This is a genomic window from Neisseria sp. CCUG17229, assembly GCF_047839235.1.
Taxonomy (GTDB): Bacteria; Pseudomonadota; Gammaproteobacteria; order Burkholderiales; family Neisseriaceae; genus Neisseria; species Neisseria brasiliensis.
Genome location: NZ_CP181247.1, coordinates 1,318,201 through 2,240,946 on the forward strand (window position 1 = coordinate 1,318,201; position 922,746 = coordinate 2,240,946).

Here is a 922,746-nt window from a genome sequence, read left to right on the forward strand (position 1 = left end):
CGCCGGCTACAATTTGGCCGCGTCCAGCAAACGCAACGGCCGCCGTATTGTATCCGTTGTAGTTGGTACCGAATCCATCGAAGCGCGCGCAGCCGAGAGTAGCAAATTATTAAACTGGGCATTGCAAGCCTTTGATACGCCGAAACTTTACAATGCCAACGAAGCTATTTCGCAAGTCAAAGTGTATAAAGGCGCAGTCGACGCCGTGAACATCGGTTTTGTCGATGAAACCTACATCACCATTCCGCACGACACCGGCAGAAGCCTGAAGCCGATTTTAGAAACTGTTCAGCCCGTATTGGCGCCGATTGAAAAAGGCCAAATCTTGGGTAAACTCAAACTGATGAAAGGCAACGAAGTCGTGGCGGAAAAAGACGTGGTCGCACTCAGCAATGTTGCCGAAGGCAGCTGGTTCAACCGCATATGGGACAGCATTGTTTTGTGGTTTAAAACCACATTCGGCGGCAGCATAGCCGACAAGCCTACTACTGTATCAGCCAAGCCCAAAGCTGCATCGGCTCCGACCAACCAATCTGCAGCAGAACCTGTCCCACAAGCCGCATCAGCCTCAGAACCTGTTGTCGCTTCCGCAGCCAGCGCTGCAATGCCTCAAGCCGCTTCTGCTGCTTCCGTGCCAAGCAATAAACAGGTCAGCACACCGGCTCCTGCCGCCGCATCGTCCGCGAAATAAGTTTTCGATTTCGCTATAAAACAAGGCCGTCCAAACAGATATGAACTGCACCCCAAAAGTTGGACACTTTCCCCCCAACTTAAAAAGGTGCAGTTTTCTTATGTCCAAATATACACTAGACTTCAAATACCGAGCCGTACTCCATTACCATCAAGTGCACAGCCAACAGCGTACCGCAGACCATTTCAACGTCTCACGCACCCACCTGCGCCGTTGGATTGCCGCCTACCGTCAAGGCGGTATAGCCGCACTTCAGCACCCACAGGCTACGCTTATGAAGACTACGCAGACCAAACGCAACAATCCCTTTATCGTCGACAAACCCGACCATGAAAAAACTCAGGCAGAGCTGATTGAAGAGTTACGCTACATGAGGGCGGAGATCGACTACCTAAAGCACATGAAAGCCCTCAACGAAAAGAACGCCACCAAAGTTGCGAAACCGTTCAAACGCTGAGGGCGAAGCACCTGCTGAAATACTTGTTGCACAGTGCCGGCATACCCAAAAGCAGTTTCTACTACCACATCGGTAAATCCGATCCCGATATGGAAGCCAAAGCGGCGGTGAGTGAAGTTTATCACCAACACAAAGGTCGCTACGGCCAACGGCGGATTGGAGCTGTATTATCGTGGAATAAAAAGAAAGTGCAGCGTATTATGGGATTATTGGGTTTGAAAGCCAAAGTGCGCAACAAAAAATCCTATCGTCCGCAAGTTATAGGAGAGACGTCGAAAAACATCCTTAAGCGTGCATTCACTGCTGATAAAGCGGGAGATAAATGGTTGACCGATGTGACCGAGTTTAAATGCACCGACGGCAAACTGTACTTATCGCCGATATTGGATGTATTCAATCGTGAGATTGTGGCTTATGAGCTCAGTAGAAAGCCGGACAGCAAGATGGTCATGCAGATGCTGGATAAGGCATTCGGCCGTCTGAAAGGGCAGACCCCGCTGCTGCATTCTGACCAAGGTGTGCTTTACCGAACTCAGGCTTATCGGGAAAAGCTGGCGGAGAAAGGCATTGTGCAGAGCATGTCGCGCAAAGGGAATTGCTGGGACAATGCACCGATGGAGAGTTTCTTCGGGACATTAAAAGTGGAAAGCTTCTATCAGGAAGGTGTGTTATCGGTGGCAGAGTTGACCAAAGTGATAGATGATTACATACGTTACTACAATTATGAACGTATTAGTTTGAATTTAAAAAAGCTGAGTCCTGTGGCTTACAGGACCCAGCTTGAACAGGCTGTTTGAGAAAGATTTTTAATTTGTCCAAGAATTGGGGGACAGTTCAATATGTTTCAGACGGCCTTTTGTCGTAGATTGAGAAGTAATGTCGGATTCTCGAATCCGACACTTTTGTGCAGAAATTTCAAAAGGATATTTTTCGCGTACCGTTAAGATGGATTGGCGTAATGCAGCGCGTACCGTTTCATCGGTTAAAATAGGTTTGTGTTGATGCGTGACCACCGTGAAAAAATATGTACCACCAGCATGATAAACACGACGGTATTGCATGATGATTCCCCCTTTTATCGTAGGTCGGATTCTCGAATCCAACAATTTTGTGTCTTGAGCAAATATTTCCGCACCTCAAGCAAATGTTGGATACAAGTATCCGACCTACTAGATTATTCCGCTCCAAACAGCAAGCCTTCCTTAATCCCCCGAATCCTATCCCGCAAAACCGCCGCCTCTTCAAACTGCAAATCCCTGGCCGCTTGCTGCATCTGTTTCTCCAGCTTGGCAATTTCTTTAATTGCATCTTCTTCGGTGTGAATCTCGCTGATTTTCACCTTACCTTTATTTTTCAGACGGCCTTTGGCTTTGCTGTCATTTTCGTCACTATACACACCATCGATAATGTCTTTAACTTTTTTATTGATCTGCGTCGGCACGATGCCGTGTTCTTCGTTGAATTTAATCTGTTTTTCACGGCGGCGTTCAGTTTCGTCGATGGCGGCACGCATGGAATCGGTGATTTTGTCAGCATACAGAATCGCCAAGCCGTTAACGTTGCGCGCGGCACGGCCGATGGTTTGAATCAGGCTGCGATGCGAGCGTAGGAAGCCTTCTTTATCGGCATCGAGAATGGCGACCAGCGACACTTCGGGAATATCCAAACCTTCGCGCAGCAGGTTGATGCCGACCAGCACATCAAACAAACCCAAGCGCAAGTCGCGGATGATTTCCACGCGCTCGACGGTGTCGATATCGCTATGCAGGTAGCGCACTTTGATGCCCAGCTCGCTGTAATAATCAGTGAGCTGCTCGGCCATGCGTTTGGTGAGTGTGGTGACTAAGGTGCGCTCGCCTTTTTTGATGCGTTCGTTGATTTCGGATAACAAATCATCGACTTGCGTGCCGACCGGACGGATTTCGATAATCGGATCCACCAAGCCGGTCGGGCGCACCACTTGCTCGACCACTTGCCCTGCGTGTTCTTCTTCGTATTTGGCCGGCGTGGCGGAAACGAAGATGGTTTGTGGCATGATTTTTTCAAACTCGTGGAATTTAAGCGGGCGGTTGTCGCGGGCGGAAGGCAGGCGGAAGCCGTAATCGACCAGATTTTGTTTGCGCGAGGCATCGCCTTTGTACATGCCGCCGATTTGGGTCACGGTCACGTGGCTTTCGTCGATGAACATAATGGCGTTGTCGGGCAAGTAATCCATCAATGTTGGCGGCGGTTCACCTTCTTTTTTGCCGGAAAAGTGACGGCTGTAGTTTTCAATGCCTTTGCAAAAGCCCATTTCATAGAGCATTTCCAAATCGAAACGGGTGCGCTGTTCGATGCGCTGCTGTTCGACGGGGCGTTGTTCATTGGCAAAAAATTCTATGCGGTCGCGCAATTCTTCTTTGATGCCTTCGCAAGCTCGCAACACGGTGTCACGCGGGGTGACGTAATGGCTGCTCGGGAACACGGTGTAGCGCCCCACCCGTTGCAGATTGCCGCCGGTGAGTGGATCGAACAAATCCAGGCGGTCGATTTCATCGTCAAACAAGCTGATGCGCAATGCGCTTTCCGAGCTTTCCGCCGGATATACGTCAATCACATCGCCGCGTACACGGAATGAGCCGCGTTTGAAATCCATTTCGCCGCGCTCATACTGCATTGACACCAGCGTGGAAATGATGTCGCGCTGCTCGAGCGTGTCGCCTTCTTTCACTGATAACACCATTTGTTTATATTCGGTCGGATCACCGATACCGTAAATCGCGGATACGGTGGCAACGATAATCACATCATTGCGTGTCATCAGGTTTTTGGTGGCGCTCAAGCGCATTTGCTCGATGTGTTCGTTAATCGCCGAATCTTTTTCAATAAATAAATCGCGGCTCGGCACATAAGCTTCAGGCTGATAGTAATCATAGTAAGACACGAAATATTCCACTGCATTTTCAGGGAAAAATTCGCGCATTTCGGCATAAAGCTGGGCGGCCAGCGTTTTGTTGTGCGCCATGATGATGGCCGGTCGGCCGCTTTGGGCTATCACGTTGGCCATGGTGTAGGTTTTGCCCGAACCGGTCACACCGAGCAGGGTTTGATAAGCAAGGCCGTCTGAAAGCCCTTCCAGTAAGCCGGCAATTGCTGTCGGCTGGTCGCCTGCGGGCGGAAACGGCTGATGAAGTTTGAAAGGTGAATTGTCGTATTGGATAACTTGCATTTCAGACGGCCTTGGCATAATTTTGAGAACGCATCATTATAGCAAAAAGGCCGTCTGAAGAATGTCATAGCGTACCACCGCGTCACTATGCAAAAGATAAGATTGCCTATTTTTCTGGTACGGAATATTCCATAACCATTCAGCAACGTATTTTTACTAATATTTGGTTGTGTAATTTTCAGGATGAAGAAAATCATAAAATTATATTCGAACAAAATCAAATAGTTGAGTTACAGAAATTTTTATAACCTTAATGTCATAATATATGTACAAAAGACTGAACAAGATAAAATAATTCGATATAATTATATTTTTCAGACGGCCTATTACAATAGCGACTGATACTCCCTGACAGACAGAAAGCAGATATGCAAACTTTACCTTTCCAAGTAGAAATCGCCGAACGCATGCTCGTCGGCACTGAAAACGAAACCATCCCCCCAGAAGCACAATTTATCGAGACGGCCAACGGCTATTGGATTGCATGGCATGAAGGCATCGCTGCCCTCTTGGCACCCGATACACCGCCTGATATTCCGTGCTTCTGGGTAGAAGGCGCCGACAGCTTGGGCGAGCTGGTGGATTTGGTTGAAAACGGCGAATTTGACGAAGTGGAAGAATTTGATGGTGATGATGAGGCCTGGCATGAAGCGGTTGCCGGTTGCGTCGATCATGATCATAACCACGATGCTTGCCAATGTAATTCATCTGACAACCCCAACTCTTGATTCTATCCTTATAAAAAACCACGGCACTTATGATCATAAGCACCGTGGTTTTTTCTTATCCGTTTTTTAATCATTCATTACACCATCATGACATCATTATCCAAGTCATCACGATAAATCGTATTGAGTTCGCGCGGATAAAATTCGGTCAATACATGGCTGACGGCCTGTAAACCGTTTTCCAAACCTTGAATATATTCCTCTTTGCGGAAAGATTCCCGAATCAAATCGCAAATTTCCTGCCATTTTTCTTGCGGCACTTTGCGGCTGACACCACGGTCGGCCACAATTTCCACCACATGATCGGCAAAGGAAACATACACCAGCACACCGCTGTTGTGTTCGGTATCCCATACACCCAACTGGCCGAACCATTGCAGCGCACGGGTATGCGGATCAACATTTGCCAATATTTCACTATTGGCATAACGCGATTCGACCACAAAGCGGATTTGGCCGGCATGTTTTTGCTCTGAAAAACCGATTTCGCGGCTGATGCGTTCTAAATCCGCAGTCGGAAAAAATTTCTCGACACGCCAGCGTGGGTATTTCCAGTGTTGCCATAAACGTTTAAATCTATTTTGTTCCATTACCAGCTCCCTGAAGCGCCACCGCCCCCAAAACCACCGCCTCCGCCGCCGAAGCCGCCTCCTCCGAAGCCTCCGCCGCCGTTTCGCCAGCCTCCGCGTGGGCTACTGCCGCCAAAGCCGCCACCCAGACCACCTCCGCCGCCGGAAATAAAGGCGCTCGAACCCAATAAGAACGTAAACAAGGTTCCGCCGATGGCCGCAATGATGCCTATCCACAATGGCCAGCCGAACATGGCTGTTAAGCCAAACATCACACCGCCAGTAATCAGACTGCCTAAAATACGGCCGAAAATGGATTTCAAGAAACTGCCGGCCACCAACGGCACAAACAGCAACATCATCCATGCATCTTCACCTGCCGGCTCGGCATATTCACTGGTCGCCGCTTCCGGCAAACCTTCTCCGGCAATCAGCCGTTCGATTTGACCGACTGCTTGATAAATCGCAGCATCAGTTTGGCCTTGCTGCAAATACGGTCGCATCACATCATCCAAAATGCGCTTGGCGTACACATCAGGAATCGCACCTTCCAAGCCGCGGCCGACAGCCAAATGCGTTTTGCGTTCATCACGCACCAGCAGCAGCAAGACACCATCGTTGATGTCTTTGCGACCCGGTTGCCATGTTTCCATCACGCGCAAAGCATAATCAAACGGGCTTTCCGGTGAAATCGCCGGCACGGTCAACACCACAATCTGGCTGCCTTTTTCTTTGCTGTATTGCGTCAAATGCGTATTCAGCTCGACACGCGCTTCGGCGCTCATCATCTGCGCACTGTCCATCACCGGTGCCGTGAGCGGCGGAATGGCGGTTAATTCGGCAGCAAACAGCAAAAAACTGCTCAGCAGCATGGCCAGCGCAAGACCTGTTTTATGAATCACAGATTGCATAGCTTTGCCTTTCCGGATTTTAATGGTCATAAACCATTTCATCCATGACTTCAGACAGCCTATTCACCATAAATGAACAGGCCGTCTGAAAAGTTAATGCTTAAAACTGCACGGCAGGCGCATTCGAAATCGCACCTTCATTCTCTACGCTAAAGTTCGCACGCGGCTGCATACCGAAAATTTTTGCGGTAATGTTTTGCGGGAACTGACGCAAAGTGGTGTTATAAGTTTGCACCGCTTTGATGTAGCTGTTGCGCGCGATGGAAATACGGTTTTCCGTGCCTTCCAATTGCGCCTGCAAATCGCGGAAATTTTGGTCGGCTTTCAATTGCGGATAGTTTTCCGACACCACCAATAAGCGCGACAACGCACCACTCAATTCACCCTGCGCTTGTTGGAATTGCTTCAATTTTTCAGGATTGCTGGCATCTTCAGCGCTCAACTGCATGCTGCCCACTTTGCTGCGCGCTTCGGTGACTTTGGTAAACACTTCTTCTTCATGAGTCGCATAACCTTTTACCGTATTCACCAGATTCGGAATCAAATCCGCGCGGCGTTGATATTGGTTCAACACTTCCGACCAAGCCGCATTGGCTGCTTCGTCTTGCGTTTGCATGGTATTGTAACCGCAACCGCTCAAGCTGAACATCGATGTCATCACGGCCAAAACGGCCAACCATTTTTTAAACATTGCTCTCTCCATCACATAATGTGTCAAAAAATTTTCCATCACGCCATCATTTTTGAGGCCGTCTGAAAACTTGTTTTGAGTATAACCTAAAAAATATTTTTTGATTAAAAAAATAAATAAGAAAATAAATTTCCGGATAATCGGTCAGGCAAATTTGCTCTATAATACGACTGATTACAGCCTACTACTTTATTTGTTCCGACAGCGAGGAGAAGCCCATATGCGAATTTTACTGACCGGCTCGAAAGGCCAATTAGCCCATTGTCTGCGCGACCGCCTGCCTGAAAGCTGGGAATTGATTGCCACGGATTCAAGTTCTTTAAACATCACCGATGCCGAAGCTGTGAACAACATGGTGCAAAATTTCCAACCCGATGTCGTGGTCAATGCCGCTGCTTATACTGCTGTCGATAAAGCCGAAACCGATGTCAGCAATGCCTTTGCGGTAAACGCCCAAGCCGTGCATCATTTGGCCGCTGCCGCACAAAAAATCCACGCGCGCTTTATTCATGTTTCCACCGATTACGTATTTGACGGCAATGCCAAAAGCCCGTATCGCACAACCGACTCAACCAACCCGCAAAGCGTTTACGGCAAAAGCAAACTGGCGGGTGAATTGTTGGCTTTAGCCGCACACCCTGAAGCCGTGATTATCCGCACGTCTTGGTTATTCAGCGAATACGGCAACAACTTTGTCAAAACCATGCTACGCTTGGCCGATGAGCGCGACAGTTTGTCTGTCGTCAATGACCAAACCGGCAACCCTACTTATGCCGGTGATTTGGCCGCTGCCATTGTCAGCATCATTGGCGAACCGGAAATGCATCGCGGAATTTATCACTATTGCGGCAACAAATCAGTGAGCTGGTGCGAATTTGCTGATGCCGTATTCCAAGCCGCAGCCAAACATATTGATGGCTTCAAAATGCCTGAGCTTAAAGGCATTCCAAGCAGTGAATACCCTGTTCCCGCGCCGCGCCCAACCTACAGCGTAATGGACAATCATAAAATCGAACGTGATTTCAAAGTAAAAGCCTCCGACTGGCAAAAAGCCTTGAACGACATCATTAGCAAATTAAGCTAAGTAAAATCCATCAACAATCAAGTAAGGCCGTCTGAAACTGATTTAATCGTTTCAGACGGCCTTTTTATTTCACGTCAAAATTTTGTCATCATTGTACGCTATGATACGCACTAACAGAAAAACACAGCAACTTTACATAACTGCTGTATTCAATTCTGTGAAAAGCGCCTATTATGCCAACATAACATCTCACAATAAATATTGCAGGTTTGATAAAAAAACATAATCTGCACAAAGCAACAAAGTGAAAGGAAGTATCTTTATGCAACATCGTCGACGTCAGTCAATTTTCCAGGCCGCCAAACGCGCCTCTTTTAGCAACAAACCGACGACTCCTGCACAAGTGCAAAGTCGTTAATCAAAATCAAGGTGCACCATCATGCTGGGTTGCACCTTTACCATTTCTACCATGCCGTCTGAAATTTCGGACGGCATGGTTATATCAAGATTGCGCTTGAAGATAGGCTTTTAATTTGTCTTCTTCTAAAAACCAATGGCAGATTTCATGCTCCCCATGCAGCAACACTGGCACCAATTCATTGTATTTTTCTTCTAAAATCGGATCTTCATCCACATCAACCACATCCAATTCAAAACCAAATTCCTGCTGGAACGGCTGCAATTGCTCGCGCATTTTGTGGCACAAGCTGCAATACTCGCGGAACATCAACGTTAATTTCATTTATCGTTTCCTTTGTTTTATCATTATTTAATGATGCCACATCAACACCAGTGAAATCGGGATAATCGACAGCAAAGTCGCCATCAGCATCGCGCCCGATGTTTCCTTGGCAAAGCCGTGAATGCCGCCAAAAAGCGCATACAGGCTGGCCATCGGTGTAGTCGCGAACAACACGCCCGCAAACAACATATCCTGATCCGCACCCATCAACCACAAGCAGGCAAACACCACCAGCGGACACAAAGCCAATTTACCGAAAGTCACCCAAGCCATGTCTTTCACATTACCGCGAATGCTCATGCCGTAAAGATTGCCGCCAATCATAAACAAAGCCAGCGGTGATGTAGCCGTGGCCAGCATAGCGGAAAGTTTGTCCATAAAGGCTGGCAATGGCAGCCAACCAAAAGCAAAAATCAAGCCGATGGGCATGGCAATGATAATTGGATTGGTCAGCAAGCCCTTACCAATTCTGGTAAACAATGCCCAATAATTGGTTTGCCCGCCCTTGGCCAAATCCAAAAAAATAAACATCAGCGGCAAAATCAGCAGATTTTCCGTCAGCACGTTCATGGCAAAATACACACCGGCCGCCGGGCCAATCGCCATCAAAAGTAAAGGATAGCCAACAAAACCGGAATTCGACATCCCCACCGCCAAGCCGTTTAACGCAGCCAATTTCGGATCCAAGCCGCGTTTTTTCGTGGCGTACCAGCTGATAAAAAACAGCAAACCCGAAGCCAACGTATAGCCGTAAAAATATTCCGGCTTAAACACATCGGCAATCGGCCGCGTGGCAATGGCGTTAAACACCATCATCGGCATGCCGATTTTAATGACAAACTTGCCCAAGCCGTCGAGCTGTTCACGGCTGAACATCTTTTGCTGCATCGCGCCGTAGCCGATGGCAATCATCAAAAAAACCGGAGCGATAATGGTAAAAATGGCGGACATAATTAATCCAAGTATGCTGAATCAAATGCTTTTAAATAAGCGAATCGCTATTGTAAAACAGAATGCCGATAAAAAGGCCGTCTGAAAAAGATTTCGTGTATCTTTTTTCAGACGGCCTTTTTTTATTTATCCGGCAAGCAGATTAAGCTTTCTTTTTAAACACCGCATTCAAAATGCAACCCAAAATAAAGCCGACTACTGCAGGCACTACCCAGCCCAAACCGATGTCGTACAGCGGCAAAGCGTTGTTAATCGCAGCAGCTGTTTCATCGCTAAAGCCGAATGCGGCTTTATATGCATCCAATACACCCACAATCAAGGTGAAGAAGATGGTACAGATATACACAATACGGCCACCGCCAAACAAGTTATGCAAGAACGCCAGCAAAATAATCACCACGGTCAGCGGGTAAAGCAGCATCAACACCGGAATCGAGAAGCTGATGATACCGGCCAAACCTTTGTTGGCAAAACCCATCGACACCAAAGTGAAAATGGTCACAAATGTTTTGTAAGAAATGCCCGGACACAAGCGGTTGAAGAATTCCGCATTGGCCACAATCAAGCCGATCGCCGTACTCAAACACGCCAAGAATACAATCACGCTCAGCAGAATATTACCACCGTTGCCAAAATAGTATTGCGCGGTTTTCGATAATACTGCCGCACCATTTTCCTGCATGCCCAAACCGGCTACGCTGGTAGCACCCATATAGCCAATCATCAGGTAAACCACTGCCAAACAAGTCGCAGCAACGACACCAGCGATGGTGGTGGTGCGCAACAATTCCGCGCGGTTGTCCACGCCCATGGCGCGTACAGCATCAATCACGATAATGGCGAACACCAATGATGCCAGCGCATCCATGGTACCATAACCTTCCAAGATACCTTTAGCAAACGGACTAATGGCAAAATCACCTTGTGGTGCAGTCAACGCACCCATTGGATTCATTGCAGCATAGCCCATCAAAATGGCAATTGTCACCAACAACACAGGTGTTAAAATTTTACCGATACGGCTCACCAGTTTACCCGGCGAAAGCGACAACCAATAAGCAAGGCCAAAAAAGAACAAACTAAATAATGCCAAGGCCAGCGTTTTGTTTTCTTCGCTGATATAAGGCACCACACCGATTTCAAACGATACAGTTGCCGTACGCGGTGTGGCAAACAAAGGGCCAATCGCCAAATACAGCGCTGAAGCAAACAAAATACCGTATAAAGGGGTCACACGTGAGGCCAATACCTGCACGTCGCGCGAGTTGGAATAACCAATCGCAATCACACCCAATAATGGCAAACCGGCACCGGTCAGCAAAAAGCCGAGCATGGCCGAAAACCAATTTTCACCGGCCTGTTGTCCCAAAAATGCAGGGAAAATCAAATTACCGGCACCAAAAAACAAAGCAAACAGCATCAGGCCAACAGCCCAGAGCGATGCCTTTTGATTTCCTGAAGAATTCATGTGTACCACCTGTTTTTCTTATCTGTACAATCAAATATCATGCGCTATTTTGGTTTGAAACCGCCACAGACATGACCAATTCAAGCTTTACTTTTATTAAGCAAAAACCAACATCAGCCGCTTGAAAACGCCGATGGGTGCGCTATAAAATGTAAAGTAGGTGTCAAGAATAGTCAAATTTTCCAAAATCAGCAACTTATTTTTAATGATTTTCAAATATTTCTCGATTAGTGGTAAACTGAAACTACACCACTTTATGTGGTTTGGATGAATCATTTTCTCTTCTATACAACGAAAAGGCCGTCTGAAAAATTCAGACGGCCTTGATGTATTCTATAAAATTAGGCTTGAATGTTGATACCTGCAGTCACCGTAGTTTGGGCAGATGTACCGGTATTCAGGAATGAAGCAGCCAAATCGCTGCAACACCCACAGCAAGTGGCTACGCCCAATTGGTCTTGCAAATCGCTCATGGTCGCGGCACCTGCGGCAACAGATTCTTTGATGTCGCGGTCAGTAATGGCGTTACAAATGCATACAAACATGTGAGTGCTCCTGATTCCATCTCATAATGAGATTTAGTTTTATTCTTAAACGTAAATATAAATAAAAACTGTTCCTATTGCAATCGGTTGTTTGCACAAAATCGTTGGAATTTTTTTATTAAACTTCCAATCTTGATAAAATTAGTCAAATATTAAATAACCATCTGTTTTCAATACAAAAAGGCCGTCTGAAAACATCGATTGCTTTCAGACGGCCTTCTTTAAATATGATTACGCCAATACACCCAAAATTACGCTACCTGCTTTAAACACCGCTGTGGCGTATTGCCCCGGGTGCAAATCAAGCTGTTCGGTGCTTTGCACGGTAACACCCGCATGAATATGGATATTGCTGCCCAAATCCAAGGTCACAATCGAATTGACCGCACCACGTTCGACATGTGCAATCACACCCTTCAACTGGTTGCGGGCGGAAAGTTTGATGTGGTCTAAATCGGTGGCGATGATGATGTTGGTGGATTTAATCAAGGCAATCACCGTATCTCCCTCTTTCAAACCCAATTCAGCGCAGCTTTCGCTGGTGATGGTGGCGACCACTTCATGATTGCTCGGCAAAGTCAGCACCACTTGGCTGTGAATGCCGCCGGTTTGAATGCTTTTGACAATGCCGGAAAATTGGTTGCGTGCGCTGGTTTTCATGATGTTCTCTTTAGGTTCAGACGGCCTATCCTGATAAAAGGCCGTCTGAAAATTAATTTCTCGGATGATGTTGCTCGACCACGCTTTTTAAACGCTGGTTGGCAACATGGGTGTAAATCTGTGTGGTGCTGATGTCGGCATGCCCCAATAAGGTTTGCACTACACGCAAATCGGCGCCGTGATTGACCAAATGTGTGGCAAAAGCATGGCGTAAACTGTGCGGGCTTAAGGCGGTAATGCCTGCCATCTCGGCATATTCTTTCACAATCATCCACGCCAGTTGGCGCGAAATGCCGACCCGCTTCTGGCTGACAAATAATTCATCGCACATTTTGTCTTTCAGTAACAACGGGCGTGCTTCCTGCAAATAGCGTTCAATCCAATATACGGCCTCACCGCCCAAAGGCACAATGCGCTGCTTGTCGCCCTTACCGATGGTGCGAATCCAGCCTTTATTCAAATCGATGTCGCCCAGTTGCAATTTCACGGCTTCAGTGACACGCAAACCAGTGGCGTACATCACTTCCAGCAAGGCTTTATCACGCAAACCGTGTGGCTTATCGGTATCGGGCGCGTTCAAGAGTCGGTCGATTTGGCTTTCGGTAATCAGCTTCGGCAATTTTTGTGCCTGCTTTGGTGCTTTTAAAAAAGTGGTGGGATTGTCATGGCGCTGCTCGGTTTCTTCTAACCACGCATACAACCTTTTACACGCCGATAATGAACGCGCTTGAGAACTTGGCTTTTCTGCGGCATCGTACACCGCATCCGCCAAATCTTCGTGCGCCGCATTCAGCCAGTCGAGATTTTTATGGCTTAAACGTGCCGCCACTTTTTCTAAATCCCGACGATAGCTTTGCAGGGTATTTTGGCTTAAGCGGTGATTGAGCCAGAGATGCTCTAAAAGATTGTCGATTAAGGTATTCATAAGAATTTAATATTAAGGCCGTCTGAACGTGGTTTTCAGACGGCCTGATATTTTTAAAGCTATTTCTCGCTCACCGTTTCCAACACTTCTTGCGCATGTCCAGCCACTTTGACCTTGCGCCATTCGTGTTCGATTTCGCCAGACTTGTTTAACACAAAGGTGCTGCGCTCGATGCCCAACGATTCTTTGCCGTAAAGCTTTTTCAGCTTGATGACGTCAAACATTTTGCACACGGTTTCGTCTTTGTCGCTCAAAAGCTCAAATTGAAAGCCTTGTTTGGCGCAGAAATTTTGGTGTGCTTTCACACCATCGCGCGAAATGCCGACCACGGTATATCCCAATGCTTTGAATTGATCCAAGCGGGCATTGAAATCCAAGCCTTCGGTGGTACAACCTGGGGTGCTGTCTTTCGGGTAGAAATAGACAATCAAAGGCAAGTGTTCGGCAGAGTGGAAATCTTCACCGCTGCTGGATGGAAGGGTAAATTCGTATGTTGACATAATCAATTCCGTTTCAGACGGCCTATCAGGCTATTTTTCACTTAAATTCAAATAATTGCGACTGCCCTGCAAATCGCTCATCGCACGCAGCAGCAAATCAAAATGCTCGTCGTTGCCGTTAACATCCAACTCATCGGCATTCACAATCAGCAAAGGCGCGTTTTGATAAAGGTGGAAAAAGCGGCTGTATTCTTCGTGAATACGGTTGAGATAGCCGGCCGGAAACAGGTTGACCACACCATCGCCGCGTTTTTGCAGACGTTTGCGGTTGGTATCGGCGGCAGTTTGCAGATAAATCACCAAATCCGGCACAGGATATTGCGGCATGGCGCGGCGTTTTAATTCCCAAAACAGGGTTTGTTCTTTATCGTTCAGCACCACAGGCACGAAAATTTGGTCTTTTTCCAACAAGAAATCGGCCACAATCACGCTGCCTTTTTCTTCTTCGGCGTTAATTACGTCCACACTGTCAGCGCGACGCATCAAGAAAAACAGTTCGGTCGCCAAACCGTGATTATTGGCATTGGCATAAAATTGCGCCAAAAAAGGATTTTGGTCGGCATTTTCGGTCAAATGCAGCGCATTAAAATGGGCAGCCAGGCGGCGACTTAACTCTGATTTGCCGCTACCAATCGCACCCTCAACCGCAATATAACGATAGTTCATGTTGATTCCCTACTCTGTCTTTTTATTGTCAGGCCGTATTTTATCAGACCCTGCACTGCTGAACAGTATCAAAATGCCGTCTGAATGAACTGTCCCCCAATTCTTGGACAAATTAAAAATCTTTCTCAAACAGCCTGTTCAAGCTGGGTCCTGTAAGCCACAGGACTCAGCTTTTTTAAATTCAAACTAATACGTTCATAATTGTAGTAACGTATGTAATCATCTATCACTTTGGTCAACTCTGCCACCGATAACACACCTTCCTGATAGAAGCTTTCCACTTTTAATGTCCCGAAGAAACTCTCCATCGGTGCATTGTCCCAGCAATTCCCTTTGCGCGACATGCTCTGCACAATGCCTTTCTCCGCCAGCTTTTCCCGATAAGCCTGAGTTCGGTAAAGCACACCTTGGTCAGAATGCAGCAGCGGGGTCTGCCCTTTCAGACGGCCGAATGCCTTATCCAGCATCTGCATGACCATCTTGCTGTCCGGCTTTCTACTGAGCTCATAAGCCACAATCTCACGATTGAATACATCCAATATCGGCGATAAGTACAGTTTGCCGTCGGTGCATTTAAACTCGGTCACATCGGTCAACCATTTATCTCCCGCTTTATCAGCAGTGAATGCACGCTTAAGGATGTTTTTCGACGTCTCTCCTATAACTTGCGGACGATAGGATTTTTTGTTGCGCACTTTGGCTTTCAAACCCAATAATCCCATAATACGCTGCACTTTCTTTTTATTCCACGATAATACAGCTCCAATCCGCCGTTGGCCGTAGCGACCTTTGTGTTGGTGATAAACTTCACTCACCGCCGCTTTGGCTTCCATATCGGGATCGGATTTACCGATGTGGTAGTAGAAACTGCTTTTGGGTATGCCGGCACTGTGCAACAAGTATTTCAGCGGGTGCTTCGCCCTCAGCGTTTGAACGGTTTCGCAACTTTGGTGGCGTTCTTTTCGTTGAGGGCTTTCATGTGCTTTAGGTAGTCGATCTCCGCCCTCATGTAGCGTAACTCTTCAATCAGCTCTGCCTGAGTTTTTTCATGGTCGGGTTTGTCGACGATAAAGGGATTGTTGCGTTTGGTCTGCGTAGTCTTCATAAGCGTAGCCTGTGGGTGCTGAAGTGCGGCTATACCGCCTTGACGGTAGGCGGCAATCCAACGGCGCAGGTGGGTGCGTGAGACGTTGAAATGGTCTGCGGTACGCTGTTGGCTGTGCACTTGATGGTAATGGAGTACGGCTCGGTATTTGAAGTCTAGTGTATATTTGGACATAAGAAAACTGCACCTTTTTAAGTTGGGGGGAAGTGTCCAACTTTTGGGGTGCAGTTCAGAAGCTTTTTGAATCTTTCAGACGGCCTATTTTATTCATCCGCTTCACTGAGTAAGCGAATGCCATCATCGCCTAATCGCGCGGCAATATCGGCAGCTTTACCGTGTTGACCCAATTCAAAATCCGGCAGAATTTCGGCCAATGGCTTCATCACAAAACTGCGCTCATTCGCACGCGGATGCGGTAAGCTTAAATGCGGATCATCACTGCTTTGATGATCATAATCGATAATGTCTAAATCCAAGGTGCGCGGTGCATTGCGGAATGTGCGTTCGCGGCCGAAATCGGCTTCGATTTGATTCAACACCGCCAACAAATCCACACCGCTCAAATCAGTCGATACCGCACACACGGCATTCACAAAATCCGGCTGGTCATCATAACCAACGGGCGCGGTGATGTAGAGTGACGACGTGTGTTCAAGCTTAATTTGTGGATGGGCGGCAACCGCTGCCAATGCCGCACGGATTTGCTGGGCAGGATTTTGCAGATTGCTGCCCAGCGCAATAATGGCAGATTTTCGGTTTGACATGGTTCAGACGGCCTTAGAAATAAGGTTTGAATAAAGCCATGTACACAATCGTCGCCACACACGCCATGGCGCACAAATAAGTCACATAGAATTTGCTTGAACGCGGTGCAGAACGCATCATCGCCACGCCAAAACCGATATACACCAACAATAAAACGATTTTTACTGCCAACCAAGGCGCGTTAAACGGGGTGAAATGGGTAAGCTTCATCAGCCACAAGCCGGTAAACAACAACATGGTGTCGTTTAAGTGTGGCAAGGCTTTCAGCATACCGCCCAAAGGTTTTTGCGGATTTTTCCACAATAAGAAAAAACGCAGGTTAAACAATAAAATCGTAATCGCCACAAAAAGCATGTGGCTGTGTTTGACAATTAAATATTGCATGGTAGTGATAGTAGTTGGTTTAAGAATGCCGCTATTTTACCCTAAACATTCATTTCTGACGTAACTTTTGTATCGCCAACACATAAGGCGGATGGTTTTGACGGTTGATAAAATGGTATTTCAACACGGCAAATTCCTGCTGCGGCAAGGATTGTGCCCATGCTTCAATGGCTGCTGCTTCCACACGCCCCGAATCATGGCCGGGGTATAACACTGTCACCACAATGCCGTTGGGATTTAACAGTGATAACGTGCTGTTGAGTGCCGCAAGGCTGCTGTCGGCTGATGTGGTGATATTTTTATCGCCGCCCGGAAGCCAGCCAAAGTTGAACACCGCTGCATCCAAGCCTTGTCGGATATGGCGTTCGATATATTGATGGCTGTCGTGAACCAAATTCACGCGGCTCAGCAGATTTTCCGCCATCAGTCTGGCTTTGGTCTGCTCAATGGCTTGCTGCTGCACGTCAAACGCCCAGACTTTGCCGCGATGGCCTACGGCTTCGGCCAAAAAAACCGTATCGTGACCATTACCGGCCGTGCCGTCTAAGGCCGTGTCGCCATTGCTTAAATGCTGGGTTAATAATTGATGGGTAAAAGGAAGAATATTCTGAATCGACATCACATTCTCTTGGTATGACTTAAAAGGCCGTCTGAAAACAAAAAATACCTTACCGTCACCGGTAAGGTATTAAAAATAATGACCTGCATTATTCTGCTGACTGGGTTTCCACTTGCACCGGCGCAGCTGCTTGTGCTTGAGCAGCCGGTTTGTTTTCGTGCTGCAAACTTACTGCACGAGCCGGAACGATGGTTGAAATAGCATGTTTGTAAACCATCTGGGTCACTGAAGTATTACGCAGCAGAACAACGTATTGGTCGAATGATTCGACTTGGCCTTGCAGCTTAATGCCGTTCACCAAGTAAATCGAAACCGGTACGTGCTCTTTACGCAACGCATTCAAAAAAGGATCTTGTAACATTTGTCCTTTAGCTGTCATATTCTTTACTCCGTTATTATGATTTTAAGGAAAGCCGTGAATAGCTTTATGGGTGATTGTAGCCTTGAATGTCGATTTTTACCAACAATTTTGGGTAAGAATATGCAAACTTTTTAACATGGTTTAGTTATCTATCTTGCTTGATTTACCTGATATTTAGCCCACAATTCATTTAAATAATTACTCTATTTTTGTAACTCTTAACTGATTCTTGTTTAAAAATAGAAATAAGGCACTGCGGCGGCAATCACTGTGTACATTCAGTACATAAGAAATTTGACACACTATATTATTTTAATTTTAAAAGACTATTTTTCTATTTATAGGCGATTCTGTATACTTAACATCGCTCATACATATCAAAACAAACCGGAAAACGCCCTTACTTGTCGTTTTCCGGTTTGGCTTTATTTGCTGTGTTGTTTTTTCACGCTGACTTGGCGTTTCTTTGCTTTACCACCGCTGTTGCGTACTTTTTCATCTTTGCGCTCTTCACGCTTGGCAATACGGTTACTGTAAGCCGCACGGCGCAACGGTTTTTTCTTCGGCTTGTCTTCTTTTTCTTCGTAAGGATTTTCCGAAACATTATATTGAATGCGCAACGGTGTACCCTGAAGATTGAAGGCTTTTCGGAAAGTTTGCGTCAAATAGCGCGTGTAGCTGTCGGAAATCGCGTGTAGCGAATTGCCATGCACCACAATTACCGGCGGATTCATGCCGCCTTGGTGGGCATAACGCATTTTCGGACGGGTCAAGCCTGAACGCGGTGGTTGCTGGCGCTCAATGGCCGTCTGAAGTACACGGGTGATTTTCGGCGTCGGCATTTTAATCATGGCCGCATCATAGGCCGCCTGAATGCTGTCGAACAAACCGTCAATACCGCGTTCTTTCAAAGCGGAAATAAAATGGAATTTGGCAAAATCCAAGAAATACAATTTGCGGTTGATGTCGCGCTTCACTTGTTCGCGGCGCTCGTCGCTGATACCGTCCCATTTATTAACTGCCACGACTAAGGCACGCCCTGCTTCTAAAGCAAAACCGGCAATTGTGGCATCTTGATCGGCGATATCTTGCTGCGCGTCCAACACCAATACCGCCACATTGGCCGCTTCGATCGCCTGCATGGCTTTGATTACTGAGAATTTTTCCACCGCTTCATCTACTTTGCCACGACGGCGCACACCGGCAGTATCGATGATGGTAAATGGTTGGCCTTCACGCTCAAAATCGATGTGGATACTGTCGCGTGTAGTGCCGGCCATATCAAATGCAATCACGCGCTCTTCGCCCAAAATAGCATTCACCAAAGTTGACTTGCCGACATTCGGGCGACCAATCACAGCAAAAACGGGATGCTTGGCGGTTTCTTCCTCTTCTTCCGGCTCTGGGAACTCGGCCAGAATATCTTCCATCAGGTAATACACACCATCGCCATGCGCGCCAGAAATCACATACGGTTCACCCAAGGCCAGCTCGAAGAATTCGGCAGACAATGCTGCCTGATTGCCGCCCTCACCTTTGTTCACGGCCAAATACACCGGACGCGGGCTTTGGCGTAAGCGATCGGCAATGATTTTGTCTTGCGGGGTTAAACCGGTGCGGGCATCGACCAGAAATACCACTGCATCGGCTTCATCCACCGCTTGCAGGGTTTGGCGTGCCATTTCATGCAGGATGCCGCTATCGACCACCGGCTCGAAACCGCCGGTATCAATCACCAAATAAGGCTTGCTGCCGACTTTGCCGTGACCGTAATGGCGGTCGCGCGTTAAGCCGGGCAAGTCGTGTACCAACGCATCTTTAGTGCGCGTTAGTCGGTTGAATAAGGTGGATTTGCCGACATTCGGCCGTCCCACCAATGCAATTGTTGGTTTCATTTTTTCACTTTCCTTTTTCAGACGGCCTATATTTACAGGCCGTCTGAAAACACATAACGGCTTGCCGGACACAACACCCGACAAGCCTGCTGTTTGCTCTTAAATCTGCATAACCGTATTTAATCACTCGGCACCATTATGCAAGATTGGTAAAACCATCTACCTTTCAGACGGCCTTATTTTTGCGAATCCAATTTCATTTGAACCAATTCGCGACCCACCGAATCTTTCGGCAATTTGGCCAATGCCTGCTCATAGCTGGCAGCTGCTTCTTTGGCTTTGTTTTGCGCCACGAAAACATCGCCTTTGGTTTCCAGCAGCAAGGCTTCGTAATCGGCCTCTACTTTGGTATCCAACGCCGCTAAAGCTTCATCGTATTTTTTTTGCTGCAATTTCACCACGGCCAAACGTTGCGCCGCCAAGGCTTGAACCAAAGGCTCTTTTTGGTTTTTCAACACCCAATTCAGATGGCCTGAAGCCACATCGTAACGACCGGCATCAAACTCAGTCGCCGCCACCATCAAGGTTGCTTGTGCCGCCGGAATGGTTTCGGCAAAGTTTTGCTGCAGATTTTGTAAATCGGCATTAATGGCTTTTGAATCACCTTGGTTTTGCGCCTTTTCAACCAATTGTGCCAACACTTCAGCCGCTTCTTGACTTTTTTTCACCAAATGGCTTTGGTACATGGTATAACCCAAGTACCCCAATGCAATCAACATCAGTAAGGCAAACAGCCAGCGTCCGGTGCTTTTCCAAAAGTATTTGAAATTATCTAACTCTTGTTGTTCTTCCAAATGAGCTGCCATTTATGCGTTCTTCCATTGTTGTAAAGTGTTGATTAAATCAGCGGCGGCCACGGTAATTTGGCCTTTTTCGCCCTGCATGTCTTTTAGCGTCACTTTGCCTTCGGCCAATTCGTCTTGCGCCACAATCAGGGCAAAAGGTGCACCACTGCCGTCGGCTTTTTTCATTTGCGCTTTCAGGCTTTGATAACCGGAATGCTGCAACACATTAAACCCTTCGGCACGCAAGGCTTGGGCATATTGCATCACCTGCAAAGCGGCACCTTCGCCTTGATGCATGGCATACACATCAGGCGCGGCATTGGCTTGCAAGGTACCGTATTCGTGCACCAGCAACAACAAGCGCTCAATGCCCATGGCAAAACCAATCGAAGCAGCAGGCTTGCCACCCAATTCTTCAATCAACCCATCATAACGGCCACCACCACACACAGTGGCTTGCGCGCCCAGTTTGTCGGTCGTCCATTCAAACACGGTTTGGTTGTAATAATCCAAGCCGCGCACCAAACGTGGATTCTCGGTGTATTGAATATTCAAACCATCCAGCATGGCTTTGAAGCAGCTGTAATGCGTGCGTGATTCTTCGCCCAGATAGTCCACCAAACGCGGCGCAGCATTACAAATTTCCTGTAATTCCGGATTTTTGGTATCCAATACACGCAGCGGGTTGGTTTTCAGACGGCGTTTGCTGTCTTCATCCAATTGCGCTTCATATTCGGTAAGATACGCCACCAATGCGGCACGATGGGCGGCGCGTTCTTCGCGATTACCCAAGCTGTTAATTTCCAGCGTCAAATAATCACTAATGCCCAATTTTTTCCATAAATCGGCCGACATGGCAATGATTTCGGCATCAATGTCAGGACCTTCAAAACCCAAAGCCTCAATACCCACTTGGTGAAACTGGCGGTAACGGCCTTTTTGCGGGCGTTCGCGGCGGAACATCGGCCCCATATACCATAATTTCTGCGGGCTGTTGTACAAAAGATTATGCTCAACCACCGCGCGCAAGCATGAAGCCGTGCCTTCAGGGCGCAGACTCAGGCTCAATGAATCGTTGGAGTCGGAAAAGGTGTACATTTCCTTGCCGACCACATCAGTTTCTTCACCGATAGAGCGCACAAACAAACCGGTTTGCTCCACAATCGGTGTGCGAATTTGCTGATAGCCGTAAGTGCGCGCCCACTGGCTGACCATGTCTTCAAAAGCCTGCCAAAAAGCAGCGGTGAGTTTGAAATCTTTTTGTTCGACAGGTAAAAGGTCATTCATACCTTTTACGGATTGGATTTTTTGTGCCATTTCAAATCAGGATGCTTAAATCAAATAGTCGGTAATTATAGCTTATTTTTAGCGGATTGTGTTTTCAGACGGCATCTTCCTTACGGTAAGGCCGTCTGAAAATCATTTCAATCCCAAGAAGGCTTCGGGTAAAATACGCAGCATGAATACACGCATCAATCCCCTGCCGCTGCTTGACGGCGTAAAGCCCAGTTATCTGGTGTTGCCGCACGACAAATCGTTTTACGGCTTGCCGCTTTTGCATTTTTTATGCGCCCGTTTTCCATTTGTCAATGAAACCAATTGGCGCAAACGCTTAAACAGCGGATTTGTGGTCGATTCAGACGGCATGGCGTTGAATGCGGATACACTCTTTCAGCCCGGACAAACAATTTATTATTACCGCGAAATCAGCCGTGAAGATGAACTGCGCATTCCCTTTGACGAAAAAATCCTGCATATTGACGAGCATTTGATTGTGGTAGATAAGCCGCATTTCCTGCCGGTGATTCCCAGCGGCCGTTTTTTACGCGAAACCTTGCTGACCCGCTTGCGCCTACACCCTGATTTGCAACATCTAAATGTGGAACACATCACCCCGATTCACCGTCTAGACAAAGACACCGCAGGTGTGATGTTGCTATCGCACAATCCTGCCAGCCGCCGCGATTATCAGACCATGTTCCAAAACAAAACAGTGCGCAAAACCTATGAAGCCGTTGCTCCCACGCGCACGGATTTGATTTACCCTTATTCGGTCCAATCGCGGCTGGTGCGTGGTGACCAATTTTATTTAACGAAAGAAATTGATGGCGAGCCGAATGCCTTTACCACCATCGAATTGATTGAAAATCGCGGCAAAACCAGCCTTTACTGCTTGCAGCCGATTACCGGCAAAAAACACCAACTTCGGGTGCACATGATGAGTTTGGGCATACCGCTGTTAAACGATGCGCTTTATCCTGTTGCGCTGGCGGCTGGTGATGAAGATTATGAAAAGCCGTTAAAACTATTGGCAAAAAGCATTGAGTTTAGCGACCCTATTAGTGGCGATATTCGCAAATTTGAAAGTACTCAAAAGCTGTAAAATGAAAGACCGTCTGAAAAGAAATATTTCAGACGGCCTTTATTTTAATATCAAGAATTAAGCATTTTTAATCGGAATCACACGCGGCTGAACGCGTTTGGCGCCGCCTTCACGATAATTCTCTTTCACATATTCTTCGACAATCAGCAAGAACTCTTGTGCGATGTTGTCGCCTTTTAAGGTGACTTTGCGTTCGCCATCAACATAGACCGGCGCAACAGGCGTTTCGCCCGTACCCGGCAGACTGATGCCGATGTCGGCCAATTTACTCTCACCCGGCCCGTTCACCACGCAACCCATCACGGCCACGTTTAAAGATTCCACACCCGGATAAACCGTGCGCCACACGTTCATTTTTTGACGCAGGTAATTTTGCACATCTTGCGCCAATTCTTGGAATACCGTGCTGGTGGTGCGACCGCAACCCGGACAAGCCGTAACCATTGGCGTAAACGAACGCAAACCCATGGTTTGCAAAATTTCTTGGCCGACAATTACTTCTTGCGTGCGTGAGCTACCCGGTTCCGGCGTCAGGGAAATGCGAATGGTGTCGCCAATGCCTTCTTGCAGCAACACGGCCAGCGCCGCAGTAGATGCTACAATGCCTTTGCTGCCCATACCAGCTTCGGTCAAACCCAAATGCAGCGGATATTGGCAACGGCTACCCAACTCGCGATACACTTGAATCAAATCCTGTACTGCGCTGACCTTGCACGACAAAATGATTTTATCTTCCGGCAAGCCCAAGCTCACCGCTTTTTCAGCCGACTCTAAAGCAGAAACGATCAAGGCTTCTTTCATCACTTCTTCGGGCGGTCGCGGCGTGGCTGAAGCCATGTTGGCATCCATCATGCGCTTAGCCAAACTCTGATCCAAAGAACCCCAGTTCACACCGATGCGCACGGCTTTGTTGTTTTCAGCCGCAGTGCGGATCATGTAGGCAAATTTTTCATCACCCTTCACGCCTTTACCGACATTACCCGGATTGATGCGGTATTTGGCCAAGGCTTTGCCGCACTCGGGATATTCGGCCAACAAGCGTTCGCCGTTAAAATGGAAATCACCGACTAACGGTGTGTTGTAGCCCATATCATCTAAGCGCTGACGGATTTCGGCCACTTTGGAAGCCGCTTCGGGGCTGTTAACGGTAATCCGTACCATTTCCGAACCGGCATCGCTCAATTCTTTCACTTGTAAAGCGGTGCCTTCTGCATCGGCGGTATCGGTGTTGGTCATGGATTGCACCACAACCGGCGCACTGGAGCCAACGGTCACATGATCAATTTGGACTTGATGAGTTTGACGGCGTTTGAGTGTGTTCATGTTTATTTTTTTCCTGCAATAAAGGTGGCAGACTGTTTGCCTGGTGCACGGTAATCAACCGGACGAATGCTGGTGCCGCCATAATTGGCTTCGGCACCGGCTGCGATACCAACCCATACTTCATAAGGTGCACTGCCTTTGAAGCGGCGCTCACTACCGGCCGGAATAATGTTGCTGAATACCATTTTGCCATCTTTATCATGAATAATCAGATTACTGCGGTACTGCACTTTCACCCACAATTCATCGGCAGCCACTTCGATTTTCGGCTCGGAAGCGGCAACATCTGAAGCGGCAGAAGCAGCTGCAATCACTTGTGTGCCTTGCTCGGCCATTTTCGACACTTCGATATTACTTGCTTTTAAGGCCGGAGCCTGCAGACTGTTTTGCACAGCACTACTGTCTTGTGCGTTTTGACGATTGTTTTCCAAGTTAGATTTATTTTGCCAAAGATAAATCCCGCCTATAATTAAAGCTAAAGCAGCTACCCCCAAAATCCATTTTGGAAACCCGCTTTTTTCTATACTTTGATAATTAAAGCCTGGCTCTTTTTCTCGATTAACCGCATACACATGATCGGCTGCTTGCGGCACAACAGTTTTCAGACGGCCTGCAATTTCCTGTTCTTCCATTTTCAATAAACGGGCATAGGAACGCAGAAAACCGGTAGCAAATACCAAACCGGAAAAGCTGGAATAATCGCCTTTTTCCAAGTCTTGAATTTGCTCAATAGATAATTTTAAACGACCTGCAACTTCACTGATGTCCATACCCTGCTTTTCACGCAGTTCGCGCAATTCATTACCCAGTGCTTTTGCTGCTTCGATGTTGTGTACTGGTTTTGGTTGGTTTTGCATGTATTATTGACCTGTCGTTATTGACTGTAATTCTTTAGCGTACGGAAAATTGGCTCTTAATCGGACTTCGTATTCATAAGCTGCCTGAGTATTGCCCTGCGCATTGGCCAAATGCCAGCCCAACAGCAAATCATCCGCCTGCAATACGCTAACCTTGCTTTGGTATTGGCGGAAGTACTCACCGGCATCATCCAAACTACCTGCCAACATTTTGGTACGCGCCAATTCTTTAAATGCCGGTAAAAATCCCGGAGAAGCTGCCAAGGCTCGTTGCAAATAAGCCTCAGCCAGTGCGAATTGTCCCATTTTTGTACTGCAAATGCCTTTGTTCAAATTCGCCACATATGGGTTGGGATAAGTCGGATCTGATAAGGCTTTATCGAAATATGAAATCGATTCTGCCGGGTTGTTCATTTCACTGCAGATAAACCAGCCATAGTTATTGTTAATTTCCGCACTATTCGGTTTTAGTGACAAAGCCTTTAAAAAACTCTCTTGGGCTTTGTCTTTCACTTTCAAATATTGGTAAATCTGCGCGCGTACCAACCAAGCAGCTTCATTTCCGGCATTAGATTTCAGTGCCTCTTCAATTGCCTGTATTGCCTGCCGGTAATCTTGAATATGCATATACTCTAAGGCTAGCTGCGTTTTAATATTAGATACCCGCACTGCTTGCTCATGTAAGCTGGTACCTGATGAGCCAGCACATGCCGCCAATATTAAAATCAAAACCACATATAATAAAGTATTTAACTTCATTGCTTAGCTTTGTTGTTCCACTAAAATTTGCTGCCATTTTTGTTGACGCTTGGTTTTATCTTGTACCTGTCCCGCCAGCTGGCCACAAGCCGCATCAATATCATCGCCACGTGTTTTACGCACCGTCACCACATGGCCTGCCTGCTGCAAAATATCGCGGAACACACGAATATTTTCATTAGTAGAACGGTCGTAACCGGAATTTGGGAAAGGATTAAACGGAATCAGATTGAACTTACATGGCACATCTTTTACTAATTCAATCAACTCACGCGCGTGTTGCGGTTTGTCGTTAATGCCATCCAGCATCACGTATTCAAAAGTAATGAAGTCGCGCGGAGCTTTCACCAGATAACGCTGACATGCCGCCATCAATTCTTTCAGCGGATATTTTTTGTTTAACGGCACAATCTCATCGCGCACCGTATCATTAGAAGCATGCAGCGACACCGCCAAAGCCACCGGCATGGCATCGCGCAAACGATCCATCTGCGGCACCATGCCCGAAGTCGAAACAGTTACACGGCGGCGGCTCAAACCGTAACCATGATCGTCAAGCATAATACTCAAAGCGGTGACCACGTTATCAAAGTTCGCCATCGGCTCGCCCATGCCCATCATCACCACATTGGAAATCACGCGCTCGTTTTTCGGCGTTACCCCCATCGCTTTGTTTGCCCACCACAATTGGCCGATGATTTCGGCAGCGGTCAAATTACGGTTGAAGCCTTGGCGGCCGGTAGAACAAAACGTACATTCCAATGCACAGCCTACTTGCGACGAGATACACAAGGTGCCGCGTTCGGCTTCGGGGATAAACACCGTTTCCACGCCGTTGCCGGTGCCGACATCCAGCAACCATTTGCGTGTGCCGTCAGTAGATTCTTGCGACGTCATCAATTGCGGGATGCCGATGGTAGCTTGTTCGTTTAATTTTTGGCGCAATGATTTGGCCAAATCGGTCATTTCATCAAATTCAGAGGCACCCGATTGGTGAATCCAACGCATCACTTGCTTGGCGCGAAATGGTTTTTCCCCCATTGCGGCGAAGTGTTCGGTCAAGCCTTGTAAATCAAAATTCAGTAGATTGGTTTTCATGTATTCTTAAAGTATGAGAAGCTGTTAAATTAAAATTATATAGAATGGCAAGATACAGCTTTAATTTAAAAGCTTGCTATTTTGTTATTTTCAGACGGCCTATTTCAATAAAAGTAAAAGGCCGTCTGAAAACATATCCGACAAAGTCTTTTAGCCGTCTGTCTATTTTTCCGAATAAGGATTGCATTCGGAAAAATCATTCAGACGGCCTCAAACAAATCGACAGTACGTCAATTAACGAGGGCAGATTTCGCTGTCGTTAAAAAAGTAAGCGATTTCGATGGCAGCGTTTTCCAAGCTGTCAGAACCGTGTACGGCATTGGCATCGATAGATTCAGCAAAGTCAGCACGGATGGTACCAGCAGCTGCTTCTTTAGGATTGGTCGCACCCATCAGCTCGCGGTTTTTTGCTACGGCATTTTCGCCTTCTAACACTTGAATCATTACTGGGCCGCTGGTCATGAATTTAACCAGATCAGCAAAGAAAGGACGCTCTTTGTGTACCGCGTAGAAACCTTCGGCTTCCTCTTGGCTCAGGTGCTTCATTTTTGCGGCAACGATTTTCAAGCCGTTGCTTTCAAAGCGGTCATAAATTTTACCGATAACGTTTTTGCCTACGGCATCCGGTTTTACGATAGAGATGGTGCGTTCAATAGTCATGTCATGTCCTTATATTCATTGCATTTTGCAATAGGTTTTCTCAAAATTCGACGAAGCTTTATTTTACCAAACTTCATTTGCTTTTGGTAAAAAGCAGCTTCGGCCGGTCAAAAAATGATGCTTATTTTTTCTTACCCAGCGTCAGATGCGGCTGCTCTAAATACACTTCAGACTGCATTTCCACCATTCGGCTGGCAGTACGGGTAAATTCCGCGGCAAAATCGCCTTCAACATAAATATCGTTCACATCGACTGCACTGGTGGCGCACAATTTCACACGGAAATCATACAAAACGTCAATCAGCCACGTCAGACGGCGGGCTTCGGCTTTTTCCAGCGGGGTTAAACGCTCTAAGCCGGACACAAACACGATCTCATAATTCTCCGCCAAATACAGATAATCCGCTTGCGAACGAGGGCCAAAGCATAAGGCGCGGAAATCAAACCAAATGGCTTTGTCTGATTTGGCTTTATGTGGAATTTCACGGTCGTGAATGATGCTGATACCCGGATTCAATTCCGATGTATGCGCCATTTCTTTAAACAATTCGGCCAGCTTGTTTTCATTCTCTTCATTACTCGGCACAAAGAAAATTTCAGCCGGCTTCAAGGTGCGCAAACGGTAATCTTCGCCACCATCCACGTTCAATACCGTCAGATTGGATTCAATCAAGGCAATGGTCGGTAAGAAGCTGCTGCGGTTTTGTCCTTGCGGATACAGTTCAGACGGAGCATAGTTGGAAGTTGCCACCAACACCACGCCTTCGTTTAACAAATTTTCCAACAGGCGGCCAAGAATCATGGCGTCGGCAATGTCGCTGACGTGAAATTCATCAAAGCACAAAACACGCGTTTCTTGGGAAATCTCAGAAGCCACGGCTTTCAATGGATTCGCTTCGCTTTTCAAGCCTTTCAGTCGCTGGTGAATTTCTGCCATAAACGCATGGAAGTGAACACGGCGTTTGCGTTTATATGGTAGGCAGCCAAAAAAAGCATCCATTAGAAAGCTTTTACCACGACCTACACCGCCATAAAAATACAGCCCTTTCGGCACTTGCGGCGAACGCAGGCTGCGGCCCAAAAAACGGTTGCGCTTGCGTTTGAACATCATCAGTTCAGTCCACAAACGGTCTAAATGCTCAATGGCAACGGCTTGAGCTTCATCACGAATAAAATTAGGTTGCTGGGCAGCTGCCTGATACCACGTCAGCGGACTGTGGTTTTCAAAACTTGGGGGGACAAACAGATTTTCTCTATCACTCATTACCGAACCTTATTATTTATTAATTCTAACTGAATGGCAGCCATTATAAATGATTTCAGACGGCCTCCAAGCATTTATCGTATGAAACTTCTTTATTGCTTGAATTTATAAGAAAAAACGCCGCATTTCTGCGGCGTTTGTTTACTCAGGTTTTTAGTTGGCGTTCTCTTGCAGAGCCAAGTCCACACGTTCGCGCAATTCTTTACCCGGTTTGAAATGTGGAACATGCTTTTCAGGCACTTCCACACGCTCGCCGGTTTTCGGGTTGCGGCCCACACGGGCTGGACGGTGGTTCAAGTCAAAGCTGCCGAAACCACGGATTTCAATACGTTGGCCACGAGCCAGCGAACGGGTCATGGTATCTACCAAAACTTTCACGCTATACTCAACGTCTTTAGCCATCAATTGATTTCCGTTTTTCTCGGCAAAAACCTCTGCCAAACGAACCATTAATTCAGACTTCGTCATTGTCTGTAACCTTATTCTTCACCAGACAATTTAGCTTTCAGCAAGTCGCCCAAGCTGGTGGTACCGGCATTGGCAGTTGCTGCAGAATTTACTGAGTTCAAAGCATCGCGGTTTTCTTTAGCGTCTTTAGCTTTTACAGACAAGCGGATGCTGCGGTTTTTGCGGTCAACAGTTGCGATAACGGCTTCAACTTCGTCGCCTTCTTTCACAACATTGCGCAAGTCTTCAACGCGCTCGCTAGACCATTCAGCTGCCGGCAAGTAAGCTTCTACTTCGTCAGACAAAGCCACTACAGCGCCTTTAGCGTCAACAGATTTCACAGTACCTTTAACCAAAGCACCTTTGTCGTTTACGCTCACGAAGTTACCGAATGGGTCGCCTTCCAATTGTTTGATGCCCAAAGAGATGCGCTCTTTGTCCACATCGATGGCCAATACAACGGCTTCAACTTCTTCGCCTTTTTTGTATTTGCGAACGGCTTCTTCACCAGACTCAGTCCAAGACAGGTCAGACAAGTGAACCAAACCGTCGATGCCACCAGGCAAGCCTACGAATACACCGAAGTCCGTAATCGATTTAACCGCACCAGACAATTTGTCGCCTTTGTTGTGGTTAGCAGCAAATTCTTCCCATGGGTTAGCTTGACATTGTTTCATGCCCAAAGAAATACGACGACGATCTTCATCGATTTCCAAGATCATCACTTCTACTTCGTCGCCCAATTGAACCACTTTGCTTGGGTGAACGTTTTTGTTGGTCCAGTCCATTTCAGAAACGTGTACCAAACCTTCGATACCTTGTTCGATTTCAACGAATGCACCGTAGTCGGTCAAGTTAGACACTTTACCGAACAGGCGGGTACCTTGTGGGTAACGACGGGTCAGACCGCTCCATGGATCTTCGCCCAATTGTTTCATACCCAGAGAAACGCGTTGCTTGTCTTGGTCGAATTTCAATACTTTGGCTTCAACTTCTTGGCCGACTTCCAACACCTCGCTTGGGTGTTTCACACGGCGCCATGCCAAGTCGGTGATGTGCAGCAAACCGTCGATGCCGCCCAAGTCAACGAATGCACCGTAATCGGTGATGTTTTTAACGATACCTTTAACAACCGCACCTTCTTGCAGGTTTTCCAGCAAGGCTTTGCGCTCTTCACCCAAAGTTGCTTCCAAAACGGCACGACGTGATACCACCACGTTGTTGCGTTTTTTGTCCAATTTGATAACTTTGAATTCAATCTCTTTGCCTTCAAAGTGTGAAGTGTCTTTAACCGGACGAACGTCAACCAAAGAACCCGGCAAGAATGCGCGGATGCTGTTGATCATCACAGTCAAACCACCTTTTACTTTGCCGTTGATCACGCCAGACAAGATGTCGCCGTTTTCCATTGCTTCTTCCAAAGCAATCCAGTCGGCAGCGCGTTTGGCTTTTTCACGAGACAGTTTGGTTTCACCGAAACCGTTTTCAACAGATTCGATGGTTACGGTAACGAAGTCACCAACTTTAACTTCAATTTCGCCTTGAGCGTTTTTGAATTCAGCTACATCAATCAGAGATTCTGATTTCAGACCTGCGTTAACGGTCACAAAGTTTTGGTCGATTGCCACTACTTCAGCGGTAATCACCTCACCTGGGTTCATCTCTTGCAGGGTGAAGCTTTCTTCCAATAACTGAGCAAAATTTTCCATAGACATAAATAACTCTTTTCGGTACACCGCCAAGGGGTGCGGGGTAAGTTAGACATCGCTCACCGCCCTTGGCACGGCAAGCGTCAAAATCAAATCGATTAAAATAAAAATGCTGCGGTAAGAATACTTTTGCAGCTTTGTTATTTTAACCGACTATAATTTTTCAGACGGCCTTTCATGATAAAAAGGCCGTCTAAAATCAAGCAAAAGAATTATACAGCAATTTTCAGACTTTGCTATACCAATCAAGCACTTTTTTTACGCTTTCTTCGATACCCAACTCGGTCGTATCCAAAAGCTGCGCATCCGGCAATTGCTGCAAAGGCGCAACGGCACGGCGGCGGTCGGCTTCGTCACGCGCTTCGATATCCGACAGAATGCGGTCAAATTCCACACCCTCACACGGCAAGCCGATTTGCTTGGCGCGGCGTTCGGCGCGCACTTGCGCGCTGGCAGTCAAAAACACCTTCAATGCCGCTTCAGGGAAAATCACGGAACCGATGTCACGACCATCGGCCACCAAGCCTTTATCGGTTAAGAAATCACGTTGGCGCTGCAACAAAGCGGTACGCACTTGCGGCAATTGCGCCACAGCAGATGCGCCCATACCGATGGCTTCGGTGCGGATTTGCTCGGAAACATCTTCACCATTGAGCAATACTTTTTGGCCGTCAAACTCAGCCGGCAAACGTTCCGCCAATTGGGCTACGCCGGCTTCATCCGTCCACTCGACATTTTCTTTTTGGGCATATAAAGCAGTCAGGCGGTAAAGCGCACCCGAATCCAGATAATCAAAGTCCAAGGCAGCGGCTACGCGTGAAGCAACTGTTCCTTTTCCTGAAGCACTCGGCCCATCAATGGCAATAACTTTTTGTTTTTCCGACATATCTGTTCTCTTTATCGTGTTGGGTTTGAAGGCAGCGCAAAGGCCGTCTGAACAACCATTGCGGCCGTTAGCGACATTATAAACAATCTCGACCGCAAATTCATGGTTTCAGACGGCCTTCGCATGCAAAGACGATACAAAAGCTGCCCGAATCATCGTATAATCGCGCCCGATTGTTTCAAAATCATCACGGAATTTAACATGCAACAACTTAAACTTGCCATTTCCGGCGCACAAATTTTATTTGTCGCGTTCGGTGCGATGGTACTCGTCCCCCTGCTCACCGGCCTGAATCCCGCTCTTGCCTTGCTTGGCGCAGGTATCGGCACACTTTTATTTCAATTGCTCACCAAACGCAAAGTGCCGATTTTCTTAGGCTCTTCGTTTGCCTTCATCGCACCGATTATTTATTCCATCGGCGAATGGGGCTTGCCGTCAACCATGTTCGGCTTATTTGCCGCCGGTTTTATGTATTTCATCTTTGCCGCACTGATTCGCTGGCGCGGCTTGGAAGCGGTACATAAATTATTGCCGCCTGTGGTGATTGGCCCAGTGATTATGGTGATTGGTTTATCCGTCGCCGCTGCGGCCAGCCAAATGGCCATGGGTCAATCCGGCGGTCAGCAAGTGATTGAATACAGCGACTCCTTGATTTTGGCCGGATTCACTTTTGCCGTAACCGTGATCGTATCGGTATTCGGCAGCAAAATGATGAAGCTGATTCCAATTTTAATCGGCGTGGCTTCCGGCTACATCTTGGCGCTCATTATGGGCTTGGTCGATACTTCGCCAATTGCCGCCGCACCTTGGTTTGCCATTCCCCACTTCGAAACGCCTGAAGTTAACTGGCAAGCAGCTTTGTTTATGCTGCCTGTCGCCATTGCCCCCGCCATCGAACACATCGGCGGCATCATGGCCATCGGCAACGTAACCGGCAAAGACTACGCCAAAGACCCAGGCTTAGATAAAACTCTGGCCGGCGACGGCTTGGGCGTGTGTGTGGCTGGTTTAATCGGTGGCCCGCCTGTCACCACTTACGGCGAAGTCACCGGCGCGGTAATGATTACCAAAAACAGCAATCCGAAAATCATGACTTGGGCGGCCATTTTCGCCATTTGCATGGCCTTTTTCGGTAAATTCAACGCGTTCTTAGCATCAATTCCCTTGCCGGTGATGGGCGGCATTATGATTTTGCTGTTCGGCACCATCGCATCACTGGGCTTGAAAACGCTGATTGATGCCAAAGTAGACTTAATGCAGCCGAAAAACTTGGTGATTGTCAGCTCAGTACTCACTACCGGCGTGGGCGGCATGATTATCAAGTTTGGCACTCTCAGCTTCGCCGGTGTCGGCTTGTGCGCGATTTTGGCGATTTTGCTGAACTGGATTTTACCGACAGCGAAAGAACCTGCCGCACCGGTTGAGTAACTTTGTTGGTATCACAAAGGCCGAGACCTTTGCAAAATCCCTATCTTTGGCACATTTCTTCGTTGTGCGCTGCTCGAAAGCTTGCCTATCTTGATGATATGTCTTCACTTTCTGCGCTACTACAACTTTGAACTGTACTCAAATCTAGGGTTTTGCAAAGGTCTCACGCCGTCTAAAAAAATCATTTTCAGACGGCCTTTTTACTTTCATTTCCTATTTACACACCGGCACCGCAGCCGGATAAATCGATACTTGCGTTTGCGTCAATCTAAACAAATCTTCCAGCTGCCGTTGCGCTTGCGTGGTGGCATTCTTCAAAATATCGGCTTTACACGCACTGGTGAGTACCTGTTTACGTGCCTGCTCTTGCACGGTTTTAAACACCGTTTTATCCATCGGCAAAATATTTAGTGAACCGGTTTGAATGTCGTAAACTTCAATATCTTCCAAATCTACGCTGAGTATTTCCACTTCCGGCAAGCTGACGATGACTTTTTCATCGATGATGTTCACATTATCAGCAGTGATTTTATCCAAATCGACACCGGCCAACACTTTGCCGCGCACGATAAACAAACCGCTTTGCGCATCCTGCCACAGCTTGCGCCAGTCGCCTTTTTTCTCAGTGCGGATAATGGTGTCGATATAAAACGCTGTGCTTTCCAAGCGGTTGAGCTGCTTGATTTGCGTCAACACCCCTTCGCGCGACAATACTTCAGCTTGCTCTTGCGCAACACGTTCATGATAAAACCAACCACCTGCTGCCGCAGCCGCAACCAGCAACACCACCAGCAGCCCGCGAAAAAATGTCTTCATCGTATTAACCTTAAAACTTTTAATGAAATCAAATGGCAATATGCTTGCTTTTGATATAATTTCAATCACAAAGGCCGTCTGAAAACCTAATTTTACGTTTCAGATGGCCTTGTTTTCTTATTTAAAATAATTACTATAAAGTAATATAAATACCTCATATTACCAAATTTGCTTTTTGGTAAAGTTGGGACTACAATCAATTACGTTCTCACACACAGGACACACCATGACCATTACCGAATTGCGCCGCCACAATCTGCGACTATGGATTAACCAGCAATGCGGCGGTCAGCAAGCCCGATTGGTTGCGGCAACCGGCATCAATCAGGGCGAACTCTCCGCTTTATTGAAAAACAAATCCTTCGGCGAGAAAAAAGCCCGAAAAATAGAGCGCGATGCCGCCATGCCCGAAATGTGGCTCGACACCGTACACACACCCACTCCCTCCGAATCTCAAGAAAGCAAAGCCATGAATATTGCCACCATTCCAGAAATTTTAGCCGACATCAAAGCCGGTAAAATGGTCATCATCACCGATGCCGAAGACCGTGAAAACGAAGGCGACCTCTTGATGGCCGCGCAATTTGTCACGCCCGAAGCCATCAATTTTATGATTAAACACGCCCGCGGTTTGGTTTGCCTGCCGATGGCCGAAGAAATGGTCGAAAAATTGGGTTTGCCGATGATGACACAGAAAAACGGCGCACAATACGGCACCAACTTTACCGTATCCATCGAAGCGGCCAACGGCATCGCCACCGGTATTTCCGCAGCCGACCGCGCTTTAACCATTCAAACCGCCGTATCGCCGACCGCCAAACCGGAAGACATCGTGCAGCCCGGCCACATTTTCCCATTACGTGCGCAAAAAGGCGGTGTCTTGGCGCGTACCGGTCATACTGAAGCCGGTGTCGATTTGGCGCAGATGTGCGGCCTGATTCCGGCAGCGGTGATTTGTGAAATCATCAACGACGACGGTACCATGGCACGCATGCCCGAATTAATGAAATTTGCCGAAGAACATGGCCTGAAAATCGGCACCATCACCGACTTAATCGAATACCGCAGCCGCACCGAAAGCCTGTTGGAAGAAATGGGCGACTCGCCGGTAAACACACCTTGGGGCGCATTCCAACAACACGTTTATGTCGATAAATTAACCGGCGAAACCCACTTGGCCTTGGTAAAAGGCACACCGACTGCCGAGAACGAAACTTTAGTGCGCGTGCATGAGCCATTCAGCGCTATGGATTTCATCTCGCCGAATCCGCGCCATTCTTGGTCGCTGCCGCAAGCCTTAACCCGCATTCAACAAGCCGAAAGCGGCGTGGTGATTTTAATGCATCGCACAGAAGACGGCGCTTCTCTGCTCGACCGAACCTTACCGAAAGGCGCAAACCAAGCCTTTAAATGGGACAGCAAAAGCTACGGCATCGGCGCGCAAATCTTGGCCAATCTCAACGTCAACAAATTGCGCGTATTGGGCAAACCGTCTGCTTTCACCGGCTTAACCGGCTTTGGCTTGGAAGTGGTCGGCTTTGAAGAAGCAGAAAACCAATAATTAAATTGTTTTAAACCAACAAGCCGTCTGAAACTTACCATTTCAGACGGCCTCAATTTTTTCTTGCACCCTGCGACAAATCTTTTATACTGATGAAGCAACCCGTCGATTTTCAATAACAAAGGAGAGAGTCATGCCGAATATCCAGCATCAAACCGAGTCGCAAAAATTTGTCTTATTGGCCGATGACGAAATTGTCGGCGAATTGGATTACCGCACGTTTGGCAATACGCTCGACATTACCCACACCCGAATCGAGCCGCAACATCGCGGTAAAGGTTTGGCGCGCCATTTGGTGAATGCAGCCATTCAGGAAGCCGATAAAAACGGTTTGAATTTGACCGCAAGCTGTGATTACGCCGAACAGATTCTGGCACGTGAAGGCCGCTTGTCGCATTGATTTCATCTGTTTTATTTTAAAGGCCGTCTGAAAAAATCATCTTTCAGACGGCCTGAGACTTTTTAAAACTCCTTGAAAAATGACAGCACAAAGAACCGCCGTCATTCCCGCGCAGGCGGGAATCCATCTTAAAATTTCAGAAACTTATTTTATTCAATAGTTTGCTATGCTCAAAAATGGATTCCCGCCTACGCGGGAATGACGGTCGTTTTGGTTTTTATTGATGATTCATAAGGTTTCGTAAATGTCTCGGCCTTTAACTATGAATTACTTCTGCCAATACGTTTTCACGTTCACAAATTCATACAAACCGAATTCCGACAACTCACGCCCATAGCCCGACGCTTTTACGCCGCCAAACGGCAAGCGCAAATCGCTGCTGGTGTGGCGGTTGATAAACACCGAACCGGCTTGAATGTGTTCAGCACATTGCCAAGCCTGCTCGGTATTGCCCGAATAAATCGCCGCGCCCAAGCCAAACGGTGAATCATTGGCCAATTCAACCGCATGCGCTTCGTTGTCTGCCCGCAAAATCATCGCCACCGGCCCAAACACTTCTTCATGATACGCACGGCAGGCCGGATTCACCCGATCCAACACCGTAGCCGGATAAAACCAGCCTTTGCCTGCGGGAATTTCGCCGCCTATCAGGCAATCCGCGCCATGTTCGATTGCATCGCGCACTTGCTCATGCACGGTATCGCGCAAATCGGCACGGTGCAACGGCGCAAGCGTGGTGTCGGCATCTTTGGGATGGCCGCTTTTCAATTTGGCGCATTCCGCCAAAAACAAAGGGATAAACTGATCGGCAACCGCTTCGGTCACAATGACGCGCTTGGCCGCATTACACGATTGGCCGGCATCGCGAAAACGCGAATAGCAGGCGTCTTTTGCCGCTTGCACCAAATCGGCATCGGGCATCACGATGAAGGCATTGCTGCCGCCCAGTTCCAACACGGTTTTCTTCAAATGCATACCGGCATGTGCGGCAAGTTGGCGACCGGTGTGGGTCGAGCCGGTAAACGCCATGGCATCGGTAGCTTCAATGGCTTTCAGCGTATCGTCATGGCTTAGCCAAGCCGGCATCATTGGTAAATCTTCACCGATGATGTCAAACAAAGCGGCAGTAACACGCGCCACGCTGGGGGCTGGTTTCACCACGCAGGCATTGCCAGCGCACAAAGCCGGAATGGCAAAACGCAGCACCTGCCACACCGGATAATTCCACGGCATCACCGCCAACACCACACCCAAAGGCTCAAATCGGACTTGGCTCAAACTCGCCTGCGTGGCGATGGTTTTGTGCGCCAGCAATTCTGGCGCCAGCCGCACATAATAGCGGATTAATTCAACCGATTTTTTCAGTTCGGCTTGACACTCATGCAAGCATCGCCCCACTTCTTCACACACCATTTCTGCCAAGCGCTCTTGCTCGTCGGCCAAGCGGTCGGCAAACTTGTTCAGCAAAGCCGTGCGTGCAGTGACATTGAGTGCGGCAAATTGTTGTTGGCGTTGCTGAAGCTGGTGCAGTGCCGTTGAAAATTCATCCCAACTTTGCGCGTCTCGGCGGTAAAGCATTTCGCCATCGGCGACGTTTATGCTGTGAAACAAAGTGTGCTCCTTTGAGTGCGTGTGTTTTTTTATAGGTAAACCGATATTATAACGAAGACCGTCTGAAATTGTTACCGGATAAAATGGCAGCAATATTGTTCAGACGGCCTGATGAATAAAAGCTCAAGGCCGTCTGAAATCTTTCAGACGGCCTTGATTAGCTGGTTAAGTTGGTTTTACTCACCCCAGAATTGGTGTGCAATGCGTTGACCTTGCTGGATTTTTTTCCATTGCTGTGCTTCGGTCAATTCGTTGCCGCCGTCGCAGGAAGCGAAGCCGCATTGGTGTGACAAGTATAATTTGTCTTTTGGCACATATTGCGTGGCTTCTTCCAACAATTTCAGCGTACGTGCTTCATCGTCCAAATCAGCGGTTTTGCTCGACAAGAAACCCAATACCACTTCAGCTTCCGGTTTATCAGCAAAGGCTTTTAGGGCGGTCAGGTTGCCGGCCCGTTCGTCGTCCCATTCCAGATAAAAACGGTCGTAATTTTGTTTTTTCAGGAACAAATCGGCGATGGTTTCATAGCTGCCGTCAGCCATGTTGCGCGAATCGTAGTTGCCGCGGCAATTGTGGGTGTACACTTTCAAGCCCAATTCATGGGCAAAGGCGATGATTTCATTGTTTAAATCGATGAAATCTTGTGCCAGATTTTGTGCTTCGGCGGTAAAGCCTTGGCCGCTGAACGGGCTATGCTCATTATCTGAAGCAAACAATTCCCACAAGCAATCGTCAAACTGAATGATTTTGCCGCCGGCTGCGTGGTATTCACGCAAGAAATCTTTGTATGCTTCGACCAAATCAGCACGCAAGGCTTCTTTGCTCTCATACACTTTGCCGCCGATGTTTTTCGACATGATGCCCAATTCGCCATAAATGTGCGAAGGCGATGGAATGCAGTGTTTCAACACGCTGCCTTCAGGCGATAAGGCTTCTAAGCGTTTGTAATGGTCAATGAACGCGTGGTGTTTACAGCAAACATGGTCGGTAAATTCGATACCAACGTCGCGACGGGTTTCGTATTTCTCATCAGGATTGTTATCGCGGAAAAAGTAGCCATGTTCGGCAATGAAGCGGCGGACACCGGCCAAGCCCCACACGAAATCCAAATGCCACAACGAGCGTGAAAATTCGCCATCGGTGATTTCAGGCAATTGATGCTCGGCTTGCTCTTTCACGATTTTGGCCACGGCTTCGTCTTCGGCTTCTTTATAGCCTTTCAATTCATCGTAAAACGGATATTGGATGTCGTCACGCTTTTCAATTTCACGCTTGAAAACCAACAAATCTTCTGGGCGCAGGAATGAGCCTACGGTTAAAAAGCGTTTTGAAGTCACTTGTTCTGTCATGTTAATTCCTTCTCTGGCGTTGTTTTTTATTGAGATGTCCCACTATACCCAAGCTTCTATACAACAATCAAACGCTTAATTTTCGCGAAAAACATGAATTTCATTCATAAAAAGGCCGTCTGAAATATTTCAGACGGCCTTGAGAACCATTTGTTGATGTACCTTAAGCAGCCAATTGAGGGAAAATAGCCTTCAAACCGGCTACAATGATTTCCACCGATACCGCTGCCAGCAGCATGCCCATAATCCGGTTGAGAATGCTCAAGCCGGTATCGCCCAGCCATTTGCTGACTTTTGCCGATGCCATCAACACGATATAGCAAAACAGGCTAATCAAAAATCCGGCGGCAATAATGCTGACCACGTCCCAATAATTTTGCGCCGCAGAGGCATAAATAATCACAGTAGAAATACCGCCCGGGCCAATCATCATCGGAATGGCAATCGGCACCACGGCAAACGACATCACATTATCTTTAGGTTTCGCCGTAATCGTAATCTCACTGTCTTCGCTGGTGCCCAAATCAGGCTTGGCCGGATTGTCGTCGCCTTTCATCATCGAAATGGCAATCAACAGCACCAAAATACCGCCGCCAACTTGGAACGAACCAACACTAATGCCCAGCAGCTTCAAAATAAAGCCACCACTGACGGCAAAAACTGAAATCACGATAAACACCGACAAAGTCGCCACTTTGGCGATTTTACGTCGCTCACGCGTGCTGTGGTTACGGGTTAAATCGAGATAAATCGACAACGCACTAAATGGATTAATCAACACCATAAAGGCGACAATTAATTTGGTGATTTCAACACCGAGTTCCATGTTTTATCCCTTTTGTGTTTCTGTTTTTGGTCGAGGTAGTTTTTGTTCATTGGCAATGCTCATCAGCAACGCCAAAATCATCATAATGGAAATGGTTGCCGTGCCGCCGTAGCTCACCAGTGGCAATGGCACCCCCACCACCGGCAAAATACCGCTCACCATGCCCATATTCACAAAGGCATAACAGAAAAAGGTCATGGTCAACGCGCCGGCCAATGTGCGGCTGTATAAAGTTTGCGCACGGCCGGCAATGTACAAACCGCGCCCCAAAATCACCAAATACACCAGCAATAATAAGATATTGCCGATTAAACCGAACTCTTCGCCAAACACGGCAAAAATAAAGTCGGTTGTGGCTTCGGGAATATAGTCGAGATGCGTTTGTGTACCATTGAGCCAGCCTTTTCCCCACACGCCGCCCGAGCCGATGGCAATCATCGATTGGATAATGTGATAACCAGCACCCAGCGGATCTTTAGTCGGGTCAAGTAAGGTCAACACGCGCGTTTTTTGGTAATCGTGCATGCCGTAATTCCACACCAAGGGCAATACGGCCACAAAGCCTACAATGGCGGCAAAAATCACTTTCCACGGCAATCCGGCAAAATACACCACAAACAGACCCGAAGCCATAATCAACGTGGCCGTGCCCAAATCAGGCTGTTTCAAAATCAACGCCACCGGCACCGCCATCAAGCCCAACGCGGCCAGATAATGCCACCAGCGCAATCGGCCTTCAAAGCGCTGGAAAAACCACGCTACCATCATCGGCAAACCGATTTTCATGATTTCAGAGGGCTGAATTCTGATACCGAGATCAAGCCAACGGGTTGAGCCGTTGACCGTTACGCCCGCAATTTCAACGCCAATTAACAAGACCACGCCCACCGCATAAATCGGCAGTGCCCATTTGGCAATGGTTTTCGGCGGAACTTGTGCCACGATCCACAATAAAATAAAGCCGATAACCGTATGCAGCGTTTTGTTTTCCAGCTGACCAAATTCTTGCCCATCGGCCGAATAAAGCAAAAACAGGCTCATGATGTACACGGCCAACATCGCAAAAAACAGCCAAGGATCAATCGGCGCCCATACGGTTTGCTTGATTTTTTTCGCCCAACCGACGCTTTGATGTTCAGTCATTATGCGTTTCCTTTGTCGGTTGTGAGGTTACAGAATGTTGATAGGCCGTCTGAAAAATTGAAGGGCGAACAGGCTTGGCTTGTTGCACACCAACGGTTGCCTGTTTGACCCATGCTTCAGATTCAGGCGGAAACTGATTTTGTTTCACGTTCAACATATAAAAATCGGTTAAACTGCGCGCCAGTGGGGCTGCATTCGCACCCCAACCACCGTTTTCCAGCAATACCGCAATGGCGATTTCCGGCTTGTTGACCGGCGCAAACGAAATAAACCATGCGTGGTCACGATGCTGCTCGCGCAAAGCGGCCGCATTATAAGATTTACCCTGCTGGATTTGCACCACTTGTGCGGTACCGGTTTTACCGCCCATGGTATAGGCCAAGCCCGCACCGATGCGATGGCCTGTGCCCCCCGGTTTCAATACTTTCACCATCGCATTTTTGATGTATTCAAAATTATCATGCTTAAATGGAATGGTACGTTCAGGAACCGGATTAATTTTGGTGATTTCCCGATTGTTGTAATTCAAAATTTCTCTAACCAAATGCGGGCGGTAAACCACGCCATCATTGGCCAAAGAGGCCGTGGCGTGCGCCATCTGTAAAGGGGTATAAGCGTTATAACCCTGCCCCACACTCACCGACACCATTTCCCCCGGCATCCATTCACGCGCCGATGGCGATTTGGCTTTGGCAAAACGTTTCGCTTTCCATTCACGGCTCGGCAGAATGCCGCGGTATTCATTCGGTAAATCGATACCAGTTTGCGCACCCAAACCAAACTCAGCCAGATAAGGATGCGTTTTATCAATGCCCAATTCATAGCCGGCACGATAAAAGAAGGTATCTGATGAAACCTGAATTGCTCGGCTCAAATTTGCCGAACCATGACCGCTGCGCACCGCATCACGGAACAAATGTCGGCTACCGGGAATGCTCCATGCACCCGGTGCAGGCAATACTGTCGATTGGGTTAACTTACCGCTTTCCAAAAAAGCCATACCGATAAAAGGTTTAAAGGTCGAACCTGGCGGATAAAGACCTTGCGTCACACGGTTGATTAATGGGCGCTGCCAATCTTCATTCAGCGATTTCCATGTTTCTGTATCAATGCCATCGATAAACAAATTCGGGTCAAAGGAAGGCTTGGACACAAATGCTAAAACATTACCGTTTTGCGGATTAATCGCCACCACCGCACCACGCTTGCCGCCTAAAATACGATCGGCTTCAAGCTGCATGCGGATATCCATGCCTAAGCGTAAAGTTTGTCCCATTTTAGGCGGTACATCTTTCAACACTTTGACGATATTGCCATAGGCATCTTTTTCTACTTCTTGATAGCCCGGCACACCGTGCAGCTGGTGTTCATAATAATTCTCCAAACCGGATTTGCCGATGTGGGTGCTACCGCGATACAGGGCGGTCAAGTCTTCTTCTTTGAGTTTTTCTTGGTCTCGATCGCTGATACGACCAATATAACCGACAAAATGTGAAGTTAACGCGCCATAAGGGTAAGAACGGAAAGTGCGCGAATTGACTTCAACACCTTTAAACTCATGCAAATGCACGGCCAACTTGGCAGCTTCTTCATCCGTCAGCTTTAATTTGAGCGGAATATTTTCGTATTTACGATAAGTTTCGCGGTATTTTTTGAAACGTTTCAAATCCGTTTCGCTGATGTTGACATACTGCCTTAAGGCTTCGATTAAATCATCCATCTTGCCTTCAATTTCACTTGGAATCACTTCCAATGAGAAAACAGGATAATTTTTCGCTAAAGGTACGCCATTGACATCAACAATTTCACCGCGAATGGGCGGTTTGGGAATGATGGTGATGCGGTTGGTAGATGCCCGACCGGTAAAGTCATCATGGCGCACTACTTGCAGATAAACAAAGCGTACCAATAATAGTGCGAAAAAAATTAAAATCAGCACAAAAGCCACCAACAGTCGCAAGATAGAATCTGATTGCGACGCATTGGCGGCTGATGGTTTAGGCATAGATTTCACCGGCTCGGCGGACAAATTTCGTTTCAACATGACTTTATCGACGGGAACGGCTGAAATTGATCAGAACCAGCATTAATTGGCTGAGCAAAGGCCAAAGCAGTGCACCGATAAATGGCGCAATAAAACTTTGCCAAGTAATGATTTGATGGTTTAGGAACAAACGCGCAGCAACCAGCACAGCCTGATTACACAACAAAGCCGCCAGCACCACTAAAATCTGCATCACATGACCATAGAGCATAATTTGGCGATGATAGCTCAACACAAAAAACACCATTATCGTATAAGACAAGGCGTGCAAGCCCAAAGAAGCGGCCGTACCGATATCAACCAAAAGCCCAACCACAAAAGCCACGCCCATACCGACAGCTTGCGGCCGTTGCATGGTCCAATACAGCAAGGTCAAAGCCGTTAATTCCGGCAGCCAGAAAAACACGTCGAAAGGAAACGGCATGAAATCCAGCAGCATTGCCACAATAAAGGTAACCACCACCATACTCAACGGCACGGCGTGGAAAGAATCATCAAATTCATTCATGAAATTAAGGTTCCGTCGGCGCGTAAATATGTTGCGGCAAAACCAGCACAAAGCGGCTGCCTTGCAGCGCGGCAAAAGGCGTAAGTGTGGTGTCGTAATAAGGCGTACCCGAAGCACGCACCACTTGATTGACCGTTGCCACCGGAATACCGGCCGGATACACACTATCCAAACCTGAAGTTAACAAAATATCGTTAGGCTTTAAATCAGAGGCCGTCGGAAAATAACGCAAATCCAATTTACTGCCGCTGCCGTAAAGCAAGCTGCGCTCACCAGTACGCTGCACAACCACCGGCACTATAGTTTTACTGCTGGACAGCAAACTGATTTCCGAGCTTTTCATTTGCACCTGGGTGACCTGACCGATTAAACCTTCGGTATCGATAACCGCGTCACCGTTTTTCACGCCGTCGCTGCTGCCTTTGTTGATAATCAGCTTTTCAGAAAGCGGATCTTTACCATTGGAAATCACTTCGGCACCAATCACATCACTGATGCCACGCTGTTGCAAACCATAAAGCTTTTTCAACTCACTCAATTCGCTTAAGTTGACTTTATCACGCTGCAAACGGATTTTCAGACGGCCGTTTTCTTCCTGCAAAATACGGTTTTGCTCCAGAAGCTCAGCCTGAGACTGCGACAAATTGCCGACATATTGATAGAGTCGCACAGGTTGATTGGCCAACCACTGTATCGGATACAAAATGGTTGCGCCGACCTGACGAATAGATTGAACGGCGGCAAAATGGCTGTCGAGCAGCATCAAAGCGATGCCCAACACCACGTAAACCGCCAACTTAAATAATGGCTTACGGCTATTATTGTCACCGTCAAACCGTAAAGACGATTGTTTCATACCCACCCTTTACGGTTAAGGATTTTCAGCAAAAATGGCATCCCACTTGCCGATATAGTCCAAAGCCTTACCTGCACCATAAGCCACACAATTCAAAGGCTCATCGGCAATACCGACCGGCAACCCGGTGGCATCGGCCAATAAAGTGTCGATGCCTTTGAGTAACGCACCGCCACCGGTCAACATAATGCCGCGATCGGCAATATCGCCCGCCAATTCCGGTGGAGCCTGCTCCAGCGCCAAACGCACTGCACGGACAATTTGATTTAATGGTTCGCTCAATGCTTCTCGAACTTCATCTGTGGTAACCGCAATCGATTTCGGCGTACCTTCTGCCAAATCTCGCCCCTTCACACGCAAAGCACTCATATCATCGTCATCAAATGCCGAGCCGATTTTCTTTTTCAATTCTTCCGCGGTCGCCTCTCCAATCAAGACACCGCGTTTACGGCGCACATAATGAACAATGCTTTCATCAAATGCATCTCCGCCGGCGCGTACCGAATCCGAATAAGCCATGCCCCCAAGTGACAAAATGCCGATTTCAGTCGTACCACCGCCAATATCGACAATCATCGAACCGGAGGTTTCTTCAATCGGCAAACCTGCGCCCAAAGCCGCAGCCATTGGTTCTTCAATCAAATGCACGCTGGATGCACCTGCTGCAAATGCAGAATCACGAATCGCTTTGCGCTCTACCTGAGTCGAGCCACCCGGCACACAAATTACCACGCGCGGTGGTACCACCATGCGGTCGCCGGTCGCCTTTTTAATTAGCAAACCCAACATCCGTTCGGTGATATTAAAATCAGCAATCACACCGTCTTTCATCGGACGGATAATCTCAATATTTCGCGGCGCACGACCCTGCATTTTTTTGGCTTCGGTACCGACCGCCAAAATTTTGGCTTTACTGTTGGCCTGACCGGTTTGCACCGCCACAATCGACGGCTCATCCAAGACAATACCACGGTCACGCACATAAATCAGCGTGTTGGCCGTACCTAAGTCGATGGCAATATCATTTGACAGAAAACGGGATAAAAAACGAAACATGAAAATACCTGAAATATCGGGCAACTGCCCTAAAATATCTTATTTTTAATAATCTTCTCAGAAAAGCAGACATGACCATTCGGAGCGCACATATTCCATTAGCCGATAAGCTATGCCGTTCTAAAAACCCCATGCAAACCCCTGGGGTTTTCGGTTATAATTCTTCATTTCATTGAAGATGAACGCAATGATACCTTATAAAGGTTGGATTTGCTATCAGACAAGGACACTTTATGGCTTTAACCTTAAACGATGTGGAAAAAATTGCCAAGCTTTCCCGCCTACGCTTAACCGACGAAGAACAAACACAGACTCTATCAGAATTAAATGACATTTTCGCCATGGTTGAAAAAATGCAAAACGTGGATACCGATGGTATCGAGCCAATGGCGCATCCGCACGAAGTCGCCCTGCGTCTACGGAAGGATGAAGTTACCGAAAGCGACCACGCAGCCGAATACCAAGCCGTGGCACCTGAAGTGCGCAATCGTTTATACATCGTACCGCAAGTCATCGAAGAATAAATTCATTTTCAGACGGCCTGCATAAATTTCAAACAAAAGGCCGTCTGAAACACAAAATTCGGAAACCATCATGCCTCAATATACCTTAAAACAAGCCAGCGAATTGCTGCAAGCCAAGCAAATTTCTGCCGTCGAACTCGCGCAGGAATACCTTGCCGCCATCGATGCCAAAAATCCGGCCATCAACGGCTACATTACCTTAGATAAAGACTTAACCTTGGCTGAAGCCAAAGCCGCCGATGCCCGTATTGCCGCAGGCAATGCCACCGCGCTGACCGGCGTGCCGATTGCGTATAAAGATATTTTTGTGCAACAAGGCTGGCGTTCTGCCTGCTCGTCAAAAATGCTCGACAGCTTTGTTTCGCCTTACACCGCCACCGTGGTGCAAAACCTGCTCGACGAAGGCATGGTCACTTTAGGCCGCGCCAATATGGACGAATTTGCCATGGGCTCAACTAATGAAACTTCGTTCTACGGCGCCACGCAAAACCCTTGGAATACTGCACACGCTCCGGGTGGCTCATCAGGTGGTTCGGCCGCAGTAGTTGCTGCGCGTTTGGCTCCTGTCGCGCTCGGCTCCGACACCGGCGGCTCAATTCGCCAACCTGCCTCACATTGCGGTATTACCGGCATCAAGCCGACTTACGGCGTGGTCTCCCGTTTCGGCATGGTGGCATATGCCTCAAGCTTCGACCAAGCCGGCCCGATGGCGCAAACCGCAGAAGACTGCGCCTTGCTGCTCAACGCCATGGCCAGCTTTGACGAGCGCGACTCCACCAGCTTGGAACGTGAAAAAGAAGATTACACCCGCGATTTGAACCAGCCGTTAAAAGGCTTGAAAGTCGGCTTACCGAAAGAATATTTCGGCGAAGGCAACAGCACCGATGTTCAGACGGCCTTACAAAACGCCATTGATTTATTGAAAGCCCAAGGCGCGGAAATGGTCGAAGTCAGCCTGCCGCAAACTGAGCTTTCCATTCCGGCTTATTATGTGTTGACCTCCGCCGAAGCCAGCACCAACCTATCACGCTACGACGGCGTACGCTACGGCCATCGTGCCGCTCAATTTGGCGATTTGGAAGAAATGTACAGCAACACCCGCGCCGAAGGTTTCGGCAGCGAAGTGAAACGCCGCATCATGATCGGTACTTACGTATTGAGTCACGGCTACTACGATGCCTACTACCTGAAAGCCCAAAAACTACGCCACTTGGTCGCCAATGATTTTCAGACGGCCTTTGCCCAATGCGACATCATTCTCGCGCCAACTGCCCCGACCGCTGCGCCCAAACTTGGTGCCAACGCCACACCGGTGGAAACCTACTTGAGCGACATCTACACCATCGCTGTAAATCTTGCCGGTTTGCCGGGTTTAACGTTGCCTGCTGGTTTCAGTTCAGACGGTCTGCCGATTGGCGTGCAATTGATTGGCAATTACTTTACCGAAGCGAAGATCTTGGGCGTAGCCAATCAAATGCAGCAGAATAGTGATTGGCATACCAAATCACCGGCATAAAAATTAGGCCGTCTGAAACTGTTTAATCAAGAAAATATTGTTTCAGATGGCCGCCATATTTTGAGTAAATCTTAAGAATCTTATTGTGAAAGACCCCTTATGACTTGGGAAACTGTAATCGGACTGGAAATCCACGTCCAATTAAACACAAAATCGAAAATTTTTAGCGGCGCATCCACTTCTTTCGGTGCAGAGCCGAATGCCCACGCTAGTGTGGTGGAATGTGCGTTGCCGGGTGTATTGCCGGTGATGAACCGTGAAGCCGTGGCCAAAGCGATTAAGCTGGGCTTGGCTTTGGATGCGAAAATCAATCAAAAAAACGTGTTCGACCGCAAAAATTATTTCTATCCTGACCTACCGAAAGGTTATCAAATCAGCCAACTGGATTTGCCAATTGTGGAACACGGCAAATTGGAAATCGTGGTCGGCGATGAAGTGAAAACCATCAACGTCACCCGCGCGCACATGGAAGAAGATGCGGGCAAGTCGGTGCACGAGGGCTTGAACGGTGCCACCGGCATCGACTTAAACCGTGCCGGCACGCCTTTGTTGGAAGTGGTTTCCGAGCCGGAAATGCGCTCGGCTGCCGAAGCCGTGGCCTATGCAAAAGCTTTGCACAGCTTGGTGACTTGGCTGGATATTTGTGATGGCAATATGGCGGAGGGCTCGTTCCGTGTCGATGCCAACGTATCCGTGCGCCCGAAAGGCCAAGCCGAGTTCGGTACGCGCCGTGAAATTAAAAACCTGAATTCATTCCGCTTTTTGGAAGCTGCCATCAATTACGAAGTGGAAGCGCAAATCGAAATCATTGAAGATGGCGGCAAGGTTCAACAAGCGACCATGCTGTTTGACCCGGAAAAAGGCGAAACCCGTGTGATGCGTTTGAAAGAAGATGCCCACGACTACCGCTATTTCCCTGATCCTGATTTGTTGCCAATCATCATTTCAGATGAGCAATTGCAACAAGCCAAAAAAGACATGCCTGAATTGCCGTCTGAAATGGCCGTGCGTTTTGTGGCGGAATACGGCGTAAGCGAATACGATGCCCGTTTGCTGACTGCTTCGCGCAACCAAGCTGCTTATTTTGAATCAGCAGCAAGCGATAAAGCGCAAGGCAAACTGGTGGCCAACTGGATGAACGGTGAACTGGCTGCTACCTTGAACAAGGCAGGCTTGGAATTGGCCGATAGCCCAATCAGCGCAACGCGCTTGGCCAGCTTAGTGGCGAAAATTTCAGACGGCACTTTGAGCAGCAAATTAGCGAAAAAAGCCTTTGAAGCAATGTGGGCGGAGCCAGAAGCAACAATCGAGCAAATCATTGAAAAACACGGTTTGGTACAAATTACCGATACCGGCGCGATTGAAGCGATGGTGGATGAAGTGTTGGCCAACAATGCTAAAGCGATTGAGCAATTCAAATCCGGCAACGAAAAAGCCTTAAATGCCATCGTCGGCCAAGTGATGAAAGCCAGCAAAGGTAAAGCCAATCCGGCGCAAGTTCAGGATCTGATTAAAGCGAAACTGGCTTGAAGCCACCCCTAATCTGACTTTTAGATAAACTTAGGCCGTCTGAAAAACACTTTCAGACGGCCTTAATTATGAAATACACCATGAGCCACACCGTTACCCTTGGTGAAGAAACCCGTTTCCATGTTTCTTCCCATGAAACCGTCTTAAACGCCGCCACACGCCAAAATCTCAATCTACCGCACTCCTGCAAAAACGGCATTTGCGGCCAATGCAAAGCCAATTTAATCAGCGGCGAAATGACCATGAGTGAGCATTCGGCAAAAGCCTTATCGGCTCAAGAAAAAGCGCAAGGAAAAATTTTGCTTTGCTGCACCACGCCTCAAAGCGATCTCACCATTCATATCGATGGCTACGATCCCCACGCGCAAAAGGTCAAAACCTTACCTGCCCGCATTGAACACATCCGCATTCAGCATAATGTCGCCATCTTGCGCTTGGGTCTGCCCAAAACGTCTGCTTTTTCGTTTTCGGCCGGACAATACATTGATCTGCTGCTTCCCGGCAATATTGTCCGCAGCTACTCCATTGCCAATGCACCCGACCAAAACGGCTTTATCGAGCTACATATCCGCCGCCGTAACAATGGCGTGTGCAGCAATATGATTTTCAAACAACCGCCTGCATTAAAAGAAAAAAGCATCGTGCGCATTAAAGGTCCGCTGGGCACATTTGGCCTGCAAACAGAGAGCAACAAACCGATTATCTTCTTAGCCACCGGCACCGGCTTTGCACCGGTACGCAGCATGTTGGCCGAACTTATCCGCCAGCAAAGCAATCGCGCCGTGCATTTATATTGGGGTGCGCGTGAAATACAAGATTTGTATGCCTTAACCGAAGTGCAAGACTATTTAGGCCGTCTGAACCATTCGCGTTTTACGCCGGTATTGAGTGCGCCAACACCGGATTGGCAAGGTGATTGCGGCTATGTACAAGATATTGCCGCACGCGATTATCCAGATTTGAGTGGATACGAAGTCTATGCCTGTGGCGCACCGGCCATGATTGAGCATGCCTTTTCTCTATTCACCACCGAATGCAGTTTGCCTAAAGATGCATTTTATTCGGATGCTTTCACGCAGGCCGTCTGAAACACAGCACCTTATAAAAAATCATAGAAAGTATTTTCATTCAATGAATAAATAACTTTCCAAATAAAATGCCAATATTTTGAACTTACTTCCTACTAAATTTCTTTAATATTTCATTTTATTTGCATTTAAATAGGAAAATTCTTTTTTAAACCGCTTTTATGAGAAAAGAAAGGCGAACTTGATTTGAATCAAAACCGAAAAATAATTTTCATCTATAATTCACTCATTGAATTCAGGCAGAGGCCGAAACGCCGAAGCCACTTGCTTTCATTACCTTTTATCTCTTTCCTCTTGATGTGTGTGTGTTTGGGTGTGGCCATGTTTGCCACCCCTTTTTTTTGGCTTTTATTCTGTGAAAATGTGAAGTAAAATCCGTGATAACAAATACAAAGGACAAACCATGAGCAACAAACTCACACCACCTACCGAATTACCCGATGAAAACGACTTACGCGCCGTGCTTGCTTACAATATGCGGCTGTTTCGCGTCAACAAAGGCTGGTCGCAAGAAGAGCTTGCCCGCCAATGCGGCCTTGATCGGACTTACGTTTCCGCGGTAGAGCGCAAACGTTGGAATATTGCCCTTTCCAATATTGAAAAAATGGCTGCAGCTTTGGGTGTATCCGCCTATCAACTGCTGTTGCCGCCGCAACAATTATTGAATTTGATGTCTCATGCCCCTCAATAGGCCGTCTGAAACAATTTTGCCCAAAGGAAAAACCATGCTTGCCGATATCCAAACCATGCGCGAATGTTTTTTGACGGAGAAACAACAGGCCATCGACGCTTTTTTGCGCAAAAACCAACCCATGACTTTTTTTGCCCAATATGGCACTGTCGTTGATAAACTTTTGCAACAGCTTTGGCAACATTTCATGGCCGACAGCGGCATGAGTCTGCTGGCAACCGGCGGCTATGGCCGCAATGAGCTTTATCCCTATTCCGACATTGATTTGGCGATTGTATCGGCGGAAGACATTTCAGACAGCCATAAAGAAAAAATCACCCAATTTGTGCAGACATTGTGGGACATGAAGCTTATGCCCTCGGTTAAAAGCGGCAGTATGGGCCAATTGTGTGAAAGTATTGAAGACGAAATCACCGGCGACACCGCTTTTTTAGAAGCGCGTTTTTTATGTGGTGACCAAGATTTGGCACAGCGTACCATCACCTGCATGAACAAGCAGCGTGATGTATCCACTTTTATTGAAGCCAAGCTGCTGGAAATGAAGCAGCGCCACACCAAATCACAAGGTTCGGGCGCAGTATTGGAACCCAATATCAAAACCTGCGCCGGCGGCTTGCGTGATATTCATACCATGCTTTGGCTTGCCAAGGCTCAAGGGCTTAACACGCGCCCTTCTTCTCTGATTCGCGAAGGCATTCTGACCCGCTTGGAAGCCTGTATGTTAACGCAGGGCTACAAGCAACTTTCTACCATCCGCATCCATTTGCACTTATGCGCCAAACGCGCAGAAGACCGCCTGATTTTCGACTTGCAAGCACAAGTGGCTGAAAACATGGGCTGGGTCAACGAGAGCTACCGCCAAAAAACCGAACAATTAATGCACAATTTCTACCGTGCGGTAAAAAGCATTAACCAGCTCAACGGCATTTTGATTCCTATGCTGCAAGGCCGCGTTTATTCCGACCCCATGCGGGTGACGTTGCGCATCGATGATGATTATGTGCAGGTCAACAACCAAATTGCCGCCCGCGACAAATCTATTTTTGCCAAACAGCCAACCAACATCTTCAAAATTATCCAAATCTGGCAAAACCACAACGACATCAACGCCATCGAACCGCAAACCTTGCGGGCATGGTGGGCGGCAACGCGTAAAATGAATCGTAAGTTTTACCAAAACCCAACCAACCGCCATTATTTTGTCGGCTTTTTCCGTAATGGCAACGGCTTGACCCATGTTTTACGTTTCTTAAATTTATACGGCGTGCTCGGCCATTATCTGCCGGCATGGGAAAAAATTGTCGGCTTAATGCAGCATGACTTATTCCACGTTTATCCGGTGGACGACCATATCTTAGCCGTGGTGCACAATATGCGACGCTTGGCTTTAGATAACCACAGCCACGAGCATCCTTTTGCCTCGGCACTGATGCAATCTTACGACCGGAAAGACATTCTCTATTTGGCCGCTTTCTTCCATGATATTGCCAAAGGGCGCGGCGGCGACCATTCGATTCAAGGCATTGAAGATGCCAAGCAATTTTCAGACGACCATTTTCTTACCCAAGAAGAAGGTGAATTACTCGCATGGTTGGTCGAGCATCATTTATTGATGTCCACCGTTGCACAAAAAGAAGACATTCAAGATCCTGAAATCATCCGAACGTTTTGCGAGCAAGTACAAACCTATGAACGCTTGTGCGCGCTGTATCTACTCACCGTCGCCGATATCCGCGGTACCAACCCCAAGCTCTGGAACACATGGCGCAGCAGCTTATTAGAAAGCCTGTTCCACGCCAGCAGCCGCTATTTGGCCGGCGACAGCTATTCGACTACCATGCTGTTGAGCCGTCGCCAACAAAAAGCCACCGCATTGCTTACCCGCACCGGCGCACCGGAAAAGCAACAGCAAAAATTGTGGAAAGTATTGGGTTCAACTTATTTTATCCGCCATCAAACACGCGAAGTGTTATGGCACACCGCCAATTTGGTACACGATTTTGAAACACCGTTAATCCGCAGCCGTATTCTGCCGAAAAGCGATTCATTCCAAGTGATGATTTTCATGCCCAACGGCCCACGGCTTTTCCCACGCTTATGCCGCATTTTCAGCCGTCACGGCTTTGACATTTTGGCCGCACGCGTGTTCATCACCGAACACAATTACATTCTCGACACCTTTATTGTGCAAATTCCGTCGCAACACGACCCAGATTATTACCCGAATATCCAAAGCGCATTAGAAGCGGAATTAAACAGCTTTATCCACGGCTATACGGTTTTGGAAAACCAAAACTACGATTACCGCTTAAGCCGCCGCAGCCTGTATATGGCTATTCCGCCACGCGTCACCATCACACAGGAAGAAGATTATCCGGGCTGGTTTACCGTGGAAGTGGTGGCCGTCAACCGCGCTTACTTGTTGGCCGATATGGCCGATGTATTCTTTAACCACAACGTCAGCCTGCGTTACGCCAAAATTACCACCTTGGATGAACGCATCGAAGACAGCTTTACTGTATATTGCGAAGATTTGGATAACCCGAAAAAACAATTCGCACTCAAACAAGCATTGCTAGAACAATTAATCGTTTAACCCATATGAGAGAATGTTTGTTTTATCCCGTATTCCAATAAAATAAAGCCGTCTGAAATCTTTTCAGACGGCTTTATCAACACTTACACTGTCTGCCTAAAGTAAGGGCAGACCACCAAAATGAAGCAGCTTCTTACTGATGCGCAGCAATAATCTGCAACATTTGTGCCAACACTTTCGGATTACCGGCCACCACATCACCGGTTTCCAACCAGCTTTCGTTGCCTTTCATGTCGGTCACGATGCCGCCCGCTTCTTGCACAATCAATGCACCGGCGGCAATGTCCCAAGGTTTCAAGTTAAATTCAAAGAAACCATCCAAACGACCACAAGCCACCGCACACAAATCCAACGCAGCCGCACCTTCGCGACGACCCCCGGCCGTTTTCGACAAGAAATCTTTCAAAATAGCCAAGTATTTGTCCATCATGCTTTGATCAACCACCGGGAAACCTGTACCAATCAAGCAACGGTTTAACTCGATGCGGCTGGAAACGCGGATACGGCGGTCATTCAGCAATGCACCTTTACCGCGCGATGCCATATACAAATCATTGCGCTCCGGTGCGTAAACCAAGGCTTCTTGCAACACACCTTTGTGCAGCAGCGCCATAGAAATCGCATATTGGGGATGGCCATGCAGGAAATTGGTGGTGCCGTCTAAAGGGTCGATAATCCATTCGTATTCGGCATTGTCTTTACCGTGAGAACCGGTTTCTTCGCAGGTAATTTTGTGATGCGGGTAGGCTTCTTTAAGCGCATCCACCAGAATCATTTCTGATTCACGATCAACATTGGAAACAAAATCGTTGAAGGCTTTGCTGTCAATTTTGACAGTATCCAGATTGCCGCTGGCACGGGTCATCATCTGGCCGGCACGACGGGCAGCTTTAAAGGCAGTATTTAAAATCGGGTTCATGGGTTTCTTTCTAAATAAGGTACAATACCGCCTGACGCGCAGCAACCGCACACGCACCAAGCGCAACGTTTTCACGTTTCCAATGTTGTTAAAGAACGTTTCAGATTTTCAGACAGCCTGTTTTCATAAAGGCCGTCTGAAAGAAATGGAAGTATGCTGCATTATAACCGATTAGCTTTGAAACCGAAACAAACATGATTGCCAAACCCACCCTGCCCGACTATTTAAACCACATCCACATCATTCTCACGCGCACCAGCCATCCGTCCAATATCGGTTCGGCCGCGCGTGCCATGAAAACCATGGGTTTGCACAAGCTCACCATTGTCGCGCCCAACCTGATGGCCACGCCCATGACGGAACACCCGCCTGTGTTCGACCCGCACAATCCGCAAAATTTCCAATTACCGGAAGAAAGCTTCACGCTGGCATCGGGTGCGGCCGATGTGTTGGCCAATGCCAAAATCGTTGCTACTTTAGATGAAGCCTTGGCCGACACCACCATCAGTTGCGCGCTTACCAGCCGCCGCCGTGAAATTACGGCACCGCTGCAAACCCCGCGTCAATTGGTGCCTGAGTTATTACAAGCTGCAGCCAACGGCGAACAAGTGGCCTTGGTATTTGGCAATGAAACCTTCGGCCTTTCGATTGAAGAAGTGCAAGCCTGCAACCGCTTGATGACCATCAATGGCAATCCCGATTATTTCTCGCTGAATCTTGCCCAAGCCGTGCAAGTGGTATGCTATGAAATTTTCAGCCAAACCGATGTACCGATGACACATTTGCAACAGGAAGACCACGCCGCCACCCATGAGCAAATCAAAGGCATGGTGTCGCACATGGAATCCTTAATGCACGATGTGGACTTTTTCAAACGCCGCAACAGCGAACGCCTGATGCGCCGCATGCAAAGCCTGTTTGGCCGCGCCAATACGCAAACGGAAGACATCGACATTTTGCGTGGCTTTTTCAACACCTTGAAACAACGTTTAAAAGATTAATTTTTCAGACGGCCTCATTAATAAAAGGCCGTCTGAAAGCAAAATACACTCTTATGAATTACGCTCTTGATGCCTTATGGTGGAAACTCACCAGCCAGCCCGTGCGCGAGTTGGCTACCCTGCTCACCGCCCCGCCCCTGTGGCACAGCGGCGCAGAATTGCCGGTACGCGAATTGCTGGGCGAACATGGTTTCCGCTACCTGCTGTCGCTCGACCAAAATCCGCAGCCGCTTACCGATTATCTGGCGCAATACGCTCCGTTTGGCCGCCGTTTGGGTTTATATGCCGAACATTTATTAGCGTTTTGGTTCAGCCACGCACCGCATGCCGAATTGTTGGCGCAAAACCTGCAAGTGGTTTCAGACGGCCTTACCATCGGCGCGGCGGATTTTATCGTTAAGCTCAACGGCAAAGCTTATCATCTTGAATTAACGTGTAAATATTACGGCAGCGCCAGTGGGAAATTTGATAATTTGCGTGGACTCAACCAGCAAGATCGTTTGGCCGACAAAGCCAACAAATTACCGCAACAACTGATGCTGCTGAAATTTTCAGACGGCCTCAAAACCTTACAGCAACAGCAATTACCCAGCGATTTACAACCGGCTTCCATTGTGCGCGGCATCGGCTTTTTTGCCGAAGGTTTTGCCGATTTCGAAGCACCGATCAATCCTTATGCTTGGCGCGGCGTGTATCTGACCGATTGGAACGCACTCGATCTCAGCCGCACCGACACGCGCTATTACCTGCTCGACCGCATGGCCTACCTTGCCCCCGCCCGCGTGACTGAAGCCGAAACCTTAAGTGCCGAAGCCGTGCGCCAAATCGACAGCGGTTTGGTCGCGGCATTGGAACTGCGCCCCGACGGCTATTGGCACGAAATATTACGCATCATGAAAAGCGTGTAAGCGCCAACCAATCTGTTGCCTAGCTGCTTTTTCAGACGCCCTCATCTTCAGGCCGTCTGAAAATCCCGTATAATCGACCTATTGAATGATTTAAAGTAACCAACCTATGACACCGATTCAACTCGAACACACCGCCGCATTACTGGCTGACATGCTGACTTTCAAGCAACCTGCCGATGCTGTTTTGTCCGCCTACTTCCGCGAACACAAAAAACTCGGCCGCCAAGACCGCCACGAAATCGCCGAAACAGCGTTCGCCGCCTTGCGCCATTATCAAAAAATTGCTGCCGTATTACGCCGCCCACACGCCCAATCGCGCAAAGCCGCACTGGCGGCATTGGTGCTCGGTCGCAGCGTCAACATTGGCAAAATCCAAGATTTACTTGATGAAGAAGAAACCGAATTTCTCAGCCATGTAAAAGCACGCAAAGCCGAATTTTCAGACGGCCTGCATACCGCCGCCGAATTGCCGGAATGGCTGATTGCCCAATTGCAAACCCATTACAGCGATGAAGAAATTCTCGCTTTTGGCCGCAGCATCAACCAAGCTGCGCCGCTGGATTTGCGCGTGAACACCTTGAAAAACAAGCGCGACAAAGTGTTGGCCGCCTTGCAAGCCGAAGAGCCGAGCGCCGAAGCCACGCCATTTTCACCGTGGGGCATCCGTTTGAAAAACAAAATCGCCTTGAACAAACACGAATTGTTTCTTGACGGTTCGGTTGAAGTACAAGACGAAGGCAGCCAATTGCTGGCTTTATTGGTCGGTGCCAAACGCGGCGAAATCGTGGTTGATTTTTGTGCCGGTGCGGGCGGTAAGACCTTGGCCATTGGGGCGCAAATGGCTAACAAAGGCCGCATCTACGCTTTCGACATCGCCGAAAAACGCTTGGCCAACCTCAAGCCGCGCATGACCCGCGCCGGCCTGACCAACATCAACCCCGAGCGCATCAGCAGCGAACACGACAGCCGCATCACTCGCCTCACCGGCAAAGCCGACCGCGTCTTGGTTGATGCACCGTGCTCAGGCTTGGGCACATTGCGCCGCAACCCCGATTTGAAATACCGCCAATCGCCGGAAACCGTGTCCAATTTATTGGAACAGCAACACAGCATTCTCAGCGCCGCGGCCAAACTGGTGAAACCGCAAGGTCGCTTGGTGTATGCCACCTGCAGCATCTTGCCGGAAGAAAACGAGCATCAAGTCGAGCGTTTCTTGGCTGAAAACCCCGAGTTTGAATTGCTCGACAGCAGCGAATTGCTCACCGCTGCCAAAGTGGATTTAAACACCGGCAAATACCTGCGCATGGATTCTGCGGTTCACCATACCGATGGTTTCTTTGCCGCGGTGTTGCAGCGCAAATAACAATAGGCCGTCTGAAAAACAAAGTTTATATTTTCAGACGGCCTTTGCTTGAATTTCATCCTTTACGCCTTATTTACTCTTCACCACAGCAAAAGAGTCATTTTAAATTCCCGCAACTTGCGTATAATGATGACGTTCAAACCGAACCACTCCGATTGTTTTAAAGGAATCACACATGAGCATTCATGATCAAATCAAAGAAGTTGTCACCACCCACCGCGTTGTCTTGTTTATGAAAGGCACCAAACAATTCCCACAATGCGGCTTTTCATCTCGCGCCGTGCAAATTTTGAACGCAGTAAACTGCACCGATTATGTAACGGTTAACGTGTTGGAAAACGACGAAGTGCGCCAAGGCATTAAAGAATACAGCGACTGGCCGACCATTCCGCAACTGTATGTTAACGGTGAATTTGTCGGCGGCTCCGACATCATGATGGAAATGTTTGAAGCCGGTGAATTGGAAGAAGTGTTAAAAGCCTAATTGTTGACAAAGGCCGTCTGAAACCCTGTTCAGACGGCCTTTTGCATGGTTTGCACTGTTTGCGCGATACCCAAAAAAAAGTATAATAAACCCACTTTACCAGACATCGAGTAGAAGCAATGAATGTGACCGTCATCGACCATCCCTTGGTCAAACACAAATTAACCCTGATGCGCGAAGCCGAATGCAGCACCTATAAATTCCGCGCACTCGCCACCGAACTCGCCCGCCTGATGGCCTATGAAGCCAGCCGCGATTTCGCCATGGAAAAATACATCATCGACGGCTGGTGCGGCCGCATTGAAGGCGACCGCATCAAAGGCAAAACCTTAACCGTGGTGCCGATTCTGCGTGCCGGCTTGGGTATGCTTGACGGCGTGTTGGATTTGATTCCTACCGCCAAAATCAGCGTGGTCGGCCTGCAACGCGACGAAGAAACCTTAAAACCGGTTTCCTATTTTGAAAAATTCGTCGACAGCATGGACGAGCGCCCTGCCTTGATTATCGACCCTATGCTCGCCACCGGCGGCTCGATGGTTGCCACCATTGATTTGTTGAAAGCCAAAGGCTGCAAAAACATCAAAGCCTTGGTATTGGTTGCCGCACCCGAAGGCGTGAAAATCGTTAATGACGCGCACCCGGATGTAACCATCTACACCGCCGCGCTCGACAGCCATCTGAATGAAGACGGCTACATCATCCCAGGCTTGGGCGATGCCGGCGATAAGATTTTCGGTACGCGCTGATTCAAATAAACAGGCCATCTGAAAAATATCCGCTTTCAGACGGCCTGTTCCTCCTTTTCCCCACCCATCAAATTAAGGAACATCATGAGCTTTCAAGACAATCTGGCTGCCATGCCTGCAATCGACCACTTAAGCGGCCTAGACGTTCACAATGAGCAAGGCGAAACCATTCACCACATTCCTGCTGCACCGGGCAAGCTCGGTTCATTAAAACTCTATCACGCATTGGCGCAAGAATTCGATAACCAATTAAACGCCGCCGCAGCCGAACGCGGTTTGGCCTTGTTTGCCGAACACGTAGCCGATGCCGAAGCCAATCCGGGCAAACACCCTAACATCGATTTGCTGTTTAAAGTCAAAGCCGAAAATTTGGTTTATCAATTGAAACCGTTACAAGCTTAATTTAACATTAAATGCCGTCTGAAATTGATTTCAGACGGCATTTTGTTACTCTATAACAAAATCGTTTACATTGTTTAAAATATGTTATACCATAACTCACCGTTTTAATTGACCCACCTACTTTTTAGAGAACAGCCATCATGAAAAAATCTATTTTACTGATTACTTCCGCATTGTTCCTGTCCACCTCCGCACACGCCCACCGCGTATGGGTTGAGACCGCCCACACCCACGGCGGCGAATACCTGACCGCAGAATTGGGCTACGGCGAATTTCCAGAATTAGAGCCAATCGCCAAAGACCGCGTCAGCATTTTCAAACCATTGCAACTGGTGACCGAAAAAGGTAAAGAAAACCTGATTCAAAAAGGCCAATTCAACTATCAATACCGCAGTAAAAGCCCGGTTAAAGACGGCAGCTATTTGGTGATTGCCGAATACCAGCCGACTTTCTGGTCGAAAAACGCCGCCGGTTGGAAACGTGTGAATAAAACCGAAATGACTGATGCCACCTACTGCGAAGAAAGCCGCATGTACGGCAAAAACATCGTCAACGTCGGCCATGAAAGCGCAGACACCGCCATCATCACCAAACAAGTCGGCCAAAACTTAGAAATCGTACCGCTCGACAATCCGGCCAACATTCACGTCGGCGACCGCTTCAAAGTACGCGTGTTGTACCGCGGCGAGCCATTGGCCAACCATCCGGTAACCGCAACCTTCGACGGCTTTGACAACAGCGACCGCAGCAAAACCCACAAAGTAGAAGCGCAAGCATTCTATGACGTGACCAACGACAAAGGCGAAGTGGACATCATCCCATTGCGTCAAGGTTTCTGGAAAGTCAACGTTGAGCATAAAACCGATTTCCGCGACCAAAAAATCTGCGAAAAAGAGTCTAACTACACCACACTCACTTTCCAAATTGGTCATACTCACCACTAATTTATATATCTAAAAAATCGCTGAAACACGCGACAATACATTGCAAACGTCAAAGGCCGTCTGAACATTCAGACGGCCTTTTATCATAAACACTCAAGTAAACATTCAAGGCTGATGTGGCGCAAACTGCCATTCCCCCAAAGCCAAATCCAATTCAAAAATATTCAAGCGCCCAATCGCCACCCTCACCAAACGCAAACACGGATAACCGGCCTTCGCCGTCATGCGCCGAACTTGGCGGTTTTTGCCTTCAGTAATCTTAATTTCCAGCCAAAAATCCGGCACCGTTTTACGTACCCGAATCGGCGGCTGACGCGGCCACAGTTTATCCGCTTCTCCTTCATTCAACACACGCACCTTAGCCGGTCGTGTCACAAAATCCCCCAAATCCACGCCACGGCGCAACACATCCAACTTCGCCTCATCCGGCACGCCTTCTACCTGCGCCCAGTAAGTTTTTTCCTGCTTAAACTTCGGATCGGCAATTTTAGCTTGCAAACGCCCATTATTCGTCAACAACAATAAACCTTCACTATCCGTATCCAAGCGCCCAGCCGGATAGAAACCCGGCTGCTCGACATAATCTTTCAGGCACTGGTGTTTCTCATGTAGTGAAAACTGGCAAATCACGCCATAAGGTTTGTTTAAAACAATCAAATCATTCATTCAGACGGCCTCAATATTGATTGCCCTATTTTACCAGCAGCAATCTGTAAAATCATTTTCTACTTCAGTGAATCATCATTCATATTTCACGTAATATTTTGTTCCTAATTAATTCATATATTTATTTCTATCATTCACTTTCACGCTTGACAGAAAATCGCCCAGCCAGTATAGTTCGGACTTCCTTAGGAGTAATGGCTGAGAGGCTGAAGGCACTTCCCTGCTAAGGAAGCATGTGGGGTCAACCTGCATCGAGGGTTCGAATCCCTCTTACTCCGCCAAATAAAACAAAACCCGCTGAATGCTCAGCGGGTTTTGTTTTATTTGGAATTTATGGTTTGAGATTAAATTAACAATACGCTACAATTTCCTTACTTTTAACCTACAAGGGACATTACGATGAAAAAATTAAACGCACTCTTATTATCTTCATGTGTATTGGCGCTGACCGCTTGCGCCAATCAAGGCAGCAATGCACCTAAATCCGAAAATTCTCCTCAAGCCGCCACAAAAGCAGCTTCAGGTGCAACTGCCTGCCGTAGCATTGGCGAAGGTCGTAAAGTCCGTCAAAGCGATAAAAACGATGGCTACATGTGTAAAGCCAGCGTAGCCTTAAATTCTGCTGAAGCCAAAGAAGTTTTGTCACCGAACATTCGTGTTTCATACGGCAGCACCAGTGGCCAAACCAATGTTTCCCGCCAAATCGCCAATGCCGTAGGCAAAACACCTGATGAAACTTGCCAACGCGCATTCCTGAATGCAGTTAAACGTTTCCAAAGCACCGCCACACGCTACAAGAAAAATTCTGTCCGCTTAGTAAGCTACTTCGACAAAAAAACCATCGGCGGCAGCGAATACGAATGCCACATCGGCACTTGGAACAGCCGTGTCGTATTAAAAGGCAGCTTCCACTAAATCACCCTCCCACAGCCGCTGAATCATACTCAGCGGCTTATTTTTTTACCCTCACAATATGACCACACCTAATCTTATCTGCTTACTGGCCGATTCTGAATTAACCAAACATTATTCAGACGACCTGTTAAACGAAACGGATACTCTAAGGCTAGCGCAAAGCCCTACTTTATCGCAACGCCTGGACTGGCAAGTTAGCCGTGCATTAAAGTTTCAGACGGCCTCATCCATACAATCACTTTCCCACAGCCACGGCCATGCCGCTTTATTGACTGCTGACACAGTCATGCCAATTGGCGTTGACATTGAAAAAATCAAACCGCGCGCGTATAAAGTCCTAGCTGAATGTGTTTACTCACAAGAAGAGCAAAGCTATTTAGCCCAAATGGGCTGGCCAATAGAAGAATTTTACCGCTTATGGTGCCTGAAAGAGGCCTTGATTAAAGCAACGGGCTTCAACTTCCCTGCAGACATGGCGCGCGTTGGCTACGCATTTCAACAAGGCAGAATCAGTGGTTTATATGTTGAAGGTCAAAGCAGCTGGCACGGTATCTCTGCATTACTTAAGCGTGAATTTGCGCTTGCCTGCGTATGGCAAGGAGAAGCGCAAACGGAAATACATTGGCAATTTTACGGAGACCTCCTTACTGAAGATTTAGCCAATGAAAAAGCCGTCTGAAATTCAGACGGCTTTTGTATCACTCACCCTGCCAACGCTTAAACACCAGCGAAGTGTTCACGCCGCCAAAGGCAAAATTATTGCTCATCACATAATCGGTTTGAATTTCGCGTCCGTCACCGACAATATAATCCACCTTGCCGCAAGCCGGATCGATGTTTTCAAGATTGACCGTCGGTGCAAACCATCCCTGATTCATCATTTCCACCGCAAACCAAGCCTCCAACGCCCCGCACGCGCCTAAAGTATGGCCGAGATAGCTTTTTTGCGAACTCATCGGCACAAAGCCGAATACTGCTTCAGTAGCCAGCGTTTCGGCCATGTCGCCTTTTACAGTCGCCGTGCCGTGGCCGCTGACATAACCGATTTGCTGCGGCTCAATGTCAGCATCGCGCAATGCCAGTTCCATACATTTTTGCATGGTTGCTTTCTGTGGCTGGGTGATGTGGCTGCCGTCGCTGTTAGCACCGTAGCCGATGATTTCCGCATAAATTTTGGCACCACGGGCTTGGGCGTGTTCTAAAGATTCCAACACAAAAATACCTGCTCCCTCACCGATGACCAAGCCATCCCGCGCGGCATCATAAGGGCGTGGTGTCAATTCAGGTTCGCCGTTGCGGCGGCTGGCTGCGTACAAACTATCGAACACATACACTTGCGAGGCACAAAACTCTTCACCGCCACCGGCCAACATACTATCTATCATGCCGTATTTAATCGCTTCATAAGCATAACCGATGGCCTGACTGCCCGATGAACACGCGCTTGACGTAGGAATAATGCGGCCGGTCAATTCAAAGAAAATCCCAATATTGGCGGCAGTGGTGTGCGGCATCATGCGCACATAAGTGTTGGCATTGAAATTGCGCGAATGGCCGGTGAGCAGCAATTCGCCGATGTCACCAATGTCTTTCGGGCTGCCTGAAGACGAGCCGCACGCCACGCCCATGCGACCGTCTTTAATGCGTTCATCACCCAATAAACCTGCATCCTGCAAAGCCTGTTCGGCTGCATCCACACACAATTGCGACACCCGCCCCATGCTGCGCAACTGTTTGCGCGTCCAATGCGACGGTGGCGCATAATCCTCAATCGGCGCACCCAATTGCGCTTCCAATTCGGGAAAGCGTTCCGACCAATCAATATGCTTGACTGCATTTTTACCGGCTTTAAAGGCCGTCTGAATACTGGCCCAATCACGGCCAAATGCCGTAATGCCGCCAATACCGGTAATCACCACACGATTTGTTTTCAACATAATCCCCCATTCACTGCAATCACTTGCCGCGTAATATAAGCAGCTTTCTCATCCATCAAAAAGCGCACAGCGTGGGCCACTTCTTCCGGCGTACCCATGCGCGCCGCCGGCACAGCCTTTAAGATTTCTTCCACCGGCACATGTTCATCGACAATCTCGGTATCAATCAGCCCCGGCGCCACGCAGTTGACCGTGATTTTGCGCTTGGCCAATTCCACCGCCAAAGCCTTGGCTGCACCGATTAAGCCTGCTTTAGATGCGCTGTAGTTGACCTGACCGCGGTTGCCGGTTATGCCAGACACGGAAGCCATGCACACAATCCGCCCGGGCTTGCGGCGGCGTATCATCGGCATCGTGATAGGATGCAACACATTATAAAAACCATCGAGATTCGTGCGCAAAACCTGATCCCAATCCTCATCGGTAAATGCGGGAAAGGCATTATCGCGTGTCAAACCGGCATTCAATACCACGCCGTAATACGCGCCGTTTTCTTCAATATCGGCGGTGAGAATATTGCGGCAAGCTTCGCGTTCGGACACATCAAATTGCAATACACGCGCAGAACGGCCTAACTCACGGATTTGCGCCGCTACGGCTTCTGCTTCCTCAACACGGCTACGGCAATGTACCACAATATCGAATCCGTCTTGCGCCAAAGCCAAGGCGACTGCTTTGCCGATGCCTCGGTTGGAGCCGGTAATTAAAATGGTTTCACTCATGATTTCTCTGTTTTCAATAGCAATTTAAATCAATTGGTTTCAGACGGCCTCTTTTTCTGCTTTCGGGCTGTACACATTCAACGCAGCTTGCATTAAAAGGCCGTCTGAAGGTAATTGTTGTTTGGCCGATTCAGGCGCATCCGTCCAGCGCAATTCGCAATCAAACACACCCATGCCGCTTGCATCTTGGGTAGAGACCCTTACATCGATTTGCAGTTTGGTGCCGACAGGAATGCTTTGCGCAAAAAGATTCAGTTTGCGCGTACCCAGCAAAAAGCCCAAGCGTACTTTTTCACCGGCATTCAGTGCATGACAGCCGGCCAGCGCCGCAATGCCTTGCGCCATGATTTCCATGCCTGCCGTACACGGCAGCACATCATTAACCAATAAGATATGTTTTTCATCTATCGAAGCCTGAGCTTGTAGGTGATGTTCATCATATTCAGTGATGCAGTCGAGCAACACCATACGACCACTATGCGGCAGTAAAGGCGCGGTTTCGGTAATCGGACAAACAAGCGGAAGATTCATGACGGACGTCTGAAAAATGATGAAACCGATATTATAACGTTAAATAACAAAACGGTGCTAAACACTAGCTTTCATTAAGTTATTTGGATAAAATAATGAGAAATGTAAATTTTTGAAAGTATACATGTCCCATTCTCATTGCCAGTTCAGCTTTAGCATCGCCGCTTGGCAAGCTTCAAGCAATAAAATTGCCACGTCTGAACAATGGCAGCAATGGGCGCAAGACCCTGATTCAATTGTAGGATTATCTGAGCATAAACCGCCATTGACCTTCCTGCCTGCCATGCAACGCCGCCGTTTAAGTCTGGCAGCGCGTTTAGTCTGCGATGCTTCTTGGGAGTTGGCCGAACGCCACCCGCAAAGCCCGCTGGTATTTGCCTCACACGATGGCGAACTCAACCGCAACTTTGAATTGTGGCTGGAATTGATGCGAACGGATACCGTGTCGCCCACCTCATTCGGCTTGTCGGTGCACAACGCCTTGGCCGGACAATGGTCTATGCTGCGGCAAAATATGCACGAAAGCACAGCCTTAGCGGTTGGCGACGACGGCATAGAATCCGCATTGGCCGAAGCTTGCGCACTATTGGCCGATGGTGCCGAATCGGTATTACTGGTGATTGCCGATGATCCTTTATCGCTGGAATATGGTGTCAAAGCCATACGCGCGCCGTTTGCTTACGCACTGGCATTGGTGGTTACCCAAGGCAATGATTACACTTTGAGTATGCATACCGACAAAAGGCCGTCTGAACCATTATCTGCCGAACCATCTTATTGGAGCGGCTTGGAATGGATACGTTTTATGCTTTCAGACGGCATACAAACCGAGCGTCACTATGCACGCCATACTTGGCATTGGCAGAAAAACCATGCAGCGCCTTGACTATTACCGCCGCCTCATCGCCACCTTATTCGGCTTTATCCTGTTCGGCATCGGCGGCGTGGCCACCAAATTACTTTTACTGCCCTATACGCTCAAAAGTACACAGGGCGATTTGCCGCGCCAATTGGCGGCACGGCGTTTAGTGGCTGGGATTTGGCGGTTTTTTGTAGGCTATTTGGTTTGGTCTGGTATATTAAGCGTGAGATTCAACGGTATAGAGAAACTCGGCCGACCGGGGCAATTGGTTTTGGCCAACCACCCTTCTTTATTGGATGTAGTCTTGCTCATCAGCCATGCGCCTGAACTCAACTGCATTGTCAAAAAAGACCTGCAAAACAACCCCTCTATGAGCAGCCAAATCCGTGCCACAGGCTATATCCCGAACGAAGAATCAGAAGCCATGTTGGATACCGTGGCCGAAGTATTCCAGAGCGGCCAAAGCCTGCTGATTTTCCCCGAAGGCACACGTACCGGCTGGGACGGCCAAGTCAAAATGCATCGCGGCGCGGTATCGTTGGGCTTGCGCAGCGCCGAAGTGATTACGCCGGTCTGCATCAAAATGACACCGCCTAATTTCAAAAAAGGCCAGCCGTGGTATCAAATACCGCCGCAAAAAATCCATTATGAGATTACCGTCGGCGACGACATTTATCCGCAAGAGTGGCTCGCCGAGAAACCATTACCGATTGCCGCAAGGCGTTTGAACGAACATCTTCAAGATTATTTCACAAGGAAAACGACATGAGTTTGGAACAACAAATCAAAGAATTGATTATCGACAGCTTGGGCTTGGAAGACATTACCCCTGCCGACATCGGTGATGAAGACGCACTTTTCGGCGACGAAGGCTTAGGCTTGGATTCCGTTGATGCATTGGAATTGGGCTTGGCCGTGCAAAAAACATTCGGCCTGCAATTGGACAGCGAAAAAGACAACCTGCGCGAATACTTCACCAGCGTGAAAACCCTCGCCGATTTTGTGCGCAGCCGCCAAGCCTAAGGAGCGATGACATGACCGAACAAGAAGTACGCGACCTCCTGACCAACGCTTTGGTGACCCTGTTTGAAATCGAGCCGGAACGCATCCAGCCTGAAACCAATCTTTATGAAGATTTGGAAATCGACAGCATCGATGCCATCGATCTCATCGACCACATCAAACGCGAAACCGGCCGCAAATTACAAGCGGAAGACTTCCGCAATGTGCGCACGGTAGAGGATATCGTCCAAGCCGTTTTGCGTTTGCAAGCCGAATAAACCGCTTTCAGACGGCCTGTTATGCAAACCTGCTGACTCGGATACATTAGTTACCAAAGCCGATCAGCGGATTGATTGAATAGGCCCTCTGAAGTCATCGCTATGAAAATCATCGGCACTTCCCTGCTATTTCTCATCAGCCTTGCCTATCCGTTCGTTTGGTATTACGGGCGGGAGCAAGGCGCATTCTATTGGCTTGCCGCCGCCATGTGCGCCTTATGGTTGATACGCGCCGCCATCGCCAAAACCCGCGCCCAACGCCGTATTGCCGTCATTCTGGCTGCTTTTTTTGCCGCCGCCATTCTGTTCAGACGGCCTGATTCCATGTATTGGTATCCTGTTGCTGTCAGCTTGTTGATGTTGGGCATTTTTACAGCCAGCCTACTCTCCGGCCAAAGCGCCATCGAACGCCTTGCCCGACTACAACAACCCGACCTGCCGCCCGAAGGCGTGGCCTATACCCGCTGCGTTACGCAGATTTGGTGCGTATTTTTTATTTTCAACGCCGCTACTGCCGCATTGCTTGCCCTATCAGGAAAACACGACTGGTGGGCGGTTTATACGGGTGTTTTATCTTATGTATTAATGGGTGGTTTACTCGGCGGCGAATGGGTTTACCGTAAGATGGTTTTGAAGATTTAATCTATACTTAATATTACCACCAGCCAAACTATGTATCCGCTCACCCAAATCCTATCCGCCAACCTACCCCAAAACGACCTGATCGCCCTCAATCCGCCGCTAACCCGTGCCAATTTTAATCAGTCGGTTTTTGCTTTGTCAGGCCGTCTGAAAGCGGAAAAGGTACAATCGGCGGCTTTGTGGTTTGAAGATGCGGCAGCGTTTGCCTGTGCGCTGTTGGCGGTGTGGCACAGTGGTGCCCATGCCTTGTTGTTGCCTAATTTGGCCGACGACAATCTGGCATGGGTGGCAACAGCGGATGTGGTGTTAACGGATTCGGATGATCAGCGCCTGTTTTCAGACGGCCTAAAGGTATGGCAAGTTGATTTCGAGCAAATAAGGCCGCCTGAACATCAGCCTGTTTATCCTGCGCATACCGACATTCCCGCTACCGCCCAAGCACATTTGAAGACATCCGGCTCCAGCGGCGAAGCGCAAATCATCATCAAAACTGCTGCGCAGATGGAAGCCGAAGCCTTGGCTTTAGCAGCTGCGGTTCCGTTTGGCAAGGATGGTGCCACCGTTATCGGCAGCGTGTTGCCGCAACATATGTATGGTTTCACCTTCCGCTTTGCGCTGTCGCTGACGATGGGCTGGACCATGGCGCGCCCGCAAGCGGTGTATCCCGAAGACTTGCTGGGCTTCAGTATGCCGTCTGAAAACGTGGTGTGGATTGCCAGCCCGGCCGTATTAAACCGCTTGGGCGAACAGCGCAACTGGGCGGCGGTAAACGGTAAGCTCATCGGCATCGTTTCCGCCGGTGGTGCGCTGCCTGAAAATACGGCGGCCTTGTTGGCGCAAAAAGCCGTGCGCCCTTACGAAATTTACGGTAGCACCGAAACCGGTGTCATCGCCTCACGCCAGCATAATTTGTTGTGGCAAGCCTTTGATAATGTTACCCTAAACCAAGATTCAGACGGCAGCTTGCACGTTGAATCTCCGTGGACGAACGGTGTTTGGCACAGTGCCGATATGATTGAGCAGCAGCCTGACGGCTTTGTTTTACTCGGCCGCAAAGACCGTATCATCAAATTTGAGGACAAACGCGTGTCGCTGACCCAAATCGAACATGAATTATTGCAGCATCCTTGGATTGCCGATGCCCATTGCGGCCAACATCCGCAACACCAGCGCATTGCCGTCTGGGCAGCGCTCAACGCGCAAGGCATTACCGCACTGCGTGAGCAAGGCCGTGCGGCAGTGGCCGATGCGTTGAAAAAACACTTAGCCGCCAGCCAAGACAAAACAGCCCTGCCGCGCTATTGGCGTTTTACCGATGCCCTACCGCGCAACCCTCAAGCCAAAATTGCCGCTTCGGATTTTCAGACGGCCTTTACCACGCCGCAAACCGCGCCTTTATGGCAAACCATGCCGTCTGAAAATGAAGGTGTTCAACGCTATCATGCACGCGTGCCGCTGGATTTGACTTATTTCGGCGGCCATTTTGCCGAATTTCCGCTGGTGCCGGGTGTGATTGAAGTGCAGTGGATACGCGATTTGGCGGCGCAGTTTGCATGGGGTAAGCAAGATTTAATCCGCATCGAAAACTTAAAATATCAACAATTTATCCGCCCTCATGACGAAATCGATGTCGAACTGGCTTACGATGCGGACAAAAACAAGCTCACATTTAAAATCACCCACAACCAAGCCGCCTGTGCTTCAGGGCGTTTGGTGTTTGCAGAAGGCAGCCGCGCATGAAAACGCTTGCGCTGATTCCGCATTACCGCCACCCAACCACCGTCGGCCATGTTGCCGAAACTTTACGCCGAGACGGTTTTGACGTGTTGATAGTCGATGATGGTTCGGGCGATGATTGCAAAGCCGTGTTGCAAAGTTTGGTTTCAGACGGCATCAAGCTTGTTTTCCGCCCCGAAAACGGCGGCAAAGGCGCGGCCATGCGCACAGGTTTTGAATACGCCGCCGAACACGGCTACAGCCATGTTTTGCAAGTGGATGCCGATGGCCAGCATCATTTGCCCGATGCCTTAAACCTGCTCGCCGCTGCCCAAAAACAGCCCGAAGCCGTGGTGTGCGGTTGGCCGCAATACGGCGATGATGCGCCCAAAGCGCGTTTATACGGGCGTAAAATCACCGACTTTTGGAACATGATTCACACTTGGTCAACCGACATCAAAGACGGCATGTGCGGCTTTCGCATTTACCCGCTCGCCGATGCCTTGGCCGTGATGCGCGAAGAAACTGTCGGCCAACGCATGGATTTCGACACCGAAATTCTCATCCGCCTGTATTGGCGCGGCTTACCGACGGTATGGATTAAAACACCGGTGCAATATGCTTCAGACGGCATTTCGCATTTCGATGCCTGGGCGGACAATGTACGCATCAGTAAAATGCACACCCGTTTGTTTTTTGGGATGCTGCAACGCCGTTTGCGCCGCCTACTCGGAAAGGCCGTCTGAATATGGCTGATTCGCAACACTGGGCCAAGCAAAACGAGCGCGGCAACCGCTTTTTCTTAGCAGCCACCACGCTTTTGGTGCGCTGGCTGCCGGCTGCGCTGATGAAGCCGTGTATTTGGTTTGTGGTCGGTTATTTTTACCTGACTTCGCCGCAAGCGCGCCGCAACATCGCCTATTACCAACACCGCCTTCAGACGGCCTATCCTGCAGTAAAATTGAGCCGCGGCTCGGTATTCCGGCAATTTGCCGCTTTCGGTGAGGCCGTATGCGACCGCTTTGCCGTGTGGCAGCGCAAAATCGTTTATGAAGACTTGGTTTTGGAAGACCCCGACGATGTGTACGCACTGATTGGCGACCGCAGCCTGCGCGGCCAGATTTTCGCCTGCTCGCACTTGGGCAATACCGAAGTTTGTCGTGCTTTGGTGTCGCACCACATCGGCTTTAAATTGAATGTGTTGGTACACAGCCGCCACGCGCAAGCGTTTAACGAAGCCTTGGAAAAAGCCGGTGCCGACCGCATCCAGTTGATTCAGGTCAGTGATTTGGATGCCGCTTTGATGCTGGAATTAAGCCAGCGGGTTGAAGCAGGCGAATGGATTGCCATTGCTGCCGACCGCACACCGGTGCGCGGCGAAAAAACCGTCGCCGTCGATTTTCTCGGCGAATCCGCCGATATGCCGCAAGGCGCGTGGCTTTTGGCCGGATTATTGAAAACCCGCGTGCATACTCTGTTTTGCATCAAGCAAAACGGCCGCTATCATCTGAAGCTGCGCCGCTTTATCGACACCGCCGACTGGAAACGCCACAACCGTCAAGCAGCCGTGGCCGATGCGGCGCAAAAATTTGCCGATGTTGTTGCTGAAGAATGCGCGCGCAATCCGCTGCAATGGTTTAATTTCTATCACTTTTGGAACAAAGACACCCGCCGATGAGCAAACACGTTTACTGCCGCCACAGTCATGAAATCGAAGTGCCTTTTTTCGATGTCGACCCCATGCACATCGTTTGGCACGGCAATTATGTGAAATATTTGGAAGTGGCACGTTGCGCTTTTTTGAGCAGCATCGCCTACGATTACAACGAAATGGGACGGCAAGGTTTCAGCTGGCCCATCGTGCAGATGAACTTCAAATACATCAAACCGGCCGTGTTCGGCCAAAAAATCCGCGTGGACTTAGCCGTCGTTGAAATCGACAGCTGCCTGCGCATCGATTATGTGATTAGCGATGCCCAAAGCGGCATCAAACTCACCAAAGCATCGACCACGCAAGCTGCCGTCTCTTTGGAAACCGGCGAGCTGCAATTCCAAACCCCACTAAGCTGGTTGGAAGCCGTGCGCCGCCACCCGAGCTTTGTTGAGGCCGTCTGAAACCGAAAGGCCGTCTGAAATTTCAGACGGCCTGTTGAAAGCATAAAACATGAATATCCGCAAACTCTGTTTATCTCTTGTATTCACCTTAGCCAGCCCTTTGCTGTGGGCATTTTCCGCCGAAGAATTGGCCAAAACGCTGCAAAAACCAAGCAGCATCCAAGGCCAATTCACCCAGCAGCGCCACTTGAAATCCTTAAGCAAACCAATGACCACCGGCGGCCAATTCGTTTTAATTCCCAAGCGCGGCCTGCTTTGGCAAATGCAGAAACCTTTCGCCACCACCTTGCGCGTGCGATCAGACGGCATCATGCAATGGAACGGCAAATCATGGACAGCCGCGCAATCCGGCAGATTATCCGGCCAAACACGCCAAATTCAGCTTTTCTTGGATTTACTCGGCGGCAACACCCAAGGCTTGCAGAAACAATTTGATTTGAAGCTTTCCGGCACCGCGCAAAAATGGACGCTGCAATTGTTGCCGAAAACCACCATAATGAAACAGGTTTTCCATAAAATCGAGCTCAACGGCGATCAATTGGTGCGCAAAATCGAGTTACACGAAAAACAAGGCGACCGCACTGTGATGCAGTTTGACCGCATCCGCACCAACCAGCCTTTGGATACTTTCGCGCAACAATCACTGTAATTATCTTGCATTTTCTTTAATAAAATTAACATACAGTCTATAATGCCGTCTGAAATGCAACCACCGCCACACGCCATGTCCGCTGCCCAAAAAATCCTTGTCGTCCATTATTCGCAAACCGGACAGCTCAGCCGTTTGGTGCAGAATTTTATTGCGCCTTTGCACAATCAGCCCGGCATTGAAGTGGATACTGTCAACATCGCGCCGCGCGAAGCATTTCCGTTTCCGTGGCCGTTTTGGCGTTTTTTCGATACCTTCCCCGAAACCGTGCATCTGAAGCCGCAGCCCATTGATATACCCAATCCGGCGCATGACGATTATGATGTGGTGGTGATTGCCTATACGGTATGGTTTTTATCGCCCGCGCAACCGATTACCGCGTTTTTGCAGCAAGCCCAAACCCGTGCGCTGCTCAACGGCAAACCGGTCATCACGCTGATTGGCTGTCGCAATATGTGGCTGACCGCGCAAGAAAAAATGAAACAACTGCTGGCTGGCAACGGCGCGAAGCTCATCGGCAATATTGTCAAAACCGATGCCTGCGGCACGGCGGCCAGTTTCGTCACCACGCCCGCTTGGCTGCTGACCGGCGAGCGCCAATATTTTAAAAATCTGCCCGCAGCGGGCATCAGCGAAGCCGAATTGGCCGATATGGCACGATTCGGGCAAAAACTGGCTGATAAGCTGCAAAGCGGTTCGGCCTTGGATGAAACCCTGTTCCGCAACATGGGCGCGGTGGCTGTCGATGAAAAATTAATCCTGAGCGAGAAAGCCGGTGCACGCAGCTTTTTTCTTTGGGGCAAGCTGCTGATAGCGGCAGGTAAGATTTCGCCCTTGCTTCGGTGCGTGTTACTGGCGGTGTATATCGTGTTTCTGATTGTGTTGATTCTGACCGTTGTGCCATTAAGCGCGCTGGTAAAAATGCTGTTGCGCCCAGTATTGCGCCCTTGGTTGGTGCAACAAAAGCAGTATTACAGCCAGCCTTCAGGCGAATAAAATTATAGTCGTTTAAAATAAAAATCATACTGCGTTGCCAGCTCCCTTATGTACCACTTGTACACGGCGGTCGCTGTCGCCTTGTCTTATTTCTATTTTCAATGACTATCTTACCTATTTTGTATTCAAGGCCGTCTGAAATTCAGACGGCCTGTAAAAAACCTTAATCCGATATGAATTCAGACACCTTGCAATCTGTTTACCTCAACCGCGTTGCCGCCTTTTTACCCAACGAGCCTGTGTCCAACGCCGACATGGAAAACGTATTGGGCAAAGCGGGCGGCATTCCTTCGCGCGTGAAAAACATGATTTTGCGCTCCAATGCCATTCAGTCGCGCCATTATGCGGTTGATCCGGCCACCGGTTTGCCGACACACAACAGCGCGCAGCTGGCGGCCGAAGCCATTAAAATCCTGCTGCAACAAGGCGTTTTACCCGAAAACATCGGCAGCTTGGCTTGCGCCACGTCCTACCCCGACCAAACCATGCCCGGCCACGCCGTGATGGTACACGGCCTTTTGCCCGAATTGGGCGCGTGCGAAGTATTCAGCGCTTCGGGCGTGTGTGCGGCAGGCATGGCGGCTTTGAAACACGCTTACAACGCCGTGCGCACGGGCGAACAGCAAGGAGCGGTAGCTGCCGCTTCGGAAGCGGCTTCTGCTGTGATGCGCGGCGACATGTTCCAAAGTGAAATCGATGCCAAAAATCTGGCCGATGCGCGCCCTGAAATCAGTTTTGAAAAAGACTTTCTGCGCTGGATGCTGTCGGATGGTGCCGGCGCGGTTTATCTGGCCGACCAACCCAATCCAGACGGCCTGAGCTTCAAAATCCGCTGGATTGAATTGTTGTCATACGCCCACGAAATGCCGCCCTGCATGTATGCCGGTGCCGAATTTTCAGACGGCGTGTTCACGAGCTGGAAAGATTTCAGCGAAGAAGAACGCCGCGACAAAAGTGTGATGGCCGTGAAGCAGGATGTGAAGCTTTTGAATGAAAACATCGTGCGCTATACGGTGGAAAAACCGCTTTCGCACATCGCCGACAAACACAACCTGAAAGCGGAAGAGATTAAATGGTTTCTGCCACACTATTCTTCCGGCTTTTTCCGTGACAAATTATCCGCAGGGCTCGACAACATCGGCTTTTCCATTCCGCAGGAAAAATGGTTCACCAACCTGCCGAATAAAGGCAACACCGGCTCCGCTTCGATTTACATTATCTTGGAAGAATTTATGCGCACGCACGAACTCGACAACGGCGATTTGGTGTTGTGTTATGTGCCGGAAAGCGGGCGTTTTTCCACTTGTTTCATGCTCTTGGAAGCAGTAAAGGCCGCCTGAAATGGATATTGACGACATCCCGCAAGACGACAGCAAATCGTATAACGGCTTGAAAAAAATCGTCTATGGCACACGCGGCGGGCATTATCAGGCCGCCACCAGCACCGGCTGGCAGGATGAATCCTACGCCACCGAAATGGCCGTGGCCGAGCTCGACGCGCAAACCGAAGCGGCAAGATTGGCCGTGTTAGCGGGCAATACCTCGCCTCTGTATTTCCACATGCTGCGCTATCGTCACGACGAAGCCAGCTTGGCGATGGCCGCCGGTGTATGGCAATGGCAGCTGCGCCGTCATTTAAAGCCGCAAGTATTTGCCCGACTTTCCGGCAAAACCCTGCAAAAATATGCCGATGCGCTGCAAATCAGCGTAGCGGCATTGAAAAGCATTGAGGCCGTCTGAAACATCATTCATCGCCCGAAAACGTGTTCAGACGGCCTGTTGAGAATAAACCGCTATGACCGAATTTCCCCATCAGCATACCGCCCATTGCGAAAGCGGCGTGATGTCCACCCTGCTGCAACACCACGGCCACACGCTCAACGAAGCCATGATTTTCGGCTTGTCGGCAGGTTTGACCTTCGTCTATATGCCGCTCATCAAGCTGGGTGGCATGCCGCTGATTTCCTACCGCATCATGCCGCGCAGCATCATCAAAAATACCTGCAAAACCTTAGGTTTAAACCTGACTTTTCAAAAATTCAACGATGACGCCGCCGGACAAGCCGCACTGGATAAGGCACTTGCCGAAGGCAAACTGGCCGGTTTGCAGACTTCCGTTTTTTGGCTGCCGTATTTCCCGCCCTATATGCGTTTTCATTTCAATGCGCACAATCTTTTGGTTTACGGCAAAGAAGGCAACGACTACCTCATCAGCGACCCCGTTTTGGAAACCGTGCAACGTTGCGCCGCGGAAGACTTGCAGCGCGCGCGTTTTGCCAAAGGTGCATTGGCCGCCAAAGGCTTGATGTATACTTTGGAAACCAACCGCAATCCACAAGACGTCAACGCCCTGCTGCCCCAAGCCATACGCCGCGCCATCCGCAAAAACGCCAAGCAAATGTTGGCACCCGTATTCTTTGTCGGCGTCAAAGGCATACGCACCGTGGCCAAAAAAATCGAAACGCTACCCGCCAAGCAATCCACCAAATACCAAAAACTCTTTCTCGGCCACATCGTGCGCATGCAGGAAGAAATCGGCACCGGCGGCGCAGGCTTCCGTTATATTTACGCCTATTTTCTTGAACAAGCCGCCGAAATTTGCGCCGAACCACGCTTTCAGACGGCCTCACAACAGCTTACTGGCATCGGCGACGACTGGCGCCAATTCGCCAGCCTGTGCGTGAAACAATGCAAAAAGCCGTCTGAACACGGCTGCTCGGAAATCGCCGCATTTTTGCGCGACATTGCCGACAAAGAAGAAGCCTTGTGGAAGAGTTTGAAAGCCTTGTAAACCAACCCAATCATTTTTTTCAAACGGCCTTTTCTACCCATCAGGCCGTCTGAAACCCAAACCTGAACATGCCATGATTCAAATCCAATCCCTCACCCACCACTACCCCAAAGCCGCTGCACCTGCGCTGGACAATGTCTCTTTAGACATCCGCCAAGGCACATGCGTCGGTCTGCTCGGCCACAACGGCGCGGGCAAAACCACACTGATGTCGCTGCTGGCGGGTTTGCAGGAAGTGCAACAGGGTGGAATTTTGTTTCACGGCAAACCAATGGCGAAACTGAGCCGCGCCGAACGCCAAAAAATCGGGTTGGTGCCGCAGGATTTTGCCTTTTATCCGCAATTGTCGGTGTGGGACAATTTAGTGTTTTTCGCTTCCTTATACAAAATGCGCGATCAAGGCCGTCTGAACGATTTATTAGTGCAAACCGATTTGACCGCACACAAACACAAAGCCGCCAAGCATTTATCCGGCGGCTTAAAGCGGCGGCTGAATTTCGCTATCGGCCTGATTAATGCGCCGGAATTGGTATTTCTCGATGAAATCACCGTCGGCATCGATCCGCAGTCTCGCCGTTTCATTCTCGACAGCGTGGCTCAATTGACCCACCAAGGCGTTACCGTGGTGTACACCTCGCATTATTTGAGCGAAATCGAACAATTGTGCAGCCAAATCGCTTTGTTGCAACAAGGAATATTGGTGTACAGCGGCGGCTTAAACGAGCTGCTCAACAGCCAAACCGCATCGGTGCGCTTCATTACCGAGCCTGTGTTGCCGTCTGAAGTATTGGCCGCACTCGAAGCCAAACCGGTTGACGCAAACGGCATGATGGAAACTTTTCAGACGGCCTCAAGCGTTTACGCCGCCTTGCAGCAAAGCGGCGCGACAATCCGCTATTTCCAGCAAGGCCACGGCACGCTGGAAACCTTTTATCTCGATTTTTTGCGTAAGGAAGCCGCATGATTCTGGCCTCGCTTATCAAAGAATGGAAACTGCTCAGCCGCGATTTGCACGGCTTGGCGGTGCTGTTTGTCATGCCGATTGCGTTTATGCTGATTATGTCGCTGGCACTTTCGCACGATGCCGACCCACACACCGGCAGCCGCATTGCGCTGGTGGGTGTCGCCGACGATGCGGTCAACACCGCGCTGGCAAAGGCTTTGCAACAAGAAAACATGCTGGTCGAAACCATGCCGTCTGAACAGCTGACCGAAGCACAACAAGGCTTGCACAATCAGCGTTTCCAATTGGTGTTGCACAATCCGAATACCGTGTCCGAACCCTTGGCCGAAAGCAAAACACTGGCTGTTTATGTGCCACCTGATACTGAACCTTCATGGTTGGCCGCGGTAAAAGGCGTGTTGCAGAAGCATTACACCGAGGCGCGCCTGAATGCTTATTTTGACGATAACGAAGGCATCAAAATCAGCAACAAACGACTGCCTAAATCCGTGCGCAACGACATTCAGAAAAAAGTTGACGACAAAAACGCCGAGCAATTCGATGCCGTCAGCACCTTTTTGCAGCAGCCCATGCTGGCTGAACACTACCTCAGCGCGGGCGGCGGTGCCGTGGCCAAACCCAACGCCGTGCAGCACAGCGTACCCGCTTGGCTGATTTTCGGCATGTTTTTCATCATGATACCGCTTTCCAACGTGATGGCTTTGGAACGCCAAACCAACACCATCACCCGACTGCGTTTGGCGCGCGCCTATGCTTCGCTGCTGATTGCCGCCAAGCTGGTGCCTTATTTCATCATCAACCAATTGCAGTTTGCCGGTATGCTGCTGCTCGTCCGTTACCTGTTGCCGGAAATCGGCGTGCCCGCGCTGGTGCTCAACGGTAACTTGTGGCCTTATGCCGCGCTTTCCGCCGCCGTATCGGCTGCCGCGCTGGGCTATGCCTTGTTGGTCAGCGTGTGTGCCAAATCGACCGAACACGCCGTGGTATTGGGTGGCGGCGGCATTATCCTGATGGCGGCTGTCGGTGGGATTATGGTGCCGGCACACGTCATGCCCGAAACCATGCAGCAGCTGACGTGGCTCTCGCCGATGTCGTGGGGCTTGAAAGCTTTTCAAGAATTGCTGCTCAACCGCACCGGCATAGACGGCATCACGCTTTACCTGCAACTTTTGGCCGGATTTTCCGCCATTATGCTATTGGCGGCGATATGGGTTTACCGACGCCAATTACACACACAGGTACGCTTTTAAGGCCGTCTGAACACTTTTTTAATGGTTAAAAATATGTACACTTTTACCCTTGCTCCACAACAGCTCGAAACCGAACTGAAAAAACTTATCCTCGACACCGCCGACAAAGCCGATGAAATCGATTTGGCCGATTTTGCCGACGATGCGGTCTTGTTCGGCGACGACAGCCCGATCGGTTTGGATTCGCTCGACGCATTGCAAACCGCCGTGGCCTTACAGCAATATTTCCAAGTACGCTTACAGGGTGACCGCATGGTGCGCAAACACATGATGACCGTGCGTGATTTGGCCGCCTTTATCCGCAAGGAGCATGGCGCATAATGTATTTAGCGGGCTATACTTTCACTTCGGCAAACCATCCGCAAGCGGCATTCAGACGGCCTGAAATGGTGGATTTCCGCTTTTTGCAGCAAACCGTGCATACACCTTACTTTCGCGCGTTTGCAAGCCAAAGCCTGAGCCGCCAAGAATTAACCGATTTGGCCGAACAGCATTTGCGCCAAGCCGCAGAACAGGCCGGTTGGCCATCTGAAAGCTGGCATGAATATCCGGTGTTTATCGGTTCCGCTTCTTATAATGCCTCGGAATACGAAAATATATTTCACGCTGCCGAAAACCACGCCGGATACAGCCTGCTGCACCTTGCCGACGACTTGACAGCCCGCAGCGGCAATGACGATATTTTCAGCTTTGCCACCGCCTGCACTTCATCGGCCCATGCCCTGATTCAAGCGGCAAACTTTTTAAAAAAAGGAGCGGCAAAACGCGCTTTCGTATTGGGCGTAGAAAGCTTCAACCTGATGACTTTGCTGCATTTTCACAGCTTGGGTTTATTCAGCGACACTTACCGTCCGTTTAACGGCAACGGCCTTATACTCGGCGAAGGCATAGCCGCATTGGCATTTTCCGCAGATGCGCCGTCATCTTCACATCTGCAACTTATCAGCCATGCCGCCAACACCGGCAACGATTTGATTCAAAGCAACAGCCAAGCGCAAGCAAGCGCGATGGAACAGGCACTAAACGCCGCCCATGCCAAGCCACAGGATATTGTCGCCGTGAAAACCCACGGTGTCGGCACCCATGACAGCGATAGCGCCGAAATGTCCGCCCTGTCGCAAATGTTTACCCAGCTGCCGCCGCTGTTGGCATTCAAGCCGCAAATCGGTCACACCCTCGGCGCAGCGGGCGCGCTCGAAACCGCGCTGTTGGCACAATCTTTGCAGCAAGGCCAAGGTGTTGATTATTCAGGTCAAGCCCTTGCTTTTTCAGACGGCCTTTATCTCACCAACTATTTCGGCTTCGGCGGCAGCAACACCAGCATGGTATGGCAATGGACATCTTAAGCAAACACCTCAGTGCCGCCGTATTTTTCGACAGCAGCGGCCTCGACAATAAAACCCTCAAGCAAATGTTGCAAAATGAAAGCGGCATCAACGGCCGCCGCTTGAGTCGCCTGAGCCTGATTGCCACGCTCGGTGCTTTGCGTTTGCGCCAACACACCGCCGTCCGCACCGATTGCGCGGTGTACGTTGCCACTCCTTTTGCTTCGCCTGCGCTGTTTCAAAAAATGGCCGACAACGTGTTAAACCACCATGCTGCCATGCCTTTCGACTTTATGGCCAACCTGCATAATGCCCCTGCCTTTCATGCCGCGCAAGCCTTGGGCAGCAATGGCGCGACGGTAGTTTGTGCCGCCGATCACAATACGCATTCATGGCAAAAAGCATTGCGCTTGGTGAAACACGCCCTGCTTGCCAAACCGCAAATCGCACTTGGTTTTTGCCGTGAGCGCGAACAGGAAAACGACAGCGACGGCTGCGTGTGGCTGCTGTTGGAACGCAATTCAAATAAAATAGACGCCCGTTTGAATCATTTCGATAAAGTAAACAGGCCATCTGAAAACCTGCATTATTGGCAAAGCCTGATTCACTATTTAGCTGATTTAAATCATGATGTTGATTAAACATATTTTTCAGACGACCTATTGCCATCAGGCCGTCTGAAACACGAGAATCCCCATGCTTTTCTACCGCTGTCTTTATACCTTGCTGATTGTGCTGCTGGCAGGCTTTGTGATTTACCACACCGCCGCCCGCCCTTGGCTGCAAACCGACCTCGCCGAATTATTGCCGCAAACGCAACAAGACATCGTGTTGCAAGCAGCGGATAAAGCGGGCGAAGCGCAGCTCAACAGCCAAGTGATTTTACTGGCCGGCAGCGACAATGCTGAACAGGCTTTTCAGACGGCCTCAAGCCTCGCCGATAAATGGCGCGAAAGCGGCTTATTTGCCGCGGTAGACGAAAGCTTATCGCCCGATTTAGCGCAAGTGCGCGCCGATATGCAGCAGCTGGGCTTGGCGGTTTTACCCAAAAAAGAGCGCGATTTATTATCTGACAACCCGCAAGCCTATTTCCAGCAGCGCGCCGAAGATGCCGCCAATCCGTTTGCCACCACGCCTTTATCGTTGGAACAAGACTGGCTGGGCTTCGGGCGATTTGTGGCCGACAAAGCCAATCCGCAAAGCAAATTGCAATGGCAGCCCGACAACGGTATGCTGTTTACCCAAGATTCACAAGGCAAAACATGGGTTTGGCTGCGCGGCCGTCTGCCCAAATCAGGCGGATTTTCACATGAAGCCTTGCTCAAGCTGATGGACGAGAGCCGCCAAACTGCCCAAGCAGATAAGGTGGACATTTTAACCGCAGGGGGCGCGTTGTTCGCCGCAGCCGCCAAAACACAGGCCGAGCGCGAAAGCACTTTGATGAGCAGCTTCGGCATCGTGCTGACTTTTGCGCTGATGGCATGGGTATTCCACAGTAAGCGCACTTTTTCCCTGCTGCTGCCTTTGTCGGCAGGTATGTTGACGGGTTTGGCGGCGAGTTTGGCGGTGTTCGGCCATATGCATGTGCTGACTTTGGTCATCGGCACCAGCTTGGTCGGCATGTTAGTCGATTTTCCGCTGCACTGGCTTGCGCCATCGGTATTCGGGCCGTCTGAAAAACCGCAATGGCAAGCATGGCCGGCGATGAAGCAGATGCTGCCCGGATTTGCCGTCAGCCTGCTGATTACCGTGTCGGGCTATGTGTTGCTCGGGTTCACGTCTTTGCCGGTGTTGCGCCAAACCGCCGTTTTCTCCGCATTTGCCCTGCTTGGAGCATTTGGTGCCACCGCTTTGTGGCTGCCTTATTGGTTCCAAAAGCACGCGCCGCAAACCCAGCCTTTTGCCCATTTATCCACTTGGCTTTACCACACCACAGGCCGTCTGAAAGCGTGGCACAAATCGATTGTGATTGCCACTTTGCTGTTCACGCTTCTTGGCCTATGGCGCAGCGACTGGCGCGACGACATCCGCCAATGGGCAAACATGCCGTCTGAAATGCTGCATGATGCCCAACAAATCGGCCAATTGAGCGGCACCGATTTCAGCGGTCAATATTTGGTGGTCGAAGCCGCCAGCGAAGATGCCCTGTTGCACAAAAATAAGCAAGTCATCAACGCGCTGCAACCACCGATTCAAGCCAAGCAACTGGGCGGCGTGCAATCGCTGGCGCAGTTTATCCAGCCGACCGATGAGCAGCTTGCACTACAAGGCCGTCTGAAACACTTGGCCGACAGCCCGCAAACATGGCAAATCATGACCGACATCGGCATTCCCGAAGCCACATTCCGCCAAGCGCTGCTTGATGCCGCCACCACACCGCCGCTGACGCTTTCAGACGGCCTCAAGCCGCAACTAGCCGAAGCATGGCGCAACCTTTATTTGGGCGAAGTGGCCGACGGGCGTTTTGCTGCCGTGGTTCGTTTGCAAGGCTTGGCCGATGCAGAGGCAGTGCGCGCAGCGGTGGCCAATATTGAAGGCGTGCATTGGGCGGACAAACGCGGTTTTCTCAATCAATCTTTCATCGAAACGCGCAACCATGCTGCATGGCTGAAGCTGTTTTCCTATGCTGTGGCCATGATTTTGCTGTGGAAAATGTTCGGCATCAAACGCGGCGGCAAAATCTTAGCCGTGCCGCTGGCCGCTGCGGTGATGACGGTGGCTTTTCTAGGCTGGGCAGGCATTCCGGTCAGCCTGTTTGCTATGTTCGGCTTGTTGCTGGTATCAGCCATCGGCGTGGATTATTCGGTGTACGCCCTCACCGCCCGCCACAGCGAAACCGCCCGCTTCGGCGGCATGCTGCTCGCAGCGGCGACCACCGGCATTTCGTTTGTGTTATTGGCCTTCAGCAGCACACCGGCCGTGGCCGCTTTCGGCATCACCGTAGCAGTCGGCACTTGGCTCAATCTGGTGTTGGCAAGCCTGTTGCTCAAGCGCCATGCCGTCTGAAAATATTGCTTTCAGACGGCATAGTGCAAGCGTAAAATAGTCATGCTACATTTCATTTATTTTCACTTGGAAAACAATCATGTCCACTCAATTTGATGTCGCCGTTATCGGCGCGGGACCATCCGGCGCGGTTGCCGCCGCTTTGCTGAACAAAAAGGGTTTCAAAGTCTGCGTGTTGGAAAAACAGCATTTCCCGCGCTTTGTCATCGGCGAAAGCCTGTTACCGCACTGCATGGAAATGCTCGAAGAAGCCGGTATGGCCGAAGCGGTGGCGGCTGAGCCGAGCTTTCAGTTTAAAAACGGTGCGGCGTTCACTTGGGGCAGCCGCTACACTTATTTTGATTTCACGGATAAATTTTCAGACGGCCCGGGCACCACGTTTCAAGTCCGCCGCGCTTTGTTCGATAAAATCCTGATTGACGAAGCAGCCAAGCAAGGTGTGGAAGTGCGCTTCGGCCACGGCGTAACGGCGTTTGACAACAGCGGTGAAACGGCGCGTTTAAGCGTAGAAACCGATTCAGGCGAAGCGTATGAGCTGACCGCCCGTTTTGTGTTGGATGCCAGCGGTTACGGCCGCGTGCTGCCGCGCTTGCTTGATTTGGAAACGCCGTCTTCCCTGCCGCCGCGCATGGCGCATTTCACCCACATCGAAGACAACATTACCAGCACCAAATTCGACCGCAACAAAATCCTGATTACCACCCACCCGCAACACCGCGACGTGTGGTTTTGGACAATTCCGTTCGGCGACAACCGCTGTTCCATCGGCGTGGTCGGCACACCGGATAAATTGGCGGGCGACAGCGAAACCGTGTTGAAAAAATGGGTACATGAATGCCCGATGCTGGCCGAAATTCTCGATAAAGCCGTGTGGGAAAACGAATTTCCGTTCCGCTCCATCCAAGGCTACTCTGCCAATGTCAAAGCCTTACACGGCAAGCATTTCGCCCTGCTTGGAAATGCCGCCGAGTTCCTCGATCCGGTATTCTCATCGGGCGTAACCATCGCATTGCATTCGGCCAAACTGGCGGCCGATTTGCTGGGCAAGCAATTATCAGGTGAAAACGTTGATTGGCAGCGCGAATTTGCCCAACCGTTAATGCAAGGCGTGGATACGTTCCGCACCTACGTCAACGGCTGGTATGACCACAGCTTCCAAAACGCGATTTACGCCCCCAATCGCAGCCCCGAAATCAGCCGCATGATTTCGTCTATTTTGGCAGGTTATGCGTGGGATACGGCCAATCCGTTCGTTGAAAAACACGCCCAACGCTTGGAAGCGCTGGCGGCATTGGTCGGTAATATCAAATTGCAATAAACATGCGATAATGTTTTCAGACGGCCTGAAATTAAAGATTCAGGCCGTCTGAAATCGCACAGATATTCAAGAAAACAAGGAAACCCATGCGCCATATCATGATTTTGATTGCCGTTGCCGCCCTGTCGGCCTGTTCAACTGTCGGCACGGTTTTGCCGCAACCGCAAACTTTACCTGCCGTGGCGTCAAGTGGCCAATGGTACAAACTCGAACAAACCGACCGCGACGGCAACATCGTGCAAACCAACATGCTGGCGGTGGAGTCTTTTTCAGACGGCCTGCGTTTCGTGCAAACCGATGCGCTCGGCGCACCGGTTTCCCGCCAAAACCTGACCCGAAAAGGCTGGCAAAACGACGGCTTTATCGCACCCAACGCCCAATCACGCCGCCTGTTTGCCGCACTTTTGCCGTTGATTGCTGCCGATAATCCGAGCGGCATTTATCCGCCAAGCCATGCCATGCCGTCTGAAAACCATGGCTTCTGCATGCAAGAGCAAGGCGCGCTGTTCCGCTTCCGCAATCAGGATTTGTGGTGTACCGCGCAGCAGCAACAAGATTTTGTGATTACTTTCCCCGACCATACGCGCTGGACAGTCAGCCCGATTCAAGAATAGAAAAAATATTATCGTAATGAAAATTCCCGTTTACCTCAGCCGCCCCGGGCTGACCAGCGCCTTGGGCAGCGGTTTGCAAACCCACATCAATGCTTTGCTCACGCTAGCCGAGCACAGCCCGCTGACCTTTTCAGATGAATGGGTCAAAAACAAAAACCACGCTTTCGGCATGGTAAAAGAGCCGCTGCGCCCGTTTTCAGACGGCCTGCCTACGCACCAGCAAAGCCGCAATAATCAGCTGCTGTGGCATGCTTTGGAACAAATCGAACCATTAATCGAAGCCGCCAAAGCGCGTTACGGCAGCGAGCGCATCGCCGTGGTTATCGGCACCTCTACCAGCGGCGTGGACGAAAACATCCCGATGTTTGAACAAGCCGCGCAAGGCGTGGCATGGGAAGAATTAACCTTTACCCAAACCCAGCAATTAATGGCCGCACCGGCGGAATTTGTGGTCGAAGCCTATGGTTTGCACAACCTGCATTACGTCGTTTCCACCGCCTGCACGTCCGGCGCGCGGGCATTAATCAGCGCAGCCAGATTATTACGCGCCGGTTTGTGCGATGCGGTCATTTGCGGCGGTGTGGATACGCTTTCCCCGCTCACGGTCAACGGTTTTGCCGCGCTGGAAGTGCTTTCAGACGGCCTTGCCAATCCGTTTTCAACCAACCGCGACGGCATTAATATCGGTGAAGCCGCCGCCGTATTCGTGATGACGCGCGATGCCGATTTTGACGGCGACATGCAACTTTTAGGCTATGGGGCCAGCAGCGATGCCTATCATATGTCTTCCCCACGCCCCGACGGTTTGGGCGCCATTCAAGCCTTTCAGACGGCATTAAACCATGCCGGTTTATCCGCTGACGACATCGGCTGGATTAACCTCCACGGCACCGGCACGCTGCACAACGACAGCATGGAAAGCATCGCCGTGGCCGAAGTGTTCGGCAGCAACATCCCCTGCACTTCCACCAAACCGCAAACCGGCCATACACTCGGTGCCGCCGGCGCGATTGAAGCCGCATTCGCTTGGGGCATTGCCCATCCGCATTACAATCCTTCAGGCAAACTGCCGCCGCAATGGTGGGATAAAGCCGCCGATGCTCATCTTCCGGCGATTGCACTGACTGATTCTGAAAGCTGTTGGCCGTCTGAAAAACGCATTGCCGCCAGTTCATCATTTGCCTTTGGCGGCAGCAATTGTGTATTGATAATTGGGGCGTAATCATCGGTTAGAATACAAAGGCCGTCTGAAACTTGGTTCAAGCAAAGTTTCAGACGGCCTTTTCCTATACCAAAGAACTAGCTTATTGATAATGATTGCATTCCCCAACTCCTTTAAATTGTGCCATAATAACGCGTGCCATACCGCTTGGCATGGAAAAGAAAAACCTTAACCTACAAGAGAATCTCTATGACTAACAAAGCCACCATTATCTATACCCACACCGATGAAGCACCTGCTTTGGCAACCAAATCATTCCTGCCTATCGTGCGTGCGTTTACCCAATTCGCCGACATCGACGTGGAAACCAAAGATATTTCATTGGCCGGCCGTATTTTGGCCACTTTCCCGGATTTCTTGAAAGAAGAGCAACGCGTGCCGGATGCTTTGGCCGAATTGGGCGAGCTGGTGAAAAAACCTGAAGCCAACGTGATCAAGCTGCCGAACATCAGCGCGTCTGTGCCGCAACTGACTGCTGCGATTAAAGAATTGCAGGCGCAAGGTTTTGCTGTGCCGGATTTCCCGACCGACCCGAAAACCGATGAAGAAAAAGCCATCCGCGAACGCTACGACCGCATTAAAGGCAGCGCGGTAAACCCAGTTTTGCGCGAAGGCAACTCTGACCGCCGCGCGCCTAAAGCCGTGAAAAACTTTGCCAAGAAAAATCCGCACAGCATGGGCGCTTGGTCTAAAGATTCCAAAACCCACGTTGCCACCATGCAAAGTGGCGACTTTTTCCATAACGAACAATCGGTTACCGTACCAGCCGCCACTTCTGTTTCCATTGTCTTCACCGACAAACAAGGCAACAAAAAAGAATTGCGCAAACCAGTTAACCTGAAAGACGGCGAAATCATCGATGCAACCGTGATGAACAAAAAAGCCTTGGTAAGCTTCTTAAATGAGCAAGTGAAAGAAGCCAAAGAGCAAGGTTTGCTGTTCTCATTGCACATGAAAGCGACCATGATGAAAGTGTCTGACCCGATTATCTTCGGTCACGCCGTTAAAGCTTTCTTTGCCCCTGTGTTTGAAAAATTCGGCGACGAATTGGCCGCTGCTGGTGTCAACGTAAACAACGGTTTCGGCAACTTATTGGCCAACTTGGACAAATTGCCGTCTGAAACCAAAGCTGCGGTTGAAGCCGAAATCGCTGCCGTATATGCGGCCAACCCTGATTTGGCAATGGTGGATTCCGACAAAGGCATCACCAACCTGCACGTGCCAAGCGACGTGATTGTTGATGCGTCTATGCCTGCGATGATCCGCAATTCTGGCCAAATGTGGGATAAAGAAGGTAAGCAGCAAGACACCAAAGCCGTAATCCCTGACAGCAGCTATGCCGGCGTATATCAAGCCACCATCGATTTCTGCCGCGAACACGGCGCATTCGACCCGACCACCATGGGCACCGTGCCAAACGTCGGCTTGATGGCGCAAGCAGCCGAAGAATACGGCTCACACGACAAAACTTTTGAAATCGAAGCCGACGGCGTGGTAGAAGTAGTTGATGCTTCAGGCGAAGTATTGATGAAACACGACGTTGAAGCCGGCGACATCTGGCGCATGTGCCAAACCAAAGATGCGCCGGTAAAAGACTGGGTGCAATTGGCGGTAAACCGCTCACGCTTGAGCAACACCCCTGCCGTGTTCTGGTTGGATGAAAAACGCCCACACGACAAGAGCTTGATCAACAAAGTGGAAACCTACCTGAAAGACTTGGATACCAATGGTTTGGACATCCGCATTTTGTCTCCGGTAGAAGCCACCAAATTCAGCTTGGAGCGCATCAAAAAAGGCGAAGACACCATCTCGGTAACCGGCAACGTATTACGCGACTACCTGACCGACTTGTTCCCGATTTTGGAATTGGGCACCAGCGCGAAAATGTTGTCTATCGTGCCATTGATGAACGGCGGCGGCATGTTTGAAACCGGCGCGGGCGGCTCTGCTCCGAAACACGTGCAACAATTCTTGGAAGAAAACCACTTGCGTTGGGATTCTTTGGGCGAATTCTTGGCCTTGGCAGTATCGTTTGAGCATTTGGCACAAAAAACCGGCAACACCAAAGCCCAAGTTTTGGCCGACACCTTAGACGCTGCGACCGAGCAATTACTGTTGAACGGCAAATCGCCAAAACGCAAAGCCGGCGAACTCGACAACCGCGGCAGCCACTTCTACATTGCACTCTACTGGGCACAAGCATTGGCCGCTCAAGACAAAGATGCTGAATTGAAAGCCAAGTTCGCGCCACTGGCCGAAACCCTGACTGCCAACGAAGACAAAATCGTGGCAGAATTGGCTGCCGGTCAAGGAAAAGCTGTGGACATCAAAGGCTACTACAGCCCGAACGAAGAATTGGCTTCTGAAGCCATGCGCCCAAGCGCTACTTTGAACGCTGCTTTGGCTGCACTGTAATGAAAGCAAAGCCGAATCTTGTGTAAATTGATTGGATTTGGCTGCTGACATTCATCAAAGGCCGTCTGAAAGTGAATCATGCTTTCAGACGGCCTTTTTGTATATTGCTTTATCGTTTAGACGGCCTGAGATAGGGATTTTGCAAAGATATCAGCCTGAAAAACCTGATTTACTATCACCCGAAACAATCTATCCGCCTACCCTGATTTAGCCTATAATACGGCTTTAACGATTCCGCGCCGTTTGAATGTTCAGACGGCCTATTTTATTTTCTGCGCCATTGTCATGTTTCTCGATATCAACCGTTACCCTGTTCCCGTTTTCAAAAAAGAAATCCGCCATTTGATTCTACTGGCGGTGCCGATGCTGTTGGCACAAGTGGCGCAGGTCGGCATTGGTTTCGTCGATACCGTGATGGCCGGTGGCGCGGGTAAGGAAGACTTGGCCGCGGTAGCCTTAGGCAGCGGTGCGTTTGCCACGATTTTCATCACCTTTATCGGCATCATGACCGCGCTCAATCCTATCATCGCCCAGCTCAACGGAGCGGCTAAATTCGATGAAGTGGGCGAAACCGGCCGACAAGGTTTGTGGTTCGGATTGGCGCTGGGCGTATTCGGGATGCTGCTGATGTGGGCGGTGATTGTGCCGTTTCGCAATTGGCTGGATTTGGGCGACTACATCGAAGACACGATGGCGCTGTATATGATTTCTACCGGCTTGGCCATGCCTGCGGCGATGATACACCGTGCGCTGCATGCGTATGCTTCCAGCCTCAACCGCCCGCGCGTGATTATGTGGGTGAGCGTGGCGGCGTTTTTCCTGAATGTGCCGCTCAATTATATGTTTGTTTACGGCAAATTCGGTATGCCGGCTTTGGGTGGTGCGGGCTGCGGCTTGGCAACGGCTTTGGTATTTTGGTTCAACGCCATTGCTTTGTGGCTGTATGTGACCAAGCAGGATTATTTCAAGAAATTCAAGCTCACCGACCGCTTCAGCAAGCCGGATTGGGCAGCGTTTAAAAACTTTTGGAAACTGGGCGCGCCGATTGGTCTGTCTTACTTTTTGGAAGCCAGCGCGTTTACCTTTATCGTGTTTTTGGTGGCGCGTTTGGGCGAAGATTATGTGGCGGCGCAGCAAGTGGTCATCAGCCTGACCGGCATTATTTATATGGTGCCGCAAAGCGTCGGCGCTGCGTCAACAGTACGCGTGGGGTTCGCACTCGGCCGCCGCCAATTTGCCCGCGCCCGCTATATTTCCGGCGTATCGTTGATTTTAGGCTGGGCATTGGCTGTTATCACTGCCTTGGCTTTGGTATCATTGCGTTATCCTTTGGCAAGCATGTACACCGACGATGCGATGGTGTTGAACATTGCTGCGGGCGTGTTGCTGCTGGCGGCGGTGTTCCAACTATCAGACTCGACCCAGTGCATTGCTTCTTATGCCCTGCGTGGTTATAAAGTTACCAAAGTGCCGATGTATATCCATGCAATTGCGTTTTGGCTGTGCGGTTTGCTGCCGGGCTACATCTTGGCCTACCGCTTCGACATGGGCTTAAACGGCTTTTGGACGGCCTTAATCGTATCGCTCACCATTGCCGCGATTGCATTGGTTTGGTGCTTGGAATTGTGCAGCAAATCCTTTGTGAAATCCTATACACGATAAGTTTCAGACGGCCTTATCATATGCCGTCTGAAAGTAAGTGATATATTATAATATTATTATTATTTTTCAGACTCAGACGGCCTCATGCTCTGCCGTCTGAAACCTTTCTTCAGGCTTTATCATGAAACTCAGTTATCAAACCGACCTGACCCCTTACAACACCTTCGGCCTCAAAGCCAACGCCCGTGCTTTTGCCGTTTTGGAACAAGCCGAAGATATCCGCGAAATCATCCGCCTGCCCGAATTCAGCCGCGACAATGTCTTGTGGTTGGGTGGCGGCAGCAACATCCTGCTGATGGAAGATTATTCCAGTTTGGTGGTGCACATGGCGAATAAAGGCGTGCGCGAAATCAGCCGTTCAGACGGCCTTGTGTATATCGAAGCACAAGCCGGTGAAATTTGGCATGAATTTGTGTTGCACACGCTGGATTTGGGCTTAAACGGTTTGGAAAACCTAAGTCTGATTCCGGGCACAGTCGGCGCATCGCCGGTGCAAAACATCGGTGCATACGGCTTGGAAGTGAAAGACGTAATCCACAGTGTGCGCTGCTTTGATTTGGACACTGAAACTTTTGTTGAATTGAGCAATGCCGATTGCCAATTTTCTTATCGTGAAAGCTTTTTTAAGCAGGCAGGCAAAGGGCGCTATGTGATTGTGTCGGTGGTGTTTGCCTTAAAAGAACATTTCACGCCTAATTTGAAATATGGTGATTTAGCCGCCGCAGTCGAAGCCATCTGCCAAGGCCGAGAAGCCACGGCGAAAGATGTGTCGAATGCCGTGTGTGCAATCCGCAACAGTAAGCTGCCCGACCCGAACATTCTTGGCAATGTCGGCAGTTTCTTTAAAAATCCGATTGTCAGCGCCGAGCAAGCTGCATTATTATCGAGTAAATACACTAATATACCGCAATACCCGCAATCCGACGGTACCGTTAAGCTGGCTGCAGGCTGGCTGATTGACCAATGCCGTCTGAAAGGCTTTCAAATCGGCGGCGCGGCCGTGCATGATAAACAGGCTTTGGTGTTGGTGAATAAAAACAATGCCCAAGCCCAAGATGTTTACCGGTTGGCGCAGCACATTTGCCGCGAAGTGGACGAAAAATTCCAAGTCTCGCTGCATGCCGAACCCAACTGGCTGCCGGCTTCATACAGTTTGTAGTCTATACCATTAAGGAATAATCACGTGGTACGAGAACCCAAAATCAACACTTACACCCGCATTATCAACGCCAGCCTTGTTTTGTTTAACGAAGAAGGCGAGCGCAACATCAGCACCAACCACATCGCAGCACACTTGGGCATCAGCCCCGGCAACCTGTATTACCATTTCCGCAATAAAGATGAAATCATCATCCAGCTTTTCAAGCGCTACAGCGAAGCCCTGCTGCAATACCTGCAAGAAGCGGAGCTACCAAAAGACGTCGAAGGCGCGATTACCTATATGGCGGGCATTTACACTGTGATGTGGGAATACCGCTTCCTGTTTAGCGATGTGAACACCTTGTTGGCACGCAGCGCCGAATTATTGGGCGAACACAACAACTTCACCCACGCCAAAGTATCGCCATTATTGGTAAAATTATTAAACGAACTCAACGACCACGGCATCATCCGCGCCGACAAAACCGCCATTGACGACTTGGCCGTGAATATGTGGATCATGACCAAATACTGGTTCGACTTCGACGGCTCGCTGCAAGGCCGCACCAAATTGACTGAAGATTCCAAAGCCCGCGGTGTGCAACGCTCATTGAGCCTGTTGCGCCCTTATCTGCTGCCGGATCATATGGTTGAATTTGACCAAAAAATCAGCAATCCGCCGGTTTAATTTTTTACTTTTATTCGGGCCGTCTGAAAAAGAATGGATTTTTCAGACGGCCTCAGCTTTTACTTAGAAAATCAATAATATGAAAAACATCGCTGTTTATTGCGGTTCGAATTTAGGTGAATCGCCTGCTTTTTATCAAGCTGCCCAAGTCATGGGGCAAGCCATTGCCGAACGCGGCAGCCGCTTGGTGTACGGCGGCGGCAAAGTCGGCCTGATGGGTACGGTTGCCGATGCGGTTTTGGCGCACGGTGGCGAAGTCATCGGTGTGATTCCGACCTTTTTGCGTGAAAAAGAAGTGGCTCATCAAGGTTTGACCGAGCTTATCGAAACGCCCGATATGACCGAGCGCAAAACCAAGATGATTACGCTATCTGATGCCTTTATCGCTCTGCCCGGCGGCATCGGCACATACGAAGAATTATTTGAAGTATTATCGTTGTCCCAACTGCGCCAACACGCCAAACCCATCGGCCTCCTGAATATCGAAGGCTTTTTTGACCCATTGATCAGCTTAATGCAGCAAACCGCTGCCCAAGGCTTTATGCCGCAAGCCAACCTGACCTTGCTCTGCGTAGCCGACAATCCGGCCGATTTGCTGGCCAAAATGGCGGCGTATGAATTTGTTGATGCACCTAAATGGGTGCAGCCGAGCTGGCAAAAATAAAAGGCCGTCTGAACATGAACGAAACGCTCCCCGCTTGCGCCATTCTCGGTCTTGGCTATCTCGGTCGCCCGTTGGCACAAAAACTCTATGAAAACGGCTATGAAGTGGCGGCCATCAAACGTCACCTCACTTCCGACGACATCAATCTGCCGATTCAGCTTGATGCTGTTGATTTAAACCAACCCAATGCTTTTCAGACGGCCTTACCACATTGGGCTGACAAACCGACATGGTTCTGCCTGCTGCCGCCATCTTCACTCCACGATTACACTGCCGCGCTGCAACAATGGCTGCAATTGGCCGAATCGCTTGATGTACAACACATTATTTTCACCAGCAGCACCAGCGTTTATGGTGATGAAGCGCGCGAGTGCGATGAAACCAGCCCGCTGAACCCGCAAACCGACAACGCCAAGCAAATTGCCGCCGTGGAAAACCTACTGCTCAACAGCCGCATTCCGCATGTCGATATTTTGCGCTTGGGCGGCCTTTACTCTGCCGAACGCCATCCGGTGACGCGTTTGGTATTGAAACATAATATCGGCGGCGGTAAGCAGCCAGTGAATGTGGTGCATCAAGATTTGGCGGTGGCTGCGCTGTTTCAGACGGCCTTAAATCCCGACGGCAAGCGCATCAAAAACGTGGTCGAACCCAAGCACCCGACCCGCGCCGAATTCTATACCGCCGAAGCTGCCAAGCTCGGTTTGCCCGCGCCCGATTTCAATCCCGATGACCAAAGCAGCGGGAAAATTGTAAATACCGTTTGCGTGCACGGCTTAAGTCTGTAAAATCAAGGTTTGTTTTATTTTCAGACGGCCTCAGAGAAAACCATGTCCGCCCTCCTTCCAGTCATCAACCACCTGATTCAGCAGAATCCCGAGCATCAATATGATTTGGCCGGATTTGCAGGTAAAACCCTGAGCGTTCAGATTGCCGGTTTCCGTATTCACGGCCGCATCAGCGAAAAAGGCTTTTTAGAAGCCGCCGCCGATGCGCCCGATACCGAAATCACTTTCCACAACAGCGCCATTCAAAAAATCTTGCAAGGCGAGCAGCCCGGTGTCGGCGACATTGCCATCGACGGTGATTTGATTCTGGGCATGTCGCTTTTACCGATTTTCGGCGGCCTTCGCTATTATGCTAACGACGATTTAAGCCGCATTTTCGGTGATGCCGCCGCCGGCAGCATTGCCACCCGCGCTGCCGTTATCGGCCATACGGTCAAACAAATTGGCAAAAGCATCGCCGAGCAAATCAGCGAGTTTTCCCGCGAACCAGAATCGCCGGTCATCGACCAAACCACGCTGGCCGCATGGATGGAAGAAGTCGACCAACTGCGCGACGACGTTGCCCGCCTACACGCCCGCCTCGACCGGCTCGAGCGCGATATTTGGCTCTGATTTCAGACGGCCTCTTACCTTTATTCCACCGCCATGAACAGTCCATTCAAAAACATCGGCATTGTTACCCGCCCGAACACACCCGAAATCCAAGCCACCGTGCATACTTTAGTGGAATTTTTGTGCCAATCCGGATTTGCCATTTATGTCGATGAAGAAACCATCGTCGAACACAGCATCCTTGCCGACGATATCCCACTCTGCACCACCTGCTGCAAAGCCGATTTAGGCAAATATTGCGACTTAGTGATTGTGTTGGGCGGCGACGGCACCTTCCTTTCTGCCGCCCGTGAAGTGGCCGGACGCGGCATCCCGATGATTGGTGTCAACCAAGGCCATCTCGGTTTTCTCACCCAAATTCCACGCGAACAAATGGTCGAAGATTTGCGGCCGGTTTTAGAAGGCAAATACCTGCCGGAAGAACGCATTTTGCTGGAAGTCGATTTAATCCGCGATGGTGAAATTCTTCATCGCTCACTGGCCTTAAACGATGCCGTGCTCTCCCGTGGCGCAGCAGGCCAAATGATTGAATTTGAAGTATTTATCAATCAAGAATTTGTTTATACCCAGCGTTCAGACGGCCTGATTGTATCCACCCCCACCGGCTCAACCGCCTATGCCTTAGCTGCCGGTGGCCCAATTTTACAGGCTAGCTTACGCGCCTTTACCTTGGTGCCGATCTGCCCGCAATCGATGACCAACCGCCCGATTGCCGTGGCCGACACCAGCGAAATCGAAATCTTGGTCACCAAAAGCGGCGATGCCCGAGTGCATTTCGACGGGCAATCGTTCCACGACATCCAAAACCTCGACCGCCTGATTATCCGCCGCTACCATAATCCGCTGCGTGTGTTGCACACCACCGATTACCAATATTTCAAAACCCTGCGCCAAAAACTGCATTGGGGAGAACAACTGGTTTAATGATGAAAGGCCGTCTGAAAAGCAGAAATGTTTTTCAGCCGGCCTTAGTTTTTGAGATGAATTACACCATATGCACCGCAATATACAACAAAAAGCGGTCATCGGTATGATCAAGATTCAAGCGGGTCAATTCAGCAATTTTGTGCAAGCGGTACTCTAAAGTATTACGGTGGATAAACAGTGCTTTAGCTGTCTCTGCTGAATGCATGTTGTGATTAAACCAAGCCAGCAAAGTTTTGGTCAACAAGCCGTTTTTATCTGCCTGCTTGAGTTTATTGAGCGTTCGTTCCAATTCACGTCGCTGCCAGCCGTCTTTCAGCTGGTTGAGCAATACCGGCAAAATCAGTTCTTGATAATTGTAAATGCGCTGCTCAGGAAAACGGTTTTTTCCTACCTGCAAAGTCGTATTTGCTGTTTGGTAAGACAAGGCTATGCTGTTGATTTCTCCCTCACAATCGGGGAAATAATTACCCAATGCAATGCGGACATTCAATGACGTCTGTTCGCTCATACGCGAAACCAACAACTTTACTCGCTCCATGTGGGTATGGACATCCCACCGGCCAAGCGAATCTAAAGCAGGTTTGAGAATCACAATTTGCGTTAATGACAAAATGGCCACCAAATTATCACGTTCGGGGTAATGCAACAGATTTTGCAGATTATGCAATTCGTTACTAATAGCTTCAATATTCAGATGGCCGGTGTCCACTTCAATAATACATACTACACGCGGGGTCGCCAAATCTACGCCTAAGCGTTTCGCCCACTCATTCATTGACGGACTGATTTTTTCTGATGAAATCAGATTAAGAATCAACTCCTCTTTCAAACGTGCATCCTGTGCCAGCATCTCAAATAGTTGCGCCTGCTCCAACATCATTTCAGCGGTCATACACACCAAGCGGCCAAATTCGCGCAAATTTTCCGGCTCCCCGGTCAAACCGATAACACCAACAGTCTCCCCATCTAAGCGTAACGGCAAATTAATACCGGGACGGACGCCATGCAGATTCTTGGTAACCTGTTCGTCAATATCAACGATACGGCCTTGAGAGAGCGCCAATAAAGCACCATCGTGTATGCCGCCTATACGTTTTTCATCGCCACTGGCAATGATTCTGCCTTTGATATCCATAATATTGACGTTACAACCGATGATATCCATCGTACGCTCGACAATTTTTTGAGCAAGTTCGGTGTTGAGTGGATAAACAGACATAATGTTTCTCTCTATAAAGAAAAGATGAGATATAGGATAGGCATGATGATTGTGCCACAGCTGATGCTAGGTGAAACTGGATATTTGTATAAAAAAAATGGATTATAACGCACATTTTCCAGACAGTTGCACAAAGACTTACCAAGGCGTTTCCATCCATAATTACGTTACATGTTAAAGAATAAGGAGCTTCAATATGCCTACTGTATCCGCGCTTGGTGCGTTGGTGGCATTGTGTGTCGCCATTTTTCTCATTCTCAAAAAAGTACCGCCTGCTTATGGCATGATAGCCGGGGCTTTGATTGGTGGCTTAATCGGCGGCGCTGATTTGGCAGCTACCGTTAAGCTTATGATTGAAGGCGCACAAGGTATTACTACGGCTGTGATGCGCATTTTGGCTGCGGGTGTCTTAGCCGGTGTGTTGATTGAATCCGGCGCCGCCACCTCCATTGCTGAAACGATTGTCAAAAAACTCGGTGAAAACCGTGCACTCTTGGCCTTAGCCATGGCCACTATGATCTTAACGGCAGTAGGTGTATTTGTTGACGTTGCCGTCATTACGGTATCACCGATTGCATTAGCCTTAGCCAAGCGTGTGGATTTGTCAAAATCTGCTGTGCTACTGGCCATGGTCGGTGGTGGTAAAGCCGGTAATATTATCTCGCCAAACCCTAACGCCATTGCTGCTGCGGACGCTTTTGATTTAACACTGACTTCCGTCATGGCAGCAGGCATTATTCCGGCCATTTTCGGCTTGGTATTCACCTATTTTCTTGCTAAGCGCCTCATCAACAAAGGCTCTCGCGTAAAATCAGAAGAATTGGTGACCGAGAATACATCACAACTTCCTAGCTTTGCTACCGCTATTTCGGCTCCTCTTGTTGCTATCTTATTGTTAGCTTTACGGCCTATTGCCGACATTGCTATCGACCCAATGATTGCCTTACCTGTAGGCGGTTTAGTCGGTGCTTTATTAATGGGCAAAATCCGTAGCGGTAATCAATACGCCGTTAGCGGCTTAGGCAAGATGGCACCGGTAGCCATTATGCTGCTGGGTACAGGTGCGTTGGCCGGTATTATTGCCAATTCAGGTTTGAAAGATGTATTAATTGATGGCTTGACTGCATCTGGCTTACCTTCCTATATCCTTGCACCGATGTCTGGTATGTTGATGTCGCTAGCGACTGCTTCTACCACAGCAGGTACAGTGGTGGCTTCAAATGTATTCGGCAGCACTTTAATTGAACTGGGTGTCGCCGGTATTGCCGGTGCTGCCATGATTCATGCCGGTGCGACTGTGCTTGACCATATGCCCCACGGCTCATTCTTCCATGCGACAGGCGGCAGCGTTTACATGGACATTAAAGAGCGCCTCAAACTGATTCCTTATGAAAGCGCAATCGGTTTACTGATGACCATCATCTCTACCTTGATATTTGGCGTATTTAAATTTTAACCAACTGATTCAGATGGCCTTATGATCAGCAGGCCGTCTGAATCTAAAAAATATTTTCTCACAACCACGCAATTATTTTTTATTCTTTCAGACGAAATCAGGCTACCCACACTGCCTGATACAACCCAAAAAGGACTACCTCATGAAAATCGTTATCGCTCCCGACTCTTTCAAAGAAAGTCTGACCGCATTAGAAGTAGCTGAAGCCATCGAAGCCGGATTGAAAAAAGTTTTGCCAGATGCAGAATATGTCAAAGTACCAATGGCCGATGGTGGAGAGGGCACTGTGCAATCACTGGCCGATGCCACAGAAGGCCGCTTGATTGAGACAGAAGTCACTGCTCCTTTAGGCAATAAAACCACTGCTGCTTTCGGTATTTCCGGCGATGGGGAAACAGCCATTATCGAAATGGCCGCCGCTTCGGGTTTGCATTTGGTGCCGTCTGAAAAACGTAATCCACTGCTGACGACCAGTTACGGAACAGGTGAACTTATCCGTGCCGCATTGAATCAAGGCGTACAAAAAGTGATTCTCGGCATTGGCGGCAGCGCTACCAACGATGCAGGTGCCGGTATGTTACAAGCTTTGGGCGCTAAATTAACAGACGCGGAAGGCAAAGAGATTGGTCATGGCGGCGGCAGTCTTGATCAATTGGATAAAATCGATTTAAGCGGATTAGACAAGCGTTTAGAAAATGTGTCTTTTGAAGTCGCGTGTGACGTGGACAACCCACTGTGCGGCACAAACGGCGCTTCCGCCGTATTTGGTCCGCAAAAAGGTGCTGACTCGGATATGGTGCAGCAATTGGATAAGGCACTCTCCCATTTTGCCGAGATTGTAGAACGTGATGCCGGTGTATCTATCCGTGATCACGCAGGTGCAGGTGCAGCCGGCGGCATGGGCGGCGGCCTGCTTGTATTACCACAGGTGAAACTAAAAGCGGGTGTCGAAATCGTTATCGAAGCGACTCAATTGGCCGAGAAAGTTAAAGACGCCGATTTGGTTATCACCGGCGAAGGACGTATGGATGCCCAAAGCATTCGCGGTAAAACACCGGTAGGCGTTGCTAAAACTGCTAAAAATTTCGACAAAACCGTCATTGCAATCGTAGGCTGCCTGCGTGAAGATTATGAAGTAGTCTATCAAGCAGGTATTGATGCCGTATTCCCGATTATCCGCCATTCAGCTCCACTAGAAGAAATCTTAAAACAAGGTCGTGAAAATCTGGTTTCAACTGCGCAAAATGTCGGCAGACTGTATTTACTGAGTAAATAAATTTCTGTTTTTTTTATGGCACACCTAGGCCGTCTGAAAACATTTCAGACGGCCTCTCATCACATTAATGGAATAAATCCAATGATTTCACAAACACCATCACAATGCCGTAAACCAACGGAATCCCCACCAATGCCCAGCGCCACCACACCGAAAAACCGCCACGCTTAATACTTTCTTGCAGCAGATAAGCATCGGAAATTGCAGTTTCATCATCTGGATTGCTGCTGGAGGCGGCTTTGTGAATATCGGTTTCATGATGCTTTTCATGCACGGCTTTCACGCATAAATTGCACAGCAAACCCACCAACAGCAAACCGGCCATAATATACATGGTCACGCTATACGCCTGAGCTGCCGGAATGCCGCTGTCGATTTGGCTTTGACGGATATAATTGACCAATACCGGACCAATCACCGCAGCCGTTGACCAAGCCAATAAAATCCGGCCGTGAATCGCACCCACTTGGTAAGTGCCGAATAAATCTTTCAAATAAGCCGGAATCGCCGCAAATCCGCCGCCATACATCGACATAATCACGCAAAAGCAAATCACAAATAAGGTTTTGTTGCCGCTGGCACCAATCGACGGCACGGCAACATACAGCAGCGAACCGAGCACGAAGAAAATGGTGTACACATTTTTACGGCCGATTTTATCGGAAATACTCGACCAGAAAAAACGTCCGCCCATATTAAACAAACTCAACAAGCTCACAAAACCTGCCGCTGCCCCCACACTAATCGCCGCCTGCTTACCCACTGAAGCTTCAGAAAACAATTCCTGAATCATCACCGCCGCTTGCCCCAATACGCCGATACCGGCAGTAATATTCAAACACAACACCCAAAACAGCAGCCAAAATTGCGGTGTTTTCATCGCTTGATTGACGTTGACATGATTGCTGCTGACCAGTTTATTGTTCACTTTCGGCGCAACATAACCATCCGGCTTCCAATCCGCCGCCGGCACGCGAATGGTAAACGCGCCAAACATCATCAAGGCAAAATAAATAAAGGCCAACACCACAAACGTCTGCGCCACGCCTACGGAAGTATCGCTGCTGAACAAGCCCATCAACCACACCGACAAAGGCGATGCCACCATCGCGCCGCCGCCGAAACCCATAATCGCCAAGCCCGTGGCCATACCCGGTTTATCGGGGAACCATTTCATCAAAGTTGAAACCGGCCCGATATAGCCCAGCCCCAAGCCAATGCCACCAATCACGCCATTACCTAAATACAGCAAAGCCAAATTGTGGGTGCTGACGCCAACTGCCGACACCAAAAAGCCTAAGCTGAAACAACAAGCCGCCACAAACATCGCTTTTCTCGGGCCGACACGTTCCATCCATGTACCAAACATCGCCGCCGATGCGCCCAATACTGCTAAGGCAATGCTAAAAATCCAGCCGACCGTGGTCAGCTTCCAATCGCCCGCCGTCGATTCGGTGATCCCGATTACTTTCGTCAGCGGCGCATTAAACACAGAATACGCATAAATCTGGCCGATGGCCAAATGCACGGCCAATGCCGCAGGCGGCACCAACCATCGATTGAAACCCGGCTTGGCTATGGTAGCCTCACGGTCTAGAAACTTCATGGCAACCTCAAATGATAATGGATTAACTGATTGATTTTACCCATGAATCAGGTAAAAATTGTCGACAATTATATCAGTTTTCAACCTTTTCTCTATGCCACAAAATAACTATTTTTAACAAAAATCCCCACAAAATTGCCTGATTTGCTTTCAGACGGCCTCAAATAGCATTATCATCTTATTTCCCGCCATCAGGAGCTGATTTATGCAAACCCAAGCTGTTGTCCGCCATATTGTCGATTGGTTGAAAAACTATGCCGAAAGCGCACGCGCCAAAGGCTTTGTTGTCGGCGTATCCGGCGGCATTGATTCTGCCGTTGTTTCCACGCTGGCTGCCGAAACCGGCCTAAATGTGTTGTTGATTGAAATGCCCATTCGCCAAAAAGCCGACCAAGTCAACCGCGCGCGCGAACACATGGAAAACTTGCAGCAACGCTACACCAACGTCACCACCATGAGCGTGGACTTAACCCCGACATTTAACACCTTTGCCGAAACTGTTGAAGTCGATGAAAGCGTGTTTCCAAACAAACAGCTTGCGCTGGCCAACGCTCGCTCCCGCCTGCGCATGGTCACACTTTATTACTACGGCCAACTGCACGGCCTGCTCGTGACCGGTACCGGCAACAAAATCGAAGATTTCGGCGTGGGCTTTTTCACCAAATACGGCGACGGCGGCGTGGACATCAGCCCGATCGCCGATTTGACCAAAACCCAAGTTTACGAATTAGCTAAAGAACTGAATGTCATCCAATCCATTCAACAAGCCGTGCCGACTGACGGTTTGTGGGATACTGAGCGCACCGATGAAGAGCAAATGGGCGCAAGCTATCCCGAGCTTGAATGGGCGATGAGCGTTTACGACACCCATCAACCTGAAGACTTCAACGGCCGTGAGCGCGAAGTTTTGGAAATCTACACCCGCTTACATAAAGCCATGCAGCACAAAATCAAACCAATTCCGGTGTGCAATATTCCGCCTGAATTGTTGAAATAAACCCAAAGGCCGAAATCTTTATAAAACTCCTTTAAAAGCCAGTGCAAAAAACCGACGTCATTCCCGCGCAGGCGGGAATCCATTTTTCAGTATAGCAAACTATTGAATAAAATAGGGTTCTTAAACATTGAGATGGATTCCCGCCTGCGCGGGAATGACGGCCTCTAGGGTTTTTATTGGCGGTTAATGATGCTTTGCAAAGGTCTCAGCCTCATTCAAGAAAACCATCAACCATGCGCCTACACCACGTTGCCTTAATTTGCGCAGATTACGCGCGAAGCAAATATTTCTATACCGAAATCTTAGGCCTAAACATTCTTGCCGAACACTACCGCGCCGAGCGTGATTCTTATAAATTGGATTTAGGGATCGGTTCGCATTATGTGCTGGAGCTTTTCTCTTTCCCCAATCCGCCACCGCGCCCAAGCTACCCCGAAGCCTGCGGCCTGCGCCATTTGGCTTTTGCCGTGGACGATGTCGCTGCCAAACGCGATGAATTAAGCGAAAAAGGCATTGCCTGCGAAGACATCCGCATCGATGAATACACCGGCAAAGCGTTTTTCTTCTGCCAAGATCCCGATGGCTTGCCGATTGAGTTTTATCAGGAATAAACTAGGCCGTCTGAAACTTTATTTTCAGACGGCCTGAGACCTTTGTAAAACCTCAGATTTGAGTGCAGTTCGAAGTTGTAGCAGCACAGAAAGCGCAGACATATCACAAAGATAGGCAAGCTTTCGAGCAGCGCATAACGAAGAAATGTGCCAAAGATGGGGATTTTGCAAAGGTCTCAGCCTGTCACCTTATAAACCAGTACAAAATCAGTTAAAATACGCCCTTTCTGTTACTTTACCTACCGCTACCGTTATGAATATTCTGCAAGTTGAAAACGCTTCTTTTGCCGTCGGCCATGTCGCTTTATTGGATAAAGCCGCTTTCCAGCTCGACAGCGGCGAAAAAATCGGCTTAATCGGTCGCAACGGTGCGGGCAAATCTTCGTTTTTAAAAATCCTTGCCAACGTGCAAAAGCTGGACGATGGTCAAATTATTCTGCAAAACAACCTAAAAATCGTTTATGTGCCACAGGAATCGTTTTTTGATAACGTAGCAACGGTATTCGACATTGTGGCCGAAGGCTTGGGCGAAATGCGCGGGCTGTTGAGCCGTTATCACCAAGTCAGTCATCAGCTGGAAAGCAGCAGCGATGAAAGTTTATTAAAAGAACTCAATGAATTGCAGCTTCAAATCGAAGCACAAGACGGTTGGAAACTCGATGCAGCGGTGAAACAAACCATCAGCGAATTAGGCTTGCCGGAAGACGAAAAAATCGGCAACCTTTCCGGCGGCCAGAAAAAGCGTGTAGCCTTGGCGCAAGCATGGGTGCAAAAGCCTGATGTGTTGCTGCTTGATGAGCCGACCAACCATTTGGACATCGACGCGATTATCTGGTTGGAAAACCTGCTGAAAAACTTTGAAGGCAGCTTAGTGGTGATCACCCACGACCGCCGCTTTTTGGATAATGTCGCCACCCGAATTGTTGAGCTCGACCGTGGCACACTGCGCTCCTATCCGGGCAGCTTTTCCAAATATAGCGAGAAAAAAGAGCAGGAATTGGCCGTTGAAGCCGAACACAACCGCTTGTTCGACAAATTCCACGCACAAGAAGAAGCGTGGATTCGCAAAGGCATTGAAGCCCGCCGTACACGCAACGAAGGCCGCGTTCGCCGTTTGGAAGAATTGCGCCGCCAACGTGCCGAACGCCGCAATGTGCAAGGCCAAGTCAACTTCAAGCTCGACAGCGGTGAAAAAAGCGGCAAAATTATCGCCGAATTGGAACACGCTTCTTTCCAATACGGCGACAAAGTCATCATGGACAAATTCTCCGCCATTATTCAGCGCGGCGACAAAATCGGCTTAATCGGTCCCAACGGTATCGGCAAAACCACGTTTTTGAAACTAATTTTGGGCGAATTGCAACCAACTTACGGTCGCATCCGCATTGGTTCCAAGCAAGAAGTGGCCTATTTCGACCAATTCCGCAGCGCATTGAACGAAAACGACACCATGTTTTACACACTCGGCCAAGGCAATGATTTTGTCGAAATCGGCGGTAAAAAACGCCATGTAATGAGCTATTTGGAAGATTTCCTGTTTCATCCAGCGCGCGCGCAATCGCCGGTTTCTTCACTTTCCGGCGGCGAACGCAACCGCTTGTTGCTGGCAAAATTATTCACTAAGCCCGCCAATATTTTGGTGCTGGACGAACCGACCAACGATTTGGACATCGACACGCAAGAATTGCTGGAAGAGCTGCTGCGCGATTATCAAGGCACGGTGTTTTTGGTCAGCCACGACCGTATGTTCCTCGATAATGTGATTACGCAGAGCATTGTTTTTGAAGGAAATGGCCGCCTGAAAGAATACATCGGCGGCTATGAAGACTATCTCGATGCCAAAAAGCGCGAGCAAACCCTTCAGACGGCCTCAACCCCAAAAGCGGCAGCCGAGACGGTGAAAGAAAAGCCCAAAGCCAACCGCACAGTGAAATTATCCTATAAAGAACAGCGCGAACTCGATGCCCTGCCCGATGAAATCGCTGCATTGGAAGCCGAACAGGCAGAGCTCAACACCCAGCTTTCCGATCCGGAAATTTTCAAAGACTATGAAAAAGCCGGCGCATTGCAAGCGCGTGCGGAAGAAATTGAAATGCTGCTGTTGGACAAATTGGAATTATGGGAACGCTTGGAAGCCAAGCAAAATGGTGTGCAATAAGGTTTCTGCTCTCAACAAAATGCCGTCTGAAAATTTTCAGACGGCATTTTTTGATTTTGAGATTGCTTTGAAAAGCATTCTTAAAACCTGAAACCTTTGCAAAAACTTTTAAAAGCGACATTCACTCACCCGGCGTCATTCCCGCGCAGGCGGGAATCTATTGTTGAGCATAGCAAAATCTTAAATAAAATAGGTTTCTTACATACAGCAATGGATTCCCGCCTGCGCGGGAATGACGACCGTTTTGATTTTTATGATGACTCAGACGTTTGTCAAAGGTCTCTACTTGTGCAAAACCATAAAACAAGGCCTTCTGAAAATATTTAAATCAAATACTTTCAGACGGCCTCGATTGAATCTAGACCTTAGTCCAAATGGCTGCTGCTTGGTGCCAATACGGTGCGGTTGCCGTTGGCTTCTACCGATGACACAATGCCGTCAGCTTCCATTTGTTCTACCAAACGGGCGGCGCGGTTGTAGCCGATACGCAATTGACGCTGCACACCGGAAATGCTGGCTTTACGCGTTTTCACCACATAGGCAACAGCTTCGTCATACATCGGGTCTTGGTCACTGTCGCTGCGGTTGCCCATGCCCGGTAAATCTTCGCTCATACCGCCGCTTAAAATTTCTTCAACGTAATCAGGTTCGCCGAATTGTTTCAGGTATTCCACCACACGGTGCACTTCGTCATCGGAAGCAAATGCACCATGAACGCGCTGCGGATAGCTTGTTCCCGGCGGCAAATACAGCATATCGCCTTGCCCCAACAGATTTTCCGCGCCCATTTGGTCGAGAATGGTTCGGCTGTCGATTTTGCTGGAAACCTGAAATGCGATGCGGGTCGGGATATTGGCTTTAATCAAGCCGGTAATCACATCTACACTCGGGCGCTGGGTTGCCAAAATCAAATGGATGCCGGCGGCACGGGCTTTTTGCGCCAAGCGGGCAATCAATTCTTCGATTTTCTTACCGGCACTCATCATCAGATCGGCAAGCTCGTCTACCACCACCACGATAAACGGCAGTTTTTCCAAATAGTCCGGATTATCCGGCGTCAGCGTAAACGGGTTGACGATTTTCTCGCCGCGCGCTGCGGCTTCGGCGATTTTTTGGTTGAAACCGGCCAAATTCCGCACGCCGGCATGGCTCATCAGGCGGTAGCGTTTTTCCATTTCGTTGACGCACCAATTGAGCGCATTGGCAGCCAGCTTCATGTCAGTCACCACAGGCGCGAGCAGATGCGGAATGCCTTCGTAAATGCTTAATTCCAGCATTTTCGGGTCAATCATAATCATGCGCACATCTTCCGGCGAGGCTTTAAACAGCATCGACAGAATCATTGCATTCACACCCACCGATTTACCCGAACCGGTGGTACCGGCCACCAGCAAATGCGGTGCTTTGGCCAAATCGGTCACTACCGGCTCGCCGGTGATGTCCTGACCCAAAGCCAAAGTCAGCTTGGATTGAGATTCAATAAACACCGGCGAATTGAAAACTTCACTTAAGCGTATCATTTGGCGGCGCGGATTCGGCAATTCCAAGCCCATGCAGGTTTTGCCGGGAATGGTTTCCACCACGCGGATAGAAGCCACGCCCAAAGAGCGCGCCAAATCTTTTTCCAGATTCATCACCGCGCTGCCGCGCACGCCGACATCCGGCTCAATTTCGTAGCGCGTAATCACCGGCCCCGAATAAGAATCCACCACTTTGACTTTGACCTTAAACTCGGCCAATTTGTCTTCAATGATGATGCCGTTTTCAAGCAAGGCTTCTTCGGTTTGCGTGGCAGTCGGATCAAATTGCGGTGGCGACAATAAATCCACGCCCGGCAGATTGATTGCAGACGGCATCACCGATGATGGATGAACCACAGGCACCGGTTGGCCTATGCCATGACCTGCTTGAGTAGAGACAGGTACAGTCTCCTGCTCACTGCTCTCAGGCTGTTGGACTGCTAAAGATGGCTGACCATGATGATGCTCATCTTGTAGCGTTGCCGCTTCATCAAAAGCCGTGATCTGTTCAGGTCGCTCTTCAGACGGCATGAATTGATGTTCAACTGAATACGCCCGCTGTTCAAACGCAGATACTGCCGCTTCATCCAAGGCCGTCTGAACAGCCGCTCTCGGCTTGGTAATGATTGCTTCGGTTTCACTGATTAAAAAGTCTTGCAGCGAACGTTGCGGACGGTTGCTCACGTGCGCATTCACCGACACTTCCGACAAGGTCACAGCTGGCGACTCCTTAAACACAGGCGGCTCGGGAATATCCACCGGTACAGGATCCACTTTCGGCGCAACCGGTGGCTCAACCACCATCGTATCCGCTGCCGGCGGGCGTGCGATAAAGGCTTCATTGCTTTGGAAACGTGATACTTTCGGCTTCGGCTTGGCTGGCTGCACCACCGCACCGCTTTTTTCCATCACCACCGAATCAGGAATCACGCTTTCACGCATACGGGTATCGATGCGGCGAATCGGCTGCATACGGCGGTTGATCGGTGAAGTACCTTGCGACAGATTCGCCAAAATTTCTTCATCTTGAATAATGGCCGGCTGATAATCCCGAACAGGTGCTACAGCAGCAGCCAAGCGGCTGCGGGCAGCTGTTTGGCGCGCCAGGTTGGCGTGGATTTTTTCCACATCAATTTCATCCCAACGGCTGGATGCCTCCTGTCTCGGGAAAGCGGCCCATTCTGCAGTACGCAAAGCATGCTGCGCCGACTCAATACGCGGCTTTTGCACCGGATTAATGTGGATTTCTTCTACTTGTGCCAATACGCGTTCACGCGTGCGGCGCAAAGCAGGGTCATTGAAATCAATCACTTCCAAATTCTGCTGAGGATGCGGTGGCGGAGTGAATGAGGCCGTCTGAACCGGCTGACTATTTGCAGAAACCGGCTTGGCCGTGTTTTTTGCTTCCACCATTTCCTGCATTACCGCTTCACTTAACGAACGTGTGGCTTCTTCCAAGGTAATTTCTTCAAAAACCGCCCCGTGTACTTTACGCGGCCTGTATTCGGGAATATCGTTGTCTTCAAACGGCACAATTACCGGATCAGGGACGGCAGACAAACGCTTAGACGCACGCGCCGGACGGATAAAGTCTTGCGCCTCTTCCGACGGCTGCACAGGTTGATTAACTTTTTGATAGCTGGCTTCTTGAAACGCTCGCTGAAATTCAGCCGCTTCGGCCGCCTGCTCTAATTCCGCTTCATGATAAGACTGCTCGGAAAACACACAAGAATCATCCACATAATCCGATGGTGTCGGTTCGTTTGCGGCCGGTTTCGGCGTATGGCGTTGCGCGGCCAGCAAACGCAGACGGGCAACACTCCGCCCGTAAGCAGCTTTGGCTTGACGGCCGAATTTGCGTGTTGTCTGCGCACCTTTCGGAATCTGGGCATCTTGTGCAAATTCCTCCCAGTCGCCATCATCTCCGTTTTCCATACGGTCAAGCGTCTGCCGCCATTGCCGGTCTTGCTGATAATGAAACCACAACAATCCGCCGATGGCGCACAATAAAATAAAAATCAACACCGTCCACATCATAGAAAACCTTACTATCCGACTAGGCTGCAAAGGCGGTTATTTTATCGTGTTTCCGCCTTAAAAAGAATAAGTAAAGCCACCGATGGCGCAATATTTTAATGATTCAGCGTATAATAAGGCTGTCTGAACAGATTAGATACATATATCCTTATGATTTTTCAAGCCGAATGGTTTTCGTCTGTCGCTTTGATCCTAGCATGGCTGGTTTGGGCTGCCCTGCTCGCCGCATGCACCAAGCCTGCCTTCAAAGCCTTGGCCGCGCATCGCTCCGCGGTAACATTGGCCATTTTGATTCTGACCACCGCATGGCTTTTGAACGCCACACCTGATGACGGCCAGCTTGCCGGCATGAGCTATCACCTCTTGGGAATAAATTTAGTCGCACTTATGATTGGCGCACCGGCGGCTTTTTGGTTGGGCACATTATTACTTTTTCCTTATGTATCGCTGTTTGGTGGTGATTGGCAGGTATATCCAATCAATGCTTTGGCGCTCTTACTGCCGCCACTGGCCATCAATATTTTATTCCGCCGCTTGGTGAATGTGCTGCCGGCCAATCTGTTTATTTTCATTTTCGTCAACGGCTTTATCGGCTCGGCAGCCAGTCTTTTGTTTACCGGCTTGGTGTTGGTCACAATTTTAGATTGGGCTGCGGCTTTTCCGAGCGAAGTATTGTGGTCCACCGCCCTGCCCGTTTTTATTTTGATTGCTTGGGCAGAAGCCTTTTTAAGTGGCATCACCACCGCGATTTTTGTGGCTTTACGGCCGCAATGGCTCAATACTTTCGACGACAACCGTTATTTAAAATCAACTAATCAAATTTGGTAGCTTCAGACGGCCTTAAGGAATAATATGTCTCCCGCTTCTTTTCTGCCGATTGCCATTGGCGCTGCATTTGGCGCCGGTATCCGCTGGCTGTTCGGCCTTTACTTTGCCCATATTGCCACCTCATTTGCTTTTGGCACCTTAGCCGCCAACTGGCTTGGCGCATTGCTTATCGGTATTTGCGCCGAATTGGTGCAGCATCCACAATGGAAGCTGCTGCTGATTACCGGTTTTCTCGGCAGCTTAACGACGTTTTCCAGCTTTTCATTGGAAATGGTTCAGCTTATGCAGGCGCAGCGTTGGGGCGCTGCTTTTGGCGCAGTGGCCTTGCACGTTTTCGGCTCTTTTGCGCTGACGGCTTTGGGCATTTGGCTGGCGCAAATGTTTAAGGCTGTCTGAACGTTCAGACGGCCTATTGCAGCCCTTTAAAATAGAAAGCATGTACGCTATTAATCTATCCCAATATCCAAACACACCACTTCGCCACAAAACGCTTGCGCCGTTTCATTAATATGTGCCGGTTTGTATGCCCCGAAAGCATAAGTCACATCTGCGCAAAAAGCATGTTCATCACATTCTGCCGTATCCCCATTGACTCCCGTAGGCATATCCAAAGCAACCTTCAGGCCATCTGAAGCATTCAATGCCCGGCAAATTGCCGCAATATCAGCGGATAATCTGCCGCTGAAACCTATACCGAATATACCGTCAATCACCACATCATAAGTATTTTTCGTTTTCAGACGACCTAATAAATCTTCTTCATCTAAAAAAGTGATGCCTGACAATCCTTTTAAACGCCGGCGGTTAAGTTCTGATAAATCCGATAATGCATTGCCGCAGACCAAGGCAATATCCACTTGCCAGCCATATTGCTGCAACACGCGTGCCATCACCAGACCATCACCGCCATTATTGCCTTTACCGCAAACAATCAAGGCCTTTTTGCCATCAGCCGCATACCGCAGAATCTCTGCCGCCGCAGCCTGACCGGCATTTTCCATTAATTGCTCAAACGACACGCCCCGATCCACCGCAGCCTGCTCGGCCGCACGCATTTCGCTTGCATGATAAACCTTCATATTTTATTTATCCTTGGGGCTTAGGAAGCAAAATCATCAAAAAACGCAATAAGCTCCTAATATGAAACCAAAAAATAAGTATCAAAAGTTCAGCAAAAGTTCAGCAAAATTTCAGAGCAAAAATTTAGAGAAATAATCCGTTGTTTTGCTCTTGATTTGACCGCTTCCGATACCGCTAAAATGACCGGCGTCAGTGTCCGCAGTATCAATCCTATTTTCCTGAAAATCAGACACAGGATTACTGCCCTATGCGAACAAAGCTCACCACTGTCCGGTGTGGTCGAATTAGATGAATCTTACTTTGGCGCACGACGTATCAGGGGTAAGCGCGGGCGTGGGGCTTCAGGTAAAACCATCGTATTCGGCATACTGAAACGCAATGGCGTGGTCTATACGGAAATCGTTCCCGACGCTTCGAAAGCTTCACTCATCAAGGTTATACGCGGCCACATATCCGCTGACAGCGAAATCAATACTGACGGCTGGAAAGCATATGACGGTCTTGTCGATATGGGCTATGAGAAGCATTACCGTGTCCATCACGGTTCTAATGAGTTTGCCCGTAGGAAGCAGCATATCAATGGTATTGAATCTTTTTGGAGTTATGCTAAGGGGCGTTTGGCCAAATTTCATGGTATTTCCAAAGAGATGTTTTATCTGCATCTCAAAGAAACGGAGTTTAGGTTTAACCATCGGCATGAAGACTTAGGTAAAATATTAATGAAGATGCTTCGAAATAACCCGATTTAATATTTTTGCTTCCTAAGCCCCTATCCTTTTACCCAAAAGAAAAGCCGGATGCGACAGCATCCGGCTGATAAGGGCCTGAAATCTTTTCGGCACCCAATGTTTCAGACGACCGCAATATCTATGCCGTCTGAAACATGAGCAGCTCTATTACCACTGATAACCAACTGCAGCCGTCGCACCGTAATTACCGCGCGAGTTGCCTGAAGCCGTACCTTTCACGATCCAGTTACCACCATCGGAAATGCTCGAAAAGCCGATTGCGTAACCAGTTTCGCCACGGTATACACCGCCACCGATGGCCATCATGCTCTTACCCGGCAAATAGGCTTGCGGCAGACCGGCTGTGGCCATGGCTTGCGCCACACCGGCATTGGCTCTGTTTTCCACGCCGTCGATACGGTTATGGATATTGGCATTTGAAGCTTTCAACTGGCTGACATTGACTGCGTCGGTATCATCCACACCAGGGGCAACGTTAGTGATGCGGTTGCCACCGTTGTTCAGACCGTCTTTAGTCAAGGCCACAGGTTTACCTGCTGCACCGTTGTTGATGGTTACACCATTGTTGTTCACAGTGGTATCGCCTGCTTTTACGGTATCTGCATTCACAGTGTCCGCATTAACGGTGGTCGCTTGCAAGCTGTTCAAGCCTGAAACATCTTTGTTCAACTGGATGGTCAGCGTATCGTTGCCGTCCGCTTTCACATTGATGTTGCCGGCCGCGCTTTCAAACTTAGCAGAAGCCGCTTTGTCGACACCTTCGCCAACCACATTCACTTTGGTATTCAATTTGTGAATATTGGTCACGTCGGTATTGTTGCCGGCAAATTTCAAACCGTCGTTCATGGTGGCAACTTCTTCGTTGTTTACAATCAGACGAGGCTTGGTTTCGCCGTCTTTACCGTCAACCGCAGGCACACCGTCTTTAACCGTCAGCGTAGCGGATTTGCCGTCTTTACCGTTGATACCGATAGAACCGTCTTTACCGTTCAAGGTCACGCCGGTTTTGCCGTCTGCGCCTTTGGCACCGACAGAGCCATCTTTGCCGTTGATTACAACACCAGAACCATCTGCACCGTTTACACCGATAGAACCGTCAACACCGTCTATGCCGTCTGCACCTTTCTCACCGAATGTCACTTGGTCGGCAACATTGACTTTGTAAGGATTATCGGCAGAGCCATCGCCTTCGACAACGGTGTTTTTACCGTCCACCAGTTTGGTTTTGTTTTTGCCGATGGCATCTTTCAACTGGCTGACGTTAACCGCATCGGTATCGTCTTCACCGGCAGCAACATTGGTAATTTTCTTATCACCAGCATTAATCCCATCTTTGGTTACTGATGGACCATCAATGATGGTTAAGCCATCATCAGTGATAACGGTATTACCAATCGTTACAGAACCTTCATCTGTCAAATCAATGTCTTTCGACAATTGAATCTCAAGTGTGTCTGTTCCGTTAGCCTCAACATTGATGTTGCCAGCCGCGCTTTCAAATGATTTAACATCATCTTTAGATACGCCTTCACCTTGTACTTTAACCAAAGTATTCAGTTTGTGGCTGTTTACGGTATCTTCATTGTTACCAGTGAAGTTCAGACCATCGTTCATGGTCGCAACTTCTTCTTTGGTACCATTTGGCTTGGTGTAAACAATACGGGTTTGGCCGTCTTTACCGTCTAATGCAGCTGCAGCTTTTTCAAACTTCATGCTTACTTGACCGTCTTCACCGTCTTTGCCGTCAACACCGTTGAACACGATTGCATCCGGAGTCAGGCTTAGACCGTCTTTACCATCAGTGCCTTTTAGACCGACAGAGCCATCTTTGCCGTTGATTACAACACCAGAACCATCTGCACCGTTTACACCGATAGAACCGTCAACACCGTCTATGCCGTCTGCACCTTTCTCACCGAATGTCACTTGGTCGGCAACATTGACTTTGTAAGGATTATCGGCAGAGCCATCGCCTTCGACAACGGTGTTTTTACCGTCCACCAGTTTGGTTTTGTTTTTGCCGATGGCATCTTTCAACTGGCTGACGTTAACCGCATCGGTATCGTCTTCACCGGCAGCAACATTGGTAATTTTCTTATCACCAGCATTAATCCCATCTTTGGTTACTGATGGACCATCAATGATGGTTAAGCCATCATCAGTGATAACGGTATTACCAATCGTTACAGAACCTTCATCTGTCAAATCAATGTCTTTCGACAATTGAATCTCAAGTGTGTCTGTTCCGTTAGCCTCAACATTGATGTTGCCAGCCGCGCTTTCAAATGATTTAACATCATCTTTAGATACGCCTTCACCTTGTACTTTAACCAAAGTATTCAGTTTGTGGCTGTTTACGGTATCTTCATTGTTACCAGTGAAGTTCAGACCATCGTTCATGGTCGCAACTTCTTCTTTGGTACCATTTGGCTTGGTGTAAACAATACGGGTTTGGCCGTCTTTACCGTCTAATGCAGCTGCAGCTTTTTCAAACTTCATGCTTACTTGACCGTCTTCACCGTCTTTGCCGTCAACACCGTTGAACACGATTGCATCCGGAGTCAGGCTTAGACCGTCTTTACCATCAGTGCCTTTTAGACCGACAGAGCCATCTTTGCCGTTGATTACAACACCAGAACCATCTGCACCGTTTACACCGATAGAACCGTCAACACCGTCTATGCCGTCTGCACCTTTCTCACCGAATGTCACTTGGTCGGCAACATTGACTTTGTAAGGATTATCGGCAGAGCCATCGCCTTCGACAACGGTGTTTTTACCGTCCACCAGTTTGGTTTTGTTTTTGCCGATGGCATCTTTCAACTGGCTGACGTTAACCGCATCGGTATCGTCTTCACCGGCAGCAACATTGGTAATTTTCTTATCACCAGCATTAATCCCATCTTTGGTTACTGATGGACCATCAATGATGGTTAAGCCATCATCAGTGATAACGGTATTACCAATCGTTACAGAACCTTCATCTGTCAAATCAATGTCTTTCGACAATTGAATCTCAAGTGTGTCTGTTCCGTTAGCCTCAACATTGATGTTGCCAGCCGCGCTTTCAAATGATTTAACATCATCTTTAGATACGCCTTCACCTTGTACTTTAACCAAAGTATTCAGTTTGTGGCTGTTTACGGTATCTTCATTGTTACCAGTGAAGTTCAGACCATCGTTCATGGTCGCAACTTCTTCTTTGGTACCATTTGGCTTGGTGTAAACAATACGGGTTTGGCCGTCTTTACCGTCTAATGCAGCTGCAGCTTTTTCAAACTTCATGCTTACTTGACCGTCTTCACCGTCTTTGCCGTCAACACCGTTGAACACGATTGCATCCGGAGTCAGGCTTAGACCGTCTTTACCATCGGCACCTTTTAAGCCGATAGAGCCGTCTTTGCCGTTAATGGCTACACCAGACTTACCGTCTGCGCCATTAACATCCAATTTACCGTCTACACCTGGTTTGCCGTCTTCGCCATTTTCACCTGGCTCAGCTTTCTCACCTAGAACCATTTGGTCTTTGGTCGCTACAGTGATCGTGTTACCCGCTTGGGTAACTTTAACGTTCTTACCGGCATCGATGGTTACGGTTTCACCTGGGTTAATCAACTCTTCAGTTGTACCCTCAGCTTCGCCAGCTGATTTGCTCGTCGTCAAAGTAAAGCCTGAAGCATTGATTGCATCAGCAACGTTTTGAGCGGTAGCTACTTTGTTAAGCGGTGCTTCTGCATCTTTCAATGCATCTTGAGCCGCTTTGACTTTGTCTGCCGCTGCTTGTTTTTCTGCGTCAGTTGCGTTAACAGGTAGCATGTCTTGCTCATTTTGAGCAGTTTCAAGCGCCGCTTTAGCATCTTCAACAGCTTTCTTAGCTTCTGCTGTGTTAGCAACAGGACCAGTTACAGTACCGTTGTCGTTGTTGATGATGTCACCAGCGTCAACATTGTAAGTCACGTTGCTTACTTTGCCGTCAGCGTCAGTTGTTACTTCAGCAGTTGTGCCTTTACCATCAACGAAGTTTACGGTGTCGTAAGGTTTAACGAAGTCTTTGGCTTCGCCGTTACCTTGTAGGTTCCAACCGGCATTCAACACGTCGCCTACAGTTGCTGCGTTGTTGTAGATGTTTTTGTACGTGTCAGCATCTGGACCAGCTTGTTCAGTTGTGAATGGGCCTGGGTACACTGTATCGGTAGGTTTACCGTCAGGACCGGTCACATCACCACCGTTATAAGTTGGTGTTAGATTGCCAGCAATGTTTGCTAGATTCATTGGTGTGGTTGTTGAATTATCACCATTGTTCATTGATGCAATGACATCAGCTGGATCAACTTTATTACCCTCAGCATCAACAAAGCTACCATCTGGCTGCTTGAATAGTTTGTCACCCTCTTGGTTGGTGTAAACTACTGGTAGTTGATCTAGTGTACCTTGAGTTACCAAGTACAATTGGCTGCCGTTGATAGCATCAGTAGAGGTAGATGAGATCTCACCCGCTGCGACGTTTTGGATACGGCGTTCAGTGCCTGAAGCACCCACTGACACAGCACCAACAGCTGTTGAGCCAGCAAAGCCATTATAGTAAACACCGCCAACAGTTGCATCGTTCACTGTGCCAATTGCGCCACCAGTGGTGGTTTCGCCAGCTTCAGTTGAATCTTTTAGCGCGTTGAATAGCGTACCTTTACCATCTGCAACAGAGCCTTCGCCTGCAGTTACTGTACTATCATTACCTAGATACACCGAGTTCTCAACTGTTTGTTCTAACGCAGTTGTGCCATCGGCTGCTGTATTAATACCACTACCTAATACATAAGTATCTTTAGAGGTAATATTGTTATGATTACCTAACGCATAAGAACCTTCGCTACCCTTCGAGATATTGGTTTGACTACCGATTGCACCAGCCTTGTCAGCTGCTACATTAGTAGTACGGCCAATAGCAATGGCTTGTTCACCAGAACTATTAGCACCAAAGCCTATCGCCGTTGAACGCATCCCTGATGCATTGGCGGACATACCTAGAGCAATGGTGTTATCATTTGTAGCCTGAGCTAAATTACCAATCGCAATAGGATTCCACGTATCAGTGCCTTCTTCATTTTTGCCCGCTAAGGAGCTGTTACCAATGGCTACAGCAGTCCAAACCTTACCTTTTTTCTGACCATTAGCATAGTTACCAATAAAGACACTGCGGTCACTATTAGCCTGATGCCCCGCTTGAGAACCGATAATTACAGAACGGTCTGATGAACCGTCGGCACCAGCTAAGTGACCACCAAAGAAGTTATTATCACCGGTAGTTCCGCGACCTGCTATATTACCAACAATGGTATTGCCATCGCCACTTAGTGCATTACCAGCATTATTACCCACCATAATGTTAGAACCAGCACCAAAAGTACGGAAAGCTTTATTTACACCGTCATTCGATTTAACATTTTGGCCGGCGCCGGTACCAATGGCTATATTAGCTTTAGAATTGGTATCTACCACATTATTCAATGCATTCGTACCAATACCGATACCACCATAAGCTGCAGCATTTTTACCAGCTTCTTTACCGATATAAACGCTTGGAGAACGATTACCGTCTACAACAGCAGCTTGAGCAGTTTTAGCTGCATCAGAAATGATGGCGCCCGCATGATAACCCACTGCAACCGAGTAGTCTTTCTTAGAAGCCTCACCTGCTTGAGTACCGATATTTACGTTCTGAATGTTCCAGTTATCGATTGTATTTCGAGCGGTATTTTCACCGATAGAAATATTACGACCACCTTCAGCGACTGCGCCGCTACCGATCGCGATGTTGTTACGTTTACCTACAGTGGTACGGTTATTTGTATCTTGAGGATTGTCCATATCCGCACGGCCTGCGATCGCATTTTCACCGATCGCGATAGAACCAGCGGTTACAGCTGAAACATTTGTACCGACAGCAACAGTATTGGCCTGTACAGCTTTGGCATCATAACCAGCCGCCAGTGCACGGGCACCAGTTGCATGGCCCACACCATCAACATCATCTTTGTTGTGCTCGCCTACCGCAGGTACTGACGTATTTTTCTCATTAACATGGAAATAGTTCTGAACTTTGGCAGCTTCTGGAACAGTTACTGTTAATTGACCTTCGTCATTAATCTTGACGGTTTTACCATCCACATTTACAGACAAATCAATTGTGCTTGTTGTACTGTTAGATGTTGGGGTAATGGTAATACCACCTTTATTAACAGTGGTAGATTCCCCTGTTGAGGTAGTACCGGCAGTTGGATTAGAGGTGAAGTTAACTGTATCGCCCCAGCGTACTTCATCAACATTTTCTCCGTTGGCTTTTAGCTTCCAATGACCCTTCTCAACAACTTGGTAAAGCTGCGAGCCGTTGATGGCGTCAGTAGAAGCAGCTGTAATTGCACCTGCAGCCACATTTTTGATTTGACGCTTTTTGTCTACAGCGCCCACACTTACAGCTGCATAAGAGGTATTACCAGCAAAACCTTCATAATTAACACCGTTAACTATGGCATCATTTACATTAGTTGCCTGCGCATCAGCTGCGTTATTACCCAAAATCACATTATTTGCGGTTTTAGCGGCAGTAATATTATTACCCAGCACCATGACATCATCAGCATTTACGTTGTTCTTAAAGCCGATAACCATTGAGCGATTCGCCGCAACGCCGTCTGTCAAGCCACCAGGGGTAGTGATAATGCCATTATCATCGCGAGTGTTTGCAGTACCACCAACGTTGTTCTGGCCACCAATTGAGATGGCATTATCAGTTGTTGAACCGATGGCGTTGTTGTTACCCAACGAGTAAGAGTTAGTACCTTTAACGATAGATGGGTCACCGATTGCACCAGAGTTTTCACCCTCAACCAAGTTACCAGTACCGATAGAAATAGCGTTAGTTGCCGTAGCTTTAGCACCTTTACCGATAGAGATGGCTTGATGACCGCTTGCCACCGTACCACCAGCACCGATAGCAATACTATGCGTTACAGTATCTGCTTCATCTCTCACACCAGCTTGAGCCTGCTTACCAATCGCAACTGATTCATTGCCATAACCATGTGAGTAGCCACCGATATTCACAGAATCGGTTGATAAGACTTGCTCACCGGCAAACGCACCCACGCCAACATTACCATCACCTTTAGAATGGTGTAGAGCATTCATGCCCAAGGCAACATTATCAGAACCTTCTATATGCCAGCCGGCTTTCCAACCCATACCGACATTCATGTCACCTTTAGAATTATTCAAAGCCAAAGGACCCACACCTGCACTGTGGCCTAATACCGCTGGTGCATATGGGTTCGCATTCGTACCGTCTGCTTTTTTATAAATAGCACCATCTTTACTTACCGCCAAGCTGGTTGCACTTTTACCTGCTTGATCACCAATAAAGACATTATCACTGATTGTGGCACTAACATCTCTACCGGCCTCGTTACCGATAAATACGTTAAGACTGGTACCATACTCACCAGTTGCCTTATTCATTGGCGTAGCATTTAATTCTGCTGGAAGTGTATCTGTACCTGCACCCACACCTGCATTCAGACCAATCACTACGTTTCGAGTACCTTGCATGCCTTTATCTGCTTCATTTTGCGTAGCAACCGTTTTGTCAGAAGCGACAGCCACACCACCTGAATTACGACCAACAAATACGTTATCTTCACCTACCGTACGGGCACCGGCTGCTGAACCAATGCTGACATTATGAATGTTGTAGTTATTCTGAACACCTGCGCCGGCTTCTTGACCCATGACGATGTTACGACCACCAAACGCCTCTGCACCATCACCAATGGCGATGTTGTTTTGTTTACCCACAACATTACGGTACACGTTCTCTTCATCAGAGCGACGTGATTTTTTAGCGATAGTATCGTAGTACGCTTTCAACTCTTCTTCAGAAGCAAATTTCTGACCTGTGGTCGGGTTGGTTAAGGTTGCCCAAATACTGGTATCGTCTGCGTGACCTGCTACAGAATTTTTACCTACGGCAATAGAGCCTGTAGTCAATGATTCTGCTGAATCACCAATTGCTACGGTAGAGGCTGCTTTGGCCAAAGATTCATCACCCACCGCAATCGCAGAATTATCTAATGCTTTTGCTGCTCTACCTAATGCAATTGAGTAATTGCCCTCAGAAATGGTATCTGTACCGAATGACATTGAATAATCGCCAGGAGCATTATTTATTGCAGCAGAATTAATAACATTACCTTTCCCTATCGCATGCACTCCTGTATTAGATCCTAGAGCAATAGCATGACTACCTGTCGCAAATACATTATAACCAACTGATGTTACGCGGTTTCCTAGTGCGACTGTATTTGTACCGACAGCTAATGCAGCAGCATACCCTTGAGTGTCATCTGATTGGGCATGAGAATTGGTACCAAAAGCGGATGTATAAGTACCATTTGCATAAGCATCATTACCAACAGCTGTAGAGTTCATGCCGTATGACTTTGAAATAGTACCAATTGAAGTTGCTCCCCAGCCATCAGCAATAGCTTGATTACCCATAGCCACAGTTGATTCACCCTTAGTTTGGGCTTGGTTACCAATGGCAATAGAACGCCAAGTATCTGTTGTTGCTGAATTACCAATGGCGATAGCGGCTTGTCCTGTTGCAAGTGAATTTTGACCGATAGCTACACCCCCACCGCTATTTGTAACGCCCAAAGCTTCTCCTGCTACTGTTTTTGCTGTATTACCAATGGCAACAGATCCATCCCCTGCTGCATTAGAATTCGCACCAATAGCTGTCGCAGTCCAACCGGAGGACTGAGCTTTGTGCCCCATGGAAATGTTCGATGAGCCTTGTGTTGTTGCTTCATCGCCAATAGCAATACTGCTTGCGCCAGAATAACGCCCTTTTTTACTCTTAGAAGCCATGTCATAAGCTTCCGTGTATTTATTGACAGTCGCTTTATTACCAATAGCCACTGCATTTTTAGCGCCGATATCAGTAATCTTAGCCTCAGCTCCAACGGCTACTGCTGTTGTTGCTTCTGAATTACTGGTCAGATTATTACCACAAATCACAGAATTCGTTGCCGTATCAAAGTAACAGATATTACTTTCCTCAGGCTGCTGATCTCCAGTTACTGCCAGCACAGGATATGCCGTAGCCAGCAGTAACGCAGAGGTTACTGTATTAAAAATAAAAGCTTTTGAAAAAATATTCCCATACACTGCATTTTTCCCCATAGTTGCAGAGGTCGTTTTGCATTTACCCTTGACAAATTCGGCAACTGCGCTGTAAGTGTTTGTGGTTTCATTGTAAATCACGCGATAAATTTTATTCATGTAGTTTCTTTCTGGTTAATGCATGGGCAACAGTTTTGAACAAATAATAAAACTCACGGTAACAATTATTGTCACTTTGTAACAAATTTCGCCCATACCTCAATATCTATTGAAATAGTTTCTTTCTACTAATTTTCACCGATAAGCCATTAAAAAGGTTTACACCGTTGCTGTGCCCAATACGCAAACTGCCACTTTATTACCGATAATACGTGAGCAGGTAAAGCCTGACAGTATTGTTTATACTGATTGTTACAAAAGCTATGATGTACTTGATGCGAGTGAGTTTAGCCACTTTCGCATCAATCACAGCACACATTTTGCTGAACGACAAAATCATATTAACGGAATTGAGAACTTTTGGAATCAGGCAAAACGCCACTTACGGAAGTTTAACGGCATTCCCAAAGAGCATTTTGAACTGTATTTGAAGGAATATGAATGGCGTTTTAACCACAGTGAAATAAAAGTTCAAATTTTCATTTTAAAACAATTAGTAAAGCAGAATTTATTCTAGTTATCTAGTACAGCCCCAAATTTAAATAAAGGTTAAATCTGATCAGCTCAGAAACAGATTTTACATTAATTCATTCAAAATGAAAACCCCTACTGATAGATAAAATCAAGTTAAGATTTGGAAAAAACCTTGATAAAGCCAAACCATAGGACTACATTAACCTTAGATTTCAAGAATAATGAAGCTTGATAGCTTCATCTATTTATTTATTTTAAACAAAGGAAAATCATCATGGCTAAAGCGAAAAAAGAGAAAACTACTGCGGCTGAAAAAGTGAAAACCAACCAAATTGGTTTAGAAAAAAGTGAGGCTGCGCCGATTAATGAGAAGCTGAATGCTTTATTGTCAAGCTATCATGTGTTTTATCAAAATGTGCGCGGCTATCATTGGAACGTTAAAGGCGAGCATTTTTTCTCGCTACATACCAAATTTGAAGAGCTTTATACCGAGCTGCAATTACAGATTGATGAAATCGCCGAGCGCATTTTGACGCTGGCAGGCACGCCGCTGCATGCCTATAGCGACTTTACTCAACACTCTTCCATTAAAGAGAATAAAAACGTATTTGATGGTCGCGAATGCGTTGAAGGTTTGGTTAGTAGTTTACAGGAACTGATTGAAGAGCAACGCTCTGTGATTGAAGCCGCGGACGAGGCTGGTGATGAAGGCACGGCAGATTTGATTACCGGCTATGTGCAGGCGCAAGAGAAATTGATTTGGATGTACAACGCTTTCTTGGGTGTGAAAAAGTAACTAATATATTGTTTTAAATATAGTTTAAAGGCCGTCTGAAACTTTCAGACGGCCTTCTTGATTATTTCAAAGCTTCAAGCAATTTGTCGTGAATGCCACCAAAACCGCCATTACTCATCACCAAAATCTGATCACCGCTTTGCGCCTGTTTCACAATCTCGGCCACAAAAGCCTCAAAATCTTGGCCGACGTGCAATTTATCGCCCAATGGTGCCAAGGCTTCGGCCACATCCCAATCCACGCCGCCGGCATAGCAGAATACTTGGTCGGCTTGGCGCAGACTTTCGGGCAGCGCGGCTTTCATGATGCCAAGTTTCATGGTATTGGAACGTGGTTCCAATACGGCCAAGATACGGGCGCTGCCGACTTTTTGGCGCAAACCGGCCACGGTGGTGCTAATCGCGGTCGGGTGGTGGGCGAAATCGTCGTAAACGGTTATGCCGTTGACTGTGCCTTTGATTTCCATGCGGCGTTTCACGTTTTGAAATTGCCCTAAGGCTTCACAGGCCGTCTGAACATCGACACCGACATGACGTGCGGCAGCAATCACGGCCAGTGCGTTCAGGCGGTTGTGTTCACCCAATAATGCCCATGCGACATGGCCGACGTGTTCGCCTTTGAAAAAGACGTCAAAGCCGCCCTGCCTGTCTGCTTCGCCGATTTGCCAGCCGGCTTGGTTGCCAAAGAGCTCGACCGGTGTCCAGCAGCCTTTGTCTAAGGTTTCGTGGATGCTTTCTTCGCGGCCGTTGGCTACAATCAGGCCGTCTGAAGGTACGGTGCGCACCAAATGGTGAAATTGGGTTTGAATCGCACCCAAGTCGGCAAAAATATCGGCATGGTCAAATTCGAGATTGTTTAAGATGGCGGTGCGCGGTCGGTAATGTACGAATTTGCTGCGTTTATCGAAAAATGCGGTGTCGTACTCGTCGGCTTCAATCACGAAAAATGGTGATGTGCTGTTGGGATCTTGGCGTGGGGTTTTCGGCAAGCGCGCCGACACGCTGAAATTCTGCGGTACGCCGCCAATCAAAAATCCCGGCGCCAAACCTGCATATTCCAACACCCAGGCCAGCATGGAAGCGGTGGTGGTTTTGCCGTGTGTACCGGCTACGCCCAAAACCCAATGATGATGCAATACGTTTTCTGCCAACCATTGCGGGCCGGAAATATACGGTAAGCCGCGGTTTAATATGGCTTCAACCACGTCCATGCCGCGCTTGGCGACATTACCAATCACATACACATCGGCTTGAAACTCATCCAGCTGGGCGGCATCAAAGCCTTCATGTACGGCAATGCCCAAGGCTTCCAGCTGGGTGCTCATCGGCGGATACATTTTGGCATCGCAGCCGCTGACTTGAAAACCTGCTTCTTTGGCAATGGCTGCCACGCCGCCCATAAAGGTGCCGCCGATGCCGATAATGTGGATGTGTTTCATGATAAAGCTGTCTTGTTCAAAACGGGTATTATAGCGGAAATTGCCTTCGAAGGCCGTCTGAAAATGTGGCCAGCGTTTATATGGAGTATAATGCCCGCACATAACCACAACAGAGAGAGTCAATCATGGAATTTATCAAAACCCGCGCCGCCGTTGCCTGGGCCCCCAATGAACCGTTAAAAATCGAAGAATTGGATTTGATGCCGCCACAAAAAGGCGAAGTGTTGGTGCGTATTGTTGCCACCGGCGTGTGCCACACCGATGCTTACACATTGAGCGGACAAGATTCGGAAGGCGTATTCCCTTGTGTGTTGGGACATGAAGGTGCCGGTATTGTCGAAGCTGTCGGCGAAGGAGTCACTGATTTTGCCGTCGGCGATCATGTGATTCCGCTTTACACCGCCGAATGCGGCAAATGCAAATTCTGTACTTCGGGCAAAACCAACCTGTGTTCGTCTGTCCGCGCTACCCAAGGCAAGGGCTTGATGCCCGATGGCACCGTACGCTTTTTCAAAGATGGTCAGCCGATTTATCACTATATGGGTACATCAACCTTCTCGGAATACACCGTTGTAGCCGAAGTGTCTTTAGCCAAAATCCAACCTGAAGCCGATTTGAAAGAAGTGTGCTTGCTGGGCTGTGGTGTCACTACCGGCATGGGCGCGGTGATGAATACGGCCAAAGTCAAACGCGGCGATACCGTGGCGATTTTCGGCTTGGGCGGCATTGGCTTGGCGGCGATTATCGGCGCACGCATGAGTGGCGCCAGCCGCATCATCGGTATCGACACCAATCCGTCTAAATTTGCTTTGGCTGAAAAGCTTGGCGCAACTGATTTTGTCAATCCGAAAGATTTCGACAAGCCGATTCAAGAGGTGATCATCGAAATGACCGACGGTGGTGTGGATTATTCGTTTGAATGTATCGGCAATGTGGAAGTCATGCGTGCGGCTTTGGAATGCTGCCACAAAGGCTGGGGCGAAAGCATCATCATCGGTGTGGCACCGGCCGGTGCGGAAATTTCCACCCGTCCGTTCCAATTGGTTACCGGCCGCGTATGGCGTGGTTCGGCGTTTGGCGGTGTGAAAGGCCGCAGTGAATTACCGGGTATCATCGACCAATATATGCGTGGTGAATTTGCTTTGAGCGACTTTATTACCCATACCATGCCTTTGGAAGACATCAACACCGCTTTTGATTTGATGCACGAGGGCAAATCGATTCGCAGCGTGATTCATTACTGAGCATAAGGTTTCAGGCCGTCTGAAAAATAATATTCAGACGACCTGAGATCTTTTATGGAGCCGTCGCTCAGCGCTTTAGGTCATGAAATGGACAAAAAAAAGCCCGCCAATGCGGGCTTTTTTGTGCGGAATGCTTAGCGTTTTTTACCGGTTACGGTTGCAACAGCCAAGTTTTCATCACGTTTCAGAGAAACGCTTTCCACGCCTTCCGGGAATTTGATGTCTGACAAGTGCAAGATGTCGCCGGCAACAACAGCAGAACAATCCAAATCCAAGAATGCAGGAATGTTAGCAGGCAAAGCGTACACTTCTACTGAAGTGTTCAGCAAAGAAACGCGGCCACCTTGCAATTTAACAGCATGTGAGTTTTCAGCATTAACCACGTGCAATGGTACACGGATGCGGACTTTTTGATCGGCTTTAACAGCTTGGAAATCGATGTGTTGAACTTGTTGACGGAATGGGTGCATCTGGAAATCGCGCACGATAACGTCTTGAGTTTTACCTTCCAAAGTCAATTTGATCAACGCAGTGTGGAAAGATTCTTTTTCCAATGCGTAGTACATGGTTTTGTGGTCTACTGCGATTGCCACGGCATCTTGGCCTTCACCGTACAAGATGGCAGGGATTTGACCTTCGCGACGCAGGCGGCGGCTCGCACCAGTGCCTTGATCTTCGCGAACAGTAGCTTGAATTTCGTATGACATAATAAAAATACTCCAATTAGATTAAAAATATCGTCATCGGCCGCGACCAGCTTAAGACGACTGAGTGTTATGGCAGCAAAATACCACCAAAGGTTGTGGTCACTTCTTCATTGAAAAGATAGGACACGGATTCTTCATTGCTGATACGGCGAACCGTTTCAGCCAGCAAACCGGCAATGGTCACTTGACGGATGCGGTCGCAATTTTTCGCCGCTTCCGACAACGGAATGGTATCGGTTACCACCACCTGATCAATGTCAGATGATAAAATGCGCTCCACAGCAGCGCCAGAGAATACAGGATGCGTTGCATAAGCCAAAACACGTTCGGCACCGCGCTGTTTCAGTGCAGAAGCGGCTTTGCACAAAGTGTTGGCAGTATCAATCATATCGTCAATAATCAAACAAGTACGGCCTTGAACATCACCGATGATGTTCATCACTTCGGCAACGTTGGCTTTAGGACGACGTTTGTCGATAATCGCCAAGTCCACATTCAGCGCTTTAGCTACTGCACGCGCACGCACCACACCACCGATATCAGGGCTGACGACGGTCAGGTTTTCGATGCGTTGCTGGGCAATGTCATTGAGCAAAACCGGCGTGGCATAAATATTGTCCACTGGAATATCAAAGAAGCCTTGGATTTGGTCGGCATGCAAATCAACGGTCAACACGCGGTCGATACCGGCTGAATACAACATATTGGCAACCAACTTGGCCGAAATCGGCACACGAACCGAACGCGGGCGGCGGTCTTGGCGGGCATAGCCGAAATAAGGAATCGCGGCAGTAATACGGCCGGCAGAGGCACGCTTCAAGGCATCTGCCATGGTCAGAATTTCCATCAGGTTGTCATTGGTTGGCGCACAAGTCGGCTGCAGAATGAATACATCGCGGCCGCGTACATTTTCCAATAATTCAATGGCGACTTCACCATCGGAGAATTTGCTTACATTGGCTTCGCCCAATGAAATATCCAAGTGTTTCACAACACGTTGGGCTAAATCGGGATTGGCATTACCGGTAAATACCATCAAACTATCATATGCGGCCATATCATTTTCACCTGATTTTTGATTCAAACATTGCTCAGAAAACATCTTGCTTTCCTCTGCTTGTGTACATTGACGTTAAGCCCGACATTATACGCAAAATAAGACACAAACCCAAGGATTCAGCAGATAAATTCGTCAATTTACAACATAAAAAAGCGTGTAAGAAAACTTACACGCTTTTATTTGGCTGGGGAGGAAGGATTCGAACCTTCGCATGCTGGAATCAAAATCCAGTGTCTTAACCGCTTGACGACTCCCCAATAAAGGGTGTTGGCTGGGGAGGAAGGATTCGAACCTTCGCATGCTGGAATCAAAATCCAGTGTCTTAACCGCTTGACGACTCCCCAACAAAGTGTGGATGGCTGGGGAGGAAGGATTCGAACCTTCGCATGCTGGAATCAAAATCCAGTGTCTTAACCGCTTGACGACTCCCCAACTAGTTCACTTACACATGAAACAAAGGATGAACAGCTAAACCTTCAACACAATATGCTTCATATATTTTAGAAACTTGTTGGTATATATTTTCTGCTTCTTCTTGAAGCTGACATGGAATAAAAATACACGCACCGGAACCGGTCATTAATGCGTCACCATGCTTCGACATCTCAAGATAAGCTTCCCAAACTTCAGGATACTCCTGAAACACCACCGCCTGCATATCATTGCGAAACGGCTGTAATGCTTGGAAAGCAGGCATTATGCTTGGTTTGGAATCGCGTGTCAAGTGCGGATGGGAAAAAATTTTGCCGGTTGCCACATGCACATCAGGCTTCACAATAACATACCATTGTTTTGGCACATCTATTTCGATTAATCTCTCTCCGACACCACGCGCAAATGCGCTGCGACCAAAGATAAAAAACGGTACATCGGCACCCAGCGTAACACCCAAATCAATCAATTCTTGCTCGCTCAAGCCGCATTGCCATAATCGGTTTAACGCCAGCAAAACCGTTGCCGCATCGGAGCTGCCTCCACCTAATCCGCCACCCATTGGAATCTTTTTGTCCAACCAAATATCCACACCACCGGCAGATTGGGTATGCGTTTTTAATGCAGCCGCTGCACGATAGGCCAAATCCTGCTCCTGCGTCACTCCTTCGACAGGCGTGTGCAGCACAATCTGGCCATCGTCGCGCAAAGCCAGATAAACAGTGTCATACAAGCCAATCAGGCAAAAAATGCTTTCCAATTCGTGATAACCGTCTGCTCTGCGGCCGGTAATGCGCAAATCCAAGTTTAACTTAGCCGGCGCTAAAAAAGCTTGCGCATGCTGCGGAATGTTCATACGGCCTCCTTAGCCACGGGCGGCGCATTGTTGTTGCGCAGTCGGTTCCGGCTGGGTATCCATTTCATCAAACACCAGTCGCACGCTCAATTTCGCGCTTTCCAACAACAATACGCGTGCTTGGCCTGCTTGATTGAGTGTTCGGCTGATGGTCCAATCGAATTGCTGCAAACGGCCGTCTGAAAGCAATTGATACGGCGCACCGGCCACGCGCTTACCATTTGCCCAAATATGCAGATATTGCACCGGCAATTCAAAACCTAATAATTGCTGGCTTAATTGCGCTGCGGTTTGGGCATGATAAACCTGCCCTTTGTTGTCCACCGCCAATACGCCCTGCTTATCTTGGCACAATTGGCCGACCGTATTGCCCAATGGGGTATTCACGTTGATGGTTTGCACTTGGTTTTGATACGCCCAATCAAAATTGGCATACGAACCTTTGCCGTCCATTTTTACTGCCAAGCGGCCTTCTGCGGTAAAGTCGCTTGTGTTATCCGCTTGCGGCCAACCGTTTTGCTGCGGCATATTGGGTTGGGCACACGCTGCCAATACCAAGGCTGCCAAAGTAGATACATATAATTTAAACTTCATCATCACTCCGAATTGCTTCAGTCAGGTCGTCTGAAAACGACGATATTTTCAGACGGCCTCGTATTATCTTGCTTTAGGTTTTTCTTTGCGCACAGGTTGCGCATTCGGCACCGCCACGCCAAAGCGTTTCATGGTCGCTTTTAACAAGGCTTGATCGCCCTCTTGTTGCAAACCATCTCGCCAAATTTGTTTGGCTTGCTCTTGTTGACCCAATTGCCACAACACTTCACCCAAGTGCGCCGCTACTTCCGCATCGGGATACTCGCGATAAGCATATTCCAAATACGGCAAGGCTGCTTGCGCATCGCCTTTCAGGTAATAAGCCCAACCCAAGCTGTCGTTAATTGCGGCAGACTCTGGCTCCAAATGGTAGGCCGTCTGAATCAACTGAAACGCTTCATCAAAATATGGTTTGCCATTAGGCATAATCAATAAAGTATAGCCCAAAGCATTCATGCCGCTGGCACTATTGGGATTCAAATCATTATAGCGGCGCAAATCGGCAATGGCTTTTTCATGCTGGCCTAATTTTTCGTAAACCATCGCACGTTGATACAGAATATCCGGCAAACGCTCGGCAGCTTCAGGCTGCTTGGCGACTTTGGCCATCATCTGATTCAATTCTGCTAATGCGGTTTGCGGTTTATCGCTTTGCGCCAAAGCAAACAAATAAACACGCTGCAATTCTGCCGCACCAAAGAATCTGCCTTGCTGCTCAGGCAGCTTTTCTGCACGGCGGGCTTCGGTTAAGGCTGCGGCCATATTGCCTTCTTCTGCCGCAATCGAAGCTTTCAACACCGCTTTATCAAACGCATATTCCGGCGCGCTGATTTTATTCACCCATCTTTTGGCATCGGCATAATTTTTCATATCCGCATAACGCATGGCACCGATAATCGCTGCGTGGCCTTGCTGCTCGCGTGTGCCGGTATTGTAGGCTTTTTCCAAATAATTTTCGGTGACCGAAATATCTTCTTTACGGCTCGCCGACAATAAGGCCGCCTGAACATACAAATCGGCATTCGGATTGGCTGCCAATAATTGTTGCAGACGCGAATAGGCTTTATCCAACTGTCTCGAGGCAATCAGGCTGCTGATTTCCAACTCCTGCCACACCGGTGACAAATCAGCGGTATTGGTTTCTTCAAAAAAGCGGTTGAGCATTTGCGGCTGGCGTTGCGCCACCAAACGCATGGTTAATAAGGTCGGTGGCAAAATTTCCGCATCCAACATAGCCAAGCGCTGCATGGCTTCTACCGCATGGCGTTCGTCACCTTCTTGCGCGCTGAAAATTACATCGGCAATCGCCGCTTCCGGCATATCGGGATATTTTTTCGCCGCTTTATGCACTTCTCTGCCCGCTTTTTCCGCCAAGCCTTGCTGTTGAACCGCTGCTTGCGCCAACAGCAAGAAGATACGCTGCGTTTGCTCTTCAGTGGCATTGTGCAACACATCATCCAAGCCACTTAATTTTTGGTCGGCATTGCCCATCAGTAAATCGCGTACCCAAGCCATGCGTTTTTGCGCCGCCCCCGGCACCGGCTCAATTTCGCGCCATTTCTGATAAATCATCTCAGCTTGTTCAAATGCATTGAGTGACACTGCCATTTCTAAGGCACGCTCGGCCACTTCCGGCGATTTGGTGCGGTTGAGCGACACCATATACGTTACTAAAGCCGTGCCAGCATCGCCTTTTTGCAATGCCATTTCACCGCCCAATAAGGTAAACACGGTATTGGCGCGATCAATCACGCTTACACGACGCTGGCGCTCCAATTCACGCTCTTCGGGCGTGTAGCGGCTTTTTTTCTGAATCAGCTCTTTTACTTCTTTGGCCGCTTTGGGCTGAACCTTGATTTCGTTGGCCGCATAACTTTCAACGGCAAACAACATCATCACCGCTGCAGCCACAGCGCGGACACGGGAAGGGGCAAAAAACATAATCATTCCTTTACATCGCCGACTGTGTTCAGACGGCCTTTAGTTTAGGCATAACTTTATCACAAGCCGTTTGATTTGTAGATTTAAGCAACCGTAAAGCTAATGTATAGTCGTTTAAAATAAAAATAATAGTGTCGCCAGCAATCTTATGTACTGGCTATACACGGCAGTTGGCTGCCGCCTTACCTTATTTATATTTTAAGCGACTATAATATAATCATGTAAACACGTTACGGATACCTCCCATGACCCGACCGCTTTCCGATTTCCTGCTGCGCGCGCACGAGTTTGACAGCTCCACCCAAAATTTGCGCAACCGTTTTCTCAATCCGGCCGAATGCAAAGTGGCGGCGGTTTTATTGGCCGTGGTCAAAAAAGATGAACAATGGCAGATATTGTTTACCCGCCGTTCCGGCTCGCTGCGCCACCACACCGGCCAAATCGCCCTAGCCGGTGGCCGCTACGAGCCGCAAGACCTCAACTTAACCCAAACCGCCTTACGCGAAACACACGAAGAAGTCGGCATTTTGCCGCAAACTTGGCAAACCTTTCCCGCTCTGCCACCGCACTACACGCCATCAGGTTATGAAGTGCATCCCATTCCTGCGCTCTCTACTGGTAATCCGCATATTCAAACCAATCCGGACGAAGTGGCGGAAGTGTTTTATGTGCCGTTTGATTTTGTGATGAATCTGCAGCATTACGAAATGCGGCCGCTGCAACATCAAGGCAAAACCATCGCCATGCCGACGCTGCCTTTCCAACATTACGATATTTGGGGCTTAACCGCGGTGATTCTTTATGGTTTGGCCGAACGCTATCAACAATATTGTAAGGCCATCTGAACGCATATTTTCAGACGGCCTCAGACCTGTATCATCAAAATAACGAATCAAACAAAGAATCCGAACGCTTGGCCGGTTGGGTATTTTGTCCGGCCAAATTATTGGCATAGACCCAACCTTCGACAATATTATTCTGCGCCCATGATCGGCAGCCTTGTCCACGCTCATAATGCTCTGGATAACACACATCGCCTTGAAATTCAGCATATACCCAGTTTTTCGCCGTGCGCGTGTTTGGCTTGATTTGGATTTTTTGATTGGCCGGCAAAACAGAAATTACGCTGCATTCGGTTGATGAGCAAGCACGGATATTGATGTCTTCTTTGCCGATTTTGCCGGGCACATAACCTATGACTTGTTTCGCTTCACTTAACTCAACTGTGTCATCTGCATTACGAAAACCTAACCAAGCAAGCCAAACAATAGCCAAAACCAAGCCGCCACCAATCAAATAATGACGAATCCGCCAATGATGCGAGGCCGTCTGAACATTTATTTTTCCAGACGGCTTATTTTGCCACACCTCACCCGTACGCAAATCTTGTGCCGAAATCAGGTTTTTACCGGCGCATTGTCGGATAACTTGCGCCGCTTCTTCAACCGAACAAGCAAAAAATTCACGACCACCATTGACTCGCTTGTCGCTTAATCGCGCATGCACCTCGCGCTCAACTTGCGGATACTGATGGCAGCGCACCTGATACGCCACCTCAAACGGATAAGCCACGCCCGTACCATACAGCGCCCGCGCCCGCTCTTGTGGCAGGTTTTTGGTAAAGCCGATTTTAATCAAACCGGGCATGCCCTGATTGGTCAATACATACACCCAACCTTGCTTCAAAACTGTGTCCTTCTTATTTCAATGATTTTCATTAAAAGGCCGTCTGAAAAGATACAAACCTTTTCAGACGGCCTCGAAAATATTATTTAATTTAATGTTTTATCATGCTTCGCTTGAATCGTTTTCACCTTCGATTGGCGCAGCAACGTTATCCAGCGCCTCGCCTTCTTCAGCCGCTTCTACTTCCGGCTCTTCCGCCACACGCTCCAAGCTCACCAAGGTTTCGCCTTCGTCCAAATTAATCAGGCGCACACCTGCTGCAGCGCGACCGGTTTCACGGATTTGCTCAACTTTGGTGCGAATCAGTACGCCGCCGCTGGTAATCAGCATCAAATCGTCGCATTCTTCCACCAAAGTGGCCGCGACTAAATCACCGTTGCGCTCGCCGGTGTTGATGGCGATATTGCCTTGGCCGCCTTTATTTTTACGGCTGTAATCAGCAATCGGCGTGCGTTTACCGTAGCCGTTGGCGGTGGCCGTCAACACTTGCAGCGCGCTTTGTTCACATTCAGGTGAGAAAGTAATCAGGCTAACGATTTTACCTTCTGCCGGTAAACGCATACCGCGCAAACCGCCACTGCCACGACCGGAAGGTCGCACGCCGTGTTTGCCGCTAGGCAGGGCGTTTTCGTTATCAGCCTCTACTGCTTCATCATCGAGGCCGTCTGAAACGTCATTTTCATTATCGATGTCAGTATCTTCGCCTTCATCGCCGCCGCTACGTTCCCAATATTCGTTAAAGCGGATGGCTTTACCCAAATTAGAGAACAGCATGATGTCGTCCGCACCGCTGGTTTGCGCCGCGCCGACCAAGTAATCGCCCTCTTTCAAAGCAATGGCTTTAATGCCTTGGCTGCGTACGTTTTTAAACGCCGATAACTGCACTTTTTTCACCATGCCTTGTGCAGTGGCGAAGAATACATATTGGTCTTCAGGGAATTCGCGTACCGCCAAAATCGCGCTGACTTTTTCGCCTTCTTCCAGCTGAATCACGTTGTTAATCGGGCGGCCACGGCTGTTGCGTCCGCCTTCCGGCAGTTTGTACACTTTAATCCAGTGGCATTTGCCGAAATTAGTAAAACACATCAAATAATCATGTGTATTGGCCACAAACAAAGATTCGATGAAGTCTTCTTCTTTAGTGGCTGCCGCCTGCTTGCCACGCCCGCCGCGACGTTGCGCTTGATAATCGGTGGTCGGTTGGGTTTTGATGTAGCCACCGTGAGTGAGTGTCACCACCATTTCGCGCTGTGGAATCAAGTCTTCATCGGCAATATCGCCGCCAAACGGATTGATTTCACTACGACGCTCGTCACCGAAATTAGCGCGGGTATCTTCCAATTCTTCGCGGATGATTTGGGTAATGCGTTCAGGCTTAGCTAAAATATCCAAGAAATCAATGATTTTTGCCATAATTGCTTTATAATCGGCAACAATTTCTTCTTGATCCAAGCCGGTTAGGTTGCGCAAGCTCATGCGCAAAATGGCATCGGCTTGCAATTCGCTCAGATAATAACCTTGGCCTTGCAAGCCCAAGTTTTCCGGCAAACCTTCCGGACGCGCCATGCGCAAATCCAAATCAGTGCGGCCGAGCATCTCTTCCACCAAACTGCTGCGCCATGCACGCGCCAATAATTTTTCTTTGGCTTCCGGCGCGTTGGCTGATTCTTTAATCAACCGAATCATCTCGTCAATATTCGACAACGCCACCGCTTTACCTTCGGCGATATGACCTTCATGGCGCGCTTTTTTCAGGCGACACAAGGTACGGCGGGTCACCACTTCGCGGCGGTGGCGGATAAACTCGCTTAAGATTTGCTTCAGATTCAGCAAACGCGGCTGGCCATCGACCAAAGCCACCATATTGATGCCGAAACTGTCTTGCAGCTGGGTTAATTTATACAGTTGATTTAAAACGACTTCTGAATTTTCGTTGCGTTTTAACTCAATCACCACGCGCATACCGGATTTATCCGATTCGTCGCGCAGATCGGAAATGCCTTCCAAAGTTTTCTCGCGCACCAAATCGCCGATTTTTTCAACCAATTTGGCTTTGTTGACTTGATACGGAATCTCGTCAATCACAATCGCTTCGCGTTCGCCATTTTTACCGATTGGCTCGATGTGCGTTTTGCCGCGCATCACCACGCGGCCGCGGCCGGTTTTATAGCCTTCACGCACGCCGCTCATGCCGTAAATAGTTGCACCGGTAGGAAAATCAGGCGCTTTGATGATGTCAATTAAGGTATCGATGTCGGTTTCAGGCTCGTCCAACAATTGCATACAAGCATTAATCGTATCGGTCAGGTTATGCGGCGGAATATTGGTTGCCATACCCACGGCAATACCTGAAGAACCATTTACCAGCAATGCCGGGAAACGGGTCGGCAACACCAGCGGCTCATGCTCGCTGCCGTCGTAGTTCGGGCCGAAATTCACCGTTTCTTCTTCAATGTCGGCCAGCATTTCATGAGCGATTTTTGCCATACGGATTTCGGTATAACGCATGGCTGCCGCGCCGTCACCATCCACCGAACCAAAATTACCCTGACCATCAACCAGCATATAGCGCATAGAGAAATCCTGCGCCATACGCACAATGGTATCGTAAACCGCGCTGTCGCCGTGTGGGTGGTATTTACCGATCACGTCACCGACAATACGGGCAGATTTCTTGTAAGAAGCATTCCAGTTGTTTTTCAATTCGTGCATGGCATAAAGCACACGGCGGTGAACCGGCTTCAGGCCATCGCGCACATCTGGCAGCGCGCGCCCCACAATCACGCTCATGGCGTAATCGAGGTAGCTTTTGCGCATTTCATCTTCAAGGCTTACCGGGATGGTTTCGAGTGCAAACTTATGGTCGTTGCGGACTGTTGCGTCTGTCATGATTCCTAGCATTTCTTATAGCAATAATTACGCGTGATTTTACCACAAAACTGCATCATCACCTAACCGCAAGCAATCATTTTGACAACAGACTGTCTGAATCCAAAATGCGTTCAAACGGCCTATTTCACTCAAGGCAAAAACAAAGGCATAAATGTAACAAAATAGCCAAACTCAAAAATAAAATTGTACAAATTGTCTAAAATTTTCTTAAAATTTGGCGGATTTTTATTTTTCAGATAAAAATTAGACAAAATCAGTTGCTTTTCTAAGTTAATAAGTCTAATATTCCCCCACATACTATTCACCACTACCCATTCATAAAAGAACACACCATGAGCGCACAAACCCTCTACGACAAACTTTGGAATAGCCACGTCGTCCGCGAAGAAGAAGACGGCACCGTTCTGCTTTATATCGACCGTCATCTGGTACACGAAGTTACCAGCCCGCAAGCTTTTGAAGGCTTGAAAATGGCCGGCCGCAAATTGTGGCGCATCGACAGCGTGGTTTCCACCGCCGACCACAACACCCCGACCGGCGATTGGGACAAAGGCATTCAAGACCCGATTTCTAAGCTGCAAGTCGACACCTTAGACAAAAACATTAAAGAATTTGGCGCATTGGCTTACTTTCCGTTTATGGACAAAGGACAAGGTATTGTGCATGTGATGGGACCTGAACAAGGTGCTACCCTGCCTGGTATGACTGTAGTATGCGGCGACTCGCACACTTCCACCCACGGCGCATTTGGTGCATTGGCACACGGCATCGGTACGTCTGAAGTCGAACACACCATGGCCACCCAGTGCATTACCGCCAAAAAATCCAAATCTATGCTGATTGAAGTATCAGGCCGTCTGAAACCAGGTGTGACCGCCAAAGATGTGGCCTTATACATCATCGGCCAAATCGGTACCGCCGGCGGCACGGGCTATGCCATTGAATTTGACGGAGAAGCGATTCACAGCCTGTCAATGGAAGGCCGCATGACTTTGTGCAACATGGCTATTGAAGCCGGTGCGCGTTCAGGCATGGTGTCGGTTGACCAAACCACCATTGATTACGTTAAAGACAAACCATTCGCACCGAAAGGTGAGGCATGGGATAAAGCCGTTGAATACTGGCGCACATTGGTTTCCGATGAAGGTGCCCAATTCGATAAAGTATTCCGTTTCAAAGCCGAAGACATTGAGCCGCAAGTCACTTGGGGCACTTCACCGGAAATGGTGCTCGACATCAACGGTAAAGTGCCGAATCCGGCCAACGAAACCGACCCGGTCAAACGCAGCGGCATGGAACGCGCTTTGGAATACATGGGCTTGGAAGCCGATACGCCGTTAAACGAAATTCCGGTTGACATCGTATTCATTGGTTCTTGCACCAACAGCCGAATCGAAGACTTACGCGAAGCTGCAGCCGTAGCCAAAGGCCGTAAAAAAGCCGATAACGTTCAACGCGTGTTAATCGTACCGGGTTCAGGCTTAGTAAAAGCACAAGCCGAACAAGAAGGTTTGGACAAAATCTTTATCGATGCCGGCTTTGAATGGCGCGAACCAGGTTGCTCAATGTGTTTGGCAATGAATGCCGACCGTTTAGAGCCGCAACAGCGCTGCGCTTCTACCTCCAACCGCAACTTTGAAGGCCGACAAGGCAACGGCGGCCGTACCCATTTGGTCAGCCCGGCCATGGCTGCTGCAGCTGCGGTGAACGGCCGATTTGTGGATGTGCGCTGCCTGTGAAACTATCTGACAATAGCACGTTGATATTTAAAGATATTTAAATATTTATATATTCACATTAACTATTGCTATTTAGAAAGATGGTGGATATTATAAGAAGTACAGCAAAACAGGCTGTACTTTTCAAACCATAAGGAGCTTCAAATGAAAAAATTTGCATTGATCGCTTTGACCGCCATGACACTTTTGTCTGCTTGTAACACCATTTCAGGAGCAGGCAAAGATGTAAAAGCAGCCGGTAATGCAGTCAGCAATTCCGCTGAATCTGTAAAAAGCTACTAATCATTAGCTCAACTTCTACATAGGGAATTCAATATGAAAAAATTTGCATTGATCGCTTTGACTGCTATGACTTTGCTGTCTGCTTGCAACACCATTTCAGGTGTGGGCAAAGATGTGAAAGCTGCCGGTAACGCTGTGAGCAATACTGCTGAAGAAGTAAAAAGCTACTAATCATCAGCTAAAGTAAATGCCCCGTGAATCGGGGCATTTTAGAATCTTAAATAAACGAAAAAGTACAGACCATGAAAGCATTTACCAAAATTACCGCCCTCGTTGCTCCGCTTGACCGCAGCAACGTCGATACCGATGCCATCATCCCGAAACAATTCTTAAAATCCATCAAACGCAGCGGCTTTGGCCCTAATGCCTTTGACGAATGGCGCTATCTTGACCACGGAGAACCGGGCATGGACAACAGCAAACGCCCGCTTAATCCCGATTTTTCCCTCAACCAGCCCCGCTATCAAGGCGCACAGGTTTTGCTGACCCGTAAAAACTTCGGCTGCGGCTCATCACGCGAACACGCGCCATGGGCATTGGACGACTACGGCTTCCGCGCCGTCATTGCCCCTTCATTTGCCGATATTTTCTTCAACAACTGCTACAAAAACGGCTTATTGCCAATCGTGTTGACTGAAGAGCAAGTCGACCAATTGTTTAAAGAAGTTGAAGCACAAGAAGGCTATTCACTAAATATCGATTTGGAAGCACAAACTGTGACCACGCCAAGCGGCGATGTGTTCACTTTCGACATCACCGAACACCGCAAACACTGCCTACTCAACGGCTTAGACGAAATCGGCTTGACGCTGCAACACGCAGATGAAATCAAAGCCTTTGAAGAAAAACGCAAAGCCGCGCAACCTTGGTTGTATCACTAAAAAATCCAAACAAGTCGGGTAAACACATACAAACTGTGTTTACCCGACCTGCGGATAAATGCGCACATACTATGCCGTCTGAAATTCACCTACTTTCTTTATTCCAATCCATATAGGCCGTCTGAAACAGGTTTGCCTTATGCAGAAAAGTATTTTCCATATCACGAAAATGGATTGCCCTTCAGAAGAGCAAATGATTCGGATGAAGCTGGGCGCTATCGAAGGCATTCATGCGCTTGAGTTTGACATTCCCAACCGCCGCATGACTGCCTATCACCATGGCAGCGCTGATGAAATCTTACAGGCACTTGCGCCGCTGAATTTCGACAGCCGCTTGGAAAGCAGCGAATTAAACACTGCCCCATTGGCTGAAAACACTCAAGACCATAAAGAACGCACCTTATTGTGGCAGGTGTTGGCGATTAACCTGTTCTTTTTTGTGTTTGAATCCGTCAGCGGTTGGTTGGCCGGCTCGATGGGCTTATTGGCCGACAGCTTGGACATGCTGGCCGATAGCTTGGTGTACGGCATGGCTTTGCTTGCCGTTGGCACCACTGCCGCGCGTAAGAAACTAACCGCACGCGCTGCCGGCTATTTGCAACTTGTCTTAGCCATTTTGGGATTCAGCGAAGTGGTTCGCCGCTTCTTCGGCTGGGAAGGCATGCCGGATGTCGGCTTGATGATTGGCGTTTCGCTGCTGGCCTTGGCCGGAAACGCCCTCTGCCTTTACCTATTGCAAAAAAGCAAAAGCCGCGAGGCGCATATGCAGGCCAGTATGATTTTTACGTCTAACGATGTGATTGTGAATCTGGGCGTGATTGCGGCCGGTATCCTGACCTTACTGACACATTCGGCTTATCCCGACCTGATTATCGGCCTGGTTGTGTTTGGCTTAGTGGCACGCGGCGCGGTTAAAATCTTGCAGCTTGCCAAGCAATAATGAAAAGGCCGTCTGAAACCCTTCATTCACGTTCAACACTGATTACGCCATGATTACCGACACCATTGCCAACGCCCAACGCTATGCCGCCCTGCACCCCGACTTTGCCGATGCCATTGCATTGCTGCAAACGCTGGACTTCAGTCAACTGCCAGACGGGCAATACCCCTGCGACAATCCCAATATCCGCCTATTTGTCGGCAACGAAGCCATGCGCACACGCGAAGCCGCCCAGCCGGAAGCCCACATCAAACACATCGACATTCAAGTACCCATCAGCGGCGTGGAAACATATGGCTGGATAGACCGAGGCCGTCTGAAAAATGGTTTGGGCTATCAAGAAGAAAAAGACATTGAATTTTTTGATTGCGCACCCGAAACTTGGCTGGATATCGAGCCGGGCGAATTTGTGCTGTTTTTCCCCAACGACGGTCATGCACCGCTGGTCGGCGATGCCCCTACGATTCGCAAAGCCGTGTTTAAAATCCGTACATTGGAAACCCGCGAATCTTAATCAATAGGCCGTCTGAAACTTACTTCTTATTAAAATCATGAAGACCAAAGAATATCTGTTTGAAGGCTTGGAAAACTTAAATGACGGCTTCGATGCCGAAAGCATTATTTATGTTTCCGAGCAAGATTTCGAAACCGTGCTCAACCGCGCCGAAGCCAAAAACATTGCCATTTTCCGGCTTGATGTATGCCATGACTTACGACAATTTCACCATCGAGTAAATCACGGCAGCACACGATAACCCTTCCCCATTTCTCACTCTTTTATTCATAAAGGAAATCAACAATGACCAAACAAATCGCCATTCTTCGCGGCGACGGTATCGGCCCTGAAATCATCGGCCAAGCCGTGCGCGTATTAGACAAATTAATCGAGCGAGGTCTGGATATCGCTTACGAATACGCGCCTTTGGGCGGCGAAGCCTACGACCAATACGGCCAGCCTTACCCTGAATTCACGCAAAACCTGTGTCGCAAAGCCGATGCGGTATTGCTGGGTTCGGTAGGCGGTCCGCAATACGACAATCTCGACCGTCCGCTGCGTCCGGAACGCGGCTTGTTAGCCATTCGTAAAGACCTGAATTTATTTGCTAATCTACGCCCTGCCATTTTGTATCCTGAATTGGCCAATGCTTCTACTTTAAAGCCTGAAGTGGTGGCCGGCTTGGATATTCTGATTGTGCGCGAACTCACCGGCGACATTTATTTCGGCGAACCTCGCGGCATCCGTACCTTAGAAAACGGCGAGCGTGAAGGTTTCAACACCATGAAATACAGTGAAAGCGAAATCCGCCGCATCGCCCATGTTGCTTTCCAAGCAGCACAAAAGCGCAATAAAAAAGTCTGCTCTGTGGGCAAAGCCAACGTATTGGAAACCACCGAATTATGGCGCGAAATTTTTGAAGAAATCGGCAAAGAATATCCCGATGTGGAATTGAGCCATATGTATGTCGACAACGCCGCCATGCAGTTGGTACGCGCACCAAAACAATTCGACGTGATTGCCACCGGTAATATTTTCGGTGATATTTTAAGTGATGAAGCATCCATGCTCACCGGCTCTATCGGCATGTTGCCTTCAGCTTCTCTGAATGAAAACAACAAAGGTTTGTATGAGCCTTCTCACGGTTCCGCACCAGACATCGCAGGCCAAAACAAAGCCAATCCGCTGGCGACTATTTTGTCGTTGGCGATGTTGGTACGCTACAGCCTGAACGACGAAGCACGCGCGCAGCAAATCGAACAAGCCGTGCAAACCGTGTTGAAACAAGGCTTCCGCACCGGCGATATTTTCGAAGAAGGCACCAAGCTGGTTTCTTGCTCGGAAATGGGCGATGCCGTATTGGCTGCACTGTAAGGCCGTCTGAAAAATGCGTGGTAGCTACCACGCATTTTTTAATGTTTCCGTTTCATATTCTCTACCATCATCAACATTAATCAAATAGAGAATTAACCATCAGGAAACGTTTATTTGCACTAACTATGTTAAGATGTTTTTGTAATATTTGATGTATTCATTCCCATTCGCTCTTACAAAGGATATCGATATGAAGAAAATGATTTTTACCGTATTGGCTGCTGCCGTCACCGCTTCTGCTTCTGCTGCAACTTACAAAGTTGACGAAGCCCACACCAATGCCCGCTTTGCCATCGACCACTTCAACACCAGCACCAACGTCGGCGGTTTCTACGGCTTGAGCGGTACTGTTGATTTCGACAAAGCCAAACGTCAAGGCAAAATCGACATTACGATTCCGGTGAATACTTTGCAAACCGGTTCTGAGCGCTTTACCGGCCATCTGAAATCAGCGGATTTATTCAATGCCGAAAAATTCCCGGAAATGCGCTTTGTTTCGACCAAATTCAACTACGTTGGCAAAAAATTGACTTCTGTTGACGGCAACCTGACCTTGTTGGGCAAAACCCACCCTGTGAAACTGAAAGCCGAAAAATTCAACTGCTACGACAGCCCGATGGCCAAAGCCGAAGTGTGTGGCGGCGACTTCTCAACCACCATCGACCGCACCAAATGGGGCATGAATTATTTGGTTGACAGCGGCATGGCCAAAAAAGTGAAATTGGATATCCAAATCGAAGCCGTGAAACAATAATACTTAAGCAGCTAAAAGGCCGTCTGAAAGGTAAAGTTTCAGACGGCCTTTTACGTTTTCTTGTCTATTTTTCACACAGAAAAAGCCGATAATAGCGCATTCAAAATTTATCCTGAATGCATGCCAATAATATAGGAAACGCACATGAACACTGTAACAAAATTGACCTTAGGCGCACTGATGTTGAGCGCAGTATTTGCCGCCCAAGCCGAAACCCGCGCCGTGATTGAAACCAATATGGGCAAAATCGAATTGTCGCTGGACGAAGCCAAAGCACCAAAAACAGTCGCCAACTTTGTCAGCTATGCCGAAAAAGGCTTTTACAACAATACTATTTTTCACCGCGTGATTGATAATTTTATGATTCAAGGCGGCGGTTTTACTGAAAACATGGCGCAGAAAACCACCGATAAAGCGATTGCCAACGAAGCCAACAACGGCTTGAAAAACACCGTCGGCACCATCGCCATGGCGCGTACCGCCAATCCGAATTCGGCCACCAGCCAATTTTTCATCAATACCGCCAACAATGATTTTCTCAACTTCAAAAGCGCCACGCCACAAGGTTATGGCTATGCGGTTTTCGGCAAAGTCACTTCCGGCATGGACGTGGTAAACAAAATCAGCAAAGTGCAAACCGCTACCCGCGGCTTCCACCAAAATGTGCCGGTGAAACCCGTAGTGATTCAAAAAGTCAGCATCATCAAATAACACAAAAGGCCGTCTGAAATTCAGACGGCCTTTTTCAATTATAAAACATCAATTCGGCAACAAATAAACGCTGACACCATCGCCTTCATTCACCGTTTGCCCTGCCGGCACTTCACACAAAGCATCAGCAGCCGTACAAGTGCTCAACATTGCGCTGCCTTGGTTCGGCAATAGTTTCACCACCGTCTCGCCAGCTTCGCCATTTTCTAACACCACGCGTAAAAACTCGCGGCGCTTGATGGCTTTTTTGGTTTGAAAGGCGGCTTTGGCCGTAACTTTCGGCAAATGCCAATGTTTTGCCTGCTTGCCGGCCAGTTTGTTCAACACCGGCAGCAACAGCATATTAGATGTGGCAAACGTGGCCACAGGATTGCCTGGTAAGATAAAGATTTTGCATTCGCCGATGTATCCCCATGCAAACGGTTTGCCCGGCTTGATGGCCAAAGTGTGCATGGTCAGCGAGCCGATGTGCTCAATCGCCTGCTTCAAATAATCTGCCTCACCCACAGATGCGCCACCGCTGGTAATCACCACATCGAATTGCTCGGCAGCTGCGGCTAAGGCTGCTTCAGTTTGCGCCAAGTCATCGGGCAAAATGCCACCGTCGCTCACCTGCAAGCCTAATTGTTGCAACCAAGCCAGCAATTGATAGCGGTTGGCATCGTAGATTTGGCCGTCTGAAAGCGCTTGGCCAGGTTCGACCAACTCGTTACCGGTAGAAAATACCTGTACTTTCAAAGGCTCATACACAGTCAATTCAGCATAGCCTTGCGAAGCGGCCAAGCCTAAAGCGGCCATGTTTAATACCGTGCCTTGTGCCAATAATTCTTGGCCGACTTCGATTTCTTCGGCTTTCAGGCGCATGTTTTGTCCGGCTTGAATGTCGGCATTGACCAGCAAACGTTCGCCGTCGGTTTCGGTTTGCTCCTGCATCACTACAGCAGTGGTGTTCGGCGGCAATGGTGCACCGGTAAAAATGCGTACCGCTTCACCTTGCGCCAACGGATTTTCTGCCGTTTCACCAGCTTGAATGCGGTCGGTAATGCGAAATTCGCGCAAGCTGCCTTCGTTGTCGCATACTGCGTAGCCATCCATCGCGCTGTTGTCAAACATCGGGCTTGGATATTTGGCGTGCAGACTCTGCGCCAAAACTAGGTTGGCGGTTTGAGCCAAAGGCAGCGTGACCGTTTTCAGACGGCATGGGTGTTGCTCCAGCAAAGCCGCAAGCGCTACTTCAAAATCAATCATCATGCTTCTTTCAAATCTTCAGGCGTGTTGTAATTCACGAAACATTTATCCGAATCAAAATTCACTGCGCGCGCGCGTTGCTGCTGCAGCCAGCCGCGTATCGTGCGCATACCGGCATAAAGATATGGCACGGCGCTTTGCAGAATCTGCGGGCGGATAAACATAATGCTGTATTGCTGGCGTTCGGGTGTTTCCACATAAAACGCATTACATAAAGGCGTGCGCTTGGCCACCGCTAAAAAACGTGCCACCAAATCTTCGGGCAGCTTGGGCATATCGCACGACACAATTAAGAGCCAATCGGCTTTGGCCAGCTGCAAATCATTGGCCGCCGTACACAAAGCCGCCAAAGGGCCCAAATGATGCCATTGGCGCGCATCGGCAAACACATGCGGACTGCGGCGGGCGTATTCTTCCAAATTGCGGTTGGCGCTGATGGCAATGTGATCGACTTGCGGCGCAATCCGCCCGATCACATGATCAATCAAGGGCTTGCCCTGCCATTCGACCAAGCCTTTATCCACTCCGCCCATGCGGCTGCCTTGTCCGCCGGCGAGAATAAGTGCGTACGTTTTCATGGTGTGTTCCATTGCTGCGCGGCCGCTTGGTCGCTCTGTTTGGCTTCTACCCAACGTTCGAGGCCATCTGAAAAGGTTTCTTTTTTCCAAAACGGCGCTTCGGTTTTCAAATAATCCATGATGAATTCGGCGGCGGCAAACGCTGCTTTGCGATGCTCGGAAGCCGCCAACACCAGCACGATTTGCTCATCAGCACGCAGTTCGCCCACACGGTGAATGATGGTACAGGCGGTCAGCGGCCAGCGTTCGGCGGCCGTCTGAACAATACGGGCGATTTCGTTTTCGGTCACTTCGGGAAAATGTTCGAGAAACAGGCTTTGCAAAGGCGTATCGGTATCACGGTCGCGCACCAAGCCGACAAAGCCGACCACCGCGCCAATATTACGGCCTTGCATGAGCAATAAGTCGTATTCTTGCTGCAACTGAAAATCCTGTGTTTGGATGCGGATATCAACCTGCATATCAGCCCCCTGTTACCGGCGGCAGCAAGCCGACTTCAGCACCATCGGGAATATCGGTTTCCCATGTGCTGATTTTTTTATCCACCACCAAACGGAAAATATTGCCGACAGCCAAGGCTTCTGCCCAATCGTCACCGCGCGCGTGCAACAAGGCCAGCAAATCACGGCCATTACCGCCCTGCCATTCGATTTGCTCTTGGGCGGTTTGTAATTTTTGTTTTAAAACACCGAAATATAAAATGGTAATCATGCGAAATTTTCAAGAGTGGTTTTGCAGGCCGTCTGAAAAGCTTTTACCATCAAGCCTGCAAAATGTTCATATAAATTGAATTTTATCATAACTGGATTTTACACGAATCCGCATGAAATTCTAGCCGATAAATACATTTCTTTGCATTATTGTGATTTAGACCAAACAATGCTATTTTTAAGGCATCATTTAATTGCCATCATCATGAACAGATTAGCCCAATTTTCAGACGGCCCCAGCCTTTCGGCGCGGCTCAAATTTCTGACCGTATTGTGGGTCAGCTCAGCCTTGTTTTCAGTCGTATTCACCTTGATTTTATCATGGCGGCTGGAAGGTGCCGGCACAGCCATTAATCATGCCGGCAGTCTGCGCATGCAAACCTATCGCTTGACCCATTTGGTACACGAAAAAGAACCTGCCGAACATGTGCGCCAACAGATTAAAGCGTTTGAACACACTTTGCTGAAGGTCAGCGAAAGCGATGTCATCAAGCCGCTCTTGCCTTCTCGTTCCGGCAATGCCATGAATTCCACCTTGATTCAAACCAGCCTGATGGACGATTGGCAGCACAAAATCCGCCCGTCTTTAGAAGCCAATCAATTGCCTGACAATAAGGATTTATACCGCTTTGCCGGTAATTTGGATTTGTTCGTGCAGGCTTTGGAAAATGCCAACGAAGAAAACACCCAATGGCTGCGCCGCTTTCAGATGGCCTTGATTCTGATGATTTTTGTGGCAGCCGGTTTCATGATCAGCTTGCACTATGCGTGGATTATCCGCCCATTGGAAGCCTTGAGCGCGGGCGTGCGCGCCATCGGGCGCGGTGAATTCGGTACGGAAATCAACACCGACTATATCCGCGAGTTTGCCCAAGTGAATAAGGGCTTCAATCAAATGAGCACCAGCCTGAAGACGCTTTATACCGACTTGGAAGGCCAAGTGGCGCGCCAAACGGAAGACCTTGAGCGGCAAAACCGCGATTTGGCGCTGCTCTACCAAACCACGCGCGATTTGCACCAAATCCACCAACCCAAAACCGCCGCTACCGAATTTTTAGGCCGCACCCTACCCGCTGTGGCCGCGATTGCCGGCAGCGTGCATTTATTTGATGCCGAACACAAACGCTCTGATTTGGTTGCCAGCTTAGGCTTACCGGAAGATTCACAAGCCGAGCCTTATGCCGATTTGGATAGCGGGTTTTCCGACTCAATCGAAAACCTGCCGCTGCATTATCTCAACAGCGAACACAAAGGCCGTCTGATTGCCATCAAGCATCCGCGCTTCGAGCAAATGGCCGTGTTCCCGATTACTTATAAAAAAGAAGAGCTGGGCTTATTCACATTGTATTTTTCAGACGGCCACACCTTAAGCCAAAGCGATCAAGAATTGCTGCAAACCTTAAGCAGCCAATTGGGCGTGTCGATTTCCAACAGCCGCTTTGCCCAAGAGCGCCGCTTGCTGGCGGTTTTACAGGAGCGCAACTTAATCGCCCAAGGCTTGCACGACAGCATTGCGCAAACGCTGACCTTTTTAAATTTACAGGTGCAAATGCTCGAAAGCGCGTACAATGCCGAACAGAAAGAGCAAGTGGATGAAAACATCCGCTTCATCAAAGACGGCGTGCAGGAATGCTACGACGATGTGCGCGAATTGCTGCTGAATTTCCGCACCAAGCTTAGCAACAAAGATTTCCCCGAAGCGGTATCGACGCTACTGGCACGATTCGAGCAGCAAACGCAAATTGAAGTGAACACCACCTGGATTGAAGAAGGCGGCTGGCTCAACCATGACGAGCAGCTGCAAATCATCTTTATTTTGCAGGAAAGCCTGTCGAATATCCGCAAACACGCGCAAGCCGATAAAGTGGATGTGAGCCTGATTAACCGTCAAGATTTCACCCTAAAAATCAGTGACAACGGCATAGGATTCGACACCGACACCATCGACAGCTTATCTGGCGAACACGTTGGACTCGGCATTATGCAAGAACGCGCCCGCCGCATCGATGCTGTGTTGGATGTCGCCTCGCAACCCCACAAAGGAACCACCGTAACCTTAGTGTTACCGCAACATAAGAGAACCGCATCATGAGTATTCAAATTATCTTGATTGACGACCACACCCTGTTTCGCAGCGGCATCAAAGCGCTGCTTTCCCGCCAAAACGATTTTGAAGTCATTGGCGAAGCTTCAGACGGCCTGTCGGGCGTGAAATTGGTTGAGCAGCAAAAGCCCGATATTGTCTTGCTCGACTTGGATATGCCGGTCATGAACGGCCGCGAAGCCTTGGCGCAGATTTTGAGTGCCAATCCCAACCAGACCGTGATTATGCTTACCGTTTCCGAAGACAGCGATGATTTGACCGAATGTATGCGCATCGGCGCGCGCGGTTTCTTGTTGAAAAACATCAACGCCGATTTCCTGCTCGACAGCATCCGCAAAGCAGTTGATGGCGACAATGTATTCTCACCGGAAATGACCTCGCGCTTGGTGCAATCCCTGATTTCCCCAGCCGCACCGCGTACCGATGTAGCGTTGTCTGCTCTCACCCCGCGCGAATTGGAAATCTTGGGCTATCTTGCCGCCGGCCACAGCAATAAAGTCATCGCCCGCCATTTGGATTTGGCCGAATCGACAATTAAAGTGCATGTGCAAAATATTTTACGCAAACTGAATTTAAGCAGCCGCGTACAGGCCGCGGTTTATGCGGTGCAACATAAAGTGCCGCAGCCTGAAGGAATTTAACGTTAATAATAAAGGCCGTCTGAAAGTGAACTGTCCCCCAATTCTTGGACAAATTAAAAATCTTTCTCAAACAGCCTGTTCAAGCTGGGTCCTGTAAGCCACAGGACTCAGCTTTTTTAAATTCAAACTAATACGTTCATAATTGTAGTAACGTATGTAATCATCTATCACTTTGGTCAACTCTGCCACCGATAACACACCTTCCTGATAGAAGCTTTCCACTTTTAATGTCCCGAAGAAACTCTCCATCGGTGCATTGTCCCAGCAATTCCCTTTGCGCGACATGCTCTGCACAATGCCTTTCTCCGCCAGCTTTTCCCGATAAGCCTGAGTTCGGTAAAGCACACCTTGGTCAGAATGCAGCAGCGGGGTCTGCCCTTTCAGACGGCCGAATGCCTTATCCAGCATCTGCATGACCATCTTGCTGTCCGGCTTTCTACTGAGCTCATAAGCCACAATCTCACGATTGAATACATCCAATATCGGCGATAAGTACAGTTTGCCGTCGGTGCATTTAAACTCGGTCACATCGGTCAACCATTTATCTCCCGCTTTATCAGCAGTGAATGCACGCTTAAGGATGTTTTTCGACGTCTCTCCTATAACTTGCGGACGATAGGATTTTTTGTTGCGCACTTTGGCTTTCAAACCCAATAATCCCATAATACGCTGCACTTTCTTTTTATTCCACGATAATACAGCTCCAATCCGCCGTTGGCCGTAGCGACCTTTGTGTTGGTGATAAACTTCACTCACCGCCGCTTTGGCTTCCATATCGGGATCGGATTTACCGATGTGGTAGTAGAAACTGCTTTTGGGTATGCCGGCACTGTGCAACAAGTATTTCAGCAGGTGCTTCGCCCTCAGCGTTTGAACGGTTTCGCAACTTTGGTGGCGTTCTTTTCGTTGAGGGCTTTCATGTGCTTTAGGTAGTCGATCTCCGCCCTCATGTAGCGTAACTCTTCAATCAGCTCTGCCTGAGTTTTTTCATGGTCGGGTTTGTCGACGATAAAGGGATTGTTGCGTTTGGTCTGCGTAGTCTTCATAAGCGTAGCCTGTGGGTGCTGAAGTGCGGCTATACCGCCTTGACGGTAGGCGGCAATCCAACGGCGCAGGTGGGTGCGTGAGACGTTGAAATGGTCTGCGGTACGCTGTTGGCTGTGCACTTGATGGTAATGGAGTACGGCTCGGTATTTGAAGTCTAGTGTATATTTGGACATAAGAAAACTGCACCTTTTTAAGTTGGGGGGAAGTGTCCAACTTTTGGGGTGCAGTTCAAAGATTTAGTATTTCAGACGGCCTTTTATTGATAAGGAAACAAGCAATCAGTAAATAATATTTTTACCGTAGCCTTCCAATATTTCCTTAATTTTCAATACGGTTTCTTTCGGTGGCGGATGCACGCCGGTTAATTTGTATTCATCGCCGCACAACGCCCATTTGTGCGCACCCAATTCGTGATACGGCAACAGCTCAACAGTTTCGATATTATCCATACCGCCGATGAACTCACCCAACAGATTAGCTGAGCGTTCGTCATCGGTGTAGCCCGGCACAATCACATAACGCACGCGTGTAGGCTGTTTGCGTTCGGCCAGATAGCGGGCGAAGTTTAAGGTTTTGGTATTGGGAATGCCGACCAATACTTTATGAATGTCGGGATCAATCTGTTTCAAATCCAGCATCACCAAATTGGTGTGATCCAGCAAACCGTCCAAAATCGAATCGTAGTGCAAAGCATAGCCGTTGGTATCCAAGCAAGTATGGATTTCCTGTTCGCGGCAGGCGGTAAACCAATCGCGCACGAATTCATATTGCAGCAGCGGCTCACCGCCGGTGGCCGTTACCCCGCCGCCGGTTGCGCGCAGGTAATGGCGGTAAGACATCACCTGTTTCATCACCTGTTCAACCGTTAATTCTTGGGCTTTGTCGGTATGCAAATCCCATGTATCGCGGTTGTGGCAATACAGGCATCGCATCAGACAGCCTTGCAGGAACAAAACATAACGCAAGCCGGGGCCGTCGACCGTGCCGCACGATTCGATAGAATGCACAATGCCTTTGCCCTGATAATGGCGATGCCCTGCGGCGCTATCGGCTTTGGCGCGGATACGCGGTTTGATGTCTTTGGCTTGCTGTTCGGGGGTAATGGTGAATGTTTGCATAATCTTGTCCGAATACATGAAGACGTTGGCCGTCTGAAAACATACGCTTCAACGAATAAACACAATGCCGGACTCATCACCCGGCATTGTGTTCACAACCCACACTCAGATTACATGGTTTCCGTGAAGGTACGGGTAATCACGTCTTGCTGTTGCTCGCGAGTTAATGAGTTGAAACGCACGGCATAGCCGGATACGCGGATGGTCAATTGCGGATATTTATCCGGATTTTCCATCGCATCTTGCAAGGTTTCACGGTTCAACACGTTGACGTTCAAGTGTTGGCCTCCTTCCAATTCACCGGCTTCGTGGTGGAAATAACCATCCATCAAACCGGCCAAGTTGCGTTCGCGTGAGCGTTCGTCTTTACCCAAGGCGCCCGGCACAATCGAGAAGGTGTAGGAAATACCGTCTTTGGCAAATTCAAACGGCAGTTTCGCTACTGAAGTCAACGAAGCAACCGCACCGTTCACATCGCGACCATGCATAGGGTTGGCACCCGGGCCGAAAGGCGCACCAGCACGACGGCCGTCCGGCGTGTTACCGGTTTTCTTACCGTAAACCACGTTGGAAGTAATGGTCAACACGGATTGGGTCGGAATCGCATCGCGGTAGGTTTTGTGGGTAGCCACTTTACGCATGAATCGCTCTACCAAATCACAAGCGATTTCGTCGACACGGTCGTCATTGTTACCAAATTGCGGATATTCGCCTTCAATTTCAAAGTCAACCGCGATACCGTTTTCATCGCGAATCGGTTTCACTTTAGCATATTTGATGGCAGACAGCGAGTCGGCTGCCACAGACAAACCAGCAATACCGCAAGCCATGGTGCGGATGATGTCGCGGTCGTGCAAGGCCATCAGTGCGGCTTCGTATGAGTATTTGTCGTGCATGTAGTGGATGATGTTCAAGGCGGTGACATATTGGGTTGCCAACCAATCCATGAATTGATCCATGCGGGCAAATACGGTGTCGAAATCCAATACTTCATCCAAAATCGGTTCGGATTTAGGGCCTACCTGCTCTTTTGATTTTTCGTCCACACCGCCATTGATTGCGTACAGCAAAGTTTTAGCCAAGTTGGCACGCGCACCGAAGAACTGCATTTGTTTACCAATTACCATTGGGCTCACGCAGCAAGCAATGGCGTAGTCGTCGCTGTTGAAATCAGGGCGCATTAAATCATCGTTTTCATATTGAACTGATGAAGTGTCAATCGAAACTTTGGCGCAGAATTCTTTAAAGCCTTGCGGTAATTGTTCAGACCACAAAATAGTGATGTTCGGCTCTGGTGAAGGGCCCATATTGTAAAGGGTATGCAATACGCGGAAGTTGCTCCGGGTCACCAAAGTGCGGCCGTCCAAGCCCATACCACCAATCGATTCGGTTGCCCAAATTGGGTCGCCTGAGAACAATTGATCGTATTCAGGGGTACGCAGGAAGCGCACCATACGCAGTTTCATCACCAAATGGTCAATGAATTCTTGCGCTTGGCTCTCGGTAATCAAGCCTTTTTGCAAATCGCGCTCGATGTAGATATCCAAGAATGAGGATACACGGCCAAACGACATAGCGGCACCGTTTTGCGATTTCACGGCAGCCAAGTAAGCAAAGTAAGTCCACTGAATCGCTTCTTGTGCATTGGTCGCCGGTTTAGAAATATCGTAGCCGTAAGACGCAGCCATTTCTTTCATTTGTGCCAAGGCATTGTATTGGTCGTTGATTTCTTCGCGACGGCGGATCACTTCTTCTAAGTTCACGCCATTTTCCAAATCCGCTTGCAATGAGTTGTATTGATTCAGTTTGTCTTTCATCAAGAAATCAATACCGTACAAAGCCACACGGCGGTAGTCACCAATAATACGGCCACGGCCATAAGCATCCGGCAAACCGGTAATCACGCCTGATTTACGGCAACGGCGGATATCAGGGGTGTACACATCAAACACGCCTTGGTTGTGTGTTTTGCGGTATTTGGTGAAGATTTCTTCAACTTCAGGATTCAAGTCAACGTTGTAAACTTTACACGCATCTTTTACCATTTTCAGGCCGCCAAACGGCATGATGGCGCGTTTCAAAGGCTCATCGGTTTGCAAGCCGACGATGGTTTCCAAATCTTTGTCGATATAACCCGGCGCATGGCTGGTAATACCGGAAACCACTTGCGCATCGATTTTGTAAGGCTCGTGGGTGCGGTTTTCAACTTTGATGCCTTCCATCACTTCTGCCCACAATTTAGTTGTGGCTTCAGTGGCCGGCGCTAAGAAGCTGGCATCGCCTTCGTAAGGTGTGTAGTTTTTCTGAATAAAGTCACGAACATCTACGCTGGTTTCCCAGTCGCCGCCTACAAAGCCTTCCCAACCGAATGGGCGTTCTTGTACATCAGCAGACATATCAAACTCCTGTTTTAAATGAAATAAAAAGCAAAGTGAACCAGATAATTTATATATTAAGAATATCACTTTTCACGTCAAAGCGATAGAAATAAAACTGAAATAAAACTACTTATCTATCTCTACTTGATTTACATCAAATCCCATTATAACTACTTTAAACTACATTAGCATTACTCTGAAATTTTCCCAAAATCGGCGTACAATAAAAAATTCAGCCCTTAAAATCTTGTCGATTTTAAGGGCTGAATTTCAGACGGCCTTGTTATGCAAACGGATGATGCAACACAATGGTCTCTTCTCGATCAGGGCCGGTTGAAACAATCGCTACCGGTGCGCCGCAGATTTCTTCAATGCGCTGCAGATAGGCTTTGGCATTTTCCGGCAAGGCATCGTATTCTTTCACGCCGAAAGTGGATTCTGTCCAACCCGGCATGGTTTCAAAAATCGGTTTGCACAATTCCACTGCATCCGAGCCGCAAGGGAGAATGTCAGTTTTGCTGCCATCAGGCAATTCGTAGCCGACACAAATCTTGATTTCTTCGATACCGTCCATCACGTCCAATTTGGTGATACACATACCGGAAATACCATTTACCTGAATCGAGCGTTTCAAAGCGGCTGCATCAAACCAACCGCAACGGCGTGCACGGCCGGTAACCGAGCCAAACTCATGACCGCGTTCGGCCAAACCTGCGCCTACTTCGCAGAACAATTCTGTTGGGAACGGGCCCGAACCCACGCGTGTGGTATACGCTTTCACGATGCCCAACACATAATCCAACATTTGCGGGCCCACACCGGCACCTGCCGAAGCCGCACCGGCCAAACAGTTAGATGAAGTGACAAACGGATAAGTGCCATAGTCGATATCGAGTAAAGTACCTTGCGCACCTTCAAACAGCAATTTTTCACCGGCTTGTGATTTATCGTTCAACACGCGCGATACATCGGTAATCATCGGCACAATGCGCGGCGCTACTTTTTCAATCACTGCCATCACGTCTTCCGCTTTTACCGGTTCGGCACCATGCAAATGTTGCAACTGCACATTGTAGTAAGCCAAAATCGCTTCTAATTTTTCAGGAATCTTGTCCAGATTCAGCAAATCGCCCACACGAATCGCGCGACGAGCCACTTTGTCTTCATAGGCAGGGCCGATACCGCGGCCGGTGGTGCCGATTTTGCCTTTGCCACGAGACGCTTCACGCGCCTGATCCAAAGCAATATGGTAAGGCAGAATCAAAGGGGCAGTCGGTGCGATTTTTAGACGACCTTCTACGTTTTTCACGCCAGCAGCGTTCAATTCATCGATTTCACCCAATAATGCTTCCGGCGAAACCACCACGCCCGAACCAATAAAGCAATCCAGTTGCTCATGCAAAATACCACTTGGAATCAGGCGCAAAATGGTTTTTTTACCGCCCACCACCAAAGTGTGGCCTGCATTGTGGCCACCTTGGAAACGCACCACGCCGGTGGTTTCTTCCGCCAACCAGTCAACAATCTTACCTTTACCTTCGTCGCCCCATTGTGCGCCGATTACGACAACATTCTTAGCCATAAATCAAATCCTGATCTAAAAATTAATTAATTCCAATGATTTTCCACTCACCGTCGATTTCTTTCAGACGGCCAGCAATATCTTTTGAGCCATTGTGCTCTATGCCGTAATCGACAATCACACACTGTCCTTGTTCACGCAAATCTTCAATCGCCTGTTTAGCTTTTGGCGCATCTGCTTGCGCTACAACCACGACTGATTGACGGTCGATTTTTGGCAAGCGGCCGATAAAGCTGCGCAAATCAAAACTGAATCCGGTCGCCGGACGCGAACGCCCAAAATATTCACCTAATCCGTCATAACGGCCACCGCGCGCGACAGCGTCATGACTTTTCGAACCATACGCAGCATACAGCAAACCGGTGTGGTAATTATCGACGCGCAATTCCGATAAATCGATGTGCACATTTTGCTCAGGGAAGGCATCGCAAATCGCCTGCAATTCATCTAAAGCCTGACCAACCGCAAACAAATCCGGCAGCTTAGCGCGTGCTTCAACCAGTACTTCACGGCCGCCATATAAAGTTGGCAACAAAATAAAGGCTTTTGCCCACATACCGTCGAGTTTCCATACTTTGACTTCATTGGCAACCGCTTGGGCATCTTTATCCTGCATTAAGTCCAACAACTTTGCTGCTTGCTCTTCATTTAACTGCGCAGCCTGCGCCAAAGCTCGGAATACACCGACATGTCCCAAAGACAGTAATAATTCACCCAAATCGGCAATTTTCATGCTCTTAAGCATCAAGTCAACGACTTCAATATCAGCAGCAATATCGGTAAAGCCGTAAAGCTCTGCCCCTACTTGTAAAGGTTCACGCGTTTTCAGAAAACCGTCAGGACGCGCATGCAATACCGAACCGGCATAACACAAACGGTTAATACCGTTATTGGCAGAAAGCAAATGCGCATCGATACGCGCTACTTGCGGGGTAATGTCCGCACGAATCCCCAATTGCCGGCCGCTGATCTGGTCGGCCACGCGGATGGTTTTCAGCGACAAGCCCGCATCGATATGGGTGAGCAGCGAATTGCTGTATTCCATCAGCGGCGGCTGCACCAATTCATAACCGTGCACGCGGAATAAAGCCAACAATTGCTCGCGTGCGCTTTCCAATTGGCGGGCATTTGTCGGCAAAACATCAGCAACATGCTCGGGTAATTGCCAAGATTGCATGATTGTGTACCTTTTGTAAACATAAGTAAGGCTGCTTAAGCTTAAAATCAGACGGCCTATACGGCCTTCCCGTGTATCCTGATTTTAAATTTAAACAGCCCCTGATGATGGCGCAAACCATCGAGTTATTAAAATCAGACTTTAACACAAAAATTACATTTGTGCAGTTGCTTTTCAATCTTGCAAGGCCGTCTGAAATGTTCAGACGGCCTATCCATATTCCTACTATCTATTACGACTTGAAAGAAATCAATGCCACGATTAAAACAAACAATCGCCAAGCCTTGCCACATACTTGACTAAACTACTCAGATATTAGAAAATTGACCCATGATAAAAAAAGCCACACACAGGCACATACCATGAGACTAACCACTAAAGGCCGCTTTGCCGTAACCGCCATGATCGACTTGGCGATGAACGCACAAACTGGTGCCGTCAAGCTCAGCGCCATCAGCGAGCGGCAAAGCATTTCCCTCTCTTATCTCGAACAGCTTTTCAGCAAGTTGCGTCGTGCGCAATTAGTGGAAAGCTTGCGCGGCCCGGGCGGCGGTTATATTCTGGCAGCCCCTGCCTCTGAAATCAATATTGCCCAAATTATCGAAGCGGCTGAAGATAAGCTCGACGCGACCCAATGCAGCAGCAAAGCCAACTGCCACCACGGCGCCCCTTGCCTGACGCACGATTTATGGGAAAATCTCAATACGACCATCAACAATTATTTGAGCAGCGTCACCCTGCAAAGTATTATTGAGAAAAAGCATACTGACAACGACGGCAAAGTCGTCACCTTTACGCACATCCATTAAACTACCCGATATATAAAAAGAAAGAGCAAACCATGTCTGTTAACACCCCTGTATATTTAGACTATGCTGCGACCACACCGGTTGACAAACGCGTTGCCGAAAAAATGATTCCTTATTTAACCGAATTATTCGGCAACCCAGCTTCCAACAGCCACAGCTTTGGCTGGACTGCTGAAGAAGCGGTTGAAGAAGCACGCGCCAACATCGCAGCTTTGATTCACGCCGATCCTAAAGAAATCGTGTTCACCAGCGGCGCCACCGAATCCAACAACTTGGCCATTAAAGGCGCAGCGCACTTCTACAAAAGTAAAGGTAAGCACTTAATCACTGTGAAAACCGAACACAAAGCCGTGCTCGACACCATGCGTGAATTGGAACGCCAAGGCTTTGAAGTGACTTATTTAGATGTACAGGAAAACGGCTTGGTAGATTTGGAAGTGTTGAAAGCCACCATCCGTGAAGACACCATTTTGGTTTCCGTAATGTGGGTAAACAACGAAATCGGCGTGGTGCAAGATATTCCGGCCATCGGCGAAATCTGCCGCGAACGCAAAATCATTTTCCACGTTGATGCCGCCCAAGCCTGCGGTAAAATTCCGGTTGATGTTGAATCAGCTAAAGTGGATTTACTGTCTATGTCCGGCCACAAAGTTTACGGCCCTAAAGGTATTGGTGCTTTGTATGTGCGCCGCAAACCACGCGTACGCTTAGAAGCACAAATGCACGGTGGTGGCCATGAACGCGGCTTCCGCAGCGGCACCTTGGCAACCCACCAAATCGTTGGCATGGGCGAAGCCTTCCGCTTGGCGAAAGAAGAATTAGAACAAGACACCGCCCATTACCTGAAATTGCGCGACGTATTCTTAAAAGGCATCGAAGGCATCGAAGAAGTATACATCAACGGCGATTTGGAACACCGTGTACCAAACAACCTGAATGTCAGCTTCAACTTTGTCGAAGGCGAAAGCCTGATTATGGCGGTGAAAGAATTGGCCGTATCCAGCGGTTCGGCTTGTACTTCTGCTTCATTGGAGCCTTCTTACGTATTGCGCGCACTTGGCCGCAACGACGAATTGGCTCACTCTTCCCTGCGCATTACCTTCGGCCGCATGACCACTGAAGAAGAAGTAGCCTACGCTGCTGAGTTGATTAAATCAAAAATCGACAAACTGCGCGAATTGTCGCCACTTTGGGAAATGCATTTGGACGGTATCGACTTGAATACCATCGAATGGGCCGCACATTAATCGTATTCAACCCAACATGCCGTCTGAAACACGTTATGAGTCAACTTCGCTCACCCCACAGACGGCCTTTTAAGAACAATCATAGCAAAAGATAAGGAACCCACATCATGGCATACAGCGATAAAGTAATCGATCACTACGAAAACCCACGCAACGTCGGCACTTTCGATAAAGGCGACGACACTGTCGGCACCGGCATGGTCGGCGCACCGGCTTGTGGCGACGTCATGCGTCTGCAAATCAAAGTTAACGATGAAGGTATTATTGAAGATGCCAAATTCAAAACCTACGGCTGCGGCTCTGCCATCGCCTCTTCCAGCCTGATTACCGAATGGGTAAAAGGCAAGAGCTTGGACGATGCTTTGGCGATTAAAAACAGCGATATCGCCGAAGAATTGGAATTGCCGCCGGTAAAAGTCCACTGCTCGATTTTGGCCGAAGATGCGGTAAAAGCAGCGGTTGCCGACTACCGTAAGAAAAAAGACGTTTAATCATCGTTCAGACTGGCCTATGCCTAGTTTTAGGCCGTCTGAAACATTCAGTTCAATAAAGGAAAGAATATGATTACGCTGACCGAAAATGCAGCCAAACACATCAATGGCTATTTGGAAAAACGCGGCAAAGGCTTAGGCGTACGCTTAGGCGTGAAGACCAGCGGCTGCTCGGGCATGGCTTATAATCTTGAATTTGTCGATGAAGCCGATGCCATGGATACTGTTTTTGAAGCCTTTGGCGCAAAAGTATTCGTCGATCCGAAAAGTCTGGTTTACTTAGACGGCACACAAGTCGATTACACCAAAGAAGGTTTGCAGGAAGGTTTCAAATTTGAAAACCCAAATGTAAAAGATTCTTGCGGTTGCGGCGAAAGCTTCCATGTTTAAGCAACATCGATAAATCAATCAACAGCAAAAATTAAAGTACCTATTCAACATGACCTAAGCTATACTCACTATATCAATATTATTTTTAAATATTGATATAGTGAGTATAGCGTTATATTTATTGCTTTAACCTTTCAATAGTGATTGCATTTAAAATAGAAACTAAGATAAGGCAGCAGCGATCTCCCTATACTCGGTTCATAACAGTGATGACAATGCTGTATTATTACTTTATTTGAAACGACTGCATAAATGTTAACAGGTATATGGCTGCTTGTAGTAGTAATATTCAGATAGAATCAAATAGTGCTTCATCTGATGAGCTTCCTTAATTTACCGCTCCCACTCAAATTAATAAGCCTTCATATACCGTTTTCTGTCGAATCCGCCTGATTTAAAATAACATAGAACCATTCACACAAAAACGTTTATACTAACGATTAGCATAAACTCGACTGATAATCGTCAAACACGAAAAATTCCACCTTTTACACAGAAAACGGCCACACAATCGGCTGTATAACTTTCATCATGAGCCAATATTTCAACCTATTCCAACTGCCTGCCCAATTCGACCTTGATGAACAAAAGCTTGAACAAACCTATCGCGATTTAGCAGCGCGTTTTCATCCAGACAAATTCGCTGCAGCTTCTACTTTCGAGCAAAAACAGGCCGTGATGATGTCGGCCACCATCAACGAAGCTTACCAAACCTTAAAAAATCCGATCGACCGCGCTTCCTATTTATTAAAAGCACAAAATATTGAAGCTGATGCACCGGAACACACGGCCTTCACACCGGAATTTTTGATGCAGCAAATGGAATGGCGCGAAACCTTAATGGATGCGCAAATGGCACAAGATCAAGCAGCGATTGCCGCTTTAGATAAAGAAATTCACCACGAACAACAATTACTGTTTGCCTCACTCAACAACGCATTCGCCAAAGAAGATTACGACAACGCCGCCCAACTGGTTCGCCACGGCCGTTTTTTAAATAAGCTACGCAACGAAATTGCTGCGGCTTTATAATCTACTGATTGCCAAAATGAGGCCGTCTGAATTTACGGTTTAATGTCTGTTGACATTAAAAACCGATAGCAACATCAAGACAATATCATTTTTACCATGACACATACTCAATTACTCATTCTGACCTTGAGCGGCTTATTGCTGGCCGGCTGCCAAAGTTACCGAGATGACCAAAGCCGCCGCAGCAAAATCGCCCAATTTTTTATTAGTCACCCCGTTGCTGCACAAGCTATTGGCGTTGAAGATAAAAAATCTACCAATATCACCAGCAATGCTGCCCGTCTATCGCAACGCACCGGTTTGGATAACCAAGCCAACGGTGATGGCCGTGGCACACAAGTCAATGCCGTCCGCCATACTTTGTGGCAGGCAGCCATCGCCTCACAATTTGACAGTGACATAGCTGAACGTATCGGTAATGCCTACCTGAACGACACCGATGTACGCGAGGGCAAAACCGATTATTACAGTCGTCTGGCTGCCGACCAAGCTGTCGATCTGCGCAACAACATCATCGGCCGCAATATTGGTAGCGATAAGCCGGCTGCCGATATGAAAACACTGGCGCATGATGTTTTACTCCATTATCACAAAGTCGGTTTGTGGACAGCCAATCAAACCAGATCCAAAGGACGAAAAGTTTGGCGTATCAGTCAAAATAAATTGAGCACAATAGAATATAAAAAAGCTCTTGCCAACTTGGCATCCTTAAATTCAGATGGCATGAATACAAAAGAGCAGCTCGAATATTCTTCTGGCACATTGCGTGACATCAGCAAATCAGTGCAGGCCATCAGCAAGGTTCAAGATTAATCTAAATCTTCACATATTCAGCGGGAGCCTTCAAAGGCTCCCGTAATTTTTTCTGCAACTGTACTTCTGCCGACCGACAAATCGGCGTACACTAATGCCGTATCCGAAATTGGGCTTGTGCATGTTGCCAAACATCACACAAAGCTCAAGCTGTTGCGCCACTGAAGTCCGTCTGAAACCTTATCGATTTTCGGCAACAGCGTTTTCACAGAAAGGTTAAAACATGAATTTCCCATCCCGCTTTGTTTCTGCAACCCGTATGCGCCGTATGCGTAAAGATGATTTTTCCCGCCGCCTGATGCGCGAACATACTTTGACAGCCGATGATTTGATTTATCCGGTTTTCGTATTAGAAGGTGAAGGCGCGGAAGAAAATGTACCTTCTATGCCGGGTGTGAAGCGTCAAAGCTTGGATAAATTATTGTTCACCGCCGAAGAAGCCTTAAATTTGGGCATTCCAATGTTGGCTTTGTTTCCGGTTATCACACAAAACAAAACCGAATTGGCCGAAGAAGCTTACAATCCGGAAGGCTTGGTGCCGACTGTGGTGCGCACCTTGCGTGAAAAATTCCCTGAATTAGGCATCATGACCGATGTCGCGCTCGACCCTTATACCATCCACGGCCAAGACGGTTTAACCAATGCCGATGGTTATGTGATGAACGATGAAACCATCGAAGTATTGGTCAAACAAGCTTTGTGTCATGCCGATGCCGGTGCGCAAGTGGTAGCACCATCCGATATGATGGACGGGCGCATTTTGGCGATTCGTGAAGCCTTGGAAGATGCCGGCCACATCCACACCCGCATTATGGCCTACTCTGCCAAATACGCTTCTGCCTTTTACGGCCCCTTCCGCGATGCCGTGGGCAGCTCGGGCAATTTAGGTAAAGCCGATAAAAAAACCTACCAAATGGATCCGGCCAACACCAACGAAGCTTTGCAAGAAGTTGCTTTAGATTTGCAAGAAGGCGCGGATATGGTAATGGTGAAACCGGGTATGCCTTATCTGGATGTCGTCCGCCGAGTGAAAGAAGAATTCGGCGTGCCCACTTATGCTTACCAAGTATCCGGCGAATATGCCATGTTGCAAGCGGCGATTCAAAATGGTTGGCTGGATGGCGAGAAAGTGATCTTGGAAAGTTTGCTCGCTTTTAAACGTGCCGGTGCCGATGGCATTTTGACTTACTACGCCATTGAGGCCGCGAAAATGCTACGTGGTAAATAAACTGATATTTCTTTCAGGGCCGTCTTGAAAAATTTTAGACGGCCTCAATACATGTACGATGCACTATCTCATCTCAAGGAATCCCCATGAACGTTCTGTTTATCGCCGACCCGATGGCCACTTTCAAAACCTACAAAGACACCACCTACGCCATGATACGCGAAATGGCCAAACGCGGCTGGCAGCTTGCTCATACCTTAAGCAGCGAATTGTCGGTGCAACAAGGTTTGGTCGTAGCACAAGCGACACCGTTTAAATTTTTGGGTGCGAAAGACGATCACGACCATGCTTGGTTTCAAAACGGCGATAAAGTTCAGACGGCCTTAAAAGATTTTGATGCTGTGATTATGCGCACCGACCCGCCGTTTGACATGCAATACCTGTATGCCACTCAATTTTTAACTTTAGCGGCAGAACAAGGGGCGAAAGTATTCAACAGCGGCCAAGCCATGCGCGATTTCAATGAGAAGCTGGCGATTTTAAATTTCAGCCAGTTCACCGCCCTAACCTTGGTGACTACCCGCTCGGCAGACGTACGCGCCTTTTTGCAAGAACACGGCGACATTATTGTCAAACCGCTCGACGGCATGGGCGGCATGGGGATTTTCCGCTTAACCGAGCAAGACCCCAACATCGGCAGCATTTTGGAAACCTTAATGCAACTAGACTCACGCACCATCATGGCGCAACGCTACATTCCTGAAATCGTCGATGGCGACAAGCGCATTCTGATTATCGGCGGCGAAGTCGTGCCTTATGCCTTGGCACGCATTCCACAAAACGGCGAAACACGCGGCAACTTGGCTGCCGGTGGTCGTGGTGTGGCACAAGAATTGAGCGCAAAAGACCGCGAAATCGCCGAAACCCTTGCCCCAGAACTCAAACGCCGCGGCATCTTGCTGGCCGGTTTGGATGTGATTGGCAGCAACCTGACCGAAGTCAACGTGACCAGCCCGACCGGTTTCCAAGAAATCATGAAGCAAAAAGGCTTTGATGTAGCAGCCATGTTTGCCGATGCGGTTGAATCTTGGTCGAAAGCTTAAATAATCATCAAGGCCGTCTGAAAGCATTTTCCCCTTTTCAGACGGCCTATTTATCTTACTTACTAGCCAATAATTCCTATCACCATGAAAAACGACTCTTACGCCGCCGCCAAAAAAGGCAAAACCGGCCTACAGCGCATCATTAATGCGTTCGGCTATTCCAAAGACGGCCTGAAAGCCGCTTACCGCTTTGAAAGCGCGTTCCGGCAATTGGTGTTGCTCAACGCCATTTTGATTATCATCGCCTTTTTGCTCAACTTCGGCCCTACCACACGCATTTTGCTGATTATGGCTTCGTTTATTTCCTTGATTACCGAATTGTTCAACACCGCCATTGAAGCCGCGGTTGACCATACTTCCACCGAAAAACACGAGTTGGCCAAGCGTGCCAAAGATGCCGGCTCGGCCGCCCAGCTATTGGCCTTAACCCTGCTGGCGCTGGTTTGGCTGATGTCGCTGTGGCGTGAATATGGGTTTAACCTGTTTTAACCTGTGTTTTAACCCATATCAAGTCTTCAGACGGCCTTTTCCTGTAACATTATTCTATTACCATCATTCACCAAGGAATGTGACATGAAAAAACTTTTGGCAACCTTAATTATCGCCGGTTTGGCAACTTCTGCTTCAGCCGCAGGCATTCATGTAAAAGATGCGTGGGCGCGCGCCACCGTAGAAGGCATGCACATGAGCGGTGCATTCATGACCATCCACAACGACAATGCCAAACAAGATTTCTTAATCGGCGGCAGCAGCGAAGTGGCCGATCGTGTTGAAGTGCATACCCACATCAACGACAACGGCGTGATGCGTATGCGCGAAGTTAAAGGCGGCGTGCCATTACCGAGCAAAGCCAATACCGAATTGAAACCGGGCAGCTACCACATCATGTTTATGGGTTTGAAACGCGCCTTGAAAGATGGCGAAACCATTCCAGTAACGCTTAAATTCAAAAACGAAAAAGCGCAAACCATTAATGTGCCGGTGAAAACTGCTCCTATGCCTGCCGCACACAAACACAACCACGGCGAAGGCGCACACAAACACTAGTTTGTCATACGCTGATAATGAAAACAGGCCGTCTGAAACCATGGTTTTCAGACGGCCTTTCCATATTATTAAGACTACTAAATATGCTATAATTCCGCTTTAAATTTTCCGTTTCTCCCCCATATCTACCCGCATGAATACTCAACACACCCCACAAAACATCATCGTCGGCCTCTCCGGCGGCGTCGATTCGTCTGTGACTGCTGCTTTGTTGAAAAAACAAGGCCACAACGTCAACGGCGTATTTATGCAAAACTGGGAAGATGACGACAACGACGAATATTGCAGCATCAAGCAAGATTCATTCGATGCCATTGCCGTGGCCGATATTGTCGGCATCGACATCGATATTGTGAATTTTGCCGAACAATACAAAGACAATGTGTTCGCCTATTTTTTAAAAGAATACAGCGCCGGCCGCACGCCGAATCCCGATGTATTGTGTAATGCCGAAATCAAATTCAAGTGCTTCTTGGATTACGCCATCGAACAAGGCGCAGACACCATTGCTACCGGCCACTACGCACGCAAAGAAGTGCGCAACGGCGTGCATTACCTGCTCAAAGGCCTCGACCAAAACAAAGACCAAAGCTATTTCCTGTACCGCTTAAAACCGCTTCAACTCGAGCGCGCCATCTTCCCTTTAGGCGACTTGGAAAAGCCTGAAGTGCGCCGTTTGGCTACTGAATTCGAGCTACCGACCGCTGCAAAAAAAGACAGCACCGGCATCTGCTTTATCGGCGAGCGCCCGTTTCGCGAATTTCTGCAAAAATACCTGCCGACCAACAACGGTAAAATGGTCACCCCAGAAGGCAAAGTAGTCGGCGAACATGTCGGCTTGATGTTTTACACCTTAGGCCAGCGCAAAGGTTTAGGCATCGGCGGCGCGGGCGAGCCGTGGTTTGTTGCTGCTAAAGATTTAGGCAAAAACGAATTAATCGTGGTACAAGGCCACGAGCATCCGCTGCTTTACACCAACAGCCTAATCATGAACGATTTGAGCTTTACCTTGCCCGAGCGCCCGCAACCCGGCCGCTACACCTGCAAAACCCGTTACCGCATGGCCGATGCCGCCTGCGAATTGCGCTATCTCGACGATGACACCATCGAATTAGTGTTTGATGAACCGCAATGGGCGGTCACCCCCGGTCAATCTGCCGTGCTTTACGAGGGCGATGTGTGCTTAGGCGGCGGTATTATTATGTCGACCGATAAACCGGTTATCATCAAATAAACGAAAGTCTCAGGCCGTCTGAACATTTCAGACGGCCTTTCTGTATTCAATCCGCTTAGGCTGTTATAATCTTTTCATCTAAACCATATCAATGGTTTTCCTCCATCTTATTACTACTACAAGAGACTGATTATCCATGGAAAAACCTTGGTTACAAAGTTATGAAACGGGCGTGGCGCATGAAATCGACATCACCCGTTACCAATCCATTATTGATGTATTCCAAAAAAGCGTCGCCAAATTCGGCGACAAACCGGCGTTTCAAAACATGGGCAAATCGCTCAGCTACAACGAAACAGCCAAGCTCGCCACTGATTTTGCCTCTTACCTGCAAAACGTATTAAAGCTGCAACGCGGCGAACGCGTGGCCATCATGATGCCCAATCTGCTGCAATATCCAGTGGCGCTGTTCGGCATTTTACAGGCCGGTTTGGTAGTGGTGAACACCAACCCGCTCTACACCCCGCGCGAACTGGAACACCAGCTCAAAGACAGCGGCGCGACCACCATTATTGTGTTAGAAAATTTTGCCAATACGCTGGAATTAGTGCTGCCACGTACCGACATCAAAAACGTGATTATCGCTTCTGTTGGTGAGATGTTCGGCGTCATTAAAGGCAGCCTGATAAACTTTGTTTTACGCAAAGTGAAAAAAATGGTGCCCGAATACCGCATTGCCAACACGATTACCTTTCAGACGGCCTTAAAACAAGGCGCGGCGCACGCCTTCAATCCGGTTGAACTAAACCGCGACGATACCGCCCTGCTGCAATACACCGGCGGCACCACCGGCGTGGCCAAAGGCGCCATGCTCAGCCATGGCAATATTTGTGCCAACATGATGCAGGCTTCAGAATGGATTAAAAATCTGCTGCGAGAAGGCGAAGAAGTGGTCATCGCTGCGCTGCCGCTTTACCACATTTTTGCGCTCACCGTGAACCTGATGATTTTCTCGAATGCCGGTTCCAAAATCATTTTGATTACCAACCCGCGCGACATGAAAGGCTTTATCGGCGACATGAAAAAAGACCGCATCAGCGTGTTTGTCGGCGTAAACACCTTATTCAACGGTTTGGTAAACCGCCCTGAATTTGCCGAAATCGATTTTTCCAACCTGAAGCTGACTTTAGGCGGCGGCATGGCCACGCAACGAGCCGTGGCGGAAAAATGGAAAAAAATCACCGGCACACCGATTGTCGAGGCCTACGGCCTGACCGAATGCAGCCCGGGCGTATGTTGCAATCCATTGAATATTGAAGCTTACAGCGGCGGCATCGGCTTGCCTGTTTCTTCTACCGAAGTCGAATTGCGCGATGGTCACGGCAAACTGGTGCCGCAAGGCCAACCGGGTGAAATGTGGGTACGCGGCCCGCAAGTGATGCAAGGCTATTGGAACCGCCCAGAAGAAACCGCCAAAGCGATGGATGACAAAGGCTTTATTGAAACTGGTGACATTGCCGTCATGGATGAAAAAGGCTGGTTTAAACTGGTTGACCGCAAAAAAGACTTAATCGTGGTTTCCGGCTTCAACGTTTATCCAAACGAAATCGAAGAAGTGGTTGCCCATCACGATAAGGTTTTGGAAGTGGCCTGTATCGGTGTGCCGAATGAAAAAACCGGCGAAGCCTTAAAAGTGTTTGTGGTAAAAAAAGACGATTCGCTCACCAAAGAAGAATTGATCGAATTTTGCCGCACCGAACTGACTGCTTACAAAGTACCGAAAGACATCGAATTCCGCGACGAATTGCCGAAATCTAATGTCGGCAAAATCCTGCGCCGTGAATTACGTGATGAAGTATTGAAAAAATAAGCAGTTGAATGGGGTTGACTTCATCTCCAGTAGGCCGTCTGAAAAGAATGTGTGTTTTTCAGACGGCACGAGGCCTTTTCAAAATCCCCATCTTTGGCACATTTCTCCGTTATGCGCTGCTCGAAATCTTGCCTATCTTCGTGATATATCTGCGTTTTCTGCGCTGCTATAACTTCGAACTGTACCAAAGATGGGGATTTTGCAAAGGCCTCGGCCTGTTTTATTTTTGCTTTCCCACGTTTGCCAGTACGGCGGCTTCAGGGTAAAATCACGTATTCCAACATGGGTATTTCATCATGACTAAATTTATATTCGTCACCGGCGGCGTTGTATCTTCCTTAGGAAAAGGTATCGCCGCCGCTTCTATTGCGACCATTCTCGAATCGCGCGGCCTCAACGTCACCATGCTCAAACTCGACCCGTATATCAACGTCGATCCGGGTACGATGAGCCCGTTCCAACACGGCGAAGTGTTTGTCACCGACGACGGCGCGGAAACCGACCTTGACTTAGGCCACTACGAGCGTTTCATCAACGCCACGCTCACCCGCCGCAACAGCTTCAGCGCAGGTCAAGTCTATGAAAACGTGATTGCCAAAGAGCGCCGCGGCGACTACTTGGGCGGCACCGTGCAAGTGATTCCGCACATCACCGACGAAATCAAACGCCGCATCCACGAAGGCGCAGCAGGCTACGACGTGGCCATCGTCGAAATCGGCGGCACCGTCGGCGACATCGAATCGCTGCCGTTTCTTGAAGCCATTCGCCAAATGCGCAGCCAGCTCGGCCGCAACAATACCTTGTTCGCCCACTTAAGCTATGTGCCTTACATTGCCGCGGCCGGTGAAATCAAAACCAAACCAACCCAGCATACCGTAAAAGAAATGTTGGGTATCGGCATTCAGCCGGATATTTTGATTTGCCGCATGGATCGCCCTATGCCGGAAGACGAGCGTCGCAAAATCGCCTTGTTCTGTAACGTAGAAGAGCGTGCGATTGTCGGCAGCTACGATGTCGACAGCATCTACGAATGTCCGGAAATGCTGCACAACCAAGGCATCGACACTATCATTACCGAGCAGCTGCAATTAAATGTGCAGCAAGCGGATCTGACCGAATGGAAGAAAATCGTTCACGCCATTAAAAACCCGAAGCACATCGCCAAAATCGGCATGGTCGGCAAATATGTAGATTTGACCGAATCCTACAAATCGCTGATTGAAGCCTTACGCCACGCCGGCATCCATACCGAAACCGACGTGCAAATCACCTACTTCGATAGCGAAGAAATCGAGAAAAACGGCGGCGATGTTTCAGCTTTGAAAGAAATGGATGCCATTTTGGTACCGGGCGGCTTCGGCGTGCGCGGTGTGGAAGGCAAAATCGCGGCGGTACGTTACGCACGAGAAAACAACGTACCTTACTTGGGCATTTGCTTAGGCATGCAAATTGCTTTGATTGAGTATGCGCGTGATGTGGCCGGCTTACCGGATGCCAACTCAACCGAATTCAACCTGAAATGCGCATCGCCTGTGGTTGCTCTGATTGACGAATGGCAAACCGCCGACGGCAGCGTGGAAGTGCGTGATGAAAATGCCGACTTAGGCGGCACCATGCGTTTGGGCGCACAGAATGTCGAACTCAAACCGGGCAGCTTGGCCGCTAAAATCTACGGCAGCGAAGAAATCCGCGAGCGCCACCGCCACCGCTACGAAGTCAACAACAACTTCGTTCCGGCATTGGAAGAAGCCGGTTTGGTTATCGGCGGCGTATCAATGGGTCGCGAGCGCTTGGTGGAAACCATCGAATTGCCAAACCACCCTTGGTTCTTCGCATGTCAATTCCATCCGGAATTTACGTCCAATCCACGCCAAGGTCATCCGTTATTTAACGCTTTTGTGAAAGCTGCGTTAACCAATAAATCAGCCTAAGCCTTGCATATAAAAAAGCACCTGAATATCAGGTGCTTTTTTATTGGTTGCTAAATGCAATTCAATTAAAATTTCACGCGCACGCCAACAGAAGCCTCGTGAGAGTGAACTTTAATATCATCAAATTTACCCCAGTAGTTATAACGATAACCGGCATCTAAGGCAACATTTTGAGCCACATCATAGCTCACACCAGCCAATACACCTGCGCCGGTACGGGTTTTGCGGTAAGAACCTGTTTCTTTATAACCGATGCCTTCTTCAGTCCAATCATCTGAAACGCGGTTGATACCCAAGCGTGCACCCACATAAGGTTTCACCGGTTGGTACATATCAAAATCATAAATCGCCGATACACCTACGCTTTGGAATTTGGCTTTGCCGCTGCCTTCCGGTAAGTCATAGCTATAATTTTTGTAGTGGGTATAATCCACACCAACACGCACATTGTTACCCAAATCGTAACCCACAGTTACGCGTGGGCTAAAGCCGCTTTTAGAATCCGAAGCGTCGTTTTTGATTTTCACTTTAGCCACACCCACATCGCCTTGCACATACACACCCGGTGCAGCCACGACATGAGCTGATATCAACACAGCGGCAACGATTAAAGACATTTTCTTCATCATACTTACTCTCCCAATAAGCCACAGCACTATTGCATATGGCAGAAACATTGTAATCATGTGTAATGGCACTGTAAAGGACATCGTTGCTTTGTGCATAAAAAGAATATAACCAAAAGCACTTATCATACAACCAAGCATTCTTTCCCATTTTCAGACGGCCTAGGTAAAGTAACGACCATATCAAAATGAGCCTAGGAGCCACCATGACCACCACCGACCCACGCGCCAAACTACCCGATGCCCCTTTAGCTGACAACGAACGCTTAAAAGACCAAAGCCAACACTTGCGCGGCACCATTGCCGATGATTTAAAAGATGGCATGACCGGCGGTTTCAACGGCGACAATTTCCAACTCATCCGTTTCCACGGCATGTATGAGCAAGATGACCGCGACATCCGCGCCGAGCGTGCCGATCAAAAACTTGAGCCGCTGAAAAACGTGATGCTGCGCTGCCGTTTGCCGGGCGGCATCATCAAGCCCGAGCAATGGTTGGGTATTGATAAATTTGCCGGTGAAAGCACGCTCTACGGCTCCATCCGCCTGACCAACCGCCAAACCTTCCAATTTCATGGCGTGTTGAAAGACAACATCAAACCGATGCACCAATGGCTCAACGAATTGGGCTTGGATTCCATCGCCACCGCAGGTGACGTGAACCGCAATGTTTTGTGTACCAGCAACCCTGTCGAAAGCGGTTTACACAAAGAAGCCTACGAATGGGCCAAAAAAATCAGCGAGCATTTGCTGCCGAAAACCCGTGCCTATGCCGAAATCTGGCTGGACGGTGAAAAATTGCATTCTACCGAAGACTTAGTCACCGCACCTTTAGCCGATTCCGTGAAAAGTGGCGATGCCACCGAGCCGGTTTTGGGTAAAAACTACCTGCCGCGCAAATTCAAAACCACTGTGGTGATTCCGCCGCACAACGATGTGGACCTGCACGCCAACGACTTGAACTTTGTCGCCATCGAAGAAAACGGCAAACTGGTCGGCTTCAATGTCTTGGTCGGCGGCGGCTTGTCGATGGAACACGGCAACACCAAAACCTACCCCAACACCGCGCGCGAATTCGGCTTTATCGGTTTGGATAAAGTATTGGATTGCGCCGCTGCCGTGGTTTCTGTGCAGCGCGACTGGGGCAACCGCAGCGACCGCAAAAACGCCAAAACCCGCTACACCCTCGAGCGCGTCGGTTTGCAAACCTTTATCGAAGAAGTGGAAAACCGCATGGGCGCGAAATTTGAGCCTTTGCGCCCTTATGAATTCACTTCACGCGGCGACCGCATCGGCTGGGTGCAAGGCGAAGAAGGCAACTGGCACTTGACCCTGTTTATCGAAAACGGTCGTCTGCTCGACTATCCGGGCCGTCCGCTGAAAACTGGTATGCGCGAAATCGCCAAAATCCACACCGGCGACTTCCGTCTCACCGCCAACCAAAACCTGATTGTGGCCGACGTGAGGCCGTCTGAAAAAGATGCCATCGAAAAAATCGCCCGCGAACATGGCTTAATCAGCGACAGCGTCACGCCGCAACGTGAAAACAGCATGGCCTGCGTATCCTTGCCAACCTGCCCGCTGGCGATGGCCGAAGCCGAACGCTTCCTGCCAAGCTTTTCCGACAAAATCGATGAGATTCTTGCCCGTCATGAGTTATCGCAAGAGCACATCGTTTTGCGCGTAACCGGCTGCCCGAACGGCTGCGGCCGCGCCATGTTGGCTGAAATCGGCTTAGTCGGCAAAGCAGTCGGCCGCTACAACCTTTACACTGGCGGCAACCGCGAAGGCACCCGGATTCCGCGCCTGTTTAAAGAAAACATCACCGAGCCGGAAATTTTAGACATCATCAACCAATGGGTCGGCGCATGGGCGCAAGGCCGCGAAGCTAATGAAGGTTTCGGCGACTTTGCCGTACGCAGCGGTATTGTGAAACCGGTAATCGATGCGCCACGCGATTTCTGGGCATAACCCAGAATATAGCAATAAAAAGCCCTTACATTCGCCTAACAAGTGCAATTTCCAATAACAGAAAAGGCCAGTATGCGGTAGTATACTGCCTTTCCTGACAAGAAAGATTGCAATATGGCCTACACACAACTGACCTCACACCAAAGATACTACATTTCCAGACATTACCGCAACCTACCCCTAAACCAAATCGCACAGAACATCGGTTGTCATCCCGCCACCGTCAGTCGGGAAATCAGACGGCATTCCGTCAACGGAACCTACTGTTACCGAAAAACACAACAGCAAAGCGAAGTTAAAAAGAAAAACAAAAAGCCAACCAAACTGACTACTGCCGTCAAACAGACTGTTAACAAACTGATTACCCAAAAATACAGCCCCGAACAAGTCTGCGGCTACCTGCTGAAACATCAACACATCAAACTGCACCACAGCACCCTTTACCGCTATCTCGCCAAAGACCGTCAAAACGGCGGCGACCTGTACACCCATCTGCGTATCGTTTCCAAACCCTACCGCAGAAAATACGGCAGCGGTGCATGGACAAAAGGCAGCGTACCGGACAGAACCGACATTGAACACAGACCTGCCATTGTCGATCAAAAAGAGCGGGTCGGCGATTTCGAGATGGACACCATTGTCGGTAAAGACCAAAAAAGCGGACTGGTGGTTGCTGTTGAAAGAAAAACCAAATTTGTCGTTATCCGCAAAATCAGCAATTTCAAAGCAGAAGATGTAGCCCGGGTAGTGATTCGGGCATTGAAGCCGTTTAAAGATATCATTCAAACGATTACTTTGGATAACGGTAAAGAGTTTTACCGACATAAAACCTTTGTCAAAGCCCTGGGTGCGGAAACTTACTTCTGCCGTCCATACCATTCTTGGGAAAAAGGCTTGGTGGAAAATACCAACGGGCTGATCAGACAATACTTCCCCAAAGGGACGGATTTTAGGAAACTGGGTGCTAAAAAGATTAAAGCGGTTGAGGAGGCCCTTAACCGCCGACCGAGAAAGACATTAGACTATGAGACACCGGGTGATCTGTTTTCAGCAGCCCTTGCCAATGGCATTTGAGCGTTGCACTTGAAATGCGAATGTAAGGCCGTCTGAAGTTCAGACGGCTTTTTATCAGACAGTGCCGTAAAACTTCGCCGTTCACGGCGGAGATATAAGGCACGGACTGCGAAGCAGTGTCCTAAAACCACTAATATTTCAGTCAGGCGTATTTTGTTGCTCAATATACTGCCGAATAATAGAAATCGGCGCACCGCCGCAACTACCAGCAAAATAAGACGGCGACCACAACGCCCCACCCCAAAGTTTCTCACGAATACTGGGGTAATTTTTTTTCCTAATCATACGACTAGACACACCTTTCAAACTGTTCACGAGTTTTGAAATAGATACTTTGGGTGGATAATTTACCAGTAAATGGACATGGTCATTCTCTCCGTCAAATTCCACCAATTGCGCTTCAAAGTCTGTGCAGACACTTTCAAAAATACCGCGCATATCATCTAAAACTTCTTTTGTGAATACCTTTCGGCGATATTTAGCCATAAAGACTAAATGAACGTGCAAGTTAAAAACAACGTGTCTACCGCGTCTTAAGTCAGTTTCTTTTTCCATAGACCAAGTGTAAAATAAACAAAAATTCCATTATCTATGAAATCATGCAAATACTCAAAGCCTTTAAATTTGAACTCATACCCAATGGCGCAGCAATCCGCAAAATGAAACAATTTTGCGGTTGCAGCCGATTTGTTTTCAATCGGGCTTTGGCGTATCAAAATGAACAGTATCAACAAGATAATTCGTTTAAATTCAGTTACACCAAAATCGCAAACTTGCTGCCTGAATGGAAACGAGAATTAGACTGGCTCAAAGACTGCCACAGCCAAGTTTTGCAACAAAGTTTAAAAGACTTGGAAGCCAGTTTCAAAAACTTCTTTGCCAAACGTGCAGAGTTTCCCAAATTCAAACGTAAGGGCGAAAAAGACAGTTTCCGCTTTCCGCAAGGCTGCAAATTAGAACAGCAAAACAGCCGTATCTATTTTCCGAAAATCGGTTGGGTACGCTATCGCAACAGCCGCAATGTTTCAGGCTGCCTGAAAAACGTAACGGTTAGCCAAAAATGTGGTAAATGGTACGTTTCTATTCAAACTGAATGTGAAACTGAAATCCCTATGCCCAAAGGCGGAGAAATTGGCATTGATATGGGTGTTGCTCGTTTTGCAACTTTGTCGGACGGTCAATTTTTTAAACCAATCGCTGCATTCAAAATGCTAAAAGGTAAGTTAGCCAAGTTACAAAAACGTTTCAAAAACAAAACGAAATTCAGTAAAAATTGGCAGAAACTCAAACTCAAAATTTCAAAGCTGCATCACAAAATCGCCAATATTCGTAAAAACCACTTGCATCAAATCACAAGTGAAATCAGCCAAAACCACGCGATTGTATTTGTGGAAGATTTGCAAGTGGCGAATATGTCCAAATCTGCCAAAGGTAGCGCCGAAAAGCATGGCAAAAACGTGAAGCAAAAATCGGGCTTAAATCGGGCAATTTTAGACCAGTCTTGGTTTGAGTTTCGACGACAGTTGGATTACAAACTGTTGTGGAATGGCGGACATCTGATTGCCGTTCCACCACAAAATACCAGCCGTTGTTGCCCTGCTTGTAATCATACGTCCAAAGATAACCGACAAACACAAGCTAACTTTAAGTGTGTGGAATGTGGCTATCAAAACAATGCCGATATTGTCGGCGCAATCAATGTATTGAAACGCGGTCAGGAAATACTGGCAGCGAAATCAGTTTCAGGGCAGGACTTGTCCGTAGCGCGTGTGAAGTGAACAATGCAGTAAGGTTGTCAGCAGCACGAACCCACCGAAGTGAGTGAGCAGAACATCGCTAACCACAGTAGGAATCCCCTGCATTCATGCAGGGGGAGGATGTCAATAATCTTCAATTATTTGTGATATTGGCGTGACAATTCATGCACGGTATCAACCAAGATTTTGGCGTGTTCCGGATTGGCATGTTGATTAATACCATGACCGAGATTAAACACATGGCCGCTGCCTTGGCCGTAATCGCCGAGGATGCGTGCCACTTCAGTGCGGATGCTTTCCGGTGTGCCGAACAAAGCAAACGGATCAAAGTTGCCTTGCAGCGCCACTTTGTCGCCCACACGACGGCGCGCTTCACCAATGTTGCAAGTCCAATCCAAGCCCAGCGCATCGGCGCCGATGGCCGCCATCTTCTCCAGCAATAAGCCGCCGCCTTTGGCAAATACAATCACCGGCACTTGACGGCCTTCGCTTTCGCGTTTCAAACCGGCGACAATCTGCTGCATGTATTGCAGGCTGAATTCTTCAAACGCAGCATCGCTCAACACGCCGCCCCAAGTATCAAAAATCTGCACCGCCTGCGCACCGGCCTCGATTTGCGCATTCAGATAAGCCGTCACTGCTTGAGCATTGGTGGCCAAAATTTTGTGCAGCAAATCAGGGCGCGAATACATCATGGTTTTGATGGTGCGAAATTCCTTGCTGCTGCCGCCTTCAACCATATAGCAAGCCAGCGTGAACGGGCTGCCGGAGAAGCCAATCAACGGAACGCGGCCGTTTAAGGCAGTGCGGATGGAAGTAACCGCGTCAAACACATATTGCAATTTAGCCATATCCGGCACTTCCAATTTGGCGATGTCGGCTTCATGCTGCAACGGGCGCTCAAATTTTGGCCCTTCACCTTCGGCAAAATACAGCCCCAAGCCCATGGCATCCGGCACAGTCAGAATGTCGGAAAACAAAATCGCCGCGTCCAAATCAAAACGCTCCAAAGGCTGAATAGTCACTTCAGTGGCCAGCTCGGTGTTTTTACACAAATCCAAAAAACTGCCTGCCTGTGCGCGCGTGGCTTTGTATTCCGGCAGATAGCGTCCGGCTTGGCGCATCATCCAAATCGGTGTGTATTCAACAGGTTGCTTTAAAAGAGCACGGAGAAAAGTATCGTTTTGCAATGGAATCATGACAGCTTTCTGAATTTAAGGCCGTCTGAACAGGCGGCCGGGATCAATGAAATACGCGTATTGAGTTATCACGCATGATGAACGTATTGTAAACATAAAAAGGCCGTCTGAACAGGTTTCACATGCATGGAAACGTTTCAGACGGCCTTTAAGTGAATGCGCTTAAACTTTGGCCATCAAGGCAACCGGTTCTTCCTCTTCCACCACGCTTTCCAACACCAGCTTACGCTGGGCATCAGCTTTTTGCGATTGGTTGGTTTCGTCGAACACACGTGCCAGCGCCAAATGCGCGCTCAAGCTCGGTTTAATCGCCAAGCTAGCTTCCAAATAGCCTTGCGCCTTGCCCCACAGCTGTTTACCGTAAGCCAATTGACCCAAATACATCAGCAATTGCGCATTATCCGGGCGTGCTTTCAACCAAGAATCGGCCGTGTCGATGGCTTTTTGTTGCTCACGGTCGCTCAAATAGCGCACGCTTTCAACAAAAGGCTCCAGCAATTCGACTTGCTGCGTTTGCGGATAATATTGGTTGACCCATTTCACCGCTTGCTCATACAAGCCCAAACGCTCGTATTTCTGCGCAATTTCGATACACATTTCACCGGCTTTTAAATTATCCGGAATGCGTTTCAAGCAGGCTTTCAAGCCGTTTTGGTCGGAAGCCAATGCCAACAGCCGACGGTATGCCCAAGTTTGGTATTGTTCGGCCTCATAATCGTTAATTGCACCGGCTTTCACCAGTTTTTCCGCTTTATTCAACACTTCCAATGCATTACCGTGGTCAAACGCATAACGCAATTGCAAGCGGACCAAGCGGGTCAGGTTTGGGTTGATTTGTGCGGCGGCATTCAGGTTTTCTTCGGCAGCCGGATAATCGCGGCGGCTTAATGCCGATTCCGCCAGCAGCAGGTAGCGCGACAACTGCTGTTTTTTTGGCAGCAATTCAATGTCTTTCAAATATCGGTCGCGCAAGTCTAAATTATCCATCTGGTCGGCGGCGTGTGCGCCCAACATCAAAGCCAAGGTACGGTTGTCGCCCGCTTCTTTGTTGGTCAATACTTTGGCCGCTTCCAATTCGGCTTTTTCAAAGCGGCCTTCAAAAAACGCCAAACCTGCGCTATTCAAAGCATGCACGGCTTGATTGCCTTTGCGTGCTACGCCGAAGCGTTGCAAGCGGCTCGGCACATTCAACACGCTGGCCAAGAATTTCACCAACAAATACAACACCACAACCACCGCAATCAAGCCCAGAATAAAGGCATGCAGATTGATGCGCAGCATGGTCTGCTCAACTACGACATACACGTTACCGGTGTAAATACCCGAGACAAGTGCCAAGCCCACCGCAGCGGCAAATAAAATCACAATCCAAATGACGCTTTTCATGCCTGTTCCCCTTTCGCTTGTGCCGGTGCTTCTTGAGTGGCTTCAGGTTTGGCAGCAGGTGCGGCCGGTGTTTGCGGCTGCGATGCTTTGTTTTCAGACGGCAACTCAGGCGCTTCAGGCATTGCGGCAACAGGGGCGGATGCTTGCGCTTCAGCAGCTTCGGAAGCGGCTTTCGACTCAGAAGCTTCAGTTTCCGCCGGTACAGCAGCTACTGCGGCTTGCGCACGGCTGCCATCTTGATAAGCACGTACGGCAGCCAAGCTGTTTTTCAGCGCATCACCGCTGGTCATGCGAATATCCAAGGCTTTCAATTCGGCCAATTCTTTCAGCCATGATTGGGTAGCCGGTGATTTATTGTCAAAATACTGTTTCACGGTGGCTTCGACATTGTTCAAATCGCTTTGATACACTTCACCATTGTGTTGCAGCAAGGCAGTGCGGGCATCCAAAAGGCGCAGGCGTAAGTTTTCACGCACGAAATAAATCTGCTCCGGCGACAACAACATCGAATCGTTGCTCTCCAAATTGCGCACTTCTACCAAGCCTTTCAATGCGCCCAGCGATTTTTCCCATGCATTTTCCCACCATGAAAGCTGTGGATTTTCTTGAACCTGCTCTACCGCACCCGGTTTCAGCGTACCATCCACCACTAATGACAAACCAGCCACAGCGGTTTCCAAGCGGTCGATACGCAAAGCGGTACCGGAAACATCAACATAAGGTCGATTTCTTAACTCGGCCAAATCGTTGCTGATGGCTTGTTTAATCGGCAACAATTCAGGCTGGTCGAAACGGCTCAAGCGGCTGTTGACGTGTTCCAACACACCCACCGCACCCGGCACATTACCCGACAGCATCAATTGCTGCGCAGCCAGATTCAGCATGCTTTCTGCTTCGTCCACCAGCCAATTGACACGGCCTTTCACCAATTCCTGATAGGCTTTTTGATTCAATTCGATTTGGTCGCTGTTGGCTTTTTGCGCATTGGCCAAACGCTCGATTTCGGCTTGAATGGCGGTTTGGCGGTTGATGTTGTCTTTCAGCAAAGAAGCATTTTCAGATTCACCCAATGCAGCCTTGTCAATTTTTTGGGTAAAGGCCAACTCTTGATTTCTCAACACATTCTGACCTTGAACAAACAAGAAACCGCTCGCACCCAAGCCCAGTAAAGCCAGCACCAGCGCACCAACAGCCAAACCTTTGCCGGATGATTGCTGAATCACCACCGGCGCAGGAGTTTGGGAAGATGACTCGTTTTTCGGTGTATTTTTATTGTCTGACATAGTGTTTCCTGTATTTCGAGATTCAGCCACCTCTGCGGCGGTCGGCTTCGGTTCGGCCGGTACGCTTTCTGACTCGGCTTTTTCAGACGGCATGGCTTTGCCTTCTGCATTGACCGCAATCACGCGCTCGTCGTTATTTTGATTGATTTCGGGTTGCTTGTCTTCGGTTTGGCTCATATCGGCTCCGTTTGAGACATGGGATAAAGCCGCAGCATCGAGTGCGGCGACCAATTGGATATTTTGCGCGCCGGCCTGCCGTAAAGCATCGGCCACACGCTCATGATGGGTCAAGTATAGCAAGGTTTTGAAGCGTTGCGCCAATGCCGGCGGCACTTGTTCAAATAAGGCTTTTACGCTTTCGGCAGAAGTGATGTATGCCGCTTGCACATTTTCTTCGGGGAAATCTTGCCAATTCAATTCTTTAGGACGTCTGAAATACACTTCGGCCACTGCCACACCAAAGCCTTGTTTGCGCAAATTTTCGATGAGAAAATCGCGTCCGCCATGCCCACGAATCACTAAAATTTTGGCATTTTGCGGCAGGTTTTGCCAAATCGGCAGCCGCAACACGGCTTCGCTGTCGTTGCCGTCGGTCGGGCTGAAAATTTCATGCTGGGTAAAACGGCTTAACGTTCGGCGGCTGGCTTCACCAACGGTAATCTGCACTTTCATGCCGTCTGAAAAATCAACATGCGGCGCGGCAATTTCAATGGCGGTAGGGCTGACCCAAAACACGGCGTCGCATTGTTGGAACACTTCCGCCAAGCCAGCCAAAGCGGTTTCATCGGGTTCGATTTCGATGGGGCTGAACGCAACCGCATCCCAACCCAATTGACGGCATACGGCAATGTCTTGTTGCGCCCGCGCCTCGGGGCGCACGATTAATAAGGTGGACATATTCAGACGGCCTTTCTTAGAATCTGGGGGAATCGTGAGAAAAGAATCAAATCCAACATACCGATTTATTGCCGATTTCGCAAGTGTTGGTGTTCAGACGGCCTGTTTAAAATCAAATAAAAAGGCCGTCTGAAAACTACCAGCCAAACCATTTGGTATTGGTGCTTTGATTTTTCTCAGCATTTTGCTGCTTGCGAAAATCCCACGGCGCTTGCGGATTTTTTGCCCGCCACAAGCCTTTGCGGTCACGCTTGGCCTGCTTTTGCGCGGCGGCGTATTCTGTAAACGCTAGTTTGTTTTGCTGCTTCTTGGCGTAATATTCATAATGCCACGCTGCGCCTTCGCGTACCATCATCAGGTTCAAATCGGTATTGCCTTTAAACACTTGCGCCACTTCGCGCCCGTAGCGGTCCAGCTCGAACACTTTCACTTTGACTTTGGCATTATCCGCCACCGCTTTTAATTGGTCGCGCGAACGGGTGCCGTAGGCTTGGTTCATTTCCGGCGCATCGATATGCGCCATGCGGATTTTGTGTTTGCGACCGTTGGCATCGGTGACGTGGATGGTGTCGCCATCGGAAATGCGCGTGATGCGGCCGGTGTAATTTTTCTGTTGGCTTTGCTTCTGCTTGTCTGCTTGCTCGATGCCGGCCAATTCATACAAATCGGGCAGCACACTTTTCCAATTACTACCCTGTTTGACACGCTCGACAACTTCGCCACCGACTTTCAACCAGTCGATTTTATCGCTGCTATACCCTAAGCCACCGGCCACTGCGGCCACAATGGCCAACCATTTCAACATCTTGTTATTCCATTATCTATCGTAAAGGCCGTCTGAAAATATTGACACTTTTCAGACGGCCTGAGACCTTTGCAAAATCCCCATCTTTGGCACATTTCTTCGTTATGCGCTGCTCGAAAGCTTAGCCTTTTATGATATGTCTTCGCTTTCTGTGCTGCTCTAACTTCGAACTGTACTCAAATCTGGGGTTTTGCAAAGGTCTCAACCTCACGATTCGGGTTTAATCCTGACCCGGATAAATCACTTTGGCACCTCCTGCCGTACCCAATACCAACACATCTGCGGCATTGCGGCCAAAAATACCGTTTTCCACTACGCCGACGATTTGGTTGATTTCGTCTTCACGCGTTACCGGACGGTCGATATTTAAACCATGCACGTCAACGATTTGGTTGCCGTGAAACGTGGTCACGCCAAGACGCAATTCAGGCTGGCCGCCCATGGCCAACAGTTTGCGCGATACCAATGAACGGGCATTCGGAATCACTTCCACCGGCAGCGGGAATTTACCCAAGCGTGAAACGTATTTACTCTCATCGGCAATACAGATAAATTTATCCGCCGCGCTGGCCACGATTTTTTCGTTCAAATGCGCCGCACCGCCGCCTTTAATCATTTGCAGCATGTGGTTCACTTCGTCGGCACCATCAATATACACCGCCAAATGATGCACATCATTGAGCGACAATTCGGGAATGCCGTATTGCGCCAACAATTCGCTGGATTTTTTCGAAGTCGATACCGCGCCTTTGATTTTTTTACCGCTCTTACCCAAAGCTTCGATAAAGAGATTGATGGTCGAGCCGGTGCCGATGCCGATGTATTCGTTTTCCGGCACAAATTCAACCGCTTTTTCCGCTGCAATTCGCTTCAATTCGTCTTGTGTCGCCATGATTGCTCCCTTATAAATGATGGTGGATGAATGTTGAGCCTTTTACAAACTGCTCACTTTAATTTTAACATCGAGACGGCAAACCGTCATGACAGATTATTCGCTGCCGATACGCGCCAACAACACCGCCGCCTGCGCTTCAATCGCTTCCATGCGGCCGAGATAGCCGAGCTTTTCGTTGGTTTTGCCCTTCACGTTGACACAGGCCATATCAATGCCCAAATCTTCGGCAATATTCGCGCGCATGGCATCGATGTGCGGGCGCAGTTTCGGCTGCTGGGCGATGATGGTGCTGTCCACATTCACCACTTGCCACCCCTGCGCCTGCACCACTTTATAGGCTTCACGCAGCAAAAATCGGCTGTCGGCATCTTTGTTTTCTGCCGCTGTGTCGGGAAACAGCTTGCCGATGTCGCCCAACGCTGCTGCCCCCAATACCGCATCAGTAATCGCGTGCAACAAAGCATCGGCATCGGAATGGCCGAGCAAACCTTTTTCAAACGGAATCTTCACACCGCCGAGAATCAAATCACGCCCCTCGACCAGTTGGTGAACGTCATAACCTTGTCCGATACGGATATTCATGTTTTCTTTCCTATTGTGAATTGGTTTCATGTTTCAGGCCAAGACCTTTGCAAAACCCTAGATTTGAGCGCAGTTCAAAGTTGTAGCAGCGCAGACATATCACTTAGATAGGCAAGCTTTCGAGCAGCGCACAACGAAGAAATGTGCCAAAGATAGGGATTTTGCAAAGGTCTCAGGCCGTCTGAAACAAATTGTTCAGACGGCCTCATATTTAATTAGCGAGCAATAAGCGCACAATAAATTCGTCTTGTGGCAAGGTCAGCTTTAAATTGCGTGTATCGCCCAACACCAGCAAAGGCTGCACGCCCAGCATTTCTACCGCCGACGCTTCATCGGTCACGCTGCTTAAATCATCGGCAGACAAAGCGCGGTGTAATAAGGCCGTCTGAAAAAGCTGCGGCGTTTGCGCCTGCCATAATCTGGTGCGCGAAACAGTTGCCGTGATTTGGCTGTCTTCACCCGCGCGCTTCAAAGTATCCGCTACCGGTACGGCCAAAATTCCGCCTTGTTCGGCATTGGCTGCTGCTTCAATCAAGCGGCTCAAGGCTTCGGCAGGCAGACAGCAACGTGCGGCATCGTGCACCAAAATATTGTCGGTTTCTGCTGCCAAACCTTGTTTTAATAAAACTTCCACACCGTTGCGCACGGTTTCGGCACGCGTTTCCCCGCCCACCTTAAAAATGCCGACTTTATCCGAGGCCGTCTGAAAAATATGGTCTTCCGGCGACACGATAACGGCAATAAAATCAATCTGCTCATGCTGCTGAAAAATATCGACGGTGTGCTGCAACACGGTTTTACCGTTGATTTCCACATATTGCTTGGGCTTGCCCGCCCCAAAACGTGCGCCGATACCGGCGGCCGGAATCAAAGCGATATTGCGTTTCATGCCTGCTGCTCCACCGTTGCCGGTTTGCGCCAAACGCATTCATCGCCCAGCGCATCTAAATATTGTTCATGCTCGGCCAATTCGCTTTCATCGGCACACACCACTTTCAAGCGGCCATTGCGTGTGGTTTGCACCAGATTTACCTGCGCTTGCCCCTCGCCGTTTTCTTCGTTTGTGCCGCCCATCAAGTCAAACTGCTGGCGAGTCATGGCCAGATACACATCGGCCAATAATTCGCAGTCGATCAATGCGCCGTGCAACACACGCTTACTGCGGTCAACGGAAAAACGGTTACACAATACATCCAAGCTGTTTTTCTGGCCGGGGAACATTTCACGTGCCATTGCCAAGGTGTCGGTCACTTGGCAGCCGAGCTCGCGCACATTGGGCAAACCGATTTTAGAAAATTCGCGGTTTAAGAACCCTTCGTCAAACGGCGCATTGTGGGCAATGATTTCGGCATCGCGGATAAAATCGGCAATCTGATTTCCTACCGCCGCAAAAACCGGCGCGTTTTTCTCTTCCAACACTTCCAATGTCAAACCATGCACCTTAACCGCATCTTCCGGAATATCGCGTTCGGGATGGATATAAAGATGCAGGTAATTGCCGGTCAATTGGCGGTTGATCATCTCAACACCGGCAAACTCAATCATGCGGTTAGTCGGGTCATCGAGAAAACCGGTGGTTTCGGTGTCGAATATAATCTGGCGTTTGCTCATGTACTGTCCTTTTTTTGTTGCCCGAATCATACTAAATCAATGCATGAAAGTATAGCTTGCAAAAGTTTAGTCGGATGTTCATGCGCCTAAACACCCAGGCCGACTAAACTCTTCTAGACGGCAACTCAAACATACCGCAAAAGCTGATTTTCACCATTTCCCGACTAAATTACTCAAGTTTTGAAAATTTATCTCAAATTAATTTTAATAAAAATCAAAATCTTATCTTATTATTAAATAATAATAACAATTATCATTTGCAAATTAGAGAGAAATCCGTATAATTCAACTCATCGAAACACACAACGCAACACACAGAAAGAAAGGAGAAGCACATGCCGGAAAGTATTTTTAAGCAAGTCTCTCTCGACATTCTGAGACTGCACCAACACACCATCCGCTCGCTTTTGGCCACACAAGGCTGCGGCGATTGTGAAATACACGACGCAGTGTATGTGACTTTAGATGGTCGATATTATGTTGGATTACCGTGTATGCCGTCTGAAAATCCATCTGATACCGGTATTTTGCTGATTGAAGACGAAGTTTCACAAGCGCGGTTAAGTTGGGTTGCCCACACCCGCGAAGTGAAACAGAAAGACAATTTATACCAGCGCGTCAGCAGCGCCCTACAGCGCCGCTTGGAACGCAGCAAAGGTAAGCACACCCAAGCAGCCCCCACCTGCCTATTGGAGCTTACCCCACAACAAGGCCGCCTGACCACAGGCAGCAAAGATTTATCGCTCTCACCGCATGATTTGATGAAAGCACTTTATCCGGCAACACATAAATTAGGAGAATTTGCCCTGTAACAGTTTTGGTAGTGGTTTGTGTTCCTTTTGCGCCCCTTAATTATTTTAAAGGGGCGATTTTTTTGTTGTCCACATCCTGAGACCTTTCAGACGGCCTAAATTACAGTAAAATAGGCCATCTGAACCTTGATTCCATATACTATTATGCAACTTCTCAAATACCTGCAATCACAGGGCCTTGGCAGCCGCAAGCAGTGCCAATGGCTGATCGACAACGATTACGTCGTGATTAACGGCGACATTTGGAACAACGCCAAAAGCACCATTGAGCCTGCCGATGTCAACACGCTCAGTATTGACGGCGATGACGTTGTAGTCGTGCCCATGCCCCACTTCTATATTCTGCTCAACAAACCTGCCGATTACGAAACCTCGCACAAACCGCAGCAATACCCGAGCGTATTCAGCCTGTTTCCCGACCACATGCGCAATATCGATATGCAGGCAGTTGGCCGCTTGGATGCCGACACCACAGGCGTTTTGCTGATTACCAACGACGGCCAGTTCAACCATCGCGTGACCTCACCCAAGCATAAAGTGGCGAAAATTTACCGCGTAACACTCAAACACGCCGCTGATAAAAGCTTGTGTGAAACCTTGAAAAACGGCGTTTTACTGCATAACGGCAACGAAACTGTCCGCGCAGCCGAAGCTTATTTGGAAGATGCCAATACGCTGATCATGACTATTACCGAAGGCAAATACCATCAAGTCAAACGCATGGTGGCTGCTGCCGGCAACCGCGTCGAACACTTGCATCGCGATCAATTCGGCGACTGGGACACACAAAATTTAGCCCCCGGAGAATGGAAGTTTCTCTAAATTCCTATCGCATCCTTTTTACAACAAGAATCATTATGATTTTAAATGAAATAAAATCAGAGAGTTATTTAAATTATCTTGCAATTAACAAAAATTAACACAAATTTTTTCGAACTATTATATAATTTATTCGTCTGAGTAATACTTGCTTCGCAAGGAGTAAGTACGTGAGTAAGACGTTTTCCCCGTAATGTGTTTGGCCATCTATACTTTTCCCCTTGTATAGATGGTCTTTTTTATCCCTAAATTATTTGAAGCAACTCTATTATTAACCTTCTTTCCCCCTTAACTCTCCTTCATTATTCATTTTTGCCCAAAACATAATTTTGTCTGTTTTCTTTAAAATTTAACTGTTTAAGTAAATAGAATTTAATGCATTTTAAATATTCAAATAAAGAACAATGAGATAAAATCATCATTTGAAAACGCATTTATTTCCCACACTTGCATTTCCCCAACCATTTGGTTACGATGGTTTCACACAAGACACAAAGCGTGTACCCCTTAAAACATAACGAAAGGAACTGGTATGAACTGGGATCAAGTAGAAGGTAAGTGGGATCAATTAAAAGGTAAAGCCAAAGTGAAATGGGGCCAATTAACCGATGATGATTGGGCAGTCGTAGAAGGCCAACGCGATCAGTTGGCAGGACGCATTCAAGAGCGTTACGGCTACACCAAAGAACAAGTTGAAAAAGAATTGGACGATTGGGTTAACGACCGCTAATCCGACGTTTATTTTCTAAAGGAACATTAAAAAACCTGCCTATGGCAGGTTTTTCGTTTTTTCATGCTCAATAATATGAAAACTTGTTGCCACAACAACATTGCTATTCAAGTCTATTACAATATTACAATCTAAATCCTTTATCTCGAACCAGTCTTTTCACCTATTTTGTTTTCAGACAGCCTAAATTATTACCATTTTTCACTATAGAAATTATCTTTTCCAGAATTATTCACTATCAGTATTTTTAATATTCAGCTAAATTGCATACTTTATCAGGCGTATAATATCACCCTTTGGTTTTGCTTTATTATAAATATATTAATATGAATTCTTCTCAACCCCGTCAAACCTGGTCAAACCGATTAACCTATATTCTGACTGTTGCCGGCGCGACGGTCGGCTTCGGCGCTACTTGGCGTTTTCCCTATTTAGTCGGTGAAAACGGTGGTGGCGCGTATGTATTTTTATTTTGTATTGCCATGATTGTAATCGGTATTCCGATGATTTTGGTGGAAAACGTGATTGGTCGGCGTAAAGGCGTCAACGCGCTGGATGCCTTTGGTGGCGAACTCAACGGCAAACCGGTACCAAAAATCTGGAAACTTGTCGGCTGGATGGGCTTACTCGGCGCATTCGGCATCATGGCTTATTATATGGTGCTTGGCGGCTGGGTCATCAGCTATATTGTGAACTTAATCGGCGGTGGCTTGGATGTGTCGCAACCGATTCACGGAGAAGTCACCAAAGCGTTTTTTAGCGAGCATATTGAAAATAGCCCATGGTCGATTGCGCTTTACACCCTGCTTTTTGTGTTGGCGAACTATTTTATTTTGGTCAAAGGCGTGATTGGCGGCATTGAAAAAGCAGCCAAATACTTAATGCCACTGCTGTTTTTATTCCTGATTGCGATGGTGGTGCGCAACGTTACCCTACCCGGCGCGATGGAAGGCATCACTTTTTATCTGAAACCCGATTTCAGCAAAATCACGGCGCAATTGTTTGTCTTTGTGCTCGGACAAGTATTTTTCGCCTTGAGTTTAGGCTTTGGCGTGATGATTACCTTATCGAGCTATTTGGATAAAAACGAAAATCTGGTTCAGACGGCCGTCATCACCGCCATTACCAATACCTTGATTGCAGTATTGGCGGGCTTTATGATTTTTCCTTCACTCTTCAGCTTTGGTGTAGCGCCAAATTCCGGCCCGACATTGGTGTTTCAAAGCCTGCCGATCGTGTTTTCCAATATGTGGGCAGGCTCTGTGTTTGCGGTGATTTTCTTCTCGCTGCTGCTGATTGCCGCGCTCACCACTTCTTTAACCATTTACGAAGTGTTGATTACGGCGCTACAGGAAAAAACCAAAATCCGTCGTGCTGCAGCGATTACCATTGTATTGGGCGGTATTTATGTATTGGGCAATATTCCATCGATTTTAGCTTATGGCCCTTGGCGGGATATTTCAATTTTCGGCCGCAATATTTTTGATGCTTTCGATTTTATCAGCGGCAATATCCTATTTATGCTCACGGCTTTGGGCTCGGCATTGTTTGTCGGCTTTATGATGAAAGATGAAGCGAAAGACGAATTGCGTCATCAAGGCAACGACACCACTGTGAATATTTGGTTCAACTATGTCAAATATTTGGTGCCGCTGGTGATTCTGCTGATTTTTATCAGCAACCTGATTTGAGACCAATCATTTAGGCCGTCTGAAACATTTCAGACGGCCTTTGTGTATATCACGACAGCGGTTTATTGTATAATTCGACATTACGCACATTACTTTTAGATGCCGTTTCAGACGGCCTCTGCAACAGAATTCTATGGCCACAAAATCTACGAAAACACCTCCCAAACCCAAAGTCAAAGCCAAAACGGAAGCCGCCAAGCCCGCTGCGCGCCGCTCGGCCAAACCGCAACCTGCTGTCCAGCCCAATAAGCTGTCGGAAAGCCTGAAAGCAGCCAAAGCCTTACAAAAAGACGAAGAAAAAAAAGCCCGCCCTGAGCATGTGGTGAACCTTATTAACGACACCATGTGGCTGTTCGGCTTGGTGGTGACCATTTATCTGGCGATTTCTTTATTGAGCTTCGACATGAGCGATCCGGCGTGGTCGCGCAGCGTGGCCAACACCAGCAAAGTGCAAAACTTCGGCGGCTTGTTCGGCGCGTATGTGTCGGATATCGGCTACTATTTATTCGGCCTGTCGTTTTGGTGGTGGATTATCGCCTCGGGTATGTTTCTCTATAAAAACTTCCGTCCGCTGCAAAAGCAAGAAAACCATAAGCCCTACAATCACGGTGTGGCGGCTTTGGCCTTGTTTTTGCTGCTGGTGTGCAGCCCGATTTTAGAACACTTCGCATTTGATGCCGCATTGAACGACTCGCTGCCTGTGGGTGCCGGCGGTTTAATCGGTGCGTTTGCCGGCTCAGGATTGGGTTGGCTGCTGGGTAAATCCGGCAGCTTGTTGATTATGTTTGTGGTATTGCTGTTGGCGATTTCGCTGCTGGCACAGGTTTCTTGGCTGGAAGTCTTGGCTAAAACCGGCCACAACGCCGAGAAAAACCTACAAAACCTCAAACAAAAAATCGCCGATAAAAAGCAACAAAAAGCCGACGACACCACCGATTTGCGCGACACCAAACCGGCTCGCCGCCTGTTGAAAGAAGCCAAAACCATCACTGCCGAGCCTATGCAGAAGATCGAAGGCAGCAGCAGCAACCGCAAAGCCGTGACCGTATCGGTAGCGCCACCGCCTAAAATTCAAACATCTTTGTTTGACGACCATAAAGAGCCGCAAGCTGTGGGCGAATATCACAAGCCGAGCATGAATTTACTGCGTATCCCCGAAGGCGAACCGGTAGCCGTTAATCCCGATGTGTTGCAGCAAACTGCCGAACGCATTGAATCCAAGCTGGCCGAATTCGGCATTGGTGTGCAAGTAGTGTCAGCTACTGCAGGCCCTGTGATTACCCGCTTTGAAATCGAACCGGCGCAAGGCGTGAAAGGCAGCCAGATTGTCGGTTTGGCCAAAGACTTGGCGCGCTCGATGTCGGTACAAGCCGTGCGCGTGGTGGAAACCATTGCCGGTAAAAACACCATGGGCATTGAATTGCCAAACGAACACCGTCAAGACGTGATGTTGAGCGAAATCTTGTCTTCAGAAGTATTTAACGAAGCGCAATCCAAGCTGACTGTCGCCTTGGGCAAAGACATTTCCGGTAATCCGGTAGTCGGCGATTTGGCCAAAATGCCCCATTTATTGGTGGCCGGTATGACCGGCTCGGGCAAATCCGTCGGCGTCAACGGCATGATTATGTCTATGCTGTATAAAGCCACGCCGGATGAAGTGCGCTTCATCATGATTGACCCGAAAATGCTGGAATTGAGCATTTATGACGGCATTCCACACCTGCTCTGCCCGGTTGTCACCGATATGCGTGAAGCCGGTCAGGCGCTGAATTGGTGTGTGGCCGAAATGGAAAAACGCTACCGCCTGCTTTCTCATGCCGGCGTGCGCAATTTAGACGGCTTCAATAAGAAAGTCGGAGATGCCAAAGCAGCAGGCAAACCGTTGCTGAACCCTTTCAGCTTAAATCCTGATGACCCCGAGCCATTGGAAAAACTACCGCTGATTGTGTTGGTGATTGACGAATTGGCCGATTTGATGATGACTGAACGCAAAGCCGTCGAGCAGCAAATCGCCCGCTTGGCGCAAAAAGCGCGTGCCGCTGGCATTCACATGATTGTTGCCACACAACGCCCGAGTGTCGATGTGGTAACCGGTTTAATCAAAGCCAACATCCCGACGCGCATGGCCTTTACCGTGCAAAGCAAAATCGACAGCCGCACCATTCTCGACCAAATAGGCGCCGACGAATTGCTGAAATACGGCGACTCTTTATTCCTGCAACCGGGCAGCGCCGAGCCCACCCGCGTGCAAGGTGCATTTGTCTCCGATGATGAAGTGCATAAAGTCGTTGCCCATGTCAAAGAACAAGCCCCAACCCGCTACATCGAAGGCTTGCTCAGCGGTGAAGCAGCTTTGGAAACCACAAACATCGTCAACCCAAATGCCGACAGCGACGAATTATTCGACCAAGCCGTTGCGTTTGTGTTAGACAGCAAGAAAACCTCAATTTCTGCTTTGCAACGCCAATTGCGCATCGGCTACAACCGCGCAGCCAATTTGATGGAAGCATTGGAAAACGCAGGTGTAGTCACCCCTGCCGACATCAGCGGCAGCCGTCGAATTTTGGCTCAAAAAGACCAGCTTTGATTTTAAACATAACAAAGGCCGTCTGAAAATTTTAGTTTTCAGACGGCCTTTTTAGATATATACAAGGATAAAAAAATAAATCAGCGTATTAATCTGAATCATGGTTTATTTTGTTACTGCTGATTCAAATCACACCACAGGCCGTCTGAATCGACCAATTTTCAGACGGCCTTATCGCCTATTATTCAAACATTGTGCTATACTAGTCGGCTGAATTTTATCCCTTTTGCAACCAATGGCCGCCTGAGGCTGCCGATTGTTGTTTTGTCCCCTTTGAAGGCAAATCACGCAAACAGGTTTCCATCCATTAATCAACAAGATATTTAAGGGCTTACGATGAGCGTAACTGTAGAAACTTTAGAAAACTTGGAACGCAAAGTAATTGTGTCTCTGCCTTGGGCTGAAATCAACGCAGAAACCGACAAACGTTTGAAACAAACCCAACGCCGCGTAAAAATCGACGGCTTCCGTCCGGGCAAAGCCCCATTGAAAATGGTTGCGCAAATGTACGGCGCAAACACTCAAAATGATGTGATGAACGAATTGGTTCAACGTGCATTCTACGACATCGCGGTAAGCGAAAACCTGAAAGTAGCCGGTTTCCCACGTTTTGAAGGCGTGGAAGAGCAAGATGACCAAGAATCTTTCAAAATCGCTGCGATTTTTGAAGTATTCCCTGAAGTCGTGATTGGCGACTTGTCTGCACAAGAAGTTGAAAAAGTAACGGCTAACGTTGGTGATGCCGAAGTTGACCAAACAGTTGAAATCCTGCGCAAACAACGTACCCGCTACAACCACGTTGAGCGTGAAGCGAAAAATGACGACCGTGTGATCATCGATTTTGAAGGCAAAATCGACGGCGAATTGTTTGAAGGCGGCTCTTCTAAAAACTACGCATTCGTATTGGGCGCAGGTCAAATGTTGCCTGAATTCGAAGCAGGCGTTGTGGGCATGAAAGCCGGCGAAAGCAAAGACGTTGAAGTAAACTTCCCTGAAGAATACCACGGTCAGGAAGTGGCCGGTAAAACTGCCGTGTTCACCATCACTTTGAACAACGTTTCTGAGCCGACCTTGCCGGAAGTGGACGCTGATTTCGCTAAAGCCTTGGGCATTGCAGACGGCGATGTGGCTAAAATGCGTGAAGAAGTGAAGAAAAATGTTGGTCGTGAAGTTGAGCGCCGCATTCAAGACCAAACCAAAGATTCTGTAATGGAAGCTTTATTGAAAGCATCTGAATTGCAAGTGCCTAACGCTTTGGTAAACGAAGAAGCTACCCGCTTGGCCAACGAAATGAAACAAAACTTCGTAAACCAAGGCATGGCTGATGCTGCCAACTTGGATTTGCCAATCGACATGTTCAAAGAACAAGCCGAGCGCCGCGTATCTTTGGGCTTGATTTTGGCTAAAGTGGTTGAAGAAAACAAACTGGAACCAACCGAAGAACAAATCAAAGCCGTTGTGGCCAACTTTGCTGAAAGCTACGAAGATCCACAAGAAGTCATCGACTGGTACTACGGCGACGAAAGTCGCTTGCAAGGCCCGACTTCTTTGGCCGTTGAAAGCAACGTGGTTGACTTCGTATTGGGCAAAGCCAAAGTTACTGAAAAAACCTTGTCATTTGACGAAGTAATGGGCGCACAAGCCTAATCTGCCGTCTGATACATGACATCATGAAAGCACTGAAGCAGCGCGCAAAGCGCGCTTTGGTGCTTTTTGTTTCTTGAGTGCATTATCGTGGTTTACAATAAAAATAAGACAAGGCAACAGCGACTGCTTGTACATCCCACATCTGGACGCTGGTAAAACTGCAATTATTTTTATATTAAACCGCCATACATTGAAATGCCGGCTATTTGGCACCATATATGGAAAAAGATGATTTACTGATTTCCGTATCACTTACTGACAGGAAAAGTCCGCATGACTCCAGACATTCAAAACTATCTCGTTCCCACCGTTATCGAACAAAGCGGCCGTGGCGAACGCGCTTTCGATATTTATTCCCGCTTGCTGAAAGAGCGCATTGTGTTTTTGGTTGGCCCCGTAACCGATGAATCTGCCAACTTAGTGGTGGCACAATTGCTGTTTTTAGAAAGCGAAAATCCAGATAAGGATATTTATTTCTACATCAATTCCCCTGGCGGCTCAGTTACCGCAGGCATGTCAATTTACGACACCATGAATTTCATTAAGCCTAACGTATCAACCCTGTGTTTGGGTCAGGCCGCCAGCATGGGCGCATTCTTACTGTCTGCCGGCGAAAAAGGCAAACGCTTCGCTCTGCCAAACAGCCGTATCATGATTCACCAACCATTGATTCACGGCGGCTTATCCGGCCAAGCATCCGACATCGAGATCCATGCCAAAGAGCTGATTAAGATTAAAGAGAAACTCAACCGCTTGCTGGCGAAACATTGCGACCGCGATTTGGCTGATTTGCAACGCGACACCGACCGCGACAATTACATGTCTGCCGATGAAGCCAAAGAATACGGCTTAATCGACCAAGTATTGGAAAGCCGCGAAGCATTGTTGGCAGAAACCAATTAAAAATTAAATCTGTTAGCTAAAAAGGCTGCCTGAAATCCATTTTCAGACAGCCTTTGCTGATTAATGCATGGCAAACATAAAACATTACTGCTGCTTGCCTTGTATCATTTAAAGCTTATCTAAAATTCAAAATAGGCCGTCTGAAAGTTTTGAACTGTCCCCCAATTCTTGGACAAATTAAAAATCTTTCTCAAACAGCCTGTTCAAGCTGAGTTCTGTAAGCCACAGGACTCAGCTTTTTTAAATTCAAACTAATACGTTCATAATTGTAGTAACGTATGTAATCATCTATCACTTTGGTCAACTCTGCCACCGATAACACACCTTCCTGATAGAAGCTTTCCACTTTTAATGTCCCGAAGAAACTCTCCATCGGTGCATTGTCCCAGCAATTCCCTTTGCGCGACATGCTCTGCACAATGCCTTTCTCCGCCAGCTTTTCCCGATAAGCCTGAGTTCGGTAAAGCACACCTTGGTCAGAATGCAGCAGCGGGGTCTGCCCTTTCAGACGGCCGAATGCCTTATCCAGCATCTGCATGACCATCTTGCTGTCCGGCTTTCTACTGAGCTCATAAGCCACAATCTCACGATTGAATACATCCAATATCGGCGATAAGTACAGTTTGCCGTCGGTGCATTTAAACTCGGTCACATCGGTCAACCATTTATCTCCCGCTTTATCAGCAGTGAATGCACGCTTAAGGATGTTTTTCGACGTCTCTCCTATAACTTGCGGACGATAGGATTTTTTGTTGCGCACTTTGGCTTTCAAACCCAATAATCCCATAATACGCTGCACTTTCTTTTTATTCCACGATAATACAGCTCCAATCCGCCGTTGGCCGTAGCGACCTTTGTGTTGGTGATAAACTTCACTCACCGCCGCTTTGGCTTCCATATCGGGATCGGATTTACCGATGTGGTAGTAGAAACTGCTTTTGGGTATGCCGGCACTGTGCAACAAGTATTTCAGCAGGTGCTTCGCCCTCAGCGTTTGAACGGTTTCGCAACTTTGGTGGCGTTCTTTTCGTTGAGGGCTTTCATGTGCTTTAGGTAGTCGATCTCCGCCCTCATGTAGCGTAACTCTTCAATCAGCTCTGCCTGAGTTTTTTCATGGTCGGGTTTGTCGACGATAAAGGGATTGTTGCGTTTGGTCTGCGTAGTCTTCATAAGCGTAGCCTGTGGGTGCTGAAGTGCGGCTATACCGCCTTGACGGTAGGCGGCAATCCAACGGCGCAGGTGGGTGCGTGAGACGTTGAAATGGTCTGCGGTACGCTGTTGGCTGTGCACTTGATGGTAATGGAGTACGGCTCGGTATTTGAAGTCTAGTGTATATTTGGACATAAGAAAACTGCACCTTTTTAAGTTGGGGGGAAAGTGTCCAACTTTTGGGGTGCAGTTCATTTACTTTCAGACGGCCTATTGTTTCATCACATCTTATTTAGGACGATGCGGCAATTCTTCTTCAGTCAACGGTTTGATGTACCAAATATCGCGACAATAATCGGCAATCGAGCGGTCTGACGAGAAGAAGCCCATGTTGGCAATGTTAATCAAGGCAGAGCGGTTCCAAGCGGCTTTGTCTTTGAAATGCGCATCTGCTTTGGCTTGCGTGTCGATATAGCTGTGGAAGTCGGCCATCAATTGGTAATGGTCACCATAAGGCTGCAATACATCGTTGTAGCGGGTCGGTTCTTCCGGTGAGAAGGTGCCATGACTAATTTGATTGACCACACGGCGCAAGTCATGGTCTTGCTCGATGTAGCTCAATGGGTCGTAGCCATTGCGGCGAATTTCTTCCACTTGTTCAACGGTGTTACCGAAGATGTAGCAGTGTTCCGCACCGACTTTATCCAGAATTTCAACGTTGGCGCCATCCAAAGTACCCATACAAATCGCGCCGTTCAAAGCGAATTTCATGTTACTGGTGCCTGAAGCTTCGGTGCCGGCCAATGAGATTTGCTCATGTAAGTCGGCAGCAGGAATGATGATTTGTGCCAAGCTTACGCTGTAGTTCGGGATGTACACCACTTTAATCAAATCACGGATGCGGCTATCGTTGTTGATGATCTTGGCCACATCGTTAATCAAACGAATGATTTTCTTCGCCATGTAATAAGCAGAAGCGGCTTTACCGGCAAAGATAAACACGCGTGGCTGCCAATCGGCATCCGGGTTTTCCAAGATTTTGTTATAACGGTCAACAATGTGCATCACGTTCAAGGCTTGGCGTTTGTATTCGTGGATACGTTTGATTTGAATATCAAACAAAGCGTCAGAGTTGACTTTGATGCCCAACTCTTTTTCGATATAGCCGGCCAAGCGTACTTTGGCGGCTTTTTTCACTTCGGCAAACTCGGCCTGAACTTGCGCATCATCGGCTTTGTCGTTCAGTTTCACCAAATTATCTAAGTGCAAACGCCAATCTTGTTCACCCAAATGTTTGTCCAAGAATGAAGTCAATGCCGGATTGGCAATATTAATCCAGCGGCGCGGGGTCACACCGTTGGTCACATTGGTGAAGCGTTCCGGGAAGATTTTGGCAAAGTCGGCAAAAATGGTGTTGACCATCAAATCAGAGTGGATTTTGGCCACGCCGTTGACTTTGTGCGAACCAATCACTGCCAACCAGCCCATGCGCACGCGGCGACCATGGGTTTCGTCAATAATCGACACGCGGCTGACAAATTCATCATCAAAATTACCAATCGCACGCAAGGCATTCAGGAAGTAGGCATTGATTTCAAAGATGATGTCCAAGTGGCGTGGCAACAAGCGACCCATCAAATCAACCGACCAAGTTTCCAAGGCTTCGCTCATCAAAGTGTGGTTGGTGTAAGAGAACACTTTGCAGGAAATATTCCATGCTTCAGTCCACGATAAGCCCTCTTCATCGATCAAAATGCGCATCAATTCAGGAATTGCCAATACCGGATGGGTATCGTTCAAGTGAATCGCTACTTCATCGGCCAAGGTGCGGATATTCGGGAAACGGCATTTGTGACGCGCAATGATGTCTTGCACGGAAGCTGAAACCAAGAAATATTCTTGTTTCAAGCGCAATTCACGGCCGCTTTCGGTTGAGTCGTTCGGATACAAAACGCGAGAAATGTTTTCATCGCTGTTTTGCGCGCGCACGGCAGATGCATATTCGCCGCGGTTAAAATCGGCCAAATCAAACAGATTTCCGGCATGCGCCGTCCACAAGCGTAATGGGTTGGCCACGTCGCCGCCGTAGCCCGGAATGATTTCATCATATGCCCAAGCCGAAATTTCTTCGCTCGGATGCCATTCTTTTTTGTTGCCCATGTTCAACACTTGGCCACCGAAGTTAACTGCATATTGTTTGTTCGGACGGGCAAACTGCCATGCCAAATCCTGATCCAGCCATAAATCGGGTTTTTCAACCTGCTGGCCGTCCACGATTTCTTGTTTGAACATACCGTATTGATAGCGGATGCCGTAACCCATGGCCGGAATACGTAAGGTTGCCAATGAATCCAAGAAACACGCAGCCAAACGGCCCAAACCGCCGTTACCCAAGCCCGGATCTTGCTCTTGCTCGCACACATCGGCAAATTCTTTGCCCAATTGTTTGAATGCTTCTTCAAATTCAGCGTACACGCCCTCATTAATCAATGCATTGACAAACGAGCGGCCCAACAAGAATTCCATAGAAAGATAGTAAACCATGCGTTTGCTGTTTTCGATATGGGCGCGGCGGGTTTTGAGGAAATCCTCGGCAATCAAATCGCGTGCAGCCAGCATAGCAGCATTCAGCCATTGCTGTTCGTTGGCATCTTTCGGGTCAACACCCAAAATAAAAATCAGTTTGTAAACAATCGACTTACGGATGGTTTCGGCATCCGGTTTCGGCATAACATAATCGTAGCCTGAGATAGGAAGTTTCTGAGCCATGATAGCCTTTCTTGTTTCGTGTGTTTCAACACACAGTGATGAAATCAGGCCGTCTGAATGGATTCAGACAGCAAAAATAGGAAATGGATTGAATTAAATTCAATACGCAATTCGATGTAAAACTACAAAAACAGTTTAATTTCGGGCAATCAGTGTATCTTTCCGACTGCCAATATATTCAGACGGCCTCAGACAAACCTCACTCAATCTTGAGCCGAACAGAACCGATATGCGTCGATTTTACCTGAGCTTCTATTAAAACACTATTAAAATCTATGCTTTATTCGCTTTGCGTAAAACCCATATCCCCATGTGCGACACTTCGCATTGCTGAGCAGCCGGTTCGTAATTAAATTTCTCAGATGGTACGCAAGAAACTTTCCAACTTCCTTGAGGTAGGTTAAATAACTGCGTACTACGCTTGCCATTCACCAGCAACAACCATTCGTCATCCAGCAAAACCTGCATGGCTTTTACGCTGTGGTCATTCCAGCATTTATCTGTCATTTCAAGGCCGTCTGAATTGAGCCAGGTGACGTGTGTTTTATTCCACCATTCATCTGCATTTAATGATTTGATTTGTTTGCGGATTTCAATCAAATCATGTACATAATCCTGCAACACATGCGTTTCAGACGGCCAATCCAGCCATGTGGTGGCATTGTCTTGGCAGTAGCCGTTGTTGTTGCCCTGCTGGCTGTTGCCGAATTCGTCGCCGGAAAGCAACATCGGTGTGCCTGAAGATAAAAATAATGAGGCCAGCAAAGCTTTGGCGGTATATTCGCGCGATTGCAACACACACGGATCATCGCTCTCGCCTTCTACACCGTGGTTGTAGCTGAAGTTTTCATTGTGGCCGTCGCGGTTTAGCTCACCATTGGGTTCGTTGTGTTTTTCGTTGTAGCTCACCAAATCCTGCAGGGTGAAACCATCGTGTGCGGTAATGAAATTGATGCTGGCCGACGGCAATCGCCCGCTGTGGTCGAACATATCGGCAGAACCCGACAAACGCTCGGCAAATGCGCCGAGATTGCCGTTTTCCCAACTCCAAAATGCACGCATATCATCGCGGAACAAGCCGTTCCATTCGGCAAAAGGCTGTGGGAATTTGCCCACATGGTAGCCGTCTTCACCAATGTCCCACGCTTCGGCAATCATTTTACGACCGGCCAACAGTGGGTCTTGAAACAGCATATTGAAGAAGCGGCCATAAGTTTTAAATGCCGGTTCGCGGCCGAGAATCGTGCCCAAATCAAAACGGAAGCCGTCAACATGAAATTCTTCCACCCAATAGCGCAGGCTGTCCATTACCCAGCGGCTGGTATCGCGGTTCACTACTTTGAGCGTGTTGCCGCAGCCCGACCAGTTTTCATATTCATACTGCGCGTCTTGCCAATACCACAGCGAATTATCCATGCCACGCTGGCATAAGGTCGGCCCTTCGATGTCTTGCTCGGCAGTGTGGTTGTACACCACATCCAAAATCACTTCGATACCGGCGGCATGTAAGGCTTTGACTGCTTGTTTGAATTCGTCGGCGGCTTGATTCGGATTGGCGGCGTAATCAGGTTCGACCGCAAAATGCGAATAAGTGTTGTAGCCCCAATAATTCGATAAACCCATTTTCTGCAAATGGTATTCATCCAAATGCTGATAGATCGGCAACAGCTCAACCGTGGTGATGTCCAATTTTTGCAAATAAGCAATCACGCGCTTATCGGCCAATGCTTGATAAGTACCCGCATTCGCCAAATCAGGAAATTGCTTGGTAAAACCTTTGACATGCGCTTCATAAATCACCGTATCGCCCCAAGCAATATCGGGATGGCGGTCATCGCCCCAATCAAAATCAGAAGGTGGCACCACCACGCTTTTGGGCGCAATGGCCGCATTATCACGGCCGTCTGTATGATGAAACCACGCCATTTCCTTTTCGTTGCGGTATTGCGGCACGCCGTCAATCTGCTTTGAATAAGGGTCAATCAGCAGCTTTTGCGGATTGAAAAAAGCACAATGCGCGCCATAGCCCTGCCCATACACACGAAAACCATAGCGCTGCCCTGCTTTGATATTGGGCACAAAGCCGTAAAACACCGTGCCTGAGCGGCAAGGCAGTTCTAAGCGCGTTTCTTTTTCCCCGTCAAACAAACACAATTCAACCGATTGTGCGTAATACGAAAATACAGCAAAATTTGCCCCGTTTTCCTGCAAAGACACGCCCAAAGGATACGGGCGGCCTGCTTCAATATGCCATGCTTCGGCATTCATATCGCTTACCTTATTTCAACTTATGGATTCAAACTAATGATGTGGCTATTTCTTACATATCAGGCTGAGGCCTTTGCAAAACTCCAGATTTGAGTACAGTTCGAAGTTAGAGCAGCACAGAAAGCGCAGGCATATCACAAAGATAGGCAAGCTTTCGAGCAGCGCATAACGAAGAAATGTGCCAAAGATAGGGAGTTTGCAAAGGTCTCAGGCCGTCTGAACATGCTAACATCAAAACTTCTATACTATATTTAGCCTAAACCGCTGTTTCAGACGGCCTCTGAAACAGCGGTTTTCGATAAACTGCTTATGCTTCGACAGTATCGCTTTCAAGCTCTTCTGCTTCAAGCGCTTCAGGCTTATCGGCGGCTTTATACAAATACACGGTGGCCAATGGCGGAATTTTCACCGACAGCGAATTCAGTTTGCCGTGTGATGCGATTTCTTCACTTGCCACTTCCACACCGGCACTCACGCCACTGCCTTTGTAGGCGGTTTGGTCGGAATTCATGATTTCACGATACACGCCCGCTTGATTCACGCCGAAGCGGTAGGCATCATGCACCACCGGCGTGAAGTTGCTGATGACGATAATGGTGTTGCCTTCGCGGTCGCGGCGTTCAAATACGAATACTGAATTGTTGCCGTCGTCGGTCACCAGCCATTCAAAGCCTTCCGGCCATTGGTCAAGCTGATACAGCGGTGCGTTGGCTTGATAAATGTGGTTCAAATCGCGCACATAATCCTGCATGCCTTTGTGCCAGCCGCCTTCTTCTTCCAGCAAATACCAATCCAAGCCTTCGTTGTAATTCCACTCGCGCCCTTGCGCAAATTCATTGCCCATAAACAGCAGTTTTTTGCCCGGGAAGCCGAACATAAAGCCGTAATACGCACGCAAATTGGCAAACTGCTGCCAGCAATCGCCCGGCATACGGCCCAACAGCGAATATTTGCCATGCACCACTTCATCATGCGACAGCGGCAACACAAAGTTTTCGCTGTATTGATACATCATGGCGAAGGTGATTTTATCGTGATGGTATTTGCGGTTGATCGGGTCTTCCTGCATGTAGCGCAAGGTGTCGTTCATCCAGCCCATGTTCCATTTGTAGCTGAAATTCAAGCCTTCTTGGCGGGTCACATTTGGGAATGAAGTCGAATCTTCGGCGATTTGCGTCGAATTTGGCACTTCTGCTTTCAACATGGTGTTGGTGTCATGCAAAAATGCAATTGCTTCCAAGTTTTCATTGCCGCCATATTGGTTTGGAATCCATTCGCCTTCTTTACGTGAATAATCACGGTTAATCATCGATGCAATCGCATCCACGCGCAAACCGTCGAAACCGAAACGCTCAATCCAATACAGCGCATTGCCTTGCAAGAAGTTTTTCACTTCGTTGCGGCCGAAGTTGTAAATCAGCGTGTTCCAATCCTGATGGTAGCCTTCGCGTGGGTCGGCGTGTTCGTATAAAGCCGTGCCGTCGAATTTGTTCAAGCCATGATCATCCACCGGAAAATGGCCGACTACCCAATCGAGAATCACGCAAATACCCGCATCGTGCGCGGCTTTAATCAAGGCACGTAATTCATCAGGCGAACCGAAACGGCTGGTCGGCGCATACAAACCAGTGGCTTGATAGCCCCACGAGCCGTCAAACGGATATTCCGAAATCGGCAGCAATTCGATGTGGGTAAAGCCCATGTCTTTCACATATGCCACCAATTCGGTTGCCAACTGTTCATAGGTCAGCCAGAAATTGTTTTCCGGATTGCGCTTCCACGAACCCAAATGCACTTCGTAAATGCTGATTGGCGCATCAATGGCGTTGGCGCGGGCGCGGAATTCCGGCTCGGCCACTTTATCCGGCAAACCGCGCACCACAGAAGCCGTGCCCGGACGCAATTCGGCAGCAAACGCATACGGGTCGGTTTTTTGACGCACATTGCCGTGAATATCACGGATTTCAAAGCGGTATAAATCATTGAGCTTGATGCCCGGGATAAACATATCCCAAATGCCGTTATCACGATGGAAACGCATCACATGGCGGCGACCGTCCCACTGGTTAAACTCACCAATCACCGACACGCGCTGCGCATTGGGTGCCCACACGGCGAAGCTCACGCCTTTCACGCCGTCCACTTCGGCAAAGTGCGCACCTAAAGTTTCATACGGCCGCAAATGCTTGCCTTCGGCCAACAGCCATGAATCCATGTCTTGCAACGCCGTGCCGAAACGATACACATCTTCTTCGCGCACCGCTTCGCCATGTTCGCTGTATTTCACACTCAAGGCATAGTCGGGCGCATGTTCCGGCAACACAGCCACGAAGAAACCGCGTTCATCAATTTTTTCAGACGGCATAATCAATTTGCCGTCGTGACGGTTGACGATGTCCACACTAAACGCTCCCGGAAACAGCGTACGCACCACTTCATCGCCTTCTGCCAAACGGTGTCGCCCCAGATAGGCAAACAAATCGTTGTGCGTCGCCAAAAACAGGCTCTCGACCGTGTCGCGTTCGACAGAATCCAGCTCGTGATAAGCCTTGGTGTGGCTGTTTTTCTTCATGCGTACCTCGTCAATCATGGCAAGTTGTCCGCTCATTAAGCGATGGTTAGGGAAATCTTCCAGCGTGACCGGCATTTTGCGCGCCCAATTCGGATAACCTTCGGCCACGCCCGGCACGTTGAGGTTATCGCTCATGCCCAGCAGGTTTTCTAATTGCAGGGCAAGCAGTTTGCACTCAGTTTGCGCGGCATAGCGGTGCACCGAACTCATTAAGCCTTCGGTCATTTCAGACGGCATGTCTGTATCTTCAGGTAAGCAGCGGCTTTGTTTTAATTTGGCAAACAAATCGGCTTTATCGTGTTCGCGCTGTTGTAAGGCCGTCTGAAACGCTTCGTCATCGGCAATCGTGCCCAAGCGATGCATGGTGGCCAAATCTTCACCGGTCCAATACGCGGCCAATGGTGCCACGTCGTGGGTGCTGATGACCGCAATCGCTTGATGCGGATAATCTTGCGGCCATTCAAAACCTTGTGCATTTTTACTGAAATACACCACTTTATAAGAATACACCTGATAGCGGTAAAGCAATTCCCGCGCCTGATCCGGCACCGTACCTAAGTCTTCACCGATAATTACACATTGATGGCGCTGGCTTTCCAAAGCCAAAATGGCAAACATCGCTTCGGCATCGTAATGTACATACGCGCCATGATCGGCGGTTTGGCTGCCCACCACCCACCACAAGCGGCACAAAGCCATCACATGATCAATGCGCAAAACACCATATAAACGCATGTTTTCACGCAATAATTGGGCGAATTTTTCATAGCCGTTGTGTTTGAGTGCATAAGGATTCAGCGGCGGCAGATTCCAGTTTTGGCCAGTCGGCCCCAGCGGATCCGGCGGTGCACCGACCGACATATCCATGCAGTAATCACGGCGATTCAGCCAAGTATCCGAGCTGCCACGCGCCACGCCGACGGCCAAATCGCCGTAAATGCCCAGCTTCACGCCGTGTTTTTGCGCGGCTTGGTTCACTTCGGCCAATTGTTGCGCACACAGCCATTGCAGCCACATATAAAAACGAATTTCGCGCTCGTGGCCTTTGGCAAAATTTTGTACCGCTTCGCTTTGCGGATCTTGATATTCAGACGGCCACGATGTCCAACCAATCTCGCCCGGTTGGTTGTAATATTGGTCTAAGGCTTCAAACAAGCCGAAACCGCGCAAGGCTTCGCCTTTTTCCGCTGCAAACGCAGCAAAGGCTTCGCGTTCGCGTTGCGCTTCTTCGCAGGTTTCTTTTTCAAACGCATTAAACGCCAATTGCAGCGCATCGCGTTTAAACGCCCAAACAGCGGTATAGGTCACGGTATCGGTCAGGCGCAAGGCGGCGATGCGTTGCTGGATATTGGGTTGCGCCAGCCATTTTTTGGCTTTTTCGCCATAGCTGAACGCAGCAACTTTGGCGACATCCAAATAAATCGGATTAAGCCATTCACGCGATGACGGGCTATACGGGCTGGCATAAGCCGGACGGCTGGTAAACAGCGCATGCAATGGATTAATGCCGATAAAATCCAATTGCTCCTCGGCCGCAAAAGCCATCAAATCGGCCAAATCGGTGAAGTCGCCAATGCCCCAATTTCGTTCCGAACGCAAGCTGTAAAGATGCGTGGTCAGCCCGTTCATTCTCAGGCCGTCTGAAAGCGCTTTAGGCTGATAAACCGATTTCGGTGCCACAATTAAGCGCAGTTTCACCACCGCGCCATCGGTTTCGGCGGACAACACATAATAGCCGGCGGCCAATTCAGGCAAAGCTGCCCGCAGGTTACCGTTGTCGTCATAAACATTTAAAACCCAGCTTTCACCGGCTTCGTTTTCCAAACAGTGTTGTGCGGCTGAATGAAATGCGGCAGGCAAGCCTAAAGTTTGTGCTTCCTGCTCGCGTGCCACCAAAGTATCGACAAACAGGCCGTCTGAAACATCGGTTTGCTGTAAAGATTGAAGAATGGCCTGTAAGACTTCGGGCATGGTTTCATGGTAAACGCCGCCGATGTCGTAAAAGCCTAAATCAATGCCGTATTCGCCGGCTTGAGTTTCTAATGAGTTCATCGCGTAAATCTGCCGTTGCGGTTAAGGAGGTGGGGAAACTAATCTTAATATAGATTGTGCCGTATCAAATATGTAATTCGACGTAGGCTGCCGATAAAGCGTATTTTTCTCGGCTTGATTTGATTTAAACCAAGATTTGACAGTCTTTTCAATCAACTGTTTGACTGCACCCATTCAGACCAAAGGCCGTCTGAAGGGTTCGACACACAGGTCAAAACTTTTCAGACGGCCTTTTATCATCCGCTCACAAATTAGTGGTGGTGGCCATGCGGACCATGTACATGGCCGTGTTCGATTTCTTCGACAGAGGCTTCACGGATACCGTCGACAGTTGCTTTAAACAACACTTTCATGCCGGCCAAAGGATGGTTGCCATCGACCACAGCTTTACCGTCAGCCACATCGGTTACACGGTAGATCAACACTTCACCGGTTTCCGGATCATCGGCTTCAAACATCATGCCCACTTCCACTTCAACCGGGAACACACCGACATCTTCAATGCGCACCAATTCCGGATCTTGTTCGCCAAACGCATCATCAGGCGACAATGCTACTTCTACTGTTTCACCGACATTTTTGCCGTGTAATGCTTCCTCAACCAATGGAAAAATACCATCGTAGCCGCCATGCAGATACACGATAGGCTCTTCGGTTTTATCCAATAATTGGTTGTTGGCATCGTACATTTCGTAATGCAGGGATACTACTGAATTTTTAGCAATCGCCATTTTGTCGTCCTTGTTAATTGTTACCACGTTGATACAAGCTGCATTCTAACACAGAGCCGCTGCTTGAAGTGTGCCATTCTGACTGCATGGCCAAAAGCCGGTAAACACCATCTTTTACCACTTGCAAATTAAAACCCGACTTTTCACAAAATTAATATTAATTGTTGCTTTTCTACAACCAATCAGCAAAAAATTCTCAAAACTTAACACTTAGGCAAAATTTTCGCCTGCTTACTGCCGCCTGTCGGTGACAAAGCAATAAACAATTGAATTCAAAAATATTTAACCTGAATTTTACTTAAAAAATGTTACAGAAAAGTACAAACCCAAGAACGATTTTGTAATTTTATCAAATTAAGCAATTCATTCTGCGCCCTCTCTTAATTTTGCGCCGTTGCAATGGCTTATATGGTGGGGCATAATGAGGAAAATTCAGTCATGAATTTCTACTGTAAAGGCCGCTATGCGGCCGTTTTTTAGTTTTTACTTTAAATCGATTTAAAAAAGAAGGTTATAAAATGAAAAATTCATTGTTTGCTGCTGCTTTGTTGTCTTTGACTTTGGCTGCTTGTGGTGGTTCTGAGCCAGCTAAAGATGCTGCTGCTGAAGCTGCTTCTGCTGCCTCTGTTGCTGCTGACGCTGCCGCTTCTGCTGCTACTGAAGCTGCTTCTACCACTACCGAAGCGACTGTTGAAGCCGCTTCTGAAGCAGATGCTGCAGCTACTGAAGCCGCTTCTGCTGCCGACGCTGCTTCTGAAGCTGCTGCTTCTGCTGCCGACGCTGCTGCTTCTGAAGCCGCTGCTTCTGAAGCTTCTGCTGCTAACTAATATTCTGATTCAGAATAAAAAAGCAGGATACTTATAAAAAGTATCCTGCTTTTTGTTTTTTCCGACCAACTATCTGCCTTACAGTCCGTTGGCAGATTTGCGCTATAATCCTGATTTATTACAAAACAAACAATCACCAGGCACAGCATGCATCCCCACCTACCCACCTCGTTTCAATCATTTCTTGATGCTTCAGAAATTATTGAGCCGACGCCCTCACTCATCATCGACCAACGCCGCCGCTTCACTTCCACACCGGATATTATTCTGCAACCGAATTCTGTCGCGAGCGTGCAAAAAATCCTGCGCTTTTGTCATGAAAATCGCATTACCGTCACCCCGCAAGGCGGCAACACTGGCTTATGCGGCGCGGCGGTCGCCCGTCAAGGCGTGCTGCTTAATCTTTCCAAGCTCAACAAACTGCGCGAAATCAATCTGGCGGATAACAGCATGACGGTCGAAGCCGGCATGATTTTGCAACACGCACAAGAAGCCGCAGCCAATGCCGGCCGCTTGTTCCCCTTAAGCTTGGCCAGCGAAGGCTCGTGCCAAATCGGCGGAAACATCGCCTGCAATGCCGGCGGCCTGAACGTATTGCGCTACGGTGCGATGCGCGATTTAGTCTTAGGCTTAGAAATCGTCTTACCCAACGGCGAATTGGTTTCGCACCTGCAACCTCTGCATAAAAACACCACCGGCTACGACTTGCGCCACTTATTTATCGGCAGCGAAGGCACGCTCGGTGTGATTACCGCTGCGACTTTAAAACTTTTTGCCCGCCCGCAAACCACCGCCACCGCATGGGTAGGTTTAACCAGCATCAATGAAGCGGTGAAGCTGCTCACCCAAATCCAAGGCCACTTTGCCGAACGCTTATGCAGCTTCGAGCTCATCAGCCGCTTTGCTTTGGATTTATCATCTGAATTCAGCCAATTAACCAAGCCGACTGATGCCGATTGGCATATTTTGATGGAATTGACCGATTCCGTTCCCGATACTGATTTGGCCGATCAATTGGCCGAATACCTTTATGCCCAAGGCTATGAAAACAGCGTGTTGGCACAATCCGAACAAGAACGCCAAGAATTGTGGACTCTGCGCGAAAACATCTCCGCTTCTCAACGCAACTTAGGCACCAGCATTAAGCATGACATCGCCACCCCAATTGCAAATGTGGCTGATTTTGTATCCGAATGCGCCGCCGCCTTAAAAACGCGTTTTGCCGATATCCAAATCGTCTGCTTTGGTCATTTGGGCGACGGCAGCCTGCATTACAACACCTTCCTGCCCGACATCCTAAGCAACGAAGTGTATGAATACGAAAACATCATCAACACCATCGTTTATGAACATATCCTAAAACACCAAGGCACCATCGCAGCCGAACACGGCATCGGCGAAATCAAAAACCATTGGATTCCGCATGTGCGCGAAGCAACCGAAATCGCCTTAATGCGTGTCATTAAAGCACAATTGGACCCACACAATATTATGAATCCGGGCAAGCTGTTGCCCTAACCTCTATCCAACCATCAAGCCGTCTGAAAAAGCATTTCAGACGGCCTATTTACTAATGCTTAAATTTTAAGCAATTATATTTTCTCATTTAAATTCAGATAATAATCACACTTATCCACATGATTCACACACCATCACACACCTTAATCACGGATATTGGTTAATATACCTCCAGGCAGACATCACCGGGATTATCGATTATCCACAACAATATGCCGTCTAAACCGCACCTAAATGTAAACCCACCACCAAACTGTATTAAAATTACATTTGCTCATTTTTTAAACAACACGTTTTTTTCTATACATTTCAACCCTCAATCATGGTTATCCACAACAGAGTTCACACAAAGCAGGGATAACTATACTTTTGTTAAGTTTATGTTGAGGGCGCCTGAACGCATTTTTTCATTACTTTCCCTTAATCAAATGGTTTTTTCTGCCAATAAAACTTTTGCTGTTTCAGACGACCTTGAAAAACTTCCGCCCCACCACCCAACTCAAACACCAGCGCGCCTGATAAATCCGTGCGCAACAATGTTGCCCCATGCGCCGCGACTTTGTTTTGCACCACCTTGGTCGGATGGCCGTAGCTATTCGCATAGCCGCTTGAAGCTACGGCATATTGCGGCGACACTGCATTCAAAAACGTGCCCGCACTGGCAGTATTACTGCCGTGATGCCCCAAAACCAATACTTGGCTATAGAGTGCATCACCATATTTTTGCACCAAATCCAGTTCTCCCTTCTGTCCCATATCGCCAGTAATCAGCAGCGCCTGCCCGTCGGTCACCACACGTAACACACAGCTTTCATCGTTGTCATCTTTACCCGAATACGCTTCAGACGGCCTGAGAAACTCAAATACCACACCATTCCACACCCATTGCGATTCGTCACAAAACTCGGCTTGCGGATAAAATTCAGGCTGTCCGGCTAGCAGCTTTTGCGGCGGTTGACTACGCTTGACTGCCGTATAGCCGCCGTCGTGATCAATGTCATGATGCGACAGCACCAACTTATCCAGCCGCCGAATGCCCAACCCATTCAAGCTTGGTACAATGCCCGCACCTGTCGCATATGCCGTGCCTGTATCGAACAGCAAACGGTGTTCGCGCGTTTGCATCAATACCGACAAACCCTGCCCCGCATCCCATACCCACACTTTCAGACGGTCTTCCGGCAAAGGTTGCATACGGTAAAACACAAATCCAACCAGCACCAAGCAAGCCCAAGGTTTCAAAGCCGTGCCGCGTGGCAGCAGTAAAACCAACGCCGCCAAAACTGCCAACGCCATCAACGGCCAAGGCGCAGCCGCCACCGCAAATTCAGGCGAATACCCTGCCAGCCACACCAAAAACCGAAGCGTGTATTCCGCCAACACCGCCGCCAACCATTGCAGCGGCGCAAACGGCAGAGCCGAACCGAGTAAAGCCAGCGGCGTCAACACCCAAGAAAACCACGGAATCGCCACCACATTCACCAGCGGGCTTAACAGCGGCAGCGAAGCAAACATATAGCCCAGCAACACCACCGACAACAAAGTCACCGCCCATTGCCCGCGCACAGCCAGCCACCAGCCGCGTTCGTTCAGACGGCCTGCCGACGACCAAATCAGCGCCGCCACCAAACCAAACGACAGCCACAAACCCACGCCCAATGCCGCCAAAGGATCAAACAGCAACACCAGCGCCAAAGCCTGCCACCAGCCCGCCCACGGCGATGAACCGCTGCCGCGCCACCACGCATAAGCAAACGCCGCCAACATCAACACACTGCGCTGCGTCGGCACACCAAAACCCGCCAAACCCGCATACAACAACGCACCCAGCACACCACCCGTCAACACCCACAATCTCGGCCGCTTCGGCACCACAGGCAGCGCCCGCAGCAACAGTTTCACCAAAAAACCGAACCACACCGCCACCATCGTCACATGCAGCCCCGAAATGCTCACCAAATGCGTTAAGCCCAAAGGCCGAAATGCCTGCCACAATTCCGCCCGCAATGCCGATTGTTCGCCAATACCCAATGCCCGCATCAAACCGATGCCGTCTGAAAACTCGTGTCCGTAAAGATTCGCCTGCTGCCAATTGCGGCTGATGCGTTCACGCCACAACGTCAAATTTAGGCCGCCCGACTCCGCCAACAACACCCTACCCTTACCCAACGAACCCATGCCGCCCACGCCATTGGCCAATGCCCAAGCCTCACGATTGAGCCCGCGCAAGTTCACCTCACCCACCACCGGCCGCACCCGCGCCGACACCTGCCAGCGGCTGCCCACCGGCCAATCGCGCAACTGATAATCCGACAACATCAAGCGATATTCGCCGCCATCCTTATCCCAAGCCTTGGCCGCGAACTGCACCCGCCGCTCATCACGGCGCGGCAAATCGTCCACTACCATCGTCAACGCCACATTCTCCACCCGCGCCACCGGCCATTGCCGCGCTAACGCTGATTCCGTACGCCACACCCCATAAGCCATACCCAACAACACACACAACAACACTGCCGCCGGTTTCCAACGCCAAGCTGCCAATAAAATCAACCCAAACACCGCAATCCACGCCCACAACGGCGGCACCACAGGCAACAGGAACGACACCAATACCCCGAATGCCCAGCACGGCAATACATAACGCAACATAAATTATTTCTCTTGTAATCGTTTTTATTATGGTAAATTAGAAATAATGGATGTGCATAGAAAAAAGCCATCTGAAAGAGTTCTTCTTTCAGGCGGCTTTTATGATTGATTAGAATTGCTTAAACTTACTTTCTCATTTCGCAGTGCTACAATCAGTCCCAAGGAACGTAGAACTTAAATCACGTTGTAGCTCCCTTTCTCATTTCGCAGTGCTACAATAGCCAAGCGGAAAGTCTTATTTAATAAGGCTTTCCGCTTGGTTTTTCTCATTTAAAATGCTTTTAAAACAGCAATAATTGATCTGCATTGACCTTTTTTTCTTGTACTTTTAGCTCTCCCAAAAGCAATTTCATGCCGGCAAATTGCTTTTCTGTCACCTCTAAACAGCGTACAGAACCTTCTTCAGGCAAGTTCGCACATAGTCGATTGTGGTGTTTTTGCAACGAATCTCTACCTTTTACAATTCTGCTGTAAACAGATAATTGCAGCATTTGGTAACCATCTTTAAGCAAAAAATGTCGGAATTGATTGGCCACTTTTCGCTTGGCTGCAGTCGTTACCGGCAAATCGAAAAAAACGATAATTCTCATAAATTTCGCCTCACTCATATTGATATGCCTTTAATGTTTGTAGCTCGGGTAATTTCAAAAAATGAGCATTTTTTTGACTTAAAGCTATCTGAAACGATGAAATCATTTTATCAATGGCCGCCAATGTGCTGAAACTTTGCTGCTCAATCATCATTTGATGGTGCAACACACTAATTAGCTGCTGCTTTGTTGTTGTGTCTAATTGTTCTTTCAGACGGACTTTTTCTTTTAATTGAATTACCATTAAATCAGCTAACGGGCGAAGTGGTTCGATAAAATCATCAGCTAAATTAAAAGGATTTAGCTCACTTTTATGAAACAAACCCAATGCAGGCAACCACCCATACAATACTAAGCTGCGTGCAACTGCCGCTCGCAATACAGCATAAGCATAATTTAAATGTGCGTTAATTTGATTGTCTTCTGTACGGGTAAAGCGTTCACCAAACAAAACTTGAAAATACAATGCTGCGGCTTGTACCTCTCTATTACCGTTGTCGCCTGATTTCACTTCAGAAGCCAATATGCGCAAGCGTTTTGCGGCAATATCGTTACCGGTTTCATCTATACAAAAAGCCTGATTCAAAATTTTTTGTTTCACAATTTTTTGCCAAAGCTGTTTTTTAATCGGCTCACCTGCATGTATTTGCAACTTCAAGGTTTTGAGTTGGCGGTGATATTGCGAAAATGGTAACCATTGCCCGCAGGGTAAAAACTGTTCGTCACAGGTCAGCAGAGTTACGCCATTTTCTGCCAAAGCCGATAACAGCGGCGCGGTAATTACTGTTTCACGATTTTCAACCACGATGACGGCAATGTCTTCTAAAGGTACAGTATAGTTTTCTCCCTCCTGCCGGATACTGAGTTGTTTGCGCAGCAAAGATAATTTGCTGCTATTCTGAATAAGTAAGCCCCTCCAAGTCATGATAATCCCCTAAACTATTATTCAAGACGAAAAATCCCTGTTTCAGACTGCCTGAAACAGGGAATGGATAAATTAGCGAACCGGTGGACGTTTTTTCAGACGGCATGGTCTGATTTCTTGACCTAATTCATCAACAGTGTATTTTTCAATAAATGAACTATTTTGCGAACTAATACGGAATTGTTTACCATCTTTAATTTTTGGGTAACCATCAGGACAAACTGACCTATCTGGTAACGTCAAAGTTAATCTGCCATTAGAACTATCACAAGAAATATAATAAGCAAATATTTTTTCTTTTCCATCAATCGGATTTGGAACAGTAATTAAATCCCCTGATTGCAAAGTAAAGCAGAATGTATAACTATCATCGATTTCATAACCTTTGCAATCTATATTCGGTAAAATACCTTCCGCAACCTGCCAAGCATAGACAGGAACAACAAAATACTGCTTTTTGTTTTTCTTATTGGTTTTACTAAATATATCTACCCGCGCAATATCACCATTATCAGCCATGGTATATGCATTTTTTTTATTTAGCAAAACACCACTTTCCTGAGTCTTTTCAATACGGATAGCTTTAACCTGTTGCCCTCCCTTTTTATAAAACGGATTTTCTTTTGGATCAAATGCTTGTTTAGCATTACCACCATACGCCTCCAAACGTTCTTTAAGCTCCTTATAAAGCTCTATTTCTCGCCCATTTTTATAATTAACCATATTCTCCAAATCATTGAATGTAATATCGGTTAACCACTCTCTTTTAACGCTTATTTTTTCATTTTGCAAAACAAATCGTTTAGCAGATCTTAAAGTATCTTTGTGAGCACCGCTCATCTTCCTATTTGGCGCACGAGAAACAAACAGCGGTGTCACATATTCATGCACTGCCTCAGGCCGTGATGACAATTTATCTGCCAGCAAAGCTTTTAAATTTTCTGCCGTATCAGCTATCTCAAATTGAGGATCACCTTCCGGACGGCCAAATACACGAATCATGACTTCTTGGCGGAAGAAATCCCAAGGCTGTGGGAAGCTTAACCGGGTGACTTCACCGGTTGTTTTATCAATCATTTCACCATCAAATGCATTCATTTCACGATAACGCACGTAATTGGTGATTTTCTGCTGCATAGCAACCGTTGAACACGCCACCACAATGGCATCCAAAGCATGATGACGGTCATTATCGGAACGTACTTTATGCAAGCCCCAGAAGCCGCGTAGAAGATTGGTAATTTGGCCATTAGAAGCAAACACGCGGCGCTTGCCTTTACCTTTCAACATCATATTATCGGCCACAAATTGACACAGGAAACGGTTCACATAGCGGGTATCGTTAAGATTGCGCTCTTTGAAGCCTTCTTCATCAATTTTTTGTAACAAAATTCTTTGCTTTTTGCTGTATGGAAAACGGCAGGTTTGTACACGCGCAACGAACTCCCGCCATTCACGGCTATTTTCTTTACCATTAAAATATTCATATGGCGTTTGATTGCCTTTGTTTTGGTTTTCACTGCCCAACACCAGCACTTTATTATTAAAGCTGTCGTCCCATGTTCGTGAAAATGGCAAGGCATGGTCAATCTCAACATAGCCTTTTTCATTCAGACGGCCTAAATCAATTTCTTTGCCTGAATACAAGCATTGCCCATGCTGCTGCTCATACAAGCGCATTTTCAAAATATCTTTGGCTTTAGGCTCGCCGACAAAATGAGGGAAATATTCTTTAAACTTCGCCACCGCTCTTTCTCTATCGCGGCGGTTTTCTTCTTGGCGTTTTTCAATATCTTTGCGGTCTTTATAGGATTTACCGACTTCACGCGCTGTCTCAATATGAATCCGCATCGGCGAACCATATCGGCGCACCACGGCATTAATGATTTTTCGTGCCTGCGACAAAGCGCGCAACACTACCGGATTGCGGATTTGGTCAGCCGGAATCGGGGGCAAATAAATTTCTTCACGCTTTTCTTTTTGTCCATAATGATCGCCGTAAACCAACCGACAAGCCTCATCATAACGCTGCCCCTGTTCCATCAATGGCAGAATCTTACGCAATGCTTTCAGAGAAATTTGAATGAATTTTTCGAAATTCAAATGAAGAAGCAGCGCATTTAATTCTGCCTCCGGCAATAAACCGTTCAGACGGCCTCGAATATCATCATCGGTTTTATATAGTGAAAACGCCGTTCCAATTTCGTCTTGCAATTCAGGGCTATAAGCCAAAGGCGATTTCTTATCTTTCAACCCTTCTTTTTCCAAAGCCCGGCTGATGGCATGATAGGCTTTCATTTCCATCAAGGTGCTATTTTCGGCGTTGTCTTTGCCATAGCGCAGCCCCTTGAAATGAGCGGTTTCATTCAGCTCCAATTCCTTACGCACTTGTGCGTAAGTCAGCTTGGATTTTTGATAAGGTAAGTCAATCAGTTGGCTGCGTTCGCTATCCGTTAATGCCCGCTCAGCACCCTCTTCCAAAATCCGCAGATTATTCAGCTTAGTCAGCCAAACAAAACGTTCGGCGGTGTAAGTATTTTTGGCTGCCTTATATTCAGCAGTTTCAAAAGTACAGTGCCCCAACATTTCCTGCACCGCATTACCGGAAAGCGCAGGACGTTGAACCATCAACAAATCTTCGACTGCTTTTTTAGGCCGTCTGAAACATGAGGATTGCCGTATTCTTTTTGCTTTTCAAACAATAAATCTAACTCAGCCAGCAAATCTTTGCGGTTAAAAGTATGCGAATAATCACCGCGTTGATTGCGGATATGACCGACTTCCTGCTCAAATTTTTTCACCGCCAATTCAGCAGGGGTGCGGAATCTCTCATCTTTCAATGCCTCGTGATTGGCCTTAACCCCTGAAAGCAATGCACCCAACTCTTTATCAGCACTTTGTTCTTCATTTTTTCGCTGCGATAAATAGCCACGGTGTTTAATCATATGCAACAATACTGCCGCCCATTCTTTAGGCATTAGTTTTCGGTCAAGCGCAGCAACACGCAATTGCCAAGGCGTATTCGGCAAATCATTTACCAAACCTTTTTCATCAAAATCTGCTGACGATAAAACACCTTCCCGCTTTAATAACCGGCGGGCACGCAACAAACGATGCGCACGACGACGGATAATGCGTCGCTGGCTACGCGCTTCACGGCGCACTTTATTTAAAGATTCCCCTTTTTTAGCCGTTTCAGCCTTTTCAAATACCCGTACACCCACATCAATTAGGCGCTTTGGCATTTCCTGCTCATCAATCTCAATCACAGCCCAACCAACCGAGGCAATGCCGATATCCAAACCCAAAATATAATTCATCGGTTTCAATTTCGTGGTAATCATCGTTAACCCTTTGTATGGAAATGTTAAATATAAATATATCGCAACTGGGTATTTTTATGCAATTAGATTATTGACAAGGTTATTTTCCCAACGTAGAATTGGCTCCATTGTTGCACTGCGAAATGAGAAACGTTGCTACAATAAGGCCACCGAAAGGTGTGCCGCAACGCTCTGTCCCTTAAGGTCTCGACCTTAAGGGACATCGTTTTTTTGTGCCAAACAGAACAACAAAAATGCCGTCTGAAAGATTTCTTCTTTCAGACGGCATTTATCATTTAGTTAAAATCAACTCAAAATCAAGCCAATTCTTTACGCAGTTTCTCGGTGACGTTCATCATCACTTGCAGTTGCTCGATGGTTTCTTTCCAGCCACGGGTTTTCAAGCCGCAGTCCGGGTTGACCCATAAGCGTTCTACCGGTACGACTTCGATGGCTTTGCGCAGCAGGTGTTCGATTTCGCCTTCGGTCGGCACGCGCGGGCTGTGGATGTCGTATACGCCCGGGCCAATGTCGTTCGGGTATTTGAATTCGCCGAATGCGGTCAGCAATTCCATGTCGGAACGTGAGGTTTCGATGGTAATCACGTCCGCGTCCATGCTGGCGATGGCCGGCAGGATGTCGTTGAATTCCGAGTAACACATATGGGTGTGGATTTGGGTACTGTCTTCGCAACCGGTTGACGACAGGCGGAAGGCTTCGCTTGCCCATGCCAAGTAGGCGTCCCAATCGGCGCGTTTCAACGGCAGACCTTCGCGGATGGCAGGTTCGTCAATTTGAATGATTTTGATGCCGGCTTTTTCCAAATCCAATACTTCGTCATTCAAGGCCAAGGCGATTTGTTTGCACACGGTGCTGCGCGGAATGTCGTTGCGCACGAATGACCATTGCAAAATGGTTACCGGACCGGTCAACATGCCTTTCATTGGGCGTTTGGTCAAGGTTTGGGCGTAGGTTGACCAAGCCACAGTCATCGCGTTCGGGCGGCTAACATCGCCGTAAATCACCGGTGGTTTCACACAGCGTGAGCCGTAGCTTTGCACCCAGCCGTATTGGGTAAAGGCAAAGCCTTCCAGCAATTCGCCGAAATATTCCACCATGTCGTTACGCTCGGCTTCACCGTGTACCAACACATCCAAGTTGAGCTTTTCTTGCTCTTCAATCACCAAGGCGATTTCTTTTTTCATTGCGGCTTCGTAGTCGGCGGCAGACAATTCGCCTTTTTTGAACGCGGCACGCGCTTGGCGGATTTCAGTGGTTTGCGGGAACGAACCGATATTGGTGGTCGGCAGCAACGGCAGGTTCAGCCACGCTTGTTGCGCTTTAATGCGCTCAGCAAACGGTGATTTGCGTTGGTCGGCATCGGCCGGCAAATCGGCCAAACGTTTGGCCACTTCGGCACGGTGGATGTCGGTGCTGTTGGCGCGTGAATCGGCAGCGGCTTGGCTGTCGGCCAATTCGGCGGCAACGGCTTCGCGACCTTGGTTCAATGCGGTTTTCAACACGCGCAATTCTTGGGTTTTCTGCAAGGTGAAGGCCAACCATGAGAACAAGGCAGGTTTGTTGGCTTTCAGCTTTTCTTCTACCGACAAATCGTATGGCGTGTGCAGCAGCGAGCATGAGCTGGAAATCCACAAGCGATCGCCCAATTTGGCTTTCAACGGCTCAAGCGTAGCCAATACGTTGTTTAAATTAGCGCGCCAAATATTGCGGCCATCAATCACACCTGCAGACAACACTTTGTCGTAATCGGCAAATGCGTCCAATTGTTCAGGCGCGCGCACCAAATCAATGTGCAAACCAGCCACAGGCAAGGCTTTCAGACGGCCTGCGTGTGCGGCAACCGAGCCGAAATAAGTGCTCAACAAAATTTTGGCATTTACTTGGCTCAAAGTCGCGTAAACGTCCTGGTAAGCGTCCAACCACGCTTGCGGCAGGTCAACCGCCAATGCAGGCTCGTCGATTTGAATCCATTCGGCACCGGCCGCGGCCAATTCGGTCAGGATTTCAACATAAACCGGCAACAATTTTGGCAACAGGCTCAAGCGGTCGAATTCGGTTGCGCCTTTTTCTTTACCAATCCACAAGTAAGTCAATGGGCCGACGATGGTCGGTTTGGCTTTGTAGCCCAAGGCTTGCGCTTCTTTCAATTGTTGAACATAGTGCGCGGCATTGGCTTTGAATTCGGTATCGGCGTGGAATTCCGGCACCAAATAGTGGTAGTTGGTGTCGAACCATTTGGTCATTTCGATGGCAAACTGGTCTTTATTACCGCGCGCCAATTGGAAATATTGCTCCAAAGTCAGGTTTTGGCTGTCGAAGCCAAAACGCGCCGGAATCGAGCCGGTAGCCACTTGCAAATCCAAAATGTGGTCGTAGAAAGTGAAATCGGCCACAGCCACGAAATCCGCATCGGCTTCGGCTTGGTGTTTCCAGTTTTTCTCACGCAAACCCTTTGCCACGTCCAGCAGCTCTTGTTCGCTCACTTCTTTACGCCAGTATTTTTCTTGCGCAAATTTCAATTCACGGAATGCGCCAACGCGCGGGAAACCTGAAAAATGTAATGTAGCCATGTGCTCTCTCCTGATTAAAAATGTTCGTTATTGATTCAAAAATAAAAGCTTATTCAATATTTAAGCGGCTTGCGGCAATGGGCGCACGCCCAAAGTGTGGCAAATCGCATAAGTTAATTCGCTGCGGTTGAGCGTATAAAAGTGGAAATCTTTCACGCCTTCACGCGACAATACTTTGACCATATCGATGGCAATGCTCGCCGCCACCAAATTACGCGTACCTTGGTCGTCATCCAAACCGTCATACATACGCGCCAGCCAGTTCGGAATCTTCACATTGGTCACTTGTGCCATCTTGCCCAACTGCTTGAAATTGGTTACCGGCAAAATCCCCGGCACGATTTCGGCATCAATGCCAACCGTGACACAGCGGTCGCGGAAGCGCAGATAGCTTTCAACATCAAAGAAAAACTGGGTAATCACATGATTGGCACCGGCATCGATTTTGCGTTTCAAATTAATCAAATCCGCCTGCGCCGATTTGGCTTCGGGGTGCACTTCCGGATAAGCGGCCACGGAAATATCGAAATCGGCTACCGAACGCAACACTTTGACTAAGTCTTCAGCATAAAACGGCTTTTTCGCATAATCTGCCGGCTCATCACCACGCAGCGCCACAATGCGGCGGATACCGCTGTCCCAATAGTCTTGCGCGATTTGCTTCAACTCTTCAGGCGAAGCATCGATGCCGGTCAAATGCGGCGCAGCCTCCAAGCCGGTTTGCTGCTTGATATTTTTCACGATACCGTGTGTGCGGTCGCGCTCGCCCGAATTGGCGCCATAAGTCACCGAAACAAACTTAGGATGCAGGTTTTTCAGGCGATGAATCGAATCCCACAGCATGGTTTCCATTTGCTCGTTTTTCGGTGGGAAAAATTCAAACGATACGTTGATATCGCCTTTTAAATCACACAAACTGTTGTTTAGTGCATTAATTTCTTTTGCGTAACTCATGGCTTTTACCTCTTGTGCAATGGTGCTGTGTTTTCTGTTAACGCTATCTTATTTTTTTCTTTATCATGAGTCAATTTCAAAATTTTCAGATTAATCATGAATTATTTTAATATTAGAATAAACCTGTATTTTAATCAGCTTTTCACAATTCTTATTTAATTCAGATAAATATTAAAAATGCCGTCTGAAAAAGAGTATTTTCTTTTTCAGACGGCATTTTCAAAAGATTCATGCCTAATGCACACAATCGAACGCAGAATGCTTAGCACATATCCAATTAAATATGAATTTCGTTCATCACAAATAAAAAGGCCGTCTGAAAGTATTCGCTTTCAGACGGCCTTAGATTCTTAAAACTCAATTTGAATCAAGAAAACAAGATTCATCATTACCACGCAGGCAGGAATCCATTTGTGAGCAAAGCAACCTATCAAATAAAAGAGTTTTCTTAGAATGCTAAGATGGATTCCCGCCTACGCGGGAATGACGGCGGTTTTGATTTTGATTGGTGGTCATAAAGTTTTACAAAGATCTCGATCGCTTTTCAATCTTTATCCTGCTTCTGCATTTTCAACCAAAACAAATGGCGACAAGAATCGGTAAAGCGCTTACGCTCAGGTGTGATGCGGCCATGCTCCGGATGCTTCAACACCTGATAGCTGATTTCACACGGCAAACAAGCAGCCATATCGGGTTCGATATCGAAATTACCTTCGTCCTGCTCCATGCGGTAGCGCAACACCGCACCATCGACAAAACGGTACATCGTTTCATCCAACACGCCGTCTGAAAGCTGTTCAGACGGCGTGTCTTCTTTGGTAATCACGGCCACGCCGCCCAAACCATGCGCGGCGCGGACATACCCTCCCAGTAATAAATCCATTATTCGGCTTCTTCAATCCAAGCCTGTTGCACGGCTTCAAGAATGCGCTCGCCGCAACGCGCCGGATCGTCGTCAAACTCAGGCAACGCCATAATCAATTCGCGCAAGTGGGTGAAACGGATGGTTTTCGGGTCGATGTCGCCGTGTGTGTCATACAATTCTTCCGCGATGCGTTGGGTATCAGTCCATTTCATGAATGTGTCCTTTCGATGTGTAGCGACTTGGATGTTTATCAAAGCGCTTTTATCCATACAGCATACCAGGTTACCAATAAAAGCATCTTGAGTATATTTCTTTACCCTATACTTTTCAAATTTAAGCCTTATTCCAAGATGTTCACACACGCACAGTTTTTACTTTAACTTCAATCTGCTTGTGCAACGGCTCCAACTTGTTCATTAATGATCTTCGCGTGCATGGTTGATGGTGTATTTCGGAATTTCCACCACCAAATCTTCATCGGCCACCACCGCTTGGCAACTCAAGCGTGAATCAGCTTCCAAGCCCCATGCTTGGTCAAGCAAGTCTTCTTCGATTTCGGTCGGCTCTTCCAAGCTGTCGAAACCTTTGCGGATAATCACGTGGCAAGTGGTGCAGGCGCAGGATTTTTCGCAGGCATGATCCACTTCGATGTCGTAATCCAACAAAACGTCCAATACGGTTTTGCCTTCCGGCGCATTCTCGATAACTGCACCTTCAGGGCACAATGTTGCGTGTGGTAATACGGTAATTTTTGGCATTTTATGTTCTCTTTGATATCAATGGTTTGTGTCAGGCATGTGTAACATGATGCCTTTTTACTTTAAATTGTCCAAGCATTCTTGCAGATAATCCGCATCGTGCTCGGGGTAAATCGGGTAGTCAGCAGGTAATGGCGTTTGCTCGGCATAAGGCGGCTTGGTTTTACTGCAATACAGCGGGTCGAACCACGCTTCATCAGGCCGATTCAGCCGGCCCGGATATTAAGGAATCACAATACCGCCCACTTTGGCCGCCAAAAATTGCAGGTATTTTTCATCTTCGCCGTCCCACAATTCTTCATCGCCCAATTCATAGGCCGTCTGTAAGGCTTCAAGCGCGGCTTTTTCTTCGCCTAATTCAAACTGGCTTTGCCCCAAGCGCAGATAGATAAACGGGTTATCCAGCGCATTAATATAGGCCAAGGCTTCGGTTAAATCTTTAACAGCTTGGCGGTATTTGCCATTTAAAAAATGCGTATCGCCCATCGCGGCCAAAATCCACGTTGCCGCTTCCCATTGCAATTTCGGCTCGGGCAGCAGCTTCCATGCTTCTTTATATTGCTTAACTGCTTCGTTAAACTGGCCTTCATCCGCCAAATCATCGCCTTGATCGCACAATGCGCTGATTTGTTGGTATAAATCTTGATTTAGTGATTCCATATCGACTTTCTTTTTTCAGACGGCCTTGATTGGCAAAGGCCGTCTGAAACTGCTTAAATATTATCTACGCTCTGCCCCATTAGCGCACGCTGGATATTGCGGTTCATGCGCTTGGCGGCAAAACCGTCGGTGCTGTGGCTCAACGCAGTCACGGCGGCACGAATCTCATCGGCGCTGCCATTTTCTACACGGCCTTGCAAAGTGGTGATATCGGCTTCGATTTTGGCCAATTCTTCTGCTTCGAGCAAATCGCTGTCGAGTTCCAGCGCAACTTTGATGGCATCCATCAAGCTTTCGGCTTCCACCGTCGCTTCGGCGCGCGCGCGCGCGGCTTTATCATCGGCGGCATTGCTCATGCCTTCTTTCAGCATTTGCGTGATGGTGTCGTCGTCCAAACCGTAAGACGGTTTCACTTCGATTTGCGCGCTCACTCCGGTGGTTTGCTCTTGTGCCGATACCGACAGCAAACCATCGGCATCCACTTGGAACGTCACCCGAATACGCGCCGCACCGGCCACCATCGGCGGAATGCCGCGCAAAGTGAATTTGGCCAAGCTGCGGCAGTCGGATACCAATTCACGCTCGCCCTGCACCACATGAATGGTCATGGCAGTTTGGCCGTCTTTAAACGTGGTGAACTCTTGCGCGCGCGCCACTGGCAAGGTGCTGTTGCGCGGAATAATTTTTTCCGCCAAGCCGCCGTAGGTTTCCAAACCCAGCGACAAAGGCGTCACATCGAGCAGCAGCCATTCGCCCTCGGTTTTATTACCGGCCAACACATTGGCCTGCACCGCCGCGCCCAGCGCCACTACTTCATCGGGATTCAGGTTATTTAAAGGCGTTTGGCCGAAGAAAGTCGCCACTGCTTGTTGAACGTGCAACATACGGGTCGAGCCGCCCACCATAATCACGCCTTTGATATCGGCCTTGGTCACACCCGCATCTTTTAATGCCTGTTTCACCGGATCGATGGTTTTTTGCACCAAATGCTGCGTCAATTGATGAAACTCTTGGCGTGTGATGGTTACATCAACCTTGTGGCCATCTGAAAGCGTAGCTTGCACAGTCGAGCTGGTTTCAGTGGTCAAAGTTTCTTTGGCTTCGCGGGTCAAGGCCAGCAATAATTGGCTGTCTTGCTCATTGAGTTTCGACAAATCGGCGCGTTCCAAAATATGGCAGAACAAACGATGGTCGAAATCATCGCCGCCCAATGCGGAGTTACCGCCGGTGGCCTTTACTTGGAACAAACCTTTGGTCAATTGCAACACCGACACGTCAAACGTGCCGCCGCCCAAATCGTACACCACAAACGTGCCTTCCGAGCCGTTGTCCAAACCGTAGGCAATCGCTGCCGCGGTTGGCTCGTTGAGCAGACGCAACACATTCAATCCGGCCAAACGCGCCGCATCTTTGGTGGCTTGGCGTTGCGCATCATCAAAATACGCCGGCACGGTAATCACCGCGCCCACCAAATCGCCGCCTAAGCTCTCTTCGGCGCGCGCTTTCAAGGCCTTTAAGATTTCCGCCGACACTTCAATCGGCGTTTTCACTCCCTGTCGCGTGTTTAATTCAATCACGCGTTCGTTGTTGCCGAAGCGGTAAGGCAGGTAATGCGTTTCTTTTGATAAGTCGGCCAAAGTGCGGCCGATTAAACGTTTGGCCGAACTGATGGTATTGAGCGGATCGATTTTTTGCGCTTTCAAGGCATCCGCGCCGACTTCCACGCGGCCGTCTTCGCAATAGCGCACGACAGAAGGAAAAGTTTTGCGACCGCGTTCGTCAGACAAGCAGACTGCGCTGCCGCTGCGCACGGTGGCGACCAAGCTGTTGGTGGTGCCGAGATCGATGCCAACGGCTAAACGGTGTTGATGTGGTGCGGCAGACATGCCGGGTTCGGAAATTTGCAAAAGTGCCATGGTTGGTGTGCCTTTTGGTTTTATGGTGTCATCGGTCGTATTCTAACAGATTTAACGCCGATAGTTGAGTGGTTTAGTCGGGAATAATAGCCAATCTCAATGGGCTGTTTAGCCCTGCAACATATCAAAGGCCGTCTGAAAAACACAATTTTTTCAGACGGCCTTTAGTTCAGCTCCAAATCGCTATACAATCCATCACCATAACCATACCAACTCACAGGACACGCCGTGCAACCCATCGAATACTGCCGCCAAAAAGCCGCCGAAAGCGGTTCCAGCTTTTTATCGGGCTTCAAATTCTTGCCCGAACACCAGCGCGATGCGATGACGGTGTTATACGCCTTTTGCCGCGAACTCGACGACGTGGTCGATGATTGCAGCGACAAAAATATCGCCCAAACCACGCTCAACTGGTGGCGCATCGATTTGGCACGCTCCTTTTCAAACAGCCTGCCTGAACACCCCGTCAACCAAGCCCTACAGCCCGTTGCCCGCAGCTTCAATCTACCGCAAAGCGAATTTGTCGAACTCATCGACGGCATGCAGATGGATTTGGATCAAGCCCGCTACACCACGTTTGACGAACTCAAACTCTATTGCCGCCGCGCCGCCGGTGTGGTCGGCTGCCTGATTGCCCGCATTTTAGGCTTCACTAATCCCCAAACCCTTGATTACGCCGACAAAATGGGCTTGGCGCTGCAATTAACCAACATCATCCGCGATGTCGGCGAAGATGCCCGCAACGGCCGCATTTACCTACCGATGGAAGATCTGCAACGCTTCAACGTGCCCGCCGCCGTGATTATGCAATACCAAGCCACGCCCGAATTCGGCGAGATGATGACCTTCCAAATCCAACGCGCCCGCGACACCTACCGCCAAGCGCTCGCCCTGCTGCCCGATGCCGACAAAAAAAACCAAAAAGTCGGCTTGGTGATGGCCGCAATTTACTATGCTTTATTAAATGAAATCGAACGCGATGGCGCACAGAATGTGTTGAAATACAAAATCGCCATTCCTTCACCGAGAAAGAAACGGATTGCGCTGAAGACTTGGGTGTTTGGGTTTAGGGTTTGAGTTTAGCTTTAAAAGACTTAGGAAAGATTGGATGATGGCTTTTGAATAAACCTTTTTCGACAACATTCAAAATATTAAAGAAAAAGCCGTATCATGAAGGAATGAAAAAATGAATTGTATATTAGAAGAAATCTTGAGTTCTTTCTTTCGCCAATATGATTTTTCACAGAAAAAATATATTAATGCAGTATTCAAAGGGATTTTATTGGGAACAATAATGTTCTTATTATTTTTTGTCGGTACTTTTTTTAAACCAAGCTTAGATTTCAAATTTATAGAGCTAATCGTCATCTTGCTAGAAATCAATCTCATCAGTGTTGCTATCATGTCATTAGCTTATTTGATTGATCGTGTAATCAACAAGCTATAGGGATGAGCTTTAATGCCGTCTGAACCCTCCCTTAACCCCAACCCAAAAAAGAAAAGCCATGTTCCCTAATCAACAATCCAAACCCAAAATTGCTGTTATCGGTGCCGGATGGGCCGGTTTGTCGGCAGCGGTAAAACTCGTTCACCGTGCAGATGTGACGCTGTTTGAAGCGGGCAAGCTGGCGGGCGGGCGGGCGCGTTCGTTTGGCGGTGATAAGGGCGGTTTTTCGTTTTTAGACAATGGCCAGCACATCATGATTGGCGCGTATCACGGCGTGTTGGCTTTGATGAAGCAAATCGGTGTGCGCGAGCAGGATGCGTTTGTGCGGCTGCCGTTGCAATGGTATCTGCATGATGGTTTACGCTTTCAGACGGCCGCATTGCCTGCGCCTTGGCATGTGTTGCTGGGTTTGTTAGGCGGCAAGCAGATTTCGTGGGTGCACAAATTTAAATTGTTAGGCGATATGCATGCGTTGCAAGGCCGTCATCGCCGGAATTTGCCGGATATGCCGATTGCCGCATGGCTGAATGAGCGCGACACGCCGCGCAAATTGATTGCGCAATTTTGGCAGCCGCTGGTGTGGGGGGCGCTCAATACGCCGCTGGATCAGGCGAGTTTGAATATTTTGTGTAACGTGCTTTCAGACGGCGTGTGGGCAAATAAGGCAGGCAGCGATTATCTGTTGCCGAAAACGGATTTGGGCAACATTATCGCCAATCCGGCGCTGGCTTATCTGCGCAATCATGGCGCGACCATCCGCTTGGAAACGCGTGTGCCGACTTTGGAAAACCTGCCCAGCGGTCAAGTGCAGGTTAATGGTGAAGCATTTGATGCAGTGATTTTGGCGGTTGCGCCCTATCATGCTGCGGCCTTGATGCCGTCTGAAACGCCGGATTACATTCAGACGGCCTATCAGAATATAGAATACCGCGCGATTACTACGGTGTATCTGCGTTATGCGCAAGCGGTGAATCTGCCTGCGCCGATGACGGGCTTTGCCGAAGGCACGGCGCAATGGCTGATTGCACGCGGTGCGCTCGGTTTGCCGCCGCAGGAAATTGCCGCCGTGGTGAGCGTGTCCGACCATATTGGCGCAGTGAAGGCGGATGAATGGGCGGCTAAAGTACATGCCGATGTGAAACGCGTTTGCCCTGATGTCGGCGAACCGGTGGCCAGCCGTGTGATTACGGAAAAACGCGCTACTATCGCGTCGAAAGTCAACCGCACCCTTCCCGATTTTGCCTGGCTCAACCACCGCGGCATTTACCCTTGCGGTGATTATCTGCATCCGCGCTATCCGGCCACGCTGGAAGCGGCGGTGCAATCGGGTGTGGCGGCGGCGGATTTGTGTTGGCATGATTGGCAAACGCGGATTCGGCCATAGCGTGCGGCAAACAGGCGAATCAAGCCAGTTGTAAAGGTTAGCAAAGTGCAATACACTGTTAATATTCTTTAAAAGGCCGTCTGAACATTTTTCAGACGGCCTAGCCGAACACCAAGGATTCTTCATGTCAACATTACAAAACAAAACCATCATCGTCACCGGCGCATCACAAGGCTTGGGCGAACAAGTGGCCAAAGCGTATGCCGCCGCCGGCGCGACCGTGATTCTGATTGCACGCCACCAAAAGCGTTTGGAAAAAGTGTACGACGCGATTGTCGAAGCCGGCCATGCCGAGCCTTACGCCATCTGCTTTGACCTATTGACCGCCGAAGACAAAGAATTCGACCAACTGGCTGCCACCGTGGCCGAAGCCACCCAAGGCAAGCTCGACGGCATCGTGCATTGCGCCAGCTATTTTAACGCCCTGTCGCCATTGGATTTCCAAACCGTGCCCGACTGGATTAAACAATTCCGCATCAACACCATCGCCCCGATGGGCTTGACCCGCGCCTTTTCGCCATTATTGAAAGAATCGCCGGATGCTTCGGTGGTGTTCGTCAGCGAAAGCCACGGTGAAACCCCACAAGCCTACTGGGGCGGATTCGGCGCATCCAAAGCTGCGCTCAACTACTTGGGCAAAGTCATCGCCGACGAATGGGAACGCTTCCCCAACCTGCGCGCTAACATCTTGGTGCCGGGCGCGATTAACTCGCCACAACGCATCAAATCCCACCCCGGCGAATCACAAAGCGAACGCAAAACTTATGAAGACGTGTTGCCGCAATTCGTTTGGTGGGCAAGCGAAGAAAGCAAAGGCCGCACGGGCGAGATTGTTTATTTGTAAGATTCGAGTTGAACAAACGCCGTCTGAAAATCATGTTTTCAGACGGCGTTTTTGTGTTTAAGCCCTCTGCAGCAATATAACAAAATCATCTTTCTATCAAACAAACCATTCTTTCCCTTTTTCAGACGGCCTGTTTAAAGTATGCGCTATCGAGCATTCCACAAAAGAGAAACCGCATGTCTATTCAAAACCACCACCTCGATTGGCTTGAAGCCGAATCCATCCACATCATCCGCGAAGTCATCGCCGAGGCGAAGAATCCGGCATTGCTGTTTTCTGGCGGCAAGGATTCTGTTGTGTTGCTGTCGCTGGCGGTTAAGGCGTTTCAAATCGAAGGCCGTCCGCTGAAATTGCCGTTCAAACTGCTGCACGTCGATACCGGCCACAATTATCCCGAAGTGATTCAGTTTCGCGATGAAACTGTAGCGCGTACGGGTGTTCAATTGGTAGTAGGCAGCGTGGAAGAATCCATCCGCAAAGGCACGGTCGTATTGCGCCGTGAAACCGATTCACGCAACGCCGCGCAAGCGATTACTTTGGTGGAAACCATTGAAGAACAAGGCTTTGATGCGCTGATGGGCGGTGCGCGCCGTGATGAAGAAAAAGCGCGTGCGAAAGAGAGGATTTTCTCATTCCGCGACGAATTTGGCCAATGGGATCCGAAGAACCAGCGTCCTGAATTGTGGTCGCTCTACAATACCCGCCTGTTCCAAGGTGAAAACATGCGCGTGTTCCCGATTTCCAACTGGACGGAACTCGACATCTGGCAATACATCGCCCGCGAAAAACTCGCCCTGCCGCCGATTTATTACACCCACAAACGCGAAGTGGTCGAGCGCGACGGTCTGCTGATTCCGGTAACTCCACTCACGCCGAAACGTGACGGCGATGTCTCCGTGATTCGTGACGTACGCTTCCGCACCGTTGGCGACATTTCCTGCACCGCGCCCGTAGCCAGCACTGCCGCCACGCCGGAAGACATCATCGCCGAAACTGCTTCCGCCACCATTTCCGAACGCAGCGCCACCCGCATGGACGACCGCGTTTCTGAAGCCGCGATGGAAGAGCGCAAAAAAGCAGGCTATTTCTAATTTTTCGGTATAACAGGCCGTCTGAAAACCCATTTCTTTCAGACGGCCTCAATCACGATTCCACTTTACCCGTTCAGACGGCCTTTATCGACCACCATGCAAACCATCAAAAACCTAGACCTGAACCTGCTCAAAGCCCTTAACGCCCTGCTCGACGAGCGCAACGTCACCCGCGCCGCCGAGAAGCTTTCTGTGTCGCAACCGGCCATGAGTGGCATGCTCACCCGCTTGCGCGACAGCTTCAACGACCCACTGTTTATCCGCACCCAACACGGCATTTTACCCACCGAACGTGCTTTGGGCTTGGCCATTCCCGTGAAGCAGATTCTTGAGCAGGCACAAGGTTTGTTGGCCAAACCCGAGTTCGTCCCTGCCAGCGCCGAGCTCAAAATCAACATTGCCGCCAGTGATTATGCCATGCGCACCATCATCACGCCTTTTCTGGCCGCGCTACACCACCAAGCGCCCAATATTCAAGTCAACATTACCTTATTCAACCCGCGCAGCATGCAGGAAGATTTAGAACGTGGCACACTTGATTTTGTACTGACCACATCCGAGCAAGCGCCGGATAATCTGCATACGCGTGCTTTGTTTGACGAACATTACGTCTGCGCCGTACGCACCGGCCACCCTGTTTTACAGCACAGCCAGCCCGATTTGGCTACATTTTGTGCCTTGCAACATGTTATCCTTTCATCAGAAAGCAATACCATCAACCACACACCTGCCCGTGCACTAGCCGACATCGGCATCAATCGCCGTGTATCGGTACAAAACGCATTAGCATTGCCCGATATCGTGCGCCATAGCGATTTGTGCGCTCTCACCCCTTACCGCCTGATTGCAGGACAAGCCGACATCAGCCATTTTCTGCCTCCGGTCGAGATTAGCGGATTTACCAATGCACTGGTTTGGCACGAACGCACCCACCGCAACCCGGCACACCAATGGCTGCGTGATTTGGCAGCAGAACATTGCCAATAATATAGTCTGTATTTCCTCAAAGGGAATGCCAGATCTTTATCCCAATAAACCATGGCATTCCCTAAAAAAATTCATATAAATAATTGAAAACGTATGGATCTCAGGTATTGTTAAGAGCCTAAATACTCAATTGCCTCTCACTTTTTCACACAAATGCCAAGCTTCTCTCCCATCCTCCCATTCATTTCACCTATGCACAGCTCTCTCCGCAACACTCAAGACCACACAATATAAATTATTGAATTATATATATTTAACATCCTATTACGTCATAGTAAATTCACATTTTTATGTTACCTTTTGAAAAAACTATAGAATTACTCTAATTTTTAGATTTTTTAGAGTATAATGCCTAAAAATTCAAAAACACACCGACACACACACCGACACACACATCGCAACACTCACTCCAACACCCTACCTGAGGCCATTACATGTCACATTCTTTCGATCCATTGGTTATCCGCGGCAAGTCATTGATTCCCATCGTTCAAGGCGGCATGGGCGTGGGTATTTCAGCGTCTAAATTATCCAGCGCGGTTGCCCGTGAAAACGGCATCGGCACCATCGCCAGCGTGGATTTGCGCCATCTGCACGAAGACTTACTGGCAGAATCCACCGTCAACCCGACCGAAGAAAAATACACCAAGCTCAACCGTATCGCGCTTGACCGTGAAATCCAAAAAGCCAAAAGCGGCGCCGAAGGCAACGGCATGATTGCGGTGAACGTGATGAAAGCCGTAAAAGACCATGCCGCTTATGTGCGTCAAGCCTGCGAATCGGGCGCGGATGCGATTGTGATGGGCGCGGGTTTGCCGTTGGATTTGCCGGAAATGACTGAGGGCTACCACAAAGATGTGGCTTTGTTCCCGATTTTATCGGAATCGCGCGGCATCAATATCGTGTTGAAACGCTGGATGAAAAAAGGCATCTTGCCCGATGCCATCGTGATTGAGCACCCTGCCCACGCGGCCGGACACTTGGGCGCGGCCACCGTAGCCGGTGTCAACGATGAAAAATTCGAGTTTAAACGCGTGATTGAAGAAACCTTGGAAGTGTTTAAAAATCTGGGTTTGGAAAGCGAAAAAATCCCGTTGGTATTGGCCGGCGGCATGGCGAATTTTGAAAAAGTCACCACTGCGCTGAAAACATGGGGCGCCAATGCCGTGCAAATCGGCACCGCGTTTGCCGTCACCCAAGAAGGCGACGCCCACATCAATTTCAAGAAAACCTTAGCTGGTGCCGACACCGAGCAAGTGGTTGAATTTATGTCGGTCGCCGGTTTGCCCGCTCGCGGTGTACGCACCAAATTCCTTGATAATTACATCAAGCGCGAGGCCAAATTGCAATCGGCAGCCAAAGCCGATCCGCGCCGTTGTACCCAAGGCTTGAACTGCCTGACCAACTGCGGTTTGCGCGACGGTTTGGATAAAGCCGGCCAATTCTGTATTGACATCCAGCTTTCCGCCGCTTTCCGTGGCGAAGTCGATAAAGGCTTGTTTTTCCGTGGCAAAGACCCGCTGCCATTTGGTAACGCCATGCGCACGGTGCAAGAAACCATTCACTATCTGCTAAACGGCGCTCTGCCCGTTGCGGCAAAATAAGCTGACAGGCCGTCTGAAACTATATGATTTCAGACGGCCTGAGACCCTTTATTGTCTGCTCAAATTTATTCTATCAAACTTTTCAGACGGCCTTCCATCCATCACAATCTACGCAGATTGTTAACAAAATAAATCAGAAAAATGTTAACATAGCGGTTAAATTTTAGGCTCGGAACCATCATGAATTCATTATTATCCCAACTCAAACCCTACCCGTTTGCCCGTTTACGCGAAGCCATGCAAGGCTTGGAAGCGCCTGAAGGCGTGTCAATCGTGCCACTGCATATTGGCGAGCCGAAACACGCCACGCCCAAAGTCATCACCGATGCGCTCACGGCTTCGTTAAGCGAATTGGAAAAATACCCGCTGACCGCCGGTTTACCGGAATTGCACCAAGCTTGTGCCGATTGGTTGGCGCACCGCTATGACGGTTTAGCAGTTGACCCGGCTACCGAAATCCTGCCGGTATTGGGCAGCCGCGAAGCCTTGTTTTCCTTTATTCAAACCGTTTTAGATCCGGTTGCCGACAGCAAACCTGTGGTCATCAGCCCGAATCCGTTTTACCAAATCTACGAAGGCGGCACCATTCTCGGCGGCGGCGAAATCCATTTTGCCAACTGTCCTGCGCCGTCGTTCAACCCTGATTGGTCGAGCGTTTCAGACGACCTGTGGCAACGCACCAAAATGGTGTTGGTCTGCTCACCGAATAACCCGAGCGGCAGCGTTTTGCAACTCGAAGACTGGCAAGAATTGTTCGCTCTGCAAGACAAATACGGCTTCGTGATTGCTTCCGACGAATGCTATTCTGAAATTTACTTCGACGGCAAAAAGCCCATCGGCGGCTTGCAGGCAGCGGCGCAATTAGGCCGCGGCTTCGATAAATTGGTAATGTTTACCAGCTTGTCTAAGCGCTCCAACGTACCGGGCTTGCGCTCGGGCTTTGTGGCAGGCGATGCCGCTTTGCTGAAAGCATTTTTGCTCTACCGCACCTACCACGGCAGCGCGATGAGCATTCCGGTACAGCGCGCCAGCATTGCCGCGTGGAACGACGAAGCCCACGTCATCGACAACCGCCGTCTGTATCAGGAAAAATTCGACAAAGTGATTCCGATTTTGCGCGAAGTGTTTGAAGTCGATTTCCCTGATGCGTCGTTTTACATTTGGCTGAAAGTGCCGGATGGTGACGATTTGGCCTTTGCCAAACGTTTGTGGACAGAAGCCGCGATTCAAGTTTTACCCGGCCGCTTCTTGGCACGCGACACCGAGCAAGGCAACCCGGGCGAAGGCTATGTGCGCATTGCTTTGGTCGCCGATGTAGAAACCTGCGTTAAAGCGGCAGAAACCATCGTATCGCTGTATCGTTAATTATTGCGTAAACATAGGCCGTCTGAAGCTTTCAGACGGCCTATTTGCTAATACGATTAAGCATTTCAACCGCCCCGATTCTTGCCGTGTTTATCATTTAAAACTAAAATCAATCCATTCATCTTAATCACGATACGAGGCGACCATGTTTTTTGTCTTATCTCCAGCGAAAAATCTCAACGAAAAAGATTCCGCCCCCATTCAAGAATTTACCCAGCCTGATTTACTACAAGAATCAGAAATCCTGATGCGCGAATTGCGCCAACTTGCGCCACAGCAAATCGCCGAGCTGATGCACGTTTCCGACAAAATCGCCCTACTCAACGCCGAGCGCAATGCCGCATGGCACACGCCATTTACGCCTGAAAATGCCAAGCAGGCGGTTTATATGTTTAACGGTGATGTGTACGAAGGCATTGATGCCGAATCGCTCAATCCAGCGCAAATCCAATACCTGCAACAACACGTGCTCTTATTGTCGGGCCTTTACGGCTTACTTCGCCCGCTGGATTTAATGCAGCCCTACCGCTTGGAAATGGGTACAGCATTTGCCAATTCGCGCGGTAAAAATCTTTATGAATTCTGGGGCGACCGCATCACCGACCTCCTGAATGAAACCCTTGCCGCCAACGACAGCGATGTATTGATTAACTTGGCTTCGCAGGAATATTTCAAATCGGTCAACACCAAAAAACTCAAGGCCAAGTTGATTACGCCGGTGTTTAAAGACGAGAAAAACGGCCAATACAAAATCATCAGCTTCTACGCCAAACGTGCGCGCGGTTTGATGGTGCGCTACGCCGCCGAACACGGCATTACCGAGCCGCAAGATTTGCAAAATTTTGATTACGAAGGCTATGAATTCAACGCTGCCGCTTCAAATGATAAAGAATGGGTATTTTTACGCAAAGAACAAACCAAGTAAAAACAAAAAACTAAGCCTGAATGCGTAAATTTTACTTGGCAAACAGGCAAGTTTTCATTACTATATCGTCTTCAAGAAAACGGAAGCGTGGCAGAGCGGTTTAATGCAACGGTCTTGAAAACCGTCGAGGGTTGATAGCCCTCCGTGAGTTCGAATCTCACCGCTTCCGCCATTTTCTTGAATTTATTTTTTTATTAAGGAAGCGTGGCAGAGCGGTTTAATGCAACGGTCTTGAAAACCGTCGAGGGTTGATAGCCCTCCGTGAGTTCGAATCTCACCGCTTCCGCCATTTTTAGAAAAAGCTGCTTATTTTTAAGCAGCTTTTTTGTTTGAATAAGGACAAGCCGTCTGAAAGTTTCTCTTTCAGACGGCCTTTTATCATCAAACTTCCTTATTCTGCCCAGTTTTTCTTCTTAGACGTATGCCCAATGCCCGGATTGAAACTATTGGTCGGATCGAGCTTACGGTAAAACTGTTTTAGTGCAGGTTTGGCTTCGTATAAATGGCCGACATTATGTTCCGCCGGATATTGTGCGCCGCGCTGGTCGAGCAAAGCCAACATTTCATGCTCCAAAGCCATGCAGTCGTTGCCTTTTTTAATCACATAATCCTGATGGAACACGTGACACATAAAGTGGCCGTAATAAAGCTTGTGGATGATTTTGTCGTCGATTTCTTTCGGTAAATGTTCATACCAATCACGGTCGTCACGGCGCAGGGCAATATCGAGCGCGACCAAATCCTCCACTTCGTCATCATGCACGGCACGATAACGGATGGCAGCAGAAGCCACGGCAAAACGGTGCAACATCGCCGCTTGCGCTTCTTCTGCATTACATTCGAAATACGCGCCGCTGTGGTTGGCAAAATAATCTTTCAAAAAGGCACGTGCTTCGTCCACGCCCTCACCGCCCATTTTAACAATCAGATGATGCTCGTATTGGTCGCGGTAGTTGAGCAAAGATTGCGGCAAATGTTGCGGCAACAGCTTGCTCACCCATTGCAGGGCTTTGTCGGAAAAATGCCTCGGCAGGAAAGATAATTTTTTGCTGAAGCGGTCGGCGCGTGCTTTGTAGTCAAATAATTTCGGCAGTTGATGCGTACCAAATTTCTTAATCACGTAAAAAGTGTCTTTGCCGTAGATTTCCGCAATATTGAAGGCATCACGATGAATATATTCGCCTGAAATTGGCAACGATTTGAAATCGGCCAATGCTGCGCGGCGGATGTCGGTGAGTTCGTTAATATCGTTGGTGCCGATATAGAACACGGCGGTTTTCGGTTCTTGCGGGAAAGTATCCAAGCGCACGGCAAATACCATCAATTTGCCCGCACAGCCCGATGCTTCGTAATGGCGCGCCGGATCGGCATTGAAACGCGCAGCGGTCGGCTCGTCCACTTGGCGCACATGGTCGCAATAGGCATGGTCGTGGCCTTTGCCCGCGTTTTGCGTGATGTCTTTACGCTGATAGTGATGGCCTTGCAGATTGGTGAGAATCTCTTCCGGCGCGTCGCCCAAATCAATGCCCAAATGATTAACCAGTTCCAATTGGCCGTCTGAATTAATTTGTGCAAACAAGGCCATTTCGGTATAAGCCGGACCGCGCTGCACCAATGCGCCGCCTGAATTGTTACACACGCCACCCAACACCGATGCGCCGATACACGACGAACCAATTACCGAATGCGGCTCGCGGCCTAAAGGCTTCAGCAAAAGCTCAAGCTGGTTCAGGGTGGAACCAGGCAGACACACCACTTGCTCGTTATTGTTAATCGGCTGAATGATGTTCATGCGCATGGTGTTCACAATCACAATATCGCGGTCGTAATCGTTGCCATCGGGCGTGGAGCCGCCGGTCAAACCGGTATTGGCCGCCTGCGTAATCACAATCACATCAGCATCAACACAGGCCTGCAAAATCTGCCATTGCTCCAACAGCGTACCCGGCCGCACTACTGCCAATGCCCGCCCCTCTCCGAAGCGGTAGCCTTGGCGGTAAGGCTCGGTTTTGGCAGGGTCGGTCAGAATAAATTTATCGCCGACAATCTCAGTCAGACGTTGAATCAGTTGTGAAGCTGTCATCATGGTTCTCCTTTGTAGTCCTCAATATTAATATACGCTTACACAAAAGCATTGTAGTGACACGTCATCATGAAGTAAAGGCCGTCTGAACGTTTCAGACGGCCTTTGAATAAAGGTCTTTTAAATCAGAAAGAAATACGACCAAATCGTGATAATCACCACGCTAAACGCGCTCAACACCAAACCTACCGAGAGCATCTCCCGCTGGCGGATTTTGCCTGAAGCAAAAATCAGCGCGTTCGGCGGTGTACCCACCGGCAACATAAACGCACACGATGCACCAATGCCGATAATTAACACCAGCGCGGTTTCCGGTAAACCCATTTGTTTGGCAATTGAGGCAAACATCGGAATCAGCAAAGCAGATGAAGCCGTGTTACTGGTGAAGTTGGTCAACAGAATAATGAACACGGTCACCGCAATCGTCACCAATAATGGTGACGTACCGCTCAAAACTTGCGCCACTTCATTACCCAGTGCAGCCGAAGCACCGGTTTTCTGCATCAGGCTGCTTAAGGTAATACCGCCGCCAAACAGCAACAACACACCTAAATCCACGTTACGCGCTACTTCACGCCAACCAACCGTGCCTAAAATCACCACCAGGGCAGCTGCCGTTAAGGCAATCACGCTGTCTATGGCCGTAATGCCGGTAGCTTCGGCAATTTTACCGCTCAACATCCAAGCCAATGCCGTGCCAACCACGACCACCACGGTCAAGATGCGGTGTAGATTCCACGGGATGTCTTCTTGTTCAACATCGGCCATGTTGATTTTCTTAAAATCCGGTTTTAACACTAAAAACAGCGCGGCCAGCATAGCAGGCAGCAAAACCAGCACCATCGGCAAACCGTATTTCATCCAGCCTAAAAAATCCAAGCCCAAGTCTTTGGCAGCAATGGCATTGGGCGGTGAACCAACCAACGTACCAATACCGCCAATACCCGCGCTGTAGGCCAAACCCAACAACACAAAAGTAATGATGTTGCGGTCTTTTTCCGGATTCAACTGACTCATCATGCCCAAGGCCAAAGGCAGCATCATGGCGGCTGTCGCAGTATTACTGATCCACATCGACAAAAAAGCCGCCACCGCAAAAATCAGCAGCGAAGCAGTGAGAAAACTGCCGCGTGATAAGGTTATCACCTTTAAAGCCAGCTTGCGGTCAAGCCGTTGAATATGCATAGCGGCAGCTAGGGCAAAACCACCGAAGAAAATATAGATAATCGGGTCGGCAAAATTGGCCAGCGCCGTTTTGGTGTTCATCTCCGGTACATGGAACACTACCGCCAATACAGGAATCAACAGCGCCGTTACAGTGATGTGCACCGCCTCTGTCAGCCACATAATTCCGACAAACAACAAAATCGCCAAACCCTTATTGGCTTCAGCACCGTAAGGCAGAATATAGTAAAGACCAAAACTCAACAGCGCAGCAACCAAGGTAATCATCAACCCGCGCCAACTGGTCGCCGGTGGTTGCGCACTTCTCAGCGAGAGATTCTCAGGCAAATGCTTCTGAGTGTCGTCATGGATAAATTTTCCCAAAAGAAGCGTCCTTTTCTGATTGGAGTGGAAATATTTTTTTCATGCAGTGTAGGCGAGCGAAAACATTTTGACAAGCTCTTAACAATAAATAACTAAATTTGCAAAATTGTATAAATTTTCTATATTTATCATGCATTTATTTTTATAGCATTTTATTTACAATTTAATTAATTGACTCAAATCAAAAACTTATTTATTAATGCATGACATTTTCCTGGATTGCATACAGCAAGCTCCCCTCCTTTTCAGACAGCCAAATAAAAAACACCGCAAGCAAAACTTGCGGTGTTTTTTTAAATAAGGTGGCGAGCCGAACCCCCGGCACTGGCGCATCAGAGTGGGCTGCTGGCTTCCGCCCCTGACCCGGTGTTCCAAATAACCATGCGGGGAGACCCGCCAAAGAAGTCATGATTATAACGCTTTTCGGGTAAATTTCAAGCCTATCCTGCCAAAAGACCGTCTGAACAACAAAACAGTCGAAAAATGCAACTAAAAAGCAGTAAAATTGTCAACAAAACAAATTCCATAAAAAGCGATTTCAGTATAAAATAAATGGTCTTTTTCCATTGAAAAATAATGGTATTTAAACTACATTAACTCGCTTTACCAAACGTCGCCTGAATTTTCAGACGGCCTGAAAAACCAAAAATTGTCAAAATAAAGAGATACGGACCACACCCCATGACCACGACTGCTGCTCCGCAACGCATCCGCGAAATCCCCTACAACTATACCTCTTATACCGATCGTGAAATCGTCATCCGCCTGCTGGGCGAAGAAGCTTGGCATATCCTGCAGGATTTGCGCAGCCAACGCCGCACCGGCCGCTCGGCGCGTATGCTGTTTGAAGTATTGGGCGACATGTGGGTGGTGGTGCGCAATCCTTATTTGGTTGACGACCTGCTCGAACATCCCAAGCGCCGCGAAGCTTTGGTGCGTGAAATGCGCCACCGCCTGACCGAAATCCAAAACCGCCGCGACGACAATCAGCAAGTGGAAACCTTGGTGCAATCTGCCCTGACTGCGGTGCAGGATTTTGATGCCAGCTTCGACATCACCAAGCAAAAACGCAAACAGATTCTCGAGCGCTTGAGCCAAATCACCAAGCCGCACAATATCATGTTTGACGGCTTGGCGCGCGTAACGCATGTAACCGATGCCACCGACTGGCGCGTGGAATATCCGTTTGTGGTGATTAACCCCGATAATGAAGCCGAAGTCGCGCCATTAGTACGCGCGCTGATCGAGCTGGATTTAGTGATTATTCCACGCGGCGGTGGCACCGGTTATACCGGCGGCGCGATTCCGTTGGATGCCAACAGCGCGGTCATCAACACCGAAAAACTCGATTTACATAACGGCGTGCAATTCGTCACCCTGCCCGGTTTGGACGGCACCCATCCGATTATCCATTGCGGCGCAGGTGTGGTAACGCGCCGAGTGGAAGAAACCGCGCACAAAGCCGGTTTGGTGTTCGCTGTTGACCCGACTTCTGCCGATGCTTCTACCGTCGGCGGTAATGCGGCCATGAATGCCGGCGGTAAAAAAGCCGTATTGTGGGGTACTGCGCTCGACAATCTGGCCTACTGGCAAATGGTCAATCCGAAAGGCGAATGGCTGCGCATCGAGCGCGTGCGCCACAATTTCGGCAAAATCCACGATGAAGAAACCGCGATTTTCGATGTGCATACACTCGACACCAGCGGCAACAACATCGTCAAAACCGAACGCTTGGAAATCCCCGGCCACAAATTCCGCAAAGTCGGCTTGGGTAAAGACGTTACCGACAAATTCTTGAGCGGCCTGCCGGGCATCCAAAAAGAAGGCACTGACGGCATCATCACCAGCGTGGCCTTTGTGTTGCACAAAATGCCGAAACACACCCGCACCGTCTGCATGGAATTTTTCGGCACTGTCGCCAATGCCACGCCGTCCATCGTTGAAATCCGCGATTACCTACTCGGCCATGAAAAAGTGCAATTGGCAGGCTTGGAGCATCTCGACTGGCGCTATGTGCGCGCGGTCGGCTATGCTACCAAAGCCGCCGGTAAAGGCCGCCCAAAAATGGTGTTGCTCGCCGATGTGGTTTCCGACGACGAACAAGCCGTACAGGAAGTGGCCGAACACATGGTCGAAATGACGCGCAAACGCGAAGGCGAAGGCTTTATCGCCATCACGCCTGAAGCGCGTAAAACCTTCTGGCTCGACCGCAGCCGCACCGCCGCCATCGCCAAACACACCAACGCCTTCAAAATCAATGAAGACGTGGTAATCCCGCTTGAGCGCTTGGGCGAATATTCAGACGGTATCGAACGCATCAACATCGAATTATCGATTAAAAACAAGCTCACCCTGTGCGCAGCCCTGCTCGATTACCTGCAAGGCCGTCTGCCGGTCGATGCGATGGGCACCGACTTGCCAAGCAAAGAATTATTGGGCGATCGCGCGACCCACGCGCTGAATCATGTTTCCGCGGTTAAAGAGCGCTGGGAATGGCTGCTGGCCAACCTTGATGCGCCGTTGAGCGAATACAAAGCGCGTTACGGCAAAGCGGTATTTGCCGATCCGGAAGCCCGCGATGACGAGAGCTGCTTTATCGCCTTCCGCGATTTCCGTTTACGCGTATCGATTAAATCCGATGTGATGAAACCTTTGAGCGAAATTTTCAGCGGCAAAACCGACGTGAAAATTCTCGAAAATTTGGCCAAAATCCACGGCAGAATCGTGCGCGGCCGCGTGTTTGTCGCCTTGCACATGCACGCAGGCGACGGCAACGTACACACCAATATTCCGGTGAATTCCGACGATGCCGAAATGCTTCAGACGGCCTATCATTCCGTCGACCGCATCATGCAAATCGCCCGTAGCTTAAACGGCGTGATTTCCGGCGAACACGGCATCGGCATCACCAAAATGGAATTTTTGAGCGATGAAGACATGCAGCCGTTTTGGGATTACAAAGCGAAAGTCGACCCCGAAGGCCGCTTCAACCGCCACAAATTGATGAAAGGCGCGGATCTGCGCAACGCCTACACGCCGTCGTTTGAATTACTCGGCGCGGAATCACTGATCATGGAAAAATCGTCTTTGGGCACGATTGCCGAGTCGGTGAAAGACTGCTTGCGCTGCGGCAAATGCAAACCGGTATGCTCAACCCATGTGCCGCGCGCCAACCTGCTTTACAGCCCGCGCAACAAAATTCTCGGTGTTGGTCTGCTGACCGAAGCCTTCCTTTACGAAGAGCAAACCCGTCGCGGTGTGTCGTTGAAGCACTTTGACGAACTGACCAACATCGGCGATCACTGCACTGTGTGCCACCGCTGCGTGAAACCATGTCCGGTCAACATCGACTTCGGCGACGTAACCGTGGCCATCCGCAATTACCTGAACGAAACCGGCCACAGCACTACTGTGCCCGCTGCAGCGATGGGCATGGCGTTTTTGAACGCCACCAACCCCAAAGCCATCAAAGCCCTGCGCGGTGCGATGATTCAAACCGGCTTTCCGGCGCAGAACTTTGCCTACAAATTGGGCAAAATGTTTCCGATTGTGAAAAAAGAAAAAGCCGCACCGGCCGCCACCGTCAACAAGCCGAGCATTAAAGAGCAGGTGATTCACTTCATCAACCGCCCGCTGCCAAAAGGCGTACCGGCCAAAACACCGCGCTCATTATTGGGCATTGAAGACGACAAGAGCATCCCAATCATCCGCAATCCGCAAACTGCCGATGATAGCGAAGCCGTGTTCTACTTCCCGGGCTGCGGCTCCGAGCGTTTGTTCAGCCAAATCGGTTTGGCCACCCAAGCGATGCTGTGGCATGTCGGCGTGCAAACCGTGTTGCCACCGGGCTATATGTGTTGCGGCTATCCGCAAGATGCGGGCGGCGATAAAGCACGCGCTGAGCAGATGAGCACCGATAACCGCGTTTCATTCCACCGCATGGCCAATACACTGAACTACCTCGACATCAAAACCGTGGTCGTCAGCTGCGGCACTTGTTACGACCAGCTGGAAAAATACCGCTTTGAGGAAATTTTCCCCGGCTGCCGCATCATCGACATCCACGAATTCCTGTTGGAAAAAGGCGTGAAACTCGACGGTGTAGAAGGCCAGCAATACCTTTATCACGACCCATGCCACAGCCCGATTAAAACCATGAACGCCCCCCAAATGGCCAGCGAATTGATGGGGCAAAAAGTTGTATTGAGCGACCGTTGCTGCGGCGAATCAGGCATGTTTGCGGTGAAACGCCCCGACATCGCCTCGCAGGTGAAATTCCGCAAACAGGAAGAAATCGAGAAAAACCTCAAAGAGCTGCCGCAAGGCCAGCCGGTGAAAATGCTCACTTCCTGCCCCGCCTGCTTACAAGGTTTGAGCCGCTACCGCGACGACAACGACATGCCGGCCGACTACATTGTCATCGAAATGGCCAAGCACATTTTGGGCGACAACTGGCTGAATGAGTTTGTCGATAAAGCCAACAACGGCGGCGTGGAAAAAGTGTTGCTGTAAAAGTTGAAACCAAAGGCCGTCTGAAAATATTTTTTCAGACGGCCTTTCTATTCTGCATTAAAATAATGGCCTATTTCAAAATTAAATCACTGCCCGCAAACCATGTCTAAAAAAATCCTCATCATTTCCCCAAGCTGGATTGGCGATTGCGTCATGACCCAGCCGCTTTACCGCCGCTTGCACGAACTGCATCCGGGTTGCACCATCGACGTATTCGCTCCGAAGTGGTCGATGGCGGTCTTCGAGCGCATGCCGGAAGTGAATGAGATTCTGGAAAACCCGTTCGGCCACGGCGCATTGGATTTGAAAAAACGCTGGCAAGTCGGGCGTGAACTGGGCAAACGCGGTTACGACCAAGTCATCGTGCTGCCCGGCTCACTCAAATCCGCCATCATCGCCTTGGCTACCGGTATCAAACAGCGCACCGGCTATGTAGGCGAATCGCGCTATATTTTGCTTAACGACATCCGCAAACTCGACAAAACCGCCCTGCCGTTGATGGTCGACCGCTACACCGCGCTTGCCCACCCGAGCCAAGCCGATTTTAACGGTTCTTCCGACCAGCCTTTGTTCCAAATTGATGTCGCGAGCCAACAAGCTGCTTTAGCCAAGCATGGATTGAACACCGACAAACCAATTATCGCCTTTTGCCCCGGCGCAGAATTCGGCCCTGCCAAACGCTGGCCGGCACGCCACTTCGCCGGCTTGGCGCAAAACTATCTGACCAAGGGCTGGCAGGTTTGGTTGTTTGGCTCGCAAAAAGATTTTGACATTGCCGAAGAAATCAACCAGCTTTCAGACGGCCTCTGCACCAATTTATGCGGCAAAACCTCGCTTTCCGAAGCCATTGATTTACTGGCCTGCGCCGAAAACGTGGTCTGCAACGACAGCGGCCTCATGCACCTTGCCGCCGCACTCGACCGCAAACTCGCCGCTGTGTACGGCTCGTCCAGCCCCGACCACACACCGCCGTTGAGCAAAAAAGCCGAAATCGTCACCCTCAATCTCGATTGCTCCCCCTGCTTTAAGCGTGAATGCCCGCTGGGACACACCGATTGCTTGAACAAAATCGAGCCGCAAATGGTCGAACAGGCTTTATTGAAAATTCATGTCGAATAAGCATAATCGCCATAAATAAAAGCCATGCCGTCTGAAAAGTTTCAGACGGCATGGCTTTTTAAATATCATTAATTAAATCATTGATTTAATCTTTCGTAACTTGTCCAAACAATTCCTCATGCTGCCGCAACAATCTTTCCTTATCGTCTTCAAAATCCAAGATTTGCTCAAAGCGCTTTAACACCGCATGCGCGGTATCTGCAGCCGAGGCGGCAATATGCGGATCTTGGCTATTGGCAGCAATACCGGCCAGCACTTTTTGCATGGTCAGGCCGACTTCGGCTGCACCAGCACCGTCGCGGGCAATGGGTAAAAAGGTTTGCGGTACCCATTGGTTGCTGTCGGCAGCAATGATAGACAAGCGGTCATATTGCGTTTCTTCGCACTCAGGATGCGGCTTGGTCAGCAAACGCAATATCATCACCATCACGCTGATGGCGGTGCCGGGGTCGTTGATGCCGGGCGACAATGCGCGTTGGGCAGCTTCACTCAACACATTCAAGCCCCATTGCGGATCTTGTTCATAGGTGCGCTCTTGGTTGATGACGAAGCATCCGGCGAATTTGTCCGCCAAATCTGCATCGCCTTGGCCGGCAGACAAACAGGCCATCACGGTGTTGGACGTTAATAATTTACCCGGTCGAACGATAATCGAGACATACGTTTCATGCTCTTCCGCCAGCTTCTGCAACGATGCCATATCGATATGGGTAAGATAGCCGGGCTGCTTGGCATAAATCGGGCGTACCGGCTGTTGCAAGCTGCCTTTCCACGCCGCGCCCATATCGGGTGCGGTGTAATAATGATCCAGCGCGCTTTCGGTTTTGGCACTGATTTTGTGCAAGGTATTGCCCAAGCTGCCCAGTTGCGACAGGGTAAACACCCAGCGAATCAGCGTCACAATCAAATACACCAGCACCGCAATCGTGCCGACAAACAAAATAAAGCGGCCGTTTTGCCCGTAATATTCCATGCCCAGCGCGGTTTTGGCGATCACGGCATAGATAAATGCGGCGATAAAGCTGGCGATGGCGGTGCGGGTATTGTCATCGGCCATCACCAAATTCATGGCGCGTGGTGTGGCACCATTGGCCGCCGACGAAAACGCCGATACCATAATCGACAACGAAAACGTGCTTACCGAAAGCATACTTGATGCCACAATGCTCAACAGGCCGTCTAAGGTGCTGCGTTCAATATCGGGCAAGATACCCGCTTGCAGCATATCGCCGAAAAAGCGCGCAATAAAGGCAAAAATCACGGCAAAAATCGCCCAATAAGCGGGCACCAGCCAAAGTTGGTTGGCTGGTTTCTTCACAGCAATCAGCCAGCGGTAAAAAGTATTGGTCATGAGTTTTAAAAAAATGCACAAGCAAAACACAATTATAAATCAATCAGGCGGGCAAACCTATTCCCACGCTTTTTTGCTTGAATTCCCTTTCAGACGGCCTTATCATCATTGTCAATCTCGTTCATATACTAAAGGCACACAATCATGCAGGATATTCAACAATACGTCCGCGACACCGCCACCGCAGCCAAACAGGCTTTCTATCTGATGGCAAACGCCACCACCGCGCAGAAAAATGCCGCGCTGTTGCGCATGGCTGAATTGATTGCGCAGCACCAAACCGCCATTCTGGCCGCCAACGCGCAAGACATGGAAAACGCTGCCGCCAAAGGCTTAGATTCCGCCCTGCTCGACCGCTTGAAATTAACAGAAAAAACCGTCGAATCCATGTGCGAAGGCTTACGCCAAGTAGCGGCGCTGCCTGACCCTGTCGGCGAGATGGACGAATTCCGCACCCGCCCAAACGGTTTGCAAATTGGCAAAATGCGCGTGCCGCTGGGTGTGATTGGCATCATTTACGAATCACGCCCAAACGTCACCATCGATGCGGCGGCCTTGTGCCTGAAATCCGGCAATGCCTGCGTGTTGCGTGGCGGCAGTGAAGCCTTTGAAAGCAATATGGCGATTGCCAAACTCATCCGCCAAGCGCTGACCGAAAACGATTTACCGCCGGCTGCCGTGAGCGTGATTGAAAACACCAGCCGCGAAAGCGTCGGCGCCATGCTGCAAAGCCCTGAACTGATTGACGTGATTATCCCGCGCGGCGGCAAATCGCTGGTTGCCCGCGTCGCTGCCGAAGCACGCGTGCCGGTGATTAAACATCTCGACGGCATTTGTCATGTGTACATCGACCAAGCCGCCGATACGCAAAAAGCCATTGGCATCGCCTTCAACGCCAAAACTTCGCGCTACGGCACCTGCAACACCATGGAAACCCTGCTGATTCACGCCGCGCGTGCTGAAGAAATGCTGCCTTTGCTGGCAGAAAAATACGCCGAAAAACAAATCGAGCTGCGCGGTTGCGAACGCACTTTGGCAATTTTGCCCAACATCAACGCCGCCACCGAAGAAGATTGGGACACCGAATACCTCGCCCCTGTTTTAGCGGTGAAAATTGTCGATGACTTGACCCAAGCCATCGCCCACATCAACACCCACGGCAGCCACCACACCGATTCCATCATCACCGAGTCTTACACCGATGCGCAAATCTTCCTGCGCTCAGTGGATAGCGCCAGCGTGATGGTCAACGCGTCCACCCGTTTTGCCGACGGCTTTGAATACGGCTTGGGCGCAGAAATCGGCATTTCCACCGACAAAATCCACGTGCGCGGCCCGGTCGGCTTACACGGCCTGACTTCGCAAAAATGGATTGTGTTGGGCAACGGCCAAGTGCGCATTTAAACCCGATTATCAAGGCCGTCTGAAAGTTTATTTTCTTTTCAGACGGCCTTTTTATACTATCTACAAAGGAGCCATCATGACAACAACACCTTTCACCACCGCCGATTTAATCGACATCGCACCCGATACCCCATCATGCGAAATTCAGTTTAAAAGCTTTGGCAACAAACGGTTCAGCGGCAAAATCCGTACTTTAAAATGCTTCCGCGACAACAGCATCCTGCGCCAAACCTTTAATCAAGCATCCGATGGTGAAGTTTTGGTGGTCGATGGCGGCGGCTCGTTGGCCAGCGCATTGATGGGCGACATGATTGCCGAAGAAGGCCGCAAAAACGGCTGGGCAGGCATTGTCATCTACGGTGCCATCCGCGACAGCGTCGCCATCGATCAAATGGATTTCGGCGTCAAAGCACTCGGCACCAACCCGCGCCGCAGCGCGAAAAACAACCAAGGCGAAACCGACATACCGCTTGAATTTGGCGGCGTCACCTTCATCCCCGGCCACTATCTCTATAGCGATGAAGACGGCATTTTGGTTGCCGAAAAGCCTTTAATTTAATTGAACACCAGCCATCACAAAAGGCCGCCTGAAACCCTACTCAAGTTTCAGACGGCCTGAGACCTTTGCAAAATCCCTATCTTTGGCACATTTCTTCGTTGTGCGCTGCTCGAAAGCTTGCCTATCTAAGTGATATGTCTGCGCTTTCTGCGCTGCTACAACTTTGAACTGTACTCAAATCTAGGGATTTTGCAAAGGTCTCGGCCTTATTATTGATATAACAAAATCATCTTTATTATAAACAAACCATTCTTTCCCATTTTCAGGCGGCCTCGTTAAAGTATCGGCAAACCCAATATGAAGGAACGCACATGACCGCCACCACCGCCCCATTACTCCGTTTCATCACCGCCGGCAGCGTTGACGACGGCAAATCCACCCTGATCGGCCGCCTGCTCTACGACAGCAAAACCCTGCTGACCGACCAAATCGACAAGCTCAACAAAGCCTCTGAAAACGGCGATACACCCGATTTCGCCAGCCTCACCGACGGCTTGGCCGCCGAGCGCGAACAAGGCATCACCATCGACGTGGCCTACCGCTATTTCGCCACACCAAAACGCAAATTCATCATCGCCGACACGCCCGGCCACGAACAATACACCCGCAACATGGTCACCGGTGCATCGACCGCCGATGCCGCCATCGTGTTGGTCGATGCCACCCGCGTTGATTTCAGCGGTGAAGAACCGGTTTTACTGCCTCAAACCAAACGCCACAGCGCCATTTTGAAACTGCTCGGCTGTCCGAACATCATTGTCGCCGTCAACAAACTCGACCTGCTCGATTTTGACGAAAACAAATACCAAGCCATCACCGCCGCCTATCAAAAGCTGGCCCAACAAATCGGCCTCACCGCCGACGTGCATTTCCTGCCCATCAGCGCATTGAAAGGTGACAACATCGTCAACGCCAGCACCCAAACGCCATGGTACCAAGGTTTGCCTTTGCTGCCACTATTGGAAAGCCTGCCCGTTTCCCGCAAAGACGCGCTCGCCCAAGCCGCCCATTTTCCCGTGCAACGCGTAGCACGCCAAGACGGCAGCAGCAGCGACGATTTCCGCGGCTACCAAGGCCGCTTGGAAGCAGGCCGCCTGAATGTCGGTGACAGCATTAAAGTGCTGCCCAACGGCCAAACCGCCAAAATTGCCGAAATCTACAACGCCAAAGGCAAAACCCAATCCGCTGAAGCAGGCGAAGTGCTCACCATCACCTTGGATACCGACATCGACATCTCGCGCGGCAACAGCATTGTCGCCGCCGACAGCCCTGTCGCGCCAAGCCAGCAATTCCAAGCCGCGCTGTGTTGGTTCGACGATATTCCGCTCAACCCACGCCGCAAATACCTGCTGAAACACACCACCCAAACCGCCGCTGTCAAAATCAGCGAAATCGCCTACGTTTGGGACGTAAACACCCTAAGCCAAGTGCAATCCGCCACCGAGCTGAAACTCAACGATATCGGCAGCGTCAGCCTGAAAACCCAACAGCCGCTCAACGCCACTACCTACGAGCAAAACCCGGCCACTGGTGCGTTTATCATCATCGATGAAGCCACCAACCACACCGTCGCCGCCGGTATGATTCGCGGGGGCGATGAAGCGGGTACGTTTGAGATTTAACACCGGTTTCGTTAGAAATAACAATGCCGTCTGAAAGCAAACCTTTCAGACGGCATTTTCTAATTTCTAACCAATCACACCGCCGCTTCGCTGCGCTCACCCGTGCGGATGCGGATGGCTTCTTCCACCGGATAGACAAAAATCTTGCCGTCGCCGATTTTGCCGGAGCGGGCGTTTTCGATGATGGCTTCGATGGCGCGTTCGACATCGTGATCGGCCAACACCAGCTCGATTTTAACTTTCGGCAGGAAATCGACGGCGTATTCTGCGCCGCGGTAAATTTCAGTGTGACCCTTTTGGCGGCCGAATCCTTTCACTTCGGTCACGGTCATGCCGGTGATGCCGATTTCGGTTAAGGCTTCGCGCACGTCGTCGAGTTTGAAAGGCTTAATGATGGCTTCGATTTTTTTCATGGCTGGCTTTCTATTTGTTTTTCAGACGGCATACATTAATCATGAAGGCCGTCTGAACAGAAAAAGATGACTGGAAAATTATCACAATCCGCTTTTTTATTCAATCGCGTTTTGTGGTGTGAATTGTTGACACTTCACGGCAAAATACCCAAGCAAAATAGCCCTATTATGCGTATAATATCGTTTTTCCCAACCGCATTTGAGAGCCGAATCCATGTCTGTTGTTTTGCCCTTGCGCGGCGTTACCGCCCTGTCTGATTTCCGTGTTGAAAAACTGTTTCAAAAAGCAGCTGCTGCCGGCCTGCCTGAAGCAAAGCTGGAAAGCGAATTTTGGTATTTTGTCAGCAGCGAAAATGCTTTAGACGCTGCGACCATTGAAAAACTGCAAGCCTTGCTGGAAGCTGAACGTGTTGCCGAAACACCGAAGCCTGCGAGCGGCTTGCATTTATTTTTGATTACCCCACGCTTGGGAACAATTTCGCCTTGGGCTTCCAAAGCCACCAACATCGCGGAAAACTGCGGTCTTGAGGGCGTCGAGCGCATTGAGCGTGGCATGGCGGTGTGGATTCGCGGCGATTTAACTGCCGAGCAGCAACAACAATGGGCGGCGCTGTTGCACGACCGCATGACTGAAAGCGTGTTGACCGACATTGATGCGGCGGCGCAATTGTTCCACCACATCCAATCGGAAACTTTCTCAACCGTCGATTTGTTAAACGGCGGCAAAGAAGCCTTGGTTAAAGCCAACAGCGAAATGGGCTTAGCCTTGTCACCCGATGAAATCGATTATTTGGTAGAAAACTACCAAGCCTTAGGCCGTAATCCGAGCGATGTCGAGCTGATGATGTTCGCGCAAGCCAACTCGGAACACTGCCGCCACAAAATTTTCAACGCCGATTTTATTTTGAACGGCGAAAAACAGCCGAAATCGCTGTTCCGCATGATTCGCGACACCCACGAAGCCCACCCTGAAGGCACGGTCGTGGCCTATAAAGACAATTCTTCCGTGATTGAAGGCGCAAAAATCGAGCGTTTCTATCCGAATGCCGCCGATAACCACGGCTACCGTTTCCACGAAGAAGACACCCACATCATCATGAAAGTGGAAACCCATAACCACCCGACCGCCATTGCCCCATTTGCAGGTGCGGCCACCGGCGCGGGCGGTGAGATTCGTGACGAAGGTGCAACTGGTAAAGGTTCGCGCCCGAAAGCAGGCTTGACCGGCTTTACCGTGTCCAACCTGAATATCCCCGGCTTAGAACAGCCTTGGGAACAAGCCTACGGCAAGCCCGGCCACATCGCTTCGCCTTTAGACATCATGATTGAAGGCCCAATCGGCGGCGCGGCGTTTAACAACGAATTCGGCCGCCCTAATCTGCTGGGCTATTTCCGCACGTTTGAAGAAAAAGTCGATGGCCAAGTGCGCGGCTATCACAAGCCGATTATGATTGCCGGCGGCTTGGGTAATATTCAGGCTCAGCAAACGCATAAAGACGAAATCCCTGAAGGCGCATTGTTAATCCAACTTGGCGGCCCGGGTATGCTGATTGGTCTCGGAGGCGGCGCGGCTTCGTCTATGGATACCGGCACCAACGACGCTTCTTTAGACTTTAACTCAGTGCAACGCGGCAACCCTGAAATCGAACGCCGCGCGCAAGAAGTCATCGACCGCTGCTGGCAGCTGGGCGACGATAATCCGATTATCTCGATTCACGACGTGGGCGCGGGCGGCTTGTCAAACGCTTTCCCTGAATTGGTTAACGATGCCGGCCGTGGCGCAAAATTCAAGCTGCGTGATGTGCCTTTGGAAGAACATGGCCTGACCCCGCTGCAAATCTGGTGTAACGAATCACAAGAGCGTTATGTGTTGTCAATTTTAGAACAAGATTTAGACACCTTCCGCGCCATTTGCGAACGCGAACGCTGCCCGTTTGCCGTGGTCGGCGTGGCCACCGATGACGGCCATCTGCAAGTGCGTGATGATTTGTACGACAACAATCCGGTCGATTTGCCACTGAATGTTTTACTCGGCAAACCGCCTAAAACTACCCGCAACGACACCACCGTAACGCCGTCTGAAAGCCAGTTTGACTCTTCTGCCATCGACATTACCGAAGCCGCTTACCGCGTGCTGCGCCTGCCGACTGTGGCCGCGAAAAACTTCTTGATTACCATCGGTGACCGCAGCGTGGGCGGCATGACCCACCGCGACCAAATGGTCGGCAAATACCAAACACCGGTAGCCGATTGCGCCGTGACCATGATGGGTTTCAACACCTATCAGGGCGAAGCGATGTCTATGGGCGAAAAACCGACCGTCGCCCTGTTTGACGCGCCTGCTTCCGGCCGCATGTGTGTTGGCGAAGCGATTACCAACATCGGCGCCGTCAACATCGGCGACATGGGCAACATCAAACTTTCCGCCAACTGGATGGCCGCCTGTGGCACCGAAGGCGAAGACGAAAAACTTTACCGCACAGTTGAAGCCACGTCACAAATCTGCCAAGCCTTGGATTTAAGCATTCCGGTGGGCAAAGACAGCTTGTCGATGAAAACCGTATGGCAAGACGAAGCAGAACAAAAATCCGTGGTTTCGCCTTTGAGCCTGATTATTACCGCGTTCGCGCCGGTAAAAGATGTGCGCAAAACCATCACGCCTGAATTGCAAAACATGCCAGACAGCACCTTACTGCTGATTGACTTGGGCAACGGCCAAGCCCGCATGGGCGGCTCGGCTTTGGGTCAGGTGTATAACCAAATGGCAGGCCAAGCGCCGGATATTGAAGCAGGCCGTCTGAAAGCATTTTACAACGCCATTCAGCAATTGGTTGCCGAAGACAAACTGCTGGCCTACCACGACCGCGGCGACGGCGGTTTGTTTGCAACCTTGGCGGAAATGGCGTTTGCCAGCCGCGTGGGTTTGAATGTGGACATCAGCGCATTGACCGCTGCACAAGCAGACCAAAACGCTGCTGCTGCCCGCGCTTTGTTTAATGAAGAATTGGGTGCGGTGATTCAGGTGAGCGCGGCCGATTTGGCTGCTGTGGAAGCCTTGTTTGCCCAAGCCGGTATTGATGTACACAACATCGCCACCTTAGCTGCCGATGAAAAAATCGTTATCCGCAACGCAAACGGCATCTTGCTGGAACAATCCCGTGCTGACCTGCAACGCGCATGGCAAGAAACCAGTCACGCCATTCAAAAACTGCGCGACAATCCGGCTTGCGCCGACAGCGAGTTTGCTTTAATCGGCGACAACCAACGCAGCGCGCTGTTTGCCGATTTGACTTTTGATGTGAACGAAAACATCGCCGCGCCGTTTATCAACAGCGGCGCAAAACCAAAAATCGCCGTACTGCGCGAACAAGGCGTGAATGGCCAAATCGAAATGGCCGCCGCCTTTAATCAAGCCGGTTTTGATGCCTATGACGTACATATGTCCGACCTGATGAGTGGCCGCGTGAATCTCGACACCTTCCAAATGCTGGCGGCGTGTGGCGGCTTCAGCTACGGCGACGTATTGGGCGCGGGCGAAGGCTGGGCGAAATCGATTCTGTTCCACCCTGCTTTGCGCGACCAGTTTGCTGCCTTCTTCGCCAATCCGAACGCGCTCACGCTGGGCGTGTGTAACGGCTGCCAAATGGTCAGCAACTTAGCCGACATCATTCCGGGCACCGCCGCATGGCCGAAATTCAAACGCAACGAAAGCGAACAGTTTGAAGCGCGCCTGACCATGGTCAACGTGACCAAATCGCCTTCGCTGATTTTGAACGAAATGCAAGGCAGCAGCCTGCCGGTGATTGTCAGCCACGGCGAAGGCCGCGCCGACTTTGCGCTCAAAGGCGGTCAAGTGCCGGCAGATTTGGCGATCGCGCTGCAATACGTTGACGGTTTGAACCAAGTCACCCAAACCTATCCGCTCAACCCGAACGGCTCACCGCAAGGCATTGCCGGTGTGACCAACGCCGACGGCCGCGTCACCATCATGATGCCGCATCCGGAACGCGTCTTCCGCGCCGCGCAAATGAGCTGGAAACCTGAAAACTGGACAGAGCAATCCGGCTGGGCGCGTCTGTTTGCCGGTGCGCGTAAAGCATTGGGTTAATCTAACAAGCAAGGTTTGAATATCAAGGCCGTCTGAACAATACTGTTCAGACGGCCTCCGCTTTTTTGCATTCTGCCCCATATAGAGTATGATAAAGCCTGATTTGCTTTCTAGGCCGTCTGAAACATGAAACACGCTTTTATTCTCAGCGATTGCGAGTATCCGGAATGCGACACCAAGCCGTTTGCCTTGCTCACCGCCAATCCGACCAAAATGCACCATTATGTCGCACAAACCGAGCAGCGGCAGCACGCGCATAATTCGTCGGTTGGCACGCAAAACCAAAACGTGTATCGCTTGCCGATCAGCCTGTTTCACAAGCCTTACCGCGGCGAAGTGGATAATGTGAACATCATCACCAATCTGGCCGCCAAAAACCTTTACACGCTCACCTTTGTTGAAGATTCGCCCAACCAATACAATCTCGAAAGCTGGTTCAACCGCCATGAAAGCGGCTATGAAGATTCGTGCCAAATGCTGCGCAGCCTGCCTGCAGGCCGTCTAAAAGCACCCGATGCCATTTGGCGGATTCTGCGCTTAAAGCTGTTGGGTATTTTGCGCAACCCGAATAACCACAAAACCTTGTTTGCCCACCGCCTACACCAAGCCATCCGGCGCCAATTGCCTGATGTGAGCCGCGAATTTGTGCATTTAATCCGCGCGCGCGACCCGAAGCGCATCCGCTCGATTTTGCAGGATTTCGATTTCAATTTTCACGGCTACGTCAATTGGCTGTCGAATCTTTACGGCATGTTAAGCGACGGTGTGTCGCAGCCTTCGCTGTTTGAACAAATGTTCCGCGCGGCGTTTGATGTGCCCGAAGCGGTGAAAATCGAGCTTTACCGCTATCCTGACAACTCAGGCTTGTGTCTGTTTAATGACCGCTCGTTTTGCCTGCAGGAATCGAAAAAAGAAATCAGCGTCGGTGTGAACCTCACCCACGATATGTTCGCCATCGTGCATGTGAAGCTGGAATTGTGGCGCACGCTGAAAAGCGAGTTCCCTCACAAACAAACGCGCAAACAAGGCGAAATCCATATTTACGACCACAACCAAACCCAACGCCTGACCTACAACCGTTTAACCATCAAACAAGCCCGCGCCGCCGTGTACGGCTTAAGCCGCAACCATCGCGATTATGTGCAGGAACAGGCATTATAAAAAAGGAACCACATGAAAATCACCCCAGTCAAAGCATTCAATGACAACTATATTTGGATGATTCAAGAAGGCAATCTGGCCGTTTGCATCGATCCGGGCGATGCCACGCCGGTATTAAAGTTTCTGGTCAACAACCGCCTGATGCTCGCGCAAACATGGATTACCCACCACCATGACGACCACCGCGGCGGCGCAGCGGCGTTGTGGCGCACATTTTTGGAATCACCGGTTTACGGCAACAGCGACATTCCCGAAGCCACCCACCGCGCCGAAGCCGGTTTGCAGATTCCGTTTGGAGACGGCTTGGCCACTGTTTGGGCCACACCAGGCCACACCAGCCATCATTTAAGCTATCTGTTTGAAACTTCAGACGGCCTGCACGTTTTCTGCGGCGATACCTTGTTCAGCGCAGGTTGCGGCCGCGTGTTCACCGGCACGATTGAAGAATTGTTCGACAGCTTTCTACGTTTCAACCAATTGCCGGAAAACACCTTGTTTTACCCCGCACACGAATACACCGCTTCAAATCTGCGCTTTGCCGCCCACATCGAGCCGGACAACGCCGACATTCAGACGGCCTTGCGCGAAGCCGAATCCGCCACCGCCCCAACCTTGCCGGTAACGCTGTTGCACGAGCGCAAAGTCAATCCCTTTTTACGCGTCGGCTTGCCACAAGTTTGGGAACGCGTAGAAAGCTTGAGCGGCAAAAAATTGGATACCGAATTGGAAGTATTTGCCGCCTTGCGCGAATTAAAGAATCAATTTTAAGGCCGTCTGAAAAGCAGTTTATGAGCTTTTTAAATTGCAAAAAGGCCGTCTGAAACATCATGTTTCAGACGGCCTTTTGTATGGGAAAGCCAATATTGCCTGTTATTTCTTCTTATCCTGCTTCAAATCCACCAAGCGCGTGCCGGCCAAGAAATCATATAAAAACTGACGGTCAGGATTCAGCAACGCAAAGCCCCACGGCAGAATCAGCCAAAACAAGGCCGCACCGAATGCGAGCATCGGCGGAATGTTCAGAAAATGGCGCAATCCGGCATAAGCCAGCATGGGGATAAACACCACAAATACGCACGCCCAGATGAAGCGTTGGCGCAGCTGGTGCAGCGGCGGTTGCACGTTTTGCTGATTGGCCAAGCCGATTTTCCAAGTTTGCATCGCCAGCGTTTGGCCTTTTTGCAGCCAGTTCATGCGGAAGTAATACCACCAAAAACCAATCACCAACACACAAGTGACAAAGCTGGATAAATAGGTAGAAATCGGATTGAGAAAAATCGCCAGTATGCCCGACAAAATCGCGGCAATGGCAGTCACGGCGCCGACCAGCAGCATTTCATACATCAAGGCGGCGAGGCGGCGTTTGAGGGAAACAGTAGGAAATCGGGTCATGGGCATAATATGTAATACAAAGGCTGAGAACTTTGCAAAACTTCTTTAAAAGCCACTGCACAAAAAATCGACGTCATTCCCGCGCAGGCGGGAATCCATTTATGGAAACGGAAACCTATTGAATAGAAATAGTTTCTTAAATACCAAGATAGATTCCCGCCTGCGCGGGAATAACGGCTGTTTTGGTGTTAATGATGGTTCATGAAGTTTTGCAAAGTTCTCAGGCCGTCTGAAAGGCAAAAGCGGAATCAGAAATATTATATTTCGCTTCGACCTATTTCAGACGGCCTGTCGGTTAAAAATTAACGGTGCGGGCGTTTTTGGCCTTTGGCTTGTTGTGCCGCCATTTGGTTCATTTCCTGACGGGTCGGGCGTTTCTTAAACATGGCATGCGCTTCGTCAACCGAGCATTTTTGCGACAAACAAATCAGCGTAATCGCATCTTTTTGCGCTTGGCCGCCACGGTGATACATGCGGCGCAAGTTGGCTTCGTTAATGCGGCCTTTTTCAGGGTCGATGTCGAATTTTTTCAGGCGCTCGATAAATTGACGTTGCTGGCGGCGCGAAGTCCACACGAAACCACCGGCAGCGGCAGCCATAATGATGACAGCAATCAAAATGGCCAGCGGCCATGAATCGACAATCAACACCAACAGCAGGCTCAAAACGGCGGTGGCCAGAATCATCAGGCCGGCTAAGCGGATTTTTGCTTTTGTATCCATGAATTGTGTTTCCTTAAAACAGTTTGAGGCCGTCTGAAAAAATTCCGTTGAGCTTTTCAGACGGCCTTGGAATGATTTAACGCTATTTTACAGTATTTTCTTGCTTCAGGGGAAAGATTGGCGGCTTTTTCATGGAAATGGACGAATTGTTTTAAACTGCCAAACTCATCACCAATTGTTTGAATTCCGTCCACGAATCGCCTTCTTCCGCGCCTTTAATCATGCGGTCGATTTTGGCACAGGTTTGCAGCGCGTCCAACAATCGGCTGATGGGAATGCGGTTAGCGGCCATCGGTGCCAGCGTTTGCTTTTCACCCCACAAGCGCAGGCTGTTGCGCAACGATTGGATATTCTGCCCTTGCTTTAACGCAGCGGTCAGCCGAATCAGCGTGCGGATGTCTTCGGCCACCGCCCACAGCAACAACACCGGCTCTTCGCCATCAGCTTCCAAACCATCAAGCAAACGCGCCACACGTTGCGCATCGCCCTTCATCCACGCGCCGGCCAGTTGGAACACATCAAATCGCGCCACATTGGCCACCGCCGCTTCGGCATCGGCCATGTTCAGCAGATGGCCTTTCGGGTGCAACAAGGCCAGCTTGTCGATTTCCTGCTTGGCAGCCAGCAGATTACCTTCCACGCGTTCGGCAAACAAAGCCAGCGCATCGTTTTCAATTTCCAAGCCCCATTTTTGCAGACGGCCTCGAATCCATGCCGGCAAGGCCGCCGCACCCACCGCTTTTGCTTCCAGCATCACACCGTTTGCCGCCAACGCACCAAACCATTTGGCTTGCATTTGCGCTTTTTCCAGCTTGGGCAACATGATGACGGTGACGGTGTCTTCGGGCAATTGTTGGGCAAAATGCTGCAATGCTTCGCCGCCATTTTTGCCCGGTTTGCCGTTGGGAATGTGTAATTCGAGCAATTTCAAATCGGCGAATAAACCCATGCTACCCGCTGATTGCAACCATTCGTTCCAATCGAAATTGGTTTCGGCGGTATGCACTTCGCGGTTGAGATAACCCTGCTGCCGCGCAGCAGCACGCAAGGTGTCAAGCGCCTCAATCCGCAATAAATCTTCTTCGCCGTGAATAACATACAGCGGCTTGAGCGGCATATCGGCACTGAGCTGTTCGATATTCATCGCCGCCATTTACTGCGCCGCTTTCAAAAAGGTCAGGCGGCGCACGATTTGGTCGGCAGCATCGGTGCGCATTTCCGACCAGATGGTTTGTTCTTCTTCGGCTTTACCCAATACTTCGCTGTCGGCGTAATCCATGGTACGGTGTACCACCACGCTCATTGGTTCGCCCACCGGCTCGCCGTTGCGGGTCGCCTGTGCATCCACGCGCAGCATCAGCAGGTATTCGTTGATATCGGCCGCGCGGGTAATGGTGTAAATGTCGCGGCGGGTTTCAATGTGGGTCACATTCACCGCCATTTGTGCCTGATCCATACCGACCGGACGGCCGTCTGAACGGCGCAGAGAATTTTCCAAAGCCTGTTGCAATGCACCGCCGTTAACATACCAGTTTTGATACGGCAGCGGCTGCGAAGTACCGGCCGTGCCTTTCAAATGAAAACCGCAGGAAGCCAGCAGCAATACTGCAGCGGTCAGGATGATTTTTTTCATGTTAGGCTTTCGTTTTCAAGACGAGAATAGCTGGATTATAGCGGATTATCAGGCCGTCTGAAATCTTTGGGTTTCAGACGGCCTAATGAGATAAAAGTAACTTCGGTCAAGCTAATTGAATCAAGGCCGTCTGAAAAGCAATAAACTTTTCAGACGGCCTCGCAATGGTTTCAACTGATTAAAACACTATGCTTCATTATCCAGCCAAATTAAGCTCACCATACGGCCCGTTTGCCCGTCGCGGCGGTAAGAGAAAAAGCTGTCGCGCTCCAATACAGTGCAATGTTCGCCGCCGTAAATCATGCTCACCCCTTCGCGCCGCAACACCATTCGCGCCAAGGCATACATATCGGCGAGATATTTACCACCGCCGATGGATTCAAACGCGCTTTCGGCAGCGGGCATTTGTGCGGTAAACGCATCAAATACGTCCTGCCCCACTTCAAAAGCTTCCGGCCCGATTGCCGGTCCCAAGTAGGCCATGGTTTCTAAAGGCGCTACCTGCATGGCGCGTACGGTATTTTGCAATACACCACCTACCAAACCACGCCAACCAGCATGTGCTGCGGCCACAACCGTACCCGCTTTGTCGCAAAACAAAACCGGCAGGCAATCAGCGGTCATGCTGGCGCAAGCGGCTTGGCCGGTGGTATCAACGCTCGCGTCGGCATCGGTAAGTATTGCCAGCGCATCAGTCGCGTTCACTACAATATCGCTGTGGATTTGGTTAAGATAGGCAACGGGCAAACCAATTTGGTTTTGCACGATTTCGCGGTTGCGCGCCACATGCTCGGGGTTATCGCCGACATGCGCGCCGACATTCAGGCTGTGAAACGGCGCTTCACTCACCCCACCGTTGCGCGTGGTGATTAGGGTTTTCACATTGGCAGGCGCAGGCCAGTCGGCGGTAAGGAAAGTTTTGCTTTGCGCTTTAATGCCCAAGGTTTCGCTTAAGGTTTTCATGCAGTTCCTTTTTTTCAGACGGCCTATTTCATTCATAGGCCGTCTGAAACATTATTCTCGTACATAAACGACTTCAACATCGTAATCGTCTTCGTTCCAATCATCGTCATCGTCGCTGTCGAGCTTGTCTTGCCATTCTTCTTCATGGCTCAACGATGAATCCAAGCCGGCTTCCAAACGCAATACCGAAAGCAGATGGTAAATATCATCCGGCAACGGCGCTTCAAACGACACCGTTTCATTGGTTTTCGGATGAACAAAGCTCAAACGGTAAGCATGCAAGGCTTGGCGCGCGCCCAAAGCCTTCACCGCTTCTTTCACGCCTTCGCTGCACGGATGGCGCGGGTTGCCGTAAACCGGATCCGCCGCCAACGGGTGATTGGCTTCGCGCATGTGCACGCGGATTTGATGGGTGCGGCCGGTTTCCAACGCGCATTCGATATAGCTGTGCGACAAATAGCGTTCCAGCACTTTCACATGGGTCACAGCAGGTTTACCGCCATATTTCACCACCGCCATTTTCAAACGGTTGTGCGGATCACGGCCGATTAAAGTGTCGATTTTGCCGTCAAAAGGCACTACACCGTTGGCTACGGCGCGGTAAATACGTTTCACCGTACGCGCTTGAAGCTGCTGCACCAAAGAAGTTTGTGCGGGTAAGTTTTTCGCCACCACCATCAAACCGCTGGTTTCTTTGTCCAAGCGGTGCACAATCCCTGCCCTCGGCACTTGGCTAAGTTCCGGGCAATGCGCGAGTAAGCCGTTTAACAGCGTGCCTGTCCAGTTGCCCGCAGCGGGATGCACCACCAGTCCGGCAGGTTTGTTGATGACAATCACGGTATCGTCTTCGTAAACAATATCCAAATCCATCGCTTCAGGGGTGAATGCCAGATTTTCTTCGCTCGGACGCACGGTAACTGTGATAAACTCTCCGCCAATCATTTTTGCTTTCGGCTGGGCAGGTTTGTCGTTTACCATAACATCGCCGTATTTAATCCAAGCGGTCAGGCGGCTGCGCGAATAATCGGGCATGAGTTTGGCCAGTGCCGCATCCAAACGCAATCCGGCCATCTCGACAGGTACAGTCAATTTAACACAACTTTCTGCTTCAGGGACTGCCGCAAAGTCTAAATCATCGCTATAATCAGCTTCATTATCAAAGGAAGTATTCTGCATGAAAAAAATTCTTTTATTAGTTTCTTTAAGTTTGGCGCTCAGCGCATGTGCCAATAAAGGCACCATCGATAAAGACGCTCAAATTACTCAGGATTGGAGTGTGGAACAGCTTTATGCTGAAGCACAGGATGAATTGAACAGCAACAATTATACGCGAGCCATCAAGTTATATGAACTGCTGGAATCACGTTTCCCTAATGGCCGCTACGCGCAGCAATCGCAATTGGATACGGCCTACGCATACTATAAAGATGACGAACCGGAAAAAGCCCTGGCCGCCATCGACCGCTTCCAGCGCCATCATCCGCAACATCCGAACATGGATTATGCCTTATATTTAAAAGGCTTGGTATTGTTTAATGAAGATCAGTCTTTCTTAAACAAATTGGCTTCACAAGACTGGTCTGACCGAGACCCTAAAGCCAACCGCGATGCATACCATGCTTTTGCTCAATTGGTAGAACGCTATCCGAACAGTAAATATGCACCAGATGCCACCGCACGCATGACCAAATTGGTTGATGCATTGGGTGGCAATGAAATCGCCGTTGCCCGTTATTACATGAAACGCGGCGCATACGTTGCGGCCATTAACCGCGCACAAAAAATTGTTCAGCAATACCAAAATACACGTTATGTTGAAGAATCTTTAGCCATGATGGAACTGGCCTACAAAAAACTGGAAAAACCGCAACTGGCTCAAGATACCCGCCGTATTTTGCAGCAAAACTTTCCGGAAAGCCCATTCTTAACCCATGAATGGCGCAATGGTGACATGCCTTGGTGGCGTTACTGGAAGTAATATATCAATTTAAGAAATCAGCCTGAAATATTTCAAGCTGATTTTTTTTTGAGGTAATATCCGCAAAACAAAAAGCCGTCTGAACCTGACATGTTTCAGACGGCCTCCACTTTCCAATCATCCAGCAAGCGGCTACTTCTTAACAGCAGGCCGGGCAGCCTTCTTGGCCGGCGCAGTGACAGTAGCCTCATTCTTCAGCTTCGAGAAGATTCCCTCGCCAATGCCTTTGACGTTTTTCAATTCGTCCACCGTTTTAAAGCTGCCGTGCTGTTTGCGGTACTCCGCAATCGCTTTGGCTTTGGCTGGGCCGATGCCCGGCAGGGCGGTCAGTTCGCTTTCGGAGGCCGTATTGATATTGACGGCTGCAGCCGATATCGAGGCGGCCAGAGTAGCCAGTGCGGTAAAGAGGATTTTTTTCAAAGTATTCACGCCGGTTGCTCCTTTTTTGAACGGTTAAAGTGTGCATTATATTTAGCCGCTGCCGGGATGGCAAATCGTGTGGTCGGTTTGGGGTTATTTTAAACGTAAAGAAGCCTCTGACAAGGGTCAGAGGCTTCGAATGGGTGTTTGGCAGTGACCTACTTTCACATGGAAGAACCACACTATCATCGGCGCTGAGTCGTTTCACGGTCCTGTTCGGGATGGGAAGGCGTGGGACCAACTCGCTATGGCCGCCAAACTTAAACTGTACAAATCGGTAAGCCGTTATGCAGTCTCCTGCACTTATTTATTCTTTAATCAACTGTTGGTGATGACTGAATCATCAGTAAGCTTTTATCTTTGAAGTTCTTCAAATGATAGAGTCAAGCCTCACGAGCAATTAGTATCGGTTAGCTTCACACATTACTGCGCTTCCACACCCGACCTATCAACGTCCTGGTCTCGAACGACTCTTTAGGAGGATTAAATCCTCAGGGAAGTCTCATCTTCAGGCGAGTTTCGCGCTTAGATGCTTTCAGCGCTTATCTCTTCCGAACTTAGCTACCCGGCTATGCCACTGGCGTGACAACCGGTACACCAGAGGTTCGTCCACTCCGGTCCTCTCGTACTAGGAGCAGCCCCCGTCAAACTTCCAACGCCCACTGCAGATAGGGACCAAACTGTCTCACGACGTTTTAAACCCAGCTCACGTACCACTTTAAATGGCGAACAGCCATACCCTTGGGACCGACTACAGCCCCAGGATGTGATGAGCCGACATCGAGGTGCCAAACTCCGCCGTCGATATGAACTCTTGGGCGGAATCAGCCTGTTATCCCCGGAGTACCTTTTATCCGTTGAGCGATGGCCCTTCCATTCAGAACCACCGGATCACTATGTCCTGCTTTCGCACCTGCTCGACTTGTCGGTCTCGCAGTTAAGCTACCTTTTGCCATTGCACTATCAGTCCGATTTCCGACCGGACCTAGGTAACCTTCGAACTCCTCCGTTACTCTTTGGGAGGAGACCGCCCCAGTCAAACTGCCTACCATGCACGGTCCCCGACCCGGATTACGGGTCTGGGTTAGAACCTCAAAGTCACCAGGGTGGTATTTCAAGGACGGCTCCACAGAAACTGGCGTCTCTGCTTCTAAGCCTCCCACCTATCCTACACAAGTGACTTCAAAGTCCAATGCAAAGCTACAGTAAAGGTTCACGGGGTCTTTCCGTCTAGCAGCGGGTAGATTGCATCTTCACAACCACTTCAACTTCGCTGAGTCTCAGGAGGAGACAGTGTGGCCATCGTTACGCCATTCGTGCGGGTCGGAACTTACCCGACAAGGAATTTCGCTACCTTAGGACCGTTATAGTTACGGCCGCCGTTTACTGGGGCTTCGATCCGATGCTTGCACATCTTCAATTAACCTTCCAGCACCGGGCAGGCGTCACACCCTATACGTCCACTTTCGTGTTAGCAGAGTGCTGTGTTTTTAATAAACAGTCGCAGCCACCTATTCTCTGCGACCCTCCAATGCTTACAGAGCTAGTCTTTCACATCGAAGGGCATACCTTCTCCCGAAGTTACGGTATCAATTTGCCGAGTTCCTTCTCCTGAGTTCTCTCAAGCGCCTTAGAATTCTCATCCTGCCCACCTGTGTCGGTTTGCGGTACGGTTCTGATTCAACTGAAGCTTAGTGGCTTTTCCTGGAAGCGTGGTATCGGTTACTTCAGCACCTTGGTGCCTCGTCATCACTTCTCGGTGTTAAGAAGACCCGGATTTGCCTAAGTCTTCCACCTACCGGCTTAAACAAACTATTCCAACAGTTTGCTAACCTAACCTTCTCCGTCCCCACATCGCATTGAATCAAAGTACAGGAATATTAACCTGTTTCCCATCGACTACGCATTTCTGCCTCGCCTTAGGGGCCGACTCACCCTACGCCGATGAACGTTGCGTAGGAAACCTTGGGCTTTCGGCGAGCGGGCTTTTCACCCGCTTTATCGCTACTCATGTCAACATTCGCACTTCTGATACCTCCAGCACACTTCTCAATGCACCTTCTTCGGCCTACAGAACGCTCCCCTACCATACGTGTAAACACGTATCCGCAGCTTCGGTTATAGATTTGAGCCCCGTTACATCTTCCGCGCAGGACGACTCGACCAGTGAGCTATTACGCTTTCTTTAAATGATGGCTGCTTCTAAGCCAACATCCTGGCTGTCTGGGCCTTCCCACTTCGTTTACCACTTAATCTATCATTTGGGACCTTAGCTGGCGGTCTGGGTTGTTTCCCTCTTGACAACGGACGTTAGCACCCGCTGTCTGTCTCCCGAGGAGCAACTTGATGGTATTCTTAGTTTGCCATGGGTTGGTAAGTTGCAATAACCCCCTAGCCATAACAGTGCTTTACCCCCATCAGTCTCATTCTCGAGGCACTACCTAAATAGTTTTCGGGGAGAACCAGCTATCTCCGAGTTTGTTTAGCCTTTCACCCCTATCCACAGCTCATCCCCGCATTTTGCAACATGCGTGGGTTCGGACCTCCAGTGCGTGTTACCGCACCTTCATCCTGGCCATGGATAGATCACTCGGTTTCGGGTCTACGCCCAGCAACTAGTCGCCCTATTAAGACTCGGTTTCCCTACGCCTCCCCTATTCGGTTAAGCTCGCTACTGAACGTAAGTCGTTGACCCATTATACAAAAGGTACGCAGTCACGGAACATGTCCGCTCCCACTGTTTGTATGCATCAGGTTTCAGGTTCTATTTCACTCCCCTCCCGGGGTTCTTTTCGCCTTTCCCTCACGGTACTGGTTCACTATCGGTCGATGATGAGTATTTAGCCTTGGAGGATGGTCCCCCCATATTCAGACAGGATTTCACGTGTCCCGCCCTACTTGTCGTACGCTTAGTACCATTGATCAGATTTCGAATACGGGACTATCACCCACTATGGTCAAGCTTCCCAGCTTGTTCTTCTATCTCAACAATTATCACGTACAGGCTCCTCCGCGTTCGCTCGCCACTACTTGCGGAATCTCGGTTGATTTCTTTTCCTCCGGGTACTTAGATGGTTCAGTTCTCCGGGTTCGCTTCTCTAAGCCTATGTATTCAGCTTAGGATACTGCACAAAATGCAGTGGGTTTCCCCATTCGGATATCGCGGGATCAAAGCTTTATTGCCAGCTCCCCCACGCTTTTCGCAGGCTTACACGTCCTTCGTCGCCTATCATCGCCAAGGCATCCACCTGATGCACTTATTCACTTGACTCTATCATTTCAAGAACCTCTTTGACTTAATCCGCACTACCGTTGACAAGTAGTGGAACTAGATGTTTTTACTTTGATAAAGCTTACTGCTTTGTTGTGTCTTAACCCTGCCTTTTGTGTTTCAGGGTTAAGTCGATACAATCATCACCCAAATTCTGTGATTTACTTCTTTACAACAATCAGCCATTTGCAAATAGCTGATTGTCAAAGTAAATCAACATTGTCTTTGTTTGTTGATTTCGGCTTTCCAATTTGTTAAAGATCGATGCTTTTCAATATTGCTATTGACTTCGCAAATCAAAATGAGCTGGCCATTATATCAGCCTTCTTTTTTCTGTCAAGCTTTTATTGGTCAAACAAAAAAATCAGCGCTATGCGCTTTTTTGTTCTTCCTGCCAACTGACTTTGATTTGGGAAGTGCGTGGTGGAGGCAAACGGGATCGAACCGATGACCCCCTGCTTGCAAAGCAGGTGCTCTACCAACTGAGCTATGCCCCCAGTATGAGTTATGGTGGGTCTGGGAGGACTTGAACCTCCGACCCCACGCTTATCAAGCGTGTGCTCTAACCAGCTGAGCTACAAACCCAAGGTCGTTATTTTGAAATCGTTTAAGTTCAGTTTTTAACCGTTCTTTTTTTTGATCTCTCAATATCTTTTGCATCTTCTACAGTTTACCGATAAGTGTGAATGCGAGAAGCCTCTTCTTTTCTCTAGAAAGGAGGTGATCCAGCCGCAGGTTCCCCTACGGCTACCTTGTTACGACTTCACCCCAGTCATGAAGCATACCGTGGTAAACGGGCTCCTTACGGTTACCCTATCTACTTCTGGTATCCCCCACTCCCATGGTGTGACGGGCGGTGTGTACAAGACCCGGGAACGTATTCACCGCAGTATGCTGACCTGCGATTACTAGCGATTCCGACTTCATGCACTCGAGTTGCAGAGTGCAATCCGGACTACGATCGGTTTTGTGAGATTGGCTCCACCTCGCGGCTTGGCTACCCTCTGTACCGACCATTGTATGACGTGTGAAGCCCTGGTCATAAGGGCCATGAGGACTTGACGTCATCCCCACCTTCCTCCGGCTTGTCACCGGCAGTCTCATTAGAGTGCCCAACTGAATGATGGCAACTAATGACAAGGGTTGCGCTCGTTGCGGGACTTAACCCAACATCTCACGACACGAGCTGACGACAGCCATGCAGCACCTGTGTTACGGCTCCCGAAGGCACTCCTCCGTCTCTGGAGGATTCCGTACATGTCAAGACCAGGTAAGGTTCTTCGCGTTGCATCGAATTAATCCACATCATCCACCGCTTGTGCGGGTCCCCGTCAATTCCTTTGAGTTTTAATCTTGCGACCGTACTCCCCAGGCGGTCAATTTCACGCGTTAGCTACGCTACTAAGCAATCAAGTTGCCCAACAGCTAATTGACATCGTTTAGGGCGTGGACTACCAGGGTATCTAATCCTGTTTGCTACCCACGCTTTCGAGCATGAACGTCAGTGTTATCCCAGGGGGCTGCCTTCGCCATCGGTATTCCTCCACATCTCTACGCATTTCACTGCTACACGTGGAATTCTACCCCCCTCTGACACACTCTAGCTAGCCAGTTCAAAACGCAGTTCCCAGGTTGAGCCCGGGGATTTCACATCTTGCTTAACTAACCGTCTGCGCTCGCTTTACGCCCAGTAATTCCGATTAACGCTCGCACCCTACGTATTACCGCGGCTGCTGGCACGTAGTTAGCCGGTGCTTATTCTTCAGGTACCGTCATCACACAGTGATATTAGCACTATGCTTTTCTTCCCTGACAAAAGTACTTTACAACCCGAAGGCCTTCTTCATACACGCGGCATGGCTGGATCAGGCTTGCGCCCATTGTCCAAAATTCCCCACTGCTGCCTCCCGTAGGAGTCTGGGCCGTGTCTCAGTCCCAGTGTGGCGGATCATCCTCTCAGACCCGCTACTGATCGTCGCCTTGGTAGGCCTTTACCCCACCAACTAGCTAATCAGATATCGGCCGCTCAAATAGCGCTAGGCCCGAAGGTCCCCAGCTTTCCTCCTCAGAGAATATGCGGTATTAGCTAATCTTTCGATTAGTTATCCCCCACTACTCGGTACGTTCCGATATATTACTCACCCGTTCGCCACTCGCCACCCAAGAAGCAAGCTTCTCTGTGCTGCCGTCCGACTTGCATGTGTAAAGCATGCCGCCAGCGTTCAATCTGAGCCAGGATCAAACTCTTATGTTTAATCTCTAACTTATTTAACTTCTGGTCTGCTTCAAAGAAACTGACAAAGTATAGATATTTCTACATCTTGTCTGTTTTTGTCGCAGTGTGAGGCTTGTCGCACTCACACTTATCGGTAATCTGTTTGTTAAAGAACAAGAACCGAACTATACATCACTCAAACTACTTGTCAACTCTTTTTTTCAAATTTCATCGAAAAATTAAATCAACCGTGCTATAATTATCAGTTCGTTTCGCTACTGCGTCAGCAGCGAAGAACCGAACTATACCCCTCTCCCCCAAAACCGTCAACTCCCACAAACAAATAATTTCTACAAAATCTTTCAAACCTCTGTTTTACAACAAAATTTAATTTCAACTAATTTGTAAAAAAAAACTACTCCAACCACCCAAACTTATCAGCGTTATATACAAAGACCGTCTGAAATGAAGTTTTTCAGACGGCCTTAACCTATACTTCATGATATAGTGGCAACATTCTCTCTTTTTAATACAGATACAAACTTTATTGATATGAGTAAACATATTCTATTGGGCATCAGCGGCGGTATTGCGGCTTATAAATCTTGCGAATTGGTGCGCCTTTTGAAAAAACAGGGTCATGATGTGACCGTGGCCATGAGCCGTGCTGCGGCAGAATTTATTTCTCCCCTTACTTTTCAGGCTTTAAGTGGTAATCCTGTGTTGACCGATACCCATGATGGCCAATCGGGCGGCAACGGCATGGCGCATATTAATTTAACGCGTGAAGCGGATGTATTTTTAATTGCACCTGCTACGGCCAACACTTTAGCCAAAATCGCCAACGGGATTGCCGATAATTTACTGACCAATTTGGCGGCAGCGTGCAAATGCCCTTTGGCCGTTGCCCCGGCGATGAATGTAGAAATGTGGTTCAACCCTGCCAATCAGCGCAATATCCGCCAACTGATTTCAGACGGCATTACCGTCTTCCAACCCAATAGCGGCGAACAGGCTTGCGGCGAAGTTGGCGTCGGACGTATGCCGGAAGCGGCGGAACTGGCTGATTTATTGCCCGATGTGTGGGCAGCTAAACCCTTAAAAGACAAAAAAATTCTGCTCACTGCGGGCGCAACTTTTGAAGCCATCGACCCCGTACGCGGTATTACCAACATTTCCAGCGGTCAAATGGGCATGGCTTTGGCGCGCGCTTGCCGTGCTGCTGGCGCTGAAGTCAGCTTGGTTTACGGCCAAATTCAGACGGCCATTCCAGCCGGTTTACACACCAGCGAACAGGCAATCAGTGCAGAAGCCATGTATCGAGCGGTTCATCAGCAAATTCAGCAGCAGGATGCCTTTATTTCCGTTGCCGCTGTGGCCGACTATAAAGTCAAAAACAGCAGTGAGCAAAAGTTGAAAAAAGACGGCAGCGGCCAAGCACCGATTATCGAGCTTACCGAAAATCCCGATATTCTCGCTTCGGTCGCCGCCCTACCCAATCCGCCTTTCTGCGTGGGCTTTGCGGCGGAGAGCGAAAATGTGTTGGAATATGGCCGCGCCAAACGTCTGCGTAAAAATATTCCAATGCTGGTCGCCAATCAGGTTTCTATTGCCATGGGTAAACCGACCAACCAAATCACCATTATTGATGCCGAGCAGGAGACATCTTTTCCTGAAACCAGTAAGCAACAGGCTGCGGAAGCGATTGTGAAGCGCTTGGCGGAATTGTTGTAATTCATCATAAAAAATGCCGTCTGAAAACATCATATCGTTTTCAGACGGCATTTTTTTTTAGTTAAGCCAATTCTTCCAGCTTTTGCACCACACGATAATGTACGCCATCAAACACCGTAAAGTGTTTTGCCGCACAGGCGATTTTTTGCTGTTCCAACATCCCTAATTTATCAATATCTACGCCCTCTTGTATGCCTTTACCGGTATTTTTGGTTTCGGCAACAAAATACACTTTTTCTTGATTTTCCAACACCAGCGCCCAATCGGGATTATAGGCACCAATTGGCGTTGGAATCTTAAACCAATGCGGCAATTTGAAATACAAACGCACATTCTCATGACTTTCACAGGCTGCGGCAAATTCTTTTTCCGTAGCCGAATCAAGTGGAATATAGTCGGACACTATCGTTTTTTGCTGTTTACCGCCCTCTTTCCCTACTTCAAACGTAAACGGATTCAAGAAAAACTCAATTCCCTCCTGCTCCAGCTTCTGCCAATCAACCAAGCTTTGCGCGTAGCCGCTTTCTTCCAGTTTGAAATACTCAATGCCTTCTATCATCAAACCGTTTAACGCCAGCAAGATTTTTTCCGCTGCCAAATCAATAAACTGCTGCGGATTATTGCCGATTTCACCGATACGCCCTGATTGCTGCAAGATTTCAAATAAAGTCGCCCGTGTCAGACGGGTTTTCTTTTCCAGTTCATACAACACATCCGGCACCGCCCAATCCATATCGGCCTGTACGTTATGGCTGTTTGTCTGTTCCCCCCAAATACCATCTGTTTGCGACTGATGAATCATTGCTTTCTGTACGCTGATTTGTGGCTTTTGCACCACGGGCATTGCAGCTAAAAGCTTTGAGGCCGTCTGAATCAATGCCGTGCGGTCAAACCGCACCCGATAGCGGGTACGCTGCTGCAACTTTTGCCAGATTTCCGCAAACACCGGATCAAGCGTGAAGCCTTTGCGGTAGGTTTGCCGTCTTTTATCCTCCGCTTTTTTCAGTCCACCATTACTAAATTTAATACCGCATTCATCTTCATATTCCTTCTGCAGATTGGCCGCAAAACTTTCATAACTCTCATTCGGAATGACCGTTAAAATATTCACACCCTCATCGCGCACTCGCTCTCCCTGCTGATTAACCGCCAAACGCAAGCCACGGCCGATTTCCTGCCGTTTTTTAATCGGCGAACGGGTTTCGTTAAGCGTACAAATTTGGAACACATTTGGATTATCCCAACCTTCTTTCAGCGCGGAATGAGAGAAAATAAAACGCAACGGGCTATGGAAAGACAACAATTTCTCTTTGTCTTTCATAATCAGATTGTAAGTATCCTCATCGGCTTTCGTGTTGCCTTTAGTGTCTTTATCTTGCGAAAAATAACCATCGTGCACCCCTTCGGCAGACTCCCCCGTTTCATGCTGATAAATTTCTTCAAACCATTTTGCAAACTTACCGCCATTGCGATAATTTGCCACTTTATCAATAAAAAACAACGATAAAACTTTAATCCCACGCGCTTTCAGACGGCCTTCTTTTTTCAAATGCTCTTTAATTGTTTCGGCGATTTGGTTTTTCATGACCTCATCACGCAGCAAATCATCATTTCCCCCCAAGGTAATGACTGTGCCGTTCGACAGCGACAACATACCGTTTTCCGCATCCAAACCATTAACGATAAAGCCATGTCGGTAGCTTTCATTACCGTTTGATTTATCAAATAAATCATCATCCGCCGATACCGGCACCGTTTTCTTTTTGGTTTCCTTCTTATCCTGATAGTGAATTTCCACCTTTGCCGTCAGCTTTTTCTTTCCAGTGACAAACTCCTTCAGTACTACATACGCACCATTCACATCATTTTTCGCCAACACCGGCATCACTTCAATTTGCTTGACCAGCTTTTGATTGTAAGCTTCAATCGGATTCAGGCTGTAAACCTTATGATACGGCTGCTTATGAGTCGCCGAATAACGCAACGTAAACAAAGGATTCAGCGCATCAACTGCCTGCTTGGCCAACTCCGTTTCCATATTTTGCGGTTCATCAATCAACACAATCGGGCAAGTATCACGAATAAACTTAATCGGCGCTTCACCACTTTCGTTGACCCGATTAATCACATTGTCTTCTTTTTTAAACGCATCGATATTCATCACCAGAATTTCAATGTGCTGATTGCAAGCGAAATTACGCAACACATTCAAACGCGTGCTGTCGTAAACATTCGCATTTACCACTGGTTTATCAAACTCATTGGCAAAATGCTCCGCCGTAGCACGAATGGTCTGCAATACACCCTCACGAATCGCCACGCTCGGCACCACAATCACAAATTTACACCAGCCGTAACGTTTGTTGAGCTCAAACAGCGTGCGCAGGTAAACATAGGTTTTGCCCGTACCCGTTTCCATTTCCACTGAAAAATTCAGCCCATGCTGCCCCAATTCGGTTTCAGGCCGTCTGAAACGCTTTTGCACCTTGGTTAAATTTGCGGCAATTTCTGTATGCGGCAGCATCAAGCGGTTGACCACCACAGGATTCGCACCGACCGCATCCAATTCAAATACATCAGCATGGTTCGGCTCGCCTTGGAACAAATCCACGACCGCTGATACCGCCTCCTGCTGATATGCCAATTTTTCAAATTTCAACTGCATGACTTATCCCGTAGGGTGCAACTTGTTGCACCTTATATCATTTCTATCTCATTAACCGTTACACTGTCTCAAACCACGCACAACGCAACCGTTAATCTAACTGCCAATTTTTAATTTCTGCATTCACTCAGTTCATGGTGCAACAAGTTGCACCCTACTTATTCAGTCTCATAAGGTTTCAAACGCCACACCGGCATCTTCGCATTGCAAAGCTGCATTGGTTTTTAATGCGTCATCGCCGTTGAACACGCGGTCGAGAACGAAGATTTTTTGCGGCGATTGCGCCAAACATTGCAACAGCAAATCATCGCTGAACGTTTCTAAGAACAAAGCCGTCTTGCGTGTACCGGCGATATTATTCAGCCATACTATGCCGTCTGAAAAAATCATCGGGTCAGTGAGTTGAAACCCCAAACGCAAGGCTAGCTCGTAAGCCATATGCTCGGCAGAAGCCTCTTCCGCCACCACGTTTTGGAACATTTCCAGCTGCGCCGTCAATCCTGCTTCGTCCAGCTTGGCTGGATTACGCCATTGTTTGAAATGACTTGCGGAGAGTTTGAACACTTTAAAGCCCGTATCAGGCAGGGTGCGACTTGTCGCACCATTTGTTGCGGCTGCGGCATTAATCGGTGCATCAAGATGCACCCTACGGATTTGCGCGCCCGCACGGCGAATGCGTTCCTTGGCAATTTCAGCGATGTTGGAAAACCCTGCTTTGCGTGCTTCGGATTTTTCATCAGTTTCCTCCGGAAGCTGCACGCAGATATAGCGGCGGTTGCCATTGTCTTCGGCGTTTAATTGCATCACGGCATGGGCGGTGGTTCCGCTGCCGGAGAAGAAGTCTAGGATTAAGGCATTTGAATTGGAGCCTAATTTCAATAAATTATTTATTAACAAAATTGGTTTCGGAAAATCAAAATAACGATTTTCTAATAGTTCCTCTACTTCTAAACTGCCACGTTGATTTGTACCAAATTCAATACCCCAAAAATCATTAGGGATTTGCCCCTTGGAACCATCTAAATATAGTTTTCCATAGGGTTGCTCATCTCCCCCGCTGGTCCAATAAATTCCATTTTCTGCATCTAATCTTTCAAAATCTTCTTTTTTTATCATCCAAGGACCGGTCAAAATATTTCCAGATTTTGTTTTTACATCATAAAAATGTCTTCCCCTTGTTTTATCCAACAATATTTTTCTACGAAATAATCCATTTTCATCTGAATATCTATATTCTTTTAATGCCTTATCTGTTAATGATAATTTTCCTAACTCAAGCTCATAAACATTTTTAGCGTAACAAATTAAATATTCTTTTACTTTGGCTAAATTTCCGATATTTGGTTGATTATCTGTTCTACGCCAAGCAATTTCCGCAACAAAATTCTCCGCCCCAAACACCTCATCACACAACAATTTCAACTGTGCCTGTTCATTATCATCAATCGAGATAAAAATCACACCGTCTTCGCGCAGCAGAGTTTTCGCCAAATGCAGGCGTGGCAGCATCATGTTGAGCCAGTTGCTGTGATAATGGCCGTTGTCTTTGGCATTTTTACGGAACGCGCCTTGAAACACGCCGTCGCGTTTCAGATAGCCCGCTTCGTCTTTGTCGCCGACCCGCTTGGCGTATTCTTCGCGAGTTTCAGAAAATTTATCAGGGTAAATAAAAGAATCGCTGCCGGTGTTGTACGGCGGATCGATGTAAATCATCTTCACGCTGCCGGCATAGGCTTTTTGCAGGATTTTCAAGGCTTCCATATTTTCCGCTTCGATAAACACGTTTTGCGTGTTGTCGAAATCCACGCTTTCGCTTTGACACGGAATCAGGGTATTGAATGTGGGTGATTGCAGCGCACGGTAGGCGGCGGTTTTACCTGCCCAATTGAGTTGGTAGCGTTCGCTTTCGGCGCAAAGGTTGTCTTCGCCGAGAATCAGTTTGAGTTTTTCCCAGTCGATTTGGTTTTCGCAAAATGCTTCAGGAAAAAGGGTTTTGAATTGTTGGAGACGGTCGGATAAAAAGCTGTCGGAATCATGGTTCAGCAGCGTTACCCCCCCCCGAGATTTTTATTAAATTCTTGATTATTCATGATTATTTCCTTTTGTTTTTTTAAAAGGCCGTCTGAAAATCATGCTTACATTTTCAGACGGCCTATACCCATCTTACAAACCCAATTCCCGCAAGAAGCGAATATCGTCTGCCCAGCCGGATTTCACTTTCACCCACACTTTTAAGAATACTTTGGTATCAAATAATTTTTCCATATCCAAACGGGCTTCGGTCGAAATTTTCTTGAGTCGCTCGCCGCCTTTGCCGATGAGGATGGCTTTTTGGCTGTCTTTATCCACCAATACGGCGATGTAAATGCGGTAAAGGCCGCTTTCCTCTTCCTCGAATTGCTCCACTTCCACATTCATGGCGTAAGGCAATTCTTCGCCCAAGTAGCGGAACAGTTTTTCGCGCACGATTTCCATGGCTAAGAAGCGGCTGGATTTATCGGTTACCATGTCTTCGGGATACATGGGTACGCTTTCGGGCAGATAAGGTTTGAGCTGCTCTAACAAATTGGCAATGCGTAAACCGTGTTTTGCGCTGACGACTTCGTGCCCGGCAAATTCAAATTCGGCTTTCACTTCGTTCACAAAGGCTTCCAGCGCGTATTTATCCTTGGCCTTGTCTTTATCGATTTTATTTACCACCAACAACACGGGCGTGTGTTTCGGCAATTGTTTCAGCACCACGCGATCGGCATCGGTAAAGCGCATGGCTTCCACCACAAATACCACCACATCGACACCGCTCAAGGCTTCGGTTACGTTTTGGTTCAGGCGGTCATTTAAGGCGTTGCGGTGATTGACTTGGAAACCGGGGGTATCGACGAACACAAATTGCGCGGTGTCGTCGGTGTAAATGCCGGTTACGCGGTTGCGCGTGGTTTGGGCCTTTTTACTGGTAATGCTGATTTTTTGGCCGATTAAGTGGTTCATCAAAGTGGATTTGCCCACGTTCGGTCGGCCAACAATGGCCACGAAGCCGCAGCGGTAGCCTTCGCTACGCTGGGATTCGTTGTTTAAAAAGGTTTCGATGTCCATGTTTTTCTTTCGTATTTTTGGTTTTCAGACGGCCTATTGATAAAACAGGCCGTCTGAAAAATATATTGATTCATTTTGGCATAGAGGCCGTCTGAAAACTAAACGGCTAGCTTATTGATTTGCCTGTTTCGGCAACCACGCTTGCACGGCTTGGCGCATATTTACGGCTTCGGCGACAATTTCGCTTTCAAGCTCGGCTTCGCTGCTTTCGCGGATGAGGTCTAACTTCATGCGCTCGTTGCGCTTGAGTTGTCGGCGTTCGGCCAAAATCGGCATATCGGCCACCACATCATGCAGCTTGTTCATCGCCGGATAGTTGTCGAAATCCAAACCGGCAGATTCGATTAAGGGTTTCAACCGCAACACGCCTTCGGATAAATTGCACTGCCCTTGCACCATCGCCATGGCAATCAAGTCTATGCTTTGCGCGAGTTTGCGGCGGCGCTCGTCTTGGGCTTGTTCGGCTTGCTGCTTTTGGCGGTACACTTTCAACCACAAATAAGCAGCATACGCGGCCATGGCCACAATCACCAACATGCCGATTATCATCAGAAATTTCATACGGCCTCACCCTTATTTTTTGCGCTTCATCGGGAATTTTTGTTCCAGCCATTTTAAGGCTTCGGCGGCGGCTTCCTGCTCGGCGGTTTTGCGGCTGACGCCTTGCGCTTTGCAGATGAAACCAAGCTCGCCCAAATCGCAGGAAATCACAAATTGGCTGTCGTTGGCTGTGCCGATTTGCTCTTCGATGCGGTATTTCGGCAAGGCCAAGCGGCGGGCTTGCAGGGCTTCTTGCAGCGTGGTTTTGTTGTCTTTGCCTTGATTTTTGAAATCGACGGATTTCACTCGGCTGGCAAACAAATGGCGCACCACCTTCTCCGCCGTGGCAAAATCGGCATCAAAGCTCACCGCGGCGAACATGGCTTCCATGGCATCGGCCAAGATGGAAGGCCGTCTGAAACCGCCGCTTTTGAGTTCGCCCGTGCCTAAATACAAGCCGTCGCCGACATTCATTTCTAAAGCGATTTCGGCCAACACGCCTTCGTTCACCAAGTTGGCACGCAATCGCGACAGCTCGCCTTCGGTCAATTTCGGAAAGGCATCAAACAACATTTTAGCGATGGTGTAATTCAAAATCGCATCGCCGACAAATTCAAAGCGCTCATTGTGTTTTGCGTTGAAACTGCGGTGGGTCAAGGCTTGCTGCAATAATTCGATACGGCTGAACGCATAACCCAAATGCTGCTGGATTCTTTGGTGCGCCTGCTGCTTCAATACATCGGATTTCATCGGTTTCCTTTATGCGCAGCCCGAATGGGTTTCCATACTCCGCGAAAAATATGCAAACACTTTAAGGCTGATTGGTTTTCAGACGGCCTATTGTAACATCAATCCCCACATTTCATGGGCGATAGCAAGTGCGAAAAACAGCCGAATCGTGTAAAATCCCCTCCATATCACTGAGAAGCCAAACCTTATGAATATTTTTGCCCAAGCCCTGCAAACTGCGCTCGACCGCTGCATCGCCACCAAAACCGTGACCGAGCAAGGCCAAGCCGTGGGCTTTTTATACCGCGAAGAACCGGTGTTTGAAAACGACAGCGGCTGGCGTTTCTTCACCGGCGAAGAAAGCGACGAATACACTGACAATCCGGATAATTTCACCGTGTGCAGCATGTCGGACATCACCAAAAACAACCCCGACATCGTCGCCCTGCTCACCCAACCGCAAGGCAGCGCGTGGGAATTGAACGAAGACGGCAAATTTCAAGCTGTTGCCGATTGGCAGCCTAAAGATTAATTGTTCAGACGGCCTCATACATGCCGTCTGAAACCACTTTTAAAGGATTAAACATGAACATCATCGAACCCGTTTTAGACGGCAAACAACTGCGCATCGGCATCGTGCAAGCGCGTTTCACCAACGAGATCGGCGGCGAAATGCTGAAAGTCTGCTGCCGCACGCTGCAAGAACTGGGCGTGCCCGATGACAACATCACCATCGCAACCGTACCCGGCGCTCTGGAAGTGCCGATTGCCTTGATGAACCTCGCTTCATCCGAGCAATTCGATGCCCTGATCGCCATCGGCGTGGTGATTCGCGGCGAAACCTACCATTTTGAATTGGTGTCGAACGAATCCGGCTCCGGCGTGACCCGTGTCGGCTTGGATTACAACATCCCGATTGCCAACGCCATTCTCACCACCGAAAACGACGAACAGGCCGTTGCCCGCATTGAAGAAAAAGCATCTGATGCCGCCAAAGTTGCTGTAGAAATGGCCAACTTGGTGAACCGTTTGCTCGAAAACCAATTCGACGCAGAAGAAGACGAAGAATAATCCGACGCTTTGTTTCAGACGGCCTATCACCGATCAGGCCGTCTGAAACCTTTTATAAGGACATCCCCATGAAAACACCACGCCGCCGCGCCCGCGAGCTTGCGGTACAAGCGCTGTACCAATCCAACATCAACAACACCGCCGCCCCTGAAGTGGCCAAAAACATTCAAGACCTGCCCGACTTTGAAAAAGCAGACCAAGAATTGTTCACCAAATTATTCTTCGGCACCAAAACCAACGCCACCGAATACATGGAACGCATCCGCCCGCTGCTCGACCGCGACGAAAAAGACTTAAGCCCCATCGAACGCGCCGTATTGCTGATGGCCTGCCACGAATTATCTGCCATGCCGGAAACACCGTATCCGGTCATCATCAATGAAGCCATTGAAGTGACCAAAACTTTTGGCGGCACCGACGGCCACAAATTCGTCAACGGCATCCTCGACCGCCTGGCCGTGCAATTGCGTCCGGATGATCCGAAACGCGGTTAATTGTTTTAGCGTATAAAAAATGCCGTCTGAAACTTTTCAGACGGCATTTTTGTTTACATAGCTATCAATATTGCACCGACCAAGCCACGGTTTGACCTGCGCGCATCGGCACCAATACTTCATCACCGTAAGGCACGTTTTCAGGAACAGTTTGCTCCTGTTTGACTAAAGTGATGGTGCGCTTGTTTTCCGGCAAGCCGTAGAAACGTGCGCCGTTTTTAGAGGCGAAAGCTTCGAGTTTATCAAGCGCACCGGCATTTTCAAACACTTCGGCGTAAAGCTCGATGGCGGTCATGGCGCTGAACATACCGGCGCAGCCGCAAGCATTTTCTTTGGCGGATTTGGCATGTGGTGCGGAATCGGTGCCCAAGAAGAATTTATGTGCTTTGTCACCGGTAACGGCGGCAACCAAGGCTTGGCGGTGAGTTTCGCGTTTCAACACCGGCAGGCAGAAATGATGCGGATGCACACCGCCGACCAGTAAATCGTTGCGGTTGAGCAGCAGATGTTGCGGGGTCACGCTGGCCGCTACGTTGTCGCCGGCTTCCAGTACTAAGCGGGCGGCATCGGCAGTGGTGATGTGTTCAAACACCACTTTCAAATTGGGAACCTGCTGCAAAACGGGCTTCATCACGCGCTCGATAAAGGTGGCTTCACGGTCAAAAATATCGATTTCGGCATCGGTGACTTCGCCATGCACCAAGAAACGCATGTCTTGCGCCGCCATTTCCTGCAACACAGGAATCAGTTTGAACAAATCGGTTACGCCGGAATCGGAATTGGTAGTGGCACCGGCCGGATACAGTTTGAAGGCCACAATGCCGGCGGCTTTGGCTTCGCGCACCAACTCAGGCGTGGATTTGTCGGTGAGATATAGCGTCATCAACGGCTCGAAAGTGCCGCCTTCAGGTAAGGCATCGAGAATGCGCTGCTTGTAGGCCAAGGCATCGGCCACGCTGACCACCGGCGGTTTCAGATTAGGCATAATCACGGCGCGCCCCATTTGGCGGGCGGTGAAAGGGGCTACGGCTTTGAGTGCATCGCCGTCGCGCAGGTGCAAATGCATGTCGTCCGGCTGGATAATGGTCAGGGTTTGCATGATGGTTTCCTTTTGCTTGTTCGGTTTCAGACGGCCTTTTATTCAGGCCGTCTGAAAATCAGTTCGTTTGGTTCAATACGGGTTTGGAATGATAAATCTGATGGGTAAAATATAATGCGGCTTGTGCGGGCAACTGCTCCGATGGCGATGTATTAGCCGTCAGCACCCATTCTTCCGGGCTGCCTGATTCGCGCCACGCATAAGAAAGCTGGCGGAAAGGAAACGGCGATTGCGTGGATTTTTCAGAACGCAGTTCATGGTTCAAGCCCTGCGGCGCTTGCTCGACCAATTGCATGAATTGCTGGCGTACCATGTTTTCATCGGCTTTTTCGGTTTTGATGCTGCAGCTTTCCGGCGCAAGGCTGAGATAATAGGCCACTTGGTTTTTCTCAAGTTTCCAAGCGGCGTTCCAGTCGAGTTCCATCATGCCGAACGGCAGTTTTTTGACATCGTCTTTGTTCATGGCTTGCGCATTTTGTGCACCCGCCCACGCGGCCACTTGAGCAGGTTCGCCACGTAACACCACGCAGGATTCGTTAAAAAGCTTTACCGCTTCTTGCGCGCGCTCTTCTTTTTGCTTGGGCGACAATTCTTCGCCGCCGCAAGCAGCCAACATCAATAACGCGACACACCATAAGGTTTTCTGCATTTCAGACGGCCTATTTGTGTTTGAGCACTAAGGTAAACACACCTTCGTTTTCAGTCGATTCCAATAAAACATGGCCAGTTTGGCGGCAGAAGGCTTCAAAATCGCCCGGCGCACCCGGATCGGTGGCCAATACGGTCAATACTTCATCGGCTTGCATTTGTGCCAAGGCTTTTTTGGCACGTAAAATCGGCATCGGGCATTTCAAGCCGGTTACGTCTAAGGTTTGGGTCATGATGGTTTGCGTTTAATCTGGTTAAATATTAGGTTAATTATACCTGACTTGCTTGCACCTGCGCTTTCGAAACCCTAAAATGCAGAATATTTTCATCATGGAGAGCGTTATGCGCCGCATCAGTTTGCTGGTTATGATGGCTTTGGCCGCCCCTTCTGCTTTTGCCTTTCCCAAAAGTGATAAAGACACTTTGGTCAACAGCCGCTACCAAGAAAGCGCACAAGAAAAAGCCGCCCGCGAGTTTAAAGAAGCCGAAGCCGATTTACCTGCCCTGCCGGACACTAAATCAGGCGATTGGTTTGATATTTATGTGAGTGAAACCTATGCCAAGCAGCCGAAAATTCTATTGAGCAGCCTGCAAATCATGCCCTCGCCTGACACCAGCATCCGCTATATTTTGAACACGCAGTCTTCGCAAGGTTACGATAACCTAACTGCCGAAGGTATTTTCTGCGCCCGCTCCAGCTTCAATTATGGCGGCGACAAACGCTCTTCGTATAAAGTATTCGGCTATGGCGATTCGGTGAACAACCGCTGGATTAAACCGCGCAATGCGGATTGGAAGCCGATGGGCGGTGCAATGAGCCGCAACGACGAATTGCGCAGCGTGCTTTATAACGCATTTTGTGTCGATGGTGCGCCGAATACGGTAGAAGGCTTGATTGAGCGCTTGCAACAACGCGCCGGCCGTCATAAAACAAGTTTGATCAATACCAATAAATAAACTAAACAGGCCGTCTGAAAGATTTTCGACTTTCAGACGGCCTTTCACTTTGAATTTTTTCAGACGGCCTCATATCAAGTTTAAAACATTTGAAGGACTGACGCCCATGAACATCAGTGAAATCGCCAAGCGCTCGGGCTTGAGCAGCAAAATGATTCGCGATTATGAAAAAATCGGTTTGATTCCGGCAGCCGGACGCAGCGAATCGGGCTACCGCCAATATCAGGAAAAAGATTTAGACACGCTGATGTTTATCAAACACGCGCGTGATGTCGATTTTTCATTAGCGCAAATCGAGACTTTATTGCAGCTCAAACATAACCCACAACGCACCAGCGCACAAGTGAAGCAATTGGTGGCGGAACACATCGCCACGCTACAAGAAAAAATCAGCCGACTGCAAAGCATGACGGCTACCCTGCAATCTTGGCACGATTGCTGCCAAGGCAATGATGATCCCGAATGTGCGATTATTGAGCAGCTTTCGGAAAATACGGTTAAAACATCTTGTCATGGCTGATTCAGACGGCCTGAAAGTGACTACTTTTTATCAGCCAATAAAAATACAAAAAACCTGCCTAAATAACTCAGGCAGGTTATTTCATGCACAATATTAGAAGCGGTGATGCAAGCCCAAAGATGCGGCTGCTTGTTCTACTTTGCCTTTATCGGTTACGGTTAAGCGTGTTTTATTGCCTACGCGCAGGTAGCCGACTTGGCCGCGTGCAGAAGTGCGTTTGCTGAAGCGGTAATCACCGCCGACAATAACTTGGTCGAATTTATCCACCAATTTTTCGCCGCTATCCACGCCTTTAGCCGGCCAGCCGTGTGCGTAGGTAATGCGCGGACGCCAGTTGCCAAAGTTGTAGCCTGCGGTTACGGCAGCATCAATCACTTTTACAGCTTCTTCCTTGCCTGCATCGGCAGTAATGTTGCTGCCGTTGTAGGTGTTGAAACCATCGGTGAAGTTAGCCAGATAAGTGTTGGCGCTTTCGTTGGCTTTGGCATATTGCGCACCTAAGCCCACGAATACATTATTGGCATCATAGGCAGTTTCCAAACGAACCACTTGACCATCTTGAGTGCCAATCGGTTTTTTACGCAAATTGTAGGCCAGCTTGGCAAAAAATTCAGGATTACTGTAACTCACACCGGCAGTATATTGGTCCTGTCCACGTTTTCCTTCTTTCGATTCTTGGTTATCGCGCGGTGCGTACTGCGCATTGAATTGGAAGCCTGAAAATGAAGGGCTATCGTAACGAACCGATACATTGCGCGAACCGGTGCGGGTAAACACACCCAAGCCTGTTGCGGTATGGCTCCACATCCATGTATCGATGGTATCCATTTCGTTGAGCATATTATTCAAATTACCGGCGCGCAATTTACCGAAGCTGCCTTCCACACCGATAAACGAATCACGGTTGCCCCATTTTTGGCTGTTGCTTTGCCCCAAAATCGAAGCACGTTGCTCCAACTGCCAAATAGCAGTCAAATCATCGCTTAATTTTTCTTTGCCTTTGAAACCGATGCGTGACGTATTGTCGTTAATACGGGTTGAAGTTGCGCTTTTTTCAGTGCCGGCGTCGCCTTTAATTTTGACTTGGCTGGTGCTGACGCTGCTTTTGATTTGGCCGTATAAGGTCACATCGGCATAAACGCCGCATGAAAATGCGGCGCAAGTGAGTGCGAGGATGGTTTTTTGCATGAAAATCTCCCTTTTCAAAAATATGGTTAAACCAGCCCCGCTATCTTAATGAATTTTCACTTTAAAGACAATATTTTTTAAAACGATAGGCGTTTTTATTTATTTTGACTTTGCTTTAAATGGTTTTGCCACGCTTGTAGCGCAAACAAGGCAAATATGGCGCCATAGCGGTAAGGCTTGGGCAAAGGTAAATACGATGTTTTCGACAACAAGCTGGTCGATGATGCGGCAAAGCTGCTGCCAAAATCAGCCAAGCGGTAAAGCATGGCTTCATTTTCAGCCGATTTTTGCGCACGGATTTCTTTGAGTTTGCGTTGTTTCAAATAAGAAGCAGCCACTTTCAAGCGCGCTAATTTGATTTCCAATTCCAGCAGTTCGCGGGTTTCTTTTTGTTGTTGGTTCATGGTGATTCTCCTTGTTATTCTTCGTTGATTTGACCACGCAGGTAGGCAATATCGGCTTGAATGTCTTTTAATGTATTGCCGATGCGATTGTTTTGGCCTTTCCAGCTACCAATAATACGGGCGCAGGCGATGACGATAATCAGCAGGCTCAAGCCGGTGATGCCGAAAAATGTCCAAATGGCTTGCTGATCAGTTAATACGCGGTTTAAACCGAATAGCAAACTAATCAACGCCACCAACAGCAATATGGCTGAAATCACCAACCAAATCACGCTGCGCACGGCATTGCCCGCTTGTGCGGCTAAATCCAGATTCAGCAACTGCAGGCGCAGCATCAATAAATCGATACCTTGGTTGAATAGTAATTTGGTATGCTGGATATTCTCTTTGAGATTCATTTCTCTTCCCTTTCTCAACTTTATTCTGTTTCAAGCGTGTGAAATAGAAAGGCCGTCTGAAACCTTTCAGACGGCCTATTCATTCGCAATTAGCGGCGGTTCAGCAATACACCGACCACCAGACCGGCTAATGCGGCAAAGCCCATTGCGTAATAAGGTTTATCGCGTACGGCTTCATCAGCTTGTTGGGCGTGGTGTTTCACACGTTCTCCGGCTTCGGCTTCAAATTCTGCGAAGCGTTTTTTGCCTTCTTTGAAACGCTCACTTGCTTCAGCTTCAAATTCAGCGTATTTGTCGCGTGCTTGTTCGGCATGGTGACGCAAACGCTCGGCAGCTTCAGCTTCAAACTTGGTCAGGCGGTCTTTAGCAGCATCCAATTTTTCTTGCAATTTTGCTTTGGCCTCTTTGGCTTCTTCAGTCGTTGCTTCCGCACCTGCATTGTACAAATCTTCTACATCATTCATTACTTCACGAATATCTTTCAACAGAGCTTCTTTTCGAGTTTCATAATCATGTTTTTTCATTGTTACGCTCCTTTGCGTGTTCGTTTGATGTGCTTTCAGTATAGTGATGACTACATCCACTTACAAGACAATTTCCATAAAGATAATTTGAATTCTTGTAAAGATTGTTAGATTTTGAATGATTCAAATTTAATGTGAAAAGTTTTTAAAAATGATTTCGCGAACGTAGCTGAAATCGGCTATTCTGTTGTGCGCTTAAAAATGACCATTAAAAAAGGCCGTCTGAAATCCCTATTTTCAGACGGCCTCTCATATTCATCAGCGATTAAAAGGCAGCCACACACGCGCCAAAGCATACATTAATGCGCCGCCTGCACCCAAGATAAAAAACACCACGCCTTTTTTACGCGCATTCGGACACAGCCAATACACCGCCAAACTGAAACTCAAAAACAACACCGCCACGCGCCAGACCAAGGCTTTGTCTTTATAGCGGTTGAGCGTATAGGTTTCGGTCATCATCACATACAGCTGAAAAACTGCGGCCACACACATCAATATAATGCCGGTCGGTAAGAAAATCAGCCCGAGTAATTCTTTATTCATCGCTTAATGCCGTCTGAAAAAATCAATATGCCATTATAGAAGATTTTACCATGCCCTGCTTTATTGGTTTGCCCGAATAAGGCCGTCTGAAAGAGAGTGATTTATTTTAAAAATCGGCGCTGCAAACGGTTTTCCCATTCATCGGTATAGGGCTTAAAATAATGCGGCGAAATACGGTTTAAGCGCATATCCAAATCGTCCCAACATTCATAGTATTGGATTTCCTTACCAGTTTGGCTAGACGTAATCGTCACGCTGGCATCTCCATCATGAAATTGCGCCATTTCATAAATGTATTTGCCCGCTTCAAAACTAAGCGCTTCTGAATTGGATGTGTAAGCAAAATAGGCAGAACCCACTGCGGACTCAGCCATATATTTTCCGGCATGAAACGACAATACATAACCATTTGCTTGGCGCAAACTTTTCAGGCTGATTTTTTCACCGACTTTGGTCTGGCATGCAAATAATGTCAGGTTATGGCTGAGGGCTAAATTTTGATTTGCCCATGCAGGTTGCACCATGCTCATACAAAACAATACACACATGGCTAATTTTATCAGGCTCATTATCTCCTTCCCCATTGTTCATTAAAAAATGCCGTCTGAAACGTTTTCAGACGGCATTTTAAACACTTCAGCAATTAGCCGTGCAAAGCGCGTTTGTCGGCAGCCAATGCTGCTTCATGCAACACTTCCGACAAGGTCGGGTGGGCATGGATGATGCGGGCGATGTCTTCGCTGCTGGCTGAGAATTCCAAGCTGGTCACGCCTTCAGATACCAGTTCGCTCACTACCGGGCCAATCATGTGTACGCCCAAAATGCGGTCGGTTTTGGCGCAAGCCAATACTTTGATGGTGCCTTTGGCTTTGCCCATGGCCAATGCGCGACCATTGGCGCCGAAACCTGAAGTGCCTTTTTTGTATTCAACGCCTTCAGCTTTCAATTGCTCTTCGGTTTTGCCAACCCAAGCAATTTCAGGGTCGGTGTAAATCACGAATGGCACATTATTGAAGTCGATATGTGGTTTTTGACCGGCAATGCGTTCAGCCACGGCCACGCCTTCATCACTGGCTTTGTGTGCCAACATCGGGCCGCGCACCACGTCACCAATTGCCCAAACGTTTGGCAGGTTGGTTTTGCAATCGCCATCTACTTTGATGAAACCACGCTCGTCTTTTTCCAAGCCCACAGCTTCAACATTCAAACCGTTGGTGTTCGGAACGCGGCCGATGGCCACGATCAATTTATCAAAGGTTTCGGTTTTGGCTTCGCCTTTAGCGGTTTCGTATTGAACAGTCACGCCTTTTTCGGCTTTAATTTCGCCGATTTTCACGCCCAATTCAATTTCCAAGCCTTGTTCTTTAGTGAAGAATTTGAACGCTTCTTTGGCAATTTGCTGGTCGGCAGCAGCCAAGAAAGTCGGCGCGGCTTCCAAGATAGTCACTTCCGAACCCACACGCTTCCATACCGAGCCCATTTCCAAACCGATCACACCGGAACCAATCACGCCCAATTTAGCCGGTACTTCAGTCAGGTTCAAAGCGCCTTCGTTGTCCAATACATTCACGTTATCAATGGCAACTTGTGGCAACGGACGTGGCACAGAACCGGTCGCCACAATCACGTGTTTGGCGTCAACAACGGTTTTTTCGCCTTTATTGTCCACTTCGATTTGGTACAAATCGCCATTTTTGCCTTTGAACGAACCCAAGCCGAACAAGCTGTCGACTTTATTCTTTTGGAACAGGAATTTTACGCCGCCGGTCAATTTATTCACGATACCGTCTTTGCGCTCAATCATCTTAGCGGCATCAAATTTAATGTCGCCCACGGTAATGCCATGTTCGGCAAAATCGTGTTGCGCAGCATGAAAATGCTCTGAAGATTGCAACAAGGCTTTTGATGGGATACAGCCTACGTTCAAGCAAGTGCCACCCAAGGCAGGTGCATCACCTGCTTTGTTCACGCCTGCATCGATACAGGCTGTTTTGAAACCCAATTGTGCAGCGCGGATGGCAGCAACATAACCACCAGGGCCCGCACCGATAACTACTACATCATATTGTGACATTTGAAATCCTTTGTCCTTCAAAAAGAATGTGCTGAAAAAGAAGTGATGCCTAGCGTTTGTGGCGGCATGAATAAGGACTGAATTCCTTCACTTCCATGCGTGTGATGTTGTTGTAAACACGAATAGTGGCATTCGGATAGGTTTGGCAAAGCGATTGACGCGCCATTTGAATGCCCGCTTTATTGCTATCGAGCTCAAATTTTTTATTCAGCTGCTTACCTTGTGCATTATAAGCATTCATCGAATATTCCTTGCCGGAAAAAGTAGCACACGCCGATAAAGCCAGCGCAGATAAAATAATCAATGTTTTCTTCATGTTTACGACACCCAACATGCTTTCAGACGGCCTTAAAGGCCGTCTGAATATATTACAGATCTAACAACAGACGAGCCGGATCTTCCAAGGCATCTTTAATGGCTACCAAGGTCAATACCGCTTCGCGGCCGTCAATGATACGGTGGTCGTAAGACAAGGCCAGATACATCATCGGACGAACCACAACTTGGCCGTTTTCAACCACAGCGCGCTCTTTAGTGGCATGCATGCCCAAGATGGCAGATTGTGGCGGGTTGATAATTGGGGTAGACATCATCGAACCGAAAGTACCGCCGTTGGTGATGCTGAAGGTACCGCCAGTCAAATCATCCAAAGAAATTTTACCGTCTTTGGCTTTCACTGCGTAATCTACGATGGCTTTTTCAATGTCAGCAATGCTCATTTGGTCTGCATCACGCAAGATTGGCACCACCAAACCGCGTGGGCTGCCGATGGCGATACCGATGTCGAAGAAGCCGTGGTAAACAATGTCATTACCATCAACAGAAGCATTCACGATTGGGTATTTCTTCAGCGCAGCAACCGCGGCTTTTACGAAGAAAGACATAAAGCCCAATTTAGTGCCGTGTTCTTTCTCGAATTTGTCTTTGTATTTCGCACGCAAGTCCATGATTGGTTTCATGTTGACTTCATTGAACGTAGTCAAGATGGCGTTTTCTTGTTGAGAAGCCAACAGACGTTCTGCCACACGGGCACGCAAGCGGCTCATTGGAACGCGTTGCTCAGGACGGGCACCGGCAGGAACTGGGGCGCTGGCAGCGGCAGCAGGTTTAGCCGCAGCATTTTGCACATCTTCTTTCAAGACACGACCATCACGGCCTGAACCTTGAACTGAATTCACATCTACGCCTTTTTCAGCAGCCAATTTGGCAGCAGCCGGCATAGCAGGCGCACCGGTTTGTGCAGCTGCAGCAGGCGCAGCAGCTTCTGGTTTCGCTTCGGCAGCTTCGGCTTGAGGTGCAGCTTCAGCAGCAGGTTGCGCCGCAGCAGCAGGTTGCGCCGCAGCAGCTTCGGTATCAATACGCGCCAATACTTGATCGGCTTCAACAGTCTCGCCATCGCCAACGATGATTTCAGCCAATACACCGGCTTGTGGAGAAGGCACTTCCAAAACCACTTTATCGGTTTCGATTTCAATCAAAATTTCATCGCGGGCAACTGCTTCGCCCACTTTCTTCTTCCATTCCAACAAGGTACCTTCCGATACGCTTTCAGACAACATTGGCACTTTTACTTCAATAATCATTTTAGTCTCCGGTTTGCCGTTTTTCAGACGGCCTTGTGATGTGTTCTTATTCCTACGGCCTGAATCAGACCGTAGGCGTTTCTCTCTTCAATTAGCCATTCAATGCGTCTTCAACTAATTGCTTCAATTGGGCAACGTGTTTGCTCATGTAACCTACTGCAGGCGATGCACTGCTTGGACGGCCGGCGTAAGACAGTTTTTGGTCTTCGGCAATCACGGCTTCCAAACGATGGCGGATTTGGTAGAACGCGCCTTGGTTCTGCGGCTCTTCTTGTGCCCAAACCACTTGTTTGGCATTCGGATATTTCGCCAATTCTGCTTTCACCTCATTATCCGGGAACGGATACAACTGCTCTACACGGATAATGGCTACATCGTCTTCCAGCTTGCGCTCAGCACGGCCTGAAGCCAAATCATAGTAAACCTGACCGGCACACAGAATCACGCGTTTCACGCTGTCATTGCTGCTGCGTTCGGCTTTATCTTCAATCACCGGACGGAAACGGGAACCTTCAGTGAAATCAGACAGCGGGCTCATGGCATCTTTGAAGCGCAACAGACGTTTCGACATGAAGATCACCAAAGGCTTACGATAAGAGCTCAATACTTGACGTTGCAACAAGTGGAACATTTGCGACGCTTCAGACGGCATCACGATTTGCATATTGTGTTCGGCACACAATTGCAACCAACGCTCTAAACGAGCCGATGAGTGTTCAGGGCCTTGACCATCATAACCATGCGGCAGGATGGTAGTCAAACCACACAAACGACCCCACTTGGTTTCACCTGATGACAAGAATTGGTCGATTACCACTTGCGCACCGTTGGCGAAGTCACCGAATTGGGCTTCCCAAATAGTCAATTTATCCGGTGCCGAGCAAGCAAAACCGTATTCATAGGCCATGACCGCTTCTTCATTCAAGATTGAGTCGATCACCAAGAAGTCAGCCGCGCCTTCGCCCATGTTACGCAATGGCACATAAGCACCATCGTCCCATTTTTCACGTTTTTGATCGTGAATCACTGCATGACGGTGTGAGAAGGTACCACGACCTGAGTCCTCACCGGAAATACGTACGCCCGCGCCTTTGGTAACCAAATTGGCATAGGCGATGGTTTCGGCCATACCCCAGTCAATCGGCTGCTTACCTGAAGCCATGGCTTTACGCGCTTCATTCACACGCTTAGCATTGGCATGCAGAGTATAGTTATCCGGAATATTGGTAAATTTATCGGCCAAGCGTTGGATATCGGCAGCAGGCAGGCTGGTATCCACATCTTCACGCCAGTCTTTGCCTTGGTATTTGCTCCAATCGATGCTGGTGCGTTGGAAATTGCTCAATGTGGTTTGTTCCACATGTTCACCTTTATCCAATGCATCACGATAAGCCTGTACCAAAACATCAGCTTCGGTTTCAGTGATCATATTTTCAGCTACCAATTTTTCAACATACATGGCGCGAACACCTGGATGTTGGGCAACTTTTTTGTACATCATCGGCTGGGTTAATGTTGGGTCATCTCCCTCGTTGTGACCCCATTTGCGGTAACATACCACATCAATGACGATGTCTTTTTTGAAGGTTTTGCGATAATCCAAAGCTGCTTGGATGGCAAAACATACACGTTCCGGATCATCACCGTTAACATGGATCACCGGTGCAGAAACCATTTTCGCCACATCGGTACAATACACGGTAGAACGGACATCGCGGGTATCAGAAGTGGTAAAGCCGATTTGATTATTGATCACGATGTGAACCGTACCGCCAGTGGTGTAACCACGGGTTTGCGATAAGTTGAATGTCGCTTGGTTGACGCCCAAACCGATGAATGCAGAGTCACCGTGAATCAACACCGGCAGCACTTTTTCTTGACCGTTTTTACCCAAACGCTCTTGTTTTGCACGAGCCGAACCTTCTACCACCGGATTTACGATTTCCAAGTGTGACGGGTTAAAGGCCAATGAAACGTGCATAGGGCCGTTTGGTGTAGCAATATCCGAGCTGAAACCCATGTGGTATTTCACGTCACCGCTTGGGTGTTTGATTTCGGCACGGCCTTCAAACTCGGCAAATAAGTCACCGGGTTTTTTACCCAAAGTGTTAACCAACACATTCAGACGGCCACGGTGCGCCATACCGATAATCACTTCTTCTACGCCATCTTTACCGGCATTTTGAATCAGGTAATTCAAGCCGGCAATCACGCTTTCACCACCTTCCACACCAAAGCGTTTTTGACCAACATATTTGGTATGCAGGTAACGCTCCAAAGTTTCCGCGGCAGTCAGCTGCTTCAATAAATATTGTTTTTGCTCTTTGGTATAGCGTGGTGTAGACAGCACGCTTTCAAAGTAATTACGAATCCAACGGCGCTCTTCGGTTTCCGGAATATACATATATTCAATCGCCAAATGACCGCAATAAGTTTGTTTCAAGTTTTGCACAATTTCAGACAAAGCCATTTTTTCTTGGCCGTCGAAATCGCCTTCACCCATACTGAACTTCACTGCCATATCGGCATCAGTCAAGCCATGGAATTTAGGATCCAATGCTTCCAAATATTTTGGCGGCATACGTTTTAACGGATCCAATTGCGCCGCACCAACACCTTGAATGCGGTAAGCAGAAATCATGCGCAACACGCCAACCTGTTTTTTCAACATGGCCTCATCAACACTGCCTGCAATAGCGGCTGTTGATTTCGTCTTAGCCAAATTGGCAAATGATTCACGAATCGGTGCATGGGCAACATCTATATCAGTTGCACCCGGCAGCTTGGTTAAGTCAGTAAAGTATTGCTTCCACTTATCTTCTACTGAGTTTGGGTCAACCAAGAAAGCTTCGTATAACTCCTCAATATAAGGGGCATTTGAACCAAACAGATAAGAGAAATTGAGTTTTTCGTCCATCATGGCGTGTGCTCTTTTCTTTAAGATATAAATAAAGGGTAGAACTCTGTGCTACTTTAACGGAGTTCAGGCCGTCTGAAGATGACACTTTATTCTACCCTATTCCGAACTAACTGCCTGTAGATATTTTGTCTTAAACCACTCAAACTAATCAAACAGACTTCTTAGTCTTTAAAAATATAAATCAACAATCTATTAATAAACTAATTAACGCTCTTCAACCGGTACGAAATCACGGCGGTCTTCGCCCGTGTACAATTGACGCGGACGGCCGATTTTCAGCGCCGGATCGCCGATCATTTCGTGCCAATGAGAAATCCAACCTACACTGCGCGCCAAGGCGAAGATAACGGTAAACATCTCTGTTGGAATACCTAAGGCTGACAATACGATACCTGAGTAGAAATCAACGTTTGGATATAATTTGCGTTCCACAAAGAATGGATCTTTCAGTGCAATTTGCTCCAATTCCATTGCTAATTTGAATTTAGGGCTGTCTTCCAGACCCAATTCTTTCAAGACTTCATAGCAAGTTTCACGCATGATGTTGGCGCGTGGGTCCATGTTGCGGTAAACGCGGTGACCAAAGCCCATCAAGCGGTATTTACGCTGCTTCACACCCTCCATGTAGGCTTCTACGTTAGAAACATCACCGATTTCGTCCAGCATATTCAAAACGGCTTCGTTCGCACCACCGTGCGATGCACCCCACAAGCAGGCAATACCGGCTGCAATACATGCAAACGGATTGGCGCCTGAAGAGCCGGCCAAGCGCACAGTCGAAGTCGAAGCGTTTTGCTCGTGGTCAGCATGCAGAATGAAGATACGGTCTAAGGCTCGCGCCAAAACAGGATTTGGCTTGTATTCTTCACATGGCGTCGCAAACATCATATGCAGGAAGTTTTCTGCATAAGTCAGGTTGTTTTTCGGGTAGTTAAACGGCAAACCGTTTGAATAGCGGTAACACATTGCCGCAATCGTTGGAATTTTAGAGATCAAACGATAAATCGCAATTTCACGATGTTTCGGATCAGCAATATCCAAGCTGTCTTGATAGAACGCAGACAACGCACCTACCACACCTACCATCATCGCCATCGGATGTGCATCACGACGGAAGCCGCGGAAGAACCATGTCAATTGCTCATGCACCATGGTGTGGTGGCTTACGATATCGGTAAATTCTTTTTTCTGTTCCGCATTTGGCAGTTCGCCGTAAATCAACAAATAGCAAACTTCCAAATAATCGGATTTTTCTGCCAATTGCTCAATCGGATAACCGCGGTAGTAAAGCAAACCTTCTTCACCGTCGATATAGGTAATCTTAGACTCACAGCTTGCAGTCGATACAAAACCAGGGTCGAAAGAAAACAAACCGGTGTGTTTGGTTAATGCACGAATATCGATTACATCATGACCTAATGATGCCTCCAATACCGGCAACTCCAATGCCTCTTGGTTTGGGGTGTTGAGTTTTACTGTTTTAGACATTCTCTGCTCCTTTGTAAAATGGGGCTTTTATACGTTTTGCTTTACAGCACGGTCTATATTCAAACAGGCTTAAGCATTTTCACAATACTGGATATGAAGACATTGTGATTATGTTTATTTTATGCCTGTCTGATTCTATCAAGCAACGGAATGAGATGGTTTTTTTCGGTTTGTGTATAACCATTAACCAAGGCTAACAAGTCTTGATCTTGAAATTCAAGAATTTCAACAAATGCAGCCAATTCCTCATCATTTAATTGCTCAAATTCTCTTTCCATAAACCGGCCGAGAACCAAATCAAGTTCTAATAATCCCCGGCGGGTTTGGAAACGGATTTTGCGTTTTGCAATATCGTCAAATACCATCATCATTAAACTGCTCGTTTCAACATGATTTCTTTAATCTTACCGATTGCACGTGTAGGATTCAAGTGTTTCGGGCAAACGTCAACACAGTTCATAATGGTATGACAGCGGAACAAACGATACGGATCATTCAAATCATCCAAGCGCTCGTTGGTGATGGTATCGCGGCTGTCGGCGATGAAACGGTATGCATTCAGCAAGCCAGATGGACCAACGAATTTATCAGGGTTCCACCAGAATGAAGGACAAGCAGTCGAACAGCACGCACACAAGATACACTCATACAAACCATCCAGCTCTTTACGGTCTTCTTGGGTTTGCAAACGCTCCTTATCTGAATCAATCGGCGTATCATTCACCACGTAAGGTTTAATCGAATGATATTGCTTGAAGAATTGGGTCATATCCACGATCAAATCGCGGATAACCGGCAAGCCAGGCAATGGACGGATTTTAATCGGCTGTTTCAGACTACGGATGTCGGTCAGACAGGCCAAACCATTTTTACCATTGATGTTCATGCCGTCTGAACCACAAATGCCTTCACGGCAAGAACGGCGGAACGACAAGGTATCGTCTTGAGCTTTCAGCTTAACCAATGCATCCAATAATTTTACGTCGGTCGGCTCGATTTCCAACTCGTATTTCTGCATATAAGGTTTCGCATCAACATCAGGGTTGTAGCGGTAAACTTCGAAACTTACTTTTTCCATGAGAAGTGTTCCTTTTCTCACGAGCGGCTTGATGAATAATTGTGGAATTTCAAACCGTCGGTGTAGGGTCATTTTTCTGATATTTTTCAGACGGCCTTTAAAAGGCCGTCTGAAACTGGATACATTAATAAACGCGCTTGGCCGGTTCGATATAATCAACGGTCAACGGTTTGGTGTGTACCGGTTTATAGCTCAAGGTATTGCTTAATGAATGATACAGGGTATGTTTCATCCAGTTATCATCATCGCGCTCTGGGTGGTCGTCTGAAGCATGTGCACCACGTGACTCTTTACGCGCTTCAGCAGATACTAAGGTTGCTTTTGCTACTTCAATCAAGTTATCCAATTCCAAAGCTTCAATACGCGCAGTATTCCAAACCTGACTCTTGTCTTTGATTTCAGTACGTTTCACACGCTCGGCAATTTCCAAAATTTCTTTCACGCCTTTGCTCAAGATTTCATCGGTACGGAATACACCGGCATGAAGCTGAACAGAACGCTGTAAATCACGACGCAGTTCATCAACATTCTCGCCATCGGTTTGGTTATTCAAACGATCCAAGCGCTGGGCAGTCAATTGACCGGCATTTTCCGGCAAGGCTTTCCAACCTTCTTGCGCTTTAATGAAATCGATCATGCTGTCACCGGCTGCCTTACCGAATACCACCAAGTCAAGCAGTGAATTAGTACCCAAACGGTTGGCACCATGTACAGATGCACACGCACACTCACCGGCAGCATACAAGCCTTTAACCACTGACTCATATTCCTCGCCTTTAGGCACAATCACTTCGCCATGATAGTTGGTTGGAATACCCCCCATCATATAGTGGGTAGTCGGCACCACCGGAATCGGGTCTTTAATTGGATCGATACCGGCAAACTGGATAGAAATCTCACGAATACCCGGCAGCTTTTCCATAATTTTTTCAGCGCCGATGTGATCGATTTTCAGCAATACATGGTCTTTGTTTTTACCACAGCCGCGACCTTCGTAAATTTCCATCGCCATTGCACGAGAAACCACGTCACGGGAAGCCAAGTCTTTTACGGTTGGCGCATAACGCTCCATGAAACGTTCGCCGTTGGCATTCAACAGAATACCACCTTCACCACGCACACCTTCGGTAATCAATACGCCGGCACCGGCTACACCAGTCGGGTGGAATTGCCAGAATTCCATGTCTTCCAATGGAATGCCTGCACGTGCACAAATGCCCAAACCGTCGCCGGTATTCATGTAGGCATTGGTCGAAGATGCATAAATACGGCCTCCACCACCGGTCGCAAACATCACTGCTTTAGCGTGGAAAATGTACACATCACCGGTTTCCATTTCCATCGCAGTCACACCAACCACATCGCCCTCTTCATCACGAATCAGATCTAATGCTGTCCATTCCACAAAGAATTGGGTATTGGCACGCACGTTTTGCTGATATAAAGTATGCAGCATCGCATGACCGGTACGGTCGGCAACTGCACAAGCACGTTCTACCGCACGTTTACCGTGTTCAGCAGTATGACCACCAAACGGACGTTGGTAAATTTTACCGCTTTCTACACGGTCAAAAGGCATGCCCATGTGCTCCAACTCGATAACTGCTTCAGGTGCCGCACGGCACATAAATTCAATCGCATCTTGGTCGCCCAGCCAGTCAGAACCTTTTACGGTGTCATACATGTGCCAATCCCAACGGTCTTCCTGCACGTTACCCAGGGAAGCAGAGATACCGCCTTGCGCCGCAACAGTATGCGAACGTGTCGGGAATACTTTAGATAATACGGCACAATTCAGACCGGATTTAGACAATTGCAGGGCAGCACGCAGACCTGCACCACCGCCACCAACAATCACGGCATCAAACTTGCGAACAGGAAAACTCATACTTACCCCCAAATAACTTTAACTGAATATACCAAGCAGCCAATCAACCAAACGATGGTAGCTACTTGTAAGAATAAACGCAGACCAAACGGTTTAATATAGTCCATCCACAAATCACGGATACCAACCCATGCGTGCAGGAACAAAGCAATAAAGCTCACTTGAGTAAACAATTTCACCCAAGTTTGGCCAAAAAATGCCTGCCATGCAGCGTATTCTTTTGGCAATGCCAACAAGAACGCAATCAACACAACAGTATAAATCAGCATAATGACAGCAGTTGCACGCTGCATTGCCCAATCTCTCAAACCGTAGTGGGCACCGGTTAATTTACGATCTACCATAACAAGGCTCCAATCACTACAGTCAATACCAAAGCAGCAACAAACACCAGCTTAGCAGTATTACGGGCTGTGTCTAATTCCAAACCTTTATGCGCATCCAACAACAGGAAGCGGATACCGGCCAAACTGTGATGCAGATATGCCCACAGCAAACCAATCAAAGCCAGCTTCACCAGCGGATTGGAAACAAATGCACGATAGGCTTCAAAATCTGATTCTTGACTTAATGTACCTGAGAGCAAGTAAAGCAATACCGGCAAGGCAATAAACAAAACAACACCGCTGATACGGTGCAAAATAGAAACAATCCCCGGTATCGGCAAGCGAATATTAGGGATTTCTAGAAAGACAGGACGTGGTTTGGCGGACATGGTCTGTTCCTCTGAAATTTATTTTCTTCTCAAAATTGGGTAGCGCAAAACTACAATGAATTACACTTGCTATAATTTACATGGTTTAGCGCCATTTGAACAGTCCAATTTGTAAACAATCTAATAAATTTTTACAAAAAAGAGACAAAATAATTTTATCGTATTTCTTTTTAACTACTCCTTTCGCCTGATAATTGATAATATCAACCTAAATTGCCACCCCTTAGATAAACATTCAATTTATTTGAATTTATTCAGTCGGCAGCACCTGCTCAATTTCCACATAATACTGAGCAATGGAAATTATTTTGATATTAATTAAATACGGCAGTTATCTTAATCTTGCTTAAGGATTGTACTTTCTGGCTGCTTATCATAAAACTGCATTGAGTTGACGTATCTTATCATCCAATCTCTTATACTGACCTTGGTATTCCGTTCCAATGTTTTATCAGACAAGAAGAATGGCCAAACACACATACTATATATGACAACAATTAAAGGGCTTTTCTATGAACGACACAAACTCTGCTTCACCTGAAGACTATCTGCCAAAATTCAGACGCAAAAAACTCGATGAACCCGGTTTCTTGCGCAAGCTTGGCCGTTTTGCAGGCAGATTGGGCGCACCGGTAGTTCGTCAGCTTTATGCGCTGTATTTTTTGTGGCAATCCCCTCATACACCCAAACAAGCCAAGATGATTATCTTGGGCGCATTGGTGTATTTCTTCAGCCCGATTGATGCCATTCCCGATTTGTTAGGGCCATTGGGATTCACCGATGATATTGCCGTGATCACATTGGTTTACAGCCAAATGAAAGCTTATTTGACTGAAGACATTCGTGAACAAGCACGCATCGCTACGGATAAGATTTTAGGTAAGAAATAACCAACAAAAAAAGGCCGTCTGAAATTCAGACGGCCTTTTTTTATATCAGATTATTGCAATGGCGACATATTCATCACTTCCATCAAGAAGTTGGTAAATGCCGGATTGCTTGGTTTGCTACGCATGCTCTTCCAGCGTTGCTGCCAACCACGCAAAGCGTTCTGAATATACAACTTAGATTGTTGGGTAGTGATTTCACCACGTTGGCTATCCACAGCAGAACGCAAATACACTTCATACATACTGTCGTCAACAGAATTGCGACCAACCAATTGGATACGATAGCGGTTTAAGTATTGCGCTGCCTGTACTTTAGTCATCTTTCCTTGACTGACTTGATAGCTCAAGCGTGTAGCTTCGTCACGGATTTTGGAAACATCCGACCAATGACTAGAAGCCAAACGGAAACCGGCGGCCGGTTTCTCAGTTCCTTGGGCATTAGTTGAACCTACCGGCACTTCTTTTAAAGTGGGCACGTAGATAGACTGACAGCCGACAAGTGCCGCCAATGTAAATAAGAGGGGGATATATTTTTTCATGTGGGTCATTATAATCAGATTCATCAAATAGTCCAAATGATGGCAGCACGAATACATCATCAAGTTTGCTCAATTACAACATATTTCGAATAGGCCGTCATGATCCGGAAAATGAAAACACACAAAAAAGGCCGTCTGAAACGGCCTTTTTAATCACTGATCTTATGCCAAATCGGCAAACAATGGCGTAGAAAGATAACGCTCACCATAAGAAGGAATCAATACCACAATCAATTTACCTTCGTTTTCGGGGCGTTTAGCCAGTTGCAATGCGCTCCAAACAGCTGCACCGGAAGAAATACCCACCAAGATGCCTTCTTTTTCTGCCATCGCACGGGCAGTTTCAAATGCTGCTTCATTTGGCGCTTTAATGATTTCATCGTAAATAGTGGTATTCAATACGCTCGGTACGAAACCAGCACCAATACCTTGAATCGGGTGTGGACCTTTTTCACCACCGCTCAATACAGGTGAGGCTTCCGGCTCTACTGCAACGATTTTGACATCAGGTTTGTGTTGCTTCAACACTTCGCCCACGCCGGTTACTGTGCCACCGGTACCCACACCAGCTACAAAGATATCCACTTTACCATCGGTATCACGCCAAACTTCTTCAGCAGTGGTTTCACGGTGAATTTGCGGATTGGCTTCATTATCGAATTGACGTGGCATGAAGTAAGTGCTTGGATTTTCGTCAACCAAAGATTGTGCTTTAGCGATTGCACCACCCATACCTTCGGCAGCCGGAGTTAAAATCAATTCGGCACCAAATGCACGCAACAGCATTTTACGCTCTTTACTCATGCTCTCTGGCATAGTGATGGCCAATTTATAGCCGCGAGCAGCACACACCATTGCCAAACCGATACCGGTGTTACCGCTGGTTGCTTCAACAATCACGGTATTTTTGTTGATTTTACCGGCCTTTTCCGCCTGCTCAATCATCGCTTCTGCAATACGGTCTTTTACGCTGCTACCTGGGTTGAAAAATTCCAACTTCACAGCAACGTCGGCTTTCAAACCCTCGGTCAAACGGTTTAATTTCACCAAAGGAGTATTGCCGATTAATTCGGTAATGCTGTTTGCAATTTTCATGTTCTGCTCCTGAATAAAGATAATACAGCCTGCATATTAAGCTGAGGCCATCTGAAAAACCAATATTTAATATTTCTTACTTTATAACTTTTTGTTTAAAAACGCCCTACGATGATGATGGACAAAACCACCGCCACTTGGACGACCAACAACATCAAAAACCCACTTTGCAATTGCCGGCTGCTAAATAAGCTGGCAGGCTGCTTCATGATTTTAACGCGGTGCACATAAAATACTGCCATTAAAACCAATTGCACGATAAACCAATAGCTCGGCTCCAAGGCATAAAAAGCCAATAATGCCGGCATGGAAAAAATAGAGGTACCTTCCGGATAATGATACCAAACCATACCTGCCAATAAAATAAATACCGCAGTCATCAGCGCATTGCTGACTGCAAACAAGCTCAGCAAAGGATGCGCTTCATCAGCCTGCCAAAATTGGCCGTCTGGTGTTTTTTGCCAATGGTTCAAAAAGAAAAAAATACTGCCTATCGTTAAATAAAAATGCGGAATAAACAAAGGCCCAACATGGGTAATGCCCCAGGCACCAGGTATAATTTCCGCACCCAAAAAGCCCACGCCCAACCATGCAATCACTGCCGCCCAAAACCATTGGAATTTCTCAGCTTTAAAAATCAGCCCCAAGAAAAACACGGCATAAATCACGGCTGCCCATAAATCAAAATGAAAAGCCATCTTAATATTGCAACTCGCCTTCAAATACTGTTTCAGCAGGACCGGTCATCATCACATCATCACCATTCTGCCAGCTGATAAACAAATCGCCACCCGGCAAGCTCACCTTAACCGGCACACCCCCATCCAGTAACCCTAAGCGTACACCGGCCACAACTGCCGCACACGCGCCGGTGCCGCATGCTTGCGTTTCACCCGCCCCACGTTCATACACACGCAACTGAATCGATTGGCGATCCACAACCTGCATAAAACCAACATTTACGCGTTCCGGAAATTGGCTATGCGATTCAATGGCCTCACCCCAATGCTCGACTGGCGCATTTTGCGTATCTTCCACCACAATGACCGCATGCGGATTACCCATATTGACGCAACTTACCGGAATGGATTCCAAGCCCACCAGCACAATATGTGTTAAGGCATCATCTGCTTCATCACTAACCGGCACAAACGGAATTTCAGACGGCATAAATTTTGGTTTGCCCATATTCACAGTAACCAAGCCATTATCCAACAATTTGGGCACAATCACGCCACTGGCGGTTTCCACCAAAATTTCTTGCTTGTCAGTCAACCCTTTATCCACCACAAAACGCACGAAACAACGCGCACCGTTCCCACATTGCTCTACTTCCCCGCCATCGGCATTAAAAATGCGGTAACGAAAATCCACCGCTTCAGATGATGGTTTTTCCACCACTAAAAGCTGGTCAAAACCCACACTGCGAAAACGGTCAGACCATTGTGCTAAAGGGGCTTCTTTTGGGTCAAACTGCTGCTCAATTGCGTTGACCACCATAAAATCATTACCCAAGCCATGCATTTTTGTGAATTTTAAAGTTTTCATTATTATTTCCTAACCACTATTCATCTAAAAAGATTCAATAACGGACTGTATAAAGTGTAACGTTCGTGAAACCAAACGATTTCAATGTACTGAATCAACACATGATTCAAAAGACTGTTTGAATAGATTCTACCCTAATTCAGCTCCATTTTATGGCCTATCACTTTACCTATCACAGTATTGAAAAAGGAACCGCACAAAATCTTGCCAACATTCTACAAGAATTATTCCAACATTTTGCACTCATACTCGATAGAAATAATAAATTAGCATAACCACTCTTTTAAACAATACATAATTTCTAATATCACGCCTCCGGTTATAAATTGTCCTTCAATTGCCAAACAGTATTTTCCCCACCGAAGCACTTGTGGGGATTCTCGTTTCCAAAAACCAACAAATCTCCTGCCAATTCTTGCCTTTTACCTAGCATAACGAAAATCAGCAATGAAAACCGCTATACTCATTGTCGTCAGTTAATAAAGAAATTTCCAAAGGAAAAACAATGAAAAAGATTCTGTCAGCCGCACTCGCCATCACCGCTTTAAGCGCCTGCTCAGTAGGCACACCCGGCATGTCTGTGGGCTTAGGCGTGGGCACCCGACTGGGCAGCCATGTCGGCTTGGGCACTTCTTTAAATATCCCTGTGCGCTTGGATCAAACCAAAATCGGTTCCAACACCAACCAAAGTAAAAACAACGGCGGCGTCAATATTGTTGACGAGCAAATTGTGACTTATTTTGACGCCCACGGTAATGCTTCAAATAATGCGGTGAAAGGTGGCTTTTACCGTCAATTATTGAGCAAACGTAATAATGAATATGTGGTGCAAGATTTTTACAGCGACAACAGCATCAAGCGCACTGACCCTTACACCATCAACCGCAACCAATTGATGCAATTTCGCGCGACACCGACCAACGGCTCGCTGATAACCTATGCCTACAACGGCAACGTTATGCAGCAACAAGTTTTCCAAAACGGTAAATTGGTTAGCGCAAAATACTGATTGCGGCAAAATAAATAGCTTACGCAAATAATGTGCATACCTAGCTTTCAGACGGCCTGATAACACAAGCTTGCCATCGTATGTTACCGATAAAATAAATTTTCTTAGCTTTCAATTATTTGTAATATTGCTACGAATTTATTGCCTTTTATTGGTTGACACATTTTTTGCAGACGCTATAATACGCTCCATTCCCCGATAGCTCAGTCGGTAGAGCGACGGACTGTTAATCCGCAGGTCCCTGGTTCGAGCCCAGGTCGGGGAGCCAAATTAAAAAGCCTGAACAGAAATGTTCAGGCTTTTATTCTTATGTATCTCTAAAAAACAATGCCGTCTGAAAAGGTTCAGACGGCATTATTATTATTGCGTACTCACTTGTTTCATCCAAGCAAACAATTCGTCCAAATCATAATCCCCACTATGTGGCACACCCCATGGCAAAGCATAATCCACTTTCGCGCCATGGTTTTGCAGCTTAACCGCCAACACTGCAGACACCGCCAATGAAGTGTCACGGTCGTTGGTGCCGACACGAATCCGCCAGTTTTGCGGCATTTTCGCGCTTGCGTTGCCCACATAATTCAGCGGATTCATCATTTTAATGTCTTGCGCTGCGGCCATGGTTGCGCCTGCTACGGTGCTGTTGTTCATAGCAAACGCGGTGAAATGCTGTTTGTCGGTATCGGCATTGCCAAACAATTGGTTTTCACCGGTCGATAAATCCACGCCGTCAAACGCAGGCGGCGTTTTCTGACGGCCTGCGGTTTGTGCATATTGGGCAAATGATGTAAGCGGGATACATGGGCTTGAGTTTATTGGATAAGGCTTTTTGTGCTTCGGTGAGCGTACCCGGTACCAATTCGCGCTTGACGTTGTAATCCAGCATGGTCACACTCATTTTCTTATAATCGTTGACACCGTTAAACTGCCATTCATAAGCCATGTCGGCGTGTTCCAAATCGATAATCGGACAATATGCGGAAACGGCAAAAATATCATCGCCCGCATTCACTGCGCCTAGGGCTTTCAAATGCGCTTCATAATCCGGATGATTGCCGCTTGCACCCAATAATGAAGACAGCGCACCGCCCGCGCTGGTGCCGTTGGAAATGATTTTTTCAGCATCACCCGGCATCACTTTATCGTTGGCTTTCAAATAGCGCACTGCCGCTTTTAAATCGACAATTGCCGCCGGTGCTTTACCGTTGGCAGCAGTTCGCCCACGTGCACCTGCCGATGCCACCACATAACCTTTTGACAAGGCTACCGCTGCTGCATTCGGTGATTGCACCGCATTTTCAACCATAGGTCCACGCGGGCGTTTCAATTCAGGCTTCGCCGGTTTGGCCGGCATATAGCCGCCGATTTGATTAGGGAAGAAAATCGGTGCCGTTTCTGCTGTAAAGCCGTCAATATTGCCATTTTGGTAATATTGCTCCGGCACATAAATATTCATCACTTCATATTCAGCATCGATTGGATTTTTGACATACACAATGCCTTCATAGGCACGGAATTTAATCGTTTCACCATTCACCACCATACTTTGCTCAGTGTATGGCTGCTTGGAAAAATCCAAATCATGACTTGTTTTGCCCGATGTCGTCGCACAAGCACTCAAGCCCATCACCACGGCAGCCGCCAATAATGTTTTATTTACTGCATTCATGTTGATAACCTTAATCATTCAAATAAACGATTGCGATTATGCGCCCAACTTTGGTTTATTCCGGTTAAGAAGCAGAAAAAATCGCGCTATAATAGCGTTTTTCAGACGGCCTCACTCATGACTTCCCTCCCCCTGCAAAGCTATACCGTATATCGTGCCGATTCAGACGGCCTGCGTGAAGAGCAAGACGTGCTGGCCGAAGAAACCGCCATCGCTTTGGTCTACAACGGCATTACCCATGTGGTGTTGATGGCTACGCCGCAAAATTTGGAAGCCTTGGCCTTGGGATTCAGCTTGAGCGAAGGCATTTTGACCACCGCTTCCGAGCTATACGACATCGAAGTCAACGAAGCCTGCGACGGCATTGAAGTGCATCTCGACATCGCCTCCGCGCGTTTTCAAGCCTTAAAAGAGCGCCGCCGCAACATGACCGGCCGCACCGGCTGCGGTTTGTGCGGCATCGACAGCTTGGCCGCGGTCAAACCGCAACTGCCGCAAGTGCCGCGTGGCCAGGCATTGACCATCCGCAACATTCAGACGGCCTTAGCCGATTTCGACAACCATCAGCCCTTGCGCCAATCCGTTGGCTCGGTACACGGCGTGGCTTGGGTACAAAACGGTCGTATTTCAGCCGCGTTTGAAGATGTCGGCCGCCACAATGCCTTAGACAAATTAATCGGCCACGGCACGCAACAGGCTTACAATTGGCAGCAAGGTTTCGCGCTGATTTCCAGCCGCGCCAGCTATGAGATGGTCGCCAAAGCCGCTGCGATGGGCATAGGCTGCATTGTTGCCGTCTCCGCCCCAACCGCGCTGGCCGTGCGCTTGGCCGAACAAGCCGGCATGACCTTAATCGGCTTCGCCCGCCCGCATAAATTTACCGTTTATACCCACCCGCAATATATTGTGAAATAATCATTCGAATCACATATCTTTTCAGACGGCCTGTTGATCAATAGGCCGTCTGAAACACACCACAAGGAAAATACATGAAAACCACCACCATCAAGCCAGTTGAAGAAATCCAAAAAGGCTTGTTCCACACCCCATTCTGGCTCGCGCCGGAACAAGAAATCTTTGCCGAGCGCGCCGTGCGTTTCAAAGAATTGGCGCAGGCAGACAAAAGCGAATGGAATCTTTACCTGACGCTGCTTGCCACCGTTTGCGAAGCGCAACAAGCCGTGATGGCGCGCCATGATTTGACCTTGAATCAATTGGGCGAAGGCGCAACTGTTTTGCCCGAAGCTTTGAATAGCGATGTGCCGTCTGAATTTTTTGACGTATTCGGCGACATTTTGAAAGAGGTGAACGGCAAAATCACCGCCACCGCCGCCATCGAAGTGAGCAAATTAAAAGCCTTAAGCCAAGAACAAGCCAAAGCCTTGGCCAAGCGCGTATTAACCCAAACCACCGAAGACCAAGACCGCTCAGCCGAAATCTGGGTGCAAGCCGCATTGCAAGTGATTTGGACGGCATGGGCTTTGCAACTGACCGAAAACCATGTCCCGCCAACCGAAGACCGCACCATCTGCCCTTGCTGCGGTACCGAACCGGTCGGCAGCGTGGTGTTGATCAAAGGCGATTTAAACGGCTTCCGCTACATGCACTGCCCATTGTGCAACAGCCGCTGGAACGTGCTGCGCGCCAAATGCCCGACCTGCGGTGATGCCGGCAATATGCGCATTCAACACATCGACGAAAAAAGCACGCCTGAATTGGCTCCGGTCTATCAAGGCGCGCATGCTGAAAGCTGCAAATCCTGCCACAGCTACCGCAAACTCTACCGCCTCGACAAACAACAATACGCCGATCCGGTCGCTGACGACTTGGCCTCACTGGGCTTGGATATCGTCATCGGTGAAGCCGGTTTCGACCGCGCCGGTGGGAATCCGTTTTTATTGTTAGATTGATCCAATAATTGCGTTATTATCAAACGAAAAGGCCGTCTGAAAACAAATTTTCAGACGGCCTTTAATATTCAATCATCCAAACCAATCACATCTTAACGTGGCACCGGTTCACACTTGGTTTGGAATTTATTGTTTTTATCATCGTAGGTCAGCGTTGTCACACCATCTACAATGCGTAATTCTGTTGCATTACCAAAGAAACCGGCGTTATTTTGGAAACGCTCACCTTGACCTGCCGGCGCTTTTTGCAATACCGCGCTTGGGTTACCTGCCACGTTCAGCGCAGTGACTTTCACACGGTCAGCACCGCCTTTGGTTGTACCGGACACACGGATTTTTGCACCGTTGTCACACACAAAATCATGTTCCGCCTCAACCTGCTGCGGGTGCACCGAGCTACACGCTGCCAAAACCGCTGCAACCGGCAATGCTGCTAATAAATGAGTGACTTTCATATCCATCTCCTATCGTATTAAATTATTAATATTAATAAATTCATTTCACTAGACTACAATTTCATATTAGCAAAACTGATTTGAGATAGCAAACCGGCCTGGACAAAAATACCTAATTTATCCCTTAAAAAACAGCTACAAGCAGCAAAACACCATTTTCTTTACTTATTTTTCATAAGAAAAATAGATAGTTAAAATGATCGTGTAAAAAAACATTAGTTTATTTAAGATAATACGATATGATTTATTTCGCTTAGCTAAAGCAATACTAAACCATAGATAATAAAAGCAAAGGATTAGATGCAACAAAACCGCTTCTAATTAAAAGCGGTTTTTACTTAATCATGGTGTCAACAGATTACTAATTTTCACCATATCTGCATAAGTTGTTGATTTTATTGATTTTTTGGTGCGACGGAGAGACACTAATTTTTAATTCAAATATATGATTTTAAATAAGTAAATTTATTCAATATTTTAAAATACCCCCAAAAATACCCCCATTTTGCACAAGTCACCCATTTTTCCCCCTGTTTTTTTTTGCTCACCGGCATAAATCAGATTTAGGCCGCCTGCATCATTTTTTCAGACGGCCTAACCTATCGGCTGAAACAGCCCCATCATGCCCCAAATTAAAAAATAAGCGTATATAAGTTATAAAAACCAGCGGGAACAGCGGGAACGCGGGAACATTTGACTTAAATAATTGATTTTTAAATAATAAAGCGTTCCCACTCGCTTTTTTCCAGCGGGAACATTTTCCCCGCCAAAACTACCCAATTTACTATCTATCCATATGATTTAAAACAATAAATATCAAAAACACACCAGCGGGAACAGCGGGAACATTTTCAGCCGGTCAGCCTGTTTTTCTGCCATCAATACCCTAAAAACAGAAAAAACCGCCTGAATTTCAGACGGCCTTTGCTTGGCTGGTGTTATTTCGGCTCGGGCGGCTCAATGCCGACTAGTACATAATGCGCCCCATGCCCGCGTTTTTTGTGGGTAAAGCGGTTTTCTTTTTCATTGCGCTTTAGCCAGCCTGTATCATGTAACACACGACAAACCTTATTCCGCTCAAAGCTGCCGCATATTTCACTAACAAATACAGCGGGAATAATCCAATACTCGTCAGCTTCTTTCTGCTCACCCTGTTTAATCCAGCCCGCATGATTGGTATCAGTCCAGCCTCCTGCGGTGTTATTCCAATCGGTAAATCTTTTACTCCGCCCAAACCGCTGCATAAAGTCGCTTGTTTGCTCTTTGATTTTTTCATCTTCATATTTGCCTGTTCCGTTGGTCGCTAACCATTCATCAAAGCATTGTTTCACACCAGCCATGCCTACACCGGCGGGCAAGCCGGTAACAGGGGCGGCCATTTCTAGGGCGGCTGCAACCAATGCAAAGCGGCGGGCAACGCGGCGGGCTTGGCCTGAAAGCTCGGGTAGCGTTTCAAAAAATGCGGCTATATGCGCTTTGGCGGCTTCCGGTGTGGTTTGGTCTATCAGGCGGATAAATGCGCGCCCTGCATGGCCGTGATATTTCTCTACCGTTTTTTCTAAATACTCCGACAACATTACGCCACTATCAAAGCCGTGCAATGTGTCATAAATACCGTATTTTGCAACGGCGGGGATATTAGGCAATCGAACAGCCTGCCCCGCATTCCAGCTGCCATCTCTTAACATGCTGCTTGGTGTTTTTTCACCGGTGGAAAGCATTAATATGCGCCATCGGGTCAAGGCTCGATTGCCGCCATCTTTTGCGCCCTGTATCTTACCTACGCCATTCATCAGGCTATACACGGTATTACCTATCACGCTAGGATCGGTAACTTGGCCGATTTCGTCCAACACCAGCAAACCATCGTTACGGGCGGCGGCGGTATTGTTAAATCCTAATGCCGTGCCTGCCCATCTCAAAAGGGCTATAGATGGCTTACCCCATACGCTCAAGGCAACAAGCGAGGCGATTGTTTTACCGTCCGATGAATCGCTATACAGATGAAAACCGCCCGATTCTTCGCCCAATAACGACAATAGCGGCGCGGCTAAGGCGGTGCCAAGGGCAAGGCATAGGCGGCTGTTGCCTGCGGCATAGCGGGCTATTTGCTGCTGCCATGCTTCCAGCGTTCCCGCCTGTGTGTAGGCTGCTGCTTGACTGGTGTCGCCATTGTAGATAATGCGCGGTGCTTCTTTGCCATCGTGGATTGCTTCGCCACTGGGTAACAGGTAAACGCCGTCATGCCAGCCCGCTCGGTTGGTAATGTTGTAAAGCGTATTATTGCCATGCGCTTGCAGATAATCCGCTAAACGCTCACGCTTCACGCGGCCGCTTAAGATGGTAATGCCGTATTGCTGTAATTGCCGCCAGCCTGCATTGCTGCCTATATCGGCCTGCGGTATGGCTGCCTGCTTGGTTTGCCGTGTCAGGCGGTCGCGCCATTCAATAATGCGGTAATGGCTGCCTTGTTCGTCTATGCCCCGTCCGATTAGGGCTATCGGATCAGCCAGCAATAACGGCGGCTGTTCGTGGGCCCTGCCGTCTTTATCGTGGGTAATGCCGATGTAATGCACACCATTGCTTCTTACTTCATAGCGGGGCTTTAACTGGTAGCTTTCGCCGCCATTGCCGCCCACACCTTCAAACATTTTCATAAAATCGGGTTTGCTGCCGGTGTCGGCCTGCTTGTCTTTCTCTGCCGTGGTTGTCATAATTCAATCTCCGTTAAATGCTTTATCTGTGTGCAAAGGCCGTCTGAACATTCAGGCGGCTTTTGCTTTGCCGTCAATCGTTGATACCGCCCGCCGCTTCCGCTGCTTGAATGGCGTTCAATTCGTCTAGGGCATCGGTGTTGGGGGTGTCGCTTTTCCAAGTAAACACGTCTAAGCCTGCCTGTATTGCCCGCCGTGCCAGCTTGTCGGCTGCTTCCAATCCTGCGGGGTCATGGTCGGCATAAATGCCCAACGCCTGCAATTCAGACGGCCATTTGAATGATTTCAGGCCGCTGGTGCTTAAACAAGCTGATACCGGCCAGCCGGTTAATTCATGCGCGGCTAAGGCGGTTTCTATGCCTTCACACACCATCAGGGCATTGTTTACCGGCTGAAACAGTCTCACGGCATGGCCTGATAACCAGCTCATGCCCTCAAATCTCACTTGCATTTTTTTCGCCGGTAATTGCGCGCCCGTTTCAGGGTGATGCAGATTCAATTTAGTGTAGCTCTGCGCATGGCTGCCGCTGTCGCCCTGCGGTTTGGTGTAGCAGCGTTTCAGGTAGGTAATGTGTAAGCCTGCAAGTGTGCCGTCTGCTTCGGTAATGGCGGCAATCATGGCGGGAAAACGGCCTATTTCTTTCCAGCCGTCTGAACATTCCGCCCAATACGGTAAGGCGGCGTGATAACGCAATGCTTCGGGGTATGGCCCGGCCATGGTTAAGCCCCTGCCTTGCAGATACCCGCTAACAGGGTCGTCATCACTTGCCGGTGCGGCTTGCTCCCATATCGCGGCCAGTTTGTTCAGGCGGTCTTTAGGCGGTGTTTTAGGGGGCTGGGGCGGTGCCACACGCGGCGTGGCTGGGGCGTGTGTTTCGGGGGCTGCGTTATCGATCATGCCCAAAACACCGGCAACGGCTAACGCTGCTTCATGGAATGAATAGCCGAAATAGTGCATCAGCAAATCAAAGCCATCGCCTGCGCCGTTTTTGTAGTGGGTGCAGATAAAGCCGCCATTGCCGCCTTTATCGTCAAACCGGTATCGGTCGGTGCCACCACACGCGGGGCATGGCTGGTGTTTGTTGGTTAGGCTTTCAGACGGCAAGCCAAGCGCGGTTAAAATGCCGTGCCAGTTACCGGCGGCACGTTGTCGGATTTCGTGATAATTAAGGCGGCTCATTGTGCTGCTCCTTTCGGTATCGGCTCATAAACAACGGCGGCCATCGGGTCGGCGGTATAGACTTGCTCCCATGCGGTGGCCTGCTCTGCTGCCATTGGTTCAGCGGTCGCGGGCTTGGTACAGGCATAAGCGGTTATGACAACGGCGGCGGCCAATGCGGTGCGGATAGCGTATTTCATGGCGGTTATCCTTTCAGTCGCGTTGGTCGGGGGTAACAGCCAAATCATCAGCCCGCTCGCTTAACATGGCTTGGCTTTCGCCTAATAACAGCGTTTGCGTTAAGCCGTAATAAAGCTCTGCGCCCTGTTGCTCTAAGCTTTTTTTTGGAATGGCGGCCATCACTACACCCATGCCGGTTTGAACATCGCTCAAGTGGTTGGAAGATTCCCGCATTAGCTCGGCCAGCAATTCCGTGTCGCGTTTGCCTAACTGCTTAATCTGCGGCTCGGCCAGCTTCAAAAGGCTATCCAGCAAGCCGTAAAGACTGGTATAGCCTGCGGCGGCATTGATGGTTTTTGGGGTATTGGTGTTGTTGGTTTTCATGATATTTGCTCACTTTCCGGCGGTGCTTTGCTTTTGTCATGACTGATATAAATCAATCACTTACTGAAACACACGCCAAATTGAAGATGTAGTTTCCCCCTGCTGTAACGCATATCAGCAATAGCAAGGCGGTTATCGGGGCTTAGTTTGGCGTGTGGCCGTCTGAAAGCTGCCAGCCGTAACGACTGCAAAACAAACGCGCGGCCAGTAATGCGCTCTCACGCGTATCAGCAACGGCAATACGCTGCCAGCTCTGATTATCAGGGCGCATGATTTCAACCGTGTAGCTGGTGTGTGGTTGGTCGGTATCCCATGTGTCGCGGTAAACACGATAAGCGGCGGTGTGATTCATGATTACACCTCGCCCGAAACGATACGGCAAACACACCAGCGGCGGCCGGTCTGAATGATGTTGAAACGGTAATTGAGTTTGCAGCGTTGCAGGCGGTCGATATGGCGGCCTGCTTCGGCCAGCGTATCAAAGCTGCGGATTTTTTGAGAAATAATCGGGCGCGTGAATGCGCTGCGGATAGGCTTTGCGGCCTGTGTTTGATGATTCTGCATTTGAATGCTCTCTTTCGTTTTGGCTTAATCAAGCCGCTGCAACTTTCCACGGTTGCGGGGCGGCAAGCAAAGGGCAAAGGGTGGAAAACTGGCCAAAACGTAACCAGCAAGGCATAGCCTTACTTTGCCCCGCTTACCATTGAAAGAGATAATGCAAGGGGAAATGCAAGCGTAAAAAATCCGCTTCAATCCTGTGAAGATTTGGGCGGCTGCTTGCCGTTTTGGTTTCAGCTTTCCACGGCTGAATCTGCTATTGAACAGATGGCCGTATTATTGCCTGATTACTTTCAGCTTTGCAAGCGGTAAACGCCTGCCAAAATTTAAAAGGCTGATTAAGCGGTATTTTTTGTTGATGGATAGGCCGTCTGAATTTTTAGAGTCCATAAAAAAGGGGCAATACGGTAAATTTGCGCGTGTGGCGCGTTTTGATGGCTGGTGTAAGGGTTGGGTATAGCCAAACCATCAAAACGGCCTGATACGCGTGTTTTTGCGCCTTTATTGCGGGGTTTGAATTTTCTGACATATTAGGCCGTCTGAATTTAATGACATATAGGGCAACCTTCTCGCGCGCGCGCACGCGCGTACTGCTCCTTCGATGCTTTCCAAAATATCGTCCAAAGCCTGACAACCTTCTCGCGCGCGCGCACGCGCGTACTGCTCCGAAAATTCGTATTTCAGCCTACAAACACGATTAAACAGAAAACAATTAGCAGAAAATGCCAATTATACACTTAATCGCATAAAAATATTTTCGGTTAGCACACAATCTAAGCTGTCGAGCCGGTTCGGGGGCTAAATCCGCTTGGATTTTTAATACCCCCCCCTTTAGCAGGTAGTGCTACACCAGCTTAAAAGCCATCAGGCTGCTTTAAGCATTGGTCGTGCAAACATCTGTACAAAGTCATTCACACGTCTTTTTGCTTCGGCATAGGCCGCCTTATGCCCGCGCCCATTTGCTAACTCTTGCTTTATGGCTGCATCTGCAATTTGGTAAGCTGTGCCGATGGCGGATTTTTGGGCGGCGGTCAAATCGCCGCGCTGCCCTGCCTTTAATCCAAACGCCTGATTGATCATTCGCTCGATGTTGCTGTGATAGATGTTTTCAGGCGTATGGCTGCCAAGCTCTGCCGCGTGTTGATACATGGCACGCGCTGAATCATGAACAAGATGCTGAAACGGGATATAGCCTTGACTGTGAATCTCGCGCAATCGGCTCATATGTGCGAAAGCGATAACCAGCCGCTTTTTAAATTCCACTACTTGCACGGTGTTCTTGGATAGCGTGCCAAGAAAATAGCATTGAGTTTCTGTAAGCATGGCGAACCGCTCGGGCGTGCCGCCGCCTTGTTCTCGATTACCACGTGCGATTTCAAATCTCACGTGGTGAAACGGATTATCGGGATTTGATTGCCGTTCCACTTCTTCAAGGGTTGTTAAATGGTTGTGAATCAGCTTCATCAAGCTGCGGTGTTTAATGCCCAAAGCATCGGCAATGCTACGGCTGTCGGCGCGTATGCCATATTTGGCGGTTACAGTCATATTCAGGCCGCTTTCTGTTGCGGTTAATTTGCTCATACCACTGCCCCTTTCTCTGCTGCCAACGTGAAAATGCCATGCTTCACGGTCTTGCCGTGCTTGTTAATGTGTGGCTGCATGGTGCAGATGATTGGATAGCCCGCCGCCCGCAATTCGCTGATACGCGCCGGAAAGCCCATAATGCCCATTTGCGCGGCTTGGTAGTGGGTCAGGCTCTGCCCGCTCTGCAAGATGGCTAGGATTTCGCCGCATTGAGATGTGGGCGAAAAGCGGTTATCATGGCGGGCGTGGTTAAGGCCGTCTGAAATGCCCTGTGTGTTTCGGGCGGTTTTGTTTTGTTCCATAGCGTTCCCCTTATACTCGATTGTTTGCTGCCAAATTGCCGATATAGTCGCTGATTTCACTTTCCAGCCAAGCGGTGCTGTTTTCCCCTACTTTAATCGGGCGGGGTAAGTCGGCACGATGATGGCGGCTTTTAGGGTTGTTCCAGTTCCACCATGTGGAAACAGAAACGCCAAACAGGGCGGCGCATTCTTTGGCGCGGATAAGTTTATTTACTTGCATAGCGTTTAATCCTATGGGGTTGTTATCCATAGGCAAAAGAATAGCCGCCCATCGGGGCGGCTTGTTCTAATTAGGATTGTTTAAAACCTAATTAGGTTATTGAGAAAGGCGTTCAATACCTTGTTTGATGTATTTTGCCAATGTATCTCCAGTAGGCGGCTTTCCTAGTTTATCTGCATTCCTTTCCCATTCTTGACGAATGGTTTCTGCTGCCTCGTAAGGCTTATTGCAATCGGTTTTAGTATAAATAACCGAAAGTGCAGCAATAATTTCAGCTTGCTTATTTTCAGTGCGTTTACCGATGGATTTATTACCCCCCATTTTCTCTCGTAATGCCTCTTTTAGTTCTTCAAAACTTTTACTTGTAAGGCGTAACTCATCAGGGGTAACCGTAATACTCCATTCATAGCCTTCTAAAAAGCTCCTATCTGGATATTTTGGCCGGAATCGATAATTTTCTATTCTAATAAAATCGGCTTGTTCTTCCTCTGGTATAAATTGAAAAAACCAACCTTCCGCTTTAAAATCTGTAATGTATGGTAAGCCTGCATTCTGCCCATAACTTTCATTTTGTATATCAATTACTTCTTGTGGCGTCTTACATTTAATAAATTCCTTTTCACTAAAGCGATTTTTTCCAGCTGGTTTTTTAAATCTCATTACAGTGTAATTTTCAAAAGCCCGATTAACACCACAATGCTGCAATCCCTCTAGTTTTGCCTCAATATGTTCCCCATCAATATCCATTAAATATGGAAATACGCAAACCTTAGCCGATTTGTTTATCTCAACTTCTTGCATTTTGGATTCATGAATTGGCGCAAAATATCCATTAAACAAGCCAGCTTCTACAATCAATGGTTTATTAACATCTGGAAAATATCTTTCTGCTAAGCTCCTTTTAAAAAAATGCATTGTTGATGTTTGTATGCAAAAATTAGCTAATCCGATAGCTCCATAATGGATAAGGTCATCAATCGTAAAATCATCATTTAGCTGCTTACTTAACTCATTAGCAGCGTCTTTTAAAGTGTAATATGCTCTCCATGCCATTATTACGCTCCCCCTGCGCTCTTTCCCCATCAGAATCAAACCCACACCAGCAAGGCTAGGGAATGCCCTGTTTTCGCCGTTGGTAGCTAATCGCGGGCTAGGTGTGGCGGTAAACGTTTCAGACGGCCTTTAGCCGATGTTTTCCATAATCCACGTCTTGAACAGCGGGTTATTGATCACTGGCTTGCCTGTCGTGTCGGTACTTATCCATTCATGCCGTTTCATGCGGCGGATTGCGCCTTGTATGCTGCTGCTGGTTATCGTTTCCACACCAAGCAAGGCGGCGTATCTTTGACGGCTCTCTTGGCTGTAAGGGCTGGTGTTTCCCTTTGCTATATCTTGGATAATGACCTGTTCCAGCGGCTTCATTTGCTGCCATTGGCCTGCTTCTCCGTGTTGCGCCCCTAGGGCTTCTATTCTGTTTTGTGCGGCCTGTTCTAGACTGATTTCAGGGCTTAATATCATGTCTTGAATAATCGCCCTCATGTACATGGGTGTATGGTTCAGACGCTCAAACAGGCTATACAGGGCATTTTTATCCAGCCTGTTGCCGGTGCGATCTTGGTAAATATCGGCTAGAAAATCGGTAAATGATTTGTCCAACAGCGGAAAATCCAAAGCGTGGGCAAAGTGGAAAAACGGGGCTTTGTTGTCATTGAACATGGCGCGTAAGCCGTTGGTGCTGCTGCCGGTAAAAATAGTCTTTACTTTGGCTTGATTGATGTCCAGCCCTGTTCTTAACGAACGTATCAGGCCGCCGGTATCGTTCAGCCGTGCAAGCTCCTGCACTTCGTCCAACAGCAACAGACTGGGGCGGTTGTCATTGGCAATGTGGCTAATGATTTCGCTGATAGTCGGTATAGCCTGCTTATGTGTTTCGCGCTCTACTCCTACGCCCAATACTTCTATTTTGCTAATCCCGCTCAAAAATGTTTTTGTCTTGCTACCTGTCTGTATGCTTTGGGCAAACTGATACAAGGCCGCCTGAAATTCGATGGTAGGCGTGGCGCTGTCCATGAATGAAAAATAAAAGACGTTAAAGCCGCGTTTTTCTGCCATCGGCGCAATATCCTGCAAAAGAAACTGGGTCTTGCCCATGCGGCGCGGTGCGAACAGGGTAAAGGCGTGCGTAATGCCATCTTTCAGGCTGTTCAACAGTTTGGCCGCATAGTCGGCGCGGTGGAAAAATAAAGGGTCTTTCATGTTTTCTGCTGTATCGGGTTAGATGTCGTTAGACGTAATTATACATAGAATGGCTAATTATACAAACCATGTATAGCGCTGTATAACGCGCATAAAAAACACTGGCGGCGCGGCTGGTGTTTGTGTTTTCAGACGGCCAAACGGGTGCCGGTGCGGGTGTTGAATAATGTTGAACCAGTAACCGGCCAAACACCCAATGAAAGACGGCCTGAAAATCTACCCTGTCGCAAATGGCTCAAATTTGCGATTTAACGGCATTTATCCCAAAAGGTATGCAAGGGGCATTCCCAAGCCAAGAAATGCGCTCTGTGATGAAATTTACCGCCCTGCTGTCGATTTTCTGAATATGCAGTCATCACACCGGCAATTTAATCAGCAACCAAAGCGGGAAAGCTGAAAATGTTCCCGCTGCGTTCCCGCTCTGTTCCCGCTGATAGAATATAGTTAATTATAAAAATATGTATATATATTATATAGTTATGTATTGGTGTTCCCGCGTTCCCGCTGTTCCCGCTGTTTTTCTCGCGCGCGTATGGTGTTTTTCTCAAGGCAATAAAAAACACCAGCCGGTTAAGCTGGTGTGTTTTCAGACGGCCTTTGCTTCCCCATCTGCTTCAAGCATGGCTAGTGCTTCCCGATAATGGCCGCGCAATAGGTCGCTATACCATTGCATAAACTCGGTACGTTCGGCCATATAGTCGGCACGGTTATAGGCGGCTCTAATCCTGTTTTCATCAATGTGGGCTAACTGCCTTTCAATGGCATCGCGGTTATAGCCCTGCTCATTCAGAATGCTGCTTGCAAGGGAGCGGAAACCGTGGGGCGTGGCAATGCCGTAATAGCCCATGCCGTTGATGATTTTGCCTGCGGTGTTTTCACTGATATAGCCATCGGCGGCGGTGCGGCTGGGGAATAGATAGGGGGTATTCCCTGTTTGGTCGTTCAGTTCGTTTAACAGCTCAATCGCCCAATCAGATAAGGGGATTATATGCTCACGCGGCCGCTTCATGCGCTTGGCTGGGATAGTCCATATCTTGCGCTCAAAGTCGATTTCCTGCCATCGGCCGCCGCGTATCTCTTTATTGCGGGCAAAGCAAAGCATAATCAGCATAATGCAAATACGGTTTGACTGCTTGCAATCTGCCAGTATCAAACGGCGGTAAAACTCGGTCAGCTCTTCACGCGGCAAGGCCGGCATAGGGCGCGTTTCAGACGGCTTGATATAGCCTTGCAGTAAGGCGGCGGGGTTGCGGTCGGTTAATTCTTCAAAGCCCGCGTATGTAAATACCGCGCCTATCCATTGTCTGATTTTCTCGGCGGTCTCTGATACGCCCCGCTCGGTCACTTTATCCAATACGGCCTTTATCTCTTTCTTGCCGATTTCGTTTATCGGCATTTCGCCAATAACGGGGAAAACATCGGTTTCAAAATACCGCCAAACACGGGCGGCATGATTGGGCTTCCAGCCTTTACGCATGATGTTCTTTTCGTGCCATGCCTTGGTAACGTGGGCAAAGGTATTGAGTAAGGCCGCCCTACGCTCTTGCTTGGCCTGCTGCTTCATGGCGGCGGGGTCTTGGCCTTGGGCAATCATACGGCGGGCATTCTCGGCTGCTTCTCGGGCTTCCACTAAAGAGATTTCGGGGTATTTGCCGATTGAAAGTAATTTCTCTTTGCCGCTTATACGGTACTTCAACCGCCATAGCTTGCCGCCTGCTGGTGTAACTTGCAGATACAGGCCGCCACTATCAGCCAGTTTGTAGGCTTTATCAGCGAGTTTTGCATTCTTTATTTGTCGGTCGTTTAGTGGCATTTGGGGGTATTTTTTCAGGGGTATTTTTCAACACCCCCAAATATACCCCCAATTTATGGTTTATTCAATTAGACAGCATTAGACGATATTAGACAGCAAGAAAGCATTGAACCAGCCTGAAAGCCTTGCCAGTATTGAATTTGGTCGATTGCGTTAGATTGCATTAGACAAAAAAAATACCCCTAAAAGGGGTTGGGTGGTGCGGACGGAGAGACTCGAACTCTCACACCTCGCGGCGCCAGAACCTAAATCTGGTGCGTCTACCAATTTCGCCACGTCCGCAAACCAAGTAGCGGATTATACACACAATTAAAAAGCATGCAAAGCCTCCTGCCTTGAAAAAAGGTATAATCAGCATCATATCGAAATAAATTAACTTTAATGGCCGTCTGAAAAGCTTGGTTTTCCCTTTTCAGACGGCCTCGCTACTGTATCTTGAGGAATGGCATATGCCAAGATTATTAATTGAAGATTTTCTGCAAACACAAGGCTTAAAGCTGCCTGTGGATGACGTGTATGTTGCCTATACTGCGGCGCAGGCGGTGATTAACATGGGCAATGCCGCGATTGACCGCTCGGTATTGTGGCCGGAAAAAAACGGCTTTACGTTGGCGGAACACATCGAGCCAAATGCCGATAACGATGCTTTATTGAAACAAATTTTTATGGCTTTGGATTCTGTATACAGCCGCCAAGCCAATATCAAAAGCGCGGCAGTTTATGCGCACATGCCGTCTGAAACGCTAACACCGAAATTGGTTGTGCTGACCCAGCAAGGCTTAGGGCTGGAACCGCATTTGGATGTAAATGAAGACAACAGCCAAATCTATCTGGCTTCGCGCACGGCACAAAGTGGCTGGATGAATATCGCCAACGATATTGCCTACTGGCTGACTTTGGGCGAAATTTCGGGCGAACGCAATGCGGCCAGCAAGGCGCAAGTATCGGTGCCGATTTGTACGAAAAGCGGTGCAGTTTTAGGTGTGGTACATATTGAGTTTAACGATAAAGATCAAGCTGATGATGCGGCTTTAACCGAATGGACGGCCTTATCGCTGGCATTAAGCGAGCCGATGAAAGCGCTGTTGAATGTAGTAGAAGACGAGGAAGCGCAAGATGACTAAAGCAGTAAAATTCGTGGCTTCCTGCCGTCTGCCGACTGAATTCGGTGTGTTTACCATGCATGGCTTTGAAGAAGAAAGCGGCCAAGAACACGTGGCACTGGTGATGGGCGATGTTTCAGACGGCCTGCCCGTTTTGTCACGTATTCACTCGGAATGCTTGACCGGCGACGCCCTATTCTCGCAAAAATGTGATTGCGGTCCACAATTGCAGGCAGCCATGCAGGCAGTGCAGCAAGAAGGCCGCGGCGTGATTGTTTATTTGCGCCAAGAAGGCCGAGGCATCGGCTTGATCAACAAAATCCGTGCCTACCAATTGCAAGACCAAGGCCGTGACACCGTAGAAGCCAATGTCGAACTCGGTCTACCGGTCGATGCACGTGACTTCACTTTGGCCAAAAGCATTTACGATCACTTAGGCGTACATGAAGTGAAGCTGTTGACCAATAACCCAGAAAAAGTCAAAACGCTGCAAAAAGCTGATATTAATGTGGTGGCGCGCATTCCGTTACAGGTTGGTGAAAATGTTGAAAACGAACGCTATCTGCACACAAAAGCGGATAAATTAGGTCATTTTCTTTATGAAAAATCCTAATCACACACAGGCCGTCTGAAAATTTTTATTTTAGTTTCAATGACCTGGCAAACAAGCCGCATAAATCACTTGCGCATAATGCGGATATTTGGTTTAATTCGGCTTCTCGGGTGATTAGCTCAGTTGGTAGAGCGTCTGCCTTACAAGCAGAATGTCGGCGGTTCGACTCCGTCATCACCCACCAAGTTTCTTGCAGTTGTGGCAACACAATTGCTTGCGCGGTGGTAGCTCAGTTGGTTAGAGTACCGGCCTGTCACGCCGGGGGTCGCGGGTTCGAGCCCCGTCCGCCGCGCCAAGATTAAAAAGCACTGATTCATATCAGTGCTTTTTTTATTTCTATTATCAGCTAAATCAAGCGGATAGAAATTTTTCCGCTTCATTCCCGACTGTTTCAGTCAGTTATTGCTATAATCTTTGCTCTTTCAAAACAACAATATCAAAGGTAGAAAATGAACACCCCTTTCATTCTTGCCGACACACGACCTTACCCTGAAACACCGGTTAAAAACAATCTCTTGCTGCACGCTTCCAACTTGGCACACAGCACATCTGCCGCGCAGCGCAAACTATCCGCCGAATCGTTGCAAACCGAAATCCGCGGCATGTTTCAGCAAAATTATTATTTGGGTTTGTCGGTGGCCATGAGCATGGTGGCCGATGCCGAAAGCTACAAAGTCTTGCTCGATAATATGACCACGGTTTTGAATGCCGAAAAAGACGAAGAAAGCCAATGGTTTGCCATGCCTTTGGTGTTGGTGGCTGGTTGCAATCAAGAACAAACCCTGCCTTTGAACGTACCAACTGCCGCATTGTTTGCCGTATTGGAAAACCATCCGCATTTGCGCGCATTCAATCAGGCCACATGGCTGCCGTTTCTCGTGCCGTCAACTGCATTGAGTGAAATCAATGCCGGACAATGGTTTGAAGCCAAACAAAACGCTGAAGCCGCTGCGCAATTTGCCGCTCAATTTACGCCGTCTGAATTGCAGATTCCTAGCGGCCAATCGGTGCATGTGGTGTTTGCCTTGGGCTACGGCGACAAAAAACTGCAAGAATCGCTCAATCAAAACCTGTTAAAAGCCGGTTTGCCGCTAATGCAGGTATGGCAGGAAGCCCTCACCCAACCGGGCTTAACCTTATTCGTCAATCCCCTGTCGCCTGATGCGCCGCTGTCTGCACTGACAACCGGCAGCCACATGCGCCAACGCATGGCGATGGACGTTTTCGCCACTAACGCCATCCGTGCCATCCGCATGCAAAGCCCGCGCGTGGGTGTAGTGGTTGCCGCTAAAGCCGGCGGGCTGATTCAATTCGGTTTTAACGCCACCGACAGCGCGTTTGAAATTGCTCCACAAGTTTATACTTGGACCTTGTCGCCGACCGACAACATTGCCGTTATCCAGCAAAATTTCTTGGATTTAATGGCCGAATGCCGCGTGGAACATGTTTATATGCTGCATGATGTGGTGCCGGAAAACAGCGAATTGCCGACCTACGCGCAAGCCTTAAAATTATCAGGCCATAACCCGTTTTTCGCGGAATAATCATGAAAACATACCATATTTTATTCGTGTGTCTCGGCAACATCTGCCGCTCGCCGATGGGTGAATTCGTGTTGCGCCACCGCGCTGAAGAAGCCGGTGTCAGCCACCGCATTCACACCGACAGCGCCGGCACTTCCGGCTGGCACGACGGTGAAAATATGCACCAAGGCACGCGGCAAATGCTGGCGCAACAAGGCATGGATAACACCGGTTTTACCAGCAGCAAAGTCAAACGCAACGACATCGACCATTACGATTATATTCTGGCGATGGACGACAACAACTTGCGTGATTTGGAAAAGCTTTTTGGTAAGCATCCTGAAAAATTATTCAAGCTGACCGATTTGATCCCCGAGAGTGGTTACGACCATGTGCCCGACCCGTGGTACACCGGCGATTTTGACGAAACCTTCCGCTTGGTCGATTCGGCCAGCATGGCTTTATTGAAGAAGCTGGATTTGGTTTAAAGATTTAACATCAAGGGTTTCCATACAACGAGGCCGTCTGAAAAGTTTGAATGATTCAAAACTTTTCAGACGGCCTTTTTTTCGTGGTTTTAAGTATTTCATATGTTCAGACGACCATTATCCACTTTAAAGGCCGCCTGAAACTTCTTCCACCAAATTCAAACACACTCGCTTCAAAATTTTATCCACTTCTTTCTGCGTGCGCGTGAGTGCATGTTTGGCCGAAGTCGCCAAAAACAGGCGACTGACGAATTGCGGCGATTCAATCGGAATCACCTGAATCGATTCTTTATAGTTCATCAAATCAATCGAATATTTCGACAAAATCGAATAGCCCATACCCTCTGCCACCAGTTGCAGCATGGTTTCTACGCTGTCAATTTCCATCACGATATTGGGCATAAGATTGTGCCGTGCCATTTCCTGCTCGACCAACAGGCGGAAGGTATTGGGCACGGAAGGCAGTATCAGCGGCAAGGCGGCCAAATGTTCGGCGTTGATCGGCGTGTCGGCATTGAGCAGATGATCGTTTTTCGGTGCCATCAGATACAGCCGCTCTTCATACAGCAATTGCGTTTCCACATCGGCTGAATAGGCAGGGTTATACAGCAGCGCCATGTCGATTTTGCCTTGCTGCAAACGGTCTTGCAGCTGTGCGCTCAAGCCTTCGGTGATGCGCAATTGCGCATCGGGCAGGTGTTGGCGAAACTCACGGATAATCGGCAGCGACAATAATTTGGCAATCGTCGGCGGTAAGCCCAGCGTGATGTGGCCGCTGAGTTTGCCGCTGTTCAAACTCAAGTCTTCCTGAATCATTTCAATCTGCTGCAAAATCACGCCGCAGTGTTCCAGCAAAATTCTGCCCGGCTCGGTAAGAGAAACGCCGCGTCCGTGGCGGTTGAGCAGGTTTTGCCTTAATTCGGTTTCCAGTAGACGGATTTGGCGGCTCAATACCGGTTGCGCCACGCCCAAAATGTCGGCGGCACGGGTATAGCTGCCTTGTTGCGCCACCTGCTGAAAATATCGTAACTGTTTCAAATCCATAACTTTTTCTCAATCTCTAATTATTGGTTTTATGATATTAATTATCTTATCGTCGTTTAAAATAGAAATCAGACAAGGCGACAGCGACCGCCGTGTACAAGTAGTACATCAGGAAAGCTGTCAACGCTGTGTCATTTTATTCTAAACGACTATAGCATAGCTCGCCTTTGCAATTATACTATTTTGATATAGCTGATAGTCGCTTCAACGCCTTTCCAAACATTTCTTTACCTATAATAATCCACTACATACCACTACATTACAAAGGATTCGAAATGGCTGCCCAAACCGCTGTCCCTGCCATGCTGATGCGTGGCGGTAGTTCTAAAGGCCTGTTTTTCGCCGCTGCCGATTTACCCGCCGATGAAGCGACCCGCAATCAAGTGTTGCTCGCGGCCATGGGTTCGCCCGATCCGCGCCAAGTTGATGGTGCCGGCGGTGCGCACCCTCTAACCAGCAAAGTGGGCGTGGTGTCTTTGAGCGAGCAAGAAGGCGTGGATTTGGAATTTTTGTTTGCCCAATTGCAGCCCAAAAACGATATTGTCGATACCAAGCCCAACTGCGGCAATATGCTGGCGGCAGTGGTGCCGTTTGCTTTGGAAAAAGGCTTGATTCAGGCGCAAGGCGATGAAACGACCGTGCGCGTGCTGACCTTGAACACCGGCATGTTGAGCGACATCACCGTTGAAACGCCCGACGGCATCATCAATTACGACGGCGATGCCAAAATTGACGGCGTACCCGGCACCTCCGCCCCCATCCGCATCCGTTTCTTAGACACCGAAGGCTCGGTAGCCGGCAGCCTTTTGCCGACCGGTAACACCAGCGACGTGTTCGACATTGAAGGTTTCGGCCAATTGGAAGCCACCTGCATCGACAACGGTATGCCGATGATTTTGGTGCGCGCCACCGATGTAAAGCGCACAGCCTATGAGAGCGTGGAACAATTAAACAACGATGACGAACTCAAAGCCATTTTGGAAAAGCTGCGCCTGACTGCATCTTTAAAAATGGGTTTGAGCGATGTTTCTGCCAAAAACTATCCGAAAATGTGCCTGCTGAATGCCCCTGTTGACGGCGGCGCGGTACACACCCGCTGCTTCATTCCGCATGTTTGCCACGAAGCCATCGGCGTATTGGCAGCCGTCACCATCGCCACCGCCTGCGTGATGAAAAACAGTGTGGCCGACGGTTTGGCCGTAGCCGACAATCCGGCTTCGCTTTCCATCGAACACCCAAGCGGCGAGTTCAGCGTGGCCTTGGAAACCGACGGCAATGGTAAGGTCAACGGCGCGGCTTTAATCCGCACCGCCCGCAACATCATGCGCGGCGAAGTGATGGTTCCGGCACGCGTTTGGGATGGCAATAAATGATAACAAGGCCGTCTGAAATCAGCATCTGGCTTTTTCAGATGGCTTTTTCAGACGGCCTTAGTTGCAATATTCAAAAATAAACAACCACTCAATACAGATTAGGTTTATGATTCTATTTTTTCAGACGGCCTGAAGATTATAAAGGCTGAGGCCTTTGCAAAATCTTCAGATTTGAGCACAGTTCGAAGTTATAGCAGCACAGAAAGCGCAGATATATCATAAAGATAGGCAAGCTTTCGAGCAGCGCATAACGAAGAAATGTGCCAAAGATGAAGATTTTGCAAAGGACTCAGGCCGTCTGAAAAATCCATAACAACCGTATTTCACTCAAATAAACAGGAGAAGCTTCATGAACATTAACGGCTTGACCCAAGTCATTGCCCACATCGGCTACCCCACTCAAACCTTCAAATCGCCGATGATTTACAACCCTTATTTCGAAGCGGCCGACATCAATGCGCTGGTGGTGCCGTTTTCTTCACAAGCGCCGGTTTATCCTGATTTTCTGAAAAGCGTGTTCACCTGCGAAAACGTCATCGGCGCGCTGGTCACCATGCCGCACAAAGTCACCACCATTGATTTGGTTGACCGCCTGACACCGACCGCGCAAATCGCCGGTTCGTGCAATGCCGTGCGCCGCGGTGCCGACGGCAAACTGGAAGGCGATATGTTCGACGGCGAAGGTTTTGTGCGCGGTGTGCGCCGCAAAGGTTTTGCACCGGAAGGCAAAGCGGCTTTGGTCGTCGGCAGCGGTGGCGTGGGCTGCGCGATTGCGGCCTCTTTGGCGGCAGCGGGCGTGGCGCGTTTGGCTTTGTTTGATGTCAACGCAGCCGCCGCCGAAGCATTAGCAGGCCGTCTGAAACAGCACTATGCCGATTTAATCGTCGAAACCGGCAGCAATGATCCGCAAGGCTTTGATTTGGTGGTGAATGCCACACCGATGGGCATGTATGAAGGCGACCCGATGCCGGTTGATGTGGCGCGTATTGCGCCGGAAGCCTTTGTCGGCGATGTGGTGCTGCAAAGCGAAATCACCGCATTTTTGGCCGCCGCCCAAGCCAAAGGCTGCGTGATTCAAGTCGGCACCGATATGCTGTTTGAACAAATTCCGGTTTACTTGGAATACTTCAACCTGCCGACCACGACTGCCGAACACCTGCGCGAAGTGGCACGTATTCAGTATTAATGGTTTCAGACGGCCTCTTACCTCAAGGCCGTCTGAAATTAATGTAACTCAGCTTGATAAGAAAAACGCGATTAATAAGGAGAAACCAAATGTCGCAAAATCATGAAATCAATGTCCGCGAGCTACTCGACAGCCGTGGCGTGAGTACCTACCAGAAATTGGTGATTTTCCTCTGCTTCCTGATTGTGGTCATGGACGGCTTCGATGTGGTGATTATGGGCTTCGTCGGCCCAAGCCTGAAAGAAGCTTGGAATTTGTCCAACAACGATTTGGCGCCGGTATTGAGTGCCGCCCTCTTCGGCCTGACCTTCGGCGCACTGACAGCCGGCCCGTTGGGTGACCGCTTTGGCCGCCGCAAAGTATTGATTGTAAGCGTGTTTATTTTCGGTTTATTCACGCTGCTGGTGGCGTTTGCCACACAAATTTGGCACATGATTGTGTTCCGCTTCATCGCCGGTTTTGCCATGGGCGGCATTATGCCGATGGTGGCGACCTTGGCCAAAGAATATTCACCTGAACACCGCAGCTCGCTGTTGGTGACCATCGTGTTTGCCGGTTTCACCGTCGGCGCGGCTGGCGGCGGCTTCTTGGCAGCGTGGATGATTCCACAATGGGGCTGGCCGAGCGTATTCTGGTTTGGCGGTATCGTACCGATTCTGTTGAGCCTGTTTATGATTTTCAAATTGCCGGAATCGCTGGCGTATATGGTGCACAAAGGTGCCGACCGTCAAGAAATCCGCAAAATCGTGGAGCAATGCGCCCCGGGCAGCACCACTGAGCAATCGACTTTCTTCATTCCTAAACCGCAAACGGTGCAAAGCAATGAAAACCCGATTAAAACCGTGTTGAACCATCACTACGCCAAAGGCACCTTGCTGCTGTGGGTGATTTACTTCAGCCATTTGTTCTTGGTGTACCTGTTGGGCAGCTGGATGCCGACCATGATTAAAGAATCCGGCATGACTGCGGCGCAAGCATCGATTATTTCTGCTATGTTCCAATTGGGCGGCCCGTTGGGTTCGATTATGCTGGGCTGGTTTATGGACCGCTTCGAGTCACACCGCGTCTTGGCGCTCTCTTACGTCAGCGGCGCAGTAGTATTGGTGTTCATGAGCAGCTTGGGTGCGGAATATCTGCTGTTGTGTATCACCTCGTTCTACATCGGTGCAGCGTTTAACGGCGGCGGCACCGGCATGAACGCCTTGTCGAGCAACTTCTTCCCATTGAGCGCCCGCGCGACCGGCAACAGCTGGATGCACGGTATCGGCCGCACCGGTGCGATTATTTCCGCATTTGCCGGCGCATGGATGTTGAATGCAAGCTGGAATTTCTCAACCGTGGCGATGGCTTTGACCGTACCGGCTCTGCTGATTGCCGTGTCGTTGACCATCAAATACATCTTGTATCGCAACCAACCGAGCGCTGAAGTTTGAGCGTGTTGAAATAAGTCGTTAAAATAGGCCGTCTGAAACATTCTGAACTGTCCCCCAATTCTTGGACAAATTAAAAATCTTTCTCAAACAGCCTGTTCAAGCTGGGTCCTGTAAGCCACAGGACTCAGCTTTTTTAAATTCAAACTAATACGTTCATAATTGTAGTAACGTATGTAATCATCTATCACTTTGGTCAACTCTGCCACCGATAACACACCTTCCTGATAGAAGCTTTCCACTTTTAATGTCCCGAAGAAACTCTCCATCGGTGCATTGTCCCAGCAATTCCCTTTGCGCGACATGCTCTGCACAATGCCTTTCTCCGCCAGCTTTTCCCGATAAGCCTGAGTTCGGTAAAGCACACCTTGGTCAGAATGCAGCAGCGGGGTCTGCCCTTTCAGACGGCCGAATGCCTTATCCAGCATCTGCATGACCATCTTGCTGTCCGGCTTTCTACTGAGCTCATAAGCCACAATCTCACGATTGAATACATCCAATATCGGCGATAAGTACAGTTTGCCGTCGGTGCATTTAAACTCGGTCACATCGGTCAACCATTTATCTCCCGCTTTATCAGCAGTGAATGCACGCTTAAGGATGTTTTTCGACGTCTCTCCTATAACTTGCGGACGATAGGATTTTTTGTTGCGCACTTTGGCTTTCAAACCCAATAATCCCATAATACGCTGCACTTTCTTTTTATTCCACGATAATACAGCTCCAATCCGCCGTTGGCCGTAGCGACCTTTGTGTTGGTGATAAACTTCACTCACCGCCGCTTTGGCTTCCATATCGGGATCGGATTTACCGATGTGGTAGTAGAAACTGCTTTTGGGTATGCCGGCACTGTGCAACAAGTATTTCAGCAGGTGCTTCGCCCTCAGCGTTTGAACGGTTTCGCAACTTTGGTGGCGTTCTTTTCGTTGAGGGCTTTCATGTGCTTTAGGTAGTCGATCTCCGCCCTCATGTAGCGTAACTCTTCAATCAGCTCTGCCTGAGTTTTTTCATGGTCGGGTTTGTCGACGATAAAGGGATTGTTGCGTTTGGTCTGCGTAGTCTTCATAAGCGTAGCCTGTGGGTGCTGAAGTGCGGCTATACCGCCTTGACGGTAGGCGGCAATCCAACGGCGCAGGTGGGTGCGTGAGACGTTGAAATGGTCTGCGGTACGCTGTTGGCTGTGCACTTGATGGTAATGGAGTACGGCTCGGTATTTGAAGTCTAGTGTATATTTGGACATAAGAAAACTGCACCTTTTTAAGTTGGGGGGAAGTGTCCAACTTTTGGGGTGCAGTTCATTCTTTTCAGACGGCCTTTCCACACGGTTATGCCTAAATGGCAAACCCAGCATATTTTCCCGAATCACCCACGCCGCCCACGCGGCCAACGGAGCCACATCATGAAACATTGTATCGCCACCGTATCTTTAAGCGGCACCCTGCCCGAGAAGCTGCAAGCCATTGCCGCCGTCGGCTTTGAAGGCGTGGAAATTTTTGAAAACGATTTGCTGTATTTCAACGGCTCGCCTGCCGACATCCGCAAAATGTGCGAAGACCTGAATCTCGAAATCATGCTGTTTCAGCCGTTTCGCGATTTTGAAGGCGGTGCGCGTGACAAATTGGCGCAACAGCTCAACCGTGCCGAGCGCAAATTTGAATTGATGGCGCAACTGGGCACCGACCGCCTGCTCGTGTGCAGCAACGTTTTGCCCAACACCAGCACCGACGATGCCCTGATTGCCGATGATTTGCACAAGCTGGCCGAAATCGCCGCCAAACACAATATGCAAGTCGGCTACGAAGCCTTGGCTTGGGGCAAACACGTTTCGTCTTACCGCCACGCGTGGGATTTGGTGAAACAAGTCGATCACCCGAATTTGGGCATTATTCTCGACAGCTTCCACACCCTTTCCATTAACGATGATTTAAGCCGTCTGAAAGAAATTCCGCCGGAAAAAATCGTGTTCCTGCAATTGGCCGATGCGCCGCTGATGAAAATGGATGTACTCGAGTGGAGCCGCCATTACCGCAATTTCCCCGGCCAAGGCGATTTGGACGTGGCCGCGTTTCTCACGCCGATTATTGCCAACGGCTACACCGGCCCCTTGTCGCTGGAAGTGTTCAACGACAAATTCCGCGCTGCGCCGGGCGTATCGACCACATCCGATGCCATCCGCTCGCTGCTGTATTTGGAAGAACAAGTCGCAGGCCGTCTGAAACAGCAAAACCTGACCGTATCGGCCGAATTGTTCACCCCACCTGCCGCGCCTGAATTTCAGGATACCGATTTCGTCGAATTTGCTGTCAACGATGCCAGCGCCCAGCGTTTGGACAACATCCTGCGCCAATTCGGCTTCCAAAAAACCGGCTTACACAAAAGCAAAAACGTTTCGCTCTACCAACACGGCGGCGTGAACCTGATTCTCAACGCCGAGCCGGATTCTTTGGCCGATGCGTTTTTTAACGTACACGGCACATCGGTCTGCGCGGCAGCGTATAAAGTCAGCGATGCCGAAGCCATGTATCAGCGTGCCATCGAATACGGCAATATTTTCTATCAAGGCAAAGTCGGCCCGAACGAGCGCCATGTGCACGCCATCCGTTCGCCCAATGGCGGTTTGCAGTATTTTGTCGACAGCGACATTTACAGCGTCGATTTCCACAAAACCAAATTCCAAGGAGAGCCGAAACTCAGCCGCATCGACCACACCGCTTATGGCGTACCCAACGACATGATGGATCGCTGGACGCTGCATTTCTCCGCCTTATTCGGTTTCGACATCGAAAACGACTTAACCCTGCCCGACCCTTACGGCCTGATGAAAAGCCGCGTGTTGCGTAACCAAAACGGCCAAATCCGCCTGCCGTTGAATATTTCCGACAACCAAAACACTTTGGTATCGCGCTCAATGGCCAACTACAAAGGCGCCGGCCTGCAACACATCGCCTTTGCCAGCGACGATATTTTTGAAACCGTGGCCTTTATGCGTCAAAACGGCGCCAACCTGCTCGACATCCCGCAAAACTACTACAACGATTTGCAGGCGCGATTCGGTTTGGCCGACGATTTCATCGAACGTTTGCGCGAACATCATTTGCTCTACGATGCCGACGGCAACGGCGGTGAATTCCTGCACGCTTATTCGCAATTGATTGAAAACCGCTTTTTCTTTGAAATCTGTGAACGTCGCGGCGGCTACGATCAATACGGCGCGGCCAACGCCCCTGTGCGGTTGGTGGCGCAGGATTTGTATTGGAAACAGCATCATGAATAATGTCCGCTGGATATAAGCGCAATCAAAAATGCCGTCTGAACGTTTTTCACGTTCAGACGGCATTTTTTTAAATAATTCACTTAAACGCGTAAAGCCGCCGCTTTTTCCAATACCTGCTCGGTCGCCGCTTTCAAATAGCGCAAATAGCCTTCCAAGCCCAATTCGGCAAATTTCGGATTCGGCACTTCAATGCTCACCGGCATGTCTTCAGGCAGCAAGGCCACGCATTCGGCCAATTTGAAATCGCCTTCGCCCGGCACACCGCGCTTGGCACGCGATTCTTCAATCAAGCCCCCGCGCGTATCGGCGCGTTTGGCCAGCACACCGTCGCACAATTGAATCATATTGGCCAAATACGGCAAGGCAGGAATAATGTGTTCCGGCTCGCCGAATGCACGGTGGAAATGCAACGTATCAAACAATACCTGACAGCCGGTTTGCTCGGCCACATCCGCTGCTTCGGTTAAAAGTTTGACGGTTTGATAGGAAATCGGCTCTAAGGTAATGATGAGATTAGATTGTTTGGCATCGTCAACCAAGCGTCCCATCACATCGGTCGCGCGCGCCAAATCCGGATCGGTGATGGTTGCAGTCAGGCTTTGCGCACCCAATTGCGCGGCGGCTTCCAGCATAGGCAGCCAAACATCGGGCGTAACGTGTTCATCGATGGCTAAAAATTCGGTATCGACCACCTTCATGCCGGTGTCTTTCAAGGCCGCCAATACTTCTTTCATGCGCGGATTATTGTGCAGCAGATTCAGGTCTTTTTCGGTGGTAGTCACCGGACGGGTGCGCAGGCCGATGAAATCAAAACCCGTCTTCGCCGTGGCTTGAATAAAATCCACCGGCTCGGTGCCCAATACGCTCAAAGGCGCCATACCGATTAGGCGTTTGCTCATTGTTTGCTCCTTGGTAAAAATGGTTGTCAGGCCGTCTGAAGCTTCAGGCAGCCTCCTCTTAAAAACTGCCCTGATAATCTGCCGATGGGAAACTGCTGCCATCGTCTTCATACGCAGTCACGCCGGCGATGTGGCGGGCAGCAGCATAACCGAATGTCAGCGCTGGGCCGATGTTGATGCCGCCGCAAGGATAATTGCCGCCGAACACGGATTTCTGATCCAGCCCGACCGCATACAATCCTGCTACCGCGCTGCCGTCTGAACGCAACACGCGCGACCATGCGTCCACCGCGATACCGGCAAATGTACCGAACGAGCCAACCTGCACTTTCACTGCGTAATAAGGGCCTTTGCCCAACGGTGCTAACGACGGATTGGGAAAACCGGTTGAAGCATCGCCGCCGGAACGGTTAAACGGCGTGTCGCCACGACCAAAATCAGTATCTTTGCCTGCTTTGGCCATTTGGTTGAACTCGGCCACGGTATGCATTAAGCCGACCGGATCAATGCCGCATTTTTCTGCCAGTTGATCCAAAGTATCGGCTTCGGTAATGCAGCGCAGATAGTCGGTGTAAATTTGCAGCGGAATCGGGCGCGGCTTGGCATAACCGAACATATAGCTGCGCACGGCGCGTTTGTCGCCAATCAGCCAAGATTCAACTTTTTCACCTTTCGGCACCGCGTTGAGCATACCGGTCACATAGTCGTAATAGCCGTTGGCTTCGTTGACAAAGCGTTTACCGTTTTTCAAGACACCGATGATGCCCGGCTTGGCGCGATCGGCAATATGCGGAAACACGCCTTCGCTGCCGTCTTTGAATTTCACCAGCGAAACCGGGCACCACGCTGCAGGCGAGCGGCCGGAATCGTCTAAATAACCGCCCGCGCTTTCGGCCAAAGCGAGTCCGGCGCCATCTGCTTCAGGCGGTGCCAGCGTCCAATGTTCCTCACCGCTCGGATTGCGCGGAAAATTCTTGCGCCGCTCGACATTGGCCGGATAGCCACCGGTGGCCAAAATCACGCCTTTGGCCGCCGATACGCGCACCAAACCTTGCGGCGTCTCCAGATAAGCGCCAATAATACAGCCGCTTTCATCTTCAATCAGCTCTTTGATGGCGGTATTCACTTCAATGCGCACGCCTTTTTCATCAGCCGCCTGCACCAGCTTGGCAATCAGCGCCAAGCCGTTAACCATCTGCATATTGCGCTTGTGTACGGCTTTGTCCCACACATGGATGGAAAACCGTTTGGCAGCATGAAGGAAACTCTGCGGCTTTTTCATCGCGTTGAGAAAATGCCCTAAATCCGCCCCCGCCATAATACCCATGCCCCAAAACGAAGTCATTTTGTATTGGTCGGGCAGAATATCCAGCAGATGTTTCGGCAGCGATTTGGCGTAAAACGGTGTCGCTGCCACCGAACGATGGCCGGTACCTGCGCCGGGCAGATGGCCGTAAATATCACAAATTTTTGCGCCGGGTGTGAATTTCAGCGGCGTTTTCTGCTCGAAAAAGCTGACCATGTGCGGCACATTTTCCAAAAACATTTCAATGCGCTCGTGGTCGTAATCCTGCTCGCCAATCACGGCTTTCAGGTAGCTGCGGAAATCATCGCGCGGCTCGTTGACGCCGTCGGCCTGAGCAAAGGTGTTGCCCGGCGTCCAAGCCCAGCCGCCCGAACGCGCCGTCGCGCCGCCACAGGTCGCCGCACGCTCAGCCACCAATACATTCAAGCCGTGATGCGCCGCCGTCACCGCTGCCGACAATCCGCCCGCGCCGCTTCCGGCAATTAATATGTCGCACTGCCAATCGGCAATGGTCTGGCGTGCTGACTGCTGCATGGTTTCCACCTCTGTAATCATTTGTAACATACTGCTATTTTAGTGAATTCATTCATATAAACCATATCATTTTAATTATAGCTCCTATGTTTTATCTATCCATTTTTGCTATAAACCCTGCTTTGGAATAGCAGATTTACTTTCAGACGGCCTTTGAGTTATGCATTTTTGTTATAACTCTTAGACAGGTTACATACTTTAACTTAACAGTTTTATCTACAATAATGGAATTACAAAAACATACCTATAAATCATTAGGTTTCTAATGATTACAAGGTGACTCAATAACATTTGGAGAAACTCATGGAAACCACCGGCCGCACGATTAATGTGCAAAATTTCTTAAATGAAAACAAATTTTCCGGTTATCAATGGATGATTTTTATCATCTGTCTGCTGATTGCCTTTTTTGACGGCATGGATACTGCAGCCATCGGCTATGTCGCACCAAGCCTTTTGGAAGAATGGGGCATTGAAAAAAGCCAGTTGGCACCGGTATTGAGTGCCGCGCTATTCGGCTTGGCCATCGGCGCGATGACTTCGGGTCCAATGGCTGATAAATTCGGCCGTAAAGTCGTTCTCACTACTTCTGTTTTAATTTTCGCCGGCTTCTGTGTGGCTTCAGCTTTTGCCCAAGATTTGACACAGATGACCATTTTGCGCTTCATCACCGGCTTAGGTTTGGGCGCGGCCATGCCGAATGCGGTGGCGATGCTGTCTGAATACTGTCCTGATCACAAACGCTCGTTAATCCTGAATACCATGTATTGCGGTTTCCCAGTGGGCGCAGCTGCGGGCGGTTTCTTTGCTTCATTCATCATTCCTGAATACGGCTGGCGCACGGCAATGTTTTGGTGCGGATTTTTGCCTTTGGTTTTGGGCGTATTGATGATTTTCATCATGCCGCGTTCGGCTTCGTTTTTGGTGTCTAAAAACCAACCGGCCGAGAAAGTGCGCAAAATCCTGCAACGCATTAATCCTAAAGCTGATTTGAGCAATGCCGTGTTTGTGCTGCCTGAAAAAAATACGGCACAGACAACCGACAACCCAATGGCGATGGTATTGGGCAGCCACTTCCGCGCCGGTTCGATTTTGCTGTGGCTCTCTTACTTCAGCGGCCTGATTATTTTCTACGCCATGATCAACTGGATGCCGGTGTTGTTTAAAGAAGCGAATATGCCGCCTGAACTGGGCCCGCGTATTTCCGGCTTGTTTGCCTTGGGCGGTTTGGGCGCGATTGCCAGCGGCTACTTGATGGACCGCTTCAACGGTAACCGACTGATTGCATTCCTGTCTTTCTTAACTGCCGTATCGGTGGCCTGTATCGGCTGGTCGCTGGGTCAAGGCTTGGGTATGTTGATTGCCGTGGTGTTATTCGCCGGCGTGATGCAAAACACCGCGCAAACTTCCCTGCCTGCATTGGCTGCCAAATTCTATCCGACTGAATGCCGTGCGACCGGTGTGTCTTGGATGTTGGGTATCGGCCGCTTCGGCGCGATTGCCGGCACCTTCTTAACCGGCCAATTGATTGCATGGAAACTGGATTTCGTCACCATTTTCGTGATTTTGGCGATTCCATCGCTGGTGATGACAGTTTGCCTGCTGTTGAAACAAAAAATCTATGGCGACAGCTAAGCCCTACTTTCAGACGGCCTATTGTATTCAAGGCCGTCTGAAACACCCTACCCACACGCCGCTTTTCAGACGGCCTGTTTACCCTATAAAAAATCATCAAGGAGCAACCCATGAGCCTGATTATCGACTGCCACGGCCACTACACCACTGCCCCACCTTCACTCGAAGCATGGCGCAACAAACAAATCGCCGCCATCGGCAACCCTTCGCAAATGCCCAAAGCCAGCGAATTGAAAATCAGCGATGACGAATTGCGTGAAACCATCGAAAAAAACCAATTGCGCCTGATGAAAGAGCGTGGCGCCGACATGACCCTGTTCTCACCGCGTGCCAGCTTTATGGCGCACCACATCGGTGATTTTGAAGTATCGTCCACTTGGGCGGCAATTTGTAACGAATTGTGCTACCGCGTGTCGCAACTCTTCCCCGACAATTTCGTGCCGGTCGCGATGTTGCCGCAAAGCCCAGGTGTGCCGATTGAAACCTGTATTGCCGAATTGGAACGCTGCGTGAATGAATTTGGCAACGTCGGCATCAACCTGAATCCCGACCCATCGGGCGGCCATTGGACTTCCCCACCGCTGACCGACAAATACTGGTATCCGATTTATGAAAAAATGGTCGAATACGACATTCCGGCCATGATTCACGTTTCCACCTCGTGCAACAACTGTTTCCACACCACTGGTGCGCACTACCTGAACGCCGACACCACCGCATTCATGCAATTGCTGCAAGGCGATTTGTTTAAAGACTTCCCGACCCTGCGCTTCCTGATTCCGCACGGCGGCGGCGCGGTACCTTACCACTGGGGACGTTTCCGCGGCTTGGCGATGGTGCTGAAAAAGCCGGAATTGGAAGAGCATTTGTTGAACAACATCTTCTTCGACACCTGCGTGTACCACCAACCGGGCATTGATTTGCTACTCGACGTGGTGCCGAACAAAAACATCTTGTTTGCATCCGAAATGATTGGCGCCGTACGCGATATCGACCCGCGCACCGGCTTCTACTTCGACGATACCAAACGCTACATCGAAGCGGCCAACATTTCAGCCGAAGACAAACACCAAATTTACGAAGGCAACGCCCGCCGCGTGTTCCCACGCTTGGATGCCCGCCTGAAAGCGAAAGGATTGTAATCATGACCGACGTATATCTGAATCAATTGGGCGTGGTGAAACGCAACATCAAACGTGCCGACCCTGCCGCCGTGGAAAAATTATCACGCTTCGGCAGCGCCACCATCCACGAAGCCATGGGGCGCATCGGCCTGATGAAACCTTATATGCGCCCGATTTACCCGAGCGCGAAAATCTGCGGCACCGCCGTAACCATTTTGCTGCAACCGGGCGACAACTGGATGATGCACGTTGCCGCCGAGCAATTGCAGCCGGGCGATGTGGCCGTGGCCGCCTGCACTTCCGACAATGCCGATGGCTTTTTCGGCGACCTGCTGGCCACTTCGTTTAAAGCACAAGGCTGCAAAGGTTTGATTATCGACGGCGGTGTGCGCGATGTGGCGGATTTGACCGAAATGGAATTTCCGGTGTTTTCCAAAGCCATCCACGCCAAAGGTACGATTAAAGCGACTTTGGGTTCGGTAAATGTGCCTGTTGTGTGTGCCGGCGCGCTGGTTAACCCGGGCGACGTGATTGTGGCCGACATCGACGGCGTGGTTGTGGTTCCGGCCGAACGCGCCATGGAAATTGCCGATGCCGCCGAAAAACGCGAAGCCAACGAAGGCGACAAACGCCAAATCTTCGCCAACGGCACTTTAGGCTTGGATTACTACAAAATGCGCGAAGGCTTGGAAAAAGCCGGCTTGAAGTATATCGACTAAGCCATCAAGGTTTTCAGACGGCCTCAATCAAATCAGGCCGTCTGAAACACCCGACACACCCACATCTTCATATCCACTATAAAAAAGCGGCCACGGTGCACACATCTTCTACTCAGGTCGCCTGAACATACATTGAGATCTAGCTGCTGAATCAAGTTTAGGAGAAAAAACATGAAAACCCAAGTTGCCATCATCGGCGCAGGCCCGTCGGGTTTGCTGCTCGGCCAATTGCTGTATCAAAACGGCATCGACAATGTAATTTTAGAGCGCAAAAGCGGCGAATATGTATTGAGCCGCATTCGCGCCGGCGTGTTGGAACACACCACCGTGCAAGGCTTGGAAAAAGCCGGTGCTGCCGAGCGCATGCACAAAGAAGGCTTGGTGCATACCGGCGTGGAATTGTTGTTCAACGACCAACATGTGCGCATCGATTTTGAAAAAGAAGTCGGCAAAAACGTGGTCGTGTACGGCCAAACCGAAGTCACCCGCGATTTGATGGACGCACGCGCAGCCACCGGCGGCGTGACCGTTTACGAAGCCGACAACGTTGCCCTACACGACATCGACACCACCACGCCTTATGTCACCTACACCAAAGATGGCGAAGAACACCGCTTGGATTGCGACTTTATCGCCGGTTGCGACGGTTTCCACGGCGTATCGCGCCAAAGCATTCCCGCTGATGTGTTGAAATCTTACGAACGCGTGTATCCGTTTGGCTGGTTGGGCTTGTTGTCCGATACGCCGCCGGTATCCGACGAATTAATTTACGCCAAACACGACAACGGTTTCGTGTTGTGCAGCCAGCGTTCAACCACCCGCAGCCGCTACTACCTGCAAGTGCCGCTGACCGACAAAGTGGAAGAATGGTCGGACGAGCGCTTCTGGGCAGAATTGAAAAACCGCCTGCCGGCCGAAACCGCCGCCAAATTGGTGACCGGCCCGAGCTTGGAAAAAAGCATTGCCCCATTGCGCAGCTTCGTGAGCGAACCGATGCGCTACAAATCTTTGTTCTTGGCAGGCGATGCGGCGCACATCGTGCCACCGACCGGCGCCAAAGGCTTGAATCTGGCCGCAGGCGACGTGCAATGTCTGGCCGAGGCGTTTGACGATTACTACCGCAACCAAAGCAGCGCGGGCATCGACGGCTATTCCGAGCGTTGCCTGAAACGCGTGTGGGCGGCGGAGCGTTTCTCTTGGTACATGACCAAGCTGTTGCACACCTTCCCCGACAGCGACGATTTCGAACGTAAAATGCAGGAAGCCGAGTTCAATCAATTGAATTTGACCGAAAACGCGGCCAAAACTTTGGCAGAAAACTACGTCGGCCTGCCTTACTAAAAGAAAAAGGCCGTCTGAAACGTTTCAGACGGCCTCATAGGAGAATTTCATGAGCGCATTTGAAAAAACACCGGGCTGGTTGGATTTCTACCCTAACCCGTCTAAGCCGAAACTGCAATTGCCGCAAGGCGCAGTCGATGCCCATTGCCACGTGTTCGGCCCGGGCGATAAATTTCCTTACGCCCCTGAGCGCAAATACACCCCTTGCGATGCGGGCAAAGAAAAGCTGTTTGCCCTGCGCGATTTGCTCGGCTTTGAACGCAACGTGATTGTGCAGGCCACCTGCCACGGTGCCGATAACCGCGCCTTGGTCGATGCCCTCGAAACCGCCGGCAACAAAGCACGCGGTGTGGCCACGGTGAAAGCTGATGTAACGGAAGAAGAATTGCAGCGCTTACATGCCGCCGGTGTACGCGGCGTGCGCTTCAATTTTGTAAAACGCTTGGTCGATACCGCGCCGGTCGAAGCCTTGCGTACCATTGCCGACAAAATCGCGCCGCTGGGCTGGCACATCGTAATTTATTTCGAAGCTGCCGATTTGGCCGAATACTACGATTTCTTTACCTCGTTGCCGACCACCGTAGTGGTTGACCACATGGGTCGCCCTGACGTTGCCCAACCTGCGCATGGCGGTGATTTTGAATTATTTGTCAAACTCATGCGCGAAAACGAGAATTTCTGGAGCAAACTGTCTTGCCCAGAACGCCTGAGCAACACCGGCCCGAAAGCGCTCAACGGCGAACAAAACGCCTACACCGATGTCGTGCCGTTTGCCCGCCGCCTGATGCAGGAATTCCCCGACCGCGTTTTGTTCGGCACCGACTGGCCGCATCCAAATTTAAAAGACCACATGCCGGACGACGGTTTGCTGGTTGACTGGGTGGCACAAATCGCCCCGACCGAAGCCGAACGCCAAAAACTGTTGGTCGATAATCCGATGCGTTTATACTGGCCGGAAGAATATCAAGCTTAACCTCTTTCAGACGGCCTTTGGTTGCACCCACCAAACGGACGCGTTATATTTAAACGCATAAAATCAACAGGCCGTCTGAAACATTTCACAAAGGAGTCCACATCATGGCATTGAACAAGCCTTATAAAGACATTCCCGGCACCCGCATTTTCGATTCAGAGCAGGCCAGCAAGGGATATCATCTCAACCAATTCTGTATGTCGCTGCGTTCTGCCGCCAACCGCGAGCGTTTCAAAGCCAACGAGCGCGCCTATCTTGACGAATGGCCGATGAGTGAAGAACAAAAACAAGCCGTGATGGCGCGTGATTTAAACCGTTGCATGGAATTGGGCGGCAATATTTACGTGTTGGCCAAAATCGGTGCCACCGACGGCCTGACCTTCCAACAAATGGCGGGCAGCATGACCGGCATGAGCGAAGAAGAATACCGCAACATGATGATCAACGGCGGCCGCAGCATCGAAGGCAACCGTTACTTACACGAACAAGAAAACCCATAATCCCAACCGGAGAGACCCACATGGCTAAAATTACCGCAAGCGTTTACACTTCCCACATTCCGGCCGTCGGCGTGGCTTGGGATTTGAAAAAAACCGGTGAAGACTACTGGAAACCGGTGTTCGCCGGCTACGAATACAGCAAAGAATGGCAAAAAGAAAATAATCCCGACGTGATTATTTTGGTGTACAACGACCACACCAACAACTTCGGTTTCGACCTGATTCCGACCTTCGCCTTGGGTATGAATGAAGAATTCCAACCTTCCGATGAAGGCTGGGGTCGCCGCCCTGTGCCGAATGTGCCGGGCGACCAGAATTTCGCGTCGCACTTGGCGCACTCTGTGATCGAGCAAGGTTTCGATTTGACGTTGTGCTACGAAATGGAAGTTGACCACGGCCTGACCGTGCCGATGACCGTGATGTTCGGCGATGTCGAAAAATGGCCGGTTAAAGTAATTCCACTGCACGTGAACGTGGTGCAATATCCGGTACCGAGCGGCCAACGCTGCTACGATTTGGGCAAAGCCATCAAAAAAGCCGTGGAAAGCTACGATGAAGATTTGAACGTCCACATCTGGGGCACCGGCGGCATGAGCCACCAACTGCAAGGCCCGCGCGCCGGCTTGATCAATAAAGAATGGGACAACCAATTCTTAGACGATTTGATTGCCGACCCGAAAGAATTGGCGAAGAAACCGCATGTCGAATATGTGCGCGAAGCCGGTTCGGAAGGCATTGAATTGGTGATGTGGCTGATTGCCCGCGCCGCCATGTGTGACGAAGGCGAAGAGCCTATCGTGAAACACCGCTTCTATCATGTTCCGGCGTCGAATACCGCTGTCGGCCATCTGATTTTGGAAGCGCCTAAGAAGTAATATCAAAGGCCGAGACCTTTGCAAAATCCCTATCTTTGGCACATTTCTTCGTTATGCGCTGCTCGAAAGCTTGCCTATCTTTATGATATGTCTGCGCTTTCTGCGCTGCTATAACTTCGAACTGCACTCAAATCTAGGGTTTTGTAAAGGTCTCTAACCGTCTGAAAACTTTCAGACGGCCTTCCCCACTCATTTTCTAAAAAGTAAGGATAGATTATGGCACAAACAATCAAAGTCGCGCTGGCCGGTGCCGGTGCATTCGGCGAAAAACACCTTGACGGCATCAAAAACATTCCCGATGTCGAAGTCGTCGCGCTCATCAGCCGCGATTTGGAAAAAACCAAAGCCGTGGCCGAAAAATACGGCATCGGTTTTGCCACCACCGAATTGGCCGATGCTTTGGCCATGCCTGAAGTCGATGCCGTGATTTTGTGCACCCCGACCCAATTGCATGCCGAGCAAACGCTGCAATGTCTGCGCGCGGGCAAACACGTTCAAGTGGAAATCCCGTTGGCCGATTCTTGGGCGGATGCCGAAGAAGTGTTGCGCGTGCAAAAAGAAACCGGCTTGGTTGCCATGGTCGGCCACACCCGCCGCTTCAACCCAAGCCACCAATGGGTACATAACAAAATTAAAGCGGGTGAATTGAACATCCAGCAAATGGACGTACAAACCTACTTCTTCCGCCGCACCAACACCAACGCCAAAGGCGAAGCCCGCTCATGGACAGACCACCTGCTGTGGCACCACGCCGCCCACACCGTTGACTTGTTCCAATACCAAACCGGCAGCAAAGTGGTCAAAGCCAACGCCATCCAAGGCCCGAAACACCCTGAACTGGGCATCGCCATGGACATGTCGATTCAACTGCAAGCTGAAAACGGCGCGATTTGCACCTTGTCGCTGTCGTTCAACAACGATGGTCCGTTGGGCACATTCTTCCGCTACATCTGCGACAACGGCACCTACATTGCCCGATACGACGATTTGGTCAACGGCAAAGAAGAGCCGGTTGACGTGAGCAATGTGGACGTATCCATGAACGGCATTGAGTTGCAAGACCGCGAATTCTTCGCCGCTATCCGCGAAGGCCGCCAGCCGAATTCCAGCGTTGAAAGCGTGATTGAATGCTACAAAGTATTGGGCGAACTGGAAAAACAGTTGGCTTAATCCAATATCCGCAGGCCGTCTGAAACACCATTCGTTCAGACGGCCTGTGCCTTTTGCAAAATGCCCTGAAAAGCCATTGCACAAAGAAGCAACGTCATTCCCGCGTAGGCGGGAATCCATCTTAAAATTTCAGAAACTTATTTTATTCAATAGTTTGTGATGTTCAAAAATGGATTCCCGCCTACGCGGGAATGACGGCCGTTTTGATTTTGGCTACGGGCTAATGAAGTTTTGCAAAGGTCTCGGCCTGTGCCTTTTGTATTTTGCTATGCCGTCTGAAAAACATTCAGACAGCCTCACATAAGGAATCATCATGTCACCAAACCGCACTATCAACAACACGCCTGTCCACCCCATCGGCCTCGGCTGCATGAACCTCAGCCACGCCTACGGTACACCACCGGACGAGCAAACTGCCATCAATTTCCTGCATCAAGCCATCGATTTGGGTTACAACCATTTCGACACCGCCACCCTATATGGTTTCGGCGCCAATGAAACCTTAGTCGGCAAAGCCCTGAAAAACCACCGCAGCCATATTTTCCTTGCCAGCAAATGCGGCATGGGCGGTGTCAACGGCAAACGCGTTATCGACGGCCGCCCCGAAACCCTAATCCACCAAGCCGACGAATCACTGCAACGCCTGCAAACCGATGTCATCGATTTATATTACCTGCACCGCTGGGACAAAAACGTGCCGATTGAAGAAAGCGTCGGCGCCCTGTCACGCTTAGTCGAGCAAGGAAAAATCCGTGCCATCGGTTTATCGGAAGTTTCCGCCGACACGCTGGAAAAAGCCCACGCCGTGCACCCGATTGCCGCCGTACAAACCGAATATTCCCTGTGGACGCGCAATCCCGAAATCGCCGTGTTAGACAAAACACGCGAGCTGGGCATCGCCTTTGTCGCTTTCAGCCCGATTGCCCGTGGTTTCTTGGGCAATCTGCGCGACATCACCGCCTTGGAAGAAAAAGACATCCGCCGCCCGATGCCGCGCTTTAGCGCCGAAAACTACCCTGCCAACCTGCAACTGCGCGACCAACTGCAAACCCTCGCCGATAAAGCCGGCTGCACCGCCGCCCAACTGGGCTTGGCATGGTTAATGGCACAATCCGACAACATCCTGCCGATTCCGGGCACCACCAATCCTCAACACTTGGCCGACAACATCGCCGCCGCAGATTTGACTATTGCCGCAGACGTGTTGCAACAAGCCGGCGAATTAATCAACCAACACAGCGTCAAAGGCGCACGCTACCCTGCCGCCACGCAAACCGAGATTGACACGGAAGAATTCTAAAAGCTGAGACCTTTGAGCCAAATAAAAGGCCGTCTGAAACTTTACGTTTCAGACGGCCTTTTCTATTCATTTAATCAACGGTGTACCACATTATAACGTTTTTCCAAGCGCAGGAAGATCCAACCCAAGCAAGTTGTCATGATCAAATAAATTAATGCAACCGTATAAAGCGGCTCTTCATACACCGAATAGCGGCCGGAAATCGTATTTTGCACATAAGCCAACTCAGCCACCGCAATCGCCGACAACAGCGAACTGTCTTTCAGCAAGGTAATGAATTCATTGGCCAACGGCGGCAACATGCGGCGCAAAGCCTGCGGCAAAATCACATAGCGCATCGCTTGCGGATAAGTTAAGCCCAGCGAGCGCGCCGCTTCGATTTGGCCTTTATCAATCGACTGAATACCCGCGCGGAAAATCTCGGTGATGTACGCGCCTGCGTTCACCATCAATGCCAGCGTACCGGCAATCAGCGCACCATAACCGCGACGCAGTTGCACCGCTGCATCACCGCTGATTAACCAACCGTCGGTCGGGTGAATCAGCGCCACCACCCAAATGAAGTACCAAATAAAAATCTGCACAAACAAGGGCGTACCGCGAAACAGCGTCACATACACCAGCGACAAAGTGCGCAACAACCATGCCACTGCTTTGAGCAATACGCCGCCTTTTTCAAAATGCACCAGCCGCGCCAGCGCACCAATCAAACCCAATATCGTGCCGCCTAACGTCGCCACCAAAGTCAAACCCAGCGTGGTCAACGCGCCGTAAAAGAACATCCAACGATATTCATAAATAATGTCAAAACGAAAATCCATATCCCGCTCTTATCAGAAGTTTGCACCACGCCTTAACCGCATGGCGCTGAATCGTGGCAAATAAACCAGACATTTTACAAGAAAATACAAACTTTGAATGCCTTTTATCACACAAATTTGATTTCAGACGGCCTTTTTACATTTAATATAGGCAGAGACCTTTGCAAAACCCTTCTTAAATTCCATGTAAAGTAACCCTATCAAGCGTAGGTCGGATACTTGTATCCGACATTCTAAAATGCTAAAAAATGATAAAACTTTTCAGACGGCATAAAAAATCACCCCTTTACTTTTCGTCGCAATCATCGCACGCAAATTGGCCTGATAACTTCTGCCTTCTTCTTTACTGACAATCGGTTCGCCGCCTTAACGGCCTATCAAAATTGTCGGATACAAGTATCCGACCTACACTTGCCCCCCCAAACCATCTCATCTGACCAACCATATTTCATATGTAAAAACCAAGCAAAACAACGCTGAAGCCGCCAATGAAAATTGACCCCCCCAGCAAAAAAGCGGATAATCCGCCCATTCCGATTAATTTTATTTCAGACGGCCTCAACGTATTTCAAGGCCGTCTGAAAACATTTATAAAACAAAGAACACAAGATGAAAGCACCTGAATTACTTCTCCCTGCCGGCGGTTTGGAACGCATGCGCGCCGCTTACGATTTCGGCGCCGATGCCGTGTATGCCGGTTCGCCGCGCTACTCACTGCGCGCTCGCAACAACGAGTTTGCCAAGCTCGACGTGTTGGCGCAGGGCATTAAAGAAGCACACGAACGCAATAAAAAATTCTTCTTAACCGTCAACACCTTGCCCCACAACTCCAAGCTGAAAACCTTTGTAGCCGACATGGAACCGTTAATCGCCATGAAGCCCGACGCGCTGATTATGGCCGACCCCGGCCTGATTATGACCGTGCGCGAAAAATGGCCGGATATGCCGATTCACTTGTCTGTGCAAGCCAACACCACCAACTATTGGGGCGTAAAATTCTGGGAAAAAATCGGCGTTGAGCGCATCATCTTGTCGCGCGAATTGAGCATGGACGAAATCGCCGAAATCCGCCAAGAATGCCCCGACATCGAATTGGAAGTATTTATTCACGGCGCATTGTGTATTGCCTACTCAGGCCGTTGTTTATTATCGGGTTATTTCAACCACCGCGATCCTAACCAAGGCACTTGCACCAACTCTTGCCGCTGGGATTACAAAGTGCACGATTCGGAAACCGACGACATGGGCGATGCCAAGCTGTTGCAAGGTTTCAACTTTGAAAAAGCGCAGGAAGAAGCCAACCAAAACTTTGAAGGCATCAACGGCCAGCAACGCCACCCTGCCGCCAACAAAGTATTCCTGATTGAAGAAAGCAACCGCCCGGGCGAATTCATGCCGATTATGGAAGACGAACACGGCACATACATCATGAATTCCAAAGACTTACGCGGCATCGAAGTAGTCGACAAACTTACCCAAATCGGCGTGGACAGCCTCAAAGTCGAAGGCCGTACCAAATCGCTGTATTACGTTGCCCGCGTGGCGCAAAGCTACCGCAAAGCCATTGACGATGCCGTCGCCGGCCGCCCGTTTGACTTGAGCCTGTTGAGCGAACTCGAAGGCTTGGCCAACCGCGGCTACACCTCCGGCTTCTTGGAGCGCCACAAAACGCAGGATTACCAAAACTATCTCAACGGCCATTCTGTTGCCAAACAAAGCCAATACGTCGGCCATGTCACCGAAATCGACCACGAAGGCTGGGCGACTGTTGAAGTGAAAAACCGTTTCGCCGTGGGTGACACCATTGAAATTATTCACCCGACTGGCAACCAAACCATCACGCTTGAGCAAATGACCCGCAAAGGCGAAGCCGTGGATGTGGCACCGGGCAACGGTATTCAGGTGAAAATCCCAAATATGCAGGGCAAAGAAAAAGCCTTAGTGGCGCGGATTATGAATCCTTAATTGGGTGAAATGAAAAGGCCCTTACATTCACATTTCAAGTGCAACGCTCAAATGCCATTGGCAAGGGCTGCTGAAAACAGATCACCCGGTGTCTCATAGTCCAATGTCTTTCTCGGTCGGCGGTTAAGGGCCTCCTCAACCGCTTTAATCTTTTTAGCACCCAGTTTCCTAAAATCCGTCCCCTTTGGGAAGTATTGTCTGATCAGCCCGTTGGTATTTTCCACCAAGCCTTTTTCCCAAGAATGGTATGGACGGCAGAAGTAAGTTTCCGCACCCAGGGCTTTGGCAAAGGTTTTATGCCGGTAAAACTCTTTACCGTTATCCAAAGTAATCGTTTGAATGATATCTTTAAATGGCTTCAATGCCCGAATCACTACCCGGGCTACATCTTCTGCTTTGAAATTGCTGATTTTGCGGATAACGACAAATTTGGTTTTTCTTTCAACAGCAACCACCAGTCCGCTTTTTTGGTCTTTACCGACAATGGTGTCCATCTCGAAATCGCCGACCCGCTCTTTTTGATCGACAATGACAGGTCTGTGTTCAATGTCGGTTCTGTCCGGTACGCTGCCTTTTGTCCATGCACCGCTGCCGTATTTTCTGCGGTAGGGTTTGGAAACGATACGCAGATGGGTGTACAGGTCGCCGCCGTTTTGACGGTCTTTGGTGAGATAGCGGTAAAGGGTGCTGTGGTGCAGTTTGATGTGTTGATGTTTCAGCAGATAGCCGCAGACTTGTTCGGGGCTGTATTTTTGGGTAATCAGTTTGTTAACAGTCTGTTTGACGGCAGTAGTCAGTTTGGTTGGCTTTTTGTTTTTCTTTTTAACTTCGCTTTGCTGTTGTGTTTTTCGGTAACAGTAGGTTCCGTTGACGGAATGCCGTCTGATTTCCCGACTGACGGTGGCGGGATGACAACCGATGTTCTGTGCGATTTGGTTTAGGGGTAGGTTGCGGTAATGTCTGGAAATGTAGTATCTTTGGTGTGAGGTCAGTTGTGTGTAGGCCATATTGCAATCTTTCTTGTCAGGAAAGGCAGTATACTACCGCATACTGGCCTTTTCTGTTATTGGAAATTGCACTTGTTAGGCGAATGTAAGGCCGTCTGAAAATGTATCAAGCATTTTCAGACGGCCTTTTATTAATTTAATCAAATAGTAAGTTCAATTATCTTACTGTGCGATTCTCACTGATTCGGTTATTGTTTCCCTCATCACGAATCATTTTGCGAATGGGTAAACGATAAATTTGGTTGTTCTCAACCACATTAAAATCGGCAAAATCGCGGTTATCCAAACTGCTGCCAAACGCATAGCCCGCATCTGCTTCACAATAATTGCGGTTGCCTTGACGCGCACCCAGCCATACTGCCGGCAAGCGCCCTCTATATCGATGATAGTAAAACACATTTTGGCTTAAGGTATTGTAAGACGGCGCTTGGTGACGGATGGTGCCGCCCTCGCCGCAATTACGGTAAAAATAAATGCCGCCGTGATTAAGCGCGGAAAAACGGTTATGGCTAAACGTATTATGTGCCGAGCCATCAATCGCAATCAATTCCCGCTTGGATGTTTTGGCGTCAATGGTATTGCGGGTAAAGGTATTGTGGCCACTCTCTGCATCCAGATAAACCGCCACACTTTTGCTACGCCCTGTAATGCGGCTATTAGCAACCGTGACATGATTCACGCCCGGCGCCAGATACAAAGGAATACGGCCATTTCCGACAATATTCATGTTTTCCAAACGAATACGACTTGGTGCCGCAGCTTGCACACGCTCCGTATGACCGACCTCAAGCGAAGACAAGCGCACGACTTCCGCCTCCCCATTCGCGCCCATGCCCATCACACGTACCGAACCGGCCACTTTGCAGCCACGAATGGTTAAGTTTTCCGGGCGCAGCCATTGGTTTTGCTGCTTTTTCGAGCGAATCACTATGCTGTCTCCGCCCGTAATATGGGTAGGCGCAATCGTATTGCTATTGCAATCAAACACCTGATTGCTTGCCGCTGCGCCCGTAAAATACAAACGCTTGCTAATGGTACGGTTTTTCGGCAAGGTAGCCGAGCAGGCAACTTCTACGCTGTTTTGCTGAGCTGTTGCCGGCGCTAAAATTTCGTCTAATTGCGCTGGTGTGCAGGTTGCCGCCCATACAGGAAATGCTGCCATTACCCCGACTAGGCTGGCTAAAATTCTGATGGTTTTCATTTTTTTATCAATTAATCATAAGAATAGAATACTCAGCAGGCCGTCTGAACATCTGCCTGTCGACTTCAGACGGCTTTCTATCACAATACTGGTTATTTTTCAAAGCAAACCCGTCCAATCATTCAGACGGCCTTGATTCTTGACACAATTTCACGTTTTCGCTAATATTTCTCATTCACACTTTTATGCCGATTTGACACAGCTTGCGGGCACAAACAGCTAAAGCGTTGCAGATGACATTTTATTTCCCTGCAAAACCAGCCCGTTGTGTCAGACATCGGGCTTTGTTGTATTTGAGAACATTATGATTATTTTAGACAAGGTTTCCAAACGCTACCAAACGCGCGATAAATCGTGGTTTACGGCGGTGGAGCCGACCAGTTTGGAAATTAAAGCCGGTGAAATTTTCGGCCTGATGGGCTATTCCGGCGCGGGCAAATCGACCTTATTGCGTTTGATTAATTTGTTGGAGCGGCCTGATTCGGGCAGGGTTTTGGTTGGCAATCAGGATTTGATGGCGCTAAACGGCGCGCAGTTGCGCCAAGCGCGGCAGAATATCGGCATGGTGTTTCAGCAGTTTAATCTGTTGAGCAACCGCACGGTGGCGGATAATGTGGCTTTTCCGTTGGAAATTGCCGGATGGCCGTCTGAAAAAATTCGTGCGCGTGTGGCGGAATGTTTGGAGATTGTCGGTCTGCAGGAACGTGCCGGCCATTTTCCGTCTCAACTTTCGGGCGGACAGAAACAGCGTGTCGGCATTGCCCGTGCGTTGGCACCTAATCCGCAAGTGATTTTGGCCGATGAGCCGACTTCCGCACTCGACCCTGCCACTACCCGCAGCGTGTTGGAATGCTTGGAAGACATCAACAAACGCTTCAATGTGACCATCGTTATCGTGACCCACGAAATGAGCGTGATTCGCCGCTTATGCGACCGCGCCGCCCTGCTGGACAACGGCCGCCTACTGGAAGTGGTAGAAGTGAACAACAACCAAATTCATGCCCAATCAGAAATCGGGCGCGAACTGATTCGGGAGGATTGAGATGGCGGATTTGACTTTTTCCAAAGCCCTCGCCACCATCAGCGGCATGAAAGGCGAAATTTACCAAGCCTTGGGCGAAACCTTTATCATGGTTGGTTTGTCCACGTTGTTTGCCGTGGTATTCGGCACCTTATTGGGCGTGTTGCTGTTTGTCACTTCAAATCGACAATTGCACTACAACAAACCGCTGAATTTTGTGTTGGACAACTTGGTCAACTTGATGCGCGCGTTTCCGTTTGTGATTTTGATGATTGCGCTCATTCCGGCCACCCGCGCCATCATCGGCAGCACCATCGGCCCTTACGCCGCTTCGTTGGTGTTGAGCGTATCCGGCCTGTTTTATTTTGCCCGCTTGGTCGAGCAAAACCTGCGTGAAGTGCCACGCGGCGTGATTGAAGCCTCGATCAGCATGGGCGCGACACCGCTTACTATCATCCGCAAAGTACTGCTTAATGAAGCACGCGCCGGCATGGTGTCAAGTATTACTGTATTGGCCATCGGCCTGCTCTCTTACAGCGCGGCGGCCGGCATGATCGGCGGCGGCGGTTTGGGCGACTTGGCCATCCGCTACGGTTATTACCGCTATCAAACTGAAGTCATCATCTTCATCGTGGCGATTTTGGTGCTGATGGTGATTGCCATGCAGGGCTTGGGCAACTGGATTTCGCGCCGCCTCGACAAGCGATAGAAGCATTGTTTATATAGGCCGTCTGAAAAATCATTCATCTTTTTTCAGACGGCATGTTATGATTTCTGCCACACACATTTAAGGAGTATTGTTATGAACGTAAACAGCGTATTGAAAACCTTCTCAGCCGCCGCGCTGGCCTTGGCTTTGGCCGCTTGTGGCGGTCAAAAACAGGAAGCCGCACCGGCCGCTTCTGCCGCCTCTCCGGCTGCCGACAACACCGCTGCCAAGAAAGAAATCGTCTTCGGCACCACCGTCGGCGACTTCGGCGACATGGTGAAAGAACAAATCCAACCGGCCTTGGAAAAACAAGGCTACACCGTGAAATTAATCGAATTCACCGATTACGTGCGCCCTAACTTGGCTTTGGCCGAAGGTGAAATCGACATCAACGTCTTCCAACACAAACCATACTTAGAAGATTTCCGCAAAGAGCACAAATTAGACATCGTTGAAGCCTTCCAAGTACCGACCGCGCCATTGGGTTTGTATCCGGGCAAATTAGCCTCATTGGATGACGTAAAAGAAGGCAGCAGCGTTTCTGCGCCAAACGACCCGTCAAACTTCGCCCGCGCCTTGGTGATGTTGAACGAATTGGGCTGGGTCAAACTGAAAGACGGCATCAACCCATTGACCGCGTCTAAAAACGACATCGCCGAAAACCTGAAAAAAATTAAAATCGTCGAGCTGGAAGCCGCACAATTGCCACGCAGCCGCGCCGATGTTGATTTCGCTGTGGTAAACGGCAACTACGCCATGAGCAGCGGCATGAAACTGACCGAAACGCTGTTCCAAGAGCCTAGCTTTGCCTATGTAAACTGGGCAGCCGTGAAAACCGCCGACAAAGACGCTCAATGGTTGAAAGACGTAGAAGCCGCCTACAATTCGGAAGAATTTAAATCTTACGCCAAACAACGCTTTGCCGGTTACAAATACCCTGCCGTATGGGGTGGCCAAGCTGCTGACGAAGCCAAAATGGTCGCCGCTGAAGCCGAAGCCGCTTCAGAAGCATCTGCTGCCTCTGCAGCTTCTGCCGCGCAATAATTGAGTGGCTTTGATTCAATATTAGATAGCTGCAATAAGGCCGTCTGAAAGACTAATCTTTCAGACGGCCTTAATATAATCACGGTGATATGAAATCATTAATACTGATCAGACGGCTTGTCGATTTTCGCAAAAACCTGATAGGTACCATCATGATTCAGCTGCATAACTTCATAAGGCATAAAATGTTCCCCATTTTCCATGCCGACACTGCCTACCGGCATACCCGGCACAGCAAGGCCAATCGCATTTTCAGGGGGATTTTCTAAAAATGCAGTCATTGCCTTAATGGGAACATGCCCTTCAAATACATAGCCGGAGCTGCTGACCGCCGTATGACATGAACGCATTTCCGGTGCAATCGCATACTGATCTTTGATTTCAGCTACTTTAGCATTACTTGAAAGTACCACATCCTTGATCGCCAAGTTATCCGCTTTGGCATGTTCTATCCATTGATGGCAGCAACCACAGTTGGCATCACGGTTAACCGTCAGCTGTTCTTTTAATGTTTTCCGAGCAGATGTTACAGGTGAAGAAGAATGCCTAGCGGCAGATGCAGACGCTGTTTTATCCTGCAAATTCACATTTTCCTGTTGAATATCCGTTTTTTGGCACGCCACAAGCAGCAGGCTCAAAACAACAAAAGTCAGTTTATTTTTCATAAAAACACCCTTATTCATTGCACTATTCTACTATTTTAAGAGCGGCTTTTTGATGACACAAGGCTTTTTATCATGATCAAAATACAACCCCATTACCAGTCTCAACAGCAAGTATATTCACAACTTTTTTGTGTTACTGACAAAAACCATATGCCATCTGCCCCTAATAGGTTCAGACGGCATATTGATTGAGTTAAATCATTGAATTATTCAATAATTTGATTACTGTAATCAAGCTTTTTTCGCACCTTGCAAATACAGCATTTCCAGCGCAATGGTCGCGCCGGCCAAGGCGGTGATGTCGGCTTGGTCGTAAGACGGTGCCACTTCGACCACGTCCATGCCGACAATGTTTAAATCAGTCAGGCCGCGTAGGATTTTTAGGGCGCGGTCGGTGGTCAGGCCGCCGCATACGGGGGTGCCGGTGCCGGGCGCAAAGGCGGGGTCAATGCAGTCGATGTCGAAGGTTAGATACACCGGCATATCGCCGACAGTTTCTTTGATTTTGGCTACGGTGGTTTCGACGCTGTCGTCATTGACTTGCGGCGCGCTCAACACGGTAAACGGCAATGATTTGTCGTATTCGGTGCGAATCCCAATTTGCACCGAGCGCGACGGGTCGATCAAGCCTTCTTTCGGCGCGGTGTGGAACATGGTGCCGTGATCGAATTCGCTGCCGTTGGCGTAGGTGTCGGTGTGGGCATCGAAATGCACCAAGGCGAGTTTGCCGAAATGTTTAGCGTGGGCGCGCAATAACGGCAGGGTCACGAAATGGTCGCCGCCCAAGCTCAAGCATTTTTTACCGGCTTGCAACAATTGCAGCGCGTGGGCTTCGAGTTTTTCGACAAAATCGCGGCTGTCGCCAAAGGAGTAAACCAAGTCGCCGCAATCGACGATGTTTAAGCGTTCGCGCACGTCAAACGTCCACGGAAAACGCTTGTGTTCCCACGTCAAATTCACCGAAGCGCGGCGGATGGATTCGGGGCCGAAGCGCGCGCCGGAGCGGCCGGATACGGCGATGTCGTAAGGAATGCCGGTAATCACCCACTCGGCATTGCCTTCGTAAGGGTTGAAATCAAGCGGCAGGCGCAGGAAGCCGAAATTGTTGGAAACCAGTGAATTATCGGTTTTACCGGCAAGGGTGGTGTATGGGTTCATTTTGTATCCTTTTAATATATAATTGTTTTTTCAGACGGTCTTTTCATCAATAGGCCGTCTGAACATCATTCCTCTTCCAAATAAGTATAGCCATTCAGCCCGATTTCCAGCTCTTTCAAAAACGCCATCGCTTGCGAAGCTGGTAAATCAGAATGTTCAATTTGTTCGCGGTAGCGGCGCATCAGCTCTTTTGGGTCTTGGTACACATATTCGAGCATATCGGCGACGGTATTGCCTTCGTCATAATCAACCACGTCAAATTGATTTTCACCGTGTACCATCACGTCGATGGTGGTGGTATCGCCGAACAAGTTGTGCATATTGCCCAAAATTTCCTGATACGCGCCGACCATGAAAAAGCCCAGCAATGGCGGATTGTCATCAGGATAATCGGGCATTGGCATGGTGGTGGCAATGCCGTCGCCGTCGATGTAGTGGTCGATGGTGCCGTCTGAATCACAGGTGATGTCCAACAACACAGCGCGACGGGCAACTTTTTGGTTCAAACCGGTAATCGGGCAAACGGGGAACAATTGGTCAATGCCCCACACATCAGGCAGCGATTGGAACAGCGAAAAATTCACATACAATTTATCGGCAAACCGCTCTTGCAATTCATCAATGATGGTGCGGTGCGAGCGGTGTTTTTCGTTGAACAACTCGCCTACTTCGTGGCAAATATTCAAATAAAGCTGCTCTGCCCACGCGCGTTGCTCAAGGCTGAGCAGGCCGACGTTGTATTGATTGTGCACGTCCGACAAATCAAACTGGCTTTCGTGTATCCAGCTTCTAAGTGAACGCTTTTCGCGTGAAGCGAAAATATCCGTCCACGTTTCCCACATGCTGTGCAACACGCGTGGTTCGTCTTCAGACGGCGCGCTCAATTCTTGCGGCGTGTAGCGTTCCGCACCAATCACATTCGCCACCAGCACAGCATGATGCGCGGTAATGCCGCGGCCACTTTCGGTGATGATGGTCGGGTGCGGCAGATTGTGTTCGCGACAGGCTTGGCCTATACCCCACACCACCGTTTCGGCGTATTCAATCAGGCTGTAATTGACCGAGCAATCCGATTGCGTGCGGTTGCCTTCGTAATCCACACCCAAGCCGCCGCCCACGTCGAAGCATTGGATATTCACGCCGAGTTTATGCAATTCGACATAAAAACGCGCCGACTCGCGCACACCGGTGGCCACGTCGCGGATATTACCCAGTTGCGAACCGAGATGGAAATGCAGCAATTGCAGGCAGTCTAAGCGGTTGCTCTGTTTCAACACTTCAACCAAATGCAGCACTTGCGAAGCCGACAAGCCGAATTTTGACTTATCGCCGCCCGAAGCCTGCCATTTGCCCGAGCCTTGCGAAGCCAAACGCGCACGCACGCCCAAGCGCGGTTTCACGCCCAGTTTTTCCGCTTCCTCCAGCACTATTTCGATTTCGGAAATCTTCTCAATCACCAAATAAACCTGATGACCAAGCTTCTCACCCATTAAGGCAAAGCGGATGTATTCGCGGTCTTTATAGCCGTTGCAGACAATCAGCGTCTGCGTGGTGCCGGCGTGCGCCAACACGGCCATCAATTCTGCTTTCGAGCCTGCTTCCAAACCATGCGGCTGCTGGCTGTGAATCAGCGTTTCAATCACGCGGCGGTGCTGGTTGACCTTAATCGGATACACCAAGCAATAATCGCCTTCATAGCCAAAACCGGTTCTGGCCGTCTGAAACGCCTGATTAATCGAACTCAGGCGGTGTTGCAAAATTTGCGGAAAGCAAAACAAAATCGGCAACCGCGCCCCCTGCTTTTGCTGCACCGACTCGGCCAGCTTTTGCAGCGACACGGTTTTCTCCGGCTCAGCCGGATTCGGGCGTACAATCACTTCGCCCTTGTCATCGGCATCATAATAATTAATGCCCCAATAACGGATATTGCAGACCTCGCTGATGGTCGGTGCAGCCATGTTTGCTTCCCTTCAAATAGAATGATTACGCTAAACCTAAAAAGCGATTATAAAACCAATTGGTGACAACATAAGGATTTTTTCGGCATTTTGAGAAATTATTTGGCGATATTTTCAAGATAATAAAAAATAAATATTCACATTGCCTAAATCATAACAAAAGGCCGTCTGAAATATTTCAGACGGCCTGTGTTTATCTCAGCTTAAAGAAGCATTATTCTTCTTCGGCTTTGCTGCGGATTACCAACAATGGCAAGTGGCTTTGACGCATCACGGTTTCGGCGAAGCTGCCCATCAGCAGATGCATGAGACCGGTGCGGCCGTGCGTGCCCAACACCAGTAAATCAGCGCCGTTGGCATCGGCGTAATCCACCAATTCTTGTGCCATTTCACGCGCGCCTTTGTTGGCTACCAGCAAGTGTTTCACAATGTTGGTTACGCCGTCTTCACGCGCTGATTTTTCAGCAAATTCCAATACTTCGTTACCCTGCGCCACAGCAGCAGCTTCGTAGCTTTCGTGTTGCAAAAACTCAGGAGCCAAAGCCATGTATTCCGCCGGATTGGCCACATGCACCAAAGTCAGGCGGGCTTCGTTAACGCTGGCCAAATCAGCCGCATGTTTCAACGCGTTTAAAGAGGTTTCACTACCATCAACGGCAACAACCAAATGCTTATACATTGTCATCTCCTTCCAATGCCTTTTTGCGGCACGATATTTTCAAGTGATGGGATTATAGACTGTTCTTTCAGCTTTACACAACAGCCTTCATGGTTCAAGTATAATACGTCTTTGGCTTTTTGCGATGAATTTTTGCTTCGCGCCACCGCCTTTTCATTTATTTTTTGATTTATCACAAGGTTGACCATGTCCGATATTGATTCCCTGTCGTCACGCCGTTTCGGCGGCATTGCCCGATTGTATGGCGATTCAGCATTACAATGCTTTCATCAGGCGCATGTGTGCGTGGTTGGGGTCGGCGGCGTCGGCTCGTGGGCGGTAGAAGCATTGGCACGCAGCGGCATCGGTCGTTTAACTTTGATTGATTTGGACAATGTCGCCGAATCCAATGTCAACCGCCAGCTCCATGCCCTGACCGACGATTTCGGTAAGGCCAAAGTCAGCGCCTTGCACGAGCGCATTTTGCAAATCAATCCGGCTTGTCAAGTGGTTGAAATTGAAGATTTTGTGAGCGAAGAAAACCTGCCTGATTTGTTTTCAGACGGCTTTGATTTTGTCATCGATGCCATCGACCAAGTGCGTGTCAAAGCAGCGATGGCGGCTTATTTCGTGCAACACAAACAGCCGTTTATCTTAAGTGGCGGCGCGGGTGGCCAAAAAAATCCTGCCTTGATTCAGACGGCCGATTTAAGCAAAGTCACCCACGACCCTTTGCTGGCCAACTTGCGCTACACCTTGCGCAAACGCTATGGCTTCAGCCGCAACACTGCCGACAAAATGCGCGTGCCGTGTGTGTATTCCACCGAAAACATTACCCCGCCGCAATCGGGTGACGCCTGCGCTGCGGATGCGGCGCCGCAAGGTTTGTCGTGCGCCGGTTATGGCGCGAGTATGCTGGTCACCGCCAGCTTCGGCCTGTATTGTGCGCAAGCGGCGATTGACCATATTGCAGGTGGCAAATGAACGCTGCCGAGATGATGAGGCCGTCTGAAAGCGCGGTGGCGTATGTGTTCGGCCAACCCGTTACCGACATCCCACAAGATTTGTTTATTCCGCCCGATGCGTTGGAAGTGGTGTTGTCGAGCTTTCAAGGGCCGCTGGATTTGCTGCTGTATTTAATCCGCAAGCAGAATATTGATGTACTCGATATTCCGATGGTGAAAATTACCGAGCAATATCTGCACTACATCGCGCAAATGGAAGCTTATCAATTTGATTTGGCCGCAGAATATTTATTGATGGCGGCCATGCTGATTGAAATCAAATCCCGTCTGCTGCTGCCGCGCCCCGAAGAAATCGAAGACGAAGAAGCCGACCCGCGCGCCGAATTGGTGCGCCGTCTGCTGGCTTACGAACAAATGAAACTCGCCGCGCAAGGCTTGGATGCCCTGCCCCGCGCCGGCCGTGATTTTGCGTGGGTGTATCTGCCTTTGGAAATTGCTGCCGAAGCCAAGCTGCCTGATGTCGCCGTGGCGGATTTAACGCAGGCTTGGCTCGGTATTTTATCGCGCGCCAAACACACGCGCAGTCATGAAGTGGTGCGCGAAGCCATTTCCGTGCGCGCGCAGATGACCTCGATTTTACGCCGTCTGAACGAACACGGTTTCAGCCGTTTTTCCACCTTATTCAAGCCCGAGCAAGGTGCGGCTTATGTGGTGGTAAATTTCATCGCGCTGTTGGAACTGGCCAAAGAAGGCTTGGTGCGCATTGTGCAGGAAAGCAGCTTTGACGAAATCGAAATCCATTTGAAACAGGCCGAAACCGAGGAAATCGAGTTGCCAGAATCGCTTTCAGACGGCCTTGATGCCCAAAATCCATAAAAGTTTGTAAACTTTCGGTCATCTTGGTGGCCAAACATGTTTTAATACTTCATTCGCCCGTTAATGAGAACATCTTTATGACCTCACACGACCCCATCATCAAATCGCTGCTCGACACCGATTTATATAAATTCACCATGTTGCAGGTGATTTTGCATCAATTCCCGCAAACCCACAGCCTGTATGAATTCCGTTGCCGCAACAAAGAAATGGTTTACCCACTGGCCGACATTCAGGAAGAATTCGAACGCGAATTGGATGCCCTGTGCCAACTGCGTTTCACCGACGACGAATTGGATTACCTGCGCCGCCTGCGTTTCATCAAAAGCGACTTTGTCGATTACCTCGAGCTTTTCCAACTGAAACGCCGCTTTGTCAAAGTGCATTCCGACGAACAAGGCCGCCTGCACATCCGCATCGAAGGGCCGATGATTCAGGCGATGTTTTTTGAAATTTTCATCTTGGCGATTGTGAACGAACTCTTCTTCCGCCGCTTGGAAACGCCGGAAGTATTGGCCGAGGGCGAGCGCCGTTTGCAAACCAAAGTCGATGCCTTAAAACAAATTGCCGCCCAGCAAGACCCTTCCGATCCGCCGTTTTTGATTTCCGATTTCGGCACCCGCCGCCGCTACAATCTTGCGTGGCAGGAACACGTTGTGCGCACCTTAAACGATGCCGCACCGCATATCGTGCGCGGCACCAGCAATGTTTACTTGGCGAAAAAACTCAACATCACGCCCATCGGCACCATGGCGCATGAATTCCTGCAAGCCTTCCAAGCCTTGGATGTGCGCTTGCGCAATTCGCAAAAAGCCGCTCTTGAAGCATGGGTACACGAATACCGCGGCGACTTAGGCATTGCACTGACCGATGTGGTCGGCATGGATGCTTTCCTGCGCGATTTTGACCTTTACTTTGCCAAGCTATTCGACGGTCTGCGCCACGACAGCGGCGATCCGTATGTGTGGGGCGATAAAGCCTATGCACACTATAAAAAGCTCAAAATCGACAGTCACACCAAAATGCTGACCTTTTCAGACGGCCTCGACATCGAGAAATCTTGGGCATTGCACCAATATTTCAAAGACCGTTTCAAAACCAGCTTTGGTATTGGCACCAACCTCACCAACGACATGGGACATACGCCGCTCAATATCGTGTTGAAACTGGTCGAGTGCAACGGCCAATCGGTTGCCAAGCTTTCCGACTCACCGGGTAAAACCATGACCACCAACGACACTTTCCTCGCCTACCTGCGTCAGGTGTTTGAAATTCCCGAGCCTGAAGCGGATAAGAAATAAACTTGATAAAAAGGCCGTCTGAAAAATTAATTTTCAGACGGCCTTTTATATTCATTTTATCAAACGATTATTTTTTCAAACGCGCAGTCGCGGTTTTATCCAATGAACAACCGCGGGTCACGATTTGATCCACTACTTCGGTTTTACCGTTGACTTGAGTCGTACCACGGATGGTCAGCATATTACCGTCAACTTTATCTACGTTAGCCGGAGTGGCTTTCTCAGCAAACCAAGCCACGTTCTCACCCCAGAAAATATTCTGGTCATTGGCACCGACAACGCGGAACAGATTCGGCGTTAGCTCGTTTTTAAAGCGAACTTGCGCTGCGACCAACTGATTGTTTTTCACACCATACATTACGGTCAATTTCTCTTCGCCTTTAGGGCCGCATTTGTAGGCCACTTCTTTGGTTGAATCAATAGAATCGACCTTAACCGTTTGCGGACCGGTCGCAGCTTGCTGTTGCGCTACCACTTGCTCTTGAGTCGGCTGCTTAGCAGAGGCTGGCTTGGTGCTGCCGGTACTGCTACATGCCGACAAAGCCACTGTAGCCACGATTGCCGAAGCGATCCATTTCAAATTTGCATTCATGTGTTTACTCCTATTCAGTTGATTTTGATTAATGTGCTGCTACCTTAGCAGAGAATATTGTATTTGTATTGGATTTGAATGAAAGCATTCTTACCTTATGCTCATAAACTCAATTAAATCGGCCATCACAAGATAAATAAAACCATAAAAACAAGCTTCTAAACCAAGGCTTTACGCACGAAAAACTTAATCAATTTTAGTAAAGAGATAATTTACATATAAATTATTTGTTCCTAAGCTATCTAAAACTGCTCGATTGGTAAACGGCATGACATGAAAATCAAGTATGCTTGTAAAGATGGTTTTCATGTCATCTGAAACAGAGTTGAACAAAAAGACACACTGCTTTAAAAACACAAAAAATTAAAGCCTTGCTAAAATCAGCAAGGCTTTAATCAAAATCTGGCACGCCCACGGGGAATCGAACCCCGGTTACCGCCGTGAAAGGGCGATGTCCTAACCGCTAGACGATGGGCGCGGAATAAAGGATTTTCTTAATGGCGCACCCGGAGCGATTCGAACGCCCGACCCTCTGGTTCGTAGCCAGATACTCTATCCAACTGAGCTACGGGTGCGCTGTAAGAAAGATTTGAATTATAGAGATACAACTAAAACCTGTCAAGCGTTTAGCTGGAAAAAAATCTCAAAAAGTGTAGAATGCGCGTTTGTTTGTTGAATTTACAGGAAAAGAAAAATGGCACACGCTTCGCGTTGGCCGCAGTTGGCTGCTGCTTTTTCAAGATTAGGCTTGCCGGTGGCGGTAGTGGATTTGGAAACGACCGGCGGCAATCTCTATCAAGACCGTGTCACGGAAGTAGCAGTATTGCGTTTTGAGAGCGGTCAAGTCACGCGTTATGAATGGCTGGTCAATCCTCAGCAGCCGATTTCGGATTTTATTGCCCGCTTAACCGGCATTAATGATGAGTTAGTCAAAGATGCACCGTTTTTTGGCCAAATTGCCGCTGATTTGCTGCCGCTTCTGCGCGGTACGCTGCTGCTGGCACACAATAGCCGCTTTGATTACACGTTTTTGCGGCATGAGTTTCAACGCATAGGCATTGATTTTGCCGCACCGGCTTTGTGTACGGTGCAATTGTCGCGCCGTCTGTATCCGCAATTTCACAAACACAACCTCGACAGCATCATTGAGCGCATGGGCATTTTGGTGGAAAACCGTCACCGTGCCATGACCGATGTTCTGGCTTTGGGGGATTTTTTGGAAAAAAGCTTGGAAGAAAAAGGCGAAGAAGAGTGGCTCAACCACAGCCGCGTATTGCTGAATCCGAAAATGCTGCCGACTTGGCTGCCGAACACATTGGCCGAACAGCTCTACGCCCTGCCCGACAGCGAAGGTGTGCTGGTGTGGCTGGATAAATACGGTCAAGCGCAGGCGGTGCAATCGCATACACGCGCTTATTTTGAAGTAGCGGCCATGTTAAACGGCAAAAAAATTCCGAGCTTTGCACAAAGCGCCGCTTCTATCCGCTTTATGCCGGCCATCGGGCCTATGCATGCTTTGTGGTTGAAAGCGCAAGCTATGGTGCAATTTAATCTCAGGCCGTCTGAAACGGTGCGCACGTTTACTACGGTGCAATTTTCACCGGACGAACACGGCGTGTTGCAAGCGCGATTGGTGCCAATGAGCAACGGCATTCACCCCCACCGCCCTTATGGTTTTTTCCTGCACAGAAAAGGCGCCAAACGCGCGCTAGCCGCATGGGCGCAGGAATACGGCCTCTGCCCCGATTCGCTGAATATCCTGCCGGAAACCAACGCCAAAAATGAACCTTGCCCGATTCAAGCCATCGGCCAATGTGATGGCTCGTGCCAAGATGCAAACGGCGTGCAACAGCAAAACCGCCGCATCCTCTCGCTCGCTCCCTTGCTACCAGTCGCCGATTGGGGCAGAGCGCACGAAATCGATATTCGCGAAACAGACGAATTATCCGGCGAAACACTGACGTTCCGCTGCACCGCCAATGCCGTCGCCCTGCCCGATGGCCGCTGGTATTTCGATGACACGCTGCCCGCTATTATTAAAGCGAAATTCAAGCAAGGCAAAACCGCCATTGAAATTCTGAATTAAGTTTCAGACGGCCTTAAATGATGATTTTGCCAACAGGCCGTCTGAAAAACATTGATTGTTCAGACGGTCTGAGCCTTTGTAAAACCCATCAATCTTTTCCCAGCCATATCGTCAAACGCAACGAGTGTTATACAATAGGCCGTCTGAAACCATTTCCCCCACGGCCTTTCCCATGCAAAATCCTAAAATCGTTTTCTTCGACATCGACGACACCATTTACCGCAAATACACCGACACCCTGCGCCCATCAGTCGGCGAAGCTTTGGCAGCCTTGAAACAGCGCGGTATTCTGACCGCCATTGCCACCGGCCGTCCACCTGTGGCCATTCCTGCCAAAGTCAAAGCCTTGATTCAAGAAGTTGGCATCGATATGCTGGTGACCATCAATGGTCAATATATTGAGTTTCAAGGAAAAACCTTGCAGCATTATCCGATGGTAGCCGATGAAGCAGCGGCGGTGTGCAACTTTTTAGCGCAACAAAACATCGCTTATGCATTTGTAAACAATGCCGAAATCGCCGTTTCCGAAGAAACCGAATGGGCCAAAGATGCCTTATCGAGAATTGTCTCGTCGTATCAAGTGGATGCCCACTATTACCGACAGCAGCCGGTGTACCAATTATTGGCTTTTTACACACAGGAACATGATTCGGAAATCGATGCCGCCGTTGCCCAAATGGGTTTCAAAACCGTGCGCTGGCATGAAAACGCAGTGGATATTCTGCGTCAGGAAGGCTCAAAAGCACGCGGTATTGAACACGCCATTGCGAAACTCGGCATAGACATGAAAGACGTGATGGCCTTTGGCGACAGCTTCAACGATGTAGAAATGATGCAGGCCGTCGGCTTTGGCGTGGTGATGGGCAACGGCGAAGAAAGCGTACAAGCATTGGCCGATTATGTCTGCCCGAGCGTAGATGAAGATGGCGTGTTGCGTGGCTTAAAAAATTTGGGTGTGATTTAGACCTTATTTTTCAATGAACAAACAAAGGCCGTCTGAATGTTTCAGACGGCCTTTGTTCATACTGAATCTACAGCATTAATAACGTGCAGGGATCGTGCCCATACGGCGTTTCAGTGAAGTTTGCGGCTCATTAAACAATGACGCATAGTAAGTCGCATTGGTCATCACTTTTTTCACATAATCGCGCGTTTCAGTAAACGGAATGGTTTCGGCGTAAATCGCACCTTCCAACGGCGTTGAAGCCTGCCATCTGCGTGCGCGGCTCGGGCCGGCGTTGTAACCGGCGGTCGCCAATACTTCGTTGTTTTGCAGATTGCGGCGGGCATCGGCCATATACCATGTACCCATGCGGATATTGCCGTCCATGGTGTAGAGTTCGCTGCTGCTCATGCCGATTTTACCGGCGATTTCGCGGGCGGTGGCCGGCATTACCTGCATCAAACCTTGTGCACCGACATGCGATTGCGCGCCCATTACAAAACGACTTTCTTGGCGGATCAAGCCATACACCCAAGCCGGATCAACGCCCACTTGGTTGGCGTAACGCACGGTGGTATCTTTAAATGGCGACAAATAGCGCAAGTTGTAATTTAGCTTATGGTCGGTGCGGTCGGCGGTATTGATGGCCATATCGTAGAATTGGTTGTCATACGCCACTTGTGCGGCAGTCAGCAAATTGTCTTCACTGAAACCACGTGTGGCATAGCGCCATTCTGCCTGCGCTTGACGGCGCATTTTGCTGTCGCCACTGGCTTGACTGGTTTTGAACAAGGTCAAAGCACGGTTAATCGCACCATCATTCGCCATGCGGCTGACATCGCTGCGGCTGGCATTGCCGACGTTGTTTTTGGTGTTGATGCGGCGGCCGAGCTCTTCCGTTGCCAACACGGCGTAGAAATTGCGGCCGGAAGCGGCGGCTTGTTCATACAATGATTTGGCGCGTGAGCTGTTGCCTTGTGCGGCATAGCTGCGTGCCAACCAATATTGCCAAGTCGGCGATTGTTGCAGCTTGGTCGGCATGTCTTGAATCACGCTCGACAATTCACTCCAACGTTGTAAACGCAACGCAGCGCGGGCATACCATTCCAATTGCTCATCAGTTAATTGTTTGCGGTCGGCAACGCGGCCGTAGTAGCTCAAAGCGGTTGACATATTTTGGCTGTAAGCCTGATGTTGCCCCAACACGCCCCAAGCAAAGCTGCTTTGCGCGCGGCTCAAGCTACCTTCCATGGCGGACAAGCTGGCAGCGGCAGAAGGCGATTTGCGCGCTTCTTTTCCGATTACTGACAGCAAACGGTATTCTTGCGAACCTTGCGCACCCGTATCAAACGGGCTACCCAATGATGCAGCCAAATTACGCGCATCGGTGATTTGATTGTTGCTCAACAAGCCGCGGACACGACGCCATGCATCATCAGCTTTCAGACGGCCTGAAGCCGCCGCTGCTTCGACTAAGCGGGTACAGCCTTGTGGCAAACGTGCGGTTTCACGCACCAAATCAGCGGCTTTGGCATAATTGCCGCTGCTCAAATCGGCATAACATTCCACTTCTTGCGCACGACCGGCCGCTTCTAATTTTTTGTATTCTTGTTGAAACACCGACCATTGGCCGCGTGAACCCAAACTTTTCAGCCACTCATTGCGTACGGTTTCCGCCATGGCGCTGTTGCCTGCTTGAGCCAAATATTGCTGCGCCCATGCATCATCACCGCGCTTGGCGGCGTTTAATGCGCTTTCATATTGGCTGAAATCGGATAAAATTTTCGATTGGCTGTCGGCACGGCGTGACGGAATCGATGCCGGCGATTGGCTTTCTACACGTGATTCGCGGGTCACGGTCGGTTTGCTGCTTTGTGAAGCGCAGGCAGCCAACACGGCCAATGCCATTGCGCTCAGCGACAGGGTAAAGGTGCGTTGTAAATTCATGTCGTCTTTCTTCATCAGGTCTTAATATATTATTTATTATCGGTATGGTTGCAGCATTCTAAATGATTTATGCCAAATATCCGAATTGCAAACTGATATTTACATTTTTTACCGGCCTGAATACCACAATAGCAAGGCCGTCTGAACAGCCATACGCTTTTTCAGACGGCCTTTTGCTGGTTGGCATCGATTACATACAGCCTTCGTTTTGACACAATGTAAACAGCGGCACACCGGCATCGCGGATTTTCTTACCGCCGGTTAAATCGGTAAATTCCAAAATTGCCGCCGCTTCAATCACCTCACCGCCGAGCTTGCGGATCAATTCCACACCGGCCAACATAGTGCCCCCAGTTGCCACCAAATCATCCACCAGCAGCACACGTGCGCCGGATTTAATCGCATCAGTGTGGATTTCCACCGTGGCTTCGCCGTATTCCAAGGCATAGCTTTGCGATACGGTATCAAACGGTAATTTGCCTTTTTTGCGAATCGGCACAAAACCCACATTCAATTGATAGGCCAAAGCCGCACCGATGATGAAACCGCGTGCATCCAAGCCGGCCACTACGTCGATTTTATTCCCCATATAGCGGTAAACCAACAAATCCACCAGCAAACGGAAATACTCCGCACTTTGTAAAACCGGCGTAATATCATGAAATAAAATACCTTTTTGTGGCCAGTTTTCAATTTTGCGGATTTTTTCCGCCAAGGCATCAACGCCCATCACGTCAGGATGAATCAACATGCTTAATCTTCCAAGATTGAATATTTTTAACATCATATTGTAACAAATTTATGCTGTCGATGTTGAGGCCGTCTGAACATCCAAATCCGGCAGGCATTGTGTTATAATTTCTTGAAAATATCCCATGGCAAAACATCATGCAACACAATAAAAAAGGCAATATTTTCATCATCTCCGCCGCTTCAGGCACAGGCAAAACCACCTTAGTTTCACGCCTGTTGAAAAACAACAGCGATTTACGCGTATCGGTTTCCCACACCACCCGCCAGCCACGCGAAGGCGAGCAGCATGGCGTGCATTATCATTTTGTTCCCAAAGAAGAGTTTGAATCTTTAATCGCACAAAAAGCTTTTTTGGAACACGCCAATGTATTCGGCAATTACTACGGCACCAGCATCGCCGCGGTCAACCAATTGAGTGAGCAAGGCTTTGATGTAATTTTGGAAATCGATGTGCAAGGCGCCGAACAAGTGCGCCGTGCGCTGCCGGAATCTATCGGTATTTTTATCCTGCCACCGTCGCTTGACATCTTGGCAGGCCGTCTGAAAGGCCGCGCGACCGACAGCGAAGAAGTCATCGCCACCCGCTTGGCTGAAGCGCGCCATGAAATCGAGCAAGCCGCTGATTTTGATTACATTGTGGTTAATGAAGATTTAGATGTTGCCGAAGCTGATTTACTGCATATTATTAAGTCAGGCCGTCTGAAAAAATCTGCCCAACAAGGTTTTCTCACAAACCTGTTGGAAAATTCTTAAAAAACAGCGAAAATACGCTATCCGATTTATTTTTTGAAAGAAAGCAAGCAATATGGCTCGTATCACCACCGAAGACTGCACCCCGAAAATCCCTAACCACTTCGATTTGACCTTGGTTGCCGCCCGCCGCGCGCGCCAATTGGAAAACGGCAACCAACCTTTGGTTGACGACATCCGCAACAACAAACCGACCGTGACTGCATTGCGCGAAGTAGCCGCCGGCCAAATCGGCGTTGAATTGTTGTCTCGCAACAAATAATACATGCGCTGCCGCTAAGGCTCATGCAACCATTCAACCGCGCCCTCATGCGCGGTTGTTTGCCCACTTAACTTTGACATAACAATATGGCAAGCCATGCGTTTGATTGCGCATGTGTTCTGCCGATAATAATATTTACCGCTTCTTGAATCACCCGATAACGTCCCCACCATCTAGTTATCCAACCCGAGAGAGGCCGTCTGAACATGCCCGCACCCCTACCTACCGCTCCCTACGATGCGCTGACAGCCGAAGCCCGAGACTTACTCTTTAAAACGGCATCTTATCTCAGCAAAAAAGAACAGGCACAGCTCGAAAAAGCCGTAGCCTACGCTTTTCACGCCCACGACGGTCAAACCCGCAAAAGCGGCGAACCTTACATCACCCACCCGATTGCCGTGACCACTCAATTGGCCGTTTGGCACATGGACGTGCAAGGCTTGTGCGCCGGCGTGATGCACGATGTTTTGGAAGATACCGGCGTATCCAAAGTCGAAATGGCAGCAGAATTCGGCGACACCATCGCCGAAATGGTAGATGGCTTATCCAAGCTGGAAAAACTCAAATTCGAAGACCATGAAGAGCATCAGGCCGAAAGCTTCCGCAAGCTGATTCTCGCCATGACCAAAGATGTGCGCGTCATCATCATCAAGCTTTCCGACCGCCTGCACAATATGCGCACACTCGGCTCGATGCGTCCCGACAAACGCCGCCGCATCGCCAGAGAAACGCTCGACATCTACGCCCAAATCGCCAACCGCATCGGCTTAAACAATGCCTATCAAGAATTGCAGGATTTATCGTTCCAAAACCTGCACCCCAAGCGCTACGAAACGCTGCAAAAAGCGATGGACAACAGCCGTAAAAACCGCCGCGATGTGGTTGGTAAAGTATTGCGCGCATTCGGCCACCGCTTGGTTGATGCCAACATCGAAGCCAAAATCAAAGGCCGCGAGAAAAACCTTTACAGCATTCACCAAAAAATGCTGCAAAAGAAACTGCGTTTTGCCGATGTGATGGACATTTACGCCTTCCGCGTCATTGTCAACAGCGTACCTGCCTGTTACGCCGCTTTGGGCGCGTTGCACAATCTCTACAAACCTAAACCCGGCCGTTTCAAAGACTACATCGCCATCCCGAAAAGCAATGGCTACCAAAGCCTGCATACCACGCTGGTCGGCCCTTACGGCTTGCCGATTGAAGTACAAATCCGCACCCACGAAATGGATGCCGTCGCCGAAGGCGGTGTGGCCGGCCACTGGATTTACAAATCGGGCGAAAACACCATCGACCAAGCCATGTTGCACACCAATCAATGGCTGAAAAGCATTCTCGATTTGCAGGCCAGCAGCGCCAATGCCATTGAATTTTTGGAACACGTCAAAGTTGACCTGTTCCCGAACGAAGTCTATATCCTGACCCCGAAAGGCAGAATCCTGACCCTGCCAAAAGGTTCAACCCCGATTGACTTCGCTTATGCCGTGCACACCGACATCGGCCACAAAACCGTTGCCGCCCGTATCAACAACACCATGATGCCTTTGCGCACCAAGCTGAAAACCGGTGATTCCGTCGAAATCATCACGTCCGAACATGCCAAACCGAATCCGGCATGGCTCAATTTCGCCATGTCCAGCCGCGCCCGCAGCGCCATCCGCCAATACATCAAAACCATGAATCGCCATGACGCGATTGTATTGGGCGAGAACCTACTGCAAAAAGCCCTGTCGAGCCTGTTGCCGAAAGACGTATTGATTTCAGACGACCTCAAAGAAAAATATTTAAACGATTTGAGCGACAAAAAAACCTCGTTTGAAGAAGTGTTATACAACGTCGGTATGGGCAATACCCAGCCCGTTTCCGTGGCCATGCACATTGCCGAGCTTGCCGGCCAACACTTCGGCAGCGAAGTCAAACTCAGCCCGATCAAAGTCAACGGTCAAGAAACCGGTCGCGTGCATTTGGCGGAATGTTGCCACCCTGTCGCAGGCGATGCCGTGCGCGCTCTGTTGGTGCAAGGCAAAGGCATGATTATCCACCGCGATACTTGCAGCGTTTTACTCAAATCCGACCCCGAGCAGCAGCTCGATGCCGATTGGGACAGCCTCAACAATCAAAGCTACCGCCTCAGCCTCAATATCCAATCGGAAGATACCCACGGCTTGTTGGCGCAAATGGCGCAAGCCATTTCAAGCTCCGGCGCCGACATCGAATCGGTCAACACCCCATCGTCCAACCGCGCCGGGAGCGAAGGTTTTGTCGAATTTGGTTTCATCATCAAGGCCAAAGATTTGGCTCAGGTCAACCAAATCATTCACAAGCTGCACGCCATTCCGCATGTGCGTAAAGTAATTCGCGGCTAAGCGTTTGCCCATCTATAGGCCCTTACATTCGCCTAACAAGTGCAATTTCCAATAACAGAAAAGGCCAGTATGCGGTAGTATACTGCCTTTCCTGACAAGAAAGATTGCAATATGGCCTACACACAACTGACCTCACACCAAAGATACTACATTTCCAGACATTACCGCAACCTACCCCTAAACCAAATCGCACAGAACATCGGTTGTCATCCCGCCACCGTCAGTCGGGAAATCAGACGGCATTCCGTCAACGGAACCTACTGTTACCGAAAAGCACAACAGCAAAGCGAAGTTAAAAAGAAAAACAAAAAGCCAACCAAACTGACTACTGCCGTCAAACAGACTGTTAACAAACTGATTACCCAAAAATACAGCCCCGAACAAGTCTGCGGCTACCTGCTGAAACATCAACACATCAAACTGCACCACAGCACCCTTTACCGCTATCTCGCCAAAGACCGTCAAAACGGCGGCGACCTGTACACCCATCTGCGTATCGTTTCCAAACCCTACCGCAGAAAATACGGCAGCGGTGCATGGACAAAAGGCAGCGTACCGGACAGAACCGACATTGAACACAGACCTGCCATTGTTGATCAAAAAGAGCGGGTTGGCGATTTCGAGATGGACACTATTGTCGGTAAAGACCAAAAAAGCGGACTGGTGGTTGCTGTTGAAAGAAAAACCAAATTTGTCGTTATCCGCAAAATCAGCAATTTCAAAGCAGAAGATGTAGCCCGGGTAGTGATTCGGGCATTGAAGCCGTTTAAAGATATCATTCAAACGATTACTTTGGATAACGGTAAAGAGTTTTACCGGCATAAAACCTTTGCCAAAGCCCTGGGTGCGGAAACTTACTTCTGCCGTCCATACCATTCTTGGGAAAAAGGCTTGGTGGAAAATACCAACGGGCTGATCAGACAATACTTCCCCAAAGGGACGGATTTTAGGAAACTGGGTGCTAAAAAGATTAAAGCGGTTGAGGAGGCCCTTAACCGCCGACCGAGAAAGACATTGGACTATGAGACACCGGGTGATCTGTTTTCAGCAGCCCTTGCCAATGGCATTTGAGCGTTGCACTTGAAATGTGAATGTAAGGCCGTCTGAAAATTTTCAGACGGCCTTTTTCAAATATATCCAATATTATCCATTCCAAAATGACACAACACCCATTTAAACCTCTTACCCAAACTTGACACACAAAAGCAATCTATAAGATAATCGCAAAATTGTTTCCGGTCTTTTACTCAGAGAAAAGACCCCTATCCGGCACCAAGCCGACTTGTTAGGAGGTGATGTTCACATCACGGCGCGTATCCCGCCAGCTTGTTTTAAGCACCAGCGATACAAACAAAACCCTATTGATAAGGCCGTCTGAACCCAAATCAAATCTTTTCAGACTGCCATAAACTTAAAGAATTTTGAAGGAAATAAAATGCCTGCAATCCGTGTAAAAGAGAATGAACCATTTGAAGTTGCCATGCGTCGTTTCAAACGCGCCGTAGAAAAAACCGGTCTGTTGACTGAACTGCGTGCCCGTGAAGCTTACGAAAAACCAACTACTGAACGCAAACGCAAAAAAGCAGCTGCTGCCAAACGCTTGCAAAAACGCCTGCGCAGCCAACAACTGCCTCCTAAAATGTACTAATACGGGCGCAATCCTGTATTGAGCAAGACACACCGTAAGGCCGAATGCCCTACGGTGTTTTTGCCTTTATAAATCCATTATAATGCTGCCATTACCTAGGTCGTCTGCAACCCCACGGAGTCCATCATGAGCCTGAAAACCCAGCTTACCGAAGACATGAAAACTGCGATGAAAGCCAAAGACCAATTGTCTTTAAGCACCATCCGCCTGATTAATGCCGCTGTCAAACAATACGAAGTCGATGAACGCGTCGAAGCCGATGATGAAAAAGTCATCGCCATTCTGACTAAAATGGTCAAACAACGCAAAGACAGCGCCAAAATCTACGCCGAAGCCGACCGCTACGATTTGGCACAAAAAGAAATCGACGAAATCGAAGTGCTCAACCGCTATCTTCCGCAAATGATGAGCGAAGAAGAAATCAAAACCGCCGTCGATACCGTCATCACCATGACCGGCGCCACCGGCATGGCCGATATGGGAAAAGTTATGGGCGTATTGAAAACCCAGCTTGCCGGTAAAGCCGATATGGGCGAAGTCAATAAAATCCTAAAAGCCGCCCTGACTGCTGAATAAAGACCAAAGGCCGTCTGAATTTTTTCAGACGGCCTATCTCCCTGTTATTAAACGCATGAATCGCCCTAATCCATGATTCCTTCCGATTTCATAGACGAACTTCTCGCCAAAGTCGATATCGTAGATATTATCGACGAACAGGTGCCGCTGAAAAAAGGCGGCGTCAACTATATGGCGTGTTGTCCGTTTCACAAAGAAAAATCGCCGTCGTTTTCGGTGAGCCCGAGCAAGCAGTTTTACCACTGTTTCGGCTGCGGGGCGCATGGTTCGGCCATCGGTTTTATCATGGAATATCAGGGCTTGTCGTTTACCGAAGCGGTGCAGTATCTGGCCGACCGCGTGGGCATGACCGTGCCGAAAGTGCGCGGGCAAAACGATAATCCCGAAGTGCGTGCCGAGCGCAAGAAAAAGCAGCAAACTCTAGAAGAAACCACCGCCTCCGCCGCTTCTTTTTACGCGCAACAGCTTAAATTTCAAAAAGCGGCGCAGGATTATTTGGCCGGACGCGGTTTGAGCGCGGAAATCATCGCCCACTACGGCTTGGGCTACGCGCCCGACGGTTGGCAGCCGCTGGCGCAAGTGTTCCAGCCCTACCCCAATACCGCTTTGGTCGACAGCGGCATGGTCATCGACAATGAAGGTAAACATTACGATCGTTTCCGCCACCGCATTATGTTTCCGATCCGCGACCAACGCGGTCAGGTTATCGGCTTCGGTGGGCGCGTGTTGGACGATTCCAAACCGAAATACCTCAACTCGCCCGATACGCCCTTGTTCGACAAAGGCCGCAACCTTTACGGTTTATACGAAGGCCGTGCGGCGATTAAAGAAGCTGGTCGAATCTTAGTCGTCGAAGGCTATATGGACGTGGTCGCCTTAGCGCAATTCGGCATCGGCTACGGCGTAGCTTCGCTTGGTACTTCGACCACCGCCGACCATGTGAAAATCTTGATGCGACAGGCCGACAGCATTTATTTCTGCTTTGACGGCGATGCTGCCGGTAAAAAAGCCGCGTGGCGCGCGCTGGAAAATGCCCTGCCGCAATTAAAAGACGATAAATCGCTGCATTTTCTGTTTCTGCCCGAAGAACACGACCCCGACAGCTACATCCGGGCGTTTGGCAAAACCCAATTTGAAGATGCCCTGCTCAATCAAAGCAAACCTTTGTCGGAATATTTCTGGCAACACCTTTCAGACGGCCTCAACCTGAATGCGCAGGAAGGCAAAGCGGAACTGGTCAAAACCGCCTCACCACTATTGGCGCAAATCACCGCGCCTGCTCTGAACTTTTTATTGAAACAAACACTCAGTGAATTGGTCGGCATCGATCCGGCCAATCTGGCGCAACTGCTCGGCCAAGAAGCCCCCAAGCGCTATGTGAAGCAAAAAAGCTACAAACTGCCGCAGGAAACCTTCAAGCAGCCGGTGATGCTCACTTTGGTGCAGCGGCAAATCCGCAGCCTCTTGATAAATCCAAATTGGGCTGCATATATAGACTTGCCCGAATACCTCGCACTGGAGGGCGATTTTGCCTGCTTGGCCAATCTGGCCGAAACCATCAAAAGCTTTGCCCAACCGCCCAGCAGCGCGCAAATTTTGGAGCATATGCGTGGCTCACCCTATGAAGCCGCGTTAAACCAAATCTTCCAATCGACCCGCCATGCCGATGACGAAGTGGCGGAAGACAATGAAGAAGCCTACCAAGCCGAATGCGAGAATTTCAAAATCGGCATGAAAAAGCTGTTAAATGAGTTAAAATACAGCCAAATAGAATCACTCAAACAAAAAAGCCTGCAAAGTGGTTTGAATGATTATGAAAAGAAACTTTTGGTATCACTATTGATGTCGAAAGCAAATTAAGCCTGAATTCCTTCTTAGGCCGTCTGAAGACTATTGTCCCATGCTGCGAACCAATAAGCGCAGAACACCCGTTTTCTTAAAGTTTCAGACGGCCTCAGCGTCCATATCCCGATGATATACGCTGCTTCGCCCTCAGGTGCCGATCTTGCGGCAAACCGTTGGCATTTTTTACTAAATAACGAGATATCTATGTCTAAAAATCACGAAGAATACCAAGATCAAGATGATAACCGTCCGTTAACCGTAGAAGAGCAACGTACTCGTCTGCGACAGCTCATCATCATGGGTAAAGAGCGCGGCTACATCACCTATGCGGAAATCAACGATGCCCTGCCGGACGATATGTCTGATGCCGACCAAATCGACAACATCGTCAGCATGATTACCGGCTTGGGAATCCAAGTTACCGAGCAAGCCCCTGATGCCGAAGATATTCTGCTCAGCGACAATGCCGCCACCATTACCGATGACGATGCCGTTGAAGAAGCCGAAGCGGCGCTCTCGAGCGCAGATTCCGAGTTCGGCCGCACCACCGATCCTGTGCGTATGTATATGCGCGAAATGGGTCAGGTTGACCTGCTGACGCGCGAAGACGAAATCATCATCGCCAAAAAAATCGAAAATGCGTTTAAAAACATGGTGCAAGCCATTTCTGCCTGTCCGGGTTCGGTGGCAGAAATCTTGGCCTTGATTGACCAAATCCGCAACGAAGAAATCCGCGTCGATGAAGTGGTTGAAGCCATTATCGACCCGAACGAAGTCTTGCTGAACGAATTGGGCTTGGGTCATTTGGAAAGCAATGCTTCTGACGACACCGCAAGCAGCGATGATGATGAAGACAGCGATGACGATGAAGAAGACGACAGCGATGACGACAGCGCAGCCGACGCTGAAAGCATGACCGCTGCCAACTTGGAAGAGCTGAAGCAAAAAGTCTTGGAGCATTTCGCCCAAATCGAAGCCGATTACGCCGAAATGACCGCGCAATTGGCCAAGCATCACAGCCAGCATCCGGCTTATCTGACCCATCGCGATGCCATCGCCAACAAATTGTTGGAAGTGCGCTTCTCGACCCGTCAAATCGAAAACCTGAGCAACAACCTGCGTGGCCGTGTTGACCAAATACGTAAGCTCGAGCGCGAAATCCGCGACATCTGCTTAGACCGCGTACACATGGATCGTGAATACTTCATCAACAACTTCCTGCCGAATATCACCGACTTGAATTGGGTAGAAGAAGAAGTCGCTAAAGGCCGCGTATGGAGCGATGCACTCGACCGCTTCCGCCATGCCATCATCGAGAAACAAACTGCGCTTTCCGATATGCAGAAAGAAACGCAAATCTCGATTGAAGAATTGAAAGAAATCAATAAAAACATGGTTGCCAGCGAGCGCGAAACCGCCGCCGCCAAGCAGGAAATGATTCAGGCCAACTTGCGTTTGGTGATTTCGATTGCCAAGAAATACACCAACCGTGGCTTGCAATTCCTTGATTTAATTCAAGAAGGAAACATCGGCCTGATGAAAGCCGTGGACAAATTCGAATACCGTCGCGGCTACAAATTCTCGACCTACGCCACTTGGTGGATTCGTCAGGCAATTACCCGCTCTATTGCCGACCAAGCGCGCACCATCCGTATTCCGGTTCATATGATTGAAACCATCAACAAAATGAACCGTATTTCGCGCCAATACCTGCAAGAAACCGGTGAAGAACCGGATTCAGCCAAATTGGCCGAGCTGATGGAAATGCCGGAAGACAAAATCCGCAAAATCATGAAAATCGCCAAAGAGCCGATTTCAATGGAAACCCCTATCGGCGACGATGATGATTCACACTTGGGCGATTTCATCGAAGATGCCAACAACGTGGCACCGGCCGATGCGGCCATGTATTCCAGCCTGCACGAAGTCACCAAAGAAGTGCTGGAAAGTCTGACCCCACGCGAAGCCAAAGTGCTGCGTATGCGCTTCGGTATCGACATGAACACCGACCACACGCTGGAAGAAGTCGGTAAACAATTTGACGTGACACGCGAGCGTATTCGCCAAATCGAAGCCAAAGCCCTGCGCAAACTGCGTCACCCAACCCGCAGCGACCGCTTGAAGAGCTTCTTAGACAGCGAAGATAACAAGCAATAATGCTTGAATTGAAAAGCCGCAGATGAGCATCATCTGCGGCTTTTTTAGCATGGATAAAAGGCCGTCTGAAAGATTAACTTTCAGACGGCCTGTTCAATATTCATCAAACCGTTTGCGCCCGCTGGCGATACTGACGGTATTTGCGCCATAACCAAAAACCAATCAGTAACAACACCGCCACCGCCAAAAACGGCACAAACAAACTCAATACCGCCATCACCGTGGCAATGCCGGTTTCCGCTACCGATACCACCGGATTAGCCAAGCCAGCCGTCGTCGCGGTACTCGCCGCACGTGTGGTCGCGTTCACACCTTTAATCGCCGCAGCCGCACCGCCACCCGCGATAATGGCCAACGTCCAAGTCACCGCAGGACTTAAATCTGCCGTGGTGGAAGCCATCACCGCCGTACCGGCCAAACCTGCCAGCGGCACGGCCAAAGTATCCAACAAATTATCGATAAACGGAATCAAATAAGCGCCGATTTCGACCACCGTCGCTACACCCAAAATAATCAGCGCAGGCGTGGAAGCCAGCCATTCAAAACTTTCATTAATCGGCCACAGCCCAAAATAAGCCGACAAACTCAGGGCAAACAGCGGTAAAAATACGCGAAAGCCCGAACTTGCCGCCAAGCCTATGCCCAGCGCGATACTTAAAATCGTGGTAAAAGTCATGATGTGTTTTCAAAATCAAATAATGTCTACTATACGCGCAAACAGGCCGTCTGAACAATGAAGATGCATTTTCAGGCGGTCTAAATGTGTCTTGACCGATTTTTATGCGACAATAAACCAAACCAAGCTATTCAGACGGCCTCACTTTTAATTTGCCTATATTTTTGATTTAGCCAAGCCGTGAAAAACAAAAAGGAACAACATGAAAGCCTTAATTATCGGCGCAACCGGTGCCACCGGTAAACCGCTGACCCAACAATTGTTGCAACATCCGAATATCGACCACGTCACGGTATTCGTGCGCAAACCGCTGGATTTTACCCATCCTAAACTCACAGTCGAAGTCATCGATTTTGACAAACCCCACACTTGGCAGGATAAAGTTAGCGGCGACGTGTTGTTCAGCTGCCTCGGCACCACCATCAAACAAGCCGGCAGCCAAGAAAAGCAATACCAAATCGATTTCACCTACCAATACCAATTCGCCCAAGCCGCCCGACAAAACGGTGTGGCGCATTATGTGCTGGTTTCCGCAGGCATGGCCAATTCCCAATCCAAATCGTTTTACATGCGTATGAAAGGCGAATTGGAGCACGCCATTACCGATTTAAATTTTGAACACACCAGCATCCTGCGCCCGCCATTGTTAAAACGCCCCAATAGCGACCGCAGCGGCGAAGTTTGGGCAGAAAAAGCTTTAGAATTTTTAAATGGATTTGGTTTGCTGTTGGCACAAAGACCTTTACCGACCGAACAACTCGCTACCGCCATGATTAAAAGCTTCATACTCAAACGCACCGGCATTTTGGAAAAAGAAGATATTTGGGCATTGGTTGAAGCGTAAATTCAATTGATTGATCAAAGTGGCATTCAATCAAAAGGCCGTCTGAAAACATGGTTTTCAGACGGCCTTTTGTTTCACCTACTTCAAATACACAGCATCACTTACTCAGCACGCTTACCCTCTTCAGCCTCTTCCGCTTCTTCATAAGCTTCAACGATTTTCTGCACCAAAGGATGGCGCACCACGTCTTCGCTGGTGAATGTGTGAAAATACAAACCTTCCACGTTGGCGAGTTTTTCGCGTGCGTCTTTCAAGCCGGATTTGATATTGCGCGGCAAGTCAATTTGGCTGATGTCACCGGTAATCACAGCTTTGGCACCGAAGCCGATACGCGTCAGGAACATTTTCATCTGTTCGGGCGTGGTGTTTTGCGCTTCGTCCAAAATCACATACGCGCCATTGAGCGTGCGGCCGCGCATATAGGCCAGCGGCGCAATTTCAATCAAGCCTTTTTCCATCAACTTGGTGACTTTGTCAAAGCCCATCAAATCATACAGCGCGTCATATAAAGGGCGCAGGTAAGGATCGACTTTTTGCGCCAAATCACCCGGTAGGAAGCCAAGTTTCTCGCCCGCCTCCACCGCCGGACGTACCAACACAATGCGCTCGATTTGATGTTTTTCCATCGCATCCACCGCTGCGGCCACGGCCAAATAGGTTTTGCCGGTACCGGCCGGGCCTAAGCCGAACACAACATCATGATTGAGCAAGGCGCGGATATAGCCGTTTTGACGCGGTGTGCGCCCGCCGATGCTGCCGCGTTTGGTGCGGAAATAGTATTGATGGTCGCGGTGTTTTTCTTCATGTTTTTCATCGGCGGTTTTGGCTTCCACTGCGGCCAACTGAATCACATGGTCGTCTAAATCGCCTTTTTCGGCAGTTTCGGCCAAAGCCAACAACGCGCGACGGCCTGCGTGGGCGAGTTCACCCATAAAGGTGAAATGTTCAAAACGACGGCTGATTTCAATATCCAAAGCCTTGGCCAAGGTCTCCAAATTGCCGTCGAGCGCACCGCACAGGCGTTGCAGCACGGTATTGTCGATGTCTTCAAATTGCAGATGAACGGTATGGCTCATGTTTTTTCTTTTTCCAATCAAATAATTTCTGTTTCATTGTTATAAGGCTTAGTGGGCAAAAATTCAATGCACGGTGGTGAGTTTTTCATCATAAATTTGGCAATACTGATAAAAATAAAATACAATTCATTATCATTTATATTTTGAATCACCGACAGGCCGTCTGAAAATTAACACAGAGACCTTTGCAAAACCCTAGATTTGAGTACAGTTCAAAGTTGTAGCAGCGCAGAAAGCGAAGACATATCACGAAGATAGGCAAGCTTTCGAGCAGCGCACAACGAAGAAATGTGCCAAAGATGGGGATTTTGCAAAGGTCTCACAAGGAGTTCATCATGAGTAACCTCTGGCAACAATATCAAGCCAACAAAGCCGCCCGCGAGGGCATGTATTTTCCGCGCGAAGGTGCGGCGGATTTGGGTGTCAGCGAAGGCGCATTAATGGTCGTTGCGCCTGAAAGCGTGTATTTGGGCAGCAACATTCGCGACGTGGTGCTCAAGCTTCACGCTTTGGGCGAAGTGCAATGCGTGGTGCGTAATGATGTGTGCGTACATGAAAAACAAGGCGTGTATGAAAATGTTAGCTTAGCGCCGACTTCGGGCATCGCGCTCAATATCGGTGGCATCGATTTACGGATTTTTCCGGCGCGTTGGCATCATGTTTTGGCGGTGACCAACCACAACGGCGATAAGGTTTCGCGCTCGATTCAGTTTTACGATGAATTCGGCACCGCGCTACAAAAAGTGTTTATGCGCGAGGATAGCCGCATCGCTGTATGGGAAGCCTTGATTGCCGAATGCCAAACCGATGGCAAACCGCAATTTGCCACTGCCGATCTGCCGCCAGTGGACATCCCTGCCCCCTTGCCGGAAAACCGAATTGCCGCGTTTCAAGAACGTTGGTTGGAGATTAAAGATGTGCATCATTTCAGCGGCCTTTTGGAAACTTTCGCGCTTGACCGCCAAGCATCCTACCCTTACGCGCCGCAAGGCATGACGAAAAAGCTCACCCATGAAGCATGGCAATCGGTTTTAGAACAAGCACGCGATGCCGGTATCGAAATCATGATTTTCGCCGGCAACCGCGGCTTGGTGCAGATTCAAACCGGTAAAGTGCACCACATTGTCCGCGCACGTGGGTATTTGAATGTACTCGACGGTAAAGAAGAAGGCTTCAGTATGCACCTGAAAGACGATGAAATCGTCGAAACATGGGTCGTGCGCCGTCCGGTACGCGAAGGCTTTGTGACCTGCATTGAAGGTTTTGATTCCCGCCGCCGCACCGTGATCCAGATTTTTGGCCGCCGCCAAGAAGGCGAAACCGAGCTGGACAAATGGACAGAAATCACCAACAGCTTACTGGCTTAAAATCCAGTTTAATATCAATAACTTTTTATTCAATTGACTAAAACAACCCAAAGGCCGTCTGAACATTCAGACGGCCTTTATTCACATAAAATTGATAATAACTTGCATTCTTTTAAATTTTTGTAAATAATAATTACTTCTATTCAATAAACACACACATTAATTATCATGAAACCTCGTATCTTAACTCTCAGTATCGCCGCCCTCTTTACCACTCCGCTTTATGCTGCCGAAATGGCACAACAAGAGCTGGAAACCGTGACCGTCACCGCCGACCGCACCGCACAGAAGCTTGATAAAGCCGCGCCGAATGTGGCCGTGATTACCCGCCAAACGCTTAATCAAGCCAATGCATCCAACCTTGACGACATCACGCTGTATGAAGCCGGTGTCAGCGTGCCGTCGGACAACAACCGCCGCGGCCATGCCGGTGTGAATATTCGCGGCATCGACGGCAACCGCATTCTGATGATGGTCGACGGCATCCGTATTCCCGAATCTTATGCTGGTGGCGGCACCAACGGCGCGATTTCCGGTCGCGATATGGTCGAGCCCGACACGCTGAAGCAAGTGGATATTGTCAAAGGCCCTTATTCCGCGCTATATGGTAGCGATGCTTTGGGCGGCGTGGTGAATATGGCTACTTACTCGCCATCTGATTTTGTCGATGCTGACAAACGCAGCCATTTCGGCCTGAAATACGGCTACAAAAGCCGCGACCGCAGCCACGGTGTCACCGCCAGCATGGCCGGTTACCATGAAAATGCCGAAGGTTTGCTGATGCTGACCCGCCACCAAGGCCATGAAACTGAAAACATGGGCAGCGATAAAAGCTATTCAACTTCCCGCACCGCCACCAATCCACAAAAAAACAACAGCTACAATATCTTAGCCAAAGGCAATATCGGCAACGAAACCCACCGCATAGAAGCTTTGTTTGAACAATTCTACCGCGCCAACGACACCAATCTGGCCAACAGCTTGGGCAGCAGCACCGTTACGCGCAACAATATGGCCATTACTACCGACAACAGCCTGGCCACCGCACGCGACCGCGTGCGCCGTCAGCGCATGGAATTGGGCTACCGTTTCCGTGGCGAGAATGCATTGAAAGAAGCTTCAGTCAATGTGTATCAACAAAAACTGACTTCCGAAGACGATGCCGTCAATGCCAGCGTGACCAGCATCAACGGCCGCACCACCGCAGATTCAACCCGTTATTCTGATTACGGCTTTGATCAAACCATCCGCGGCATCAACAGCAAAGGCGTATGGGAAGCGCAAACCGGCGCAGTGAAACACACCATTGTCGCCGGTGCGGAATTCAAACACACCGAAACCGCCCGTCCGCGTGACAGCCTGACGGTAGATAACTTAACCGGCACCACCAGCAAGGTGTACGCCGGCAGCACTTATCCCAACAAAACCTTTCCCGACAGCACACGCAAAACCTTCAGCCTGTATGCCCAAGACAGCTTAACCTTTGACAACGGCGTCGTGCTGACCCCGGCTTTGCGTTATGAAAAAGACAAACTCAACACCCACATCGACCAAGCCTATCTCAACGCCAATCCCGATGGGCAAACCACCAACTTCAGCGACCATGCTTTCGCTCCCAGCTTGCGCTTGAGCGTGCCGATGGGCGAACGGGTTACTGGTTTTGCCAGCTATTCGCGCGGTTTCCGCACGCCGCCGTTTGACAGCGCCACCATGGCCTTTTCCAACACTACCCACGGCTATGCCGTATTGCCCAACAGCAACCTGAAATCCGAATATTCCAACAGTTTTGAAGCGGGCTTGAAATATAAAGATGAACGCACCCGCGCGCAAATCACTGCGTTTTACAACCGCTATAAAAACTTTATCGACCGCACCGAAATCGGCACGGAAACAGTCAACGGCCGCAGCATTATCCAGTATCAATACCAAAATCTGGACAACGTCAAAACCTACGGTGCTGAACTGGCCGCCAGCCACAAGTTCACCGACAACTGGCGCATCAACGGCAGCTTGGCTTGGATGAAGGGCGAACAGAAAGACGGCACGCCGCTCAACACTGCCTACCCACTCAACGGCGTATTGGGCGTGGATTATGTACAGGAAAAATGGGGTGCCAACGCCAAGCTGCGCTGGTCGAAAAAACACAGCCGTGTCAGCAGCGACAGCATTTTCCAAGCGCCGGGCTACGGCGTGTGGGACATCGGCGCATGGTATAAACCGAGCAAAAACATCGAACTCGGCGCAACGGTGTACAACGTCGGCAATAAAAAATATTGGCAGCACGCCGATGTGGCCGGTATGAGTACCGCCAATGTGCTCGACCTCTACACCGAAAGCGGCCGCAATGTGGCGGCTACCTTGCAGATGAAATTTTAATATTCAGATGGCCTTTAAGATGGAAACAGGCCGTCTGAAACAATCATCAGAAAGACCCCGATATGAATATCAAAACCTTAACCTTATGCGCATTATTATTCACCGCTGCCTCCGCCCACGCCCAGCGCATTGTGGTGCTCACACCCGATGTCGGCGACATCGTCGTGGCGCTCGGTTCGATTAACGAAGTAGTCGGCCGCGACCAAACCGTGCAAAACCCCGCCCTGAAAAGCAAACCCACCATCGGCATCCACCGCAACCTGAGCGCCGAACCGATTATCGCCGTGAAACCCGACATCGCACTCGGCACATGGATGGCGCAGCCTGCCGGTATTTTCGCCCAATTGAAAAAAGCCGGCGTGAATGCGGTGAACGTAGCACCGACCGACGACATCAACACCTACCCGCAAAGCATCCGCACAGTAGGCAAACTCATCGGCAAAACCACCCAAGCCGAACAGCTCGCGACTAAATGGCAGGCGCAAATGAAGCAGCAGCCTGCCAACGGCAAACGCTATCTCTTCAGCTACGACGGCCGCATCATCGCCGGTAAAAACACCGCCGCCGACGAACTCATCAAACGCGCCGGCGGCATCAACGCCGCAGCGGCCATTGATGGCATGAAACCAATGACGCGCGAAGCATGGCTGGCGGCCAAGCCTGATGTCATCATCATCGCCGACCACCACGCACAAACGCTGGGCGGCCTCAAAGGCTTTGCCGTGAAACCCGAAGTCGCCGCCTCGCCCGCCGCTAAAAACGGCAAAATCTATTTCTGGAAAGCCAACGACATGTTCCGCTACGGCTTGGATACACCACAAGTGGTGCAGCGTTTGAATGCATTGGGTAAATAAACTCGAGGCCGTCTGAAAGCGGTTTGGTTTCAGACGGCCTGTAACCTTTAGTAAACAATGAAATCAAAAAACATCAACCCAAATACAACAATCCTCCCCCCCCCCACAGCAAACCATCCCCTCTCCCGCCTTGCGGGGGAGGGTTAGGGAGGGGGAAAATCGTTCCTACCCGAAACCTTCGCCTAAAAATTAAAAGATTAATGTCCCCAACAATAAACCTAAAGGCCGTCTGAAACACTTTACCGACATGAAACCACACACCCTTATCTTAACTATCATTTTCACCCTCACCGCCATTTATATATGCAGCGGCATAGGTTTCGGCGAATGGCAATCACCACTGCAAATGGACGAAACCGTGCAGCAAATCCGTCTGCCACGCATTTACACCACCCTGCTGGTCGGAGCCGGTTTGGCGGCTTCCGGTGCGGCTTTGCAGGCTTTGTTTGAAAACCCCTTGGCCGACCCCAGCCTGATTGGTACATCGGGTGGCGCGGCCTTGGGGGTGATTATTGTGTTGGCATTCGGTGGCGGTGTGATTGGCGTGCCGATGGCGGCATTTCTCGGTGCGTTGGGCGTGTGTTTGCTGATTTTGGCGGCGCATCGCTTATTCGGCGGCGGCACGCTGGGCTTGCTGGTGTTAGGTTTTGTATTGAGCGCATTTTCCGCTGCGATTGTGAGCCTGATTCTGTTTCTTTCAGACGACATGGTGTTACGCAGCGCCACTACTTGGCTGTCGGGTAGCTTGGCCGAATCGGGTTTTACTTCGCCCTTATTCGCCTTAATCACAATGGCGACAGGCTTTATGATTTTGCTGTTTTGCGGCAAGCGTTTGGATGTGTTGATGACAGGGGAAGACACGGCGGTCAGTATGGGCGTATCGGTAGGCGCGGTGCGACTGCAAACGGTTATCGGCGCGGCTTTGATGACCGGTGCTGCGGTATCACTAGCGGGCATCATCGGCTTTTTGGGCATGATGATTCCGAATGTACTGGCGCAGACGGTCGGGGGCAGCCGCAGCAAGCTGATTGCCCTATCGGCTTGGTTTGGCGCGGTTTTCCTGTTGGTTATTGACGGCGCGGCGCGTTGGCTGACTTATCCGGTGGATGTCCCCGTTGGCATTATTATTGCTTTATTGGGCGGGCCGTTTTTCCTGTATTTGTTTATCAAACCGTTGCGAGGCCGCTGATGAATGCTTCCTTTGAAATTCAATCGCTAAAAGTCGCCATTCGCGGTAAAACCCTGCTCGAAGTGGACGCGCTTTCGTTCCCATGCAATCAAAATACCGCCATCATCGGTCCCAACGGCGCGGGCAAGTCCACCTTGCTCAAAGCCTTAATCGGCCAAGCCGGCAGCGGCACAGTGAATCTTTTCGGCCAACCTGCCGTACCGCAAATCAAACAAGGCCGCGTAGCTTGGGTCGGACAACACAGCCAATACGCCATGCCGATGACCGTGCGCGAATACATTGCGTTATCTGTGTTTGCACACACAGGCCGTCTGAAACACACTGCTACACAAACCGATAAGTTACTGGCATATTTCGATTTAACTGACTTAGCCGATAAGCGCATCAGCCGCTTATCCGGCGGCGAACAGCAACGCGCCAATATCATCCGCGCACTGTTGCAAAACGCACCCGTGTTATTGTTAGACGAACCCTGTAACCATCTCGATATTCGTCACCAGCATAAATTGATGCAGTATCTGCGCGATCAACAAAATACTTTCAGCAGCATTATGGTGCTGCACGATTTGAATCTGGCTGCTCATTACGCACAACATATTATTTTAATGAATCAAGGCAGAATCATCGCGACCGGTACACCACAAGACGTGATGCGTGAAGACTTGCTGCAACAGGTTTATCACTGGCCGATACACCACATCCGCGATGAAACAGGTTTGTATTTCCGCGCATAATAAAACACCGTCTGAATATTAATATTCAGACGGCCTCTATTAATAAAAATATATTCTATATAAATACTTATAAAAAATTAATATATTCTTCACTTTATTTTATATGTATCTTTTATCATTACAGTTCTACATCTAAGCGTTTCAATGCAACACGCGATTCTTTATCGCCAACTGCAGCAGATTTTTGATACCATTCAATCGCTTCCTGTAAATCTTCGCTTTCCGACATACGGCCTAAAGCAGTCATGGCAGGGGCAGAATAAGCGTCGCCTTGGCGGGCAGAAAGCTCATACCATTTCAAGGCTTGTTCGCGGTTTTGGGCGACACCAATGCCTTGTTCATAACAATAACCCAACCAGAATTGGCCGGTTACATCGCCCCATTGCGCGGCTTTGCTGAATTCGGCTACTGCACGACGGGCATTTTTTTCCACGCCGTAACCGTTTAAATACATCATGCCAATGTAGCGTGGCGCACTCATGTGACCCGCTGCTGATGCTTGGGTGAAATAAGTCATGGCTTCGGCGTAGCGGTGTTGCTCATAAGCTTGTATGCCTTTTTCCACCAGGTTATTGGTTTGCTGGCGTGTCTGGCTTTCGGTAATGTTTTTAGGCTGTGTGTTTTGGTTGGGTGCATGGCAGGCACTGAGGGCTATTGCCGTCATCAACAACGGTATCCATTTCATTGTGTCCCCCTTAATATCAGAATCCGTTTAAGCTATTTATTGAACATTATAGGCCGTCTGAAAAAATATTGTCGCTAAAACAGCTGTTTTTATACGCTTTTTATGTTACATTACAATTCTTTGCGCGTATCGGCGCATTAATAACACTCAGTGTTGTATTCGCATTATCAATAAAATTTTGCGAAATCTAATGTCTTTATTTCCCCTAAATATAGGAATCACCATGCCTGCGCTTGATTTTATTCGCGACGACATTAAAGCCATGACGGCTTATCACGTTGCCGATTTACCGAAAGATTTTATCAAATTGGATGCGATGGAAAGCCCGTATCACCCGTTTGCCGGTTCGCCTGAGCTGTTAAACGAATGGACGGCGCTACTGGCTCAAGCTGATGTGCATCTCTACCCCAATCCTGCCGCCAGCGGCCTGCAAGAAGCTTTGCGCGAAGCCTTTGACATTCCTGAAGCAGCATCTGTGGCTTTGGGCAACGGCTCAGACGAATTAATTCAGTTCATCAGCCTGCTGTTGGCCAAACCGGGCGCAACCATGCTGGCGGTGGAACCGAGCTTTGTGATGTATAAACAAAACGCGGCTTTGTTTGGCATGAATTATGTCGGCGTGCCATTGAATGATGATTTCACGCTTGATTTACCGGCTGTTTTGGCTGCCATTGACACGCACAATCCTGCGCTGACCTTTATCGCCTACCCCAACAATCCGACTGGTGTGCGTTTTAAACGTGAAGAAGTCGAAGCCGTGATTCGTGCGTCAAAAGGTATTGTGGTGGTGGACGAAGCTTACGGTGCGTTTAGCGACGACAGTTTCTTACCGCAAGCCGGCAGCGTGGATAATTTGGTGGTGATGCGTACCGTCAGCAAAATCGGCTTTGCCGGCATCCGTATCGGCTATGCCGCCGGCAGCGCAAACATCATGAATGAATTGGCCAAAGTCTTGCCGCCCTACAATATGAACCAATTAAGCTTGGCTACAGCAAAATTCGCCATGCAACATTTTGAAGCAATCCATGACAATGTATTGAAATTAAAAGCAGAGCGCGAACGCATGTTTGCCGAACTATCCGCAATAGGCCGTCTGAAAGCCTTTCCGAGCAAAGCTAATTTCATTACCGTCCGCGTACCTGATGCGGTCGAATTATTTGAAACCTTAAAACAAAACAACATTCTGATTAAAAAACTGCATGGCAACCATCCGCTCTTGGATCAATGCGTCCGCCTGACCATCGGTTCGCCCGAGCAAAATGATGCCGTCTTAAATATTATCCGCAAGCTTTACGCTTAAACACGAGACTTGTCACCATGAATAAAACCAAACGCCATTTAGACAATCTGTATTTACTGATTGAAGAAGCCGGCTCACTCACCAAGCTGGCGCGCCAATGCGGTTATGAAAATGCCGCCTCTTTGTCCCAACTCAAACGCCGCTTGGAAGAACAAGTCGACGACGAAAAAGCCCGCGGCATCCGTCCAAGCTTGGCGCAGAAATTAGAACAAGGCATGAGCAAGCGCAAAGGCTGGCTCGATCGCGACCACAGCAAAGACAAAGAAAAAGCCGCAGCGCAGGAACAAGAACAAGCTGAAGAAGTTGCTAATTTAACTTTGATTCAAGGTGGTATGCCGTCTGAAAACGATGTTGCGCCGATTACCACCGAAGGCCGCTATGTCAGCGTAACGCGCAACACCAGCGAAACCCAAATCACCGTGCAGCTTAATCTGGATGGCAGCGGTATCGGCCGTTTCGACACTGGCGTACCGTTTCTCGACCACATGCTCGACCAGATTGCCCGCCACGGCTTGATTGACTTGGATATCGTGTGCAAAGGCGATTTACACATCGACGACCACCACACCGTTGAAGACATCGGCATCACCGTAGGCCAAGCCTTAAAACAAGCCTTGGGCAACAAAATGGGTATTCGGCGCTACGGCCATGCCTACGTTCCTTTAGACGAAGCCTTAAGCCGCGTGGTGCTCGACCTCTCCGGCCGCCCGGGCTTGGAATACAACATCGAATTCACCCGCGCCATGATTGGCCGTTTTGACGTCGATTTGTTCAGCGAATTTTTCCATGGTTTGGTGAACCACAGCATGATGACACTGCACATCGACAACCTCCGCGGTAAAAACGCCCACCACCAAGCCGAAACCGTATTTAAAGCCTTCGGCCGTGCCCTGCGCATGGCAGTGGAATACGATGAGCGCATGTCCGGTAAAATGCCTTCGACCAAAGGCACTTTGACTGCTTAATTTAGCTATTCAAATCCAAGCTGTACATATTGGCCGTCTGAAACAGATTGTTTCAGACGGCCTTTTCTTTCTTTGCTATAATCGCGATTTCCCAACCCAATCATTTCTCCATCATGTCAAACGTTCTTGTGCTGCAACACTCCGATCTTTCACGCTGCGATTTAAGCGCATTGCAAAACCTTAATCTCACTGCACCACAACACACGCCACACAGCTTGCGTTTTACTGTAGCCGAAGATTTTACCCTGCCTGCTGCCGCGAAATCCGAGCTTGACCGCCAAGAAATCGATGCCGCAGTCTTGCCCGATATGGCATTTAACGATTTGGGACTGATTGTCAGCGATATGGATTCCACGCTGATTACCATCGAATGCATCGATGAAATCGCCGCCGGTGCCGGCTTGAAAGCACAAGTAGCCGAAATTACCGAGCGAGCAATGCGTGGCGAACTGGATTTCGAGCAATCTTTACGCAGCCGCGTAGCGCTACTCAAAGGCTTGGATGAACAATTTTTACACGATGTATATGAAAACGTATTGCAACTGTCACCCGGGGCGGAGTTTTTATTACAAGAATGCAAAAAACACGATGTGAAATTCCTGCTGGTTTCCGGCGGTTTTACCTTCTTCACCGAACGCCTGCAACAACAATTCAGCTTTGAATACCAGTTTGCCAACGTTTTGGAAATCATTGATGGCAAGCTCACCGGGCAAGTGTTGGGTGATGTGGTGGATGCGCAAAGAAAACAAGATTTGTTAAAAGAATACCGCGACATACTCGGCTTAAAGACTGCACAAACCTTAGCCATGGGCGATGGTGCCAACGATATTCCCATGCTGCAAGCCGCCGGTATCGGTATAGCTTACCGCGCCAAACCGAAAGCACAATCCCATGCCGATGCCTGTATTAATTTTGGCGGCTTAGAACGTATCCGCGGTTGGTTCCGCTAACCGGCTAATCGCGCGTGCCATTAATGCCGTAAACTTTTCATCGTCAAGACCACTGCCGCCATGACCACTGCAATTGAGACAGCAAAATAAAGCGTCTCCAAAGTTGCACCTGAAGCAGCGATTTGCTCCAGAAACATAATCGTTAAAATCAGTGATGAAACCTGCAAAATAATCACTTTTAAATCATGAAAGCTATTGATGCGCAACGCCTTGAGAAAACGCGAATCATTATTTGGTTTGGCTGAAATGAAAAAACGGTAATGCGCGATGCTGATAATCTGAAAAGTTAAAGCAATAAGCAAAACATCCAATATTTTCAGCAGCATCACCGCCTGATATTGAACATCACTCGGCTCACTCGGCAAGTTTGAAAAAAAGCCGATAATAAAATGCAGCACAGCATTAATGGAGGCGATATACAGCAGGATTGACGCCAAAAAACTGACGATCACAATAATCACCACCATCCAGCGGCTGTTTCTGAAAATATTTTCTAACATGCTTTTTCCTATTTTATTTGCAAATATTTGGCATATCATGAAGGAGCAAAGGCCAGCTAAACAATGGGCAACACAGGCCGTCTGAATGTTTCAGACGGCCTGTGCTTTAGGGTTTGCATTCAATCAGACATCAAGCCTAATCGAGTCGAATCTTATAGTTTCCATTCGCTCAATTTGGCTTGGTACGCATCCAAATCTTCAATCGGACGGGTCGCCACACCGCTTTCCATCGCGGCTTTGGCCGTCGCCGCAGCTACGCGTGGCAACAGGCGTGAATCGAATGGGGTTGGAATCAGGTAATCCGCGCCGAATTCAAATTTGTGGCCGTAAGCAGCAGCCACCTCTTCGGTTACTTCTTCCATCGCCAAATCAGCCAAAGCATACACGCAAGCCAGTTTCATTTCTTCGTTGATGGTGGTTGCGCCGCAATCCAATGCGCCACGGAAGATGAATGGGAAGCACAATACGTTGTTCACTTGGTTCGGGAAGTCGGAACGACCGGTACCAATCACCACATCCGGGCGGGTTTCTTTCGCCAATGGCGGCATGATTTCAGGATTTGGGTTGGCCATGGCAAATACGATTGGTTTGTCGTTCATGGTCAACAGCATTTCTGGCGTCAGCAAGTTGGCACCCGACAAGCCCAAGAAGATGTCTTTGCCTTTTACGGCATCGGCCAAGCTGCGTGCACCGGTGTCTTCTACCGCGTAGAATTTTTTCGATTCATCCATGCGGTCTTTGTCTTCGCGGGTTTGGTAAATCATACCTTTAGAGTCGCACACGGTCACGTTTTCACGTTTCAGGCCGACTGCCAACAATTGGTTCAAACACGCAATCGCAGCAGCACCTGCGCCGGAACACACCAAAGTGGCTTCGCTGATGTCGCGGCCGGTGTGGCGCAAAGCATTCAATACAGCGGCAGCGGTGATGATGGCGGTGCCGTGTTGGTCGTCGTGGAATACTGGAATTTTGCAGCGTTTGCGCAATTCGCTTTCGATGTAGAAGCACTCAGGGGCTTTGATGTCTTCCAAGTTGATACCGCCGAAAGTCGGCTCCAATGCAGCGATGATGTCGACTAATTTTTGTGGGTCTTTTTCGTCGATTTCAATATCGAATACATCCACGCCGGCGAATTTTTTGAACAATACGCCTTTGCCTTCCATAACAGGCTTACCGGCCAATGCGCCGATATTGCCCAAGCCCAAAACGGCGGTACCGTTGGAAATCACGCCAACCAAATTACCTTTAGAAGTGTACTTGTAGGCGGCTTGTGGGTCGGCTTCGATTTCCAAGCAAGGGAATGCAACACCCGGAGAATAGGCCAATGCCAAATCTTCCGAAGTGCTCAGAGATTTTGTCGGGGTAACGGATACTTTACCCGGAACGGGGAATTCGTGGAATTTCAGTGCTGCATCTTTCAATGTATTTTCCATTGTGCTAATCCTGTTGCAATAATTTACGCTGTGAAGAGTGAAAGCCGTCTGAAAATCGGTCAGGCGGTATGATACAAAAGCAATCCGATGATTTTAAGCTGATATAATCGGGCGTAATTTTAACATGCAACCTGAAGCGGGCATACCGATAATTTGATTATTTTTGTCAACAATAGGAAAGTATTTGATAAGACGCAATAAAGGCCGTCTGAAAAACCTTCATTGTGTTTTTCAGACGGCCTTTTGTTTATTTTTGAATTAAAGCCCGAAATGGCGACTTAATGCCGTTTCAATATCCTGTTTAACCTGTTCACGCTCACGATTGCTGTCAATCACGGCGTAGCGATTTGGCGCGGCGGCGGCTCGGTTGAGGTACACCTCACGCACGCGTACAAAAAAATCGGCCTGCTCCTGCTCGAAGCGGTCTTTTTCACGCGTTTGGCTGATGCGCGCCATCGACACCTCAAGCGGCACATCCAGCAACACCGTCAAATCCGGTCGCAAACTGCCCTGCACCCAGTTTTCCAATACTTCAATATCCTGCAACGATACACCGCGCCCGCCGCCCTGATAGGCAAACGTAGCATCGGTAAAGCGGTCGGACACCACATGAATGCCTTTTTCCAACGCCGGCAAAATCACGTCTTCCAAATGCTGCTGGCGCGCGGCAAACATCAGTAACGTTTCCGCCCGCAGGCTGACTTGGGTTTGCGGATTCAGCAACAAATCGCGCAAGGCTTCACCCATTGCCGTACCGCCCGGCTCGCGCGTAAAAACCACCGGCAATCCGCGTTCGTCAAACCATGCCTGCATCACGGCCAAGTTGGTTGATTTTCCGGCACCGTCTATGCCGTCGAGCGTAATGAATTGGGCGTTCATGGGATTCCTTTAATCTAAATAATAGGCCGTCTGAAATTCTACAATAATATTGTATTTTCAGACGGCCTATTATTGATACTAAAATTACTTTTTCAAAATATACTTGCGCACGGCGGCGTTGTGTTCATCCAAAGTATGGCTGAATTGGCTCAAGCCAGTGCCGTCCATACGGGAAACAAAATACAGGTATTTTTCAGTCGAAGGATGTGCGGCGGCTTCCAACGCGGCTTTGCCCGGCAAGGCAATCGGGGTTGGGGTAAGACCGGCGCGGGTATAGGTATTGTAAGGTGTATCGCGGCGTAAATCCGCTTTGCGGATTTTGCCCTGATACGCTGCACCCATGCCGTAAATCACGGTTGGGTCGGTTTGCAGGCGCATGCCGATGGCCAAACGATTTTTAAACACCGACGACACATGCGCGCGATCGGCCGGATGGCCGGTTTCTTTTTCGATGATGCTCGCCATAATCAGCAATTCATACGGATTTTTATATGGCAAACCGCTTTGACGCTCATCCCATGCGGCGCTAAGTTCGCGCTGCATGGTTTTATAGGCCAAACGGTAAATCTGAATATCGCTGCTGTCGGCATCGATTTCGTAGCTATCCGGGAAGAACTGGCCTTCCGGATTCGGATTCAGCGCATCCGGCGCAATTTCGGCCATCAGCTTTTCATCGCTCCATTGCGCGGTATCGTGCTGAATGCTCTCGGTTTCGTTGATGATTTTGCGCATGGTGGCAAAACGCATGCCTTCAACAATTCTCACGCTCACGGTATCCGGACGGCCACTGCGTAATTTTTGCAACACACCCCACGCCGAAGCTTTGGCCGGCATTCGGTAGGTGCCCGCTTTTAATTGATTGTGCATACCGGTTGCATATGCAGCCAATATCAAAACATGGCGGTTGTAGATCATGCCTTCATCGGCCAATGTTCGGCTTACTGATGAAATACCTTGGTTTTTAGCCACTTTTACGCGATAGGTTTTACCGTTGTCTTTTGGCACGAACAACAATGCCGCCACGGCAGCAATAGCAGCCAGCAAAAGCACCAGCAGCCATTTCAACAATTTATTCAACATGGTAGGATGTGTTATCAAGTTTAATCGGCGACAGTATAACCGAATGTGCTGTTTTTGCCGAAGATTTACTTACCACAACATTTCAATATTTGTCGACTTAAAGTATCTAAGGCCATTAAAATATGAATTTTGCATCCTCTTTGCAGCAAGGCCGCTGGTCGGCTGCCCGCCAAGCCCATTCACCCAACTTTGAAGCACGTCCTGCCGGTGAAAAAATCTCGCTGGTGGTGTTGCACAATATTTCCCTGCCGCCGTTTGAATACGGCAATGGCGCGGTAGAAAAGCTGTTTACCAACCAAATCCGGCCGCAAGAACATCCGTTTTTCAGCGTGATTCATACCTTGCGTGTCTCCAGCCATTTTTTTATCACACGTGAGGGTGAAGCGGTGCAATTTGTGTCGTGCGACGATATGGCCTACCATGCCGGGGTATCGTCATTTCAAGGACGGGAAAAATGTAACCAGTTTTCCATCGGCATTGAAATGGAAGGCTGCGATTTTGAGCCGTTTACTGAAGCACAATACCAAACCTTGCACCATCTATTAAATGCATTACAAGCACATTACCCTATCGAGGCTGTCACCGGTCATCAGGATATTGCCCCCGACCGCAAAACCGATCCGGGTCATTTTTTCGATTGGCCTCGTTTAATCCAAGCAGGTTTTCCAGTTACGCATTGACTTTTCAGACGGCCTGCAACAAAGTTGTTGTCGGTTTTATGCTTAATGCTGTCAGAATAGTTAAATTTCGCTATAATCCGAACATTACCGTGATGTCCCGATTGCGGTTCAAGTCCGGCATTGCGCCACTCCAGAAATTACTTCCCCGAGAGTGCCCACCATGATTATTATCGTTTTAGGCTTGGCTATTATTTTAGCTGTGATTGCCTACAATATGTATCAAGAAAACCAATACCGCAAACAAGTGCGCGAACAATTCGGCCACTCCGATAAAGATGCGCTGTTGGCCAGCAAAACCAGCCATGTGCGCGATGGTAAAGAATCCGGCGGCCGCGGTTTCTTGTTGAAAAAACCAAACAAAGCCGAAGAAGCTGCTTTGCGCAACCTGCAAAAACAAGATGAAATTTATGCTGCTAAAGCAAAATCAGCCAAGCCGTCAACCATTCAAACAGACATCGACTTAGCCATTAAAGATGATGGCATCGAATTACCGGGTCAAGGCACAGCCGGTTTGAACAATACCACCAACACGCCCAATACCTCTACTGCACAACACAGCAACTTAGTCAGCTTGGATGAGTTGGTACAAGTAGAATTACCGTGGTTCGATCCGCGCTTTGACTACCTGGCCTACACCGTATTGAATGAAGCGCAAGAGCTGCATGCCTTGCCGCGCTTATCTAACCGCCACCGCTTCCAAATCATCGGCTGCACCATGGACGACCGTTTCCAAGTGGCCGAGCCGATTCCGGGCGTATATTACCAAGGTTTCGTGATGGGCTTGCAGGCGGTCAGTCGCAATGGTTTGGCTTCTGAAGAAGAATTGGAGCAATTCAACCAACAAGTTGCCGCCTTCTCCCAATTGGTTGGCGGCCAAGTACGTTACACCGATTTACCGGCTTTTGTCGAAGTGGCTCAAGCGCTCGACAACTTCTGCGAACGTGTTGACCAAACCATCGCCATCCACTTAGTATCGCGCTCCAGCATCAGCGGCTTGGAATTACGTTCAGCAGTGGAAGGCGCGGGCTTCAATCTGGCTGAAGACGGCACGTTCCATTACCCTGATGAAAACAGCAATCCGATGTTTATCTTGGCATCGCTCGATAATTCACCCTTTACCGGTGCATTGCTGAACAATCAAGCCTACCGCGGATTCAGTATGCTGTTCGACATTCCTCATATTCCGGCCGGTGAAAAAACTTTCGACCTGTTTATGGACTTGGCTGTTAAATTGTCCGGCCAACTGAGCTTAGATTTGGTCAACGACAAAATGGAAGAAGTGTCCACCCCTTGGCTAAAAGACGTGCGCAATTATGTATTGGCGCGTCAGGAAGAAATGCTGAAAGTGGGCATCAAACCGGGCAGCAAACAATCGCTGCGTTTGTTCTCATAACGCCATTTTTCTCAAAAAAAAGCGGATACGCACAACAGCGTATCCGCTTTTTTCAGGTAAAATCTACCTATCTTTTTTTATGCTTTTTCAGACGGCCTGTTTATTTTATAAAGGCCGTCTGAATATTTGACTCAATGAACGCAACCGAACAAAAAATCCAAGACTTCACCGCCCTGCTCAACCGCTACGCCTACGAATACTACACGCTCGATGCGCCAACTGTGCCCGATGCCGAATACGACCGTTTGTTTCGCGAGCTGGAAGCTTTGGAAGCCGCGCATCCTAATTTAAAACAGCCCGACAGCCCGACCCAACGTGTCGGCGGCGCGGCATTGGATGGTTTCGCCAGCGTGCGCCATACGGTACCGATGTTGTCGCTGAACAATGCTTTTTCACCACAAAACGAAGAAGGCGTGTTCGACCATGCGGAAATGTATGCTTTTGATGAACGCGTACGCGGCGGCTTAAACGGTGCGCAGCCTGAATATGTCATCGAACCGAAATTCGACGGTTTGGCCATCAGCCTGCTGTACCGCGACGGCGTATTGGTGCAAGCGGCTACGCGTGGCGATGGGGCAACCGGCGAAGATGTGACGCAAAATGTGAAAACCATCGCCAATATTCCCTTGCGCTTGCATGGCGATAATGTGCCGCAATTGATTGAAGTGCGCGGTGAAGTGTTGATGCTCAAAGCCGATTTTGCCGCACTCAACCAGCGTCAGGCCGAACAGAATCAAAAAGCGTTTGCCAATCCGCGCAATGCCGCGGCGGGCAGCCTGCGCCAACTCGATTCCAAAATCACCGCGCAGCGTAAACTGCACTTTTTCGCCTACGGCATCGCGCAGCAACAAGGCGGCTTCGTTTCGGAAGAACATATTCAAGAATTGGCTTATTTGAGCGAACTCGGCTTCAGCCTGCCCTACGGCCAATTCGGTTGTTTCCCCAATATTGGCGAAGTATTGGCTTTTTACGAGCAAATGCAGCAAAAACGCCCTTCCCTGCCGTATGAAATCGACGGCATGGTGGTGAAAATCAACAGCTTGGCACAACAAGAAACGCTGGGCTTCATTTCGCGCGCGCCACGCTGGGCGATTGCCCATAAATTCCCCGCCGAAGAAGCCTTGACTGTGGTAGAAGCGATTGACGTGCAAGTCGGCCGCACCGGTGCCGTGACTCCCGTGGCGCGTTTGCAGCCGGTGTTTGTCGGCGGTGTAACCGTGACCAATGCCACGCTGCACAACGAAGGCGAAACACAGCGTAAAGACGTGCGCGTCGGCGATACGGTGATTGTACGCCGCGCGGGTGACGTGATTCCCGAAGTGGTGCGCGTGGTGTTCGACCGCCGACCGATGCAAACCATTGAAACACAAAATCATCTTTCAGACGGCCTGCAAGATGATTTGTTTGCCATGCCATCTGAAAACACGCAAACGGACACCCAACCGCTTTATCCGCAATACCGCCTGCCCGAGCATTGCCCGATTTGCGGCAGCGACATCGAGCGTGAAGAAGGCGAAGCCGTGGCGCGTTGCAGCGGCGGTATGCTGTGCCAAGCGCAGCGGGCACAAGGTTTGATTCACTTTGCTTCGCGCAAAGCCATGGACATCGACGGCCTCGGTCAACGCCAAATCGAACAATTGGTGGCGCAAGATTTGGTACAGCATTTTGCCGACCTATACCGCTTGGACATCACCACCCTGCAAAAAATGAAGGAAACCACCGAGCAAACGGAAGCGCAACTCAACGCAGAAGGCATGCCGTCTGAAACTACCTTACCGCTTTCAGACGGCCTCAAAAGCAGCAAAAAAGCCTCGCCGACTAAATGGGCGCAAAATATTCTCGACGGCCTCGAAGCGAGCAAACAGCCTGATTTGGCGCGCTTCTTGTTTGCTCTCGGCATCCGTCATGTCGGTGAACGCACGGCCAAATCGCTGGCACAAGCATTCGGCGATTTGGAAAGTGTCCGCCGCGCACCCGAACCTGTTTTGGCTTGCCTGCCAGACATCGGGAGCGTAGTGGCGCATTCCATTGCTCATTTCTTCGCCCAACCTGAGCAGCAAAACATGATTGACGAATTACTGGCAGTTGGCGTTGCACCGCAAACACAAGCCATCACTCTGCCTATGGGACAATACGTTACCCCCGAACGTTGGATCAACCGCCTGCCCAGTTTCAAAATCAGCGAAAAAAAAGCCGCCGCGCTGTGGGATTTAGCCGGTAAAAGCGTGGAAGGTTTACTCAACGACAAAGCCCTGCCTGCTGATTGGCAACAATGGCGCAGCGTTGATGCCAATTCATCGCTTTTAACGACCATGCAGCAATTTTTGGCACACATGCCGTCTGAAACCGACACAATAGCCGAATCCCATTCAAGCAGCCTGTTTGGCAAAACCTTCGTCTTAACCGGCACCTTGCCCACTTTAAAACGTGATGAAGCCCAAGCCATGATTGAAGCCGCCGGCGGTAAAGTTTCCGGCAGCGTCTCGAAAAAAACCGATTTTGTGGTTGCAGGCGAAGCTGCCGGCAGTAAGCTGGAAAAAGCCAATGCGCTAGGTGTGGCTGTTTTGGATGAAGCTGCCTTATTGGCATTGTTAAATACATAAAGAAATGAATTTTTTTGAGATTGACGGTCAAACAGACAAGATTTCAATTTGATGATTCACGGAGACATAATGAAACCGATTAAAAAAGCCGTATTTCCTGTTGCCGGTATGGGCACACGTTTTTTGCCTGCCACCAAAGCCAGCCCGAAAGAAATGCTGCCTATCGTTGATAAGCCTTTGATTCAATATGCGGTTGAAGAAGCCGTTGCCGCCGGCTGTACCGAAATGGTGTTTGTGACCGGTCGCAACAAACGCAGCATTGAAGACCATTTCGACAAAGCCTACGAGCTGGAAACCGAATTGGAACATCGCAACAAAGAAAAACTGCTGGCACACGTTAAAGACATTCTGCCGCCTGAAATCACGTGCCTGTATATCCGCCAAGCCGAAGCTTTGGGCTTGGGTCATGCCGTATTGTGCGCCCGCGCCGCTGTCGGCGATGAGCCGTTTGCCGTGATTTTGGCGGACGACTTAATCGATGCCCCACAAGGCGCGTTGAAGCAAATGGTCGATATTTACAACCAAAGCGGCAACAGCGTATTGGGCGTGGAAACCGTTGATCCTTCGCAAACCGGTTCATACGGCATTGTTGAAGTGGAACAACTCAAAAGCTTCCAGCGCATCACCAATATTGTGGAAAAACCAAAACCGGAAGAAGCCCCTTCCAACTTAGCCGTGGTCGGCCGCTACATCCTGACTCCGCGCATTTTTGATTTGCTGACCAACTTGCCACGTGGCGCAGGCAATGAAATCCAACTTACCGATGCCATCGCCCGCCTGCTGGATCACGAATTCGTGTTGGCACACGCGTTTGAGGGCAAACGCTACGACTGCGGCAGCAAATTAGGCTATTTGGAAGCCACTTTGGCTTATGGTTTGAAACACCCAGAAACCGCAAAAGACTTTGCCGAATTGTTGAAGCAATATGTTAAATAATCGGTGTTAATAAAACAGGCCGTCTGAACTTTCAGACGGCCTGTTTTATAGTCATTTATTTTTTCCAATACGCCGGTGTAAACAAAATCAACACCGTGAAAATTTCCAAACGCCCCAGCAGCATCACAATGGTACACAGCCATTTCTGCACATCATTCAAGCTGGCATAATTGTGCGCCGGCCCCACTTCACCCAAGCCCGGCCCCGCATTGGTAATGCAGGCGATCACCGCTGTAAACGCGGAAACAAAATCCAAGCCGGTGACCATCATCAAGAAGGTGAACACGACCACCGTCATAAAATACACAAAAATAAACGACATCACCGTCAAGGCCATACGTTCGGAAATACTGCGGTTATTCACCTTCACCGTACGCACCGCGCGCGGGTGCAGCAAAATCATCATTTCGCGCAAACTGAATTTGAACAGCACCAAAGCGCGCACGTTTTTAATGCCGCCACCCATCGAGCCGGAACATGCCAATACGTTAGACAAGAAAAACATCCACAACGAAATCAGCAGCGGCCATTTGGCAAAATCGGTATTCGCAAAGCCACTGGCCAAGCCAATCGACACAAAATTAAAGCTGACAAAACGAAACGCATCAGCCAGCGACGGATAAAATTCTTTGTGCCACAAATATAGGCTAGCCATAATGATGCTGCACGTCATGGCCAGCAACAACACGCGGCATTCTTCGTCTTTCCAATATACTTTCAGCGAACGCCCGCCCAGTGCAGCAAAGTGGCTAGCAAAATTGATGCCGCCAAACAGCGTGAAAAACATAATCGTCCATTCGATTTTCACCGAATTGAAATAAGCAATGCTGTCATCATGCGTGGAAAATCCGCCCAAAGCCACTGACGACATCGCATGACAAAGCGCATCAAACCAGCTCATCCCCGCCCAATGCAAGGAAAAAAATGCCGCCACGGTGGTTAAAATATAAGCACCCCACAGCTTTTTGGCCACCTGCGAAATCCGCGGCGCCATCTTGCTTTCTTTATCCAAACCCGGGATTTCAGCTTTGAAAAGCTGCGTACCACCAACACCCAACATCGGCAAAATTGCCACCGCCAACACGATAATACCCATACCGCCCAGCCAGTTGAGCATGTGCCGCCAAAAATTGACCGACGGCGCCAAGGTATCCAAGCTGCTGATAACCGTTGCCCCCGTAGTGGTTAAGCCCGACATCGCCTCAAAAAACGCATCGGTAAAACTCATGTGCGGCACATATAAATAAATCGGCACCGCCGCCACCATGGCAAACGCCAGCCACAGCATAATCACCAAAGTAAAACCGTCGCGCGGACGCAACTCACGGTTATAGCGCAGCGTCAGCAGCCAGATGGTGCAGGAAGAAAACGTCGTCACCAGCGCGGTACGGGCAAATGCCGGGAACGCGCTGTCGAGAAAAAAATACGACATCAGCGTCGGCACCATCAGCAACAGCGAAAACAACACGCCGAGCTTGGACAGCACGTGGATAATCGGTATGACTTTATACATATCAATCTTTTAAACGCAGGCCGTCTGAACACGGCTGCCGAAACAATTCAAAAATTTCAGACGGCCTTGTTGCTATTGATAAGGCCGTCTGAAAGCGTATTTTATCAAATTCTCTACAAATGGATATGGATATTTCGATTTCAAGCTATCTGAAATGAGAATAAATCTCAAAATAAAACAGATGATTAGGTTTAATACTGGGATTTTATCTTGTCATAAACTTGTCTTTTAGCAAAATAGGTATATAATGTTATACCATAACATTTGCTAGGAAATTTTATGAAACCCGATATTCATCCGGATAATTACCGCACCGTTTTATTCTACGACAGCGGCGCCGACGAAGGCTGGCTCATCCGTTCATGCGCCAATACCCACGGTAAAACCATGGTTTGGAAAGACGGCAACGAATACCCACTGTTTTCTTTGGATACCTCTTCCGCCTCCCACCCTGTTTACACCGGCAAACAGCGCAACGTGACCACCGAAGGCCGCGCCAGCAAGTTCCATCAACGTTTCCAATCCATGATGGGTTCTTTGAGAAAGGATAAATAATGCAAGTTTTATCTTCTCTGAAAACGGCGAAACAGCGCCACCGCGATTGCCAAATCGTGCGCCGTAAAGGCAAAGTGTATGTGATTTGCAAGAGCAATCCACGTTTCAAAGCGCGTCAGCGTTAACCTTTTTTGCTGTGATTTTTTTATGTAACTCTCTCTGGCTATTGAGATTTGGCCGCACCGCATCCCCTTGGTGCGGCATTTTTTTGTTTATTTTTTATAAGCGTTATTCACATCGAGGCCGTCTGAAATTCAGACGGCCTCGATGTGAATGTTTAGACTGGACAACTGATTTTTTCCAGACGGCCTCAATCAATGCGGCAATATTCAACCGATAAAATCTCAATCTCTTCACGCCCTTCCGGCCCGTTGAGCACCACTTGATCGCCTTCACGTGCTTTAATCAGGCAGCGCGCTAAAGGGGAAATCCACGAAATCTTGTTTTGGGCCGTATCAATCTCATCCACGCCGACGATTTTCACAGTTTGCTCGCTGCCATCGCCGCGCAATAATTCAACAGTTGCGCCAAAGAAAACTTGGTCGGTCGCTTCGCGTGCTTCCGGATCGACCACTACCGCGGCTTCCAAACGCTTGGTTAGGAAACGGATACGACGGTCAATTTCGCGCATACGACGTTTGCCGTAAAGATAATCGCCATTTTCACTGCGATCGCCGTTGCTTGCTGCCCAGTTGACGATTTGCACGATTTCGGGACGCTCTTTGTTGACCAGTTGATAAAGTTCGTCTTTTAATGCCTGCCAACCAACGGGGGTGATGTAATTTTTGGTTTCTGCTGTCATGATAAATCCTTTACGGACTTTATTTTAATTCAATCGAAAGGCCGTCTGAAAACCCTTTGCGTGAACTGTCCCCCAATTCTTGGACAAATTAAAAATCTTTCTCAAACAGCCTGTTCAAGCTGGGTTCTGTAAGCCACAGGACTCAGCTTTTTTAAATTCAAACTAATACGTTCATAATTGTAGTAACGTATGTAATCATCTATCACTTTGGTCAACTCTGCCACCGATAACACACCTTCCTGATAGAAGCTTTCCACTTTTAATGTCCCGAAGAAACTCTCCATCGGTGCATTGTCCCAGCAATTCCCTTTGCGCGACATGCTCTGCACAATGCCTTTCTCCGCCAGCTTTTCCCGATAAGCCTGAGTTCGGTAAAGCACACCTTGGTCAGAATGCAGCAGCGGGGTCTGCCCTTTCAGACGGCCGAATGCCTTATCCAGCATCTGCATGACCATCTTGCTGTCCGGCTTTCTACTGAGCTCATAAGCCACAATCTCACGATTGAATACATCCAATATCGGCGATAAGTACAGTTTGCCGTCGGTGCATTTAAACTCGGTCACATCGGTCAACCATTTATCTCCCGCTTTATCAGCAGTGAATGCACGCTTAAGGATGTTTTTCGACGTCTCTCCTATAACTTGCGGACGATAGGATTTTTTGTTGCGCACTTTGGCTTTCAAACCCAATAATCCCATAATACGCTGCACTTTCTTTTTATTCCACGATAATACAGCTCCAATCCGCCGTTGGCCGTAGCGACCTTTGTGTTGGTGATAAACTTCACTCACCGCCGCTTTGGCTTCCATATCGGGATCGGATTTACCGATGTGGTAGTAGAAACTGCTTTTGGGTATGCCGGCACTGTGCAACAAGTATTTCAGCGGGTGCTTCGCCCTCAGCGTTTGAACGGTTTCGCAACTTTGGTGGCGTTCTTTTCGTTGAGGGCTTTCATGTGCTTTAGGTAGTCGATCTCCGCCCTCATGTAGCGTAACTCTTCAATCAGCTCTGCCTGAGTTTTTTCATGGTCGGGTTTGTCGACGATAAAGGGATTGTTGCGTTTGGTCTGCGTAGTCTTCATAAGCGTAGCCTGTGGGTGCTGAAGTGCGGCTATACCGCCTTGACGGTAGGCGGCAATCCAACGGCGCAGGTGGGTGCGTGAGACGTTGAAATGGTCTGCGGTACGCTGTTGGCTGTGCACTTGATGGTAATGGAGTACGGCTCGGTATTTGAAGTCTAGTGTATATTTGGACATAAGAAAACTGCACCTTTTTAAAGTTGGGGGAAAGTGTCCAACTTTTGGGGTGCAGTTCAGCGCTTTCAGACGGCCTTTTCTTTCCTGCTTATTCTTCGTCGCTGCTGCTGATGGTAATGCTGTGTTCCATTTTGCTTGGCATGACTTTCAGGCCGCCGCAGCCGGTTTTGCCCTCTGATAAACGCTGCAAATAGGCTTCGTCGATGTCGCCGGTCAGGTAAATGCCGTTAAAGCATGAAGAATCAAAACCTTCGATTTTTGGATTCAAGGCTTTGACTACCGCTTCCAAGTCGTTCAAATCTTGGAACACAATGCCGTCGGCGCTGATTTCCTGTGCAATTTCAGCCGGTGTGCGGCCGTTGGCAATCAGTTCTTCACGCGTCGGCATGTCGATGCCGTACACATTCGGGAAGCGAACTTCCGGTGCGGCCGATGCGATATACACTTTGCGTGCGCCTGAAGCACGAACCATTTCAACAATTTCACGGCTGGTGGTACCGCGCACGATGGAGTCATCCACCAACAACACGCTTTTGCCTTTGAATTCGGTTTCCATCGGGCTTAATTTTTGGCGCACGGATTTTTTGCGCGTCGCCTGCCCCGGCATGATGAAGGTGCGGCCGATGTAGCGGTTTTTAATCAAGCCTTCGCGGTACGGTTTGTTCAAATGCATAGCCAATTCCATCGCGCTCGGGCGGCTGGTATCAGGAATCGGCATAATCACGTCGATGTCATCAATCGGCAATTCACGCTTGATTTTTTCTGCCAGCGACACACCCATATCCAAACGCGCCTGATACACCGATACTTCGTCAATCACCGAGTCAGGGCGGGCAAAATAAACGTATTCAAACAAACATGGTTTCAGTTGTGATGCGCTGCATTGGCGCGAGAAAAACTGGCCGTCAAAGCTGACAAACACCGCTTCGCCCGGCTCAATATCGCGTTCTAAATCGTATTCCAAGGCATTGAAAGCCACCGATTCGGAAGCCACGGCGTAAGATTTGAAACCGTTTTCATCAGTTTTCGAACCCAACACCAGCGGGCGGATGCCGTGTGGATCGCGGAAAGCCACCATGCCGTAGCCTGCAATCATCGCCACCACACCATATGCACCGCGCACCAATTCATGCACGGCTTTAACGGCGGTAAATACATTGTCGGTGCTCAACACTTTATCACTGTTTTTCGAGACTTCATGACGCAACTCATGCGCAAACACATTCAGCAACACTTCCGAATCGGAGCTGGTATTGATGTGGCGCAGGTGTTTGTGGCACACGTTTTCATACAGTTCGGCGGTATTGGTCAAATTACCGTTGTGTGCCAATACGATACCAAAAGGCGAGCTCACGTAAAACGGCTGCGCTTCGGCGCTGCTGCCTGCATTGCCTGCGGTTGGGTAACGCACATGGGCAATGCCGGAATGACCGATTAAATCGCGCATATTACGCGTGCGGAACACTTCCCGCACCATGCCTTTGCCTTTGTGCATATGGAACATGCTGCCTTCAGCCGTCACGATGCCCGCCGCATCCTGACCGCGATGCTGCAGCATCTGCAAACCGTCATACAAAAGCTGATTGACCGGCTCGTTACTCACCAACCCTAATACACCACACATTTGTGTTCTCCGAATAAAAGAATTAACCCAATGAAATAAAACAAGATTAAACCGGTTTCAGACGGTCTATATCAAAAAGGCCGTCTGAAACCGGTTGTGTTATGAAGGAATGTCCGTATCGTTTAATCTGTTGCCTATCGTCGGCAAATAAGGCATCACCACATCATGCGCCAAGGTTTCAAAATAAGGAATGCTGCGCGATGCCTGCCAGTCTTCCGTTTCCGGCAAATCAGTGTAGGAACACACCATCACGGCCAGCGTCACCAACAATACGCCTTTGACTGCACCGAATACACCGCCAAGCAAACGGTTGATGCTACCCAACCCGATGGCCGATACACCGGCAGTTAGCAATGAGCGCAAAAAACGCTGCACCAACCAAGCCGCAAAAAACAGCATGATAAAGGACAATGCTACGCCCAAGGCTTGCGACTCGAAAGACTTAAAGGCAATCCCGGCAAACGGCACGGCAAACCACTTGGCAATGAAAAACGCCACAATCCAAGTAATCAGCGAACTGATTTCGGCAATCACGCCGCGCATGAGCGACATGATAATACAGGCCGCAATCACGCCGAAAGCCAATAAATCCGCCAAAGGAATATTACTCATTCACAATCTGTCCTGCGATGCCGTTTTGAGAACGCAATTTTTCCAAATCTTTCGCCGCTTCTTGGCGACTCTTATATGAATTTGATTTCACACGGTAAACCACACCTTTATCGGTTTTGATTTCGCTGATGGTGGCATTGATGCCGGCTGCTTTCATTTTGCGTTGCAGACTTTGAGCACGCTCTTTATCGGCATAACCGGCCTGAATGGCGGCTTTTTGGCCTTTAGAGCTGCTATCTGCAGCTTTTTCAGTCGACTTAGATTTAGCCTGTTCCGCTTTTTGGGCGGCAGCTTTTTTATCGGCTTCTGCTTTGGCTTTGGCCGCAGCTGCTTTTTTCTCTTCAGCTTGTTTGGCTTTACGCTCGGCAGCGACTTTTTCTGCCTGCTTGCGTTCGGCTTCTGCATCACGTTCTGATTTCTCAGCCTTGGCTGCTGCAGCGCGTTTTTTAGCAGCTTCTTTTTCCGCTGCTAAACGTTTCTCTTCAGCGCGCTTGGCTGCACGCTGTTCCGCCAAACGTTGGCGGCGGGCTTCAGCTTTCTGCTCTTCTGCTGCACGTTTTTCTTCTTCGGCTTTACGGATGCGCTCCGACTCTTCCAAGCCTTTGATGTCACTGTCAACCAATTTATCGTTAATCAACACTAATGGTGCTCCGACATCCTGCGGCGGGGTGGCGGCAACAGGTTTCCATACCTCCACCGGCTGCTCAGCATGCTCGCTTTGGGCAACCTTATGCTCTTTAGCTGCTGCTTCAGCCTCTTCCTTATTGCTCGGCTCCAACACAGCAGCGTTGGCCGGATCTCCTTGCACATCATTTTGTGCAATCGCAGTCGGTGCCGCAGCTGATTTTTCTTTGTCGCCGTTACCCGTGCTCAATACTGAAGCCAATAAAATACCGGCAACCACGACCAATCCTGACGTCATCACCAAGCGGCGGCGATTGCGGCGTTTGAGCTGCTCATAGCCGGTTAAAACTTCTTTTTGCTTATCGTCAGACATGAAATTTCCTATTTACAAGGTCGCCATCACATCGGCAACAGTATGAAACGAACCGAAAACGACAATTCTATCATTTTCAGAAGCTTTCGCCAAAGCGGCTTGGTAAGCGCTTTGAACATGGTCAAAGACTTTGATTTTATCGATGTCGTGCTGCGCCAGTTTGTCTTGCAAAGCGTCAATCGTCATGCCGCGCGGCATGTCTAAAGGCGCAATATACCATTCGTCAAACTGGTCTTTCACAATCTCCAAAACGCCATCGATATCTTTATCGGCCAACATGCTGAACACGGCAATGCGATTTTGCGCAAACGCCAGATTAATCAGGCTGCGGCGCAAGGCACGCGCGGCATGCGGATTGTGTCCGACATCCAAAATAGTCAGCGGACGACCCGGCAACACTTGGAAACGCCCCGGATTTTCCACCAGCAGCAAACCGCGCTTAATTGCCCCAATATCAATCGGCAGCTTGTCGGCCAAGCATTCCAACACTGTTAGCGCGATGGCGGCATTGCCGATTTGGTACGCACCGCGCAAAGCCGGAAATGGCAAGGCATTACGGCGTTTGGGGAAAAGGCCGTCTGAAACTTTCGGATGGAACTGATAATTCCATTGTACATTTTCCAAGGTGTTGAAATCAAAATCTTCTTTGACCAACAACAAATGCGCGCCGATTTTTTCAGCGTGTTGGCGCAAGGATTCCGGCGGCGGATTCTGACCGCAAATCGCCGGTTTGCCGCTGCGGAACACGCCCGCTTTTTCAAAGCCGACCTGCTCGACCGTATCGCCCAAAAACGCCTGATGATCCAAATCCACACTGGTCACCACCGCGCAATCGGCATCGAACACATTCACCGCGTCCAAACGCCCACCCAAGCCGACTTCCAACACCATCACATCCACTTCGGCGCGCATGAAAATATCCACCGCTGCCAAGGTATTGAATTCAAAATAAGTCAGCGAAATATCGCCACGCGCCGCTTCAATGCGCTCAAACGCCGCCACGATGGTTTCGTCGTCAACCGGCGCAGCGTTCACGGCAATGCGTTCGTTAAAACGCAAAATATGCGGACTGGTCAGCGTACCCACTTTAAAACCGGCCTGTTTATAAATCTGCGACAAATAAGCACACACCGAGCCTTTGCCGTTGGTACCTGCTACCACCACCACAGGACATTGCGGTGTTAAGCCCATGCGGGTTTTCACTTCACCTACGCGTTCTAAGCCCATGTCGATGAGGCCGGTGCTGTGAGCGGTTTCTAAATGAGAGAGCCAGTCTTGTAGTGTTTTCATTATTTTTCAGGTATTTATTATTCAAGGCCGTCTGAAACAGACCAGCACCTTATGATATTCAATGCACATCTATTTTTTGCTCAGACGGCGTTTGCTCCGCCTGACACCAACGAGCCCATACACGCAAACGGCGGTGGGTTTCTTTATCCAACATATCGGGCAACACCAATTGCCAAATAGTGCGGCTGCCGGTGTGCCATTGCAAAAACAGCACATGACGTGTCACCAACGATGCGCCGCCCAATACCGCTTCAAAAGCCGTCTGCTCGCGGCTGACGAAAATAGCGGCCTGCTGCAAACGGTTTACCGCAATCTGCTTTACTGCCTGATTACCTTTCAAATCGGCGTGATACCAAGCGTAAGCCAAACTCACCGCCAAACCGAGCAAACCCAGCCAAAACATCACACCATAAAACCACGCCGCACACATCACCGCTGCCGCCAAGTGCAAAACCAACACCATGATTTTCAGGCTGCGGGAAGGCTTCAAGGCCATCTGAAATGCGCGCATGGCTTACATCATGTTGTCGAACACAGGGCTGACATTTAAATCGGCATCTTCCATGTCCAAAACCATATCGTGGATTTCAATTTCAAAAAATTCCCAAAACGCTTTCAAGCTCATGTCTTGCGGCCATTTGGCTTTATCCACGTCCCAACCGGCGATTTCTGCTTCAAAAATCTGCTGATAACGCTCGTCAAAATACGAAATCACCGCTTCCGGCTCATCAAATTCCGGCACCAAAAACACCGAGCAATTGGTGCGGATTTGCTCTACCGTCAAATCAGGCATATTTTCATCGGCCGATTTCAGCCATTCCAAAAAACGTGCGGTCGGTTTTAACACCACGGCGGTGCGGTCAACAAAATACATGACTATCCTTTGATTGCTATTGTCTTTCATGCCGTCTGAATACTGTTCAGACGGCCTTGCACATTGATTAATGCGTCATCACCTGCTGTAAAAACTGCTTGGCGCGCTCGTGTTTCGGATTAGTGAAAAATTCTTCCGGCGTGGCTTCTTCGATGATTTGGCCGTGATCGACAAAAATCACACGGTCGGCCACTTCGCGGGCAAAACCCATCTCGTGCGTCACACACATCATGGTCATGCCGCTCATCGCCAAGTCTTTCATCACCCGCAACACTTCGCCGACCATTTCCGGATCCAGCGCCGAAGTCGGTTCGTCAAACAGCATCACACGCGGCTCCATCGCCAAACCGCGGGCAATTGCCACACGCTGCTGCTGACCGCCGGACAATTGGCTCGGCAAGGCATCTTTTTTGTGCGCCAAACCGACGCGCTCCAGCAATTCCATTGCCTTGGCTTCGGCTTGGGCGCGGCTCTGCCCTTTCACTTTCATCGGCGACAACACAATGTTTTCCAACACGCTCAAATGCGGATACAGATTGAAACTTTGGAACACAAAGCCCACTTCTTCACGCACTTTATTGAGATTGGTTTTCGGATCGGCCACATTCACGCCATCGACCCAGATTTCGCCGCTTTCAATGCTTTCCAGCTGGTTGACGGTGCGGATTAAGGTCGATTTGCCGCTGCCCGACGGGCCGCAAACCACCACCACTTCGCCTTGTTTGACTTCCAGATTCACACCATTGATAACGTGCAAATCTTTGAAATGTTTGTGTACATTTTTGAATTTAATCATATTTTACTTTCAGACGGCCTGCTTGACCGTTTAGCGCACAAAATCGCGTTTATACGCCATGTGGTTTTCAATATTGGCTTGGGCGTCTTTTTCATCCCAAATCTGCAATTCCCAAGGATAATAGAAATTGCTGCTGTTTTTAAAATAAATATGCACGCCGATGTAGCCGTCAATATCGCGCAAATACCAGTTTTTCAAACCATATTCCGCTTTCCAATCATCCAGCTTTTCCAAAATCTCAGCCACGGTTTCAGACGGCCAAATCAGGCGTGCGCCGAAAATATCGTTGAGGATATTGTTGACCGGATACTGGTTGTCGCGCGCCAGATAACGCTCGATTTTATGGTGTATGCTTTCGGCGGTTTTCACGCGGTAAAAAAAGTCGATACCGCGCGTATCGGCAAAAGCCAGATAATCGTTAATCGCTTCGTGCAGATTCAGGCGGTAAGACAAAATATGCTCGGTCGGTACTTTACGCAACGTGTGGCTCAAATTAATTTTGGCCACTTTGCCGCTTTCGAAATAATCCTGCGAATATTGCGCATGAATGCGGTTAATTTCGCGGATTAACCGCTCGGTTTTACGCAGATTGGTTTCCATGAATGCCCTTCTGTTCAGACGGCCTTATTCACCAAATAATTGCTCAAGGCGACATATTTTTCCGGCGCGATGTGTTCGGCGCGATCTTGCGGGCTGATGCCCACGGCTTCTAAATCGGCATCGTCGGCCAATTCTTTCAAATTATTGCGGATGGTTTTGCGGCGCTGATGGAAAGCGAGCTTGACCAGTTTGGCAAAATGCTCGAAATCATCAGCTTTGCCGATGCGGTGTTTCGACGGAATCATGCGCACCACGGCGGAATCGACTTTCGGCGCGGGGTCGAACGACTCTGGCGGCACGTCAATTAGCGATTCCATCTCAAAAAAGTATTGCAGCATCACGCCCAAGCGGCCGTAGTCGTTGGTTTTCGGCTCGGCCACCATGCGTTCGACCACTTCTTTTTGCAACATAAAATGCATATCAATCACGTCATCGGCCACTGCGGCCAATTTAAACAGCAGCGGCGTGGAAATATTATAAGGCAGGTTGCCGACGATTTTCTTTTTGCCCGCAATGCTGTTGAAATCAAATTGCAGCACATCGCCTTCGTGTATCACCAATTTATCGGCAAACGGCAGCGTTTTCAATCGCTTGACAATATCACGGTCGATTTCGCAAACGTGCAGTCGGTTGAGTTTTTTCGCCAACGGCTCGGTAATTGCGGCCAAACCCGGACCGATTTCGATAACAATATCATCGGCTTCGGGGCGCACGGCGTTGACAATATCGCTGATGATGCGCGTGTCTTGCAAAAAGTTTTGCCCAAAGCGTTTGCGGGCTTTGTGTTCTTTCATACGGCGTCTTTATTCGGGGGATTTTTTCAAGGACGTATTGTAACTGAAAATATCCGCCGATTGAGAAAAGGCCGTCTGAAAACGGCATATTTTTTTGCCATGCGTTCAGACGGCCTATTTTGTTATTTTTCAAACGGTGGCACAGCCAAACCAAATTGCGCCAAAAGTTCAACCGTTTCAAATACCGGCAAACCCATCACACCAGTAAAACTACCCTGCAAATGCGCGACAAACACACCGCCCAAACCTTGAATGCCATACGCACCGGCCTTATCCATCGGCTCGCCGCTGGCAATATACGCTGCGATTTCTGCCGCGCTCATGGTTTTGAAGGTGACATCGCTCTGCTGCAACAGCGTGCGCGTTTCGCCCTGCCAATACACGCTGACGGCGGTATAAACCTGATGCGTGGTGGCGGATAATTGCGCCAACATTTCCGCTGCATGGACTTCGTTTTCCGGTTTGCCCAAAATTTGATTTTGATAAGCGACGGTGGTGTCGGCGGTGAGAATCGGAAACTCGGGCGGCTCGGTATGCGCCGCCTGCCATTGCGCCACAGCAGCGGCATTTTTCTCACGCGCCAAGCGTTGCACATAATCGGCGGCCTTTTCTTGCGGATACGGCATTTCGTCGATTTCGGCAGGCAACCGCTGCACGGCATAACCTAAGTTTTCTAAAATTTCACGGCGGCGCGGGCTGCCGGACGCGAGATAAATGTGGTTCATAATGTGATCGCTTTATTGGGTTTTCAGACGGCCTCAAGACAGGCCGTCTGAAACTTATTTATATTCTTCAGCAAGATTAATATAATTCACAGCCGATTGTTTTAAAAACGCTTTTTCCTCATCCGTCAACGCACGCGCTTGTTTGACGGGTGAGCCGAGATACAGAAAACCGCTTTGCAGATGCTTTCCCGGCGGCACCACACTGCCCGCACCGACCATCACTTCATCGTCAATCACCGCGTCGTCCAACACAATCGCACCCATGCCGACCAATACGCGGTTGCCGATGGTGCAGCCGTGCAGAATCACTTTGTGGCCGATGGTCACGTCTTCGCCGATGATTAAGGGCGAACCTTCCGGCTTTTGCGGGCGCGCGCCGGTGACATGCAACACGCTGCCGTCTTGAATATTGGTACGCGCACCGATGCGGATGTGGTTCACATCGCCGCGCATGGCCACCAGCGGCCAAACGTTGACCTGCTCGGCCATGCTGACTTGGCCGATGACCACGGCGGTGTCGTCAATAAAACATGTTTCGTGAATATCGGGGGTGTGGTGTGTGTAAGGGCGAATCGGCATGGCGCACTCTTTTTAGTCAATATTGGAAAGGGATTTATAACATAATCAATGCCGTCTGAACATGATTGCACTTATTTTCAGACGGCCTAATTATGGGTAAACTATTCTTTCAGTTCAACAAAGCCACGCCATTCTACAAAGGAAAACCCATGTCTAACCGCCTGACCCAACTGCTCGGCTGCCGTTTGCCCGTGATTCAAGCGCCGATGGCCGGCATGCAAAACAGCCGTCTCACCATCGCTGCCTGCCGTGCCGGTGCGCTCGGTTCACTGCCCGCCGCCATGCTCTCACCCGAGCAACTGCATGCCGAAATCTTAGCCATCCGCGCTGCCACCGATGCGCCGTTTAACGTCAACTTTTTTGCCCACCGCCAGCCTGAAGCCGATGCCGACAAGATGCAGCAATGGCTTAACACACTGGCGCCTTATTATCGCGAACTCGGTATCAATACCGATGATATTGCACAAGGCGGCGGACGGCAGCCTTTCGGCGCGGCACAGGCAGACATTATTGCCGAACTCAAGCCGCCGGTTGTCAGCTTTCATTTCGGCTTACCTCAAGCGGATTTGCTTCAACAAGTAAAACAAAGCGGCGCGAAAATCTTGGCTTCCGCCACCACGGTTGACGAAGCGCGCTGGCTGGTGCAAAACGGCGCTGATGCGGTGATTGCCCAAGGCTTGGAAGCGGGCGGCCACCGCTCCATGTTCCGCAGCAAGGTGTATGAACAAGTCGGCACTTTTGCGCTGCTGCCGCAAATCCGTGCGGCAGTCGATGTACCGGTGATTGCGGCCGGCGGTATCAGCAATGCAGCTACCGCCCGTGTGGCGCAGACACTAGGCGCAGACGGCATTCAAATCGGCACAGCTTTATTGTTGGCCGACGAAGCCGGCACCAGCACCCTGCACCGCGCCGCCTTGCAAAGCCCACGTGCAGAAACCACCGCTTTAACCAATCTGTTCTCCGGCGGCTTGGCGCGCGGCATCGTCAACCGCTTTATGCGTGAAAACGGCTGCATTCACCCCGACGCACCACCATTCCCACTCGCCCAAAGCGCATCGGCACCATTACGCAGCGCCGCTGAAAAACAAGGCAGCGATAACTTTTCGCCTTTGTGGGCAGGACAAAACGCACCGCTTGCCCGCAGCGGCAGCGCGGCAGAAATTATTGCGGAAATTGCCGGTGGATTTACGGCATAATTTTAAAAATTATTTTTGAATATGAAATAGGCCGTCTGAAAACAACATATTTTCAGACGGCCTATTTTAATTAATCAGCTTATTCAGCCAACATTTTTTTCCAACGCGCTGCTTGGAAACGCACTTGTTCCGGCGCAGTGCCGCCCAAGTGGTTGCGGGCATTCAAGCTGCCTTCCGGTGTGAGCACTTCGTACACATCTTCGGCCACCAAATCAGAAAAGCCTTGCAACACGTCCAGCGGCAAGTCGCTCAAATCCACGCCTTTGTCATCGGCATGACGCACAGCTTGTGCCACCACTTCATGCGAATCGCGAAACGGCATGCCTTTTTTCACCAAATAGTCGGCCAAATCGGTGGCGGTGGCAAAACCCTGCATCACGGCAGCGCGCATGTTTTCCGGTTTCACGGTCACGCCGCGCATCATGTCGGCGTAAATACGCAAGGTGTCAATTAAGGTATCAACCGTGTCAAACAACGGCTCTTTATCTTCCTGATTGTCTTTGTTGTACGCCAACGGTTGCGATTTCATCAGCATAATCAAGCCCATCAGATGGCCAATCACGCGACCAGACTTACCGCGCACCAGCTCCGGCACATCAGGGTTTTTCTTCTGCGGCATAATGCTTGAGCCGGTGCAGAAGCGGTCGGCAATGTCGATAAAACCAAAACGCGGGCTCATCCACAAAATTAATTCTTCGCTCAAGCGGCTCAAGTGAATCATCACCAAAGAAGCAGCGGCGGTAAATTCGATGGCAAAATCGCGGTCGGACACGGCATCGAGCGAGTTTTGGCAGATTTGTTCAAAACCCAACAATTCGGCAGTGATTTCGCGCTGAATCGGATAAGTGGTACCAGCCAAGGCTGCCGCACCCAAAGGCATGCGGTTGACGCGTTTGCGACAGTCGGCCATGCGCTCGAAGTCGCGGCCGAGCATTTCAACATAAGCCAGCATATGATGACCAAAGCTCACCGGCTGGGCAACCTGCAAATGGGTAAAACCGGGCATCACCACTTCGGCATTGGCTTCGGCCAACTCCACCAAGGCCGCCTGAAGGTCTTGAATCAGGGTTTGGATGTCGGTGATTTGGTCGCGCAACCACAAGCGGATATCGGTGGCGACTTGGTCGTTGCGGCTGCGGCCGGTGTGCAAGCGTTTGCCGGCATCGCCGATTTTGTCGGTCAGACGGCGCTCGATGTTCATGTGCACATCTTCCAAATCCAGCGACCATTCCACTTTTCCGGCTTCGATTTCTGCTATAATCTCGGCCATACCTTGTTGGATGGCGGATAAATCATCGGCACTCAATACCCCGCTTTGCTGCAGCATTTGCGCGTGTGCCAAAGAGCCTTGAATATCCCACTTGGCCAGACGCTTATCGAAGTCGATCGAACCGGTGTATTTTTTCACTAATTCGGATACCGGCTCGTTAAAACGGCCCGACCAGGTTTTATCATTACTCATTATGCTGTTCCTCAGATATCAAACAAAAAGTTAACCATCAAAATCAGGTTAACATCATAAAAACAAAAATGGCTAAACTTTTACATGCGCCATTATACGTCAATTACCTCAAAAAATATCCCGGACTTTTACAACGCCGGATAAGTACAATACAGCGGCTGTACCATTCCTGCTGCTTGAATGGCATCTTTTAAACTCTGACGGCCTACTCGCCGACACTGTAAACCCAAAGCCGTACTCCGACAGCAAATTATCCGATAAAATTTGAAAAATGCTTGGCTTTGGCTTTCATAAGGATACTGACACTGTAAGCAGAAACGCTTCAATATCTTCTCATCAATATCCGTTTTTCTTTCTACACATACCCCCCATCTACATGGTTTGGCAGTTAAATCACTCAGACACTATACTAAAAAGCCGCCTGAATACTTCAGACGGCTTTTAATCTTAACAGAACCTGCTTGAAACCCTATTCGATGTTTTGTACCTGCTCGCGCATTTGCTCGATTAATACCTTCAGCTCCACCGACGCTTGTGTGCTTTCAGCAGCGATGGCTTTGCTGCCCAAAGTATTGGCTTCGCGGTTGAGTTCTTGCATCAAAAAATCCAAGCGTTTGCCGACACTGCCTTTGCTTTCGGTCACAATGCGGCGTACTTCGTCGATGTGGGTACGCAAGCGGCTGAATTCTTCATCAACATCGGATTTTTGAATAAACAGAGCAAACTCTTGCTGCAGGCGGTCGTTATCGATGTTTGCCACGGCTTCGGCCAAGCGTGTGCGCACTTTTTCCATATGTGCTTCCAACAGGCTTGGGAACAATTCGCTCAATGCATCAACAATACCTTCCATTTTTTCCAAGCGGTCAAGCAGATGATCGGCCAGTTTCTTACCTTCGCGCTTGCGGGCAGCAGCGAAGTCTTTCAAAGCCTGTTTCAACAAATCCTGCACAGTTTGCGCAAACGCTTCCGGGTCTTCGCTTTGGCTGGCCAACACACCTGGAAATTTCAAAATATCCGCCACGGTCAACTTGCCCAAACCATCAAACTCATCGCGCCATTTCTCATTTAAGCCGGCCAGTTGCGCTACCAAGTCCTGATTCACTTCTAAGCCTTGCGCACCTTGTGTGATGTCTTGAATTTGAATGCGGCATTCTAATTTACCGCGCACGGCTTCGGCTGCAATCTGCTCGCGCAAGGCACCTTCCAGATGGCGTAAATCATCAGGCATGCGGAATTGCACGTCCAAATAGCGGTGGTTTACTGCGCGGATTTCCAAATTAATGCGTTTGCTGCCGCACTCACCGGCGGCGTTGGCAAAGCCGGTCATACTGCGAATGGTCATGGTTTTTACTCCGTTTCTACATTACGAGTGAAAGTGTTTTCAATATACCATAGCAGACCAGCAGATAATAGGCCGTCTGAAAGAAGCTGCTATAATCGCGCTATATTTTTATTAAGGAATGTTTTATGAGCCACCCTATCCGCACCAACCGCGCCGCCGACAGCCTGCGCGATATCCGCATCACACCGAATTTTCTGCCGCACGCCGACGGCTCGGTACTTATTGAATGCGGCAACACCAAAGTGATCTGCACCGCATCGATTGATGAAAACGTGCCGCCGTTTCTACGCGGTAAAGAACAAGGCTGGGTGACGGCGGAATACGGCATGTTGCCGGCTTCCACCGCTTCTCGTATGCGCCGTGAAGCTGCTGCCGGCAAACAATCCGGCCGCACGCAAGAAATTCAGCGTTTAATTGGCCGCTCGCTGCGTGCCGTGGTGGACATGAAAAAACTGGGCGAGCGTCAAATCTTAATCGATTGCGACGTGATTCAAGCCGACGGCGGCACGCGCACCGCTTCGATTACCGGCGCATTTGTGGCTTTGCAAATGGCGGCAAACAAGTTGCTTTCAGACGGCCTGATTGCCGAAACGCCAATTATCGAAGCCGTTGCCGCCGTATCTGTGGGCGTGGTGGCTGGTGTACCGTTGTTGGATTTGGATTACCCCGAAGACTCCGGCTGCGACAGTGACGTGAATATCGTGATGACCGCTTCAGGCAAAATCATCGAAATCCAAGGCACAGCGGAAGGCGCACCGTTTACGCTTGATGAATTGGGCAAACTGATTGCCTTAGGCCAAAAAGGCATTGCCGAATTGGTGCAACACCAGCAAGCTGCTTTACAGGCTTAATTCAGATAACAAAGCCGTCTGAAACTGTTTCAGACGGCCTCTTTTATATATTTCTTACAAATCAATGGATATTTTTCACTCACTTTTTGCGCAATACCAAGGTATCGCTGCCGAACTGGTGGCATTGGAGCTGGTCGCCGTAATCTTCGGTATGGCCAGCGTGTGGCTGATCCGCAATGGCAGCGTGTGGGGCTTTCCCGTCGGCATTGTCAGCACTGCCGGCTTCGTGTGGCTGTTGTGGGTTTATGCTCTTTTTGGCGATATGCTGATTAATGCTTATTACACGGTTTTAAGCGTGTATGGTTGGATAAACTGGTCGAAACGGCAGCAGGCAGATAAAACCTTCCGCATCACTCCTTTTGTACGCAAAGACTGGTTGGCCTGCATGGCTTTGAGCCTCTTCAGCATGCTGTTTGTCAGCTTGGTTTACTGGTTCAAACCTTACATTAATAATGGTTTTTCTTGGCAGGGTGTCAGCGCGGGATTTGCCCATTTCACATGGCTGGATTACACCGATATCTTCACCACCGCGCTGTTTCTGGTGGCCATGTGGCTGATGGCGGAAGGCAAAATCGCCCACTGGATTTTATGGGTCATTGCCGATGCCGTATCGGTGCCGCTTTATTTTTATAAAGGGCTGACCTTCAGCGCCTTCCAATATATCGTGTTCACCCTCATTGCCATCAGCGGATATGCCTCATGGAAAAAAATCTCAGCCAAACAAACCCACCCCTCCACCGTGTTGCCGTAATCGGGCCGGAATCGACAGGCAAAACCACTTTATCGCAAGCCTTAGCAACGCATTTCCAAACCCATTGGGTGCCGGAATACATGCGTGACTACTGCCAGGTTTTGTGGGACGAATCCCAGCAAATCTGCCGCTGGGAAGATTTGCTGCCTATTGCGCAAGGGCAGATGGAATCTGAAAACCGGCTGGCACAAACTGCGCGTGACGTGCTGATTTGCGACACCTGCCTGTGGGAGTTGGTGGTATATGCCTATCTTTATTTTGGCGAATGCCCACCCGATTTGGAAGCAGCTACCTTAGCCTCACATTACGACACTGTTTTACTGACCGATATTGATGTGCCATGGGTAGCCGACGATTTGCGCGACAAACCGCAAGAGCGTGAAAAAGTATTGGCTTTGTTCCAAAACTTTCTTAAACGCAATCATATTTCGTTTACGCTTTTGAGTGGTTCGCATGAACAGCGTTTGCAACAAGCCGTCAATCTGATTGAACACGCTTTAATCAAATAAACCATTCAAAGCCGTCTGAACATCATGTTCCAGACGGCCTTTCCATTTATAAAGGCCATCATTCACACGAAAACAAGTGGCAATATTGTCAACAATGTCACGAAACTGCCCCATTTCCCAAAGAGTTAGGCTATAAAACTGAATTAATCGGGCTGCAACCTTGAATTTTATGTAAAAAATAGTAATAATAACCAAACTTTTCTCACCAACGCAGCAACAAACCGCTGCCTCACCTCCCAAAGAAAGCACGAAAAAAATGGCGTTAATCGTACAAAAATACGGCGGCACCTCAGTCGGTTCCGCCGAACGCATTAAAAACGTAGCCAACCGTGTTGCCAAAGCCCGCGCCGAAGGTCATGACGTTGTTGTCGTGGTATCGGCCATGAGCGGTGAAACCAACCGCTTGGTTGCCTTGGCACACGAAATGCAAGACACGCCCGACCCACGCGAGTTAGACGTCGTATTGTCCACCGGCGAACAAGTCACCATCGGTTTGCTGGCCATGGCCTTGAAAAACATCGGCGTGGATGCCAAGAGCTACACCGGCTGGCAAGTCGCTTTGAAAACCGACACTGCCCACACCAAAGCCCGCATCGAGAGCATTGACGACGCCAAAATGCGTGCCGACTTAGATGCCGGCCGCGTGGTGATCGTGGCCGGTTTCCAAGGCATCAGCAGCGAAGGCGACATCTCCACTTTAGGCCGCGGCGGCTCGGATACTTCTGCCGTTGCGCTGGCTGCTGCTCTGAAAGCGGACGAATGCCAAATCTATACCGATGTAGACGGCGTGTACACCACCGACCCACGCGTGGTGCCTGAAGCGCGCCGCTTGGATACCATTACTTTTGAAGAAATGTTGGAACTAGCCAGCTTGGGTTCGAAAGTTTTGCAAATCCGCTCCGTAGAATTCGCCGGAAAATACAAAGTACGCCTGCGCGTATTGAGCAGCCTGCAAGATGGCGGCAACGGCACCTTAATTACCTTTGAAGAGGACGACAACATGGAAAGAGCTGCCGTAACCGGTATCGCCACCGATAAAAACCAAGCCCGCATTAACGTGCGTGGTGTACCTGACAAACCGGGCGTGGCCTACCAAATCTTGGGCGCGGTAGCCGATGCCAATATTGAAGTTGACATGATTATCCAAAATGTCGGCTCGGAGGGCACCACCGACTTCTCGTTTACCGTTCCGCGCGGCGATTACAAAGCCACACTGAGCCTATTGAACAACTTGAAGGACAGCATCGGCGCAGCGGATATCGATGGCGACGACACCGTATGCAAAGTTTCCGTAGTGGGCATGGGCATGCGCTCACACGTCGGCGTGGCGGCGAAAATCTTCCGCACTTTGGCTGAAGAAAGCATCAACATCCAAATGATTTCGACTTCTGAAATCAAAGTTTCCGTATTGATTGACGAAAAATACATGGAACTGGCCACCCGTGTTTTGCACAAAGCTTTTGAATTGGAAAAATAATTTTTTCTGATGAAATAAGATAGGCCGTCTGAAAAATTAGTTTTCAGACGGCCTTTTGTTTGAATCGTCAGTTTTCTATTGGCTAAATGAATCAAACATAACCTATGCAAAGCTTAAATTACAAGCTTCTAAAAAATATTCTCGCTTAAAAAAATACTAAGGCCGTCTGAAAGCATTCACTTTTCAGACGGCCTATTTACAACCCTACTGCATTAATACCAACCGCGCGCCTTCATCGCTTTTTCGATGCGGCGGATACTCATCATATACGAAGCGGTGCGCAAATCAACGCTGTATTCCTGCGCCAAGTTCCAAATGTCTTGGAACGCACGACGCAACACCACGGTTTGCTTTTGCTGCACTTCGTTAAATTCCCAGTAATAGCCTTGCAGGTTTTGCACCCACTCGAAATACGACACCACCACACCGCCGCAGTTGGCCAGAATATCTGGCACCACCAATACGCCGTTGGCCTGCAAAATTTCGTCCGCTTCCGGTGTGGTCGGGCCGTTGGCGCCTTCCACCACGATTTTGGCTTTCACATCACTGGCATTTTCAGAGGTGATTTGGTTTTCCAGCGCACACGGTGCCAACACGTCCACATCCAAAGCCAGCAATTCGGCATTGGTGATTTCCTTGCCGTAGCCTGCTTCATTGGTGATGAAACCGTTGGTTTGGTATTCTTTCAATACCGCATCCATGTCGATGCCGTTTTCATTGTAGATGGCCACGTCCACAGTGGAAATCGCCACCACTTTCGCACCGGCTTCATGCGCGTACAAACCGGTATGGTAGCCGACATTGCCAAAACCTTGAATCGCGTAAGTCGCGCCTTTTACGTCTTTGCCGATTTTTTCCAAGGCTTGAACAGCAGCAAAATTCACGCCGTAGCCGGTGGCTTCATTACGCGCCAGCGAGCCGCCAAAATCAACCGGTTTGCCGGTAAACACGCCCGGAGCGGAATGTTTCACAATGCTTTCGTATTCATCCACCATCCACGACATCACTTTGCCATTGGTGTTCACATCCGGTGCCGGAATATCGATTTTTTCGCCAATCAGCGGCGCAATGGCGTTGGCATAGCCACGAGCAATGCGCTCTAATTCAGCTTCAGAATAATCTTTCGGATCAAGCGTGATGCCGCCTTTGCCGCCACCATAAGGCAAACCGGCCACGCAGCATTTAAACGTCATCCAAGTGGATAAGGCTTTTACTTCATCCATGTTGACGTGTGGATGGAAGCGGATGCCACCTTTGTAAGGACCGACAGCATTGTTGTGTTGCGAGCGGTAGCCGGTAAAGGTTTTCACCGTACCGTTATCCAATTTTACCGGAAAGGTCACTTCCAATACGCGCAACGGGTTTTTCAAAATCTCATACACTGCCGGATCCGTATTCAAACGGTCGCACGCAGCTTTAACTTGTTTTTGAGCAATTTCAAAAGGATTCAGTGTTTCTTTTGCAGCATTCGACATCAGTAAGTCCTTTCACAAGGGTTCGTTAAGACGAGTGTGATGCCTACCACTATATCAAGTTTTGGCGCCTTTAATAAATAAAATATTTTAAAATCAATGTAGTAAATCTACTTTGTCAACATTATTGAAGTAATAAAACCAAAATAAATTTTCAATAAATATTTTTTAGGATTGTATTTGATTGAATTTTAAACATTCCTTATCAAAACGCAGGCCATGTGAATATTCAAAACACCGTTTTCCCGTAAAAATTTTTTTACTTTATATCGAAATAAAAGCCTGCCAGCCCAGCGATAAATCCCCTTAAAAATGCCCCTGCCCCTTTTCAGACGGCCTATTTCAGGTAAAATCACTTTACCGAATATAAACCTTGGAGAAGCTGATGACCACACCCACCATCGAACACGTTCAAGCTGTAGCCTTTGATTTAGACGGCACGCTATGCCACTCTGCGCCCGATTTGATTGCCGCCGGCAACGCCATGCGCACTTATTTGGGCATGGACGCGCTACCCGATTCGGAAATTGAAAGCTACATCGGTGACGGCATCGGCCGTCTGGTACATCGTGTCATCACGCGCGAACGTGAAACCGATGCCGAACCCGAAATTTGGGAAAAAGGTTTCGTGTTTTACATGCAATATTACCGCGACCATTTGAGCGATTTCACACGTCTTTATCCCGAAACCGAAGCCGGTTTGGGTCTCTTAAAAACCTTGGGCATCCCCTTGGCCGTCATCACCAACAAAACCGAAATCTTGGCCGTTGAATTATTGAAACAATTGGGCATCGCCGATAATTTCAGCCTGATTCTCGGCGGCGACAGTCTACCGGAAAAGAAACCCAGCCCGCTGCCTTTACAACATTGCGCCGAAGTATTGGGCATCGATATTGCCAACATGATGATGGTCGGCGACTCACACAACGACATTCTCGCTGCCAAAGCCGCCGGCTGCTTCAGCGTGGGTGTCACCTTCGGCTATGGCGACATGACTTTGTTGTCACAAGACAAAGCCACCAAACCCGATTGGCTGATTGGCTCGCTACCGGAAATCTATGAAAACCTGCAACCGCAAAAAACCAAAGACGACGATGAAGCATAAGGCCGTCTGAAATGTACCAATCCGAAAGCGACGACTTTATCCACTTCGGCGACACGGATGATGACCAACCCAAACGCCCGAGTAAACCGCAAAAATCCTTGCGTGCTCGGGCGATGGATATTTTATCGCGCCAAGAAATCAGCCGTGTCGGCCTCAAGCGCAAGCTCGCGCCGCATGCCGAAAGCGAAGAAGAATTGGAAAAAGTGTTGGACGAATTTGCTGAGCGCAATTGGCAATCCGACGAACGCTACGCCGAAGCCTACATCCACAGCAAAAGCCGCCAACACGGCAAATTGCGCTTGCAGCAGGCTTTGGCGCAGCAAGGCATTGATGCCGATATCAGCCGCGAATTTATGCCGGATAAAGAAAGCGAATTGCAAACCGCGATTCAGGTTTTACGCAAAAAATTCAAGCAGCCCAGCCGTGATTTGAAAGAGAAACAAAAGCAGGTGCGCTTTCTCGCTTACCGTGGTTTCGACATGGGCACGATTCAAGCGGCTTTAAAAAGCGATTGGGTAGAAGATGATGACTTTTATTGATTCATTTCGCTTGAATCTTTTTATCAAACGGCGTACGCTTCAGCCTATGATCTTTCAAGCAAGAGTTTGCATAATGACCGATAAAACCCCTTCCCCAAGTACACACAAACCTTCCATTGAAGACGAACGCAACAACCCCGTTTACAAAGCCGGCCGCGCCGTGGTGATTTTCATGAGCATCGTGTGGGCGATTGTGGTGATTGCCGTATTGTACTTCGTGTTTAAATTTTGGTTGAGTTAAAAACGTTTACATATAACAAGGCCGTCTGAAGTATAAAGTTTCAGACGGCCTTTCGATTGAATATTTAGCGTTTTTCCTGTTTGCGAATCAGGTAAACCGCCCAAACAGCAAAGATAATGGTCGGCAACGCACCAGCCAAAAACGGCGGCACACCATACAGCTGACTGGTAAAGCCAAACAAACGGCCGGCAAAATGGAAAGCCAAACCTAAGCAAATACCGCCGAACAGCTTCAAGCCCATGTTGCCGTGGCGTGTGGTTTGTGGGGTAAAGGCATAGGCCACCAGAGCCATCACCAAAGCAGCAATCGGATACATCACTTTACGCCACCATGCGATGGAATAAGCTTGTGTTTGCTGTTGGTTGTCTTTCAAATGCTCAATATAGGTGGTAAGTTCCGACACCGACATCTGATCGGGGTCGACCAGCAATACATCCAGTAATTTGCTGTTGAGCGCGGTTTCCCAGCGTTGCTCAGCTGCGGTTTTGATTTCAATGCGGTCATCGTGGATCACGCTGTGGCGCACGTTTTTCAACTGCCAGCTGCCATCGGCATTCAATACCGCCGATTCGGCCTCACCTGCTTGTGCCAATTCATATTGCTCGTTGTGCTGCCACACTTTAACACCCAGCAAAGTTTTATCCGGCAACATTTCGCGAACGTTGATGATGTTGTTTTTCTCTTTCAGCCATAAACCGGTATCGCCGGCAGTGAGCTTGCCGTTGATGGCCGTCGCTTTCAGGTTTTCTGCACGTTGGCTGAGTTTCGGTGCGACCCATTCGCCTAACGCCATAGTAGCCAAAGCAAAAATCAAACCAAATTGCGCCAAGATAATCAGCAGCTTTTTGGTGCTCAAGCCGCTGGCTTTCATCACCGTCAATTCACTGCCCGCCGCCAATTGGCTCAAGGAAATCAAGCCGCCAATTAACACCGCCAACGGCATCAATTCATAGGCTTGCGCCGGCATCTGCATCAGCACATATTGCGCCATTGTCGCGCCGTCATAGCCGCCTTTTCCAAGGTTGCCGACTTCATCAATCACTTCAAAAAAGCTGTACAAAGCCAAAAACGCCAGCAAGGCATACAAAGCCATCACGGCCATTTGGCGGATAATATAACGTGAAATCAGATTCATTTTCCGCCTTTCAAACTCAAGCTTTTCGCCACGGCTTGCCAAAACGGTTGCGCCGGCATACTGCGCACACGCAGCAACACCACGGCAATGGCAAACATCAACACGTGCATCGGAATCAGGCCGATGAAGAAATGGATTTTGCCGTCTTCCACCGCGTTGCGCAAAAAGGTCAGGCCGTTTTGATAAATCAGAAATAAACCGATGGCAATCAAGATATTATAAGTATGACCGGTGCGCGGATTGAAATACGACAGCGGAACTGCCAGCATGGTCAGCAACAACACGCTAATCGGCAAAGACACGCGCCACATGAGTTCGGCTTGGTGCTGCGGATTGTTGCTACCGATCAATTGCGTGGTCGGAATGGTGCGGCGATGGGAAACCGGATCAACGATTTTCGGCGTGGTGCTGATAATCAGGCTCAGCTTTTCAAACGACACCTGATTGTAATCGGCCTGCCCCGGCGTGCCGCTGTAGCGGTAGCCGTTGCGCAGCTCTAATGTGCGTTTGTTGTCGGTCAGCGCGAAATTGCCTTCTTTGGCGAACACGATATTATCGTTGCCTTTGTCGTCTTGTTCGCGCAAAAACAGGTTTTTCATCACGCCCGAATCAGTGTCGAAAGTTTCCACAAAATACACGCGGTTGTTGCGTTTACCCAAAGCATTGAACTCACCCGCCTCGACCAAAGAAAGCTCTTGTTTCTGCTTCAAAATTTCGGCATATTCGCGGCTACGCAATTCCGCCCATGGCATCACCCAAAGCTGCATCACGGCAATCAACACGGCAAACGGCACGGCAAACTGCATCACCGGTTTAATCCATTGCTTCAAGGCCAAACCGCTGGAGAGCCACACCGACATTTCACTGTCGCGCCAATAACGGGTCAACACCGTCAAGGTGCTGATAAACGCCGTCAACACCAGCAGCAACGGCGTCATACCAATGACCCAGAAGCCAACTAAGGCCAACACGGCATCGATCGCGACCCGTCCGTCGGCGGCGCGCCCGAGCAGGTTAATCGCCTGTGTCGACACCAATACCGCCAGCAGCACCACAAAAATGCCGACCGCGGTAAAGGACAATTCTTTAATAAAATTTCTTTGATAAATCATATGATTGCTATTTCAAGCTGGGCGGCACAAAGCCGGTTGGCAGGTTCTCGCTGTCTTTTTTCGCAGGCCGTCTGAAACACCATAACACAAACGCGCAGCCTGCCGACATCATGAAATAAGGTTTCAGACGGCCTGATGATGGAGTACAATCATTCCATCTTTTTCATACGGCAACAGGCCGTCTGAAACATCCGAACACCCACATTCAATCAGGAGAATAAACGTGGAATTTAGCACAAAAGCCGAAAAATTGCAGCCGAATCAGGCCGGCGCAGCGTTATTTATTTGTACGGAAGAAGCCCAGCTCCACAACGACACCGCCCTTGCCCTGTTCCGCTCGCTGGAAGAAGGCCAATCTTTTACCGAAACCAAAATCCCTTCTGCCGACGGTTTACAAGCTGTGGCCGTGGTGTATTTGAAAGACTTGGAACGCACTACGTTCGACAAAGCCGCTGCCGAAGCCGCCAAATGGGCGCAGAAGCAAGAGAAAGTCAGCGTTGATATTATGCCGTTTTGCGAAATCAACGCCCCACGCGTGGCCGAAGCTTTTGCCGTAGCATTTGGCAACGCTGCCTACCGTTTCGACCGCTATAAAAAAGAAGCCAAACCGGCCAAGCTCACCCACACTACTTTCCACACCGAGCACGCTGAAAAAGTTGACCAAGCCGTGAAAGTGGCCGATGCACAAGTGTTCGGCCAAAGCCTGTGCCGCGATTTGGGCAATGCCGCGCCAAATGAATGCACGCCGGATTTTTTGGCTGCTACCGCCAAATCCGAAGCAGAGCGATTGGGCGCACAGGCTAAAATCATCGAAAAGGACTACATCAAAGCCAATATGGGTTCGTTTTGGGCGGTAGCCAAAGGCAGCGTGCAAGACCCTTATTTGGTCGAACTGTCTTACTTCGGCGCCGCAGACAAAGAAGCCGCACCCATCGTGTTGGTCGGCAAAGGCATCACCTTCGACACCGGCGGCATCTCGCTGAAACCGGGCTTGAACATGGACGAAATGAAATTCGACATGTGCGGCGCGGGCACCGTCATCGGCACCTTCTGCGCGGCCGTAAAATTGCAATTACCAATTAACCTGATTGCGATTGTGCCGACTTGCGAAAACATGCCATCGGGCATGGCCACCAAACCGGGCGACATCGTCACCAGCATGAAAGGCTTGAGCATCGAAGTGCTGAATACCGATGCCGAAGGCCGCTTGATTTTGTGCGACGCGCTCACCTACGCCGAACAGTTCAAGCCGAAAGCCGTCATCGACGTGGCCACCCTCACCGGCGCCTGCATCATCGCTTTGGGTCACGACGTCAGCGGCGTGATGGGCAACAATCAGGAATTGGTCGACAGCCTGCTGGCTTCGTCTAAAGAAGTCAACGACAAAGCATGGCAACTACCGCTGTTTGACACCTACAAAGAACAGCTCAAATCCAACTTTGCCGACCTGCCGAACATCGGTACACCGGGCGCCGGCACCATTACCGCCGCCACTTTCCTGTCGCACTTCACCGAAGATTACCCATGGGCGCATCTCGACATCGCCGGCACGGCATGGAAATCCGGCAGCGAAAAAGGCGCCACCGGCCGCCCTGTTCCTTTGCTGTTGAATTACTTGCGTAATGTGAAATAAACTACATTCATCAATCAGGCCGTCTGAAAAGCATATTTTCAGACGGCCTTTTGTTATAATTCAACACGATTCAATCTTGCCCGATATTGCCATGCCTAAAGCCACGTTTTACACCCATGTCGCCCAACCTGCCGTTTTCACCTGTCGTTTGGCTGCCCGCGCGATTCGTGATGGTGGCCGCGTATTGGTTTGGTCGGATTCGGCCGACGCGATTGCCCGTCTCGACCGCGATTTATGGCAGCAGGATGCAGAAAGTTTTATCCCGCACGAAATTTGGCAACCCCATGAAACGATGCCGTCTGAAACACCGGTTTTACTGGCTACCGGCCATATCTTACCCACGCTTCCTGCCGACATCACTGTTTTAAACTTATCGCCTGATTTTTGGTCGGACGCGTCGCAGCCGCCCGAGCGTGTACTGGAAATCGTCGGCAACAGTTTGGAAGATTTGGCCGAAGCACGCGAGCGCTTCCGTGCTTACCGTCAAAGCGGTTTCGATATCGAGCATCACAAAATGGAAGGCAAAGCATAAGCGTTCAGACGGCACAGGCTGTCTGAAATCCATCCATCATCTTTACAAATCCAACGATAATTTTTCAGACGGCCTGATTCATTTTCAAGCATTCTGGGCTATAATCACGTTTTCCTTTTTCATTCAAAGAAACAGCATTATGAACAAAACTTTCAAATTCAGCGCGCTGGCTCTGGCCGCCGCCTTGTCATTGGTTGCTTGTGAGAAAAAAGATGCGGGCGCCGCTCCTGCTACCGCTTCGGCTGCTTCCGGCGCAGCAAACAGCGTGGATGCCATCGGCACACCGGCACAACAAGCCAGCTACGCCATGGGTGTGGACATCGGCCGTTCTTTGAAACAAATGAAAGACCAAGGCACCGACATCGACCTGAAAGTATTCAACGAAGCCCTAGAAACCGTATATGACGGTAAAGAGCCGAAAATGAATGAAATGCAGGCGCAAGAAGTGATGATGAAATTCCTGACCGAACAACAGGAAAAAGCGCAAGCCAAACGCACTGAAGATGCCAAAGCCAATTTGGAAAAAGGTGAAGCCTTCCTGAAAGAAAATGCGGCGAAAGAAGGCGTGAAAACCACGGCTTCAGGCTTGCAATATGTGATGAAAAACGAAGGCACCGGCAAGAAACCGACCAAAGACGATGTGGTGACTGTAGAATACGAAGGCCGCTTGATTGACGGCACAGTATTCGACAGCAGCAAACAAAACGGCGGCCAACCGGTAAGCTTCCCGGTTAATCAAGTGATTCCGGGCTGGCAAGAAGCCGTTCAATTGTTGAAAGAAGGCGGCGAAGCAACCTTCTTTATCCCAGCCAAACTGGCTTACGGCGAACAAGGCGCGGGCGATAAAATCGGCCCGAACTCAACCTTGATTTTCGATGTGAAACTGGTAAAAGTAGGCGGTGCGGAAGACATGCCTGCCCAACCTGAAGTACAAATCGAAAAAGTCCAATAATCCTTTATCATGCCAAACAGGCCGTCTGAACGTGTTCAGACGGCCTGTTTATATCAAAATCATGTCCCATTTTATTAACGGTTTTCTCATTTCTGCCGGCTTGATTATGGCCATCGGCGCACAAAATGCATTGGTGCTGAAACAAGGCTTGTTGCGCCAGCATGTTTGGCTGGTGGTGCTGTTATGCTGGCTGTGTGATGTGGTGCTGATGACTTTAGGCGTGTTCGGCTTAAGCGCCTTACTCTCCGGTAGCCCGAAACTATCCGGTGCGCTGGCTTTGGCCGGCGGCTTATTTTTATTGGCCTACGGCGTCATGAGTGCCAAACGGGCATGGCAAGGCGGCAATTATCTCACGGTAGATACGGAAAACCACATTCCCCCTTCTGCCTTGAAAATCGCCGCAACCACACTGGCTCTGACTTTGCTCAATCCGCATGTGTACATCGATACCGTGGTATTGATTGGTGGCAGCGCAGCCAACTTGGATCAAACCGCCAAACAATTCTTTTTAGTCGGCGCCATCAGTGCCTCAGGTTTATGGTTCAGCGGACTGGGCTTCGGCTCGCGGCTGTTGTTGCCACTATTTAGACGCGAGCAAGTATGGCAGCTGCTCGACAGCCTAATTGCTTTGGTGATGTTTTATTTGGCTTTCGGGCTATTCAAACAGGCTTTTAATGCCCTTATTTAAGCTTCAAAGCCGCCTGAAAAAAGTTTCAGACGGCCTTTCCCATATCATTTACAATATCAACCTTAAACTTAACGCCGGTTAAATCAGGCTAAAATGCTTGTTCTCATCTCTCATTGGCTTTAATTTAACCCCATACAGAAAGTCTATGTCATGAAAAACGTTGTTATTTTGATTTCAGGTCGTGGCAGTAATATGCAGGCCATCGTCAACGCCCAAATCCCCAATGCCCGCATCGCTGCAGTATTAAGCAACAGCGAAAGCGCAGCCGGCTTGGCTTGGGCAGCAGAACGCGGCATTGCTACCGACAGCCTCAACCACAAATCATTTGAATCACGTTTGGCTTTCGACCAAGCTATGATGGCAAAAATCGACGCTTATCAGCCCGATTTGGTGGTGTTGGCCGGCTTTATGCGCATTCTCACCCCTGAATTTTGTGCCCATTACGAAGGCCGGTTGATGAACATTCATCCGTCGATTCTGCCATCATTTACCGGTTTGCACACCCATGAACGTGCCTTGGAAGCCGGTTGCCGCGTAGCCGGTTGCACCATTCATTTTGTAACTGCCGAATTAGACTGTGGCCCGATTATCGCCCAAGGCGTGGTGCCGATTTTGGATAACGACACTGCCGATGATGTGGCCGCACGCGTGTTAAGCGTCGAGCATCAATTGTTTCCCAAAGCCGTGGCCGATTTTGTCGCAGGCCGTCTGAACATTCAAGGCAACCGCGTTTTAAATACCGACACACAACCGCAATCACCTGCATTGCTGGCTTAATATCAGGAGAGAGAATGAAAAAAATCACCACCCTTACCGCTTTATTGGCCGCTGCTTTGGCCGCGCCTACCCTTATGGCGGCCGAGTTACCGAAATCGGCGACCTTGCAATACTCAGGCAACCTGAATATTCCGGCCACCATGAATTTCACCCGAACCGGCAACAGCTACAAAATCGTGTCAACGATTAAAGTGCCGCTGTATCAAATCCGTTTTGAATCGGCCGGCACCATTTCGGGTAACACCCTGAAGCCGACTTACTACAAAGAAACGCGCAACGGTAAAGTGTATGCCGATGCCAAATTCAACGGCAACCGCGTCACCTACGGCAAAGCCGACAGCAAACAAACCAAAACTGTTTCCGGCACCACCATGGATTTGTTTACTTTGGCATGGCAATTAGCAGCGAGTGACGCCAAGCTGCCAAGCGGTTTAAATGTCACCAACGGCAAAAAAATCTACCCGATCAGCAATATGCGCAAATCGGGTGACGCAAGTTACAAATTCAGCGGCGGCTCGACCCCTGTCAGCAATTATGTGGTGCATCGCGGCGATGATACGATTAACTATTCTTTTGCCACGAATTTAAACAATATTCCGGCGCAAATCGTTTATAAAGAAGATGACGGTAAATCGTATAATCTGCGTCTGACTAGTTTAAAAATTAACGGTAAAGCCGTTAAACCTTAATCAACATTACTTTATGTAGAAACATGCCGTCTGAAACTTTCAGACGGCATGTTTTTTTGGAAGATTGATTAAACATCATTTAAGTTTACTCACTTAAATCTATAAAATAAAAGGCCGTCTGAAAAAATATTTTTCAGACGGCCTTTTCTAGGTTAATCCATTATTTATTGGTATTCAAATACAGATTAATCAAACGCTCGGTAGAGCTGTCATGTTTTTGCGGTTCACTCTCGCCGGTCAGTTCCGCCAAAATGGTTTTGGCCAATTGTTTGCCCAATTCCACGCCCCATTGGTCGAAGCTGTTGATGCCCCAAATGGTGCCTTGTACGAAGGTTTTGTGTTCATACAAAGCAATCAGGCTACCCATATTGCGTGGATTAACTTTATCCATCAGGATTAAGTTGGTTGGGCGGTTACCCGAGAAGGTTTTGTGTGACACCAATTCTTCAACGCGCGCTTCGTCCAAACCTTGCGCCTGCAATTCGGCACGCGCTTCTTCAGGCGTTTTACCACGCATGAAGGCTTCTGCTTGGGCAAATACGTTAGCCAACAGGATTTCGTGGTGGCCGCGCAGATTACTGCGTTTTTCCAAAGAGGCAATCAGGTCAATCGGCGTGATGTGGGTGCCTTGGTGCAGCAATTGGAAGAAGGCGTGTTGGCCGTTGATACCGGTTTCACCCCAAATAATCGGCGAAGTCTCATGCTGCACGGCTTGGCCGTCGAGTGTGACTTGTTTACCGTTGCTTTCCATGTCGAGCTGTTGGATAAACTTCGGCAGGCGGTGCAGGTGTTGGTCGTAAGGGGCGATGACATGGCTGCCGCCACCGTAATAGTTAATGTACCAAATGCCGATTAAGGCCAAAATCACCGGCATGTTGCGTTCCAGCGGCGTATTGTAGAAATGCTGGTCCATCAAGTGCGCGCCGTTGAGCATTTCGATGAAGTTTTCTTCACCCAAATACAGCATAATCGGCAGACCAATCGCCGACCACAAGCTGTAACGGCCGCCTACCCAATCCCAGAATTCAAACATATTGGCGGTATCAATACCGAATTCGGCCACGGCTTTTTTATTGGTCGATACGGCGACAAAGTGCTTCGCCACCACGCTTTCATCACCGGCATGCGCCAAGAACCATTCGCGTGCAGTCAAAGCATTGGTTAAGGTTTCTTGCGTGGTAAAGGTTTTAGAAGCGATGATAAACAGCGTAGTTTCAGGATGCACTTTTTCCAACACATCGCGCAATTGCGAACCGTCCACGTTAGACACAAAATGCATGCTCATGCGTGGATGGCCGTATTGCTTCAGTGCGGTACACATCATCAGTGGGCCCAAATCCGAGCCGCCGATACCGATATTCACCACATCGGTAATCACTTGATTGGTGTAGCCCAACCAATTGCCGCTGCGCACTTCATGCGCAAATTCGCCCATGCGGTGCAATACATGGTTCACTTTCGGCATCACGTCTTCGCCGTCCACCACAATCGGTGAATTGGTGCGGTTGCGCAAGGCAACATGCAACACGGCGCGATCTTCAGTTGAGTTGATTTTCTCGCCATGGAACATCTGCTTGATACGCTCAGGCACACCGGCTTCGCGTGCCAAATCCAACAATAAAGACAAGGTTTCGTCGTTGATGCGGTTTTTGGAATAATCCAGTGTCAAACCGCCCACTTGTGACCAGTAACGTTCGGCGCGTTGTGGGTCTTGCTCGAACATGGCACGCATGTGGTCGGTTTTGGTTTGGTCGAAATGCTTCCACAATTTCGACCAGCTTGGTAAATCGTGAAGATGTTTCATGATTTTTTAGTCCTTATCATATTCAACATGTTTATTGTGAATACTTCTTTTACTTTTTTGCAGTTGCAGACTGGCTTGATCACCTAAGCGCAAGGCTAAACCAATAGCCAAAATGTCGATTACGGCCAATTGCAGCAGGCGAGAAACCATCGGCGTGTAAAGCTCAGCGTTTTCCTGCGTGGCCACACTTAACACACAATCAGCCAATTGCGCCAACGGCGATTCGGCACGCGTCACCGCAATCACGGCCGCACCATTTTGCTTGGCAATGCTGACCGCATCCAGCAGTTCAATTGATGAACCGGTGTTCGAAATCGCCACCAGCACATCTTTATCGGTCAACACCGATGCCGCCATCAGTTGGGTGTGGGTATCCACGTAGGCGACAGTTGAAATGCCGAAACGGAAAAACTTGTGCTGCGCATCTTGCGCCACGATACCGGAGTTACCCACGCCGTAAAATTCAACACGGCGGGCGTGCATCAAGATTGCGATGGCGTTTTCCAACTCGGCCTCTTTCAGGTAACGGCGCTCGCCCAATAAAGACGCGGCGGCGTTGCCCAACACCTTTTCCACCACATTATTCATGTCGTCATCGGCATTCAATTCTTCATGCACATAAGGCATGCCTTCGTGGCCGATACTGGCTGACAAAGCCAATTTGAATTCCGGCAAGCCTTTATAGCCCAAGCTGCGACAGAAACGGATTACCGTCGGCTGGCTGACCGAAGCGCGCTCGGCAATTTCGGCCACCGCCGCATGTACAAACCATTTGGGTTCAGCCAAAGCAGATTCGGCGACTTTACGTTCCGCGCCGGACAAATTCGGCAATGACTCACTGATTTTACTTAACATGATGGTAATCCCTATCCGTTATCGCAATGTGACAGATTGTTCTTCTACACTGCAATTATTTGCTTAAACTGTTTTTCAAATGATTGTCCAAAGCCGCCGCTGCACCGGTGATGCCCGGGAACTCACTTAACACAACATACACCGGAATGGCAGCCAAATAGGCTTCAAAACGGCCTTTATTTTCAAAGCGGCTGCGGAATGATGAATTTTTAAAATAATCCAACACTCGCGGAATGATGCCACCGCACAAATATACACCACCGCGCGCGCCCAAAGTCAACGCCAGATTCGAGGCAACCGTGCCCAACATGGCACAGAAAATATCTAATGTCTGACGGCACAAAGGCGATGTGCCGCTCAAGGCGCGATCGGTAATTTCAGACGGCGTCAGTTTGCTTGGTTTGGCTTTTTCTTTGGCAGCCAAAGCTTCGTAAATGAGGCTCAAGCCCGCACCGCTCAAGAAACGCTCGGCAGAAACATGGCCGTATTTGTTTTTGGCGTATTGCCAGATGGTCACTTCCATGTCGTCAAACGGCGGGAAGCTGGTATGACCGCCCTCGCCTGCCAACGCCACCCAACCGGCAGGACTGTGTACCAAACCGCTCACACCCAAACCGGTACCCGGACCAATCACGGCTTTAGGCTGGTGTTCAGCCGGTGTCTGACCGCCGATTTGTACCAAATCTTTGTCTTCGGTTTGGGTCACAGCCAAGGCTTGTGCAGTAAAGTCGTTCAGGAAAATCAAGGTTTCCAAGCCCAATGCCTGACGGGTGGTTTCAATGGAAAACGCCCAGTGGTGGTTAGTCATCTGCACCCAATCACCAACAATCGGATTGGCGATCGCCACCGCGGCATGGGCAACATTCGGCTGGCCGGTGAGGCGCAGGTATTCGCGTGCGGCATCGACGATGGTGTCATAATCCTTACACGGCAACACATGCGCCTGCTCGATTTGCTGCGGCGCAACTTCCAGCGCAAAACGGGCATTGGTACCGCCGATATCGGCAACTAAACGTGGGTAATCAGTTGGTATAGAAGACATGGCAATCCACTCTTTCGTTATTTAAAATCAGGCTGATTGGGTATGTTTCATTTGGCTCTTCCGCTGCTTTGTCAAACACGGCTTTTTTATCTGTACCCTGAATGGCCAAAAACACATTCAAGGTATTCAAAATCGCATCCAAGGTCATGCTCACGCGCTCGTGTGGCGCGGTGATTGGTGTGGTATGAATCAGGGTCAGATTGTTTTCCAGATTAATCGCTTCCGGCAATTGCGGCGCTTGCGGGAACAACGAAGCGGTATGGCCATCGCCGCCCATACCCAACACCAGCACATCAGGGTGCTTGTATTGTTTCAAAGCATAGTCCACTACGGCTTGCGGTTGTAATTCAATTTCAGTTTTACCGTCTTCTACCATCGGAATCCACTGCGCTGCGGCAGCTTTGTTTTGCAGCAAATGTTCGCGCACTAATCGGGTATTGCTGTCGGGATGAGTGGTCGGCACAATGCGCTCATCCACCAAACCGATGCTTACATTGGCCCAATCCAAGTCTTTTTGCGACAAGGCTTCAAAAAAAGCAATTGGCGAGCGACCGCCGGATACCGCCAATACGGCATTGCCTTTTTCATTTAAGGCATTTTGCAATTCGATCGCTACCGCATCCGCTTGTGCGCGGGCGGCAACTGCTGCGTTTTCATATTCGTGCCAAGTAAACATCGTGCGCTCCTTTCGTTGTTCAGACAGCCTTCAAATCAATAGGCCATCTGAAACATTAAGTGAATTCTTGATTGAATCAAGACGGGTATAACACTTTGCAATCATTTCAGACGGCCTAACCAATATGTAATCTTTAAACCATCTGAACGATTATTCCAACCAACAACATATTTTCAGACGGCCTACTAATTTAAAGGCCGTCTGAAAAATATTACTGCTCTTCGTGCCACTTGTTGCCATCGCGCGCCAACAATTCACGCGCTGCTTCAGGGCCCCATGAATGAGCGGCATAACCGTGTGGCGCTTGGGTATTTTGCGCCCAGTTATCCAAAATCGGCATCACATATTCCCATGCCGCTTCCAATTCGTCACGGCGGTTGAACAAGGCCAGATGGCCGTTAATCACATCCAGCAGCAAACGCTCGTAAGCTTCCGGGCGACGACCTGCCAATTGTTTGTCCAAATCGATGGTCATCGGCGTTACTTCGACATTATTGCCCGCACCCGGCGTTTTCACTTGCGCACACAAGCGCACGGAATCAAACGGTTGCAACTCAATCACCAAACGGTTGGCAAACGGCTTGCTGCTCGGGAAAATATGGTTGTCTAAATCACGGAAATTCAACACGATTTCAGCCACTTTATCGGCCATGCGTTTGCCGGTGCGCAGATAAAACGGCACACCCTGCCAACGTTCATTGTCAATCTCGGCTTTAATGGCCACATAAGTTTCAGTGAAGCTTTCAGCCGGCACATCCACTTCCTGCAGATAACCTTTCATGTCGCCTGCTTCAGTGTATTGACCGCGAACCACGTTTTCATTCACCGATTCAATGGTCAGTGGTTTCAGCGATTTAATCACTTTTACTTTTTCATCGCGTACATCATCGGCATCCAAGCTTTTTGGCGGTTCCATCGCGGTCATGCACAACATTTGCATCAAGTGGTTTTGCACCATATCGCGCAAGGCACCGGTGATGTCGTAAAACTCGCCACGCTCTTCCACGCCCAATTGCTCAGCGATGGTGAGTTGCACGCTTTTAATATATTTATTATTCCACATCGGCTCGAACATCACGTTGGCAAAGCGCAAGGCCAATACGTTTTGCAGGCTTTCTTTGCCCAAGTAATGATCGATGCGGTAGATTTGTTCTTCTTTGAAGTATTTACCCACATCATTATTGATTTGTTGTGACGATGCCAAATCGGTGCCCAGCGGTTTTTCCAATACCACACGCACATTGTCGGCATTCAAGCCTACCGCTGCCAGATTTTCACAGGCTTGTGCAAAGAATTTCGGGGCGGTTGAAAGATAAACCACCACACTTTTGGTTTCTGCACGGGATTTGACTTTTTCGCCCAAAGCGGCAAAGTCTTCAGAGCGGGTAACGTCAACAGTAAGATATTCGATGCGTTTGATGAAAGATGCCCATTGTTCATCAGAAAAATTTTGTTTCACATGGATTTTTGAGTTGGTTTCGACTTTAGCCAAAAAGCTTTCGGTATCCATTTCGCTGCGACTTACACCCAAAATGCGCCCTTGCGGATTCAACAATCCGGCCACATGTGCCTGATACAGACACGGCAGCAATTTGCGCATAGCTAAGTCGCCTGTTGCACCGAACAACACCAAATCAAAATTTGTTTGAGTACTCATGTTTCATCTTTCATCAAGAAGAGGCATTAACTGCCATTTTTAAGAAATATTTTTTATAAAACCCACAAACCTTAACGTGACAAATCCGCATAAAATCAGATACATTGAAGCATGTTGATAATTTAATTGCGTATTGCCCGTTGAAAATCCAGCGAAACCAGCAAATTAGTAGTAATACTACACACTGCTACAGATTTTGTCTATCGCCATTTTCAGAATTTATTTGACCTAGTTTAAGTTTTTAACACATTCGCGATTACAGTTGCTTACAATTGACCAAAACTAAGACTTGCATCAAATTTCATACAGATAAATCAGATTAACTGTAACAAAACTACAATATTTGTATTATAATATTGATTATATTATATCAGTTTCCATTCTTTCAGACGGCCTCAGCAGCCGCCCATACAAAACCGAGCCGCATGACGGCCAAAAAAGGAGCCATACATGAGCCACACTCCTATCCATCCCAAACTGGCGGAAATTACCCAGCGTATCATCGACCGCAGCCAAGCAACGCGCGCCAAATATTTAGCCAAAATCCGCGCCGCCAAACAACAAGGCCGCTTGGAGCGCAATCAATTAGGTTGCAGTAACCTTGCACACGGCTATGCTTCCATGCCCAAAAGCATCAAAATCGAAATGCTGCAGGAAACCGTGCCAAACTTAGGCATCATCACCGCTTACAACGACATGGTTTCGGCGCACCAACCATTTAAAGATTTCCCTGATTGGATTAAGGACGAAGCACAAAAATACGGCGCCACCGCGCAAGTTGCCGGCGGCACACCGGCCATGTGTGACGGCATTACCCAAGGTTATGCCGGTATGGAATTGTCTTTGTTCTCGCGCGATGTGATTGCAATGAGCACGGCAGTGGGCATGTCGCATCAAATGTTCGACGGCGGCCTGTATATGGGTGTGTGTGACAAAATCGTACCCGGCCTGATGATTGGTGCTTTGTCGTTCGGTCATGTTCCGGCAGTATTTTTACCGGCAGGCCCGATGGCCAGCGGCATCAGCAATAAAGACAAAGCGCGTACCCGCCAATTGTTTGCCGAAGGCAAAGTCGGCCGCGATGCCCTGCTCGAAAGCGAAATGGGTTCGTACCACAGCCCCGGCACCTGCACCTTCTACGGCACCGCCAATTCCAACCAAATGATGATGGAAATGATGGGCGTGCATTTACCGGCGGCCGCATTTGTGCATCCTTATACCGATTTGCGCGAAGCCCTTACCCGCTACGGCGCCGCCCACTTGGCACAAGGCATCCGCAACGGCACCGCCCTGCCATTGGGCGAAATGTTGACGGAAAAATCATTCATCAATGCCCTGATCGGCCTGATGGCGACCGGTGGTTCGACCAACCACACCATGCACTTAGTCGCCATGGCGCGTGCGGCCGGTGTGATTTTGAACTGGGATGATTTTGACGAAATTTCTTCTATTATTCCATTGATGATTCGCGTGTATCCGAACGGTAAAGCCGACGTCAACCACTTTGCTGCAGCCGGCGGTTTGCCGTTTGTGATTCGCGAATTGCTGGATGCAGGTTTGCTGCATGACGATGTTGACACCGTAGTCGGCCGCGGCATGCGCCACTACACCCAAGAGCCGTTCTTAATTGACGGCAAACTGGAATGGCGCGAAGCACCAACCGAAAGCGGCAATGACGACATCTTGCGCAAAATCGACAATCCGTTCTCACCTGACGGCGGTTTGCGTCTGATGCAAGGCAACATCGGCCGCGGTGTGATTAAAGTATCGGCCATCCGCGAAGGCTGCCGCATCATCGAAGCCCCTGCCATCGTATTCAACGACCAGCGCGAAGTATTGGAAGCTTTTGATCGCGGCGAACTCGAGCGCGATTTCGTGTGCGTGGTGCGCTACCAAGGCCCGCGTGCCAATGGTATGCCGGAATTGCACAAACTCACTCCCCCTTTGGGCATTTTGCAAGACCGCGGTTTCAGCGTTGCCTTGCTGACTGACGGCCGTATGTCAGGCGCTTCGGGTAAAGTGCCGGCTGCCATCCACATGACGCCTGAAGCCCTGATGGGCGGCGGCATCGGCAAAATCCGCACCGACGATTTAATCCGCTTTAATTCGGTGACCGGCGAATTAAACGTGTTAACCAGCGAAGCCGAATGGGCTGCACGCGAAGTCGAACAAATCGATTTGAGCGCTAACCAGCAAGGCTGCGGCCGCGAATTGTTTGCCAATTTCCGCAGCATGACCAGCTCGGCGGAAACCGGCGCCATGAGTTTCGGCGGCGAATTTGCCTAAACCTTTTTCAGACGGCCTGTTGATGAATCTTCAAGGCCGTCTGAAACTCATTAACGAAGTGCACTTATTTTCAAGGAACAAACATGTCTGCAACACTCACCCCACGCGAAATCTTAAGCGCAGGCGCAGTTATCCCTGTGATGGCGATTGACGATTTATCTACGGCCGTTGACTTGGCGCATGCCTTGGTTGAAGGCGGTATTCCGACATTAGAAATCACTTTGCGCACTCCGGTCGGCGTAGACGCCATCCGCCTGATTGCCAAAGAAGTGCCGAATGCCATCGTCGGCGCAGGCACAGTAACCAACCCCGAGCAACTCAAAGCCGTGGAAGATGCCGGTGCGGTATTCGCCATCAGCCCGGGCTTGCATGAAACCTTGGCCAAAGCCAGCCATCAAAGCAGCATTCCATTGATTCCGGGCGTGGCAACACCAGGCGAAGTGCAATTGGCCTTGGAACACGGCATCGACACTTTGAAGCTGTTCCCTGCCGAAGTAGTCGGCGGCAAAGCCATGCTTAAAGCCTTGTACGGCCCTTACCCTGACATCCGCTTCTGCCCGACCGGTGGCATCACTTTGGAAAGCGCGCCGGAATACTTGGCCTTGCCAAATGTATTGTGTGTCGGCGGCTCATGGCTGACCCCGAAAGATGCGGTGAAAAACCAAGATTGGGCAACCATCACCCGCTTGGCCAAAGAAGCGGCTGCACTGAAAGCGTAATTCAGCTTGAGACCTTTGCAAAAATCGTCAATTTTCAGAAATCTTTAAACTGTCATTCCCGCGTAGGCGGGAATGACAAGCATAGTTTCCTTAGTTCAAATTGAGTTTTGCAAAAGTCATGACTGATACAAATTAAAATGCCGTCTGAATCCAATGTTTCAGACGGCATTTTATTTGGCATAAACTTTATTTCGGAATCACCAAGAAATTAATCAAAAATTCTTTAAATACAAAACCGAACACACCGAAGCCCAGCACGAAAAACAGCATAAACATACCAAACTTACCGGCTTTCGATTCCTTACCCAGCTTGTAAACGATAAAGCCCAAAAAAATAATCAGACCCGTTAAGCAGATTCTCATTGCCCAAGTGGCGAAAACGGCCTCATCCATGTGTTTTTTTCCTTTTTCATTGGCGTGATGTTTCAGACGGCCTTGTGACCTGCCATCAGGCCGTCTGAATAATTCTATTACCAATATTATAGGACTAAGCCAAGGCCTGTTGCAAATCATCGATTAAATCATCGACATATTCCAAGCCGACCGACAAGCGCACCAAGCCTTGGCGGATACCGGCGGCCAGCTTGTCTTCAGGCGACATACGCGCGTGGGTAGTGGTCCATGGATGGGTGACGGTCGAGCGTACATCGCCTAAGTTCGCCGTGCGCGAAAACACGTTTACGCTGTCAATCACTTTCCATGCCGCATCTTGATCGGCCAATTCAAAACCAACTACAATGCCGCCGCCGTTTTGCTGGCGCTCAACCAGTTCACGTTGCGGATGCTCCGGCAAACCGGCGTAATACACCGCTTTGACCTGCGGCTGCTGTTGCAACCATTGCGCCACTTTCAGCGCATTGTCGAATTGTTTTTCCATGCGGATGGAAAGCGTTTCAATGCCGCTCAATAATTCAAACGAATTAAACGGTGAAATTGCCAAGCCGCAAGAATTGGCATACATCGCCACTTGATTCATCAAGGCTTCCGAACCGGACAACACGCCGCCCGCCACGCGCCCGTGTCCGTCAATCGCTTTGGTTGCGGATTGCACGGAAATATCAGCACCGCATTGCAAAGGCTGCTGGCCGAATGGCGACATCAGGCTGTTGTCCACCACCAATAAGGCTTCGTTTTCATGCGCCAACGCTGCCAAAGCTTGTAGATCAGCCACTTCCCCCAGCGGATTAGAGGGCGTTTCCAAGAAAAACAGCTTGGTATTATCCTGCACCGCTGCGCGCCATTCGGCCACATCAACAGTCGAGACATAGCTCACCTCAATGCCGAAGCGTTTCACCACGGTATCGATAAAGCCGACCGTCGTGCCAAACAAACCGCGGCTGCAAATCACATGGTCGCCCGCGCTCAAAAAGGTCAGAAACGCCGCCTGAATCGCCGACATACCGGTCGATGTCGCCACTGCACGCTCTGCGCCCTCCAAAGCCGCCACGCGTTTTTCAAAAGCGGCAGTAGTCGGGTTGGCGGTGCGGGTGTAGGTGAAACCTTTCACCTTTTTGGAGAACAAATCTGCCGCGTGCGCCGCGCTTTCCCACATAAAGCTACTGGTTAAAAACAGGGCTTGGTTGTGTTCGTTGTAAGCGGTTTGCTCTTTGCCGGCGCGGATGGCCAAGGTTTGCGGGTGAAGCTTTTTCGTCATGGTTGAGTCCTGAGTGTTCAAGGCCGAGCGCTTTGCAAAATCCCTGTTTGGCACATTTTTCGTTGTGCTGCGACAACTTTGAACTGCACTCAAATCTAGGGGTTGACCAAGCTCTCAGGCCGTTTGAAAACGGAAATAAAAAAAGCAGCATGGTGTCTGCTGTATCGGCCTGCATGTAATTTGTTAATATTTTGCGCCGATTTTGCTTTGGTTTCAAGAACAAAAACTGAGCAAAATCAGATATTCGTTATTAAAATAAAGCTAACATCAACTATTCTATTTTTGAATAATCAGGCCGTCTGAAAGCATATGGTTTCAGACGGCCTCAAACAATTATTGATAAACCTTGCCGTTGTGTTTCAGCCAGCCACCAATATGACGACCATTCGGGTCGTGGTGCGTCCAATGAATCACGCCGCCTTGTTCCGACCATTCGTACACGCCGTAAAAGCGCACGGTGTCGCCTTTTTTCAAGCCTTTGATTTTGTCGGCTAAGTCGATATTGTGTGCCACCAATAAGGTTTGGCCGCTGGATAATTTCAAGATAAAGCGTTGATGGCGCGAGCCTTTATTGTCGTCCGGCAAGGTCTTTTTCACCACGCCCTCGTCTTCGACTTGCAACTTGCTTTGGCGCTGTTCAAAAGCACGTTGCAACACGGCTTCAGCATTGCTGCCGGAACGCGTTTGACCTTGTTCAGACGGCCTTGATTGCGTTTGCCCCTGCTGCGGCTGTTGCGCCGTATCCTGCCATTTTTGATAGCCCAAAAACGCCGCGGCGGCAATGACCATCCAAATCCATTTATTCATTCGGTTTACTTCTCACGCTTGTATTTCATTTCGTACTTCAAATCGGCCAACACTTTTTTCACATTGTGATCGAGCAAATCTTCCACCAAGGCCGGTGCTTGTTCGTTTAAGGTTTGCTGCAAATTGTAAGAGAGCAAAGCCATTTGTTTTTGCAGCGCCACGCGGATCATGCCATTGACCGCATCAGTCACATGCGGGCGCATGCGCTTGATCAGGCGCTCGGCCAATTCTTGTTCGGAGATGCAAAACACTTCTCGGCGGCCGATGGTCTGCGGATTCAATACATTGATATTCACCACTATTTTTTGTTCGGCCACATCATCGAGGCCGTCTGAATGCTCGGTTTCATTCATCTTTTCAGACGGCATGGTGTCTTCGCTTTCAGTTTGCAGCTCGGGAAATTCTACGGTTTGGCGTTTCGGATTGAGCCACACGGTGCGGGTCGATTCGATGTGTTTCTCGGAAGCGCGCATTTGCAAAGCGTTTTGCGCGCTCAACCAGTTTTCCTGCAGCAGCACCATATCATCGGTTTCGATGTCTTCATGCTGCGCTACTTCGGCATTGTGTTCTTCCTGCCATTTGCGCATGTATTCCCGCAATACCTTATCGCGCGATTTTTGGTCGAGTTCATAAGGTTTGTCGGCTTTGGCGGCAACATTCGGGCGCGCATCTTTCGATTCACGAATCAAGGGCGCGTGGGTATAAGGTGCGTTAATCTGACGGGTCTGGCGTAATTGTTCCAACCGGCGTTCCCAGTTGAAATCGTTTTCCGTTTGTGATGAAGGATTTGGCTTTTTGGTATCCATTTTTATCTCGTTGCAATTTCCGTTTCGCAATCAAACCGCTTGATTTGCTATAATGCGGCATTCTATCAGATTCCTAAGGAATAGACATGAGCAGCATTGAGCAACGATTAGAATTTTTGGAAGAGTCAAACGAAGTTTTGCGCATGCAAAATCACGTTTTGGCGACCGCACTCAAAGGCCTGATTCGCGCCCTGCCCGGCGACACCGCTCAAGACGTGGTCGAATCCATCCAACTGGCGTTTGAAGACGCTCTGGCCGAACTCAACTACGAAGACAGCCCGCACACGGATTTGTTCCACGACGTAACTTACGCCTTTTTCCGTGAAAAAGAACGCTGATTCAAGCGGATAAACGGCAAAAAGTTTATGCTGCGCATTGCCCTGTCATTATGGACTTATGCTAAAATCGCGCTTTATTTTATTTGATTCCGATTCACCACATAGAGGAGACTCACCATGAACATGAAAAAATGGATTGCCGCAGCCATCGCCTGCTCGGCACTGACCTTGGGCGCATGCGGCGGCCAAAGCAAAGACACCACCGCCGCTGCACCTGCTGCTGCCGACCCAAATAAAGTATACCGCGTAGCCATGAATGCCGAATTCGCGCCATTTGAATCACGCGATGCCAACGGTAAAGTGGAAGGCTTCGATGTTGACTTGATGGATGCCATGGCCAAAGCCGGCAACTTCAAAATCGAATACAAACACCAGCCTTGGGAAAGCCTGTTCCCAGCATTGAACAATGGCGACGTGGACATCGTAATGTCTGGCGTAACCATCACTGACGACCGCAAACAATCGATGGATTTTACCGATCCGTATTTTGAAATTACCCAAGTGGTGTTGGTACCGCAAGGCAAACCGATTTCTTCATCAGAAGATTTGAAAAACCTGAACAAAGTCGGCGTGGTAACCGGCTACACCGGCGACTTCTCTGTGTCTAAACTGTTAGGCAACGACAGCCCAAAAATCGCCCGCTTTGAAACCGTGCCATTGGTGATCAAAGAATTGGAAAACGGCGGTTTGGATGCCGTGGTGAGCGACAGTGCTGTGATTGCCAACTATGTGAAAAACAACCCGACCAAAGGCATGGATTTCATCACCCTGCCTGATTTCACCGTTGAAAACTACGGCATCGCTACCCGCAAAGGCGACGAAGCCACTGTTCAAATGCTGAACGACGCGTTGAAAAAAGTACGTGAAAGCGGCGAATACGAGCAAATCAAAGCCAAATACTTTGCTGACGAATCAAAGAAATAATTTGATTTGATGCCGTAAAATATAATGAGGCCGTCTGAAATATAATATTTCAGACGGCCTCATTATTACAAAATCGCTTAGGATAAAATCAGAAGCTGATGACATTTTCTGATAAACAGAGATTTTTGCAAAACCCATCTAAATACCAGAACATACATAATCGCCGTCATTCCCGCGTAGGCGGGAATCCATTGTAACATCTAAGAAACCTATTTTATTCAATATCTTGTCATATTTAAAAATGGATTCCCACCTACGCGGGAATGACGGCCTTTAGGGTTTCATTGGTCGTTCATGAGATTTTGCAAAGGCTCAAAACCGTATCCTATTTACCCCAAAATAAACCAACCAACAAAAATGCCGTCTGAAACATTAAGTTTCAGACGGCATTGATCTTTTAATTCAATTACTTCACTTCCAACTTAGCCACACCACTCATATACGGCTGCAAGGCGGCAGGAATATTGATGCTGCCATCGGCGTTTTGATGGTTTTCCAAAACAGCCACCAAAGTGCGACCAACTGCCAAACCCGAGCCATTTAAAGTATGCACCAAGCGGTTTTTGCCGTTTTCATCTTTGAAACGCGCTTTCATACGGCGCGCCTGGAAATCTTCGCAGTTAGAACAGCTGGAAATCTCGCGGTAAGTATTTTGTGCTGGCACCCATACTTCCAAATCATACGTTTTGGTTGCGCCAAAGCCCATGTCGCCGGTGCACAAGGTAATCACACGGTAAGGCAGTTCCAAAGCTTTCAAGATGTTTTCCGCATGGCCGACCATCTCTTCCAAAGCCTGATAAGAATCTTCCGGACGCACGATTTGCACCATTTCTACCTTATCAAACTGGTGCTGGCGAATCAAACCGCGCACGTCTTTGCCATACGCGCCCGCTTCCGAACGGAAACACGGCGAATGCGCGGTCAGCTTCAGCGGCAATTCGCTGTCGGCCACAATGCTGTCGGCCACGGTATTGGTGAGCGTCACTTCCGCAGTCGGAATCAGGTATTGCGTTTTCTTGCTCTCATCGCCACCACGGGTCACATGGAACAAATCTTCGGCAAATTTCGGCAACTGTCCCGTACCCTGCAAGGTTACATCATCAACGATATACGGCGTGTAATGCTCGGTGTAGCCGTGTTGCAGCGTATGCGTATCCAGCATAAATTGCGCCAATGCACGATGCAAACGCGCGATTTGGCCTTTCATCACGGTAAAACGCGCGCCCGACAAACGCGCGCCGCCTTCAAAATCCAAGCCGAGCGGTTCGCCCAAATCGACATGGTCTTTAATCTCAAATTCAAATTCGCGCGGCGTGCCGACTTTACGCACTTCCACGTTTTCCGTTTCATCTTTACCCGCAGGCACACTCTCATGCGGCAGGTTTGGAATAGTCAGCAGCCAAGCGTCCAATTCCTGCTGTACCGCCTCTAAATCCTTGGCCGCCTGCTCCAAATCCACCTTGATTTGCGCCACCTGATCCATGGCCGCCTGAGCTTCATCATGTTTGCCCTGACCTTTGAGCGCACCGATTTGCTTGGAAATACTGTTGCGCGCCGCCTGTAATTCCTCAGCCTTCACCTGCACCGCCTTACGCTGCTCCTCCAAAGCCTGAAAACGCGCCGTGTCAAATTCATAACCACGCGCCGCCAAACGAGCCGCTACCGCATGGGTGTCATTACGCAAAAGTTGGATGTCTAACATGAATCTCTCTCGATAGCTAAAAATACGAATAGCGGTATTGTAAACCAAATCCGAAGTATTTTCAGCAGCGTGAAAACTGTGTGAAATGGGAAAGGCCGTCTGAAACCTATTCACGGTCGAGAAAATTTTCAGACGGCCTGAGACCTTTGTAAAACCTCATGAACCATCAATAAAACCAAAACTGCCATCATTCCCGTGCAGGCGGGAATCCATCTTAGGATTATCAGAAACCTATTTTATTCAATATTTTGTCATGCTCAAAAATGGATTCCCGCCTGCACGGGAATGACGACGGTTATGTGCGTTCCTACATTTGAATGAGTTTTGCAAAGGTCTCGGCCTGTTTATACGGATTAAGAAGTTTTTTCAGCTCTAGTATTCAACAAATTAATCATCTCTTTGCCGTGCTTATCAATGGTTTCTTTATTCCAAATATCTGCTTTTTTAAGCATTTCTGCCAACTTTAGACTGCCGCTCACTAATATTTGCTGAGTAAAATTAGCAGCTTTAGCTTGTGGCATATTATTAGAAAACTTGGAGTTCATACTTGAGGAAATCAAGCAAAGATTGCCAAAATAATCGGCATTCTCTATTTTATCTTCACCATTAATCGGCGTCTGTGGGTAAAAATGCTCTACCGAACTACGGAATGTGAAACGAAATTTATTTACCTGCTCCCTTTCCAACAATAAATAATCTAGACGACTAAAGATACAATTTTTCCACAATAAATAGTCCAGGCGATTAAAGATGAAATTAGGAATAGATGTACCGCTACTTTGCCAACTAGGATTGCTAAAATCACCTGAAATATCTATAGTGGCATCAGTTATCAATTTAAAGAAATCAATGCCTCTGCCATATTGCCCGAAATAATAACGGTCGCTTAAATCCTCCAGAAATTCAATGTATTTATCTGATTTTATACCATCTTGATTATTTAACCACCGTAATACCGCATACAGCCAGTTTTTATAAATCCGAGATGGATGTGAAACATGGAACATCGACAGCAGCATAATAATTTTCCGATGTCCATCTGTATCACCAAACGTATTATTGAATTGATAAGATGGTTGGTTCGGTTTGATTGTATATAATGACCAATGGTCATCCTCCCCCTTACTGGTATCACTTTTAATCACATAACAATCAAATAAATAACGACATTTCAGCAATAAAAATGCAAATGATTTAATATCATCAACAGATAACTCTTCTATTTTATAGCTATCCAATAATACTTTTTCATCCAAGCTGACCTCTCCTATTTCATTTAATGGTCGCTTTTGTTGCTCTTTAAATACTCTAAGAACGTGCATTAAGAAATTGGAGAAATCAATTACGGAATTGAATCGTTCAGATTTACCTAATTGATCACTATTTTCTTTGGAATACCCCTTACCATTAAGAATACCAGCAATACTGTTATCCACTTCTTGATCTATTTGCTCACTCTGCTCTATCTCTGATTGATTGATACAAATCGCATCAAAACTTTCAGGCAACTTACCCCATTCATTGCCAAAAATAGCACCACGTTTATTTTTTTCAAAACCCATAACCATATAACGCTGCATATCGGAACATGCATCCCAAATATTAGCAAACATTGAAATTTCTTGCGGCTTAGCCTTTTGGGTTTGTAAATGGCTCATAAAACGTGCTTTTAAAATTTCATGTTTTTCAAGCTGTTCACCGCGAGTATTCATGATTTCAAAATAATGATTTAAATCTGTTTGAGGTGGGACTTCTGTCCGGATAATTTTTACCTTATCCCAAATAAAATTCTTAAATTCATAATCTTGGTTTAATTTTAAGGCAGCGCCATATTTTTTCATGGCTTGCACAGCCTCTTTAAAATTGCTCAGCAATTCAACTTTCTCATTAAATAAATTGTCTAAAGCAAAATCAGAGCTTTGACGATATTCAAAGGAAATATTACGTTCGGTATGATTTAAATATGCTTTTAAAATCGTAAAAGTAGTCAACCGCTGCTGGCCATCAATCACTTCCCATTGGTTATCCTCCCTACGATAAACAACCAAGCTACCGATATAATAATTTTTTTTCTTTTGGTTATATTTCTTATATGCTTCAGATAAATCATTCAATAGTAATTCAATTTCGCTGTTGCCCCATGCGTAGTTACGTTGATACAAAGGAATAATGTAATGATCTTCTTTTAATAATTCTCTAATACTCAACGTTTTGATTTCTTGTTTTTGCAACATTAAGCTTACTCCATACTTTCTGTTGGTTTCAAAAGTTCTGCTAGTTTTTCATCTAACTTCACTGTCGCTGTTTTTTTAATGGGGCTATTTACAAATCGTAATACCTGCTCTATTTTTGTGGCTCGCTCAACAATGTCAAATAAACCACCGCGCTCCGCTGCCTTATTATCAATCGATTCAAATACAATACGTGATTGTTCAACACGCATTCGATAAACCCAAATAAAAGCGATATTGATAAAATCAGGTAAATGATTGAAGCCAAATTTATCTACATAAGCCAAAATCAAACACTCAAACAGATTCCGTAAATATCGATCACCAGTCCGATTGGAATATCGATAGCTATCTAAAAAAGCAATTACGCCTTCTTTAAGCTCTGTATTCTGAATATTTCTAATCTCTTTTAAGCATCCACGCTCTGCATGAAACACTTTGCTATATAATTTTCGATAGTATTCTATATACTCAAAAAACCACTGCCCATTAATAATAGTTTGCCCTATTTGGAATCCTGTATTTTTAAATTTATCATGAAATATCAATGGGTTATTTTGTACAAACTGTGCTAATGCCATTGAAGAAAGCGCCATCTGAAGGTAAGGATAATCAGAATCCTCTGACACCCCTTTAAACACTTCCAAGTCATCACTGGTAAATTGTTGCCCACTTTCCTGATAACGCCAACGACGTAGGCGGAATAATATTTGATTAATGATTTTATCTAAATTAGGAAGGGACGAATCGGACATAGCCGCCTGCTCCCAGCGTGATACACTATTCAAAATAATATCTTTACTTTTATCCTTCATCTCACGTAAATGATAGGCTTTTAGCAAATCATAGGCTTCGAGACTTTTGCCACGTGCATTTTGAGAATCAAAAAACTGGAATGCTTCATCCAAATCTTCTAATTCAACACATACCATCTGACAAGCGTTCGAGCCTTGTCTACCACCTAAAATATATTCTCTAAATGCTTCTTTATCATTAATTTTTATAATAAACGATTGGATAAACTGATTATTTTCAATAATATTATTATGGCTGACAGTGTGGTTAAATTTCTGATGAAGAAAACTAGTTTGCTCACCTAAGCTGTTCAGTAACAATGCTAACGTGGTTAATCTCTGCTGCCCATCAACGATATCAAAATGCTCTTCATATTTATGCAAAACTACGGTACCTATTCGGTACGTCTTATTTTGACGAAAATGGTGTAGCAAATCTTGCAAAAGCTGCTCTACATGCTTAACTTGCCATTTATAAGGGCGTTGATATTCAGGCAAACGAAGGGGCTTCTTAAAAATCTCGCTAATGGATAGAATTTTAGGTTGAAAGTGATCAGCCATAATTGCTTTCAAAATTTAAAGTTTTATCAAAAATAACGGAATTACAGTAAATATCATATTTATTTGGCAAATATAAATCAATATACATATAGTTACGGCACAGTTTAATTTTCAGATAATCTTTAATTTGCTATCTGACACTAATGAAGCTATCTTTATAATATGATCTAAAACATTCCATAATAATGACTTCTATTATAATGATTATTCCAATAAAATAAGCGAATTAAAACATAATTCAAAAGTATGGTATATGCCATACCATCGTTTTTTGACTCACCGTAATTCAGGGGAAAATATGATTCGGGCAGCTTATTTTCAGATGGCCGGCGCAGGCAAACCGTTTAATCAAGATGCTTTATTTAACGGCGTAGAAGTCAAGCAGGCAAAATTGAAAAAATCATGCTGGGTCGAGCTGGATGGCGCTTCACTGCGTTTTGCCCTAGCCGATGGCGTGTTCAACAGCCCTGCCCCGCAAAAAGCGAGCAAATTTTGGATGCAGCAGTTTGCACTCGATGGGCAAGCCACGGCTGCTTTTTTGAAACAGCATTTCAACCGCTTTTGTGAAAGCATGCAGCCCGAACACTACGGCAGCAGCACTACTTTCGCAGCTGTAACGTTAACAGAAAACGGGCAAGTGATTTTATGCAATGTAGGTGACAGTCGTATCTATCACATTGATGTTGATGGGAAATGGATGCAAATCAGCCACGACCATACGCTATTGGCAGCATTAATCGAAGAAGGCAAAGCCAGCGCGGAAATTGAATATGCCGGCATCTATTACAGTTTGGAAGAATGTTTGATTGCGGATTTTGAAGAAGCACATTTCAAGGTTTTTACCCATCAATGCCGTCTGAACGATGGCGAATCTTTGATCTTGTGCAGCGATGGTTTGAGTGATAGCTTAACGCACACCCAGCTCGAACACATTTGGCAAAGTCATGACAGCATACTAGCCAAGCTCGAAGCCTTACGGCTGGCGGTGAAAAAGGTTCCGTATCATGATGATTGCTCGGTTATTTGTATACAGGCCGTCTGAAAATTTGGATACTACAAAAAACTAAAGCCCTGCTGAAACCAGCAGGGCTTTAATCAAAAATCTGGCACGCCCACGGGGATTCGAACCCCGGTTGCCGCCGTGAAAGGGCAGTGTCCTAGGCCTCTAGACGATGGGCGCGTAACCGAAGACGAGACTATACCGAAGCCGTTTTATACTGTCAACATAGCCGCGCGAATATTTTTATCAGGCCATGTTTTTCAGACGGCCTTTATCCATTTTTGCGGCTAAAATCTGTATAATGAAGGCGTTTTAAGGAAAGGAAAATCAGATGTGGTTTAAGCAAATCAGTTTTTACCCTGTCAACAAGGAAAAACTGCCTGAATTGGAGACTTTGGCGGCTAAACTGGGCGAAGCGGAATTTACCCATTGCCAAGGTTTGGATTGGTTCAGCGAAGGCTTTGCCGCACCGGTTTCTTTCTCGCCGGAATTGGTTTTCCCGGCCGATTACACTTGGCGCGTGGCTTTGAAAAAAGAAGAGAAAGTCTTGCCTGCCGGTGTGATCCGCGATATTTTGGACGACAAGGTTTTAGAAATCCAAAACAACGAAGGCCGCAATGTCGGCCGCAAGGAAAAGCAGGAATTGAAAGAGATCATCACTGATGACCTGTTGCCGCGCGCGTTTACCCGTTCCAGCCGCACGCAGGCGGTGTTGGATACGCGGCATGGTTATTTGCTGGTGAACAATGCTTCTTCTGCCAAAGCGGAAAATCTGTTGACCAAATTGCGTGAAGCCTTGGGCGGCTTTGAAGCGAGCCTGCCGAATACCAAGCAGTCACCCTCTTCGCTGATGACTTCTTGGCTGCTCGACGGCCATTGCGAAGGTGGTTTTGAGTTGGACAGCGATTGCGAACTCAAAGGCGTGGGCGATGTGGTGCCGACGGTGAAAGTATCCAAGCAGGATTTGACCGCTGATGAAGTGGTGCAGCATGTGAAAAACGGCAAAACCGTGACCCAACTGGGCTTGGTGTGGCGCGAGCAGATTGCGTTTATCCTGACGCAGGATTTCACGCTGAAGCGCATTCAGTATTTGGATGTGTTGCAGGAAGAAGCGGAAAACAACGGCGATGATGCCGCCAGCCTGACTTTTGCTTCGCAAATTTTGATGACCGAAGCGCTCAGCACCATGCTGGAAGAATTGGTTTCTTATTTAGGTGGTTGGCAGGAATAATTTCAGACGGCCTGCGACCTTTGCAAAATCCTCATCTTTGGCACATTTCTTTGTTATGCGCTGCTCGAAAGCTTGCCTATCCTCATGATATGTCTTCGCTTTCTGCGCTGCTCTAACTTCGAACTGTACTCAAATCTAGGGTTTTGCAAAGGTCTCGCCTGATCAATAGGCCGTCTGAAACCATTAAGGAGTAGTTTATGTTGAAATATTTAGCGTTTTTTCCTTTAGGCTTGGCATTGTGGCAACCATTGAATGCGGCAGTGATTGACCCTTACCAAATCAAGGGCTGCCGTTATGAAGGCGAAGTGGACAAAACCAACACGCCGCACGGCAAAGGCACCTGGGCTTGCCAAGACGGCCGCAGCTACCAAGGCCAATTTAAAAACGGCCGCTTCGACGGCAAAGGCACTTACACCGTTAACACCAGCAAAACGGTATTTCTCGAGCCGTTTTCCGTCAACAGCACCCGCCTGAACAATATGGTGTTAACCGGCCAATTCAAGCAGGGTTTTGCCGAAGGCAAATTCCAAGTCACGCAAAACAACGAGCCGCTGTTTGTCATCACCTTTGATAAAGGCATGATGAAAGACGTCAAATTAAGCAATCAGCCTAAGAAAAAATAGTGTTCAGACGGCCTTGTTTATATTAGGCCGTCTGAAACCATCATCGCTTACAAGGAATCAGCATGAGCATTAAATCAGACAAATGGATTCGCCGCATGAGCGAAGAACACGGCATGATTGAGCCGTTTGAGCCGAACCAAATCAAGGAAATCAACGGCCAGCGCATTATTTCCTACGGCACATCGAGCTACGGCTACGACATCCGCTGCGCCAATGAATTCAAGATTTTCACCAACATCAACAGCACTATCGTCGACCCGAAAAATTTCGACCCGAAAAACTTCGTCACCGTTGAAGACGATTGCTGCATCATTCCGCCAAACTCATTCGCACTGGCGCGCACGGTGGAATATTTCCGCATTCCGCGCAATGTGTTGACCGTGTGCTTGGGCAAATCAACTTACGCCCGCTGTGGGATTATCGTGAACGTTACCCCGTTCGAACCGGAATGGGAAGGCTATGTGACATTGGAATTTTCCAATACTACCCCGCTCCCGGCCAAAATCTACGCCGGCGAAGGCGTGGCGCAAGTGTTGTTCTTTGAGAGCGACGAAGTGTGCGAGACCTCTTACAAAGACCGCAACGGCAAATACATGGGCCAAACCGGCGTGACTTTGCCGAAAACTTGATGTGTATTCGAATATAGTCATTTAAAATAGAAATAAGACAAGGCGATAACGGCCACTGTGTACAGCTACTAGTACATAAGGGGCTAACAACGCTGTATTATTTTGATTTAAACGGCTATACCAATCAAAAGGCCGTCTGAAAACTAAGTTTTCAGACGGCCTTTTGATTGGTTTATTTAAAACTTATCGTGGCAAATGTGTCATCGGATCAACTGCTTTACCGTTAATCCGCACTTCAAAATGCAGCTTCACGCGATCGCTGTCGGTGCTGCCCATATTGCCGATAGGCTGGCCTGCTCGCACGTTTTGGTCTTTTTGTACCAAAATATTGTCGTTGTGCGCATAGGCGGTGATGGTTGACGTGTTGTGGCTGATTAAAATCAATTTGCCGTAGCCACGCACACCTTCGCCGACGTAAATCACTTGGCCGGCCGCAGCGGCTTTCACAGTTTGGCCGCGATAGCCTGAAATATCAATGCCTTTGTTAGAAACGCCGTTGTAACGTTGGATAATGCTGTTGTTGCCATTATCCACCGGCCATTGTAATTTCAGGCGGTTAACCGGCGTCACCGAACGTGAAGCCGAAGGATTGGTGGCAGCATCACGGCGCACGCGTAAAATTTGGCCGACTTCAATTTTGGAAGCATTCGGCAAATTGTTCCAAGCAGCCAAGGTTTGCACACTTTGGCCGTAACGTTTGGCGATGTGGTATAAAGTATCTCCCGATTGAACACGGTAATAGCCTTCCGGCACCGGTTTGGTTTGGTTGGAAGCGCAGGCAGCGAGCAGCGCCACCATGCCGGTGAGCAAAATCGTTTTGCCGCGGGTTGAGATGGTGAGAAGTGTCTGTGTTTTCATAAGGCATAAGGATACCAAATCTGCCGTTTATCCGCCATGACCGAGCTTAGTGCATGATGCCGGTGTGATTTCGATTAGCATGTTTGGCAAAAAGATTGAAAGGTCGTCTAGAACGCTGTTCAGACGGCTTCATCATCAAAATCAATCGTTCCAATCATCTTTTAAAACGCAAAAAATTCAAGCCTGTTTATGCCCGCCTAAAAATCAGTTTTTAACATTTTATTTACTTATTTTTACCGCTACATAAGCTTACGCGTTTTCACATTTTGCCACCTTGAAAGGTAGCGTAAACACCTTTATGTTAATATCTCAAACTAATACTAAAATAATCCACAAGGAACCAACCATGCAATTTTTAGGTATCGGCTTTTTGGTACTGATCTTTTTAGAAATCATGTCGATTGTTTGGGTTGCCGATTGGCTCGGCGGCGGCCTGACCTTTTTGCTGATGATTGCCAGCTTTGCACTCGGCGTATTCATGTTGCGCCGCACCGGTATGTCGGGCGTATTATTGGCGGGTGCAACCATGCGCAGCGGTAAAGATATTTCCATGTATCAGCTCTTGTGGCCGATTCGTTTTGCATTGGCCGGTTTGCTGTTGATGAGTCCGGGCTTTGCGTCTATGCTGGTCGCACTGATTTTATTACTGCCGATTAAAGGCAAACCGATTGCCGACATGAGCGTGCATACCACCACTTTTGATCCTAATCGCGCGCACAATCCGTTTACCCAGCAATCAACACAACCGAAAGACGACGACATCATTGATGCCGAATACACCACCGTCACCCGTGTTGATCCGCGCAGAAAAACCAAAGATTACATCGAACACAAACCTGATTAATCCGCTATACCCCAAACAGGCCGTCTGAAAATGAATAATTTTTTCAGACGGCCTGTTTATTTACAAGGCGGCAATGTTATACTTAGACGATTATTGATTTGCATTTAGGCGCTGCGTTTAGCGCCTGAGCTTGAACACGAGAACAAGATGAGCAGAATCCAGCAAACCTTTGCCGATTTAAACGGTGCCAAAGCCCTGATTCCCTATATCACCGTCGGCGACCCCGATACAGACACCACGCTTGCGCTGATGCACAGCTTGGTAGAAAACGGCGCCGATATTTTAGAGTTGGGCGTGCCTTTTTCCGACCCGATGGCCGACGGCCCAACCATTCAACGCGCCGCCGAACGCGCTTTGAAAAAACATGTTTCGCTGAAAGATGTGTTGAGCGTGGTGCGCCGTTTCCGTGAACAAAACAGCCGCACGCCGGTAGTTTTGATGGGTTATCTCAACCCGATTCACAAAATGGGCTATGAAACCTTTGCCCAAGCGGCTGCCGAAGCTGGTGTGGATGGCGTATTAACCGTCGATTCTCCGGTCGAAACCATCGAGCCACTGCAAAAAGCGCTGGAATCACGCGGCATCGACTGCATTTTCCTGATTGCCCCAACCACCACCGAAGCACGCATTCAAACCATCGCTAAATTGGCCGGCGGCTTCGTATATTACGTTTCTTTAAAAGGCGTGACCGGTGCGGCCAGCTTGGATACTGATGAAGTTTCGCGTAAAATAGAGCTTTTGCGTAAATATATCGACATTCCGATTGGCGTCGGCTTTGGCATCAACAATGCCGAAAGCGCCCGCAAAATCGGTGCCGTGGCTGATGCTGTGATTGTCGGCAGCCGCATCGTGAAAGAAATCGAAGACAATGCAGGCCGCGAAGCAGAAGCGGTCGGCCTGTTGGCGAAAGAATTAAAAGACGCCATCCGTTAAGCCAGACATCCGCCTGAAGATTAAAGGCCGTCTGAAACATCCCTTAGGAGTCATCCATGAGTTGGTTAGATAAAATCCTGCCACCCAAGATTAAACGCGACGGTGCTGAAAACGCATCATCTACCGTGCCAGAAGGCTTGTGGCACAAATGCCCTTCTTGCGCCGCGACCATTTACTCTTCCGAGTTGAAACAAAACGATATGGTCTGCACCAAGTGCAACTACCACAATCCTTTGTCCGCCCGCGAACGCTTAAACCTGCTGTTGGATGAAAACGGCCGTGAAGAAATCGGCGCACAAGTCAAACCGACCGATGCGCTGAAGTTTAAAGACAGTAAAAAATACCCAGACCGCCTGAGCGCAGCCAAAAAACAAACCGGCGAAGACGATGCCATGGTGGTGATGAAAGGTACCATGAACGGCTTACCGGTGGTGATTGCCGCGTTTGAATTCCGCTTTATCGGCGGCTCAATGGGTTCGGTTGTGGGCGAGCGCTTTGTGCAAGGTGTGCGCCGCGCTGTAGCCGACAATTGCCCGTTTATCTGCGTGGCCGCTTCAGGTGGTGCGCGTATGCAGGAAGGTGTCAACTCATTGATGCAAATGACCAAAACCAGCGCCGCCCTGCATTTATTGAGCGAGAAAAGCCTGCCGTTTATTTCCGTATTGACTGACCCGACTATGGGCGGCGTATCGGCCAGCTTTGCCTTTTTGGGCGATGTGGTTTTGGCTGAACCAAATGCCTTAATCGGCTTTGCCGGCCCACGCGTAATTGAGCAAACCGTACGCGAAACCTTGCCGGAAGGCTTCCAGCGCGCTGAATTCTTGTTGGAAAAAGGCGCAATTGACCAAATCGTTGACCGCCGTGACATGAAAAACCGCATTTGCGATTTGATTACTTTGCTGGCCCGCCGCGGTAAAATTACCGCAGCTTAATCGGTTAAGTATCACAAAAGGCCGTCTGAAAACCATGGTTTCAGACGGCCTTTTTGCTGGGCAAATTTATTACAGTAATGCGCGAATATCTGATTCAATTTCAGACGGCTTCACGCTCGGGGCAAAACGCGCCACGACTTCACCATTGCGGTTGACCAAAAATTTGGTGAAATTCCATTTAATGTCGCTGCCTTCACGCTTCTCGCCAATCGAAGCCAGTTTCAGCAATAAATCTTTGAATACATGGTTGGCCTTATCTTCCGGCTTTTCAGATTTGAGATAAACATAAAGCGGCGCAGCATTTTCACCGTTGACATCAATCTTATCGAAAATCTTGAATTTGGTGCCGAATTTCATTTGGCAGACTTGGGCAATCTCGCTGCTGCTTTCCGGCGCTTGCTCACGGAATTGGTTGCATGGGAAATCCAAAATTTCCAAGCCCTGCTCGGCATATTGCGCATAGAGCTGCTGCAATTCTTCATATTGCGGGGTTAAGCCGCAGCGGGTGGCGGTGTTCACAATCAGCAATACTTTGCCTTTGTAATCGCTCAAACTCACTTCTTGACCTTGGGTATCTTTTACCACGAAATCGTACACTTTCATCTTGCGCTCCTTGATTGATATGGCTTCACTATAAGGCTGTCTGAACGGAAACACAAGTTTTAGACGCTTGAGACTTTTGCAAAACCTCAAGAAGCCCTAAAGGCTGTCATTCCCGCGCAGGCGGGAATCCATCGCAATATCTAAGAAACCTATTTTATTCAAAAGCTTGTCATTCTGAAAAATGGATTCCCGCCTGCGCGGGAATGACGTCAGTTTAATATGTACTAGCTTTTCGAAAGAGTTTCGCAAAGGTTTCGGCCTTTAAAATAAAAAACACCGCTTTAAAAGCGGTGTTTTCAAATGCATAAATATTATTTACGCAGGCCCAAACGAGTAATTACGTTACGGTAAGTTTCAGGTTTGGTACGACGCAAGTAAGTCAACAGACGACGGCGCGCGCTCACCATTTTCAACAAGCCGCGACGGCTGTGGTGGTCTTTAGGGTTAGCTTTGAAGTGAGGGGTCAAGTCGTTGATGCGGAAAGTCAACAATGCAACTTGTACTTCAGAAGAACCGGTATCGCCTTCTTTACGTTGGAAATCTTTAACGATTTGCGCTTTTTGTTCTACGGTCAATGCCATGATGGAATACTCCAAAAAATAAAAAGAACCTTTAAGGTTCGGACAAGTTTGCTAAGCCGAAACTGATGCAAACTCCTAATCTCTTTTTTCAAAGATGACTGAATTATGCCATATTCCGGATAATGTTGCACGTTTTAATTGCTGCTTTGCGGTTTTAGCGACAAAAAAGTGGCGATGCCTTGCGACATCGCCCAAGCTGCTTTGGTGATATAAAACGCCAAAAAAACCTTTATTTCGCTGAAGCGGCGCAGCGGAAACCTAAATTATGCAAACCGTATTTGGATTGCAGACTGGAGCGGATACCGAAGCGCAAGAATGCGGCATAATTGGTCGGATCGGTCGAACCTAAAGATGCACCACTACAGAACATCGAGCTGTCTGCCGAGCCAGAATTCAACAGGCTGCTGTTGAAATCTTCTGTCCACTCCCAAATCAGGCCGTGCATATCGTGCAAACCATAATAATTGGGTTTGCCCATGCCGACATTGCGTAAACCATTGCGGCCGCCATCAGCATACCAATCTAAAATGGTGCGGTTGTAGCTTTCTTCGTTAGAGCCGTTTTTCTGGGTGGCCGATGCCAAGCCGGCCAATTCCCATTCGTCGATGGTCGGCAGACGTTTGCCTTGTGCAGTGCAGTAGGCATTGGCGGCAAACCATGACACATTGGTCACCGGGTGTTTCATTTCATTGGGTTTTGGCGCATAGGCGTTGCTGCCGGTTTGGTTCCAGTGTTTCAAATAAGTCGGCTCGACTTGCTTTTTATTGGCCTTGCCTTTTTGCCATTGCGGATGTTTTTTCACAAATTCGGCAAATTCGGCATTGGTTACCGGATATTTGTCGATTTTGAATGACTTAACATGAATCATCGGGGTATCTTTTTTCAGATACAGCGGACGATAGCTGCCCGCCTCGATGGTGGCCATTTCAGCCGCCATCGCGCTGCCACAGACCAATAAGCTCATAACGAATAGTGAAATGGTTTTCATGATGTGTGCCCTTATGATTATGGTAAAAATCTATTTTTCAGACGGCATAGTGTTTATCAGGCCGTCTGAAAAATAAACTTAGGGTTTGATAGGCCGTCTGAAAGGTTTCAGACGGCCTGAAACTGAATTATTTATTTTTGATTTCAGCGACTTCGGCAGCAGATACTTGACCGCCGTTGTTACCAAAGCTGTTCAAAACATAAGTCACCACATTGGCAACATCTTGATCACTCAAAGGCACAGCAGGCATCACGCCGTTGTAATCTTTGCCGTTCACTTTAATCGCACCGTTCACGCCTTTGGTTACGGCATGAACCAGTTTGGTGTTGTCTTTGGCAAAGTAATCCGATTTTTCCAATGGCGGGAATGTACCTTCCACACCTTTACCTTCTAAGCCATGACATGCCATACAGTTGGAATCATAAACAGCCTTACCCAACTTAATTTGCTCGTCTTGCGACAATTCGGCAGCAGCGGCAGGCGCAGCTTCAGCAGCTGGTTCGGCTTCGGCGGCCGGTGCCGGAGTTTCAGCAGATGCTGGTGCTTCAGCAGCTGGTTGTTCGGCGGGAACAGCTTCAGCAGAGGCCGGAGTTTCAGCCACAGGCGCGGTTTCTACCGGTTTTTCAGCAGCAGATTCAGAACCGGAACAGGCTGCCAATACGAATACGGATGCCAATAAGGCTGCGATGGTTTGGCGTTTCATGATGGTATTCCTTTTGCGTTAACACACTGTATTGTTATATTTATGTAAAGAGCCACTGTTATCCTAGTTTTAGCCAAGATAACAGTGGCTCTTTTATTGCTTTAAATGGCTACTATCTTAGTAAGCATTTTGAGGTGCAGAAGCTTCAGAAGCAGCGGCAGCTGGTGCAGAAGCTGCTGCAGTTGCAGGCGCATCAGCAGGTTTGTACTCAGTATCGCTCAATTTCTTGGTCATGATTTCAGGGTTTTCTTCACCCTCTACTTTCAATTGACCCAACGCACCTTTATTAAATGCGCGGAAGATAGAGTGATCAACCAAAGTGTAGCTGCCAGGAATATCCACTTTAAATTCTACAATTGCTGCGCCACCGGCAGGAACGATGGTGCTTTGTACATTTTCGTTAATCAGTTTACCGCCTTCAACATATACTTTGTCGAAGATTTCGCCGATAACGTGGAATGAAGATACCAAGTTAGGACCGCCGTTACCTACGTACATACGTACAGTATCGCCAACATTAGCTTTTAACGCATTGTCACCGGCGATCGCACCAACGTGACCATTGAATACAACATATTCAGGTTGTTCTTTAACTGCTTTGTCCATATCGAAGGCTTGCAAGCCTTGGGCACCGTATTTACCTTTGGTATAGAAGTCACCTTGAACGATGTAGAACTCTTTATCCACTTTTGGCAGACCTTCTTTAGGCTCAACCAGAATCAAACCATACATACCGTTGGCAATATGCATACCCACAGGCGCAACCGCACAGTGGTAAATGTACAAACCGGCTTGCAATGCTTTAAAGCTGAAAGTTGACGTGCGGCCAGGAGCAGTGAAGGTAGCTTCGGCACCACCGCCAGGGCCGGTTGCAGCGTGGAAGTCAACGTTATGCGGAACAGTAGAAGAAGGGTGGTTAGAGAATTCTACTTCTACAGTATCACCTTCGCGTACACGAATCATTTGACCCGGAACATCACCGTCGAAAGTCCAATAGTGGTAATCCACACCATCAGCCATTTTCATGGTTTTTTCTACGGTTTCCATTTTCACACGAACTTTAGCAGGGTGATCGCGATCGATGGCAGGTGGTACTTCAGGCGCATGAGTTACGATGGCGTCGATCACCGGCAGTTCGCCTGCAGGCGTTTCGGCAGCAGCAGATTGTTCGGCAGTTGAAGCAGCAGGTGCAGAAGCTTCGGCAGTAGCGGCCGGTTGTTCAGCCGGTTTTTCTGCTGCTTGCTGACCGCAAGCAGCCAAAGCGAATACAGAAGCAATGATTGCAGCTAAGGCTTGGCGTTTCATAGTGATTTCCTTTTTTGAAGAAATGTTAATTGGCTTGTTGTTTGAGTCCATTATGTAGCCTTATGAAATTACATATCTTGACCTAAATCAATTATTCATAAAAAATGCACTTTTTACCTTAAAAAAATTGTTTTCCTGCCGATTTTCTGCAACTGTCTCAATTACATCCTACCAATTATTACATCATATTTTAACAGTAATTTTTTGATAAATAAAAAAATTTTTGTTAATTTTAGTTTGCTTATTCTTTTTCATCAGAAATAAGTTGAGAAAACGTTTTACTAAAATACAAATCATGCTACAATCTTTAACATTCATATTTGATGAATTAAATAAGCCATTTACCATTTACCATTTACCAAAACAAGGAGTACTAAAATGGGACAGTATAAGAAGCTGTGGCTGCTGCTGATTGCAGTACTGACAGTCTGTTTCACCATTCTTGGTTATATGGGTAGCGAGATCTATAAGAAAGCCCCTCCCTACCCTGAACAAGTCGTTACCACTTCCGGCAAAGTGTTGATGACCAAAGACGACATTCTCGCCGGCCAATCCGCTTGGCAAACTACCGGCGGTATGGAAGTCGGTTCCGTATTGGGTCACGGCGCATACCAAGCACCTGACTGGACTGCTGACTGGCTGCACCGCGAGCTGGTGGCATGGTTAGACTTGACTGCCCAAGCCGATTACGGCAAAAAATTCGATGAATTGACTGCTGAAGAACAGGCTGTATTAAAAACTCGTGTTCAAAATGAATACCGTATTCAAAGTGCAGTAAAAGAAGACGGCTCAGTGGTTATCAGCGATACCCGTGCACAAGCCATTGAAAGCATTCTGCCTTACTACCACGGCGTTTATGGTGACGATCCTGCGCTGCAAAAAACCCGTGAACACTTTGCAATGAAAAACAACACATTGCCAAGTGAAGAGGCACGTGAAAAATTGTTTAACTTCTTCTTCTGGACTGCATGGTCTTCTTCGACCAACCGCCCTGGCGAAGTGTTTACCTACACCAACAACTGGCCGCACGAACCTTTGATCAACAACGTGCCGACTACTGAAAACTACATGTGGTCATTCACCAGTATCGTTCTGTTGCTGTTGGGTATCGGCTTACTGATGTGGGGTTACTCATTCCTGACCAAACATGAAGAAGTAGAAATCCCGACTGAAGATCCGGTAGCGAAAATTGCACTGACCCCTTCTCAAAAAGCTTTGGGTAAATATGTATTCCTGACTGTTGCATTGTTCTGTGCACAAGTATTACTGGGTGGCTTGACTGCGCACTATACCGTTGAAGGCCAAGGTTTCTACGGTATCGATAAAGCGTTGGGTATTGAGATTTCCGACTGGTTACCTTACTCACTGACCCGTACTTGGCACATCCAATCGGCAATTTTCTGGATTGCTACAGGCTTCCTGACCGCCGGTTTGTTCTTGGCTCCAATTGTCAATGGTGGTAAAGATCCTAAATACCAAGTAGCAGGCGTTAACTTCCTGTATATCGCTCTGTTTATCGTGGTAGTCGGTTCATACGCCGGTAACTTCTTTGCCTTGTCACACATCATGCCGCCTGAATTGAATTTCTGGTTTGGCCACCAAGGTTACGAATACTTAGACTTAGGCCGCTTCTGGCAGATCCTGTTGATGGTAGGCTTACTGCTGTGGTTGTTCCTGATGTTGCGTTGTACTGTAAGCGCCTTCCGCGAAAAAGGTACCGATAAAAACTTACTGGCGATTTTCGTGGCATCTATGGTCGGTGTGGGTGTGTTCTACGCACCGGGCTTGTTCTACGGTGAAAAATCTCCAATTGCCGTGATGGAATACTGGCGCTGGTGGGTGGTTCACTTGTGGGTAGAAGGCTTCTTCGAAGTATTTGCTACTGCCGCATTTGCCTTCATTTTCTATAACATGGGCTTCGTACGCCGCAGCACCGCAACTGCTTCTACTCTGGCCGCTGCCGCCATCTTCATGATGGGTGGTATCCCAGGTACCCTGCACCACTTGTACTTTACCGGTTCGACTTCTGCCTCTATGGCCATCGGCGCATGTTTCTCTGCTTTGGAAGTGGTACCTTTAGTATTGCTGGGTCGTGAAGCTTACGAGCATTGGTCTTACCAAAATACTACCGAATGGGCAAAACGCCTGCGTTGGCCACTGATGTGTTTCGTGGCTGTGGCATTCTGGAACATGATTGGTGCCGGTGTATTCGGCTTCCTGATTAATCCACCGATTTCATTGTTCTACATCCAAGGTTTGAACACCACCGCAGTTCACGCACACGCAGCTTTGTTCGGCGTATATGGCTTCTTGGCACTGGGCTTCGTATTGTTGGTAGCCCGCTACATCAAACCAGAAGCACAGTTCGACGACAAATTGATGTCTTGGGGCTTCTGGCTGCTCAACGGCGGTTTGGTCGGCATGATTGTCATCAGCCTATTGCCAATTGGTGCCATCCAAGCTTGGGCTTCTGTTACACACGGTTTGTGGTATGCCCGTAGCGAAGAATTCCTGCAAATGGAACTCTTGGATACCTTACGCTGGGTTCGTACAGCAGCTGACTTGGTGTTCATCGGCGGTGCATTCTGTGTCGCATGGCAAGCCACCAAAATGGTATTCAGCCGCAGCAAATAATGTTTGATTGCTGACTTTAAAGGCCGTCTGAAATATTTCAGACGGCCTTTTAGCTGCTCGCTTTAAACCAATTTAATTCATTTTCCCTGCACATCATTTTTATACGCTAAACACGCTTTCTCTCACAGCGACCGGCAGCTTTTCAGACGGCCTTTTCTGCTATAATGCCCCTATTCCAACCTTTACGGCGACAATCATCATGTTTACCCAAGCAGCCAAAGAACTCACCACCATCCGCGACATTTTGCGCTTTGCCGTCAGCCGCTTTAACGATGCCGAGCTTTTCTTCGGACACGGCTCCGACAACGCCCACGACGAAGCTGCTTATCTGATTTTACACACGCTGAATCTGCCACTCGACACGCTCGATCCGTATCTCGATGCCAAGCTGTTACAAACCGAAAAAGAAGAAGTATTGGCACTCATCGAACGCCGCGTTACTGAGCGACTTCCCGTTGCCTACCTGACCAATCAAGCATGGCAAGGCGATTTTGACTTTTATGTTGACGAGCGCGTCATCGTGCCGCGTTCTTTCATCTATGAATTACTGGGCGATTCGCTCACCCCTTGGATTGAATACCCCGAATTGATCAACCGCGCACTCGACCTTTGCACCGGCAGCGCCTGCTTGGCCATTCAGATGGCACACCATTATCCAGCTGCCGAAATCGATGCCGTTGACTTAAGCTTAGACGCACTCGAAGTTGCCGCCATCAATGTCGAAGAATACGGTTTAGAAGACCGAATCAGCCTTATTCACACCGACTTATTCGAAGGTTTGGAAGGCACATACGACTTAATCGTTTCCAACCCGCCATACGTTGATGCCGAATCCGTTGATACCCTGCCCGACGAATACCTGCACGAACCGGAATTGGCACTCGGCAGCGGCCAAGACGGCTTGGACGCCACCCGCGAAATTATTTTGCAGGCGGCCAAATTCCTCAATCCAAAAGGCGTATTGTTGGTCGAAATCGGCCACAACCGTGATGTGCTCGAAGCCTCCTATCCTGAGCTGCCATTTACTTGGCTCGAAACCAGCGGCGGTGACGGCTTCGTCTTCCTGTTGACCCGCGAACAATTGCTGGGTGAAGAATAACGCTGAAGATATAAATAACAAGGCCGTCTGAAAGCATTTCCTTTCAGACGGCCTTGTTATATCAACATTACTTATTTATTCAATTTCAAACCCATCTTGATCCCACAAGGTCTTTTTCACCAATTGGTCGTTTTGATACACGGCTTCTGATTTTTTCGAGCCGTCTTCATACCAATCGAGTACAATACCGTTGCGACGCCCGTTTCTAAACGACATCTCAGTCAACAATCTGCCGGATTCATCCCAACTGAGCATTTCCATAGGTTGATCATTTACCATTAACATTTCTGTTTTCGGACTGCCATCGGCATACCATTGTCTCCAATAGCCGTTGGCTTTATCATTTTTAAACTGAATTTCGCTTTCTTTATTGCCATTGCGGTAATAACGTGCACCAACACCGTTGCTCAAGCCATTCAAATAAGGCATAACGGCTGATTTTTTACCATTCGGATACCAGTTGGTCCATTCACCATTGGGCTTGCCATTACGGTAGCTACCGACCATTTTTTTCTGACCATTGAAATGCCATAAGGTCAATGTGCCATTATCCAACACCGGCACAAACACCTTAATTTGACTGGTCTGCACTTGATAAGGCTCGGAATATTTTTTCATGGATGGATAATAAAAATCCTGCACCTGCGCCAAACCGGCGTTGACTTTATATTGGCGCACGTAGGCCACAGACGACATCGTCGCGGTAATCTTACCTTGCTGATTGAAATACACAGAATGAGTTTGTGCCCAAGCCGCCGCTGATACGGCACTCATCACTACCGACACCAAACCCACTGTCAAAAACCGGTTCATTTTTCATCATCCATATAGAAAGCCTAATGCCATCGCCATCAGCCTTCATTTATTTACACGCTTGATTGTCATGCAATATTCAGAAAACCAAGGATTATTTTTCATTTTATCCATTATAAAGCAAAGTATCTATATTTGGTAAATACAATATTTTTATATTACTGGTTAAAACAATTTTCTCAAGGTATAAATCAATTTATTAAAATAACAATAGAATAATCTGATTTTTATTTTAATTGATAGAACACAAGCAAGGCCCTCTGAAACCTGCAGACTACTCAATCTCAAGCCGCAAAAAACCGCCCTGCATTCGCAGGGCGGTTAATCGTTTAGGCTAATCTTTTCAGACGGCCTTACTTGTTCAATTCATTGGCCAAATACAACCAAGTTTCAATCACAGTATCCGGATTCAAAGACACGCTTTCGATGCCTTCTTCAACCAACCATTTGGCGAAATCAGGATGATCTGACGGGCCTTGGCCGCAAATACCGACATATTTGTTTTGCTTGCGGCAGGCAGAAATTGCCAAGTGCAGCATCACTTTCACGGCAGGGTTGCGTTCGTCGAAAGTTGCGGCAATCGGGCCACCGCTATCACGGTCAACACCCAAAGTCAATTGAGTCATGTCATTCGAACCGATTGAGAAGCCGTCGAAGTATTGCAGGAATTGTTCAGCCAACAATGCATTACTTGGCACTTCGCACATCATGATCAAACGCAGGCCGTTTTTACCGCGCTCTAAGCCGTTTTCTTTCAAGGCTTTAATTACGGCTTCGGCTTCGCTCAGCGTACGAACAAACGGAATCATGATTTCAACGTTGGTCAAACCCATCTCATCGCGAACGCGTTTCAGGGCTTTACATTCCAGCGCGAAACATTCGGCGAAATCTTCTGACACATAACGTGCGGCACCACGGAAGCCCAGCATTGGGTTTTCTTCGTGCGGTTCGTATTTTTCACCGCCAACCAAACCGGCATACTCGTTAGATTTGAAGTCGGACATGCGCACGATGGTTTTGCGCGGGTAAACTGAAGCGGCCAATGTCGCCACGCCTTCAGCGATTTTATCCACGTAGAAATCCACCGGAGAAGCGTAGCCGGCAATGCGGCGGCTGATTTCGGCTTTCAATTCGTTATCTTGGCTGTCAAATTCCAGCAAGGCTTTCGGATGGATACCGATTTGGCGGTTAATAATGAATTCCATACGCGCCAAGCCAATACCTTCACTCGGCAGGCTAGAGAAGCTGAACGCCAATTCAGGATTGCCGACGTTCATCATCACTTTCACCGGTGCTTTTGGCATATTGTCCAAAGCCACGTCGGTCACATTTACATCCAGCAAACCAGCGTAGATTAAACCGGTGTCACCTTCAGCACAAGATACAGTCACTTCTTGGCCTTCTTGCAGCAATTCGGTGGCGTTGCCGCAACCTACTACCGCAGGAATACCCAATTCACGCGCAATAATCGCTGCGTGGCAAGTACGGCCGCCGCGGTTGGTCACAATCGCAGAAGCGCGTTTCATTACCGGTTCCCAATCCGGGTCGGTCATATCGGTAACCAATACGTCACCGGCTTCCACGCTTTCCATTTGCGAAGCATCTTTCACCAAGCGCACTTTACCTTGGCCGACTTTTTGGCCAATCGCACGACCTTCAGCCAAGACTTGTTTGTCGCCGTTGATGGTGTAACGACGCAGGCTGCGGGTGCTGTCTTCTTGAGATTTCACGGTTTCCGGACGGGCTTGCAGGATATACAGCTTGCCGTCAACACCGTCACGACCCCATTCGATGTCCATCGGACGGCCGTAGTGTTTCTCAATGGTCAATGCATAGTGTGCCAACTCGGTCACTTCTTCATCAGTAATCGAGAAGCGGTTGCGGTCTTCTTCCGGCACGTCGATATTGGTCACAGATTTACCGGCTTCGGCTTTATCGGTGAAAATCATCTTGATTTGCTTAGAACCCATGGTCTTACGCAAAATCGCCGGTTTGCCTTGTTTCAAAGTTGGTTTGAATACATAGAATTCGTCAGGGTTTACCGCGCCTTGCACGACGTTTTCACCCAAACCGTAAGACGAAGTCACGAACACCACTTGATCGTAACCCGATTCGGTATCGATACTGAACATCACGCCTGAAGAGCCGCTGTCTGAGCGCACCATGCGTTGCACACCGGCAGACAAGGCCACGATGTCGTGTTCAAAACCTTTGTGTACGCGGTAAGAAATAGCACGGTCGTTGTAAAGCGAAGCAAACACATGGTGCATGGCTTCTTTTACGTTTTCCAAGCCATTGATATTCAAGAATGTTTCTTGTTGACCGGCAAATGAAGCATCCGGCAAGTCTTCTGCGGTTGCAGATGAACGGACGGCTACAGAAATATCCGCAGTACCGGCATCGGCAACCATTTTGTTCCAAGCTTCTTCAATTTCGGCATTGAGCTGCTCAGGGAACGGCGTATCCAAAATCCATTGGCGGATTTCTTTACCGACACGCGCCAGCTCGGCCACATCTTCAACATCCAGCTTAGCCAATGCAGCAGAGATACGCTCACTCAAGCCTTCGTGTGCCAAGAAAGCACGGTATGCATCGGCCGTGGTGGCGAAGCCGCCCGGTACACGTACGCCTTTTTCAGTCAACTGACTGATCATTTCGCCCAAAGAAGCATTTTTACCACCCACGCTTTCGACGTCGGTCATGCGTAAGTTTTCAAACCAAATCACGTAGTTTGCTGCCATTTTTCATCCAGTTCGTATTATGTTAAAAAAGAAATGAATCTGCTCATTTATTCTAAGACATTCGAACGATTCCTGTCATGTACTTTATGCTTCGAAAACGCCTCAGGCCATCTGAAAAATTGCGGGCTTTAGCGATGTAATAAAATGAAATCAAGATGGTAATAAGACATTAAAACAGCTTACTTCCTTGTAAAATATAGGGTTTAAAATAAATTAATGAAATTACGATACCTCTATTAATCATTTAAATTAGCATAAAATTTCAAAATTTTTGATTTTTCTTATAAAAAATTGGTATTTTGGCTTTATTTAATTTTGTTGTAATTCTTTGTAGTTTGAAATAATACACTTTATTGTGTCTATGTCTCTTGCTATTATCAAACTTATATCATCTACATTCCATTCACTAGAGAGAAACCATGTCCCAACCCCGCCATATCTTTTATATTTCCGACCGCACCGGCCTGACCGCCGAAAACATCGGTGAAGCGCTGCTCAACCAATTCGGTAATCTCGAATTCAAACGCTACACCTACCCTTTCATCAACACCGTTGAAAAAGCACAGGAAGTGATTGCCAAAGTCAATGCCAATGCCGAGGCCAACGGCGAACGCCCGATTGCCTTTGTCAGCGTAGTGAATGATGAAATCCGCAACATGATTAAAACTGCCAATGCCTACCAAATCAATTTTTTTGAAACTTTCTTGGGCGCATTGGAAAAAGAATTGAACGCCGAAGCCACTTTGGCCGCTCAAGGCCACCACAGTATCGGCAACCCCCAACGTTATGATGCACGCATGGAGGCAGTAAACTTCTCACTCAGCCATGATGACGGCATCAGCGACAAAAACTTGCAAGAAGCCGATGTAATTTTGATGGGCGTGTCGCGCTCGGGCAAAACACCGACCTGCCTGTATCTTGCGCTGCAATATGGCATCCGCGCCGCCAACTATCCGCTGATTCCCGATGATTTGGAATCGACCGATTTGCCGCGCATGGTAAAACCTTACAAAGACAAATTGTTCGGCCTGACCATCCAACCGGAGCGCCTGCAAGCCATCCGCCAAGAACGCCGCCCGAATTCGACCTATGCGCAAATCAACACTTGCCGCAGCGAAGTGGCCGATGCGCAAGCGATGTTTAAACGCCACGGTATTCCGTTTACCAATACCACCGATAAATCGGTAGAAGAATTGGCGGTATACATCTTGCAAGCTTGTCAACTGAAACGCCGTTTCTAATCTATAGATAATAAAAGACCGTCTGAAACATCGTGTTTCAGACGGTCTGAGACCTTTGTACAACCCCAGATTTGAGTGCAGTTCGAAGTTGTAGCAGTACAGAAAGCGCAGACATATCACTTAGATAGGCAAGCTTTCAAGCAGAGTATAAGGAAGAAATGTGCCAAAGATGGGTATTTTGCAAAGGTCTCAGCTTTTTGTGATGAAAGCCAGTATTCTATTCTCTCACCAAAAAATAAAGCCCGCTCAAGGTCAACACAATTCCCACCACTTTTTGCCATGAAAATTGCTCGCCAAACAGCCAAATCGCCAACGGTATCAACAGCAAAGCGGCCATACCGTTCACCGCCACGCCCGACCATTGTGCCGAGCCGCCAGATTGGTAAGCCAACAAAAAGCCCAGCTCAATCAGCAAAATACCACCGGCCACCAACCAAACACGCCAATTTGCTGCCAGCGAGGCAGTATCATTAAACGACACTTTGCCGAACAAAGGCATCAGCAGTAAGCTCAACACCAGCGCCGCAGCATAATACACTGCCAACACGCTCATCGGGTTACTTGCCACATCATGCAGTGATTTTTGTCCGGTGTGGTACAGTACATTACCCAAAGCGGCAACAAGTAAAAATATCAGAAATTTCATGGTGTGACTTCAGTTTAAAATCAAAACAATATTCAGGCCGTCTGAAAGCATTTGCTGACTTTCAGACGGCCTGAATCCTATATGCTTTACGCCGCTTCCCAGTAATCAATATAAAGCTGCAATTCCACATTATTGCGCCATTCATTGGCTACGGGGCGGTACACGGTGCGGATGTATTCGGGGATTTCTTCGCTACATCGCCAAAACATTGCTTCAAATTCAAAGCCGTCTTTTTGCAGCCACACTTTTTTATGCTTGCCTTCCGCACCCATCCATTGCTGGCGCACGACATGAAATTCATCGGTAAAGCTCGGCGGCGCAAAGCCCTGACCCCACACATGGCGGGCGAGATTTTGCGCTTGTTCCAAGGTGATTTCAACCGCAGGCAGGCTGCCGTCGGTAATGAAGGTTTGCGACAAATCGTCTTCGCGCACCATATCGCGCACAGCTTGTTCAAAGGCCGTCTGAAACGCAGGGATATTGTGTTCTAAAATGCTCAAGCCCGCTGCCATAGCGTGGCCGCCGAATTTCAAAATCAAATCGGGATGGCGTTTGCTGACCAAATCCAAGGCATCGCGCAAATGCAGATTGGGAATGGAACGCCCCGAACCGCGCACTTCGCCGTTATCCGCCGGCGCAAACACAATGGTTGGTCGGTAAAAGCGGTCTTTCAAGCGGCTGGCAACAATGCCGACCACGCCCTGATGATAGTCTTCGCGGTAAGCCACCAGCGTGGTTTGTTGGCTCGGCAAGGTTTCGGGGAACGAATCCAAGGCATCTTGCAGCATGGATTGCTCGATTTCGCGGCGTTCGATATTGAGGTTGTTCAACTGCGCCGCCAGCTCTTGAGCTTGTGCGTCATTGTCGGCCAGCAAGCAGGCGATGCCGAGCGACATATCGTCCAAACGACCGGCCGCATTGATGCGCGGCCCCAACGCAAAGCCCATGTCAAACGGCTGCGCCTTGCGCCAATCGCGCCGTGCCACTTCAAACAATGCGCGAATGCCCGGCCGCATTTTGCCCTGACGCATGCGCTTTAACCCTTGCGACACCAAAATGCGGTTGTTGTGGTCAAGCGAAACCACATCGGCCACCGTACCCAATGCCACCAAATCCAATAATTCCGCCAAATTCGGTTCTTGCAGGCCATCTGAAAAATAGTGACGGCGGCGCAATTCGGCGCGCAAAGCCATCAACACATAAAAAATCACACCCACACCGGCCAGACTTTTACTCTCAAAGCCGCAACCGCGCTGGTTCGGATTGACAATAATACAATCCGGCACCTGCTCGGCCGGAAGGTGATGGTCGGTCACCACCACATCCAAACCCAAGGCCTGCGCCCGTGCCACACCGGCCAAGCTGGCGATGCCGTTATCCACCGTCAGCAGCAGGTTGGTGCCCTTTTCTGCTGCGATTTCCGCCAATTCAGGCGTGAGGCCGTAGCCGTGTTCAAAACGGTTGGGCACCAAAAAATCCACCACCGCTCCCATCGCGCTCAAGCCTTTGATGCCCACTGCGCACGCAGTTGCACCATCAGCATCGTAGTCGGCCACAATCAAGATTTTTTCCTGCCGCGCAATGGCATCGGCCAAACGCGCCGCCGCCGCTTCGCATTGGGTCAGCGACTGATACGGCAGCAATCCGGTGAGCTTGTCTTCCAATTCCTGCGGTGTTTGCACATCACGCGCGGCACACAGGCGCGCAATCAGCGGGTCGGCACCGGCATTGATTAAGGTGTCGCACACGGATTGGTTGACGGAACGGGTTTGGATTTTGGCGGACATGATTAGGATTTCGTGAATTTGATTAATCAGTAAAACGGTTTCAGACGGCCTTTAAAATAAGAGAAAGGCCGTCTGAAAATTCAAAAGAAAAGATAAACGATTATTTACCTGCTGTCTTTGCCAACAAAGCCAACGGCGACAAAGCCAGTGCCGTTACCGCCAATGCCGCATCACCCGCCAAAGTCAGCGGTGTCATGACAATATTGCCAACTAATTTCCTGCATCCGTATGCTTTTTCGTTACACTGTATGTTACCGACACGGGAAACGGTGTTTCAAAGCGGTAATCGGCATGGTAATTCTGCGGCGTGCGGTAGAATTTACCGGCGGCATCGATGCAGTGGAGATAATACGGCGTTTGGTTTTTGGCGGATTTTCCCGGCTGCACTTCCTTAAATGACAAGGCTTTCAGCTTGGCAATATCGGCGGCTTTGACGGTATCGTAGCGCAGGCAGAAATCGGTGGAAAAATCGTTGCTGTCGGCAGCTTTGAGTGCCACAGGAAAACTTTGTAGCGGCTGATGGTTGTATTTGCCGACGATTTGGAAAGCTTTATCCAACTTGACGTTCAACACGCCTTGCAGCTTGGCGGAATCTTGCGGATTGACCACAAACCAATTCTGTTTGCCCATCATCACCAAGCTGCCCTGCTCAAGCTGGCTGTTGGCCTGTTTGACCACGCCGAACGCCTGAATCTCGTCTTGAACGATTTCATGGTGTGTCGTGCTTTCACTGAACGGATCGTGTTGCCCCTATAACAGCATTGTACAACCGTTTAAAGTCATGGCTGCGCACAATAGCGCTGCTGTGGTTTTCATCAGTTTCATCGTGAAGCTCCTTATCTAGGCAAATCAGTTCAGACGGCCTTTGTGGTCAAGCAAACCAAATAAAGGCCGTCTGAACGTTTTTAACCCTGCGGTTACTCTGCGAAATCCGTTTCATCATCTACGGCATCATCGCTGTTTTGACCGCCTTCCATCACGGCTTTCACTTCTTGGAACAGAGCGCGGAAGCTTTTCGGCGGTTTGTTTTGCTCCTGCTCTTTGCGCGTGTTGCGAATTAAGGTACGCAGTTTGCCGGCATCGGCTTGCGGGTAATCGGCCATAAAAGTGGTAAACGCATCATCGTCAGCAATCAGGCGTTCGCGCGCTTGTTCGACGCGTTGCAAAAAGGCATTGTGCGCCGCATTGTCGCCGCGCAACTTGGCCAGATAGCGTTCAATCGGCTCGGGATCGGTGTCGCGCATCAGGCGGCCGATATATTGCGCTTGGCGTTTGAGCGCGCTGTTGGAGGTGATTTTTTTATAGCCCTGCACGGCTTCGTATAAATCTTCGTCCAAACCGATTTTCTTCAGTGTTTCGTTCGACAGCTTGGTCAATTCCATGCCCAAATCCTGCAGATGGTTCATCTGCTTTTTCATCTGGGTTTTGCTGACCCATTCTTCTTCGTTGTCAATCATATTGCATTTGCTCAGTAAAATTTTTCAATCGCTGATTTTACCATGAGATGACGGCGCTGTCGGTTCAATATATTCCACCTATGACGACATTTTTGCCGAGGCCGTCTGAAAACAGTTAAAATAAGCGCACTTTTTTCCGGATAATCTTTATGCTGTTTAACCACTCTCAAGACGAACTGATCCAACTGTGCGGCCAAACGCTTTCACTGGCGCAGCAATTGGGTGCCACGGCTGCCGAAGCCGACTTCAGCGAATCCATCGGCCAAGGCGTGAGTGTGCGCCTGAACGAAATCGAGCAAATCGAATTCCAGCAGGATAAATCGTTGGACATCACCGTGTACGTCGGTCAACGCAAAGGCCGCGCCAGCACCGCCGATTTCTCGCCCAACGCCTTGCAAGACACCGTGCAAGCCGCCATCGACATCGCCAAATACACCGCCGAAGACGATTGCGCAGGCTTGGCCGATAAAGATTTGATGGCCACCGAAATCGGCGATCTCGATCGCTATCACGAGTGGGATTTAAGCGCCGAAGCCGCCATCGAATTGGCCAAACAATGCGAACAAGCCGCCTTGTCATTTGATTCGCGCATCGAAAATTCCGAAGGCGCAGGCGTGCAAACCAGCCATTATCAATACGTTTACGGCAATTCGCACGGCTTTATGGCACACCAGCAAGGCACGCGCCACAGCATTTCCTGCAGCGTGGTCGCCGCCGATGAGCATGGCATGCAGCGCGATTATTGGTATGACGCTTCTTGCCGCCATCAAGATATGGACTCACCGGAAAGCATCGGCCGCACCGCCGCTGAACGCACCGTGCGCCGCCTCGACAGCCAAATCCTGCCCACCGGCAGCTATCCGGTGATGTTCGACACCACCGTCGCCAGCGGCTTAATCGGCCATTTGGTCGGCGCATTGAGCGGCGGTGCACTTTACCGCCAAAGCAGCTTCTTAATCGACAGTTTGGGCAAAAAAATCCTGCCCGATTTCGTCAACCTGCGCGAGGAACCCCACATCCCACGCGCTTTCGGCAGCACTTATTTCGACTCTGAAGGTGTTGCCACCCGCCCGCGTTTCCTGATTGAAAACGGCGTGGTACAAGGCTATCTTTTGAGCAGCTACAGCGCCCGTAAACTCGGCATGACTTCCACCGGCAACGCAGGTGGCGCGCATAATCTGTATCTCAGCCACACCCACGCCAGCCAAGCCGACCTGCTCAAAGAAATGGGCACAGGCTTGCTGGTCACCGAACTGATGGGGCAAGGCGTCAACACCATCACCGGCGATTATTCGCGCGGTGCCGCCGGATTCTGGGTTGAAAACGGCGTGATTGCCTATCCGGTACACGAAATCACCATCGCCGGACGACTGCAGGATATGTATCAAAATGTCGTCGGCATCGCCAACGATGCCCTGCGCCGTTCGTCCAACAAAATCGGCTCGGTGCTGATTAGTGAGATGACCGTGGCGGGAGAATAAGGACAGTATCTAGAGGCCGTCTGAAAAAATGGTAATGCACCATGATTTTTCAGACGGCCTATTCTTCCCATCAAATATCCATTATTGAAATTGAATTACTTTTGATTCTTTAGGTCTGAATGATTTGAATTATTCCCTATCTCTTTTCAGGAATCCCCATGCACGTTGTCGTTATCCCTTCTTGGTATCCCAAATCCGAGGAAGATGTAGATGGAATTTTCTTCAGAATTCAAGTCCAAGGACTACAAAAAAACAGCCACATCAAAAAAGTTGGTGTCGTTGCACCGATGTTCCGCTTTTTACGCAGCCAACCTAAAACTATTTTATCCGGTCCCTATGGTCTAAATAAACACCAACATGGCGGTTTGAATACATACATTTACGACAGTATGTATTTTTTCCCCCGCTTTCCTATTGTGGATTTTGACCGCATTCGATGGGTGCATGCCGGTATGAAAACATTTGAAGCCTACATCAAAGAAAACGACAAACCCGACTTGATTCATGCGCATGTGGTGAATTATGCCGGTATTTTGGCCTGTAAAATTTTCAAAAAATACGGCATTCCCTACATTATTACCGAACACAGCAGCAGCTACGCCCGCGATCTGATTCGTGATAATCAATGGCCTGCCATGCGTGAAGCAGTCAAACACGCTTCCGGCCTTTATGCCGTCAGTCGCGACTTTGCCGGCTTACTCAATCAAAAATATCCCGGCACAGAATGGTCGTATTTACCGAATATCTTGGGCAAAAACTTTACCCGGCCATTTGAATTTCCTCAAAAATCAGACAACGATTTCACCTTCTGCAGCGTTTCCCATTTGCGCCATTTAAAAGGTCATGATTTACTCCTACCCGCCTTTGCCAAAGCCTTGCAGAAATATCCTGATTTAAAACTCAAAATCGGCGGCACCGGCCCGGAAGGCAAGAATCTGAAAAATCTTACCAAACAATTAGGCATTACTGAATCAGTCAGCTTCTTAGGCGCGCTGAAAACCGATGAAGTATTGAATTTAATGCGCCAAAGCGATGCCTTTGTATTGGCCAGCCGCACCGAAACCTTCGGCGTGGTGTATATCGAAGCCCTGTCGCAAGGTTTGCCGGTGATTGCCACAAAATGCGGTGGGCCACAATCGATTGTGCGGCCGGAAAACGGTTTTCTGATTCCGACTGAAAACATCGATGCACTCGCCGATGCCTTGATTCAAATGTATGAACAGCGCGACCGTTTCTCCCCGCAAAAGCTGCGTCAAGATTGTTTGACCGAATTCAGTGAAGAAGCCATTATCAATCAATTAATTAGCAAATTTGAAGAAATTTTGGCATAACGATCATATCAATCATCATAGGCCGTCTGAACACTTCAGACGGCCTATTGCTTTACGCCGGCTTTTTCGCCAGCATGGTCACAAATTTAAACTGAATCGGATTACCAAATTCGTCTTTGGCGTGCATCGCACCCAATTCTTCTTTGTATTCCACCAATTCCCAATCCTGATAGTATTCGCGCAATTCGCCTTCGCTGAATTTAAACGGAAACGGCATCGGGCATGGAAAATCTTCGGTATCCATCGCTGAGACAATCAAATTGTAGCCGCCGGCTTTGGTGCGCGTTTGCATGTTGGCGATTACTTGCGGAATGAAGCGCGGCTGAAGAAACATCATCACCACGGTCGCCACAATGTAATTGAAATCGTCCTGAATATTGGCGGCATTCAAATCGTATTCAAACGCCTCCACTTCCAGTCCTTCGCGCGCGGCCAGCTCCTGCACGTTCTGCACCGCCATTGGGTTGTTATCGACGGCAGTCACGTCAAATCCCTGCAACGCGAGATACAGCGCATTGCGGCCTTGTCCGCAGCCCATGTCCAATGCCTTGCCCGGCGGTACGATATTTTCAGCGGCGCGGACGGCAGAATGTGTGGCGCTCATGCCATATTTTTTATGAAAATAATCGGCGGCTTGGCAGTAAAACTCAAGCTGGATTTTGGTATCAGCCGTTTGCGCTTGGATTTTGTGCCATTGCTGCGGCGCAATCAGCCAATCATCACGCTCGGGCGTGAGTTCGTGTTCGGCCAAAGTTTCGCCTGTTTCCGACAATTCATAAAATTTCAGACGGCCTTTTTTGACGATTAAATTGCCCCATGTGCCTTCTTGGGTATTGTGTTGGCTCAATAAGGCTTCGGGAATGGTGTCGGCAGTCCAAACCGGCAATTGCTGATAGCGGAATAATGCTTGTGACGCGCTCATGTGGTTTCCTTTTAAAATAACATTCATATTATATGCTTGTTTATTTTAAATTCAATCTTTTCAGACGGCCTGTGTTATGATTCGGCGGTTCAATCAAGAGACGTTTTATGGATAAAACCGTTTACCTATATACCGACGGCGCCTGCAAAGGCAATCCGGGTGCGGGCGGCTGGGGCGTGTTGATGCGCTACGGCGAGCATGAAAAAGAGCTGTTCGGCGGCGAAGCCGAAACCACCAACAACCGCATGGAACTCACCGCCGTCATCGAAGGCTTGAAAAGCTTGAAACGCCGCTGCACCGTGCAAATCTGCACCGACTCGCAATACGTCAAAAACGGCATGGAAAGCTGGATTGCCGGTTGGAAAAAAAATGGCTGGAAAACCGCCGCCAAAAAGCCGGTGAAAAACGATGATTTGTGGAAAACGCTGGATGAGTTGGTCAGCCAACACGATGTGCGCTGGACATGGGTCAAAGGCCATGCCGGACATGCGGAAAACGAACGCGCCGATGAATTGGCCAACCGTGGCGCGGCGAAATTTATGTAGTGTGCACAAATGAAAGATTCATTACATCTTCTGCCAAACTTGTTTCCCAACCGACAAATTGCTACATTTTTCTAAAGTTATGTCAAAAGGCCGTCTGAAAAGATGATTCAGACGGCCTTTTCCCTTAAAATATGCGCTTCGATTCGATTGATGTCATAAGGATTGCCATGAGTTGCCCGATTTGCCATGCGGAAAATGAAGATGTTTTGCTGCAAACACCGAATCTGCGCGTGATTGCCGTGCACAACGAAGCCGGTTCACCCGCTTTCTGCCGCGTGATTTGGCAGCAACATGTCGCGGAAATGACTGATTTGCCGCAAGCGCAGCGCGATGAAATCATGGATATGGTCTATCGCGTGGAATCCGCCATGCGCCAAGTATTGCAGCCAACCAAAATCAATTTGGCGAGCTTGGGCAATGTTGTGCCACACCTGCATTGGCATGTGATTGCGCGTTTTGAAAACGATGCCAATTTTCCGGCGCCGATTTGGGCACCGGCCAGCCGCAGCCACGAAATGACGCTGCCGCAAGATTGGCCGCAACAAATCAAAGCCCTGCTGGCTTAAGTTTCAGACGGCCTCTTGGATTACAGGCCGTCTGAAACATTTAATCAATCCCATTTATTTGGCTGCCTACTGTTCAGACGGCCTGATAATGAAATATACGGCGGTTTGCCGCCCCATCAAAAAGGATGTTTTATGTCTTGGAAACCTTCCCGCCGCCATTTCTTGCGCGCTTCAGCCGCTATGGCCGGTGCAGGATTACTGCAAGCCTGTGGCACCAGCTCTACCCAAAAACCTAATGTAATCAAAAGTCAAACTGTGCAACCACGCCCTCAACCTGCCCGCTCCGGCGACAATATTTTGCGTGTTGTCGCGCCTTCCGGCTTTGCTGAATCTTACGATCGAGTCAATGTCGGCTTAACCCGCCTCTATAACGCCGGTTTTACCGTCACCAACCAACAAGCCGGTTCGCGCCGTTATCAACGCTTTGCCGGAACCGATGCCGAGCGCATCAATGATTTCCAAGAAGTCGCCAGCGGCCGAGTGAAAACGCCTAAAGTCTTGATGGGCTTGCGCGGCGGCTATGGTGCGGCGCGTTTGTTGCCAAACATTGATTTTGCTTCCTTGGGCGCGCGTATGCGTGAACGCGGCACCTTATTTTTCGGCTTCAGCGACGTATGCGCCGTGCAATTGGCCTTGTTAGCCAAAGGCAATATGATGAGTTTTGCCGGCCCGATGGTGTATAGCGAATTCGGTAAACCTACCCCGAGCGTGTACACCATGGATTCGTTTATCCGCGGCACCACCAACACCACCAACATCATCGATGTCGCTGCCATCCAGCGCAGCGATGTGAATGTGGAAGGCACACTCTGGGGGGGCAATTTGAGTGTATTGACTTCGTTGGCCGGTACGCCTTACATGCCCGATATCAACGGCGGCATCCTGTTTCTCGAAGATGTGGGCGAACAGCCTTACCGCATCGAGCGCATGCTCAATACACTGTATCTCGCCGGTGTGTTGCAAAAGCAACGTGCGATTATCTTCGGCGATTTCCGCATGGGCACCATCCGTGATGTGTACGACTCCAGCTATGACTTGTCGGCAGTCATCAACCAAATCAACCGAGTAACCCGCGTGCCAGTATTGAGCGGATTCCCATTCGGCCACATCACCAATAAAGCCACTTTTCCGCTGGGTGCTCACGCCAAAGTGCGCAGCACCGGCAGCGGTGGCTATTCGGTGACCTTCAGCGGCTACCCAACCTTAAATGCCAACAGCCTCAGCCTCGATACGCTGTTGCCGCCGCCAATGCCAACCTTCGATTCCTCTTCTTACAACACGATTATCGAAGAAGTGATTGAGTAATTCATCGTCAATAGTAAAGGCCGTCTGAACAAATATTGTTCAGACGGCCTTTGTGTTGTCATTAGAAGGATTTTTATTTAGCTGCCAATAAACCCACCATCATTCTTGGTAATCACCACCGTTGCCGCACGCGGACGGCCGCCGCGAATACCTTCCGGCCATGACGATACTGCTTTCGGATTGGTCGGATCAGACGCACCTTTGGCCGGTTCGCCCGGGTGTTGAATGTTGATAAACAGCGTTTTGTTATCCGGCGTGAACGCAATACCGGTCACTTCCGAACCGTTTGGCGCGGTCAGGAAACGGCGGTATTCGTCGGAGCCCGGAATCGTGGCCACCATTTGGTTGTTGCCCATACCGGCATATTCTTTCATGTTCAGCGTGGAAGTCGATACGTCGGTTTGAATCCACAACACACCGCGATGGTCGAATGCCAAGCCGTCCGGGCTGCCGAAGGCATCACCGCTGATGTTGCCGCGATGTTCTTCTTTGGCCGCATCCGGTTTGCCTGCCATTACCAAAATATCCCATTTAAACGCGGTTTGCGTGCCGTCGCCATCGGCTTCCTGCCAGTGGATGATGTGGCCAAACAAATTATTGCTGCGCGGATTGGCGGTATCGGTGCCCGGTTTACCTTCTTGGCCGCGTTGGCTGTTATTGGTCAAGGTGCAATACAGGCTGCCGGACTTGAACGGATCGGCGGAAATCCATTCCGGACGATCCATTTTAGTGGCGCCGACTTTGTCCGCCGCCAAACGGGTTTTTACCAACAATTCGCCTTGGTCGGTAAAGCCGTTTTCTGCGGTCAAACCGTTTTGGCCGTGTACCAGCGGCAGCCATTCGCCGGTGCCGTCTTCATTGAAGCGTGCCACATACAGCGTGCCCTCTTCCAGCAAACGCATATTGGCCGCTCGGTGTTGCTCGCCCGGCTGATAACGGTTTTTCGAGACAAATTTATAAATATATTCAAAACGTTGGTCGTCACCCATATATACTGCCAAGCGGCCGCTTGGGGTAACCGTCAGCTCGGCGCCTTCGTGTTTGAAGCGACCCAAGCCGGTGTGTTTGCGCGGCGTGGATTTTGGATTAAACGGATCAATTTCAACAATCCAACCAAAGCGGTTCGGCTCATTCGGGTTTTTGCTGCTGTCAAAACGCTCGTCCACCTTGCTCCACAGATAATCGTTTTCTTCCTTGCCAATGCCGTAGCGTTTTTCCAAAGGTGTGATTTCTCCGCTGTTGTTGGTAAAAATATCGCTCCAGTTTTCTTCGCAGGTCAGATAAGTGCCCCAAGGCGTGCGGCCGTTGGCACAGTTTTGCATGGTGCCCAACACCAACGCGCCTTGGCTATCGGCGGCGGTGCGCATCAGGCTGTGGCCGCGTGCAGGGCCGGTTACGCTCATCGGTGTGTTAGCGGTAATACGGCGGGCGAACGGCGACGGACGCACCACTCGCCAGCCATTGGCGCCACGGCGCACTTCCACCACCGAAATACCCATCGCGTTTTGGCCTTTACGGGCTTTTTCCAATGACCAGTTGGCCGTGCCGTCAGGGAACAGCAAACCGTTGTCGATGTATTCGTGGTTCATGGCCAGTAGGCCGCGGTTGGATGTTTGCGAACCCAACGGCAGCGGGAAAAACGCCATACCGTCGTGATGCATACCAGCTTGTGCGGCCTGCTCGGCTGCGCTATTGCCCGCATTGCTCTTAAATGCCGGCATATTGCCCACGATACCGGTGCTGTCGCCCCAACGGTACAGCACTTGTGCAGTGTAGCCTTCCGGCACGATGACTTTGTCTTTGGTGGAAATCGGTACGCTCTTAAAGCCCAATGCGGTGGCGCGTGGGAAGCGTGGTGTCGGTTGGAAACGTGTTGCTTCGGTCGCGGCTTGTGCTTCCTTGCTCATCAGGCTCAACGGCAGCATGCTGGTCACACCCAATGCGCCGAAGCTCTGCAACACGCGACGGCGTGACAAACGCGCGTCCATAATTTGAGAAAATGCCGGATTATTGCTGCTGTTGTCGATGTCTTCGGCGTGTGATTTTTTGATGGTGCCGACAAATGGTTTACCCATGATATTCCCTATTCAGATATGTTTCAGACGGCCTGCTGAAAACCTTTCCCGGCAAAATGCCCGCACGTTTCAGACGGCCTGTTGCTCAATAACCGCAGGCAGTTTAACAAGGGAATATGACAAAGATGTGACGTTCGGCCTGAAGCAAATATAGATAGTCATTTAAAAGAAAAAGGCCGTCTGAATTCAGACGGCCTTTCATCGACTATTCAATCACATTACAGCGAACGCGCCACTTCGACGATGTCGAAGCATTCGAGCTGGTCGCCTTCCATGATTTCGTTGTAGCCTTTGAGCATCAAGCCACACTCAAAGCCCATGCGCACTTCTTTGACATCATCTTTATAGCGTTTCAACGAAGCCAATTCACCGGTGTGGATCACCACGTTGTTGCGGATCAGGCGGATATGCGAATCGCGTTTCACCACACCATCGGTGACCATACAGCCTGCAATATTGCCGACTTTCGATACGCTGATGACTTGGCGGATTTCCACGGTACCGGTTACCTGTTCTTTCTCTTCAGGTGCCAGCATGCCGCTCATGGCTGCTTTCACATCGTCAATTGCATCATAGATGATGTTGTAGTAGCGGATTTCCACGCTCTCGGTTTCGGCCAATTTGCGTGCAGATGCATCGGCGCGCACGTTAAAGCCGATAATCACGGCACCGGAAGCAATGGCCAAGTTGACGTCGCTCTCGGTAATCCCACCGACACCGCTGTGCAACACATTGACTTTGACTTCGTCGGTCGACAGTTTTTTCAGACTGCCTGACAAGGCTTCGTAAGAGCCTTGTACGTCGGCTTTGATGATAACCGACAACGATTGCGCTTGGCTTTCGCCCATGTTGTTGAACATGTTTTCCAGCTTCGCAGCCTGTTGTTTCGCCAAACGGACATCGCGGTATTTACCTTGACGGAACAGCGCAATTTCGCGCGCTTTTTTCTCGTCTGCCAATACCATGGCATCTTCACCGGCATTCGGCACATCAGACAAGCCCAAAATTTCCACCGGAATCGATGGACCGGCTTCACTAATCGCTTTACCGTTTTCATCGCTCATGGCACGGATTTTACCGAAAGCCGTACCGGCCAACAGCATATCGCCTTTACGCAACGTACCACTTTGTACCAGCAGGGTCGCCACGGCACCGCGGCCTTTGTCCAAACGGGCTTCAACGATGATACCTTTGGCCGGTGCTTCTACCGGTGCGGTCAATTCCAACACCTCGGCTTCCAGCAACACTGCTTCGAGCAAGGCATCGATGTTCAGTCCTTTTTTAGCCGAAACATCGATAAATTGAACATCGCCGCCCCATTCGTCCGGCACCACTTCATGCGCGGTCAATTCTTGACGGATACGCTCAGGGTTGGCCGCTTCTTTATCGATTTTGTTCACGGCAACCACCATCGGCACGCCTGCTGCTTTCGCATGGGCAATCGCTTCGATGGTTTGCGGCATCACGCCGTCATCGGCAGCCACCACCAAAATCACGATGTCAGTCGCTTTGGCACCACGCGCACGCATCGCAGTAAACGCTTCGTGACCAGGGGTATCCAAGAAGGTAATCACACCGCGCGGGGTTTGTACATGGTAAGCACCAATGTGCTGGGTAATACCACCGGCCTCGCCTTGTACCACTTTGGCACGACGGATGTAGTCGAGCAACGAGGTTTTACCGTGGTCAACGTGACCCATCACGGTCACTACAGGCGGACGTGACAGCAATTCGGCTTCCACAACTTCGGCGTTTTCATCCAAGAATGCTTCCGGATCGTCCGCAGCAGCCGGTTTACCGATATGGCCGAGTTCTTCTACCACGATCAATGCGGTATCTTGGTCGATGGATTGGTTGATGGTAACCATCATGCCCATCTTCATCAAGGCCTTCACCACTTCCACGCCTTTTACCGCCATTTTGTGTGCCAAATCGGCTACGGTAATGGTTTCCGGAATCAACACTTCATGCACCACCGGCTCGGTCGGCGCTTGGAAGGCGTGTTGGTTTGGCTCCAGCTTGAGCTGTTTTTTGCCTTTTTTGCCACCACGAACGCGTTCGTCTTGGCCACCTTGGTTACGGCCGCCTTTGGCATTTTTACCACCGCGTGGACGGGTCTCAACATCATCGCGATTACGACGATCGTCTTTTTTCGCACGAGCCGGAGCAGCTGCTTTATCAGCTTCTGCCGCTTTTTCAGCAGGCTTGGCCGGTTTAGAAGGTTTCGCGCTGCGCACTTCGCCGGCTTTGTTTTCTTTTGCTGCTTTTGCTTCTTGAGCAGCCTGTTGTTTCACGGCTTCACGACGTGCTTGACGCTCTTGTTTCTCACGCAACAAAGCTTCTTGGGCAGCACGCAGTTTGGCCGCGCGCTCGGCTTCTTCGTCACGCATAGCCTGTTCGGCCGCACTCACCACCGGTTTAGGTACGGCAGGCGCCGACACAGCTTTTTTCGGTGCTTCTTTCGCTTTGTTTTGTGGCTTGTCCTGTTTTGGTTTAGCAGCCGGTTTGGCTTTTTCTTCAGCCTTCTCTTCAGACGGCTTCACTTCAGGCTCAACGGCTTTTTTCTCTTCTGCTTTGGCTTGTTGCGCCGCTTTCAAGCGGGCTGCTTCAGCTTCCGCTTTTGCGCGTTCGGCAGCAGCTTTCTCGGCTGCTTCTTTTTCCGCTTGCGCTTTGCGTGCCGCTTCCGCTTCAGCTGCTTTTTGTGCTTCAGCCTTGGCTTTGGCTTCGGCCGCAATCTCATCGGCAGAAGGAATGCTCACGGCACGGCTGCGACGGCGCGTTTCCACTTTAACGCTGCCCACAGTGCTGACTTCTTTTTTGGTACGGCTAATGCTGATGGTGGCGTTGTCGCTGCCATTTTGCTTTTTCAAATATTGAGCCAAAAGCTGCTTATCTTCCAAAGTCAACGAGTCGCTGCCGCTACTTTTATTCACGCCGGCGCTTTGCAGTTGCTTCAACAAAACATCGACGGGTTTATTCATTTCGGTGGCAAATTGTTCTACGGTTGTGTTACTCATCTATTACCCCCTCAGTTACTTTCTTCGGTGAACCAATGTTCGCGCGCAGCCATAATCACAGTTTTGGCTTCGTCTTCGGTCACACCGGTAATTTCAATCAATTCATCCACGGACAATTCGGCCAAATCGTCACGCGTGGCGATACCGGCTTGCGCCAGATCGCGCAGCATATCCGAATCCAAACCTTCCAGATTGCGCATATCTTCTGACACATCGGCCAATTTTTCTTCCGAGGCAATGGCCAAGGTCAAAATCGCATCGCGGGCGCGGTTGCGCAGGGCTTCAACGATTTCTTCGTCAAAACCTTCAATTTCCAACAACTCAGCTGCAGGCACATACGCCACTTCTTCCAAGGTTTGAAAACCTTCTTGTACCAACACATCCGCTGTTTCAGCATCGATATTCATGTGGCCGATAAACAGTTCGCGAATGGCGGCATCTTCTGCTTCATTGCGCTCGTCTGCTTCTTTAACAGTCATGATGTTCAACTGCCAGCCAGTCAAATCCGAGGCCAAACGCACGTTTTGACCGCCGCGACCGATGGCCAAAGCCAATTGGTCTTCTGCCACAATCACATCAACGGCGTGTTTATCTTCGTCAATCAAAATGCGGCTGACTTCGGCAGGTGACAAGGCATTAATCACAAATTGTGCGGTTTCAGACGACCACAACACCACGTCGATACGCTCACCTGACAATTCGTTACTCACCGCATTCACACGCGAACCGCGCACACCGATACAAGTGCCTTGCGGATCGATGCGCTGGTCGTTAGCTTTCACCGCCACTTTTGCACGTTGCCCCGGGTCACGCGCCACTTCGCGGATTTCCAACAAGCCATCGGCAATTTCAGGCACTTCCTGCTCATACAGTTTGGCCAAAAATTCGCCTGAAGTGCGGCTCAACACCACTTGTTTGCGGCCGGTATTGCCGATTTCTTCCACGCGTACAAACAAAGCGCGAATGCGGTCGCCGCTGCGGAAGTTTTCACGCGGAATCATTTGGTCGCGCGGAATCAGCGCATCCAATTTGCCTGCAATCACTTCCACGATGATGCCGTGACGCTCAACACGCTTTACCGTCCCCATAATGATGTCTTCTTTTTGTTGCAAGAATTCATTCAGGATTTGTTCGCGCTCGGCATCGCGGATGCGTTGCAGAATAATTTGTTTGGCGGTTTGCGCAGCTTGACGGCCGAAACCTTCGTTTTCCAGCTGCTCTTCGTAGTATTCGCCGATTTGAATATCGGTACCCGGAATTTCTTCTTGAATTTCTTCAATGGTTTTTTCCACATCCGGATAAGTGTAATCTTCGTCGGCCACAATCAACCAACGGCGGAAAGTGCGGTATTCGCCGGTATCACGGTCGATTTCGACACGCACGTCCATGTGTTCGCGGTTGGCTTTCTTTTTGGCAGCGGTTGACAGCGCAAACTCCAAAGCCTGAAACACCACTTCTGCTTCTACGTTTTTCTCGCTTGCCAAGGCTTCGGCAAGTTGTAACATCTCACGACTCATCTTTAGAATCTCCGTTATGTATTATGTTTAAAATTTGAATTCAGGACGCAGACGGGCTTTGTCGATATTGCTGATTTCAATCTCAGCGGTTTTGCCGTCGAAAGCAACGGTGACCACATCGTTTTCACATTTTTCGATGCGGCCGATAAAGTTTTTCTGACCGTCAATCGGCAGACGGGTTTTGATTTTGGCGTTTTCACCAGCAAAGCGGACAAAGTCGGCGGCTTTTTTCAGCGGACGATCCAAGCCCGGGCTGGAAATTTCCAAACGCTTGTAATCCACGTCTTCTACCATGAAAACGCGGCTCAAATGGTTGCTCACCGTGGCGCAATCTTCCACGGTAATGCCTTCCGGTTTATCGATAAACACACGCAAATCGCCTTGCGCGGTCAGCTCGAAATCCACCAGCTCATAGCCCAAACCGGGCAGGGTTTTATCAAGAATATTTTGAATATCCATGCGACTCCACAGTATAAAAACAAAAAAATGGCCCGGTGGCCATTTTTCTATAAATTTGAAAAATTGCCGTATTATAACGCATTTAAAAGCAAAAGAAAAGCATTGATTTCGCTTGCCTTTTTTCAGACGGCATAGTGGTATTCTTGCTTTACACCATGCTTTTTCATTTGTATTGATTGTCAACAAAATAAGCCTGTTTGATTTTCAGACGGCCTCTAAAAATATCTAGAAGGTTCATAATAAACAATGCTTTAAAATAAAAATCATTTTTCAGACGGCCTCAATGTCGGTTTAAATACTTGCTAAACCCGATAGCAAACCCTAAAATCGAATGCTCCATCATTCCTATTGCGAAGAACACACCATGTCTGCCCAGCCGATTTACAATTTCTCCGCCGGCCCTGCCGTTTTGCCTGAAGCCGTTTTGCGTACCGCCCAGCAAGAAATGCTGGATTACAACGGCACCGGTTTCCCCGTGATGGCCATGAGCCACCGCTCCGATATGTTTATGTCGATTTTGCATCATGCCGAACAAGATTTGCGCCAACTGTTAAACATTCCCAATAATTATAAAGTGCTTTTTTTACAAGGCGGTGCAACCACACAATTTAATATGACCGCGATGAATCTGGCGCATGGTTTCGAGCGCATTGATGCCGTGATTACCGGCAACTGGAGCCGCTTGGCAGCCGAGCAAATGCCGCTTTTGGGCGATGCTCAAGTCAACATCGCGGCGCATGGCGGTGAATTGTTTGATTACAAAGACTTGCCTGCCGTGGAAGACTGGAATATTTCCAAAGATTCGGCTTTCGTGCATTTTGCCATCAATGAAACCGTCAACGGCTTGCAATATCAAGACGTGCCAAAACTTTCAGACGGCATGCCGCCTTTGGTTTGCGATATGTCGAGCGAAATTTTGTCGCGTGAATTTAACGTGGCCGATTACGGTTTGATTTATGCCGGCGCACAGAAAAACATCGGCCCAGCCGGTGTGACCGTGGTGATTATCCGCGATGATTTGCTGGATCGCTGCCCGAAAAACATTCCAAGCGTGTTCAACTACCGCACCCACATCGAAAAAGACGGCATGTACAACACGCCGTCCACCTACCCGATTTACATGTCGGGCTTGGTGTTCCGCTGGCTGCAAACGCAAGGCGGCGTGAAAGCCATCGAAGCGGTAAACAACCTCAAAGCCAAAACGCTTTATGATGCCATCGATAGCAGCGGCGGCTTCTACATCAACCCGATTGCCGTCAACGCCCGCTCTAAAATGAATGTGGTGTTCAAAACCGACAACGACAAACTGGATAAAATGTTCGTGCAAGAAGCCGATTTGCGCGGCTTACGTTTACTCAAAGGCTACAAAACAGTCGGCGGTATGCGTGCCAGCATTTACAACGCCATGCCACTGGCCGGTGTGGAAGCCTTGGTCGAATTTATGCAGGATTTCCAACGCCGCTACGGTTGATTGAAAACAAAATCATAGGCCGTCTGAACATTTCAGACGGCCTTCTTTTATGACTCACCCATTCGCTTGAAAAAATATTTTGTGCTATAAAGAACCATCACACATCCAATCACAGGAATCTCTCATGAACGCTCTCGAATTATTAACCACCCGACGCTCGTCTAAAAAACTGGTCGCCCCCGCACCCAATGCCGAACAATTGGAAATCATGCTGCAAGCGGCAACCCAAGTGCCGGATCATGGCAATATGCGCCCGTTTAAATTTACCGTAATTCAAAGTGAAGCCGGTTTAACCCGCTTTCGCGAACTCTTGCGCCAAACGGTTACCGAGTTGAACTTCGGTGAAGAATCAATGAAAAAAGCGGAAAAAGTCGGCCACATGGCGCCGATGGTAATTGGCGTGACCTTTGCGCCGAACCAAAATGTGCCAAAACCCAAACCGGAATGGGAACAAATGCTCAGCGCCGCATGCTCGGCCTATGGCTTGCAATTAGCGGCTACCGCACAAGGTTTTGATAATGTTTGGATTACCGGCTTGTGGACCAACAGCCCATTGTTGCGCGAAGCTTTTGGCTGCGGCGAGAAAGACAAAATCATTGGCCTGATTATGGTCGGCACACCCGATGAAGAAACCGGTGGCGCGAAAAACACCGATTTGGATTCGTTTGTGACTTATTGGTAATCAATCCAACAAAATATCAAAAAAGGCCGTCTGAAAGTCAATCTTACTTTCAGACGGCCTTGATTCATTATAAAAACATTACGCCGGATTCATGAAGGTTTCAATTTCCTGCAAAGAAATTTCAGGTGTCGCCCCATGACGCGAAGCCACTAAAGCACCCAATGCGCAGGCAAAGGTTACGGCTTCTTGTGGGTCGGCGTTGTTCAGCAGTTTATACGTCAAACCGGCCAAAAAGCTGTCGCCCGAACCAACGGTATCGGCTACTTTCACGCGGAAACCGCTGTGGCGGTAAAGCTGGCCGTCACGATACAAGGCTGCGCCATGGCTGCCCAACGTCACCACTAAAGTTTCCACGCCGGTGAGCTTGGCGACATAGGCAATATTTTGCTCAATCGAATGATAAGGCGAACCGTACACTTCAGCCAATTCGTACAATTCATCGTCATTCAATTTCACCATGTCAACTTTCTTCATGGTCGCCAGCAGGCGGTCGGTATCGTAATGCGGCTTGCGCAGATTGACATCAAAAATCTTGAATTTGGCTTGCTCCAGCAATTGCTCCAGCGTGGCGCGGGAAACTTCGTCACGAGTGGCCAGGCTGCCGAAAATAAACGCATCGGATTCGGCTACACGCTGCAAAGCTTCCGGCTGCACCTGAATGCGGTCCCAAGCACAAGGGTAAACAATTTCGTATGAAGCGCTACCGCTTTTATCCAGCGATACTTTCACCAAACTGGTGGCTTGGTCAGGGCAAATCTGCACAAGGTCGGCATTCACGTGCTTACTCAGAATCTGGCGCAACAATTCTTCGCCGTCTTCATCGTCGCCGCGGCAGCTGATGATGCTGCTGTCCGCACCTAAGGCCTTCAGGCGAACAACCACATTCAGCGGCGCACCGCCCAATACTTTTCCACTTGGGAAATCGTCCCACAGCACTTCACCGAAACTGGTTACTTTCATGCTCAATCTTCCTTAATTAACAACCTACACAATTTTCCAACACAATATCTTTAATTTCCCAATATCATAAACATCTCAAACAACCGTTGCAATACTGGCCATGAGGACAAAACCGTTTATCACCCCGAATGATTTTGGCGCATTATTGAGAATAAACTACCGGCCATCTCTACTACCCATCAGACTTTGAACATGAGTATACTGCCAGCAATTATTTTATTCATTTAAGCTGATATTCTCTTTTACCTAGTTGTTTCAAATAAAAATAAGACAAGGCGATATAACTGCCGTATATACCCGGCACATAAGGGGCATTAACACTGCATTATTTTTATTTTAAACCAATCTGCCTCGCAAGCATGTAATAAAATTTACATGCAAGCTATTATGTTTAAAAAGTTTGAAACTGACAAGCAAGCCTTTAAGAATCTGCTGCATAAATTTGATACACCGCAAAATCCCTGTAAATAAACATTTCAATCGCTTAAATTTTCATTTTTCTTTCCTATTTTCTCCGCCTAAAAATTCAACTTCAAACATAAAAAATGAAATTTAAATACATTCATTAAATATTCAAGGCCGTCTGAAAGGTTATTTTCCCCTTTCAGACGGCCTGATTCTCATTTATTGAGCATATTTCCTTAAGCGTGTTGCACCTTAGGCTTCAAGAAGAACAATGCTACTACCGCTAAGATAATCACCGCTGCGGTTGCGCCATATAAATCATCTTTCGCCCAACCTGCATCCAGCAAACCACCAGCCACAATCGGTGCCAAAATCGAACCCAAACGGCCGACACCGATGGTGACACCCACACCGGTGCTGCGGAAATCAGCGGCATAAAGCGTCGGATTGATGGTGTAAAGACCGGCAATACAACCATTCATCAGTGCACCAATCAAAACGGCAAACACCAGCGCCACGCTTAAAGCGCTTGATGATAAGAATGCAAAAATCGCCCCGACTGCCAACACACCAAAACTGATTAACACCGCGCGTGCCGTCCAACGGCTGGCCAAGAAACCGAAAATCAACGAACCAATCGCGCCACCCACTGAAATTGCCATGCCGACCGACTGGCTTTGCTCTTTCGCCATACCGGCTTGTTCCAGCAAAGCAGGTGTCCATGAGTTGATAAAATAATACGAAGCCATCACGGTGATAAACGCCAACCAAATCAACAGCGTGGTCGCCCGATATTGCGGCTCAAACAAACGTAGAATCGACACTTTCGCTTTCTTCACGCCCTGTTCGATTTCAGGGAACACCCAATCACCACTCAAGCCCATTTTGACAGCCAGTTTGTCCAAACGTGCTTTGGCATTGGCCGGACGTTTGGTCAGCAGGAAATCCACCGATTCCGGCAAAACCGCCATCAGCAACACCACCGCCAACATGGTCAACACCGCACCAACCAAAAATACCGAACGCCAGCCGTATTCGCCCTGCAGCATCACCGCCGACATACCACCCAACATCGCGCCAATGCCGAAGCCGGAGGCATAAATCGCAATCGCCAAACCGCGCCATTTTTGGTTGGCATACTCACTGACAATCACGTTGGTACACGGCAGAATACCGCCCACACCCAAGCCGGTGACAATACGCCAAAACGCAATTGTTTCCATCGAGTGTGAGAAATACGTCATCAACATACCGATGGCCGACAACAGCGTTGAAAAAATCAGCAAAGGGCGACGGCCAAAACGGTCAGCGAACGGCGCTAAAAATACCGAGCCCAAAGTCATGCCCAGCAAACCTGCACTCATCAACGTGCCGATATGCGCACCATCCAAGCCCAGCTCAGTTTGAATACTTTTTGCCGTGAACGCCACCGCCAACACATCAAAACCGTCGAGCATATTTAAAATGAAGGTCAATGCAACCACCATCCATTGATAACCGCTCATCGGGCTTTGGGCAATTTTTTGTCTTAAATCCATGAATAACCTTCTCTTTCCAAATCACCGTCTACTTTTATCATTTTAAGTATTATTCGAAATAAAATGATACTATTCCATCAATATTGTCATCGGCAAGTTAACCGATTTAACTAATACCAATTGATATCATTCATTTTTGAAATAATGCTTTTAACGGAATGTTGCCACTATAACGGCTTCACTATACACAAGCAAATTCTAAATTTGCGCGTTGATATGAATGAAATTCATTGAGAGGCCGTCTGAATGTTTCAGACGGCCTCTCAATGGAAATACCGATTTAGTGCTATTTCAATTAAGTGAAACACCCATAAAAAAACACGCTGAAAATCAGCGTGTTTTTTAGTTCAGACGGCCTCATATTCACAAGGCCGTCTGAAAAGATGACGGCAGTTACACCACCACTTCTTCTTTTTTCTTCGGCGTTTTCGAAATATTTTCTCGATTCAGGCCGAACATCAGCAACAGCGGGCTGGCCACCAAAACCGATGAATAAATACCGAACACGATACCGATGGTCAAGGCCAGTGAGAAACCGTGCAAGGCCGCGCCGCCGAAAATCAACATCGACAACACCATCGCTTCGGTCGAGCCGTGGGTGATGATGGTACGGCTCATGGTTGCGGTAATCGCATTGTCAATCACTTGCGGCACGGTATGATTGCGCATGGCCGGTTTACGGAAGTTTTCGCGGATACGGTCAAACACCACCACCGATTCGTTCACCGAATAACCCAATACCGCCAAAATACCGGCCAACACAGTCAATGAAAACTCCCATTGAAACAGCGCGAAACAGCCGAGAATAATCACAATATCGTGCATATTGGCGATAATCGCCGCCACGGCAAAACGCCATTCGAAACGCATCGACAGATAAATAATGATACCGATGACCACCATACCCAAAGCCAGCAAACCGTTGGTCACCAACTCTTCGCCGACCTGCGGGCCGATGAACTCAACTTGGCGCAGTGTGACATCAGGATTGCTTTGTTTCAACAAGTCCATCACTTGGTTCGACAATTGCGCTGAAGGCACACCTTCTTTGCTCGGCAGACGAATCATGATGTGTTTGTTGGTACCCAAGGCTTGTACCTGCACTTCACCCAAATTTAAGGTATTGAGCTTTTCACGGGTTTGGTTGACATCGGCACCTTGCTGATACTGCACTTCCATCACAGTACCGCCGGTAAATTCCACTGAGAAATTCAAGCCTTTGGTCACCAAGAAAAATACCGCTGCAATAAACGTCACCAACGAAATAAACGTGGTCAGTTTACCGTAGCTCATGAATGGAATATCGCGTTTGATTCTGAATAATTCCATGTTTTACTCCTTATCTGCCACGGTATTCGAGGCAACCGGCTCCGGCTTCCACACCGAACCGATGGAAATGCTTTGCAGCTTGCGTTTGCGGCCATACCACAAATTCACCAATGCACGCGACACCACCACCGACGAATACATCGAGGTCAAAATACCCAAGCAGTGCACCACGGCGAAGCCGCGTACCGGACCCGAGCCAAAAATTAGCAAGGCGATACCTGCAATCAGCGAAGTCAAGTTGGAATCGACAATGGTCGACCAAGCGTGTTGGTAGCCGAGATTAATCGCCTGCTGCGGTGGCACGCCGGCGCGCAATTCTTCGCGGATACGCTCGTTAATCAATACGTTCGAGTCAATCGCCATACCCAAAGTCAGCGCCAAAGCGGCAATACCCGGCAGGGTCAAAGTGGCTTGCAAGGCAGACAGAATCGCAATCAAAAACAGGATATTAGTGCTCAAGGCAATGGTCGAGAACACACCCATCAGGCGGTAGTAAATCACCATAAACACTGCCACGGCAGCAAAACCCCACAGCGTTGAATTAAAGCCTTTTTCGATGTTTTCTTTACCCAAAGACGGGCCAATGGTGCGTTCTTCCACAATTTCCATCGGTGCGGCCAGCGAACCGGCACGCAACAACAAAGAAGTATCGTTGGCTTCTGCGCTGCTCATGCTGCCGGAAATCTGCACACGGCCGCCGGTAATGGCAGAGCGAATCACCGGTGCGGTCACCACTTCGGCTTTACCTTGGTCAATCAACACCATCGCCATGCGCTTACCAACGTTTTGCAAAGTCAGCTCGGCAAAAATGGTGCCACCGGTGCCGTCTAAGTTGATGCTCACCGCCGGCGCGCCCATTTCATCAAAGCTCGGTTGGGCATCATTGATGTTGTCGCCGGTGAGTTCAACCTGTTTGCTCACCAAAGTGGCTTGCGGATGTTCGCCTGCGCTATACAGCAATTCATAACCACTTGGCACATTGCCGTTTAAAGCGGCAGTAATTTGCGCCGGATCGTCTTCCACCATGCGCACTTCCAAAGTAGCAGTACGGCCGATAATGTCTTTGGCTTTAGCTGTATCCTGCACACCCGGCAACTGCACCACAATGCGCTCGGCACCAGATTGCTGAATCACCGGCTCGGCCACGCCCAATTCGTTAACACGGTTGTGCAGCGTAGTGATGTTTTGCTTCACCGCATCGGTACGGATTTTGGTGACTGTCGCTTCAGACAGCGTCAGCACCACATTATTACCGTCCGCCGTCAGCGTGGTTTCCGGCAACAGGTTTTGCAGTTGCGGCAAGGCCTTTTGTACATCGGCTGCATCTTGGAACGGTACAGTCAGGCTGTTGTCTGTATGGCGGATGGTGCCGATACGGATTTTTTGACGACGCAAATCGCGGCGGATGTCGCCTGCGTAGCGCTCAAATGTTTTCTGCATCGCCGCCTGCATGTCCACCTGCATGGTGAAATGCACGCCACCACGCAAGTCTAAACCTAAGAACATCGGATTGGCGTTCATTTTCGCCATCCATTCCGGGCTGTCGGCCAGCAGGTTGAGCGCAGTAATATAGCCTTCGCCCAAAGTATTTTCGATCACATCGCGTGCTTTCAGCTGCGTTTCCGCATCTTTAAAACGCACTTTCAGCGAATTATCGGCAATAAACATGCCGTCGGTCGAAATATTGGCCGCCTTCAAAGCAGATTCGACCCTGCTTTGGGTTTGTTCGTTGATGACAATAGATTGTCGGTTGGTCGATACCTGCACCGCAGGCGTTTCGCCGAATAAATTGGGCAGCGCGTAAATCACCGCCACAATAATCGTGAACGCAATCAGCAGGTATTTCCATAAAGGATAACGGTTCATGGGAAACCTTCAGTTTTTCTTAAAGGCAAACAGCCGCGCTCACAATGAGGCGGCTTTTGCAGCAATCAATCTTATTCAGCTTTGCTGGCGATGGCGTTGCGGTCAACTTCCACTTCCACGCCGCGGCCGATTTCCACGCCGTAAAACTGCTCGCCAACGCGGGTCACGCGGCCTTTGAAACCGGCAGCCAACACCACTTTGTCGCCGACTTTCAATTCAGACAGCATTTGTTGATGGGCTTTGAATTTCTTTTGTTGCGGACGCATAATCAGGAAATAAAACACCACCATGATGAGGACGAGCGGTGCAAATTGAGCCAACATACTTTGTTCCATAGTTTTTCCGTTCTATAATCGTTGTTAATTGAAAAGCAGGACTGAAATTTCAGTTGGGTCAGCCCCAAAATTACGCTATTCTAAAGGCCGTCTGCAAATTTTCCAAGTATTTCCGTACTTATTAACCATATTTATCAGTCAGGCCGTCTGAAATTTCAGACGGCCTGAAGCCCACCTTATTGCGAACCTGCTCACACATGAAGAAAATCATCAACCGCTTGCGCACGTTTATCCGACGGCTTATGGGAAAAAACGCCCGCACCCTGTGGGTATCGCATCCTATTTTTGCCGAACACCAGCCGGGCATTCACCATCCCGAATCCCCTGCCCGCATTGCCGTCATCGAAGCCGAACTCAAACGCCAAAATATTTGGCCGAAGCTGCAAACTGCTCAAGCGCAGGAAATCAACGACAAACAACTCGCCTTGGTGCATCCGCGCAAATACCTGCGTTTCCTAGAATGCCATCAGCCACAACTGGGCAAAATCTACCGCATCGACGACGACACCATCATGAGCTACGGATCATTACAAGCCACCCGTTTTGCAGCGGGCGCAGTGGTGCAGTCGATTGACATGGTGATGAACAAAAAAGCCTACCACGCTTTTTGTGCCGTGCGCCCACCCGGCCATCACGCCCATTCCGACAAAGCCGGTGGATTTTGCTTAATCAACAATGTGGCCGTCGGCGTGATGCACGCGATTGCCGAATATCGCTTGCAACGTGTGGCGGTAATTGATTTCGACATCCATTTCGGTGACGGCACGGCTGAGATCTTCAAAGACGACCCGCGCGTGATGCTGCTGAATTTGTTTGAAAACGATCTGTTTCCTTTTGTGTTGCCGGAAAACCAGCAAGGCCGTAACCCGAATATGATTCACACACCCTTCCCCACCGACACCGGCAGCCGCGTATTCCGCACCACCATTCGGGAAACATGGCTGCCCAAGCTAGCGCGTTTCAAGCCTGAGTTGGTGTTAATTTCCGCCGGATTCGATGCACACAAACTCGATGAAACCGGCCGTCTGAATCTGCACGAAGCCGATTTTGCTTGGCTGACGCATAAAATCGTTCAGACGGCCTCAAGTTGCAACGGCAAAATCGTATCGGTATTGGAAGGCGGCTACACACTTGAACCCCTTGCAAAATCAGCCGCCGCGCATATTCATGTGTTGGCCGGTTTGCCTAAAGCCGATGAGGTGCATCAATATGAAAAACGGCTTAAAGGCAAACGCGCAGCCAAATAATGTTTTTCGTTCTACTCAGGCCGTCTGAAACTTGGCTTTCAGACGGCCTATTTACATCTTGCTCAAAAAGTGTAGAATCTAAATTAAAGATTGTTATCTTAATAATCAAATAAAAAACTTATCACAGACAATAATATCGACACACCCTTTCATACATATCATGAATATCTGAATTTCATTAGCCCTAACCTTTGATTAATCAAAAAGGAGTTACATATGAAAGCAGCACGTTTCTACGACAAAGGCGACATCCGCATTGAAGACATCCCCGAGCCAACCGTGGCACCGGGCACCGTCGGCATCAACGTGGCTTGGTGCGGTATTTGCGGTACCGACTTGCATGAATTTATGGAAGGGCCAATCTTCATTCCGCCATGCGGCCATCCGCATCCGATTTCCGGTGAAGAAGCACCGGTTACCATGGGGCATGAGTTTTCCGGCGTGGTGTATGCTGTAGGCGAAGGCGTGGACGACATCGAAGTCGGCCAGCATGTGGTGGTCGAGCCTTACATTATCCGTGATGATGTGGATACCGGCGAAGGCAGCAATTACCATTTGTCTAAAGACATGAACTTCATCGGCTTAGGCGGCTGCGGTGGCGGCTTGGCGGAAAAAATCGCCGTTAAGCGCCGTTGGGTACACCCGATTTCCAAAGATATCCCATTGGATCAGGCCGCTTTGATCGAGCCTTTATCCGTAGGTCATCATGCTTATGTGCGCAGTGGCGCAAAAGAAGGTGATGTGGCCTTGGTCGGCGGCGCCGGCCCTATCGGCTTGTTGCTGGCGGCGATTTTGAAAGCCAAAGGCATTAAAGTCATCATCACCGAATTGAGCAAAGCCCGTAAAGACAAAGCCAAAGAAGCCGGTGTAGCCGATTATATTCTTGACCCTTCCGAAGTCGATGTGACTGAAGAAGTATTGAAATTGACTAACGGCGAAGGCGTGGACGTGGCATTTGAATGCTCGAGCGTGAATAAAGTATTGGATACTTTGGTGGCTTCTTGCAAGCCGACCGCCAAAGTGGTGATTGTATCGATTTGGAGTCAGCCGGCAACCATCAATGTACACAGCGTGGTGATGAAAGAATTGGATGTGCGCGGCACCATCGCCTACTGCAACGACCATGCCGAAACCATCAAGTTGGTGGAAGAAGGCAAAATCAATCTCGAGCCGTTCATCACTCAGCGTATCAAATTGGACGAGTTGATTTCCGAAGGCTTCGAGCGCCTGATTCACAACAATGAATCTGCGGTAAAAATCATTGTAAATCCAAACCTGTAAGCCATTAATTGAACAAAAGGCCGTCTGAAAAATATCTTTCAGACGGCCTTTCTGATTCATGTCAATTACTTATCGTATTGCACCGAATCATTGCCTGAATTTTTTTGGATAAACTCAATTTTGTAGCCATCAGGATCTTCTACAAACGCAATCACAGTGGTACCGTGCTTCATTGGACCGGCTTCGCGTACCACTTTACCGCCTTTTTGTTTCACCATTTCACAAGCTTGGTAAGCATCATCCACTTCAATCGCAATATGGCCGAAGGCATCGCCCAAATCATAGCTTTCGGTGCCCCAGTTGTAGGTCAGTTCCAATACGGTATTTTCCGCTTCGTTGCCATAGCCGACAAAAGCCAAAGAGAATTTGCCGTCCGGATAATCGTGTTGGCGCAGAAGCTGCATACCCAAAACATTTTGATAGAAATCCAGTGATCTTTCCAGATTGCCGACACGCAGCATGGTGTGAAGCATTCGCATGATGTGTTCCTTTTATTGGTTTTAAAGTCTTATTTTAACATGGCAATCTCTACACTATCTACCCTTTCCCATTCACGCTAAAGTCTTTTTCGGACTAAGCATAGTTGAAATTAATATATTAAGAAAAGGAATTTTTCATTGTCTTTCAGGCAAAAATTAGTTATAAAGTATTGGTTAAGATTTATTTACATAAGCTTGATTAACTAACTTAGAAGGACGAAGACATGAGGATTGGTATCCCTAAAGAGTCTCTGGCCAGTGAAACCCGCGTGGCGTGTACGCCTGCGACCGTCACCCAGTTGCAGAAGCTGGGCTTTGAGGTTGTGGTCGAACGCGATGCAGGCTTGGCTGCCAGCTTGGACAATGCCGCTTACGAAGCTGCCGGTGCTATGGTGGCCGATGCAGATACCGTATGGCAAAGCCCGTTGATTTATAAAGTCAACGCGCCGACCGAAGCAGAAACAGGCCGTCTGAACGCGGGGCAAACCTTGGTCAGCTTTATTTGGCCTGCACAAAATCCTGAATTGGTGCAGAGCTTGAATGATAAGCAGGTCAACGTGTTGGCGATGGATATGGTGCCGCGTATTTCCCGCGCCCAAGCCTTAGACGCGCTGTCTTCTATGGCCAATATTTCCGGCTACCGCGCCGTGATTGAAGCGGCCAATGCGTTTGGCCGTTTCTTCACCGGTCAGATTACCGCTGCGGGCAAAGTGCCGCCAGCACAAGTATTGGTGATTGGTGCGGGCGTGGCCGGTTTGGCTGCTATTGGTACAGCAAACTCACTCGGCGCCATCGTCAAAGCATTCGATACGCGCTTGGAAGTGGCCGAGCAAATCGAATCGATGGGCGGCCAATTCTTGAAGCTCGACTTCCCGCAAGAAGCAGGTGGCAGCGGCGACGGCTATGCCAAAGTGATGAGTGAGGAATTCATCGCTGCGGAAATGAAATTGTTTGCCGAGCAAGCCAAAGAAGTCGACATCATCATCACCACCGCCGCCATTCCGGGCAAACCGGCGCCGAAACTGATTACCACCGAAATGGTGCAATCGATGAAACCGGGTTCGGTGATTGTCGATTTGGCAGCGGCCACCGGCGGCAACTGCGAATTAACCCGCCCGGGCGAACTCTTTATCACCGACAACGGCGTAAAAATCATCGGCTATACCGATATGGCCAACCGCTTGGCAGGACAATCTTCCCAGCTTTACGCCACCAATTTGGTGAACTTGGCCAAACTGCTCAGCCCGAATAAAGACGGCGAAATCACGCTGGATTTTGACGATGTGATTATCCGCAACATGACCGTGACGCGCGATGGCGAAATCACTTTCCCGCCGCCTGCGATTCAGGTTTCCGCCCAACCGCAAGCCAAGCCGTCTGAAAAAGCCGCGCCGATGGCCAAGCCTGAGCCGAAACCTGTTCCATTATGGAAAAAACTTTCCCCTGCGGTGATTGGCGCGATTCTGATTTTGTGGATCGGCGCCGTCGCCCCTGCTGCCTTCCTGAACCACTTTATCGTGTTCGTTTTGGCTTGTGTGATTGGCTATTATGTGGTGTGGAACGTATCGCACTCGCTGCACACACCGCTGATGTCGGTGACCAACGCGATTTCGGGCATTATCGTGGTCGGCGCACTGCTGCAAATCGGCCAGGGCCACGGCTTTGTGTCGTTTTTGGCGTTTATCGCGGTGTTGATTGCCAGCATTAATATCTTCGGCGGCTTCTATGTCACCCGCCGCATGTTGAATATGTTCCGTAAAGGATAAGGGGTTACGATATGTCTTTAGGTTTGGTTACTGCGGCCTACATCGTCGCCGCAATTTTATTTATTTTCGCGCTGGCCGGTTTGTCGAAACAGGAAACCGCCAAGCAAGGCTGCTATTCCGGCATGGTCGGCATGGCGATTGCCTTGTTTGCCACCATTTTCAGTGAGCAGTCTTCCGGCTTTTTCTGGGTCGTGTTGGCGATGGCAGCCGGTGCCGCCATCGGTATCTACAAAGCCAAAAAAGTCGAGATGACCGAAATGCCCGAGCTGATTGCCTTGCTGCACAGCTTCGTCGGTTTGGCCGCGGTGTTGGTCGGCTTCAACAGCTTTATTTACCCGGGTGACGTGCCTTCGGACATGCACACCATCCACTTGGTGGAAGTATTCTTGGGTGTGTTCATCGGTGCGGTGACGTTTACCGGCTCGATTGTGGCGTTTGGCAAACTCAACGGCAAAATCAGCAGCAAACCGCTGCAACTGCCGGCCAAGCATAAGCTGAATTTGGCTGCTTTGGTGGTGTCATTCATCTTGCTGTTGGTATTTGTGTCGGCCGACGGCAGCTGGTTCGCCCTGATTGTGATGACCTTGATTGCTTTGGCTTTCGGCTGGCATTTGGTCGCATCCATTGGTGGCGCAGACATGCCGGTGGTGGTATCGATGCTGAACTCATATTCCGGCTGGGCAGCGGCAGCGGCGGGCTTTATGCTGGCGAATGACTTGCTGATTGTGACCGGTGCGCTGGTCGGCTCTAGCGGTGCGATTCTGTCGTACATCATGTGTAAAGCGATGAACCGCTCGTTTATTTCCGTGATTGCTGGCGGTTTTGGTTCAGACGGCACAGCAGCCGCAGCAGGCAGCGACGAAGTGGGCGAATACCGCGAAGTCGATGCTGCCGGTGTAGCTGCTTTACTGAAAGATGCGGCCAGCGTCATCATCACCCCGGGCTACGGCATGGCGGTGGCACAAGCGCAATATCCGGTGGCTGAAATCACCGAGCTGCTGCGCCAAAATGGCACGCAAGTACGCTTCGGTATCCACCCTGTCGCCGGCCGCTTGCCGGGCCACATGAACGTATTGCTGGCTGAAGCCAAAGTGCCTTACGACATCGTGTTGGAAATGGACGAAATCAATGATGATTTCGCCGAAACCGACGTGGTATTGGTGATTGGTGCCAACGACACCGTGAACCCTGCCGCGCAAACCGACCCAAATTCACCGATTGCCGGCATGCCGGTATTGGAAGTGTGGAACGCCAAAGAAGTGGTGGTGTTCAAACGCTCGATGAATACCGGTTACGCCGGCGTGCAAAACCCGCTGTTCTTCAATGAAAACAGCGTAATGTGTTTCGGCGATGCGAAGAAAACCGTTGATGATATTTTGGCCGAACTGAAAAAATAAGCCGAAATCAACTTGAGGCCGTCTGAAACGTTTCAGACGGCCTCAATTACATGCAATAACAAAAATGCACCCTTGAGTTATATCAAGCGCGATAGCATTCTACCACCGTAAAATAACGCTTGTATTCGATACGGACAACAAACATGAGTGATTTATACCCGCATGAAATACTGCGCGCCACCACCGATAAAGGGGTTGCAAAAGGCAACGGCGACGCGCTGCAACTGAGCGTCTTGGGCTTTTTGGGCGGCGCATTTATTTCCATCGGCTATCTAGCCTATATCCGCGTGGTCGGTGGCATGCCGGAAGAAATGGGCAGCTTAGCCACATTGCTTGGTGCATCTGTTTTCCCCATCGGGCTGATTTGTATTTTATTAGGTGGTGCCGAACTGATTACCAGCAATATGATGGTATTGCCCGTAGCCGTGATGATGAAAAAAATTACTGTCGCAAAATGGCTGCGCAACTGGCTGATTGTATCGCTGGCGAATGTGCTCGGTGCATTTTTTGTAGCTTGGTTTTTCGGCCATTTCCTTGGGTTAACTGAAGGCCATTACCTACACGAAACCATTGCCGTGGCACAAACCAAAGTATCGGCGGATTTTGCCCATGCTTTCGTATCCGGCATCGGCTGTAACTGGATGGTGGCAATGGCCGCATGGCTGTGCTACGGCGCGCATACTTACGGCGGCAAGATTTTGGCAATTTGGTTTCCGATTATGATTTTCGTGCTGATCGGTTTTCAACACGTTGTCGCCAATATGTTTGTGATTCCTGCTGCAATTTGGGGAGGAGCCGATATTTCTTGGGCACAGTTTATGCACAATATGGTGTCGGTTTATTTAGGTAATGCAGTCGGTGGCTCAATATTTGTCGGCATGCTTTATGTTTTGGCTTATCGAAAACAAGCAGCAGTCGACAACACACATTAACAACACCCCGGATTATGATGACAACTACATAAAAGCTGTATAAACTAAATTTTTTTAATCTTGTCTAGTCGTTTCAGCGCCTATATCAACAACGATTCGCTCTTTAAAATAATAGCCGTCTGAAACATTTCTGTTCCAGACGGCTACTGATCCAACATACCAATCAGTGCGGCAACTCGCCATTTTTCACTTTTTGCTTAAAGTCTCTTGTCTCGCTGACAATAACTTTAGACAACAACAATAAAGCAATCAAGTTAGGAATTGCCATCAGGCCATTGAATGTATCGGCTGCCAGCCAAACCAAATCCAAACTTAATACCGTCCCCAACATCACGGTTGCAACATAAAACACACGGTAGATATTGGTAAAACCATCGCCAAAGACATAAGTTGCGCATTTCTCACCATAATAACACCATCCCAAAATAGTGGAATACGCAAAGAAAATCAAACCAATGGTTACAATCCAACCACCCACACCCGGCAACAATTGCTGGAAGGTTACCGTTGTCAAAGCAGCACCACTCAATTCCGGCTTCACAAACTCACCACCGGCTCCCATCAAACCCATTACCAGTACAATACCGGTAATCGAACACACTACAATAGTATCCAAGAATGTACCGGTCATCGACACCAAAGCCTGGCGGACTGGATGGTCAGTTTTAGCAGCTGCCGCTGCAATCGGCGCAGAACCCATACCGGCCTCATTTGAAAACACCCCACGTGCGACACCATAGCGAATCACCATACCGAGTGCACCACCTGCCACTGCCTCACCAGTAAAGGCATCACGCAAAATCAGGCTGACTGCCGGCGCAACCATATCCAAGTGCATCAGGATAATCAACAAACCACCCAATACATACAATACCGCCATCACCGGCACAATAACCGAAGCAGCTTTGGCAATACCACGGATGCCGCCCAAAACCACAATAGCAGTGAGTAAGGTCAATACCACACCGGTCAAGCTGGGCGTAATATTAAAGCTAGTTTGCACGGCCTGTGCTACAGAGTTTGACTGTACCGAGCTACCGATACCAAATGAGGCAAACGTTCCGAACAATGCAAAGGCATACGCCATCCATTTCCACTTATTGCCCAAGCCTTTTTCGATATAGTACATCGGACCGCCGGACATTTCGCCTTTTTTATTCTCCACACGGTATTTCACCGCCAACACACCTTCGCCGTATTTGGTGGCCATACCAAAAATAGCAGTAATCCACATCCAGAAGACCGCACCCGGACCGCCCACTACCACAGCGGTAGCCACCCCGGCGATGTTACCGGTACCGATAGTGGCCGATAAAGCTGTCATCAGAGCGCCAAAATGGGAAATATCACCTTTGTGGTCTTGGCCGTCTTTTTTAGGATGCGGGCGAAACGCTTGTTTTAATGCGTGCCCCAGCATACTAAATTGCAAACCCTTAAGCATAAGGGTCAACACCACACCGGTACCAACCAACAATATCAGCATAATTGGTCCCCAGACCCATCCGCTGACCACATCAAAGAACGATTTCAATGCCTCCATCGGTATTTCTCCTCTATATTTTTGTTAAGATAGATTTATTTCAGCACAAAGCGTTAATTTTTGCAATGTTATGTACACAATTTATGCAACAAATAATGACTATTCTGACATATAAAAATATAACTCTTTATTTTAAAATTAAAAATAAAACATCAAAATTATAATAATTTTTACTAATTGACAATATATCCTGAAAAATAATGTTGAAATTGACAACAATTTTATAAAAAAATTGTCTGAAATCAATTTCAGACAATTTTTAAATAATCATTATTGTAAGAATAGTAAAATCTACTGAGTGCTTGTTCTGCCAAACATGTTATACCTATTTACAGTATCCATACTGCAATATTCAAAACCATCAATGTCATGAATGCTGCAATGATATCATCAAGCATAATACCCAAGCCGCCGCTTACGCGTGCATCAAACCATTTAATCGGCCATGGTTTAACGGCATCAAAAAAGCGGAACACAATGAATGCAGCTAACCACCAATGCCATTTAAATGGAACGAATGCCAGAATTAACAACATAGCAACTATTTCATCCCACACAATTCCGCCGTAATCTGCTATGCCTAATTCGTTTTCAGCATGACTACAAATCTGAATACCCCATACAAACAGGCCCACACAAACTAATGCCAGCCACCAACCGGTAAGTCCGAGCAAATACAATATAAACGCTATCGGTAGCGCGACCATGGTTCCAAATGTACCAGGAGCAAACGGTGCAAGTCCGCTACCAAAGCCAAAGGCCAGAAAGCATAGCGGCTTTTGTTTCAGCCATGAAAACGTTGGTTTAAAGTCAGCCAAAATGATCAAATCCTAAAGAAGTTAATGTAATTTCCATACGGTCTGCCATTGAGTTTATCACCTGTAGACATCCTGAATCGGTAATTTTACCGATGCACGTAATCGGTGTATTGCTGTTTTGCGCAGCAAGCAATAGCGCTTCGCGACAATTTTTTGGTGCAGTAAACACCAATTCATAATCATCCCCGCCGGCTAAAGTGTATTGCAGCCATTGTTTGCGTGGCAATACTTTTTTTAATTGCGGCAAAGTCGGTATTTCATCCGCCCAAATTTCTGCACCAACATTCGATGCTGTCAAAATATGGTCGATATCTTGTGCCAAGCCATCTGAAACATCTTGTGCTGCATGTGCAAAATTCAATATTGCCTGTCCCAATCGCACACGCGGCATAGGCCTTAATAATTCCGCTTCACACAGCTGAAAAACTTCCGAAGGTAAATCACATTGTTTCAACAAGCAATTTAAAGCCGATGCGGCCAAACCAATCTTTCCGGAAACCCAAATATCATCACCAACTTGTGCAGCATCACGTCGCAGAGATTTTCCTTGCGGCAACTCCCCCACAATAGTGACATTAAAAACCAAGTCACCACGCGTGGTATCTCCGCCGATTAAGGTTACACCGAAGCGTTGTGCCAAATCAAACAGACTATCACAGAAACGGCGCAGCCAATCATCATCCAATTCAGGCAAGCCTGCACTCAACAAAGCCCATCTGGGTTGGGCACCCATAGCCGCCATATCAGAGAGATTAACCGCCAGCACTTTCCATGCCAAATCTTCAGGTGCAACATTTTCAAAAAAATGCCTATTTTTTAGAAGCATATCCGCACTAAAACATAAATCATATCCGGTTTGCGGGCGGATAATGGCAGCATCATCACCAATCCCCAACACCACCTGATGGTCTTGCTGCTGGTTCTGCAGATATTTTCGAATAAAATCAAACTCTGTCATTTAAAGTCCTGAAAATTAAACCACATTTACAAGAAGAAAAACAATACTAGTAAAATTTGTTTTTATGTAAATAATTAAACTACTTAATTGATATAACATTATTTTAACGTAAAATCAAGCATCTGTATTTATCAGAAAATTCAATTTAAATCATATGCTTAATGATAAATTCAATATGCCGACAGTTAATCCTGTTCCCTTATTAAATTAAGTTTGATGATCTACCTATCCAAAATATTGCAAACAAAAAACCCCGCTAGCGCGGGGTTTTTAATCAGCCTACTTAAGGTTTGGTGTAACCATGTACGCGGCTGTGCGGAGAAGGAATCCAACCATCATCTACTGCTGGACGTTCGCCTTGCACAGTACCAGGAGCAACTTGTTTAGTTACCAAGCTGCGGATTTTCACGTCAACGCGACGATCCGGCTCAATACATGCAATCAGAGCAGCACGACGTTTCGCTTTAGAAACTTTTTTGCCCAGGTTAGCCACTTCAGCTTCACAAGTAGCAGTCATACGAGTTTGAGATTCACCCAGACCTACAGCAGAGATTTTGCTAGAAGGTACGCCACGGTTAACCAAGTAGTTAGCCACGGTGTTCGCACGACGCTCAGACAGAGCTTGGTTGTATTGCTCAGAACCCATAAAGTCGGTGTGACCTTCAACACGTACGGTTTGTACGTTGGTGTTGCTCAGACGCTGAGCCAAAGCATTCAGGTTTTCTTGAGCTTCAGGACGCAGAGTATCTTTGTCGAAGCTGAACAAAGTCTTAGCAGACAATGAAACAGTTTCATCAGCATATTCTGGCTCTTCAACTTTAGCAACGGCATCGCCACACTCAACACGGCCTTGAGTAGCTTTGTCGAAGTAGGTGTTTTTCCAGCACTCGCCGTAGTTATTACGCACGACTTCTTGAGATTTGCTGCTTACGGTGTAACCGTGTTTGGTATGCGCTTCACTTGCCATTGCGGTGCCAGAAGCCACCAAGGCAACGAACAATGCGCTTAATTTCAGCTGTTTGGTCATTTTATTCCCTCATCAAAATTGTTATGCAACGGATGCATAATACACCGTCACAACTTTACCAATATACAGGCCGCAGCATATAAAATGGCGGCAAATCGGATATATCAGGTTGCACTATAAAGAAGCCGAGGGCAAACTGTCAATACTCGATGCCTCTGAACAATCATGAAACTGCCTGCTTCCTGACTACCAATCATGCCGAAAAATCAAACTTGTGTCATTTATTTATGGATAAATCCCCATAAGGTTTGCTCTATCGTTGTACAAAAGCAACAACCATTTCAAAGTGCGATGATGGCTTCTTAAAACTTTCTGATGGAGAATTTAGATACTTCTTGAAAAAACAAAAGCTTCCCAAAGAAAGCCGATTCACGCCGACAAAATTAAATAAAATATGCTAAATTACGCCATATTTGTCGCACAATATCCACAACTCAAATACCATGAAATTACAACAATTACGCTACGCGCTCGAAGTTTACCGCCATAATCTGAATGTCTCCGAAGCAGCCGACGCACTGTTTACTTCCCAGCCGGGTATTTCCAAACAAATCCGATTACTGGAAGAAGAGCTGGGCATTCAGATTTTTATCCGCAGCGGTAAACGCGTGGTTTCAGTTTCCCAGCCGGGCAAAGCAGTGTTGGAAATTTCCGAGCGCATTTTGCGTGATGTGCAAAATATCAAAAACATCGGCAGCGAGTTTACCGACCACGATAGTGGCGCACTCACCATTGCCACAACCCATACACAGGCACGTTATGCCCTGCCGCACATTGTGGCTGATTTTGTAAAGCGTTATCCCAGAGTTAATCTTACCATCAAACAAGGCAGTCCTTCGGCTATTGCGCAGATGGTCAGCAACGGTGAAGCCGACATTGCCATTATTACCGAAAAGCTCGACGACCATCCTGAATTGCGCAAACTTAATTGTTACGACTGGAATCATGCGGTGATCGTGCCTAAGAACCATCCTTTACTTGATTGCAGAAATCCGCTCAGCATTGAAGATTTGGCCAGCTTTCCGTTAATTACTTATGAATTCGCCTTCCATTCTAGCAGCAGCATCGCGCGTGCTTTTACCAAAGCCAAGCTGGAGCAGCCGGAAGTGGCTCTAGCCGCTGCTGATACCGACGTGCTAAAAACGTATGTCAAACTGGGCTTAGGCGCGGGCTTGATGGCAAAAATGGCTTACGACCCGCAAGCCGATCAAGATTTGGAATTGATTGATGTGGCTCATTTGTTTGAGCCGTCACCCACTTGGATTGCTATCCGTTCAGATACTTATTTACGCGGCTATACTTATGACTTTATCGAGATGTTTGCACCTCATTTAAACCGTGAAAATATCGACCGTATCTTGTATACACCGATTATGGAGGACTTCTCCATCTAAATTAGCGCGTTTGTTTATTTCCCTAAAGATAAAAGGCCGTCTGAAACACACAACTTCAGACGGCCTGTTGACATTTTCAGCCCTTACATAGCATGCGCGCAGCCGGATACCATTTTTTTCAAGGCCTGCGAGTCGAGAATCTTGATGTGTTTATGTTCCACTTCAATCAAACCTTCGTGATGGAATTTCGACAACGTGCGGCTGACGGTTTCTAGCTTCAAACCCAAATAGCTGCCGATTTCTTCACGCGACATGCGCAGGATGAAATCATTGGCGGCAAAACCGCGCGAATACAAACGATTCGATAAATTCAACAAAAATGCGGCCAAACGCTCTTCGGCACGCATATTGCCCAACAACAGCATCACACCTTGATCACGCACGATTTCGCGGCTCATCAAGCGGAAAAAGTGGGTTTGCAGGCTTGGAATGTTTTGTCCCAACTCTTCCATGTGGGCAAACGGCAATTCACACACTTCACTGTCTTCCAAGGCCACGGCATCGCAGCTGTGGACATGCGAACAAATGCCGTCCATACCGATCAATTCGCCCGACATAAAGAAACCGGTCACTTGGTCGCGTCCGTCTTGGCTTGCCACCGTGGTTTTGAAAAAACCGGCACGAATGGCAAACAAAGAAGTAAACGGTTCGCCGGCGCGGAACAGATATTCGCCTTTTTTCAGACGACGGCTCTGACGGATAACGGCATCCAGCTGGGAAAATTCGTTAGGCATCAAACCAACCGGCAAACAAAGTTCACGCAAAGAACACGTCGAACACAATGCTTTCAATTGATGTGTAGAATTGTGTGTGGCCATAAAATACCTTTTTTTATAAAAACTTCTTGTCTTGACTGAGCTTCTCTTGACTCATATCAAAACAGGTTTATCATAATGTGGCATTCTAACAAACTAAATCGAATTTTACTAATTCGTTAAACAATATATAAGCACAACACGACCATCATGAAAATAATTCCGATACAAAACAATGAACTACCAGAATTCGACCGCGACTTGATTGCCAAACTTCCGGCAAGCGGCCCACGTTATACCTCTTACCCCACTGCCGACCGCTTCCACGATGGCTTTCGCGAAGCCGAATACACCCATGCGCTGCACTTACGCGGCCTAGGTGCGCTCAACAAGCCTTTATCACTTTATATCCACATTCCGTTTTGCAATACCATCTGCTACTACTGCGGCTGCAACAAAATCATCACCAAAGACAAAACCCGCGCCGATGCTTATATTGAGTATCTCGAGCGCGAAATGGAATTGCTCGCCCCGCATCTCAACGGCCGCCATCAATTGGCGCAACTTCACTTCGGCGGCGGCACACCGACCTTCTTGAGCGACGACCAGCTTGAGCGCGTGTTTGAGATGATACGCAAGCATTTTCAGCTGATGCCCAACGGCGAATATTCCATCGAAATCGACCCGCGCAAAGTCAGCCGCGAAACAGTACACAAACTCGGCAAACTCGGTTTCAACCGCATGAGCGTGGGCATTCAGGATTTCGACCCGAAAGTACAAGAAGCGGTTAACCGCATTCAAAGCTTCGAAGAAACCAAAGAAGTGATTGATGCCGCTCGCGAAGCCGGCTTCAAATCCGTCAGCGTCGACTTGATTTACGGCCTGCCGCATCAATCGGTAGAAAGCATGAAAGCCACTATTGATACCGTACTCAGCCTCGATCCCGACCGCTTGGCGCTGTATCACTATGCCCACCTGCCGCATATTTTCAAACCGCAGCGCCGCATCGATACCAATGCCGTACCGGGCAGCGAAGAAAAGCTCGATATGCTGCAATACTGCGTGCAAACCCTGACCGACCGCGGCTATGTTTTCATCGGTATGGACCACTTTGCCAAACCTGACGACGAGCTTTCCATCGCCCTGAAAGAAGGCTGGTTGCAGCGTAATTTCCAAGGCTATTCAACCTATGCCGATTGCGATTTAGTAGCCATCGGCGTGTCCAGCATCGGCAAAATCGGCAGCACTTATGCCCAAAACGAGCGTGACATCGACGCCTATTATGCCGCCATCGATGAAGGTCGCTTGCCGATTATGCGCGGCTACCAGTTGAACCAAGACGACTTATTGCGCCGCAACATCATTCAAGATTTGATGTGTCGCTTTTCATTGGATTTCCAAATTTACGAAAGCGTATTCGGCATTCCGTTCCACCAATATTTTGCCGATGAATTGGCCGATTTGCAGAATTTGGCCGAACTCGGCTTGCTGCGCTTGAAGCCGCACGGTCTGACCGTGACCCCGAAAGGTCGTTTCCTGATTCGCAATATTGCCATGGTATTCGACTACCACTTGCGCCACAAGGAAACCACGGCAAAATATTCACAAACCGTGTAAAACATTTTGCTGCATGACAAGGCCGTCTGAAACATATTCTGCTTTCAGACGGCCTTCTCGTATCTCATTGACTTTACATCAATAACCGCCTACCATGACAGAAAAATGACATCTTTCCCTGCCATGCAACAGCCCGACTTCTTCACCATTCCCAGCCCGTGTATCGGCGTATGCGAAGCCAATGCCAAAGGCTATTGCAAGGGCTGTTTGCGCAGTCGTGAAGAGCGGCTCTATTGGCAGCAGATGAGCGATGAGCAAAAGCATCAAGTTATGCGTTTGTTGAGTATGCGTAAAAACAAAATCCGCAACCGCAAACTCGACTTACTCGCCCCTGCCGATGTGACCAATGCCGAACAAATCGGTTTCGATTTTTAAACAACAAGGCCGTCTGAATCTTCAGACGGCCTCAGTTTTTAAATAATCAATCCGACAAATCCTGCCACCAGCGACATAATCAAATTCACCATCGGCCCGATGATTGTCCACAACACACCGGTCATCAGCAAAATCAGAATAATCCAAGTGCCGTAAGGCTCAATCTTGCGATATTGCATGGATTGCTTCGCCGGTAGGAAACTGTCCACGAATCGGCCACCGTCCAAAGGCGGCACCGGCAGCATATTCAACACAAACAATACCGCATTAATTGAAATACCGAATTGCGCCATTTTTGACATCGGAAACTGATACGATTCAGGCGCATACACTGCTGCCACCGCCACCAGCCCCCAACCGAACGCCATCACCAAATTCGACAACGGCCCGGCAATCGCCACTGTACGCATACCCAAGCGCGTATCGCGGAAATTGCGCGGAATCACCGGCACCGGTTTCGCCCAGCCAAACATAAAACCGGTGGTAAAAAACAACACCGCCGGCACCACAATCGTGCCAATCGGATCAATATGCGCCAACGGATTCAGCGTCAGTCTGCCCATCTGCTCGGCGGTAGGGTCGCCCCAATAACGCGCCGCATAGCCGTGTGCCGCTTCGTGCACCGTAATCGCCAGCAACACCGGCAACACCGCCAGTAAAAAAATACCTAAATCAAAATTCTGAAACATGGTTTTCGCTCCGCAGAAAGCTGTTTGCGGGAAACAACTTTTCCAATATCAAAGCCGTCTGAACCGCCAAATAGTCAAGAATATAACAGATTTTGCAGATGTGGGCATAAAGCGGGGATTCAAGGCCATGGAATAAAAGCAGGAGGCTGTCTGAAATACTATTTTTCAGACGGCCTTTATTATCATTTTTTACAAACCAAACAGACCTTTATCTCCCTTGCCTTCTCGAATCAACTCCGTACCGTCGGTCATATCAATCACGGTGGTTGGCTCGGTGCCGCACCAGCCGCCGTCAATCACTAAATCTACACTGTGTTCCAAGCGGTCGCGGATTTCGTAGGGGTCGGTCAGCGGTTCGTCGTCTTCGGGCAGCATTAAGGTGCAGCTCAACAAAGGTTCGCCCAACTCTTGCAGCAAGGCCAAGGCGATTTTGTTGTCGGGTACGCGCAGGCCGATGGTTTTGCGTTTTGGGTGCATAGTGCGGTTGGGCACTTCTTTGGTGGCTTCCAAAATAAAGGTGTAGCTGCCCGGCGTAGCGGCTTTGAGCTGGCGGAACTGGCTGTTGTCCACTTTGGCGTATGTGCCCAATTCGCTCAAATCGCCGCACATCAAGGTTAAGTGGTGTTTTTGGTCGATTTTACGGATGTGCAGGATTTTTTCCATCGCATTTTTGTCGCCAAGTTGGCAACCCAGCGCGTAGCAGGAATCGGTAGGGTAAACAATCACACCGCCGTTGCGCACGATGTCGGCGGCTTGCTTAATCAGGCGGTCTTGCGGATTGTCGGGGTGGATGGCGAAAAATTGTGCCATGTTTGTGTCCTTTGCGTTTGATGTTTTTGCTTCGGTGCATATTGTAAAACTTATTGATTGAAAAGACAAAAGGCCGCCTGAAAGTTTTTAGGCTTCAGAGAGTCTACTGCTGACTAAATACACCATTTAAAGAGAAACCAGCTTAAGCCGCTGGTACAGCCGAACAGATGGGAAACAGCCAGAAAAAAGCCGTCTGAGACTTCCCATTTCAGACGGCCTATCATCAAAGCGATTTCAAGCTATTTTAAAAGGTATCATCCGGCACACGCACCCAGCCTTCCATAATCACGCGGGCGCTGCGGCTCATGACAGCTTTGGTGGCAGTCCATTGTCCGTCAACCAGTTCAGCCGATGCACCCACGCGCAAGGTGCCGGATGGGTGGCCGAAACGCACGGCATCGCGTTTACCGCCGCCTGCGGCCAAGTTTACCAAGCTGCCTTCGACGGCGGCTGCGGTGGCGATGGCAACGGAAGCCGTACCCATCATGGCGTGGTGCAGTTTGCCCATGCTCATGGCGCGCACCAGCAAATCGATGTCGCCTACTTGGATGGCTTTGCCGCTGGATGCGGTGTAATCGGTCGGTGGCGCGACAAAGGCCACTTTCGGCGTGTGCGCACGGGTGGCAGCTTCGGCCACGTCTTGGATCAAGCCCATTTTTACAGCGCCGTATGCGCGGATGGTTTCGAGTTTTTCCAAAGCGGCCGGATCGTTGTTGATGTCGTCTTGCAACTCGGTGCCGGTATAGCCCAAATCGGCGGCGTTCAGGAAAATGGTCGGAATGCCGGCGTTAATCATGGTGGCTTTAAAGGTGCCGATATTCGGCACTTCTAAATCGTCCACCACATTACCTGTCGGGAACATGCTGCCTTCACCGTCGGCCGGGTCGAGAAATTCGATTTGCACTTCGGCGGCAGGGAATGTCACGCCGTCAAGCTCAAAATCACCGGTTTCCAACACTTCGCCGTTTTGCATCGGCACATGGGCAATGATGGTTTTGCCGATGTTTTGCTGCCAGATGTTGACAGTGCAAATGCCGTCTGAAGGGATTTTTGCGGCATCAACCAAGCCTTGTGAAATAGCGAATGCACCCACAGCGGCGGTAAGGTTGCCGCAGTTGCCACTCCAATCGACAAACGGTTTGTCAATCGATACTTGGCCAAACAGATAATCAACATCGTGGTCGGCGCGTTCGGATTTATCCAAAATCACGGCTTTACTGGTGGACGAGCTGGCATTGCCCAAACCATCGATTTGTTTGCCGTAAGGGTCGGGGCTACCCAACACGCGCAACAGGATTTTATCGCGCGCTTCACCTGCTTGTTGCGCGGCTTCAGGTAAATCGGTGCGTTTGAAAAATACACCTTTGGATGTGCCGCCGCGGTAATACACGGCCGGAATTTTAATTTGCGGCATTTTGTTTCTCCTTATTGTTCTTGTTTGGGTTTCAGACGGCCTGTTTAATACTAAGGCCGTCTGATTTTTTTCACAATATTTGTTGTCTGGTTAATGTGGGTTTACACCCACCCTACTCGCTACTGAAAGTTTTTCAGACAGGCATTTCAGACGGCCTGTCATGCGGTGGGTTGACACCCGCCCTACACGGCTTAGTTAATATATCACTCGAGATTTTGGTTCATAGTAAATACAGTCAATCAAGGCAACCCGATTATTCCATGCCTGAATTTCTATTTTATCGTTAGTAAGAGGTTTGTTATTAAACCAAGGCGTATCATAAATACGCTGAAGGATCTCATCCCAATAACGTTCCCCATCGATATTTTGAATATTTTTGATGCCTAACTCCTTGCACATTTTTTCTTTGTTTTGTCCATTAAAACAGAAAAATAAATCTGGGCGTTTCATTGCCAATAGTCGAGTTGATACGCCAACAGGGTTAACATAACCAGCAGATTTACAAATTTGGCTATACTCCACAAAATCTGCTCGGCTAATATTGCCTGATAATGGAATCATATCAATAGCCTTAGCAAATTCTTGATTGTCATTGCTGATTTTTTTAGAGAAATTTCCATTACTCTTCGTGCTACCAAACCAAGCATAATCAAGTTTCGTCGGTGCATGGTTAGGTAACCCTGCAATGAATTTTCGTATTTCTAAATCTATATCTAAAAAATTAGCATATTCTTGAAAACGTCGCTTTACATAAGCCAATACTCTTAATCTTCCTAAAAAATCATGATGCTTATCTCTTTGAATGGTTTTCAGATAATCTGGCCATGAATAAGTTAAAATATTAGTAGTCAAAATATTCTGTTGCATTTCACTGCATTCTTTACCGCTTTGATAGACATTGGATAAGGTTTGAATTGTTTTTTGTCGTGCGAGGTAAAGTTCACGGTATTTTTTAATTCCATCATCGTTAATGGTAGTAGCTTGTTCAAAGCACTCTTGTTTTAAGAAACTTTGAATTTCTTGGAAAAAATCAGCAGAATTCCCAGTCATCATCAGCATCATTTCTTGATTATTTCCGGCAAACGCCCCTTTTGTAAAATTAGCACTACCTGAAAGTAAAGCCCAATCGGTTTCTGTGTTCCAAAATAAATAAAGCTTCGGGTGGAATACGCCGTCAGTTTGCAAAATAAATCTAACATGGTCATGGTTTTTAAATTGTTCTAATACTTCAGGTGCGGTCTGATAAAAATGCAATCCTATGGTTGAATGTTTGATTTTATTAGGATGGGCATTTAAGTTTTTAAAAGCGTCATGCTCTGAAGAAGCCCAAGCCGTTGCGAAAGAAGCGTGTTCGTATTGCTTGGTTAATCGAATAAATTCTTTAGTTAGTATTTTTGACTTAGTAATCAGTTTCATGGATGTCTTCCCCTGATTTTATATGTATATATTTCAGACGGCCTCAAATCACTTTGAGTCCGTCTGAAATATTAGCTTCAACACACAAGATGTAGTTAAGCGTTCCCTTCCAAGAAGTCTTGCGCGAAGCGTTGCAGCACGCCGCCGGCTTCGTAAATCAACACTTCTTCGGCGGTATCCAAGCGGCAGGTTACGGGTACTTCAACCGTTTCACCGTTTTGACGGTGAATCACCAAGGTCAAATCGCAGCGCGGTTCGCGTGTGCCGATGACATCGTAGGTTTCGGTGCCGTCCAAGGCCAGCGTGTGGCGGTTGGTGCCTTCTTTGAATTGCAGTGGCAACACACCCATGCCGATCAGGTTGGTGCGGTGGATACGCTCGAAGCCTTCGGCCACAATGGCTTCCACACCAGCCAAACGCACGCCTTTGGCTGCCCAGTCGCGGCTCGAGCCTTGGCCGTAGTCAGCACCAGCAACGATAATCAGCGGCTGCTTGCGGTTCATGTAGGTTTCAATCGCTTCCCACATGCGCATCACTTGGCCTTCCGGTTCCACGCGGGCGAGCGAGCCTTGCTTGGTGGTGCCGTCTTCATTTTTCACCATCTCGTTGAAGAGTTTAGGGTTGGCGAAAGTGGCACGTTGGGCAGTCAGGTGGTCGCCGCGGTGGGTAGCGTAAGAGTTGAAGTCTTCTTCCGGCAAACCCATTTTTGCCAAGTATTCACCAGCCGCGCTGCTCGGCAGAATCGCGTTGGACGGCGACAAGTGGTCGGTGGTGATGTTGTCAGGCAAAATCGCCAGCGGACGCATACCTTTCAGCGTGCGCTCGCCTGCCAATGCGCCTTCCCAATATGGCGGACGGCGGATATAGGTCGACATCGGACGCCAGTCGTACAACGGGCTAGGTGCGCGCTCGGCAGCACCGGTGTCAAACATCGGAATGTAAATATCACGGAATTGTTGCGGCTTCACAAATTCGGCCACCACGGCATCAATTTCCTCATCGCTCGGCCACAAGTCTTTCAGGCGGATTTCTTTGCCATCTACCACGCCCAACACGTCTTGTTCGATGTCAAAACGGATCGAACCGGCAATCGCGTAGGCCACCACCAGCGGCGGAGAAGCCAAGAAGGCTTGTTTGGCATACGGGTGGATACGGCCATCAAAGTTGCGGTTGCCCGACAATACGGCGGTGGCGTACAAATCGCGATCGATGATTTCCTGCTGGATTTTCGGGTCGAGTGCGCCTGACATACCGTTACAAGTGGTGCAGGCAAAACCGACCACGCCGAAGCCCAAGGCTTCCATTTCCGGCAGCAATCCGGCTTCTTTCAGATACACTTCCGCCACTTTCGAACCAGGCGCGAATGAGGTTTTTACCCACGGTTTGCGTTTCAAGCCCAAGCGGTTGGCGTTGCGTGCCAGCAAGGCAGCGGCCACCACGTTGCGCGGGTTAGACGTGTTGGTACACGAGGTAATCGCCGCGATAATTACCGCGCCGTCCGGCATTTTGCCATCGGTCGGTTCTTCGTAAGGGGCGGCAATGCCTTTGGCGGCCAAATCGGTGGTCGAGAAACGTGCATGTGGGTTTGACGGACCGGCCATATTGCGGGTCACGGTGGACAAGTCAAACTTCAACACACGCGGGTATTCGGCAGTTTTCAGCGCATCTGCCCACAAACCAGCGGTTTTGGCGTAGGTTTCCACCAATTTCACTTGCGCTTCGTCGCGACCGGTCAGCTTCAGGTAATCAATGGTTTGCTGGTCGATGGCAAACATAGCAGCAGTCGCACCGAATTCAGGAGTCATGTTGGAAATGGTGGCGCGGTCACCAATCGACAGGCTGTCGGCACCTTCGCCGAAGAATTCGACAAACGCACCCACTACGCGCTCTTTACGCAAGAATTCGGTCAAGGCCAACACGATGTCGGTAGCAGTAATGCCCGGCTGGCGTTTGCCGGTAAGTTCCACGCCGACAATATCCGGCAGACGCATCATCGAGGCGCGACCGAGCATCACGGTTTCGGCTTCCAAACCACCTACACCCACGGAAATCACGCCCAATGCATCAACATGTGGCGTGTGTGAGTCAGTGCCGACGCAGGTATCCGGGAAGGCCACGCCGTTTTTCACTTGAACTACCGGCGACATTTTTTCCAAGTTGATTTGGTGCATGATGCCGTTGCCCGCCGGAATCACGTCCACATTTTCAAACGCGGTTTTTGTCCAGTTGATGAAGTGGAAACGGTCTTCGTTGCGGCGATCTTCGATTTCGCGGTTTTTGCGGAAGGCATCCGGATCATAGCCGCCACATTCCACGGCTAGCGAGTGATCGACGATCAACTGGGTTTGCACCACTGGATTCACTTTGGCCGGATCGCCGCCTTTTTCGGCAATCGCATCGCGCAAGCCTGCCAAATCCACCAATGCGGTTTGACCCAAAATATCGTGACACACCACGCGCGCCGGATACCATGGGAAATCGATTTCCTGTTTGTTGTCAATCAATTGACCCAGCCACGATTGCAGCGTGGCCAAATCCACCTTATCGGCGCGGTTGACCAAGTTTTCCGCCAAAATGCGGCTGGTGTACGGCAGCTTGTCGTATGAGCTGGGGCGGATGTCTTCACACGCTTGGCGCGCGTCGAAGTATTCCAGATTGGTATCAGGTAACGGTTTTTTATAGATTTGGTTAGACATGGTGATCTCCAGTGATTTATGTTTTTCTTCTGTTTGACTGCTTGGGGTTTCAGACGGCCTGTTGTTTATCTCAAGGCCGTCTGAAAAATAGTTTTAATTTTAATAAGAGCGACAGCCGTTTCAGACGGCATGCCCTTTGTGCGCCACGATAAACATTCGCGGCAACGCCAACAACACATTGCCATCATGTCGGCGCGGATAATGTTGGTTTAATTGCTCGATGTATGCCTGCATAAATTCGCCCTGCTGCGCTTCGCCCAAACAGGCCAGATAAGGGCGCAATGCGGTGCTGGCAAACATATCGGCGATGGCGGCGGTATCGGGCAAAACGTGGTAATACACCGTGCGCCACACATCCACTTCGCAACCTTGCGCCACCAGCAAATCATAATAGCGGGATACATCCCAAACCGGCGGGCGGCTGTCGGCGGCTTGAGTCAACTCTTTCCATTGCGGCAATGCAGCGGTGTCGCGCATGAGAAAATGCGACGGCTCATCCAAATTATCCGGCATTTGCGCCGCCAACACACCGTGTTGTTTCAACTGGCGAATCAGGTGCGGCAACAGCGTTTGCGGCGTATCCGACCATTGCAGTGAGGCGTTGGCGAACACAATATCTTGCGGCGCTTCCGGCTGCCAATCGTGAAAATCCTGCAATACAAAACGGCAATCGGGCAATTTTTCCTGCGCGGCGGCGAGCATGGCGGGCGAGCTGTCCACACCGGTAATCTCGGCTTGCAGCCATGCTTGGCGCAACAAGGCGGTGCTGCTGCCCGAACCGCAGCCCAAATCGGTGATCCGTTGCGCTTGAATGTGTGCAATCCGCGCCAACAATTCAGCCGGCGGGCGGTTGCGTTCTTTTTCAAAACGCTGATAGTGTTGCGGATTCCAATCTTTGCTCATGACAATTGCGCTTGTAAATTGGTTTCAGACTGCCTGTTGGATTAACGGTGGGTTTTGGTGTAGGTCGCGCGAACCATGTCGCACAAATCCACGCTAATCTGAATGCTCGGCGCTTGTGCGGTCAATTTTTGCACGGTTTCAGCCAAAGCGCGGCTTAATTCGGCTTGGGCGCTTTCGCTGCGCCCTTCCAGCAAACGCAAGGTCAAATGGGCAAAGGCTTGTTTGGTACCCCCAACCAAATAATCGGCTTGCTCATAGCGGCACAGGCGGATTTTCAAATCGTATTCTTCAAACAAGCCGCTGTTTAATAAGGTTTGGTGTAATTCTGGCAAGGCTTCTTGCGGCATTTCTACGCCGCCGTATTCAACAGTTAAATGAGGCATTTTGTTATCCTTTTTTTATTTGTTCAGACGGCCTAACCATTTGCCGCCGAACACATGAATCAGCAAACCGGCCATTACGACCACTATACCCGCCCAATGCCATGCGCCCAAACGTTCGCCTAAGAAGATATAGCCGACCAACAACGCAATCACCGGCACACACAGCGCAAACGGAGTAATCTTGCCTGCCGGATGGCGCGAGAGCAAATCGCCCCACGCGGTGTAGCCGACCAAACTCGACACATAGGCCAAAAACAAAATGCTGGCAATGCCCCAACCGCTGAGAGACAGCGTGTAAGAAACCAGACCATCGGCGCCATACATCATCAAAGAAACGGCGGTAAATGCCACCAAGGCCGACCACTGCCAGCAAAGCCACCAACGGCATATTGCCTTGATATTGGCCGATGCCGATTAGCATCAGCCCCACCGCAGCAGCAATCATACCCAACAAATGATGGCGCAACAGTGGCTCTCTCATCATCACACCGGCCACCAATACGGTAAGAAACACTTGCAACTGAATCAATAAGGCTCCCAAGCCTGTAGGCATACCCAGTTCCAGCGCGGTAAACATCAACCCGAATTGGCCGAAGCTGATGGTGATACCGTAAAGCGCCAGCCAATACCAAGCGACTTTCGGCAGTTTAATAAAGAATACCGCCGGAAAAATCACCAATAAAAACCGCAACAAGCCCAATATCATGGGCGGCACATCGGCCAAAGCGGTTTTCATAAAGAAAAAATTAATGCCCCAAATACTGACCACAGCAGCAATCAGCAAAGCGTCTTTTGTGTTCATGGTGGGATACCGTTTGTGAAGTTATCGAGTGGAAACCATTTCCCATAAACCATGCAAACCGATAAAAAGCAATACCATACCAAACACGGCTTCCATTGTTTGGCGCACTATTATTTTTTCTAGAAACCGCCGAGCACCATGTGCCGCTAAAGCATAAACCGACATCACAACCGCTACCGCAATCACAAACCAAAATGAAAGCATGAAAAGCTGTATATTCTCCGACGCATTGGAATGGTGATCAATAAAACGGGGCAAATACGCAATCAGAAAAATAATGGTTTTGGGATTGATGATGGTAATCCAAAAACCCGCTTTCCAGTCAACATTTTTTACCGACACCGGCAAACCCGAACGAAGACCACTGATCGCCCGAAATGAACCATATGCTAAGTAAATCAGATAACAGGAAGAAAACACGTTCATTACAGTAAGCATGGATTCAGAAGAAGCAATAATACCGCCTACTCCTAAACACACCGCTACTAAAAGTAAGGCATCTGCCAACAATATCCCTGCCGTAATGCTTGCCCCTTTTCTCCATCCCGAATGAATCGCCCCCTGTATTACCAACATCATGGCAGGGCCGGGCAAGGCGGCAACCAACATGCTTGACAATAAAAAGTAAACGGTTTGTGTGGCATTCATTTATTATCTGTCGGTCAAAACGTATACAACCGTATATTCCCTTGGCTTGAGTGCAAGCAAAATATTTGTTTGAGCTTCCTAAACCAACATTGCCTTTTGTCTTTCCAACTGAATCTTTATCTTTGGAAAATTATTTAATTACTAATATTCAAGTACGCATCATCGTAAATTTTTCAGACGGCCTGATGCGAAAGCATAAAGGCCGTCTGAAAAGTACATCAGCAGCGTTCGTCCAATGGCACGAACGGAATATCGTCAGGACCGGTGTAATTCGCGCTCGGACGGATAATCTTGCCGTCTTTGCGTTGCTCCAACACGTGTGCCGACCAGCCGGTGGTACGCGAAATCACGAACAATGGGGTGAACATTGCAGTCGGTACGCCCAGTTTTTGGTAAGACACGGCAGAGAACCAGTCCAGATTCGGGAACATTTTTTTCTCGTTCCACATCAAGGTTTCCAAACGCTCGGCAATGTCAAACAAGCGCATATCATCGGCTTCTTTGCTCAAATCGCGCGCCACTTCTTTAATCACAACGTTGCGCGGGTCGGATACGGTGTACACCGGATGGCCGAAACCGATCACGATTTCTTTGCGGCCGATGCGCTCACGGATGTCGGCTTCGGCTTCGTCGGCATTGCGGTAACGTTTTTGAATGTCGTAAGCCACTTCGTTCGCACCGCCGTGTTTCGGGCCTTTCAAAGCACCGATGGCACCGGTAATGCAAGAGTAGATATCCGAACCGGTACCCGCAATCACACGACTGGTGAAAGTAGATGCGTTAAATTCGTGTTCTGCATACAAAATCAGGGAAATGTGCATGGCTTTAACTTGCGAAGGCGTTGGGCGTTTGCCGTGCAACAAGTGCAGGAAATGACCGCCAATGCTCTCTTCTTCGCTCTCAACGTCAATGCTCTTGCCTTTGTGTGAATATTGATACCAATACAGCAAGATGCTGCCCAAGCTGGCAATCAGTTTGTCGGCGATATCGCGCGCTTCACTTTCCGGTTGGCTTTCACGCTCAGGGTGAACGCAGCCCATCATAGACACGCCCGAACGCAAAACGTCCATCGGATGGGTGTGTGCCGGCAAGTTTTCCAGCATTTTGCGGACACGAATCGGCAAGCCACGCAAGGTTTGCAATTTGGCTTTATAAGCTGCCAATTCGCTCTTATTCGGTAGATGGCCATGAATCAGCAAGTGCGCCACTTCTTCAAATTCGCAATGCTTGGCCAAATCGAGAATGTCGTAACCGCGGTAGCTCAAGTCGTTACCGGTTTTGCCGACAGTACACAGCGCGGTGTTACCGGCTGCTACGCCTGACAGGGCTACGGATTTTTTCGGTTTGAAAGTAGGGGTTTCGGTTGTCATGATGTTTCTCCTATTAATTGTTAATTGCTTTTTTAATATGATTATTTTTTCAGACGGCCTTTTCACTGGGAACAGGCCGTCTGAAAATCCAACAACTTCTATTTCTACGGCTTTATTTATTTTTGAAACAATTGGTCTAATTTCTGCTCGAAATCGTGGTAGCCCAAGTGTTCGTACAATTCCGCGCGAGTCTGCATGGTATCGACCACATTGGCTTGCGTTCCGTCGCGCATAATCGCTTCATACACATTCAATGCCGCTTTACTGGCCGCGCGGAAGGTTGAGAGCGGATACAGCACCAGCTGTACACCGTTTTCAGCCAATTCCTGCTGGGTGTAGAGCGGGGTTGAACCGAATTCGGTGATGTTGGCCAATACCGGCACTTTCACCGCATCAACGAATTTTCTGTACATGCCCAGTTCGGTCATCGCTTCCGGGAAAATCATGTCGGCACCGGCTTCCACACAGGCTTGCGCACGCTCAATCGCCGCATCCAAACCTTCAACCGCCAGCGCGTCGGTACGCGCCATGATGACGAAGTTTTCATCGACACGCGCATCAACGGCGGCTTTAATGCGGTCAACCATCTCTTCTTTAGACACGATGGCTTTGTTTGGACGGTGGCCGCAACGTTTTTGCGCCACTTGGTCTTCAATATGTACCGCAGCCACACCCGCACGCTCAAAATTGCGGATGGTGCGTGCGATGTTGAATGCACCACCCCAACCCACATCAATATCCACCAGCAGAGGCGTATCCACGTTATCGGTAATACGGCGCGCATCAATCAGCACGTCTTCCATGGTGGTGATACCCAAATCCGGAATACCGTTTGAGCAGGCTGCCACGCCGCCGCCGGACAGGTAAATCGCTTTAAAACCGCTGTGGGTGGCCAAACGGGCAAAATAAGCATTGACGCAGCCCACCACCGCCAACGGATTAGATTCTTGAACGGCTTGACGGAAACGCAGGCCAGCTGAAGCTTGGGTCATCTTTTTTCTCCTCTTATCAATCACATCGTCAAATCAAACTTTGATTGACATCACTAAAATCATTTTCAATAAACAGTTAACATTTGTGTTTAAACCAGCCGTAGCGCATGCGGCCACCGCTTATTGAGAATTATTCGAGATTTTTGCTTTGGATGTTTGAAATAAAACAGAAAAATACGGCGAAAGAGTGGCCAATTAACGCGTGACGGCTTTGACCGACAACAAACCGAAAGCAGCAGCGGACAAAGGGAATATTTCGTTGAAATGAAGAGATAGCGGCAAAATTGCGCGGGAAATCATGGCAGTTCCTTTGTATGATGTAGTTTCATGTAGTTTTTCTTTGATTTAAATCTAAGCCATAATTTTTTTTGTGTCAAATAGTTTTTCAACCCACTTGATAACTTTTATCAATTAAAAACAAACAAATTAATTAAAAATAACCTGAATGCAAATCCAAAATACTCTTAATTTATTGTATTTTATTATTTTATTACATTTAATTTATATATAATTGAAAGCAACAATTTTTTCATCAAACTCAAAAAATAATCTGCTATTTTTGGCAAGAGATTTTAAATCTCATATCAGTTTTCAGTTAAATACCGTGAATAACTACTTGAAATAAGCAACTATTCTCCAGATTATCCAACCGGCAGTTTTTTATTCTAAACTACACTTTCACTTGAATTATTTTCATACAACTTCAATTATTCAGTTGTTTATAACAATAAAAACAGGCCGTCTGAAACATATTACTTTCAGACGGCCTGTTTAAAGCATTTTCTAGCAGCGCGAATCAACCGCCCATACACCAGAATTTCAATGCCCACAACACAGCCACAATCCACACCATCGGCGGCACTTCTTTCGCGCGGCCACACAGCAGTTTAATCACCGCATAGCTAATAAAGCCTGCCGCGATACCGTCGGCAATCGAATAAGTAAACGGCATGAATACAATGGTTAAAAAAGCCGGCGCGGCTTCGGTAATGTCGTCCCAATCGATTTCGGTGGCACTGCGTAACATCTGCGTGCCCACGTATAACAAAGCCGGTGCGGTGGCAAACGCCGGTACACTTTGTGCCAACGGCGAAAACACCAAACACGCCAACATCAGCAAACCAACCACCACGGCAGTCAAACCGGTGCGGCCACCTGCGGCCACGCCCGATGCGCTTTCTACATAAGGCGTGGTTGACGATGTCCCCAAAGCAGCACCGGCCACAATAGCAGTTGAATCCGCCAGCAAAGCACGTTTCAAGCGTGGCAGTTTGCCGTCCACCAACAAGCCCGCACGGTGCGATACGCCGACCAAAGTACCGGTACTGTCGAATAAATCCACCAAGAAAAACACAAAAATCACGCTGATCATGCTGACGGTGAACAAACCTTCAAAATCCATCTGCATGAAAGTGGGTGCAATACTCGGTACGCTGCCGACCACACCTTTGAATTCACTCAAACCCATCAGGCTGGACAACACGGTAATGCCCAAAATAGTGATGATAATCGCACCTTTAATACGGAAATAGCTCAGCACGCATACCGCCGCGAAACCACCCAAAGCCAGCAATACTGACGGCTGGTGAATATCCCCCATGCCGACCAACGTAGCCGGATTATCCACAATCACACCTGCGCCTTTTAAGGCAATCAATGCCAAAAACAAGCCAATACCGGAGGCAATTGACATTTTCAAGCCCATCGGCAACGCGTTCACCAACATTTCGCGCACTTTAAACAGGCTGAAGAAGATGAAAATCAAACCCGACATAAACACCGCGCCCAATGCCACCTGCCAAGGTACACCCATGCCCTTTACCACAGCAAAAGTGAAATAGGCATTCAAGCCCATACCCGGGGCGAGTGCAATCGGATAATTACCGACAAAGCCCATCACAAAGCAGCCGATGGCTGCGGCGATACAGGTGGCAACGAACACCGCGCCGACATCCATGCCCGCTTCACCCAAAATTAAGGGGTTGACGATAATGATGTAACACATGGTCAGAAAGGTGGTTAAACCCGCCATCATTTCTGTACGCACATTGGTGCCGTTTTCGCGTAATTTAAAAATGCGCTCAAACATACTGTTATCTGAAGTATTCATGTTTATCTTTAAAAGTTGGGAAAATTTTGGGCGGTATTATACTGAAATTCCAAACACTTCGGGCAATTAAATCCATTCACCCATCTGAAAAAACCATTGTATTGCAACAGATTCCGAGGCAGACAATCTTTCAGTTATATGAAAAAGCAACGCAATTTGTCGCTGACGCCGCAAAGGCGTAAAATTACTATTTATTTATATCCTATCAAATCTCCAATGGAAACCTCTCTGCTGCTTGCCGAAAAAATTGCCCAGCTCACACTGATTGTGCTGATGGGCATTGCCTTAGTAAAATTCAAACTGCTCAAACCGGCCGACAGCTATCCGCTTTCCGTAATTACGCTTTACCTTATCAGCCCGGCGGTGATGATTCACGCCTTCCAAGTCGATTACACACCTGAAATTCTTGATGGCTTGTGGCTTTCGGTGAAGCTTGCTTTGCTGTTTAACTTTTCGCTGATTGTATTGGGCAAACTTTTTGCCAAAATCTTCAAGCTGGATATTCTGGAACAAGCCGCCGTGATTTACACCAACGCGGGCAATCTGATTATTCCGGTGGTGCTGGCCGTATTCGGCGCAGAATGGCTGATTTACACCGCAGGCTATTTGATTGTGCAAACCGTATTGTTCTGGACACACCTGCGGGTGATGTTTGCCGGACGCAGTCAAATGTCAGTCAAAAAAATCTTCACCAACGTCAATATTTTGTCCATCGCCGTCGGCTTATTCATGTTTGCCTTCCAAATCAAGCTGCCAAACGTAGTGGACAACGCGCTGGCCAACGTCGGCAGCATGATTGGCCCAATTGCCATGATGATTGCCGGCATGCTGATTGCCTCGCTGCCTTTGAAAGAAATCATCGCCTCCAAACGCATCTATCTCGTCACCTTCCTGCGCCTGATTCTGATGCCGCTGGTGCTGCTGATCATCATCAAACTCTTCGGCCTTGCCGAGCAAAACAGCCATAACCAAACTGTGGTGCTTATCAGCTTTTTGGCCACCATCAGCTCATCCGCTGCCACGGTCACGCAGATGGCGGTGCTGTATCAAAAGAATCCGCAAAAAGCCAGCGCAATTTACGGCATCACTACCCTGCTTTGCGTGGTGAGTATGCCGCTAATGATTGCGCTTTACCAGTGGGTGATTTGAAGAGTTTGAATATGAAAAGGCCGCCTGAAAACATAATTTTCAGACGGCCTTTTAGCATTTAAAAACTTCAATTAATTCTTAGACACCGGCACCCCGCGCAACGAGAAGGTATAAGCATCGGTGATTTCCAAATCAACCATTTGGTTAATCATCTCCGGCGTGCCGTTGAAAATCACCACGCGGTTGTTGGCGGTGCGCGCTTGCAACTGATCTGGGTCTTTCTTGGAAATGCCTTCCACCAAGCAGCGTTGTACCGAACCGATCATGCTTTGGTTGATGCGTTTGGTTTCCGCTTCGATGACTTCGTTCAAGGCTTCCAAGCGACGCACTTTTTCGGCATTCGGTGTGTCATCCGGCAGGTTGGCGGCCGGTGTGCCTGGGCGTGGGCTGTAAATGAACACATAGCTCAAGTCGAAGGTAATGTCTTTCACCAGCTTCAAGGTTTGCTCGAATTCGCGTTCGGTTTCGCCGGGGAAGCCGACGATAAAGTCGCTGCTCAAACACAAATCAGGGCGGATGGCGCGCAGTTTGCGGATGATGGATTTGTATTCCAAGGCGGTGTAGCCGCGTTTCATGGCGCTCAACACGCGGTCGGAGCCGCTTTGAATCGGCAGGTGCAAATGCGACACCAGCTTAGGCAAATCGCGGTAGCACTCGATAATCGAATCGGAAAACTCGCGCGGGTGGCTGGTGGTGAAACGCATGCGCTCAATGCCCGGAATTTCATGCACAATGCGCAACAAGGTGGCAAAGTCGCAGATTTCGCCATCGTCCATCTCGCCGCGGTAGGCGTTCACATTTTGGCCTAACAGGTTGATTTCTTTCACACCTTGTTGCGCCAAACCGGCAATTTCGGTCAACACGTCATTCAACGGGCGTGAAAATTCTTCGCCGCGGGTATAAGGCACCACGCAGAAGCTGCAATATTTGGAGCAGCCTTCCATGATAGAAATAAACGCGCTGCCGCCTTCCACTCGCGCCGGTGGCAAGTGGTCGAATTTTTCGATTTCCGGGAAAGAAATGTCGACTTGCGAATGGCCGGACGTTTCTTTGTCCACAATCATTTTCGGCAGGCGGTGCAAGGTTTGCGGGCCGAATACCACATCCACATAAGGTGCGCGCTTGATGATTTCTTCGCCCTCTTGCGATGCCACGCAACCGGCCACGCCGATAATCAGGTCGGGATTTTTTTCTTTGAGCGGACGCACGCGTCCCAAATCGGAGAATACTTTTTCCTGCGCTTTTTCGCGCACGGAGCAAGTGTTGAACAAAATAATATCGGCTTGATCGGCTTGCGAAACTTGCTCGATACCGCCGTGTTCTTCCGCCAAAACGGCCAGCATTTTTTCGCTGTCGTATTCGTTCATCTGACAACCGAATGTGCGGATAAAGACTTTTTTCATGGTTTGTGCTTTCTCAGGTAGCCCGTAATCGCGGGGCTGATTTATAAAACTTTCAGACGGCCTTCGAAGATTGCAAAGGCCGTCTGAAAGTGCGATTCTCTCAATTTGATAATTTGAAGCAACACGGTTGGGCGGTTGATATAAAAGCCACCGTGATTAAAAATTTAATGGGTTTTCAGACGGCCTGAACCTTACTGCGCCTGATTTTGTGCGCGTTCGGCAAAGTTTTGCACTTCGCCTTCGGTCAGCACCCAAATTTCACGAATCACGCCCGCGCCGTCTTGTTTGACGGCCAAGGGTTTGCCGACTTGTGCGTTCAGACGGCCTAATACGATAAAGCGGTCGTTTTCATCACGAATGCGCACGAATCGGGATAATTGGAAGCAGTCGGTATTACCATCGACCAAGCCCAAGGTGAGCAGTTTTACCCACGAAAAGCCGCTGCTGCTCAATTTCACATATGGCAATTCAACTTCTTTCAACACCGCCACACTCATATCGGTAGGCACATCGCGCTGCGCCCAAGTCAGCGATGAACAAAGCAAAAAGCAGGCTGCCAGTAATCCGCGTAACACTCTTTTTTCTAAGTATTGGTTAAGGTGTGAGATTATAGCACAGCCCAATAAAAAATGAATAGAGTGATTGTTTTTAAAGAATAATTTTCATATTCATCTACATAGATTTGAAAACACGCTGCGCATTTCGCTGCCTGAATCATGCCGTCTGAAACCGCTTAGCCGCAAATCAATGTTAAAATGGCACTTTATTTTTTCAGACGGCCTCCCCTTTCAGACGGCCTTTTTTAAAGGACACCAGCATGAACCGTAACGAAACCTTGTTCAACCGCGCCAAAGCCATCATTCCCGGCGGCGTGAATTCACCGGTGCGCGCGTTCGGCAGCGTCGGCGGCGTGCCGCGCTTCATCAAAAAAGCCGAAGGCGCGTATGTTTGGGACGAAAACGACACCCGCTACATCGATTACGTCGGCTCATGGGGCCCTGCGATTGTCGGCCACGCCCACCCTGAAGTGCTGGAAGCCGTGCGCGAAGCGGCTGTGGGCGGTTTGTCGTTCGGCGCACCGACCGAAGGCGAAATTGTCATCGCCGAAGAAATCGCCAAACTGGTGCCTAGCGTTGAACAAGTGCGCTTGGTCAGCTCCGGCACCGAAGCCACGATGACTGCCATCCGCTTGGCACGCGGCTACACCGGTCGCGACAAAATCATCAAATTCGAAGGCTGCTACCACGGCCATTCCGACAGCCTGCTGGTGAAAGCCGGCAGCGGCCTGCTCACCTTCGGCAACCCGAGTTCCGCAGGGGTACCGGCCGACTTCACCAAACACACTTTGGTGCTGGAATACAACAACGTCGCCCAGCTCGAAGAAGCCTTCGCCCAATCCGGCAACGACATCGCCTGCGTGATTTTGGAGCCTTTTGTCGGCAACATGAATTTGGTGCGGCCGTCTGAAAGCTTCGTCCAAGCCCTACGCACGCTCACCGAGCAACACGGTGCAGTGTTGATTTACGACGAAGTGATGACCGGCTTCCGTGTTGCATTGGGCGGCGCGCAATCGTTGCACGGCATCAAACCCGATTTGACCACCATGGGTAAAGTCATCGGCGGCGGTATGCCGTTGGCGGCATTCGGCGGCAAACGCGAAATCATGGAATGCATTTCCCCGCTCGGCGGGGTGTATCAAGCCGGCACCCTTTCCGGCAACCCGCTGGCCGTGGCTGCTGGTTTGAAAACCTTGGAAATCATCCAGCGCGACGGTTTCTATGAAAACCTGACCGCCCGCACCGAGCAACTGGTGCAAGGCTTCACCGCCGTCGCCAAAGACAACGGCGTACAGTTCACCGCCGACAGCGTGGGCGGCATGTTCGGCCTGTATTTCGCTGACCACACCCCGCAAAACTACGGCGACATGGCACGCAGCAACATCGATGCGTTCAAACATTTCTTCCATGGTATGCTGGAACGCAATGTTGCGTTCGGCCCATCCGCCTACGAAGCCGGTTTCGTATCCGCCGCACACACGCCTGAACTGATTGACGAAACCATCGCCATCGCGCGTGAAGTGTTTCAGGATATGGCGAAATAAGGTTTAATTTAGATTGAATCAAAAGGCAAAGGCCGTCTGAAATTTCAGACGGCCTTTTATCATATAAAATGAGCTTGCTGGTTTCACTTATCCCAGCGCCTGTTCCATCTTCTCTTTCTTCCCCACCGCATTCAACACCGCCACCGCAATAATCAAAAACACACCCACCGATTGCAACCCGCCCAATTGTTCGCCCAGCAAAAATACCGCCAACATCACCGCAGTAAACGGCTCAAACACGGTAAACACAGCGGCTTTGGCGGCAGGCATTTTCTCCAAGCCTTTAACAAACAAGCCAAAAGCGATAATCGTGCCGATTAAAGACAAGGCAAACGCAGTCAGCCATACCGAAACATCCAGCGCAACCAACTGCGCTAAAGTTTGATGTGTAGCAGGCAGACACAGCAAAGCCAGCGCAGAAATGCTCACCGATGTAAACAGCAACATCATCGGCGGCGCGCCCGTCATAACTTTTTTGCCCAACACGCCATAAAGCGCGTAGCAAATACCCGAGCCCAGCCCAATCATAATCCCGAGCGCATCAAAATTCATGCCGCCTGCCATGGTCAAGCCCACACCCAATGCGGCCACCACCGTGAGCATGGCCGCTTTGCGCGTAATCGGTTCACCCAACAGCATGCGGCTGAAAATCAAACTCCACACCGGCGCGGTATAGAGCAAGGCCACCGCCAGCGACGAGCCGACTTTGGCCACCGCTGCAAAATACAGCAAACTCATGCCCAACACACCAATCAGCGATTGCGCCGTCAGCATCGGCAGGCGCTTGATGTCTAACCCGCGCAAAAAGCGTATGAAATATGGCAGTAGCAACAGCAAAATCGCCGCCGCAATCACAATGCGCAAAGTCGCCACCTGTACACCGTCAAAACCGGCACGGTTGAGCAAAGTGCCCAAAAAACCGAGCGAGCCCCAACACACTGCCGCTACGGTAATCTGAATCATGCCTACAGTCTGCTTCTCCATTTTTTCCTCTGTGATTATGGCTCTATTTTTCCGTTATCATACAAATAAAGCCGCTTGATTTGAATAGAGATTACGAGTTTTATTTTTAAAGGTCTCATGCCATAAACAAGGCCATCTGAAATTTCAGACGGCCTTGTGTGATTGTTTTATTTTGAGACACCAATAATTATCCGGCAAATGCGGCGGCAATCATTTCGGCGGTGCGGTTGTCACTTTCACCATCTGCACCACTCACCCCCACCGCGCCGACCATGTGGCCGTGGTGCAACAAGGGCACACCGCCTTGTTGGGCGGTGAGTTTATCAGTTTTCACCAGACTTGATGTCATCTGGCCGCTGAAGTTGGCCAACTGTGTGGACGGTGCTTTCAGATAAACAGCAGTTTGGGCTTTGTTGATGGCGGTATCGATGGTAATTAAAGCCGCTTCGTCCATGCGGGCAAAGGCCAATAAATGACCGCCGGCATCAACGATGGCGATGGCGATTCGAAGGTGTTTGTGTTCGGCGTATTCCATGCCGAACTGAATCAGTTTGTGCGCGGTTGCTAGGTTGATGTGCGCGCTGTGTGTGATTTTATCCATAAGCTTTTGAGTCAATGAATCGTCGGTCAACAGGTCAAGCGTAATGAAACCATTACGCTTATCATTTTTATTTTTGTGACTATATGATAAAACCAAGGCCGTCTGAAAAATAGTGAACTGTCCCCCAATTCTTGGACAAATTAAAAATCTTTCTCAAACAGCCTGTTCAAGCTGGGTCCTGTAAGCCACAGGACTCAGCTTTTTTAAATTCAAACTAATACGTTCATAATTGTAGTAACGTATGTAATCATCTATCACTTTGGTCAACTCTGCCACCGATAACACACCTTCCTGATAGAAGCTTTCCACTTTTAATGTCCCGAAGAAACTCTCCATCGGTGCATTGTCCCAGCAATTCCCTTTGCGCGACATGCTCTGCACAATGCCTTTCTCCGCCAGCTTTTCCCGATAAGCCTGAGTTCGGTAAAGCACACCTTGGTCAGAATGCAGCAGCGGGGTCTGCCCTTTCAGACGGCCGAATGCCTTATCCAGCATCTGCATGACCATCTTGCTGTCCGGCTTTCTACTGAGCTCATAAGCCACAATCTCACGATTGAATACATCCAATATCGGCGATAAGTACAGTTTGCCGTCGGTGCATTTAAACTCGGTCACATCGGTCAACCATTTATCTCCCGCTTTATCAGCAGTGAATGCACGCTTAAGGATGTTTTTCGACGTCTCTCCTATAACTTGCGGACGATAGGATTTTTTGTTGCGCACTTTGGCTTTCAAACCCAATAATCCCATAATACGCTGCACTTTCTTTTTATTCCACGATAATACAGCTCCAATCCGCCGTTGGCCGTAGCGACCTTTGTGTTGGTGATAAACTTCACTCACCGCCGCTTTGGCTTCCATATCGGGATCGGATTTACCGATGTGGTAGTAGAAACTGCTTTTGGGTATGCCGGCACTGTGCAACAAGTATTTCAGCGGGTGCTTCGCCCTCAGCGTTTGAACGGTTTCGCAACTTTGGTGGCGTTCTTTTCGTTGAGGGCTTTCATGTGCTTTAGGTAGTCGATCTCCGCCCTCATGTAGCATAACTCTTCAATCAGCTCTGCCTGAGTTTTTTCATGGTCGGGTTTGTCGACGATAAAGGGATTGTTGCGTTTGGTCTGCGTAGTCTTCATAAGCGTAGCCTGTGGGTGCTGAAGTGCGGCTATACCGCCTTGACGGTAGGCGGCAATCCAACGGCGCAGGTGGGTGCGTGAGACGTTGAAATGGTCTGCGGTACGCTGTTGGCTGTGCACTTGATGGTAATGGAGTACGGCTCGGTATTTGAAGTCTAGTGTATATTTGGACATAAGAAAACTGCACCTTTTTAAGTTGGGGGGAAGTGTCCAACTTTTGGGGTGCAGTTCAATAGTGTTCAGACGGCCTTTTTCATTAATAAGTGATTTGGCATTATTCCGTATCGCTGACCGGTAATTCTGCCGAACCCATACGCCGCAAAATAATGTTGGTTTTGCCGCGCAGGCGCTTGCTTTTCGGATTATCCGCATAAAACAACGGCGCAGGCACGCGGGCGGCGAGCTTCGCGGCTTGCTGTTTGGTCAATTCGGCGGCCGGTTTTTTATAGAAAAACTGCGACGCGGCTTCGGCACCGAACACACCGTAATGCCATTCGATGGTGTTGAGATACAGCTCGAAAATGCGGTCTTTGTCGGTGACGGCTTCCATCATCGCGGTAATGGCGGCTTCTTCGGCTTTGCGAATGTAGCTGCGGCTGTCGTTGAGAAACAGGTTTTTCGCCAATTGCTGGCTGATGGTCGAACCACCGGCTTTCACTTCACCACTTTTCTGGTTGCGCTTGATGGCGTTTTGGATGCCGCTCCAGTCAAAGCCGTCATGAGCGGCGAATTTGGCGTCTTCAGAAGCAATCAGCGCTTTTTTCAGGTTGGTAGAAATGCGTTCATACGGCACCCAGCGGTAATCCAGCCTTTCGCTGCGCCCTTCTTGCTGAAACTGGCTCATGCGCATACTCATGAATGCGGTTTGATGCGGCGCAACGGCGCGGTAGGTGATGATGTTGCCGTACACATAGGCGTTGAACAAAATAAAGCCCGCCACTGGCAACGCAATCAGCCATTTGAAAATGCGCAACATCACAGGTCTTTCATGTATTCAAACACAGGTTTGATGTCCGGCTCAAAACCGCGCCACAATTGATAGGAAAACGCTGCCTGTCCGACCAGCATGCCTAAGCCGTCGGCCGTTTTTTGCGCACCCGATTCGGCGGCAAATTTTAAAAACGGCTCGGAGTCTTTGCCGTAAACCATGTCATAAGCCAAGACACACGCGCCGAACACGGCCGGCGCAATGTCGGGCAATTCACCGCTTAAGCCGCCGGATGTGCCGTTGATGATGATGTCAAAATGGTTTTCCGGTAATTCGTTCATGGCAATGGCACGAATCCCGAAACGCTCGGCCACTTCTTCGGCTTTGGCATGAGTGCGGTTGGTGATGACGATTTCGGCAGGCTGATGGCCTTGCAACACGGGAATCACACCACGCACCGCGCCACCTGCGCCAATCAGCAACACACGTTTACCCGCCACCGGCACGCCTTGCGCCTGAATGATGTCGTTCACCATGCCCACGCCGTCGCTGTTGTCGCCACGGAATTTGCCGTTGCCCAGCGGAATAATGGTATTCACTGCACCGGCAGCCAACGCGCGCTCGGAATGTTCGTCAACAAAATTGAAGGCATCCAATTTAAACGGCACAGTCACGTTTGCGCCCTGCCCGCCTTCGGCAAAAAACGCGGCAGCGGCTTCGGCAAATCCGCCTATTTCGGCGTAAATGCGGTCGTAATCAATGGCAACGTTTTCCTGCTTGGCAAATTCTTGATGGATTTGCGGCGATTTGCTGTGTTGCACAGGATTGCCGAATACGGCGTAACGCGGTTTGCTGCTCATGGCTGGTTTCCTTCACTCATCAGGCAAAAGCGTTATTATAACGGGATTTCGTCAGGATTAAAGCGGATGTTGCGTTAAATACCGCAAGTTGCTGTATTGCGCCGTTGAAGCAGTAAATTGTTGACAATCAGGCCGTCTGAAATTATATTTCATGTATCGGTTTGAATCGATTAAAACACAGCGCAATCACCATATTTACCGCTGTTTTTCAGACGGCATCAAGCCTTCACGCGCTATTTTTTAACGGCTACTGACAAGCCCTGAAACGTGATAAAATAGCCCATCCGATTTTTACTGCCTGCCCATCCAGTTTATCCAAATAAGCATGCAACCAAATGCCGCATTTCAGATCGCATGTTTATTTGGATTGACTGATTTCCCTATTTAGGAGCTTGAACATGTCTATTAAAGACGTTGTAAAACTGATTGAAGAAAGCGAAGCGCGCTTCGTTGATTTGCGTTTTACCGATACCAAAGGTAAACAACACCACTTTACCATTCCATCACGCATCGTATTGGAAGACCCTGAAGACTGGTTTGAAAACGGCCAAGCCTTCGACGGCTCTTCTATGGGCGGCTGGAAAGGCGTTCAAGCTTCCGACATGCAATTGCGCCCAGATGCGTCCACTGCCTTTATCGATCCGTTTTACGATGACACCACCGTTGTGATTACCTGCGACGTGATCGACCCTGCCGACGGCCAAGGCTACGACCGCGACCCGCGTTCCATCGCCAAACGCGCCGAAGCTTATTTGAAATCTTCCGGCATTGGCGACACCGCTTTCTTCGGCCCTGAGCCTGAATTTTTCGTGTTTGACGGCGTAGCATTTGAAACCGCCATGCACAAAACCCGCTATGAAATCACTTCTGAAAGCGGCGCATGGTCAAGCGGCGCGCATCTGGATGGCCAAAACACCGGCCACCGCCCAATGGTCAAAGGCGGCTACGCGCCTGTGGCACCGGTTGACCAAGGCCAAGACTTGCGTTCGGCCATGGTGAATATTTTGGAAGAAATCGGCATTGAAGTCGAAGTGCATCACGGCGAAGTGGGCACCGGCTCGCAAATGGAACTGGGTACCAAATTCGGCACCTTAGTCCGCCGCGCCGACCAAACCCAAGACATGAAATACGTGATTTGGAACGTGGCACACAACTTCGGTAAAACCGCTACCTTTATGCCGAAACCCATTATGGGCGACAACGGCTCAGGCATGCACGTGCACCAATCGATTTGGAAAGACGGTCAAAACCTGTTTGCCGGCGACGGCTACGCAGGTTTGAGCGATACCGCGCTCTACTACATCGGCGGCATCATCAAACACGCCAAAGCCTTGAATGCGATTTGTAACCCCTCAACCAACTCGTACAAACGTTTGGTGCCACACTTTGAAGCTCCGGTAAAACTGGCTTACTCAGCGAAAAACCGTTCGGCCTCTATCCGCATTCCATCGGTGAACAGCGTGAAAGCCCGCCGCATCGAAGCGCGTTTCCCTGACCCGATGGCCAACCCTTACTTGTGTTTCGCCGCCTTGCTGATGGCAGGCTTGGACGGTATCCAAAACAAAATCCACCCGGGTGATCCGGCCACCAAAAACCTCTACGACCTGCCACCGGAAGAAGATGCTTTGGTACCAACCGTGTGCGCCTCTTTAGACGAAGCCTTGGCTGCGTTGAAAGAAGACCACGAATTCCTGACCCGCGGTGGCGTGTTCAGCAAAGACTGGATCGAAAGCTACATCGCTTTCAAAGAAGAAGATGTCCGCCGCGTACGCATGGCGCCGCATCCGCTGGAATTTGAAATGTATTACAGCCTGTAATTACATCAATCTTTGATTGAATTAAGGCCGTCTGAAACGTTGTATTATCGGAACGTTTCAGACGGCTTTTTATTTTTTCAAAATAGTCTCTAAGCAAAATGGTTAAATATTAACATTAAAATATTCATGTTAATTGACTTTAATCAATTAACATGAATTCATCCAGCATTAGAATTTGCGCAGTTATGTTATAACAAATTATTTTATTCATTTATCCGAAAGCATAAAATGAAACCTTCTCCTTTTCTAAGTTTACTACCATTAAGTTTCTCTATCAGTACCACTTGGGGTAGTACCGAATTACCACCTGTTCACCAAGAACTAGAACCAGTTGTTGTGACTGCTGCACCACAAAACCGTGCAAATATTGTGCAGTTTAATACCAAAACAGCCGTCCAGCCCTTACCCGCAAACGATGGAGCAGGATTATTACTGTCTGTCCCTAATATGAATGTCATTCGAAAAGGCGGTACATCTGGTGACCCCTTATTTCGTGGTTTAGGCGGTTCACGTTTAGCCATTCAAGCCGATGATCAATTCATCTATGGCGGTTGCGGAGGCCGTATGGATCCGCCTACTGCCTATATTTTTCCCAATTCTTATGATCAGGTTGTTATTACCAAGGGGCCACAGACCGTCACCCAAGGTACCGGATTAGTAGCCGGTTCAGTACGCTTTGTACGTAAAGAACCAAAATTTCATGAAAAAAATATACATTTTAATACAGCCTATACCATCGGTAGTTTCGGTAGGCACGATGCGATGGTGGATGGGGCTGTAGGAAATGAACTAGGCTATGCGCGTCTAAATGCTACTTACAACACCTCAGACGATTACCAAGATGGGGACAACAATAAAGCCCATTCTAATTTTGAACGCAACAGCCAAATGCTACAATTAGGTCTAACCCCTTCACCAGATACCTTATTGGCAGCAACTTATGAGCGCAGTCGGGCAAAAGCAGCCTATTCAGACCGAATGATGGATGGCAGCAAATTTGACCGTGACGCTTGGAATGTCCGCGGCGTACAACACAATATTAATGATTGGTTTGCGGAAGCAGAATTCCGTTATGGCCAAAGTACTATTGATCATGTTATGGACAATTACAGCATGCGGCCTGTTCGCCCAGGAATGGCACGTGCAAATAACCCCAAACGTGAAACCGATACTGCTCAGTTAAAAACCACATTTGATTTTAACAATATTGAATTACAAACAGGCATAGATTATATGCGTGATAAACATTCATCGCGTAGTGGTACAGATTATGCAAGCAAACCGTATACGCCCAATCAAAATTTCACACATTGGGGAGGTTTTGCTGAAGCCAACTGGGCATATACTGACCATCAAAACTGGATCGCCGGTTATCGGCATGACGAAATTAAAGCCATTTATGATGCATACCCACTCAATGATACTGCCAGAACCCAAAAATATCATTTAAATTCAGGATTTTTACGTTATGAACATCAGGCAGGAAATACCAAATACTATTTAGGCTTAGGAACAGCGGAACGTGCTCCGGATTATTGGGAACGTAACCGTAGTGAAGATTTATTACCAGAACGTAACAACCAAATAGATACCGGGGTAATTTGGCAAAATGACAAATGGCGTGCCTCTGTATCACTATTTGGCAGTCGTATTAATAATTTTATTCTTGTTGATAATTCGGTTGGTGCACGTAATATTAGAGCTGAACGGTTTGGCGGTGAAGCTGAGTTCAATTATCGCTTTGCACCAAATTGGACAATAGGCAGCAGCCTTGCCTATACTTATGGAAAAAACCGTACCGATAATATCCCTCTAGCTCAAACACCTCCACTAGATTGGAAAACCTCACTTAACTGGGATAATGGTAAATTTAATGCCGGGGCACTATGGCGCGTAGTCAATAAACAAAAGCGTTTTGCCAAAGGGCAAGGTAATATTATCGGACAAGATATCGGTGCTTCTGCAGGCTTTGGTGTTTTGTCACTCAATGCAGGCTGGAAAATCAATAAAAATGCCATTCTTCAAGCCGGAGTGGATAACGTGTTTAATAAAACCTATGCTGAATTCGTCAACAAGGCCGGAAATGCCTCAGCTGGGGTTCAAACAACCCGTGTTAATGAGCCTGGACGACAATTCTGGCTGCGGGGGCAGATGCAGTTTTAAGCGCTTCGATAACATCAGCTTTCGAGTATCACGTAACGAATCAATCTAATAATTGACTTAAAGCTATCTGAAATACTTATCTAATTTTTCAGATGGCTTTTTCTTTTACAATATGATCCGCATAAATTAACACGTCTCATCCATTGTGGCGTACAATGCCATACACCCTTGTATGTATCAGAAATCATCATGAATTTATCCCGTCATTTTTTAATCAGCACTTTGCTGTTGACTGTATATTGGGCATTGGTTTTGCATGTTGCGGTTTTTGCGCCCTTAGATTTGGCTAATTTCTTATTCAGCGAATCGGGTACATTTGAAATCTTCAGCCCTTATTTATGGTTTTTATTAGCGATTGTGTGCTTATGCGCCCGTTTTACCGTTTTGACCCGCTTGGCTACTGCGGCCACAGCGGTATTGTTTGGTTTGCGTGAAATGGATTTACACAAATCTTTATTCAGCATGAGCTTTTTAAAAACCAATTTCTACCGCAGCGATGTGATTCCTTTATCCGATAAGCTACTTGGCGCTGCAATTTGCTTGTTTTTATTATTACTGGCATTTTATTTGGGCAAAACCTTCCTCAAACATCTGCGCCAATCATCGCACCCGTGGCCGGTAGCGTATGGTTACACAATCTTGGCTTTTGTGTTACTGGTGGCCAGCAAGTTTATCGACCGATTGAATGCGCAATTAGATGAACTGTTTAATATCACACTTTCCGAGCGCTCTGCGGTGATTATTCAATCATTGGAAGAATCTACCGAAATGGCGTTACCGGTTTTATTGTGTATTGCTATTTTTCTGTATCAACCTAAATCTAAATCATAAAGCATGAGTCTTTAAAGGCCGTCTGAAAATTTTGAACTGCACCCCAAAAGTTGGACACTTTCCCCCAACTTTAAAAAGGTGCAGTTTTCTTATGTCCAAATATACACTAGACTTCAAATACCGAGCCGTACTCCATTACCATCAAGTGCACAGCCAACAGCGTACCGCAGACCATTTCAACGTCTCACGCACACACCTGCGCCGTTGGATTGCCGCCTACCGTCAAGGCGGTATAGCCGCACTTCAGCACCCACAGGCTACGCTTATGAAGACTACGCAGACCAAACGCAACAATCCCTTTATCGTCGACAAACCCGACCATGAAAAAACTCAGGCAGAGCTGATTGAAGAGTTACGCTACATGAGGGCGGAGATCGACTACCTAAAGCACATGAAAGCCCTCAACGAAAAGAACGCCACCAAAGTTGCGAAACCGTTCAAACGCTGAGGGCGAAGCACCTGCTGAAATACTTGTTGCACAGTGCCGGCATACCCAAAAGCAGTTTCTACTACCACATCGGTAAATCCGATCCCGATATGGAAGCCAAAGCGGCGGTGAGTGAAGTTTATCACCAACACAAAGGTCGCTACGGCCAACGGCGGATTGGAGCTGTATTATCGTGGAATAAAAAGAAAGTGCAGCGTATTATGGGATTATTGGGTTTGAAAGCCAAAGTGCGCAACAAAAAATCCTATCGTCCGCAAGTTATAGGAGAGACGTCGAAAAACATCCTTAAGCGTGCATTCACTGCTGATAAAGCGGGAGATAAATGGTTGACCGATGTGACCGAGTTTAAATGCACCGACGGCAAACTGTACTTATCGCCGATATTGGATGTATTCAATCGTGAGATTGTGGCTTATGAGCTCAGTAGAAAGCCGGACAGCAAGATGGTCATGCAGATGCTGGATAAGGCATTCGGCCGTCTGAAAGGGCAGACCCCGCTGCTGCATTCTGACCAAGGTGTGCTTTACCGAACTCAGGCTTATCGGGAAAAGCTGGCGGAGAAAGGCATTGTGCAGAGCATGTCGCGCAAAGGGAATTGCTGGGACAATGCACCGATGGAGAGTTTCTTCGGGACATTAAAAGTGGAAAGCTTCTATCAGGAAGGTGTGTTATCGGTGGCAGAGTTGACCAAAGTGATAGATGATTACATACGTTACTACAATTATGAACGTATTAGTTTGAATTTAAAAAAGCTGAGTCCTGTGGCTTACAGGACCCAGCTTGAACAGGCTGTTTGAGAAAGATTTTTAATTTGTCCAAGAATTGGGGGACAGTTCATTTTTTTCAGACGGCCTTTATTTAATGAATCAAAAACTACAACTGCTGCCAATCTCAAATTTGAGTATCAATCGAAGCCAATATCGTACAAAAGCAAAACATCACACTTACAGCACTAAGCCATTGAAAGACCATTGAAAGATAGCGCCCCCTGTTTATCCCTTACCCCACAAGAAAAAACCCTGCATGTCACCATACAGGGCTTTTTTCATCTTTCAACAGCAGCCGCCACCGCTTTTGATTCGGCAATACTCGATAAACTGCGCCCGAGTCATCACCGGCGTATTCGGATTATATTTGCGTTGCTGGGCAACATAGCGGTCGTAATCCGGAATACCGGCCATATAATTGGCAGCGACACAAAAGCTCTTATGCGCTTTTTTCAGACGGCCTATTAAAGGATGATTAAGCAATTTTCTCATTGGTTTGAACCTCGTCACGGTAAACGGCAGGGACTTCTTTCGCAGTCGGCCAAGCCACTTTACGCGCTTTCATGGCAGTCATCAAGCCGTAGATGGCGATGAAAATCACAACCAGCATAAATGCTGCGCACAAACCTGAGTTGACATAGTCGTTGAAGACAATCTGCCCCATTTGCGCCACGTCTTTGGCCGGAGCCAACACTTCGCCACGCGCAGCCGCTTCACGGTATTGTGCAGCGTGTGCCAAGAAGCTGACACGTGGGTCGGAATCAAACAGTTTCTGCATGGAAGCCACGGCAGTCACAATCAATAAGCCCATGGCCGGTACCAATGGTACCCATACATAACGTTCTTTTTTCATTTTTACCAACACAACCGCTACCATAATCAGCGCCATACCGGCCAGCATTTGGTTACCGATACCGAATAAAGGCCAGAGTGAATTGATGCCGCCCAGCGGGTCAGTCACACCGGTATACAGGAAGTAACCCCATGCACCGACGGTCAGGAAAGTGGCCACCAGATTTGAGAACATGCCCTGACCGGTGCCCAAAGGTTTCACAAAAATACCCAGCAAATCTTGCACCATAAAGCGTGAAGTACGGGTACCTGCATCCACCGCAGTCAAAATAAACATGGCTTCAAACAACAGCGCAAAGTGATACCAGAAGGCCATCATTGCTTCGCCCGGAATCAATTGGCTCATGATGTGTGCCATACCGACTGCTAAAGTCGGTGCACCACCGGCTCGGGACAGAATCGAATTCTCACCCACTTCACGCGCGGTATTGGCTAAGGTTGCCGCATCCACCGGAATTTGCAGATGAGTAGTAATCGCATGCGCCGCCGTTGCAGGGTCAGTACCAATCAAAGCTGCAGGGCTGTTCATGGCGAAGTACACGCCCGGCTCCAACACGCAAGCCGCTGCCAAAGCCATAATGGCCACGAAACTTTCCATCAACATACCACCATAACCGATGGCGCGGACGTGGGTTTCGTTTTCAATCATTTTAGGGGTGGTACCGGAAGAAATCAGCGCATGGAAGCCGGATACCGCACCACAAGCAATGGTAATGAATAAGAACGGGAACAGCTTACCGGAGAACACCGGACCGGTACCGTCGATAAAGTGGGTCACAGCCGGCATTTTCAGCACCGGACCAACCACAATAATACCGATGGCCAATGCAATGATGGTACCGATTTTCAGGAAAGTCGCCAGATAATCGCGCGGTGTCATCAAGAACCACACCGGCAGCAGCGAAGAAATACCGCCATACAGCATAATGCCGAAAGCCAATTGCACGCCATTCAAGTCAAACCAAGGGCCAATCGCACTTTCGGCCACATGGTTACCGAAGATTACGGCGCTCATCATGGCGATAAAACCGACAATCGCGATTTCACCCAAATGACCCGGACGGATAAAGCGAGCGTAAAAACCCATAAACAGCGCAATCGGCACGGTTACGGCAATGGTAAACGTACCCCAAGGGCTGTGAGTCAGCGCTTTCACCACAATCAAGGCCAATACCGATGTGATGATGATCATAATCATCAGAATACCGATAGACGCAATCACACCGGCAGTCGTGCCCAATTCTTGTTTGATGATGTCGCCCAAGGATTTACCGTCGCGGCGCATAGACACAAACAACACCATCATATCCTGCACGGCACCGGCCAATACCACACCGAAAATAATCCACAGCGTGCCCGGCAGATAACCCATTTGCGATGCCAACACAGGCCCTACCAACGGACCCGCACCCGCAATTGCAGCAAAGTGGTGACCGAACAATACTTTTTTATCGGTCGGCACATAATCGACACCATTGTTGTTGCGTTCCGCCGGTGTCATACGGCGATGGTCGAGCTGTAGAATATTTTTACAGATATAAAGGCTGTAAAAACGATAGGCAATACAATATACCGATACCGCAGCCACCACCAGCCAAATAGCACTGACGTGTTCGCCGCGACTGAGGGCTAAAGTGGCGAAAGCAAATACCCCAGCCAACACCACCAAGCCCCATATCAGAAACGATTTCAACGCTTTCATGACATGTCCTTTTTAAATGTTAAGAGATAAACAAGAATATATAAATAAATTCAAAAAATTCAAAAAGTTAAAATATTTACCATATAAAACATAATCTTATTTAATAAATATTTTATTTTGACAAAATTCTAACATATTTATATAGCTACATACAATTACATAGAAAGAAATATGTTTTAAATCAAACTTCGTTGAAATATTCACTTAATCGGTAACCTATCCTTACAAAGCGATTTCGCCCAGATATCGTCAGCACCAGTCATATTGCCGCCTTCATCTCTGTTATAATCATGCCCATTTGCACCCGCTTAATACCTTGACATGACCTCAAACATCCTACCCACCCGCCGCCTTTCCGTCGCACCCATGCTCGACTGGACCGATCGCCACTACCGCCACATGGCACGCCAAATCACGCAAAACACTTGGCTTTACAGCGAAATGATCAATTCCGGCGCAATTGTGTATGGCGACAAAAACCGCTTTCTCATGTTCAACGAAGGCGAAAACCCCGTTGCCCTGCAATTGGGCGGTAGCGACCCTGCCGAGCTGGCCAAAGCCGCCAAAGCGGTAGAAGAATACGGCTACGATGAAGTCAATCTCAACTGCGGCTGCCCCAGCCCACGCGTGCAAAAAGGCGCATTCGGCGCCTGCTTGATGAACGAAGTCGATTTAGTGGCCAATTATTTAAACGCCATGCAAGATGCCGTACAGATTCCCGTTACCGTCAAGCATCGCATTGGTGTCGACCGTCAAACCGAATACCAAACCGTGGCGGATTTTGTCGGCACCCTACGCGACAAAACCACCTGCAAAACCTTTATCGTCCACGCCCGCAACGCATGGCTCGACGGCTTGTCACCCAAAGAAAACCGCGACATTCCACCGCTGAAATACGACTACGTTTACCGCCTGAAACAAGAATTCCCCGAGCTGGAAATCCTGATTAACGGCGGCATCACCACCAACGAACAAATCGCCGAGCATCTCCAACATGTCGACGGCGTGATGGTCGGCCGCGAGGCCTACCACAACCCGATGGTGATGCGCGAATGGGACCAACTGTTTTACGGCAGCAGCCACGCCCCCATCGAATACGCCGACTTGGTGCAACGCCTATTTACCTACAGCCAAGCGCAAATCCAAAGCGGCCGCGGCACCATCTTGCGCCACATCGTCCGCCACAGCTTAGGCTTAATGCACGGGCTCAAAGGTGCACGCACTTGGCGGCGCATGCTCTCCGATGCCACCCTGCTCAAAGACAACGATGGCACACTGATTCTGGAAGCATGGCGTGAAGTGGAAAAAGCCAACCGCTTTGGCTCGGTTAAATAGATGACAAAAGGCCGTCTGAAAACTTAATGTTCAGACGGCCTTTTTATTCTTAAAGCATATTATTTAATTTTAAACAATATACACTTAAACCTTTTATTATGCTTGCCAAGCTATTTGAATTCCGCTACCCTTAGCGCGCAATTTCATCAAAATTGCATTCTAATGTTTACGCCAATTTAAGCTGTTAACTTGGCGTTCAAACACTCAAAAAGCTGGGTGTACTGTTTTTCTACGGGCAAACACCCTTTCTCCATAGAGGAAAAGACTATGAAATTCAAACGTTCCGCCGCCATCGTGGCCGCTACCTTACTCGCCCTGACTGCATGTTCCGACAACGGCAAATCTGCCGACAGCGCACCAAAAGAAAATGCCGCTGCTGTCGCTGCCGACAAGCTGCAAACCAAATTTGTGACCATCGCCACCGGCGGTGCGTCCGGCCCTTACAATATCTTGGCCACTTCTTTGGCCGAAGCCTATGCCAAAGAATTCGGTGTCAATTCCAAAACCCAAACCACCGGTGCTTCCGTTGAAAACATCAATTTAATCAATCAGAAAAAAGCCGAAATGGCGTTTGTGATGAGCGATGTTTTGAGTGACGCGGTCAACGGCCAAAACAGCTTTAAAGAAAAAATCGGCAGCGTATCGCAAATCGCCGCACTGTATCCGAACTATGTTCAAGTCGTGGCTTCTGCCAAATCCGGCATCAAAACGCTGGAAGACTTGCGCGGCAAACGTGTGGCCGTGGGCGCGCAAAATTCCGGCGTTGAAGTAAACGCCCGCAACCTGATTAACGGCTTCGGCATGACGTACAACGATTTGAAAGTGGATTATCTGGGCTACGCCGAAGCGGCTGATGCACTGAAAGCCGGCAAAATCGATGCCGCATTCCTAACCAGCGGCCTGCCGAATTCTTCGCTGATGGAATTGCAACAAGGCTTTGATTTACAACTGGTTTCCATTCCTGCGGATAAAATCGGTGAAATCGCCAAAGACAAGCCTTATTTCGTGGCAATGAACATTCCGAAAGGCACTTACGGCAACGCTGAAGACATCCCGACCGCCGCCATCCGCAATGCTTTGGTCGTAAGCAGCGAATTGAGCGAAGACGATGTGTATAAGCTGACCAAATCATTCTTTGCTAACTTGGGCGTGTTGCAAACCGCACACCAAGCCGCTAAGGAAATCGATCCGGCTCAAGCCAAAGAAGGCTTTGTCGCACCAATGCATCCGGGCGCGCAAAAATATTTTGACGAAGCGAAATAAGCGTTTTGTGTTTCAGACGGCCTCCGATAATCATCAGGCCGTCTGAACTGTTTCACGTTTAAGATTTTGTTTTAATTCATCAATATAGTAATACTTTGTTTTCAGACGGCCTGATAATTACCATGCCGCCCGAAAAACTTATCCTATCTTTTCCCTGCCTATGCCGCGTTTCCTGACTGCCGTTTTGCTGACTGCCGCTGCCTGTTTTGCACTTTGGCCGCAATCTGCCGTGGAAGTGTCACTGCCAGACAAACAATGTTACCTGCCACCCGAATTTACGTTGCAATGGCGTCATTCAGTCGAACACCAGCTTTGGCGCGAATCGTATCACTCTGACGGCACAACGCTGCACTTAACACGCACGCAAATGCAGACTTTCGGCGCCGGTATGCCTTCAGACGGCCTACCAATTGCTGCCGACAAAGGCTTTGTGGCACAACAAGGCCATCTGAAACTGCCTGAATTGAATTGGACGGTTTCACGCAATATGCAGGGCGAAATCCATGTTGACGGGCAAATTTGGCCACTGGCCGCTACCTTGCCCGATTATGTGACCGTGCGCATCGCTCCCGTAGAGAAGCTGCGCGCATTGATTTATTTTGGACACTGTTTATGACCGAACCTCTGAAAACCGATGCTGCCCCCAACAGCCAAGAGATTTTAGAAAAATACGACCGCGAATCGGTAACGCGTACGCCGAAAAGCTCAACCGTGCGCTACATTATCGGCGCGATTGCGGTGTTGTATTCGCTGTTTCACGTTTACATTACCTTCTTTCCCATGCCTACGCTGCTGCAACGCTCGATTCACGTTGCCGTCGGTTGCGCGCTGATTTTCCTGATTTATCCGCCGGCCAAACAAAGCAGCCGCCAAAAAGTGGTTTGGTATGATTGGCTGTGGTTTATCGCCGCATTTTCCGGCGCGGGCTATCTGCTGTGGCAATACGATGCGATTATGACCGTGCGCGGCGGTATTCCGAACACGCTCGATATTGTGTTTTCGATGATTACCACAGTGGTCGTGATTGAAGCCGCACGCCGCATTACCGGCTGGATTTTGCCGGTGTTTGCGCTGATTTTCTTGGCTTATCCGTTTATCAGCCACATGGACTTCATGCCCGATCGCTTACTCACGCGGCCTTATGATTTAGGCGATATTTTCGGCCAACTTTATTTGAAAACCGAAGGCCTATATTCCACCGCCATCGGCGCATCGGTAACGTTTATTTTCCTGTTTATCCTGTTTGGCGCATTTTTGGCGCGCTCCGGCATGGGGCAATTGTTTAACGACATGGCACTCGCGCTGGCGGGACACAAACAAGGCGGCCCAGCCAAAGTGGCGGTGATTTCCAGCGGCTTTATGGGCAGCATCAACGGCGCAGCGGTGGCCAACGTGGTCGGTACGGGCGCATTTACCATTCCGCTGATGAAAAAAATCGGCTATCACCGCGATTTTGCCGGTGCAGTTGAAGCTAGCGCTTCGGTGGGCGGTCAGATTTTGCCGCCGATTATGGGCGCGGCTGCGTTCATCATGGCCGAAACCACCGGCGTGAAATACAGCACCATTGCCTTAGCCGCCTTACTACCTGCCCTGCTGTACTATTTAGGCGTGATTGCGCAAGTGCATTTCCGCGCCGGCAAACGCGATTTGAAAGGCATTCCGAAAGCCGATTTGCCGCGTTTGAAAGAAGTGATGAAAGCGCGCGGCCACATGCTGCTTCCGATTGTGGCTTTGGTGGTCATGCTGGCCGAGTCGGTGCCGGTAGGCTACGCTGCGGCTTATACCATTGCGATTACCGTTGTCATCAGCTGGCTGCGTCCGCAAACCCGCATGGGCTGGCGCGACATTTTGGCTGCCCTGGAAGATGGTGCCAAACAATCGTTGTCAGTCATGGCGGCATGTGTGGTAGTAGGCATTGTAATTGGCGTGGTCAACCTCACCAGCTTTGGCACGGTGATGACTTCTTCCATCGTGACTTTGGGCGCTGGCTCGCTGTTTTTCACCCTGCTGCTGACCATGATTGCTTCAATGATTTTGGGTATGGGTTTGCCGTCGATTCCTGCCTACATCATCACCGCCACCATGGCTGCACCCGCACTGGCTTCATTTGACGTACCGGTCTTGGTGGCGCACTTGTTTGTGTTCTACTTCGGTATTTTTGCCAACATCACTCCACCTGTGGCCTTAGCCGCCTTTGCCGGCGCGGGTATTGCGGGCGGCGATCCGATGAAAACCGGTTTCCAATCGCTCAAATTGGCACTGGCCGGGTTTATCGTGCCGTTTATGTTTGTGTACAACCCAAACATGCTGATGATTGATGTAGCCAACACCGCTGTGACTGCTACCGAATTCCCACTGCCGCATTGGTGGACGATTGTCTCGGTGAGTATTACTTCCATTGTCGGCGTATTGAGTTTGTCGGCAGCGGTAGAAGGCTGGTTTAAAACCTATATCCCGACATGGCAACGCTTGCCGCTGGCTGCCGGCGGCTTGATGATGATTGTACCGGAATTGACCACCGACTTAATCGGCATCGCCATAGTTGCTGCTATTTTGGGTTTGAATATTTTAGCTGCTAAGAAACAAATCAAAGCTGCTTAACTGCTGAGATAAAAAATCCGTCTGAACATACCATTTCAGACGGATTTTTTGTATCGAAATCCGCTACAATGTTTCTGCTAAAACATATCGTCATTTAAAATAGAAATCAGACAAGGTGACAGCTCCCTGATGTACAAGTAGTACATCAGGGAGCTAGCAACGCGGTATGATTTCTATTTTAAATGACGATAAAAAAACAAAGGAGAAACCATGCTAAACCGCCCTATTCCCAAAATTTTCCTATTCGTTCCCGCCACCCGCCCTGAGCGGATTGCCAAGGCGTTTGCCAGCGGTGCGGACGAAGTAATTGTCGATTGGGAAGACACTGTCTCGCCGGAAGACAAAGCCACTGCCCGCGCCAACATCGCCGAATATTGTCGCCAAGCAGGTCAGCCTGAGGTGTGGGTCAGAATCAATAATCCACGCAGCGCGTTTTATGCGGACGATGTGGCGGCGCTCAAGACTATGCCAGAAATCAAGGGGATACTGCTTTCTAAAACCATTCAGGCCGATGAAATTTCTGCGCTGCATCACGCCACAGGCAAGCTGGTGATTGCTGATATTGAATCAGCGCAAGGCATGGCCGACATCGGGCAATTGGCGCGTTCAGACGGCCTGTTTGCACTGACCTACGGCTGCTTGGATTTGGCCAATGATTTGGGCGTGAGCTACGGTACGGCCGCTGCGCAAACGGTGTTCGACCGCCTGCGCACCGATATGCTGCTGCACAGCCGCATCAACAATCTGCATCCGCCCATCGAGACCACCTTCCCTGATTTCAACGACCACGAAGCCAACCGCCAAAACGCGGAATACTGGCGCGATATGGGTTTCGGCGGTGTTTTGTGTATCCACCCGAAACAAGTCGCTGCGGTGAAAGAAGCCTTAAGGCCGTCTGAAGATTTGTTGACTTTTGCCAGAAAAGTTGTTACCGAAGCCGCACACAGCGGTCAAGCTGTTTTCCAAGTGGATGGGCAAATGATTGATGCACCGGTGATTGAACGGGCAAAATGGATTTTGCAGCAAAACTAATATTCAGACGGCCGGTGATTTTTACTCAGGCCGTCTAAAATCATTTTTACTGATAACTATTTTATTGGTTTATCTCTATAGCTTTTAACCAGCGATTTGGCCGTCTGAATACCTGCCTTTCATTCACACATAACCATATTCCGCTGCGGCCGTTCCGTGCTAAAATCGCTCTGTTTGATGGCAGCAAACGCCATCCCGATAGCCACTTTGCGCAGAAGCCCACACTTTCTGCTAAGGAAAATACATGAACATCGAGACCCTTCCACTGTCCGGCGGCAACATCGGCATCGAGCGCGAAAGCCTGCGCACCACCGCCGACGGCCATCTTGCCGGAACACGCCACCCTGAAGCCTTGGGCAATGTCTATACTCATCCGAACATCACCATCGATTATGGCGAAGCATTGTTGGAACTGGTCACCGATCCGCATCAATCCCCGAAAGCCGTGTATCAACAGCTTTTGGAATTACACCAATTCAGCGCGCAAAACATCGGCGAAGAGCGCATGTGGGCAGCCAGTATGCCTTGCCGTCTGCCCGACAATCCCGAACACATCGAAATCGGCTACTTCGGCCAGAGCAACGGCGCGAAATTGAAACGCCTGTACCGCGTCGGCCTGTCTTACCGTTACGGCCGCACCATGCAAATGATTGCCGGTGTACATTTCAACTATTCGCCGCCAGAAAGCCTGTGGACAGCCTTGGCCGAACAAGAAGGCGTAGAACCGACCGACACTTGGCGCAACGAGCGCTACATGGGCATGATTCGCAACATTCAGCGCCACGGCTGGCTGATTTGCCACCTGTTCGGCACCGCCCCTGCCTGCGACCAAAGCTTCCAACCGGCGCAAAATGTGCTTGACCGCCTGCACGAGCAAAGCTTTAGCTGGAAAAACGCCACCACCCTGCGCATGAGCCAACTCGGCTACCAAAACAAAGTCGATTTCAGCGTCAGCTTCAATCATCTGAACGAATACGTTCGCGATTTGGGTGCGGCGGTATTAACCCCAGCGCCGGTGTATGAATACTTGGGCTTGCGCGGTCCGGCCGGACTGTACCGCCAAATCAGCACCAATATTCTGCAAATTGCCAACGAATATTACAGCGGCGCACGTCCAAAACAAGTGATGAAAAAAGGCGAATTGCCCATCAGCGCCTTGAGCGCACGCGGCATCGCCTATGTTGAATTGCGCCTGCTCGACAACAATCCGTATGACCCAGCCGGCATCAGCTTGGAACAAATTCATTTCTTGGAAAGCTTTATGTTGTGGTGTTTGCTGAAAGATTCACCTGCATTTACCACCGCCGATTACAACGAAGCCAACCACAACCGCTTGCGCACCGCCTGCTCAGGCTTGAGCGAAGGATTCAGCCTGTTTAAAAACGGCCGCAGCATTTCCGCGCAAGATTGGGCAAATGAAATCCTGCATGAAATTCTGCCGATTGCCGAACGCCTTGACCAAGGTTCGGACAACAGCGGCTACCGCGAAGCCGTGCAAAGCCAAATCCGTGCCAACAGCGGCGAAACCCTGCGCCTGCCGCAACGCGTGCAAGCCGAAATGGCCGAACAAGAGTTCCTGCCATGGGCCATGGCCTTGACCGCGCAACATTTGGCAACCTTAAAACAGCCGCTACCGCAAGACGTGCAAGCCAAGCTGGAAGCGCAAAGTCAGCAATCCTTGCAGGAATTTGCCGAAATTGAAGCCAAAGCCGCCGATGAAATCCCATTTGACGACTATTTAGCCAACTATTTCAATCCGCTGCATGAATGCTTGGCAAAATTAACGGTTTAAATCGTGATAAAAAACCATGCCGTCTGAACGCTTCAGACGGCATGGTTTTTTTATGGTTTAGGGCTTTGTAAAACTCAATTTAAATCAAAAAAAACTATGCTCGTCATTCCCGCATAGGCAGGAATCCAGAACGTTCGATGATTGAAATAATTAAATATGCCTGAAACCTATAGGGCTGGATTCCCGCCTACGCGGGAATGACGGCAGTTGTGTGTACTAGATTTTGAAAGAGTTTTCCAAAGGTCTCTAGCTTAAACTCAATAAAAATTCGGAAAAGTAAAATAAATTTCATACGCTAAAAGGCCGTCTGAAAGATTGAATTATTCCCCAATCTTTCAGACGGCCTCTAACACTTAAAAAATTAATCCGACATCGCCATCAAGCTGGCGTTACCGCCTGCTGCAGTCGTGTTGATGCTGCACGAAATTTCTTCAAACACCTGCAAAATATCCAAGCCGTTTTCAGACGGCAGAATGCGGATTAACGCGCCCTCGCTCGCCGCCAGCGCTTGTTTGCGCTCGGTCGGCAAATCTTCCAGCGCGACCACATGGCTGATGCCGGCGTTTTCCGGTTTATCGACAATCAGCAAATTGCCCAAATGCGCCACTTCTGTCGCCAGCGGATGATTGGCTTCAATCACGCCTTGCACGCCGGCCGCAGCCAGTTGCACCAAAGCGGTGAACGACTGCACCAAATCGCCGCCGTAAATCCACACGCGTTTTGGCGCGTGCCAGCTCAATACGTTGCGCTCGCCGGTTGGGCCACACAACACCTTTTCAGCATGACGCAGCGTGCGGATACGCGCTTGGCCTAAGGTAGCGGCAATCGAGAGCTTGTATTCTTGGCTGATCGGCAGATTGTGCAACATGGCTTCCAAGCGTTTCAACACTTCGTCATCGACTTGGCCGACTTTGCTCAAGGTCGGTGCCACCCATTGTTTCAGACGGCTTAAACGTTGCAGGTAGAACGGGCCGCCTGCTTTCGGACCTGTACCCGATAAGCCGTGGCCGCCAAACGGCTGCACGCCGACAACCGCGCCGACGATGTTGCGGTTGATGTACACGTTGCCCGCTTCAATGCGTTTGCGGATGTGATCCACGGTCGCATCGATGCGGCTGTGTACGCCGTGGGTCAGCGCGTAGCCTTTGCTGTTGATTTGGTCGATCAGGCTGTCGAGTTCGTCGGCACGATAGCGCACGACGTGCAACACCGGACCAAATACTTCGCGCTGCAATTCGTTTAAATTATTCAACTCAAACAAAATCGGGGCAACAAAAGTTGATTGCACCTCATCAATGCCGTCTGAAACCTTGATTTCATGGAACGATTTGGCCGCGCCTTTCATTTTATTAATGTGCGCCAACAGGTTGGCTTGCGCTTCGGCATCGATGACGGGGCCGACATCGGTATTCAGCAAACGCGGATTACCCACCACCAATTCGTTCATCGCGCCTTTAATCATATCAATCATATGGTCGGCAACGTCTTCTTGCACGCACAAAATACGCAGCGCCGAACAGCGTTGTCCGGCCGAATCGAAAGCGGAATTCAACACATCGGCGCAGACTTGTTCGGCCAATGCGGTTGAATCGACAATCATCGCGTTTTGGCCGCCGGTTTCGGCAATCAACACCGGATTGTCATCACGTTTGGCCAAGGTTTGGTTAATCAGGCGTGCCACTTCGGTCGAACCAGTGAAAATCACTCCGCTGATGCGTGGGTCTTGCGTTAAAGCCGCGCCAACTTCGCCCGCTCCCAATACCAATTGCAAGGCTTCAGACGGCACACCGGCTTCATGCATCAACGACACGGCATACGAAGCAATCAGGCTGGTTTGCTCGGCAGGCTTAGCAACTACGGTGTTACCGGCAGCCAATGCGGCCACCACTTCACCGGTGAAAATCGCCAACGGGAAATTCCACGGGCTGATGGCGATAATCGTGCCCACGCCTTGGGTGTTGGCAGGTAAGGTTTGCTCGGCTTCATCGGCATAATAGCGGCAGAAATCAACTGCTTCACGCACTTCGGCAATGGCGTTTTGCAGCGTTTTGCCCGCTTCGCGCACCGCCAGCATCATCAACGCCGGCGTGTGCTGCTCCATCAAATCGGCCAAACGACGCAGGCAGGCAGCGCGTTCGGTAGCAGGTGTCGCACCCCACGCGGCTTGCGCGGCCACAGCTTCGGCAATCGCTTCTTGCGCCAAGGAGGCATCAGCAAATGAAACCGTACCCACCACATCAATATGATCGGCAGGATTTTTGACATCTTGCGGCGCGTTTACTTCACGCAGCTTGCCGTTAATGATCGAGGCCGTCTGAAACGCTTGCGCCGCCGATTGGTTCATTTTTTGCTGCAATTGTTGCAACACATTTTCATTGCTCAAATCCACGCCTTGTGAATTCAGACGGCCTTTGCCGTATAAATCGCGCGGCAACGGCAACGCGGCATGCAAATGAATGCCTTCTTCGGCGATGGTATCGAACGGGCTACGAATCAGCTCGTCAATGCTGATTTTTTCATCAACGATTTGGTTCACAAACGACGAATTGGCACCGTTTTCCAACAAACGGCGCACCAAATAGGCCAGCAGCGTTTCGTGCGTACCCACCGGCGCGTAAATGCGCACGCGGCGACCTAAGTTTTGCGGGCCGACCACTTGGTCATACAGGGTTTCGCCCATGCCGTGCAAGCATTGGTGTTCAAAATCCTTGCCTTTGCCCATTTCGTAAATCGCCGCCAGCGTGTAGGCATTGTGTGTGGCAAATTGCGGGAACACAGCGTCTTGCGCGTCCAGCAGTTTGCGCGCGCACGCCAGATAGGAAATGTCGGTATGCACTTTGCGGGTGTACACAGGGTAGCCATTAAGGCCATCAACCTGCGCCCATTTGATTTCGCTGTCCCAATACGCGCCTTTCACCAAGCGAATCATCAATTTTTGATTGTTGCGGCGTGCCAAATCCACCAAATAATCAATCACAAACGGGCAGCGTTTTTGGTAGGCCTGCACCACAAAACCGATGCCGTTGTAACCGGCCAAATCAGGGTCGGACACCAAAGCTTCCATCAAATCCAGCGACAATTCCAAACGATTGGCTTCTTCAGCATCGATGTTCAGGCCGATATTGTATTGTTTTGCCAAAACAAATAATGCTTTTAATTTCGGCAGCAATTCGGTCATCACGCGCTCGTGTTGCGCACGGAAATAGCGCGGATGAATCGCCGACAATTTCACTGAAATGCCGTTGCCGTCGTACACGCCTTGCCCTGCCGCATCCTTGCCGATAGCGTGAATCGCGGTAACGTAATCCTGATAGTAGCGGTCGGCGTCGGCTTGGGTAAACGCCGCTTCACCCAGCATATCGAATGAGAAACGATAGCCCAGTTTTTCACGCTCTTTGCCGTTTTTCAATGCTTCTTCAATAGTTTGGCCGGTCACAAACTGCTTGCCCAGCATACGCATGGCGTAATCCACGCCTTTGCGGATCAACGGCGCACCGCCCTTGCCCAACACACGGCTCAAAGCCGAACCCAAATTCTGGTCGTTGGTCGTGGTGGTGAGTTTGCCGGTTACCAGCAAACCCCAAGCTGCCGCGTTCACAAACAGGCTTGGGCTGTGGTTCAGATGGCTTTTCCAATCGCCGTCTGAAAGCTTGTCGGCAATCAATTTATTGCGCGTGGCATTATCCGGAATGCGCAACAAAGCCTCCGCCAAACACATTAACGCCACACCCTCTTCGCTCGACAACGAAAACTCGTGCATCAACGCATCCACACCGCTGGCTTTGGTACGGCTCGCCCGCACCTGCGTCACCAAACGGCGCGCCAAATCATCGGCAGCACGACGCTCTTCACCTGTCATCTGCGCTTGTTGCAGCATATCATTCACCGCTTCAACTTCATCGCGGCGATAAGCCTCAGTCACCGCTTGACGCAGCGGAGTTTGTTGGGGATGGGCAAATTGGAACATGGATTTTTCTCCTGAAATCAAATGGCATTCATTCCTAAATCATATACCAAAATCACGTTCAGACGGCATGATTTTTTAGCATATTTTAACTTGGTTCAAACTTAGATTAACTCGATAATAAAGATTGACAGGTTTTATTTTACAAGATAAATTTTCGTATAAGAAATTTTTTTAAGTAAAGGCTGAATTATGCTGCATTATGATTCTGTGCAAACCTCTTCCGCACTGGCATTTCCCCAATTAGTAGCCGCACTGGAAACCATGTTTACCGCGCATTGCGAAGTACCGTTGCGCCACAACCATGCCATTACCGACAAGCAAGGCGAAAAACAAGGCACGCTGCTGCTGATGCCCGCTTGGCTTCCTGAACGCTGGCTGGGCGTGAAAACCGTATCGATTTTTCCGCAAAATGCCCAACACAACCTCCCTGGCCTGCATTCGGTTTACATTTTATACAATGCCCAAACCGGCAAACCGGAAGCCATTTTCGACGGTGACAGCATCACCTCACGCCGCACAGCCGCTGCTTCGGCATTAGCTGCACGTTTCCTAAGCCGCGAAAACAGCAAAACCTTGCTGATTGTCGGCGCAGGCCGTGTTGCCGAATTGTTGGCCGATGCCTATTTGAGCGTGCGCCAAATTGAGCGTTTCATCATTTGGAACCAAACCCACAGCAAAGCCGAAAGCTTAGCCGCGCGCTTGCGTGAAAAAGGTTTGCAGGCCGAAGCCCACCAAGATTTGGCCGGCGCGGTGAAAGAGGCAGATATTGTCAGCTGCGCCACCTTATCCACTGCACCGCTGATTTTGCGCGAATGGCTGCAACCGGGCACCCACCTCGACTTAATCGGCGGTTTCGCCCCTGATATGCGTGAAACCGACGATGCCTGCTTCGCCGACACCAGCGTGTTTGTCGATACCGAAGAAGCCCTAATGAAAGCCGGTGATTTGCTCTCGCCGATTGAAGCAGGCGTATTCACCCCGCAACAAGTGCGCGCCACGTTGGCCGATCTATGCCGCCTGAAATACAGCGGCCGAGAACACGCAGACGAAATTACCGTGTTCAAATCCGTCGGCAGCGCGCTGGAGGATTTGGCCGCCGCGGTGTTGGCTTATGAACAATTGAATTGCTGATTGAGTTATAGAAAAGGCCGTCTGAATGCTTTTCAGACGGCATGTAAAACATCAAAACAAAAATATTTGGAGAAATATCATGCAGAATCAAAAAATATCCACCCGCGTGTTGCTGGCCAGCTTAATCGGCAGCTCCATCGAATGGTTTGACTATTTCCTCTATGGCACAGTTGCCGCATTGGTGTTCAACCAATTATTCTTTCCGGCTGAAGATCCAACTGTCGGCACCATGTTAGCCTTTGCCTCGTTTGCCCTGTCGTTTTTCATACGGCCTTTTGGTGGTATTTTATTCAGCCACATCGGCGACAAAATCGGTCGCAAACAAACCTTGGTATTAACCTTATCATTAATGGGCGGTGCCACCGTATTGATGGGTTTGCTCCCCACTTACCAAGCCATCGGCATTGCCGCACCTATTTTGATGGTATTGCTGCGCTTGGTGCAGGGTTTGGGTATTGGCGGGGAATGGGGCGGCGCCATGCTGCTGGCGGTGGAGTATGCACCAAAAGAAAAACGCGGCTTTTTCGGCAGTGTGCCACAAATGGGCGTAACCATCGGTATGCTGTTGGCTACCTTAGCCTTAACCGTGATGACCATGCTGCCTGAAGATCAGTTTTTATCATGGGGCTGGCGTGTACCCTTTGTGTTAAGCGCGGGTTTGGTGTTTCTTGGTTTGTGGATTCGAAAAGGCATTGACGAAACACCGTCGTTCAAGAAAAACCAAGCGGAAGGTAAAGTGGTGGCCGTACCTTTATTTGAGACCTTACGCCACCATAAACGTGAAGTGATGATTGCAGTCGGTGCAAAATTTGTCGAAACTGCACCGTTTTACATCATGTCCACCTTTATTGTATTTTACGCCACGAATCAACTGGATTTCTCGCGTACCGAAGTATTGAATACCGTAACCATCGCCACTATCGTCACCACGCTACTAATTCCGGTGATGGGCGCCTTATCCGACAAAATTGGCCGCAAAAAAGTCTATACCGGCGGCGTATTACTGATGATGGCTTATGCTTTCCCTTATTTCTGGCTGCTTGAAACCAAATCATTTGCCTCTTTGATTGGCGCAACAGTATTGGGTTTGGGCGTCATCTGGGCACCGGCCACCGCCGTATTGGGTACGATGTTTTCGGAAATTTTTAAAAGTAACGTACGCTATACCGGCATTACCTTGGGCTACCAAATCGGTGCCGCACTGGCAGGCGGTACGGCACCTTTAGTGGCTACCTTCCTCCTGAAAGCATTTGACGGTTCTTACATTCCGATTGCCATCTACATCATCTTAACCGGCGTTATCTCGTTAATTGCCATCCGTGCAGCAGACGATTACGCAGGCAAACCGCTTGATGATTAATCCAAGCAACAAAGGCTGCTAATCCATATCGGTTGGCAGCCTTTATGCTATGATTTTATTTCACGCCAATAACAACAAGACAGCCCGATATGAGCGATCTGAACCTAGCCAACACCGTCAAAGCCCTGCGCCAAAAAAACGACCTGACACTCAAACAGCTCAGCCAACGCAGCGGCATTTCCACCGCCACTCTGTCCAAAATCGAACACGGCCAATTGTCGCCTACTTATGAAAAAATCGCGGCATTGGCCAAAGGTTTGGCAGTCGAAGTGGGCGAACTGTTTCGTGCTGATGCTACTGCACCCATGCTTGGCCGGCGCAGTGTCACACGCAAGGGCAGCGGCGTGGTTCACCATACCAAACAATACCTATACGAATTATTGAATGCCGACCTGGAAAACAAACGCTTCACGCCGATCGTTGCCACGCTTAAAGCACGTGAACGCACTGAGTTTTCCAAATTACACAGCCATGATGGTGAAGAATTTTTTTATGTATTGAGCGGTAAAGTCACACTCATCACCGAATTTTACACCCCGCTTGAGCTGAACCCCGGCGATTCCTGCTATTTTGACAGCACCATGGGACACGCCTGCCTTTCCTCAGGTGAAGAAGATGCGCAAATCTTATGGATTTCTTATACCTTTACCGGCCAATCATCCGAATAAATTTCAGCTATTTATCCCATACCGATTAATTTGCTATAATTGAGAATTATTTTTAAATAAAATCAAAATAATGAACATGCCCAACACCAAAACCGTTATCGACCACACCAAACAATGGCTGGAAAAGGCCGTGATTGGCTTAAACCTCTGCCCTTTTGCCAAAGCGCCGTATATCAAAGGCCGCGTGCGCATTGAAGTCAGCGAAGCCAAGCATTTAGACGGTTTTTTAGAAGATTTAGACCGTGAACTACAACGTTTGGGCAACACGTCCTCCGAAGAATTAGAAACCACGTTATTGGTGCATCCAACCTTATTTAGCGATTTTTTGCTGTTTAACGATATGCTCGATATCGCCGATGAAGCAGTGGCAGATAATCAATTGGAAGGCGTGATTCAAATTGCGCCGTTTCACCCTGATTTTCAGTTTGCCGACACCGCAGCCGACGACATCAGCAACTACACCAACCGCTCACCTTATCCGACACTGCATCTGATTCGTGAGGACAGTATCGCCAAAGCAACTGAAGCTTTCCCAGACGCTGCGGCGATTTTCGAACGCAACATCGCTTTATTGGAAGAGATGGGGCATGAGGGCTGGAAACAATTAGATATTCCGCGCTGCCCGTTTCACCAACCTGAATCACACTCATGATTATCCGCTATATTTATTGGCTTTGCGGCGCGCTAGCTGTGGCCTTGGGCGTGCTTGGTATTTTTCTGCCCATTTTGCCGACCACGCCTTTTGTGTTGCTGGCGGCTGCTTGCTGGGCAAAAGCTTCGCCGCGTTTTCACCGCTGGCTGCATCAGCATCGCTACTTCGGCCCGATGGTGCAAAACTGGGAACGCAACCGTGCCGTGCCGCGTAAAGCCAAAATACTGGCCGTGAGCATGATGACGTTTTCCTGCCTGTTTTTATTCTGGCAATTCCCTGACCGCTGGTGGATTGGCGCCATTTCCACCACCTTTTGCGCCTGCGTAGCCATCTGGATGATTCGCTTACCGGAAGCATAAAATCGGCCTGTTTTCAGACGGCCTTATGCTGATTTCTTGCAAAAAAGTGTTAAACACAATTTAACAATCTTTTTTGATAGTCTTTTATTATTTAGTTAACATTTCATTAAATCGCTGTTTTAAAGAATTTTTCTCCCTATGCTAAAAGAATTGGGCAATGTCACAAAAATCTTTTAGCAGATTTGTTTGATTCAGACTAATACTTTAGTCTAGTTTCTGGCACTATTTTCCTTTACAATCATTTGCGACAAGCTTACTTCAAGCTTAACGTGCAGTGTCGTGCTGTTCAGACGGCCTGAAGTTTTACCATGATAAGAAAAAGGAAACATATGCGCCTACCTCTTTTCTCCCTACCTATGCTGATGCTGCCGGCGTTTGCCCAAGCCGCCAACTTCAGCGGCGACTCACTGAGTCTGCTTTGGGGTTTACCCTTTGCAGCCATTCTGCTCTCCATCGCCTTAGGTCCTTTAATGATGCCGAAAATTTGGCATCATCATTTCGGTAAAATCACCGCCTTTTGGACGGTGCTCTTTCTGGTTCCTTTCGTGCTTTATTTCGGCTTTACGGCAGGTATTCAAGTCGTGGCACACGCCATGGTGGAAGAATATATCCCGTTTATCCTGTTGCTGTTTGCGCTGTACACCATTTCAGGCGGTATTTTGGTATGGGGCAACTTGCAAGGCTCGGCCAAGCTCAATACCACCCTGCTTGCCATCGGCACTGTATTGGCCTCAGTGATGGGCACCACCGGCGCCGCTATGTTGCTGATTCGCCCGCTATTGAAAGCCAATGACAACCGCAAACATAAAGTGCACGTGGTCGTATTCTTTATCTTCTTGGTAGCTAATATCGGCGGCGGCCTGACCCCATTGGGCGACCCACCTTTGTTCTTGGGCTTCTTGAAGGGCGTTGACTTTATGTGGACCGTGGTTCACATGTTCCCACCTGTGCTCATCAGCGTGGTGATTCTGTTGACCGTGTTCTACTTCCTCGACCGCCACCTATATTCTAAAGAAGACGAAGTCGTGCCGCATGATCCATCACCGGACAGCAAGCTACAAATCTTCGGTAAAGTGAATTTTATTTTGCTGTTGGGCGTGGTAGGCGCTGTATTGATGTCGGGCATTTGGAAACCGGATCACCCTGGTTTTGAAATCTTCGGCAGCCATTATTTATTGCCAAACTTAGTGCGCGATGTGATTTTGCTGTCTTTGGCAGTGATTTCATTGCTCATTACACCGAAACAAGTGCGTGCCGGTAATGAATTCAACTGGGAACCGATTGCCGAAGTGGGCAAACTGTTTGCCGGTATCTTCATCACCATCGCACCGGTATTGGCCATTTTGAAAGCCGGTGAAAACGGCGCCTTGCGCGGCGTGGTATCCATGGTGCACAACGCCGCAGGCGAGCCGCTCAACACCATGTATTTCTGGATGACCGGCGTGTTATCCGGCTTCTTAGATAACGCCCCGACCTACCTCGTGTTCTTCAACATGGCAGGCGGCGACGCGCAATCTTTGATGACCGGCCCGCTGTTCCACACCCTTCTGGCCATCTCGATGGGTTCGGTATTCATGGGTGCCCTCACCTACATCGGTAACGCGCCAAACTTCATGGTCAAAGCCATCGCTGAACAACGCGGCGTAAAAATGCCGAGCTTCTTTGGCTATATGGTATGGTCGTTTGGTATACTGTCGCCATTGTTTATCCTGCACACGCTGATTTTCTTCGTGTATGAGATTTTGTAAGGCGTAACAATCATCAAGGCCGTCTGAAAGTATTTTCTTTCAGACGGCTTTTTTTTAATTCGGGACATATATTTAAACGGCCTCAATCACGCTGAAACCTCGCCACCAAAATTTCCGCCAGCATATCAAACACCACACGCACCCGCGTCGGCGTAACGCTTCGGTGCGGCCGGTAAAGATACGCCGACCATTGTTGCTTGGGGATATCGGGCAATAATTCCACCAATTCGCCTTTGCGCAAATACGGCTCGCACAACCAATCGAGCACATAGGCCACCGCCCTGCCGGAACGCGCCGCCGCCAGCGTGTTGTGCACGGTATTGCCAATGCACACCGGTTTGGCCGGAAACAAGCTTTGCTGATCGTTGAAATACCATGCCCAATAGCGGCCATTGTTCAAATCATGCTCGGCATTGAGCGGGTAGCGTTTTTTCAAATCATCCAAATCTTTCGGCAACCCGTATTCCGCCACCAATTCGGGCGCAGCGACAATCCGCTCCTGCACGGTGCCCAAGTGCTTCACAATCAACAAACTGTCCGTCGGCGCTTGGCCTATACGCACACCAATATCAATTTGCGCTTCCACCGCATTGACGCGCACGGTATTTTTCTGCCAGTCCAACACCAGCTTGGGATAGGCTTTCAGACGGCCCAACAATTCCAGCAACACATTCTCTTCATCGGGCAAATCCGGCACGGTTATCCGCACCATGCCGCCCATTTCGTCTTCATCGCGCCGTTTGGCATGGACGAACACGCGTTCGCTGTCGTCCAAAAGCTGCTGCGCCTGCGGCAGAAATTCGCGGCCGAAATCGGTCAGCTTGGTTTGGCGCGTGTTGCGCTGGAACAGCGGCTCGCCCAAATAATCCTCCAATTCCGCAATGACGCGCGTCACCACCGGCGGCGATACGGCCAACCGGCTGGCGGCTTCTTTGAATTGCAGCGTTTCGGCGGCGGTGCAGAAAATCCGCAAGGCTTCGAGTTTGTTCAACATAATTTCTTTTTCCGAAATTATTAAATGCAGTTTTATGAATATACATGAAATCATTGGGCTTTTACAATGTGTTCTGTCGAAACCGCAAAAGGTTTCATCCCAACCGTTTCAGACGGCCTGTCCGCACAAAAGGCCGTCTGAAAAACAGAAAGGCCCAACATGAAGACCCCTACCCTCAAAACCCTCGCTTCCGCCCTCGTCGCAGGCTCGCTCATGCTCTCCGGCACTGCCTCCGCCGTGACCGTGCCCCCGTTTAAAGGAACCGCAACCATGCAGCTGACTCAAGAATGGGACAAAGTTTTCCCGAAATCCAATCAAATCGAACACCATAAAGTCACTTTCAAAAACCGCTACGGCATTACCTTGGCCGGTGATTTGTATGTACCGAAAAACGCCAAAGGCCGCCTGAGTGCCATTGCCGTGAGCGGCCCTTTCGGTGCGGTCAAAGAGCAGGTTTCGGGGCTTTATGCCCAAACGCTTGCCGAGCGCGGTTTCGTCACGCTGGCGTTTGACCCTTCCTACACCGGCGAAAGCGGCGGCGAACCGCGCGGCATGGCCAGTCCCGACGTCAACACCGAAGACTTTTCGGCGGCAGTCGATTTCCTGGGTTTGCAAGGGTTTGTCGATAGGGAAAAAATCGGCATTTTAGGCGTATGCGGCTTCGGCGGACAGGCGGTCAATGCCGCAGCGATGGACACCCGCGTCAAAGCCGTCGCCACCAGCGTGCTGTATGACATGAGCCGTTCCATCGGCTGGGGCGTGGGCGATCAAAAAGACGGCTACAGCCAAGCTGACCGCCGAAAAGTCAAAGAATACCTCAATAACCTGCGCTGGGCAGATGCCGAAAGTGGCACGCGGGCGGTGGGTTTTCACGAAGTTCCGCTTGATGCGCAAGGCAATATCGTCGGGGGTAACCGCATTCTGCCCGAAACCCTGCCTGACAATGCCCATCCTGTTTTGGCGCAATTCTTCGATTTCTACCGCACCAAACGCGGCTACCACCCGCGCGGTTTGAATTCCAATTCCGCCTGGCTGGCCACCATGCCCCTGTCGTATGTCAACATTCCGATGATGAGTTATGCCAATGAAATCACTGCGCCTACCTTGATTGTGGCCGGCGAAAAAGCCCATTCTCGCTACATGAGCGAAACCGTGTTCAACAATGTGGGCAGCAAAAACAAAGAGCTGTATCTCGTTCCCGGAGCCAGCCACGTCGATTTATACGACAATCAGGCCGGCAAAATCCCGTTTGACAAATTCGAGCAGTTTTTCAAAACGAATTTGAAATGACAAAAGGCCGTCTGAAAACCCATGCTTTTTCAGACGGCCTCTTTATCCTTACCAAACAAGGACAAGCCATGAAAAAACTGCTGCTGGCCGCCGTCATGATTTCAGGCATCACCGCCTGCCATGCCGAAACGCCCCGCCATTCTTCCGAACAGGAAACGACCATGACCGCACCCACCGCCCCCGAGACCCGAACCGTCCGCCTGCTGATTGGCAGCCGGGCATTCGAGATGAAAACGGAAAACAACCCCGCCGCGCAAGCCTTTGCCCGACTACTGCCGCTCGAACTTTCCATGCAGGACCATCTGCAAAACGAAAAATTCGCCGCCCTGCCCGAACCGCTGCCGGCCGACGACAAAACCGCAGGCCGCATCCGTGCAGGCGATGTCATGCTCTATCAAGGCGACACGCTGGTGATCTTTTATGAAAGCTTCGACAGCAGCTACCGTTACACCAAAATCGGCACCATCGCCGAGGCAGGCCGTCTGAAAACCGCTTTGGGGAGCGGTAAAATCACCGTCAGAATGGAGAAATAAACGGATGCACGATTTTCCTGCTAACACCCTGATTGCCGAAAATTCCGACCTGTTTGCCCGAATTCACGACATCGTCGCCGAAAACGCACCCAAAACCGCCGAACTGAGCGGCGCATTTAAAAGCCAGGCCGAAATCCGCGCCGTTTTGGCGGACATCACCCGCAGCCGGATTGACGAAAGCCTGCACGTCAACCTGCCGTTTTACACCGATTTCGGCCGCCATATCCGCATCGGCAGAAACGTGTTTATCAACACAGGCTGCGTGTTCACCGATTTGGGCGGCATTACGATAGAAGACAACGTATTGATTGCGCCGAGGGTAAACATCGTCACCGTCAACCACCCCGAAAACCCCGGCGAGCGCAGAGGATTGATTTTAAAACCCGTGCGAATCAAACGGAACGCGTGGATAGGCGCAGGGGCAACCATTCTGCCGGGCGTAACGGTGGGCGAAAACGCGATTGTCGCCGCCGGCGCGGTCGTCAGCAAAGACGTTGCGGACAATACCGTAGTCGGCGGCGTTCCGGCCAAGGTATTGAAAACCATAGACTCCGCATCATAAACAAGGCCGTCTGAAAACGGGAACGGCAAGTTTTCAGACGGCCTGGTTACAAGCCAGCCTTTTACAGCGTATCGGCAATTTCTTTCAGCATTTCAAACGATTTGGCCTGTCTGGCTTCATCGTAAATATAGTTCAAGGCCATAATCTCATCGGCCTGAACACGCGCTTGCAAGTTAAGCAGTTGCTCGCGTACGCTTTCTTTGCTGCCGACGATGTCTTCGCCCAGCATTTGTTTCACGGCGAATTCTTGGTCGTAGCTCCACACGGTCGACATATCGGCCACCGGCGGTTGCAGCGGTTTCATTTGGCCGCTGACCACACCTAAAAACTGCTGTTGTTGCGAAGTGTGCAGTAAATGCGCTTCGTCATCGGTGTCGGCAACGATGATGTTGACGCAGATGATGACTTCGGGCTTGTCGAGATATTTTGATGGTTTAAAACCGTTGCGGTAGATTTGCACCGCCATTTCCATCATGCGCGGGGCGAAGTGGCTGGCGAACACATACGGCATACCGAGTTCGGCGGCGAGATAGGCGCTTTCGGTGCTGGAACCGAGAATGTAAAGCGGCACGTTTTTATCCATCGCCAAATAGGCTTTGACGTAGCCCTGCTCGTCTGCACTGCCGAAATAGCGCTGAATGGTTTGGATGTCATGCGGAAAATTCATCGACACGTCTTGCGCGTTGCGGCGCAAAGCCAAAGCGGTGCGTGGGTCGGTGCCGGGTGCGCGGCCGACGCCTAAGTCAATGCGGTCGCCGTACATGGTTGCCAAGGTGCCGTATTGTTCGGCCACGGCCAGCGGGCTGTGGTTGGGCAGCATCACGCCGCCGGTGCCGACGCGGATGGTTTGCGTGTTGGCCAAAGTATGGCCGACCAGCAATTGCGTGGCGGAACTCATCAGATTGGGCATATTGTGGTGTTCGGCAATCCAATAGCGTTCGTAGCCAAGCTGCTCGGCGGTCTGCGCCAGCGTCACCATAGAGTCGATGGCTTGTTTTTGGGTTTGGCCTTCGCGTAAAGGCACCAGGTTGAGCATGGAGAGTTTGAGCATAATCGTTCCTGATTGGGTGTGGTTGTTTCGATATATATAAGCAAATAAGGCCGTCTGAAAAATTATCAATGCTTTTTCAGACGGCCTTGATGAATAAAGTGTATTTTTTGATTACGCAGATAACGTAAACGCTTGTTCAATCAACATTCACGCGTGTATCTTTTTACGATTGAATAAAATCATAGCCGCCATAAATATGCGCTAAGGCCGTCTGAACCTTTCAGACGGCCTGTGTTAAAATCCCCTGTCTTTTTCTTTGCCCGCTTGTGATGAAACCGAATGCTTCTTTCTGGTCGACTGTGCCGCTGTTGGTGTTGCCGCCGCTGTTTTGGGCGGGCAATTTCGTGGTCGGGCGGGCGGTGCGCGGCGATATTCCGCCTTTGAGTTTGTCGTTTGGCCGCTGGGTGATTGCGCTGGCGGTGATTCTGCCGTTTGCATGGCAACACATGCGCCGTGATCTGCCTTTATACAAGCAATATCCGGCCAAAATCGTGGCGGTGTCGCTGGCGGGCGTAGCGTCATTCAACACCTTGGTTTATATGGGTTTGCACCACACAACCACCACCAATGCGCTGCTGCTCAATTCCTGTATTCCGGTGCTGATTATGTTTTTCGGCGTGTTGTTTTACCGCCAAACGCTGCTGCCCGCGCAAATCGGCGGCTTGCTGCTGTCGATGTTGGGCGTGTTGAGCATTATTCTGCACGGCGAATGGGGCAACTTATTGGCCATGCAGTTTAATTCGGGCGATTTGATTGTGTTTGCGGCGATGATTTGCTGGGCGCTTTATACTTTGTGGATGAAAACGCTGCCCGCCGAAATCCACCGCATTGGCCTGATGGCGGTGCAAATCATCATCGGCTTAATGGCTTTAACGCCATTGTGGCTGTGGGAAACAGCTTCGGGCGCAGAGATTGTGTTCAGCCCTTCGGCCTTGCTCGCTTTGGCCTATGTCGGCTTATTTCCTTCGGTAGCGGCCTATCTGCTTTATACGATGGCGGTAGAAAAAGTCGGGCCGGTGCGCACGGGTTTATCGGTGCATTTGATTCCGGTGTTCGGCGTGTTGCTGTCGGTGTTATTTTTGAGTGAAACGCTGCACAGTTACCATCTTATCGGCATTGCGCTGATTGCCTGCGGGCTGGTGTTATCCAATCGGAAAGTATCATAAAACAGGCAGAGACCTTTGCAAAATTCCCATCTTTGGCACATTTCTTCGTTATGCGCTGCTCGAAAGCTTGCCTATCTTTGTGATATGTCTTCGCTTTCTGCGCTGCTATAACTTCGAACTGCACTCAAATCTGGGGGTTTGCAAAGGTCTCTTGCCGTCTGAAATCATTTCCCCTTTCAGACGGCCTTTTGTTAGTTTGTTTTAAATTGTCAACAAAAGCACGCGGATTTTTTGTTACAATACCGCCCACTACGATGATTTGCATAATTTAGAAGGATCAACATGAAAGTAGCTGTTGTCGATTACGGCATGGGTAATTTGCACTCGGTGCTGAAATCCGTGCAGGCCGCGCAAAAATTGGCCGGTTTGCAAGCCGATATTTTTCTGACCGACCAGCCGGATGAAGTCTTTGCCGCCGACAAAATCATTTTCCCCGGCCAAGGTGCCATGCCCGACTGCATGAGCGCATTGCAGCAAAGCGGCTTGGGCGAAGCGGTTTCAGACGGCCTGAAAAATAAACCGTTTTTCGGTATTTGCGTCGGCGCGCAATTGTTGTTCGACCACAGCGAAGAAGGCGACACCGCCGGTTTGGGCTGGTTTGCCGGCGACGTAAAACGCTTTGCCGCCAACCGCCACGATGCCAACGGCGACAAATTGAAAGTGCCGCACATGGGCTGGAATGCCGTGCGCCAAACTCAAAACCATCCTTTGTTTGCCGACATCGCGCAAGACACGCGCTTTTACTTTGTGCACAGCTACTATTTCGCGCCGCAAAACAGCGACATCGTGTTGGGTACCAGCGAATATCCGCAAGAATTTGCCTGCATTGTCGGCAAAGATAATGTCTTCGCCACCCAATTCCACACCGAAAAAAGCCACGACGGCGGCTTGCTGCTGTTGCGCAATTTCTTAAACTGGCAGCCGTAACCATTCGGCGCGAAACAAAGCGTGTCGCAGGCCGCTTAGGTGTGCTAAAATTCGCTAAATTGTGTAAAATGATTTGCACATCATGATTCTATTTTTCAGACGGCCTCTTTATCACAGGCCGTCTGAGACCTACTTTGGAAAAATTATGTTACTTATCCCTGCAATCGATTTAAAAGACGGCCAATGCGTGCGCCTGAAACAAGGCTTGATGGATCAGGCAACCGTGTTTTCCGACACGCCGGCGCAAACTGCCGAACATTGGTTCAAACAAGGCGCGCGTCGTCTGCATTTGGTTGATTTGAACGGCGCATTTGCGGGCGAACCGAAAAACTTCCCGGCGATTAAAGAAATCTTGGCCGCCGTGGCACAACACATCCCCGTGCAATTGGGCGGCGGCATCCGCGATTTGGCCACCATCGAAAAATATCTGAATTTGGGTTTGACCGATGTCATCATCGGCACCGCTGCAGTGAAAAATCCTGAGTTCGTGCGCGAAGCCTGCAAAGCTTTCCCCGGCCAAATCATCGTCGGCCTGGATGCCAAAGAAGGCATGGTAGCGATTGATGGTTGGGCGACCGTAACTGAACACCATGTAATCGATTTGGCCAAACAATTTGAAGACGACGGCGTCAACAGCATCATCTACACCGACATCGGCCGCGACGGCATGATGAGCGGCGTGAACATTGAAGCCACCGTCAAGCTGGCCGAATCAATCAAAATTCCCGTGATTGCCTCCGGCGGCCTGACCGATTTGAACGACATCCGCGCTTTGTGTGTGGTCGAGCAAAGCGGCGTGGCCGGAGCGATTACCGGCCGTGCGATTTACGAAGGCAGCATTGACTTTGCCGAAGCGCAAAAGCTGGCTGATTCGTTGGTCTAATCTGTTTTCATCCACATTGAGTCAGGGCGCGTAGTGATAGTTACCTACCGCCCTGTCACACTTAATGGCTTTGCCGCCACACCAAAGCGGCAGGCAAAGCAGTATTATTGATGGGAAACCTTTCAATGGCATTGGCAAAACGCATTATCCCCTGCTTAGACGTCGATAACGGCCGCGTGGTCAAAGGCGTCAATTTTCTCGGCCTGCGCGATGCGGGCAACCCGATTGACGTCGCCAAACGCTACAACGATGAAGGTGCCGATGAGCTGACCTTTCTCGACATCACCGCCTCTTCCGACAACCGCGACACCATTTTGCATGTAATTGAAGAGGTGGCATCGCAAGTGTTCATTCCGCTTACCGTCGGCGGCGGCGTGCGCTCGGTGGCCGATGTGCGCCGTCTGCTCAATGCTGGTGCGGATAAAGCCAGTATCAACACCGCAGCTGTGACCAATCCTGATTTGGTCAACGAAGCCAGCGGCTTTTTTGGTTCGCAAGCGATTGTGGTGGCCATCGATGCCAAGGCGGTCAATCTTGAAAACACCCGCTGGGAAATTTTCACCCACGGCGGCCGCAAACCGACCGGCTTAGACGCAGTAGAATGGGCGGTGGAAATGCAAAAACGCGGTGCCGGCGAAATCCTGCTCACCAGCATGGATCGCGATGGCACCAAAATCGGCTTCAACCTGCCGCTTACCCGCGCCATTTCCGAAGCGGTTGATATTCCGGTGATTGCGTCCGGCGGCGTGGGCAATGTACAACACTTAATCGACGGCGTGAAAGAAGGCAAAGCCGATGCGGTGTTGGCAGCGAGTATCTTCCACTTCGGCGAAGTCAGCATTCACGAAGCCAAATTGGCGATGCAGGCAGCAGGGATTGAAGTGCGACTTTAAAGTTTCAGACGGCCTGCCGGTATATTGCCAACAAGCCGTCTGAATACATTCTATTCAAGTAAACATTCCATCCTGAATATCACGCCGTCTGGAACCCAACACACACACCACGCTTATGGAAATCGATTTCACCTTAGGGCAATATTTGCTCATCGGCTTTTTAGGTATCGTCGCCGGTATCATCAACATGATGGCAGGCGGTGGCTCAAACCTGATTTTGCCGGTGTTGATGATGTTCGGTGTGCCGGCCGATGTCGCCAACGGCACCAACCGCGTCGGCGTGTTGCTGCAATCTGTCTCCGGCACCCACGGCTTTCACAAAGCAGGCAAGCTACCCACGCACGATTTGCGCGGCATTATGGTGCCGATGATGTTCGGTGGCGTGGCCGGTGCCTTGTTTGCTTCTTTTGCGCCTGTAGCTATTTTGAAGCCTTTGCTATTGCTGACCATGCTCGGCGTGGCGGCGGTGGTAGCATTCAAGCCAAGCTTATTGCTGCACGAACCGGGTACGCAACCGATTCGGGTTGCCGACAAACCCAATTCGCGTTACGCTTTGTTTCTGGTCGGCATGTACGGTGGCTTTGTGCAAGCGGCAGCAGGCTTTTTGCTGTTGCCCGCGTTGGCCGGTTTGCTGAAATACGATTTGGTGCGCGCCAATGCGCTGAAAGTCTGCTGCACATTGGGCTTCACCGCCGTGGCCTTGGCGATTTTCGTGGCGCGCGGCCAAGTGATGTGGGATGTGGGTTTGGTGCTGGCTTTATCCAGCGCGTTGGGCGCACGTTTGGGCGTGAAAACCGCCATCAAGCTGCAACCCGAAACCCTGCGCAAAATCCTGTTTGCCATGACCTTGGCCGCCGTGGTGTTGGCCTTTTTGAAATAATTTTTTAGGCCGTCTGAAAACTTGTTATCACTTTTGATCACCTTTCAGACGGCCTGTCAGGATATTCCGACATGAACACAGACACCCTACTTTCCGCCGTCAAATTCGATGAAAAAGGCTTGGTGTGCGCCATCGCGCAAGATTGGCAAAGCGGCCGCGTGTTGATGGTGGCGTGGATGAACGCCGAAGCAGCCGCCAAAACCGCCGAAACCGGTTTTGCCCACTATTACAGCCGCAGCCGCCAAAAGCAATGGATGAAAGGCGAAGAATCCGGCCACACGCAAAAAGTACACGAGCTGCGCTTGGATTGCGACGGCGATGCGATTGTGATGCTGATTGAGCAACACGGCGGCATTGCCTGTCATACCGGCCGCGAAAGCTGTTTCTACCAAAAATGGGACGGCAGCCAATGGCAAACCGTCGATGCCGTGTTGAAAGATGAAAACGAGATTTACGGCCATAGCCATTCTTAATTTCATATCACAATGCTTGCAGCTTTTCAGATCGTCTGAAAATATTCAGACGATCTCCCCAACAAACGGAATCTTTATGAGCAACAATGTATTAAGCGAAATTCAAAACGTAATTGATTCGCGCAAGGGTCAGAATCCTGAAGAATCTTATGTCGCCCAGCTTTTGCATAAAGGCGAAGACAAAATTCTGAAAAAAGTCATCGAAGAAGCAGGCGAAGTATTAATGGCGTCGAAAGATGGCAAAGCAGAACACTTGGTTTACGAAACCGCTGATTTGTGGTTTCACAGCATGGTTTTGCTGGCACACCACGGTTTGCGCGTCGAAGATGTGATTGCCGAACTTGCGCGCCGTCAAGGTTTGTCGGGATTAGTGGAAAAAGCCGCTCGCACAGACCAGTGAAACTGTATTACAATCAGCCCTATTCGATTTCATGCCGTCTGAAAGTTCAGACGGCCGCATTGGAGTGATACCCGTGAGCGACTGCATTTTCTGTAAAATCGTGGATAAACAAATCCCTTCCGCCAGCGTCTATGAAGATACCGATATGTTGTGTTTCAAAGACATCAACCCGTCTGCACCCGTGCATCTGCTGCTGATTCCCAAAGTGCATTTCGACTCGCTGGCACATGCCCAAGCCGAGCACGAAACATTGTTGGGCAAAATGATGCTGAAAGTGCCGCAAATCGCACAAGAAGCGGGCTTGACCAACGGTTTCAAAACCTTAATCAACACCGGCAAAGGCGGCGGACAAGAAGTTTTCCATCTGCACATCCACATCATGGGCACGCCGGCCTGATTATCGGCACGACCGAATTTAACCATTTCAAAAATCAAAGGAATTTACCATGGGTAGCTTTTCTATCTGGCACTGGATTATCGTATTGGTCATCGTGGTTTTGGTGTTTGGCACCAAAAAACTGCGCAACGTCGGCAAAGACTTGGGCGGCGCGGTGCACGACTTTAAAAAAGGTTTGAACGAAGGCGACGAAAAAGCCAACAAAGACGAAGTCATCGAACACAAAAAAGAAGAAGACAAAGTCTAATCCATGTTTGATTTCGGTTTAAGCGAACTCCTGCTGCTTGGCGTGATTGCGCTGATTGTGCTGGGGCCCGAGCGTCTGCCCAAAGCTGCGCGTACCGCCGGCCAATTGGTTGGTAAGCTGCAGCGTTTGGTCAGCAACGTGAAGCAAGAACTCAGCGTACAAGTTGAGCTGGAAGAATTGCGCAAGGCCAAGCAGGAATTTGAATCGGCAGCGGATCAGTTGCGCAACGAAATGAAGGAAGTCGGCAACGAAGCACAAAGCAGTCTGAATAGCATTTCAGACGGCCTCAAGCCTTGGGAGCGACTGCCTGAACAACGTGTGCCCGATGATTTTAAGGCCGATGAAAACGGCATTTTACTGCCCGAAATCAAAGATGATAAGGTCAATCCAAATGCCGAACCGGTTGAATTTTTAGACGAAAACGGTCAGCCGATTGCGCCGCCGACACCCGATATTGCCGAAGCCGCGCAAGACACTAAAGCACATGATACCGATCAATTGTGGCGCGATTACCTGACTTCGGCCAACACATCATACCAAGCGCCGGAAGTCAGCTATGTGGAAACCACGCCTACCTATTCTCTCGGCATGCATACGGCTACCCTGCGCAAACAGGCTATGCAACGCAAACGCGATATGCGTCCGAAATTCCGCGCCAAACCGAAACTTCGTGTCCGTAAAAAGTGAGTAAACGGTGTCTGATACGCCCATCCAACCATCCGAACCTACGACCCAGCCCTTAATTGAGCACCTGCTCGAGCTGCGCCGCCGCCTGATGTGGATCATCATTGGCCTATTGGTCTGCTTTCTGGCGCTGATGCCGTTTTCGCAAACGCTGTATTCGTTTGTTGCGCAGCCGCTGATGGCCAGCCTGCCAAAAGACACCAGCATGATTGCCACTGATGTGATTGCGCCGTTTTTCGTGCCGGTGAAAGTCACCTTGATGGCGGCTTTTTTGGTGTCGCTGCCGCATACGCTGTATCAGGTTTGGGCGTTTGTCGCACCGGCGCTGTATCAAAATGAAAAACGCCTGATTACGCCTTTGGTGCTGTCGAGCTTTATCCTGTTTTTCGTCGGCATGGCCTTTGCTTATTACTTGGTCTTTCCGGTGATTTTCCAATTTTTGGCCAGCGTGACCCCTGTCGGCGTGAACATGGCCACTGACATCGACAAATATTTGTCGTTTATTTTGGGCATGTTTGTCGCGTTCGGCACCACGTTTGAAGTGCCGGTGGTGGTGGTCTTATTGGCGCGCATGGGCATTGTCGATACGGCGCAACTCAAGCTCGCGCGCCCTTATGTGATTGTCGGCGCGTTTGTGATTGCCGCCATCATCACGCCGCCGGATGTGATTTCGCAAATCTTGCTCGCCGTGCCGCTGATTATTCTGTATGAAGCGGGCATTTGGTTCAGCCGTTTTACCAAACCGCTTGAACACGAAAACTCAGACGACGAAGCGCAACCGCCTGCCCAAGTTTGAGGCATTGTTCACATTCATTCATAGGCCGTCTGAAAGTAAACCATGGAACTTTCAGGCGGCCTTTTACGGTCTGATGGCAGGTTAAGACTTTTGCAAAACCCCAGATTTGAGTGCAGTTCGAAGTTGAATCAGCGCAGAAAGCGCAGACATATCACCTAGATAGGCAAGCTTTCGAGCAGCGCATAACGAAGAAATGTGCCAAAGATAGGGATTTTGCAAAGGTCTCAGGTTGTATAACGCATTACCTGCTGCTTTAAAGTGATTTAAACATGAAAAATTCTGCCAAACATTGGTCTTATTACGCTGCCGCCATCAGCTTGATTGCGCTGATTATCATCTGCGTGGCTTGGGAATTGTGGATTGCGCCGTTGCGCCCGGGGGGCTCGTGGCTGGCCTTGAAAGCCCTGCCCTTATGTTTGCCGCTGGCCGGTATTTTGAAAGGCAAGGTTTACACCTACCAATACAGCTGTATGTTGATTTTGATTTATTTCGCCGAAGCGTTTATGCGGATTTTTGATGCCGTACCGGCCAGCCGTGTGTGTGCGGCCTTGGCGGCGGTATGCTGCGTGGTGTTTTTTATTGCCTGCCTGTTTTTTATTAAAGACGCCCAACGAAAGGCAGCAGTCTGATGTATCAGCGTTTTTCAGACGGCCTTAAGAGCAAATGGCATACCCGCCTGCTGCCGGTATGGTTGGCGTTTTTGTGGATAAGCATTGCGCCGTTTGTGTCACTTTACCGCATCGGCCCTTTATCCAGCTTTTATCTGGAAGCCGCTTCGCTATTGGGTGCGGTGGTGTTTGTGTTGGCAACAGCATGCTACGGCTTGCTTAACGTGCGCCTTTCTACCGCCGGTGTGGCATTTTTGATACTGGCCGCCTTTTGGTGGCTGCAAGCCCGTTTTTTGGATCTGACCTACCCCGGCATGAGCGACATGGTAGTGTGGACATTTGTGATTTTGGCCTTGACCGCATGGGCAGTGCGCGGTTGGGTAGCGGAATACGGGCAGGAGCGTATCGTTACCGTGTTTGCATGGTCACTTTTGTTCGGTGCATTGATTCAGGGGGCCATCGCGTTTATGCAGTTTAAAGGCTGGGCAGGCGCGGAAATATTCAAAGGCATTTTGGCCTATGGCGGCAGCAACAATGTCAGCGGCCAACTCGGCCAGCGCAACCATCTCGGCCACTATCTGATGTGGGGCGTGTTGTGCGCCGCCTATCTGTGGGCGATGCGCAAAATGCCGAACTGGTTGGGCATTGTGCTGGTGATATTGCTCACCTGCATTCTCGGCTTAGTTAACTCGCGCACCATTCTTACTTATGTTATCGGCGTGGGCATCCTGCTGCCGTTTTGGCGCCTCGCAGCCGGTCGTGAAGCCAACCGCTTGGTTGGGATTATCGCATTTACACTCGTCTGCGTAGTGGTGTTCCAATTTTCCATGGGCATGCTGCTCGAATTATTCAGCAATGCCAATTACGAAACCGCGGTTAAACGTGCTGCCAACAGCGGCTTTGAAGGCTCTGCCCGCGAAACCGAATGGCGTAAAGCTTGGCTTGCATTTCAATCCGCCCCATGGCTTGGTCATGGCTGGAATGGCTATGCCTTACAAGGCTTCTTAATACATGCCGAACTCAAACACTATAGCAACAATATTCTCGGCGTGTTGTTTACCCATTCCCATAATATTGTATTGCAACTCTTGGCCGAAGTCGGCATCGTCGGCACCCTACTGGTAGCATTGAGCCTACTGGTAGCCGTTTGGCGCATGCTGGTACGTCCGTATCACGCTGCTTCCTTGTTGCTCTTGGCCTTGATGACGGTATCCCTGTGCCACAGCATGTTGGAATACCCACTTTGGTATATCTATTTTCTGGTGCCGTTCGGCTTGATGGTTTCGCTGTCGCCTGCACGCTATCAAGATATTTCAGACGGCCCTGTCGCAGCCAAACGCCGCAATTATGTCGGGGGCTTGGCAGCCATTTTACTGATTGGTGGCATTTTGAATCTGGGCTGGGCCTACACCGATTTGGTTGATTACAGCCGCCGGCCTAAAACCGAAGCCGCAACTGAAGCCAGCCGTAAAATCGAGGGGCTTAAACGCATCGCCGAGCAGCAACCCATGCTACGTTACTACGCCGAATTAAGCCTGACCCGCCGTGCCGATCCGACCGATCCAGTGATTCAACCTTGGGCAGAACAAGCTGCGCTGAATGCGCTCACCTACCGCCCTTACGCCAACGCGCATCAAGTCGGCCTTTACCGCTACCGCAAAGGCGAAACCCAAGCTGGTGCACAATGGATGCAGGCCATGTATTATTACTTTCCGTATATGATGTCGTTTTACGAAAGCAAAATCCGTGCGCACCAAGCATTCGCGCCATTATTACCAACGCTGTTATCGGCCTGCCAAACCTTCCAAGCAAACCCGAAACACAGCACCGCCAAACCTTGCGGCAAAGCAAAATAATCGGCATATTCCCTTTTCAGACGGCCTATTGTTTCCAATAGGCCGTCTGAAATGTAAAGGCCTTTACATTCATTGCAAAAAAGCGCAAAAGCATAGAAAAAGAAGCTATCAACAATAATGCAATGCGTGTTAAGATAAGTGCTATTCTTGATTCACTGCTTTTGTTAATAACCAAACAAAGGCAGCGCATACAACCACCGAAAAGGAATTCTCATGAGCCGCGTACTATTGGTAGATGACGACGCTTTATTGACCGAACTGTTAACCGAATACCTGACCGCCGAAGGCCTGAACGTACACAGCGTTCCCGATGGAGAGGCCGGTGTACAGGAAATCTTATCGGGTCAATACGACGTGGTCGTATTGGATTCCATGATGCCGAAAATGAACGGCTTGGATGTTTTGAAAAACGTCCGCACCCAAAGCACCGTACCGGTCATCATGTTGACCGCCAAAGGTGACGACATCGACCGCATCATCGGTTTGGAAATGGGCGCAGACGACTATGTACCAAAACCTTGCACCCCACGCGAATTGTTGGCGCGCATCAACGCGATTCTGCGCCGCGCACAAAACAATGCCGAGCAAAACAATACGCCAAACAGCATTGCCGTAAGCGATGTGGTGCTGTATCCGGCCAAACGCCAAGCCACCATCAAAGACACCCCGTTGGAATTGACCAGCACCGAATTTAACCTGCTGGAAGTATTGATGCGTCATGCCGGCCAAGTCGTGAGCAAAGAGACCTTGTCTGTTGAAGCCTTAGACCGCAAACTGGCCAAATTCGACCGTAGCATCGACGTGCATATTTCCAGCATCCGCCACAAATTGGGCGATGCTTCGTTGATTCAAACCGTGCGTGGCTTGGGCTATTTGTTTGTTAAAAACTAAGATTCAGTCCCCATGAAACTGTTTCAACGCATATTCGCCACATTTTGCGCTGTAATTATCTGCGCAATCTTTGTGGCGAGTTTTTCATTTTGGCTGATGCAAAACACCTTGGCCGAAAACCAGTTTAATCAACGCCGTACCATCGAAACGACGTTGATGAACAGTATTGTTTCCGCGTTCAAATCACGCGGCGATGCCGGTGCGCGCGAGATTTTGTTCGAATGGAAAGACAGCCCCGTATCCAACGGTGTTTTTGTCATTCTCGGCGACAACAAACGCGATATTCTCGACCGCGACATCGACGCCAAAATGATTGAGCGCGCCCGCGCCTTTGCCATCAACAATCCGAAATCGGATTTGGCGCACATCGAATACGACCGATTCGGCGAAGAATATCTCTTCTTCGTGCGCGGCTGGGACAATCAACAGGCGCAACGTTTGCCAAGCCCGTTGTTCATTCCCGGCTTACCGCTGCCGCCAATTTGGCATGAATTCATCATCCTTTCCTTCATCATTCTGGTCGGTTTGCTGACTGCCTACATCTTGGCGGCCAACATCACCAAGCCCATCCGTATTTTGGGTAAAGGCATGAATCGCGTGGCCAATGGCGATTTGGAAACGCGTATTTCGCAACAAGTTGACGATCGTGATGATGAATTGTCGCACTTGGCACAGCAATTCGACAAAATGGCGGAAAAACTGCAAAAGCTGGTCGCCAAAGAGCGTCACCTGCTGCACCACGTTTCCCACGAAATGCGCTCGCCGCTGGCACGCATGCAGGCCATTGTCGGCCTGATTCAAGCGCAGCCACAAAAGCAGGATCAATACCTGAAACGCTTGGAAGGCGAATTAACGCGTATGGATACCTTGGTGGGCGAGTTACTGACTCTGTCGCGCTTGGAAACGTCCAACATGCCGCTGGAAAAGGAAAACCTGAAACTGGTTCCTTTCTTGACCAACTTAGTGGAAGACAGCCAAAGCGTAGCGCAACAAAACCATCAGTCCGTCACCTTACAAATTCAAGGCAAAATTCCGGAAACCGCCACTGTGTCGGCCAACGAAAGCTATTTATATCGCGCGTTTGACAATGTGATTCGCAATGCCATGAATTACAGCCCTGAAGGCAGCGACATCAAAGTCAACATCGGCCAAGACAGTAAAAACTGGATTGTGAATATTACCGACAACGGCCCAGGCGTAGATGAAATGCAATTACCGCACATTTTCACCGCGTTTTACCGCGCCGACTCCAGCGCCAGCAAACCGGGCACCGGCCTAGGCTTGGCTTTGGCCAAACACATTGTCGAGCAGCACAACGGTAAAATTATCGCCGAAAATGTCAAACCCAACGGCTTGAACATGCGTTTCATTTTCCCGAAAACTAAACCTTCCGGTGAAAAAAGCAAAAACGCTGCGGCGGTATAAACCCATCAAGGCCGTCTGAAAATACCTTTGTTTTCAGACGGCCTTTTTCTCATTAACGCAACCGATTTCACACGAAAGCACCCTCATGAATACACAGCCCATGCCCGGCTATTTTTTCATGCCGCAACACATCATCTTGGTTGGCGCGAGCGAACGGCCACACACTTTGGGCGAACGCATCTTAACTGCGCTTTTGGGTTCTTCGTTTCAAGGCGAAATCACGCCGGTCAATTTGCGCCACAAAACCGTGGCCGGTTTGCCTGCCTACCCGAATTTAAACAAAATCGACGGCCAAGCCGACTTGGTGATTGCCGTCACCCCGCCCGACAGCTACGAAACGCTGTTTAAAACCTGCCGTAAAAAGCAGCTTCATCACTTGATTTTGATTCAAGACTGGGAAAGCCTTAGCGAAGAAGATTGGCAAACCGCCCGCCAAGCGATTCAAAAGCACCACGGGCAAGAATTAAACATCAGCGTGTGCAGCCCTGCCGGTATTCAATTGCCCACCCAAGGGCTAAACACCGGCCTGTTGCCCGATTTTCCGGCCGGTCATGTTGCGCTGTTGACCGGACAAGCAGCAGTCAGCAGCGAAATCGATGCCATGTTGCGGCGTATGCAGCAAGGTGTTTCACGCCATATCAGCCTAAATTACGACCTTAGCCCTACTTCTGCCGCCGATTGGATCAACCGCTTCGGCCACAACCGCCATACGCGCATCGCTGTGGTGCAGCATAACCCTGCCGAAAATCAGCGCAAACTGTTCAGCGCCATCCGCCACTTTGCCCGCCACACCCCAATTATCGTGCATTGTACTCATGCCGTGGACGATACCGAACGCGCCATTTTAGAAAGCCTAAGCCGCCACTGCAATTTCCTGCTGACACTCAACCACAACGAATTGGCTGCCGCGCTACATGCCCGTTTATCCGACATCAAACCAAGTAACCAACTCACCGCACTGGGCAACACGCCGATTGGCTGGTTACAACCAATTGCCGCTGAAATGGGCATCCAATTAACCCTGCCGTCTGAAAAAACCAATCTGCAAAACGGTTATCTGGGCAGCATACCTACCGCCGCGCATTACCGCAGCATGGCCGCGCAACAATTGCAGCAAAACCACACCCAAGCCCTGCTCGCGGTAATTGCACCGAGCGCCGAGCACAATGAAACCGCCATCGGTAAAATGCTGAATCATTTGGCCAAACAAACCGATAAGCCCTTGCTTGTCAGCAGCCATGTTTCAGACGGCCTGTTACATTTCCCCAACCCCGAACAAGCCTTACAAACCTTGTATTTACGCAATGTTGCTGCGCGTTTGCAACAGATACAGCATGAAATCGCACCGGCTAAATCAGGCCGTCTGAAAAACATCGACGGCGAAGCTGTTGCCGCGGCCAAAGACCATGCTAAAAACTTAGCGGCCGCACTGCATCTGCCTGCCTATCAAAATGGCAACACTTATCCTTTGGTCAAACTGACTTTCAGACGGCATCCCCAATACGGTGCCATCATCAGCGCAGCCGACCTAAACCGTACCATCGCCGTGCTGCCACCGTTTACCACGCTCGATACGGCACGTCTTTTGCGTTTTGCCGACTTAAACCGCTATCAAGATGCTATTGAGCAATTTGTACACAGCATGAATGCCTTGGTGCAGAATCCCGAGCTGTTCAACGGCGAAATCATCCTGAATATCAGCAGCAACCAAATCAGCAGCGATTTCAGATGGCCCACCCAACCTGCGCCTGCCTCGCACAAAAACAGCAGGCCGTCTGAAAAAACTGTCGAAAAACCAAGTCTGCCGACTGCCGATGGTTTCAACCACCGCATGCAGGCCGCCGCCGAATTCCTACGCTACAGCAATGCCCGTGCCAGCGAATTTATCCGCACCACCAGCGAAGTAGCTGCCGAATTTTGGCATCAAAAAAACAACACCGACAAACCCAAACCGGCAGAAAACGTGCTCGCCCCTTATCCGGCCGATTATCCAAGCGAAATTAAATTAAAAAACGGGCAAACCGTATCGGTTCGCCCGTTTGAGCCCGAAGATGCCGAAGCCAAACAGCAATTTATCCGCCGATTGTCACCGCAGTCACGCTACACCCGCTTCATGACTCGCACCAACGCGCTACCACAACCGACACTTGCCCGATTCAGCAAGCTCGATTACCACAGCGAAGGCGCATGGATTGCCGAAAATTCAGACGGCCTGATTGTCGCCGTCAGCCGCTTCAGCCGCCTGACCCGCGATGAATGTGAATTCGGCATTACCCTTTCTGAAGACATGCGCAGCAGCGGTTTGGCGCACGAAATGATGCAACTGATTATCCGATTAGCAACACAACAGGGCTACCAAAGCATGAGTGCGGAAATCCTAAAAGAAAACACCGCCATGCTGAAATTGGCCGAAAAATCAGGCTTTAGCCTAATGGAATCGGAGCAGGACAAAAATCTTTACCAAGCTAAACTCAACCTTTTACCAACCGAAGAGCAAAGCAAGGAGAAGTTTAGGCAATAAACACTTGCCTAAACACCACAAACTAACCTAAAATAAACAGTTTCTATATCTCCGAATTTATCAAAAGGACTCAAAAAATGGTAGTTATCCGTTTGGCTCGCAGTGGCTCTAAACACCGCCCTTTCTACAACATCGTGGTTGCTGATTCGCGCAACCGTCGCGACGGCCGCTTCATCGAGCGCGTTGGCTTCTACAACCCAGTTGCCAACGAAAAACAAGAACGCGTACGCTTGGCTACTGACCGCCTGAACCACTGGATCGGTCAAGGCGCGCAAGTTAGCGAAGCCGTTGCCAAATTGGTTAAAGAGCAAAAAGCTGCTGCTTAATTAACCTCATATTGCCATGACAGACACGCAACAATGGGTAGCCATGGGCTACATTAAAGGCGTATTCGGCGTCAAAGGCTGGCTCAAAATCGCCGCCAACACCGAATACACCGACAGCCTGCTGGACTACCCGCAATGGCAGTTACGCAAAGACGGCGAAATCCTGACCGTCACCATCGAAGCCGGTAAAGCCGTCGGCGATGAATTACAGGTAAAATTCGAAGGTATCGATGACCGCGACCAAGCATTTTTGCTGCGCGGTTATACCATCGAAATCCCCCGCTCCGAATTTGCCCCGACTGAAGAAGATGAATTCTACTGGGCGGATTTAGTGGGCATGACCGTTGTCAATCAAGAAGGCTTGACTTTAGGTACGGTCAAAAACCTGATGGAAACCGGTGCCAATGATGTCTTGGTGATTCACGGCGAATACGGTCAAAAGCTGATTCCGTTTGTGTCTCAATACGTTGGAAACGTAGATGCCGACAAGCAAACCATCACCGTTGACTGGGGCTTGGATTACTGATGTTGATTCAAAGCATCACCCTATTTCCGGAAATGTTTGACAGCATTACCGAATACGGCGTGACCGGTCGGGCAAGAAAGCAGAATTTATGGCAATTTAATGCCATTAATCCGCGCCAATTTGCCGACAACAAACTCGGCTACATCGATGACCGCCCTTTTGGCGGCGGCCCGGGCATGATTATGCAGGCGCCTCCGTTACAAGCCGCAATCGATGAAGCGAAAAAAAACAGCCCAAGCAACAGCAAAGTGATTTACCTCAGCCCGCAAGGCGCATTGTTCAACCATCAAAAAGCGGTTGAATTGGCGCAGTCAGACAGCCTGATTTTATTGTGTGGCCGCTATGAAGGTATTGACGAACGCTTGTTGCAACACAGCGTTGACGAAGAAATCAGCATGGGCGATTTTGTCGTTTCCGGCGGCGAACTGCCGGCAATGATGCTGATGGACGCGGTATTAAGATTTGTACCCGGTGTATTGGGCGATATTCAGTCTGCCGAGCAGGATTCGTTTTCAGACGGCCTGTTAGACTACCCACATTACACCAAACCTTTAGAATTTCAAGGCATGGCCGTGCCGGATGTTTTGCGTTCGGGCAACCATGCATTGATTGCCGAGTGGCGCTTGAAACAATCGCTGCAACGCACGTTAGCGCGCAGACCGGATCTTCTGGAAAAGCGCAGTTTAATCCCAAAGGAAACCCGCCTCTTACAAGAAATCTTGGCAGAGCAACGGGAAATCCAATCATAATCTAGGAAAAACAATGAACCTGATTCAACAATTAGAGCAAGAAGAAATCGCTCGTTTGAACAAAGAAATCCCTGAATTTGCACCGGGTGACACCGTAGTCGTGTCTGTACGCGTGGTAGAGGGTACCCGTAGCCGTTTGCAAGCTTACGAAGGCGTGGTAATTGCCCGTCGTAACCGTGGCTTGAACAGCAACTTCATCGTACGCAAAATCTCTAGCGGTGAAGGCGTTGAGCGTACTTTCCAACTGTACTCTCCAAACGTTGAAAAAATCGAAGTGAAACGCCGTGGTGACGTTCGCCGCGCGAAACTGTACTACTTGCGTGGTCTGACTGGTAAAGCAGCCCGTATTAAAGAAAAATTGCCTGCTCGTAAAGGTTAATTTACCTGATTTGAACCCGCTTTTTAATAAAGCGGGTTTTTTATTGTCTGTTTTTGCTACTCTATCTATAGGTTATCCGCTAGTTTCAAATATTATCAATTAGATTTCCCTAGTTATCTAGTGCAGCCCCAAATTAAAATCTGATACCTTTGCAGAATCCTAGATTTGAGTGTAGCTCAAAGTTGCATCAGTAGTCTCATCTATACCCCCCAACGTTCACAATTCCCTGTTTCAGAATTTTCCGGCTTAAAATCAAACAGCTCAAAGCATAAAAGCCCTTATCAAATCTAACTTAATTGTTGTCAATTTTACAAAAAACCGTTAATTTGTTATAATTGTTAATTATTTTCTCAAAAAGCAATTTAACCACTTTGATTAAATTGTTTCTTACTCCGCTTTTCTGTTTGTATAGAAGGCCGTCTGAAATTTCCATCGCGTATCTGGCGCGATACCCAATATGGAGAAGTTAATGAGTCTTCACTCGCTCATCCAAAATAAATCCTCTTTCAATCCGATCGTGATTGTCGCCACATTAATTTTCGTTGTTCTATTACTGGTCGGCACACTCGCTTTTCCGGTGGGCATGCAAAATACGCTCAATTTTCTGAAAGAGGGCATTTTCCAGCACTTTAGCTGGTTTTATGTTTTGACCTTTTCGGTCTTTCTGTTTTTCCTGATTTTCCTTGCCATCAGTAATCTCGGCAGCATCAAATTGGGTACCGACGAAGAAGAGCCTGAATTTTCTTTTATGTCGTGGCTGTCTATGCTGTTTGCCGCAGGTATGGGTGTAGGTTTGATGTTCTTCGGTGTGGCCGAACCCTTGTCACACTATGCTGACCCCATCAGTAACGGCGATGCAGAATCTGCTATGCTGCATACCTTTTTCCACTGGGGCATCCATGCTTGGGCGATTTATGGCGTGATTGCTTTGGCGCTGGCCTATTTCGGTTTCCGCTATAAATTACCTCTGGCCTTGCGTTCGTGTTTTTATCCGATTTTAAAAGACAAAATCAACGGCCGCTTGGGTGATGCCATTGAAGTCATGGCGCTGATTGCCACGCTGTTCGGTATTATTACTACCTTGGGCTTTGGCGCCATGCAGTTGGGCTCAGGCTTGCAGCAAATTGGTTGGGTATCGCAAAACAGCTTCAGCATGCAAGTTATCGTGATTATCGCCGTGATGACGCTGGCCGTAACCTCAGCCGTTTCCGGTGTCGGTAAAGGCGTTAAAATTCTGAGTGAAACCAACTTGGTATTGGCTGTATTGTTGATGTTGTTCGTATTGTGCACCGGCCCTACCCTACATTTACTGGGTGCGTTCAGCAACAACTTGGGCGATTACATCAGCAATTTGGTTGAGCTGAGCTTCAAAACCTATGTGTACGAATCCAACAACACCGCTTGGTTCAACGGCTGGACCGTGCTTTATTGGGCGTGGTGGTGTTCATGGGCACCGTTTGTCGGCCTATTTATCGCCCGTATCTCTCGCGGCCGTACCATCCGTGAATTTATTTTTGGTGTTCTGGTGATTCCGACACTCTATTCTGTCTTGTGGTTTACTATTTTCGGCAACAGTGCTATCTGGCTCGATGCCAACATTGCCAACGGTGCTTTAGCCGGTCTCACTTCCTCACCGGAAAAATTGCTGTTTGTTTTTCTAGACTATCTACCACTTTCAACACTGAGCAGCATTGTTGCTTTGATTATTATTTCTTTGTTTTTCATTACCTCTGCCGACTCCGGCATTTATGTATTGAACAATATTGCTTCTCGTGATAAAAGCATCACTGCACCAAAATGGCAGGCCATTATGTGGGGTGTTTTAATGTCAGCAATTGCCATTGCCCTACTTAATTCCGGCGGCATGAGTGTGTTACAAACCATGACCCTGATTACTGCCTTACCATTTGCATTTTTGATGATGCTGATGGCATTCAGTTTGTGGAAAGCCTTAGAAGCCGACCAGAAATACTTCAAAGCAGCAGTGACCCCGACCAGCAGCTACTGGACAGGTGAGCGCTGGAAAGAGCGTTTACAAACCATGCTCAACCAATCTCAGGAACATGATATCCACAGTTTCCTGAAATACACCGCCCTGCCGGCCATGCGTGAATTGAGTATGGAAATGAACAAAGGCTATGGTCTGACCGTGCAAGTCAACACCGAAGCGTTGAACGATGAAGAACCGTCGATTGAATTGGTGATTGAAAAATCGACCATGCGTAACTTCGTATACGGCATCAAATCCGTACGCTACGACATCGCCGAGCAATTGGTACAGGAAAGTAACCTGCCGCATATCCGCAGCAACACCACTTACGCACCGGTCACCTATTTTTCAGACGGCCGCACCGGCTACGACGTGCAATACATGAGCCGTGAAGAATTGATTGCCGACATGCTGAAAAACTACGAACGTTACTTAAGCCTGATGGAAGACGTGGGACAAGAAATCATGTCGCACGAGCAAACCGAATTGGCTGAATAACATTTAAAATCAGAAGGCCGTCTGAAAGATAATGAACTGTCCCCCAATTCTTGGACAAATTAAAAATCTTTCTCAAACAGCCTGTTCAAGCTGGGTCCTGTAAGCCACAGGACTCAGCTTTTTTAAATTCAAACTAATACGTTCATAATTGTAGTAACGTATGTAATCATCTATCACTTTGGTCAACTCTGCCACCGATAACACACCTTCCTGATAGAAGCTTTCCACTTTTAATGTCCCGAAGAAACTCTCCATCGGTGCATTGTCCCAGCAATTCCCTTTGCGCGACATGCTCTGCACAATGCCTTTCTCCGCCAGCTTTTCCCGATAAGCCTGAGTTCGGTAAAGCACACCTTGGTCAGAATGCAGCAGCGGGGTCTGCCCTTTCAGACGGCCGAATGCCTTATCCAGCATCTGCATGACCATCTTGCTGTCCGGCTTTCTACTGAGCTCATAAGCCACAATCTCACGATTGAATACATCCAATATCGGCGATAAGTACAGTTTGCCGTCGGTGCATTTAAACTCGGTCACATCGGTCAACCATTTATCTCCCGCTTTATCAGCAGTGAATGCACGCTTAAGGATGTTTTTCGACGTCTCTCCTATAACTTGCGGACGATAGGATTTTTTGTTGCGCACTTTGGCTTTCAAACCCAATAATCCCATAATACGCTGCACTTTCTTTTTATTCCACGATAATACAGCTCCAATCCGCCGTTGGCCGTAGCGACCTTTGTGTTGGTGATAAACTTCACTCACCGCCGCTTTGGCTTCCATATCGGGATCGGATTTACCGATGTGGTAGTAGAAACTGCTTTTGGGTATGCCGGCACTGTGCAACAAGTATTTCAGCAGGTGCTTCGCCCTCAGCGTTTGAACGGTTTCGCAACTTTGGTGGCGTTCTTTTCGTTGAGGGCTTTCATGTGCTTTAGGTAGTCGATCTCCGCCCTCATGTAGCGTAACTCTTCAATCAGCTCTGCCTGAGTTTTTTCATGGTCGGGTTTGTCGACGATAAAGGGATTGTTGCGTTTGGTCTGCGTAGTCTTCATAAGCGTAGCCTGTGGGTGCTGAAGTGCGGCTATACCGCCTTGACGGTAGGCGGCAATCCAACGGCGCAGGTGGGTGCGTGAGACGTTGAAATGGTCTGCGGTACGCTGTTGGCTGTGCACTTGATGGTAATGGAGTACGGCTCGGTATTTGAAGTCTAGTGTATATTTGGACATAAGAAAACTGCACCTTTTTAAGTTGGGGGGAAGTGTCCAACTTTTGGGGTGCAGTTCATAATCTTTCAGACGGCCTTTTTCTATTTCATCGATAAACGTTTAAATTATGCGTTAATCTTTCGCTGCCATCACGCGGTTTTTCTCGCCCCAGTCACACATGCTGCGAATAATCGGCCACAGCGAACGGCCTTTTTCCGTCAGGCTGTATTCTACTTTTGGCGGAATCTGCGGATACTCCTCACGGTGAATCAAACCATCGGCTTCCATTTCCTTCAAGGTATTGCTCAACATTTTAAAAGTAATCTCACCCAATAGCCGCCGCAATTCGTTGTAGCGCACCACTTCGTATTTCGACAAAACATAGATAATCTGCAATTTCCATTTACCGTTCAATACCGATTGCGTATAGCTGAAGAAGGTTTCCTCATCGGCAATAATATTGCTTTTGTATTCTTTCATCGGCTCTGTTCTTTCATTCTTTAACTATCTTTTTAGATAGTATATATCTAAAAAGTGCATACTTGTTTTAAAAAATATATCGCCAATATAATAGCCATAACTTATCTATCACACAAGGCGAAATCATGAATCAAGATTACCAAACCCAGTTAAAACAAGCTGTTGAGAAAATCCGTGAAGCTGAAGTCATTATCATCGGCGGAGCTTCCGGTTTATCCACCGCCAATGGTCACGACTTTTACAATCACAGCGATTATTTCAAAAAACACTTCACCGAATTCGAACAAAAATTCGGCGTAACCGGCTGTTTCCAAGCCTTATATCACCGCTATCCAAACCGTCAAAGCCGTTGGGCATATCTATCCAAACACGCCACCGCCATGTTTGACGAGCCGGCAGGACAAACCTATCTCGATTTGCGGAAACTGGTAGGCGACAAATCTCATTTCGTCATTACCACCAACCAAGACATGCAGTTTTCCAAAGTATTTGATGAAGACAAAATTGCCTATCCGCAAGGCGATGCGCATTGGCTGCAATGTAGCAAACCATGCCATGATGCGGTGTATCCGGCAGAAGAAGCCGTCAGAAAAATGGCGGCGAGCATCGAAGATTGCGCAGTCAATCCGGCCACCATTCCAACCTGCCCGAATTGCGGTGCCGATTTAGAACCGTGGATTCGTTCATACGAATTTTTGGAAGGCACATTCTGGGCAGAAAAACTGGCGATTTACCAAGATTTCGTGGTGAAAAACCACAATAAAAAAATCTTATTTATCGAAATGGGCGTGGGCCGCATGACACCCAACATCATCAAATACCCATTTTCCAAAATGGCCAACCTGTGGCCGAATGCCTTCCTTATCCGCATCAACCAAAAAGAAGATTTCTTTCCGGCCATGAAAGAAGGCAAAGCAGTGATTTTCGACCACGATATCGCTGCTACCCTGCGCGATTTAGTGGCATTGAAAAACCAACAGGAGCAAAACCATGAATCCGCCGCTTAATGTGATTGCCGATAAAATCCGCCAAGCAGAAAAGATCGTCGTCGGCGCCAGCAATGGCTTATCCATCGCCGAAGGTATCCATATTTTCGCCGACAACGCCGATTTTCACGCCCATTTCGGTGATTTTTCGCAAAAATACGGCTTTCGCAGCATGATACACGGCTGCTTTTATCCTTTCCCAAGCCAAGAAAGCTACTGGGCGTATTTTGCACGACTCTACCACTATATGAACGTGCAAAAACCGGCCGGAAAAGTAATGGCTGATTTACGCAATATCTTAAAAAACAAAGATTATTTTGTTGTTACCAGCAATTTCGACAACCACTTCCGCCAAGCCGGTTTTGCTGAAGAACGCTTGTTTGAAATCGAAGGTGTCGGCACCCAACTACAATGCCGCCAAGCCTGCAGCGACCATGTGTATGATGGCGCAGCACAATTGGAAGCGATGTATCAGGCCGAACAAAACGGCGAAATTCCCAACGAACTGATTCCGCGCTGCCCCAATTGCGGCGGCGAGATGAAAATCCACGTTGAACTCGACCGCAGTTTCCAACGCGATGTCGCATGGCGTGAAAAACAATCAGCGTATCAGGCCTTTCTTCATGGAGCGCAAAACCAAAACACGCTGTTTCTCGAACTGGGTGTCGGCGCCCGCAACCAACTGATTAAACTGCCGTTTATGCAACAGGTTTATGCCCGCGACAATGCGTTTTACATCACCGTCAACAAAGGCGAAATCTATATTCCGCCCGAAATCGCCGCCCGCTCGCTTGGCGTAGACAGCGGTTTAACGGAATGGCTGGAGCAACTCAATGCTGAATTTGCTTGAAACCTTTATACGTGAAGAAATGCCGTCTGAACACTTTCAGACGGCATGGCAACGTTACCGGCATTGGTATGAATTTCTTCACCGCGAAATCAAGTTTCAAATCCACAGCGATTTGCACAGTTTCGCCCATTGCGCGCACGTGCTGTTTTACGCCGTTATCTTAGGCGAACGGCTGAATCTGACCAAAACACAGCGCGACACGCTCTGCACCGCTGCGGTGTTTCATGATTCGCGCCGTCAAGACGACGGCTACGATACCGGCCACGGCGGACGGGCTTCGGTGTACTATCGCGAATATTGCGCCGAACACGCTTTGGCATTTGACCCGATTGCCGCCGCATTGATGAAATACCACGACCGTGATGATGATTTCGGCATCGAGCGGATTCAAAAACACCTGCCGAATCACACCGATGCCGTTTTGCTGTATCAAGCCTTCAAAGATTCAGACGGCCTTGACCGCTTCCGGTTAGGAAGCAACGGATTAGACCCGAAATATTTACGCACAGAAGCAGCTAAAGCAATGATTGGATTGGCAGAAAAATGTGTGGAACAAACAACCCTCTAAGCTACAAAAAGGCTGAGACCTTTGCAAAATCCCTATCTTTGGCACATTTCTTCATTGTGCGCTGCTCGAAAGCTTGCCTATCTTCATGATATGTCTGCGCTTTCTGTGCTGCTACAACTTTGAACTGTACTCAAATATAGGGTTTTGCAAAGGTCTCAGGCCGTCTGAAAGATTATCTTTCAGACAGCCTTTTCTTTATTTCAATCTATCAAGCCAAAATCTTACCCACAATCTCGCCCACGTCTTTCGACAAACCATCCTGCGCTTGAATGCGTTGCAGTTGCGTGGTCATCAAGGTGCGGCGGTGCGGTTCGAGTTTGCGGCAAATATTGAACGCCTGCACCAAACGCGCGGCGACTTGCGGATTGAAGCGGTCGATTTCCATTACTTTATCCGCCACAAATGCGTAGCCGCTGCCGTTTTCCGCGTGGAAATGCGGCACGTTGCGGCTGAAGCTGCCCAGCAATGAACGCGCTTTGTTCGGGTTTTCCAAGCTGAATTTCGGATGGTTTAAGGCCGTCTGAACTTGCGCCAATGTGTCGCTGCGGTGACTGGCACCAATCAGGATAAAGTATTTGTCCATCACCAGCGCATCATCGGCATAGCGTTCGGCAAAACGGTCGAGCAAGGTGTTGCGGCCTTCGTATTCCAAATGGTTTACCGTATTCAACACGCTGATTTCATGGGTCATATTTGGCGAAAGTTGCTCATAGCGTGTAATGTAATATTGTAAACGCGTGCAGGTAGATGCTTCGTGATCGGCGCGTTGTTCGCCTTCGTAATTGCCCACTTGGATGGTTTGGTGACGCTCAACCCGAATCGTCAACAAGCGTACTGCCGCCAGCAGCGCACGCACACCTGCCAGCTCCGGATGATACTCATACGGCGCGTCAATGCCGCTTTCGGCTTCTTGCGCCAACGCCCATTCGCGCGTTTCAACCAATTCGTTGATGCACGCTTCGGCCAACGCATTGAGCAAGGCTTCGCGCGCTTGATGGTAATGCAACGGATTAATGTTGTCGACACCATCCCACAATTCGCTTTCAGACGGCACTTGCAGCAATACGGCTTTAAAAGCGGCATCCAAATCAGCATTGTTTAACACTTGTTTCACTGCCTCAATCAAGCCCGTATGCTGCGGCAAATCTTCACCCGCTTCTATCGCGGCCAAATTGGCGGCAACCGCGCGGGAATACAGCGTTTGCGCGGCTTCCCAACGGCTGAATTCATCGGAATCGTGCGCCAACAGCAAGGCCAAGTCGTCATCGCGATACGGATAATTCAGATGCACCGGTGCAGAGAAACCGCGCAGCAATGACGGCACCACGTCTTCGTTGACCCCGCCCAACACAAATTCCTGCTCTGCTTCGGTCAGCAGCAACACCGCCTCACTCACACGCTCGCCTTGATAATCAAACTCTACCGTTTTGCCGCGCTGATTGAGCAAACCGACTTTCACCGGCATCATCATCGGTTTTTTCTCCGCAGTCGACATATCAGGCGTGCTCGGAATGCTTTGTTTGATGTGTAGCACAAAGTCATTGTTGTTCAGACGGCCTGTAATGTCTAAAGTCGGCGTACCGGCTTGGCTGTACCACAAAGCAAATTGGTTGAGGTTGATTTCATTGGCATCCGCCATTGCGTTGCGGAAATCACCGCAGGTCACCGCTTGACCGTCATGGCGTTTGAAATAGAGCTTCATGCCTTTTTGGAAGCCCTCTTCGCCCAGCAGCGTGTGATACATGCGCACCACTTCCGCGCCTTTTTCATACACGGTCATGGTGTAGAAATTGTTCATTTCCTCGTAGCTGGCCGGACGCACCGGATGCGCGGTCGGGCCGGCATCTTCAGGGAATTGATGCTGGCGCAGCATACGCACATTGTCGATTCGGCGTACGGCACGGCTGGCGCGGTCGCCGGAAAACTCTTGATCGCGGAACACGGTCAAGCCTTCTTTGAGCGACAATTGGAACCAATCGCGGCAGGTCACGCGGTTGCCCGTCCAGTTGTGGAAATATTCATGGCCGATTACCGCTTCAATGCCTTCAAAATCGGTGTCGGTGGCTGTGCGGCTGTCGGCCAGCACATATTTGGTGTTGAAGACATTCAAGCCTTTGTTTTCCATCGCGCCCATATTGAAATCGCCCACGGCCACGACCATGTAAATATCCAAGTCATATTCCAAGCCGAAGCGCGTTTCGTCCCACGCCATCGAGTTTTTCAAGGCTTCTACCGCAAACGCTACTTTATTTTTGTCCGCTTCGGTAGTATAAAACTCAATCGCCACTTCACGGCCGCTTTGAGTGGTGAATGTATCGGCGGTCAAGGCCAAATCACCGGCCACCAACGCAAACAGATAGCTCGGCTTGGCAAACGGATCAATCCATTTCACCCAATGACGGCCGTCTGAATACGCGCCGCTGTCCACCTTATTGCCGTTGGACAGCAACACCGGATAGCGCTTTTTATCGGCCACAATAGTGGTGGTGAATTTCGACATCACATCCGGACGGTCGGGATAAAAAGTAATCTTGCGAAAACCCTCCGGCTCGCATTGGGTAAACAGGTTGCCGCCGCTGGCATACAAACCCATCAGCGATTTGTTTTCAGACGGCACAATGCGCGTTTCCACTTCCACCACAAAACTTTCAGACGGCATCTGTGCCACGGTCAGCTTGTCATCGGTCAGCACATAATCCACCGCTTCACCGTCAATTTTAAACGACAGCAACTCCGCCGAACCGTCCAACACCAGCGGCGCATCTACCGCCAAAGGCTCGATAAGCAAACGCGATTTGACGCGCGTGTCATGTTCGTTAATATCAAAATGCAAATCGGTTTTGCGCACCGAAAACGCCGGTGCGGCATAGTCTTTTAAATAATGTACGGTTTTGCTCATGGCAACTGGCCTTCATAATCGAAAAAATAATCATTAATATGGGTTTCAGACGGCCTGAATTCAAGTGGTTTGAGTCAACAAAGGCCGTCTGAAAACATATTTTTCAGACGGCCTTCAATCCTTCGAATCAAACAATCACCATTAAGGTGCCAGTAATTCTTCCGGTTTCACTTTATCGCCATATACCGGCATCAACGTTTTTTCGTAAGCCTGTTTCAGACGGCCGTCTTGTTTCAGATTGGCGATTTCGGTGTTCACCCAATCTAACAAGGCTTTGTCGCCTTTACGCACGGCCGGAGCAATGTTTTCAGGTTCGCCGATTTTAGCAATGGCCACTTCATAATTCGGATTTTCTTTTGCCCACGCCCACAATAACGCATTGTCGTGCGCCAAGCCGACACCGCGGCCGTCTTTGAGCGCATCAAAGGTTTCGGTATTTTGGTCGAATTTCAACAACTTGATTTCCGAGTGGTTTTTAGTGAAATAAGCGTCGGCAGTAGTCCCTTTATTCACCAATAACGTTTGATCTTTTAACTGAGCCACATCGGTAATCGGCGCATTTTTCGGAGACACCACACCCAAAGCAACCTGCATGTAAGGTGCGGCAAAATCCACCACTTCGGCGCGCTCAGGTGTTTGGGTGAAATTAGCCAAAATCAGATCGACTTTGCCTGATTTCAAATATTCCACACGGTTGGCCGCTTCGGTCAATACAAATTCAACTTTGTCTTCACTGCCCAATAAATCTTTACCCAGCTCTTTCGCGATTTCCACGTCAAAGCCCTGATTTTTGCCGTTGGCATCAATATAGCCAAACGGAGGCTTGTCGCCAAATACACCGATGCGGATTTTGTCGGCTTGTTTAATCGCTGCCAAACCGTCGTTCTGAGCGTCACCTTGCGGTGCTTGTGCTTTCGGCTCCGAACCACCGCACGCGGTTAAACTCAAACCCAATACGGCCGCGGCCGTCCATGATAAAGTTTTGCTGATATTCATATTTACTCCTTTGTTGAATAAGAAATATTCGGTTGAAAAATCAATGCTGGTTGTAATTCATGATGTTGAGAAACTGGCGGGCACGCTCGCTTTGAGGCTGTCTGAAAAAATCCTGTGGCGTGTTTTGCTCAACAATTTCGCCTTTGTCCATAAATACAATACGGTCGGCCACTTGCTCGGCAAAGCCCATTTCATGCGTAACAATCAGCATGCTCATGCCTTCTTTTGCCAAACCGAGCACAACATCCAATACTTCACGCACCATTTCAGGATCAAGTGCAGCGGTGATTTCATCCAGCAAAATTGCTTCAGGATTCATACACAGCGCACGCACAATGGCGATACGCTGTTTTTGACCGCCGGAAAGTTCGCGCGGGAAAGCCGTTTTGCGCTCATACAAACCCACACGCTGCAACAATTTATCGGCCTGCGCTTCGGCTTCTTCACGTTTGCGGCCTTGTGCTTTAACGGGACCAAGCAGAATATTATCGATAACATTCATGTGCGAAAAGAGTTCATAGCTTTGAAACACCATGCCCACTTTCTGACGTGCCGCTTCCCAAGCCACATCACACCCGAAGGTTCCTAAACCCTTCATTTCAATCGTGCCGCCCTGATAAGGCTCCAAACCGTTGACACAGCGCAACAATGTGGATTTACCGCAGCCCGAAGGGCCCAAAATCACCACCACTTCGCCTTTGTGTAAATCCAAACTCAAGTCACGAATGGCAACCGTTTCACCGTAGCGTTTATGCAAATTTTTAATCGACAACAAGGCCATTTCAACCCTCCCAGCGGCGTTCTAATGCCGATGCCAGCAGCGACAAGGGATAACACACCACAAAATACAAGATAAAAATCAATCCATACACCCAAAGTGACGCATCAGGCTGGGTGAGCAGTGTATTTTCAATAATTTGTTGGCCGACTTTTACCACTTCGATCACACCGATCAAAGCGGCCAACGAACTGGTTTTCACCATACGGGTAAACAGATTAATCGCACCCGGCAATACCCTTCTCAATCCCTGCGGCACTTCCACATAGGCAAACACCTGATGCGGCTTCAACGCCAATGCCTTGGCCGCTTCGATTTGGTGTTTGTCTATCGAATCTAAGGCACCGCGCACCAAGTCGCCCATTTCGGCCGTCCCCCACAAAACGAAGACCCAAACACACACCCACAAACCATCAAGGTGAATACCTGTCCATTCCGACAAACCGAAATATAAAACAAACAACCACACCAAAATCGGCACGATCCGCACGGTTTCCAAATAAAAGCGGCACAGCGCGCGAACCAGCGGCTGCTTAACCCGCATGAGCAAGCCAAACAGCGTACCCAATACCAACGACAAACCCACAGAAATAAACGAAATCTTCGCCGTGAGCCACAAGCCTGCTCCCAGACGCTGGAGGTTTTGTCCTTCCCAAAGCCAATCAAACCCCATATTGCGCCCTCCGCATCTTATTTTCCAAATGGCGTGCCCACAGCGACAACGGCAGCAAAATCACCAAATAGCTGACAAACAATAAAAACAGGGCTTCATTGGTTTTATAATCCATGCCGATAATATCTTTGGTTAAAAACATCAATTCAGCCACCGCCACCGCGCTGACCACAGACGTTTCTTTTACCAAAAACAGCACATTCGCACCCACCGCCGGCAAGGCCACCGCCCATGCCTGCGGCAACACCACATAACGGAAAATTTGACCGCCGCGTAAGCCTACCGCTTTGGCTGCCTCTACCTGACCTTTGGATACCGCCTGCAAACCGGCACGCAAAGCTTCGGCCATGTAGCTGCCGCCCAAAAACACCAGCGCAATCACACCACAGGTGAAGCCGTCCCACTTAATCCCGATTTTAGGCAAGCCGTAATACAGAAAAAAAAGCTGAATCAGCAAAGGCGTATTGCGCGACAATTCAATATAGCCGCGGCAAAGGGCGGCCAGCACCGGCACACGGTATACCATGCATACCGCCACCGCCAAACCGACCAACACCGACAACACCACGCCGTAAAGCGACAGCAGCAAAGTAAGCTGTGCCGCATCGACAAAGCGCGGTATCGCATTTATCACATAATCCCAATTCATTGCTCGAGGCCGTCTGAAAAATCAATTTGTCTGCATTATAAAAAGCAATTATAAGCGTGACAAATAACCATTAAACATATTCATCACCTAAAAAAGCATAAGCATAATCAAAGGCCGTCTGAAACCAAAATTCAGACGGCCTCTAATCAACCTCACCAATCAAAACACCCTAAATTCAAACGGTTTCGGATTGGCTTCGTTCAATTCCATATCAAAATCGTCCACCGTAATCGCGATTTTCACCAAGCGGCGGGCTTCGCGGATTTGGTCGCCTTGTTCGGCGGTAATCAAGCCTTTTTCGACTGCTTCGCTGATTTTTTCAGACGGCGTTTCAGCAGTGAGCTGGCCTTTGGCTTCGGCTTTACGCAAGGCTTGTTCCAGCTTGGATGTTTGGCGCACGGCCTCCATTGCCGGTTTCAACACGGCCAACGGCTCATCGGCATTTTCGACATCGCCTTGCGGATGGAAACGGAAGCGGGTCAAGCGCTCGAGTGTTTCGCCGTGCTGCTGCATATCGGCGGCCACTTGATGCACCAGCTTGTCTTTCGGCGCGCTTTCGCGTTTGCCCAATGGAAACATCACCACGCGCAAGAGCAAGGCGGCGCAGCGGTTCGGCAGGTTTTGCACCAAGCCGGACAAGGCTTGTTCTGCTTCATATAAAGCCAAACGCACGGCGTATTCGGCGATGGGCAAATCGGCTTCACGGCTGCCTTCGCGCTCGAAGCGTTTCAAGCAGGCCGAGGCGATGTATAGATTGGAAAACGCATCGGCCAAGCGGCCGGACAGGCTTTCGCGGCGTTTCAAATCACCGCCCAAGCTCAACATCGCCACGTCAGCCGCAAAGGCAAACGCCGCGCTCAAGCGGTTGAGCCGTTTGTAGGCAAAAGCCAGTGGGCTGTTTGGTGCATAGCCGCCGCCGTTGGTGATGCCAAACACAAAGCTGCGAGCGGCATTGGATGCGCTTTGGCCTAAGTGTTGCTGAAACGCTTGGTCAAACGCGTTCACATCGTCTTTTTGCAGCGCGTTGATTTCGGTCAGCACATGATGATGGCAGCGGAATGCGCCCTGCCCGAAAATCATCAGGCAGCGGGTCAAAATGTTGGCGCCTTCCACCGTGATGCCGATCGGCACGGCGTTGTACATCGAAGCCAGATAGTTGCGCGGCCCGCCGACTACGGCGCGGCCACCATGAATATCCATGGCATCGTTCATCACTTTGCGCAGGCGTTCGGTATTATTGAATTTCACCATGGCGGAAATCACCGATGGATTTTCACCCAAATCCAAGCCGGTCAAGGCCAAGTCTTGCGTGGCTTCCATTTGGTAAGTGTGGCCGCCGATGCGCGCCAAGGCGTCGGCCACGCCTTCGAATTTACCAATCGGCAAACCAAATTGCTGGCGGATGCCGACCCATGCGGAAGTCGTCCATGCCGCGTGTTTGGCATTGCCCACCGATTGCGACGGCAGCGAAATGCAGCGGCCGATAGACAAACATTCCATCAACATGCGCCAGCCCTGACCGGCGTAATCACGGCCGCCGATAATCCATTCCAGCGGGAAGAAAATGTCTTTGCCCCACACCGGCCCGTTCCAAAACGGTGTTTCGTTCGGGTAATGGCGGCGTTGGTGATGCAAACCTTCCATCGCGGTCGGCAGCAGGGCGCAGGTGATGCCGATGTCTTCCTTGCTGCCGAGCAAACCTTCCGGATCGCGCAATTTGAACGCCAAACCAATCACCGTGGCAATCGGCGCCATGGTAATCCAGCGTTTTTCAAAGCTCACGCGCACGCCCAATACGTTTTCATGATGCGAGCCGTCGCGCGGGTCGGTGTAGCTACCGTAACACACGAAACCGGTATCCGGAATCGCGCCCGCGTCCGAGCCTGCCCACGGGCTGGTCAGCGCGAAACACGGCATATCAATGCCTTTCGCCAAGCGCGGCAGGTAGTAGTCTTTTTGCTCGTCGGTGCCGTAGTGCTGAATTAATTCCGCAGGCCCTAAAGAGTTGGGCAACATAATCATATAAGCCGCGGCCGGGCTGCGGCTGGCGATTTTGGTCGCCACTTTGGCATGGGCATAATGCGAGAATTGTTTGCCGCCGTATTTTTTGTCGATAATCATGGCGATAAAGCCCTGATCTTTCACATACTGCCACACTTCAGGCGGCAAATCCTTATCGTGATGGGTAAAGCGCCAATCATTGAGCATTTGGCACAAGGTTTCGGTTTCGTTATCGATAAAGGATTGTTCTTCTTCGGTTAATTTCGGGTCGCGATAGCCGGATAATTTGCGCCAATCCGGTTTGCCGTTGAAAATTTCCGCATCCCACCATACTGTGCCGGCATCGATGGCGGCCTGTTCGGTAGCCGACAAAGGCGGCAGAATGTTTTTAAACAGCTTAAATGCCGGACGGCTGACAAATTTCATCCGCAGCGATGCCACGCCCAACAGCGCACACACCGCCAGCCACGGCAATGCAAACCACCATGCGAACACGCCCGTGAGCAAACCCAATGCGCCCACAGCAACCCACAGCCACAACGGTGCGCTGAAAAATGCCAGTGCGGCCAAACAAACTATAGCGATGATTGTGCCTAACATCGTTTCTCCTTTATTGATTTTCTCTGTATTTTTTATCGAGGCCGTCTGAAAATGAATTGATCTTTCAGACGGCCTGTATTAATCGTCGCGCAAATTATCCAACAGCCGCTGCACCGTGGCTTTAAGCATAATCACGCTTTCGGGTGTCAGCCCTTGCAGCATTTTGGCTTCAAACGCTGCCGCTTCTTTCATACAGCGGGAGAACACTTCGCGGCCTGTGTCGGTCAACTCAATCAGCACCATGCGGCCGTGATTGGGGTCGTTGCGTTTGGTCACCCAATTGTGTTCCACCATGGTATTCACAATCTGATTGGCGGCCTGCGGTGAGATGAACGAGCGGGCAGCCAGCGCGGCATTGGCCGTGGCACCGCGCCGCTGAAGATTCGACAGCATGGTAAATTGCGGCAGACTCACGCCCAATGGCTTCAAGGCTTCGCTTAACTGCTGGTTGACCAAGCGGTCAAGGCGGCCGATGTTGTAGCTGACGGTCGGCTGGTTGGCGGTGTCTTCCCATGATTCATTTTTCATAGCCGTCACTCCGTAATCCCGTGTTTCAAAGCCCGTATCTTACTGCTTTTCAGACGGCCTTTCTATGCTGAAGGCCGTCTGAAAACAGGCCGGGGCATTAAGCTTTGGCGTCTTGTGTTTTCTTAAAGCGCAACACCAAGATAAACGCGCTGACAAAAGCCACGGCAATCACCGGAATGGCGGCGCTGATCACGGCCGAACTCGATTGCCCCGCGCCTAAAATCAAACCTGCCAAAATCGGACCGGCAAACGAACCGGCACGACCGACTGCCACCGCCGTACCCACGCCAGTGCCGCGGATGGCCGCCGGATAAAACATACCGGCCAATGCGTAGAGCGTACCTTGTCCGCCGATGATGAACATACCGCAAGCCAAAGTCGCGGCGATGATGCTGCCCAATTCGCTGCTGGACGAGAGCGCATACAGCGCGGCCAGCATACCGGCATAAATTAACACCACCACGGCTTTGATATTGAGTTTGTCCAAGAACAAGCCCAACACCAGCGTGCCAATCACGCCGCCGACGTTAAAGCCGATTTGCACATAGTTAATTTCTTCGCGACTGAAATTTTGGTTGGCAAACAGCGTCGGCAGCCAGTTGAGCAACACATACAGCACAATCAGCGTGCAGAAAAAGCTCACCCACAATTGCAGCGTGCCGAAAATACGCCCTTCACCGAACAAAATATGGCCGATGGAAAAGCTGCGCTGCTCGGCTTCCAGTTTGCTTTGCAGATAGGCTTTCGATTCCGGCAGCCAAAACCAAATAATCGGCACCAACAACAACGGCGCGAAACCGCCGACGTAGAAAATCGATTCCCAACCGAATTGCTTGGCCATAGAAATCGCCACCAGCGACGTGATGATGCCGCCGGCCGGCACGCCGCAATACATGATGCTCACCGCCGTGCCACGCCATTTCGGATTCACCGCTTCCGTGGCCATGGTAATCAGAATCGGCAGCGCACCGCCCAAACCCAAACCGGTTAAGAAACGCGCGCCCAGCAGCAGTGGAAAAGAATAAGCATGCGCCGTCAACACCGACATGATGCCGAACAAAACCGTGTTGGCAATCAAAATCGGCTTGCGGCCATACATATCGGCCAATTTACCGGCCAACAACGCGCCCGGCAGCGTGCCCAACGTTGCCGCCGAAAACGCCCAACCCAACTGCTTCGGGTCAAGCTGGAAGGCTTCGCGCATCATCGGTGCGGCCACGCCCATCGATTGCAGGTCGAAGCCTTCCATCAGCGCCAGAATAAAACACAGCGCCAACGTGATTTTGGCACTGTTTTGTATGGTTTTTCCCTCAGTTGACATCATGTTCTCCTTGTATTTCATATATTTATTGATTTATTTTGGTTTTATTTTTCAGACGGCCTTATAACAAATCTCAAGGCCGTCTGAAAAAATTCACGGTGCCACAAAGCGGAACGGATCTTCCGCACTGCCATACAAGGCTTCGATTTCCTGCGCACGGCGGTTGCGCAACAAACGCTGGTTCAGATTGCCTTTGTCAGTTTTCTCGCCCACGGCGCTGTCGGCAGCCTCTTCCATCAGATACAGCCGCGCAATGCGTTTCGAGCTGGCGCTGTAGCCCTTGTTGATTCTGGTCATAAACTCTGCAAACCATTGCTGCACCGGTTCGCTCAACAAGACATCGTGCCAATCGGCATCGGGCAAACCGCTTTTGCGGCGGGTAACGGTCGGTTTCGGGAAAGCCAACACGCCGATTTCGTCTTTGCCCTCGCCCACCAACACCACGTCTTCAATCAACTCGTTGCCGTGAATCAGAATGCGGTTGCGCAATTCGCCCACATTGACGAATGTACCGGTCATCAGTTTGAAGTCTTCGGCGATGCGGCCGTCGTACACCAAACCGTCTTCGATGCTGTCGGGATTGAGCAGGCGCACGGCATCGCCGGTGCAGTAGAAGCCTTCTTCGTCAAAGCTGCCGCGCGGTGTTTCGTGCCGCCAATAGCCGCGCATCACATGCGGACCACGCACACGCATTTCGAGTTTGTCTTCAATCGGCACCAGCTTCACTTCGCAGCCCGGTGCAGGAAAACCGACAAAACCGGCCTCCAAATTCGACGGCCCGGTGGTGAATGTGCAGGATGGCGAGGTTTCGGTCATGCCCAAACCGGCCATAATGCGGATGCGTTCGCCGCAATGTGCGTAGCTGATGTCGGAAAGCTTCTGCCACAAATCTTGCGACAAAGCCGCACCGGCAAAGAAAAACAGCTTCACGTTTTTAAAGAAGGTGTCGCGCAATTGGGCATCGTCTTGCAAGGCATTGGCCAGTTGCGCCCACGCCACCGGCACATTCAGATACATGGTCGGTGAAATTTCTTTCAGGTTGCGGATGGTTTCGGGGAAGCGCTCAGGCGTCGGGCGGCCGTCGTCGATGTAGAACGTGCCGGCGTTGTACAGCACAATGCCTAAATTGTGGCTGCCGCCAAAAGTGTGATGCCAGCTCAACCAATCCACCAATACCGGCGGCTCGTCTTCCATCACGGCCAAGGTTTGGCGCAGCATTTGCTGGTTGCTACACAACATTCTGTGCGTAGTCGGCACCACTTTCGGCAACGAGGTCGAACCGGAAGTAAACAGGAATTTGGCAATATCGTCAGCCTGAATCTGCGCGTGACGCTGCTCCACTTCATCGGTGGCCGGCGTATTGAGAAAATCCTCAAATTTCAGGCAGGCATGGCCGTCTAAATCGCCGGTAGTGGTGATAATCGGTTTGTCGAGCTGGCCACAGGCTTCCAGATGCCGTCTGAAACCTTTGCCGTCGCCCGCAAAAAACATGCCCGGTGTGAGCGTGTCAATCACATGGCGCAGCTTGTCGGGACTGTTGGCCACCAGCGAATAAGCCGGCGCCACATAGGCATGCGGCATGCCCGCCACCATCGCGCCGAAATTGAGCAGGAAAGTTTCGATGGAGTTTTCCGACAAAATCATCAGCGGCCGCTCGGCACACAATTGATACGGCATCAAGGCTTGGGCAATATTACGCACGGCTTGCAGCGTTTGCGCGTAGGTGTATTTCTGCCATTGGCCGTCTGCACCTCGGCGGGCGACAAACACGCGGTCGGGGTATTTTTCGGCGTTTTCATACAAACGCTGCGACAAGACTTCGGGATAAGGTTTTAAGGTTTCTTTGGGATGGATGTAAAACGTGCCGCCCTCTTCGCGCACGTCCACTTCATGACCGCCCAGCTTGACCGGACGGATGGGATAATCGAGATAAGATGTGGTGTTCATGCAGTTTCTCCTCTGCTTTGATATTCAGACGGCCTCGTTGCGTTTGTCGCTGGTTTTATTGTCAAGGCCGTCTGAATGGATGCTTAAATCGGATAATGTTTCGGCGTGCTCCGTACGGTAATCCAACGCAATTCGGTAAATTCATTAATCGACGCATTGCTGCCGAAGCGGCCGTAACCGCTGTCTTTCACGCCGCCAAACGGCATCGGTGCTTCATCGTCAACAGTAGCCGAATTGATGTGGCAAATGCCGCTTTCAATGCGCTGCGCAATCGCCATCGCACGACCCAAATCGCGGCTGAACACGGCAGCCGACAAGCCAAACACGGAATCGTTGGCTTTGGCAATCGCGTCTTCATCGTCTTTCACGCGCTCCAGCGTACACACCGGACCGAACGATTCTTCGGTGTAAAGCTGCATGCCCAGCGCAATGCCGTCGAGCAGAATCGGGCTGATGGCGGTGCCGTTGACTTGGTATTCGGTAATCGCTTTCGCACCTTTTTCTTCCGCATCGCGCACCATGGCCAAAATGCGGTCGGCCGAGCGTTTGCTTTCCACATGGGCGATGTGGACTTGTTCGCGCGGATCGCCGGTGACAAAACCGTCGATTTTCGCTTTCAGACGGCCAATCAAATCATCGGCCACGCTTTCATGCACCAACACGCGCTCGGTGCTCATGCAGATTTGGCCTTGGTTGAAGAACGCGCCAAACGCAATCGCATTGGCCGCTTCGTCCAAATCAGCGTCTTCGCACACAATCACCGGCGCTTTGCCGCCCAATTCCAACACCACTGGCTTCAGGTATTCGGCGCATTGTTTGGCGATGATTTTGCCGACATGGGTCGAGCCGGTGAAGTTGACGCGTTTTACCGCAGGATGGGCGATCAACGCCGACACCACTTCCGGCGCATCTTCCGCGCTGTGGGTCACCAAGTTCACCACACCTTCGCCCAAACCGGCTTCACTCAAGGTGCGCACCAGCAATTCATGCGTGGCCGGACAATTTTCCGATGCTTTCAACACCACCGTGTTGCCGCACGCCAATGGCATCGCCAGCGCACGGGTGGCCAAGATCACCGGCGCATTCCAAGGCGCCATGCCCACCACCACGCCACACGGCACACGCATACCCATCGCCATACGACCCGGCACATCGCTCGGAATCACATTGCCTTGAATCTGCGTCACCATACCCGCCGCATCGCGCAGCATGTTGGCCGCCAAATGCACGTTAAAGCCATACCACGCGCCGCTCGAACCCATCTCATCGATACCGATTTTGACAAACTCTTCCGCGCGCGAAGCCAGCAAATCCGCCGCTTTCAGCAAACGGTTGCGCTTTTCGCCCGGTGGCAACGCTGCCCAAGCTGGAAACGCTTTTGCCGCCGCTTCCACCGCCGCATTGGCATCCGCCGCCTTACCAGCCGCCGCCACCGTCGCTGCTTGGCCGCTTAAAGGACCGAAACGCTCGAATGTTTGGCCGTCTGCCGCCGGACGTGATTCACCATTGATAAACAAATTGACTTGATTCATGAAATTCTCCTGTTGTCTCAGGCCGTCTGAAAGGTTTCAGACGGCCTGCCTATTCAACCTTATCGTTTATAAGTCTGCAAGCCCGGTTTGATGGATTTTTCATCTAAGAACTGGCGCATGCCTTCCGCACGGCCGCCTTCCGGATCGCGGAACAGACACTGATCCAGCTTGGCGTACAAATAATCTTCGTTTTGATCCCAAGTCAGCTCGCGGCAGCGTTTGAAACCATTTTTCGCATAACGCAGCACCACCGGATTTTTCTCCAGCAGCGTTTGGCATAATTTTTCCACTTCGGCACGCAATTCAGCCAGCGGCACGCTCTTGTTCACCAAGCCCATTTCAGCGGCCTGTTTGCCGTTGAAGGTTTCGCCGGTCATGATGTAATACAGCGATTGACGGTGGCCGACGGTATCTGCCATTGCCTTGCTTACCAAGTTGCCCGGCGGAATGCCCCAGTTGATTTCCGACAAACCGAACACGGCTTCATCGGCGGCAATCGCCAAATCGCACGCCACCAACGGCGAAAATGCACCGCCGAAACACCAGCCGTTCACCATTGCAATGGTCGGCTTATTGTAAAAACGCAGCATCTGCCATTGCCATTTGCACGCTTCGCGGCGGGCTTTTTCTTGGGCAATTTCCGGCAGACCGTCGGTTTCGCGGAAATACTCTTTCAAATCCATGCCCGCTGTCCACGCGCTGCCCTCGCCGGTAATCACCACCACGCCGACATCGGCATCCTGCTCCAACACTTCCAACACATCGCCCATTTCGCGGTTGAGCGTCGGACTCATGGCATTGCGTTTGTCGGGGCGGTTGAACGATACCCACGCGATTTGGTTTTCTACGGCCACTTTCACAGTCTGCCAGCGGTTTTCGTATGACATGATTTCTCTCCTCTATATGATTCGGGTGTTTGTTAGAACATGGCTTGAGTATAATATCAACTAAATTGACATTTCAAGCCGCGCAAATAGAATTTACACAAATCTGCCCAAAAATTAATTTAAATTTATGATTCTAAATGATTTAATTTTTAAAAAATCACAGAAATGGTTGAAATATGCTTTATTTTTCATCATTTTATTATCATGTAAATTGATATAAAAAGGCCGTCTGAAAACATTTCAGACGGCCTCTCCATCAATCATATTACTTATGAAATTATTGTCACTTAACCTTTCAGACGGCCTGAAATCTTAAGCGAAAACGGTGACGGTCTGGCGACTGATGAGCGTCAACACACCGTTTTTATCCCACATCCGCGCTTCGGTATGGCCGTAGCCTTCCGCCGCAGAGTCGGTGTGCACTTCGTATTGCCAGAAATCATCCAGCGTGATGTCTTGTGGCTCGTGCAGCAATTCCAGCGTCCAAGTCAGGCTGCTCATCGGCGCGATGCCGTCAATCAATACGGCAGGTGCAGGCGGAAAACCGTCGGCCAGTGCCACCAAATGCGCCAAGGTAAACTTGCCCTGTTGGTTTTGAAAGCGCGTATAGGCGCCAAACGAAGCGCGTTCCGCCCCGCTAAACGCCTGCGCCCCTTGCGCCCAGCGCAAATCCAAATAATGCAAAAACGCCAATTCCAAACCGCCCAAATCACGTTGGATCGGCAAACCCTGCGGCGGCTGCCATGTCGGCGCAGGCGTTGATGCCGTCTGAACCGCTTTTGATTCACGCGCTTCGCCAAAACTGGCCAGCAACACCGCCAACACCTCACCGCCCTGCGTCAAATGCACTTCGCCCTGCACCACCGACTTCCCCACCCGCAATATGCGTGCATCCAAATGCACGGCTTCGGCAGCATTGACGGGGCCGACAAAATTTACCGTCAGCGAACGCAGGCGGCGCGGTTTGTCCAAAATATGCTGCAATTTCACCAACATCAAAGCTGCCGTCACCCCGCCAAACAGCGAACGGCCTTGAAACCAATCCGCGCCGACGGTGATGTCGTTTTGCGTTTTCAACGCTTCAAATGCTTGATTCAAATCCATATTCTTTCTCCTGTTGTGTGCTTATTGTTTTTAGATTATATAAAGCAGATTGATATGATGGCAATCAAAAATACACAAAAGGCCGTCTGAACGTTCAGACGGCCTTTGTGCAATTTAGGCAACTTAACCTAAAAACCCACCCAAATTTAGCAGGAACAACACGGCAAAACCCACCAGATAAATCAAACCGACAATCGCCAAGGCTTCCATGCCTTTGGAGAGTTTGTGTTTTTTGTCGGCTTTCACCAAGCGATAGTTCAACCATGCGAACACCGGTGCGGCCAAGAACGCGGAAATCATGGCGAATTTCAGCAACTCGGCCATCGCGCTGTTGAACCATAAAATCAGCGCCAAGCCGGTACCGGCAACCCACAAATACCAGCCAAACAATTCACACTTGCGCACACTGTCTTTATGGCGGATCAGGCGCACGGATTCGGATACGGCGCGGGCGTAGCCGTCAATCACGGTGATGGTGGTGCCGTACATACAGGCAAACGCGATAAACGCCACCAGCGGGCGCGCCCATTCACCGATGGTCACGGCATACATATTAATCAACTGGCCGATGTATTTGCCGCCGGCCATTTGTACGGCTTCGCCGTTGCCGTATTGCACATACGCGCCCAACACCAGAAACACCACCGCCAACACCGCGCTGGTATAGAAACCGACGTTAAAGTCGAAAATGCCGTCGCGGTAGCTGGACGGTTGGATTTTTTGTTTTTCCGTCACCCACAAAGAGTTAATCGCGGAAATCTCAATCGGCGCGGGCATCCAGCCCATCAAGGCGATGATGAAGCCCAAGCCTGCGAGTGTCCACGGGGTCGGCTCGATAAAGTCGGGCTGCATCTGCATACCGCGCGACATGGCGATACCGGCCGCAATCACGGTTGCCACTGCCAAGCTGGCAACAATGGTTTTAGATACGCGGTCGAGTGCGCGGTATTGGCCGCTCACCAGAATCAGCAAACAAGAAAGCATAATCAAGGCCGCAATCACGCCGGTTTCCAAACCAAGATTCGGCAAGGCCATTTTGATAATCGCCGCCGTCACCACTGCCACTGCGCCGGTGCTGATGGTTGCGGAAACGAAACACAGCAGCGCAAACACCCATAAATAAAAACGGCTTTTCTCGGCATAGCCCTGCACCAAGCTCTTGCCGGTATCCATGGTATAGTGCGCGCTGAAGCGGAAAAACGGATATTTCAGAAAGTTGGTTAAGATGATGATTAAAGCCAACTGCCAACCATACAGCGCACCGGCCTGCGTGGATGCAATCAAATGTGAGCCGCCGATGGCCGCAGAAGCCATCAAAATACCCGGCCCCAGCGCGCTCATGCGGCTGCGCCAAGTGGATGTTGAAGTGTGTGTTTGATTTTGTGCCATTTTGTTACCCGTCTTTTTCAGACGGCCTGTTTAAAATTACGAAAAGTCGGATTTTATCGTAAATTTAAACTTCGATTTTTTGATTTATTGGCACTTAATGCCAAATAAGAATCGGAAACTTTTAGGCAAATTGTAAAGTTTCATGAATATTCGCAAACTATGCCAAAAAGCTGTCACAAATCAGCCTAGTATCGCTTTTATGGTTTATCCGAAACCTGAACATCAGAAAGGTCGTCTGAAAGGTGTTTTAGATAACAAAATACCTTTCAGACGACCTTTACAATCATGTATTACCAACGAAAAGACTGCGTCACCCCGCCTGCCGTGCCATTATTAGACGCACCAAAAAAGCCGCCGGTGTGGGTATGGCTGCATCCGGCCAACACAAAAGTTAACACAGTTATTATCATTAATTTTTTCATAATAATTTGTATTTCCATCAAAATTTCTAATTTATCACTAAATGCAACACCTTTAAAAACCACAACAATCAACAAAATTTAACATTGTCACAGAACTGTCACAAAATATCGCTAAAGTAGCACCGTTTTGCAACTGCTTCCATTTTATTATAAGGAAAAATCATGGGCACGGCTCCTTCTGATGCAAGTGTTAAAAAAATCAATGCCATATTCGCCGCATTACTCATCGGCGCAGTGGGCTACTTTATCGTATGGGGCCTGGGCTATACCAACGGCAACCACACCATGCTGTTCTTATTGGCGACTTTGTTCGGCGTGTTTATGGCGTTTAACATCGGCGGCAACGACGTGGCCAACTCGTTCGGCACATCGGTTGGCGCCGGTACGCTGACCATCACACAAGCCTTATTGGTGGCGGCGATTTTTGAAGTCAGCGGCGCAGTGATTGCCGGTGGCGAAGTGACTTCAACCATCCGCAAAGGCATCATCGACTTAAAAGCGATGGATCTGGAGCCTATGCAGTTTGTCTACATCATGATGTCTGCCCTGCTTGCTTCCGCTTTGTGGCTGCTGTTTGCCACCAAAAAAGGCTGGCCGGTATCGACCACCCACTCGATTATCGGCGGTATCGTCGGTAGTGGTTTGTGTTTGGGTTTCTTGGGCAGCGGTTCGGATGCTTTCTCGCTGCTGCAATGGGACCGCTTAGCGCAAATCGCGATTTCTTGGGTGTTGTCGCCGGTATTGGGCGGATTGGTGTCGTATGTGTTGTTTTCGCAAATCAAAAAATATGTGCTGGATTACAACACCGCTGCCGATGAGCGCTTGAAACAAATCAAGCAAGAGAAAAAACTGTATAAAGAGCAACACCGCGAAGCTTTCGAGCGCTTGAGCGAACACGACAAAATCGAAGCCGCTTCGGCCATGGCGCGTGACGTACAGATTTATGAAGACCCGGATTTAGACCCGAAAGAGCTGGAATCGGCCTACTACAAAGGTTTGCATGAAATCGACAGCCGCAAAAACAGCATCGATACCTACAAAGCGCTGCAATCTTGGGTGCCGCTGATTGCTTCGGTTGGCGCGATGATGATTGCTTCTATGCTGATTTTCAAAGGCTTGAAAAACCTGCACTTAGGCATTGGCACAGTGGGCAACTTCCTGATGATCGGCATGATTGGTGCGGCGGTGTGGATGGCAACCTTTATTTACGCCAAAACCTTGAAACGCAAAGACTTGGGCAAATCCACGTTCTTGATGTTCTCATGGATGCAGGTGTTTACCGCCGCCGGCTTCGCTTTCAGCCACGGCGCCAACGACATCGCCAACGCCATCGGTCCGTTCGCCGCGATTATGGACGTGTTGCGCACCGGTGAAATCGGTTCCGAATCGCCTGTACCTGCCGTAGCGATGCTCACATTCGGTATCGCCCTGATTGTCGGCCTGTGGTTTATCGGTAAAGAAGTGATTCAAACCGTCGGCACCAACTTGGCCGAAATGCACCCTGCTTCCGGCTTTACCGCCGAATTGGCCGCCGCTTCGGTGGTGATGGGTGCGTCGTTATTGGGCTTGCCGGTATCGAGCACACACATTCTGGTCGGCGCGGTATTGGGCATCGGCTTGGTCAACCGCAACGCCAACTGGGCACTGATGAAACCAATCGGCTTGGCTTGGGTCATCACCCTGCCGTCTGCCGCGATGCTCTCGGTAGTCTGCTTCCTGATTTTGCGTAACGTGTTCTAAGGCAGAACAAACAATCCATGCCGTCTGAAAGGGTTTTCAGACGGCATTTTTTTTTATTTTGTAGGATGGGTGTTAACCCATCATTTTCAAAACTGCTTTTTCATCACGATTCACATTTCAAAATGGCGGGTTTACACCCGCCCTACATACAACAAGGCCGTCTGAAACCTAATGGTTTTCAGACGGCCTTTCTTTCACATCACATTAATGGCGGAAATGGCGCACACCGGTAATCACCATTGCGATGCCGTGTTCGTCGGCAGCGGCGAACACTTCTTCATCACGCATAGAGCCGCCCGGTTGGATAATCGCTTTGATGCCTTGTTCGGCAATCACATCAATACCGTCGCGGAACGGGAAGAAAGCATCCGATGCGGCACACGCACCGTTTAATTCCAGATTTGCGTCTTGCGCTTTGCGGGCGGCGATGCGGGTAGAATCCACGCGGCTCATTTGGCCGGCGCCGATGCCGTAGGTTTGGCCGCCTTTGCCGAACACGATGGCATTCGATTTGACGAATTTGGCCACATTCCACACAAACAGCAAATCGTTGAGCTCTTGCTCGGTCGGCTGGCGTTTGGTCACGACTTTCAAATCGGCGGCGGTGAGTTTGTGGATGTCAGGGGTTTGCACCAACAAGCCGCCGCCGACGCGTTTCAATTCAAATTGGTTCGCGCCTTCTTCCAACGGCACTTCCAACACGCGTACGTTTTTCTTGGCGGCAACGATTTCCAAGGCTTCGTCGGTAAACGCCGGCGCCATCAATACTTCCATAAATTGGTTGTCGGTGATTTGTTTCGCCGTTGCGCCGTCCACTTCGCGGTTGAAGGCGATGATGCCGCCAAACGCACTGGTGGTGTCGGTGGCATAGGCCAAACGGTAGGCATCCAAGGTGTTGGCGGCCACGGCCACGCCGCACGGATTGGCGTGTTTCACAATCACGCAGGCCGGTTGGTCGAAGGATTTTACGGCTTCCCAAGCGGCATCGGAATCGGCGATGTTGTTGTACGACAATTCTTTGCCCTGCAATTGGCGGTAGGCGCTCAAGCTGCCGGCAGCCGGATACAGGTCGCGGTAGAATGCGGCTTTTTGGTGCGGATTTTCACCGTAGCGCATGTCTTGCACTTTAATCCAGCTTTGGTTGAACTGGCTCGGGAAATCACCCGCTTCCGGCTCGCCACTCAATTTGTCGTCGGCCAAAGCGGTCAGGTAGTTGGAAATCATGCCGTCGTATTGCGCGGTGTGGCTGAAGGCTTTGCACGACAGGTTGAAACGGGTTTTGTCGCTCAATGCGCCGCCGTTGTTTTCCAATTCGGCTGCGATGTCGGCAAAATCAGCGGTATCGGTAACGATGGCAACGTGTTTCCAGTTTTTCGCGGCAGAACGCACCATGGTCGGGCCGCCGATGTCGATGTTTTCAATCGCATCTTCGAGCGTGCAATTCGGCTTGGCGATGGTGGCGGCAAACGGATACAGGTTCACACACACCAAATCGATGTTGCCGATGCCGTGTTCTTCCATTTTGGCGACATGCTCAGGCAAGTCGCGGCGACCCAAAATACCGCCGTGGATTTTCGGATGCAGCGTTTTCACGCGGCCGTCGAGCATTTCGGGAAAGCCGGTGTAGTCGGCCACTTCAATAACGGGAACACCGGCGTCTGCCAATAATTTCGCAGTACCGCCGGTGGACAAGATTTCCACGCCCAGTCGGGTTAAGGTTTGGGCAAATTCAACCACGCCGGTTTTGTCGGACAGGCTGATCAGGGCACGTTTTACGGTTGCCATTCGGATTCCTTTTTGAGTTGGGTTAATTGAAGAGGCCGTCTGAAACAGGGGCGCGACGGCGCAAATCGGTCAGGCCGTATTATCGCCTATTTTACGTTTTTTTGCAGTATCGACCGCGCTATTTTTGTGGGAATTGTAAACAATTTGCTGCAAACGATACACAACAGGCCGTCTAAAAATCTGTTTTCAGACGGCCTGTTGATTACTCGACTTTCCACGCATAATTCAGCCATTCCTTGTCTTCGGCCGCGCCTAAGCGTTGGTAGAAACGTTGTCCGGCATCGTTCCACGCGGCGACAGTCCATTTGATTTGGCCGCAGCCTTTGGCCTTGGCTTCGGCATACACAGCGTGCATCAGCTTTTCACCGATTTTTTGGTTGCGGAAATTTTCGGCGACGTATAATTCTTTGATGTACACCGCCGGTTGGTTTTGCGCGGTGTAGTTTAAAAAGTAATACACCAACATGCCGCCGATCAGGCCGTCTGAATCGGCGACCAAGCAGTGAAAATCGGGCGGTTGTTTGTCGAAGCCGCGCTCTTTCACGATTTGCGGCGTGATGGCAAAGCTGTCGATATAGTGTTCAAACACGGCCAAATCGCGCATAAGCGGCCACACTTGTTCGATGTCTTGTTCCAGCATGGGGCGGATGGTGATGCTCATTGGGTTTCCCTATCTATTTGGATGATAAACAGGCCGTCTGAAAACGCAATAATCGTTTTCAGACGGCCTGTTTCATGATGTTAATCGTCCAGAAACCCGTGCTGTAATAATTTTTTGCGCAAGGTATTGCGGTTCAAGCCCAGCATGGCGGCGGCTTTAGATTGGTTGCCGTTGCATTCGTCCATCACGCATTGCAGCATGGGTTTTTCCACTTGGTGCAGCACCATATCGTACACACCTACTGGCGTTTCACCGGCCAAATCTTTGAAATATTGTTTTAAATTTTGCGCCACACATTGCGCGATATCGACTGTTTGCGTTTTCATCGTTTGCTCTTTTCTGTTCACATTGTTTTCAGACGGCCTCACTAGCTGCCGCTCATCACTTTTATCCCCAATAATGCCAATGCGCCGCCGCACACGCGGTCTATCCAATGGCCGAAACGCTGGAAGCGGCGGTTGACTGCCGGTACCGACAACATCAATGCCACCAAACCGAACCAGACAAACAGCATCAGCGTCATCCAAGCACCGTAAGCCGCCATTTGCCACAGCGGCGTGGTCGGTGACAACACCACGGTAAACAGCGACAGCATATACACCACCGCTTTCGGGTTCAGCACATTACACAACACACCGCGCCAAATGATTTTCCACGCCGGCTCGGCTGCCATTTTTTCGGCACGGATTTCGGCCACTTCGCCCGCTGCTTTTGCCGTCAGCCCTTTGTAGCCGATATAAATCAGATACAGGCCGCCGACAATTTTAATCACAGTCAGCAACGTAGCCGATTGCGCCACCACAGTAACCAAACCCAGCACCGAATAAATGATGTGCACGCCAAAGCCCAGCGCAATGCCCAACGCCGTCAGCAAACCTGCCGCACGGCCGCGACTTAAGGATTGCTGTGACACCAACACAAAATCAGGGCCGGGCGACATGCAGGCCAAAAAATGTACGCCGGTAATGAGCCAAAATCCTTGCCAAAAATCCATGTTTGTCCTTATAGGGTGTTTGATGTTTCAGACGGCATTGAGGGTGTATTGTCGTTTAACGATAAGCACACGCCCAAGCATCGGTCTTTTCAGGCAGTTTATCCAAATAAGTCGCCAGTGCATCATACTGTGCCGCCGCAGAATCCAAGCGGTTGATTTCGCGGCGGGTTTCCATGCCTTCGGGCATGGAATCGAGATACCAGCCGATGTGTTTGCGCGCGATTCTTAAGCCGCTTTGTTCTCCATAAAATTCGTGCATGGCGCGGATATGGGCGAGCACGGTGTCGCTGCATTGCTTCAATGGCAAGGCTTCAGGCAGCGTGCCGTGTTCAGCGAAATGTTTCAAATCGCGAAACAACCACGGCTGGCCTTGTGCGCCACGGCCAATCATCACGCCGTCGGCACCGGTTTGCTGCAACACTTCAGCGGCTTTTTGCGGCGAAGTGATGTCGCCGTTGACCCACAGCGGCATGTTCAGACGACTTTTGGCTTCGGCAATCAATTCATAACGCGCTTCGCCCTGATACATCTGCGTGCGCGTGCGGCCGTGCACGGCCAACGCTGCAATTCCGGCATCTTCGGCGATTTGGGCGATGGTGAGCAGGTTTTGATGGTCGTCGTGCCAGCCCAAACGCGTTTTCAAGGTCACCGGCACATTCACCGCCTGCACCACTGCCTGCAAAATCTCGGCCACCAGTTTTTCGTCTTGCAACAAAGCGCTGCCTGCCAACACATTGCACACTTTCTTGGCAGGACAACCCATATTAATATCAATCACTTGCGCGCCAAGCTCGACATTATAACGCGCGGCTTCGGCCATCACTTGCGGCACATTGCCGAGAATCTGCACCGCCACCGTGCCGTTTTCATCGGAAAAATCGCTGCGGCGCAAGGTCTTTTTGGTGTGGCGCAACTCGGGATCGCTGGTGACCATTTCACAAACCGCCCAGCCCGCGCCAAACTCACGGCACAAACGGCGGAAAGGCTTGTCGGTAATGCCTGCCATGGGTGCGAGTGCGATGGGGGTATAGATGGAATATGCGCCGATTTGCATGGTTGCGGCCGTGTTTGAAAGGGCTGTGATTGTACAATTTTTAAGCAGTTTTTCCAATTGCTTTTACATTAAGCAAGGCCGTGACCTTTACATGCCTTTAAGAGCCAGCATACAAAACAAGCCGTCATTCCCGCGCAGGCGGGAATCCACTGTTGAACATAGCAAACTATTGAATAAAAATAGGCTTCTTAAATGCCACGATGGATTCCCGCCTGCGCGGGAATGACAGCCGTTTGTGTTGCTATTGATTCATAAGACTTCTGAAGCTCACAGGCCGTCTGAAAACCGATTTCATCTTTCAGACGGCCTCATGTCTACTTATGCTTCTTTCGATGTTGAAACCGCAATCAGCAGCGGCACCAACATTTCAATAATCAGATTTTCAAACAAGGGCGTATCCAGCGGCGATTCATCATCGTGGCCGAATACCAAAGCCACTTCGGTATAGCTGCCCTGCCCCGGGCTTACTTTGTTACCAAAATATGCACCGATGGCAGCAGATTGTGCGGCTTCCCATTCTTGTTTTTTCAGGTAGGCTTCGGCAGCGGCCAAGCTGGTTTTGGCGAAAAACGGCAAGGGGCGATGTTGGCCGATGTTGTAGTATGTAAGCCATGTTTGCAGGATGTCATGGGCGGTTTGGCGGTCGATTTCGGGATAAACCACGGTTTCGTCGTTCGACACAAAATAGCTCTGGCCGCTTTCGCTTTCAGACGGCCTCACGGCATTGAACAACACATGCTCCAACAGCAAGGCAATGCGCTCGGGGGCGTTGAGCTTTTTGTTGCGGAACAGGATTTGGCCGCATTGATACACATGGTTCAGGCTGCCGCTTAGGGTTTGCTGACCGAACGCCAACTCATAGGCCACCGGCGGTACTTTCGGGCTTTCGAGCAAATCTTGGTCGAGCTGTTTGGCGGCGGCTTGGAAACGCTGCTGCCACAAGCTGCCCAGTTCACCGGTAGGCAACAGGCTTTCGGCGTTAAGCTTGGTTTCGACGGCAGCAAAATCCTGCCGCTGTCGGCGCGCTTCCAGATACGCGTCGGCGATTTTTTCACCCTGCTCCGGCTCGAACGGCTCGGCCGATTCCCATGCTTCATCGCGATAGGGTTCACGCCAGCCCAAGGTATGGCGCAGCCATGCTTTGACCGGATTTTTCCAAAAGCCGATAAATTCGTTTTGCGTGACGATGCTCGGCAGTTCGTCTTCATTGCCCAAAGGTTGCTTGAAAAACGGCGTCATCTTTTCAGACGGCCTGTGTGCTGCTTCATTCAGAGCTTGGGCGTAATCACGACGTGTGCTGATGAGCTTGGCAGAATCTTGCAATTGGAAATAGCGTGTGGAAAAGGCTTGCAGCGGATGTTGGCGCACCCAGTTTGCCAGCAAATCTTTGCTGCGTTTTCCGGTCATTTCGGCGATGGTGTCGATGAGTTCGCTCAACAAGGCCGAAGGTGCCAGCTCGGCATCGTTGACGATGCTGCGGCCGACATACGACAAATACAGAATCTCTCGCGCGCTGATGATGGCTTCGAGAAACAGATAGCGGTCGTCATCACGGCGGGCGCGGTCGCCTTTTTTCGGGTGTTTGGCAATCAGGTCAAACACGGTCGGCTTGGTGTTGCGCGGGAAATCGCCGTCGTTCAAACCCAATAAACACAATACTTTAAACGGCAGGCTGCGCATCGGCACCATGCTGCAAAAGGTCATGCCGCCGCGCAAAAATCCGGCTTGGCTTTCGCTGCTCAAAAAGCGGCTGATGTGGCGGATAACGGTGTGCTGCGGCAACATGCCGTCTGAAAATCCTGACAATGCCACTTCTTGCTGCCATTTCACCAAGGCTTGCTCGAATTGCTGCGCGGCATATTGGTCGTCGTCGCCCAAGGCAAATAAGCCATCGTGCAATTGGCGCACGCGTTCAATCCATTCATCCACTGTGGCGGCGGTTTGCCATGTTTGCGCGGTGTCGGCCAAGGTCTGCATAAAGGCGGTGAAGCGGCTGAACACAGCCAATTGGTTGACATCGCCGTGCCACGCACTGACGTTTTGCCACATACCGTCGCCGCCTTCAGGCAGCATCCAGCCCAGCACCAAGCGCGACAAAGCCTGCTGCCAGGTAAACAAATCATCCGCTGCGCCGCGCATCTTGCCATCCAAACCCCAATGCACGTTGAGTTCGGCGATGGTGTCGTGCAGCAGCGGCAAATCGTCTTTGCTGATTTCAAAGCGGTTTTGCACCAAATGGCTATCGAGCAACGGCAGCACTTTATCCACTTCAAAGCGGCTTTCCAGCAAGGCCAATACTTGTTCCAAGGCGTAAAAAAGTGGCTGGCGGCGGCTGAGTTTCACATCGGAAATCGAATACGGCAAGGCTTGCGTGCCATCTGCCGCACGGCCGAACACGGCTTCGATAAACGGGCTATACGGCTCGATATTCGGGGTCAACACAGCGATGTCGTGCGGCTGCCAGTCGGGATGTTCGTGCAGAATGTGCAGCAGTTGGTCTTTCAAAATTTGCAGCTCGCGCAAAGGGCTGTGTGCCGACACCACGCGGACAGAGCCGTCTGAAAGCAGCGCATCGCCCTGCCCGACATCGTTTTCAGACGGCAGCGACAAGGTTTGAATGTCGTTTTGCAAACGGTGCAGCAAGGTCGCTCCGCCGCTGCTTTCCGTTTCGTACACCGGTGTTTCCATCTCAATTTCCGACAGAAAATCAAAGAAATCACGCCCCTGCTTGCCCAATGAAGCCAGCAGCGGATGGCCGGTTTGGCTCAAATCAACATCGTCGCCGCTTTTCAAAATCTGCGCGGCTTCAATCACATTGCCCCAATGCTGCTCGCTCGGATTGAGCGCGAACACAAACACATCACAATGCTCGGAAATGGCCTGTAAAAGCTGCAAATACATCGGCGCCATGGTAGAAATGCCGAACACGAAAAAGCGTTCGGGCAGGTTTTGCGGCGACAAATTGGCCAGCAAGGTTTCCCACAAGGCCACGCGGTGCGGCACGGTTTGTCTGCCGTCGTCCAGAAAACGCCACAATTGCGCCTGCCAGATTTCATCTTCGCCCAAATCCAGCAGCTTGCCTTCCTGCCATGCATCAATCCATTGCGGACGGTACACCAAATATTGGTCAAAAATATCGGCCAATTGTCCGGCCAAATGATAATCCGCCGATTCGCCGCTGCGTAAATAGCTTTGCAGCTTGTTACGCACAATTTCAAATTCTGACGCCGTCTGAAACGCTTCGCTGCGGAACAATGCCAACAGCCGCCAGCGCATCACTTCGGGGGAAAACGGGCTGAGCGCAGGCACGTTGGGAATCAGCTCGCGCATCAAGCGCCATGTCAAACCGGCCGGCAGACTGAATTTCAGGTTCGCCGCCACGCCCAGTTCTTTCGCCAAATAGCTGCTCAAATAACGGCGCATGCCTTGGCTTTGCACGATAATTTCTTCCGCCGTCAACGCGTGTTTCAAGGGCTGAAGCTGCTGAATGCGGCTAAACAAAGCGGCGAGCGATTCGAGACGGTTGGACTGATAAAGGTAAAACATGGCACAAGCTCAAGCAGATAAAAGATGATGATGGATTATAAGGCCGTCTGAACAATGATTGACGGTTTATTTTTAGACGGCGTCATAGATAAAATATGAAATACCAACTCTAAAATAAACTTTATTTGAAAATAAGAATATATATTCTAAACTCAGCAGAATATAGCCATATTTACGGATAAATTTGCCTTATATCAGATTCATTCCCATTTTTATGAAAATTGTATTTATTTAAAATACGTCTATCACTATAATAGCCTGCTTTTAATAAAAGCGGAAAAACACATGAATCCTACCCCTACCGCGCCGGATATGGTGCAACAAGCCAACCGCCGTTATCTCACTGTGTGGCGTTGGCATTTTTATGCTGGCTTTTTTGTCGCTCCTTTTTTAATCTTACTGGCCGCTACCGGTTTGGCCATGCTGTTGTTTGCCAACATCAGCGGTCGTGAAGGCGAACGGATTCATGTGACCCCGCAAGCCGTGGTGCAACCTTTGTCGGTACAGGCCGAAGCGGCGCGCGGTGCGTTGCAGTCGGAAACCGCGTCGGTGGTGCAATACATTGCCCCGCGCACCGACGATATGGTGGCAGTATTTCGGGTCAACGACGACGGCAAGGCCATGATGGTGGCGATTGATCCTTACACAGCGCAGGCAGTAAAAGTGTTTCCGCGCAATCAGGATTGGTATCATTTGATGGATGAAATCCACAGCGATATTTTGCTCGGCACGTTTGGCGATTATTTATTGGAAACCGCGGCATCGTTAACCATTTTGCTGATTATCACTGGCATTTATTTATGGTGGCGCAAACAAGGCAGTCTGAAAAATATGCTGTTGCCGACAATCACTTCCGGCCGCTCGGCTTGGCGTGACCTTCACGGCGCAGTCGGTGCATGGATTTCGCTGATTTTATTGTTGTTCTGCTTATCGGGCATTGCATGGGCGGGCATTTGGGGTGGTAAGGCGGTGCAAGCTTGGAGCCAGTTCCCGGCAGGCAAATGGGGCGTGGCACCCAATCCCGAATCTGATGTCGTGACTTACGGCGAGTTATTAAATGACGGTAAAACCAAAGAAGTGCCGTGGGTATTGGAACTAACACCCATGCCGCAATCGGGCACCACTTTAGGCACAGACGGCATTCACCCCGACGAACCGATGACGCTGGAAACGGTTGACCGCTACGCACGCGAAATCGGTTTTCAAGGCCGCTATCAATTGAATCTGCCACAAGGCGAAACAGGCGTGTGGACGCTGTCGCAAGATTCGATGAGCTACGATGCCAACAGCCCGTTTATCGACCGCACCGTGCATCTCGACCAATACAGCGGCAAGCAGTTGGCCGATATCCGCTACGATGACTACAACGCATTCGGCAAATTCATGGCCGTCAGCATCGCGCTGCACATGGGCACATTGGGCTGGTGGAGTGTCGCGGCCAATGTGGCATTTTGTTTGGCGGTGATTTTGATGTGTGTCAGCGGCTTTGTGATGTGGTGGAAGCGTCGCCCAAGCCACGCCGTCGGCTTGAATCCGCCGTCAAGCAAGGCAGAGTTACCAGTGTGGTGGGCAATGGCTTTACCACTTCTGCTGGTGGCACTGCTCTTCCCGACCGCCATCATCGCCATTTTGGTGATTGCAGTGCTAGATTTTCTACTGTTGTCACGCATTCCGGCATTGCGGAAATGGTTTAAATAAATATTAGCAAAGCCGTCTGAACAAATCATTCATGTTTTCAGACGGCTTTTTACGGTTAACGGTCAATTTCTATTAAAATACTATTTTTATCTATTTCTTATTCCAAAAATCATGCGCCTGACCCATATCAAACTCTCCGGCTTTAAATCCTTTACCGACCCGACCACCATTCACGTTCCGGGGCAGCTGGTTGCCGTGATTGGTCCCAACGGCTGCGGCAAATCGAATGTGATTGATGCCGTGCGCTGGGTATTGGGTGAGGCATCGGCCAAACAATTGCGCGGCGAAAGCATGCAAGACGTGATTTTCAACGGCGCAGCCACCCGCCGCCCTGCGCCGCGCGCTTCTGTGGAATTGGTGTTTGACAACAGCGACCACGCCCTACAAGGCGCGTGGGGGCAATATGCCGAAGTCAGCATCAAACGCCAGCTTACCCGCCAAGGCGATTCGACTTACTACATCAACAACCAAGTGGTGCGCCGCCGCGACATTACCGATTTATTCTTAGGCACCGGCGTGGGCGCGCGCGGTTATGCCGTGATTGAACAAGGTATGATTTCACGCATCATCGAAGCGCGGCCGGAAGAATTGCGTGCTTATATCGAAGAAGCGGCCGGCGTATCCAAATATAAAGAACGCCGCAAAGAAACCGAGGGCCGTCTGAAAGACACGCGCGAACATTTGCAGCGCTTGAGCGACTTACAAAACGAATTGGCGCGTCAGGTTGAAAAGCTGGAAAAACAGGCCGAAACCGCCGAGCGCTACAAAGCCCTCACCGCCCAACTCAACCAGCAGCAGGATTTGCTCGACTACACCCAATGGCAGCAATCGCTGGCCACCGCCGACAAAGCCACCGCACAACACCAATCACTGCAAGCGCAGCAAGACGAAACTGCCGCGCAAATCCAAACCCTGATGGACGAAGTACACGCCCTGCAAGCTGCCGAACAAGCACAGCAACAAAGTGTGCATGATTTGAGCAACCGCCGCGGCGTATTGCGCGAGCAGATTGCCCGTTTGGAAGAACAAATGCGCCACCAACGCAGCCTGAGCCAGCGCATCGAACGCGACCGCCAAGCCGCGCAAGCACAATTGCAGCGCATCCATCAAGAGCAGCAGCAAATCCGCGCCCAGCTTGACGACACCGACATTCAAAACGAAGAAAAACAAATCGAGCTGGCCGAACTCGCCATGCAAGTGGCCGAACACGAAGCCCAACTGCCCGAATTGGAAGAAGCCCAAGCCTCGCTTAATGCCGCCTATCAAACCCAGCAAGATGAAACCGGCCGCATCAAACGCGAATTGGCTCTGAAGCAGCAACAGCTTGCCCACACCAAACAAACCGTTCAGCAGCATGAAACACGCAAAGGCCGTCTGAAGCAGGAAAGCCAAGCCTTAAACCTGCCCGACGACAGCGAAACCACCGCCGCGCAAGAGCAAGCCACCTTATTGCAAAGCCAGCAAGAACATTACGAAGAACAAATCCTGGCCGCCGAAGAACAATTAACCACTCTGCGCGACAGTTTTCAGACGGCCTCGAATCATTGCCAAAACCTGCAACAGCAACACATCACCCTGCAAGCCCAGCAGCAGGCTTTGTCGCAATTATTGGCGCAAACGCAGGAAGCCGCTGACTTTTGGCAAGCTACTGCGCACGACACCGCACCGCAATTGTGGCAACACATCAGCGCACCGGCCGAATGGCAGCATGCCTTGAGCGTGATATTGGCCGAACGCCTACATGCGCGTGCCGTACCTGATACTTTCAGCCCGCCTTCGCCTTTACCAAGCAGTCCGGCTGCGTGGTTGAGCAACAAACTCACCGGCGGCTTGAAAAAATCGCTGCCCGTGCAAGCCTTGTTGAACCAAATCCAAGCCCAGCCGCCTTTTCAGACGGCCTTGCATCATTGGCTCGACGGCGTATTGTGCGCGCCAAATTTAGATTACGCCCTTGCCCATCAAAACGATTTGAGCGGCCAGCAAATCTGGCTCACGCCCGAAGGCCATCAGGTTGATAAGGTGAGTGTGTTGCTGTATGCCAAACCGGCGCAAGAAAACTTGATTGCGCAGAAAGCCCGTTTGGACGAACTCACCGCCGAGCTTGCTCAAACCGCGCCGCAACTGGCCGCTGCCGAACAAGCCCGCAACCAAGCACAGGCTGCGTTGCAAGCTGCTGAAAACCATCATAAAAACCTAACCCAACAGCAAAAACAACACACCCAGCAATACCACCAAGCGCAGCAGCGTGCCGCCGAATTGTTGGCGCGCACCAACCAAGGCCAAATCCGCCGCGAGCACATCACGCAGGAATTGGCGCAGCTTGAAGAAGAGCAAATCATTCTGAGCCAGTCTTCAGACGGCCTCGAAGACGACATCGCCGCCCTGCTTGAAGCCGTTGCCGAATTGGAACACCAGCAACACAGCCTTTCCGCCGACCGCCACAGCCAGCAAGGCCGTCTGAAACAGGCGCAGCTCGCCCTGCTCGAAGCCAATCGCCGCTACGGTTTGGCCGAAGTGGCCGCACACAAACTGCAACAGCAAAAACACACTCTGCAACAGCAGCTTACGCGCTTAGACGAACAGACTTTGGATTTACAGGAACGCCAGCAGGAATTGGCGCTGGCCTACGAAAGCGAAATGCAGGATGACGAGCAACACATCAAGCTCGAAGAATTGAGCGAAGCCGTGCAAACGCTCGATGAAGAATACGCCGTGTTGCAGGAAGCCTTAAACCAAACCCAAGCGCAAGGCCGTGAGCAATATGCCCGCCAGCAAACCTTGCAGGCCAAATTGCCGCAGCTTCAGGCCGCCACGCAAACCGCCTTGCTCCAGCAGCAGGAAGCCTTGATTAACGCCAAACGCTTTCACCAAAACCTGACCGAGCGCAACGCCGATTTGGCACAATTGGAAACCTTGGCCAAAGAAGCAGGCCGTCTGAACGTGTTGAACAACCAAATCGGCAGCCTCGCGCAACAAATCGAAGCCTTGGGTGCGGTCAACCTCGCCGCCTTGCAAGAATTGGAAGAAGCGCGTGAACGCGACGATTATTACCGCAGCCAAAGCGAAGACGTGCAAGCCGCGATTGACCTGCTTGAAGAAGCCATCGGCCAAATCGACGACAAAACCAAAGCGCGTTTCAAAGAAACTTTCGATGCAGTCAACGAAAAAGTGCAAATCTTCTTCCCGACCCTGTTCGGCGGCGGCGAAGCGGTGCTGAAAATGATTGGCGACGACCTGCTTACTGCCGGCGTATCGATTATGGCGCGCCCGCCAGGCAAGAAAAACAGCACCATCCACCTACTCTCCGGCGGCGAAAAAGCCCTCACCGCCATGAGCTTGGTGTTTGCCCTGTTCAGCCTCAATCCCGCACCATTCTGTCTGCTCGACGAAGTGGATGCGCCGCTGGATGATGCCAACACCTCGCGCTTCTGCAATCTGGTGAAAGAAATGTCGGCGCAAACGCAGTTTCTCTACATCTCGCACAACCGCCTCACCATGGAAATGGCCGAACAACTCGTCGGCGTGACCATGCAGGAAAAAGGCGTATCGCGGATTGTGTCGGTAGACATCCAACAAGCGTTGCAAATGGCCGAACCGGCTTGATAAGTGATTGAATAAAAAGGCCGTCTGAAACAAAATACTCGTTTCAGACGGCCTTTTACATGAAGCCTGATACCTTTGCAAAACTCCTTTAAAAAGCTTGCACATACAAAACCGACGTCATTCCCGCGCAGGCGGGAATCCATCTCAAAATTTAAGAAACCTATTTTATCCAATAGCTTATCATGCTGAAAAATGGATTCCCGCCTGCGCGGGAATGACGGCAGTTTTGGTTTTTATTAATGATTCATCAGTTTTGCAAAGGTCTCGGCCTTGTTATTTTAACTCGAGCAACTCACCGCAATCCCCTCCGCCCATTCCGGCGCAGGTTGGGCGAAATCGGCAAACTCTTGCCGCTCGTCAAACGGATTTTCTAAGCAGCGGCGCAGGCGTTCGATTTCGCGGTAGTCACCACGCTTGGCCAACTCAATGGCTTGTTGCGCCAGATAATTGCGCAACACATACAGCGGATTAGCCTGACCCATGCGCAATTTACGAGCTGCATGGTCGTTGTTTTCGGCACGCAGGCGTTGGCGGTAGCGGCCGACCCAGCGGATAAATAATTGCGGATTCTGCTCACCAAACAAGGCCATTAATTCAGACGGCAACGCGTCATCATGCACATTGCTAATCTCGCTTAATCTTCTGAAAAACAAGGTGAAATCGACTTTTTTATCTTGCAGCGCGGCAAACATATCGGCAATCAATTCCGCATCATCTGCCTGCTCGGTCAGCAAACCGAGTTTCGGGCGCATGCGTTTGAGATAGGCCGTCTGAAAGGTGTCCGGCCATTGTTCCAATAAATCGTTGAGTTCATTTTCCGGCACCAACGATTCAAAGCAATTAGCCAACGCCGCCAGATTCCAATGCGCGATATAAGGCTGGGCGTGATAGGCATAGCGGCCTTCGTGGTCGGAATGGTTGCAGACGTGCCGGCGGTCGTAGCCTTCCATAAAACCAAACGGGCCGTAATCGATGGTCAGACCGAGTATCGACATATTGTCGGTATTCATCACGCCATGGCAAAAGCCAACGCTCTGCCACGCGGCAACGGTTTCGGCAGTTCGCTCGGCCACCGCTTGCAGCATGGCCAGATAAGGATTGTCGGCTTCGCGGCATTCGGGGTAATCATGGTCTATCACAAAATCAGCCAGCGTTTTCAGCTCTGCTTCGCGGCCAGTGTAGAAAAAATATTCAAAGTGGCCGAAGCGGATAAAACTCGGTGCAATGCGGGTGACCACCGCGGCGGTTTCTACTGTTTCGCGGTACACTTCGTCATCACTGCCGACCAAAGCCAAGGCGCGCGTGGTCGGAATCTTCAGACCGTGCATGGCTTCGGAACACAAATATTCGCGCACGCTTGAACGCAACACCGCCCTACCGTCGGCAAAACGTGAATACGGCGTTTTGCCCGCGCCTTTCAACTGCCATTCCCATGCCTTGCCATGCTCGTCCAGTGTTTCACCCAGCAGCAAAGCGCGCCCATCGCCCAAACGCGGTGTGTAGCCGCCGAACTGATGGCCGCTGTACACCGTTGCAATGGGCTGCGGCTGATATTCCGCCGCGCTGCCGGCAAGATAAGCAAGGTTTGAGGCCGTCTGAAAACTTTCAGACGGCATGTTTAATTCATTCAACAAGGTTTCGTTTACCGCAATCCAATACGGCTGATTCAACGGCTCGGGTTTGACCGTGCTGTAAAACGTGTTGGGCAGCGTGGCAAAACGCGCTGCTTTCAGGGGAAGTGTGTGCATGATGATTTCCTTTATTATGGTAGCTTCACAATAACACATAGTCGTTTAAAATAGAAACAAGACAAGGCGACAGCGACCGCCGTGTACACCGAGTACATAAGGGAGCTGGCAACGCTGTATTGTTTCTATTTTAAAAGACTATATTTATGGGGGCGGCTAAATCAGGCCATCTGAACCATTATCCCTATTCCCCAGCTCTGCCTGTTTTCCTTATAATGTGCTCATTCCCATTTTTTCAGACGGCCTGACATGACCACTTTATTCCAACGCGACGAACTCAATCCCAACGACCCCGCCGAGTTTCTCTACACCTTAAGCGCAGCCTATCTCGACCACACCGCGCAAAACGGTGATGAAGACATGGCTTCTTTAAACGACGAGCAGCACACCTTAACCGCCTATTGCTATCTCGACAGCCAAGTACAGGAAGGCGGATTTGTGCAACTCATCGCGGCAGGTTACGGCGAATACATTTTTCTCAATCCCGTCGCCGACAGCCTGCGCCGCTGGCGGATTAAACCGACACCGAAAATCTTAGACAAAGCCAAAGCGCTGTATGCGAAATACGGCGAAGAAATCGAGCAACTGGCCGAAGCGGATACCCCATTAGACGACATCCGCGCCAAGTTTACCGATTTTGAAGAACTCGATGGCGAATACTACGAAACCGCCGATGAAGACATGGCCGCCGCTGTGGCTTACGTGCAGGCCAATTGGGATAAGTTTGCCGTTATCGAAGATTGAGTGATCAAAATATAGTAATCAAAACAAAGGCCGTCTGAAATTTCAGACGGCCTTTGATTCATTTTACGACTTTACATCACAAAACGATTAGATACCTTGTGCCAACATCGCGTCAGCCACTTTCACGAAACCGGCGATGTTCGCGCCGTCAACGTAGTTTACGCTACCGTCTTCACGTTTGCCGTATTTCACGCAGTTTTCGTGGATGTCTTTCATGATGTTGAACAGGTTTTTGTCCACTTCTTCACGAGTCCAGCACAAGCGGATGGCGTTTTGGCTCATTTCCAAACCAGAAGTCGCTACACCACCGGCGTTCGATGCTTTACCTGGTGCGTACAGGATTTTGGCATCCAAGAATTGTTTTACTGCACCCAGAGTTGACGGCATGTTGGCACCTTCGGCAACCACTTTACAGCCGTTGGCCAGCAAGGTTTTGGCTGCTTCTTCGTCCAATTCGTTTTGGGTCGCGCAAGGCAAGGCCACATCGGCAGCCACACCCCAAGGTTTTTGACCTTCGAAGTATTGTAGGCCTTGTTCTTTGGCGTACACAGACAAACGCTCGCGGCGCACTTCTTTCAATTCGATCAAGGCAGCCAATTGCGCTTCAGTCATACCACTGTCGGCAAATTGAACGAAACCGTTAGAATCAGAAACAGTCAGCACTTTCGCACCCAATTGAATCGATTTTTCAGCCGCATATTGCGCAACGTTGCCTGAACCGGAAATCAATACGGTTTTGTCTTTCATGCTGTCGTTGTTGGCTTCCAGCATGAATTGTGCGAAATATACGCAGCCGTAGCCGGTGGCTTCTGGGCGAATCAAGCTACCGCCCCAAGTCAGGCCTTTACCGGTCAACACAGAAGCGAATTCGTTGCGGATTTTTTTGTATTGGCCATACAAGAAACCGATTTCGCGGCCGCCCACGCCGATGTCGCCGGCTGGTACGTCAGTGTTCGGGCCGATGTGGCGGTAGAGCTCAGTCATAAAGGCTTGGCAGAAGCGCATCACTTCAGCGTCAGATTTGCCTTTAGGATCGAAATCCGAACCACCTTTACCACCGCCCATCGGCAAGGTGGTCAAGGCATTTTTGAATACTTGCTCAAAAGCCAAGAATTTCAACACGCCCAAGTCAACAGTCGGGTGGAAACGCAAACCGCCTTTGTAAGGGCCGATGGCAGAGTTCATTTGAATACGGTAGCCGCGGTTTACTTGCACTTCACCTTTATCGTCCACCCAAGTCACGCGGAACATCACCACACGCTCAGGCTCAACAATGCGCTCCAGCAGGTTTTGCTGGGTGTATTTAGGGTTGTCTTTCAAGAAAGGTTTCAAGCTTTCGAATACTTCTTCTACCGCTTGGTGAAACGGCTCTTGGTTAGGGTTGTTCTTTTTCAGTTTGTCGAACAAGGCATTTAAATCGGTCATGGTACGCTCCAAAAAATGATCGGATGGGAATTCATCCAAAAGTAGGAAATTTGTGGAGTGAAATATAACCTTATTTTTTTTCGCTGCCAAGTATTTTTTTGTAAAATTGTTGACATTATTTTGAATGAATTTTTGTTTAAAAAAATTTTATATCAATAAATAAAATATATCAGTAATATTTATTCACAATTTAAATAAAAAATAAAATTATAATCTGTAATTGAAAAACTACTTTTCAAAAATTTATTGTGTAAATTTCCATCAAATTTGATACAGGGCAAAATTTTGTCAACAATTTGATGCGTTTTGTCTGTGATTTAATCTCATTTAATCGGCTATTTAACGAGTCAATTCAATTCCCATGCAGCAGGCCGTCTGAAATGCTAAAATGACAGCCATTCAAACATAAGGAATCCTCATGAAAGCCTATCACGACCTCATGCGCCGTGTTCTCGAACAAGGTACCGACAAATCCGACCGCACCGGCACCGGCACGCGCTCTGTGTTCGGCCACCAAATGCGCTTCGATTTAAGCCAAGGCTTTCCGCTTTTGACCACCAAAAAGCTGCACCTGCGCTCCATCATTCATGAATTGCTGTGGTTTCTCAAAGGCGACACCAACATCCAATACCTTAAAGACAATAATGTGTCGATTTGGGACGAATGGGCCGATGAAAACGGCGACTTAGGCCCGGTTTACGGCTACCAATGGCGCAGCTGGCCGGCACCCGATGGCCGTCACATCGACCAAATCGCTAATGTGGTGGAACAAATCAAAAAAAATCCCGACAGCCGCCGCTTAATCGTTTCGGCATGGAATCCGGCTTTGGTCGATGAAATGGCCTTACCGCCCTGCCATGCGCTGTTTCAATTTTATGTGGCCGACGGCAAGCTTTCCTGCCAGCTCTACCAACGCAGCGCCGATATTTTCTTGGGCGTGCCGTTCAACATCGCCAGCTATGCCTTGCTGACCATGATGGTGGCGCAGGTGTGCGACTTGGAAGCAGGCGAATTTATCCATACTTTCGGCGATGCCCACCTTTACAGCAACCACTTTGAACAAGCCGAACTGCAACTGAGCCGCGACACGCGTCCGCTCCCAACCATGAACATTAATCCGGATGTGAAAGATTTGTTTGCATTCACCTTTGAAGATTTTGAATTGGTGGATTACGATCCGCATCCGCATATTAAAGCGGCGGTGGCCGTGTAAAGCCCTTCATATCAAAAGGCCGTCTGAAAAAATATTTTTCAGACGGCCTTTCTCATTTAAACACTTACACTTCAATACGGTTTGGCGTGAAGGTTTCCCATTTGTTACACGCCGGACAATGCCAGAAAAACACCTGCGATTTGAAATGACAATTGCGACAGCGGTACATCACGCTTTTTTGCAATTGACGACCAACCACGGCGCGCATCATATCGGCATCGCCTTTCCATTCGGTCGGCATATCGCTCAACTTCAAACCGAGCAAACGGTACACGCCGTTTAGATCCGGTTTTTGGCGCACCAATTCGACGGCCAATGCCGCGGCTTCCGCTTCGCCTTTGAGCAACAAGGCTTTTTCATAGATAACATTGATCAAGTCCAAATCAGGGAAGGTTTTCATGTAGCCGATTAAGCGGTTTAAGCCTTCTTCTTGCTGGCCTTGCGCGGCATAGGCTTCATACATCTTCTCGCCGACCATGCTCAAATATGAGTGGTTTTGCTGCTCAATCGCGCCGTAGGCTTCCACCGCAGCGGCAAAGTTGCCCTGCTTGGCTTCGATGTCGCCCAAAATCATGTTGGCGCGGGTACATTTTTTATTCGCTTCCAAGGCTTTTTGCACGTTATAGCGCGCCACATCAAAATTGGATTTAAACAGCGCACCATGGGCGATTTCGCAATAAAACTGTGCAATCTCAAATTGATAGGTCTGCTCGTTGTGGCTCAACAATTGCGCCATTTCGATGGCTTTCGCCCAATCGCGGTCTTGCTGGTAAATGCTCATCAGATGGTGACGGGCTTCACGTGCCATGTCACCTTCAAGCAAACCGATGAAGATTTGCTCGGCGCGGTCAACCAAACCGGCGCTTTGGTAGTTTTGCGCCAATTCAAACAACACGCGTTCGCGCTTTTCGTTGACCGTATCAGGTGATTCAAGCAAGGCTTGGTGCATAGTGATGGCCTTGTCGTTCTCGCCGCGCTGGCGGTAGAGTTTGCCCAAGGTCAGGTTCAAGTCGTAAGACTGCGGCTGCTGATCAACCACTTCGGCCAATTCACGGGCGGCGCGGCCATTGTTGCGGTCAACCAGCGCATCCAAGCTTTTATAAAAACCGCTCGGAATGCTTTTCGCCTGTTTCAATACCGTTTTCATATCCACGCGCGCGGCAAACCAGCCCATCGCAAAAAAAACCGGCAACAGGATAATCGGCAGCAAAATGACCCATAATTCGTTATCCATGCGTATCCTTATTTCTGCATCAGGTCGGTTGTGGTCGGTGTGGTTGTGGTCGTCGGCACAGTCGGCGTGGCTTTTTGAATATCTTGCTCAGTCATGCGGCCATGTTTTTTCACTTCGGCACGCAGGCGGTTGGCTTCACTGCGCAAACTGAGCAAACGGCCAAACAGTGCAAACATACCGAACACAATGCCCACCACAAATGCGCCGAACAACACCACAATCAGCGGCACTTCTACACTCTGCCCCGGCAAGTAGAAAAACGACACCACTTGGGTATTGCTCACCGCCAGTAGCAAGAACACCAGCAAAATCAAAATTTTAATAATTAAGTAAACAATCTTCATTATAAGTCTCCGTTCATGCGGCCTAAGTGGATGAGGCCGTCTGAAAATTATCCTGTGTAAGTTTAAACGATTTATTCGGTTTAGGATAGAACGGCACAATGCAGAAAGGTTCGTCATCTGTACTTTACAGACGGCCTACAACTTTTGCAAAACTCATCCGAATACCAGAACATACATAACCGCCGTCATTCCCGCGCAGGCGGGAATCCATTTGCAATCCAAGAAACCTATTGAATAAAAAGGTTTCTTAAGCACTAAGATGGATTCCCGCCTGCGCGGGAATGACGACGGCTTTGGTTTTTATTGGTAGTCACGAAATTTTGCAAAGGTCTCGGCCTTTATTCACCATTAATTGCTGACAATTTAGCAAACCGTTTTCCACACATTGCCCGACTGCTCGGCTTCTGCCATCTTGGCAGCCAAAAATTTGCATGAAAAATCCGCTTTTTTCCACTTGCCAAAACCATATCGACAGGCGTATTGTTTAGCCTTTAATCTATCGAATTGACACCATTTAAGAATAAGAAAGGCACTATCATGAGCAGACCCGTTCCAGCCGTATTCGGCAGCGTATTTCACGCCGAAATGCCGGTAATCGAATTTACAGACGACCAATGGCAGCCGGTCAAATGGCAGCCTTCAAGCGATTTAACCATTCCGGCGGGTGCGCACGCCCTGCACTACGGCAGCGAGTGTTTTGAAGGTTTGAAAGCTTTCCGTCAGGCCGACGGCAAAATCGTGATGTTCCGCCCGACCGCCAACATCGCCCGCATGCAGCAAAGCGCAGAAATCCTGCATTTGCCAAAACCGGAAACTGAAGCTTATTTGGACGCTTTGATTGAATTGGTAAAACGTGCCGCTGATGAAATCCCTGACGCACCTGCCGCCTTATACCTGCGCCCGACTTTAATCGGCACCGACCCGATTATCGGCAAAGCCGGCGCACCATCACAAACCGCGCTGCTGTATATTTTGGCCTCGCCAGTCGGCGACTACTTCAAAATGGGTTCGCCGGTGAAAATTCTGGTTGAAACCGAACACATCCGCTGCGCTCCGCACATGGGTCGCGTGAAATGCGGCGGCAACTACGCCTCAGCCATGCCTTGGGTGTTGAAAGCAAAAGAAGAACACGGCGCGGCACAAGTCTTGTTCTGCCCGAACGGTGACGTACAAGAAACCGGCGCATCCAACTTCATCGTCATCAACGGCGACGAATTGGTGACCAAACCGCTGACCGACGAATTCCTGCACGGCGTGACCCGCGATTCAGTGTTGACTGTAGCCAAAGACTTGGGCTACACAGTAACCGAGCGCAACTTCACCGTCGATGAATTGCAAACCATGATTGAAAACGGTGCCGAAGCCATCCTGACCGGCACCGCCGCCGTGATTTCACCGGTGACTTCATTCGTGATTAACGGCAAAGAAATCGACGTGCAAAGCCAAGCGCGTGGCACCGCTATCCGCAAAGCCATCACCGACATCCAATACGGTTTGGCCGAAGACAAACACGGCTGGTTGGTTGAAGTGTGCTAATTATTGCATCATGAATAAAGGCCGTCTGAAAGCGTATACTTTCAGACGGCCTTTTGTTTGTGGCATTCAAATCGACAAAGCTTATGCACAAACCTGCGCTTCTGTCGTACAATAAACGGCAAACTGCCAAGGAATCATCATGTCACACACCACCGATAATCCTGTTATCCACATCACACCGCAAGATTTGCCGCTGCATTGCACCGGCCCCAAACACGAAACGTGGAACGGCCACCCGCGCGTATTTTTGCCGATTCAGTCCAACAGCGACATTGAATGCCCGTATTGCAGTATCCGCTATCATTTAAACGGCGAAATCCCCCATCATCATTATTAACCCTTTCGACACCCCGCTCTTCCTTATCATTAAATAATTATGATATAGCTGTTAGCAACAGCAATAAAACAAAGGCCGCCTGAACTTCAAACGGCCTTTGTTAAACTGATTTATTCAGCCCACTGCACCCAGCCCATCGCCCAAGTCAGCAGAATCAAACCGCCGAAAACGATACGGTAATAAGCAAACGGCACATAGTTTTTGGTTGCCAAAAATTTCAACAAGGCTTTCACCGCCAGCAAACCTGCAAAAAACGCAGCAATAAAGCCGACCGCAATCAAGCCGATGTCTTGTAGGGTGAAATATTGATAATGTCTGAAAATATCGTAAAACGTCGCCGCAACCATCATCGGCACAGCCAAGAAGAATGAAAACTCTGTTGCTACCTTGCGCTCCAAGCCCCACAGCATACCGCCCATGATGGTACTGCCTGAACGTGATGTGCCCGGTACCAAAGCACAAATCTGCGCACAACCGACCACAAATGCATCAATCGGGCGCATATCATCAACATTCACCACTTTCGGCACCCGATTTTGTTGACGTTTTTCCACCCACAAAATAAAGAAACCACCCAACACCAGCATCATCGCGACGGTAATCGGGTTGAATAAATACAGCTTAATCTGTTTGCTAAACAGCAAACCGACCACCGCCGCCGGCACAAATGCCACCGCCAGATTCAATACAAAACGATTCGCCGTGCGCTCTTTGCCGATACCGCGAATAATCTTGCCGAAACGTTGGCGGTATTCAAAAATCACCGCCAACACTGCGCCCAATTGAATCGCGATTTCAAACACTTTGCCATTGCTGTGGAAATTCAGCAAATCGCCGACCACAATCAAGTGCCCCGTGCTCGAAATCGGTAAAAACTCGGTCAAACCTTCGACAATGCCCAAAATCAGGGCCTTCAACAACAATATAATATCCATTAAACCTCTTTCAGACGGCCTGCTTTCTATAAGTAAGGAAACTCAGCCACTACATTCATCAAACATTACTTACAGTAATATTCATGTCAAATGATTTCATCCCAGCTGAAACCATTTTCCAATTATCATGATAATTAAGTGTGAAAAATACAGGCAGCCTATTCAGACTGCCTGTAGATTATTGATGACAATCAGGAAATTTATCAATGATTGGCGGATTTGGCCAAGGCTGCGCCTTTGCTCTTAACATAGCTGCCTGCCTGCTTCAAGCCACGTTCGCTGCGCACTTTTGCTATCAATGCATCAATGGTTTTCATACCATCTTGATAATCACCGTTGAACAACACTTCATACTTACCGCCCACAATCACCATCGGCGTACTTTCTATGCGGTAGGTTTTGGTCAAATCCTGCATCTTCTTGGCTTGTACTTGGTTAGCTGCAGAATCATAGGCAGCAACCAATTTTTTGCCGTCGAAACTTTTTTGCGCCGAAGCCCATTGCTTGAAGGTTGCACTGTCGGCCAAATTAATTTTCTGTTCATACACCGCTTTAAACACTGCCGGATTGGCTTGGTATTTTAAGCCGGAACTGTTCACTGCAGCAGCGACACGTGCCAAACCAAACATTTCCGGCTGCCACACCACATGCTCGGTGCGCAAATAAGTGTCTTTGGCAAACGATTGGCTGTGTTTCAACAACACCGGATCCAAGTGATAACAATGTACGCAGAAGTAGCCGAAAAACTCCAACACCTCCACTTTATCCGCCTGAACTTGCGGAATCGGTTTGGCCAGTACTTGGTAATCTTTGCCTTCGGTAGCGGCTTGCGCCATACCGGCCAAAGACAAAGCCATCCATGCCGAGAATAATTTCATTTTCATCATGTCATCCTTATTGAGCCGAACGGGTAAAGCTGCTCACGCCGTTTTTCTTCAGCGTTTGCTGTATGCGTTGGGCCGCATCTTGCGCCATCACACCGCTTTGCAGACGGTACACTTTCTTACCGTTGGCCGAACCTTCCACTACGCTGGATTGTACGCCCATCATGGCCAATTTGGCACGTTGTGCATCGGCTGCCGCACGGTCGCCGTATGAACCCATCTGCACAATCACTTTTTTATCGGATGATTTCGTGCTTGTTGCGGCGTTGTTGGCGGTGGTTTTACTCGATTGCTTAGCTTCTTCGCCGGCAGCTTTACGGGCTTTTTCAATATTGCCACTGTTTAAAATTTGCTCCGGGGTTGGCTTGGCGGTAGCTTTATCGGCTGCTTTTTTCTCGGCTGCTTTTTTCTCGGCTGCTTTTTTCTCGGCGGCTTTCTGTTCGGCCAGTTTACGCTCGGCACGGGCTTTTTGCTGTGCCGCTGCTTCTGCTGCTTTTTTCTCGGCTGCAGCTTTATCGGCTTTGGCTTTTTCCGCACGTTTTTGCGCTAATTCGGCTTTGCGCTTAGCTTCTTCTGCCTCACGTTTTTCACGGGCCTGCTCTGCCTGCTCACGCTCAGCATGTTGTTCTTCCGTATTCTCTTCTGCTTTTGGCTGAACAGTTGCTTGGGGCAGCGGCACCGGTGCAACATCAATAGGTTTGCTTGCTTCATCAGGCTTAGGCGGCTCGGTTTCAGACGGAGTTTGCTGCACCGATGAGGCCGCCTCTTCTTCGTCAGCTTTCATTTCACGGCCGACATCCGTTGCTTGGCTGTCTGCGGAAGCAGCAGTGGTAACCGGCTCTGATGGTGCTTTAGGCTGCAAAATTTCCGGTTCGGAAGCCTGCTTTGGCTGAGCCAACTCTTTAAACTGATTTTGATTGCTCTTATTCAGAAAAAATAAAATGCCGACAATCACAGCTGTTGCCAGCAGCAACCCTGAAATAAAACCGGCAAGACCTTTACCATGTTGTGTCTGTTTTTTCATAACATACCTTTTATTCTTCAGACGGCCTTTTTAAAGTATTTCACCATGCTGAATTGCCGTCCGCCATTCAGATAGGGCATTTTATCAATATCTCTTATACTCGGCTATCGGCATATGCTCGTACACAGACCGTTTGGGAACGTATCCATTAATCAGGCCGAAACCTTTGCAAAATCCCCATCTTTGGCACATTTCTTCATTATGCCCAGCTCGAAAGCTTGACTATCTTGATGATATATCTGAGCTTTCTGTGTTTGCTTACTTCGAACTGCACTCAAATCTGGGGTTTTACAAACGTCTCTGACCGTCTGAAAATGAGCCACTATGTGTTTATTATTCTGACTGGTGCAGATTTACAACGCCCTGCGGAAGCTGATGGCTTTCAATACATGGCTGCGGCCGACGGCATCATCACCGGCCAAATCGGCCAAGGTACGTGCCACGCGCATGATGCGGTGAAAACTGCGCGCCGAGAGCGATAATTTTTCCAGCATCGCGCCTAAGGCATCCCGCGCTTCTTGTTCGATATTGGCCGCGTTGTCTAATTCAGTCACGCTCAGAGCGGCATTCACTTTGCCTTGTCGCGCATATTGCCTGTCGCGCGCCGCCAACACCCGCTGCAACACATCAGCGCTGGATTCGCCCGCTTGTTGCTGCATCAATTCTGCGGCGGGCAAGCTAGGCACTTCAATGGTTAAATCAATACGGTCAAGCAGTGGCCCTGAAATTTTGCTGCGGTAACGCGCCACGCTCTCAGGCGTGCAGCGGCAGGGTTTGTTCGGGTGGCCGAGATAGCCACACGGACAAGGATTCATCGCCGCCACCAATTGGAATTGGGCCGGATACACTGCCTGCCGCGCCGCGCGGGAAATATGGATTTCACCGTTTTCCAGCGGTTCGCGCAACACTTCTAAAACTTTGCGGTCAAACTCGGGCAATTCATCGAGAAACAATACGCCGTGATGCGCTAAGGAAATCTCGCCCGGTCGCGGATCCGAACCTCCGCCGACCATTGCTGCCGAACTGGCGCTGTGATGGGGGGAACGAAACGGCCGCTCGTGGCTGAGTTCCTGCTGATGGTTGGGCAACAATGAGCGCAACGCCCATACTTCAACCAATTCGTCTTCGGTCAGCGGCGGCAAAATACCGGGCAAACGCTGCGACAACATCGATTTACCCGTGCCCGGCGGACCCATCATCAATAAGCTGTGTCCGCCCGCTGCGGCAATTTCCAAAGCCAAACGCGCGGTATGTTGCCCTTTTACATCACTCAAATCCGGCAGGTTTGCGCTTTCAGACGGCCTGTCGAGATTCGGGCATTCGGTTTGCGCCAACGGCTCAATGGCGTTTAAATGCGCCGCCACTTCGCCTAAAGATTGCGCGCCGTAAACCGTGATGCCTTTCATTACAGCAGCTTGTTGCGCGTTTTCAGACGGCAACACAAAAGCGCGCCCTGCCTGCATACCCTGCCACGCCATCGCCAATGCGCCGCGTACCGGCCGCAACATACCCGACAAAGCCAGCTCGCCGGCAAATTCGTATTGCGCCAGTTTTTCCATCGAAATCTGACCCGAAGCGGCCAAAATGCCGATGGCAATGGGCAAATCAAACCGGCCGGATTCTTTGGGCAAATCGGCCGGTGCCAGATTGACAGTGATTTTTTTCGCCGGAAAATCAAAGCCGCTTTGGATAATCGCCGCACGAACTCGGTCGCGGCTTTCCTTCACCTCGGTATCGGGCAGCCCGACAATATTGAAATGCGGCAAACCGTTGGCAAGATGGGCTTCCACCTCGACCAACGGCGCATTCATGCCGCTTAAAGCGCGGCTGTAAACCAAAGCGAGCGACATGGTTCAGACGGCCTTATTCGGCGCTGTCTGCTTTGGTTACCGATTCGACGGCCGCTTCGACTTTAGCGGCAGATTCCTCAACCACGCTCTCTTCGGCCGCAGCAGGATTTTGCGCTGCTTCCAATTTGGCCAAACGCGCTTCCAGCTCCACCAATTTGGTACGGGTTTTAATCAATACTTGCTGCTGGATATCGAATTCTTCACGGGTCACCAAATCCATGCGGTTAAACGCGCTGCCCAACATGGCTTTGACATTTTTTTCAACATCTTTGGCCGGGCTGTTGGCGATGGTTTCGCTCAATTTTGAGGTCACTTCTTCAAACAGGTTTTTACCGAACATGGCTGTGTCCTTTATTCATAGAAAAATAATGCAGCTATTGTATAAGAGAAAAGGCCGTCTGAAAACATAAGTTTCAGACGGCCTTTGCTTATTTCATCATTAAAGACCGGCAGCGGCTTTCAATGCTTGCGCCTTGTCGGTACGCTCCCAAGTAAACTCAGGCTCTTCGCGGCCGAAGTGGCCGTAAGCTGCTGTTTTGCTGTAACGCGGATGCAGCAAGTCCAACATTTGCACAATGCCTTTCGGGCGCAGGTCAAAATGTTCGCGAACTAATTTAATCAAATCGGCTTCGCTGATTTTGCCGGTGCCGAAAGTGTCGATCGAAATCGAAGTCGGCTCGGCCACGCCAATGGCGTAAGACACTTGAATTTGGCATTGGGTCGCCAAACCGGCGGCCACAATATTTTTCGCCACATAGCGACTGGCGTAAGCGGCAGAACGGTCAACTTTAGACGGGTCTTTGCCGGAGAACGCGCCGCCGCCGTGTGGTGCTGCGCCGCCGTAAGTATCAACGATGATTTTACGGCCGGTCAAACCGCAGTCGCCTTGCGGACCGCCGATGACAAAATTACCGGTCGGGTTAATCAGGTATTTGGTTTCATCGGTCAGCATTTCAGACGGCAACACCGGCTTGATGATGTGCTCGATCACGGCTTGGGTTAATTCTTCGTGGCTGATTTCCGGATCGTGCTGGGTGGACAATACCACAGTATCGATGCGTTTCACTTTGCCGGTTTCGCTGTCGTACACGCAGGTCAATTGGGCTTTGGCATCAGGGCGCAACCACGGCAGGCGGCCGTCTTTGCGCAATTCGCTTTGGCGTTGCATCAGGCGGTGGCTGTAGTAGATGGCAAACGGCATCAATGTTGGGGTTTCGTCACAGGCATAGCCAAACATCAAGCCTTGGTCGCCCGCACCCTGGTTCAAATCAATGCCCTCGCCTTCGTTGACACCTTGGGCGATGTCAGGCGATTGTTCGCCGTAGTTCAACACCAATTTAAAGGTATCAGCCGCAAAGCCCCACTCGGGATTATTGTAGCCAATGCGTTTCACGGTGTCGCGCGCCACTTGCTCGTAATCCACTTTGGCGTTGGTAGTGATTTCACCGGCCAATACGCACAAATCAGTGGCCACCAAGGTTTCCGCCGCCACGCGTCCGGTTGGGTCTTGCGCCAAAATCGCATCCAAAATCGCATCAGAAATTTGGTCGGCCACTTTATCAGGATGGCCTTCGGATACAGATTCAGAAGTAAACAAAAATTCGCTCATTACTCATTCTTTCTTTTTTAAAATAAGCCGTTAAGTTTTCAGACGGCCTATTTACTGACATCATCAAACGGCAAAAATCATAGCAGTTTTTGCCCGATCTTGCTATCCAAATAAGAACTTTTCTTATTTAAATGCACGGAATTCGTTTGTAACAGACAAAAAAATTCCCGCATTAAGCGGGTTTGGATTGCTCTGGCGAGCCACATCGGTCTGACCGACCGTCCACCTTACCTTTCCTATGAAAAGCAGGTTGGCATGGAATTCCCAACTCTTAATGCAGCGCGAATGATAGCAAATCTGCGCCTGCATGACAAGCCGACGCGGCGTTTTGCCTCTATACTTTCAGACGGCCTCCTCATGGTTGTAGCATTGGATATTAGGCGACTGCCCCAATTTCCATTACAATCGAGTCAATACTCTTACGCTTCTCTCTATATATGCACACTTTGGTCACACTACTTTTCAAATGCTTTGCCGCCCTGCCGCTGCCGCTGCTGCACGCGCTGGGCAACTTTTTGGGCAGCGTGGCGTTTTATTTTTTAAAAAGCGACCGCCAACGCGTGCGCGCCAACATGCGCCAAGCCGGTTTGCAGCTCGATGACAAGATGATTCAAACCGTGTTCCGCGAAACAGCCAAAGGTGGCTTGGAACTGCCCGTGGCTTTTTTCAGACGGCCTGAAGAGATTGAAACGCTGTTTCAACAAGTCAATGGCTGGGAACACGTTCAGACGGCCTTGGATAACCAGCAGGGCTTGCTCTTCATCACACCGCACATCGGCAGCTATGATTTGGCCGGACGCTACATCAGCCAGCAATTGCCGTTTCCGCTAACCGCTATGTACAAACCGCCAAAATTCAAAGCCGTCGATGCCGTGATGCAAGCCGGTCGCGTGCGCGGCAAGGGCAAAACCGCGCCGACCAATATCCAAGGCGTGAAGCAGGTCATCAAAGCCCTGCGCGCTGGTGAAGCCACCATCGTACTGCCCGACCACGTGCCCGCGCCCGAAGAAGGCGGCGACGGCGTATGGGCCGATTTCTTCGGCCGCCCTGCCTACACCATGACGCTGGCGGGCAAACTCGCCCAAGTCAAAGGCGTGAAAGCGCTGTTTTTTGTCGGCGAACGCTTACCCGACGGCCGAGGATTTACACTGCACATCGAACCGCTGCAAGGCGAATTCAACGGCGATAAAGTCCACGATGCCCGCATCATCAATCAAAACGTGGAATATTGGATTCAACGTTTCCCAACGCAATATTTATTTATGTACAACCGTTATAAACACCCTGCCGGTGCGCCGCAATCGCCGCTGGAATAAACCATATAAAAGGCCGTCTGAAAAACTTGTTTTCAGACGGCCTTTACTATTTCATTCATCAAATCACAAAATCCGCACCCGACAATTCGATATGCTGGTTCATATCCTGCGACGGCACTTTAGACGAACGGCCAATCGGTTTGGCCGGTACGCCGACCACGGTAATTGACGACGGCACATCGGCCACCACCACACTGCCCGCGCCGATTTTAGCGTTTTCACCGATGCGGATATTACCCAAAATCGAAGCGTTCGCACCAATCATCACGCCGTCTGAAACTTTCGGGTGACGGTCGCCGCATTCCTTGCCCGAGCCGCCCAAAGTCACGCCGTGCAAAATGGAAATATTGTTGCCCAACACAGCAGTTTCACCGGCCACGAAACCGGTGGCGTGGTCGAGCATCAGGCCGTGGCCGAAACATGCCGCAGGGTGAATATCCACGCCGAACACTTCCGACATGCGGTTTTGCAGGAAATAAGACAAAGTTTTGCGGCCGTTGTTATACAGCCAATGGTTGATGCGGTGTGCCTGAATGGCGTGGAAACCTTTGAAATAAAGCAGCGGCAGCGAATATTCGTCACACGCGGGGTCCCGCTCGTAAATGGCCTGCAAATCTTCTTTCACACTGTCGATAATACGGCCGTCGTCAGCAAGGGCTTGCAGACAGATTTCGTTCAACGCGCGCACGTCCATAATCGGGCTGCCGAGTTTGCTGGATAAATGAAACGCCAACACGGCATCAAGTGAATCGTGGCGCAACACGGTTTGATGCAGGAAACTGGCCAACATCGGTTCGGCATTGGCCGCAGCGGTGGTTTCTTCGAGAATCGCTTTCCACAAATCGAAATCGCGGGTATTGAGATGGTCTTTTTTCGGAGGGGCGGACGTGATTTTTTTCATGATACAACAGGCCGTCTGAAACTGGTAAAAGCGTTATCTTACCGTTTTCATTGAATTTATCATAGCCAATTCGCAGATAAATTTATAACCAAAAGTTCTCTTACAGATTTAAAGGTTATTTGGCTTGAAATTTTTTCAGACGGCCTTATATGCGATTTATTAAACCATTCCCTGTTGAACGAAGGATGTCGGACATGACTGAACAAAACCCAAACATCGAAGAAGAAAAAGTAGAAACTCAAGCAGTGCAAGCCGCTGATGCTGCTGCCGAAACTGAAGCCGCTGATGCTGCTGCCGAAACTGAAGCCGCTGATGCTGCTGCCGAAACTGAAGCCGTTGAAGCCGAAGCCGCACCTGAGCCGACCATGGAAGATTTGCAGGCGCGTATTGAAGAGTTGGAAGGCCAACTCAAAGACGAACAATTGCGCGGCTTGGCCAACGAGCAAAACCTGCGCCGCCGTCATCAGGAAGAAATCGCTTCCACCCATAAATTTGCCGGTCAAAAATTCGCCGCTGAAATGCTGCCGGTGAAAGACTATTTGGAAATGGCTTTGCTGGATCAAAGCGGCAATTTTGAAGCCTTGAAAATGGGCGTGCAAATGACCCTGAACGAATTGCAAAAAGCATTCGACGCGACCCAAATCAAAGAAATCAACCCTGCTGTAGGCGACAAACTCGACCCGCACCAACACCAAGCCGTGCAAACCGTGGTGAGCGAGCAAGAGCCGAACACCATCGTCAATGTGATGAAAAAAGGCTATTCATTGTCTGAGCGCGTGTTGCGTCCGGCCATGGTCGTGGTGGCAAAAAAAGAAGATTGAAAGCACCGCTTGATGCTGTTTATCAAGCATAAAATTTTCAGACGGCCTTATCCTATGCCGGTAGCCAACACACCGCTTTTGGAAAATCATTCCGAACCATCGGAACACGATTCGGATAACAAGGCCGTCTGAAAAATCAAACCAATATTCACAAACAGCCTGTGGATAAATAAATCAAGAACTTGAATTAAATCATAAAAAAATTTCATTCCAAGCCTTGAAAAAAAATTGAACACCCTTATCTACAAGCCAACTGAACAACAAGTTCAAACCAATTCATTAATCAGTAATTTAAATTTTTTACCAGGAGCTATCACACTATGGCAAAAGTAATCGGTATTGACTTGGGTACAACCAACTCATGCGTATCCATCTCTGAAAATGGTCAAACCAAAGTGATTGAAAACGCCGAAGGCGCGCGTACCACCCCGTCTGTGGTTGCCTACCTTGACGGCAACGAAGTATTGGTCGGCGCACCGGCCAAACGCCAAGCAGTTACCAATGCAAAAAACACCATCTACGCGGCCAAACGCTTAATCGGCCACAAATTTGAAGATAAAGAAGTACAACGCGACATCGAAACCATGCCGTTTGAAATCATCAAAGCATCAAATGGCGATGCTTGGGTGAAAGCGCAAGGCAAAGAATTGTCGCCACCGCAAGTTTCGGCCGAAGTATTGCGTAAAATGAAAGAAGCGGCCGAAGCCTACTTGGGCGAGAAAGTGACTGAAGCGGTGATTACCGTTCCGGCTTACTTCAACGACAGCCAGCGCCAAGCCACCAAAGATGCCGGCCGCATCGCCGGTTTGGACGTCAAACGCATCATCAACGAGCCGACCGCAGCCGCATTGGCCTTCGGTATGGATAAAGTATCCGGCGGCGACCGCAAAGTAGCGGTTTACGACTTGGGTGGTGGTACTTTCGATATTTCCATCATCGAAATTGCCGATGTAGATGGCGACAAACAGTTTGAAGTATTGGCCACCAACGGCGACACCTTCTTGGGCGGCGAAGACTTCGACCAACGCATCATCGACTTCATCATTGACGAGTTCAAAAAAGAACAAGGCATTGATTTGAAAGGTGACCCAATGGCCATGCAGCGCGTGAAAGAAGCTGCCGAGAAAGCCAAAATCGAATTGTCGAGCGGTCAGCAAACCGAAATCAACCTGCCTTACATCACCATGGATGCGAGCGGCCCGAAACACTTGGTATTGAAACTGAGCCGCGCCAAATTCGAATCTTTGGTTGAAGACTTGATTAAACGTTCTATCGAACCTTGCCGCATCGCCCTGCAAGACGCAGGCTTGAGCGCAGGTCAAATCGACGACGTAATTTTGGTAGGCGGTCAAACCCGTATGCCTAAAGTGCAAGAAGAAGTGGAAAAATTCTTCGGCAAAGCCCCACGCAAAGACGTGAACCCAGACGAAGCCGTGGCGGTTGGTGCCGCGATTCAAGGCGAAGTATTGGGCGGCGGCCGCAGCGATGTATTGCTGCTCGACGTGACTCCGTTGTCTTTGGGTATCGAAACCATGGGCGGCGTGATGACCAAGCTGATTCAGAAAAACACCACCATTCCGACCAAAGCATCACAAACCTTCTCTACCGCCGAAGACAACCAATCGGCTGTAACGATTCATGTGTTGCAAGGCGAACGTGAGCGTGCTTCTGCCAATAAATCATTGGGTCAGTTCAACTTGGGCGACATCGCACCGGCACCACGCGGTATGCCGCAAATCGAAGTCACCTTCGACATTGACGCCAACGGTATCTTGCACGTTTCCGCCAAAGACAAAGGCACTGGCAAAGCTGCCAACATCACCATTCAAGGTTCTTCAGGCTTGAGCGAAGAAGAAATCGAACGCATGGTGAAAGACGCGGAAGCCAATGCGGAAGAAGATAAAAAACTGACCGAATTGGTCGCTTCACGCAACCAAGCCGAAGCCCTGATTCACTCAGTGAAGAAATCTTTGGCCGACTACGGTGACAAACTGGATGCCGATGAGAAAGCCAAAATCGAAGAAGCGTTAACCGCTGCCGAAGAAGCCGTAAAAGGCGAAGACAAAGCCGACATCGACGCCAAAGCCGAAGCCTTGGGCGCTGCCAGCCAAAAACTGGGCGAAATGGTTTACGCTCAAGCACAAGCCGAAGCCCAAGCAGGTGAAGGTGCAGCACAAGACGGCGCAGCGAAAAAAGACGACGATGTGGTTGACGCCGATTTTGAAGAAGTGAAAGACGACAAGAAATAAGGCCGTCTGAAACCGAATCAATCATGACACAAACGCGAACCTTTTTAGGTTCGCGTTTTTTTATTAGCCAAAGAGTTTTGCAAAAATCTCAGCCAGTCGTTTTTTCAGTCTGTCTGAAAAAACGACTGCTCTTCAAAATAAGTTAAATACATTTCATCCGTTTAACCCAATACCGTCATAAACCCACATTTCCCCACAAAGAAAACGGTCAAGCATAAACGAACAACCCAGCAGAAAAAACTGTTACTGCCGGTAAAGTCACCGCCTCCAAAAAGCAGCCAAGAAAAACGGGACTCAGGTAAAATATACGCGTCACCACGCAAAACTATAATATATAGCCGTTTAAGGCAAAGCAGCAGCGTCAGCCGTAAATACCCAATACATAATGACGCCGGCAACGCAGTGTATTTTTAAACGGCTATACATATCATAAACAGAGGCCGTCTGCATACTTTCAGACGGCCTCTGTTGATGATGACTTAACCTTAAATGTTTTCTTACTGACTATCCAAACCAAAATTCGGCTGGAGTAAGGCACAAGGTTGACGCTCAAAACGACTACGGCGGCGACCGGCAATCTTACCGCAAGCCACACCTGAATTTTTTTTGTCCGTACGCACTTTATCTTGGCGCTCAGAGCGGTTATGACGTTGGTATCGCTCATTACGCGAACCGCGCTCTTTACGCTCATCATCACGGCCACGGCTGTCGAACGGCTTACGTTGCGTTTCTACCGCTTCACCGCCCCACCACGCCGGCTCGAATCCCTCAATCCGCTCTACCGGCAAATCATTACCGATTAATGTCTTAATGGATTCAAACATTTTTTGTTCGGTTTTGTCCATCAGTGAAATCGCCACCCCGTCGGCACCGGCGCGGCCGGTACGGCCGATACGATGTACATAATCTTCAGCTTGGCTAGGCAACTCATAGTTGATCACAAACGGCAATTCAGCAATATCCAACCCCCGTGCAGCCACATCAGTGGCCACCAACACGCGCAGGCTGCCTTCTTTAAATGCATTGAGTGTTTCCAGCCTTGTCTGCTGGGATTTGTCGCCATGAATCGACTGGGCAGCAATTTTTCGGCGCACCAAATCGCGGGTCACTTGATCCACGCTTTGCTTGGTTTTGCAGAACACAATCACTTGGTTCATATTCAAATCAACAATCAGCCGCTCCAACAAATTGCGCTTCTGTATACCGTCAACCGCAATGATGTGCTGCTCGACATTGGCATTGGTGGTGTTTTGCGCCGCCACCTCTACCAATTCCGGCGCATTCATAAAATCTTGCGCCAACTTGCGAATCGGCGGCGAGAAGGTAGCAGAAAACAGCAAAGTTTGGCGCTGCTTCGGCAGCATCTGCATGATTTTGCGGATGTCGTCGATGAAGCCCATGTCCAACATGCGGTCGGCTTCGTCCAACACCACGATTTCGACTTTGTTTAAATTGATGTTTTTCTGTTTCACATGGTCGAGCAAGCGGCCAACGGTGGCCACCACAATTTCGCAACCGGCGCGCAGCTCGGCGGTTTGCTTGTCCATGTTGACACCGCCGAACAATACAGTATGGCGCAAAGGCAGATTTTTAATATAGCCCGTCACATTTTGGTCGATTTGGTCAGCCAATTCGCGCGTCGGTGTCAACACCAGCATACGTACCGGATGCATCGCCGGCGAAGTGCTGGCGGTCGCATAGCGTTTCAAACGCTCTAGGCTCGGCAGCATAAATGCAGCAGTTTTGCCGGTGCCGGTTTGCGCGGCGGCCAGCAAATCGTGTCCGGCCAAGGCTTTCGGAATGGCAGCAGCCTGAATCGGTGTCGGGTTTTCATAACCTTGCTGGCTTAAGGCAGAAACAATTTCGCTCCCCAAGCCCAAACTTGCAAATGGATTCATAGACGTCTCTTTCTGTTTCAGACGGCCTATTTCTTAAGGCCGTCTGAAAAAAGGAATCAGGATAATAGAGTGAAGCCGCAACGCGGAATGTCTGCGGCTGAATAAAGAATAGAAGGTGAATTATGCCACAAAATGCATCCTACTCCCATCTGAATCAACGACAATACCCAAGAAGCCGCAGAATACTGTAAAAGGCAACCCGATCTTTTTATGACCAGTCTTTCACTTTATCTAAATCATACTGTGCCAAAGTATCGGCATGCTCGCGCCGGCTTTGGTATTCCCTCCCCTCACGGATGCGTTCGGACACAAAGTTCAAATGTCGGCGGGCCGTATCGGCAGCTTGTTGTGCATCACCTGCCTTGATCGCTTCATACAAGGCGCGGTGATGTGCCATTAAAGTCGGGCGCGGATTACACGCATGATCGGCATGAATAATGTCACTGCGGGTCTGTTCATACAACATTTTCAGCAGGCCGGCCGATAAATGGCTGAACAAAATATTGTGTGCGGCATCGGCGATGGTTTGGTGAAACGAATAATCCGCCTCGGCCTGATGATCAAGATTGCCCTCGCGACAGGCCGTTTCAAAATTTGCCAGCCAAAATTCAATGCGTTTCAAATCGGTATCGGTGCGCCGTTGTGCGGCCAACGCGGCCATACAGCCCTCGATATGGCAGCTGAAATCATACACATCATGTTCCCAATTGGAATGTTTCCCTAAAATATCCTGCCAACTTTGCAAAAAATCCTGCTGCGGTTTGGCAGAAACATAATAGCCATCTCCCTGTCTGGCTTCCAATACACCCCGCGACACCAAAATATTCAGTGCCGTGCGCACCGACGGCCGTGATACGCCGAATTCTTCTGCCAACATACGTTCTGAGGCCAAGCGGCTGCCTTCTACATATTCGCCTGCAGCAATACGCTCTTCCAAGATGGTTAAAATTTGGTCGCTGACTTTCTGCGGCCTGACAAATTTATGCATGATTATTCCGTTAAATAACTGTTGTGTGTGGTGTATTGAGTGTGCAGCGATTCTACTGACTGCCAATATTTTGCGTCAATATCTGATCGAATGAATGTTATTTGGATACATAGCTTTCCCCAATTGGTCATTTATTTCATCTGCATTTATTAATTTTAATTTTTTTCAGTCATTTATATACGTACTTTTCCTACATGCCCGCCCATTGTCGATTTCCTCACAAAAAAACATTCAAAAACGGTTTGACCATTTTTTTAAATCATTGTTAAATTACCTAAACTTGTTTTAACAAGCTGGATGACCAATAAAAATATTTGACGGTATTTTGATCTATTTGGAGAACAATCACATGGAAACGTGGATTCAAAACTATACTGCAGTGGGGGGAAACCTCTACCTCACCGCCGCAATAGCACTACTACCTATCGTCTTCTTTTTCGTCGCTCTGACACTGTTGAAGATGAAAGGCTATATCGCGGGTTTGCTGACCCTGTTAATTGCCCTGGCCGTAGCTGTCTTTGCGTTCGGCATGCCCGCAGGCATGGCCTTTTCTTCTGCATTATTCGGCTTTTCCTACGGAATATGGCCGATTGCTTGGATTATTGTTACCGCCGTTTTCCTCTATAAAATTACCGTCAAAACCGGACAATTTGACATCATCCGTTCTTCCGTAGTCTCCATTACCGAAGACCAACGTTTGCAATTATTGCTGGTCGGTTTTTCATTCGGTGCGTTTTTGGAAGGTGCGGCCGGCTTTGGCGCCCCTGTTGCCATTACCGCGGCACTATTGGTCGGACTGGGTTTTAAACCTTTATATGCCGCAGGTTTGTGCTTGGTCGCCAATACTGCACCGGTTGCATTTGGCGCCATGGGTATTCCGATTTTGGTCGCCGGACAGGTCTCTAATCTTGATCCGTTCCATATCGGTCAAGTTGCCGGTCGCCAATTGCCGATTTTGGCAATCATTGTACCATTTTGGCTGATGGCCATGATTGACGGCATGAGGGGGCTGCGTCAAACCTGGCCGGCCGCCTTGGTTGCCGGGGTATCGTTCGCCGTCACACTCTTTTTCACGACCAACTTTATCGGCCCCGAACTGCCTGATATTACCGCATCATTAGTCAGCTTAATCTGCTTGGCCGGCTTTTTGAAAAAATGGCAACCTAAAGAAATTTTCACTTTTGACGGCATGAAACAGCCGACGCGTAGCCAACCGTCGGAATACAGCAGCGGCCAAATCATTAAAGCATGGTCACCATTTGCTATTCTTACTGTTTTTGTCAGTGTCTGGACCTTAAAAAGCGTCAAATCGGCGCTGTCCTTTGCCACTTTCCAATTTGAATGGCCGGGGCTGCATAATCTGGTTTTGAAAGCCGCACCAATTGTAGATGAGCCGACTCCTTATGCTGCCGTCTTTAAAATTGATGTTTTAGGCGCTGTCGGAACCGCTATTTTGCTGGCTGCCTTGGTTTCAACTGTTTTACTGAAAATGAAACCGGCCGATGCCGTTGCGACTTTTGCCGAAACCATCCGCGAATTGCGGCTGTCGATACTGACCATCGGTTTGGTGCTGGGTTTTGCCTTTGTCGCCAATTACTCGGGACTTTCCTCTACCTTGGCATTGGTATTGGCCGGAACAGGCGTGATCTTCCCATTCTTCTCACCATTTTTGGGTTGGCTGGGGGTGTTCCTTACCGGTTCGGATACATCTTCCAATGCACTGTTCGGTTCACTTCAGGCCAGCACCGCTTCCCAGCTGGGTGTCTCCCCTGAATTGGCTGTGGGTGCCAATGCCATCGGCGGCGTTACCGGCAAGATGATTTCACCACAATCCATTGCCATTGCCTGTGCGGCAGTCGGACTGGAAGGAAAAGAATCCAATTTATTCCGTTTCACTTTGAAACATAGTCTGATCTTCTGTACATTCTTAGGCATACTGACACTGTTACAGGCATATGTCTTGCCTTGGACGCTTATTTTCTTCCATAAGTAAATACCGGCCTGCTGCCATCATACCCGATGGCAGCTTGATACCATCCATTGATTCTTTATCGCCTTAAGGAGTAAACCAAATGAAACATTTATTGATCGTCGCAAGCCTCTTTCCTATGCTGCTCACCGGTTGCTCATCCCTGAAAGAAGAGCCAAATCCGGCACAACAAATCAGTGTGGAGGAAGCCATTGCCCGCTGCCAACAAGCCGCCGGCACCAATACTGACAGCGCCGCGTTTGATGCCTGCATGAAAGACAAAGGCTTCCAACGTAAAGCCGCCGTACCTGCAGCACAGTAAACTTAATCAAAACAAAGGCCGTCTGAATAAGCCGGGCAGAAATCCATGATTTCGCTGCCTTACTTATTCAGACGGCCTTTGATATTTTAGCTTTTACAGTGCGCGGTCAAAATACAAATCGACGCCGCCCGCTTCACTCATGCGCATCAGATAATCCATCACATTTTGCGGCCATTTGATTCCACGTGTCACGGTCAGGTTGCGCAAAATCGGGAACAGCAAAATATCTTCCATCGCCGCTTCACCGTTCACGCCCACACCCTCGTTGCTGATTAAGCCATCAAGCGCCAGTAAATCGGCATTGATGCGCTCAAGATATTGCGCGGTTTTGTTGAGATTGGTCTCAAAATTGCCGATATTCTGCTCTTTTTTATCAACAAAATATTTCACCGCTTCCTGCGTGGCAAACTCCGGCAAACCGATTTTCACCGTGCGCGGCTGCACCAGTTTGTTGTTGTATTCGCCGACTTTGTCCAACCAAGCCTGCAATTCAGGGCGGATGTCTTCTTTCAGGCGGCCTTGATCGGCCTGTTCATCCACATAACGCACAATATCCAAGCTCTCACCCATATATGAGCCGTCTTCTTTCTGTAAAATCGGCACCTGTTTGGCACCAATCATGCCGATCGGCGTGGCTTCGTCATCGTTCATCAAATTTTCCGTTTCCAACGGCAAACCGCGCAAACCGAAAATCATGCGGGCGCGCACGCAAAACGGACAATGATCGTAAATATAAAGTTTCATCATAAGGCTCCAAAAATTAACATGATTACCTTATCACTTCAGGCCGTCTGAAACAAGCATTCGCCTTTTCAGACGGCCTGATTCGGCCGAAAGTTTAGTCTATCAATAGCACCAATAGCTATTATTAACATCCGTCAATCCTGTTACAATGACGTTTCCGTAACCGAATTCTTCCCTACGCCATGAACGGAATCTCCACCACCAGCAACATCGCGCCGAATCTCGAACAATACCGCAGTTGGTTTGCGCCCTATTTGGCCAAACAATCAGAACGCGATGCCCAAATGCTTGAAGCAGCTTTAAAGTTAGCCGAGCAATACTATCCGCATGATGCCTTAACCGCCAGCGGCGAACCTGTGTTGAGCAATCTGATGGGCGCAGCGAAAATGGTGAATGAAATGGATTTGCTCGCCGATGCCGTAGCCGCCACCATTTTGGCCGACATTTCCAACTATTGCGACCATTGGCAGGAAACCGTTACCGAGCAATGCAATGCCACCGTGTGCGAGCTGATCAAAGGCATCGACGAAGTGCAAAAGCTGACCCAGTTTGCCAAGGTCGATAGCTTGGCCACGCCGGAAGAGCGGGCGCAACAGGCTGAAACCATGCGTAAAATGCTGCTGGCGATGGTCACCGACATCCGCGTGGTGTTGATTAAGCTTGCCATGCGCACGCGCACCATGCAGTTTCTCGGTTCGCAGGAAGATTCACCGGAAAAACGCGCATTAGCCAAAGAAACGCTGGATATTTTCGCCCCCTTGGCCAACCGCTTGGGCGTATGGCAGCTCAAATGGCAACTGGAAGATTTAGGCTTCCGCCACCAAGAGCCGGAAAAATACCGCGAAATCGCACAGCTTTTAGACGAAAAGCGCACCGAGCGGCTGGAATACATTGAAAATTTCCTGAAGATTTTGAGTGGCGAACTCGCCAAATACAACGTGCATTTTGAAGTGGCCGGCCGCCCGAAACACATCTATTCCATTTACAAAAAAATGGTCAAGAAAAAGCTCAGCTTCGACGGGCTTTACGACATCCGCGCTGTGCGGATTTTGGTTGATACCGTACCCGAGTGTTACACCACGCTCGGCATTGTGCACAGCTTATGGCAGCCGATTCCGGGCGAGTTTGACGACTACATCGCCAACCCGAAAGGCAACGGCTATAAGAGTTTGCACACCGTCATTGTCGGACCGAAAGACAAAGGCGTGGAAGTGCAAATCCGCACCTTCGACATGCACCAATTCAACGAATTCGGTGTCGCCGCCCACTGGCGCTACAAAGAAGGCGGCAAAGGCGATTCGGCTTACGAACAAAAAATCGCCTGGCTGCGCCAACTGCTTGACTGGCGTGAAAACATGGCCGAAAGCGGCAAAGAAGACTTGGCTTCCGCCTTCAAAACCGAATTGTTCCAAGACACCATTTATGTGATGACGCCACACGGCAAAGTGTTGTCGTTACCGGCCGGCGCCACCCCCATCGACTTTGCCTACGCCCTGCACAGCAGCATCGGTGACCGGTGCCGCGGCGCCAAAGTCGACGGCCAAATTGTGCCGCTTTCCACCGCCTTGGAAAACGGCCAACGTGTAGAAATCATCACCGCCAAAGAAGGGCATCCGTCGGTCAACTGGCTGTATGAAGGTTGGGTGAAATCGAGCAAAGCCATCAGCAAAATCCGCTCGTTTATCCGCCAGCAAAACGCCGATGCCATTAAAGAAGACGGTCGCGCCCAGCTCGACAAGCAGCTGGTGAAAATCAATCCGAAGCCGAATCTGCAAGATTTGTCGGAAAAACTCGGCTTCAAAAAGCTTGATGATTTATACACCGCCATCGGTCAGGGCGAAATCTCACCGCGTGCAATTCAGAAAGCTTGCGGCACGCTGAACGAACCGCCGCCGGTACCGGTGGACGAAACCACCATCGTCAAGCAGTCGAAGATCAAAAAAGGTGGCAAAAACGGCGTACTCATCGACGGCGAAGACGGCTTGCTCACCACATTAGCCAAGTGCTGCAAACCCGCCCCGCCCGACGACATCATCGGCTTCGTCACCCGCGAGCGCGGCATTTCGGTGCACCGCAAAACCTGCCCTTCCTTCCAGCATCTGGCCGAACAATCGCCGGATAAAGTGCTGAACGCCAGCTGGGCAACCTTGCAGGAAGGCCAAGTCTTCGCGGTGGACGTGGAAATCCGCGCGCAAGACCGCAACGGCCTGTTGCGCGATGTGTCCGATGCTTTGGCGCGCCACAAACTCAACGTCACCGCCGTGCAAACACAAAGCCGCGACTTGGAAGCCAGCATGCGCTTTACGCTGGAAGTGCGCCAAGTGAACGACTTACCGCGCGTGTTGGCCAGCCTGACCGATGTCAAAGGCGTATTGAGCGTGACACGCTTGTAAAAAACAATCAGGCCGTCTGAAAGATTATGCTTTCAGACGGCCTGAGACCTTTGTAAAACTTCAGATTTGAGGACAGTTCAAAGTTAGAGCAGCACAGAAAGCGCAGACATATCACTTAGATAGGCAAGCTTTCGAGCAGCGCATAACGAAGAAATGTGCCAAAGATGAAGATTTTGCAAAGGTCTCGGCCTTAATTCTTCAGGAACCTCCATCATGCGTTTAACCGACATTCACCGCTACCCCGTCAAATCCATGGGTGGCAATGTGCTGACCGAATCCGATATCACGCCGCAAGGCCTGCCGCTTGACCGCGAATGGCTCATCACCGCCCCCGATGGCAATATGCTTACCGCACGAAAATATCCGACCATTCTGCTGTGGCAGACCGCAGCCGATTCAGACGGCCTCACGCTTACCGCGCCTGATGGCAGCCGCCAAACGGTTTCGGTGCAAGCAATGAATCAGGAAAGCGAAGTCACAGTCTGGAAAGACCGCTTTGCCGCATTTACCACCGACCATGCCGTTAATGCTTGGTTGAGCGAGCAAATCGGTACCGAAGCGCGCCTGCATTGGCTGGGAAAACACAGCCGCCGTGTCTTGGCGCATTCGCAAACGCCGCTGTCTTTTGCTGATGGCGCGCCTTATCTGTTGACCCATACCGCTTCATTGGCGGAACTGAATACTTATCTTGACGAGCCCGTCGAAATGGCGCGTTTCCGCCCGAATTTCACGATTAATGGCGGTAAGGCATTTGAAGAAGAACAATGGCAACGCATCCGCATCGGCGAAGTTGAATTTGAGCATTTCAAACCCTGCGTCCGCTGCGTGATGACTACGGTAGATTTGGTTTCAGGCCGCCGCCATCCGCAGCAAGAGCCGCTTTCCACCCTTGCCGTTGCCCGCAAAGCGATTTTCGGCATCAATCTGGTGGCGCTCAACCCGGGCCGCGTGCATATTGATGATGAAGTGGAAGTGTTGTCGTGGTTGTAAAGACAAAGGCCGTCTGAAACACGTTCAGACGGCCTTTCTTTTGAATGGTTTGTTTCCTTTTGCTGCCATTACAGCTTGGCAGATTTATCCGCCTGCTTTTTCACCCAGAAAAACAAAAACGCTGCAATCACACAAATCGACAATAAGGTGATTAACGACAAAATGCCCACAGGCGATTTAAAGAGTTCCGCAAAGACTTCCATTTTTCATTCCTTCTTAGTTGGGGAGTGTTGCAAACCATTATAGCCCGACCATGCCATTTAGCTTTGATAAAAGTCAAACTTACTGATTTAAAAAAGCTTATGCGAAACTTATATACAATCCTCACATACAAAAAGGCCGTCTGAAATATCATCTTTCAGACGGCTCTTCTCCTTATCAGCAAACTATGCTGCCAACCATTCGCCTATGCGCTTTTCCATCGCGGCGGCGCTCAAGCCCAAATCGTCGAGCAGCTTGGCCGGATCACCGTGTTCGGTCACCATATCGGCCACGCCCAACACCAGCACAGGCTTGCAGATTTTGTGTTTCGCCAATACTTCCAGCACCAAGCTGCCCGCGCCGCCTTGTTCGGCGTTTTCTTCTACGGTCACCAAATAATCGTGCGATTGCGCCAATTCAAGAATCAAGGCTTCGTCAATCGGCTTCACAAAGCGCATGTCCGCCACGCTGGCATCGAATGCTTCGGCAGCTTTTAAGGCAGGCTGCACCATGCTGCCGAAAGCGATGATGGCGGTTTGTTTGCCTTCGCGGCGCAACACGCCTTTACCTACTGGCACGGTTTCAAGGCCGTCTGAAACGGCGGCGCCGCAACCGCTGCCACGCGGATAACGCACAGCAGTCGGTGCATCCAGCGCGTAACAGGTCGAGAGCAGCAAGCGGCATTCGTTTTCGTCGCTCGGCGCGGCAATCACCATATTCGGAATGCAGCGCAAGAAGCTCAAATCATACAAACCGGCATGGGTCGGCCCGTCGGCGCCCACCACACCGGCGCGATCGATGGCAAACATCACCGGCAGATTTTGCAGGGCAACATCGTGCACCAATTGGTCGTAAGCGCGTTGCAGGAAAGTAGAGTAAATCGCCACCACCGACTTCACCCCTTCGCAAGCCAAGCCACCGGCAAAGGTCACGGCGTGCTGCTCGGCGATGCCGACATCAAAATAACGCTCGGGGAAACGCTGCTCAAATTCCACCAAGCCGCTGCCTTCGCGCATGGCCGGGGTAATCGCCACCAAGCGCTGATCGGCTGCCGCTTGGTCACAAATCCATTGACCGAAAATTTCGGTATAGGTCGGTTTGGCGGTAACCGGTTTGGCTTCGGTAACTTGCGTTTGCGGCTTGGCGGATACGGCGTGGTACTTCACCGGATCGTTTTCCGCCAGCTTGTAGCCGTTGCCTTTTTTGGTGATCACGTGCAGCAATTGCGGGCCTTTTTTGCCGCGCAAATCCTGCAATACGTCCACCAATTTTTCCACATTGTGGCCGTCCACCGGCCCGGTGTATTCAAAACCGAAGTTTTCAAATAAAGAAAGCGACTGCTTCACATGGTCGGCTTCGCTGGCCATGCTTTTGATTTTGTGTTCGACTTTTTGCGCAATTTCCATCGCGCCGGGTAATTTGTCTAAGACCTTGCTTGATTGCGCCTTAATGGTCGAGAGCAAGCCGTGCATGTCGCGCACCACGTTGCTGGCCAAGTATTTCGGCAACGCGCCGACATTGGGCGAAATCGACATTTCGTTGTCGTTGAGAATCACCAGCAAATCCACGTCCATATCACCGGCGCAGTTTAAGGCTTCAAATGCCTGCCCTGCCGTCATCGCACCATCACCGATAATCGCCACGCTGCGATTCGGCGAGCCTTGCAATTTATCGGCAATCGCCATACCGAGTGCCGCCCCAATAGACGTCGATGAGTGCCCCACGCCGAAAGTATCGTATTCCGATTCGCTGCGCTTAGGAAAACCGGCCAAGCCGCCGTATTGGCGGATGGTGTGCATACGGTTGCGGCGGCCGGTCAGGATTTTGTGCGGATAGCTTTGATGGCCGACATCCCACACCAGCTTGTCATCGGGCGTGTGGTACACATAATGCAGCGCAACTGTTAATTCGACTGCCCCCAAATTGCTGGCGAAATGGCCACCGGTTCGGACAACCGATTCCAGCAAAAAAGTACGCAATTCGTCGGCCACTTGCGGCAACTGGTCTTTATCCAGCGCGCGCAATTGTTGCGGCTGTTCGATGAGGTCTAATAATGGGGTATGGCTCATGGTGTGTTTTGGGGTGACTTATTGGTGTAATGAAGAATTATAGCAAGACTTTAGCTGATTTATCAGTCTAATTTTACAGGCCGTCGGAAAAAGGGAAAACGGCCGCTTTTTCCCTGTGTCGTGAAAGTTTTGCCGCTTCATGCTAGACTGTCGGCAACGTTTACCGAATAAGTGTTTGATATGTCAGCAATGAAATTTTTCTACTCTCTGCCGCTGCTGCTGGCGTTGGCAGCCTGTTCGCCTTCCGAGCCGACCAACACGCCGGCGGCGGCATCGACACCAAAAGCCGCATCAACGGTGGAATACACCGAAATCACCGCAGCTTCAATGGCTTCCGCTGCTACAGCCCCTGAAGCTGCTGCATCTGAAGCAGCCGCATCAGCGACCACCACTTTTGCAACGATTCCGCTTTTAGGCGGTGAGTTAAGCGTGCAAAGCCAAGCCAAATGGCAAAGCTACACTTGCGAAGAAAATCAAAAAATCGATGTGCGCTATTATCAAAGCGATGCCGGCGCCACTGCCCAAATCCGCCATCAAGGCGTAAACATCAGCGCGCCTTACAGCCCTGAATTGAGCGATGAAGATTTGAGCGCATTCAGCAACGGCGAATTAACGTGGACCATTGCCAATTTCGTACAAACCGATTTTTATCAGGAAAGCGACGGTTTCCTCGTGCGCCATGAAAAGATTGAAGGCACCGACGAAGAAGGCATCGTCGATCATTTGTTGGTACAGGGTTGCATGCCTGCCCAATAATGGCCCATCATTCAAAGGCCGTCTGAAACTCTGAACTGTCCCCCAATTCTTGGACAAATTAAAAATCTTTCTCAAACAGCCTGTTCAAGCTGGGTCCTGTAAGCCACAGGACTCAGCTTTTTTAAATTCAAACTAATACGTTCATAATTGTAGTAACGTATGTAATCATCTATCACTTTGGTCAACTCTGCCACCGATAACACACCTTCCTGATAGAAGCTTTCCACTTTTAATGTCCCGAAGAAACTCTCCATCGGTGCATTGTCCCAGCAATTCCCTTTGCGCGACATGCTCTGCACAATGCCTTTCTCCGCCAGCTTTTCCCGATAAGCCTGAGTTCGGTAAAGCACACCTTGGTCAGAATGCAGCAGCGGGGTCTGCCCTTTCAGACGGCCGAATGCCTTATCCAGCATCTGCATGACCATCTTGCTGTCCGGCTTTCTACTGAGCTCATAAGCCACAATCTCACGATTGAATACATCCAATATCGGCGATAAGTACAGTTTGCCGTCGGTGCATTTAAACTCGGTCACATCGGTCAACCATTTATCTCCCGCTTTATCAGCAGTGAATGCACGCTTAAGGATGTTTTTCGACGTCTCTCCTATAACTTGCGGACGATAGGATTTTTTGTTGCGCACTTTGGCTTTCAAACCCAATAATCCCATAATACGCTGCACTTTCTTTTTATTCCACGATAATACAGCTCCAATCCGCCGTTGGCCGTAGCGACCTTTGTGTTGGTGATAAACTTCACTCACCGCCGCTTTGGCTTCCATATCGGGATCGGATTTACCGATGTGGTAGTAGAAACTGCTTTTGGGTATGCCGGCACTGTGCAACAAGTATTTCAGCAGGTGCTTCGCCCTCAGCGTTTGAACGGTTTCGCAACTTTGGTGGCGTTCTTTTCGTTGAGGGCTTTCATGTGCTTTAGGTAGTCGATCTCCGCCCTCATGTAGCGTAACTCTTCAATCAGCTCTGCCTGAGTTTTTTCATGGTCGGGTTTGTCGACGATAAAGGGATTGTTGCGTTTGGTCTGCGTAGTCTTCATAAGCGTAGCCTGTGGGTGCTGAAGTGCGGCTATACCGCCTTGACGGTAGGCGGCAATCCAACGGCGCAGGTGGGTGCGTGAGACGTTGAAATGGTCTGCGGTACGCTGTTGGCTGTGCACTTGATGGTAATGGAGTACGGCTCGGTATTTGAAGTCTAGTGTATATTTGGACATAAGAAAACTGCACCTTTTTAAGTTGGGGGGAAGTGTCCAACTTTTGGGGTGCAGTTCACTCGTTTCAGACGGCCTTTGCTTTTATGTTTCGTTTTTCCGTTTGGCACGCGGATGCGCTTCATCATACACTTGCGCCAAATGGTCGAAATCGAGCTTGGTATAAATCTGCGTGGTGGAAAGATTGCTGTGCCCCAACAATTCCTGCACCGCCCGAATGTCACGCGAGGCTTGCAACAAATGGCTGGCATAGCTGTGGCGCAGCATGTGTGGTGACAAATGTTGTCCGTTGCCCTGCTGTACCGCCCATTGCGCCAAACGCTTCTGAATCTGCCGTTGCCCCAGACGTTTGCCGTTTTTGCCGGTAAACAACGCCGTTTCACCGTCAGCCGCAACACGCACAGGCAAATAAGCCGCAATCGCTTCACGGCTTTTCTGCACCAGCGGCACTTGGCGCTGCTTGTTGCCCTTACCCGTTACGCTCACCCACCCCTCATCCAGCAACACATCATCTAAATTTAAATCATGCACTTCACTCAAACGCAGGCCGCTGCCGTAGAGTAACTCAAACACCGCACGGTCGCGCACGGCCAAATCGGAATCATCGTCATCGTTATCCAGCCAGTGATTGAGCGGCTCCTGCTGCAAGGCTTTGGGCAGACGTTGCGGCGGCTTGGGCGCCTTTAAATTTTGGGTCGGATCTTTTTCCAGCAAGCCGTGCCGCATCAGCCATGCACAATATTGCCGCCAAACTGATAATTTACGCGCCAAGCTGCGCTCGCCCAAATTTTGCTGCGACAGTTTTTTTAACGCCGCCACCATATCTGCGCGGGCAATGTCTTCGCTTTCAGACGGCCTTGCTGCCAGCAAATCATGCAATTGCGCCAAATCGCGCCGATAGGCAGTAAGCGTGTGCGCCGACTTGCCTTGCTGTTGCAAATCTGCCAAATAGGCATCTTGCTGCGCGAAAAATTGCGCCTGTTTCATGTTCAGACGACCTCCAAGGCTGCTTTTAGCGATTCAGGCAAGCGGCAGACGCGTTGCGCGGCGTAATCAAAACACACCATGCCGGTTTGCACGCGGGCGATTGATTTTTGGTCCGACACCTGAATCAAGTGATAAAGCAGCGCAAAGCCGCTTTTGCCCACATCCGCCGCGCCCATGTCGATACGCAAATCATCTCCGTGATGCGCCTGCGCCAAATACTGCACCGCCGCATCGGCCATAATCAACCCCGCACCGCCCACGTCCAACTCGCTCCAGCCCTGCTGCTTCAGCCAGCGCATACGCGCTTCATGGCAAAGCCGCAGCACAGCATCATTGGCCAAATGTTGGCCGTAATTGATGTCGCCGATTTGCACAGTCATCTGCGTGGTAAACAAAATATCATCAGGCGCGGCTACTATAATTCGCGGCATAGGATTCCTTTGTCATTTCAGACGGCCTTTATCGAACCATTATTATCTACTATCTTACGCTAATCGCAAATATTTACCGATAGTTTGCTTGAAGCCAAATTCATCTCAAACGAATGTTATTAATATATGAAATGCATGTAGCCTTATGTAGTCTTTTAAGAAAAAAGCGATTATAATTTGGCTATCGTTTATTCCCACACTACCTTTAGGAGATTCTTATGGCTCTTGTATCCATGCGCCAACTGCTTGATCATGCCGCAGAAAACAGCTACGGCCTGCCGGCATTCAACGTCAACAACCTCGAACAAATGCGCGCCATTATGGAAGCGGCCGACCAAGTCAATGCACCGGTCATCGTGCAAGCCAGTGCAGGTGCGCGCAAATATGCCGGCGCGCCTTTTTTACGTCATTTGATTTTGGCCGCCGTTGAAGAATTTCCACATATTCCGGTGGTGATGCACCAAGACCACGGCGCATCGCCTGACGTTTGCCAACGCTCGATTCAATTGGGCTTCTCATCGGTGATGATGGATGGTTCATTGATGGAAGACGGCAAAACACCTTCTACTTACGAATACAACGTTGACGTCACCCGCACCGTTGTCAACTTCGCCCATGCTTGCGGCGTATCGGTTGAAGGCGAAATCGGCGTATTGGGTAACTTGGAAACCGGCGAAGCCGGGGAAGAAGACGGTGTCGGCGCGGTCGGCAAACTGACCCACGACCAAATGCTCACCAGCGTGGAAGATGCGGTGAACTTTGTGCGCGACACCGGCGTGGATGCTTTGGCGATTGCGGTTGGCACCAGCCACGGCGCATACAAATTTACCCGTCCGCCAACCGGCGACGTATTGCGCATCGACCGCATCAAAGAAATTCACGAAGCCCTACCGAACACCCACATCGTGATGCACGGCTCAAGCTCCGTACCGCAAGAGTGGTTGAAAGTCATCAACGAGCATGGCGGCAACATCGGTGAAACTTATGGCGTACCGGTAGAAGAAATTGTGCAAGGCATTAAATACGGCGTGCGCAAAGTCAACATCGACACCGACTTGCGCTTGGCTTCAACCGGCGCCATCCGCCGCTTTATGGCCGAAAATCCTGCTGAATTCGACCCGCGCAAATACTTGGCCAAAACGGTTGATGCCATGAAACAAGTCTGCATTGACCGCTACCTGGCATTTGGTTGCGAAGGCCAAGCCGATAAAATTAAGCCGATTTCGTTGGAAAAAATGGCGGAAAAATACGCCAAAGGCGAATTGAACCAAATCATTAAATAATGCTTTAATCAACTGATAGGCCGTCTGAAATATTTCAGACGGCCTCTTATCTATTGAGCGCAAGCGATAGCAAGCACAAATATCATTCAGCTTACCCAACAATAAAAAAGAGCCTGCGTAAGCAGACTCTTTTCTTTTAAACTAATCGGTTTAGATTAGAATTTGTGACGCAAACCAACCATACCGGCAGTAGTTTCAGTTTTGTAGTCGCCTTTACCAGCACGCAACCAACCTGCAGATACCAATGCGCTGGTACGTTTAGAGAAGTCGTAGTCAGCACCAACGATTACTTGGTTGTATTCAGTAGCTTTACGTTGGTCTTGATCTAAGTTAGCGCCTTTAGCTTTGAAACCGTGAGCGTAAGAAACGCGTGGAGTTACGTTACCGAAGCGGTAGCCAACAGTCGCAGCAGCTTCGTGTTGTTTCAGACCAACTGAATTGTCTTTAGCAGCATCGTATTTATCGTTGTTTTGCAATTTAGCGATGTAGCTGTCGTAGCTATCCCAACCATTGGTGTATTGGTAGCCCAAAGCAGCGATCAGGTTGTTGGCATCGTAACCTACTACGGCACGGTGGATTTGACCTGATTTGCTTTCGCCAGACTCACGTGCTACATAAGCAGAGTGTTTGTAACCGTAAGCATATTGACCGAAGAAACCAGCGTTTTCGTAGTTCAAACCGCCGTAGTAAACAGAGGTATCGCTAGCAGCATCATCACGACCAGTAGTTGGGTTAGTACCACCACTTGCCGCAATGCCACGAACAGTAGTACCGTTGTCACGTGGAGTGTATTGAACGTTGGCGCTGAAACCGCTGTATACAGGGGTGTCGTAACGTACAGATACGGCACGCTCGTCAACACGGGTAAACATGCCCAAGCCCAAAGCTGGGTTGCTGTATTCCCAAGGGTCGATTGCATCGCTGGTGTTTTTCACAGAAGAATCCAATTTACCAGCGCGGATTTTACCGAAGCCACCTTCCAGACCGATAAATGATTCGCGAGTAGCCCAACCTTCATCACCACCGGCTACAGAAGCGCTTTGCTCCAACTGCCAGATTGCATTCAGGTTGTCAGCCAAATGCTCGTGGCCTTTGAAACCGATGCGTGAACCAAAGTCAGCGATTTCGCTAGTAGTATGGTCTTTCTCAGTACGAGTGCTACCATCTGCGTTTTTAGTTTTATATTTAGTTTGACCAACTTCAACACCGGCTTTGATTTGACCGTACAAAGTCACATCAGCCATAGCTGCTACAGGCAAAGCTGCCAAAGTCAGAGCAATCAGAGTTTTTTTCATTGCTGTATTCCTTTTCTATCATGAAAATTAACTTAAGCAGACCGGAAAGAATCCGCTTAGGCCTTACACTTTATCGCTGGAATCAGCGATTCCATGAGTGTCACTATAATTGTTCCCTTCTAAAAAAACAAACTTTATCCGCAACAAAATGCCCAAGCGAAACACGTTATTTTCACCAAACCGCCAAAAAACAAATAAAATATCTTTATAAATCAATATTTAATTATTTTTAATTTTGGTGTGTGTTTTTACAACACAGTTTAGGCTTGTTAGGTTTTGTCGGATTGGGCAAAGCTGCCGCCACGCTGCCGAAGGCAGCAATTGGGTGTGTTGCCTACAGCCAGCAGGGCATGGCGGCTTTGATGATGCCGAATTCTTCCGGATAATCAACCCCGGTCAGATACAGGCCGTCGGGCATAAAGGTTGGCGGCGCTTTCAACCGGCTTTTGGCTGCTATCAGGTCGGCAAAATCGGCCACACTGAGCTTTTGGTTTCCGACATACACCAGCGCCCCCATAATATTACGCACCATATGATGCAAAAAGGCGTTGCCGTGTAAATCCAGCTTGAGCCATTCGGGGGTGCCGCTGATCTCGGCGCGATACAGCGTTTTAATGGGGGATTTGGCCTGACACATCGACGCGCGGAAGCTGGAAAAATCTTGCTCGCCTTCCAATAGCTTGGCGGCCTGTTGCATCAATTCGATATCCAAATCCAAATGCGTCCACCCGACTTTGCCGACCAGCAGCGGCGAGCGCACGGGCGCGGATTGCAGCAGATAGCGATAATGCCGGCCATAGGCATCAAAGCGGGCATGAAAATGCGGGGCAACCGGCTGAGCATGCCACACGGCCACGCCCTGCGGCAAATGGGCGTTGACGCCTCTTATCCAGGCTTGTGCCGGGCGGTGGACACCGGTATCGAAATGCACCACTTGCGCGGTGGCATGCACGCCGGTATCGGTGCGGCCGGCAACAATGACGGAGACGGGCTCGCCGGCAATCCGGCTGATGGCGTATTCTAAGGCAGCCTGAACCGTCGGCACTTCACCTGCCTGCTTCTGCCAGCCGTAAAAGCGGCTACCATCATAGGAAAGGGTTAATGCCCATCGTTGGCGGAATGGCTCGGATACGGGCTTATGGGTGTTGTTCATCAATGACCTTATGTTGTGTCTTATGTTATCTATAGATAAGTTGGCGGCGGATTCATGGTGCCGGCCGGGTCAAACAGCGGGTAAAGGTTGTATTTTAACCGTTTCTCGATTCGGTTCGGTGTTATTTTCTGAATCATCTGCTATCGGCTCAAGGCAAACATTGCGGCTGAGGCGCATGATTTTGGCGGCCTGAACCGCGGATTTGCATCAAAAAGTTTTGACTGTGATAAGATGAATGCTTTCAGACGGCCCCTCTTCTTTAAAAAATCCGTCTGAAGCTCAATCTGCGGTATGGGCGACACCGATGCCGCTTCATTTAAAAAGGATATATTTATGCAATATTTCATGTTATTGGCCACTGATGGCGACGACGTACACGAAGCCCGCATGGCAGCGCGCCCTGACCATTTGCAACGCTTGGAAGCCTTAAAAGCCGAAGGTCGCTTGCTGACCGCCGGCCCGAATCCTTTGCCAGATAATCCGGAACGCGTTTCCGGCAGCCTGATTATTGCGCAATTCGAATCGCTGGATGCGGCGCAGGAATGGGCAGAAAAAGATCCTTACGTCGATGCCGGCGTGTATGAAGAAATTTTAATCAAACCGTTTAAACCGGTGTTTGGTCTGTAATCATGGATATGCAGGCAGAAATTGAAGGCCGTCTGAAAAGCTTGAATTACCAGCTTTTTGAATTTGAAGACGAAAGCCATCTCCACATCGGCCACGCGGGTAACAAAGGCGGCGGGCATTATGCAGTTGTGATTGTGAGCGAAGCCTTTCGCGACGTCAGCCGTCTCAACCGCCAGCGCATGGTCAAAACCTTATTAAACGATTTATTTTCAGACGGCCTGATTCATGCTTTGAGCATCAAAGCGGCCACCCCTGATGAATATTTCAACTGATTCAACAACCAATTGGGAAATTTATGAAAAAAACCTATTTTGCTTCGGCCGTATTGTTCGCCCTTGCCTCAGGCAGCCTGTTGGCGCAAACCTTAGTGACCGTAAACGGCCAAGCCATCGACAGCAGCGTGATTGATGCGCAAGTAAAAGCGATTCGCGCTGAAAACAAACAAGTGCAAGACACCCCTGCCCTGCGCCGCAACCTGACCGAACGCCAAGTGATTTCCACCGTGGTCGGCCAAGAAGCCAAACGCTTGAAATTAGACCAAAGCGCAGAATACAAACAAGCCTTGCAACAAGCGCGTGATGCAGCCAATAAAAGCGGTGCGGCCAAAAAAGCCAACTTCAAAACCGAATGGGCGGTATTTGAAGGCGAATTGCTAGGCCAAGCCTATGCCGCCCATGTGGCCAAACAAAATCCGGTGCAGGAAAAAGACGTTAAAGCCGCCTACGACGATTTCAGCAAATTCTACAAAGGCACGCAAGAAGTGCAATTGGGCGAAATTGTCACCAACAACAGCGCCGATGCCGAAAAGGCCATTGCCGATTTGAAAGCCAAAAAAAGCTTCAGCAGCGTGGTGAAACAATACTCGATTGATCCGCAAGCCAAACAAAGCGGCAGCATTCCGAATGCGTATGTACCGCTGAAAGACTTGCAACAATCTACGCCACCTTTGTATGACGCAGTAAAAGACCTGAAAAAAGGCGGTGTGACTGCCAAGCCATTGCAAAACGGCAATGTTTACGGCGTATTCTATGTAAACGACCGTCGCAACATCACCCTGCCGACTTACGAACAGGCCAAAAACGACATCGGCCGCGATTTGCAAGCTGCCCGCATTGATGCTTCAGTGCAATCGCTGCTGCAAAAAGCCGACATCAAACCGGGCAAATAACTCAGCAACGGAGTAAACGATGAAGTATCAAACGGCGGTTGCCGGCATGGCAGCAGCAGCGGTGGCCGGATTGGCGATTGCCAAAGCACCGGAAATCCCTGCCGCACGCATCGACAGCATGGTGAAAGAAGTGTTGCGTCAGGCCGACCAACATCCCAACCAAACGTCCAAACCGGATGGCGCGGCCATCCGCAAGGATGTGGTGCGTCAGTTGCAGACGTTTGAAGTGTTGAAAAACGAGGCTATCAAGGTCGGATTGGATAAAGACCCTGAAGTGCAAAACCAATTCCAAACCATGGAAGCCCAGTTTTACGCCACGCAATACGCGCAATATTTGGAACGCAACACCACTGTTGACGATAACGATTTGTATAAAATCTACGATCAGCAAACGCGCATGATTAAGCTACAGCAAGTGAGCTTCAAGAGCGAGCAAGAAGCCCACGCTGCACTGGAATTACTGCGCAAAGGCTTGTCGTTTGATGATTTGATGAAGCGTTATCCGAATCCGGAACAAGCGTTCAACGAATTCATCATGCCGCAACAATTGCCGCCGTATATGGCTGAAATTGTCGAGCCGATGAGCCGTGGTGATGTGACGCATCAGCCGGTGAAGCTGCAGGATCAGTTTTATCTGTTTAAACTCAGTGCAGTCGAGCGTAATCCTGAAGCGCAACCGTTTGAATTGGTTCGCAACCAACTGGCGCAACAGGCCAAGCAGCAAAAAGTGCGCCGTCAGATTGACGACTTGCTGAAGGCCAACGGCATCAGCCGCTGATGATGCATTAAAGCATGGAGAGGCCGTCTGAAATTCAGTTTTTCAGACGGCCTTTTTCTATTCAACACCCTTTTTATCTTTTATGATGCGTTTTTCGCACTTATTAAAAGATTATCCCATACTGGCTTTCAGACGGCCTTAAAACTTTACAAAGGAACATCATGCGCGCAGTGATTCAAAAAGTAACCCGTGCCCAAGTCGATATTATTGAAAACGACAACCGCGACACCAGCGGTAAAATCGACAACGGCTTCATGATTTTACTGGGCGTGACCCACGACGACACCGAAGCCGATGCCCGCTACATTGCCGATAAAACCGCCAACCTGCGTATTTTTGAAGACGAAAATGGCAAGCTGAATTTGTCGCTTAAAGATGTCGGTGGCTCGGTTTTATTGGTGTCGCAATTTACTTTATATGCCGATGCCCGCAGCGGCCGCCGCCCTTCTTTCTCGCATGCTGCCCCTGCTACCCAAGCCGATGCTTTGTATCAACTTACGGCAAAATATCTGCGCGAACATGGCTTAACAGTGGAAACCGGCCGCTTTCAAACACATATGCAGGTGACGCTGTGCAATGACGGGCCGGTGACGCTGCTGTTGGATTCGCACAAGCTGTTTTAGTTCATTGGTTTATCGATGGATAAAAAAAGGCCGTCTGAAATTTAACTTTCAGACGGCCTAATGTTGTACATACAGCAATGTAGAACAAGGGAATACAAACAAACATGCCGCAAGCAATTGCACCACGCTGAAAATGTAAAGCAAATTTTACCATTATTAATATAAAACAGGAATACTTTTCAAAAATATCGTCGTTTGAAATAAAAAGGCCGTCTGAAATTTAACTTTCAGACGGCCTGAGACTTTTATGTGTAATGCTGCTTAATCATTCGGCAATAAGCCTTCTGCTTTCACCCAAGCAATGATATCGGCTTCTACCGCATCCGGCGAACCCGGGTTGTCGATTTTCACACCGTATTCATCGGCTTCCAGCTCTTCCAGAATTTCCAGCTGCGAATCGAGCATATCGGCTTTCATATAATGGCCTTTACGCGACATCATGCGCTCGAGATTCACTGCTTGCGGCGGAGTCAGGTGGATAAAGGCTACTTTGCCTTCTGCACCGCGTAAAATATCGCGGTATTGTTTTTTCAACGCAGAACAGGTCACAATCGAATACGCCGCACCGGCTTGCGCCTGCTCCGTCATCCAATCGCGCAGGTTACCCAGCCACGGATAGCGGTCTTCATCGGTCAGCGGAATACCTGCACCCATTTTGTCGCGGTTGGCTTGGGTGTGGAATTCGTCGCCTTCGGCATAGGCGCATTCGCCCAAGTTTTTCTGCAGCGACAAGGCTGCTGTGGTTTTACCGCAGCCGCATACGCCCATCATTACAAAATGTACGGTCATGTTGTTCTCCTTAAACGATGGCAAAGGCCAATGCCGACAAGGCAAAACCAATCAGGGCAATCAGGGTTTGGTTGACTGTCCATGTTTTCAGAGTGGTCGGCACATCCATATTCAGCAGGCGGCCAACCAGCCAGAAGCCGGAATCGTTAAAGTGGCTGCAACCGACCGAACCGGCTGCCGTGGCCAATACCACGCAAGCCAATTGCCAATCGCTGAAACCGGCCGCCATCACCGCAGGCGCCATCAAGGCTGCGGCAGTGGTTAAGGCCACCGTAGCAGAACCTTGCGCGATACGCAATGCCAAAGCCACCAAGAAACAGCCCAGCAACACCGGAATACCCAAATCAGCCATGCTGTCAGCCAAGGCTTTGCCAATGCCCGAAGCACGCAATACGCCGCCAAACATACCGCCTGCGCCGGTAATCAGGATCACCGAACACACCGGACCCAACGCGCCGTCGATGGTTTTTTCCAGCGCACTGGCTTTCTCACCACGCTTGCGGCCCAATACATACAAGGCCACCAATACCGAAATCAGCAGGGCTACCGGTGTCGAACCGATCATGCGCAAAACCTGTACCCACGTTTCATCGGCGCTGACGACTTGTTCACTGATTAAAGTGGCCAAACCGGTATTCAGAAAAATCAGCAACATCGGAATCAGCATAATGCCGATGACGGTTGAGGCACTGGCCGGCGCTTTCGGTGCATCGTCGTCTTGCTTACCACCGCTTAAGAAATCCGGCACAGGCACATGAATTCGGCGGCCTGAAATCTGACCCCATAAATAACCGCTGAAATACCATGTGATGAATGCAATCGGCAAACCAATCAGCAGCACATGGCCGATGTTGGCGCCATAAAATTCAGAAGCGGCAATCGGACCCGGATGCGGTGGCAGAAAAACGTGCATCACCGAAAATGCACCAATCGACGCCATCGCATACGGCAACACCGTCGCTTTCATACGGCGTGCAGTGGCAAATACAATCGGCAGCATTACCATCAAGCCCGCATCAAAGAAAATCGGGAAACCGAAAATCAGCGAAGCCACGCCCAAGGCAAATGGGGCGCGCTTTTCGCCAAACATGCGAATCAAGGCATCAGCCAATGATTGCGCACCACCCGATGTTTCCACCAAACGGCCGAGCATCGCGCCCAAGCCGACCAGCAAGGCTACGCCGCCGAGCGTGCCGCCGAAGTTTTTCACCAACACGTCATTGACGATATTGCCCATCGGCAAGCCGGTGGCAATCGCTGTCAGCAAGCTGACCAATACCAGCGTCACCAAAGCATGAATGCGGAATTTCACAATCATGACCAAAATCAGCAAAATTGCTGCCGCTGCAATGCCGAGCAAGCTGCCGGCGCTGAGCGTCTGCGTCCAATTTTCCATTGGGAACCCTTTCAATCAAATTTAAACAAACACACACAATCTATCAATAATTGACATAACCTTAGCACATATTAGACCTGTAATTTTATTAGATAACATTCGATTTTAATAAGCTTTTATTTTTCAAAATGAAATTTTTCAACAAAAATACATTTTTCTGATTAAAATCAAACAAAAAGGCCATCTGAAAGCTTATTTTCTTTCAGACGGCCTTGTGTTATTTTCGTTCTGCCTACCAAGTCACGCTCACCGCGCGGCTGCCCAGCAACACTTCCAAATCATGGAACAAATCGGCATCGGCTTTAATCATCCATTTTGGCGGAATTTTCAATTGCCCGTAGGCTTGCTCGTTGCTATACGACAATCGCAACGGAATCGGCGAGCCTTCACCTTGGCGGTTGGCATGAAGCATGGCGGCGAGCTTGGTGATGTCATGCTCGGGGCGTAAATCCAAGCTCAGGCCGCGTGCGTAGCTTTGGCGCGCCAATTGCAGCGTCATCACCTGATTGGCCATGATGCGCAAACCGTCGCCGCCGCCGTAATCATCGCGGCTGACTTTCGATTCGATAATCAGCACTTGGTCGGCTTTCAACAGTCCGGCGCATTGCTCCAAAGTTTGGCCGCTGACCATGATTTCGATTTGGCCGCTCAAATCTTCCAGCGTCACAAACGCCAGCTTGCCGCGCTTGCCCATCATGGTGCGCACTGATGTCACAAATCCGGCCAAGCGCACGCTGTCTTGCGGTTTCAGACGGCCTAATTTTGCCGGTGCGATTTTGCGCACTTCTTCGGCGTAAGGGCCGAACGGATGACCGGACAGATAAAAGCCGATAACTGTTTTTTCTTCAGCGAGCTTTTCCGATTCGCTCCACATCGGCACGTCAACCAATTTCACCGGCTCGATGGCATCGTCCATCATGTCGAACAAGCCGCCCTGATTGGCATTGGCCGCTTTTTGATCGGCATTGCCCATCGCCAAATCAATGTTGGCCAGCAACATGGCGCGATTGGGGTCTATGCTGTCAAACGCGCCGCCGCGGATTAAGGCTTCGAGCGTGCGGCGGTTCATGTGTTCTTTGCCGACACGCTCGCAGAAGTCAAGCAAGCCGGTAAATTTACCGCCCGCTTCCCGCGCGGCAATAATCGATTCCACCGCCGCTTCACCGGTGCCTTTAATCGCGCCCAAGGCATAGCGGATTTTACGGTCGGGATACGGCGTGAAGCGGTAGTCCGATTCGTTGATGTCGGGCGGCAGGAAGGTCAAACCGTTGGCGCGGCTGTCGTCATAAAAATGCTTGAGCTGGTCGGTATTGTCCAATTCAGACGACATGGTTGCGGCCATAAATTCAGCCGGATAATGCGCTTTGAGCCAAGCGGTTTGATACGAAATCAGCGCGTAGGCGGCGGCGTGCGATTTGTTGAAACCGTAGCCGGCGAATTTTTCCATGTAGTTGAAAATCTGGTCGGATTTTTCGCGCGAAATGCCTTGTTTGGCCGCACCTTCAGCAAAAATCTCGCGGTGTTTGACCATTTCTTCCGGTTTTTTCTTACCCATCGCACGACGCAACAAGTCGGCACCGCCAAGCGAGTAGCCACCGATAATCTGCGCCGCCTGCATCACCTGTTCTTGATACACCATAATGCCGTAGGTCGGCTCGAGAATTTCGGCCAGCATCGGGTGAATGTATTCAAACGGCTCGCCTTTCATGCGCGCGACAAAATCGGGAATGTTGTCCATCGGCCCCGGGCGGTAGAGCGACACGAAGGCAATCAATTCTTCAAACTTGGTCGTGTGCGCCGTTTTCAGCATTTTTTTCATGCCGGTCGATTCAAACTGGAACACGGCGGTCGTGTTGGCATCGCGGAAAATCTGATAGGCGGCTTGGTCGTCCAGCGGAATCGTGCCGACATCGACAATGTCGCCGCTGGTTTTTTTGATGTTGTTTTGCGCCATTTCGATAATGGTCAAGTTGCGCAAGCCCAAGAAGTCAAACTTCACCAAGCCCACGTCTTCCACGTCGCCTTTGTCGTACATCGACACGGGCGACGCTGACTCATCAGCCTGATACACGGGGCTGAAATCGGAAATTTTACCCGGTGCAATCAACACGCCACCCGCGTGCATACCCAAGCCGCGCGTTAAGTCTTCCAGCTTTTTCGCCAGTTCAATCAATTCTTGCGCTTCTTCTGCCGCAATTAGTTCACCGATTTGCGGCTCGGCTTCCATCGCCTTATCCAAGCTCAACGGCTTGTTGGCTTCCAGCGGAATCAGTTTCGACAGGCGGTCGCACAGCATAAACGGCAATTCCAACACCCGCCCCACATCGCGAATCACCGCTTTAGACGACATGGTGCCAAAGGTGACAATCTGGCTCACCGCTTCCGCACCATATTTCGCGCGCACGTATTCAATCACGCGACCACGATTGGCTTGGCAGAAATCGACGTCGAAGTCGGGCATGGATACGCGTTCAGGGTTCAAAAAACGTTCGAACAGCAAGGCATATTTCAGCGGATCAAGGTCGGTAATCTTCAAGGAATACGCCACCAACGAACCCGCACCCGAACCACGACCCGGCCCTACCGGACAGCCGTTGTTTTTCGCCCAGTTGATGAAGTCTTGTACGATCAGGAAATAGCCCGGAAAGCCCATCTGAATGATGATGTTCAACTCAAAATCCAAACGCGCCTGATATTCCGGCATTTTTTCTGCCCGCTCGGCCTCGTCGGGATAAAGCTGCACCATGCGCTCTTGCAAACCTTCGTTGGACAACACGCGCAAATAGTCGTCTAAGGTCATGCCTTCCGGTGTTGGGAAATCGGGCAGGAAGTTTTTACCCAGCGTGATATGCAGGTTGCAGCGTTTGGCGATTTCCACCGTGTTTTCCAACGCTTCGGGCAAATCGGCAAAACGCGCCACCATTTCTTGCGGGTTGATGAAATATTGGCTCGGCGAAAATTCGCGCGGGCGTTTTTTATCGCTCAACACCCAGCCGCCCGCCACGCACACGCGTGCTTCGTGGGCATTAAAGTCATCGCGGCTCATGAATTGGGTCGGGTGCGTGGCCACCACCGGTAAATCAAGTTCTTCCGCCAAGGTTACGCTGCCTGATACGGCAGTTTCCCATTCAGGGCGCTCCGGCAGGCGTTGCAATTCCAGATAAAAAGCATTGGGAAACCACGCCGCATATTTTTGCGCCGCTGCTTTGGCCGCTTCGGGGTGGCCGTTTAACAGGTTCACACCCACTTCACCGTAATGCGCGCCCGATAAGCAAATCAAGCCGCTGTTGTCGCCTTCGGCCAGCCAGCTTTGACGCAATTCGGCATGATCGACATTGCGGTCTTTGCCAACATAGGCGGCAGTCAAAAGTTCGCTCAAACGCAGATAGCCGGCATCGTTGCGGATAATCAGCATCGCACGAAACGGCTTTTCCGGCGCATCAGGGTTTTCAATCCACACATCCGCCCCGCCAATCGGCTTAATGCCCGCACCACGGCAGGCTTTGTAGAATTTCACCAAGCCGAATTGGTTCATCAAATCGCTCACGCCCAGCGCCGGCAAACCGTATTCCGCCGCTTTGGACACCAGCTTTTTAATCCGCACCATACCGTCGGTAATCGAAAATTCGGTATGCAGGCGCAGGGGGATGTAGGTTGGTTGAGTCATAGAAAATCAGGTAAAAAATTCACACTAAAGCGGTATTGTAGCAGGGTTTGAAACATCAAAGGCCGTCTGAAACATATTTTCAGACGGCCTTTGGGTTGAACCGATTATTCTGATTCGGCGCAGTAAAACGAATACAGCAATTCAATCATTTTGCCTACACGTTCATCGGCAATGTAGTAAAGGCGTTCGCGGTGGTTGACTTCGCAGGCGACCAAACCGGCTTCGCGTAACAAGGCCAACTGGCTCGACATCGCAGCTTGTGGCAAACCGGTGATTTGCGCCAGCTCGGTGACGTTGCGGCGTTGCGCGTGCAGGTTGCACAACACGGCCAAGCGGTTGGGATTGGCCAGCAGCTTCAAAAAGTCGGCCGCTTCGGCATATGGAGGATTTTCAAGATTCATGATGTTGCTTAGATAAAAGACATTGCGCCATATTTTATCACAATGCCGGCCGCATCAGCTTGATTTTGCCTGTTGGCGCAAACTTTGGTTCCAGGGCATAAGCATCAGCAAACGCGCCATGCCGCAAAATCCGGTCAAGCCTGCCAACATCAACCCAGCACCGACCATGCCGCACAATAAATACAGCCACGGCGACACCAGCCAGCCGCCCAACGCGCCCAACAACGCCAGCGAGCCTGCACCGATTTGCACTTGGCGCATCAAATCCAACGGCTGGCTGCGGTTGATCACGGTCTCAAACCCGCCTGCCTTCCAGCCCTGTATGCCACGCTCCAAAATATAGGCAGTTTTGCCTTGTGCGGCTTGTTGCAATGCTGCCGCATTTTGTGCCGTGCGCATACCGGATTGACAATGGAACACCAACGTATCGGCGGCTGGCAAACTGTGTGTCGCCAGTTTATCCAACGGCACATTCACCGCACCATCAATATGTTCGCGCGCGTATTCGGCTGCACCGCGTACATCAATCAATGCCGCGCCACTCGCTAATTTTTGCCGCACTTCTTGCACGGAGAGGGTTTGAATGTTCATGACTTTACCTTTTTCAGACGATCAAACAGCCTATTTACGCGGACAAGTATTCACGCCAAGCAACGTGTACAAACCGCAAAATGAGAAGACACCGCTGGCCAACACCAACACGCCCAGCCAACCCCACCAGCCGATGGCGCCGGTAGCCGCTGCGATGATTAAAGCCAAGCCCACAATAATACGGATAGCGCGATCGATACCGCCGACATTGCGTTTCATCTTCCACTCCTTTTATATTAAGTTTTTTAAATGTATTAAAAATATAATATGAAGGACAACGCTTGTCAAGGCCGTCTGAAAAATTTTCAGACGGCCTGTGATACAATAAACACATTCAATTTAGGAACAGCAACATGGAAGCCACCGTCTATCTCGAAGACAACGAATACATCGCCTTATGCGACCTGCTCAAACTGGCCGGATTGGCCGAAAGCGGCGGCCAAGCGAAAGCTTTCATCGCCGAAGGTGCGGTGTTACGCAACGGCGAAGTGGAAACCCGCAAAACCGCCAAAATCCGCGGCGGCGAAGTGATTGAGTTTAACGGTGCGGTATTGGATATTGCCGATGGATACGACCCAGAAGACTAAAGCCGAAGCGCTGTTGGGCGAGCCGCTGCTCGACGAACCCGTACGCCCAGAAAGCTGGGAATGCTGCGGCAGCGATTGCGGCGATGCGTGTATTCAAACCATTTATTGGGACGAAAAAGCACGCTACGATGCGCAGCAGAAAAAGCTGCAAAATTTAGACTTATCAGAAGACAAATAAACCGATTCTTTTTCAGACGGCCTAATCATAGGCCGTCTGAAACTTTCTCTTTTCCCCAATATACACACACCATGATAGACCTTCACTGCCATTCCACCGTTTCAGACGGCCGCTTAACGCCTACCGAAGTGGTGCGCCTTGCCCATGCCAACGGCTGCACGATGCTGTCGTTGACTGATCACGACCACACCGGCGGTTTGATTGAAGCGCGTGCCGAAGCAAATGCGTTGGGGCTGCGTTTTATCAACGGCGTAGAAGTATCGGTGACATGGCGCGGCCGCACGATTCACATTGTCGGCTTGGATTTTGATAAGCAAAATACAACGCTGCAAAACTTATTGGCTACTGTACGTCAAGGCCGTCTGAACCGTTTGCAGGCGATTGCCGATAAATTGGCAAAAAAAGGCATACACGGCGCGTTTGATGGCGCGATGGCCTTAGTAACCAATCCGGAAATGGCCAGCCGCACCCACATTGCCGAGTTTCTGATTAACGAAGGCCATGTGCGCAACAAGCAGCAGGCGTTCAGCAAATATTTGGGCGACGGTAAACCATGTTCGGTGAAGCATGAATGGGCGGACTTGGACGAATGCGTGGCCGCCATCAACGGCGCAGGCGGTATGGCGGTGATTGCGCATCCGATGCGCTACGATTTGTCGGCCACGGCCAAGCGCAATTTGTTTGACGAATTCAAATCGCTCGGCGGCGCAGGCATGGAAGTACACAGCGGCAATTGCAATAAAAACGACCGCTTGAACTACGCGCTATTGGCCGAACGCCACGGTTTACTCGCCAGCTCAGGCAGCGACTTTCACCGCCTGAACGATTTCTCCGGCGGCATACTCGGCGCTTGTCCCGAATTGCCGGAAAACTGTCGGCCGGTTTGGCAGCATTTTAAAGCCCAAGCCGTCTGAAATCAGCAAATACAAAAAAGGCCGTCTGAAAGCATTCCCTTTCAGACGGCCTTTGATTTTTTTATTTAAAACACCGCTTGCAAAATCAGATAACACACCACCGACAATGCAGCCGCAGCCGGTAAGGTAATTACCCAAGCCAAGCCGATTGGTTTCATCAACGCCCAGTTGGCGTTGCGGTTCACTAAGCCAATGCCCAATACCGCGCCAACCAAAATATGCGTACTCGATACCGGCAAACCCATCAATGAAGCGGCCATCACCACTGAAGCGGCCGACAATTCTGCCGTAAAACCTGATGCCGGATGCATGGCAGCCAAGCTGGTGCCGACGGTTTTAATTACTTCTTTACCGACAAACCATAAGCCGACAATCAAGGCGATACCAAACGTCAGCATCGCAATCGGCGGCACCGGGTTTTGCGCGTTGATGTCGCCGGTGCGCAATACATCCATAATCGCGGCAAACGGACCGATGGCATTGGCAATGTCGTTGGCACCATGACTGAAGGCAAAGCCACAAGCGGTAAAGACCTGCATCCAAGAAAACATTTGAAAAGTCGATTTGCCCAAGTCTTTGCGTTTCAGGCTTTTGGCAAACACAAATGTTGCCATCCAAATCGCCGCACCGATCATGAAGATGGTCAGAAAGCTGTTGACATTACTCATACCCAATTGCAGATTTTTCAAACCTTTAAAAATCAGCATCGCCGATATGATCATACCGCCGACCGAAGCAATCAACGGTACCCATGAATGCAGCGCTTTATACGAATCGACGCTGTTTTTGCGGTTGTCGATTTCATACAGGCCGCGGTAATAATCGGATTGCAATTCGGCCGGATCAAATTCAGGCTCGTTGTAAATTTCTGCATCGCGGGAAATTTTGGTGGCGTAGTCCACTTTACCCGCTTCGTCTAAGGTTTCAAAAAACAGGCGGTATTGCTCTTTGTAGGCTTTCTTTTCCTGCTTAATCGCTTTGAGTGTTTTGTCTGCCCAAGCATTGTAATCCAACACATATTTTTTGATTTGCGAGAATACCACATAAGAAACCAAACCGCCCAATACCGGCGAGAGTACCCAAGAAATGGCGATTTCGCCCAGTTTGCCCCATTTAATCAAGGCACCGGCATCAACATGCGACATAAACGCCAAACACAGCGAACTGCCGACAATACCGCCGATAATCGCATGGGTAGTTGATACCGGCAGGCCTTTGCGCGAAGCAAACAATAGCCACAATGCTGCTGCCAACAAGGCCGACATCATGATGTAGACAAACTGCATAGGCTCGAGGCTCATCGCGCCCAAATCGACAATGCCTTTTCGGATGGTGTCGGTCACTTGGCCGCCGGCAATCACCGCACCGCTGACTTCAAACACCGCCGCAATAATCAAGGCTTGCGGAATAGTTAACGTACCGGAACCGACACTGGTACCAAACGAATTGGCAATGTCATTACCACCGACGTTAAACGCCATAAACACGCCAAACACGGTCGCCAAAAGAAACAGCGCGGTATGGTTGTGGTGGGTGTAACCCAAACCCCAATAAATAAAATAGCCGACCATGCCCACAAGCATAGCGGCAAATAAGGCATTAATCAGCTTTAAGTTCGCACTCGGTTGAGCCTGACCCATGGATGGATTCCTTTAAAACAGTTGAAGCGAGCCTGTTAAGTATTACAGTATGGTTACAATATTGTAACATAATCTTGCATTGTAACCGTTTTGCCGAAATTGTTGCAGATTTATTTCCGTTTATCGGCTAAATTTCCATTCAGCCAGCCAACTTGGTCAAATCGCGTTAAAATAGCCGTTTTTCCCATAGAATTCTCATGAGTAGCCAATACTATATCGGCATCATGTCCGGCACCAGCATGGACGGTGCGGATGCCGTTTTAATCCGCATGCAGGGCGCCAACTGGCAAGCCGCCGTCGATCACAGCTTTACCCCTTTTTCAGACGGCTTGAGACAAGAATTATTGGCGCTGCAAAATACCGGCAGCAACGAGTTACACCGCAGCTTTATGCTCTCGCAAACCCTAAGCCGCCTGTATGCCGACACCGTCAACCAGCTCTTGCGCCAACAAAATCTCACACCTGAAGACATCACCGCCATCGGCTGCCACGGCCAAACCGTGCGCCACGCACCGGAAAACGGTTACAGCGTGCAATTGGCTAATTTGCCACTCTTGGCCGAGTTGACCGGCATTTTTACCATTGGTGATTTCCGCAGCCGTGATTTGGCTGCCGGCGGACAAGGCGCACCATTGGTGCCTGCCTTTCATCATGCGCTGTTTTACCATGAAGAAGAAACCCGTGTGGTGCTGAACATCGGCGGCATTTCCAATATCAGCGTTTTACCGCCCGATGCACCGGCATTCGGCTTCGATACCGGCCCCGGCAATATGCTGATGGACGCATGGATGCAACACATCTGGCAGCTTCCTTACGACCGCAACGGCGAAAAAGCCGCACAAGGTAAACTGTTGCCCGAATTGCTCACTGCCCTGCTCGACCATCCTTATTTTGCCCAGCCTTACCCGAAAAGCACCGGTCGTGAATTGTTTTCACTGGAATGGTTACGAGGCCGTCTGAAAGGCGGCGAGCAGCCGGAAGACGTATTGCAAACCCTGCTCCAATACACTGCCTGCACCATTTTCACCGCCATCCGCCAAGCAGCGCCTGATGTCGGCAACATTTACGTTTGCGGCGGCGGCGTACAAAACCAAGCCTTGATGGATGCTTTGGAAACCTTAACCCGCCGTAAAAATATTGCCCTACACAGCACCGCCAAGCTGAATCTCGATCCGCAATGGGTTGAAGCGGCTGCCTTCGGTTGGCTGGCGGCTTGCTGGATCAACCGCATGCCGAGCAATCCACACCACGCAACCGGCGCACATAAGCCTTGTATTCTGGGGGCAGGCCATTACGCCTGACTTGGTTGGCAAGATGTTTTTATTTGAAACCTTTGCAAAAAAAACCGCTCAAATTAATCAAACAATTTGAGCGGTTTACGTTTGTAACGTGAAACCAAGCACCTTGATTGCACATATCAATCACATATAAAAAAGCCCTTGTTTGAACAAGGGCTTTTATTTCTACAAGCAACTTAAATTATTTCAATTTAGTTTCTTTGTAGATAACGTGTTTACGGGCTACTGGGTCAAATTTTTTGATTTCCAGTTTGCCAGGCATAGTGCGTTTGTTTTTGGTAGTGGTGTAAAAGTGGCCAGTACCAGCACTAGATTCCAATTTGATTTTATCGCGCATTGCAGTAATCCTTAATTATAAGCGTTCGTTAATTAAGCTTCGCCGCGAGCACGCAAATCAGCCAATACGACATCAATGCCTACTTTATCGATGGTGCGCAATGCAGCGTTAGAAACGCGCAAGCGAACCCAGCGGTTTTCACTTTCTACCCAGAAACGACGTGATTGCAAGTTAGGCAAAAAACGACGTTTGGTTTTGTTGTTGGCGTGTGATACGTTATTGCCAGACATCGGGCGCTTACCGGTCACTTTGCAAACTCGTGCCATGGTTAGTCTCCAAACTTCTAAAATAGTAAAACGCGATTTATACCATGAAAATCAGCGTTTGTTCAAGTCGTTTTCTGAAAAAACGTGATTTACAGGGGATAAAACCGCCTAATTGTTGTGTTCGCGAAACGCTTTGCTTCGCGAAGGGATAAAGATGAATTATAACGGATTTTTAGCTGGCGCGCATCTGTTGGCTACCAAAAATACAATCCAATGCCATCTGAAAAATATAGGGCTTATTCCTGTAAACTACAAAAAAGCCCTACTTATGCAGGGCTTTTGATTATTGCTTTCAGACGGCATTAATCCAATTGCGCCACAGAAACCGGCAAACCGCGCACGGCTGCCAATGTGGTATTGGCGGCTTTTTGCTGCTTGCGGAAGGCGTTCATGTTATTCGGCGTCAGTTTTGGCGTTGGCAAGGCTACGGTAGTCGGGTTCACCGGCTGGCCGTTGACACGTGCTTCATAGTGCAAATGTGGACCGGTTGAGCGGCCGCTGCTGCCGACATAGCCGATAATATCACCGGCGCGCACACTGCCGGTCAATTGTGAAAACGCACTCATGTGGCCGTATAAAGTTTCCACACCGTTGGCATGAACCAGCATCACGGTATGGCCATAGCCACCTTTCCAACCTTTAAAGGTAATCATACCGTCTGCGGCAGCACGAATCGGCGTACCGGTTGGCGCGGCATAGTCGATACCGGTATGCATGCGTACGGTGTGTAAAACCGGATGAACACGGTAGCCGTAAGGTGAAGAAATATGCGTATATTCAACAGGCTGGATATTAAACCCTGCTTTTTGTTGCAAAGATTTGCCATTTTGATCGTAATAACTGCCACTCTCTTCATCACCTTTACCTTGACTATAGTAATAAGCATGGTAGGTTTTGCCGTTTTTCACGATTTCAGCAGCTAAAATATCGCCTACGCCCATTTGTTGGCCACGGAAATACATGCTGTTGTACAACAAGCGGATCACATCGCCTTCTTTTAAGGTTTGCATGTCGACAGTATCAGCAAAAATCTCGCGAAGCTGCAGATAAACGTCGGATGGAATTTCAGCACGCAACATATCGCCTATGGCCGAGCTTCGAATCGCAATCGAGCGCAAAGTCGGCATGGTTTTCATGTCAATTTCTTCATTGGAAGCCTGCCATTTGCCGTTGACCTTTTCCAAAGCCACCAAGTTGCGCTCTAATTCTTCATCAATGAAAAACTGCACATCGGTCACTTGACCGGCGGCATCCACACGGATATTCACCGATTGGTTGGCCTTCAGATTTTTCATGTCGCGCGTGGCATTGTTTTTTGCCATGATGGCTTTGATGTCAGTTTGCGGTACGCCCATACGGGTCAGCACATCTGCCAATGAATCACCTTGTTGCACCACTTCCTGCGCCCAATAGCTTGATTGAACATTACCGGTTTCAATATACACGGTCGGTAATTCTTCCAATACGCGCTCCACTTTAAAATCACCTGCTTTCGGCATAGGCTCGGTCACGGCGTAGGCAGTCATCACTCCGGAAACCGGCAGCAGCATACCCAATAATGACCAACGTACCGGCTTGTTTCGCCAAAAACGGTTGAAAAAAGAATTTTTTGTTTGTTCAGACACTCGTCCAATCCTTCTTAATTTTATCGCAGCTTAAGCCGCATAATTTATTGTTAATGATTTATTTTAGAATCTGATTTATCTTATCTGCCGCCTTCAGACGGCCCGAAACCAACTTGCAACAGATAAGATAAATCAACTTCAGGGCAGGATTATCCGACCCATACAGTAGATTGACACTTGATTTTGCTGAATTTTACGCTTAACAATTGTAACATAAAATCGTTTACCGCGGCTGGACAGCTTACCGAAACCGGCTTAACAAATATATGCCCACACCTCATTGAATCAAGCTCGATATGGCGTAAAATAAGCGTTTTCGCTTAACGCCAGCCTTATGAAACTCACCCTCGCCATTCCCGCACTCAACCGTCACAACGATGAGACACCGCCGCCGCTCAAACTTGACGCATTTAACCAAATCTTGCGATATGGCCGTCTGAACAAAATACCGCAAACGTCGTCTGAATTTTACCGCCATCATCTGTGGCAAGGCAGCTTATTGGTACAGGCGAAACGTATGCTGAATATTCCGGCCGACCAAGCCGCGGCATTCGCCAGCCCGTTGTGGCAGCAAATGGGCATGCACCAAGTCAGCATCATCAGCGGCGAACATTTAAATATTCAAACCAAAGAAGCCGAACAGCTTTGCCAAGGATTAAGCGATTTTTATCGGGAAGACGGTTGGCAGTTTCATCTATTACGACCAGATTTATGGCTCATTACCATGCCGTCTGAAAGCGATTGGCAAGTCGCACCAATCTGGGATATCGGCGGACAAATCGGCGCGACCGACCAAGCCACAGGCCGCGATGCCTTGCAATGGCTCAACAAGCAAACCGAAATACAAATGTGGCTGTACAACCACCCGCTCAACCAGCAACGCAAAAACCAACAAGCTCCTGCAATCAATGGCCTGTGGCTGTGGCAAGACATTCACGGCCGTAGTCCACATGCGGGTTTACTCGCCAGCGACAGCCTTTGGGCGCAGTTCTACCCACACCAGCGCATCGATGAGCCTTATGCTTTTGAGGCCTATTTGAATGCGGCTAACGAATCCGGTTTATTCGCTTCAGACGGCCTGATTTTCTTGGATGATTTGGTCGTTACCGAACAAACCGGTGATGTGTTCGCCTATCAAGAAATTCTGCAAAGCTGGGAAAACCGCTGGTTTGCACCCTTATGGCAAGCCTTGCAATCAGGCCGTCTGAAACAGCTGACGATTGCAACCGATGGCGAAAACGGCGGTGAATTGGTAATAACTTCAACATCCAAATGGGCATTTTGGAAAGCAAAGAAAAGCTTTAATGGCATTTGGTAATCATGTAAAAACAAACAGGCCGTCTGAAACGTTTCAGACGGCCTGTTTGTTAATGAATCAGCAATGATTACATTTGTTGTTGCGCAGCGCGGATGGCGTTTTGATCAGGGTTGATCAACACTTCTACGCGACGGTTTTGTGCACGGCCTTCGGCAGTGGCGTTAGACGCGATTGGTTGGCGTGAACCGTAACCGGCAGTGCTCAAACGTGAACCGCTCACACCGCGTGATTGCAGGTAAGTGGCCACAGATTGTGCGCGGTTGCGAGACAATGGCTCGTTGATGGCGTCAGAACCGGTGTTGTCGGTATGGCCGTTGATGGTCAAAGTGGTGTCTGGGTATTGAACCAAAGTTTGTGCCGCAGCGGCCAAAGCGTTTTGCGCGTTGGTGCTCAAAGCAGCGCTACCGGTTGCGAAGGTTACGTTTTCAGGCATAACCAATTTGATTTGGTTGCCTTGACGCTCTACTTCTACGTTGGTGTTGGCCAAGCTTTCACGCAGTTTTTTCTCTTGGTAATCCATGTAGCCGCCTACACCTGCGCCAACTGCGCCACAAGCTAAGGCTGAATTACGTGCGCCTTTACTGCCGTGGGTCAATGCACCCACAATACCGCACACAGCCGCGCTGCCCAAGCCGTAAACGGCGGTTTTGCTGGCGGTTTGTTCGCCGGTTGTCGCATTGGTCACACAGCCTGCCAAAGCCAAAGGAGCCGCCACAATAGCAAGCGTTAAAGGTTTCAAGAATTTCATGGTTTTCCTTTCGATAAAAAATATGCCTGTCGGCAGGCCGTCTGAAAACAGATTAAGGCTTTCATTCATCTCAAGCCAACTTTTAGACATGGTTATCATAACCAACATTTCAAATGCTTAAAAGCACGTTTAACCCGATCTTACAAAGCTATTCATGCGCTAACGGTTTTTGATTGTTTGCTGCGGATTATTTGCGCCAATGGCAAGATTGGCAACCATCAGGCTTATTTCTTTCCATTTTCACGATGTTTCTGATACCAGCGCAGCAAGATAAATTTCAATCTGACCTTCACATCATAGCCCACTGATCCTGCCCCCAATACAAACAACACCGCCGCCACAGGCAAAGCAAAATGATGACCGATGGCCTGATAGCCTAATGCACCGATTATGCCGCCTAAAGTAAACGTCGCCATCAGACCCGAAAGCAGCCACATTTTCGGCTTATTGACGCGAATATATGGCAGGCGCGGATGATGTTGTTTTGAATAATACATCACCTTGGATAACTCAATGCCCAAGTCGGTGGCCGAACCGGTCATGTGTGTTGAGCGAATCGCCCCGCCCGATAGCAAAGTAATCACCGTATTGTGCATACCCATAATAAAGCAGAGCAAAAACAACGCCAAAGACGGCAAAGCAAACTGCCCAAAGCCGAAATCAAGCTGAAAAGCGGTGGCGCCGAACAGGCCGAAAATCAACAAATAAACCGCTTCCAGCCACATAGAAAAACCATAGCTGCCGCGAAAACGCTTTTGCTGTGTCCACAAAATCACCCAGCTCGAATGCGCCGCGCCCATCACAAAACAAATCACGCTAATCAACGCCACCAGCAATACGCCCCATTCGCGCAGATAAACCATGTCCGCCACCAAAGAAAGCGAACCGGTGACATGCGAGGTGTAGCGGGCAAACGCGAAAAAGCCCCCGGCATTAATCGCACCGGCCAGCAGTGCCATCACATAGCCCAATCGGCGAAACCGCACATCCGAAATATTCTGCTCGCGCAAATACGGCCGATCTGCCTGCCAAAAAGGCGGCGTGTGCAGGCGCTCATGCCGCTTGTTGTGCGTCTTGCTTCTGCGCGGTATCGCTTGATGATGGTCACTCATACTAATCTATTTCCTTGTTTTTCCAGACGCCCTCACGCCCCGAATATTGATTTTGTAAACACAATCATAACAGACCCGTCGCCGCATAAACCAACCCCGCAACAATATTACCGCTTGCTAAAACGCAATAAAATGGCGTACATTAAACCTTACCGACTCAATCAGGGACAACATATGAAAAATATACGCAGCTTATTGATTCTTGGGGCAATTTCCACACTCTCTGCCTGTGCTACCACGCCCGAACAAAAAGCCGAACGTGCCGCCGCACAAAAACGTTACGAACAAAATCTGCAAGCCGCGCTTGCCGCCCAATGCGATAAACACACCGCATTATTAATGCAAAAACAGTTTGAGCAAGCCGAGCAATCTACAACACTTTCCAGTAAAGAGCAGCAGGAATTCCGCTTGAAATACGTTGATAAAGTTGCCGACCCGATGTTCCAAGCCTGCTACAAAATGGCGTGGCAAAACCACATCGCACAAGAAAAATTACGTGAGGCCCGCTATTACCGCGACTATTACGACGATTGGGGCTGGCGCCGACCGTTTTACCATCCGTTTTGGTGGTAATTTGACTTAAACTACTTATTCAGGCCGTCTGAACACATTTACTTTCAGACGGCCTTATCTATGATTCTAAAAAAGGCCGTCTGAATCCCATGCGTTATTTCTTCTGTTTATTATTGTGGCTGTTTGCCACTTCCGCTTCGGCTAAAGGCACGCCCGAAGCCGATACGTTTCTCTATGAAATCAGCAAACCCGGTCGGCCGGTTTCCTATCTGCTCGGCACCATTCACGTCGGCAAACTCAACGCCACCCTACCCGCCGATTACCGCCGCACGCTCAACCGCGTGTCGCAACTGGTCGTCGAAACCAATGAATCAAGCATGAGCGCTGCCGATAACTTGCACATGTTGCGTATGATGGCCGATAAGCGCCCTTTAAAACAAAGCTTGGGCAATGCACGTATGCGCCGATTGCAGAACGTGCTGGCCACCGGCCAAGAGCCTGCCGACTTTTCACCCGATAGCCAAATCAAACCATGGGCGTTTTGGCTGCTGACCCAAAGCACCTTCAATCCCAAGGGCTATTCTTATGAATATGGTATCGACAATTTGTTGATTCAGCGTGCGAAAAATCTCAATAAGCCGGTGATTGCGCTGGAAGGCACGGAGCAACTCAGTTACTTTATCCACCTGCCCGAAGATGCCATCATCCGCTCGTTTGATGCTTTGGAAAAACAACACCAAGCCTTTCTAAACGACATCGTTACCTTAGAAGACGATTACCGCCACCAACGCGCTAAAAAAACATGGGCGGAAATCGCCAATCCCGCGTATCAATTGAGATTCTTGCCGCGCCGAGACCATCCGCTGTGGCACGAATTGATGTACGACACATTACTCACACAGCGCAACCAAGTCTGGCTGCCCAAGCTGATTGAAATCCTGCCGCACAAACCGACCCTGATTGCCGTGGGCGCTGCACATTTGTTTGGCGAACAAGGCTTGATTGTGCGCCTGCGACAAGTCGACTATCAGGTTAAGCCTGTGAAAGTTAAAGTGGCTGTGCATTGATTTTTTTATCGAGGCCGTCTGAAACGTTTCAGACGGCCTCGAAAACATTTCCACCTATCTTTCATATTTTCAACTGAAACAACCCGACACACATATTTATTCCGAAGCATTTATCCCAAGCCCGATTGCGTTTACAATAGCGCCTGATTCAAACACACACCCACCACCATGAATATCCACCTCGGCCGCCATCACCCGCCCGAATGCCCACAAGGCGCAGCAGTGACCATCGGCAACTTCGACGGCGTGCATCTCGGCCACAAACACATTCTGCAAACCCTCAAACAACAAGCCGACAAACTCGGCCTGCCGGTTGTTGTGATAACTTTCGAGCCGCAGCCGAAAGAGTTTTTTGCCAAAAAATTCAACAAACCGCAGCCTTACCGCATTTCCCCTTTGCGCACCAAGCTGGATTTATTGCGCCAAACCGAATGTGTCGACATCGTGTGGGTGTTGCCGTTTACCCAAAGCTTCGCTGATATGCCCGCGCAAGCCTTTATCGACGATTTGCTGCGCGACAAACTCAATACCCGCTACCTGCTTATCGGCGACGATTTTCGCTTCGGTGCCGGACGCGAAGGCGGCTTTGAAATGCTGCAAGCCCAAAGCGGCATGCAAACCGAGCGCACCCCTTCCGTCATCGTTGAAGACATCCGCACCAGCAGCACCGCCGTGCGCCAAGCCCTTTCAGACGGCCGTTTGGCCTACGCGCGCAAATTACTGGGGCACGATTATGTGTTGAGCGGCAAAATCAAACACGGCAAAAAACTCGGCCGCACCATCAACGCACCCACTGCCAACGTGCAACTGCCACCATATCACTACGCGCTAAGCGGCGTGTTTGTGGTCGAAGCCGACGGCAGCTTCGGCACCCGCCGCGGGGTGGCCAGCTTTGGATTCAACCCGACCGTGTCCGACAAAAAAACGCAGAAGCTGGAAGTGCATTTATTTGACTTTCAAGGCGATTTATACGGCCAACGCTTAAACGTACGCTTCTTACACAAACTGCGTGACGAACAAAAATTTAACAACATCGACGCATTAAAAACACAAATTGTAAAAGACATGGAAGCAGCCAAAAATTGGCAGCCGTGAATGCCGCAAAAAAGCAGTTTGAAAACAGAAATGTTTTCAAACTGCTTTTTTAATGATCCAGTACAACCTAATCGAAGAATATCCTAAGGCAGGTTTCACTCCGCCTGACTGCCCGGCTTCAAAAACTCAATCATCGCCTTGTCTACATGAATCCATATACATCACTATATATTCCATCTACCTAGAATAGATACCATTTTTATATTACAATAATCTGCTACGTGGTTCGAAAACCTCCCACATTAAAAAACTAAGGAAACCAAAAAATGTCCCGCAACACCGAAGAATTAAACGGTATTTCCCTATTGGGCAACCAACACACCCAATATCCCACCGAATACGATCCCAATATTCTGGAAGCATTCGATAACAAACACCCCGGCAACGATTATTTCGTCAAATTCATCTGTCCGGAATTTACCAGCCTGTGCCCGATGACCGGCCAGCCTGATTTTGCCACCATTTATATCCGCTATATTCCGCACATCAAAATGGTAGAAAGCAAATCACTGAAACTTTATTTATTCAGCTTCCGTAATCACGGTGATTTTCATGAAGACTGTGTCAACACCATCATGAAAGACCTGATTGCACTGATGGATCCGAAATACATCGAAGTTTATGGCGACTTCACCCCACGCGGCGGCATTGCCATTCATCCTTTTGCTAACTACGGCAAAGCCGACACCGAGTTTGAAAACTTGGCGCGCAAACGCCTGTTTGAACACGACGCACACTAAACCCATTTTAAAAGATCCCATATCCTTTTCAGACGGCCTCATCATTCACACAGGCCGTCTGAAAACCGTTTCCGAAAGAATTTCATGTATCAATTTACCCAAGCCCAACAGAAAAAAGCCCTGTTTTGGCTCGTTTTATTCCATATTCTCATCATCGCTTCCAGCAATTATCTGGTGCAGTTCCCTTTTGAAATTTTTGGCGTGCATTCCACTTGGGGCGCGCTCAGCTTTCCGTTTATCTTTTTAGCCACCGACTTGACTGTACGCATTTTCGGTTCACACTTAGCCCGCCGCATCATTTTTCGCGTAATGTTTCCCGCCCTATTACTCTCTTATGTATTTTCTGTTTTATTCAGCGAAGGCAGTTGGACAGGCTGGGCTTCATTAGCTACGTTTAATACCTTTGTCGGCCGCATTGCGCTCGCCAGCTTTGCCGCCTATGCGCTTGGCCAAATGATGGATATTTTTGTATTCAACCGCTTACGCCGTCTGAAATCATGGTGGGCCGCACCAACTGCCTCAACCGTAATCGGCAATGCTTTAGACACATTGGTTTTCTTTGGCGTGGCTTTCTATGCCAGCAGCGATGCCTTTATGGCGCAGCATTGGCCGGGCATTGCTTTTGTGGATTATTTATTCAAGCTCACCATCTGCACCCTGTTTTTCCTGCCTGCTTACGGTGTGATTCTGAATTTTCTCACCAAGAAACTCACCACCTTACAACCCAATAATGCTGATCGCTCCGCTACACTGGTAACACAAGAATAAAGTTAGGCCGTCTGAACGTTTCAGACGGCCTAACTTTAAAAACAACAATGCCGTCTGAACCTTTTCAGACGGCATTAATATGATTGGCCTCGCCAACAGGAATCGAACCTGTATTTTACGCTTAGGAGGCATACGTTCTATCCGTTGAACTATGGCGAGCGCACTAAACTTTTCCGGCAATAAATGACAATATCCCTGCGGCAATCAGCGGCCCAACAGGGATACCGCCAAAAAAAGCCACGCCGGCGATGGTGCCGATTAACAAGCCGGTTACTAAAATTGGTTGGCTACTCATTAAAGGTACACCGTGTCCGGCAATCCACGCTACAAAGATACCGACAGCAACCGCAGCCAACATTTTAAAATTTAGAAAGGCCGCAAGGTTAGGCAGCTGCACTTTACCCGAAACCAAGGGGCTTAATACACCGATGGTCAGAAAAATAATGCCGACGCTCAAGCCGTATTTCTCCGCAAAGGGAATGTATTTTGCCAAGGCCGTTTGCTGCATCAATAATAAGACAATCGCAGAAATCGTAATCGAATTATTGTTGCTCAACACACCCAGCAAAATCAGTGCCACCAAAAAAAGCGGAATAAAACTGAAATTCATGTTGCGCTCTTTTAAGACACACGCGCCAACGATTCTTCAGCAAGTTGGCGCATGGCTTCGGTAATTTCGCTTTGCGGTAAAACATCCAAACACGCAATCGCTTTTTCAACTGCCTTACGTGCCTCACTTACTGAGTAAGGCAAAGCATCCGAATTGACCACATGATGATGAATTTTCTCAAAATAGCTGCGGTCAGCATTTTCTAAAGCATGGCGCACATCGTTCGCCGCTTGCTCTGAACCATTACGCATCAAATAAATCAGCGGCAAGGTCGGCTTACCTTCGGCCAAATCATCACCAACGTTTTTGCCGATTTCTTCGGTTTCACCCGAATAATCCAACACATCATCAATAATCTGGAACGCCGTGCCGACATACATGCCGTAATCTTTCAACGCCTGCTCTTGCTCCGGCGTGGCTTGACCCAAAATCGCACCGACTTGCGCCGCCGCTTCAAACAGCTTGGCCGTTTTGTATTGAATCACCTGCACATATTCGGCTTCAGTAATATCAGTGTTGCCGATATTCATCAGCTGCATCACTTCGCCTTCGGCGATGATGTTGGTCGCGTCTGCCATCACTTCCAAAATCTTCATGCTGCCCGAGCCGACCATTAATTGAAATGCACGGGTATATAAGAAGTCGCCCACCAACACCGCTGCCGCATTACCAAACAAATTATTGGCAGTTTTGCGGCCACGGCGCAGATCACTCTCGTCCACCACATCGTCATGCAACAGCGTTGAGGTATGGATAAATTCCACCATCGCCGCCAGCGAATACAGTTTCTCATCATCATAACCCACGGCCTTACCCGCCAAAATGGTGATAATCGGGCGCAATCGCTTGCCGCCGGCGCTGATGATGTAGGTACCGATTTGGGAAATCAGCGCCACATCCGACTGAACGGCTTGATTAATCACAACATTGACTTTGGCTAAATCGTCAGGCAGATGACGTTGGAAATAAGGCAGATTTTCGAGCATGACCGGAATTTCTAGAAAATTATTAAAAGAGAGTGTTGCATAAAAATATCATAATCCAGCGCGCGATTATAGCAGCAAAGACCGTTTTACACACCTTTCAGACGGCATTTTCATCACAACAGAAATAAACTTTGACAAAAAAGCAAAATATGCATAAAATTCAATGTTTCGCACATGGGGTGCGAATGATTTAACCATAATTCTCATGGAGTTGAGTATGTACGCGGTCGTAAAAACCGGCGGTAAACAATACAAAGTTACCGTTGGCGAAAAATTGAAAGTAGAACAGATACCAGCCGAACTCGACAGCCAAATCGAACTGAACGAAGTTTTGATGATTGCTGACGGCGAGTCTGTAAAAGTAGGTGCACCTTTTATCGAAGGCGCAAAAGTAACAGCTAAAGTAGTGGCTCACGGTCGTGGCGAAAAAGTCCGCATTTTCAAAATGCGTCGTCGCAAACACTACCAAAAACGCCAAGGCCATCGCCAAAATTTCACCCAAATTGAAATCGTGGCAATCGCCTAATTTAACACAAGCTAAGGAGTATTCAACATGGCAAGTAAAAAAGCAGGCGGTAGCACCCGCAACGGTCGCGACTCAGAAGCCAAACGCCTGGGCGTAAAAGCCTTTGGCAGCGAACTGATTCCGGCAGGCTCTATCATCGTTCGTCAACGCGGCACTAAATTCCACGCCGGCGACAACGTAGGCATGGGCAAAGACCACACTTTGTTCGCTAAAGTTGACGGTTACGTAGAATTCAAAACCAAAGGCGCGTTAAACCGCAAAACTGTAAGCGTTCGTCCTTACACCGGTTCTGAAGAGTAATCCACTCAAATAAAACCGCTTCTTACTCAGAAGCGGTTTTTTCTTATCTTTCATTTCCTTACTCTCCCGTCACGTTAATTTATATTACCCCTCTTTCTTACTTACCTGCACCATTCCCCTATCTTGATAGTCCACACTTGATATACATTAAAGCCCACGTAAAAACTTGCATACTGAATGAATCTTTACTTTATTCTATAAGCAATTTTGCTATAATTTATCAATTCTTCCGGATTACCCATCAACTGCCAAAACACAGTACACTTAAGGCCGTCTGAAAATAATCCACAGCCATTACAATAAAGGATACCTCCATGAGCTTACACAGCGATATTCTTGTCGTCGGCGCAGGCCCGGCCGGCCTCAGCTTTGCCGCAGAACTGGCAGGCAGCGGTTTAAAAGTGACCCTTATCGAACGCAGCCCGCTATCCGTGTTGCAAAATCCGCCATACGATGGCCGAGAAATCGCGCTCACCCACCTTTCCCGTGAAATCATGCAACGCTTAGGCATGTGGGAACGTATTCCGGCAGACGAAATCTACCCATTACGCGATGCCAAAGTATTAAACGGCCAATCCGATTACCAACTGCACTTCCCACAGCCTACCCAAGCACGCGGCGAACCGGCAGACTGCTTAGGCTACTTGGTTTCTAACCACAACATCCGCAAAGCCGCGTATGAAGTGGTCGCCACACTCGACAACGTCACCATTTTAACCGACACCAATGTCAAAGACGTCAAAGTATCCGATCAAGAAGCGCAAGTCATCCTTGAAAACGGCGACATCCTGACCGCGCGCCTGCTTTTGGCCGCCGACAGCCGCTTCTCACAAACCCGCCGCCAATTGGGTATTTCATCTGATATGCACGATTACAGCCGCACCATGTTTGTCGGCCGTATGAAACACACCCTTTCCAACGACCACACCGCCTATGAATGTTTCCACTACGGCCGCACCATTGCCCTGCTGCCATTGGAAGAACACATCACCAACACCGTTATCACCGTAGATGCCGATAAAACCGATTCCATCAAAGCCTTGAGCAATGAAGAATTGGCCGCGATGGTCAAAGCCCAATTAAAAGGCCGCTTGGGCGATATGGAAGTAGTCAGCACATTCCACAACTATCCGCTGGTCGGCATGATTGCCCAACGTTTTTACGGCAAACGCAGCGCCCTCATCGGCGATGCTGCCGTCGGCATGCACCCCGTTACCGCGCACGGTTTCAACTTAGGCTTATCCAGCGCCGATATTTTGGCCAAACTCATTTTAGAAGCCGAACAACGCGGCCAAGACATTGGCTCAAGCGCCCTGCTGGAAAAATACAACAGCAAACACATGTTGCACGCCCACCCGATTTACCACGGCACCAATATGCTGCTGAAACTCTTCACCAACGAAACTGCTCCGGCTAAAATCCTACGCGGCTTGGTGTTGCGCGCCAGCAATAATTTCCCACCAATTAAAAAATTAATTACCAAACAGTTAACCGGTTAAGCATATCACCTATACAAATCCAAATCTTCTTTTCTATAGGCAATATTTTCAGTATCACACAAAAAATTTATTGACACTCGCAACATGAAAAGATATAATTCATTTTTTCCCTGATAGCTCAGTCGGTAGAGCGACGGACTGTTAATCCGCAGGTCCCTGGTTCGAGCCCAGGTCGGGGAGCCAGATATAAAAAAGGCTGCTTATTAAAGCAGCCTTTTTTATATTTATTTGCCGTAAATCATGCAACGTTGCCGGTTCCCTTACGCACCAAGTGAACCGAGTATGCGCAGGGCTCTCTGCTGCCTTATCCTATTTCTGCTTTAAACAACTAACAATACCGATATTTCAACGAATCAGTTCGATTAGCGGCATTGGGCAGGCGCATATTGATCTTGCAATGTAGCTAAATCTGCATCAATTCCGTTATCTTTAGCCACTTCATTACGACTACTGGTACATGCCCAATCCAAAGCACCATGACGCCCTGCTTTCAGCGCACTATTTAACGCTTCACCCTTTCCTTCTTCTACTCCACTACGAATCCAGGGGGTGAGAGTCACTGTATTTTCCTTAGCTGATATGCCCACATTTTCAGCATGGTATTTAATCGTAATTGTACCTGTATCCTCATCAATTAAAATGCTGTCAACATATTTAGAATTAGCTCCTGTGCCGCCTGATTGAGCATTCCATAATTTTGCAGAACGTTTTAAATCTGCCACAGAAAAGCTTTCAGATGCGACTGCCTGCTTAGCCGGCTCAGCCAAACTTAAACCCTCGGTTACTCGAGCTCGAACCACTTGGTTTTGATACATCGGAACAGCAATAACGGTTAAAACGCCAATGACTGCCACAACAATCATTAACTCGACCAAAGTAAACCCTGTCTGTTTAAATTTCATTTCATTCACTCCGATTTAAAATCAATGCATAAGTTATCCACATTACACAGACGATCCTGCTGCTTTAAATAAGCTTTAATATATTAAATTGAATAATCAATGAAATATATAGCACACACACGGGAAATGACTCGCTACTGCTTTCTCCATCAAAATAAACAATGTTGGATTAATTGAAAGCAATCAATATGAATAAACATATTTATGATTTTAACGAAACATTTAATTCAAAATCAAGACCGACTATTCTTAATATAAATCAAACACACCGATGGATTCGACATGGGCGGTTTGCGGAAACATGTTCATCACGCCGGCAGACTTAAAAACATAGCCTTTCTCAATTAAAACAGCAGCATCGCGCGCGAATGTCGCAGGGTTGCACGACACATAAACAATGCGTTTGGGCAGATAAGACGAATGTAGCGATTTGACGACAGCATAAGCACCACTACGCGGCGGATCAAGCAACATCTTATCGAATTGCCCCCATGATGCTACCGTCGCTTCATCTGTTTCAAATAGATCGGCCACCTTAAATTCAAGCTGATCTGCACAGCCATTTGCGATGGCATTTTGTTGCGCACGATTAACCAAATAATCTGCACCTTCAATGCCAACCACACTTACGCCACATTTTGCCATAGGTAAACTGAAGTTGCCCAACCCGCAGAACAAATCGGCAATTCTTTCGCCTGAACGGATATCCAGCAACTGAATGGCGCGATGAATCATCAGTGCATTTAAGTCGGCATTGATTTGCGTAAAGTCACCCGGCCGATAAGGCATAGTCAAATCATATTCAGATAAATCATACGATAAATCAATATGATAAATAGGGTAAAAAGCCTTGGTCGATTCTTTTCCGTATTGCAGCCACAGTTGCCAAGTTTCGTTTTGCTGTTTTAAAGATGCATCAAACCACTCTCTCAATTGGCGCCCTGTTTTTTCAGACGGCCTTTTGAAAAAACACAGATTCAACACAGTTAGTTTTTTACTGCGGTAAAACTCGACAAATTTGATTCCTGCTCCCGAATTCACTAATTTTTGCAGCAACATTTTCACCGAAGGAATCTGCGCCGAAATATGCAGCGGCAACACTTCACAAGAATCAATATCGACCACATCATGGCTGCGCTTGGCCTGAAACCCGAGTTTGACTTTACCCGAAGCATCAATCGTAACGCTCAATCTGGCTCGATCACGGTAATGCCATGGCGTTGCATAAATCGGCGGCAAGATTTGCTCTGGGAACACTTTACCGATACGCACCAATTGCTCTTCCAAAATTCGCTGCTTTAATGCCACCTGCGCATTCGGCTCGATATGCTGCAGCACACAACCTCCACATGTATCGAAATAGCGACACTTTGGTTTAACCCGCTCATCCGATGGCTTTAAGACAGATTCTACTTCCGCTTCATCAAATTGTTTTTTAGATTTGGTTACATGGTAGCTAACGGTTTCAGACGGCATGGCACCTTTGATAAAAACCGTTTTTCCGTCTACTCGCGCCACCCCGCGTCCTTCGTAATCCAAAGAAAAAACGTCCGCCACATTCTTCACATGCTCACCTTTGACCATCTATTCATCATTATTCAAATATTCATCTTAAATAACCGCTTACCGGTTATTACTTACCGAAAAGGCATATTTTCGCACAGTTACCACTATATTAAGGTATGATTTCCCAAAATCATCTTTTAACCCCTTGTTAAAATACAGACAAATACATGAAAAAAATCAGCTTAAGTTTATTTGCACTGACACTGACCACCACCGCATTCGCCAACACACCGCTGCCTGATGTCGCACCGGCAACCGAAGGCCAACACGTTTTCATCAATATTCCGCAACAGCGCCTGTTTTTGTACACCGACGGTAAGCTGACTAAAGCTTACCCTGTTGCCGTCGGCAAAGCCATGACCCAAACCAATTTGGGAGAACACAAAATCGGCGTGAAAGCCTTTAATCCAACATGGCACATTCCCAAATCGATTCAAAAAGAGCGTGGCGACAATGTGAAAACCATTCCGCCAGGTCCGAAAAATCCTTTAGGGCCGGTATTCGTTCGCCTTGGCGACCCGAAATTGGGCTTGGGCATTCACGGCACCAATGCGCCATCCAGCGTACCAGGTGTGCGCAGCCACGGCTGTGTGCGCATGAAATCGCCTGATGCTTTGGAGTTTGCCAAAACCATCTCTACCGGCTCCCCAGCCCACGTGATTTACCAAATGGCGACTTTAAATGAAGATGCCAATAAAAACTTATGGCTCGCCGCTTACCGCGACCCATACAATAAGAAAAATCTCGATACTGCTGCATTGAAAAAGAGCATTGCGGCATGGGCAAAAGCACACGGCAAAAACATCAACACCAAGCGTGTTGAAGCGATTTTGAAAAACCGTACCGGCCAAGCCAACTGTTTAACTTGTGCCAAAGGTGTGAAGCTCAAAGGCCCATTGAAATCTTTGGCTTGGACAGCAGGCTCTTCTGCTTACAGCAAACCAAAAGCCATACCAAAACCGGCTCCGGTTAAAGACGATGTATTGCCTTCAGGCTCTGAAATCGAAATCGATGCCGGTGATGATACTGCAAAACCAGTTATCCCAACGCCGGTAGCACCACAACCAACTCAATCAGTTGCACCGAGCAATGCAGCAGCTTCTGCGGTTAATCCGCCTACTCCGGCATCAAGCTATGTGCCTACGCCGGTTTATCCGACACAGGAAATTCCGGCCGATGCCGAGCCGACCGAATTGCTGTTTTAATATTTAGCTAAACATTTAGGCCGTCTGAAAAAGAAACTTTAGTTTTCGCTTTTTCAGACGGCCTTTTCTTATTTAATATACTGATAAATGATTCTTCCAATAATTAATGGCTGCTCACTCTTTTCAGACGGCCTGCCAAGCCTTAAACTACCCCACTATCGAATTTGCCCTTATTGGAGATACAAATGAACGCTAAAATCAAAGTCGGCATCGTCGGCGCAACGGGTTATACCGGCGTTGAATTATTACGCCTGCTAACCACTCACCCCAATGTTGAAGTCACCGCCGTCACCAGCCGCGGCGAAGCCGGCATTGCGATTGCCGATTACTTCCCAAGCCTGCGTGGCATTTATGATTTGGTTTTCCAAACACCCGACGAAGCCCGCCTTGATCAATGCGATGTGGTCTTTTTCGCGACCCCTAACGGCGTCGCCATGAAAGAAGCCCCGGAATTACTGGCCAAAGGTGTGCGCATTGTCGATTTATCGGCCGACTTCCGCATTCAAGACATTCCGACATGGGAACAATGGTACAGCATGGCACACGCTTGCCCCGATATTGTGCCGCAAGCCGTTTATGGTTTATGTGAAATGAGCCGTGATGCCATTGCCAAAGCCCAAATCGTAGCCAATCCGGGCTGCTACCCGACCTGCGTATCGCTGCCCTTGTTACCATTATTACAACAAGGCCATCTGAAAACCAATATGCCGCTGATTGCCGACTGTAAATCCGGCGTATCCGGCGCCGGCCGCAAAGGCAATGTCGGTTCATTATTGTGCGAAGCCGGCGATAATTTTAAAGCTTACGGCATCGGCGGCCACCGCCACTTACCGGAAATCAAGCAAACCATCAGAAGCCTGCAAGCCGATGTAGCGGAAGGTTTCGTATTCGTGCCACACTTAACCCCAATGATTCGCGGCATGCACGCCACCGTTTATCTGCATTTGGAAGACAACATCAATCCATACGAAATCTTGAGTGAATTCTACCAAGACAGCCCTTTTGTGGATGTGATGAAACCGGGCACCACGCCTGAAACCCGCAGCGTACGCGGTGCCAACATTTGCCGCATCAGTGTACAGCAAGCACCGCAAAGCCAACTTTGGGTCGTGTTGTCGGTGATCGATAATTTGGTTAAAGGCGCTGCCGGACAAGCCGTTCAAAACATGAACATTATGTTTGGCTTTGACGAACGCTTAGGCTTACAAGCCGCACCGTTATTGCCTTAATCTTAAAATGATGTTTTGAAAATAAACTTGAGGCCGTCTGAAATGCTGCATATTTCAGACGGCCTCAAGCTTTACTGCGGGTTTCTACTGCATTTTTTCGATCTTAATCGATTTATTCGTAAACCACACCTGCTACGAATTCCTGCTCGTTGAGACCGCCATATTGCTGCTCCCAATCATGCGATGCTTCAACAATGTCACACTCGCGCGCAAATTTACGCTGCTTGACATTCATGTTTTCCAAAACCAAATGGCTCAATTGCTCACACTCTAATGCAGAGAGCGACATATTAGAAGATTGTGCTTCTGAATAGCTGACAGGAAACGCTACCAAGCCCAAAGCCAAAGCCATTACTGCCAACCAAGTATTTTTACGATAGCCTGTCATTTTGATTCCTTTAATTAAAGTACAAAAATAATCCCATTCTTTCGAAATCAATCAGATTAAGCTTATAAGCCCCTCTCCATACACTATACGCAAGGTATATGACAGAATAAATACAGAGATAAACTCAAAAATACAGCAAGGAACTTTAGTTAATCTTCACTTTCCGACATAATACTAAGAAAAAATAAATGATGCAATACTTTTTCTTAGTTATGCTAATTTTTTTCTTACATTATTATAAAAAATGAAGTAAAATATAAAGCAATTAATCAGTGTGTATCCAAAATCACACTTTCACCTAAGGAATATCATGGATACCTTTAAAGACAGACTGGCCTTTTTATGGAAAGGCGAAGCCAAGCAAGCAAAAATTGCAGCCGATATCGATATGACCATTGCGGGATTTAGCCGCATTTGGAATGAAGGCGGCTTACCAAAATCAGAAACCTTAAAAAAAATCAAACAATTAAAAGGATGCAGTATTGATTGGCTGCTAACCGGTGAAGGCGAACCCTTCCCCGACCAAGCCGCGCCTAACACCACAGCTTACGACACGCTCGGCAATCCGGTGGATGTTGAAGAATTTGTCTTTGTACCGCGTTACGACATTCAAGCCGCTGCGGGACACGGCCAATTGGTGGGCGATGAAAAACCTGTCTTTACCATGGCCTTCCGCCGCTATTGGATTGAAAACTACGTCACCCGCGACACTAAAAATTTATCCGTGATTTCCGTTAAAGGCGATTCGATGGAAGGTGTGCTCAATGATGGTGACTCAATTTTGATTAACCATAGCGAAACCACACCGCGCGACGGGCTGTATGTTTTACGCCTCAATGAAAATCTGTTGGTCAAACGTTTGCAGTTGATGCCCGGTAGCATTGTGAATGTCATTTCTGCCAACGAAGCCTACCCGACCTTTGAAATCGATTTAAACCATCTGGGAGACGACATCGCCATCATCGGGCGTGTGGAATGGTTTGGGCGCAATATCTAATTTTTATACCGGCTATTGAATTTTAAGTCATTGTCCCAACTTGCCTTACTGAGCGGATTGCGCGACAATACACATAACATTCATATAAAAGGAATCACATCATGTCAGATGAAAGCCCTATCCTCTTCACCGATAGCTGCTGCACCAAAGTGGCAGATCTTATCGCGGAAGAAAACAATCCCGAACTCAAACTGCGTGTTTTCGTGAACGGCGGTGGTTGCTCCGGCTTCCAATATGGTTTTACCTTCGATGAAATCAAAAACGACGACGATTTTGAAATCGAAAAAAACGGCCTGACCTTCTTGGTTGACCCAATGAGCTACCAATACTTAGTTGGTGCTGAAATCGACTACACCGAAAGCCTGCACGGTTCTCAATTCGTGATTCGCAACCCAAATGCCGAAACCACTTGCGGTTGCGGTTCATCATTCTCGGTGTAAAGGCCAACTGCCTCCCATAGATTTGGTTGGGCGGTCAGAATCTAATATTTTGACCGATGACAAAGTTTAGCTTTAATCCCGCTAAATATGGCTCAAACAGGCCGTCTGAAATCTTGATTTCCAGACGGCTTTCTATAGAAGCTTTGGCGCAATGCCTGGCAATGATTTATAATTCGCCCATCTTCAGCGCAACCGAATGCCCACCATGAAATGGCTCTCTCGCATTACAACCATCTTCCGCACGCTTTATCTTTACGGACTCTCTGATTTATTTATCAACCATATCCAACAAGATTGGTTGCGCAACATAATCGGCAAGCTGCCGCAATCTGCCGAATATCAAAACCAACCCCTGCCCGTACGTTTACGCTTGGCTTTGGAAAGCCTCGGCCCGATTTTCATCAAATTCGGCCAAGTTTTATCCACCCGCCCCGATTTGATTCCTTACGAATACGCGATTGAACTGGCGAAACTGCAAGACCGTGTCCCACCGTTTGATGCGCAACTGTCACGCCGCCAAATCGAAAAAGCCTTAGGCCAATCAATTGAAAACCTGTATGCCGAGTTTGAAACCGAGCCGGTTGCCAGCGCATCGATTGCCCAAGTGCATAAAGCGCGTTTACATAGTGGCGAAGAAGTAGCGGTGAAGGTGCTGCGCCCGAATATCCTACCGGTTATCGAACAAGATTTGGCACTGATGCGCTTAGGCGCCGGCTGGTTGGAACGCTTATTCGCCGACGGCAAACGCCTGAAACCGCGCGAAGTTGTGGCCGAATTCGACAAATACCTGCATGACGAATTGGATTTGATGCGCGAAGCGGCCAATGCCAGCCAGCTTGGCCGCAATTTCGCCGGCAGCGACATGCTGATTATTCCCAAAGTATTTTACGATTATTGCAGCCGTGATGTGTTGACCATCGAATGGATGGAAGGCACGCCAGTTTCCGACATCGCCGCGCTCAAAGCCAAAGGCATCGACCTGAAAAAACTGGCCGATTATGGCGTGGAAATTTTCTTCACCCAAGTATTCCGCGACGGTTTTTTTCATGCCGATATGCACCCAGGCAATATCTTAGTCGCCGACGACAACCGCTACATCGCACTTGATTTCGGCATTGTCGGCAGCCTGACCGATTACGACAAACGCTATTTAGCGATTAACTTCCTCGCCTTTTTCAACCGCGATTACCACCGCGTTGCCACCGCTCACATCGAATCAGGCTGGGTACCCGCCGATACGCGCGCAGAAGAACTCGAAGCCGCCGTACGCAGCGTGTGTGAACCGATTTTCAACAAGCCGATTTCGCAAATTTCATTCGGCTTGGTGCTGATGCGCTTGTTTGAAGTGAGCCGCCGCTTTAATGTCGAAATCCAACCGCAACTGGTTTTACTGCAAAAAACGCTGCTCAACATCGAAGGCTTAGGCCGCCAACTCGACCCTGATTTGGATTTGTGGGCGACCGCCAAGCCGTTTCTCACCAAATGGATGAACGAGCAAATCGGCCCGAAAGCCTTATTCAACAACCTGAAAAACGAAGCCCCCGACTGGGCGCAAATCCTGCCGAGCCTGCCGCGCAAACTCAATGCGCTGGTCGATGAAAACCGCCAACAGGAAATGCGCGATGCGTACCTGCATTTGATTAAAGTGCAGCAACGGCAAAGCCTGTGGCTCGGTTTGATTGCCATTGCCCTGCTGCTGATTTTGATTTTTAAATAAGTGAAGGCCGTCTGAAAAGCAACACACCTTTTTCAGACGGCCTTGTCATCCAACCTTACAAACGAATTATGCTATAATTGCCCGTTTAAAAATTTTAGCAAATATCAGGAAAAAACATGAGCTTAAAATGCGGCATCGTCGGCCTGCCCAATGTCGGCAAATCCACCCTGTTCAACGCCTTAACTCAATCGGGCATTGAAGCGGCCAACTACCCTTTCTGCACCATCGAACCGAATGTCGGCATTGTCGAAGTACCTGACCCACGCATGGCCGAATTGGCAAAAATCGTCAATCCGCAAAAAATGCAGCCGGCCATTGTGGAATTCGTCGATATCGCAGGTTTGGTAGCCGGTGCCAGCAAAGGCGAAGGCTTGGGCAACCAATTCTTGGCCAACATCCGTGAAACCGATGCCATCGTGAATGTAGTGCGCTGTTTCGATGATGAAAACATTGTCCATGTTGCCGGTAAAGTCGATCCGATTGCCGACATTGAAACCATCGGCACTGAATTGGCTTTGGCCGACTTAGCCAGCGTGGAAAAAGCGATTGTCCGCGAAGAAAAACGCGCTCGCAGTGGCGACAAAGACGCCCAGAAGTTGGTCGATTTGTGCAAAAAATTATTGCCGCACTTAGACGAAGGCAAGCCCGTACGCTCATTCGGCTTGGATGCCGAAGAATTGGCCATGTTGCGCCCATTATTCCTGCTCACGGCTAAACCGGCCATGTACGTCGGCAACGTGGCTGAAGACGGTTTTGAAAACAACCCGCATCTCGACCGCTTAAAAGAATTGGCTGCCAAAGAAAATGCACCGGTTGTGGCCGTATGCGCCGCCATGGAAAGCGAAATTGCCGAATTGGAAGACGATGAAAAAGCCGAATTCCTCGCCGAAATGGGCTTGGAAGAACCGGGCTTGAACCGCCTGATCCGCGCCGGCTACGACCTGCTCGGTCTGCAAACCTATTTCACCGCCGGTGTCAAAGAAGTCCGCGCATGGACGATTCACAAAGGCGACACTGCCCCGCAAGCCGCCGGCGTGATTCATACCGACTTCGAACGCGGCTTCATCCGCGCCCAAGTGATTGCCTATGAAGACTTCGTGGACTTAGGCGGCGAAGCCAAAGCTAAAGAAGCCGGCAAAATGCGCGTCGAAGGCAAGGAATATGTCGTGAAAGACGGCGATGTGATGCATTTCTTGTTTAATGTGTGATTTGATAAATGCTTGCAACATTCAGACGGCCTGAGTCAATAAAGGCCGTCTGAAAACATCATGGAACGAATATGAGCTTATTAAAAGACCTACAAGCGCGTGGTTTGATCGCGCAAACTACCGATATTGAAGCTTTGGAAGCTTTGTTAAACGAACAAAAAATCGCTTTATATTGCGGCTTTGACCCAACCGCCGACAGCTTACACATCGGCCATTTGTTGCCGGTATTGGCATTGCGCCGTTTCCAACAGGCCGGCCATACACCGATTGCGTTGGTCGGCGGCGCAACCGGTATGATTGGCGACCCAAGCTTTAAGGCTGTAGAGCGCAGCTTGAATTCTGCCGACACCGTAGCCGGTTGGGTGGACAGCATCCGCAATCAGTTGAAACCGTTTTTGAGCTTTGAAGGCGACAATGCCGCAGTAATGGCCAATAATGCCGATTGGTTCGGCCAAATGAACTGCTTGGATTTCCTGCGCGACATCGGTAAGCATTTTTCAGTCAATGCAATGTTGGCGAAAGAATCGGTGAAACAGCGTATCGACCGTGATGATGTGGGTATTTCGTTTACCGAATTTGCCTACACGCTGCTGCAAAGTTACGATTTTGCCGAGCTGAACCAACGCCATGGCGCATTGCTGCAAATCGGCGGTTCCGACCAATGGGGCAACATCACCAACGGCATCGACCTCACCCGCCGCCTGCATCAAAACCAAGTATTCGGCTTGACCCTGCCGCTGGTAACCAAATCAGACGGCACCAAATTCGGCAAAACCGAAGGCGGCGCGGTATGGTTGAATGCAAAGAAAACTTCGCCGTATCAGTTCTACCAATTCTGGCTGAAAGTGGCCGATGCCGATGTGTATAAATTCCTGAAATTCTTTACGTTCTTGAGCGTTGAAGAAATTGATGCCATCGAAGCCAAAGACCAAGCCAGCGGCACCAAGCCTGAAGCGCAACGCATCTTGGCTGAAGAAATGACCCGCTTAATTCACGGTGAAGCGGCTTTGGAAGCAGCGCAACGCATTTCCGCAAGTCTGTTTGCCGAAGATCAAAGCAATCTGACCGAAGCCGACTTTGAGCAACTCGCCCTTGACGGCTTGCCTGCATTTGAAGTATCCGGCAGCGTCAATGTGGTAGAGGCCTTGGTAACCAGCGGCTTGGCACAATCAAACAAAGAAGCGCGCGGCTTTGTCAACAGCAAAGCAGTCGTGATTAATGGTGCAGCAGTTACCGAACCAAACAATCCGAACCACGCTGCGGAGAAACCAGACGATGCTTATCTGCTGACCGATGAACACAAGCGTTTCGGTAAATATACTATTCTGCGCCGTGGCAAACGCAACCATGCGTTATTGGTGTGGAAATAAATTATTTTAGCCCATTGTTCCATTGATTAAACGATCATCAGGCTGTCTGAACATCATTTTTCAGACAGCCTGATTAATAAAAATCTACCGGTAAATCAATATACCAATTAATTTACTAGCAGGACAGAAACAATAAAAGCCGATTGAGCAGATTACAAAATGAATTAATTTCATTGTTAAATCTGTTCAATCGGCTTTATTAATTGTGAAATATTAAAGCTAATTTATCTAACTTTATTTCACGATTTCTACCGGACCATGATCATCGCAGTGGTCACCGTGTTGGTGGTGCAGACGGCCGTTGACGATGTAGTCAACATGATCACCGTGTGGCACGGCTTCGTGGCCGCAGCCTTCACCGTGAACGTGGTCGCCACAGTCGTTAACCGGATGACAACCATCCGGGTTGGTATCATTAACGGCTAAGGTGTGTTCGTCATAATGGCCGTCGTGTTCGTGGTGCAGATGACCGTCGTGCAGGTAGTCGATGTGGTCATCGTGCTTGATGGCAGTGTGGCCGCAACCTTGGCCGTGAACGTGGTCGTGTTCGTGATGTGTTTTGCAGGTCATAATGGTTTCCTCCATAAGATGGTCGCCTGTTCAGGCAGAATTAGTATGTGTTTATCTTATTCCCTTCTCGAAATTTAGTCAATAACTTTTTGATTTTAAACAGTTTTGTTATATTATATCAGTTATGGTATAGCATTCTCAGATTGGTGGTACAAGCATTTTTTTCAGACGGCCTTTATAATGCGTGTTCATCATAATATGCTGTCTGAAACGGAAAACGCAATATGTGGGATACTGTAAAACTTTGGCTGCAAGAGATTCCGGTCAGCTATGAAATCATTGAATCGGTGCTGATGATTATCGGCATTTTGGCGGTGCGCTCGCTGCTTTTGAGCGCGCATTTCCGCAGCCATCCGGATTTATCGATTGATGCCAAGCGCCGCGCGTTGGTGGTGAGCCGCAATGTCACGCTGATTTTGGTGTTGCTCGGTTTGGCGATGATTTGGGCGGCGCAAATTCAGACGGTGGCTTTGTCGATGTTTGCGGTGGCGGCGGCAATTGTGGTGGCCACCAAAGAATTAATTATGTGTTTGTCGGGCAGCATCCTGCGCTCGATTACCAAGCAGTATTCGGTAGGCGATTATATTGAAATCAACGGTTTGCGCGGCCGTGTGGTCGATATTAATTTGTTGAACACGTTGATGATGGAAATCGGCCCCAATGCTTTGGTCGGCCAGCTCTCAGGCGACACGATTTCATTCCCCAACAGCCTGCTGCTCAATCATAATGTGCGCCGCGATAATGTGTTGGGGCCTTATGTGATTCACACGGTGCAAATTCCCGTGCCGATTCATTTGGATTCGGATGCGGTGGTGCCGCGTTTGAAAGCGGTGCTGGAGCCGTTGTGTTCGCCTTATATTGCCGATATTTCCAAATATCTAGAAGCGGTGCAGGTGGAAAAGCTGTTTATCACGCCTGCAGCCGAACCGCGCGTCACCCGTGTACCGCATGATGACAAGGTGTACAACATTATTGTGCGTTTTGCCGCGCCGGTGGCGAAGCGTTTGGAAATTCAGCAAACGGTGTTGGACGAATTTTTGCGGGTGCAGCATCAATTATTGCATGCCGATTCATAATCCGCGCTGATGCTTAAGCCACCCTATCGGGTGGTTTGATTTTCTTCAGACGACCTGAGACCTTTACAAAACCCTAGATTTGAGTACAGTTCAAAGTTATAGCAGAACAGAAAGCGCAGATATATCAAGAAGATAGGCAAGCTTTCAAGCAGCGCATAACGAAGAAATGTGCCAAAGATAAGGATTTTGCAAAGGTCTCAGCCTGACTGTTTTCAATGTTAAACTTGAGTTCAACTAAATTGGCTCTATATATTGTTTATCGTTTTTTCGTTCAGGAGGCCTCCAATAACAAGGCCGTCTGAAAACACAAAGGAAAGCCCCATGACCGACAATGTTTTATTATCTCTTGGCGACGAGCCGAAATTCGACCAAATCCAAACCGAACTCATCAAACCGGCCATGCAAACCGCCATCGCCGAAGCGCGCGAACAGATTGCGGCGGTCAAAGCAGAGCCCGACACCACTTGGCGCAACACGGTCGAAGCGCTCACCGACATCACCGAGCGCGTCGGCCGCATTTGGGGCGTGGTGGCGCATTTGAATTCGGTGGTCGATACGCCTGAATTACGCGCGGTGTATAACGAATTGATGCCGGAAGTCACCGTATTTTTTACCGAAATTGGCCAAGATATTGAATTATACGAGCGTTTCAAAGCGATTAAAGCCTCTGCCGAATTCGACCGCCTGACTGAAGCGCAGCAAACCAAGCTGGCGCACGATTTACGTGATTTTGTGTTGAGCGGTGCGGAATTACCGGCCGAACAGCAAGCCGAACTGGCCGCGCTGCAAACCGAAGGCGCGCAATTGTCTGCCCAATTCTCGCAAAACGTCTTGGATTCAACCGACGCGTTTGCGCTGTATTTTGACGATGCTGCGCCGCTGGCCGGTATTCCGGAAGATGCACAGGCGATGTTTGCCGCCGCAGCCGAAGCGGAAGGCAAAAGCGGCTACAAAGTCGGCCTGCAAATGCCGCATTATCTGGCCGTGATGCAATACGCCGACAACCGCGAACTGCGCGAACAAATCTACCGCGCCTACGTCACCCGCGCCAGCGAATTGAGCAACGACGGCAAATTCGACAACACCGCCAACATCAACCGCACCTTGGAAATCGCTTTGCAAACCGCCAAGCTGCTTGGTTTTGCCAACTATGCCGAATTGTCGCTGGCCACCAAAATGGCCGACACACCGGCGCAAGTCACCGATTTTCTGCGCGATTTGGCCAAACGTGCCAAACCGTTTGCTGAAAAAGACTTGGCCGAAGTGCGTGCCTTTGCCGCCGAAGAATTGGGTTTGGCCGACCCGCAGCCATGGGATTTGACCTATGCAGGCGAGAAATTGCGTCAAGCCAAATATGCCTTCAGCGAAACCGAAGTGAAAAAATATTTTCCGGTCAGCAAAGTGCTGCACGGCCTGTTTGCCCAAATCAACCGCTTATACGGCGTGAATTTCATCGAAAAACGCGTGCCGGTTTGGCATCCTGACGTGCGCTATTTTGAATTGGAAAACGGCGGCGCGATTATCGGCGGCGTGTACATGGATTTGTACGCCCGCGAAGGCAAGCGTGGCGGTGCGTGGATGAACGACTACAAAGGCCGCCGCCGCTTTATGGATGGCGACCGCGCCGGTCAAATCCAAACCCCGACCGCGTATTTAGTGTGCAATTTCACCCCGCCGGTGGGCGGCAAAGAACCGCGCTTGAGCCACGATGAAATCCTGACCCTGTTCCACGAAACCGGCCACGGCCTGCATCATTTGTTGAGCCAAGTGGAAGAACTCGGCGTGAGCGGCATCAACGGCGTGGAATGGGATGCGGTCGAGCTGCCGAGCCAGTTTATGGAAAATTTCGTGTGGGAATACGATGTCTTAGCGGAAATGTCTGCCCACGAAGACAACGGCGCTGCCCTGCCGCGCGAATTATTCGACAAAATGGTCGCCGCCAAAAACTTCCAACGCGGCCTGTTTATGGTGCGCCAAATGGAATTCGCCCTGTTTGACATGCTGATTCACAGCGAAACCGATGCAGGCCGTCTGAACAACTGGGCGCAAGTGCTGGATAATGTGCGCGAAGAAGTCGCCGTGATTCGTCCGCCGCAATACAACCGCTTCGCCTTGAGCTTCGGCCACATCTTCGCCGGCGGCTACTCGGCCGGCTATTACAGCTACGCATGGGCGGAAGTATTGAGCGCGGATGCCTACGCCGCCTTTGAAGAAAGCGATGATTTGCGCGCCACCGGCAAACGCTTCTGGCGCGAAATTCTGGCCGTCGGCGGCTCGCGGCCGGCTGCCGAATCGTTTAAAGCCTTCCGCGGCCGCAAACCGCAAATCGATGCCTTGCTGCGCCACAGCGGCTTTGATGTCGATGCGGCTTGATTGAAGGTTGATTAAGTGTTAATTAAGTGGTGATAAAGGCCGTCTGAAACCGTATGTTCAGACGGCCTTTTTCCACCAGCTACCCACTTTTACGGCATAATACGCCTTAACTTTACGCTTAAAAACTACGCACACCATGAGCCTACACCCACCTTCCCCAACGCTTTACCGCAACGCCACTTACCTGATGATGGCGGCCAGCTTATGGGGCATTTTGTATTTCCGTTTGCTGCCGCTGCTTTTTGCGGTGATTCTGACCTATGTGTTCATCACCAAAACCAACGGCATCATTTTGTGGTTGCGTCGCCGATTGCTGTCGCGCAATACGCTGCTCGACCGCTCGTTAAGCGTGCAAAACATCAACCTGCTCTCGACCACGCTGACCATCGGCATTGTGTCGCTGATTTTGTTTTTACTGTCGATGGGCATTTATCATTTGATACACGGCGGCAATGTGTCGGTGATGCTGGATAAGCTGGCGGCGATTTTAGCCGACACCAAAAGCAGCCATGATTTGCCCGAGTTTGTGTTGAATCTGCTGCCTGATAATTTGGAGCAAATCAAGCAATACGGCATTAAGCTAATCGAAGAATACAGCGCGGCGCTGACCCGCATCAGCACCAACAGCATTGCTTCTTTCGTGCATATTTTGCTGGGCATCATCATCGGTGTGATGTTGAGCTACCACCGTTTGCGTATGCGCCGCCAACGCCGCAGTATGCCGGCATTTAAGCGGGAAATGGTGCAGCGCATTGTCAATTTCGAGCTGAGTTTTGAACGCGTGTTTATCGCGCAGGCAAAAATTTCCTTGGTCGATACCTTCCTCACTGGTCTGTATCTTTACCTGATTCTGCCGCTTTTCGGCATCGAGCTGCCGTTTCGGGTAACGGTGTTGATTATTGCCTTTATCGTCGGCCTGATTCCGGTGGCGGGCAACCTGATTTCCAACACCATCATCATCATTTTGAGCTTGGGCATTTCGCTGTATGTCGCCATCGCTTCATTGGTGTTTTTGGTAGTGATTCACAAATTGGAATATTTTTTAAACGCCAAAATCATCGGCTCGGAAATCGAAGCCAGCGCGTGGGAATTGCTGGTGGCGATGATTGTGTTTGAACGCATATTCGGCGTCGGCGGCATTGTGGTCGCGCCGGTTTATTATGCGTATGTGAAAAACGAAATGAAGTGGCAGAAGCTGATTTAAGCTCATACTAAAGGCCGTCTGAAAATTATTTCAGACGGCGTTTTTATTTCCATTCCCACCACTTTACGGCATAATAGCCGCTTTACAAATATTAATACTTTCAGACGGCCTACCCCTTTGCTATGCCGTCTGAAACCTCATTCCAGAAAGTTAATTATGTCTCCCAAACAACCGTCGCTCTTGGGCGGCGCGATGATTATTGCCGGTACGATTATCGGTGCCGGCATGTTTGCCAACCCCACCGCCACCTCGGGCATTTGGTTCACCGGCGCGCTGCTGGTGCTGCTCTATACATGGTTTTCCATGCTCTCCAGCGGCCTGATGATTTTGGAAGTAAACACGCATTACCCGCATGGTGCAAGTTTCGATACCATGGTGAAAGACTTGCTCGGCAAGGGCTGGAATGTGGTAAACGGCTTGGCGGTGGCGTTTGTGCTGTATCTCTTAACCTATGCCTATATTTTTGTCGGCGGCGATTTGACCGCGCAAGGTTTGGGCAGCCTGACTGGCAGCGAAGTGGCCTTGCCGGTCGGCCAATTGGTGTTTTTCGGCGTATTGGCGTTTTGCGTGTGGGCTTCCACCCGCTTGGTTGACCGCCTCACCACCATCTTAATCGGCGGCATGGTCATCGCCTTTATCTGGGCAACCGGCGGCCTGATTTCTACGGTGAAACTGCCGGTGTTGTTCGACACGCAAGCCGCGCCGCACACCAGCTATTGGATTTATGTGGCGGCCGCGTTACCGGTGTGTTTGGCCTCGTTCGGCTTTCACGGCAATGTGTCCAGCCTGCTGAAATACTTCAATGGCGATGCGCCCAAAGTTGCCAAAGCCTTAAAAATCGGCACGCTGATTGCCTTGGCGATTTATGTGTTGTGGCAATTGGCGATTCAAGGCAACCTGCCGCGCAACGAGTTCGCCCCCGTGATTGCCGCGGAAGGCCAAGTATCGGTATTAATTGAAATTTTATCCAAATTTGTACCCACCGGCAGCATGGGTAAAGTGTTGTCGTTCTTCGCCTACATGGCGATTGCCAGCTCATTTTTGGGCGTGACTTTGGGCTTGTTCGACTACATCGCCGACATTTTCAAATGGAAAGAATCCGCCGCCGACCGCAGCAAAACCGCCGCCGTGACCTTCCTGCCGCCGCTGGTTTGCTGTTTGCTGTTCCCCACCGGCTTTGTGACCGCCATCGGCTACGTCGGCTTGGCCGCAACCGTGTGGACGGCATTAATCCCCGCCATGCTGCTCTACAAATCACGCCAAAAATTCGGCCTCGGCAAAGGCTACCGCATCAGCGGCGGCGTGTGGCTGATGGTGTGGGTATTCGCCTTCGGCCTCATCAATATTGCCGCGCAAATTTTAAGCCAAATGGGCGTTGTGCCTGTGTTTAAAGGCTAAAAAATATCAGGCCGTCTGAAATGTTATCTCCTATCATTCAATGTTGTTCACTTTAAACATAAAACCTGAGTTCCTCAGAACTCAGGTTTTTTTATATCGTGTTCCATCTTTTTTCAGACGGCCTCAACAACCTTCACGAAGTTAAAACGTCATGTTCAACCCAAACACAAAATTGCGGCCGATTTGCGGCACGTACGGTAAAAATGAAGTATGGGTGTAGATTTTCTTGTTCAACACATTATTGGCATCGGCGTAAATGCGGTATTTCATCGAGCCGACTTTGTTGCGGTAGGCAATGCCTAAATTCAACAGATGATAGCCCTTAGTTTTACGCTCCACCAAATCCGGCCGCTCGTCGCTGAATGACTCAAAAAACGACACTTTGTTTTGCGTAAACACGCGTGTGTAGTCGATTTTGGTTTGCCATCGTTCGTTCCAATTACTGTTGATGCGTAAGCCAATGCGGGCAGGCGGTACGCGCGGTGCATTGCGGTCGGCTTTTTTATGCACTTCATCGACACTGCCCATGGTGTCGTAGCGGATGTAATCAGGCAGATTCACCAGTTTGCCGCGCACATAATCGCCCCACAGGGTGATTTGGTGTTTGTCGTTCGGGCGGTAGCTCACGCTGCCTTCCAAACCATGAAAACGGGCTTGCGATTGGGCATAGCGGTATGTGGCCAAGGTGCCGTATTGGAAAATGGTTTGTTTGTAAATATAGTTTTCAAAGCGATTGTGGTAGGCGCTGATGTTGTAATCCCATTTATCAGACACATGACGCAGACCGATTTCAACATTATCTGATTGCTCTTTATCCAAATCTTTTTTGCCGTATTCAAACGAATTGGTGGCCAAGTGTTCGCCGGTATAGTAAAGCTCCATCGGGCTGGGATGACGCTCGTTGTGCGAATACATCAGCGACAGGGTGTAATCGGGATGAAAATCCCAATTCATAGAAGCGGCATAGGAATTGGCGCGTTTGTTGTATATTTCCGGCGCAGGGGCATATACGGTCGGCTTAGGCCGCCAGCACAGCCAGCTGGTTTTTGGGTCGCAACCGCGTTGGATAATCAATTTTTCGCGCTCGTATTCAATCGGGATTTCCTGTTTCTCGGTACGGCCGCCAAATTCAAGCGTTAAATCTTTCCAACGCCATTGGCCGGTCGCAAACAGGCCGAATTGCTTGTTGGTGTTTTCTACCAGCATCCAGTTTTCTTTCAATTCGCCCGATAGGATTTTGGAATGGTGGGCGCTGCTTTTATTGCGCTGCCATTGTGCGCCCCACACGCCGGTAAAGCCGTGGTATGGTTTGTGATGCACTTCGATTCTGCTGCCAAAACCTTTGTTTTTGAAAATATTGTTGGCTCGGCCGTAATTATCGGCGGTGCCGTGTGAATCGTAGGGATTCAAATCGATGTCTTTGCCGGCATCTTTTTCGTCATGGTAGTAATCAGTGTGCGACAAACGCAGACTGATTTTGGCTACGCTAGGCAATGGCTCTTTCCATTCGCCGTGCAAATCGGCGCGGCGGGTGTTCATGTCTACCCACGGCCCCGGTTTGGTATGGTCGAATTTAGGGCCTAATTCTTCATATTCATTAGCTGGCTTGGTGAAGTCTTCAGGCGCATTGTGGTAATGCGGGCCGACATCTTCTTCGCTGTGCAAATGCGGATAATAGGCCAGATATTCTTTGCCTTCGCGGATAACGTGGGCTTTGGTGTTGTCGTGTTCGTGGTTGTGCGCCGGCAAGCCGTAGCGGTCACGGCGGTAGCTATAGGACGCACCGATGTGGCCTTTTTCGCCGATAAACGACATACCGATGGTGCCGACACGCGATTTATTGTGGGTATCGGGCATATAATCCAAGCGGGTATCTTTGTTCACATTCAAAAAAGGCACATCATAATTATCGGCATGGCGGCTCAAACCTTCGGCTCGCACGGCAATATGCTGCCCCAAGCCCACAGTTACCCCTGCCGTAGCCACTTTTTCACTACCTGCCTGTGGTGTCCAACGCAAAGCCGCTTCCCCTTCATAGCCCTTTTCCGGCATAGCTGTCGGAATGCGCTTATCGGTAATGTTTACCACACCGGCTGGCGAAGCGTTGGCATACAGCAAAGTCGGCGCACCACGCACCACTTCCACTTGTTCGGCCAACAAAGTATCCGCCGCCACCGCATGATCGGGTGACAGTGTCGACATATCCACAATATCCAAATTGTTTTGCAACAGCTTCACACGCACGCCCTCTTGTCCGCGGATAATCGGCGCGCTCGCCCCTGTGCCGAAAGGATTGGTATGGATACCGGTTTCTTGCGCCAAAGCATTACCCAATGTGGCCGAACGTTCTTTAAACACTTCGCCCTTAATCAGCTTATCACTCGGTTTGCGTCCTTGAGCAAACGGCGCACTGTGCATCGTTTGGCGTTTTCCTTTCACTTCTACCGTTTGCAACTCGGCAGTGTGCGCCGATTCATCAACCACTTCTGCCCATACAGTCTGCATAGCAAATAAAGACAATACGGCCGCAGCCGCAGGCTTCACTGTAAACATTTCGTTATCCCTTGTTAAAAATATGAAATGTTATAACGTAACATACTGGTATGCAATAGTCATGTTTCCTCAGCTTCCCAACTATCTGAACCTATTTATCTTCAATCAACGGAAAAATCTTAAATATCAATATTGCTGACCATCAACACCATGAAATCATTCGATTTCAAATAAGTTCTGATTTTTCAGACGGCCTCAACAAATCTTCCCTATGCCGTCTGAAAACACGGATAATAGCCATCCTTTAGATAATTTTATCCAGCACACCATGCCCCAAACTTTCCACACCGTTATCATTGGCGCCGGCGCGGCCGGTATGTTGGCTGCGGCACGTATCGGTCAAGCAGGACACTGCGTTGCACTGATTGATCATGCCGCCAAAATCGGTGAAAAAATCCGCATTTCCGGCGGTGGCCGCTGCAATTTCACCAACCGCCACCTCAACGGCCACGACGGCTCAGCCTATTATGTGTCGCAGCAGCCGCGCTTTGTGCGTCATGCCTTGGCGCAGTTTCATGCCGCCGATTTTATTGCTTTGGTGGAAAAACACGGCATTGCCTATCATGAAAAACATAAAGGCCAACTTTTTTGCGACGGCAGTGCGCAGGAAATCATCGCCATGCTGCAGAGCGAGTGCGAACAAGGCAAAGTAGCGTGGCATACGGCTTGCACGGTCGAAAACGTCAACCTACTTCAGACGACCTCTGCCAATGATTTACCACGCTTCCAACTCCACACCAGCCACGGCGAATTTCAGGCACACAATCTGATTGTGGCCACCGGCGGCTTGGCGGTACCTGCAATTGGCGCATCGCCGTTTGGCTATGAACTGGCCAAACAATTCGGCCACAGCATCGTGCCACCCGAAGCAGCCTTGGTGCCGCTACGTTTTGAGCATTGGGCGGAACACGGCTACGACCAGCTTTCCGGCATTGCCCTGCCGGTACGCATCAGCGTGGGCAGCGGCAAGACGCGTGTGTCGTTTGATGAAGATTTATTGTTTCGCCACAAAGGCTTGAGCGGCCCGGCGATTTTGCAGATTTCCAGCTATTGGCATAGTGGCCAAACCATCGCCATTGATTTGGTGCCCGACACCGACCTTGCCGCGGCATTGTGCGAAGGCAAAAACGGCCAAAAAATTCAGCTCAAGACCGCCTTAAAATCACTCTGCCCGACCTTGCCCGAACGTTTGCTGGAGACATGGCTTGGCCGCGCCGAATTTGCGCCTTATGCGACGCACAAATGGGCGGATGTGCCCAATGCCGTTTTAACCCGACTCGGCCAAAGCCTGAACCAATGGACACTTCTGCCCAGCGGTTCAGATGGCCACAAAAAAGCCGAAGCCACGCGCGGCGGTGTGAATGTAAAAGAAATCGACCCGAAAACCATGCAAAGCAAATTGCAGCCGGGCTTGTATTTCATCGGTGAAGTGATGGACATCACCGGCTGGCTCGGCGGCTATAATTTCCAATGGGCATGGTCATCGGCTGTGTGCGCGGCAGAAGCGCTTTGCCGCGAATCGGCGTAAACGCTAAGCTCATTCAGAAGGTCTGAACTTGCAGATTGGCGATGTAAAGTACAGCAGATTACTGATAAAATAGGCCGTCTGAAACCTTATTCAGACGGCCTCAATACACGAAAGCCCAACATGTACGATCACTTTCAATTCCACATCGAAGAAGACTACCCTGCCGATTTATCGCCCGACCATGCCGCCACCCACATGGGCATGTATTTCCAATGGGCGGCCGGTCAGGGGCTGGTGAATCCGGTGTGGCAGACTGCGCCTGAAACCGCCGCCGATTTCGCTGCCATGTTAGACGGCACATTCAGCGGTGCGGCATTTGTGCGCAACCATTTGGGCAGCGTGCTCACGCCCGAAGATTTTACCGAGCAGGGTCAACGCTTTACCGATTTCTATTACGACGATGAAGACGAAGGCTACGGCGCGTTTATGGAAGACTACATCACCACGCTCGATACGCCGCAACTACCGAGCTTTTACCATGTCGCCGACACACCGCAAAACTATGCCCTGCTCGCGCCCGTTTTTCAGGCGGCCTTTGAGCGTTGGAAACATTCTTTAAAATAATCGACACGGCCATGTTGCAACAGGCCGTCTGAAAGGCACACTATGCCCACCCACAACAAACTTATCATTCTCGACCGCGACGGAGTGATTAACCAAGACCGCGACGACTTCGTCAAATCCGTTGACGAATGGATTCCGATTGACGGCAGCATGGACGCCATCGCCTTTCTCACCGAAGCGGGCTACACCGTCGCCGTCGCCACCAATCAATCGGGCATCGGCCGCAAATATTTCACCCTGCAAGATCTTACCGAAATGCACGCCAAAATGCACCGCTTGGCACTACAAGCCGGCGGCGTAATTGACGGCATTTGGTTCTGCCCACACTTGGCCGACGATAACTGCAACTGCCGCAAACCCAAGCCCGGCATGATTCAAGATATTTTAGACCGCTTCCAAGCCCAAGCCGCAGATACTTGGCTGGTCGGCGACAGCTTACGCGATTTACAGGCCATTGATGCCGTGGGCGGTAAATCGGCTTTGGTATTGACCGGCAAAGGCAAAAAAACCTTGCAGGAAAAAGAAGAAGAATTGCCGGAAAACACGCAAATCTTCGACAATCTGCTGGCTTTTGCGCAATACATCATGCAAGAAGAATTAAAACCAGACGAAGCTTAAGTCTGAAAGCCACATTTAAAGAACCTAATTATGCTGTTGATTAAAAACCTGATTTACTGGCTGATTTTATCGGTCAGCCTAATTGTATTGTTCCCCTTTATGCTGTTGGCCGTGCCTTTTCCCGGCGGCGCACACAAAATGGCACAAGTTTGGGTATCGATTTTAAATTGGTCGCTGAAAAACATCATCGGCCTGCAATACCGCTTAATCGGTGCTGAAAATATTCCGTCCGAGCCGTCGATTATTTGTTCCAAGCACCAAAGCGGCTGGGAAACCTTGGCTTTGCAGGAAATTTTTCCGCCGCAGGTTTATGTCGCCAAACGCGAGCTGTTTAAAATTCCGTTTTTCGGCTGGGGCTTAAAACTGGTGAAAACCATCGGCATCGACCGCAGCAACCGCCGCGAAGCCAACGACCAATTGATAAAGCAAGGCCTAGCGCGCAAAAACGAAGGCTATTGGATTTCCATCTTCCCCGAAGGCACGCGCCTGCCGCCCGGCACGCACGGCAAATACAAGCTCGGCGGCGCACGCATGGCGAAAATGTTTGAGATGAACATCGTACCTGTTGCGCTCAACAGCGGCGAATTTTGGCCGAAAGATTCGTTTATGAAATATCCGGGCGAAATCACCGTCGTTATCGGCAAACCAATTGCGCACGACAGCGGCAGCGAAGCTGAATTGATGGCCGAATGCGAAAACTGGATTGAAGCGCGCCAAGCCGAAATCACCGGCCAAGGCCCGTTTGCGCCGAAAAAGGCCGTCTGAAGCATGCCGCGCTTCGCCCACACGCTTTCAGACGGCCTTGAAATCGTCATTGATTTGAAACGCAGCGCCAAGAAAAATTTAATCCTGCGCCCCATCGACGACCAAACGGTCAGCATCAATATTCCGCCGTTTCTCAGCGCCGCGCGTTTGCAACAATGGCTGCGAGAAAACGAAGCTTTGTTGCGTCAAACCTTAGCCAGAACACCTGTCCGCCCGCTGGCCAACCCTTCGGAAAAACCGGCATGGATTTGGTATCAAGGCGTTCAGACGGCCTTAACCGATGCACCGCAAGCCACCATCGCCTTGAGGCCGTCTGAAATTTACCTGCCTGAAAAAAGCTGGCCGCAACAGCAAACCCATTTACGCCGTTTCCTGCATGAACGCGCCGCCGAATATTTGTTGCCGCGTTTGGCTGCCCACGCCGCTACTATGAATATGCACCCTGCCGCCACCGCCTTGAGCAACGCCAAAACCTTTTGGGGCGTATGCCGCCACCGCACCGGCATCCGTTTGAATTGGCGGCTGATTGGTGCGCCGGAATTTGTCGCCGATTATGTGTGCGTGCACGAACTCTGCCACCTGCCCCATCCTGACCACAGCGCCAAATTTTGGGCATTGGTCAACCATCATACGCCGCACACTGCCGCCGCCAAAGCATGGCTGAAAGCGCATGGACAAGAATTGTTTGTGTTGGGCTGAATCATACGGTACATTAGCTTGAGACACTTCGCAAACTCCCCATCTTTGGCACATTTCTTCGTTATGCGCTGCTCTAACTTCGAACTGCACTCAAATCTGGGGCTTTGCAAAGATCTCAACTTTATCTTTCAGACAACCTCAATGTCCGAGTAGACTGTCTGATTCTCTAAAGAAAGGATGAATATGCGTTTTCCTACCAAACTTGCCGCCTTGTCTTTAGGTATCCTTGCCGCAACCGCCCAAGCTGCCGAGCCGCAAAACGAACCGCAAACCGTGGCCAAAGTCAATATTCCACGCTACATGGGCACATGGTACGAACAAGTCCGCCTGCCTATGCGTTTTCAAGACGATTGTGTATCGGATGTCAAAGCCCAATACCGTTTGACCGACAAGCAAGTGGTGAAAATCACCAATTCTTGCCACAAAAAAGACGGCAGCATGATGAGCGCCAATGCGGAAGTAAAAAAAGTGGATGAGAGCGGCAGCAAATTGCGTATTTCATTCTTACCCAAAGCCGTCAACTGGGTGCCGATTGCCCGATCGTCTTACTGGATTTTGCGCTTAGACGACAATTACCAAACCGCTTTGGTCGGCACACCAAACCGCAAATATATGTGGGTATTGTCACGCTCACCGAAGCTGGATGAAGCCACTTTGCAAAGCTACATCGAAACCGCCAAACAACAAGGCTACGATGTTTCCAAACTGGTACGCAGCGTTCAATAAAGATTGTTCATTATAAAAAAGCCGTCTGAACATTCAGACGGCCTTTGTTTGACTGCATATTATTTGTTGTCAGGATGAGATTCCATCGGGCTAGACAACGGCAATTCAGGCATGGTACGTGCTTTTTCAGGTACAGAGCCGGATAAGGTGTGCAAGAATGCAACGATGTTGTCCACATCTTCTTGCGGCAACTCTTTACCCAATTGCGCCTGCCCCATGATTTGTACCGCTTTATCCAATTCCCACACGCTGCCGTTATGGAAGTAAGGATAAGTTTTGGCTACGTTACGCAAGCCCGGTACGCGGAAGAAGTATTGGTCGGCTTCATTTTTGGTCACGTCAGCACGGCCTTTGTCTTGGTTCGGGTCTTCAATGAATTTCCAGTAAGGACCTTGTACCAAACCGAATTTTTGGAATGAGTTACCACCTAAGTTTACGCCGGTGTGACAGGCAATACAGCCGTTATCCATAAACGAGCGTACGCCTTTGCGTTCTTGTTCGTTCAGGGCATTGATGTTGCCTTTCAGGTATTCGTCCCATTTTGTCGGCGTCAGCAAAGTACGCTCAAACGCGGCAATCGCAGTGGTGATGTTTTTGAAGCTGATGGCGCCGTCTTGAGGGAAGGCTGTTTTAAATGCTTCTTGGTATTCCGGAATATTCACGATTTTGGCCACAACCGCTTCTTCGCTGTCGTTTGCCATTTCCACCGGATTCAGCAACGGACCGCCCGCTTGCTCTTCCACGTCAGCCGCGCGACCGTCCCAGAATTGCATGTCTAAGGTTGCCGCGTTCAACACGGTCGGTGAGTTACGGCCACCAAAGCTGCCTTTGTGACCTTGGCTGGTCGGCATATTGTCGACACCGGCAGAAGCCAAGTTGTGACAAGAGTTACAGCTTACAGTATTGCCTTTCGACAAACGTGGCTCATACCACAATGATTGGCCAAGCTCCACTTGCTCAGGCGTGAAAGGACGCAGCTTTTGCATTTCTTCAGGAGTCGGCAGTGGTTTGAAAATGCCTTGCGCACGTTGCAGCAAATCTTTGTCTTCTTGCGACGCACCGCTGTTGTCATAAGCTGCTTGAGAAGCCGGTGCCGCAGCAGGCTCAGAAGCCGCCGGCGCGATGGCTGGTGCAGAAGCAGCAGGCGCAGCTGCTTGCTCGGCCGGTTTGTCGCCACAGGCAGCCAATGCCGCCAACACTGCCAGAGAAAGGGTGATTTTGCCGAAAGTTTGGTATTTCATGGCGTATTCCTTTATATATAAAAAGGGAAGATACTGCTCACCTGAAGCAGCCGAACCCTATGGTTAGGTTTGATAAAAATCCTACATTTGTTTACTGCTGTTTGTTATTGCTTTGGTTAATTTATGTATAGAGTATAATCAGACTCGGCTAACGGCTTTTTGCGATAAATCAATTTTGATACCGCTATAGTCAAACCCTATATACCAGATAGCTGAAATTTTATTTTCTTATTCATTTCTAAGAATTGCCCGTATTTAAGCGCAAATCACATCGTATTACTTGCACCCGATGGCCGATTGTTTTAAAGTTAGGCGCAAATCTTATTAGGAAGATTTCTATGAAAATTACTGTTATGGGTGCAGGCTCTTGGGGCACTGCACTGGCTGTTCACTTTGCCCAACACGACAACGAAGTCGCTCTGTGGGCGCGTAATGCCCAACACATCGAAACCTTGCAAAACGACCGTGAAAACAAACACGCGCTACCGGGTTTCCCATTCCCCGAAAGCCTGACCGCACACGTTGATTTGGCCGATGCCTTAAAAGGCTCCGAATTGGTGCTGATTGTGACCTCTGTTGCCGGCTTGCGCAGCAGCGCAGAATTATTAAAAGCCAACGGTGCCGCCGATATTCCGGTTCTAGCCGCATGCAAAGGCTTTGAGCAAGACACAGGTTTATTAACCTTCCAAGTCTTGAAAGAAGTCTTACCGGAAAATAAAACCCTCGGCGTGTTGTCCGGCCCAAGCTTTGCACAAGAGCTGGCGCAACAATTGCCTTGTGCCGTGGTATTGGCTTCCGAAAACAAAGCATGGATTGAATCGCTGGTTGAACAATTAAACAACAACGTGATGCGCTTATACGGCAGCACCGATGTGATTGGTGTGGCCGTCGGCGGCGCAGTGAAAAACGTGATGGCCATTGCGACCGGCCTTTCAGACGGCCTCGAATACGGCCTGAATGCCCGCGCCGCTTTAGTAACCCGTGGTTTGGCCGAAATTACCCGTTTGGCCGTTGCCATGGGCGCGCAGCCGAAAACCATGATGGGCTTGGCCGGCATCGGCGACTTGATTCTGACCTGTACCGGTGCCCTTTCACGCAACCGCCGCGTTGGTTTGGGCTTAGCAGAGGGCAAAGAGCTGCACCAAGTACTCAAAGAAATCGGCCACGTTTCCGAAGGCGTGAGCACCATCGAAGAAGTGTTCAACACCGCCTGCAAATACCAAATCGACATGCCGATTACGCAAACCCTGCTGCAACTGATTCGTCAGGAAATGACGCCACAGCAAGTGGTTGAACGTTTGATGGAACGCAGTGCACGTTTCGAATAACACCAAACTTGGAGGCCGTCTGAAACCCTATTTTTCAGACGGCCTTTCATTGACAGCTGCCGAGCATATCACTATGCTTACTGTTACGACCTTTCTTATGAATGATTCCCCATGAACCAAGCCCTTGACCAACTGGAAATCAACGTTTACCAGCTCACCCAAAAGTTTGAAACGCTGATTGGCGAAAACCGCCGTTTACACGAAGAAATCAACCGTCTCAAACTTGAGCAAGAGCAACAAAAACGCGAACACGAAACCGCCGTTGACGAATTAAGCGAAGCCTTGCTGGTACAAGTAGGCAAATTGAAAGAAGATTTGCAGACCAAAATCGACAGCCTCACCGCCGAAAAAGATCAATATCGCAGCGCTTTAGAACAAAGCGCCGAAGAAGTGCGCCGTCTGCTCGCTCGCCTACCGAAAGAAGAATCTTCACATTAAGGACAACACATGAGCATCGAACAAGTCAATCTCGACATCATGAATGTCAACCTGACCATCAACACACCAAGCGAAGAAAAAGACACCCTGATTCAAGCGGTTGAAATGCTGAATAAAAAAAGCGAAGCCATTAAAGAAAACGGCCGCATCGTCGGCACCGACAAAATCGTGGTCATGGCCGCTTTAAATGTTGTACACGATTTATTAAAAGTCAGCCTCAAAGATGATTTGGCAATCGGCGAATTTCAGCGTAAAATAACAGACATGAACGACGCTTGCCAAAAAGCATTGTCCCGCTTAGAGCAAAATTGATTTTCTTTTCCCTGCAGTGTACGCGAAGGCATATATTCCTTTGAACCAATAAGTTCGCTTCAGGTTGCCGGGAGCAGTAGTGGGCGCGATCGTCTTTTATAGATGAACCCGAAACTACCCGAGGTGACCGCCTTGTCAGACAAGGTTCAAGCGGATTCAGCCGAAACGGCATGTGCGGGGATTCCCATATAAAGCCATACCCTCGCGGTATGGCTTTTTCACTCTCACCCAATCGCGTAAAAACAACAAATTTCCATCGAAAAAACTTTTATTGCCGTTTTATTAAAACAATTACTTTCAGACGGCCTCAATACGATTGACAAAAGCCAGTAGCGACTTTAAAATCCATAACTTTCTATATCTATCTGGATTTCCACTATGAAAACCTTTTCAGCGAAACCGCATGAGGTGAAGCGCGAATGGTTCGTCATCGACGCTCAAGACAAAGTTTTGGGTCGCGTTGCTGCCGAAGTCGCACACCGTCTGCGTGGCAAACACAAACCTGAATACACCCCTCACGTTGACACTGGTGACTACATCATCGTCATCAATGCAGACAAATTGCGCGTGACCGGTGCTAAATTTGAAGACAAAAAATACTACCGTCACTCAGGTTTCCCTGGCGGTATTTATGAGCGTTCATTCCGTCAAATGCAAGAGCAATTCCCAGGCCGTGCTTTGGAACAAGCCGTAAAAGGCATGTTGCCAAAAGGTCCTTTGGGTTACGCCATGATCAAAAAACTGAAAGTGTATGCCGGCGAAGAGCACGGCCATGCTGCACAACAACCTAAAGTTTTAGAATTGAAATAAGGACACGACATGAACGGTAAATACTACTACGGCACAGGCCGCCGCAAAAGTTCAGTGGCTCGTGTATTCCTGACCAAAGGTAACGGTCAAATCACCGTTAACGGTCGCCCTGTTGACGAATTTTTCGCCCGCGAAACCAGCCGCATGGTTGTTCGCCAGCCATTGGTTCTGACTGAAAACGCAGAATCATTCGACATTAAAGTTAATGTTATCGGCGGTGGCGAAACTGGCCAATCTGGTGCCATCCGTCACGGCATCACCCGCGCCCTGATCGACTTTGATGCTGCTTTGAAACCTGCTCTGTCTGCTGCCGGCTTCGTAACCCGCGATGCCCGTGAAGTGGAACGTAAAAAACCAGGTTTGCGCAAAGCACGTCGCGCAAAACAATTCTCAAAACGTTAATTCGTTTACAGATATTATCCAAAAAAGCCCGCAATTATTGCCGGGCTTTTTTATTACCTTTGCTACCCGTTACTGATTTTTTCAGACAGATCCCTCCCATTAACTCCCCTTTCATCTAAAGTTCGATGATTCAATCTTGTAAAATATCTTAATTTTTGAAAAGATATGCAATAAAAAAAGACTTCAACCCGCCGTCTCGGTATGATGAAACCATCCGTACTACACACCAAAACAGGCGGCAAGAGTATATTAATGATGAAAGGAATATTATGGGCTGGTTAGGCACAATTATCGTAGGTTTTATCGTTGGCGTATTGGCTAAATTTTTACATCCGGGTAACGATAAAATGGGTTTCATCATGACCACGCTTTTGGGTATTGCCGGTGCAGCATTGGCCGGCGTAGTCGGTGAATCTTTGGGCTGGTACCAAGTTGGTGAGGGCGCAGGTTGGATTGCTTCCACCATCTTTGCGGTGATTATTTTGGCTGTGTACACGCGCATCGTGAAAAAATAACGATTCACTGATTCCAAAGACAAAACAGGCCGCACATGGCCTGTTTTTCTTGCAATGAAACTTCTTACTATGTCACGCACACTACTCTCTTACCTCAAATCTTTTCTACAAGCCGCGCTGATTTTTGCGCTGATTTCTATTGCTATTGACTGGTGGCGCAAGCCCAACCAGCCTGTTGCTTTTGCCGAACAGAATCTAATTACCCTCAATCAAAACCACACTTCGCTGAAGCAACTTAGCCAAGACCGTGTCGCAATTGTGTATTTCTGGGGAACCTGGTGCGGGGTCTGCAAATGAGAAACTTCACCAAAACCATATTCCGGTCATCAGCATTGCCTTAAAATCAGGTGACGATACAGCATTACAACAATATCTCAACCAGAATCAATTATCTTTCCCAACCGTCAACGATTCAGACGGCCTGATTGCCCAACAATGGGACATCAATGTCACACCCACCATTGTTTTCGTAAAGAACGGCCAAATGCTTCATGCTACTACCGGCATCAGCAGCTATTGGGGCTTGCGCCTGCGCATGCTGATTAGCAATCTGATGTATTAATATTTGCACCTAAGAAATCTAATTATTTTAAACATAAAATCGACTTGTCAAAATTAAACGGTATTATGTGTCAATCATCGTTATTTTTAAAATAAACAAACTATCTTAACATTAATACTTAATGATTCTATTGAGATTATTTCTAAAATATACTAATATAGGCTTAGAGGATAGCTCAAAAATCTTATCATTATTATCATCAAAACAAATTAATACCGTATTCAATCAAAGCTCAAGCAGCATGCCATTTGTTTCAATCTGAATTTGTACAACGGCATCCCATAACCTTAGGCGTAAGCCCTTATTATCCTGCCACGCTTCCATGATTTGAACCATAGTTACAACGGAGAACTTCTCATGCCCAACCAATCTAAACATGCATCAATTAATATTGCCCTGATTCAAGCGCGAGAAGCCTTGATGACGCAATTTCGCCCAATTTTGAACCAAGCCAATGTGACCGACCAACAGTGGCGTATTATCCGCCTATTGGCCGAAAATGGCACTTTAGATTTCCAAGATTTGGCCAACAAAGCCTGCATCTTACGCCCTAGCCTGACCGGCATTCTGACCCGCTTGGAAAAGGCCGGCTTGGCCGTACGCCTAAAACCTTCCAACGACCAGCGCCGCGTGTATCTGAAGCTGACCCAAGAAGGTGAAAAGCTTTATCAGTCCATTGGCGCACAAGTGGACGACCGCTACGATGCCATTGAGGCTATTTACACCAAAGAAAAATTGGACGCACTGCAAAAATTGCTGGCTGAATTGTCTGAAATCGAGCAAGCTTTAAAATAAAAAGTTATCACAGAATGACTGATTCCACACACACACTTAAGCAACCGTTTCGTGATGCTATGGCTTCTGCAGCAGCAGGCGTGCATGTCATTACGACAGACGGTGCCGCTGGGCGTTACGGCATTACCATGACCGCCGTAACATCTGTAACCGACGAGCCACCTACCATTATGCTGTGCATCAATCGTGAAGCGGCGATTATCCCGATTTTGCTGCAAAACCGTGATTTATGTATCAACACGCTTTCAGACGGCCAGCAGGACATTGCCGAACACTTCGCCGGCATGACCAACCTCTCACCGGAAGAGCGCTTTGAATACCATATCTGGCATCGCGGCCAAACCGGTCAACTTGAAGTAGAAGGCGCTTTAGCTCATCTGCACGGCCAAATTATCGAGCAGCATGAAATCGGTACGCACTATATTTTTTATGTCCGTCTCAATGAAATCAAAGTGGCCGACACCACCTCGCCTGCTTTATTGTATTTCCGCAGACAATTCAAATCATTGGCATAGCAAAAGGCCGTCTGAACAACAAAGTTCAGACGGCTTTAATTTGTATTTCAATACTATTTGTAATCGTAAATCATTAAAGGGCCATATAGCTGTTTAAAATATAAATAAGACAAGGCGGTAGCGGCGGCTGTATAGGCTTCATACATAAGGGTACTGGCAACCTAAGCTTGTCGAAGCATACTATCGGCTATACAATTTCAACTATTTGACAAAATTTTTGGATACACACATGAAAGCAATGATTCTGGCTGCCGGCCGTGGCGAGCGCATGCGCCCCCTGACCGACATCTGCCCCAAACCACTGTTAAAAGTTGGCAAAGAGCCACTTATCGGCTGGCATTTACGCCGTCTGAAACAAGCCGGAATCACAGAAATTGTCATCAACTACGCATGGCTGGGCGAGCAAATCGAACAAGCTTTAGGCAACGGCGCACAATACGGCATCAATATCACCTACTCACCCGAGCTATCTGGAGGACTGGAAACTGCCGGCGGCATTGCTACTGCTTTGCCTTTATTGGGCAATGAACCCTTTTTGGTCATCAACGGCGATGTTTTAACCGACATTGATTTTCAAGCAGCCGCTTCTGTGGCGCAAACCTTAACGCAAAAACAGCAATTGGCGCACTTATGGCTGGTTAACAATCCGGCGCACAACCTAAAAGGTGACTTTGGCCTACTTTCAGACGGCCTGCTTGCCGCCGACCCACATAACGGCCAAGGATTAACCTTTAGCGGTATGGGCGTTTATCACCCCAATTTGTTTCAGCACACCCCTGCCCATCAAGCCGCCAAATTGGCACCGCTTTTACGATCAGCAATGGATAAGCAACAAATCAGCGGCCAAAAGCATGACGGGCTTTGGCTGGATGTCGGCACCATCGAACGACTGGAAGAAGCCAATCGCCTGGCTGAAAATTGGGCGTAAATCCTGTTTTATCCGATAAACTCAGTATTAACGACATCAGTATAAACGACAACAGATGAAGGCCGTCTGAAATACAACCTTCAGACGGCTTGAGACCTTTGTAAAACTCCTGTGTTTGGCACATTTGTTCGTTAAGCTTGCCTATTTTAATAATACATCTGCGCTTTCTACACTGCTCCAACTTCGAGCGTACTCAAATCTAGGGGTTTGCAAAGGTCTCGGGTTTTATTTCAATGATTCCAAACAAAAAGCCTGCTATTTAAGCAGGCTTTTTGATGATTCATCTCATCAATTATCAGAAGAATTTTGACGGCGCAAAATAGCCGGAATTTCAAAATCATCCAAAACCGATTGATTACCGAAGTCGGCAGCAGTCAGATTCATACCACGCGTACCGCGACCTGAACGTACCAAACCATCAACATTGTGTGGTTGTTGGATTTGCTCTTCCCGATTGCCTAAAGCCTGCTGTACACGTGATGAAGTACGCACAGGCGCAACTTGCTGGCCATGCTCTTGCAAACCGGTAGCGATAATGGTCACACGAATTGCATCTTCGCTCATGTTTTCATCTTCAGCGGTACCAAACTTACATTCGGCATCCGGGTGAGCGTTGCTGTTCACCACTTTCATGATTTCGCCGTATTCAGACATTTTCAGGCAACCTGGTGCAGTGGTCACATTCACCAATACACCGCGCGCACCATCCAAGGTTACGCCATCCAACAATGGGCTGGAAATTGCTTGTTCGGTCGCCAAACGTGCGCGGTCGATACCTTGGGCAAAGCCCGAACCCATCATGGCCATACCTTTAATGCCCATCACGTTTTTCACGTCGGCAAAGTCAACATTGATGAAACCAGGGTTGGTTACCACTTCAGAAATACCGGCAACGGCGTTGCGCAATACATCATCAGCCGCACGGAATGCTTCACGCATGGTGGCATCTTCACCCAAGACGGTGAATAATTTGTCATTCGGGATCACGATCAGAGAATCCACTTGGCTCTTCAATTGCTCCAAGCCGTTTTGGGCGATATGACCGCGTTTGTTACCTTCAAAATTGCTCGGACGAGTGACCACGGCAACAGTCAGAATACCCATTTCTTTAGCGATTTCTGCCACGACAGGTGCCGCACCGGTACCGGTACCACCACCCATACCAGTGGTAATGAACAACATATTGGCGCCACGAATGGCATCTTCGATGGCTTCACGCTCTTCTTGAGCAGCCGCACGTCCAATTTCAGGATTGGCACCCGCACCCAAACCACGGGTCAGATTTGTGCCCAATTGAATACGTTTGGCCGCATTGTTTTTACCCAATGATTGGGCATCTGTATTGGCACTGATGAATTCCACACCTTGAATGGTGTTTTCAATCATGTTGTTGATGGCATTGCAGCCACCGCCACCCAAACCAATCACTTTAATGACTGCAGGGCTTGCGGCTGATTCCGCTACGTCGTAAACAAATTCCATTCAATACTCCTCCGCGCCCTGCTGTGAGGACGGTTAAAAATAAATTCTCACTGTATATTATATAAGAAGTATCCGATCACTTGCAAAATACTTCTGCCATGAACCATATCTGTCCGTTTTCCTCAGCGCTTTTTAAACAAAAAACATACAGTCTGCTTTCAGACAGCCTAAACAATGATACCAACCGAATAGGCCGTCTGAACATCTACCATAACAAATTAGCAACTTTAACGGATTAAAAATTATCTTTTAAGAATTTTTGGAAGCGCGCCCACAAGCTGAGTTTTTCACCGCTATCACCGCCAACATGTACCGCGCCGGTTACCGGGCTACCGTCTTCTTCGCCGCGTGCTACTTGTAATAAGCCGATGGCAGTCGCATAGCGCGGATTACGGATACGCTCTGATACGCCTCCCATTTCTTGCGGTACACCGATACGCGCCGGCAGATTGAAGATTTCTTCTGTTAACTCGACAATACCGGTCAACATAGATGCACCACCGGTCAACACGATACCGGAAGTCAACACTTCTTCAGGGAAGCCTGAGCGGCGCAACTCGTTCAACGTCAATTCCAAGATTTCTTCCACACGCGGGCCAATCACACTAGCCAATACACGACGTGAAATTTGGCGCGGCAAACGGTCACCCACGCTTGGTACTTCAACCATTTCGTCCAAGCCTTCCATAGTCGGAATGGCAACACCGTAATGGATTTTGATGTATTCGGCGGCGCTGTGCGGCGTGCGCAAAGCTTGTGCCAAATCTTTGGTAATCAAGTCACCCGCTACAGGAATCACGGCGGTATGACGGATGGCACCGTTGGTATAAACCGCGATGTCGGTTGTACCGCCACCGATGTCGATCACACACACGCCCAAATCTTTTTCATCTTCAGTCAATACGGCTTGGCCGCTGGCCAACGGTTGCAGCATAATTTGCTCCATCTGCAAATCACAACGCTGAATGCATTTTTGAATATTTTGCAAAGCAGTATTGGCACCGGTAATGATGTGCACCCGCGTATCCAAACGCACGCCGCTCATGCCAATTGGCTCTTTTACCCCCGGCTGGTTATCGATGATGTATTCCTGCACCACGGTATGCAAAATATTGTGGTCAGGCGGGATGTTGATGGCTTTGGCGGTTTCGATGGCGCGGTCGATGTCAGCCTGTGTTACTTCGCCGTCTTTGATTTTCACTACACCTTGCGAATTCAGGCTGCGAATGTGGTTGCCGGCAATACCCGTGGTAACACGGGAGATTTTGGTATCCGCCATTAATTCGGCTTCATTTACTGCTTGTTTGATGGCTTGTGCAGTCGCATCGATGTTGGTCACCATACCGGCTTTCAAGCCGCGTGATGGTGCTTGACCCAAACCGACAATGTGGATTTCATTGTCTTCTTGCACTTCCCCGATGAGTGCAATCACTTTTGACGTGCCGATGTCCAATGCACTGATGTATTTGCCTTGTTCCATAAATTCCCATTCATTTCGCTAATGTTGTATTTTTACTGAGCCTGGTTATTCAGACGGCCCATCCAAAGGTTGTTTGTATCGCACCGAAAAGCCGTCTTTATAACGCATATCGACATATAATAAACGGTCACGGTGTTTTTGCAGCAGGCTTGGCCAAATTTCGGCGAAAAACTGCAAGCGTTTGATTTCATGCTCGCGCCCTAAGCGCACGGTAATGCCGTTGTCCAACACCACCGACCAAGCCGAACGTGGCGTGTAGATCAGCTCTTTCACTTTTAAACCACGTGCTTCAAGAACACCGGTAAATTCATTGTAGTGTCTGACCATGTCTTTACCTGTGCCGGGCTGTCCTTCGAAAACCGGCAAATCCTGCTCCAACGTGGCTTGAAATACATTGCCTTTGGTATCAACCAAACCCGATTTTTTCCATTGGGCGATGGCTATGCGCTCAGTCAGATGGATTTCAACTGTATCCGGCAAACGGCGGCGCACCAAAGCCGAATCCACCCAAGGCAATTGTTGAAAAGCCTCTTGCGTGGCATTCATATCAGCACGAAAAATATTGCCGACCAAGTGTTTTTGCGCAATGGTTTGCAGCTCTTTGCCATCAATATGGGTCAGCTTGCCTTCAATAGCAACCTGCTTGATGGGAAAGTGGTCCGAATGATACATCCATGCCACACCTGTGCCGATGAGTAGCAACGCCACCAACACACACAACCATCTTGTTAACCGCCCCAAGGCGCCGGCATCATCCCACATGAGCAGTTTTCAAAATTTCAAGACATAAATCGGCAAAATCCAAGCCGGTTTGTGCGGCGGATTTCGGTACTAAACTATGACTGGTCATACCCGGCAAGGTATTGATTTCCAAAAGATACAGTTTACCATCGGTATCTTTCAGAAAGTCAACGCGCACACAACCTTCCGCACCAATCGCCTGCGCACCGCGCACTGCCAGCTCGCGCATCAAGGCTTCATCGCTCTCGCTCAAATCAGACGGGCATTGGTAAACGGTATCATCACGCTGGTATTTGGCTTCCCAATCGTAAAACTCGGTTTGCGGAGTAATGTGAATGCTCGGCAAACCACGGTTGCACAATACCGGACAAGAATACTCACCGCCGCCAATGAAACGTTCGGCGATAATCTCACCCTGTAAATGCTTTAATTCTTCGTAAACCGCTTTCAGACGGCCTGCTTCTTTCACTTTTACCACGCCGACACTGCTGCCCTCTGCCGCCGGTTTGACAAACATCGGCAAACCTAAGGTTTTTTCAACCGCATCGAAATCGCTGTCGTCACGCAAAACAGCAAATTCCGGCACAGGCAAGCCCAAAGCCTGCCAAATCAGTTTGCAACGGTATTTATCCATACCGATGGCCGAAGCGGCCACACCGCTACCAGTGTAAGGCATGTTCATCAATTCCAACGCGCCTTGAATCGCGCCATCTTCGCCGTAAGTGCCGTGTAAGATATTGAAGGCCGTCTGAAAACCTTGGGTTTTCAATTCGCCTAACGGGGTTTCTTTCGGGTCGAACGCATGCGCATCAACACCTTTACTTTTCAGAGCCGCCAAAATCGCGGCGCCGCTGTCTAAGGAAACGTCGCGCTCGGTTGAAAAACCGCCCATCAACACGGCCACTTTGCCAAAATTCTGCATACTGCTTGTCTTTCTAATCTTTCAGACGGCCAAACTTATTCAGACGGCCTTTCCCATTATTATTGTTTGCTCGCATCCAACATGGCTTGCGGTACTTTATTGATGCTACCAGCCCCCATGGTCAATACCACATCGCCATCTTGCAGCACATTCAGCAACATTTCCGGCAATTCGGCTACGTTTTCGCAGTAAATCGGCTCCAGTTTGCCCAATACGCGAATGGCGCGCGCCAACGCACGCGAATCGGCGGCGGCAATCGGTTCTTCACCGGCGGCATACACTTCGGTCAACACTAGCGAATCAACGGTATTCAATACCTTGGTGAAATCTTCAAACAAATCGCGGGTACGCGTGTAGCGGTGTGGTTGGAATGCCAACACCAAACGCTTATCCGGATACGCACCACGCGCGGCGGCCACAGTGGCGGCCATTTCCACCGGATGGTGGCCGTAATCGTCAACCAACAGCGCTTTACCGCCTTTTGGCAAGGCCACTTCACCATATTTTTGGAAACGGCGGCCAACACCGGCAAAGCCGAGCAAGCCTTGTTGGATGGCTTCAACCGAAGCGCCCACTTCTAAGGCCACACCGATGGCGGCCAAAGCGTTCAATACATTATGGCGACCCGGCATATTCAACACCACTTCAAACGGCGCTTGCTCGTGGCCTTTCATGTTGACATGCACGGTAAATTTCATTTGCGCACCAACGTTTTCAATATCGGTGGCGTAAATATCCGCAGTATCGTCCAAGCCATAAGTGGCAAACGGTTTGCTCACTTTTGGCACAATCGCACGCACGTATTCGCTGTCGATACACAAAAATGCTTTACCGTAAAACGGCATGCGGTGAATAAAATCGATGAAGGCCTGATGCAGCTTTTCCACGCTGTGGCCGTATGTATCCATGTGATCTTCATCGATGTTGGTCACCACCGACATAATCGGCGTCAAATGCAGAAAAGACGCATCCGATTCATCGGCTTCGGCCACGATGTATTCGCCCTGACCCAAACGGGCATTCGAACCGGCGGCAGTAAGTTTGCCACCAATCACAAAAGTGGGATCCAACCCGGCGGCCGCCAAAATCGAAGCGGTCAGGCTGGTAGTAGTAGTTTTACCGTGGGTACCGGCAATAGCGATGCCGTCACGGAAACGCATCAGTTCCGCCAGCATCAGTGCGCGCGGAATCACGGGAATATGTTGCTCATTGGCCGCCACCACTTCAGGATTATCGGATTTTACGGCGGTAGAGGTCACCACCACATCGGCGCCATTCACGTGTTCGGCGGTATGTCCGGGGTACACTTGAATACCCAAGGCCGATAAGTGCTCGGTGGTGGCGTTTTTCGACTGGTCGGAACCGGAAACCTTAAAACCCAAATTGTGCAACACTTCAGCAATGCCGCACATGCCGACGCCGCCGATGCCGACAAAGTGAATATTGGTTACTCGATTTTTCATCATGATTTCTGTCCCGAAGTCAATTTTTACGTAAAAGCGTTATTCTAAAGGGCTGCTGCGTTATGCGCCATTGTTTTATTGTAAAGGCTAATTAACATAGCATGTCAGGCCGTCTGAAACTGCCCTACTCTTTTCAGACGGCCTATTTTAAAAGGCTCAACCCACCACATCAATCGCAGCTTGTGCCACATCATCTGCGCTGTGCGGCAAGGCCAATGTGCGTGCTTGTTCTGCCCATTGCAAACATTGTTCGCGCGTTAAACCGCTCAACACTTCGGCCAATTTTTCCGGCGTTAACTGCGTCTGGGGCAACAGCAAACCAGCTTGCGCGCGCACCATAAAACGGGCATTGGCGGTTTGATGGTCATCCACCGCGTGTGGATACGGCACCAACAACGCACCAACACCGGCAGCTGTCAATTCAGCAATCGTCAGCGCACCGGCGCGGCAAATCACCAAATCGGCATCGCGATACGCCGATACCATGTCGGTAATAAATTCCACACACTCGGCTTCCACGCCCAAGGCATCGTAATCGGCCTGCAGACTACCCAATTTGTTGCGGCCGGATTGATGATACATTTGCGGGCGCTCATGTTCAGGCAATAACGCCAACGCTTTCGGTAAGGTTTGGTTCAGAATATCCGCCCCCAAGCTACCGCCCATCACCAATACTTTCAGACGGCCTGTTCTACCGGCAAAGCGTTCGGCCGGAGCCAGCAAATTGGCAATATCCGCACGCACAGGGTTGCCGACCAAACCATTTTCGTGTTCAAACGCTTTCGGGAAGGCATACAGCACCCGTTTTGCCCAGCGCGACAATTGGCGGTTAGACAAACCGGCCACGGCATTTTGCTCGTGAATCACAATCGGCACGCCGCACAATTTGGCTGCCACACCGCCCGGAAAAGTCACAAAACCACCAAAACCAATCACGCAGGCCACGCGGTGTTTTTTGATGATGCGCTGCGCCGCGCGAACGGTTTTAAACAGCGTAAACGGCAGCATCAGCTTGCGTTTCAAACCATTGCCGCGCACACCTTTAATCGCCAAGGTTTCCAATAAAATATCGTATTGCGGCACGATACGCGTTTCCATCGCGCCTTCGCTACCCAGCCAAATCACATGATGGCCGCGCGCACGCAAGGAGTCGGCCACAGCCAATGCCGGAAAAATATGGCCGCCGGTACCGCCGGCCATCAACATAAATGTCTTACCGCCCATTTATTCTATCCTTCTATCTGATAACCGCGCATTTTTTGGCGGTTTTCATAATCAATCCGCAACAACAATGTCATGCAGATTAACATAATCACCACAGCCGAACCACCGTACGACATCAACGGCAAGGGTAAGCCCTTGGTTGGTAGAATACCGATGTTTACACCGATATTAAAGAAACTCTGAATCCAAATCCAAATGCCGATACCGTTGGCTACATAGGCGCTGAAAATCAAATCCAAATCCCGCGCCTGCTTGCCGATGGAAAAAGCTCGCACCGCCAGCCAGCCATAACAAAACACCAGCACACACATGCCCAAAAAGCCGAATTCTTCGCCAATCACGGCGAAAATAAAGTCGGTATGCGCTTCAGGCAGGTAAAAGCGTTTTTCCAAACTCGCCCCCAAGCCCACACCTAACCATTCGCCGCGTGCAATCGCCATCAAGGAATGGGTCAACTGATAGCCCTTGCCCAATGGATCTGCCCATGGATCAAGAAAACCAGCAAATCGTGCCATGCGGTAAGGTGCGGCCACAATCAAGCCGCCCATACCGATCAACACCATCACCAACATCATGACAAAATATTTCCATGGGAAATCAGCCAAATACAGCATTCCCATAATGATGCCGATAATCACCGCAAACGAGCCGAAATCGGGTTGTGCCATAATCAAAATCAGGCCGACCACCAACAGCGAGCCCGGTTTGATGATTTTTTTCACACTCTGCAACACTTCCGCTTTGCGTGTAAACAAACTGGCTAAATACAGAATCACAGCCAATTTAAACATTTCGGTCGGCTGCAGGTTAATCGGACCGATGTGAATCCAGCGCGTCGCACCGTTAATCTCACGCCCCACGCCCAATACCACAACCAACAATATCCCGCACAAGGCGAAATACCACGGCATAAACTTTTTCCAAGACGTCATTTTGAAAAGAGAAATAATGCCGCACACAACCACACCCAAAATGATAAAAATTGCCTGCTTATACAAAAAAGAATACTGATTACCGCCTTCAGCGGCCGCATACGCAATCGAAGCCGAATAAATCATCAGCAGACTGAATGACGTCATCAGAATAATCATCCACAACAACGAAACATCGATTTTTTGACCGCTGCGTACAATAGGCCTGTCTAAGAATCGGGATACATGACGGGATATATAATTAGAAAGTTTAGTTAGGACATTCATGTTAAAAAAGCATTGCAGCTTGAGTAAAGTGTTCAGACGGCCTGACATATTCAGGCCGTCTGAACAGAGATTATACTTATGAATTAAATGATTATTTCAGTGGTGCGTTCAGACGGCCTACAAAGCCTGAAACGCTTCGATAAACACTTCCGCCCGATGCGCATAGCCGGTGAACATATCAAAGCTGGCACAAGCCGGACTCAACAACACCACATCGCCCGCTTCGGCGTGGATATAGGCCGTCTGAACCGCTTCTGGCAAAGTAGCGCAATCGGTCATCGCCACGCCGCAACCGGCCAAATCACGGCGAATCAGCGGTGCGTCTTCTCCAATCAGCAACACCCTTTTGGCCTTGCCTGCCAATACATTTTTCAGAGGCGAGAAATCTTGGCCTTTACCCACACCGCCTAAAATCACCCACAGCGGATTTTGCAAACCAGCAATTGCGGCAGCGGTAGCACCGACATTGGTACCTTTGCTGTCGTCGATAAAAATCACGCCGTTTTTCTCACCGATTTTTTCCACGCGGTGCGGCAAACCTTGGAAGGTTTTGACGTGTTCCAACAAAGCTTCGCGCGGCAAACCAATGGCTTCGCATAAGGCCACCGCAGCCAGCACATTGGCCGCATTGTGCAGACCTTGCAGCGGAATATCGGCTGTGGCCAGCAAATTATCGCTACCGTGTTTCAGACGGCCTGTTTCGCGTTCCAGCCAATAATCGGCCGTATGTTCAATCGAAAACCATTTTACTTCGCGCTCGGCCCGCTTCATGGCGCGGCAGAATACATCGTCCGCATTCAATACCTGCACGCCTTCGCCACGGAAAATTTTGTCTTTGGCATGGGCGTAATCAAGCAAATCATCGTAGCGGTCGAGATGGTCTTCGGAAATATTCAACACCGTCGCCGCACTTGGGCGCAGGCTTTCAGTGTTTTCCAATTGGAAGCTGGACAATTCCAACACCCACACATCGGCTTTTTTGCCTTCACGCTGCAACTCGGCTTCTAAAACCGGCGTACCGATGTTGCCCGCAATCACGGTATCCAAGCCGCATTTGATACACAAATAGCCAACCAAACTGGTGACGGTAGTTTTGCCGTTGCTGCCTGTGATGGCAATCACTTTATCGCCGCGCTCGTTCAACACACCGGCCAATATTTCAATGTCGCCCAACACGCGGCCGCCATTGGCTTTAAATTCGGCAATATCCGGCTGGCGCTCGCTAATGCCCGGGCTGATGGCCAGCGTATCGAAACCGTCTGCCAACGCATCTTTCAGACGGCCTGTGTAAAACTTCAAGCCGTCAAACATTTTACCGATTTGCGCCACGCGCTCAGGCTTGAGTGCCGCATCGTAAGCCGCCACTTCGGCACCGGCTTGGCGCAGAAATGCAATCATCGAAATACCCGAGCCGCCCAAACCTGCGACCAATACTTTTTTATTTTGCCAATTCATTTTGTGTTCGATTCAATAGGTTTTATTGTGGATATTCAGGCCGTCTGAAAAAATCCGTTTACATCATAACGCGGCAGCATTTCCTGCAACGCCACCAGTCTGTCTTCAGGGCTGCTGGCACCGGGCGGCATCGGCGGCACAATACCGTCTTCATGTTGATTGCGCATCCAATCGGCCATGGCATAGATTTGCAGCAGCAAAGGTTCGGCCAGCTTTTTGTCGACTTCTAATTCACTCAAGGCTTGGGCAAAACAGGCCACCCATTCGTCGCGCACTTGGCTTTTTACGGCAAACGGCATGTGGCGCGCACGAAGTTGCGGATGGCCGTATTTTTGTTCAAACAAAGGCGGTCCACCGAGCCAGCCACTGAAAAATTCGTAGAGTTTGTCGCGAATCAAGGTCATATCGTCGCCATGCATTTCGCGCAAGGCTTGATATTTTGGCTCGAGTTCCATTAAGTCGTAAAAACGGTCAGTCAAGGCACGCACACCTTGCTCACCGCCCAATGCGTGATACATAGCTGCTCCAAAGCCGTCTGAACGATAAAGCATTCAGACGGCCTGTTTCATTAGCGGATTTTCAAGGTGCTCAAACCAATCAGCACCAACACAATGGTGATAATCCAAAAGCGCACCACCACTTGCGTTTCTTTCCAGCCTTTTTGTTCGTAATGATGGTGAATCGGCGCCATCAGGAAAATGCGTTTTTTGGTGCGTTTATACCAGCCGACCTGCAACATCACCGAAATCGCTTCCACCACAAACAAACCGCCCATGATGAACAACACGATTTCCTGACGCACAATCACCGCCACCGTACCCAAAGCCGCACCCAAAGCCAATGCGCCCACGTCGCCCATAAAAACTTGCGCCGGATACGCGTTAAACCACAAAAAGCCCAAACACGCCCCACACATCGCCGCGCAGAATATCACCACTTCATTGGCGCCGGCCACATAAGGCAATTGCAGATAGCGGGCAAATTCGGTGTGGCCGCTGGCATAGGCAAAAATAGCCAAGCCGCCGGCTACCAACACCACCGGAAACGCGGCCAAACCGTCCAAACCGTCGGTCAGGTTCACCGCATTAGATGTGCCGACAATCACCAGATAAGTCAGCACCACGAAGCCGATGCCACCCAAAGGATAAGCAATTTGCTTGAAAAACGGTACAATAAATTCGGTGCTAGAAGGCAGCTCGGCCGCGTAAAACAGGAAAATACCGGCCAGCAAAGCCACAGACGATTGCCACACCATTTTGAATTTGGCCGATACGCCGTTTGGGTCTTTATAAACCACTTTGCGCCAGTCATCATAAAATCCCAGCGCGCCGGTTGACAGCAACACCGCCAGCAAAATCCAGATATACGGATTGCCCCAATTGCCCCACAACAAAGTCGATACGGTAATCGCGGTCAAAATCAGCGAGCCGCCCATGGTCGGCGTGCCGTTTTTCACCAAGTGGGTTTGCGGACCATCGGTACGCACCGCTTGGCCGACTTTCAACGCCGTCAGCTTGCGAATTGTCCACGGACCGAGCAGCAGTGAAAACACCAGCGCGGTCAATGCCGCCATCACCGCACGGAATGTGGTGTATTGGAAAACGTTCAGCGCAGTAAACCAATCGCTGAAATGGGCAAGCCATAAAAACATTCAAACTTCCTTTTTTACTTTTTGGTCAGCAAGGCAACACCGCTGCCCTGCCGCGTTAAATGATGATGACAGGCCGTCTGAAAAACCAATCGGTTCAGACGGCATTCAATAATTTCAGACGGCCTCTGCATTGATCAATGCTTCAACCACTTCTTCCATTTTCATAAAGCGCGAACCCTTCACCAGCACATGCGCATTTTGCGGCAAATCATGGCTCATCACTTGAATCAGCGGGTCTTTGGCCGCAAACCACAAACCATCGGCGCCAAATGTTTCCGCTGCTTCCACGCTGTCGTCGCCGACAAAATAGGCAAACTCAATGCCTTTGTCACGCGCATAGACACCGACTTCGGCGTGCATGGCGGCGGCTTCGTCTTCGCCCAACTCGCCCATATCGCCCATCACAAACACGCGTGGGGCAGGCAGGGCGGCCAATACGTCCAGCGCGGCTTTCATGCTGTCGGGATTGGCGTTGTAGGTGTCGTCAATCAGAGTCGCGCCTTTAATGCCTTGTTTGATTTGCAGGCGGCCTTTGATGTTGCTGAAATGCTTGAGGCCGTCTGAAATCTGTTGCAGGCTCAAACCTGCTGCATGTGCCAAAGCGGCTGCCGCACAAGCATTGCTGACATTGTGCTTACCCGGCACCGGCAACACCACCGCCGCACACTCGTCGCCACATACCAAATCAAATTCGCAAGATAGTGGTTTCAACACGATATTTTCGGCATGCACATCGCCGCTTTGCGCACCAAAAGTTTGCGTTTTCAGACGGCCTGTGGCGGCTTTGAAGGTGTCAATATTGGCATCTTCACACGGAATCAATGCGAGGCCGTCTGAAGCCAAACCTTCATAAATTTCGCTTTTGGCTTTGGCAATGTCGCCCACGCCGTCAAAACCGCAACCGACGTGCGCGCGCAAGGCATTGTTCACCAGCGCCACATCGGGCTGGGCGATGCGGGTCAACTGCGACAATTCGCCGAAATGGTTCATGCCCATTTCAATCACGGCATAGCGGTGTTGTTCATTTAATTTCAACAAGGTCAGCGGCAAGCCGATGTGGTTGTTGAAATTGCCCTCTGTGGCCAACACAGCTTCATCACCGAACTGATGGCGCAAGACACCGGCCAGCATTTCTTTTACTGTGGTTTTGCCGCTTGAGCCGGTCACGCCGAACACAAACGGATCCACGTTATCGCGCCACGCTTTGGCCAACGTTTGCAAGGCTGCCAAGGTATCTTCTACCTTCAACGAACCTTCCAGCCACGCACAATCTTCACGCGACACCACCACTGCTGCCGCGCCGCGTTCCAACACATCACAGACAAAATCATGTGCGTCGAAATGTTCACCTGCTAGCGCAAAAAACACATCGCCGATTTGAATATCGCGGCTGTCGGTCACAATACGCTGCACCGGCTGATTTTCAGACGGCATGGGCAGGTTGAGGGCTTGGCAGATGAAGTGTAAATCTAAAGGTTTCATGGTTTCTTTGGCTGGTTTGTTTTTTTCAGACGGCCTATCAAAAGCTGAGGCCGTCTGAAAAGATGGCTGTGTACGCCAATAATTAGGCGGCGCATTTTTTAGGGCGGATAATTTTACCTACTTATTCTGATTAATCAAGGGATAAGGATTCACCGCACCGCTTGGCAGATAAACGCCGTAATGCAAATGCGGCCGCGTGCCTTTGACATTGCCCGTGTCGCCAACATAACCGATGGTTTGTCCGGCTTTCACGCGCTGGTTGAGTTTGATGTTGGCAAATTTATTCAAGTGGGCATAATAATGCCATGCGCCGGGGCCTTGAATACCGATGACTTTGCCGCCAAGTTTGTTGTTGCCGATTTTGGTCACCACGCCGTTGGTGGTGCTGCGGATTTTGGTGTTTTTCTTGGCGAAAATATCCACACCTTCATGCCGGCGGCCGTGACTGCGGGCAACCTGCCATGTATCGCTGAAACGATGACCTTTAACCGGATTCATCAGGCTGCCGGCAGCTGGTGGCGTTTGCGCGCGCAAATGGGCGATTTCGGCATTGGGGTGCGGCAATTTTCCGCTACTGCAACCAAACAATAAAACGAAGGTGACTCCGATTAAAAAAGCGCGGTGAAGTGTGTGGGGCATGAATCTTCTTTCTTGTTCAGACGGCCTGCTTCATCAAGGCCGTCTGAAATCAACCTTGTACTTTTTCTGCTTTCAAAATCACCTGATATTGCTCCATGGCCGAGCGGAAGGCTTCATCGGCCGCTTCTACTTGGTCGGTTTGGAACGCATTTTCGGCACGGCGGAAATGTTCTTCACCCAGCGCCCATAGGTCAGGGTGTTTTTTGGCATATTTTTTGGCATAGGTGCGGTTGTTCATCACCAAATGGCGCAAACCGTATAAGGTGTATTGCGGATTGACGCTGTGGCTGGTTTTATTGAATTTAAACACTTCGCCGCTACTATTTTCTGCTTGGGCAGCCGGTTTCTCCACTGCTTTTTCGCCGCAGGCAGTCAATGCCAATATGGCAGCCATACACAGGCCGATGGTGTATTTCATGGTGTCGTCTTTCTTTATTAACGCTCGTCCAACGCGGCTTTGGCAATTTCAAAGTCGGAAAAATGATGCTTCACACCCTGCATGTCTTGGTAGGTTTCGTGGCCTTTTCCGGCAATTAAAATGATGTCGTTTGCCGCGGCATGGGCAACCGCGTATTCAATTGCCGCTTTGCGGTCGGCTTCGACTTTTTCAGGTTGGCGCACCGCAGGCAGAATATCGTTGATGATGTCTTGCGGATGCTCCATGCGTGGATTATCGCTGGTCACGACCACTTTATCCGCTCCGGCCACTGCCGCCGCGCCCATCAACGGGCGTTTACCGCGATCGCGATTGCCGCCGCAGCCAAACACACACCACAGCGCGGCATCGTTTGGTTTGATTTCCTGCAAGGTGGCCAAGGCTTTTTCCAACGCATCAGGCGTGTGCGCGTAATCGACCACCACCAAAGGTTTGCCGCTATTCATGATGCAATCCATGCGGCCGGTAGCCGGTCTGACTTGCGCCAAAACCTGCAATACTTTATCCAGCGGATAACCATTGGCACACAGCAAGCCGACACATGATGCCAAATTCTGCGCATTGAATCGGCCCAGCAAGCCGCTGTTGCATTCGCCTTTGCCCCATGGCGTATCAAACACCACAGTCATGCCGTCTGAAGATGCTTGAAACTCAACAATGCGGATATCAGCATCGGCATGAAAACCATAGCCATACACCGCCAATTCAGGCTTATCTTGTTTCAGACGGCCTATTAAAGCGGCACCGTATTCATCATCGACATTAATCACGGCGTGCTTCAAGCCCTGCCAGTAAAACAGACGAGCCTTAATGTCGCCGTACGCTTCCATGGTGCCGTGATAATCGAGATGATCACGCGTGAGATTGGTGAAAATGGCCGTCTGAAACGGCACGCCGTTAACACGGAATTGGTCTAAACCGTGGCTCGACACTTCCATCGCTGCCACAGTAGCACCTTGTTGTTTGAATTTATGCAGCAAGGTTTGCACGGTGACCGGATCAGGGGTGGTGTGGCTGGTTTCTTCCAGTTTGCCCCAAAAACCGTTGCCGACTGTACCGATAATGGCGCACGGTTCACCCAATAAATCAGCGGCTTGCGCCAGCCATTGGGTGATGGAGGTTTTGCCGTTGGTGCCGGTCACGCCCCATACTTTGAGGCCGTCTGAAACATTGCCGTACACTTCGGCGGCCAGCATACCGGCGCGGTGTTTCAAATCTTTAATGCCTTGATTAGGCACATTCCATTCTGGATTCCAAGCAAAGCGGCCGTCATCATCCCAAAACACAAATGCTGCACCGTTGGCAATCGCTGCCGGAATATAGCTGCGGCCATCGGTATATTCGCCTTGACAGGCAACAAAAATATCACCAGCCTTGATTTGGCGGCTGTCTGAATGCAACAAACGCTCTGCTGCGTTTTCACACAGCAGAGCAGGTAAGTCGGTTTCAGCCAATGGAATTAACTCGCTGAACATAATATTCTCTTTACTGCTTAAAAATTAAGAGGAGGCTTTTTCTTTCGGTTTCAATGCACTCAGCGGTTTGGTTGGTGAGACACCCAAAATATTCAAACTACCACCCATTATTTCCTTAAATACCGGGCCTGCCACCACACCGCCGTAGTAACCGTTTTTGGTCGGCTCATCCACCGTCACTGCTACAATCACGCGCGGATTTTTAGCTGGAGCAAAACCGATAAAGGTGGCAACGTGTTTGTTGTCAACATAGCGACCGCCAACCAATTTACGCGCCGTACCGGTTTTGGCACCAACATCGAAACCATCAACCGCACCGGCTGTACCGGTACCGCCTTCTTCTGTTACCGATACCATCATTTCACGTACTTTACGTGCGGTCTCGGCTTTAATAACCCGCTTACCTTTAGGAGCCACGACTTGTTTTTCAAAACTTACCGGTAACAAAACACCATCATTCGTCAAGGTCGTATAAGCACGCGCCAACTGCAGCAGGCTTAATTGCAGACCATAACCGAAAGACATGGTCGCCTGCTCAATCGGCTGCCATTTACGCCAGCTGCGTAACAAACCGGCAGTCTCCCCCGGAAAGCCCGAATGCATGCGCACACCTACACCCAATTCATGATAAAAATCATACATTTCTTTGGGTTTAAACATCGCCGATAATTTACTGGTACCGACGTTAGACGATTTTTGCATAATACCGCGTACATCCAATTTCGGATAAACATGGGTATCACGTACAGACGAACTGCCAATTTTATATGGCATGGTATTAAAAACCTCATCGGCAGTGACTTTCCCCGCATCCAACGCTTTGGCAATAGTAAACGGCTTCATGGTTGATCCCGGCTCGATCATGTCGGTTACTGCCCGGTTGCGCCGCTGCTCACTGCTGGCCTTACCTGGAATATTCGGATCATAAGCCGGGCTGTTTACCAAAGCCAAAATCTCACCGGTTTGCGCATCCAACACCACCGCTGTACCGGCTTTGGCTCGGTGGTAATCCACAGCTTTATTCAATTCTTCGTAAGCTAAGGTTTGAATACGCTGATCCAGTGATAACACCATGTCCTGACCATTTTTCGGCTCACTGTTACGTGGTGAATCCAAGCTGTCAACAATATTGCCTTTATTATCGCGCAATACGACTTTGGCACCGGCCTCACCACGCAAGCTGTCTTCACGTGACAGTTCCAAGCCTTCTTGGCCTTTGCCATCAATATTGGTAAAACCGATGACATGCGCAAACAAATTGCCCATCGGATAATGGCGTTTCAATTCTTTTTGGAAACCCAAACCTTTAATGCCCAAAGTGGTAATGGTGTCTGCCGTTTCTTGGCTTAATTGGCGCTTCAAATAAACGAAATCACGGTCTTTGCGGTTTAAGCGCTCATGAATGGTTTCAACCGGCATATCCAAAATAGCCGACAATTGTGCCATTTGACTGGCATTGGGCATTTCATCAATACTTGAAGGCATCGCATACAAAGATTCAGTCGGCGCACTCAACGCCAAGGTTGCACCGTTGCGATCGGTAATCATACCGCGCGATGCAGGCAAGGTCAGGGTGCGCACAAACCGTTGATCTCCCTGATTCTTTAGAAATTCATGCTGCGTGGTCTGCAAATAAAAACCGCGGCCCAACAAACCGACAAATGCCGCGACAATCAGCACCAAAACCACACAAATCCGCACATCACTGGTGATGGGTTTCTTGGTTTTAACCGGCTTTTGAATCATCTGCGGCTTATATTCATTCTTAATTAACATCGTAAACTTCTCGTTGTGAATACCTGCGCGGCATGGCCGCATGGACGTTTTCTCTCGTTTTATTCTTAAAATGCAGGAGTTTATTATTTACGACGCTCAACCATTACGGTATTGCGCGATGTCGGCGGCTGCAGGTTCTGCTTTTCCGCAGCCACTTTAATCAGTTTATGATTAGCCAAACGCGCCTGCTCCAGCTTCAAGCGGGCGTAATCTTGATCCAGTTTGATTTGCTGCTTTTGCGCCTTATCTAAAGCGATAAAGTGTAAGCGCGATTGGTTTTGCACAGTGACCACCATCACACCTGTCGCAAAAACAGCCACTAATAATAATGCGTTTAATTTATTCATTTCACTTCAACCGACCGCCTGACTTTCAGATGGCCTGACAAACCGTATAGAGATTATTGGGCAGTAAAGCTGCCTGCCGTGCGTTCCGCCACCCGCAATACTGCGCTTCTGGCACGGGGATTGGCTGAGGTTTCCGCCTCGCTGGGTTTGATGGCTTTCCCCACCAACACCAAAGGCGGTTGCGGCAAATCAGATTCTTTTACTGCCGCCCAGCGTGGCAACGGTTCATGTTGTGAATGCTTTTTCATAAACTGCTTCACAATACGGTCTTCCAAGGAATGAAATGCAATCACTGCCAATCGACCGCCTTCGTTCAGACGGCCTACCACTTGCGGCAAGACGGCTTCTACTTCTTCGAGCTCACGGTTAATAAAGATGCGAACTGCTTGGAAGGTGCGCGTTGCTGGGTCTTGTCCGCGCTCACGAGTACGGACGTTTTGTGCCACGAGCTGCGCCAGCTTGCGGGTTGTATCAATGGGCGCTTCTTCGCGCGTTGCAACAATGGCGCGCGCAATCTGGCGACTAAACCGCTCTTCACCATAATTTTTTATCACCTCATGTAATTCTTGCTCACTCGCCACGGCCAACCATTCTGCTGCCGACATGCCGCGAGTCGGATCCATACGCATGTCTAAAGGCGCATCGAAACGAAAGCTGAAACCGCGTTCGCCCTCATCAATCTGCGGCGATGAGATACCTAAATCAAACAAGGCACCATCAATCTTTGCTATGCCCAATTGATTCAAGGCCGTCTGAAAAGTGGCAAAGCCGTCATGCACCACGCTGACCCGTTTATCCTGCTCGGCCAATTGATTGGCTACTGCAATCGCTTGCGGGTCTTTATCAAACACCACTAAGCGCCCTGCCGCACCCAGCTTCGATAAAATCAGACGGGAATGCCCTCCCCTACCGAATGTGCCGTCAACGTAAACGCCGTCTTCACGGATATTCAAACCATCCACTGCCTCATTTAGCAGCACGGTAATATGTTGATAATCTTCAGCTTTACTCACAGTTGCAAATCCGTTTGACTCAATTGGAAGGCCAACTCATCAGGATCGATATCCAAAGCCTGATTCATCTCTTCTTCCCAATGTTGGCGACCCCACAGCTCCAAACGGTTGGCGCGGCCTACTAAGGTAACTTCTTTGTCGAAATCGACACGCTTGCGCAAATTGGCAGAAATCAGAATACGGCCAGAGCCGTCCCATTCCAGCGTTTCCGCATTGTGCAACAGTAAATTCTGATAACGCTGCAAAGTGGGATTACCTGCCACTTTCATGCTCAACAATTGCGCCGAAACACGCGCCCACTCAGCTTCAGGATAAAGCAGCAGCTTTTGGCGCGAATCCAGTGTCACCACCAGCGAAGGAGTGTATTGGCGCGACAAAAGGTCACGGAATTTAGCCGGAATGGCCAACCGCCCTTTGCTGTCTATGCTCAATTCATGAGAACCGCCAAACACGTTTCTACCCTCTAGCTTGGTTAATCAAAATCTGGGGACATCTGACACTTTCGCCCACTTTACCCCACCAGCCTACACTATAAGAAATTTTCATACTTCGGTCAAATCAACACCAGACCAAAAATAGAGCCGCATTACAGAAAAAACTTATTAAAATACAATGATATAAATATAAAGCAGCATAGCCCCCAATCCGTTCCGCATACGCATAAGCCATAAAAAAATACAATATATTGTGTTTAAAATATAAAACAAACACAAAATATTGTATTTACAGCCGCTGTTTCGAGACTTATTCATTCACGCTATAATGTCGCAGCAAATTCTAAATTTTTACATTATCTAACAGTCATGAAGCCACATATTCCCCAGCCATCTGACGAAGCCCGCCAGTCGAGCCAGCAACTTTGCCAACACATCCACCAAGAAATTATTGCCCATGACAACTGGCTGCCATTCTCCCGCTTCATGGAACTTGCGCTTTATCACCCCGAATTTGGCTACTACACCGGCGGCAGCCATAAAATCGGCGCTTCCGGCGATTTCATCACCGCCCCGACACTTTCCCCTTTATTCGCTTACACATTAGCGCGCCAACTCAACACCCTTTTACCGCAAACCGCCGGCAATATTTACGAATTCGGCGCAGGCACAGGCCGATTGGCCGCAGATTTGCTAAACCATCTTTCAGACGGCCTAAAAAACTACTACATCATTGAATTATCAGCCGAATTGGCACAACGCCAACGCACTTGGCTAAACCAGCAGCTAAGCCCTGAATTAAGCAAAAAAGTCATCCATCTTTCTACTTTACCCGACACCCTCGACGGCATCATTTTAGGCAATGAAGTGCTCGATGCCATGCCAATTGAGCGCGTGCATTACCAAGCAGGCGAATTTCATCAAGTTGGTGTCAGCATAGAAAACCAGCAATTCATACAAACCGCCAAACCTTTACTATCCCCAACATTAATGCAAGCCGCAAAAGCCTACCTCCCCCCTATCGAAGGTTACACCAGTGAATTGCACCCCGCCCAATATGCGTTTATCGCCACGCTTTCGCAAAAATTAGCACGCGGTGCAATGATTTGGATTGATTACGGCTTTGATGCGCAACAGTATTACCACACGCAGCGCAACGACGGCACATTTATCGGCCATTACCGCCACCACACCATTCACGACCCGTTTTTCCATATCGGCCTGACCGACCTGACCGCGCACGTCAATTTTACCGACATCGCCCAAGCCGCCACCGATGCCGGGCTGGATTTTATCGGCTACACCACGCAAGCGAATTTTCTGCTCAATCTGGGCATCACCGACCTACTGGCCGCAACCGGTGATGTCGATTCTGCGGCCTATTTGCGCGAAGCGGCAGCAGTACAAAAATTACTCAACCAACACGAAATGGGCGAGCTGTTCAAAGTCATTGCCTTTGGCAAGCACATTGATGTCGATTGGCAAGGCTTTCAATTTGGCGACATCAGCCATAAGTTATGAGCAAGTTTGTAGGCCGTCTGAACATTTGAACTGCACCCCAAAAGTTGGACACTTTCCCCCAACTTTAAAAAGGTGCAGTTTTCTTATGTCCAAATATACACTAGACTTCAAATACCGAGCCGTACTCCATTACCATCAAGTGCACAGCCAACAGCGTACCGCAGACCATTTCAACGTCTCACGCACACACCTGCGCCGTTGGATTGCCGCCTACCGTCAAGGCGGTATAGCCGCACTTCAGCACCCACAGGCTACGCTTATGAAGACTACGCAGACCAAACGCAACAATCCCTTTATCGTCGACAAACCCGACCATGAAAAAACTCAGGCAGAGCTGATTGAAGAGTTACGCTACATGAGGGCGGAGATCGACTACCTAAAGCACATGAAAGCCCTCAACGAAAAGAACGCCACCAAAGTTGCGAAACCGTTCAAACGCTGAGGGCGAAGCACCTGCTGAAATACTTGTTGCACAGTGCCGGCATACCCAAAAGCAGTTTCTACTACCACATCGGTAAATCCGATCCCGATATGGAAGCCAAAGCGGCGGTGAGTGAAGTTTATCACCAACACAAAGGTCGCTACGGCCAACGGCGGATTGGAGCTGTATTATCGTGGAATAAAAAGAAAGTGCAGCGTATTATGGGATTATTGGGTTTGAAAGCCAAAGTGCGCAACAAAAAATCCTATCGTCCGCAAGTTATAGGAGAGACGTCGAAAAACATCCTTAAGCGTGCATTCACTGCTGATAAAGCGGGAGATAAATGGTTGACCGATGTGACCGAGTTTAAATGCACCGACGGCAAACTGTACTTATCGCCGATATTGGATGTATTCAATCGTGAGATTGTGGCTTATGAGCTCAGTAGAAAGCCGGACAGCAAGATGGTCATGCAGATGCTGGATAAGGCATTCGGCCGTCTGAAAGGGCAGACCCCGCTGCTGCATTCTGACCAAGGTGTGCTTTACCGAACTCAGGCTTATCGGGAAAAGCTGGCGGAGAAAGGCATTGTGCAGAGCATGTCGCGCAAAGGGAATTGCTGGGACAATGCACCGATGGAGAGTTTCTTCGGGACATTAAAAGTGGAAAGCTTCTATCAGGAAGGTGTGTTATCGGTGGCAGAGTTGACCAAAGTGATAGATGATTACATACGTTACTACAATTATGAACGTATTAGTTTGAATTTAAAAAAGCTGAGTCCTGTGGCTTACAGGACCCAGCTTGAACAGGCTGTTTGAGAAAGATTTTTAATTTGTCCAAGAATTGGGGGACAGTTCAATTTTTCAGACGGCCTACAAAGCTGATTTCAGATATTTGACAGATTTTTTTACCATTTAAAATCAATCAACAAGAAAATTTTTAGCAATTAACCCTTGCCAATGATTCAAAAAAACATATAATAGCGACTTCACGAAACGGCGAATTAGCTCAGTCGGTTAGAGCAGAGGAATCATAATCCTTGTGTCCGGGGTTCGAATCCCTGATTCGCCACCATATTTAAACGAGTTGAAATCTGATTTCAACTCGTTTTCCCAAGGGGGTATAGCTCAGTTGGTAGAGCGCTTGCATGGCATGCAAGAGGTCAGCGGTTCGATCCCGCTTACCTCCACCAGATTTAAAAAAGCTCTTGCTTCATGCAAGAGCTTTTTTATTGACTATCAAATGGCTAACCGACAATACTATCAATAACTGCGCCCAACATATTGCCTTCCCTTCACATCATAAAGGCCGTCTGAAACATTCAGACGGCCTCATTACTTAACGCTTCGGCAATTCCACCACAACCGTATTCGCCAAATAATCCTGCAGGGTGCGGCGGTCGCTTTTCACTTTAAACAACATCACCACACACGCCACATAAGCCGCAAGCTGAATAAAGTTACTCAATAAATCAAACATATCGGGATTACCGGTAATCGATTGGGCGATATAGGCAATAATTCCTGCGGCCAAGCCCAATAAGAAGTAATAAGCTACTTCGCGCATAAACACCGTACCGAAAAAGCCGGGATTGGTACCATCGGTTTTCAACACCCGAATACCCAGCATTTTTTTGCCCAATGATTGACCGTCTTTACTCATAAAATAAATCTGCGCCACACCATAAATCACCAACACGGCAATGCCGATCATTACCCAAGTCATGTTGATTTCAGGCAGAGTGAATTCTTTTGACGCACTGGCACGTTGCAGATAACCACTCTCTCCGGTCAACACCGAAATAATCAACGGAATATAAGCAGCAATATTCAACATACTATTGATGATGACCGCCCCTATCCGCTTCATCGGCGGCGCCAAATCCACTTCAATTTGCGGCTCCATCATTTCAGACGGCATCGAATTCATATCATTCATACGTTCACCTTTTGATGAGATTCACACACGCATATTTGCGCATTTGCAAAAAAATTCAATAAAAACCTTTACATTTTTTTCAGACGGCGTTAAAACACTTACTTTACTCATTTCAGAATTTTGTTAACAATTTTCCCTCAAGGAGCACAGAATGAAAGTAGGTTTCGTTGGTTGGCGCGGCATGGTCGGCTCAGTATTGATGCAACGCATGAAAGAAGAAAACGATTTCGCCCACATTCCTGAAGCGTATTTCTTCACCACATCCAACGCCGGCGGCACCGCCCCTGATTTCGGCCAAGCAGCCAAAACCCTGCTGGATGCCAATGATGTGGCCGAATTGGCCAAAATGGACATTATCGTCACCTGCCAAGGCGGCGATTATACCAAAGCGGTTTTCCAACCACTTCGCGACAGCGGCTGGAACGGCTACTGGGTCGATGCAGCCTCTTCTTTGCGCATGGCCGATGACGCTATTATCGTCTTAGACCCAGTTAACCGCAACGTTATTGACGACGGCTTGAAAAACGGCGTGAAAAACTACGTCGGCGGCAACTGCACCGTATCCCTGATGCTGATGGCATTGGGCGGCTTGTTCCAAAACGATTTGGTCGAATGGGCCACCAGCATGACCTATCAAGCCGCATCCGGTGCCGGTGCGAAAAACATGCGCGAACTGATTGAAGGCATGGGCGCCATCAAAGCACAAGTGGCCGATGAATTGGCCGATCCTTCCAGCGCTATTTTGGACATTGACCGCAAAGTTTCCGACTTCCTGCGCAGCGAAGACTATCCAAAAGCCAATTTCGGCGTGCCTTTGGCCGGCAGCCTGATCCCTTGGATTGATGCCGACTTAGGCAACGGCCAATCCAAAGAAGAATGGAAAGGCGGCGTGGAAACCAACAAGATTTTGGGCACTGAGCAACCAATCGTGATTGACGGTTTGTGCGTGCGCATCGGCTCAATGCGTTGTCACAGCCAAGCCATCACGCTGAAGCTGAAAAAAGATTTGCCGGTTGACGAAATCGAACGCATTTTGGCCGAAGCCAATGATTGGGTGAAAGTGGTGCCAAATGAAAAAGAAGCCAGCATGAACGGCCTGACTCCCGCTGCGGTAACCGGCACGCTAACCGTACCTGTCGGCCGTATCCGCAAGCTGGGTATGGGCGGCGAATACATCAGCGCGTTTACTGTTGGCGACCAATTGCTGTGGGGCGCAGCCGAACCATTGCGCCGCGTATTGCGTATTATTTTGGGCAATCTGTAAGCTAACAAACAAAAAGAGCAACGATTCAAGACGTTGCTCTTTTTATGATTCAAAGGCCGTCTGAAAATATTCAGACGGCCTTTTTGTTTTTTTAGGAAAGCTTATTTCACCAGCTTCAAACCTTTTTTCGGTTTAAATTCTGTTTCCGCTTCAGCAGCAGGCTTCTGCTCGGCTGCTTTATTGACTGAATCAGGCGCATAAGGTTCGACTTCAAAGCCCATACCTTCGCCACTTTCTCTGCCAAAAATGCTGACAATATGTCCCACCGGAATCCAAATATCGTGCGCCACACCACCGAAACGGGCTGAGAAATTAACCCATTCGTTATCAATATTCAAATTATGGCTGGCAGTTTGGCCGATGTTTAACACAATCTCGTTTTCGCGCACATACTGCATCGGCACGCGCGTATGCTCGTTTACCCACGCGACGATATGCGGTGTTTGGTTGTTATCCAAACACCATTCATATAAGGCACGGATTAAATAAGGTTTGGTACTGGCAGTCATCTGCCCTCCTAGACGATTAACGGCGCATGGCTTTTTCAGCCGGCGTCAAAGCTTCGATAAAGGCTTCGCGTTGGAAAATACGCTCAGCGTATTTCAACAATGGCGCAGCGGTTTTGCCCAATTTGATGTCGTAATAATCCAAGCGCCACAACAATGGCGACAAGGCAACATCAATCATCGAAAATTCATCACCTAAGATGTATTTGTTTTTCGAGAATGCCGGCGCCAACAAGGTCAAACCGTTGCCAATCGCTTCACGCGCTTTGGCTTGCTCTTTATTGGTTGATTCAGCGTTTTCCAAAACCTGTACCAAGCTGAACAATTCTTTTTCCATGCGGTGTAAAACCAAACGGCCGCGACCACGCATCACCGGATCACCCGGCATCAATTGCGGATGCGGGAAACGCTCGTCAATGTATTCGTTGATGATGTTTGATTCATACAAAATCAAATCGCGCTCGACCAATACCGGCACTTGGTTATACGGATTCATCACCGCCAAATCTTCCGGCTTGTTAAAAATATCCACGTCTTTGATTTCAAAATCCATGCCTTTTTCGTACAACACGAAACGGCAGCGCTGACTAAACGGGCAAGTAATGCCTGAATATAAAGTCATCATAGCGTTTGGCTCCTAATTGCGTACCGCCTTTCAGACGGCCTATATATAAAGTTAATGGCTTGATTATATACGATTGCGTGATTTAAAGCTAGAAAATCGAGTTAATGCTTTATTTTTATTGATTATTTTTCAAAATTTCTATTCAGCAAATACAAAAAAGCAAGCCCGAAGGCTTGCTTTTTACTTTACTTCTTAGTGAACGTCTTTCCAGAATTCTTTCTTCAGGAAGTACGCCAATGGCAACATCACTGCCAACAAGAAAATCATCACGATGTAGCCGGTACGGTGGCGTTGCAATTGCGCCGGCTCACCCATGTAGACCATGAAATTCACCAAGTCGCGGGCATAATCGTCATACTCTTTCTCGATGACTTTACCGTTTGGCAAGCGGCGGGAATGCAAACCGGTTGACTCCCAGTAGAGTTTCGGCTCTTTCACTCCATGCTCGTTTTCAACCCAAATCGGTTGGCCTTTGTCGTCCAACTCAACCGCTTTCACGCCTTGTTGCTCCCACAAAGGATGAGGCATGCCGACTTTGTCGAATACGGTGTTGTTCCAGCCGTTAGGACGGGTCGGATCTTTGTAGAAGCCGCGCATGTAGGCATACAGGTAATCTGCGCCACGCGAGCGGGCAATCAGCGTCAAATCCGGTGGCGCGGCGCCAAACCATTTTTCACCATCTTTCGGATGCATGGCTGACAACATTACATCACCCACGTTATCGGTCGTGAACATCAGGTTTTTCTTGATTTCATCATCAGTCAAACCGATGTCTTTCAAACGGTTGAAACGCATGCCGGTCGCTGAGTGACAAGACAAGCAATAGTTGGTAAAAATCTGCGCACCGCGTTGCAAGCTCACTTGGTCACGCAAGTCGATGTCAACTTTTTCGTAAACCGCATGATCGCCGGCAGCCATCGCTGCACTCATCGGTACTGCCAACAATAAGGCAGCAAACCAGTTTTTAAGTGTTTGTTTCATTTTCGCTGCCCTCATTAGATATTCACTGCAAACAGATACGAGCCAATCAAGGTAATCGCTACGTAAACGAAGAACATAACTTTCTGTTTGGTCGTGCTCATGGTTACACGTTCCGGAACCGGTTTGTCTTTATCCAGTTTGGTGTAGAACGGCATACCCAAGAAGAAGGCGAAATAAACAACCGACAAGATACGCGCTACTAAAGTACGGGTATCGGTCGCTACCAATGCACCCAAAATACCCAAGCCGATGAACGAAATCACAAACAATACCACGGCAATCTTAAACAGCGGACCACGGTAGCGGATAGATTTCACTTCACCTTTATCCAGCCAAGGCAACAGGGCAATCAATACCACAGCAGCACCCATCGCAATCACACCCCAAACTTGCGTACCCAAGAATGAAGGTACGGCACGCAAAATCGCGTAGAACGGTGTGAAATACCATACCGGTGCAATGTGAGCCGGAGTTTTCAGCGGGTTGGCTGCGTCAAAGTTTGGTTTTTCCAGGAAGTAACCGCCGCCTTCAGGTGCGAAGAACATCACGGCACAGAATACAATCAGGAATACCACCACACCTAAGATGTCTTTCACGGTGTAGTAAGGATGGAAAGGAATACCGTCTAAAGGTACGCCGTTTTCATCTTTCAGCTTCTTGATTTCCACGCCGTCAGGGTTGTTAGAACCCACTTCGTGCAAGGCAATCACGTGCGCCACAACCAGACCGATCAATACCAATGGTACGGCAATCACGTGCAAGGCGAAGAAGCGGTTCAAGGTTACGTCAGATACGTTAAAGTCACCACGAATCCAAGTAGACAAGTCTGGACCGATTACCGGAATGGCGGCAAACAGGTTAATAATTACCTGCGCACCCCAGAACGACATCTGCCCCCAAGGCAACAGGTAACCCATAAAGGCTTCTGCCATCAAGGCCAAGAAAATCAGCGAGCCGAATACCCAAACCAATTCGCGTGGTTTTTTGTACGAACCGTACACCAAGCCGCGGAACATATGCAGGTAAACGACGATAAAGAAGAATGATGCGCCGGTAGAGTGCATGTAGCGGATAATCCAGCCACCAGATACGTCGCGCATAATATATTCTACCGCGGTAAAGGCCGCAGGCAGATGGTAGGCATTCAAGTTGCCGTCTGGTTTGTAGTTCATGGTCAGGAAAATGCCGCTGACGATTTGAATCACCAGCACCAGCAAGGCCAACGAACCGAAGTAATACCAGAAGTTGAAGTTTTTAGGAGCATAATACTGAGCCAAGTGCTCATTCCACATTTTAGTCAGCGGAAAACGAGCATCTACCCAGCCTAACAATGCTTTTGCTTTGTCATTGGTTTGGTTTGCCATAGTTTCAGTTCCTTATTATTAGTCTTCGCCTACCAAGACGGTTGTATCGCTCAAATATTTATAAGGCGGTACCACCAAGTTGGTCGGTGCAGGAACACCTTTGTACACACGGCCTGCAATATCGAATTTCGAACCGTGGCAAGGGCAGAAGAAACCGCCTTTCCAATCTGCGCCCAAATCAGCCGGCGCAATATCAGGGCGATAGGTCGGAGAGCAACCCAAGTGGGTACAAATACCGATGGCAACCAAAATATTCGGTTTGATCGAACGGGTTGCATTTTTCGCGTATTCAGGCTGTTGTTCCGCATCTGAATTCGGGTCAGCCATTTGACCATCCAACGTTTTCAGATCGTTCAACTGCTGCTCTGTGCGATTAACAATCCAAATTGGTTTGCCCTGCCATTCGGCAGTCATCATTTGGCCAGCTTCGATTTTGCTGACATCTACTTCGATGGCAGCACCAGCGGCTTTGGCTTTTTCCGAAGGGAAAAAACTTGCCACGAAAGGCGTTACCACACCTAAGGCAGCCACACCGCCTGCGCCGCAGGTTGCGAGCGTCAGGAAACGGCGGCGGCCGTTATTGATTTCTTGATTATCCATTATTCAGTCGTCCTAAGAATTTTGGGAATACCGAGCCATTAAACAGTGTAATTCTACCTAGTTTGTTGTAATACTCAAAGCATTATTTAAAATAAGGTAAAGATTTTGTGATATTTCTCAATGTTTAGGCCGGATTTTGTTCGTCAAAGCGACATATTTCGACATTAAAGACATCGGCGATTGCCTTGCCCAGCGCCTGTACGCCGTAACGTTCGGTAGCATGATGGCCGGCGCTGATAAACGCCACACCACATTCGTTGGCCAAATGGTATTGCGCTTCGGATATTTCACCGGTCACATACGCATCCACCCCTTCGTCAATGGCCGTCTGAAAAAAGCCTTGCGCCCCGCCGGTACACCACGCAATACGTTTGATTTCGCGATTCATGTCGCCCACAATCACCGGCTGGCGCTGCAATTTGTCAGCCATACTGTCTGAAAGCTGCTGTAAGGTTTTCGGTTTATTCAAATGGCCTATATTTAATAGGTTTTGATCACCGCATTGGTAATCCAATTCCCAACCCAATAAAGCCGCCAATTGCGCATTGTTGCCCCACTCCGGATGCGCATCCAAAGGCAGGTGGTAGCCGACCATATTGATTTGGTGTTGCAATAATGTTTCGATACGCTCTTTTTTCCAGCCGGTGATGGTCAATGGCTCGCTTTTCCAAAACATACCGTGATGCACCAGCAACATATCCGCACCTTGTTCGACAGCAAAATCAATGGCTGCTTTACTGGCGGTTACCGATGTCGCGATTTTGTTGACTGTTTCGCGCCCTTCTACCTGCAAACCGTTGGGCGCATAGTCTTTAAACATATTCACTTGCAAATTTTCTCGGCACCAATCCAATATTTCCTGACGTGTCGCCATATTGTCTTCCTTTGCTCACATTCTTCTAAAGTAGCGCATTTTATCTGAAAATCCCCTGCGCTTTTCAATCATTACACTTGAATAACCGTTCTCATTCACGCACCTGATTATTAATCGTTTGCACATCAACATGAATTATTTTAATATTCATACTTCACAAACACAGGCCGTCTGAACGGAAACACCCATGGATTCGATTATTGAACTGCGACACTTAAAAACCCTGCTGGCATTGGAAGAAACCGGCAGCGTTTCCTTGGCGGCCAAACGCGTTTTCCTGACACAATCTGCTCTGTCGCACCAAATCCGCGCTTTGGAAAACTATTACGATACGCCTTTGTTTGAACGCAAATCCACCCCCTTGCGCTTTACACCAGCCGGCGAACGCTTGCTGCAACTGGCGCGTGATCTGATGCCGCAAGTCGCCACTGCCGAGCGCGATTTGGCGCAGATTATTGAAGGAGAAGCGGGTGAATTGCGCGTGGCGGTGGAATGCCATACCTGTTTCGACTGGCTGATGCCAGCAATGGGGGAATTTCGTCCGTTGTGGCCGCAAGTGGAATTAGATATTGTTTCCGGCTTCCACGTCGATCCAGTCGGCTTGTTGCTGCAACACCGTGCCGATGTGGCGATTGTTTCCGAAGCCGAGCCGCAACCGGGCATTACTTATTTCCCACTGTTTTCTTATGAAATGGTCGGTATTTGTGCCAAAGATCACCCATTGGCGCATAAAAATATTTGGGAAGCGGAAGACTTTACTGATGAAACGCTGATTACCTATCCCGTTCCCGACGATATGTTGGATTTGGTGAAAAAAGTATTGAAACCAAAAGGCGTGAACCCGCCGCGCCGCCACAGTGAACTCACCATCGCCATTATCCAATTGGTCGCCAGCCGCCGTGGTATTGCCACCCTGCCTTATTGGACAGTGATGCCGTATTTGGAAAAAGGCTACGTTACCTCGTGCAAAATCACTTCAGACGGCCTGCGCAGCGAACTTTACGCCGCCATGCGCACAGAAGACGTGAACAAAAGCTATATTGATAATTTCTGCCAAATCGTACGCGACCGCAGCTTTGCCGATTTATCGGGCTTGAGCGTATTGGAAATGAAATAATTTGATGTTTCATTAACAAGGCCGTCTGAAAGTTATTCTTTCAGACGGCCTTGTTATTGTGTTCATTCCTTTTATAACAATCTACCTTATTCATCAAACAGTCATTTTTTTGAAATAAAATCTCAGGCCGTCTGAACGATTCAGACGGCCTTTGATGTAAAGAATAGTAAACCGCCCCAAAAAAGTGTAGAATACGCCCCGTTTATCACTCTTGTCTCACGCAGACTGACCCGTCATGGACCTTCCCAGTAGTTTATTGACCGAAGACACCATCCGCAACGCCCCTCACTAATCCCGCCGAATGCTCTACCGCACGGCGGGCGGAGCATTTATGAGCCACGAACCAGAACACAAAATCCACGAAGCCGCTGATGCCGGTGAAAGCGATGTTGAGCGCATTGCCGCCGATTTCGACCACATCCACGCGCTGTGTGAAATTCTCGAACCTGCCTTCCCGCAAATCGAAGCCAGCACGCCGATTGAAGATGAAGCCCTGCGCCTCAAGTTCACCGAGCTGACCGTCTTATTGAGCGAATTGCACCCTGCCGACGTCGCCGACGTACTCGAATCGCTGCCACAGCGCGAACGTAACATCGTTTGGCTGTTGGTGGCGCCGGAAGACGACGGCGAAGTCTTGCTGGAAGTGTCCGATTCCGTCCGCGAAACGCTGATTGAATCGATGGACAAAGACGAGCTGCTCGCCGCCATCGATGACTTAGACGCCGACGAATTGGCCGAACTGGCCGATGATCTGCCGCACCAAGTGGTTTACGAAGCGCTGCAAACGCGTGACGAAGAAGAGCGCGCGCAGGTTCAGGCGGCCATGTCGTATGAAGACGACCAAGTCGGCGCAATTATGGACTTCGAACTGGTCAGCATCCGTGCCGACGTGGCCTGTGAAGTGGTGTTGCGTTATCTGCGCCGTTTTGAAAGCCTGCCCGACCATACCGACAAAATTTTCGTGGTCGATGAAAACGATATTCTCAAAGGCGTGTTGACCATCCGCAGCCTGCTGGTGGCCGACCCCGAAGAATTGGTAGAAAACGTGATGGCCACCGATGTGGTGCGCTTCCGACCTGACGACAATGTCGAAGAAGCCGCGCAAGCGTTTGAGCGCTATGACTTGGTAACCGCGCCGGTTATCGATGAAAACAAAAAACTCATCGGCCGTATCACTATTGACGAAATCGTCGACGTGATCCGTGAAGAATCCGAAGCAGACATGTTAAACATGGCCGGTTTGCAGGAAGAAGAAGACTTGTTTGCGCCGATTTTGGATTCGGTAAAAAACCGCTGGATGTGGCTTGCCATCAACCTGTGCACCGCCTTTCTTGCCAGCCGCGTAATCGGCGCGTTTGAAGGCAGCATCGAAAAAATCGTCGCTTTAGCCGCTTTAATGCCGATTGTGGCCGGTATCGGCGGCAACTCGGGCAACCAAACCATTACCATGATTGTGCGTGCAATGGCGGTCGGTCAGATTACCGGCATTCAAGCGAGCAAACTGCTGAAAAAAGAAGTCGGCGTGGCCTTGGTCAACGGCGTGTTGTGGGGCAGCGTGATGGGGCTAGTTGCATGGATGCTGTATGGAAACTTAGGCATAGGTTTGGTGATGGTCGCCGCCATGACCTTAAACCTGCTGTTGGCCGCTACCGTGGGTGTGTTGATTCCGGTGGTGCTCGATAAAGCCGGACGCGACCCGGCATTGGGCAGCTCGGTGCTGATTACCGCCGTCACCGACTCGGGCGGCTTCCTGATTTTCTTAGGTTTGGCGACGATTTTCCTGCTTTAATATCCATATCGAGGCCGTCTGAACAATGTTCCAGACGGCCTGAGACCTTTGTAAAACTCATTCAAATATCAGAACACACATAACCTCCGTCATTCCCGCGCAGGCGGGAATCCATTTATGAGAACGGAAACCTATTGAATAAAAAAGTTTCTTAGACGATAAGATGGATTCCCGCCTGCGCGGGAATGACGGCGGTTTTGGCTTTTATTGGCATGTCTGGTTTTTTGCAAAGATCTCTACTTTTTGCCCGCTTTTTACTAAATAAAATCTTACAAGACTAAATAAAAATAATGTTTTATAATTTGATAAATAATATTTTTCTTAGTTTTGACTATGGATTACGATAAAATCAACCGCAAACTGGCGATTTTGGCGGACGCAGCCAAATATGATGTATCCTGCTCGTCCAGCGGCGGCTCACGCAAAAACGACGGCGGCTTGGGCAACTCTTCCCGCGCGGGCATTTGCCACAGCTTCACTGAAGACGGCCGCTGCGTGTCGCTGCTCAAAATCCTACTCACCAACCATTGCATCTACGATTGCGCCTATTGCGTGTCGCGCCGCAGCAATGATGTGCCGCGCGCTGCATTTACGGTGGAAGAAGTGGTCGATTTGACCATGAGTTTTTACCGACGCAACTACATCGAAGGACTGTTTCTCAGCTCGGGCATTTTCAAAAACGCTGACTACACCATGGAACGCTTGGTGCGTATCGCCAAAAAGCTGCGCACCGAACACCGCTTCAACGGCTATATCCACCTCAAAGCCATTCCCAAAGCCTCGGATGAAATCCTGCAGGAAGCCGGACGCTACGCCGACCGCTTGAGCATCAACATGGAAATCCCGACCGTTTCAGGCTTGGAGCGACTCGCGCCCGAGAAAAAACACACCGACATCACCCAGCCCATGCTGTTTGTCAAAAACGAAATCGCCGCCACCGCCGACAGCCGCAAAACCATCAAATCCACACCAAAATTCGCGCCGGCCGGACAAAGCACGCAGCTTATTATCGGCGCCAGCGGTGAAAACGACCGCCAAATTATTCACGCCGCCGGACGCTTTTATCAAAACTACGGCCTCAAGCGCGTGTATTACTCGGGCTATGTGCCGGTTCTGGAAGACAGCCGCCTGCCGCCCTTATCGGCGCAAGTGCCGCTGCGGCGCGAAAACCGTCTGTATCAGGCCGATTGGTTGATGCGGTTTTACGGTTTTGCCGACCACGAAATACTCGACCGCGAGCAGCCTTTTCTCGATTTGGATTTCGACCCCAAACTGGCTTGGGCGCTGCGCCATCGTGCCTATTTCCCCGTGGCCTTGCAACACGCGCCTCTGGAAATGATTCTGCGCGTGCCCGGCATCGGCGTGAAATCGGCCAAACGCATCGTGCAAGCGCGCCGCTTCCGTATGTTGACGTGGGCTCAGTTGGTGAAAATGGGCATCGCCCTCAACCGCGCGCGCTATTTCATCACCCTGCCCGAACCCAACCGCTACGCCGCCTTAATCGACAGCCCGAATTTACGCAGCCTGCTGTTGCAGCAGACCCGCTCGAAATTCATGCAAAGCGATGCGGTACAGGGCGATTTGTTCGGCTAAACATAACAGGCCGTCTGAAAGCCATGCACTGCTTTACCATGACTTTTCAGACGGCCTCTTTAGTGTAAAACAATCATGACCACACCCGACCAATACACACTCATCTACGATGGCAGCTTCGACGGCCTGCTCAGCGCGGTGTTTACCGTGTATGCCGGCAAATACCCGCCCGATTGCGTGCACATCACCGCTGACCCCAACGATGCCGATTTGTTCGGCCACACCGTCTCCGTGACCAGCAACCCCGACCATGCCGCACGCGTGCTTGAGCGTTTGCAGCGGCAATTGGGCAGACGCGGCATCCAAACGCTGCTTTACGGTTTCCTTATCAACGATAAAGACATGCCCGACACCTTCCTGCGCATTGTCCGCTTAGCCTTGGCGCAACCCGACCGCCCGAATATTCTCAGCGACTACGGCCACCCCGACGTGATGCAGTGGGCGCAATGGGTAAAAACCGTCGGCCGCGAAAAGCACCATATGGAAGCATTTGTGCGCTTTGAAGAATATCATGTGCAGGGCGAAGCCGAGCCGATTTACATCGCCCGCATCGAGTCGCAGTTTGATATTCTGCCGCTGATTACGCGTTTTTTCCGCAACCGCTACGCCGACCAGCAATGGCTGATTTTCGATGTCGGCCGCAGTTACGGCGTGTATTTCGACAAAACCGCCGTGCATCAAATCCGTGATTTGGATACTTCCGGCGAACACGCCGCCGCCCCATCCGAGCGCGAGCAGCATTATCAAAAGCTGTGGCAACGTTATTTCAAAAGCGCCACCATCACGTCGCGCATCAACCTGCGCCAACACCGGCAAATGATGCCGCAGCGCTATTGGCGTTACCTGACGGAAAAGCGGCCGATGTTGCCATGAAAAAATGCCGTCTGAAAACGATGATTTCGTTTTCAGACGGCATTTTCATTAAACTGCTAAACCCAAACCCTTACAGGTAAAATTTCTCAATCACTTTCAAATTATCATCCAATTTATACACCAGCGGTTGGCCGGTCGGGATTTCCAAAGCCATGATGTCGTCGTCGGAAATGCCTTCGATGTGTTTGGCCAAGGCGCGCAATGAATTGCCGTGTGCCGCCACCAATACGCGTTTGCCGCTCAAAATGGCCGGTGCGATTTGATCTTCCCAGAATGGCAATACGCGCTCCAGCGTCACTTTCAAGTTTTCACCGTCCGGCACGACATCGGCAGGCAGATGGGCGTAACGGCGGTCGTTATGCGCAGAAAATTCGTCGTCTTTATCCAACAATGGCGGCAAGGTGTCGTAGCTGCGGCGCCAGATGTGTACTTGCTCGTCACCGTATTTTTCGGCGGTTTGTTTTTTGTCCAAGCCTTGCAGTTGGCCGTAGTGGCGCTCGTTCAAACGCCAAGTTTTGATTTGTGGAACAAACAGTTGGTCGCTTTCTTCCAACACGATGTTGCAGGTTTTGATGGCGCGGGTCAGCACAGAAGTGAAGGCGATGTCGAATTCATAGCCTTTTTCTTTCAGCTTTTGACCGGCAGCGGCAGCTTCAGCCAAACCCTGCTCGCTCAATTTTACGTCGCGCCAGCCTGTGAACAGGTTTTTCGCATTCCATTCGCTTTGTCCGTGACGGATAAATACCAATTCCATTGTTATTGCTCCATTTGTTTAGGGGGATTTTGAAAGGTTTATTTATAACATAATTTGCACCTGTTTTGCGGATTTGTGTGCAAACATCACGGCCTCCCCTGCCTAATTCATTATTCCCGCATTGTTCAGCCGGCCTTAACAAACCCATTAAAATCTAATAAAGGCCGCTTGACCTATGTTTTCTTAGCCTATTTTAATCAAGCTTCCAGTCAAATGTTAATAAAGTGAAAAGGCAGTCTGAAGCGCTTTCAGACTGCCTTTTTCAGGTTTATACTAAAATTTCTAATCCACAAAGGAGAATCAGCATGGACAAATCAGCCAAACCTTTTGAAACCGAAGAAAACGGCGTAGGCAAATGCCCGGATTGCTCTGTTGAAGTCGGTACTGTGTTCGACAACAACGATTGCAGCTTTGAAATCGTCCAAATCTACGAAACCGAACAGCTCGCCCGTGAAGCAGAAGGCTATTACACCGAACTGGCCCGCTCGGTAGAAAGCGAAGCTTGCGAAATCATCAGCGACATCGGCGGCGTGGAAGAAGGCTTCAAACTGATGATGACCTTCAACTTCTGCTGCGAAAGTGAAAAAGTCATTTTTCAACTGAAGCAACGCTAACGCTAAATTAGATATTTCAAAGCCGACGAAACACATCCTCCTGTTTTGCCGGCTTTAATTTAAAGCTCACCAACACAATTTCATGATAAAAAGAGGCCGTCTGAATTTCAGACGGCCTTAAGTCTTGATGAAAAATGTCATAGGACACGGTTATTCCTCAAGAGGAATAGGAGAGAATAAAACAACGATCAGGTTACAGGCGCCGGGTTGAATACCGACAGCGCATTATGCAAGCCCCATTGGTCAGACCATGTCTGCTTGCGGCCGCTGGCAATATCGAGAATGTAATGGAAAATTTCCCAACCAGTCTCTTCAATAGTAGATTCACCAGTAGCAATGCGGCCGGCATTAATATCCATCAAATCAAACCAGCGGTCGGCCAAATCGGTGCGAGTAGCAACTTTAATCACCGGCACGGCGGCCAAGCCATAAGGCGTTCCGCGGCCGGTAGTGAACACCTGCACGGTAATGCCCGAAGCCAGTTGCTGTGTGCCGCAGACAAAATCGCTGGCAGGCGTGGCGGCGAAAATCAGGCCTTTTTTGGTCGGGCGCTGTCCTGGCGACAACACTTCAACAATCGCCGATTGGCCGGATTTGGCAATCGAGCCTAAAGCTTTTTCGACCACGTTGGCCAAACCGCCTTTTTTGTTGCCCGGCGACGGATTCGCGCTGCGGTCGGTTTGTCCAGCATTCAAATAATCGTCGTACCACTTCATTTCTTCGAGCAGTCGGCGGCCGACATGCTCATCTGCCGCACGCGGTGTCAGCAGGTGGATGGCATCGCGCACTTCAGTTACTTCGGAGAACATCACCGTCGCGCCGCAACGCACCAGCAAATCGGAAGCATAACCCACCGCAGGATTGGCGGTGACACCGGAAAACGCATCGCTGCCGCCGCACTGCATGCCGACTACCAAATCGGAAGCCGGACAGGTTTCGCGTTGGCGGGAGTTGAGTTTCTGCAAATGTTTTTCTGCCGTGGCCATAATCGAATCGACCATGGCTTTGAAGCCGACAAACTGCTCGTCTTGCAAACTGGTGACACTGGTGCTGTCGCCGTCAACTTTAATCGGAATCGTACCGTCAGCTTGCTCCAACAGGCGGCTCGGTTGCAGCTTTTCACAGCCCAGACCGATGACCATGATTTCGCCGCCAAAATTCGGATTCAGCGCAATATTGTGAATCGTACGGATCGGCACCACCGCCGCAGGCGCATTAATTGCCACGCCACAACCGTATAGATGGTTCAAACCAACCACACCATCCACATTCGGGTATTTCGGCAGTAAATACTGCTCAATCAGCTTCACCACATAATCGACCACACCGGCCACGCAATGCACGCTGGTGGTAATGCCGAGCAAATTTTTGGTGCCGACGCTGCCGTCTTTATTGCGGTAGCCTTCAAACGTGTACCCTTCCAGCGGCTCTAATTTCGGCGCAGGACGGGTTGCCAGCGGCAAAGTTTCCAAAGGCGGCGCTTTGGGCAGCACCACTTTCGATTCATCAATCCACGCGCCGCGCGGCAAATCTTCCACCGCATAGCCGATGATTTCGCCGTAGCGTATGATTTCGCCGTTTTTCGGAATATCGACCAAAGCCGCTTTATGCCCTTGCGGCACATGTTCAACCAAGGTGAGGCCGTCTGAAAACTGCGTGCCTGCCGGCAAGCCGTTGCTGTTGACGATAATGGCGACATTGTCATCGGGATGGACTTTGATGAATAACGGTTTTTGTTCGGTGGTAGTCATGGTTGTATCCCGTTATGGTTTAGTATTTCATGTTATCTTAAATCAGGGACACCACAAAAATCATTATGCAGATACACAATAAATCAAGCTGATTTTATTGAAATTTATGGGAAGTTTTACAGGTTTGGCACAATACAAAGGCCGTCTGAACGTCTCAGACGGCCTGTTATCTTATCAAGCAAAAATTACAGCTTTCCGGCCAAATGTTTGGCAACGCGCCAACCGAACACCATGCCCGGGCCAATGGTGGTGCCGGGGCCGGGGTAAGTGCCTTTAAAGATGGATGCCAAATCATTGCCGCAGGCGTACAAACCCTTGATGGCGTGGCCGTTTTCATGCAGCACTTGGCCGACGGTGTTGCATTCCAAACCCAAGCTGCCTGCCAAATCGGCAGGTTTGACCATCAGCGCATACACCGCACCTTGCGTCACAAACGGACGCATACACGGATTGGGTTGGACATTGGCATCGCCGTTGAAGCGATTCATTTTGCTGCTGCCGCGTCCGAAATCGCTGTCTTCGCCCCTAGCAGCCAATTCGTTGTAACGCGCTACGGTTGCCTGTAAGGTTGCCGGATCAATGCCCAGCTGCACGGCCAAATCATGCAGGTTGGCGGCTTTTTTCAGATAACCGCGTTTCAAATATTGCTGCAAGGATTTTCCGCCCGGCATGATGAAGCCCAAGCCATATTTATTGACAAACGCATCATCGACAATCAGATAAGCCGGCAACACCGCGCTGCCCTGCTCTTGGCTACGGCGGATTTGTGCGCTGGAAAAGTCATGGTAGGAATCGCTTTCGTTGACAAAGCGTTTGCCGTCGGGCAGTACCGCCAGCAAGCCTGGTTTGGCGCGGTCGAGAATGATGTGCGGCCACATGGCTTGGTAGCCGTCGTCAAGCCGGTGATAAGACGTCGGGAACCACAAAGCCGGAGCGGTTTGGTTGCCCAAAGCTGCGCCGATGGCGGCACCTGCTTGAATGCCGTCGCCGGTGTTGCTTTCAGGCGCATAAGAGTCGGGCGTGCCTTTCGGGAAAAACTGCTCGCGCAACGCTGCGTTGTGGCCGACACCGCCGGTCGCCAACACCACGCCTTTGCGCGCGCGGATTTCGGTTTCTACGCCATCGCGTTTCACCACCGCACCGACCACTTTATCGTCTTCCACCAATAAGCGTACCAGCGGCGATTCAAACCATACCGGCACTTGGTGTTTGACCAAGCTGTAATACAGACGGCCGACCAGCGCATTGCCCATCACCAAACGCGTGCCGCGCTTGTATTTCAGACGGTCTTTGAAATACGGCAACACCACTTTCATCGTGGTTTTGAAATTGTCTGCGCTTTTGAACGGATTAAGCAGCGCATCCAATTCGCTGCGGTTGACCATCATGCCGCCCAAGCCCATAAATTCACGGCGCGGCGGGCGAACACGGTCGAAATCTTTGCCCAACACCGCCGCTTCAAACGGCACCGGCGCCAGCGCACGGCCACCATACGCTTCGCCCGGCAAGTTGCCGATGTAGTCGGGGTGCGCGGTTGCCGCCACGAATTTCACATCGGTGTGTTCATCCAATTCACGAATCATTTCCGGACCGGATAACAAAAATGCTTCGCGCAGTTCATCGCCGCCGCGACCGGCACAGACATGGCTTAAAAACGTGCGCGCATCATCCACTTTATCCGGCACACCGGCCTGGTCGCTCAAATGCGTGCCCGGCACCCATGTCGTGCCGCCGGAAGTGGCGGTAATGCCGCCCACATACGGCGCTTTTTCGCACAATACCACATCCAAACCTTCGCGCTTGGCAGTCAGCGCAGCAGTCATACCGGCCACACCACCGCCGATCACCAATACATCTACTTGTTTTGTCATGCCTATTCTCCGATTCGGGCTTCAGACGGCCTAATTTAAAAGGCCGTCTGAAATTATTTCGCCAGCAAAAAATCCACCATCAAATCGCGCACGCTTTCAAACATATCCATACCGGTGGACGTTTGGCAGCCGACTTGTTGCGCGTGGGCAATCCATGCCGTTAATGCCGGCGTGGTGACCACATCACCGACAAACATGTCCGCCGTCAGCTTATCGCCGTCAAACGGCAGCGGATCGCCTTCGCGCATGCCCATCGGCGTGGCGTTGACCACAATATCGAAGCCGCTCGGGTCGGTGGTTCCGGCATAGACTTTGCCCAAGCCCAAGCTGTTTAAACGCTCAATCAAACCATCTCGGCGGGCAATATCCATTTCCACAATCGCCAGTTCGCTGACACCTGCCGTCAAAATCGCATGGGCAATGGCGGTACCCGCGCCGCCCGCACCGGCCAAAATCGCTTTTTTACCCTGCAATTGTGCGCCGTTGCGCTGCAAAGCTTCCACTTGCGCCTGACCGTCGAACATATCGCCGACCCATTTGTGACCTTCACGGCGCACACAGTTGGTAGTGTGTAAGAAACGCGCCGCGTCGGACAATTCGTCGCACAAATCGGCAAACGCGATTTTGTGCGGCACGGTAATCATCAGGCCATCGACATTCTGCATGGCTTTCACCGCATTGAAAAACGTGGCCAGCTGATCGGGCGCGACATGTGCAGGCACGCACACCGCATTTAAACCTTTGTTTTGAAATGCTTCGGTGACCAAACTCGGTGATTTCACCTGCGCAATCGGGTCGCCGATTACATAATAAATCCGCGTTGAGCCGTTTAATTGAATATCCATGGCGCTGTCCTTTATTGAAAATGTAGTTTGATGTAATTAAGAAAAGTCTAGCGCAGTTTTTAGGGGCAAACCAGTTCATATCCTGCATAAGAGACATCACAAAACCGTAATCACTGAGCGGCAAAATAGAATCAGGCCGTCTGAAAACAGTTATGCTTTCAGACGGCCTTTGCAAACTTCAGCAAGAAACACCGTTTTGCTTTACAATACGGCGCTTGAATTTCACTCTTATCTTAGCCGCACCATGAACGAGCAAACCCCTGTTTCCCCTATCCAATCCGACCATCTGATTCTCGGCCAATATGCCGAACGCGCGTATTTGGAATATGCCATGAGCGTGGTCAAAGGTCGCGCGCTGCCGGAAGTTTCAGACGGCCAGAAGCCGGTGCAGCGCCGCATTCTTTATGCCATGCGCGACATGGGTTTGACCGCAGGGGCGAAACCGGTGAAATCGGCGCGTGTGGTCGGTGAGATTTTGGGTAAATACCACCCACACGGCGACAGTTCGGCGTATGAAGCGATGGTGCGCATGGCACAGGATTTCACGCTGCGTTATCCGTTGATTGACGGCATCGGCAACTTCGGCTCGCGCGACGGCGATGGTGCGGCGGCCATGCGTTACACCGAAGCGCGTTTGACGCCGATTGCGGAATTATTGTTAAGCGAAATCAATCAAGGCACGGTCGATTTCACTCCCAACTACGATGGCGCGTTTGACGAACCCATCCACCTGCCCGCCCGATTGCCGATGGTGTTGCTCAACGGTGCCAGCGGTATTGCCGTGGGCATGGCGACTGAAATTCCGTCGCACAACCTTACCGAAGTCACCAAAGCGGCGATTGCCCTATTGAAGAAGCCTTCGCTGGAAACCGCCGATTTGATGGATTACATCCCCGCGCCCGACTTTGCCGGCGGCGGCCAAATCATCACCCCTGCTGCCGATTTGCAGCAGATTTACGAAAGCGGCAAAGGCAGCGTGCGCGTGCGTGCGCGTTATGAAATCGAAAAAATGGCGCGCGGCCAATGGCGGGCGATTGTGACTGAATTGCCGCCCAATGCCAACGCTGCCAAAATTCTTGCCGAAATCGAAGAGCAAACCAATCCGAAGCCGAAAGCCGGCAAGAAACAGCTCAACCAAGACCAGCTCAACACCAAAAAACTGATGTTGGATTTGATTGAGAAAGTACGCGACGAATCCGACGGCGAGCATCCCGTGCGCTTGGTGTTTGAGCCGAAATCCAGCCGCATCGAGCCGGATGCGTTTATGAACACGCTGATGGCGCAAACTTCTTTGGAAGGCAATGTATCGGTCAATTTGGTGATGATGGGCTTGGACAACCGCCCTGCACAAAAAAACCTGAAAACCATCTTGCAGGAATGGCTGGATTTCCGTGTCATCACGGTGACACGCCGTCTGCAATTCCGCCTGGCCCAAGTAGAAAAACGCCTACACATCCTCGAAGGCCGTCTGAAAGTTTTCTTAAGCATTGACGAAGTAATTCGGGTGATTCGCGAATCGGACGAACCGAAAGCCGATTTGATGGCGGCGTTTGATTTGAGCGAAATCCAAGCGGAAGACATTCTCGAAATCCGCCTGCGCCAACTTGCGCGCTTGGAAGGCTTCAAGCTGGAAAAAGAGCTGGCCGAACTGCGCGAAGAAGAAGGCCGTCTGAACCTGCTGCTCGGCGATGAAAACGAAAAGAAAAAGCTCATCATCAAAGAGATGCAAGCCGATATGAAACAATTCGGCGACGAGCGCCGCACTTTGGTCGAAGAAGCCGGCCGCGCCACGCTGACGCAAACCACCGCCGATGAGCCGGTGACGCTGATTTTGTCGAAAAAAGGCTGGATACGCAGCCGCGTCGGCCACAATTTGGATTTGGCGCAAACCACGTTCAAAGAAGGCGACGGTTTGAAGCAAACCTTGGAAAGCCGCACCGTGTGGCCGGTGGTGGTGCTCGATTCGCAAGGCCGCACCTACACTTTGGATGCCTCGGAAATCCCGGGTGGCCGTGGTGACGGTGTACCGGTGGCATCTTTAGTTGACGTGCAAAACGGCGCCGAAGTGGTCGCCATGCTCACCGGTTTGCCGGATCAGCATTATCTGTTGAGCAACAGCGGTGGCTATGGCTTTATCGCCAAGCTCGGCGACATGGTCGGCCGCGTGAAAGCGGGCAAAGTGGTGATGAGCGTGGAAGCGGGCGAAACGGTGTTGCTGCCGGTATCGGTGTATGCTTCATCGCTGATCAATCCGGATTGCAAAGTAGTGGCCGTAGCCGAATATCCAAGCTCTTTATGGAAAGAAAGCAAAGCCTTGGCCTTTACGCTCAGCGAACTCAAAGTCATGGCCAAAGGCCGTGGCTTGCAGCTCATCAGCTTGGGCGAGAAAGAACGATTGGCACACATCGCCGTCGTTTCCACACCGGAAATCCACGCCGAAAGCGAAGGCAAGCGTGGGGCGACCCATAAAGAACGCATCCAACTTGCCGACATCAGCGGTAAGCGTGGCAAAAAAGGCAAACCTCTGCCACTTTCAGGCCGTCTGAAACACTTTATATAACAAACATTAGAACGCAATATTCTAAAAATTTTATTCCACCGCCCAAATGATTACCGTCTGTCTCAATACAGAGGGAATTAGGGTGTGTCGGTTGAATTTTGCCGTGACTGATCTCATCCAAAAAATTTGTCTGAATACATGACCTGCATTTACCTTGCCGAATCCGCCCAAACTTCCGCCAACGAGCTGGCACACACATTCGACCTGACCATTGCCTGCCAACTGCCCGACAGCGGCGAATACCTCTACGCCGATTCAGATGGCATCAGCCTGTGCCGCGCCGGAGAAAAAGGCCGCGTGCAAGTCGATTTTGTTGGTGGTGCCGCCCAATACCGCCGCACCAAAGGCGGTGGCGAACTCATCGCAAAAGCCGTCAACCACACCAACAAGCCCACCATCTGGGACGGCACTGGCGGCTTGGGGCGCGACAGCTTTGTGTTAGCTTCATTGGGCTTAACCGTACAGACCTTTGAACAACACCCCGCCGTTGCCTGCCTACTACACGACGGCCTCAACCGCGCCTTACAACACCCCGACACCGCAGAAATTGCCCGACGCATCACGCTGCATTTCGGCGATACAGCCACACTGATGCCGCAATTAGCGCAACAAATCGGCCGCCCCGATGTGGTGTATCTCGACCCGATGTATCCCGAGCGGCAAAAATCCGCAGCCGTTAAAAAAGAAATGGCCTACTTCCATGGCTTGGTCGGCACGGCGCAAGACGAAGCTGCCCTGCTCAACACCGCCCGTACCATCGCCAAAAAACGCGTGGTGGTTAAACGCCCACGCTTAGGCGAGTTTCTCAACGGCGAAAAACCGGCTTATCAATATTCAGGCAAAAGCACGCGTTTTGATGCGTATGTGCCAAATTCTCCGACTCAAGAATAGTCATTAACAAAAAACAGGCCGTCTGAAATTCAGACGGCCTGAGACCTTTTCAAAACTGATGAATCATTAATAAAAATCCAAACCGCCGTCATTCCCGCGTAGGCGGGAATCCATCTCAGACTTTAAGAAACCTATTTTATTTAATAGTTTGTTATGCTCGAAAATGGATTCCCGCCTACGCGGGAATGACGGCGGTTTTATGTGTACTGTTTTTTGAAGGCGTTTTGCAAAAGTCTCTGCCTGTTTTTTATTCCTCGCTCGGAATCTGATTCAATTTTTTCAACAACTTTTCCGACTTTTCCGGATCATCATTGCGCAGCAACTTGGCAATCGGATACTCGAGCTGATTGGTATCACTTTTCAGAATAATATCCTTTACCGACAACAAGTTATTTGTATTCATCGAAAAACGGCGCAAGCCCATGCCGAGCAGCACGCGGGTGAAAGCGGTGTCGCCGGCCATTTCACCGCACACGGAAACACTTTTTTCCATGCGGTTGGCGGTGCGGATGACGTGCTGAATCATTTTCAACACCGCCGGATGGCTCGGCTGGTAAAGGTGGCTGACGGCATCATCACCCCGATCGACCGACAACACATATTGAATCAAGTCGTTGGTGCCGATGGAGATGAAATCGACCATTTTCAAAATGCTGCCGACAGTCATCGCAGCCGACGGGATTTCAATCATACAACCGATACCCACTTCGCCGAACGCTTCACCGCGCTCGGTCAATTGTTTCTGCGCAGTTTCCAAGTGAATCAGACATTGGCGCACTTCGGATAGCGAGGTCACCATCGGCCACATTATGCGCACGGGGCCGTGTTGGGCGGCGCGTAAGATGGCGCGCATTTGTGTGCGGAACATCACCGGCTCAGCCAAACACAAGCGGATGCCGGTTAAGCCCAATGCGGGATTCAGGCTGCCGTTGGGCGTGGCGTTTTGTCCGAACCAGCGCGGATTTTTGTCCACACCCAAATCGACGGTGCGGATGGTTAAACTTTTACCTTTGAGCTTTTTCACAATCCCGCTGTACACTTCGTATTGCTCGTCTTCAGACGGCATATTTTCGCGGTTGAGATAGAGAAATTCGCTGCGGAACAAGCCCACGCCGTCGGCACCGATGTTGTGTAAGGCTTTGATGTCTTCAGCGGATTCAATATTGGCGAGCAATTCGATGTTGATGCCATCGGCGGTGGTGGCGGCGGTTTTCTTGAGTTTGTTCAACTCGCGCTTGTGGCTGCGGTATTCGCGTTCCAAGCGGCGGTATTCGGCCAGCACCACATCATCGGGGTTAATCAGCAAAATGCCGTTGATGCCGTCGACAATGACGATTTCGTTTTCGGTAATCAGCTTACGAGCGTTGTGCAGGCCAATCACCGACGGAATATCTAAGCTGCGGCCTAAAATGGCGGTGTGGCTGGTTGGGCCGCCGGCATCGGTGACAAACGCGGTGATGTGTTGCTCTTTAAACAACACGGTATCCGCCGGCGACAAATCATGCGCAATCAGAATGGTGTCTTCAAACGGATTATTGGCCAAATTCAATTCGTTGCTCTGGCCGACCAAATGATTGTGAATGCGCTGCACCACTTGCAGCATATCCTGCTTGCGCTCGCGCAGGTAGGCATCTTCGATTTCGTCAAACTGGGCGGCGAGTTTGTCGCTTTGCTGTTTCAACGCCCATTCGGCATTGATGTTTTGCGCGCGCAACAAATCAACCGGCTCGCGTGAAAGCGTCACATCGGTGAGCAACATCAAATGCAGCGAGATAAACGCGCCCAATTCAGTCGGAGCATTTTCGGGAATGGCGTTGCGCAGCTGTTCCAATTCTTTGCGCGTGGCTTTCACCGCCGCATCAAAACGCGCTACTTCAGCATCGATGTTTTCCGGCTCAATATCATATTGCGGCACTTCGGTACTGCCGCGTGACACCAAGTGCGCGTGGCCGATGGCGATGCCCTTGCCCGCCGCCACGCCGTGTAGCACGATACTCATGTCATTCGCCTTCGCCGAAGTAATCGTTAATCAACTCAATCAGGGCTTGCATAGCGGCAGCTTCATCGCTGCCGTCAACTTCGATTTCAATCACGCTGCCTTTGGCGGCGGCCAGCATCATTAAGCCCATGATGCTTTTACCGTTAACGCGACTGCCGTTTTTGCTGACCCAAACTTCGCTTTGAAAGCGTGAGGCGGTTTGGGTGAATTTGCTCGACGCGCGCGCGTGTAAGCCCAGTTTGTTGATGATTTCGATTTCTTGCTTGAGCATGGCTTTTCCTGTTTTTGTTTTTTATCTATACGCTTTCAGACGGCCTCAATCCATAGGCCGTCTGAAAAAATCTATTGATGCAGCGGGTCTGATGAATTCGTTTCAGACGGCCTCTGCCGCTTTTTTGCACATCAAATCATCCGGCGTGGCCGTAATCGCAAAAATACCGCGAATCGCCGCTTCTTTCACGGTTTCGGTAAACGCGGTCAGGTCGGTAGCGGCCGGTGCGTATTGCACGGCTTTAATCATCATCGGCGCATTCAGGCCGGTGAGAATCGCCGATTTGCCTTCACGTACCATGCGGCGGGCGGCGTTACACGGAGTAGCGCCGAAAATATCGGTCATAATCAATACGCCGTCACAATCTTCCGGAAATTCCTGAATCATGGAAATGGCACGGTTAATCACGTCGTCTTGGTCTTCGTTCGGCTCTGCGCCCAAAATATGCACGTTTTCAGGGCTGCCTTCGGGGAAAAAATGATGTGTCAGACCACGGTAGGCTTCGCCTATGGTTTCGTGGGTAATGATAAGTAAGCCAATCATTTGCGTTCCTGAAATAAGGTTTTTTTATGGTGTCGAGATGGTTGCGAAAAATAGATAAACAAGACCGTCTGAACGTGTTTACAGTCGTTTTACCGCTTTTTTTTTCAGACGGCCTATTTATTAATCCTGCTTCAAAGCATAAATTTCGCCCAAATTGCGCCAGCAACCGGCCGCATCCATGCCGTAGCCGAACACATAGCGGTTGGGCACATCCAAACCGACGTAATCGCCTTGGGTCGGCTTTTCTTTGTCGATGAGTTTATTGGCAAACACCGCCGCACGACAACTTGCCGCACCCATTTCCAACAGCTTTTCCTGAATCGCGTGCATGGTGTGGCCTTCGTCGAGAATGTCGTCCAACACCACCACATGGCGGCCGCGGATTTGCTCGGCATCAGGCATGCGTTTCCAATTGAAATTGCCGCCCTGCAATTTGTCGCCGTAGCGCGAAACGTGCACATAATCAAAGTCGAGCGGAAAGCGCAGCAGTGGCAGCAATTGACCGGTAAACACCACCGCTCCGCCCATCACAGGCAGCAGCAGCGGATATTTGTCGCCCAAATCACGGGTGATGTCGTCGGCCACTTTCTGTAGCGCGGCTTGGCATTCTTCTTGGCTGAACAACAATTCGGCGTTGTCGAGCATAGCTTGGGTTTGATGGCGTTTGGTTTCGAGATCCATTTGTCTGTACCGCTGAAAATCTAAAATTCAATTATAACAGCACGGTTACTAACGGCGGCTAAAATATCGCAATGTGCCATCACAATCAGGCCGAGACCTTTTCCCTAACCCTTTGCGCTATAATATGCCCCTTTCCTTTTTCAGACGGCCCATCCGCCATGACGCAGCATTCCGACCCGTTCCAACATTTTGAAAACCTCGATTCCCCTGCCACGCAAAGCTTCGCCAATGAAGCACACCACGAAACCCAAGCGCGTTTTATGGCAAGCGATGCCACGCGCGCGCTTTCAGACGGCATTTTGGCGCAAATGCAGGACACGCGCCAAATTCCGTTTTGCCAAGAGCATCGTGCGCGCATGTACCATTTTCATCAAGACACGGAATACCCGAAAGGCGTGTACCGCGTATGCACCGCCGCGACCTACCGCTCGGGCTATCCTGAATGGAAAATCCTGTTTTCGGTGGCCGATTTCGATGAGATTTTGGGCGATGATGTGTACCTCGGTGGCGTGTCTCACTTGGTGGAAAAACCGAATCTAGCCTTGCTGACCTTGAGCCGCGCCGGTGGCGATGTCGCCTATACTTTGGAAATGGATTTGGCTACAGGCTCGCTGGTGGACGGCGGTTTTCACTTTCCGGCGGGCAAAAACCACATTTCATGGCGCGATGAACACAGCGTGTGGGTCTGCCCCGCGTGGGACGAGCGTCAGCTCACGCAAGCGGGCTATCCGCGTGAAGTGTGGCTGGTCGAGCGCGGGCAGAGTTTTGAAGAAAGCACGCCGGTGTTCCAAATCGGGCACGACGGCATGATGGTCAACGCTTGGCGTTATCTCGACCCGCAAGGTTCGCCGATTGATTTAATCGAAGCCTCGCAAGGATTTTACACCAAAACCTATTTACAGGTTTCCGCGCAAGGTGAAGCCAAGCCTTTGAATCTGCCGGAAGATTGCGATGTGGTTGGCTATTTGTCCGGCCATTTGCTGCTGACCCTGCGCAAAGACTGGCACCGTGCCAACCAAAGTTACCCGAGCGGCAGCCTGTTGGCAGTGAAATTAAACAAAGGCGAACTCGGCGCGGCGCAATTATTGTTCGCACCCAATGACACGCAAGCTTTGGAAAGCGTGGAAACGACCAAGCGTTTTGTGGTAGCCAGCACCTTAGAAAACGTACAAGGCCGTCTGAAAGCATGGCGTTTTGCCGATGGCGCATGGCAGGAAGTCGAATTGCCGCGTCTGCCGATGGGCGCATTGGAAATGACCGACCAGCCGTGGGGCGGCGATGTAGTGTATTTGGCCGCCAGCGATTTCACCACGCCGCTGACCTTGTATGCACTGGATTTAAATGTGATGGAACTCACCGTCATGCGCCGCCAGCCGCAGCAATTTGCCGCCGACGGTATTGAAGTGCAGCAGTTTTGGACAAGCTCGGCAGACGGCACGCAGATTCCTTATTACCATGTCGGCAAACATGTTTCAGACGGCCTCAAGCCGCATACGCCGACTTTGGTGTATGTGTACGGCGGTTTTGGCGTACCCGAATTGCCGCATTATTTGGGCAGCATCGGCAAATATTGGCTCGAACAAGGCCATGCGTTTGTGTTAGCCAACGTGCGCGGCGGCGGCGAATTTGGCCCGCATTGGCACCAAGCCGCACAAGGTTTGCACAAACACAAAAGCACCGACGACTTACTCGCCATCGTTGACGATTTAAGCCGCCGCGGTTTGACTTCACCCGAACACATCGCCCTGCAAGGCGGCAGCAACGGTGGCTTGGTAGTGGCTTCTGCTTTTGTGCGCCAGCCGGAAAGTTTCGGCGCAATGGTGTGCGAAATGCCGCTGACCGACATGCTGCGCTATCCTTTGTTATCGGCCGGGTCAAGCTGGACCGACGAATACGGCAACACGCAAAAATACGACATCTGCCACGAATACTGGCTGCAGCATTCACCCTACCACAACATTTCAGACGGCCACCGCTATCCGCCGGCATTAATCACCACCAGCTTGAGCGACGACCGCGTCCATCCTGCCCATGCGCTGAAGTTTTACGCCAAACTGCGCAACCACAGCCCGCAATCGTGGCTGTATTGTCCCGACAACGGTGGCCACACCGGCAACGGCACGCAACAGGATTCCGCCGACGAATTAGCCTGTATCCTGACGTTTTTAAACAGTTTTTTAGTAAACAAGGCCGTCTGAACGGTAAAATCAGTATTCAGACGGTCTACAAGCGGCGTTTCCATACAAAATTTACCCGCTTAACTCCTTGATCACAAACAAAAACAAAATGCTGCTTGTAGGATAAAAACAGCCTATGATAATATGCAGCGTAATGAAAACTTTCCCTGAAAATGCAGAAGTGCATTTTTAGATGGAAAACTCTAAACGAATTCGGTAAAATACCTCCGATTTATTTTTTCAAACCCGCCGCAAGGCATATAAGGAACGACTGACATGTCAAATATCGAACAACAAGTTAAAAAAATTGTTGCTGAACAACTGGGCGTGAATGAAGCCGAAGTGAAAAACGAATCATCTTTCCAAGACGATTTGGGCGCAGACTCATTAGACACCGTTGAATTGGTAATGGCTTTGGAAGAAGCTTTCGGTTGCGAAATCCCTGACGAAGAAGCCGAAAAAATCACCACCGTACAATTGGCTATCGACTACATCACTGCCCACAACGGCTAATCTGTAGTCTCTCCAACACATCGGCCTCTGCTGCGATTCCGCATACAGGGGCTTTTACCTTATTAGATATGCTTAAAATTAGAGAAAAATTCTAATTTTTCAGACGGCCTCACGGGCATTTTGCCTTGCCGCCCACCAATCCCGATTAACGACAGCGAGATTATCATGAGTCAACGAAGAGTAGTCATCACAGGCCTCGGCCAAGTATCACCGGTCGGCAACGACGTCGCCACCGCATGGAGCAACCTGCTCGCAGGCAAAAGCGGCATCGGCATGATTACCCGCTTTGACGCTTCCGAAATCAACAGCCAAATCGCCGGCGAAGTGCGCGATTTCGACATCGGCGAATACATCAGCGCTAAAGAAGCTCGCCGCATGGATGCCTTTATCCACTACGGTTTGGCCGCTGCCTTGCAAGCTATTCAAGACGCTGGCCTGGACGATACCCCTGATTTGGACAAAGACCGTGTTGGCGTGAATATCGGTTCGGGCATCGGCGGTATGCCGAGCATCGAAGCTACCGGCATTGCTGTGCAAGAAGGTGGCGCGCGCAAAATCAATCCGTTCTTTATTCCGGGGTCTCTGATTAACTTGATTGCCGGCCATGTGACCATTTTGAAAGGCTACCGCGGTCCTTCATACGGCATGGTATCGGCGTGTACCACCGGTGCACATTCTATCGGCGATGCTGCGCGTTTGATTAAATACGGCGATGCCGACGTGATGGTGGCCGGCGGTGCAGAAGGTTCCATCAATTTATTGAGTGTCGGCGGCTTTGCAGCCATGAAGGCTTTGTCAACCCGCAACGACGACCCTACCGCCGCTTCCCGCCCGTGGGACAAAGGCCGTGACGGTTTTGTGATTGCTGAAGGTGCCGGTATTTTGGTATTGGAAGAATTGGAACATGCCAAAAAACGCGGTGCCAAAATCTACGCTGAAATCGTCGGCTTCGGCATGAGCTCCGATGCCTATCACATTACCGCACCAAACGAAGAAGGCCCTGCCTTGGCCGTGACCCGTGCCTTGAAAGATGCCGGCTTGAACCCGACTGATGTAAATTACGTCAACGCACACGGCACATCAACCCCATTGGGCGATGCCAACGAAACCAAAGCATTGAAACTGGCTTTGGGTGAGCACGCTAAAAATGTAGTGGTAAACTCCACCAAATCCATGACCGGCCACTTGCTGGGCGCGGCCGGCGGTGTGGAGGCCGTGTACAGCATCATGGCGATTCATGATCAAAAATCGCCACCGACCATCAACTTGGAAGACCAAGACATCGAAGCAGGCTGCGATTTGGACTATTGTGCCAACGAAGCGCGCGACCTGAACATCAATGTTGCCATTTCCAACTCTTTCGGTTTCGGCGGTACCAACGGTACGCTGGTATTCAAAAAGTTTGAAGGCTGATTCATTTCATTAAAAAAGCCGTCTGAACCAATATTGTTCAGACGGCTTTTTTGTATGGTTAACACCCAAAGTTTACCCCCTAATAAATATAAGCACCAATCAATCCGCTTTATGCCGCTGGTTCTGATACTCACCCCAAGCCAAAACCTCTTCCACGCTAGATAATTCTTCCCCCATGCCATCGGTAAACGCGCGCCAATCCGACAAGTATTTATCCTGCAACAACGAAATCACCGGAATCCCCTGCCCAATGGCTTGCGCATATTCCTCAATCAAACCGCTGTTTTCACTTTCGGCATGGCCAAATTTGTTAAACACCAAAATATCCGGCGGTGTTTGCAAAGCTTCGCGGATAACTTCTGAGGATGCCGCCAAGCCACGCGGATCAAGCAGGCAAGCATCGATGGTGCAGCCTTGATCATACATGATGGTATATACCCTGCTATCTGTTAAAGACTGCACACGTTTGCGCAATTTTTGGCCGTTCTCATCCAACGGATTCAACAAGCCCGCTACCTTTAAGCCTTGCTGCTGCCAATACTTTACCGCCTGCCACAAGGCCTGTAATTCATCGCTTCCCTCACCTTGATACATCAACACGGCAATCGGTTTCATGGTTTTCATCTCCGGTTATCAACGGATAAAAGCTTATGCCAACTCTGCGAGTGTGGCAAGCTTTTCTCGAGACAACCTGAGACCTTTGCAAAACCCCAGATTTGAGTGCAGTTCGAAGTGAGCGCAGCACAGAAAGCGCAGATATATCAATTAGATAGGCAAGCTTTCGAGCAGCGCATAACGAAGAAATGCGCCAAAAATGGAGATTTTGCAAAGGCCTCAACCTGAATACTCTTTATAATATTCAGTACCCCCATTCTTCTATCCCAAAATAAAAAAAGGATGTCGGTTTCCCAACATCCTTTTCAGACGGCCTATTCGCTTAAATCACTTCTAAAGTGAAATAATGGCGCAATTTTTCATACACGTTGTCGGTCACATTGATGCAACCATTGGTCATCACACGATCAGCCACCAATGGCGAAGCGATGCGTTCCATGCGACGCTCAGAAGGTTTACCCAACCAAACGCGATGCAAGGCAAACAAGAAATCGCGCTCTTCTTTAAAACCGATTACCTCACCACCATAGCCCGATTTTTTCGTGGCCATGATGGTCATCGGGAACGTACCCTTAGGCGTGGTTTTACCGATGAGCACGGGATGACATTGTTTATCATCGGCAAAGCACAATTCAGCTTTGGCAGTATCCACAATGACTTTCTTGCGCTTCATGTAATCACTGACGGCATCGGCGCTGGCAAACGTGTTCAAGCCCAATAATAAGGCCGTAGTTAACCAAAATTTTTTCAAATTCTATCCCATTACTGACGGATGCGTTGCGGCGTAGTTACCACTTCGCGGATAATCACTTGCGGCTCTGCTTTAGGGGCAGGCGGCGGACAGGCGGCATCTTCAGGGAATACAGGATTCCAGTGGAAGCTGCGTGCAAATTTGTTTTTATCGTAGATAACTTTATATTGGCAAGTCGTAATGCCTTCTACACCTGAAGTGTTATCAGGATCCACGCCCACACCTGGGGTATAGAAGTGGAACAGGTAATCCCATTCGCGCACGCCAACCATACCTTCATCGTAATGCGGACGGCCCAAGATTTTATAGATATCATCTTTAGTCAAACCTGGACGCATTTGATCCAATTCATCCCAAGTCGGGAACGTACCGCGATCATTATTGAAAGTCAATGAATACGGCTTAGGAAACACCGGATTATCGGTTGTTCCTTCCGGAGTGATGTTGCTCTTAGTGGCACAAGCTGCCAATAAACCGACTGCCAGTAATGACAAACCGATTTTAGTGATTTGATTTTTTTTCATAATAGATCCTTCTGAGATATTTTAAAAAGCTGCTGGTTATCACACACCTTGGTTGATTTTGGAAAGCAGTTTGATGTAATTCATCCCTAATCACATGTCACTCACCAAACCACTCATTCATTTTGTAATTTTATAAATAAACTTCGTCATTATAAATATAACACAGAATGAATCCTTCTTTTATTGTATCCGACCCAAAGCTGATGAACAGATCATCAATATACAAGGTAAGAAATTGATTTATTTAATATATCCATCTTGTTTCATATATACCTCATAAATTTAATTTTTTACAATAAAGCAACATAATTATTTGTCTCTCTTAATCATATGCAAAACCCATTGAAACTGAGTTTCAATGGGTTTTTCAGCCATCAGCGATTAAATTAACCTTCAACTTTCACTTCAACACGACGGCCTTCTTGCTCATTGCCGACTGCACCTGTGGTGTTTTCAGGCTTGCGCAATTCAATATTAGCTGAGTCGACACCTTGAGATTCAAGGAATACTTGAACAGCTTGAGCACGCTGTTTAGACAGTTCTTCATTGGCTGCAGCATCACCCGTGCTGTCTGCAAAACCGCTAATAACCAATTTTTTGCCTTCTTTACCGGCAGCGATTACATCGGCTACGATAGCATCAGCACCTTCAGCAATGTCGTTTTTACCGGTCGCAAAGTAGAATTTGGCTACGCCATCTTCCACTAATACACGAGCCGCTGAATCTGCTTCTTGAACCACAGGATCAGTTGCCGAAGCCACAGCAGGTGTTGCGTCAGAAGCTACAGGCGCCGCCACTTCAGAGGCAACCATCGGCTCAGCTACTTCAACCGAAGCAGACGCTTCTTCTACTGGAACGGCTACATCAGAAGCAGCAGGGGCGCTGGCTTCAACTGGTGCAGGTGCCGGAGCAGGTTCTTGTTTGTTGCCACAGCTCTTGAAGGCAAACAATGCCGCCAACGCAGCCAAACCCAAGACAATCCATTTACCTGCGCCGCCTTTTTTGGCTGCTACAGGTGCTGCCGCAGCTGCAGAGGCATTCGCGGTAGAAGCTGTTGCCGCTGCGCCAGTTGCACCCAAACCGCTAATCACATTAGTCAGGCCGCCGAACAAACCGCTCAAGCTGCCAATACCCAATGCCGATAACATGTTCGGGCTCAATACGCGTGCCAACCAGCCTTGTTGTTGACCCAATAAGCCCAACAATTGACCGTCGCTCAAATTGTCGCTTTGTGCTTTACCGCGCAAAACAGACAATACCAAAGGCAATGCCAATGCCAGCAAAGAACCTGAATATGCTTTAGAAATACCGCTTTCTGCTGCAATTTGGTCGGCTACATTTGGCGCATTACCACCCAACAAGTTAGGCAACAATTGTTTGCCCAAATCAATCAGGCTGCCTGCACCATTGCCGGTAGCAACATCGGCAACAGCAGTATTCAGACGCGCACCACCGGCACCGGTGATCAAATCCAACAAACCTGAAGCGTTGGCAGTATTGCCGCTCACATGTTTCACCAAGCCGGCTATAATCGCAGGTACCGCCAAACCAGCTGCTTGCGTACTGTTTTCAGCAGATTCGCCATTGGCTGTTAAGAACTGGGTCAACACATTACCCACCTGACTTTGCAACAAGTTACCTAAATCTAAAGACATATCTATTTCCTTCCTTTATGTTTTGCTGTGGACGTTCCGCCTGTTTTTACGAATAAACTTGCGAATTAATAACCATACTACATGAGGCACTATTATTTACAACAGCGAATTTCATTAAATTAATGAGTTTTTACAGAGTACATCATAAAACATACTAAAGTTAGAATTAAAGGAACGGATTATGTTGTTTTTCATGTGAAATAGTCGTTAATCTGCCGTGCCCGGGGATAACTTGCGTTTCAGGTGGCAATACCAAAAGCTTACTATGGATATGATTGATTAAATCTTCATGATTACCTCTCGGGAAGTCTGTGCGACCGATTGTCTCGTAAAATAACACATCACCCGCAATCAGCAGATTTTCCGCAGCACAATAAAACACCACATGCCCCGGCGTATGACCGGGAATATGCAATACCGTAAATTCGTATCGGCCAACCGTCAGTATCTCGCCCTCATTCAGCCAACGGGTCGGCACTACCGCAGGCGAAACCGGAAAACCGAATTGCGCCGTGGTTTGAGGTAAAGACTGCAGCAGGAAATCATCTTTCTTATGCGGTCCAATCACCGGCACAGGGCATTTCTTCACAAACTCATCTACTCCGCCCGCATGATCCAAATGCCCGTGCGTAAGCCAGATTTCTTTTACCGTCAGCTTGTTTTCTGCAACCTGCTGCAACAAAAACGGCACGTCGCCCCCCACATCCGTCAAAACCGCTTCATGCGTTTCATCATCCCACAACAACGAGCAATTTTGACGAAATGGCGTAACCGCCATAATTTCAACCTGTAAAGCCATGATTTAATTCCTTTTTAGTTATCTCACATTTTCAGATGACCTATTAATACAATACAATATAGTTTCTAAAGAATGGTAATTAAAGAAAATAAGAGAAGTAAAACCCATGAAACTCATCATACCTATTTTCACCATGCTTTTCATCTCAAGCCGGTTACTTGCTGCCGATTTACTGCTGGCACAAGAATACAAAAACCAAAATATTCAAGGCTGGGCGATGAGCGAAAAACTCGACGGCGTGCGCGCCTATTGGAACGGCAAACAACTCATCAGCCGTCAAGGCTACGCATTCACCCCCCCTGCCGGTTATACCCGCCACTTTCCCCCCTACCCTCTGGATGGCGAACTATTCAGCAAACGCGGTCAATTTGAACAGATTTCCGCTGCCGTGCGTTCAGCTTCAGGCAATTGGCAAAACATCAAATTGCATGTATTTGATGTCCCTCAGGCCAACGGCAATCTTTATCAGCGGCTTGATGTCGCCCAACAATGGCTACAACTGCACCCCACTGCGCCCATTGCCGTGATTGAACAAATCCCTGTAGAAAATGCCCAAGAGGCTCAAGATTTTCTCAAGCAAATTGAAGTCCAAGGAGGCGAAGGCGTGATGCTGCGCAATCCCGAACAAAGCTACACAGGAGGACGCAGCAGCCAACTTTTAAAACTCAAAAGCCAGCACGATGCCGAATGCATCATCACCCGTCATTACGAAGGCAAAGGCAAAAATCAAGGCCGGCTCGGAGCCATCGGCTGCCGCAATCAATACGGTGAATTTCGCATCGGCAGCGGATTCAAAGATGCCGAACGCGACAACCCACCACCCATCGGCGCAACCATTACCTACCGCTATCGCGGTTTTACACAAAAAGGCACACCGCGCTTTGCCACGTTTGTGCGCATTCGTGATGATCAGTTGAAGTAAATAAAAGGCCGTCTGAAAGATGACTGATTATTGATAAACAAGTTTTCAGACGGCCTATTGGCTATTATTATCTAGACGTAAAAAAACCGCCTGAATTTCAGACGGTTTTTCTTTTGATGGTGCCGACATCGAGACCCTAACCATTATATTGAGTACTACCCTACACTCTTTTAAATTGACAAAAAACTTTATTATTTTATATACTTATATAATATTCAGTATAATAAGATATAGTTTTGGTAATAGTCAAGCACACTAAAAAGGTACATCCAAGGTACAGAAACTCAGCGTAACTAGATGGAGGTTTCCAAATGCCAGTTATCACAAATAGAACAGCAAGCAGTATTAAAGCAAAAGGTAAATCCATACCACATGGAGGAGTAAGGGGGCTAAGTCTAATCCCTAGTAAAGTTAAAAATGGGGAGGGTAGCTGGGTATTTACCTTTTATTGCCCAATTGAGGGAAACAGACAACGCTATACACTAGGCAGCTTCCCTCTTATGAGTATTAAAGAAGCAAGTGATGAGGGAAATTCTGCAAGGCGGTTAGTTGAACAAGGTAAAAACCCTAAGCTTGAAGCAAAAAAGAAGCAATCTTTAGCGAAGGTAAATGCTAAGACAACATTAGAAGCGATAGCCCGTGAGTATTGGTCTGAGCAAAACAAATTAGGCGTATGGAAAAATCAGTCAGAGATACAGAAAAAAATACGGAGAATGGAAATTTATATTTTCCCTAGGATTGGTAGTCGGCCTATTTCTGAAATAAATGCTTATGAGATAATTCAAGTCTTAAAAATGCCATTGAACCCAAAGAAAATAGGTAAACGGATTGAGATAACCCTAAGTGAGAGCAAAGGCGTTTATTATGATTCACCTGAGGCTGGCAGAAAAATTATAGAATTTTTATCACAGGTTTTTGAGTATGCAGAGGCTTTAGGGTTGCGTGAGAGCAACCCGATGAAGGCCGTCAGGCGTGGGCTAGGTAAAGTTGTAGATAGGCGGGCGAGTGAAGAGAAGCACTATCCAAGCATGAAAGTGGGAAATGTAACAGGCTTTATAAAGAAACTTGTAGAAGGTAGGGATATAACAAAGCTGACAGATGGAACCAAAATGTTAATTATACAAATGCTGCTAGCAGCCCGCACAGGTGCTATTAGGTCGATGAAATGGGAGGACGTAAACCTAGAGCAAGCGGTGTGGACTTTGAGAGCACACAGTGATTTGGGGAAAATTACCCATAGTGTAAGGTATCCCCTACCAAAACAAGTAATGCAGATTTTAGAAAGAATTAAGGCTGAAAAAGACAGCTTAGGGATAAGTTCTAAAGGACTGGTCTTTCAAAATAGAAGTACAAAGAAAATGTACAGTGAAAATATCATCACAGGAGTGCTTCGCAGCTTTTCCTATAAGTTTGGTTCAGCAGCATTAGAAAGTGATATTACTGGCCGGCTGGCCGTTGCGCATGGGTTTAGGACAACCTTTAAAGCTTGGTGTGTACAGAATGGGAAGCCGCGTGAACTTAGTGAGATACAGTTAACCCATGTGCAGTTTATGAGCGCAGTAGAACGAGCCTATGACAGAGACGATAGATTAGAAGAACGTCGTTTATTGGTACAAGAATGGGCAGATTATTGCTTCAGAGAGGTGATGGATGATCAAGGGAAGGATTATGCAGCAAATGGAAGATATAGTTGATATTCAGGAACCTCAATTTAGTGAAAGCGATAGATTCCTTATACTGGCTGAACAGGCAGATAACCTGTTACCTGATGTGCTAGCACAGTTGCAGGTTTGTTCAAACCTAAGTATGCACAACTTAAATAGTCGCCTAGAAAGTGCCAGCTATTGGTTGATGAGCCAGGACCAGCCTGAACTAATCTTAGCAGGCTGTGTATTGGCCAAGGAATTAGGTAAAGTTACAGGCAAACGGGGAGTTACGAGATTTGCGGAATACCTTGCCACGCAAGTTAAAGACTATAAGGTTGAAGGCATTCCATTACCAGCAGATGAACAAGACTATATTTTAACCTATAGCAAGGTATTTTTAAGGCTACTAAACGGAGACTCATTGGCAGGCTGCACGTTGGGAGAGTTGGGTTACAGTGCAAGTAAGAAAAGCAGGTTATGTAGTAAACTGAAAATAGAAACGGAAGATGCTAACCTTTACTTCAATTGGAGCTTTGCAGTAGGTACCGATTTGAACAGATATGCTGGGAGAAACTTAGTGTCTAAGTATTTGACACCAGCAGGGGCACAGGGGTTGTATGAGAAGTGGCTATCAGACAATAACAGCTACAAAAAAATACAGGAGAAACACCCAAATAGGTTGGGTTGGTTATTTTTTCAGGCGTTTGAGTGCGCGGCATTCAACCACAGGAGGAGGTGTTTTTTGAATATTTGTGAAATTAATTCCCAATAAAATCAACGATATTTATGCGGTTGCTATTTTTTAAAATTAGCAACCGCATTTTTTTTCGCTGGGTGAGACGATAAATTACCAAACAAGGGGCATATGTGTTGCCTTGTAATTAAGGAGATTTAAATGTTTACGATTAAAGAAGATTGGTTCTACACAGTGGATGAGATTGCTGCAGCTTTACGTGTACACCCTAAAACTATCTGGTCTCGGGTAAAACGTGGAGCCATGCCACCGCTTCATGGAATTGGCCGTAAAAAGGGCTACTCAGGAGATGTGTTGCTTAAATTGATTCAAGGAAAGAGTGATTAAGACGAGACTAGGTGTAAGTATTCCGCAGAAGTGCTTCAAAAATATAGCTGATAGAGTTCAGACGAAGAGTAAGGGCTTTTCGAGAGAATAAGCCCCGAGAAGCGGTATATTTTTGAAGAGTTAAATAAGGGTGAGGCTAATATTTCCTTACGAGATAAAAAATAGAAGCGCGCCAAGTGAAATGTAAAACACCCTCATTGTGTGAGGGGTTTTACTAAATGGAAGGATTAAACAAATGAGTTTTCAGAAAGATTCTAACAGATTTAAACTTGCAAATCTAGCAGGGCTTAACCATTGGGGTTTTAGCCATGGAACAGGCACAGAAGGTAAGGTTTATAAAATTTTAAAAAATGGGTATCTATATTCACCTGCTATCAAGTATGAAAAGTTAATTGATGGAACCTATAAAAACTGGTCTGAAATGATGGTTGATGGCAGTCACCGCCTGGAAGAAGCGCTGGAATTAACCCGCAAAACAGGTTCCCTGGTTTATAGGTGTGATTTATTGGCTAACTTTTCTGAAGTACCACCTGAAGTTGTTTGCCTGGACTTTGATGATTGCAATGCCCAATTGCCTAAGGAGTGGTCATTTTTACTGGAAATGGCAGCTGTAGAAGTCAGCAGTAGCGGTAAAGGGCTACACGCATTTTTTAAAATCCCGACAGAAATGAGCAGTAAGTTCAAGGGTGATTATATCAAGCACAGGGAGTTTGGTTTTAAGCTGCAATCTAAGGCAGATAATAGCGATGGAGTGGGCATTGATTGCTTTGTAGGGGGGGTAAACCGTGTTGTAAAGGTTACCGGGGATGCCTTAAATGATTGGCAGACTATGGTTGAATTACCTGAGTTAAAAGGCCAAAATCTGGAGTTTTTAGACAAATGTTTTAAGGCTAAAGGCTTCTATCAGATTCAAGAGCCTGATGAAGCTAAATATAATGGCAAGGTTTCAGGATATATGAATCAGGCTGTAGGAATTGAGGCACAAGCCATTGAATCTATGGGCGCTGGTGTTGAGAATAGTTCAGAGGTTATCAGATTGATGCGCCAGCACAATTACTTTTTGGGTGTCAACGGCGGCTTGGTTCAGTTGTTAGACGGGAATGCAGAATTTATCAATACACACTTTGGTGATTGGTCTGCAGCAGATGCAGCAGCCTGTTTAGAGGCTTCTTACTACACCCGCAAAGCTGAAGTTATTGCTGAAGCTATTAGTGGAACCAAGCTGGCTGCAAGAGGAGCTGGATACACTGGAAAGAATCCCACAAAATGGAGTAGAGAGGATTATATAAAGAGAACGGTAGATTATGCCTTACAGGCGAGAATTAAGAAGGGGAATACTTATCAAGCTGCACAGGAGGTGAAGGAGAGAAATAGGGCTGAGGGGCAATCCCGCTTAGAAGAATGGCCTGAGGAATTGAGGAAAGAATTAGAGTTAGATAATAATTTACGCCCTAAAGCAACCTTAATGAATGCAGTAAGATTCTTAACTTTACACCACGATTTCAAGGGGGTAATTGGTTGGAACGATTTAAGTAACCGCACTGAAGTAAAACGTGTGCCGCATTGGTCTAAGGGACGAGCCCTATGCCAAGGTACCTTAAACCGTGATGGCATGGGGGCGATTCTAACACGTTTGTGCTTTTTAGGGTGCAACATAACCCGACAGACTTTAGAATCGGCTTTATCTACAGTAGCAGAGCAACAAGTATTTAACCCTTTGGCGGATAAATTAAACGCACTTAAATGGGACGGTACTCCAAGACTTGAAAAGGCCGCCAGCACATACCTTAACCTTGACAAAGGTTACAGCAAAAGGGAACGTGAAATTGTGAATATGATGTTTAAACTGTCACTTATTGCAGCAGTACGCAGGGGGATGAGTTCGCCGAATGAGCAAATTAAGTCAGATACCATGCTTATCTTATTGGGAGGACCAGGTGTGAGAAAAAGCACGGCAGTTAAGATTTTAGGGGAAGCATGTGGGGGGGAGTTTTACACAGATAGCTTGCCTTCACTTAATGAGGATACTAGAGAATTCCAACGAGCTATTAGGGGGTTATGGTTCGCAGAGGTAGCGGAAATGGCTTCACTGCTTCAAGGTAGAGGAGGAACAGAGGTTGTAAAACACGTACTCAGTGCGAGTGAAGACAGGTTCCGTGAGAATTATAACGAGCACAATAGTTCTCATAGAAGAACTTGTAGTTTTATAGGCACTTTTAACCCTAACGGTTTGGGTTTTATTAGAGATTATGCGTTATGCCGCCGCTTTTGGCCGATTAAAGTAGGAGGAACGATTGATACAGAAGGCTTACTGAGCATTAGAGAACAACTGTTTGCAGAGGCCGTGTATTTAGCAAAAGAAGGTGTAGAACATTATTTTTCTAAACCTGAGGATATAGAAGTACAAGAAAAGTTAGTTTCTGAATTTTACCGAGCAAATGTGTTAGTAGATGATGTTGAAAAGTATCTCTCAAGCCGCGGGCAACATGGTTATGTTTTTAGTACAAAAGATGTCTATGACCATTTTACTATGAGTGGAGAAAATAAACTCTTAAACCTTACAGGGAAACGAAGCTATGCACAGGTTGAGTATTTCATTTGTGATGCATTGCAACAACTTGGTTACGAGAGTTTTACAGAGACAACAGGGACTGGAATTTTAAAACGGTCTAAAACGTTATGGAGGCGTGTTGATACCTGTAGCTTTTCGGAGATGATAAGAGACTTGAAAAAGGCAACCTAAGTCTCTTCCCCTTCTATCAGAGGGAGGGCAAGCCCTAACTATCAAAATTTATATTTGCAAAAAGTAGAGAAAAACTGTGCTAGCTTTTTAAGGGGGGGGGGGGGGGGATATAGCCCCCCCCCCTATATAATCATTTATTTTTTTGAGGATTTCAATATATGCCGAAACCGATTAGCAATAGAGTAGAAGAAGCACTCAAATTGATGGGACTAGAAGAAAGAACAGAGGGGAATACAACGCTAAAACCTCTTGTGGAGGATAAAGAACAAAAGTTTAAAGAACGTTTAACTAGCATAATCCAAGAGTTGCAAGCCCAATCACAAAAGGAAGTTGTAGAGCGGGCACAGAGGGTAATTGACCTTGTTACCGCAGGGGCAGCTGCAGAGGTTGGACTAGAACAGGCAGCCGCTTTACAGGCACTTACCTATGAATTTAGCTTAAATACCCTCAAGGCCGCTATAGAGAAGCCATATTCAGGACAACAGGAGCGGTTTTGCAGACTTGTTAACCTACATACTAAGTTATCACTTCAGCTGAAACAATCTGCAGCGTGGTCTTACCGTGAAAAAAACTTTGTAGGTAAAGCAAGCGGCCTAGGTCGTAACGATTCCCGCGTGAGTGACCGTATTCTAAGAAGGGGAACCAGCACAGCAGAAGGTTGTTTTGATGAATCCTTGTAAACTTTAAGACCTTAAAAAGCTATCTGAAACTTCAGATAGCTTTTCTTTCAGAAAAACTCAAAATTTTTTGAGAGATACCTATAAGGCGCAAGGCAAACAGGCACCAACAAAAGTGTGTACGTCAAGACGAGTGTTAATTATCTTAGTACAAATACCCTGTGAATTATGGCAGAGGGTACACCACACCAGCTGGTGTGTGTTAGAACAAACCTCACCTATGATAGGTAAAGCAAAGGAATGACCTACAGAAACTGTATAAATTTATACATTAAAAAACAAATAGTTATTTTGCTATTAATAGTTATATTTAAGCACACATGATTTTGATAAGTGGGATAATAGCTTCCTGATTTACTGAATAACGAGGTGTTAAAATGGAATACAAAGATTATGTTACGCTTGACCGTTTCATTGTGGAATGGGCATTAGAGGCTTTTAATGTATTAGCAGACGAAGTTAGCGAGATTGAATATTTGGTAGAAGCTGCAAAAGCCCTTACAAGAGAGCCTTCAGTAGTTACACTTCTAGAGCGTTCACAAGATAAAATAGAAAGGGCTTTTGATGAAATGCCTTACGACGCAATCATATCTTTAGAGTCTCAACTTTTATATAAGAATAAGGGAGAAAATTTGAGTAGCTAGATAAGAAGAATGGCTAGGTTAATCTAGCTATGAATTTATGCAAAAGGTACAGATATGGTACATACCTTTTAAAAAAAGAAAACCGTAAGCCTCATAAATCAATGGCTTACGGTTCTTTTGATGGTGCCGACATCGAGACTTGAACTCGAACGATCTAGGATCACTACCCCCTCAAGATAGCGTGTCTACCAATTCCACCATGTCGGCCGGTAACTTTTACTTTTTGATTTACTGCTGCGCGGATGAGGCCGGAGTAGGGGCAGCAGGTGTGGTATTTGTATTGCTTGGTGCAGGTGCAGTTTGCGCCGGTTGGCTTTGCTGCACGGTACTGAAGTCTAAACCGTGGCGTGTGGTGTTGGAATGGATATACACCATCGCCATGCAGGTGGCGAAAAACACAGTGGCTGCAATAGCAGTTGAGCGTGTCAGGAAGTTGGCATTGCCGCCCGAACCGAATACACCTTGTGCACTACCGCTACCTGAGCCGAAAGTGGCGCCGGCATCCGCACCTTTGCCGTGTTGGAGCAATACCAACACAATCACGGCCAATGCGGAAATGATGTTCACAATCCAAATAACGGTTTTAAAGGCTTCCATAATTCTCTACGATGCTTGCGCGGCGTCGATGATGGCGGTAAACGAGTCATAAGACAAGGATGCGCCGCCGACTAATGCGCCGTCTACATGTGGCACGGCGAAAATGTCTGCTGCGTTTTCAGCTTTCACGCTTCCGCCGTAAAGAATGCGGATTTTAACATCGTCGCCACACAAAGACAAGATTTGTTTGTGGATAAACGCATGCATGTCGGCGATTTGCTCGACGGTAGCCACTTTGCCGGTGCCGATTGCCCAAACCGGCTCGTAGGCGACAGCGATGTTTTTGGTGTCTAAGCCTTGCAACACGGATAATTGATGCGCAATCACTTCCTGCTCTTGGCCGGCTTCGCGCTCTTCCAAGCTTTCGCCGGCACATAATAATGGAATCAGGCCGACGTTTAATACGTTTTCCATTTTACGGCGTTGGATTTCGTTTTTCTCACCGAAATACAAGCTGCGCTCGGAGTGGCCGATTAATACGATGTCGGTGCCGATGTCGGCCAACATTTCGGCAGATACTTCGCCGGTGTACGCGCCGTTATTCGGGAAGCGGCTCACGTCTTGGGCGCAGGTTAATATGCGGTTGTTCAACACAATCTGCATGGCGTTGTGCAGCTGCAACAGATACACGGTCGGTGCGGCCAAGCCGATTAATACGCGCTCGGCGGTCGGCATGATGCGGAAGCGGTGCATGAGTGCGTTGTTGTTTTGCAGGCGGCCGTTCATTTTCCAGTTGCCGATGACCCATTTTTGATCCCACATACCGATTTCGTGTTGCATGTTGCTTGCTCCGTCAGATTAAATCACTGTAACGAAGTGTAGTTCATATCGACATGATTAGCAATATTTCTTGTTCAGACGGCCTTATTTCCTGCCGAATAGCCAATTGGTCTATAATTCGTTTTTATTTTTTCAGACGGCCTTTTTTCATGCATTCACTTCATCTTTCCCACACCGACAAAACCGCGCGTTATCAAGAATTGCTGCCGCAGATTGAGAGCGTGATCAGCGGTGAAACCAATCTGATTGCCAACTTGGCCAATACTGCCGCTATCTTAAAAGAAGCATTCGGCTGGTTTTGGGTTGGTTTTTATTTGGTGGAACAAGAACGCCAAGAATTGGTGTTGGCACCATTCCAAGGCCCGTTGGCCTGCACGCGGATTCCTTACGGGCGCGGCGTGTGCGGACAAGCTTGGGCACGCGGCGAAACCATCGTGGTCGAAGACGTAAACCAACACCCCGACCACATCGCCTGCTCATCCTTATCACAATCGGAAATTGTGGTGCCGCTGTTTGATTCAGACGGCCGCTGCTATGGCGTGCTTGATGTGGATGACGACAAGCTGGCGCAGTTTGACGACACCGATGCCCGCTATTTAAATGCATTAGCCGACATACTCAGCCGCCACGCAATGAAATAGGCCGTCTGAAATATGGCAAGGCGGCCGATTCGATTCTATAATAATGGCTCTTTCCCGATAACACCCGCCACGGAGCACAATCATGGACTTTGACAAAGCGCGTTTCAATATGGTCGAACAACAAATCCGCCCTTGGGACGTGTTGGATTTTAATGTGCTCGATGCCCTGATGGAGATTCCGCGCGAACGTTTCGTTGCCAAAAATCAGCAAGGTTTGGCGTATTCCGACACCGAATTGCCGCTGCCCAACGGCCACAAAATGCTGGAGCCCAAAGTTGTGGCACGCTTGGCGCAAGGTTTGAAATTAAGCAAGCAAGACAAAGTGTTAGAAATCGGTACCGGCTCGGGCTATGCCACTGCATTGCTGGCAGAATTGGCCGGCGAAGTGGTTTCAGACGACCTCGATATTGAGCAGCAAAACCGTGCCAAAGCCATCTTAGACGATTTAGGCTATCAAAACATTTATTACGCACAAAACGACGGCCTAGCCGAACACACCGAAGGCGCGCCATTTGATGCGATTTACGTTGGCGGCGGTGTGTATGACGTGCCGGAAACCTTAAAAGCGCAATTGAAAGACGGCGGCCGCATGGTAGTTGTGGTCGGCAACAAACCGGTGCAACGCGCCCTGCTCGTTACCCGCAACGGCAATGAATTCAGCCAAAGCGTGTTGTTCGATACCCTCATCGCCCACCTCAACGATAAAACCAATCAACCTTTTGGCGACTTTGATTTTTAAAGATTGCCACCATATTAAATCCAAGAGCTTGCCGAATGATTGATATCGGCTCCGCTCCAAGAAAGGCCGTCTGAAACATTTCCTTTCAGACGGCCTGTTTTACTCTTAAAAAACAAAGGCCGAATAATGATGATTCCGCAACTTTCCGTGATTGAATTCAAAAAATGGCAAGATGAAGGCCGTGAATTTCATTTGCTCGACGTGCGCACCGATGACGAAGTCGAAATCTGCGCCCTGCCCAACGCCATTCATATCCCGATGAACCTAATACCGTTGCGCCACAACGAATTGCCCGACGACGGCCTGCCGATTGTGGTGTATTGCCACCACGGCATCCGCAGCCTGCACACCGCGCTTTATTTGGCCGACATGGGCTTTGAGCCATTGTATAACCTGCAAGGCGGCATAGATGAATGGGCGTTGCAAGTAGATGAGAATGTCGCTCGTTATTAAAAACTTAAAGCGAAAAAGGTTATTTTGTTTTGCCATTTTGCCAAACACACGATAAGATTAAGCCCATAATTTTAAAGATAAAATTTTATCTAAACACGACCAAATAACTAAATCGAAATAACTAGAAATCCATCATGCTGACCGACCCATTCGGCCGTACCGTCGACTACTTACGGATATCCGTGACCGACCGCTGCGACCTGCGCTGCACTTATTGTCTGCCCAAAGGCTTCAAAGGTTTTTCCATTCCCAAAGAATGGCTGACCATTGAAGAACTCGGCCGCGTGGCCGCCGCGTTCGCCCGCCTCGGCACCAAACGCTTCCGCCTGACCGGCGGCGAACCCCTGTTGCGCAAAGGTTTGGCTGATTTGGCCGCCGAAATCAACCGCCAGCCCGGTGTGGAAGACATTTCACTCACCACCAACGGCACCCAGCTCGACAAACACGCCCACGCCCTACGCCAAGCCGGTGTGCGCCGCTTAAACATCAGCCTTGACAGCCTGCGCCGCGACTGCGTGACCAGCATCACCGGCAGCGACTGTCTGCCGCAAGTGCTTGATGGCATCAAAGCTGCCAAAGAAGCCGGCTTCGAGCGCATCAAAATCAACATGGTGCCGCTCAAAGGCGTTAACGACATGGATTTGGACGAAATGGTCGCCTTCTGCATGGAACACGGCTTTATCCTGAATCTTATCGAAGCCATGCCGATGGGCACCACCGGCCAAGCCCACGCCAAAGTCAGCTTGCAACCGGTATTGGAAGAATTGCGCCAAAAGTTCGACTTAAGCCCGTTTGAAGGCAAAATCGGCGGCGGCCCCGCGCGCTACTGGCAAAGCGAAAACAACGGCTTCACCCTCGGCCTGATTACCCCGATGAGCCAACACTTCTGCGCCACCTGCAACCGCGTGCGTCTCTCAGCCACCGGCAACATCCACCTCTGCCTCGGCCAAGAAGACAAAGCGCCATTACGCGACCTGCTGCGCGACAACTGCACCGATGCCGAGCTCGACCAAGCCATCCGCGATGCGATTGCGATGAAACCGGAAAAGCACGAATTTGTGGAAAATCCGAAGAAAATTATTCGAGTGATGGCGTTGACTGGGGGTTAAGCGCTGACCTGTTTAGATTGATAAAAGGCCGTCTGAAAATCTATTTTTCAGACGGCCTTTTATCATTTTCCGCTCATCAATCAAACAAATCGCCCAATTTATCTAAAAACGATTTCTTGCGCGGGGTTTGGCTGCGGTCGAGTCCGGTAGAAATGCTTTCAAATTCTTCCAGCAATTCTTTTTGGCGGTCGGTCAGGTTTACAGGGGTTTCTACCACCACATGGCAATATAAATCACCGGTAGCGCTGGAACGCAGTGATTTGATGCCTTTGCCTTTCACACGCATGCGGCGGCCGTTTTGGGTTTCTTTCGGGATATTGAGTTTCACCTTGCCATCCAAAGTCGGCACTTCCACATCACCGCCCAAAGCGGCCACGGCGAAGCTGATTGGCAGTTCGCAATGCAGATCCAAGCCGTTGCGCTCGAAGATTTTGTGTTCTTTAACATGCACGTTGACGTACAAATCGCCGGCCGGTGCGCCGTGTTGACCCGGTTCGCCTTCGCCGCTCAAGCGGATGCGTTGGCCGTCGTCGATGCCTGCCGGAATGTTGACTTCAACGGTTTTGCTGGTTTTGGTACGGCCTTCGCCACGACATTTCACGCAAGGATCTTTGATTTCTTTGCCGGTGCCGTGACAGGTCGGACAGGTTTGCTGCATTTGGAAAATGGCTTGGCGGATGTGTACCGTGCCCGAGCCATGACAAGTCGAACAGGTGCTGGCCGATGTACCCGGTTTGGCACCGCTGCCATGACACACATCGCATTCTTCATAAGTCGGAATATTGATGCGCTTTTTCAAACCTTTGGCGGCTTCTTCCAAGGTGATTTCTACGCCAACCTGCAAATCCGCACCTTGATAATTCGGCTGACGGCCGCCACCTGCGGCACCGCCAAACATTTGGCTGAAAATATCGCTGAAGTCAAAGCCTTGTGCACCGCCAAAGCCACCGCCGAATCCGCCGCCAAAACCACCTGCGCCGCCGCCCATGCCTTGCTCGAAAGCGGCATGGCCGTATTGGTCGTACATGGTGCGTTTTTCTTTATCGGAAAGGGTGTCGTAGGCTTTTTGGATTTCTTTAAATTTCTCTTCCGCTTCTTTATTGTCGGGATTGCGGTCGGGATGGTATTTCATCGCCAATTTACGGTAGGCTTTTTTGATGTCGTCTTCGCTCGCGCTGCGGGCAACGCCGAGGGTTTCGTAAAAGTCTTGATTGCTCATGTTCGTAGTGGAATAGATTAGGTGTTAAAACTGGTGTGCAGATATGGGCAGTGATGGGAATCTCAAGGGGAAAAAGCGAAATAAAAGGCCGTCTGAATATTTTTTGATGGGGATGGTTTCAGATTAGGGCAAAGATTTGCCTGTTCACCGTCTAAAGGCCCTTACATTCGCCTAACAAGTGCAATTTCCAATAACAGAAAAGGCCAGTATGCGGTAGTATACTGCCTTTCCTGACAAGAAAGATTGCAATATGGCCTACACACAACTGACCTCACACCAAAGATACTACATTTCCAGACATTACCGCAACCTACCCCTAAACCAAATCGCACAGAACATCGGTTGTCATCCCGCCACCGTCAGTCGGGAAATCAGACGGCATTCCGTCAACGGAACCTACTGTTACCGAAAAGCACAACAGCAAAGCGAAGTTAAAAAGAAAAACAAAAAGCCAACCAAACTGACTACTGCCGTCAAACAGACTGTTAACAAACTGATTACCCAAAAATACAGCCCCGAACAAGTCTGCGGCTACCTGCTGAAACATCAACACATCAAACTGCACCACAGCACCCTTTACCGCTATCTCGCCAAAGACCGTCAAAACGGCGGCGACCTGTACACCCATCTGCGTATCGTTTCCAAACCCTACCGCAGAAAATACGGCAGCGGTGCATGGACAAAAGGCAGCGTACCGGACAGAACCGACATTGAACACAGACCTGCCATTGTTGATCAAAAAGAGCGGGTTGGCGATTTCGAGATGGACACTATTGTCGGTAAAGACCAAAAAAGCGGACTGGTGGTTGCTGTTGGGACTGGTGGTTGCTGTTGAAAGAAAAACCAAATTTGTCGTTATCCGCAAAATCAGCAATTTCAAAGCAGAAGATGTAGCCCGGGTAGTGATTCGGGCATTGAAGCCGTTTAAAGATATCATTCAAACGATTACTTTGGATAACGGTAAAGAGTTTTACCGGCATAAAACCTTTGCCAAAGCCCTGGGTGCGGAAACTTACTTCTGCCGTCCATACCATTCTTGGGAAAAAGGCTTGGTGGAAAATACCAACGGGCTGATCAGACAATACTTCCCCAAAGGGACGGATTTTAGGAAACTGGGTGCTAAAAAGATTAAAGCGGTTGAGGAGGCCCTTAACCGCCGACCGAGAAAGACATTGGACTATGAGACACCGGGTGATCTGTTTTCAGCAGCCCTTGCCAATGGCATTTGAGCGTTGCACTTGAAATGCGAATGTAAGGCCGTCTGAAAAACAGCAATATTTTTTCAGACGGCCTGTTTATTATATCTATTCCCTATGCAAACAAGTTCCGCAAATTGCCGACAATCTGCCAGTAAACTGCTATAATCCCATGCTAATTTTTCACTTTTTTTCAGCGTAAAGCAGACGAATCATGCAAGAACAATACCAACCGTCCGCCATCGAACCGGCGGCGCAAGCAAAATGGGACGAAGCCCGTATTTTCAATGTATCGGAAGATACGTCCAAACCGAAATACTACTGCCTGTCGATGTTCCCCTATCCGAGCGGCAAGCTGCACATGGGCCATGTGCGCAACTACACCATCGGCGACGTATTGAGCCGTTTCAAATTGCTCAATGGTTTCAACGTGATGCAGCCGATGGGTTGGGACGCGTTCGGCATGCCGGCGGAAAATGCGGCGATGAAAAACAACGTCGCCCCTGCCGCGTGGACGTATGACAACATCGAATACATGAAAACCCAGCTCAAAAGTTTGGGTTTTGCCATCGACTGGGATCGCGAACTGGCTACCTGCACGCCGGAATACTACCGCTGGGAGCAATGGCTGTTTACCAAATTGTTTGAAAAAGGCATTGTTTACCGTAAAAACGGCACGGTCAACTGGGATCCGGTCGATCAAACCGTATTGGCCAACGAGCAAGTAATTGATGGTCGCGGCTGGCGTTCGGGCGCGGTGATTGAGAAACGCGAAATCCCGATGTATTACTTCAAAATCACCGATTACGCCGAAGAACTGCTGGCCGATTTGGACAAACTCGACCACTGGCCGGAACAAGTCAAAACCATGCAGCGCAACTGGATCGGCAAATCACGCGGCATGACCGTGCGCTTCCCGGTGGCCGACAACAGCAAACAAGGTTTGGAAGGCGATTACGCCGATTATCTGCAAGTGTACACCACCCGCCCAGACACCTTGATGGGTGCGACTTATGTGGCTGTGGCCGCCGAACATCCGCTGGCTACCGCCGCCGCTGCCGATGTGCCGCAACTGCAAGAATTCATTGCCGAATGCAAAGCCGGTTCGGTTGCCGAAGCCGACATGGCAACCATGGAAAAACGCGGCATGCCGACCGGCCGTTACGTCATCAACCCGCTCAACGGCGAAGAATTGGAAGTATGGATTGCCAACTATGTGTTGTGGGGCTATGGCGACGGCGCGGTAATGGCCGTACCTGCGCATGACGAACGCGATTTTGAGTTTGCCAACAAATACAGCCTGCCGATTAAACAAGTCATCGCTGTCGGCGACAATGCATTCGACGATACGACATGGCAAGAATGGTATGCCGACAAAGAAAACGGCGTATTGGTCAACAGCGGCGAATTCGACGGCTTAGACTTTCAGACGGCCTTCGACAAAATCGGCGAGAAACTGCAAAGCCTGCAACTGGGCGAACCGAAAACCCAATACCGCCTGCGCGACTGGGGCATTTCACGCCAACGCTACTGGGGCTGCCCGATTCCGATTGTGCATTGCGAAAGCTGCGGCGATGTGCCGGTGCCGGCCGACCAATTGCCGGTCGTGCTGCCGGAAAACGTCGTGCCCGACGGCATGGGTTCGCCTTTGGCCAAAATGCCCGAATTCTACGAAACCACCTGCCCGCATTGCGGCGGCGCGGCCAAACGCGAAACCGACACCATGGATACCTTCATGGAATCGAGCTGGTATTTCTTCCGCTATATGTCGCCGCAGTTTTCAGAAGGCATGGTCAGCACCGAAGCTGCACAATACTGGGGCGCGGTTGACCAATACATCGGCGGCATCGAACACGCCATTTTGCACCTTTTATACGCGCGTTTCTTCACCAAACTGATGCGCGACGAAGGCTTGGTGAACGTTGACGAACCGTTCGAGCGCTTGCTGACCCAAGGCATGGTCGTGTGCGAAACCTATTTCCGCGAAGGCGCCAGCGGCAGCAAAGAGTGGATTAATCCGGCCGATGTCGAAGTGCAAACCGATGAAAAAGGCCGCCCTGTTTCGGCGACACTTAAATCTGACGGCCTGCCGGTTAAAATCGCCGGCGTGGAAAAAATGTCGAAATCGAAAAACAACGGCGTTGACCCGCAAGCCCTGATTGAAGCCTACGGCGCCGACACCGCCCGCTTGTTTATGATGTTTGCCGCCCCGCCGGAGCAATCTTTGGAATGGAGCGACAGCGGCGTGGAAGGCGCACACCGCTTCTTGCGCCGCCTGTGGCGCACCGTGTTCGACTTCCGCAAACAAGGCGATGCCGTGGCTGCATTCTCGGGCAATCAAGAAAACTTGAGCAAAGAGCTGAAAGAATTGCGCCACAAGCTGCACAGCACCATCGCCAAAGTCAGCGACGATTACGGCCGCCGTCAGCAGTTCAACACCGCCATCGCCGCCGTGATGGAATTGCTCAACCAGTTTGACAAAACCGACACCGGCAGCGAGCAAGGCCGCACCGTGGCGCAAGAAGTGCTCGAAGCCGTCGTGCGCCTGTTGTGGCCGATTGTGCCGCATATCTGCGAAAGCTTGTGGGCCGAGCTCAACAACACCCAACTGTGGGATGCCGCTTGGCCGCAAGTCGATGAAGCCGCTTTGGTGAAATCGGAAATCGAGATTATGGTTCAGGTCAACGGCAAGCTGCGCGGCAAAATCACCGTGGCCGCCGATGCCTCGAAAGAGCAAATCGAAGCCGCCGCACTCACCAGCGAAGGCGCGGTGAAATTCATGGACGGCAAAGCACCGAAAAAAGTGATTGTGGTGCCGGGTCGTTTGGTGAATATCGTCGTGTAAACATCGTGGGGTAAAACCCGAATCCAAGAAGGCCGTCTGAACGATTTCAGACGGCCTTTTCGCTTGATATCCGCTATAATCAATCTTTTTTCAGACGGCCTTTTGCCCCGACTTTCCAACCATGAACATCACCCAAATCCTCGCTCAAGAACTTTCCGCCACCGCCGCCCAAATCACCGCCACCGTCGCCATGCTTGACGAAGGCGCGACTGTGCCGTTTATCGCGCGTTACCGCAAAGAAGCCACCGGCGGCTTGGACGACACGCAATTGCGCACGCTGGCCGAGCGTCTGCAATACCTGCGCGAACTCGAAGCGCGCAAAGAAACCGTGTTAAAAAGCATTGAAGAACAGGGCAAACTTTCAGACGGCCTGCGTGAGCAAATCAAAGCCTGCGACAACAAAACTGCGCTGGAAGATTTATACCTGCCCTACAAACCGAAACGCCGCACCAAAGCGCAAATCGCCCGCGAGCAAGGTTTGCAGCCGTTAGCCGATGTATTGCTGAATGAGCAGCCGCAAGACGCGGAAGCCGCCGCCGCGCCGTTTGTCAAAGGCGGCATCGCCGACACCAAAGCCGCACTCGACGGCGCACGCGCAATTTTGATGGAGCAATTCGCCGAAGATGCCGAACTCATCGGCCGTTTGCGTGAGAAATTGTGGAACGAAGCCGAAATCCACGCGCAAGTGATGGACGGCAAAGAAAACGAAGGCGAAAAATTCAAAGATTATTTCGACCACCGCGAAGCCGTGCGCACCATGCCGAGCCACCGCGCACTGGCCGTTTTGCGCGGCCGCAACGAAGGCGTGTTGTCCATCGCATTGAAATACCAACCCGATGACACGCCGATTACCCAAGCCTCTGAATACGAAACATTAATCGCCCAACATTTCCACGTTTCAGACGGCCACAAATGGCTGCGCGACACCGTGCGCCTGACATGGCGCGCCAAAATCTTCCTGTCGCTCGAATTGGAAGCCTTAGGCCGTCTGAAAGAAAATGCCGACAGCGATGCGATTACCGTGTTCGCCCGCAACCTCAAAGACTTGCTGCTCGCCGCCCCCGCCGGCCGTCTGACCACGCTCGGTCTCGATCCCGGCTACCGCAACGGCGTGAAATGCGCGGTAGTGAGCGACACGGGCAAGCTGCTGGATACCGTGATTGTGTATTTGCACCAAGAAAACAATATGTTGGCCACGCTTGCCGGTTTGATTAAAAAACACAGCGTGAAGCTGATTGCCATCGGCAACGGCACTGCCAGCCGCGAAACCGACAAACTGGCAGGCGAATTGGTAAAAGGCATGCCGGAAATGGGTTTGCATAAAATCGTCGTCTCCGAAGCCGGTGCGTCCATCTATTCCGCCAGCGAATTGGCCGCGCGCGAATTCCCCGAATTGGATGTGAGCCTGCGTGGCGCCGTCTCCATCGCCCGCCGCCTGCAAGACCCGCTGGCCGAATTGGTGAAAATCGACCCGAAATCCATCGGCGTCGGCCAATACCAGCACGACGTGAACCAAAGCCAACTGGCCAAATCGCTCGATGCCGTGGTGGAAGACTGCGTGAACGCCGTGGGCGTGGACGTGAACACCGCCTCCGCCCCGCTGCTCGCCCGCATTTCCGGCCTGAATCAAACCCTTGCGCAAAACATCGTCGCCTACCGCGACGAACACGGCGCGTTCGACAGCCGCAAAAAACTCTTAAAAGTGCCGCGCTTGGGCGAAAAAACCTTCGAGCAAGCCGCCGGCTTTTTGCGCATCAACGGCGGCAAAGAACCGCTCGATGCCAGCGCCGTGCACCCCGAAGCCTATCCGATTGTCACCAAAATGCTCGATGATTTGCACATCAAAGCCGGCGATTTAATCGGCAACCGCGAACAAATCAAACACATCAAACCCGCCGCCTACACCACCGAACAATTCGGCCTGCCGACCGTGTTGGACATTCTCACCGAACTCGAAAAACCCGGCCGCGACCCGCGCGGCGAGTTTCAGACGGCCTTATTTGCCGAAGGCGTAAACGAAATCAAAGACCTGCAAATCGGCATGATTTTAGAAGGCGTGGTGAGCAACGTCGCCAACTTCGGTGCATTCGTCGACATCGGCGTACACCAAGACGGCCTCGTCCACATCTCCGCCCTTGCCAACAAATACGTCAGCGACCCGCGCGAAGTGGTGAAAGCAGGCGATGTGGTCAAAGTGAAAGTGCTGGAAGTGGACGAAAAACGCAAACGCATCGCGCTCACCATGCGATTGGATGATGATGGCGGCGCAAGCAATAAACGCAGCGACAGGCCATCTGAAAACCATTCGGGCAACGGTAAGGCGCGTTCAAACAGCAACTCACGCAATCCGCGTGAAAAAGCAGTGGGCAATACTGCAATGGCGGATGCGTTTGCTAAGTTGAAGAAATAATATAAAAATATAAGGTTAAACATGACGTGTAAAAAAATCCCGTTTTTTTTAGCATATTGCTAAAATATAGCAAAAAAACGGGATTTTTTTACAACGTCTACCTTATCAACGGCTTAATCATGTATTCCATTCACTCATTTCCACCTCATACTGATTTCGAAACTGTGGCTGTCTTAAAAAAACTGGCAGCGGCACACCGTCATCTAGCCGAATTTAAAGGAATCTGCCGCAGCATTCCGAATCAAGGTATTCTCATCAATACCTTAGTTTTACAAGAAGCAAAAGACAGCTCTGAAATTGAAAACATCATTACTACACACGATGAATTGTTTCGAGCTGAACTTTCGCCAAGCACAAACCCGGCAGCGAAAGAAGTGCAGAATTACGCTGCTGCACTGCATTGTGGTTTCGCCTTGGTAAACAAACACGGCATGCTCACCAACAACCATATTTTACAGATTCAGGAAACCTTGGAGAAAAACCGGGCAGGTTTCCGCAAACAATCCGGAACCATGCTGAAAAACGACCAAACCGGTCAAGTCGTCTACACTCCGCCGCAACATCACGACGAAGTCATCAGCCTGATGCGCGGCTTAGAAGACTTCATTAACGGCAGCCAGCCGGATAGCGATCCGCTGATTCGTATGGCACTGATCCACCATCAATTTGAAAGCATTCATCCGTTTTACGACGGCAACGGCAGAACCGGGCGCATCATCAATGTACTGTATTTGGTTTTAAACGGTTTGCTGGATATTCCCGTGCTGTATCTCAGCCGTTATTTGGTACAAAACAAAAGCGAATACTACCGTCTGCTGCAAAGTGTGCGTGATACAGGTGAGTGGGAAGCGTGGATTCTTTATATGCTGGAAGCCGTTGAGCAAACCGCCAAAGACGGCATCAACACGGTGCAACATATCAGCCAAGCCATGATGGACTACAAGCACAGAATCAGAAGCAGTTTCAGCTTTTACAGCCAAGACCTCATCAACCACTTATTCGTCCATCCCTATGCCAAAATCGAGTTTCTCATGCAGACGTTGAAAATTTCACGCCCCAGCGCGGCTAAGTATTTGGATGAACTCACGCAAAGCGGCTTTCTGCACAAACAGAAAATAGGCAGAAGCAATTATTATATAAACGTTGCACTCATGGCGGTATTACTGCCTGAATGACACACTTGCGGACGTAAAACTGAAAAAGTAATTTTGAAAAAATTGCCTGAACGAGACAAATAAATTTCAGACGACCTCACCCTTTAACTAATTCACCCACATTAATTAACGAGCAAAGCAATGGCTAAACCCCAATCTATCGAACCCAATATTACCGACCTTGCCAATAGCTGGCTAAAATCATACAAACTGGATTACAAACTTGAACAAGAGCATCTCAATACCGAAATTGATAAAGCCTTGCCGAGTATTTTTCTAAAAATGGCGGCGTAGGCGCTAATCGTCCCGATGCCAAATTGCTATTGCGCAGCCAAAAAAGCGGACAAGATTATCCTGTTTTGATCGAATACAAAGGTTATGCCAACAAATTGGTCAAATTGGATTCAGACGGCAATGTAGAAAACCGCAATTCCAAAAACGAGCCCATTTTCAAAAATATCAATGGTTATGCCGTGAATGGCGCAGTGCATTACGCCAATGCGATTTTGCATCATACTGCCTACACCGACATCATCGCCATTGGTGTAACAGGGCATCGTGATGAAAATACAGGTCAAATCCACACTCAAATTGGTGTCTATCACGTTGCCAAAAGCAATTTGGGTGCAGGTCAAAAAATCGGTGAATATACCGATTTGTCCTTTCTTGCACCTGAACATTTCAAAGATTTTATCGAGAAAGTGAAAACACTTTCACTTACCCCTGAAGAGCTGGATAAAATCAAGGCAAAACGAGAACAGGAAATTGATGTCAGCCTCAAACAGCTCAATAACGATATTTATCAAAATGAAAAAGGATTAGGCGAAAATGACCGCGTATATCTGGTGGCAGCGTCCATTATTGCCACCATTGGTATTGCAGGAAAAGTGGCACCGTTGGAGAAAGCAGATTTAAAATCATCCACCGAGAAAGACAATACTGACGGTGATATTTTAATCAGAAAAATCAAAGCTTTTTTGAGTGAGAAAAACCTGCCGGAAACCAAAAAAGACCTGATTGTCCGCACTTTATCCAACACGCTTTTAACCGACAACATCAATAAAGTGAAAGATGGGGAAAGCCAGCTTAAGCGCGTATTCGGTAAAATCGTTGATGATTTGGGGATTTACTACAAAATCGGATTAACCACTGATTTTACGGGTAAATTATTCAACGAAATGTATTCATGGCTGGGCTTCACCCAAGACAAACTCAACGATGTGGTGCTGACCCCCGCTTACGTTGCCACCTTGCTTGCCAAACTTGCACGCGTCAACAAAGACAGCTATGTGTGGGACTTCGCCACAGGTTCGGCAGGTCTGTTGGTTCCTGCCATGAATGAAATGCTGATTGATGCAAAAAACACCATCACATCACCCGAGGCCCTCCGTCTGAAAGAAGCTCAAATCAAAGCCGAAAAACTGCTTGGCCTGGAACTCTTGTCCAGCGTTTACATGCTGGCGATTTTGAACATGATTTTGATGGGTGATGGCAGTGCCAACATTTTAAACAAAGATTCCCTATCGGATTTTGACGGTAAATATGGTTTTGGTAAAACCGATGAAGCGTTCCCTGCGGATGCGTTTATCCTCAACCCGCCGTACTCCGCCAATGGCAACGGCATGGTGTTTGTGGAAAAAGCTTTGTGCATGATGCGAAAAGGTTACGCTGCCATCATCATTCAAAATTCCGCAGGTTCAGGCAGGGCAAAAGACATCAACCGCCGTATTTTGCAGAAAAATACCCTGATTGCCAGCATTAAAATGCCGATTGATTTGTTTATCGGCAAATCCAGCGTGCAAACCCACATTTACGTATTCAAAGTTGGTGAAAAACACGAAGCAGACGAAACCGTGAAATTCATTGATTTTTCCAATGACGGCTACACCCGCACCAACCGCAAAAAAGCCAGCAACAACCTGAAAGATACCGACAACGCGCGCGGGCGTTATGAAGAATTGGTGAAATTGGTGCGTTTCGGCAAAAACCAACTTAACATTTTCACCGAAAACGAGTACTACGAAGGCAATATTGACCCACAAAGTGGTGCAGATTGGAACCAATCCGCACCGATTGATACACGCCCAACCCTTGCCGATTTCAAAAAAACCGTTTCCGATTATTTGGCATGGGAAGTGTCGCAACTGCTCAAAAGGCAGTCTGAAAACGCTGAACATGCGGACGAATCCCTAAAAAAGTAGATGCCCGCTTAACCGAAATGTTGGCAACGGTTGAGCGGGGGGAGTTTAGATTGGGGGATTTATTTACAATCAATCCTACAAAATATTATCGTTTATCTAATGATGAAATTATATCTATAAAGGGAACAGTTCCATTGATTTCAAATTCCACCATAAATAATGGTGTGATGGGATTATCACATTTATCCGCAAATAATAAAGGGAACAGCATTACTTGTTCAGATACAACAGCAGGTGCAGAAACCATGTTTTATCAGGATAAAGATTTTATTGGCTATTCCCATATTCAACATTTTATCCCTAAATTGGAACGGTTTAATCGTGCGATTGCTTTTTTTGTGATTTCAGGTAGTCGTATTGCAACTAATCAACAATATAGTTATGGCGTTAAATTTAATCGTGCCGCAATGCGGAAAACTACAATTCAGCTTCCCATCAAAAATGGTCAATTAGACCTTGACTTTATGGAAAATTTCGTAGCCGAACTGGAAGCCTATCTTTCAGCCGCAGGACTGAAAGACTATGCCTTAACGGAGGCGGAACAAGCGGCATTGTTGGATTTGGAACAAGGTAAAGTTCCATTTAAACAATTTAAAGTTACCGATTTATTTCATGTTAAGAATACATTTAACATTTTATCTCGTGATATTTAGCCCAATAGCGGCTCTACACCATATGTGTGTGCCAGTCGTGAAAATAATACAGTCAGTACCTATATTTCTTATGACGAAAAAGTTAAAAATACGGGAAATTGTATTTTTATTGGCGGAAAAACTTTTGTTGTAACTTATCAGCCAAATGATTTTTTCTCTAATGATAGTCATAATCTGGCTTTGTATTTTAAGGGCGAATTTCCTTTATCTAAATTGCAAAACTTTTTTATGATTTCATGTTTGGAAAAAAGTTTAGGTAAAAAAATATTCTTGGGGAGACAGTATTAGTAATAAAAAAATTCAGGCTGATTATTTTATGCTACCTGAAAAAGACGGCAACCCTGATTATGAATACATGCAAACCTTGCTTGCTGCTGTGCAAAAAATCGTGATTAAAGATGTGGTGCAATATGCCGACCGCAAAATTGCCGCCACCAAAACAGTTATTCAAAAAACATCATGATTAAGTATTCAGACTGCTTGGTATTTCAGGCAGTCTGAAATGCTTTTCGCAAGGAAAATGAATATCGAAAAAAGATTTAATCCTCTGCACCACTTCAGACGGCCTTACGGATTATTAAAGAGCAGCAAGGTGCGGATGATATGACACAATTATTGTCTGATGAAAAATCAAACAGCAAATTTGTTTGGAGTCGTCTGAACATTGAAACATCGCTTGCTTGGATACGAAATTGAACACCGCTGATACCGAAACCCACCCCTTACCCCCATTTACTCCGCCCAATACCAAGCTGCTGATGCTCGGTTCTTTCCCACCACCACGTGCGCGTTGGAAAATGGATTTTTATTATCCAAATTTTCAAAACGATATGTGGCGGATTTTCGGCTTGGTGTTTTTTGAGGATGCGGATTACTTTATCGATGCGGCTACAGACGGAAAGCGGTTTAAAGAGGCGTTTATTCGTTCGTTTCTGGAAAGCAAGGGAATTGCGGTTTACGATACGGCATATCGGGTGCGGCGTTTGCAGGGCAATGCTTCGGATAAGTTTTTACAGGTAGTCGAGCCGGTAGATTTGGCGGCTTTACTGGAAAAGATGCCTTTGTGCGATACCATCATGACCACAGGCGAATTGGCGACGGATACTTTGTTGTCTTTGATGCCGTCTGAAACACCAAAGCCGAAAATCGGGGCGCATGTGGAAACGTGTTTTGCACAACGGGCGCTGCGGTTGTATCGTCTGCCTTCGTCTTCGCGGGCGTATCCGTTGGCGTTGGAAAAGAAAGCAGCGGCTTATCGGGCGTTTTTTGCGGAACTGGGTTTGCTGTCAGACTGAGCAGCAATCATGTTGAGTAAAGAAAAGGCCGTCTGAAACAATATTGTTTCAGACGGCCTTTTGATTTTAATCGGTTTTATAAACGCTCTTCACTCATGCGCCCATTGCTGCCGAATGTGGATAAGGCTTCTAGTCCACGCACATCGTTTGATTGCAAGGCGTAATGGTGCAGGTTGACTTGACTGAAATCGCGGCGGATTTGCTGCAAGATGTCTTGCTGCCGCTGGTAGCGTTGCTGCCAGAAATCATTATCGGCTTGGGATTGCGGCATGATTTGGTTGACGATGATGTGGCTGCACGGCAGCTTGAAATGATGCAGTTGCGCCAATGCGCGGCGGGTTTCGGCCAATGGCAGCATTTCGGGAGTCATCACCAAAATGATGGACGTATAAGCAGGGTCGGCGAGCAACTGGCCGGCATCGGCAAACAATTGGCGACGCTTTTCCAAGGTTTCGAGGGCTTTGTCCCAGCGTTGGTTGCGCGATTCGCTCAGCAAGGTGTTTTCCCGCTGAGTTTTCTGCCAAAAAGGTAAAGCAGCATCGCGCAGTTTTTGCTGCCGCCCTTGTTGTGACAACAAAGCATCCGTCCACGCGGCCATCATTTGCGGCAATTCAAGCAGACGCAGGGTGTGGCCGGTAGGCGCGGTATCGAACACAACGTGTTCATAGCCCATGATTTTGTGATGGGTGATGTATTTGCACAAGGCTTCGAGAATGGCGGCTTCTTCCGCGCCGGGCGAGCTTTTGGCGGCTTCGATATGCTGGCGCATTTTCTCAACCAGCTCGGGCTTGGTGTAGCCCGCCAACAATTCGCTGACTTGGGCGTAATGTTTGTCGGCAATTTGGTGTGGGTTGAGTTCCAGAGCGGCCAAATTGTCGGTCAATGGGCGGATGGTACCCGAGAGCGTGTATTGCAGCACATCGCCTAAGCTGTGCGCCGGATCAGTAGAAACCAGCAGCACTTTTTTGCCGCTTTCCGCCAAGCGTGTGGCCAATGCAGCGGCATGGGTGGTTTTGCCAACCCCACCTTTGCCGCCGACAAATAAAAGCGGCGTTGCCGCCGCTTGTTGCAATAATGTATCCATTAACAGCATCCGAATCGATCTAAAGGTGAATGCGGCATGCCCATACGCAAGTGCCAATCGTGGAATTCTTCCAGCAGTAGGGGCTGCAGCTCGAGCGTGTAAAACGTCATCGGATTGGGAATGCCGAGGCTTTCTGCGAAGATCATCAGCATAAACAAATCCTGTTCGTCACGATACGCCCGAGTGAGCGTTTGCCGGTAAGGTGCATGATAAAACTCTTGCAACCCTTCGGCAAACGCCTGCCATTTTTCATGCCAGCCCATTATACGCCTTTGCGTTTAGGCCATTCGCGTTTGAGCACGGAAACGCACTCCAGCGACACCAAAATCGAGCAAATCAGAATCACCACATCCAATACAACCAGCAGCCAGTTGGATTGATCGTAGAAGGTTTTCAGCTGCAATACCAAGGCCAAAATACTCATAATCAGCAAGAAGACCATCGGAATCAGCGTAAACCACACTTTGCGGCCGGCTTTCATCAATACCACAGTTACCACTAGCAAGGTCAAACCTGCCATCAATTGGTTAGTGGTACCGAACAACGGCCAAATCAGCATACCGCCGTCGCCTTTCAAACCACCCGCACCGAACGACAACAGCGCACAAGTGCCGACAGCCAATAATGTCGCTACCCAGCCTTTGCGGAAAGATTGGATTTGGTAAATGTCGCCCCACTCTTGGAAAATATAACGCTGCAAACGAACACCTGTATCCATGGTGGTACCGGCAAACAATGCCGCCATTACGGTCAGCATGGTAGCCGACAATTCAGGCGACAAGCCGATGCCTTCGTGCATAATCGCGGCACCACCATCGATAAACGCACCGATACCGCCCGCGCCGAATTTGGTGTACACCGCTTCCCAGTCACCCAAAGTGGCGAAACCGGCAGTGGCGGCCAAAATCGCAGCCAAAGCCAACATGCCTTCACCCATTGCGCCAAAGTAGCCGACAAAGCGCACATCCGGTTCACGGTTGATTTGTTTGGAAGTAGTACCGCTCGATACCAAACCGTGGAAGCCTGAAATCGCGCCACACGCAATGGTCACAAACAGAAGCGGCATGATTGGCGGGGTACCGGCCGGTACGTTTTCATTCACGGCAGGCGCCACGACATCTGGGCTTACCAAGAAAATCGCGGCATACATCACAAACAAGCCGACAAACAATTGCAGGCCGTTGATGTAGTCACGCGGTTGCAACAGCATCCATACCGGCAGCAACGAGGCAATCGCTGCGTAAACAAACAGGAAAATAATCCATACCGCATTGGCCGGCAAACCGAACATGGTTTCCGGCAACACAATCGGGAACATCGGGCCTAAGTAAATCAAGGTGTACAAAGCCACCACACCGATAATCGATACCCACAACAGGTTCATTTTAAAGCGGTAGATACATTGTCCGATCACAAACGCCACCACCAATGCGCCCCATACCGGCAACACAGAAGAAGGCGTTTTAATCATCATGCCCGCAATCACTACGGCAAACACTGCGTTCACCATCAGCAACAGCAGGAAAATCACAATCATAAACAGGCTGCGGGTACGCGCGTTTACGGCCGAGCCGGCAATGGTGCCGATGGATTGGCCTTTATTGCGCACACTTGCCCATACCGCTGCCATATCATGCACACCGGCCATAAAAATGGTGCCCAACACCACCCACACAAACGCCGGCAACCAGCCCCAAAACACGGCAATCGCAGGGCCTACAATCGGCGCCGCACCGGCTACCGATGTAAAATGGTGACCCCATAATACATATTTATTGGTCGGCACATAATCCACGCCATCATTTACTTCATGCGCCGGCGTGACAAAACTGTCATCCAATTTGAAGATTTTTTGTGAAATAAATTTTGAATAGAAGAAATAACCGCAAGCCATTAAGGCCAAGCCTATGATCAAGAGAAAAGATGCACTCATACGTTGCTCCTTATTGATTTTGTAATTGTATGTAACCCAATGACTATATATCACAAACCTTAATGCCCTGCATACATAAATTTACCTAATCATGCTTATTTTGGGATGGTTTTAGGCATATCTGAAACACTTTGCCCTTACCTTTCGGAAGCCCTATTCGTCCTTACTTCAACACTGCCGTATTAAACCCTGATTGTATTGAAAATAATTTCACCCGACCGAAATGCCCGCCCGTTGAGTGTAAATATGCGATGAAATCAAGCTTTGTTCTTTGACAAAATTTAACAGCTCCCCTAATATCGTCAATTATTCTTCATAAACCCCTTTTTTTATAGAGAGAAACTATTATGGAATGGGAATTTAACAGTTACTACACCCTGATTGCGGCAACCTTGGTGCTACTCTTGGGCAAATTTTTGGTGAAGAAAATCCGCATTCTGCGTGATTTCAATATCCCTGAGCCGGTTGCCGGCGGCTTGATTGCTGCTTTGGTGCTGTTTGTTTTGCACCAAATGTATGGTGTCAGCTTTAAATTTGAGAAACCCCTGCAAGATGCCTTCATGCTGATTTTCTTTGCGTCTATCGGCCTGAGTGCAGACTTCTCACGCTTAAAAGCGGGTGGTTTGCCACTGGTGATTTTCACGGTGGTCGTAGGTTTGTTTATTGTTGTGCAAAACGCTGTAGGCGTTGGCTTGGCGACTGTATTGGGCTTGGATCCGCTGATTGGCTTGATGACCGGTTCGGTAACTTTAACCGGTGGCCACGGTACTGCAGGTGCATGGGGCCCGACTTTTGAGAAAGAATATGGTGTCATGGGCGCGACTACCTTGGGTATGGCCGCTGCCACATTCGGCTTGGTGTTCGGTGGTTTGATTGGTGGTCCGGTTGCGCGCCGTCTGATTAACCGTCAAGGCCGCAAACCAATTTCTGCTGAAGAAATCTCAAACGAAAACACCAACGACAACAATGATGACATCTTTGAAAAAGCACACCGCCAACGCCTGATTACCGCAGACAATGCAGTGGAAACTTTGGCCATGTTCGCCGCGTGTTTGGCATTTGCTGAAATCATGGACAGCTACGACAAGCAATACCTGATTGATTTGCCGAAATTCGTATGGTGTTTGTTCTTCGGTGTGATTCTGCGTAACGTCTTGACCGGCGCATTCAAAGTCAACATGTTCGACCGCGCGATTGATGTATTCGGTAATGCTTCACTGTCCTTATTCTTGGCCATGGCGCTGCTGAATTTGAAACTGTGGGAATTGACCGGCATGGCAGGCCCGGTGGCGATTATTTTGGCCGTTCAAGTGGTGGTGATGATTCTGTATGCAACCTTCGTCACTTATGTGGTGATGGGGCGTGACTACGATGCGGCGGTATTATCTGCCGGCCACTGCGGCTTCGGTATGGGTGCAACCCCGACTGCAGTTGCCAATATGCAATCGATTACCCAAACCTTCGGCTCTTCGCACAAAGCATTCTTGATTGTGCCGATGGTGGGCGCATTCTTCGTCGATATTGTCAACGTGATTATTTTGTCGGGCTTCTTAAACTTCCTCAAATAATCAGTTAATCAACGAAAAAGCACTTGTAACATCTTACTTGTTACAAGTGCTTTTGTTATTATGCCGTCTGAAACATCAAAAATGCGTATGGCTGCCTTTAGCTAATCCGGTCCATACCCGTTAAGGAGAATATTATGTATCGAAAACTGCTGGCTTTAACGCTTGCCACCGGTTTATTGGCCGCTTGCGGCGACAAGCCCAACAAGCAGGACACCACCACTGAATTGGCCTGTACCGACCCTGCCGTGGTGCAAAACATCCGCAACAATATTCAAGACATCATCAAACAAGAAGCGCGCGCATTTGCTCGCAACGACAGCCGCCAATTTGTCGATGCCGATAAAATCATTGCCGCCGGCTCCCTGCTCGACATCAGCTTAGAAGATGCCCAAACCATACGCGAAGGCAACAAAACCCTGTGTAGCGCCGGTTTACGCATCATCATACCAACCGATATTGCTAACAGCGCCGCCGCCAACAGCCCGTTGATTTACGGCAGCACGAGCGTAGGCGAAATCATCGAACAAAAAATCATGGGCAGCCATCTCAGCTACTCAGGCAATAGTTTCACCACCCCCATCCGCTACATACCAAGCCAAACCGATGGCGTAAGTCTGGAAGACAATGTTGTGACGGCAACCGCTCAGACCTTATCTGCCGCCCTGCTGCCCTACGGCGTCAAAAGCATTGTGATGATTGACGGCCAAGCAGTCAGCAAAGAAGAAGCCATCCGCCTGAGCACAACCCAAACTTTCGACGAACCGCCGGAAGCCGACCCTGAAGATATTTTGGAAAATAATGCCGCCAGCCAATACGATGGCATCCCACAAGATTTAATCGGCTTGGATTCACACACCGAAATCATCAGCCCGACGACCGACGCGCCTGCTCAAGGCTCATCATTCTCCATAGATGATTTAGAAACCGCACGCGCACAAAACCGCCAAGCTGAAGCCGAAATCAACAGCCTTTGGAACAGCATGGAACGCGGGGTACAAAAAGGCATTCTGGATGAGCAGCGCAGCTGGATTCAAAGCAAATCACAAAACTGCCTGCGCGCTGCCGCACCAGCCGATAATCCGGCACAAGCCGAGTATCTGCAACTGCAATGCGACACCCGTATGACCCGCGAGCGCACCCAATACCTGCGCGGCTTTACTATTCACTAAATCCTAAAATCAACACAGGGCTTCTCTTTTCAGAAGCCCTGTCTTTAAACTATCCGACAAAATTGAAGGCCGTCTGAAATTTCAGACGGCCTTCGAATCACATGGCTTCATAGCGAAGCATTATAATACTGATAAGCTTCATCCATATTGTCAAATTGATATAACTTCCCGGCTTCCAACACCATGGCATTATCGCAATATTGCTTCATCGCGCTATGGCTGTGTGACACCAAAATAATCGAACGGTCTTTACGCTTTTCAAATAACTCATATTTACATTTAGCTGCAAAACGCGAATCACCCACCGCAATCACTTCATCAATCAGGTAGCAATCAAACTCCACCGCCAATGACAAGGCAAAAGCCAAACGCGCTTTCATACCCGAAGAATAACGTTTCACCGGCTCATACAAATATTGCCCCAGCTCCGAAAATTCTTCCGTAAATGCCTTCACATAATCGATATCGACATTATAAATCCGGCAGATAAACCGCAGATTATCCATCCCGGTCAAGCTGCCTTGAAACGCACCGGAAAACGCTAGCGGCCAAGAAATGCTCATGGTGCGCTTGATCTCACCCGAGGTAGGCGGCTCGACACCACTAATCAAACGGATCAAAGTCGACTTACCGGCACCATTACGCCCCAAAATCCCCACCTTCTCACCCTTTTGCAGCGAAAAGTTGATATCGTCCAACACCGTCCGCATACCGCCGCGCATTTGATACTGCTTGGAAACATGTTCAACCGAAATCATTGCGGCTCGACTCCTTTACTGAATTTACTGACCATCGCCAAGCCAAACAACAACAACACCAGATTGCACAATACGATATACCAAGGATGTTCATAGGTAATCACATCGCTGCCAAAATATCCGGCACGGAACATTTCTGTGCCATGTACCATCGGAATCATTAATGCATATTCTTGTACCTTGGGCGGCAAATTATGCACAAAAAAGAACGCGCCAGATAAAGGCATCATTACAAAAGTCAATGTGCTCCAAATCTTGCCAAACGGCTCGAAATTAAAGGCAATCGAACAAATCACCAAGCCCAAACCAATGGCAAAAAAAGCCATTAAAAGCCAAGCCATCAGCATATAAAACATATCTGACGGCATTTCAATCCAACCAATCGCGATCAATACCGCCATAATCGCAATTTGCGCAATGGTGGCCCCGGCAATTTCCAAAATCATGCGCGCCAAAATAGTATCGAGCACCCGCACATTGCGATGATAAAGCAAACTGGCATTGGAAGAAATCGCTCCGATGGCCCGACTCGACGCATTGCGCCACATCATCATCATCGGATAGCCGGTAATGGCAAATGCCACAATATTTAAGGTCGAATATTGATCTGCCCGAAAAAATTTCCACATCAAGACGATAAAGAATGTCATCAACAACGGCTCAACAAACAGCCATAAAAAGCCGATATTATTACGGCCGTAACGGGTAATAATTTCCCGCATCAACAGCGCGCCGATTACCCGCCTTTGAATGGCCAAAGATTCCCAAAATGATGTTTTATGCAAGGCTTTCATCAGTTTTTATGCTCACGAATGCTGGCAGTTAACAGACTCAAAATGCCATAGACCATCAAACCGATAATCAGAGTTGCCACAATGTTGTATAAGCGCTTAGGCTCATATGCCAAATCCGGCAGGCTCGGTTGCGAGATCACTTCCAAATACAGCTGCTGGCGGTCTGCTTCAACCTTGGCACTTTCCAAAGAAGTCATAGCGGCTGCCAACTGCTGCTCCGCCAATTGATTTTCCAAATATACACGCTGATACTCGGCAGCCTGGTTAGACAAAGAAGCATGCCCGCCCCCCGAAATAGCACGTAACTGCTGGTCAATTTCTTTGCGTAAACTCTGCTCACGCGCCTGCAAACCCGGAATCTGCGGATTCTCCGGTGTGACTGCTTTTACCTGATCAAGCTGGGTTTGAATCACAATCAATTCATCTTGCAGCTTAGAAACCAACCCCATTTGTACTTCCGATTGCGCTTTCAAATCAAAAACGCCATTGGCAATACGGTAATCAGTCAGATTCTGAGAGGCTTCCTTTACCCGCTCTGCCGCCGTTTTCACTACTTCTTCCGCATAGCGCACCGTATCAGCACGTGCACGATCGTTCAGCTGGTTAATCAATGCTTCACCTTGCTTTAACAAAGCCTCATTGATTTTCTTAGATTCCAGCGCATCAAAGGAAGTTACATTCAACGTGGAAATACCCGAAACCGTATCAAAATTGATCATCACCTGATTTTTATAGTATTGATAAAAGGCCTCTTCCTCGCCACGGAACCCAAACCCATTAAAGCGGCTGAACGCATCACCTTTGGTTTCATAAAACTCACGTACCGGCAAGATTTTACGCAGCTCATCCAAAGACGAGCGCGAACGCATATACTCCCCAACCGTGTAAATATCATCTTGCGCACGGCCAAAACCTGTGCCCTGCAAAATGGCACCCAGGCTATTGAGAGAAGATTGGCTTTTAGGCGAGCGCACCACAAAGCTCGATTGCGACGTAAAACGATCGGAAGCGAAGAAGCCGAAATACACCAACGAAATTGCCGTAGGAATAATCACCGTCACCCAAAATAAAGGGCTTAGCTTTTTAATCCAACTTTTCTTTTTCGGCTTTTTACTCTCGGCTTTGGTTTCAGTGGCAACTGCCACAGGAAGTTGCTCAGACATCTTACTTACCTACATTAATTAGTTAAATTATTGATACTGTTCACACCACTGGTGACCGGAGAGAACACAAACGACAAGAATTTCTGCACTTCAGCCAACGGCGCATTCGACACATACAATACATCTTTATTCTTGATAGGAAAGCGCTGCATAGAAAATAACGAATGCGCATCAGCCATATTCACACGATATACTGTCGGGATTTCCGCTTCACTGCCATAGCCTTGCGCAATCCATTTATCCTGACGCTCTGCCGGCAATTCCACCAATGGCGTATAACGGAACACAAACACCCCACGCGCATCGGAGCGGCGGTCTTGCAAACCGCCCATACGACCAATGGCTTCAGAAAGTGATAAGCCTTTGGCTGAAAAACCGATTTCCTGTGTTCGACCCACCGCACCCATAGACGTAAAAGTGTAGGGATTGGTAATCATCGTCACCACATCACCACGGCGCAACAAAATATTTTGCCGCGGATTGGCCACCAAATCTTCCAAAGCCACCGTGCGCACCACATTGCCACGTGTTAGCTGCACATTGGTATCCTGCACATTTGCTGTCGAACCACCTACCGCAGCCACCGCATCCAACACACGCTCACCCGCGGCGGTTAAAGGCATACGCACACTATTGCCTGCACGAATCACCGACACATTTGCCGCATTATTTTGCACCAAACGCACCATCACTTGCGGCTGATTGGCCATTTTCTTCAGACGGCCTTTGATAATTTCCTGAACCTGACCCGGCGTTTTACCGACCACCGAAATATCGCCAACAAATGGCACAGAAACCGTACCACGCGCCGTGACCAACTGCTCCGGCAGCTTGGTCTGCTGCGCACTGCCCGAACCCATCGACGAAATACCACCGCCAAACAATACCGCCGGCGGCGCTTCCCAAATCATAATATCCAATACATCACCAACGTTCAGCGTACCGGCCGAAGCATAGCCGTCACCAAACTGAGTGAATGACTGACTCACCTGAGCCTTATACAACGATTGTGCCACCTCATGATTGACATCAATCAACTCCACTTCAGGAATTTGAGTTTCAGACTGTTGGCCTAACGAGACAACTTTTTTTGCACTTGGGCCGGAGGAAGGTAATGCCCCGCACCCAACCAAAAGCATCCCAGTCATCAAAGCCAAAAAAGGCTTTCCAAACAGTTTATTCATATTCCCAGCCTTTAAAATAAAAAAACTTAACCATTATACTAAATTAAATATGCTCTATTTAAAAAAACCAGCATATATCAAAATACAACCGATTGTATTTTTTCTAAAAACTTCTGCCAAGTGAAGTTATTTAAAACAAAATCCGCCCCTGCCTTGGCCATTTCCAAATCTCTTTCAGACGGCCCGTATTTCAAACGCTCAAACAAAGCGACTGCCTCATCTTCATTATTTACGATATGGCAATAATCTTTAAACAATTTATCCATAGCCATTCCAGGTGTAGAAACCAAAATCCCACCGCAGGCCAAGATTTCCACCACCCGCCGTGAAAACATTGTGGGCGAATCTTCAATCGTGTTTACATTCAGCGACACGGCAAAGCGGCGGTAGATATCGGCGGTTTGGGCATAATCTAAAGCCGGCATGATTTTCAGGCCAAATTCCTGCTCAGGATAACGATAGTTATCTGATTTTCTGTCTGAATTACGGTCGAAAACCGTAACCGGCAAACCCGCCTTCAAAGCCGCAGAAAACAACATTTCTTGGCGCTCGCGACGCTTATCGTGGATATGCTTACTAAAACTGCCGACAAAATTCGCCTCCAATTGCCGGAAGTTAAACCCCTGATAGTTATGAATACGGGGCTGGACGGGAAACATCGCCACATCAACCGTAGTTGAGGCTGGCACAACCGCCCGATACCGCTCCACACAATTTTCATCCACAGTAAAAATATGGTCAAAATGCTTGGCAGAATTAATAAAGCGGTCGAAATGAACCGAATCTTCTTTATTCCAAAAAACCGTCGGAATGCCTTTTGACTTTGCTTTTTCTACCAATTTAATCAGTTTTTGATTATTACGCTCAGGATAATCAGGATAGGCAGCGATTTGAAATTTCCATCTATCCCGATAACCATTCCAAGCCGATTCTACAAATAAAATCGGCTTGTTTGCTTTACGCAACCACCACCAAGACTCTTGAAGATCAATATTCTCCAAGAGTAGAGATTGCCTAGTTAAATTATCACTAATTAAATACAAACTAATTTCATTTAATATCATATAGCTTTGTCATTTATTTGAAGTAGCTCTATTGCTTTTAGCATCATTTCTTCCGTTTCCGGCACATGCCCTCCCTCCTGCTGATAAACCCAAGCAATATTTTGCTTAGCATAAAACAAACCCTCCTTTTCCTTCAAATGTTCGCCTCCTACAGCATGCCAGAACGGCTTAAAGTGAACTTCATAATGATGGGCATCCAAAATGTTTTGCAGCAGTAAAATTCGAGATTGAGTTACATCTCTCCAATGAAATGACATATCTACACGCGATGTAAAACGATAATGAACTTCCCTAAAATCAAGATCATTAAAGCAGTATTTTCTTATTAAATCAACTTGATGATAGGCCTCATACGCCAAAGCATGAGTCTGCGGATTGATAGCGATGGCTGCAGATTCATTCACTTCCTTAGACAAATAAAGCGCAGCAAATCCTCCAGCGGAAGACCCATAAAATATGACATTGCGACTAGGAATTTTATTAAATTTTACAAAATCTAAAATAAAATCAGCAAGTTCCTTAGAAGCGTTTTTTTCAGCTGTACCAATAAACCAACCTAAATTTAAATCTTCATTAATTTCTAAAGTGGGGTCTGCAACACACATTACATTACCAGGAAATAAATTTTTAAAAGCCCATGTCCATCTATTAAAAACAGGTAATGAATTTTTAGATCTATTGGTTGCAGCCGAGAGTATAACAAATAATGTGTTAGAATGTGTTTTACTTGGTATATATAAACAAGGAAACTTCCAATTATCCGTTTTTAAATTATATGCAGAATGTTTTTCCGTAATATCACCTACTTGGTTTTGAGATATTTCTAATGGGTTAGCAAAAATAGGGTGCGACTTTACCGTTTGAATATCGTCACCATTTTTAGCAAAGCCTACAATTCGATAATACCCAGGTATTCCCTCAGTATCAAAAGAATAAATATTATTATTTTGATACCATTCGACATGAATTTTTTGCTCATTACGATAGACATAGAAAGCAAATAGAAACTCACCTTTTATAATGGCTTCAGTTATAATTTCTGATGTTAAGATATGATTGTTTGTCGAAACAACTATTTTCATATCAGTTCTTTCTCTTCATAGTTGCAGAACATCACCAAGATAACACTTAAGCGATACCGAAATTGAGTTAGATTGAAACTTTACGAGTCGTACATCTTTTGGATTTGATCTAAAATTTCACAACAGTATTTCTTGTCTCTCTCTTCAACACATGATAATTTATGAAGATACCAATCTTTATAAAACAAAGGAAATTTATTATCCCGATAATGCTCAAAAACCCCAAGTCTTTTCAGCTTCTCCACTTGATATTTTTCCAATATTAGAGATTTCTCAAAAAAATTCTTATCAACAATATTGGTTACAGAACTTTTTCTTTCGGCATAGTAGTTAATATATGCTGATGATGAAAATAACCCACCATTAGCACTTGCCATAATCTCATGGCCAAATAAGGTATCTTGACCTACCGCTCTTTCTACAAAGTGAATTTCGTTTTCAATGATAAGCGACTTTCTACAGATAAATGCCTGAGTTGAAATAATTGGATAATTTTTGTGAGTTATGAAATGCTTTGTATCTGCGATATAAGATACTTGCTTATCCGTATGATAGGCATTACGAGTCACACCTTTCTCGGTAATTTTATTTTGATAGCCTGTGATAAAGTCGGCTTTAATATTTTTTGCCGTTTGCTCTCTAAAAATATTGAGCAAGGTGCTATAGCCATTCATCGAAATTTCATTATCAGGGTCAAGATAAGTAATAAATTGGCTTTTTGCCAATTCAAGTCCTTTATTACGAGCTCTTGACGCACTACCGCTTCCGCCTTGCGGATATTTGTACACAACAATATTATGGTATTGATAACTTAACTCATCAATAATTGATAAAGTTTCATGATTCGAACCATCATCAATCAAAATAATTTCAAATTTTTCAAAATTTGCATCTAGCTTCAAACTTGCCAAACATCTATCGCGCAAAAACACACCATTATTATATACTGGGATAATGATTGAAAGTTCAGGCATATCCAATGGTTGCTTTTGAGGAATAAAAGCATCAAGATTAAATGGCTCGACAGCAAATCCAAGATGGCTATTTACCTGCAAAGATCGAGGACTAAAGGCTGATGCCTTAATTAAGCTTTTATCAATAATACAATTTTCGTCAGTATAATCAAAAACCTTGCCTGAAATATTTAAATCATCATTAATTACAGCAGATTTTGTAACAAAATCTACATCAACATACTTAAAGCCATTTATTAGATCTTGCAGATAATGTATGTCGTATTGATTTCTAGAAGAAATGCAGCATACATAATCAATTGCCTGATGTTGGTTTAATTCATCAACCTGAACAACTTCATAATTTGTATATGTTTGTGGCGGCAAGGCTGCTTGATCATCAAGCTTAATAACCAATACTTTTGGTTGCTCTATACAAATATTAAATCCACACTTTTGCAGCATCTTGACTGATTGGTCAAATACACTTTTATCTAGTAGAACTGTACGCAAAGTATTAACACGGGCTCGCAATTCTTCAAATTGAATCTCTTCGGAATTTTTAAAGATCGGAGATAAATTCTCTTTTTGAGTAATAATCTTGATATTTGGAAATTGATTACTAACTGAAAGTGCATAGTTTGATAGAATGAGGGCTCCTTGAGCTTGCAGTTCATACACTCTCATAGCACACATCGTCATACTATCCTTAATGGAATTAAAATTTGCATTATATCGAAATAGTTTATGAACTTTTTGCAAAAGCTTGTGCTGAATTGCTGGAATTACGCTATCTTGAAACTCTGCTGGAAATTTCAGCTTATCATCGGTTAAGTGTGAATTACGATCAGCAATGATTAATTCTCCGCTAGATGACTGTATAGATGAAAACATTGTATGCATATCCTGACAGCGCTCCGCATAACGCTGAGGATATGATCCGGCAAAAAAGACACCATCAATTACATTGCGATACAGACCAATGGGATTATTGATGGCAGGATTAAATCCATACTCCAGATAATCTACATTTTGATTACCACAATCCCTCTGGTAATCTTGAATTTTTTCGATCGCACTTGTGAATATATAATCAAATTTCTTAGCTATTGGTAAAAAATTCTCATAGTTGCTCGGATCTTCTATGGTTTGAAAGACTGTCTTAATGCCTTGTTGATTACATAAACGAATAATGTCATTAAATGCACACATAGGCTTTTCACGATACTTGATTCCTCTCCAATCATCGCCCTGCATACCAGACCAGCACGAAACATATAGAAATAAATCAATTTTGTTTTTGTCAAAAACTGTCTTATAATTATCTGGATTTACATAATAAAGGTTTTCAAAAGCGCCATTGTAATAGTTAAACATAAATTCATCTGTCACAATAGCCACATTTAATGGAATTTTCTTATAAAAAGCACTGCCATTAGAATCTGGAATCTTTGAAGCTAAATCTTCTAACTTATCGACACTTATTTTTTCTTTTACTTTTGTTTGGCTTTTTACACCCAAAGAAGAATTAAGATAATTTTTACGATGAATTAATAACTCTCCCATGCGAACTGGTTGTATTTTCTTTGGCTTAGTGGCATTCTGTGATATTTTTTGACGATGTTTAGCTCTAGCTTCTAATAGATTTGGGATGAAATATAAAATGCCTTTCAATGTCTTAAGCTTAATTATTGCTTGGCCAAGCCAATATGACAATGTGGTTGATTGATTCTTAAGCTCAATAATTTCGGTATTATATTCAGATGCCAGATGATTATATCTATCAGCAAGCCCTAGAAGTTTTTGTTCCAAATGAACAATATAAGCATTTTGCTCTTCCAACAAGCCATTAAGTCGTTGAACCTCTTTCTTTGCCCTATAAGCTGAATCATTGAATTTTTTTACGTCAGCTTCTAAGATTAAGATCTTATCCTCTAGCTCTTTTGAATTAAATGCAGGTTTTAACTTACTCATCACATCCTCTTATCGTATTCAATTTTTACAAATTCTGAAAAGAAACTCACCAACTAACTAATTCCAAATACCCTTTGTATCCAGAACCAATCCTTTAACATCAATCAGTTGCGCACCCTTAAATTCTTTATGATCCACTAAAATAACCACTACATCTGCCTGATTTAGCACATCGTCAAGCTGAACGAGCTTAATACCTTTGTCAGCTAGTTTTGTTGGCAATTCATCTACATTTGGCTCTACCGCCAAGATTTGATTTGGATATTTCTCTGCCAGTTTTTCAGTGATTTTTAGCGCTGGGCTTTCACGCAAATCATCAATATCTGGCTTAAAAGCCAACCCTAAACACGCAATTTTGACATCAGCCACAGTTTTAGTAGGATTTTTTTGCAATACTTGAATAACCGCTTCATCAACTTTGCCAATCACCCATTCAGGCTTACCATCATTGACCAAACGAGCGGTATGAATCAGTTTCGCCAAATCAGGAGTCTTGTTAACAATAAACCATGGATCAACCGCAATGCAATGCCCCCCTACACCGCAACCTGGTTGCAGGATGTTGACACGAGGGTGGCGGTTGGCGAGTGAAATCAATTCCCACACGTTGATATCCAGTTTGTCGCAAATAATGGAAAGTTCGTTGGCAAAGGCGATGTTTACGTCGCGGAAAGAGTTTTCGGTTAGTTTGCACATTTCGGCTGTGCGGGCATTGGTAATAATACAGTCGCCTTTTACAAAAGTTTTATACAGGGCTACGGCTTGTTCCGAGCATTTCGAGGTCATGCCGCCTATGATACGGTCGTTTTCAATCAATTCGCGCATTACTTGGCCGGGGAGCACGCGCTCGGGGCAGTGGGCGATCCGGATATCGGAATCTTCGCCTTTTTGTTGGGGAAAGCTTAAGTCGGGACGTTCTGCGGCCAGCCAGGCAGACATTTGTTCGGTGGCGCCAACGGGCGAGGTGGATTCTAAAATCACTAAGTCGCCTTTTTTCAAAACCGGAGCAATGGCTTTGCTGGCTGCTTCGATGTAGCTTAAGTCGGGTTCGTAATCGTTGCCTTTAAACGGGGTGGGAACGGCGATTAAAAATGCTTCGGCAGGCTCGGGGGTTAAAGTGGCTTTGAGTGTGCCATTGGTAACGCACTGGTGCACGGCGGTATCCAAGTCGGGTTCGACAATGTGGATTTTCCCCTGATTGATGGTGTCGACGGCGTGTTGGTTGACATCTACGCCGATAACTTTCACGCCGTGGCCGGCAAAAGCAGCGGCGGTGGGCAGGCCGATATAGCCTAAGCCGATAACTGAAATTGTTTTATTTTTGTACATAATCATTCCTATAAATAAAAATTTAATTTGATTTAAAAACCTTAAGAATTTTTTCTACTGATGTTCCATCGCCGTAGGGGTTATGAGCCTCTGACATCACCTGATACTGAAGCTTATCTCTTAAAAGTGTATTGACCTCTTGAACGATTTTTTCATAATTAGTCCCAACCAATTTGACTGTACCAGCTTGTACTGCCTCAGGCCGTTCTGTAGTATCTCTCATAACCAAAACAGGTTTTCCTAGTGAAGGTGCTTCTTCTTGAATACCACCAGAATCGGTCAAAATTAGATATGACTTTTTCATTAAATATGTAAATGAGAAATAATCTAAAGGCTCAATCAAATGAACATTAGCTTTATTTGCCAATAATCTTTGTACAGGCTCTCTTACATTTGGGTTTAGGTGAACTGGATAAACAAAACGTACTCTTGGATTATCATCTGATAATTTTGCGATGGCCTTACAAATATTCTCGAAACCTTGGCCAAAGTTCTCTCTTCGGTGACCGGTTATGAGTACTACTTTATCATCTGATAAAAATTCAAAATCTGATTGTAATTTTTCATATAACTGTTTATCTTGTTCAATTTTTTCAGAAGCTAGAAATAAAGCATCAATTACTGTATTGCCTGTTACATAAATTTTATCAATAGAAACACTTTCTTTAATTAGATTTTCTTGCGTACTCTGAGTTGGGGTGAAATGATATTTAGCTAATGCACCTGTTAATTTACGATTACCTTCTTCCGGCCATGGCGAGTAAATATTCCCCGTTCTCAAACCTGCTTCAATATGAGCAATATCGATTTGATTGTAATATGCAGCTAAAGAGCTAGCTAGGGTAGTCGCCGTATCACCATGTACAAAAATTACGGTAGGCTTATAGTCCTCAATTACAGGCTGTATCTTTTGTAGGATAGTCGCTGTAATATCTGATAAAGTTTGCCCACTGCTCATAATATCTAAATCATAATCAGGCTTTATCTCAAAGAGCTTCAATACTTGATCAAGCATTTGCCGATGTTGTGCGGTAACACAAACTTTAAAATCAAAATTGAGCTTTTTGAGCCCGTCAACAAGCGGCGCCATCTTGATGGCTTCTGGACGTGTTCCAAATACAACTAAGAATTTTTGTGTGGCATTCATAGCTTTCCGTTATCCAATGGTTATTTTTGAATTCTTAAAGTCGTTTAGTATATAATAACTTAGCAAACATTTTAAATTAATTTATTTTTTTTTACAAATGGTTGTGGGAACTTTGTCTGTTTTTTATTAGTTTATGCTTTAAACATCCTTATACATCACCTTCCATATTAAAACTATAGTTAATTTAATCTTATTTACATTCCCTGTGTTATATAACAAATAAGACAATATCATAAAGTGAAATTAAGATTTCGAGAGGTACCCTATTTTTTATTTAATAGATTTGATAGAATTAAATACTTAATTGCATATTAATTTACACATCTAAAAAATTATTAAGATTATTTTTTTATTTATAAGATAATCAAAGCCGAAGTTAATTAATCATATATTTTACTTTCCGGCCTTTATGTTAATTATTTTTCAAAAATCAATTTAATATTCAATATATAAAATCCTAAACTATGAATATTCTCGTTACCGGTGGCACCGGTTTTATTGGTTCGCATACTGTCATTTCTTTGCTGAAAAGCGGCCATCAGGTGGTGATTTTAGATAACCTGTGCAATTCCAGCATCAATATCCTGCCACGCTTGAAAACGATTACCGGCCAAGAGATTCCGTTTTATCAAGGTGATATCCGCGATCGTGAAATTTTGCGCCGTATTTTTGCGGAAAACCGCATTGATTCGGTAATTCATTTTGCCGGCTTAAAAGCGGTAGGCGAAAGTGTGGCCGAGCCGATGAAGTATTATGATAATAATGTTTCGGGCAGCTTGGTGTTGGCAGAAGAAATGGCGCGCGCGGGCGTGTTTAGTATTGTGTTCAGCTCTTCAGCGACGGTTTATGGCGACCCGGGCAAAGTACCTTATACTGAAGACATGCCGCCGGGCGATACCACCAGCCCTTACGGCACATCGAAATCGATGGTAGAACGTATTCTCACCGATATTCAAAAAGCCGACCCGCGCTGGAGCGTGATTTTGTTGCGTTATTTCAATCCAATTGGCGCGCACGAAAGTGGCTTGATTGGTGAACAGCCAAACGGCATTCCAAATAATCTGTTGCCTTATATCTGCCAAGTGGCTGCAGGCAAGCTACCGCAATTGGCGGTATTCGGCGATGACTATCCTACCCCTGATGGCACGGGTATGCGCGACTATATTCATGTGATGGACTTGGCGGAAGGCCATGTCGCCGCTATGCAGGCAAAAAGCAATGTAGCAGGCACACATTTGTTGAACTTAGGTTCCGGCCGCGCTTCTTCAGTATTGGAAATCATCCGCGCATTTGAAGCGGCTGCGGGTTTAACCATTCCATTTGAAATCAAACCGCGCCGCGCCGGTGATTTGGCGTGCTTCTATGCCGACCCTTCTTATACGAAGGCGCAAATCGGCTGGCAAACGCAGCGTGATTTAACCCAAATGATGGAAGATTCATGGCGCTGGGTAAGTAATCATCCGAATGGTTATGATGATTAAGTCATGAAATTGAGAGACCGTCTGAAGTTTCAGACGGCCTTTGTTTGCGATTTATAGTAAAATTTACCTTATCATTTTGGCGATTAATATTCATCATGAAAAAAATCCTTGTCACCGGCGGTGCCGGTTTTATCGGTTCGGCGGTTGTACGCCATATCATCAACGATACGCAAGATGCGGTGGTGAATGTGGATAAGCTCACGTATGCGGGCAATTTGGAATCGCTGGAATCTTTGGCCAATCATCCGCGCTATGCGTTTGAGCAAGTCGATATTTGCGACCGCGCGGCACTGGATCGTGTGTTTGCCGAACACCAGCCGGATGCGGTGATGCACTTGGCAGCAGAAAGCCATGTTGACCGCAGTATTGATGGCCCAGCGGCATTTATTGAAACCAATATTGTCGGTACTTACACGCTTTTGGAAGCGGCGCGCGCGTATTGGCATGATATGCCGTCTGAAAAAAAAGCGGCTTTCCGTTTCCATCATATTTCGACTGATGAAGTGTATGGCGATTTGCACGGCACGGATGATTTGTTTACCGAAACCACGCCTTACGCCCCTTCCAGTCCTTATTCGGCTTCCAAAGCCTCCAGCGACCATTTGGTGCGCGCATGGCTGCGTACTTACGGCCTGCCGACCATTGTAACCAATTGTTCCAACAACTACGGCCCTTATCATTTTCCTGAAAAACTGATTCCACTGATGATTCTGAATGCGCTTGATGGCAAACCGCTGCCGGTGTATGGCGACGGTATGCAGATTCGTGATTGGTTGTTTGTCGAAGATCATGCGCGTGCGCTGTATCAAGTGGTCACAGAAGGCGAAATCGGCGAAACTTACAACATTGGTGGCCACAATGAAAAAGCCAACATTGAAGTGATGCGCACCATTTGCGCCCTGTTGGAAGAATTGGTGCCAAACAAACCGCAAGGCGTGGCGCGTTATGAAGATTTGATTACCTATGTCAAAGACCGCCCCGGCCATGATGTGCGCTATGCGATTGATGCCGCAAAAATCGGCCGTGAGTTGGGTTGGCAGCCGCAAGAAACTTTTGAAAGCGGCATCCGCAAAACAGTGGAATGGTATTTAAACAATCAAACTTGGTGGTCGCGCGTGTTAGACGGCAGCTATAATCGTGAGCGTTTGGGCAGTTAAACAATAAGAATATGTTCAGGCGGCATGAAGGCCGTCTGAACACCAACTACACAAGGAAAACAAGCTTATGAAAGGCATTATTCTCGCAGGCGGCAGCGGCACACGCCTTTACCCGATTACCCGCGGCGTATCAAAGCAATTACTGCCGGTGTACAACAAACCGATGATTTATTACCCCTTATCGGTGTTGATGTTGGCCGGCATCCGCGATGTGCTGGTGATTACCACGCCGGAAGATAACGATGCTTTCCGCCGCTTACTGGGTGATGGCAGCGATTTCGGTATTCAAATTTCCTACGCCATCCAACCCAGCCCCGATGGTTTGGCGCAAGCCTTTTTAATTGGTGAAGAATTTATCGGCGATGATTCGGTGTGTTTGGTGTTGGGCGACAATATTTTCTATGGCCAGCATTTCAGCCAATCCCTGAAAGAAGCCGCCGCTTCCGTGGAAACCAAAGGTGCTACCGTATTCGGCTATCAAGTGAAAGATCCCGAGCGTTTCGGTGTGATTGAGTTTGATGAGAATTTCAAAGCCCTGTCAATCGAAGAAAAACCGAAACAACCTAAATCCGATTGGGCGGTAACCGGTCTCTATTTCTACGATAATCGCGTGGTCGAGTTTGCCAAACAAGTGAAGCCGTCTGAACGCGGCGAATTGGAAATCACCACCTTGAATCAAATGTATTTGGACGATGGCTCACTCAATGTCCAACTGCTCGGCCGTGGTTTTGCTTGGCTCGATACCGGCACCCACGCCAGCCTATTGGAAGCGGCTTCGTTTGTCGAAACCATTGAAAACATTCAAAATCTACAAGTGGCCTGTTTGGAAGAAATCGCTTGGCGCAATGGCTGGCTGAGCAGCGATGAAGTCAGAGCATTAGCGAAGCCGATGTGTAAAAACGAATATGGCCAATATTTATTGCGCTTGGTTGGAAAAGATTAAAAGGTGCTTTTACCAATTTTGAGGCCGTCTGAAACGCTTTTTAGGAAATCATGATGAATATCATCGACACCCGTATTCCCGATGTCAAATTGCTCGAACCCAAAGTCTTCGGTGACGAGCGTGGTTTTTTTATGGAAACCTTCCGCGATGAATGGTTCCGCCAAAATGTGGCCGAACGCACTTTTGTGCAGGAAAACCACAGTAAATCCAGCCAAGGCGTGTTACGCGGTTTACATTATCAAACCGAAAATACACAAGGCAAGCTGGTGCGTGTGGTATCAGGTGAAGTCTTTGATGTCGCCGTGGATATGCGCCGCGATAGCCCTACTTTCGGCCATTGGGTCGGCGAGATTTTATCGGCAGACAACAAACGCCAATTATGGGTACCGGAAGGGTTTGCCCACGGCTTTTACGTGTTGAGCGATGAAGCGGAATTTGTCTACAAATGCACCGACTATTACAACCCGAATGCGGAACATTCCCTGATTTGGAATGATGCCACTGTGGGAATCAATTGGCCTTTATCGGGCGAACCAAGCCTATCGACCAAAGATTTGGCAGGTAAGATGCTTGCTGAAGCGGCCACATTTTAATTTTCACTTTTAGGTCATCGTGGGTAATTTGTAGCAAGATGACCTAATTTTTACCAGCTAGCCTACTTAACTAAATTTCTACTATATTTAAATAGTCAGAAAATTTACACAAAATCTGTTAATAAGATATTATATTGTCAGTAATATTTTTTCCTATTTATTGTGATTCCTGCCTACATTCCTCTTCGCTCTTTCGGTATACGTAAAATTCCGAATATTACGCAATTTCTACCGGAATATTCACTTAGCAAAACCGTATTCAACGCCCAAACCATCATTGGCTGGGGCTTACGCCCGACCACCCACCAAGCACGTGCTTTTGCACAATCACATGGCTTGCCGTTTGTCGCATTGGAAGACGGCTTTTTGCGCTCACTGGGCTTAGGCGTGGCCGGTTATCCACCGTTTGCACTGGTTTACGACGATATCGGCATCTATTACGACACAACTCGCCCATCGCGTTTGGAGCAGTTAGTTTTAGCCGCCGATATGCCGTCTGAAATGCTTAACCAAGCACAGCAGGCAATCGATTTGATTTTGACGCACCGTTTGTCTAAATATAACCATGCGCCAGATTTTTCAGACGGCCTCGTACAAGACAGTAAAAACATTGTTTTGGTAATTGATCAAACTTTCGGCGATATGGCGATTCAATATGGCGGCGCAGATGAAGCCACATTCCGCCAAATGTTTCAGACGGCCTTAGCCGAAAATCCCGATGCGGAAATTTGGGTTAAAACCCACCCCGATGTATTGAGCGGCAAGAAGCAAGGTTATCTCACCGATTTGGCACAGCAGCCGCGTGTGCGTTTATTGGCTGAAGACATTAATCCGATTTCGCTGCTGCAAGCTGTAGACAAAGTGTATTGCGTGACCTCGCAAATGGGTTTTGAAGCCTTATTGTGCGGCAAGCCTTTGATAACGTTTGGTTTGCCGTGGTATGCCGGCTGGGGGGTAAGTGACGACCGTCATCCTGATATTGCAAAGCTGGTGGATGAAGGCCGCCGTGCGCCACGTTCGCTATTGCAGCTGTTTGCCGCGGCTTACCTGCAATACAGCCGCTACCTGAATCCGAATACGGGCAAGGCCGGTACGCTGTTTGATGTGATTGACTATCTAGCCGCCGCCCGCCGCTTGAATGAAAAGCTGCGTGGCGAGTTGTATTGTGTGGGCATATCGCTGTGGAAACAGGCGGTGATGAAGCCGTTTTTCAATGTGCCTTCATGCCGTCTGAAATTTGTGAAATCGGTTAAAAAGCTGAAAAACATTGATTTTGCCGCCGATGCGCGTGTGCTGGCTTGGGGCAACGGCAAGCAGGCCGTGATTGATTTTGCCCAAAGCCGTGGCTTACCGCTATTGAGAATGGAAGACGGCTTTATCCGTTCGGTGGGTTTGGGGTCGAACTTAGTGCCGGCATTGTCTTTGGTCACCGACGACATGGGAATTTATTTCAACGCTGAAACGCCGTCACGCTTGGAATATATCCTGCAAAATCAAGCTTTCAGTGAACAGGATTTTCAGACGGCCTCCATGCTGCAACAGGCACTAACCGAGCACCACATCAGCAAATACAATGTCGGTAATCAGGTGTTTACCCCGCCCAACACCAGCCAAACCGTGATTCTGGTGCCGGGTCAGGTGGAAGACGATGCCTCCATCCGACATGGTTCGCCTGAAATTTACCGCAATCTGGATTTGCTCCGCACCGTACGCGAGAGCAACCCTAAAGCCTATATTATTTACAAACCGCATCCCGATGTGGTCAGCGGCAACCGAGTCGGCCACATCAGCGCGGAAGACATGGCACGCCACGCCGATCAAACCGCCCCCGAAGCCGATATTCTCACCTGCCTGCAATACGCCGATGAAGTACACACCATGACCTCGCTCACCGGCTTTGAAGCCTTGTTGCGTGGCAAAAAAGTGGTGTGTTACGGGCTGCCGTTTTACGCCGGCTGGGGCTTGACCGAAGACCGTTTACCCATTGCACGCCGTACACGCCGTTTGAAACTGTGGGAGCTTATCGCCGGTACCTTAATTTACTATCCGGGCTATGTCCACCCGGATACCCGTCGTATGATTGATGCCGCTACCGCCATCGATGTATTGAAAACGCAAAAAGCATTGCAAAAAAACAACAGCCGACTACATAAAAGCTGGTTAAGCAAGCAAATCGGTAAAATCAAACAATTATATCGATCTTTAGTCGGGTAAATGCCAACAGCGGCCACAGGCTATGCCATGTTGTTAACAACGGCGTGCTTTACCTGGCTGCTGATGCATCGTATCCTTATCAATCGGCTGCATAGCCATAAACAAAATGGAAACCTTACAACAACTCAACATTCCATTTTTATCCAGTTTCTATGTGTACACGACCCTAATGAACCATTTATTTAAAAGCTATCTTCATGAACTAGTAGCAACTGCCGAACGCATTTTGCTGCTGCAGGGGCCTGTCGGGGCTTTTTTTCAGCATTTTGCAGCGTGGCTGACAGATACCCATGGAAAAACTGTTCACAAATTCAACTTTAATGCCGGTGATGAATACTTCTACCCCGAGACCATCGCGCATACTCATGCCTACCTGGGAAACTATCACGATTTCCCAGCTTATCTTGAAACTTACATCAAAGAATACCGCATTCAGGCTGTGGTCTGCTTCGGTGATACCCGCCCTTATCACCTGCAGGCACGTCAGGTAAGCGAACAATACGGTGTGAATTTTTGGGCTTTTGAAGAAGGCTATTTCCGTCCTTTCTTTATTACCTTAGAAAAATCAGGCGTCAATGCTTTTTCTCCGCTGCCACGTACTGCCGGCTTTTTTAATGCGCAATTTCCTCTATTGGCCACCCAGGAATATCAAGATCCTGCCCCTGTACCCGGTGGCTTTAAGCCCATGGCACAAAATGCGGCCCGATACTATATTGAAGCCAACCGCCGACGTAAAAAATACCCATACTATATACACCATCGCGCCTTCAATTTGGACCATTACGCCAAGTTATGGTCATTATCCACATTTAAACGGCTGTGCTACTGGATTGAAGATGCCAACTTTGCCAAACAAATCGAGGCAGGGAGATTCGGTAAGTTTTTTGTGGTGCCGCTACAGGTCTTCAACGACAGTCAGGTGCGTATCCATTGCGACTTTTCAACGGTGCGCAGCTTTTTATTGCATGTTCTTACTTCATTTTCCATGCATGCGCCTGATGATGTGACGCTGATCATCAAGCATCATCCGATGGATCGCGGCTTTATTGATTATGGCCGGGTGATTAAGTGTTTTATCAAAAAGCATCCCCGATTGAAAGGGCGGATTGTTTATGTCCATGATGTGCCGTTACCGGTTTTTTTGCGCCACGGCATCGGCATGGTGACCATAAACAGCACCAGCGGTTTATCCGCCTTGATTCACAATATGCCGGTTAAGGTATTGGGCAGGGCACACTACGACATCGACGGCATGACTTATCAAGGCAAATTGGCTGATTTTTGGAAAAACCCGACACCACCGGATAGCAGCTTATTTCATGCATACCGCATGTTTCACATCAACATGACCCAAATCAACGGCAGCTTTTACAGCCGCGTTAATTTTCCGGACATCTGACACCCGCCGAACCGATGCCACGTAACCAAGGCCGTCTGAACAATCATCTTTCAGACGGCCTGTTTTATTAAAACCCTACACTTACTTAATGCACACTGTAATGCTGGTTAAGCCTTCAACTTTCGCGCGAATGGTATCGCCTTTCACCACCGCGCCCACACCTTCGGGCGTACCGGTGAAAATCAAATCGCCCGGTTGCAGGGTAAACAATTCCGATAATTTGGCAATCGTTTCCGCCACGCTCCATGTCAGGTGATTGATGTTGCTGCTTTGCTTGGTTTCACCGTTGACGCTCAATTCAATCGCCGCATCAGATAGCATACCTGTTTCGCTGATGCGGTGCAATTCACCAATCGGCGCCGAAAAATCAAACGCTTTACCGATTTCCCACGGGCGGCCGATTTCACGCATTTGCGCCTGCAAGTCGCGACGGGTCATGTCCAAGCCGACGGCGTAGCCGAAAATATGGCTTTCCGCATCTTCTGCACGGATATTTTGGCCGCCCTTGCCGATGGCCACCACCAGTTCCACTTCGTAATGATAGTTTGATGTCAAACTCGGATACGGCAAATCCACGATTTCATTGGCCGCCACCGGCACGATGGATTGGCAGTCGTTCGGTTTGCAAAAGAAAAACGGCGGCTCGCGGTCGGGATCAGAACCCATCTCGCGCGCATGATCGGCATAATTGCGGCCGACGCAATACACGCGGCGCACGGAATATTGGTCGCTGCTGCCGGCCACCGGCAAAGCGGCCGTCTGAACCGGCTCGAAAACGTATGACATGATTTCTCCTTTGTTTTTCATCAAGACAATTTGGCCGACAGTTTAGCAGATTCGTTTAAGCTGATGTGTGTTTTTGCTTAAGCGTGGATTCATCAGGCCACAACCTTTGAAAACCTCAGGTTTGGATACAAGAAGCTTGACCATTATCAGCTTACAAACTGTTTCAGACGGCCTAAGCCATTTTTTCAGGTAAAATACCGCCATTGTTTCCACTATTGAGAAAGCCTGCCCATGTATGCCCTTGCCCGATCTGTTCTGTTTAAAATCAATCCCGAAACCACCCACAATATGACCATCAAAGGTCTGCAAATCTGCAGCAAACTCGGTCTGATGCCGATGGCCGACAACCACGGCAAAGCCACCAAACTGATGGGGCTGCATCTGCCCAATCCGGTCGGCTTGGCGGCAGGTTTAGACAAAAACGGCGAATGCATCGATGCCTTCGGCGCACTCGGTTTCGGCTTTCTTGAAGTCGGCACCGTTACCCCCAAACCACAACCCGGCAACCCACAACCGCGCCTGTTCCGTGTACCTGAACATCAAGGCATCATCAACCGCATGGGCTTCAACAACCACGGCATCGATACCATGATTCGCAACATCGAAGCCAGCAGCTACAAAGGCATTTTGGGCATCAACATCGGTAAGAACGCCGTGACCCCGATTGAACATGCCGCCGATGATTACCTGATTTGTTTGGAAAAAGCCTACGCCCATGCCGATTACATCGCCATTAATATTTCTTCGCCCAACACTAAAAACCTGCGTGCGCTGCAAGGCGGCGACGAATTGAGCGCCTTGCTGGAAACCTTGAAAAACAAACAGGCGCACTTACACGCGGCACACGGTAAATACGTGCCGCTGGCGGTGAAAATCGCCCCTGATTTGGACGAAGCGCAAATCGAAGACATCGCCCACGTGGTCAAAAGCATACAAATGGACGGCCTCATCGCCACCAACACCACCATCGACAAATCGTCATTAGGCAACCACGTCTTAGCGCAAGAACAAGGCGGCTTGAGCGGCTTGCCGGTGCGCGAAAAAAGCAACCAAGTGCTGAAATTATTGGCCGAACACATCGACGGCGCATTGCCGATTATCGGTGTCGGCGGCATTATGGAAGGCCGCGACGCCGCCGAAAAAATCCGCTTAGGCGCGACCGCCGTGCAAGTATACAGTGGCTTAATCTACCAAGGCCCTGCGCTGGTGAAAGATTGCGTGGCCGCGATTCGTTAAACGTAATCATCAATAAACAAAGGCCGTCTGAACATTTCAGACGGCCTTTGTTTATTTCAAACCAATCATTAAGCGTATGCTTGCAATTCTGGGTTGATTTCAGATTGTGCCAAGTTGTTGGCATAGTTGCACAAGGTCGCCAAAGCCACGCCCATCACCACTTCAACCGCTTGCTGCTGGTTGTAACCGGCATCGAAGAAAGCTTGCAATTCGGCATCGGCTACCGCGCCTTTTTTCGCCATCACGGCTTGGGTAAACGCTGCCAATGCAGACAATTTCTCATCGTCAAATGCACCCGCATCCAAAGCGCGCGCGGCTTGGATAGATTGCTCAGACATCAGCTTTTTCAAGGTCGCCAATTTGGTGTGGCCGGCCACGCAGAAGCCGCATTCGTTGGTTTTGGCAGCGATGATTTGCACCACTTCCACTTCACCGGCGGTCAGACTGTTGGCGGCATTCATCTTGCCGACTTCTTGATAAAACGCCAAGGCTTCAGGAGCATTCGACAAAACGCCGATTAAATTCGGGATAAAGCCGTTGTTTTTCAAAACCGCTTCCATGCGTGGTTTCGCAGCTTCAGGAACGGTATCCAAATTGTGTACAGTCAAACGTGCCATGATGATTTCCTTTATCAATCAAATAAAAATAAACAAGCCATGCTAGCCGATTCGTGCGGATAGTAAAAGCACTAAAAGTTATTTGCTTAAAACCAAAAGCTATATTAACAGCAGATATATGATTTTATTCAAAATTAAATTACTATCATCACATTAGCTTATTTATTAATACACCATCTGACACTATTTCCCAACATTGCATAAATTTATGGCGGTTATTTCATATACCTGCCAAACCACAGCCGCAATATATAAAGAACGCTGTCTTTTCCTTTATAATGTACTTTATTCTCTTAGATTTCAGACGGCCTGTTTCATCACGCGCCGTTGTTGCAAAGGCTTTACCATGTCATCAAACCAAACCCTGCTGTTAGTCGACGGCTCATCTTACCTCTACCGCGCCTACCACGCGATGGCGCCGCTTACCGCACCTGACGGCACGCCCACCGGCGCGGTGTATGGCGTGTTGAACATGTTGCGCCGACTGCGTGCCGACCATGTGCACGATTATTGCGCAGTAGTGTTTGATGCCAAAGGCAAAAATTTCCGCCACGATATGTTTGCCGACTACAAAGCCACCCGCCCGCCTATGCCCGATGATTTGCGCCCGCAAGCGGAAATACTGCCGGAACTGGTGCGGCTGATGGGCTGGCCGGTGTTGGTGATTCCGGGCGTGGAAGCCGATGACGTGATTGGCACGCTGGCGCAACAAGGCGGCAAGGCGGGCATGAACGTGATTGTGTCCACCGGCGACAAAGACATGGCGCAATTGGTCAACGAACAAGTCACTTTAGTCAACACCATGAGCGGCGAAACGCTCGACAGCGAAGGCGTGGCCGCCAAATTCGGCGTGCGCCCTGACCAAATCCGCGATTATCTGGCCCTGATGGGCGATAAAGTGGACAACGTACCGGGCGTGGAAAAATGCGGCCCGAAAACCGCCGTCAAATGGCTGGAGCAATACGGCTCACTCGAAGGCGTGATGGCCAACGCAGCTGAAATCAAAGGCAAAGTCGGCGAAAACCTGCAAGCCGCCCTGCCGCGCCTGCCTTTGTCGTATGAATTGGTGACGATTAAAACCGATGTGGATTTGCACGGCGAGCTTTCAGACGGCCTCGACAGCCTGCGCCGCCAAACCCCGAAATGGTCGCAATTGGCAGTCGAATTCAAGCGCCTCAACTTCCGCACTTGGCTCAAAGAAGCGGAAGAGCGTCTGCGCGAAACGGCTCAAGGCGATGATTTGTTTGGCAATCTCGACATCGGCGAACAAGCCGCGTTGGCCGCTGAAATGCCGTCTGAACACATCATCACCCAAGCCGAAAAACCGGCCAAGCTGGATTACCAAGCCATCACCACCGAAGCGCAGTTTGCCGACTTATTAAGCAAACTCACCGCCGCACACACCATCGGCCTCGACACCGAAACCACCTCACTCGATGCCATGAACGCGCAATTGGTCGGCATCAGCATCGCCTTTGCCGCCGGCGAAGCGGTGTATATTCCGGTCGGCCACACACCGGCCGCCGCACCCGACCAATTGCCTTTGAAAGACGTATTAGGCCGTCTGAAACCTTTTTTAGAAAGCGAAACGCTGCACAAAATCGGCCAAAACCTGAAATACGACCAACACGTGTTCGCCAATTACGACATCGCGCTTCAAGGCATCAGCGGCGATGCCATGCTCGCTTCTTATATTGTGGAAAGCCATTTGGGACACGGCTTGGATGAGCTGGCCGAGCGTTGGCTGGGCTTGGAAACCGTGACCTACGAATCCTTGTGCGGCAAGGGTGCGAAAGCGATTTCGTTTGCCGATGTCGCCTTAGAACAAGCCACCGAATACGCCTGCCAAGATGCCGATTTCGCTCTGCGCATCGAAAACCATTTGGTCAAACAAATGGACAACAAGCAGCGCGATATTTATCAAAACATGGAATTGCCCGTGGCGCAGGTGTTGTTTGAAATGGAGCGCACCGGCGTGCAAATCGACAAAGCCGAATTGGCCGCCCAAAGCCACGAGCTCGGCCGCCGCTTGCTCGAATTGGAACAGCAAGCCTATGAAGCCGCCGGTCAGCCGTTTAACCTCAATTCTCCAAAACAGCTGCAAGAAATCTTGTTTGGCAAAATGGGGATTCCGACCAAAGGCCTGAAAAAAACCGCGTCCGGCGGCGTATCGACCAACGAAGCCGTGTTAGAACAACTGGCCGCTGATTTTCCATTACCGAAAATCATCTTGGAAAACCGTGGTTTAGCCAAGCTCAAATCCACCTACACCGACAAGCTGCCGGAAATGGTCAACCCGCGCACCGGCCGCGTACACACCACCTACGCCCAAGCCGTCGCCATCACCGGCCGCCTGGCGAGCAACAACCCCAACCTGCAAAACATCCCCATCCGCACCGAAGAAGGCCGCAAAGTGCGCCGTGCCTTCAATGCACCGGCCGGCAGCGTGATTGTGTCTGCCGACTACTCACAAATCGAATTGCGGATTATGGCACATTTGAGCGGCGACAAAACCCTGCTCGAAGCCTTCCAAAACGGCGAAGACGTACACCGCCGCACCGCCGCCGAAGTGTTCGGCGTTGCCCCTGAAAACGTCAGCGCCGACCAACGTCGCTACGCCAAAACCATCAACTTCGGCCTGATTTACGGCATGGGTCAATACGGGCTTGCCAAATCACTCGGCATCGATGCCGTGTCGGCGAAAAACTTTATCGACCGCTACTTCGCCCGCTATCCGGGCGTGGCCGATTACATGCAGCGCACCAAAGAACAAGCCGCGCAGCAAGGCTATGTCGAAACCCAATTCGGCCGCCGCCTCTACCTGCCCGATATCCACAGCAAAAACGGCAACGCCCGCGCCGGTGCCGAACGCGCCGCCATCAACGCCCCTATGCAGGGCACCGCCTCCGACCTCATCAAGCGCGCCATGAAAGACGTGCGCCAATGGCTGCTTTCAGACGGCCTGCAAAGCAAACTGATTATGCAGGTGCATGACGAATTGGTACTGGAAGTAGTGGAATCGGAATTGGATTTAGTCAAACAGAAACTGCCCGAGATTATGGCCGATGTCGCCAAAGGTGAATTGAATGTGCCACTGGTAGCTGAAGTGGGCGTGGGGGAAAATTGGGATGAGGCACATTAACGCCGATTCTGACCCTTCCCATACAACTTTCCATTCACACAAAAAGCCGGTATGTGCATACATGCCGGCTTTTTCTAAGCACAATATCACCTCAGCAAAGCCGATTCATACCGCCTCCTAGTCTGCAAACAACACTTCCCTGTCCCCATGATAATAGTCGCCATTAATTAAAATCTGACACGCCACGCTTGTGCCGGTTGGGCTGTTGCCGACCTTCACGGTGATGTGTGTGCCGTTGATTTCAAAATCTTTGCGATAGCCCAGTATGCGTTTTAGCGGTAACCAAAAACTTTTCTTCAGATAATGCACTTGCTGTCCGTTGATGAGGATTTCTTCCACCGTCGAACCCAACAGATTCCATGAGTTGTGTACCACAATTTCAATGTCTGCATAAACCGTTTGCCAGCTTTTGTGAAACATATACTCCTCCCACAAATTTGGAATACACTGATCATAACACAATGAATCAAAAGGCCGTCTGAAACCCAATCAGGTTTCAGACGGCCTTGAACATCACTTCAGCGCAGATTAATCGTGACCGATTTCAACGTGCTGCTGTTGGTAGCGCACATTAGGCGACAAGATGATTTTATCGTCAACTTTGCCGATGGCTTTTTCGTCTTTGCCCGGATAATCCAAGCTGTGCAGGAAATGGCGGATACAGTTCAAACGCGCGCGTTTTTTATCGTCAGAGCGGATAATTGTCCATGGCGCATCACCAGTGTGGGTGTGGAAGAACATGGCGTCTTTGGCTTCGGTGTAGTCGTCCCAACGGTCGAGTGATTGGATGTCCACCGGTGAGAGTTTCCAGTGTTTCAGTGGGTCATCGCGGCGGGAAATGAAGCGGCGCAATTGTTCTTCGCGGCTCACGGAGAACCAAAACTTAAACAAATGGATCCCACTGGCCACCAGCATGCGCTCGAATTCAGGCGCTTGGCGCATAAACAGCAGATATTCGTTTGGCTCGCAAAAGCCCATCACCCGCTCGACACCGGCGCGGTTGTACCATGAGCGGTCGAAAAAAACAATTTCACCGGCAGTCGGCAGGTTGGTGATGTAACGCTGGAAATACCATTGGCCGCGTTCGGTGGTAGTTGGTTTTTCCAAAGCCACCACACGTGCGCCACGCGGATTTAAGTGTTCCATAAAGCGTTTGATGGTGCCGCCCTTACCTGCGGCATCACGGCCTTCAAACAGGCAGACAATGCGCTGGCCGGATTCTTTGACCCAGCTTTGCACTTTCAGTAATTCGATTTGCAGCTTTTTCTTTTCACGCTCATACACGGCACGGCGCATGCGCTGGCGGTAAGGATAGCTTTCAGGCAAAGGGGCAGAATTGGAGTCTTCCGAAGTCACTTGGCCTTCGTATTCCAATACGGATTTTTCAAATACTTCTAATTGTGTTTCTGCCGCATCGGCTTTCACTGCTTCATAAGGTTGCAATTGTGTTTCTGTCATCTCAACTCCTGTCATAGAAAAGGTTTTTTAGTGGTATGATTTCCTTCTATGTTTATTTTACCGCGTCCTACCCTGCCGGACTACACCATCTTACAAATTTATAGCGACAGACGTTTGTGCGCTGTTTCATGTAAACTTAATGTCTAATCAATTTACTTATCTGTTGTCATCATGCCTTTTTTCGCACTTCTCGACGACGCCGTTTCCGGTCGGGCAAAATTCTATCAAAATCATCAACAAAGCCATTTTTTATCCGCGCAGCAGCTCGATACGCTGGATGATATTTTGCAGCAAGGTTGGCAAAAAGGCTGGTTTGCGCTGTTGGGCGCAGACTACGCTTTCGGCTTGCCATTGTTGAACCTGCCTGCCGAACACAGCGGCTGCTTGGCCGTGCATTGGTTCGCCAGCTGCGAAGCGGTAGATGCGCCGACATGGCTCGACAAGCATTCAGACGGCCTATTCTGCGGTATCAGCACGCCGCAAAACAATGTTTCTAAAACTGATTATCTGCACGCCATCAGCGAGATTCACGAAGCCATCCGCCGCGGCGACACTTATCAAATCAACTACACCACCCGCCTGCATTTCGATACCTACGGCAACCCGATTGATTTATACCGCTGCTTGCGCCAGCCTGTGCCTTATGCCGCCTTGTGCCACCTGCCCGATTCAGACGGCCTCGATACGTGGACTTTGTGTTTCTCACCCGAGCTGTTTCTCAACATCGCTTCAGACGGCCTCATCACTACCGAACCGATGAAAGGCACGGCGCCGATTTTAAACGACTGCCACGATGCACAACGCGCCGCCGAGTTACGCAACGACCCGAAAAACCGCGCCGAAAACATCATGATTGTCGATTTATTGCGCAACGATTTGGGCAAAATCGCACAAACCGGCTCCGTGTGTGTACCGGAGCCGTTCAAGGTATCGCAGTTTGGCAGCGTGTGGCAGATGACCAGCGCGATTGAAGCACAAGCGCAGCCGCACACCCGCGCCGCCGATATTTTCCGCGCTGCCTTTCCCTGCGGCTCGATTACCGGCGCGCCCAAACGCATGAGCATGAGCCTCATCAATCAGCTTGAAACCACGCCGCGCAGCTTATACACCGGCAGCATCGGTTTTCTCAATCCTTGCGACAGCGGCTTGGGCTTTGCAGGCGTGTTGAACGTAGTCATCCGCACACTGATACTCAGGCCGTCTGAAAACCAAACATCCGCCGCTGATTTTCACGCCGAATACGGTGTCGGTTCAGGCATTGTTATCGACAGCCAAGCCGAAGCGGAATGGGCAGAATGCGGCTGGAAAGCGCGTTTTCTCACCGATTTGCGGCCGGATTTCGGCATTTTTGAAACGCTGCGGGTCGAGCAAAACCAATGCGCTTTATTGGCACGGCATTTAGGCCGTCTGAACGCATCGGCGCAAGCCTTGAATCTGCCTTTGAATACGGATTTTGCCGCACAAATCCATGATTATCTGGCGCAGATGCCGTCTGAAACACAGCGTTTGAAAATCGCGCTGCTGCCTGAAAACAAGGGCGAACTGGTGTTTACACATGCGCCATTGGCCGAACTGGCAGGCAGACAATCAGTCATCATCAGCGATGAGATTCTGCCGAATCGCGATGCCCTGCGCCGCTTCAAGACCACCCACCGCGAACGTTTCGACCACGCATGGCAACATGCCGCAAACCAAGGCGCATTTGATGCGCTGCTCTTTAATTCAGACGGCCTGTTGCTCGAAGGCGGCCGCAGCAATGTGTTTGTCAAAATTGATGGCGAGTGGCACACCCCTGCTTTGGATTTATCTATTCTCAACGGCGTGATGCGACAGGAAGTCTTGGACAATCCGCAACAGTATCTGTACACGGACAAGGTGCTTGAGTGCCACATCACACGCGATATGCTGCAAGGCGCTGAAAGGATTTGTTTGAGCAATGCTTTGCGCGGTTTGTTTGACGTGGATTTAACATAACACAAGGCCGTCTGAAATATTTCAGACGGCCTTGCTCTTAACGGCTTTTAATTACGCCGCATTATTTTCTACACCGGCAGGCTTGTTGGTGGTTTTAATCAACAAGGTCAGGAAGGCGGCAATCGCCAAGAATACGCCGGCAAAAGTCATGGCGTTGGCCGGATTCGAGCCTAAGAAGGTGTCGTAAATCCAACCGAAAGTCACGGTTTCGATCAGCATTGGAATCACGATCATCATGTTCACAATACCCATGTACACGCCGTAACGCTCTTTCGGAATCGCATGCACCACAATCATAAACGGCACACCCATCATCGACGCCCAACCAATACCGAAACCGATCATCGGTGCGAACATCAAGTATTTATTACCAATATGCGGAATCGCCAGCAACGCCAAGGCAGCCAATATCACGGCAAACGCATGCACATATTTGGCGGCGTATTTTTTCGCCATCCACATCAGGCCGAAAGCGGAAATGAAGGTCACGATGTTGTAGAAACCGTTGACCAAACCGGTCCATGCCACGGCTTGTTCGTAAGCGGCCTTGTCGGCAGAAGTCGAGTTCCACACCGATTGCACGATACTGTGTGAAATGTATTGCCAGTAGATAAACAGCGCATACCATTGGAACAGGTACACCAAAGCCAATTGCCACAAAGCAAACGGCATTTCTTTAATCGCAATGAAGATTTCGGCGATGGCAGATTGCTCTTTTTTTGCACGCAGGGCAGCCATTTCTTCGGCAGAAGGCTCGTGTTCAGGCGTAGACAACACGGTCACCAGCACCGAGCCAATCGAACACACGGCACCGATATAGAACGAACCGAATACCCAGTAAGGAATGCCGGCTTCAGAAGTCTGCTGCAACCAGCCGATTTGCTGGAAAATATACAGCGACACGTTGGCCAAGGTAATACCCAAACCGGTAAACACAGATTGCATCAAGAAACCGCTGGCTTGTTGGTGCTCCGGCACGGTATCGGCGATGAAGGCGCGGAATGGTTCCATGGCGGTATTATTGGAAATGTCCAACAGCCACAACAGCAACACAGCCACCCACAACGCGGTCACGTGCGGATAAATAAACAGACACAAGCTGCAACCGATTGCGCCAATCAAGAAATACGGACGACGGCGACCCAAGCCCGGAATCCAGGTGCGGTCAGACAAAGCACCGATAATCGGCTGCACCAGCAAGCCGGTAATCGGACCGGCCATGTTCAGAATCGGCAATTGACCCGGGTCGGCATTCAGGAAACTGAAAATCGGGTTAATCGCGGTTTGCTGCAAACCAAAGCTATATTGAATACCGAAGAAACCGAAGTTCATCAGCATAATCTGGCGAAGGGTCATCGCCACTTGTGGGGATATCTTCATTGGGAGTTTACTCCTGACTAATTAATATACTGAAACAAAAAGTTTTCTCAGAAAGCAGCTGTTGGCTGAGCACTGCTTTTTTATTCTACTGCCCGCTCACTCGGGTCTGATTCGTATGCTTCCCACGAATTCTGTTTCAGACGGCCTATTTCCCCTGCCGCCTATTGATCTTCAATATTTATTTCAAAGTCGTCACCGACTGGCGCCAAATAGTTTCCCCGACTACTTTCAACATTTGGCCGCTTTGTCTCGCTTCTTCGGCAAACAGCATATCCGCCGCCAGCGCACCCATGCGCAAATACGGCAGCTCGGTGCTGGTTAAAGGCGGGAATAAGGTTTCGGCAATCGCGCTGTGGTTGTCGTAGCCGGCCACCGAAATTTCTTCCGGCACCCGCAAACCGCGCGTGCGCAAAATGCCGTACACCCTGACCGCCATTTCGTCATTGCCGCAGCAAATCACGGTAGGCGGCTGCGGCAACGCCAATAATTTCACAATCGCCGCCACCAAAGGCGCGCTGTCGTAATCAAAATCGGCATAGCCGGTCTGCACCAAATCGGCATCAAACGCGATACCGGCATCGGCCAAAGCACGGCTGTAGCCAGCTACACGCAAAGGTGTGGCTTCAATGCCCGGTTGCAAGGTCACATACGCAATACGGCTGTGGCCATGGCGGATGATTTGGCGCACCAAATCATATTGTCCTTGTTCATCATCAGGTAAAACCGACGGCGTGCCGATTTTATCGAAGCAATTCACCAACACAATCGGGCAGGCATGGCTGACATCGGGCAGCACCACTTCCTGATGATATTGCGCCACATACAAAATGCCTTCGGCGCGGTGTTCCATAAAGGTACGGATTAAAGGTTCGATGTCGGCTCGGTTGTCGATGTCGGCAATCATCAAGGTTTTGCCTTGTGCCCGTATGCCTTGCTGAATGCCTTTCATCAAAAACACATCGGGCAAACCATGAATGCGGTTGGCTTCACCCACCCGCGAAATCGCACCGGTAATCAACCCCACAATCCCCGAACGGCTGGAGCGCATCACTCTGGCCGCTGATGACGGGATGTAACCCAAGGCCGCAATGGCCGTTTCCACTTTGGCACGCGTTTTTTCGCTGACCGGCGCATCACCGTTAATCACCCGGCTGACCGTCTTCGGCGATACCCCCGCCCGAGCGGCAACATCGTAAATTGTAGCCATCTTACGACTTCCGAACCTGAGTTATTTCAATAATATTACGCAGAATAGCACAGCAGACATCGGTGTCATAACACTCTTTAACAAAACTTTGACTGGAATCAAGCAAAAACACTATTTTTATGCATGTTGTTTCAATATTTTTGCTTTTTAAAAGACTAAGTTACCCGCCTTTTAAAATTTTGTTACACTACATACCACTACACGCGCACAATCATTGCGTTTTAAAAGGGCTTTCGCCTAATTTCATTAAAATGAATCCGATTATCACAATTTTGCAACAATCCCCGCCTATGATTTGTTAACATAGTATAATTTTATTTTCAGACGACAATTCAATGAACTAAATAAATCACTTTAAGCTGCTTGATTGAAGTTTGAGTGGATTTGTCCCCGCCGTTATTCAACCGAAGGATAAAATATGACGTTCTCCGAAGCATGGCAACAGCTTGCCGAGCATCAACAGGCCACCGCCGACATACACATGCGCGACCAATTTGCCGAAGATGTGCAGCGTTTTGACAACATGCACGAAACCTTACACGGCTTGTTATTCGATTACAGCAAAAACCGTATTAACGACGAAACGCTTGTTCTTTTATGTCAACTGGCTGAAGCAGCCAAGCTGCCCGAAGCCATGCAGGCCATGCAACGCGGCGACAAAATCAACACCAGCGAACAACGCGCCGCCCTTCACACCGCTTTAAGGTCGTCTGAAAACGCCGCGCCGATTATGGTTGCCGGTGAAAACATCATTCCCAAGCTCCATCACGAACTTGACCGCGCCTTGGCCTTTGCCGAGAGCATCATCAGCGGCAACCACACCGGCATCACCGGCAAACGCATCACCGATTTCGTCCACATTGGTATCGGCGGCTCCGATTTGGGTCCGCAAATGTGCGCGCAATCGCTGTATGACTACCGCAAAAACGTGCGCGTGCATTTCATCAGCAATTCCGACGATGCCGACATCGCGCAAAAGCTGGAACAACTCAATCCCGAAACCACCGTCTTCAGCATCGCCAGCAAATCCTTCGGTACCCCCGAAACCCTGCTCAACGCTCATGCCGCGCGCCAATGGTATAAAGCCGCCGGCTTACCGGAATCGGGCATTGCGCGCCATTTCTGCGCCATTTCCAGCGATGTCGCCGCCGCTGAAAACTTCGGCATTCCTGCAGAACGCGTGTTTGCCATGTTCGACTGGGTCGGCGGCCGCTATTCCGTGTGGTCAACCATCGGCCTACCCTTGATGGTGGCCGTGGGCGAAACGCGTTTCCGCGAATTTTTAAGCGGCGCCCATGCCATGGACGAGCATTTCTTCAACACGCCGCTGCGCCACAATATTCCCGTATTGATGGCCTTGCTGCATGTTTGGTACAACAATTTTTACGGTTCAGACGGCCACACCGCCGTACCGTACAGCCACAACATGCGCCGATTCCCTGCATGGCTCAACCAATTGGACATGGAAAGCTGCGGCAAAAGCCGCACCATTGACGGTGAAAAAGTCGGCCACAAAACCGGCGGCATCGTGTTCGGCGAAGAAGGCGTCAACTGCCAACACGCCTATTTCCAACTGCTACACCAAGGCACGCGCCTGATTCCGGTTGATTTCATCGTGCCGATGACCACGCCGCACCAAGTCGGCCGCCAACACCGCTTCACCGTTGCCAATGCCTTTGCCCAAGCCGAAGCGCTGATGAAAGGCAAAACACTGGAAGAAGCCCGCGCCGAATTGGCTAATCTGCCTGAAGCCGAACGCGAAGCACTCGCGCCGCACAAAGAATTCCCCGGCAATCGCCCGAGCAACAGCTTCCTGATTGACCGCTTGACCCCGTTTAACTTAGGCATGCTGATGGCCGCTTACGAACACCGTACCTTTGCCGAAGGCGTGATTTGGGGAATCAACCCGTTCGACCAATGGGGCGTGGAATACGGCAAAGTGCTGGCAAAAAACATCGAGCCTGAATTGAAGCAAAACGATGATTTGGCGCACGACAGTTCGACGAATGGTTTGATTCGTTTTTACCGCAAGTGCCAACAAAGCTAATTTTTTGAGCCCTTTGTAAAACTCCATAGCCAACAACAACCAAAACTGCCGTCATTCCCGCGTAGGCGGGAATCCATCTGAGCATTTAAGAAACTTTTTTATTCAATAGGTTGCTTTACTCAAAAATGGATTCCCGCCTACGCGGGAATGACGGCACCTATGTGTGTTCTGGTATTCAAATTAATTGGCAAAGCTCTCTTTTTGTTTAAGCACAAAACATACAAAAAGGCCGTCTGAAAGAAAATCTTTCAGACGGCCTTTTCATTAATGTGTCAAATCAACGCTGATTACACACCGCGCAACAATTCGTTCACGCTGGTTTTGGCGCGGGTTTGCGCGTCCACTTTTTTCACAATCACGGCACAATACAGGCTGTGGCTGCCGTCGGCAGAAGGCATGCTGCCTGATACCACTACTGAGCCGGCAGGTACGCGGCCTTGGTAGATTTCGCCGGTTTCGCGATCCAAGATTTTGGTTGATTGGCCGATGAACACGCCCATAGAAATCACGCTGCCTTCTTCTACAATCACGCCTTCCACGATTTCAGAGCGCGCACCGATAAAGCAGTTGTCTTCAATGATGGTTGGATTGGCTTGCAACGGCTCCAATACGCCGCCAATGCCCACGCCGCCTGACAAGTGCACGTTTTTACCGATTTGTGCACAAGAGCCAACAGTCGCCCAAGTGTCCACCATCGCGCCTTCATCAACATACGCACCGATGTTTACATATGATGGCATCAACACCACGTTTTTGCCCACGAAGCTGCCACGACGTGCTACGGCACCCGGCACCGCGCGGAAACCGGCAGCTTGGAATTCTTCTTCAGACCAATCGGCAAATTTGGTCGGCACTTTGTCGAAATATTTGTTCACACCGTCGTTCAACACTTCGTTGTCTTGGATGCGGAAAGACAGCAACACGGCTTTTTTCGCCCATTCGTTGACTTTCCATTTGCCCACGCTCTCGCGCTCGGCCACGCGCAATTCGCCTGAATCCAATTGGCGCAGGGTTTCCAATACGGCTTCTTTGACTTCTGGGGTCACGCTGGTCGGGGTGATGTTGGCGCGGTTTTCAAACGCGGTTTCGATGATGTTTTGCAATGACATGTTGATTCCTTGTTAAGTGGGGGTTGAGGCCGTCTGAACGCATGGCATGGTTTCAGACGGCCTGTTGCAATGTTCTAACGCATTATTTTGCCATGTAAACGCGCTTTCGTCAGCTATTAGCGTGATTAGGCCGTCTGAAAAGTTTTAGCGTTCTCATCATTCAAAGCGTCGTCCGTACCACTTCGAACCGATGGGCTGCGCCAACGGCATGGCGTTTAAGCGGTGTAAGGCCGTTTGAAAATCATGAAAATCCATTTGCTCCGAACCGAAGCGCGCTAAATGGGCGGTGTCTTGCTGGCAGTCAATCAATGCAATGCCGCACTCCGCCAAATACGGCACGGCGCAGGCAAAGGCGATTTTGGATGCATCGGGCGCGAGAGCAAACATGGATTCGCCGTAAAACACGCGCCCGATTTGCACGCCGTAAAAGCCGCCCGCCAGTTTCAGACGGCCTTGTTCGTCGGGATACCAACATTCAAACGAATGCGCGTGACCAATGTCGTGCAAACGCGCATAGGCCGTCTGAAACTCGGGCGCAATCCATGTGCCGCTTTGCTCCGGTCGCGACACGGCGGCGCAATTATTTATTACGGCGGCAAAATCTTGATTCACGCTCACCACATAAGGCTTGTTACGCAAGGTTTTGACTAAGGATTTGCCGATGTGGATTTTTTCGGGAAACAACACGGTGCGCGGCGCGGTGGCAAACCAGTAAAACAGCCCGTTTTCGGAAAACCACGGGAAAATGCCGCTGCGATAGGCCGACAGCAAACGTCCTTCGTCCAAATCCGCGCTCACGCCGACCAAGCCGTCACAATGCGCCAGTGCGTAATCGGGATTGGGAAAGCGGTAATCTTGTGGGGGGAGAAAGGGAATGTTCATTTTGCTTAGGCTGAGACCTTTGCAAAATCCCCATCTTTGGAACATTTCTTCGTTATGCGCTGCTCGAAAGCTTGCCTATCTTTTTGATATGTCTGCGCTTTCTGTGCTGCTCTAACTTCAAACTGTACTCAAACCTGGGGTTTTGCAAAGGTCTCAGGTTTAAAAAATTTCAGACGGCCTCACATCATCATGAGGCCGTCTGAATATCGATATGACGATTAGCGTTTGTTTTTGGCTTGGCAATCCGCGCAGATACCATACATATACAACGCATGGTCAACAATGCGGTAGCCGTTTTCTTCGGCAATTTTGTCTTGCAGGGCTTCGATTTCTGCATTATGGAATTCGGTGACCACACCACATTTCACGCAGACGATGTGGTCGTGGTGGTCGCCTTTGTCCAATTCATAAACTGCTTTACCGGTTTCAAAATGGTGGCGCTGCAAAATGCCCGCTTGCTCAAATTGGGTCAACACGCGGTAAATTGTGGCCACACCAATTTCAATGCCTTCATCCAGCAAAATGCGGTACACGTCTTCGGCACTCAAATGCTCTTCGGCATGCGTTTCAAACAAGTCTAAGATTTTCAAGCGCGGACCGGTTACTTTCAAACCGCTGTCTTTCAATTGCGCAATATTGCTGAAATTTTCCATAGTATTCAATACCCCTGTGGTCTAATAACCGTTATAATACGCACTTTTAGGCCACTTGCCCACTATGAGATTATAAAGGTTTTCAATAAACTATCTTCATTATCTCAATACGATATGGGGGCAATCTTCCTAAATTTCCACTCTGAAGATGATTATCGTTTGCTTTTTAAACTTATTCAAGCGATGATGGCATTTTCTTTATTCCGATTTCGATAGAAAGGTACACCGTGAATAAAACCTTATGTCTGGCCTTGGCCGCCCTGCTGGGTTTGGCAGCTTGTTCTGCCGAGCGCGTATCCCTTTTCCCTTCTTACAAATTACAAGTCGTACAAGGCAACGAATTGGATCCGCGTGCCGTTGTATCTTTGCAACCGGGCATGAGCCGCGACCAAGTGCAGCTGCTGTTGGGCACGCCTTTGTTGCAAGATGCTTTCCATGCCGACCGCTGGGACTACACCTTCAACACCAGCCGCAACGGCGTGATTAAAGACCAATCCAACCTGACCTTGCATTTTCAAAACAATGCCTTGGTGAAAGCGGAAGGCAACGCCATCCAAAAATCCATCGAAGCCTTGCAGGCGGAGCAAAAAGCCGAAGCTGCCGCCTCAGCCGCACAATAATTTTAAGGAACATTCATGACTGCATTAAAAGTGGCCATCGCCGGCGTGAACGGCCGCATGGGCAAAGTATTGGTTGAAGCGGTAAACAACCACCCTGATACCGTGTTATCCGGCGCCATCGAGCATTCCGCTTCCGAAGCCTTGGGCTTGGATGCCGGCTTTGCTTTGGGCTTAAAAACCGGTGTCACCATCACCGACGACGTAGATGCCGTGTTGGCGCAAAGCGATGTATTAATCGACTTCACACGCCCTGAACCAACCTTGAAACACCTGCAAAAATGTGTGGAACAAGGTGTCAACATCATCATCGGCACCACCGGTTTTGACGATGCAGGCAAAGCAGCGATTAAAGCGGCCGGTGACAAAATCGGCGTGGTATTCGCCGCCAACTTCAGCGTGGGCGTAAACCTGACTTTCCATATTCTCGACACCGTTGCGCGCGTGTTGAACGAAGGCTACGACATCGAAATCATCGAAGGCCACCATCGCCACAAAGTCGATGCCCCAAGCGGTACGGCCTTGCGCATGGGGGAAGTGATTGCCGATGCGCTCGGCCGCGACCTGAAAGAATGTGCCGTGTATGGCCGTGAAGGCCACACCGGCCCGCGCGACCCATCAACCATCGGCTTTGCCACCGTGCGCGCAGGCGACATTGTCGGTGACCACACCGCCTTGTTCGCCACCGACGGTGAGCGTGTGGAAATCACCCACAAAGCCAGCAGTCGCATGACCTTCGCCGCCGGTGCCGTACGCGCCGCCGTGTGGGCAAACAACCAAAAAGGTTTGTTCGACATGCAAGACGTATTGGGCTTGCGCAACTGATTGCCACATCTTTCGAGGCCGTCTGAAACGCGAATCAAGGTTTCAGACGGCCTTTTAGTATGGATTGGCTGCTCATGAGGTTTTGCAAAGACCTCAATTAAAACAAATCTTTGCATTCAGACGGCCTGCAATATGGCTGCTTTTGTTACAATACCGCCTTAATTAAATCGTTAGAATCCCGTCATGACTTCATCTCAAAACAGCACGCTCAAGCAGATTTTCTCGCGTCGCATGCTGATCTGTATTTTCACCGGTTTCACCTCCGGCCTGCCGCTGTATTTTCTCATCAACCTGATTCCGGCATGGCTGCGTAGCGAACACATCGATTTGAAAACCATCGGTCTGTTTGCCTTAATCGGTTTGCCGTTTACTTGGAAATTTATTTGGTCGCCGGTGATGGATGCCGTGCGCCTGCCGTTTCTAGGCCGCCGCCGCGGCTGGATGCTGGTAACGCAAATCGGTTTGCTGGCCACCTTGATGGCCTATGCCTTTTTGAATCCGCATCAGCACATGGCGATTATCATGGGCTTGTCGGTAGTGGTGGCGTTTTTCTCGGCCAGTCAGGATATTGTGTTGGACGCATTCCGTCGCGAAATCCTGCCCGACAGCGAATTGGGTTTGGGCAATGCCATTCACGTCAACGCCTACCGCATCGCCGCGCTGATTCCCGGCTCACTCAGCCTGATTTTGGCCGACATGATGCCGTGGCACAATGTGTTCATCATCACCGCGCTGTTTATGATTCCGGGCTTGTTGATGACGCTGTTTTTAGCACGCGAACCGGAATTACCGCCAAGTGCGCCGCGCACCTTCAAACAAACCGTGGTCGAACCTTTCAGCGAATTTTTTACGCGTAAAGGCGTGCAACAGGCGCTGCTGGTATTGGCGTTTATTTTCCTTTATAAACTCGGCGACAGCATGGCCACCGCCTTGGCCACGCCGTTTTATCTCGACATGGGCTACAGCAAAACCGACATCGGCATCATCGCCAAAAATGCCGGCCTGTGGCCTGCAGTGATTTTCGGCATCATCGGCGGCATTTGGATGCTGAAGCTGGGCATCAACAAAGCCCTGTGGCTGTTTGGCTTGGTGCAGATTGTGACGATTTTGGGCTTTGTGTGGCTGGCCGGATTCGGTAAATTTGAAGTGGTCACCGCCACCGAACGCATCATGTTGGCCGGTGTGATTGGCGCCGAAGCCGTCGGCGTGGGCTTGGGCACGGCCGCATTCGTGGCCTACATGGCGCGCGAAACCAACCCTGCGTTTACCGCCACACAATTGGCACTGTTCACCAGCTTGGCCGCCGTGCCACGCACGTTTATCAACGCCACCACCGGCTATCTCATCGAATGGCTGGGCTATGTGAATTTCTTCTGGCTATGTTTCTTCTTGGCCGTACCGGGTATGCTGCTGCTGTTTAAAGTTGCGCCTTGGAATGGAGAACAAGTGAAAGAATCGACTGTTTCCGAATCATGATATGGAAAGGCCGTCTGAATATTCAGACGGCCTTTATTTGATGGATTCAATGTTGTTTTTTATGGCGGTGGGTTGACACCCACCCTACGGTTGGAAAGCTTTTTTGATTAAACCACAGTTTAGCCTTGCTAAGCTGCCAAGCATTTTAAAACCCCCAGCAATCTATCCCCTCTCCCGCCCAGCGAGGGAGGGTTAGGGAAGGGCTCCTCTGATGTCAGGCCATTTTGACTTCAAGAAATCCGCCTTGCTCATACCGATGCAAACGCTTAATCGGTTTTACCATTTTTATCCGGCGGCGCATTCAGCGCGGCCGACTCCATATCTTGCGGCTTGGCTTCAGGCGTTTGGTTTTCTACGGCCACATTTGCCGCATTTCCTTCCGTTGCTTTTTCCACTTCAATCTGAACTGCTTCACTCGGCACCACGTCACGCTGCTTGGCTTCTGCCTTTTCCTGCTCGGCTTTATGCTGTTCGGCATATTCTTCCTGCACGCGCTGACGGAAGCGCATACCGGCCAAGTGATAAAACGGTCTTGGTGAGAATTGGCGTGACACTTGCGATGCGAAAATGCACACAATCAGCATCCAAAACAATAAATTCTGGCCGCCGGTCATTTCCATCACCACCACGCTGGAAGTAATCGGCGATTGGGTCGCGCCGGCCAAGAATCCGGCCATACACAGCAACACCACCACATTGATGCCACTTTCCAATTGGCCGATGGCAGCAATATGTTCGCCTAACATCGCACCGATGGTCAGCGACGGCGTGAAAATACCGCCCGGAATGCCCGCCCAATAAGAAAACACCGTCGCCAGCCATTTCGCCACTGCCACACCCGCCGGCGCGTCATACATTCTGCGCAATGCGCCCGAAGCTTCGTGATAGCCGGTGCCGTAGGTTTGGCCTTGATACAGCGTGCCCAAAGCCGCCAGCAGCAAGCCCATGATGGCGGCCAGCATCAGCGGATGGCGGCGAATCCAGCCGCGGATTTTTTCAGGTGCATACGATGCCGCACCTTTATACAGCATACGTGCGAACAGGCCGCCGGTGACGCCACACAACAGACCTACCGCCAATACCCACGTCAGCATATTGTCCAATTCGCTGCCGTGAAAGCCGGAAAAGTGCGGGTTGTTACCCTGAATGGCGACTTGAATAAAACCCGCCGCCAATACGCCGAGCAGAATTTGCCGTTCCCAGCGCAAAATCACGCCGCGACCCAGCTCTTCAATCGCAAAAATCACCCCTGCCAAAGGGGCGTTAAACGCCGCCGCCAAACCGCCGGCCGCACCGGCAGCCATCAAATCGTTTTCCTGCATGCCTTTAAAGGCAAGATTGTGTTTCTTACACCACGACCCCCACGCCGTCATCACCGCCGCACCAACCTGCACCGACGGTCCTTCACGACCGATGGACGCACCGGCCAGCATGCCGAGAAAAGTCAGCGGGATTTTCAGCAAGGTTTGCCCGAGCGAAATCAGCCGCGTTTTTTGCGCACCGTGCGGCAGGCTCAACGACGCCAGCACCTGCGGAATGCCGCTGCCGACGGTATAAGGCGCGTAACGGCGTGTCAGCCATACAATCAGCGGCAGCCCCAGCGGCAAAGCCACCCACGCAAACCACGTGTATTCCTGCACCAAATGCGCATTCAGTTCCAGCGCGTATTCGGCCATGTGTGCAAACAGCAGCGCCGTCAGCGCCACCAGCGCGGAGCCGACCAACAGGAAGACGAATGACATGGTTTTGCGGGAGAGCCGCTCGGTTTGTTTGAGTTTGTGGGCGATTCGATAGCCAAGGGATTTCTTTTTCGGCATGATTTCGGCAATTTTTGTGGGGTTGAAAACAGCATTACGTTGAGAAATAAAAGTATAGCAAGGATTATTGTCAACAGGGTTTCAGACGGCCTTTTCATTCAAAATAATGCTTTAGGCCGTCTGAAAATATCCACAGCGATATTTTTTCAGACGGACTGAGACCTTTGTAAACTCCCCATCTTTGGCACATTTCTTCGTTATGCGCTGCTCGAAAGCTTAGCCTTTTCATGATATGTCTGCGCTTTCTGCGCTGCTATAACTTCGAACTGTACTCAAATCTGGGGTTTTACAAAGGTCTCAGCTTGTTGTTCAGACGACATAAAAAATCATATCGCGTAAAAATCTTGCTATTAGTCTGAATTATTACTATAATTCCGCCAAATTAGTCACTTTTCAGACCAAATCATGAACCTTATCGACGACATCGGCCGCCTGATGGCGCACTCGACCCAGCTTTACGAGCAATGGGCAAAACAATACGGCTTAAGCTACAACACGCTCGCGGTGTTATACGGCGTGGTGTGTTATCCCGACTGCACGCAAAAAACCATTTGCACGCATTGGAACCTGCCCAAGCAAACCGTCTTTTCCGCCTGCCGCCAATTGGCCGAACAAGGCTGGTTAAGTTTTTCGCCCGATCCCAACGACAAACGTGGCAAAACGCTGCACCTAACCGAACTGGGTCAAACCGCCGCTCTGCCCGTTATCGAAAAATTGCAACATATCGAGCAAGGCATCATCCAAGACTTTGGTGCCACACAAGCCGAAAATTTTATTCAAGAACTGCAACGCTTTACCCAAATCGTTGCCCGACACACACAGGAGCAATAAACATGGCATGGATTTATCTGATTAGCGCAGGTTTGATGGAAATCGGCTGGCCGCTGGGTTTGAAACTCGCCCAACACTCCGGCTGGCGTTGGCAAGGCATTGCCTTGGCGGTAATTTTTATGGGTGTGAGCGGCTTTTTACTGTTTCTGGCGCAAAAATCCATTCCGTTAGGCACGGCCTATGCGGTGTGGACCGGTATCGGCGCAGTCGGTGCATTTGTTGTCGGCGTGATATTTTTCGGCGACCCCGCTTCATTCGGCCGCTGGCTCGGTGCCGCGCTGATTATCTCGGGTGTGATTGTGATGAAACTCACGTCTTGAATTTTAATATTTTGAATCATAAAACAAGGCCGTCTGAAATTTCAGACGGCCTTGTTAATTCACACCAGCCTTACGAACGGTAATCCGCATTAATCGTCACATAATCATGCGAGAAGTCACAGGTGTACACGGTGGTTTTGGCTTGGCCGCGGTTGAGGCTCACGCGCACGGTGATTTCGTCTTGGTTCATCACGGCTTGACCTTGCTCTTCGGTATAACTTTCGGCGCGACCACCTTGTTCGGCCACCAAAACATCGCCGAGCCACATTTTGATTTTGTCGGTGTCCAAATCTTCGATACCGGCGTAACCAATGGCGGCAAGCAGACGGCCGAGATTCGGGTCGCTGGCGAAGAAGGCAGTTTTCACCAATGGCGAATGAGCAATGGCATAGGCCACTTTGCGTGCTTCATCGCGATTAGCTGCGTTGTCCACTTCGATGGTGATGAATTTGGTTGCGCCTTCACCGTCGCGCACAATGGCTTGCGCCAGTTGCAAAGCCAAGCCGCTGAGCAGGGCTTTGAGCTGGTCGTAACGCGGGTCGGCGGTATTGTCGATTTGGCTTTGGCCGTTTTTGGCAGTGGCGATGATGACAAAGCTGTCGTTGGTGCTGGTGTCGCCGTCAACGGTGATGGCATTGAAGGACATATCGGCGATTTCTTTGGTCATCAGTTGTAAAATCGGTTGCGACACGTTGGCATCGCAGACGATAAAGCCAAGCATGGTAGCCATATTGGGGTGAATCATGCCGCTGCCTTTGGCGATGCCAGTGGCGCGCACGGTGTGGTTTTCGCCGACTTTCCCTTCGCGGCTGGCGGCTTTGGGGATGGTGTCGGTGGTCATGATGGCACGGGCGGCTTCGCTCCAATGCACCGGTTTCACGCGCGGCAGGGCTTCGATGATTTTATCAGCAGGCAGCGGTTCCAAAATCACGCCGGTGGAAAACGGCAGTACTTGGGTGGTTTTGCAGCCGATTTGGCGGGCAACGGCAGCACAAATTTCCACCGCATCGGCACGGCCTTGCCCACCGGTACCGGCATTGGCGTTGCCGGTGTTGATGACCAGTGCACGCACGCCGTCGTCGTCAAATAAATGTGATTTGGCGATGTACACCGGCGCGGCACAGAAACGGTTTTGCGTGAACACAGCACCGACAGAATTTTTACCGGTCAACACCATCAGCGTCAAATCATCATGATTCGGCTTTTTCACACCGGCCTGACCGACAAATACCTGCACGCCGTCGATGTGCAACAATTCGTCTTCGTGTCGTTCGGAAAGATTCACTGCCATTTTCTTGCTCCTTGTAGGAAATATTTTAAAATCGTTCATCAATGGCGCAATATGTCCGTCTGCACCTATTATTTTTTCAGACGGCCTATTTCAAAGGCCGTCTGAACCATCATCTATTGCATTCAAATGCCCAAAAAAGGCAGCAATACCGGTACGAGCAATGCAGTCAACACGCCATTGAGCGTCAAGCCCAAGCCGGCATAGGCGGCCATGCGACGGCTGTGTTCCATCGACACGGCAATACCCATCGCGTGCGAAGCAGTACCCAGCGACATGCCGACTGAAGAGGGTTTGTGCACCGTGCCGACATGCAGCATTTTGTAACCAACCATCTGCCCGAACAAACCGGCAATAATCACAGTAGCTGCGGTAATCGCCGGAATGCCGCCGATAGACTTGGTAATTTCAATCGCAATCGGGTTGGTCACCGATTTGGCCGCCAGTGACAAAGCCACTTCCCTACCCGCACCAAACCATTTGGCCAAATACATACCAGTGACAATACCGGTCACACTGCCTGCTAATTGAGACAACAGAATCGGCATCCACTGGTTGCGGATTTTTTCCCAGTTTAAATACAGCGGCACCGCCAACACCACCACCGCAGGTTTCAGCCAAAAATCGATATATTGCGCGGCATCGTGGTAGGTATCATAATCAATTCGGAACAATTTGAGATACGCAATAATAAATACGGTGCTGATTAATACCGGATTACACAATACATTGCCGGTGCGCACGCGGATGATATTGGCCAAGCCGAACACTGCCAGCGTCAGAAACAGCAATAAGCTCGGCGTATGGAAGATTTCCATTACATCCACCTCCGCGCCCATTCGTGCACTTTACCCGTTACCAGCAGCACACACAGCGTACTCAATACCGTAGCGGTTAGAATTGGAAACCAGTCGTCGGCAATCAAATCCAAATAGCTGATAATCGCGACGCACGGTGGCACGAGAAATAAGGTCAGGTTTGCCATCAAGGTATCTGAAAGCTGCTTGATCCATGACACCTTGACCCAGCCCAGTTTCAACAAGCCGAATAAAACGCCCATACCGACAATACTGCCCGGCAGCTTGATGTCGAAAAACAATACCACGCCCTCACCCACGGCCAGACAGCCTAAAATAATGAGTAGCGCACCGATAATGTTCATGATAATCCTTTTATCCGCCTACCTGATGTTCAGGCGGTCTTTGAAAGAAAGTTAAGAAGACGAATTTACTGGCAACCAGGCGATTGAAGATACCGTTACTAAGGCAATAATCATAGCGCGAGCAGGGCCGTCTGAAAAGGGAGTCACGACGTTTGACGGTATTTTTACCGCTTTTGTATCTACTTTTGTACGTGACATTTTGTACGTGACAGATATCCGGCTGCCTGAAACACAAAACGGCATTCTGCGCGAATGCCGTGAATTAACCTGCCATAGAATCAGCGGTAGGGGTTTTCCAGCCCTTCTATGAGGGTTTTGAGGTAATCGCGCAACTGCGCTTCGCCGCACCCCATCAACAGCGCATCTTCAAATGCATCTTGCGCCATTTGATAAAGCTCGCTCATGTTCTCTTTCATCACCTTCACTTTTTCGGTGCATGACACAATCTGACCGTCGTCGCCGTACCATTTCGGCATTTCAGGCATACTCATACTGCGGTGTTTCCTTCGTTTAATTTAAAAAGCGTGATGGATCGTTTTTTTTCACACGGCGGCCGAAAGCGTATTTTGAATTCCAATATTTATTACTCAGGCTGGTGATTTCAATATTTTTACCCGTTCGAGGCGCGTGGATAAAGCGATTGTTGCCGATATATAGGCCAACGTGGGAAATGCGCCCACGTCCCATGGTGCGGAAAAACACCATATCGCCCGGCTGTAACTCACTGCGGTTGACGTGCGTACCCATCTTGGCTTGCTCGGCAGAAGTGCGGGGCAGGTTCAGACCCAGGGTGCGGCGGAATATATGCTGCATAAATCCGCTGCAGTCAAAGCCGGTGCGCGCAGAAGTGCCGCCGTAGCGGTAAGCCACGCCAAGCAGACCCATGGCACTTTTAATTAATTCGTCAGCACTGCCTGATGATTGTTCGACTATCGGCGGATTCGCCCGTGCAGGCATAAGCGGGGTAGCCGTATTACTGCCGGCATCCTGATTAAACAGATTAATAACCTGCTGCCGGCTGTTCAGCATATTTTCCAAATCATCGGCATGCGCTATGCCTATCGTAGAAAACAGCATACAGGCCGAAGCCAATAGCGCCGTCAGTTTTGCGAAACGGTTCATTCTTTACTTCCAAGTGTTCAGACGGCCTCTTTAACCTGATTGATGCTTTGCCTGAAAAATAATGAACACGCAGCAAAAAATAACGCAAGCTCAAAAAGCTTGCAGTCATGTGCAGCAGGAAGTCGGTATTTCTCAGATAAAGCGAATGACATCAACAAGCCCTATATGCTGTCTGTTTTATTATGTTATGCTGTATCTTAAATGTTATCTGTTTGATTGTATTAAAAAATCGCACGCTTGGCAAAAAAGTAACGGTTATATTGCGTTAATGCCTTGTTTATAAATAAATTTTACAAAGCCGAAAAATGATGATTCCCACCCTGCTGGCGATGCGCGATCTTTCGCGTATGCGCGAAATTATTGCCATTCTGACCAAACATGGTTTGGGCAGCTTTGTACAGCGCATTAAGCTCGCGCATCAGAGCGACCGCCAAAAAGCCGATCCCGACAGCCATTACTTAAGCACCCCGCGCCGGTTCCGCATGGCGTTTGAAGAACTCGGCCCAACGTTTATCAAGCTCGGCCAAGTATTATCGACGCGTGTGGATATTTTCAGCGTGGAATGGATTGAAGAATTTGAGCGTCTGCAAAGTAATGTGGCGCCGATACCGGTCACCAATATCCATAAACTCATTGAAGCGCAACTGGGGCAGCCGGTCAAAGAGATATTCAAGTCGATCCAGCCACACCCCATCGGCAGCGCATCGATTGCCCAAGTGCATCAGGCAGTGTTGCTTAACGGCGAAACAGTGGCGGTGAAAATCAAACGCCCTGATATTGATCCTGTGATTCAGGCCGACTTGCGCATTCTCAACCATATTGCCAGCCTAATTGAATCGGAAATTCCCGAAATGCGCCGCTACCACCCGGTGCAGATGGTACAGTATTTTGCCCGCAGCTTGGCCAAAGAAACGGATTTATCGGTGGAATTGCGCTATATGCAGCGTTTCGGCAAAACCTTCGAGCAACATGAATCGGTACATGTGCCGAAAGTTTACCCCGAATTATCCAACCGCCTGATTTTGGTGCAGGAACACATCAGCGACACTTTACTGAAAAACATCGACCTCGATACCCTCGAGCCGGAAGTGCGCAGCCGCTTGGCCACGCAAATCACCGATACCTTGTTTACCATGATACTGCAACAAGGTTTCTTCCATGCCGACCCGCATCCGGGCAATATCTTCATCAATTCAGACGGCCACATTACCTTTATCGATTTCGGCTTGGTCGGCCACTTGAGCAGCACGCGCCGCCGTGAAATCATCGATTTGATTAACGCACTCGCCCACAAAGACCAATTCACCATGCAATATGTGTTGAGCAACTGGGCAGAAGGCGATTTGCCCGATGAAAACCTGCTCGGCGCCGATGTGTTGGAAATGCTACTCAACTACGAACACACGCCGGTGCGCGATTTGCGCATCAGCCAAGTCATCAACGACATCACCCAAATCATGCGCCGCCACGGCCTGACCCTACCGGGTGACTTGGTGATGCTGTTTAAAACGCTGATTACGCTCGAAGGCGTAGTCAAACGGCTCGACGGCCAAATCGAACTGCTCGAGCGCGCCAAACCCATCGTCACCAGTGCTTTTAAAGAACGCGCCTCCCCCGAGCATCTCTTGCGCAAAAGCAAAATGCATATGCAAACCCTGCTGCAAGCCGCTGATGATTTGCCGCAAAACCTGTTCCGTCTGAGCCGCCGCCTGCAAAAAGGCCAAATGGGTGTGACGCTCGATTTCAAACGCTTCGATCAACTCAGCCAACAAATCGACCGCGCCACTAACCGCCTGACCATGGGCATTGTTACCGCCGCGCTGATTATCGGTTCGTCCATCGTCATGAGCATAGACACCGGCCCTGAATTTATCGGCTTCTTCGGCTACCTGCTTGCCTTTGCCAACAGCTTGTGGATTATGTGGTCGATTTGGCGCTCGGGAAAGCATTAACACGACTATTTATAATGGAGGCCGTCTGAACCTATTTTGCATTCGGACGGCCTTGATTTATCCACAAGCGCAACCATATAGCGGTTAATTGCTTATCCAAACAGAGAAACATTATGACCACACAAAATCTTGCTGCCGCTTACCCTGCCGACACCCGCACGCGTTTTATCTTCGATGATATGCCGGTGCGCGGTTTGCATGTCCGCCTGGAAAATGTTTGGCAACACATCGTGAAACAAAAACACTACCCTGCCGCCATCCGCCGTGCATTGGGCGAATTGCTGGCTGCCGGTGCATTGCTGTCGAGCAATTTGAAAATCGACGGCACGCTGATTGTGCAGGTGCAAGGTCAAGGCCGTCTGAAAATGTTGGTGGTGGAAGCGACTTCCGAGCAAACCGTGCGCGCAACTGCCCGTTGGGATGAACATGCCGACATCGCCGATGATGAAAGCCTGACCGATTTATTGGGCGACAGCAGCGTATTTGTGCTGACCCTGCAGCCGAAAGATGCCGAGCCATGGCAAGGCGTGGTGCCGTTGGAGGGCAACAGCATCGCGCAAATGTTGATGAACTACATGACACGTTCCGAGCAACTCGACACGCATATCGTGCTGGCTGCTTCCGACACCGGCGTCGGCGGTTTGCTGGTGCAACGCCTTCCGGAAGAAGAAATCGATGCCGAAGCATGGAACCACGTCAGCACCTTGGCACAAACCGTGACCGCCGACGAATTGACCGATTTGGATGCGCAACATGTGTTGTACCGCCTGTTCCACGAAACACCGCCACGCGTATTTGAGCCGGAAAACATCGAATTTGCCTGCACCTGCTCACGCGGTAAAGTCAGTGATATGTTGTTGATGCTGGGCGGCGAAGAAGTCGGCGGCGTGGTTGCCGAACAAGGCAGCATTGCGGTGGATTGCGATTTCTGCCATGAAAAATATGTGTTTGATGAAACCGATGTCAACGCTTTATTCGGTGCCAATGTGGTGTCGGCCGTTCGTGAAGAAGCGCAACGGATTCAGTAACCTGAACTAAAAAATGCCGTCTGAAAACGATTTCAGACGGCATTTTTCATCACTTTAAACCGATGATTATTTATTGTTCAAAGAATCACGGATTTCGCGCAACAACAATACTTCTTCAGATGGCTCGGCCGGTGCTTCTTCAACAGGGGCTTCTTCGGCACGTTTCATAGAATTTAATACTTTTACCACACAGAAAATCGCAGCCGCGATAATCAGGAAGCTGATGATGGTATTGATAAACAGGCCGATGTTTAAAGTGACTGCACCGGCCGCTTTTGCTGCTTCCAGTGTGGCATAACCGGCTTCACCTGCAGGCGGTATACCTTCCTTCAAAGTGATGAACAGGTTGGAAAAATCCACGCCACCAATCAAAATACCAATAGGCGGCATAATCACGTCGTCAACCAATGACTTTACGATACCGCTGAACGCTGTGCCGACAACCATACCGACTGCCAAGTCGATCACGTTGCCGCGCATAATAAACTCTTTAAACTCTGATGCAATAGACATTACTTAAACTCCTGAAAACTGTGTGAATCAATCTCTGATTTAAAATCGAAGGCAGGCATGATAACGCTTTATTTGTTAATATTTATTTATTAAGATTAAATTTTGTATATACCCTATAAACAGCACAAATAATATATCATTTTTATCAAACAAAGGCCGTCTGAAACCAAGATGTAACTTTTTCACACCACTTTTCAGACGGCTTTTTGAATCACTACTGATTAAATTCTTACTCTTCTACGCTCAAAGCATTGATGCTGTAGCCACCGTCAACATAAGTGATTTCGCCGGTGATGCCTGAAGCCAAGTCCGACAGCAAGAATGCGGCGGCGTTGCCCACTTCTTCGATGGTCACGTTGCGACCCAGCGGATTTTGTGAGGCCACATGGCTCAACAATTTACTGAAATCGGCAATACCAGAAGCAGCCAAGGTTTTGATTGGGCCGGCAGAAATACCGTTACAACGGATGCCTTCGCGGCCAACGGCAGAAGCAGTAAAGCGGATAGCAGCTTCCAAGCTGGCTTTGGCCAAACCCATGACGTTGTAGTTCGGAATCGCGCGCACGGCACCCAAGTAGCTCAGCGCCACGATGGCAGAATTGCGGCCTTTCATCATCGGACGGGCAGCTTTAGCCAAGGCCGGCAGGCTGTAGGCAGAGGTTTCGTGCGCGGTATTGAAGGCTTCGCGGCTGATGCTGTCGAGGAAATCACCGTTCAAGGCTTCTTTTGGTGCAAAAGCAATCGCGTGTACCAAGCCGTCTAAGCCGTCCCAGCTTTTGCCCAAATCGGCGAACACTTGTTCTACTTCAGCATCGTTGTTGACATCGCAACGGAACACCAAATCAGAGCCCAATTCGGCGGCCATTTTGCGCACGCGCTCTTCTAATTTATCCACAACATAAGTAAACGCCAATTCTGCGCCTTGGTCGTGACATGCTTTGGCGATGCCGTAAGCAATCGAACGCTCGGAAATCATACCGGTAATCAGAATTTTTTTACCTTGCAAAAAACCCATTTTTTATCCTTTAAAGTGTGGTGTTGCACTGTGAATCGCTTTCACCCAATGGAAAAGCGAAGATGTTAAACGAAGCATTATAGCAAAAAGCCGTTGTTTTGGAATAAAAACAATACACTGCCGTTCAGACGGCCTAAGTATGCCGCTGCATTTGCGCCAGTGTTTTTGGATTGGCGGCAAACCAAGCCAGCAGGCATTCAATTGCCATCAGACCGGTCAACACACCCATCGATGCCGACCACGAACCGAACACATCATACAACACGCCCATGCCTAAAGGTCCGGCCACCGCAATCAAATACCCCACCGCCTGCGCCATGCCCGACAAAGAAGCGGCTTGCTGCGGCGAATCCGTGCGCAGGGCAAACAGCATCAACGCGGCAGAAAACACGGCTGAGGCACCAAATCCGGTGCACACCACCCACAGCCACATATTGGCTTGATTACCTAACCAAATGCCTGCAATGCCGACGGTTAAAATCAACGCCGCAGCCAAAATGACTTGCTGCGTTTTATATGTTTTGCCCAACAAGGCAGTAATCGACAAAGCTCCGGCCAACGAAGCCACTTGCAACAGCGAACTGTATCCGCCCGCCGCCAAAGCAGTCATGCCCTTCTCAACCAACACCGACGGCAGAAAGCTCACCACCGAATAAAACATCAGCGACTGAATACCCATAAACGCGCTGATGCACCATGCCGTTGGCGAGCGCCACACATTCAGGCCGTCTGAACGCTGCGGTGGCGTCTCTACCGCATTGGCGCGCAGATTTTTGCGTGCCACACACCACACCACCAAGGCAAAAGCAGCAAACAGCCACCACACGCCCAGCGACCAGCGCCAATTCTGCCATTGCGCCAGTGGCACCGCCCATGCCGCCGCCAAAGTGGCCGACACCGACATCGCCGCCGATAGCGTCCCCACCACCAAACCCACCCGCGTAGGCAGATTGCGTTTGGCCAAAGCCGGCAGCAGCACATTGCCCATTGCAATCGCCGCAGACAAAATAATCGTGCCCCACACTAGCAGCGTAGCGGAAGGATATGCTGAGCGCAGCGCAATGCCCGCCATCATCAGCACGATGGAACCGATCAACACGTTTTCCATGCCGAAACGCTTTGCCAACTGTGCAGCCAAAGGTGAGAACAGGGCAAATGCCAGCAAGGGCAAGGCGGCGACCATGCCCATAAACGAACCGGATACGCCAAGTTCATCACGGATAAAACCGACCACCGGCCCCAAGGCCACTAAAGGCGCGCGCAAATTGACGGCCAAAACGACCACGGCAAACAATAAAAAGCCGAGTGATAAAGCGGCAGATCGGCGCGTTTGAGATGTTTTCATCGGGTTACTCTTATTGCGTTCAGACGGCCTATTATCACTATCAGGCCGTCTGAAAAAATTGCAAAACATTGGCAATAGAAATCTTTTCAAGCATTGTAAAGGAATTTACCGGCCGACACGAACCGCCGTTTTACCTACCTATTTAGGCGGTCTGAACGCGTCAAATTCAGACGGCCTGTCATCAAACATTCACACAGCTTGAGTATGCTTGCCCGTTGCCGTTTAGCGCCCATTCAAACTCAACCGGCCACGGTTACACCGCCCTAAAAACGCGCTATACTGATATTCGATAAATGACTTTATTTTAACAAGATACCTATGCCCAAATAGGGGAAAAATTATGCCTGATCAAAACCGAATTCTCTGCCGCGAGCTGAGCCTGCTCGAATTCAACCGCCGCGTGTTGGCACAAGCACAAGACCCAAGCGTGCCGCTGTTGGAACGTTTGCGTTTTCTGTGCATCGTGTCGTCTAACTTAGATGAATTTTTTGAAGTGCGCGTCGCTTCGTTGAAACGCGACCAAAAGCTCCGTCCGCATATTGTGCTCGACAACGGCAAAACGCCGTCTGAAACGCTTGAAGATGTTTCCGTGCAGGCACATGCCTTGATTGAAGAACAATACGCGCTGTTTAATGAAGTGTTGCAACCGGAACTGGCCAAACAAGGCATTCATTTCTACCGCCGCCACACGTGGACGCCCGAGCAGCAAAAATGGATTAACGAATATTTCGACAACGAATTGATGCCGATTTTGACCCCCATCGGCCTTGATCCGTCGCATCCCTTCCCGCGCGTGTTGAACAAATCCCTTAACTTTGCCGTAGAATTGGAAGGCACCGATGCCTTCGGCCGCCCGTCCAGCATGGCGATTGTGCAAGCGCCGCGCATTTTGCCGCGCGTGGTGAAAATGCCGTCTGAAATTTGCGATGGCAATGAAGGTTTCGTGTTCCTGTCGTCTATTTTGCACGCGCATGTGCATAAGCTGTTTTTAGGCATGGAAGTCAAAGGCTGCCACCAATTCCGCCTAACACGCGACAGCGATTTGACCGTTGACGACGATGATTTAGAAAACCTGCGCACCGCCATTCAGAGCGAATTACGCGACCGCGAGTACGGCGACGGCGTGCGCTTGGAAGTGGCCGATACCTGTCCGCAACATATCTGCCAGTTCCTGCTCAACCAATTCAAATTGAAACCATCCGAAGTATATCAGGTAAAGGGACCAGTCAATCTGGTGCGTTTGAATGCCGTGCCTGATTTAGTTGACCGCCCCGATTTGAAATTTGCCCCACCGGCAACGGTAGGCCGTCTGAAAAAATTGGGCAAAAACGGCTCTGTTTTGGACTTAGCCAGGCAAGGTCCGATATTACTGCACCATCCTTACCAGTCGTTTGACCCAGTGGTTCAAATGATTCGCGAGGCGGCCAGCGATCCTGATGTGTTGGCCGTCAAGATGACGATTTACCGCACCGGCAGCAATTCTGAATTGGTTAAAGCGCTGATGCGTGCCGCGTTGGCAGGCAAACAAGTGACTGTAGTGGTCGAACTGATGGCGCGCTTCGACGAAGCCAACAACGTCAGCTGGGCACAGCAATTGGAAAATGTCGGTGCACACGTGGTGTACGGTGTATTCGGTTACAAAGTGCACGCCAAAATGGCCTTGGTGATCCGCCGCGAAGAAGGCCGTCTGAAAAGCTATGCGCACTTGGGCACGGGCAACTATCACCAAGGCACATCGCGCATCTACACCGACTTTGGTTTGATTACCGATGATGCCGCCATTACCGCCGATGTAAACACCTTATTCATGGAAATCACCGGCTTGGGCAAACCAGGCCGCCTGAACAAGCTCTATCAAAGCCCATTTACGCTGCATCCGATGATTATTAACCGTATTCAGCAAGAAACAGAAAATGCTCGCGCCGGTAAACCGGCCAAAATCATCGCCAAGATGAATTCTTTGATTGAGCCAAGCGTGATCGAAGCCTTGTATGCCGCCAGTGCCGCCGGTGTGCAAATCGACCTGATTGTGCGTGGCATGTGTACCCTGCGCCCCGGCGTGAAAGGCTTGTCGGACAACATCCGTGTGCGTTCCATCATCGGCCGCCAGCTCGAACACTCGCGCATTTTCTACTTCTACAACAGCGGTAAAGAAGACACCTATATTTCCAGCGCCGACTGGATGGGACGCAACTTCTTCCGCCGCATCGAAGTGGCCACGCCGATTCTTGACCCCACGCTGAAAACGCGTGTAATTCGCGAAGGTTTGACCATGGCATTGGAAGACAATACCAAAGCATGGGAAATGCAGCCTGATGGCTCGTATATCCGCGTTCAAGCTGCAGAAGGCGAAGCATTGGTGAATCTGCAAGAAGATTTGTGGGCGATGTACAGCCAATAATTTGCTGTTTATTGTCACTTGATAACCAGATAACAGGCCGTCTGAACCTATTGTTTTCAGACGGCCTGTTACCTTTGCAAATACCCATCTTTGGTACATTTTCTCATTATGTGTCATTCGAAAACTTGTCTCTCTTCATGATGGAGCCTGTACATGCTGTGCTGCACTCATTTCCAACCACATTCAAATCCGAGGTTTTGAAAAGAGTTTCTGACTGTCCTAATTCTTTCTTGCACCAAACCATACAACCCCTATTCCTAAATTCTTCCTTACCCAATCCGACACCAAATTACATACAAAGATGCATGCTGCTGCGCGATTACCACCCGCCGAAATCCGCCAATGCCTTATCTTTTCACGCGTTTTAACAAATTATTAAAGCACTTAAGGCCGTCTGAAATTGCCCTAAAGCAGTATAGGCATTAAAATACAGGTAATTAAAATACATCCAACCCGCTTTCTTTATGAACCCAACGCCCTTTATCGAAATGAAAGACGTGGCTTTTGCCTATGGCGACCGCCCGATTCTGAGCAACATCAATTTCACGATTGAGCAAGGGGCGTTTGCGGCCGTGATGGGTGGCTCGGGCAGCGGCAAAACCACGCTAATGCGCTTAATTACCGGCCAGATTCATCCGCAACAGGGGCAGGTATTGATTGAAGGCCGCGATTTGGCCAAATTTTCCGCCGCCGAATTACACGAACACCGCCGCCGCATGGGGGTTTTGTTCCAACACGGCGCGCTGTTTACCGATTTGACCGTGTTCGACAACGTGGCATTTCCCATGCGCGAATTAACCAAGCTGCCTGAAGCGGTGATTCGCGATTTGGTGTTGCTGAAACTCAATGCCGTCGGTTTGCGCGGCGTGGAAAAATTGATGCCGTCTGAACTTTCCGGCGGCATGGCGCGGCGTGTGGCCTTGGCGCGCACCATCGCGCTTGACCCTGAAATCATGCTGTATGACGAGCCGTTTACCGGTCTCGACCCGATTTCGCTGGGCGTGATTGCCCATTTAATCAGCCGCGCCAATACCGCGCTGCGTTCGACCAGCGTGATGGTGACGCACGATATTGAAAAATCTCTGCAAATCGTCGATCAAGTGATTTTTTTGGCACACGGCGAAATCATGTTCAGCGGCTCGCCTGCCGAAATGCGCGAACTCGATTCGCCGTGGGTGCAGCAGTTTGTCGGCGGCTTGGCCGATGGGCCGGTGGCTTACCGTTATCCGGCGCAAACGACTTTACAGCAGGATTTATTGGGCGGTTAAGAATACGCATTCATACGGCCTGATGCATGATGAAGGCCGTATGAAACATAAGGAGACGCCAATGCCTTCTACCCCATATAAAATTCGCTCGGGCACCACAGCCGTAGCCATCAACGATGCCGCTGCCAAACTCGGCCTGAACTTGGCCTCCCCATGGAAACGCTTGGGCGCGGTGTTGATTAACCAATTTTTTGCAACGGTGTGTTTTATCGTGATGGTGGCCGTATTCAGCCTGACCGACCAATACACGCTCAATACGGATGCCTTTTTGTTTATCAACTTGGGCACTTTTTTACTGTTGCTGCTGTTTTATCTCGGTGTGCAGCTTCATTTTATCCGCCGCCACGGCCAAACTGTCGGCAAGCGGCTGATGAAGATTCGGCCAGTATTGGAAGCAACAGGCGAGCGGCTGACCACGGCGCAATATGTGTTCAAACGCGAACTATTGATTTACGCCATCAACAGCTTAGTCGGCCTGCCCATATTGATTAATGCTTTTTTGGTGCTTTCGCGCGGCTACAACCGTCGTTCGCTGGAAGACATGTTGGCCAAAACCATTGTGGTGGATGCACCCGACCATTAAACCTTTTTCCGGTTTCAGACGGCCTAATAAATAGGCCGTCTGAAAGATAACTGTTTTAAAAATATGAATTTTATCCAATCCGTCGGCTCAAAAACCTTGGGCTTTATCCAATCTCTCGGCAGCGTGACCCTGTTTCTGCTGCAAATTCTGGCGAAATCGGCCACGGCGTTTACCCGCCCGCGTCTGAGTATCCGTCAGATTTATTTTGCCGGCGTGATGTCGGTCTTGATTATTGCCGTTTCGGGCTTATTTGTCGGCATGGTACTCGGTTTGCAAGGCTACACCCAATTGGCAAAATTCAAAGCTGCTGATGTATTGGGCTATATGGTGGCCGCTTCCCTGTTGCGTGAATTGGGGCCGGTATTGGCGGCGATTTTGTTTGCCAGCAGCGCAGGTGGTGCCATGACCAGCGAAATCGGTCTGATGAAAACCACCGAACAGCTTGAAGCTATGAATGTGATGGCGGTCGATCCCGTTGCCCGCGTGGTGGCACCGCGCTTTTGGGCGGGCGTGTTTTCCATGCCGCTTTTGGCTTCGATTTTCAACGTGGCCGGCATTTTCGGCGGCTATCTGGTCGGCGTACAGTGGCTGGGCTTGGACAGCGGCATTTTCTGGTCGCAAATGCAAAGCAACATGACCATCAGCTACGATGTCATCAACGGCCTGATTAAATCAGTGGCTTTCGGTATCGCCGTGACGCTGATTGCCGTGCACCAAGGTTTTCACTGCGTGCAGACTTCCGAAGGGATTTTACGCGCCAGCACACGCACGGTGGTGTCTTCCGCCCTGACTATTTTGGCAATTGATTTTGTTTTAACCGCATGGATGTTTACTGAGTAACGACAATGAAAAAAAGTATTTTAGAATTTTGGGTCGGTTTGTTTGTTTTGTTAGGCGTAGTGGCCGTCGGTTTTTTGGCCTTCCGCGTAGCAGGCGGCTCCGGCATGGGCAGTGCGCAGCAAACCTACACCGTGTATGCCGATTTCAGCGACATCGGCGGTTTGAAATCGAATGCGCCGGTTAAATCCGCAGGCGTATTGGTCGGCCGCGTGTCCGCTATTACGCTCGACCCGAAAAGCTATCAAGCACGTGTGACCCTGAATCTCGACAAACAATACGAATTCAGCACAGACGTTTCCGCCCAAATCCTCACTTCCGGCCTGTTGGGTGAACAATACATCGGCCTGATGCAAGGCGGCGATATGGACAATCTGGCCGAAGGCGACACCATCAGCGTCACCAGCTCGGCCATGGTATTGGAAAACTTAATCGGTAAATTCATGACCAGCTTTGCCGAAAAACAATCTGGCGACTCTGATGCAGCCACTTCGGCCAACGCAGATTCTGCCCCATAAACACAACAATATTTTTAATTTAGGAATACACAAATCATGAAAAAATCAGCATTCTTCAGCGCCTTGAGCATTGGTTTATTGAGCATCAGCTTAGCGGCTGCCGCGCCTGCCGATGCCGTGAACCAAATCCGCCAAAACGCGACTCAGGTTCTGACCATCTTGAAAAGCGGCGATGCCAACACCGCCCGCCGCAAAGCCGAAGCCTACGCCATGCCTTATTTCGATTTCCAACGCATGACTGCTCTGGCCGTGGGCAACCCTTGGCGCACCGCCACTGATGCGCAAAAACAGGCTTTGACCAAAGAATTCCAAACCCTGTTGATCCGCACCTACTCCGGCACCATGATGAAATTCAAAAATGCCAAAGTGAATGTGAAAGACAATCCGGTGGTTGCCCGCAACGGTAAAGAAATCACCGTGCGCGCTGAAGTGAGCGCCGCCGGCGAAAAACCGGTCAACATGGATTTCACCACCTACCAAAGCGGCAACCGCTACCGCGTGTACAACGTGGCCGTTGAAGGCGCGAGCTTGGTCACCGTGTACCGCAACCAATTCGGCGAAACCGTTAAAGCCAAAGGCATCGACGGCCTGATTGCCGACTTAAAAGCCAAAAACAGCGGCAAATAATCCTTAAGCGCACGGCTTTAGCCGTGCCTTTTTACGCCAAACTGCATAGACTCAAAACCTCATGAATTCAGAACTTCGCGACAACGTGCTGTATCTCAGCGGCGACATCACCGTCAAAACCGTCACCGATTCAGCCTACCGCCAATTCGAACAGCAATGCCGTCTGAACGAAACCAACGCGCTTGATTTAAGCCATGTCAGCCGCGCCGATTCCGCCTGCGTATCGCTGCTGCTGACCGCATTGCGTTTAAAAAACAAAGCCGTCGAACTGCGCCACATTCCCGAATCGGTGCGTGCGCTGGCTGATTTGTATGAAATTAAAGACTGGGTGACCCCATGAAAAAAACTGCTGCTTCCCTGCTGCTCATCGGCTTATTCGCCGCCCAACCGGCTTTTGCCGAACGCAATCCGGCCGACCCTTACGAGCCTTACAATCGCGCCGTCTCCAAGTTTAACGACAAAGCCGACCAATACGTCATGACACCCGTTGCCCGCGGCTACCGCAAAGTCACGCCACAGCCCGTGCGCACCGGCGTGAGCAATTTCTTCAACAACTTGCGTGACGTGGTCAGCTTCGGCAGCAACGTATTGCGTCTCGACATCAAACGCGCCAGCGAAGATTTGGTGCGTGTCGGCCTGAATACCACCTTCGGCTTGGGCGGTTTGATTGACGTGGCAGGCGCAGGCGGCGTGCCGAACAATAAAAATTCCTTGGGCGACACCATGGCTTCATGGGGCTGGAAAAACAGCAATTACTTTGTCGTGCCGCTGCTTGGCCCTTCTACCGTGCGCGACACCTTGGGTAATGCCGTCACCACCGTTTATCCGGTGAAAAATGCCGTGTTTGAAACCAGCGCCGGCCGCTGGAGCACCACTGCACTCAACGCCGTCAACACCCGCGAAAATCTGCTTGATTTGACCGACAGCTTGGAAGGTGCCGCCATCGACAAATACAGTTACACCCGCGATTTATACATGCGCGTGCGCAATCAGCAAACCGGCGGCCAAGCCGTGCAAAATGCCGACGAAGATATCGACATCGATGATTTGGTCGACAGCGGCAGCACCACACAAAACGCGCCTATCGAAGCAGCCGAACTCGACACCGCCGCTCCGACAGACGACTGGGAAAATCTCCAGCCGGCCGACAGCGGCATGATCCGCTTGGATTAATTTGTCGTAAAGTTTACAGACCGAGACCTTTGCAAAACCCCAAATTTGAGTACAGTTCAAAGTTGTAGCAGCACAGAAAGCGCAGACATATCACAAAGATAGGCAAGCTTTCGAGCAGCACACAACGAAGAAATGTGCCAAAGATAGGGATTTTGCAAAGGTCTCGGGCCGTTTGAAACCTATATTGCGTTCAGACGGCCTCAATACTTTATAAACCCCGATGTGAGTGTCATTCAACATCACACCGCGCATAACAAAAAATGTGCCGAGAGCTTTGCATGACACCACCTTTGGGCTATTATTCCATTACGGTCAGCGCCAAAAGACCGGGTCAACCGCTCTACTCAACAAAAGGAAACCACCATGTACGAAGTCAACCGCAGCGTCTTTTTACTCGTGCCGCTCGATCCATTTTGGAACTGGCTGCAATCTCTGCCCGGCAACCATCTGGCCGATTTGACTTTGGAAGATTTACAGGCCGATGCCAATGCCTATCTCGTGCGCCCGTGCGAAACTTCTGATGAAGTGTGGGACGAAATCGAATCGCGCTTTGAAGACATTTTTGCCGCCGAACTGGCCGACTGGTGCGAAGACGAAAGCGAATGGCCGGATTTGCACGCCGATATTTTCAACGAATGGTTTGATATCCAGCTCTCCACCGTCATCACCGACTTGGAAGCCGAACCGTTGGCGCGTGAAGCGTTTCAACCCTTGAATTTGAATTAATTTCCTTGATAGGCCGTCTGAAAACACATAGCCTGCATCGCCCTATTTTCAGACGACCTCATAAACCCATGAACATCCGCGTCCGCAATTACCACATCGACAGCTACGGCCACGTCAACCACGCGCGCTATCTTGAGTTTCTCGAAGAAGCGCGCTGGACGTTTTTCGACCAACGCGGTTTACTATCGCTGCTGGACAACGTGCATTTGGTTGTCGCCCGTATCGACATCCGCTACCGCCGCCCCACTGTTGACGGCAACGAATTGCGCGTACACAGCCACATCAAAGAATTAACCGCGCGCCACCTGCTGCTGACGCAAACCATCGAATTGGTACACAGCGGCAAAAACGCCATTGAAGCCGACATCACGCTGATGCCCGTCGATGCCGCCAGCGGCCACAGCATCCGCTTTCCCGACAAACTGTTAACCTCACTCGAATCCTTTATCGCATGAAAAAACTGATTACCCTCGCCGCCGTGGCCATTGTCGGCGCATTGCTGGCCTTTATCCTGATTCCCGACAACAAATCCGCACCGCCATTCAGCCTGACCGATTTGCAAGGCCAAACGGTTAACAACGCCAGCCTGCAAGGTAAGGTGACCTTTATCAATTTCTGGTTCCCGTCCTGCCCCGGCTGCGTGAGCGAAATGCCGAAAGTCATCAAAATGGCCAACGATTATCAGGGCAAAGATTTCCAAGTGTTGGGCATTGCCGAGCCGATTGACCCGATTGAGAGCGTGCATCAATACGTCAAAGAATACGGTCTGCCGTTTACCGTGATGTACGACAACGACGGTATCGTCGGCAAAGCCTTCGGCACGCAGGTTTACCCCACTTCCGTGCTCATCAACAAAAAAGGCGAAATCCTGAAAACCTTCGTTGGCGAACCGGATTTCAACAAGCTTTATCAAGAAATTGATCAAGAATTGGCGAAGTAATTCATGATGTTAAAAGGCCGTCTGGAACCCAAAGTTTCAGACGGCCTTTCCTTCAATCCATCAGCGATTAGGCTTTTTCTTCAAAACGCTTCGCCGCTTCGTCCCAATTCACCACATTCCAAAATGCTTTGATGTAGTCCGGACGGCGGTTTTGGTATTGCAGGTAGTAGGCGTGTTCCCACACGTCCAAACCGATAATCGGGTAGCCTTTGCAGCCGGCCACGTCTTCACCCATCAGCGGCGAATCTTGGTTGGCGGTTGACACCACTTTCAAGCGGTCGCCGTCCAACACCAGCCATGCCCAGCCCGAACCGAAACGGCTGGCGGCAGCTTTTTCAAATTCGGCTTTGAATTCATCTACCGAACCGAAATCGCGCTCGATGGTTTCTTTCAGACGGCCTTGTAAGGTTGTGCCGGTTTTTAGATTTTTCCAAAAGAAAGAGTGGTTGGCATGGCCGCCGGCATTGTTGCGCAACACGGTTTGCTTATCGGTCGGCAATTCTTTCAAGCGTGCAATCAGCTCTTCTGCCGGCAAGTCGGCAAACTCGGGCAGCGATTCCAACGCCGCATTGGCATTGTTGACATAAGCCTGATGGTGCTTGGTGTGGTGGATGTTCATCGTCATTTCATCGAAATGCGGCTCCAAGGCATCGTAGGCGTAACCCAGTTCCGGTAAAGTATAAGCCATGTGCGTTCCTTTCTGTGTGCAGTTGTGTGCGGTTAATTAAACAATATTGATATTAATTTCTATTTACAAAATATGCAAGCCCAACCGCACGCTGAAGATAAGCACACAAGCCCTTGACTTATCCTTTATAATAACTCTCAACCCATTATTTTTTCAGACGGCCTGCTTTTTTATTTCAACCATCTCACCATAGGCCGTCTGAAACACCAAACAACTTTTAAAAATATTGAGAACCGAATGAAATTTATTGATGAAGCAAAAATCGAAGTGGTCGCCGGTAAAGGCGGCAACGGCGCAGCCAGTTTCCGCCGTGAAAAATTCGTGCCGCGCGGCGGCCCCGATGGCGGCGACGGCGGCAAAGGCGGCAGCGTGTGGGCGGAAGCCGATGAAAACTTAAACACCTTAGTCGAATACCGTTTTGTGAAGCGCTACCAAGCCAAAAATGGCGAAAAAGGCCACGGTGCCGACCGCTACGGCGCAGGCGCGGACGACATTACCCTGCACATGCCCGTCGGCACGCTGATTCGCGACATCGATACCGACGAAATCGTCGCCGATCTCACCCACCACGGCCAGCGCGTTTGTTTGGCACGGGGCGGCAAAGGCGGTTTGGGCAACATCCATTTCAAATCATCGGTCAACCGCGCACCGAAGCAAGCCACACCGGGCGAAGAAGGCGAAGCGCGTTCGCTGCAATTGGAATTGAAAGTGTTGGCCGATGTTGGACTGCTCGGTATGCCGAATGCCGGCAAATCTACGCTAATTTCCGCTGTGTCCGCTGCCCGCCCGAAAGTGGCCGATTACCCGTTCACCACCTTACACCCCAACTTGGGCGTGGTGCGCATGGACGAAAACAACAGCTTCGTCATGGCCGACATTCCCGGCCTGATTGAAGGCGCGGCAGAAGGCGCCGGCTTGGGTCACCGCTTTCTGAAACACCTCTCGCGTACCGGCCTGTTACTGCACGTGGTCGATTTGGCACCGTTTGACGAAACCGTCAACCCCGCCGAAGAAGCCTTGGCCATCATCAACGAATTGCGCAAATACGACGAAGAACTCCACGCCAAACCGCGCTGGCTGGTGCTGAACAAATTCGACATGCTCGATGACGAAGAAGCCGAACGCCGCACCGCCGAATTCCTCGAACAAATCGGCTGGGATTATCCTGCACCCGACGACCGCTTCGAATTCGACATGACCACCCCGCGCCTGTTTAAAATCAGCGCACTGGCACACCAAGGCACGCAAGATTTGGTGCGCCAAATCAGCATGTATCTGAACGAGAAAAAACGTTTGGACGCAGAAAAAGCCGCCGCAGAAAAAGCAGCGGCCGCTCTGGAGATTGCCGAGAATCAGCCGAAAACCGATACCAGCGTGTTTAAGGCAGAGTGATAAAGTTTCAGACGGCCTTTCAATCATTAAGGCCGTCTGAATATTTCCGTCTGAATATGTAGTGGGTGTGAACCCACCATTCTCAGGTACATAAATCCAAATGGTGGGCTCACACCCACCCTACGCGTTAAAAGTCTTTCGCAAAATTTACTTCTTTATATTCAATAGAAACCCCCATGCTAACCATCTACAACACCCTAACCCGTCAAAAAGAACCCTTCACCCCCATCGACCCAGCCAATGTGCGCATGTACGTTTGCGGCATGACCGTGTACGACTATTGCCACCTCGGCCATGCGCGTGTGATGGTAGTGTTTGACATGATTGCACGCTGGCTGCGTGAACGTGATTATCCGCTCACGTATGTGCGCAACATCACCGATATTGACGACAAAATCATTGTGCGCGCGGCGGAAAACGGCGAGACCATCGGCGAGTTGACGGCGCGTTTTATTGAAGCGATGAACGAAGACGCGGCGGCTTTGGGCGTGTTGCGTCCGGATGTCGAGCCGAAAGCCACGGAAAATATTCCACAGATGATCGCGATGATTGAACGCTTAATTGCCAAGGGCAAGGCGTATGCGGCGGAGAATGGCGATGTGTATTACGCCGTGCGCGAGTTTGCTGCTTACGGCCAGCTTTCGGGCAAATCGCTGGATGATTTGCGCGCGGGCGAACGCGTGGAAGTGGATGGTTTCAAACGCGACCCGTTGGATTTTGTGCTGTGGAAAGCGGCCAAAGCGGGCGAACCGGCTTGGGAAAGCCCGTGGGGGCAAGGCCGTCCGGGTTGGCATATCGAATGCTCGGCGATGAGTGAAAATCTCTTTGGCGACACGTTCGACATTCACGGCGGCGGCGCGGATTTGCAGTTCCCACACCATGAAAACGAAATCGCCCAAAGCGTTGGTGCCCACGGCCATTCGTGCGGTCACAACCACGGCGGCAAATCGATTGAAAGCCATGTGAAATATTGGCTGCACAATGGTTTTATCCGTGTTGACGGCGAAAAAATGTCGAAATCGCTGGGCAATTTCTTCACCATCCGCGATGTGTTGAAAGCATACGATGCCGAAGTGGTGCGCTTCTTTATTTTACGCGCACATTACCGCAGCCCGCTGAATTATTCCGATGCCCATTTGGACGATGCCAAAGGCTCGTTGACGCGTTTGTACACCGCGCTGAAAAACACCACGCCGTCTGAAAGCTTTGATGCAGACAACGATTATGTGCGCCGCTTCCAAGCTGCGATGGACGACGATTTCGACACCGTGCAGGCCATGGCGGTGTTGTTTGAGCTGGCGAATGAAGTCAACAAAACGCAAAACGCCGACCTCGCTGCCTGCCTGAAACATTTGGGCGGCACCATCGGCCTGTTGCAACGCGACCCAACTGAGTTTTTACAAGGCGGCAGCGTTTCAGACGGCCTGTCTAACGAAGAAATCGAAGCGCTGATCGAAGCCCGCAAACAGGCGCGCGCCGATAAGAATTGGGCGGAATCCGACCGTATCCGTGATGTATTGGCAGCAGAAAACATTATTCTGGAAGACAAATCCGGCGTGACCACTTGGCGCCGTGGCTAAAACCTGACAAGACCTGATTCAATCGGTTGAATAAGCTTCGTTTGGTCTGATATTTTTCAGGCTAAACGGAGCTTTTTTTCATGATGTTTTGCCAAATCTTCTGCCGAAATCATCAAAATATTAATATTTTGTGACCGGTAAACCATTAATGACATCGATGTCTTTATCTCATCGATATAAATCAATTACAAACAACAACATAATAAATCTACCCCATTCCCGTTAAATGCTTCAGCAGCAGCCCAAATCACACCAGCGCGGCCATCGTTAAAATCATTAATTTTTATCTTAACAATATTTAAAATATCCTAATCACTTGCTCATTTTCTAGCACGAAATTTTTATTTCCCTTTGAATTATATGGATTTAATGGTCTTAAAATTTTTAATCTCTTCTTAACAAAACTTGATGATTCTTTTAATTTCGCAAAGATTGTCAACAAAGAAGCCGCAACAAGATAACGCTGCCGAGCTTTTACCTCAATGTAAGGAGAGACTACATGTTCCGCAAATCCACTACCGCTGCAATCAGCTTGGCCGCTTTGGCTGCTTTGGCCTTGGGCGGCTGTAACAAAGACACTGCCGAAGCGGGTGAACCAAAAAAACCTGAATGTATCGCACCGGCCAAACCGGGCGGCGGTTTTGACTTGGCCTGTAAGCTGGCACAAACCGGCTTGAAAGACACCGACCAACTGAAAAAACCAATGCGTGTAACCTATATGCCGGGCGGTGTGGGCGCGGTGGCCTACAATAAAATCGTGGCCAACGATCCGGCCAACGGCGATGCGATTGTGGCCTTCTCGACAGGTTCGTTGTTGAACTTGGCGCAAGGCAAATTCGGTCAATACACCGAAAACGACGTGCGCTGGTTGGCGGCTATCGGCACCGACTACGGCATGGTAGCGGTAAATACCGAATCGCCTTTGCAAAATTTGAACGATTTGGCCGAAGCACTGAAAAAAGATCCTAAATCCATCAGCTTCGGTGCGGGTGGTAGCGTGGGTGGCCAAGACTGGCTGCAAACCGCGATGGTGGCCAAAGCTGCCGGCGTGAACCCGAAAGACATGACTTACGTGGCCTTGGAAGGCGGCGGTGAAGCGGTGACTGCGGTATTGAGCAACCACATCAACGTGGTGAGCGCCGGTATCGCCGAGATGGGTCCGCACATTGAATCAGGCAAAATCCGCGTGTTGGCGGTGTTCTCGCCGAACCGTTTGGAAGGCAAGCTGAAAGACATCCCAACTGCCAAAGAACAAGGCTTCGATGTGGAATGGCCGGTGATTCGCGGCTACTACATGGGGCCGAAAGTGTCTGACGAATCGTTCAACTGGTGGAAAAACCACTTCGATGCGATGCTGAAAGAACCGAAATTCGCCGACATCCGCGCCGGCCGCGATTTGTTGCCGTTTGAATTGACCGGAGAAGAATTGCAGCAATACGTGGTGAAAACCACCGAAGAAATGCGTGTATTGTCTAAAGAATTTGATTTGAATACTAAATAATCTGCTTTGCTTTCAGACGGCCTCTTGGTTTAGTCAGGCCGTCTGAAAAAGTATTGGCTTATTTTGTGCATCAAACCTCAATTCTTGGATAAATGTTCAGCATAACGATAAGATTGGCCTATCTAGAAGGTCGTCTGAAATGCCTGCTGAACCATAAGATAAATGCTTCACGGAGATATTATGAATCTCGAACGCTGTTTTTCCGGTTTGCTGCTCGCGGCGGCCGTGTTCCTGCTGTATCTGGCATGGGGCTACACCGCGCCGATCAGCTACGATCCACTGGGTCCGCGCCCTTATTCGGTGCTGATTCTGTCACTCTTGGCCGTACCCTGTCTGTTTTTAGCCATTCGCCGCAACAGCGAAGTCATCGACTTGGGCTACACCCCGAATATGCTGAAAAAACTCGGCATTTGCTTGGTGGCTTTGTTGCTGTACGCCGTTTTATTTGAATTGCTCGGCTTTCCGCTGGCCACCGCGCTGATGGCGTTCACCGTCGGCACATTATTCGGCGGCAGCTTCAAGGCTTGTGCAATTTCGGGCATTGCGCTGGGGGCTGGCTTCTATCTGCTGTTTGACCGCTTGCTGGGTGTTCCGCTGCCGGTCGGCTTTTTCGGTTAAGGACGGAACATGGATACTTTAAACTTTTTGATGAGCGGTTTTGCCGTGGCCTTAGAGCCGCAAAACCTGCTGCTCGCTTTAATCGGCGCATTTTTGGGCACCATCGTCGGCATGTTGCCGGGCTTGGGGCCGATTAACGGCGTGGCGATTTTGCTGCCGTTTGCCTACGCACTGGGTTTGCCGCCTGAATCGGCTTTGATTTTGTTGGCAGCCGTGTATTTGGGCTGTGAATACGGCGGCCGTATTTCGGCGATTTTGATTAATGTGCCGGGAGATGCGGCGGCGATTATGTCCACGCTCGACGGCTATCCCCTAGCCAAGCAGGGTAAGGCCGGTATTGCCTTGTCGCTCTCTGCCGTCAGCTCGTTTACCGGCAGCATCATCGCCACTTTGGGCGTGGTGTTGTTTGCGCCGCTGTTGGCCAACTGGGCGATTGCGTTTGGTCCTGCCGAATATTTTGTGCTGATGGTGTTTGCCATTACCTGCTTGAGCGGCTTGGTGGGCGATCAACCGATTAAAACTGCCGTAGCCGCCTTAATCGGTTTGGCCTTGGCTACCGTAGGCGTGGATGCCGTAACCGGCGTGTACCGCTTCACGTTTGACTCGGTCAATCTTTCAGACGGCATTCAGTTCACCACCATCGTGATCGGTTTCTTCAGCGTCAGCGAAATCCTGATTATGCTGGAACACACCGAACGCGGCCAAAAAGCGTTGGAACAAGGCAAACGCGCCCTGTTTAACGTGAAAGAATTCCTGTTTGCCTTCGGCACCATGGTACGCAGCGGCGTGGTTGGTTTCGTGGTCAGCATTTTACCGGGCGCGGGCGCCACCATTGCCAGCGCGATGACTTACACCAACGAGAAAAAACTCGCCGGCGCATCGGGCAAATTCGGTGAGGGCGACTTGCGCGGCGTAGCTGCACCTGAAGCGGCCAACAATGCTTCGGCTTGCGGTTCGTTCATTCCGATGCTGACCTTGGGTGTACCCGGCTCCGGCACCACCGCCGTAATGATGGGTGCGTTGACTTTGTACAACATCACGCTGGGCCCGCAGCTCTTCAGCGAACAGCCTGATATTGTATGGGGCTTGATTGCGTCGCTGTTTATCGGTAACGTGATTTTGCTGTTGCTCAACATTCCGTTGGTCGGCTTCTTCGCCAAGCTGTTGAACATCCCTAACTACATCCTGATTCCGGCCATCGCCACCGTGAGCTTCGTCGGCGTGTACGCAATTCACAGCACCACGTTTGACTTGGTATTGATGGTGGGCTTGGGCGTATTGGGCTACTTCCTGCGCAAACTCAATTTCCCATTGTCTGCGCTGATTTTGGGCTATGTATTGGGCGAACTAATGGAATCCAGCCTGCGCCGCGCATTGTCGATTTCGCAAGGCGATTTGGGTGTGTTGTTCCACGGTCTGATTACCAAAGTATTGTGGGCATTGGCCTTGTTGATGGTGTTGCTGCCGGTTTTCCGCTGGCTGCGCCGCCGCAAACACACTGCCTAACGCATGACAACAGCCGCCTGAATCCAGCGCGGCTGTTTTCTTGGTATCATGACAACACTCAGGCCGTCTGAAAACTTTCAGACGGCCTATAAACCATAACGATTTTCCCACGCAAACCATGAACCGTTTTCTTCCCTACCTGCCCGGATTTGCCGCCGCACTGACAGGCGCGTTGTTGGCCAATCTGCTCAACCTACCGATTCCGTGGCTGCTCGGCTCTCTGCTTGCTTGCGCTACTTTATCTATCGGTGGTGTCAACATCCGCGCCCTACCCTCCGGCCGCAAAATCGGCTTGTGCATCATCGGTATGTCGTTGGGGCTGTATTTCACGCCGCAGATGGTCGGCATGATTGGCACCAATGCGCTGTGGCTGGGCGCGGGCATGTTGTTCGCTTTAATCTTAAGCCTGTGCGGCACGCTGCTGCTGCACCGTTTTGCCGGTGTCGATTTCAAAACCGCGTGGTTTGCCGCAGCGGTCGGCGGCGCGAGTGAAATGGCGACTTTGGCCGAACAACACGGCGCGCGCGTGGATAAAGTGGTGGCCGCCCACTCGCTGCGTGTGTTGATGGTAGTGACCATTGTGCCGTTTTTCTACCGCTTTATGGATTATCACGGCTTGGATACGTCCATCATCGACAAAGGCGGCGTGCATTACGGCGGCTTGGTGCTGCTGATTGCCTGTTGTGTCGGCATGGGCTGGCTGTTTCAAAAGCGCGGCTGGGCAAATCCGTGGACATTCGGCCCTTTGGCGGCAGCGGTGTTGCTGACCGTCTGCGGTGTGCATTTGTCGGCCATGCCGAAAGAATTATCATGGGCAGGCCAACTCTTAATCGGCTGGTCACTCGGCACCAAATTCCGCCCTGATTTTTTCCGTGCCGCACCGCGATTGTTGTCGGTTACCGCCGTTTTGGTGTGCATTAGTCTGTTGCTGACTGCCGGCGTCTCCCAACTGTTGGCCGCGTGGTCGGATATTCCGCTGCCCACTTTAGGGCTGGGACTCGCGCCCGGCGGCGTGGCGGAAATGACCATTACTGCCAAAGTGTTGCAACTGGGTGTACCGCTGGTGACGGCATTTCATGTGTTGCGTATGCTGGTGGTGGTCGGTTTGGCCGGTTGGTTGTATGGCGTGCTGGATCGGCGTTTTGGCGTGGGGGCGCGATAAACCTGTTATTTTCTCCAACAGGCCGTCTGAAATTTTTTCAGACGGCCTGTTGGCTTGTTGACAGAATCCGTTATAATCAAATCAGTATATTGAATCCAATATACGCATTCACAAAGATTAAGGAGAAACTGATGAAGACATTACTGACTGCCGTTTTATTGAGTATGACCGCTGCCGCCTATGCCGCGCCGGCGGATATTGTGGTGCCGATGTCGCTGCTGGACGCAAAAAACGGCGATAAAGTGGCGGGTGAAGTGCGCATCAGCCAAAGCAAATACGGTGCGGCGTTCACCCCAAAAATCGAAGGTTTGGCGCAAGGCATTTACGGCTTCCACGTGCATGAAAACCCAAGCTGTGCGGCTCAAGAGAAAGACGGTAAGCTAGTAGAAGGTTTGGCAGCCGGCGGCCACTGGGATCCTAAGAAAACCGGCGCACACAAAGGCCCTTGGGACGACAGCGGCCACTTGGGCGATTTGCCTGCCTTAGCGGTGGATGCTAACGGCCATATCCAACCAGTGGTGGCACCGCGCATTAAGAAAATCAACTCGCTCAAAGGCCGCTCGCTGATGATTCACGCCGGTGGCGATAACTACAGCGACCACCCTGCTGCATTGGGTGGCGGCGGCGCACGCAAATACTGCGGCGTGGTTGCCAAGTAAGTTTAAGAGATAATAAAGGCTGTCTGAAATATTAGTTTTCAGACGGCCTTTTGTATTGTCGTTGAATTTAATCCAATAAATTTTTCTTCACCACCGCCGGATTACCGGCAGCCAAAGAATACGGTGGTACGCTCTTGGTCACCACGGCACCGGCACCGATAATCGAACCTTTGCCGATGGTCACACCACCCATAATGATGGCGCGGCGGCCAATCCACACATCGTCTTCAATCACAATCGGATTGGTGTCGGTGTAGCCGGAAAACTGTTTGGTTGCTTTATCGAATTTGTGGCTGTTGGAATAAAACAGGCATTCCGGCCCCATCATCACATTGTTGCCGATGGTCAAGCCGTAGCAGATTTCGCAATCCACTCCAATGCCCGAATGATCGCCGACTACCGTGTCCCGCAACACATACGCACCTTTTTCGATGTTGACATTACTGCCCAAATACGGCGAAATTTGGCGGGCAAGAGTCACGCGGATTTTTTTGGCCAATTTACCAAACAGCTTGCTGTACGATGCCGGCAGCCATTTGCCGAGTGTTCTCAACAATACTAAAAACAGCTTTGCTTTCATTTTATTTTTCTCACACAAAATCATTCATTCAAATTACAGTCATTCCAACACACAATACCACACAAATTTTGCCTGCTATTCGAGAATATTGGCACTGTCCTGTTGCAAAACCCACCCAATGCCGCAATATCTGCTTGACGAAACAGCAAAAAATAGCAATAATCGCACCCTTGTCTTGAAGCATAGGTAAAACCCCTATGCCCGCTTAATCGAAAGGAAACAACATGCAACAAGGTATTCACCCTAACTACCACGAAATCACCGTGACCTGCTCTTGCGGCAGCAAATTCGTGACCAAATCTGCGATGGAAAAAGACAGCTTCAACATCGAGGTTTGCTCTTTGTGCCACCCATTCTACACCGGCCAACAAAAAATCGTTGACACCACCGGTCGCGTGGACAAATTCAACAACAAATTCGGCAACTTGTTCAAACGCTAATTGCCCGATGGAAAAAAGACTGCTTTGGCAGTCTTTTTTTTGTGTTCAGACGGCCTCATGTACAAAAAGGCCGTCTGAAAGAAAACATAGCCAAAACCGTTCCACTCAAGCATTCCCCGATTTGGCCGTAATTTGTTACACTAGCGCATCTTTGAGATTTTTGAAACCGCCGCATCATGCTGACCTACACGCCACCGGATTCCCGCAAACCTGCTAAAACCCACGAAAAACCTTGGCTCTTGCTGCTGATGGTGTTCGCTTGGTTGTGGCCGGGTGTGTTTTCGCATGATTTGTGGAACCCAGACGAATCAGGTTTGTTCACCGCCACCGAAACCCTGCTCAACGGCACGGCTTCGCCACTGGTGGCGCATGTATTCGAGCAGCAGAATTTCCATATTTCGCCGGTGTATTTATGGGTAGCCGGCGCCTTTCAAGCGCTGCTCTCGCCTTGGGCAGCCGATGCGTATGCCGCCACGCGCTTTGCTAGCGTGTTTTTTACCGCCATCGGTTTACTGTTGTGCGGTTTTGCCGGTTTTAATTTTTTAGGCCGCCATCACGGCCGCAGCGTGGTGCTGATTTTAATCGGCAGCATCGGTTTATTGCAGATGGCGCACTTTATCAGCGACATATCGGCCGTGTTTGCCGCGCTGGGCATGGTGTTGTGTGGTTTTTCGTTGGCACACAAGCGCGTGATTGTCGGCGCGCTGCTATTGGGTGGCGGCTGGGCGCTGTTGTCGCTGACAGCCGGTTTCTTATTGCCATTGGCCTTAATCGTCATGGCCTTTGCCTTAGTGCTGCATCCGCAATGGCAGTTCAAGCGCTATTACCTGACCCTCATCGGTGCCTTTGCATTCGCCCTGCCGCTGATGGTGGTGTATCCGCTGTTGCTGCTGTATTTGCAGCCGCAATGGTTTGGAACATGGCGTGATACTTATCTGTTCGGCACCTACGGCGGATTGGTTGATTTTCAGACTGCCTTTAACCTGCCTTATTATCTGAAAAATCTGCTCTGGTTTGCCCTGCCCGCGTGGCCGTTGGCAGTGTGGACGTTCAGCCGAACCAAGATGAACGCGCAAGGCTGGAGCGGTTTGTGTTTGGCATGGTTGATTTTGGCAACCGCGCTGTTAGCCTTCAATCCGCAACGTTTCCAAGACCATTTGATTTGGCTGATGCCGCCATTGGCCTTGCTTGGCGCGGCACAACTCGACGGTTTGCGTCGTGGCGCGGCGGCGTTTATCAACTGGTTCGGCATCATGGCTTTCGGCTTGCTGGCCGCTTTTATGTGGGTCGGTTTTGCCGCCATGAATTACGGCTGGCCGGCAAAACTGGCCGAACGCGCAGCATATTTCAGCCCGTATTACCTGCCGGAAATCAGCCCGTTTCCAATGGCGGTAGCGGCCTTGTTCACTCCTTTGTGGCTGTGGGCAATTACCCGCAAACACATCCGAGGCCGCCAAGCCGTAACCAACTGGGCAGCTGGTGTAACATTAACGTGGGCTTTGCTGATGACCTTATGGCTGCCGTGGCTGGATGCCGCCAAGAGTTATGCGCCGGTAGTCAAACAAATGGAATTATCGCTTTATCCTGAATTACGTCATCAATTCAGCGAAGGTCATGAGTGCATCAGCGTAGATAAACAAGACCACCGCAGCCGCATCGCTTGGGCGCAATACAGCGATTGGGATTTACAACCCGATAATCCAAGCTGCCGCTACCGCTTGGTACAACAGCCGCAAGATACCGCGACACCGCAAGGCTGGACGAAACTTTGGCAGGGCGCGCGCCCACGCAATAAAGTAGAAGGCTTTGCCTTATTGCGCCGAGAAAGCTAAAAACCATTTCAAGGCCGAGACCTTTGCAAAACTTCAGATTTGAGTACAGTTCGAAGTGAGAGCAGCGCAGAAAGCGAAGACATATCACAAAGATAGACAAGCTTTCGAGCAGCGCATAACGAAGAAATGTGTCAAAGATGAAGATTTTGCAAAGGTTTCGGGCCGTCTGAAATTCTGTTTCAGATGGCCTTTAATCCAACTGAAAAACAGCGTACAATCACACGTTTATTTTAAATTTCATTAATTTTTCAGACAGCCTCACGCATAAGTAAACCCCAAACACACACCTTCATTCAATCAGGCCGTCTGAAACCTCAATCTACTATGTCCAACATGATTTACCCCAAAACTTACGACGTCATCGTCGTCGGCGGAGGCCACGCCGGTACGGAAGCCGCGCTTGCTGCCGCACGCATGGGCGCGCAAACGCTCCTGCTCACCCACAATATCGAAACGCTCGGCCAAATGTCGTGCAACCCGTCTATCGGCGGCATCGGCAAAGGCCATTTGGTGCGCGAAGTCGATGCGCTCGGCGGCGCGATGGCCTTGGCGACCGATATGTCCGGCATTCAATTCCGCCGCTTGAATGCCTCCAAAGGCGCTGCTGTGCGTGCCACCCGCGCACAGGCCGACCGCATTTTGTACAAAGCCGCCATCCGCGAAATGCTGGAAAACCAAGAAAACTTGGATTTGTTCCAACAAGCGGTGGAAGACATCACGCTCGACGGCGAACGTGCCAGCGGCGTGGTGACCGCCATGGGCGTGGAATTCAAAGCACGCGCGGTGGTGTTGACGGCGGGTACGTTTCTGGCCGGTAAAATCCACATCGGTTTGGAAAACTATGCCGGCGGCCGTGCAGGCGATCCTGCTGCACAAGGTTTGTCAGGCCGTCTGAAAGAATTGAATCTGCCGCAAGGCCGTCTGAAAACCGGCACGCCGCCGCGCATCGACGGGCGCACGATTGATTTTTCCCAACTCACCGAGCAGCCGGGCGATACGCCTGTGCCGGTGATGTCGGTACGCGGTTCGGCTGATTTGCACCCGCGCCAAGTGTCGTGCTGGATTACCCACACCAACCTTGAAACCCACGACATCATTCGCTCCGGCTTCGGCCGCAGCCCGATGTTTACCGGAAAAATCGAAGGTGTGGGTCCACGTTACTGCCCGTCTATCGAAGACAAAATCAACCGCTTTGCCGACAAAGACAGCCACCAGATTTTCTTAGAGCCCGAAGGCCTGACCACGCACGAATACTACCCCAACGGCATTTCCACCAGTCTGCCTTTCGACATCCAGCTCGCCCTCGTGCGCTCGATGAAAGGCTTGGAAAACGCCCACATCCTGCGCCCCGGTTACGCCATCGAATACGACTACTTCGACCCGCGCAACCTCAAAGCCAGCTTGGAAACCAAAACCATCGCCGGACTCTTCTTCGCCGGCCAAATCAACGGCACCACCGGCTATGAAGAAGCGGCGGCGCAAGGTTTGCTGGCCGGTGCCAACGCCGTGCAATATGTGCGCGAACAAGATCCGCTGCTATTGCGCCGCGAACAAGCCTACTTGGGCGTATTGGTCGACGATTTGATTACCAAAGGCGTGAACGAGCCTTACCGCATGTTCACCAGCCGCGCCGAATACCGCCTGCAGCTTCGCGAAGACAACGCCGATATGCGCCTCACCGAAGACGGCCACAAAATCGGCTTGGTTACCGAAGCACAATGGCGCGCTTTCAACGAAAAACGCGATGCCATCGAGCAGGAAATCCAACGCCTGAAAACCACTTGGTACACGCCTCAAAAGCTGGCCGAAAGCGAACAAATCCGCGTGTTCGGCCAAAAACTCTCACGCGAAGCCAACCTGCACGACTTGCTGCGCCGCCCGAATGTCGATTACGCTGCGCTGATGACGCTGGAAGGCGCCACGCCGTCTGAAACGTTAAACAACGATGTGGTGGAACAAGTCGAAATCCAAGTGAAATACCAAGGCTACATCGACCGCCAAAACGAAGAACTCGACAGCCGCCGCGACATTGAAACGCTGAAGCTGCCAAACGACATCGATTACAGCAAAGTTAAAGGCTTATCGGCAGAAGTACAGCAAAAGCTCAACGCCCATCGCCCTGAAACGCTGGGACAGGCCGGCCGCATTTCCGGTGTGACCCCCGCTGCAGTGGCTTTGCTGATGGTGCATTTGAAACGCGGTTTTAAAGACGCGAAATAAGGCTTTACCTTGGATAAAGGCCGTCTGAAAACAAGTATTTGCTTTTCAGACGGCCTTAGGCTTTGCCGGAAATCGGGTGAACTCATCCCTGATGAACAAACCATGCCCACCCTACCGGCCTTTCAGACGGCCTCAAGTATTCATTCAAATTAACAACAGGAAACACGCATGACCACACTTTCTTCATCCGCTCCCACTTGGCAGCAACAATGGCTCGGCAACGCCCGCGGCGATGTGCTGTCGGGCTTGTTGGTGGCGCTGGCTTTGATTCCCGAAGCCATTGCTTTTTCGATTATTGCCGGTGTCGATCCGCAAATCGGCCTGTATGCTTCTTTTTGTATTGCGGTGGTCATCAGCTTTGCCGGTGGCCGTCCGGCGATGATTTCGGCGGCTACGGGCGCGATGGCCTTGGTGTTGGCCGGTTTGGTGAAGGAACACGGTTTGCAGTATATGCTGGCCGCGACTTTGCTCACCGGTGTAATTCAAATCATTGCCGGCTGGCTCAAGCTCGGCTCGCTGATGCGCTTTGTGGCGCGGGCGGTGGTGGTCGGCTTTGTCAACGCGCTGGCGATTTTAATTTTCATGGCGCAATTACCCGAACTACAAAACACTACTTGGCACACCTACGCGCTGGTAGCGGCCGGTTTGGCAGTGATTTATCTGTTTCCGCGCATTCCGACGCTGGGCAAAATCATTCCGTCGCCGCTGGTAACCATTGTCGGCCTGACCATTTTAACTGTGTGGCTCGGCATTGATGTGCGCACCGTCGGCGACATGGGGCAGCTGCCCGACACGCTGCCGGTTTTCCTGTTGCCTGATGTGCCACTCAATTTAGATACCCTATTGATTATCCTGCCTTATTCCTTGAGTTTGGCGGCGGTAGGCTTACTCGAATCGCTGATGACGGCGACGATTGTCGATGAAATGACCGAAACCGAAAGCGACAAAAACCGCGAGTGCAAAGGCCAAGGCGTAGCAAACATTGTGAGCGGTTTGTTCGGTGGCATGGCCGGTTGCGCGATGATCGGTCAATCTGTAATTAACGTCAAATCCGGCGGCCGCACGCGCTTATCCACGCTGCTGGCGGGCATTTACCTGCTGATTATGGTGGTGTTTTTGAGCGATATCCTGAAGGTGATTCCGATGCCGGCGCTGGTGGCGGTGATGATTATGGTGTCGATCGGCACGTTCAACTGGCAGTCGGTCAAAGAATTGAAAACCCACCCGATTGGCTTCAATGTGGTGATGTTGGCGACTGTCGGCATTGTGGTGTACAGCCACAATCTGGCTTTGGGCGTATTTGCCGGCGTGCTGCTCTCGGCGCTGTTTTTCGCCAACAAAATCGGCCGCTACATGAGCATACGCGAATCCGGAGAAGGCCAAGCCTTGCGTTATGACGTGGTCGGACAGGTGTTTTTCGCCTCATCCGACGATTTTAACGCCGCTTTCGATTTCAGCCGCAACGATGTCAAAAACGTCACCATCGACCTGACCCACGCCCACTTCTGGGACGTGACCGCCGTGTCTGCCTTGGATAAAGTGGTGTTGCGTTACCGCAAAGCCGGTGCAGAAGTGGAAGTCATCGGCTTGAATGAAGCCAGCCGCACGCTGGTCGACCGTTTCGGCACACACGACAAATCGGAAGCGACCGACATTATCGGCCATTAAGTGTAAAGGCCGATAAGTGCGCTTGATAACTGCACTCATCGGCCTAATAATATGACTAACTTGATTTTTAACACCCATAAAGAGACCCAACCATGAGCGAACAAGATTTTGATTTGGACAACTTAGACGATTTACTCGGCGACTTCGACGGTGTAGCAGTTGAAGGCGGCGTGGACGCAGAAAGCGAAGACGACAACTGCGTCGGCGGCGCGTGTAAAATTTAAGCGGCAAATACAAAAGGCCGTCTGAAAAAGATTTTTCAGACGGCCTTTTGTATTGTAAACAGCTTTTACCCAGCCAATTCTTCAGACGGCCTATCTGCCACTTTCTCCGCCGTAACCTGCGTATTCTGCAGGCTCAAAATTTCCAAAGCGCCGCGGCCGATTCGGCGGGCATAGTTGATGTCGTTCAACAGCGAAGACGTTTGCCAGCCGTTCAACTCTTCATTTTTCAGCTTCACCATCACGCGGCCGCGGAAGGTTTCCAGCGTTTCAGTATGCACGTTTAATTGCTGCATCAAGTCATTGCGTTCCACTCCTGCTTCCATACCACCGATGCGGCGGAATAAGCGCAAGGTTTTGAATACATGGCGGCGCAGGCGCAGATAATCGCGTTCGGCGGCCGAGCCTCCGGCAGTCAAGTACTGCTGCATGTTTTTCTGTAAGTGCTTGCTTTCTTTAACCATCTCAACCATCTGCCAAGCAGCGGCGAATGCATGGTTAAGTTGCTCCTGCTGTTCCTCTTCTTCCAAATCCATCTTGCCGGCAAAGTCCAAAATCGCGCTGTAAAGCGGTTTGATTTGTCGTTCGTAAACTTGTGTGGCATCCAATTCGAGCGGTGCCGGCGGCGTGGGCAGGGTTTTGCCTTCATCAGAATCATCGCTGTAAAACGCCTCATTGGGTACATAAATCGCGTGACACATCGCTTCAATACTGGCGCGCCCCAAATGGTAAACTTCTTTTTCAATTGCCACCAAAGCCGTATCGTCGGCGCGCAGCAGGTTTTCATGCAGATAACGCGGCGCCAACACAGCTTGGTTTTCCGGCAACAACACGTCTTCCGCTGCTTTATCCGGCAGCCAACGTTGCAACAGCGCCGCAAAACGGCCTTGTAATTTCCAGAACACGGCAATGCCGAGCAGGTTAAATAAGGTGTGGAACATCGCCAATTGCAGCAGCGGACTCATGCCCCACCATTCGCCCGGCAACAATACCAAGCGCGTGAGTGGCCACCACAGCAGTAAAGACAACGCCGCCGTCACCAAATTAAACACCACATGCGCCAAGGCCAAGCGCTGGCCGTTGCGGTCGCTGCCGAGCATGCCGACCAAAGCCGTGGTGGCACTACTGCCGACGTTGGAACCCACCGCAATGGCAAACGCCTGCATCAGGCTGACTTGTCCGCCCGCCAAAGCCGCCAACGTTAAAATCAGCGTGGCGTGTGATGATTGCAACACCACCGTCAGCAACAAACCGACCACAAAGAAAATCAGCGGCTCGGCCATGCCACCGACTTGGCTTTTACCGAAATCCATGCCCGCACCAAAGGCTTGGAAACCTTCTTTAATTGCGTCCACTCCTAGAAAAATCAGCGCAATACCGATTAACACGCGGCCGATGGCTTTGGTCTTGCTGTTGAAAAAACCAATCACGATGCCGAACACCAGCATCGGAATCGCCGCCGGACTCAAACTCACGCTTTGCCCTGCCAAAGCCAACAGCCAAATACCGCTGGTCGAACCCAAATTGGTGCCCAAAATAATCGCGATACCGCCCGCCAACTGAATCATGCCGGTGCTTAAAAACGCAATCGTCAGCAGCGACACCAAGGTGCTCGATTGCAGCACAAAGGTTGCACCCATGCCGAATAGCGCGCCTTTCAGCGGCGTGGCTGTGGATTTTTCCATCCATTTGGCCAGTTTACCGCCGGCAACATTGTGCAAACCTTCTTCAATGCACTGCATACCTAGCAGAAACAAGGCCAAACCGTAGCAAAGCTGCATCCACGACGGGCTATACAGAAAACTCGCGGCCAAACCCAACACCAGCAAGGCGACCAAAACATATTGTGTTGCTTTTTTCTTCATCCATTGGCTCCGAATTATTGTTATTTTTCTGAAACATACCATTTTTACAAAAAGATGACAATCAACAAAGGCCATCCTGAAACGCTTCAGACAGCCTTTGGATATCTTAATCGAGTAAAGCCTAAGTTTTGCATATCCTGTGTGCAATCTAACAAGCAGCAGGTTTAAAGTACAGCCTGACATCATCCGATTAATCTTTAGGACGCTCAACATGATGACGCAAACTGTCAAACGCTTCGTCGGCATAGGCGTAATCGGCATCACTGCCACCGTTGGCCTGAGTGGCTGTGTGGTTTCAGACGACCCCGCCGTGAATGCTATTGCCACCACCGCCACCGTCGGCACAGTCGCTTCTTTGCTGTATTACAGCCTTGACGACGGCTACTATTATGACAACCACTACAACCGCATGCCGCGCTCGTATCGTCCGGCCTACAATACTCACGTTCGCCGCATCGACAGCATGAGCGACTACCGCCGCCGCTATCCGCTCGAAGCACGCATGCATCAGCAAAACCGTGTATTGTCCGACCGTGTTTACCGCCAGCGTGAGCAAAACCGTATGCTGGAAAACCGCTTGGAGCGACAACGTGTACACAACCGCCAATTGCAACACCAGCTCGACCGCCAACGCGTGCAAAACCGCCACATGCAACACCAGCTCGACCGCCAACGCGTTCAAAACCGCCACATGCAACAGCGTGTCGAAGATTCGCGCAACCGCAGCATTTTGACGCGCGACCGCATGGAACAACAGCGCCGCAGCCAGCAAGTGCGTGAACATGTCCATCAGCAACGCACAGCCAATCAGCAACAGCGCATTTACCGCAGCAACGAATCGCGCTTGCTGAATCGACAATCGAATACGCAAAACCGCCAAATGCCGGTGCGTTCGCCACGTTCCAACAGCTTGCGCGCACCGTGGGAACAATACGGCTCGTAATTCAACCGCTTATTCCCTCACAGGCGAAATGCAGCGCCGATACTTTCATGTATCCACGCCTGCTTTTCGCCTGTTTTTTTGTGCCGAATATGTTCAGACGGCCTCATTTTCCGTTACCATATCGTCTGGGCGGATGACCCGCCATGATTAACTCGGAAACCGCCATGAACCACACCCAGCAACTGCAAAACGGCCTCGCCGAAATGGGCTTGAACCTGACTGAAGCCCAACAACACAAGCTCATCGAATACGTCGAGCTGCTCAAAAAATGGAACAAAACCTACAACCTCACCGCCCTGCGCGATGAATCGCTGATGATCAGCCACCACCTGCTCGACAGCTTAACCCTGCTGCCTTATATCGAAGGTGCGCAAACCATGCTCGATGTCGGCTCCGGCGGCGGCCAGCCCGGCATCCTAACTGCCATCTGTCGCCCCGATTTGCAGATTACCCTACTCGATGCCAACACCAAAAAAACCTCGTTTTTGCAGCAAGCCGTGATTGAACTGGGCTTGAGTAATGTGCGCGTGGTCAGCGGCCGCGTTGAAGCGGTGCAAGATTTTCAAGCCGATGTGATTACCAGCCGCGCCTTTGCCGAACTGGCCGATTTTGTGAACTGGACGGCGCAGCTGCTGAAAGACGGCGGCTACTGGGCGGCCATGAAAGGCGTGTTCCCGCAAGAAGAAATTGACCGTCTGCCGGATTTTGTGACCGTGGAAAAAGTGGAAGAAATGCATGTGCCGCAACTGAATGCCGAACGGCACATGGTGATTATGCGCAAGAAATAAATGCCGCACACAGGCCGTCTGAAAATCTATCATTTTCAGACGGCCTTGTGATACCCATTTGCCGCAAATAACGGTACAATTCCAGCCATCATACTCTTAACTATCGGCAAAGCACATGAGCGCAAAAATCATCGCCATCGCCAACCAAAAAGGCGGCGTCGGAAAAACCACCACCACCGTCAATCTGGCCGCCTCCTTGGCCAAGCGGGGCCAACGCGTTTTGGTGATCGACCTTGACCCGCAAGGCAACGCCACCACCGGCAGCGGCATCGACAAAGCCAGCTTGGAACAAGGCGTATATCAAGTGGTGTTGGGCGATGCCGACATTCAGACGGCCGTGGTGAAAAGCGAAAGCGGCGGCTATGATGTATTGGGTGCCAACCGCGCTTTGGCCGGTGCCGAAATCGAATTGGTGCAGGAAATCGCCCGCGAGCTGCGCCTGAAAAACGCCTTGCAGGTGGTAGAAAACGACTATGATTTTGTGCTGATTGATTGTCCGCCATCGCTCACCCTGCTCACGCTCAATGGCTTGGTGGCGGCCAATGGTGTGATTGTGCCGATGTTGTGCGAATACTACGCGCTGGAAGGTATTTCCGATTTGATTGCCACCGTGCGCAAAATCCGCCAGGCCATCAATCCGCAGCTCGACATCACCGGCATCGTACGCACCATGTACGACAGCCGCAGCCGCTTGGTAGTCGAAGTGAGCGAACAATTACAGCAGCATTTTGGCGAATTGGTGTTTGAGACCACCATTCCGCGCAACATTCGTTTGGCCGAAGCCCCAAGCCACGGCATGCCGGTGCTGGCTTACGATGCTGCGGCCAAAGGCGCACAGGCTTATTTGGCGCTGGCCGATGAATTGCTGGCGCGTGTGAAGGCATAAGCATTTGCCTGTAAATTGAACATATTTTAATTTTATTATATGATAAGGCCGTCTGAAGCTATGTTTTTCAGACGGCCTGTTGTTTTATCGTCGTCTGAAAGCCAAACGAGAAAAGGAATCCGCATGAGCAGCCCTTGGGATCAACGCTATCTTGGCGCAGAGTATGTATTCGGTACCGAACCGAACGAATTTATCCGCCGCATCCGTCCATATTTGCCATCATCAGGTAAGGCTCTGGATTTAGCCACTGGCGAAGGCCGCAATGCCGTGTTTCTGGCTGAATGCGGATTAGACACCGAAGGCGTGGATTTATCCACCGTCGGCCTTGAAAAAGCCGCCAAACTCGCTGCCGAACGCGGCGTAGACATCAGTTTACGCCAAGCCGATTTGCTGGACTTGGATTTGGCACCGCAAAGCCATGATGTGATTACCAGCGTATTCTGCCATTTTACCGAACCCGACCGTAGCTGCTTTTCGCAGCGCATCATCACCGCGCTGAAACCCAACGGCTTGTTTGCCGGCGTGTTTTACCATCCCAACCAAATTGCCAACGGCACCGGCGGCCCGTCCGACCCCGCCATGCTCGGCACATTGGAAGAAATGCAGGCCGCGCTCGATGGTTTAGAATGGCTGATTGCCGAACACCGCGACCACGAATTAAACGAAGGCAACCGTCATGTCGGCATGAGTTCAGTGGTGTATTTATTGGGCAAAAAGGCCGTCTGAAAACCGTGGGGCATTTTTGCAGTATCGCCATATAGCTGATAAAAACCAAGCCGTCTGAAACTTCTGTTTTCAGACGGCCTTGTTTTTACCAATTTTCTATTCAAATAACCTTCCCTGCGCCAACAATGCCCTTACCGGCGCAAAATCTTCGCGATGCTCCGGCAATACGCCGAATTGTTGCAAAGCGGCCAAATGTTGCGCCGTACCGTAGCCTTTGTGTTTGTCGAAACTATATTGCGGATAGCGTTCGGCCAACGCATACATTTCGGCATCACGTGCGGTTTTCGCCAACACCGAAGCGGCCGAAATCGCCATGATTTTGCTGTCACCCTTTACCACCGCTTCCGCATCGATGCCCAAATCTTTCGGCACGCGGTTGCCGTCTATCCACACTTTTTCCGGCCGCACCGCCAAGCCCTGCACCGCCCGTTTCATCGCCAACATGGTCGCGTGCAGAATATTAAGCTCATGAATCTCGCGCGGATTGGCGCTCGCCACATACCACGCCACGGCCTGCGCTTTAATCATTGCCGCCAACTCATCGCGCCGCTTTTCACTGAGTTTTTTCGAGTCGGTTAATTTGGGCAAATCATAATGCTCAGGCAAAATCACCGCCGCGGCAAATACGCTGCCGACCAACGGGCCGCGCCCGGCTTCATCGACACCGGCTGATAACAATAAGGTCATGGCATACTTTCTGTTTCAGTGCTCATCACCGAAAACTTGTGCAATCTGGAAAAGCGATATTGTAACCAATACATAGGCTGAGATCTTTGCAAAACCTCATAAATCACCAGTAAAACCCAAAAGACCGTCATTCCCGCGCAGGCGGGAATCCATTTAAAAATCTAAGGAACCTATTTTATTCAATAGTTTTCCATGCTCGAAAATGGATTCCCGCCTGCGCGGGAATGACGTCGGTTTGATGTGCACCGGCTTTTGAAAGAGTTTTACAAAAGTCTCAAGCCGTATGAAATATTTTCAGACGGCCTATGGGTTAAAGCGGTTTGTCTTGATTCTGTTTGTCCACTTCAAGCGCCTCCGAATCAGTTGACTCAAGCGACGGCTCGGCAGCCGGTTGTTCTGCCTGAACCTGATTCGCTGATTCCGCTTCCATCATATCCGCATTATCGGCAGGCTCGTTTTCAGACGGCATATCGATATTGTCCAAATTATCCACATGCGCCTGCGCCACTACTTCATCGAAATCATCGTCTTCTTCATTGTTGCGCGGATCCAAATCCGCCGCCATCGCGCCGGTGTTGCCCGATACGTTCACAAACACGCTGCGCTCTTCTTCCGGCACCACATTCTGTTTCCATGCAAATATTGCCAAACCGCCCGCTGCCAAGACATACAGCGCGTAAAAGCCCAAGTGCGGTGCATAATCCATCACCACACCGATTAACAACGGTGCAGTCAGTGAACCCAATCCATAGCAAAACAGCAGGCTGCGGCTCACTTCTACTGTGTTCATATTGTTCGGCAATTGGTCATTCGCCCGCGCAATGCTTAAGGCATACAAACCAAATAAACCACAACCGAACACAAACGCCACCGCGTTATGCAGCATAGGCGTGGCCAACTGCATCGCCATCGCTACCAAACCAGTTAAGGCCGCCACGCAAGCCAAAGCCGAACAGCCCAAAATCGCATTGCGGCGGCCGAATTTGTCCGACAAGCGAGCCAGCGGCAACTGCACCACAAAACCGCCCACCATCGCCGATGTTAAAAATGCAGAAATCTGTTGCAAACTAAATGCCTGCTGCAACAAAAACACCGAAGCCATGGTAAACAACCCGTTCACCAACACACCCGCCAAAAATGCAGTCACAAAAGCTAATGGTGCAATCGCCAACACGCGTGGCACATTAATCTTCTGACGCGGCGGCACCTGCGGTGCTTTCATCTTGGTCAGCGACACCGGCAACATCGCCGTCATCACCAGCAGCGTGCCCAGCACAAACACGTTGTCGCTCGACAAATTAAAGCTCAACAGCAAAATACCCAGCGTAAACGCAAAGTAATACACCAAATTATAAACTGCTAACACCCGCGCCCGCTTTTCCTGCGCACTCTGCTCGGCAAACCAACTTTCCGCAATCATCAGCATACTGAAATAGCAAAAACCCAACACCACACGCAACACGCCCCACGCAGTCAGATTTTCCGTCATCAAGTGCGTGAGTGAGGCCATTGCGAACACCGCTCCAAACACACTAAAGCTGCGGATATGCCCCACCCCCGACACAATCCGATGCCCCGCCACCGCACTCAACGAAGCGCCGGCAAAAAATGCCGCATTCAGCGCACCAATGACAATATTATTCACTCCCATTTCTGCCAGCTTCACACCCGCCGAGTTCAAAAACAAGCCAAAACCGGCAAACAGAAAAAACACCGATGCAAACAACGAATAAAAGCGGTTGGACAAAGCGGCAGACATAGAAACTTCCTTTGATGTGTGATTGAGATTGGGCGTGATTATTTTATAAGACGAATATGCGCATTTAAACATAGAAATGCAGGAAAATACAAAAATGCCGCCCCAGATTGGCCGGAGCGGCAAAAGTTATGCCTTTGATATTACACCCTTTGCGCCCATTCTTTCAATAGGCGCTTCACCGATACGGGATACGGTGTTTTCAATTCTTGCGCAAACAGCGACACACGCAATTCTTCAATCATCCATTGAAACGCAGCGATTTCAGACGGCACAGGCAAGCCCTGTTTGATCAGGGTATCAACTTTATCCTCCCACATTTGCTCTAAGTCTTGAATCTCGGCTTCGCGCGTTTGATCGCGGGCGGGATTGCTGCTGTATTTGTCCATGCGCAAGGTCATGGCTTTGAGATAAATCGGCAGACGTGGCCATTGCTGCCATGGGGTGCGGCTGGCGAAGCCTCCGGCCAGCAAGACATTGGCACGTTCGCGCAGCAAGTGGCTCAAGGGGTGTTTGCCCAGTTTGCCATTGAGTTCGGCATAAGCGGCGGCCACTTCCTGCAGGTAGCGGCTGACGGCTTCTTTAACGGCAGGTAGGCGGCTGCGGGCGCGTTTGATTTGTTCTTTAAACGCTTTTTCATCGCGCGGCAAGTCGTCGTCGCCGATAAAGGCACGATCGCATACGGCTTGAGTCAGGTCTTCGCGCAAGGTATCTGCATTGATGTGGCGCAGCAGCATGGCGGCTTGGGTGAAGCCTGGTAAGCCTTTATTCAGGTCTTTCACATGCTCTTTTAATTGCAGCTTCATCAATTCAATCACGCCTTGGCGATGCGCTTGTTCAGCGGCTTCGGCGGTGTCGAACAGGCGCAGGGCGATGTTGCCGTTTTTCTCTTTTTGCAAACCGAGATAACCGGTGAGCTGCTGCTTGCCGCGGGCAAATTTGATGGATTCGGGCAGCTTGCCGATGTCCCACGTTTTGACATCGTCGCGCTCGAATTCTTGGGTATTGTCGCGGAACGTCACCGCCGCCGCTTGGCCGAGTTGCTGTTGCAATTCGTGCAGTTTGCGGCCGCTGGCCAACTCTTGGCCGCCGTCATCCACCACGCGCAGGTTGAAATAATTGAAATCCGGCAGCGCGTGCAACGCCCATTCGTCCAGATTGATTTGCTCGAGAATGCGCATATCGCCGGCGGTTTTGGCAATAAAGTGGGCAAGCTGCGGAATAATCGGCTCGCTGCGGTTTGGTTCGCTTTCTAAAAACTTGGTGACAAACTCCGGCACCGGCACGCACACGCGGCGGATTTGTTTCGGCAAGGCTTTAATCAAAAGTTGCAATTTTTCGCGCAACATACCCGGCACCAGCCACTCCAACTCGGCCGCATTGAGTCGGTTGAGCACAGTCAGTGGCACGGTCATGGTCACGCCGTCAAGCGGATGGTTTGGCTCGAAGCGGTAGGCCAGCTTGAATTTGCCGTCGGCGGTTTTCCAGAATTTGGGGAACTGCTCTTCGGTAATGTGTGCCGCGGCGTGTTGCATCAAGTCATCGCGACTGAGAAACAGCAGCTTCGGCTCAGCAGCTTCAGCGGCTTTGAGCCATGCTTGGAAGGTGCGGATGTCGGCCAGCGGTTTAGGTTTTTCCAATTTTGTCGGTCGGATACGAGTATCCGACTTTTTAGGTTCTCCGGCATTTTTGTCGGATACGAGTATCCGACCTACTTCTTTTTCAGACGGCACATACATTGCAGGCAAACGCTGGTTGTAAAACTCAAACAACACTTCATCATCCACCAACACATCCTGCTTGCGCGATTTGTGTTCCAACTCGGTCACTTCGCGTATCAGTTTTTTGTTGTGAATGAAAAAATCCGCCTTCAAATCGGTTTCCTGCGCCACCAATGCGCCGCGAATAAAAATCTCACGTGCTTCTTCGGGGGCGACTTTGCCATAGGCAATCGGGCGGCGTGGCAAGACGGTCAGGCCATACAAGGTTACGCGCTCGCTAGCCACGACTTCGCCGCGCTTTTGCTCCCAATGCGGCTCGAAATAATGGTAACGTACCAAATGCGGTGCTTCCTGTTCAATCCATTCCGGCTTGATTTCGGCCACATCGCGCGCATACAGACGTGTGGTTTCGGTCAGCTCGGCAGCCATCACCCATTTCGGTTTGCTTTTGAACAAAGCCGAAGCGGGGAACAGATGAAAATGGCTGCCGCGCGCGCCGGTATAATCGTGGCCATCAGGCGATTTCATGCCGACATTGGCAATCAGGCCGGAGAGCAAGGCGCGGTGGATTTGCTCGTAGCCGGCTTCTTTTTGCGCACGGATTTTGGCGCGATGGTCTTTTTTATCCAATTGTTTTTGTTTGAATTGTGCCGATAAATCTTGGTCTGCTTTGTGTTCAGACGGCCTTAAATGCGTTTGCGCCGGAGGCCGTCTGAACGCCCGTTCTTTATCGGTTAAACCCATTTCGATGGCGATTTCGGCCAGTTGCTTGTGCAACTCGCGCCACTCGCGCATACGCAGGTGCGACAGAAAATATTGGCGGCACCATTGCACCAACTGCTTGTTGGATAAGCCTTTGTCGCGCTCGCGCTGGAAGCTGTCCCAAATATTCAGATACGCCAAAAAATCGGATTGCTTGTCGGTAAAACGCTCGTGCGCCTTGGCCGCCGCATCACGCGCTTCCAATGGGCGCTCGCGCGGGTCTTGAATCGACAAAGCCGACACAATCACCAGCATTTCCTGCACGCAATCGTGTTTTTTTGCTGCCAACAACATACGGCTGATTTTCGGGTCGATGGGCAGCCGTGCCATTTGTTCGCCGAGTTTGCTCAGCTCGTTTTGCTCATTAACAGCACCTAGCTCCAGCAACACTTGAAAACCATCGTTGATATAACGCTGATCCGGCGCTTCAAGAAATGGAAACGCGGCCACATCGCCCAGTTTCAATGCGGCCATGCGCAAAATCACCGCCGCCAGATTGCTGCGGATGATTTCGGGGTCGGTAAACGCGGGGCGTTGGTTGAAATCTTCTTCTGAATACAGGCGCACAGCGACACCAGCCGATACACGGCCGCATCGGCCGGAGCGTTGGCGTGCTGCCGCTTGCGAGATTTTTTCTACATGCAGTTGCTCGACTTTAGCACGCGCGGAATAGCGTTTCACCCGCGCCAAACCGGTATCGATGACATATTTGATGCCCGGTACAGTAAGCGAAGTTTCGGCCACATTGGTTGCCAACACAATGCGGCGCTTGCTGCCCGACGGGTGAAAAATTTTGTGCTGCTCAGTATTGGACAAGCGCGCAAACAGCGGCAGGATTTCGTCATTGCGGCGCAAAGGTGATTTACGCAAAGCTTGAGCAGCCTCGCGGATTTCACGTTCGCCCGGCAGAAACACCAAAATATCGCCTTCGCCATAACGCGCCAATTCATCGGCGGCATCGACAATGGCATCGGTCAGCTCGATTTCGGCTTCATCTTCATCGGCTTGGTGCAGCGGGCGATACAAGATTTCCACAGGAAAAGTACGGCCGCTCACTTCCAGCACCGGTGCACCATTGAAATGCTGGGAAAAACGCTCGGCATCAATCGTAGCCGACGTGATGATGACTTTCAAATCAGGGCGGCGCGGCAACAGTTGTTTCAGGTAGCCGAGCAGGAAATCAATATTCAGGCTGCGCTCGTGCGCTTCGTCGATGATGATGGTGTCGTAGGCGGTGAGAAAGCGGTCGTTTTGCGTTTCGGCCAGCAAAATACCATCAGTCATCAGCTTCACATAGGCATCGCGCGAAGTGTTGTCGTTGAAACGCACTTTGTAGCCGACGGTTTCGCCAATCGGGCTACCCAATTCTTCGGCAATGCGCTCCGCCACCGAACGCGCAGCCAAACGGCGCGGCTGGGTATGGCCGATTAAGCCTGCCGTGCCGCGGCCGAGCTCCAAACAAATTTTCGGCAACTGCGTGGTTTTACCCGAACCGGTTTCGCCGCAGATGATGGTGACCTGATGGTTTTGAATCGCGGCTTTGATGTCGTCCAAACGCTCATGCACCGGCAGATTGCCCGCATATTCAGGCTTAGGCAGCTTGGCTTGGCGCTTGAGAAAACGCTGGTGCGATTGTTGGTATTTTTGTTGCACCGCCTCTTTACCGCCAAAACGCTTGGGATTGTTCAAGGCTTGGCGCAGGAAATGGCGGTCTTTAGAAAGGGTTTGAGACAAATCAGGTTGAAACGTAGCTTGAGACATGTAGCGTTCGGCTTATATCATAGAAAAATAAAGCCCAATTATAGCAAAAGGCCGTCTGAAAAAGCAGAAAAGCGCCAATAAACCAAGCGATTTGCTTCAGCTTTTCAGACGGCCTGTTTAGAGAAAAATTACACCTGCCAATATAGCTTAGAATATTTTTTCGCAAAAACGCTTGACACCTACGCCCTATTCTCGTATAGTTACACCTTCAGACGCGGGATGGAGCAGCATGGTAGCTCGTCGGGCTCATAACCCGAAGGTCGTAGGTTCGAATCCTGCTCCCGCAACCAAACTTTAAAAATCCCTTAGTGAAAACTAAGGGATTTTTTGTCGTCTATATCAAACTGATTGCCTTCTTGGAAACACCAGCAAAAGGCCGTCTGAAAATCTGGAATATAGATTTTCAGACGGCCTTTTATAACATCATTAAAACTAATCAGAATTTATGATGCAATGCGATTTGCGCGCCGCCGTGTTCGACTTTACCTGTGGTGGTCGCGTTTAAACGGGTTTTATCCCCCATCACCAGATAACCGGCTTGGCCACGAATCGATGTGCGTTTGCTCATATGGTAATCGCCGCCAATCACGACTTGGTCGTATTTATCCACCAAAATATCTTTGCTGTTGACGCCTTTTGCCGCCCAGCCATGCGCGTAAACCAATTGCGGCTGCCAGTTGCCTGCGCGGTAAGTTAAGGCGATGGCGGCATCGGTCACTTTCACGGCTTCGGTTTTATCGGCAAACAAACCTTGGCCGTCGAATGTTTTTTGGTCGCCGGTCAACAAGCTTAAGTATTTATTGCCGCTTTCGTTGCCTTTGGCATGTTGCACACCGGCGCCGATTTCCAAATTACCCAAATACAAGCCGCCGTCGATGCGGGCGATGTAGCCGTCTTTCAACTTGCCGTTTCCGTCGGCATAGTTGTTTTTCTTATGGCTGTAGGCCGCTTTGGCAAAGGCTTTGTTGCTCTTGTATTTCAAACCAAACATTAACTCATCTTTCGCGGCTTCTTGGTGGGCGTAACGGTCGCCCGGATTTTTGTTGTCACGCGGCGCGTATTGCACGATGCCTTGGAAGCCGTTAAACACCGGCGTATCGTAGCGTGCGGATACCACACGTTTGCCTTCACGGTTGTAGCTGCTCAAGCCCAAGGCGCTGCCGCGGTTGAAAATCCATTTATCCAAATCAACCATTTCATTGTATTGGTTACTCAGATAACCGGCGCGGATTTTACCAAAATCGCCTTCCAAGCCGATAAACGAATCGCGCGTACCCCAGCCGTCGTATTGGCTGACAGTCGAAACGCGTTGCTCCATCTGCCAAATCAATTTGGTGTCTTCACTCAGCTTCTCGCTGCCTTTGAAACCGATGCGGGATAAGTGGTCGTTGATGGTGGTACTGGTACCTTTTTCGGTCACGCCGTTGCTGCCTTTGATTTTGACGCTTTCAACAGAGATGCTGTTGCGGATTTCGCCGTATAAGGTGACATCGGCAGCGGCATGGCCGGCCAAACCCAGCAAAGCAATGGTGATGATAGTTTTTTTCATGGTGGCTCCTCTTAATTCATTTTTTATTTTGTTTATCCAAGGCTTGGATAATCATGGATTATATAAAGCTAATTGATAAAATGAAACCTATTTTTACCAATTAAAATCATATAGATAAAAATTAAAGGGCAATTTGAACAGCTTTTTTAATACGCCAAAACCGATCGCCCTATCAAATTTCAAATGATTATAAATGAATTTCAAGCATAGAAAACTACCATAAATAATGAAATTTTTAACACTCAACAGCGAACCTAATTCATCAACATAGAAATCAAATCCAATCCCATTCAACCAGTTTTGCTTTAGATATTCAGATGGCCTTTAAAGTGATTAAAAATCATCATGCTACAAATATCCCACACGAGCATTATCTTATTTTCATCGTCATGATACACGGCACTACGCATACAAAAAGGCCGTCTGAAACAGCTTGATATTCTGTTTCAGACGGCCTTTTGTGTGGTTTTTAAGCGATTAGTCGTCTACACGGAAAGAATCGTGGCAAGATTTACAGCTTTGGCCCACATCGCCAAACGGTTTTTTCACCGCATCCAAGTTGCCTTCGGCAGCAGCCGTTTTCAAAGCAGCAGCAGCCGCGATGAATTTGTCAGCCTCTTGCTTAAATTGATCAGGCTTGCTCCACACTTCAGGTTTGGCACCGGATTCTTCTTTCGCACTCTCTTCGGTGTAGTGCACCCAAGGTTTATCGGCATTTTCCGCCAAAGTATCGGCAGCCGCTTGGAATGCCGCAGCATCGTAAGCGGTTTCGCCCTTAATCATTTTGCCCATGGTGCCGGCAGATTCTTTAAAGACATCCATCAGGCGCTCGCGCTCTTCAACCGCCGCTTTAGCGCTGCCCGCAGGGGCTTCCGAAGTCGCGGCAGGTGCTGGTGCTGATTCAGCAGGTTTGGTTTCGTTTTGGCCGCCGCACGCGCTCAACAGCAATGCCGCCAGCGTGCCCATTGTCAATAAGGTTTTATTCATGATTGTGTTCCTTTTGGGTTTTATTTATTTGCTTTGTAATGGAAATGTATCAGAAATATTTTCAAAATCAAGCGATTGATATAGTTTTATATTTGTTAACACAATCTTCCAAATCAAAAGGCCGTCTGAAATACAGACAGCCTGTGCTTTTGGCGCAAAAAATCAGCCTTTATTCACGATGATAAGGATGATTATTTAAGATGGAAACGGCGCGGTAAAGCTGCTCGGTCAGCAATACGCGCACCATGCCGTGAGGCATGGTCAGGCTGGATAGGCGCATCATCAGGCGGGCTTGCTGTTTGAGATGGTCGGTCATGCCGTCGGCGCCGCCAATCACAAAGCAGACATGTTCACCGTTTTGCTGCCATGTTTTAAGGTGTTCCGCTAATTCAACCGAAGTCGGCGCTTTGCCGCGCTCATCCAATACCACCAGAAACGCGCCCTGCGGAATGGCTTCAAGTATGCGTTTTTCTTCCGCGGCCATTCCCTGCGCGGCATTGACGCCGGCGCCGCGTTTCTCGGGTTTGATTTCTTTTAAGGTGTAATTCACTTCACGGCCAAAGCGTTTGGCGTATTCATTCACGGCTTCATCGACCCATTTGGGCATTTTGGTGCCGACAGCTAAAACGGTAATGTTCATATTAGGTATTTATCTATAAGAAACACAGGCCGTCTGAACATTTCAGACGGCCTGATTCACCATAAAATCGGGTTAAGACTTAATCGGCCGCATGCCAAGGTTTTTGCATACCGGCTTCAAAAGCAGGTTTTTCACCGCCCCACAGGGTGTCGATGTCGTAATAATCGCGCACGGCCGGCAGCATAACGTGTACCACCAAATCACCGGCATCGACCAATGTCCACTCGCCGGTATCGCCCTCTTGGCTCAAAATTTCGAAGCCGGCTTCTTTCAAATCAACCGCCACATTGTTGGCCAAGGCTTTGACTTGGCGGGTGCTGTCGCCGGTCGCCACAATCATGCGGGCAAACAGCGAGGTTTTTTCTTGGGTTTCCAACACGGAAATGTCTTTGGCTTTCACGTCTTCCAACGCGTTTACTGCGATTTCGACCATTTTTTGCAAGTCGAGTAATTCTTGTTCGTTCATTTTATTCCTAAGTTACGTTTTTCAGACGGCATTATAGCTTATCTGGCTGAATTTAAGCTATTTTTTGCAGTATTTTATCAAGGAATCTATTCAGACGGCCTATGGGCTGAATCATGATATTTCTGATTAGCGGTATAAACCGTGTTGCTGGATATAACGCGCGACTGATGATGGAATGAGGCCATCTGAAAGGCTTTGATTTTCCAAGGCGGCGCGAATTTGCGTGGAACTGATGTTGTACAAAGGCACCTGCAAAATACGCACGCTGCCGTTTTGCAAAGCTTCACCCAACCATGCGTGCAGTTCGCGCGGTGTTTGGTTCAAGCTGTCGCCTTCGCGCATAGCTACGGCAATGTTGACTTGCTGCACCAAGGTTTGCCATTTTTTCCAAGTATGCAGTTTCATCAAACTGTCGCTGCCCAATAACCACCAAAGTTTCGCTGCCGGAAATTGCTGGCGGAAAATCTGTACGGTATCGAAGGTATAAGTCGCCCCTTCACGCACCATATCGCAATCACTAAGCGCAAAACGCGGCTCTTCGGCAATGGCCAATTCTGTCATGATGAAACGGTGTTTGGCCGGCGTTTGCGTATTTTGTGGTTTGTGGTAAGGATCGCCTGCAGGTAAAAAAATGACGGTATCCAAGCCAACCTCATCGGCAAATGCTTGCGCGATGTGCAGATGGCCGTTGTGAATGGGATCAAACGTGCCACCGAAAAGTCCGATATTTTTCATGTGCTACCAAATGAAATCAAGTTAAAAGTATGCGGCCGATGATTGAACAGGCCGTCTGAAAGGTTCCCTCAATATTAACATGGTTTGCAGCATTGCCGCGTATCGACATAGACTGCAACCGGGAATGTAACAGTTGCAAATCGGGATAAACGCGTTACAATCTGAAACACAAATGATAATAAGGTGAAACAATATGTCTGCAGTTCCTCAATTGGTTCATGTTTTAGATAAGACAATCCAAGATAAATTGTGGCAATGGGCGCAAGTGAATTATGGTTTACATGGCTCATGGCAGACTTTATGGCTGAACGGTTTAGCCTTAGGCCGTCTGAATGCGCAATGGCAAGCGCAAATTGAAAAAGATTGGCAAGGCGAATGGGAAATGCGTTCAGACGGCCTGCACTTGCGTGCAGATAGTTGGCTGAGCTTGGGTGATGCACTTCAACACATGGCGCATGACTGGAAGCAACTGGGCATATTGCATGGCTGGCGTGATGAGCGTTTTGATGTTTGCCATCACGATAATGTTTTGTTCCCGCTCGAACGTGCCGCATTCCGCCCATTAGGTTTGATGAGCAAAGCAGTGCATTTAAATGGTTTCACCTTTCAAGACGGCGAATGGCAACTATGGATTGGCCGCAGAAGTGAACATAAAGCGGTCGATCCGAACAAACTGGATAACTTGGTCGGCGGCGGGGTATCCTGTGGTGAAGACATTACAGTAACCATGCTGCGTGAAAGTGAAGAAGAAGCAGGCTTATCGCCGCATCATTTACAACATCTCAGACTGCAGAATCAGTTACACAGCCTACGCCCTGTTTCTCGCGGTTTGCATAATGAAACTCTCTATATCTTCGACGCCGTATTAGCCAGCGATGTTATCCCTGAGAATCAAGACGGTGAAGTGGTCGGATTTGAATTGATGAAGATTAATGAGATTATAGAAGCGATGCTGAGCGATGTGATGATGAGCGATGCGCAACTGGTGATTTTAGATGCGTTTGAGCGCCATGGTTTGCTTGACCCGCAACATGATTTATCAAAATGGCTTAAATCAATTAAAACCAGTGGGTAATAGCAGTATTACATACCAGAACTAGAGCGAGATTTTTTGTCAGTTCTATATCTCTGGCACATATTGTGGCATGCGATATTTGAAAACTTGCCTACCAACGATGCTAAAAGCGAGATGCGCTTAGGCCGTCTAAAAAATATTGCAAAGTAGATTCAAGTTTTAAATAGGCCAAAAACAGTATTTCAAAAGAAAAACACCATCTATTTCACAATAGATGGTGTTTTCAATTTTGTTCGATTATTCAGCTGTTTCAGCTGCTTTATCAACTAACTCTACCAACGCCAAAGGCGCATTGTCACCTTTACGGAAACCGTATTTCAGTACACGAACATAGCCGCCATTACGAGCAGCGAAACGTGGACCCAATTCGTCAAACAATTTAACCACTACATCGCGATCGCGAGTACGGTCAAATGCCAAACGACGGTTTGCCAAAGAAGGTTTTTTACCCAAAGTAATCAAGGGCTCTACCACGCGGCGCAATTCTTTTGCTTTAGGCAAAGTGGTCACGATAGTTTCGTGAGTCAACAAAGAATTTGCCATATTGCGCAGCATCGCAGCACGGTGGCTGCTGGTACGGTTTAATTTTCGGTTACCATTACGATGACGCATGTCATTATCCTTTAATCTTCAAACTTACGGCTTTTCTAAGCCTACAGGCGGCCAAGCTTCTAATTTTGAACCTAATGTTAGACCTTTAGAGGCCAACACCTCTTTGATTTCATTCAAAGATTTACGACCCAAATTCGGAGTTTTGAGAAGCTCGGTTTCAGTACGTTGAATCAAATCGCCAATATAATAAATATCTTCAGCTTTCAGACAATTAGCTGAACGTACAGTTAATTCCAAATCATCTACCGGGCGCAGCAAGATAGGATCGATTGGAGGAGCTTTTTCTTCAACCTCTTCAACCGGCGTACCTTGCAAGTCAGCAAAGATAGACATTTGGTCAATTAAAATACGTGCGGCACTGCGTACGGCTTCTTCCGGATCAATAGAACCATCAGTTTCGATATCCAAAACCAATTTATCCAAGTCGGTACGTTGCTCTACGCGTGCAGGTTCAACTTCAAAGCTAACACGGCTGATGGGCGAAAAACTCGCATCCAACTGAATCGCACCAATCTGTTTGTTTTCATCACGAACAACGCGACGACCTGAAACAGATTGATAACCACGGCCTTGCTCAACTTTGATTTCCATTTCTACTTGACCATTATTAGACAAGTGGCAAATCACGTGCTCTGGGTTCAAAATTTCCACATCGTGTGGCAATTCGATGTCCCCGGCCACAATTGCACCGGCACCTGATTTTTTCAAAGTCAACTGAACTTGGCTACGACCGTGCAACTTAAATACGATACCTTTGATGTTCAACAAAATGTCTACGACATCTTCTTGAACACCATCAACGGTAGAATATTCATGCAACACACCGGTAATAGCCACTTCAGTCGGTGCAAAACCATTCATGGATGACAGTAAGATACGACGCAAAGCATTACCTAAAGTGTGACCAAAACCACGTTCAAACGGCTGCATTGAAACTTTTGCACGTGTAGTAGACAAAGTATCTACATCAATTTGACGAGGTTTCAAAAATTCGGTTGTGCTATTTTGCATTTAACTGTCCCTCACTGAGCTAGCATTATTTAGAGTAAAACTCTACCACCAGCTGTTCATTAATATCGCCAGTCAATTCTGAGCGATCCGGCATATTTTTGAATATGCCTTCCAATTTATCTGCATCAACTGAAACCCAGCTAGGCAAACCAATTTGAGTTGCCAAGCTCAAAGCTTCTTGGATACGTACTTGTTTTTTAGCTTTCTCGCGGATAGCTACAACATCACCGGCTTTAACTTGGAAAGAAGGGATATTCACAACTTGTCCGTTAACGGTAATCGCTTTGTGAGAAACCAATTGACGGGCTTCTGCACGGGTAGAGCCGAAGCCCATGCGATATACAACGTTGTCTAAACGAGATTCCAGCAATTGCAGCAACAATTCACCAGTAGAACCTTTACGGCGTGAAGCTTCTGCAAAATAACGACGGAATTGACGTTCTAATACGCCGTAGATACGACGGATTTTTTGTTTTTCACGCAATTGCAGACCATAGTCTGACAAACGTGGTTTTTTAGCACCGTGTTGACCTGGCGCAGAATCCATTTTGCATTTTGACTCTAAAGAGCGACGTGCACTCTTCAAAAACAGATCTGTACCTTCACGGCGTGCTAATTTACATTTAGGGCCAATATAACGTGCCATGTTTCAAATCACTCCAATATTAAATACGACGTTTTTTAGGTGGACGGCAACCGTTATGAGGCAACGGGGTAACGTCAGTAATGCTGGTAATCTTGAAACCAAGAGCGTTGAGCGCACGTACAGAAGATTCGCGACCTGGACCCGGGCCTTTAATGCGAACTTCTAAATTTTTAACGCCATACTCTTGGGCAACTTTACCAGCTGCTTCTGCAGCTACTTGAGCTGCAAATGGTGTACTTTTACGTGAACCTTTAAAACCAGCGCCGCCAGAGGTAGCCCAAGACAATGCATTGCCTTGACGGTCAGTGATTGTAATGATGGTATTGTTAAAAGATGCATGAACATGCACAATACCTTCGCTTACGGTTTTACGTACTTTTTTACGTACACGCGAAGCTGTGTTTGCTTTAGCCATTAATCAATTTCCTTAAAAATTATTTCTTACCGGCAATCGCTTTGCGCGGACCTTTACGGGTACGTGCATTTGTGCGAGTGCGTTGACCGCGACAAGGTAAGCCACGACGATGACGGAAGCCGCGATAGCAACCCATATCCATCAATCGTTTGATGCTCATCGTTACTTCACGGCGCAAGTCACCTTCAACTTCATATTTAGCAACTTGCTCACGCAAAGCGTCCAATTGAGCCTCGTCCAAATCTTTTGCTTTTACGGTAGGCGCAATATTTGCAGCCTCGCAAATCAATTTAGCACGAGTCGCACCAATACCGTAAATAGCTTGCAAGCCAATAACGATATGGGCATTATTAGGGATATTTACCCCTGCAATACGAGCCATATTTTTTTCCTTTTAGGGCAAAGTGTGTCACTATACCACAAAATCAAATTAAGAGAAATAAACTCTTAACCTTGACGTTGTTTGTGACGTGGATCAGTACAAATCACACGAACTACGCGATTACGACGAATAATTTTGCAGTTACGGCAAATTTTCTTTACAGAAGGTTGTACACGCATTTTTTTTCCTTTATACAGTCTATCTTGCTCTGAATACGATACGAGCACGGGTTAAATCATAAGGCGTTAACTCAACGGTTACTTTATCACCCGGAGAAATTCGAATGTAGTGCATACGCATTTTTCCAGAAATATGACCTAAAACCACATGGTCGTTCTCGAGTTTAACTTTGAATGTTGCATTCGGCAAAGTTTCAAGAATTTCGCCTTGCATTTGTATGGTATCTTCTTTAGCCATAGTCTTACTTACGTGATAATGATTTCATATCGGGACGATTCATTAGGCTTTCATATTGCTGGGTCATACGATAGGAATTAATTTGCGTACTAAAATCCATCGTTACCACAACCAAAATTAATAGCGAAGTACCGCCCAAATAGAAAGGTACATTTAATGCAGTCGTTAAGAATTCAGGAATCAAACAGATGATGGTAATGTATAAAGCACCAAAAAGCGTTAAATGCAATACTACCTTCTCTAAGTATCTAGAGGTTTGATCACCTGGGCGAATACCTGGTACAAAAGCCCCACTCTTTTTCAAATTCTCCGCCATTTCTTTCGGACTGAATACCAATGCCGTATAAAAATAACAGAAGAAAATAATCGTTGCTGCAAATATCAGAATATAAAGCGGTTGGCCATGTTGGAGCATGGCGGCAACTTTGTGCAACATACTGTCTGTATTATTTGAACCAAACCAACTTAATAAGGTAGAAGGGAATAAAATAATACTGGAAGCAAAAATTGGCGGAATAACCCCAGCCATATTTAATTTGAAAGGCATATGCGTATTTTGACCTTGTCCAACATGACCAAATTGTCTTTTGGCATAATGAACAGGAATTTTACGTTGCGCACTTTCAAAGTAAACCACAATATAAATCAGCAGTAGTGCACCGATTACAATAGACACCGCCATCAACATACTCATCGCACCTTGACTGGTTAATGTCCAGAGCTGGAGAATTCCTGCCGGAATACCGGCGGCAATACCCGCAGTAATAATCAATGAAATACCGTTGCCGATACCTCTTTCAGTAATTTGCTCACCCAACCACATTAAGAACATGGTACCGGTAACCAAACATACTACTGTTGAGATATAAAATTCTAACTGATTTGCAACGACAATACCTTGTTGAAAAACGAAGGTTGCTACACCAAAACTTTGCAGAATAGCCAGCAACACAGTGCCATACCGCGTGTATTTCGTAATGATTTTACGCCCAGCCTCACCTTCTTTTTTCAACGCTTTCAAGGAAGGAAGTATTTCAGAAGCAAGCTGCACAATAATCGAAGCCGAAATATACGGCATAATACCGATTGCAAATATACTAAAGCGCTCTAACGAACCTCCTGAGAACATATTTAACATTCCCAGAATACCGTTTCCAGCGCTTTCGTATAACTTAGCTAATGCAACAGCATCTACACCCGGCACTGGAATATGAGCACCAATACGGAAAACGACCAATGCCCCGATTAAGAACAATAGACGCTTTTTCAAGTCTCCAAATTTAGATAAACCTGAGGAAGATTGTTGACTAGCCACTGTAATTTAAGCCTTATTCTTCAACTTTACCACCAGCAGCTTCAATTGCTGCTCGTGCGCCTTTAGTTGCTTTAATGCCTTTTAAAGTCACTGCTTTTGAAACTTCACCAGAAGCAATTACTTTTACATTAGTAGCATTTGCAGGAATCAGACCTGCTTGTTTCAATACCAACAAGTCAATTTCTGATACCGCAACCAAAGCCAACTCACTTAAACGTACTTCTGCATTTGCTGAAGCAGTCAAAGATTTAAAGCCGCGCTTAGGCAAACGACGTTGCAAAGGCATTTGACCGCCTTCAAAGCCTACTTTATGAAAGCCACCAGAACGGCTTTTTTGGCCTTTATGGCCACGACCACCGGTTTTACCTAAACCACTACCAATACCGCGACCAACGCGGCGTGCTGAATGGGTTGCACCTTCAGCTGGCTGGATAGTATTTAAAAACATATTAAGACTCCACTTTCAACAAGTAGCTGATTTTATTAATCATACCACGGTTTTCAGGGGTATCCAAAACCTCAACGGTATGCTCACGACGACGCAAGCCTAAGCCACGCGCACAAGCACGATGAGATTCAATAGTACCAATCAAACTTTTAACCAAAGTAACTTTGATTTTTTTCTGCTCAGTCATGACCAGCTCCTAAAATATCTTCTACTGTCAAACCACGTTTAGCAGCAATATCAGCAGGAGTGTACAATTTTGATAAGCCGTCTAATGTAGCGCGTACAATGTTGTAAGGGTTGGTAGAACCATGTACTTTAGCAGAGATGTTATGAATGCCCATTGCATCAAATACTAAACGCATTGGACCACCGGCTTTTACACCACTACCTTCTTTTGCAGGTTGCATAAATACACGGGTAGCACCATGACGACCAATTACTTCATGATGAATGGTACCATTTTTCAAAGGTACTTTAATCATAGAGCGACGAGCTTGATCCATTGCTTTTTGAACGGCTACAGGCACTTCTTTAGATTTGCCTTTACCCATACCGATGCGGCCATCGCCATCACCTACTACAGTCAGCGCAGAGAAAGCCATAATGCGGCCACCCTTAACGACTTTTGTTACACGGTTTACGGCAACCATTTTTTCGATTAAGCCGTCACCGCGTTCTTCAATTTCATGTTTTGCCATCTGAAAGTCTCCAAATATTAGAAGCTTAAACCATTTTCACGAGCAGCTTCAGCTAATGCTTTTACACGGCCGTGATATTGGAAACCAGAACGGTCAAAAGCAACTTTTTCTACACCTGCTGCTTTTGCTTTTTCTGCAATACGTTTGCCAATCAATGCAGCTGCTTCAACATTGCTGCCTGATTTTAAGCTACTACGTACTTCAGATTCCAAGGTAGAGGCTTGAGCCAATACTTTATCACCTTCAGCACTAATTACTTGAGCATAAATATGATTATTGGTGCGGAACACGCATAATCTTACCATTTTCAAGTCCGCGATACGGGCACGGGTTTTGCGTGCACGACGGAGTCGGGTTGCATGTTTATTCATTAGTGAACCTCAATTATTTTTTCTTGGCTTCTTTCATCACCACTACTTCACCTACATAACGTACACCTTTACCTTTGTAAGGCTCAGGAGAACGGAATGCGCGAATTTCAGCAGCAACTTGACCAACAGTCTGTTTATCCGCACCAGTCAGAACGATTTCAGTTTGACTAGGAGTTTGAACAGAAACACCTTCAGGCATTTCGTAAACGATTGGATGAGAAAAACCCAAAGACAAATTCAAAGTTTTGCCTTGAGCTTGAGCACGATAACCCACACCAATTAATTGAAGTTTTTTCTCAAAACCTTCAGAAACACCTTTAACCATGTTGTTAACCAAAGCGCGAGCAGTACCAGACATTGCATTTGCCTGTTTGGTATTGTTTGCTGCAGCAAAAGTTAACACACCGTCTTCTAATTTAATTTCAACATCAGAATTTAAAGGAAATGACAATTCACCATTTTTACCTTTAACAACCAATGCGTCTGTTCCAAATTTTACTTCTACACCAGCAGGAACAGTCACTGGATTTTTAGCTACGCGTGACATTTATAATTCTCCACTAGGCAACGATGCACAACAACTCACCACCCACACCCTCAGAGCGTGCTTTACGATCAGTCATTACACCTTTAGAAGTACTTACGATAGCAACACCCAAGCCATTCATGACACTTGGAATCTCACTAGAAGCTTTATAAATACGCAAACCAGGACGTGAAACACGTTTAATTTGCTCAATAACAGGGCGACCTGCATAGTATTTCAGTTGAATTTCCAATACTGGTTTTGCATCAGCAGAAACTGCAAAGTCCTCGATATAACCTTCTTCTTTCAAAACCTTTGCAATTGCGCATTTTAATTTTGAAGAAGGCATGGCAACTGCTACTTTATTAGCACGTTGCGCATTGCGGATACGAGTCAACATATCGGAAATAGGATCATGCATACTCATTATTAATACTCCTATTACCAGCTAGCTTTTACAACACCCGGAATTTCGCCACGCATAGCGATTTCACGGATTTTAATACGACCCAAACCGAATTTACGGAAAGTGCCACGAGGACGACCTGTCAGTGCACAACGGCGACGTTGGCGTACAGGTGCTGCATTGCGCGGAATTGCTTGGAATTTCAAACGAGCCTCAAAACGCTCTTCATCAGTAGCATTTGAATCATTGATAACAGCAAAAATTTCTTCACGCTTAGCTGCATATTTTTTCGCTAAAGCTTGACGTTTCAGCTCGCGATTAATAAGTGCTTTCTTAGCCATGTTTAACCTTTGAACGGAAATTTAAATAAAGATAACAAAGCTTTCGCTTCTTCATCAGTTTTGGCGGTAGTCGTAATGGTGATATTCAAACCACGCAAAGCATCAATTTTATCGTATTCAATTTCCGGGAAAATGATTTGCTCACGTACACCCATATTGTAATTGCCGCGACCGTCAAAAGACTTGCCATTCACACCACGGAAGTCACGTACACGAGGCAATGCGATAGTAACCAAACGATCTAAGAATTCAAACATTTGATCGCGACGCAAAGTCACTTTACAACCTACAGGGTAGTTATCACGAATTTTAAAGCCTGCAATAGACTTACGTGCAACAGTTACTACCGGTTTTTGACCAGCAATTTTTTCTAAATCTGATACAGCGTGCTCCATTACTTTTTTATCAGCAACAGCTTCACCAACACCCATATTCAAGGTAATTTTCTCAATACGAGGAACTTCCATAATGGATTTGTAACCGAACTGTTTTACCAACTCAGGCACTACCGTATCTTTATAATACTCTCTCAAACGAGCCATGATATCTCCTTATGCTCCGATGATAGAGCCATTAGATTTAAAGAAACGAACGCGCTTAACTTTACCTTCGCTCTCAATCAATTTAATACCAACACGATCAGCTTTATTGGTTTCAGGATTTAAAATCGCAACATTTGAAATTGCCAGAGGCATTTCTTTAGCAATAATGCCACCTTCAACACCACGCATAGGGTTTGGTTTTTGATGGCGCTTAACTACGTTTACACCTTCAACAACAATTTTATCACCCAAGATGCGAGCTACTTGACCTTGTTTACCTTTATCTTTACCAGCAATAACGACTACTTTATCGCCTTTAATAATTTTGTTCATCGCTTCTTTTCCTTATAAAACTTCAGGTGCCAATGAAACAATTTTCATGAAACGTTCAGTACGCAATTCACGAGTAACTGGACCAAAAATACGGGTACCTAGAGGCTCAAGCTTATTATTCAACAATACAGCTGCATTGTTATCAAACTTAATCAACGCGCCATCCGGACGACGAACACCTTTAGCAGTACGAACAACCACTGCATTGTATACATCACCTTTTTTAACACGGCCACGAGGTGCAGCGTCTTTAACTGCAACTTTAATAATATCGCCAACCGAAGCATAGCGACGCTTAGATCCGCCCAATACTTTGATGCACATAACGCGACGCGCACCAGAGTTATCAGCCACATCTAAGATGGTCTGCATTTGAATCATGTTATTACCTTTAAATTAACCAACTTAATTTACCTTTTTCATCTGACTCATAACTTAGTGTTAAGTTACTATCACATGAAACCTTCTCGGTTCTAGTAAACCAGTCTTGGATCCCGACGGGAAGAAACTTTCAGAAGAAACTGAAAGATAAGAAACGAAGTTTACACGCAAATTAAATTTGCTGCAAGACTTCGTTTCTTATAAGTGCATTACTGTATCAAAAATTAAACAGTACGCGCCTTCTCAACCAGCTCTTTAACAACCCAAGATTTGGTTTTTGACAATGGACGAGATTCCGCGATTACCACGATGTCGCCAATGCCAAACTCATTGTTTTCATCATGAGCATGAACCTTGGAAGACAAACGAATAATCTTACCGTACAAAGGATGTTTCACTTTACGTTCAACCAATACGGTTACGGTTTTATCCATTTTGTCGCTTACCACTTTGCCTTGCAAAGTACGAACATTTTTTTCTACGCTCATTACTTAGCACCTTTTTCAGTTAAAATGGTTTTAATACGAGCAATATCGCGACGCACACGTTTTAATTCACTTGGTTTACCCAACTGACCAGTGGCATTTTGCATACGCAAACCAAATTGTGCTTTCAACAAGTCAAGCAAATCAGCATTCAATTGCTCAACAGATTTGTCTTTCAATTCATTTGCTTTCATTATTGACCTACCTGTCTTACTACAAAGGTTGTAGGAATAGGCAATTTTGCCGCAGCCAATTCAAAAGCTTCACGAGCTAATGCTTCTGGTACGCCATCCATTTCATACAAAACTTTGCCTGGTTTGATTTCAGCAACGTAATATTCAACATTACCTTTACCGCCACCCATACGAACTTGAATAGGTTTTTCAGTAATCGGTTTGTCAGGGAATACACGAATCCAAATACGACCGCCACGTTTAATGTGACGAGTCATCGTACGACGTGCAGCTTCGATTTGACGAGCAGTTAAACGGCCACGACCTACTGCTTTCAAACCAAATTCGCCGAAACTTACTTTGTTACCGCGCGTAGCGATACCGGTGTTACGGCCTTTGTGCTGTTTACGGTATTTCAGTCTAGTTGGCTGCAGCATGACGACCACCTGCCTTTCTTTGTTTCTTCTCTTGCTCAGGTTTTGCGGCAGCTTTATCGTTGCCTTCAGTGTAAACCCAAACTTTCAGACCTAACACGCCATAAGTAGTGTTGGCTTCACTAGTCGCATAATCAACGTTTGCACGCAAAGTATGCAAAGGCACACGGCCTTCACGGTACCATTCGCTACGTGCAATGTCTGCACCGTTCAGACGGCCAGAAGTCATAATTTTGATGCCTTTAGCACCAGCACGCATTGCGTTTTGCATAGAACGTTTCATTGCACGGCGGAATTGAACACGTTTTTCCAATTGCTGAGCAATACTGTCTGCAATGATTTGTGCGTCCAATTCAGGTTTGCGGATTTCTTCGATATTCACGTGAACAGGCACACCCATCAAGGCTTGCAGATCACGTTTCAAGATTTCGATGTCTTCACCTTTTTTACCGATTACCACACCTGGACGAGCCGAGTGAATGGTAATACGTGCAGATTTAGCAGGACGCTCAATAACCACGCGACCCACAGAGGCATTTGCCAAACGGGCACGCAGGTAATTACGAACATCGATATCTTGTTTCAGTACAGTCGCAAACTCGTTGCTTTTAGCAAACCATTTTGAAGACCAGTCTTTAGTTACCGCCAGGCGAAAGCCTGTAGGGTTAATCTTTTGTCCCATAGCTTTTCCTTAGTTGCCCACTGTCACATTAATATGACAAGTTTGTTTTTCAATGCGGTTACCGCGACCTTTTGCACGAGCTTGGAAACGTTTCAAGCTTGGGCCTTTGTCAACGAAGATAGTTACCACTTTCAGCTCATCAATATCCGCACCATTATTGTGTTCGGCATTCGCAATCGCTGATTCCAAAACTTTTTTAATCAACTCCGCACCTTTTTTAGGGCTAAAAGTCAAGATATTCAAAGCTTGGGCAACGTCTTTACCACGGATCAAATCAGCTACCAAGCGAGCTTTTTGAGCTGAAATACGGGCATTTTTATGTTGTGCATTTACTCTCATGATTCACCTTATTTCTTTTTAGCCTTTTTATCAGCCAAATGGCCTTTAAAGGTACGGGTCAATGAGAACTCACCTAATTTGTGACCGACCATGTTATCGCTGATGAATACAGGCACGTGGGTACGGCCATTGTGTACAGCAATAGTCAAACCAATAAAATCAGGCAAAATGGTAGAACGGCGCGACCAAGTTTTAATTGGGCGCTTGTCATTGCTTGCACGAGCAGCATCTACTTTTTTCAGCAAATGCAGGTCTACATATGGGCCTTTTTTCAATGAACGAGCCATATTAATTAACCTTTATTTGAGTAACGACGACGAACAATCATATTATCCGTGCGTTTGTTATTACGAGTACGGTAACCCTTGGCAGGAGTACCCCATGGGCTAACTGGTTCGCGCGCTTCACCAGTACGGCCTTCACCACCACCATGAGGGTGATCAACAGGGTTCATCACAACACCACGGACAGTAGGACGGATACCGCGCCAACGATTGGCACCGGCTTTACCGATTTTTTTCAGGCTTTGCTCTTCGTTACCCACTTCGCCGATGGTAGCACGGCAGTCAACGTGGATCTTACGTACTTCACCTGAACGCAAACGTACTTGCGCGTATACACCTTCTTTTGCCAACAATACGGCAGAAGCACCGGCAGAACGTGCAATTTGCGCGCCTTTACCCGGTTTCATTTCGATGCAGTGAATAGTGGTACCAACAGGGATGTTGCGAATTGGCAAAGTATTACCAACTTTAATCGCAGCTTCCGCACCAGAAACCAATACTGCACCCGCTTGAATGCCGCGCGGAGCAATGATGTAACGACGCTCACCGTCTGCATAGCACAACAAAGCGATAAAAGCAGTACGGTTAGGATCGTACTCAATACGCTCTACTTTTGCAGGGATACCGTCTTTATTACGTTTAAAGTCAACTACACGGTAGTGTTGTTTATGGCCGCCACCTTTATGACGGGTGGTGATGTGACCATTGTGGTTACGACCGGCAGTAGAATGTTTCTTTTCCAACAAAGGTGCATAAGGTGCACCTTTGTGTAAGCCTTCTGCAACTACGCGAACCATGCCGCGACGGCCTGCAGAAGTTGGCTTCATTTTAACGATTGCCATTTTCTATATTCCTTATTCTGCAGCTGCAGCAGCGGCTTCCAAATTCAACTCTTGACCAGCAGCCAAGCTTACGTAAGCTTTTTTAACATCGCTGCGACGGCCCAAAGTACGACCAAAACGTTTAGTTTTACCTTTAATGGTAACAGTAGTCACAGAAGCAACTTCCACACCAAACAGCAATTCAACAGCTGCCTTGATTTCAGGTTTAGTTGCATTTGCCAATACTTTAAACGTCATTTGATTACGTTTTTCAGCCAATACGTTGCTTTTTTCAGAAACGATAGGTGCCAAAATCACTTGAGTCAAACGTTGTTGATTCATACCCATTGCTCCTCTAATTGTGCAACCGCATCTTTAGTCATGATTACTTTTTTGTAACGCAACAAGCTGTAAGGATCAACTTGCTGAGTTTCCAAAACCAGTACATTTGGTAAGTTGCGTGAAGCCAAGTAAACATTCTCATCCAACTGTTTGGTTACAAACAGCACTTGCTCCAAACCCAAATTTTTCACTTGTTCAGCGAACTCTTTGGTTTTAGGCGTATTTGCATTCAATGCATCGATCGCAAACAAACGATCGTCACGCGCCAATTGAGACAAAATAGTCGCCATACCGGCACGGTACATTTTACGGTTCACTTTTTGAGTGAAGTTTTCGTCAGGTTTGTTCGGGAATGCACGACCACCTTTACGCCACAATGGAGATGAAGTCATACCTGAACGGGCACGACCGGTATCTTTTTGGCGCCATGGTTTTTTGGTTGAATGTTTTACTTCAGCACGGGTCTTTTGCGCACGGTTGCCTGAGCGGGCATTTGCCAAAAACGCATTTACAAGCTGATGCACCAATGCTTCATTGTATTCGCGAGCAAACAAAGCGTCAGAAACAGCCAAGCTGCCTGAAACCTGTCCTTTAGCGTCAATAACTTTTAATTCCATTACGCACCTACTTTCACGCTTGGACGTACCACGACATCACTGTTAACCGAACCAGGAACCGCACCTTTAACCAACAGCAATTGGCGCTCAGCGTCTACACGCACAACTTCCAATTTTTGAACGGTTGATTTGGTATTACCGTATTGACCGGCCATGCGTTTACCTTTGAATACGCGACCAGGGTCTTGAGCCATACCGATAGAACCAGGAACACGGTGTGAACGAGAGTTACCGTGAGAGGTACGTTGAGAATCAAAGTTATGGCGTTTGATGGTACCAGAGAAACCTTTACCTTTAGAGGTGCCGGTTACATCAACCAATTGACCTACTTCAAACATTGCAACAGTGATTTCGTCACCGGCTTTTAATTCAGCCAGCTTTTCTTCAGTCAAAGCAAATTCAATCAAACCGTGACCAGCTTCAACACCTGCTTTTGCAAAGTGACCGGCTTCAGTTTTGTTGACACGATTCGCTTTTTTCTGACCAAAGGTAACTTGTACGGCAGTGTAGCCGTCAGTATCTTTGGATTTTACTTGTGTAACGCGGTTAGCAGACATATCCAAAACGGTTACCGGAACAGAAACACCCTGTTCGTTAAACACGCGGGTCATACCAACTTTGCGTCCAACCAGACCTAAAGTCATGATTATTTTCCTTTTAGTAAAGGGACAAGCTACGATTGGCTTGTCTTCGGACAAAGATAAAAAACTTGGTACAGATGTACCAAGTCCGTTATTATAAACTGCTTTTCCAAAAAATATCAATAAAAACTTAGCGTTTTCATCAAAAAGGCCGTCTGAAAATTACGACAACTCCCTTTCAGACGGCATTATTGCATAACCACATATAGAATAAAACCGAATGGTTTTACCCATTCGGTTTTCAAAGCAATGATTATTGAACTTTGATTTCTACATCAACACCGGCTGGCAAGTCCAGCTTCATCAGCGCATCAGTAGTTTTGTCAGTCCAGTCCACGATGTCCATCAGACGCAAGTGGGTGCGGATTTCCAATTGCTCACGTGAAGTTTTGTTCACGTGAGGAGAGCGCAAGATATTGAAACGCTCGATTTTGGTTGGCAAAGGAATCGGACCTTTTACCACAGCACCAGTGCGTTTAGCAGTTTCAACGATTTCTTGGGCAGAACGGTCGATCAAGCTGTAATCATAAGCTTTCAAACGGATACGGATTTTTTGGTTTGCCATTTATCAATATCCTTTATTAAGCAATAACAGAAGAAACAACACCGGCACCTACGGTACGGCCACCTTCACGAATCGCAAAACGCAAACCTTCTTCCATCGCGATTGGCGCAATCAGCTCAACAGTGATGGCTACGTTTTCGCCCGGCATTACCATTTCTACACCTTCTTCCAAAGTTACCGCACCGGTAACGTCAGTCGTACGGAAGTAGAATTGTGGACGGTAGTTAGCGAAGAATGGAGTATGACGACCACCTTCTTCTTTGCTCAATACGTATACTTCTGCTTTGAATTTGGTGTGCGGAGTGATTGAGCCTGGTTTAGCCAATACTTGACCACGTTCAACTTCTTCACGTTTGGTACCACGCAACAATACACCTACGTTGTCACCTGCTTGACCTTCGTCCAGCAATTTGCGGAACATTTCCACACCGGTACAAGTGGTTTTTGCAGTGTCTTTCAGACCAACGATTTCGATCTCGTCACCTACGTGGATGATACCGCGCTCTACGCGACCGGTTACTACAGTACCACGACCAGAGATTGAGAATACGTCTTCGATTGGCAACAGGAATGGTTTGTCAACGGCACGTTCCGGAGTTGGGATGTAGCTGTCCAATGCGTCAGCCAATTCAAAGATTTTGGCTTCGTAAGCAGCGTCGCCTTCCAGAGCTTTCAATGCAGAACCTTGGATGATTGGGCAGTCGTCGCCTGGGAAGTCGTAGCTTGACAACAAGTCACGGATTTCCATTTCAACCAATTCCAACAATTCTTCGTCGTCAACCATGTCGCATTTATTCATGAACACCAAGATGTATGGTACGCCTACTTGGCGACCCAACAAGATGTGCTCACGAGTTTGTGGCATAGGACCGTCAGCAGCAGATACAACCAAAATCGCGCCGTCCATTTGTGCCGCACCGGTAATCATGTTTTTCACATAGTCGGCGTGGCCTGGGCAGTCTACGTGTGCGTAGTGACGGGTTTCAGTTTCGTATTCTACGTGAGAAGTGTTAATGGTAATACCGCGGGCTTTTTCTTCCGGCGCGTTGTCGATTTGGTCGTAAGCTTTAGCAGCACCACCGAATTTTTTAGACAAAATCGTAGTCAATGCAGCAGTCAGAGTGGTTTTACCATGGTCAACGTGACCGATGGTGCCAACGTTTACGTGCGGTTTGCTACGTTCAAATTTTTCCTTAGCCATGAGCTAATTCCTTTACATATAAAGATCGATTAAAGAACAATGGCCGTCTGAAAAATATTCAGAGTTTCAGACGGCCTATTTGCAAAGACTGATTAATTAGCCTTTGCGGGCTTCAGTTACAGCAGCGGCAACATTCGATGGCGCTTCAGCGTATTTTTTAAATTCCATCGAGTAAGTTGCACGGCCTTGAGTGGCAGAACGCAAGTCGGTAGAGTAGCCGAACATTTCAGCCAATGGTACTTCAGCGCGTACTTTCTTACCGCCGATACCATCATCATCCATGCCCAATACGATACCGCGACGACGGTTCAAGTCGCCCATTACGTCACCCATGTACTCTTCAGGCGTTTCAACTTCAACGGCCATGATTGGCTCCAACAATGCTGGAGAAGCGCGACGCATACCTTCTTTAAAGGCTTGAGAAGCAGCCAATTCAAACGCCAATTGAGATGAGTCGACATCATGCGAAGAACCGAATACCAAACGCACACGGACATCTACTACAGGGAAGCCTGCTACCACACCGTTAGGCAAGGTATCACGAATACCTTTATCAACTGAAGGGATGAATTCGCGAGGAATCACACCACCTTTAATTTCGTCGATAAATTCGTAGCCTTCACCACCTGGCTCCATAGGCTCCAATTTAATCACAACGTGACCATATTGACCTTTACCACCAGACTGTTTAGCGTGTTTGTATTCAGATTCCACTTCTTTGCGGATGGTTTCACGGTAAGCTACTTGAGGCGCACCGATGTTGGCATCCACGCTGAATTCACGTTTCATACGGTCAACAATAATTTCCAAGTGCAGCTCACCCATACCGGAAATAATGGTTTGACCTGATTCTTCATCTGTACGAACGCGGAATGAAGGGTCTTCCTTAGCCAAACGGTTCAAAGCAATACCCATTTTCTCTTGGTCAGCTTTGGTTTTTGGCTCAACGGCAACGTGAATCACCGGCTCAGGGAACTCCATGCGCTCCAAGATAATTGGCGCGTTTTCAGCACACAAGGTTTCACCTGTGGTCACGTCTTTCAAACCGATAGCAGCAGCGATGTCACCGGCACGTACTTCTTCGATTTCAGTACGGTCAGCAGCAGTCATTTGTACCAAACGACCAATACGCTCACGTGTACCTTTAACAGAGTTCAATACGGTGTCACCAGACTTAACCACACCAGAATAAACACGGATAAAGGTCAAGTTACCTACGTATTTATCATTCAGCATTTTGAATGCCAAAGCAGAGAATGGTGCTTCATCATTTGCTTCACGTTGGTCAGCAGCTTCGCTAGATGGGTTCACACCTTGTACTGGCGGAATGTCGGTAGGTGCAGGCAGCAATTCAACTACGGCATCCAACATACGTTGAACACCTTTGTTTTTAAATGCAGAACCGCACAACATCGGTTGGATTTCACCGGCCAAAGTACGTTGACGCAACGCACCAACGATTTCTTCTTCAGTCAGGTCTTCACCACCCAAGTATTTGTCCATCAATTCTTCGCTGGCTTCTGCTGCGGCTTCAATCATGTTTTGACGCCATTCTTCAGCAGTATCTACCAAGTCAGCAGGGATATCACCGTATTCGAAAGTAACGCCTTTGTCTGCTTCATTCCACAGAATGGCTTTCATTTTCAACAGGTCAACCACGCCTTCGAAGTTGTCTTCCGCACCAACCGGAATCACGATTGGTACTGGATTGGCACGCAAACGAGTTTTCATTTGCTCAACAACACGGAAGAAGTTGGCACCTTGACGGTCCATTTTGTTTACAAATGCCAAACGTGGCACTTTGTATTTGTTAGCTTGACGCCATACGGTTTCAGACTGAGGCTGTACACCACCTACCGCACAGTAAACCATTACCGCGCCGTCCAATACACGCATAGAACGCTCTACCTCTACGGTAAAGTCAACGTGTCCTGGGGTGTCAATGATATTGAAACGGTGTTCTTTGAACTGTTTCGCCATACCTGACCAGTATGAAGTCACGGCAGCAGAAGTAATGGTAATACCACGCTCTTGTTCTTGTTCCATGTAGTCGGTGGTTGCCGCACCGTCATGCACTTCACCCAGTTTGTGTGTCAAACCGGTGTAGAACAAAATACGTTCGGTTGTGGTGGTTTTACCCGCGTCAATATGGGCAGAAATACCGATATTGCGGTACAGGCTGATTGGGGTCTTACGAGCCATTTGATTAGCCTTTCTAAATTAGAAACGGAAGTGAGAGAATGCTTTGTTCGCTTCGGCCATACGGTGTACTTCTTCACGTTTTTTCAACGCGCCGCCGCGACCTTCAGAAGCATCAATCAATTCACCTGCCAAACGCAGATCCATTGATTTCTCACCACGCTTACGGGCCGCATCGCGAACCCAGCGCATTGCCAAAGCCAAGCGGCGTGAAGGACGAACTTCAACAGGAACTTGGTAGTTGGCACCACCTACACGACGGCTTTTCACTTCTACGATAGGCTTGGCGTTAGCAATGGCTTCGTTAAATACTTCGATTGCTGTTTTGCCGGTTTTTTTCTCGATTTGCTCCAAAGCACCGTAAACGATACGCTCTGCAACCGATTTTTTACCGTCAATCATCAATACGTTCATGAATTTAGTCAGCTCAACGCTGCCGAATTTTGGATCTGGCAGTACGTCGCGCTTCGGGACTTCTCTACGTCGTGGCATTTTAATTTCCTTAATATTCTATTCAGTTGGGTTGATTCCCATGAATACCCAAAGGAGTATTCACTTACTCGGCCGTTGTTCAGCTTAGGCGGCCGACGTGCCTATTTAGTCCCGCTTATTATTTAGGACGCTTAGCACCGTATTTAGAACGGGCTTGTTTACGGTCTTTAACACCTGCAGTATCCAAAGAACCGCGTACGGTGTGGTAGCGTACACCCGGCAAGTCTTTTACACGACCGCCACGGATCAATACCACGCTGTGCTCTTGCAAGTTGTGGCCTTCACCGCCGATGTATGAAATCACTTCAAAACCGTTGGTCAGACGAACTTTACATACTTTACGCAATGCAGAGTTCGGTTTTTTAGGAGTGGTAGTGTATACACGGGTGCACACGCCGCGTTTTTGCGGGCAAGCTTCCAGTGCAGGCACTTTGTTTACGTACACAGGCTTTTGACGGCCTTTGCGTACCAATTGGTTAATAGTTGGCATATTTTCTCGTCCTGTTGAGTTAAATACTTGCCGACACCATGCCGACAAGAGCGAAATTATATTTTTTTTGCAAGCACTTAGTCAAGTATTTATCTGATAAAGTTTTTTTAATTGTCGCATCCTTATCTTTGCAACAGAAATTCACCATCCTATTTTAATATCAAGGCCGTCTGAAAATTGCCTAAAACTTATCCTTAATATATTGCAAGCTGCATTTTATCGACGTAATGCAATAAGATTGATGATACTGGTTACATATGACACAAATACGAAAAAGGCCGTCTGAAAACAAGTTTAGCAAACTTGTTTTCAGACGGCCTAACCATCTATCGATGATTTATTTCAACTTACTCTGCTGAATCTTCAACCTGCAGTTGCTCGACTTCTTCGCCGTGGTTTTGCTGACGACGGCTGCGGTGGTAGGTCAAACCGGTACCGGCAGGAATCAGACGTCCAACGATGACGTTTTCTTTCAAACCGCGCAGTTCGTCTTGTTTGCCCATAATCGCTGCTTCGGTCAAAACGCGGGTGGTCTCTTGGAAGGAAGCCGCTGAGATGAAGCTGTCGGTCGACAACGATGCTTTGGTGATACCCAGCAACACGTTTTCGTAACGCGCCGGCTCTTTACCTTCGGCAATCATTTTCTCGTTTTCCAACATCACATCGCCACGCTCGACTTGCTCGCCGGTAATGAAGCTGGTTTCGCCCGAGTCGGCAATATTTACGCGGCGCAGCATTTGACGGATGATGACTTCGATGTGTTTATCGGAAATCTTCACACCTTGCAGGCGGTAAACTTCTTGCACTTCTTGAACAATGTAGCGTGCCAATGCTTCGATACCTTGCAGACGCAGAATATCATGCGGATCAACAGCACCGTCAACGATGGTCTCACCGCGGTTCACCACTTGGCCGTCATGCACCAAGATTTGTTTCTCTTTGGAAATCAAGGTTTCGTAAGCCACACCGTCAACATCGGTGATGATCAAACGTTGTTTACCCTTGGTTTCTTTACCGAAGGAAACGGTACCGGTGATTTCAGCCAGCATACCGGCATCTTTCGGGATACGCGCTTCAAACAATTCGGCCACACGCGGCAGACCACCGGTAATGTCGCGGGTTTTGGACGACGCTTGCGGAATACGCGCCAATACGTCACCTTTACCGATTTCTTGGCCTTCACGCACGGTAATTACCGCGCCTACCGGGAAGGCCATCGATACCGGCGTTGAGGTACCCGGAATGCAGATTTCCAAACCGTTCTCGTCCAACAGTTTCACGGTTGGGCGCAACAATTTAGAGGTACCGGCAGAACGGCGTTTGCCGTCAATTACAACCAAGGTAGACAAACCGGTTACATCGTCGGTCTGTTTGGCAACGGTTACGCCTTCTTCCACGTTTTCGAATTTCACCAAACCGGCATGTTCGGTAATCATCGGACGGGTATGCGGATCCCATGTTGCCAAGGTTTGGCCGGCTTTAATGGCTTCACCGTCTTGCACCAGCAAAATGGCACCGTAAGGCACTTTATGACGTTCGCGCTCGCGGCCGATATCGTCGTGAATCACCACTTCGCAAGAACGGCCAATCACCACCAATTCGCCTTTGTTGTTGGCAACATAACGCATTTGACTGCTGAAACGTGCAGTACCGTTAGATTTGGCTTCCACTTGGCTGGCAGCAGCTGCTCGGGAAGCGGCACCACCAATGTGGAAGGTACGCATGGTCAGCTGGGTACCCGGTTCACCGATCGATTGGGCGGCAATCACACCGACCGCTTCACCAGCATTCACCAGTTTACCACGCGCCAAGTCACGGCCGTAACATTGGGCACACAAACCGTGGCGGGTTTTACAGGTAATCGGGGTGCGTACTTTCACTTCATCGACACCGGATTGGTCAATCATGTCAACCAGTTTTTCGTTCAATAAAGTACCGGCTTCTACCAAGGTTTCGCCTGTGGATGGGTCAACCACATCAGAAGCAGTCACACGGCCCAAAATACGGTCGCGCAAGGCTTCAATCACGTCACCACCTTGTACCACGGCTTTCATGACAAAACCGTCAGTTGTGCCGCAATCGTCTTCTACTACCACCAAGTCTTGGGTTACGTCTACCAAACGGCGGGTCAGGTAACCGGAGTTTGCGGTTTTCAATGCGGTATCGGCCAGACCTTTACGCGCACCGTGGGTCGCAATAAAGTATTGCAATACGGTCAGGCCTTCGCGGAAGTTAGACGTAATCGGCGTTTCGATAATCGAGCCGTCCGGTTTGGCCATCAAACCACGCATGCCGGAAAGCTGTTTGATCTGTGCTGCCGAACCACGGGCACCGGAGTCGGCCATCATGTAGATAGAGTTGAACGACTCTTGATCCACTTCGTTGCCTTCGCGGTCGATGACTTTTTGGGTAGACAGGTTGTCCATCATCGCTTTGGCAATGCGGTCACCGGCACGACCCCAAATATCGACTACTTTGTTGTAACGTTCACCGTTGGTTACCAAACCTTGACGGTATTGGTCTTCGATTTCCTTCACTTCGGCTTGCGCTTCAGCCAACAATACGGCTTTTTCTTTCGGAATTTCCATATCGTCAACGGCAATCGAGATACCGCCCTTGGCTGCATAAGCAAAACCGGTATACATCAGATGGTCGGCGAAAATAACGGTGTCACGCAGACCACACAAGCGGAATGATGCGTTAATCAGCTTAGAAATTTCTTTCTTTTTCAGCGCTTTATTGATGTATTCAAACGGCAGACCTTTAGGCAGAATTTCGCTCAACAAGGCACGGCCTACGGTGGTTTCGTAGCGGTTAACTACCGGCTCCAATTCACCGTTTTCATTTTTCACCCATTCACGCAGGCGCACGGTGATTTTGGTACCCAGTTCTACTTGCTTGGTATGGTAAGCACGATGTACTTCTTTCACATCGGCAAACAAGCTGCCTTCGCCTTTGGCATTGATACGGTCACGGGTCATGTAGTACAGGCCCAATACGATATCTTGAGACGGCACGATAATCGGTTCGCCGTTGGCCGGAGACAATACGTTGTTCGAAGCCAGCATCAAAGTGCGCGCTTCCATTTGCGCTTCCAAGCTCAATGGTACGTGAACCGCCATTTGGTCACCGTCAAAGTCGGCGTTAAATGCGGCACACACCAATGGGTGCAACTGGATCGCTTTGCCTTCAATCAGAATCGGCTCAAACGCTTGAATACCCAAACGGTGCAGCGTCGGCGCACGGTTCAACATGATTGGGTGTTCGCGGATGACTTCTTCCAAGATGTCCCATACTTCCGGTACTTCTTGCTCAACCAATTTTTTGGCGGCTTTAACGGTGGTTGCCAAGCCTTGTTTTTCCAGCTTGTGGAAAATGAACGGTTTGAACAGCTCCAAAGCCATTTTTTTCGGCAGACCGCATTGGTGCAGACGCAGGTAAGGACCCACGGTAATCACCGAACGACCTGAATAGTCCACACGTTTACCCAACAGATTTTGACGGAAGCGACCGCCCTTACCTTTAATCATGTCGGCCAATGATTTCAATGGACGCTTGTTCGCACCGGTCATGGCTTTACCGCGACGGCCGTTATCCAACAGGCTGTCGACTGCTTCTTGCAGCATACGTTTTTCGTTGCGCACGATGATGTCCGGTGCGCTCAACTCCAACAAACGTTTCAGACGGTTGTTACGGTTAATCACGCGACGGTACAAATCGTTCAAATCAGAAGTAGCAAAACGGCCGCCATCCAAAGGCACCAACGGACGCAAATCAGGCGGCAATACCGGCAGCACGTCCATAATCATCCACTCAAGTTTCATACCTGAGCGGTGGAACGCTTCCAATACTTTCAAACGTTTGGCGATTTTTTTGATTTTGGTGTCGGAACCGGTTGATTCCAATTCTTGACGTAATACTTCGATTTCACCGGCTACATCCAATGAACGCAACAATTCGCGGATACCTTCGGCACCCATTTTGGCATCGAAATCGTCGCCGTATTCGTCCAATTTGTTATAGTAATCGTCTTCGGTCAGCAATTGACGGCGTTGCAGCGGGGTCATGCCCGGATCGGTCACCACAAATGCTTCAAAGTACAATACGCGTTCGATGTCACGCAGGGTCATGTCCAATACCATGCCCAAGCGAGACGGCAGCGATTTCAAAAACCAGATGTGGGCAACCGGCGCGGCCAATTCGATGTGGCCCATGCGTTCGCGGCGCACTTTAGACAAAGTCACTTCCACGCCACATTTTTCACAGGTTACGCCTTTAAATTTCAAGCGTTTGTATTTACCGCACAAACATTCGTAGTCTTTTACCGGGCCGAAAATTTTGGCACAGAACAAACCGTCGCGCTCTGGTTTAAAAGTACGGTAGTTGATGGTTTCCGGCTTTTTCACTTCACCGTAAGACCAAGAGCGGATGGTATCCGGAGAGGCAATGCCGATTTTGATGGCATCAAACTCTTCTTCCATGCCCGCTGTTTGTAACGGATTAAATAAGTTCAACAAATTCATTTTTGCTCCTTGAAGGAAGTATTTTTACCGCTTGGCGGATCAGGATTCGGATGGAATGACACAGCTTTTCAGACGGCCTTTAAACATTTTTGTGATGTCCGTTTAAAGCGCTGTGTTCTTTCAGACGGCCTATTGATATCAGAGACCGTCTGAAAGCGTTGTTTAGTAACGTTCCAAATCGATATCCAAGCCCAATGAGCGAATCTCTTTAACCAATACGTTGAAGGATTCAGGCATACCGGCGTCGATTTTGTGCTCGCCTTTAACAATGTTTTCATACATTTTGGTACGACCTGTCACGTCATCGGACTTCACGGTCAACATTTCTTGCAGGGTGTAAGCGGCACCGTAAGCTTCCAGCGCCCAAACCTCCATCTCACCGAAACGTTGGCCACCGAACTGTGCTTTACCGCCCAGAGGTTGTTGGGTCACCAAGCTGTAAGGACCGGTCGAACGGGCATGCATTTTCTCATCAACCAAGTGGTGCAGTTTCAAGTAGTGCATCACGCCTACGGTTACGCGGCGGTCGAAAGGTTCACCTGAACGGCCATCGTAAAGGGTAATTTGGGTTTTGGTGTCGTTAAAGCCCAATTTTTCTACTTCAGGATCATCGCTTGGATAAGCCAAGTTCAGCATGTCGCGGATTTCAGATTCTTTCGCACCGTCGAATACCGGAGACGCGAAAGAAGCACCTTTACGCAGGTTAGAGGCCAATTCGATGATTTCATCATCGCTCAAGCTGTCGAGATCTTCTTGTTTGCCGCTGTTGTTGTACAGCTTATTCAAGAATTCACGCAATTCGCTGGCTTTGCGCTGTTCTTTGAGCATACGGTCGATGCGTTCACCGATACCTTTTGCCGCCCAGCCCAAGTGCACTTCCAAAATCTGACCGATGTTCATACGCGATGGTACACCCAGTGGGTTCAACACGATGTCAACCGGACGACCGTCTGCCATGTAAGGCATGTCTTCCACCGGCAGAATACGCGATACCACACCTTTGTTACCGTGGCGGCCGGCCATTTTGTCACCGGCTTGCAGACGGCGTTTGATGGCGATGAATACTTTCACCATTTTTTGTACGCCCGGCTGCAATTCGTCGCCTTGGGTCAGCTTTTTCTTCTTCACTTCATACAACTCATCCGCTTCTTCGCGTTTTTGTTGCAGGCTCAGCTTAATCAGCTCTAATTGTTTGGCCAAATCTTCATCAGCCAAACGGATGTCGAACCAATCGTGTTTGCTGGCGGCAGAAGCCAAGTATTCAGCGGTAATTTCGCTGCCTTTGGCCAACTTCATCGGACCACCGTTGGCTTTTTGACCAACAATCATGCGCTCGATACGGTCAAAAGCATCGTTATCAAAAATACGCAGCTGATCGCTTAAGTCTTGACGATAGCGTTTCAGCTCAGAATCAATAATCGATTGGGCACGTTTGTCGCGTTGGATGCCTTCGCGGGTAAACACTTGCACGTCAATCACGGTACCACTCATACCGGTCGGCATACGCAATGAAGTGTCTTTTACGTCAGACGCTTTTTCACCGAAAATCGCACGCAACAGTTTTTCTTCAGGCGTCAATTGGGTTTCGCCTTTAGGGGTTACTTTACCCACCAATACGTCACCAGCTTCCACTTCAGCACCGATGTACACGATACCGGAATCGTCCAAACGGTTTTGCATACGCTCAGACAAGTTCGGAATATCGCGGGTAATGTCTTCGGCACCCAGCTTAGTATCACGCGCCACAACGTTCAATTCTTCAATGTGAATCGAAGTGTAGCGGTCATCGGCAGCCACTTTTTCAGACAGCAAAATCGAGTCTTCGTAGTTGTAACCGTTCCAAGGCATGAAGGCGATGGTCATGTTTTGACCCAGCGCCAATTCGCCCAAGTCAGTCGAAGCACCGTCGGCTACCAAGTCGCCACGTTGCAACACATCGCCTGCTTTCACAGCCGGACGTTGGTTGATGTTGGTCGATTGGTTAGAGCGGGTAAATTTCACCAGATTGTAGATGTCCACACCCACTTCACCGGCAGTCGCTTCATCATCGTGTACGCGAATCACCACGCGGTTGGCATCAACATATTCCACCACGCCGCCACGACGGGCAACAATCGCTGTTGCAGAGTCAACGGCTACTGAGCGTTCGATACCGGTACCGACCATTGGTTTTTCAGGGCGCAGACAAGGCACGGCTTGACGTTGCATGTTGGCACCCATCAAGGCACGGTTCGCGTCATCGTGTTCCAAGAATGGAATCAGGGAAGCTGCTACCGATACCACTTGGCCGGTTGCCACGTCCATGTATTGAACGCGGTCAGGCGTGGCCATAATGGTTTCGCCTTTTTCACGACAGGTCACCAAATCACCGGTCAGGTTGCCTTCGGCATCCAATTCGGCATTGGCCTGTGCAATCACATAACGGCCTTCTTCGATGGCAGACAAATAATCGATTTCAGTGGTTACTTTACCGTCAATCACACGGCGGTATGGTGTTTCCAAGAAACCATAATCATTGGTACGCGCATAAACAGACAGCGAGTTAATCAAACCAATGTTCGGACCTTCAGGCGTTTCAATCGGACATACGCGACCATAGTGAGTCGGGTGTACGTCACGCACCTCAAAGCCGGCACGTTCACGGGTCAAACCGCCCGGGCCCAAGGCAGAAACACGACGTTTGTGTGTCACTTCAGACAGTGGGTTGGTTTGATCCATAAATTGGCTCAATTGGCTTGAACCGAAGAATTCTTTAATGGCAGCAGAAACCGGTTTGGCGTTGATCAAATCATGCGGCATCAGGTTTTCAGATTCTGCTTGGTTTAAACGCTCTTTCACTGCGCGCTCAACACGAGCCAAGCCACTGCGGAATTGGTTTTCAGTCAACTCACCAACCGAACGCACGCGACGGTTACCCAAGTGGTCGATATCGTCCACTTCGCCGTGACCGTTACGCAATTCAACCAAAGTGGCAATCGAAGCAACAATGTCTTCAATGCTCAGTACATAGCCACCTTTTTCGGCTGCACCGGCAAAGGTTTCATTCAACAAACGACCATACCAAGAACCTTGTTGTGCTTCAGACAATTTTTGCTCGTAAGTGCGGGTATTGAATTTCATACGGCCTACACGAGACAAGTCATAGCTGTCTTCACTGAAGAACAAGCGGTTGAAGAGCATTTCAACAGCTTCTTCGGTAGGCGGTTCACCCGGACGCATCATGCGGTAAATCGCTACGCGAGCAGCTTGCTGGTCGGCCGTTTCATCCGTACGCAAGGTGCTGGAAATGTAACCGCCTTGATCCAATTCATTGATGTACAAAGTAGTGACTTGCTCGATACCGTGGATATCCAGTTTTGCCAACAATTCTTCAGTGATTTCATCATTGGCCACAGCCAATACCTCACCAGTGTCCGGCACGATCAAATCAGCAGCCAAGACTTTGCCCAATAAGGTTTCAGGATCAACGTCCAAACGGGTCAAGCCGGCATTGGCAATATCACGGATATTTTTAGCAGTGATGCGTTTGCCTTTGGTTACCAAAACGTTACCTTCGGCATCCACGATGTCGGTTTTGGCGGTTTCACCTTTCAGACGGCCTGGAATCAATTCAGTTTGCACACCGCCTTTTGACAAGAAGAAGGTTTCTTTGTCGTAGAAAGTGTCCAAAATCTGTTCATTGTTGTAACCCAAGGCTTTCAACAAAATGGTCACCGGCATTTTACGGCGACGGTCGATACGGAAATACAGTTGATCTTTTGGATCAAACTCAAAATCCAACCATGAGCCACGGTAAGGAATAATGCGGGCAGAAAACAATAATTTACCCGAAGAGTGCGTCTTACCGCGGTCATGTTCAAAGAACACACCCGGAGAACGGTGCAACTGAGAAACGATCACACGCTCGGTACCATTGATGACAAAAGAGCCACTCGGTGTCATCAATGGGATTTCACCCATGTACACTTCGTTTTCGCGTACTTCTTTCACAGTCGGTTTAGAAGCTTCTTTATCCAAAATCACCAAGCGGATGCGTGCACGCAAAGGCGCAGCGTAAGTAATACCACGCAATTGACATTCAGGAATATCAAACAGCGGATCACCTAAGGTGTAATGGACAAATTCCAGACGTGCATAGCCATTGTGGCTAACGATTGGAAAAATAGAATTGAATGCTGCTTGCAGACCATCATCGGTACGTTGGTCGAAAGCATTTTCTAATTGCAGAAATTTTGCATAAGAATCAATTTGAGTTGCCAATAAAAAGGGAACTTCCAATACGTTCTCTCGTTTGGCAAAACTCTTACGGATACGTTTTTTCTCGGTAAACGAATAGTTCATATACACTCCGAAGGGTGGCTTTGAATAGAAATGCCGTCTGAAACTTTAAAACGACAATTTTGTGATGTTATTTACATTTATTTATATTTATTTCAAGATATAAATGCAAATAAATGTAAATAATTATTTTCTGTATACTTAAAACGCAAAATAAGGCTGGCAGATATCTGCCAGCCTTTACTGAAAGTATCAAATAATGATTATTTGATTTCGACTTTAGCGCCGGCTTCTTCCAGTTGTTTTTGGATGTCTTCAGCTTCAGCTTTAGAAACACCTTCTTTCAGTGTTTTAGGCGCGCCGTCAACGATGTCTTTAGCTTCTTTCAAGCCCAGACCAGTCAATGCACGAACCACTTTAATTACGCCAACTTTTTGATCACCGGCAGAAGCCAAAACAACGTCAAATTCAGTTTTTTCTTCAGCAGCAGCGGCACCAGCACCAGCAGGACCGGCAACGGCAACAGCAGCAGCAGAAACGCCAAATTTTTCTTCAAAAGCTTTAACCAAGTCGTTCAATTCCATAACGGTTAAAGAACCAACGGCTTCCAAAATGTCTTCTTTAGTAATAGCCATGCTATTTAAACTCCAAATATTGTATTAAAAATTAATTGTCAAATGAAACAAAATCGATTAAGCGGCTTCTTCGCCAGCTTTTTTCTCAGCCAATGCAGCCAAACCGCGTGCAAAGCCGGCAACAGGTGCCTGCATAACGTACAACAGTTTAGACAACAATTCTTCACGGCTAGGAATAGAAGCCAACTCACTTACCTGAGCAGCATCCATTACATCACCGTTATAAGAACCGGCTTTAATAACAATTTTGTCATCTTTTTTCGCGAATTGATGCAGCACTTTTGCAGCAGCTACAGCATCTTCAGAAGCAGCGTAAACCAGCGGACCTACCATGTGATCTGCCAAACCTGCAAATGAAGTGCCTTCTACTGCACGACGAGCCAAAGTATTTTTCAGAACGCGCAAGTATACGCCTTCTTTACGTGCATTTGCACGCAGCTCGGTCATGCTGGCAACACTGATACCGCGATATTCTGCAACCACCAGAGTTTGAGCGTTAGCAATTGCTGCGCTAATCTCTTCAACGGCTACTTTCTTGGTTTCAATATTGAGACTCAAGGTCTACCTCCCACTGTTTATCAACAGAATACTTTCTCAGTATTCCACCAGCGCGGTAACCTAAAAAGACATCTTACAAGCTTTCTTGCAATTTGTTTCAGGACTACCGTCTGCGTAGGGCAATAACGATTAAATCTTACGATCCCTACGGTCTTGGACATCTACTTAATATTTTAAGCAGCCCAAATCCAGACAGCCTTACAAAGGCCGTCTGAAAATTCTTAGTTGTTTACGCTAGAAGTATCTACGCGAACACCTAAACCCATTGTGCTTGAAACGGCAACTTTACGTAAGTATTGGCCTTTTGCAGCAGCAGGTTTTGCTTTAACGATAGCGTCCAGCAATGCATCAAAGTTTTCTTTCAAATCGGCTTCAGCAAATGAAGCGCGACCGATAGTGGCATGCACGATACCTGCTTTATCAGTACGGTATTGTACTTGACCGGCTTTAGCGTTTTTCACCGCTTCAGCAACATTAGGGGTCACAGTACCTACTTTAGGGTTAGGCATCAAACCACGTGGACCCAAGATAGTACCCAACTGACCGACAATACGCATTGCATCTGGAGAAGCAATCACAACGTCAAAGTTCAAGTTACCACCTTTGATCTCAGCAGCCAAGTCGTCGAAACCAACCACATCAGCACCCGCTTCTTTAGCGGCATCAGCATTCGCACCTTGCGCAAATACAGCAACACGAGTGGTTTTACCGGTACCTTTAGGCAATACAACTGAGCCACGAATCACTTGGTCAGATTTACGTGGATCTACACCCAAGTTGAATGACACGTCAACTGATTCATCAAATTTAGCAGTTGCGGCATTTTTTACCAAAGCAATTGCTTCATCGATTGCATATAATTTGTTCGCCTCAACAGAAGAGCGTAAAGCTTTCAAGCGTTTAGAAACTTTAGCCATTATACACCCTCCACATCCAAGCCCATTGAACGGGCTGAACCAGCAATAGTATGTACCGCAGCATCCAAATCAGAAGCTGTTAAATCAGGCTCTTTGGTTTTCGCGATTTCTTCCAATTGAGCACGAGTTACTTTACCCACTTTATTGGTTAATGGGTTGGCACTACCTTTTTGCAGACCAGCAGCTTTTTTCAACAAGATAGAAGCTGGAGGTGTTTTCATCACAAATGTGAATGACTTATCTGCAAATGCAGTGATTACAACAGGAATCGGCAAACCAGGCTCCATACCTTGGGTTGCAGCATTAAATGCTTTACAGAATTCCATAATGTTCAAACCACGCTGACCCAATGCCGGACCAACTGGAGGAGATGGGTTGGCTTTACCTGCACCAATTTGCAGTTTAATGTAACCTACAATTTTCTTTGCCACTTAAGGACTCCTAAAAGACGGGTATAACGCGGAACCATTCCGCTTCCCAAAACGAATTTTCGATTATAAAACTTAATGCATTTTAATTCAAGACATTAATTCAATTAAATCTTTTCAACCTGACCAAATTCCAATTCAACAGGCGTTTCACGGCCAAAAATTTGCACAGAAACACGCAGCTTATTGCGCTCGTAATTAACCTCATCCACCACGCCATTGAAGTCAGCAAAGGGACCGTCATTAACACGAACCGACTGACCCACTTCAAATTCAACTTTTGGTTTTGGTTTTTCAACACCACTGCGAACCTGTTGCATAATTACATCAGCTTCACGTTGAGAAATAGGCAATGGACGGTTAGCAGTACCGCCGATAAAGCCAGAGACACGCGGAGTACTTTTTACCAAATGCCATGATTCATCGGTCATTTCCATTTCCACCAAGACATAGCCAGGGTAAAACTTACGCTCGCTGATGGTACGGCGGCCATTTTTAATATCGACCACCTCTTCGACCGGAACCAACACTTGGCCGAAATACTCTTCCATACCTTCGCGCGCAATGCGCTCTTTCAATGTTTTTTGGACATTTTTTTCAAAGCCGGAATAAGCCTGCACAACATACCAACGTTTTGACATTTTTATCCCCTCTTCAATAACAAATCAAAAAATAACCATGAAACCGCTGTATCGACTGCATAAATAAACGCAGCCAAAATTGCTACAAAAATTACCACGAATACAGTCATTTTGACCGCGTCATCACGAGCCGGCCAAACTACTTTCTTAAATTCAATCCATGAATTTCGAAAATAAGCGAACCCTTCGCGCTGCGGTGTGGCATGCGCATTGTTGTCTGATTTGACAACCTGCCCCACTTTCTCCGCTTTATCTTCAGGCATACGATCAGCCATTTTGAACTCACTTTCCATAGCATTGATACAGCATATGCAGCATATATCTATATACTGCTCACAATCATGCGATGGTTAAACAAATCAATAGAAATAAAATAGCAAAAAAATTAACCGGCACCAAGGCCGGTTAATTTTTTATTTGGCAGGCCAGGAGGGTCTCGAACCCCCAACCCTCGGTTTTGGAGACCGATACTCTACCAATTGAGCTACTGGCCTTCTAAAACTTAAGCAATAACAGAAGAAACAACACCGGCACCTACGGTACGGCCACCTTCACGAATCGCAAAACGCAAACCTTCTTCCATCGCGATTGGCGCAATCAGCTCAACAGTGATGGCTACGTTTTCGCCCGGCATTACCATTTCTACACCTTCTTCCAAAGTTACCGCACCGGTAACGTCAGTCGTACGGAAGTAGAATTGTGGACGGTAGTTAGCGAAGAATGGAGTATGACGACCACCTTCTTCTTTGCTCAATACGTATACTTCTGCTTTGAATTTGGTGTGCGGAGTGATTGAGCCTGGTTTAGCCAATACTTGACCACGTTCAACTTCTTCACGTTTGGTACCACGCAACAATACACCTACGTTGTCACCTGCTTGACCTTCGTCCAGCAATTTGCGGAACATTTCCACACCGGTACAAGTGGTTTTTGCAGTGTCTTTCAGACCAACGATTTCGATCTCGTCACCTACGTGGATGATACCGCGCTCTACGCGACCGGTTACTACAGTACCACGACCAGAGATTGAGAATACGTCTTCGATTGGCAACAGGAATGGTTTGTCAACGGCACGTTCCGGAGTTGGGATGTAGCTGTCCAATGCGTCAGCCAATTCAAAGATTTTGGCTTCGTAAGCAGCGTCGCCTTCCAGAGCTTTCAATGCAGAACCTTGGATGATTGGGCAGTCGTCGCCTGGGAAGTCGTAGCTTGACAACAAGTCACGGATTTCCATTTCAACCAATTCCAACAATTCTTCGTCGTCAACCATGTCGCATTTATTCATGAACACCAAGATGTATGGTACGCCTACTTGGCGACCCAACAAGATGTGCTCACGAGTTTGTGGCATAGGACCGTCAGCAGCAGATACAACCAAAATCGCGCCGTCCATTTGTGCCGCACCGGTAATCATGTTTTTCACATAGTCGGCGTGGCCTGGGCAGTCTACGTGTGCGTAGTGACGGGTTTCAGTTTCGTATTCTACGTGAGAAGTGTTAATGGTAATACCGCGGGCTTTTTCTTCCGGCGCGTTGTCGATTTGGTCGTAAGCTTTAGCAGCACCACCGAATTTTTTAGACAAAATCGTAGTCAATGCAGCAGTCAGAGTGGTTTTACCATGGTCAACGTGACCGATGGTGCCAACGTTTACGTGCGGTTTGCTACGTTCAAATTTTTCCTTAGCCATGGCAATAAATCCTATTCTAAGTGTTCAATTAAAAATACGGGTAATAAATGAGATGGTGCCCATGGGCAGATTTGAACTGCCGGCCTCTCCCTTACCAAGGGAGTGCTCTACCCCTGAGCTACATGGGCTAAATTGTCTATTGGAGCGGGTGAAGGGAATCGAACCCTCACCGTAAGCTTGGAAGGCTTCTGCTCTACCATTGAGCTACACCCGCATACAGTTACTTTGCTCCAAGTAAGAATTTTTGGTGGAGGGAGAAGGATTCGAACCTTCG

851 protein-coding genes, 25 tRNA genes, 3 rRNA genes, 2 other RNA genes, 10 pseudogenes and 2 riboswitches (2 of these 893 cut by a window edge) are annotated in these 922,746 nt (G+C 49.1%); of the genes and pseudogenes, 425 read left to right on the plus strand and 466 right to left on the minus strand.

Annotated features, from left to right (window positions below):
- The 3 genes and pseudogenes from ACM67B_RS06310 to ACM67B_RS06320 form a co-directional block, all read left to right on the plus strand.
- A pseudogene (locus ACM67B_RS06310) lies at positions 1-460 on the plus strand (D-alanyl-D-alanine carboxypeptidase family protein); its annotated part reaches 767 nt to the left of the window's first position; the annotation flags it as partial.
- 331 nt (positions 461-791) lie between these two features.
- The gene (locus ACM67B_RS06315; protein ID WP_416188879.1) at positions 792-1,148 is read left to right on the plus strand and encodes a helix-turn-helix domain-containing protein; all 357 of its coding nucleotides are present in this window, start codon (positions 792-794) and stop codon (positions 1,146-1,148) included.
- Positions 1,149-1,171: 23 nt separating this feature from the next.
- A complete protein-coding gene (locus ACM67B_RS06320) occupies positions 1,172-1,945 on the plus strand; it encodes an IS3 family transposase (protein WP_416188878.1) in 774 nt (257 codons plus the stop codon).
- 108 nt (positions 1,946-2,053) lie between these two features.
- Here ACM67B_RS06320 and ACM67B_RS06325 read toward each other — a convergent pair.
- Positions 2,054-2,209 (minus strand): annotated as a pseudogene (locus ACM67B_RS06325) (transposase); the annotation flags it as partial.
- A gap of 113 nt (positions 2,210-2,322) precedes the next feature.
- Entirely contained in the window at positions 2,323-4,356 is a 2,034-nt protein-coding gene (uvrB, locus tag ACM67B_RS06330) for an excinuclease ABC subunit UvrB (RefSeq protein WP_416188927.1), read from the minus strand.
- A gap of 368 nt (positions 4,357-4,724) precedes the next feature.
- On the opposite strand from uvrB, the gene ACM67B_RS06335 reads away from it, so the two are divergent.
- Positions 4,725-5,084, plus strand: a complete 360-nt coding sequence (locus ACM67B_RS06335) for a hypothetical protein (RefSeq protein WP_416188928.1) — start codon at positions 4,725-4,727, stop codon at positions 5,082-5,084.
- Positions 5,085-5,161: 77 nt separating this feature from the next.
- On the opposite strand, the gene ACM67B_RS06340 is transcribed toward ACM67B_RS06335, so the two are convergent.
- The 3 genes from ACM67B_RS06340 to ACM67B_RS06350 all read right to left on the minus strand — a co-directional run bounded on the left by ACM67B_RS06340 (position 5,162) and on the right by ACM67B_RS06350 (position 7,255).
- The gene (locus ACM67B_RS06340; RefSeq protein WP_416188929.1) at positions 5,162-5,674 is read right to left on the minus strand and encodes a TPM domain-containing protein; all 513 of its coding nucleotides are present in this window, start codon (positions 5,672-5,674) and stop codon (positions 5,162-5,164) included.
- Positions 5,674-6,564: a TPM domain-containing protein gene (locus ACM67B_RS06345; RefSeq protein ID WP_416188930.1), complete on the minus strand. Its 891-nt coding sequence runs from the start codon at positions 6,562-6,564 to the stop codon at positions 5,674-5,676. The genes ACM67B_RS06340 and ACM67B_RS06345 overlap by 1 nt, the downstream gene beginning before the upstream one ends.
- Positions 6,565-6,664: 100 nt before the next feature.
- Positions 6,665-7,255 (minus strand): LemA family protein, encoded by a 591-nt coding sequence (locus ACM67B_RS06350; RefSeq protein WP_095503466.1) that lies wholly within the window; start codon positions 7,253-7,255, stop codon positions 6,665-6,667.
- Positions 7,256-7,448: 193 nt separating this feature from the next.
- Here ACM67B_RS06350 and rfbD point away from each other — a divergent pair, with 193 nt between their 5' ends.
- Positions 7,449-8,339 (plus strand): dTDP-4-dehydrorhamnose reductase, encoded by an 891-nt coding sequence (rfbD, locus tag ACM67B_RS06355; protein WP_416190530.1) that lies wholly within the window; start codon positions 7,449-7,451, stop codon positions 8,337-8,339.
- Positions 8,340-8,781: 442 nt separating this feature from the next.
- On the opposite strand, the gene ACM67B_RS06360 is transcribed toward rfbD, so the two are convergent.
- The 17 genes from ACM67B_RS06360 to hisS form a co-directional block, all read right to left on the minus strand.
- Positions 8,782-9,021 (minus strand): glutaredoxin family protein, encoded by a 240-nt coding sequence (locus tag ACM67B_RS06360; protein WP_416188931.1) that lies wholly within the window; start codon positions 9,019-9,021, stop codon positions 8,782-8,784.
- 27 nt (positions 9,022-9,048) lie between these two features.
- Entirely contained in the window at positions 9,049-9,972 is a 924-nt protein-coding gene (locus ACM67B_RS06365; protein ID WP_416188932.1) for an AEC family transporter, read from the minus strand.
- Positions 9,973-10,114: 142 nt separating this feature from the next.
- On the minus strand, positions 10,115-11,440 hold the full coding sequence (gene brnQ, locus ACM67B_RS06370; RefSeq protein WP_416188933.1) for a branched-chain amino acid transport system II carrier protein: 1,326 nt from the start codon (positions 11,438-11,440) through the stop codon (positions 10,115-10,117).
- 341 nt (positions 11,441-11,781) lie between these two features.
- Positions 11,782-11,985: a (2Fe-2S)-binding protein gene (locus ACM67B_RS06375; RefSeq protein WP_416188934.1), complete on the minus strand. Its 204-nt coding sequence runs from the start codon at positions 11,983-11,985 to the stop codon at positions 11,782-11,784.
- Between the two features lie 231 nt (positions 11,986-12,216).
- Positions 12,217-12,645, minus strand: coding sequence for a TOBE domain-containing protein (locus tag ACM67B_RS06380; RefSeq protein WP_416188935.1), 429 nt, complete (start codon positions 12,643-12,645; stop codon positions 12,217-12,219).
- A gap of 52 nt (positions 12,646-12,697) precedes the next feature.
- On the minus strand, positions 12,698-13,570 hold the full coding sequence (gene xerD / locus ACM67B_RS06385; protein ID WP_416188936.1) for a site-specific tyrosine recombinase XerD: 873 nt from the start codon (positions 13,568-13,570) through the stop codon (positions 12,698-12,700).
- Positions 13,571-13,629: 59 nt separating this feature from the next.
- Complete coding sequence (locus tag ACM67B_RS06390; RefSeq protein WP_416188937.1) at positions 13,630-14,070, minus strand: peroxiredoxin; 441 nt, start codon at positions 14,068-14,070, stop codon at positions 13,630-13,632.
- A gap of 30 nt (positions 14,071-14,100) precedes the next feature.
- Positions 14,101-14,736 (minus strand): deoxynucleoside kinase, encoded by a 636-nt coding sequence (locus ACM67B_RS06395; RefSeq protein ID WP_416188938.1) that lies wholly within the window; start codon positions 14,734-14,736, stop codon positions 14,101-14,103.
- 125 nt (positions 14,737-14,861) lie between these two features.
- Positions 14,862-15,635 carry an IS3 family transposase gene (locus ACM67B_RS06400; RefSeq protein ID WP_416188878.1) on the minus strand — a complete coding sequence of 258 codons (774 nt, stop codon included), beginning with the start codon at positions 15,633-15,635 and terminating at the stop codon, positions 14,862-14,864.
- 23 nt (positions 15,636-15,658) lie between these two features.
- Entirely contained in the window at positions 15,659-16,015 is a 357-nt protein-coding gene (locus tag ACM67B_RS06405) for a helix-turn-helix domain-containing protein (RefSeq protein WP_416188879.1), read from the minus strand.
- Between the two features lie 89 nt (positions 16,016-16,104).
- Entirely contained in the window at positions 16,105-16,605 is a 501-nt protein-coding gene (gene folK, locus ACM67B_RS06410) for a 2-amino-4-hydroxy-6-hydroxymethyldihydropteridine diphosphokinase (protein ID WP_416188939.1), read from the minus strand.
- 13 nt (positions 16,606-16,618) lie between these two features.
- On the minus strand, positions 16,619-16,990 hold the full coding sequence (locus tag ACM67B_RS06415; protein ID WP_416188940.1) for a SirB2 family protein: 372 nt from the start codon (positions 16,988-16,990) through the stop codon (positions 16,619-16,621).
- Between the two features lie 49 nt (positions 16,991-17,039).
- A complete protein-coding gene (locus ACM67B_RS06420) occupies positions 17,040-17,609 on the minus strand; it encodes a class I SAM-dependent methyltransferase (RefSeq protein WP_416188941.1) in 570 nt (189 codons plus the stop codon).
- Between the two features lie 88 nt (positions 17,610-17,697).
- On the minus strand, positions 17,698-17,988 hold the full coding sequence (hfq, locus tag ACM67B_RS06425; RefSeq protein WP_095503451.1) for an RNA chaperone Hfq: 291 nt from the start codon (positions 17,986-17,988) through the stop codon (positions 17,698-17,700).
- A gap of 407 nt (positions 17,989-18,395) precedes the next feature.
- The gene (der, locus tag ACM67B_RS06430) at positions 18,396-19,865 is read right to left on the minus strand and encodes a ribosome biogenesis GTPase Der (protein ID WP_416188942.1); all 1,470 of its coding nucleotides are present in this window, start codon (positions 19,863-19,865) and stop codon (positions 18,396-18,398) included.
- Positions 19,866-20,041: 176 nt separating this feature from the next.
- Positions 20,042-20,671, minus strand: coding sequence for a YfgM family protein (locus ACM67B_RS06435; RefSeq protein ID WP_416188943.1), 630 nt, complete (start codon positions 20,669-20,671; stop codon positions 20,042-20,044).
- Positions 20,672-21,967 (minus strand): histidine--tRNA ligase, encoded by a 1,296-nt coding sequence (gene hisS, locus ACM67B_RS06440; protein ID WP_416188944.1) that lies wholly within the window; start codon positions 21,965-21,967, stop codon positions 20,672-20,674.
- A 142-nt stretch (positions 21,968-22,109) separates the two neighbouring features.
- Between hisS and ACM67B_RS06445 the strand changes: the two genes are divergently transcribed.
- A complete protein-coding gene (locus ACM67B_RS06445) occupies positions 22,110-23,033 on the plus strand; it encodes a pseudouridine synthase (RefSeq protein ID WP_416188945.1) in 924 nt (307 codons plus the stop codon).
- Between the two features lie 57 nt (positions 23,034-23,090).
- On the opposite strand, the gene ispG is transcribed toward ACM67B_RS06445, so the two are convergent.
- From ispG to cmk, 9 genes are all read right to left on the minus strand, one after another.
- Positions 23,091-24,356 (minus strand): flavodoxin-dependent (E)-4-hydroxy-3-methylbut-2-enyl-diphosphate synthase, encoded by a 1,266-nt coding sequence (ispG, locus tag ACM67B_RS06450; protein ID WP_416188946.1) that lies wholly within the window; start codon positions 24,354-24,356, stop codon positions 23,091-23,093.
- Positions 24,357-24,358: 2 nt separating this feature from the next.
- Complete coding sequence (locus ACM67B_RS06455; protein WP_416188947.1) at positions 24,359-25,213, minus strand: helix-turn-helix domain-containing protein; 855 nt, start codon at positions 25,211-25,213, stop codon at positions 24,359-24,361.
- 3 nt (positions 25,214-25,216) lie between these two features.
- Positions 25,217-25,972 carry a type IV pilus biogenesis/stability protein PilW gene (gene pilW / locus ACM67B_RS06460; protein WP_416188948.1) on the minus strand — a complete coding sequence of 252 codons (756 nt, stop codon included), beginning with the start codon at positions 25,970-25,972 and terminating at the stop codon, positions 25,217-25,219.
- 3 nt (positions 25,973-25,975) lie between these two features.
- A complete protein-coding gene (gene rlmN, locus ACM67B_RS06465) occupies positions 25,976-27,070 on the minus strand; it encodes a 23S rRNA (adenine(2503)-C(2))-methyltransferase RlmN (protein ID WP_416188949.1) in 1,095 nt (364 codons plus the stop codon).
- A 234-nt stretch (positions 27,071-27,304) separates the two neighbouring features.
- Entirely contained in the window at positions 27,305-27,730 is a 426-nt protein-coding gene (gene ndk, locus ACM67B_RS06470; RefSeq protein WP_416188950.1) for a nucleoside-diphosphate kinase, read from the minus strand.
- A 121-nt stretch (positions 27,731-27,851) separates the two neighbouring features.
- Positions 27,852-28,994 (minus strand): cell division protein ZapE, encoded by a 1,143-nt coding sequence (gene zapE / locus ACM67B_RS06475; protein WP_416188951.1) that lies wholly within the window; start codon positions 28,992-28,994, stop codon positions 27,852-27,854.
- A 153-nt stretch (positions 28,995-29,147) separates the two neighbouring features.
- On the minus strand, positions 29,148-29,462 hold the full coding sequence (locus ACM67B_RS06480) for an integration host factor subunit beta (RefSeq protein WP_095503440.1): 315 nt from the start codon (positions 29,460-29,462) through the stop codon (positions 29,148-29,150).
- Between the two features lie 11 nt (positions 29,463-29,473).
- The gene (rpsA, locus tag ACM67B_RS06485; protein WP_100563139.1) at positions 29,474-31,156 is read right to left on the minus strand and encodes a 30S ribosomal protein S1; all 1,683 of its coding nucleotides are present in this window, start codon (positions 31,154-31,156) and stop codon (positions 29,474-29,476) included.
- Positions 31,157-31,376: 220 nt separating this feature from the next.
- On the minus strand, positions 31,377-32,036 hold the full coding sequence (gene cmk / locus ACM67B_RS06490) for a (d)CMP kinase (protein ID WP_416188952.1): 660 nt from the start codon (positions 32,034-32,036) through the stop codon (positions 31,377-31,379).
- 201 nt (positions 32,037-32,237) lie between these two features.
- On the opposite strand from cmk, the gene ACM67B_RS06495 reads away from it, so the two are divergent.
- Positions 32,238-33,464, plus strand: coding sequence for a uracil-xanthine permease family protein (locus ACM67B_RS06495; protein WP_416188953.1), 1,227 nt, complete (start codon positions 32,238-32,240; stop codon positions 33,462-33,464).
- Between the two features lie 213 nt (positions 33,465-33,677).
- On the opposite strand, the gene ACM67B_RS06500 is transcribed toward ACM67B_RS06495, so the two are convergent.
- The gene (locus tag ACM67B_RS06500) at positions 33,678-34,280 is read right to left on the minus strand and encodes a DUF4230 domain-containing protein (RefSeq protein WP_416188954.1); all 603 of its coding nucleotides are present in this window, start codon (positions 34,278-34,280) and stop codon (positions 33,678-33,680) included.
- Between the two features lie 226 nt (positions 34,281-34,506).
- On the opposite strand from ACM67B_RS06500, the gene ribBA reads away from it, so the two are divergent.
- On the plus strand, positions 34,507-35,841 hold the full coding sequence (ribBA, locus tag ACM67B_RS06505) for a bifunctional 3,4-dihydroxy-2-butanone-4-phosphate synthase/GTP cyclohydrolase II (protein WP_416188955.1): 1,335 nt from the start codon (positions 34,507-34,509) through the stop codon (positions 35,839-35,841).
- A 133-nt stretch (positions 35,842-35,974) separates the two neighbouring features.
- Complete coding sequence (locus ACM67B_RS06510; RefSeq protein ID WP_416188956.1) at positions 35,975-36,241, plus strand: GNAT family N-acetyltransferase; 267 nt, start codon at positions 35,975-35,977, stop codon at positions 36,239-36,241.
- Between the two features lie 267 nt (positions 36,242-36,508).
- On the opposite strand, the gene ACM67B_RS06515 is transcribed toward ACM67B_RS06510, so the two are convergent.
- The 8 genes from ACM67B_RS06515 to ACM67B_RS06550 form a co-directional block, all read right to left on the minus strand.
- Positions 36,509-37,852 carry an aldehyde dehydrogenase family protein gene (locus ACM67B_RS06515; RefSeq protein ID WP_416188957.1) on the minus strand — a complete coding sequence of 448 codons (1,344 nt, stop codon included), beginning with the start codon at positions 37,850-37,852 and terminating at the stop codon, positions 36,509-36,511.
- A gap of 176 nt (positions 37,853-38,028) precedes the next feature.
- Entirely contained in the window at positions 38,029-39,201 is a 1,173-nt protein-coding gene (locus ACM67B_RS06520) for a hypothetical protein (RefSeq protein WP_416188958.1), read from the minus strand.
- A gap of 163 nt (positions 39,202-39,364) precedes the next feature.
- Positions 39,365-40,027: a MarC family protein gene (locus ACM67B_RS06525; protein ID WP_416188959.1), complete on the minus strand. Its 663-nt coding sequence runs from the start codon at positions 40,025-40,027 to the stop codon at positions 39,365-39,367.
- Between the two features lie 3 nt (positions 40,028-40,030).
- Positions 40,031-41,170: a rod shape-determining protein RodA gene (rodA, locus tag ACM67B_RS06530; RefSeq protein WP_416188960.1), complete on the minus strand. Its 1,140-nt coding sequence runs from the start codon at positions 41,168-41,170 to the stop codon at positions 40,031-40,033.
- Positions 41,163-43,175, minus strand: a complete 2,013-nt coding sequence (gene mrdA / locus ACM67B_RS06535) for a penicillin-binding protein 2 (protein WP_416190531.1) — start codon at positions 43,173-43,175, stop codon at positions 41,163-41,165. The genes rodA and mrdA overlap by 8 nt, the downstream gene beginning before the upstream one ends.
- Positions 43,176-43,218: 43 nt before the next feature.
- Positions 43,219-43,722: a rod shape-determining protein MreD gene (gene mreD / locus ACM67B_RS06540; protein WP_416188961.1), complete on the minus strand. Its 504-nt coding sequence runs from the start codon at positions 43,720-43,722 to the stop codon at positions 43,219-43,221.
- Positions 43,723-43,726: 4 nt separating this feature from the next.
- Positions 43,727-44,578, minus strand: a complete 852-nt coding sequence (gene mreC / locus ACM67B_RS06545) for a rod shape-determining protein MreC (protein ID WP_416188962.1) — start codon at positions 44,576-44,578, stop codon at positions 43,727-43,729.
- Positions 44,579-44,593: 15 nt separating this feature from the next.
- Positions 44,594-45,634: a rod shape-determining protein gene (locus ACM67B_RS06550; protein WP_095503426.1), complete on the minus strand. Its 1,041-nt coding sequence runs from the start codon at positions 45,632-45,634 to the stop codon at positions 44,594-44,596.
- A 233-nt stretch (positions 45,635-45,867) separates the two neighbouring features.
- Here ACM67B_RS06550 and gatC point away from each other — a divergent pair, with 233 nt between their 5' ends.
- The 6 genes from gatC (at position 45,868) to glnD (ending at position 53,579) form a co-directional block, all read left to right on the plus strand.
- On the plus strand, positions 45,868-46,158 hold the full coding sequence (gene gatC, locus ACM67B_RS06555) for an Asp-tRNA(Asn)/Glu-tRNA(Gln) amidotransferase subunit GatC (RefSeq protein WP_416188963.1): 291 nt from the start codon (positions 45,868-45,870) through the stop codon (positions 46,156-46,158).
- 70 nt (positions 46,159-46,228) lie between these two features.
- Positions 46,229-47,674: an Asp-tRNA(Asn)/Glu-tRNA(Gln) amidotransferase subunit GatA gene (gene gatA, locus ACM67B_RS06560; RefSeq protein ID WP_416188964.1), complete on the plus strand. Its 1,446-nt coding sequence runs from the start codon at positions 46,229-46,231 to the stop codon at positions 47,672-47,674.
- Positions 47,675-47,773: 99 nt separating this feature from the next.
- Positions 47,774-49,204, plus strand: coding sequence for an Asp-tRNA(Asn)/Glu-tRNA(Gln) amidotransferase subunit GatB (gatB, locus tag ACM67B_RS06565; protein WP_416188965.1), 1,431 nt, complete (start codon positions 47,774-47,776; stop codon positions 49,202-49,204).
- 80 nt (positions 49,205-49,284) lie between these two features.
- Positions 49,285-50,292 carry an FAD-binding oxidoreductase gene (locus tag ACM67B_RS06570; RefSeq protein ID WP_416190532.1) on the plus strand — a complete coding sequence of 336 codons (1,008 nt, stop codon included), beginning with the start codon at positions 49,285-49,287 and terminating at the stop codon, positions 50,290-50,292.
- Positions 50,293-50,695: 403 nt separating this feature from the next.
- A complete protein-coding gene (locus ACM67B_RS06575) occupies positions 50,696-50,983 on the plus strand; it encodes a helix-turn-helix domain-containing protein (protein ID WP_095502157.1) in 288 nt (95 codons plus the stop codon).
- Between the two features lie 34 nt (positions 50,984-51,017).
- Positions 51,018-53,579: a [protein-PII] uridylyltransferase gene (gene glnD, locus ACM67B_RS06580; protein ID WP_416188966.1), complete on the plus strand. Its 2,562-nt coding sequence runs from the start codon at positions 51,018-51,020 to the stop codon at positions 53,577-53,579.
- A 133-nt stretch (positions 53,580-53,712) separates the two neighbouring features.
- Here the strand turns inward: glnD and ACM67B_RS06585 are convergent, their stop codons facing one another.
- Entirely contained in the window at positions 53,713-54,498 is a 786-nt protein-coding gene (locus ACM67B_RS06585; RefSeq protein ID WP_095502890.1) for an inositol monophosphatase family protein, read from the minus strand.
- A 194-nt stretch (positions 54,499-54,692) separates the two neighbouring features.
- On the opposite strand from ACM67B_RS06585, the gene ACM67B_RS06590 reads away from it, so the two are divergent.
- The 7 genes from ACM67B_RS06590 (at position 54,693) to ACM67B_RS06620 (ending at position 60,346) form a co-directional block, all read left to right on the plus strand.
- The gene (locus tag ACM67B_RS06590; protein WP_416188967.1) at positions 54,693-55,499 is read left to right on the plus strand and encodes an RNA methyltransferase; all 807 of its coding nucleotides are present in this window, start codon (positions 54,693-54,695) and stop codon (positions 55,497-55,499) included.
- A 53-nt stretch (positions 55,500-55,552) separates the two neighbouring features.
- The gene (locus ACM67B_RS06595) at positions 55,553-56,407 is read left to right on the plus strand and encodes a DUF1853 family protein (RefSeq protein WP_416188968.1); all 855 of its coding nucleotides are present in this window, start codon (positions 55,553-55,555) and stop codon (positions 56,405-56,407) included.
- 106 nt (positions 56,408-56,513) lie between these two features.
- On the plus strand, positions 56,514-57,770 hold the full coding sequence (locus ACM67B_RS06600; protein ID WP_416188969.1) for an RsmB/NOP family class I SAM-dependent RNA methyltransferase: 1,257 nt from the start codon (positions 56,514-56,516) through the stop codon (positions 57,768-57,770).
- Positions 57,771-57,945: 175 nt separating this feature from the next.
- Positions 57,946-58,254, plus strand: a complete 309-nt coding sequence (gene grxD / locus ACM67B_RS06605; protein ID WP_096295380.1) for a Grx4 family monothiol glutaredoxin — start codon at positions 57,946-57,948, stop codon at positions 58,252-58,254.
- Between the two features lie 119 nt (positions 58,255-58,373).
- A complete protein-coding gene (upp, locus tag ACM67B_RS06610; protein ID WP_416188970.1) occupies positions 58,374-59,000 on the plus strand; it encodes a uracil phosphoribosyltransferase in 627 nt (208 codons plus the stop codon).
- Between the two features lie 84 nt (positions 59,001-59,084).
- Positions 59,085-59,402 carry a DUF2322 family protein gene (locus ACM67B_RS06615; RefSeq protein WP_095502896.1) on the plus strand — a complete coding sequence of 106 codons (318 nt, stop codon included), beginning with the start codon at positions 59,085-59,087 and terminating at the stop codon, positions 59,400-59,402.
- Positions 59,403-59,542: 140 nt separating this feature from the next.
- Positions 59,543-60,346, plus strand: coding sequence for a DUF4198 domain-containing protein (locus ACM67B_RS06620; protein WP_416188971.1), 804 nt, complete (start codon positions 59,543-59,545; stop codon positions 60,344-60,346).
- Positions 60,347-60,451: 105 nt separating this feature from the next.
- Here the strand turns inward: ACM67B_RS06620 and ACM67B_RS06625 are convergent, their stop codons facing one another.
- Positions 60,452-61,012 carry a pseudouridine synthase gene (locus ACM67B_RS06625; RefSeq protein WP_416188972.1) on the minus strand — a complete coding sequence of 187 codons (561 nt, stop codon included), beginning with the start codon at positions 61,010-61,012 and terminating at the stop codon, positions 60,452-60,454.
- Positions 61,013-61,200: 188 nt separating this feature from the next.
- Here ACM67B_RS06625 and ACM67B_RS06630 point away from each other — a divergent pair.
- The 3 genes from ACM67B_RS06630 (at position 61,201) to ACM67B_RS06640 (ending at position 62,606) form a co-directional block, all read left to right on the plus strand.
- Positions 61,201-61,293 (plus strand) — tRNA-Ser (locus ACM67B_RS06630).
- 118 nt (positions 61,294-61,411) lie between these two features.
- On the plus strand, positions 61,412-61,927 hold the full coding sequence (locus ACM67B_RS06635; RefSeq protein ID WP_416188973.1) for a hypothetical protein: 516 nt from the start codon (positions 61,412-61,414) through the stop codon (positions 61,925-61,927).
- Positions 61,928-61,985: 58 nt separating this feature from the next.
- Entirely contained in the window at positions 61,986-62,606 is a 621-nt protein-coding gene (locus ACM67B_RS06640) for a 4'-phosphopantetheinyl transferase family protein (RefSeq protein ID WP_416188974.1), read from the plus strand.
- A gap of 19 nt (positions 62,607-62,625) precedes the next feature.
- On the opposite strand, the gene ACM67B_RS06645 is transcribed toward ACM67B_RS06640, so the two are convergent.
- From ACM67B_RS06645 to ACM67B_RS06655, 3 genes are read right to left on the minus strand one after another with little or no spacing between them, the layout of a single operon-like run.
- On the minus strand, positions 62,626-63,864 hold the full coding sequence (locus tag ACM67B_RS06645; RefSeq protein WP_416188975.1) for a beta-ketoacyl-ACP synthase: 1,239 nt from the start codon (positions 63,862-63,864) through the stop codon (positions 62,626-62,628).
- Positions 63,858-64,586 carry a 3-oxoacyl-ACP reductase FabG gene (gene fabG / locus ACM67B_RS06650; RefSeq protein ID WP_416188976.1) on the minus strand — a complete coding sequence of 243 codons (729 nt, stop codon included), beginning with the start codon at positions 64,584-64,586 and terminating at the stop codon, positions 63,858-63,860. Before fabG ends, ACM67B_RS06645 begins: the two co-directional genes overlap by 7 nt.
- A gap of 39 nt (positions 64,587-64,625) precedes the next feature.
- A complete protein-coding gene (locus tag ACM67B_RS06655) occupies positions 64,626-65,117 on the minus strand; it encodes a thioester dehydrase (RefSeq protein ID WP_416188977.1) in 492 nt (163 codons plus the stop codon).
- Between the two features lie 124 nt (positions 65,118-65,241).
- Between ACM67B_RS06655 and ACM67B_RS06660 the strand changes: the two genes are divergently transcribed.
- From ACM67B_RS06660 to ACM67B_RS06810, 31 genes are all read left to right on the plus strand, one after another.
- Positions 65,242-66,003, plus strand: coding sequence for a beta-ketoacyl synthase chain length factor (locus tag ACM67B_RS06660; protein ID WP_416188978.1), 762 nt, complete (start codon positions 65,242-65,244; stop codon positions 66,001-66,003).
- A complete protein-coding gene (locus ACM67B_RS06665; RefSeq protein ID WP_416190533.1) occupies positions 65,990-66,748 on the plus strand; it encodes a lysophospholipid acyltransferase family protein in 759 nt (252 codons plus the stop codon). The genes ACM67B_RS06660 and ACM67B_RS06665 overlap by 14 nt, the downstream gene beginning before the upstream one ends.
- Positions 66,745-67,002 carry a phosphopantetheine-binding protein gene (locus tag ACM67B_RS06670; protein WP_416188979.1) on the plus strand — a complete coding sequence of 86 codons (258 nt, stop codon included), beginning with the start codon at positions 66,745-66,747 and terminating at the stop codon, positions 67,000-67,002. Before ACM67B_RS06665 ends, ACM67B_RS06670 begins: the two co-directional genes overlap by 4 nt.
- 11 nt (positions 67,003-67,013) lie before the next feature.
- Positions 67,014-67,259, plus strand: coding sequence for an acyl carrier protein (locus tag ACM67B_RS06675; protein WP_416188980.1), 246 nt, complete (start codon positions 67,014-67,016; stop codon positions 67,257-67,259).
- A gap of 102 nt (positions 67,260-67,361) precedes the next feature.
- Positions 67,362-67,901 carry a hypothetical protein gene (locus ACM67B_RS06680; protein ID WP_416188981.1) on the plus strand — a complete coding sequence of 180 codons (540 nt, stop codon included), beginning with the start codon at positions 67,362-67,364 and terminating at the stop codon, positions 67,899-67,901.
- A gap of 30 nt (positions 67,902-67,931) precedes the next feature.
- Complete coding sequence (locus ACM67B_RS06685; protein WP_416188982.1) at positions 67,932-69,641, plus strand: AMP-binding protein; 1,710 nt, start codon at positions 67,932-67,934, stop codon at positions 69,639-69,641.
- A complete protein-coding gene (locus ACM67B_RS06690; RefSeq protein ID WP_416188983.1) occupies positions 69,638-70,363 on the plus strand; it encodes a glycosyltransferase family 2 protein in 726 nt (241 codons plus the stop codon). Before ACM67B_RS06685 ends, ACM67B_RS06690 begins: the two co-directional genes overlap by 4 nt.
- A gap of 2 nt (positions 70,364-70,365) precedes the next feature.
- Positions 70,366-71,295: a glycosyl transferase family 2 gene (locus ACM67B_RS06695; protein ID WP_416188984.1), complete on the plus strand. Its 930-nt coding sequence runs from the start codon at positions 70,366-70,368 to the stop codon at positions 71,293-71,295.
- Positions 71,292-71,732, plus strand: coding sequence for an acyl-CoA thioesterase (locus tag ACM67B_RS06700; RefSeq protein ID WP_416188985.1), 441 nt, complete (start codon positions 71,292-71,294; stop codon positions 71,730-71,732). The genes ACM67B_RS06695 and ACM67B_RS06700 overlap by 4 nt, the downstream gene beginning before the upstream one ends.
- A gap of 55 nt (positions 71,733-71,787) precedes the next feature.
- Complete coding sequence (locus ACM67B_RS06705) at positions 71,788-72,381, plus strand: LolA family protein (RefSeq protein WP_416190534.1); 594 nt, start codon at positions 71,788-71,790, stop codon at positions 72,379-72,381.
- 54 nt (positions 72,382-72,435) lie between these two features.
- Positions 72,436-73,377: a dialkylrecorsinol condensing enzyme gene (locus ACM67B_RS06710; protein WP_416188986.1), complete on the plus strand. Its 942-nt coding sequence runs from the start codon at positions 72,436-72,438 to the stop codon at positions 73,375-73,377.
- A gap of 173 nt (positions 73,378-73,550) precedes the next feature.
- Complete coding sequence (locus tag ACM67B_RS06715) at positions 73,551-74,717, plus strand: beta-ketoacyl-ACP synthase III (RefSeq protein WP_416188987.1); 1,167 nt, start codon at positions 73,551-73,553, stop codon at positions 74,715-74,717.
- Between the two features lies 1 nt (position 74,718).
- Entirely contained in the window at positions 74,719-75,117 is a 399-nt protein-coding gene (locus ACM67B_RS06720; RefSeq protein WP_416188988.1) for a hypothetical protein, read from the plus strand.
- 55 nt (positions 75,118-75,172) lie between these two features.
- The gene (locus ACM67B_RS06725) at positions 75,173-76,168 is read left to right on the plus strand and encodes a BtrH N-terminal domain-containing protein (protein ID WP_416188989.1); all 996 of its coding nucleotides are present in this window, start codon (positions 75,173-75,175) and stop codon (positions 76,166-76,168) included.
- 73 nt (positions 76,169-76,241) lie between these two features.
- Positions 76,242-77,132 carry an ABC transporter ATP-binding protein gene (locus tag ACM67B_RS06730; protein WP_416188990.1) on the plus strand — a complete coding sequence of 297 codons (891 nt, stop codon included), beginning with the start codon at positions 76,242-76,244 and terminating at the stop codon, positions 77,130-77,132.
- A complete protein-coding gene (locus ACM67B_RS06735; protein ID WP_416188991.1) occupies positions 77,129-78,382 on the plus strand; it encodes an ABC transporter permease in 1,254 nt (417 codons plus the stop codon). The genes ACM67B_RS06730 and ACM67B_RS06735 overlap by 4 nt, the downstream gene beginning before the upstream one ends.
- Positions 78,383-78,415: 33 nt before the next feature.
- Positions 78,416-78,703 (plus strand): acyl carrier protein, encoded by a 288-nt coding sequence (locus ACM67B_RS06740; protein ID WP_416188992.1) that lies wholly within the window; start codon positions 78,416-78,418, stop codon positions 78,701-78,703.
- On the plus strand, positions 78,700-79,728 hold the full coding sequence (locus tag ACM67B_RS06745; RefSeq protein WP_416190535.1) for a beta-ketoacyl synthase N-terminal-like domain-containing protein: 1,029 nt from the start codon (positions 78,700-78,702) through the stop codon (positions 79,726-79,728). Before ACM67B_RS06740 ends, ACM67B_RS06745 begins: the two co-directional genes overlap by 4 nt.
- On the plus strand, positions 79,710-80,348 hold the full coding sequence (locus ACM67B_RS06750; RefSeq protein WP_416188993.1) for a hypothetical protein: 639 nt from the start codon (positions 79,710-79,712) through the stop codon (positions 80,346-80,348). Before ACM67B_RS06745 ends, ACM67B_RS06750 begins: the two co-directional genes overlap by 19 nt.
- Before the next feature lie 55 nt (positions 80,349-80,403).
- Positions 80,404-82,713: an MMPL family transporter gene (locus tag ACM67B_RS06755; protein ID WP_416188994.1), complete on the plus strand. Its 2,310-nt coding sequence runs from the start codon at positions 80,404-80,406 to the stop codon at positions 82,711-82,713.
- Positions 82,714-82,792: 79 nt separating this feature from the next.
- A complete protein-coding gene (locus tag ACM67B_RS06760) occupies positions 82,793-84,031 on the plus strand; it encodes an NAD(P)/FAD-dependent oxidoreductase (protein WP_416188995.1) in 1,239 nt (412 codons plus the stop codon).
- A gap of 86 nt (positions 84,032-84,117) precedes the next feature.
- Positions 84,118-84,645, plus strand: a complete 528-nt coding sequence (locus ACM67B_RS06765) for a hypothetical protein (protein WP_416188996.1) — start codon at positions 84,118-84,120, stop codon at positions 84,643-84,645.
- 16 nt (positions 84,646-84,661) lie between these two features.
- On the plus strand, positions 84,662-85,867 hold the full coding sequence (locus ACM67B_RS06770) for a beta-ketoacyl-ACP synthase (protein WP_416188997.1): 1,206 nt from the start codon (positions 84,662-84,664) through the stop codon (positions 85,865-85,867).
- Between the two features lie 189 nt (positions 85,868-86,056).
- Positions 86,057-88,282 (plus strand): NADP-dependent isocitrate dehydrogenase, encoded by a 2,226-nt coding sequence (locus ACM67B_RS06775; RefSeq protein WP_416188998.1) that lies wholly within the window; start codon positions 86,057-86,059, stop codon positions 88,280-88,282.
- A 285-nt stretch (positions 88,283-88,567) separates the two neighbouring features.
- Positions 88,568-89,944, plus strand: coding sequence for an MATE family efflux transporter (locus tag ACM67B_RS06780; RefSeq protein ID WP_416188999.1), 1,377 nt, complete (start codon positions 88,568-88,570; stop codon positions 89,942-89,944).
- A gap of 121 nt (positions 89,945-90,065) precedes the next feature.
- Complete coding sequence (gene murB / locus ACM67B_RS06785; RefSeq protein WP_416189000.1) at positions 90,066-91,103, plus strand: UDP-N-acetylmuramate dehydrogenase; 1,038 nt, start codon at positions 90,066-90,068, stop codon at positions 91,101-91,103.
- A 24-nt stretch (positions 91,104-91,127) separates the two neighbouring features.
- Positions 91,128-91,772: a TetR/AcrR family transcriptional regulator gene (locus tag ACM67B_RS06790; protein ID WP_095502902.1), complete on the plus strand. Its 645-nt coding sequence runs from the start codon at positions 91,128-91,130 to the stop codon at positions 91,770-91,772.
- Positions 91,773-91,851: 79 nt separating this feature from the next.
- On the plus strand, positions 91,852-92,436 hold the full coding sequence (locus tag ACM67B_RS06795) for a TIGR00730 family Rossman fold protein (RefSeq protein WP_416189001.1): 585 nt from the start codon (positions 91,852-91,854) through the stop codon (positions 92,434-92,436).
- A 14-nt stretch (positions 92,437-92,450) separates the two neighbouring features.
- Positions 92,451-93,224 (plus strand): SDR family oxidoreductase, encoded by a 774-nt coding sequence (locus ACM67B_RS06800; RefSeq protein WP_416189002.1) that lies wholly within the window; start codon positions 92,451-92,453, stop codon positions 93,222-93,224.
- Between the two features lie 42 nt (positions 93,225-93,266).
- Entirely contained in the window at positions 93,267-93,836 is a 570-nt protein-coding gene (locus tag ACM67B_RS06805) for a ubiquinone biosynthesis accessory factor UbiJ (RefSeq protein WP_095502904.1), read from the plus strand.
- Between the two features lie 33 nt (positions 93,837-93,869).
- Positions 93,870-94,760 carry an NAD(+) kinase gene (locus ACM67B_RS06810; protein ID WP_416189003.1) on the plus strand — a complete coding sequence of 297 codons (891 nt, stop codon included), beginning with the start codon at positions 93,870-93,872 and terminating at the stop codon, positions 94,758-94,760.
- A 61-nt stretch (positions 94,761-94,821) separates the two neighbouring features.
- Here the strand turns inward: ACM67B_RS06810 and ACM67B_RS06815 are convergent, their stop codons facing one another.
- Complete coding sequence (locus ACM67B_RS06815; RefSeq protein ID WP_416189004.1) at positions 94,822-95,982, minus strand: CdaR family transcriptional regulator; 1,161 nt, start codon at positions 95,980-95,982, stop codon at positions 94,822-94,824.
- Positions 95,983-96,178: 196 nt separating this feature from the next.
- Here ACM67B_RS06815 and ACM67B_RS06820 point away from each other — a divergent pair, with 196 nt between their 5' ends.
- Positions 96,179-97,438: a GntP family permease gene (locus ACM67B_RS06820; protein WP_416189005.1), complete on the plus strand. Its 1,260-nt coding sequence runs from the start codon at positions 96,179-96,181 to the stop codon at positions 97,436-97,438.
- A gap of 142 nt (positions 97,439-97,580) precedes the next feature.
- Positions 97,581-98,714, plus strand: a complete 1,134-nt coding sequence (locus ACM67B_RS06825) for a glycerate kinase (RefSeq protein WP_416189006.1) — start codon at positions 97,581-97,583, stop codon at positions 98,712-98,714.
- 64 nt (positions 98,715-98,778) lie between these two features.
- On the opposite strand, the gene ACM67B_RS06830 is transcribed toward ACM67B_RS06825, so the two are convergent.
- Positions 98,779-100,320 carry an OFA family MFS transporter gene (locus ACM67B_RS06830; RefSeq protein WP_416189007.1) on the minus strand — a complete coding sequence of 514 codons (1,542 nt, stop codon included), beginning with the start codon at positions 100,318-100,320 and terminating at the stop codon, positions 98,779-98,781.
- 205 nt (positions 100,321-100,525) lie between these two features.
- On the opposite strand from ACM67B_RS06830, the gene nadE reads away from it, so the two are divergent.
- From nadE to ACM67B_RS06845, 3 genes are all read left to right on the plus strand, one after another.
- On the plus strand, positions 100,526-101,317 hold the full coding sequence (gene nadE / locus ACM67B_RS06835; protein WP_416189008.1) for an NAD(+) synthase: 792 nt from the start codon (positions 100,526-100,528) through the stop codon (positions 101,315-101,317).
- A 233-nt stretch (positions 101,318-101,550) separates the two neighbouring features.
- Positions 101,551-101,928, plus strand: a complete 378-nt coding sequence (locus ACM67B_RS06840) for a VOC family protein (protein ID WP_416189009.1) — start codon at positions 101,551-101,553, stop codon at positions 101,926-101,928.
- Between the two features lie 253 nt (positions 101,929-102,181).
- Entirely contained in the window at positions 102,182-104,086 is a 1,905-nt protein-coding gene (locus ACM67B_RS06845) for an ATP-binding cassette domain-containing protein (protein ID WP_416189010.1), read from the plus strand.
- A 365-nt stretch (positions 104,087-104,451) separates the two neighbouring features.
- Here the strand turns inward: ACM67B_RS06845 and ACM67B_RS06850 are convergent, their stop codons facing one another.
- A complete protein-coding gene (locus tag ACM67B_RS06850) occupies positions 104,452-107,643 on the minus strand; it encodes a DNA translocase FtsK (protein ID WP_416189011.1) in 3,192 nt (1,063 codons plus the stop codon).
- Positions 107,644-107,793: 150 nt separating this feature from the next.
- On the opposite strand from ACM67B_RS06850, the gene ACM67B_RS06855 reads away from it, so the two are divergent.
- Positions 107,794-108,471, plus strand: a complete 678-nt coding sequence (locus tag ACM67B_RS06855) for an energy-coupling factor ABC transporter permease (RefSeq protein WP_416189012.1) — start codon at positions 107,794-107,796, stop codon at positions 108,469-108,471.
- A gap of 24 nt (positions 108,472-108,495) precedes the next feature.
- Positions 108,496-108,867, plus strand: a complete 372-nt coding sequence (gene crcB / locus ACM67B_RS06860) for a fluoride efflux transporter CrcB (protein WP_416189013.1) — start codon at positions 108,496-108,498, stop codon at positions 108,865-108,867.
- Positions 108,868-108,917: 50 nt separating this feature from the next.
- On the opposite strand, the gene ACM67B_RS06865 is transcribed toward crcB, so the two are convergent.
- Positions 108,918-109,550 (minus strand): NAD(P)H-hydrate epimerase, encoded by a 633-nt coding sequence (locus ACM67B_RS06865; RefSeq protein WP_416189014.1) that lies wholly within the window; start codon positions 109,548-109,550, stop codon positions 108,918-108,920.
- Between the two features lie 108 nt (positions 109,551-109,658).
- On the opposite strand from ACM67B_RS06865, the gene ACM67B_RS06870 reads away from it, so the two are divergent.
- A complete protein-coding gene (locus ACM67B_RS06870; RefSeq protein ID WP_416190536.1) occupies positions 109,659-110,300 on the plus strand; it encodes an IS1595 family transposase in 642 nt (213 codons plus the stop codon).
- Positions 110,301-110,447: 147 nt separating this feature from the next.
- On the opposite strand, the gene ACM67B_RS06875 is transcribed toward ACM67B_RS06870, so the two are convergent.
- Positions 110,448-119,636 carry a YadA-like family protein gene (locus tag ACM67B_RS06875; protein WP_416189015.1) on the minus strand — a complete coding sequence of 3,063 codons (9,189 nt, stop codon included), beginning with the start codon at positions 119,634-119,636 and terminating at the stop codon, positions 110,448-110,450.
- A gap of 154 nt (positions 119,637-119,790) precedes the next feature.
- Here ACM67B_RS06875 and ACM67B_RS06880 point away from each other — a divergent pair.
- Both ACM67B_RS06880 and ACM67B_RS06885 read left to right on the plus strand, forming a co-directional pair.
- Positions 119,791-120,153: pseudogene (locus ACM67B_RS06880) on the plus strand (IS1595 family transposase); the annotation flags it as partial.
- 231 nt (positions 120,154-120,384) lie between these two features.
- On the plus strand, positions 120,385-120,906 hold the full coding sequence (locus ACM67B_RS06885) for a Dps family protein (RefSeq protein WP_416189016.1): 522 nt from the start codon (positions 120,385-120,387) through the stop codon (positions 120,904-120,906).
- Between the two features lie 61 nt (positions 120,907-120,967).
- Here ACM67B_RS06885 and mpl read toward each other — a convergent pair whose 3' ends face one another.
- Positions 120,968-122,344 carry a UDP-N-acetylmuramate:L-alanyl-gamma-D-glutamyl-meso-diaminopimelate ligase gene (mpl, locus tag ACM67B_RS06890; RefSeq protein WP_416189017.1) on the minus strand — a complete coding sequence of 459 codons (1,377 nt, stop codon included), beginning with the start codon at positions 122,342-122,344 and terminating at the stop codon, positions 120,968-120,970.
- Between the two features lie 125 nt (positions 122,345-122,469).
- On the opposite strand from mpl, the gene ACM67B_RS06895 reads away from it, so the two are divergent.
- Positions 122,470-123,588 carry an S-(hydroxymethyl)glutathione dehydrogenase/class III alcohol dehydrogenase gene (locus ACM67B_RS06895; protein ID WP_416189018.1) on the plus strand — a complete coding sequence of 373 codons (1,119 nt, stop codon included), beginning with the start codon at positions 122,470-122,472 and terminating at the stop codon, positions 123,586-123,588.
- A gap of 134 nt (positions 123,589-123,722) precedes the next feature.
- Here ACM67B_RS06895 and ACM67B_RS06900 read toward each other — a convergent pair whose 3' ends face one another.
- The 8 genes from ACM67B_RS06900 to ACM67B_RS06935 form a co-directional block, all read right to left on the minus strand.
- Entirely contained in the window at positions 123,723-124,295 is a 573-nt protein-coding gene (locus tag ACM67B_RS06900; protein ID WP_416189019.1) for a 50S ribosomal protein L25/general stress protein Ctc, read from the minus strand.
- Positions 124,296-124,362: 67 nt separating this feature from the next.
- A complete protein-coding gene (locus ACM67B_RS06905; RefSeq protein WP_416189020.1) occupies positions 124,363-125,352 on the minus strand; it encodes a ribose-phosphate pyrophosphokinase in 990 nt (329 codons plus the stop codon).
- A 184-nt stretch (positions 125,353-125,536) separates the two neighbouring features.
- A tRNA-Gln gene (locus tag ACM67B_RS06910) sits at positions 125,537-125,612 on the minus strand.
- A gap of 11 nt (positions 125,613-125,623) precedes the next feature.
- Positions 125,624-125,699, minus strand: a tRNA-Gln gene (locus tag ACM67B_RS06915).
- A gap of 12 nt (positions 125,700-125,711) precedes the next feature.
- Positions 125,712-125,787: transfer RNA gene (locus tag ACM67B_RS06920), tRNA-Gln, on the minus strand.
- 10 nt (positions 125,788-125,797) lie between these two features.
- Complete coding sequence (ispE, locus tag ACM67B_RS06925; protein WP_416189021.1) at positions 125,798-126,643, minus strand: 4-(cytidine 5'-diphospho)-2-C-methyl-D-erythritol kinase; 846 nt, start codon at positions 126,641-126,643, stop codon at positions 125,798-125,800.
- A gap of 9 nt (positions 126,644-126,652) precedes the next feature.
- On the minus strand, positions 126,653-127,237 hold the full coding sequence (gene lolB / locus ACM67B_RS06930) for a lipoprotein insertase outer membrane protein LolB (RefSeq protein WP_416190537.1): 585 nt from the start codon (positions 127,235-127,237) through the stop codon (positions 126,653-126,655).
- Between the two features lie 63 nt (positions 127,238-127,300).
- A complete protein-coding gene (locus tag ACM67B_RS06935; RefSeq protein WP_416189022.1) occupies positions 127,301-129,178 on the minus strand; it encodes a tetratricopeptide repeat protein in 1,878 nt (625 codons plus the stop codon).
- Between the two features lie 245 nt (positions 129,179-129,423).
- On the opposite strand from ACM67B_RS06935, the gene ACM67B_RS06940 reads away from it, so the two are divergent.
- On the plus strand, positions 129,424-130,023 hold the full coding sequence (locus ACM67B_RS06940) for an NUDIX hydrolase (RefSeq protein WP_416189023.1): 600 nt from the start codon (positions 129,424-129,426) through the stop codon (positions 130,021-130,023).
- 34 nt (positions 130,024-130,057) lie between these two features.
- Here ACM67B_RS06940 and ACM67B_RS06945 read toward each other — a convergent pair whose 3' ends face one another.
- Together ACM67B_RS06945 and gyrA are read right to left on the minus strand one after the other, a co-directional pair.
- Positions 130,058-130,864, minus strand: a complete 807-nt coding sequence (locus ACM67B_RS06945; protein ID WP_416189024.1) for a GIY-YIG nuclease family protein — start codon at positions 130,862-130,864, stop codon at positions 130,058-130,060.
- Between the two features lie 102 nt (positions 130,865-130,966).
- Entirely contained in the window at positions 130,967-133,753 is a 2,787-nt protein-coding gene (gene gyrA, locus ACM67B_RS06950; protein WP_416189025.1) for a DNA gyrase subunit A, read from the minus strand.
- Positions 133,754-134,088: 335 nt separating this feature from the next.
- Here gyrA and leuC point away from each other — a divergent pair, with 335 nt between their 5' ends.
- The 10 genes from leuC (at position 134,089) to ACM67B_RS07000 (ending at position 140,933) form a co-directional block, all read left to right on the plus strand.
- Positions 134,089-135,495 carry a 3-isopropylmalate dehydratase large subunit gene (leuC, locus tag ACM67B_RS06955; RefSeq protein ID WP_416189026.1) on the plus strand — a complete coding sequence of 469 codons (1,407 nt, stop codon included), beginning with the start codon at positions 134,089-134,091 and terminating at the stop codon, positions 135,493-135,495.
- 144 nt (positions 135,496-135,639) lie between these two features.
- Positions 135,640-135,777 (plus strand): entericidin A/B family lipoprotein, encoded by a 138-nt coding sequence (locus ACM67B_RS06960; RefSeq protein ID WP_095503413.1) that lies wholly within the window; start codon positions 135,640-135,642, stop codon positions 135,775-135,777.
- A 33-nt stretch (positions 135,778-135,810) separates the two neighbouring features.
- Positions 135,811-135,948 carry an entericidin A/B family lipoprotein gene (locus ACM67B_RS06965; RefSeq protein WP_416189027.1) on the plus strand — a complete coding sequence of 46 codons (138 nt, stop codon included), beginning with the start codon at positions 135,811-135,813 and terminating at the stop codon, positions 135,946-135,948.
- Between the two features lie 71 nt (positions 135,949-136,019).
- Complete coding sequence (leuD, locus tag ACM67B_RS06970; protein ID WP_095503411.1) at positions 136,020-136,658, plus strand: 3-isopropylmalate dehydratase small subunit; 639 nt, start codon at positions 136,020-136,022, stop codon at positions 136,656-136,658.
- A 139-nt stretch (positions 136,659-136,797) separates the two neighbouring features.
- A complete protein-coding gene (locus ACM67B_RS06975) occupies positions 136,798-137,598 on the plus strand; it encodes a cation transporter (protein WP_416189028.1) in 801 nt (266 codons plus the stop codon).
- 49 nt (positions 137,599-137,647) lie between these two features.
- Positions 137,648-138,112, plus strand: a complete 465-nt coding sequence (locus ACM67B_RS06980) for a YhcH/YjgK/YiaL family protein (protein WP_095503409.1) — start codon at positions 137,648-137,650, stop codon at positions 138,110-138,112.
- 37 nt (positions 138,113-138,149) lie between these two features.
- Entirely contained in the window at positions 138,150-138,353 is a 204-nt protein-coding gene (locus tag ACM67B_RS06985) for a hypothetical protein (RefSeq protein WP_416189029.1), read from the plus strand.
- Positions 138,354-138,397: 44 nt separating this feature from the next.
- Positions 138,398-139,468, plus strand: coding sequence for a 3-isopropylmalate dehydrogenase (gene leuB, locus ACM67B_RS06990; protein ID WP_416189030.1), 1,071 nt, complete (start codon positions 138,398-138,400; stop codon positions 139,466-139,468).
- Positions 139,469-139,658: 190 nt separating this feature from the next.
- On the plus strand, positions 139,659-140,222 hold the full coding sequence (locus ACM67B_RS06995) for a YceI family protein (RefSeq protein ID WP_416189031.1): 564 nt from the start codon (positions 139,659-139,661) through the stop codon (positions 140,220-140,222).
- A 144-nt stretch (positions 140,223-140,366) separates the two neighbouring features.
- Complete coding sequence (locus tag ACM67B_RS07000; protein WP_416189032.1) at positions 140,367-140,933, plus strand: peptidylprolyl isomerase; 567 nt, start codon at positions 140,367-140,369, stop codon at positions 140,931-140,933.
- A gap of 48 nt (positions 140,934-140,981) precedes the next feature.
- On the opposite strand, the gene glp is transcribed toward ACM67B_RS07000, so the two are convergent.
- The 4 genes from glp to ACM67B_RS07020 are packed head-to-tail and all read right to left on the minus strand — an operon-like array spanning position 140,982 to position 143,470.
- A complete protein-coding gene (gene glp / locus ACM67B_RS07005; RefSeq protein WP_416189033.1) occupies positions 140,982-142,184 on the minus strand; it encodes a gephyrin-like molybdotransferase Glp in 1,203 nt (400 codons plus the stop codon).
- The gene (mobA, locus tag ACM67B_RS07010; protein ID WP_416189034.1) at positions 142,181-142,759 is read right to left on the minus strand and encodes a molybdenum cofactor guanylyltransferase MobA; all 579 of its coding nucleotides are present in this window, start codon (positions 142,757-142,759) and stop codon (positions 142,181-142,183) included. The genes glp and mobA overlap by 4 nt, the downstream gene beginning before the upstream one ends.
- The gene (locus ACM67B_RS07015) at positions 142,756-143,220 is read right to left on the minus strand and encodes a molybdenum cofactor biosynthesis protein MoaE (protein WP_416189035.1); all 465 of its coding nucleotides are present in this window, start codon (positions 143,218-143,220) and stop codon (positions 142,756-142,758) included. The genes mobA and ACM67B_RS07015 overlap by 4 nt, the downstream gene beginning before the upstream one ends.
- Before the next feature lies 1 nt (position 143,221).
- Positions 143,222-143,470 (minus strand): MoaD/ThiS family protein, encoded by a 249-nt coding sequence (locus tag ACM67B_RS07020; RefSeq protein ID WP_416189036.1) that lies wholly within the window; start codon positions 143,468-143,470, stop codon positions 143,222-143,224.
- Between the two features lie 204 nt (positions 143,471-143,674).
- Here ACM67B_RS07020 and ACM67B_RS07025 point away from each other — a divergent pair, with 204 nt between their 5' ends.
- Both ACM67B_RS07025 and ACM67B_RS07030 read left to right on the plus strand, forming a co-directional pair.
- Complete coding sequence (locus ACM67B_RS07025) at positions 143,675-145,561, plus strand: histidine kinase (RefSeq protein ID WP_416189037.1); 1,887 nt, start codon at positions 143,675-143,677, stop codon at positions 145,559-145,561.
- Positions 145,558-146,214 (plus strand): response regulator, encoded by a 657-nt coding sequence (locus tag ACM67B_RS07030; RefSeq protein WP_095503400.1) that lies wholly within the window; start codon positions 145,558-145,560, stop codon positions 146,212-146,214. The genes ACM67B_RS07025 and ACM67B_RS07030 overlap by 4 nt, the downstream gene beginning before the upstream one ends.
- A gap of 66 nt (positions 146,215-146,280) precedes the next feature.
- Here the strand turns inward: ACM67B_RS07030 and ACM67B_RS07035 are convergent, their stop codons facing one another.
- From ACM67B_RS07035 to ACM67B_RS07060, 6 genes are all read right to left on the minus strand, one after another.
- Positions 146,281-147,054: an IS3 family transposase gene (locus tag ACM67B_RS07035; protein ID WP_416188878.1), complete on the minus strand. Its 774-nt coding sequence runs from the start codon at positions 147,052-147,054 to the stop codon at positions 146,281-146,283.
- A 23-nt stretch (positions 147,055-147,077) separates the two neighbouring features.
- Positions 147,078-147,434: a helix-turn-helix domain-containing protein gene (locus ACM67B_RS07040; RefSeq protein WP_416188879.1), complete on the minus strand. Its 357-nt coding sequence runs from the start codon at positions 147,432-147,434 to the stop codon at positions 147,078-147,080.
- Between the two features lie 105 nt (positions 147,435-147,539).
- A complete protein-coding gene (gene pflA, locus ACM67B_RS07045) occupies positions 147,540-148,382 on the minus strand; it encodes a pyruvate formate lyase 1-activating protein (RefSeq protein ID WP_416190538.1) in 843 nt (280 codons plus the stop codon).
- Between the two features lie 107 nt (positions 148,383-148,489).
- Entirely contained in the window at positions 148,490-150,775 is a 2,286-nt protein-coding gene (gene pflB, locus ACM67B_RS07050) for a formate C-acetyltransferase (RefSeq protein WP_416189038.1), read from the minus strand.
- Between the two features lie 265 nt (positions 150,776-151,040).
- Entirely contained in the window at positions 151,041-152,339 is a 1,299-nt protein-coding gene (locus tag ACM67B_RS07055; protein ID WP_416189039.1) for an adenylosuccinate synthase, read from the minus strand.
- A gap of 22 nt (positions 152,340-152,361) precedes the next feature.
- Positions 152,362-153,516, minus strand: coding sequence for an ATP phosphoribosyltransferase regulatory subunit (locus ACM67B_RS07060; protein ID WP_416189040.1), 1,155 nt, complete (start codon positions 153,514-153,516; stop codon positions 152,362-152,364).
- Positions 153,517-153,620: 104 nt separating this feature from the next.
- On the opposite strand from ACM67B_RS07060, the gene ACM67B_RS07065 reads away from it, so the two are divergent.
- From ACM67B_RS07065 to ACM67B_RS07130, 14 genes are all read left to right on the plus strand, one after another.
- Complete coding sequence (locus ACM67B_RS07065) at positions 153,621-153,815, plus strand: hypothetical protein (protein ID WP_416189041.1); 195 nt, start codon at positions 153,621-153,623, stop codon at positions 153,813-153,815.
- A 63-nt stretch (positions 153,816-153,878) separates the two neighbouring features.
- Complete coding sequence (gene iscR, locus ACM67B_RS07070; protein WP_416189042.1) at positions 153,879-154,325, plus strand: Fe-S cluster assembly transcriptional regulator IscR; 447 nt, start codon at positions 153,879-153,881, stop codon at positions 154,323-154,325.
- A gap of 32 nt (positions 154,326-154,357) precedes the next feature.
- Positions 154,358-155,572, plus strand: coding sequence for an IscS subfamily cysteine desulfurase (locus tag ACM67B_RS07075; RefSeq protein WP_416189043.1), 1,215 nt, complete (start codon positions 154,358-154,360; stop codon positions 155,570-155,572).
- 107 nt (positions 155,573-155,679) lie between these two features.
- Complete coding sequence (iscU, locus tag ACM67B_RS07080; protein WP_416189044.1) at positions 155,680-156,063, plus strand: Fe-S cluster assembly scaffold IscU; 384 nt, start codon at positions 155,680-155,682, stop codon at positions 156,061-156,063.
- Between the two features lie 69 nt (positions 156,064-156,132).
- A complete protein-coding gene (iscA, locus tag ACM67B_RS07085) occupies positions 156,133-156,453 on the plus strand; it encodes an iron-sulfur cluster assembly protein IscA (RefSeq protein WP_095503392.1) in 321 nt (106 codons plus the stop codon).
- 531 nt (positions 156,454-156,984) lie between these two features.
- A complete protein-coding gene (gene hscB, locus ACM67B_RS07090) occupies positions 156,985-157,485 on the plus strand; it encodes a Fe-S protein assembly co-chaperone HscB (protein WP_416189045.1) in 501 nt (166 codons plus the stop codon).
- 96 nt (positions 157,486-157,581) lie between these two features.
- Positions 157,582-158,298: a DUF6973 domain-containing protein gene (locus ACM67B_RS07095; RefSeq protein ID WP_416189046.1), complete on the plus strand. Its 717-nt coding sequence runs from the start codon at positions 157,582-157,584 to the stop codon at positions 158,296-158,298.
- A gap of 223 nt (positions 158,299-158,521) precedes the next feature.
- The gene (gene hemB, locus ACM67B_RS07100) at positions 158,522-159,526 is read left to right on the plus strand and encodes a porphobilinogen synthase (RefSeq protein WP_416189047.1); all 1,005 of its coding nucleotides are present in this window, start codon (positions 158,522-158,524) and stop codon (positions 159,524-159,526) included.
- Between the two features lie 86 nt (positions 159,527-159,612).
- The gene (gene gshB / locus ACM67B_RS07105; RefSeq protein WP_416189048.1) at positions 159,613-160,569 is read left to right on the plus strand and encodes a glutathione synthase; all 957 of its coding nucleotides are present in this window, start codon (positions 159,613-159,615) and stop codon (positions 160,567-160,569) included.
- 84 nt (positions 160,570-160,653) lie between these two features.
- On the plus strand, positions 160,654-161,058 hold the full coding sequence (locus ACM67B_RS07110; RefSeq protein ID WP_416189049.1) for a diacylglycerol kinase: 405 nt from the start codon (positions 160,654-160,656) through the stop codon (positions 161,056-161,058).
- 84 nt (positions 161,059-161,142) lie between these two features.
- Positions 161,143-161,616 carry a copper chaperone PCu(A)C gene (locus ACM67B_RS07115; RefSeq protein WP_416189050.1) on the plus strand — a complete coding sequence of 158 codons (474 nt, stop codon included), beginning with the start codon at positions 161,143-161,145 and terminating at the stop codon, positions 161,614-161,616.
- Between the two features lie 133 nt (positions 161,617-161,749).
- Positions 161,750-162,850, plus strand: coding sequence for a tRNA 2-thiouridine(34) synthase MnmA (gene mnmA, locus ACM67B_RS07120; protein ID WP_416189051.1), 1,101 nt, complete (start codon positions 161,750-161,752; stop codon positions 162,848-162,850).
- Positions 162,851-162,986: 136 nt separating this feature from the next.
- Positions 162,987-164,660 (plus strand): AMP-binding protein, encoded by a 1,674-nt coding sequence (locus ACM67B_RS07125; RefSeq protein ID WP_416189052.1) that lies wholly within the window; start codon positions 162,987-162,989, stop codon positions 164,658-164,660.
- 296 nt (positions 164,661-164,956) lie between these two features.
- A complete protein-coding gene (locus ACM67B_RS07130; protein ID WP_416189053.1) occupies positions 164,957-166,591 on the plus strand; it encodes a CTP synthase in 1,635 nt (544 codons plus the stop codon).
- 65 nt (positions 166,592-166,656) lie between these two features.
- On the opposite strand, the gene ACM67B_RS07135 is transcribed toward ACM67B_RS07130, so the two are convergent.
- The gene (locus ACM67B_RS07135) at positions 166,657-167,217 is read right to left on the minus strand and encodes an opacity family porin (protein ID WP_416190539.1); all 561 of its coding nucleotides are present in this window, start codon (positions 167,215-167,217) and stop codon (positions 166,657-166,659) included.
- A gap of 206 nt (positions 167,218-167,423) precedes the next feature.
- Between ACM67B_RS07135 and cysI the strand changes: the two genes are divergently transcribed.
- Together cysI and ACM67B_RS07145 are read left to right on the plus strand one after the other, a co-directional pair.
- Positions 167,424-169,187, plus strand: a complete 1,764-nt coding sequence (gene cysI / locus ACM67B_RS07140; protein WP_416189054.1) for an assimilatory sulfite reductase (NADPH) hemoprotein subunit — start codon at positions 167,424-167,426, stop codon at positions 169,185-169,187.
- Between the two features lie 114 nt (positions 169,188-169,301).
- Positions 169,302-170,261 (plus strand): IS30 family transposase, encoded by a 960-nt coding sequence (locus ACM67B_RS07145; RefSeq protein WP_416189055.1) that lies wholly within the window; start codon positions 169,302-169,304, stop codon positions 170,259-170,261.
- Positions 170,262-170,399: 138 nt separating this feature from the next.
- On the opposite strand, the gene tnpA is transcribed toward ACM67B_RS07145, so the two are convergent.
- On the minus strand, positions 170,400-170,816 hold the full coding sequence (gene tnpA / locus ACM67B_RS07150) for an IS200/IS605 family transposase (protein WP_416189056.1): 417 nt from the start codon (positions 170,814-170,816) through the stop codon (positions 170,400-170,402).
- A gap of 44 nt (positions 170,817-170,860) precedes the next feature.
- Here tnpA and ACM67B_RS07155 point away from each other — a divergent pair, with 44 nt between their 5' ends.
- The gene (locus ACM67B_RS07155; protein WP_416189057.1) at positions 170,861-172,039 is read left to right on the plus strand and encodes an RNA-guided endonuclease InsQ/TnpB family protein; all 1,179 of its coding nucleotides are present in this window, start codon (positions 170,861-170,863) and stop codon (positions 172,037-172,039) included.
- Positions 172,040-172,155: 116 nt separating this feature from the next.
- Here the strand turns inward: ACM67B_RS07155 and hemE are convergent, their stop codons facing one another.
- The 9 genes and pseudogenes from hemE to dnaQ all read right to left on the minus strand — a co-directional run bounded on the left by hemE (position 172,156) and on the right by dnaQ (position 180,676).
- Positions 172,156-173,217 (minus strand): uroporphyrinogen decarboxylase, encoded by a 1,062-nt coding sequence (gene hemE, locus ACM67B_RS07160; protein WP_416189058.1) that lies wholly within the window; start codon positions 173,215-173,217, stop codon positions 172,156-172,158.
- Between the two features lie 162 nt (positions 173,218-173,379).
- The gene (locus tag ACM67B_RS07165; protein ID WP_416189059.1) at positions 173,380-174,603 is read right to left on the minus strand and encodes a heme biosynthesis HemY N-terminal domain-containing protein; all 1,224 of its coding nucleotides are present in this window, start codon (positions 174,601-174,603) and stop codon (positions 173,380-173,382) included.
- Positions 174,600-175,886 (minus strand): uroporphyrinogen-III C-methyltransferase, encoded by a 1,287-nt coding sequence (locus ACM67B_RS07170; RefSeq protein WP_416190540.1) that lies wholly within the window; start codon positions 175,884-175,886, stop codon positions 174,600-174,602. The genes ACM67B_RS07165 and ACM67B_RS07170 overlap by 4 nt, the downstream gene beginning before the upstream one ends.
- A gap of 177 nt (positions 175,887-176,063) precedes the next feature.
- A pseudogene (locus ACM67B_RS07175) lies at positions 176,064-176,783 on the minus strand (uroporphyrinogen-III synthase); the annotation flags it as partial.
- A gap of 136 nt (positions 176,784-176,919) precedes the next feature.
- Positions 176,920-177,588 (minus strand): thermonuclease family protein, encoded by a 669-nt coding sequence (locus ACM67B_RS07180; RefSeq protein ID WP_416189060.1) that lies wholly within the window; start codon positions 177,586-177,588, stop codon positions 176,920-176,922.
- A gap of 220 nt (positions 177,589-177,808) precedes the next feature.
- Positions 177,809-178,480 carry a ribose-5-phosphate isomerase RpiA gene (gene rpiA / locus ACM67B_RS07185; protein ID WP_416189061.1) on the minus strand — a complete coding sequence of 224 codons (672 nt, stop codon included), beginning with the start codon at positions 178,478-178,480 and terminating at the stop codon, positions 177,809-177,811.
- A gap of 96 nt (positions 178,481-178,576) precedes the next feature.
- Entirely contained in the window at positions 178,577-179,065 is a 489-nt protein-coding gene (gene ispF, locus ACM67B_RS07190) for a 2-C-methyl-D-erythritol 2,4-cyclodiphosphate synthase (RefSeq protein ID WP_416189062.1), read from the minus strand.
- A 211-nt stretch (positions 179,066-179,276) separates the two neighbouring features.
- Positions 179,277-179,954: a 2-C-methyl-D-erythritol 4-phosphate cytidylyltransferase gene (gene ispD, locus ACM67B_RS07195; RefSeq protein WP_416190541.1), complete on the minus strand. Its 678-nt coding sequence runs from the start codon at positions 179,952-179,954 to the stop codon at positions 179,277-179,279.
- Positions 179,951-180,676, minus strand: a complete 726-nt coding sequence (gene dnaQ / locus ACM67B_RS07200; protein WP_416189063.1) for a DNA polymerase III subunit epsilon — start codon at positions 180,674-180,676, stop codon at positions 179,951-179,953. The genes ispD and dnaQ overlap by 4 nt, the downstream gene beginning before the upstream one ends.
- Positions 180,677-181,011: 335 nt before the next feature.
- On the opposite strand from dnaQ, the gene ACM67B_RS07205 reads away from it, so the two are divergent.
- From ACM67B_RS07205 to clpP, 7 genes are all read left to right on the plus strand, one after another.
- Positions 181,012-181,488 carry a hypothetical protein gene (locus tag ACM67B_RS07205; protein WP_100563580.1) on the plus strand — a complete coding sequence of 159 codons (477 nt, stop codon included), beginning with the start codon at positions 181,012-181,014 and terminating at the stop codon, positions 181,486-181,488.
- Between the two features lie 144 nt (positions 181,489-181,632).
- The gene (locus ACM67B_RS07210) at positions 181,633-182,310 is read left to right on the plus strand and encodes a 16S rRNA pseudouridine(516) synthase (protein WP_416190542.1); all 678 of its coding nucleotides are present in this window, start codon (positions 181,633-181,635) and stop codon (positions 182,308-182,310) included.
- A 529-nt stretch (positions 182,311-182,839) separates the two neighbouring features.
- A complete protein-coding gene (locus ACM67B_RS07215) occupies positions 182,840-183,037 on the plus strand; it encodes a CsbD family protein (protein ID WP_095503371.1) in 198 nt (65 codons plus the stop codon).
- 326 nt (positions 183,038-183,363) lie between these two features.
- The gene (locus ACM67B_RS07220) at positions 183,364-184,728 is read left to right on the plus strand and encodes a sodium-dependent transporter (protein WP_416189064.1); all 1,365 of its coding nucleotides are present in this window, start codon (positions 183,364-183,366) and stop codon (positions 184,726-184,728) included.
- 262 nt (positions 184,729-184,990) lie between these two features.
- Positions 184,991-187,315, plus strand: a complete 2,325-nt coding sequence (locus ACM67B_RS07225) for a DNA translocase FtsK (protein ID WP_416190543.1) — start codon at positions 184,991-184,993, stop codon at positions 187,313-187,315.
- A gap of 336 nt (positions 187,316-187,651) precedes the next feature.
- Positions 187,652-188,962 (plus strand): trigger factor, encoded by a 1,311-nt coding sequence (gene tig / locus ACM67B_RS07230; RefSeq protein WP_416189065.1) that lies wholly within the window; start codon positions 187,652-187,654, stop codon positions 188,960-188,962.
- Between the two features lie 273 nt (positions 188,963-189,235).
- Complete coding sequence (gene clpP, locus ACM67B_RS07235) at positions 189,236-189,865, plus strand: ATP-dependent Clp endopeptidase proteolytic subunit ClpP (protein WP_095502198.1); 630 nt, start codon at positions 189,236-189,238, stop codon at positions 189,863-189,865.
- Between the two features lie 190 nt (positions 189,866-190,055).
- On the opposite strand, the gene ACM67B_RS07240 is transcribed toward clpP, so the two are convergent.
- The 6 genes from ACM67B_RS07240 to ACM67B_RS07265 all read right to left on the minus strand — a co-directional run bounded on the left by ACM67B_RS07240 (position 190,056) and on the right by ACM67B_RS07265 (position 201,406).
- Positions 190,056-190,829 carry an IS3 family transposase gene (locus ACM67B_RS07240; RefSeq protein ID WP_416188878.1) on the minus strand — a complete coding sequence of 258 codons (774 nt, stop codon included), beginning with the start codon at positions 190,827-190,829 and terminating at the stop codon, positions 190,056-190,058.
- A gap of 23 nt (positions 190,830-190,852) precedes the next feature.
- Entirely contained in the window at positions 190,853-191,209 is a 357-nt protein-coding gene (locus ACM67B_RS07245; RefSeq protein ID WP_416188879.1) for a helix-turn-helix domain-containing protein, read from the minus strand.
- A 93-nt stretch (positions 191,210-191,302) separates the two neighbouring features.
- Positions 191,303-193,783, minus strand: a complete 2,481-nt coding sequence (locus ACM67B_RS07250) for a glycogen/starch/alpha-glucan phosphorylase (RefSeq protein WP_416189066.1) — start codon at positions 193,781-193,783, stop codon at positions 191,303-191,305.
- Positions 193,784-194,056: 273 nt separating this feature from the next.
- Positions 194,057-196,051 (minus strand): glycogen debranching protein GlgX, encoded by a 1,995-nt coding sequence (gene glgX / locus ACM67B_RS07255; RefSeq protein WP_416189067.1) that lies wholly within the window; start codon positions 196,049-196,051, stop codon positions 194,057-194,059.
- 307 nt (positions 196,052-196,358) lie between these two features.
- Positions 196,359-200,675 carry a 1,4-alpha-glucan branching protein GlgB gene (glgB, locus tag ACM67B_RS07260; protein ID WP_416189068.1) on the minus strand — a complete coding sequence of 1,439 codons (4,317 nt, stop codon included), beginning with the start codon at positions 200,673-200,675 and terminating at the stop codon, positions 196,359-196,361.
- Positions 200,676-200,926: 251 nt separating this feature from the next.
- Positions 200,927-201,406, minus strand: a complete 480-nt coding sequence (locus ACM67B_RS07265) for an FKBP-type peptidyl-prolyl cis-trans isomerase (protein ID WP_416189069.1) — start codon at positions 201,404-201,406, stop codon at positions 200,927-200,929.
- Positions 201,407-201,924: 518 nt separating this feature from the next.
- Here ACM67B_RS07265 and ACM67B_RS07270 point away from each other — a divergent pair.
- Both ACM67B_RS07270 and ACM67B_RS07275 read left to right on the plus strand, forming a co-directional pair.
- Positions 201,925-202,233 (plus strand): hypothetical protein, encoded by a 309-nt coding sequence (locus ACM67B_RS07270; RefSeq protein ID WP_416189070.1) that lies wholly within the window; start codon positions 201,925-201,927, stop codon positions 202,231-202,233.
- A gap of 147 nt (positions 202,234-202,380) precedes the next feature.
- Positions 202,381-203,751: an FAD-binding oxidoreductase gene (locus ACM67B_RS07275; protein ID WP_416189071.1), complete on the plus strand. Its 1,371-nt coding sequence runs from the start codon at positions 202,381-202,383 to the stop codon at positions 203,749-203,751.
- A gap of 420 nt (positions 203,752-204,171) precedes the next feature.
- Here ACM67B_RS07275 and ACM67B_RS07280 read toward each other — a convergent pair whose 3' ends face one another.
- From ACM67B_RS07280 to hscA, 11 genes and pseudogenes are all read right to left on the minus strand, one after another.
- The gene (locus tag ACM67B_RS07280; protein WP_416189072.1) at positions 204,172-206,403 is read right to left on the minus strand and encodes a DNA internalization-related competence protein ComEC/Rec2; all 2,232 of its coding nucleotides are present in this window, start codon (positions 206,401-206,403) and stop codon (positions 204,172-204,174) included.
- 281 nt (positions 206,404-206,684) lie between these two features.
- A complete protein-coding gene (gene cas2 / locus ACM67B_RS07285) occupies positions 206,685-207,011 on the minus strand; it encodes a CRISPR-associated endonuclease Cas2 (RefSeq protein ID WP_416189073.1) in 327 nt (108 codons plus the stop codon).
- A complete protein-coding gene (gene cas1 / locus ACM67B_RS07290) occupies positions 207,004-207,918 on the minus strand; it encodes a type II CRISPR-associated endonuclease Cas1 (protein WP_416189074.1) in 915 nt (304 codons plus the stop codon). Before cas1 ends, cas2 begins: the two co-directional genes overlap by 8 nt.
- A 72-nt stretch (positions 207,919-207,990) precedes the next feature.
- Positions 207,991-211,262 (minus strand): annotated as a pseudogene (gene cas9, locus ACM67B_RS07295) (type II CRISPR RNA-guided endonuclease Cas9).
- 296 nt (positions 211,263-211,558) lie between these two features.
- On the minus strand, positions 211,559-213,832 hold the full coding sequence (gene metE / locus ACM67B_RS07300) for a 5-methyltetrahydropteroyltriglutamate--homocysteine S-methyltransferase (RefSeq protein ID WP_416189075.1): 2,274 nt from the start codon (positions 213,830-213,832) through the stop codon (positions 211,559-211,561).
- A gap of 60 nt (positions 213,833-213,892) precedes the next feature.
- Positions 213,893-214,786: a methylenetetrahydrofolate reductase gene (gene metF, locus ACM67B_RS07305; RefSeq protein WP_416189076.1), complete on the minus strand. Its 894-nt coding sequence runs from the start codon at positions 214,784-214,786 to the stop codon at positions 213,893-213,895.
- A gap of 544 nt (positions 214,787-215,330) precedes the next feature.
- The gene (locus ACM67B_RS07310) at positions 215,331-215,669 is read right to left on the minus strand and encodes a hypothetical protein (RefSeq protein WP_416189077.1); all 339 of its coding nucleotides are present in this window, start codon (positions 215,667-215,669) and stop codon (positions 215,331-215,333) included.
- Positions 215,669-215,863: a Fe-S cluster assembly protein IscX gene (gene iscX / locus ACM67B_RS07315; protein WP_095501667.1), complete on the minus strand. Its 195-nt coding sequence runs from the start codon at positions 215,861-215,863 to the stop codon at positions 215,669-215,671. The genes ACM67B_RS07310 and iscX overlap by 1 nt, the downstream gene beginning before the upstream one ends.
- Before the next feature lie 204 nt (positions 215,864-216,067).
- Positions 216,068-216,409, minus strand: coding sequence for an ISC system 2Fe-2S type ferredoxin (gene fdx, locus ACM67B_RS07320; protein ID WP_095501668.1), 342 nt, complete (start codon positions 216,407-216,409; stop codon positions 216,068-216,070).
- A 222-nt stretch (positions 216,410-216,631) separates the two neighbouring features.
- The gene (locus ACM67B_RS07325; protein ID WP_416189078.1) at positions 216,632-217,069 is read right to left on the minus strand and encodes a tetratricopeptide repeat protein; all 438 of its coding nucleotides are present in this window, start codon (positions 217,067-217,069) and stop codon (positions 216,632-216,634) included.
- Between the two features lie 53 nt (positions 217,070-217,122).
- Positions 217,123-218,985 carry a Fe-S protein assembly chaperone HscA gene (gene hscA, locus ACM67B_RS07330; RefSeq protein WP_416189079.1) on the minus strand — a complete coding sequence of 621 codons (1,863 nt, stop codon included), beginning with the start codon at positions 218,983-218,985 and terminating at the stop codon, positions 217,123-217,125.
- 228 nt (positions 218,986-219,213) lie between these two features.
- Here hscA and hpnD point away from each other — a divergent pair, with 228 nt between their 5' ends.
- The 11 genes from hpnD (at position 219,214) to ACM67B_RS07385 (ending at position 228,921) form a co-directional block, all read left to right on the plus strand.
- A complete protein-coding gene (gene hpnD, locus ACM67B_RS07335) occupies positions 219,214-220,062 on the plus strand; it encodes a presqualene diphosphate synthase HpnD (protein ID WP_416189080.1) in 849 nt (282 codons plus the stop codon).
- Positions 220,063-220,171: 109 nt separating this feature from the next.
- Entirely contained in the window at positions 220,172-220,432 is a 261-nt protein-coding gene (locus ACM67B_RS07340) for a hypothetical protein (protein WP_416189081.1), read from the plus strand.
- A gap of 58 nt (positions 220,433-220,490) precedes the next feature.
- Positions 220,491-221,816 (plus strand): hydroxysqualene dehydroxylase HpnE, encoded by a 1,326-nt coding sequence (gene hpnE / locus ACM67B_RS07345; RefSeq protein WP_416189082.1) that lies wholly within the window; start codon positions 220,491-220,493, stop codon positions 221,814-221,816.
- Between the two features lie 124 nt (positions 221,817-221,940).
- Entirely contained in the window at positions 221,941-222,660 is a 720-nt protein-coding gene (locus ACM67B_RS07350; RefSeq protein ID WP_100564331.1) for an SDR family oxidoreductase, read from the plus strand.
- 176 nt (positions 222,661-222,836) lie between these two features.
- Positions 222,837-223,751 carry a sulfate adenylyltransferase subunit CysD gene (gene cysD / locus ACM67B_RS07355; RefSeq protein ID WP_165088868.1) on the plus strand — a complete coding sequence of 305 codons (915 nt, stop codon included), beginning with the start codon at positions 222,837-222,839 and terminating at the stop codon, positions 223,749-223,751.
- A 96-nt stretch (positions 223,752-223,847) separates the two neighbouring features.
- Complete coding sequence (locus ACM67B_RS07360) at positions 223,848-224,738, plus strand: LysR family transcriptional regulator (protein WP_416189083.1); 891 nt, start codon at positions 223,848-223,850, stop codon at positions 224,736-224,738.
- Between the two features lie 434 nt (positions 224,739-225,172).
- The gene (locus ACM67B_RS07365; RefSeq protein WP_416189084.1) at positions 225,173-226,342 is read left to right on the plus strand and encodes an NAD(P)H-dependent flavin oxidoreductase; all 1,170 of its coding nucleotides are present in this window, start codon (positions 225,173-225,175) and stop codon (positions 226,340-226,342) included.
- Positions 226,343-226,522: 180 nt separating this feature from the next.
- Entirely contained in the window at positions 226,523-227,707 is a 1,185-nt protein-coding gene (gene dapC, locus ACM67B_RS07370; protein ID WP_416189085.1) for a succinyldiaminopimelate transaminase, read from the plus strand.
- Positions 227,708-227,852: 145 nt separating this feature from the next.
- Entirely contained in the window at positions 227,853-228,632 is a 780-nt protein-coding gene (gene yaaA, locus ACM67B_RS07375; RefSeq protein WP_416189086.1) for a peroxide stress protein YaaA, read from the plus strand.
- Between the two features lie 81 nt (positions 228,633-228,713).
- A tRNA-Ser gene (locus tag ACM67B_RS07380) sits at positions 228,714-228,804 on the plus strand.
- 26 nt (positions 228,805-228,830) lie between these two features.
- Positions 228,831-228,921: transfer RNA gene (locus tag ACM67B_RS07385), tRNA-Ser, on the plus strand.
- Between the two features lie 102 nt (positions 228,922-229,023).
- Here the strand turns inward: ACM67B_RS07385 and dld are convergent.
- The 3 genes from dld to ffs all read right to left on the minus strand — a co-directional run bounded on the left by dld (position 229,024) and on the right by ffs (position 232,661).
- Positions 229,024-230,715, minus strand: a complete 1,692-nt coding sequence (dld, locus tag ACM67B_RS07390; RefSeq protein WP_416190544.1) for a D-lactate dehydrogenase — start codon at positions 230,713-230,715, stop codon at positions 229,024-229,026.
- A gap of 120 nt (positions 230,716-230,835) precedes the next feature.
- Positions 230,836-232,263 (minus strand): SLC13 family permease, encoded by a 1,428-nt coding sequence (locus ACM67B_RS07395; protein ID WP_416189087.1) that lies wholly within the window; start codon positions 232,261-232,263, stop codon positions 230,836-230,838.
- A gap of 301 nt (positions 232,264-232,564) precedes the next feature.
- Positions 232,565-232,661: signal recognition particle sRNA small type (ffs, locus tag ACM67B_RS07400), an RNA gene on the minus strand.
- Between the two features lie 283 nt (positions 232,662-232,944).
- Between ffs and ACM67B_RS07405 the strand changes: the two genes are divergently transcribed.
- Together ACM67B_RS07405 and waaF are read left to right on the plus strand one after the other, a co-directional pair.
- Positions 232,945-236,775: a DUF3683 domain-containing protein gene (locus ACM67B_RS07405; protein ID WP_416189088.1), complete on the plus strand. Its 3,831-nt coding sequence runs from the start codon at positions 232,945-232,947 to the stop codon at positions 236,773-236,775.
- 102 nt (positions 236,776-236,877) lie between these two features.
- Positions 236,878-237,894 carry a lipopolysaccharide heptosyltransferase II gene (waaF, locus tag ACM67B_RS07410; RefSeq protein ID WP_416189089.1) on the plus strand — a complete coding sequence of 339 codons (1,017 nt, stop codon included), beginning with the start codon at positions 236,878-236,880 and terminating at the stop codon, positions 237,892-237,894.
- Between the two features lie 85 nt (positions 237,895-237,979).
- Here waaF and ACM67B_RS07415 read toward each other — a convergent pair whose 3' ends face one another.
- Positions 237,980-239,245 carry a DUF2254 domain-containing protein gene (locus tag ACM67B_RS07415; protein WP_416189090.1) on the minus strand — a complete coding sequence of 422 codons (1,266 nt, stop codon included), beginning with the start codon at positions 239,243-239,245 and terminating at the stop codon, positions 237,980-237,982.
- 144 nt (positions 239,246-239,389) lie between these two features.
- On the opposite strand from ACM67B_RS07415, the gene ACM67B_RS07420 reads away from it, so the two are divergent.
- The 3 genes from ACM67B_RS07420 to ACM67B_RS07430 all read left to right on the plus strand — a co-directional run bounded on the left by ACM67B_RS07420 (position 239,390) and on the right by ACM67B_RS07430 (position 242,830).
- On the plus strand, positions 239,390-240,649 hold the full coding sequence (locus tag ACM67B_RS07420) for a glutamate-5-semialdehyde dehydrogenase (protein ID WP_416189091.1): 1,260 nt from the start codon (positions 239,390-239,392) through the stop codon (positions 240,647-240,649).
- Between the two features lie 76 nt (positions 240,650-240,725).
- The gene (gene rraA, locus ACM67B_RS07425; RefSeq protein WP_416189092.1) at positions 240,726-241,208 is read left to right on the plus strand and encodes a ribonuclease E activity regulator RraA; all 483 of its coding nucleotides are present in this window, start codon (positions 240,726-240,728) and stop codon (positions 241,206-241,208) included.
- A 311-nt stretch (positions 241,209-241,519) separates the two neighbouring features.
- Positions 241,520-242,830 (plus strand): sulfate adenylyltransferase subunit 1, encoded by a 1,311-nt coding sequence (locus ACM67B_RS07430; RefSeq protein WP_416189093.1) that lies wholly within the window; start codon positions 241,520-241,522, stop codon positions 242,828-242,830.
- Positions 242,831-242,904: 74 nt separating this feature from the next.
- Here the strand turns inward: ACM67B_RS07430 and ACM67B_RS07435 are convergent, their stop codons facing one another.
- Positions 242,905-243,243 (minus strand): P-II family nitrogen regulator, encoded by a 339-nt coding sequence (locus tag ACM67B_RS07435; RefSeq protein WP_095501990.1) that lies wholly within the window; start codon positions 243,241-243,243, stop codon positions 242,905-242,907.
- Positions 243,244-243,457: 214 nt separating this feature from the next.
- Here ACM67B_RS07435 and purL point away from each other — a divergent pair, with 214 nt between their 5' ends.
- The 3 genes from purL (at position 243,458) to gloB (ending at position 249,280) form a co-directional block, all read left to right on the plus strand.
- Complete coding sequence (gene purL, locus ACM67B_RS07440; protein WP_416189094.1) at positions 243,458-247,351, plus strand: phosphoribosylformylglycinamidine synthase; 3,894 nt, start codon at positions 243,458-243,460, stop codon at positions 247,349-247,351.
- A 126-nt stretch (positions 247,352-247,477) separates the two neighbouring features.
- Positions 247,478-248,512, plus strand: a complete 1,035-nt coding sequence (locus tag ACM67B_RS07445; RefSeq protein ID WP_416189095.1) for a hypothetical protein — start codon at positions 247,478-247,480, stop codon at positions 248,510-248,512.
- 12 nt (positions 248,513-248,524) lie between these two features.
- Positions 248,525-249,280 (plus strand): hydroxyacylglutathione hydrolase, encoded by a 756-nt coding sequence (gene gloB, locus ACM67B_RS07450; RefSeq protein WP_416189096.1) that lies wholly within the window; start codon positions 248,525-248,527, stop codon positions 249,278-249,280.
- 102 nt (positions 249,281-249,382) lie between these two features.
- Here the strand turns inward: gloB and ACM67B_RS07455 are convergent, their stop codons facing one another.
- From ACM67B_RS07455 to rluD, 6 genes are all read right to left on the minus strand, one after another.
- Positions 249,383-249,904, minus strand: a complete 522-nt coding sequence (locus tag ACM67B_RS07455; protein ID WP_100564081.1) for an RDD family protein — start codon at positions 249,902-249,904, stop codon at positions 249,383-249,385.
- A 302-nt stretch (positions 249,905-250,206) separates the two neighbouring features.
- Complete coding sequence (locus ACM67B_RS07460; protein WP_095501985.1) at positions 250,207-250,626, minus strand: hypothetical protein; 420 nt, start codon at positions 250,624-250,626, stop codon at positions 250,207-250,209.
- Positions 250,627-250,777: 151 nt separating this feature from the next.
- On the minus strand, positions 250,778-251,779 hold the full coding sequence (gene holA / locus ACM67B_RS07465; RefSeq protein ID WP_416189097.1) for a DNA polymerase III subunit delta: 1,002 nt from the start codon (positions 251,777-251,779) through the stop codon (positions 250,778-250,780).
- Positions 251,780-252,259: an LPS assembly lipoprotein LptE gene (lptE, locus tag ACM67B_RS07470; protein WP_416189098.1), complete on the minus strand. Its 480-nt coding sequence runs from the start codon at positions 252,257-252,259 to the stop codon at positions 251,780-251,782.
- A gap of 186 nt (positions 252,260-252,445) precedes the next feature.
- Entirely contained in the window at positions 252,446-253,222 is a 777-nt protein-coding gene (gene pgeF, locus ACM67B_RS07475) for a peptidoglycan editing factor PgeF (protein WP_416189099.1), read from the minus strand.
- Between the two features lie 51 nt (positions 253,223-253,273).
- Positions 253,274-254,398: a 23S rRNA pseudouridine(1911/1915/1917) synthase RluD gene (gene rluD / locus ACM67B_RS07480; RefSeq protein WP_416189100.1), complete on the minus strand. Its 1,125-nt coding sequence runs from the start codon at positions 254,396-254,398 to the stop codon at positions 253,274-253,276.
- Here rluD and ACM67B_RS07485 point away from each other — a divergent pair.
- Positions 254,397-255,200 (plus strand): outer membrane protein assembly factor BamD, encoded by an 804-nt coding sequence (locus ACM67B_RS07485; protein WP_416189101.1) that lies wholly within the window; start codon positions 254,397-254,399, stop codon positions 255,198-255,200. The two genes, rluD and ACM67B_RS07485, sit on opposite strands and share 2 nt — an antisense overlap.
- 132 nt (positions 255,201-255,332) lie before the next feature.
- On the opposite strand, the gene ACM67B_RS07490 is transcribed toward ACM67B_RS07485, so the two are convergent.
- The 6 genes from ACM67B_RS07490 to ACM67B_RS07515 all read right to left on the minus strand — a co-directional run bounded on the left by ACM67B_RS07490 (position 255,333) and on the right by ACM67B_RS07515 (position 261,145).
- Positions 255,333-255,620, minus strand: coding sequence for a ComEA family DNA-binding protein (locus tag ACM67B_RS07490; protein ID WP_416190495.1), 288 nt, complete (start codon positions 255,618-255,620; stop codon positions 255,333-255,335).
- Between the two features lie 145 nt (positions 255,621-255,765).
- Positions 255,766-255,879 (minus strand): 5S ribosomal RNA (rrf, locus tag ACM67B_RS07495).
- A 120-nt stretch (positions 255,880-255,999) separates the two neighbouring features.
- Positions 256,000-258,891, minus strand: a 23S ribosomal RNA gene (locus tag ACM67B_RS07500).
- A gap of 421 nt (positions 258,892-259,312) precedes the next feature.
- Positions 259,313-259,388: transfer RNA gene (locus ACM67B_RS07505), tRNA-Ala, on the minus strand.
- An 11-nt stretch (positions 259,389-259,399) separates the two neighbouring features.
- Positions 259,400-259,476 (minus strand) — tRNA-Ile (locus ACM67B_RS07510).
- Between the two features lie 128 nt (positions 259,477-259,604).
- Positions 259,605-261,145: ribosomal RNA gene (locus tag ACM67B_RS07515) — 16S ribosomal RNA — on the minus strand.
- Together the 16S, 23S and 5S rRNA genes with 2 tRNA genes alongside form the textbook arrangement of a ribosomal RNA operon.
- A gap of 513 nt (positions 261,146-261,658) precedes the next feature.
- Between ACM67B_RS07515 and coaBC the strand changes: the two genes are divergently transcribed.
- Positions 261,659-262,840 (plus strand): bifunctional phosphopantothenoylcysteine decarboxylase/phosphopantothenate--cysteine ligase CoaBC, encoded by a 1,182-nt coding sequence (gene coaBC, locus ACM67B_RS07520; RefSeq protein ID WP_416189102.1) that lies wholly within the window; start codon positions 261,659-261,661, stop codon positions 262,838-262,840.
- A gap of 61 nt (positions 262,841-262,901) precedes the next feature.
- On the opposite strand, the gene ACM67B_RS07525 is transcribed toward coaBC, so the two are convergent.
- The 5 genes from ACM67B_RS07525 to rnc form a co-directional block, all read right to left on the minus strand.
- Entirely contained in the window at positions 262,902-265,505 is a 2,604-nt protein-coding gene (locus ACM67B_RS07525; protein ID WP_416189103.1) for a DEAD/DEAH box helicase family protein, read from the minus strand.
- Between the two features lie 168 nt (positions 265,506-265,673).
- Entirely contained in the window at positions 265,674-267,551 is a 1,878-nt protein-coding gene (locus ACM67B_RS07530) for a site-specific DNA-methyltransferase (protein WP_416190545.1), read from the minus strand.
- 117 nt (positions 267,552-267,668) lie between these two features.
- Positions 267,669-268,598, minus strand: coding sequence for a GTPase Era (gene era, locus ACM67B_RS07535; RefSeq protein WP_416189104.1), 930 nt, complete (start codon positions 268,596-268,598; stop codon positions 267,669-267,671).
- 111 nt (positions 268,599-268,709) lie between these two features.
- Entirely contained in the window at positions 268,710-269,159 is a 450-nt protein-coding gene (locus tag ACM67B_RS07540) for a DUF2489 domain-containing protein (protein ID WP_416189105.1), read from the minus strand.
- Between the two features lie 12 nt (positions 269,160-269,171).
- Complete coding sequence (gene rnc, locus ACM67B_RS07545) at positions 269,172-269,888, minus strand: ribonuclease III (RefSeq protein ID WP_416189106.1); 717 nt, start codon at positions 269,886-269,888, stop codon at positions 269,172-269,174.
- 187 nt (positions 269,889-270,075) lie between these two features.
- Here rnc and ACM67B_RS07550 point away from each other — a divergent pair, with 187 nt between their 5' ends.
- The 3 genes from ACM67B_RS07550 to nusB all read left to right on the plus strand — a co-directional run bounded on the left by ACM67B_RS07550 (position 270,076) and on the right by nusB (position 271,432).
- Complete coding sequence (locus tag ACM67B_RS07550; RefSeq protein WP_416189107.1) at positions 270,076-270,399, plus strand: DUF2185 domain-containing protein; 324 nt, start codon at positions 270,076-270,078, stop codon at positions 270,397-270,399.
- 53 nt (positions 270,400-270,452) lie between these two features.
- Positions 270,453-270,938 (plus strand): 6,7-dimethyl-8-ribityllumazine synthase, encoded by a 486-nt coding sequence (gene ribH, locus ACM67B_RS07555; protein WP_416189108.1) that lies wholly within the window; start codon positions 270,453-270,455, stop codon positions 270,936-270,938.
- 68 nt (positions 270,939-271,006) lie between these two features.
- Positions 271,007-271,432, plus strand: coding sequence for a transcription antitermination factor NusB (gene nusB, locus ACM67B_RS07560; protein WP_373753905.1), 426 nt, complete (start codon positions 271,007-271,009; stop codon positions 271,430-271,432).
- 64 nt (positions 271,433-271,496) lie between these two features.
- On the opposite strand, the gene pyrC is transcribed toward nusB, so the two are convergent.
- From pyrC to ACM67B_RS07575, 3 genes are read right to left on the minus strand one after another with little or no spacing between them, the layout of a single operon-like run.
- Positions 271,497-272,531 (minus strand): dihydroorotase, encoded by a 1,035-nt coding sequence (gene pyrC / locus ACM67B_RS07565; RefSeq protein WP_416189109.1) that lies wholly within the window; start codon positions 272,529-272,531, stop codon positions 271,497-271,499.
- 58 nt (positions 272,532-272,589) lie between these two features.
- Positions 272,590-273,180, minus strand: a complete 591-nt coding sequence (locus ACM67B_RS07570; RefSeq protein ID WP_416189110.1) for an NMCC_0638 family (lipo)protein — start codon at positions 273,178-273,180, stop codon at positions 272,590-272,592.
- Between the two features lie 10 nt (positions 273,181-273,190).
- Entirely contained in the window at positions 273,191-273,415 is a 225-nt protein-coding gene (locus ACM67B_RS07575) for a sulfurtransferase TusA family protein (protein WP_416190546.1), read from the minus strand.
- A 106-nt stretch (positions 273,416-273,521) separates the two neighbouring features.
- On the opposite strand from ACM67B_RS07575, the gene ACM67B_RS07580 reads away from it, so the two are divergent.
- Both ACM67B_RS07580 and cueR read left to right on the plus strand, forming a co-directional pair.
- Entirely contained in the window at positions 273,522-274,136 is a 615-nt protein-coding gene (locus ACM67B_RS07580) for a CNP1-like family protein (RefSeq protein ID WP_416189111.1), read from the plus strand.
- 106 nt (positions 274,137-274,242) lie between these two features.
- Entirely contained in the window at positions 274,243-274,656 is a 414-nt protein-coding gene (cueR, locus tag ACM67B_RS07585) for a Cu(I)-responsive transcriptional regulator (protein WP_416189112.1), read from the plus strand.
- 93 nt (positions 274,657-274,749) lie between these two features.
- On the opposite strand, the gene ACM67B_RS07590 is transcribed toward cueR, so the two are convergent.
- From ACM67B_RS07590 to sdhC, 16 genes are all read right to left on the minus strand, one after another.
- Positions 274,750-275,844, minus strand: coding sequence for a porin (locus tag ACM67B_RS07590; protein WP_416189113.1), 1,095 nt, complete (start codon positions 275,842-275,844; stop codon positions 274,750-274,752).
- Between the two features lie 95 nt (positions 275,845-275,939).
- Positions 275,940-276,248: a hypothetical protein gene (locus tag ACM67B_RS07595; protein WP_416189114.1), complete on the minus strand. Its 309-nt coding sequence runs from the start codon at positions 276,246-276,248 to the stop codon at positions 275,940-275,942.
- A gap of 14 nt (positions 276,249-276,262) precedes the next feature.
- Positions 276,263-276,646: a phage holin family protein gene (locus tag ACM67B_RS07600; RefSeq protein WP_100563416.1), complete on the minus strand. Its 384-nt coding sequence runs from the start codon at positions 276,644-276,646 to the stop codon at positions 276,263-276,265.
- A gap of 89 nt (positions 276,647-276,735) precedes the next feature.
- The gene (locus ACM67B_RS07605; RefSeq protein WP_095502126.1) at positions 276,736-277,170 is read right to left on the minus strand and encodes a DUF883 family protein; all 435 of its coding nucleotides are present in this window, start codon (positions 277,168-277,170) and stop codon (positions 276,736-276,738) included.
- A 258-nt stretch (positions 277,171-277,428) separates the two neighbouring features.
- Positions 277,429-277,716 (minus strand): hypothetical protein, encoded by a 288-nt coding sequence (locus ACM67B_RS07610; RefSeq protein WP_416189115.1) that lies wholly within the window; start codon positions 277,714-277,716, stop codon positions 277,429-277,431.
- A gap of 101 nt (positions 277,717-277,817) precedes the next feature.
- A complete protein-coding gene (locus tag ACM67B_RS07615) occupies positions 277,818-278,285 on the minus strand; it encodes a hypothetical protein (protein ID WP_416189116.1) in 468 nt (155 codons plus the stop codon).
- A gap of 74 nt (positions 278,286-278,359) precedes the next feature.
- Positions 278,360-279,790, minus strand: coding sequence for a dihydrolipoyl dehydrogenase (lpdA, locus tag ACM67B_RS07620; protein WP_416189117.1), 1,431 nt, complete (start codon positions 279,788-279,790; stop codon positions 278,360-278,362).
- Between the two features lie 49 nt (positions 279,791-279,839).
- Complete coding sequence (locus ACM67B_RS07625) at positions 279,840-280,106, minus strand: hypothetical protein (RefSeq protein ID WP_416189118.1); 267 nt, start codon at positions 280,104-280,106, stop codon at positions 279,840-279,842.
- A 52-nt stretch (positions 280,107-280,158) separates the two neighbouring features.
- The gene (gene odhB, locus ACM67B_RS07630; protein WP_416189119.1) at positions 280,159-281,373 is read right to left on the minus strand and encodes a 2-oxoglutarate dehydrogenase complex dihydrolipoyllysine-residue succinyltransferase; all 1,215 of its coding nucleotides are present in this window, start codon (positions 281,371-281,373) and stop codon (positions 280,159-280,161) included.
- Between the two features lie 91 nt (positions 281,374-281,464).
- Complete coding sequence (locus ACM67B_RS07635; protein WP_416189120.1) at positions 281,465-284,293, minus strand: 2-oxoglutarate dehydrogenase E1 component; 2,829 nt, start codon at positions 284,291-284,293, stop codon at positions 281,465-281,467.
- Positions 284,294-284,497: 204 nt separating this feature from the next.
- Positions 284,498-285,781 (minus strand): citrate synthase, encoded by a 1,284-nt coding sequence (gene gltA / locus ACM67B_RS07640; protein ID WP_416189121.1) that lies wholly within the window; start codon positions 285,779-285,781, stop codon positions 284,498-284,500.
- A gap of 119 nt (positions 285,782-285,900) precedes the next feature.
- Positions 285,901-286,149, minus strand: a complete 249-nt coding sequence (locus ACM67B_RS07645) for a succinate dehydrogenase assembly factor 2 (protein WP_416190547.1) — start codon at positions 286,147-286,149, stop codon at positions 285,901-285,903.
- 2 nt (positions 286,150-286,151) lie between these two features.
- Entirely contained in the window at positions 286,152-286,859 is a 708-nt protein-coding gene (locus tag ACM67B_RS07650) for a succinate dehydrogenase iron-sulfur subunit (RefSeq protein WP_095502133.1), read from the minus strand.
- A 124-nt stretch (positions 286,860-286,983) separates the two neighbouring features.
- Positions 286,984-288,747, minus strand: a complete 1,764-nt coding sequence (gene sdhA / locus ACM67B_RS07655) for a succinate dehydrogenase flavoprotein subunit (RefSeq protein WP_416189122.1) — start codon at positions 288,745-288,747, stop codon at positions 286,984-286,986.
- 2 nt (positions 288,748-288,749) lie between these two features.
- Complete coding sequence (gene sdhD, locus ACM67B_RS07660) at positions 288,750-289,091, minus strand: succinate dehydrogenase, hydrophobic membrane anchor protein (protein WP_416189123.1); 342 nt, start codon at positions 289,089-289,091, stop codon at positions 288,750-288,752.
- Positions 289,085-289,462, minus strand: a complete 378-nt coding sequence (sdhC, locus tag ACM67B_RS07665; RefSeq protein ID WP_416189124.1) for a succinate dehydrogenase, cytochrome b556 subunit — start codon at positions 289,460-289,462, stop codon at positions 289,085-289,087. The genes sdhD and sdhC overlap by 7 nt, the downstream gene beginning before the upstream one ends.
- Before the next feature lie 512 nt (positions 289,463-289,974).
- On the opposite strand from sdhC, the gene ACM67B_RS07670 reads away from it, so the two are divergent.
- Positions 289,975-290,352 (plus strand): YkvA family protein, encoded by a 378-nt coding sequence (locus ACM67B_RS07670; protein WP_416189125.1) that lies wholly within the window; start codon positions 289,975-289,977, stop codon positions 290,350-290,352.
- A 50-nt stretch (positions 290,353-290,402) separates the two neighbouring features.
- Here ACM67B_RS07670 and ACM67B_RS07675 read toward each other — a convergent pair whose 3' ends face one another.
- From ACM67B_RS07675 to dapF, 4 genes are all read right to left on the minus strand, one after another.
- A complete protein-coding gene (locus ACM67B_RS07675) occupies positions 290,403-290,900 on the minus strand; it encodes a prokaryotic membrane lipolipid attachment site family protein (RefSeq protein ID WP_416190548.1) in 498 nt (165 codons plus the stop codon).
- Positions 290,901-291,053: 153 nt separating this feature from the next.
- Positions 291,054-291,986: a cysteine synthase A gene (gene cysK, locus ACM67B_RS07680; RefSeq protein ID WP_416189126.1), complete on the minus strand. Its 933-nt coding sequence runs from the start codon at positions 291,984-291,986 to the stop codon at positions 291,054-291,056.
- Between the two features lie 95 nt (positions 291,987-292,081).
- Positions 292,082-292,684, minus strand: coding sequence for a hypothetical protein (locus ACM67B_RS07685; RefSeq protein WP_095502139.1), 603 nt, complete (start codon positions 292,682-292,684; stop codon positions 292,082-292,084).
- A 1-nt stretch (position 292,685) separates the two neighbouring features.
- A complete protein-coding gene (gene dapF, locus ACM67B_RS07690) occupies positions 292,686-293,534 on the minus strand; it encodes a diaminopimelate epimerase (RefSeq protein WP_416189127.1) in 849 nt (282 codons plus the stop codon).
- Positions 293,535-294,039: 505 nt separating this feature from the next.
- Between dapF and ACM67B_RS07695 the strand changes: the two genes are divergently transcribed.
- Complete coding sequence (locus ACM67B_RS07695; protein ID WP_416189128.1) at positions 294,040-294,543, plus strand: membrane lipoprotein lipid attachment site-containing protein; 504 nt, start codon at positions 294,040-294,042, stop codon at positions 294,541-294,543.
- A 192-nt stretch (positions 294,544-294,735) separates the two neighbouring features.
- A tRNA-Asn gene (locus ACM67B_RS07700) sits at positions 294,736-294,811 on the plus strand.
- A 92-nt stretch (positions 294,812-294,903) separates the two neighbouring features.
- On the opposite strand, the pseudogene ACM67B_RS07705 reads toward ACM67B_RS07700, so the two are convergent.
- Positions 294,904-296,212 (minus strand): annotated as a pseudogene (locus ACM67B_RS07705) (subtype B tannase).
- Between the two features lie 117 nt (positions 296,213-296,329).
- Between ACM67B_RS07705 and fdhD the strand changes: the two are divergent.
- Together fdhD and fdhE are read left to right on the plus strand one after the other, a co-directional pair.
- A complete protein-coding gene (gene fdhD, locus ACM67B_RS07710; RefSeq protein ID WP_416189129.1) occupies positions 296,330-297,127 on the plus strand; it encodes a formate dehydrogenase accessory sulfurtransferase FdhD in 798 nt (265 codons plus the stop codon).
- 74 nt (positions 297,128-297,201) lie between these two features.
- Positions 297,202-298,122, plus strand: coding sequence for a formate dehydrogenase accessory protein FdhE (gene fdhE, locus ACM67B_RS07715; protein WP_416189130.1), 921 nt, complete (start codon positions 297,202-297,204; stop codon positions 298,120-298,122).
- A gap of 92 nt (positions 298,123-298,214) precedes the next feature.
- Here fdhE and ACM67B_RS07720 read toward each other — a convergent pair whose 3' ends face one another.
- The 14 genes from ACM67B_RS07720 to ACM67B_RS07785 all read right to left on the minus strand — a co-directional run bounded on the left by ACM67B_RS07720 (position 298,215) and on the right by ACM67B_RS07785 (position 310,029).
- The gene (locus ACM67B_RS07720; protein ID WP_416189131.1) at positions 298,215-298,577 is read right to left on the minus strand and encodes a hypothetical protein; all 363 of its coding nucleotides are present in this window, start codon (positions 298,575-298,577) and stop codon (positions 298,215-298,217) included.
- A 938-nt stretch (positions 298,578-299,515) separates the two neighbouring features.
- A complete protein-coding gene (locus ACM67B_RS07725) occupies positions 299,516-301,291 on the minus strand; it encodes a DUF927 domain-containing protein (RefSeq protein ID WP_416189132.1) in 1,776 nt (591 codons plus the stop codon).
- 73 nt (positions 301,292-301,364) lie between these two features.
- On the minus strand, positions 301,365-302,471 hold the full coding sequence (locus ACM67B_RS07730; protein ID WP_416189133.1) for a toprim domain-containing protein: 1,107 nt from the start codon (positions 302,469-302,471) through the stop codon (positions 301,365-301,367).
- Positions 302,468-302,650, minus strand: coding sequence for a hypothetical protein (locus ACM67B_RS07735; RefSeq protein WP_416189134.1), 183 nt, complete (start codon positions 302,648-302,650; stop codon positions 302,468-302,470). The genes ACM67B_RS07730 and ACM67B_RS07735 overlap by 4 nt, the downstream gene beginning before the upstream one ends.
- Before the next feature lie 13 nt (positions 302,651-302,663).
- Positions 302,664-303,014, minus strand: coding sequence for a hypothetical protein (locus ACM67B_RS07740; protein ID WP_416189135.1), 351 nt, complete (start codon positions 303,012-303,014; stop codon positions 302,664-302,666).
- Between the two features lie 142 nt (positions 303,015-303,156).
- The gene (locus tag ACM67B_RS07745; RefSeq protein WP_095502263.1) at positions 303,157-303,366 is read right to left on the minus strand and encodes a hypothetical protein; all 210 of its coding nucleotides are present in this window, start codon (positions 303,364-303,366) and stop codon (positions 303,157-303,159) included.
- Between the two features lie 2 nt (positions 303,367-303,368).
- Positions 303,369-303,578, minus strand: coding sequence for a hypothetical protein (locus tag ACM67B_RS07750; protein WP_100564597.1), 210 nt, complete (start codon positions 303,576-303,578; stop codon positions 303,369-303,371).
- An 858-nt stretch (positions 303,579-304,436) separates the two neighbouring features.
- The gene (locus tag ACM67B_RS07755; protein WP_416189136.1) at positions 304,437-305,153 is read right to left on the minus strand and encodes a Rha family transcriptional regulator; all 717 of its coding nucleotides are present in this window, start codon (positions 305,151-305,153) and stop codon (positions 304,437-304,439) included.
- Positions 305,150-305,458: a helix-turn-helix domain-containing protein gene (locus ACM67B_RS07760; RefSeq protein ID WP_416189137.1), complete on the minus strand. Its 309-nt coding sequence runs from the start codon at positions 305,456-305,458 to the stop codon at positions 305,150-305,152. The genes ACM67B_RS07755 and ACM67B_RS07760 overlap by 4 nt, the downstream gene beginning before the upstream one ends.
- Positions 305,459-305,468: 10 nt before the next feature.
- Positions 305,469-305,678 (minus strand): helix-turn-helix transcriptional regulator, encoded by a 210-nt coding sequence (locus ACM67B_RS07765; protein ID WP_303089197.1) that lies wholly within the window; start codon positions 305,676-305,678, stop codon positions 305,469-305,471.
- A 96-nt stretch (positions 305,679-305,774) separates the two neighbouring features.
- Positions 305,775-306,731 (minus strand): hypothetical protein, encoded by a 957-nt coding sequence (locus ACM67B_RS07770; protein ID WP_416189138.1) that lies wholly within the window; start codon positions 306,729-306,731, stop codon positions 305,775-305,777.
- Positions 306,732-306,860: 129 nt separating this feature from the next.
- Complete coding sequence (locus ACM67B_RS07775) at positions 306,861-307,934, minus strand: ATP-binding protein (RefSeq protein ID WP_416189139.1); 1,074 nt, start codon at positions 307,932-307,934, stop codon at positions 306,861-306,863.
- 586 nt (positions 307,935-308,520) lie between these two features.
- The gene (locus ACM67B_RS07780) at positions 308,521-309,747 is read right to left on the minus strand and encodes a tyrosine-type recombinase/integrase (RefSeq protein WP_416189140.1); all 1,227 of its coding nucleotides are present in this window, start codon (positions 309,745-309,747) and stop codon (positions 308,521-308,523) included.
- A gap of 197 nt (positions 309,748-309,944) precedes the next feature.
- A tRNA-Leu gene (locus tag ACM67B_RS07785) sits at positions 309,945-310,029 on the minus strand.
- Positions 310,030-310,196: 167 nt separating this feature from the next.
- Between ACM67B_RS07785 and ACM67B_RS07790 the strand changes: the two genes are divergently transcribed.
- The 6 genes from ACM67B_RS07790 to ACM67B_RS07815 all read left to right on the plus strand — a co-directional run bounded on the left by ACM67B_RS07790 (position 310,197) and on the right by ACM67B_RS07815 (position 313,474).
- Complete coding sequence (locus ACM67B_RS07790; RefSeq protein WP_416189141.1) at positions 310,197-310,871, plus strand: hypothetical protein; 675 nt, start codon at positions 310,197-310,199, stop codon at positions 310,869-310,871.
- A complete protein-coding gene (gene ribA, locus ACM67B_RS07795) occupies positions 310,864-311,463 on the plus strand; it encodes a GTP cyclohydrolase II (RefSeq protein ID WP_095502083.1) in 600 nt (199 codons plus the stop codon). The genes ACM67B_RS07790 and ribA overlap by 8 nt, the downstream gene beginning before the upstream one ends.
- Before the next feature lie 108 nt (positions 311,464-311,571).
- Positions 311,572-311,647 (plus strand) — tRNA-Val (locus ACM67B_RS07800).
- Between the two features lie 34 nt (positions 311,648-311,681).
- A tRNA-Asp gene (locus ACM67B_RS07805) sits at positions 311,682-311,758 on the plus strand.
- Positions 311,759-311,912: 154 nt separating this feature from the next.
- Positions 311,913-313,007, plus strand: coding sequence for a conjugal transfer protein (locus tag ACM67B_RS07810; RefSeq protein WP_416189142.1), 1,095 nt, complete (start codon positions 311,913-311,915; stop codon positions 313,005-313,007).
- 2 nt (positions 313,008-313,009) lie between these two features.
- Positions 313,010-313,474, plus strand: a complete 465-nt coding sequence (locus tag ACM67B_RS07815) for a low molecular weight protein-tyrosine-phosphatase (RefSeq protein WP_416189143.1) — start codon at positions 313,010-313,012, stop codon at positions 313,472-313,474.
- A gap of 126 nt (positions 313,475-313,600) precedes the next feature.
- Here the strand turns inward: ACM67B_RS07815 and ACM67B_RS07820 are convergent, their stop codons facing one another.
- The gene (locus ACM67B_RS07820; RefSeq protein ID WP_416189144.1) at positions 313,601-314,518 is read right to left on the minus strand and encodes a LysR family transcriptional regulator; all 918 of its coding nucleotides are present in this window, start codon (positions 314,516-314,518) and stop codon (positions 313,601-313,603) included.
- 275 nt (positions 314,519-314,793) lie between these two features.
- Here ACM67B_RS07820 and ACM67B_RS07825 point away from each other — a divergent pair, with 275 nt between their 5' ends.
- The 3 genes from ACM67B_RS07825 (at position 314,794) to ACM67B_RS07835 (ending at position 318,510) form a co-directional block, all read left to right on the plus strand.
- Positions 314,794-315,891 carry a 4-oxalomesaconate tautomerase gene (locus tag ACM67B_RS07825; protein WP_416189145.1) on the plus strand — a complete coding sequence of 366 codons (1,098 nt, stop codon included), beginning with the start codon at positions 314,794-314,796 and terminating at the stop codon, positions 315,889-315,891.
- Positions 315,892-316,240: 349 nt separating this feature from the next.
- Positions 316,241-317,077 (plus strand): shikimate dehydrogenase family protein, encoded by an 837-nt coding sequence (locus ACM67B_RS07830; protein WP_416189146.1) that lies wholly within the window; start codon positions 316,241-316,243, stop codon positions 317,075-317,077.
- Between the two features lie 89 nt (positions 317,078-317,166).
- On the plus strand, positions 317,167-318,510 hold the full coding sequence (locus tag ACM67B_RS07835; RefSeq protein ID WP_416189147.1) for an MFS transporter: 1,344 nt from the start codon (positions 317,167-317,169) through the stop codon (positions 318,508-318,510).
- Positions 318,511-318,593: 83 nt separating this feature from the next.
- Here ACM67B_RS07835 and ACM67B_RS07840 read toward each other — a convergent pair whose 3' ends face one another.
- Positions 318,594-319,367, minus strand: a complete 774-nt coding sequence (locus ACM67B_RS07840) for an IS3 family transposase (RefSeq protein WP_416188878.1) — start codon at positions 319,365-319,367, stop codon at positions 318,594-318,596.
- Between the two features lie 23 nt (positions 319,368-319,390).
- Positions 319,391-319,747, minus strand: a complete 357-nt coding sequence (locus tag ACM67B_RS07845; protein WP_416188879.1) for a helix-turn-helix domain-containing protein — start codon at positions 319,745-319,747, stop codon at positions 319,391-319,393.
- A gap of 87 nt (positions 319,748-319,834) precedes the next feature.
- Between ACM67B_RS07845 and ACM67B_RS07850 the strand changes: the two genes are divergently transcribed.
- Positions 319,835-321,781 carry a bifunctional sugar phosphate isomerase/epimerase/4-hydroxyphenylpyruvate dioxygenase family protein gene (locus ACM67B_RS07850; protein WP_416189148.1) on the plus strand — a complete coding sequence of 649 codons (1,947 nt, stop codon included), beginning with the start codon at positions 319,835-319,837 and terminating at the stop codon, positions 321,779-321,781.
- A gap of 80 nt (positions 321,782-321,861) precedes the next feature.
- On the opposite strand, the gene ACM67B_RS07855 is transcribed toward ACM67B_RS07850, so the two are convergent.
- Complete coding sequence (locus ACM67B_RS07855; protein WP_416189149.1) at positions 321,862-322,680, minus strand: sugar phosphate isomerase/epimerase family protein; 819 nt, start codon at positions 322,678-322,680, stop codon at positions 321,862-321,864.
- Between the two features lie 58 nt (positions 322,681-322,738).
- Entirely contained in the window at positions 322,739-324,541 is a 1,803-nt protein-coding gene (locus tag ACM67B_RS07860) for an FAD-dependent oxidoreductase (protein WP_416189150.1), read from the minus strand.
- 282 nt (positions 324,542-324,823) lie between these two features.
- Between ACM67B_RS07860 and ACM67B_RS07865 the strand changes: the two genes are divergently transcribed.
- From ACM67B_RS07865 to ACM67B_RS07905, 9 genes are all read left to right on the plus strand, one after another.
- Positions 324,824-326,155, plus strand: coding sequence for an MFS transporter (locus ACM67B_RS07865; RefSeq protein ID WP_416189151.1), 1,332 nt, complete (start codon positions 324,824-324,826; stop codon positions 326,153-326,155).
- A 110-nt stretch (positions 326,156-326,265) separates the two neighbouring features.
- Positions 326,266-327,297 carry an amidohydrolase family protein gene (locus ACM67B_RS07870; RefSeq protein WP_095502074.1) on the plus strand — a complete coding sequence of 344 codons (1,032 nt, stop codon included), beginning with the start codon at positions 326,266-326,268 and terminating at the stop codon, positions 327,295-327,297.
- Between the two features lie 2 nt (positions 327,298-327,299).
- The gene (ligK, locus tag ACM67B_RS07875; RefSeq protein ID WP_095502073.1) at positions 327,300-327,998 is read left to right on the plus strand and encodes a 4-carboxy-4-hydroxy-2-oxoadipate aldolase/oxaloacetate decarboxylase; all 699 of its coding nucleotides are present in this window, start codon (positions 327,300-327,302) and stop codon (positions 327,996-327,998) included.
- A gap of 171 nt (positions 327,999-328,169) precedes the next feature.
- Complete coding sequence (gene pobA / locus ACM67B_RS07880) at positions 328,170-329,339, plus strand: 4-hydroxybenzoate 3-monooxygenase (RefSeq protein WP_416189152.1); 1,170 nt, start codon at positions 328,170-328,172, stop codon at positions 329,337-329,339.
- 49 nt (positions 329,340-329,388) lie between these two features.
- Positions 329,389-330,312: an amidohydrolase family protein gene (locus tag ACM67B_RS07885; RefSeq protein ID WP_416189153.1), complete on the plus strand. Its 924-nt coding sequence runs from the start codon at positions 329,389-329,391 to the stop codon at positions 330,310-330,312.
- Positions 330,313-330,416: 104 nt separating this feature from the next.
- A complete protein-coding gene (gene ligA / locus ACM67B_RS07890) occupies positions 330,417-330,812 on the plus strand; it encodes a protocatechuate 4,5-dioxygenase subunit alpha (protein WP_416189154.1) in 396 nt (131 codons plus the stop codon).
- Between the two features lie 20 nt (positions 330,813-330,832).
- Positions 330,833-331,687, plus strand: a complete 855-nt coding sequence (locus ACM67B_RS07895) for a class III extradiol dioxygenase subunit beta (RefSeq protein ID WP_416189155.1) — start codon at positions 330,833-330,835, stop codon at positions 331,685-331,687.
- 216 nt (positions 331,688-331,903) lie between these two features.
- The gene (locus ACM67B_RS07900) at positions 331,904-332,857 is read left to right on the plus strand and encodes a Gfo/Idh/MocA family oxidoreductase (RefSeq protein ID WP_195690035.1); all 954 of its coding nucleotides are present in this window, start codon (positions 331,904-331,906) and stop codon (positions 332,855-332,857) included.
- A 313-nt stretch (positions 332,858-333,170) separates the two neighbouring features.
- Positions 333,171-334,157: an aldo/keto reductase gene (locus tag ACM67B_RS07905; RefSeq protein ID WP_416189156.1), complete on the plus strand. Its 987-nt coding sequence runs from the start codon at positions 333,171-333,173 to the stop codon at positions 334,155-334,157.
- Between the two features lie 74 nt (positions 334,158-334,231).
- On the opposite strand, the gene ACM67B_RS07910 is transcribed toward ACM67B_RS07905, so the two are convergent.
- A complete protein-coding gene (locus ACM67B_RS07910) occupies positions 334,232-334,978 on the minus strand; it encodes an amino acid ABC transporter permease (RefSeq protein ID WP_095502067.1) in 747 nt (248 codons plus the stop codon).
- Between the two features lie 609 nt (positions 334,979-335,587).
- On the opposite strand from ACM67B_RS07910, the gene yegQ reads away from it, so the two are divergent.
- The gene (gene yegQ / locus ACM67B_RS07915) at positions 335,588-336,943 is read left to right on the plus strand and encodes a tRNA 5-hydroxyuridine modification protein YegQ (protein WP_416189157.1); all 1,356 of its coding nucleotides are present in this window, start codon (positions 335,588-335,590) and stop codon (positions 336,941-336,943) included.
- A 47-nt stretch (positions 336,944-336,990) separates the two neighbouring features.
- Here yegQ and ACM67B_RS07920 read toward each other — a convergent pair whose 3' ends face one another.
- Entirely contained in the window at positions 336,991-337,950 is a 960-nt protein-coding gene (locus ACM67B_RS07920; protein ID WP_416189158.1) for an IS30 family transposase, read from the minus strand.
- A gap of 157 nt (positions 337,951-338,107) precedes the next feature.
- Complete coding sequence (locus ACM67B_RS07925) at positions 338,108-339,112, minus strand: right-handed parallel beta-helix repeat-containing protein (RefSeq protein ID WP_416189159.1); 1,005 nt, start codon at positions 339,110-339,112, stop codon at positions 338,108-338,110.
- Positions 339,113-339,455: 343 nt separating this feature from the next.
- On the opposite strand from ACM67B_RS07925, the gene ACM67B_RS07930 reads away from it, so the two are divergent.
- The 3 genes from ACM67B_RS07930 (at position 339,456) to ACM67B_RS07940 (ending at position 341,925) form a co-directional block, all read left to right on the plus strand.
- The gene (locus ACM67B_RS07930) at positions 339,456-340,193 is read left to right on the plus strand and encodes a methionine ABC transporter ATP-binding protein (RefSeq protein WP_416189160.1); all 738 of its coding nucleotides are present in this window, start codon (positions 339,456-339,458) and stop codon (positions 340,191-340,193) included.
- A 1-nt stretch (position 340,194) separates the two neighbouring features.
- Positions 340,195-340,881 carry a methionine ABC transporter permease gene (locus ACM67B_RS07935; protein ID WP_096295610.1) on the plus strand — a complete coding sequence of 229 codons (687 nt, stop codon included), beginning with the start codon at positions 340,195-340,197 and terminating at the stop codon, positions 340,879-340,881.
- A gap of 93 nt (positions 340,882-340,974) precedes the next feature.
- Positions 340,975-341,925: a MetQ/NlpA family ABC transporter substrate-binding protein gene (locus tag ACM67B_RS07940; protein WP_416189161.1), complete on the plus strand. Its 951-nt coding sequence runs from the start codon at positions 340,975-340,977 to the stop codon at positions 341,923-341,925.
- Positions 341,926-342,023: 98 nt separating this feature from the next.
- On the opposite strand, the gene ACM67B_RS07945 is transcribed toward ACM67B_RS07940, so the two are convergent.
- From ACM67B_RS07945 to ACM67B_RS07960, 4 genes are all read right to left on the minus strand, one after another.
- On the minus strand, positions 342,024-342,590 hold the full coding sequence (locus ACM67B_RS07945) for a DUF411 domain-containing protein (protein WP_416189162.1): 567 nt from the start codon (positions 342,588-342,590) through the stop codon (positions 342,024-342,026).
- A gap of 231 nt (positions 342,591-342,821) precedes the next feature.
- Positions 342,822-343,748 (minus strand): agmatinase, encoded by a 927-nt coding sequence (speB, locus tag ACM67B_RS07950; RefSeq protein ID WP_416189163.1) that lies wholly within the window; start codon positions 343,746-343,748, stop codon positions 342,822-342,824.
- Between the two features lie 65 nt (positions 343,749-343,813).
- Positions 343,814-345,706, minus strand: a complete 1,893-nt coding sequence (gene speA / locus ACM67B_RS07955; RefSeq protein ID WP_416189164.1) for a biosynthetic arginine decarboxylase — start codon at positions 345,704-345,706, stop codon at positions 343,814-343,816.
- Between the two features lie 214 nt (positions 345,707-345,920).
- On the minus strand, positions 345,921-346,385 hold the full coding sequence (locus ACM67B_RS07960; protein ID WP_095503087.1) for a universal stress protein: 465 nt from the start codon (positions 346,383-346,385) through the stop codon (positions 345,921-345,923).
- Positions 346,386-346,571: 186 nt separating this feature from the next.
- Here ACM67B_RS07960 and ACM67B_RS07965 point away from each other — a divergent pair, with 186 nt between their 5' ends.
- The 3 genes from ACM67B_RS07965 to pncB all read left to right on the plus strand — a co-directional run bounded on the left by ACM67B_RS07965 (position 346,572) and on the right by pncB (position 349,506).
- The gene (locus ACM67B_RS07965) at positions 346,572-347,348 is read left to right on the plus strand and encodes a ThiF family adenylyltransferase (RefSeq protein WP_416189165.1); all 777 of its coding nucleotides are present in this window, start codon (positions 346,572-346,574) and stop codon (positions 347,346-347,348) included.
- Positions 347,345-348,205, plus strand: coding sequence for a segregation and condensation protein A (locus tag ACM67B_RS07970; protein WP_416189166.1), 861 nt, complete (start codon positions 347,345-347,347; stop codon positions 348,203-348,205). Before ACM67B_RS07965 ends, ACM67B_RS07970 begins: the two co-directional genes overlap by 4 nt.
- Positions 348,206-348,282: 77 nt before the next feature.
- Entirely contained in the window at positions 348,283-349,506 is a 1,224-nt protein-coding gene (pncB, locus tag ACM67B_RS07975; protein ID WP_416189167.1) for a nicotinate phosphoribosyltransferase, read from the plus strand.
- 67 nt (positions 349,507-349,573) lie between these two features.
- Here pncB and ACM67B_RS07980 read toward each other — a convergent pair whose 3' ends face one another.
- The 3 genes from ACM67B_RS07980 to ACM67B_RS07990 all read right to left on the minus strand — a co-directional run bounded on the left by ACM67B_RS07980 (position 349,574) and on the right by ACM67B_RS07990 (position 350,673).
- A complete protein-coding gene (locus tag ACM67B_RS07980; RefSeq protein ID WP_416189168.1) occupies positions 349,574-350,098 on the minus strand; it encodes a hypothetical protein in 525 nt (174 codons plus the stop codon).
- A 403-nt stretch (positions 350,099-350,501) separates the two neighbouring features.
- Positions 350,502-350,576 (minus strand) — tRNA-Glu (locus ACM67B_RS07985).
- A gap of 20 nt (positions 350,577-350,596) precedes the next feature.
- Positions 350,597-350,673, minus strand: a tRNA-Arg gene (locus ACM67B_RS07990).
- Positions 350,674-350,792: 119 nt separating this feature from the next.
- Here ACM67B_RS07990 and ACM67B_RS07995 point away from each other — a divergent pair.
- Positions 350,793-352,184 carry an exonuclease domain-containing protein gene (locus tag ACM67B_RS07995; RefSeq protein WP_416189169.1) on the plus strand — a complete coding sequence of 464 codons (1,392 nt, stop codon included), beginning with the start codon at positions 350,793-350,795 and terminating at the stop codon, positions 352,182-352,184.
- 172 nt (positions 352,185-352,356) lie between these two features.
- Positions 352,357-353,148, plus strand: a complete 792-nt coding sequence (locus ACM67B_RS08000; RefSeq protein ID WP_416189170.1) for a Cof-type HAD-IIB family hydrolase — start codon at positions 352,357-352,359, stop codon at positions 353,146-353,148.
- 75 nt (positions 353,149-353,223) lie between these two features.
- Here ACM67B_RS08000 and ACM67B_RS08005 read toward each other — a convergent pair whose 3' ends face one another.
- Positions 353,224-355,074 (minus strand): transglycosylase SLT domain-containing protein, encoded by a 1,851-nt coding sequence (locus tag ACM67B_RS08005; RefSeq protein ID WP_416189171.1) that lies wholly within the window; start codon positions 355,072-355,074, stop codon positions 353,224-353,226.
- A gap of 190 nt (positions 355,075-355,264) precedes the next feature.
- The gene (locus tag ACM67B_RS08010) at positions 355,265-355,861 is read right to left on the minus strand and encodes an adenine phosphoribosyltransferase (protein WP_369832068.1); all 597 of its coding nucleotides are present in this window, start codon (positions 355,859-355,861) and stop codon (positions 355,265-355,267) included.
- Between the two features lie 101 nt (positions 355,862-355,962).
- On the opposite strand from ACM67B_RS08010, the gene gmk reads away from it, so the two are divergent.
- The 8 genes from gmk (at position 355,963) to rpoD (ending at position 365,428) form a co-directional block, all read left to right on the plus strand.
- Positions 355,963-356,580, plus strand: a complete 618-nt coding sequence (gmk, locus tag ACM67B_RS08015) for a guanylate kinase (protein ID WP_416189172.1) — start codon at positions 355,963-355,965, stop codon at positions 356,578-356,580.
- Positions 356,581-356,632: 52 nt separating this feature from the next.
- The gene (gene rpoZ, locus ACM67B_RS08020) at positions 356,633-356,839 is read left to right on the plus strand and encodes a DNA-directed RNA polymerase subunit omega (protein WP_095502195.1); all 207 of its coding nucleotides are present in this window, start codon (positions 356,633-356,635) and stop codon (positions 356,837-356,839) included.
- 206 nt (positions 356,840-357,045) lie between these two features.
- Positions 357,046-359,202 carry a RelA/SpoT family protein gene (locus ACM67B_RS08025; RefSeq protein ID WP_416189173.1) on the plus strand — a complete coding sequence of 719 codons (2,157 nt, stop codon included), beginning with the start codon at positions 357,046-357,048 and terminating at the stop codon, positions 359,200-359,202.
- Between the two features lie 111 nt (positions 359,203-359,313).
- Positions 359,314-360,273 carry an IS30 family transposase gene (locus ACM67B_RS08030; RefSeq protein ID WP_154143172.1) on the plus strand — a complete coding sequence of 320 codons (960 nt, stop codon included), beginning with the start codon at positions 359,314-359,316 and terminating at the stop codon, positions 360,271-360,273.
- Positions 360,274-360,637: 364 nt separating this feature from the next.
- Entirely contained in the window at positions 360,638-360,850 is a 213-nt protein-coding gene (gene rpsU, locus ACM67B_RS08035; RefSeq protein WP_003680926.1) for a 30S ribosomal protein S21, read from the plus strand.
- A gap of 126 nt (positions 360,851-360,976) precedes the next feature.
- Complete coding sequence (locus ACM67B_RS08040) at positions 360,977-361,426, plus strand: GatB/YqeY domain-containing protein (RefSeq protein ID WP_416189174.1); 450 nt, start codon at positions 360,977-360,979, stop codon at positions 361,424-361,426.
- A 72-nt stretch (positions 361,427-361,498) separates the two neighbouring features.
- Entirely contained in the window at positions 361,499-363,286 is a 1,788-nt protein-coding gene (dnaG, locus tag ACM67B_RS08045) for a DNA primase (RefSeq protein ID WP_416189175.1), read from the plus strand.
- Between the two features lie 183 nt (positions 363,287-363,469).
- Positions 363,470-365,428 (plus strand): RNA polymerase sigma factor RpoD, encoded by a 1,959-nt coding sequence (gene rpoD / locus ACM67B_RS08050; protein ID WP_416190549.1) that lies wholly within the window; start codon positions 363,470-363,472, stop codon positions 365,426-365,428.
- 103 nt (positions 365,429-365,531) lie between these two features.
- Here the strand turns inward: rpoD and ACM67B_RS08055 are convergent, their stop codons facing one another.
- Complete coding sequence (locus tag ACM67B_RS08055; protein WP_095502921.1) at positions 365,532-366,104, minus strand: DUF4126 domain-containing protein; 573 nt, start codon at positions 366,102-366,104, stop codon at positions 365,532-365,534.
- Between the two features lie 202 nt (positions 366,105-366,306).
- Here ACM67B_RS08055 and ACM67B_RS08060 point away from each other — a divergent pair, with 202 nt between their 5' ends.
- Positions 366,307-366,948, plus strand: coding sequence for an NAD(P)H-binding protein (locus tag ACM67B_RS08060; protein ID WP_416189176.1), 642 nt, complete (start codon positions 366,307-366,309; stop codon positions 366,946-366,948).
- A gap of 101 nt (positions 366,949-367,049) precedes the next feature.
- Here the strand turns inward: ACM67B_RS08060 and ACM67B_RS08065 are convergent, their stop codons facing one another.
- A complete protein-coding gene (locus ACM67B_RS08065; RefSeq protein ID WP_416189177.1) occupies positions 367,050-368,024 on the minus strand; it encodes a PhoH family protein in 975 nt (324 codons plus the stop codon).
- 335 nt (positions 368,025-368,359) lie between these two features.
- Here ACM67B_RS08065 and ACM67B_RS08070 point away from each other — a divergent pair, with 335 nt between their 5' ends.
- The 5 genes from ACM67B_RS08070 (at position 368,360) to ACM67B_RS08090 (ending at position 374,544) form a co-directional block, all read left to right on the plus strand.
- The gene (locus ACM67B_RS08070) at positions 368,360-369,391 is read left to right on the plus strand and encodes a ChuX/HutX family heme-like substrate-binding protein (RefSeq protein WP_416189178.1); all 1,032 of its coding nucleotides are present in this window, start codon (positions 368,360-368,362) and stop codon (positions 369,389-369,391) included.
- A 168-nt stretch (positions 369,392-369,559) separates the two neighbouring features.
- Complete coding sequence (locus tag ACM67B_RS08075; RefSeq protein WP_416189179.1) at positions 369,560-371,767, plus strand: TonB-dependent hemoglobin/transferrin/lactoferrin family receptor; 2,208 nt, start codon at positions 369,560-369,562, stop codon at positions 371,765-371,767.
- Positions 371,768-371,829: 62 nt separating this feature from the next.
- Complete coding sequence (locus ACM67B_RS08080) at positions 371,830-372,621, plus strand: heme/hemin ABC transporter substrate-binding protein (protein ID WP_416189180.1); 792 nt, start codon at positions 371,830-371,832, stop codon at positions 372,619-372,621.
- 247 nt (positions 372,622-372,868) lie between these two features.
- Positions 372,869-373,810 carry a FecCD family ABC transporter permease gene (locus ACM67B_RS08085; protein ID WP_416189181.1) on the plus strand — a complete coding sequence of 314 codons (942 nt, stop codon included), beginning with the start codon at positions 372,869-372,871 and terminating at the stop codon, positions 373,808-373,810.
- Positions 373,810-374,544, plus strand: coding sequence for an ABC transporter ATP-binding protein (locus tag ACM67B_RS08090; protein ID WP_416189182.1), 735 nt, complete (start codon positions 373,810-373,812; stop codon positions 374,542-374,544). The genes ACM67B_RS08085 and ACM67B_RS08090 overlap by 1 nt, the downstream gene beginning before the upstream one ends.
- A 118-nt stretch (positions 374,545-374,662) precedes the next feature.
- Here the strand turns inward: ACM67B_RS08090 and ACM67B_RS08095 are convergent, their stop codons facing one another.
- Positions 374,663-375,229: a tetratricopeptide repeat protein gene (locus ACM67B_RS08095; RefSeq protein ID WP_416189183.1), complete on the minus strand. Its 567-nt coding sequence runs from the start codon at positions 375,227-375,229 to the stop codon at positions 374,663-374,665.
- A 223-nt stretch (positions 375,230-375,452) separates the two neighbouring features.
- Here ACM67B_RS08095 and hisC point away from each other — a divergent pair, with 223 nt between their 5' ends.
- The 3 genes from hisC to serB all read left to right on the plus strand — a co-directional run bounded on the left by hisC (position 375,453) and on the right by serB (position 378,444).
- Positions 375,453-376,529 carry a histidinol-phosphate transaminase gene (gene hisC / locus ACM67B_RS08100; RefSeq protein ID WP_416189184.1) on the plus strand — a complete coding sequence of 359 codons (1,077 nt, stop codon included), beginning with the start codon at positions 375,453-375,455 and terminating at the stop codon, positions 376,527-376,529.
- Positions 376,530-376,546: 17 nt separating this feature from the next.
- Entirely contained in the window at positions 376,547-377,494 is a 948-nt protein-coding gene (gene hisB, locus ACM67B_RS08105; RefSeq protein ID WP_416189185.1) for an imidazoleglycerol-phosphate dehydratase HisB, read from the plus strand.
- A gap of 113 nt (positions 377,495-377,607) precedes the next feature.
- Positions 377,608-378,444: a phosphoserine phosphatase SerB gene (gene serB / locus ACM67B_RS08110; RefSeq protein ID WP_416189186.1), complete on the plus strand. Its 837-nt coding sequence runs from the start codon at positions 377,608-377,610 to the stop codon at positions 378,442-378,444.
- 20 nt (positions 378,445-378,464) lie between these two features.
- Here serB and ACM67B_RS08115 read toward each other — a convergent pair whose 3' ends face one another.
- The 4 genes from ACM67B_RS08115 to mltG all read right to left on the minus strand — a co-directional run bounded on the left by ACM67B_RS08115 (position 378,465) and on the right by mltG (position 382,336).
- Positions 378,465-378,944 carry a YqhA family protein gene (locus tag ACM67B_RS08115; RefSeq protein WP_416189187.1) on the minus strand — a complete coding sequence of 160 codons (480 nt, stop codon included), beginning with the start codon at positions 378,942-378,944 and terminating at the stop codon, positions 378,465-378,467.
- 152 nt (positions 378,945-379,096) lie between these two features.
- The gene (locus tag ACM67B_RS08120; protein ID WP_416189188.1) at positions 379,097-380,377 is read right to left on the minus strand and encodes a malic enzyme-like NAD(P)-binding protein; all 1,281 of its coding nucleotides are present in this window, start codon (positions 380,375-380,377) and stop codon (positions 379,097-379,099) included.
- Positions 380,378-380,635: 258 nt separating this feature from the next.
- Entirely contained in the window at positions 380,636-381,256 is a 621-nt protein-coding gene (tmk, locus tag ACM67B_RS08125) for a dTMP kinase (protein ID WP_416189189.1), read from the minus strand.
- An 84-nt stretch (positions 381,257-381,340) separates the two neighbouring features.
- Positions 381,341-382,336 carry an endolytic transglycosylase MltG gene (gene mltG, locus ACM67B_RS08130; RefSeq protein WP_416189190.1) on the minus strand — a complete coding sequence of 332 codons (996 nt, stop codon included), beginning with the start codon at positions 382,334-382,336 and terminating at the stop codon, positions 381,341-381,343.
- A 122-nt stretch (positions 382,337-382,458) separates the two neighbouring features.
- Between mltG and ampD the strand changes: the two genes are divergently transcribed.
- From ampD to galU, 4 genes are all read left to right on the plus strand, one after another.
- Positions 382,459-383,016 carry a 1,6-anhydro-N-acetylmuramyl-L-alanine amidase AmpD gene (gene ampD, locus ACM67B_RS08135; RefSeq protein ID WP_416189191.1) on the plus strand — a complete coding sequence of 186 codons (558 nt, stop codon included), beginning with the start codon at positions 382,459-382,461 and terminating at the stop codon, positions 383,014-383,016.
- 160 nt (positions 383,017-383,176) lie between these two features.
- Positions 383,177-384,409 carry a cell division protein ZipA C-terminal FtsZ-binding domain-containing protein gene (locus ACM67B_RS08140; RefSeq protein WP_416189192.1) on the plus strand — a complete coding sequence of 411 codons (1,233 nt, stop codon included), beginning with the start codon at positions 383,177-383,179 and terminating at the stop codon, positions 384,407-384,409.
- Positions 384,410-384,543: 134 nt separating this feature from the next.
- Complete coding sequence (gene ligA / locus ACM67B_RS08145; protein WP_416189193.1) at positions 384,544-387,012, plus strand: NAD-dependent DNA ligase LigA; 2,469 nt, start codon at positions 384,544-384,546, stop codon at positions 387,010-387,012.
- Positions 387,013-387,081: 69 nt separating this feature from the next.
- Complete coding sequence (gene galU / locus ACM67B_RS08150) at positions 387,082-387,948, plus strand: UTP--glucose-1-phosphate uridylyltransferase GalU (protein ID WP_100563265.1); 867 nt, start codon at positions 387,082-387,084, stop codon at positions 387,946-387,948.
- 55 nt (positions 387,949-388,003) lie between these two features.
- Here galU and ACM67B_RS08155 read toward each other — a convergent pair whose 3' ends face one another.
- Entirely contained in the window at positions 388,004-389,461 is a 1,458-nt protein-coding gene (locus ACM67B_RS08155) for a TrkH family potassium uptake protein (protein ID WP_416189194.1), read from the minus strand.
- Between the two features lie 279 nt (positions 389,462-389,740).
- Here ACM67B_RS08155 and ACM67B_RS08160 point away from each other — a divergent pair, with 279 nt between their 5' ends.
- On the plus strand, positions 389,741-390,016 hold the full coding sequence (locus ACM67B_RS08160; RefSeq protein WP_100563263.1) for a type B 50S ribosomal protein L31: 276 nt from the start codon (positions 389,741-389,743) through the stop codon (positions 390,014-390,016).
- Positions 390,016-390,141 carry a type B 50S ribosomal protein L36 gene (ykgO, locus tag ACM67B_RS08165; protein ID WP_002222621.1) on the plus strand — a complete coding sequence of 42 codons (126 nt, stop codon included), beginning with the start codon at positions 390,016-390,018 and terminating at the stop codon, positions 390,139-390,141. The genes ACM67B_RS08160 and ykgO overlap by 1 nt, the downstream gene beginning before the upstream one ends.
- A 185-nt stretch (positions 390,142-390,326) precedes the next feature.
- Here ykgO and greB read toward each other — a convergent pair whose 3' ends face one another.
- From greB to ACM67B_RS08235, 14 genes are all read right to left on the minus strand, one after another.
- Positions 390,327-390,818: a transcription elongation factor GreB gene (gene greB / locus ACM67B_RS08170; protein ID WP_416189195.1), complete on the minus strand. Its 492-nt coding sequence runs from the start codon at positions 390,816-390,818 to the stop codon at positions 390,327-390,329.
- 101 nt (positions 390,819-390,919) lie between these two features.
- Positions 390,920-391,693 (minus strand): IS3 family transposase, encoded by a 774-nt coding sequence (locus ACM67B_RS08175; protein ID WP_416188878.1) that lies wholly within the window; start codon positions 391,691-391,693, stop codon positions 390,920-390,922.
- Positions 391,694-391,716: 23 nt separating this feature from the next.
- Positions 391,717-392,073 carry a helix-turn-helix domain-containing protein gene (locus ACM67B_RS08180; RefSeq protein WP_416188879.1) on the minus strand — a complete coding sequence of 119 codons (357 nt, stop codon included), beginning with the start codon at positions 392,071-392,073 and terminating at the stop codon, positions 391,717-391,719.
- A gap of 88 nt (positions 392,074-392,161) precedes the next feature.
- Positions 392,162-393,697 (minus strand): amidophosphoribosyltransferase, encoded by a 1,536-nt coding sequence (gene purF / locus ACM67B_RS08185; RefSeq protein WP_416189196.1) that lies wholly within the window; start codon positions 393,695-393,697, stop codon positions 392,162-392,164.
- Between the two features lie 99 nt (positions 393,698-393,796).
- Positions 393,797-394,309: a CvpA family protein gene (locus ACM67B_RS08190; RefSeq protein ID WP_416189197.1), complete on the minus strand. Its 513-nt coding sequence runs from the start codon at positions 394,307-394,309 to the stop codon at positions 393,797-393,799.
- The gene (gene ftsN / locus ACM67B_RS08195; RefSeq protein ID WP_416189198.1) at positions 394,302-395,306 is read right to left on the minus strand and encodes a cell division protein FtsN; all 1,005 of its coding nucleotides are present in this window, start codon (positions 395,304-395,306) and stop codon (positions 394,302-394,304) included. The genes ACM67B_RS08190 and ftsN overlap by 8 nt, the downstream gene beginning before the upstream one ends.
- Before the next feature lie 12 nt (positions 395,307-395,318).
- The gene (gene folC, locus ACM67B_RS08200; RefSeq protein ID WP_416189199.1) at positions 395,319-396,596 is read right to left on the minus strand and encodes a bifunctional tetrahydrofolate synthase/dihydrofolate synthase; all 1,278 of its coding nucleotides are present in this window, start codon (positions 396,594-396,596) and stop codon (positions 395,319-395,321) included.
- A gap of 58 nt (positions 396,597-396,654) precedes the next feature.
- Positions 396,655-397,107, minus strand: a complete 453-nt coding sequence (locus ACM67B_RS08205; RefSeq protein WP_416189200.1) for a protein YgfX — start codon at positions 397,105-397,107, stop codon at positions 396,655-396,657.
- A 3-nt stretch (positions 397,108-397,110) separates the two neighbouring features.
- Positions 397,111-397,470: a hypothetical protein gene (locus ACM67B_RS08210; protein WP_095503640.1), complete on the minus strand. Its 360-nt coding sequence runs from the start codon at positions 397,468-397,470 to the stop codon at positions 397,111-397,113.
- A 67-nt stretch (positions 397,471-397,537) separates the two neighbouring features.
- Complete coding sequence (locus ACM67B_RS08215; protein ID WP_095503639.1) at positions 397,538-398,266, minus strand: amino acid ABC transporter ATP-binding protein; 729 nt, start codon at positions 398,264-398,266, stop codon at positions 397,538-397,540.
- 30 nt (positions 398,267-398,296) lie between these two features.
- On the minus strand, positions 398,297-398,866 hold the full coding sequence (locus tag ACM67B_RS08220; RefSeq protein ID WP_095503638.1) for a GTP pyrophosphokinase: 570 nt from the start codon (positions 398,864-398,866) through the stop codon (positions 398,297-398,299).
- Between the two features lie 14 nt (positions 398,867-398,880).
- Positions 398,881-399,660, minus strand: coding sequence for a 16S rRNA (adenine(1518)-N(6)/adenine(1519)-N(6))-dimethyltransferase RsmA (gene rsmA / locus ACM67B_RS08225; protein ID WP_416189201.1), 780 nt, complete (start codon positions 399,658-399,660; stop codon positions 398,881-398,883).
- Positions 399,661-399,782: 122 nt separating this feature from the next.
- A complete protein-coding gene (locus ACM67B_RS08230; RefSeq protein ID WP_416189202.1) occupies positions 399,783-400,385 on the minus strand; it encodes a Maf family protein in 603 nt (200 codons plus the stop codon).
- A gap of 54 nt (positions 400,386-400,439) precedes the next feature.
- The gene (locus tag ACM67B_RS08235) at positions 400,440-400,964 is read right to left on the minus strand and encodes a gamma carbonic anhydrase family protein (protein WP_416189203.1); all 525 of its coding nucleotides are present in this window, start codon (positions 400,962-400,964) and stop codon (positions 400,440-400,442) included.
- A 149-nt stretch (positions 400,965-401,113) separates the two neighbouring features.
- Here ACM67B_RS08235 and ACM67B_RS08240 point away from each other — a divergent pair, with 149 nt between their 5' ends.
- Complete coding sequence (locus tag ACM67B_RS08240) at positions 401,114-402,160, plus strand: NAD(P)H-dependent flavin oxidoreductase (protein WP_416189204.1); 1,047 nt, start codon at positions 401,114-401,116, stop codon at positions 402,158-402,160.
- A 79-nt stretch (positions 402,161-402,239) separates the two neighbouring features.
- Here the strand turns inward: ACM67B_RS08240 and argH are convergent, their stop codons facing one another.
- Both argH and ACM67B_RS08250 read right to left on the minus strand, forming a co-directional pair.
- Positions 402,240-403,622, minus strand: coding sequence for an argininosuccinate lyase (argH, locus tag ACM67B_RS08245; protein WP_416189205.1), 1,383 nt, complete (start codon positions 403,620-403,622; stop codon positions 402,240-402,242).
- Between the two features lie 469 nt (positions 403,623-404,091).
- Positions 404,092-404,964, minus strand: a complete 873-nt coding sequence (locus ACM67B_RS08250; protein WP_416189206.1) for a YicC/YloC family endoribonuclease — start codon at positions 404,962-404,964, stop codon at positions 404,092-404,094.
- A 125-nt stretch (positions 404,965-405,089) separates the two neighbouring features.
- Here ACM67B_RS08250 and rph point away from each other — a divergent pair, with 125 nt between their 5' ends.
- The 3 genes from rph to ACM67B_RS08265 all read left to right on the plus strand — a co-directional run bounded on the left by rph (position 405,090) and on the right by ACM67B_RS08265 (position 407,075).
- The gene (gene rph, locus ACM67B_RS08255) at positions 405,090-405,815 is read left to right on the plus strand and encodes a ribonuclease PH (RefSeq protein ID WP_416189207.1); all 726 of its coding nucleotides are present in this window, start codon (positions 405,090-405,092) and stop codon (positions 405,813-405,815) included.
- Between the two features lie 64 nt (positions 405,816-405,879).
- A complete protein-coding gene (gene pnuC / locus ACM67B_RS08260; RefSeq protein WP_416189208.1) occupies positions 405,880-406,566 on the plus strand; it encodes a nicotinamide riboside transporter PnuC in 687 nt (228 codons plus the stop codon).
- A complete protein-coding gene (locus ACM67B_RS08265; protein WP_416189209.1) occupies positions 406,515-407,075 on the plus strand; it encodes an AAA family ATPase in 561 nt (186 codons plus the stop codon). Before pnuC ends, ACM67B_RS08265 begins: the two co-directional genes overlap by 52 nt.
- Here the strand turns inward: ACM67B_RS08265 and ACM67B_RS08270 are convergent.
- A complete protein-coding gene (locus ACM67B_RS08270) occupies positions 407,064-407,324 on the minus strand; it encodes a hypothetical protein (RefSeq protein ID WP_416189210.1) in 261 nt (86 codons plus the stop codon). The genes ACM67B_RS08265 and ACM67B_RS08270 overlap by 12 nt on opposite strands.
- 7 nt (positions 407,325-407,331) lie before the next feature.
- Between ACM67B_RS08270 and ACM67B_RS08275 the strand changes: the two genes are divergently transcribed.
- Positions 407,332-408,552: an aspartate kinase gene (locus ACM67B_RS08275; RefSeq protein ID WP_416189211.1), complete on the plus strand. Its 1,221-nt coding sequence runs from the start codon at positions 407,332-407,334 to the stop codon at positions 408,550-408,552.
- Between the two features lie 212 nt (positions 408,553-408,764).
- On the opposite strand, the gene ACM67B_RS08280 is transcribed toward ACM67B_RS08275, so the two are convergent.
- Entirely contained in the window at positions 408,765-410,027 is a 1,263-nt protein-coding gene (locus ACM67B_RS08280; RefSeq protein ID WP_416189212.1) for a Glu/Leu/Phe/Val family dehydrogenase, read from the minus strand.
- A gap of 382 nt (positions 410,028-410,409) precedes the next feature.
- Here ACM67B_RS08280 and ACM67B_RS08285 point away from each other — a divergent pair, with 382 nt between their 5' ends.
- The 3 genes from ACM67B_RS08285 (at position 410,410) to ACM67B_RS08295 (ending at position 411,909) form a co-directional block, all read left to right on the plus strand.
- On the plus strand, positions 410,410-411,129 hold the full coding sequence (locus tag ACM67B_RS08285; RefSeq protein WP_416189213.1) for a phosphoglycolate phosphatase: 720 nt from the start codon (positions 410,410-410,412) through the stop codon (positions 411,127-411,129).
- Between the two features lie 113 nt (positions 411,130-411,242).
- On the plus strand, positions 411,243-411,668 hold the full coding sequence (gene recX, locus ACM67B_RS08290) for a recombination regulator RecX (protein ID WP_416190550.1): 426 nt from the start codon (positions 411,243-411,245) through the stop codon (positions 411,666-411,668).
- Positions 411,669-411,741: 73 nt separating this feature from the next.
- Positions 411,742-411,909 (plus strand): hypothetical protein, encoded by a 168-nt coding sequence (locus tag ACM67B_RS08295; protein ID WP_416189214.1) that lies wholly within the window; start codon positions 411,742-411,744, stop codon positions 411,907-411,909.
- A 64-nt stretch (positions 411,910-411,973) separates the two neighbouring features.
- Here the strand turns inward: ACM67B_RS08295 and lptG are convergent, their stop codons facing one another.
- The gene (gene lptG, locus ACM67B_RS08300; protein WP_416189215.1) at positions 411,974-413,044 is read right to left on the minus strand and encodes an LPS export ABC transporter permease LptG; all 1,071 of its coding nucleotides are present in this window, start codon (positions 413,042-413,044) and stop codon (positions 411,974-411,976) included.
- Positions 413,041-414,156: an LPS export ABC transporter permease LptF gene (gene lptF / locus ACM67B_RS08305; protein ID WP_416189216.1), complete on the minus strand. Its 1,116-nt coding sequence runs from the start codon at positions 414,154-414,156 to the stop codon at positions 413,041-413,043. The genes lptG and lptF overlap by 4 nt, the downstream gene beginning before the upstream one ends.
- Positions 414,157-414,379: 223 nt before the next feature.
- On the opposite strand from lptF, the gene ACM67B_RS08310 reads away from it, so the two are divergent.
- The 6 genes from ACM67B_RS08310 to ACM67B_RS08335 all read left to right on the plus strand — a co-directional run bounded on the left by ACM67B_RS08310 (position 414,380) and on the right by ACM67B_RS08335 (position 419,427).
- A complete protein-coding gene (locus ACM67B_RS08310) occupies positions 414,380-415,789 on the plus strand; it encodes a leucyl aminopeptidase (protein ID WP_416189217.1) in 1,410 nt (469 codons plus the stop codon).
- 91 nt (positions 415,790-415,880) lie between these two features.
- A complete protein-coding gene (locus tag ACM67B_RS08315) occupies positions 415,881-416,321 on the plus strand; it encodes a DNA polymerase III subunit chi (protein WP_416190551.1) in 441 nt (146 codons plus the stop codon).
- A gap of 139 nt (positions 416,322-416,460) precedes the next feature.
- Entirely contained in the window at positions 416,461-417,273 is an 813-nt protein-coding gene (locus ACM67B_RS08320; RefSeq protein WP_416189218.1) for an FKBP-type peptidyl-prolyl cis-trans isomerase, read from the plus strand.
- Positions 417,274-417,334: 61 nt separating this feature from the next.
- A complete protein-coding gene (locus ACM67B_RS08325; protein ID WP_416189219.1) occupies positions 417,335-417,961 on the plus strand; it encodes a LysE/ArgO family amino acid transporter in 627 nt (208 codons plus the stop codon).
- A gap of 150 nt (positions 417,962-418,111) precedes the next feature.
- A complete protein-coding gene (gene purN / locus ACM67B_RS08330; RefSeq protein WP_416189220.1) occupies positions 418,112-418,738 on the plus strand; it encodes a phosphoribosylglycinamide formyltransferase in 627 nt (208 codons plus the stop codon).
- Positions 418,739-418,752: 14 nt separating this feature from the next.
- Positions 418,753-419,427 carry a DUF3108 domain-containing protein gene (locus ACM67B_RS08335; RefSeq protein WP_416189221.1) on the plus strand — a complete coding sequence of 225 codons (675 nt, stop codon included), beginning with the start codon at positions 418,753-418,755 and terminating at the stop codon, positions 419,425-419,427.
- 160 nt (positions 419,428-419,587) lie between these two features.
- Here the strand turns inward: ACM67B_RS08335 and pgi (ACM67B_RS08340) are convergent, their stop codons facing one another.
- The 5 genes from pgi (ACM67B_RS08340) to zwf form a co-directional block, all read right to left on the minus strand.
- The gene (pgi, locus tag ACM67B_RS08340; protein ID WP_416189222.1) at positions 419,588-421,231 is read right to left on the minus strand and encodes a glucose-6-phosphate isomerase; all 1,644 of its coding nucleotides are present in this window, start codon (positions 421,229-421,231) and stop codon (positions 419,588-419,590) included.
- A gap of 6 nt (positions 421,232-421,237) precedes the next feature.
- The gene (locus ACM67B_RS08345) at positions 421,238-422,086 is read right to left on the minus strand and encodes an SIS domain-containing protein (protein ID WP_416189223.1); all 849 of its coding nucleotides are present in this window, start codon (positions 422,084-422,086) and stop codon (positions 421,238-421,240) included.
- A 55-nt stretch (positions 422,087-422,141) separates the two neighbouring features.
- On the minus strand, positions 422,142-423,128 hold the full coding sequence (locus ACM67B_RS08350) for a glucokinase (protein ID WP_416189224.1): 987 nt from the start codon (positions 423,126-423,128) through the stop codon (positions 422,142-422,144).
- Positions 423,109-423,804 carry a 6-phosphogluconolactonase gene (gene pgl / locus ACM67B_RS08355; RefSeq protein WP_416189225.1) on the minus strand — a complete coding sequence of 232 codons (696 nt, stop codon included), beginning with the start codon at positions 423,802-423,804 and terminating at the stop codon, positions 423,109-423,111. The genes ACM67B_RS08350 and pgl overlap by 20 nt, the downstream gene beginning before the upstream one ends.
- A 211-nt stretch (positions 423,805-424,015) precedes the next feature.
- The gene (zwf, locus tag ACM67B_RS08360) at positions 424,016-425,461 is read right to left on the minus strand and encodes a glucose-6-phosphate dehydrogenase (RefSeq protein ID WP_416189226.1); all 1,446 of its coding nucleotides are present in this window, start codon (positions 425,459-425,461) and stop codon (positions 424,016-424,018) included.
- A gap of 450 nt (positions 425,462-425,911) precedes the next feature.
- On the opposite strand from zwf, the gene edd reads away from it, so the two are divergent.
- Together edd and ACM67B_RS08370 are read left to right on the plus strand one after the other, a co-directional pair.
- Positions 425,912-427,747, plus strand: a complete 1,836-nt coding sequence (gene edd, locus ACM67B_RS08365) for a phosphogluconate dehydratase (RefSeq protein ID WP_416189227.1) — start codon at positions 425,912-425,914, stop codon at positions 427,745-427,747.
- An 83-nt stretch (positions 427,748-427,830) separates the two neighbouring features.
- Positions 427,831-428,466: a bifunctional 4-hydroxy-2-oxoglutarate aldolase/2-dehydro-3-deoxy-phosphogluconate aldolase gene (locus ACM67B_RS08370; protein WP_416189228.1), complete on the plus strand. Its 636-nt coding sequence runs from the start codon at positions 427,831-427,833 to the stop codon at positions 428,464-428,466.
- A gap of 186 nt (positions 428,467-428,652) precedes the next feature.
- On the opposite strand, the gene ACM67B_RS08375 is transcribed toward ACM67B_RS08370, so the two are convergent.
- From ACM67B_RS08375 to ACM67B_RS08390, 4 genes are all read right to left on the minus strand, one after another.
- A complete protein-coding gene (locus ACM67B_RS08375; RefSeq protein WP_165008290.1) occupies positions 428,653-428,859 on the minus strand; it encodes a DUF2788 domain-containing protein in 207 nt (68 codons plus the stop codon).
- A gap of 94 nt (positions 428,860-428,953) precedes the next feature.
- Positions 428,954-430,120, minus strand: coding sequence for an O-succinylhomoserine sulfhydrylase (gene metZ, locus ACM67B_RS08380; RefSeq protein ID WP_416189229.1), 1,167 nt, complete (start codon positions 430,118-430,120; stop codon positions 428,954-428,956).
- Between the two features lie 333 nt (positions 430,121-430,453).
- Complete coding sequence (locus tag ACM67B_RS08385) at positions 430,454-430,927, minus strand: DUF3465 domain-containing protein (RefSeq protein WP_416189230.1); 474 nt, start codon at positions 430,925-430,927, stop codon at positions 430,454-430,456.
- Positions 430,928-430,932: 5 nt separating this feature from the next.
- Positions 430,933-431,733, minus strand: a complete 801-nt coding sequence (locus ACM67B_RS08390) for a hypothetical protein (RefSeq protein ID WP_416189231.1) — start codon at positions 431,731-431,733, stop codon at positions 430,933-430,935.
- Between the two features lie 86 nt (positions 431,734-431,819).
- On the opposite strand from ACM67B_RS08390, the gene ACM67B_RS08395 reads away from it, so the two are divergent.
- On the plus strand, positions 431,820-432,071 hold the full coding sequence (locus tag ACM67B_RS08395; protein ID WP_100562916.1) for an NGO1151 family protein: 252 nt from the start codon (positions 431,820-431,822) through the stop codon (positions 432,069-432,071).
- A 117-nt stretch (positions 432,072-432,188) separates the two neighbouring features.
- Positions 432,189-432,995 carry a basic amino acid ABC transporter substrate-binding protein gene (locus ACM67B_RS08400; RefSeq protein WP_416189232.1) on the plus strand — a complete coding sequence of 269 codons (807 nt, stop codon included), beginning with the start codon at positions 432,189-432,191 and terminating at the stop codon, positions 432,993-432,995.
- Positions 432,996-433,401: 406 nt separating this feature from the next.
- On the opposite strand, the gene serS is transcribed toward ACM67B_RS08400, so the two are convergent.
- From serS to ACM67B_RS08415, 3 genes are all read right to left on the minus strand, one after another.
- Positions 433,402-434,697: a serine--tRNA ligase gene (gene serS / locus ACM67B_RS08405; RefSeq protein ID WP_416189233.1), complete on the minus strand. Its 1,296-nt coding sequence runs from the start codon at positions 434,695-434,697 to the stop codon at positions 433,402-433,404.
- Between the two features lie 353 nt (positions 434,698-435,050).
- Positions 435,051-436,931, minus strand: coding sequence for a DUF262 domain-containing protein (locus ACM67B_RS08410; protein ID WP_416189234.1), 1,881 nt, complete (start codon positions 436,929-436,931; stop codon positions 435,051-435,053).
- Positions 436,932-436,936: 5 nt separating this feature from the next.
- Positions 436,937-438,283 carry a DUF262 domain-containing protein gene (locus ACM67B_RS08415; protein WP_416189235.1) on the minus strand — a complete coding sequence of 449 codons (1,347 nt, stop codon included), beginning with the start codon at positions 438,281-438,283 and terminating at the stop codon, positions 436,937-436,939.
- A gap of 298 nt (positions 438,284-438,581) precedes the next feature.
- Here ACM67B_RS08415 and ACM67B_RS08420 point away from each other — a divergent pair, with 298 nt between their 5' ends.
- Positions 438,582-439,325 carry a PP2C family protein-serine/threonine phosphatase gene (locus ACM67B_RS08420; RefSeq protein ID WP_416189236.1) on the plus strand — a complete coding sequence of 248 codons (744 nt, stop codon included), beginning with the start codon at positions 438,582-438,584 and terminating at the stop codon, positions 439,323-439,325.
- Between the two features lie 62 nt (positions 439,326-439,387).
- Here the strand turns inward: ACM67B_RS08420 and ACM67B_RS08425 are convergent.
- A tRNA-Glu gene (locus tag ACM67B_RS08425) sits at positions 439,388-439,463 on the minus strand.
- A gap of 151 nt (positions 439,464-439,614) precedes the next feature.
- Here ACM67B_RS08425 and ACM67B_RS08430 point away from each other — a divergent pair.
- The 3 genes from ACM67B_RS08430 (at position 439,615) to dcd (ending at position 441,766) form a co-directional block, all read left to right on the plus strand.
- Positions 439,615-440,514: a recombination-associated protein RdgC gene (locus ACM67B_RS08430; RefSeq protein ID WP_416189237.1), complete on the plus strand. Its 900-nt coding sequence runs from the start codon at positions 439,615-439,617 to the stop codon at positions 440,512-440,514.
- A 197-nt stretch (positions 440,515-440,711) separates the two neighbouring features.
- A complete protein-coding gene (locus tag ACM67B_RS08435) occupies positions 440,712-441,137 on the plus strand; it encodes a hypothetical protein (RefSeq protein ID WP_416189238.1) in 426 nt (141 codons plus the stop codon).
- A 62-nt stretch (positions 441,138-441,199) separates the two neighbouring features.
- The gene (gene dcd, locus ACM67B_RS08440) at positions 441,200-441,766 is read left to right on the plus strand and encodes a dCTP deaminase (protein WP_095502485.1); all 567 of its coding nucleotides are present in this window, start codon (positions 441,200-441,202) and stop codon (positions 441,764-441,766) included.
- Between the two features lie 183 nt (positions 441,767-441,949).
- On the opposite strand, the gene ACM67B_RS08445 is transcribed toward dcd, so the two are convergent.
- Positions 441,950-442,624 carry a peptidoglycan DD-metalloendopeptidase family protein gene (locus ACM67B_RS08445; RefSeq protein WP_416189239.1) on the minus strand — a complete coding sequence of 225 codons (675 nt, stop codon included), beginning with the start codon at positions 442,622-442,624 and terminating at the stop codon, positions 441,950-441,952.
- A 346-nt stretch (positions 442,625-442,970) separates the two neighbouring features.
- Between ACM67B_RS08445 and ACM67B_RS08450 the strand changes: the two genes are divergently transcribed.
- The 3 genes from ACM67B_RS08450 (at position 442,971) to accD (ending at position 445,333) form a co-directional block, all read left to right on the plus strand.
- A complete protein-coding gene (locus tag ACM67B_RS08450) occupies positions 442,971-443,468 on the plus strand; it encodes an FxsA family protein (protein ID WP_416189240.1) in 498 nt (165 codons plus the stop codon).
- 147 nt (positions 443,469-443,615) lie between these two features.
- A complete protein-coding gene (trpA, locus tag ACM67B_RS08455; RefSeq protein ID WP_416189241.1) occupies positions 443,616-444,401 on the plus strand; it encodes a tryptophan synthase subunit alpha in 786 nt (261 codons plus the stop codon).
- 56 nt (positions 444,402-444,457) lie between these two features.
- On the plus strand, positions 444,458-445,333 hold the full coding sequence (gene accD, locus ACM67B_RS08460) for an acetyl-CoA carboxylase, carboxyltransferase subunit beta (protein WP_416189242.1): 876 nt from the start codon (positions 444,458-444,460) through the stop codon (positions 445,331-445,333).
- A 69-nt stretch (positions 445,334-445,402) separates the two neighbouring features.
- On the opposite strand, the gene ACM67B_RS08465 is transcribed toward accD, so the two are convergent.
- From ACM67B_RS08465 to nirK, 5 genes are all read right to left on the minus strand, one after another.
- On the minus strand, positions 445,403-445,936 hold the full coding sequence (locus ACM67B_RS08465; protein ID WP_100562926.1) for a glutathione peroxidase: 534 nt from the start codon (positions 445,934-445,936) through the stop codon (positions 445,403-445,405).
- 311 nt (positions 445,937-446,247) lie between these two features.
- Positions 446,248-446,517 carry a 30S ribosomal protein S15 gene (gene rpsO / locus ACM67B_RS08470; RefSeq protein ID WP_095503573.1) on the minus strand — a complete coding sequence of 90 codons (270 nt, stop codon included), beginning with the start codon at positions 446,515-446,517 and terminating at the stop codon, positions 446,248-446,250.
- Positions 446,518-446,746: 229 nt separating this feature from the next.
- Positions 446,747-447,505, minus strand: a complete 759-nt coding sequence (locus ACM67B_RS08475; protein WP_416189243.1) for a formylglycine-generating enzyme family protein — start codon at positions 447,503-447,505, stop codon at positions 446,747-446,749.
- A 127-nt stretch (positions 447,506-447,632) separates the two neighbouring features.
- Positions 447,633-448,208, minus strand: a complete 576-nt coding sequence (locus tag ACM67B_RS08480; protein ID WP_416189244.1) for a c-type cytochrome — start codon at positions 448,206-448,208, stop codon at positions 447,633-447,635.
- Positions 448,209-448,325: 117 nt separating this feature from the next.
- Positions 448,326-449,513: a copper-containing nitrite reductase gene (gene nirK / locus ACM67B_RS08485; protein WP_416189245.1), complete on the minus strand. Its 1,188-nt coding sequence runs from the start codon at positions 449,511-449,513 to the stop codon at positions 448,326-448,328.
- Between the two features lie 378 nt (positions 449,514-449,891).
- On the opposite strand from nirK, the gene ACM67B_RS08490 reads away from it, so the two are divergent.
- Together ACM67B_RS08490 and prmB are read left to right on the plus strand one after the other, a co-directional pair.
- Positions 449,892-452,147 carry a nitric-oxide reductase large subunit gene (locus ACM67B_RS08490; RefSeq protein WP_416189246.1) on the plus strand — a complete coding sequence of 752 codons (2,256 nt, stop codon included), beginning with the start codon at positions 449,892-449,894 and terminating at the stop codon, positions 452,145-452,147.
- Between the two features lie 199 nt (positions 452,148-452,346).
- Entirely contained in the window at positions 452,347-453,246 is a 900-nt protein-coding gene (gene prmB / locus ACM67B_RS08495; protein WP_416189247.1) for a 50S ribosomal protein L3 N(5)-glutamine methyltransferase, read from the plus strand.
- Positions 453,247-453,321: 75 nt separating this feature from the next.
- Here the strand turns inward: prmB and ACM67B_RS08500 are convergent, their stop codons facing one another.
- Both ACM67B_RS08500 and ppsA read right to left on the minus strand, forming a co-directional pair.
- On the minus strand, positions 453,322-454,059 hold the full coding sequence (locus ACM67B_RS08500; protein WP_416189248.1) for a toxin-antitoxin system YwqK family antitoxin: 738 nt from the start codon (positions 454,057-454,059) through the stop codon (positions 453,322-453,324).
- A 353-nt stretch (positions 454,060-454,412) separates the two neighbouring features.
- On the minus strand, positions 454,413-456,800 hold the full coding sequence (ppsA, locus tag ACM67B_RS08505; protein WP_416189249.1) for a phosphoenolpyruvate synthase: 2,388 nt from the start codon (positions 456,798-456,800) through the stop codon (positions 454,413-454,415).
- 419 nt (positions 456,801-457,219) lie between these two features.
- Between ppsA and ACM67B_RS08510 the strand changes: the two genes are divergently transcribed.
- Complete coding sequence (locus tag ACM67B_RS08510) at positions 457,220-458,041, plus strand: pyruvate, water dikinase regulatory protein (RefSeq protein WP_416189250.1); 822 nt, start codon at positions 457,220-457,222, stop codon at positions 458,039-458,041.
- A 217-nt stretch (positions 458,042-458,258) separates the two neighbouring features.
- Here the strand turns inward: ACM67B_RS08510 and ACM67B_RS08515 are convergent, their stop codons facing one another.
- From ACM67B_RS08515 to yjgA, 4 genes and pseudogenes are all read right to left on the minus strand, one after another.
- Positions 458,259-458,687, minus strand: coding sequence for a hypothetical protein (locus ACM67B_RS08515; protein WP_416189251.1), 429 nt, complete (start codon positions 458,685-458,687; stop codon positions 458,259-458,261).
- Positions 458,688-458,773: 86 nt separating this feature from the next.
- Positions 458,774-460,474: a single-stranded-DNA-specific exonuclease RecJ gene (recJ, locus tag ACM67B_RS08520; RefSeq protein WP_416189252.1), complete on the minus strand. Its 1,701-nt coding sequence runs from the start codon at positions 460,472-460,474 to the stop codon at positions 458,774-458,776.
- A 100-nt stretch (positions 460,475-460,574) separates the two neighbouring features.
- A pseudogene (locus ACM67B_RS08525) lies at positions 460,575-461,299 on the minus strand (hypothetical protein).
- A 92-nt stretch (positions 461,300-461,391) separates the two neighbouring features.
- On the minus strand, positions 461,392-461,931 hold the full coding sequence (gene yjgA / locus ACM67B_RS08530) for a ribosome biogenesis factor YjgA (RefSeq protein WP_416189253.1): 540 nt from the start codon (positions 461,929-461,931) through the stop codon (positions 461,392-461,394).
- A gap of 149 nt (positions 461,932-462,080) precedes the next feature.
- Here yjgA and pmbA point away from each other — a divergent pair, with 149 nt between their 5' ends.
- Complete coding sequence (pmbA, locus tag ACM67B_RS08535) at positions 462,081-463,412, plus strand: metalloprotease PmbA (RefSeq protein ID WP_416189254.1); 1,332 nt, start codon at positions 462,081-462,083, stop codon at positions 463,410-463,412.
- Positions 463,413-463,570: 158 nt separating this feature from the next.
- Positions 463,571-464,743: a glycosyltransferase gene (locus ACM67B_RS08540; protein WP_416189255.1), complete on the plus strand. Its 1,173-nt coding sequence runs from the start codon at positions 463,571-463,573 to the stop codon at positions 464,741-464,743.
- Positions 464,744-464,795: 52 nt separating this feature from the next.
- On the opposite strand, the gene tehB is transcribed toward ACM67B_RS08540, so the two are convergent.
- Positions 464,796-465,665, minus strand: a complete 870-nt coding sequence (tehB, locus tag ACM67B_RS08545) for an SAM-dependent methyltransferase TehB (protein WP_416189256.1) — start codon at positions 465,663-465,665, stop codon at positions 464,796-464,798.
- Positions 465,666-465,772: 107 nt separating this feature from the next.
- Here tehB and rnhA point away from each other — a divergent pair, with 107 nt between their 5' ends.
- The 3 genes from rnhA (at position 465,773) to ACM67B_RS08560 (ending at position 468,081) form a co-directional block, all read left to right on the plus strand.
- Entirely contained in the window at positions 465,773-466,210 is a 438-nt protein-coding gene (gene rnhA / locus ACM67B_RS08550; protein ID WP_416189257.1) for a ribonuclease HI, read from the plus strand.
- A gap of 167 nt (positions 466,211-466,377) precedes the next feature.
- Positions 466,378-466,776, plus strand: a complete 399-nt coding sequence (locus ACM67B_RS08555; protein ID WP_416189258.1) for an HIT family protein — start codon at positions 466,378-466,380, stop codon at positions 466,774-466,776.
- 132 nt (positions 466,777-466,908) lie between these two features.
- On the plus strand, positions 466,909-468,081 hold the full coding sequence (locus tag ACM67B_RS08560; protein WP_416189259.1) for an LD-carboxypeptidase: 1,173 nt from the start codon (positions 466,909-466,911) through the stop codon (positions 468,079-468,081).
- 77 nt (positions 468,082-468,158) lie between these two features.
- Here the strand turns inward: ACM67B_RS08560 and ACM67B_RS08565 are convergent, their stop codons facing one another.
- The 4 genes from ACM67B_RS08565 to rimP all read right to left on the minus strand — a co-directional run bounded on the left by ACM67B_RS08565 (position 468,159) and on the right by rimP (position 475,149).
- Complete coding sequence (locus ACM67B_RS08565) at positions 468,159-470,156, minus strand: PhoX family protein (RefSeq protein WP_416189260.1); 1,998 nt, start codon at positions 470,154-470,156, stop codon at positions 468,159-468,161.
- Between the two features lie 218 nt (positions 470,157-470,374).
- Complete coding sequence (infB, locus tag ACM67B_RS08570; RefSeq protein WP_416189261.1) at positions 470,375-473,173, minus strand: translation initiation factor IF-2; 2,799 nt, start codon at positions 473,171-473,173, stop codon at positions 470,375-470,377.
- 11 nt (positions 473,174-473,184) lie between these two features.
- Complete coding sequence (nusA, locus tag ACM67B_RS08575; RefSeq protein WP_416189262.1) at positions 473,185-474,690, minus strand: transcription termination factor NusA; 1,506 nt, start codon at positions 474,688-474,690, stop codon at positions 473,185-473,187.
- Between the two features lie 27 nt (positions 474,691-474,717).
- Entirely contained in the window at positions 474,718-475,149 is a 432-nt protein-coding gene (gene rimP / locus ACM67B_RS08580; protein ID WP_416189263.1) for a ribosome maturation factor RimP, read from the minus strand.
- Positions 475,150-475,513: 364 nt separating this feature from the next.
- Between rimP and serC the strand changes: the two genes are divergently transcribed.
- On the plus strand, positions 475,514-476,620 hold the full coding sequence (gene serC / locus ACM67B_RS08585) for a phosphoserine transaminase (RefSeq protein WP_416190552.1): 1,107 nt from the start codon (positions 475,514-475,516) through the stop codon (positions 476,618-476,620).
- A 124-nt stretch (positions 476,621-476,744) separates the two neighbouring features.
- Positions 476,745-477,302, plus strand: coding sequence for a nitroreductase family protein (locus ACM67B_RS08590; RefSeq protein ID WP_095502911.1), 558 nt, complete (start codon positions 476,745-476,747; stop codon positions 477,300-477,302).
- Positions 477,303-477,380: 78 nt separating this feature from the next.
- Here ACM67B_RS08590 and ACM67B_RS08595 read toward each other — a convergent pair whose 3' ends face one another.
- From ACM67B_RS08595 to yajC, 5 genes are all read right to left on the minus strand, one after another.
- Positions 477,381-478,262 carry a carbohydrate kinase family protein gene (locus ACM67B_RS08595; RefSeq protein ID WP_416189264.1) on the minus strand — a complete coding sequence of 294 codons (882 nt, stop codon included), beginning with the start codon at positions 478,260-478,262 and terminating at the stop codon, positions 477,381-477,383.
- Positions 478,263-478,903: 641 nt separating this feature from the next.
- Positions 478,904-480,205, minus strand: a complete 1,302-nt coding sequence (locus ACM67B_RS08600) for an MFS transporter (protein WP_416189265.1) — start codon at positions 480,203-480,205, stop codon at positions 478,904-478,906.
- A 393-nt stretch (positions 480,206-480,598) separates the two neighbouring features.
- Positions 480,599-481,534, minus strand: a complete 936-nt coding sequence (gene secF / locus ACM67B_RS08605; protein ID WP_416189266.1) for a protein translocase subunit SecF — start codon at positions 481,532-481,534, stop codon at positions 480,599-480,601.
- A gap of 3 nt (positions 481,535-481,537) precedes the next feature.
- Positions 481,538-483,400, minus strand: coding sequence for a protein translocase subunit SecD (secD, locus tag ACM67B_RS08610; RefSeq protein ID WP_416189267.1), 1,863 nt, complete (start codon positions 483,398-483,400; stop codon positions 481,538-481,540).
- 71 nt (positions 483,401-483,471) lie between these two features.
- Positions 483,472-483,735, minus strand: a complete 264-nt coding sequence (gene yajC, locus ACM67B_RS08615; protein WP_095502687.1) for a preprotein translocase subunit YajC — start codon at positions 483,733-483,735, stop codon at positions 483,472-483,474.
- A 197-nt stretch (positions 483,736-483,932) separates the two neighbouring features.
- Here yajC and ACM67B_RS08620 point away from each other — a divergent pair, with 197 nt between their 5' ends.
- Both ACM67B_RS08620 and ACM67B_RS08625 read left to right on the plus strand, forming a co-directional pair.
- A complete protein-coding gene (locus ACM67B_RS08620) occupies positions 483,933-484,982 on the plus strand; it encodes a histone deacetylase family protein (protein ID WP_416189268.1) in 1,050 nt (349 codons plus the stop codon).
- Between the two features lie 216 nt (positions 484,983-485,198).
- Positions 485,199-486,263, plus strand: a complete 1,065-nt coding sequence (locus tag ACM67B_RS08625) for a 2,3-butanediol dehydrogenase (RefSeq protein ID WP_416189269.1) — start codon at positions 485,199-485,201, stop codon at positions 486,261-486,263.
- Between the two features lie 65 nt (positions 486,264-486,328).
- Here ACM67B_RS08625 and gloA read toward each other — a convergent pair whose 3' ends face one another.
- Positions 486,329-486,742: a lactoylglutathione lyase gene (gene gloA / locus ACM67B_RS08630; RefSeq protein WP_095502690.1), complete on the minus strand. Its 414-nt coding sequence runs from the start codon at positions 486,740-486,742 to the stop codon at positions 486,329-486,331.
- Between the two features lie 224 nt (positions 486,743-486,966).
- Between gloA and ACM67B_RS08635 the strand changes: the two genes are divergently transcribed.
- From ACM67B_RS08635 to ACM67B_RS08645, 3 genes are all read left to right on the plus strand, one after another.
- Positions 486,967-488,508 carry a Re/Si-specific NAD(P)(+) transhydrogenase subunit alpha gene (locus ACM67B_RS08635; protein ID WP_416189270.1) on the plus strand — a complete coding sequence of 514 codons (1,542 nt, stop codon included), beginning with the start codon at positions 486,967-486,969 and terminating at the stop codon, positions 488,506-488,508.
- Between the two features lie 11 nt (positions 488,509-488,519).
- The gene (pntB, locus tag ACM67B_RS08640) at positions 488,520-489,905 is read left to right on the plus strand and encodes a Re/Si-specific NAD(P)(+) transhydrogenase subunit beta (RefSeq protein WP_416189271.1); all 1,386 of its coding nucleotides are present in this window, start codon (positions 488,520-488,522) and stop codon (positions 489,903-489,905) included.
- Positions 489,906-490,048: 143 nt separating this feature from the next.
- Positions 490,049-490,837 carry a formate/nitrite transporter family protein gene (locus ACM67B_RS08645; protein WP_416189272.1) on the plus strand — a complete coding sequence of 263 codons (789 nt, stop codon included), beginning with the start codon at positions 490,049-490,051 and terminating at the stop codon, positions 490,835-490,837.
- 163 nt (positions 490,838-491,000) lie between these two features.
- On the opposite strand, the gene ACM67B_RS08650 is transcribed toward ACM67B_RS08645, so the two are convergent.
- From ACM67B_RS08650 to ACM67B_RS08665, 4 genes are all read right to left on the minus strand, one after another.
- Positions 491,001-492,377: an alanine/glycine:cation symporter family protein gene (locus ACM67B_RS08650; RefSeq protein WP_416189273.1), complete on the minus strand. Its 1,377-nt coding sequence runs from the start codon at positions 492,375-492,377 to the stop codon at positions 491,001-491,003.
- A 329-nt stretch (positions 492,378-492,706) separates the two neighbouring features.
- Positions 492,707-493,195 carry a phosphatidylglycerophosphatase A gene (locus ACM67B_RS08655; RefSeq protein WP_416189274.1) on the minus strand — a complete coding sequence of 163 codons (489 nt, stop codon included), beginning with the start codon at positions 493,193-493,195 and terminating at the stop codon, positions 492,707-492,709.
- Complete coding sequence (gene thiL, locus ACM67B_RS08660) at positions 493,188-494,153, minus strand: thiamine-phosphate kinase (protein ID WP_416189275.1); 966 nt, start codon at positions 494,151-494,153, stop codon at positions 493,188-493,190. The genes ACM67B_RS08655 and thiL overlap by 8 nt, the downstream gene beginning before the upstream one ends.
- A gap of 283 nt (positions 494,154-494,436) precedes the next feature.
- Positions 494,437-495,180: an OmpA family protein gene (locus tag ACM67B_RS08665; RefSeq protein WP_095503224.1), complete on the minus strand. Its 744-nt coding sequence runs from the start codon at positions 495,178-495,180 to the stop codon at positions 494,437-494,439.
- A gap of 443 nt (positions 495,181-495,623) precedes the next feature.
- On the opposite strand from ACM67B_RS08665, the gene ACM67B_RS08670 reads away from it, so the two are divergent.
- Positions 495,624-496,574 (plus strand): CysB family HTH-type transcriptional regulator, encoded by a 951-nt coding sequence (locus ACM67B_RS08670; RefSeq protein ID WP_095503225.1) that lies wholly within the window; start codon positions 495,624-495,626, stop codon positions 496,572-496,574.
- A gap of 83 nt (positions 496,575-496,657) precedes the next feature.
- Here the strand turns inward: ACM67B_RS08670 and fnr are convergent, their stop codons facing one another.
- Positions 496,658-497,392: a fumarate/nitrate reduction transcriptional regulator Fnr gene (gene fnr / locus ACM67B_RS08675; protein ID WP_095503226.1), complete on the minus strand. Its 735-nt coding sequence runs from the start codon at positions 497,390-497,392 to the stop codon at positions 496,658-496,660.
- 147 nt (positions 497,393-497,539) lie between these two features.
- Between fnr and hemN the strand changes: the two genes are divergently transcribed.
- Together hemN and ACM67B_RS08685 are read left to right on the plus strand one after the other, a co-directional pair.
- Positions 497,540-498,946 (plus strand): oxygen-independent coproporphyrinogen III oxidase, encoded by a 1,407-nt coding sequence (hemN, locus tag ACM67B_RS08680; RefSeq protein ID WP_416189276.1) that lies wholly within the window; start codon positions 497,540-497,542, stop codon positions 498,944-498,946.
- Between the two features lie 123 nt (positions 498,947-499,069).
- On the plus strand, positions 499,070-499,321 hold the full coding sequence (locus ACM67B_RS08685; RefSeq protein ID WP_416190553.1) for a DUF1289 domain-containing protein: 252 nt from the start codon (positions 499,070-499,072) through the stop codon (positions 499,319-499,321).
- 38 nt (positions 499,322-499,359) lie between these two features.
- On the opposite strand, the gene ACM67B_RS08690 is transcribed toward ACM67B_RS08685, so the two are convergent.
- The 13 genes and pseudogenes from ACM67B_RS08690 to ACM67B_RS08750 form a co-directional block, all read right to left on the minus strand.
- Positions 499,360-500,010, minus strand: coding sequence for a site-2 protease family protein (locus tag ACM67B_RS08690; RefSeq protein WP_416189277.1), 651 nt, complete (start codon positions 500,008-500,010; stop codon positions 499,360-499,362).
- A gap of 189 nt (positions 500,011-500,199) precedes the next feature.
- Positions 500,200-500,820, minus strand: coding sequence for an L-threonylcarbamoyladenylate synthase (locus tag ACM67B_RS08695; RefSeq protein ID WP_416189278.1), 621 nt, complete (start codon positions 500,818-500,820; stop codon positions 500,200-500,202).
- Positions 500,821-501,064: 244 nt separating this feature from the next.
- Positions 501,065-502,234, minus strand: a complete 1,170-nt coding sequence (gene prpF, locus ACM67B_RS08700; protein ID WP_416189279.1) for a 2-methylaconitate cis-trans isomerase PrpF — start codon at positions 502,232-502,234, stop codon at positions 501,065-501,067.
- Between the two features lie 195 nt (positions 502,235-502,429).
- Entirely contained in the window at positions 502,430-503,650 is a 1,221-nt protein-coding gene (locus ACM67B_RS08705; protein ID WP_416189280.1) for a phospholipase D family protein, read from the minus strand.
- A gap of 95 nt (positions 503,651-503,745) precedes the next feature.
- On the minus strand, positions 503,746-506,346 hold the full coding sequence (gene acnD, locus ACM67B_RS08710) for a Fe/S-dependent 2-methylisocitrate dehydratase AcnD (protein ID WP_416189281.1): 2,601 nt from the start codon (positions 506,344-506,346) through the stop codon (positions 503,746-503,748).
- 120 nt (positions 506,347-506,466) lie between these two features.
- Positions 506,467-507,249: a trans-aconitate 2-methyltransferase gene (gene tam / locus ACM67B_RS08715; RefSeq protein ID WP_416189282.1), complete on the minus strand. Its 783-nt coding sequence runs from the start codon at positions 507,247-507,249 to the stop codon at positions 506,467-506,469.
- 41 nt (positions 507,250-507,290) lie between these two features.
- On the minus strand, positions 507,291-507,632 hold the full coding sequence (locus ACM67B_RS08720) for a 5-carboxymethyl-2-hydroxymuconate Delta-isomerase (RefSeq protein WP_416189283.1): 342 nt from the start codon (positions 507,630-507,632) through the stop codon (positions 507,291-507,293).
- Positions 507,633-507,647: 15 nt separating this feature from the next.
- Complete coding sequence (locus ACM67B_RS08725; protein WP_416189284.1) at positions 507,648-507,983, minus strand: EamA family transporter; 336 nt, start codon at positions 507,981-507,983, stop codon at positions 507,648-507,650.
- Positions 507,984-508,101: 118 nt separating this feature from the next.
- Positions 508,102-508,434: pseudogene (locus ACM67B_RS08730) on the minus strand (EamA family transporter); the annotation flags it as partial.
- A 21-nt stretch (positions 508,435-508,455) separates the two neighbouring features.
- Positions 508,456-509,082 carry a LysE family translocator gene (locus tag ACM67B_RS08735; protein ID WP_416189285.1) on the minus strand — a complete coding sequence of 209 codons (627 nt, stop codon included), beginning with the start codon at positions 509,080-509,082 and terminating at the stop codon, positions 508,456-508,458.
- Positions 509,083-509,300: 218 nt separating this feature from the next.
- Complete coding sequence (gene prpC, locus ACM67B_RS08740; protein WP_416189286.1) at positions 509,301-510,452, minus strand: 2-methylcitrate synthase; 1,152 nt, start codon at positions 510,450-510,452, stop codon at positions 509,301-509,303.
- A 116-nt stretch (positions 510,453-510,568) separates the two neighbouring features.
- Positions 510,569-511,444 (minus strand): methylisocitrate lyase, encoded by an 876-nt coding sequence (gene prpB, locus ACM67B_RS08745; RefSeq protein ID WP_095502793.1) that lies wholly within the window; start codon positions 511,442-511,444, stop codon positions 510,569-510,571.
- A gap of 796 nt (positions 511,445-512,240) precedes the next feature.
- A complete protein-coding gene (locus ACM67B_RS08750; RefSeq protein WP_416189287.1) occupies positions 512,241-513,554 on the minus strand; it encodes an NCS2 family permease in 1,314 nt (437 codons plus the stop codon).
- A gap of 216 nt (positions 513,555-513,770) precedes the next feature.
- Here ACM67B_RS08750 and ACM67B_RS08755 point away from each other — a divergent pair, with 216 nt between their 5' ends.
- On the plus strand, positions 513,771-514,703 hold the full coding sequence (locus tag ACM67B_RS08755) for an AEC family transporter (protein WP_416189288.1): 933 nt from the start codon (positions 513,771-513,773) through the stop codon (positions 514,701-514,703).
- Between the two features lie 71 nt (positions 514,704-514,774).
- Here ACM67B_RS08755 and miaB read toward each other — a convergent pair whose 3' ends face one another.
- Both miaB and ACM67B_RS08765 read right to left on the minus strand, forming a co-directional pair.
- Complete coding sequence (gene miaB, locus ACM67B_RS08760; RefSeq protein ID WP_416189289.1) at positions 514,775-516,106, minus strand: tRNA (N6-isopentenyl adenosine(37)-C2)-methylthiotransferase MiaB; 1,332 nt, start codon at positions 516,104-516,106, stop codon at positions 514,775-514,777.
- Between the two features lie 191 nt (positions 516,107-516,297).
- On the minus strand, positions 516,298-516,681 hold the full coding sequence (locus ACM67B_RS08765) for a hypothetical protein (protein WP_416189290.1): 384 nt from the start codon (positions 516,679-516,681) through the stop codon (positions 516,298-516,300).
- Between the two features lie 242 nt (positions 516,682-516,923).
- On the opposite strand from ACM67B_RS08765, the gene hemL reads away from it, so the two are divergent.
- Positions 516,924-518,207 carry a glutamate-1-semialdehyde 2,1-aminomutase gene (gene hemL / locus ACM67B_RS08770; protein ID WP_416189291.1) on the plus strand — a complete coding sequence of 428 codons (1,284 nt, stop codon included), beginning with the start codon at positions 516,924-516,926 and terminating at the stop codon, positions 518,205-518,207.
- Between the two features lie 87 nt (positions 518,208-518,294).
- Here the strand turns inward: hemL and ACM67B_RS08775 are convergent, their stop codons facing one another.
- The 6 genes from ACM67B_RS08775 to aroE all read right to left on the minus strand — a co-directional run bounded on the left by ACM67B_RS08775 (position 518,295) and on the right by aroE (position 522,692).
- Entirely contained in the window at positions 518,295-519,191 is an 897-nt protein-coding gene (locus ACM67B_RS08775) for a DMT family transporter (RefSeq protein ID WP_416189292.1), read from the minus strand.
- Between the two features lie 166 nt (positions 519,192-519,357).
- Positions 519,358-519,771, minus strand: coding sequence for a GlcG/HbpS family heme-binding protein (locus ACM67B_RS08780; RefSeq protein WP_416189293.1), 414 nt, complete (start codon positions 519,769-519,771; stop codon positions 519,358-519,360).
- A 153-nt stretch (positions 519,772-519,924) separates the two neighbouring features.
- On the minus strand, positions 519,925-520,698 hold the full coding sequence (locus ACM67B_RS08785; protein ID WP_416188878.1) for an IS3 family transposase: 774 nt from the start codon (positions 520,696-520,698) through the stop codon (positions 519,925-519,927).
- A gap of 23 nt (positions 520,699-520,721) precedes the next feature.
- Positions 520,722-521,078 (minus strand): helix-turn-helix domain-containing protein, encoded by a 357-nt coding sequence (locus ACM67B_RS08790; protein WP_416189294.1) that lies wholly within the window; start codon positions 521,076-521,078, stop codon positions 520,722-520,724.
- Positions 521,079-521,178: 100 nt separating this feature from the next.
- On the minus strand, positions 521,179-521,880 hold the full coding sequence (gene mtgA, locus ACM67B_RS08795) for a monofunctional biosynthetic peptidoglycan transglycosylase (RefSeq protein WP_416189295.1): 702 nt from the start codon (positions 521,878-521,880) through the stop codon (positions 521,179-521,181).
- Positions 521,880-522,692: a shikimate dehydrogenase gene (aroE, locus tag ACM67B_RS08800; protein ID WP_416189296.1), complete on the minus strand. Its 813-nt coding sequence runs from the start codon at positions 522,690-522,692 to the stop codon at positions 521,880-521,882. Before aroE ends, mtgA begins: the two co-directional genes overlap by 1 nt.
- Before the next feature lie 398 nt (positions 522,693-523,090).
- On the opposite strand from aroE, the gene glnA reads away from it, so the two are divergent.
- From glnA to ACM67B_RS08825, 5 genes are all read left to right on the plus strand, one after another.
- Positions 523,091-524,509 carry a type I glutamate--ammonia ligase gene (gene glnA, locus ACM67B_RS08805; protein WP_100563035.1) on the plus strand — a complete coding sequence of 473 codons (1,419 nt, stop codon included), beginning with the start codon at positions 523,091-523,093 and terminating at the stop codon, positions 524,507-524,509.
- A gap of 228 nt (positions 524,510-524,737) precedes the next feature.
- Positions 524,738-526,672: a TonB-dependent copper receptor gene (locus tag ACM67B_RS08810; protein WP_416189297.1), complete on the plus strand. Its 1,935-nt coding sequence runs from the start codon at positions 524,738-524,740 to the stop codon at positions 526,670-526,672.
- Between the two features lie 189 nt (positions 526,673-526,861).
- Positions 526,862-527,503, plus strand: a complete 642-nt coding sequence (locus ACM67B_RS08815) for a hypothetical protein (RefSeq protein ID WP_416189298.1) — start codon at positions 526,862-526,864, stop codon at positions 527,501-527,503.
- A 91-nt stretch (positions 527,504-527,594) separates the two neighbouring features.
- Complete coding sequence (locus ACM67B_RS08820) at positions 527,595-527,951, plus strand: helix-turn-helix domain-containing protein (protein ID WP_416188879.1); 357 nt, start codon at positions 527,595-527,597, stop codon at positions 527,949-527,951.
- A 23-nt stretch (positions 527,952-527,974) separates the two neighbouring features.
- A complete protein-coding gene (locus tag ACM67B_RS08825) occupies positions 527,975-528,748 on the plus strand; it encodes an IS3 family transposase (protein WP_416188878.1) in 774 nt (257 codons plus the stop codon).
- A gap of 255 nt (positions 528,749-529,003) precedes the next feature.
- Here the strand turns inward: ACM67B_RS08825 and ACM67B_RS08830 are convergent, their stop codons facing one another.
- Together ACM67B_RS08830 and ACM67B_RS08835 are read right to left on the minus strand one after the other, a co-directional pair.
- The gene (locus ACM67B_RS08830) at positions 529,004-529,210 is read right to left on the minus strand and encodes a CstA-like transporter-associated (seleno)protein (RefSeq protein ID WP_095502780.1); all 207 of its coding nucleotides are present in this window, start codon (positions 529,208-529,210) and stop codon (positions 529,004-529,006) included.
- The gene (locus ACM67B_RS08835; RefSeq protein WP_095502779.1) at positions 529,194-531,272 is read right to left on the minus strand and encodes a carbon starvation CstA family protein; all 2,079 of its coding nucleotides are present in this window, start codon (positions 531,270-531,272) and stop codon (positions 529,194-529,196) included. The genes ACM67B_RS08830 and ACM67B_RS08835 overlap by 17 nt, the downstream gene beginning before the upstream one ends.
- 321 nt (positions 531,273-531,593) lie before the next feature.
- Between ACM67B_RS08835 and dusA the strand changes: the two genes are divergently transcribed.
- The 6 genes from dusA to gshA all read left to right on the plus strand — a co-directional run bounded on the left by dusA (position 531,594) and on the right by gshA (position 539,295).
- Positions 531,594-532,607, plus strand: a complete 1,014-nt coding sequence (gene dusA / locus ACM67B_RS08840; RefSeq protein ID WP_416189299.1) for a tRNA dihydrouridine(20/20a) synthase DusA — start codon at positions 531,594-531,596, stop codon at positions 532,605-532,607.
- A 267-nt stretch (positions 532,608-532,874) separates the two neighbouring features.
- The gene (locus ACM67B_RS08845; RefSeq protein WP_416189300.1) at positions 532,875-533,870 is read left to right on the plus strand and encodes a TAXI family TRAP transporter solute-binding subunit; all 996 of its coding nucleotides are present in this window, start codon (positions 532,875-532,877) and stop codon (positions 533,868-533,870) included.
- 160 nt (positions 533,871-534,030) lie between these two features.
- Positions 534,031-534,486, plus strand: a complete 456-nt coding sequence (locus ACM67B_RS08850) for a DUF1850 domain-containing protein (RefSeq protein WP_416189301.1) — start codon at positions 534,031-534,033, stop codon at positions 534,484-534,486.
- Positions 534,483-536,471, plus strand: a complete 1,989-nt coding sequence (locus tag ACM67B_RS08855) for a TRAP transporter permease (RefSeq protein WP_416189302.1) — start codon at positions 534,483-534,485, stop codon at positions 536,469-536,471. Before ACM67B_RS08850 ends, ACM67B_RS08855 begins: the two co-directional genes overlap by 4 nt.
- A 210-nt stretch (positions 536,472-536,681) precedes the next feature.
- Positions 536,682-537,503 carry an HpcH/HpaI aldolase/citrate lyase family protein gene (locus ACM67B_RS08860; RefSeq protein WP_416189303.1) on the plus strand — a complete coding sequence of 274 codons (822 nt, stop codon included), beginning with the start codon at positions 536,682-536,684 and terminating at the stop codon, positions 537,501-537,503.
- Positions 537,504-537,747: 244 nt separating this feature from the next.
- Positions 537,748-539,295: a glutamate--cysteine ligase gene (gene gshA / locus ACM67B_RS08865; protein ID WP_416189304.1), complete on the plus strand. Its 1,548-nt coding sequence runs from the start codon at positions 537,748-537,750 to the stop codon at positions 539,293-539,295.
- A gap of 361 nt (positions 539,296-539,656) precedes the next feature.
- Here the strand turns inward: gshA and putA are convergent, their stop codons facing one another.
- Positions 539,657-543,262, minus strand: coding sequence for a bifunctional proline dehydrogenase/L-glutamate gamma-semialdehyde dehydrogenase PutA (putA, locus tag ACM67B_RS08870; RefSeq protein WP_416189305.1), 3,606 nt, complete (start codon positions 543,260-543,262; stop codon positions 539,657-539,659).
- A gap of 189 nt (positions 543,263-543,451) precedes the next feature.
- Here putA and ACM67B_RS08875 point away from each other — a divergent pair, with 189 nt between their 5' ends.
- The 6 genes from ACM67B_RS08875 to ACM67B_RS08900 all read left to right on the plus strand — a co-directional run bounded on the left by ACM67B_RS08875 (position 543,452) and on the right by ACM67B_RS08900 (position 549,180).
- The gene (locus ACM67B_RS08875) at positions 543,452-544,393 is read left to right on the plus strand and encodes an ornithine cyclodeaminase family protein (RefSeq protein ID WP_416189306.1); all 942 of its coding nucleotides are present in this window, start codon (positions 543,452-543,454) and stop codon (positions 544,391-544,393) included.
- Positions 544,394-544,472: 79 nt separating this feature from the next.
- On the plus strand, positions 544,473-545,753 hold the full coding sequence (locus ACM67B_RS08880) for an MFS transporter (RefSeq protein ID WP_416189307.1): 1,281 nt from the start codon (positions 544,473-544,475) through the stop codon (positions 545,751-545,753).
- A gap of 89 nt (positions 545,754-545,842) precedes the next feature.
- Positions 545,843-546,421: a helix-turn-helix domain-containing protein gene (locus ACM67B_RS08885; protein ID WP_416189308.1), complete on the plus strand. Its 579-nt coding sequence runs from the start codon at positions 545,843-545,845 to the stop codon at positions 546,419-546,421.
- A 70-nt stretch (positions 546,422-546,491) separates the two neighbouring features.
- Entirely contained in the window at positions 546,492-547,073 is a 582-nt protein-coding gene (locus ACM67B_RS08890; RefSeq protein ID WP_416189309.1) for a DUF1415 domain-containing protein, read from the plus strand.
- Positions 547,073-547,432 carry a YbaN family protein gene (locus tag ACM67B_RS08895; RefSeq protein ID WP_416190554.1) on the plus strand — a complete coding sequence of 120 codons (360 nt, stop codon included), beginning with the start codon at positions 547,073-547,075 and terminating at the stop codon, positions 547,430-547,432. Before ACM67B_RS08890 ends, ACM67B_RS08895 begins: the two co-directional genes overlap by 1 nt.
- A 329-nt stretch (positions 547,433-547,761) precedes the next feature.
- Positions 547,762-549,180: a sodium:proton antiporter gene (locus ACM67B_RS08900; RefSeq protein ID WP_416189310.1), complete on the plus strand. Its 1,419-nt coding sequence runs from the start codon at positions 547,762-547,764 to the stop codon at positions 549,178-549,180.
- A gap of 82 nt (positions 549,181-549,262) precedes the next feature.
- Here ACM67B_RS08900 and ACM67B_RS08905 read toward each other — a convergent pair whose 3' ends face one another.
- The gene (locus ACM67B_RS08905) at positions 549,263-550,174 is read right to left on the minus strand and encodes a LysR family transcriptional regulator (RefSeq protein ID WP_416189311.1); all 912 of its coding nucleotides are present in this window, start codon (positions 550,172-550,174) and stop codon (positions 549,263-549,265) included.
- A gap of 159 nt (positions 550,175-550,333) precedes the next feature.
- Between ACM67B_RS08905 and ACM67B_RS08910 the strand changes: the two genes are divergently transcribed.
- From ACM67B_RS08910 to ACM67B_RS08920, 3 genes are read left to right on the plus strand one after another with little or no spacing between them, the layout of a single operon-like run.
- Positions 550,334-551,464: an alpha/beta hydrolase gene (locus ACM67B_RS08910; protein WP_416189312.1), complete on the plus strand. Its 1,131-nt coding sequence runs from the start codon at positions 550,334-550,336 to the stop codon at positions 551,462-551,464.
- Positions 551,461-551,997 (plus strand): cyclophilin-like fold protein, encoded by a 537-nt coding sequence (locus ACM67B_RS08915; protein WP_416189313.1) that lies wholly within the window; start codon positions 551,461-551,463, stop codon positions 551,995-551,997. Before ACM67B_RS08910 ends, ACM67B_RS08915 begins: the two co-directional genes overlap by 4 nt.
- 4 nt (positions 551,998-552,001) lie before the next feature.
- A complete protein-coding gene (locus ACM67B_RS08920; protein ID WP_416189314.1) occupies positions 552,002-552,559 on the plus strand; it encodes a DapH/DapD/GlmU-related protein in 558 nt (185 codons plus the stop codon).
- 61 nt (positions 552,560-552,620) lie between these two features.
- Here the strand turns inward: ACM67B_RS08920 and ACM67B_RS08925 are convergent, their stop codons facing one another.
- Positions 552,621-553,610, minus strand: coding sequence for an LLM class flavin-dependent oxidoreductase (locus ACM67B_RS08925; RefSeq protein WP_416189315.1), 990 nt, complete (start codon positions 553,608-553,610; stop codon positions 552,621-552,623).
- Positions 553,611-553,879: 269 nt separating this feature from the next.
- On the opposite strand from ACM67B_RS08925, the gene ACM67B_RS08930 reads away from it, so the two are divergent.
- From ACM67B_RS08930 to ACM67B_RS09030, 21 genes are all read left to right on the plus strand, one after another.
- Positions 553,880-554,776 (plus strand): DMT family transporter, encoded by an 897-nt coding sequence (locus tag ACM67B_RS08930; RefSeq protein ID WP_416189316.1) that lies wholly within the window; start codon positions 553,880-553,882, stop codon positions 554,774-554,776.
- Positions 554,777-555,058: 282 nt separating this feature from the next.
- Positions 555,059-555,703, plus strand: coding sequence for an imidazole glycerol phosphate synthase subunit HisH (gene hisH / locus ACM67B_RS08935; protein ID WP_416189317.1), 645 nt, complete (start codon positions 555,059-555,061; stop codon positions 555,701-555,703).
- A gap of 145 nt (positions 555,704-555,848) precedes the next feature.
- Positions 555,849-556,586 carry a 1-(5-phosphoribosyl)-5-[(5-phosphoribosylamino)methylideneamino]imidazole-4-carboxamide isomerase gene (gene hisA / locus ACM67B_RS08940; protein ID WP_416189318.1) on the plus strand — a complete coding sequence of 246 codons (738 nt, stop codon included), beginning with the start codon at positions 555,849-555,851 and terminating at the stop codon, positions 556,584-556,586.
- Between the two features lie 125 nt (positions 556,587-556,711).
- Positions 556,712-557,479, plus strand: a complete 768-nt coding sequence (hisF, locus tag ACM67B_RS08945; protein WP_416190555.1) for an imidazole glycerol phosphate synthase subunit HisF — start codon at positions 556,712-556,714, stop codon at positions 557,477-557,479.
- A 115-nt stretch (positions 557,480-557,594) separates the two neighbouring features.
- Complete coding sequence (locus ACM67B_RS08950) at positions 557,595-558,359, plus strand: sulfite exporter TauE/SafE family protein (RefSeq protein ID WP_416189319.1); 765 nt, start codon at positions 557,595-557,597, stop codon at positions 558,357-558,359.
- Between the two features lie 71 nt (positions 558,360-558,430).
- Complete coding sequence (gene hisI / locus ACM67B_RS08955) at positions 558,431-558,832, plus strand: phosphoribosyl-AMP cyclohydrolase (protein WP_416189320.1); 402 nt, start codon at positions 558,431-558,433, stop codon at positions 558,830-558,832.
- Between the two features lie 76 nt (positions 558,833-558,908).
- Positions 558,909-559,232, plus strand: coding sequence for a phosphoribosyl-ATP diphosphatase (locus tag ACM67B_RS08960; protein ID WP_416189321.1), 324 nt, complete (start codon positions 558,909-558,911; stop codon positions 559,230-559,232).
- 73 nt (positions 559,233-559,305) lie between these two features.
- Complete coding sequence (locus ACM67B_RS08965; RefSeq protein ID WP_416190556.1) at positions 559,306-559,629, plus strand: histidine triad nucleotide-binding protein; 324 nt, start codon at positions 559,306-559,308, stop codon at positions 559,627-559,629.
- 49 nt (positions 559,630-559,678) lie between these two features.
- On the plus strand, positions 559,679-559,876 hold the full coding sequence (gene tatA, locus ACM67B_RS08970; RefSeq protein ID WP_095502883.1) for a Sec-independent protein translocase subunit TatA: 198 nt from the start codon (positions 559,679-559,681) through the stop codon (positions 559,874-559,876).
- Between the two features lie 3 nt (positions 559,877-559,879).
- A complete protein-coding gene (gene tatB / locus ACM67B_RS08975; RefSeq protein ID WP_416189322.1) occupies positions 559,880-560,563 on the plus strand; it encodes a Sec-independent protein translocase protein TatB in 684 nt (227 codons plus the stop codon).
- Between the two features lie 7 nt (positions 560,564-560,570).
- On the plus strand, positions 560,571-561,356 hold the full coding sequence (gene tatC, locus ACM67B_RS08980; RefSeq protein WP_416189323.1) for a twin-arginine translocase subunit TatC: 786 nt from the start codon (positions 560,571-560,573) through the stop codon (positions 561,354-561,356).
- Positions 561,357-561,625: 269 nt separating this feature from the next.
- Positions 561,626-561,985 (plus strand): DUF2069 domain-containing protein, encoded by a 360-nt coding sequence (locus ACM67B_RS08985; protein ID WP_416189324.1) that lies wholly within the window; start codon positions 561,626-561,628, stop codon positions 561,983-561,985.
- Entirely contained in the window at positions 561,985-563,820 is a 1,836-nt protein-coding gene (locus ACM67B_RS08990) for a Wzy polymerase domain-containing protein (RefSeq protein WP_416189325.1), read from the plus strand. Before ACM67B_RS08985 ends, ACM67B_RS08990 begins: the two co-directional genes overlap by 1 nt.
- A gap of 213 nt (positions 563,821-564,033) precedes the next feature.
- Positions 564,034-564,711: a two-component system response regulator MisR gene (gene misR / locus ACM67B_RS08995; protein ID WP_416189326.1), complete on the plus strand. Its 678-nt coding sequence runs from the start codon at positions 564,034-564,036 to the stop codon at positions 564,709-564,711.
- 12 nt (positions 564,712-564,723) lie between these two features.
- Positions 564,724-566,136 (plus strand): ATP-binding protein, encoded by a 1,413-nt coding sequence (locus tag ACM67B_RS09000; protein WP_416189327.1) that lies wholly within the window; start codon positions 564,724-564,726, stop codon positions 566,134-566,136.
- An 85-nt stretch (positions 566,137-566,221) separates the two neighbouring features.
- Positions 566,222-568,657: a GNAT family N-acetyltransferase gene (locus ACM67B_RS09005; protein WP_416189328.1), complete on the plus strand. Its 2,436-nt coding sequence runs from the start codon at positions 566,222-566,224 to the stop codon at positions 568,655-568,657.
- Between the two features lie 77 nt (positions 568,658-568,734).
- Positions 568,735-568,983 (plus strand): 30S ribosomal protein S16, encoded by a 249-nt coding sequence (rpsP, locus tag ACM67B_RS09010; RefSeq protein ID WP_416189329.1) that lies wholly within the window; start codon positions 568,735-568,737, stop codon positions 568,981-568,983.
- Between the two features lie 16 nt (positions 568,984-568,999).
- On the plus strand, positions 569,000-569,509 hold the full coding sequence (gene rimM, locus ACM67B_RS09015) for a ribosome maturation factor RimM (RefSeq protein ID WP_416189330.1): 510 nt from the start codon (positions 569,000-569,002) through the stop codon (positions 569,507-569,509).
- On the plus strand, positions 569,509-570,258 hold the full coding sequence (trmD, locus tag ACM67B_RS09020; RefSeq protein ID WP_416189331.1) for a tRNA (guanosine(37)-N1)-methyltransferase TrmD: 750 nt from the start codon (positions 569,509-569,511) through the stop codon (positions 570,256-570,258). The genes rimM and trmD overlap by 1 nt, the downstream gene beginning before the upstream one ends.
- A gap of 13 nt (positions 570,259-570,271) precedes the next feature.
- On the plus strand, positions 570,272-570,637 hold the full coding sequence (gene rplS / locus ACM67B_RS09025; protein WP_095503711.1) for a 50S ribosomal protein L19: 366 nt from the start codon (positions 570,272-570,274) through the stop codon (positions 570,635-570,637).
- Between the two features lie 469 nt (positions 570,638-571,106).
- The gene (locus ACM67B_RS09030) at positions 571,107-573,125 is read left to right on the plus strand and encodes a BCCT family transporter (protein ID WP_416189332.1); all 2,019 of its coding nucleotides are present in this window, start codon (positions 571,107-571,109) and stop codon (positions 573,123-573,125) included.
- Between the two features lie 72 nt (positions 573,126-573,197).
- Here ACM67B_RS09030 and ACM67B_RS09035 read toward each other — a convergent pair whose 3' ends face one another.
- The 3 genes from ACM67B_RS09035 to ACM67B_RS09045 form a co-directional block, all read right to left on the minus strand.
- Positions 573,198-573,971 (minus strand): IS3 family transposase, encoded by a 774-nt coding sequence (locus ACM67B_RS09035; protein WP_416188878.1) that lies wholly within the window; start codon positions 573,969-573,971, stop codon positions 573,198-573,200.
- Between the two features lie 23 nt (positions 573,972-573,994).
- Positions 573,995-574,351, minus strand: coding sequence for a helix-turn-helix domain-containing protein (locus tag ACM67B_RS09040; RefSeq protein ID WP_416188879.1), 357 nt, complete (start codon positions 574,349-574,351; stop codon positions 573,995-573,997).
- Between the two features lie 111 nt (positions 574,352-574,462).
- Complete coding sequence (locus ACM67B_RS09045) at positions 574,463-574,810, minus strand: winged helix-turn-helix transcriptional regulator (protein WP_416189333.1); 348 nt, start codon at positions 574,808-574,810, stop codon at positions 574,463-574,465.
- Between the two features lie 125 nt (positions 574,811-574,935).
- On the opposite strand from ACM67B_RS09045, the gene ACM67B_RS09050 reads away from it, so the two are divergent.
- The 3 genes from ACM67B_RS09050 to ACM67B_RS09060 are packed head-to-tail and all read left to right on the plus strand — an operon-like array spanning position 574,936 to position 577,214.
- Positions 574,936-575,817 carry a hypothetical protein gene (locus ACM67B_RS09050; protein ID WP_416189334.1) on the plus strand — a complete coding sequence of 294 codons (882 nt, stop codon included), beginning with the start codon at positions 574,936-574,938 and terminating at the stop codon, positions 575,815-575,817.
- Positions 575,801-576,646: a hypothetical protein gene (locus ACM67B_RS09055; RefSeq protein ID WP_416189335.1), complete on the plus strand. Its 846-nt coding sequence runs from the start codon at positions 575,801-575,803 to the stop codon at positions 576,644-576,646. The genes ACM67B_RS09050 and ACM67B_RS09055 overlap by 17 nt, the downstream gene beginning before the upstream one ends.
- On the plus strand, positions 576,630-577,214 hold the full coding sequence (locus ACM67B_RS09060) for a hypothetical protein (protein WP_416189336.1): 585 nt from the start codon (positions 576,630-576,632) through the stop codon (positions 577,212-577,214). The genes ACM67B_RS09055 and ACM67B_RS09060 overlap by 17 nt, the downstream gene beginning before the upstream one ends.
- A 208-nt stretch (positions 577,215-577,422) precedes the next feature.
- Here ACM67B_RS09060 and pepN read toward each other — a convergent pair whose 3' ends face one another.
- From pepN to ACM67B_RS09130, 14 genes are all read right to left on the minus strand, one after another.
- Positions 577,423-580,113: an aminopeptidase N gene (gene pepN, locus ACM67B_RS09065; protein ID WP_416189337.1), complete on the minus strand. Its 2,691-nt coding sequence runs from the start codon at positions 580,111-580,113 to the stop codon at positions 577,423-577,425.
- 141 nt (positions 580,114-580,254) lie between these two features.
- The gene (locus ACM67B_RS09070; protein WP_416189338.1) at positions 580,255-581,109 is read right to left on the minus strand and encodes a cysteine ABC transporter substrate-binding protein; all 855 of its coding nucleotides are present in this window, start codon (positions 581,107-581,109) and stop codon (positions 580,255-580,257) included.
- 40 nt (positions 581,110-581,149) lie between these two features.
- Positions 581,150-581,890: an amino acid ABC transporter ATP-binding protein gene (locus tag ACM67B_RS09075; RefSeq protein ID WP_416189339.1), complete on the minus strand. Its 741-nt coding sequence runs from the start codon at positions 581,888-581,890 to the stop codon at positions 581,150-581,152.
- Between the two features lies 1 nt (position 581,891).
- Positions 581,892-582,560: an amino acid ABC transporter permease gene (locus ACM67B_RS09080; RefSeq protein ID WP_416189340.1), complete on the minus strand. Its 669-nt coding sequence runs from the start codon at positions 582,558-582,560 to the stop codon at positions 581,892-581,894.
- A complete protein-coding gene (locus ACM67B_RS09085; protein ID WP_416189341.1) occupies positions 582,550-583,209 on the minus strand; it encodes an amino acid ABC transporter permease in 660 nt (219 codons plus the stop codon). Before ACM67B_RS09085 ends, ACM67B_RS09080 begins: the two co-directional genes overlap by 11 nt.
- 159 nt (positions 583,210-583,368) lie before the next feature.
- The gene (locus tag ACM67B_RS09090) at positions 583,369-585,810 is read right to left on the minus strand and encodes an acyl-CoA dehydrogenase (RefSeq protein WP_416189342.1); all 2,442 of its coding nucleotides are present in this window, start codon (positions 585,808-585,810) and stop codon (positions 583,369-583,371) included.
- A gap of 78 nt (positions 585,811-585,888) precedes the next feature.
- Positions 585,889-586,338 carry a MarR family winged helix-turn-helix transcriptional regulator gene (locus ACM67B_RS09095; RefSeq protein ID WP_416189343.1) on the minus strand — a complete coding sequence of 150 codons (450 nt, stop codon included), beginning with the start codon at positions 586,336-586,338 and terminating at the stop codon, positions 585,889-585,891.
- Positions 586,339-586,435: 97 nt separating this feature from the next.
- A complete protein-coding gene (gene mhpT / locus ACM67B_RS09100; RefSeq protein WP_416189344.1) occupies positions 586,436-587,662 on the minus strand; it encodes a 3-(3-hydroxy-phenyl)propionate transporter MhpT in 1,227 nt (408 codons plus the stop codon).
- Positions 587,663-587,752: 90 nt separating this feature from the next.
- The gene (locus ACM67B_RS09105) at positions 587,753-589,606 is read right to left on the minus strand and encodes a feruloyl-CoA synthase (protein WP_416189345.1); all 1,854 of its coding nucleotides are present in this window, start codon (positions 589,604-589,606) and stop codon (positions 587,753-587,755) included.
- Between the two features lie 83 nt (positions 589,607-589,689).
- Entirely contained in the window at positions 589,690-591,138 is a 1,449-nt protein-coding gene (locus ACM67B_RS09110) for an aldehyde dehydrogenase (protein ID WP_416189346.1), read from the minus strand.
- A gap of 59 nt (positions 591,139-591,197) precedes the next feature.
- Complete coding sequence (locus tag ACM67B_RS09115; RefSeq protein WP_095501967.1) at positions 591,198-592,025, minus strand: p-hydroxycinnamoyl CoA hydratase/lyase; 828 nt, start codon at positions 592,023-592,025, stop codon at positions 591,198-591,200.
- Positions 592,026-592,337: 312 nt separating this feature from the next.
- Complete coding sequence (locus ACM67B_RS09120) at positions 592,338-593,129, minus strand: acyl-CoA thioesterase (RefSeq protein WP_416189347.1); 792 nt, start codon at positions 593,127-593,129, stop codon at positions 592,338-592,340.
- A 123-nt stretch (positions 593,130-593,252) separates the two neighbouring features.
- Positions 593,253-594,518, minus strand: a complete 1,266-nt coding sequence (locus tag ACM67B_RS09125; RefSeq protein ID WP_416189348.1) for an Nramp family divalent metal transporter — start codon at positions 594,516-594,518, stop codon at positions 593,253-593,255.
- A gap of 290 nt (positions 594,519-594,808) precedes the next feature.
- Entirely contained in the window at positions 594,809-595,015 is a 207-nt protein-coding gene (locus ACM67B_RS09130) for a hypothetical protein (RefSeq protein WP_416189349.1), read from the minus strand.
- An 87-nt stretch (positions 595,016-595,102) separates the two neighbouring features.
- Between ACM67B_RS09130 and ACM67B_RS09135 the strand changes: the two genes are divergently transcribed.
- On the plus strand, positions 595,103-596,680 hold the full coding sequence (locus ACM67B_RS09135) for an inorganic phosphate transporter (RefSeq protein ID WP_416189350.1): 1,578 nt from the start codon (positions 595,103-595,105) through the stop codon (positions 596,678-596,680).
- Between the two features lie 204 nt (positions 596,681-596,884).
- On the opposite strand, the gene purH is transcribed toward ACM67B_RS09135, so the two are convergent.
- The 6 genes from purH to recC form a co-directional block, all read right to left on the minus strand.
- Positions 596,885-598,465, minus strand: coding sequence for a bifunctional phosphoribosylaminoimidazolecarboxamide formyltransferase/IMP cyclohydrolase (purH, locus tag ACM67B_RS09140; RefSeq protein ID WP_416189351.1), 1,581 nt, complete (start codon positions 598,463-598,465; stop codon positions 596,885-596,887).
- A gap of 202 nt (positions 598,466-598,667) precedes the next feature.
- On the minus strand, positions 598,668-599,126 hold the full coding sequence (locus ACM67B_RS09145; RefSeq protein WP_416189352.1) for a GNAT family N-acetyltransferase: 459 nt from the start codon (positions 599,124-599,126) through the stop codon (positions 598,668-598,670).
- Positions 599,127-599,206: 80 nt separating this feature from the next.
- Positions 599,207-599,452 (minus strand): Fis family transcriptional regulator, encoded by a 246-nt coding sequence (locus tag ACM67B_RS09150; RefSeq protein ID WP_416189353.1) that lies wholly within the window; start codon positions 599,450-599,452, stop codon positions 599,207-599,209.
- 41 nt (positions 599,453-599,493) lie between these two features.
- Positions 599,494-600,120: a LysE family transporter gene (locus ACM67B_RS09155; RefSeq protein WP_416189354.1), complete on the minus strand. Its 627-nt coding sequence runs from the start codon at positions 600,118-600,120 to the stop codon at positions 599,494-599,496.
- Positions 600,121-600,175: 55 nt separating this feature from the next.
- Entirely contained in the window at positions 600,176-601,174 is a 999-nt protein-coding gene (dusB, locus tag ACM67B_RS09160; protein ID WP_416189355.1) for a tRNA dihydrouridine synthase DusB, read from the minus strand.
- A gap of 318 nt (positions 601,175-601,492) precedes the next feature.
- Positions 601,493-604,720, minus strand: a complete 3,228-nt coding sequence (recC, locus tag ACM67B_RS09165; RefSeq protein ID WP_416189356.1) for an exodeoxyribonuclease V subunit gamma — start codon at positions 604,718-604,720, stop codon at positions 601,493-601,495.
- Positions 604,721-605,005: 285 nt separating this feature from the next.
- On the opposite strand from recC, the gene ACM67B_RS09170 reads away from it, so the two are divergent.
- Complete coding sequence (locus tag ACM67B_RS09170; protein WP_416189357.1) at positions 605,006-606,418, plus strand: PepSY-associated TM helix domain-containing protein; 1,413 nt, start codon at positions 605,006-605,008, stop codon at positions 606,416-606,418.
- A 111-nt stretch (positions 606,419-606,529) separates the two neighbouring features.
- Positions 606,530-610,021 (plus strand): chromosome segregation protein SMC, encoded by a 3,492-nt coding sequence (gene smc, locus ACM67B_RS09175; RefSeq protein ID WP_416189358.1) that lies wholly within the window; start codon positions 606,530-606,532, stop codon positions 610,019-610,021.
- 278 nt (positions 610,022-610,299) lie between these two features.
- Here the strand turns inward: smc and ACM67B_RS09180 are convergent, their stop codons facing one another.
- Positions 610,300-611,769 carry a protein adenylyltransferase SelO gene (locus ACM67B_RS09180; RefSeq protein WP_416189359.1) on the minus strand — a complete coding sequence of 490 codons (1,470 nt, stop codon included), beginning with the start codon at positions 611,767-611,769 and terminating at the stop codon, positions 610,300-610,302.
- A 249-nt stretch (positions 611,770-612,018) separates the two neighbouring features.
- On the opposite strand from ACM67B_RS09180, the gene ACM67B_RS09185 reads away from it, so the two are divergent.
- Positions 612,019-612,513, plus strand: a complete 495-nt coding sequence (locus tag ACM67B_RS09185; protein WP_416189360.1) for a DMP19 family protein — start codon at positions 612,019-612,021, stop codon at positions 612,511-612,513.
- An 87-nt stretch (positions 612,514-612,600) separates the two neighbouring features.
- Here ACM67B_RS09185 and gdhA read toward each other — a convergent pair whose 3' ends face one another.
- A complete protein-coding gene (gene gdhA, locus ACM67B_RS09190; protein WP_095503787.1) occupies positions 612,601-613,938 on the minus strand; it encodes an NADP-specific glutamate dehydrogenase in 1,338 nt (445 codons plus the stop codon).
- Between the two features lie 418 nt (positions 613,939-614,356).
- On the opposite strand from gdhA, the gene ACM67B_RS09195 reads away from it, so the two are divergent.
- Positions 614,357-615,151 (plus strand): thymidylate synthase, encoded by a 795-nt coding sequence (locus ACM67B_RS09195; RefSeq protein ID WP_416189361.1) that lies wholly within the window; start codon positions 614,357-614,359, stop codon positions 615,149-615,151.
- 64 nt (positions 615,152-615,215) lie between these two features.
- On the opposite strand, the gene lapB is transcribed toward ACM67B_RS09195, so the two are convergent.
- Positions 615,216-616,385, minus strand: a complete 1,170-nt coding sequence (gene lapB / locus ACM67B_RS09200) for a lipopolysaccharide assembly protein LapB (RefSeq protein WP_416189362.1) — start codon at positions 616,383-616,385, stop codon at positions 615,216-615,218.
- Positions 616,386-616,393: 8 nt separating this feature from the next.
- Positions 616,394-616,729: a LapA family protein gene (locus ACM67B_RS09205; RefSeq protein ID WP_416189363.1), complete on the minus strand. Its 336-nt coding sequence runs from the start codon at positions 616,727-616,729 to the stop codon at positions 616,394-616,396.
- A 537-nt stretch (positions 616,730-617,266) separates the two neighbouring features.
- On the opposite strand from ACM67B_RS09205, the gene ilvE reads away from it, so the two are divergent.
- Both ilvE and ACM67B_RS09215 read left to right on the plus strand, forming a co-directional pair.
- Entirely contained in the window at positions 617,267-618,265 is a 999-nt protein-coding gene (gene ilvE, locus ACM67B_RS09210; protein ID WP_416189364.1) for a branched-chain-amino-acid transaminase, read from the plus strand.
- Between the two features lie 139 nt (positions 618,266-618,404).
- The gene (locus ACM67B_RS09215) at positions 618,405-618,602 is read left to right on the plus strand and encodes a zinc-finger domain-containing protein (RefSeq protein WP_416189365.1); all 198 of its coding nucleotides are present in this window, start codon (positions 618,405-618,407) and stop codon (positions 618,600-618,602) included.
- 110 nt (positions 618,603-618,712) lie between these two features.
- On the opposite strand, the gene ACM67B_RS09220 is transcribed toward ACM67B_RS09215, so the two are convergent.
- From ACM67B_RS09220 to metK, 6 genes are all read right to left on the minus strand, one after another.
- Positions 618,713-619,537 carry an undecaprenyl-diphosphate phosphatase gene (locus ACM67B_RS09220; protein WP_416189366.1) on the minus strand — a complete coding sequence of 275 codons (825 nt, stop codon included), beginning with the start codon at positions 619,535-619,537 and terminating at the stop codon, positions 618,713-618,715.
- A 203-nt stretch (positions 619,538-619,740) separates the two neighbouring features.
- Positions 619,741-620,421: a thiol:disulfide interchange protein DsbA/DsbL gene (locus tag ACM67B_RS09225; RefSeq protein WP_416190557.1), complete on the minus strand. Its 681-nt coding sequence runs from the start codon at positions 620,419-620,421 to the stop codon at positions 619,741-619,743.
- Between the two features lie 10 nt (positions 620,422-620,431).
- Entirely contained in the window at positions 620,432-621,445 is a 1,014-nt protein-coding gene (locus ACM67B_RS09230) for an SPOR domain-containing protein (RefSeq protein WP_416189367.1), read from the minus strand.
- 353 nt (positions 621,446-621,798) lie between these two features.
- A complete protein-coding gene (locus ACM67B_RS09235; RefSeq protein WP_416189368.1) occupies positions 621,799-623,295 on the minus strand; it encodes a YifB family Mg chelatase-like AAA ATPase in 1,497 nt (498 codons plus the stop codon).
- A 13-nt stretch (positions 623,296-623,308) separates the two neighbouring features.
- Positions 623,309-623,635 (minus strand): accessory factor UbiK family protein, encoded by a 327-nt coding sequence (locus ACM67B_RS09240; RefSeq protein ID WP_416189369.1) that lies wholly within the window; start codon positions 623,633-623,635, stop codon positions 623,309-623,311.
- A gap of 99 nt (positions 623,636-623,734) precedes the next feature.
- Complete coding sequence (gene metK, locus ACM67B_RS09245) at positions 623,735-624,904, minus strand: methionine adenosyltransferase (RefSeq protein WP_416189370.1); 1,170 nt, start codon at positions 624,902-624,904, stop codon at positions 623,735-623,737.
- A gap of 172 nt (positions 624,905-625,076) precedes the next feature.
- Positions 625,077-625,187: riboswitch (SAM-I-IV-variant riboswitch) on the minus strand.
- A 154-nt stretch (positions 625,188-625,341) separates the two neighbouring features.
- Here metK and ACM67B_RS09250 point away from each other — a divergent pair.
- Complete coding sequence (locus ACM67B_RS09250; RefSeq protein WP_416189371.1) at positions 625,342-626,220, plus strand: lysophospholipid acyltransferase family protein; 879 nt, start codon at positions 625,342-625,344, stop codon at positions 626,218-626,220.
- A gap of 58 nt (positions 626,221-626,278) precedes the next feature.
- Here the strand turns inward: ACM67B_RS09250 and cysE are convergent, their stop codons facing one another.
- Positions 626,279-627,121 (minus strand): serine O-acetyltransferase, encoded by an 843-nt coding sequence (gene cysE / locus ACM67B_RS09255; RefSeq protein WP_416189372.1) that lies wholly within the window; start codon positions 627,119-627,121, stop codon positions 626,279-626,281.
- A 194-nt stretch (positions 627,122-627,315) separates the two neighbouring features.
- On the opposite strand from cysE, the gene grpE reads away from it, so the two are divergent.
- On the plus strand, positions 627,316-627,942 hold the full coding sequence (gene grpE, locus ACM67B_RS09260; protein ID WP_416189373.1) for a nucleotide exchange factor GrpE: 627 nt from the start codon (positions 627,316-627,318) through the stop codon (positions 627,940-627,942).
- Positions 627,943-628,262: 320 nt separating this feature from the next.
- Positions 628,263-630,191, plus strand: a complete 1,929-nt coding sequence (gene dnaK / locus ACM67B_RS09265) for a molecular chaperone DnaK (protein WP_416189374.1) — start codon at positions 628,263-628,265, stop codon at positions 630,189-630,191.
- 497 nt (positions 630,192-630,688) lie between these two features.
- Here the strand turns inward: dnaK and ACM67B_RS09270 are convergent, their stop codons facing one another.
- Positions 630,689-632,089, minus strand: coding sequence for a DEAD/DEAH box helicase (locus tag ACM67B_RS09270; RefSeq protein ID WP_416189375.1), 1,401 nt, complete (start codon positions 632,087-632,089; stop codon positions 630,689-630,691).
- 208 nt (positions 632,090-632,297) lie between these two features.
- Positions 632,298-633,077: a FadR/GntR family transcriptional regulator gene (locus tag ACM67B_RS09275; RefSeq protein ID WP_416189376.1), complete on the minus strand. Its 780-nt coding sequence runs from the start codon at positions 633,075-633,077 to the stop codon at positions 632,298-632,300.
- Between the two features lie 349 nt (positions 633,078-633,426).
- On the opposite strand from ACM67B_RS09275, the gene ACM67B_RS09280 reads away from it, so the two are divergent.
- Complete coding sequence (locus tag ACM67B_RS09280; protein ID WP_416189377.1) at positions 633,427-635,070, plus strand: lactate permease LctP family transporter; 1,644 nt, start codon at positions 633,427-633,429, stop codon at positions 635,068-635,070.
- A 79-nt stretch (positions 635,071-635,149) separates the two neighbouring features.
- Entirely contained in the window at positions 635,150-635,368 is a 219-nt protein-coding gene (locus ACM67B_RS09285; RefSeq protein WP_416189378.1) for a hypothetical protein, read from the plus strand.
- A gap of 93 nt (positions 635,369-635,461) precedes the next feature.
- Here ACM67B_RS09285 and ACM67B_RS09290 read toward each other — a convergent pair whose 3' ends face one another.
- Positions 635,462-636,112 carry a GrxB family glutaredoxin gene (locus ACM67B_RS09290; protein WP_416190558.1) on the minus strand — a complete coding sequence of 217 codons (651 nt, stop codon included), beginning with the start codon at positions 636,110-636,112 and terminating at the stop codon, positions 635,462-635,464.
- Positions 636,113-636,294: 182 nt separating this feature from the next.
- Between ACM67B_RS09290 and ACM67B_RS09295 the strand changes: the two genes are divergently transcribed.
- Together ACM67B_RS09295 and ACM67B_RS09300 are read left to right on the plus strand one after the other, a co-directional pair.
- Positions 636,295-638,505, plus strand: a complete 2,211-nt coding sequence (locus ACM67B_RS09295) for a RelA/SpoT family protein (protein WP_416189379.1) — start codon at positions 636,295-636,297, stop codon at positions 638,503-638,505.
- A 213-nt stretch (positions 638,506-638,718) separates the two neighbouring features.
- Complete coding sequence (locus tag ACM67B_RS09300) at positions 638,719-639,495, plus strand: MOSC domain-containing protein (protein WP_416189380.1); 777 nt, start codon at positions 638,719-638,721, stop codon at positions 639,493-639,495.
- A 68-nt stretch (positions 639,496-639,563) separates the two neighbouring features.
- Here the strand turns inward: ACM67B_RS09300 and ACM67B_RS09305 are convergent, their stop codons facing one another.
- Entirely contained in the window at positions 639,564-639,698 is a 135-nt protein-coding gene (locus ACM67B_RS09305; protein ID WP_095501619.1) for a DUF3149 domain-containing protein, read from the minus strand.
- Positions 639,699-639,881: 183 nt separating this feature from the next.
- Entirely contained in the window at positions 639,882-641,765 is a 1,884-nt protein-coding gene (gene dxs, locus ACM67B_RS09310) for a 1-deoxy-D-xylulose-5-phosphate synthase (protein WP_416189381.1), read from the minus strand.
- A gap of 180 nt (positions 641,766-641,945) precedes the next feature.
- Here dxs and ACM67B_RS09315 point away from each other — a divergent pair, with 180 nt between their 5' ends.
- Positions 641,946-642,521, plus strand: a complete 576-nt coding sequence (locus tag ACM67B_RS09315) for a hypothetical protein (protein WP_416189382.1) — start codon at positions 641,946-641,948, stop codon at positions 642,519-642,521.
- Positions 642,522-642,592: 71 nt separating this feature from the next.
- Here the strand turns inward: ACM67B_RS09315 and ACM67B_RS09320 are convergent, their stop codons facing one another.
- From ACM67B_RS09320 to ACM67B_RS09335, 4 genes are all read right to left on the minus strand, one after another.
- Positions 642,593-643,366, minus strand: a complete 774-nt coding sequence (locus tag ACM67B_RS09320; protein ID WP_416188878.1) for an IS3 family transposase — start codon at positions 643,364-643,366, stop codon at positions 642,593-642,595.
- Positions 643,367-643,389: 23 nt separating this feature from the next.
- The gene (locus tag ACM67B_RS09325) at positions 643,390-643,746 is read right to left on the minus strand and encodes a helix-turn-helix domain-containing protein (protein WP_416188879.1); all 357 of its coding nucleotides are present in this window, start codon (positions 643,744-643,746) and stop codon (positions 643,390-643,392) included.
- A gap of 81 nt (positions 643,747-643,827) precedes the next feature.
- A complete protein-coding gene (gene xerC, locus ACM67B_RS09330) occupies positions 643,828-644,730 on the minus strand; it encodes a tyrosine recombinase XerC (protein WP_416189383.1) in 903 nt (300 codons plus the stop codon).
- Between the two features lie 2 nt (positions 644,731-644,732).
- A complete protein-coding gene (locus ACM67B_RS09335) occupies positions 644,733-645,161 on the minus strand; it encodes an acyl-CoA thioesterase (RefSeq protein ID WP_416189384.1) in 429 nt (142 codons plus the stop codon).
- 218 nt (positions 645,162-645,379) lie between these two features.
- Here ACM67B_RS09335 and fba point away from each other — a divergent pair, with 218 nt between their 5' ends.
- A complete protein-coding gene (fba, locus tag ACM67B_RS09340) occupies positions 645,380-646,444 on the plus strand; it encodes a class II fructose-bisphosphate aldolase (RefSeq protein WP_416189385.1) in 1,065 nt (354 codons plus the stop codon).
- Between the two features lie 155 nt (positions 646,445-646,599).
- Here fba and porB read toward each other — a convergent pair whose 3' ends face one another.
- Complete coding sequence (porB, locus tag ACM67B_RS09345; RefSeq protein WP_416189386.1) at positions 646,600-647,739, minus strand: trimeric porin PorB; 1,140 nt, start codon at positions 647,737-647,739, stop codon at positions 646,600-646,602.
- A 334-nt stretch (positions 647,740-648,073) separates the two neighbouring features.
- Complete coding sequence (gene truA, locus ACM67B_RS09350; protein ID WP_416189387.1) at positions 648,074-648,892, minus strand: tRNA pseudouridine(38-40) synthase TruA; 819 nt, start codon at positions 648,890-648,892, stop codon at positions 648,074-648,076.
- A 333-nt stretch (positions 648,893-649,225) separates the two neighbouring features.
- On the opposite strand from truA, the gene ACM67B_RS09355 reads away from it, so the two are divergent.
- The 5 genes from ACM67B_RS09355 to dtd all read left to right on the plus strand — a co-directional run bounded on the left by ACM67B_RS09355 (position 649,226) and on the right by dtd (position 652,088).
- A complete protein-coding gene (locus tag ACM67B_RS09355) occupies positions 649,226-649,519 on the plus strand; it encodes a YciI family protein (RefSeq protein ID WP_416189388.1) in 294 nt (97 codons plus the stop codon).
- A 2-nt stretch (positions 649,520-649,521) separates the two neighbouring features.
- On the plus strand, positions 649,522-649,791 hold the full coding sequence (locus ACM67B_RS09360; protein WP_416189389.1) for a BolA family protein: 270 nt from the start codon (positions 649,522-649,524) through the stop codon (positions 649,789-649,791).
- A gap of 23 nt (positions 649,792-649,814) precedes the next feature.
- Complete coding sequence (locus ACM67B_RS09365) at positions 649,815-650,687, plus strand: peptidylprolyl isomerase (protein WP_416189390.1); 873 nt, start codon at positions 649,815-649,817, stop codon at positions 650,685-650,687.
- Between the two features lie 19 nt (positions 650,688-650,706).
- Positions 650,707-651,465 (plus strand): peptidyl-prolyl cis-trans isomerase, encoded by a 759-nt coding sequence (locus tag ACM67B_RS09370; RefSeq protein ID WP_416189391.1) that lies wholly within the window; start codon positions 650,707-650,709, stop codon positions 651,463-651,465.
- Between the two features lie 161 nt (positions 651,466-651,626).
- Entirely contained in the window at positions 651,627-652,088 is a 462-nt protein-coding gene (dtd, locus tag ACM67B_RS09375) for a D-aminoacyl-tRNA deacylase (protein WP_416189392.1), read from the plus strand.
- A 261-nt stretch (positions 652,089-652,349) separates the two neighbouring features.
- Here dtd and ACM67B_RS09380 read toward each other — a convergent pair whose 3' ends face one another.
- From ACM67B_RS09380 to ACM67B_RS09405, 6 genes are all read right to left on the minus strand, one after another.
- Positions 652,350-652,877, minus strand: a complete 528-nt coding sequence (locus ACM67B_RS09380; RefSeq protein ID WP_416189393.1) for a gluconokinase, GntK/IdnK-type — start codon at positions 652,875-652,877, stop codon at positions 652,350-652,352.
- Positions 652,878-652,887: 10 nt separating this feature from the next.
- Positions 652,888-654,273 (minus strand): GntP family permease, encoded by a 1,386-nt coding sequence (locus ACM67B_RS09385; protein WP_416189394.1) that lies wholly within the window; start codon positions 654,271-654,273, stop codon positions 652,888-652,890.
- Positions 654,274-654,505: 232 nt separating this feature from the next.
- The gene (gene dnaE, locus ACM67B_RS09390; protein ID WP_416189395.1) at positions 654,506-657,940 is read right to left on the minus strand and encodes a DNA polymerase III subunit alpha; all 3,435 of its coding nucleotides are present in this window, start codon (positions 657,938-657,940) and stop codon (positions 654,506-654,508) included.
- Between the two features lie 104 nt (positions 657,941-658,044).
- On the minus strand, positions 658,045-658,341 hold the full coding sequence (locus ACM67B_RS09395; RefSeq protein WP_095503758.1) for an ArsR/SmtB family transcription factor: 297 nt from the start codon (positions 658,339-658,341) through the stop codon (positions 658,045-658,047).
- Positions 658,342-658,395: 54 nt separating this feature from the next.
- A complete protein-coding gene (locus ACM67B_RS09400; protein WP_416189396.1) occupies positions 658,396-658,932 on the minus strand; it encodes a rhodanese family protein in 537 nt (178 codons plus the stop codon).
- A gap of 30 nt (positions 658,933-658,962) precedes the next feature.
- Positions 658,963-659,151, minus strand: coding sequence for a DUF2892 domain-containing protein (locus ACM67B_RS09405; protein WP_416189397.1), 189 nt, complete (start codon positions 659,149-659,151; stop codon positions 658,963-658,965).
- A 134-nt stretch (positions 659,152-659,285) separates the two neighbouring features.
- Here ACM67B_RS09405 and ACM67B_RS09410 point away from each other — a divergent pair, with 134 nt between their 5' ends.
- The 3 genes from ACM67B_RS09410 (at position 659,286) to ACM67B_RS09420 (ending at position 660,611) form a co-directional block, all read left to right on the plus strand.
- Positions 659,286-659,519 carry an RNA-binding S4 domain-containing protein gene (locus ACM67B_RS09410; protein ID WP_095501864.1) on the plus strand — a complete coding sequence of 78 codons (234 nt, stop codon included), beginning with the start codon at positions 659,286-659,288 and terminating at the stop codon, positions 659,517-659,519.
- Positions 659,497-659,697: an oxidoreductase-like domain-containing protein gene (locus ACM67B_RS09415; RefSeq protein ID WP_100562501.1), complete on the plus strand. Its 201-nt coding sequence runs from the start codon at positions 659,497-659,499 to the stop codon at positions 659,695-659,697. Before ACM67B_RS09410 ends, ACM67B_RS09415 begins: the two co-directional genes overlap by 23 nt.
- A gap of 71 nt (positions 659,698-659,768) precedes the next feature.
- Positions 659,769-660,611 carry a PHP domain-containing protein gene (locus ACM67B_RS09420; protein WP_416189398.1) on the plus strand — a complete coding sequence of 281 codons (843 nt, stop codon included), beginning with the start codon at positions 659,769-659,771 and terminating at the stop codon, positions 660,609-660,611.
- A gap of 65 nt (positions 660,612-660,676) precedes the next feature.
- On the opposite strand, the gene ACM67B_RS09425 is transcribed toward ACM67B_RS09420, so the two are convergent.
- Positions 660,677-662,251: an inorganic phosphate transporter gene (locus tag ACM67B_RS09425; protein WP_416189399.1), complete on the minus strand. Its 1,575-nt coding sequence runs from the start codon at positions 662,249-662,251 to the stop codon at positions 660,677-660,679.
- Between the two features lie 197 nt (positions 662,252-662,448).
- Between ACM67B_RS09425 and ACM67B_RS09430 the strand changes: the two genes are divergently transcribed.
- Entirely contained in the window at positions 662,449-663,552 is a 1,104-nt protein-coding gene (locus tag ACM67B_RS09430) for an anhydro-N-acetylmuramic acid kinase (RefSeq protein ID WP_416189400.1), read from the plus strand.
- 178 nt (positions 663,553-663,730) lie between these two features.
- Here the strand turns inward: ACM67B_RS09430 and rpmG are convergent, their stop codons facing one another.
- The 3 genes from rpmG to ACM67B_RS09445 all read right to left on the minus strand — a co-directional run bounded on the left by rpmG (position 663,731) and on the right by ACM67B_RS09445 (position 665,702).
- Positions 663,731-663,886: a 50S ribosomal protein L33 gene (gene rpmG / locus ACM67B_RS09435; RefSeq protein ID WP_003684373.1), complete on the minus strand. Its 156-nt coding sequence runs from the start codon at positions 663,884-663,886 to the stop codon at positions 663,731-663,733.
- 32 nt (positions 663,887-663,918) lie between these two features.
- The gene (gene rpmB / locus ACM67B_RS09440) at positions 663,919-664,152 is read right to left on the minus strand and encodes a 50S ribosomal protein L28 (protein ID WP_002216391.1); all 234 of its coding nucleotides are present in this window, start codon (positions 664,150-664,152) and stop codon (positions 663,919-663,921) included.
- Between the two features lie 302 nt (positions 664,153-664,454).
- Positions 664,455-665,702 (minus strand): M23 family metallopeptidase, encoded by a 1,248-nt coding sequence (locus tag ACM67B_RS09445; RefSeq protein WP_416190559.1) that lies wholly within the window; start codon positions 665,700-665,702, stop codon positions 664,455-664,457.
- Positions 665,703-666,111: 409 nt separating this feature from the next.
- Here ACM67B_RS09445 and ACM67B_RS09450 point away from each other — a divergent pair, with 409 nt between their 5' ends.
- On the plus strand, positions 666,112-667,095 hold the full coding sequence (locus ACM67B_RS09450) for a hypothetical protein (protein WP_416189401.1): 984 nt from the start codon (positions 666,112-666,114) through the stop codon (positions 667,093-667,095).
- A 67-nt stretch (positions 667,096-667,162) separates the two neighbouring features.
- Here the strand turns inward: ACM67B_RS09450 and ACM67B_RS09455 are convergent, their stop codons facing one another.
- Both ACM67B_RS09455 and ACM67B_RS09460 read right to left on the minus strand, forming a co-directional pair.
- On the minus strand, positions 667,163-667,843 hold the full coding sequence (locus ACM67B_RS09455) for an OmpA family protein (RefSeq protein WP_416189402.1): 681 nt from the start codon (positions 667,841-667,843) through the stop codon (positions 667,163-667,165).
- A gap of 224 nt (positions 667,844-668,067) precedes the next feature.
- The gene (locus ACM67B_RS09460) at positions 668,068-668,955 is read right to left on the minus strand and encodes a YoaK family protein (protein WP_416189403.1); all 888 of its coding nucleotides are present in this window, start codon (positions 668,953-668,955) and stop codon (positions 668,068-668,070) included.
- 174 nt (positions 668,956-669,129) lie between these two features.
- Here ACM67B_RS09460 and ACM67B_RS09465 point away from each other — a divergent pair, with 174 nt between their 5' ends.
- The 5 genes from ACM67B_RS09465 to ACM67B_RS09485 all read left to right on the plus strand — a co-directional run bounded on the left by ACM67B_RS09465 (position 669,130) and on the right by ACM67B_RS09485 (position 673,138).
- On the plus strand, positions 669,130-669,528 hold the full coding sequence (locus ACM67B_RS09465; protein WP_416189404.1) for a hypothetical protein: 399 nt from the start codon (positions 669,130-669,132) through the stop codon (positions 669,526-669,528).
- Between the two features lie 89 nt (positions 669,529-669,617).
- Positions 669,618-670,535 carry a TraB/GumN family protein gene (locus tag ACM67B_RS09470; RefSeq protein WP_416189405.1) on the plus strand — a complete coding sequence of 306 codons (918 nt, stop codon included), beginning with the start codon at positions 669,618-669,620 and terminating at the stop codon, positions 670,533-670,535.
- 168 nt (positions 670,536-670,703) lie between these two features.
- Entirely contained in the window at positions 670,704-671,630 is a 927-nt protein-coding gene (gene ribF, locus ACM67B_RS09475) for a bifunctional riboflavin kinase/FAD synthetase (protein WP_416189406.1), read from the plus strand.
- Positions 671,631-671,845: 215 nt separating this feature from the next.
- Positions 671,846-671,890, plus strand: a riboswitch (PreQ1 riboswitch).
- A 6-nt stretch (positions 671,891-671,896) separates the two neighbouring features.
- A complete protein-coding gene (queF, locus tag ACM67B_RS09480; RefSeq protein WP_095503234.1) occupies positions 671,897-672,370 on the plus strand; it encodes a preQ(1) synthase in 474 nt (157 codons plus the stop codon).
- A gap of 84 nt (positions 672,371-672,454) precedes the next feature.
- A complete protein-coding gene (locus ACM67B_RS09485) occupies positions 672,455-673,138 on the plus strand; it encodes a 7-cyano-7-deazaguanine/7-aminomethyl-7-deazaguanine transporter (RefSeq protein ID WP_416189407.1) in 684 nt (227 codons plus the stop codon).
- Positions 673,139-673,222: 84 nt separating this feature from the next.
- On the opposite strand, the gene ACM67B_RS09490 is transcribed toward ACM67B_RS09485, so the two are convergent.
- The 3 genes from ACM67B_RS09490 to ispB form a co-directional block, all read right to left on the minus strand.
- Positions 673,223-673,297 (minus strand) — tRNA-Arg (locus tag ACM67B_RS09490).
- A gap of 4 nt (positions 673,298-673,301) precedes the next feature.
- Complete coding sequence (locus tag ACM67B_RS09495; RefSeq protein ID WP_416189408.1) at positions 673,302-673,748, minus strand: DUF441 domain-containing protein; 447 nt, start codon at positions 673,746-673,748, stop codon at positions 673,302-673,304.
- Between the two features lie 11 nt (positions 673,749-673,759).
- Entirely contained in the window at positions 673,760-674,734 is a 975-nt protein-coding gene (ispB, locus tag ACM67B_RS09500; RefSeq protein WP_416189409.1) for an octaprenyl diphosphate synthase, read from the minus strand.
- A 217-nt stretch (positions 674,735-674,951) separates the two neighbouring features.
- Here ispB and rplU point away from each other — a divergent pair, with 217 nt between their 5' ends.
- The 4 genes from rplU to ACM67B_RS09520 all read left to right on the plus strand — a co-directional run bounded on the left by rplU (position 674,952) and on the right by ACM67B_RS09520 (position 677,242).
- On the plus strand, positions 674,952-675,260 hold the full coding sequence (rplU, locus tag ACM67B_RS09505) for a 50S ribosomal protein L21 (protein ID WP_095503237.1): 309 nt from the start codon (positions 674,952-674,954) through the stop codon (positions 675,258-675,260).
- Positions 675,261-675,287: 27 nt separating this feature from the next.
- The gene (gene rpmA, locus ACM67B_RS09510; RefSeq protein ID WP_095503238.1) at positions 675,288-675,560 is read left to right on the plus strand and encodes a 50S ribosomal protein L27; all 273 of its coding nucleotides are present in this window, start codon (positions 675,288-675,290) and stop codon (positions 675,558-675,560) included.
- Between the two features lie 314 nt (positions 675,561-675,874).
- Positions 675,875-677,059 (plus strand): 5-demethoxyubiquinol-8 5-hydroxylase UbiM, encoded by a 1,185-nt coding sequence (gene ubiM / locus ACM67B_RS09515; RefSeq protein ID WP_416189410.1) that lies wholly within the window; start codon positions 675,875-675,877, stop codon positions 677,057-677,059.
- 107 nt (positions 677,060-677,166) lie between these two features.
- A tRNA-Asn gene (locus ACM67B_RS09520) sits at positions 677,167-677,242 on the plus strand.
- A 179-nt stretch (positions 677,243-677,421) separates the two neighbouring features.
- Here ACM67B_RS09520 and ACM67B_RS09525 read toward each other — a convergent pair.
- Together ACM67B_RS09525 and rlmD are read right to left on the minus strand one after the other, a co-directional pair.
- On the minus strand, positions 677,422-677,961 hold the full coding sequence (locus ACM67B_RS09525) for a pilin (RefSeq protein ID WP_416189411.1): 540 nt from the start codon (positions 677,959-677,961) through the stop codon (positions 677,422-677,424).
- A 249-nt stretch (positions 677,962-678,210) separates the two neighbouring features.
- A complete protein-coding gene (gene rlmD, locus ACM67B_RS09530; protein WP_416189412.1) occupies positions 678,211-679,545 on the minus strand; it encodes a 23S rRNA (uracil(1939)-C(5))-methyltransferase RlmD in 1,335 nt (444 codons plus the stop codon).
- A gap of 149 nt (positions 679,546-679,694) precedes the next feature.
- On the opposite strand from rlmD, the gene ACM67B_RS09535 reads away from it, so the two are divergent.
- Together ACM67B_RS09535 and argC are read left to right on the plus strand one after the other, a co-directional pair.
- Positions 679,695-680,732, plus strand: a complete 1,038-nt coding sequence (locus tag ACM67B_RS09535) for a L,D-transpeptidase family protein (RefSeq protein ID WP_416189413.1) — start codon at positions 679,695-679,697, stop codon at positions 680,730-680,732.
- Positions 680,733-680,917: 185 nt separating this feature from the next.
- Entirely contained in the window at positions 680,918-681,961 is a 1,044-nt protein-coding gene (gene argC, locus ACM67B_RS09540) for an N-acetyl-gamma-glutamyl-phosphate reductase (RefSeq protein ID WP_416189414.1), read from the plus strand.
- 112 nt (positions 681,962-682,073) lie between these two features.
- On the opposite strand, the gene ACM67B_RS09545 is transcribed toward argC, so the two are convergent.
- The gene (locus tag ACM67B_RS09545) at positions 682,074-682,349 is read right to left on the minus strand and encodes a hypothetical protein (protein WP_095502101.1); all 276 of its coding nucleotides are present in this window, start codon (positions 682,347-682,349) and stop codon (positions 682,074-682,076) included.
- 310 nt (positions 682,350-682,659) lie between these two features.
- Between ACM67B_RS09545 and ACM67B_RS09550 the strand changes: the two genes are divergently transcribed.
- From ACM67B_RS09550 to tyrS, 5 genes are all read left to right on the plus strand, one after another.
- Complete coding sequence (locus tag ACM67B_RS09550) at positions 682,660-683,346, plus strand: S24 family peptidase (RefSeq protein ID WP_416189415.1); 687 nt, start codon at positions 682,660-682,662, stop codon at positions 683,344-683,346.
- Between the two features lie 101 nt (positions 683,347-683,447).
- Entirely contained in the window at positions 683,448-683,786 is a 339-nt protein-coding gene (gene erpA / locus ACM67B_RS09555) for an iron-sulfur cluster insertion protein ErpA (RefSeq protein ID WP_095502099.1), read from the plus strand.
- A 205-nt stretch (positions 683,787-683,991) separates the two neighbouring features.
- Positions 683,992-685,503 carry a ubiquinone biosynthesis regulatory protein kinase UbiB gene (gene ubiB / locus ACM67B_RS09560; RefSeq protein WP_416190560.1) on the plus strand — a complete coding sequence of 504 codons (1,512 nt, stop codon included), beginning with the start codon at positions 683,992-683,994 and terminating at the stop codon, positions 685,501-685,503.
- Between the two features lie 116 nt (positions 685,504-685,619).
- On the plus strand, positions 685,620-686,711 hold the full coding sequence (gene ychF, locus ACM67B_RS09565; protein ID WP_416189416.1) for a redox-regulated ATPase YchF: 1,092 nt from the start codon (positions 685,620-685,622) through the stop codon (positions 686,709-686,711).
- 71 nt (positions 686,712-686,782) lie between these two features.
- Positions 686,783-688,081, plus strand: coding sequence for a tyrosine--tRNA ligase (tyrS, locus tag ACM67B_RS09570; RefSeq protein ID WP_416189417.1), 1,299 nt, complete (start codon positions 686,783-686,785; stop codon positions 688,079-688,081).
- 234 nt (positions 688,082-688,315) lie between these two features.
- On the opposite strand, the gene ACM67B_RS09575 is transcribed toward tyrS, so the two are convergent.
- Complete coding sequence (locus ACM67B_RS09575; RefSeq protein WP_416190561.1) at positions 688,316-688,651, minus strand: hypothetical protein; 336 nt, start codon at positions 688,649-688,651, stop codon at positions 688,316-688,318.
- A 224-nt stretch (positions 688,652-688,875) separates the two neighbouring features.
- On the opposite strand from ACM67B_RS09575, the gene ACM67B_RS09580 reads away from it, so the two are divergent.
- From ACM67B_RS09580 to ACM67B_RS09595, 4 genes are all read left to right on the plus strand, one after another.
- Complete coding sequence (locus tag ACM67B_RS09580; RefSeq protein WP_416189418.1) at positions 688,876-689,727, plus strand: mechanosensitive ion channel domain-containing protein; 852 nt, start codon at positions 688,876-688,878, stop codon at positions 689,725-689,727.
- A 321-nt stretch (positions 689,728-690,048) separates the two neighbouring features.
- The gene (locus tag ACM67B_RS09585; protein WP_416189419.1) at positions 690,049-692,100 is read left to right on the plus strand and encodes a M3 family metallopeptidase; all 2,052 of its coding nucleotides are present in this window, start codon (positions 690,049-690,051) and stop codon (positions 692,098-692,100) included.
- Between the two features lie 136 nt (positions 692,101-692,236).
- The gene (locus ACM67B_RS09590; protein WP_416189420.1) at positions 692,237-693,304 is read left to right on the plus strand and encodes an AI-2E family transporter; all 1,068 of its coding nucleotides are present in this window, start codon (positions 692,237-692,239) and stop codon (positions 693,302-693,304) included.
- A gap of 156 nt (positions 693,305-693,460) precedes the next feature.
- Positions 693,461-694,702, plus strand: coding sequence for an aromatic amino acid transporter (locus ACM67B_RS09595; protein ID WP_416189421.1), 1,242 nt, complete (start codon positions 693,461-693,463; stop codon positions 694,700-694,702).
- A 141-nt stretch (positions 694,703-694,843) separates the two neighbouring features.
- On the opposite strand, the gene ACM67B_RS09600 is transcribed toward ACM67B_RS09595, so the two are convergent.
- Positions 694,844-697,255: a TonB-dependent receptor gene (locus ACM67B_RS09600; RefSeq protein ID WP_416189422.1), complete on the minus strand. Its 2,412-nt coding sequence runs from the start codon at positions 697,253-697,255 to the stop codon at positions 694,844-694,846.
- A 268-nt stretch (positions 697,256-697,523) separates the two neighbouring features.
- Between ACM67B_RS09600 and ACM67B_RS09605 the strand changes: the two genes are divergently transcribed.
- The 6 genes from ACM67B_RS09605 (at position 697,524) to ACM67B_RS09630 (ending at position 702,155) form a co-directional block, all read left to right on the plus strand.
- Entirely contained in the window at positions 697,524-698,783 is a 1,260-nt protein-coding gene (locus ACM67B_RS09605; RefSeq protein ID WP_416189423.1) for an NAD(P)/FAD-dependent oxidoreductase, read from the plus strand.
- Between the two features lie 120 nt (positions 698,784-698,903).
- Entirely contained in the window at positions 698,904-699,347 is a 444-nt protein-coding gene (locus tag ACM67B_RS09610) for a cell surface protein (RefSeq protein WP_416189424.1), read from the plus strand.
- A gap of 42 nt (positions 699,348-699,389) precedes the next feature.
- Positions 699,390-699,965 (plus strand): D-glycero-beta-D-manno-heptose 1,7-bisphosphate 7-phosphatase, encoded by a 576-nt coding sequence (gene gmhB, locus ACM67B_RS09615; RefSeq protein ID WP_416189425.1) that lies wholly within the window; start codon positions 699,390-699,392, stop codon positions 699,963-699,965.
- 30 nt (positions 699,966-699,995) lie between these two features.
- Positions 699,996-700,730, plus strand: coding sequence for a lysophospholipid acyltransferase family protein (locus ACM67B_RS09620; RefSeq protein ID WP_416189426.1), 735 nt, complete (start codon positions 699,996-699,998; stop codon positions 700,728-700,730).
- A 3-nt stretch (positions 700,731-700,733) separates the two neighbouring features.
- On the plus strand, positions 700,734-701,429 hold the full coding sequence (locus tag ACM67B_RS09625; RefSeq protein ID WP_416189427.1) for a M48 family metallopeptidase: 696 nt from the start codon (positions 700,734-700,736) through the stop codon (positions 701,427-701,429).
- Between the two features lie 183 nt (positions 701,430-701,612).
- Positions 701,613-702,155 carry a lipocalin family protein gene (locus tag ACM67B_RS09630; protein WP_416189428.1) on the plus strand — a complete coding sequence of 181 codons (543 nt, stop codon included), beginning with the start codon at positions 701,613-701,615 and terminating at the stop codon, positions 702,153-702,155.
- A 59-nt stretch (positions 702,156-702,214) separates the two neighbouring features.
- Here ACM67B_RS09630 and ACM67B_RS09635 read toward each other — a convergent pair whose 3' ends face one another.
- Entirely contained in the window at positions 702,215-703,396 is a 1,182-nt protein-coding gene (locus tag ACM67B_RS09635; protein WP_416189429.1) for a cytochrome-c peroxidase, read from the minus strand.
- A gap of 338 nt (positions 703,397-703,734) precedes the next feature.
- Here ACM67B_RS09635 and ACM67B_RS09640 point away from each other — a divergent pair, with 338 nt between their 5' ends.
- The 12 genes from ACM67B_RS09640 to murU all read left to right on the plus strand — a co-directional run bounded on the left by ACM67B_RS09640 (position 703,735) and on the right by murU (position 710,001).
- On the plus strand, positions 703,735-704,724 hold the full coding sequence (locus tag ACM67B_RS09640; RefSeq protein WP_416189430.1) for an NAD(P)H-dependent glycerol-3-phosphate dehydrogenase: 990 nt from the start codon (positions 703,735-703,737) through the stop codon (positions 704,722-704,724).
- A gap of 111 nt (positions 704,725-704,835) precedes the next feature.
- Positions 704,836-705,162 carry a hypothetical protein gene (locus ACM67B_RS09645; protein WP_416189431.1) on the plus strand — a complete coding sequence of 109 codons (327 nt, stop codon included), beginning with the start codon at positions 704,836-704,838 and terminating at the stop codon, positions 705,160-705,162.
- 9 nt (positions 705,163-705,171) lie between these two features.
- On the plus strand, positions 705,172-705,474 hold the full coding sequence (locus tag ACM67B_RS09650; protein WP_416189432.1) for a cell division protein ZapA: 303 nt from the start codon (positions 705,172-705,174) through the stop codon (positions 705,472-705,474).
- A gap of 5 nt (positions 705,475-705,479) precedes the next feature.
- Positions 705,480-705,659: non-coding RNA, 6S RNA (gene ssrS / locus ACM67B_RS09655), on the plus strand.
- Between the two features lie 193 nt (positions 705,660-705,852).
- Positions 705,853-706,284, plus strand: a complete 432-nt coding sequence (gene rplM, locus ACM67B_RS09660) for a 50S ribosomal protein L13 (protein ID WP_095502821.1) — start codon at positions 705,853-705,855, stop codon at positions 706,282-706,284.
- A 9-nt stretch (positions 706,285-706,293) separates the two neighbouring features.
- The gene (gene rpsI / locus ACM67B_RS09665) at positions 706,294-706,686 is read left to right on the plus strand and encodes a 30S ribosomal protein S9 (RefSeq protein WP_095502822.1); all 393 of its coding nucleotides are present in this window, start codon (positions 706,294-706,296) and stop codon (positions 706,684-706,686) included.
- 269 nt (positions 706,687-706,955) lie between these two features.
- Positions 706,956-707,201 carry a GlsB/YeaQ/YmgE family stress response membrane protein gene (locus tag ACM67B_RS09670; RefSeq protein WP_416189433.1) on the plus strand — a complete coding sequence of 82 codons (246 nt, stop codon included), beginning with the start codon at positions 706,956-706,958 and terminating at the stop codon, positions 707,199-707,201.
- Positions 707,202-707,270: 69 nt separating this feature from the next.
- A complete protein-coding gene (locus tag ACM67B_RS09675; protein ID WP_416189434.1) occupies positions 707,271-707,498 on the plus strand; it encodes a TlpA family protein disulfide reductase in 228 nt (75 codons plus the stop codon).
- Positions 707,449-707,763 carry a hypothetical protein gene (locus ACM67B_RS09680; protein WP_416189435.1) on the plus strand — a complete coding sequence of 105 codons (315 nt, stop codon included), beginning with the start codon at positions 707,449-707,451 and terminating at the stop codon, positions 707,761-707,763. The genes ACM67B_RS09675 and ACM67B_RS09680 overlap by 50 nt, the downstream gene beginning before the upstream one ends.
- A 357-nt stretch (positions 707,764-708,120) precedes the next feature.
- Positions 708,121-708,558 carry a homoprotocatechuate degradation operon regulator HpaR gene (gene hpaR, locus ACM67B_RS09685; RefSeq protein ID WP_416189436.1) on the plus strand — a complete coding sequence of 146 codons (438 nt, stop codon included), beginning with the start codon at positions 708,121-708,123 and terminating at the stop codon, positions 708,556-708,558.
- A gap of 14 nt (positions 708,559-708,572) precedes the next feature.
- The gene (gene hpaC, locus ACM67B_RS09690; protein WP_416189437.1) at positions 708,573-709,073 is read left to right on the plus strand and encodes a 4-hydroxyphenylacetate 3-monooxygenase, reductase component; all 501 of its coding nucleotides are present in this window, start codon (positions 708,573-708,575) and stop codon (positions 709,071-709,073) included.
- A gap of 229 nt (positions 709,074-709,302) precedes the next feature.
- A complete protein-coding gene (gene murU / locus ACM67B_RS09695; protein WP_416189438.1) occupies positions 709,303-710,001 on the plus strand; it encodes an N-acetylmuramate alpha-1-phosphate uridylyltransferase MurU in 699 nt (232 codons plus the stop codon).
- Positions 710,002-710,289: 288 nt separating this feature from the next.
- Here the strand turns inward: murU and ftsZ are convergent, their stop codons facing one another.
- The 18 genes from ftsZ to mraZ all read right to left on the minus strand — a co-directional run bounded on the left by ftsZ (position 710,290) and on the right by mraZ (position 729,238).
- Positions 710,290-711,483 (minus strand): cell division protein FtsZ, encoded by a 1,194-nt coding sequence (gene ftsZ, locus ACM67B_RS09700; RefSeq protein ID WP_416189439.1) that lies wholly within the window; start codon positions 711,481-711,483, stop codon positions 710,290-710,292.
- A 235-nt stretch (positions 711,484-711,718) separates the two neighbouring features.
- A complete protein-coding gene (gene ftsA / locus ACM67B_RS09705; RefSeq protein ID WP_416189440.1) occupies positions 711,719-712,963 on the minus strand; it encodes a cell division protein FtsA in 1,245 nt (414 codons plus the stop codon).
- A 45-nt stretch (positions 712,964-713,008) separates the two neighbouring features.
- Positions 713,009-713,725, minus strand: a complete 717-nt coding sequence (locus ACM67B_RS09710) for a cell division protein FtsQ/DivIB (RefSeq protein ID WP_416189441.1) — start codon at positions 713,723-713,725, stop codon at positions 713,009-713,011.
- Positions 713,715-714,626, minus strand: a complete 912-nt coding sequence (locus ACM67B_RS09715; protein WP_416189442.1) for a D-alanine--D-alanine ligase — start codon at positions 714,624-714,626, stop codon at positions 713,715-713,717. Before ACM67B_RS09715 ends, ACM67B_RS09710 begins: the two co-directional genes overlap by 11 nt.
- A gap of 59 nt (positions 714,627-714,685) precedes the next feature.
- Positions 714,686-716,092: a UDP-N-acetylmuramate--L-alanine ligase gene (murC, locus tag ACM67B_RS09720; RefSeq protein ID WP_416189443.1), complete on the minus strand. Its 1,407-nt coding sequence runs from the start codon at positions 716,090-716,092 to the stop codon at positions 714,686-714,688.
- 153 nt (positions 716,093-716,245) lie between these two features.
- Positions 716,246-717,313 (minus strand): undecaprenyldiphospho-muramoylpentapeptide beta-N-acetylglucosaminyltransferase, encoded by a 1,068-nt coding sequence (murG, locus tag ACM67B_RS09725; protein ID WP_416189444.1) that lies wholly within the window; start codon positions 717,311-717,313, stop codon positions 716,246-716,248.
- A 5-nt stretch (positions 717,314-717,318) separates the two neighbouring features.
- Positions 717,319-718,512 (minus strand): putative lipid II flippase FtsW, encoded by a 1,194-nt coding sequence (gene ftsW / locus ACM67B_RS09730; RefSeq protein ID WP_416189445.1) that lies wholly within the window; start codon positions 718,510-718,512, stop codon positions 717,319-717,321.
- A gap of 117 nt (positions 718,513-718,629) precedes the next feature.
- Positions 718,630-719,967 (minus strand): UDP-N-acetylmuramoyl-L-alanine--D-glutamate ligase, encoded by a 1,338-nt coding sequence (murD, locus tag ACM67B_RS09735; protein WP_416189446.1) that lies wholly within the window; start codon positions 719,965-719,967, stop codon positions 718,630-718,632.
- A 35-nt stretch (positions 719,968-720,002) separates the two neighbouring features.
- The gene (locus ACM67B_RS09740) at positions 720,003-720,485 is read right to left on the minus strand and encodes a group II truncated hemoglobin (RefSeq protein ID WP_416190562.1); all 483 of its coding nucleotides are present in this window, start codon (positions 720,483-720,485) and stop codon (positions 720,003-720,005) included.
- A 50-nt stretch (positions 720,486-720,535) separates the two neighbouring features.
- Entirely contained in the window at positions 720,536-721,618 is a 1,083-nt protein-coding gene (gene mraY / locus ACM67B_RS09745) for a phospho-N-acetylmuramoyl-pentapeptide-transferase (RefSeq protein ID WP_416189447.1), read from the minus strand.
- A gap of 114 nt (positions 721,619-721,732) precedes the next feature.
- Positions 721,733-723,100: a UDP-N-acetylmuramoyl-tripeptide--D-alanyl-D-alanine ligase gene (locus ACM67B_RS09750; RefSeq protein WP_416189448.1), complete on the minus strand. Its 1,368-nt coding sequence runs from the start codon at positions 723,098-723,100 to the stop codon at positions 721,733-721,735.
- A 117-nt stretch (positions 723,101-723,217) separates the two neighbouring features.
- Complete coding sequence (locus ACM67B_RS09755) at positions 723,218-723,739, minus strand: M23 family metallopeptidase (protein ID WP_416189449.1); 522 nt, start codon at positions 723,737-723,739, stop codon at positions 723,218-723,220.
- A gap of 49 nt (positions 723,740-723,788) precedes the next feature.
- Positions 723,789-724,157: a hypothetical protein gene (locus ACM67B_RS09760; RefSeq protein ID WP_416189450.1), complete on the minus strand. Its 369-nt coding sequence runs from the start codon at positions 724,155-724,157 to the stop codon at positions 723,789-723,791.
- A gap of 17 nt (positions 724,158-724,174) precedes the next feature.
- Positions 724,175-725,650 (minus strand): UDP-N-acetylmuramoyl-L-alanyl-D-glutamate--2,6-diaminopimelate ligase, encoded by a 1,476-nt coding sequence (locus ACM67B_RS09765; RefSeq protein ID WP_416189451.1) that lies wholly within the window; start codon positions 725,648-725,650, stop codon positions 724,175-724,177.
- Between the two features lie 24 nt (positions 725,651-725,674).
- Positions 725,675-727,426 carry a peptidoglycan D,D-transpeptidase FtsI family protein gene (locus tag ACM67B_RS09770; RefSeq protein ID WP_416189452.1) on the minus strand — a complete coding sequence of 584 codons (1,752 nt, stop codon included), beginning with the start codon at positions 727,424-727,426 and terminating at the stop codon, positions 725,675-725,677.
- A gap of 83 nt (positions 727,427-727,509) precedes the next feature.
- Complete coding sequence (gene ftsL / locus ACM67B_RS09775) at positions 727,510-727,773, minus strand: cell division protein FtsL (protein WP_416189453.1); 264 nt, start codon at positions 727,771-727,773, stop codon at positions 727,510-727,512.
- A gap of 53 nt (positions 727,774-727,826) precedes the next feature.
- Complete coding sequence (gene rsmH, locus ACM67B_RS09780; protein WP_416189454.1) at positions 727,827-728,786, minus strand: 16S rRNA (cytosine(1402)-N(4))-methyltransferase RsmH; 960 nt, start codon at positions 728,784-728,786, stop codon at positions 727,827-727,829.
- Entirely contained in the window at positions 728,783-729,238 is a 456-nt protein-coding gene (gene mraZ, locus ACM67B_RS09785; RefSeq protein WP_416189455.1) for a division/cell wall cluster transcriptional repressor MraZ, read from the minus strand. Before mraZ ends, rsmH begins: the two co-directional genes overlap by 4 nt.
- A gap of 351 nt (positions 729,239-729,589) precedes the next feature.
- On the opposite strand from mraZ, the gene ACM67B_RS09790 reads away from it, so the two are divergent.
- The 5 genes from ACM67B_RS09790 to ACM67B_RS09810 all read left to right on the plus strand — a co-directional run bounded on the left by ACM67B_RS09790 (position 729,590) and on the right by ACM67B_RS09810 (position 732,354).
- Positions 729,590-730,741, plus strand: coding sequence for a class I SAM-dependent methyltransferase (locus ACM67B_RS09790; RefSeq protein ID WP_416189456.1), 1,152 nt, complete (start codon positions 729,590-729,592; stop codon positions 730,739-730,741).
- A gap of 85 nt (positions 730,742-730,826) precedes the next feature.
- Positions 730,827-731,183 carry a helix-turn-helix domain-containing protein gene (locus ACM67B_RS09795; RefSeq protein WP_416188879.1) on the plus strand — a complete coding sequence of 119 codons (357 nt, stop codon included), beginning with the start codon at positions 730,827-730,829 and terminating at the stop codon, positions 731,181-731,183.
- Positions 731,184-731,206: 23 nt separating this feature from the next.
- A complete protein-coding gene (locus tag ACM67B_RS09800; RefSeq protein WP_416188878.1) occupies positions 731,207-731,980 on the plus strand; it encodes an IS3 family transposase in 774 nt (257 codons plus the stop codon).
- 179 nt (positions 731,981-732,159) lie between these two features.
- Positions 732,160-732,236, plus strand: a tRNA-Met gene (locus ACM67B_RS09805).
- A gap of 42 nt (positions 732,237-732,278) precedes the next feature.
- Positions 732,279-732,354, plus strand: a tRNA-Ala gene (locus tag ACM67B_RS09810).
- Positions 732,355-732,500: 146 nt separating this feature from the next.
- Here ACM67B_RS09810 and ACM67B_RS09815 read toward each other — a convergent pair.
- Entirely contained in the window at positions 732,501-733,100 is a 600-nt protein-coding gene (locus ACM67B_RS09815) for an RDD family protein (protein WP_416189457.1), read from the minus strand.
- Positions 733,101-733,251: 151 nt separating this feature from the next.
- Here ACM67B_RS09815 and asd point away from each other — a divergent pair, with 151 nt between their 5' ends.
- Positions 733,252-734,364: an aspartate-semialdehyde dehydrogenase gene (gene asd / locus ACM67B_RS09820; RefSeq protein WP_416189458.1), complete on the plus strand. Its 1,113-nt coding sequence runs from the start codon at positions 733,252-733,254 to the stop codon at positions 734,362-734,364.
- 101 nt (positions 734,365-734,465) lie between these two features.
- On the opposite strand, the gene ACM67B_RS09825 is transcribed toward asd, so the two are convergent.
- The 6 genes from ACM67B_RS09825 to ACM67B_RS09850 all read right to left on the minus strand — a co-directional run bounded on the left by ACM67B_RS09825 (position 734,466) and on the right by ACM67B_RS09850 (position 739,314).
- On the minus strand, positions 734,466-734,873 hold the full coding sequence (locus ACM67B_RS09825) for a ClpXP protease specificity-enhancing factor (protein WP_416189459.1): 408 nt from the start codon (positions 734,871-734,873) through the stop codon (positions 734,466-734,468).
- Between the two features lie 16 nt (positions 734,874-734,889).
- The gene (locus ACM67B_RS09830) at positions 734,890-735,495 is read right to left on the minus strand and encodes a glutathione S-transferase N-terminal domain-containing protein (protein WP_416189460.1); all 606 of its coding nucleotides are present in this window, start codon (positions 735,493-735,495) and stop codon (positions 734,890-734,892) included.
- Positions 735,496-735,687: 192 nt separating this feature from the next.
- The gene (locus ACM67B_RS09835) at positions 735,688-736,476 is read right to left on the minus strand and encodes a cytochrome c1 (RefSeq protein WP_416189461.1); all 789 of its coding nucleotides are present in this window, start codon (positions 736,474-736,476) and stop codon (positions 735,688-735,690) included.
- Between the two features lie 14 nt (positions 736,477-736,490).
- On the minus strand, positions 736,491-737,840 hold the full coding sequence (locus ACM67B_RS09840) for a cytochrome b (RefSeq protein ID WP_095502299.1): 1,350 nt from the start codon (positions 737,838-737,840) through the stop codon (positions 736,491-736,493).
- A gap of 18 nt (positions 737,841-737,858) precedes the next feature.
- Positions 737,859-738,440, minus strand: coding sequence for a ubiquinol-cytochrome c reductase iron-sulfur subunit (gene petA / locus ACM67B_RS09845; RefSeq protein WP_416189462.1), 582 nt, complete (start codon positions 738,438-738,440; stop codon positions 737,859-737,861).
- Positions 738,441-738,564: 124 nt separating this feature from the next.
- The gene (locus tag ACM67B_RS09850) at positions 738,565-739,314 is read right to left on the minus strand and encodes a Nif3-like dinuclear metal center hexameric protein (protein ID WP_416189463.1); all 750 of its coding nucleotides are present in this window, start codon (positions 739,312-739,314) and stop codon (positions 738,565-738,567) included.
- A gap of 187 nt (positions 739,315-739,501) precedes the next feature.
- Between ACM67B_RS09850 and ACM67B_RS09855 the strand changes: the two genes are divergently transcribed.
- The 4 genes from ACM67B_RS09855 (at position 739,502) to ACM67B_RS09870 (ending at position 744,686) form a co-directional block, all read left to right on the plus strand.
- Complete coding sequence (locus tag ACM67B_RS09855) at positions 739,502-740,431, plus strand: LysR family transcriptional regulator (RefSeq protein ID WP_416189464.1); 930 nt, start codon at positions 739,502-739,504, stop codon at positions 740,429-740,431.
- A gap of 331 nt (positions 740,432-740,762) precedes the next feature.
- On the plus strand, positions 740,763-742,220 hold the full coding sequence (gene mgtE / locus ACM67B_RS09860; RefSeq protein WP_416189465.1) for a magnesium transporter: 1,458 nt from the start codon (positions 740,763-740,765) through the stop codon (positions 742,218-742,220).
- A 333-nt stretch (positions 742,221-742,553) separates the two neighbouring features.
- Positions 742,554-743,813: a putative DNA modification/repair radical SAM protein gene (locus ACM67B_RS09865; RefSeq protein ID WP_416189466.1), complete on the plus strand. Its 1,260-nt coding sequence runs from the start codon at positions 742,554-742,556 to the stop codon at positions 743,811-743,813.
- Positions 743,814-743,888: 75 nt separating this feature from the next.
- Complete coding sequence (locus ACM67B_RS09870; protein WP_416189467.1) at positions 743,889-744,686, plus strand: TIGR03915 family putative DNA repair protein; 798 nt, start codon at positions 743,889-743,891, stop codon at positions 744,684-744,686.
- A gap of 70 nt (positions 744,687-744,756) precedes the next feature.
- Here ACM67B_RS09870 and ACM67B_RS09875 read toward each other — a convergent pair whose 3' ends face one another.
- Positions 744,757-745,440, minus strand: coding sequence for a 2,3-diphosphoglycerate-dependent phosphoglycerate mutase (locus ACM67B_RS09875; RefSeq protein WP_095502292.1), 684 nt, complete (start codon positions 745,438-745,440; stop codon positions 744,757-744,759).
- Between the two features lie 305 nt (positions 745,441-745,745).
- Between ACM67B_RS09875 and ACM67B_RS09880 the strand changes: the two genes are divergently transcribed.
- Positions 745,746-746,054, plus strand: a complete 309-nt coding sequence (locus ACM67B_RS09880) for a YfcZ/YiiS family protein (RefSeq protein ID WP_416189468.1) — start codon at positions 745,746-745,748, stop codon at positions 746,052-746,054.
- A gap of 188 nt (positions 746,055-746,242) precedes the next feature.
- On the opposite strand, the gene garD is transcribed toward ACM67B_RS09880, so the two are convergent.
- The 3 genes from garD to ACM67B_RS09895 all read right to left on the minus strand — a co-directional run bounded on the left by garD (position 746,243) and on the right by ACM67B_RS09895 (position 750,521).
- Complete coding sequence (gene garD / locus ACM67B_RS09885) at positions 746,243-747,805, minus strand: galactarate dehydratase (RefSeq protein ID WP_416189469.1); 1,563 nt, start codon at positions 747,803-747,805, stop codon at positions 746,243-746,245.
- A 185-nt stretch (positions 747,806-747,990) separates the two neighbouring features.
- Positions 747,991-749,676 carry an FAD-dependent oxidoreductase gene (locus ACM67B_RS09890; protein WP_416189470.1) on the minus strand — a complete coding sequence of 562 codons (1,686 nt, stop codon included), beginning with the start codon at positions 749,674-749,676 and terminating at the stop codon, positions 747,991-747,993.
- Positions 749,677-749,729: 53 nt separating this feature from the next.
- Entirely contained in the window at positions 749,730-750,521 is a 792-nt protein-coding gene (locus ACM67B_RS09895) for a shikimate dehydrogenase family protein (protein WP_416189471.1), read from the minus strand.
- Positions 750,522-750,765: 244 nt separating this feature from the next.
- On the opposite strand from ACM67B_RS09895, the gene parC reads away from it, so the two are divergent.
- Together parC and ACM67B_RS09905 are read left to right on the plus strand one after the other, a co-directional pair.
- Complete coding sequence (parC, locus tag ACM67B_RS09900; RefSeq protein WP_416189472.1) at positions 750,766-753,081, plus strand: DNA topoisomerase IV subunit A; 2,316 nt, start codon at positions 750,766-750,768, stop codon at positions 753,079-753,081.
- A 138-nt stretch (positions 753,082-753,219) separates the two neighbouring features.
- Complete coding sequence (locus ACM67B_RS09905; protein ID WP_416189473.1) at positions 753,220-753,972, plus strand: class I SAM-dependent methyltransferase; 753 nt, start codon at positions 753,220-753,222, stop codon at positions 753,970-753,972.
- A 247-nt stretch (positions 753,973-754,219) separates the two neighbouring features.
- Here ACM67B_RS09905 and ptsP read toward each other — a convergent pair whose 3' ends face one another.
- The 4 genes from ptsP to ACM67B_RS09925 all read right to left on the minus strand — a co-directional run bounded on the left by ptsP (position 754,220) and on the right by ACM67B_RS09925 (position 757,466).
- On the minus strand, positions 754,220-755,971 hold the full coding sequence (ptsP, locus tag ACM67B_RS09910; RefSeq protein ID WP_416189474.1) for a phosphoenolpyruvate--protein phosphotransferase: 1,752 nt from the start codon (positions 755,969-755,971) through the stop codon (positions 754,220-754,222).
- 1 nt (position 755,972) lies between these two features.
- Positions 755,973-756,242, minus strand: coding sequence for an HPr family phosphocarrier protein (locus ACM67B_RS09915; RefSeq protein WP_416189475.1), 270 nt, complete (start codon positions 756,240-756,242; stop codon positions 755,973-755,975).
- 102 nt (positions 756,243-756,344) lie between these two features.
- Complete coding sequence (locus tag ACM67B_RS09920; RefSeq protein WP_095502278.1) at positions 756,345-756,785, minus strand: PTS sugar transporter subunit IIA; 441 nt, start codon at positions 756,783-756,785, stop codon at positions 756,345-756,347.
- Positions 756,786-756,905: 120 nt separating this feature from the next.
- Complete coding sequence (locus tag ACM67B_RS09925; protein ID WP_416189476.1) at positions 756,906-757,466, minus strand: hypoxanthine-guanine phosphoribosyltransferase; 561 nt, start codon at positions 757,464-757,466, stop codon at positions 756,906-756,908.
- A 158-nt stretch (positions 757,467-757,624) separates the two neighbouring features.
- On the opposite strand from ACM67B_RS09925, the gene ACM67B_RS09930 reads away from it, so the two are divergent.
- The 3 genes from ACM67B_RS09930 (at position 757,625) to fabF (ending at position 761,569) form a co-directional block, all read left to right on the plus strand.
- Positions 757,625-759,664: a prolyl oligopeptidase family serine peptidase gene (locus ACM67B_RS09930; protein WP_416189477.1), complete on the plus strand. Its 2,040-nt coding sequence runs from the start codon at positions 757,625-757,627 to the stop codon at positions 759,662-759,664.
- A gap of 255 nt (positions 759,665-759,919) precedes the next feature.
- Positions 759,920-760,156, plus strand: coding sequence for an acyl carrier protein (gene acpP / locus ACM67B_RS09935; protein ID WP_047759914.1), 237 nt, complete (start codon positions 759,920-759,922; stop codon positions 760,154-760,156).
- A gap of 165 nt (positions 760,157-760,321) precedes the next feature.
- Positions 760,322-761,569: a beta-ketoacyl-ACP synthase II gene (gene fabF, locus ACM67B_RS09940; protein WP_416189478.1), complete on the plus strand. Its 1,248-nt coding sequence runs from the start codon at positions 760,322-760,324 to the stop codon at positions 761,567-761,569.
- 99 nt (positions 761,570-761,668) lie between these two features.
- Here the strand turns inward: fabF and ACM67B_RS09945 are convergent, their stop codons facing one another.
- From ACM67B_RS09945 to ACM67B_RS09965, 5 genes are all read right to left on the minus strand, one after another.
- A complete protein-coding gene (locus ACM67B_RS09945; RefSeq protein ID WP_416189479.1) occupies positions 761,669-762,184 on the minus strand; it encodes a DUF2478 domain-containing protein in 516 nt (171 codons plus the stop codon).
- A 322-nt stretch (positions 762,185-762,506) separates the two neighbouring features.
- Complete coding sequence (locus ACM67B_RS09950; protein ID WP_229437006.1) at positions 762,507-762,857, minus strand: murein L,D-transpeptidase; 351 nt, start codon at positions 762,855-762,857, stop codon at positions 762,507-762,509.
- Between the two features lie 89 nt (positions 762,858-762,946).
- On the minus strand, positions 762,947-763,459 hold the full coding sequence (locus ACM67B_RS09955; protein WP_416189480.1) for an outer membrane protein assembly factor BamE: 513 nt from the start codon (positions 763,457-763,459) through the stop codon (positions 762,947-762,949).
- A gap of 386 nt (positions 763,460-763,845) precedes the next feature.
- Positions 763,846-765,114 carry a DUF937 domain-containing protein gene (locus ACM67B_RS09960; RefSeq protein ID WP_416189481.1) on the minus strand — a complete coding sequence of 423 codons (1,269 nt, stop codon included), beginning with the start codon at positions 765,112-765,114 and terminating at the stop codon, positions 763,846-763,848.
- Between the two features lie 166 nt (positions 765,115-765,280).
- Positions 765,281-765,913: an MBL fold metallo-hydrolase gene (locus ACM67B_RS09965; protein ID WP_416189482.1), complete on the minus strand. Its 633-nt coding sequence runs from the start codon at positions 765,911-765,913 to the stop codon at positions 765,281-765,283.
- A gap of 106 nt (positions 765,914-766,019) precedes the next feature.
- Here ACM67B_RS09965 and ACM67B_RS09970 point away from each other — a divergent pair, with 106 nt between their 5' ends.
- From ACM67B_RS09970 to ACM67B_RS10000, 7 genes are all read left to right on the plus strand, one after another.
- Entirely contained in the window at positions 766,020-766,835 is an 816-nt protein-coding gene (locus ACM67B_RS09970) for a DNA ligase (protein ID WP_416189483.1), read from the plus strand.
- A 311-nt stretch (positions 766,836-767,146) separates the two neighbouring features.
- A complete protein-coding gene (locus ACM67B_RS09975; protein WP_416189484.1) occupies positions 767,147-768,529 on the plus strand; it encodes a tyrosine-type recombinase/integrase in 1,383 nt (460 codons plus the stop codon).
- Positions 768,504-769,253, plus strand: a complete 750-nt coding sequence (locus tag ACM67B_RS09980; protein ID WP_416189485.1) for a hypothetical protein — start codon at positions 768,504-768,506, stop codon at positions 769,251-769,253. Before ACM67B_RS09975 ends, ACM67B_RS09980 begins: the two co-directional genes overlap by 26 nt.
- 123 nt (positions 769,254-769,376) lie before the next feature.
- The gene (locus ACM67B_RS09985) at positions 769,377-769,562 is read left to right on the plus strand and encodes a helix-turn-helix domain-containing protein (RefSeq protein ID WP_416189486.1); all 186 of its coding nucleotides are present in this window, start codon (positions 769,377-769,379) and stop codon (positions 769,560-769,562) included.
- A 235-nt stretch (positions 769,563-769,797) separates the two neighbouring features.
- Complete coding sequence (locus ACM67B_RS09990; RefSeq protein WP_416189487.1) at positions 769,798-772,305, plus strand: VapE domain-containing protein; 2,508 nt, start codon at positions 769,798-769,800, stop codon at positions 772,303-772,305.
- A 158-nt stretch (positions 772,306-772,463) separates the two neighbouring features.
- Positions 772,464-772,985 (plus strand): hypothetical protein, encoded by a 522-nt coding sequence (locus tag ACM67B_RS09995; RefSeq protein ID WP_416189488.1) that lies wholly within the window; start codon positions 772,464-772,466, stop codon positions 772,983-772,985.
- Between the two features lie 374 nt (positions 772,986-773,359).
- Positions 773,360-773,626: a hypothetical protein gene (locus tag ACM67B_RS10000; RefSeq protein WP_416189489.1), complete on the plus strand. Its 267-nt coding sequence runs from the start codon at positions 773,360-773,362 to the stop codon at positions 773,624-773,626.
- A 121-nt stretch (positions 773,627-773,747) separates the two neighbouring features.
- Here ACM67B_RS10000 and ACM67B_RS10005 read toward each other — a convergent pair.
- From ACM67B_RS10005 to tpiA, 3 genes are all read right to left on the minus strand, one after another.
- Positions 773,748-773,833, minus strand: a tRNA-Leu gene (locus ACM67B_RS10005).
- A 21-nt stretch (positions 773,834-773,854) separates the two neighbouring features.
- Complete coding sequence (gene secG / locus ACM67B_RS10010; RefSeq protein WP_416189490.1) at positions 773,855-774,223, minus strand: preprotein translocase subunit SecG; 369 nt, start codon at positions 774,221-774,223, stop codon at positions 773,855-773,857.
- Between the two features lie 6 nt (positions 774,224-774,229).
- Positions 774,230-775,003 (minus strand): triose-phosphate isomerase, encoded by a 774-nt coding sequence (gene tpiA / locus ACM67B_RS10015; RefSeq protein ID WP_416189491.1) that lies wholly within the window; start codon positions 775,001-775,003, stop codon positions 774,230-774,232.
- A 149-nt stretch (positions 775,004-775,152) separates the two neighbouring features.
- On the opposite strand from tpiA, the gene ACM67B_RS10020 reads away from it, so the two are divergent.
- From ACM67B_RS10020 to moaA, 4 genes are all read left to right on the plus strand, one after another.
- Positions 775,153-775,644 (plus strand): GAF domain-containing protein, encoded by a 492-nt coding sequence (locus ACM67B_RS10020; protein ID WP_416189492.1) that lies wholly within the window; start codon positions 775,153-775,155, stop codon positions 775,642-775,644.
- A gap of 82 nt (positions 775,645-775,726) precedes the next feature.
- Positions 775,727-776,383 (plus strand): protein-L-isoaspartate O-methyltransferase family protein, encoded by a 657-nt coding sequence (locus tag ACM67B_RS10025; protein ID WP_416189493.1) that lies wholly within the window; start codon positions 775,727-775,729, stop codon positions 776,381-776,383.
- 126 nt (positions 776,384-776,509) lie between these two features.
- Positions 776,510-776,836 (plus strand): rhodanese-like domain-containing protein, encoded by a 327-nt coding sequence (locus ACM67B_RS10030; RefSeq protein ID WP_416189494.1) that lies wholly within the window; start codon positions 776,510-776,512, stop codon positions 776,834-776,836.
- A gap of 134 nt (positions 776,837-776,970) precedes the next feature.
- Positions 776,971-777,945: a GTP 3',8-cyclase MoaA gene (moaA, locus tag ACM67B_RS10035; protein ID WP_416189495.1), complete on the plus strand. Its 975-nt coding sequence runs from the start codon at positions 776,971-776,973 to the stop codon at positions 777,943-777,945.
- Between the two features lie 76 nt (positions 777,946-778,021).
- Here the strand turns inward: moaA and dnaJ are convergent, their stop codons facing one another.
- Positions 778,022-779,164, minus strand: a complete 1,143-nt coding sequence (gene dnaJ, locus ACM67B_RS10040; protein WP_095502249.1) for a molecular chaperone DnaJ — start codon at positions 779,162-779,164, stop codon at positions 778,022-778,024.
- Between the two features lie 250 nt (positions 779,165-779,414).
- On the opposite strand from dnaJ, the pseudogene ACM67B_RS10045 reads away from it, so the two are divergent.
- From ACM67B_RS10045 to ACM67B_RS10085, 9 genes and pseudogenes are all read left to right on the plus strand, one after another.
- Positions 779,415-780,393, plus strand: a pseudogene (locus ACM67B_RS10045) (IS30 family transposase).
- A 181-nt stretch (positions 780,394-780,574) separates the two neighbouring features.
- Positions 780,575-783,205 (plus strand): leucine--tRNA ligase, encoded by a 2,631-nt coding sequence (gene leuS, locus ACM67B_RS10050; protein WP_416189496.1) that lies wholly within the window; start codon positions 780,575-780,577, stop codon positions 783,203-783,205.
- A gap of 121 nt (positions 783,206-783,326) precedes the next feature.
- The gene (locus ACM67B_RS10055) at positions 783,327-785,615 is read left to right on the plus strand and encodes a Tex family protein (RefSeq protein WP_416189497.1); all 2,289 of its coding nucleotides are present in this window, start codon (positions 783,327-783,329) and stop codon (positions 785,613-785,615) included.
- 119 nt (positions 785,616-785,734) lie between these two features.
- Positions 785,735-786,790 carry a Fic family protein gene (locus tag ACM67B_RS10060; protein WP_416189498.1) on the plus strand — a complete coding sequence of 352 codons (1,056 nt, stop codon included), beginning with the start codon at positions 785,735-785,737 and terminating at the stop codon, positions 786,788-786,790.
- A 120-nt stretch (positions 786,791-786,910) separates the two neighbouring features.
- Complete coding sequence (locus ACM67B_RS10065; protein ID WP_416189499.1) at positions 786,911-787,063, plus strand: hypothetical protein; 153 nt, start codon at positions 786,911-786,913, stop codon at positions 787,061-787,063.
- Positions 787,064-787,092: 29 nt separating this feature from the next.
- Complete coding sequence (locus tag ACM67B_RS10070) at positions 787,093-788,970, plus strand: HsdM family class I SAM-dependent methyltransferase (protein WP_416189500.1); 1,878 nt, start codon at positions 787,093-787,095, stop codon at positions 788,968-788,970.
- Between the two features lie 50 nt (positions 788,971-789,020).
- Positions 789,021-789,623: a restriction endonuclease subunit S gene (locus ACM67B_RS10075; RefSeq protein ID WP_416189501.1), complete on the plus strand. Its 603-nt coding sequence runs from the start codon at positions 789,021-789,023 to the stop codon at positions 789,621-789,623.
- 316 nt (positions 789,624-789,939) lie between these two features.
- Entirely contained in the window at positions 789,940-790,086 is a 147-nt protein-coding gene (locus tag ACM67B_RS10080; protein ID WP_416189502.1) for a hypothetical protein, read from the plus strand.
- A gap of 217 nt (positions 790,087-790,303) precedes the next feature.
- Entirely contained in the window at positions 790,304-790,918 is a 615-nt protein-coding gene (locus ACM67B_RS10085; RefSeq protein WP_416189503.1) for a uracil-DNA glycosylase family protein, read from the plus strand.
- Between the two features lie 76 nt (positions 790,919-790,994).
- Here ACM67B_RS10085 and ACM67B_RS10090 read toward each other — a convergent pair whose 3' ends face one another.
- From ACM67B_RS10090 to ACM67B_RS10100, 3 genes are read right to left on the minus strand one after another with little or no spacing between them, the layout of a single operon-like run.
- Positions 790,995-792,002 carry an ArsA family ATPase gene (locus tag ACM67B_RS10090; protein WP_416189504.1) on the minus strand — a complete coding sequence of 336 codons (1,008 nt, stop codon included), beginning with the start codon at positions 792,000-792,002 and terminating at the stop codon, positions 790,995-790,997.
- Entirely contained in the window at positions 792,002-792,265 is a 264-nt protein-coding gene (locus ACM67B_RS10095; RefSeq protein ID WP_095502758.1) for a cory-CC-star protein, read from the minus strand. The genes ACM67B_RS10090 and ACM67B_RS10095 overlap by 1 nt, the downstream gene beginning before the upstream one ends.
- On the minus strand, positions 792,265-793,935 hold the full coding sequence (locus tag ACM67B_RS10100) for a carbon starvation protein A (RefSeq protein WP_416189505.1): 1,671 nt from the start codon (positions 793,933-793,935) through the stop codon (positions 792,265-792,267). The genes ACM67B_RS10095 and ACM67B_RS10100 overlap by 1 nt, the downstream gene beginning before the upstream one ends.
- 347 nt (positions 793,936-794,282) lie before the next feature.
- Here ACM67B_RS10100 and gltS point away from each other — a divergent pair, with 347 nt between their 5' ends.
- Entirely contained in the window at positions 794,283-795,503 is a 1,221-nt protein-coding gene (gene gltS / locus ACM67B_RS10105; protein WP_416189506.1) for a sodium/glutamate symporter, read from the plus strand.
- A 134-nt stretch (positions 795,504-795,637) separates the two neighbouring features.
- Positions 795,638-796,672 carry a lysozyme inhibitor LprI family protein gene (locus ACM67B_RS10110; protein WP_416189507.1) on the plus strand — a complete coding sequence of 345 codons (1,035 nt, stop codon included), beginning with the start codon at positions 795,638-795,640 and terminating at the stop codon, positions 796,670-796,672.
- Between the two features lie 107 nt (positions 796,673-796,779).
- Here ACM67B_RS10110 and ACM67B_RS10115 read toward each other — a convergent pair whose 3' ends face one another.
- The 9 genes from ACM67B_RS10115 to wecB form a co-directional block, all read right to left on the minus strand.
- On the minus strand, positions 796,780-797,430 hold the full coding sequence (locus tag ACM67B_RS10115; RefSeq protein ID WP_416189508.1) for an ABC transporter ATP-binding protein: 651 nt from the start codon (positions 797,428-797,430) through the stop codon (positions 796,780-796,782).
- Entirely contained in the window at positions 797,427-798,224 is a 798-nt protein-coding gene (locus ACM67B_RS10120) for an ABC transporter permease (protein ID WP_416189509.1), read from the minus strand. Before ACM67B_RS10120 ends, ACM67B_RS10115 begins: the two co-directional genes overlap by 4 nt.
- Complete coding sequence (gene ctrB, locus ACM67B_RS10125; RefSeq protein WP_416189510.1) at positions 798,224-799,387, minus strand: capsule polysaccharide export protein CtrB; 1,164 nt, start codon at positions 799,385-799,387, stop codon at positions 798,224-798,226. The genes ACM67B_RS10120 and ctrB overlap by 1 nt, the downstream gene beginning before the upstream one ends.
- 14 nt (positions 799,388-799,401) lie before the next feature.
- Complete coding sequence (locus tag ACM67B_RS10130) at positions 799,402-800,571, minus strand: polysaccharide biosynthesis/export family protein (RefSeq protein ID WP_416189511.1); 1,170 nt, start codon at positions 800,569-800,571, stop codon at positions 799,402-799,404.
- Positions 800,572-800,648: 77 nt separating this feature from the next.
- On the minus strand, positions 800,649-801,572 hold the full coding sequence (locus tag ACM67B_RS10135; RefSeq protein WP_416189512.1) for a CgeB family protein: 924 nt from the start codon (positions 801,570-801,572) through the stop codon (positions 800,649-800,651).
- Between the two features lie 59 nt (positions 801,573-801,631).
- Complete coding sequence (locus tag ACM67B_RS10140) at positions 801,632-802,717, minus strand: hypothetical protein (protein WP_416189513.1); 1,086 nt, start codon at positions 802,715-802,717, stop codon at positions 801,632-801,634.
- Between the two features lie 80 nt (positions 802,718-802,797).
- A complete protein-coding gene (locus ACM67B_RS10145) occupies positions 802,798-805,644 on the minus strand; it encodes a glycosyltransferase (protein ID WP_416189514.1) in 2,847 nt (948 codons plus the stop codon).
- 57 nt (positions 805,645-805,701) lie between these two features.
- On the minus strand, positions 805,702-806,973 hold the full coding sequence (wecC, locus tag ACM67B_RS10150) for a UDP-N-acetyl-D-mannosamine dehydrogenase (protein WP_416189515.1): 1,272 nt from the start codon (positions 806,971-806,973) through the stop codon (positions 805,702-805,704).
- A 22-nt stretch (positions 806,974-806,995) separates the two neighbouring features.
- Entirely contained in the window at positions 806,996-808,120 is a 1,125-nt protein-coding gene (gene wecB, locus ACM67B_RS10155) for a non-hydrolyzing UDP-N-acetylglucosamine 2-epimerase (RefSeq protein WP_416189516.1), read from the minus strand.
- Positions 808,121-808,584: 464 nt separating this feature from the next.
- Between wecB and galE the strand changes: the two genes are divergently transcribed.
- From galE to ACM67B_RS10185, 6 genes are all read left to right on the plus strand, one after another.
- Positions 808,585-809,601: a UDP-glucose 4-epimerase GalE gene (gene galE / locus ACM67B_RS10160; RefSeq protein ID WP_416189517.1), complete on the plus strand. Its 1,017-nt coding sequence runs from the start codon at positions 808,585-808,587 to the stop codon at positions 809,599-809,601.
- Between the two features lie 95 nt (positions 809,602-809,696).
- A complete protein-coding gene (rffG, locus tag ACM67B_RS10165; protein ID WP_416189518.1) occupies positions 809,697-810,758 on the plus strand; it encodes a dTDP-glucose 4,6-dehydratase in 1,062 nt (353 codons plus the stop codon).
- A 67-nt stretch (positions 810,759-810,825) separates the two neighbouring features.
- A complete protein-coding gene (gene rfbA / locus ACM67B_RS10170; protein WP_416189519.1) occupies positions 810,826-811,701 on the plus strand; it encodes a glucose-1-phosphate thymidylyltransferase RfbA in 876 nt (291 codons plus the stop codon).
- Between the two features lie 53 nt (positions 811,702-811,754).
- The gene (gene rfbC, locus ACM67B_RS10175; RefSeq protein ID WP_416190563.1) at positions 811,755-812,294 is read left to right on the plus strand and encodes a dTDP-4-dehydrorhamnose 3,5-epimerase; all 540 of its coding nucleotides are present in this window, start codon (positions 811,755-811,757) and stop codon (positions 812,292-812,294) included.
- Between the two features lie 162 nt (positions 812,295-812,456).
- Positions 812,457-814,508, plus strand: coding sequence for a capsular polysaccharide biosynthesis protein (locus ACM67B_RS10180; RefSeq protein ID WP_416189520.1), 2,052 nt, complete (start codon positions 812,457-812,459; stop codon positions 814,506-814,508).
- A gap of 169 nt (positions 814,509-814,677) precedes the next feature.
- Complete coding sequence (locus ACM67B_RS10185; protein WP_416190564.1) at positions 814,678-815,907, plus strand: capsule biosynthesis protein; 1,230 nt, start codon at positions 814,678-814,680, stop codon at positions 815,905-815,907.
- Between the two features lie 81 nt (positions 815,908-815,988).
- Here the strand turns inward: ACM67B_RS10185 and ACM67B_RS10190 are convergent, their stop codons facing one another.
- Positions 815,989-816,693, minus strand: a complete 705-nt coding sequence (locus ACM67B_RS10190) for a fumarylacetoacetate hydrolase family protein (protein ID WP_416189521.1) — start codon at positions 816,691-816,693, stop codon at positions 815,989-815,991.
- A 231-nt stretch (positions 816,694-816,924) separates the two neighbouring features.
- Between ACM67B_RS10190 and ACM67B_RS10195 the strand changes: the two genes are divergently transcribed.
- Positions 816,925-817,929 (plus strand): quinone-dependent dihydroorotate dehydrogenase, encoded by a 1,005-nt coding sequence (locus tag ACM67B_RS10195; RefSeq protein WP_416189522.1) that lies wholly within the window; start codon positions 816,925-816,927, stop codon positions 817,927-817,929.
- Positions 817,930-817,997: 68 nt separating this feature from the next.
- Here ACM67B_RS10195 and ACM67B_RS10200 read toward each other — a convergent pair whose 3' ends face one another.
- Positions 817,998-818,546 (minus strand): carboxymuconolactone decarboxylase family protein, encoded by a 549-nt coding sequence (locus tag ACM67B_RS10200; protein ID WP_416189523.1) that lies wholly within the window; start codon positions 818,544-818,546, stop codon positions 817,998-818,000.
- 346 nt (positions 818,547-818,892) lie between these two features.
- On the opposite strand from ACM67B_RS10200, the gene polA reads away from it, so the two are divergent.
- A complete protein-coding gene (gene polA / locus ACM67B_RS10205; protein ID WP_416189524.1) occupies positions 818,893-821,688 on the plus strand; it encodes a DNA polymerase I in 2,796 nt (931 codons plus the stop codon).
- A gap of 117 nt (positions 821,689-821,805) precedes the next feature.
- On the opposite strand, the gene ACM67B_RS10210 is transcribed toward polA, so the two are convergent.
- Positions 821,806-822,108: a hypothetical protein gene (locus tag ACM67B_RS10210; RefSeq protein ID WP_416189525.1), complete on the minus strand. Its 303-nt coding sequence runs from the start codon at positions 822,106-822,108 to the stop codon at positions 821,806-821,808.
- A gap of 108 nt (positions 822,109-822,216) precedes the next feature.
- Entirely contained in the window at positions 822,217-823,146 is a 930-nt protein-coding gene (ppk2, locus tag ACM67B_RS10215) for a polyphosphate kinase 2 (RefSeq protein ID WP_416189526.1), read from the minus strand.
- 171 nt (positions 823,147-823,317) lie between these two features.
- Here ppk2 and ACM67B_RS10220 point away from each other — a divergent pair, with 171 nt between their 5' ends.
- Positions 823,318-825,120 carry a bifunctional chorismate-binding protein/class IV aminotransferase gene (locus ACM67B_RS10220; RefSeq protein ID WP_416189527.1) on the plus strand — a complete coding sequence of 601 codons (1,803 nt, stop codon included), beginning with the start codon at positions 823,318-823,320 and terminating at the stop codon, positions 825,118-825,120.
- A 51-nt stretch (positions 825,121-825,171) separates the two neighbouring features.
- On the opposite strand, the gene ACM67B_RS10225 is transcribed toward ACM67B_RS10220, so the two are convergent.
- A complete protein-coding gene (locus ACM67B_RS10225; RefSeq protein WP_416189528.1) occupies positions 825,172-826,500 on the minus strand; it encodes an MFS transporter in 1,329 nt (442 codons plus the stop codon).
- A gap of 178 nt (positions 826,501-826,678) precedes the next feature.
- Complete coding sequence (locus ACM67B_RS10230; protein WP_416189529.1) at positions 826,679-827,707, minus strand: LacI family DNA-binding transcriptional regulator; 1,029 nt, start codon at positions 827,705-827,707, stop codon at positions 826,679-826,681.
- A gap of 418 nt (positions 827,708-828,125) precedes the next feature.
- Between ACM67B_RS10230 and pgi (ACM67B_RS10235) the strand changes: the two genes are divergently transcribed.
- Complete coding sequence (pgi, locus tag ACM67B_RS10235) at positions 828,126-829,754, plus strand: glucose-6-phosphate isomerase (RefSeq protein WP_416189530.1); 1,629 nt, start codon at positions 828,126-828,128, stop codon at positions 829,752-829,754.
- Positions 829,755-830,041: 287 nt separating this feature from the next.
- Here the strand turns inward: pgi (ACM67B_RS10235) and dapD are convergent, their stop codons facing one another.
- The 3 genes from dapD to fur form a co-directional block, all read right to left on the minus strand.
- On the minus strand, positions 830,042-830,863 hold the full coding sequence (gene dapD / locus ACM67B_RS10240; RefSeq protein WP_416189531.1) for a 2,3,4,5-tetrahydropyridine-2,6-dicarboxylate N-succinyltransferase: 822 nt from the start codon (positions 830,861-830,863) through the stop codon (positions 830,042-830,044).
- A gap of 156 nt (positions 830,864-831,019) precedes the next feature.
- Positions 831,020-831,745: a leucyl/phenylalanyl-tRNA--protein transferase gene (gene aat, locus ACM67B_RS10245; RefSeq protein WP_416189532.1), complete on the minus strand. Its 726-nt coding sequence runs from the start codon at positions 831,743-831,745 to the stop codon at positions 831,020-831,022.
- Between the two features lie 218 nt (positions 831,746-831,963).
- Positions 831,964-832,407 carry a ferric iron uptake transcriptional regulator gene (gene fur / locus ACM67B_RS10250; protein ID WP_304528861.1) on the minus strand — a complete coding sequence of 148 codons (444 nt, stop codon included), beginning with the start codon at positions 832,405-832,407 and terminating at the stop codon, positions 831,964-831,966.
- Between the two features lie 218 nt (positions 832,408-832,625).
- Between fur and ACM67B_RS10255 the strand changes: the two genes are divergently transcribed.
- The 3 genes from ACM67B_RS10255 to ACM67B_RS10265 all read left to right on the plus strand — a co-directional run bounded on the left by ACM67B_RS10255 (position 832,626) and on the right by ACM67B_RS10265 (position 835,316).
- Positions 832,626-833,018, plus strand: a complete 393-nt coding sequence (locus tag ACM67B_RS10255) for an outer membrane protein assembly factor BamE (RefSeq protein ID WP_416189533.1) — start codon at positions 832,626-832,628, stop codon at positions 833,016-833,018.
- Between the two features lie 15 nt (positions 833,019-833,033).
- A complete protein-coding gene (gene dapB / locus ACM67B_RS10260) occupies positions 833,034-833,840 on the plus strand; it encodes a 4-hydroxy-tetrahydrodipicolinate reductase (RefSeq protein ID WP_416189534.1) in 807 nt (268 codons plus the stop codon).
- 183 nt (positions 833,841-834,023) lie between these two features.
- Positions 834,024-835,316, plus strand: coding sequence for an AmpG family muropeptide MFS transporter (locus ACM67B_RS10265; RefSeq protein ID WP_416189535.1), 1,293 nt, complete (start codon positions 834,024-834,026; stop codon positions 835,314-835,316).
- A 472-nt stretch (positions 835,317-835,788) separates the two neighbouring features.
- Here the strand turns inward: ACM67B_RS10265 and ACM67B_RS10270 are convergent.
- Positions 835,789-837,133, minus strand: a pseudogene (locus tag ACM67B_RS10270) (chloride channel protein); the annotation flags it as partial.
- Between the two features lie 405 nt (positions 837,134-837,538).
- Between ACM67B_RS10270 and ACM67B_RS10275 the strand changes: the two are divergent.
- Together ACM67B_RS10275 and ACM67B_RS10280 are read left to right on the plus strand one after the other, a co-directional pair.
- Positions 837,539-837,964: a MarR family winged helix-turn-helix transcriptional regulator gene (locus ACM67B_RS10275; protein WP_416189536.1), complete on the plus strand. Its 426-nt coding sequence runs from the start codon at positions 837,539-837,541 to the stop codon at positions 837,962-837,964.
- A gap of 2 nt (positions 837,965-837,966) precedes the next feature.
- Positions 837,967-838,284 carry a DMT family transporter gene (locus ACM67B_RS10280; protein ID WP_416189537.1) on the plus strand — a complete coding sequence of 106 codons (318 nt, stop codon included), beginning with the start codon at positions 837,967-837,969 and terminating at the stop codon, positions 838,282-838,284.
- A gap of 70 nt (positions 838,285-838,354) precedes the next feature.
- Here the strand turns inward: ACM67B_RS10280 and argJ are convergent, their stop codons facing one another.
- From argJ to ACM67B_RS10305, 5 genes are all read right to left on the minus strand, one after another.
- Positions 838,355-839,575: a bifunctional glutamate N-acetyltransferase/amino-acid acetyltransferase ArgJ gene (gene argJ / locus ACM67B_RS10285; protein ID WP_416189538.1), complete on the minus strand. Its 1,221-nt coding sequence runs from the start codon at positions 839,573-839,575 to the stop codon at positions 838,355-838,357.
- 122 nt (positions 839,576-839,697) lie between these two features.
- Positions 839,698-840,390 (minus strand): LrgB family protein, encoded by a 693-nt coding sequence (locus tag ACM67B_RS10290; RefSeq protein WP_416189539.1) that lies wholly within the window; start codon positions 840,388-840,390, stop codon positions 839,698-839,700.
- Positions 840,390-840,734 (minus strand): CidA/LrgA family protein, encoded by a 345-nt coding sequence (locus ACM67B_RS10295; RefSeq protein WP_416189540.1) that lies wholly within the window; start codon positions 840,732-840,734, stop codon positions 840,390-840,392. Before ACM67B_RS10295 ends, ACM67B_RS10290 begins: the two co-directional genes overlap by 1 nt.
- 278 nt (positions 840,735-841,012) lie before the next feature.
- Positions 841,013-841,225 (minus strand): hypothetical protein, encoded by a 213-nt coding sequence (locus ACM67B_RS10300; protein WP_416189541.1) that lies wholly within the window; start codon positions 841,223-841,225, stop codon positions 841,013-841,015.
- Between the two features lie 19 nt (positions 841,226-841,244).
- Positions 841,245-841,856, minus strand: a complete 612-nt coding sequence (locus ACM67B_RS10305; protein WP_416189542.1) for a C40 family peptidase — start codon at positions 841,854-841,856, stop codon at positions 841,245-841,247.
- A 305-nt stretch (positions 841,857-842,161) separates the two neighbouring features.
- Here ACM67B_RS10305 and ACM67B_RS10310 point away from each other — a divergent pair, with 305 nt between their 5' ends.
- Positions 842,162-843,808: an ABC1 kinase family protein gene (locus ACM67B_RS10310; protein ID WP_416189543.1), complete on the plus strand. Its 1,647-nt coding sequence runs from the start codon at positions 842,162-842,164 to the stop codon at positions 843,806-843,808.
- A gap of 113 nt (positions 843,809-843,921) precedes the next feature.
- Positions 843,922-844,836: an Hsp33 family molecular chaperone HslO gene (gene hslO, locus ACM67B_RS10315; protein WP_416189544.1), complete on the plus strand. Its 915-nt coding sequence runs from the start codon at positions 843,922-843,924 to the stop codon at positions 844,834-844,836.
- A gap of 66 nt (positions 844,837-844,902) precedes the next feature.
- On the opposite strand, the gene mscL is transcribed toward hslO, so the two are convergent.
- From mscL to ACM67B_RS10330, 3 genes are all read right to left on the minus strand, one after another.
- On the minus strand, positions 844,903-845,349 hold the full coding sequence (gene mscL, locus ACM67B_RS10320; RefSeq protein ID WP_416189545.1) for a large conductance mechanosensitive channel protein MscL: 447 nt from the start codon (positions 845,347-845,349) through the stop codon (positions 844,903-844,905).
- 229 nt (positions 845,350-845,578) lie between these two features.
- Positions 845,579-846,364 carry an enoyl-ACP reductase FabI gene (fabI, locus tag ACM67B_RS10325; RefSeq protein WP_416189546.1) on the minus strand — a complete coding sequence of 262 codons (786 nt, stop codon included), beginning with the start codon at positions 846,362-846,364 and terminating at the stop codon, positions 845,579-845,581.
- Between the two features lie 133 nt (positions 846,365-846,497).
- The gene (locus ACM67B_RS10330; protein WP_416189547.1) at positions 846,498-847,709 is read right to left on the minus strand and encodes an MFS transporter; all 1,212 of its coding nucleotides are present in this window, start codon (positions 847,707-847,709) and stop codon (positions 846,498-846,500) included.
- A 340-nt stretch (positions 847,710-848,049) separates the two neighbouring features.
- On the opposite strand from ACM67B_RS10330, the gene ppk1 reads away from it, so the two are divergent.
- The 11 genes from ppk1 (at position 848,050) to ACM67B_RS10385 (ending at position 856,782) form a co-directional block, all read left to right on the plus strand.
- Complete coding sequence (gene ppk1 / locus ACM67B_RS10335) at positions 848,050-850,110, plus strand: polyphosphate kinase 1 (RefSeq protein WP_416189548.1); 2,061 nt, start codon at positions 848,050-848,052, stop codon at positions 850,108-850,110.
- A 464-nt stretch (positions 850,111-850,574) separates the two neighbouring features.
- Positions 850,575-851,378 carry an ABC transporter ATP-binding protein gene (locus tag ACM67B_RS10340; RefSeq protein ID WP_100563856.1) on the plus strand — a complete coding sequence of 268 codons (804 nt, stop codon included), beginning with the start codon at positions 850,575-850,577 and terminating at the stop codon, positions 851,376-851,378.
- Between the two features lie 61 nt (positions 851,379-851,439).
- Positions 851,440-851,961: an RDD family protein gene (locus tag ACM67B_RS10345; protein WP_416189549.1), complete on the plus strand. Its 522-nt coding sequence runs from the start codon at positions 851,440-851,442 to the stop codon at positions 851,959-851,961.
- A gap of 63 nt (positions 851,962-852,024) precedes the next feature.
- Positions 852,025-852,801 (plus strand): lipid asymmetry maintenance ABC transporter permease subunit MlaE, encoded by a 777-nt coding sequence (gene mlaE, locus ACM67B_RS10350; protein ID WP_416189550.1) that lies wholly within the window; start codon positions 852,025-852,027, stop codon positions 852,799-852,801.
- Positions 852,802-852,806: 5 nt separating this feature from the next.
- Positions 852,807-853,316 carry an outer membrane lipid asymmetry maintenance protein MlaD gene (gene mlaD / locus ACM67B_RS10355; protein WP_095503015.1) on the plus strand — a complete coding sequence of 170 codons (510 nt, stop codon included), beginning with the start codon at positions 852,807-852,809 and terminating at the stop codon, positions 853,314-853,316.
- 36 nt (positions 853,317-853,352) lie between these two features.
- On the plus strand, positions 853,353-853,943 hold the full coding sequence (locus tag ACM67B_RS10360; protein ID WP_095503014.1) for an MlaC/ttg2D family ABC transporter substrate-binding protein: 591 nt from the start codon (positions 853,353-853,355) through the stop codon (positions 853,941-853,943).
- A 61-nt stretch (positions 853,944-854,004) separates the two neighbouring features.
- On the plus strand, positions 854,005-854,283 hold the full coding sequence (locus ACM67B_RS10365; protein ID WP_416189551.1) for an STAS domain-containing protein: 279 nt from the start codon (positions 854,005-854,007) through the stop codon (positions 854,281-854,283).
- Complete coding sequence (locus ACM67B_RS10370; RefSeq protein ID WP_416189552.1) at positions 854,280-855,116, plus strand: VacJ family lipoprotein; 837 nt, start codon at positions 854,280-854,282, stop codon at positions 855,114-855,116. The genes ACM67B_RS10365 and ACM67B_RS10370 overlap by 4 nt, the downstream gene beginning before the upstream one ends.
- A 363-nt stretch (positions 855,117-855,479) precedes the next feature.
- Positions 855,480-855,842 carry a VacJ gene (locus ACM67B_RS10375; RefSeq protein WP_095503011.1) on the plus strand — a complete coding sequence of 121 codons (363 nt, stop codon included), beginning with the start codon at positions 855,480-855,482 and terminating at the stop codon, positions 855,840-855,842.
- A 68-nt stretch (positions 855,843-855,910) separates the two neighbouring features.
- Complete coding sequence (locus tag ACM67B_RS10380; RefSeq protein ID WP_416189553.1) at positions 855,911-856,297, plus strand: acyl-CoA thioesterase; 387 nt, start codon at positions 855,911-855,913, stop codon at positions 856,295-856,297.
- Positions 856,294-856,782, plus strand: a complete 489-nt coding sequence (locus ACM67B_RS10385; RefSeq protein WP_095503009.1) for a peroxiredoxin family protein — start codon at positions 856,294-856,296, stop codon at positions 856,780-856,782. Before ACM67B_RS10380 ends, ACM67B_RS10385 begins: the two co-directional genes overlap by 4 nt.
- Positions 856,783-856,849: 67 nt before the next feature.
- Here the strand turns inward: ACM67B_RS10385 and sodA are convergent, their stop codons facing one another.
- On the minus strand, positions 856,850-857,470 hold the full coding sequence (sodA, locus tag ACM67B_RS10390) for a superoxide dismutase [Mn] (protein ID WP_416189554.1): 621 nt from the start codon (positions 857,468-857,470) through the stop codon (positions 856,850-856,852).
- A 237-nt stretch (positions 857,471-857,707) separates the two neighbouring features.
- Here sodA and obgE point away from each other — a divergent pair, with 237 nt between their 5' ends.
- From obgE to ACM67B_RS10425, 7 genes are all read left to right on the plus strand, one after another.
- Positions 857,708-858,862 carry a GTPase ObgE gene (gene obgE / locus ACM67B_RS10395; protein WP_416189555.1) on the plus strand — a complete coding sequence of 385 codons (1,155 nt, stop codon included), beginning with the start codon at positions 857,708-857,710 and terminating at the stop codon, positions 858,860-858,862.
- Between the two features lie 176 nt (positions 858,863-859,038).
- Positions 859,039-860,442, plus strand: coding sequence for a cysteine--tRNA ligase (gene cysS / locus ACM67B_RS10400; RefSeq protein WP_416189556.1), 1,404 nt, complete (start codon positions 859,039-859,041; stop codon positions 860,440-860,442).
- Between the two features lie 499 nt (positions 860,443-860,941).
- A complete protein-coding gene (locus ACM67B_RS10405; RefSeq protein ID WP_416189557.1) occupies positions 860,942-861,943 on the plus strand; it encodes a Bug family tripartite tricarboxylate transporter substrate binding protein in 1,002 nt (333 codons plus the stop codon).
- A 180-nt stretch (positions 861,944-862,123) separates the two neighbouring features.
- Positions 862,124-862,561, plus strand: a complete 438-nt coding sequence (locus ACM67B_RS10410) for a tripartite tricarboxylate transporter TctB family protein (RefSeq protein ID WP_416189558.1) — start codon at positions 862,124-862,126, stop codon at positions 862,559-862,561.
- Between the two features lie 9 nt (positions 862,562-862,570).
- Positions 862,571-864,067 (plus strand): tripartite tricarboxylate transporter permease, encoded by a 1,497-nt coding sequence (locus tag ACM67B_RS10415; RefSeq protein ID WP_416189559.1) that lies wholly within the window; start codon positions 862,571-862,573, stop codon positions 864,065-864,067.
- A 118-nt stretch (positions 864,068-864,185) separates the two neighbouring features.
- On the plus strand, positions 864,186-865,229 hold the full coding sequence (locus ACM67B_RS10420) for an AbrB family transcriptional regulator (RefSeq protein WP_416189560.1): 1,044 nt from the start codon (positions 864,186-864,188) through the stop codon (positions 865,227-865,229).
- 131 nt (positions 865,230-865,360) lie between these two features.
- Positions 865,361-865,888, plus strand: coding sequence for a superoxide dismutase family protein (locus ACM67B_RS10425; protein WP_416189561.1), 528 nt, complete (start codon positions 865,361-865,363; stop codon positions 865,886-865,888).
- Positions 865,889-865,955: 67 nt separating this feature from the next.
- Here ACM67B_RS10425 and ACM67B_RS10430 read toward each other — a convergent pair whose 3' ends face one another.
- The gene (locus ACM67B_RS10430; RefSeq protein ID WP_416189562.1) at positions 865,956-866,468 is read right to left on the minus strand and encodes an acyltransferase; all 513 of its coding nucleotides are present in this window, start codon (positions 866,466-866,468) and stop codon (positions 865,956-865,958) included.
- Positions 866,469-866,692: 224 nt separating this feature from the next.
- Here ACM67B_RS10430 and rpmE point away from each other — a divergent pair, with 224 nt between their 5' ends.
- The 5 genes from rpmE (at position 866,693) to ACM67B_RS10455 (ending at position 872,852) form a co-directional block, all read left to right on the plus strand.
- A complete protein-coding gene (gene rpmE, locus ACM67B_RS10435) occupies positions 866,693-866,908 on the plus strand; it encodes a 50S ribosomal protein L31 (RefSeq protein ID WP_416189563.1) in 216 nt (71 codons plus the stop codon).
- Between the two features lie 176 nt (positions 866,909-867,084).
- Positions 867,085-868,740 carry a glycosyltransferase family 39 protein gene (locus ACM67B_RS10440; protein ID WP_416189564.1) on the plus strand — a complete coding sequence of 552 codons (1,656 nt, stop codon included), beginning with the start codon at positions 867,085-867,087 and terminating at the stop codon, positions 868,738-868,740.
- Positions 868,741-869,064: 324 nt separating this feature from the next.
- A complete protein-coding gene (mnmG, locus tag ACM67B_RS10445; RefSeq protein WP_416189565.1) occupies positions 869,065-870,960 on the plus strand; it encodes a tRNA uridine-5-carboxymethylaminomethyl(34) synthesis enzyme MnmG in 1,896 nt (631 codons plus the stop codon).
- A gap of 168 nt (positions 870,961-871,128) precedes the next feature.
- Positions 871,129-872,628: a SulP family inorganic anion transporter gene (locus tag ACM67B_RS10450; protein ID WP_416189566.1), complete on the plus strand. Its 1,500-nt coding sequence runs from the start codon at positions 871,129-871,131 to the stop codon at positions 872,626-872,628.
- 92 nt (positions 872,629-872,720) lie between these two features.
- Positions 872,721-872,852, plus strand: a complete 132-nt coding sequence (locus ACM67B_RS10455) for a hypothetical protein (RefSeq protein WP_255408361.1) — start codon at positions 872,721-872,723, stop codon at positions 872,850-872,852.
- A gap of 65 nt (positions 872,853-872,917) precedes the next feature.
- Here ACM67B_RS10455 and ACM67B_RS10460 read toward each other — a convergent pair whose 3' ends face one another.
- Positions 872,918-874,714: a Na/Pi cotransporter family protein gene (locus ACM67B_RS10460; RefSeq protein WP_416189567.1), complete on the minus strand. Its 1,797-nt coding sequence runs from the start codon at positions 874,712-874,714 to the stop codon at positions 872,918-872,920.
- 211 nt (positions 874,715-874,925) lie between these two features.
- On the opposite strand from ACM67B_RS10460, the gene ACM67B_RS10465 reads away from it, so the two are divergent.
- The 4 genes from ACM67B_RS10465 to ACM67B_RS10480 all read left to right on the plus strand — a co-directional run bounded on the left by ACM67B_RS10465 (position 874,926) and on the right by ACM67B_RS10480 (position 878,057).
- Entirely contained in the window at positions 874,926-875,657 is a 732-nt protein-coding gene (locus tag ACM67B_RS10465) for a hypothetical protein (RefSeq protein ID WP_416189568.1), read from the plus strand.
- Positions 875,658-875,821: 164 nt separating this feature from the next.
- A complete protein-coding gene (gene rsmG, locus ACM67B_RS10470) occupies positions 875,822-876,445 on the plus strand; it encodes a 16S rRNA (guanine(527)-N(7))-methyltransferase RsmG (RefSeq protein WP_416189569.1) in 624 nt (207 codons plus the stop codon).
- Positions 876,446-876,560: 115 nt separating this feature from the next.
- A complete protein-coding gene (locus ACM67B_RS10475) occupies positions 876,561-877,331 on the plus strand; it encodes a ParA family protein (RefSeq protein WP_416189570.1) in 771 nt (256 codons plus the stop codon).
- Between the two features lie 123 nt (positions 877,332-877,454).
- Complete coding sequence (locus ACM67B_RS10480) at positions 877,455-878,057, plus strand: class I SAM-dependent methyltransferase (RefSeq protein ID WP_416189571.1); 603 nt, start codon at positions 877,455-877,457, stop codon at positions 878,055-878,057.
- A 96-nt stretch (positions 878,058-878,153) separates the two neighbouring features.
- Here the strand turns inward: ACM67B_RS10480 and rnhB are convergent, their stop codons facing one another.
- The 3 genes from rnhB to hrpA all read right to left on the minus strand — a co-directional run bounded on the left by rnhB (position 878,154) and on the right by hrpA (position 884,744).
- Complete coding sequence (gene rnhB, locus ACM67B_RS10485; protein ID WP_416189572.1) at positions 878,154-878,744, minus strand: ribonuclease HII; 591 nt, start codon at positions 878,742-878,744, stop codon at positions 878,154-878,156.
- 310 nt (positions 878,745-879,054) lie between these two features.
- Positions 879,055-880,503 carry an MFS transporter gene (locus ACM67B_RS10490; RefSeq protein WP_416189573.1) on the minus strand — a complete coding sequence of 483 codons (1,449 nt, stop codon included), beginning with the start codon at positions 880,501-880,503 and terminating at the stop codon, positions 879,055-879,057.
- A gap of 140 nt (positions 880,504-880,643) precedes the next feature.
- Positions 880,644-884,744, minus strand: a complete 4,101-nt coding sequence (hrpA, locus tag ACM67B_RS10495) for an ATP-dependent RNA helicase HrpA (RefSeq protein ID WP_416189574.1) — start codon at positions 884,742-884,744, stop codon at positions 880,644-880,646.
- 213 nt (positions 884,745-884,957) lie between these two features.
- On the opposite strand from hrpA, the gene ACM67B_RS10500 reads away from it, so the two are divergent.
- Positions 884,958-885,034 (plus strand) — tRNA-Met (locus ACM67B_RS10500).
- A 146-nt stretch (positions 885,035-885,180) separates the two neighbouring features.
- On the opposite strand, the gene ACM67B_RS10505 is transcribed toward ACM67B_RS10500, so the two are convergent.
- The 5 genes from ACM67B_RS10505 to nadD form a co-directional block, all read right to left on the minus strand.
- Entirely contained in the window at positions 885,181-886,293 is a 1,113-nt protein-coding gene (locus ACM67B_RS10505) for a porin (protein ID WP_416189575.1), read from the minus strand.
- A 477-nt stretch (positions 886,294-886,770) separates the two neighbouring features.
- Complete coding sequence (locus tag ACM67B_RS10510) at positions 886,771-887,280, minus strand: c-type cytochrome (protein WP_416189576.1); 510 nt, start codon at positions 887,278-887,280, stop codon at positions 886,771-886,773.
- A gap of 169 nt (positions 887,281-887,449) precedes the next feature.
- A complete protein-coding gene (gene rlmH, locus ACM67B_RS10515; protein ID WP_416189577.1) occupies positions 887,450-887,920 on the minus strand; it encodes a 23S rRNA (pseudouridine(1915)-N(3))-methyltransferase RlmH in 471 nt (156 codons plus the stop codon).
- Positions 887,921-887,999: 79 nt separating this feature from the next.
- Positions 888,000-888,386, minus strand: coding sequence for a ribosome silencing factor (gene rsfS, locus ACM67B_RS10520; RefSeq protein ID WP_165010072.1), 387 nt, complete (start codon positions 888,384-888,386; stop codon positions 888,000-888,002).
- 126 nt (positions 888,387-888,512) lie between these two features.
- Complete coding sequence (gene nadD / locus ACM67B_RS10525) at positions 888,513-889,121, minus strand: nicotinate-nucleotide adenylyltransferase (protein ID WP_416189578.1); 609 nt, start codon at positions 889,119-889,121, stop codon at positions 888,513-888,515.
- A gap of 193 nt (positions 889,122-889,314) precedes the next feature.
- Here nadD and ACM67B_RS10530 point away from each other — a divergent pair, with 193 nt between their 5' ends.
- Positions 889,315-890,196, plus strand: a complete 882-nt coding sequence (locus tag ACM67B_RS10530) for an NUDIX domain-containing protein (RefSeq protein WP_416189579.1) — start codon at positions 889,315-889,317, stop codon at positions 890,194-890,196.
- Positions 890,197-890,433: 237 nt separating this feature from the next.
- Here ACM67B_RS10530 and rplQ read toward each other — a convergent pair whose 3' ends face one another.
- From rplQ to ACM67B_RS10760, 46 genes are all read right to left on the minus strand, one after another.
- Positions 890,434-890,808, minus strand: coding sequence for a 50S ribosomal protein L17 (rplQ, locus tag ACM67B_RS10535; protein WP_095502544.1), 375 nt, complete (start codon positions 890,806-890,808; stop codon positions 890,434-890,436).
- A 24-nt stretch (positions 890,809-890,832) separates the two neighbouring features.
- Complete coding sequence (locus ACM67B_RS10540) at positions 890,833-891,819, minus strand: DNA-directed RNA polymerase subunit alpha (protein ID WP_416189580.1); 987 nt, start codon at positions 891,817-891,819, stop codon at positions 890,833-890,835.
- Positions 891,820-891,844: 25 nt separating this feature from the next.
- Complete coding sequence (rpsD, locus tag ACM67B_RS10545) at positions 891,845-892,465, minus strand: 30S ribosomal protein S4 (RefSeq protein ID WP_416189581.1); 621 nt, start codon at positions 892,463-892,465, stop codon at positions 891,845-891,847.
- A 19-nt stretch (positions 892,466-892,484) separates the two neighbouring features.
- Positions 892,485-892,880, minus strand: a complete 396-nt coding sequence (rpsK, locus tag ACM67B_RS10550) for a 30S ribosomal protein S11 (RefSeq protein ID WP_002216249.1) — start codon at positions 892,878-892,880, stop codon at positions 892,485-892,487.
- Positions 892,881-892,899: 19 nt separating this feature from the next.
- The gene (gene rpsM / locus ACM67B_RS10555) at positions 892,900-893,262 is read right to left on the minus strand and encodes a 30S ribosomal protein S13 (RefSeq protein WP_095502541.1); all 363 of its coding nucleotides are present in this window, start codon (positions 893,260-893,262) and stop codon (positions 892,900-892,902) included.
- A gap of 65 nt (positions 893,263-893,327) precedes the next feature.
- On the minus strand, positions 893,328-893,441 hold the full coding sequence (rpmJ, locus tag ACM67B_RS10560; RefSeq protein WP_003697674.1) for a 50S ribosomal protein L36: 114 nt from the start codon (positions 893,439-893,441) through the stop codon (positions 893,328-893,330).
- Between the two features lie 19 nt (positions 893,442-893,460).
- Positions 893,461-893,679, minus strand: coding sequence for a translation initiation factor IF-1 (gene infA, locus ACM67B_RS10565; protein ID WP_003684714.1), 219 nt, complete (start codon positions 893,677-893,679; stop codon positions 893,461-893,463).
- A gap of 4 nt (positions 893,680-893,683) precedes the next feature.
- Complete coding sequence (gene secY, locus ACM67B_RS10570; RefSeq protein WP_416189582.1) at positions 893,684-894,994, minus strand: preprotein translocase subunit SecY; 1,311 nt, start codon at positions 894,992-894,994, stop codon at positions 893,684-893,686.
- 13 nt (positions 894,995-895,007) lie between these two features.
- Positions 895,008-895,442, minus strand: coding sequence for a 50S ribosomal protein L15 (gene rplO, locus ACM67B_RS10575; protein WP_416189583.1), 435 nt, complete (start codon positions 895,440-895,442; stop codon positions 895,008-895,010).
- A 1-nt stretch (position 895,443) separates the two neighbouring features.
- Positions 895,444-895,629 (minus strand): 50S ribosomal protein L30, encoded by a 186-nt coding sequence (gene rpmD / locus ACM67B_RS10580; RefSeq protein ID WP_003684808.1) that lies wholly within the window; start codon positions 895,627-895,629, stop codon positions 895,444-895,446.
- On the minus strand, positions 895,622-896,140 hold the full coding sequence (gene rpsE / locus ACM67B_RS10585; protein ID WP_095502538.1) for a 30S ribosomal protein S5: 519 nt from the start codon (positions 896,138-896,140) through the stop codon (positions 895,622-895,624). The genes rpmD and rpsE overlap by 8 nt, the downstream gene beginning before the upstream one ends.
- A gap of 17 nt (positions 896,141-896,157) precedes the next feature.
- Complete coding sequence (gene rplR, locus ACM67B_RS10590) at positions 896,158-896,511, minus strand: 50S ribosomal protein L18 (RefSeq protein WP_095502537.1); 354 nt, start codon at positions 896,509-896,511, stop codon at positions 896,158-896,160.
- Between the two features lie 13 nt (positions 896,512-896,524).
- Positions 896,525-897,058 (minus strand): 50S ribosomal protein L6, encoded by a 534-nt coding sequence (gene rplF / locus ACM67B_RS10595; protein ID WP_416189584.1) that lies wholly within the window; start codon positions 897,056-897,058, stop codon positions 896,525-896,527.
- A gap of 13 nt (positions 897,059-897,071) precedes the next feature.
- Entirely contained in the window at positions 897,072-897,464 is a 393-nt protein-coding gene (rpsH, locus tag ACM67B_RS10600) for a 30S ribosomal protein S8 (protein WP_066077332.1), read from the minus strand.
- A 14-nt stretch (positions 897,465-897,478) separates the two neighbouring features.
- On the minus strand, positions 897,479-897,784 hold the full coding sequence (rpsN, locus tag ACM67B_RS10605; protein ID WP_095502535.1) for a 30S ribosomal protein S14: 306 nt from the start codon (positions 897,782-897,784) through the stop codon (positions 897,479-897,481).
- Between the two features lie 2 nt (positions 897,785-897,786).
- Positions 897,787-898,326, minus strand: coding sequence for a 50S ribosomal protein L5 (gene rplE, locus ACM67B_RS10610; protein WP_095502534.1), 540 nt, complete (start codon positions 898,324-898,326; stop codon positions 897,787-897,789).
- Between the two features lie 9 nt (positions 898,327-898,335).
- Complete coding sequence (gene rplX, locus ACM67B_RS10615) at positions 898,336-898,659, minus strand: 50S ribosomal protein L24 (RefSeq protein ID WP_095502533.1); 324 nt, start codon at positions 898,657-898,659, stop codon at positions 898,336-898,338.
- Between the two features lie 12 nt (positions 898,660-898,671).
- Positions 898,672-899,040, minus strand: coding sequence for a 50S ribosomal protein L14 (gene rplN, locus ACM67B_RS10620; protein ID WP_002215434.1), 369 nt, complete (start codon positions 899,038-899,040; stop codon positions 898,672-898,674).
- A gap of 224 nt (positions 899,041-899,264) precedes the next feature.
- Positions 899,265-899,528, minus strand: a complete 264-nt coding sequence (gene rpsQ / locus ACM67B_RS10625) for a 30S ribosomal protein S17 (RefSeq protein WP_416189585.1) — start codon at positions 899,526-899,528, stop codon at positions 899,265-899,267.
- Positions 899,528-899,719: a 50S ribosomal protein L29 gene (rpmC, locus tag ACM67B_RS10630; RefSeq protein WP_019272314.1), complete on the minus strand. Its 192-nt coding sequence runs from the start codon at positions 899,717-899,719 to the stop codon at positions 899,528-899,530. Before rpmC ends, rpsQ begins: the two co-directional genes overlap by 1 nt.
- Positions 899,719-900,135 carry a 50S ribosomal protein L16 gene (rplP, locus tag ACM67B_RS10635; RefSeq protein ID WP_095502531.1) on the minus strand — a complete coding sequence of 139 codons (417 nt, stop codon included), beginning with the start codon at positions 900,133-900,135 and terminating at the stop codon, positions 899,719-899,721. Before rplP ends, rpmC begins: the two co-directional genes overlap by 1 nt.
- Positions 900,119-900,814 carry a 30S ribosomal protein S3 gene (gene rpsC, locus ACM67B_RS10640; RefSeq protein ID WP_095502530.1) on the minus strand — a complete coding sequence of 232 codons (696 nt, stop codon included), beginning with the start codon at positions 900,812-900,814 and terminating at the stop codon, positions 900,119-900,121. Before rpsC ends, rplP begins: the two co-directional genes overlap by 17 nt.
- A 9-nt stretch (positions 900,815-900,823) precedes the next feature.
- Positions 900,824-901,153, minus strand: coding sequence for a 50S ribosomal protein L22 (gene rplV, locus ACM67B_RS10645; protein WP_003675877.1), 330 nt, complete (start codon positions 901,151-901,153; stop codon positions 900,824-900,826).
- 8 nt (positions 901,154-901,161) lie between these two features.
- Positions 901,162-901,440: a 30S ribosomal protein S19 gene (rpsS, locus tag ACM67B_RS10650; protein ID WP_002215422.1), complete on the minus strand. Its 279-nt coding sequence runs from the start codon at positions 901,438-901,440 to the stop codon at positions 901,162-901,164.
- A 5-nt stretch (positions 901,441-901,445) separates the two neighbouring features.
- Positions 901,446-902,279, minus strand: coding sequence for a 50S ribosomal protein L2 (gene rplB / locus ACM67B_RS10655; RefSeq protein WP_416189586.1), 834 nt, complete (start codon positions 902,277-902,279; stop codon positions 901,446-901,448).
- 12 nt (positions 902,280-902,291) lie between these two features.
- Complete coding sequence (gene rplW / locus ACM67B_RS10660) at positions 902,292-902,600, minus strand: 50S ribosomal protein L23 (RefSeq protein ID WP_198345309.1); 309 nt, start codon at positions 902,598-902,600, stop codon at positions 902,292-902,294.
- Positions 902,597-903,217: a 50S ribosomal protein L4 gene (gene rplD, locus ACM67B_RS10665; RefSeq protein ID WP_416189587.1), complete on the minus strand. Its 621-nt coding sequence runs from the start codon at positions 903,215-903,217 to the stop codon at positions 902,597-902,599. Before rplD ends, rplW begins: the two co-directional genes overlap by 4 nt.
- Positions 903,217-903,861, minus strand: coding sequence for a 50S ribosomal protein L3 (rplC, locus tag ACM67B_RS10670; RefSeq protein WP_416189588.1), 645 nt, complete (start codon positions 903,859-903,861; stop codon positions 903,217-903,219). Before rplC ends, rplD begins: the two co-directional genes overlap by 1 nt.
- 250 nt (positions 903,862-904,111) lie before the next feature.
- Complete coding sequence (gene rpsJ / locus ACM67B_RS10675) at positions 904,112-904,423, minus strand: 30S ribosomal protein S10 (RefSeq protein WP_002642322.1); 312 nt, start codon at positions 904,421-904,423, stop codon at positions 904,112-904,114.
- A 16-nt stretch (positions 904,424-904,439) separates the two neighbouring features.
- Entirely contained in the window at positions 904,440-905,624 is a 1,185-nt protein-coding gene (tuf, locus tag ACM67B_RS10680; protein ID WP_416189589.1) for an elongation factor Tu, read from the minus strand.
- A gap of 96 nt (positions 905,625-905,720) precedes the next feature.
- Positions 905,721-907,826: an elongation factor G gene (gene fusA, locus ACM67B_RS10685; protein WP_416189590.1), complete on the minus strand. Its 2,106-nt coding sequence runs from the start codon at positions 907,824-907,826 to the stop codon at positions 905,721-905,723.
- An 18-nt stretch (positions 907,827-907,844) separates the two neighbouring features.
- Entirely contained in the window at positions 907,845-908,315 is a 471-nt protein-coding gene (rpsG, locus tag ACM67B_RS10690; RefSeq protein WP_049249334.1) for a 30S ribosomal protein S7, read from the minus strand.
- Positions 908,316-908,433: 118 nt separating this feature from the next.
- On the minus strand, positions 908,434-908,805 hold the full coding sequence (gene rpsL / locus ACM67B_RS10695; RefSeq protein ID WP_002218431.1) for a 30S ribosomal protein S12: 372 nt from the start codon (positions 908,803-908,805) through the stop codon (positions 908,434-908,436).
- 347 nt (positions 908,806-909,152) lie between these two features.
- Entirely contained in the window at positions 909,153-913,328 is a 4,176-nt protein-coding gene (rpoC, locus tag ACM67B_RS10700) for a DNA-directed RNA polymerase subunit beta' (RefSeq protein ID WP_416189591.1), read from the minus strand.
- Positions 913,329-913,490: 162 nt separating this feature from the next.
- Entirely contained in the window at positions 913,491-917,669 is a 4,179-nt protein-coding gene (rpoB, locus tag ACM67B_RS10705; protein WP_416189592.1) for a DNA-directed RNA polymerase subunit beta, read from the minus strand.
- Between the two features lie 200 nt (positions 917,670-917,869).
- A complete protein-coding gene (gene rplL, locus ACM67B_RS10710) occupies positions 917,870-918,241 on the minus strand; it encodes a 50S ribosomal protein L7/L12 (protein ID WP_070583257.1) in 372 nt (123 codons plus the stop codon).
- Between the two features lie 57 nt (positions 918,242-918,298).
- Positions 918,299-918,799, minus strand: a complete 501-nt coding sequence (rplJ, locus tag ACM67B_RS10715; protein ID WP_416189593.1) for a 50S ribosomal protein L10 — start codon at positions 918,797-918,799, stop codon at positions 918,299-918,301.
- Positions 918,800-919,020: 221 nt separating this feature from the next.
- Positions 919,021-919,716, minus strand: coding sequence for a 50S ribosomal protein L1 (gene rplA, locus ACM67B_RS10720; RefSeq protein ID WP_416189594.1), 696 nt, complete (start codon positions 919,714-919,716; stop codon positions 919,021-919,023).
- Positions 919,716-920,147, minus strand: coding sequence for a 50S ribosomal protein L11 (gene rplK, locus ACM67B_RS10725; protein ID WP_416189595.1), 432 nt, complete (start codon positions 920,145-920,147; stop codon positions 919,716-919,718). Before rplK ends, rplA begins: the two co-directional genes overlap by 1 nt.
- A gap of 104 nt (positions 920,148-920,251) precedes the next feature.
- A complete protein-coding gene (nusG, locus tag ACM67B_RS10730) occupies positions 920,252-920,785 on the minus strand; it encodes a transcription termination/antitermination protein NusG (protein WP_416189596.1) in 534 nt (177 codons plus the stop codon).
- A gap of 2 nt (positions 920,786-920,787) precedes the next feature.
- Positions 920,788-921,060: a preprotein translocase subunit SecE gene (secE, locus tag ACM67B_RS10735; protein WP_416189597.1), complete on the minus strand. Its 273-nt coding sequence runs from the start codon at positions 921,058-921,060 to the stop codon at positions 920,788-920,790.
- 143 nt (positions 921,061-921,203) lie between these two features.
- Positions 921,204-921,279: transfer RNA gene (locus ACM67B_RS10740), tRNA-Trp, on the minus strand.
- An 8-nt stretch (positions 921,280-921,287) separates the two neighbouring features.
- Entirely contained in the window at positions 921,288-922,472 is a 1,185-nt protein-coding gene (tuf, locus tag ACM67B_RS10745; protein WP_416189589.1) for an elongation factor Tu, read from the minus strand.
- Positions 922,473-922,525: 53 nt separating this feature from the next.
- Positions 922,526-922,600, minus strand: a tRNA-Thr gene (locus tag ACM67B_RS10750).
- A 12-nt stretch (positions 922,601-922,612) separates the two neighbouring features.
- Positions 922,613-922,686, minus strand: a tRNA-Gly gene (locus ACM67B_RS10755).
- A gap of 31 nt (positions 922,687-922,717) precedes the next feature.
- A tRNA-Tyr gene (locus ACM67B_RS10760) sits at positions 922,718-922,746 on the minus strand; it runs 55 nt beyond the window's last position.

Excerpts from the sequence above, each read along its gene's own strand:
- ACM67B_RS09990 (WP_416189487.1), top strand. The coding sequence starts at position 769,798 with ATGAGTTTTCAGAAAGATTCTAACAGATTTAAACTTGCAAATCTAGCA.
- ACM67B_RS07970 (WP_416189166.1), top strand. The coding sequence starts at position 347,345 with ATGAACGCTGCCGAGATGATGAGGCCGTCTGAAAGCGCGGTGGCGTAT.
- iscX (WP_095501667.1), bottom strand. The coding sequence starts at position 215,863 with ATGAAATGGACTGATACCCAACGCATCGCGGAAGAATTGTATGACACA.
- ppsA (WP_416189249.1), bottom strand. The coding sequence starts at position 456,800 with ATGGCAGCAAACTACGTGATTTGGTTTGAAAACTTACGCATGACCGAC.
- ACM67B_RS10095 (WP_095502758.1), bottom strand. The coding sequence starts at position 792,265 with ATGGGCTGGCATGAAAAATGGCAGGCGTTTGCCGAAGGGTTGCAAGAG.
- ACM67B_RS10300 (WP_416189541.1), bottom strand. The coding sequence starts at position 841,225 with ATGAGTATGCCTGAAATGCCGAAATGGTACGGCGACGACGGTCAGATT.
- ubiB (WP_416190560.1), top strand. The coding sequence starts at position 683,992 with ATGAAATGGCTCTCTCGCATTACAACCATCTTCCGCACGCTTTATCTT.
- ACM67B_RS06935 (WP_416189022.1), bottom strand. The coding sequence starts at position 129,178 with ATGTTTTTTGCCCCTTCCCGTGTCCGCGCTGTGGCTGCAGCGGTGATG.
- ACM67B_RS07855 (WP_416189149.1), bottom strand. The coding sequence starts at position 322,680 with ATGAGCAAACGCCTAATCGGTATGGCGCCTTTGAGCGTATTGGGCACC.
- ACM67B_RS09960 (WP_416189481.1), bottom strand. The coding sequence starts at position 765,114 with ATGTCTTTAGATTTAGGTAACTTGTTGCAAAGTCAGGTGGGTAATGTG.
- ACM67B_RS09080 (WP_416189340.1), bottom strand. The coding sequence starts at position 582,560 with ATGGGGTTTGATTGGCTTTGGGAAGGACAAAACCTCCAGCGTCTGGGA.
- ACM67B_RS07925 (WP_416189159.1), bottom strand. The coding sequence starts at position 339,112 with ATGGCAGCATTTCCTGTATGGGCGGCAACCTGCACACCAGCGCAATTA.
- ACM67B_RS09590 (WP_416189420.1), top strand. The coding sequence starts at position 692,237 with ATGAGCCTACACCCACCTTCCCCAACGCTTTACCGCAACGCCACTTAC.
- ACM67B_RS07570 (WP_416189110.1), bottom strand. The coding sequence starts at position 273,180 with ATGCAGAAAACCTTATGGTGTGTCGCGTTATTGATGTTGGCTGCTTGC.
- iscU (WP_416189044.1), top strand. The coding sequence starts at position 155,680 with ATGGCATACAGCGATAAAGTAATCGATCACTACGAAAACCCACGCAAC.
- rpmE (WP_416189563.1), top strand. The coding sequence starts at position 866,693 with ATGCAACAAGGTATTCACCCTAACTACCACGAAATCACCGTGACCTGC.
- pgi (WP_416189222.1), bottom strand. The coding sequence starts at position 421,231 with ATGAAACATCTTCACGATTTACCAAGCTGGTCGAAATTGTGGAAGCAT.
- ligA (WP_416189154.1), top strand. The coding sequence starts at position 330,417 with ATGGCATTGAACAAGCCTTATAAAGACATTCCCGGCACCCGCATTTTC.
- ACM67B_RS06940 (WP_416189023.1), top strand. The coding sequence starts at position 129,424 with ATGACCCGACCGCTTTCCGATTTCCTGCTGCGCGCGCACGAGTTTGAC.
- ACM67B_RS07995 (WP_416189169.1), top strand. The coding sequence starts at position 350,793 with ATGGCACACGCTTCGCGTTGGCCGCAGTTGGCTGCTGCTTTTTCAAGA.
- pgi (WP_416189530.1), top strand. The coding sequence starts at position 828,126 with ATGACGTTCTCCGAAGCATGGCAACAGCTTGCCGAGCATCAACAGGCC.
- ACM67B_RS10265 (WP_416189535.1), top strand. The coding sequence starts at position 834,024 with ATGACTTCATCTCAAAACAGCACGCTCAAGCAGATTTTCTCGCGTCGC.
- ACM67B_RS09945 (WP_416189479.1), bottom strand. The coding sequence starts at position 762,184 with ATGAAACCGATTGCCGTGTTGATGTATCAAGGTGAGGGAAGCGATGAA.
- ACM67B_RS07895 (WP_416189155.1), top strand. The coding sequence starts at position 330,833 with ATGGCTAAAATTACCGCAAGCGTTTACACTTCCCACATTCCGGCCGTC.
- ACM67B_RS09180 (WP_416189359.1), bottom strand. The coding sequence starts at position 611,769 with ATGCACACACTTCCCCTGAAAGCAGCGCGTTTTGCCACGCTGCCCAAC.
- ACM67B_RS06800 (WP_416189002.1), top strand. The coding sequence starts at position 92,451 with ATGAACGAAACGCTCCCCGCTTGCGCCATTCTCGGTCTTGGCTATCTC.
- ACM67B_RS08685 (WP_416190553.1), top strand. The coding sequence starts at position 499,070 with ATGCAACAGCCCGACTTCTTCACCATTCCCAGCCCGTGTATCGGCGTA.
- sdhA (WP_416189122.1), bottom strand. The coding sequence starts at position 288,747 with ATGAGTTTTCCTGTTCGCAAGTTTGATGCCGTGATTGTTGGTGGCGGT.
- prpF (WP_416189279.1), bottom strand. The coding sequence starts at position 502,234 with ATGCCGCAAATTAAAATTCCGGCCGTGTATTACCGCGGCGGCACATCC.
- ACM67B_RS09535 (WP_416189413.1), top strand. The coding sequence starts at position 679,695 with ATGAAAAAAATCAGCTTAAGTTTATTTGCACTGACACTGACCACCACC.
- ACM67B_RS09430 (WP_416189400.1), top strand. The coding sequence starts at position 662,449 with ATGAGTAGCCAATACTATATCGGCATCATGTCCGGCACCAGCATGGAC.
- gltA (WP_416189121.1), bottom strand. The coding sequence starts at position 285,781 with ATGTCTAAAACAGTAAAACTCAACACCCCAAACCAAGAGGCATTGGAG.
- ACM67B_RS09300 (WP_416189380.1), top strand. The coding sequence starts at position 638,719 with ATGCGTTTAACCGACATTCACCGCTACCCCGTCAAATCCATGGGTGGC.
- ACM67B_RS08250 (WP_416189206.1), bottom strand. The coding sequence starts at position 404,964 with ATGACCATTCGCAGTATGACCGGCTTTGCCAACGCCGCCGGTGAGTGC.
- ACM67B_RS09285 (WP_416189378.1), top strand. The coding sequence starts at position 635,150 with ATGAAACATTTATTGATCGTCGCAAGCCTCTTTCCTATGCTGCTCACC.
- ACM67B_RS09925 (WP_416189476.1), bottom strand. The coding sequence starts at position 757,466 with ATGGATCTCGAAACCAAACGCCATCAAACCCAAGCTATGCTCGACAAC.
- ACM67B_RS09060 (WP_416189336.1), top strand. The coding sequence starts at position 576,630 with ATGCTGAATTTGCTTGAAACCTTTATACGTGAAGAAATGCCGTCTGAA.
- rplQ (WP_095502544.1), bottom strand. The coding sequence starts at position 890,808 with ATGCGTCATCGTAATGGTAACCGAAAATTAAACCGTACCAGCAGCCAC.
- ACM67B_RS07525 (WP_416189103.1), bottom strand. The coding sequence starts at position 265,505 with ATGCAGTTGAAATTTGAAAAATTGGCATATCAGCAGGAGGCGGTATCA.
- ACM67B_RS07900 (WP_195690035.1), top strand. The coding sequence starts at position 331,904 with ATGGCACAAACAATCAAAGTCGCGCTGGCCGGTGCCGGTGCATTCGGC.
- infA (WP_003684714.1), bottom strand. The coding sequence starts at position 893,679 with ATGGCTAAAGAAGATACCATACAAATGCAAGGCGAAATTCTTGAAACT.
- rplD (WP_416189587.1), bottom strand. The coding sequence starts at position 903,217 with ATGGAATTAAAAGTTATTGACGCTAAAGGACAGGTTTCAGGCAGCTTG.
- hrpA (WP_416189574.1), bottom strand. The coding sequence starts at position 884,744 with ATGTCTCAAGCTACGTTTCAACCTGATTTGTCTCAAACCCTTTCTAAA.
- rimM (WP_416189330.1), top strand. The coding sequence starts at position 569,000 with ATGACAGACACGCAACAATGGGTAGCCATGGGCTACATTAAAGGCGTA.
- murB (WP_416189000.1), top strand. The coding sequence starts at position 90,066 with ATGAAACTCAGTTATCAAACCGACCTGACCCCTTACAACACCTTCGGC.
- ACM67B_RS07020 (WP_416189036.1), bottom strand. The coding sequence starts at position 143,470 with ATGATTACCATTTTATATTTCGGTGTTTTAAAACAAAAATTACAAACC.
- ACM67B_RS08670 (WP_095503225.1), top strand. The coding sequence starts at position 495,624 with ATGAAATTACAACAATTACGCTACGCGCTCGAAGTTTACCGCCATAAT.
- ACM67B_RS06665 (WP_416190533.1), top strand. The coding sequence starts at position 65,990 with ATGCAGCGCCTTGACTATTACCGCCGCCTCATCGCCACCTTATTCGGC.
- ACM67B_RS09155 (WP_416189354.1), bottom strand. The coding sequence starts at position 600,120 with ATGGATTTTTGGCAAGGATTTTGGCTCATTACCGGCGTACATTTTTTG.
- ACM67B_RS09865 (WP_416189466.1), top strand. The coding sequence starts at position 742,554 with ATGGATTACGATAAAATCAACCGCAAACTGGCGATTTTGGCGGACGCA.
- ACM67B_RS06655 (WP_416188977.1), bottom strand. The coding sequence starts at position 65,117 with ATGAATCTTCCGCTTGTTTGTCCGATTACCGAAACCGCGCCTTTACTG.
- erpA (WP_095502099.1), top strand. The coding sequence starts at position 683,448 with ATGTCAGATGAAAGCCCTATCCTCTTCACCGATAGCTGCTGCACCAAA.
- ACM67B_RS09195 (WP_416189361.1), top strand. The coding sequence starts at position 614,357 with ATGAAAGCCTATCACGACCTCATGCGCCGTGTTCTCGAACAAGGTACC.
- rplC (WP_416189588.1), bottom strand. The coding sequence starts at position 903,861 with ATGACTTTAGGTCTGGTTGGACGCAAAGTTGGTATGACCCGCGTGTTT.
- dapF (WP_416189127.1), bottom strand. The coding sequence starts at position 293,534 with ATGAAAACTTTAAAATTCACAAAAATGCATGGCTTGGGTAATGATTTT.
- ACM67B_RS06315 (WP_416188879.1), top strand. The coding sequence starts at position 792 with ATGTCCAAATATACACTAGACTTCAAATACCGAGCCGTACTCCATTAC.
- ACM67B_RS07165 (WP_416189059.1), bottom strand. The coding sequence starts at position 174,603 with ATGAAAAGCGTCATTTGGATTGTGATTTTATTTGCCGCTGCGGTGGGC.
- ACM67B_RS09765 (WP_416189451.1), bottom strand. The coding sequence starts at position 725,650 with ATGTTCAGCGAGTTAATTCCATTGGCTGAAACCGACTTACCTGCTCTG.
- ACM67B_RS07725 (WP_416189132.1), bottom strand. The coding sequence starts at position 301,291 with ATGACAACCACGGCAGAGAAAGACAAGCAGGCCGACACCGGCAGCAAA.
- dnaK (WP_416189374.1), top strand. The coding sequence starts at position 628,263 with ATGGCAAAAGTAATCGGTATTGACTTGGGTACAACCAACTCATGCGTA.
- ACM67B_RS06360 (WP_416188931.1), bottom strand. The coding sequence starts at position 9,021 with ATGAAATTAACGTTGATGTTCCGCGAGTATTGCAGCTTGTGCCACAAA.
- ACM67B_RS08320 (WP_416189218.1), top strand. The coding sequence starts at position 416,461 with ATGAACAAAACTTTCAAATTCAGCGCGCTGGCTCTGGCCGCCGCCTTG.
- ACM67B_RS10210 (WP_416189525.1), bottom strand. The coding sequence starts at position 822,108 with ATGTTTCACAAAAGCTGGCAAACGGTTTATGCAGACATTGAAATTGTG.
- ACM67B_RS08490 (WP_416189246.1), top strand. The coding sequence starts at position 449,892 with ATGGGACAGTATAAGAAGCTGTGGCTGCTGCTGATTGCAGTACTGACA.
- rpmG (WP_003684373.1), bottom strand. The coding sequence starts at position 663,886 with ATGCGCGATAAAATCAAATTGGAATCTAGTGCTGGTACTGGCCACTTT.
- ACM67B_RS09145 (WP_416189352.1), bottom strand. The coding sequence starts at position 599,126 with ATGAGCATCACCATCCGCCCCATGCTGGAACAAGACATCGAACAAGTG.
- ACM67B_RS08480 (WP_416189244.1), bottom strand. The coding sequence starts at position 448,208 with ATGAAACGCCAAACCATCGCAGCCTTATTGGCATCCGTATTCGTATTG.
- asd (WP_416189458.1), top strand. The coding sequence starts at position 733,252 with ATGAAAGTAGGTTTCGTTGGTTGGCGCGGCATGGTCGGCTCAGTATTG.
- ACM67B_RS06815 (WP_416189004.1), bottom strand. The coding sequence starts at position 95,982 with ATGTCTGTTTATCCACTCAACACCGAACTTGCTCAAAAAATTGTCGAG.
- ACM67B_RS07015 (WP_416189035.1), bottom strand. The coding sequence starts at position 143,220 with ATGCAGGTTGATATCCGCATCCAAACACAGGATTTTCAGTTGCAGCAA.
- ACM67B_RS08665 (WP_095503224.1), bottom strand. The coding sequence starts at position 495,180 with ATGACCAAACAGCTGAAATTAAGCGCATTGTTCGTTGCCTTGGTGGCT.
- ACM67B_RS06995 (WP_416189031.1), top strand. The coding sequence starts at position 139,659 with ATGAAGAAAATGATTTTTACCGTATTGGCTGCTGCCGTCACCGCTTCT.
- ACM67B_RS10140 (WP_416189513.1), bottom strand. The coding sequence starts at position 802,717 with ATGAAAATAGTTGTTTCGACAAACAATCATATCTTAACATCAGAAATT.
- pnuC (WP_416189208.1), top strand. The coding sequence starts at position 405,880 with ATGGATATTTTTCACTCACTTTTTGCGCAATACCAAGGTATCGCTGCC.
- ACM67B_RS09875 (WP_095502292.1), bottom strand. The coding sequence starts at position 745,440 with ATGGAATTGGTATTTATCCGTCACGGACAAAGCGAATGGAATGCGAAA.
- ACM67B_RS07870 (WP_095502074.1), top strand. The coding sequence starts at position 326,266 with ATGAGCCTGATTATCGACTGCCACGGCCACTACACCACTGCCCCACCT.
- mrdA (WP_416190531.1), bottom strand. The coding sequence starts at position 43,175 with ATGCCTAAACCATCAGCCGCCAATGCGTCGCAATCAGATTCTATCTTG.
- gdhA (WP_095503787.1), bottom strand. The coding sequence starts at position 613,938 with ATGACCGATTTAAATGCCTTGTTCGACAAACTGAAAAAGAACAACCCT.
- ACM67B_RS09920 (WP_095502278.1), bottom strand. The coding sequence starts at position 756,785 with ATGATTGGCTTACTTATCATTACCCACGAAACCATAGGCGAAGCCTAC.
- ACM67B_RS08910 (WP_416189312.1), top strand. The coding sequence starts at position 550,334 with ATGAAGACCCCTACCCTCAAAACCCTCGCTTCCGCCCTCGTCGCAGGC.
- rpsH (WP_066077332.1), bottom strand. The coding sequence starts at position 897,464 with ATGAGTATGCATGATCCTATTTCCGATATGTTGACTCGTATCCGCAAT.
- ACM67B_RS09930 (WP_416189477.1), top strand. The coding sequence starts at position 757,625 with ATGACGCAGCATTCCGACCCGTTCCAACATTTTGAAAACCTCGATTCC.
- ACM67B_RS06735 (WP_416188991.1), top strand. The coding sequence starts at position 77,129 with ATGATTCTGGCCTCGCTTATCAAAGAATGGAAACTGCTCAGCCGCGAT.
- ACM67B_RS08450 (WP_416189240.1), top strand. The coding sequence starts at position 442,971 with ATGCAATTTTTAGGTATCGGCTTTTTGGTACTGATCTTTTTAGAAATC.
- mnmA (WP_416189051.1), top strand. The coding sequence starts at position 161,750 with ATGAATACTCAACACACCCCACAAAACATCATCGTCGGCCTCTCCGGC.
- rpoB (WP_416189592.1), bottom strand. The coding sequence starts at position 917,669 with ATGAACTATTCGTTTACCGAGAAAAAACGTATCCGTAAGAGTTTTGCC.
- ACM67B_RS07310 (WP_416189077.1), bottom strand. The coding sequence starts at position 215,669 with ATGGATTTATTACTGGGAGGGTATGTCCGCGCCGCGCATGGTTTGGGC.
- ACM67B_RS09410 (WP_095501864.1), top strand. The coding sequence starts at position 659,286 with ATGGAAGCCACCGTCTATCTCGAAGACAACGAATACATCGCCTTATGC.
- ACM67B_RS07965 (WP_416189165.1), top strand. The coding sequence starts at position 346,572 with ATGTCCGATATTGATTCCCTGTCGTCACGCCGTTTCGGCGGCATTGCC.
- ACM67B_RS09955 (WP_416189480.1), bottom strand. The coding sequence starts at position 763,459 with ATGAAAAAAAATCAAATCACTAAAATCGGTTTGTCATTACTGGCAGTC.
- cas2 (WP_416189073.1), bottom strand. The coding sequence starts at position 207,011 with ATGAGTGAGGCGAAATTTATGAGAATTATCGTTTTTTTCGATTTGCCG.
- hscA (WP_416189079.1), bottom strand. The coding sequence starts at position 218,985 with ATGGCACTTTTGCAAATTTCCGAACCCGGCATGTCTGCCGCACCACAT.
- ACM67B_RS07435 (WP_095501990.1), bottom strand. The coding sequence starts at position 243,243 with ATGAAAAAAATCGAAGCCATCATTAAGCCTTTCAAACTCGACGACGTG.
- holA (WP_416189097.1), bottom strand. The coding sequence starts at position 251,779 with ATGGCGGCGATGAATATCGAACAGCTCAGTGCCGATATGCCGCTCAAG.
- mtgA (WP_416189295.1), bottom strand. The coding sequence starts at position 521,880 with ATGTTGCGCATTTTCAAATGGCTGATTGCGTTGCCAGTGGCGGGCTTT.
- murD (WP_416189446.1), bottom strand. The coding sequence starts at position 719,967 with ATGAATTGGCAAAATAAAAAAGTATTGGTCGCAGGTTTGGGCGGCTCG.
- ACM67B_RS09950 (WP_229437006.1), bottom strand. The coding sequence starts at position 762,857 with ATGAAGCGCAAGAAAGTCATTGTGGATACTGCCAAAGCTGAATTGTGC.
- gshB (WP_416189048.1), top strand. The coding sequence starts at position 159,613 with ATGAACGTTCTGTTTATCGCCGACCCGATGGCCACTTTCAAAACCTAC.
- trpA (WP_416189241.1), top strand. The coding sequence starts at position 443,616 with ATGAGCAGAATCCAGCAAACCTTTGCCGATTTAAACGGTGCCAAAGCC.
- dnaJ (WP_095502249.1), bottom strand. The coding sequence starts at position 779,164 with ATGAGCAATCAAGACTTTTACGAAACCCTCGGCGTTGCCCGCAGCGCG.
- ACM67B_RS06960 (WP_095503413.1), top strand. The coding sequence starts at position 135,640 with ATGAAAAAATTTGCATTGATCGCTTTGACCGCCATGACACTTTTGTCT.
- ACM67B_RS07095 (WP_416189046.1), top strand. The coding sequence starts at position 157,582 with ATGACACATACTCAATTACTCATTCTGACCTTGAGCGGCTTATTGCTG.
- rpsO (WP_095503573.1), bottom strand. The coding sequence starts at position 446,517 with ATGGCATTGACCGTAGAACAAAAAGCGCAAATCGTTAAAGATTTCCAA.
- rplN (WP_002215434.1), bottom strand. The coding sequence starts at position 899,040 with ATGATTCAAATGCAGACCATCTTAGATGTGGCTGATAACTCTGGTGCG.
- rimP (WP_416189263.1), bottom strand. The coding sequence starts at position 475,149 with ATGGATATTCAAAATATTCTTGATAAAACCCTGCCCGGTTTGGGCTAT.
- rpsJ (WP_002642322.1), bottom strand. The coding sequence starts at position 904,423 with ATGGCAAACCAAAAAATCCGTATCCGTTTGAAAGCTTATGATTACAGC.
- ACM67B_RS09270 (WP_416189375.1), bottom strand. The coding sequence starts at position 632,089 with ATGAATCCATTTGCAAGTTTGGGCTTGGGGAGCGAAATTGTTTCTGCC.
- ACM67B_RS09630 (WP_416189428.1), top strand. The coding sequence starts at position 701,613 with ATGCGTTTTCCTACCAAACTTGCCGCCTTGTCTTTAGGTATCCTTGCC.
- ACM67B_RS06350 (WP_095503466.1), bottom strand. The coding sequence starts at position 7,255 with ATGTTTAAAAAATGGTTGGCCGTTTTGGCCGTGATGACATCGATGTTC.
- murU (WP_416189438.1), top strand. The coding sequence starts at position 709,303 with ATGAAAGCAATGATTCTGGCTGCCGGCCGTGGCGAGCGCATGCGCCCC.
- ACM67B_RS06645 (WP_416188975.1), bottom strand. The coding sequence starts at position 63,864 with ATGTTGAAAACAAATCGTGTGGTGATTACCGGTATTGGCGGCATTACG.
- clpP (WP_095502198.1), top strand. The coding sequence starts at position 189,236 with ATGACTCCAGACATTCAAAACTATCTCGTTCCCACCGTTATCGAACAA.
- ACM67B_RS07595 (WP_416189114.1), bottom strand. The coding sequence starts at position 276,248 with ATGAACCAACAACAAAAAGAAACCCGCGAACTGCTGGAATTGGAAATC.
- ACM67B_RS07130 (WP_416189053.1), top strand. The coding sequence starts at position 164,957 with ATGACTAAATTTATATTCGTCACCGGCGGCGTTGTATCTTCCTTAGGA.
- rodA (WP_416188960.1), bottom strand. The coding sequence starts at position 41,170 with ATGACTGAACATCAAAGCGTCGGTTGGGCGAAAAAAATCAAGCAAACC.
- rplA (WP_416189594.1), bottom strand. The coding sequence starts at position 919,716 with ATGGCTAAAGTTTCTAAACGCTTGAAAGCTTTACGCTCTTCTGTTGAG.
- rplE (WP_095502534.1), bottom strand. The coding sequence starts at position 898,326 with ATGGCTCGTTTGAGAGAGTATTATAAAGATACGGTAGTGCCTGAGTTG.
- tig (WP_416189065.1), top strand. The coding sequence starts at position 187,652 with ATGAGCGTAACTGTAGAAACTTTAGAAAACTTGGAACGCAAAGTAATT.
- hisB (WP_416189185.1), top strand. The coding sequence starts at position 376,547 with ATGAATAAAACCAAACGCCATTTAGACAATCTGTATTTACTGATTGAA.
- ACM67B_RS07455 (WP_100564081.1), bottom strand. The coding sequence starts at position 249,904 with ATGACCCGATTTCCTACTGTTTCCCTCAAACGCCGCCTCGCCGCCTTG.
- ACM67B_RS09620 (WP_416189426.1), top strand. The coding sequence starts at position 699,996 with ATGCTGTTGATTAAAAACCTGATTTACTGGCTGATTTTATCGGTCAGC.
- ACM67B_RS09445 (WP_416190559.1), bottom strand. The coding sequence starts at position 665,702 with ATGCTGCTGCCGGTTTCCGGAGTGATGACTGCCTACGCCGTGACCGAG.
- ACM67B_RS09365 (WP_416189390.1), top strand. The coding sequence starts at position 649,815 with ATGAAAAAAACCTATTTTGCTTCGGCCGTATTGTTCGCCCTTGCCTCA.
- ACM67B_RS09215 (WP_416189365.1), top strand. The coding sequence starts at position 618,405 with ATGTCACACACCACCGATAATCCTGTTATCCACATCACACCGCAAGAT.
- ACM67B_RS08830 (WP_095502780.1), bottom strand. The coding sequence starts at position 529,210 with ATGAGAAAATTGCTTAATCATCCTTTAATAGGCCGTCTGAAAAAAGCG.
- ACM67B_RS06620 (WP_416188971.1), top strand. The coding sequence starts at position 59,543 with ATGAAAAAATCTATTTTACTGATTACTTCCGCATTGTTCCTGTCCACC.
- rpsI (WP_095502822.1), top strand. The coding sequence starts at position 706,294 with ATGAACGGTAAATACTACTACGGCACAGGCCGCCGCAAAAGTTCAGTG.
- ACM67B_RS08625 (WP_416189269.1), top strand. The coding sequence starts at position 485,199 with ATGAAAGCAGCACGTTTCTACGACAAAGGCGACATCCGCATTGAAGAC.
- ACM67B_RS08465 (WP_100562926.1), bottom strand. The coding sequence starts at position 445,936 with ATGAAAGTGTACGATTTCGTGGTAAAAGATACCCAAGGTCAAGAAGTG.
- ACM67B_RS07735 (WP_416189134.1), bottom strand. The coding sequence starts at position 302,650 with ATGAAATACGCTATCCGCACCGCATTGGCCGCCGCCGTTGTCATAACC.
- ACM67B_RS06730 (WP_416188990.1), top strand. The coding sequence starts at position 76,242 with ATGATTCAAATCCAATCCCTCACCCACCACTACCCCAAAGCCGCTGCA.
- ACM67B_RS07250 (WP_416189066.1), bottom strand. The coding sequence starts at position 193,783 with ATGGCTCAGAAACTTCCTATCTCAGGCTACGATTATGTTATGCCGAAA.
- ACM67B_RS10110 (WP_416189507.1), top strand. The coding sequence starts at position 795,638 with ATGTATCGAAAACTGCTGGCTTTAACGCTTGCCACCGGTTTATTGGCC.
- ACM67B_RS08890 (WP_416189309.1), top strand. The coding sequence starts at position 546,492 with ATGAACATGCCCAACACCAAAACCGTTATCGACCACACCAAACAATGG.
- ACM67B_RS07730 (WP_416189133.1), bottom strand. The coding sequence starts at position 302,471 with ATGAGCCGCCTTAATTATCACGAAATCCGACAACGTGCCGCCGGTAAC.
- rffG (WP_416189518.1), top strand. The coding sequence starts at position 809,697 with ATGAAAAAAATCCTTGTCACCGGCGGTGCCGGTTTTATCGGTTCGGCG.
- gatB (WP_416188965.1), top strand. The coding sequence starts at position 47,774 with ATGACTTGGGAAACTGTAATCGGACTGGAAATCCACGTCCAATTAAAC.
- ACM67B_RS09380 (WP_416189393.1), bottom strand. The coding sequence starts at position 652,877 with ATGACCGTACATTTTGTAATGATGGGCGTATGCGGCTGCGGTAAAACC.
- ACM67B_RS08055 (WP_095502921.1), bottom strand. The coding sequence starts at position 366,104 with ATGACTTTTACCACGATTTTAAGTATCGCGCTGGGCATAGGCTTGGCG.
- rplP (WP_095502531.1), bottom strand. The coding sequence starts at position 900,135 with ATGCTGCAGCCAACTAGACTGAAATACCGTAAACAGCACAAAGGCCGT.
- ACM67B_RS08875 (WP_416189306.1), top strand. The coding sequence starts at position 543,452 with ATGCTGCATTATGATTCTGTGCAAACCTCTTCCGCACTGGCATTTCCC.
- ACM67B_RS09710 (WP_416189441.1), bottom strand. The coding sequence starts at position 713,725 with ATGTGGGATGATGCCGGCGCCTTGGGGCGGTTAACAAGATGGTTGTGT.
- yegQ (WP_416189157.1), top strand. The coding sequence starts at position 335,588 with ATGAAAGCACCTGAATTACTTCTCCCTGCCGGCGGTTTGGAACGCATG.
- ACM67B_RS10380 (WP_416189553.1), top strand. The coding sequence starts at position 855,911 with ATGAACATCCGCGTCCGCAATTACCACATCGACAGCTACGGCCACGTC.
- ACM67B_RS08005 (WP_416189171.1), bottom strand. The coding sequence starts at position 355,074 with ATGAATTTACAACGCACCTTTACCCTGTCGCTGAGCGCAATGGCATTG.
- ACM67B_RS07060 (WP_416189040.1), bottom strand. The coding sequence starts at position 153,516 with ATGCAATCTTGGCAATTACCCGAGCATGTTGCTGATGTTTTGCCGACA.
- hpnE (WP_416189082.1), top strand. The coding sequence starts at position 220,491 with ATGTTCCCTAATCAACAATCCAAACCCAAAATTGCTGTTATCGGTGCC.
- ACM67B_RS06585 (WP_095502890.1), bottom strand. The coding sequence starts at position 54,498 with ATGAACCCGATTTTAAATACTGCCTTTAAAGCTGCCCGTCGTGCCGGC.
- ACM67B_RS09225 (WP_416190557.1), bottom strand. The coding sequence starts at position 620,421 with ATGAAAATGAAATTATTCTCGGCATGGATGGCTTTGTCTTTGGCCGGT.
- ACM67B_RS10385 (WP_095503009.1), top strand. The coding sequence starts at position 856,294 with ATGAAAAAACTGATTACCCTCGCCGCCGTGGCCATTGTCGGCGCATTG.
- pepN (WP_416189337.1), bottom strand. The coding sequence starts at position 580,113 with ATGAGCAAAACCGTACATTATTTAAAAGACTATGCCGCACCGGCGTTT.
- ACM67B_RS09870 (WP_416189467.1), top strand. The coding sequence starts at position 743,889 with ATGACCACACCCGACCAATACACACTCATCTACGATGGCAGCTTCGAC.
- tnpA (WP_416189056.1), bottom strand. The coding sequence starts at position 170,816 with ATGGAAAAAGAAACTGACTTAAGACGCGGTAGACACGTTGTTTTTAAC.
- ACM67B_RS06865 (WP_416189014.1), bottom strand. The coding sequence starts at position 109,550 with ATGAAGGTTTATCATGCAAGCGAAATGCGTGCGGCCGAGCAGGCTGCG.
- ACM67B_RS10405 (WP_416189557.1), top strand. The coding sequence starts at position 860,942 with ATGTTCCGCAAATCCACTACCGCTGCAATCAGCTTGGCCGCTTTGGCT.
- brnQ (WP_416188933.1), bottom strand. The coding sequence starts at position 11,440 with ATGAATTCTTCAGGAAATCAAAAGGCATCGCTCTGGGCTGTTGGCCTG.
- ACM67B_RS07065 (WP_416189041.1), top strand. The coding sequence starts at position 153,621 with ATGATGGCGCAAACCATCGAGTTATTAAAATCAGACTTTAACACAAAA.
- metK (WP_416189370.1), bottom strand. The coding sequence starts at position 624,904 with ATGAGCGAATTTTTGTTTACTTCTGAATCTGTATCCGAAGGCCATCCT.
- rpsM (WP_095502541.1), bottom strand. The coding sequence starts at position 893,262 with ATGGCTCGTATTGCAGGGGTAAATATCCCTAATAATGCCCATATCGTT.
- pgl (WP_416189225.1), bottom strand. The coding sequence starts at position 423,804 with ATGTTTACTTGGCACGAATATGAAAACGCAGCAGTTGCCGCCCGCGCA.
- purN (WP_416189220.1), top strand. The coding sequence starts at position 418,112 with ATGAAAAACGTTGTTATTTTGATTTCAGGTCGTGGCAGTAATATGCAG.
- ACM67B_RS10530 (WP_416189579.1), top strand. The coding sequence starts at position 889,315 with ATGTCTGCAGTTCCTCAATTGGTTCATGTTTTAGATAAGACAATCCAA.
- ACM67B_RS09230 (WP_416189367.1), bottom strand. The coding sequence starts at position 621,445 with ATGAAAAAACAGACACAACATGGTAAAGGTCTTGCCGGTTTTATTTCA.
- sodA (WP_416189554.1), bottom strand. The coding sequence starts at position 857,470 with ATGGCTTATACTTTACCGGAACTGGGTTACGCCTACGATGCCTTGGAG.
- ACM67B_RS09525 (WP_416189411.1), bottom strand. The coding sequence starts at position 677,961 with ATGAAATTTAAACAGACAGGGTTTACTTTGGTCGAGTTAATGATTGTT.
- ACM67B_RS09840 (WP_095502299.1), bottom strand. The coding sequence starts at position 737,840 with ATGGCAAACCAAACCAATGACAAAGCAAAAGCATTGTTAGGCTGGGTA.
- ACM67B_RS08515 (WP_416189251.1), bottom strand. The coding sequence starts at position 458,687 with ATGAAATTTCTGATATTTTTACTTGTTGCCGCTTTGGGTAATGTACTG.
- rlmN (WP_416188949.1), bottom strand. The coding sequence starts at position 27,070 with ATGAAAACCAATCTACTGAATTTTGATTTACAAGGCTTGACCGAACAC.
- sdhC (WP_416189124.1), bottom strand. The coding sequence starts at position 289,462 with ATGTCCGCCAAACCACGTCCTGTCTTTCTAGAAATCCCTAATATTCGC.
- ribF (WP_416189406.1), top strand. The coding sequence starts at position 670,704 with ATGAATATCCACCTCGGCCGCCATCACCCGCCCGAATGCCCACAAGGC.
- ACM67B_RS06365 (WP_416188932.1), bottom strand. The coding sequence starts at position 9,972 with ATGTCCGCCATTTTTACCATTATCGCTCCGGTTTTTTTGATGATTGCC.
- ACM67B_RS06340 (WP_416188929.1), bottom strand. The coding sequence starts at position 5,674 with ATGGAACAAAATAGATTTAAACGTTTATGGCAACACTGGAAATACCCA.
- ACM67B_RS07940 (WP_416189161.1), top strand. The coding sequence starts at position 340,975 with ATGAACGTAAACAGCGTATTGAAAACCTTCTCAGCCGCCGCGCTGGCC.
- ACM67B_RS07755 (WP_416189136.1), bottom strand. The coding sequence starts at position 305,153 with ATGAGCAAATTAACCGCAACAGAAAGCGGCCTGAATATGACTGTAACC.
- pntB (WP_416189271.1), top strand. The coding sequence starts at position 488,520 with ATGTCTTTAGGTTTGGTTACTGCGGCCTACATCGTCGCCGCAATTTTA.
- ACM67B_RS07835 (WP_416189147.1), top strand. The coding sequence starts at position 317,167 with ATGTCGCAAAATCATGAAATCAATGTCCGCGAGCTACTCGACAGCCGT.
- thiL (WP_416189275.1), bottom strand. The coding sequence starts at position 494,153 with ATGACAGAGTTTGATTTTATTCGAAAATATCTGCAGAACCAGCAGCAA.
- gatA (WP_416188964.1), top strand. The coding sequence starts at position 46,229 with ATGCCTCAATATACCTTAAAACAAGCCAGCGAATTGCTGCAAGCCAAG.
- ACM67B_RS08780 (WP_416189293.1), bottom strand. The coding sequence starts at position 519,771 with ATGGATAAAATCACACACAGCGCGCACATCAACCTAGCAACCGCGCAC.
- argC (WP_416189414.1), top strand. The coding sequence starts at position 680,918 with ATGAACGCTAAAATCAAAGTCGGCATCGTCGGCGCAACGGGTTATACC.
- ACM67B_RS10280 (WP_416189537.1), top strand. The coding sequence starts at position 837,967 with ATGGCATGGATTTATCTGATTAGCGCAGGTTTGATGGAAATCGGCTGG.
- leuD (WP_095503411.1), top strand. The coding sequence starts at position 136,020 with ATGAAAGCATTTACCAAAATTACCGCCCTCGTTGCTCCGCTTGACCGC.
- ACM67B_RS07760 (WP_416189137.1), bottom strand. The coding sequence starts at position 305,458 with ATGGAACAAAACAAAACCGCCCGAAACACACAGGGCATTTCAGACGGC.
- ACM67B_RS07920 (WP_416189158.1), bottom strand. The coding sequence starts at position 337,950 with ATGGCCTACACACAACTGACCTCACACCAAAGATACTACATTTCCAGA.
- tehB (WP_416189256.1), bottom strand. The coding sequence starts at position 465,665 with ATGAGCGCGTCACAAGCATTATTCCGCTATCAGCAATTGCCGGTTTGG.
- ACM67B_RS07220 (WP_416189064.1), top strand. The coding sequence starts at position 183,364 with ATGAATTCTTCTCAACCCCGTCAAACCTGGTCAAACCGATTAACCTAT.
- ACM67B_RS06820 (WP_416189005.1), top strand. The coding sequence starts at position 96,179 with ATGCCTACTGTATCCGCGCTTGGTGCGTTGGTGGCATTGTGTGTCGCC.
- hemL (WP_416189291.1), top strand. The coding sequence starts at position 516,924 with ATGAACCGTAACGAAACCTTGTTCAACCGCGCCAAAGCCATCATTCCC.
- ACM67B_RS09250 (WP_416189371.1), top strand. The coding sequence starts at position 625,342 with ATGCACACTTTGGTCACACTACTTTTCAAATGCTTTGCCGCCCTGCCG.
- dusB (WP_416189355.1), bottom strand. The coding sequence starts at position 601,174 with ATGCAAATCGGCGCATATTCCATCTATACCCCCATCGCACTCGCACCC.
- ACM67B_RS08040 (WP_416189174.1), top strand. The coding sequence starts at position 360,977 with ATGAGCCTGAAAACCCAGCTTACCGAAGACATGAAAACTGCGATGAAA.
- ACM67B_RS07790 (WP_416189141.1), top strand. The coding sequence starts at position 310,197 with ATGCCAAGATTATTAATTGAAGATTTTCTGCAAACACAAGGCTTAAAG.
- ACM67B_RS08775 (WP_416189292.1), bottom strand. The coding sequence starts at position 519,191 with ATGGAGAAGCAGACTGTAGGCATGATTCAGATTACCGTAGCGGCAGTG.
- yaaA (WP_416189086.1), top strand. The coding sequence starts at position 227,853 with ATGTTTTTTGTCTTATCTCCAGCGAAAAATCTCAACGAAAAAGATTCC.
- folK (WP_416188939.1), bottom strand. The coding sequence starts at position 16,605 with ATGTCAAACCGAAAATCTGCCATTATTGCGCTGGGCAGCAATCTGCAA.
- leuS (WP_416189496.1), top strand. The coding sequence starts at position 780,575 with ATGCAAGAACAATACCAACCGTCCGCCATCGAACCGGCGGCGCAAGCA.
- misR (WP_416189326.1), top strand. The coding sequence starts at position 564,034 with ATGAGCCGCGTACTATTGGTAGATGACGACGCTTTATTGACCGAACTG.
- ACM67B_RS08230 (WP_416189202.1), bottom strand. The coding sequence starts at position 400,385 with ATGAACCACATTTATCTCGCGTCCGGCAGCCCGCGCCGCCGTGAAATT.
- ACM67B_RS10330 (WP_416189547.1), bottom strand. The coding sequence starts at position 847,709 with ATGAAAACATCTCAAACGCGCCGATCTGCCGCTTTATCACTCGGCTTT.
- rnc (WP_416189106.1), bottom strand. The coding sequence starts at position 269,888 with ATGAAATCCGATGTATTGAAGCAGCAGGCGCACCAAAGAATCCAGCAG.
- ACM67B_RS07645 (WP_416190547.1), bottom strand. The coding sequence starts at position 286,149 with ATGATGGTATTTGACGATATTGCAAAACGCAAAATCCGTTTCCAAACC.
- ACM67B_RS09880 (WP_416189468.1), top strand. The coding sequence starts at position 745,746 with ATGGACAAATCAGCCAAACCTTTTGAAACCGAAGAAAACGGCGTAGGC.
- ACM67B_RS07415 (WP_416189090.1), bottom strand. The coding sequence starts at position 239,245 with ATGACCAATACTTTTTACCGCTGGCTGATTGCTGTGAAGAAACCAGCC.
- iscA (WP_095503392.1), top strand. The coding sequence starts at position 156,133 with ATGATTACGCTGACCGAAAATGCAGCCAAACACATCAATGGCTATTTG.
- ACM67B_RS08220 (WP_095503638.1), bottom strand. The coding sequence starts at position 398,866 with ATGGAAACCAATCTGCGTAAAACCGAGCGGTTAATCCGCGAAATTAAC.
- galE (WP_416189517.1), top strand. The coding sequence starts at position 808,585 with ATGAATATTCTCGTTACCGGTGGCACCGGTTTTATTGGTTCGCATACT.
- ACM67B_RS08720 (WP_416189283.1), bottom strand. The coding sequence starts at position 507,632 with ATGCCTCATTTAACTGTTGAATACGGCGGCGTAGAAATGCCGCAAGAA.
- pyrC (WP_416189109.1), bottom strand. The coding sequence starts at position 272,531 with ATGCAAACCCTGACCATTATCCAGCCGGACGACATGCATTTGCACCTG.
- ribA (WP_095502083.1), top strand. The coding sequence starts at position 310,864 with ATGACTAAAGCAGTAAAATTCGTGGCTTCCTGCCGTCTGCCGACTGAA.
- ACM67B_RS07815 (WP_416189143.1), top strand. The coding sequence starts at position 313,010 with ATGAAAACATACCATATTTTATTCGTGTGTCTCGGCAACATCTGCCGC.
- ACM67B_RS09360 (WP_416189389.1), top strand. The coding sequence starts at position 649,522 with ATGGATATGCAGGCAGAAATTGAAGGCCGTCTGAAAAGCTTGAATTAC.
- ACM67B_RS09075 (WP_416189339.1), bottom strand. The coding sequence starts at position 581,890 with ATGGCCTTGTTGTCGATTAAAAATTTGCATAAACGCTACGGTGAAACG.
- mhpT (WP_416189344.1), bottom strand. The coding sequence starts at position 587,662 with ATGATGTCAACTGAGGGAAAAACCATACAAAACAGTGCCAAAATCACG.
- ACM67B_RS10065 (WP_416189499.1), top strand. The coding sequence starts at position 786,911 with ATGGCTAAACCCCAATCTATCGAACCCAATATTACCGACCTTGCCAAT.
- ACM67B_RS07430 (WP_416189093.1), top strand. The coding sequence starts at position 241,520 with ATGACCGCCACCACCGCCCCATTACTCCGTTTCATCACCGCCGGCAGC.
- ACM67B_RS08395 (WP_100562916.1), top strand. The coding sequence starts at position 431,820 with ATGAGCAGCATTGAGCAACGATTAGAATTTTTGGAAGAGTCAAACGAA.
- rph (WP_416189207.1), top strand. The coding sequence starts at position 405,090 with ATGAGCCACCCTATCCGCACCAACCGCGCCGCCGACAGCCTGCGCGAT.
- mreC (WP_416188962.1), bottom strand. The coding sequence starts at position 44,578 with ATGAAACAATCGTCTTTACGGTTTGACGGTGACAATAATAGCCGTAAG.
- ACM67B_RS06690 (WP_416188983.1), top strand. The coding sequence starts at position 69,638 with ATGAAAACGCTTGCGCTGATTCCGCATTACCGCCACCCAACCACCGTC.
- ACM67B_RS08390 (WP_416189231.1), bottom strand. The coding sequence starts at position 431,733 with ATGGATACCAAAAAGCCAAATCCTTCATCACAAACGGAAAACGATTTC.
- ACM67B_RS08990 (WP_416189325.1), top strand. The coding sequence starts at position 561,985 with ATGTATCAGCGTTTTTCAGACGGCCTTAAGAGCAAATGGCATACCCGC.
- ACM67B_RS06380 (WP_416188935.1), bottom strand. The coding sequence starts at position 12,645 with ATGAAAACCAGCGCACGCAACCAATTTTCCGGCATTGTCAAAAGCATT.
- ACM67B_RS08815 (WP_416189298.1), top strand. The coding sequence starts at position 526,862 with ATGAATTTATCCCGTCATTTTTTAATCAGCACTTTGCTGTTGACTGTA.
- nusG (WP_416189596.1), bottom strand. The coding sequence starts at position 920,785 with ATGTCAAAACGTTGGTATGTTGTGCAGGCTTATTCCGGCTTTGAAAAA.
- ubiM (WP_416189410.1), top strand. The coding sequence starts at position 675,875 with ATGAGCTTACACAGCGATATTCTTGTCGTCGGCGCAGGCCCGGCCGGC.
- ispF (WP_416189062.1), bottom strand. The coding sequence starts at position 179,065 with ATGAATATCCGTATCGGACAAGGTTATGACGTTCACCAACTGGTCGAG.
- ACM67B_RS10450 (WP_416189566.1), top strand. The coding sequence starts at position 871,129 with ATGACCACACTTTCTTCATCCGCTCCCACTTGGCAGCAACAATGGCTC.
- ACM67B_RS07820 (WP_416189144.1), bottom strand. The coding sequence starts at position 314,518 with ATGGATTTGAAACAGTTACGATATTTTCAGCAGGTGGCGCAACAAGGC.
- ACM67B_RS08085 (WP_416189181.1), top strand. The coding sequence starts at position 372,869 with ATGAAACCACACACCCTTATCTTAACTATCATTTTCACCCTCACCGCC.
- murC (WP_416189443.1), bottom strand. The coding sequence starts at position 716,092 with ATGATGAAAAATCGAGTAACCAATATTCACTTTGTCGGCATCGGCGGC.
- ACM67B_RS09760 (WP_416189450.1), bottom strand. The coding sequence starts at position 724,157 with ATGAAATACACCATCGGCCTGTGTATGGCTGCCATATTGGCATTGACT.
- hisH (WP_416189317.1), top strand. The coding sequence starts at position 555,059 with ATGAAAGTAGCTGTTGTCGATTACGGCATGGGTAATTTGCACTCGGTG.
- ACM67B_RS06510 (WP_416188956.1), top strand. The coding sequence starts at position 35,975 with ATGCCGAATATCCAGCATCAAACCGAGTCGCAAAAATTTGTCTTATTG.
- ACM67B_RS10340 (WP_100563856.1), top strand. The coding sequence starts at position 850,575 with ATGAACCCAACGCCCTTTATCGAAATGAAAGACGTGGCTTTTGCCTAT.
- ACM67B_RS06710 (WP_416188986.1), top strand. The coding sequence starts at position 72,436 with ATGCAACCACCGCCACACGCCATGTCCGCTGCCCAAAAAATCCTTGTC.
- ACM67B_RS09185 (WP_416189360.1), top strand. The coding sequence starts at position 612,019 with ATGACCACTTTATTCCAACGCGACGAACTCAATCCCAACGACCCCGCC.
- cas1 (WP_416189074.1), bottom strand. The coding sequence starts at position 207,918 with ATGACTTGGAGGGGCTTACTTATTCAGAATAGCAGCAAATTATCTTTG.
- ACM67B_RS07685 (WP_095502139.1), bottom strand. The coding sequence starts at position 292,684 with ATGGCTTTTCATTTTGATTTATGGGCAGCCGTGATTTATGCCGTGTTT.
- cysD (WP_165088868.1), top strand. The coding sequence starts at position 222,837 with ATGTCTATTCAAAACCACCACCTCGATTGGCTTGAAGCCGAATCCATC.
- pncB (WP_416189167.1), top strand. The coding sequence starts at position 348,283 with ATGACCTCACACGACCCCATCATCAAATCGCTGCTCGACACCGATTTA.
- leuB (WP_416189030.1), top strand. The coding sequence starts at position 138,398 with ATGACCAAACAAATCGCCATTCTTCGCGGCGACGGTATCGGCCCTGAA.
- ACM67B_RS08600 (WP_416189265.1), bottom strand. The coding sequence starts at position 480,205 with ATGGATTTAAGACAAAAAATTGCCCAAAGCCCGATGAGCGGTTATCAA.
- ACM67B_RS09830 (WP_416189460.1), bottom strand. The coding sequence starts at position 735,495 with ATGATGACTTTATATTCAGGCATTACTTGCCCGTTTAGTCAGCGCTGC.
- ACM67B_RS10115 (WP_416189508.1), bottom strand. The coding sequence starts at position 797,430 with ATGATTTCGGTTGAACATGTTTCCAAGCAGTATCAAATGCGCGGCGGT.
- rluD (WP_416189100.1), bottom strand. The coding sequence starts at position 254,398 with ATGCAGAATACTTCCTTTGATAATGAAGCTGATTATAGCGATGATTTA.
- ACM67B_RS07125 (WP_416189052.1), top strand. The coding sequence starts at position 162,987 with ATGGAAAAACCTTGGTTACAAAGTTATGAAACGGGCGTGGCGCATGAA.
- ACM67B_RS07740 (WP_416189135.1), bottom strand. The coding sequence starts at position 303,014 with ATGAAAACCAACAACACCAATACCCCAAAAACCATCAATGCCGCCGCA.
- hisC (WP_416189184.1), top strand. The coding sequence starts at position 375,453 with ATGCCTGCGCTTGATTTTATTCGCGACGACATTAAAGCCATGACGGCT.
- ACM67B_RS09085 (WP_416189341.1), bottom strand. The coding sequence starts at position 583,209 with ATGAATTGGGATTATGTGATAAATGCGATACCGCGCTTTGTCGATGCG.
- ftsZ (WP_416189439.1), bottom strand. The coding sequence starts at position 711,483 with ATGGAATTTGTTTACGACGTAGCGGAATCAGCCGCAAGCCCTGCAGTC.
- ACM67B_RS08210 (WP_095503640.1), bottom strand. The coding sequence starts at position 397,470 with ATGTATTTTGTTGACCGCACCGCCGTGGTGTTAAAACCGACCGCACGT.
- ACM67B_RS09275 (WP_416189376.1), bottom strand. The coding sequence starts at position 633,077 with ATGCATAAATTTGTCAGGCCGCAGAAAGTCAGCGACCAAATTTTAACC.
- ACM67B_RS08235 (WP_416189203.1), bottom strand. The coding sequence starts at position 400,964 with ATGCCGATTCGCCCTTACACACACCACACCCCCGATATTCACGAAACA.
- argJ (WP_416189538.1), bottom strand. The coding sequence starts at position 839,575 with ATGGCAGTGAATCTTTCCGAACGACACGAAGACGAATTGTTGCACATC.
- ACM67B_RS06895 (WP_416189018.1), top strand. The coding sequence starts at position 122,470 with ATGGAATTTATCAAAACCCGCGCCGCCGTTGCCTGGGCCCCCAATGAA.
- ACM67B_RS09400 (WP_416189396.1), bottom strand. The coding sequence starts at position 658,932 with ATGAACATTCAAACCCTCTCCGTGCAAGAAGTGCGGCAAAAATTAGCG.
- ACM67B_RS06455 (WP_416188947.1), bottom strand. The coding sequence starts at position 25,213 with ATGCAAAACCAACCAAAACCAGTACACAACATCGAAGCAGCAAAAGCA.
- ACM67B_RS06885 (WP_416189016.1), top strand. The coding sequence starts at position 120,385 with ATGGCTAAAGCGAAAAAAGAGAAAACTACTGCGGCTGAAAAAGTGAAA.
- lolB (WP_416190537.1), bottom strand. The coding sequence starts at position 127,237 with ATGAAGTTTAAATTATATGTATCTACTTTGGCAGCCTTGGTATTGGCA.
- rplS (WP_095503711.1), top strand. The coding sequence starts at position 570,272 with ATGAACCTGATTCAACAATTAGAGCAAGAAGAAATCGCTCGTTTGAAC.
- ACM67B_RS08845 (WP_416189300.1), top strand. The coding sequence starts at position 532,875 with ATGAAATTCAAACGTTCCGCCGCCATCGTGGCCGCTACCTTACTCGCC.
- ACM67B_RS09295 (WP_416189379.1), top strand. The coding sequence starts at position 636,295 with ATGAACGGAATCTCCACCACCAGCAACATCGCGCCGAATCTCGAACAA.
- pmbA (WP_416189254.1), top strand. The coding sequence starts at position 462,081 with ATGCTGTTTAACCACTCTCAAGACGAACTGATCCAACTGTGCGGCCAA.
- ACM67B_RS07980 (WP_416189168.1), bottom strand. The coding sequence starts at position 350,098 with ATGAATGCAAATTTGAAATGGATCGCTTCGGCAATCGTGGCTACAGTG.
- rplB (WP_416189586.1), bottom strand. The coding sequence starts at position 902,279 with ATGGCAATCGTTAAAATGAAGCCAACTTCTGCAGGCCGTCGCGGCATG.
- ACM67B_RS06390 (WP_416188937.1), bottom strand. The coding sequence starts at position 14,070 with ATGTCAACATACGAATTTACCCTTCCATCCAGCAGCGGTGAAGATTTC.
- ACM67B_RS07135 (WP_416190539.1), bottom strand. The coding sequence starts at position 167,217 with ATGAAGAAAATGTCTTTAATCGTTGCCGCTGTGTTGATATCAGCTCAT.
- ACM67B_RS09895 (WP_416189471.1), bottom strand. The coding sequence starts at position 750,521 with ATGGATATTCAATTAAACGGCTCAACGCGGATTTATTATGTAATCGGC.
- glgX (WP_416189067.1), bottom strand. The coding sequence starts at position 196,051 with ATGAATGCCGAAGCATGGCATATTGAAGCAGGCCGCCCGTATCCTTTG.
- ACM67B_RS06640 (WP_416188974.1), top strand. The coding sequence starts at position 61,986 with ATGACCACACCTAATCTTATCTGCTTACTGGCCGATTCTGAATTAACC.
- ACM67B_RS09125 (WP_416189348.1), bottom strand. The coding sequence starts at position 594,518 with ATGGCACAAAATCAAACACACACTTCAACATCCACTTGGCGCAGCCGC.
- hpaC (WP_416189437.1), top strand. The coding sequence starts at position 708,573 with ATGACTGATTCCACACACACACTTAAGCAACCGTTTCGTGATGCTATG.
- ACM67B_RS06900 (WP_416189019.1), bottom strand. The coding sequence starts at position 124,295 with ATGTCATACGAAATTCAAGCTACTGTTCGCGAAGATCAAGGCACTGGT.
- accD (WP_416189242.1), top strand. The coding sequence starts at position 444,458 with ATGAGTTGGTTAGATAAAATCCTGCCACCCAAGATTAAACGCGACGGT.
- ACM67B_RS09815 (WP_416189457.1), bottom strand. The coding sequence starts at position 733,100 with ATGAATGATATGAATTCGATGCCGTCTGAAATGATGGAGCCGCAAATT.
- rpsK (WP_002216249.1), bottom strand. The coding sequence starts at position 892,880 with ATGGCTAAAGCAAACACAGCTTCGCGTGTACGTAAAAAAGTACGTAAA.
- der (WP_416188942.1), bottom strand. The coding sequence starts at position 19,865 with ATGAAACCAACAATTGCATTGGTGGGACGGCCGAATGTCGGCAAATCC.
- ACM67B_RS08620 (WP_416189268.1), top strand. The coding sequence starts at position 483,933 with ATGAAGAAAATCATCAACCGCTTGCGCACGTTTATCCGACGGCTTATG.
- ACM67B_RS08410 (WP_416189234.1), bottom strand. The coding sequence starts at position 436,931 with ATGTTGCAAAAACAAGAAATCAAAACGTTGAGTATTAGAGAATTATTA.
- ACM67B_RS09385 (WP_416189394.1), bottom strand. The coding sequence starts at position 654,273 with ATGGAAAATTGGACGCAGACGCTCAGCGCCGGCAGCTTGCTCGGCATT.
- upp (WP_416188970.1), top strand. The coding sequence starts at position 58,374 with ATGAATGTGACCGTCATCGACCATCCCTTGGTCAAACACAAATTAACC.
- ACM67B_RS06550 (WP_095503426.1), bottom strand. The coding sequence starts at position 45,634 with ATGTTTCGTTTTTTATCCCGTTTTCTGTCAAATGATATTGCCATCGAC.
- ACM67B_RS08095 (WP_416189183.1), bottom strand. The coding sequence starts at position 375,229 with ATGAAATGGATACCGTTGTTGATGACGGCAATAGCCCTCAGTGCCTGC.
- ACM67B_RS09595 (WP_416189421.1), top strand. The coding sequence starts at position 693,461 with ATGTCTCCCAAACAACCGTCGCTCTTGGGCGGCGCGATGATTATTGCC.
- ACM67B_RS08500 (WP_416189248.1), bottom strand. The coding sequence starts at position 454,059 with ATGAACCGGTTTTTGACAGTGGGTTTGGTGTCGGTAGTGATGAGTGCC.
- ACM67B_RS07720 (WP_416189131.1), bottom strand. The coding sequence starts at position 298,577 with ATGAAAGTCACTCATTTATTAGCAGCATTGCCGGTTGCAGCGGTTTTG.
- ACM67B_RS06435 (WP_416188943.1), bottom strand. The coding sequence starts at position 20,671 with ATGGCAGCTCATTTGGAAGAACAACAAGAGTTAGATAATTTCAAATAC.
- ispG (WP_416188946.1), bottom strand. The coding sequence starts at position 24,356 with ATGAACACACTCAAACGCCGTCAAACTCATCAAGTCCAAATTGATCAT.
- ACM67B_RS08555 (WP_416189258.1), top strand. The coding sequence starts at position 466,378 with ATGAGTTGCCCGATTTGCCATGCGGAAAATGAAGATGTTTTGCTGCAA.
- ACM67B_RS07115 (WP_416189050.1), top strand. The coding sequence starts at position 161,143 with ATGAAAAAACTTTTGGCAACCTTAATTATCGCCGGTTTGGCAACTTCT.
- ACM67B_RS06595 (WP_416188968.1), top strand. The coding sequence starts at position 55,553 with ATGAATTACGCTCTTGATGCCTTATGGTGGAAACTCACCAGCCAGCCC.
- fdhD (WP_416189129.1), top strand. The coding sequence starts at position 296,330 with ATGACTTCCCTCCCCCTGCAAAGCTATACCGTATATCGTGCCGATTCA.
- ACM67B_RS08335 (WP_416189221.1), top strand. The coding sequence starts at position 418,753 with ATGAAAAAAATCACCACCCTTACCGCTTTATTGGCCGCTGCTTTGGCC.
- rnhB (WP_416189572.1), bottom strand. The coding sequence starts at position 878,744 with ATGACCTTATTGTTATCAGCCGGTGTCGATGAAGCCGGGCGCGGCCCG.
- mltG (WP_416189190.1), bottom strand. The coding sequence starts at position 382,336 with ATGTTGAATAAATTGTTGAAATGGCTGCTGGTGCTTTTGCTGGCTGCT.
- mreD (WP_416188961.1), bottom strand. The coding sequence starts at position 43,722 with ATGAATGAATTTGATGATTCTTTCCACGCCGTGCCGTTGAGTATGGTG.
- nusA (WP_416189262.1), bottom strand. The coding sequence starts at position 474,690 with ATGAGTCGTGAGATGTTACAACTTGCCGAAGCCTTGGCAAGCGAGAAA.
- metE (WP_416189075.1), bottom strand. The coding sequence starts at position 213,832 with ATGGCTACATTACATTTTTCAGGTTTCCCGCGCGTTGGCGCATTCCGT.
- dnaE (WP_416189395.1), bottom strand. The coding sequence starts at position 657,940 with ATGACTCAACCAACCTACATCCCCCTGCGCCTGCATACCGAATTTTCG.
- ACM67B_RS06780 (WP_416188999.1), top strand. The coding sequence starts at position 88,568 with ATGTTTCTCGATATCAACCGTTACCCTGTTCCCGTTTTCAAAAAAGAA.
- ACM67B_RS10120 (WP_416189509.1), bottom strand. The coding sequence starts at position 798,224 with ATGAAAGCCTTGCATAAAACATCATTTTGGGAATCTTTGGCCATTCAA.
- grxD (WP_096295380.1), top strand. The coding sequence starts at position 57,946 with ATGAGCATTCATGATCAAATCAAAGAAGTTGTCACCACCCACCGCGTT.
- metF (WP_416189076.1), bottom strand. The coding sequence starts at position 214,786 with ATGAGTTACGCAAAAGAAATTAATGCACTAAACAACAGTTTGTGTGAT.
- ACM67B_RS10440 (WP_416189564.1), top strand. The coding sequence starts at position 867,085 with ATGCTGACCTACACGCCACCGGATTCCCGCAAACCTGCTAAAACCCAC.
- ACM67B_RS09980 (WP_416189485.1), top strand. The coding sequence starts at position 768,504 with ATGCAGCAAATGGAAGATATAGTTGATATTCAGGAACCTCAATTTAGT.
- ACM67B_RS08090 (WP_416189182.1), top strand. The coding sequence starts at position 373,810 with ATGAATGCTTCCTTTGAAATTCAATCGCTAAAAGTCGCCATTCGCGGT.
- dtd (WP_416189392.1), top strand. The coding sequence starts at position 651,627 with ATGCGCGCAGTGATTCAAAAAGTAACCCGTGCCCAAGTCGATATTATT.
- lptE (WP_416189098.1), bottom strand. The coding sequence starts at position 252,259 with ATGAAAAAAATCATCCTGACCGCTGCAGTATTGCTGCTGGCTTCCTGC.
- ACM67B_RS07650 (WP_095502133.1), bottom strand. The coding sequence starts at position 286,859 with ATGGAAAAAGTAAGTTTCGAAGTTTACCGCTACAACCCTGATGTTGAT.
- polA (WP_416189524.1), top strand. The coding sequence starts at position 818,893 with ATGTCATCAAACCAAACCCTGCTGTTAGTCGACGGCTCATCTTACCTC.
- ACM67B_RS08025 (WP_416189173.1), top strand. The coding sequence starts at position 357,046 with ATGCCCGCACCCCTACCTACCGCTCCCTACGATGCGCTGACAGCCGAA.
- tatA (WP_095502883.1), top strand. The coding sequence starts at position 559,679 with ATGGGTAGCTTTTCTATCTGGCACTGGATTATCGTATTGGTCATCGTG.
- ACM67B_RS09465 (WP_416189404.1), top strand. The coding sequence starts at position 669,130 with ATGAAAAATATACGCAGCTTATTGATTCTTGGGGCAATTTCCACACTC.
- ACM67B_RS07675 (WP_416190548.1), bottom strand. The coding sequence starts at position 290,900 with ATGACCCACATGAAAAAATATATCCCCCTCTTATTTACATTGGCGGCA.
- ACM67B_RS09120 (WP_416189347.1), bottom strand. The coding sequence starts at position 593,129 with ATGGATTTGAATCAAGCATTTGAAGCGTTGAAAACGCAAAACGACATC.
- ACM67B_RS09970 (WP_416189483.1), top strand. The coding sequence starts at position 766,020 with ATGAAACTCATCATACCTATTTTCACCATGCTTTTCATCTCAAGCCGG.
- ACM67B_RS07265 (WP_416189069.1), bottom strand. The coding sequence starts at position 201,406 with ATGGCGATTGCTAAAAATTCAGTAGTATCCCTGCATTACGAAATGTAC.
- ACM67B_RS10420 (WP_416189560.1), top strand. The coding sequence starts at position 864,186 with ATGAACCGTTTTCTTCCCTACCTGCCCGGATTTGCCGCCGCACTGACA.
- miaB (WP_416189289.1), bottom strand. The coding sequence starts at position 516,106 with ATGAAAAAAGTCTTTATCCGCACATTCGGTTGTCAGATGAACGAATAC.
- ACM67B_RS06500 (WP_416188954.1), bottom strand. The coding sequence starts at position 34,280 with ATGAAGACATTTTTTCGCGGGCTGCTGGTGGTGTTGCTGGTTGCGGCT.
- ACM67B_RS09240 (WP_416189369.1), bottom strand. The coding sequence starts at position 623,635 with ATGTTCGGTAAAAACCTGTTTGAAGAAGTGACCTCAAAATTGAGCGAA.
- ACM67B_RS06590 (WP_416188967.1), top strand. The coding sequence starts at position 54,693 with ATGATTGCCAAACCCACCCTGCCCGACTATTTAAACCACATCCACATC.
- ACM67B_RS09835 (WP_416189461.1), bottom strand. The coding sequence starts at position 736,476 with ATGAAACAAACACTTAAAAACTGGTTTGCTGCCTTATTGTTGGCAGTA.
- hscB (WP_416189045.1), top strand. The coding sequence starts at position 156,985 with ATGAGCCAATATTTCAACCTATTCCAACTGCCTGCCCAATTCGACCTT.
- ribBA (WP_416188955.1), top strand. The coding sequence starts at position 34,507 with ATGACCATTACCGAATTGCGCCGCCACAATCTGCGACTATGGATTAAC.
- ACM67B_RS07280 (WP_416189072.1), bottom strand. The coding sequence starts at position 206,403 with ATGTTGCGTTATGTATTGCCGTGCTGGGCATTCGGGGTATTGGTGTCG.
- ACM67B_RS08385 (WP_416189230.1), bottom strand. The coding sequence starts at position 430,927 with ATGAATAAATGGATTTGGATGGTCATTGCCGCCGCGGCGTTTTTGGGC.
- ACM67B_RS08755 (WP_416189288.1), top strand. The coding sequence starts at position 513,771 with ATGGAAACCTCTCTGCTGCTTGCCGAAAAAATTGCCCAGCTCACACTG.
- ACM67B_RS08985 (WP_416189324.1), top strand. The coding sequence starts at position 561,626 with ATGAAAAATTCTGCCAAACATTGGTCTTATTACGCTGCCGCCATCAGC.
- ACM67B_RS08880 (WP_416189307.1), top strand. The coding sequence starts at position 544,473 with ATGCAGAATCAAAAAATATCCACCCGCGTGTTGCTGGCCAGCTTAATC.
- ACM67B_RS06695 (WP_416188984.1), top strand. The coding sequence starts at position 70,366 with ATGGCTGATTCGCAACACTGGGCCAAGCAAAACGAGCGCGGCAACCGC.
- ACM67B_RS10475 (WP_416189570.1), top strand. The coding sequence starts at position 876,561 with ATGAGCGCAAAAATCATCGCCATCGCCAACCAAAAAGGCGGCGTCGGA.
- ACM67B_RS08435 (WP_416189238.1), top strand. The coding sequence starts at position 440,712 with ATGTTGAAATATTTAGCGTTTTTTCCTTTAGGCTTGGCATTGTGGCAA.
- dxs (WP_416189381.1), bottom strand. The coding sequence starts at position 641,765 with ATGAGCCATACCCCATTATTAGACCTCATCGAACAGCCGCAACAATTG.
- ACM67B_RS09550 (WP_416189415.1), top strand. The coding sequence starts at position 682,660 with ATGGATACCTTTAAAGACAGACTGGCCTTTTTATGGAAAGGCGAAGCC.
- ACM67B_RS06845 (WP_416189010.1), top strand. The coding sequence starts at position 102,182 with ATGAATATTCTGCAAGTTGAAAACGCTTCTTTTGCCGTCGGCCATGTC.
- speA (WP_416189164.1), bottom strand. The coding sequence starts at position 345,706 with ATGGCTGCACCGACCATCAGCGAGGTCTGCAATATCCGTTATTGGGGC.
- ACM67B_RS09290 (WP_416190558.1), bottom strand. The coding sequence starts at position 636,112 with ATGAAACTTTATATTTACGATCATTGTCCGTTTTGCGTGCGCGCCCGC.
- ACM67B_RS07780 (WP_416189140.1), bottom strand. The coding sequence starts at position 309,747 with ATGCCACTAAACGACCGACAAATAAAGAATGCAAAACTCGCTGATAAA.
- ACM67B_RS09640 (WP_416189430.1), top strand. The coding sequence starts at position 703,735 with ATGAAAATTACTGTTATGGGTGCAGGCTCTTGGGGCACTGCACTGGCT.
- ACM67B_RS07960 (WP_095503087.1), bottom strand. The coding sequence starts at position 346,385 with ATGTATAAGCATTTGGTTGTTGCCGTTGATGGTAGTGAAACCTCTTTA.
- ACM67B_RS08695 (WP_416189278.1), bottom strand. The coding sequence starts at position 500,820 with ATGGCACAATTTTTCGCCATCCACCCCGACAATCCGCAAGACCGCCTG.
- ACM67B_RS09995 (WP_416189488.1), top strand. The coding sequence starts at position 772,464 with ATGCCGAAACCGATTAGCAATAGAGTAGAAGAAGCACTCAAATTGATG.
- ACM67B_RS09825 (WP_416189459.1), bottom strand. The coding sequence starts at position 734,873 with ATGACTGCCAGTACCAAACCTTATTTAATCCGTGCCTTATATGAATGG.
- ACM67B_RS08650 (WP_416189273.1), bottom strand. The coding sequence starts at position 492,377 with ATGGAGGCATTGAAATCGTTCTTTGATGTGGTCAGCGGATGGGTCTGG.
- ACM67B_RS09975 (WP_416189484.1), top strand. The coding sequence starts at position 767,147 with ATGCCAGTTATCACAAATAGAACAGCAAGCAGTATTAAAGCAAAAGGT.
- dapD (WP_416189531.1), bottom strand. The coding sequence starts at position 830,863 with ATGTCATTGCAAAACATCATCGAAACCGCGTTTGAAAACCGCGCCAAC.
- ACM67B_RS09795 (WP_416188879.1), top strand. The coding sequence starts at position 730,827 with ATGTCCAAATATACACTAGACTTCAAATACCGAGCCGTACTCCATTAC.
- ftsN (WP_416189198.1), bottom strand. The coding sequence starts at position 395,306 with ATGTCTGACGATAAGCAAAAAGAAGTTTTAACCGGCTATGAGCAGCTC.
- ACM67B_RS08430 (WP_416189237.1), top strand. The coding sequence starts at position 439,615 with ATGTGGTTTAAGCAAATCAGTTTTTACCCTGTCAACAAGGAAAAACTG.
- wecC (WP_416189515.1), bottom strand. The coding sequence starts at position 806,973 with ATGTACAAAAATAAAACAATTTCAGTTATCGGCTTAGGCTATATCGGC.
- ACM67B_RS06415 (WP_416188940.1), bottom strand. The coding sequence starts at position 16,990 with ATGCAATATTTAATTGTCAAACACAGCCACATGCTTTTTGTGGCGATT.
- serC (WP_416190552.1), top strand. The coding sequence starts at position 475,514 with ATGTCTGCCCAGCCGATTTACAATTTCTCCGCCGGCCCTGCCGTTTTG.
- moaA (WP_416189495.1), top strand. The coding sequence starts at position 776,971 with ATGCTGACCGACCCATTCGGCCGTACCGTCGACTACTTACGGATATCC.
- ACM67B_RS06795 (WP_416189001.1), top strand. The coding sequence starts at position 91,852 with ATGAAAAACATCGCTGTTTATTGCGGTTCGAATTTAGGTGAATCGCCT.
- ACM67B_RS07885 (WP_416189153.1), top strand. The coding sequence starts at position 329,389 with ATGAGCGCATTTGAAAAAACACCGGGCTGGTTGGATTTCTACCCTAAC.
- grpE (WP_416189373.1), top strand. The coding sequence starts at position 627,316 with ATGACTGAACAAAACCCAAACATCGAAGAAGAAAAAGTAGAAACTCAA.
- tam (WP_416189282.1), bottom strand. The coding sequence starts at position 507,249 with ATGAGCAAAGATTGGAATCCGCAACACTATCAGCGTTTTGAAAAAGAA.
- ACM67B_RS10185 (WP_416190564.1), top strand. The coding sequence starts at position 814,678 with ATGAACCATTTATTTAAAAGCTATCTTCATGAACTAGTAGCAACTGCC.
- ACM67B_RS09415 (WP_100562501.1), top strand. The coding sequence starts at position 659,497 with ATGGATACGACCCAGAAGACTAAAGCCGAAGCGCTGTTGGGCGAGCCG.
- ACM67B_RS08265 (WP_416189209.1), top strand. The coding sequence starts at position 406,515 with ATGGAAAAAAATCTCAGCCAAACAAACCCACCCCTCCACCGTGTTGCC.
- edd (WP_416189227.1), top strand. The coding sequence starts at position 425,912 with ATGAGCCACACTCCTATCCATCCCAAACTGGCGGAAATTACCCAGCGT.
- ACM67B_RS06715 (WP_416188987.1), top strand. The coding sequence starts at position 73,551 with ATGAATTCAGACACCTTGCAATCTGTTTACCTCAACCGCGTTGCCGCC.
- pflB (WP_416189038.1), bottom strand. The coding sequence starts at position 150,775 with ATGTCTGCTGATGTACAAGAACGCCCATTCGGTTGGGAAGGCTTTGTA.
- ACM67B_RS08155 (WP_416189194.1), bottom strand. The coding sequence starts at position 389,461 with ATGTATAAAGTCATACCGATTATCCACGTGCTGTCCAAGCTCGGCGTG.
- rpsL (WP_002218431.1), bottom strand. The coding sequence starts at position 908,805 with ATGCCAACTATTAACCAATTGGTACGCAAAGGCCGTCAAAAGCCTGTG.
- ACM67B_RS06345 (WP_416188930.1), bottom strand. The coding sequence starts at position 6,564 with ATGCAATCTGTGATTCATAAAACAGGTCTTGCGCTGGCCATGCTGCTG.
- ACM67B_RS06615 (WP_095502896.1), top strand. The coding sequence starts at position 59,085 with ATGAGCTTTCAAGACAATCTGGCTGCCATGCCTGCAATCGACCACTTA.
- truA (WP_416189387.1), bottom strand. The coding sequence starts at position 648,892 with ATGAACAACACCCATAAGCCCGTATCCGAGCCATTCCGCCAACGATGG.
- fdx (WP_095501668.1), bottom strand. The coding sequence starts at position 216,409 with ATGCCAAAAATTACCGTATTACCACACGCAACATTGTGCCCTGAAGGT.
- fabI (WP_416189546.1), bottom strand. The coding sequence starts at position 846,364 with ATGGGTTTTTTGCAAGGTAAAAAAATTCTGATTACCGGTATGATTTCC.
- ACM67B_RS10030 (WP_416189494.1), top strand. The coding sequence starts at position 776,510 with ATGATGATTCCGCAACTTTCCGTGATTGAATTCAAAAAATGGCAAGAT.
- metZ (WP_416189229.1), bottom strand. The coding sequence starts at position 430,120 with ATGACGAAAAAGCTTCACCCGCAAACCTTGGCCATCCGCGCCGGCAAA.
- prpB (WP_095502793.1), bottom strand. The coding sequence starts at position 511,444 with ATGACCCAAGCTTCAGCTGGCCTGCGTTTCCGTCAAGCCGTTCAAGAA.
- ACM67B_RS09645 (WP_416189431.1), top strand. The coding sequence starts at position 704,836 with ATGAACCAAGCCCTTGACCAACTGGAAATCAACGTTTACCAGCTCACC.
- ACM67B_RS06740 (WP_416188992.1), top strand. The coding sequence starts at position 78,416 with ATGTACACTTTTACCCTTGCTCCACAACAGCTCGAAACCGAACTGAAA.
- ACM67B_RS09670 (WP_416189433.1), top strand. The coding sequence starts at position 706,956 with ATGGGCTGGTTAGGCACAATTATCGTAGGTTTTATCGTTGGCGTATTG.
- ACM67B_RS07770 (WP_416189138.1), bottom strand. The coding sequence starts at position 306,731 with ATGGCATGGAGAGCATATTACACTTTAAAAGACGCTGCTAATGAGTTA.
- ACM67B_RS08285 (WP_416189213.1), top strand. The coding sequence starts at position 410,410 with ATGACCACACCCACCATCGAACACGTTCAAGCTGTAGCCTTTGATTTA.
- ACM67B_RS06625 (WP_416188972.1), bottom strand. The coding sequence starts at position 61,012 with ATGAATGATTTGATTGTTTTAAACAAACCTTATGGCGTGATTTGCCAG.
- ACM67B_RS07275 (WP_416189071.1), top strand. The coding sequence starts at position 202,381 with ATGCATCCCCACCTACCCACCTCGTTTCAATCATTTCTTGATGCTTCA.
- mlaD (WP_095503015.1), top strand. The coding sequence starts at position 852,807 with ATGAAAAAAAGTATTTTAGAATTTTGGGTCGGTTTGTTTGTTTTGTTA.
- ACM67B_RS07025 (WP_416189037.1), top strand. The coding sequence starts at position 143,675 with ATGAACAGATTAGCCCAATTTTCAGACGGCCCCAGCCTTTCGGCGCGG.
- crcB (WP_416189013.1), top strand. The coding sequence starts at position 108,496 with ATGTCTCCCGCTTCTTTTCTGCCGATTGCCATTGGCGCTGCATTTGGC.
- rpmB (WP_002216391.1), bottom strand. The coding sequence starts at position 664,152 with ATGGCACGAGTTTGCAAAGTGACCGGTAAGCGCCCGATGTCTGGCAAT.
- rpsU (WP_003680926.1), top strand. The coding sequence starts at position 360,638 with ATGCCTGCAATCCGTGTAAAAGAGAATGAACCATTTGAAGTTGCCATG.
- ACM67B_RS08350 (WP_416189224.1), bottom strand. The coding sequence starts at position 423,128 with ATGTCTTCTATACCAACTGATTACCCACGTTTAGTTGCCGATATCGGC.
- ACM67B_RS09135 (WP_416189350.1), top strand. The coding sequence starts at position 595,103 with ATGGGCACGGCTCCTTCTGATGCAAGTGTTAAAAAAATCAATGCCATA.
- ACM67B_RS07155 (WP_416189057.1), top strand. The coding sequence starts at position 170,861 with ATGCAAATACTCAAAGCCTTTAAATTTGAACTCATACCCAATGGCGCA.
- mnmG (WP_416189565.1), top strand. The coding sequence starts at position 869,065 with ATGTCCAACATGATTTACCCCAAAACTTACGACGTCATCGTCGTCGGC.
- ACM67B_RS07850 (WP_416189148.1), top strand. The coding sequence starts at position 319,835 with ATGCCTAAATGGCAAACCCAGCATATTTTCCCGAATCACCCACGCCGC.
- cysE (WP_416189372.1), bottom strand. The coding sequence starts at position 627,121 with ATGAAAAAAATCACGTCCGCCCCTCCGAAAAAAGACCATCTCAATACC.
- ACM67B_RS09370 (WP_416189391.1), top strand. The coding sequence starts at position 650,707 with ATGAAGTATCAAACGGCGGTTGCCGGCATGGCAGCAGCAGCGGTGGCC.
- hslO (WP_416189544.1), top strand. The coding sequence starts at position 843,922 with ATGACCACACAAAATCTTGCTGCCGCTTACCCTGCCGACACCCGCACG.
- ACM67B_RS07825 (WP_416189145.1), top strand. The coding sequence starts at position 314,794 with ATGGCTGCCCAAACCGCTGTCCCTGCCATGCTGATGCGTGGCGGTAGT.
- ACM67B_RS08690 (WP_416189277.1), bottom strand. The coding sequence starts at position 500,010 with ATGTTTCAGAATTTTGATTTAGGTATTTTTTTACTGGCGGTGTTGCCG.
- ACM67B_RS06840 (WP_416189009.1), top strand. The coding sequence starts at position 101,551 with ATGCGCCTACACCACGTTGCCTTAATTTGCGCAGATTACGCGCGAAGC.
- ACM67B_RS07935 (WP_096295610.1), top strand. The coding sequence starts at position 340,195 with ATGGCGGATTTGACTTTTTCCAAAGCCCTCGCCACCATCAGCGGCATG.
- ACM67B_RS10200 (WP_416189523.1), bottom strand. The coding sequence starts at position 818,546 with ATGGCACGTTTGACTGTACACAATTTGGATACCGTTCCTGAAGCTGCG.
- ligK (WP_095502073.1), top strand. The coding sequence starts at position 327,300 with ATGACCGACGTATATCTGAATCAATTGGGCGTGGTGAAACGCAACATC.
- mgtE (WP_416189465.1), top strand. The coding sequence starts at position 740,763 with ATGAGCCACGAACCAGAACACAAAATCCACGAAGCCGCTGATGCCGGT.
- acpP (WP_047759914.1), top strand. The coding sequence starts at position 759,920 with ATGTCAAATATCGAACAACAAGTTAAAAAAATTGTTGCTGAACAACTG.
- ACM67B_RS09455 (WP_416189402.1), bottom strand. The coding sequence starts at position 667,843 with ATGAAATTCTTGAAACCTTTAACGCTTGCTATTGTGGCGGCTCCTTTG.
- ACM67B_RS07110 (WP_416189049.1), top strand. The coding sequence starts at position 160,654 with ATGAAAAACGACTCTTACGCCGCCGCCAAAAAAGGCAAAACCGGCCTA.
- ACM67B_RS06775 (WP_416188998.1), top strand. The coding sequence starts at position 86,057 with ATGACTAACAAAGCCACCATTATCTATACCCACACCGATGAAGCACCT.
- ilvE (WP_416189364.1), top strand. The coding sequence starts at position 617,267 with ATGAGCAGACCCGTTCCAGCCGTATTCGGCAGCGTATTTCACGCCGAA.
- ACM67B_RS08180 (WP_416188879.1), bottom strand. The coding sequence starts at position 392,073 with ATGTCCAAATATACACTAGACTTCAAATACCGAGCCGTACTCCATTAC.
- dnaQ (WP_416189063.1), bottom strand. The coding sequence starts at position 180,676 with ATGAGCAAACGCCAGATTATATTCGACACCGAAACCACCGGTTTTCTC.
- ampD (WP_416189191.1), top strand. The coding sequence starts at position 382,459 with ATGAATTTTGCATCCTCTTTGCAGCAAGGCCGCTGGTCGGCTGCCCGC.
- ACM67B_RS07605 (WP_095502126.1), bottom strand. The coding sequence starts at position 277,170 with ATGAAAAAACATGATTATGAAACTCGAAAAGAAGCTCTGTTGAAAGAT.
- ACM67B_RS06825 (WP_416189006.1), top strand. The coding sequence starts at position 97,581 with ATGAAAATCGTTATCGCTCCCGACTCTTTCAAAGAAAGTCTGACCGCA.
- queF (WP_095503234.1), top strand. The coding sequence starts at position 671,897 with ATGTCCCGCAACACCGAAGAATTAAACGGTATTTCCCTATTGGGCAAC.
- ACM67B_RS06720 (WP_416188988.1), top strand. The coding sequence starts at position 74,719 with ATGGATATTGACGACATCCCGCAAGACGACAGCAAATCGTATAACGGC.
- ACM67B_RS09335 (WP_416189384.1), bottom strand. The coding sequence starts at position 645,161 with ATGCCGCGAATTATAGTAGCCGCGCCTGATGATATTTTGTTTACCACG.
- ACM67B_RS06525 (WP_416188959.1), bottom strand. The coding sequence starts at position 40,027 with ATGGAACTCGGTGTTGAAATCACCAAATTAATTGTCGCCTTTATGGTG.
- ACM67B_RS07580 (WP_416189111.1), top strand. The coding sequence starts at position 273,522 with ATGCGCCGCATCAGTTTGCTGGTTATGATGGCTTTGGCCGCCCCTTCT.
- infB (WP_416189261.1), bottom strand. The coding sequence starts at position 473,173 with ATGAGTAACACAACCGTAGAACAATTTGCCACCGAAATGAATAAACCC.
- yajC (WP_095502687.1), bottom strand. The coding sequence starts at position 483,735 with ATGGAACAAAGTATGTTGGCTCAATTTGCACCGCTCGTCCTCATCATG.
- ACM67B_RS09580 (WP_416189418.1), top strand. The coding sequence starts at position 688,876 with ATGTGGGATACTGTAAAACTTTGGCTGCAAGAGATTCCGGTCAGCTAT.
- ACM67B_RS07865 (WP_416189151.1), top strand. The coding sequence starts at position 324,824 with ATGGAAACCACCGGCCGCACGATTAATGTGCAAAATTTCTTAAATGAA.
- ACM67B_RS06985 (WP_416189029.1), top strand. The coding sequence starts at position 138,150 with ATGAAGACCAAAGAATATCTGTTTGAAGGCTTGGAAAACTTAAATGAC.
- nirK (WP_416189245.1), bottom strand. The coding sequence starts at position 449,513 with ATGAAACGCCAAGCCTTAGCTGCAATCATTGCTTCTGTATTCGCTTTG.
- ACM67B_RS08820 (WP_416188879.1), top strand. The coding sequence starts at position 527,595 with ATGTCCAAATATACACTAGACTTCAAATACCGAGCCGTACTCCATTAC.
- glp (WP_416189033.1), bottom strand. The coding sequence starts at position 142,184 with ATGATGATTGATTTTGAAGTAGCGCTTGCGGCTTTGCTGGAGCAACAC.
- hemB (WP_416189047.1), top strand. The coding sequence starts at position 158,522 with ATGAATTTCCCATCCCGCTTTGTTTCTGCAACCCGTATGCGCCGTATG.
- ACM67B_RS08900 (WP_416189310.1), top strand. The coding sequence starts at position 547,762 with ATGCGCCTACCTCTTTTCTCCCTACCTATGCTGATGCTGCCGGCGTTT.
- ACM67B_RS08810 (WP_416189297.1), top strand. The coding sequence starts at position 524,738 with ATGAAACCTTCTCCTTTTCTAAGTTTACTACCATTAAGTTTCTCTATC.
- putA (WP_416189305.1), bottom strand. The coding sequence starts at position 543,262 with ATGTTCCAATTTGCCCATCCCCAACAAACTCCGCTGCGTCAAGCGGTG.
- fdhE (WP_416189130.1), top strand. The coding sequence starts at position 297,202 with ATGAAAACCACCACCATCAAGCCAGTTGAAGAAATCCAAAAAGGCTTG.
- hemE (WP_416189058.1), bottom strand. The coding sequence starts at position 173,217 with ATGATTCCATTGCAAAACGATACTTTTCTCCGTGCTCTTTTAAAGCAA.
- mlaE (WP_416189550.1), top strand. The coding sequence starts at position 852,025 with ATGAATTTTATCCAATCCGTCGGCTCAAAAACCTTGGGCTTTATCCAA.
- trmD (WP_416189331.1), top strand. The coding sequence starts at position 569,509 with ATGTTGATTCAAAGCATCACCCTATTTCCGGAAATGTTTGACAGCATT.
- ACM67B_RS06805 (WP_095502904.1), top strand. The coding sequence starts at position 93,267 with ATGTCCGCCCTCCTTCCAGTCATCAACCACCTGATTCAGCAGAATCCC.
- ACM67B_RS07670 (WP_416189125.1), top strand. The coding sequence starts at position 289,975 with ATGAACGACACAAACTCTGCTTCACCTGAAGACTATCTGCCAAAATTC.
- ACM67B_RS09460 (WP_416189403.1), bottom strand. The coding sequence starts at position 668,955 with ATGAGTGACCATCATCAAGCGATACCGCGCAGAAGCAAGACGCACAAC.
- ACM67B_RS08205 (WP_416189200.1), bottom strand. The coding sequence starts at position 397,107 with ATGCGCGCATTTCAGATGGCCTTGAAGCCTTCCCGCAGCCTGAAAATC.
- lptG (WP_416189215.1), bottom strand. The coding sequence starts at position 413,044 with ATGAATCTGATTTCACGTTATATTATCCGCCAAATGGCCGTGATGGCT.
- ACM67B_RS09150 (WP_416189353.1), bottom strand. The coding sequence starts at position 599,452 with ATGAAAACGCAAACAGTCGATATCGCGCAATGTGTGGCGCAAAATTTA.
- ACM67B_RS08905 (WP_416189311.1), bottom strand. The coding sequence starts at position 550,174 with ATGTTGAACAAACTCGAAGCCTTGCGGATTTTCTGCACCGCCGCCGAA.
- ACM67B_RS08920 (WP_416189314.1), top strand. The coding sequence starts at position 552,002 with ATGCACGATTTTCCTGCTAACACCCTGATTGCCGAAAATTCCGACCTG.
- ACM67B_RS09625 (WP_416189427.1), top strand. The coding sequence starts at position 700,734 with ATGCCGCGCTTCGCCCACACGCTTTCAGACGGCCTTGAAATCGTCATT.
- ctrB (WP_416189510.1), bottom strand. The coding sequence starts at position 799,387 with ATGTCTGAGCAACTTCCTGTGGCAGTTGCCACTGAAACCAAAGCCGAG.
- ACM67B_RS08000 (WP_416189170.1), top strand. The coding sequence starts at position 352,357 with ATGCAAAATCCTAAAATCGTTTTCTTCGACATCGACGACACCATTTAC.
- ndk (WP_416188950.1), bottom strand. The coding sequence starts at position 27,730 with ATGACTATTGAACGCACCATCTCTATCGTAAAACCGGATGCCGTAGGC.
- greB (WP_416189195.1), bottom strand. The coding sequence starts at position 390,818 with ATGACAGCAGAAACCAAAAATTACATCACCCCCGTTGGTTGGCAGGCA.
- ACM67B_RS07695 (WP_416189128.1), top strand. The coding sequence starts at position 294,040 with ATGAAAAAGATTCTGTCAGCCGCACTCGCCATCACCGCTTTAAGCGCC.
- ACM67B_RS08885 (WP_416189308.1), top strand. The coding sequence starts at position 545,843 with ATGAGCGATCTGAACCTAGCCAACACCGTCAAAGCCCTGCGCCAAAAA.
- zapE (WP_416188951.1), bottom strand. The coding sequence starts at position 28,994 with ATGAGTGATAGAGAAAATCTGTTTGTCCCCCCAAGTTTTGAAAACCAC.
- tuf (WP_416189589.1), bottom strand. The coding sequence starts at position 905,624 with ATGGCTAAGGAAAAATTTGAACGTAGCAAACCGCACGTAAACGTTGGC.
- secG (WP_416189490.1), bottom strand. The coding sequence starts at position 774,223 with ATGGAAGCCTTTAAAACCGTTATTTGGATTGTGAACATCATTTCCGCA.
- ACM67B_RS08860 (WP_416189303.1), top strand. The coding sequence starts at position 536,682 with ATGCTAAACCGCCCTATTCCCAAAATTTTCCTATTCGTTCCCGCCACC.
- ACM67B_RS08070 (WP_416189178.1), top strand. The coding sequence starts at position 368,360 with ATGAGTAACCTCTGGCAACAATATCAAGCCAACAAAGCCGCCCGCGAG.
- ACM67B_RS09055 (WP_416189335.1), top strand. The coding sequence starts at position 575,801 with ATGAATCCGCCGCTTAATGTGATTGCCGATAAAATCCGCCAAGCAGAA.
- rplL (WP_070583257.1), bottom strand. The coding sequence starts at position 918,241 with ATGGCTATTACTAAAGAAGACATTTTGGAAGCCGTTGGTTCTTTAACC.
- ACM67B_RS10480 (WP_416189571.1), top strand. The coding sequence starts at position 877,455 with ATGAGCAGCCCTTGGGATCAACGCTATCTTGGCGCAGAGTATGTATTC.
- ychF (WP_416189416.1), top strand. The coding sequence starts at position 685,620 with ATGAGCTTAAAATGCGGCATCGTCGGCCTGCCCAATGTCGGCAAATCC.
- gatC (WP_416188963.1), top strand. The coding sequence starts at position 45,868 with ATGGCTTTAACCTTAAACGATGTGGAAAAAATTGCCAAGCTTTCCCGC.
- ACM67B_RS10275 (WP_416189536.1), top strand. The coding sequence starts at position 837,539 with ATGAACCTTATCGACGACATCGGCCGCCTGATGGCGCACTCGACCCAG.
- ACM67B_RS09420 (WP_416189398.1), top strand. The coding sequence starts at position 659,769 with ATGATAGACCTTCACTGCCATTCCACCGTTTCAGACGGCCGCTTAACG.
- ACM67B_RS10000 (WP_416189489.1), top strand. The coding sequence starts at position 773,360 with ATGGAATACAAAGATTATGTTACGCTTGACCGTTTCATTGTGGAATGG.
- nadD (WP_416189578.1), bottom strand. The coding sequence starts at position 889,121 with ATGAAAAATATCGGACTTTTCGGTGGCACGTTTGATCCCATTCACAAC.
- folC (WP_416189199.1), bottom strand. The coding sequence starts at position 396,596 with ATGAAAACACTACAAGACTGGCTCTCTCATTTAGAAACCGCTCACAGC.
- ACM67B_RS09070 (WP_416189338.1), bottom strand. The coding sequence starts at position 581,109 with ATGAATATCAGCAAAACTTTATCATGGACGGCCGCGGCCGTATTGGGT.
- ACM67B_RS08400 (WP_416189232.1), top strand. The coding sequence starts at position 432,189 with ATGAACATGAAAAAATGGATTGCCGCAGCCATCGCCTGCTCGGCACTG.
- rplF (WP_416189584.1), bottom strand. The coding sequence starts at position 897,058 with ATGTCACGCGTAGCTAAAAATCCAGTGACTGTTCCTGCTGGTGTAGAA.
- ACM67B_RS09855 (WP_416189464.1), top strand. The coding sequence starts at position 739,502 with ATGGATTCGATTATTGAACTGCGACACTTAAAAACCCTGCTGGCATTG.
- ACM67B_RS09170 (WP_416189357.1), top strand. The coding sequence starts at position 605,006 with ATGAATCCTACCCCTACCGCGCCGGATATGGTGCAACAAGCCAACCGC.
- ACM67B_RS06575 (WP_095502157.1), top strand. The coding sequence starts at position 50,696 with ATGAGCAACAAACTCACACCACCTACCGAATTACCCGATGAAAACGAC.
- rpmD (WP_003684808.1), bottom strand. The coding sequence starts at position 895,629 with ATGACTGAGCAGAAAAAAATCAAAGTTACTTTGGTTAAAAGTTTGATT.
- ACM67B_RS09890 (WP_416189470.1), bottom strand. The coding sequence starts at position 749,676 with ATGACAAAACAAGTAGATGTATTGGTGATCGGCGGTGGTGTGGCCGGT.
- tyrS (WP_416189417.1), top strand. The coding sequence starts at position 686,783 with ATGAGCTTATTAAAAGACCTACAAGCGCGTGGTTTGATCGCGCAAACT.
- ACM67B_RS07550 (WP_416189107.1), top strand. The coding sequence starts at position 270,076 with ATGAATATTTTTGCCCAAGCCCTGCAAACTGCGCTCGACCGCTGCATC.
- obgE (WP_416189555.1), top strand. The coding sequence starts at position 857,708 with ATGAAATTTATTGATGAAGCAAAAATCGAAGTGGTCGCCGGTAAAGGC.
- serS (WP_416189233.1), bottom strand. The coding sequence starts at position 434,697 with ATGTTAGACATCCAACTTTTGCGTAATGACACCCATGCGGTAGCGGCT.
- ACM67B_RS08750 (WP_416189287.1), bottom strand. The coding sequence starts at position 513,554 with ATGAATACTTCAGATAACAGTATGTTTGAGCGCATTTTTAAATTACGC.
- ACM67B_RS10305 (WP_416189542.1), bottom strand. The coding sequence starts at position 841,856 with ATGAACCGTTTCGCAAAACTGACGGCGCTATTGGCTTCGGCCTGTATG.
- ACM67B_RS08950 (WP_416189319.1), top strand. The coding sequence starts at position 557,595 with ATGGAAATCGATTTCACCTTAGGGCAATATTTGCTCATCGGCTTTTTA.
- ACM67B_RS07765 (WP_303089197.1), bottom strand. The coding sequence starts at position 305,678 with ATGCAAGTAAATAAACTTATCCGCGCCAAAGAATGCGCCGCCCTGTTT.
- dusA (WP_416189299.1), top strand. The coding sequence starts at position 531,594 with ATGACCTCAAACATCCTACCCACCCGCCGCCTTTCCGTCGCACCCATG.
- xerC (WP_416189383.1), bottom strand. The coding sequence starts at position 644,730 with ATGAAACAGGCGCAATTTTTCGCGCAGCAAGATGCCTATTTGGCAGAT.
- prmB (WP_416189247.1), top strand. The coding sequence starts at position 452,347 with ATGTTTACCCAAGCAGCCAAAGAACTCACCACCATCCGCGACATTTTG.
- ACM67B_RS06375 (WP_416188934.1), bottom strand. The coding sequence starts at position 11,985 with ATGTTTGTATGCATTTGTAACGCCATTACTGACCGCGACATCAAAGAA.
- ACM67B_RS06765 (WP_416188996.1), top strand. The coding sequence starts at position 84,118 with ATGCGCCATATCATGATTTTGATTGCCGTTGCCGCCCTGTCGGCCTGT.
- ACM67B_RS08375 (WP_165008290.1), bottom strand. The coding sequence starts at position 428,859 with ATGGATGAGGCCGTTTTCGCCACTTGGGCAATGAGAATCTGCTTAACG.
- ftsL (WP_416189453.1), bottom strand. The coding sequence starts at position 727,773 with ATGAATAAATTAAACGCATTATTATTAGTGGCTGTTTTTGCGACAGGT.
- ACM67B_RS06905 (WP_416189020.1), bottom strand. The coding sequence starts at position 125,352 with ATGGCCGCATATGATAGTTTGATGGTATTTACCGGTAATGCCAATCCC.
- ACM67B_RS07625 (WP_416189118.1), bottom strand. The coding sequence starts at position 280,106 with ATGAAGAAAACATTGATTATTTTATCTGCGCTGGCTTTATCGGCGTGT.
- secE (WP_416189597.1), bottom strand. The coding sequence starts at position 921,060 with ATGGCTGATCGTATGCCTGAAGATAAAGCGGAGAAAGTGGGGCAGGTT.
- hisF (WP_416190555.1), top strand. The coding sequence starts at position 556,712 with ATGGCATTGGCAAAACGCATTATCCCCTGCTTAGACGTCGATAACGGC.
- ispE (WP_416189021.1), bottom strand. The coding sequence starts at position 126,643 with ATGAACATTCCGCAGCATGCGCAAGCTTTTTTAGCGCCGGCTAAGTTA.
- purH (WP_416189351.1), bottom strand. The coding sequence starts at position 598,465 with ATGGCAACCGTAAAACGTGCCCTGATCAGCCTGTCCGACAAAACCGGC.
- ACM67B_RS10290 (WP_416189539.1), bottom strand. The coding sequence starts at position 840,390 with ATGGAAATCTTCCATACGCCGAGCTTATTGCTGTTTCTGACGCTGGCA.
- ACM67B_RS07810 (WP_416189142.1), top strand. The coding sequence starts at position 311,913 with ATGAACACCCCTTTCATTCTTGCCGACACACGACCTTACCCTGAAACA.
- ACM67B_RS10375 (WP_095503011.1), top strand. The coding sequence starts at position 855,480 with ATGTACGAAGTCAACCGCAGCGTCTTTTTACTCGTGCCGCTCGATCCA.
- mobA (WP_416189034.1), bottom strand. The coding sequence starts at position 142,759 with ATGAAAACGTACGCACTTATTCTCGCCGGCGGACAAGGCAGCCGCATG.
- ACM67B_RS07845 (WP_416188879.1), bottom strand. The coding sequence starts at position 319,747 with ATGTCCAAATATACACTAGACTTCAAATACCGAGCCGTACTCCATTAC.
- rpsN (WP_095502535.1), bottom strand. The coding sequence starts at position 897,784 with ATGGCTAAGAAAGCACTTATTAATCGCGAGCTGAAACGTCAAGCTTTA.
- rpsP (WP_416189329.1), top strand. The coding sequence starts at position 568,735 with ATGGTAGTTATCCGTTTGGCTCGCAGTGGCTCTAAACACCGCCCTTTC.
- hisA (WP_416189318.1), top strand. The coding sequence starts at position 555,849 with ATGTTACTTATCCCTGCAATCGATTTAAAAGACGGCCAATGCGTGCGC.
- ACM67B_RS08275 (WP_416189211.1), top strand. The coding sequence starts at position 407,332 with ATGGCGTTAATCGTACAAAAATACGGCGGCACCTCAGTCGGTTCCGCC.
- fabF (WP_416189478.1), top strand. The coding sequence starts at position 760,322 with ATGAGTCAACGAAGAGTAGTCATCACAGGCCTCGGCCAAGTATCACCG.
- gltS (WP_416189506.1), top strand. The coding sequence starts at position 794,283 with ATGGAATGGGAATTTAACAGTTACTACACCCTGATTGCGGCAACCTTG.
- ACM67B_RS09235 (WP_416189368.1), bottom strand. The coding sequence starts at position 623,295 with ATGTCGCTCGCTTTGGTTTACAGCCGCGCTTTAAGCGGCATGAATGCG.
- ACM67B_RS08790 (WP_416189294.1), bottom strand. The coding sequence starts at position 521,078 with ATGTCCAAATATACACTAGACTTCAAATACCGAGCCGTACTCCATTAC.
- ACM67B_RS08295 (WP_416189214.1), top strand. The coding sequence starts at position 411,742 with ATGACCGATAAAACCCCTTCCCCAAGTACACACAAACCTTCCATTGAA.
- ACM67B_RS09005 (WP_416189328.1), top strand. The coding sequence starts at position 566,222 with ATGAATACACAGCCCATGCCCGGCTATTTTTTCATGCCGCAACACATC.
- ACM67B_RS10410 (WP_416189558.1), top strand. The coding sequence starts at position 862,124 with ATGAATCTCGAACGCTGTTTTTCCGGTTTGCTGCTCGCGGCGGCCGTG.
- ACM67B_RS06700 (WP_416188985.1), top strand. The coding sequence starts at position 71,292 with ATGAGCAAACACGTTTACTGCCGCCACAGTCATGAAATCGAAGTGCCT.
- ACM67B_RS07350 (WP_100564331.1), top strand. The coding sequence starts at position 221,941 with ATGTCAACATTACAAAACAAAACCATCATCGTCACCGGCGCATCACAA.
- ACM67B_RS08325 (WP_416189219.1), top strand. The coding sequence starts at position 417,335 with ATGTCCCATTTTATTAACGGTTTTCTCATTTCTGCCGGCTTGATTATG.
- acnD (WP_416189281.1), bottom strand. The coding sequence starts at position 506,346 with ATGTCTAACCAAATCTATAAAAAACCGTTACCTGATACCAATCTGGAA.
- ACM67B_RS09090 (WP_416189342.1), bottom strand. The coding sequence starts at position 585,810 with ATGTTAGGCACAATCATCGCTATAGTTTGTTTGGCCGCACTGGCATTT.
- ACM67B_RS06980 (WP_095503409.1), top strand. The coding sequence starts at position 137,648 with ATGATTACCGACACCATTGCCAACGCCCAACGCTATGCCGCCCTGCAC.
- ACM67B_RS09115 (WP_095501967.1), bottom strand. The coding sequence starts at position 592,025 with ATGTCATACGAAAACCGCTGGCAGACTGTGAAAGTGGCCGTAGAAAAC.
- ACM67B_RS07030 (WP_095503400.1), top strand. The coding sequence starts at position 145,558 with ATGAGTATTCAAATTATCTTGATTGACGACCACACCCTGTTTCGCAGC.
- glnD (WP_416188966.1), top strand. The coding sequence starts at position 51,018 with ATGCTTGCCGATATCCAAACCATGCGCGAATGTTTTTTGACGGAGAAA.
- gloA (WP_095502690.1), bottom strand. The coding sequence starts at position 486,742 with ATGCGAATGCTTCACACCATGCTGCGTGTCGGCAATCTGGAAAGATCA.
- rfbC (WP_416190563.1), top strand. The coding sequence starts at position 811,755 with ATGAATATCATCGACACCCGTATTCCCGATGTCAAATTGCTCGAACCC.
- gshA (WP_416189304.1), top strand. The coding sequence starts at position 537,748 with ATGAACATCGAGACCCTTCCACTGTCCGGCGGCAACATCGGCATCGAG.
- hpaR (WP_416189436.1), top strand. The coding sequence starts at position 708,121 with ATGCCCAACCAATCTAAACATGCATCAATTAATATTGCCCTGATTCAA.
- ACM67B_RS07615 (WP_416189116.1), bottom strand. The coding sequence starts at position 278,285 with ATGAGCCTGATAAAATTAGCCATGTGTGTATTGTTTTGTATGAGCATG.
- rplU (WP_095503237.1), top strand. The coding sequence starts at position 674,952 with ATGTACGCGGTCGTAAAAACCGGCGGTAAACAATACAAAGTTACCGTT.
- aroE (WP_416189296.1), bottom strand. The coding sequence starts at position 522,692 with ATGAGCAGCAAACCGCGTTACGCCGTATTCGGCAATCCTGTGCAACAC.
- ACM67B_RS09650 (WP_416189432.1), top strand. The coding sequence starts at position 705,172 with ATGAGCATCGAACAAGTCAATCTCGACATCATGAATGTCAACCTGACC.
- ACM67B_RS07205 (WP_100563580.1), top strand. The coding sequence starts at position 181,012 with ATGCCGGAAAGTATTTTTAAGCAAGTCTCTCTCGACATTCTGAGACTG.
- ACM67B_RS08850 (WP_416189301.1), top strand. The coding sequence starts at position 534,031 with ATGCCGCGTTTCCTGACTGCCGTTTTGCTGACTGCCGCTGCCTGTTTT.
- ACM67B_RS10225 (WP_416189528.1), bottom strand. The coding sequence starts at position 826,500 with ATGAAGATATCCCCACAAGTGGCGATGACCCTTCGCCAGATTATGCTG.
- ACM67B_RS10465 (WP_416189568.1), top strand. The coding sequence starts at position 874,926 with ATGATGACGCAAACTGTCAAACGCTTCGTCGGCATAGGCGTAATCGGC.
- ACM67B_RS08215 (WP_095503639.1), bottom strand. The coding sequence starts at position 398,266 with ATGATTAAATTCAAAAATGTACACAAACATTTCAAAGATTTGCACGTT.
- glnA (WP_100563035.1), top strand. The coding sequence starts at position 523,091 with ATGTCTATTAAAGACGTTGTAAAACTGATTGAAGAAAGCGAAGCGCGC.
- ACM67B_RS06770 (WP_416188997.1), top strand. The coding sequence starts at position 84,662 with ATGAAAATTCCCGTTTACCTCAGCCGCCCCGGGCTGACCAGCGCCTTG.
- dcd (WP_095502485.1), top strand. The coding sequence starts at position 441,200 with ATGAGCATTAAATCAGACAAATGGATTCGCCGCATGAGCGAAGAACAC.
- cysS (WP_416189556.1), top strand. The coding sequence starts at position 859,039 with ATGCTAACCATCTACAACACCCTAACCCGTCAAAAAGAACCCTTCACC.
- recC (WP_416189356.1), bottom strand. The coding sequence starts at position 604,720 with ATGTTTTACCTTTATCAGTCCAACCGTCTCGAATCGCTCGCCGCTTTG.
- ACM67B_RS06520 (WP_416188958.1), bottom strand. The coding sequence starts at position 39,201 with ATGACAGAACAAGTGACTTCAAAACGCTTTTTAACCGTAGGCTCATTC.
- ACM67B_RS10360 (WP_095503014.1), top strand. The coding sequence starts at position 853,353 with ATGAAAAAATCAGCATTCTTCAGCGCCTTGAGCATTGGTTTATTGAGC.
- ACM67B_RS07750 (WP_100564597.1), bottom strand. The coding sequence starts at position 303,578 with ATGCAGAATCATCAAACACAGGCCGCAAAGCCTATCCGCAGCGCATTC.
- ACM67B_RS06975 (WP_416189028.1), top strand. The coding sequence starts at position 136,798 with ATGCAGAAAAGTATTTTCCATATCACGAAAATGGATTGCCCTTCAGAA.
- ACM67B_RS09610 (WP_416189424.1), top strand. The coding sequence starts at position 698,904 with ATGTACGATCACTTTCAATTCCACATCGAAGAAGACTACCCTGCCGAT.
- ACM67B_RS10310 (WP_416189543.1), top strand. The coding sequence starts at position 842,162 with ATGATGATTCCCACCCTGCTGGCGATGCGCGATCTTTCGCGTATGCGC.
- ACM67B_RS09205 (WP_416189363.1), bottom strand. The coding sequence starts at position 616,729 with ATGAAGATTGTTTACTTAATTATTAAAATTTTGATTTTGCTGGTGTTC.
- lpdA (WP_416189117.1), bottom strand. The coding sequence starts at position 279,790 with ATGTCACAATATGATGTAGTAGTTATCGGTGCGGGCCCTGGTGGTTAT.
- ACM67B_RS09675 (WP_416189434.1), top strand. The coding sequence starts at position 707,271 with ATGTCACGCACACTACTCTCTTACCTCAAATCTTTTCTACAAGCCGCG.
- ACM67B_RS07905 (WP_416189156.1), top strand. The coding sequence starts at position 333,171 with ATGTCACCAAACCGCACTATCAACAACACGCCTGTCCACCCCATCGGC.
- ACM67B_RS06755 (WP_416188994.1), top strand. The coding sequence starts at position 80,404 with ATGCTTTTCTACCGCTGTCTTTATACCTTGCTGATTGTGCTGCTGGCA.
- ACM67B_RS08010 (WP_369832068.1), bottom strand. The coding sequence starts at position 355,861 with ATGATGTTAAAAATATTCAATCTTGGAAGATTAAGCATGTTGATTCAT.
- ACM67B_RS09985 (WP_416189486.1), top strand. The coding sequence starts at position 769,377 with ATGTTTACGATTAAAGAAGATTGGTTCTACACAGTGGATGAGATTGCT.
- ACM67B_RS09715 (WP_416189442.1), bottom strand. The coding sequence starts at position 714,626 with ATGCAGAATTTTGGCAAAGTGGCCGTGTTGATGGGCGGTTTTTCAACC.
- ACM67B_RS09305 (WP_095501619.1), bottom strand. The coding sequence starts at position 639,698 with ATGGAAGTCTTTGCGGAACTCTTTAAATCGCCTGTGGGCATTTTGTCG.
- nusB (WP_373753905.1), top strand. The coding sequence starts at position 271,007 with ATGAAAACACCACGCCGCCGCGCCCGCGAGCTTGCGGTACAAGCGCTG.
- ACM67B_RS09605 (WP_416189423.1), top strand. The coding sequence starts at position 697,524 with ATGCCCCAAACTTTCCACACCGTTATCATTGGCGCCGGCGCGGCCGGT.
- purL (WP_416189094.1), top strand. The coding sequence starts at position 243,458 with ATGTCTGTTGTTTTGCCCTTGCGCGGCGTTACCGCCCTGTCTGATTTC.
- rpmJ (WP_003697674.1), bottom strand. The coding sequence starts at position 893,441 with ATGCGTGTACAACCTTCTGTAAAGAAAATTTGCCGTAACTGCAAAATT.
- ACM67B_RS08635 (WP_416189270.1), top strand. The coding sequence starts at position 486,967 with ATGAGGATTGGTATCCCTAAAGAGTCTCTGGCCAGTGAAACCCGCGTG.
- ACM67B_RS09750 (WP_416189448.1), bottom strand. The coding sequence starts at position 723,100 with ATGAAACCTTTAGATTTACACTTCATCTGCCAAGCCCTCAACCTGCCC.
- dld (WP_416190544.1), bottom strand. The coding sequence starts at position 230,715 with ATGACAGCTTCACAACTGATTCAACGTCTGACTGAGATTGTCGGCGAT.
- ACM67B_RS06660 (WP_416188978.1), top strand. The coding sequence starts at position 65,242 with ATGTCCCATTCTCATTGCCAGTTCAGCTTTAGCATCGCCGCTTGGCAA.
- ACM67B_RS10020 (WP_416189492.1), top strand. The coding sequence starts at position 775,153 with ATGCATTCACTTCATCTTTCCCACACCGACAAAACCGCGCGTTATCAA.
- ACM67B_RS10220 (WP_416189527.1), top strand. The coding sequence starts at position 823,318 with ATGCCTTTTTTCGCACTTCTCGACGACGCCGTTTCCGGTCGGGCAAAA.
- fnr (WP_095503226.1), bottom strand. The coding sequence starts at position 497,392 with ATGGCCACACACAATTCTACACATCAATTGAAAGCATTGTGTTCGACG.
- ACM67B_RS09790 (WP_416189456.1), top strand. The coding sequence starts at position 729,590 with ATGAAGCCACATATTCCCCAGCCATCTGACGAAGCCCGCCAGTCGAGC.
- ACM67B_RS08120 (WP_416189188.1), bottom strand. The coding sequence starts at position 380,377 with ATGGAAAATACATTGAAAGATGCAGCACTGAAATTCCACGAATTCCCC.
- ACM67B_RS09095 (WP_416189343.1), bottom strand. The coding sequence starts at position 586,338 with ATGAAAAATGAATCATGGGAAGACACCGCCAACCAGCCGACCGTCAGC.
- tuf (WP_416189589.1), bottom strand. The coding sequence starts at position 922,472 with ATGGCTAAGGAAAAATTTGAACGTAGCAAACCGCACGTAAACGTTGGC.
- secF (WP_416189266.1), bottom strand. The coding sequence starts at position 481,534 with ATGGAATTATTCAGAATCAAACGCGATATTCCATTCATGAGCTACGGT.
- ACM67B_RS10455 (WP_255408361.1), top strand. The coding sequence starts at position 872,721 with ATGAGCGAACAAGATTTTGATTTGGACAACTTAGACGATTTACTCGGC.
- ACM67B_RS07000 (WP_416189032.1), top strand. The coding sequence starts at position 140,367 with ATGAACACTGTAACAAAATTGACCTTAGGCGCACTGATGTTGAGCGCA.
- ACM67B_RS06495 (WP_416188953.1), top strand. The coding sequence starts at position 32,238 with ATGCAACAACTTAAACTTGCCATTTCCGGCGCACAAATTTTATTTGTC.
- prpC (WP_416189286.1), bottom strand. The coding sequence starts at position 510,452 with ATGACAACCGAAACCCCTACTTTCAAACCGAAAAAATCCGTAGCCCTG.
- zwf (WP_416189226.1), bottom strand. The coding sequence starts at position 425,461 with ATGAGTACTCAAACAAATTTTGATTTGGTGTTGTTCGGTGCAACAGGC.
- ACM67B_RS09495 (WP_416189408.1), bottom strand. The coding sequence starts at position 673,748 with ATGAATTTCAGTTTTATTCCGCTTTTTTTGGTGGCACTGATTTTGCTG.
- ispB (WP_416189409.1), bottom strand. The coding sequence starts at position 674,734 with ATGCTCGAAAATCTGCCTTATTTCCAACGTCATCTGCCTGACGATTTA.
- ACM67B_RS10060 (WP_416189498.1), top strand. The coding sequence starts at position 785,735 with ATGTATTCCATTCACTCATTTCCACCTCATACTGATTTCGAAACTGTG.
- ACM67B_RS07215 (WP_095503371.1), top strand. The coding sequence starts at position 182,840 with ATGAACTGGGATCAAGTAGAAGGTAAGTGGGATCAATTAAAAGGTAAA.
- ACM67B_RS07405 (WP_416189088.1), top strand. The coding sequence starts at position 232,945 with ATGACCACGACTGCTGCTCCGCAACGCATCCGCGAAATCCCCTACAAC.
- ACM67B_RS07745 (WP_095502263.1), bottom strand. The coding sequence starts at position 303,366 with ATGAATCACACCGCCGCTTATCGTGTTTACCGCGACACATGGGATACC.
- ACM67B_RS07170 (WP_416190540.1), bottom strand. The coding sequence starts at position 175,886 with ATGTCAGACAATAAAAATACACCGAAAAACGAGTCATCTTCCCAAACT.
- ACM67B_RS09600 (WP_416189422.1), bottom strand. The coding sequence starts at position 697,255 with ATGTTTACAGTGAAGCCTGCGGCTGCGGCCGTATTGTCTTTATTTGCT.
- ACM67B_RS08930 (WP_416189316.1), top strand. The coding sequence starts at position 553,880 with ATGAAACCGAATGCTTCTTTCTGGTCGACTGTGCCGCTGTTGGTGTTG.
- ACM67B_RS09395 (WP_095503758.1), bottom strand. The coding sequence starts at position 658,341 with ATGAATCTTGAAAATCCTCCATATGCCGAAGCGGCCGACTTTTTGAAG.
- ACM67B_RS10365 (WP_416189551.1), top strand. The coding sequence starts at position 854,005 with ATGAATTCAGAACTTCGCGACAACGTGCTGTATCTCAGCGGCGACATC.
- ACM67B_RS10430 (WP_416189562.1), bottom strand. The coding sequence starts at position 866,468 with ATGAAAGCAAAGCTGTTTTTAGTATTGTTGAGAACACTCGGCAAATGG.
- ACM67B_RS09740 (WP_416190562.1), bottom strand. The coding sequence starts at position 720,485 with ATGTATCACGCATTGGGCGGTGAGCAAGGTGTGCGTGCCTTGACTGAC.
- ACM67B_RS06405 (WP_416188879.1), bottom strand. The coding sequence starts at position 16,015 with ATGTCCAAATATACACTAGACTTCAAATACCGAGCCGTACTCCATTAC.
- ACM67B_RS06855 (WP_416189012.1), top strand. The coding sequence starts at position 107,794 with ATGATTTTTCAAGCCGAATGGTTTTCGTCTGTCGCTTTGATCCTAGCA.
- rraA (WP_416189092.1), top strand. The coding sequence starts at position 240,726 with ATGACAACAACACCTTTCACCACCGCCGATTTAATCGACATCGCACCC.
- nadE (WP_416189008.1), top strand. The coding sequence starts at position 100,526 with ATGCAAACCCAAGCTGTTGTCCGCCATATTGTCGATTGGTTGAAAAAC.
- ACM67B_RS07445 (WP_416189095.1), top strand. The coding sequence starts at position 247,478 with ATGAAACACGCTTTTATTCTCAGCGATTGCGAGTATCCGGAATGCGAC.
- ACM67B_RS06600 (WP_416188969.1), top strand. The coding sequence starts at position 56,514 with ATGACACCGATTCAACTCGAACACACCGCCGCATTACTGGCTGACATG.
- ACM67B_RS08475 (WP_416189243.1), bottom strand. The coding sequence starts at position 447,505 with ATGAAAACCATTTCACTATTCGTTATGAGCTTATTGGTCTGTGGCAGC.
- dnaG (WP_416189175.1), top strand. The coding sequence starts at position 361,499 with ATGATTCCTTCCGATTTCATAGACGAACTTCTCGCCAAAGTCGATATC.
- ACM67B_RS06810 (WP_416189003.1), top strand. The coding sequence starts at position 93,870 with ATGAACAGTCCATTCAAAAACATCGGCATTGTTACCCGCCCGAACACA.
- tatB (WP_416189322.1), top strand. The coding sequence starts at position 559,880 with ATGTTTGATTTCGGTTTAAGCGAACTCCTGCTGCTTGGCGTGATTGCG.
- ACM67B_RS09355 (WP_416189388.1), top strand. The coding sequence starts at position 649,226 with ATGCAATATTTCATGTTATTGGCCACTGATGGCGACGACGTACACGAA.
- ACM67B_RS07910 (WP_095502067.1), bottom strand. The coding sequence starts at position 334,978 with ATGGATTTTCGTTTTGACATTATTTATGAATATCGTTGGATGTTCTTT.
- ACM67B_RS07930 (WP_416189160.1), top strand. The coding sequence starts at position 339,456 with ATGATTATTTTAGACAAGGTTTCCAAACGCTACCAAACGCGCGATAAA.
- ACM67B_RS09545 (WP_095502101.1), bottom strand. The coding sequence starts at position 682,349 with ATGACAGGCTATCGTAAAAATACTTGGTTGGCAGTAATGGCTTTGGCT.
- waaF (WP_416189089.1), top strand. The coding sequence starts at position 236,878 with ATGTCTAAAAAAATCCTCATCATTTCCCCAAGCTGGATTGGCGATTGC.
- ACM67B_RS07245 (WP_416188879.1), bottom strand. The coding sequence starts at position 191,209 with ATGTCCAAATATACACTAGACTTCAAATACCGAGCCGTACTCCATTAC.
- ACM67B_RS06570 (WP_416190532.1), top strand. The coding sequence starts at position 49,285 with ATGAGCCACACCGTTACCCTTGGTGAAGAAACCCGTTTCCATGTTTCT.
- ACM67B_RS07590 (WP_416189113.1), bottom strand. The coding sequence starts at position 275,844 with ATGCAAAAAACCATCCTCGCACTCACTTGCGCCGCATTTTCATGCGGC.
- galU (WP_100563265.1), top strand. The coding sequence starts at position 387,082 with ATGAAACCGATTAAAAAAGCCGTATTTCCTGTTGCCGGTATGGGCACA.
- ACM67B_RS08645 (WP_416189272.1), top strand. The coding sequence starts at position 490,049 with ATGAGTGATTTATACCCGCATGAAATACTGCGCGCCACCACCGATAAA.
- ACM67B_RS08030 (WP_154143172.1), top strand. The coding sequence starts at position 359,314 with ATGGCCTACACACAACTGACCTCACACCAAAGATACTACATTTCCAGA.
- ACM67B_RS07270 (WP_416189070.1), top strand. The coding sequence starts at position 201,925 with ATGAAAAATTCATTGTTTGCTGCTGCTTTGTTGTCTTTGACTTTGGCT.
- ACM67B_RS08080 (WP_416189180.1), top strand. The coding sequence starts at position 371,830 with ATGAATATCAAAACCTTAACCTTATGCGCATTATTATTCACCGCTGCC.
- ppk1 (WP_416189548.1), top strand. The coding sequence starts at position 848,050 with ATGCCTGATCAAAACCGAATTCTCTGCCGCGAGCTGAGCCTGCTCGAA.
- hfq (WP_095503451.1), bottom strand. The coding sequence starts at position 17,988 with ATGACAGCTAAAGGACAAATGTTACAAGATCCTTTTTTGAATGCGTTG.
- ACM67B_RS10415 (WP_416189559.1), top strand. The coding sequence starts at position 862,571 with ATGGATACTTTAAACTTTTTGATGAGCGGTTTTGCCGTGGCCTTAGAG.
- ACM67B_RS06965 (WP_416189027.1), top strand. The coding sequence starts at position 135,811 with ATGAAAAAATTTGCATTGATCGCTTTGACTGCTATGACTTTGCTGTCT.
- ACM67B_RS09405 (WP_416189397.1), bottom strand. The coding sequence starts at position 659,151 with ATGAAACGCAATGTCGGCGGTATCGATCGCGCTATCCGTATTATTGTG.
- ligA (WP_416189193.1), top strand. The coding sequence starts at position 384,544 with ATGAACGCAACCGAACAAAAAATCCAAGACTTCACCGCCCTGCTCAAC.
- cmk (WP_416188952.1), bottom strand. The coding sequence starts at position 32,036 with ATGTCGGAAAAACAAAAAGTTATTGCCATTGATGGGCCGAGTGCTTCA.
- rpmA (WP_095503238.1), top strand. The coding sequence starts at position 675,288 with ATGGCAAGTAAAAAAGCAGGCGGTAGCACCCGCAACGGTCGCGACTCA.
- ACM67B_RS09280 (WP_416189377.1), top strand. The coding sequence starts at position 633,427 with ATGGAAACGTGGATTCAAAACTATACTGCAGTGGGGGGAAACCTCTAC.
- rplV (WP_003675877.1), bottom strand. The coding sequence starts at position 901,153 with ATGAGAGTAAATGCACAACATAAAAATGCCCGTATTTCAGCTCAAAAA.
- ACM67B_RS06875 (WP_416189015.1), bottom strand. The coding sequence starts at position 119,636 with ATGAATAAAATTTATCGCGTGATTTACAATGAAACCACAAACACTTAC.
- ACM67B_RS08540 (WP_416189255.1), top strand. The coding sequence starts at position 463,571 with ATGCACGTTGTCGTTATCCCTTCTTGGTATCCCAAATCCGAGGAAGAT.
- parC (WP_416189472.1), top strand. The coding sequence starts at position 750,766 with ATGAACGAGCAAACCCCTGTTTCCCCTATCCAATCCGACCATCTGATT.
- rplO (WP_416189583.1), bottom strand. The coding sequence starts at position 895,442 with ATGTTTTTAAATACTATCCAGCCAGCTGAAGGTGCAACCCATTCAGCA.
- ACM67B_RS08835 (WP_095502779.1), bottom strand. The coding sequence starts at position 531,272 with ATGAAAGCGTTGAAATCGTTTCTGATATGGGGCTTGGTGGTGTTGGCT.
- ACM67B_RS09585 (WP_416189419.1), top strand. The coding sequence starts at position 690,049 with ATGACCGACAATGTTTTATTATCTCTTGGCGACGAGCCGAAATTCGAC.
- ACM67B_RS09050 (WP_416189334.1), top strand. The coding sequence starts at position 574,936 with ATGAATCAAGATTACCAAACCCAGTTAAAACAAGCTGTTGAGAAAATC.
- ACM67B_RS10460 (WP_416189567.1), bottom strand. The coding sequence starts at position 874,714 with ATGAAGAAAAAAGCAACACAATATGTTTTGGTCGCCTTGCTGGTGTTG.
- pilW (WP_416188948.1), bottom strand. The coding sequence starts at position 25,972 with ATGAAGTTAAATACTTTATTATATGTGGTTTTGATTTTAATATTGGCG.
- ACM67B_RS08510 (WP_416189250.1), top strand. The coding sequence starts at position 457,220 with ATGTCCCAACCCCGCCATATCTTTTATATTTCCGACCGCACCGGCCTG.
- hemN (WP_416189276.1), top strand. The coding sequence starts at position 497,540 with ATGAAAATAATTCCGATACAAAACAATGAACTACCAGAATTCGACCGC.
- ACM67B_RS08855 (WP_416189302.1), top strand. The coding sequence starts at position 534,483 with ATGACCGAACCTCTGAAAACCGATGCTGCCCCCAACAGCCAAGAGATT.
- ACM67B_RS08565 (WP_416189260.1), bottom strand. The coding sequence starts at position 470,156 with ATGGGTAAACCATTTGTCGGCACCATCAAAAAATCACACGCCGAAGAC.
- ACM67B_RS07145 (WP_416189055.1), top strand. The coding sequence starts at position 169,302 with ATGGCCTACACACAACTGACCTCACACCAAAGATACTACATTTCCAGA.
- rpsC (WP_095502530.1), bottom strand. The coding sequence starts at position 900,814 with ATGGGACAAAAGATTAACCCTACAGGCTTTCGCCTGGCGGTAACTAAA.
- hisS (WP_416188944.1), bottom strand. The coding sequence starts at position 21,967 with ATGGCACAAAAAATCCAATCCGTAAAAGGTATGAATGACCTTTTACCT.
- rpoZ (WP_095502195.1), top strand. The coding sequence starts at position 356,633 with ATGGCTCGTATCACCACCGAAGACTGCACCCCGAAAATCCCTAACCAC.
- ACM67B_RS08065 (WP_416189177.1), bottom strand. The coding sequence starts at position 368,024 with ATGAGCCATACCGTTCATCTGCAATTTGAAGACATCGACAATACCGTG.
- ACM67B_RS07325 (WP_416189078.1), bottom strand. The coding sequence starts at position 217,069 with ATGGAATCACTAAATCAAGATTTATACCAACAAATCAGCGCATTGTGC.
- ACM67B_RS08445 (WP_416189239.1), bottom strand. The coding sequence starts at position 442,624 with ATGAAAACACAGACACTTCTCACCATCTCAACCCGCGGCAAAACGATT.
- ACM67B_RS06850 (WP_416189011.1), bottom strand. The coding sequence starts at position 107,643 with ATGATGTGGACGGTGTTGATTTTTATTTTATTGTGCGCCATCGGCGGA.
- ACM67B_RS07180 (WP_416189060.1), bottom strand. The coding sequence starts at position 177,588 with ATGTTGAAATGGTTGGCCATTGTGGCCGCAGTGGCCGGTGGCTTAGGG.
- mscL (WP_416189545.1), bottom strand. The coding sequence starts at position 845,349 with ATGTCTATTGCATCAGAGTTTAAAGAGTTTATTATGCGCGGCAACGTG.
- yjgA (WP_416189253.1), bottom strand. The coding sequence starts at position 461,931 with ATGATTGACAACGAAGAAGAATGGGTCAGCAAAACCCAGATGAAAAAG.
- ACM67B_RS10505 (WP_416189575.1), bottom strand. The coding sequence starts at position 886,293 with ATGAAAAAAACTATCATCACCATTGCTTTGCTGGGTTTGGCCGGCCAT.
- garD (WP_416189469.1), bottom strand. The coding sequence starts at position 747,805 with ATGACTACCACCGAACAAAAACCGTTATTCATCAAAGTCCATCCCGAT.
- ACM67B_RS08420 (WP_416189236.1), top strand. The coding sequence starts at position 438,582 with ATGATTCGGGCAGCTTATTTTCAGATGGCCGGCGCAGGCAAACCGTTT.
- tpiA (WP_416189491.1), bottom strand. The coding sequence starts at position 775,003 with ATGCAACACGAAATCGGTATGTGGGATCAAAAATGGGTCATCGGCAAC.
- ACM67B_RS06760 (WP_416188995.1), top strand. The coding sequence starts at position 82,793 with ATGTCCACTCAATTTGATGTCGCCGTTATCGGCGCGGGACCATCCGGC.
- rsmG (WP_416189569.1), top strand. The coding sequence starts at position 875,822 with ATGAACCACACCCAGCAACTGCAAAACGGCCTCGCCGAAATGGGCTTG.
- ACM67B_RS06725 (WP_416188989.1), top strand. The coding sequence starts at position 75,173 with ATGACCGAATTTCCCCATCAGCATACCGCCCATTGCGAAAGCGGCGTG.
- coaBC (WP_416189102.1), top strand. The coding sequence starts at position 261,659 with ATGAGTAAACATATTCTATTGGGCATCAGCGGCGGTATTGCGGCTTAT.
- ACM67B_RS06680 (WP_416188981.1), top strand. The coding sequence starts at position 67,362 with ATGAAAATCATCGGCACTTCCCTGCTATTTCTCATCAGCCTTGCCTAT.
- glgB (WP_416189068.1), bottom strand. The coding sequence starts at position 200,675 with ATGAACTCATTAGAAACTCAAGCCGGCGAATACGGCATTGATTTAGGC.
- ACM67B_RS07460 (WP_095501985.1), bottom strand. The coding sequence starts at position 250,626 with ATGGATACAAAAGCAAAAATCCGCTTAGCCGGCCTGATGATTCTGGCC.
- ACM67B_RS06635 (WP_416188973.1), top strand. The coding sequence starts at position 61,412 with ATGAAAAAATTAAACGCACTCTTATTATCTTCATGTGTATTGGCGCTG.
- ACM67B_RS08240 (WP_416189204.1), top strand. The coding sequence starts at position 401,114 with ATGTCTAACCGCCTGACCCAACTGCTCGGCTGCCGTTTGCCCGTGATT.
- xerD (WP_416188936.1), bottom strand. The coding sequence starts at position 13,570 with ATGAATACCTTAATCGACAATCTTTTAGAGCATCTCTGGCTCAATCAC.
- argH (WP_416189205.1), bottom strand. The coding sequence starts at position 403,622 with ATGAGTAATGATAAAACCTGGTCGGGCCGTTTTAACGAGCCGGTATCC.
- recJ (WP_416189252.1), bottom strand. The coding sequence starts at position 460,474 with ATGTCCGCCAAAATCCAAACCCGTTCCGTCAACCAATCCGTGTGCGAC.
- mraY (WP_416189447.1), bottom strand. The coding sequence starts at position 721,618 with ATGTTTTTATGGCTTGCCCATTTCAGCGATTGGTTTACTGCGCTGAAC.
- rplX (WP_095502533.1), bottom strand. The coding sequence starts at position 898,659 with ATGAACAAAATTATTAAAGGCGATAAAGTAGTCGTTATTGCTGGTAAA.
- ACM67B_RS06395 (WP_416188938.1), bottom strand. The coding sequence starts at position 14,736 with ATGAACTATCGTTATATTGCGGTTGAGGGTGCGATTGGTAGCGGCAAA.
- ACM67B_RS09110 (WP_416189346.1), bottom strand. The coding sequence starts at position 591,138 with ATGAATCAAGTCAATTTGTTTATCAATGGTGAATCACGTCCGGCGGCA.
- fba (WP_416189385.1), top strand. The coding sequence starts at position 645,380 with ATGGCTCTTGTATCCATGCGCCAACTGCTTGATCATGCCGCAGAAAAC.
- secD (WP_416189267.1), bottom strand. The coding sequence starts at position 483,400 with ATGAACCGTTATCCTTTATGGAAATACCTGCTGATTGCGTTCACGATT.
- ACM67B_RS09450 (WP_416189401.1), top strand. The coding sequence starts at position 666,112 with ATGAAACTCACCCTCGCCATTCCCGCACTCAACCGTCACAACGATGAG.
- ftsA (WP_416189440.1), bottom strand. The coding sequence starts at position 712,963 with ATGGAACAAGGCAAATACATCAGTGCATTGGACATCGGCACGTCAAAA.
- petA (WP_416189462.1), bottom strand. The coding sequence starts at position 738,440 with ATGGATAATCAAGAAATCAATAACGGCCGCCGCCGTTTCCTGACGCTC.
- ACM67B_RS07600 (WP_100563416.1), bottom strand. The coding sequence starts at position 276,646 with ATGAATCTCAAAGAGAATATCCAGCATACCAAATTACTATTCAACCAA.
- lapB (WP_416189362.1), bottom strand. The coding sequence starts at position 616,385 with ATGGATAACGAATTATGGGTCATTTTGCTGCCGATTATCCTGTTGCCG.
- cysK (WP_416189126.1), bottom strand. The coding sequence starts at position 291,986 with ATGAAAATTGCAAACAGCATTACCGAATTAATCGGCAATACTCCTTTG.
- ACM67B_RS10425 (WP_416189561.1), top strand. The coding sequence starts at position 865,361 with ATGAAGACATTACTGACTGCCGTTTTATTGAGTATGACCGCTGCCGCC.
- ACM67B_RS09915 (WP_416189475.1), bottom strand. The coding sequence starts at position 756,242 with ATGCTCAAGCAAGAAATCGAAATCATCAACAAACTGGGCTTACACGCG.
- ACM67B_RS07775 (WP_416189139.1), bottom strand. The coding sequence starts at position 307,934 with ATGAAAGACCCTTTATTTTTCCACCGCGCCGACTATGCGGCCAAACTG.
- hisI (WP_416189320.1), top strand. The coding sequence starts at position 558,431 with ATGAACACAGACACCCTACTTTCCGCCGTCAAATTCGATGAAAAAGGC.
- ACM67B_RS09965 (WP_416189482.1), bottom strand. The coding sequence starts at position 765,913 with ATGGCTTTACAGGTTGAAATTATGGCGGTTACGCCATTTCGTCAAAAT.
- ACM67B_RS07340 (WP_416189081.1), top strand. The coding sequence starts at position 220,172 with ATGAATTGTATATTAGAAGAAATCTTGAGTTCTTTCTTTCGCCAATAT.
- ACM67B_RS07075 (WP_416189043.1), top strand. The coding sequence starts at position 154,358 with ATGTCTGTTAACACCCCTGTATATTTAGACTATGCTGCGACCACACCG.
- lptF (WP_416189216.1), bottom strand. The coding sequence starts at position 414,156 with ATGATTTATCAAAGAAATTTTATTAAAGAATTGTCCTTTACCGCGGTC.
- sdhD (WP_416189123.1), bottom strand. The coding sequence starts at position 289,091 with ATGGTAGATCGTAAATTAACCGGTGCCCACTACGGTTTGAGAGATTGG.
- rsmA (WP_416189201.1), bottom strand. The coding sequence starts at position 399,660 with ATGAAAGAACACAAAGCCCGCAAACGCTTTGGGCAAAACTTTTTGCAA.
- rpiA (WP_416189061.1), bottom strand. The coding sequence starts at position 178,480 with ATGGCGACACAAGACGAATTGAAGCGAATTGCAGCGGAAAAAGCGGTT.
- rpsD (WP_416189581.1), bottom strand. The coding sequence starts at position 892,465 with ATGGCACGTTATATTGGCCCTAAATGTAAATTAGCACGCCGTGAAGGT.
- ACM67B_RS08345 (WP_416189223.1), bottom strand. The coding sequence starts at position 422,086 with ATGTTAAGTAAAATCAGTGAGTCATTGCCGAATTTGTCCGGCGCGGAA.
- serB (WP_416189186.1), top strand. The coding sequence starts at position 377,608 with ATGTCAAACGTTCTTGTGCTGCAACACTCCGATCTTTCACGCTGCGAT.
- ACM67B_RS07360 (WP_416189083.1), top strand. The coding sequence starts at position 223,848 with ATGCAAACCATCAAAAACCTAGACCTGAACCTGCTCAAAGCCCTTAAC.
- pgeF (WP_416189099.1), bottom strand. The coding sequence starts at position 253,222 with ATGAAAACCTTAAGCGAAACCTTGGGCATTAAAGCGCAAAGCAAAACT.
- ACM67B_RS06675 (WP_416188980.1), top strand. The coding sequence starts at position 67,014 with ATGACCGAACAAGAAGTACGCGACCTCCTGACCAACGCTTTGGTGACC.
- ACM67B_RS07365 (WP_416189084.1), top strand. The coding sequence starts at position 225,173 with ATGTCACATTCTTTCGATCCATTGGTTATCCGCGGCAAGTCATTGATT.
- ACM67B_RS10145 (WP_416189514.1), bottom strand. The coding sequence starts at position 805,644 with ATGAGTAAGTTAAAACCTGCATTTAATTCAAAAGAGCTAGAGGATAAG.
- ACM67B_RS07420 (WP_416189091.1), top strand. The coding sequence starts at position 239,390 with ATGCAGGATATTCAACAATACGTCCGCGACACCGCCACCGCAGCCAAA.
- ACM67B_RS08370 (WP_416189228.1), top strand. The coding sequence starts at position 427,831 with ATGTCTGCAACACTCACCCCACGCGAAATCTTAAGCGCAGGCGCAGTT.
- ACM67B_RS08925 (WP_416189315.1), bottom strand. The coding sequence starts at position 553,610 with ATGCTCAAACTCTCCATGCTCAACCTGGTGCCTTTACGCGAAGGCCAA.
- ACM67B_RS09755 (WP_416189449.1), bottom strand. The coding sequence starts at position 723,739 with ATGCCCCACACACTTCACCGCGCTTTTTTAATCGGAGTCACCTTCGTT.
- ACM67B_RS08590 (WP_095502911.1), top strand. The coding sequence starts at position 476,745 with ATGAACGCTCTCGAATTATTAACCACCCGACGCTCGTCTAAAAAACTG.
- ACM67B_RS09470 (WP_416189405.1), top strand. The coding sequence starts at position 669,618 with ATGCGTTATTTCTTCTGTTTATTATTGTGGCTGTTTGCCACTTCCGCT.
- pobA (WP_416189152.1), top strand. The coding sequence starts at position 328,170 with ATGAAAACCCAAGTTGCCATCATCGGCGCAGGCCCGTCGGGTTTGCTG.
- ACM67B_RS06830 (WP_416189007.1), bottom strand. The coding sequence starts at position 100,320 with ATGAAGTTTCTAGACCGTGAGGCTACCATAGCCAAGCCGGGTTTCAAT.
- ACM67B_RS09770 (WP_416189452.1), bottom strand. The coding sequence starts at position 727,426 with ATGTTAATTAAGAATGAATATAAGCCGCAGATGATTCAAAAGCCGGTT.
- rplW (WP_198345309.1), bottom strand. The coding sequence starts at position 902,600 with ATGAATCAACAACGTTTGACTCAAGTGATTTTGGCACCTATCGTTTCT.
- rnhA (WP_416189257.1), top strand. The coding sequence starts at position 465,773 with ATGGATAAAACCGTTTACCTATATACCGACGGCGCCTGCAAAGGCAAT.
- ACM67B_RS06670 (WP_416188979.1), top strand. The coding sequence starts at position 66,745 with ATGAGTTTGGAACAACAAATCAAAGAATTGATTATCGACAGCTTGGGC.
- ACM67B_RS08140 (WP_416189192.1), top strand. The coding sequence starts at position 383,177 with ATGATTATTATCGTTTTAGGCTTGGCTATTATTTTAGCTGTGATTGCC.
- iscR (WP_416189042.1), top strand. The coding sequence starts at position 153,879 with ATGAGACTAACCACTAAAGGCCGCTTTGCCGTAACCGCCATGATCGAC.
- ACM67B_RS09850 (WP_416189463.1), bottom strand. The coding sequence starts at position 739,314 with ATGGCGACACGTCAGGAAATATTGGATTGGTGCCGAGAAAATTTGCAA.
- leuC (WP_416189026.1), top strand. The coding sequence starts at position 134,089 with ATGAGCGCACAAACCCTCTACGACAAACTTTGGAATAGCCACGTCGTC.
- rfbA (WP_416189519.1), top strand. The coding sequence starts at position 810,826 with ATGAAAGGCATTATTCTCGCAGGCGGCAGCGGCACACGCCTTTACCCG.
- rplR (WP_095502537.1), bottom strand. The coding sequence starts at position 896,511 with ATGAATAAACATGCAACCCGACTCCGTCGTGCACGCAAAACCCGTGCC.
- fabG (WP_416188976.1), bottom strand. The coding sequence starts at position 64,586 with ATGAGTGAAACCATTTTAATTACCGGCTCCAACCGAGGCATCGGCAAA.
- ACM67B_RS07860 (WP_416189150.1), bottom strand. The coding sequence starts at position 324,541 with ATGATTACAGAGGTGGAAACCATGCAGCAGTCAGCACGCCAGACCATT.
- dapB (WP_416189534.1), top strand. The coding sequence starts at position 833,034 with ATGACTGCATTAAAAGTGGCCATCGCCGGCGTGAACGGCCGCATGGGC.
- ACM67B_RS08705 (WP_416189280.1), bottom strand. The coding sequence starts at position 503,650 with ATGAAACTGATTACTAAGTCAAAAATACTAACTAAAGAATTTATTCGA.
- ACM67B_RS10295 (WP_416189540.1), bottom strand. The coding sequence starts at position 840,734 with ATGAACATTATCGGTGCGCTACTCATTATTTTAGGCTGTCTGGCCGTG.
- ACM67B_RS09315 (WP_416189382.1), top strand. The coding sequence starts at position 641,946 with ATGTCAGCAATGAAATTTTTCTACTCTCTGCCGCTGCTGCTGGCGTTG.
- ACM67B_RS08735 (WP_416189285.1), bottom strand. The coding sequence starts at position 509,082 with ATGAATGCCACACAAACCGTTTACTTTTTATTGTCAAGCATGTTGGTT.
- rsfS (WP_165010072.1), bottom strand. The coding sequence starts at position 888,386 with ATGAACGAACAAGAATTACTCGACTTGCAAAAAATGGTCGAAATCGCA.
- murG (WP_416189444.1), bottom strand. The coding sequence starts at position 717,313 with ATGGGCGGTAAGACATTTATGTTGATGGCCGGCGGTACCGGCGGCCAT.
- ACM67B_RS08960 (WP_416189321.1), top strand. The coding sequence starts at position 558,909 with ATGAGCAACAATGTATTAAGCGAAATTCAAAACGTAATTGATTCGCGC.
- speB (WP_416189163.1), bottom strand. The coding sequence starts at position 343,748 with ATGAACCCATACACCACCCTTGCCGGTAAAACCGATAATTCACTGGTT.
- ACM67B_RS09325 (WP_416188879.1), bottom strand. The coding sequence starts at position 643,746 with ATGTCCAAATATACACTAGACTTCAAATACCGAGCCGTACTCCATTAC.
- gmk (WP_416189172.1), top strand. The coding sequence starts at position 355,963 with ATGCAACACAATAAAAAAGGCAATATTTTCATCATCTCCGCCGCTTCA.
- ACM67B_RS09425 (WP_416189399.1), bottom strand. The coding sequence starts at position 662,251 with ATGGGTCAGGCTCAACCGAGTGCGAACTTAAAGCTGATTAATGCCTTA.
- dapC (WP_416189085.1), top strand. The coding sequence starts at position 226,523 with ATGAATTCATTATTATCCCAACTCAAACCCTACCCGTTTGCCCGTTTA.
- gmhB (WP_416189425.1), top strand. The coding sequence starts at position 699,390 with ATGCCCACCCACAACAAACTTATCATTCTCGACCGCGACGGAGTGATT.
- ACM67B_RS06750 (WP_416188993.1), top strand. The coding sequence starts at position 79,710 with ATGGCAATGGACATCTTAAGCAAACACCTCAGTGCCGCCGTATTTTTC.
- rlmD (WP_416189412.1), bottom strand. The coding sequence starts at position 679,545 with ATGGTCAAAGGTGAGCATGTGAAGAATGTGGCGGACGTTTTTTCTTTG.
- ACM67B_RS06335 (WP_416188928.1), top strand. The coding sequence starts at position 4,725 with ATGCAAACTTTACCTTTCCAAGTAGAAATCGCCGAACGCATGCTCGTC.
- ACM67B_RS06480 (WP_095503440.1), bottom strand. The coding sequence starts at position 29,462 with ATGACGAAGTCTGAATTAATGGTTCGTTTGGCAGAGGTTTTTGCCGAG.
- ACM67B_RS10345 (WP_416189549.1), top strand. The coding sequence starts at position 851,440 with ATGCCTTCTACCCCATATAAAATTCGCTCGGGCACCACAGCCGTAGCC.
- ACM67B_RS08115 (WP_416189187.1), bottom strand. The coding sequence starts at position 378,944 with ATGTTAGAAAATATTTTCAGAAACAGCCGCTGGATGGTGGTGATTATT.
- smc (WP_416189358.1), top strand. The coding sequence starts at position 606,530 with ATGCGCCTGACCCATATCAAACTCTCCGGCTTTAAATCCTTTACCGAC.
- ACM67B_RS10130 (WP_416189511.1), bottom strand. The coding sequence starts at position 800,571 with ATGAATAAACTGTTTGGAAAGCCTTTTTTGGCTTTGATGACTGGGATG.
- ACM67B_RS09000 (WP_416189327.1), top strand. The coding sequence starts at position 564,724 with ATGAAACTGTTTCAACGCATATTCGCCACATTTTGCGCTGTAATTATC.
- ACM67B_RS10080 (WP_416189502.1), top strand. The coding sequence starts at position 789,940 with ATGCTACCTGAAAAAGACGGCAACCCTGATTATGAATACATGCAAACC.
- ACM67B_RS09635 (WP_416189429.1), bottom strand. The coding sequence starts at position 703,396 with ATGAAATACCAAACTTTCGGCAAAATCACCCTTTCTCTGGCAGTGTTG.
- ACM67B_RS07210 (WP_416190542.1), top strand. The coding sequence starts at position 181,633 with ATGCAACTTCTCAAATACCTGCAATCACAGGGCCTTGGCAGCCGCAAG.
- ACM67B_RS09040 (WP_416188879.1), bottom strand. The coding sequence starts at position 574,351 with ATGTCCAAATATACACTAGACTTCAAATACCGAGCCGTACTCCATTAC.
- rpsQ (WP_416189585.1), bottom strand. The coding sequence starts at position 899,528 with ATGAGCGTAGAAAAAAATGTTCGTACTTTGCAAGGCAAAGTGGTAAGC.
- rpsA (WP_100563139.1), bottom strand. The coding sequence starts at position 31,156 with ATGTCTATGGAAAATTTTGCTCAGTTATTGGAAGAAAGCTTCACCCTG.
- tmk (WP_416189189.1), bottom strand. The coding sequence starts at position 381,256 with ATGAACGCCCAATTCATTACGCTCGACGGCATAGACGGTGCCGGAAAA.
- wecB (WP_416189516.1), bottom strand. The coding sequence starts at position 808,120 with ATGAATGCCACACAAAAATTCTTAGTTGTATTTGGAACACGTCCAGAA.
- rlmH (WP_416189577.1), bottom strand. The coding sequence starts at position 887,920 with ATGAACATTACCGTTTTAGCTGTCGGCACCAAAATGCCCAAATGGGTC.
- ACM67B_RS10090 (WP_416189504.1), bottom strand. The coding sequence starts at position 792,002 with ATGGATACATTATTGCAACAAGCGGCGGCAACGCCGCTTTTATTTGTC.
- ACM67B_RS08315 (WP_416190551.1), top strand. The coding sequence starts at position 415,881 with ATGCCTAAAGCCACGTTTTACACCCATGTCGCCCAACCTGCCGTTTTC.
- ACM67B_RS10195 (WP_416189522.1), top strand. The coding sequence starts at position 816,925 with ATGTATGCCCTTGCCCGATCTGTTCTGTTTAAAATCAATCCCGAAACC.
- ACM67B_RS08060 (WP_416189176.1), top strand. The coding sequence starts at position 366,307 with ATGAAAGCCTTAATTATCGGCGCAACCGGTGCCACCGGTAAACCGCTG.
- era (WP_416189104.1), bottom strand. The coding sequence starts at position 268,598 with ATGGACATCGAAACCTTTTTAAACAACGAATCCCAGCGTAGCGAAGGC.
- mpl (WP_416189017.1), bottom strand. The coding sequence starts at position 122,344 with ATGAAACACATCCACATTATCGGCATCGGCGGCACCTTTATGGGCGGC.
- ACM67B_RS10230 (WP_416189529.1), bottom strand. The coding sequence starts at position 827,707 with ATGGCTACAATTTACGATGTTGCCGCTCGGGCGGGGGTATCGCCGAAG.
- ACM67B_RS09045 (WP_416189333.1), bottom strand. The coding sequence starts at position 574,810 with ATGAAAGAATACAAAAGCAATATTATTGCCGATGAGGAAACCTTCTTC.
- ACM67B_RS10370 (WP_416189552.1), top strand. The coding sequence starts at position 854,280 with ATGAAAAAAACTGCTGCTTCCCTGCTGCTCATCGGCTTATTCGCCGCC.
- ACM67B_RS09905 (WP_416189473.1), top strand. The coding sequence starts at position 753,220 with ATGACCTGCATTTACCTTGCCGAATCCGCCCAAACTTCCGCCAACGAG.
- ACM67B_RS06685 (WP_416188982.1), top strand. The coding sequence starts at position 67,932 with ATGTATCCGCTCACCCAAATCCTATCCGCCAACCTACCCCAAAACGAC.
- ACM67B_RS07945 (WP_416189162.1), bottom strand. The coding sequence starts at position 342,590 with ATGAAAAATAAACTGACTTTTGTTGTTTTGAGCCTGCTGCTTGTGGCG.
- rplM (WP_095502821.1), top strand. The coding sequence starts at position 705,853 with ATGAAAACCTTTTCAGCGAAACCGCATGAGGTGAAGCGCGAATGGTTC.
- ACM67B_RS08595 (WP_416189264.1), bottom strand. The coding sequence starts at position 478,262 with ATGAAAGTAACCAGTTTCGGTGAAGTGCTGTGGGACGATTTCCCAAGT.
- ACM67B_RS08415 (WP_416189235.1), bottom strand. The coding sequence starts at position 438,283 with ATGGCTGATCACTTTCAACCTAAAATTCTATCCATTAGCGAGATTTTT.
- ACM67B_RS08280 (WP_416189212.1), bottom strand. The coding sequence starts at position 410,027 with ATGTCGAATGCTGCAAAAGAAACACTGAATCCTTTTGAAATTGCTCAA.
- ACM67B_RS06445 (WP_416188945.1), top strand. The coding sequence starts at position 22,110 with ATGAATACACGCATCAATCCCCTGCCGCTGCTTGACGGCGTAAAGCCC.
- ACM67B_RS09220 (WP_416189366.1), bottom strand. The coding sequence starts at position 619,537 with ATGGATATTATATTGTTGTTGAAGGCCCTGATTTTGGGCATTGTCGAA.
- gloB (WP_416189096.1), top strand. The coding sequence starts at position 248,525 with ATGAAAATCACCCCAGTCAAAGCATTCAATGACAACTATATTTGGATG.
- ACM67B_RS07610 (WP_416189115.1), bottom strand. The coding sequence starts at position 277,716 with ATGAATAAAGAATTACTCGGGCTGATTTTCTTACCGACCGGCATTATA.
- uvrB (WP_416188927.1), bottom strand. The coding sequence starts at position 4,356 with ATGCAAGTTATCCAATACGACAATTCACCTTTCAAACTTCATCAGCCG.
- ribH (WP_416189108.1), top strand. The coding sequence starts at position 270,453 with ATGAACATCATCGAACCCGTTTTAGACGGCAAACAACTGCGCATCGGC.
- ACM67B_RS07040 (WP_416188879.1), bottom strand. The coding sequence starts at position 147,434 with ATGTCCAAATATACACTAGACTTCAAATACCGAGCCGTACTCCATTAC.
- ACM67B_RS07055 (WP_416189039.1), bottom strand. The coding sequence starts at position 152,339 with ATGGCTAAGAATGTTGTCGTAATCGGCGCACAATGGGGCGACGAAGGT.
- ftsW (WP_416189445.1), bottom strand. The coding sequence starts at position 718,512 with ATGAATGTCCTAACTAAACTTTCTAATTATATATCCCGTCATGTATCC.
- purF (WP_416189196.1), bottom strand. The coding sequence starts at position 393,697 with ATGTGTGGTGTATTAGGGTTGGTGAGTAACGAGCCGGTCAATCAGCTT.
- ACM67B_RS10540 (WP_416189580.1), bottom strand. The coding sequence starts at position 891,819 with ATGCAAAATAGCACAACCGAATTTTTGAAACCTCGTCAAATTGATGTA.
- ACM67B_RS07635 (WP_416189120.1), bottom strand. The coding sequence starts at position 284,293 with ATGATGGACGAAAAACTCAATTTCTCTTATCTGTTTGGTTCAAATGCC.
- ACM67B_RS06420 (WP_416188941.1), bottom strand. The coding sequence starts at position 17,609 with ATGTCGATTCAGAATATTCTTCCTTTTACCCATCAATTATTAACCCAG.
- ACM67B_RS08190 (WP_416189197.1), bottom strand. The coding sequence starts at position 394,309 with ATGAGTAATATTCCTTTGGCGGATTTATTGGCTTTCGGCGTGATTGCG.
- ACM67B_RS09030 (WP_416189332.1), top strand. The coding sequence starts at position 571,107 with ATGAGTCTTCACTCGCTCATCCAAAATAAATCCTCTTTCAATCCGATC.
- ACM67B_RS07485 (WP_416189101.1), top strand. The coding sequence starts at position 254,397 with ATGAAAAAAATTCTTTTATTAGTTTCTTTAAGTTTGGCGCTCAGCGCA.
- ACM67B_RS07830 (WP_416189146.1), top strand. The coding sequence starts at position 316,241 with ATGAACATTAACGGCTTGACCCAAGTCATTGCCCACATCGGCTACCCC.
- rpmC (WP_019272314.1), bottom strand. The coding sequence starts at position 899,719 with ATGAAAGCAAATGAATTGAAAGACAAATCTGTTGAGCAATTGAATGCT.
- ACM67B_RS10510 (WP_416189576.1), bottom strand. The coding sequence starts at position 887,280 with ATGAATAAAACCTTATTGACAATGGGCACGCTGGCGGCATTGCTGTTG.
- ACM67B_RS09105 (WP_416189345.1), bottom strand. The coding sequence starts at position 589,606 with ATGAACACCACATCTTATCTCGATTATCCCATCCGTCCGGTCAAGCTG.
- cysI (WP_416189054.1), top strand. The coding sequence starts at position 167,424 with ATGACCACCACCGACCCACGCGCCAAACTACCCGATGCCCCTTTAGCT.
- odhB (WP_416189119.1), bottom strand. The coding sequence starts at position 281,373 with ATGATTATTGAAGTAAAAGTGCCAATGTTGTCTGAAAGCGTATCGGAA.
- ACM67B_RS09575 (WP_416190561.1), bottom strand. The coding sequence starts at position 688,651 with ATGACCTGCAAAACACATCACGAACACGACCACGTTCACGGCCAAGGT.
- ACM67B_RS08560 (WP_416189259.1), top strand. The coding sequence starts at position 466,909 with ATGTCTTGGAAACCTTCCCGCCGCCATTTCTTGCGCGCTTCAGCCGCT.
- ACM67B_RS08915 (WP_416189313.1), top strand. The coding sequence starts at position 551,461 with ATGACAAAAGGCCGTCTGAAAACCCATGCTTTTTCAGACGGCCTCTTT.
- cueR (WP_416189112.1), top strand. The coding sequence starts at position 274,243 with ATGAACATCAGTGAAATCGCCAAGCGCTCGGGCTTGAGCAGCAAAATG.
- rpsE (WP_095502538.1), bottom strand. The coding sequence starts at position 896,140 with ATGGCAAAACATGAAATTGAAGAACGCGGTGACGGCTTAATCGAAAAA.
- ACM67B_RS08160 (WP_100563263.1), top strand. The coding sequence starts at position 389,741 with ATGAAACCCGATATTCATCCGGATAATTACCGCACCGTTTTATTCTAC.
- rpsG (WP_049249334.1), bottom strand. The coding sequence starts at position 908,315 with ATGCCACGACGTAGAGAAGTCCCGAAGCGCGACGTACTGCCAGATCCA.
- ACM67B_RS10025 (WP_416189493.1), top strand. The coding sequence starts at position 775,727 with ATGGACTTTGACAAAGCGCGTTTCAATATGGTCGAACAACAAATCCGC.
- recX (WP_416190550.1), top strand. The coding sequence starts at position 411,243 with ATGGATATTTTATCGCGCCAAGAAATCAGCCGTGTCGGCCTCAAGCGC.
- ACM67B_RS08075 (WP_416189179.1), top strand. The coding sequence starts at position 369,560 with ATGAAACCTCGTATCTTAACTCTCAGTATCGCCGCCCTCTTTACCACT.
- porB (WP_416189386.1), bottom strand. The coding sequence starts at position 647,739 with ATGAAAAAAACTCTGATTGCTCTGACTTTGGCAGCTTTGCCTGTAGCA.
- ACM67B_RS10490 (WP_416189573.1), bottom strand. The coding sequence starts at position 880,503 with ATGTCTGCCGCTTTGTCCAACCGCTTTTATTCGTTGTTTGCATCGGTG.
- ispD (WP_416190541.1), bottom strand. The coding sequence starts at position 179,954 with ATGAAACGCAATATCGCTTTGATTCCGGCCGCCGGTATCGGCGCACGT.
- ACM67B_RS07540 (WP_416189105.1), bottom strand. The coding sequence starts at position 269,159 with ATGAAATTTCTGATGATAATCGGCATGTTGGTGATTGTGGCCATGGCC.
- ykgO (WP_002222621.1), top strand. The coding sequence starts at position 390,016 with ATGCAAGTTTTATCTTCTCTGAAAACGGCGAAACAGCGCCACCGCGAT.
- ppk2 (WP_416189526.1), bottom strand. The coding sequence starts at position 823,146 with ATGACAGAAACACAATTGCAACCTTATGAAGCAGTGAAAGCCGATGCG.
- ACM67B_RS09485 (WP_416189407.1), top strand. The coding sequence starts at position 672,455 with ATGTATCAATTTACCCAAGCCCAACAGAAAAAAGCCCTGTTTTGGCTC.
- aat (WP_416189532.1), bottom strand. The coding sequence starts at position 831,745 with ATGAACATTCCCTTTCTCCCCCCACAAGATTACCGCTTTCCCAATCCC.
- fusA (WP_416189590.1), bottom strand. The coding sequence starts at position 907,826 with ATGGCTCGTAAGACCCCAATCAGCCTGTACCGCAATATCGGTATTTCT.
- rpoC (WP_416189591.1), bottom strand. The coding sequence starts at position 913,328 with ATGAATTTGTTGAACTTATTTAATCCGTTACAAACAGCGGGCATGGAA.
- rpsS (WP_002215422.1), bottom strand. The coding sequence starts at position 901,440 with ATGGCTCGTTCATTGAAAAAAGGCCCATATGTAGACCTGCATTTGCTG.
- ACM67B_RS10100 (WP_416189505.1), bottom strand. The coding sequence starts at position 793,935 with ATGAGTGCATCTTTTCTCTTGATCATAGGCTTGGCCTTAATGGCTTGC.
- ptsP (WP_416189474.1), bottom strand. The coding sequence starts at position 755,971 with ATGAGTATCGTGCTACACGGCGTGGCGGCGGGCAAGGGCATCGCCATC.
- ACM67B_RS10055 (WP_416189497.1), top strand. The coding sequence starts at position 783,327 with ATGAACATCACCCAAATCCTCGCTCAAGAACTTTCCGCCACCGCCGCC.
- ACM67B_RS10190 (WP_416189521.1), bottom strand. The coding sequence starts at position 816,693 with ATGTCATACGTTTTCGAGCCGGTTCAGACGGCCGCTTTGCCGGTGGCC.
- gyrA (WP_416189025.1), bottom strand. The coding sequence starts at position 133,753 with ATGACAGACGCAACAGTCCGCAACGACCATAAGTTTGCACTCGAAACC.